Below are 922,746 nucleotides of genomic sequence, written 5' to 3' on the forward strand. Positions count from 1 at the left end.
GTATGCTGTTGGGTTATGCAATGGACAGCCATGCCGGGCCGTGGAATAACGTTTTACCTTACGATGAATCCAGTGGGCTTGCCGCGGAACTCGCCGGGCAATTGGCAGAGTTTTTAATGGCGCTGAATCGCTGGCGTAAAATGTTGAGCGAAGAACAGCGGTTGGTGGATTGGCTGGCGATTTGCCCACAACTACTGGAAACTTTTTTCGAAGCAGATGATGAAATTGAACTGGTTCTGGCGCTGATTACGCAGCAATGGCAAAAAGTCGTGGATAATGGCCTGAATGCGCATTATGAAGACAGCATTCCTTTGGTATTGTTGCGTGATGAGTTGGCACTTCGTTTCGACGATGAGAAAATTAGTCAGCGTTTCCTTGCAGGTTCCCTGAATTTTTGTACCCTGATGCCGATGCGCTCCATCCCTTTTAAGGTGGTTTGCCTGCTAGGCATGAATGATGGGGTTTATCCAAGAACCCTCCCTCCTCTTGGGTTTGATCTTATGGCAGAGAAAACGCAGCGAGGGGACAGAAAGCGGCGTGATGATGACCGTTATCTCTTTCTGGAAGCGTTGGTTTCAGCGGAACGGTTCCTCTCGATTAGTTACATCGGTAAATCAATTCGGGATGATACTCAGTGCAATCCATCCGTATTAGTCAATGAACTACTGGATTATATTTGCCAGAGTTTTTGTCTGTCTGGTGATGAGATGTTGAATGTTGATGACAGTGCCGAAAATATCAGAAAACATTTACTTTCTCAGCATACTCGCGTGCCTTTTGCGGCGGAAAATTTCCTACCTCACCACCACTTGCAAAGTTATGCCACAGAATGGTTGCCTGCCGCGACGCGACAGGGGGATGTTGTGGCTGATTTTTGTCAGCCGATGGCATTTGATCGCAGTGAAATACACGAAGTGACCCTGGATGAATTAATCCGTTTTTATCGACATCCTGTCAGGGCCTTTTTTCAGCAACGGCTAAAAGTTCATTTTGTCATTGAAGAGATGGAGTTGCCTGAAGAAGAGCCTTTTGTTCTGGATAATTTGCAGCGTTACCAATTCAACCAGCTATTGTTAAGCATTCTGATTGAGCAGGGCGCACCGGAATCGTTGTTCCATCACCTGCGTGCATCAGGAGGATTACCCTACGGCGCTTTTGGTGAAGTTTATTGGATGGCGCAATTGGAATCGATGCAGCCACTGGCGGATCGGGTGCGAAAAGAGAGAACAGATTCTTTTTCCATAGAACTCGATGAAAAGTTAGATGCTGTAATATTGACCGGAAAAATGAATCAGGTACAGCCTGATGGCATTTTACGTTGGCGGCCAGCGAACTTAACGGCCAATGATGGTATCCAATTATGGATTGAACATCTTGCCTATTGTCTTTCCGGAGGAACCTGTGAAAGCCGCATGTATGGCACTGGTAAAAAAGGGAAACAAGAAAAGGAAGATAAAAAAGTGTCAGAATACCGCTTCTTACCATTATTGCAGGATGAAGCAAAACACTATCTTAACCAGTTGATAGAGGGTTATTTTCAGGGAATGTCTGAACCGCTTCCCTTGTTTTACCGAAGTGGTTGGGCATGGCTGGTGGATTGTTTTGATCAAAAAACCGGGGACATTGATTTTAGTGAAGAAACTCAGCAAAGCGCTGAGAATAAATTGTTAGAACAATGGTTGGGAACACATGATAGAAAAGGGGAAAGTAGTGATCACTATGTTCAACGGGCATTCCGGCAGGTTGATCAAGGGCTTTTAGAACGAATGAAAGGTGAAATTCAGCACTATTTAGTACCGATGGCGCGCTGGTCAAGCGGGTCACTACTCAAATAGTCTCTTATTGGGAAAGTTTATTTTTTGTTTAAGTCATTAGGGAGAGTATTAGGTTATGCCTAAATCTATCATCCGCATCATGACGATGCTCTTTTTGCTGCTTTGTGGTGGCACTGCCGACGCCCAATTCTCCTGGCAACCGTTGCCAGAGACGATTCATAAAAGTGAACGTGATCCGCGTCAATATAAAGCCATTAGATTACAAAATGATATGACGGTCTTATTGGTTTCTGATGAAAAAGCCATTAAATCACTCGCTGCCGTAGCGCTGCCAGTGGGTCACATGGAAAATCCAGATAATCAGCTTGGCCTGGCTCACTATCTTGAGCACATGGTATTAATGGGTTCCAGCCGTTATCCCCACTCGGGATCATTGGTCGAGTTTTTGCAAAAACATGGGGGAAGTCGTAACGCCAGTACAACGGCCAACCGTACTGCATTCTATCTGGAAGTTGAGAATGAGGCCTTATCCGAAGCTGTTGATCGTCTTGCCGATGCGTTGGCTGAACCCTTGTTAGATCCAGTTAATGCCGATCGTGAACGTCACGCCGTTGATAATGAAATGACCATTGCGCGCGCAGGGGAAGGGCATCGGATGTGGCAAATCCGTGCGGAAACCCTCAATCCCGCCCACCCTAATGCTCGCTTTTCTGGCGGAAACTTAGAAACGCTGAGAGATAAACCGGATAGTAAATTACAGGCGGCACTGGTGGATTTTTACCAACGTTATTACTCCGCGAATTTGATGAAAGGCGTGGTATATGGTAACCAACCTATCGATAAATTGGCTCAAATGGCGGCCGACACTTTCGGACGTATTCCTAATCGGCACGCATCGGTGCCTGCGATTCATGTTCCTGCCATTACAGAGAAAGAAAAAGGCATCATTATTCATTATGTGCCGGCTCAGCCCCATAAAGCATTACGTTTGGAATTCAGCATTGCCGACAATAGCGCCGATTTTCGTAGTAAAACAGATACCTATATTGGATATTTAATCGGCAATCGTAGTCAAAATACCTTGTCTGACTGGTTATATAAAGCTGGTTTAATCGAAGGGATCGATGCAGGGGCAAGTCCAAAAACGGATGGTAATTCCGGGACATTTACGATTGCGGTTTCTTTGACCGATAAGGGGCTTGAACAGCGCGATCAAGTGATCGCGGCCATTTTTTCTTATATTAACCTGTTAAAACAGCAGGGGATTAACAAGCACTATTTTGATGAAATGGGTAAGGTGCTTAACTTGTCATACCAGTATGCATCCATCGTGCGAAATATGAATTATATTGAATGGCTGTCCGATACGATGCTGGTCTTGCCCATTTCCCATGTCCTGGATGCGGGGTATATTGCTGATGACTTCAACCCAACAGCGATAGCCAGCCGTTTGGATGAGTTAACACCGGAAAATGCACGTATTTGGTTTACCAGCCCAACGGAACCCCACAATAAAGAAGCCTACTTTGTACAGGCACCTTACCAGGTCAATAAAATAACCGCAACGCAGCTTGCGGAATGGAAAAAGCTCGCACAAGCAGATCAATTCTCTTTGCCAGAACTGAACCCTTACATTCCTGATGATCTGTCCCTGATTAAGCCGTCTGGCCACCAAAAACACCCTGAAATGATTTTGGAAAAGCCAAATGTCCGCGTGCTGTATATGCCAAGCCAATATTTTGCTGATGAACCTAAAGGGAGCATTACCCTTGAGATGCGTCATCCTAATGGGTTGAAGAACATTCAGGATCAGATTTCAGACACGTTATTGGGGTATTTGTCTGATCTGGCGTTGAATCAGCTAGGTTATCAGGCTTCAGTTGGCGGAATGGGGATCTCTGTCGGTTATGCCGACGGTTTGCGGATCGGCGTCAGTGGTTATACGCAACATTTGCCTGAATTATTGACTTCCGCGATTGAGCAATATATTTCGTTTACACCGACACCAGAGGAACTGGCTCAAGCGAAATCCTGGTATCGGGAACAGCTTGATATCGCGAATAATGGCAAAGCTTTCCAAATGGCCATGCAGCCAATGTCTCGCCTTTCCAGTGTGCCTTATTTTGAACAAGCAGAAAAATTGAATGTGCTGGAGAACATCACCATTGACGATATTGTGAAATATCGTCAGAGCATGATCCAACACTCAGCATTACAGGCGCTGGTTTTTGGTAATTTCACGGAACAGCAGAGTATTCATATCGTTCAATCCGCACAGAAGCAACTCGCGAATCAAGGGACGGTATGGTGGACGGGGGATCACATTGTCATCGACCGTCATTATGCCGCTAATTTTCAAGGAACAGCGAACAGTACAGATAATGCGCTGGCTGAAATTTTTATTCCAACGGGGTATGACCGTATCACGGGAGCGGTGTATTCCAGCTTGCTGAGTAACATTGTGTCACCGTGGTTTTTTGAGCAATTGAGGACGAAAGAGCAGCTCGGTTATGCGGTTAATGCTTTCAATAAAAGTGTCGGTGAGCAGTGGGGATTGGGCTTCTTGTTGCAAAGTAACAGCAAGCAACCGGACTATTTGCATACCCGTTACCAGCACTTTTATCAACAGGCGGATAAAAAACTGAAAGCGATGTCTGACGCTGAATTTGAACAGTATAAAAATTCACTACTGAAAGAGATGCGTGAACCCCCACAGACTTTCTATTCAGAAGTCGCCCGTTATGGCGCAGATTTTGGACGCAATAACTTTCAGTTTGATACACGTGAAAAAATGATCGCTGCAATGGAAAAAGCCACGAAAGCACAATTGATTACGTTTTATGAAAAAGCGGTGATTAAGCGTCAGGGGTTGGCGCTGATATCCCAAATTACCGGGGAAAAAGGCACAGCGTATCAATATGCTAAACTGAAAGGCTGGAAAACCTACGATAGCGTGTCAGATTTACAGAAGCAATTGCCGGTTAAGGTTAACGCTCAGTGAGCAATGAAAGACCGGATTTTGAAATATCAGGATGTCAGATGTCAGGTCATCAAGCAGTCGCGTCTCATAAACTTAATCCGTTAACGTTGCCGCTGTATGGTCAGCGGCTGATAGAGGCGTCGGCAGGCACGGGGAAGACGTATACGATAGGCTTACTGTATCTTCGTCTGTTATTGGGATTGGGCGGCTCGGCTGCCTTTTCCCGGCCGCTGAATGTTGAAGAAATTTTGGTTGTGACCTTTACGGAAGCCGCGACAGACGAGTTGCGTGGGCGTATTCGTGAAAATATTCACCAACTCCGCTTGGCCTGTATACGGGCAGAAACGGTGGTTAGTGACCTGACTTATCAGCAATTGTTGGATGAAATCCCTGATAAGGAAAGTGCAGCCAGTTGGTTATTGGCCGCTGAACGCCAGATGGATGAAGCGGCGATTTACACCATTCACGGTTTTTGCCAGCGCATGTTAGCGCATAACGCATTTGAATCCGGTGTGTTATTTGAACAAACGTTAATTCAGGATGAAAGCCAACTGTGGAAACAAGGTTGTGCTGATTTTTGGCGGCGTCATTGTTATCCCCTGCCAGTGCCAATTGCTGTGGAAGTTAGCCGGATATGGAATGGGCCGGAAGCATTATTGAAAGATATTGCGGGCTATTTACACGGCGATATGCCGTATATCGACAATGCGCCTGAAGAGGATGAAACGCTGTTTAGCCGTCATCAAAAAATCATTGAGCAAATTGATTCGATAAAGCGTCAGTGGAATGATGCCGCGGCTGAATTAGAAGGGCTTATCATGCTCTCAGGTGTTGATAAGCGTAGTTACAGCAAGAAGTATTTGCCTAATTGGTTGAGGAGTGTTTCTGAATGGGCCAGATCGCCCACCACCGACTATCAACTGCCTAAAGATTTGGATAAATTTTGTCAGTCTCGTTTATTGGAAAAGACCAAAAAAGGGGACGTGCCGCAGCATCCGTTGTTTGAAGCCATTGATGGGTTATATCAGTATCCACTGACACTGAAAGATATTATTATCGCCAAAGCGATTGTCGAAGTGCGTCAATCTGTCAATCAGGAAAAACTGACTCGGGGCTATATGGGCTTTGATGACCTGTTGACCCGCCTGGATAGTGCTTTGCAGCGCGCCGGAGGCAAGCAGCTTGCGGCAACTATCCGGCAGCGTTATCCCGTCGCAATGATTGATGAGTTTCAGGATACGGACTCACAGCAGTATCGCATTTTCCAGGCCATATATTGCCCCTCATCAGAAACCCGCTCGCCAAATGCGGAAACACCAGAACATGGCTTGCTGTTCATTGGCGATCCCAAACAAGCGATTTACGCGTTTCGTGGCGCTGATATTTTTACCTACATCCGCGCCCGTTCTAACGTCAAGGCACATTACACGCTGGAAACCAACTGGCGTTCTTCTGTGTCCATGGTGCAAGCGGTGAATAAACTGTTTCTCCAGTCAGAGCGCCCATTCTGGTTTGAACAGATCCCATTCATTCACGTTAAAGCTGCGGAGAAAAATCAGGCGCTGAAATTTTCTTTTTATGATGCGGATCAGCCGGCTTTGCGATTTTGGTTACAGCCTGGTGAAGGCGTTTCCAAAGGTGCCTATGAACAACACATGGCTCGACAGTGTGCAGCTCAGATAAGAGATTGGTTGCAGGCAGGACAAGCCGGAAAAGCACTTTTATACCGAACCGGAAAAGCAAGTTGCCCGGTCAGAGCGGCAGATATTACGGTATTGGTACGTGATCGCCGGGAAGCCGCGTTAATCCGTAATGAGTTAAATACGCTGAACATACCCTCGGTTTTTTTATCCAACCGGGAAAGTGTGTTTGCGACGCCAGAAGCGAAAGATGTGCTTTGGTTATTGCAAGCCGTATTGGCGCCGGAAAAAGCACGGGAATTGAGGTGTGCATTAGCCAGCAGTTTGTTTGGTTTTAGTGCCAAACACATTGATCAATGGAATCACGACGAAGCGGCGTGGGATCGTTTAGTCGATGAATTTGATGGTTATGCTCGTTTGTGGCGTACTCGTGGTGTATTACCAATGCTACGGGCGGTCATGGCGAAATATCGAATAGCAGAGAACCTGTTGGCCGGTGATGACGGTGAACGTCGGCTTACTGATGTGATGCATATTGGTGAGTTATTGCAGGAAACCGCTCAGCAGTTAGATAGCGAACATGCCGTTGTTCGTTGGCTGGCGCAACAAATTTCACGTCCGAATCCACAAGCAGAAAGCCAGCAGTTGAGGCTGGAGAGCGATCGGAATTTGGTGCAAATCTGTACTATTCATAAATCGAAGGGGCTGGAATATCCGTTGGTTTGTTTGCCTTTCATCTGTGGTTACCGGAAACAGAAGCAGGCGGTTTATCACGATCGCCACCACTTTGAAACCCACCTCAGCTTGTCCCATGATGATGAAATATTGAAAAAAGCGCTGGCGCTGGCCGATGAAGAGCGTTTGGCTGAGGATCTCCGTTTGCTGTACGTCGCGTTAACACGCTCAGTTTATCACTGTAGTGTTGGTGTGGCACCGCTTATCAAAGGGAATAGGGGGAAATCGGGTGAGACGGATTTGCACTTGTCGGCGCTTGGATACCTGTTACAAAAGGGGCAGAAAGGGGATGCCGAACTCTTGAGAAGCAGCTTGAATGCGCTTTGTGATGACAATATAGAACTTAAACAGGTAGACGAGATTATTGATTCGCCCTGGTGCGCACAAAGTGAAAATCGTGTATCGCTGGCAGCCAGAAGATTTCAGCGTTCCCTTCGGGATGACTGGCGGGTGACGAGTTATTCCGGTTTGCAATATGCGGCTGCCCACACGTCTGCGGGTGTATTTGGCGAGTCCGTAGAGGTGATTGTGCAATCCATGTCTCCGAAGCTGGATATGGATGCTCGTGGTGAAAAGGCGGGAAAACCGTCGCTACAGATGACGCCACATACTTTTCCACGAGGGGCCGCGGCGGGGACATTCCTGCACAGTATTTTAGAGGCGCTGGATTTCAGTGAGCGCCCGGATCCAGCGTGGTTAGCGGAAAAACTGACTGCCTCAGGATTTGACGAAAAATGGACCTCGATCCTGGCGCGGTGGATAGACGATATCGTTGGCGCAGAACTGAACGAACAAGGCATACAATTGGCTCGTGTGCCCCATCATCAACGACAAAGTGAGATGCAGTTTTACCTGCCCGTGGATAAGCTATTGCATGCAAAGGAAATGGATGCCCTGACGCGTCGCTATGATCCGTTGTCAGCACAGTGTGCGCCGCTATCCTTTCATCAGGTCAAAGGCATGTTAAAAGGCTTTATCGATTTGGTTTTTTGCTGGCAGGATAAGTTTTACGTCGTGGATTACAAATCAAATTGGTTGGGGGAAAACAGCCAGGCATATACGCAAGAGGCGATGGCAAAAGCCATGATAGAACATCGTTATGACTTGCAGTATCAGCTTTATACATTGGCTGTGCACCGTTATTTACGCCATCGGCTGGCCAATTATGATTATCGTCAGCACTTTGGTGGCGTGATGTACCTGTTTCTGCGTGGTATTGATAAGGCGAATCCGGGGCAGGGAATCTACCATTATCTGCCCCCCTTTGAATTTATTGATGAACTGGATACGCTTTTTAGCGATGTTGGTGAGGGAAAAAGCGGATGAATGCCATGATGTCATTGTTGCAGCAAGCGGTAAGCCAGAAGCTATTTCGCTCTCTGGATGTGCAGTTTGCGTATGCGATGATTGAAGATGAAAACCCGCTGTTATTGTTAATTGCGGCTTTGTTAAGTGCGGAGTCAGGTGCGGGGCATGTTTGTTTGCCGTTGGAACGGATTTCACCAAAATACTTTTTTGAAGGCAGGCAACCTGAATTAGCCGCATCACTTTGGGCTTTGGCTGGAGAGCCAGAACTACAGCAAATTCTGGCGGCGTTACAATCCTGTCCGGCGGTCAGTACGGGGGAGTCTCCGACACCGATCGTCCTCAGCCGACAAGGGGGGAATAGTGACCGTTTATATTTACAGCGTCTGTGGCACAGTGAACGGCGTGTTGCCCAGTTTTTTGCTGCTGTGACGTTGACGGAGACGCTGGATGAAATGCAGCTCCGTCATATTTTAGATGATCTTTTTGGTGTGACGGTGGAAGGCGAAATTGATTGGCAGAAAGTGGCGGCGGCAGTGGCGGCAACAAGCCGAATTTCAGTGATCTCCGGTGGGCCGGGTACCGGAAAAACCACCACTGTGGCGAAGTTACTTGCGGCTTTGATCAAGTTGCATGAAGGGAAAAAATTAAGCATTCAGTTGGCTGCGCCAACCGGCAAGGCAGCGGCAAGACTGACTGAATCGCTGAGAGAGGCCGTCAAGAAACTCGATTTGACGTCAGAGCAGTGGCGTAGCATTCCAGAACAGGCGCAGACTATTCATCGCTTATTGGGGGCACAACCCGATAGCCAAAAATTGCGTTATGGTCGTGATAATCCGCTGTCCCTTGATGTTTTGATCATTGATGAAGCTTCAATGGTGGATTTACCGATGATGGCTCATTTGATTGAGGCGTTACCGTCCCGAGCGAAGGTGATTTTCTTGGGGGATAAAGACCAGCTTGCTTCGGTTGAAGCCGGCGCAGTATTAGGCGATATCTGCCGTTTTGCCGAACAGGGTTATAGTACTGAGCGAGCCGAGCAATTAAGCCGGTTAACCGGATGTCAGTTAGACCCTTATTCTTCCGCCCGCGCGACTGAAAACAGTTCTGCGGTGCGGGATTGTCTATGCCTGTTACGTAAGAGCTATCGCTTCAATGCCGCTTCTGGCATTGGTCAGTTGGCATCGGCTGTTAATCGGGGAGATCGCGCCGGTGTTGCTAGGGTATTGCGCCAGTCATTTTCTGACGTTGATTTTTATCCACTGTTAGTCGATGCCGACTATCAGCATCTGCTGGCCGCAACGGCTTCCGGTTACTACCCATACTTAGCGATGGCAAATGCGCAGGCATCGGAAAAAGCAATCCTGGCCGAATTTAACCGTTTTCGATTACTGTGTGCATTAAGAGAAGGTCCTTTTGGTGTGACGGGGCTGAATCAACGAGTGGAACAATTACTGCACCGGAAAGGTGTTATTACCTTGCCCAGAACACCTTTATCCCAAAATACAGAGAATCGTAATTATATTGGGCGTCCGATTATGATTTTGCGTAATGACAGTACGCTTGGGCTGTTTAACGGAGATATCGGGATTATGCTCAAGAATCAGGAGAATGAGCTGAAAGCCTATTTTCAGTTATCTGATGGGCAGATTAAAGGGTTTCAGCCGAGCCGATTACCGCACCATGAGACGGCTTATGTGATGACGGTACATAAGTCTCAAGGGTCTGAATTTGAGCATACGGCGCTGGTTTTACCCACTCAATATTCACCGTTAGTCAGCCGGGAATTGGTGTATACCGCATTGACCAGAGCCAGAGAGAAATTAACCCTTTATGCCTGTCAGCCAGTTTTGGACAAGGCAGTGGCGATAGTCACACAGCGGCGAAGCGGGTTAGCGGAATGGTTCAATCTGCAATAACCCGCAGTAATCATCGGATATGATGAGTGTGATTGGATTAAGATTAATGCTGATAAGGTTTACAATCCTGTAAATTCAGCACCAAAATTTTGGAACGGCGCTGGTAGTTATACAGCGCCTGTTTTTCCACGGGCAATAGCTCAATGCCTGCTGGCTCAAAACCTTTCTCCTGAAACCAGTGAATACTGCGAGTTGTGAGCACGAACAGTTTTTCCAACCCTGCCTGTTTAGCGTGGTGGATAATGGCATTTAACAATATTTCCCCTCTGGCAGAGTTCCGGTAATCCGGGTGCACTGCAACGCAGGCCATTTCCCCGATTTTTTCATCAGGATAAGCGTACAGGGCAGCACAGGCGATAGTGACATTATCGAGTTCTATCAAGGTGAAATTATCAATTTCCATTTCCAGTTGTTCCCGTGAACGGCGTACCAGGATACCCTGTTGCTCCAATGGGCGAATAAGTTCAAGAATGCCACCAATATCATTGATATTGGCTCGGCGTATCTGTTCGGAACTCGCCATCACGATCTGAGTACCAATTCCTTCGCGGGAGAATAACTCCTGAATTAACGAGCCATTTTCTTGATAACTGATTAAATGGCTGCGGTTGACACCACGGCGACAGGCTTTAACTGCCCCTTTTAAGAAACGTGCAGTGTCTGAGTAGCGCTCAGCTGAGTTTTCCAATTTGCACAGATGAGCCTCTCCTTCATCGGGCAGTAACTCTGAGAGAGTATTTCCTTTTTCGTCAAGCACCCCCTGAGAGGCGCAAAATCCAATTAATTTTTCTGCTTTTAATTTAATCGCCAATTGTGCGGCAATTTTTTCGGAAGTCAGATTGAAACTTTCTCCGGTGACAGACACCGCAACCGGCCCAATCAGCACGATCGTGCCATTATTTAATTGTTGGTTGATCGCTTTCTCGTCAATTCGGCGAATTCGGCCACTGTGGCAATAATCGATGCCATCATCGACCCCTAAAGGTTGGGCGATAATAAAATTGCCACTGACAACATTAATATTGGCACCTTGTAATGGTGTATTACTTAAGCTCATGGAAAGACGCGCTGTGATATCTAATTGTAATAATCCCGCGGCTTGTTTAACCAAATCCAAGGCTTTGCTATCTGTTACTCGGGTGTGCTTGTGATAAACCGATTGGTAGTTGTGCTCCGCAATATTCTGTTCGATTTGTGGGCGAGCACCATAGACGACGATTAAGCGAATCCCCAAATTATGCAGCAGACCAATGTCATTGATGATATTAGGAAAATTGTCATGCGCAATGGCTTCACCGCCTAACATAATGACAAACGTTTTGCCTCTGTGTGTATTGATATACGGAACTGAATGACGAAAAACCTCAATCAATTCAGTATTTCTTTCTTTCATGGCGCCCTCTCTGAGTGAATTTTTATTCGTATTTTATGTATTTTTATTCTTTTGTGACGGAATGGCAAGGGGGAATACGGATAAAAATAACGCTATTATTGATATTGGCATACATGGATTAGGGGGATTAAAAATGTATTTTTTGATGACAGGCGTTCACGAATTAATTAGAGTGCCGGCTTAACGATTATCTCTGGTAAAAAATTATTAAGTTTGGTTGTTTTTAAATGGAATAAACGATGAGTCATTCAGACCATAATATTTCACGTCGTCGCCTGTTAAAAGGTGTAGCGGCTGTATGGCTATTAAGCATCAGTCCAGTGGGCTATGCAGCGACTTCGAACGTTATTGCTGTTCGTATTTGGCCTGCGTCCAGTTACACCAGAGTGACGTTGGAATCGAATATTCCCCTTAAATATCGCCAGTTTTCACTTTCAAATCCGAATCGGATTGTGATTGATTTGCAGGGTATCCAGCTTAATCGTGTGTTGAGCGGGATGGGGGCACAGGTTCAGCCACGCGATCCTTACTTGAAATTAGTGAGGGCAGGGCAATTTAACCCAAAGACAGTGCGTTTGGTTTTTGAAATCAAGCAAGCTGTTGCGCCGCATATTTTTACATTACCCCCCATTGCAAAGTTTAAACACCGTTTAGTCCTCGATCTGTATCCTAAAAAAGCGGCTAATGTGGATGATGACCCTTTACTGGCTTTGCTGGAAGAGTACAACAACGGAAGTCTGGCGCAGGATTTACCCGTCAGGCATCGTAAACCCGGCAAAGCAGGGCAAGACCGGCCGATTGTGATTATGCTTGATCCCGGTCATGGTGGTGAAGATACTGGCGCGATCGGAAAATATAAGACGCGTGAAAAAGATATTGTGTTGCAAATTGCCCGCCGCTTACAGGCACTTATCAAGCGTGAGCCGGGTATGAAAGTTTACATGACACGTAATGAAGATGTCTTTATTCCGTTGAAGGTGAGAGTGGCGAAAGCCCGTAAGATGCAGGCTGATCTCTTTGTGTCTATTCATGCCGATGCGTTTACAAATCGCTCTGCTCGGGGATCATCGGTGTTTGCGCTGTCAACTAAGGGCGCGACCAGCAACACCGCCCGCTTTCTTGCTCAAACGCAGAATGAGGCTGACCTGATTGGTGGCGTTAGCAAAAGTGGTGATAAATATTTGGATCATACCATGTTGGATTTGATTCAAACCGCAACGATCAATGATAGCTTGAAATTTGGTCATGAAGTGCTTAAACGGATGGGAAAAATCAATAAGCTGCATAAAAATGGTGTTGATCAGGCGGGTTTCGCCGTATTGAAAGCCCCAGATATTCCGTCCATTTTGGTCGAAACCGCATTTATTAGTAATTTGGAAGAAGAGCGCAAACTTAAGACGGCAAAATTTCAACAAAAAGTAGCGGAATCTATTTTTGCGGGTATTAAGGCGTATTTTAAAAATGGCGCTGAATTGGCACGGCGGTGAAATACCCGCCTGAGATTCATTGCTCACCATGCAGGTAATTTTTGCCCCATTATCTGGATAATGCTAGGTTTTGATGCGGATTTTTTTAGCAGAATTTAACGCATATTTAAATGCTGATTTTAACATGGGAGAAAACAGTAGAAGAAATAGAACAGGGATAAATATGAAGATAGAAGATAACTTACTGAAAGTGGTTGCGGGGGCCGGATTTGAACCGACGACCTTCGGGTTATGAGCCCGACGAGCTACCAGGCTGCTCCACCCCGCGTCCGTCTATTTGCAGATTTTGATGATTAACCCAAAGTGCAAATATTGAATAATGGCATCATGTCAATGTTGGTTGCGGGGGCCGGATTTGAACCGACGACCTTCGGGTTATGAGCCCGACGAGCTACCAGGCTGCTCCACCCCGCGTCCGTCTATCTGCATATCTCGATAATCAACCGAGGATGCAAATATTGAATGATGTCATTCTTTACTGCCAGATTTTCTGGATATTACCAACGATAACATCGTTGTTATTGGTTGCGGGGGCCGGATTTGAACCGACGACCTTCGGGTTATGAGCCCGACGAGCTACCAGGCTGCTCCACCCCGCGTCCGATGAGGGCACACTATACTTGGGAACGAAGTAGTTGCAAGCTTTTTTATTAATATTGGTGAAATCTTTTTGTTTTTTGAACCAAAAACAACCTTATTGACTTTTTTTTGTTCGGTTTATTGGGGGGTAACGGCTGATTATCTTAATCACTGTTGCTATCACGACGTGGATAACGATATGGATAACAACATGGATCACGACATTTCATTATGTATTGGTGTTTGGTATTGTTCGCAGTTGGTGTAAGTGACGACTGGAGAGAAGGCATTAGTATGAAAGTTCGGGGCAAATATCTTTTATTTGGCATTATCATTTCCTTGTTATCAGGATGTCATTCTCGACCGACTGATCAGGCTCAACAATATAAGGATGGGCACATTACCCATGACTTCCAGTTGGTTAATACACCTAATGCCGAAGGTTCTCCGGTGAATGCCAGCGATTTTGTGACTCAGGTTAACTATATCAGTGAAACGTCTCCCCGACTTTATGCCAATAACCGCGAAATTTTTGAGGCGGTCAAGCGCTGGATGCGGTCAGGTGGCGATACCCGCGATTTGAATGAGTTTGGTTTGCTGGCTTATCAGATGGAAGGCAGTGATAACTACGGCAACGTAAAATTTACGGGGTATTACACGCCCGTACTGAATGCGCGATACACTAAACAGGGAGAATTTAAATATCCCCTTTACCGTATGCCAACCAGTTCGGGTTTCCGCTTGCCAACTCGCGCTGCGATATATCGCGGTGCCCTGAACAAGAAATTTATTATCGGATACAGCAATTCCCTGATAGATAATTTTATGATGGAAGTGCAAGGCAGTGGTTATGTCAATTTTGGGGATGGGCGTCCATTGACCTTTTTTGGTTATGGGGGAAAAAATGGTCATGCTTATCGCAGTATTGGCAAGGTGTTGATTGATCGTGATGAAGTGCCAAAGGACAAAATGTCCATGAGGGCGATTCGTCAGTGGGCGGAACAACATAGTGAAGCCGAAGTGAAAGCATTACTGGAACAAAACCCTTCATTTGTTTTTTTTAAACCCGAACCCTTTACCCTGGTGAGAGGCGCAAGCGCCGTCCCCCTTGTGGCAAAAGCTTCGGTCGCGTCCGATAAATCCTTAATTCCGCCCGGAACAGCGCTGCTGGCGGAAGTCCCTGTACTGGATGAGATGGGCAAATTTACCGGTCAGTATCAGATGCGTCTGATGGTGGCGCTGGACGTTGGCGGCGCCATAAAAGGAAATCATTTCGATATTTATCATGGTGTTGGGAAAGAACCCGGTGAAATGGCCGGTTTTTATAATCACTATGGCCGTGTTTGGGTATTGAAAAAAGCCTCAGCTGGTTTTTTGGCGGCAAACCAGTAAGATCCCTCTCATTCAAACAACCAATCGATAACCTATCTCAAGTGAGGTAGGTTTTATGTAGGATGTATTTAGTAATGCAAGTTTCTCTCTCTGATGCTTATCTTCAACGTTTTGCGGGGACGGCCCGGTTATATGGCCAGAAAGCACTGTCATTATTTGCCCGTTCACATGTTTGTGTTATCGGCATTGGTGGGGTGGGGTCATGGGCGGCAGAAGCCCTGGCGCGAACAGGTATTGGCGCGATTACCTTGATTGATATGGATGATGTTTGTATCACCAATACCAATCGTCAACTGCACACTCTGGTACAAAATGTGGGTTTGCCAAAAACCGAGGTCATTGCTGAGCGGATACGGGCAATCAATCCTGAGTGTCAGGTGACTTGCATTGATGATTTTGTCACGCCGGATAATGTTGCTGAGTTGGTGTCCGCAGAATTCAGCTATGTGATTGATGCCATTGACAGCATACGGCCAAAAGCGGCGTTATTGGCGTATTGTCGTCGTTATAAGATCCCGGTAGTCACCACTGGCGGAGCGGGCGGGCAACTTGATCCTACTCAGATCCAGGTGGTGGACTTAGCGAAAACGGTACAAGACCCATTAGCGGCGAAGCTGAAAGAACGCTTGAAATCGGATTATCGTGTGGTGAAAAACGGCAAGGGTAAGTTGGGCATTGACTGTGTTTTTTCAACAGAACAGTTGGTTTATCCTCAATCCGACGGTAGCGTTTGTGCGGCCAAACGCACTGCGGAAGGGACAAAACGAATGGATTGCGCATCCGGTTTTGGTGCCGCAACGATGGTGACGGCGACCTTTGGTTTTGTTGCGGTATCCCATGCCTTGAAAAAGATGGTGGCAAAAGCGGAGCGGGAAAATACGCTTTAATTGAACCTACCGACTGTAAGTACTGGCAATGTCCTGAATGGTGCTGATCAGGGATTTCACCCCATTGAGCCTTGAGCTACTGAGTTGTTGCTCAAGGCCAAGTTGTCGGAATAAGTCAGCGAAAGGTGTTTGTGAAATTTGTTCAGATGTTTTACCTTCCGCAGTGGTCAGCAGAATGGCTAATAAGCCTTTGACAATACGGCCTTCGCTATCACCATAAAAATGTAACCGTCCGTCCGGCAAGCATTGATGCCCCAGCCAGACCCGGTTTTCACAGCCGGACATTTCGATATTTTGTTGTTTCAATTCATCCGATAAAGAGGGTAGCTTTCTGGCAAGCCCGATAAGCTGCCGATAGCGATCTTCCCACAATGCGCATTGCCGGAAGTTTTCCAGCAGTTGTTGTTCGGTGATTTCGGTTCCGAATGGATGCGGAGCGAGAAGCGTATTTGAAAGTTGTGTCATGGGTTATTTGTCTTGCCGTGAATGTATCGCTGGTTTGCCCGGAATAAGAACCCAGCATCATAACAATTATACTGTTAAACGAAAGCGATTTGCGGTGAGAAATCACAAGGCAACCTCACTCATTCAGCAGTGATAGCGCAAACTTCACCGCACTGATTAGCTTATCTGCATCTTGCTGGTTGTTATAAGGCAAAAACGAAGCGCGCAGGCAGCCGCTGATCCCAAGCGCATCCAGTAACGGCTGAGCACAATGTTGCCCGGAACGCAGGGAAATATTTTGCTCGGCCACCAGTGTCGCCAGGTCGCTGTGGTGTATTCCGGCGATATTGAAAGCCAATAAACTGGAGCCTGCCACACGATAACTGATAAAACCCGGCAACGTGCTGAGTTGTTGTTCTGTATAATCCGTCAGGGTTACCGCATGGGATTCAGCAAGATGAATATCAATGGTTTTCAGCCATTCCAATGTGGCGGCAAAGCTGATCACCCCCGCCACATTCGGGGTACCCGCTTCAAAACGATAAGGTACGGCTTCCGGTGTAAAGCCATCAAATGACACTTGAGTCAGCATTTTCCCACCCCCGTGCCACGGAGCCATCGTATTCAGGTGTTCAGTTTTGCCATACAACACACCGACCCCATTTGGGCCATACAGTTTATGGGCCGAGAAGGCATAAAAATCGATATCCCATTGTTGCACATTGACAGGGGTATGAACGATGCCCTGAGCACCATCGACCAGAACGTGACAATCATACTGGTGGACGAGTTTGGTGATCTGAGATAAATCGACGGCTGCCCCCGTCACGTTTGACATTTGGCTAATGGCAACCAGGCGGCTATTTTCATTTAAGCGGTTTGCCAGGGTTTCGATTTCTGGTTGGCGTCGATCACCTAGCGGCCATTTCACGATTTTAGCCCCCGTTTGTTCCGCCAGCATCAGCCACGGTAGCAGGTTAGCATGGTGTTCCTGTTCGCTAACGATGATTTCATCACCCGCTTTCAGGCGGGGACGGAAGTAACTTTGGGCCACCAGATTAATGGCCTCAGTCGTGCCTTTCGTCCAAATAATATTCTCAGCGAATGGCGCGTTGATCAGCTCCGCCACTTGTGAGCGGGCGTGTTCATAACGGGCCGTCATGGCGTGTGCCGTGGCATGTTGGCTGCGATGTACTGTTGCACTGTGGTTTTGGTAATAGTGCTGGGTTGCTTCAATCATACAGGCTGGTTTTAATGCTGTGGCAGCACTGTCCAAAAAGGTTGTGGATTGTTGCAGGGCAGGAAAGTACCGGCGGAATTTTTCTGAGTCAAAGGCTTTCATAAACGGCGCTAATTTAATCGTTGTGTGACAAAGAATAAGCTTTTCTTTCATCCAGGGAAGGGGAATTTTACAGAAGAACGTCGAGAAAAAAAGCACCGCAACGGCGGTGCATTAAAAAAATCACTATGGACAGACAGGGTAAATGTACAGGAAGTGAAAAAAAACAGTAGCTTACGCTACAAAGTCTGGTTTCCCAGACAACTTGCAAACACAACATCACAACCACAAAGCCAAAAGTGCCAATGTATCGCTACAAAGAGACTTTTCGTTCCGGCTTAGGAAGTGCGCACACTATAGGGATTTGCTGGTATATCATCAATGGACAAATTATAATGCTTCGGATTATAAAAACTAATACCTGAATGAAAAGAGTTACCGGTATCGTCACTAACAGATAAGAAGCGAACATGTCTAAACGTTTACCACCACTCAATGCGTTACGCGTTTTTGATGCTGCGGCTCGTCATTTAAGTTTTACTAAGGCGGCAGAAGAATTATTTGTGACACAGGCCGCGGTTAGCCATCAAATGAAAAGCCTGGAAGATTTTTTGGGATTAAAGCTTTTTCGGCGGCGCAATCGTTCGTTATTGTTGACGGAAGAGGGGCAGAGCTACTATCTCGATATTAAGGAGATTTTTACGGCTATCAATGATGCGACCCGTAAGCTCCAGACCCGCAGTGCAAAGGGGGCGTTAACCGTCAGTTTATCCCCCAGTTTTGCGATCCAGTGGTTAGTTCCCCGGCTTTCTGGTTTTAATCAGAGTTTTCCCGGGATCGATGTCCGAATTCAGGCCATCGATCGGGAAGAAGATAAACTGACTGACGATGTTGATGTGGCCATTTTTTATGGCAGGGGAAATTGGCCGGGATTACGAACGGATCGTCTTTACCCGGAATATCTGCTACCTGTTTGTTCTCCCGCGCTGTTGACAGGGGAGCATCCACTCAAAACACCGGCCGATCTCGCCAGTCATACTTTATTACACGATTCATCCCGACGGGATTGGCAAGCCTATATCCGCCAGCTTGATATGCAGCCGCAGATCAATGTGCAGCAAGGGCCGATATTCAGCCACAGTGCGATGGTGATTCAGGCGGCTGTGCATGGTCAAGGCATTGCTCTGGCGAATAATGTCATGGCACAAAATGAAATTGATGCAGGACGTCTTGTCTGTCCATTCAATGATGTTTTGGTCAGTAAGAATGCATTTTATTTGGTTTGCCACGATAATCAGGCAGAATTGGGCAAGATCGCGGCCTTTAGAAAATGGATACTGACGCAAGCTGCGATTGAGCAAGAAAGGTTAGGGTTTATCACGCAACATTCTTCATCGTGATATTCCATCGTTGGCAGACAGAAACTGGAGTGGTGTGATGAATAGTAAAGTCATGCTTATTTTTGTTGGGATCAGTGGTTTTTTCTACGTGGCATTCGGTGCGATGGGCACACATTGGTTAGCGCCAGTCCTGACACCACGTCAGATGGAATGGATTCATACTGGCTTGCAATATCAGGGATTGCATACACTCGCGATGATGGCACTGGCCGCGTTATGGATACGCCAGCCTGTTGCATTGTTTGGTTGGAGTGGAATTTTTTTCGCTGTGGGAATGGTGCTGTTTAGTGGCAGCCTTTATTGTCTGGCCTTTTCCCCGTTAAAGTTTTGGGCTTATTTGACACCAATCGGTGGGTTCAGTTTTCTCATGGGTTGGTTATGCGTATTAATTGGCGCTCTGCGTCTAAGGAAATCGGCGTCTAGCCATGAATAAAGTTGCTTTATATTGCCGCCCTGGTTTTGAAAAAGAGTGTGCGGCAGAAATTACCGATAAAGCGGGTAAGAAAGAGATCTACGGTTTTGCTCGTGTAAAAGATAACAGCGGATATGTGCTGTTTGAGTGTTATCAGCCGGATGATGCGGATCGCCTGATCCGTGAAGTGCCGTTCAATGAATTAATTTTTGCCCGTCAAATGTTGGTTGTTGGCGAGTTGTTGAAAGATTTACCGCCGGAAGATCGCGTTACACCGGTGATTGGTATGTTGACCGGTGTTATTGAAAGGGCGGGTGAACTGCGCGTAGAAGTGCCAGATACCAATGAAAGCAAAGAGCTGATGAAATTTTGTCGTAAGTTTACGGTTCCGCTGCGTAATGCGATGCGTCAGGAGAAACTTCTGCTGGCGAAGGAAAATAGCAATCGTCCCGTGATCCATGTCTTTTTTATCGCGCCGGGTTGTTGCTATGTCGGTTATTCTTACAGCAACAATAACGCTCGTTTTTATATGGGGATTCCTCGTCTCAAATTTCCTTCAGATGCACCAAGCCGTTCAACGCTGAAACTGGAAGAAGCCTTCCATGTCTTTATTCCTTATGACGAGTGGGAAGAGCGTTTGGGTAGCGGCCTGCATGCCGTGGATCTCGGTGCTTGTCCGGGGGGATGGACTTACCAGCTCGTGAAACGCAGTATGCTGGTTCATGCGGTAGACAATGGTCCGATGGCTGAGAGTTTAATGGAAACGGGTCAGGTGAAGCACCATCGTGTGGATGGCTTTAAATTTGAACCCTCAGTGAAAAATATTTATTGGCTGGTTTGTGACATGGTTGAGAAACCGGCGAAGGTGGCACAACTGATGACCGATTGGCTGGTTAAAAGCTGGTGTCGTGAGGCGATTTTCAATCTTAAATTGCCAATGAAAAAGCGTTATGAGGAAGTGGCGCATATTTTGCAAAAAATAGAGCAGCAGTTGAACGAAAACGGGGTGAATGCGCAGATTCAGGCGAAACATCTGTATCACGATCGGGAAGAGATCACCGTGCATGTTCGTCGTATCTGGTCTGTGTATGCCGCGGAGCGGGATTATTGATCGGTGCGTTTTTGAGGTTTACTGGTATTGCGTGAATGCAAGACGGATTCTTACTCTCTCAACCGATGTTTTATTCAATGTTTCATTCTCCCTTAAAGAGGGGCTTTAAACCAAAAGCCCTGTCTCCGCAATAGAATAGTAAGAGGAATGAATTTTGAGGATGAAAATGATGACATTTACTGTTCTATGAAGCGGTAAATGATTCGCGTTAGAGAACATTCACTGTTTCGCACCGTCTTGAAAAGACGCCAAAACAACGGGGTAAATCAAAGAATTGTGCCCCGGGGAAAATTAAGATAGTTTTCCTTATCAGGCATTAATGATTGCGGTTTGTATGCTGCGCTGCGAAAATTAGATCTTAGTTCACTAACGCTTTTATCCGACTTGGAGTAAAGAATGACCACTCGTAAAACCCTTGCTAATGCTATCCGTTTCTTGAGCATGGATGCTGTGCAGAAAGCAAAATCAGGCCATCCTGGCGCCCCAATGGGAATGGCTGATATTGCCGAAGTGCTGTGGCGCGATTATCTGAACCATAGCCCAGCGAATCCTAACTGGGTTGATCGTGACCGTTTCGTGTTATCCAATGGCCACGGTTCTATGCTGATTTATAGCCTGCTGCACCTGACTGGTTATGATGTTTCTATTGATGATTTGAAAAATTTCCGTCAATTGCACTCTAAAACGCCAGGCCATCCAGAATATGGCTATACCCCCGGCGTAGAAACGACCACTGGCCCATTGGGGCAGGGTATTGCTAACGCAGTCGGTTTTGCGATTGCAGAACGGACACTGGCAGCGCAGTTCAACCGTCCAGGCCATGATATCGTCGATCACTACACTTATGTCTTCATGGGTGACGGCTGTATGATGGAAGGGATCTCCCATGAAGTTTGCTCTTTGGCTGGAACACTGAAACTGGGCAAATTGATTGCATTCTATGATGACAACGGCATCTCTATCGACGGTGAAGTCGAAGGCTGGTTCACCGATGATACCGCTGCCCGCTTTGAAGCTTACGGCTGGCATGTCATTCGTGGTATTGATGGTCATGACGCTGATGCAATTGCGGCAGCCATCGACGCAGCACGTCAAGAGACAGGTAAACCATCGCTGTTGATGTGCAAAACCGTCATCGGTTTTGGTTCGCCAAACAAAGCAGGTAAAGAAGAATGTCACGGTGCCCCCTTGGGTGATGCTGAAATTGAAGCAACGCGCAAGGCATTGGGTTGGGAACATCCTGCGTTTGAAATCCCTCAGCATATTTATGCTGACTGGAACGCTCAGGCCGCAGGCAAAACCAAAGAAACGGCCTGGGAAGCGATGTTTGCGGAATATGCGCAAGCCTATCCAGAACTGGCTGCTGAATTCACCCGCCGTACTCGCGGTGAACTGCCAGCGAACTGGGAGGCTGAATCCAAAGCATTCATTGAAAACCTGCAACAAAATCCGGCTTCCATTGCCAGCCGTAAGGCATCACAAAACGCGCTGGAAGCATTCGGTCAAGTTCTGCCAGAATTCATGGGCGGCTCTGCTGACCTGGCACCGAGTAACCTGACGATGTGGTCTGGTTCGAAACCATTGAACGAAACTCAGGATGGCAACTACATTCACTATGGTGTACGTGAATTCGGTATGTCTGCCATCATGAACGGTATTGCACTGCATGGCGGTTTTGTCCCTTATGGCGCAACGTTCCTGATGTTCGTGGAATATGCACGTAATGCTGTCCGTATGGCGGCATTGATGAAAATACGTAGCATCTTCGTTTATACCCATGATTCCATCGGTTTGGGTGAAGACGGCCCGACTCACCAGCCAGTAGAGCAAATTGCCAGCCTGCGTGTAACACCCAACATGAGCACATGGCGCCCATGTGACCAGGTTGAATCTGCGGTGGCATGGAAATATGCCATTGAACGTAAAGATGGCCCAACGTCACTGATTTTCTCCCGTCAAAATCTGGCCCAGCAGGAACGTACCGCTGAGCAGTTGGCGAATATCGAGAAAGGGGCTTACATCCTGAAAGATTGTGCAGCCCAGCCTGAACTGATTTTGATTGCAACGGGTTCAGAAGTGGAACTGGCCGTGAAAGCCGCGGATCAACTGAGTGCTGAAGGTCGTCAGGTTCGCGTGGTGTCTATGCCATCGACTGATGCCTTTGATAAGCAGGATGCTGACTATCGTGAATCGGTACTGCCTGCGGCAGTTTCTGCGCGGGTTGCTATTGAAGCGGGTATTTCTGATTACTGGTTCAAGTACGTTGGTATCAATGGTGCTATCGTCGGTATGAATACATTCGGTGAATCTGCCCCTGCTGATGCACTGTTCAACGAGTTCGGTTTTACGGTTGAAAATGTGGTCGCCAAAGCGTCAGATTTGCTGAAATAATCAACAAACACCCTGCATAAAGCGCATTCGCATCAATGTTAGAGCGAATGCGCTCTTTTTTTGTCCAAATATTCTTCTGTGATGTGGTTAATGGTGCTTGCCATTGCGCTTTTTTTCTCGTAGGCTGCTTTTATATTGTCGCTGAACCGTTTCAGTCTGTTATATAAACCCAATACATAAGATGGGTCTGTCACATATTTGGCCAATTTTGTGATGAACTATCCGTACAAGCAGGCATTGCTCAGTTATCCTAAGCGGTTGCATGAACAAAGAAAAATTCAGGAAGTAATATGACTATCAAGGTAGCGATTAACGGTTTCGGGAGAATAGGGCGCAGTGTCCTGCGCGCCCTTTACGAATCCGGGCGTCGGGCTGAGATTTCCGTGATCGCAATTAATGAGCTGGCAGATGCAGAAGGCATTGCTCACTTATTGAAATACGATTCCAGTCATGGACGTTTTGCATGGGATGTACGCTTGCAGGGGAATTTATTGCAGGTAGGCGACGATATGATTCGACTGTTTCATCAACCTGAGATCACAGCGTTGCCCTGGAAAGCGTTAGACATTGATATTGTGCTTGATTGCACGGGTCAATATGGTGAACGGGCGGACGGAGAGCTGCATATCGCCAGCGGAGCCAAAAAAGTTCTGTTTTCACATCCGGGAGGCAATAATCTGGATGCAACGGTGGTCTATGGTGTCAATCACCATGCATTAGTGGCCGAAGATTGCATTGTGTCCAATGCGTCCTGTACAACAAATTGCATCATTCCGATTATCAAAGTATTGGATGACGCGTTCAATATTGAATCCGGTACGGTAACAACCATCCACGCCTCTATGAATGATCAACCGGTGATTGACGCTTATCACCGTGATTTACGTCGAACCAGAGCCGCCAGTCAATCGATCATTCCTGTTGATACAAAACTGGCTGCGGGGATCACGCGTGTTTTCCCTAAATTCAGTGATCGGTTTGAAGCCATTTCCGTGCGGGTGCCGACTATCAATGTGACCGCCATTGATTTGAGCGTCACCGTTTGCGAGGCGGTGAATGTTGAAGAGGTCAACCAGCGCCTGCAAAAATCAGCGGGTAGCGAGTTTCGTGGTATAGTGGATTACACGGATTTACCGCTCGTTTCAGCGGACTTTAACCACGATCCCCACAGTGCCATTGTGGATGGCACACAGACTCGGGTTAGCGGCAAACATCTGATAAAAACCCTGGTATGGTGTGACAATGAGTGGGGCTTTGCCAATCGTATGCTTGATACAACGTTGGCAATGGCGGCAACGGGTTTCAAATAATTATTTGTTGTGTCATACACGGCGCACAGCAGAAGATGAAGTAATTTTATAAAAGAATCAATGAGAGGATTCACCATGTCTGTAATTAAGATGACTGATTTAGATCTGGCGGGTAAACGTGTACTGATCCGTGCTGATCTGAATGTGCCTGTAAAAGATGGCAAAGTGACTTCTGATGCACGTATCCGAGCATCTTTGCCGACGATTGAGGCTGCGCTGAGTCAGGGAGCCAAGGTCATGGTTACTTCTCACCTGGGACGCCCAACAGAGGGAGAATACAACGAAGCGTTCTCACTGCAACCTGTCGTTGATTATCTGAAAGCCACACTTTCTTCTCCTGTTCGTCTGGAAAAAAACTATCTGGATGGTGTTGAAGTGGTGGAAGGCGAACTGGTTGTTCTGGAAAACGTTCGCTTCAACAAAGGTGAGAAAAAAGATGACGAAACGTTATCAAAGCAATATGCCGCACTGTGTGATGTATATGTGATGGATGCTTTCGGTACTGCACATCGTGCGCAAGCGTCAACACACGGCGTTGCGAAATTTGCCCCCATTGCTTGTGCTGGCCCGCTGCTGTCTGGTGAACTGGAGGCGTTGGGGAAAGCCCTGCACAACCCTGCGCGCCCAATGGTGGCGATTGTCGGCGGATCGAAAGTCTCAACCAAACTGACGGTGCTTGATTCACTGTCCAAAATTGCTGATCAACTGATCATCGGCGGTGGGATTGCTAACACCTTTGTTGCCGCTGAAGGGCACAATGTGGGGCGTTCACTGTACGAAGATGATTTGATTCCAGAGGCGAAAAAGCTGCTGGAAAGCTGTGATATTCCTGTTCCTACCGATGTTCGTGTCGCGACAGAGTTCTCTGAAACTGCGGAAGCTACGCTGAAGTCCACCCGCGACATTAAAGATGATGAACAGATCCTTGACTTAGGTGATGCATCTGCTGAACGTTTGGCTGAAATCCTGAAAAACGCCAAAACCATTCTGTGGAATGGCCCGGTCGGGGTTTTTGAATTCCCTAACTTCCGTAAAGGAACTGAAATTATTGCCCAGGCCATTGCTGAGAGCGATGCTTTCTCAATTGCAGGGGGAGGGGATACCTTGGCGGCAATTGATCTGTTCGACATTGCCGACAAGATCTCTTACATCTCTACCGGGGGGGGCGCTTTCCTTGAGTTCGTTGAAGGCAAAAAACTACCCGCCGTTGTGATGCTGGAAGAACGTGCTAAAAGTAACTAAGTTGTAATCACAGGCAGTATTAACTGCCTGTTCAATGTCAATACAGGACCACGTAACATGTCTAAAATTTTTGATTTCGTAAAACCGGGTGTCATCACTGGTGATGATGTTCAAAAAGTCTTTGCCGTTGCTAAAGAAAACAATTTCGCATTGCCAGCGGTTAACTGTGTTGGTACGGATTCCATCAACGCAGTGTTGGAAACGGCGGCAAAAGTACGTGCTCCGGTTATTATTCAGTTCTCTAACGGTGGTGCCTCTTTCGTTGCAGGTAAGGGACTGAAAGCAGAAGGTCAACAAACCGCAATCATCGGTGCAATTTCAGGTGCTCACCACGTTCACCAAATGGCAGAATATTATGGTGTGCCGGTTATCCTGCACACTGACCATTGTGCTCGTAAACTGTTACCCTGGATCGACGGTCTGCTGGATGCGGGTGAAAAACACTACGCACAAACGGGTAAGCCGCTGTTTTCCTCTCACATGATCGACTTGTCAGAAGAATCGCTGGAAGAAAATATCGAGATTTGCAGCCAATACCTGGCGCGTATGGCGAAAATCGACATGACACTGGAAATCGAACTGGGCTGTACTGGTGGTGAAGAAGATGGTGTTGATAACACTCATCTGGACAGCTCGTCCCTGTACACTCAGCCAGAAGACGTGGCTTACGCGTATCAGAAACTGAATGCGATCAGCCCGCGTTTCACTATCGCAGCTTCTTTCGGTAACGTTCATGGCGTGTATAAACCCGGCAACGTTAAACTGACACCAAAAATTCTGCGTAACTCACAGGATTATGTTTCTGAGAAATTCAACCTGCCACACAACAGCCTGGATTTCGTTTTCCACGGTGGTTCTGGTTCTACCGCAGAAGAAATTCAGGAAGCCGTCAGCTACGGCGTGGTGAAAATGAATATCGATACCGATACCCAGTGGGCAACCTGGGAAGGTATTCTGAACTACTACAAAAAGAACGAAGGCTACCTGCAAGGCCAGTTAGGTAACCCGGAAGGCGCGGACAAACCTAACAAGAAATTCTATGATCCTCGCGTTTGGCTGCGTGCTGGTCAGGCTTCCATGATTGTTCGTCTGGAACAAGCTTTTAAAGAACTGAATGCGGTTGATGTGCTGTAAAGAACCACGTCATTTCGTGTAATCACCCGGTGTTATAGGGTGTTATAAAAAATTCTCCGCGCTATGTCCTTTGTGGAATGAGCGGAGAATTTTTTTTATGTGCCTGAATTCGATTGGAATCGAGTCAGTTATGCCTTCACTTCACCTTTCATAAAACGGTTCAGCCACGGCACCATGCAGGCCATTACCACCGCGACAATCAGGGTCGCAACGCCGATTTTGCCAAACACACTCGTATAAATAGGCAAGGTTTGCAGTGGATTTGTCACCCCTTCAGGTGCGGCCGTCAAAGTTGCCACATAACTGCCCAATACAGATGCTGCGGCTTGTGACAGAAACCACATACCGAGGATAAAACCGGTCAGATAACTGGGCACAAACGTTGCCACCATCGCCAATCCCAATGCACTGATCATTAATTCTCCTACGCTCTGGAACAGATAGACCAGCACAATAAACCACGGTGAGGTAATACCATTTGCATCGGCAAATAAACCAGAAGCGGCGGCAGTCAGGAAACCGAGAGAGCACAAGAACATGCCAAAGGTAAATTTCGTCGGCATAGAAAAATCTTTACCTTTGGCCCCCAGTCGGGTGTAAATCACGGCCAGGATAGGGCTGGCAACGATGATCCAAAACGGGTTCAGCGCCTGGAAACTGATAGGATTAATGTGAAAACCCAGGAGCTCATGATGAACGTTATTGATGGCAAAGAAATTAAGAGACGTCGGCATCTGGTTATACAGGATATAGAACACGACAGCCTGAAGCATCAGAATAAATGCCACAAACATTTTATTGCGGCCGACTCTATCTTGCTTGAATGCCTGCCAGAAGAAAATCACGATAACAACCGTTGAAATCGCCATCAGCACAATATTGGCAATGTTGATGTTGTGCAGTAGCCAGGCACAGAGACCAATCATGATGACTGAACCCAGTAAAACCAAAAACAAAGTGGCATAGTTAACAGGCGCATGGTCTGGCTCTGAACCGATGTTGTGTACCATACGGCGGCAGGCGATATAAACCAGTAGGGCGATAATCAGACCGATACCACAGATATTATAGGTAACAGCATAACCATATTTTTCGGCAATAACAGGTGCAAGCGCAAGGGAAACCAGAGAACCAAGATTGATGGACATATAGAAGAGCGTAAATGCGCCATCCAAACGGGGGTCTTGCGGCGAGTAGCATTTCGCCAGCAGGCTGGCGGGATTCGCTTTGAAAAGGCCATTACCGACAGCGACAGTGCCCAGGGCATAAAAAATCAGTGTCGGTTTCATGATAGAAAGGCCAATCATAAAATAGCCAATGGCTATAATAATGGCACCCAGAACGATGGTGCGTTTTGTCCCCAATAAGTGATCACCGACATAACCACCGATAGAAATCAGGCCATAAACCAGCGCAGTAAATGCACCAAACGTGATAAAGGATTGTGTTTCTGAAAACCCAAGGTGTTGAACGAAGTAGACGGCAAGAATACCCTGAACACCGTAGTAACCGAAACGTTCCCACAATTCCACAAAAAAGATCATGAAAAAGGGTTTGGGTTGATCCCATAAACCGACCGGAGCGGTTTTACTCATAAATAAGTACCTCTATTTAACTGCAATTTCCATAACAATATATCCAGATGATGACTCGGTTGTTAACGCCTTTGCGGATAATATATCGTGTGAGTTATGATGTTGTTTATTGATTCAAGGTGATCGTGAAGCGAGGGAGGTTAATATACTGGTATTGTCTCTTCTCAACGGTTGATCACACTAACGGAAAAAGTAATACCAGATCTGCCATAATATTCACTATATTAATATCAAAAATAATTAATATGGGTGTCATGTGTTCGCAAATGAATCGTATTGGTTGTTTTTAAATCAAAGTGAATGGCTATTCATGAGTATCTATTGCAGGATGGCGTCTGTTTATCGAATTTCATCACTTTAATGTATACATTAAAATGATTGTATGATTGGAATTTGTACGGCAGTGAAAAATGATTGACATCAGGCCGAGATGATTGCTGCATGATGTCGTTTTTTGATTTACTGAGAAAATACCCCACGGAAAACCGCTTACTCATGTATCGAGAAAATCAACCTCACCCTGCATATCTACCTAAAAAAAACAGCACCTTACTGTATTTATACAGATAAGATGCTGTTTTTCAGAAAATTTTAACAGTGATATTGACCCATTAAATTACGCGTCTACAACGCGGACAGACTTCCTGTTAAAGCTGATTACCTTACCAGCAGTGATCTTGCAGCGTTTACGTGTTTCTGGTTGATTGTCAACTTGCACCAAACCTTCCGCAATCATCGCCTTCGCTGCGGCACCACTTTCACACCATCCTTGAAACTTCAGCAGATCACACAATTCGACATAAGGGTGCCCATCTAAATAAAAAATTTCCATCAGTAACCTTCAGTTGTTTCTACATCATGATATTCCTCGCAAGCTTGCAAGGTATTTTGAATCAATGTTGCAACCGTCATTGGGCCAACGCCACCAGGTACAGGAGAGATCCAGCCTGCACGGTCAAACGCGTTATCGAAATCGACATCACCAATGACTTTGCCATTTTCCAGCCGATTAATACCGACATCAATCACAATCGCACCGGGTTTAATCCACTCACCGGGAATAAAATTTGGCTTACCGACCGCGACAACCAGCAAATCAGCCTGTTCAACATACTGACGTAAGTTGTTGGTAAAACGGTGTGTTACCGTAGTCGTACAGCCTGCCAACAGCAATTCAAGGCTCATCGGACGTCCCACGATATTAGACGCTCCGATAATAACTGCATTTAATCCATAGGTATTAATATTGCAACGCTCAAGCAGCGTGACAATGCCGCGAGGCGTACAAGGACGTAACTTTGGGGCACGCTGGCATAGACGGCCGATATTATAAGGATGGAAGCCATCCACATCCTTATCGGGATGAATGCGTTCCAGTACTTTGACATTATCAATGCCGGCAGGTAGAGGGAGTTGAACTAAAATACCGTCGATTTCCTTATCGGCGTTCAGGTTATCGATCAGAGAGAGTAATTCGGCTTCGCTGGTGGTATCAGGTAAATCATAAGAACGGGACATAAAACCGACTTCTTCACAGGCGCGGCGTTTGCTGGCGACATAAATTTGAGAAGCCGGGTTTTCGCCCACTAAAACGACGGCAAGACCTGGAGCCCGTTTTCCGGCGGCAACCCGCTGCCTGACTTTTTCTGCAACTTCGTTTCTGATTGTCTGCGCAATCGTTTTCCCATCAATAATTTTTGCTGACATGTATTTAAGATTCCATTATCAAGTATAGGAATGGACGCTATTTTGTCAGAACATGAATCGTCTGTCAGTTTTATTAGTAATCATAAAATGAGCATATGAACGCAAAGGCCATTGACTCATTCCATTATGCCCGTATAATCCGGGTCTACATCAACGCATTAATGATGTTTCTTATTTCTACATATTGATAATGCGCCCTTAGCTCAGCTGGATAGAGCAACGGCCTTCTAAGCCGTAGGTCACAGGTTCGAATCCTGTAGGGCGTACCATTTAAAATCAATGGGTTACCCTTATTTGGCGATTGCGATTTTTCCTGACTGGGACGTATTTGGGACGCAACCACCGAAAAGCGCATCAATTTGGCGGGCGTGCTCGGTCAAATGGCTGGGTGTTAAATGAGCGTAACGCCTTACCATTTCGATTGACTCCCAACCGCCCATCTCTTGTAAAATTGATAATGGAACGCCTGACTGAACCAGCCAGCTAGCCCAAGTGTGTCTCAGATCGTGAAATCTAAAATCTTCTATACCAGCTCGCTTTAATGCTGCGTTCCATGCTGTGTTATCATCAACACGCATCTTCCTGACTTTGGGCATTGCTTTTCCATCGGGATTGGTTGATGCCTTGTTATGGACGAAAACCCATTTATGATGATTGCCTATCTGATCACGCAAAGACCTACAAGCAGTATCATTTAGGGCTACCCCTATAGCCCTAGCTGACTTGCTTTGGTCTGGGTGTATCCATGCAACTTGACGCTGCATATCAACTTGAGACCATTCCAGATTAATAATGTTTGACCGCCTTAGTCCCGTAGCCAAAGCAAATTTAACAACTGACTTTAACGGCTCTGGGCATTCATCAACTAACCTTTTAGCCTCGTGAGGTTCCAACCATCTAACACGTTTCTCTCTGACGGTTGGAACTTTAATCACTGGTGCTTTTTCTAACCATTTCCAATCCCGTTCGGCTGCCCTTAGCAGAGACTTCATTAATGATAAGTGCTTTGCCTTGGTCGCTACCGAGACGGGGACTTCTGTATATGCAGGGACTTCTTTTCCTTTTTTCTGTGCGGCCTTAACCCGACTCTCCCAGCGCTGTTTGGTCTTGCGGTTCTTCATCTTACTGATTGCCGTATAAATTCTGGCTTCAGTGATATCCTTTAGCCTTACTCCTTCGAAGTATTCCAACCAGAACGCCATACGGCTTTTATCATCATCCAGTGACTTCTTATCAGCTTTTTCCTCAATCCATCGTAGACAGGCTTCATCAAATGTTACATCAGGAAAGTCCCCCAACCTTTCTATGCGCCATAATTCAGCCTTTCTTCGGTCGTGCAGCTCCTGAGCTTGCTTTTTGTCCGTTGTCCCAAGAGACTCCTTAATTCTTTTGCCGCTAGGCGTCGTGTAGTTCCCATACCACGTATTTCCTCTACGGAAGATTGACATTGCTTATCTCCTTTTTCTGTCGTATCTACCGCGCTCACCGGCACAGTTTGGATCGGATTGTTGATTGCTGCAATACATGCAGAGCGAGTAAATAAATAGGGTGATTTTGGTTTAGTGGGATTTTTCTTGGTATAGGCTATCTTCCCTATTTTGCACCAGAGGGATAATGTATCTTCATCAATCCCTATAAATGCGGCCGCCTGCTTTCTGGATAAGGTGACGCTTTCTATTCTGTCATTATCAGCGATGAGTCTCATTGCTTCATCTCCTTCTGAATCATCCGTACATAATATGACAGCACTGATTTAGCGCTGAATTTCATGTGATTGAGTGGGTTAAATTTGAGGGTGTATTTATCGAGTATTGCGGTGGTTATTGAGTTCTTTCAGGCATTCCCTTGCCACCTGTCTGCATCCGTTCTCGAATGTTAGTCATGGGTGTTTGCAAATAAATCTATTCTCAGGCTCATATCTAACCTCATTAATAAACTCAATATTATTTACAGGTGATTCATCGCCATATAAATGCCATCCATCGACTGATTCACGTGCGAATAATTCAATGCGTGGAATATCACCGTATAATTGCTCTAACCGATAATGAACCTCCCGTGGTTTTTGAGAGTGTTCACCCAGACATGAATAAATGACCTGTTTCACACTGGCGCTCTGGCGTGGCAATCCGTTGCCCCGAATAGCGAACAATACATCCTCCGTGTTGCTGCGGGTGTAGTTACCTCCGTTCATCCGTGTTTCGGTGTTGAGTAGTTCCATGAAATCCCAGCTGTCTAGCAACATTTCATCCTGAATGGCTTTATCTATGCGGTTCATCGCCAGTTTGTTTAATTTCACCCACGTGAACAATTTCATCGTTTTAACCGTTAATCCCCACACCTCAGCCAATTTAGCTGCCTTCAATGCAAAATTACCCGTGTACCACATGGCGAGCACAGAGTTTTCAGCGGCTATTTGTTCGATGGGTAATCGGGTGAGGGAATAAAAATCGGTGGTAGTGTAGTGATTACTGGCTGCTCCGTTACTGGCTGAATTATTATATTGCCACGGGGGATCAGCTAATATCAGGCTATATTTCATCTTCTAGGCTCTCAATTGCATCATAGACATCCGTCCCCCTTAAATCCTCAAAGGCCTGAACGGCACATTCAAAAACTAATTGCTCTTGAGGATGAGGGGATTTCCAGTACTCAAAACCCGCTCTATGGCGATATCCCATCATGTTGTAAAACTTACCCGCTAGCTTAATTGCAGCATCAACCACTTCACGGTCAGTCATTTAAACCTCACACACATATTTTTTGCTCGCTCACACATTTCAGCGTCGAACCAACCAAAATGACATTCGTTGAAACTGATACCCAACCGCCGTGCTAACCATCTATATGCGTCCGTGCGTTCCCAGTCCCGTTGCAGTCGCATTCGCTCAAATGATAATTTACTGTTCGCCCGTGCGATCCGTGTTGGTCTGTCGGCTAGTGTACCTAACGGAATATTGGTGCCCGGATGCATACCGACACGCGCCTCACATGAGGTGCAGACGTAAAACCACGGCCAGCGACTGTTATTCAGGATTCGCCCGAACACCTCTTTGTGATGGGCTATTTTTACGTGATTGCAGCAATAGCGGCATTGAGTGGGGATGGGTGACGGGTCATTGACCCGCCGAATTGCTCTAGGGTTTGGATTCCATGGGGTGTACATGCTGCGTCCTCCTTCATAAATGCCACCCAGTGCGTATTTGCACGTTTTCCTGATGGGTGGCCAAACAATGGTGATTCAGATGTCAGCGCTAATATCTCGCTAGTTTTGATTTGAGTTTCATTCCATTTAAAAATCAGTATCCCTGCTGGCCGTAGTACTCTGAACGCCTCTTTAAATCCCTGTGCTAAATCCTCTCTCCATGTCGTTTTATCCAATACGCCGTATTTTTTACGCTGCCAGCCATTTTCTCCGGCTCGTTCCAGGTGAGGCGGGTCGAATACAACCAGTTGAAATTGATTACTGGCAAATGGCAGGGCGCGAAAATCGCAGATAATATCCGGCGCAATATTCAATTCCCGTCCATCACATAAAATGTGACGTTCGCGCCGGATATCGCAGAAAATGACATTGGGATTGTTGCGGTCGAACCAGAACATCCGAGAGCCACAACACATGTCCAATATAGTAGGTTGCAAAATAATCCTCCCGCATCAATCAGAAACTATTGCCGCATATTTACCCACCGCCCACGATAATGGCAGGCTATTGCGGATAACGGCGTTTAATGCGTTAAATGCCTGCTGTAATTCATAGGGTAATTCGCCATCCGGTGGCAGATCGTCATGAAAATAATCCCCGCCATCTATTTCAGATGGGTAATTAGGTTCGCAGATAACCAACTGTAATTCTGATGGTTTAATCTGATGCTCATCGCAATAGTCGTTGAGGTCATTCTCATTCATGAAATACTGATCAGTATCAAAAATAACTAACGGTGTTTCTCTGTCCCACGGCTGGCATTCCATTGAATTAAATTGGTTTTGGCGTTTTTCTGCATGACAGAGTTCACAATAGCCACGCATTTCTATAATTGGGTGGTCAGGGTTATTTTTACACTGACGATGAGTGGCCCCACAATAACGGGCCATACGCTCATCATCCCCCCAGAACCGACCATCACGCGAAAACCAGCCAGTGACAGTTTTAATCTGGGCTGCCTCTGGTGAGTCGTACATAACTACAGTTTTAGACATACAATTCCTCCCGCTATTGAGGTAGCGTTAGTGTGTTAGTGTGTTAATGGGTGGGGTGGTATTTGGATTACTGAATGGCTCTAGAATGGAATGTCATCGTCAAAATCCATCGGCGGCTGTGGTGCTGGCGATTGCGCCGGGCGTGAACCGCTGAATTGTTGAGATGCCTGTGGCTGCTGTGGTTGTCCCCAGCCACCTTGTGCGGGTGTATCCTGCGCTGAACTACGACTACCCAACATCTGCATTGTGCCACCGATAGGGTTAACCACAACTTCGGTGGTATAGCGGTCTTGACCGTTCTGATCCTGCCACTTGCGAGTCTGCAAAGCGCCTTCAATATAAACCTGAGAGCCTTTTTTCAGATATTCCCCGGCGACTTCGGCCAGCTTGCCGAATATCGCAATCCGATGCCACTCAGTTTTTTCTCTCATCTCACCGGATTGTTTATCGCGCCACTGTTCCGATGTGGCCAGAGTAATATTGGTAACTGCACCGCCATTCGGTAGATAGCGAATTTCCGGGTCTTGCCCCAAATGACCCACTAAAATAACTTTATTTACGCCGCGGCTAGCCATGATTAGCTCCGGTATATTCAATCAGTTGTTTGGACATTAGTTGTATCCCCCATGTTATTTAGTTCATCAACCTTCTTCTGGGTTGCCTCTGTTTTATCGAACCAATCATCTACACTGGACATTCCGTCACGCAGAGACGCATAGATTTTCCTCATCTGAACCATCTGAGCAGGTCGCATTGCTTCAACGCGGCACTGTATACGTTTCTGAATCTGTTCAGAGTTGACGCCAAATTCCGTTTTAAATACCTCAACCATGTTCTTTATGGCTTCGGGTGATGTATCGACATTACTCTTGAGTGTGACATCACACTGATTTACTGCGGCTTCAATAACATCGCCGGGTATAATACTGAGGATACAGGCGCGTAACCGTCTAGAGCCTTGGTTAGCCACTAATTCGTAGATATCGCGGGGATCTTCCAATTTCTTTTTGCCATTACGAGTGAAACGGATGTGAGGGACGGTGAATGTTTTTACTTGTCTGGTGTTCGTCTCAATATCCCACGCGAACGCTTCAACAGTTGATTCGCCGTTTTTTTGTTCCAGTTCTCGAATGCCAAACTGAATATTTCCCCAATTTTGAGCGACTGCCTCGGCTAGTCTGATACTCGGCCCGGAAACCTCAGCACCACCGCGCGAAAAAGAGTATAGAGCGCCCTCTGCTAGGGTGGGTCGAGTGCATGCTTGTAGTATTTTATCCATTGCCATAATTGGGTCGCGCGGAAACTTTTTAGCAATCACCATCGCAGCCTGAACTTCCTGTATTGCGCGTTGTTGTTCAACGGCTACCATTCCTGGTGCTGGTTGGGATTGTGGTGCATTTGAGTTAAATGGATTGATAACGTTACTCATCTCTTCTCCTAGCCCACTCAGGGCGTTGAACTACTTCGAAACCTAAACCGAAATTCCCTTTTTGTCGGCACTCATGATATTTGTCTAAATCCCGCCTGAATAGGTCAAAACCCACCTCCCTATCGTACTGATCCAGTACAAACAGTCGAACCGGGTACTTGCCACAATCGATAGATTCACTGACAGCCAGAAAACAGAAGGTGGGGAGGATTCCGGTGTGTTGTCGATAACCTTCGCTATACATGGCGTCTTGAACGTGATAACGGTACTCTTCAATATGAGCAGAAAATCGACTTATATCTGAAACTTTTTTAACGTCTACAATGATATTTTTATCGGGTATTAACTTATCCGGGCGTATCCGGCATAACTCGCCCGCTTCAGAGTCATTCCAGTAAATTGAGGATTCGCAAGTTCCGTCATGCTCTAGTAATTTTCTCCCCCCTGGATGAGCCATAACACTATCCCGCATCAATTGTAATTTTCGATGCTGCTCGTAATCCATTACTGTTTTTCCTGTTTTTTTGCACTCCTCCAGAAACTCCCTTTCTTCTTCTTTGCCGGCACTGGTGCGTCGGTTGAATTGAGGAGCCTTTATGAATCGGTTATCGAACTCATCTGGCTCCAATAACAGGCAGTGGAGAGCTGTTCCCATATTAAGAGCTGCCTTTTTCTCTTCATCTTCTGGTGCATTCTTATTCCAGAAGAGCAAAGCAGGATCTTTTGCCACTATATCCAACATCGACTTACTCACCCCCGCACCCTTGTGATAGTCCTCATTGGAAATGTCATAGTAGATACCGGGTGTCATATTGCCCCCTCTTTTAGACCCATCATCACAATTTGATCCAACGCATCTACAAACACATCCCATGCTGCCGGATTAGATTTGAATATTGGGTCGAGTGTTTTATTGGCATCATCCGAGAGGGCGGTATCAATAAATTTACCGACAATTCCTTCCGCCTCTTCCCTTATTTCCTCTTCCATCATTTCCTGATACGCCTCCTCCTCTCTGCGGCGCTCCTCTGCCTCGTTCTGCATCCAGCAGGGATCATGATTGAATCTCATGCGACCTCCTTATGCACCTGTCTGGTCAGTGCTGCCAGATACCGATTCCCGCCCGGCATTTTCTGGAATTCCTCTGTCAGACGTTCCTCGTCATAATGAGCCATGATGTATTTCAAAACCTCGCTCGGTTCCGGCCCTGATTTTGACCGTTTAACGAACTCTGAGAACGACATATCAATTTGCAGGTCACCGAGATAGGTATATTCGGTATATTCCCGTCCATGCCTGATAAATTTTTTAATTTCTACATAGGTGTGACTGATTGTTGTTGGATGCATGATTACCTCCCATAACTGCGTTTGAGTATTTCCATAGCCAGCCACCAAACGTCGTCACAACGCAGGCTACAGGCTATCCCTGCCAGTTCTTGCGCCTGGCATAGGAGACGTTTGTTTATTTGCATGATTAATTATTTGGCGATGTGTAAAATAAAATGATGGCGAGGATGGTGTAATAGTAAAAACTATCGGTGATTATTTTTCGCCGTCAGACTAACGAGTGCGCGGGCGTGTATTTCAGCAGATTTACTGTCGAGGTGGATTAATCCGCTCTCTAACCATTCAATATTGAATAGAGCACCACTCCAAATCAGAGTATCTGGACATGCGACGCTACGAATATTTGGAATATAACACTCCTGCCCCTCCGCCAACGGTTCTCTCACTGGTTCCGGGATATCGTATTCCCCAATTTTGATGGTTCGGGGTTTTAGGCGGTATTCAATATCAGGCACGAAACTCAGCTCACATTGACAATCTCGCCACGCCTTGAGCGTTTTTCCCCGGCATTGGAAATGCTCCCACCAATTTTCATTTTCCTGTGCAATTTCCGCCGCTTTCATCATTAAATCAGCGTGTGGGTGTGGTTTAGTCATTGTTATTCTCCAATGCCATTGCCCCTTCCTCTGGATATTCGGTCTGATACACGCCTAACCCTGTATAGGTTTTCCCATTTTCCTCTATTTCCATATTATCCATAATGGTAATTTCAGTTGACAGTTCCTCTGGTTCTGGTTGCGTGAATTCAATACCAATGAAATCACAGATATATAATATTTGTTGTGTTGTCAGTGTTATTTGTAACATTTTTGTTTTCCTATATTCAGGTAATAAAAAACCCCGCATTGGCGAGGCTGGTGTTTGTTTGAGTTTATTATTTAAAACTTTATTCCATGCATAATAATGTTAGTGTAGGAACCAAAAATACTAATGCTATTAGCACGCATATAACTTTAACTATTTTGTTCTTAGATGTGCATCCTATATACATAGATAACACTCCGGCAGGGAAAGTTAACCACCAACACATCAAAAACATAATCTTGAACCATTCAACGCTATATATTTCATCTACTAACACACATATTCCCTCATGAATCCCATTGCCGAATCCATGAATATATCAGAGTAACTCACCACAGCCCACTCGGAAATGAGCTGGAGTTAGTCAAACACCACCAACTACTAAATCGAACTCTCTTTTTGTTATTGGTGGTTGGATACAATTAGCAAACAAAATTTCATTTTCCAGTGATTTTATAAATCTCCACGATTTAAATAATCGACCTGTATAGATGTTTTCCATGTAATCAGGGAAGTGGCCTATTTCATCCCGTAAAAATTCCATTGCATGGGTCCGTTCAGCTATCTCAGATTTCATGGCGTTGATTTCGTATTCGGTCATCACACCCTCACTGTAATTATTAATTTAATGTGCCTGAATATTTAACCACCTCAGGCGGCAGTGGTTCCACTGTACCCCTACAGTGAGAAATCAGTTAAAATTATCTCACCCCTACAGAAGTGAGAATAATTGAAATGCCTATTAGTACTACATGGAATATCGTGAAAGATATATCTGGTATTGGTAAGAAAATTTTTGATAAAAAAGTTGACGATGAAGTCAGAAAACAAGTTCAGGAAATGATTGATAAGTCATCTGAGCTATATGAAAGAATCGTCACGCTTGAGGAGGACAGACAAGCGAGTAGACAGCTTATCATTGAGCTTCAAGAAAAAATCAAGCGCTCCAAATATTTTCATCGTGAGTTTAAAAAATATAAACCACATCAATTTGAAACGGGCGCGTTTGTTTACTCTTATGATGCATCCATTCATCAGGATAAGCCCCCTCATTATGTATGTACAAAGTGCGCAAGCGACAGTGTAATATCGATACTTCAGCCTAAAGATACTTCTTGTTATGAATTGACTTGTCATGGATGCAACTCAAACTATGTGGTTAAACCTAAAATAGCGGGCTTCTTTGCCATGCCCCGAAATTAAACCCTGGCAGTCACCTCTCCCGATTCCAGACGACGGCGGGAGGGGGTTTTAGTTGATGTTGATTTTTTCGATGGAGTGCCGTTAACCACTGTAATCAAACTGGTTAATGTGTTAACAGTGTCGTGCTCCTGTTTGGTCATGCGCTGCTTTGGCTCGCGGTTATTCCAGAAATTTTCGCGTTCCCGTTTCCGTGATTGGGCGAAGAAACTATCGAGAATGTTATCTAATACATAATCTGTGTCGTTCATGGAATTTCTCCGTTAATTAACTCACCATAGGCCATTCATTGAATGACCTACAGTCAATCAACCACACTCTCGCAGTGGTCGCGCCCATGCCCTTGAGTTCCTGTCGCTTCTTCGCCGCCAATAACCGGTGCATGATTGGTGTCATGCTGCTCTACCGGCACACCTTTCTCTCAATTAACCCTAACCAGCGTGCGTTGCACCTTTGACGTGCATCTGGCTACCCGCAACTTTGGGTATTCGGGGCTGCGTCACTACCGCAGCATTAACGTACACGTTCGCGGTCTATCCGCGTTGTTAAACCATGATTAATTCCTCCTATTGTCAATAAATACACCTAACACTGTCCGCCGCTTGCCTTAGATGCCATATACCCCGTGAGGTCTGGAGATGTCAGGGAACTGAGTTGCGCAGATCTCTCTGCTCAGCATTAGATGTGATTCCAAATTGTTAAAGAACATACTGATTTATCTTCCGGCTGTGTGCCTTGGATGAATAAATTAAACACCACGTGGATTTATAAGTCAACATAATGTGGATTTATTTTATATAAAAATACTCGTTATGTTTTGTTTGTGTTGATTTTTAAGTGGTTTTTTTTGAAGTGCTTTTGAGATTTGTGATTTAAATCACCTGAGAGGTACAAAAAAACCCCAAGAAGGGGTTTGAATGGGGGCTGTCAAATGTACTTAATAGTGTGATACTGAATGCCAGAATAATTTGCCAATAATTTTCACACTGGATTCATCTGCTATTTCGTCTTCATATTCGTTGCGATTGTAACTGCGGATCAGCAACTTACCTCCAGGCTTCCGGTATAGACAGCGGATTCGTTTCAAGCCGTCTTGCTCAATGGCATACACCTTCCCATCGGAAATGCCCTTGTTGGCTATATCAATAGCAACGGTCGCTCCATCTGGGATTACCGGGTCCATGCTATCCCCCTTTGCTGGAAAACAAAGGATCGTTGAACCATCAGTTAAAGCGCCGATTCTTCTTAATTCTGATTTGGTGAATTTTAACTTAAGTCCATTGGAATTAACCAAGCTGCTATCGTCATACGCGAATTCAACGCTTTTCAAAAACGGCACTTCTACTTGATCATCATCTAATGAAAGGGAGTTGTCCCATATAGCAATGGATTCTTGTTCACTTTCAGGAGAAATAACGGATTCAATGGAATACTTTTTTAAAGAGTTTTCCAGTTTAGGCTCTCCCACTCCATTTAAGAGCCAGTCCAGTGAATAGCCAAATTGATCGCTAATATTTTGTGCGGCATCTCTGCTTATTGAATTTCTAGTCAACCAGTTATTGACTGTCTGCGCACTTACGCTTAATGCAGCAGCTAGTTGTTTTTGTTTTAAATTTTCTCGGATTAGAATGATTTTCAGTCTTTCTTTTAAAGTCATAAATTCCCCCCTAAGCACAGACAATAAACATTATGTGAACTTTTTCAATCATCTCTATGTTGATTTATTTCTTTTATAAGATTAACATTATGTTGATTTAATCAACGTGGAGTTAATCATATGGATTTATCACAAACACCATTGCAGCTCGCTGTAATTGCTGTTGGCGGCAAACAGAAGACGCTAGCTCGTCTGGTTGGTTTAACACCACAGGCAATAAGTAACCTCAAAAAGCGAGGCGGTAATTTACCAAAGACAAAAATTACCGAATTCCGTAAGGCTACCGGTCTTCCACTTGTAGTCTTATATCCAGAAATAGCGGAATAATTCATAGTTCTTTAACAATTTAGCTTTATGACAAGCCATTGGTGAGTTCTAGCAAATCGAAATAGCGCCGAGTAAACACTCAGGCAATCGGGATGCAGATCCCACTCACCAAGAGGCTGAGTCGTGTTAACCACTATCTATCTCAGGGTAATGGATGTCTATGTTCATCATATAAACAAATATGACTTATTAACTAAATTTCACTTTAGGAAATATAACAAATGGAAATAGCAAAAACTGTCAAAAATACTCGTAATACGCGTAAAGCTCAGATGCTTGAAAGTTATTTTCACAAAAAAGTATTTGAATTTGGAAATAATGAACTGGCAAGTGATATGGGTATTCATCCATCCAAATTAAGCAAGGATAAAAATCGAATTGCCCGATTAGCTAGCTTAATGATCGTGAATTTGGGATTGCCTGAATGGGCGTTTGAGATATCTGACGCAGACAATAAACCCGTAATAGTTATTGAGGGGGTATATGCCGAGCGCTTAATTCAGGCTCTGGAAAATGAAGGTAAGGTCAAAAGAAAAACCCCAGTTGCGGTAACAACCGGGGCTTCTGAAATGCAACTTGAAATGTCGATTTAACGACTGAGAAGAGGTATGCAAGCTCTTCTCAACAACACATTTAACGAGGGTAATTATACATGAAAACAAAATTTAATCACAGCGATGTACATAAAAATATCATGCGCGACCGGTTAGCCCGTTCGGTTTCCGAAGAGGGGGTGAAAAAAATTCGAAGTGCCCCAGAGTATGCAAAGTTGTGCCTGGAGCACCGTAAGGAACTGACCGGAGGGAAATGCCATGAGTAATGTTGCATACGCTGATTTTGGAGCTAAAAACAGGCAAGAGAGGCCGATTGTGGCGAATCTGGAAGATGGGTTCACCATGCTGGCGAATGAGCTTTATGATGCCCTCATTGGTGCTGACTTAACCCGCAATCAAGCAAAGGTAGCTCACGCTGTTTGTCGAAAAACATATGGGTTCAAAAAGAAAGTCGATCGCATTACGGATTCGCAAATAGCAGAGCTTTGTAAGGTATCTAGAGAGAAGGTGAATATAGCAAAAAATGAACTTATCTCTATGAAATTACTGATTAAGGACGGTAAAAAAATTGGGCCAAATAAGAACATTCATGAGTGGGAAATACCAGAGTGTGACCGAATAGGTAACATTGTTACCAAGACGGTAACAAAAAGTGTTACCGAATCGGTAACAGAAGATGTTACCAACTTGGATACACACAAAAGAAATACTTTAAAGAAAAAAGAAAAGACCCCCCTTACCCCCATGGGGGACGAAAATCTCGCTCTTGAAATTCTGGATTATTTTAACCAGCTCACCAAATCCCGATTCCAATCAACAGCTCCTTTCCTGAAAGCGTTATCCACAGTGAAGAGCCAGGGGGTTTGCTACACAGCCGATGAAATCAAGCTGGTGATCGAATGGGCGGTTACACAATGGAAACATGGTGGCCAGCTCAAACCCGAAAATCTATTTCGCATGACTCGATTTGATGGATATCTGTCTGATGCCTTGTGCTGGAAAGAACGCATTGACAGGAATCCCGTGGATTGTCCCCATGCTGAATTAATTACTCTCTGGAACAGTAAAATCCCTGCGCGTAGCGTTGAGGTTCAGGAATGGACAAAGCGCCGTCCAGCCTATCGAAATCTCGAATCGGTCTGGAACGGCAAAACCAACAAAGGGAAATGGCGGGAAGTTCAGCATATGGAGACTTGTTTTGACCTGATCAGCAGATCCTCGTTGTTCAGCCAGTTGGAAGAAAAACCGTGGCTAACATTGGATTGGGTGCTGAAACCTGATAATTGGGCGCAGGTTTACGAACAGGCTAAACGGGAATATATCGCACGAAGCAACAACGGAAACGGGGCGTAACATGGACAAATTTTCTGATATTCATACAGAGCGTGCAGTGATTGGCAGTATTTTAATTTCAGGTGATGAGTGTTCCGATATGGCTATCAGTGCCGTTGAATCCCTGACGGAAAATGATTTTAGCTCTGTCGCCCACAGATTGATCCTGAGGGGACTAAAAAAACTCAATGTAACAGGCAGTCGATTTGATTTGGTGCTACTGAATAGCGAACTGGAGCAGAGCGGTGACGCCAATCATTGTGGCGGGTTCGCCTATATCGCTGAATGTGCAAAACATACACCCAGCATCAATCTGTTGCCTAGCTATGTCGATAAACTCAAACAGCTATCAATGACCCGCCAAATGTTATCGGTATTGCATACAGGTATTGCACGGATCTCTGAGGGGGGAGTGAATGCAGTCCAGGATATCGTTGGTGACATTGAGAACCAGATTTCTAGTTTGGGTAGCGCCAATGACGGCGGTACATCTCATATCATGGAAGGCGTTGAGGAATCGATAGAAATCATTGAATCGATGATTAATGGCGATATCTGGAAACATAAAACTGAATTTGGGATGCCAGATATAGACCGGGCGTTTGGCGGGTTCAATAACACCGATTTTATTGTTGTTGGCGGGCGTCCGGGTATGGGTAAGACCATGATGAGTACAGCAATAACAAAATCAGTCTCATTGAAAAACAAAAAACCCGTTTTGTTTTTCAGTCTGGAAATGCCGAAGTGGCAGATATCTGAACGTGTTGCGTTTCATCATGCCAGAGTCAATAAAAAGGATCTGTTAGGTGAAAATTGCTCGTCTGCTATGATGGACGAAGCGTGGGCGAAACTGGCGCATGCGCTGGATGATGTCAAAAACTCACCCGTTCATATCAACGATAAATCCTCAATGAGCATTAACGAAATTCGGGCAGAAGCTAGACGGATGCACAAAAAGACGGGCGGTCTTGGGGTGATTATTGTGGACTATCTGCAAAAGATGAAAATGACCAACCCTGACAACATGAACCAGTCAGTCGGTGAAATTGCTACAGGGCTAAAAAATCTGGCCAAGGAGTTAAAATGTCCGGTTGTAGCATTGGCGCAGTTAAACCGTAATTTGGAGCAACGAACCAATAAACGGCCTGTTAACGCAGATCTGAGGGAATCAGGAATTATTGAGCAGGAAGCGGATGTTATTTTCATGGTCTATCGTGATGAAAAATATAACCCTAATACTGAAATGAAAGGTATCACAGAAATAATTTGCACTAAATCAAGACACGCGCCGGGTGCTGAAAAAACTTACTATTTTAGTAATTCTCACGGCGGTTTAGATCCTGCCGATCTCACCAGAATTAAATCAGACGGACACCAAGAAGACATTGAGTTTTAATAGCCCTTGCCTGCTATATGCAGGCTTTCTTGACCCCACCATAAGGATTTTTGAGATGAAAAGTACAACACTAGATGAACTTAATTCACGCTGGAATGAACAGAAAAAAGCTACCCATAATCGCGCATACAATGCAGCAGGAAGGCCAGACAAAGAGCGCTGGTATGAAATAGTTATAGCTCATGGTAGACGGGTTAAGCGTAGTAGAATTATAAAAAATAATGCTGCAAAAGTAGCAGGACGTTTAACTGAATTGGGTGGATTGAGTTGGATAGTAAGAAATAACCGAAAACTTATCGGATTACCTCCTATGAAATTTGTATTTGGTAATTCAGGAACCGCCAAAAATTGGGATGAAAATGGTAATTATCGGGAGTTGCCATCAATGGTAGAGATACCAGATGATCAGGTGGCGGGTGAATTATGACAAACGAACTCAATCCATGCCCTAAATGTGGCAGTGAAAAATTGGCTATTGTCGGTTTTAAGGAGCGATATTTTGTTGAATGCCACAATGTTGAGTGTCTGTATTTTATTCTGACTGAGAAAAATATGGAGTTAGCCATATCAGGATGGAACCAGAGGGCAAAAAACGATGAGTGAAACAATTTTCAACTATATGACAGGCGGCTTAATGGTTATTGGTTACCTGTATATTCTGGTTAGGGCAGCGAACTGGTTGGGCGCCTTGCTGGTCAGCGCCTATTACAGTCGCCGCAAAGAAGGGCGAAAACAGAAGGCCATCAACGAGCTGTACGATGCGTTTGAGCTTGACCAGATAAAGGATGGACAAACCTTTCGTGTAACCACTAAAGGTGACCTGGTAATCATGATGCATCGACCGAAATCAGAGGGAAAATAACGGAGGTCAGATGGATAAGCAGATCTTTCTGCTACGAAATGCGCGCATACTCAAAAACCTGATAGCCACTCTCGATAATCTACCCCTCAACGACGAATTCCCCATTCAAATCACTATCTCAGACTCAAGCCGAACATTGCCGCAGAACGATAAGTTCCATGCGCTATGTGGTGACGTCTCTAAACAGGGTATTGAGTGGGCTGGTAGTACATGGAAAACACCAGCATGGAAATGCATTTTCGTCTCCGGTCATGCTAAAGCCACCGGAAAAGAGGGGCAGATCATTGAGGGCTTGGAAGGTGAGCTTGTGCCACTGGCAAGAGAAAGCACCGCCAGAATGAGCGTAAGGCGCATGAGCAGCTTAATTGAATATTCACAGGCATGGGCTATATGTCAGGGCGTAAAACTCACAGAGACACGCTATGCGCTGAATTATTACGGTCACAGGATTTAATTCAAGTGAAGGTAAGAATGGTGAACGAAATCAGAAACGGAAATTACCTGAAAATCAATGGTGATCAATATCGTCATATTCACGTCGTTGGCGACCTCCACGGTTGCTATCAGCCACTCATGGATAAACTACAACAGATTGATTTTAATTATGAAAATGATTTGTTGATATCAGTAGGCGACCTGATTGACAGGGGGGATCGAAACATCGAATGCCTCGACCTGATAACCCAACCATGGTTCAGGGCGGTTCGGGGGAATCATGAACAGATGGCGATAGATGCCCTATTTCACAACGGCAACAGCAATCTGTGGTTTTACAACGGCGGCGATTGGTTCAGTCGTTTGGATGCTGAACAGGAAATACCAGCCAGAATGCTATTGAAACGGGCTGAACAATTGCCGCTGGTTATCGAGGTGAACATGGGACACAAAAAAATCGTTGTAGCCCATGCAGATTACCCTGATGACGAATACGAGTTCGGCAAATCGGTTGACTGGTTCGATGTCATTTGGAACCGAGGCCGGATTTACAATGCGGGTGATGATATCGGTGGTGAAATGACCGGGGCTGATCTGTTCATATTCGGACACACGCCGGCACCGCTAACCAAACAGAACTGGAATCAACTCTATATCGACACGGGAGCGGTATTTGGTCATGGGCTGCATATGGAGCAAATCAAATGAAATACCTCTCATTCATATTATTTTGGGTAACAGTCACAATGATTATGGGAATAGTTTTAGGGGGATAGATGGCAAATTTACGGAAAGAGGCTAAAGGTCGAGACTGCCAGGTCAGGATACCGGGCGTTTGCAATGGCAACAGTGAAACCGTGGTTTTGGCACATTGTCGCATGGCGGGTATTTGTGGCATGGGAATGAAACCGCCTGATTTATTTGCCGCATGGGCGTGTTCATCATGTCATGACGAAATAGACCGCAGAACGAGGATTACAGACATTGATTATGCGCATACGGCTCATTTAGAGGGCGTGATCAGGACTCAGGCGATATTATTACAAGAGGGAAAATTATTGGCGTAAAAATATACGATATCGTGCCTGTTCCAAAGCCACGGATGACACAGGTGGATAGATGGCGAAAACGAAAACCGGTATTAAATTACTACGCATTTAAGGACGAAATTAGACTCAATAAAATAACCCTCCCTGAATCACATTACCACATCACATTTGTACTCCCAATGCCACCAAGCTGGAGCAAGAAAAAGCGCTCAGAGATGAATGGCAAGCCACACCAACAAAAACCAGATAAAGACAATCTCGAAAAGGCGTTGTTAGATGCCATTTTTGATGATGACTCATGTGTCTGGGATGGTCGGGTGACGAAAGTTTGGGGAGAGAGAGGGCAGATCATCATCAGGGAATTAGATGAATAGCCTTCATTGAACTACACACAATTACGGCATTGCCGGGGATAAAATAAATGAACCTAGAGAGCGCATTAAAATACCATTTCGCGAAATCCCCTTCATTGACTGACGCACCCAAATCCACATCCAGTGAAACATTAACCGGTACTGATGTTATGGCGGCATTTGGTATGTGTCAGAGTAAGGTGTCATTCGGCTACTCCGCGTTTGCAGGAAAGATGGGGCTTAGCCGGAACGACAGGGAAAAGTCGATCAAGCTATTGACTCAATATGGGATGAGACGGTGCGATAAAGTGGCAGCATTACGAAAGCTCAGCCCAAAGATTAAAGTGAAGGTCGTGCAGATACTGGCAAAATTCGCGTTCATGGATTATGCGCGCTCTGCGGCAAGTGTTACTGAATGTGAAAAATGCCGGGGTGTAGGAATTATTTACTCCAAAAAGGAGGTAATAAAACATCCTGGCATTACTCGTGCCGATGGTGTAGTGATTATCGAGCCGTGGATTGAAGTAGATCAGGTTGGTGAGCTTTGTCAGAAATGCAATGGGAAAGGATCTATTTCTTGCGCCTGCAAGGATTGCAAAGGGCGCGGAACGACAGTGGATCAGGAAGAAACCGAAAGGCAAGGCGTACCTGTTCGTAAGGCTTGTGAACGTTGCAGTGGGCGAGGTTATGAGAGAATTCCAGCCTCCAAAGCATTCAAGACATGTAAGGCAATATCCGATATTACCATTGATCAATGGAAAAGAGGTGTAAAGGCATTTTATGAAGACCTTATTCAAGAATGCGAAAGAGGAGAGATTAAAGCGGATAACATGTTAAAGAAAGTTACAAGCAACTTTAACGATATTTAATAAACACAAACGTTTTCGTTTGACAAATTACACTTTTCTGAGTAAATTTGACGCCAATGATGGGATACTCTGTCTTATCAAATAGAAACCTCGCCCTTGCGAGGTTTTTTTATGCCTGAAATAAACATAAGACTTGCTGTTGTCATTGGTCAGAGTTACATGTGTGTTTACGCCGAATAACTGACCATAAGGTTAAAATTATCATGCTAAAACATGAAGATATGACAACAACAGCATCCTGCGTTTTAGAAACAGTGTCCTCGTATGACTGGATCTCTGTTTCGGATATTTCCACCCTAACAGGTCTATCAAGGCCGCGTTGCCAATTGCTGTTAACTCAATTTTGTCTGGCTGGCCTGATGGAAAGCCGGGACAATGAGACGTTTTTCAAGCGTTGCCCTTGATGGGGCAATGCCTTAAGCGGTGAGATGCATAGCTGGTGTTGTTGATCCACCAGCTTTTCACTCCGTGGTTTTCCAGGAGGCTAGTCAGCGTCGATGTATGGAATAATTTGTGAATTTAAGCCGTGCCACATTAATTAACGACGACTCTCTGAAATTTATCAAAACCCTGCCGGATAACTGTATAGACCTCATCGCCACTGACCCGCCGTATTTTCGCGTGAAAGACTGTAGCTGGGATAACCAGTGGGCAGATGTCACGGCGTACCTTGCGTGGCTGGATGAGCTGATGGCTGAGTTCTGGCGGGTACTGAAACCTAACGGCAGCCTGTATATGTTTTGTGGTTCGCGTCTGGCCTCTGATGCCGAGCTTCTGGTACGTGAACGGTTTAACGTGTTAAACCATATTATCTGGGCGAAACCCTCTGGCCCGTGGCGCAGGCAGAATAAAGAAAGCCTGCGCATGTATTTCCCGGCGACCGAACGTATTATTTTTGCCGAACATTACCAAGGCCCCTATCACCCGAAAGGCGATGGCTATTTCAAGCAGTGTCAGCACTTAAAACAGTCGGTGTTTAAACCGCTGATTGACTATTTTCGTGATGCGCGAAAAGCGTTAGGCGTCACGGCGAAAGATATTCACGCGGCAACCGGTAAGCAGATGGCCAGTCATTGGTTTAGCGACAGCCAATGGCAGTTACCCAATGAAACCGACTACCAAAAGTTGCAGGGACTGTTTGATCGCATTGCCAAAGAAAAGCACCAACGTGGCGAATTGAACAAGCCCTATGATGAGCTGGTGGAATCCCGCCAGCTTTTGTCGCGCCAATATGAAGAACTGCGGCAGGAATACGGTCTAATGCGCCGACCGTTCTCGGTGACAGCCGCCGTACCTTATACCGACGTCTGGCAGTTTGCGCCTGTTCAATATTATCCGGGAAAGCACCCTTGCGAAAAACCCGCTGATTTAATGACGCATATTATCCAGTCCAGTAGCCGGGAAGGGGATGTGGTGGCAGATTTCTTTATGGGGTCAGGGGCGACGTTAAAAGCGGCGTTAAAACTAGACCGTCGCGTGCTGGGTGTTGAGCTGGAAGAGGCGCGGTTTAAGCAGACCAAGCAAGAGATCAACGAGCAATTGCTGGTTTAGCGCTTTAATAGTTCGGGGTATTCAGGTGGGTGTTGTAATCCCCCGAATTCGAGGGAATTACAAGCCACTGGAATTACCAGATAATTTCGATGCTGAACCGCTTAACCTTACAGGTGAGCGAATATCGGCCTGATTTCAGGGCGCTGTTGTTGGGAAGCCTGCCATAACTCATACTGGGACTGCATGTTCGTCCACATTTCGGCACTGGTTCCTAATGCCACTTCTAAACGAAGTGCCATATCTGCGGATATGCCTGTGTTGCCATTTAAAATACGGGATAGCGCCGCACGAGTTACGCCAAGTGCTTTTGCTGCTTCTGTAACAGAAATGTCGCCTAAATATTCACGCAAGACAATTCCGGGATGCGCGGGATTATACATTCTGTTCATCATATTATTCCTTAGTGATAATCTTGATAATTAACCAAAATGGCATCTTCGCCTTCAAAGCGAAATGTCAGCCGCCAGTTTCCGTTGACAGAAATAGCCCAATGGCCTTTTAAATCAGCGCCCTTTAATGGATGTAATTTCCAGCCAGGCGCATTCATGTCATCGGGTTTTTTGGCGGTGTTTAATGCGGTTAGTTGAATATTCAGTTTTACAGCGTGGCTTGTTTGAATGCCTGCTGTAGAGCCTGTTTTAAAGAATTTTTCTAAGCCTTTATGTTTAAAACTTTTGATCATTATGCACCGCCGTATACTGTATAGCAACAGTATACATTAAGTGCGTGTAGTGTCAACCGAATTTGCCACCGCAATCACATGCATGGGGAAGTTATGTCATGCTCAATGCAGCAATTAGAAGAAATGGCTGAACAAATCATTTCTGAGCTTTTTGCAAATGGTAGAACTCCGATGAAACAATTTGGTATCAACTGGAAACAAGCTGAGCGCTTAGAATGCAATGCTCCTCAAATAGTTATGGGGCATAACCCAGATGAAGATTGTTTACAACATTAGCCAAAGTAAACGACCCCTGAGCGGGGTCGTTGGGTTATGGAATAAGTTGCTCTTGAGTACAGTTGTATAGCGCAGCCAGTTTTTCTCGTGTGCGTTTTTGTGGTCGATCTGAGGCTTCCCACTGAGACACGGTTGATTGAGCAGTGTTGAGCTTTTCAGCGACTTCGTACTGAGATAGCCCACGATAGATGCGCCAAGCTGCCAGGATAGAAACATCTTGGTCAACCATGATAGACACGACACCGTTAGGTACGGTCACATCATCGTATTTTGACGGGGTGTATGGCACATCTTCCCAATCTTCCTTTGTGCTGATAAGTTTTTCGTATTCAGCTACTGGCAGGACAACATATTGTGGGTTTCCTGCCTCATCGTTTATATATTGCATTTTTATGTATTCATCCGGGTGGCTAAGAGTCGCGGTGAATTTAATAATGAGGAAATGGCGGGTTACCCCGCCTAGTACGTTGTCGATGTTCTCCGTTTGACTGCCATTATCGAACAGATAACCGGTTCGCCATCAGTAATTTCGAAGATTATCCTGTATTCGCCAACCCGCAGTCTGTACTGGTTATCAAGATCATGAAGTTTCTTGATATCCAATGTCACTGCAGGAAAGGTTTCAAGTTGGTTAACTTTCTCACTGATAGCTTTCCGGTATCTGGTATCGATTGAAAGCAGCTGTTTTCTTGCTTTCCTCGTCCATTGAACCGTAACCATCGTTTCCTCATTTGTTAAAGAGCATATCCGCTTGGGATAATTAGATAATACGTTTTTAATCGTATTATGTCAATCTAAAATGCGATTAAAATGCGATATTGTTTTCAGGGCTGCGTTTAGGTGTGGCCTTTTTATCACCACTTTCCGTTTTTTCTCCCTCATTTGAGGGGCGACAACAAGAAGTGGCCATTAATGTATTAACCGAATTTGCCACCGCAATCACTCTCAGTACCTCCGTATACATGCATTGCGGCTGGCAACCTATTAACTCAACTCACAGGGGCGACTATCTCACCCCACCGACGCCCATTGTTCAGATGGGGTGGAATATGCGCATGACTGAAAAAAACACAGAGTTTTGGGCGTATGCCTGGGACTGGATAATGATAAATGCCCCGCTCATTGCGGGAATGCTGCTAGCGGCGGTAACCGCATTTACGCGTGAAAAGCGAGATGGTGCGGGCTGGATGGCGTCATTGGCTGAAGCGGCGATTTGTTCGTTTATCAGTATCGGGATTATTACCGCGCTGGAATATGCGAATCTGCCGCTCAGTCTGGCGCAGTTTTTTGGTGTGTTCATCGGATTTTTAGGCACCAAAAAAATTGGGGCGATTATCGAATCTGTATTCATTTTTCTCAAAAATAAATTTGGGGTGAACCGATGAGCAGGGGCATTCGTAATCACAATCCAGGCAATATTCGCCACGGGGATAAATGGCAGGGGCTGCGTGCGCACCAGACAGACGATGATTTTTGTCAATTTACGGCGCCGGCGTGGGGCATACGGGCCATGCTGAAAATTCTGCGTAATTATGAACGCAAATACGACCTGAACACTATTCGCCAACTCATTTCCCGTTGGGCACCGCCCAATGAGAATGACACTGAAAACTACATTAATCGTGTGAGCGGCATGACAGGCATTGCCAGTGATGCAGTGATAGATATCAACCATCAGGAAACGATGACTGCATTAGTCAAGGCCATGATACGAATGGAAAACGGTCAACAGCCGTATTCTGATGATGTTTTCACGCGGGCATTTGAGTTGCTATGAAACTGAAATTACTGTCGGCGATTGCTGGTGTAGGGCTGGTAGGAATAATCATTCATACCATCAACTCAGTGTATGCAGAGAATGGGCGGCTAAATCAGCAAAACGCCTCACTGAAACAGCAAAACCAACGCCAGCAACTCATCACCGATAACGCCTATCAATCCATCAGGTTATTCAATGATATCTCACGAATTAATAGCGAAAACCGGAACCGGTCAGCCGTGGATTCTGAGCAAACTAAAACGGCCATCAAAACCGTGGTTGCCAATCATGATTGCGCCAATCGCATTGTGCCTGATGGGGTTGCTATCCGGTTGCAGCAGCACGCGAACCGAATACGTTCCAGTGCCACCGATACCCATTCCGGCACATTTGCTCGCTGACTGTCTACCGCCCGTGATACCCGATGCCATGACATGGCGTGACAGTTTGTTGCTGAATGAACAGTTATTGACGGTGATTGAGCAGTGCAATCTGGATAAACAGGCAATACGGGCAATAGACAAAAACAGACTGCAACCTCAGGAATGATACTGAGGTAGGTAAAATTCTAACAAGGGGCGGAGTACTCCGCCCACCTTACTCGCAGAATGCTCCGCTCCCTCCGGCTGCGAAGCACTGAGTTATACAATCTTTCCATTCGGGGCTACCTGGAGGATATAACCGAGAGCAGAACCAAGCATAAGTCTGCATCGAAGCTAAAAGAGTCGAGCCTGCTACTAGGCAAAGAAGAAGATATTTTTTCATTTTACTCACCATATATCACTGATTACATCAACGAACGATAGACTTAATAACTCTATCTCCACTCAACAACAAGCGAATAATTATTAACAATTAATTGACATTTGAAACTAAACAGAATATTTCTTTACCCATTCCCCTGAGTGGTTAAAGCAATAACCCATGCCATCACTCCGTTCCTACCGTGTACCCAACGCACACGGGCTGGTGGCATTTTTTATATCTGAATTTCACTGTGCACCACATGCACACATTTTTAATCGTCGAACCGTTATTTAGGAATGAGCCTTTGAGGTGGTCAGTCATAGCTGATACTGCTTCGACGGGCTGATCTCCTATGTGGCAAGGGTTCATTACTAAGTAAGGTAAGTATCGTGAAAGAACTATCGGTTTTTAATACTCCTGTTCGGGTTGGTGATGATGGCTATATCTCAATCACTGATATTTGGAAAGCAGCGAAAGCAGCAGGAATGAAAGTAGATAACCTGCGCCCTGTCGATTTCCTTAGAAGCTCAGTAACAGTCGTTTATCAATGAGTTAGTAAAAGGTGGAAATTCTACACCTTTTATAGTCTCGAAAGGTCGTAATGGTGGAACGTTTGCAACTAAGTTTCTGGCATATGAGTATGCCGGGTATATCGACCCAGCATTCAAGGTCGGTGTGTATAGCGTTCTGGATAAATATTTCTCTGGTGAATTAGTTTCAATAGCGAGTTACATGGCAGAGGCCAACATGGCTGCATACACCTATAGCCAAGAAGCGGCCATTGTCAGCGATTGCGCTCGTACATTGAACTATTGGGGGCGAGGTGGCCGTAAGTCACATTTGCTCAATAATAAGCAACTGGCCGAAAACAGATTACAAATTGCCATGCAATATAAATAACAGACCGGATTTGAAATCTGAGTTGAGGATTGTATTTGAAGTCCACCCATTCAACACGATAACTTATTGATATTATAGTATTTAAATTTATAGGGAAAGGGACATGGCACTCACTGATAAACAAGAAATGTTTTGTCGCGAGTACCTCGTTGATTTGAATGCCACACAAGCGGCCATTCGTGCGGGGTACAGCGAAAGCACAGCCGCAGCACAAGCCAGTCGTCTGTTAATAAATGTTAACATTCAATCACGCTTAGCAGAATTGAAATCGGAACGCAATGAAACAGTCGGCATCAACGCCGCTTACGTATTAAAGCGACTGGTTGAGATTGACCAAATGGACGTACTCGACATTCTCACTGATGGCGGGGAACTGAAAGCAGTCAGGGACTGGCCTAAAGTCTGGCGGACGACGCTATCCGGTATGGAAGTGCTTGAGGTCGGCTCACAAGATACGGCTGGCTTACTCAAGAAGATCAAATGGCCGGATAAAGTGAAAAACCTAGAGCTGTTAGGCAAGCATATCAGCGTTCAGGCATTCCGTGATCAGGTCAAGAATGAACATGATGCTGTCGGTAAGCTATCCGATATGATGGACGAACTTTCTAAGGGATAACCATGAAGCCAGAACATTTAGCGTTACTGCGCGATAAACTCTGGCGGCTGAATCATCTCTACTGGATAACGAACAAAGAAGGTCACCCCGTCAGATTCAAGATGACGCCAGAGCAGCTTGAATACTTTGAAGGCATTCACACCCGCAACATTATCCTGAAAGCCCGACAGCTTGGTTTTACAACCGAGGTTTGCATTATTCAGTTGGATGCCGCCCTATTTGAGTCAGCTAAGTGCGCCCTAATCGCTCACACCCTGAATGACGCAAAGCGACTATTCCGAGAGAAGGTGAAATATGCCTATGACAGACTACCGGATGAGATTAAGGCCGCTAACCCTGCCAGTAATGATTCAGCGGGTGAGTTAGTCTTTCGCAAGGGGGGATCGCTGTACGTATCAACCTCTTTCCGTGGCGGCACATTGCGTTATTTGCATGTCTCAGAGTTCGGGAAGATCTGCGCCAAGTTCCCCCATAAAGCCAGGGAGATTGTCACGGGTGCTTTTGAAGCGGTATCAACAGACTGCTTCACCACGATCGAGAGTACGGCAGAGGGACGGGCAGGTTACTTCTTTGATTATTGCCAGATTGCTGAGAAAGCCCAAATACAAGGTAAGTCATTATCCAATCTTGACTGGAAGTTCTTCTTTTTCTCTTGGTGGAAGAATCCGCAATATGCCATCGATCCCGTTGAATCCATACCACAACGGCTGGTGGACTACTTTGCTGAGTTATCAGGCAAACACGGTATTGCATTAAACGAACGCCAAAAGGCATGGTATCTCGCCAAAGAAAAGACTCTCGGCGATGACATGAAGCGGGAATACCCGTCAATTCCCACCGAAGCATTTCAGCAATCAGTTGAAGGCGCTTACTACGCCAAGCAGTTCCGTTATCTGTACGAAAATAAACGTATTGGTGAAATCCCTGATAACTCACACCTACCGGTACATACGTTCTGGGATATCGGCGTGGGTGATTCTACGGCTATTTGGTTCGTGCGTGAGGTGGGTGACGAGTTTCACGTTATCGACTACTACGAAAACTCAGGCGAAGGACTTCGACACTATATGAAGGTGCTGAAAGACAAGGGTTACACCTACGGTGAACACTGGGGGCCACATGATATCGATAACCGGGAGTTCGGCGCGGATGCAAAATCCCGCCGGGAACTGGCGCGAGAAGGGTATGAAATCGACGGTCAGCGTTATTCGCTTATCTTCAGGGTCGTGCCGAAAGTGGCGGTGGATACGGGTATTGAATCCGTGCGTGAAATACTGCCTAAGTGTGTCTTTGATGAGGAGAAATGCGGTGAAGGCATCTCTCACCTAGAAAGCTATCGCAAAGAGTGGGATGACAAACGCGGTTGCTGGAAAGATAAGCCCTTACATGATTTCACGTCACATGGCGCTGATGGTTTCCGTTATTTTGCGGTGGCTAAGAATAATCGTAAGTCAGTCGGTACATTTTTCTTTTAAGGAGAGCCTTTCGTGAGTGAAAGCAAACCAGAATTGCTCGTTAATAGTCTGGCGGACACTATCGCCCAGCGGATGCTCTATGCGGCTGGTGGCATTAGCGGCAATACAAAACGAACCAATATTTATTCTGAGTTCGGTTATCCCACCCGCTTAACCTTCCGTGAGTATTACAACGCCTATGAACGCAATGCGGTGGCACACGCCGCTGTACATCGCTTACTGGATGGATGCTGGCAAGATAACCCCACTATCATTGATGGTGAGGAAAAGAAAGAATCAGACGTGACCAGTGCATGGGAAACAAAAGTTACGAAGCTGCTCAAGCCGTTCTGGTCGAAAATCAAAGACGCTGATCGACGCAATATGATTGGTCATTACTCGGCACTACTGATTCAGATTCGGGATAGCAGGACATGGAGTGAACCAGTTGATATTACCGTGGTATCGCGACTGAAAGAAGAGGCTTTGGTAAACCTGATCCCCGTCTGGGAGTCGCAACTCACTGTGGCGGAATGGGACACAGACATTAATTCAGAAACCTACGGGCAACCAAAGATGTTCAATTTTGATGAACGTCCGGTCGGTCAGGTGGAGATACAAGGTCCAGCAAAACAGCTTGCTATCCATCCATCACGAGTGATCACCTTATGCGAAGGTGCAGAAAGTGGCGATATTTTCTCCGGCACGCCTCTTCTTAGGGCTGGCTATAACAAATTATTGGATATTGAGAAAGTCAGCGGTGGCAGTTCCGAAGGTTTTCTGAAAAACGCCTCGCGCCAGATTGGGGTGGAGTTTGATAAAGAAACGGATTTACACAATATCACCACCGCAGCAATTAAGGCGGGTTACAAAGATCTTGGTGCGGCACTGGAAGACAAAATCAGCAAGCTCAACCGTGGGACGGATTCCGCTGCTGTCATGCAGGCAGGTAAATTAAATGTGCTGTCTGTGGCACCGGGTGATCCTACCCCCACATGGGAAGTGACCACCCGTGAATTTTGCGCCTCTGTCCAAGTCCCATTCACTATTCTGTTTGGCACACAAACTGGGAAGTTAGCCGGTGACAAAGACGATGCCACATGGAAAGTGCGCCTGAATGGGCGGCGCTGGGGCTTTTTGACGCAGTATGTGACACAGTTGATAACGAGGTTATGGGAAATCGGCATTATCGCCCCACCGTCCTCCGGTGAAGTCACCATTGCATGGTCTGACATGTTGGCCGCCAGTGAGCAAGAGAAGATCGACAATATGATTAAAATGGCTGAGGCGGCACTTAAGACTCAGCAGGCTTTCGGGACACCAATATTCACCCCTAATGAAATTCGCACTGTAGGCGAACTGGAACCACTGGAAGACGAGCCAGAACCGCAGGGGGCAGCCGGAGATCCGTTAACTGATGACCCAGACCAAAATCGGAACCCCGATAATACCAAGGAATAAACGCGACCCAACGCAATCATACCGACCCGTTAACAAGATGTTTCGTGATATTGAGAACCGATATCAGGGCATCAAGGCAGCTTTACGGAAATTGTTCGACCAGAGATTAATGGGCAGAACGATAGAAGGGAATGCTCAGAGAGCGCTTGTACTGCATGGCGACACCCTTTATCAGGTGAATACGGGGACGTTTGTCTATGACATGACAGCCCAGCAACTGGCTGACTTGCTGGAAATCGTACAAGTCATTCTGGATGATTATTTGTTGGCTGGTGGGAAAGATCAGTTATGGGCGTTTAGTTATGTAGCGGATGAATATCAGCGAGGGACATTAAACGCCTATACCAATTTATCCGCGCAGTCAGAAATCTACGCACAGCAAACTACATTGTCTTTCCTGTTATCGACGCCAGCCTATCAAAATCAGGTAGCGTCTGCGTTTATATCAACCTATAGCGACTGGACAGGTATTTCTGATGCGGCAAGAGCCGATCTTTCTCATGTGATAGCTGAGGCCATTGCTCGCGGCGTTAATCCGAGAGAAACCGCCGCTATCATCAGTAAACGCTTAGATGTGTCAATGGGGATCGCCAAGAACATTGCTCAGACTGAACAGGTTGGCGCATTGCGCAAGGCTCAGTGGAATGAGACTAAGTGGACTAACGAGCGACTGGGATTGAATACTGCCCTGCTCTGGCTGTCAGCGCTCAAGCCGACAACCCGACAAGGGCACGCAGCAAGACACGGGCAAATCTACACCATAGAAGAATGTGAGGAATTCTATTCCAAAAACGGTAATCGCTATCACTGTTACTGTGCGCAACAACCTGTGGTGCTGGATGATAATGGGAAGCTGTATAACACGGGATTAACTGAACGCCTGACAGAAGAGCGTCAGGCGTGGCAGGAACCCCATTTATCTGAGTAACAATTCAAAGAGGTCATAGCATGAAGCTATCCGGCATTCATGTTAAATCACTGGCCCTAAACTCCTCCAATATCTCAGCAGAAACCATTGACGGCGATGTGCATATCGTCATTCGTGGCGTTGTGCCTGTGGTTGATGATGTTGTGATGAACGGAGGGCTGTATCCGGCTGGTGAAATTAACAAAAGCTATAAATCCATAGAAGGCAAACAGATGCCTTTGGGACATCCCAGCATTGACGGTCAGTATGTCTCTGCTGATGTTCCCCGTGCCGTTAATCAGTTTCATGTTGGCGCATGGGCTGAGAATGTCCGCAAGGACGGCGATCGGGTTGTCATGGACATGAAGATCAACCGCCGCTATGCAGAGTCTACAGAGAAAGGTAAGGCTTTGTTGCAACGTCTTGATGACATGATGACGAACAACAACGCGGAACCTATCCATGTTTCTACAGGGTTATTGCTACAGCGGGAGCAAAACAGCGGTAAATCAAAAGGGAAAAAGTACAGTTGGGTAGCCCGTAATATGCAGTTCGACCATGTGGCTATTCTTCCTCCTGATGAACCGGGCGCTGCGACACCCGATGATGGTGTGGGCATTTTTGTTAATTCTGACGGTGAAAAATTAGAGGTTGAAACGGTCAATCTCTCTGATGCGTCAAATTGCACAAAAGAAGGGGTGATCGATAAGGCGAAGTTCTTCTTCACCAATGCGTCCAACTTCTCATTTGATGACATTTACTCCGCGCTCAGGGATAAGCTCAGGGCTACTTATCCAGACGATGACTATCCCTATGCTGAAAGCGTTTGGCCGGACAAATTCATCTATTACCACGCTGGTAAAACCTACCGACAAAAATATCTCATGAACGATGACGGCACCGCCGAACTCGTTGGAGAGCCTGTTGAAGTTGTGCGCAAGCCAACTGAATACGAAGAAATCAAAACCAATAAGGAACACGATCCGATGAAAGACATGATTGTTAACGCCCTGAAAGTCGCAGGCAAGGAAACAGAGGGTAAATCTGACACTGAACTGTTTGCTGCCTATAACGCCCTCAAGGAGGAAGAGAAAAAGAATCAGGAAGACCAAAACAAGGGTAAGAAAGAAGAGGAAGAAAAGGCGAAACAGAGCGCCAGTAACTCTGCTGAGGCACCAGCTTGGTTCAAGGCGTTCGCCGATAAGCTGACTGCGATTGAATCTGGTTTGACTGCGAACGCCGACAAAGAAAAGGCCGACAAGCGCGCTGCGGTGAAAGCCAAGTTCTGGCTGGATGATACCGCCGTTAATGCACTGGATGGCGCGGCACTCGATGGGTTCTATGCGCAATGCCACACCTCAACCGGACTCAATTCATCATTCACAAACAACAATTCTGAATCATTCACATCTATGCCGGAGTAAATAACATGGCGAAAAATGGAAAGCGCGTTATTCATGCAGGGGGTTTGTTCCCCAACCCAATGCTGAACCGAGAAGGTGCTGCGGCAGTTGATACCCTGCCCGGCACCATTGGTTATTTTGAGGCAGGCAAATTCAAAGCCTCAGTCGATGGCAAAGAAGCGGCAATCCTCTCTGTCGCTAATATCGATTATCTGCGTTGTCAGACGGTGGATGATCCTGTCACGGTGGGTGAAATCGTTGTCGGTATGCAGCCGATGGCAGGCATGTTCCTGAATGTTCGTGCGACTGAGGGGGCATACAAAAAGGGGCAACCTGTGGCAGTCACTAACGGCCAAATTAAGGCGAGTGGTGATGGCGCTGTCGTTTTTGCCTATGTTGAAGAAGACAGCATCACCGCAAAAGCAGGTGATCTGGTTCGCGTGGTGTTTAAATAAGGAGAACTGAATGTTTTATTTTTCAACCAAAAAGGCTACCGAAACCGGAAACCTTGAGGCTAACCAAGCTCAGTTTAGTGAGCTGACACTGGCGCGTAACTCATCTGCTCAGGCGGTAGCTGATTTTATTTCTCGTGCCCGCTTTCGTGTTGAAGATGCCCCGCGCCTCGATGCGGTTAATGCTGTCGATGATATTCGCCGCTTATATCGGACGTATGACCAGACAGTATTGGCTGAATTTGAGCCGAATACAGAGTTCACGCTGCTCAATGACTTGATGCCACTATCGCGCTCTGTTCGTCTGGAAGAGTCAGTGTATGAGTATGCCCGAACAGGCGGTACGGGCTGGGCGCATACGTCAATGTCCGGCCAGATTGGTGCAGCTCTGGATGCACGTTCTTACAGCTTTGACGGTACGATGGTGCCAATTCACGATACGGGCTTTAAGTTCAATTGGCGCGATCCGGTATTTAACAAAGGCTCTGCGCTGGCTTCATTGTCTGATGCGCAGGCCGACTCAGTGAAAGTTGTTCGTCGTAAGTATCTCGACTTTATCTGGAATGGCTTCCGTGACAGTGAAGGCAATTTCATTAAGTTTGATGATAAGACGTGGAAAGGCTTGCGCGCTGATGAGCGTATCGCACAAGTCACGCTGAACGTCGATCACACCACGAGTACAGATGGTCAGGCAATGCGTAGTGAAGTTATGAAAGTGCGTGACGTGCTGAAATTACAAAACTACCAATACGGCGCTCAAACGTGGTATGTATCAGGTGAAATCCTGTCTAACTGGGAAAAACTGTATTACGACGTTAACCAGACTCGTACTGTTCTTGAGGAAATCAAGAAAATCACTGGCATTTCTGACATCAAAGAAGACTTTGAGCTGAAAGGCAATGAAATAGTGATCGTGCCTCTTGGTGCCGGCGTCATCGCTCCGATTGTTGGACAGGCTTTCGGCACGGTTGCGGATCCACGCCAGTTCTATAACTCCGACTATGTATGGCGCACATGGGGGGCTGCTGGCCTGATGGTTAAGCAGGATATTAACGGGCGCTTCTCGGTCATCCACGCCAAAGGCAAGTAAGGGGGATTTATGGCACTGGTAAAAGTTGTTTCAAATAACTTCTTTGCTGGTGCCGACCTCAAAAAGCTAGAGGTTGGTGCTCAGTTAGACGTGTCGGAAGAAAACGCCGCAGCATGGATTAAGACGGGATTAGTCGAGCCGATAGGCAAAAAAGAGCTTGAAGTGGCAACTCCGACAAAACAAAAAAGCAAAGGCAAAAAAGATGGTGATAACACTGGGTGATATCAAGCCGATGATCGCCGAGCTGGGTTTCACATTGCCTGATTCTGTACTGGAATTGCTCTTGGAGCAGGTGAATGTAACCTCGGAGTGTATGACGGCTCAGGGTTATGAGGACAACCTGCAAAAACTCCTGCTTATCTATGCCGCTGTCCGTCTGGCTTCCCTGTCCGGTGCAAGAAAAATTGCCTCACAGGGTTCGCCCTCCGGTGGTTCGCGTTCATTCAATTACGATTCAGCCGGCACGGATTATTTGCTGAAACAAATCAGGATCTGGGATAAACAAGGCTGCCTGTCCGGTTTGCCGCTGGAAAGTAAATTAGTCGGCTTCTTTGATGTGGTGGGGTGATCATGAGCAGTGTTGCTAATTGGGCTTATACCGCCCCCTGTACCTTCTGGCAGCGACTGGGGAATGATGAGTATGGCAAATCCCTTGGCTATGGGGAGCCACGAATCATCATGTGTGATTATCAGGGTGGGTTGTCCAGCAAAATATCAGGAGTGGGTGCTGAACTGGTTGCCAAAAACACGTTCTGGACTGAGTTTGCTGATGCGTCTACAGGGGATTACATCCTGATTGGCGAGTCATCCAATCCAGACCCTATTGCGGCAGGGGCTGACGAAATCAAACATCTCGTTCGCTATGCAGACACATTCGAGCGCATGGCGGATGACTATGCGTTGGTTACAGGGGTGTGATATGGGCGTAAAAGTCAAAGGCATTAAAAAAGCACAAACCCGGCTCAATGCGTTAATCGGCGATATTCGAGGAAGGAAAGTGGTTCGAGCCATGTATAAGGCTTTGTATATTGGCAGTGCTCAAGCCAGCCTCTACACCCCCATCGACACATCCACACTCATTAACTCTCAATTCCGTGATGTTCGCGTTGATGGCGTGAGGCTGACCGGGCGTGTGGGGTATTCGGCAAACTATGCCGTTTATGTCCATGATCCAGAAGTTAAACAAGACTTCCGCAGGGCAACCGCGAAGAAAGAGTTTTTGAAATTGGGCTTTAATGAGATGAGAAGCCAGATAGATAAGGCTGTCGCACAGGAGCTGAAACTATGATTGCCTTTGAGCAATTTCGCCATTATCTGGCAAAAGCCGGGTTGACTGACGGTTTTAAAGTGCAGATGGCGAGCTGGATTGAGCAAAAAGGTGACGGCGGGAAAGTGCAGTACATGGTTTTTCAGCCTGCCGGTGGAACCGGGCGACTGGATGATATCAGTGCGGATGACAATGTACAGGTAATACTGGTCAGCGGCCAGAATGACCCACAGCCGGTTATCCAGCGAGCACAGGACATCCTCAATTACGTCGCCGCCAACCCGGACGATGACTGCCTGAATGCCGTTTTTAATCTGGGTGGTATGCCAACCCCCATCCCCACACAAGAGAACCGATATATCATCCGGTTACTCTTTCGTTGCACATCATAATCAGGTCGCTTAGGCGGCCTTTTTTCATTGTTATTAAAAGAGGTTATTTATGGCAAATTGCCCGGTAGAAACCAATAAATTGATTGGCCGTAATGCCATTATCCGCATTGCGCAGGGTTGCCCTGACGCAGTCCCCGATCAATCTGCATTTTTCCGAATTGGTGCATTGACCACCAAATCCTTTGACTTGTCCCCCAACACGCTGACCTCAGAGGCGGATGATTCAAAGGGGCTGGTGGAAAGTATTGTCACCAGTATGGATTTAACCATCAGCTTTGACGGTGAATATCGCAAGCGGGATAAAGCGGACGACTTTGGTCCATTGCGCTTGCTGCGGGAGATCCCGAAAGAAGTTCAAGCCGGTCGTCAGCCCTCGTATTGGGTACAAATGGACTTTACCGGAGAAGATACGTTTGTGTTGCAGGGGTATATGGTTTTCACCTCCTGGTCATCTCAATTTGGTGCGAATGAAGTGGCGACCTATTCCGGTGAATTGAAGGTCAGTGATGCTGATACGGTTGATTGGTTGATCGAAGAAGTCGCGGTGCAATCGGTCGCGGTTAACCCGCCCTCATTAACTGTTGCCACAGGGAAGACGAATTCGTTTAGCGTCAATGTCAGCCCCACTAATGCCACCAATAAAAACTACACGGTGATGTCGGATAAAACCAACATCGCTACCGTGAGTAAGATCGGTAATGTGGTGACAGTGAAAGGCATTGCAGAAGGTGCCGCAAATATCACAGTTACCACGGAAGATGGCAGAAAAACCGCGAAATGTGCCATTACGGTCACTGCTTAATATTACAAAGGGTACTTGAAAGTGCCCTTGATAATGTTCTGGAGGCTTTATGACACCCATTATTGATATTGGGGAGATGGTTATTTCCACTGATAAATCAGATTTTTTACTTCGCCCTTCGCTGGTGGCTATGACACGCATTGGCACACCCAAACAAATTGTTGACGCATACACGCTGCTCAATGGCGCAGAGACACAATCGTTAATTAACCGCGCAATGCTGGCCTATGGTTCGGTTCCTGACTGGCTGATTAAGATAATGCGTAAGCCTGCATTTGGCCGCAATATCCTGTCAACGGCCATGATGGTGATACAGGCGTGTTGTGAAGATGATGCTGATGAACTGATCGGCGAATGGCGTCCGGGGCGAAGAGGGATTATCTATCGTCCGGGGAAAGCCCCTATTAATGACATCATCGTCATTGCTCAGGAACTGGTGACGCATGGTGTTATTGGTAAGGTCAAGATCAGGAAGCTCCAGCGTAATGAAGGGACAGAAGCGTATTCCGATCAATTTAATGCGGTCGAATATATCAATGCGGCGCGTATTCACTTCGCTATGTCACGGAATGAGGCAGAACGATTAACGATGACCGAGTTCCAGATGATGCTGAAAACCAAGTTCCCTGACGAAAAAGGGTTCACGCGCGAAGAATATGACGCGGTCATCGAGGCCGATGATAAACGCACTCGTGATCTGCTCAGTGGTAAACGAAGATTGGTGAGCATGAAATAATCCAACAGAGGCATGGTATATCAAAATCTGAAAAATTAGCCTTGCTGCAAGGTAAATACCGGTTATTTGATAGAATTTGCTAACTTATTAGCGTCTTTTAGAGATAATAACGGATAAATACCCATTATCTATGTACAAATAGTTGATTATTCGAGGTATCTCTCAGTTTTAAATTAACGTTATTTACAAAAGGTTACAGTCACGTAATTAATAGTTTCTATAAGAAATAATAAAACCCCTAACTATGGCTGTAGTCAGGGGTTTATGAATTGTCCAGTATTGATTAGGAACATAGACGTGATCATTGTAGCAGTGAAGAAAGTGAGTCCAACAATCAGCGTTCCACTCTGTGGCGCAGATCTCTATATCGTGGACTATCACGGTCAACCGTATGTACCGATAAAACCGATTGCTGAAGGCATGGGGCTGAATTGGGCTTCGCAGTTCACAAAACTGAAAACTCGTTTTCAGCAAGTAGAGAAGATCTCAATACCAACAAAGCACGGCTTGAGAACCATGAGTTGCCTGGCGCTTGATGAACTCGCTGACTGGTTGGATATGATCAACCCCAGAAAAGTGAAGGCGGCTATAAGAAATAATGTTGTTTGGTATCAGGAGGAGTGCCACGGTGTGCTGTCTACTTACTGGATAGCAAATGAAGAAAAAAGGAAGGCACCGGTAAGACCTCAGCCTTGCTATAGATTCCTCGTCAAAATGGAGGTTCATGATCGCTATCTTAATAAAACGGATATTTTCACCGGTAGAACAGAGACGCCAGAAAACATTATCACTGGCGTTGCCCGTCAATACGGATATTACATTGAAAATATGATCTCACTGCCAATGCATAGGGTTTAAATCATTCGCATTGCAAAAGGCAAAGAGGCAGCCTGACATCAAATAATCTTCCCGGCCTCGCCGAAGCGGGGTTTCCATTTCCAAAGCCCTCATGGGGCTTTTTTGTCCGTTGCAAATGGCTATTTAATATCAACAAGGAATCCGTCTGCGTCCAATGACCCCATTGATACTGTATAGCCAAGGTCATTGAGTCGATTAAATGTCTGCTGAAATACTTCGTTAAATTCTTTATCTTCTAGACCTTCAAGTTCAAGGTCATTTAGCATGATGCAGAAGCTTTTGTGCCCCATACGGATTTTTTTATTTATCTCGTCAAAGGTTCTTTTGAGAATGATGCTGGGTAATTCATCTTTTGCCTTGTTGGCAATCTGTATCGCATCCTTGGCTGAGATCAACTCATCTGTGGGTGGTTCGTTCAGAAAGCTAATATCAAGACGCTGAACAATCTCTGCATTCATAGAACGAGAGTTCGCCTTTGCTGTTTCCTCTATTTTTTCTTTTAACTCAATGGGAAGTCTGATGCGTAATTGCGGGTCTTCTCTGCTCATAATGAATTCCGGTTGTGGTCAAATAACTAATTTTAAAATTATGACCCACGGTGGGGTTGACTTCAATGACGCACGGTGTGACAATTAAGTCAGTGCCCCACGGTGTGACAATTAAAGGAGAAGATAAAAATGCAGAAAGCAAAAGATATGTACCAGCGCAAGATTCGATTCCCTGAGGAGATTTGTAAGGCCATTCAGGAGAACGGAGAGAAAGAGAGTCGGCAATTCAATACTGAAGTTATTTATCAGTTAAAAAAGGCGTACGGATTGATAGAGAAGATACAGCATGAAGCCCAATAACGACGAAACCCCAACTGTTGGAGCAGTTGAGGCTTCTAAAACGTCAAATCTTACTAGGAAAATAACGCTATGAAAATTTTAGCACCTGCAACACAAGCTGTCACTATGTCAAGTCGTGAGATCGCGGAACTGACAGGGAAAGAGCATAAAAATGTATGTCGGGATATTCGCATTATGCTTGCAGCTTTATACGGTGGTGAAGAAAAAGATTATCTTCGTAACTCAAATTTGAGCCACCTTACAAATCAAAGAGTTGAATGCGTTCAATACGACATATCAAATCCGAACGGGTGGGAATATTTACTCGACCGTCGCCATACAGAAATTTTAGTGACTGGTTATGATGTCAAAAGACGAGCAGCGGTTATTGATCGTTGGTTTGCTCTTGAATCAAATCCAGTGCAACCAATGATACCCCAAACTCTACCCGAAGCACTTCGTCTTGCCGCTGACTTAGCAGAACAGAAAGCAGAGCTTGAACACAAAGTCGAAGAAATGAAACCTGATGTTGCAGCTCTAGAGCGTATCGCAAAATCAGACGGCTCGATGTGCGTTACAGACGCAGCTAAGCATTTACAAGTTAAACCTAAAGTTCTTTTCGACACCTTATCTTCACACAAGTGGATTTATCGTCGCTTAGGTAAAAAGAATTGGGTTGGTTATCAAGACAAATTACAACAAGGGTTGCTGGAACACAAAATACGGTCATTTACCGACAGTGAAGGTGAGGAACAAACACGAGCGCAAGTTCTTGTGACCGCAAAAGGTATTTCCAAGCTGGCTAAGATGTTTAGTGTGGAGGCTGCAGCATGAGTGCTCAATTGGTTTTTCAGGATACGGTATTTAATCCAGTACACCATACCAATAAAATTTGGCTCACTGCTGTTGAGCTGGCTAAGGCGCTTGGGTACAAAAAATCAGATGCGGTTAACCAGATTTATGAGCGTAATTCTGATGAGTTTACCGCTGCTATGACCGAGACCCTCAAATTGAGTGTCTCGGATAAATCAAAGGGTTGCAGTGATAACTTGCAAAAAACAGTGCGCATTTTTTCCCTTCGAGGTGCTCACTTAGTTGCTATGCTCTCAAAGACGAAAATAGCTAAAGAATTCCGTAAATGGGTGCTGGATATACTGGATCGTGAAGTTGAAAACTCATCTGAGGTCACAAAACCTAAGTCACCTGGTTTTAGGTATCTAATCAAAATGGAGGTTTACGATAGACATCTTAATAAAACGGAAACGTTTACTGGTAGAACTGAGACACCAAGAGGAATTGTCACTGGCATAGCCAGACAATATAGATACCACATTGAAAGCATGATCGAGCTTCCAATCGGCATATTATAGAATTGACCATAACCATATCATCACTAACTAATCATAGCCTCGCTTCGGCGAGGTTTTTATTTCTAAAGCCATTAATTGTGGCTTTTTACATTGTTTTGCCCTACTCGCTTGGTATCATGAGCGAAATTTAACAATGAGGGATTTGTGATGAGGAAGTTATTAATAGCCGGAGTTTCTTTTTCAGCGTTGATACTGTCTGGGTGCTTGGCAACACCGAATGAAGTCAAGAGCAATAAACCCATTCCTGTGTCATCATTTTCAGTTGATGAGAAATATAACCTTAACGAAAGTGATAAACAGTTTTTCGTACCTAAAGAGCAAGCACATGTGTTAGAGACTGTGCAGGAAATAAAAGATGCTAACTGTTCTTATTACATGAACTCGACAGGAGTAAACAACATAGCTATAGGTAGGGTTAAGGTTGTTAAGGGAGCGTTCAAAAAGGAAGCTTTATTCCCTAACAGTCATATTGAATGCTCACTTCGTGAAGATTATCAGAATAAAGGGGCGTTCAAGATAGAATTATCTGAAAGACTAACAATAGATGGTGTAAAAGTGACTGTTAGGCACAGCTCTAATGATGGTATTGTTGTTATAGGAAGAGGTATGGGTTACGGTGATAATGATACTTGGCTAAGTCATTGTAATAAAGATGCAATGACAGATAAAACTTCCTGTTGGATTACCTATGGCAATTTAATGATAATAAAAGATGCGATAGGTTATACCTCTGCCATTGGAGGTGATATTTATCCTGGAACTAAAGGTTACATAAGAGTAGGGAAAGATAAACCTTATATCACAATTGAAGGGGAGAAAATAAGATTCTTTGATTACTCAATGACGAGAAAAATAGTTCGTGATTTAGAGGCGACTTCTTCGAATAATGCTATTACTCAATATACTAAGTGGCCTGATGGTAAAGTTATTAATGAAGAAATAAGCCTTAAGCATTTTAAAGTGGCAAAAAAAGTATTGGATGTAATTTATAAAAACTACGAGTAACCTACACACCATTAATATAACAACCTCGCTTCGGCGGGGTTTTCTTTTTTAAGGAGTCGACAAAATGGCAGAGCATCAAGTAGGTAATATTGTTTACCAAGTATCAATGGATGTAGCGCAATTGCTCACTGCCCAGCGCCAAGTAAATGACAGATTGGATGGTTTAGAGCGCGGAATGGGTAGGGCTGACATGGCTACGAGACGGCTAGAGAAATCAATGTCATCATTATCTGTAATAGCATCCAGTCTTATTTCGGCTCTCTATGTCCAACAAATTGCCAAATATGCAGATAGCTGGACTACCGTAAACAACAAATTAGTCAACTCCAAAAAAGCACATGAAGAACTTGGTGAAGTAACTACGCGCGTATTCGACATCTCTCAGAGGACAAGAACCAGTCTAGAAGCCACAGCTACACTGTATGGCCGTCTTGAAAAGGCCACTCGTTCGTTAAATATGGGCGCTAGAGACTTAGGCGACATGACTGAAACAATAAATAAAGCGCTCATCGTGTCAGGTGCGACAGCGGCGGAATCATCGAGCGTTCTCGTTCAATTATCACAAGCTTTAGCGGCAGGCGCATTACGTGGCGAGGAATTTAACTCCGTTAGCGAGAACGGCATAAGGATAATGCAAGCCATTGCTGATTATTTGGGTAAAGATATAGGCCAATTAAAGGAGATGGCTGCGCAAGGTAAATTAACGTCCAAGATAGTCGTTGCCGCAATGAAAGCGAGTGCAGATAAAATCGCCAAGGAATTCTCTAAGACCACTTCTACAATAGAACAGGCGTTCGTTGTCGCTAACAATAACGTTACTAAATTTGTTGGTGAGTCCAGCAAGATAAATACAGCAACGAATATATTCAATAAATCATTGGTGACCCTGAGTGGAAATTTGGATGTATTCGCTACCGCTATCGGTATGGTGGCACTGGCGGCTGTCGCTAAGTTTAATGGCGCGCTGGCAGGTAAAGTGAAAGCCATGCACACATCCGCTCAGGCTTCCCTTGCTGAGGCCAAAGCCACTCACGCTAACGCTTTAGCAACTGAAAATGCAGCTATTGCTGCCAATCGTAAAGCACTGGCGGATAGAGAACAGGCTATTTTGGCCTATATGGTTGCAGAAGCGGAACTTAAAGCCGCGGCTGGTACTAATGCTGAGCGGATAGCGACTGATAATCTTGTTGTTGCTAAGTCTCGGTTAGCAATAGTCGACCTAGAAGTGGCAACTACTGGAAAAGCTGCCGCTGCTGCAACTGCCGCAGTAGGCATTGCAGCTAAACAAGCCTCGGTGGGTTTGCGTATGCTAAGCAATGCTCTTTCTCTTGTGGGCGGCTGGTTCGGTCTTATCACCATCGCAGCAGGGGTTTTTTACTATATGTATGAAAAAACCAAACAGGCATCAGATGGTGCGAGGGAATATGCGAAAAATTTAGGTGATGTTAAAGAAAAACTCAAGGATTTGAGTGTGGAAGAGGTTGCCGCTGAAATTGATAAGATGAATAAATCAATAAAGCAGATGGGAATAGACGCCAAAAACGCAGAGCAAAAAATTGATGAATTGCAGAAGGAACTCGATAAATTCAAAGACTCTAAAAAAAGAGCGATAAGAATAGCCTATTACACGAGTAACGGGCTTGATAGAGATTTTGCCGAGCAAGCTGTTACTGATGATGAGAAACAAGCGCAAGAGGCTTTAACGCAAGCTAAAGCAGATCATGTACGCATAACAAGAGAGCTGAACAACGCCAAGGCAAATTCGGCAAAAATGTCCGATATCGAAAACAAAAAGATAGAGGACACCAATAAAGCCATTATGGAGCAGGCACAAAAGCGTATTCCTGATCAGGTTGCTAAATGGCGCGAAGCGAAGCTGACCATGTCTCAGATGGTTGAGGAGGCAAAGAAGGCCATTCCTGATATCAATAACCTCATTAGCACCGTTGGCAATGCAGGGGCAGAAGTCAACAAAAAAATGCAGGACATGATTGAAAAGACCAGAAGGGAAAACGACATAGCTTCAACACCAGAAGGGATAGATAAAGTTGAGAAAGAGGCTATTTATGATGCGAAGGATGCTGGTGCAAATGAGCCAGATACTATAGCTCTAGTTAACGCAAGGAAAGAGCTACACAAGACGCAAAAAGCCAATGAGGATAGGAAAAAAGCCGAACAAGAAGCTGAATCAGCCGCCAAGAAAGCTCAAGATGAGGCTGACAGTCGTTCTAAACAGATTACAGATTCACTCAAAAATCAACGCGAAGAACTTGAACGACTGAATCAAGGGTACGAAGAAAACAGCCTTGAGATGGCTAAATATGACGCTCGCAAGGCGATGCCGAAAGGTTCCAGTGAAGCCCAGCTAAAAGAAGCAGAAGATCTCACCGCAAAAATTTGGCTGGCTAAACAAGCAAAAGACGACAAGATTAAGTCGTCCGAACTCGATGTTGCAGCTCATTCCGCAGAGCTTCGTAAAAAAGAAGAAGATGATCTCCAGCGGATGTACGATAAGCACCTTATCGACGAAAAAACGTTCCAAGAACAGATGAAAGTGATTAGGGATAAAGCCGCAGAAGAAGAGCGACAACGTAAAGTTAATGAGGCTGTGAGTCCTGGCAACAAACTCCTTGGAGAAGTTGATCCTATTCAAGCAATGCAGAATCAGCACGAAGAGGAACTTGCGCGGATAAGAGCAATAGATGATGAGAAGGTTCTTTCCGCTCAACGTCGTGAAGAGTTAATCAATGCGCTTGAAACTCAGTATAGGGAACAGAGGGAGCAAGCAGAATGGGAAATGTTTCGCAACCAAAGCCAGATGCATCAGTTTGTAGCTGACTCACTGGATGCCCTTGGCCAACGCTCCGCTAATGCCATCACTGGGTTGTTAACCGGCACTCAGAGCGCCAATGATGCTATGCGCAATCTGGCCTTAACCATCACAAACGAAGCAGTTTTCGCACTAGTTCAGATGGGCATGCAGCAAATCAAGAATATGGTGATGGGAGTGGCGGCTAACAAAGTTGCGGCGGCATCGTCTGTCGCTACTGGTGCGACGATTACGGCTGCAATGGCTCCTGCTGCTGCGGCTACCAGTGTGGCGACAATGGGAACAGCCGCAACTTTCGGTTTGGCCGCAATGACTGCGGCAATTCCTGCGATGATCGCATTGCTTGGTGCTCGCAAAAATGGCGGACCAGTCAGTCCGAACGGCGCTTACCGAATTGGGGAGAACAATAAACCTGAGCTATTCAAAGCAAACAATGGCCACCAATATATGATACCGGGTGACAGGGGGAAGGTGATTAGCAACAGGGAAATAGGCAAAGGCGGTAGCGGTGCTTCGGTTGGTAGCATTAATATTAATTTTAATGTTCAGACACAAGGTAACTTCTCTGAACAGGATGCACGAATGGTGTCGGGAATGGTAAGACAATCCATTTATAGTGTATTGCAGGATGAGAGCAGACCGGGTGGAATGCTGAACCAGTAGTGTGCTAATAACGGTCATTGTGTCATAAAACCCCTGTTATTCATCGATCTGTACCTTTTCGTCGCGCATTAATTTACGAAGTATCATTACCCGATGATTATACAAACACGAGCATAAGTATTTATTGATGAATATAAGTATTTTATAGATTTAATAAGTATTATGACTTATAATTAAAACATCCTGAAAACGGAGATGCTCTTTAATAATAGGGGAAATGATGGTCAAAGTGATTTGGTCTAAGGCAGCAACCAAGCAGCTGATTCGGATCGACTCGAGATATCAGAAGGCGATAAAAAATAAAGTGAGTCAGCTTACTGGTTTTCCGCTTGTGGATTTGGATATCAAAAAATTAACGGGGACAGAAGCTCAATACAGATTGAGAGTAGGCGACTACCGAATTTTGTTTGAGCTTTCGGGTAAAGAGCCGAAGATTTTAGAAGTGCAGGAAGTTAAGCGAAGACAAACAAAAACATATTGACTGGCATGGCGGGTATCCCCCGCCTGCTTTTTCCTCTATTCATGTCAGGGTCAACACAATATTGGAGATAATATGGCTGGTATCCAGTTTATTACAGATGAGAACGGCAACAAGCAAGCGGTAGTGCTGCCTATTGAGGAGTATGAACGCTTACTAGCTGCGGTGGATCGTGATGAAGATTATGTCAGCATCCCTTACACCAAAGGCTCTCATGATGATGAAACCATCCCTCATGAAGTCATCAGTATCATGGTGGATGAAGAAACTACACTTCAGGCAGCATGGCGTATCTATCGCGGTTTGTCACAAACAGAGGTGGCTGAAAAATTGGGAGTCAGGCAAGCCGCCGTCTCCCAGTTTGAAAAAGCAGAACGTCCCCGCCAGGCCACATTGGTAAAACTGGCGGCACTTTATGAATGCAGGCCAACACAATTAACATTGGATTAAAATCAACCCATTTTTATGGACACGTAATTGCACAAACCCTCTTCGGAGGGTTTTTTTATGGGGGGAATATGATTAAACCAGAATTCAAATGGCGACCGCAGGATAACTATGAGGTCAGCCATGAACCACGTGTCAAAGTGATTAAGTTTGGTGATGGTTATGAGCAGAGATTCAAAGACGGCATTAATAACCAGTTAAAACGCTACCAGCTCAGCTTTGCCGAGAGTGCTAAAGCCGGACGAGAGATTGATAAGTTCTTGCGGGAACGGGGCGCGGTGGAATCCTTCACATGGCGAACCAGTGACGATAATCAATTGCGTACTTTCGTGTGTCGTTCATGGACGGTCAACCGCCAGCGGGTGCGCTGGTCAATCAGCTGTGTATTTGAAGAGGTGGTGGCATGAGGGATATCCCGAAAGAGATGCGGATTGAGGTCACCGAACTGAGTCAGAACGCCATTCTGAATCTGTATGAGATAGATTTGACGGCCTTTGGCGGGGATATCTACCGCTTTCATGATGGTATGAACGGGAAGTTACAGCCTATTATCTGGCAGGGACTACGCTATGAGCCGTATCCGGTAGAGGTGACCGGGTTTGAGATGAGTGGCAAAGGTCCAAGTGCCAGACCGAAGATGGTCTTTGCCAATATCAACGGGTTATTGACCGCAATAAATCAGGATTTCAATGATGCGTTGGGAGCTGTAGTAACACGTCATCAGGTGTCAGAACTGAGCCTGGATGCAGTGAATTTCCCGAATGGTAACCCACAGGCAGATCCCACGCGTGAGGTGGTGAGTAAATACCTGATAGAACAAAAACAGGATTCCAACGCGGATTTTGTGACATACGTGCTGGCCTTACCTTGTGAAACGGATGGCGCGTTAATTCCGGCGCGGGTGATCCAGGCGGATATTTGTGGCTGGCAATACCGCTCAGCCGACTGCGGTTATGACGGGCCACCTGTGGCTAATGAAAAAGATCAGCCCACAACAGATCCGCTGAAAGACCGATGTTCAAAAAAATATAGTGGCTGTCTTAAACGATTTCCCCGCCCTTTACCCATGCCTTTCGGCGGTTTTTTAGGCGCAAACAGATTGGGTTAATACCATGATTGAACAAGACATTATCGCCCACGCGAAAGCGGAAGGGGTGAGGGAATCGTGCGGACTGATTTCAGGTGGCCGCTACTTCCCTTGCCGCAATATTTCGCCAGATCCTGAGAATTTCTTCGAAATTAACCCGGATGACTGGATAACGGCAGAGTGCTTTGCAGATATTGATGCCATTGTGCATAGCCATCCAAACGGAAGGCCTCGCTTGAGCACGGCTGATAGGGCGCAGCAAATTAAAACCGGGTTGCCGTGGTGGTTGGCTTGTGATGGGCGGGTGCATCAATTTCGCCCCGTTCCGCGTTTATTAGGCCGGGAATTTATTCATGGCATACAGGATTGCTATTCGCTGATCCGCGACGCCTATCACCTGGCTGGTATCGAATTAGATGATATCCATCGCGACGATGAGTGGTGGAACAGCGGCCAGAATCTTTATCTCGATAATAGCATCAGACAAGGCTTTGAGCAGGTTGATGATATTCAGCCCGGCGACATCATTCTCATTTGTCTGGGAAGTCAAACGCCCTGCCACGGGGCAATTTACCTCGGCAATCAACAAATTCTACATCACAGGCCAGATCGCATCAGCAAGCGGGATATCTATGGCGGTTATTGGCTCAGATATACACATTCAATCTGGAGACATAAACAATGGTCAAGTTACAGCTTGGAGGCCATCTTAGAAGATTTGGCCGTCGTTATGAGCTAGATGTTAGGGATGCAGCAGAAGCTATCAGATGCCTGTGTTACCAGTTAAAGGGATTCAAGCAGGCGCTCTCTGATGGATATGTACGTATTCGCATCGCCGGGAGGGATATGACAGAACAATCCATTCCGGCAGGCATGAATCATCCACTCGACCACGGCGATACAGTCACTATCGTGCCAGTCGTGGGAGGGGCGGGCGGCAATGGTGCGGGGCTAGGCATGGTGGTGTTGGGCGCAATAGCTATCGGTGCGGCGTTTTTGACAGGCGGTGCAACTATTGCGGCGTGGAGCGCGATGCATGCTGGATTAGCTATTGCCGGGGTTGCTTTGGTTGGTGCGGGGCTGGCTTCTATGCTGACCAAAATGCCAAATAGCCCGGAAATGAAATCCAGTAAAACAGAGGGCAACCGGTATTTCAGTTCACTGGAAAACCGTATCGGGCAAGGATATCCAGTCCCCATCCCTTATGGTGAGCTGGTGGTGGGGTCGAACGTGATTTCTCAGGGCTTGGAGACAGAATAGTGGGAAAAGGTAGTGGTGGTGGCAGTACGCCGAAACTGCTTGATGATAACCTGAAAAACAAGCAGTTTTTGAACATTGTTGATCTGATTGGTGAGGGGCAAATTGAGGGGCCAGTCGGCGGCTTGCACGGGTTCAGAATTAACGGAACGCCCGTTGTTGATAAGGGCGGCAATCCCAACATTCATGGTGTCACTGTCCAATGGCGAGCGGGTACACAATCTCAAGAGCCATTAACTGATCATCCATTTGTTGAGAGTGAAATTCCGGTCAGTGTCGAGGTTAAGAAGGATAGCCCCATTCTCAGGGCGGTATCCGGCCGCGATGTGGATAGGGTCAGGCTTACAGTGGGTGTTAGCCAATTGGTGCAAACAGATAGTAAAGGCAACCAGAGCAATACCTCAGTACAGTTGGCTATCGATGTGAATGATGGCTCCGGTTGGTACAATGCCAAGATCGTGCATATCGGGCCGGCAAAAATCAGCGGGCAATATCTGGAATCCCATACTATTGATGCCCCCAAGAAAAAACCTTTCCAGATCAGAGTATCCCGCTTAACGGATGACAGTAAAAGTGATCAGCTTCGCAATGGTACGGTATGGGCGAGTTATACCGAAATCACCGATACTCTGATGAGCTACCCTAATAGCGCCGTCGTGGGGATGCGCATTGACCGCTCATTGTTTGCAGACACCCCAAAACGGACTTATCACATTAAGGGCATGATTATTCAGGTGCCTGATAATTATGATCCTGAGACGAGAGAATATCATGGCGTATGGACGGGGCGTTTTAAGCCTGCCTATACCAATAACCCCGCATGGATATTCTACGATTTGGTGACCAATACCCGTTATGGTATCGGAAAGCTAATGGGTTCTTTTGGTTGTGACAAATTCGCCCTGTATGCCATCGCGCAATATTGCGACCAGATTGTCCCTGATGGTTTTGGCGGCACAGAACCCCGCTTTACCTGCAATGCGTATATTACAACACAACGTAAGGCGCGGGATGTATTGGATGATTTGGCTTCGGTCTTTCGGGGTATGCAGGTCTGGAACGGGCTGCAACTAACCTGTTTTCAAGACAGGCCCTCCGATCCGGTCTGGACATTTACCAATGCCAACGTAGTTGAGGGGAAATTTAACTACGGTGCGTCGGCAAAGAAAGCCAGGCATACAGTTATCGAAGTGACCTGGATGAACCCGGATAACGGCTGGAAAGAAGAACCGGAACTAATTCAGGATGATGCACTGGTTGACCGTTTAGGACTGAATGTCAAAAAGGTGACCGCCTTTGGTTGTACCAGTCGGGGTCAGGCGCATCGGGTAGGCAGATGGATAATCGAAACCGAAAAACTGGAAACCGATTCAGTGACGTTCAGTACCGGACGCGAAGGGATCAACTGTATACCCGGCGATATTGTTGAAATAGCCGATAATAGTTTCGCCGCTGCCCGAATTGGCGGACGGGTGCTTACTTTCTCCGGTAAAGAAGTTCGTCTTGATGCGCCAGCGGATTTTGCACAAGGTGAGTCAGGTTACTTCTCCTACATGGGGAATGACGGGAAATTTATCAGGGTAGATATCGAATCCGTCAGTGGTGATGTGATCACCCTGAAAGACGTACCAGCCGGATTGCGTCAATGGGGCGTGTTTTCTATCTCCAAGCGATCACTGGTTACTCGGTTGTTTCGGGTGATGAGCATTGCCGAAGACACAAAAAGCGGCCATTACAACTTCACCTGTATTCAGCATGAACCCCAAAAAGAAGCCATTGTTGATAATGGTGTTGATTTTCAGGGTATGCCCGCCACGCAAAACGTGATCCGCATTCCGAACATTGAACGCCTGAGCATGGCTTACATTCAGGACAGTGCGCAGGTGCAGGCTCGTGCTATGTGGGCCACCACGACGATTAACCGCAATATCACCTTTGAGGTGGTGATTTACCGTGACAATAAAGTGGTTTCACGCGGGAATACCAAAGATCTGGAATACTACATCAGTGGTCTGGACGTGGGAATATATCAGGTCGGTGTTCGTGCTCGTGATGACAACGGGATGTTGGGTGATGAATCCAAAGTTCAGATGGTGATTGGTGCTCCGGCTGCCCCTTCGGTTATCGACATTGAGCCTGGATTTTTTGAGCTGAAAGCTATTCCCCATATCAGCGCACCTAAAACACTGGATACCCAATTTGAATTCTGGTTTTCAGCAACGCGGATCAGCAATATCAATGAAGTAGAAGTGAGAGCCGATTTTCTTGGGATCGCTAAGTTCTGGACAAAAGGACAGCTGAAAGCTGGAACATCCTACTGGTTCTATGTCCGCAGCGTGAATGAATTCGGTAAATCGCATTTCGTTGAAGCGGAAGGCAGAGCTGACGACAATGCGAAAAATATTCTAGAGATTGTGGGTAATCAATTTCTGTCAACGGAAGCGGGGAAACGTCTGGCAGAAAAGATTGATTTCAATACCGAGAAAACAACTGAGCTGGAGCGAAGTGCGCATGAGTTAGGCAGCAAAGCGCTTAACCTTGAGCAACAAATTGGGGATGTAGCGGAAGAGATGCTGAGCAATGCTCATTTTAGCACCCAGCTTAGCCATAATATACAAGAAGAAGTTCATGACCGTAAGGCAGATATTTCCCGTCTTGAACAGGTGCAGGCGAATGAGCGTGAGGCTCATACCAAATTTCAGTCACAAATCAGCTCGGAAGTGTCGAATAACCGGGCGGCGGTACTGGATATCCGGGAATCTCAGTCCACACAGGAAAAGGCTTTTGTCAAAGCAGTTGATCAGGTTAAAGCCAGCCTGAAAACCACGGATGATAGCGTGCAGGATATCACCGGACGAGTGACACAGAATACCAATGCCATTGCAGCGGCGAATGTGTCACAGGCGAAATTTGAGCAAACTACGCGTGCTCGCTTTGAAGAGCAAAGCAGTGATATCAGCAAAATGGAAAAAACGGTCACGGATGCTGAAAGTGCGCTATCAGAAGCCTTGATGCAGACGTCAGCACAGTTCAACGCGATCAGTGATCAGCAGTTTAAGTCGGCGGCACGGATTGTGCGTGTTGAGAAAGCCGTAGCTACGGAAAAAATTGCCCGCGCTGAAATGGGACAACAAATCCATGCCCGGCTGAATGATGCAGAATCCGCCATAGTGGACGTCAAAAAAACCCAAACCGAAGCGGATAAGGCGTGGGTCGAAAGCCAGACTCAGTTGCGGGCGGAAATTCAAAAAGGTGACACACAGTTACAGGAAAGCATTGATCAGCAGGCACGGCAGTTATCGGCTATTAACAGCACGTTCAATGAACAGAAAACGGCGATTGCCAATCTTGAAAATTCTTCGGCAACATTAGAGCAAGCCCAGAAAAGCCAGTATGAGGCTCAGCAATCCCAAATTACTCATCTGAATGACACCTTCAGCAACCAAGAGCGATCTCAAGCTGAATCTATCCTGCAACTTGCAGCACAAGCTGTCGATGCTGCGGGGGAGCAGCGTCAAATTCGGGCGGAAATTAACCGGGTAGATAAAGCACGAGCTGATGATCGTCAGGCATTTGCTAATTCTATTGAAACCCTAAAAGCACAGGTAGGCGAAAACAGCGCTGTTTTGGAAGAGAAAGCGACCGCTGTCTTTGATATCGACGGTAACGGGTATGCCATCAAGGATATCGGGGCGGGAGTGAATTACAAGGGACAGTTTTATAAAGCCGGGATGGTGATTGGAGCTGAAGTTAAAAATGGACAGGTGGAAACACAATTTGGCGTCCGAGCAAACCAGTTTACCGTGGTCAATCCCACCAATGGCAAGCTAGAACCAGTCTTTACGATTAAGGATGGGCAGGTGTTTATCAAGGAGGGTTTTATTGATTTAGCAACCATTCAGCATTTATTGGTTGGGATGGATATTAAATCCACCAACTATATTCCCAATCAGAGGGGCTTTAGATTTGACGCCAAAACCGGTGCTATTGAGATTAACGGTGTAAGCAACGAATACAGAATAATGATATCAAATAGAGGGTTTTATTTATTTGATAAAACCAACACCCCGATAATAGAATTAGGTGAATTGTTGTGAGAAATTACGGATTAAGAATCAGAGAGCCAAAAACAGGGCGAATAAAGATAGATACGTCATCCCGAATAGGTAGAATTTTGGGAATGGTTACATTGCCTAGTGTGGGTGAAGGAGAGCGCCGTTCTGGTAGCATCCCGTTGGATGAGCCATCAAAATATGGCGAGGTTTTTATTTTTGTTGATAGTGACGTTGTTATTTACGGCCGTGTAATTTTTAACGTCTGGTATAACAATGACGCCATACACTACGATATCAGTTGCGGTAACCAAGCTGCACTGAGGGGAACAAATGTTTTTTACGGGGTTAGGTGATGTTCGGACTACGTGTTACTGGCGATGATTATATTTACCAGATTGACGGGGTGAATTGCAGCTATGTATTACGCGCTAAGGAAAGGCTGTTTTTGCGAGGAGGTTTTGCGGATAACACCCTAGCTGTTAAACTGGGTGTTAGCACCCCGGCAAAAACGCCATACGTTGACGGTGATTTGATATTCATGAAAACAGAGGGTGACGTAAATATTGTTAATAATCGATTTAAAGACAGCATTTACCAGCCCCCCGGGGATAGCTCAGGATACGTTACATTATACTTTTTCAATTCATCCGAAGTGGTTAAATCGAACTCCAAAATCGGTTTACGTGTCAGAGGCGTGAATGGGAACGTTATATTTGATTCCGGCAACGAGTACCTCAAAATCATCCATAGCGAAGTTGGAAACAATATTATTTATGATTATTCTCGTCAATTTAATACGGATATAGCAGTAAACGTATCAACAATATGCAGCAGACAATGCAACGAAGCCGAATATTATGAATATTACGAATCATTTTTTAATTGCACAAATAACCATTTGCGAATAAAAGAAATGTTTTCGTGGGGTGAGGATTTGCCATCCATAGAGGGGTATACAGTGGGAAACTCATTTATTCTAGTCGCTGACGTCAGCGGGCTTTAATTTATCATTTCTATCTCTTAATTAGTTAAAATACGAGAATACTAAAATCATGATCTACACACAAGGCACAGCCTCAACCGTGTCAGGCTCGGCTATTGTCCGTGGCACAGGAACACAATTTAAATCCAATATCAATGGCGTTGCTCCAGGGCAAATTATTTTAATCCAGTCCGGCAGTAGCAACCTGTTACATATGATACAAGCGGTTAACTCAGATACGGAATTGGTATTGGCCGATAATGTCAAGGTCACCCTGAATAATGCTAAATACCAGATTCAAACTACAGTACCTAATTCCATCTCGGATGGTGTCCGGCATATGTGCGCCATTAACAGTAATGTCATCCAATTTCTGCAAAATATGGACAAATGGATGAGCCAAGATGGTGCAGTGAATGTGACGCTACCGAATGGGCAAACCGTGTCACTTCAATCGATACGGGCGCTAGAAAAAACGGTCACTGGGAAACTGGCCAAATCGGCGAACGGGGGGGATATTCCGAACAAGCTGGAATTTGTGAAAAACCTCGGTTTATCGCAAACCGTCGAACTGGCAGGAAATGCAGTGGTACGGAATCCATCAAATGGGAGTCCGCAAACAATTCAGAGTACAATCAGGGTTAATGGTTATCTGGAAGCAGTTGACGAGATTTCTTGTTATACAGGCGGCACTAGAATTAACCTAAAAACAGTCGGTAATGATCCGCATGTTGTTTTCAAATGGAATAACTCTCAATGGTATGAAGCGCGATTCCCCAGAGGAAATGGTAATATTTTATCACTAGGTGCGAACTGTTATCGAGATGGAAACGGATTCATTAAAGTTGCATCGCCCATCATTGAAATTCACCCCGATGGTACATTCACTACCAACGGTGAATCCGAAGGAGCAACAGTCACAAAACTAGGCACTGGCCACTATCGCATTTCTGGCGTGCTCGGCTACAACGCTGACGGTGCGTGGGGTGTACATGGCGGTATCAGTGCTCCACGCGATGTGAACGGTAATGAGTTAGTGTATGTCGAGGATAAGGTGTTGCCGGACGGGGCTATTGATATCAAAATCACCCACCGACAGAACGCCCACATGCCCGCTCGGTTGCAGAACAGACGCATCAAATCCGTGGACGAACACACCTATTACACCGATGATGAACCGTGTGATTTACCCGCAGGCACTCGATTAGACGTCCGGGTCCAAATGCCTGAAGATTCTATTTGGAATCAGCGGGAATTAACGGCAGAACCTCAGCGGCAGGAGTAGTCATTTCCTCCTCAGTGGCCGGCATTTGCACTCGAACAGAAACGAATCGGCCATTGGGGATATCAATCAAATCACCGTCAGCATATCCCTCGCGTTTATTTCTGGCGAACTCCGGCGCATTGGGGTGCTCTCGGTGATAGGTCATTAATTTGATAGCACCATCATCCAGCACCGTGTAGTCCACCCAAATCAGCGGCAATTTATTTTTGCATATTGGAATTTCAACCCCGCCATCAGTGCCGCCCCACGCAGCATCCGCATTAAATCCCAACACGTTTTTGATGAGATAAACCCCTTCAGACAGGCGCTCAACCGTTGCACCCTCGGATTCATCGTTGGTCTCGAATTTCCCATCGTTCCAGATTTTGATAACGGGCGAGGCTTTTTTGATAAATCCTCCTCCGTCTACGTGTGTGTTTTTATCTGTCCATAGTTCGCTAACTCGGGTATTGCCGCTGGCATCATTGCCGTGCACAAAACGCACACCATAGTTGTAATGAGCAATAAAACCCGCCCATGTATCCCCTATTCGAGTGACATAACCGCATGACCACGCATAGCCAGCTCCACCAGCAGTTGAATCGTCAATACGAAACGCATGTCCGCCCTCAGGTCGTGAGGTTATCCACGATGTAAATTCACTGATAGTGTTAGGGTTTATGATATTACGTTTGATGAATCCCGCAGCGCTATCACTAACTCCAATATTCTGCACAAACGCCGGTTTATTCTGAATGTCTGCCCCGTTCGCATATTTGGACAGGGCACTTCCTGCCAGTTCGACGGTTTGCGATAAACCGAGGTTTAATGGAAATTCGTTGTGTTGATATAATCGCCAATCATTAGATAGCTGGAGTGGAATGTGGCAAAAATCGGCTATATTCGCGTGTCAACACATGACCAAAATTGCGATTTGCAACGGAATGCATTGGTGAATGCAAATTGTGAACGGATTTTTGAGGATAGAATCAGTGGCAAAACCGCTAACCGACCGGGGTTACAGCAGGCATTGGAGTATTTGAAAACAGGCGACACATTAGTTGTCTGGAAATTAGATCGGCTAGGGCGCAACGTAAAAGATTTGGTGGCTCTGAATGAGAGGTTGGCTTATGGGGGGATTCATTTTCAGAGTTTGACGGATAGCATTGATACCAATAGCCCTATGGGTCGATTCTTTTTTCACATCATGAGTGCGTTGGCTGAAATGGAACGCGAGCTTATTGTGGAGCGCACCAATGCTGGCCTAGCCGCGGCGCGACAACAGGGGCGCATTGGCGGTCGTCCTGTATCATTGTCGGAAGGAAAGTGCCGGAAAGCACGGCAATTGCTCTCAGAGGGAAAATCGCGGCGGGAAATTGCAGCGGTTTTTAACGTGTCACTCTCGACAGTTTATAAATATTTTCCGGTGGATGGTGGATGCAGTGAAAAATGATGGTGTATTTTGATGGGTTGGGAAAATTGTGAGTGGGGATGGGTGGCGAACATTGCGGCATTGGTGGGTGTGGCTGGACAATCAAAAAGGCGGGACGGATTTGGGACAAGCATCGAAAGATAACCGCAAGTAACCATAGGTAACTTTCGGTAAGGTGGGACGTGTGAGCGCCGATAAATGCGGTAATGAGTTGATTTACAAAGTGACTCTACTCACTTCTAAGCCGTAGGTCACAGGTTCGAATCCTGTAGGGCGTACCATCCATTCATATCTCAACGTCTTTCGAAGTCCACAAAACCCCAATAAATACGCAATGTTAGCCTTTTTCTGTTCTTCTATAGTCCAGTCAGGTAGGTTGAAATCCACGATCTTATGGGGGTATATTTAGGGGTACGTTCAGGTTCAATGAAGTGAGATACCCCCATATGAAGTTGACCGCCAGACAGATAGACACCGCGAAGCCCAAAGATAAATCGTACAAACTCTCCGATGGGCATGTACTTAGAAATTTTTCCGAATGGTTCCAAATGTTGGTGATTAACCTGAACTCGGGATAAAAAGAAGGGAACTAAAAGCGAGTTCTGTGATCAGATCTGTCGACCAAGAATGACTTCTCACAAAGGAACCCGCTATGCGTAATTTAGTCAACTTATATTGTTATGTCGACGATTTTTGTCAGATTTTTATGCCTCAATGGCAACAGTATCTGATTGAGAGTGGTGAACGTCAACGCTTACGCCAAGGACGAATGAGTACGAGTGAAATTATGACCATTATTATTGCTTTTCATATGTCACACCAGCGTGATTTCAAGAATTTTTATCTTGGATTCATTTGCTTATATCATAGAAAAGCGTTTCCTACATTGCTCAGCTACACCCGTTTTCTTGAGGTCATGCCAACGGTACTTATCCCATTGAGTTCGTTTTTTACGCATCTTAAAGGCAAGCCGACAGGTATTGAATTTATTGATTCAACCAGTATTAAAGTGTGTCACAACCTCAGAATACCAAGACATAAAGTGTTTAAAGAGACGGCGGCGAGAGGAAAAGGAACGATGGGATGGTTCTATGGTTTTAAACTTCACCTCGTTATTAATCATCTTGGTGAAATTGTGGCGGCAAAACTCCCCCCCGCGAATGTTGATGATAGGACACCGGTTCGAGAATTATCAAAAGGACTTTTAGATAAACTTTATGCGGATAAAGGCGATATCAGCAAGGCATTAACGGAAGACTTAAAAGCAGAAGGAATAACCTTAATGACAGGGCAACGGAAAAACATGAAACCCAGGTTATTAGCGGCTTGGGATAGAGCCATGTTAGCTAAACGGTTCATCATCGAAACCATCAATGATCAGCTTAAGAACGTCACACAACTTGAGCATTCCCGCCATCGTAGTTTGCATGGCTTCATGCTGAATTTATTAGGTGGATTAATCGCTTACTGCTTAAAACCCAAAAAGCCATCACTCAATATCACAAGCGCTGAAAAAACAGGACTTCGGGTGATGGCTTAAACCGATCTCAGGTTGATTAAAATATCGTTTTGTGGGTAAAGAGAAGCGATTGGCATTTACCCTATCGTAACCTTGGCATAAGCCTGAAACAAAAGGGACGTCCATCACATCACAATGCTGGTTTTATGGTTTCAAGTTACACTTGGTTGTCAATCATTAAGGCCTATTTCAACAATTAATGTTCGATGCTGCATTGAATTATCTTCTGTCATTTCCCTCTATGAATTTTAGCTTTTTCTTTTATTTCGTACTCGCTATTTCCATTAATTGTTGCTATATCATAGAGAATATTTGGATGGATGTAGCGAAATATTGCAATGGTATGTGATTTATATGAATGGTGATCTAGAGATATGGAAGTATAATAAAGATACAAATTGATGGCTACTCAAATCATGTGACATACCTAATGAGTAATATTGATTAGTGCTATGAAAACCACTTTTTAGTAAATAATATTATGGTGAAACATGTACTATAGTGATAAATTCGGTATTTTGCTTTTGGATAAAAAAGATAATTTAGGTTATTATAGTCAGCAGAAAGTGTTTATTAAAAACAAAATGACTGCCCTTGATGTTTATTGTCAAATGACTCAAAAAATACCATTATGGTTACGCCTGTCTTTTGCAATAAGAGATAAAATATCACGTCTTGCTGGTGTGGGAAAAATTCGTGGATTCTCAGGTGGAAGTTTAAATACAGAGCTTCACGTTGGAAGCTATGTCGATTTTTTTAAGATTGTACGTATCAGTGATGATGAAATATGTCTATTGTCTAAGGATATACATTTGACGGTGCTGATATCTCTGAATGTTTTCCCTGATAATCATCATAAAGGTGGTTATATAGCGACGGTGACCGCATCTGTGATAACGCATAATTTTTTTGGAAAAGTGTATATGATACCCGTATCTCTTACTCATGGTAGCATCGTGAGGGGGATGTTATCTAAAGTTGGCCGAGTGTTAAAAGATTAAAAATAACGCATAAATTAACAATAAGGGTTGATTATGGGGTTCATTAAAACTGTGGAGATAATAGTTAGTCATGGATGGATAGATTTTTTATTATGTGTTTTCACGTTCTTACCCTAACGTCAGTTACATTCGCATTAAATGCTATTTGATTTATTGGTCGCGACTAAGGGTAAATCCTCTGTCGGAGAAAAGGTTGGGATTGTTTCCGTAACAGGAATATTAGGTTGAAAGATGAACAATATAAAAATTGAATATGTTAACGTTGCTTGGGTGAATGACGCTTTAAAAGACGATATTCCTCACTCTTTTAAAGCGTTTGTTGAAACAATTTTAGAACCTATAGCCAGTGATTCGGTCAGTCATGTTCAGCGAGACATAGAAAGTGATGAGTATGGGGCATTATCGTTCGATTTTAATGGTAAACGTTGTCTTTTTCGTCAAGCTAAAACAACACCAACAAAAGTCGGGCAATTTGTCACTATCTGGAAAAGAGACACTTTGACTTCAGAGATTGCACCTTTTCATATTAATGATGGAATAGATATTGTTGTGATTGCCAGTTTTGATCATGAACAAAAAGGGTATTTTATTTTCAATAATGAATTACTCGGTAATAAAGGCGTATTTACCAAAAATGGTAAACAAGGGAAAAGGGCGATCAGAGTTTATGCCCCTTGGGTAAAGACGATGGTGAAACAAGCGATAAACACACAACAGTGGCAAAGGCTTCATTTTGTTCAATTGAGCAATAATAGTGAAACTTTGGTCAATAAAGCAAAATTACTGCTTAATAAAGGCACTATATAAAATTGATACTCTTCTAATTTTCTGACTTAAGAAGAGAAAAATTCTCCTCTTAGCACCTCGGTTAATCCGGTAATGTATTAAGTAATACCAGGGTCAGCGTCGTCACGTTGCGGAACGTGAGTTTTCATGACAGTGGCTATTGCAACTTTCAGGAATCTATCGGTGTCACGAACTCTCCCATTATTCATCGCTATATCAACAATCTGCTCTTTAACGTCAGGCTAACTTTAATACTATTTTTTAATAGGCTAATTCCAATTTTTAATTTATGAAGATCGTTATTTTTTATTGTGATATCGAAAAAAGTAAATTGCCCGCTTTATTTCTTGTTAACCATTTGATTTTAAATTGCTTATTTTTGCTTTGAGTCAATGGAAATGATTGGTATCTGACTGAAATGGAAGGAATGAGATATCCATGTAATCTAATCTATTTTTATCTAAAAAAATAACAGATTGAAAATGTTGAACAATTTTTTTTGTAATGTAAGCTATATCTATATCGTCTTTTTATCTTGAATTGATTCATCATAGTTGGTAGCCCATGCAGAAATCTTTATTCAGAAAAGGACTGCTAGACTCTTTGCCTATCTGTATTTCCTTTTTTCTTATTTTTGCCTCTATCGGTGCTCTTTATCAAAACAAAGGCCTGTCATTAATAGAAACAATGACTGGATCTATACTGATTTTCGCTGCACCTTTGCAGGTCGCCGTTGTCAATTATCTTGCTGATGGTGTTTTTTTCTCAATCATAATACTCACTCTGATCATAAATTTTCGTTTCTTTCTTATGTCAATGGTAATGTCACAGTACTTTCAGGATATACCAAAGAGCAAGATATTGTTGTCGATGTTAGCATTTAGTGCCAGTACTTATACAGTCACTCATGCTCATTTAACGTCTTCAAGCATTTATGATGGAAAGTCTCAATTTAACTATTATCTCGGTGTATCTATACCAAGCTTTATTATCGCAATTTTAGCGACATTACTTGGGTATTTATCTTCTGATTACCTGAATTATGATTCTATTTCCCTTTTTTTGGTTATGTTAATTCCAATACATTTTTCATCTCTTGCCGCTAAACGCTCAGGAAAAGATTTATCTGTCTTTGCCACACTAATCGGTGGGGTATGTACTCCATTAATAAATGAAATAAATATTCAACTTATAGATATTGCGATACCTATTATGGTCGGGGTTGCGATTGCCTTTTATGAACTGAAATTTAGGAAGGATGCATAGGTATGATAATGATTATGGTATTGTTGATGGGGATAATTAGCGCGATTTTTAGAGTGACGCCATTTTTGTTTGGAAATAAAAAACGTCAAAAAGACGGGTTTGTTATTACTTCTTTAGATTATGCAGTATGCTTTATACTTGGGAGTATTATTGTTAATATTTCTCTTAATAATATAAAGGTTAGTGAATTAATAACGGGTTTTGACGTTAAACATGCCATTTCCGTCATAACGGTTATGGCTGCTTACTTTATTAGTAAGTGTACCGGTTCTATATTGAAAAGTTTAATGATATCATCCGTCTTATTTTTCCTAATGTCATGGTGGGTTAACGAAAAAAATATCTTTTTTTGATATGACGTTTTTCTTCAATCTTTTCTTTTTATTTATATGTCTCCAATGAACATTTCTGATTATCCTTACTTTTTACGATGCTATGTATGAATCATGTTGATTTAGAAAAAAACGCTTCAAAAAGTCAATTATCCTTAGGCTTATTGGTGTTATATTATTGTGAAAAAATAATAATGGCAATCATTAATGGGTTTTATTCTCCCCCGCGAAGCGAGAGAAAATAAAACTGATTTATAGTTGCACGATGCGAGTTAAAGTTTATTGGCTATCTTTATTTTTAAAAAAAAGCGACAGCTAATGCCGTCGCTTACGTAATAAATATCACCATTAAACGAGATTACAGGGCAGAGATAGTTTCTTTCTGCGCCAGTAGTTTCTCTTTCGCGGCATTGTTACTCGCCAGACGTTCACGCTCTTTCGCAACAACCGCCTCTGGCGCACGGCTGACAAAACCTTCGTTAGCCAGTTTGGTTTCAATGCTGTTGATCTCTTTATCCAGCTTTTCGATTTCCTTATCCAGACGCGCCAGCTCTGCATCTTTATCGACTAAACCGGCCATTGGGATCAGCACTTCGGCCCCATTGATCAGTTTGGTGACAGAAACAGGAGGTTCTTCTCCTGCTGCCAATAGGGTAACAGCAGAAAGACGCCCCATTGCCTGAATGAAATTGAGGTTTTCAGTTACGCGGCGTTGTGCATCGTCATTAGCATCACGCAGCAGAACCTCCAGTGGCTTGCTTGGCGCGATATTCATTTCTGCACGAATGTTACGTACCGCAATGATGGCTTCTTTGATCCATTCCAGATCGTTTAATGCCAGTTCGTCTATTTTCGCTTGATCACATTCAGGGAAAGGTTGCAGCATGATGGTATCCGCATCAATACCTTTAACCACTTTTACACGCTGCCAGATGGTTTCTGTAATAAACGGAATGATTGGGTGTGCTAGACGCAGTAAACCTTCCAATACTTCAATCAAAGTATGGCGAGCTGCGCGAACTTCCGATTCTGAACCTTTGTTGATTGCGGGTTTGGAGAGTTCCAGATACCAGTCACAGAATTGGTTCCAGGTGAATTCGTAAAGGATGTTTGCGGCGATGTCGAAGCGGTAAGTATCCAGTGCTTCACGGCAGGCTTTTACTGTCTGGTTGAATTCCGCCAGAATCCAACGATCTGCCAGTGACAGGGACATTTTACCCCCATTCTGACCGCAATCCTGTCCTTCGGTATTCATCAGAACGAAGCGGCTGGCGTTCCACAGTTTGTTACAGAAGTTGCGATAACCTTGCAGGCGCTTCATGTCCCAGTTGATATCGCGGCCGGTAGAGGCCAGTGCTGCCAATGTGAAACGCAGGGCATCAGTACCGTGGGCTTCAATGCCTTCCGGGAACTGTTTCTCTGTGCGCTTGCGGATCTTTTCAGCCAGTTGTGGCTGCATCATATTGCCGGTGCGTTTTTCCAGCAGGTTTTCCAGCGAGATACCGTCGATCATATCCAATGGGTCGATCACGTTCCCTTTGGATTTGGACATCTTCTGGCCTTCGTCATCACGGATCAGACCTGTCATGTAGACGGTCTTGAAGGGGACTTGTGGCTTACCGTTTTCGTCTTTGACGAAGTGCATGGTCATCATGATCATGCGGGCAATCCAGAAGAAGATAATGTCGAAGCCACTGACCAAGACATTGGTTGGATGGAAGGTTTTTAGCGCTTCCGTTTGCTCAGGCCAGCCAAGTGTGGAGAATGTCCACAAACCAGAGGAGAACCAGGTATCGAGTACGTCTTCGTCTTGGGTCAGGCTGATATCTGCCCCCAGATTATTTTCACGGCGAACTTCTTCTTCATCGCGGCCAACATAGACGTTGCCTTGTGCGTCATACCATGCAGGAATGCGGTGACCCCACCACAATTGACGGGAGATACACCAATCCTGAATATCACGCATCCAAGAGTAGTACATGTTTTCATACTGTTTTGGAACGAACTGGATATCCCCGTTTTCAACCGCTTCAATCGCCACTTTTGCCAGTGGCGCGGTACGGACGTACCATTGGTCAGTTAGCATTGGTTCGATAACGACGCCACCGCGGTCACCGTAAGGTACTGTCAGATCGTGTGGTTTTATCTCAACCAGCAGACCTTGTTTTTCGAACTCAGCGACAATCGCTTTACGTGCAGCGAAGCGCTCCATGCCTCGATATTCAACTGGGATGTCAGTTGAATACACATCAGACACTTCACCCTTAGTATCGAAGACTTCGGCGGCTTCACGGATATCACCGTCAAAAGTCAGGATATTGATCATGGGGAGATTGTGGCGCTTACCGACTTCATAGTCATTGAAATCGTGAGCCGGGGTGATTTTTACGCAGCCAGTGCCTTTTTCCATGTCTGCGTGTTCATCGCCAACGATAGGAATGCGACGGTTTACCAGAGGCAGGATGATTTCTTTACCAATCAGATCCTTGTAACGGGGATCTTCCGGGTTAACTGCAACGCCGGTATCGCCTAACATCGTTTCTGGGCGGGTTGTCGCAACGATCAGGTAATCTTTGCCTTCCGCAGTTTTGGCGCCGTCAGCCAGTGGATAGCGCAGATGCCACATCGCACCTTTAACTTCGCGGTTTTCAACTTCCAGATCTGAAATTGCTGTGCGCAGTTTTGGATCCCAGTTAACCAGACGCTTGCCACGGTAGATCAGATCTTCTTGGTACAGGCGGACAAAGGCTTCTTTAACGGCTTTGGACAGACCTTCATCCATGGTGAAGCGTTCACGTTCCCAATCCACAGAGTTCCCCAGACGGCGTATCTGGTTGGAGATATTGCCACCCGATTCTGCCTTCCATTGCCAAATCTTGTCGATAAAGGCTTCACGGCCATAATCGTGGCGGGTTTTGCCTTCTTCTGCTGCAATTTTGCGCTCAACAACCATTTGGGTGGCAATGCCCGCGTGATCCGTGCCTGCTTGCCACAGGGTGTTTTTACCCTGCATGCGCTGGTAACGCACCATCGTATCCATAATGGTCTGCTGGAATGCGTGCCCCATGTGCAGGCTGCCAGTGACGTTTGGTGGTGGAATGACGATACAAAAACTTTCACGGTGAGTATCACCATTCGGTTTGAAATAACCACTCTGTTCCCAGTGGCGATAAAGAGGTTGCTCTATCTCTGTCGGATTGTACGTTTTATCGAGAGATGGCTCAGATTGCGTTTGATTAGCGGGTGTCTTTTCCATTGTGTCTTGATATTTAATAAGTTGGCGGGGTTGCCATGGTCAAAATAAAGCCGACGCTGCGATAGGATTTATATCGTTCGCGCGCTAACTGTTTCAGATTTTCATCAATAGGAACGAAGTCTATCACTTCATGGAAAGCTGTGGCAAAGTCTGCAAAGTGAGGCAGCAGTGTCACCAGCACATCACGGGGAGCGTTGTTCCTTTTTTGTGGCCAGCACAATTCTACCGGTGCGCCATAACGGGGACCCTCTCCGGCAAGATTATGCGGGACAAATTGACTCGGTTCCCGTTGCCATAATGCTTCATCCAGTTTTTCGGCTTGCTCCTGACTTTCACACGCGATCAGAACCCGCTTCCCAGCTCGCCACTGATCCGCAGCAAGTTGACAGGCTAGCCATTCATGTGGCTGTAAATCATCAGAAAATGATGATTTCTCCGGGGGCTGATTTTCCAGTGAAAGTTTTTCCAATAACGGGTTTTCTGATAATTGGTTTTCTAATAATTGGTTTTCTAATAAATAGAAAGTGGCGCTTTTCATAGTTTCCTGGTTGCAAGATGACAAGGAAACAGTGACGGAAAAGGGTATTGCGCTGACAATACCCTTTCATTCCGTCTATTCCCTTAATGTCTTTTTACCCCATTTTTATCGGGATTATCAAATAAAACACACTTACCGACAAAATGTGTGGCAGGACATTAATCATCAGAATTTAATCCTGAACGATTTAACAGAAATTGTGACAGGAGCGCAACCGGACGACCTGTTGCGCCTTTCGCTTTACCTGAACGCCATGCAGTACCTGCAACGTCCAGATGTGCCCAATTGTATTTGGTGGCGAAACGGGACAGGAAGGCACCTGCGGTAATTGCGCCACCAGAACGCCCGCACGCGTTGACCATATCCGCAAAATTGGATTCTAACTGTTCGGTATATTCATCACCCAACGGGAGACGCCATGCGCGATCGCCTGCCTGCTCTGACGCATTTAGCAGCTCATGAGCCAGCGGATTGTGGTTGGACATCAGCCCCGTGTAGTGGCCGCCCAGCGCGATGACACAAGCCCCGGTCAGGGTGGCCACATCAATGACCAACTCCGGATCAAAACGTTCAACATAAGTCAGCGCATCACACAGTACTAAACGGCCTTCTGCATCCGTGTTTGTCACTTCAACAGTCTGACCGGATAGGGTAGTCAGTATATCCCCGGGACGATAAGCTCGTCCGCCGGGCATATTTTCACAACCAGCCAGAACGCCGATGACATTGATTGGCAAGTTCAGCTCAGCGACAACACGCATAACGCCGTAAACGGAGGCTGCGCCACACATGTCATATTTCATCTCATCCATGCCTTCGGATGGCTTGATGGAGATCCCACCGGAATCAAAAGTCAGCCCTTTGCCCACCAATACAATGGGTTTCGTATCAGGGTTTTTGCTGCCTTTATATTCCATGACCGCCATTAAGGATTCATTCTGTGAACCTTGACCAACCGCCAGATACGAATTCATCCCCAACTCTTTCATCTGTTCTTCACCAATCACTTTGGTCGTCAGATTAGCAGCATTGTCAGCCAGCTGGCGTGCTTGTGATGCCAAATAGGCAGCATTACAGATATTGGGGGGCATATTGGCCAGATCTTTGGCTGCCTTGATGCCGGATGCGATGGCAAGGCCGTGCTGAATGGCTCGTTCACCACTGGTCAACTCACGGCGGGTAGGGACATTAAAGACCATTTTGCGGAGTGGGCGACGCAGTTCATTTTTGCTGCTTTTGAGTTGGTCAAATACATACAGTGATTCTTTGGCTGTTTCGACCGCCTGACGTACTTTCCAGTAGTTATTGCGCCCTTTTACGTGCAGTTCAGTCAAGAAACAAACGGCTTCCATTGAACCGGTTTCATTGAGGGTACTGATCGTCTTTTGGATGATTTGTTTGTATTGGCGTTCATCCAGCTCGCGCTCTTTTCCACAACCCACCAGCAAGATACGTTCAGACAAGATATTAGGAACATGATGTAGCAACAAGGTTTGACCTACCTTGCCTTCAAGTTCACCACGGCGCAGTAATGCACTGATATAGCCGTTACTTATTTTGTCAAGTTGCTCTGCGATAGGGGAAAGACGACGGGGTTCAAACACGCCGACAATAATGCAAGCACTGCGCTGCTTCTCCGGGCTACCGCTCTTTACACTAAACTCCATGCGTTCTCCTGAATCTTAAAGACAAAGATGGATACAATCGCTAAAATATCACGTTCTACATTTACGTATCCCAAAGAAAATTAACTGTTCTGTTAAACTAAGCATATTAATTTTTGGTACTTAGCTAACGATAAGTATGTTTTAATTAGGAACCAATTATGGAATGCTTTGGTATCATTTTAGCGATGGGGAAGCCAAACTGATTCATATAAATAGTAGATATACGACGAAGTTAGCGACTTTCCTGCAAAAAGACAAGTTTTCACAGGCGTAATCAGCGTGATCATCATTAGATATCTAGTACGGGAAACCCTGAAAAGCCAAATTGCAATACTTTTCATCTTACTGCTGATCTTTTTTTGTCAGAAATTAGTGGATGTATTGGGTGCGGCAGTCGAGGGCAATATTCCTGCAAATTTGGTTCTATCGTTGTTAGGTTTAGGTGTGCCAGATATGGCGCAACTGATTTTACCCCTGAGTTTATTTCTTGGGGTGTTAATGACATTCAGTAAACTCTATACCGAAAGTGAAATCACCGTCATGCATGCTTGTGGGTTAGGCAAAAGTGTATTGGTGAAATCCGCTCTGGTGCTGGCTCTTATTACGGCTATGTTGGCAGCCGCCAACGTTATTTGGTTTACACCCTGGTCTTCCAAATACAAAGAGCAAGTCATGGCAGATGTAAAAGCCAATCCCAGTCTTGCGGCAATCATGGAGGGACAGTTCAAACCTTCCCGCGATGGCAACATGGTGCTTTATATTGGTAATGTGAAAGGCAATACGTTTGAAAATGTGTTCCTTGCTCAGCTCCGCCCGGCTAATGACCAACGTCCTTCTGTGGTGCTGGCGGATGGTGGTCATATGGAAGAACGCCCGGATGGTAATCAGGTAGCGGTACTCCATGAAGGGACACGTTATGAGGGGACAGCGCAGTTGCGTGACTTCCGCATTACTGAGTTCAAAAATTATCAGGCCACCATTGGGCATCAAAGCGCAGATATCGATAGTAACAAAGTTGAACAAAAATCGATTGGGCAGCTTTGGCATGATACAGACAATGATTCCCGTTCCGAATTTCACTGGCGTCTGACATTGATTGTCTCGGTATTGATTATGGCGTTGATGGTTGTTCCGCTGAGTGCGGTGAATCCACGTCAGGGGCGGATACTCAGTATGCTGCCGGCCATGTTGCTCTACCTGATTTTCTTCCTGTTACAAAGTTCCCTGCGTTCCAACGGAGGTAAAGGCAAGCTCGATCCTATGTTCTGGATGTGGCTGGTCAATGGCGCCTATTTTGCTCTGGCGATGGTGCTTAATTTGTGGGACACCATTCCCATGCGCAAACTGCGTTCACGCTTTAAACGTCTAGGAGCGTCATGATGTTTGGGGTATTAGATAGATATATTGGCCGGACAATCCTGCAAACCATTTTGATGACTTTGTTTATGCTGGTTTCTCTTTCCGGCATCATCAAATTTGTCGATCAGCTGCGTAAGGTCGGCCAAGGGGAATATAGCGCATTTTCTGCCGGCCTTTATACCCTGTTGAGCGTACCTAAAGATATTCAGATCTTCTTTCCTATGGCGGCTCTGCTTGGGGCGTTATTGGGTCTGGGGACGTTGGCAACGCGCAGTGAGCTGGTGGTGATGCAGGCTGCTGGCTTTACCCGCCTGCAAGTGGCAGGTTCTGTCATGAAAACGGCGATCCCACTGGTTTTACTGACAATGGTCATTGGCGAATGGGTGGCGCCCCAGGGGGAACAGGTTGCCCGGAATTATCGTTCACAAAAAATGTTCGGTGGTTCACTGATGTCCACAACCAAAGGGTTGTGGGCAAAAGATGGTCACGATTTTGTCTATATAAAGAGCGTGGGCAAGGATAATTCGTTGAATGGTATTAGTATTTATCATGTTGATGAAAATAAAAAACTGCTATCTGTCAGATATGCTGCTTCGGCGGTGTATGACAAGGATAATCAGCAATGGATATTATCGCAGGTTGAAGAGTCTGATTTAACACCGAATGGGCGGATCACCGGATCACAGCGTTTATCTGCCGATTGGAAAAGCCGGCTGACACCTGAAAAGCTCGGAGTGGTTTCTCTTGATCCTGAGGCGCTTTCTATTCGTGACCTGCATCAATACATCACCTATCTGAAACAGAGCCAGCAGGATGCCGGGCGTTACCAGCTCAATATGTGGAAAAAGGTTTTTGCTCCTTTATCCGTTGCGGTGATGATGCTGATGGCACTCTCCTTTATCTTCGGCCCATTGCGCAGCGTACCAATGGGATTCAGGGTTGTTGTGGGTATCAGCATGGGCTTTGTTTTCTATGTTTTAAATGAGATATTCGGGCCACTCAGTCTGGTTTATAACATGCCACCTTTATTGGGAGCCCTGTTGCCAAGCGTGTTGTTCTTTGTTGTGAGTATTTACTTACTTCTGCGCAAGAAAACAAACTGATTAAATTTAAATATATTTATTGCCTGTCGCCCCGACCGTATCGTCGGGGCGATTTTTTTCGTTAAATTTGGCTATGATTGCGTGCCAATGCTGAAACCAATTCATTCACCCCGCTCGTTACGCGGTTAAACTTACTTTTTTCCTTACGTGTGATCACCACAAATACCCCGATATTTTGTTCTGGGATCATTGCCATATAAGTATTGAAACTACCTCCACCACCGGTTTTCTGGTAAATGCCGGGCTTATCACCCTTGGTCTCCATATAGACCCAACCCAGCCCGATGCCATCTGCCAGACCGGCAACATCCATTCCTTTGACGGACATCAGATTGGCGCGTTTAAAGTAGATCCCCTGTTCACGGCTGGCGGTTTGCTTTCTTAATTGGTGATGAGAAGACAGAAACTGTTGCATCCAGCGCTGCATATCTGCGGGGGTGGAATAAATCCCGCCACTACCGGCGGCGGCAATGGTATTGATGCAAGGGCTGGGTTTAATACCTGCCATTAAGCGGGCACATTGGGATTGCGAGGGCGTCAGCGTTGTATCGTTCATCTGATAAGGGCGGGTGATCTCCTCTTGTAACAGATGTATATATGGCTTTCCCGCTGCTTTGGCAAGGGCATCTGCCAATAAATCATAGGCCAGATTAGAATAAGAAGCCGTTGTGCCGGGGGCGACATCTAACCTTGCGGTTTTCAGCCAGACCCAGCGGTTCGTTTGAGTTGGCCAAATAAACACCGGGCGTCCCCATTTTCCACCCGGTTGTTCCCGAGGCAATCCGCTAGTATGGCTTGCCAGATGATACAGCCGGATTGGCTGGCTTGCGCTATAGTCTGGTATCTGAACACCGTAATGTGAGTACTTCTGTAGCGGATCGGTAATCTTCAGGTGTTCTTTCTCTGCCAACTTAATCATGACCTCACTGGTCATCAATTTGGTAATCGAAGCGATACGAATCAAAGAGTCCTGCCGTGGCTTAACACCGCTTCCTGGATAAGTCTCTCCAAAACTACGATGTATGACATGGTTATTGTCGATGACGACCATTGCCATTCCCGACGGATCGCCTTCATCAAAGATGGATTGTGAATACTGATCGACCAGTGCGATAGCCATTTTCTTGATGTTGTCATTTCCCTCGAAAACGTCCCATTTTGCAGATTGTGCCTTGGATTGCAGAAATTTGCCCTGGCGGGCATGATGAGGATCCGCACAAGCAGAAATCGCCCATATCAGGGTGGAAACTGTACACAGTTTATATAACCTTTTTTTCATTTTTGGATTAACCAATCAAGCGCGTTGAGGTGAGGGAAAATAAAGGGGTTATTTGTTTTTCTTCAATATCGCCATAATGGCACCGATAGCGATACCCACCAGGATACCTGTAAAAATCCAACTAATGATTGTCATGATAATTTACCTCATAGCCGTGTCTTGTTTGGAATTATATAAGGAGTTTGTCTGTTGTCTATTGGCAGAAAGGGATTGTGAAAGAAGATATTGTGCGACGGCAGTGGATAAAAACGCTTGAAATTTAATCTTAACTGGTTAAAAAAAATCATTAACGATTCTTTTTTCAGCATTTGAACAAATTTGAAAGGATAAATGTTGCGAATGCGCTTCTGACAGGTATAATCATCCCCGTTCTCCGAACCCTTCAGTGCCGAAGTGGCGAAATCGGTAGACGCAGTTGATTCAAAATCAACCGCCTTCGGGTGTGCCGGTTCGAGTCCGGCCTTCGGCACCAATCAAGTCTTTTTTTTCGTCTACTAAAGTCTATTTACGTATATAAAATCAATAACTTATATATTCTACCTCTTGTTTCAGGTCCATTAAAGTCTACTGTCGTATATCAACATCTACCAACAAATGATGGTATAACTGTTGGTAGCTTCGGTTCGATTGAAATTGATACCAACACGGGGAGGGGGATCTATGGCTCTTACTGATATCAAAGTCAGAACAGTTAAGCCTGCAGACAAACCTTTCAAACTTACCGATGGTGAGGGGATGCACCTGTTGGTTAACCCCAATGGCTCAAAATACTGGCGTCTTCAATATCGTTTTAGTGGCAAACAGAAGATGCTGGCGTTAGGTGTTTATCCAATGGTTTCATTGGCAGAGGCTCGTAAGAGGCGCGATGCCGCAAAGAAACTGGTATCTGATGGTATCGATCCCTCTCAAAAGAAAAAAGAGGATAAGATTGAAGAAAGCGGAGCACTAACCTTTGAGGCTGTAGCAAGAGATTGGCATGCATCCTGTAGCAAAAAATGGTCGGAGTCCCATAGTGAGCGGGTGCTTAAAAGCTTAGTGGATAATCTTTTCTCTGCGTTAGGTAAAAGTAAGATTTCGGAACTGAAGACTCGGGATCTACTCGCTCCAATTAAGGTAGTCGAGGCGAGTGGGCGATATGAAGTAGCTTCGCGTCTTCAACAGCGAACGACCGCAATCCTACGTTTTGCCGTACAAAATGGTCTACTTGATTATAATCCAGCTCAAGATATGGCTGGCGCAATAGCTGTAGCTAAACGAGTGCACCGCCCAGCGCTTGATTTCGAACGCCTTCCCGAATTGCTTGATCGTATCGAATGCTTTAAGGGGCGAAAGTTGACTAAATTGGCAGTGAAACTAACACTGTTGGTGTTCATACGTTCAAGTGAACTGCGTTTTGCAAGATGGGAAGAAATCGATTTTAAAAATGCGCTTTGGACGATACCTGCAGAATGAGAACCTCTGAAGGGCGTAAAGCACTCACATCGTGGTTCTAAAATGCGTAGCCCTCATCTTGTACCTCTAAGCCGTCAGGCACTGAAAATATTAGAAGAGATAAAACAAATCAGTGGGGATTACGAGTTGGTCTTCATTGGTGATCACCAGCCGGATAGGCCGATGAGTGAGAACACTGTTAACAAGGCTCTCTGCTCAATGGGTTACGACACTAAAACGGAAGTTTGCGGACACGGGTTTAGGGCGATGGCCTGTAGTGCGTTGATCGAATCAGGTTTATGGTCAAGGGATGCTGTTGAGCGACAAATGAGCCATCAGGAGCGTAATAACGTTCGCGCTGCTTACATCCATCTTGCTGAACATCTCGATGAGCGGAGGCTAATGCTTCAGTGGTGGGCTGACTATCTTGATGCCAATCGAGAAAGAGCGGTCAGGCCGTTTGAGTTTGCCCACAGGTGATCGTTTGAGTTTGAAATCCAAGGCTAACCGCTTGATAGCCCATCACATAGTAGCATGTAACCCCTTGTTTTGAATATATTTGAATAGCCATCATTGGTTGATGGCTACTACACCATTCTATTATGATTTTTCAGCAATATTTGATATCGTAGCAGTATTAAATACCGAGGAATAACCATGATATCAGGTCTTAATGGTGGAAATTTTATCCTTAGCTCGATGGCTAAGGAAAGAGTCAAATCAGGTCTACTTGATAGAGCAACAATAGAAGGCTCTAAAGGGGAGTATACCGTGATTTTTGATGGTTCAGAGTGGGAAGGTAAGCCATTAGTCTTAAGTAGTTCCAGACAGCCTTACAAAGCACGAGTCTTCAAAAGCATAGATGGTGCAGCTGCAGAACTACTACGCATAGGCTTAAGTGAAGCTTCAATCAAAAATACCACTAAATCGAACAATAAATAATCAGGTTTAAAATGGATATGCAAAAAGAAACGATTTTTTCAGAAGTTGAAACTGCTAACAGTAAGCAGATTGCTGTTTTAAAGGCTAACTTTCCGCAGTGTTTTGATAAAAACGGGGCTTTCATTCAAGAAAAGTTGCTTGAGATCGTCAAATCATCGGATGTTGAACTCTCTAAAGAATCATACAGCTTAAACTGGCTGGGTAAGTCCTATGCCCGGCTGTTGGCTAACCTACCACCGAAGACGTTGCTCACCGAAGATAAAGACCATAACCAACTTGAAGAGAACAAGAACAGTCAGAATCTTTTAATCAAAGGGGATAACCTCGAAGTATTAAAGCACATGGTTAATGCTTATGCCGAAAAGGTGAAGATGATTTATATTGACCCGCCATATAATACGGGTAAAGATGGATTCGTCTATAACGATGATCGCAAGTTTACATCTGAACAGCTTTCTGAACTTGCAGGTATAGATCTTGATGAAGCAGCACGTATACTGGAATTTACCGCAAAAGGTTCAAGTAGTCATAGTGCATGGCTGACATTCATTTATCCTCGTCTTTATATTGCTCGTGAACTAATGAGAGAAGACGGAACTATTTTCATTTCTATTGATGATAATGAGTTTAGCCAACTAAAATTAGTTTGTGATGAAATTTTTGGTGAACAAAACCACATCGGTGATATTGTTTGGAAAAATGTAACAGATAACAATCCATCGAACATTGCTGTAGAACATGAATATATTGTTGTTTATGCAAAAAATAAAGAACTGATTGAAACTGAGTGGAAGTCAAACATCTCAGATGTAAAGGATTTGCTTGTTGAGATAGGCGATTCATTAATTAATGACATAAAGGATAACGATAAATTACAGGAAGAATACAGTAAATGGTTTAGAGAAAACAAAAGTCAATTGTGGCCTCTGGAAAACTATAAGTTCATAGACCGTAAAGGTGTGTATTCTGGGGAAAGAGGGGTTCATAACCCCGGTAAAGAAGGGTATCGGTATGATATTATTCACCCAACGACAAAGAAACCCTGCAAGCAGCCTTTAATGGGTTATCGTTTCCCTGAAACTACTATGCAAAAAATGATCGATGATGGCCGTATTATCTTTGGTGAAGATGAAAATAAATTAGTGGAAATAAAAGTTTATGCTAAAGATTATAAGCAGAAATTAAGTTCAGTTATTAATATTGATGGGCGAGCTGGGGCTAATGAGTTAAAAGAAATTTTTCCTGAAATGACTAAGCCTTTCACTAACCCAAAAACCATTAAATTACTTGAAGAATTGATTTCTTTTGCATGTGATGGCAAGGGTATTATTTTGGATTTTTTTGCAGGGTCTGGCACAACAGCACATGCTATTTTAAATTTAAACAAAGAAAAAGGGATGGACTATCAATTTATAACGGTTCAATTAGATGAGGCGACAAAAGATAACTCTGATGCTTTTAAGCATGGTTTTAAAACTATTTATGACCTAACCAAAGAAAGATTGATTAGAGTTTGTAAAGGAAGTGGTAAACTTGGCTTTAAAATTTATCAATTAATGACTGATTTCCGTGCAAAAAATGAATCAGAACTTACGCTGTCTAACCATACTTTCTTTGATGATGCTGTATTGACACCTGAACAGTATGACACCCTATTGACTACATGGTGTGTATATGATGGTAGCTTGTTAACAACGCCAATTGTAAATGTTAATCTTGATGGTTACAAAGCGCACTTATGCGATGGTCGTCTGTATCTGATTGCGCCTAATTTTACTAGCGAAGCACTGAAAGCTTTACTTCAAAAGCTGGATTCAGACAAAGACTTTGCCCCTAACAAAGTTGTATTTTATGGCAGCAACTTCGAAAGTGCGAAACAGATGGAACTCAATGAAGCACTAAAAAGTTATGCTAATAAAAAATCTATTGATTTAGATTTGGTGGTAAGGAACTAATCATGTCTAAAGGGTTCACATTCGAAAAGAATTTACCTCATCAAAAGGCTGGCGTTGATGCGGTCATGAATGTTTTTGTTTCCGCCATACCTCGTCAGACGGATAATGTTTCTATCCGTCTGTTAGCTAATCCAGAACTGAGCCTTACTGAACAACAATACTACAACAACATAAAAAATGTTCAGGAGTTCAATGGTATTGAGCATTCAAAAGATAATTACGATGCTAAAAGCAACGTAATTGATGTTTCTATGGAGACAGGCACAGGTAAAACTTATACTTACACCAAAACAATTTTTGATCTGAACAAATCATTTGGGATTAACAAGTTTATCATTATTGTTCCAACCTTATCGATCAAAGCAGGGACAGTTAACTTTTTAAAAAGTGATGCATTAAAAGAACACTTTCGAGATGATTACGAGCGTGAACTAAAGACTTACGTTGTTGAAAGCCAGAAAAGTTCTGGTAAAAATACAAAATCATACATGCCTCAAGCTATCCATGATTTTGTTGAAGCAAGTAATTTCAATAAGAAATATATACACGTCCTTGTAATCAACTCAGGGATGATTAACTCCAAGTCTTTAACTGATACTTATGATGTTGGTTTGCTTGATAATCAGTTTGATACACCATTTTCTGCCCTGAGTGCGGTTAAACCATTCATTATTATTGATGAACCTCATAAGTTCCCTACAGGTAAAAAAACATGGGAAAATATTGAGAAATTTAACGCTCAATATATTATCCGATATGGCGCAACCTTTAGTGAGGGCTATAAAAACTTAGTTTATCGTCTGACTGCAGTAGATGCGTTCAATGAAGATCTTGTTAAAGGTATTGATGCTTACATTGAGGATATTGTTGGTGGTGGTAGTGCTAATCTCAAATTTGTTAAATCTGACGGAAAAGAAGCCACTTTTGAACTAAACGAAAATGGTAATAGAAAAACATTCAAGTTATCCAGAGGTGAATCACTATCTAAAACGCATAGTGCGATCCATGATTTAACCCTTGATGCTTTGAATAAGAGTACAGGCGTGTTAAGTAATGGTATTGAGCTAAAAATTGGTAGCTCCATAAACCCCTACTCTTACGATCAGACACTTGCTGATAACATGATGCGTAAAGCCGTCAAAGAGCACTTTAAGTTAGAAAAAGAGTATTTGACACAAAGACCACGCATAAAGCCTCTTACTCTTTTCTTCATTGATGACATTGAAGGCTATCGTGATGGTAATGATATTGCCGGAAGCCTGAAAACTAAGTTCGAAGAATACGTTTTGGCAGAAGCTAATGAACTGTTAAAAACAGAGAAGGATGAGTTTTATAGAAACTATCTTGAAAAAACTGTTAAGGATATATCTTCTGTTCATGGTGGTTATTTTTCAAAAGATAACAGTGATAAAGATGATAAAATTGAGCAGGAAATCAACGAAATCCTTCATGACAAAGAGCTTCTATTGTCTTTAGAAAATCCTCGCCGTTTCATTTTCTCTAAATGGACGTTGCGTGAGGGGTGGGATAACCCAAATGTCTTTCAGATTTGCAAGCTCCGTTCGAGCGGTAGCACCACCTCTAAACTTCAAGAGGTAGGTCGTGGTTTACGTCTTCCAGTGAATGAATACATGTGTCGTGTGAAAGACCGCAATTTCACACTCAACTACTATGTTGATTTTACGGAAAAAGATTTTGTTGATTCTCTTGTAAAAGAGGTTAATGATAGTTCTTTCAACGAAACTGTTCCAAGTAAGTTTACTCAAGAACTTAAGGATAAAATCTTATCTCAGTATCCTGAGCTTTCATCCAGAACACTCATGAATGAGATCTTTGATGCTGAAATCATTGATGATAATGAAAACTTCAAAGATTCCGATGCCTATAGCCGTTTAAAAGCCAAATATCCGGCTGCATTCCCTACCGGAGTGAAACCAACCAAAATCAAAAAAGCCACGGATGGAAAAAAACGTACTAAAATGCGTATTGGTAAGTTCAGTGAGCTGAAAGAACTATGGGATTTGATCAATCAAAAAGCAGTAATTGAGTATAAAATAAACAGTGAACATGAATTTTTATCCATTTTCAAATCATTCATGCTTGAAGAAACAGATAGATTTACTAAATCAGGCGTTCATACTCGCATTGATAGAATTTATATTCATAATGATACGGCAATGTCGAAAAGTATCGTCAGTGACGATGATAACTTTGCTAAACTAAACACAATGAGCTATCGGGAATTTCTTGATAACTTATCACAAACTATTTTTGCTAAACACGATACCTTACATAAGGTTTTTTGTGATATAAAAGACACTATCAATATCACTGAATACCTGAACATTCAAACAATCAGAAAGATTAAATCTGGTTTTAGCAAGTATTTGTTGAACAATTCATTTAACAAATTCAGCCTTGGATATAATGTGATTTCAGGTTCAATTCATCCTACAAAGTTCACTAATGCAGACGGTGAGCCTGTGAGTGAGGTATTATCAAGTGATCTTGGTATATTGAATGACAACACAAAACCACCGTTGGATTCTTATCTTTTTGAAGAAGTCTTTTATGACTCAGAGCTTGAAAGGCTCAACATAACAGATGGAGAGATCCAGTCTGTAGCTGTTTTTACAAAGATACCGAAGAACTCCATTAAGATCCCGGTAGCAGGTGGATACACGTACTCCCCTGACTTTGCATATGTTGTCAAAACAAAAAAAGGTGATTATTTAAACTTTATTATCGAAACAAAAAATGTAGATGGGAAGGATAGTTTAAGACTTGAAGAAGAACGTAAGATAAAACATGCACAAGCACTATTCAGTCAAATAAGTAAATCTGTCAAAGTCGAGTTTAGAACACAATTTTCTGCAGACAGAATAGCCGAACTGATTAAACAAGTTGGATGATAACATTTTATAAATGGAAAAGGGCCTTACGGCCCTTTCGTTTTCCCTTAAAGGGAACTCTCCATTGGAGAGAATACATATCCCCACACTTGGGGCAAATCAATCGGTCGTGTATTAAATGGTTAGAAGGATCACTAAATATAGTTTTCACGCTCAATGAAAGTGCCTATCACTTTATCGTGCATTTCTTCAGATTTGGAATAACCGATTGTTTTTCTATTCAGCCTTTTTATTCGGGTACGATGGGTAAGGTTGGTTCTCTCTATACGTTGGGTAAATATCTTTCCAGTAAGATGGACTTCTTCAGGAAGACAATCATAAACGGCATAATCATCCGTACAGTAAAACCGGATATTAAAGGGTGACAAGAGTGCCAGTAGTTTTTCCCATGTTTTTCTGCTGCGATCCCCAAAAGTATGTGCCACTATCCGTTTCATACGCGGCTCCCAGGCATACCAGAGCCAGCGCTGATTTTTCTTACTCCCCACAAACGACCACTGCTCATCCACTTCACAGATAAGATGAATGTCATCCCCGTCAAGAGGAAGCGTCGTCACGTTCCGGGGGTTGAGTTTTTAAGCGTTTTCATCACAGTAGCTGTTGCCACCTTCAATACGCGGGCCGTGTCACGGATGCCGCTGTTATTCATCGCCATATCAATAATCTGCTCTTTGACTCCCGGTTTGCAAGCTTGATAGGTGTATGCCAACTGAAAGACTTTACTGCAGGCATAGCAGCGGTAGCGGGGATAACCTCTATGACCTTTTCCATGTCCTTTAACATCTTCTGATTTGTGACAATAACGACAATCAACTTCTACTTTAGCCATGTTCCACCACGAAATACCGGAAGATTATCATAACAACTAACTATTTAATACATGACCAAACCACGAACTTCGAAGTTGTTGACTGTTCCAGTGACACTGACTTTCTGGCCTTTCTTGTAAGTCAGAACGGCATCATCAAGGCCGGAGTAGTAATTGATCCAAACCATTCCGCCGCAGTAGCTTGTATCGGCTGTTTTAAAGAGCAGATAATAGTTAGGGGCCGATTTGGACATTCCCGTCATCATATCGCTGGCACTTCTGCCCTTCGTAACTTCAAGAACAGTGGCATTGGTGATAGAGATCCTTTTGCCTGTCCATTTCTTTTCTGCCGCCATTGCGTTTTCTTCATAGTCCTTACAAACAATACCAAGACCAGTAACAACGGATATTGGTCCTTTACTCTGACTTGTAGTGGACGTGCCAAGCACTTTACCCACTGAAGATAATGAAGAGCTGATTGCTCCATTAACCGTATTCACACCATCATTGAGCTGTTGGCATCCTGTCAGTGCCATTCCTGCCACAAGTAAGATTCTCTTCATTTTCATATCCCATAGGTCAATACATACAAAACGGTATGTACTGGTATGGGTCGCGTGAACTTCTCTAGATATCGCTTTTGATAGCATTGAGGTTATCTGTATCGGCAAACCAGTACATCATCACAAGCAGATACTACGTTAAACGTAGTATCGCAGACTGCTGACAAACCGCGTTGAAAACACTGAAATTACCGTATCCATTCCTCCTCTTCGTTTTTTTCTGATTCATGTCCGTTATTCCCCTTTTCTAGAACGTGATGGGATGGTTAATCGACTACATTCACGGCTGAACCCCAGATAAAACCAACAAAGCGTGGCTACCAGTAACGCTATCTTCTTGATATTTTGCGCGGTGGCTGCCAACAGGCACTGTATCTGCACTTTCAGCAATCCGCGAAAATGGGCGTAGCGATGCCCGTGATGCTGTTTGGCATCCGCAAAACTGCGCTCTATCGTTTCTTTCCGTCGCTTATGCACTTTTTTGCCCCACGGCGTCAACCGAATGTATTGGGCCTTTTCTTTGCTCGTTTCCCAGAGGTGCCGCGTGATGGTTTTTCCCTTTTTAGCCCGTGTACAGGCCGACCGTTGTGGACAGTTCTGGCAAATGCCGGCGGCTGTTTGGTAATGGCGGTATCCTTGGCGGTCGGTGGTGGTATAAATCAGCTTTTCGTCCTGCGGGCAGGTATAACAATCGTGTTGCGAGTCATAAATAAACTGTTTCTTTTGGAACGTATTGGGGCCTTTGTTTGGGCGACGATAGCTGATGACCGGGGTGAGCCCCAGTTGCAGGGTCAGGTGGCAAACGGGGGCGGTAAAATAGCCGGCATCCAGCACGATGGCGACCGGGTTAAGCGAGAAACGGGTCAACTGACGCTTCAGACGCCCAATCAGCGGCTGGCTGTCATGGACATTGCCAGCGGTGGCATAAGTGTCCAGGATAATATTGGCTTTCCCGTCCACGGTACGGTGGTCGAGGTAGAAAAATCCTGTCGGTTTGTTTGTCCGGTGCATAAAACCGCTTTCCGGGTCAGTCGTACTGACTTTTATCTGTTTTTGCCGTTCCTTGTGGGTTGGCGTCAACCTTTTTTTCCGGATTGAGTCCGGTCTTTATTCACGGCCTGTTCCAGCTCGCCCAGATAGGCACCCGGCAGCACGGGATGCAGGAGGCGCTCGGCTTTATGGGGGTTAGCACTGGCTTTCAAATGGGTACTGTCCGTATAGAGCACCCGGCCGCCGACAAAACCGCGGTGGATAGCCTGTTCGACAATATTGTCAAAAATGGCCTGGAACACCTCGGAGTGGTTGAAGCGACGTCGCCGATTTTGGCTGAGGGTAGAAGCATCCGGGACTTTTTCAGTCAATCCCAGCCGCAAAAACCAGCGGTAGGCCATATTCACCTGGATCTCCTGAACCAACCGGCGTTCACTGGGGATCCCAAATAAATAGCCCAGCAACATCATCTTAATCAGCATCACCGGATCTATCGCTGGGCGGCCGTTATTCTGGCAATACAACGGGGCGACTAAATCCCGAATAAATTCGAAATCAATGGCGGCATCGACTTTGCGAACGAGGTGATTTTGGGGGACGAGGTCATCAAGTGAGAGTGTTTCGGGAGGAAACGTCTGGGGAGAGGGCATTCTTAACATGGCGGCAATCTCCGTCGGGTGAACGGAATTTGATTAAAACAAAGTGCCGTATAAAAAACCAGCACTTTGTCAATAATCTGAGATACTACGTTAAACGTAGTATCGAAAACAAGGAAAAACTACGATTCTCGTAGCTCTTAATGATGAGAGCATTTATGAACCAGCGAGAATCCCATAGAGACATCTTTTGTAAGCGTTTAAAAGAAGCGCGGCTTGCTGCTGGTTTGTCTCAAAAGAAGCTGGGCATTGCAGCCGGGATTGACGAATTTGTAGCAAGCACCCGCATTAACCGATATGAAAAAGGAGTACATGAAGCAGATATCCATACCGCTCAGAAATTAGCACAGACGCTAAATGTCCCATTAGCATATTTTTATGTGGAAAATGATCAACTTGCTACTATTGTGATGAATTTTGATAAACTATCTGAGGAAGATATAGAAAATATAATTGTCAAAATCAAGAAATCTAATTAGTAGAAGTTATAGAGACCGCTTCCTCGTTGTTAATAATAACTTGTATCTTCCCTCGGATATAGACGACTCACACATTAATGAACTCATCATTTACTTTAAACGCGTCAAACATCAATTTCCTGTATGGGTTTGTAATATATTATAGGTATATACAACTCTATATTCTCATATAGGCTAATAGGTATATTTTTGATGTTAATATAGTATCTATTTTAGCGATAAAGTTTTAATCAATATTTCCCCATACCATCTAAAATACAGTTCAAAAATATTAAACGGCAATATATTATCTAAAAGTTTCATACATTTTTTAAATGTTATCTAAGTTAATCGAAAAATTTATGATGAAATAACTTATTAAAATAAAGCAGAGCCATAATTCTCTCATGGCCCTAAATTATTTCATGCATAAGCGTTCAATCCATCCAAGTCACCCTTATCCATTTGGGATATCTTTCTTTATTCTTATTGCCAACTCAACAATTTCTTTCAGATATAACTGATGATTTGCTACTTTTTTTAACATCAATGCCCCCAGAGATATACCTAGCAAAAATGCTAATCCGAACATGATGACAGTATTAGTGGAGTTCGTGTTAGAAAGATCCCCGATAAATGTTTTACTCAATGTATCAAATCCAATTGATGCCTGTACTGCCGAATAGCAAAGACCCAAGACTGATAATACCGCTGTTTTTTCACCAAAGAAACTACTAACCCTCACTGTTATTCTATTTATCTTAAGTTGTAGCCAATGAATTGCATATAGAAGTTCAAGTTCTGAATAACTTATAAGTAGTTTTGCATTTTCTTCATCATGCGAGATTTCACAAATAAAATCATTAAATGATTCTCTTTTCCAGTCTATTAAATGCTTTACTCCTAAGATAGGTGGCAATATCATTATTATTAGCCCAATAAACGTTATAGTAAAATATAACCCATAGATAACATTTACAATTACATCAGTTTTAGCGAAACTAGTTAACTTATATAAAGCAATGCATAAAGCTAGCGCAGCAATAATAATAATTACAATTGCAAGCAATCTACCGTGTATTTTGTCGATTACTTTATCTGTTTTACTTTTGTATGTATAAGGTGCATACGACTTCATATCACTAAGAATTTTAATTATTTGATTAATCCTTAACATGTCATCTCCTATTAATAGCTTAATGTGTTTTTTTAATTTCCTCTTGCAATTATATAACTTAACACAAATCGAATAAAAATACTTCATTTTTCAAAAACACACAAAAGCATGATTAGTAAATTTGATGACAAAAAAATTACTGATAACGAATAATAGTCAAAATATTATGAGATTAGCTATATTAGCCTCATGACAATTATACAATAGAGTTTACTTTTTAAAGTTCGGAAATTAATCGTTCATCTCCTCCTGCATTATCAGATAAAATATTTTTCCAGACACTGCCTTTTACCACATTCGACTTTAACCTGACGCATGTTCATTGATAAGTCTGGATATAGGTTTAGTTAAAAGCATTGATTTTATGAATAATTACACTAACTATTTAATATCATACAGCAGGTTTGAGAAACATATATAATACCTGTAAGATATTGTAACTAATAACTCAGATTATAACATCTGTGATTTTATAGTTTCTTCACTCATCAGAGTGAGTTCTGAAACCATGCGAATATAAATATTCTTTATCCTGTCTTTGTCGCAACGACTTACAGACTCAGATAACAGATAATGGCTATAATTATTGACACAAATGTCATTACCATTTTCAAGAGTAAGTTTTATTCCATGTTCGGTATCTTCCACTTTGTTTACTAAACAGATTATGAATGGTGTTTTCTCATAAGGATGAAAGAGTGTTATCATTTTAATATTGTTCATTTTGTTTTCTCCTATTTTATTTATTACTATTTAATACTCTAAATAGCTGTTCCAAATAATAGATCACGGGTAGGGAACTCAATCCGAATTGAGCGATCTGATTAATCGCCAAACCAAAAAAATCACCCATCGGACTGAGTTATGCCAATCATAGCATCGATACCGCAAGATGAACGCCATTTAATGCAAAAAACTATCCAGAAAACTCGCGATAAAAATCATGCCAGAAGGCTTATCGCCATGCTCATGCTGCACGATGGTGATAGTATCAGTCAGGTAGCGAAAACCCTTGCCTGTAGTCGTTCTTCTGTTGGCCGTTGGGTTAATTGGTATACGCTGTATGGCATAGAAGGCTTGCAGTCATTGCCTTCTGGCCGTCCACGTCAATGGCCCGTTGAATCAATTTGTCTCTTATTACGCCAACTTATTTCGCACTCTCCTGACGTCTTTGGTTATCAGCGTTCCCGTTGGAGCAGTGAATTACTCGCGATACAAGTCCATGAGATAACCGGATACCCACTCCATGCCTCAACGATACGCCGGTGGTTGCCACAGGCCAATATTGTTTGGCGACGGGCTGCACCCACATTGCGAATACATGATCCTCATAAAGAAGAAAAACTGCGGGCAATTAATGATGCGCTGGAGAAATGCAACCCAGACCATCCGGTCTTTTATGAAGATGAAGTCGATATTCACCTTAACCCCAAAATAGGGGCAGACTGGCAATTACGTGGACAACAAAAACGGGTTATTACGCCAGGTCAGAATGAGAAATATTATCTGGCAGGGGCCTTACACAGTGGCACAGGAAAAGTCAGTTATGTTGGGAGTAATAACAAGGATTCATCATTATTTATCAAACTATTAGAGCATCTGAAAGCCACCTACCGTCGGGCAAAAAGCATCACCTTGATAGTCGATAACTACATCATTCATAAAAGCCAGAAAACGCAACAGTGGTTAGCGCAAAACTCTAAATTTCGTTTGATTTATCAACCGATTTATTCGCCATGGATAAACCATATTGAGAAACTATGGTTAGCCCTTCATGAAACGATTACACGTAATCCTTGTTGTCGCTATATGTGGCAATTATTGAGAAAAGTGCGTGGTTTTATGGAGACGGTTAGTCCATTTCCGGGAAATAAACATGGCACCGCAAAAGTGTATCAATATTAGGAACAGTTATTTAGATAATACACAAAACTAAAAGGTGTCATTAGAAAAGACTATTTTCCAATATAGAAAATATCATTCCATTTATTTTTTTATCGCTAGGCAACAGAATAACGTTACAAGATGTTAACAATTTTGTTGTAATTTGAAGAGGTGTAATTATGCCCTTAGCAGTGTATGCACTGGCGATAGGCGCGTTTGCCATATGTACCACCGAGTTTGTTATTGTCGGACTTTTACTTAATATCAGTAATGATCTCTCTATTTCAATTTCTTCATCGGGCATGTTGGTAACGGCCTATGCCATGGGAGTGGTCATTGGCGCGCCGATTCTGACGCCGTTGATGGTCAAGTTAAAGCGTAAGAGAGCGTTAATTGTACTGATGATTCTCTATATTGTGGGCAATGCTGCCTGCGCGCTAGCAACCAGTTATCAGTTTCTGATGCTTGCTCGCGTGGTTGCAGCTCTCGCCCAGGCATCCTTCTTTGGATTGGGGGCAGTGGTTGCCACACAGTTGGTCCCGGAAAATAAGCAAGCCAGTGCCGTTGCCGCTATGTTTTTAGGCGCAACGCTGGCTAACGTATTTGGTGCTCCAATCGGGTCTATTATCGGACAGTATTTTGACTGGCGAAGTGCATTCATTGCTTGTTCTGTCATCGGCTTTATCGCTGCTGTGGCGATAGTAGCTATTGTGCCTAATGTAAAAAGCGAAGCTCCCAAAAATATTGCCCAGGAGTTCACTATCTTGCTACAACCTCGAGCAATCAAGGCACTGTTGATGACCGTGCTGGGGTTTGGCGGTATCTTTACTGCTCTTACTTATCTCGGACCGTTTCTGACTGAGGCCACCGGCTTCCCGGCAACAGCAGTATCCTGGCTACTGTTCATTTTTGGCGTGGGCATGGTAATTGGAAATCCATTAGGTGGACGCATGACTGATCACAGCGTGCGTCTGGCGCTGTTGGTCTCTCTTGCTGCAGTGATTGTTGTGCTGTTATCACTTAGTTTCTTTGCCAGTTCTAAAATTTTGACTGTGATCCTAATCTTCGTATTCGGTGCAATTATGTTCTCCTCTATCCCTCCTCTACAGGTACAGGCGATGCAGGCAACTAGTGAAGCAGCTGTGATGGGTTCCTCTTTCAATATTGCGGCATTTAATTTGGGAAATGCCGGTGGAGCATGGCTGGGAGCTTATGTGTTGGATCATGGCATGAAAGTTGTTGAGTTACCTATTGTCGCGGCAGCAGTTACCACATTTGGCTTGGTATTTGCGTATATTGTAAAAGCAGGTTCGCCAGTTAAAGCGATTAGCTGATTTAATGTTCCCTGGGGCTTTGTGGTTATTTATCCCGTAATCAGGCGTTAAAAACAGGCGAAACAATATTATTGATCGGTGTAGGAGCCGGATTCAGTATTTCAGTCATGGTGCTGGAAATAATGTCGCCGATCAAACGACACGATGATCTATTAACGGTTGTTTTTCACGGGAAAAATTGAGGAGTTTATGCAAGAAGATAAATTTACCTTTTCGGCGGGCGATCGGGATGCGCTTGGCTATCATTTTAACCGCAGTGGAACAATGCGTATTTTGATGTTTCCTGACTGGCAGGGGTGTGAAACATCTTCCGCCCACCGTCTGGCTAGCAATTATGCCACGCAATGCGATGCTGAGGTGATCCTAACCGATATTTACGGTAAGCAGCATCGACCTTGGTCCTACGAACAGGCAGATCGTGTGATTAAGCATTCTTTGGATAATCCTCAGGAAACAAGGAAGATTCTGAAAAATTACTACTGCGCACTTGAACGCTACTGGCAGTCATCCGGACCACTGTTTGTTGTTGGTTTCTGCTTTGGCGGTTCTTTGTCTTTTGAGTTCGGGCGTACGGGGTTGCCTTGCCTTGGCGTAGTTTCTGTTCATGGTCAGCCTGACACCAAAAAACCGGTATCACTGGTAGCGAAAAAACCTGCTTTCCTAATGTTACATGGATCGGAAGACCCTTTTATTCTGAATCCTGCAATTAACCGTTTTATGAATGAGATGAGAATAGCCAACGCCGACTGGTCGTTATATTACTTAGGCGGTGCACGTCACAGTTTCACCCGTGATGATATTCCCACAGGAAATCCCTATATGGGTTATAGCAATAAAGCTGATACAGAAGCCGTGCTTGCATTAAAAATCATGGCCGAAAGATTATTATCGTAATTAAATCTATATTTAAATATCAACTAGATGGTATTTATGAAAAACGTAGTAATTGTTGCTGCGCGTAGAACCCCCGTGGGTGCCTTTCAGGGGGCACTTTCTTCTTTTACCGCCAGCGAGTTAATCCACTAGGCGGTGCAGTTGCTTTTGGGCACCCCATAGGGGCTTCAGGTTGCCGTATCTTGGTGACGTTGGTGCATCATATGGCGCGAAACGATTTGAAAAAAGGCATTGCTGCTCTGTGTATCGGTGGTGGTGAAGGAGTGGCAATGGCTCTGAATCGTTAACATTTTTTCCTGTCACTACCCTGATTTTCAGCGATGAATATCAATGGCCTCTTGGATTGACAGAATTTTACAATTACTGAAGAATCGGGATATTATTTAGTAGAGGCATATTGGTAGTCACCGGGTGGAGTAACATGGATTTGCTAAAAGGCATGGAAATTTTTGTCGGTGTGGTCGAACAGGGTAGCATGACTGCCGCCGCAGCGCGCTCCCAACTGACACCACAGATGGTTGGTCTTTATGTTCGTGATCTTGAAAAGCAATTTAACGTTAAATTTCTAAATCGCACCACCCGGCAGACAGGGCTGACTGAAGCTGGAAAACTATTCTATCAGCACTGCACTCAAATACTGAACATGATGGATGAAACTCAAAACGTCATTACCAGTATGAACACTGAAGCAACGGGGCTATTGCGTATCACAGCCCCGACCACCTTTGGCACAAGGGTGATTGCACCGTCGCTGGGGCAGTTCAGGAAGTGCTATCCCAAAGTTGATATCGATCTATTCCTCACTGACTCGGTAATGGATTTAGTGACTGACGAAGTTGAAATCGCTATCCGTATTGGTGAGCTCAGGGACTCGTCACTGGTTGCCCGTCCGCTGGGAATGTATCGCATGGCTGTAGCCGCGTCACCTGAATATCTCTATGAACGGGGTTACCCCTCGTCGCCAGAAGAACTTTCCGAACATGACTGCCTTGGTTTCCGGTTGAAAATGGCTCGTCGCCACTGGTATTTTCAGCAGGGCAATACTCGTTTCCCTGTGACGGTGAATGATAGCATCAGTATCAATCATGGCGAGGCGCTACGGCAGGCTGCGCTCTCCGGGGTAGGAATTATCATGCAGCCAGAAGTGTTGCTTAAACAAGATCTTACCTCTGGTGCGTTGGTACGTTTGTTTACCGAAGAAAAGTTGGTCAGTAAACCGGTCAATATGGTTTACCGGCAGAATAAATTCTCGACAGCAAAAATGCGGGCGGTAATCGATTTTGGTTTAGACCACTGGAAAATTTGACTGCGGGGGAGGGCGTCTATGTCGCATAATTGGAAAGTCCTGCTTTTCTGTCTTTAAAGCATCGCCCTGATTATTCCCCGAGTCATTTATTTTACTATTCATACAATAACAATTGTACGGAGTAGGAAATGAGCAATTCACGGTTCAATCAAAAAACTGTATTTATCACTGGAGCCGGAACTGGTATAGGCCGGGCTGCAGCTCTGCGTCTGGCGGCAGAAGGTGCGAATCTAGTGTTGACCGGCAGACGGATGAAGCCACTTAACCTTTTGGCTGAGGAGCTGCAAGCAAAAGGAACACAGACGCTTGCGCTAAGTTGTGATATTGCTGATGAGCAGCAGGTAAAAGCAGTTTTCGCGCAGGCCCATCAGCAATTTGGAAATATTGACGGTCTTTTTGCTAATGCAGGGGTATTGGGTGACTTTAAACCACTATCAGAAGCAGATGTAAACGACTTTACTGCGCCATTAGCCACGAACCTGATTGGAACGTTCCTCACGATCAAACACTGCCTGCCTTTTATGTCACGGGGCGCGATCCTGATCAATGCTTCCTGGACCACTAGCAGTGTTATGCCCGGAACCGGTATCTATGCAGCCACCAAATCTGCACTGCTAGCCTTAATGCGCACCTTGGCTGTAGAGGTCGGATCGCGCCCGGTGCGGGTCAATGCCATCAGTCCGGGGGTTATTCTGACTCCAATGGCAGCGGAATCACTGCCTCAGGAGGTTGTAAAAAGCCTTGCCGCTCATTCTCTCTTATTACGTAATGGCACTCCGGAAGATGTTGTCGGGACGGTCGCTTGGCTGCTATCCGAAGATGCTGGTTATGTGACCGGGCAGGAGATTACGGTTGACGGCGGCTTTACCACTGGGGGCATGCGCTAAACTGTCCAGCAGCGCCATACGCGCCTTTTTCATCAATGGCCTTGATTAATATGTACTAGTACTACAGCCGTAAATTTTATAAAATCAATAGGTTACTTAATAAGAAATAAACTGAGTATTTGCATAATTTCACTTTCTTATATGAAGCAGATACCTCATTAGAATGAGCTCTACGGCTGTAGTACTAGGCCGTGTCCCTTAATGTAAATCGGTAGTATTATCATCTAAACGGTTTTCAATATAGGAAAAGATGATGGCACGCTACGACATTCCTGATGACGCATGGATATTGATAGAATCTTGTTTGCCCCTGGTTCATTCAGAACGGGCAGGACGTCCCTATGTTGAACACCGCCGTGTGATAAATGGGATGTTCTGGGTGCTATGTTCAGGGGCACCGTGGCGCGACTTACCGGAACGCTATGGGCCTTGGAAAACGGTCTATAACCGATTTAATCGTTGGTCAAAATCAGGCATTATCAACAAGATATTTAATCGTTTACTGTCCATTCTGGATGAAAAAGGGTTGATTGACTGGGCTGAAATTTGCCTGGATGGCAGCAATATTCGCGCGAGTAAAGATGCCGCAGGCGCGAAAAAAAACATCCCGATATCGCTGACGATCATGCGCTGGGTCGCTCACGCGGTGGTTATGGCACCAAAATCCACCTGGCAACCGACCGAAAGGGATTTCCCCTCAACCTGATAGTGACCGCTGGGCAAGCCCATGAAAGTCAATCGGCCATCCCGTTGCTTGATGGCATTGGCGTCCAACGCAAAAATGGTTTCATGAAACGGCGCGGTAAAGCGGTACTAGCAGATAAAGGCTATTCGGGCGGAAAACTGCGCGGTTATCTGCGTAAATTGAGGATAAAGGGCATTATTCCGTATAAAATCAATGGAAAAGGCAGTACTGATGGTCGTACGCAATTTGATAAACAGGCTTATCGTGACCGGAATGTGGTCGAACGCTGTTTCGGTTTTCTGAAAGGAAATCGGCGTATTGCAACCCGCTATGAAAAAACCGCCCGAAACTATTTATCCATGGTGAAATTAGGCTGTATTCGACTCTTTTACAAGCGGTTATATAATTAAGGGACACGACCTAGTACTACAGCCGTAATTGCTCTGTAAACCGATGATTTCCCCGGCGACGACAGTGACATTGTTGTGCTCGGTATTGATGCCGTCGTCGCCAGTCTGACCAATGTAAAATCTGTTCGATTGTCTTTCCCGCTTTTTCCATCAGCTTTGACAGCAACTTACGCAGTTCCGCTACACTGAGCGGAACCCGGCCTACTGGTGTTTTTTTCTCAGTACCCGCAGAACCGCCAGGACTGCATGGGCCAATAACGACAAAGTAATATTCTGATGCCAACTCTGCCATCGCTGCACTTCGTCGTGATCCAGCCCACATTTTCCTTTGATTTCCTTAAAGCCACTTTCGATTTCCCAGTTTTCCAGTCAGCGGTATTCAACGTATCGGCAATCCGTTCAGCACGGAGATACTTGGCTTCTTGCCATCATAAAGGGGGATTGCAGGGAATGGCTAACACGGAGGGCTGGTATCGGGACGATGGTCACGGCCATACACTTCATCTGTAGTCACCCAGCGACAGGGCATGCCCGCCGTGGCCAGCGTAACACGGAAATACGCCTATCTGGCTCGGAGATAAGCGAGGCTACGTTGTCGTGGGCCGCTAGAGTGAAATAAGGGAACCAGACGGGTATGTCATACCTGTCGCGCCTGTTCCCAGATATTGGCACGCCAATAATCAGAAGTGGTCTGAGTCGCATAGTGCGCGCGTGTTGAAGAGTCTGGAGGATAACTTCTTTGCTGTTATCGGTAAGGCGGAATATTGCGGAACTGCAGACGCGAGATCTACTTATCCCTATCAAAGCGGTGAAGTCATCAGGACGTTTCGAAGTCGCCGCCCGTTTATGGCAATGCACTACAGTAGTTATGTGTTTTGCCCGCTGGTCAGAAGTAGATTTTGAAACGGTTATGTGAACGATTCCCGGAGAGCGTGAACTGTTGGGAAGGTGTTAAACATTCCCAGCGTGGTTCAAAAATGCGGACGCCTTATCTTGTTCCTTGAACCCGGCAGGCTTTGACCATGCTGGAAAAGATTAAAAACATGAGTGGTAATCGCGAGCTGATCTTCGTTGGTGATTACGATCCGCGTAAGTCTGTTGAGTAAGATAGTTTTTATGCTTGTGCTCCAGCCCAATCGCGGTATGATTTTACGATCTCTCTTCCAGTTTTATGCTTACCGCTTTTGCCGATCGTAGAACAACACCGGGAAGCGTTATCAGTAATTAAGGGTACGGAATGGGCTTTTGGATATTTGTTATTGCACTGGCTGCTATCTGGCTTCTGTTTTCAAAAAAGAAAAAGTCGCCTCCCCCCAGAGTAAACAGCGAAATCATCAGTAAGATAAATAATACGTCCCGACAAAAATCTCGCAATAAACCAAACAATAACGTAGCAGATATGTATTCTCAGACATCCGATGATGATGAACTGGCAACTTTTACTTTTATTAATGGGCAGACGGTTGAATACAGCACTAGCCGTGAACATTCACGGAAAAATGCCGCCCGGCGCAATACCACGCCAGCGCGATGGGTCAAACCTGGAGAAAGTGTCACTATTCAAAACGTCGTCATTAATAATGGTCATTTTTATTTCGGCGGACAGTTAAAAACATATTCGTCAGGAGAATATAGCTATCTTTATCGCGATGGTTCCGACGCTTCTCTGGTGAATGACGCTTTACCTATCGAGTCTATTTCACGACATTATGATGATGAGTCTCTGGGGTACTGGCCCAGCTTTTCTACACTATCTTCTCGCTGCCGTGGTGCCTATCTTGACTGGTTGGCAAGTGACCGCAGTGATGCGAACTGCCCTATTGGCTATGTTTTTATCTATTTTTACGGTCTTGAACGTCGCATATTAGTCGATGGTACGCGGGAATCAATTTCTGACGATGAGTTCAAATCATTATTTGAAGAAATATCACGCCTGAGAACAGTATTTCAGGCAAATAGATCCTTCCGTCGCTATTCGACGCAATTAATAGAAGCCATGTTGCTTCTCCGGCCTGATGCCATCCAGATAGAGGATGAAGGCGAATGCTTTGCATCAGGCAGTTCATTGCTATTTCAATTTCGCCTGGCCACTACCGTTGCGCAAGGAGAGCCCGTTTCCGCAGATCTGGCTCTGGCATGGATAAAATATTATACCGAATATGCGCTACGAACTCCGGCGAGGCGTTGTGCAGAAGAATTTACTTCCTTGTTTAAACGGCGCTATGTCAATAAGTATGGTGACGGCATGGTAGTTAAACCTAACAAGACCATGTTGAAACTGAGTTATTCCCCAGCAAGTAGCTCGCTCAGAGGGATTAATATTGAGCATCCTGAGCTCCCCGATCCCAGTATATTAAGAGCACCTGTACAAAAACTGATACAGATTGCAGAATCCTGTACTAATGACCTTGATGCCTACAGTCGCTATCTCGGTAAAAAAGAGGCATCAAAAAGCGATGTCGCCGCCATCATGCTTCTCCCCGCTGAAATCCTGACTGAAGATGCAGAATACATGTTCGCTGGATTTAAACGCTGGGCAGATGAGAGGATCCGTGAAAATTCAGGTCTGGCAACGGTTGCTGGTTTCTGGGCCAGGCTGGATATGCCTGTACCGGATAAGATCAATAAGAAAGAAGCTGAGCTGATGCAAAATTTCGCCAGGCGAGCCGGCTACGGTATTGCGCCGGATCTGCGTTATCACCTTGTCCGACCAGATCCAGAAGGTAATCTTGTTTTATTTCCCGAAGGGCATGCGGAATACTACGTACCATCGGCGGAATTTACATCAGTCTCCGTGGCGCTTCGGCTGGGCGCAATGATTGCGCAAATGGACAAGCGTGTGGATATTGCTGAACAGGCCACACTGGAGAGAACGATTGATCATAACGACGCGTTGTCGCCGACTGAGAAACGTTCGCTGCACGCCTACCTTACCTGGCGGCTCAATACGCCTGCAAGTCAGGCCGGTCTGAAAGGCAAAATTAAGCAACTCAGCAATAAAGAAAAATCTACTATTGGCAACGTTATTATCAATGTCGCCTGCGCAGATGGAAAAATCGAACCGGCGGAAATTAAGCAATTGGAAAAAATTTACGCCAGCCTCGGCCTGGACAGCAGTAACGTCACCAGCAATATCCACCGTCTGTCAACCGCAGAAACAGCCCCGACTGCTATGCTACAAACCACATCAGAGACGAGCGGCCCGTTTTCTCTTGATGAACGTATCCTTGCCCGTCATGAATCCGATACAACGGACGTACGCCAGTTGCTGAGTACTATCTTTGCCGAAGATGACCCCGCAGACGAACCACCAGCGGAGATCCTGTCATATCCTAGCGGGGGGCTTGATAAAGCACATCATCAGCTTTACCAGCGTTTGCTGGAAAAAGAGCGCTGGGAGCGAAACGAAGTCACTGAGCTATGCCTGCAGCTTAATTTGATGCTGAGCGGCGCAATTGAAGCGATTAATGACTGGTCTTTCGAACAGGTTGACGCGCCAGTGCTTGATGATGACGATCATATTTACGTTGACCTGGAAATTGCACAAGAACTCAAAGGATAATTTATGTCTGGCATTCGTATTCGTCTCAAAGAAAGAGACGCCATTATTCAGTCACTGAAATCAGGCGTTACGCCTAAAATTGGCATTCAGCATATTCAGGTTGGTCGGGTCAACGAGATAAAAGCGTTGTATCAGGATATTGAGCGGATCATTGATGGCGGTGCAGGGTTCCGGCTGATTATCGGGGAATACGGTTCCGGTAAGACGTTCTTTTTAAGCGTTGTGCGTTCGATTGCGTTAGAGAAAAAGCTGGTAACAATCAGTGCCGATTTATCCCCGGACAGGCGCATTCACGCCACCAGCGGACAAGCTCGTAACCTCTATTCCGAACTGATGAAGAATCTATCCACCCGCAATAAGCCGGATGGTAATGCGTTATTAAGCGTGGTTGAGCGCTTTATTACGGAAGCCAGAAAAGAAGCAGAAAGTACAAATATACCTGTTCCGACGATGATTCACCAACGGCTCACGACTCTGTCCGATATGGTTGGCGGTTATGATTTCGCCAAAGTCATTGAATGTTATTGGCAGGGCCACGAGCAGGATAACGAAACATTAAAATCGAACGCTATCCGCTGGTTGAGAGGTGAATACACCACGAAAACTGATGCGCGTAACGATCTCGGTGTACGCACCATTATCTCTGATGCCTCTTTCTACGATTCACTGAAGCTGATGAGCCTGTTTGTCCGTCAGGCCGGATACGCCGGGCTGCTGGTCAATCTGGATGAAATGGTCAATCTGTATAAACTCAGCAATACACAGGCACGAGTGGCTAACTATGAGCAAATACTGCGTATTCTGAATGACTGCCTGCAGGGAACGGCTGAATATATTGGCTTTTTGCTCGGCGGCACGCCGGAGTTCCTGTTCGATCCACGAAAGGGGTTGTACAGCTACGAAGCGCTCCAGTCACGACTGGCAGAAAACAGCTTTGCTCAACGTGCTGGTGTGATTGATTATTCATCTCCTTCCCTGCATTTAGCCAGCCTGACACCGGAAGAGCTCTATATTCTGTTGAAAAACCTCCGTCACGTTTATTCCGGCGGCGATATGGATAGTTATCTGGTTCCCGATGAGGCGTTGACGGCATTTTTACGTCACTGTAGCAATACCATCGGCGATGCGTATTTCCGTACGCCACGAAACACGATTAAAGCCTTCCTGGATATGCTCGCCGTACTGGAACAAAACCCGTCCATTCAGTGGTCGCAGTTGATTGCCGGTGTCGCGATCGCGGAAGAAAAGCCCAGCGATATAGATGAAATGGCATCGACAGAAGATACTGACGAGGACGGTCTGGCTGACTTCAGATTATGATGAATGCATACCAGCGGCTGGATCCACGCATACAAAAGTGGATATACCGGCAGGGATGGGCGGACCTCCGGGAACTGCAAAAAAAAGCCATTCCACCTATATTAGCGGGCGCTCGGGATGTACTGATCAGCGCCGCTACTGCTGCGGGTAAAACTGAAGCTTTTTTCCTGCCCGCCTGCTCTGCTATCGCGGACGTTCAGGACGGTTTTGGAATTTTATACATTAGCCCGCTTAAAGCCCTCATTAACGATCAGTACCGACGGCTGGAAAGCCTCGGTGATGCGCTGGAGATGCCGGTCACGCCCTGGCATGGCGATGTTGCTCAGAGCAAAAAGCTAAAAGCGAAGAAAAATCCTGCCGGTATTTTACTTATCACCCCGGAATCACTGGAAGCGATGCTGATCCGCAATGCGGGATGGTTAAAGCAGGCTTTCTCTCCACTGGCGTATATCGCCATTGATGAATTCCATGCCTTCATCGGTTCTGAGCGGGGTATGCAGCTACTCTCTCTGTTAAATCGAATCGATCACCTGCTGGGAAAAATCGACAATCCAGTACCCCGAATCGCACTAAGCGCAACGCTGGGAGAACTAGAACAGGTGCCGTTATCTCTGCGCCCAAATCAACGTCTTCCCTGTGATATTATTACCGACAGTCAGACCCACTCCACGCTAAAAGTACAGGTAAAAGGTTATCTGGAACCGCTGACCACCTCGGGCCAGCAACCACCACCGTCGGCAGAGACGCAAATCTGCCAAACTATCTTTCGCCTTTGTCGGGGTGACTCCCATCTGGTGTTCGCTAACAGTCGCAAGCGGACCGAAAGCATTGCTGCAACACTTAGCGATCTTAGTGAAATGAACATCGTTCCCAACGAGTTCTTCCCCCATCATGGATCGTTGTCCAGAGATCTGCGTGAAACGCTGGAACAGCGGCTTCAGAAAGGCAATGTGCCTACCACCGCAATCTGTACGATGACACTGGAACTGGGCATCGACATCGGCAAAGTCAGTTCTGTCGTGCAGATTACGGCACCTCATTCCGTAGCCAGCCTGCGCCAGCGTATGGGACGTTCCGGCAGGCGCGATTCTCCTGCCATACTGAGAATGCTGATTGCCGAACACGAACTGACGCCGACATCAGGCATTGTCGACCAGCTCAGGCTTCAGCTGGTTCAGTCATTGGCGATGCTCCGTTTACTTATCGGCAGCAAATGGTTTGAGCCCGCCGATACTCGCCAGATGCACTACTCCACGCTATTCCATCAGATCCTGGCGATTGTTGCGCAGTGGGGCGGTGTACGCGCGGAGCAGATCTGGTCACAGTTATGTCAACAAGGGCCATTTCAGAAAGTCAGCATTGATGACTTTAAGACGCTGCTGAAGTATATGGGGGAACACCAGTTTCTGGCCCAGCTCTCAAGCGGCGAACTGGTACTGGACGTGGAGGGTGAGCGTCAGGTGAATCAATACACTTTCTACGCCGTGTTCAGAACGCCGGAAGAGTTTCGTATTGTGGCGGGGAGCAAAACATTGGGCTCTATCCCTGTTGATTCTCCGCTGATGCCTGACCAACACATTATTTTTGGCGGTCGACGCTGGAAAGTAACCGATATCGATAGTGATAAAAAAGTCATTTACGTCGAGGCGACAAAGGGCGGGCAGCCACCGTTATTTGGCGGACAAGGAATGTCCATACATGATGTCGTCCGCCAGGAAATGCTCACCATTTATCGGGAAGGAGACTACCGCATCACCGTTGGCGATCGCAAAGCCGATTTTGCCGACGCCACTGCAAGAAGCCTGTTTGATGAAGGGTTATGCTGTTTTCGCAACAATAATCTGGCTTCTGAATATTTTATTCAGCAGGGGCAGCATGTCTACATTCTCCCTTGGCTGGGCGATCAAACCGTAAACACGCTGTCGGCATTACTTATCCAGCGCGGTTTTAAAGCAGGTTCATTTGCGGGTGTGGTTGAAGTAGAAAAAACCACGGTCGCGGAGGTTAAACAGGCGTTAGTCAGCACGCTTCAAGAAGGTTTGCCATCCGAGTCCCGTCTAGCCGAAAGCATCGCTGAGAAGTGCCTTGAAAAATATGATGAGTACTTACCGGAAGCATTGCTGACGCAGGAGTATGGGTTACGCGCTTTTGATGTTGAGCGCGTGATGGAGTGGTTGCAGAGACATTTATATTAAGGGGTAGAAAATGAGAAAAAGGTGGACTATTGAGGAAGATTGTAAGCTGCTAACCTTGGTGCGTCAGCATTTTTCCGCACTGGTCAGGCATGAGCGGCTAAATGCCACGATGCTATTTAGCCAGCAACTCCACACTGCATTTGACTCACCTGACCGCGATGCCCCAGCGCTGTTATTTCGTCTAAAAGATGCCGGTATTTTGGGCTTTGCCGGGCGACCTGGCGTTGGCCTGGAAAAACAGTCCTTCCGCTGCCTGATAAACAATGATTTGGCGCTCTACGATTACAGCCTCACCTTTCCGACACTCAGAAAAGCATTGCATCCAGATACCGTTGCAGCGGCGCTAAACCACTTCACTATTAGTAATCCGCACGAGCTGCTATCCGATACCATCAGTGAAATCGCAGCTGTCTTGCACCTTGCTCCAATGCAGGTGGAAAAGGTTCTGATCGAAAGCGGCCAAATTACCGTCAATAGTTACCGTAAATGTGAACGTGCTGGAGAGAAAACTATCGATAATAATCTGAAAGACCTCATATCCTGCCAAACTCCTGACGCAAAGCTGATTGAAGATATTAACGCTTGTCGCGCCCGGGCCTCCCAACTTTACCACGTGCATGAACGTGATGGCGCTGAGGTCATCTTCAGTTCCGACGGCACAGGATTCGGCAAAAGCTATGGTGTGATTCAGGGGTATGTCGAATATCTGGAGCGCTTTGCCAAAACCCAGAAGCCAGATTATCTGTTTCCCGAAGGTGGCTTTACCAACCTGCTGTTCATGTCGCCGCAAAAATCACAAATCGACCTGGACAGCAGTCAGAAAAACAGAATTCAGGCGGCTGGTGGAGAGTTCATTTGCGTTCTTGCCCGTAAGGATATTGCCGACCTCGACTTTATGGACTGGGCCTCTGGCCTGAAAAACCGCGACCGCTATATTCAATGGTACGAAGGGGCAAAAAGCAGCACCCTTATCAAGGTTGCTATGCGTTCGCTCAATTATCTTGTCTCACAAATCGATCGTTGTGAAGAGCAATTGGAAAAGCTGGCAACATACAGTTCCCAGGATACCAATTACGACAGGAAAATGCTCGAAGAGCAGCTAAAAAACTGCCGCCACAGCATCCGCAATACGATTGAGTCAGCCTGTAAATCACTATTTGGTTCGGATAGCGAAGAAGCTTCCATTAAAGAATACATTCATCGCGGACTTCTTGCTCGTAGAAAGCGAGAGCTTAATGCTATGCAGGGAAAACCTGCGTCAAAAATGAGCGTACACGAAGTCTACTTCGAGCTCATCAAGCAGGTATTGCCTTTCGAAGTTTGCCAGTACCGTCCGTCGGTACTGTTAATGACCACTAACAAATTCGATACATCCACTTACCGCCTGGCGCCTCGCCAACGAGGAGAAGGCGTGCGTTTGGAGTCTGTGGGTTTTGACTTGCTGGTTGGTGGCAAGCTGAAGCCAGAAGATCCGCAGATCAGCACCGTTGCGGTTGCTGGTCATGCCAGGCAAGTAGCCTATCTTCGCGGCGAACACTTCAGACGCAATCCCAACTGCGCTTTCCGCCGGAATAATATCCGCTTCACAGTGATAATTGATGAACTTCATGAAGCCTACACCCGCCTTGAAGAAACATGCCATGTAAAACTGGTTAAACAGGAAAACAACTTGGCGCACGTCATCTCAGTAACAGGGCGTATTCACAACGCGGTATGCAGTCTGGAGCACCGAAACAAGCCCAAAGAAGTTCAAACTACTTTTGAGCAAGAAATGGTCAAATTCATCGCCACCCTGCGCAAGCTACTAGCAGAAAAGTGCAAACTCTCATCCGGTACAACGCTGGGATCGATACTGGAAATGTTTCGGGATCAGTTAGGAGCATTTGAAGTCAACGGCGACGCTGCCGAACGTATCATCTCAATTACCCGTAACGTCTTCAGCTTCAACGCTAAAATGTACGTCAATGAAGAAGGGCTTAAACGCATTCGTATGCGCAACAGCGAAGGGGACATAACGCGTACCGAGCTGTATTACGAAGTCGAAAATGATACCAGTGATACCAACCCTACCCTACACGATCTGTTCCAGTTGGTATCCGTCATCCTTGCCGCTTGCGCTCAAATCACCAACCGTCACTTTAAACGCTGGGTGAAAAATGGCGGCCAGGAGAACTCCAGCAGTCAGAACACACCTTTGGGCCAGTTTGTTGACGCAGCCAATAACGTAGCCGGTGTTGTGCGCCATATCTTTGATCGCACCACCGATGAAAATTTGTTGATTGATCATTTCTACACCTACCTTCAACCCAAAACCGTGTTCACGATGACGCCGATAGCTGAACTCAATTACGTGAATAGGGGAGCCGAGCGCACAATCATTCTGGCGTTCGAGATGGATCTGGTACAAGAGTTGCCCGAAGCCATGCTGCTGCGTTTATTAACCGGCACTCACAATAAAGTGATCGGGCTTAGTGCCACCAGCGGTTTTAGCCACACCAAAAACGGTAACTTTAGTCGTCACTTCCTGAAGCGCTATAGCCGCGACCTTGGTTACCGGGTCGTTGAACGCGAAACAGCAGATATCGATATGCTCAAGGCATTACGCGGATTGAGGGCTAACATCCGTAAAGTCGACTTCAAGGTGTTTAATGATGAACAGACGGAATTGACCGATATCTACCAAAACTGCGAGATCTTTCGTAGAACGTATAACGACTTTTTCAAAGCACTGCAGGAACCACTGGAATATGCTCTAAAAAATACCTATAAACAGCGTCAGTACCGTCGGGAGCTGGACGCTTTATTGCTTGCCGCATACGAGGGTAAAAACAGCCTGATTCTGTCACTTTCGGGGGCGTTTAAGCGGGCCTTTATCAGTGCCTGGGGTACTCATCAGACAGCATGGCGTAAGCAGTACGGTATGCGTTCCAGGTGTGATGAAAAAACGGATAACAGTAAGAAGCATGACCAGATCCTGACCTTTACCCCATTCAGAGGGCATCACACTATCCATCTGGTCTTTTTCGATTCACCGTTGGTCAATGTCGAAGATATTCGGCGCGAGACCTATATCGATAACAGCAACACCGTGCTGGTATTTATGAGTACCTACAACAGCGCAGGCACCGGTCTCAACTACTTCGTTAAGTACCACGACGGCAATATTAATGATACGAATGCGCCGCGTCTGGATGTCGATTTTCAACGCTTAGTGTTAATCAATTCATCATTTTATAGCGAGGTGAAGGACAATAGCGCAAATCTCAATACATTGCCTAACTATGTCACCGTTCTTAAACACTACGCCGATGATGATATTGCCGTCCACAAGCTGGCAGATTTCAGTGTTAATTTCGCTCAAGGTGAAAATTATCGCTTGTTGATGGCCGAACATGATATGAGTCTGTTCAAAGTCGTCGTACAAGCCGTAGGCCGAGTCGAGCGTCGCGACACGCTGTTGAAAACAGAAATTTTTTTACCACGCGACGTGTTCCGTAACGTCGCATTCCAGTTCGCTGCTCTCAGTGAAGATAGCGGCAACGAAGTGGTATCAGAAAGCATGTCCTTGCTTAACCACCGCCTCATGAATGAGTGCGAAAAACTGAGTCAGAGCCAGTCATTTAGTGAGACAGAACAGAGAAATGCATTTGAGCAGACTATCGTAGCAAATGGTCGTCGTATCGATGCTGTCCACAAGCGAGTCCTGAAAACCGACTGGATAAATCAGGTACGCGCTGGCAACGTTGAATATCTCGAATTGTGTAATTTGTTCCGCGCGCCTGAATCTTTTACTAATCCAGAGCGCTGGCTGGCAAAACTTCAGTCCCATCCTCTGTATGCTGCCAACCGGCAAATGCAGTCTATCCACAACTCCCTGTTTATTGATCGCCAACAAGACAATCAAGCCATCTTACTTTGTCACAAGCGCGGGCCGGATGGGCTTGCCCACAGCGATTACTCCGCCCTGTCGGACTTCGTTGGAGGTGCCAGGGAATACCGCCCAGCGCTAACCATCTTCCCGCAGTATAGAAACGATGTCGACTCCGGCAATCTGGTCGGTGAGTTAATTCGTGAATGCGCAAAGATCCAGGAAAAGGCATTCGAAAAATGGGTGCCCAACCCTAGACTGGTTCCGTTGCTCAAAGGTAATGTTGGTGAATATCTTTTTGATAAGGTGCTGAAAAGTTATGGTGTTGCCCCACTCTCCGACCAGCAGGTGTTTGAACGCCTTGAACCATTGGTATATGAGTTCTTTGACCGCTTTATTGAAGTGGGTGATGACCTGATATGTGTCGATGTCAAGCGCTGGGCGACTCATCTGGACGATTTGACGCGGGCAGAGGAAACGCTTGAGAAAAGTAGCAATAAGATTCGCCAGATCCGAAATATCGCTAGCCAAAAGGCTGATACAAAGGGGCAGAAACAGCTACAGGCGGCGTTGGTAGGCCGTTACGAGCGCATTCGGTTTGTTTATCTGAATATCGCCTACAGCCAGAATCCCAATAACCTAATGTGGCAGGATAACGTGGATCACACGATCCACTACCTCAATCTATTCCAAACTGACTACCAGTATGATAAGCCAAAAAATCGAGAGAGTAGACGCTCTCTAGAAAAGTCCAAACTGAGCATCACGCTGGACATTAATCCGATGTTACAAGCCCTTCTGGGGATAGAAAAGTTGTCGACTAAAGGAAAAGCTTCATGATCTCTAATCTGAATAAACTGACAGATACCCCGATTGCCCGTACTAATTTGATCAAGCTTGAAGAAGATCAGTTGACGACAGTCCAACGTCTATTAGCCCCGGTATCTAATTTATATACGATAGACTTTATGGTTCAATGCTTCAGTAAAGAGCGAAAAGAAAAATCCGCTGATTACTATGCGCGTATCCATCAGGAGGTTAAATCTTGTGTGCGGCAGAAGCTTGGGCTAGAGGCCAGGCAGGACGTAAAGTATGAGCTACATCGCTTACTCAATTCCCAACATGTCTTTTTTTTCTTAGCGCCTGCAAATGCACCGAACAGCCCGGCTCATCTCTCGCTGGCAGAACGCATTAAAAAGCTTTGCCTGCAGCTCACCGCCGAAAATTATGACCTGTCTCGCCTGATTCAGGGATTGTTCAGCCTGCATTTGAAAATGGTGATGCTGGAACAAGCCCGTGAGCGTTTTTCGGTATCGCCGACCTATTTTAATTCGACGCTCTATCTCAACGCTCGCCTGAGTCGCCCCGTCACGCAGAAAAGTGGTACCGGGGTGATGGAGGCATTTGAGCTTGAGGTTTATGCTTCGGAACATAAAGAGCTAGCATTTACCCTGCACAAACAAAAATTCCTGGTTGAGCCAGCTGATGAATTGCACATTTCTCTGGATGATACCAGTGTGTGGTTTAACATTGATAATTGTCGGCTCAAAGCCCGGCGAAAACTCGATGCCCGAGATAGTAAACTGGACTTTTTTCGTGAACGAAGCGGTTATGGAGGATGCCAGGCCTACACCTATAATGTGGTAATGAATGCAGCCTGCGATCGCCTTACTGAGCTGGATATTCCGCATCACCCCATCCCGTTTCAGGCCACACACGAAGTCAATCAGTTCGTTACCGATCTCGATCAAAATCTGGCTAACACGTTGTTTGTGGTTAATAACGGCGTCGAATTCAGCGCCACGCAAGAAACTTGTTTCTTTGACACGTTAGCCTCCCAATTTCCTGGATATCAACTATGGCCGCTGGAGTCGCTTAAACATTCTCAACAAACCGGCTTTTCTGAGTTGCCTGCCAATACTTCCATTCTGGTACTCAACACGGTAGATGAAGAACGGAGCAACAGCATCCGCCAGCAAGATGACGAATCTGTTGAGTACGGTGATTTTTATGCTGTATTTGATGCTGCCCGGAAACAACCTGAACTCGACTGGGATACCTACACCCAGCTTAAACTAGCTCGCTTGCAAGGATGGTTACATCAGAAGCCTCTGCCCGTAGTCTTGCAAGGGATGAACATTGATTGCAAATTACTGGATGCGATCGACCTTATCAATGATCTGTCAGTAAATAATCCCAACCAATACAAAGACGATCTTGCAAAACCTCGTAGTCGTCTCAAATCGGCAGTTAACTTGATAAGTAGCAAGATTCGTCGAACAAAAACCGAGCTGTGGTTCAAAGAGAGCTTACTCAACCAACACCACATCTCACTACCAGACCTGACGGACGGCCACTATACTGCCTATGCGGTACGTAATACGAAAAACAATCTCCCCTTGCTTGGGCATGTTGAACTGAAAGTAGAAGACGGCCAGCTTAAGGTGGTAAATACAGGAATCACTGAAGGTAAACTAGACTGGCTATCGGTTGAACATCCCCCATTGGAACGATTAAAAAAAGTATTCGACAAAAGCTTTTACCTTTACGACCACGCTGCTGATGTCCTACTTACCACCTACAACAGCGTGCGCGTGCCGCGCTTGATTGGCCCAGCTCAACTTAATGTCGTCGATTTGTACGCTTATCAGGAACGAGAAAAAGAGCTGGCGGAACGTAAAGGGGATAATTTTGATGAGTACACCATTACTCGTTCGGCAAAACCGGATCAAAACGTATTGCCTTATCTGATATCACCAGGCCGTTCGAAGCACGATCCGCTGACCAAATCGCAAAAAATGAAGCATCACCATACCTACCTGCAGCCGCATGAGAATGGAATATTTGTCCTGGTTAGCGACGCTCAACCTACAAATCCTTCAATTGCGCGGCCTAAACTGGTGGAAAATCTACTGATATGGGATGCCCAGGGTAATGCCGTAGATGTATTTAACCACCCGTTAGCTGGCGTTTACCTCAATAGCTTTACCCTGGATATGCTCAAGAGTGGCGAGAGCAGTAAGAGTTCGATTTTTGCAAAGCTTGCCCGGTTGGTGCTGGAAAACTAGAGGAAAGTGGAGCGGAACGGTGACTGCCAGAACAGGTCTGAGCTAACACATAATTCATTTACCTTGCCAACACAAACAAATTATTGCGATCACGTTCGTATCGTGGATAATGCTTCACCACGTGCCGAGTTTATATCAACGAAATCAATAACTTTTATTGAATTACGGGATGGTGAATGGATAGCAACACTCAGGGATTCGTATCATACTGGCGTCACTCCTTAGCAGATGCCGAGTCTGGCAAAGGCGCATTTGAGCGCAAAGATATGGATAAATTCACCCGGTGGATGGCGATCTCCACCGGATGGCTGGCGGTATGGAGCAAGCCAAAAAGATTGTGGAAATGATCGTGCAAATTACTCGTGTTGGATTGAGTGGAGTTTAAGCTTTGTCTGTTCAGTGTTCACGGCGGTCGATGTGTTTTCTCTACGGAGATGAGCGGATTTACTTCGACTGCGTTCCCCGCCACCAGATAACCGAGCGCGTGCTCATTAAGGTACACCCGGATTGTCGGGTGGTGGTCTCCCCGACGACCAGACAGTACTGAATGCAGTGAAAAAACGTTGTCGCTGGATTTATCAGCAATTGCGTGATTTTCGCCAGCAGCTCGCTTACATCACCCCACGCAAATATATTAGTGGGGAAAGCCACTATTACCTGGGCAAACAATATCTGTTAAAGGTTTTGGAAGAGCTTACCAGTACACAGGGCGTAAAAATGCTGCGAGGCAAACTGGAAGTCATTTCGCACCATCGGGACGTTGAAAAAATCCGGCAGTTGCTGACTAACTAGTATAGAACCCGCGCTAAAGAGGTCTTTAGCAGACGATTAGATGCGATGCTTGAGCAGACGCTATGGGTAAGTGAACGTCCTCAACTGCGCTTTTTAACCATGCAGACTCAATGGGGCAGTTGTTCGCCCAATGGTCGGCTGACGCTAAATCCCTATTTAGTTAAAGCCCCGCGCGAATGTATCGATTACGTGATCCTGCATGAGCTGTGCCATATCGCCGAACATAATCACAGCGAACGCTTTTACCGGCTGATGGGGCAGGTTATGCCAGAATGGGAAATGATAAAAACGCGGCTGGATGAGATGGCGGGGGTGATATTTTCCGATTTATGATGACATTATGTAGCTAATTTATAGATGATTGTTGGTGAATTTTCTTAACAATCAATCCACCAAAAACCTTATCAGGGATGTTTCTATGACCGTACCAACCTACGATAAATTTATTGAACCAGTACTCCGCTTCCTGGCTGGTAAACCTGATGGCGTGCCGGCTCGCGATGCACACGAAGCTGCCGCTGATTTACTCAACCTTGATGATAACCAGCGAGCTGAGGTGGTTGCTAGTGGTCAGTTAGTTTATAAAAATCGGGCTGGCTGGGCACACGATCGTCTGAAGCGGGCGGGGTTATCGCAAAGCTTATCCAGAGGAAAGTGGTGCTTGACGCCAGAGGGCGTTAGCTGGGTACAAACCCACTCCCAGCCACTGACTGAAGAGGAAGTGAACCATCTGGCGTTTGATTTCATTAACGTTAAGCTAAAGCAGAAACCGGATGCTGTTGATCTTGATCCAAGACCATCGCTACCGAATCAGGAAGAGCTGGCAAAGAGCAGCCCGGATGATCGTCTTGATCAGGCGTTAAAAGAGCTACGTAATGCTGTTGCCGATGAGCTGCTGGAAAATCTGTTGCAAGTCTCCCCGGCACGTTTTGAGGTTATCGTTCTGGATGTTCTTCATCGTCTGGGCTATGGCGGACACCGGGATGATCTGCAACGCGTGGGCGGCACCGGTGATGGTGGCATCGACGGTATCATTTCGCTTGATAAACTGGGACTGGAAAAGGTTTACGTGCAGGCTAAACGCTGGCAGAACACGGTTGGCCGCCCGGAGCTTCAAGCATTTTATGGCGCGTTGGCTGGCCAAAAAGCCAAGCGTGGCGTGTTTATCACCACTTCTGGTTTTACTTCGCAGGCACGAGATTTTGCCCACTCCGTCGAAGGTATGGTTCTGGTTGATGGCGAGCGCCTGGTTCATCTGATGATTGAAAATGAAGTCGGCGTTTCCTCCCGTTTGGTTAAAATTCCCAAATTGGACATGGATTACTTTGAATAAAGAAGGCGTAATCACCTTCTCGTTTTCATTCTAGGCGGTATCCTGATTCATATGGGCGTGTTTAGCAAAAGAGGTAATTAAATGAATTTCAAAAATAAAATATTTGAAGCTGCGGAAAAAATACCGTTAATTAGATCCCATGAATGGCCTTTTGGTAAGATTGAAATAGTCTTGGCTTACAACTTTAAAAAGCGCAAGCCACAAGAGTATATCTACTTAAAGTCAAAATATCAGGACATGCTTGAGCTGGTGGGGCGAGAATCTACCAGTGAGGAAAAACGATATCTTTATAATAACTTCCATTATCTTCAGTCGGTGACGGAAAATGACCGCGTAGATATTTTTGCTCATGCCAGCGAGCATATATTGGGTGGTTACAGTCAGGAAGATCTGGCTGACGATCTGAAAAAAATGTCGCTTCACCGGGTTGGAGTGATTAAATTCTAAGCATGTTATATCGGGAGAGGAAACTGGCTAGAAAGAGCGCGAGATGTCTTTATCCGTAAAGGAATCAATTTCGCTTATATGGCAGGTCCCACCGACCGCGTGGTCTGGAATAATCCTTTTATAAAATATGTGCAGGGTGACAGGCGTCAGGCATATAAAGTGGTTAAAGGTAACATCATTAAAACGTTCCCAGGGACAAGGTACACGTTTTAATCGTTTAATTCATAGAAATTGTGTCGTGATGTGATTGTGCTTCAGACACTTTAGTGCCCTTCTTAAAAAAATCTCAGGTTAATTCTTGTTTATTCTTGGTGATATCGATGTAGCATGATAGCTCAGATTGTCCCTGAGATGACATCGATGGCAAACCGCCAATGACAAAATCAGCGTTATTGATTCATTTGTCAATCGGTAGTCAGTCGGTGTTGACGACGATATAAAACAATAGAGATTTTTATGAAATTCAAATCAAAAATAAAACCTTACCATGCTGCTGCGGGTGGTTGGGGATCACTGGAGGCAACAACGCGTTTTGTCTTTGATAGTCAACAAGTATTAAAGAATATGGTTAACCTGATGCGCATGAACAAGCCGAAAGGCTTTGATTGCCCCGGATGCGCGTGGGGGGATGACAACAAAAGTCTTTTTAGTTTTTGTGAAAACGGTGCCAAAGCAGTGACTTGGGAAGCAACTCGCCGGTATGTTAATCGGGAATTCTTCGCAACCCACAGCGTCAGCAAACTTTATCAGCAAAGTGACTATTTCCTTGAATATCAAGGACGAGTGGTTGAGCCGATGAGCTATAACCCGCAGACAGATCATTATGAACCGATTAGCTGGGATGAGGCTTTTACCCTGATCGCCAGCCATATTAAGGGGATGGATAATCCGAACCAGCTTGAACTGTATACATCTGGACGCGCCAGCAATGAGGCTTCATGGTTGTATCAATTGTTCGGTCGGGTGGTGGGAACAAATAACTTTCCGGATTGCTCCAATATGTGCCATGAAGCCAGTGGCAGCGGGATGTTGAAAAGTTTGGGTGTCGGGAAAGGCACTATTCGGTTGCAAGATTTTGATCACGTTGATGCTATCTTTATTTTTGGTCAAAATCCTGGCACCAACCACCCGAGAATGCTGCATAGCTTACGCCATGCCGCTGAACGCGGTGCTCGTATTGTCACTTTCAATACCCTGCGAGAGCGTGGTTTGGAGCGTTTTTCTGATCCACAAAAGCCACTTGAAGTGATCACGCCAATTGCCGGGGAAATTAGTCACCGTTACTATCAACCTAAACTTGGCGGAGATATGGCTGCGGTGCGTGGGATGGTTAAAGCGCTTTTGGAAACCCACAATACCCTGTTGGCTGAAGGTAAATCAGGTATTTTTGATCTGGCGTTTATTGCAACATATACCGAAGGCGTGGATGCTTACTTGCAAGAAGTCGCGGCAACTGAATGGTCATTGATTGAAGATCAATCGGGATTGACCGAAACACAATTGCGCGAAGCCGCCAGTCTTTACCAGCATGCTGAACGTGTGATCTGTACTTGGGCAATGGGGATCACTCAACATAAGCACTCTCTGGCGACAGTGCGTGAAATCGTCAATCTCCAATTGCTGTTTGGTCAGTTAGGTAAACCCGGAGCAGGACTTTGCCCGGTACGTGGTCACAGTAATGTGCAGGGCAACCGGACGATGGGCATTAATGAAAAGCCAGCTAAACCTTTTCTGGATAGGATGGCGGCTCATTTTGGCTTTGAGCCACCTCGTGATCATGGTCATCATGTTGTGAACGCGTTGAGTGCCATGCTGCGTGATGAAGTTAAGGTATTGATTGCACTGGGTGGAAATCTGGCGGCTGCGGCGCCGGATAGTTCACGCACAGAAGAGGCCCTTCAACACTGTGATTTGACTGTGCATATCAGTACAAAATTAAATCGGAGCCATCTTATTACCGGGAAAAAGGGTGCTCTTATCCTGCCAACATTAGGTCGGACAGAATGCGATATGCAGGCGACAGGATCACAATTTGTGACGGTAGAAGACTCTTTCAGCATGGTTCATGCTTCCGAAGGGGTGAACAAACCACTATTTGATACCCAACGTTCTGAAACCGCCATTATCGCAGGCATTGCCAATGCGACAGTAGGCAATACCGAAACGATCAATTGGCTGTCATTAGCCGGCGATTACAATAAAATTCGTGATCACATTGCGGCGACCATTCCGGGGTTTGAGCATTTTAATAAAAAATGTGAACATCCCGGTGGCTTCTATCTTGGCAACGCGGCGGCTGAATTACGTTTTTCCACACCGAGCAAAAAAGCAGAATTCAGCCATGCGCCGCTACCAAAAACATTGTTCCCGCAAATTGCAGATGCTGATGTTCCTTTCGCGCTACAAACCTTGCGCTCACATGACCAATATAACACCACAATTTATGGTCTGGATGATCGCTATCGAGGGGTTTATGGTCAGCGAGACGTGTTGTTCATGAACCCGGAAGATATTTCTCAGGCGGGATATCAGGCTGGTGATTTGGTCGATATCGAAACCGTATGGAATGATGGTATCAGGCGCAGAGTATCTGGTTTCAAACTGATCCCTTACGCCATTCCGCGCGGGAACCTGGCCGCTTACTATCCAGAAACCAACCCATTAGTGCCAATGGATAGCTTTGGTGATGGGACCGGGACGCCAACCTCAAAATCTGTGCCAGTAAAATTATCCCTGACTGCACAGGGAGGATCTGATCTTCAACGCCTTATCTAAGGTATTTTTCTAGCCATAAGTTCGTCGTCTCAGGCTCGGTTTTGAAGATAGTTCCCTAATCTTCATAAAAACCGAGCTGACGAGTTCAAATACGGGTCATATATTTGAAGCGTTTTTCCGCATGTAAATCAAATCACTTGATTCAAGCGTGATCTCATCATTTTTTGATGTCAACATTTTCATTCAATACCAGCGCCAATAATGCCTGGCGGGCAAAAATGCCATTGCCTGCTTGCTGGAAATAGTAGGCATAGGGTGTTCTATCTACATCCTCAATGATCTCATCAATACGTGGCAGTGGGTGCAGCACTTTCAGATTCTCTTTAACATTGACCAGATCCGCTGCCCGCAAAACGAATTGCGCCTTGATATTGGCATATTCTGAAGGATCAAGACGCTCTTTTTGAACCCGGGTCATATACAGAATATCGAGTTCTGGCAGAACATCTTCAAAGTTATTGTGCAGGCTATAACTGACCTGTTTTTCTTCCAACATATGCAGGATATAGCCTGGCATAGCAAGAGCATCTGGCGCGATAAAACAGAAATGGTTGCCATTAAATTTTGCCAGTGCTTGAGTCAGCGAGTGGACGGTGCGGCCATATTTCAGATCACCGACCATGGCGATTTTCAGATTTTCCAGTTTCCCCTGAGTTTCCTGAATAGTGAACAGATCGAGTAAAGTCTGGGTCGGATGTTGGTTAGCACCATCACCGGCATTAATAATAGGGATATGGCCGGAAAACTCGGAAGCCAGTCTTGCCGCCCCTTCTTGTGGATGACGCATGACGATTGCATCGGCATATTGGCTGATGATAGAAATTGTGTCAGCCAGTGTTTCGCCTTTTTTACCTAATGAGGTATTGCTGCTGTCTGCAAAACCGACAACAGAAGCCCCTAGTCGCTGAATGGCAGTTTCAAAAGAGAGGCGGGTGCGGGTTGAAGCTTCAAAGAAACAACTTGCGATCACTTTGTGTTTCAGTAATTCAGTCTGTGGGTTGGCTTTCAATGCAGTGGCCGTCTGCAAGACCAGTTCCAGATCTGCACGGCTCAGATCATTAATTGAAATGATATGCTTGCGATATAATGGGTTAGCCATGTTTTCGTTCCTCTTTTATGACTTCTAGCCTTGGACTGGGCAGACAAAAAAAGCCCCTCAATTGAGGGGCTTTTTTAAATGTTCGATAGAAAATAGGGGAAAAAACAACGTGCCTACGTTGCCAGCAGACAGTGTTGCGTTAGCTTGATGTTGTGTCATAGCCTTGACGGCGCAATTTTTCATGTTTTCTCCCGGCAAATCGTCGCGCATTATACTCACGATAGCATTCACCGCAAGGTTTGTAGTAAGAAATTTTAACACTGTGGGGGTGGGCTGGCATAGATAACACGGGGAGATTTAGAGCCTGGATTAACATAACAGGCTCTGAAAAAATAAGGGTGAAGTCAATAGTCAGATGAATGGCGATTGGGGATATCGGTGGCTAAATTCGAAATTCTGGCGCGAGTTGACTGGAACCCGATCCATTCTTTTTTTCTACTTTGATCTGAACAGGAATTCGCTCTTTTAATGCTTCGACATGGCTGATTACGCCAATGGTTTTTCCTGAGGCGTTGAGATGATCCAGTGCATCTAGTGCAATATCAAGGGATTCGGCATCCAGTGTACCAAAACCTTCATCAAGGAATAGGGATTCTATCTGAGTCTTGTGACTGACGAGATCAGACAAGGCAAGGGCAAGGGCAAGGCTGACAAGGAAACTTTCACCGCCAGAGAGGGTTTTGGTATCCCGAATAGCATCTGCTTGCCAGGTATCAACAACTTGTAACCCCAATCCGCCATCGTCTTTACGTTGCAAATAGTAGCGACCATGTAGTTTTTCCAGTCGGATATTCGCCAGATGCACGAGATGATCCAGTGTCAAGCCTTGGGCAAAACGGCGGAATTTAGCGCCATCTGCGGAACCAATGAGGTTATTGAGATAACTCCAGTCATCGTAGTTTTGTTGTGAAAGTGCGATCTGTGTCAGTAGCGCCTGTTGTTGTTGACGGCGAGTTGCATCGCTGCTCAATAGCGTTCTGACTTCACCTTGTTGTTGGTTATTGTGTTTCAATTGAGTAGTAATATCAGTCAATAGGGTGGATAGCTGTTGTACCTCATACTGTTCAAGCGCATATTGTTCAAGTGCGTATTGTTCAGGCAACGGAGGTTGCGTTGCCATATGGCGCTGTAATGCAATTTCTGATTCAGATTGTCTTGTTTTGGCCTGCAATTGTTGTTGTTCAAGTTTTTCCTGTAATTGTTGTAATTTCTCTCGTTGTTCCGGCGCTAATAAAGCATCTTCAAAAGATTGTTGATGAGGAAAGCCTTGCTGCGCTAAGCCTGTTTGGAAATGGCTGACAGCAAGTTCACAACTTGCTTCCGCTGTTGTGTAACTTTTTTCTATTTCACTGACTGCCCCGATTAATTGGCTCATTTTGTTTTGCAACTGTTGCAGGTGAAGGGCTGCCTGTTTGTAAGCGGTTTCCAGTTCATTGGCTTTTTGCTGCAAATGTTGACGAACGTCAGTAACGGATTGTTCACCAAATAAATTGTGGCGTTCCTGACGGGATTGCGCCAATAACTGTTTTTGTTGCTGTTGTTGTTCATTTAATGCATGAAGGTCAATGGTCAGCTTATCTTTTTGCTTTGCCAATTCACTGAGTTTGCTTTGCAGGGCGGCTTGTTCTTTTTGTCGTTGCTGCCATCTCTCGCGTGAATTGCGATAATCTTTTAATTCTTGTTCACGTTGTTGCAGCCAGTTTTCTGTGTCCTGGGGGGCGGGCAGTGCAAAAGGTGTCAATTTTAACTCTGCCGCTATTTGTTGTGCGGTAGCCGCATAGTCGGCCTCTATCTGTTGCATTTCCGCTGTTTTTTCGGCCAATTGTTTTTGGGCTGAATCCCGTTTGAATGTTTCCAGCTCAATGGCCTTTTTACAGGCCTGATATTGTTCCTGGTTGGCGATCAGCGCTTTTTCTGCTGCCTGATGGTTTTTTTCAGCCTGTAAAAGTGATTCCCACTGAGCCTGATACTGGTGATAAGCAGACTGCCGCTGATTGATGAAGTGAGTCACCGATTCTGCATTGATCTGTAGTTCTATCACCTGTAGCTGTTGGCAATGATGATCCCATTGCTTAATGAATTCTGTCAATTTAGCGTTGCAGTGCGCAATATTGTGTTGTAATTGCGCGTAATGCTGCTGCTCAGTGTGTTGTTGCTGTTGTAACGTTGCGCGCTTTTCTTGTAATTGATCAATTTGCTGACGCAGGGTTTTCAAGCGATCTTCTGAGTGCAATGGCGAAATATGCTGGTATTCGTCGATTAATGGGTGATGACTCGAACCACAAAGTGGACAAGATTCACCGTCTTTTAATTGTGCCCGCTCTTTTTCCAGACTGACGATCCGCTGCTCAAAACGAATTCGATGGATGAGATCGTCGTAGTGTTGTTGCTTATCAACTAATTGTTGATTGAGCGTTGCGATCTTATTGGGTCGGGTGTTGATTGATGCTTGAAATTGGATTAACTGATTCTGATCGATTTTGATCGCATCTTGGCATTGTTGGATCTGAGGAAACAAGATCGCCAGTTGGTTCTGTGATCCTAACTGTTTCTGATACGTTTCTAAATTTTTTTGCAGTTGCTGTAATGGGTGTTTCTGCTGCAAAACGGTAAGTTGCTTTTCAGCCGAAGAGAGCGTGTTTCGTCGTATTTGGCGCTGTTCTTGTTGTTGAGCCAATGCCGCCTTCAATGTCGTTAAATGATCGGCATTACGGGCAATTTCAGCAATAATTTGTCGGGTATTTTGGGTGAGTTGATCTATTTTTTCCTGCCGCTCTTGCTGGCGGGTGAAAAGTTGTTTCCATTCAGGCAGCTTGCGGTCGAAATCGCGGTAATAAGTGTGTTGTTCATCATAGGATTCCAACGCCTGTAGCTCGTTATTCAAGGCAGTGACTTGCTGCTGTGTTTTTTGGTGCTGGGATAATAGGCCTGTCAGTTCGCGTTCTTGTTCTGAAATTGCTTTTTTCAGTTTCAGGAGATCTTGGGATTCAATATCAATTTTATGATCGAGCGGCACAATTTGCTCTGAAATGCGCTTTTCCTGCTGCTTATGATGTTGTTGGTGTGCTTCCCGAATGTTTTCCAACTGCGTCAGTTGATGTTCCGCAGGTTGCCGTAATGCCAGTTGTTGCTGGTATTCATTCTCTATTTTTGTACGTTGTTCCATGAGCCGCTGTTTTTCATGGATAGCCCGATTTTGTGCATCCCATAATGGACGGATTTTTTCGGCTGGCTCGCTGGTTGCCAGTTGTTGTAACTGAGGTTGCGCTTCTTGAATGGCTTGCTCTGCTTGTTGCAAAAGTGAAGCATGACTTACCTGTGATTGCTGTAGTTCATTTCGTCGTAACAGCCATTGTTCGGCCGTTTGCCATGCTTTCATTTGTTGATTAAACAAGGTTTCTTCTGCAATAAGCCGTTGTTGCTGATCTTGGTATGCCTGTTGCTGTTCAGGTGTGAGTAATTCAATGGAAGAGGCTTTGGCTTGCAGAAGATTGAGCTCAGATTGAGCCTCTTTGTAGCGCTGATAAATCTCCTGTGACAGAATGCCGTAAATTTCTGTCCCCGTCAGTTCTTCCAGTAGATCGGCCCGATCTTTATCCTGTGCATTTAAAAATGCGGCAAAATTTCCCTGTGATAAAAGTATAGATTTGGTAAAGCGGCTAAAATCCAGTCCGGTGATTTCGGCGATTTTTTCTTTTTTATCCTGGATTTTGTCAGCCAGAATTTTCCCGCTTTTCTTATCAGCCAGTTCGACTTTGGGAGGCTGGAGATTGCCATTCGCCTGATTGCGGGCACGTCTCTGACACCAGAATGCCCGGTAAGCAATACCTTTGACTTCAAATTCCACTTCAGCAAGGCATTCTGCTGTATGGTGAGTCATTAATTCATTTTGAGAGGCTGAAATAGTACTGAGCCGTGGGGTTTCATGGTAGAGGGCGAGACAAATGGCATCCAGTAAGGACGTTTTTCCCGCGCCAGTTGGACCCGTAATTGCAAATAATCCATTGTTGATAAAGGGTTCTTTCGTAAAGTCAATTTTCCATTCGCCGTGCAGGGAATTGATATTTTTCAGCCGTAAGCTCAGGATTTTCATGACCTGTTCCCTTCATGTGATGGCTGAGAAAGATCATTCAGCGTTTGTTGAAATAACGTAGTCAGCCGTTGCTCTTGAGCAAGATCGCCTATTTCAGCCAGTGCCAGACGTCGTTCAAAGACTTCATTTACACTCAGTTCGGTCAACGTTTCTCGATTTTGTTCGGTGAGAGCCAGTTGACGAGCGCTTTTGCTGCGGCGGAGCAGGATAATTTCAACGGGTAACCCTTCACTTAAGGCCTGAATGCGTTTTTGGATATCGGGCAGGTAATCTTGGGTTGCGACTTCAATATCCAGCCAGACAGGTCGTTCCCCCTGATATTCCTTGAAAGCCTGTAATTGCGCTTCGATTTGTTGCAAATGACCTCGAATAAGCTGCATTGGCTGATAATGGGGGATGGGTAACAGCGTGATGCTATTGAGTTTATTTGATTGAAAGTCAACTAAGCAGACACTTTTCTCTTGTTCGACTTCATCAAAACTGAGTGGAATCGGGGAGCCACTGTAACGGATATGTTCAGATTTACCGATGATTTGTGGCCGGTGGATATGCCCCAGGGCAATATAGTCAGCCGGTGGAAATGCTTGTGCGGGGAATGCATCTAATGTGCCGATGTAAATATCACGAACGGAATCCGTAGTGGAAGCCCCAACGGTCGTGAGATGACCGGTAGCAATAATCGGTAATGGCAGGCCAAGCTGTTCCCGTAATGAACAGGCATGCTGGTAGAGACGGTGATAGTGTTCGGCAATGGCATCCTGTAATGCCTGCTGTTTTTGGCTACCAGATAGCCCTGCCTGACTGGTCATGATATCCCGTGGGCGCAGGTAGGGAATGGCACAGAGAATTGCCCCCGCATGCCCCTCTCTGTTGTTGAGCATTTTTATCTGCTGCGCGAGATCACCAGGTTCAGCATTGGCAATGATGGTTGTATTCAAGTAAGAAAAAAGAGATTTTGATTCGTTGAGTGTGGCTACAGAATCATGGTTTCCCCCAAGAATAACAAGCTGGCAACCTGTAGGCTGTAATGCCACAATGAATTTGTTATACAGTTCGCGTGCATAGCTGGGAGGGGAACCTGTATCAAAAATATCGCCGGCGATAATCAGCGCATCAACCTGATATTGAATGATTTTTTCAATCAGCCACTGTAAAAAGTGCTTGTGCTCTGCGGCGCGGCTTTTAGTAAAGAAATATTGGCCCAGATGCCAATCCGATGTATGAATGATTCGCATGATTTTCCTGCTGTTGCCTGTCGGTTTTTCTTACTTGTTACAGGCGCTAATTATAGTGGTCGTGTGAGGGATGTCTTGTGCAATTCAGTTTTCTTTACTGAATTGTCGAGTTGGTTCGCATTCATCATGAAATATAACAATGGGGTAAGATTTTTTTTGAGAATGGGTTTGTTTCTTGATGATTGAGAAATAAACGTTTTTGTAAAATGGCCTTATGATATTTTACATCGAATATTGCTGATATTCATGATACTGGCAGGATTAACCATGGTTAAACGTATTTTGGTCGTTGAAGATGAAGTACCGATTCGTGAAATGGTTTGTTTTGTACTGGAGCAAAACGGTTATCAGGCCATTGAAGCCGAAGATTACGATATGGCTATCAGGCGGTTGTCTGAGCCTTATCCGGATTTGGTGTTATTGGATTGGATGCTGCCAGGGGGATCAGGCATACAACTTATCAGGCAAATGAAACGGGATAAGCATACCAAGATGCTCCCCGTGATTATGGTCACGGCTCGGGTAGAAGAAGAAGATCGGATACGTGGTTTAGATGTTGGTGCTGATGATTATATCACGAAACCTTTTTCACCCAAGGAGCTGATTGCTCGCGTCAAAGCGGTTTTACGCCGTCTTTCACCGATGGAGGTAGAAGACATTATCAATATGGATGGATTGATGCTGGATCCTTCATCTCACCGCGTTTCCAGCCAGGGCCAGAATTTGGATATGGGACCAACGGAATTCAAACTTCTCCACTTTTTTATGACTCATCCTGAGCGTGTTTATAGTCGTGAACAGCTACTCAATTATGTGTGGGGAACCAACGTTTATGTAGAAGATCGTACGGTTGATGTACATATCCGTCGTTTACGCAAGGCCTTGGGTAATCACGATAAGATGGTACAAACGGTGCGTGGTACAGGATATCGTTTTTCTATCCGTTACTGATCTTGTTTGACCGTTATATGCCGGCTATGGGGACATGAATTCCGTCGGCGTTGATTGGTGACGTTGGCATTGGTGTAGATATCGGGTTGATATTAAACTGATATTGAAGCGTCATCCCGTCTTGGTGTTTTCATTTCGGAGTAAAGTCGCGTGCTTGAACGTTTATCTTGGAAAAAATTGGTATTGGGTTTCGTGCTTTGCTGCCTGCCTGCGGTTATTTTGTCTCTTTTTATTGGTCACTTGGCATGGTTGCTGGTTATTACCCTCTTTTTGGCGCTGGTATGGCATGGTTACCATTTGCTGAAATTATCCAATTGGTTATGGTTGGATCGCAGTATGTTACCGCCCGCCGGTCACGGCGGTTGGGAACCTATCTTTTATGGTATTTACCAGATGCAGCAACGTAATCGTAAACGACGTCGCGAACTCACACAACTTATCAAGCGATTTCGTAGTGGCGCAGAATCTTTGCCCGATGCCATTGTGATGACGACGACGGAAGGCCATATTTTTTGGTGTAATCGTCTGGCTCAACATTTACTTGGGTTTCGCTGGCCTGAAGACAATGGCCAGCATATATTCAACCTGCTGCGTTATCCTGATTTCAGTCGTTATATCACGACGAATGATTTTTCCCATCCTCTAACGATCGAATTGAATAATGGCAATATAATGGAATTTCGTATTATGCCTTATTCCGAACAGCAATTATTAATGGTCGCGCGTGATATTACCCAGAAACGACGATTAGAAAATGCCCGCCGAGATTTTTTCACCAATGTCAGTCATGAACTCAAAACACCGCTCACTGTGCTGCAAGGCTATTTGGAAGTGATAGCGGATCAGGCAATTGATGGTCAGGTAAATCAGAAAGTTGTCAGTACGATGCAGGGACAAATACGCAGAATGGATGACCTGGTTCAGCAACTGTTGCATCTTTCCAAAATTGAAGCGGGGCCACAAGTGGATATGAATGCTGTGGTTGATGTGCCTAACATGCTGAAAATCGTGCAACGGGAAGCTTTAGCTTTAGGGAATGCGCAGTACGATATTGTGTTTAATGTTGATGAAAAACTGAGTGTTTTTGGTCATGAGGAACAGTTGCACAGTGCAATGGCTAATCTTGTTTGTAACGCCATTAAACATACGCCTCCAGGAACACGGATTGAAGTGAGTTGGCAACGCGTTTCTCAAGGTGCTTTGTTCAAAGTACAAGATAATGGTGATGGGATTGGGGCTGAGCATTTACCCCGCCTGACAGAACGTTTTTATCGTGTTGATCGCGCCCGTTCACGTCAAACCGGAGGCAGTGGATTAGGTCTGGCGATAGTGAAACATGTATTGCATCATTATCATACTCATCTCGATATTTCGAGTACCTTGGGAAAAGGTGCTGTTTTTAGTTTTCTGTTAGCGCCCCAGCTGATTGTCCCCAATAAGAAAAGTTTCATTAAGGAATGATAGGATTGATGTCATTCAATGACAACAATATGGGCAAAAAGTGATTAATTAATCAAGGAAAGTGAAAAATATACACATCATATAGTGTGTATTCAATGATAGATAACAATAATCACTAATTTTGAAAATTAGTTTAGAATATTATTCTGGTTTTTGGTTTGACTCTTGCCTTTTGACGCTATAAAAGTTTTACTTGGGGGCAGTTGTTGGCGATTCTAGCTGTAATTACCACTATCATTCTGTATCTTGCTTCTATCAGTGAGTACTATGTTGATTACTGACTGTTCAATCAGAATTCAGTCTCGCCAGTGAAAATTCAAGTGTTTGCGAGGGTTACAGCCGCACATACATTTCTTTTGGCAATAATATATTAATAATCATTATGGCATATCGTTTATCATCTAAGGATATTTGGGCATTAGGCTTTATGACCTTTGCCTTGTTTGTTGGCGCGGGAAATATTATTTTCCCGCCTATGGTTGGCTTACAGGCAGGAGAGAATGTTTGGATCTCAGCCGCCGGTTTTTTGCTAACCGCAGTGGGTTTACCCGTCATCACTGTCATTGCTTTAGCAAAAGTGGGTGGGGGAATTGAGGCGCTGAGTTCACCCATTGGAAAAGTAGCCGGTTTGATTTTGGCAACGGTCTGCTATCTGGCGGTCGGCCCGCTGTTTGCAACACCTAGAACGGCAACCGTTTCTTTTGAAGTGGGGATTGCGCCGTTGACCGGATCGGGCGATTTCCCTCTATTTATCTATAGCGTGGTCTACTTTTCTCTGGTGATACTGATTTCTATGTATCCGGGGAAATTGCTGGATAGCGTCGGGCATATATTGGCGCCCATCAAAATCCTGGCGCTGGCAATTTTAGGTATAGCAGCGGTACTGTGGCCAGCAGGGGACGCTGTTCCGGCGATTGAAACTTATCGGGAAATTCCGTTCTCAAATGGTTTTGTTAATGGCTATTTGACAATGGATACATTAGGCGCAATGGTGTTCGGTATTGTGATTGTCAATGCAGCTCGTTCCAGAGGCGTTGAATCTTCTTCCCTGTTGACCCGTTATGCGATGTGGGCTGGTTTGATTGCAGGTCTTGGCCTGGCGCTGGTGTATCTCTCTTTATTTAAACTGGGGGAAAGCAGTGGTACATTGGTACCTACAGCAGAAAATGGGGCGGTAATTCTGCATGCTTATGTCCAACATGTTTTTGGAAACTACGGCAGTTTCTTCCTCGCAATACTGATTTTCATTGCCTGTATGGTGACGGCGGTAGGTTTGACATGTGCCTGTTCAGAATTTTTTAGTCGCTATTTGCCGCTGTCCTATCGTTCCCTGGTACTGATTTTGGGTATCTTCTCCATGCTGGTTTCGAATCTGGGTTTAAGCCATTTGATTAAGTTTTCAATCCCAGTGCTGACAGCCATTTATCCACCCTGTATTGCTCTGATATTGCTAAGCTTTACCGCTCGCTGGTGGAATAACTTTACGCGTATTCTGGCACCCGCAATGTCTATCAGCTTGCTGTTCGGGGCTTTAGATGCAGTCAAAGCGTCTGAGTATCTGAATCATTTACTGCCTGAGTGGGCGCAGCAACTACCATTAGCCGATCAAGGTCTGGCCTGGTTACTGCCTACTTTACTGGCGATTGCGGTGTGTGCTGTTTATGACCGCCTCGTCGGAAAGGTGGGTCTCCCAAAGTATGAGGTGCAGCCGCAGCCTGAGGAAAAATAAGCGTTAGGTCCAATATAAGCGTTAGGCTCAATAGATGATAAGGGTGAGCGGTTAAAAACGGCTCACCCTTGTTTATTATTGTTTGACTAATAACCAATGGCGGCACCGGCAGGTCGTCGTACGTCATTGGCACCGTAGATATAACCTTCCCGAACAATACCGGATACCGCTGAGTCATTACCTGATGAATTTGGGGTAACGGCGGCAGCTCCCGGTAATCCAAACATAATTAATTCAGTCGCTCCCCATGGGGTCTGTTCCACCATTTTGTAACCCATTTTTTCCAGTAAATTCAGGGTGTCTTTCGACAGGCCACGCTGCTCATAATAAACTTCATCAGGTAACCATTGATGGTGAATACGTGGGCTATTGACGGCTTCTTGTGGTGGCATATTGAAATCGATGATATTCAGGGCACTTTGTAGCGTGATGGAGATAATGCGTGAGCCTCCCGGTGAGCCTAAGACCAAAAATATTTTATTATCTTTGGTTACGAGCGTTGGGCTCATTGATGATAGTGGGCGCTTACCAGGTGCGATTGAATTGGTCGCGCCTTGTACCAACCCATACAGGTTTTTCTCGCCAACTTTGGTTGTAAAATCATCCATTTCATCGTTGAGGAAAAAGCCGGTTCCGGGTGTAATCACGACTGCACCAAAGCGTCCGTTAATGGTGTAAGTCGTTGATACCGCATTGCCTTCTTTATCCACAACAGAATAATGTGTTGTTTCTGGTTTTTCATGAGTGCCAATGCCCGGTTGAATGTTCACTGATGGTGTGGCTTTATTGGGCTGTATCGCTTTTCTGATTGAGGCTGCGTAGCTTTTACTCAACAGCCGATCAAGTGGGTTGTTGATAAATGCAGGATCACCCAGATAGGTGTTTCTATCCATATAAGCGTGGCGCATGGCTTCGGTTAAAGTATGGATATAAGCCGCGGAGTTAAATCCCATGGATTTAAGATCATAGCCTTCAACGATATTTAATATCTCGCATAATGTAACGCCACCCGAGCTGGGGGGCGGGGAAGAGATAAATTTGTAGCCACGATAATGACAGATGACAGGCGCGGTTTCAGTAATAGTGTAATTGGCAAAATCGGCGGCGGTAATCATTCCCCCTGCTTTTTTTGAGGCAGTTTCAACTAATTGGGGAATTTTGCCGTGGTAAAAAGCATCAGGCCCTTGTTTGGCAATCATTTCCAGCGTGTTGGCCAAATCGGTCTGGATAAGTCTGTCCCCCGGCTGAAATGGTGTACTATCTTTGCGCAGGAAAATACGCGCCGCTTCTGGATCTTGCATAAAACGTTTCACGGTCGTATCCAGAATATCAGTATCGCCGCGGGTCAGAATATAGCCTTCGCGAGCTAGTTTGATCGCGGGTGCCATCACTTGTTCGCGGCTCAGTGTCCCGTATTTTTTCAATGCTTCATCAAATCCCATGACCGTCCCAGGTACGCCAACCGCTTTATAACCGTACAGGCTGGCACCTTTGATAACATGTCCGTCTTTATCCAGATACATGTCGGCACTGGCTGCGGCAGGCGCTGTTTCTCGGAAATTAATGAATGTATCTTTACCATTGGCGAGATGGATGGTCATAAACCCGCCTCCACCAATATTGCCGCAGCAGGGATTAACCACGGCCTGGGCATATCCAACGGCAACCGCGGCATCAATAGCGTTTCCGCCCATTTTAAGAATATCTATACCAGCTTGTGAGGCGAGGCGTTGTGAACTGACAACCATTCCTTGTTTGGCTTCAACCGCCGGTTCAGTAGCAGAATAAAGTGGAGTGGAAATCAGCAGGGATACAGTGATAAGGGAAATTTTCCATGTGTTTAACATGTCTTGTTCTCCTAAGCGTGAGATTGTTGTTAATTGATTTTGGTGATTATGATTTTTATGTTGTGAATGTGTAATTCACCTTATCTAAAGCGACGAATTTTGGGAAGGTGATTTTCTATGGAAAAGTGAGTGCCAGAAAAAATTTCAGCAGGATGGGAGTCGGGTAGGGGATAGATGAAGAGTAAGGATAAAAAAACCAGCCGACGGAGCGGCTGGTTGATGATAGTTCACCTGGGATGAACGGATATTACAGCTTGTCAGCGTTTTTGGTCAGGTATTTTGCTACGCCTTCAGGTGAAGCGCCCATACCTTCCTGGCCTTTTGACCATTGTGCCGGACAAACTTCGCCGTGTTCTTCGTGGAATTGCAGCGCGTCAACCATACGCAGCATTTCATCAATGTTACGACCCAGTGGCAGATCGTTAACTACTTGATGACGCACAACACCATTTTTGTCAATCAGGAAAGAGCCACGCAGAGCTACGCCCGCTTCAGGGTGCTCAATGCCGTATGCTTTCATGATGTCACGTTTGATGTCAGCGACCATTGGGTATTTGACTTCGCCAATCCCGCCGTTGCTGATTGGGGTTTTACGCCATGCATTGTGAACGAATGCAGAGTCGAAGGAGATACCAACAACTTCAACGCCACGTTTCTGGAATTCTTCATAGCGGTGATCGAAAGCGATCAGCTCAGAAGGACAAACAAAAGTGAAATCCATTGGCCAGAAGAAAATAACCGCAGGACGGCCATTCAGGTGTTTTTTCAGGTTGAAATTATCAACGATTTCACCATTGCCGAGAACCGCAGCAGCTGTAAAGTCAGGGGCTTGGCGGGTTACTAAAACCATAATTGACTCCTGTGATTTTAAAAGGTGTTATATCAAACGGGTTACAGCATAAGGAATTAGGGTATAGCAATAAAGAATAAAATATCAATCGATATAATAGGTTTTACCTATCAATTTGCTGGTTTTTAATTCCTTTTGGCCTACCTAAGATAGGACTATCTATGAAAAGTTCAAGTGATAAAAGGCGCAATTCATAAAAAACTCAGGTATCCCTTATCCCACCAGGCACTTATTTGACGCCAATGTCATCATTTCCGGGTAAAATTGACAGAACAGTGTTTCAAAATCACGGTAATGATTTTCTATATCCAGATAGGATCCCGCCAGGGCAGATAACTTTGGTCTTCGGTGTGCCATGCCCTGGAGGACATTGGCGATACATGACATATCGGCATAACGGATGAGCAAATTTTGTGACCAAAGGTGATGATTCAATTCTTGAAATTGTTTGGGGGTTGAAGAGAGATACGGCTCGATATTGCTGCGGACAAAATCGACAAACTCAGGTAAAGAATAATTTTTTTCAAATTCATCCCAATGCCGGGAAAGAAAGTGATCCCAGATAATATCAAGGGTTATCGGTGCAACACGTCGAGATTCGCTGCGAAATAATTGGCGGGCTTGCGCGACAAGCGGGTGTTTATCCGTCAGGCTGTCTACTCGGCGGTGCATACGGATACCTGCTACAATGTCAGCATCGAATGCGCCTTCTGGAGAACCCCTGACGAAATCTGCCATCAAATTCCCCAGTAAAGAACTTTCTGATAATGCAGCTAAATGAAGGTGTGCGAGAAAATTCATATTGGGAGTATACCGTAAATCGTTAAACTCGGTGCTTCTTTGTTGCACCCTTGCGTTTGCAGCACTAGACTAGTCCGCCTGTTTTTTTGAATGATACAGATAAAATGCGTGTCACTGATTTTACATTTGAACTGCCAGAAGAGCTGATTGCTCACTATCCCCAGCCGCAACGAAGTGCTTGTCGTCTGCTTTCCCTTCATGGTGAAACAGGAGAACTGACGCACGGTGTTTTTACTGATGTGCTGGATAAGCTGGAAGCCGGTGATTTGCTGGTTTTCAATAATACCCGTGTTATTCCTGCGCGCTTGTTTGGCCGTAAAGCGACGGGAGGAAAATTGGAAGTTCTCGTCGAAAGGATGCTGGATGATAAGCGAGTGCTTGCGCACGTCCGAGCGTCTAAGGCCCCCAAAGAAGGCACCGAGCTTATTCTTGGTGAGGATATTCTCGGTGAAGCGAAGGGGATTAAGGCAACGATGCTGGCGCGTCACGATGCGCTGTTTGAAATCCGTTTTGATGATGAACGTGATGTATTGACGATTTTGGATCAGATTGGTCACATGCCACTGCCGCCCTATATCGCTCGCCCTGATGAAGATGCAGATCGTGAGTTATATCAGACTGTCTATAGTGAACGTCCGGGCGCAGTCGCTGCACCCACTGCCGGATTGCATTTTGATGAACCTCTTTTGGCTGCTCTGCGTGAAAAAGGGATTGAAATGGCCTTTGTGACTCTGCATGTGGGTGCGGGCACTTTTCAGCCAGTGCGGGTGGAAACCATCGAAGATCATGTGATGCATGCCGAGTATGCTGAGGTGCCACAACATGTCGTGGATGCCGTATTGGCTTGTAAGGCGCGGGGTAATAGGGTTATTGCTGTCGGCACAACATCCGTCCGCTCGCTGGAAAGTGCAGCGAAAGCGTGTAAGGATGGGCTTATTGCGCCATTTTTTGGTGATACTCAAATCTTTATCTATCCTGGATTTGAATATCAGGTGATAGATGCATTAATTACCAACTTCCATCTGCCAGAATCCACACTGATTATGCTGGTTTCTGCGTTTGCCGGTTATAAAAATACCATGAATGCCTATAGAGAAGCGGTAGCAGAAAAATATCGCTTTTTCAGTTATGGCGATGCAATGTTTATTCATCGCAATGCACGGGCATCAACAGAATGGGTAAACCCCACAGAACGGCTCTCGGCAGCGTCGGTAGCGAAATAACGCGTTCGTCATAAAACATTTTAAGATCAAAAGCGTTCTTCATTTCGGCTTTGCTGATTTGAATGGCATCTAAACATCGCATCAGACTGTTTTTCTGATGACTGGAGGTTAAGTGGAATTTGAGTTACAAAAGACGGATGGTAATGCCCGTCGTGGTCGCCTGATTTTTGAACGTGGTGTTGTGGAAACCCCGGCATTCATGCCAGTGGGAACTTATGGCACGGTAAAAGGCATGACGCCAGAAGAGGTGAAAGAAACCGGTGCGCAAATCCTATTGGGAAATACCTTCCACCTTTGGTTGCGCCCGGGACAGGAAATCATGAAATTACATGGTGACCTGCATGATTTTATGCAATGGCACGGCCCTATTCTGACTGATTCTGGCGGTTTTCAGGTCTTTAGCCTCGGCGCTATGCGTAAAATTAAGGAAGAAGGTGTTCACTTCCGCAATCCAATCAATGGAACACCGGTCTTCCTCAGCCCGGAAAAATCAATGGAAATCCAATATGATTTGGGTTCCGATATCGTCATGATTTTTGATGAATGTACGCCATACCCTGCTGATTGGGATTATGCGAAACGCTCTATGGAAATGTCATTGCGCTGGGCTGCCCGCAGTCGTCAACGTTTTGATGAGCTGGGAAATAAAAATGCTTTGTTTGGCATTATTCAGGGGAGTGTTTACGAAGACTTGCGTGATGTCTCTATAAAAGGGCTGGTGGAAATCGGCTTTGATGGCTACGCGGTCGGCGGTTTGGCTGTCGGTGAACCGAAAGCAGATATGCACCGTATTCTGGCGCATGTTTGTCCTCAGATCCCACAGGATAAGCCGCGTTATTTGATGGGGGTCGGCAAGCCAGAAGATTTGGTTGAAGGTGTTCGCCGTGGTATCGATATGTTTGACTGTGTGATGCCAACACGTAATGCCCGTAATGGCCACCTGTTTGTTACCGAAGGGGTGATCAAAATTCGCAATGCCAAGCATAAAGAAGATACTTCGCCATTGGATGAGCATTGTGACTGCTATACTTGCCGGAATTATAGCCGTGCATACCTCCATCATTTAGATCGCTGTAACGAAATTCTTGGTGCAAGGCTGAATACGATACATAATTTAAGGTATTATCAGCGTTTGATGGCCGGAATTCGTAAAGCCATTGAAGAAGGCAAACTGTCACAGTTTGTCGATGCATTTTATCAGCAGATCGGCAAACCCGTTCCGCCGTTAAATATATAATTTATCGTGACTAATCAGTCCCAATATGTGTAGCATATTAGGCTGGTTTTTGATCGAGCTACTGTCGATTTTCGGCAATACGATTTTCGACAACAATCTCTTCGATAACGATGTATTCGATAACGTATTCGATAACTACGTATTCGAGAACTATATTTTCGATAACAATGAGGGAAATTTGATGAGTTTTTTTATTTCTGAAGCTGCGGCAGCTGCTGGTGCGCCAGCTCAAGCTCAGGGAAACCCATATTCTCTGATTATCATGCTGGTCGTCTTCGGTTTGATTTTCTATTTCATGATCTTGCGTCCACAACAAAAACGCACCAAAGAACATAAAAAACTGATGGATTCCATCTCCAAAGGAGATGAAGTACTGACTTCTGGTGGTTTGGTTGGTCGTATCACTAAAGTGTCTGAAACAGGCTATGTTATTATTGCCTTGAATGAGACCACAGAAATAACTGTCAAACGTGACTTCGTTGCCGCCGTTTTACCGAAAGGTACAATGAAGGCTATTTAATTTTCCGATTTTCCCGAAGGGAACTGCCGTGTTGAACCGTTATCCTTTGTGGAAGTATCTGATGCTGATCGCTGCGATCCTCATCGGTTTGCTTTATGCACTTCCCAACCTTTATGGTGAGGATCCGGCTGTACAAATCACTGGTGCGCGAGGTATCGCCGCCAGTGAAAAAACGCTGGACCACGTCCATAATGTTTTAGAGAAAGATCAAATCAAGAGCAAGTCCATTGTATTGGAAAATGGGGCAATTCTTGCTCGTTTCAGTAACACCGATGTGCAGCTCCGTGCGCGTGAAGCGTTGATTTCTGCACTGGGTGAACAGTATGTTGTGGCATTGAACCTCGCACCGGCAACGCCAACCTGGTTGAGAATTATCGGGGCTGAACCGATGAAGCTGGGGCTTGATCTCCGTGGTGGCGTTCACTTCTTGATGGAAGTGGATATGGATACCGCGTTGAACAAATTGCAGGAGCAAAATATTGATAGCCTGCGTTCCGAACTGCGTGATCAAGGCATTCCTTATTCTACTCTCAGCAAAATTGATCATTATGGTGTCGAAGTTCGTTTCCGTGACAATGATGCACGTGCTAAAGCGGAAAACTATCTTGAACCTCGTCATCGTGATTTAGTTTTTTCCAGTGGGGCAAACAGCACGCTGAAAGTGGTGATGAGTGATGAACGCCTGCGTGAAGCCCGTTCTTATGCGGTACAGCAGAACATCACTATCCTGCGTAACCGTGTTAACCAATTGGGCGTTGCGGAACCGTTGGTTCAGCGTCAGGGTGCAGACCGTATCGTTGTTGAACTGCCCGGTATTCAGGATACTGCCCGCGCGAAAGAAATTCTCGGTGCAACCGCAACCCTGGAATTCCGTCTGGTAAATACCAATGTAAACCAAGACGTCATTCAATATGGTCGTATTCCGGCGGATTCAGAGGTGAAAGAGAGCCGTGACGGCACGCCCGTTGTGCTGTATAAGCGTGTGATTCTTACCGGTGACCATATTACCGATTCGACTTCCAGTACTGATGAGAATGGCTATCCACAGGTCAATATTTCTCTGGATAGTGCTGGGGGGACGGCAATGTCTAACTTCACCAAAGATAATTTGCATAAACCAATGGCAACGCTGTTTGTAGAATATAAAGACAGCGGTAAGAAAGATGCCAATGGTCGTGCGATCTTGGAAAAGCAGGAAGAAGTTATCAACATTGCCACGATTCAATCACGCCTGGGGAATAACTTCCGTATTACAGGCATTAGCAATGCGGCTGAAGCACGCCAGTTATCGCTGTTACTGCGTGCAGGTGCGCTGATTGCGCCAATCCAGATTGTGGAAGAGCGTACGATAGGGCCAACGCTAGGTTTGCAGAATATTGAACAGGGCCTTGAAGCGTGTTTGTGGGGGCTGATTGCTTCTGTCGTCTTTATGGTGATTTACTACCGCAAGTTTGGTCTGGTTGCGAGTACGGCATTGCTGGTGAACTTGGTGTTGATCGTCGGTATTATGTCTCTACTGCCTGGTGCAACGCTGACCATGCCGGGTATTGCTGGTATCGTCCTGACACTGGCTGTCGCCGTGGATGCGAACGTGTTGATCAACGAGCGTATCAAAGAAGAGTTGCGCAATGGTCGTACGGTACAGCAGGCCATTCATGAAGGCTATAAAGGCGCTTTCTCCAGTATTATCGACGCCAACCTGACTACGCTGATTACAGCCATCATTTTGTATGCAGTGGGGACTGGCTCTATCAAGGGCTTCGCGATCACTACCAGTATTGGTGTGGCGACTTCCATGTTCACTGCGATTGTGGGAACACGAGCAATCGTGAACTTGCTGTACGGTGGTAAACGTATCAATAAGTTGTCAATTTAAGGAGCACGTTGTGGCACAGGATTATACTGTTGAACAATTAAACTATGGGCGTAAAGTTATCGACTTTATGCGCTGGGACAACGTTGCCTTTGGGATTTCATTCCTACTGTTGATCGCTTCTATCATGATGATAGGCACTCGTGGGTTTAACTGGGGTCTGGATTTTACCGGTGGTACGGTAATTGAAGTAAACCTGAGTAAGCCTGCGGAGCTGGACAAGATGCGCCAGAGCCTGGCTCAGAATGGTTTTGCTGATCCGCTCCTACAGAATTTCGGCAGCAGTCGCGATGTGATGATTCGTATGCCGCCTGTGGAAGGTAATGCTGGGCAGGAACTTGGCAAAAAGATCATTTCGGTGATTAACCAGGATATTGATAAAGATGCGGAAGTTAAGCGTATCGAGTTCGTTGGTCCTAGTGTGGGCAGCGAACTGGCGCAAACCGGCGCGATGGCGTTATTGTCTGCCCTTATCTGTATCCTGATTTATGTCGGTTTCCGCTTTGAATGGCGTTTGGCATTAGGTGCCGTTATTGCACTTGCACATGACGTGATTATTACACTGGGTATTTTATCGTTATTCCGCATTGAAATTGACTTGACTATCGTGGCGTCGTTGATGTCCGTTATCGGCTATTCATTGAACGATAGTATCGTTGTGTCGGATCGTATTCGTGAGAACTTCCGTAAGATACGCCGTGGTACGTCATATGAAATTACCAACATCTCTCTGACCCAGACCCTGAGCCGTACCATCATGACTTCTGCCACCACCCTGTTGGTGGTGTTAATGTTGTTCATTTTCGGGGGAGAAATGCTGAAAGGGTTCTCACTGGTCATGTTAATCGGTGTGTCTATCGGTACCATCTCTTCTATCTATGTTGCTTCGGCGTTGGCGTTGAAATTGGGTATGAAGCGTGACCATTTGATCCAGCAGAAAGTTGAGAAAGAAGGGGCCGATCAGCCTTCCATTCTTCCTTGATATCTTGCGTGAGCGCGTGTTGATATTGCTTAAACACCCTGTGAGTACTTACTGACAGGGTGTTTTTCATTATCACTTCAAGGTACACTGTTATCCCTTCGGTTAACTGTCAGGAAACGATATGCATTGCCCATTTTGCGCAGCTGTTGATACTAAAGTTATTGATTCCCGTCTGGTCGGGGATGGCTCACAAGTGCGCCGTCGCCGTCAGTGCCTGGAATGTCATGAACGTTTTACGACATTTGAAGTTGCAGAACTGGTGATGCCTCGCGTCATTAAAAGTGATGATATTCGAGAGCCTTTTGACGAAGAAAAATTGCGTCGTGGAATGCAGAAGGCACTGGAAAAACGTCCTGTCAGTTCTGATGATGTAGAAACTGCAATTAGCCACATTAAATCCCAGGTAAGGGCTACGGGAGAGCGTGAAATTCCGTCAAAAATGATCGGAAACTTTGTCATGGATGAATTGAAAAAACTGGATAAAGTGGCTTATATCCGTTTTGCCTCTGTCTACCGCAGCTTTGAAGATATTCGTGAATTCGGTGAAGAGATTGCCAGACTACAAGACTAAACAGCTGGCATTGGACTAAATACTCAATACTGATTAAAGACTATGACACTTGATGAAATATATATGTCCAGGGCATTGGAACTGGCACAGCAAGGGCGTTTTACTACATCCCCAAACCCGAATGTAGGGTGTGTCATCGTGAAGGATGAACACATCGTCGGGGAAGGCTGTCATTTACGCGCGGGTGAACCCCATGCAGAAGTTCATGCTCTTCGTATGGCAGGCGAAAAAGCGAAAGGTGCGACAGCTTACGTTACCCTTGAACCGTGTAGCCATCACGGTAAAACTCCACCTTGTGCCGACACTTTGATTGCTGCCGGCTTAAGTCGAGTGGTCGTTGCGATGCCAGATCCCAATCCTCACGTTGCCGGACGTGGTTTATATAAATTGCAGCAGGCAGGCATTGTCGTTGAACAGGGTTTGATGATGGAACAGGCGGAATCGCTGAATAAGGGATTCCTTAAGCGCATGCGTACGGGGTTTCCTTATCTGCAATTGAAGCTAGGTGCATCATTGGATGGCCGAACTGCATTGGCATCGGGGGAAAGCAAGTGGATTACCTCCCCGGAATCCCGTCAGGATGTACAGACATTACGGGCACAGTGCAGTGCCATTTTGAGTTCCAGTGCGACAGTATTGGCCGATGATCCTTCGTTGACTGTCCGTTGGCATGAGCTGGATGCTGAAACACAAGCGATTTATCCCCAAGATCAGCTCCGCCAACCGATCCGTATCATTACCGATAGCCAAAACCGTGTAACACCACAGCATCGGGTCGTGCAGCAAGCGGGAAAATGTTGGTTAGCACGAACTCACCAAGATCAACAAGAATGGCCTGATAATGTGGAACAGATTGTATTGCCAGAACAGGCTCACGGGGTTGATTTGGTCTTGTTGATGATGCAGCTTGGCCAGCGTCAGATAAATTCGGTTTGGGCGGAATGTGGTTCTGCGTTGGCTGGGGCTTTATTAACGTTGGGATTGGTGGATGAATTGATCCTTTATATCGCGCCTAAGGTATTAGGAAATCGTGCGCGTGGGTTGTTTGATATCCCTGAATTGCAAAAATTATCGGATGCGCCTGAATTTTCGTTGTTTGATGTACAACCGATGGGTTCTGATGTGCGCTTGCGCTTACGGCCGCGCTAGATGTCCTGATTTAAGTTTGAACATAAACCAAGACGCAGAGAAAAATAATGTGATAAGATCCGCGCCCCTGCGGATATGAATAAGGTATGAGGAAGGCTATGAACGTAATCAAAGGTGTTGTTGCTGCGCCCAAAGCCCGCATTGCTATTGCGATTGCCCGCTTTAACAACTTCATTAATGACAGCCTGCTGGAAGGCGCTGTTGATGCGTTGGAGCGCATTGGTCAGGTTTCTTCAGATAATATCACCGTAGTATGGGTGCCGGGCGCTTATGAATTGCCATTGACAGTCAAAGCGCTGGCTGAATCCGAAAAATATGATGCGGTCATCGCTTTGGGGACCGTGATCCGCGGCGGTACAGCCCATTTCGAATATGTTGCCGGCGAGTGCAGTTCTGGCTTGTCCAGAGTATCAATGTCCAGTGATATTCCTGTTACATTTGGTGTTCTGACAACTGAAAATATTGAACAGGCGATTGAACGTGCTGGTACTAAAGCGGGGAATAAAGGTGCTGAAGCTGCCTTGACCGCATTGGAAATGATTAATGTAATCAAAGCCATTAAAGGCTGAATTTTTTAGTTTTAATTAAGGGGAATTTTGTGAAACCTGCTGCTCGTCGTCGTGCTCGTGAGTGTGCTGTTCAGGCAATTTATTCATGGCAAATATCCAAAAACAGCATTGCTGATGTTGAATTGCAGTTTCTGACAGAGCAAGACGTAACCGGTGTTGATATCACCTATTTCCGTGAATTGCTGTCCGGGGTAGCGGTCAATGCTACAAAATTAGATGCGCTGATGGCGCCTTATCTGTCCCGCCAGCTTGAAGAGTTAGGCCAGGTAGAGAAAGCTATCTTGCGCGTATCGATGTTTGAACTAAGCTTTCGTGATGATGTTCCCTACAAAGTGGCTATTAATGAAGGTATTGAACTGGCAAAAGTGTTTGGTGCTGAGGATAGCCATAAATTCGTGAATGGGGTGTTGGATAAAGCTGGCCCGGCAGCACGCAAGAAAAAGTGATTGCTTGCCAGGAGTTCCCCATTATAACTTGATGATTTTACACACGAGGCCGGAAATCCGGCCTCGTGTGTTCATCGTTAGTCACTTTTTGGAATTCTATTATGGCATGTGGTGAATTTGACCTCATTGCACGTTACTTCAATCGCCATCTTACCCGCAGACGGGATGTAAACCTGGGAATTGGTGATGATTGTGCGTTGATGACTGTTGCAGATAAGCAAGAATTAGCCGTAACAACGGATACGTTGGTTGCGGGTGTCCATTTTCTGCCTGATATCTCACCGGAAGATTTGGCTTATAAAGCACTGGCTGTCAATATCAGTGATTTGGCGGCCGTTGGGGCAGATCCCGCCTGGGCGTCGTTGGCGTTAACATTGCCTGACGTCCATGAGAATTGGTTAAAACGGTTCAGTGATAGCCTGTTTGAACAATTGAATTATTACGGTATGCAGTTGATTGGTGGGGATACCACAAAAGGCCCCATGAGTTTAACGCTCACTGTACATGGGTTAGTACCGGCTGGCAGGGCATTGCGCCGAGCTGGAGCAAAGAATGGTGATTGGATTTATGTCACGGGCACGCTTGGTGACAGTGCGGCAGGGCTTGCTTTGTTACAAGAGCACCTGACAGTAGAAGATACAGCGATCCACAATTGGTTGGTCAGACGTCATCTCCGCCCACAACCGCGCGTTTTACAAGGCCAGGCATTGCGTAATCTGGCTTCTTCTGCAATTGATTTGTCTGATGGATTGATTTCTGACCTTAACCATATTCTGACAGCCAGTCAGTGTGGTGCGCGTATTAATCTGGATGCGTTACCTTACTCGGAAGCGATGCAGCAATATGTTTCTCCAGAACAGGCAGTGAAATGGGCACTGAGTGGCGGGGAAGATTATGAATTGTGTTTCACCGTACCGGAGCTGAATCGGGGCGCATTAAATATGGCGTTAGCCCATACGGGAGCAAGTTTCTGCTGTATTGGTCAAATCAGGCCAGAATCAGAAGGTATCCGCTATTTTAACAATAATGAAGAAATGGAGCTGGACCTGAACGGTTTTGATCACTTTAAAACAGATAAAAAACCAAAGGTGCCTTGTTCGGCTGCATACCAGGAAGAAAATGACCAAACGGAGGGGACTCATGGATGATGCAAAACATCGCTTAAAGATGCGTAATCCGTGGCATTTGTTGGCGACGGGGTTTGGTAGTGGATTGTCACCAATTATGCCGGGTACGATGGGATCAATCGCCGCGATCCCTTTTTGGTTACTGTTAGCGCCGTTACCAACATGGGCAATTTGGTTGGTGATTGTGGTGGGAACGCTTATTGGCTGTGTGATTTGCCAAAAAGCCGCAGATGCGTTGAGCGTGGAAGATCCCGGTTGTGTTGTCTGGGATGAATTCATTGGCATGTGGATAACACTGATGGCGATACCGGTGCTCAACTGGCAATGGGTTCTGGTCGGTTTTGTGGTATTCCGCATTTTTGATATGTGGAAACCGTGGCCGATTTGCTGGTTCGATCGCTATGTGAAAGGCGGTATCGGTATTATGTTGGATGACATTATCGCCGCGATCTTCGCCATTGTGGTCATCTGGCTGTTGAATTTTTACCAAATATTACCTTTCTGAATGCATGATTCATTTTATTAGCCACTGAATTTCAGTGGCTAATCAATGTTGGTTACTATGGGTTGAGGTATTACTTCTTTCTATTGTGGATACTATTAAAATTTTATCTTTAAACAAGAATACGGCTTTCAGGACGTAGAAATCTTTCCGGTACATAGAGATCGTAATTATTAAAGCGACAGTATTCTTCTAATTGTTGTGCAGAAGTTACGCCCGCCTTTTTATATATTTGTGCGGTATAATTTTCGACAGTACGATAGGAGATATTTAATATTCTCCCAATTTGTTTACTGGTATATTTATGTAAAGAGAGAAAAATGACATCCCATTCTCGTTGGGTAAATAAATGGCTGGGCGGTTGAAACATAATGGAAGCAGGGAGCTTTCCATAGTATAGGCGGGTTAATGAATAATCCTGGGCTTTCCATAGATGATAGATAATCCCGATGCAATCACCATCTTCATGATAAATGGGTGATTTTTCACAAAAGTAAGAAGATAATGTTTTCACTCCCCCCCAAATATGGGTTTCGAGCGAAACGTATGACTTTTCTTCTTGCATGACTTTTTGGTCATGATGAATATATTCTTTGGCAAATTCGGCACCATCCCATGGCAGCTCATCATCATAAAGGCCTTCAAAATTAAATGAATCAGAAAATCCTTTAATGGCATTCAATGCTTTGTTCCCATAAATAAAGCATGAGTCTTTATCTTTTATCCCCCAGGGATCTTGACTTGCTGCTAGTGTGTTAATGATTTGAGGTGAAATAATATTCTTTTTGCTACCCATGTCATTATTCCTTGATGATCTTTGAATACAATAATCAATTTATCTCTTTACTGCCAACGGCGATAAACCTTTCAGGGAGATAGTGATCAAATTGATGTGTTTTGCAGAAAGGTTTCAGATCTTCCTGTCTTGAAATATTAAATTTTTGATAAATTGATTGGATATGATGAATAACATCTTCTGTATTTAACATTAATTCCTTCCCGATGCTTTTTTCGTCCAATGAGCGTAAGAGCAGAAAAAGGATTTCCCACTCAGTTTGGGTCAGAATATTGCTAGGGAAGGTGAGTTCCAGCGTTGCTGGCATTGCTTGGTCATAGTAATAAGCAGTGGAGAAATTGGGTACTTTGTACATATGAAAAGTGATACCAATACAATCACCATGATCATCATAAAGTGGGTATTTATCACAAAGATAAATCTGATTGATTTGGTGTTTTCCAAATGGATGGATTTCCATTGAAGTGACTCGTTGTGTCGTTTGAATCACTTTTTGTTCTTGCCGACCGAATTCCTTTTCATATCCTGCAATGGGTGAGGGCAAGTCACCGATGTTAAGTCCTGTAATGTCAAAATGTTCAGGTAGATCGAGCAGTTGGTAAAAAGCAGGATTAGCGTAGATAAATTTTGATTGATGATCTTTCGCGCCCCAAGGGTCAGCGCTTTTTTCCCACATATGAATTAATTGCGGGGTTATATTATTTGATTTATTCATATTGAATATAACTCTTTAATTATTATATTAATTTATTTTTATTTGTAGGGGTATAACCCTATAATTTGTCATATTTAATGAGTTCATAAAAGCCGGCATGTGTATTAAATTTTAATACGGCATTGTTAATATAAATAATGTTATTTTTTTGTTTTAAAATCAACTGGATATGAAATGATGATTCACTAAGATAGCCACGCTTATACAGAACAAGAGAAAGTTAGCATAATATTAATATCTTGGCGGTTTTTTGTTAACCAGCTGGTGTTGTTTGTTTTTCATAAATTAATTAAAGTATTTTATACGCTTCCAATGTTTCCAAAAATAACTAAAATTTTGGATTATCTAATCAATTATAAACGCATTTATAGAACCTTTTCGGTAAAGAGTAACTTTTTATACTGATATTTTCAGTCTTTTATACTGATGCCATCCCCAGGGAAAATTTTATAACAATATAAAAATCTATTAAAATTGAATATAAATCAAACAATTTAATAAAATGGAGAACAAAATATGAATTACCTGAAACTTTTTTGTGGAAAGTTTCAGGTATAGTCATTAAATGAAAATGGATCCGGTCATAATGTGTTTTGTCGTGGATGACCGAATACGTTTTATTTTACTGTGTTAATTTAGCTAATCCATTAATTGCCTTTTCAAGATATTGGCGGGGACAACCTAAATTTATTCGGATAAATCCTTTTCCTTGATCACCAAAACTGCATCCCATTGAAACAGCTATTTTCGCTTTCTGTATTAATAACTGTTGTAAGGTATTATCATCAAAACCTAATTGACGACAGTCCAACCAGGCTAAATATGTACCTTCTGCTTTGGTCATGTGACACCAAGGAACGGAAGAGGTTAAGGCTTGCTCGAACCAGTGACGGTTTTCAACCAGATAATCTTGTAATTTATCAAGCCACCGGTCCCCTGCTTGGTAAGCGGTGGTCGCCGCAGTCATGGACAGAGAATTGAATACATCCAATCCATGAGCATGTAACCGATGATGAAAATCTTGCCGGAGAGCAGGGTTTGGGATAAGAAAATTTGATATTCGTAGTGATGAAAGTCCAAATGTCTTACTTGCCGAGGTGGCAATAATAACATTGTTATGCCATTCACTACCAAGATGCAATATTGAGGTGAATTTGCCCCAGGGCAAAGTTAAATCAGCCCAAATTTCATCGGAAATGATTGTTGTGCCGTATTGCTTGCAGAGCAGCAGTAACTGGCGCAGTTCGTCCCGATCCCAGCATCGGCCGGTCGGATTGTGTGGGTTGCATAATAACAGTAGAGGTGGCCTGTGCTGTGCTAATAGGTGTTCTAGATGGTTATAGTCAATTTTATAACCTTCCGGGCACTCAATCAGTGGGTTTTCAATAAGCACCCTACCGTTCATGGTAATGATCTTGGCAAATGAAGAGTAATAAGGCCCTTGTACAATAATACCTTCGCCGGGTTTACTCAGCATTTGTATGAGCAGTGCCAATCCGGGGATAACCCCTTCCACTGTTGTGAACCAATCCCTGTACAAGGTGAGCTGATGGCGTCTTGAAAACCAGTCTATGACTGCCTGATAGTAGCGATCATCGCGTTCACTATAACCAAAAATACCGTGTTCAATTCGGGAAGATAGGGCTTGTAGCACTTCTTGTGGGCTTTGAAAATCAAAATCAGAGACCCACATTGGTAGCAGGTCAGTTGTGTTTAAATGCAGGTACTGCTCTAAAAAATCCCACTTAATAGAACCTGTATTATGACGATCAACTACTTGATTGAAATCAGGAGATTTCACGTTGGTTTTCCTTTTTATTCAGAGAGTTTCCTGGTATGACTTTTGCGATTCCGAAACCAGTAAAGCCATAAATGAGGGCAAAAAAAACAGCAGCATAGCACTGGATTGCCCAAGGTAATAATTCGAAGGTACTGACGCCTAATGTTGTCGCCATATATATGCCAGCAGACGTCCAGGGGAGAAGCGGTTCAATAACAGTACAGCCATCTTCTATGGTGCGTGATAGGTTTTTATTATCCAGTCCCATTCGCTGATAAGCGCCTTTGAATAATTCGGCCGGGATAAGAAGAGCCAGTTTGCCATCACAAGTTGCGCCAGTGACCAGAATGGTTGTCCCTAGGGTAGCAGCGATGAGTTGTCCGGTTGTGTGAACGGCTTGCAGCAGGTGATTAATGATGATGGTCAGAGCGCCAGTGAGTGTTAATATGCCTGCAAACGCGAATGCACAAAATATCAGCAAGATAGTCCCCATCATGGAGAGCATCCCTCCGCGGTTGAGTAGGCGCGTTACATCGTTCATTACGCCGCCGGTAATACTGTGCCCTTGTTCAGAGAATATGGAGAGATTGAAACCATCAATTAATGCATTAAGTCCCTGTTTAAGCGTAAATCCCTGAAGACCTATACCGATGACAATCGCCAATGCACATGCAGCCAGCATGGTTGGTATCACTGGACGTTTTGTGATGGCGCCCCATAAAACCAGTATTGGAGGCAAAATCAGCAACATATTGAAGTGATATAGACTCTCAAATGATTGCATGATTTCTGTGATTTTTTCGGGCGTTGTTGTGCTACCTGTGAATCCTGTGTGACCAGCAATAAAATAGACGATGGTGGCTAAAATAAAGCCTGGGATAGTGGTATACATCAAGTGCTGAATATGGCTGTAAAGATCAGTGTCAGCAACGATGGCTGCGAAATTCGTTGAGTCAGACAAGGGTGAGATTTTATCACCAAAATAGGCACCGGAAACAACCGCCCCTGCCGCCGCCGCTAAAGAAACATCAAGGCCAGCCGCGATGCCCATCAGAGCGACACCGACAGTGCCAGCGGCTCCCCATGATGTCCCCGTGCAAACGGAAATCACACTCGTTATGAAGAAAGCGGCAATGAGTATATATTCAGGACTAATCAGTTTTAATCCCCAGTAAACCATGTAAGGAATGGTTCCACTGAACATCCAGGAGCCAATCAGACCGCCAACGCAAACCAGTATCATGATCACAGGCATTGCTTTGGCTAGCTTTGTTACAATAGCATCAATGATGTCATCCCAGCGATAACCTTGCCAGTATGCCAGAGCTGAGGTTATGACCGCTGATATGAGCAATAAGGATTCAATGCGTAGCCCCAATTGACCATAACCAATAATCAGCAGCAAAAGCATTGCTGCAATAGGGAGTATAGCGAGTCCTATATTCAGTTTTTTCTTTTCGTCCATATAACAATTCCAGTTTTGGTCGTTTATTGAAGTAAAAATTATTTTATTAAAGAGACGGAATCTCTGATGACAAGTTCTGCTGAGAACATGTTCATTTGGGGTCGGAGGGGCTTTTTCTTAGCAACGAGCTGTAAAGCCAGGCTGGCGGCTCGTTGAGCCATTTGTTCTATTGGGTTGTGCATGGTGGTTAAGGGGGGATAGAGATATCGCGCTGTGACCACATCATCAAAGCCAACGATTGACAGTTGTGTAGGTAAGTTGATTTTTCGCTGATGTAGGAATTTCATCATACCAGCAGCCATAACATCATTGAATGTCACTGCTGCGGTAAAATTGATGTTGCTGTTTAAGAGTTTTTCGGCTGCCCGTTCCCCACCTTCTTCGTTAAAGGGAACGCTAATAACCCAATCACTAGGCACGGTGATCCCCGCATGGGTCATCGCAGCATAATAACCTTCCAGACGGAACTTTCTATCATCGATCGGTATATCTGCCGTAACATAAGCAATTTTCCGATGACCATTTTGGATAAGATAGTTGGTTGCTGTGTGGCAGGCACCGACGTTATCTAACCAGATGCATCGGTTAGCGATCGCTGGAAAATATCGATTGATAATCACCAGTCCTGGCGTATGAGCGGCATAACGTAATATATCGGCTTCATCCATGCTGCTGATATGAGCGACAATGGATTCACATCCTTGGTTGATTAAAAACTCCAGGGCAGATTTCTCAAGCTCAGCCCGATGTCCTCCACTGCAAACCATGAGCTTAGCTTCTTTTTGTCGGGCCATTTTTTCAACGCCGCGAGCCAGAAGGGAAAAAAAGGGATCCGCCAGGTTACCCGTCAGTAACCCCAACATATTTCCGCATCTTTTGGCTAAGGCAAGTGCAGCTGAATTACGGTGGTAGTTGAAGTGACGCATGGCCTTTTCTACCCGTTCACGGGTACCCGGTTCGACGTAAGCAGTATTGTTAATGACACGGCTGACAGTGGCTACTGACACTCCAGCTTGTTGCGCTACGTCTTTCATGGTGGCCATACTTTCTCCGGGGGTAATTTATATAAGATAAATGTGATGAGGAATAATACCCAATTCATTTACATGTTCATAAATGGTTTTTTGTGTTTGTTTTCAATGTATTGTTAAGTTTTTTTTAATTATCTTATGGGGTAATTTAATAGTGTAAAATTGACTATTGACAACATAACTATCTGTTTTGTGACTAAAATTTCTTTCCTTTGATTAAGCGGTATAATACGAGTGGATTCAATACCTCGCTTAATATAGAAAAGCATGGTCTATAAATTTTAAATATTGGGGTGGAATGTAATTTTCGTAATTATTTCTTTCGCAAACTATTTTAAGGTCAATCATTGAGTTTACTGATAATTTTTCGTAGATGTTTTGAAAATACCTTTCTAAGGTACGGCATGATAGATTCAGTTCATTGGCAATGTATTTATTACTAATGCCACGGCAGAATAAAAAAATGATCAGCCATTCTTTTTCGGTCAAAATCGTGTTTGGCGGGTTAAGCTGAATCGATGTAGACGTGTCATTTTTAATATAGTGTTTAACTGAAAAATGTTTGACTTCTTTCGCATGACAAATGATGCCCATACATTGATTATGTTCATCCATTAAGGGATATTTTTCACAAAAATAGGATGTTATTTGTTGAGCACAGTGTTGAAAATACGTGCCGACTGAAGATATCCGTTGCATAGATTGCAAGACCTTACGATCATGCTCTTCACAGAGATGAGCGAGGTGGTTAAAGGGGGTGGGTAATTCTTTTTCAGTATACCCTGTTACATCAAAGTCTTCAGGTAAATGGCTTAACTTAATAAACACCGTATTGGCATATATAAGACGAAGCTCCTTATCTTTAACAAACCATGGATCATGACTGCTATTCCACATATTTGTTAATTGAAGAGTGATTTTACTCATATATAACCTTTATAACCTTTAATCAATATTGAATAATCATTGGCCTACCTCGTCTAAATAGAAGTCATCGCCTTTACTATAATTTAAACGGTATGATTGGTGTATTCTTAAGCATACATGTGCCCCCTCGTTTGATGGCTATAGGCACTGTTTTAAATCTCGTTATAGATAGACAAAGTAACGAATTTATTTCAGGGGAAATGTGAGAGAAGTTTGTTATCCATGTAACCGGTTTCATGAGGTATAAAAATGTGATTTATGTAACATTTTTTCACTTGCTTATTGCGAGAAAAGTAGGAGTGGTGATTGAGGTGACCACGCCTGGTGTGATGGTTTAATCATCTCGGCCAGCTCCCCTTAATCGGCATGGATGATTAAATTGTCAGTGATTGCACTTTACTGGTCGTCAGGCGTCAGAAGTTTTGAAATGATGGGGAAACCAACGTTATGGGCGGCACTACTTAATGTATCGGCCAGACTGAGAAATAGTATACCGGCAAGTACTGGTGCGCCACGTAAACCATGGTGCAATTCATGCCATTCGTTACCGGGTTTCCTTGCAGCTTTCGGTTCCGGGGAGGAGAGAAAACGCAGAGGAATTATCAGGATGGCTGCCAGTAGATAGGTGATGATATTATTGGTGATGGTCATTCTTTGGAAGAATAAAAATTAGGAGGTAAAAACCTTTATTTGTTATAGGTAATGTAAGGAAAATAATAAGAATTGAAATCCAAAGAAAAATGGATAAATATTTTTATTAAATATTTATCCATGATGAGAGATTATTTCGCTAGGTATTGATCAATACTATTTTTAATCCCTACTGCATCAAGCCCTAAATCAGCGTGAAGCTCTTTTTGTGTTCCTTGCGGTATAAAGTAATCAGGCAACCCTAGATTCAGTACCTGGACTAACAATTTTTCCTGTAACAGAAATTCGTTAACCCCACTGCCGGCTCCCCCCATAATGGCGTTTTCTTCCAATGTCACTAAGAGTTCATGGCTGGCGGCCATTTCCCGTATGAGTTCTGTGTCCAACGGTTTGACAAAGCGCATATCCACAACGGTTGCGTTCAGGAACTCCGCCGCTTCTTGCGCATAGGATAACAAGGTGCCAAAGTTCAGGATCGCGATACGCTCTCCCTGACGACGGATTATCCCCTTGCCCATTGGCAACGTTTCCAGTGGTTGAAGTTCAGCGCCTGTACCTGTACCACGAGGGTAGCGGACAGCCGTCGGGCCTGCCTGATAGTGATACCCCGTATGTAACATCTGGCAGCATTCATTTTCATCACTAGGCGCCATAATGACCATATTCGGGATGCAACGCAGGAATGAAAGATCGAACGCTCCCTGGTGGGTTTGGCCATCTGCCCCAACGATCCCCCCTCGGTCGATAGCAAACAGAACAGGCAAGTTCTGGATAGCGATATCGTGAATAACCTGATCATAAGCACGTTGCAGGAACGTGGAATATATGGCGACGATAGGTTTATAGCCACCGATCGCCAGGCCGGCGGCAAATGTGACGGCATGTTGCTCAGCAATCGCGACATCAAAATATTGTTCAGGGTATTCGCGGGAGAAACGCACCATGCCCGAACCTTCTCGCATAGCAGGCGTGATCGCCATCAGTTTTTTATCATTGGCGGCGGTTTCACATAACCAGTCCCCAAAGATCTTGGAAAATGTCGGGCGAGTATCTGCACTTTTGGGCAAAGATCCCGTCGCGGGATCAAATTTAGGCACGGCATGCCAACTGATGGGGTCTTTTTCCGCAGGTGCATAACCACGGCCTTTTTTCGTCATGATATGCAAGAGTTGTGGTCCTTTCAGCTCACGCATATTTTTCAGGGTTTGTGTCAACGCCAATACGTCATGACCATCCACTGGCCCGATGTAGTTAAATCCCAGCTCTTCGAACAGCGTGCCGGGAACAACCATGCCCTTGAGGTGTTCTTCGGTCTTTTTCAAGAGTTCTTTGATCGGTGGCAGATTGGAAAAGACTTTTTTACCGCCTTCACGTAGGGTGGTATACAATTTGCCCGATAGTAGCTGAGCCAGATGATTATTCAGTGCACCTACGTTTTCAGAGATAGACATTTCATTGTCATTGAGAATCACCAGCATGTCAGGATCGATATCCCCCGCATGGTTCATGGCTTCGAAAGCCATGCCCGCAGTAATGGCGCCATCTCCAATAACACAGACTGTCTTGCGGCCTCGGCCTTCGTGTTTAGCCGCAATTGCCATGCCCAGACCCGCACTGACTGAAGTGGATGAATGACCAACACACAGCGTGTCGTATTCGCTCTCTTCCCGCCAGGGGAAAGGATGGAGCCCATTTTTTTGGCGAATGGTATCAATGCGGTCACGGCGTCCAGTCAAAATTTTGTGTGGGTAGGCCTGATGACCGACATCCCAGACTAAATTGTCAAAAGGGGTTTTATAAACATAGTGGAGTGCGACAGTTAATTCGATCGTGCCAAGGCCGGAGGCAAAATGACCACTGGAGCGGCTGACACTGTTTAGCAAAAATTGTCGCAGTTCATCGCATAACTTTGGCAAAGTGTCTTTAGGTAGCAGGCGAAGCTCTTCTGGAGTTTCCGCCAATGCCAATAGGGGATATTTCGCTATATCAATGCTCATGCTATGCCTGTATAAAATGCTATACCCGTTAGAAGTTGAATGTTAAGAACCCGGTGATTAGCCGTGGTAATTTCCGGGTTCACCCATGAGGTGTTTTTATTGATTATTGGGCATTTGTATAATTTATAATTATATTAATCAATGAGTAATATGGCCTGCGTTTTAGCTGTTTCTCTCAATGATAAAACCCGCCAGGTTTTTTAACGTTGTCGTGTCATACGACTGTTTTTCCAGTTCTGTGAGCGCTGCAAGCGCTTCTTCATACAGAGACTGTGCTTTTTTCTGAGCTTGGGCCAAACCTAATAATGCAGGGTAAGTACTTTTTCCTAATTGCTGATCATTGCCCTGACGCTTACCGATAACGTCAGTATGACCAATGACATCCAAAATATCATCGTGTACCTGAAATGCCAGCCCGATAGCTTGGGCATACTGATCCAATAAAGGAAGTGCTTCACGGCCGCGTTGTCCCGCGCTGTAAGCACCTAATCGAACCGCAGTGCGGATTAATGCGCCCGTTTTATGACGATGAATCTGTTCCAGTGAGGCAAGATCGATGTGTTTACCTTCTGCTTCCAAATCCAGTGACTGTCCCCCGCACATACCGGCAAAACCACTGGCACTGGCCAGTTCAGCGATCATAGTCAGCCGATCGGATAAAGCCACCTCTGGCATGTCATGTTTTGCCAGGATCTCAAAGGCCAGTGATTGTAACGCATCACCCGCTAAGATAGCCTGACTTTCACCAAATTTGATGTGGCAGGTGGGATGCCCACGACGTAAATCATCATTATCCATGGCGGGCAAATCATCATGGATTAGGGAATAAGCATGGATACATTCCAATGCAATAGCGGCGGCATCAAGGCTTTTTTGGGGCAGGCCGAACATTTCTCCCACGCTGTAAACTAAAAATGGGCGCAGCCGTTTCCCGCCCAGCACAGCACCATACTGCATTGCAGCGCCGAGTGTGCTGTTTAAAAAAGGTAATGAGGCAAAGGTTGCCATCAAACTGTCATTCACATGTTGCTGACAGGCGCGCAGTTGTTTTTCAAAAGATAGCACGGCCAAAGGCGTCTCATATTGTTCAGACATAAATTCACTCAGCATCGGAAGAAAATTCATCAAGTGGCGATTGTGCATCATGATTCAATAGAATTTGCACTCGCTGCTCTGCCTGTTGAAGCGTTTTCTGCCCTTGTCTTGCAAGTTGAATACCACGTTCAAATTCATTCAGGGCATCTTCTAGTGGGAGCTCTCCAGATTCTAGCCGAATAACAATGTCTTCCAGTTCTTTGAGGGCGGTTTCGAATGCCGGCATTTGTTCAATTTCTGATGTGTGATTTGCTTTAGACATAATGATTTAACGTATGGTTATTTAACGAATTACAGCAAAGCAAGTTCGTTACAGAAGTGCAGAATACCCTACTACACCAAGAAAAATAAATCATGTATTACGACTGTTTTTTTACAGGTGATACAGCCAGATGGTGTTATACTCTGCCCCCTATCCAACAGAACACTTAAGAACCATCATGGCTATTGTTTGTGATAGTTCAACATTGAATGACTACTATATCTTACTATGAAGTTTATCATTAAATTATTCCCGGAAATTACGATCAAGAGCCAGACCGTCCGGTTACGTTTTATCAAAATTCTTGCCAGTAATATTCGCAATGTGCTGAAAGCATTCGGAGACGGCATCGCTGTTGTTCGTCATTGGGATAATATCGAAGTTCGGATTAAGGATGATAACCTCGGCGCAGAAATTTGTGATGCGCTGACCCGTATTCCGGGTATTCACCATATCCTGCAAGTGGAAGAGCGAGAATATCGTGATCTGCATCATATCTTTGAACAAACTTATGAAGCATATGGGCACTTATTGCATGGAAAAACATTTTGTGTCCGAGTGAAGCGTCGTGGTAAGCACAGTTTTACCTCCAACGAAGCCGAACGTTATGTTGGTGGTGGGCTTAATCAGCATATTGAATCAGCGAAGGTGAAGCTGACCCAGCCTGATATCACCGTGAATTTAGAGATTGACCAGGATACATTGATTCTGGTGAAAGCCCGTTATGAAGGGATCGGCGGTTTCCCTGTTGGTACGCAGGAAGATGTGCTGTCACTGATTTCTGGTGGATTTGATTCTGGTGTCTCCAGCTATATGTTGATGCGCCGTGGCTGCCGTGTGCACTATTGTTTCTTTAATCTTGGTGGCTCGGCCCATGAAATTGGGGTGAAGCAGGTTGCCCATTATTTGTGGAATCGGTTTGGCAGTTCGCATAAAGTCCGTTTTGTTGCGGTTAACTTTGAACCTGTCGTTGCTGAAATTCTGGAAAAAGTGGATGACGGTCAGATGGGGGTGGTGCTGAAAAGAATGATGGTCAGAGCAGCCTCCAGGATTGCTGAACGTTATGGGGTGCAGGCGATCGTAACCGGAGAGGCTTTGGGGCAAGTTTCCAGCCAGACGTTGACTAATTTAAGGTTAATCGACAATGCCTCAGATACGTTGATTCTTCGTCCTCTGATTTCTCATGATAAAGAGCACATTATTAAGTTAGCTCGTGAGATTGGCACCGAAGATTTTGCCCGTACTATGCCGGAGTTCTGTGGGGTCATATCAAAAAGCCCAACCGTGAAGGCCGTTAAAGCCAAAATCGAAGAAGAAGAAAATCATTTTGATTTTGAGATTTTGGAACGGGTGATCAGTGAGGCTCAAAATCTGGATATCCGCCAAATTGCCGAACAGGCCAGTGAGCAAGTCGTGGAAGTGGAAATGGTTTCTGCGTTTTCCCCTGATGATGTGTTGCTGGATATCCGTTCTCCAGATGAACAGGACGATCGCCCGTTAAGTATGGATGGCATTGAGATCCACTCACTGCCTTTCTATAAATTGAGCACTCAGTTTGGTGATCTGCCGAAAGAAAGAACCTATCTGTTGTATTGTGAGCGTGGTGTAATGAGCCGTTTACAGGCACTTTATCTGCGTGAGCAAGGTTTTGACAATGTGAAGGTGTATCGACCTTAACTTGTCTTTGTCTTTCAAGTTACTGCCAATCAAGGAGCAACTTGAAAGACATCATCTGCAACGAGTTTGACACTGTGTGAGCAGGTTAATGTCGTGGAGTCATTTGCGTCAACACGGATTAACGTCTGCCCGCACAAGTCAATCAAGCGTGATCACTGCCCCGATCTCTCCGCTGTCGTGAGCCAGGTAAATAAGGGCTGAGGCGCTCATATTCTTCCTCCTTCCGCTTAATGTAATGATATATAGCGATATTCTCTGTCACGGGTAAACCGTGGATACGGGCTCGCCGCATTAAAAAACCGGTAATGTAGTCTATTTCGGTATGCCGTTGTGCTCGTATATCTTGCAGCATAGAGGAGTGATTTTCAGCAGTCTGCTCAATCACATTCAAAACATAATCAATCAGGGTTTGTTTGGTGGTATGAATATTATCATGTTCCATCACTTGATGAATTTCATCACATAATGTCTGGATTTGTGCATAGTGATGCCGTAAATCACCATTTTTGCAATTATAGATGACGGAAAGTGGGTTGATGACACAATTGACAGCAAGCTTCATCCAACTGATAGCCTGTATTTCATTATGCCAGGCGACATCGGGCAGGGAATGATGTAAAACATCGGCCAGATGGCTGAGTTTGGCAGCATTGGCTGTTATAGCCCCAATGTGGGTGATGCCTTGTGACTTGTGGTAAACGATCCCATTTTTTTGGTAGGCGCCATGAGTCGTCACGCCAAGTAAAATGGGGTTCGGCAAAGGTATTAATTCGTCTTGGGTTCCCATCCCGTTATGCAGTAACAAAATGGGGCAATGGGGAGGCAGTTTGTCAATAAGGTGATTAATCGCATTAGACACTTGCCATGCTTTTAAGCAAACGAGGAGTAACTCACTTTCAGCGAGATGTTTTTCGTCATTGGCCGTAAACTGTTGATGAAAAACCGGGCCATCAGAACGTTCGATTTGGACGGAAATAACGGGTTGCGAAACTCTCAGCCAGCCCTGAACAGGGTGATGCTGTTGGGATAAGGCAGCAAGCCACAGTTTACCTATAGCGCCACAGCCAAGAACGGTGATTTTCATATTTCTTCCTTGAGGGACGCTTTCATGATACACCTCGACTCGTCATTGAATACTGACTGTTCTCAAAATAGGATAATTTCAAAAAGAACGTTGAGCTTCCCGAGTATAGAGCTTTTGCCAATAATAGAAAGCGGTTATCATGCCGGCTTATTGATTAGCAAGAGGTGACGGGCAATGCCATCATTTGATATTGTTTCAGAAGTTGATATGCAGGAAGTGCGTAACGCGGTAGAAAATGCACAAAGAGAGTTAACTAATCGTTGGGATTTCCGCAACGTCAACGCGAGCTTTGAATTAAACGAAAAAAATGAATCGGTCAAAATTGCCAGTGAATCTGATTTTCAGGTGAACCAACTCATCGATATTCTGCGTGAGAAATTTTCTAAACGTGGCATTGATGGTTCTGTACTCAACATTCCTGAAAATATGGTTCACAGTGGCAAAACATACAGTGTCGAAGCGACCTTACAGCAAGGGATTGATACGCCACAGGCCAAAAAGATTGTGAAGCTGATTAAGGACAGTAAGTTGAAGGTGCAAGCTCAGATTCAGGGTGAGCAAGTGCGGGTAACAGGTAAGGCTCGTGATGATCTGCAAAATGTTATCGCATTGGTGCGTGGTGCAGAATTGGGACAGCCTTTCCAGTTTACTAATTTCCGGGATTGATTTTTTTGTAAAATTCAATATGTTATTTTGAATTAATTAATTTCGGGTTTTCAATCTGGATTTTTAATTAATTCTTAAATCAGGTAATTAAAAGAGTACGGTGCCTGATCCTACTTATCATACACCGTACTTTTCTGTTATCAATTTCGCTTTGTTATCAATACGGTATCTTATCCATGCGATGAGACAATCTGTTCTAACTGTTCACGGTGAGTCAGTTTGGTGTCAACTTTGACATAGGCACTGAACTCTTCTGGTGCGATGACGACATCTTTAACACCCGCTTGCGCCAATATTTCTTCCGCCAACATATCAGGATTGCGTAGTTGCTCTGGTAAAACGAGCCTGATGCTGCTGACGTATGGAGGCTGACGTAATGTCAGGCTGATGATAAACCAGAGAGCAGTCAATGCTATTCCCCCCATGAAAACGAGAGATGCGCCTTGCAACTCGTAAAGCATTCCCCCAAGGCTGCCGCCTAAAGCAACACCGAGGAATTGACTGGTAGAATAAACGCCCATGGCGGTGCCTTTGTAGCCCGCGGGTGCTTCTTTGCTAATGAGTGAGGGCAAAATGGCTTCCATAATATTAAATGCAAGGAAGAAAATCTGGATGCCCGCAAAGATCCCCCAAAGATGTGATCCCTGAGACCATAAAACGGCTTCAGCGATGAAGAGCAGGGCTATACACAGTAAGAACACCTGCTTCATACGACGTTTTGTTTCTGCATAGATAATGAAAGGTAGAACAGCGACAAAAGAGATAAGCGTGGTTATTAAATACACTTTCCAGTGTTGTTGTGGAGGAAAGCCAACTTTCTCCATAATGAGAGGGAGGGCAACAAAGCTCGACATCAATAAGGTATGCAAGCAGAGAATACCAAAATTGAGTTTCAGTAGCTGAGGATCTGAAAGTACACGTTTGAAGCTGTGACGAGCAATGCCCGATTCGCGGTTCAGTGAATGTTTATGGGTATTTGGCACAGCAAACAAAGTGATCAAGATCCCACAGCCGGCAAGGATTGCAATGATGCTAAACAGCCCGTGTAAGCCAATTTGGTGAGTGATAACCGGGCCAACAACAATCGCAAAGGCGAATGTAATCCCAAAGCTAATGCCAATAAATGCCATGGCTTTTGTTCTATTTTGTTCACGAGTAAGATCTGAAAGCAATGCCATGATAGCGGCGGATATGGCACCTGTACCTTGCAGAGCCCGCCCAATAATAATCCCCCAAATAGAGTCGCTTAAGGCAGCAATAATACTGCCTAATACAAAAATGAGAAGTCCGCCGATGATTAACGGTTTTCTGCCAACTTTGTCTGAAAGAAGCCCGAATGGGATTTGGAATATGGCCTGTGTTAGGCCATAGATACCAATGGCAATTCCGATAAGGGTTTCAGTAGCATCACGTAATTCTAAGCCATAGGTGGTTAGAACAGGTAAGACCATGAACATGCCTAACATACGCAGAGAGAAAACGGAACCTAAGCCCCATGTCGCCCGAAGTTCAAGCGGAGTCATTTTATTATCGTTCATGGATACCCCAAAAAAAATCTGATATGACATTCAATGAGATGAAGGAAAACGAACAAGTCACGTTTGTCATTGAATAAGTTGTCGCTGAATAAAGAGAGACAAGGAAAGGGAAAAGATGACAGGGTAGGCCCTGTCATCTAAATATTACCAGGCGTAAGTCATTAAGTTTTCTGGTGATGCTGACGAATCGACAGACATCATGACGCTTAATGACATGATAGCGATGATAGAAAACACAAATAACTTACGAGCCCAAAGACGGTCATTATCGGTTTTATAACCGGATAATGCCATACCTAACCACCAGATGCTCACCGCAGCAGCGACAATGAGGTATTTATAACCGGCATAACCACTGAGAGCCAGCATTAGAGTGGCAACTGTAAAGGCCAGAATATACAAAGTGATGTGGTTTTTCGCAACGGAAATACCCTTAATCACCGGTAATACCGGGATATTGGCCGCTTGGTAATCTTTGAACCGAAAAATAGCAATGGCATAAGAGTGGGGCATCTGCCACAAGCTAAAGATCAACAATAAGATCAAGGCGCCTGTATCAAAATGTCCCGCGACGGCACAGTAACCAATCACCGGAGGTGCTGCGCCTGATAAGCTCCCTACCAGCGTGCCATAAACAGATTTTCTTTTCATGTAAAGGCTGTAAACCCCAACATAAACGACAAACCCGATGAGAGCTAATTGCATTGCTAAGGCATTGGCTGCGACATAGAGCAGCACGATGCCAGCAATACCTAACACGGAGGCGTAAATCAGGCTGATTTTCGGATTGATAAGCCCTTTTACAAGGGCTCTTTCTTTCGTTCTTTCCATGATACGGTCGATATCGCGGTCGATATAGTTGTTAAATACACAACCAGATGCGACTACCAGCGATACCCCTGCCATCGTTGCAAAGAATAAGGGGTAATCTATTACGCCCTTGGAAGCGAGTAGAAAACCACCAATCGCAGAAATTAGATTTCCGAAAATAATTCCTGGTTTGGTCACTTGCAGGTATTGCTTAATCATTCAAATCAACCCTTAATCAACCATCATAAATCAACCATCATATTGATGTTCAGGTTGTACATAATCCACAGAGAGCCAACAACAACAATAGCGATGACCACCAGTGTGAATATTAAGGCAACTAGGTTCCAGCGTTCTTCAGATGATGTATTCATGTGCAGGAAGCAAATGAAATGAACAAAAATCTGAACGACAGCCATAGCAACAACGGTCACGAGAATTGTGCTGTGTGAGGCAGTCCCCTCCATCACCATCCAAAATGGGATCACGGTCAGTATGACTGACAGAACAAAACCAATCATATAGGTTTTGAAGCTACCGTGGCTGGCGCCGGAATGAGAAGTATTTGGATGACTCATTACATCGCTCCCATCAGATAAACGACAGTAAATACACAGATCCAGATAACGTCAAGGAAGTGCCAGAACAGGCTCAGGCAGTTCAGACGCATACGGTTCACATCAGTCAGGCCACGCCGTGAAACCTGAACGATCAGGGTAATGATCCAAATCAGGCCAAAGGTGACGTGTAGACCGTGGGTAGCAACCAGAGCAAAGAAGGCGGACAGGAATGCACTACGGTCAGGGCCAAAGCCCTCTTCGATCAGTTTATGGAATTCATACAATTCCATGGACACGAAGCCAAGGCCAAACAGGAAGGTAATAAACAGCCACAGGTTTACTTGAGCCACTTTACCTTTGTTCATGTTCAGCATGGCGAAACCATAGGTGATACTACTAAATAGCAGCAAGAAGGTTTCTACCAGTACAAATGGCAGTTCGAAAATTTGTTTACCCGATGGGCCTCCCGCAGTGCCATTAACTAACACGGCATAGGTAGCGAACAGACTTGCAAACAAAATCAAGTCACTCATCAGGTAGACCCAGAAACCAAAAACTTTGTTGGTTCCTGTGTCGTGGTGCCCATGAGCGTCATGGGCCGTTGTGTTATTTAGGGTTTGAGTCGACATTATTTCACACCTGCCTTTCTCAGTTCTTCGTAACGCTGATTTTCAACTTCTTCGACTTCAGCCACAGGAACGTAATAATCAACGTCTTCGTCAAAGCTTTTCACAATGCAGCTGATGATGATGCCCGCGAAGCTTGCAATCGCCATCCACCAGATATGCCAGATCAAAGCAAAACCTAAGGTCAGACAGAAAGCACTGATAATCACGCCGACACCGGTATTTTTAGGCATATGAATTTCTTCATATTTAGCTGGACGCTGATACTCAACACCTTTTTCTTTCATATCCCACCACGCATCACGAGTCTGGATATGTGGAACTTCTGCGAAGTTATAGAATGGAGGTGGCGATGAAGTTGCCCATTCCAGCGTACGGCCACCCCATGGATCACCCGTCAAATCACGGTTTTGGTCACGATCACGGATACTGACGTAGAACTGGATAACCTGACACAGAATCCCCAAGGCGATTAAGACAACGCCGCCTGCGGCAACAACCAGTAATGGATGGAATTCAGGGTTGATATCCTGGCTCAGACGACGGGTCATCCCCATGAAGCCCAGTGCGTACAGCGGCATAAAGGCAACGAAGAAACCCGTGATCCAGAACCAGAAGGCACGGACACCCCATTTTTCATTCAGTGTGAAACCAAATGCTTTCGGGAACCAGTACGTTGTACCTGCGAAGCAACCGAATACCACACCGCCGATGATAACGTTATGGAAGTGGGCGATCAGGAACAGGCTGTTATGCAGCACGAAGTTTGCGCCGGGTACCGCCAGCAGAACACCAGTCATACCACCAATGGAGAAGGTGACCAAGAAGCCAACAGTCCACAGCATTGGGGTTTTGAATTCAATACGACCACGGTACATGGTGAACAGCCAGTTGAAGATCTTAACCCCGGTTGGGATAGAGATAATCATCGTGGCAATACCAAAGAAGGCGTTGACGTTCGCGCCAGAACCCATGGTAAAGAAGTGATGCAGCCAGACAATGAACGACAGGATGGTAATAACGATTGTCGCCCAAACCAGCGAGGTATAACCAAACAGGCGTTTTTTCGAGAAGGTTGCCGTTACTTCGGAGAAAATACCAAAGACAGGCAGAACCAGAATGTAAACTTCAGGGTGACCCCACGCCCAAATCAGGTTGATATACATCATCATGTTGCCGCCCATATCGTTGGTGAAGAAATGGGTGCCTAGATAACGATCTAGCGTTAACAACGCGATGGTTACGGTCAGGATTGGGAATGCGGCGATGATCAGGATGTTGGTGCACAGTGAAGCCCAGGTGAAAACGGGCATTTTCATCATGGACATGCCTGGCGCACGCATACGCAGGATAGTAACGAAGAAGTTAACACCGGTCAGTAACGTACCGACACCGGAGAGCTGAAGACTCCAGATCCAGTAATCGACCCCGACTCCCGGGTTATACTCTAGACCCGATAGAGGCGGGTACGCCAACCAACCCGTTTGTGCAAATTCACCTACACCAAGAGAGAGGTTAATCAGTACAACACCGACAACAAATAACCAGAAACTTAATGAGTTCAGGAATGGAAATGCAACGTCGCGCGCACCGATTTGCAGCGGAACAACGACGTTCATCAGACCGACAACAAAAGGCGTTGCCATAAAGAAGATCATGATAACGCCGTGAGCGGTGAATATCTGATCATAATGGTGCGGGGGCAGGAAACCTGCTTCACCCGCGGAAGCCAGAGCTTGCTGTCCTCGCATCATGATGGCGTCAGCGAAGCCACGGAGCATCATCACCATGGCAACGATGATATACATGACACCAATTTTCTTATGGTCAACGCTGGTTAACCATTCATTCCAAAGCCATTTCCATTTACGGAAATAAGTCAAGGAACCAACAACTGCTAGTCCCCCAAGCAAGATCCCGAGTAATGTCACCACAATAATGGGTTCATGTAATGGGACTGCATCCAGTGTTAATTTTCCCCACATGCCTTTATTCCTCAACACCTGAATGAGCCGGCTGACTCATATTCATATTATGATCTGCAGCTTCACCATGTTCTGTTTTTCCATGATTTGCCATACCATGCATACCGCCATGGCCCATGTCACCCATGAATTTGGCAATCGTTTCCTGGAACAGTTGTGGTTTCACACTTGAGAAGTATTCAACTGGGTTGTTTTGGCTAGGCTTAGCCAATTCATTGAATGTTTGCACGGTATCCAGGGTTTTCGGTGATGCTTTAACTTTCTGCACCCACTCGTCAAAACCGGCACGATCTTCAGTGGCTGTTGCAGTGAATTTCATGCCAGAAAAGCCATGGCCACTGTAACTAGCTGAAAAACCATTGTATTTACCCGCAGAGTTAGCAATTAAATGCAGTTTTGTCTGCATGCCTGCCATGGCATAAATCTGACCACCTAACTGTGGGATGAAGAACGAGTTCATCACAGAGTCAGAGGTGATTTTGAAATTAATTGGAACATCTTTAGGGAATACAATTTCATTTACGGTTGCAATACCCTGTTCCGGGTAGATGAACAGCCATTTCCAGTCAAGGGAAATCACTTCAATCGTCACCGGTTTTACATCACTATCCAATGGCTTATATGGATCGAGCTCATGGGTTGTTTTCCATGTAATCGTTGCCAGAGTGATAATAATCAGGATAGGCACAGTCCAAACGACAAGCTCAATTTTATTTGAGTGTGCCCAGTTTGGACGATAGGTTGCAGATTTATTGGCTTCCCGGTAACGTAAGGCAAAGATAATTGCCATTACAATAGCCGGTATAACAACGATCAGCATCAAGCCAAACGCCGTCAGTATCAGCGTTTTTTGTTCAACGCCGATCGCCCCTTTGGGATTCATCAATACCATATCGCAACCACTTAGCATTAAAGTGGCTGCGAACAGTGATGATAACCCAATAGTTTTTTTGTATTTCATCAGTCTCATTGAGCGACCCCAGATAACAAAAGCTTTTATTGTCGTTTCATCAGTGTGGGCATTCTACGGTATGGTTACCGGAGTGTAAACAATTGTAATAGAAGCAGGTTGGCTTGTAGGCTTTTTATGCTATAGCGATCACATGTGATTCTGGATTTAACAAAACATTAATTTCGGTCCGTTATTTTAACTAAAAAATTAAAATAGACAGTTAATCGCAAAAACACACTATTTTAAAAAGAAAAAAGCGGATAAAAAACAAAGAAAAAATCACAAAATAGGTTTTGTGAACGGTGAGGTGATTGTGATTTATTGGCTGTAATGGGCAGCTTGAGACTGCCCATTGATCAAATAAGTTGTTAGAAGTTATATCTTACACTGTAAACAATACCATCCTGCCAGAAATCTTCGCCCAGTTTGTTACCTGAATAACGGTATTGAACGCCAGCGGTAAACGAAGTATGTGGCGTCCACCACAATCCAACTGCGCCATTCATACCTTCATGTCCGCCATTGCCGTAACGTTGATTGCGGTTTAGTTCAATTTCATTCCAGTTTGTGACGCTGAAGTTTTGTTCCCAAAGGTTGAAATCATATCCAGCAACCCAGCCTACGACATAGCCGTTGTTGCCTGAATAGAAAGTTTGGTCAACATAATGCAGGGCAACGAAAGGTTTAAACCATAGACCGGCCAGTGTAGTATTGTAGCCCAATCCATAGAGCGTATTCACTTCATGGAAGTTTCCGCCGTTCGCTTTGCCGGGTAATGAATAGGTTCCATAAACATGACCATAAAGGTTGAAACCCGTATCACCCAGATAGAAGCGGCCTGTTGTTTTGAAAGTATAACGTTGGTTATCGCCTGGTTGGGCTGTTTTACTGTTAAACGCATTTTCTAAATCAGCAAAACCATATAGTTCACCCCAGCTAAATCCTGCACCGCCTTCCAGTTCTAGATAAGCAAAATCGTCCTTATGTGAAGTTTGTCCGGTTTTGTGTGTGGTGTGCTCATTCCAGTCGAGGTAGTTCATGCTGACATTGCCAAACCCCGACTGGTATTCCGCATTGGCTGAAGCAGAAACTAAGGTAGCGGCAACGGCGGTTGCGGTGAGTGTCAAAATATGTCTTTTCATAAATCCCTCTATATGGTTTTCAGGTCGTTAATGGTATTTCGCAGAGTGCGAAATAAAATGTATTCGAGTAATAATATTTGTTATTGTTAATTTGAATATAAATAATTTGGTCTTGAAAAAGATATTCTTCAGGTCACAAAAAGGTATTTTTTTATTTTTTTGTGATGATTGTCACTATCGAATAGCAACAAAAGACGGAACTTTACCGATCTTTTGTTGCCGTGATGGAGATGTGGTCAGGTGTTGAATGGGAAAGTAGACTAAGCGAGTTGACTTTTCTTTAACGCCAAATAATCCAACATTCCCCCTAAAAGGATACCTAACACGCCCATCATGATACTCCCTGATAAGAGCGGGGAGATCCAATCACTGACTTTATCAAAGTACAGAATATATTCTGGAGATATAGCGTATATCAGCGATATTAAATGGATGATGATAAACAGTACGCTGCTGATAATTAACCAAACGATGAAGATCAGCGCTGCCAATATCATGATAATAAAGGCAGATTTGTAAGCGTTCTGGAACAGTGTCCGGGGGATAAAATGATCATTTTCTTGAGTATAGATCAGCGTTTTACGGCAGGCTAACAGTAATATCAGTCCCGGTAATCCGATCACAACAGAAAATAAATAAAACAGAGGCCAACCATAGGCTTCTGCAAACCATCCTGCAACTGGGCCAACGTAAACGCGGCCCACTGCGGATAATGCAGCAAGCAAAGCAAATTGTGTGGCTGAGAATGATTTATTACACAGCGTCATTAGAAGGGCGACAAAAGCTGCTGTTCCCATACCACCACAAATATTTTCCAGAAAAATGACGGCTCCCATTGAGTAGATGTCTTTAGGCGTGACAGTCAGTACCCAATAACCGAAATTTGACATGGTTTGAAGAAGGCCAAAGATCATCAGGGCGCGGAATAGGCTCATCTTATGCATCAAATAACCGCCATACAGCGCCCCGATAATGGTGGCAGCAAGTCCGAGGGATTTATTGATCATACCGACTTCGACTGGACTGAAACCAACGCCGCGAATAAGAAATGTTGTGCTAAGAGAGAGGGCAAAAGCGTCAGCGAGTTTGTACAGGATGATCAGTAGTAGGATGAGCCAGGCATTATTCCGGTTGAAAAAATCAGATAATGGTTCGAACACGGCTTGACGCAATGTTTTTGGCGGTGCAGTATTAATTTCAGGCTCTTTGGCGGTCAGCGTGGCATATACACCAAGCATCATCATACCCGCCATCACCCAATACATACTTTGCCAGCCAATATAGGTCGCCAACAATAGGGCTAATCCGCCCGAAACTAACATGGCGAGTCGGTAGCCTAGCACGGAAATCGCGGCACCAGATCCTCTTTCTTCCGGTGGCAACAAATCCGTTTTGTAGGCGTCAAAAATAATATCTTGGGAGGCGGAGAAGAATGCCACAGCCACGGCCAATGCCGCTAGCCACCATAAGTGTTGGGACGGCTGAAGAAATCCCATTGCTGCAATGCTGACGATCAGTAAAAGTTGAGTAACGAGCATCCATCCTCGCCGGCGCCCTAAAAAAGAAGGGGAATACCGATCCATCACAGGCGCCCAGAGAAACTTAAAAACATAGGCTTGACCAACCAATGTGAAAAAACCGATAGTTCGGATATCGACATTTTCGACAGTCATCCATGCTTGTAACGTTCCAGCTGTCAGTGCCAGAGGCAGACCTGAGGCAAAGCCCAGTAACAGAAGGGTACGATAATTGCGTAATGCAGAAAGGTTTAAATAACGATGGTTAGTCATGGGACTCCTAAAACTTTCTGTATCCCATTCACTTTTATCAGAATCGGCAGAAAGTTTATTCATTATCCTTTAGTGGACATTTTGTTTGATGAAAGTACTGATAGCGTCATCTTGAGCCATATCCGCGATCACGTCAGATAAAACGGTATTGACCGCATCAGCAATTTTTGCGTTTGTTGCCCCCAATGGCCCTTGTGCATTGTAGCTAGTACGGTAGTTTTTGATTTGTTTACTACCATCTTGCGCATAGGCAATGATAGAAATTTCAGCTTTTGCGGAAATATCATGACGCAGACTGCCTTCTTTCACATTGGCGTAAAGCTGATTCACAATAATTTGCAAATTGGCATTAGCGGGAGAACCAATCATATAGCCGCGGGCGACCATTTGTTTTTCTAACGCTTCTTGCAGTAAAAAACGCACATCACGGGACGGCGTCAATGTCACTAAACGTGCATCACGATTAATTTGAGCGAGGGCTTGAGATTGACGATGATCGGCCCCACTAATACTGACGGTGATTGCTTTCATCATCGGATCAGCTGTTGGTAGCGTGATTTGGGGCTGGATGGCTAAGGTATTGCCTGAGTTTGTGCAGCCAGATAATCCAGTTAAAAAGAAAAGCGTCACCAATGGAATAAATATTTTCTTTAGCATGTAGGTTTTCTCAATTCAAAATTCGGATATTCGATAGATTAATACTAGGTATCACAGTAGCGATAGTATAAATGCCGTCATCATAGCATCGCCGTTAACCGTGGCATATCCCTGGTGACTGAAACATGGGGTAAACATACTCTACGTAAATGAGGTTGAAAAGATGTGGTTAGCCCGGTGCTATCATTCACGGTAAAGAAACTCAAATTAATGAATTGGTCGATAAATAATCTTTGGTAATTGAGGAGAATGGGATGGTTCGTCAAGAAATAGAAACAAAGTTACAGGCGGCATTTAAGCCTTCTCATCTGGAAGTGATCGATGAAAGTTATCGGCACAATGTGCCGGCGGGTTCTGAAAGCCACTTTAAAATTATTCTAGTCAGCAATGAATTTGTTGAGCAAAGAATGTTGAGTCGCCATCGTTCAGTATATCGTGTTTTGGCTAAAGAATTAGAAGAAGGCGTACATGCTTTAGCCCTGCATACTTATACAGAAAAGGAGTGGAAAGAATTAGGAGACTCCGTTTTGGCTTCTCCGGCGTGTCGTGGTGGAGATAAGATGACCTCAATGTTATGATTTTTACTGATAATCCCATCGATTGTCCGTCTTTAATTTTATTAATCTGGCTTTAATTTTGAAAACCGGCTTCGGGTTGTATTTTTGTTTATCTGTGTGTCGTATAAACAATACAGTGATGTCATCATTGGGCAACGTTTATCACATAAGTCAACGAATCACGCATGCTTTTGTCTGCAATTCTCGACTCATACCGTCTGCGTCGCTATAATGCTGCGTCTAAATTTTTAGAATGGTTTCGGGACGCTTCTGATCACAGGGATTCTCGGTTTTTTAATGCGACCGCCCCCGGTTCTTAAAGAGTGTTGTAATTAGCTTCTTGCAGGCATTGCAGTCATTCTGAAGTTGACCGAGCACTATGATTTTTTTGAGGTAACAAGATGCAAGTTTCTGTTGAAACAACTCAAGGCCTTGGGCGTCGTGTGTCAATCACCGTTCCTGCTGCCGATATCGAAAAAGCAGTTAATAGTGAACTGGTTAATGTAGCAAAGAAAGTCCGTGTCGATGGCTTCCGTAAGGGTAAAGTGCCAATGAAGATCGTTAAGCAGCGTTACGGTGCTTCTGTTCTTCAGGATGTTCTGGGTGATCTGATGCAGCGCAATTTCATTAACGTGATCATTGAGCAGAAAATCAATCCAGCCGGTGCCCCAAGCTATAAACCTGAGCAGTTTAAAGAAGGTGAAGACTTCACTTATACCGTTGAATTTGAAGTTTATCCAGAAATTGAACTGAAAGGTCTGGAAGAAATTGAAATTGAAAAACCGGTTGTTGAAGTAAAAGAAGCCGACGTTGACAACATGCTTGATACTTTGCGTAAACAGCAGGCAACCTGGAAAGAAACCGATGAAGCGGCCACTGCGGAAGATCGCGTGACCGTTGATTTCACGGGTACCATTGATGGTGAAGAGTTCGAAGGCGGTAAATCAACCGATTTCGTGCTGGCAATGGGTCAAGGTCGTATGATCCCTGGTTTTGAAGAGGGTGTCGTTGCTCACAAAGCAGGTGAAGAATTTACTATTGATGTCACTTTCCCTGAAGACTATCACGCAGAAAACTTGAAAGGTAAAGCGGCGAAGTTCGCGATCAACCTGAAAAAAGTTGAACAGCGTGAACTGCCAGAACTGACTGAAGAATTCATCAAACGTTTTGGTATTGCTGACTGTACTGTTGACGGTCTGCGTGCTGAAGTTCGTAAGAACATGGAACGTGAACTGAAAAATGCTGTTCGTAACAACATCAAAACTCAGGTTTTAGATGGCCTGGTTAAGGCGAATGAAATTGAAGTTCCTGCGGCAGTCGTTGATAGTGAAATCGATGTACTGCGTCGTCAGGCGGCTCAGCGTTTTGGCGGCAATGAAAAACAAGCTCTGGAACTGCCACGTGAACTGTTCGAAGAGCAGGCTAAACGCCGTGTTGTTGTTGGTTTGTTGTTAGGCGAAGTGATCAGCAGCAATGAGCTGAAAGTCGAAGAAGAGCGCGTTACTGCGTTGATCGAAGATATGGCATCAGCTTATGAAGATCCAAAAGAAGTTGTTGAATACTACGGCAAAAATAAAGAGTTAATGAACAACATTCGCAACGTTGCTCTGGAAGAGCAGGCGGTTGAACTTGTTCTGAGTAAAGCTAAAGTTTCTGAAAAAGAAGCCGGCTTCAATGATCTTATGAACCAAAATCAACTGGCATAAGTTTCCTCTATTATTGATTGTCTGAGATGATAAGATCTCGTTTTCAATGAAGTAAACCCGCAGGCTATGTCTGCGGGTTTTTTTATTGTTCTTGAAAAAAACAGATTTAACCTCATATCCTTTCTTACTATTATGTAAAGGCTTACTACTTTTTAGAGGGGAACATCCCCTTGTTAGCTAACTTTGAATCATGGTCATCATCGCTTATCTCGAGTAGAATCAGTTATGAATGGCACCAGCGTGAGTTCTATTAGGAGACGGAAATGTCATACAGTGGCAAGCAAGATCAATATGCACCTAACATGTCTTTGGTGCCGATGGTGGTTGAACAAACGGCGCGTGGGGAGCGTGCATTTGATATTTACTCCCGCTTATTAAAAGATCGTATCATTTTTCTGACAGGGCCTGTTGAAGATCATATGGCAAACTTGATCGTTGCCCAAATGTTATTTTTGGAAGCAGAAAACCCAGAAAAAGACATTCACTTATATATCAACTCACCGGGTGGGGTGATTACCGCAGGTATGTCTATTTATGACACGATGCAGTTTATCAAACCGGATGTGAGTACTATCTGTATGGGCCAGGCTTGTTCGATGGGGGCATTCCTGTTGACCGCTGGAGCAAAAGGTAAGCGTTTCTGTCTGCCAAATTCCAGAGTAATGATTCACCAGCCGCTGGGAGGGTTCCAGGGTCAGGCAACTGACATTGAAATTCATGCGCAGGAAATCCTCAAAGTTAAAGCGCGTATGAATGAATTAATGGCAAAACACACCGGGCAACCCATTGAGAAGATTGTTGAGGATACGGAGCGTGATCGTTTCTTATCAGCCGAGGAAGCCGTAGGATACGGACTGGTTGATAGTATATTCACTCAACGTAACTAATTATTGATAACTTTATTACTCCGATGTGAGCGTGACCTGGCGTTGACGTTAAGCTGCGGAGTAATGATAGCGTTTTTTCTGTTATGCCGGATAAACTGGGATAACAGTTCATAAAGTGAGGTTGACTGATGACAGATAAGCGCAAAGACGGTTCAGGAAAGCTGCTGTATTGCTCTTTCTGCGGGAAAAGCCAACATGAAGTCCGGAAATTAATCGCCGGCCCGTCAGTGTATATCTGCGATGAATGTGTCGATTTATGTAATGACATTATTCGCGAAGAAATTAAAGAACTGATACCACATCGTGAGCGTAGCGCATTGCCTACCCCTCATGAAATTCGCCAACATTTGGATGATTACGTTATTGGTCAGGAAACAGCGAAAAAGGTGTTAGCAGTGGCTGTTTATAACCATTACAAGAGACTACGTAATGGCGATTCCAGTAATGGTGTGGAACTTGGCAAAAGCAATATTTTGTTGATTGGCCCAACAGGTAGCGGTAAGACGTTGCTGGCAGAGACACTGGCTCGCTATTTAGATGTTCCGTTCACCATGGCGGATGCCACGACATTAACCGAAGCGGGTTATGTTGGGGAAGACGTAGAAAATATTATCCAGAAACTTCTGCAAAAATGTGACTACGATGTGCAGAAAGCACAACGTGGTATCGTTTATATTGATGAAATAGATAAAATTTCCCGCAAGTCGGATAACCCTTCAATTACTCGTGATGTATCAGGAGAAGGTGTTCAGCAGGCGCTGTTGAAACTGATTGAAGGTACTGTGGCAGCCGTTCCTCCTCAAGGTGGCCGTAAACATCCGCAACAGGAATTTTTGCAAGTTGATACGTCCAAGATCCTGTTCATCTGTGGGGGCGCATTTGCTGGTTTGGACAAAGTTGTCAGTCAGCGTTTGAATGTCCGTTCAGGGATTGGTTTTAGTGCTACAGTTAAAGGCGAATCAGAGAAAGAAACGGAAGGTGAATTGCTGGCTCAGGTTGAACCAGAAGATTTGATTAAATTTGGGCTAATTCCTGAATTTATTGGCCGTCTTCCTGTTCTGGCAACATTGACTGAACTGAATGAAGAAGCGCTGATTCAAATCCTACAGCAACCGAAAAATGCGTTGACTAAACAGTATCAGGCTTTGTTTAATCTCGAAGGTGTTGAACTGGAATTCAGGAAAGAAGCACTGACTGCCATCGCGAAAAAAGCCATGGCACGTAAGACGGGTGCTCGCGGCTTGCGTTCAATTGTTGAAGGCGCTTTGCTTGATACAATGTATGACCTGCCATCAATGGAACATGTGGAAAAAGTTGTCGTTGATGAAACGGTTGTTGAAGGTCATTCCGCACCATTATTGATATATAGCAAGCCGGATGCCCAAGTTTCTGGTGAGTGAAGAAAATAGGGTAGGATGTGCCGATTATCAATATGCATTAGACAAAACAAAATGAGGGATTCTCCCTCATTTTGTTTTTGCAGGTATAGGCTATTGAATGTCAGATTCCTGTCCCCATATATTTTATATTCTTTGAAGTGAAACTCGTGAAAACCGTGTTTCACGAGATTCCTAAAACTGGCGAAAGCTAAACGAAGAGAGAGCTCTATGAATCCTGAGCGTTCCGAACGCATAGAAATCCCTGTATTGCCTTTGCGTGATGTCGTGGTTTATCCACATATGGTGATCCCTCTGTTTGTTGGGCGTGAGAAATCAATTCATTGCCTGGAAGCAGCAATGGAGCATGACAAACAAGTCATGTTAGTTGCGCAAAAAGAAGCCTCTACTGATGAACCGGGAGTCAATGATCTTTTCTCCGTAGGTACAGTGGCTTCTGTTTTGCAGATGTTAAAATTGCCAGATGGCACCGTAAAAGTTCTGGTTGAAGGCTTACAGCGCGCTCGCATTACTACGTTAACAGATAATGGCGAATATTTTTATGCGCAAATAGACTACCTTGACTCCCCTGACGTTGATGAACGTGAACAAGAAGTTCTGGTAAGAACGGCGATTAATCAGTTTGAAAGTTATATCAAACTGAATAAAAAGATCCCACCAGAAGTGTTGACATCGTTACACAATATTGAAGATGCGGCAAAGTTGGCCGATACCATTGCCGCTCATATGCCTTTGAAAATCAATGACAAGCAGACAGTTTTAGAAATGTCTAATGTGATTGAACGCATTGAATATCTGATAGCCATGATGGAATCAGAAATCGATCTGCTACAGGTAGAAAAACGTATCCGTAATCGCGTGAAAAAACAGATGGAAAAAAGCCAACGCGAGTACTACCTGAATGAGCAAATGAAAGCGATCCAAAAAGAGTTGGGCGAGATGGATGATGCGCCTGATGAAAATGAGACGCTTAGACGTAAGATCGAAGAAGCGAAAATGCCGAAAGAGGCACGTGAAAAAGCTGAAGCTGAGTTGCAGAAACTAAAAATGATGTCTCCGATGTCAGCAGAAGCAACGGTTGTTCGTAGCTACATTGATTGGATGGCGCAAGTTCCTTGGGTATCACGTAGTAAGGTGAAAAAAGATTTAGTCAAAGCCCAGGAAGTGTTGGATACAGACCATTATGGGTTGGAGCGCGTTAAAGATCGTATCCTTGAATATCTTGCGGTACAAAGCCGTGTCAGCAAGATCAAAGGGCCAATACTCTGCTTAGTAGGGCCTCCTGGTGTGGGTAAAACTTCATTAGGCCGTTCTATCGCACGTGCAACAGGGCGTAAATATGTTCGTATGGCCTTGGGCGGCGTACGTGATGAAGCAGAAATTCGTGGGCATCGCCGTACCTATATTGGTTCAATGCCGGGCAAATTAATCCAGAAGATGTCTAAAATCGGGGTTAAAAATCCCCTGTTTTTATTGGATGAAATTGACAAGATGTCATCCGATATGCGTGGTGATCCCGCTTCAGCTTTGTTGGAAGTGCTTGATCCTGAGCAAAATGTGGCATTTAACGATCACTATCTTGAAGTGGATTATGATCTCTCTGATGTCATGTTCGTGGCAACGTCTAACTCTATGAATATTCCTGCCCCATTGCTGGATCGTATGGAAGTCATTCGTTTATCGGGTTATACCGAAGATGAAAAACTGAACATTGCTAAACGTCATCTATTGCCAAAACAGATCGAGCGTAATGCGTTGAAAGCTGGTGAATTGACGATAGATGATGGTGCCATTATTGGTATTATCCGCTATTACACTCGTGAGGCTGGCGTTCGTAGTCTGGAGCGTGAACTCTCTAAATTGTGTCGTAAAGCGGTCAAAGCCTTACTGATGGATAAGAAAATTAAGCACATTGAGATCAATGCAGATAATTTGAAAAACTATCTGGGTGTGCAGAAAGTGGATTATGGTCGTGCTGATACAGAAAACCGGGTTGGTCAGGTAACAGGTCTAGCGTGGACGGAAGTTGGCGGCGACTTGCTGACGGTTGAAACAGCCAGCGTGCCGGGTAAAGGTAAATTGACTTATACCGGTTCATTAGGCGAAGTGATGCAGGAATCTATTCAGGCAGCGTTAACCGTTGTGCGGGCTCGTGCTGACAAACTGGGTATCAGTGCCGATTTCCATGAAAAACGCGATATTCATGTTCATGTACCGGAAGGGGCGACACCAAAAGATGGCCCAAGTGCCGGGATTGCAATGTGTACAGCATTGGTTTCTTGCCTGACGGGAAATCCAGTGCGTGCTGATGTCGCCATGACGGGGGAAATTACTCTGCGTGGTTTGGTTCTGCCAATTGGTGGCCTGAAAGAAAAATTGCTGGCAGCCCATCGTGGGGGAATTAAAACAGTTTTGATCCCCGATGATAATAAGCGCGATCTGGAAGAGATCCCGCAGAATGTGATCCAAGATTTGCAGATCCATCCGGTTAAGCGCATAGAGGATGTGTTATCTATCGCGTTACAGGAACCGACATTTGGTGCAGAAGTCGTCTCCTTAAAATAGTAAAAAGTGAGTGGCTTAAGCGCTGTATATAAAATTAAGGTTGGCAAGTCAATTCATACTTGTCGGCCTTTTTTTATGCCATGAAGTTAGATTCATCTGATTATCTGCTTAAATATTTTGCTGTTCCATGATTTCTTGCTAATACTGGAAAGGATTGATGTGGCGGTATAACCAATGTGTTATTCGTTATAAATCGATTTCCGTTATGATAGTAAAACTAAAATGGGGATGATAAGAGTGAATAAGTCACAACTGATCGACAAAATTGCGGCTGATGTCAACATTTCTAAAGCAGCAGCCGGACGTGTAGTAGATGCATTCATTTCTTCAGTATCTGGTGCATTGAAAGACAGTGATGATGTCGTTTTAGTGGGGTTCGGTACGTTCACGGTGCGTGAACGTGCAGCACGTACAGGACGCAACCCTCAGACTGGCAAGGAAATCAAGATCGCAGCGGCAAAAGTACCGGCTTTCCGTGCTGGAAAGGGGTTGAAAGACGCTGTTAATGGTTAATCCATAAAAAAACAGGCCTTAGTTTTCGTTATTGGGATAAACTTCAACTGACTAGGGCGTATTGATAGTCTAGAATATAAGCGCATCAATCAATTGATGCGCTTTTTTTCTCTTAACGTATGAATTAGCGTAATATGACAGTTTCTTTTTCACTAAAGCGGAGTTTTACGTCTTTATGATGGACAACCTACGCACGGCGGCGAACGGTCCTGTGCTCAAAATTGTGTTGGCTCTAATTATCCTGACTTTCTTAGTAACGGGTGTCACAGGTTACCTGTCAAGCGAAAGTGGTAGTTATGCTGCCAAAGTGAATGGCCAAACCATTAGTCGTGCTCAGCTGGAGCAGGCATTTTTACAAGAAAAAAATGCGGAGCAGGAGAAGCTGGGAGATAAGTTTTCAACTTTGTTAAACGATGAAAAGGGGCTACAACAGCTTCGTCTCCAGGTATTGGAAAAACTTATCAATGCTATTTTGGTTGAACAATATGCCCATAAGCTGGGTTTATCAGCCAGTGATGAGCAAGTTGCGCAGGAGATACGTAATCTATCATTTCTCCAGACTGATGGGCAATTTGACAACAAAAAATATCAGGAATACCTCAACCTACTTGCCCGTTCAAATGTCAGTCCTGATCATTTTGCCGAACAGATCCGTCAGGATCTGATTACTCGTCAATTTGAGCAAATTCTTATTGGTGCAGAAATTGCGTTACCGACAGAAATCAGACAAGAAGTCGCCCTTTTTCTTCAAGAAAGGACGGTGCGTCTTGCTACGCTTAAACTGAAATCCATTGAAGCGACGCAAACAGTGACCGATGAAGAGCTGAAAAACTACTATGACGCGAACAGTAAGCACTTTACTGTGCCAGAAAAAGTCAAAGTCAGTTATATCAAAATGGATGCAGCTAATGAGATGAAGAATGTCACGATCTCTGATGCCGATATTGAACAGTATTACAAAGATAACTTGTCGAAATATACGAAGCCTGAACAGAAAAAGTACAGTTTGATTCAACTGGCTTCAAATTCTGCGGCTAAATCAGTGTTGGAGGCGTTAAAGAAAGGCGCTGATTTTAGTCAACTGGCAGCGGAAAAATCGACAGATAAATTTTCTGCTCAAAAAGGCGGTGATCTTGGCTGGATGGACGATAATGCGCTGCCTAATGAGCTTATCTCAGCCAATTTGATTCAGAAAGGGCAACTTTCAGATGTGATTAAATTATCGGGTGGATATGCAATTTTCCGTTTGGATGATATTAAACCTCAGGAAATTAAGCCATTAGCTGATATGCACGCTGAAATAGAAAAAACGGTTAAGCAGGAAAAAGCGATTGATGCGTTCTATGCGTTACAGAGAAAAGTCGGAGATGCGGCAGCCAATGATAATGAATCGTTGACCGCAGCAGAAAAAGCAGCGGGTTATCAGGCGGTGACGACTGACTGGTTTGATCGCGATCATGTTCCTGTTGACATTAATTTCAGTCAAGTTGTTCAGGCCATTTTCTCGGACAATTTGATTGATGATAAGGGCGCCACAGGCATTAACTCTGATGTGATTTCGGTGGAAGGCAATAGCGCTTTTATAGTGCGTGTTGACGATGTTAAACCTGAAACCATCCAGCCGTTTGAACAGGCAAAAACGGAAATAGCTGAATTGGTGAAACGCCAGAAAGCGGAAAAACAACTTCAGCTTGAAAGTGAAAAATTACTGGTTGCTTTGAAAGAAGGTAAAGGTGAGCCAGCATTGAAAGCCGCTGGTATTGAGTTTACACAACCTACCGTGATGAAAAATATGTTCCAAGCGAACCAGGTTACCGATGTGGCATTTACGTTACCTCATCCGAAAGAGGGTAAACCGGTATATGGATTAGCTCAGGATGAATCGGGTAATGCGGTGCTGATTCAATTGGATAAAGTCGTTCCTGGCGCTGTGACAGATGAACAACTCAAACAATATCAGGTGAGTTATCAGTATCAGACGGGGGCGAGCATGTTGGCGTCGCTAATAGCAAATTTGCGTGATAATGCGGATATTAAATTCGGACAGATTGAATAAAGTTGCGAAGCTACTCACATCTGTTCTTGCAAAATCGTAATTAAAAAAGGCCACTTTGGTGGCCTTTCGCATATTTGAATTTTGCCTATTGTCCAGAAATAGGGTTGTGGCTATCTTGCTTTCACCAACAAAATATAGAGGGATTTATATGAAATATTTCAGGATATTATTCAATTCAATCGTTATGGCATTGTGTATTAGTGTGCCGTTATCTAATGCTGCTACAGTCAATGAACCTGCTGATAAAATAGTAAAACCATCTATTGGTCAGCAAAAAACCACTATTGAGGGTAGTAATACAAAAGAGCATGATAAAAAGGATGGGGTACAAGTTTCAGCTCAGCAGATACAAAAGAAGGGAACTCTTAACATCAATACGGCAACTGCTGAAGAATTAGCCAAAGAACTCAATGGAGTTGGCGCTAAAAAAGCGCAGGCGATTATTGAGTATCGTGAAAAATATGGCCCTTTTACAACCATAGAACAATTGCAGGAAGTTCAAGGTATTGGTCCTATGTTTATAGAAAAAAATCGGGATAAGTTAACCCATTAAGCGTTAGGCCCTCTTGTGTTGTACGTAAGAAATTGTACGTAATAAATTATACGTAGGAAATTTATCAAGGGGGCTGTGATATTGATCAAGAATAATTCATTAAACACTATTGTTATTAAATTGTTTTGCTATTGTTACACCTAACCTGGTCGGATGAGTTTAAAGGAAAAAATAGCAATGAGTACGATTATCAAAGTTAGGGGTTACCATATTGATCTTTTCCAACACGTCAATAATGCCCGCTATTTGGAATTTTTGGAGGCTGCTCGTTGGGACTTACTGACTGAAGATGACACATTGGCATGGTTAAATCATAAAAATATTGGTTTTGTTGTGGTGAACATTAATATTAATTATCGTCATCCCGCTGTAATGGGCGACGAACTCGAAGTGACATCGTCTATGCAAGAATTGCGTAATAAAAGTGGTACATTTTTTCAGGAAATTGTCCGTAGGCGTGATAATCGAATTATTGCTGATGCTTTAACGACATTTGTCTGTATTGACCTGAAAACGCAAAAAACCTTGGTTTTAGAAGGTGAATTACGCAAAAGAATGGAAGACTATAAATACCATACTGAATAAAGAGAGTGAATAACTATATGGGTATTCTTTAAACCACTATTTTATCAAATAGCACTGATAGTGCAGCGCGGTGACAAGGGAATGGATTTAAGTCTGCAAACAGTAAAGTCAATGATGAGTGAAATAACCGTGATGAAATGAGAGGTTTGTAGAACCTCTCATCGATAGTATTAATTAAATAAAAGGTGATGATTAACTTAGGTGTGTTTTGAATTTCATTGCTAACATAATGCTCTGGGTATTATCTAAATAATGTTTTAATCCTTTAGCCCTAAGATGACAAGCAGCACATTCACCACATCCATCACCCTGAATACCGTTATAACAAGTAAGCGTTTGATTGCGGACAAAATCCAGTTTTTGGTAATAGTCTGCCAATGCCCATGTTTCCGCTTTGTTTAACCACATGAGAGGCGTTTCGAAACGAAGATCGCGGGCAATACCAAGGCTGACTGCTTTGTTAAGCGCTTTGACAAATTCATCACGGCAATCCGGGTAGCCCGAAAAATCAGTTTCACAAACGCCAGTAATAACGGCTTCTGCCTCAACCTGATAAGCATAAATTGCTGCCAGAGTTAAAAATAAGATATTACGGCCAGGCACAAATGTACTTGGGAGGCCGCTTTTTTCACTTTCGCTGAAATCGGGGATGGGGATATTGTCTCTTGTCAGGCTACTGATTGCGAGTTCATTCAATAAAGTCACATCAAGTACTTTGTGGGCGGTGGCGCCCAGTTCTTTGCTTATCCGACAAGCGACATCAATCTCTGCACGGTGATGCTGTCCGTAATCGAAGGTGACACAGTGAACTTCATCATATTGACGGAGTGCCTGAATTAAACAAGTGGTGGAATCTTGCCCACCACTGAATACAACAACGGCTCGTTTCATGATAACTACCTCTTTAAACTTAAGGAGATATGTTACTCATAACCATTTAACTTGGGTAGTTGTGTGAGATATTGTGTGACATCACCGATATTATTCATCACCCATTCAGGGTTGTAATAAGTATCAAGATAGCGTTCTCCACTATCACAGAGTAAGGTCACAATGGCCCCTTGTTGTTTGTTATCGTGCATTTGTTTGGCAAGTTGTAAAGCTCCCCAAACGTTGGTGCCTGTGGAAGCGCCGGTTTTTCTGCCAATGAATTTTTCAAGCCAATAAATGGTGGCGATAGTGGCAAGATCAGGAACTTGGATCAGGTCATCGATAACAGTAGGAATAAAAGAGGGTTCTGCGCGCGGGCGACCAATACCTTCTATTTTGCTGCCAGTTCCCCCACAAAGATCACGGCGGTTCTGATGATAGCAATCGTAAAAGACGGAATTTTCAGGATCGACAACAATGAGTTTGGTGTTATATCCCTGGTAGCGGATATAGCGGCCAAGCGTTGCAGATGTACCTCCGGTTCCTGCACTCATAACGATGTAAGTTGGTTCTGGAAAGGGCTCTAACTGCATCTGGCGGAAAATGCTTTCTGCAATATTATTATTTCCCCGCCAGTCAGTTGCCCGTTCGGCATAGGTAAACTGATCCATATAATGGCCATTAAGCTCTTTTGCCAGGCGTTCTGATTCTTGGTAAATCAAAGCAGAATGCTCGACAAAATGGCATTTACCACCATAGAACTCAATTTCTTGAATTTTACGCTTAGCTGTGCAGGAGGGCATGACAGCGATAAAAGGCAAACCAAGTAAGCGGGCAAAATAAGCTTCCGAAACGGCAGTGCTTCCTGACGAAGCTTCAATAATAGGGGTTCCTTCCTTAATCCAGCCATTAGTGAGTGCGTACAGGAATAAGGAGCGGGCGAGTCGATGCTTCAGGCTACCTGTGGGGTGCGTACTCTCATCTTTAAGGTAGAGATGAATGCCTGGAAACATTGGCAGGTTAAGACGAATTAGATGTGTATCAGCACTGCGTTGATAATCAGCTTGAATGGATTTTATGGCATTTTTAGCCCATAAAGACGACATAAATTGACCCTAAATAATAATACCGTAATGGCATATAGATTACCCTTACATTCGGAGAAATAGATTGTTATTTTTCTGAGATTATCCGTAATATTTGGGAAATATTTCTACAGGATTTAGATATGCTAGACAAAATAGACCGTAAGCTACTGGGGTTGCTGCAACAGGATTGTAGTCTATCCCTGAATGCACTGGCTGAAGCTGTTAATCTGACGTCGACACCTTGCTGGAAACGGCTAAAACGACTTGAAGATGAAGGTTATATTGTCGGAAAAGTCGCATTATTAAATGGGGGGAAACTTGGCCTGGGGCTGACAGTGATAGTCATGATTAAGACTCAGCAACACAGCAGCGAATGGTATGAACAATTTGTCACCTTTATAAAAGAGATGCCAGAAGTCTTAACATTTTATCGAATGGCGGGTGAATATGATTATCTGATGCATGTAGAAGTTGTTGATATGAAAAGTTATGATCGTTTCTACAAGCGTATGGTAAACGGGGTTTCAGGTTTGATTGATGTCACCTCTAACTTTGCAATGGAAAAGATAAAATATACAACGGCGTTGCCAATACCAGAGCCAGTAATATAACGCTCTCTTTAGTTGGTAGGTGCTAACTCTTCATTTTTACCTTGGGAATAGGTGTGTGAGATTATTTTCACAATTAAGCTGGTATTTTGTTAGTGAATGGCGGCGTTATTTGGGGGCGGTTATTTTTCTCGTTTTGATTGCGATATTGCAACTCATTCCTCCCCGCCTGGTTGGTGTTATCGTTGATGGTATTAGCTCAAAAACGATGACCCCTCGTCAGTTAGGTATGTGGCTCGGAATAATCCTGTTGATTGCGTTAGCAATATATGGTCTGCGATATGTTTGGCGTGTATGGCTGTTCGGTGCTTCGTATCGACTGGCTGTGAAGTTACGTAGTGACTTCTATTTACGTCTGAGTAGTCAGAATCCTGAATTCTATTTACGCCACAGAACAGGCGATCTTATGGCTCGCGCTACCAACGATGTTGACAGAGTTGTTTTTGCGGCAGGTGAGGGAGTACTTACTCTGGTTGACGCTTTAGTGATGGGTGGCGCTGTCCTAATTGTCATGAGTGTGGAAATCAGTTGGCAGTTAACATTGTTATCACTGTTGCCTATGCCGATTATGGCTTTGGTCATTAAGCATTATGGTAATCAGCTTCATCATCGTTTTAAATCTGCGCAAGGTGCATTTTCTGCCCTGAATAACCATGCTCAGGAAAGTTTGACGAGTATCCGTATGATAAAAGCGTTTGGCCTGGAAAAGCTGCAATCTGATCAGTTTGAAGAAGTTGCCATTGATGCCGGACGTAAAAATATGCATGTTGCGCGTGTTGATGCACGCTTTGACCCCACCATTTTTATCACTATCGCTGTTGCAAATCTTTTAGCTGTCGGTGGTGGTGGTTGGATGGTGCTGAATGGTGCCATGACGCTTGGCGAGCTGACCAGTTTTGTCATGTACCTGGGGTTGATGATCTGGCCAATGTTGGCATTGGCATGGATGTTCAACATCGTCGAGAGGGGAAGTGCTGCTTATACTCGTATCCGAAGTTTATTACGGGAACCTCTGGTCATTGAAGAGGGTACGTTGTCCTTGTCGCCAGAGCGGGGAAGCTTGCAGGCAAATATCAACGGATTTTCTTACCCTGCAAACAATACACCTGTTTTACAAGATATTCGTTTCCAGTTGAAGCCAGGGCAGTTATTGGGACTCTGTGGGCCAACCGGTGCCGGGAAAAGCACATTGTTATCTTTGTTACAACGGCAGTTTGATGTCACCGATGGAGAAATTCTTTTTCAGTCAAAAAGTCTCGCTGTTCTCCGAATGGAAGAGTGGCGCGCGCGATTGGCTATTGTCAACCAAAGCCCTTTTCTTTTTTCAGATACCATTGCAGGCAATATTGCATTAGGGCGGCCTGAGGCAACCCTGGAACAGATAGAAGAAGCCGCTCGCCTGGCAAGTATACATGATGATATTTTGCGACTGCCACAGGGATATCAAACGGAAGTGGGAGAACGCGGAGTGATGCTTTCTGGCGGGCAAAAACAACGTATATCCATTGCCAGGGCTTTGCTGTTAGAGGCTGAGATTTTAATTCTTGATGATGCCCTGTCAGCTGTGGATGGGCAAACGGAACACCAGATTATGAAAAACCTCAGCCAATGGCGACAACAGCGTACCATTATTATCAGTGCCCATAGGCTGTCAGCATTAACGGAAGCAGATAATATTTTGGTTATGCAACATGGGCGGACTGTACAGCAAGGCCAGCATAAGCAACTTATCACTCAATCTGGTTGGTATTCTGATATGTACAATTACCAACAATTAGAAGCGGCGTTGGAGGGTGATAATGGCTAAATCTCATCGGTATCACCTATGGCCTGCATTCAAGCGTTTGCTTTCTTACAGTAAAAATTACCGTAAGCCGATGCTAATTGCGGTGTCGATGCTATGGATTGCATCACTGGCAGAAGTGAGTGGGCCTTTGCTGGTTAGTTATTTTATTGACAATATGATAGCAACGGGGAATTTACCGCTTGATATTGTCGGCGGTCTTGCCACTGCATTCTTGCTCTTGCAGCTTATTTCTGCCGTCCTGCATTATTATCAAACGTTACTTTTTAATCAGGCATCGGTCGGAGTGGTACAGAAGCTCCGTACGGATGTGATGAACTCAGCATTGCGTCAGCCATTGAGTGCGTTTGATAATCAGCCGGTTGGACAATTGATATCCCGTGTCACCAATGATACTGAGGTTATTAAAGATCTATTCGTTAATGTGATCCCGACAGTGTTTCGCTGTATTGCATTGATTGGCGCGATGCTGATTGCTATGTTTGTTTTGAATTGGCGCATGGCATGTGTTGCGATCGTGATATTTCCAGCGGTCTTGCTTGTCATGGTCATTTATCAGCGTTTCAGTACTCCAATAGTTCGACAAGTTCGGGGCTATCTGGCGGATATTAATGATGGATTCAATGAAGTCATTAATGGAATGGCAGTGATCCAACAGTTTCGTCAGCAAGCGCGTTTTGGTGAGAAAATGTTGGCAACTCATCGGGCACATTATCAGGCTCGCATGCAGGTTTTACGGTTAGATGGCATCTTGTTGAGGCCCTTATTGAGTTTTTTCTCCACGGCAATATTGTGTGGTTTACTGTTAGTATTTGGCATTAAAGGTACAGACGTTATTGGTGTTGGTGTGCTGTATGCCTTTATTAACTACCTTGGGCGGTTGAATGAGCCACTGATTGAGTTGACTGCACAGCAATCAGTGTTACAGCAAGCTGTGGTTTCAGGAGAGCGGGTTTTTGAGCTTATGGACAGCCCACAGCAGCAATATGGCCATGATTTGCGCGCACTAGAAAGCGGCAGAATTAATATTAAAAACTTAAACTTTGCCTACCGCAGTGACAAATTTGTTCTGAGAGATATTAATCTGCATGTTCCTCCACATGGATTTGTGGCATTAGTCGGGCATACAGGAAGTGGAAAAAGCACGTTAGCCAATTTGATGATGGGCTACTATCCATGGCAAGACGGTGAAATTCATCTTGACGGCCGGCCGGTATCTTCACTTTCCCATGCTGCACTACGCAAGGGGGTGGCAATGGTACAGCAAGACCCGGTGGTTCTGGCTACCTCATTCTTTAACAACATCGCGCTGGGGCGGGATATCAGTGAAGAGAAAATATGGGAAGTGTTAGAGTGGGTTCAATTAGCGAATTTTGTTCGTAATTTGCCCGATGGTTTGAATTCTGTTTTAGGGGAGCAAGGAAATACACTTTCCGCTGGCCAAAAACAACTTTTGGCAATGGCCAGGGTTTTAGTACAAACGCCACAGATTCTCATTTTAGATGAGGCTACTGCAAATATTGATTCAGGAACAGAACAATCAGTACAGAAGGCGTTGGGCATGATCCGTAAACAGACAACATTAGTGGTGATTGCCCATCGTCTTTCAACCATCATTGAAGCCGATTCGATATTTGTGCTGCATCGTGGTGCAATTGTCGAACAGGGACTGCATCATCAGTTACTGGAAAAACGCGGGCGCTATTATCAAATGTACCAACTCCAGCAGGTTGGTGAAACGCTGAATGAAGCAGTGCACATTTAATGTGCATTTTAGCGTGTATATGGGGGAGCCGATATGTTTATCGCTCCCCTTTTTTATCACTTCTTTAAAAATATTTTTAATAACAAGTTGATTACATTTTATTTTTAATTTTTGGCACATCCCTTGCAAATATTCCCCTTGTACAAGCGTGACAAACACATGGGGGAAATATGAAGCTCATTACTATCATCATAAAGCCATTTAAGCTGGAAGAAGTGCGGGAGGCGCTTGCTGATATCGGCATACAAGGTATGACGATAACCGAAGTAAAGGGATTTGGGCGTCAAAAGGGCCATTCTGAACTTTATCGGGGGGCTGAATACAACGTTAATTTTTTACCCAAAGTAAAGATTGATATTGCTACTCATGATGACCGAGTTGAAGAGATTATCCATATTGTGCAACAAACTGCCTTCACCGGAAAGATGGGCGATGGAAAAATCTTTCTCTTTGAATTACAGCGAGCTGTCCGGATCAGGACGGGTGAAATAAATGATGCGGCATTGTAAATGGAGGATGAAAAATGAAGAAAAAATTTTTATCTATGGTGTTGATTGCGAGCAGTTTTCCTTCATTTGCGTTTGCTGTAGAAAATAATCTTGATAAAGCCGATACGGTATTCATGTTGGTCAATACGATACTTGTCCTTTTTATGACGATACCGGGTATTGCGCTGTTTTATGGCGGATTACTGCGCAGCAAAAATGTTTTGTCATTGATGGCACAGGTGATTGTCAGTTTTTCATTGGTTTGTGTGCTTTGGATTATTTATGGCTACAGCATGACCTTTGGCACAGGAAATTATTTTTGGGGTGGCTTTGAGCAGGTTATGTTGAAAAATATAGCCATAACTGATTTAAGTGGAAGCTTTTATCAGTTGATTCATGTGGTTTTTCAAGGCGCCTTTGCATGTATTACTGTTGCTTTAGTTGTAGGGGCTTTATGTGAAAGAGTTCGTTTTTCAGCACTGCTGATTTTTAGCGCGTTGTGGTTAACCATCTCTTATATCCCCATGGCACATATGATATGGGGAGGTGGCTGGCTTGCTAAAGATGGTGCTTTGGACTTTGCTGGCGGGACAGTGGTTCATATTAATGCGGCAGCGGCAGGATTGGTTGGTGCTTATTTACTTGGGAAACGTTCAGGCTTTGGACGAGAAGCATTCAAACCTCATAGCTTACCGATGACTTTCATTGGTACAGCAATCCTTTATATTGGTTGGTTTGGTTTTAATGTGGGATCGGCGGGGGCAGCGAATGCTATATCAGCGTTGGTTCTGGTGAATACGATGATAGCAACGGCAGGAGCGGTGCTGTCATGGCTTTTCTCTGAATGGATATTTCGCCAGAAACCTTCGCTTTTAGGAGCATGCTCTGGCTGTATCTCAGGATTAGTGGTCATTACGCCCGCAGCGGCCACCGTCGGTATCGGTGGCGCATTAGGGATGGGATTCATTGCCGGTATCACAGGCTTATGGGGGGTAGTCACACTGAAGAAATGGTTACGTGTTGATGATGTCTGTGATGTTTTTGGGGTACATGGTGTGTGTGGTATTATTGGTTGTTTATTGACCGGTGTTTTTACCTCATCTACTTTAGGCGGGACAGGTTTTTCCGAAGGGATGACCATGTTCAGGCAGTTTGGTATCCAGGCTATGAGTATATTGGTCTGTATGGTTTGGTCATCAATAGCGGCTTATATCTCCTTTAAGATCGCGGATAAGTTGGTTGGGCTACGTATGAGTATTGAATCAGAAAGGGAAGGGCTTGATATCACTTCTCATGGTGAAAGTGCTTATAACTGAGCAACTTTACTGGTTTTAAAATAGCTATACCGTGCCGTATTAACAGAGGTTAGTCATAAAAAATCATGTCTGGAATCGCGTCGATTCCTGTTATTACGGCATAAGGCTAAACCACGGGCTACTGATACTCATGGACTTCCAATTGAGCAGGATCACTGGTCATCCCATTGACTCTTTTTTCTAACTTTATCAACGTTATTAAGTTTTGTAACGAGTCACTCATAATATGTTTTGAGCGTTGACAACATTTAAAAAGTATAAATGAAAGATTACAGATAATGGATTTTTATTTATTCGAAAATATAGAGGTTAAATAGTAAATGAAATTATCATGGCGTTTTTATTGTGGTTGTGAATGAGTACTGTTAATTTCTCCGGTTTTGACAAAATCATACCAATGTATTGTTTTTAGTTTATGTATTGATTTATATGATTATTTTTAATGCAGTCAGGCAACAAGGCATGTATTTGGCTTAAGTTATGGTGATGAAGTGATTAAAATGAGTAAAGAGGTGACGTAGACAGCGATATTTTCAGTGTCAAAATTTCGGTTTTGGGTGTTACCGTTGATTGCTTTTAAAACACTATGGGTGATAAATAGGCATTTAAATGATGTTGTCTTGCTATTTAATCATGTTTGAAACATAATGAGCGCCGCTTTGAAATTTGAAGCTAATGTCAATGGGGGCTCTGTTGGTTCTCCCGCAACGCTAACTTGTTAACTTGGTCAGGTCTGGAAAGAAGCAGCCATAGCAAGGGATGTGTGTGCCGGGATGTCGCTGGCAGAGCCCTCACCAGTTTCGAGTTCATCATTCGGTCACACGATCAGCCGATAATCACTACCGGCTTAGTCACTTTCTACCTGCACACGATAGCTTAACGGACAAATTTCCAAACAGATGATGGAATTTTATCATAAAGTTTGTTCATAGTCAGTTCAGCTAAACGGTGATCTGCGGCAGAGTAGAACAACTCTAGTTCATCATCCGAAAGCTCATATTTATTTTTTTCAATTACACGTTCCAATGTTTCAATAGAGGTGCATTTTCTCAAACGCATCAGATAGTCAATTTTAGTCATAGTCGCCTTATCTTACTTGGGAATGAAAAATAGTTAAAAATATATTTCTCAGGTTTTGCTTAAAGAAGTGTTCAAATCATGTAACAGGATCTTAGTTAAGTGTTCGTTTGTTCTTTGCCATTTCGTCAGTTCAAGAAAACTTATCTTATCATTTCCAAACAAATTATATGTTTCATCAAGATAGTTATCAATTAAGGTACTTAGCGTGTAGTTATCTGAGTATTTAATTTTGAAACTCAATACAAAAGCTGCAATGTGTTCCATCAATTCGTTTAGTTTTAAGCTTTTTTCGGAGGTCAGATCGTGAATCCAATGATTATCAGTGCGATTCAGGACTGAGAGCGCTTCATCAATTAAATTTTCACATAAGTATTTTAATTCAGCGATATCATATTTTCTTGGTGAATATTCGTCCATAATCACCTCCGTAAATGACGCCCGGTTTATTTGAACTGAGGTTTATACATGCTAATTATTATAGTCATTCTTCTGGAGTAGAGCCTATCAAAAACATGATTATTATTTATTAATGTTAAGGCTCTATTTTACGTATCTGCCAACTGGCTTTTTTAAGCGATGAATTTCTGCTTGGTTATGCCAAGACACTTAGTTTTGGTTAAAGCTCCATGTTTGGCAACGACTAACACCCGACTATAGGGCATAGTTGTATCTACATATTTTGTTAAATATAGTGAATTATACTAATGAAATCGATACCGTAGCAATAGTATCGAGGCCATTGTAGGCGATTATATTGTGACTTTCAAAACCAATATAGTACTATTATTACATATGTTACTATCGAGATGGAATACTTTTCACCATTAAAGATGTAATTAAGAGAAAAACGAGGCAGGTTACCCATTTATCTTCTGTTTATTATAAAAACAGAAAGGTGTTACTTTTTTAAACATAATATATTGCATAAGTATTTATTTTAATTAGATTATGGATAACTTTAACGCAAATAGTGTGATCTTATAATTTGTTTTTGAACCGGTTTTTCCATTTCAAAAGGCCACTAATGTGGCCTTTTATTGTTGAGTTTAGCGAGGAGGAGGTGAGATGTGGTCAATCTCCTCATTTTTTTTCGTGAACCGCCGTTTAATAACAACGAAAAATACAGGGACAAAATAAATTGCTAACGAGGTCGCCGCAATCATGCCACCCAGTACTCCCGTTCCTACGGCATTCTGTGCACCTGAACCTGCACCGTTGCTCAATACCAGAGGCATAACCCCGAGCATAAAGGCTAAAGAAGTCATTAGGATTGGACGTAAGCGCATTCTGGCTGCCTCGAGTGTGGCTTCTATTAGTCCTTTTCCTTCTTTCTCTATCAGATCTTTGGCGAACTCGACGATCAGGATGGCATTTTTCGCTGACAGCCCGATAGTTGTCAATAAACCAACCTTAAAGTAAACATCATTATCCAGTCCACGTATCGATGTTGCCAGCAATGCACCGATAATCCCCAGAGGAACGACCAGCATGACTGAGAACGGAATTGACCAGCTTTCATATAATGCGGCCAGACAAAGGAATACAACAATCAATGATAGCGCATATAGAGCAGGTGCCTGATTACCTGACAGACGTTCTTGATAAGACATCCCCGTCCAGTCGTAACCAATTCCGGGAGGTAACTGTGATGCGAGTTGCTCCAGAAAAGCCATTGCGTCACCCGTACTTTGTTTAGCCGCCGCTTCACCCACAATTTCCATCGATGGGAGGCCGTTATAACGTTCCAAACGAGGCGAACCATAAACCCACGGATCTTTTGATGTATCTAAGAACGCAGAAAACGGTACCATTTCGCCATTGTGATTGCGGACATACAATTTACTGATATCGCTTGGCAGCATACGATAAGGGGCATCCGCTTGCATATAGACTTTTTTGACTCGACCTCGATCGATAAAGTCATTGATGTAAATACCCCCAAACATCGTACTCAGGGCTGAGTTGATATTGGTTATCGTTACACCCAGTGCTTCTGCTTTTTCTTGATCGATATGTAAGCGATATTGCTGTGTATCATCTTGTCCATTGGGTCGGACATTCGTAAGCATCTCTGGATGCTGTGCAGCCATACCAAGTAATTGGTTGCGTGCCGCCACCAGGGCTTCATGTCCCAGGTTTCCTTTATCAATCAATTGGAAATCAAAACCACTGGCAGAACCCAACTCGACAATTGAAGGGATGTTAAAAGCAAAGACTAGCCCTTCCTTGATTTGCGCAAAATTTGCATTGGCTCGGCCAACAATGGCTGATACTTTATCATTTGCATTTTTACGTTGATCCCAATCTTTTAAGCCGATAAATACTAGCCCCATATTTTGCCCTTGACCACTAAAACTAAAACCATTGACGGTAAATACAGATTTAACAACATCTTTCTCGTTGGTATAGAAGTAGTCATTGATTTGATTCAATACTTTCTGTGTTTGTTCCTGAGTAGAACCCGAGGGTAATTGAACCATTGCCAGTAAAACGCCCTGATCTTCTTCTGGCAGGAAGGAGGATGGCAGATTCTTAAAGATCCACGCCATGCCAGCAAGCAACATGACATAGATTACCAAGTAACGCCCTGTACCTCGTAACATCCGACCAACGCTATCTGTGTAATGATGCGTGCTCTTCTCAAACAGGTGGTTAAACCAGCCAAAGAAGCCTGTTTGATTGCTATGACTGCCTTTAGCAACAGGTCTGAGTATCGTTGCACATAGTGCCGGGGTGAGGATTAAGGCCACCAACACAGAGAGTATCATTGCTGAAACGATCGTGATTGAGAACTGGCGATAAATCTCGCCTGTTGACCCGCCGAAGAATGCCATTGGTACAAATACAGCAGAAAGAACTAGTGCTATACCGACCAACGCACCCTGGATTTGCCCCATTGATTTTTTGGTTGCTTCTTTCGGTGATAATCCCTCTTCTTGCATGACGCGTTCGACGTTTTCCACCACCACAATCGCATCATCCACAAGCAAGCCGATGGCAAGTACCATAGCAAACATGGTTAACGTATTGATGGAATAGCCAAATGCAGCAAGGATGGCAAATGTACCAAGCAGGACAACTGGAACCGCAATCGTTGGGATCAACGTAGCCCGGAAGTTTTGCAGGAACAAATACATGACGATAAACACCAACAGAATGGCTTCTGCTAATGTTTTCACTACTTCGAAAATAGAAATTTTAACAAAGGGGGTAGTATCGTAGGGATAAACAACCGTCAATCCATGTGGGAAGAAAGGCTCCATCTTAGCCAGTGCTTCCCTGACAGCTTTGGAAGTATCCAATGCATTAGCACCTGTTGCTAGCTTAATACCAATCCCTGTTGCAGGTTTACCATTAAAACGACCGATAACACTGTAATTTTCTGCACCTAATTCAATAGTCGCGACATCATGCAAGCGAACTTGTGAACCATCACGGTTCATGCGCAGCAAAATGTTACCGAATTCTTCGGCTGAATTCAGGCGAGTTTGTGCAATTATCGACGCAGTTAAACGCTGCCCGGGAACAGGTGGTGTTCCTCCTAATTGTCCGGCTGCAATCTGATTGTTTTGTGCCTTGATTTCCTGAACAATATCCTGAATAGAGATTTTGTAGTTAAGCAGTTTGTCAGGATTGAGCCAGATGCGCATGGCATACTGCGTACCGAAGAGTTCTGTTTCACCCACGCCAGTCACACGGCTCAAGCTGTCTTTGACATTGGCGCTGACATAATCAGCGATGTCATCTTGAGTCATGGAACCGTCTTGTGAGATGAAACCGGCCACCATTAAAAATGAACTGGAGGTTTTATCAACCCTTACACCTTGTTCCTGAACTTCTTTAGGTAACAGTGGCATTGCCAATTGCAGTTTATTTTGAACCTGAACTTGTGCAATATCAGGATCTGTATTGGCTTCAAAGGTTAGCGTAATATTCATCTGCCCGGCAGAATCGCTGCTGGAAGACATATACACAAGATTATCGATGCCGTTCATATTCTGTTCGATAACTTGTGTTACAGTATCTTGTACTGTTTTCGCATCAGCGCCGGGGTAAACTGCTGAAATGGAAATCTCTGGTGGGGCAATTTCAGGGTATTGCTCCACGGGTAATTTCATGATTGCCAGCAGGCCAGATAGCATGGTAATAATCGCAATTACCCATGCAAAAATTGGCCGTTCGATAAAAAACTTAGGCATGAATCACCGACTCCTTATTGAGGCTTTTTTGCAGACTCATCTTGATTAGTCGTAGGTTTAGCATCCAGGTTTATTTCCGTTGGTTTCACCGTTATGCCTGGCACTATTTTCTGCAATCCGGTGACGATGACTTGATCTCCGTCTTTCAGACCGCCTGTGACTAACCATTTGTTACCGATTGCCTGAGTAGCATTAATATTGCGTAATTCTACTTTGTTATCTTTATCGACAATCAGTGTCGTTGCTTGACCGCGAGGTGTTCTGGTAACCGCTTGCTGAGGAACCAGAATCGCATTTTTGCGCACCCCTTCTTCCAATTTAGTGCGAACAAACATACCCGGAAGTAATTCTTCATTCGGGTTTGGGAATACGGCTCGCATAGTGATAGAGCCAGTTGTTTCGTCAACCGTTACGTCAGAAAATTCAAGGTAACCTTCTTGACTGTATTCTTGTCCATTGTCCGTGATGAGGCGGAGTTTGGTTTTTTTACCCTCTTTTTGCACAGTGCCTTTGGCAATTTCATTCTTGAGTCGCAGATAATCTTCACTGGATTGGGTGATATCTACATAGATAGGATCTAACTGCTGAACAGTCGTCAGAGCTGTTGGCTGAGCGGCAGAAACCAGGGCACCTTCTGTGACGGTGGATTTACCCGCGCGCCCGGAAATCGGTGATGTCACTTTGGTGTATGCCAAGTTGATACTGGCATTTTCCAACGCAGCCCGGGAAGATTGGACATCAGCTTGTGCCTGAATATGTTCCGAATTTGCTTTATCAAATTCCTGCTTACTCACATATTGTGTGCCCAACAGGGACTGATAACGTTCAACGGTTAAGCGGGAAACTTTTTCATTGGCTTGTGATCTCGCCAGATTTGCTTTGGCTTTATTATATTCAGCTTGATACGTTGCTGCGTCTATTTGGTATAACGACTCTCCGGCAGTAACATCACTCCCTTCTTTATAGTTACGTTTCAGTATAATGCCACTGACTTGGGGACGAACCTCAGCAACCCGGAACGCCGTTGTACGGCCAGGTAATTCTGTGATAACCGTGAGAGGTTCTGCCTTCAGCGTTACGATACCAACTTCAGGAACAGGTTGGCCAATTGCCCCTTGCGGTGTATTTTTATTGTCATTACATCCTGAAAGGATGAAATTGCCTGCAATTACCAGTAATGTGGCCAGAGGCAAAACTCCCCTGTTTTTTCGCATAAGTAAACCTCAATTTTTCAATGTTAATTCTCTAATCTAACAAGTGAAATTATTACTTCATGATTAAGAATGCTATAGTACAAACATACATGAATGTATGTAAATCAGCCTCAGTCAAAAATAAAGTTTATGGCACTAAAATGGCACGAAAAACTAAACAACAAGCACATCAAACCCGTCAGCAAATCATCAATGCTGCGATAAAAACGTTTTCTGAGCGCGGTGTTTCTGTTACTTCATTAGCTGATATCGCAACGGCCGCCGGTGTGACACGCGGCGCAATTTACTGGCATTTTAAAAATAAAACTGATCTACTTTCTGCTGTCTGCCGAATGCCAGAACATAAAATAGATGAGCTAGAGAAAGAGTATCAATCAAAATATCCTGATAATCCACTTATTGCATTGAGATCTTTATTGATTTCTATTTTACGAATGATGATTGATGATGCTCAACTCCGCCAGTTAATGGAAATTTTCTTCCATAAATGTGAGTTTGTTGGAGAAATATCTTCATTGGTAGCCGATATCAGGGAAATATGTATTTCCGATTATAAGAAGATTGAAAAAGTATTAGCGGATTGTGTTCAATCAGGAGAATTGCCTTATGAGCTCGACCTTGGACGTTCAGCCATCATGTTGAAAGCATTAATGACCGGGTTATTGGAGAATTGGTCATTCTCACCGGACAGTTTTAATATTCAAGAACAGTCTGCTCATTTGGTGGATAGTTTTATCGATACACTTAAATATAGCCACCATCTGCGTCATCACCGAGAAAATGGGGCTTGAATGCTGGCGCATATGGCCTGAGGAGTAAGTGTTAACCCTGCTTATTCCTCAGACTGCCGAGTTTGAATTTGTCTTTCCAGTTTTCCTTGAAGATCCTGTTTAACGATCGCCAGCGCTGCCAGCGCAATCTCTGGGGGAATATCGTTACATTCAAGCAGATAAATAAAGTCCACGGCAAGTTGTACTTCCGGTGGGGCGTGCTCTAAGGTCATGGTGGGCCATTCTCCTGGTGGTTAATCCGCGTTTTCCTGTTTTTCTATCGATTTTTCAATCCGCATTAATGCTTGACGACAACGGGTAAGCCTGCCAGATAAAGCGGCGATTTCTCTTTGTAGTTGATGTTGATTGGTGAATGTATTTTGTGTATTTAGCTGCAATTCTCTGTCATCGATCATGGCGATTAATCGGCGTTCATAATCCTGATGCTCTGCCAGACGTTGGTAAAGATCCTGTCCTTTTGTCCGCTGACTAAATTTATCTTCCTGTTTTCGCAGTGCCTGAGTTGATATTTCGCGTTTCAGGGCTTCAATTTGTGACACTAAACGTTCGGCAAGGAATTTCACTTGTTCAATACGGGCATCGCTGGCACAGACTTTTAATTGCGCCATATTTTGTCTGATTTCTTGCATATACCCACTAAGTTTGTGGCTATTGTGGTGGAAAAGTGCTTGGTCAAAACGGGCGGTGGAAAAAGGCGTATCAGGCAGTGAAGCGAGATCTTTTTCCAGCGTGCTGACTTGTTTTTCAAGTGCACTGAATAAATTTTGCATAGCCATCACCATCTCATTATCATTGATAATCGGTTTGTTGACGTTCATTGTATTTGGCAGAGTATATTCGGTTGCCATGACCGCCGAATGTCGTCAATAGTGACTTGCGTCATTCAATAAAATATAAGCAGCAACTCGCCTTGCGGTTGCTTTTTTCTTTATAACCTAGCTGGCATCGATTATGACCGCTAACGCACAAAAACTGCAATTAATTAAAGATAGTATCGAAACCATTCCTGATTATCCCAAAGCAGGAATCCTTTTTCGTGACATTACTACATTGCTTGATAATCCAGCAGCTTATCAAACGACGATAGATCTCTTGGTCGCTTATTATCAGGATAAGGGCATCACGAAAATTGTTGGTACTGAAGCTCGTGGTTTCTTATTCGGCGCTCCTGTTGCATTGCGTTTGGGCGTAGGTTTCGTTCCTGTTCGTAAAAAAGGGAAATTGCCCCGTGAAACGCTGAGCGAGACTTACGATCTAGAATATGGCACCGATACGCTGGAAATCCATAAAAGCAGTATCAACGAAGGAGACCGAGTTCTGGTGGTTGATGATCTGCTTGCAACGGGGGGAACCATTGACGCGACGGTACGCTTGATTCGTCGTCTGGGGGGACAGGTTTCTGAAGCCGCATTCATTATTGGGTTACCGGATTTAGGTGGTGTTGAACGCCTGAAAAAACAAGGTGTTGACTGCTATACACTGGTTGAGTTTCCCGGTCACTGATCATTCTGTTTTTGCATTAATGACATATCAGCCTCGCCGTTAATGGTGAGGCTGTGCTAGCATGATAGTCAGTCATGTTCAATTTCCTCGGTATTCATGAGCTATCAGGTATTAGCCCGTAAGTGGCGCCCACAAATATTTTCTGATGTGATTGGTCAGCAACATGTGTTGACCGCGTTGGCGAATGGTCTTGCACACCAACGCCTCCATCACGCTTATCTTTTTTCCGGCACTCGTGGTGTGGGAAAAACTACGATTGCACGCTTGTTAGCAAAAGGGCTGAATTGCGAAACGGGGATAACAAAAACGCCGTGTGGTCAGTGTGCAAACTGTCTTGAAATTGAACAAGGCCGGTTTGTTGATCTGATTGAAATCGATGCGGCTTCCCGCACGAAGGTGGAAGACACTCGCGAGTTATTGGATAATGTCCAGTATGCACCTGCCAGAGGTCGTTTCAAAGTTTACCTTATTGATGAAGTTCACATGCTGTCTCGTCACAGCTTCAATGCTCTGTTGAAGACTTTGGAAGAGCCACCAGAACATGTGAAATTTTTGCTGGCAACGACCGATCCACAGAAACTGCCCGTGACGATCCTTTCACGTTGTTTGCAGTTTCATCTGAAATCACTTGATGTCAACCAAATCAGTGGTCAATTGGAGCATATTCTTAACGCAGAGCAAATAGAGAGCGATACTCGTGCCCGTCAGCTTCTTGCCCGTGCTGCGGATGGAAGCATGCGTGATGCCCTGAGTTTAACCGATCAGGCGATCGCGCTCGGTGGGGGAAAACTGACATCGGATATTGTTAGTCTGATGTTGGGAACGCTGGATGATGATCAACCACTGGCGATTATTGAATCGTTGGTACGTGCCGATGGCCAACACATCATGGCTTTGGTGGAACAAGTGGCTTCCCGCGGTGTGGATTGGGAACATTTGCTGGTTGAAACATTATCATTGTTGCATCGTATTGCCATGCTTCAGTTATTGCCTCAGCAACCTGAAAGTGAAGCTTCTTCAATAGATGGTCGGTTACGTTTGCTGGCAAGATCCCTTGCTCCGACTGATTTACAGCTTTATTACCAAGCGTTACTGGTGGGGCGCAAAGAGCTGCCTTATGCACCAGAACGACGGATGGGCGTTGAAATGGCGTTATTGCGCGCTTTAGCTTTTCATCCTAAAGCAGTGATTGAGGAAACCTCCCCCCCTGTGATGGCGAATTTTGCTGCTCCCATCGCCATGACGCCTGTTGCACAACCTTCGGTGCCGTTTTCCTCAGGTCAGCTTTCTCCAACCAATAAGCGCGTAAACGAACCCGTTGAGCAAGGCATGCCGCAGCCTATGGGGAATGGGCCTGCAATAGACAGTCCGACAGCAAAGCTGTTACAAGCGAAAAACGCGCTGAATCGTCAAGGAAATACACCACTAAAAAAGCCTGAGCCGGCAGAGTCTGCGAAGGCGAAGCCGGTCAGTTCGGCGCTGGAGCGGCTGGTGGCGGTAGCAGAGCAACGACCTCAATCTTATCTCCCGAAAGCCCGGGAATCTCAGCCGGTCAAGAAAGAAGCCTATCGTTGGCGAGCAACGCAGGCTGGCGATGAAAAGCCGCGTTTTACGACGACACCAAAAGCGATTAAAGCGGCATTGGAGCATGAAAAAACCGTTGAATTAGCTGAAAAACTGGCCATTGAATCGAAACAAAGAGATCCATGGGCAGCCGAAATTGATAAACTGCATCTGCCAAAATTGGTTCAGCAGGTAGCATTGAATGCGTTTAAAGAACGGATTGATGAAAATCGCCTGTGTTTGCATTTACGTTCAATGCAGCGCCATCTTAATTCTGTAGCGGCTCAGAAAATGCTGGCTGAAGCATTAAGTGAGTTGCATGGAAAATCTATTGAACTCAATATCATTGAAGATGATAATCCTGCGGTAAAAACGCCTCTGGAGTGGCGACAAGCCATTTATGAAGAAAAGTTGGCACAAGCGCGTCAATCCATTATTTCGGATAGAACGATTCAAACACTTCAGCAACTATTTGATGCAGAATTGGATGAAGAAAGTATCCGGCCTGTTTAACTGCCACAGGGTATTTTTATGCTGTGGCTATAGCGAAGAGAGATAATTATGTTTGGTAAAGGTGGTTTGGGCAATTTGATGAAACAGGCCCAGCAGATGCAAGAAAAAATGCAGAAAATGCAGGAAGAAATTGCAAATCTGGAAGTGACCGGTGAATCCGGTGCCGGGTTGGTAAAAATCACGATTAATGGTGCACATAACTGCCGTCGTGTTGAGATCGATCCAAGTTTGATGGACGATGACAAAGATATGCTGGAAGATCTGATTGCCGCTGCATTCAATGATGCCGCACGCCGCATTGAAGAAACCCAGAAAGAAAAAATGGCTGGTGTTTCCAGCGGAATGCAATTACCCCCTGGATTTAAGATGCCATTCTAATGCAAACCAGTCCTCTTCTTGAATCGCTGATGGAAGCCTTGCGTTGCTTGCCCGGAGTAGGGCCAAAATCTGCGCAGCGGATGGCCTTTCATTTATTGCAGAGAGATCGCAGTGGTGGAATGCGGCTAGCACAGGCGCTAACGCGAGCCATGTCTGAAATTGGTCACTGCCAGGATTGCCGGACGTTTACGGAACAAGAGCAATGCAGGATTTGCGCTAATCCCCGTCGTCAGCAGAATGGTCAGATTTGTGTCGTGGAAAGCCCGGCCGATATTCATGCTATCGAACAAACAGGACAGTTTGCGGGGCGTTACTTTGTCCTGATGGGGCACTTATCGCCGTTGGATGGTATTGGGCCAATGGATATTGGATTGGATCGTTTAGAAGTACGCTTGTCTTCTGAAGCCTTGTCAGAAATTATTCTGGCAACGAATCCGACTGTTGAAGGAGAGGCAACGGCAAACTATATTGCAGAAATGTGTTCTCAATATAGTGTGACTGCCAGCCGGATTGCTCATGGTGTCCCAGTGGGGGGAGAGCTTGAAATGGTGGATGGCACAACGTTATCTCATTCGCTGGCGGGCCGTCAAAAAATAACCCATTCGTGATTTATCTTCCGAATTAAGGTACACAATTCCCATGGATGGTGCTGATTATGCCGCCATCCATCGCTGATTTTATCGTCCAACAAATTAATTTTACATTCTTCTTGTTGTCATAACTTGAAACTCCCGCTATCTATCCCCATTTGATTATCATCGTCCGATTTTACATATCTGAACTGGATTTAGATTGAGGTAATAAATGAGTATGAAAGATCAGGAAACCCGTGGATTTCAGTCTGAAGTCAAGCAACTGTTGCAATTGATGATCCACTCTCTCTATTCCAACAAAGAAATTTTTCTCCGTGAACTGATTTCAAACGCATCTGATGCTGCTGATAAATTGCGCTTCCGTGCATTGTCCGCCCCTGAATTGTATGAAAATGAGGGTGAATTGCGTGTTCGTTTGGCCGTTGATAATGAACAGAAAACCATCACTATCAGCGATAATGGTATCGGTATGTCCCGTGATGAAGTGATCGACAATCTGGGAACGATTGCAAAATCGGGTACTAAAGCGTTTCTTGAATCCATCGGTTCTGATCAGGCACAAGACAGCCAATTGATTGGCCAATTTGGTGTTGGTTTCTACTCCGTGTTTATTGTTGCGGACAAAGTAACTGTACGTACTCGTGCAGCAGGTGCACCGGTTGAACAAGGGGTGTTCTGGGAGTCAACGGGAGAAGGTGACTATACTGTTGCGGAGATTGAAAAAGCAGAGCGTGGCACCGAGATCACGTTGCATCTACGCAGCGAAGAAAGTGAATTCCTCAATGACTGGCGTTTACGTTCTATCATTGGTAAATACTCTGATCACATCGCCTTACCTGTTGAGATTGAAACTCAAACTAAAAACGAAGAAGATGACTCCGTTACCGTTACATGGGAAAAAATCAACAAGGCTCAAGCCCTGTGGACACGTAGCAAATCTGAAATCAGTGATGAAGAGTATCAGGAGTTTTATAAACATATCTCCCATGACTTTACAGATTCCCTGATTTGGAGTCATAACCGCGTTGAAGGTAAGCAAGAATATACCAGCTTGCTCTATATCCCTTCTCAGGCTCCGTGGGACATGTGGAACCGTGAACATAAGCACGGCCTGAAACTCTATGTCCAGCGCGTTTTCATCATGGATGAAGCTGAGCAATTCATGCCAAATTACCTGCGCTTTGTCCGTGGCCTGATTGATTCCAATGATCTTCCATTGAACGTGTCCCGTGAAATTTTGCAAGATAGCACGATTACGCGTAACCTGCGCAGTGCGCTGACTAAACGCGTATTGCAAATGCTGGATAAACTGGCAAAAGACGACGCAGAAAAATATCAGACCTTCTGGCAGCAATTTGGCTTGGTCATGAAAGAAGGGCCTGCCGAAGATAGCGCAAACAAAGACGCGATTGCTAAATTACTGCGCTTTGCGACAACTCACAATGATGGCGCTGCTCAGACCGTTTCTCTGGAAGATTACGTTGGCCGTATGGCTGAAGGCCAGGAGAAGATTTATTACATTACTGCGGATAGTTATGCGGCGGCGAAGAATAGCCCTCACCTGGAACTGTTCCGCAAGAAAGGGATTGAAGTTCTGCTGTTGTCTGACCGGATTGACGAATGGATGATGAGTTACCTGACAGAATTCGATGGTAAATCATTCCAGTCTGTCAGCAAAGCGGATGAGTCCCTCGACAAACTGGCGGATGAAAACAAAGTTGAGCAGGAAGAAGAAGACAAAAAACTGGAACCATTTGTTGAGCGTGTGAAAGCGTTGTTGGGTGAGCGGGTGAAAGAAGTGAAGCTGACGCATCGTCTGACAGACACTCCGGCTATCGTCACAACTGATGCTAATGCAATGAGCACTCAAATGGCGAAGTTGTTTGCAGCGGCGGGGCAATCGGTGCCAGAGGTGAGCTATAACTTTGAACTGAATCCTGAACATGTTCTGGTTAAGAAAGCCGCCGGTATTAGTGATGATGCTCAATTTGCTGATTGGGTTGAATTATTGCTGGATCAGGCGCTGTTTGCTGAACGCGGCACATTGGATGATCCAAACCAATTTATCCGTCGAATGAATCAATTATTGTTAACTGAACAAGCTTAAGCTTATTGAGATAATGATAATAAACCACGCTTCAACGAAAGATGAAGCGTGGTTTATTTTTTTGGTTAATGCGAAAACGTTTACCTGTTTTCTTGAGCCATCCCCCATTCAAATGGTATGGTGGTACGTTTTCTTTAAAATACAAAAGCAATAGCAAGGGGATTTACGCAATGCGTATTATTCTGCTAGGCGCGCCAGGCGCCGGTAAGGGGACTCAGGCACAATTTATCATGGAGAAATATGGGATACCCCAAATTTCGACAGGTGACATGTTGCGTGCCGCAGTAAAAGCGGGCACTGAATTGGGTTTGAAAGCAAAAGAGTTGATGGATAATGGCCAGTTAGTGACAGATGAATTGGTCATTGCTTTGGTTAAAGAGCGTATCAAACAAGATGACTGCCACAATGGCTTCTTGTTGGATGGGTTCCCACGGACAATTCCTCAGGCCGATGCTATGAAGGAAGCGGGTATCAACGTCGATTATGTGCTGGAGTTTGATGTTCCAGATGAAATCATCGTTGGACGCATTATCGGCCGTCGTGTGCATGCGCCATCGGGTCGTGTTTATCATGTCACATTTAACCCACCGAAAGTGGAAAATAAAGATGATGTCACCGGTGAAGAGCTGACTATTCGTAAAGATGATCAGGAAGATACGGTTCGTAAACGTCTAGTCGAATACCATGCACAGACTGCGCCTTTGGTTTCTTATTACCAGCAAGAAGCAGAAGCAGGTAACACACAATATTTCAAACTTGATGGTACTCGTCAAGTCGTGGAAGTTAGCGCAGAACTGGCGATCATTCTGGGCTAATGATTGGGTATCTCTTGATATGTTGTTTCAGGTTATTACCTGCAAGATGAAAGAGATACTTTCTGAATTATGATAACAGGCGGTGTGATACCGCCTGATTTATTTTTCACTACCTTATGAGAAGTTCACTCCATGAAATGTTACACATGGCTATCATTTATGTTTGATACTAGATGGTTAGTCATTTTAATGGGGCTATGAAGAATGAGTAGCAAGACGTATGGTGTCCTATTGGTGAATCTGGGGACACCTGATGCGCCAACACCAGCAGCAATAAGATGTTATCTGGCCAAATTTCTGAGTGACAGAAGAGTCGTTGATATCCCTCCATTGATTTGGCAACCAATATTAAAGGGGGTTGTTCTTCCTTTCCGTTCTTCTCGAGTGGCTAAGCTCTATCAAGAAATTTGGATGGAGGAGGGGTCACCTTTATTAGTTTATAGTCGTCGTCAACAGACGTTGTTAGCGGAAAAATTACAGCGCGAAACGTTAACGGATATCCCCGTTGCTTTGGGCATGACTTATGGTTTTCCTTCTTTGTCCCAGGCAGTGGATGATTTGCTGCAACAGGGGATTAGTGATCTCATTATATTGCCACTTTATCCTCAATACTCCAGTACAACCTCGGCTGCGGTTTTTGATAGCATCAGTACTATATTGCGCGGATATCGAACAATTCCCACGTTGCATTTTATCCGCAGTTATGCCAGCCATCCTGCCTATATTGCAGCCTTAAAGGAAACCATTGAGCAGAGTTTTGAAAAACATGGTCAGCCTGATCATTTAATTGTGTCCTATCATGGCATTCCTGAACGTCTGGCAAAAATGGGGGATATTTATCCACAAGATTGTGAGGCAACGACCAGGCTATTGAGCCAGGTACTGGATTATCCAACAGATAAAATGATGATGACATATCAGTCGCGTTTTGGCCGTTTACCGTGGTTATCCCCCTATACAGACAAAACAATCGCATTATTACCAGGCCAGGGGGTGAAACACGTTCAAGTAGTGTGTCCGGGCTTTGCTTCCGATTGTCTGGAGACATTGGAAGAGATTGAGCAGCAGAATAAAATGATTTTTTTAGCAGCCGGTGGGAAAAAGTTTGAATATATTTCCGCACTTAATGATAATAAAGCCCATATATCGTTGCTTGCGCAGTTAGTAACGACTGTCATGAAGTGATGTATAACTACTTGTTATAAAACATAATGACAGATACTGAATGGCAGTTATTGGATAATTTTATCATTTTTAAACTAATGAGTACGGTAAGCAGGAGAGACAGCTTGCGTATTAATGAAAAATCAAAATTACGTGGATTGGACATATAGATAATGAGTAATAAACCTATTAAGCATCCTGACTTTTACGAAGAGCGTTCAAATTATTATCATCCTGTGCAGGATGATGAAATTGATTTGTTTGAACTCTTTTCCGTACTCTTTAAATCAAAATATTTGGTTATTGCAGTTTCTTTCGTGTTTGCTGTTATTGGTTTTGGCGCTTCATCATTGTTACCCCAAAAATGGACCAGTACAGCCGCGGTGGTGAAACCAGGATTGGAAGAATTTCAACCCTTGAAAGATGCATTAACAGGTTTGCAGGTTCTGAATCTTGAACCTAAAGTGACGGAAGATACACTGTATCATCGTTTTGTTGAAAACTATAATTCACGTGTATTACGTGAAGAATATTTGGTCAGTACGGATTACTTTAGGACTTTTCTGGCTAAGCATCAGGATCAAAGTCATTCTGAGCAGGAAAGAAGAAAACTGATCGAACAGGTTGTCAATAACAACATTGCCGCTGCTTTACCTAAGAAAGATGATGATATTGATGAAGTCAAACTGTCTTTCAGTGCCAACAATGCGGAAGATGCTTACAATCTATTAAGTGGCTATATTAAATTTGTCTCATCGGTGGTTCGTGAGCAAGTGAAAGATGAACTGAATGATATGGTTCGTCAGAAGTTAGCGTACTCGAAAAAATTGTATGCTCTCGATTTGGCGCGTATTGATAATATGCGTAGGGTCGATATCGAGCGCTTAAAATATGCCATTTCTATTGCTAATTCTGCCGGCGTCAAAAAGCCAATATCAAATGGCGGGTCAATGATCAAAGATGACCCAGACTATTCGATTGCTCTGGGTTCTGATGCTCTTCAGCGTAAGCTACAGATTACCGAAGAAATCACTGACCCGGTTACGATTGATGCCGATCTGCGAAACCGTCAGTTATATATTAAAAGCCTAGAAAATGTGAGTATTGATAAGGTTGATTTCGAGCCATTCAGGTATATGCAGGAGCCTTATGAACCAACGTCGAAAGATTCGCCTAAGCGCCTGTTGATTTTGATCGGTGCTGGTTTTATCGGATTTATTTTATCCATCATGTATGTTCTGTTGCGTCACACGGTACGTTGCCGTCAGAAGCAAAAGGCTTAATGTTATTTAAGACGTGATGATGAGTGATAGGGTAATGTTTTGATTGTACAGCCAATGTAGTAATCGCATTGGCTGTTTTCATTTTTGCCGTCTGTTTTTTGTTTCGTTTCGGTATGGTGACACAATATGTTGTGCTAACATGCCGCATATTTTGGTTCTATATCCGCAAGTAATTATGAAATTCCCTGGTAAACGTAAATCTAAACACTATTTTCCTGTCAGTTTAAGAGATCCTTTGCTCCAGCCCATCAAAGAGATGATGGATACTGAAAATAATCGAGCATACATTGTCGGTATTGATCAGACATTGGTTGATATTGAAGCTAAAGTGGATGAAGATTTTATCCAGCGTTATAACTTGAGCCAGGGACACTCTTTAGTTATCGAAGATGATGTCGCTGAGGCGCTCTACAAAGAACTGACAGACAACAATCTGATTAGTCACGAATTTGCGGGTGGCACTATCGGTAATACCCTGCATAATTATTCTGTTCTGGCGGATGATAAATCCGTCTTGCTGGGTGCTATGTGCAATAACATTCAAATAGGCAGCTATGCCTACTGCTATCTTTGCAATACATCCAGCCGCATGGATTTAAATCATCTTCAGGGGGTTGATGGTCCAATCGGCCGCTGTTTTACCTTAGTGACAGAAAATGGTGAAAGAACTTTTGCTATCAGTCCTGGTTTAATGAATCAGCTTCGTCCAGAAAGTATTCCTGAACACATTATTGCGGAAGCCTCTGCTTTGGTCATTACTGCTTATCTGGTGCGTTGTAAGCCGGGTGAACCGATGCCGCAGGCAACCATGAAAGCCATTGAGTATGCGAAAAAACACCACGTACCTGTTGTTTTGACGTTAGGAACAAAATACGTCATTGCGGATGATCCGCAATGGTGGCGTGATTTTCTGGCGGAAAATGTTACTGTTGTTGCCATGAATGAAGATGAGGCTTATGAACTGACAGGTTTCAGTGATCCGCTGTTAGCCGCTGATCAAGTACTGAATTGGGTCGATTTGGTATTGTGTACGGCTGGCCCTGCTGGATTATATATGGCAGGTTACACGGAGGAAGAACACAAGCGTCAAACGTCACACCATTTACTGCCGGGCGCGATTGCGGAATTTAATCGTTATGAATTCAGCCGTGCGATGCGTAAAGCAGATTGTCAGCAGCCAACGCGAGTCTATTCCCACATTGAACCCTATATGGGGGGACCTGAAAAAATCATGAATACCAATGGTGCCGGGGATGGGGCATTATCTGCATTACTGCATGATATTACTGCCAATAGTTATCATCGTATGAATGTCCCTAACTCCAGCAAGCATATTCGTTCTTACTTAACTTATTCCTCTTTATCCCAGGTATGTAAGTACGCCAACAGGGTGAGTTATCAGGTACTGAGACAGCATTCTCCGCGTCTGAGCAGAGGATTACCGGAGAAAGAAGATAGTCTGGAAGAATCTTACTGGGAGCGTTGATTCTGGTCGCTTGAAATCTTGTCTTAGTGGTTTTAGCAGGGATATCCCCCCTCACGTGGGATATCCCTAGACTGCATTATGTTGATGATGGTGCTACTGGGGAAAGTGGTGGCGTTATTGGGCAACCTTCCTGATATTCAGATAGGGTATCAACCATTGCTCGTGCTATCTCATGTTCACCAATAATGATATGGTTGGTGCCACGCGCTTTAATGTAGCTGACTTCATCGTCATAATGAGCCCTAACAATAATATTGATATCTGGCCTGATTTTTCTGGCATTTGCAACAACTTCACCCGCTTCATAACCATTGGGGATGGTCAGGAATAGCCTACAAGCGCAATCGAGCCGGGCTAGCGCCATGATGTCTTTATTGGTCGCGTTCCCCATGACTGCACTGATCCCCATTTCGCCTAACTCTTCAAATCGGGCTCGTGTGTCTTCAATGACCACGATCGGAATATTTCTTTCTTGTAAGCGTTGGCAGAGTTGACGACCTACTCGGCCATAACCCACGACAATGGTATGCCCACAAATATCGACAGGGATTTGAGTTTCTTCTTCTAATGTTTCTTCGAGTAATTGTTCTTCAATGGTTTCTGTTTTTGCCAGATAGCGATCCAGTAAACTGAATAGAACAGGATTCAGCATAATTGAGATGATGGCGCCCGCCAAGACAAGATTGCGGGCTTCCCCATCCAGGAATCCCAGCGTGACACCAAGCCCGACGAGAATAAAGGCGAACTCTCCAATTTGAGCAAGACTGACAGAGATAGTGAGTGCTGTACGGCGAGAATGTCCGAACATTCTGACCAACAGCATGGCAGCCAGTGATTTGCCAATGAGAATAATGGCGAGGGTTCCCACAATCGCCAGAGGTTGCTGGAATAGCACCCTGGGATCAAATAACATCCCAACGGATACAAAGAAAAGAACAGCAAAAGCATCCCTTAACGGTAAAGTATCTTGTGCTGCACGATGGCTTAACTCTGATTCATTCAGTACCATGCCAGCGAAGAATGCGCCGAGAGCAAATGAGGCATCAAATAATGTCACCGCACCGTAAGCAACACCTAATGCAATGGTAAGTACAGCCAGCGTGAATAATTCACGGGAGCCAGTCCCTGCGGTTTTCGCCAGTAACCAAGGAATGACGCGACGCCCGACAAAAATCATCAATAAAATAAAAGCAACGACTTTTCCAACCGTGATCGATAACTTGAACAGTAATTGACTGAAATTCGCATTCTGGTTATCCAGCAGGCCGGCGATTGCCGGAAGTAACACCAGTGTCAGTACCATGGCCAGATCTTCAACAATGAGCCAACCGATGGCAATTTGTCCTCTTTGACTGTCAATGAGTTGCCGCTCTTCCAATGCTCTGAGCAAGACGACAGTGCTGGCGGTGGATAAACAAAGGCCGAACACAATGCCATTGAATAATCCCCAACCAAGTAGTGTCGATAAGCCTATGCCTAATAGGGTTGAGACGGCAATTTGTGCGAGAGCACCGGGGATGGCAATGGATTTGACGGTTAACAAATCGTTAAGCGAAAAATGTAGACCGACACCAAACATCAGTAAGATCACGCCAATTTCTGAAAGTTCTGGTGCCAAAGAGGTATCGGCAACGAAACCGGGCGTAAAAGGCCCCGCTAAAACACCCGCGACAAGGTATCCTACCAGGGGAGAAATTTTCAGACGCTGCGCAAGCATGCCCAGCAGATAGGCAAGAACAAAGCCGCCAACAAGGGTCGTGATAAGAGGTGTCGAATGATCCATAAGACTCCTTCTGAGTAGCAACTATTCTGTATGTGAGGCGATTAATGAATGATCAGTTCGCTAAAAAACACCTTGAGCAGTGGAAACAAGAATGATCTGCATAAGTGATATTTTACTGTTATTTTATGCAGGTATTGCCATTATTTACGCCTATTTACAAAATAGGATAATGTCATCATTAAAGTCATGACCGACCCATTTTATTGGGTTTTCGGGGTTTACTTTCTATATTTGGCAGTAATAGGGTAAAAATACCAATAAGTGGTAAAAAAGCACAGATTTTGTATACCAACGTTATACTGGTTTTATCTGCAATATAGCCAAGCACCGCCGCCCCAATGCCCCCCATGCCGAAAGCCAACCCGAAGAACGAACCTGCAATCATGCCTGTTTTGCCGGGTATCAGTTCTTGGGCATAAACCAGAATGGCGGAAAAGGCGGACGCTAATAATCACCGTTAATATACTTGTCCAGAATAGGGATGCATAAGGCAACATGAGAGTGAAGGGTGCAACACCCAGAATTGAAGCCCAAATAACAGACTTCCGGCCGATCCTATCCCCAACCGGCCCGCCAATCAGCGTTCCTGCCGCTACGGAGAACAAAAAGACAAACAGATGAAGCTGCGCATTTTGCACGGACACATCAAATTTCTGTATCAAGTAAAAGGTATAGTAGCTGCTGATACTGGCCAGGTAAAAATATTTGGAGAAAATCAGCAAGAAAAGTATCACAAAAGCGTTAATGACGGTTTTCTTGGGCAGGCCAGGCAGAGCGTGAGTGCGTGCAGCTGAGGGCGCGATCGTTTGATGTTGTTTTTTATACCATTGACTGACTTGTAAAAGGATCACGATAGCCAATAAGGCGGCCAGAGAAAACCAACCGACATTTCCCTTGCCATAAGGTGCAATAAAAAGAGCGGCTAATAGTGGCCCGAGTGAACTTCCTAAATTCCCCCCAACTTGAAATAATGATTGTGCCAATCCGTGGCGTCCACCAGAAGCCATCCGTGCGACCCGTGAAGATTCTGGATGAAAAACAGATGAACCTGTACCGACTAATGCGGCAGCCATGAGTATAATAGGAAAACTCTCAGCGTAAGCCAGGAGAAGGAGCCCTGATAAGGTGAAGCCCATCCCGATAGGTAATGAATAGGGTTGAGGATGTTTATCCGTATACCAGCCGATAAGCGGTTGCAATAGCGAGGCGGTGATCTGATAAGTCAGTGTGATCATCCCCACCTGAATGAAACTGAGGGTAAACTCGGATTGCAAAAGCGGGTAGATCGCCAGAATCAAGGACTGGATCATATCATTCAGCATATGGGATACGCTGATGGCGCCCAGCATTGAAAAAACAGTTCGATGGTTTTTGCTTGATGAAGTTGATAAAGACGCGATTTCACGTGTTTTATTCATTATTGTCCGCTTATCAATGTCGTTTTTAGAAGGAAATTCAGTTGATTTGTTAACCTTCTGTTTTGATTCTGACCACCATAATACACTTTTAGAGAATTAACAAAAATTTTACTTATGGTGATAAAATTTGATGACTATCCCAAAAAGTTGAGAGAAGGCACTATTTAGTGACTCAAATATATCATTTTGATCAGTAAAATATTGCATTGTGCCATATGCTATGTTGTACACCCTATTTGGGGACTATAACCAATAAAACTTAAATAACATGGAGATACCCCATGAAATTATCATTTAAAGCATCAGTATGTGCCTTGGCGATTTCTCTGTCATTGACACCGTTAATAGCCGGCGCTTGGGAAAAAGATAAAACGTATGACATTACGATCTTACATACCAATGATCATCACGGCCACTTTTGGAATAACGATTATGGTGAATATGGTTTAGCAGCCCAAAAAACGGTCGTTGATGCCATTCGACAAGAAGTTGCTAAGCAAGGAGGCAGCGTATTGTTGTTGTCTGGCGGGGACATTAACACGGGTGTACCGGAATCCGATATGCAAGATGCTGAGCCAGATTTTAAGGGCATGAATCTTGTGGGGTATGACGCAATGGCATTGGGAAATCATGAATTTGATAAGCCTTTGAATGTCTTGCGTCAGCAACAAAAATGGGCAAATTTCCCATTCTTATCTGCCAATATTTATCAATCCAGCACCGGCAAACGGTTATTTAAGCCTTATGTCATATTCGATAAGCAAGGTGTGAAAATCGCCGTTCTTGGCCTGACAACGGATGATACGGCAAAAATCGGTAATCCCGCTAATTTTCCGGATGTAGAATTCCGTGTCCCTGCCGAAGAAGCGAAAAAAGTCATTGAAGAATTGAAAAAGAATGAAAAACCGGATGTGATTATTGCGGCAACCCATATGGGACATTATGACGATGGTCATCATGGGACAAATGCACCGGGAGATGTTGAAATGGCGCGCAGTTTGCCTGCGGGTTATTTGAATATGATTGTGGGTGGCCATTCACAAGATCCAGTATGTATGTCGGCAGAGAATAAGAACTATAAACAGGTGGATTATGTTCCAGGGACACCGTGTTCCCCGGATCGCCAAAATGGCACCTGGATTGTTCAAGCCCATGAATGGGGAAAATACGTAGGTCGGGCTGATTTTCAATTCCGTAATGGTGAATTCAAGCTGGTGCATTACCAATTAATCCCGATTAACCTCAAGAAAAAAGTAGTCAACGAAGATGGCAGCACAGAGCGTGTTTACTATACGCATGAAATTCAGCAAAACCCTGAGATGCTAAAATTACTGACACCTTATCAGGACAAGGGCAATCAGAAATTGAATGTGAAAGTCGGTTCTGTCGATCACAAACTGGAAGGTGATCGCAGTAAAGTACGTTTCGTTCAAACGAATATGGCACACCTTGTCTTGGCCGCTCAAATGGAACGGACAAACGCTGACTTTGCAATTATGAGTGGTGGCGGCATTCGGGATTCTATTGAACCCGGGCAAATTACTTACAAAGATGTTATGAAAGTGCATCCATTCGCTAATCAAGTGGCCTATGTGGATTTCAAAGGTAGCGAAGTGCTGCCCTATCTGACAGCCGTCGCCAATATGGAACCGGACTCAGGCGCTTATGGGCAGTTTTATAATGTGAGTTTTGTGAAGCATGGGAAACAGATCAGTGACGTAAAAATTGGGGGCAATCCATTGGATCCCAATAAAACTTATCGTATGGCGACGTTGAATTTCAATGCGATTGGCGGTGATGGTTATCCACGGATTGATAATTTACCCGGTTACGTTGATACGGGGTTCATTGATGCTGAAGTCTTGAAAGGATATATAGAAAAACATTCGCCTCTGAAAGCGGCTGATTATGAGCCGAAAGGTGAAATTTCGTATAAGTAATAACACATAATTCATCGATGATGTGTTGTTGAGATAAAAGGCCATCTGAAAAACAGATGGCCTTTTAGTCACGCATGGCCAGGCGCTTTCTCCTTAATCTAAAATAGGGATGGTTGGCCATAAAGAGATCAATCTCGGAGAAATTGCCCTTTATGTTCAAACCTTAGCGATATCAGAAAATGAGCAGTGAAGCAGTTGGCATAAATCAGTGGGCGATAATTCAATATCTAACCCCCGTTTCCCTCCCGAAATAAATAGGGTTGGCAAGGTTTGAGCTTGACTATCAATAACGGTAGGCAGGCGTTTTTTCTGCCCCAATGGGCTAATCCCGCCGACAAGATACCCCGTGACTTTTTGTGCCAGTTGAGGATCTGCCATATCGGCTTTTTTCGCTTTAAAAACTTTGGCCACTTTTTTCAGATCGAGCTGTCCGGTGACCGGTGTAACGGCGACCGCCAGGTTTTTAGGATCACCATTTAATGAAACCAGCAGCGTTTTAAAAACACATTTGGCATCCAAACCGAGTTTTTTAACCACTTCATCCCCAAAATTATGTTCGTGAGTATCATGTTCATAGGGATGAAGCTTAAAATTAATTTTTTGTTTTTCCAGTAAAACAATGGCGGGTGTCATATTTTTTCCTGTAATGATTTTTTTAAATGAGACAGATGACAAGGTGATTATGCTTATGATCTTCCCAGCATCTGCCTTAAATTGTTTTCTCCATGGAGATGCAAGGCACCTACGGCAACCAGATATTTCCCTGCGGGTAAGTGGTGCAGTTGCTCACTCCAGCGCCGATTTCTATCAGCCATCAACACGTGATAAATCTCTTCGCAAAATGTCATCGGTAAGACCTGATTTTGTTTCTCAGGTTTATAATTCATCCACCAACTAATCATCATCTGCAATGTGCGGGCATTGGTATGCCAGTGGGTAATCGTATCTTCTAACAAAGCAAGTCCCCCATTGGGCAAATGGGTGAGCAGGGCAACTTGTGCATCCGTTCCCTCTAATTCGAGGATGGGTTTATTGAGCGCTTTTGCACTGTCTAATAATTGGCAATCGATACCATATTGAGGGAATAATCCCAAATATTGGGCTTGGGCAGCCTGTAATATCAGTGCAACTTGCCATGATGGCAATGCATCCAGTTGCGTGACAGGATATTGGATTTCTTGGCCATAACGTTGTAGGCAGTCAAAATGTTCGGAAGATAAACGTTGTGACAGTCCTAACGGCTCCGGTGGTGTTTCTTTGAATGGAGAGCCAGTCTGAGTGATATCTGCTTCGACAATAAGCGCATCGGCTTGCGCCAGTTGTTCCAGCAAGACGTCAGACAGTGGATACATGTTTTGTGTCCCCATATGAATACTGCCAACAAGGTGTAATTGTTGATTTTGAGGTAAAGTGATGTCAAAAGCAGGGTAGGGATAATACCGTTGGGAATTGAACCCCCATATTTTACTGAAATAGGTCATTAATTTTCCCATACCGCATACTCCAATCGTTGGCATTAAACAGTATGCTAACCTGTTACTGGCTCACAAAAAAGGGGGAAAAATGCGGGATGAAAAGCTAAACATATTTTCATTTAGCTTTTCATGCAGGCGATATCGTTTTCTGAATAGGGGATCAGGATTTGGGTTTGAAGCGTAATAAGCGATTGGCATTACTGACGACGGTAATTGAAGACAATGCCATCGCTGCGCCAGCCACGACAGGATTTAATAAAGTGCCCGTGAAAGGGTATAAAATACCGGCTGCAATTGGGATACCTAAGGTATTGTAGATAAAGGCACCAAATAAATTTTGTTTCATATTACGTAACGTCCCCCGGGATAATGCCACGGCATCGGCAACACTGTGCAGGCTATGACGCATAAGGGTAATGGTTGCCGTTTCTATCGCAATATCACTGCCTCCGCCCATGGCAATGCCAACATCCGCTTGTGCCAATGCAGGCGCATCGTTAATACCATCACCGATCATCGCAACTTTTCTGCCTTCTGATTGCAGAGATTGAATGGCATCTGCTTTGCCCTCGGGTAAAACACCGGCAATGACGTGCTCAATTCCGGCTTCTTTAGCGATGGCATTCGCCGTGGTGGGATTATCGCCTGTCAGCATGACCAAACGGTAACCTTGGTTATGCAAACGAAGCAGTGCTGAGGCGGTATCTTGACGTAATGGATCGCGAATAGAAAATAGCGCCGCGACCTTGCCATCGGCAGACAAAATCACCGGTGTTATCCCTTTTTCTGCTTGTGCGGCAACCAGAGGCGCTAACGCTGTCGTATCAATCTGATGTTGCTCAAGTAATTTTTGATTCCCCAGCAGCAGAGGCATATCATCAACCGTGCCTTTCACCCCCAGCCCTGCAATGGTGCGGAATGCCTGTACTTCGGGTAAGTGTTGTCCTTCTATCTGCATTAAAATGGCTTTTGCCAGAGGGTGATTTGAACCATTTTCCAATGCGCCAGCCCACATTAATACCTGCGCTTCAGTGAAGCCATTAAATGTGTGGATGTCTGTTACCTTGGGCATACCTTCCGTTAAGGTACCGGTTTTGTCGAAGACAAGGGTATCCAGTTGGCTGGCATGTTGCAGGGCATCGGCATCACGCACTAAGACACCTAATTCAGCGGCTCGACCCACCCCTGAAATAATGGACATGGGTGTTGCCAGGCCAAGAGCACAAGGACAGGCGATAATTAACACGGTGGTCATAATGACCAGCGCGTACATAATTTGTGGTGCAGGGCCGATAAAATACCAGAGTGCACCTGCCATTAAAGCGATAGCAACAACAACAGGGACAAATATTGCGGCGATTTTATCTGCCAGTTGACCCAGTTCGGGTTTACTGCTTTGCGCCTGACGAACTAATTTGATAATGCGTGCCAATGTGGTTTGGCTACCAACCGCACTGGCGGTAAACAGCACCGTACCATCTTGAACGATCGTACCGGCATGGACGTTATCGCCGCTGGATTTTTGTTGAGGAATGGGTTCACCGGTCAGCATGGCTTCATCCAGCCAAACGGTACCTTGCGTAATGACACCATCGACCGGCACACGATCGCCGGTTGTCAGGCGGAGTACCATATTGGGCATCACGTCAGCCAATGGCCGTATTTTTTCTTCTCCAGCGGTCACGACCCGCGCCGTGGGAGGCGTTAAGTCCAATAAGCGTTCAAGCGCTTTGGAAGAACGTTGACGAGCACGTTGCTCCAACGCATGACCGAGATTGATTAAACCAATGATCATGGCACTGGCTTCATAATAAAGATGGCGGGCTTGGGGAGGAAACATGTCTGGCCACACATTGACACTCATTGAATAGAGCCACGCTGCGCCAGTCCCTAGGGCGACAAGTGTATCCATTGTTGCACTGCCCTTTTTCAGGCTTTGCCAGGCATTACGATAAAAATGGCCGCCTGCCAATATCATGACCAGCAGTGTTATCAAACCAATCGTCAGCCAAATCGTGTGGTTTGCCGGGGTGAGGAACATATTATCCCCTATCATGCCCCACACCATAACCGGTACGCCAACCACTAATGCCAGGGCTGACTGCCAGCGAAAACGCCGCATATTCGCCTGTGCAACTTGCTGTTGGCGCTCACGGCGTTCAGCTTCATTCTGAATAATTTCCGCGCCATAGCCTGCGTTAATCACAGCTTCAATCAACCTATTGGCTGATACCTGGCCGGTGACTAATGCGCTTCTTTCCGCAAGGTTGACTCTGGCATGTATGACGCCTTCAACAGATTGCAGTGCTTTTTGTACTTTGTTGACACAACTTGCACAGCTCATTCCCGTCAGTAAAAGCTGAATATTGTCATCATGGCGGTCACTATGATTCGCTTCATTTTTGTTGCTGTACTGGACAGGGGCGGTTTCTGCCGGCGCTGAAGGGGTTGCCGCTGGCAAAGATGCCGGAATCGGTGGCAGCGGCTCAGTCTTTGGGCGGTGGAGCGTTGTAGCGAATTCAGCGTGATAGCCAGCCTGTTCAACAGCACGTATTAATGCACAGTGCTCGGCATGACCATAAATTTTGGCTGTTCGGGTATCCACTTCTGCCGCAATCACTCCCTGCACGGTCTCTAATGCTTGTTGTGTCTTACCGGCACATCTCATACAGTTTAAGCCAGACAGCCGTAACTCGATATCAGGCTGAGTAGCGACTGTGGCTTGATAATCTTCGGCAACAATGGCGGCAATTAATGCATTAGCTGAAACCTGGCCGATAATTTTGGCATAATCCAGATGCACGTCCGCCTGTTCAACGTCGGGGATTTTTTCCAGTGCTTTTTTGACTCGGTTGACACAATGCATACACGTTAGGCCTTGCAGTGCCAGAATGGTGGTTGTGGACATCACAATATCTCCTGATACAGGGTGATAAACTTATCATTAAAGCTAAACCTTCCTGTATGGGGAAGGTCAAGGGGGAATTATGAATATCAGTGAAATTGCCCGTAAGACAGGTTTAACCAGTAAAGCGATCCGATTCTATGAAGAAAAAGATCTGATTACGGCACCGGAGCGGGAAGGTAATGGTTATCGATATTACCAGCAAAAGCACATTAATGAGCTGATACTTTTGCGTCAGGCGAAAGAAGTCGGCTTTACGTTGGGGGAGTGTCGTGAATTGCTGCGATTATTCCGCAACCCTCACCGTCACAGTATGGATGTAAAAACAGCGACTCTGCAAAAAATCGCGGAAATAGAAAAAACGATTTTGGAATTGAAAAAGATCAAGGAAAAACTACGGGCATTGGCGGCTGAATGTCCGGGAAATGATGGCGCGGATTGCCCCATCATTGAGCATTTATCTGGCTGCTGTCAACATCACCCTTGACGGGAGACGGCTCTCACCTGCAAGGTGATCCCGTCAACGGCGATGACTTCAACTTCGGTATTGGCCTGAAGTTCCCGGTCACAATGAACGCGCCAACTGCCATCAGCCAGTTTGACTCGCCCAAAACCGTTTTCGGTATCTGTGATTAAACGGGTACGCAATCCAATCAATTGGTGATTTTTCTGATTGAGCGTCTTATCACTTGCCTTGCGCGGGCGATGGCGTAGCCAGCTACGCCATACAATCACAGAAAGCAAGGTCAGAACCGCAAACAGACTCCCTTGCAGCGCCCAACTCATCGAAGGAAAAATCCATGTGATCAGGGTAACAACAACGGCTGCGGTTCCTGTCCACAATAGATATCCCCCTGTTCCTAGCAATTCAGCAATCAGAAGCAGGCCACCAAAACAGATCCAGAACCAGACTGGTTGAGCGGCGATCTGTTCAATCATATTTATTTATCCTGTTTGCTTTTCTTACTTTCGTGAATTAATTCAGCAATACCCCCAATGGCGCCCATCAAATTACTGGCTTCCAGCGGCATCATAATCACTTTGCTATTCGTTGACGCACCAATATTTGTGAGAGCATCCGTATATTTTTGCGCAACAAAATAGTTAATTGCCTGCATATCGCCATTAGCAATCGCATCGGACACCATTTTGGTTGCCCGTGCCTCGGCTTCAGCGGCACGTTCACGCGCTTCAGCTTGCAGGAAAGCGGACTGGCGTTCCCCTTCTGCTTTCAGTATCTGTGACTGTTTTTCGCCTTCCGCTTTCAAAATAGCGGCCTGACGAATACCTTCCGCCTCAAGAATGTCTGCACGTTTAGTTCGCTCTGCTTTCATCTGAGCGTTCATTGCAGAGATCAGCTCTTTAGGCGGGCGAACATCGCGGATCTCAATACGCGTGATCTTGACGCCCCACGGGTTCGTGGCTTCATCGACGATGGTCAACAGGCGGCTATTGATGGCATCGCGCTGAGACAGCATTTCGTCCAGTTCCATCGCACCCAACACGGTACGGAAGTTGGTCATGGTCAGGTTAATGATAGACAGTTCCAGATTACTGACTTCATAGGCAGCCCGTACAGGATCAACAACCTGAATGAAACAGACGGCATCAATCGTGACATTCGCATTATCGCGGGAAATAACCTCTTGCGAAGGAATATCCAGAACTTGCTCCATCATATTGATCTTACGGCCAATACGATCGATGAAAGGCACGATGATATGCAGACCCGGTGTTAATGTGCGTGTATAGCGCCCAAAACGTTCAACCGTCCACTGATAACCCTGTGGAACGGTTTTGACACAGGTAAAGACAATAACAATGGCAATAATGATGAGAATCGGTACAGCACCAAAAGAGAAGAGATCCATAACAATTGTCCTATGTAGTGATGACGGTATACCTAATTTTTATTCATCTAGTAGAGTAAAGAGTATACATGACGACGGTATTTAGAAGCCAACACATCTCCATGCTCTAAAGCCGCCAGAATATCCATCATCGTCTTTTTCACCGCACCATCGGCAGCCGCAAGATCTTTCTGCAGGAAACCCAATAATAATGCTAAGGCTTCTTCATTACGGCCAACCTGGTGTAATTCAGATGCCAATTGTACGGCTAATTCTGCATTTTCTGGTTGCGCCGCCAACGTTTGTTGCAGTTGTTGGATTTCAGGTGAATCTGCGGCCTCTTTTTGCGTTTTTATGTGTTCAAGCAACTCATGATAGCGTGCATCTTGTGCTTCTAATGGCAGGGTATCCAATAGCTTTTGAGCGTCGTCAAGATGATTGAGTGACAGATGTACTTCGGCCAATAATAACGTCACATCCGTATTTTCAGGCTGTTCCTGATGGATGTCTTTCAGCAGGGAGAGGGCTTCTTGAGGTTTGCCCTGTTCAAGTCGTTCATTGACTTGTTCTAATGGTGACTTTTCTTCTTGCACCAGAAGTGTGGAGAAAATTTTTCTGATAGCCTCATCGGTTTGAATGCCTTCAAAACCCTGCACCGGGCGGGCTTCTTTCACAAACAGTACCGTCGGTAAGCCGCGTACACCAAACTGAGCGGCAATATAGGGTAATTCGCCACAATTGATTTTTGCCAGCGTAAATTGTCCGGCATATTCATGCGCGATTTTGTCAAGCGTGGCTTCTAATTCATGACAATGTAAGTCTTGTGGGGACCAGAAATAGAATACGACGAGTTGGGAGAGTGAGTGCTGCACAACTTGCGTAATATTCGATTCATCAATATTCAGGATATAGTCGGTATGATTTTCTGTATTCACTGTCGGTTCCATGGGTATGTCTCTCTGGTTCGTTGCTAGGCGATGAGCGGTATCATCATGTATATCCCCTGCGTTTTTCAAGTCAACTTGAAATGCATTGAATATCAATCAGGTTCGTTTGTGCGTTTTTTGATCTTCCTTAACTTTGCCAGTGTACGATTTTATCAAACCATTTCTCTGGCAGTATACGACGCATGATTTTGACGGTGTGCGTTAACAAGGTAACAGAATAACGTAATTTAGGATGGGGACTTTCCAGGGCATGAATCAGCTTCGCCACCACATCTTCAGGCATCAGGGTAAAACGGCGGGTAAGGCTTGAGTTTTCGACCGGATGATCCTGTTGTGTTTGATTCACATTTTCCGTAAAACGCGTATTGATTGGGCCAGGCTCTATCAGGCTGACTTTAATCGCTGTTTTTGCCAGTTCTCCCCGTAAAGCGTCTGACCAGGCTTCGAGGGCATATTTACTGGCTGCGTAGGCACCCCGGCCAGGGGTTGAAAGTAAGCCCATCACCGAACTGGTTTGGACAATCCGTCCTGCCCCATAAGCACGTATGGCGGGCAGTAATAAGCAGGTGAGTTGATGGGTACCAAAGAAATTCGTGGCAAACTGTTCTTCCATCTGTTCACGGGAAACGCTTTCCAATGAGCCGTACACGGCAAAGCCAGCATTATTAAATAAGCCGAATAAACGACCGTTGGTTAATGCAATCACCGTTTTTGCCGCGCGTGCGACACTCTCTTTATCCGCTAAATCCAATTCAATCGGTTCGAACCCCCATTCACGCATATGAGCCAAATCAGACGATTTGCGACAGGCAGCGAGCACACGGTAACCGCGTTGATGGAGGATGTTGGCCGCGGCGAATCCGATGCCACTGGAACATCCTGTAATAAGAATGGCTTTTTGCATAATTTTACCTACTCATCTGCATCAATGGATAAAAGTGAATGATTTTCTATCAGTAATATATTTACTTAAGGTGAATTGATGTATTCTGACAGCTTTTTAGCCATCCAATCCGCAATAAAGGGTTGTGCGGCTTGATTGGGATGCATTCCGTCATCCTGCATCCATTCTGGCTTGATAACAACGTGCTCCATAAAAAATGGCAACAGAGGAATGTGGTTGCGTTCAGCCAGTGCCGGATAAATTTTGGCAAAGGATTCGGTATAACGTTTTCCGTAGTTAGGTGAAATGCGGATTTGCATTAGCAAGGGGTGTGCACCCGCTTGTTTGATCGCGGTAATACTCTGTTGCAGATCGTGCTCGATGCGTTGAGTGGGAAAACCACGTAATCCGTCATTTGCACCAAGTTCTATCAGAACCCATTTGGGGTGGTGTTGCTTCAAGAGTTCAGGCAAACGTTCGAATCCCTGTGCAGCGGTATTGCCACTAATACTGCCGTTAACAATGACGGTTTTTTTATCAGCTTGCCGCCATTGCGCCGCCATCAGTGTTGGCCATGATTGATCAACGGGTAAACGATATCCGGCGCTGAGGCTGTCTCCTAAGATAAGTAGCGTATCCGCAGCGGCTGCCCTCACGCTGCATAGCACCAACAGTAAAAGGAAAAATACATGACGGTAGAAAGTATTCTTGAAGTTCATCATCTCACTAAACATGTCGGCCAAGGGGAACAGGTAATTAATATATTGCAAGGTATTGAGTTAGTTGTCGAGCCAGCACAAACAATTGCCCTCATTGGTGAATCGGGCTCAGGCAAGTCCACCCTGCTGGGGATTATTGCCGGATTGGATGATGGCAGTGGGGGAGAGGTGCATTTATTGGGGCAGAATATCAGCCGTATGAATGAAGAACAGCGGGCGCAGTTAAGGGCAGAAAATGTGGGTTTTGTTTTCCAATCGTTTATGTTGATCCCAACGCTGAACGCACTGGAGAATGTTCAACTGCCGGCATTATTACGTGGTGAAGCGGAATACCAAAGTCGTGAACAGGCTACTGCATTACTTGAGCAGTTGGGATTAGGCAAACGCCTGAAGCATATGCCAGCACAACTTTCCGGTGGAGAACAGCAGCGCGTCGCCTTAGCTCGCGCGTTTTGTACCCGACCTAAAATTTTGTTTGCGGATGAACCCACCGGTAATCTGGATCGCCAGACCGGTGAGCGTATTGCTGATTTACTGTTTTCCCTTAACCAGGACTATGCAACGACGTTGATTTTAGTGACTCATGACAGCCAGTTGGCTGCCCGTTGTCAGCGGCGTTTACGTTTAGTGGATGGAAAATTGCAGGAGGAAGTATGATCTGGCGCTGGTTTTGGCGTGAATGGCGTACACCTTCTCTTCTGATCGTGTGGTTATCCCTGACATTGGCGGTGGCTTGTGTACTGGCATTAGGACGTATCAGTGATCGTATTGATCAGAGTGTTCATTATCAAAGTCGTGATTTTCTGGCCGGTGATCTTGTCTTAAGGGCATCATATCCCGTTGATGAATCTTGGCTGAAAAAGGCACAAGAGCAGGGCTTGACCCTGAGTCGTCAGATCGCTTTTTCGACCATGACTTATGCAGGTGATATTCCACAACTGGCTCAGGTAAAAGCGGCAGATGACCGTTATCCTTTGTATGGTGAACTGGAAACCAGGCCACGTGGATTGAAAGCAGAAAAAGGAACGGTGTTGGTGGCACCGAGATTGCTGACACTGTTAGGCATTAACGTCGGGGATCAGCTTGACGTGGGTGATACCACGTTGACGATCAGCGGGGAATTGCTGCAAGAGCCGGATAGTGGTTTTAGTCCTTTCCAGATTTCGCCCCGAATATTAATCCATATTGCTGATGCACAAGCCACGGGAGCGATCCAACCCGGTAGTCGTTTGACTTACCGTTATATGTTTGCCGGCTCGTCTGCCGCCATCCAATCATTCCAGCAATTGATTGACCCGCAATTGAAAGCCGATCAACGCTGGCTGACCTTGAAACAGGATAATGGCGTCATGGCACAATCCATTGAGCGTGCTCAGCAATTTTTACTCTTATCCGCCCTGTTGACATTGCTACTTGCTGTCGCCGCGATGGCCGTTTCCATGACACATTATTGCCGTAGTCGGCATCATTTGGTTGCTATCCTGAAAACATTGGGTGCCGGACGTTGGGCTTTACGTCAATGGGTCATCGGGCAATGGTTAGTCATATTGCTTGCGGCCATTACAGTCGGTTCCATTGCGGGTTTGGCGTTTGAGGCGGTATTGGTTCAAGTGTTGGCCGATATGTTACCTAAAGTGCTACCGGCGGCAGGAATGTGGCCGTGGATATGGGCGATCGGCACTTTGCTGGGTATCGCTGTACTGGTGGGGATTCGGCCATATCGTCAGCTCATGGCAACTCAGCCTTCACGGGTATTGAGAAATGATGTCACGGCGTCCATCTGGCCATTGCGTTATTATTTACCGGTCGTGGCATTAATCCTCACCGGAGGATTGGTCATGCTGGCAGGTACCCATCCTCTGTTATGGTCATTGTTAGCCGGTGTGCCGATAGTTGCGTTATTTCTGGCATTATTGGGATGGGGAGGATTATGGCTGTTGCGCCGTGTTACGTTCCGTCAGTTAAGCCTGCGTCTGGCCGTGAATCGGTTATTGTGCCGGCCGTTGCAGACCATGACGCAATTGGCCGCATTTTCCCTGTCATTCATGTTGCTGGCGTTGCTTCTTATGGCGAGAGGGGATCTCGTGAACCGCTGGCAGCAGCAATTGCCAGCGGATAGCCCAAATTATTTCCTGATGAACATGACGCAACCACAAGTGGCTAAAATCAATGAGTTACTGCGCAAATATCAGGTGAAACCGACGGACTTTTATCCGGTGGTGTTGGCACGTTTGACGCAGGTCAATGGACACTCTGCGATGGAATGGGCGAATGAGAAACACCCGAATAGTACGACAGTGCGTCGTGAACTGAACCTCACCTGGAAAAGCGAATTACCCCCATTTAATACCCTGATAGCGGGAACATGGCCGCCAAAACCGAATGAAGTTTCTATTGAGCAGGGGGTTGCGGAACAATTGAAAATCAAGCCAGGTGATAAACTTGCCTTCACCGGAGATACCCGAACATTTCTTGTCACCGTAAGCAGCATTCGCAAAGTGGATTGGGAGAGTATCAATCCGAACTTCATTTTTATCTTCGCGAAAGAAACATTGGAAAATCAGCCCAAAATGTGGCTGACTAGTTTTCATTATGAAGGCGATGGGCGGCTTTTGACAGCGATTAATCGTGATTTCCCGACGGTTGGCATTTTGGATATTGGCGCGATCATCAAACAAGCACAAGGTATTTTACAGCAAGTCAGTAAGGCGTTGGAAATGATGGTTATGCTGGTGATGGTGTGTGGGGGCTTGCTTTTATTGGCACAAGTTCAGGTTGGAATGAACCAACGACAACTTGAATTGGTGGTGTATCGTACACTGGGTGCGAGTAAGAAACTGTTGCGTCGCACACTATGGAGTGAATTTGCCCTGCTTGGTTTTATGGCTGGTTTGGCCGCGGCCTTTGGGGCAGAAATTGCCCTTTGGTTGTTGCAGACTCAGGTCTTTGATTTCCCGTGGCAACCCCAATGGCTGATGTGGCTTTTGCTTCCGCTCATCAGTAGCTTACTGCTTTCATTATGTGGTGGTTGGTTGGGTATCAGGCTATTGCGGACGCAAGGGCAATATCGGCGTTTACCGGCATAATATGCCCGCGCGATAGCAATCAATGGCATAACAATAAACCTCGTTTAAAATAACGAGGTTTATCAGATAACGGAGCGAAGATGAATCGGGAAACGTCACGTCTGGCGGTTTTCAACCGCGTGTTTCTTCCGTTTTTGGCTCGGTGGTTTCATCATGAATGTAATGATAAGCACCACAATGACAGGGATAGCAATGATCAGGAATGCAGAGGTAAAGCTGCCTGAATAATCTTTGATAGCGCCGGCCAAAAAAGGCGCCAGACAGGCTAACGTAGAAATCAGGTTCATGATTGAAAAGAGTTCCAGATAAGGCTTGCGGCCAAAATAGTTCGCCAGCAAGATACTGGATGCAAGAAACGTCATGCCATACCCCATCCCGACACAGACGGCAAATGCAATCAAAAATGGCCATGAAGAAGCGAAACTCAGCGCAATCAGCCCCAAAATGATGATAGTGAGACTACCGACCAATAATTTTTTCGGATCGATCCATTCTCCGACTGCCCCGCCGGCCAATCTGGAAAACGCATTGATAAAGGCCATTGTACTCAGTAACCCTGCGGCGATGGCTTCACTGAAACCCTCTTCAATAATATGCGCCACGGCAAAACTATTGACGGTAATACCACACCATAAAAAAGCGGTATAGGTGGCGGCGATCGCATAGAACTGCCAGGTTCGTAGTGCCTGATGTGCCGTCCAGCGTTGCTGGGTGCGATAAATACTGGGGGTTTCCTGCCGGTGGTGTGTTTGGTTTACCGCCTTGGCATGGGCAACTTCCCGTTTGCCTTCCTGAAGCATTATGATTGTCAGAATAACGAAGATGGAGAGAACAATAGCAGAAAGCATCCAGTGCATTCGCCATGTTCCCCAAACATGGGTGGCCAGAAAATAGATCCACGGGCCAATCACACCGCCCAATCCGCCGATGGTGAAATAGAAACCAAAAGCAAGGGATTGTTTCTCATAGAGCCGAGAAATGACATAAGTCCCCGGAACGGTGGCCAGAAAGGTAAAACCGATACCGATTAATGCAGTACCGGCAAAATAGGATGAAATGGCGTATGTGTGATAAAGGTTGTAGAACCCCGCCAGAAAAATCAACAGGCCGAGGAAGAGCGTAAAACGAACACCCACTTTACGAATAAACACCGTTGGCAGAAAACTGGATAGTCCACAAGTCAGGCCAAGCAGCGTGAATCCTAATCCTGCCTTTGTCCAGTTCCAACCCAGTTCATTAATCATACTGGGCAAGACAACACCCAATGACGTAAAGGTTGTTGCTGTGGATAAAAAATATACCATACCTAAAAGTATCAGCAAAAACCACTGATAAGAACGTCCGAATTTGTCGTGTTGAATGGACATTGTGACTCCATCAAGGATATAAACCATTAAAGACGGGACTATTTTATGTGTTTATTAGAAAAAGCTGTATCGAATAAACACACCATAGCTAAATTGATTCGTGTGAAAGTCAGAAGTATCCTTTATTTTGTATTTATTTTTGACCGGATTCACGACAACACCAGTCCAGAGATGACCAGGCTGGTAGCCTAATTGTTTGCCCAGGTCATAATGTAATTCAGGTTTGAAATCGATCATTTCGGGGTTATCGCCTGAACCTAGCGTATAATCGAAGGTTCCTACAATGCGGAAATCCCCCAGTTGATTGCTGAAAGGGAGGCCATAATCAATATGGATGCGCTGATCATTCCAGTGTCCGTTGGCATTATTTTCGAAATAAAAAATGGTTCGTAACCAACTGAACCCATCGACTTGCCAGTCAAGACTGATACCGGGGAAATAGTCAGGTTTGACGTTTTTGGTTTTCGCTATCCACTGAGCAAACAGCACATCTTTGAAGGGGCCATAAGCAAGGTCATAGCCAGTGATTTTGCTGGCGCTGAGCCTGGGTACCCATTTATAGTAATAGGTGCTTTTATCTCCCCTATCGTCATGTTGCAGCGCATTTTGCCAAATACTGTAGACATACAGATCGCCAATCTTGTAATCGCCAAACGCTTCCACAATCGGAGAAATCGTTTTTTGCGGATCAACGTTGTTCTCGAATTGGGTGTAAAGGCTGGTATCAAGGGATTGAAAATTGACAAACTGGCTTGCGTGGGCATGATGTGTAAAAGTCAATGTGGGGATCAGTAATAAGTTTACCGGCTTTGAAACCATTCTTTTTAAAATAGGGTGTATTGATCGTACTCGATAACGGACAGTGAAGTGTAGAACGTGTTGGGTGCTTTTTTGGAAGGAGTGCAAACGGGTTTTTATTTTGTTTTTATTGAGGCAAAAGAACATGTAACAATCCACTTTTTGGGGAAATTTTGTATTATTTTGAAATAGCTATTAAAAATATATTTTATTTAAATGTAAAATTAAACCCCATAAAATTAAGCTGTGTCGAATGTGATTTTAGGGCACTCTATTTTTTTCACATAATCTCATTATCAGTCAGCTTGATTCGGCATAATATGCGATGAGACACAACGTTCAGATACGTGGCTCAGTGTATGCACTAATCACTTCACGGCGGGCATAAAACTGACATACACTGTGCCAACGCTAATCATGATTATTTTTACTCAATATCAAGAGTAACCTTAACCCTCATTTGGCCGCCTCCAGCGCTTGAGAAAGATCCGCAATAATATCATCACTGTGTTCGATACCAATCGATAAGCGAATCAGAGCCCGTGATACCCCGGCTTTTGCCAATTCTTCATCATTTAGCTGGCGATGTGTTGTTGAGGCCGGGTGACAAGCCAGTGATTTGGCATCACCAATATTGACCAGACGCACAATTAATGATAGGGCATTAATAAAACGTTTCCCTGCGGTTTCCCCGCCTTTAATACCAAAAGAAAGAATGGAAGCCGGTTTACCTTTCATATAACGGACAGCCAAATCGTGTTCTGGGTGTGTCGGTAAACCGGCATATTTTACCCAGGATACTTGAGGATGTTTTTCCAGATATTGGGCTACCTTCAGCGCGTTTTCAGTATGACGTTCCATCCGAAGTGCCAGTGTTTCAAGCCCCTGTAAGATAAGAAACGCATTGAATGGTGAAAGTGCTGCTCCGGTGCTACGCAGTGGTCCCACCCGGCAGCGGGCGATGAAGGCCGCCTCTCCAAAATGGTCAGTATAAATCACCCCGTGGTATGCGACATCCGGTGTGCTCAAAATAGCAAAACGCTCTTGGTGCTTTGTCCACGGAAATTTACCTGAATCAACAATAATCCCGCCAATCGACGTGCCGTGACCGCCAATATATTTGGTCAGGGAGTGGATAATAATATCGGCGCCATGTTCAAATGGACGGCATAAATAAGGCGTGGCGACCGTATTATCAACAATCAGAGGTATACCATGCCAGTGAGCAATCTCTGCCATTGCCTGGATATCGACGATATTTCCACTGGGGTTAGTGATGGATTCGCAAAATAGGGCTTTGGTCTTCTTATCGATCATCTCTTCAATGGCTGTAATATCATCGTGTGCCACGAAACGGGTTTCAATCCCGATAGTTGGGAACGTGTGCGCCATTAAATTATACGTGCCACCATATAGCTTAGACACAGCAATAATGTTATCGCCTACACCGGCAATCGCTTGGATCGCGTAAGTGATCGCGGCCATGCCCGACGCTACTGCAAGGGCGCCGATACCACCTTCTAAAGCAGCCACCCGTTTTTCCAGAACATCGTTGGTCGGATTCATGATGCGGGTGTAAATATTACCTTCAACTTTTAAGTCAAAGAGATCTGCACCATGTTGGGAGTCATCAAAAGCATAAGACGTGGTCTGATAAATGGGGACGGCCACGGCTTTGGTCGTTGGATCAGGCGAATAGCCCGCATGGATGGATAAGGTTTCTAATTTCATTGTCATTTCCTTTAGTTAAGTAACGTAAAACTGAAATTTGAGACTGACAATCAAAAAGAGTGGTGCGAGATGTCTGATATCACAATGTGAATCAGAAACTTTCATGCACACCTATGGCATCTTACCTAATTGTATGACAAAAGCCTTTTATACTTTAGAAGGTGACATTAAATCGGCGAATGATATTAGCGTCTATTTAATTAGCATTTGCCTTCGATCTTCACATTGAGCCTGTTCCGCCAACCGCTTAAAATCTTTGACTGTCCAATATGGTTTTGGAACAGGCAGATGTTTCATTTCATGGGTTGGCCATAACTGGAACTCAGCCAGTTTATCCAGCGAAAAATGCTGATAGTGTTCAGGCAGAGAAAGGCGTAACGCAACGCTCTCTTCACCTGACGGCATGAAAGGCAGGCGGTTGTCTTGGGTAGCATAATTGCGTCGCAAGACGAGAAACTTCTCCGGGATGCGTTGGTAACTGTTCCACCACAAACCATCCAGCCGATCAAACATCGCTTTTGTGGCTGATTTGGGGAAATCGCCGAGTTCGTGTAAAGCCATCGGCAAGATCCGAGCCATGGAAGCTGAGAATTGAGCCACAGAAGACGCGTGACCTTCTAAGATCAGCGTCAGCGCTAACCGTGCTCCTAGCAGATTCGAATAGAGATCTTCCGGGGAAAATGCCGAAATGCTTTCTGAAAATCCCGGGACTGACTGATAGCCGTACCATTGGGCGATCTCATGCCAGGCTGCAAGCTGGAAAGCCAGTTTAGCCGCCAAATAAGCACTCAGGGTGTAGCGTTCAATGGGATCTTCCGGGGGGGTAAATGCAAAAAAGTGAATTTTACGCGCCGCAAGCTCATTATTCAGGGTCAGTGTCCACGCTTGACCAAGCTGGGCATGAATGTGACTGAATAAGTACAGGGTATAATCAGAGGTATCCCTCACATGAGAAATATCAATAAACCCCCCTTTACGGGTATAGAGCAACCCTACTTTTTCATTGCTGATCCCCAATAATGCGGTACTGGCAGCGATAACGCTGTCATTATAGTGATGCTCACCCAATGTCTCGGCCTCGACAATATTGTCGATGGTGTAGAAAGGAATGGGAATATGCCCGAGTTGCGCTTTAAGGTTATAGCCGAATGCACAACAGGCTCTCAAACCTTCGGGTGGATCAATGGGCGGTAATGCTTCCCAATTTTTCTGCGACTGTTCATGGGTTTCACTGGCAAGGACAGGATTGACACGATTGACTGAGACAGGTTTGTGTTGGCAAGCCATCAAGAAAAAGCACAGGCACAGGGGAATGAATAATTTCAAAATGCTTCCCCAACCTGAAAGTAAAACCCGGTACTGTCTTGACCGACACCAAAATCTAGTCGGATATTCATGCGTGGTTTAAATTCGAAACGATAGCCAACCCCAACAGAAGGCAGCCAATGTTTGGCTTTCCAGAGTGACGGGGAATCACCCAATGTGCCAGTGCCTATCCAGCCGACAATGCCGTGACGCCAGTCAAGTTTATGCCTTAATTCCAGCTGTGAGGTAAAAATGTTATTGTCACGATAACGCCCTTCATAGTACCCGCGCATCCGCTGACCATTTCCGAGCCGTGATAGCTGATTCCACGGGACATCACCTGAACTGAAGCGGGCATAATTATCAAACGCCAGCACGGTTTTTGCAGATAACGGGTGATAGATTGAAAACTGAAATTGCGTGGTATGAAAGCGGTGATCGCTTCCCAACGTTGGGGAAAAATAGGTATAAATGATCTCAAACGCCTTCCCGTGTCGGGCATTAGGCAAAAAATCTCGTGTATCATAACTAAAGTAAGCACTGACACCGGAACTGATCACGGAACGGCCACCGACGGATTGGTCAAAATAGCGTTTTGCACCCATATCGGGATGACGGGCATTGAGGGATGAAAAATTCCAGCCTAATCCCATATAGGTCGCATCCGTCACGCGATAGAGCAGACGAGGACGAATATCAAATTCCTGCGAATAGTATTTTTCTTTATTACTGTCATTTTTACCGGCGTTATAACCTTTGCCCCAATAGTAAGTTGGCGTGTTGTTGAGTGTACCGGAAACGAATAATCGCCATTGATCGTGAGCCAGGAAGTTGTAATTGGTAAAATTCAGGCCAAACGCCCCGGTCGCTGATCCAAATCCACTCAGCCCCAAAGAGGAAGTTTGACTAATATGATCAGTACGGTCAGGGCGGTATAAACCCACCACGGCAGCGCCGATTCCTACGCCCATTTCAGGGGTATAAAACGGGCCGGGCAATACGCCCCAGTCCATTTTTTTGCATTCATCAACATGGTTGTTGCCGCCTAGTGCGTTTAACCACCCATCAATTTTTTGCCGATCCGGCAAGATATCAGCGTGTGCTGAGGAAACGGTAAAAATAAATAGGCTGGAAATAACCCGTTTTTTGCATATTGAGAAGCGACACATTAAAAACGGAACTCACCGGAAATAAGGAAGCTGTTTCGGTTGCCGAAACCGATTTCGGACAATACATTGAAATTGCGGGTCACTTCGACACGGATACCTGCAGTATGGTTCCATTTGTGGGCTATATGTTGTTTAACATCGAACTTGATGTCAGTCATTGTTTTAATCATATTAAATAATGCAAGTTCAGGAGGTAAATCCAGTCCGTTGACACTCCCTTTGAAACGTTGGGTGATATTTTGATACATAGCACCTGCCCAGACCTGAACTTTAGTGTTGCCTTGGCCGGAAAATACTGGATTAAAGACAAATTCATACCCAATACGTGGGGTTATGACTAACGCGCTGATATCCCCATCTAAAATATCAAAGTTGGTTCGGGTATAGTTAGTATCTAATGTGGCAAAAAACTGGTTATAACCGCCTGCAAGGGTTGCTCCGCCACCAAACGTTTTTCCTTTAAAACTCAGCTTAAAAGGAAGGTTTTCCCATTGGGGTTTACTAGGATCCTCCGTTTCAAGCATAAGCAGATAGATGCTGTCCAGATTTGTTGTTGACGTTCCTTTGGTCGTTCCATAAACACCATAGATATTCAGAAAAGGTAACACCCAGGCATCTAATTTCAGCATTTGTGTTTCACTTTTTTGTCGGGTATCACCGGCATTAATAATGGTTCCTTGTTCAAAAGACTTAAAATCTGGATTGGTAAATTTGAATTGAATACTATCGACGATAATATTCTGACGCATATTCATATAACTGTAACTTGCGCCAAAGGGCTCGGGCAGGTCATAGCCTTTCGCGCGAGCAGCATCACCCCAAATTGGCAGAATACGCGATTTAGATTGAGTCGAGCCTGACAAACTACCATTATTATTCGTTTGCTGAACGCCAGATTCTGACACACTCAATGAGAAAAGTGGGCGTTCGCTATCTGCATAGCTATATGAAGTTGTCAGTAATAAAGTCGTGGCTAACCATTTTCTGGTATTAGTTAAGTTCATCACACTATTATTTTCCTGTTTTTTAGTTGCTAACTGTCTGTAAAAAAACAATCAATAAAAGAAATTCGCGAGGTTATCATAGATATTTTTGGCGATCATTAACGAATTATGCTGGCATAGAGAATAGCGCCCAATTTTTCTTTTTCGCTCGATTTATCACCAAATAAAGCGGTCTTTATCTCTTCAATTATTTATAAAAAGTAATATATTAATTATTGTTACTATTTTTTTTGATTTTAAATAAAGGCGCGTTTTTAAAAAGTGATGCTTTTTTATGTTGATATGGGAAGTTGATGTTAATCCTCAGAAAGCGGTTTAAATTTCACTAAACGGAGACCATCAAAATCTATCGGCTCCCTTCGGTTTTCACCAAAGGTTTGAAAATCAAAGCCTGATTCCGTATTGGTTTGCCATGCCATAACCGCATTTCCCTCTTCGGTCAGTTCTGTAATTTGTTCCCAAATCATCTCTCTGATTTTATGCGATATGTCTCCGACATAAACACCCGCCCGTATCTCTAGCAACCAAATGGCTAAACGCCCTCGTAACCGAGGGGGGACAGCTTCTGTGACGATCACGGTCATACTCATCTTTATTGGCTCCTGTGCCCGATATCACCGATGGATATCGGTTCGGGAATGGCGGGTGGTTGGGCATCCGTAGGCGGGAGTGGGGGAGAAATTTCGCCGGCGGCAAGAACCTCTTCAATGAGGGGGATAAGGCGTTTCAGAATGCGATCTGTTCTGAATTTCTCGCGGCAGGCGATCCTGACCTGCCTATCCGGTGTCAGGCTATTGGTCGCCGCCACTTTAAACGCGATGGGAACAACGGTATCAAATTTCAAGATGTCCGCGATATCATAGACAAATGACAGGGGTTTGCCGGTGTGCAGAAAACCAATGGCTGGCGCATAACCCGCCGCCAGAATGGCGGCTTCAGTAATACCATATAAACAAGAGGTTGCAGCGCTGATGCAGCGATTAATGGGATCGCCTTTCTCCCAATCGGTATGATCATAATTACGACCATGCCACTTTACCCCATATTGTTTTGCCAGAATTTGATAAGTCTTTCTGACACGCGCGCCCTCAATGCCTCTGAGTTGTTCAACATTGCGTTTTTGGGGCGCCGGTTCACCAAAACGCAATTCAAACATTTTGCGGACAACTTTGAGCCTTAAATCCTCATCCAGCGCTAATTTGGCCTGATAAAGCAATCGGTCTGAACGCGCCCCGCCTGGCTGGCCGACGGCGTAGAGTCTGACTCCCGCTTCTCCTACCCAAATCAGCAATGTCCCCGTTGTTGAAGCCAGTTTCACGGCGGCATGACTGATACGAGTGCCCGGCTCCAGCATTATGCAGGCGATAGAGCCAACGGGAATATGCATACGTTCACCGTTGACTTCATCAATGACAACAAACGCATTATCTTTAACATCAATACGCCCCATGCCGATAAAGATCATCGAATTCCTGTCCTTAATAGGAATGGGCTTTAATGGAAGAAATGCCATTACAGTGTCCTTATCAGCATTAACCCACAACCAAAGGATTTGGCTCGGCCAAAACCTTGACTGTATTGATGAAGGAAACGCTCGCTGTCTGATACGGTGAACACCCCCTGAAAATCCACACTGGAAAATGCCACTTTCTGACCCGAGGCTTTGAAACTGCGATGTTGGGTATAACGTTCAATATCGGGAGGGAAATCAAACCGGATACCCCAACCCGCCAGCCGTTTTTCATCCTGTATCCAGCTTTGGGCGGCCTGGGTCATCAATAATTCAATCTGATCCGCTCCAATGTGAGCTGCTTGTGCCTGACGTTTGGCATGCATCAAAACATCATGGCGCTGCTGTTTGCCTGAATGTTTATCCGTGATGCAAACCGTAGGATTGACGCGGAGTTTGAAGGCCAGTTTCTGCCCAGGATGTAACTGAGGAGTAAAAGGCTTGGTTTGAACCTGAAACCGTGAGGTATTGACCGTGGGTAAGGTGGCAGACAGGACAAAAAATTCGGGTCTGCCGTTTAAACTCATCTCCTCCCTGAAAAGAAAATGACGTTCTTTCTGCTCGGTAAACAGTTGCCATAAAAGCTGATGGGAAGCGTAAACATCATTTTTCGTCTGCCGTGACGGGGGTTGTATATGATAAGCAGACGGGCGTAAAGTGACTTTAGACAGATACATAAGGCTCCTCCGTGATCGATATTTGATGCATCGTACGTTGTGTAAACTGCCAGCGGTGGCGTGATAGTGGTTCATCCCAGGGTTGGCTGGTGAACAGGATGCTATCGGGAATATTGATCTCGTCTTTGTCCCCTTCCCAGAAATAACTCACTATATTGTGATCGTGGTGATAATGGCTCAACCAATAGCGATCCGCTTTTTCGGATTGGGTTAAGGGTGGGAACAGGGTATTCAGTGCTGTTTTTAGTGACGAATACTTGGCGAGTTTCGGCATCATCGGTAGCGCAAGGGGGCAGGATTTTCGTCCGAGACTCAGCGTAAAAACGGGTTTAACCAAGGCATCCCGCAGGGTGGAAAGTGAAAAACTGGCCTGTTCCGTCAACGAAATCGCAATAATCCATAAACCATCAGTACGATAATCCCGTGATGACAGGACGGTGTTCAAATTCGCTTTATCATTCAACTCACTTTTTCGGGTTCGATGAGATCGTTTTTTATCTTGAGAGGGAACTTGAGTGGTATGGTAGTCCTGTATCAACGAGCCAGCCATGATCTGTTTGATGGCAATGTTGACACTTTGCTGCAACGCAGCAAGCTGTGTTTCGTCATCACGGCGGATACCCAACGCTGCACCTAATAGCCCCAGGATAGCTGAACGGGTTGGATAAATGCCTGTTGGCCGTTTTTCCCCGACCGCTTCCACTCCCCAGCTGGCTAACGGGCCATATAAGCGAAAGACCAGGTAAGTTTTCATATTGGCCTCTTTAAGCAGTGATGAACTGAATCAGATCAGCAAAGCGTCCCTCGCCAGTCACGGCGTTGATGCGATAGCGTGTAGCAGCGCAAGCACCATAAACGTTATCGAAGTTTTCCACCTGTTGTTCCAATGCGGTGATGGCATCGGCAGCCTGATCTTCGCCGTCAATCGGTTTTAAAAATGCAACAGACAGGGAACGAGGTTGGTATTCGCCTTTTTCTGCCAGCACATAACTGGCATAAGCGCGGGAACCGAAGCTGTTTTGTTTGCCGGATGGGGCAATTTTGACAGCGGCTTCAGTCAAAGCAGCAATGGCTTTGTTTGCCAGTGATTCATTGCCGGACAGGGTTTCTAATAATAACGATTTATTGATGCAGATATAGCTGTAGAACAAGGCAGCCGCAAACCCCGTTTCGCCGATATGAGCCGAGCCAGAATCACTTTTACCGTTATTGAGATCGTCGACGGCGGTAAAATAATCACTGTCAACGATCACACTGTGGACACTGATAGCATGGGCCACTTGACACGCTGCCTCAATGTTATAGGCCGGGCTGGAGGCCAGCATACGCCCAAACAGCGCAATATCCACGGCGGTTTTCTCGGTGCCCAGTAGATTGAGTTCTTCTTTTGTGGGGGCGCGATTTTCGGCAATCAGTTTGTCTGCCAGCGCAAAGGTTGCTTCTTTTTCTGCCGGGCTGATATGAGCCAGTTGTTCAATTTCCAGCGGTTCATCTTTTTTATTTTTGCCGAAGACTTCTGCAATAGCGACCGCCCATGCCGTGGCTTGCTTCTCTTGAATGCCGCCATTCAATAAATGCTGATAAATCTGAAAGCCAAAACGTTTAGTGCGAAAGCCAAGATGGTCTGCCAGGGCATCCTGAAATAGATCGGAAATGCGCCAATGACGTTTCAGGCTCTGGGAACTGATCCTTAATCGCTCACACCCACCCATTTGGGCTGTTTTTGGTCGCCCCAGATCATCACGGTTCAGGTTGGCTGGTGGGTAGGAGGTTAACAGATGCAGTTGGATAAATTGGCTCATTTAAAATTCCTTATCGTTAAAAGTGATGCTGGATAAAAAAATCATTAGTGTTAATTAGCGGCTTTGTGGTAATCCATCGCCCATTGTATGATGAGGCGTTTGTTAGCTCGGCGTGATTTGGGCTGGTGATGTTCCTTCATCCACTGTTCAATATCTCTGGCGAGGGATAACACAGAAACCTGGCCTTTTAGCTGTTGCAAAATACGTCGTAAACGAGTGACGAATTCTTCGGGGGTTTTGGCGGATTGCAATTGAGCAAAGCGGTTTGGGCTGACAATCGGTTTGTCATTATCAGTTTTAGTGCCGGCGGCGGTGGCGAGATTCGCGGTCGTGTCGGTTTTCACATACACCAGCGTCATGGCAATCATCGCCCACAGCACCATATTTTCTTGTTTGTTCTCTGTGGTCATGTCTTCAGGCAGACTGAACCAGAGAGCCCGAAAACCTTCGGTCAGCACTACTGCGTCAATATCCTGGCAACGCTTTAATTCCGCTTTATAGAGTGTGGGGGCAGGGATAATGCCTTTTTCCTGTAACGCTGAAAGGGATAAAAACATGCTTTCCCACCAGCGTAGTAAGCGACCTTCGATTAGGTTATTCATTGATAACCTCCTTCTTTTTGTGCTTGGATGATTTGAATTCTATTTTGTGCTCTACCATAAATGATTTGATCTCTTTGGCGATCATCAGCCATTTGGTCAGGATCTGCCGTGCCGCGATTTTTTTAGGGAGATGTTTGGGATCGAACTCTTCTGACAGGACGTATTCATCAAAGAGATCAAAACACGTGTTTTTCAGTTGATAAAGCCAGTGTTGGGCTTCGCGTGTTGATAACGAGGCTGCTTCGTGCGGGCTGCTGACAATCTGTTGTACCGCTGTAAAGAAGGCAGCCTGGGTACGTTGATAGAATGCAGTGTCAATAAACGACATATCGCCTTTAATGTCATTGGGGCGATGAAACCAGGCACTTTTGATCTGGGTACGGCACTGTGTCAGGGCATAAACAGAAAGGCTGTGTAATGTTTTTACCCGTCGGAAAATCGCGTCCTTTCTCTCCATTGAGATAGAAAATAGGGGCAAAGAGGTGGAGTACCAGCTACGGGCTTTCATATTGTCCATGTCGTAGCCAAAAACCCATAATCGTGGCGTAGTACTCTGTTTATCTGCAAGATAATTAACGAGTTGGTAAAAATGGTCGACAACCTGCGCCGCATCTTGACCGTTTTTATCATCGGAAAACGTCAGACTATCCCAGATTTTGTAGGTGATACCACCGGGTTGCCCTTTAACGGAAAGGTGTTCTTCATTCGGTTTTTTCGGATTCCATCGATAGGGGGTTAAGGGATGTTTCCATGTACCCGCATAATTATGGCCATAGTTTTGGGTGCGATAACCAGAAACAGACCGGTTAGTTGCTTGCCCGGTCAATTGGCAAATGGCAGGTTTATCGTCTATTTGTAGCCGGATCCGCCGTGGCATCGCCCAATACATATGCAGTTCATGCACGTTATGAGCATAAATTTCTGTTCCGGGTTTCTGGCTGGTCTGCGTTTTGCCTAACCACGGAAAAACACTGGCACTCGTGAGGTCAGGATCGGCGTACCGCCAATGTTCCCGATTAATCACGTTGAGCCAAAGTTTTTGCCATAGTGGTGCTTCCCATGTGTGTGGCTGAATCAATGTTGTCAGCGGTCCACCTCCCCGTAATCCGACGCGATGTCCAACTCCCCCCGCGGGTGCATTGATCTGTAGGGTAAACAGGGCGATAGCGGCCATTTCAGGGGAAATAACCTCGCACTGACCGCGTTTAATAAAGTGATCGGTATTCTGTTTAAGTGTGTTTGCGCCCGGCGCTTCGATCAGTAATCCTGAAATCTCCGTTGATTTTGCGCCCTCGAGCGAATCAAAATCCTGCATAAATAGCGGACCATCACCGGTCAGATTAAAGGCATGTTCCACACGATTAAAGGCCGTTTGTAAGCGGGCTTGTGTGGGAGGCTGCTCATAACATTCATGCCATTCTTCGTCATCTTCAGGGGCAAAAACTGTTTGCAGCAAGCCAATCGCCAGTTGGTACGCTGCGCCCTGAAAATCGGCGCGTGGCAGAGCAAAATCCATCACGGCAGGATCACAAATTGCCGCTAATGGCAATTTTTCCTTGCGGCCATCTCTCATGCTAAAAGTCAGCCATGCGTCTTTAACAAGGTTCATTACGCCTCCTGCTGAGCGGGTCCATACAAACCCATGTTGGGATCATAAGTAAAATTGGGGTCATGTTCAGGTAACCAAATTTGTAGGTATTTGACAGATTTGAATTTTTCCTGTAATCGTTGCACGGCCTGGGAAAGCGATTCAGGGACAGGTTGCAACTTATCGGCAAATTTGTTTTTTGCAACCTTGATGGTACTGAGTTGAACGGGGAATTTTTCATCATTTATCCACGGCATCAATTCACCGCTTTCGGTCAATCTGACCAGTAGTACGCTTACCGTTTCGATGTCGCTAAACCGGGTATTGATATCGCCGTTATCGTCATACCAGCCGTGCGCACTGCGTTTACTGTATCCATCACTCTGCCATCGCAGTGCTTGTGATCGCGCGATAGCCTCTTTGGCCTGTGCTTTAGCCATCTCATCATTATCCTTGGGTTTGAGCGCATCAGGGATTTGCTCATCGGCATCTTCCCCATAAACCGCTTCGATCAACGTTCGGGCTTCGGTTGGCATCCGAATTGCTTTCAGGCGTCGTAACTCACGCAAGCCAAGCCATAAACGCCCACCTGAACGATAAACATATTGGGTATTGCGAAAATTTTTACTCAGCCAATCTGCGTTGGGATGATCGTCCCATTCTGGGGCATGGAGATATAGCTCAGGGGGAAGCCGGCTATCGGTGATGCCTTGCTGATATGTGCCGTTTGCATCGCGGGTATGGCGGTGCAAGCGGCCAACCCGCTGGATCAGATCGTCGATTGGGCAAATATCGCTGATCATGACATCCGTATCCGCATCGAGACTTTCTTGAAAAACCTGAGTCGTGATCAGGATAATTCCCTGCCGTTGTTCTCGTGTGCTTTTTTTACCGAATGTCGCCAGTACCCGATTTTCTATCGCTTTTCGGTCATGCAAAATAAAGAGGCTGTGGAATAGCAGGCAATTTTCCGGTTTATCCATTTGTGGCTGAATCAGGCGGAAAGCATGAAGCGCGTCATCCACGGAGTTGCGTATCCACACCACGCATTGCCCGCTTTGAGCGGCATTCAGCGCGAGTTGCACACATTCATCCAGATGATTCACGGTTTTTACTGCGACAGTACGGCTGACATCCGCCCGGCTGAGCAAGGGGGTTTCAATCAGAGGATTGGCTGGATCTAATGTGACCTGAGTCGCCAATGGAAAGGCGGTTTCCTGCAATTTCTGTATGGGTATTTCTCTGGCAGATAACCAGGTATCCACCAACTTCTGGCGCTGTTTTAAAGAGAGCGTAGCGGTCAGTAATACGACTGAGCCTCCTTGATGCAGATGCAGGCTTAATAAGCTTTTCAGTAATGTAAACATGTATTCATCTGCGGCATGAACCTCATCGAAAATCAATACCTTGCGATTTAGCCCAATCAGCCGGAGTGACTGGTATTTTCTGGGTAAAATCGCAAGTAGCGCCTGATCGATAGTCCCTACACCCACTGAGGCCAGTAACGCTTTTTTATTCGAATCTGACAGCCATTGATGGCACTGCGCTGTTGCGGTGGTATCGTCTCTGGTGTAATCACTGTCGTTATGTTCGGAAGTCAGAATAATGTCACGGAAATGGTCATTCATTTCACGTGCGCCATGAGCGAGAACGATACTGGGTAGTTTGCCATTTTCGGTATCGAACATCTGATGATAGTGTTTGGCGATCCGGTCCAACATCGCGTTGGACGTGGCCATTGTCGGCAGGCCAAAATAGAAGCCATCTGCAGCACCCGCCTGCATCAAGCGATGCGTCAGAGTCAGGGCGGCTTCTGTTTTACCCGCCCCGGTGACATCTTCCAAAATAAAAAGTTGTGGGGCGTCATCAATTGGGACTTCTTCCGCCCACTTTTGTAATGGGGTTGGCGCGAAATGGTAATAATCCTGAATTGAGGTGTAAGGCGATATCACGGGGGAATGATGGATATCAATGCCATTCAGGGCCATTTGTGCCTGTTTCTGGCTAATCTGCCAATATTCTGCCAGTGAGAGGGCTTTGGTCTGATAACGGAAGTAATAACTATCAGATCCTATCCAGTCTGCCAGTACCACGATACCCGCAAGTTGCCAGCTTACCTGTTGCAGATGACGTCGCCATTCCTTTGACAGTAATTTTTCCAATGGCAAATGAGGTTGAAAAAGGTTAAGCAGATCATGGATAAATGCGGTTGCATCATCAACATTTTGGGGTTCCGTAAAGTCGGTAATCGCTCCCCAATCCTTATCATCAATGGGTTTACCGTGATGGCCGAGCATACACTGCATTAATACCATCAGCGTTTTCTGTGCAGGTATATTTGGTACTTTTTCACCGCCTGGCAGGCCATGATCGCCAACTAAAGCCAGCAACACATCGTCCTGAATTTTATTCCAGAAATATAACCCCATTCGATCATGTCGGAAATATTGGGAACCGTAGGGTTTACGCTGTTTAGGTTTAATCAAATCGGTATTTTCTGGAGAATATAATTGCTGAAATGCAGAGGCGAATTTGCCGATATCATGCAACACCAGAAAGAATGAAAATAAGTTTTGTAAGGATTCTGGTGAGAGCGCCAAAAAATCCGCAAGATCTTGGGTAATTTTTTTATGTGGCGCTAATAATAACTGGCCGACAGCGGCGACATCCAGACAGTGATAGGCCAGAAGATGGTAGTTTTCATCAGAATAGGGATTTTTTTTGGCTTTGCCCCAATATCCTGTGAGGTAAGTCAGATTATTGATTAACTCAGGCATATTTTTTTAATATAAAATCAAATGTTAAGTTGATTGTCATTAATGGAATAATTTTCTATTGGTATTTTTTATTTTCGATATATTGGCTGAACCGAAGTAAATAACCATCCGGGTCCTGAACAAGAAATTCTCGCTGGCAGATTTCGTCATCACCTATATTGTAATAGTTATCTTCCAATGGGCGATAAAGCGCGATGTTGTGTCTTTGTAAACTTGTCAGAATGGGGGTGAGATCATCAACTTCAATTTGTAAATTGATGCCTCGACCTAAAGGTTTGATGAGTTCTCCGGTATTCCAGCCATCGGCATGAAATGCTTCCAGCATTAATTGCGCCTCACCGAAACTTAGATAGGCAAAATCTGGTTTTTCTCTTCGAATTAATACTTCTAACCCTAATATTTTTTGATAAAAATAGAATGAAGCTGCGAAATCAGTCACGGTGAGTTCCGGCACCATGCGATTCCAATAGGTGTTCCTGGTGGTCGATTTCGTGTCCACGCGTTTTTTCCTGTATGACAAATTGCGTTCTAATTTAAAAAACGAGTTAATTATGTTGAACTGGCTACATATTCTGATACGTTACACTATTTTATATTGAACCCTCATTAGGGTTGTGTTTTATATGTTAACGAGATCACATTTATTTTATGGTAAAAACAGAATTAAAAAAGTTGTCGTATCAAGAAGTAAATTGTGAAGAGTGTTTTTATCAATGTGTTCCAATGGTTTTTTACTGAGCGAATTTTGCTTTTATAAGCGAGTTTACGTTTCAGATATCTATTCTCTTTTTGGAGCTGGTTTATGATGTTGTCTGGAGCTGATGTTAATGCCTCTTTTCGCCAACGATACAGAGTAGTTTTAGAGATTCCCTCTGTTTTAGCTAAAAAAGGAACGCTGATGTTGTGAGGGGGGAGCAATTTTTTTTGGATAGCAGATTTTTGTTTAATGGAATACTGTTTCATAATTTATGCTCCTTCTTTAGATTCTGTGGAATGACTGGTTAATCTTGTGGATATTAATTTTTTTTATGCTATTTTAATTTTTTGAAAGAAAAAGAAACTCCTTTCTCTTTTTTAAGGATAGAAAACATTTACATTTATTCAAGTGGCAGGGTAAATATTTATCCACTGGGTGAGAACATACTATTTTTGTTATCTTTTAAAGACAATTATATTAGAATTTGTTATTTAAATAGTGTTTTAATCGAGTTGAATTCAGCTATCTGAACAATTCTTTAGACTTTTATCGCAAGCTAATGGGTTCAATAACAATAATATTTTAAGTTCAAATATTAATTAAAATATGCTCGACACCTGATTTATCCCCGTATCGACGGGGAACTTGGGTTGACAATTACCGAAAGTGAAAGTAACTCTGGTTTATCTCCGTATTTACGGAGAATATAGATATGATGCTGGATTAATACAATAAGTGCAATAGGTAGGTGTTTATACTGGCGACCCGCTAAATATTGTAGGTTAGAGATAAAGCAAAAAGATTAGTAGCTCCATTATCATCAAGAACAACTGCTGTATTTTTTTGTCAGTGCGAATTGTTCTGCCCATTTTCCAGCGATTTTATCAATCTCCAGTCGGTTTATCCCCGTACTTATGGGGAACACTTTTATGGCCTCTGCTCTTGCGTGTTCTAGTACTACAGCCGTAATTGTTCTGTAAGCCGATGATTTCCCCGGCGACGATAATGACATTGTTGTGCCCGGTATTGATGCCGTCGTCGCCAGTCTGACCAATGTAAAACCTGTTCGATTGTCTCTCCCGCTTTTTCCATCAGTTTTGACAGCAGCTTACGGAGTTCCGCTACACTGAGCGGAACCCGACCTACCGGTGTTTTTTTTTCTCCTGTACCCGCAGAACCGCGAGGACTGCATGGGCCAGTAACGACAAGGTAATATGCCGGTGCCAACTCTGCCATCGCCGCACTTCGTAGTGATCCAGTCCACATTTCCCTTTGATTTCCTTAAAGCCACTTTCAATTTCCCAGCGACAACCCGCCACCTGAACCAGCGTATTAAGATCCGCCTGTTCTCGCAAGGCATACACCACATAGTAAGCCCGTTCCTGTCTACTATCCCGGCTGCGGCGAACCAACAGATAATGACCATAACGCCGCTCCTCTTCACTGAGCTGTAAACGCCATAATGGCACAACAGCCCAGTCATACTCACGCTCACCTTTTGTTCCCGTTCCCGCTGACCGTGTTTTCCAGTCAGCGGCAGTCAACGTATCGGCAATCCGGTCAGCACGCATATACTCTGGCCCTCGCCACCATAAGGGGGTATTGCAGGGAATGGCTAACACAAAGGGTTGGTATCGGGATTCCAGCCAGACCCTCAGACGACGGTCACGGCCATACACTTCATCCGCGGTCACCCAGCGACAGGGCACGCCGGCATCCCATGTCCGTTCCAGCATCTGCCGGGCTAACTGGGGTTTCGTTGCAAACGTGACACTGGCCGGGATACCCGCGGCTTCACAGCGGGCACGGTCATCGGTCCATTGGCGGGGCAGGTATAAGGCCCGGTCAATAAAAGCATGCCCGCCGTGGCCGGCGTAACATAGAAAGACGCCTATCTGGCTGTTTTCTACCCGTCCAGCGGTCCCACTATACTGACGCTGTACCCCGGCAGAATGGGTCCCTTTTTTGATAAAACCGGTTTCATCAAGGATAAGAACTCCCTGTTCATCGCCCAAATGTTCGGTGACATAATCCCGCAGGATATCGCGGGCCATCTCGACATCCCAGTCAGCGCGTTCCAGCAAATATTGAATGCCATCGGGGGAACTTTCCCCCATCCATTCAGCCAGTTGCCAGCTATTCTTACGTTCAACATCACTGAGCAATCCCCGAAGATAGGCGAGGCTGCGTTGTCGCGGGCCGGTAGAGTGAAATAAGGGAGCCAGACGGGCATGTAATGCCTGTAGCGCCTGTTCCCAGATTTTGGCAGGGGATGGCATGTGACACCACCTTTGATTCGAGGAAGAAGAACCCCATCATGGCACAATATGGATTACGGCTGTAGTACTAGTTCGGTTTATCCCCGTGCTTACGGGGAACACTACCAAATCTAATCACCAGCCAGAATTGGTTGCGGTTTATCCCCGTGCTTACGGGGAACACCCTAAAAACGTTAAGCTGAATAAGTACGGAAACGGTTTATCCCCGTGCTTACGGGGAACACATTGGTCGCTGATAATCTAATCATGCTGCCGCCGGTTTATCCCCGTGCTTACGGGGAACACCCGTCGGTCGCGTCTTTTTTGCTGAGCACATACGGTTTATCCCCGTGCTTACGGGGAACACATCGATCTGTCCATTTCATGCCTACGTTCTTCCGGTTTATCCCCGTGCTTACGGGGAACACTTCCTCGGGCTGGACGAGAAACGCCACCCTATCGGTTTATCCCCGTGCTTACGGGGAACACTTCTTGACCAGCGACAGGGATTTGCACATTTGCGGTTTATCCCCGTGCTTACGGGGAACACTTATAACGCATATCCGAAATTAATTTTACTCACGGTTTATCCCCGTGCTTACGGGGAACACTTATAACGCATATCCGAAATTAATTTTACTCACGGTTTATCCCCGTGCTTACGGGGAACACTCTAATTTTATCTATCTGTTTTGTAATGAATTTTTAAGGGGTAAAAATTCTACCACTTTTTTTGCTTATAAATTAGTCAAATTATTGCGGTTATTTTTCCCTAATTATGGTTTGTATTACCGATCGCATTTTATCCATTTCCCTGAATCTCATCTTTTTTATGGCGAATATCGTGGTCAATGCGACGTTGATGCTGAAGAAATAGCAGCGACTCAAATTCTGACCGCGCCTTATGCGGCTTTTTATGTTATATAAATGTGTTAAAACCGCAAGCTACTCATCTGCACCTATTAATCACTGATTGCATTTAAAATGAAAAAAAAACGCCCATCTCTACAGGATGTTGCCGACCTGGTAGGGATCACCAAAATGACGGTCAGCCGTTTTTTACGTAAACCGGATCAGGTTTCTGAGGCATTGGGAAAACGAATCGAGGAAGCGGTGGAGCAACTTGGTTATATTCCCAATCGTGTGCCGGATATTCTTTCCAACTCGACCAGTCGCGCAATAGGTGTTTTACTGCCCTCATTGACCAACCAGGTCTTTGCCGAGGTTATCCGTGGTATCGAACAGGTGACGGATCGCAATGGCTATCAAACCATGCTTGCCCACTATGGTTATTCAGCCCAGAAAGAAGAAGAACGCCTGCTTTCCCTGCTTTCTTACCATATCGATGGTCTGATCCTGGCGGAGCGTATGCATACTGCTAAGACATTAAAAGTGTTGCAGACAGTCGGTATTCCTGTGGTCGAGCTGATGGACAGCGTATCGCCTTGCCTGGATATTGCCGTGGGGATCGATAATTTTGCAGCGGCTCGCCAGATGACGGTGACGATGATTGAACGTGGCTGTAAGAATGTGATTTATCTCGGCGCTCGGCAGGACGAGCGGACGCTGATCCGTTTGCAAGGGTTTGAAACGGCGATGCGTGATGCCGGGCTGCAACCGAGAAAAATGATGACATTAGCCAGTTCATCCTATTCACTGGGCGCCCAGCTTTTACAGGAAACTTGTCAGCAATATCCAGAAGTGGATGGCCTATTTTGTACGAATGATGATATCGCTATCGGAGCGATTTTCGAGTGCCAACGACAAGGGATAAAAGTACCGGAAGACATTGCGATCGCCGGATTTCATGGTCACGATATCGGTCAGGTGATGACGCCGAAACTTGCCAGCGTGCTGACGCCGCGTGAACGAATGGGGCGCAAAGCAGCAGAAGCGTTGCTGACTCGTTTGCGGGGCGAAAAGCTGGAGCAAACGTTGATCGATGTCGGATTTACACTTTCACTAGGCGAAAGCGTTTGATAGGTGAACGTGGTTATTCAGTGGCAAGTGTTTAATTTTTGTAGATCAAAATGATGCTTTCCCCTCTTCAAGTGCGATAAGCCTCACATTTTCTTTTTTTGTCAATCTTGATTGATTGCTCACCTTCCTGCGCTGCTGTTAATGTTACCGGTAAATTCATTACCGGTAACATTATTATGGGTAATCTTTTGTAGTCAATCTGCAAACGTTAATCATAGTCATTATTTTTCAGGTAAGTCATAGAGATAGTGAAGCAGTAAGATCTGCATAAAGGAGTTTGATATGGGTGATACCCAACAGCTAAACCGTGTTTTTGTCTTCATGGGGGTATCCGGCAGCGGTAAATCGGTGGTTGCCAACGGTGTGGCCCAGCAATTGGGGGCGGCGTTTCTGGATGGCGATTTCCTTCATCCTCGCACCAATATTACCAAAATGGCGCAGGGTGGTGCCCTCAATGATGATGATCGTCAGCCGTGGTTGAAAGCACTCAATGACGCCATCTTTGCCATGCAGCGCACCCATCGTATCTCCTTACTCGTGTGTTCTGCTCTGAAAAAAAGTTATCGGGATATGTTGCGTGAGGGCAATACAAACCTGTCATTCCTCTATCTGAAAGGGGATTTTGATTTGATTGAGTGCCGTTTGAAAGCACGTAAAGGGCACTTCTTCAGACCGCAAATGCTGATCTCGCAATTTGAAACACTGGAAGAGCCGAGCGGTGATGAAAAAGATATCCATCATATTGATATCAGACCTGAGCTGGGTGATGTCATCAAAAATGCGATTAAAGCTATTGAACATATTCAATCCATTGATCATCTAGGATCTATTGATCAACTCAACTAGGGGCATTATGAGCACTGTAACTCTGGTTCTGACCGCCGTCGGTTCTGTTCTTCTATTATTGTTTCTGGTGATGAAAGCCAGAATGCACGCGTTTATTGCCTTAATGCTGGTTTCCATGGGAGCCGGCATTTTTTCTGGTATGCCACTGGAAAAAATCACTCAGACAATGCAAAACGGCATGGCCGGTACGCTGGGTTTTCTTGCCGTTGTTGTGGCGCTTGGGGCAATGTTTGGCAAGATCCTGCATGAAACCGGGGCATTGGATCAAATTGCTGTGAAGTTGCTGTCTTGCTTTGGTGAAAAGCGGGCTAATTATGCATTAGGTATTGCCGGGTTGATCTGTGCATTGCCGTTGTTTTTTGATGTCGCAGTCGTATTGTTGATCGGTGTGGTGTTTGCGGTGGCACGTCGCACGGGGGGCAATGTTGTCAAGCTGGCGCTTCCCTTGTTTGCCGGTGTTGCCGCGGCCGCCGCGTTTTTAGTCCCAGGGCCAACGCCGATGATGCTGGCTTCCCAGATGGGAGCCGATTTTGGCTGGATGATCTTGATCGGCCTGAGTGCCGCAATACCTGGTATGTTATTCGCTGGCCCGATATACGGTAACTTTATCAGTCAATATGTGACACTGGATTTGCCTAAAGATCTCGGCACACCAAGTATTGGCAAAAGCCAGATGCCTTCTTTTGGTTTTAGTCTGGCGTTAGTGCTGTTCCCATTGGTATTAGTGGGATTGAAAACCATTGCTGCCCGTTTTGTTGATCAACAAGCCACGTTATACCATTGGTTGGAATTTCTCGGTCATCCTTTCACGGCGATTTTGATCGCTTGTCTGGTGGCCATTTACGGGCTGGCAATCCGGCGGGGGATGAGTAAAGAGAAAGTCATGGATGTGTGTTCAGCGGCGATCCAGCCGGCAGGAATTATCTTGCTGGTAACCGGGGCGGGCGGCGTCTTCAAACAAGTGTTGGTCGATTCCGGGGTTGGCCCTGCGTTGGGGAATGCTTTGATCGGGGCTGGCCTGCCAATTGCGCTGGCGTGTTTTATTTTGTCTGGCGCAGTACGTGTGATACAAGGTTCGGCGACGGTGGCGTGTCTGACCACGGTTGGGTTGGTGCTGCCGGTGATTGGTGAACTGGGTTACTCAGGGGCACAAATGGCTGCATTGTCCGTGTGTATTGCCGGGGGTTCTTTGGTGTTTAGCCATGTGAACGATTCCGGTTTCTGGTTGTTTGGTAAGTTTACGGGTGCGACAGAAGCACAAACCCTGAAAACCTGGACGATGATGGAAACCATTCTTGGCACAACCGGTGCGATTGTTGGCATGATCTATTTTGCCATATTGTGATACAGCCTTTTTCGGTGGCATCTTATCCATAAAAGATGCCATGTCACGCTGATCCTCCGCGCTACCCACATGGGTTGGCGGCGGGATCAAACGTATTTCTGCCCATGTGGATTATTCAATCAACCCCATAAACTGCTGATAAAATGCCTCAGCACTGCGTTCATAGCCGGCGGCGGAAAGATGAACGTAATCAGGGCGTGCCAGATTTTGCTGTGCCCATCCTTTGATTGAACAGGGACCGCCCATATATTCCCGCCAGTTCCAGAACAGGGTACGCTGTTCTTTGGCAACCGCTTGCTGTATCTGAATCACGTTATTCAGCAAGGCGGGTTGTTGCTCATCACAGTTTGCTGCGCGTTGATTTTTCAGCGAGTCATTTGGTCCAATCAGTAAGATAACGGTTTGCGGTATGGCTTTGCGAATAGCCTGCACTTTAGCGATCAGATCGTTTTGGTAAGCGGTCAGATCCAACGCATCGTTAAAGGCTTCATTGGTGCCATAGGCGAAGATCACCATATCAGGTTTCATCTGAGCCAGTGTCTCAATCCATTGTGGTTGCCACTTATCCAGCAGATTAATGGTCGCACCATTAACGCCCAATGCGGATAACATCACACCTGGACTTTGACGTTTGATTAGCCAGCCGCCGATTTTCAATTGCGTATCTTGTGGAGAGAGATTGAGGGGAAAATGGATACGCTGTTCGGGAGAAAAATGCCATTCACTCTGTGTTGCAGGTAAGCTCATCATGGTAAAGGGCGTTTTTATTTGGGTTGCCTTATGAGATTGATAAAGCACCCTTAACTCGTATTGACCACGGGCAGAGGAGGAACCGAGCTGGATTGTGCTGTTGGCGCTTTCCGGGATCGCAATAAAGCCCCCCAGGGGATAATCTGCCCGATTATCCTTGCGGCTGCTTGAAAGCCACCAGCCGGTTTTATCCTCAGTAAATTGCACAAGGGCGTTACGTTGGCCGGGAATGCTCATCGGTGGAATAAAACCCGGCCCGGCATCGCCATAATGATCCTGCAATAAGCTGCGCAATTTACCGGTAAAAAAATCTGCCGCGGTGTGAGAATCACCCAGTTGCACAAAATGCAGTTGGCGGGTATCGCTATGGCGTAATTTATCAACCAATCGTGCAACATTGGGATCACCAAAATCCGTCAATTGTTGTTGACGATGGGTTAGTGTTGCCGGGCGTTCTGATGCCCGTTTGGATTTTTCCCCCTGGCACGATAATAGGCTGACTGAGAGTGCGATAACCAGACCTGCACCCATTATCCGATAAAACCAACGGAACAGGCTAAGTGGTTGCATCTTCTTTAACTGGCTCCTGAATTAATGTAATCAATGAAAATAGATAATCCGCGATGGTTTGTTGCCCCCTCGGAGTGAAATGAATCCCGTCTCCACTCCGAAGTTTGAGGGGACTGCTGCCATCGCCAAGATAATCTGAGTAATGATTTGATTGATATTTGAACATATCATTCACCGCAACAAAAATCTCTCCCATTTTCTCCACTTCTGTCTGATATAACTCATTGAGGTAAACCATGTTGGTGGAGAGTGTTTTCTGGCGCATATTGGGAGGGCCAACCCAAATGACATCAACCTTATGTTGGCGCGCTGCCGTCAAGATTGTTTCGATTCTTTGGCGATAAAGCGTTTCCCAATGTTCACTGGCGAATTTTACATAAGCGCCTCCGCGTCCTGATGGCATATCCCACGGATCATTTGGGCCTAGAAATATCATAACCAATTTAATATCGGGGTAAGTGCTCAATGTATCGCTGATGGTTTTTGGCCAATCAAAGAAACCGGGATAAGACAACCCGGTGCTTTGCTTACTCAAGTTAATACTGGTAATACCATATTCCTGTGATAGCCGCCGTTTTAAATAGGGCGCGATTCCCTGCATCATGGAATCACCGGCAAATAACACCTTATCTTTCCGGCGCAGGTTGACCTGCGCCTTCTGGATAATTTCAGCAATCGGATTTTTTGCAGGCTGATTGGCTAATAAAGGGGGAGGTATCAGTTTCGTCTCTTTGTTTAGCAACTCAGGAAAGGTGACAGAGAGATTTTCGACGGGATACAAATAACCTTGCAGAAAGCGCAGACCAACCTGAAATTCAGGGGGAAAAACTTTCCAGTGGTTATCGTTATGATTGGCTGACAATGCATTATCTTGATATTTACCTTGCGCATATGCCATAAACGTTTCACCGGCAGCAATAGCCCCCTGATGCAGATTATCGCCCAAATCCCACCACGTTTCTCCTTTGAGGGATACCCAGGGGCTATTGCGGTGATATTTCTGTTGCCAGAAGTTATCCAGTGAACCTTGATTCAGCCAAATGAGTATCAAACTGCTCAAGAGCATGATACAAATGGTTTGTCCGACTTTTTTCAGATTAGCGGTAAATTCAGAAGTTGGCATAGATAAATCCTGGCATTCCTGAAGGTGACAACATAAACACCAAGGTCAGGATTAGCGCTAAAGGGATTGGATAATAAACCCAGGAGATAATACGGTGATTTTTTTCAATCTGATTTCTGAGATTGACCAACCAGGGATAGAGAATAAAGAGCCCCCAGAAAACCATTAATAAGGTGAGACTGGATAACAAGGATAGGGCTATTTCACCGGAGAACAATGAATGAAATACCGCCAGTGCATCGTCAAAGGTTGGGCTGCGGAAAAAGACCCATGCAAAACAGACAAAATGAAATGTCATTATGCGGGATAAGAATAAGAAAATAGGATTCTTGGCGCGTCGATCATGATGTTGATGTTTCTTAGAAAATAGGGCATTGATAATATTTTGCAGCATTACCCCGAATCCATGAATAGCTCCCCAAATAATAAAACTCAGTCCGGCACCGTGCCATAAGCCGGAAATGAGCATGGCTGTGAAGATGTTCAAGTTTCTGCGGAATAGGCCTTTTTTATTCCCTCCCAATGGGATGTAAACATAATCACGGATGAACGTTGACAGGCTGATATGCCAGCGTCGCCAAAATACATGTAAATTTTCGGCAAGATAAGGTGCATCAAAGTTGCGAGGTACTTTGAAACCTAACAGCAGGGCGATACCTGTCACAAGATCGGTATAACCGGAAAAGTTAAAATAAATATGCCAAGCATAAGCATAAATCGCCACAAGAACTTGCCCGGCATGATGGCTGATGGGATCTTCAAAGACGGGATTAACCCAATATTCAGAGAGCGTCGCACTGAGTAAAAAGAGTTTTGCGATAGCGAGTGCGATCAATAATAACGCTTTCAAGGGGTCCAGTATCACTCTGGAGGATGCCTGAATCTGCGGCAGGAAATTGTTGGCTCGATTAATCGGCCCGGCGACAATGCTGGGAAAAAAGCAAAGGTACAACATGACATCAAGCAGCGGCGCCGCGGGAAGTTCTTTCTTGCACACCGAGACAACATAGCTAACTGAATGAAAGGCATAGAATGACAACCCCAGAGGCATTAATAATCCAAGTACCGGTAGTTCGATATTGATACCAATATGAGTCAATCCTTGTTGGATGGATTCTTGGAAGAACGAATAATATTTGAAAACCGTGAAACAGCCGAGGATGCCGAATGTCAGTAGCGTGAATAGGATTTTATTCGATAAATAACGGCTGAGGATATTGGCTAAACAATAAATAAATAGAGTATAAGCGAATAAAATACAGGCGAATTTCGCAGAAAAGGAGAAGACAAAGAAATAACTTACTAAAATTAATACACCGTTTTGTAGCCGGGGCGTTTTTTGTAAAAGCCAATAGACAATCAACAAAATAACAAACGATCCAAGAAACTCAAAAGAGAAGAAATTCATATCAGACTCAGGTTAATCATTTATCGTTGGGAGACAGAATGTCATTCTGATATGCATTATAGTATGGAATTTGTTTATGTTTACAGTAGGTAATTATCAATATAGGTGAAAAAAATAATCCACCGGGTAATGAATACCCGGTGGATTATGGGGAGAGTGTTATTGCATAGCCAATTCATGAGCCTGTGAGATGAGTTGCCGATTGCCATTCAATACTCGATGCAAATAGCGGTTATATTCATTCCCCAGTTCAGAATAGCCATTGAGATTATCGATAAGCTTACTGGTATTCAGCGGCTCTTGTGTTGTCCTCTGTTTTGCCCGTGAAGAACGCAGTGATTCATAAGCATGGTGCGTATTCAGATTCTTCATATAGGCAACGACAGAAGCGTTAATGGTCGGATAAGCTGAATAACCTTTCACTTTTCCATTCGTTTTGCCGCAAGTGCGACAACGCATCCCAAACAGATTATTATTTTTTTTGGCAAGTTCTGATGTTCCCCAACCCGATTCAGCGGCCGCCTGTGTGGCGACGAAATGGGTAGGAATAATATCAACTCGACTGAGCAATTGACGCCAGTTGACCTGTTTTGGTGAATTACAGGTCATTTTGTAATCGACGCAGATCTTTTTTAGTCGATTGCTATCCTGTGCAGACCAATAACGATTTTTCCGGTGTGACAGGAGCCATTCGCGGTCTTGCATAATCTTTTGATTATGCTGAACAATGACAGGCACAATAATATTTAAAAACGCTTTCTTCCGGGGTGTACCTGAAGGATATTTTCGCAAATCGGGCAAATTGATCGGTATGCCATTGTGAGAATACTCTTGAATTTTCGAGGTACTGGTCGAGGCATTGCTCAGACCGGTGAAGATTAATGAGATAAAGAAAGCGAAGACCGCACTTGTCCTCATGATTAGAGAGGGCATTTGCTTCTCCTCGTTTTATTACTCTGGATGAAAAACACACGAATACTAACAGAGCAGACAATATATAGCTACTGTTATTCGCCATTCATAAGTTCAGTTTCTATCACGAAACCTAACACACTACTGATAAATATCTCTATTTTTTATACTCTATGGTAAATTAATGTAATCATCATTATGGTTTTATTTAGTATTGAGTCTGACGCATATAATAACTCATGGGGTTATATTCCTTTTTAATCGAATTTTTATTTATTACCCTCACCAGATAAGGTAATGTTATTTCAATTAAAATTTAACTTTCTTGGGTGTTTATTTTGAGCCTGAACAGGTTTGCTTTATCGCTGTGATGATAACCAATTCTATGATTCAATTTTTTGTTATCTATTTTTGTGGTCGGTTTTTGATTCTTTATATTAAATTCGACGCTATTTTTATTTAACGAATTTGAAAAGCCCCTAAGTCGATTGGTGTTTCCTCCAGTTTGGAAAATAATTAGGGAGCCGAAGCTCCCTAATTGGGTATGATAAAGATGAGTTGAACCACTACAGCCACTTCGCGACACCGCCGTGGCGAGCGCAAGCGCCTTTACGGGATTGACTCTTGCTATGGCTACCATCTTTACAAAGGGCTGTATTCGCGCCTTTTTTGGCTGTATTCTTTTTGACTGTATTCTTTTTGATCTTTCTCTTTGACGCCTGGTGTTTTTGGGCTTTTTTACTGACTTTCTTGTCTAACGTGTTAGCGTTGTGTTTTGTTGTCTTAACATTATTTTTTACTGACGTGACTGTTTTTGGCGCAGTCTCGGTTGAGGTTGATACTGCTGGCGCTGCCAGTGCTGTACTTGAAAACAACACCAGTAATGCTGCAACTGATAACTTCAAGTTTTTCATCGCATATTTCCTCTGATTAGAGTCCTAAAGCCAGACATCTACTTTTGCAATTTGGAGTATAGTTTTGAATGTTATGATTGCAAATTTAACATTAAGGGGGTTTATATTTCGTTTTTGATTCCCTTTTTTTGATTCACTTATTGTCACTGACGAAATTGTCACTGACGAAGAAAGGATGATGCCACCCGGTATCGTATGCTTAAATCGTGACTTGTTAAGGGTGGGGAGTCAGGAAGGGATGAGCGATTCACGAGGTGGGCAGCCGGAATGTTTCTTAATCTGCCCGTTTAATGCTTGCCCGGCAAGTATCTCCCCGGTTCATCAATGAAGGTTATTTTGAATGGCAATGTGCCTAAATCATCGGCATGTCTATTAACTTGGGTCTGAGCATAATTTTACCGGATTCCATTTCAATGTTAATCGGCTGTTCCTCTAAATTACTTAGGGTTAACCAATCCCCTGCAATATAAAGTTCACCATTTTCACGAATACTGTCGATTCCTTCATAGGGGTTATCTTCCACTTCGTTGATCAAACTGACTAAATCTACGTCTGGATCAACCAGAGAGATAATAATGCCATTGGAAAACTGTGAGATATGAAATAATTCATTCGCGGTAAATCCAGCATCGCTGAGTGCACTACCATTCAGGATTAATTCAGGGATACCAATGTCAGTATGGCGAAATGAAACATGAAGGCTCATTGATACGTTCCTTGTGTGATTGGGATATATCGCGATACTTTATCAGTACTTCGCCCGTACTGCACCGCGAATTCATCTGTGTTTTTCATCTGTATTCATTCATTGGTTAAATGTCTACCCTAGCGGGTAGTGATCTCATACGCTATCGTCAATGTTGTGCTTTGCGAAGTAACTCGCAAAAAAATGACGGGATATTTCCTACCCTGATATGTTTATCCTCAGTTTGAGTAAGTAAAAACGGGGTAAATATTTATTTAATTCATAAAGTGAAAAAGAAAAAATGCGATGTTATCGGCATGGTGGATAACTTATTTTAGCCAATGGTCGTGTCATTCTTATCGCTATTCTTTTATATGTTGGCGAATGAAACTTAGTTGAGCATTTTATTGGTTGAATGGATTGATGAATTGAAATTTCTGATATTATTTTTGGATGGCAGGGAATGAAAATATTAATCATTTTTATAGTGCGCTATTTTCTTATTATATTATGGTGTTTTTGTTGGTAATCTGACGATCAATACCCGTTAATGACAGGCATTAAAAAGCCCTGCCAATAGAATTAAGCAGGGCTGCCGGTTTTAGCGTGTGAATTTATATTTTCACACGGAGAGGCTTAATATTAAGCCGCATTAATACCATATTGAGCACAAACAGAAGCCAGACCACCCGCATAACCTTGGCCAACTGCGCGGAATTTCCATTCGCCATTGTGGCGGTACAGTTCACCGAACAACATCGCGGTTTCGGTAGATGCATCTTCTGTCAGGTCATAACGAGCTACTTCAACTTGCGTGTCATCGTTAACCAGACGAATGAATGCACCGGAAACCTGGCCAAAGTTCTGGTGACGAGCCTGTGCGTCATGAATCGTGACGACAAACACCACTTTTTCCACGTCAGCAGGAACCTGATCCAGCTTGATTTTCAGTGATTCGTCATCGCCATCACCTTCACCGGTACGGTTATCACCGGTGTGCATGATGGAGCCATCAGAGGATTTCAGGTTGTTGTAGAAAATGAAATCGGCATCACCACGTACTTTACCGCTTGCGGTCAGCAGGAAAGCGGAAGCATCAAGGTCAAAGTCTTGTCCGTCAGTTGCACGGGCATCCCAGCCGAGACCGACCAGAACGTTTTTCATGCTTGGCGCTTCTTTGCTTAGAGAAACGTTTCCACCTTTAGAAAGAGATACACCCATTATGATTTCCTCATTTATTACATTTATTAATTGAATTGGCTTTTACTTACTGATTTAGTTTGTATTTTGTTTTTGAGGGAACAGCAGGCTGGCAATAATGCCGGCTGCCAGCACCCCAATGACCACAAACAGGCTTGTTGTCGCCGTAATCGAATAACCGTGGTGGAAGATGTGCTCTGAAGCGTTCAGACCCAGTTTAATGGCGATAAAGAACAGTAAAACGATCACGGCTTTTTCCAGATGCACCAGATACTTCTTCAATGCTTCCAGCACGAAATAGAGTGTACGCAGACCCAAGATAGCAAACATCATGGCGCTGTACACAATGAGAGGTTCTCGACTGACCGCAATAACCGCAGGAACAGAGTCAAAGGCAAACATCACATCAGACAGTTCAACCACGGCCAGACACAGCATCAATGGGGTGGCATAAAGCGCGACTTTACCCGCCCGGCTCACTTTTATATCGGCATTTTCTGGCTTAGCTAATGCGGCATCCACCTCCTTTTGCTTTAACACAAAAGCATGGCCTTGCAGTTTCGGCCAGATTGGGAAGAAGCGCTTAACCAGACGATAGGCCAGGTGTTGTGAATAGTCTTCGATTGCGTCGTCGTCATCACCGCTTTTCAACATCATGACCGCTGTCCAGCCAACAATCACGGCAAATACAATTTCAACCCACGGCCCAAGTGTCAGCAGGCTGGTTCCGATGGCGACGAAAATCCCACGGAACACGATAGCACCGATAATCCCCCAATACAGAACCCGGTGACGGTAGCGATCAGGGATCGCAAACCAAGAGAAAATCGCCATGATGACAAACAGATTATCAACAGAAAGCACTTTTTCCAGTGCGTAGCCTGTGACAAACAGACTCGCGGTTTCCGCACCATGATGAATATACAGAAAGCCCGCGAAAACAAAGGCAATGGCGACCCAGAAAACAGACCAAAGGGCGGCGCTACGCAGTGAAATCGGCTTATGATGACGATGCATAAAGAGGTCGATAGAGAGCGCACCAACCGACAGAATAATGAATACAGCAACGGTTTCCATCGGAAAACCAAAGTGCGTGGATACCATGAAGTAAGCCTCTTAAAGTTATCTGCGATTACAGTGCGAAATCAGCCGGTGTAAAGCCAAGGGCTAAACAAATTTCCCGCATGGCATTTTTTTCGTTGTCATCAAAGTCATCATCACTTTTGGCGACGGCGATCCCGACACGTAAAGCCAGTTGAGCCGCTTCCGGCTGCGGTTTCAGTGCCATGATGAATTTCATGGCTTCACCTTTGCCAATGTCCGCATCAAATTCATAGCTGCTGACCAGTTTGTTAAAGAATTCGATAATTTCAGTTGTATCGAAGACTTTCAGTTCCGGTGAGTTTTTAATGAAGCCGATCATTTTCTGCTTTTCTTCTGAGCTGACCCCATCGCTCGCCATAGCGACGTGTGCACAGACGGCGACAGTCCCTTCCATGAATTTTCTGTTTTTGAAGCGACCAACCTGATTGGTCAACTCTTCACGCCCGGCATTGAACGCCGATTTTATTTTGTTTAAAAAGGACATAAGATCTCCCGTTTGAGTAAGAACGTATTGCATAAAGTTGTGGTTATTTACGGCCAGATGTCCAGCTAAAGCCCCATCCAAACGCATTATCCATCTCTTTATGCCCGCTGAAGTATTGATTGATGCGTTCTACTTTGATGGCCCCGTTTTCGTTAACAAGACGGGCAATGGCACACATATTCTGGTGGTTGTGGCCTTCCGTCAGGCGCGTTTCAATGGGCGGTTGATCAGGCACCGTGATCGTGACGACACCATCCGTTTTGTCCCAGCCAGGGACGCCTGCGTAGATAAAGGCGTAGATCAACACTTCATTGATGTTTTTCCATTCAAGACCATTGATATGCAGCCATTCGCCATCACTGACACTACCAGTACGATCATCGCCTTGTAATTTGACATAGGGCGCATGGAGGTAATCGCCAAAGCGATTGCCTAAGGCTTGTACCACATCGCAATGTCTATTTTGTAGCCGGACAAAAGCGCCGAGATCTAAATCGACGTTTTTATTTGAGCCAAAGAGACCTTGCAGTACGCCTTTTGCAGAGGACGTCTGATGCCAGTTCAAATTGATGCGGATTTCACCGTAGTTATCGCGTTTAGTCAGGCTAATAGCCGGTTTTTCTTTGGTCAGTGAAACTTTGCTTAAATTAATCGTCTTGGAGGGCGCAGGGACAGGAGGCGGAGTCGGAGCATCATCAATGATGTCTACGCCAAAATGCTCTGCCAGTGGCTTGAGCCCGCCCTGAAAACCCTGAGCGATAAAGCGGAATTTCCACTCGCCATTGCGCCGATACAACTCACCGAGGATTAAAGCGGCTTCTGGACGTCCTTGTATTTCAACGACGCCCTGCAAAATCACGTTGCTGTTCAATTCAACCTGAATGGCCAGATTGCGCAGATGGGAGATGGTTTGGTTGTTGTCGCAGGTGGCGGTAAAGGCCACTTTTTGGACATCTTGATCCAAGGCAGGCAGGTTAACGCTGAATGCGGTATCGGTATTGCTTCCGGTCAGGCGAATGGTATTGTCGTTATTGACTGGCTGACCGTAGAATACCATGTCGGGATCGCCTTTAACTTTGCCGTCGGTGTAGAGGCGAAAAGCGGAAACATCAACGGCAGAGCCAGACAGAACCCGCACGGTGAGTGTTTGATTTGAAACAGGGGCATTACCCCCTGGTGTCAATTTCATGCGCGTACCACCACGGTTTCAACGATCTGTGGATACATTGCGTCAATGGTGCGTTCAAGACAAGGAACGCCATGAGCCGTGAAATCCCACTGACCCCCATTGCGGCGCAGGGAAGAGATAATAATGCCGGTGTGAGCGCCTTGTTCATTCAACTGATAGCGAGCCAGCTCTTTACCGTTTTGGTCGACAACGCGGCAAAAGGCATTTTCAACATCATTAAAGGTTTGACCGCGGAAGCTGTTCACCGTAAATGCAAGGTATTCGATATTGTCGGGCAGATGACGGAGATTGACGCGAATGATTTCATCATCGCCATCACCTTCGCCCGTCAGATTATCGCCAGTATGCTGGATAGCACCACATTTTGATTTGAGTTGGCCAAACCAGACTGTATCAATGGCATTGCCGGATTGATCCAGCATGATGCAACTTGCATCCAGATCAATTTCATCACTGCCACCGCCGAATAACCCCGCCAGAAAGCCTTTCTTTTTAACCACTGGGTCCCATCCCAGGCCAAAATCCACGTTAGCCAGTGATGCACTCTGTTTGGCGAGTGAAACGGACTGATTTTTGTTTAACGAAACCATTAATGACACCTCTATGCTGTTTGTCGGTGAATCACGCAATTTCACGTATTAAAAAATCATAATATGACAAATAGATCGCAGGAAGCTTGTCATATTATGATTCTCATAAACACGATATCTGGTTGTTAACTGTATGATAAAAAACAATCTGTCTTCGTTTTTTATGATTTCCTTTTCATGAAAAAAAGTCAAACAAATTCTACACTAAAAAATCATAATATGATTGACTTATCTCTGTTAACACCTCTAGACTGTGGTTTGTTCCTCTCTAAATTAAGAGCAAATTCTGACAGTTACGGTATTAAATCTTTAACAGTTTAACGATTTGGCAGCCTGTCAATTCGTCTATTTAACGATGGTTTATCACGCAATGACCGGTTTTGATTGATGAGAAAACCGGCACGGTTTTTATCTATCATCCGAAATGCGCTGAAATTTTTTCTTAAAAGGCATCATCATGACCGTGTTGAATGGCACCGATGTTTATGAAAAGCAACCCCATACAAAACAGGTTGATCAAAAACAGATTTATCAAAAAAAATTGAACAGTGGGACATTGACGGTAACCGCTTCCCGTGGCATTGCATCACTTGAAACATTGTTCGATATCGCTGAACGCCGTAATCCCAAAAGGGCATTTCTCTTTGTCAGTAAGGTGTTAGGACGACATATTCCGGTCAAGCCATCGGTCATGCGTTCAATTTATCGGCAATTGTCCGAGCAATTCCCGGCAAATCTCCCCGGTCCGGCGCTGTATATTGGCATGGCAGAAACGGCTGTCGGGCTTGCCGCAGGCGTATTTCAGGAAACAAAACATAAAGTAGAAGACGCCGTTTTTCTGACGTCGACCCGCCATCCCGTTGACGGCGATTTATTGTGTGAGTTTAAGGAAAATCATAGCCATGCGACGGATCATCTGATTTATTGGCCGACAGCAAGTCGCTTGCGTCAAAATGTGACCCATGCCAGAACATTGGTGCTGATTGATGATGAAGCAACAACAGGTAATACGTTCCTGAATTTGCTGGAAGCGTTGCGTCACGCAGGGCTTAAACATATTGAGCGTATTGTCACGGTGACATTGACCGATTGGAGTGGGAAATCGATTGAGGCGCGCAGTCCTTTGCCGGTATCTGTCGTCTCTTTGGTTGAAGGAAACTGGCAATGGGATAGCGATATGTCAGCCCCGGTTCCAGAAATGCCACCAGTCAATGTGACCGCTCAGGGGAAAATCAATATTATCGGCCAACAGAACTGGGGGCGTTTGGGGTTGGAGGAAATCCAGTGTGATATTGGTGAAAAAATCACCGTAAAGGCCGGTGAAACCGTGTTGGTATTGGGTTCCAGCGAATTTGTCTGGCAACCGTTCCTGCTGGCTGAACGGCTTGAGCAGGAAGGCGCCTCGGTGGTGTTCGGCTCAACAACCCGTTCGCCTATTTCCTGCGGTCACGCGATTCAATCTGTCATGGCGTTTATTGATAATTATGGGCTTGGTATTCCGAATTTTCTTTATAACGTTGCTCACCAGCAATTTGACCGGATATTACTCTGTCTTGAAACGCCAAAAATCTCTGTTGATCCGGCGTTGATGGCGCAACTTTCTCAGGTTTCTCCGGTGATAGAGATCGTTGGATATGATTAAGCCCGTATTTTTGACTGATCTTGATGACACACTATTTCAATCTCGCCGTAAGCTGCAAGAAATATCGGATATATCAACGTTGCGGGTCGGGGCATCGGATCGACAATGTGCTCCCCACAGTTATATGACCGGAGAACAGGCTATGTTCGTTGATTGGCTGCTGGCTTACGCGGAGGTGATCCCGGTTACCGCCAGAACGACAGAACAGCTCAGTCGCGTACATGTTCCGTTCAGTTCTTGGCGCATTCTTTCGCATGGTGCGGTGCTCCTTACGCCAGATGGTTCTGTTGATGAACCCTGGCAATTACACATGCTATCGGCATTGGCGCCATATCGGGATAAATTGGACGAATTAGCGCGTCTGAGCCAGCGTTTGGTTGCCACTTATGGTCTGGATGCCTGGGCACGTATTGATTGCGAGTATGGTGATCAGCCGGTTTTTCTGATCATTAAGCACCGTCATCACCATAAACTGAACGAACTTAATCTGCTGGCTGAAGCTTTAGCGCAAGAAAGTCATTTTCATCAACACTTCTATTTCCATCAAAATAATAACAATCTTACTGTGTTACCAAAGTGCGTTGACAAGGGGTTGGCCACTCAGCATCTTTTGCAAAAATTGCGTGCCGAGCGAGGCGTGTTCCCGGTTATTGGTCTGGGGGATAGCCTGAGCGATCACCGCTTTATGCAATTTTGCGATTGGTTCGGTATGCCTCAGCAAAGCCAGTTTGCGGACACATTAATGACTGCGTTATTCGGAGCTGTAAATCATGACTAGCTTTCCCACTTTTTCAGGGAGTTATGCTGCTGACGATGTGCAATTTCTGCTAAAACCGATTCAGATTGAGATGACGCCGGTTGACGTTAAGGAACAGTTAATCCAGTCGGGTACTCGTCATTATTCAGAGATGTTAAGTCAGGAACCTGAGCCGACACGTTATCACCTTGAACTGTTTGATCAGGCGCTTGAACAAGGCGCCGCCCGGTTGGCGAAGGAAGTGGTGATGCTCGCTAAAGCGCTGATATCCCGCTTTGGAGAGACACCGATTGTCTTAGTCAGTTTGGTCAGAGCGGGGGTGCCGTTGGGCGTTATGCTGCATCAAACGCTCAGAAAAATGGGTCGTCGTTCTTATCATTATGGCATTAGCATTATTCGTGATCGGGGCATCGATAATACCGCGTTGTCGTATATCGAACAGAAGCATGGCACGGATGGCATGGTGTTTGTCGATGGTTGGACGGGTAAAGGTGCAATTAGCGAAGAGCTGTCGCGATCATTGGCGGGAAGAGCTGGTTATGCGGGGCTTCCGCGTCTGGTGGTATTGGCTGATCCTTGTGGCTGTGCCTGGCTGGCTGCCAGTGATGATGATTGGTTGATCCCTTTTGGCATTATGGGCGCACCGGTATCGGGATTAATATCACGTTCGATCTGGCAGGAGGCAAGTTTGCACGGTTGTGTGCAATGTGACCATCTGAGCAAATTTGAATGCAGCCGTTTATTGGTGGATACGGTTGCTGCTTATCGTGATCGTTTGGCGTTGGCAGCGATACCTGAAGCGGCCTGGGTACCGCAGGCAAAAACACGGTTACCGCAATCCTGTTCAACGCAATCATCTTCAAAACAATCATTTTCAAAACAATCATCTTTACAACAACTTAGTAAAAAGGTGATTGGTGATCTCGCGGAAAAATACCAGATTGACAATATTAATCGTATTAAACCCGGCATTGCAGAGGCAACCCGGGCAATATTACGACGTGTGCCAGAACATGTGCTCGTGCGTTCCGAAGAGGATCCTGATGTCGCTTTACTGGTGCATCTGGCGCGCCAAAAAAGGGTTGTGATCACGGAAGTGGGTGCTCTAATCGGTCAATACCGCGCTGTCACTATCATCAAAAGGGTACTCTGATGAAACCGACCCCTTCGCCATATCAATTGGGTGCAACTCTGTATATCCCCGCGACTCGCCAAAATATTGCAGAAATCCTGTTGCAGAATAAGATCCCTGATCTGCGTTCGCTGGTGATTTGCCTGGAAGATGCGGTCAGTGAGCAGGAAATTCCTGCTGCGATCGAAAACCTCAGAGAGCTGATGCACACATTGGCAGACGCTGATCGTTTTTCTTCTGATACTGACCCGCATCGCCCCCTGATTTTTATTCGCCCGCGTAATGAAAGCATGGCGAAATATCTGGTTGCTAACGTTAATCTGAGCGCCATTGATGGCATGGTGTTACCTAAATTCACCTATGCCTCATTAGCTGATTGGTGGGCGATTATTCGTTCAACGCATCTGTGTATTATGCCAACACTGGAAAGTACCGAGGTGTTTGATGTGCAGAAAATGAATCAGCTTGCTGACGAGCTAAAATCACATCCCTGTAAGGATCGCATTATTGTCTTGCGTATTGGCGGTAATGATTTGATGAATGCCATGTCTTTGCGGCGTTCCCGATACTTCACACTTTATGATGGGCCGATGGGGTATGTGATTAAAATGCTGGTGGCCGTTTTTGTTGCGCGGGGGTTTGCCCTGACCGCGCCCGTTTGTGAGCATATTGATGATTTAAAATTGCTTGAGAAAGAGCTGGAGTTAGATATTGCCCACGGTCTGGTGGGTAAAACCGCCATCCATCCAGGTCAGATCCCATGTATCCAACGAGCGCTGATGGTCAGTGCCCAAGATCACGCCGAAGCATTGAATGTTCTCCAGGCCAGTAAGGCGGTTTTCAAATCACAGGGTATGATGTGTGAACCCGCGACCCACCAACGTTGGGCGAGGAGTATTCTTGAGCGGGCTGCGCATTATGGCATCGAAACGGGAGCCGCTTAGGAGCCGGAGAACCGGCGAGAAACAACGCTAAGTTCACCATGACGCTCCCCTGATGCCAGCTGATGGATGTTCACTGGCAGCAGGGGATGAGTGTAGATTTGATTGTTCACTTAGTGGTGGCTGCGCATAATTTTATCAAGGTATCCCATAATGAAGGCGGATAACACAAAGGTGAGATGGATAAGGACATACCACATGAGTTTATCGTTTTCGATATTTTTGGCATCCATAAAGATGCGCAGCAAATGAATGGAGGAAATGGCAACAATTGAGGCGGCCACTTTGTTCTTCAGTGACGTTGCATCCATTTTACCCAGCCAGCTCAGTTTTTCTTTGTGCTCATCGATATCCAGACGTGAAACAAAGTTTTCGTAGCCAGAAAACATGACCATCACCAGTAATCCACCCACCATCGCCATATCAATCAGAGAAAGCAGCGTCAGGATAAGACTGGATTCTGCTAAGTCTAAAAATTGGGGGATGATATGTATGATTTCCTGAAAGAATTTAACCGCAAGGGCAAGTAATGCAAATGATAAACCAAAATAAACCGGTGCGAGTAGCCAGCGAGAGGCGTACATAATGTTTTCAAAAAAGCGTTCCATTGTGTGTTCAATAAATAACAAAAAAGATAAAAAAGAGGGATCAGTATAACCTGAATCCTGATTAAGTAGTCATTAGGAGAATACATTTTTATCTTAGTCATATTTAGTAGCATTTTTTCTTTTGAAAGTATTAAGCGATGAATCTGGCTAAAGCCGTCGTACACCGTGGTGACAAGTCGGAGGATTAGACGTTTTATTTGATGAGTCAAGAGTGTAAATATTTCCTTATTTTTCAATATGCAATGAAATATTTTACTGGCTGATGATGAGAATCTCACGTCATCAGGCTGAAACGGGCGAAAACATCACTCATGTTTTTCATCCGTTTTGTTATTGATTTACTTGCGATAAAGACTATTCTGAAAGTTATTTTGTCGTTCACTGTAGGAAAGTTGGAGGCGTTGTCCCTGACTTGGTCATAAAAATGCTGCTTAATCCCAAACAACTTAGAAATTTTAAGCTAACGTTATTACTTGCACCGGGTAAACCGATAAGTAAAGTTAGGATCATCAGGGAACTCAATTGTTCAGGGCCAACATTAACCCGAGCGCTACGAAATTTAAGAGATCTTTACTGTGCTGATATTCGGTTTAGCAAAATGGGGAATACCTATCAATTAGTTGATAAAGGAATGCTGACCAAGAAGGATGTAAAAAGGATCGAAGAACTACTCGCACAACACCTCAGCTTCAAATCTGAAGCATCGATCAGCCACGTTTTCCTCGATAAAGAGAAGAAAAAATCGATTTCTGTCTCTTTAAGAATGTCGGTACTCAGAAAAATTGATGGCTTGGCCAATCGGTTAGAGACAAGCAGAAGTGAAGTGGTTGAAATGGTGGTGGATCAGTGTATTGAAACGCTGTTACAAGAAAATATCAACGGGAATATTTCAAAGCGATGATGCCACAAAACAAGCCGTAGTGATTGATGCCGTTGATTGCCGCACATTAGAAGAGCCGGCGTTAAAGGGCAAGGCGATGCATAACGGCGGGCTTTGCGGCACCGCCGGTGTTTATGGAATACGTTGAGCGCGAAAATAACCGCTTAACTTAATTTATCTTGTGCCCATTTAACACTGCTCTGATATTCTGGTGGTAATAGTGAAGCCAGCGTTTGTAATGTTGTTTGCAGTGTTCTCTTATCGGCATCAGTGACATTTAAATGGCCTACCTTACGAGCCGGACGAACCTCTTTTTCATACCAATGCAAACGAACCAGCGGCAAACTAAGCCATGCGGGATTTATTTCTGTTCCGATCAGGTTAATCATGACTGATGGCGCGAATATTGCGGGTTGCGGCATAGGGAGATTCAGGATCGCCCGTAGGTGAAGTTCAAACTGGCTGATAGACGCCCCGTTTTGTGTCCAGTGACCACTGTTATGAACCCGTGGGGCTAATTCGTTGATCAACAAATGGTCGCCAACAATAAAACACTCCATCGCCATCACACCAATATAATTCAGATGATCCATGATAGAGGAGAGCATTTTTTCAGCGAGTTGCTGAACGTGTTGATCGGCCATATCCGGTAACGCAACACTGGTACGTAACATACCTTCCTGATGCAAATTGTGAGTCAGTGTATAGAATACCGATTCACCGTTGGCATTACGGGCACCGACCAGAGAAACTTCCCCTGAAAATGGAATGCCTTGCTCGACAATACATTCACCGTAAATGTCAGGCGGAAGGGTGGCTTCATCACCCGGCCGGATACGCCATTGACCCCGTCCGTCGTAGCCTCCTGTCCGGCGTTTGACAATGATGAAATCCCCTAACTCCGCAAATAGTTGTGGCCATTGTGCGGGAGAAGAAAGCAACTTCCACGGTGCGGTTGCCAGACCCAATGTGTCCATCAGCTGCTTTTGTGGCAGGCGATCAGCCAGCCGAGGAAAAATATCGCGATTAATAAACGCATTATGATGTGCCAGCTCACGCGTTAACGCGGTTTCCGGCCAACGTTCAATTTCTGCGGTGATCACACTCTGTTGATAAGGTACGGCTTCCGGCTCGGCATCTAATCCCACCGGATAAACAGCGATCCCCAATGGTTCACCCGCTTGACGCAGCATTCTGCCCAGTTGACCATTTCCCAATACACAAACAGGTCTCATGCCTCCTCCCGTGGATCTGGATTATCCAAAACCGATTGTGTTTGTACACTACGCCAATCCGACAGGCGTTGAAACAGAGGACGGTCATGTAAAGCCAACACTTGAGCGGCTAACAAGGCGGCATTGGCTGCCCCTGCCTTGCCAATCGCCAATGTTCCCACTGGAATGCCCTTCGGCATTTGCACAATCGAATAGAGGCTATCAATACCGCTGAGTGCAGCGCTTTGTACCGGAACACCAAACACGGGAATCAGGGTTTTAGCGGCTAACATGCCCGGTAAATGTGCTGCGCCCCCGGCTCCCGCGATAATCACATCAAAACCGTTTTCTTTGGCATGTTCGGCGAAATGAAAAAGTTTATCGGGTGTGCGGTGGGCTGAAACAATCTCAACATGGAAAGGAATCGCAAGAGCGGTCAAAATATCGGCGGCATGTTGCATCGTCGCCCAGTCGCTTTTCGAACCCATGACAATGGCAATTTTGGGGGGATGTGGGTGCGCTATTTCTGTTGCAGAAGTCACAGTGATTGTGGGATCAGAGCTGGACGTCATAAATCAGATGCTCCTGTATTGGGTGTCTACCAGAACCAAGATGAAATTTCAGGCGACGGATCATATCACGCTAATAGCCCAAGGAAAACGTTTGCGTCACTTGCTGAGTCGATTTTACCAACTTTTATCAGAAGGTGAAGGTGAGTAATTCAATGGCTGTTTTTGTGACTTTGAACATTGAACCTTGCTGATGCCATGCCCCTAAGACACCACGGTGTACCGTTTTATCGCCAAGTTGAATATCGTGTATTGCCGGGCGATGGGTATGCCCATGAATGATCCAATCAGCCTGATGCGCTTTGAAATGCTCGATAACCGTCCCTTGGTTGACATCCATAATAGATTCGGATTTCTGGCGGTTAGCATATTGGCTACCTGCCCGCATTTTCGCGGCAATTTTTAACCGAATAAATAATGGGAATAACAGGAATAATCGCTGTATCCACGGCGTATGTACCCGCTTACGATACTGTTGATAGCCAACATCATCGGTACATAGTGTATCGCCATGCAAAATCAGAATACGCTTACCGTATAATTCCAGCATCTTTTCCTGTGGTAATAAAATTAAGCCACTTTCTTTGGCAAAGCGCGAGCCAAGTAAAAAATCACGATTGCCATGAATGAAATAGCAGGCAACGCCCCTTTGTTGCAGTTCAGAAAGGGCGTGGGCAATTTTAGTGTGTAATGGATTAGGATCATCATCACCAATCCAGTAATCAAAAAAATCACCCAGGATATAAAGACGCTCAGCATGAACCGCTTCTTCACGTAAGAAACGTAGAAAACCGGCGGTAATGGCCGGTTCTTGTTCACTGAGATGCAAATCCGCAATAAACAGTGTACTCATTTAGCGATCAACGATTATTGGGTGGTGGTGATTATTCGCTAACAGTGACACGTTCAATGATCACATCTTCACGTGGGACATCTTGGTGCATACCGCTGCGGCCAGTGGAAACGCCTTTGATTTTATCAACCACATCCATACCTTCAACGACTTCAGCAAATACACAATAACCCCATCCATCTGGACGTTCTGAACGGAAGTTCAGAAAATCGTTATCCACAACGTTAATGAAGAATTGCGCTGTTGCAGAGTGTGGATCATTGGTGCGCGCCATGGCGAGAGTGCCACGGTTGTTTTGCAGGCCATTATTTGCTTCGTTCTTGATCGCGTCCTTAGTCATTTTCTGCTTCATGCCTGGCTCAAAGCCACCGCCTTGGATCATAAATCCATTGATAACACGGTGAAAAATGGTGTTGTCATAAAAACCTTCAGAACAATAATTCAGAAAATTTTCAACCGTGACCGGCGCCTTATCCGCGAAAGTTTTGATTACGATATCGCCAAAATTGGTGTGAAAAGTCACCATAATAAACATCCTATTAATAGTTGTGGTTGACCCTGCATTGAGGGAGATTCGGAACAAGCGCTGTTATATCATATCTCAGATTTTGAGTCAGTATTGAGGAGCGCTGTATCACCGGGCAGTGCCACTATTTTGCGACTATTCACTCGATGCTCAAGATCATCTCTCTATGCTCAAGATCATCAGGTGATTTTCGTGTTATTAAGTGCAATTGACCCAACACAATTGACCCAACACAATAAAATTCACATTACACCGATTGGAGACATGATCATAAAAAAAGACAGATTGTCATTGTTTCGGCTTTCAATTTCGGCTTACTGCGTTTATCATGCGCGCTTCGTAATTTCAACCGGCGCCACTGGCTTTGAGCTTTAGCGGAGAAATGATGCCTCCCGCTAGCTGACACAGTCTTTTCCCGTGGCGGTTCTATCTGCATTATTCCAAGGGATAGATGATAGCATAAATGACTGAGAATACCTCTCTGACACCACTCGTTGAATTGAAAGCCTTGAGTAAAGGTTTCGACGGTAAACAAGTTATCTCACAGCTCGATCTGACAATCAATGATGGCGAGTTTCTGACCATTCTAGGGCCATCCGGTTGTGGCAAAACCACAGTACTCCGTTTGATTGCCGGGCTAGAAGATGCTGATTGTGGCAAAATTTTACTGGAAGGGCAGGATATTACTGATATTCCCGCTGAACACCGTCATGTGAATACGGTCTTCCAGAGTTATGCCTTGTTCCCCCACATGACTGTATTTGAAAATGTCGCTTTTGGACTTCGAATGCAAAAAACACCGGAAAAAGAGATTGCTCCGCGTGTTGAGGAAGCGTTACGCATGGTGCAGCTTGAAGCATTTGCCCGGCGTAAACCGGCACAGCTTTCCGGCGGTCAACAACAGCGTGTGGCGATTGCCCGCGCGGTGGTGAATAAACCGAAGGTGCTGTTACTGGATGAATCACTGTCCGCACTCGATTACAAATTGCGCAAGCAGATGCAAAATGGGCTAAAAGCGCTCCAGCGTAAGCTCGGTATTACCTTTATCTTCGTCACTCATGATCAGGAAGAAGCGCTGGTCATGTCAGACCGTATCGTGGTGATGCGTGACGGACGCATTGAACAGGATGGCTCTCCGCGTGAGATTTACGAGGAGCCGAAAAATCTGTTTGTTGCCCGCTTTATCGGTGAAATCAATATCTTTGACGCCAGAGTGCTGTGCCGTATTGATGAGCAACGGATACGTGCGAATGTCGAAGGCCACGAATGTGATATTTTCACCTCGTTGCCAGTGACGGTTGGGCAAACACTCAATGTGTTGCTGCGCCCGGAAGACCTGCGCGTAGAAGAAATCAATCATGGTGAGCAGGTATCGGGATTGATTGGTTATGTTCGTGAGCGTAACTACAAAGGGATGACACTGGATTCAGTCGTCGAAATGGAAAATGGCAAGATGGTGATGGTAAGCGAATTCTTCAACGAGGATGATCCTGATGTTGACCATTCCCTGAACCAGAAAATTGCCGTGACATGGGTCGAAAGCTGGGAGGTGGTGCTGATCGATGAAGAAGACGCGTAAACTATTCCAGAATATCGTCATTACGGGCATTGTGTCTTGGTTGATGCTATTTGTCTTTCTGCCGAATCTGATGATCATCGGAACCAGTTTCCTGACGCGGGATGATGCCAATTTGGTGCAGATGATTTTCTCGCTGGATAACTATACCCGGTTGTTTGATCCACTGTACGCCGAGGTGTTGTTGCATTCGCTGAATATGGCGATTGTGGCGACGCTGTGCTGTCTGGTCATTGGCTATCCGTTTGCTTTCTTCCTGGCGCGTATGCCGGAGAAACGGCGTCCACTGATGCTATTTCTATTGATCGTCCCTTTCTGGACGAACTCTTTAATCCGTATTTACGGTTTAAAGATGTTTCTCAGTACCCGTGGCTATTTGAATGATTTTCTGCTGTGGGCAGGGATCCTTGATAAACCGTTGCGCATCATGTACACCCCCGAAGCCGTTGTGTTGGGTTTGGTTTATATTCTGCTGCCATTTATGGTGATGCCACTCTATTCCAGCATTGAAAAACTGGATAAATCTTGTCTGGAAGCAGCACGCGATTTAGGCGCCGGCAAATTGCAGACGTTTATCCGTATCATTGTGCCTTTGACCATGCCGGGTATTATCGCCGGTTGTTTGTTGGTATTGCTGCCCGCGATGGGGCTGTTCTACGTGGCTGACTTGATGGGGGGCGCGAAAAACCTGTTGATCGGTAACGTGATTAAGAGCCAGTTCCTTAACATTCGTGACTGGCCGTTTGGGGCGGCGACCAGTATCTGTCTGACGCTGGTCATGGGGTTGATGTTATTGGTTTACTATCGAGCGGCTAAGCTGCTGAACAAGAAGGTAGAGCTGGCATGATCGGACGCCTGTTACGCGGTGGTTTCATGACCATCGTTTATGCTTACCTGTATATCCCGATTATTATTCTGCTGGTAAGCTCGTTTAACCAATCACGCTTTGGTATTCGCTGGCAGGGCTTTACCACCGAGTGGTACGGCCTGTTGTTTTCCAATGACAGCCTGCTTCAAGCGGCTGGTCACTCTCTGACGATGGCCGTCGCGTCTGCCACGTTCGCCACTTTAATTGGTTCTTTGACAGCGGTGGCACTGTATCGTTATTCGTTTCGTGGCAAAAAGTTTGTCGGCGGTATGTTGTTTGTGGTGATGATGTCACCGGATATTGTGATGGCGATTTCCTTGCTGGTGCTGTTTATGCTGCTGGGTATTTCATTAGGATTCTGGTCGCTGTTGTTTTCGCATATCACTTTCTGCCTGCCGTTTGTGGTCGTTACGGTTTATTCCCGCCTGAAAGATTTCGACGTTAAAATGCTGGAAGCCGCGCGTGATCTGGGGGCGGGTGAGCTGACTATTCTGCGAAAAATCATCCTGCCGCTGGCAATGCCGGCAGTTATGGCAAGTTGGCTGCTGAGTTTTACTCTGTCGATGGATGATGTGGTTGTCTCCTCTTTTGTGACGGGGCCAAGCTATGAGATCCTGCCGCTGAAGATCTATTCAATGGTTAAAGTGGGGATTTCGCCGGAAGTCAACGCATTAGCAACGATTTTATTACTGATGTCGTTGGTTTTAGTGCTGATTAGTCAATTTGTTATGCGTGATCGCACGGGTAAGCCTTAATCTTTTCTGTCAGCGTGGTCGCCAGTGACCACGCTTTTCTTGTTTGAAATATCGAGTCGATCGATCATTTCAGTCAATTCCCCCCAACAAGTGGCTTTACCCTACAAAATGTCACTTTTATAATAGCCATTTTTGGGGGGTAGGTTCACGCAGAACCTATATACGATACTAACGCACTAACTGCGTGGAAAATATGACATGAAAAAGTGGTTTTATCTGCTGGCCGCAGGGATGATGGCATTCAACATTGGCTCAGTCAATGCGGCGGCGGCCAATGACGGCAAGACGCTGTATTTCTATAACTGGACTGAATATGTGCCACCTGGTTTGCTCAATCAGTTCACCAAAGAAACCGGGATCAAGGTGATTTATTCCACCTATGAATCCAATGAGAGCATGTATACCAAGCTGAAAACGTATAAAGACGGCGCTTATGATTTAGTGGTTCCATCCACTTACTTTGTTTCAAAAATGAGTAAAGAAGGGATGTTGCAAAAAATCGATACCCACAAACTCAGCAACTTCCAGAATCTTGATCCCAATTTATTGCACAAGTCTTTTGACCCGAATAACGACTACTCTATTCCTTACATTTGGGGGGCCACCGCGATTGGTGTTAACCGTGATGCGCTTGATCCCAGCACGTTCTCTTCCTGGGCAGATCTTTGGAAGCCAGAATACAAAAGCAGCTTAGTATTGACTGATGATGCCCGTGAAGTCTTCCAAATGGCGCTGCTGAAATTGGGATATTCCGGCAATTCCACCAATCCGAAAGAAATTGAAGCGGCTTATCAGGAACTGAGAAAGCTAATGCCAAACGTACTGGCCTTTAACTCTGATAACCCGGCTAATCCTTTTATGGAAGGTGAAGCGGATATCGGTATGATGTGGAATGGCTCCGCTTATGTTGCTCGTCAGGCAGGTACACCTGTTGAAATTATCTGGCCGAAAGAGGGCGGGATATTCTGGATGGATAGCCTGGCGATCCCGGCAAACGCCAAGAATGTCGAAGGGGCGATGAAACTGATCGATTTCTTGTTACGTCCAGAAATTGCGGCGCAAGTGGCTCAGAAAATTGGTTATCCAACCCCAAATCTGGCCGCGAAAAAATTACTGCCTAAAGCAATGACAGACGATAAGTCGCTTTATCCAGACGAAGCTGTGATCCACAAAGGAGAATGGCAGAGTGATGTTGGCAACGCCAATATTCTGTATGAAGAGTATTTCCAGAAATTAAAAGCCAGTCAATAAACTGCATGTCAGTGAAGTTATCAGGGGAAGCCATCGCTTCCCCTTGTTAATTTCTGCGCATGATCCTTGAAAAACCGGGTGACGATGCCAGTCAGCGCTGTCAGACTATTTAACACTCTGATGGATGGCATATAGGCTCCTTTTTTGATCTTGATGATACCCACAGGCGGTAACCTATTTTCGTCGACCACATCACACCGTGCGGGAGACGGAAAAGTGGTTTTTACCACGGTTTGTCCTGTAGACGTTTTGTGATAACGGATTTATTATCGATTCTGGATGTAGGATCGGGAAATACCGCAGGATTTTGGCAAAATAGCGTGCTGCTTTGCACGAGAAAGTGTTGTCTTACGGGACAGTTTCTTGGTCAGCAATTTTGAGAGGTGTAGGCTGACAGAACGAGAATTTTTAGCGTCCCGCAGGTTGGAGACAGACGTGCGGGAGCTTGGGGATTCCAATTGCGCTGGAATCAATATCAGCCATTCTCCACTTTGGTTTATTGCGTTTGGATGAATTTATCAAAGCGGGACAGAAAGAGGGCGCAGATCAGAATGATCGCGCATTATCGTCATGTTAATTAGGGTCGAAATTCCTGTCGATGCGATGGAGATTGATCGTTTGTTGCGCCAATCTTTTGAAACGTCGGCAGAAGCTGAGCTGATTCAAAAACTAAGAGAAGATGGTTTGTTGACGCTGGGTATTGTGGCAACGGATGATGAAGGTCATGTGATTGGTTACGCCGGTTTTACGCCTGTTGATACCAATGGTGAAAATCATCAATGGGTTGGTATGCTGCCATTGGCAGTGGCGGAGCAATACCGTAGTCATGGAATTGGTGATCAATTGATTTATGAAGGATTGGATAGTCTGAATGAGTTTGGCTATGGCGCGGTTGTGGTGTTGGGCGATCCTGAATATTACCAGCGTTTGGGTTTTAAATTTGCCGAAGAATATCAATTGTATTGCCAATGGCCTGAGTGCGAAGACTATTTTTTGATCTACACACTGGCGGATATTGCACTGGAAGATTGTTATGGTCTGGTTACTTACCCTGCTCAACTTGATAATTTATGGTCATTACCGGGGTGATAACTGCTTTTGCAGGGATCACTGATTGAGTAAACAACGTTTCAGGTGAATCGATTGTCGTTAAATAAGTCTTTAGACAGATAGGCTGGTTAATAACCAGTCTTTCTTTTTGCTGTTTACTCAGTTTCTTCACGCGATATTCCATTTTCAATGCCATCCCCTTATCCCTGGCCGGACTTTGATAAACCAGCGTCAATGGGCCTTTTCCTCTCAGGAATTTTGCGCCCTTTCCGGTCGAATGTTGTATTAATCGGCGGGTGACATCGGTGGTAATGCCGGTGTACAGGAGCCCGCTTTGTGTTCTGATCAGATAGACAAACCAGGCCGATATTTTAGTATTCATCATTTATTTTTAATAATTTTAACAGTTAGGTTTCTGTGGGGAATGCATTTATTCTTTGGTGGTATGTATGATAGTCGTGTCGTTATCAGCATATTTTGGTGATTTAATTAATGTAATAAAATGAATTTATTTGAATTATATTTCATTTGCAAACCAGTAACGCCATTTGTTTTTCAAAAAAATTGAATAAGTATGGCAATAATTGCTAATTACTCTTTTCTGAACAAGGGTATAACATGCTCACCAATACGCGGTATTCCCATTTATTTTTTAAAATGATTGGAAGGGTAAAAGATGAAAAATGTAAAAAATATCGTTGCTGTCTTAGCATTATGTGCGGTTTCATTGGGTTCTTTTGCTGCGACTGAAGTTCAAGTCGCTAAGGGAGATAAAATGGGGGTTGTTTCTGTCACGGGAGCGGCCACACTGGATAGCCTGACCCAAAAATTATCCAAAAAAGCTGACAAAGCTGGAGCAAGCTATTTTCGTGTTATTTCGACAACGGGTCAGAATCAACTCAGCGGCGTTGCTGAAATTTATAAATAATTTATAGTGTTTCTAAACAAATCGCTTCGTTTATTGAGTCAAATACAGAACATGAGACGGGATAGCAATCCCGCCGTGTTCTGTGATGATTGAAATAAAATAACAGTATGGAAATATATGGATTTAAATAAAGAAATTTTAATCATTCGTCGATATCTCGCCAGCCAACATGTATTTACGCTTTGTACGGCTTCAATTGGGGATCTATGGTGCGCTAGCTGCTTTTATGTCTTTGATGCTGATAACATGGCATTCTGGTTTATGACTGAATCAGATACCCGACACGGGCAGATGATGCAGAACAATCCCATCGTAGCAGGGACTGTTGCCGGCCAAATACGCAATATTGCACAAATCAAAGGCATTCAATTTCGTGGTGAAGTGATGCCATTAACGGATGAAGCCGAGGCTATCGCCAGGGCGCGTTATTGCCGCCGTTTTCCTATCGCACTGGCCGCCAAAACCCCAATCTGGCAGCTCAATATGCATGAAATCAAAATGGTGGATAATACGCTTGGTTTTGGCAAAAAATTATATTGGCAGCGTTGAGCTCACTGCCTGCCCGGTGTTATCACGCGCTACCTTAAATAGTGGATGACCTGATTATGACTACCTCGCCAAACTAACGCAGGATCATACCGCGCTTGTTCAAATTTTCCATCGACCACAACATGAACATATCGGAGAACGTCTTGTTGCATTTCGCTTAATTCACTGAGGGTATATCCTGTCCATAGCCAGATATCTTTATCCGGGCACACTTTTTGTACGCGTTTAACCAGTTGCAGTACACTGGCGATATTATGAGGATGCAGCGGATCGCCGCCAGATAATGACAACCCCTGGCGCTGAATACGGCGATCTTGTAGATCCGTGATAATCTGATTTTCCATTGCCTGCGTAAAAGGCTGACCCGAATCGGGCCGCCACGTGCTTTGGTTATAGCAGCCACGGCATTGATGTATGCAACCTGACACGAACAGTGTACAACGGGTTCCGGGACCATTCACCACATCAACCGGATAGTATTGGTGATAATTCATCGTATTAACCCATTTTTCCATGGTTGAGATGTTTTACACGGCGTTTTACTTCTTCCTGCTTGCCGGCGTTGAATGGTCGGGCATCTGGGCTACCAAGATATCCACAAACACGACGAATAACTGAAACATGAGCAGAATCATGGTTTCCGCACCGGGGGCAAGTGAATCCTTTACTGGTACAAGCAAATTCTCCGGTAAAGCCGCACTGATAGCACTCATCAATTGGCGTATTGGTACCATAGTAAGGTACGCGTGAATAACTGTAATCCCAAACATCCTCCAGCGCTTTCAAATTATGTTGTAAATTGGGATACTCGCCATAGCAAATAAAGCCCCCGTTTGCCAGTGGGGGATAGGGGGCTTCAAAATCCAGCTTGTCGTAAGGATTGACCTTCTTCTCTACATCCAGATGGAAGCTGTTAGTATAATAGCCTTTATCGGTAACGCCCTGAATCACACCAAATTCAGCCGCATCCAAACGGCAGAAACGATCACATAAATTTTCGCTTGGCGTACTGTACAAACTGAAGCCATAGCCCGTTTCTTGCTTCCATTGATCGACCACCTGACGTAAGTGCTTAACAATAGCAAGGGCTTTTTGTTGGCGTTGTTTATCATCAAAGAGATGAACGTGATTGCCATATAAGGCATTGATCGTTTCATGTAGGCCGATATACCCCAGCGAGATAGATGCCCGGCCATGTTTGAAAATATCGGCAATGTTGTCATCGGCTTTCAGACGTACACCACAAGCCCCTTCCATATAGAGGATCGGGGCAACACGTGCTTTGGTTTTTTCGAGGCGGGTAATTCGGGTCATCAGTGCTTTTTTAACGAGTAATAAACGCTGATGCAAAAGTTGCCAAAAGCGCGCTTCACTCCCTTTGGCTTCAAGCGCAATACGGGGTAGATTCAGGCTGATCACACCCAGGTTATTGCGTCCTTCATGGATTTGTTGGCCATTTTCTTCATAAGGTGCGAGAAAACTACGACATCCCATGGGTGTTTTAAACGAGCCCGTCACCTTGATCACTTGATCATAATTGAGAATATCGGGATACATGCGTTTGCTGGCACACTCCAGCGCCAATAACTTAATATCATAGTGAGGATCGCCAAACCGATGGTTCAATCCATCAAGAATTGCAAAAACCAGTTTGGGGAAAACGGCGGTTTTGCGATTTTTTCCCAGGCCGGCAATGCGATTGCGCAGAATCGAGATTTGAATCAGACGGGACTCTTTTGACGTACCCAAACCGAAGCCAAAAGTCACAAACGGTGTTTGCCCATTCGCGGTATGCAGCGTATTGACTTCATATTCCAGCGATTGAAAGGCGTCATAACACTCTTTTTCTGTGCGGGCTTCTGCGTAGGCGGTCTGATCCGCAATATTCCACTCTTTGGCAATGGCCAGATGTTTGTCATAACTGGCTTTCACAAAAGGGGCGAGGACTTCATCAATGCGGTTAATGGTTGTGCCACCATAAATGTGGCTGGCAACTTGCGCGATAATTTGGGCGGTGACCGCGGTGGCCGTAGAAATCGATTTAGGCGGTTCAATTTCGGCATTGCCCATTTTAAAGCCACGGGTCAACATTCCCTGTAAATCGATCAGCATACAGTTGAACATAGGAAAAAATGGGGCATAATCCAGGTCGTGATAGTGGATTTCTCCCTTGTCATGTGCCTGCACAACATCATGCGGCAGCAGATATTGCTTGGCATATTGCCGAGCAACAATCCCTGCTAATAAATCACGCTGGGTTGGGATCACCTTACTGTCTTTATTCGCATTCTCATTGAGCAAAGAGACATTATTTTGTGCGATCAGGCCACGAATTTCTTGCTCCATGCGATCGTGCCATGGGAGGGCAGCCTGCTTACCGGTATTGTTCTTGCTAATGTTAATCTGGTGATCATCTTGTTGCTGCACAACCATTTTCACGATATGACTCCTCAATAGGTTATCCACAAGCGAAAATGGCATGAATACGCGCTTTTTGTCTTGATGTGGATAATTTATGTATAAATACTATATATGGTGTTTGATGTGCATTTAAACACAATATATAGATCATTTAAGCCAATATACAACCTGAAAAGTTGATCTAAGACAAAGAAAGAGACGGTTATTCGGTCAGGGGAAAGAGGAAAACAAGATGGAAAGAACACCCCTGATACCCGCGTATCAGGGATGAGAAAATGATAAATCAGCGACGAACTGCGATTGCTTCGATTTCGATTTTGACATCTTTTGGCAAACGGGCAACTTCAACGCATGAACGGGCTGGGAATGGTGCATTGTGTTCAACGAAGAAAGCTTCGTAAGTTGCGTTCACGGCAGCAAAATCATTCAGGTCTTTAACAAATACCGTCGTTTTTACGATATCAGCGACATTCAGGCCAGCTTGTTCGATGATCGCTTTAACGTTTTCCAAAGATTGACGGGCTTGGGTCGTCACCTCTTCAGGAATAATACCGGTTTTTGGATCAACCGGGATTTGACCGGAAGTGATAACCATGCTGCCCAGATCAACTCCCTGCACATAAGGGCCGATTGCGGCGGGTGCATGCTCGGTATGGATAGAACGTGACATGAGAAACTCCTGTTTGATGTCTAAATGGAAAAATTTCCTGGATCGCCATTATAGTGATCCTCTGGCCTGTATCAATGGATACAAAACGGGCTTGTAAATGGCTGATGGATCGTTAATCGTTATTGATAACGGCCTGACGATCGAACTCTTTTTCACAGTATTTACAGCGCAATACCACATCATCTTTTGCCGGCATCACATGAAAGCTGCTGTTGACGGGTTCGTTATGACTGATGCAATTACTGTTTGCGCAAACAAGGATATTGTCGATCCGGTCTGGGAGATTGATGGGCATTTTTTTGACGACAATGTAGTTTTCAATGTTATTGATTGTCGCGTGCGGCGCATACATTGCGAGTTGATTTGCCTGTTGCTCAGTCAGAAAGGTGTTCTCAATCTTGATCAGATCTTTTTTACCCAGATGATTAGAGGGGAGATTCAGGCCAATGGTAACGCGTTGATCTGTTTCAGTGAGTTTGAACAGAGATAATAATTTAAAGCCGACATGGGCCGGAATGTGATCGATAACTGTGCCACATTTGATGGCTTCTACTTGTCGTTGATGGTCTTGCATCATGTCGTGTCATGAATACCGTTTCGGTATTCCGCCTCCAGCGATTAGGGGATTAAGGGAATGCCCCTATTTTGTCATATAAAATGGGGTATTTCATCCTGCATAAATCACTCTTCGATACTGCCGGCGGTACTCTGACTGGGTCATGATCGATAGCGGATAGAATAAAGAAAGATGTATTTAAAGAACCACTGACTTTTCTCAAAAATTTTAGGCAAGAAGACATCATTGATAATTATCCATTTAATTTAATAGATTATTTTACTTATTTGAATATGCGGAAAATAAGCATTGATGGGCGATGTTTTTGTTGCTAATCTGTAAATAAATTGTTATTCGCTGTGAGGGTGGGAATAATGATTTAATGTGTGCTTAAACCATAATAAATAACAATCTATCTCTTTGAAAATGACAATATAAGGGAAAATATGTTTCTATCTACTGCTATGAAAAATAACATCGTGGATAAAATTGCGCTGGAAAACATGTTTGATTGGAAAGTGATTAATGAAATACCGATTAATGAATGCCATGAGCCTTTAGTCATAATGACTGACAGTGAGAAGTTAAAACAGCAAGCGGTTTATTTTCTCGCGGGGATAACGGGTTCCATTGAATATTGCACAATAAGAAAAAGCGTCGCCAAAAAATTAGTGATGGTATCCCAATTGCTCCCGTCTCATTTAGGCATTTTAATATTAGATGGCTGGCGTTCGCGGGAAACTCAGCAGGCATTACAGGAAAAAACACAAGTAAAAATAGCTGACCAATATCGCCATTTATCTGTTGAAGAACAGAAAGTACTTTTGCAACAGTTTGTGGCACCGGCACCTACGGAACAGCACTCGATAAGCCCCCATATGACGGGCGGATCGGTTGATGTGACGTTATTTGACATCGCATCGGGTAAACCTCTGTTTTTAGGAACTGAGTTTGATGAAGTGACGGCGTTGTCTTATACGGCCGCGTTAGAAAAAGAACCTGAAAAAAATATGCCGGCTACCTTATATCGGCGGTTATTGTATAACGCCATGATTCAGGTTGGCTTTACCAACTTGCCGACCGAGTGGTGGCATTATGATTATGGTAATGCTTTATGGGCATTTTATAAAAATGAGATTGCTATTTATGGTGCTGTTGATGGAATGCGAAACAGATAATGAAATCGTTAATTTTGGGTCATGTATTAAATAGTTAGTTGTTATGATAATCTTCCGGTATTTCGTGGTGGAACATGGCTAAAGTAGAAGTTGATTGTCGTTATTGTCACAAATCAGAAGATGTTAAAGGACATGGAAAAGGTCATAGAGGTTATCCCCGCTACCGCTGCTATGCCTGCAGTAAAGTCTTTCAGTTGGCATACACCTATCAAGCTTGCAAACCGGGAGTCAAAGAGCAGATTATTGATATGGCGATGAATAACAGCGGCATCCGTGACACGGCCCGCGTATTGAAGGTGGCAACAGCTACTGTGATGAAAACGCTTAAAAACTCAACCCCCGGAACGTGACGACGCTTCCTCTTGACGGGGATGACATTCATCTTATCTGTGAAGTGGATGAGCAGTGGTCGTTTGTGGGGAGTAAGAAAAATCAGCGCTGGCTCTGGTATGCCTGGGAGCCGCGTATGAAACGGATAGTGGCACATACTTTTGGGGATCGCAGCAGAAAAACATGGGAAAAACTACTGGCACTCTTGTCACCCTTTAATATCCGGTTTTACTGTACGGATGATTATGCCGTTTATGATTGTCTTCCTGAAGAAGTCCATCTTACTGGAAAGATATTTACCCAACGTATAGAGAGAACCAACCTTACCCATCGTACCCGAATAAAAAGGCTGAATAGAAAAACAATCGGTTATTCCAAATCTGAAGAAATGCACGATAAAGTGATAGGCACTTTCATTGAGCGTGAAAACTATATTTAGTGATCCTTCTAACCATTTAATACACGACCTAATTTTGTTGTCAATAACCCAATAAGTATGATTTTATCAACTTGAATTATTTCAGGGGAAAGAATGAATAATACTTTAATGACATCTGGTAATTCATTAATGCTTTGGGCTTTTATTATGGTTGCGGTAGCAGCGGCAATTATGGTGGAGCAACGATATCGATGGGCATCGAAAATACCTGGTGCAGTGATTGCGCTGATGATTGCGTTATTGGCATCTAACTTAAAGATCATTCCGACAGAAGCCCCCGTTTACGATGCGGTTTGGGGATATATCGTGCCATTAGCAATCCCTTTACTGCTATTCAAAACCAATTTACAGCGTATTATCAAAGAAAGTTGGCGATTACTGATCTTATTTTTAATGTCTTCCGTTGCTACCATAATGGGTGCCATCGTTGCTTTCCACCTTTTCAAGGCGTATATCCCGGAACTGGATAAAATCAGCGGGATGATCTCGGCTTCATATACAGGAGGAGGCGTCAATTTTGCGGCAATGGCGGCCAAGCTGGAACCTTCCCAAAGTATGACGGCATCCACCATCGTGGCTGATAATATGATGATGGCGGGTTACTTTATTATCCTGATTGCATTATCTGGCTGGCGCGTGGCAAGAAAATTCTGGGGTAGCCCCCATACTGATGCGATAGATAACGAACCCAATTTGGATAAATCCCCGACTTTTGCGGCGGCTTACTGGAAACCGAAAGAGATTGCCCTGAAAGACATTGCGGTGTCGTTGGCATGGTCGATTTTTATCGTCGCCCTGTCATTTCAGTTATCGACATGGCTAAAAGTGCTGCTTGGGCAACCAAACAGTATTTATCAGGCGCTTATTTTCAGTTTGATATCCGATAAATACCTGCTCCTCACAACGGTGACGTTTATCCTCGTTTCGATCTTTAAAGAGACATTCAGTAAACTGAACGGCACACAGGAACTGGGGACTTACGCCATCTATATGTTCTTTGTTGTGATTGGCATTCCTGCCTCCATTGAAGCCATCATTAGCCATGCCCCTCTGTTGTTTGCTTTCGTTTTTGTGATTGCCATGATCAACTTGATACTGACTTTTGCAGTAGGCAAACTATTTAAGTTTAGCCTTGAGGAAAATATTCTGGCGTGTAATGCCAATATCGGCGGGCCAACCACCGCGGCCGCAATGGCAATTAGCCGTGGTTGGATTAATCTGGTTGGCCCAATCATGGTTATTGGTACAGTTGGTTATGTGATTGGCAATTATGTGGGGACGTTTGTGTATTTTGTCGTTGGATAAAAAAAATCATTATTCAGGATCGCGATATAAGTGGCCACGCAGATTCGGTTCAACGATATTTTGGTTAAGTGAATTTGACCGTTGAAAAGGGATGTGTATTTTGACGAGAACGATACCATTGTCACAAAAATTTTCAGTTTTGGCGATGATTACAATCGGATTACGCTCGAAGCAGGAAGAGAATAGATTGTTTGAAAATACGACTGCAAAAAGTGTTTTCTGATGGAAATCATTTGCACTTATTTTTTATGTTTTTATTTTTCATGCAAAATCAATATGTTATGTGATTTCATCTAACGAGACGTCGATATCGGTTGTTTTTTATTATTCGATTCTTGCATTCTGTCATCTCTTTGATAATATATTGTTATGCGCAACATTCATAATAAAATCTTATCTGTTTGGGTGTGATAATACCAGTGTGCAACATCAGGGGAATTGAGTGTTAGTGTTGGAAACTAAGGAAGGAACATAAAAGAAAGGAATCATACCAGTAGGATGAGAAAAGTGAGTTTTGTATCAAGAAATCGTGTTTTTTTCTCGTTATGTTCAATGCAGATTTGTTGAACATAACGAGTTATCGATAATTAGCAGGCACCTACGACAGCGCGTTTGTTTCCATTTTGTGTGAACTTCCTCAATTATCATTAATAAATTGACTTTTAACGATGATGAAATGGATAATAAATCCACTATTTTTTGCCTTTCCATTTCATTGAGGTAATTAGGTGACGCACTATGTATGATAATTTGAAAAGTTTGGGGATTACGTATCCTGAAGATATTGATCGCTATAGCCTCCGTCAGGAAGCGAATAACGACATTCTGAAGATTTATTTTCGCAAGGATAAAGGCGAATTTTTTGCCAAGAGCGTTAAATTTAAGTATCCACGTCAGTTAAAGACCATCGCTGACGATCATTCAGGCCAGGGTTACAAAGAAGTCAAAGAGATTAACACCAATTTGCGTTATGTGATTGAAGAGTTGGATCAGATTTGCAAACATGACCAGCCTGAAGTCGATCTGAAACACAAGATCCTCGACGACTTACGTCATCTCGAACATGTTGTTGCGAATAAGATCGCCGAAATCGAAGCAGATTTGGAAAAGCTGACCCGCAAGTAATATGCCGATTATGTGCATCAGTGTGATCTTTAATTGAGCAGCGAAATATTAATAAGAATTCTCTGCTCAGGTTGAGGGATAAATTGATATTATTTATCAATTAAGCATAAGTGCGAGTAAATTGTTCTCTGGATTGTTAACAAAAATAAAGCAATAAAGATAAAATCCATTTGAAATGAACACGTTGAATTTATCATACAGATAAGAAAATCATTGAATGCCAGTGATAATGGCATTGTCTTTTATCGGCAACAACATCCACGGATTCATTGGTGGATAGGGTTGTGATAACCACTCGTATGAATGAAGATAACAGAAAAAATCACATCGTTATTTAGAGTGAGATTCCCAAATGTTAGAGAAACGCTTCACATTACTGGCGGTATAAATCACCGTATGTGAAATATTACGGTGGCCGAGATAATCCTGAATTAAGCGCGTATCACGACCGAGATCGGCCAAAGCATAACCACAAGCGTGTCTTAGCATATGTGGATGCGGAGAGACACTGACATTGGCCATTTTTCCATAACGTTTCAATAATCCATACACTTGTTGCCGTGAAACAGCACCGGATTTTTGGGAAAGAAATACCCATGGAGAGTTAGCCTCGCGCCAATTTTGGCGAATCGTTAGCCATTTCTTCAATGCGACAATTTCTTCTGGAATCAAAGGATGAGTCGTTGACAGACCGCCTTTTAATCTTCTGATATGAATGACCGCTGAATTCAGATCGATATCAGATAAGCATAGATTACAGAGCTCACTTACCCTAAACCCGTGAATAAAACACATTAATAACATACAGTAATCTCGTTCTGCATGACGGCCTCGTTTTGTTTCAGCCAAAATTGCGTCTATTTCGTATCGGGTTAAAAATTTACGTTGTTTCATGAGATTATCGTTCCTATGGAATCAGAAAGGTTAAGTGTGAATAGCAAGCTATTTCAGCCAATCGAGACAATGCCCTTAATATTTTCTGAACTCGATTGGGAAAATATCAAATTTACTTATTTGGGCGACTGAAAATAGAAAAACGGTTTTCTTCTATTCGTCTTATTTTTAATGAAAATACTAATTGAAACCTTATAGATACGTGCTATGTGGCTCTGATATATAGAATGAAACAATCATAAATAGAATTCCATGGGTAAAAATAGCGCGATAGAACTTTGCAACGAAACATTTGGCTTTGTTTTATGACTAGTTTTTTATTCTTCAAAAAATCATTAAAAGTGTTTTTGCCTTATATTTTTACTGCATTTACTGAAAAATGTAAATGATTTATCTAATCTGTTTGTGTAACAAGTGATTTCTACTAAAAACTAATCATTTTTTATACTGATGGGCTTGTTTTAGCGCTTTGTTGCTTTTTGTGTTGTGGTACGTTGTTTGGGTACATGGTCGTTTGTATGGATGATTATTTTATTGGTTGTCTTAATAAATTAATGCTTTTTAATTGAATGCATAAAATTATCTTAAAATATAAATGGAGTCTATAATCATTAAATATGACTCCATTATAAAAATGATGGTTAATTTAGTGAATTATTGAGAAATTTAATTTGATAAAGGCCAGAAAAACACTGGCCTTATCTTTTTATGCTTTTAAGCTATTGATTATTTTAAACATTGGCTTTATTAAATATTAATTATTTTAACCTTTCCGAGTGCTAATTATTCGCTATTTTCACCTCAGTTGTCTTAACATAAACAACTTTCAGATGCACCATGAGCGTCTATGTCAATAAATGCTCAGGAAAAGGCCAAGAAAGGAGAAATACATAACAAGAATCCGGTAAAGATGATCACAATGAGCGATGTTCCTTTGTAATGGTGCAAATGGGGAACCTTATAGACCAGATAGGCCGGGATCAGGCAACCAATGATGCCAAAAATGGGGCTACAGAGAGAAGTGAAACTCAAGACCGGCGCATTCAGGATAATGGCACTCCATGCCAATAAGATAGCAAAAACCACAATTCCTTTTTGAACCCACCTCTCATTGATGTTGTCGGTAGGCATCAGGCGACCAAGAATATTCATGGCAATCCCTTGACTGGCCTCACGAAATCCCAGATAAACACCAAAAAAAGCAGTCATTACGGCAAAGATATTGAGCAGGATGCTGACGATAATCACCCAACCACCAGGAAAAAACTGCGCAGCAATGGCCAGTGCGGAAATGTTTTGTTCATAGGCTTTGACAGCTTCGTCATGACCCATGGCCAATGTAAAAGAGATGGCATAGAAAAAGACCGTACAAAACAGAACGCTAAAGGCAATATTCATGGCTCTAAGTGCCTTATGGCGGGCAACTTCACGATTTTGTTCCTGATGGCGGTAAGCAATGACCATGGGACTGAGCGTTTGGATAAACAGGATAGAGGTGAGCGTAAAAGGTAGCGTAATAATGGCTTTTTTGATTAACAGGCCAAATGGAGGCAGTGCCCCGATATTGTAAAGATGCCACAGACCGATCATGGAAACCCCTAATGCCGCAACAACCAATAACTTTGTTATGACCATCAGGCTGGATAATTTGAACAGTAATCGTTCACTGCGGGAAGAAATAGCGACCAGTACACAAATCAGCACTAACCCATAAAGTGGATTTTTCGACATTAATTCATCTGTGAGCCCAAACGTTTGCAGGTAAGATGCACTGTCATTGGTAATGGCGGTGGAATAAACAAACATCCAGATCACTAGCATAATGAAATAGAGTACACCCAACAAAATCCCCCAGTTTTTACCGAGATAGCCACTGATGACACTGGGGTAATCTTTACATTCTGGTGATTCAGCGAGTGTGTTGATAAAAAGCCGTTGAAAAAGATACATGGCAGGATAACCGATAATGGAAGAGAGGAGGAAAACCCACATCCCCATTAACCCAACCTGGACAGGCAAGAAGACAATGCCGGCGCCGATCGCCATGCCGATACTCATAATGACCCAACCTGTATCATAGTGGTTGAATTTTATGGATTTTTTCCATTCTGCTTCCGTCATGTTGGCCCGTTTAGCGGATGGAGATAAGTGTGACCTGACGTCATTATTTTTTATTACTGTTTTCATAATCGCTCTCGCTTACACTTTTGCTGCTGTAATCGGTATTGAATAGATAGTCATTGATTCCAGGGAGAAAAAATATCCCTGACCACGCCAGCTAATCCCGCTTTTGAGAGAACCATTTCTTCATCAAGAAGAAATCGCTATTGGTTGTTTTTCAAGAAAAATTGCAAAGGGAAACGGTAAAAAAAATAAATATGATTTATATATCTGATTGATATATAAAATTATTTGTTTCTCTGTGCAAGAATATCGTGAGTCTTTGTTCGATTAACAATCGAAACAACTAAAAAGAGAAGTTGTGTCCTTTATCAAGCGGGTATCCGTTTAAAGCATTATGACAGTGTTAAATCCTTTTTATTATTAATATTATGCGATAATCCAGAATATTAATCTAGAATTTTTTTATTGATAGCGGAATGTGATAGATATCTTTAAATTTTCTGATTGATTTATTATTTTATTTATTTTTTATTGAGTAACAAATGGCTAAATGAAGCTTTCAAATAGTCACCTTATGAATTATTTTAAAAGTGATTAAAAATCGGTGGGTTATTTGATATTTTTCTCATGTATTTTTTTATTAAATGGACTTTTTGTGTAACAGTACTTACTATTTCTCATTTTTATGTTAACGGTATTCGCTGTATAAACAATCAAATAGAGTTATTTAAATATTGATTCAGGAAAACATAATAATGAAAAGCAAATTTACATTCGCCACGCTTTGCCTGGCTTCTTTTATGTTGGCCGGTTGCGCAACAGAATCCTCATCAACCCTTCCAGTACAAAAAGTCACTTCTTATCAAACGACTTATGCCAGTATTCGCAGCCCGATTGCAGTGGGTAAATTCGAAAACCGTTCAAGTTATCAGAATGGTATTTTTTCTGACGGCATTGATCGTTTAGGCAACCAGTCAAAAACTATCCTGGTTACCCATCTACAACAAACGGGTCGTTTTAATGTGTTAGAACGCACTAATTTGGCAGAATTGAAAGTAGAAGCGGGTTTACAGGGGAAAGCACAGAAACTGAAGGGGGCGAATTACATTATTACGGGTTCTGTGACGGAATTTGGTCGTAAGGAAGTTGGTGATCACCAATTATGGGGTATTTTGGGGCGCGGCAAGTCACAGGTTGCTTATGCTAAGGTCATGCTAAATGTTGTCAATGTGGAAACGTCTGAAGTGGTTTTCTCTTCCGCCGGGGCAGGGGAATATAAACTGTCCAGTCGTGAAGTGATTGGATTCGGTGGTACTTCCAGCTATGACTCGACGCTGAATGGTAAGGTGTTGGATCTGGCGATCCGTGAAGCAATTAATGACTTGGTGACCGGTATTGATAATGGTGCATGGAAGCCAAGCAATTAATCACTCTTCAAATATCAATTGGTGCGATTTTTTAGGGACAATTTTTATATGTTTTTGATGAAAAAAATGGGAATGTTGTCAGGCGTTCTATTGTTGGCCGGATGTGCACAGGCGCCTAAATCCATCTATGAGTGGGGTGATTACCAATCAACGCTGTACCAATATTACCAGCAGGATAAAGCGGGGCCGCAGGAACAGCTTCAGGCATTACAAAAAGTCATTGAGCAAGCTAAAGCGAAAGATAAACCGGTTCCACCGGGGTTACATGCTCAAATGGGATTGCTTTACAGCAAAACTGGCAAGATTGAGGACGCTTTTCAGCAGTTTGAAATAGAGAAAAAGTTGTTTCCTGAATCGGCGCCATATATGGACTTTCTGTTAAGCAAAAATAAGGGAGTAAAATAATGAAGCGTTTTCTGGGGGCAATCGGTGTCTTATTTTTGCTGGTATTGACTGGATGTGCTAAGCATAAACCGTATGATTATTCCGCACTGCGAGAAAGTAAACCTAAATCCATTTTGGTTTTGCCGGCGGTCAATAAATCAGTGGAAGTGCAGGCTGCGGGGAGTTTACTGTCTCAAGTCACTTATCCGTTGGCTGAATCCGGCTATTATGTTTACCCTGTTGCGGTGGTTGAAGAAACCTTCCACCAAAATGGCGTGACAGAAGCGCAAGATATTCACAACATCAGTTACAAAAAATTATATGACACATTTGGGGCGGATTCTGCGCTTTATCTGAATATCACGAAATACGGTACCCAATACCAAATTATTAACAGTGAAACCCGTGTCAGCGCAACTGCGCGTCTGGTGGATTTGCGCACCGGAAAAGATCTGTGGAGTGGTTCTGCAAGCGCATCCACAGCTGAAAATAACAATTATTCCAGCGGGGGGGTGATCGGTATGTTGGTATCAGCGGCCATTTCTCAGATCGCAAATACGATTATGGACCGAGGACATGATATTGCAGGCATTACCAGTAATCGCTTGTTAGGGGCAGGGGGAAATGGTCGCTTGCTCTATGGCCCACGATCCGAGTTTTATGGTAAAGAGAAATTTTAAGATTTAATCGCAATAAAAATGCCGCAGGTGAGCCTGCGGCATTTTTGATAGTGGATTCTGTGCTGTGCTAAATTTTAGACATCCAATCGTTTGGTTTGCCATTTTTTAGACTGCCAACGCCACGCATTTATACCGCCACGGATCCATTCATCACAGAAAAAACCTATCCAGATCCCCAGGATGCCCATCTCCATGGTGATACCCAGAAAATAACCGACAGGTATGGAGATACCCCACATACAAATGAGTGCGGTATAGAGTGGAAAACGGGCATCGCCGGCAGCACGCAGCGCATTGACCATCACAATATTGAAAGTACGTCCTGGCTCTAAAAAGACAGAGAGCAGGAACAACGGTAGCAGAAGTTCAATAATCTGCTTATCGTCAGTCATCATATTGAGAAGGGATTCCCTGAAAAACCAGAACGCGAGTACAACGCCTATCGTGACAATGACACCAATCCGCAGGCTTTTTAACCCTCGAATATAGGCATCCTCAAAGCGTTTTGCACCAACGAGATGACCAACCATAATCTCGTTACCAATACTGGTAGAGATGCCAAACAGCATAATGAACAGAGATAACTGGAAGTACAGCGTTTGAGCTGCCAGAGATGCTTCTCCCATCAGGCCGATAAATGCCTGAGCGGTCATATATTGCAGGATCCACACAAAGTTTTCACCGGCGGCGGGCAAGCCGATATGCAGTATCTTGCTGAGTATATTCTTAGACCAATTTAAGAGTAGTTTCAGTTCGAACTTGATTTTTAACCCACTAAACAGTAATCCAAAGAGCAAAATCACGGCGACGGTACGGCCAAATACCGTAGACCATGCGACACCTTCCAATCCGTATTGTGGCAAGCCAAAGAACCCGTACAGGACGATCATATTGCCGACAATCGTAAGTAAGTTGGCAATCAGCGTGACATACATCGCTGATTTCGACTTACCATAAACCCGCAGGCAAGCAGCCAGAACAATCGACATGGCTTCAGGGATCAGACAGATACCAAGAACATGCAAGTAAGCAAACCCATCATCCATCAGATGTTGAGGCAGGTTCATGATATGCAGGATCTTATAACCGAAGAATATGGTGATCAGCGCACAACTGAAACCAAGCAAAAAATTAAAAGCAATGGAGATATGAATCGCCTGACTGGATTTATCGCGTTTTCCTGAGCCTAAATATTGGGCGATGACAACACTACAACCGACACTGATAAAATTGAAGATGGTAATAAAGAGATCAAAAACATGGTTCCCCACCCCCATAGCGGCAAGATAAGCAGAAGAAATATGGCTGACCATGTACGTATTGATTAATAGGGTCGCCATATGCAGAAAAATATCAATGAAAATCGGCCAGCTTAACGAAAAAAGCGAACGGTTAACAACATCGGATTGATGCATTATAAAACCTATTATTCTTAGTGAGTTAAATGATCTTTTTGCGGAGTGACGTACTTAGAGCAGCGGTGATTTTACAGGGTTTATGCATAAGTTGATAGACGCGATAGGCGGTTTATATCGCTGGCTTGCTGAAAGGTTGCAAGCGAGGGGGATAGGGGGATCACCACTGGTTTTGGTTGAGCCTGAGTATTCATGGCCATGGCCGAAGTTATCTCCCCAAAAGCATCAACAAAGAATGCCATTTGCATCACTGTTCTAACCTAAAGTGAATTTATAAAACATTCTAGGACGCTATTTTACATAAGTGAGTAAACTGAGGAAGTTTCGTGCAAGTGAGCGGCATTTAAACTCATTAGGCAGGTTGATCCCTTTCAAATCATCATATCCTAATTGGTTTAGTTTCAGCATTAATTGGTTATCATAGTTACTGAGATCCCACTTTTGACGTTGGGCAAAGTAGACAATTGCGCGTTGAATTTGAGTATTTTGGATTTTGTCATAGCCACAGTCATGTTTCAGATAGATATAGATTGCAGTCAGATCTGCCAAATCTTCCGCCTGACTTTCAGACAGCGCTTTTGCGGGGTGAGTAAAACCAAACAGAGCCAGAACGTATATGAATAAAGTAATTTTTCGCATAATGCTATTATACTGGTTTTTTATCGTTTTACATAAATTAACATATTAATATCTTTATTTGCTAAACTTTATTTCCTGAAATTTAATGGAATAACCAATCACTTACTGAGCGTCGGCGAATAAGGCTAAAAAAGTGGCATTGGCTGGCAACAGTGTGTCAACGTCTGATCACCATGCATGTGATGCTCAGTAAGAACAAAACATGGGATGAGGCGTACCAGCAGGCGGTTTTATCGTAGATAAAATAGCGAGAAAGTGGGCAAAACGTTTTCCCGCCATATGAACTCGTTAAGGATTTATACGGTGTTGTCGGGAAAAATCCGTCTCTGACTGAAGAAAATCTTTCTCTTTGTCTGCAATGCGTTTGGAATGACGGTGATATAATGCTCTGTAATCTTTTAAAACTTCATCGATAACCCAATTCGTCCGTGCAGCAGATTCGCCTGTTGATGGGCAATGTCCCTTTCCCTGTAATTGATCCATCACTGTCTGAATCAATGGCATTTCTATTGTCTTGGGATTCTCAAAGTCATATTGTTCAATATTTCCATTTTCATCATAATAAGAGATGGCAGAGTGACCAAATGTTGAAAAAACCACTTTCCCTTTATTACCGACTATTTCAACCCTATCTTCTCTGGTGCCTGAAACAAAATTCCAGATACCTACACCATGAATATTTTTTTCGAAAACAAATGAAATAGAGACACAATCTTCGGCAGGATAGGCATCTTCCTGAAAACCGGCATGCCCTTTGACCGAAATTATTTTGCCTAACAGAAAATCCAATATGTCAAGTGTATGGCATGCTAAATCAACAAATAACCCGCCACCGGATATTTCCGGTTTGACTAACCAGGGCAGATTATCGTGATCTTTATAACATTCCTCCATTTCTCTATAAAATAAGCAGTTCACAATGCGGGGAGTGCCAATTGCACCAGAGTCTATCAACTCTTTTACCTTAATAAATCTTGATAATGCTCTTCGATAATAGGCGACGAAAAGTGGAACATTTTGAGATTTGCAAATGGATATCATCTCATTGCATTCCTCAAATGTTAATGCCATTGGCTTTTCTACATAAACTATTTTCTTTGCTTTAGCGGCTAATAAGGTATATTTTTTATGTGTAGCGGGCGGTGTGGCAATATATACAGCATCAACGTCTGGATCTTGAATCAGTTCATCTGCATCCGTATACCATTTTTTTACACCATGCCTTTGGGCAAAATCCTTAGCTAAATCAGGATTTCGTCTCATTACCGCGACTAATTCAGAATGCTCTAATTGATAAAAGGCTGGCCCACTTTTTACTTCGGTGACATCACCACAACCTATGATTCCCCACCTAATTTTTTTCATCTTCCTTTCCTAATATATCGCACTGACTTTTAATAAGATTTTGATGTCATTGGTAGTCATCTCGCATATTGCCTAATAAGCTAACCACCATCATGACGATAATACAAGTGTCCGTATTTTTTCATCTCCTCTGACGAAGTACATTGTCACTGCCTGTCACAAGCCCGCATGTTGAGTGGTCTGGAGCTCCTCATTGGCCACGAATCATCGCGTTAACCCTTCTTTTACTGTAGGCGATGAATTCTGATATGCTTTGCAAAATATTTTGTCCTCGTGTTGTTGTGTGTGCGTCTTTGTGTCGTGAATGGGATATCAATCGAGGTATCACTTTTCGTAAAAAGACACATGATTTTAATTTACTTTTCTTTTAAAAATATATAGTTATGAGTGAGCCGAAACATATTGTAGAAGTTATGATCTCCGAACAGGAGGTTAAGCAACGTATTGCTGAACTGGGGCAACAGATTACAGAACACTATCGTCATAGTCATCGTGAATTGGTGTTGGTTGGCCTGTTGAGAGGATCATTTATCTTTATGGCGGATCTATGTCGTGCGATTCAGGTTCCTCATGAGGTGGATTTTATGACCGCCTCCAGCTATGGCAATGAGATGAATTCTAGCCGTGATGTGAAAATCCTTAAGGATTTGGATGAAGATATTCGTGGCAAAGATGTGTTGATTGTTGAAGATATCATCGATTCAGGCAATACGCTGAACAAAATCCGCGAGATTTTGGGGCTGCGTGAACCTAATTCATTGGCGATTTGTACTTTGCTGAATAAACCTTCTCGTCGTGAAGTTGATGTTCCCGTTGAATGGATTGGTTATTCGATTGAAGATAAGTTTGTTGTCGGTTATGGCATTGATTATGCACAGCATTATCGTCATTTGCCTTATATTGGGCATGTGACTCTGCTGGAAGATTAATTGCTGTGATAATGCGTTAAAACGGACGTTATCCATATAACATAACTAAAAGGCAGCAAAATGCTGCCTTTTGTGTTTTTACCGTGGGGTATTTTTGACCATTATTTTGCCTGAGATAGCTTAGAAATGGCCTGACGATAATTAAGCTCCAGTTTTTCCCGACTGTCTGCGGTGATATCCAGATCATGCAACTCACCATCCTTCAAACCATAGACCCAACCGTGGATCATCACTTTCTGCCCGCGTTTCCAGGCTGCTTGCATAATGGTTGAGTGGCCGAGGTTGTAAACCTGTTCAATCACATTCAATTCACACAAGCGATTCAGCCTTTCGTGAGGCGACAATTCACCCAGCATAGCACTGTGCTTGTACCATAAATCACGGATATGGAGCAGCCAATTATTGATCAAACCTAATTCAGTCCCATCGACGGCCGCTTCAATACCTCCGCACCCGTAGTGCCCACAGACGATGATGTGTTCAACCTGCAAAACATCAACAGCATATTGTACAACAGACAAACAGTTTAAATCGGTATGGATAACAAGGTTAGCGACATTTCGATGAACAAAAAGATCACCGGGAGCGGCGTCAATCAATTTTTCAGCAGGCACACGGCTATCGGAACAGCCTATCCACAAAAAATGTGGTTTTTGTGCCTTTGATAATTCTTTGAAAAAAAGTGGATTTTCTTCTGTTACGGATTCTGACCACTGTTTGTTCCTGGCAAACAGCTCTTCAATTTTTTTCATCATAACTAATAGCCTGGCAACATTTTTGAGATAGAATCATATACAACATCAATTGAGAATTTAATATTTAATTGAAGAATGTTTTTTATTTGTTCCCTATCATTGCTAAGAAATAAGGGAAAAATAATGGCATAATTTCCATCTGGCACTGATAACTAGTAAATAATAAAGGTATTTTTCTCTTATGTCTTACGCACTGGAATTAACGCAGCTCACGAAAATCTATGAGGGTGGAGTGAAAGCACTGCGGGGAATTGATTTGCGTGTAGAAGCCGGTGATTTCTACGCTCTTTTAGGGCCAAATGGCGCAGGAAAATCCACCACGATAGGCATTGTCAGTTCTTTAGTGAATAAAAGTAGCGGTAAGGTTAAGGTCTTTGGCTACGATATTGATACCGATCTCGTCAACGCCAAACGGCAGCTTGGTCTTGTTCCTCAGGAATTTAATTTCAATCCATTCGAGACAGTGATTCAGATTGTCTTGAATCAAGCCGGGTATTATGGTGTCCCGCGCAATGTCGCTCAGGACAGAGCTGAAACTTATCTTACCCAATTGGATCTATGGGAAAAGCGCAACGAACGCGCCATTCGTTTGTCTGGTGGTATGAAACGGCGTTTGATGATTGCCCGTGCTTTAATGCACCAGCCTAAGTTGCTGATCCTTGATGAACCTACCGCAGGGGTAGACATTGAGTTACGTCGATCGATGTGGGAATTTTTGCGGGAATTGAATGTGCAGGGAACGACGATCATCCTGACGACTCATTATCTTGAAGAAGCTGAAATGCTGTGCCGTAACATTGGCATTATTCAGCACGGTGAGCTGGTGGAAAACACAACGATGAAAGATTTGCTCAGTCAGCTTGAAAATGAAACCTTTTTGTTCGATTTAACCCCGAAAGGGACAGCACCGATTGTTGAGGGGTATGATTATCGACTGCTTGATGCCACAACGCTGGAAGTGGATGTCAAACGCGGGCAAGGTTTGAATGAGATTTTCGCCCAATTAACGACACAGGGGATACAAATTAGCAGTATGCGTAACAAAGCGAATCGTCTGGAAGAGTTATTTGTCGGATTGACCCGTCATCATCAAGGAGAGAGATAATGATCCAACTGTATTGGGTGGCCTTGAAAACCCTTTGGATGAAAGAAATTACCCGTTTTGGTCGAATTTGGGTACAAACTTTGCTGCCGCCTGTGATCACGATGTCCCTTTATTTCATTATTTTTGGCAACCTGGTGGGTTCCCGCATTGGTGAGATGGGGGGATTCGATTATATGCAGTTTATTGTGCCAGGATTGATCATGATGTCTGTGATTACCAACTCCTACGCTAACGTTTCTTCGTCTTTCTTTGGGGCGAAGTTTCAGCGTAGTATTGAAGAAGTGCTGGTCGCTCCGGTGCCAACCCATATCATCATTGCCGGATTTGTCGGGGGAGGGGTGGCTCGTGGCGTGTGCGTTGGTATTCTGGTGACATTGGTTTCCCGATTGTTTGTACCGTTACACATACACTCATGGGGAATGGTCGTCATCACGTTGCTGGCAACGTCTATTCTATTTTCGTTGGCAGGGCTGTTGAATGCCATTTTTGCGAAAACCTTCGACGATATCAGTATTATCCCCACCTTTGTTCTGACCCCATTGACGTATTTGGGCGGGGTATTCTATTCCCTCACGTTGTTACCGGCTTTTTGGCAGGCGGTGTCAAAGCTTAACCCTATCGTTTATATGGTCAGTGGCTTCCGTTATGGTTTTCTCGGTATTACGGAGGTTTCTTTGGCGATGACCTTAGGGATGTTGGGACTGTTTATTCTTGGCTTCTATTTACTGGCCTGGTATTTCATTGAATCTGGGCGAGGATTAAGGAATTAATCGCTAAACTCAACTACTCCGCCGCGGATATTGGCGGAGTGGGGAACATGTCGAATCTATCATAATAAACTGATTGGGTATTGATTATTTATCGGAAAAAATCTTTTTTATTAGATAAAATATTGATATTGATCTTTTTAAAATAAAAGATATCTACAGTAAATTCAAAAAAATTTAGCGTTATATTATGCGAGCATGCTTGTGTTTTATATTCCTCCCCTTTTAAAGGGTGATAAATTAATTTTCAAATTCGACGAATAGCATTAAAATAGCATAATGACTTGCTTCGCCTATTCTTTTTTAAAGCTGCCAGTTTTACTGAATTAATCGGATAATAAAGTGCTGAAATAAAATAGAGTCGTTATTTTATGCATCGATTTTTGTTACACCTTACAGGGAAAATGTCATGAATGATATCTTCATTGACGTTGTATTAAGGGGAATTAAATTCATAAAATATCACTTTAAATTTAGAATATGAGTTGCCATGAACACATTACCCATTATTCCCCTGACTCAGTATCAAAAAGAGATCTATTATGAAACTCAACGTCATCCAGAAAGTGGTCAGTTCACGATCGCTCTCGCGAGGATATTACAAGGCAATATTAACAGCGAAAAACTGCTTAATTCAATTAATGATGTGATGAATCATGATGTTACATGCCAATTGTGCATTGTTGAACAAGCCGGTGTAGTGAGTCAACAGCGACAAAATAGCTCGCTAAACCGAGCAGAAGTTATTGATGCCGAAGGTGAACAGGTTGCTATTATTTTCAGTGAATGGTCAAAACGAATTTTTAAGCTGGATGACAAATCGCTCCTTGATATTGCTCTGATACGAAATTTACAAAATGGCTACACGGCTATTTTTCTTCGTGCTCACCATATTATTTGTGATGGTTGGGGAATCAATCAATTGGTGGAAAAAATTCTCCAATATTATCAGGGTGCTGAAATTAATCAGGCACGATGGCATGATCATTATCAGCAATATCTTTCAGCGGTTATTGAACAGGAAGAAAGGCTGGCACAACCAGAAATAGAGCAACAAATAGCGGAATTAGCGGCATTAACACAACGTAGTGAACCGGTTTTATTTAATCGCAAAAAGAAAAACCCCCTTTCGCGCTTTATGCGTCACCGATATATCTTGGCTAAGAGTAAAGTTGAGCAAGCGCTATCACAAAAAATCACGCCTTACCAAGTTGTTATGTCAGCGGTCGCCATTTTATTGTCACGGATACATAATAATACCCGCTTAACCATCGGCGTTCCTCTGCTCAATCGTCGGGCTAATCAACGCAATATGGCGGGTCAATGGGCGAATACTTTACCACTTGCTCTGAGGGTCAGCGCGAACGATACCCTTATCGACTTAGCGGCGCGGATTAAAACAGAAACTAACAAACTAAAAACGTTTGAACATATTCCACTCGGCCGTTTGCTTAAGTCTCTGGGAACGATAAATCGTCAATGGTTTGATGTCACGGTATCTTATAATTACTTCCCTGTCAGCGATATTTCTGCTTATCCCCCGAAACATATCGATATTTATGGGGCTGCTCACGAAGATGATGCCATTGCGATACATATGGGCACGTATGGGAATCATAATGATGTCTGTATTGATATCACGGGTGCGGTAGATATTTTCGATGAACATTATCCCTTTGAAAAGTTTACTGCCGCTTTAGAACGTATTATCGAACAATTTATTGCATCACCAACACAAACTGTCTCAGATGTGAATCTCTCTTCGGCAGAAGAAATGGCACAGCTGGCGCTTTTTGAGCAAGGCCCCGTGACAGAATTCTCGAAACAAGAGACGGTCTCTACGTTATTTGATGCTCAGGTTGCATTACACGAAAAAGCCGTGGCTATCGTTGGCACGGGTGAGCAACCCGCTCTGACTTATCTTCAGTTTCAGCGCCGTATAGACAATATGGTGGCGGTCTTATTGAAAGAGGGCGTGCGCAAAGGCGATATGATCGCTATCTTAATGGATCGTAGCCCGGAGATGCTGACCGCTATTTTTGCTGTATTAAAAGCTGGGGCAGCTTATTTACCCATCGATCCCAATTATCCACAGGTGCGGATTGATGACATGCTAAATGACAGTGGGGTCGGGGTCATTATCGCCGATAAAGCGGCGCCATTTTTAACCGCCAGATCTTATACGGTCATTGACGGCCATCACCTTTCCGCTCAGGAAGAACATGTAAAACAGCCCAATTTATCTACCGCCGATTCCCTGGCCTATATGATTTATACATCAGGCTCCACCGGGAAGCCCAAAGGGGTGATGATTGATCATGATGCGGTGGTTAATCGGATTGAGTGGATGCAGGAACGTTACCCACTGGATAATACCGATGTGATACTGCAAAAGACCCCGATTTCATTTGATGTTTCTGTCTGGGAGTTATTCTGGTGGTCGATATCCGGCGCCGCTGTCCATGTGTTACCTCCTGGTGCTCACAAAGATCCATTAGAGATAATCAATGCTATTTGTGTGCATCACGTGACGACCTTGCACTTTGTTCCCTCGATGCTCCAGCCTTTCTTAGACATTTTGGCCAATAAACCTGAATTAGTGGGGACATTAATCAGCCTGCGCCGTGTGTTCACGAGTGGTGAAGCCCTTTCCCCCGCCAGGGTTAATCAGTTCCGTCAAATCTTTTCTATCTTTGGATTAAATGCCCCTGCGCTGATCAACTTGTATGGTCCGACAGAGGCTACCGTCGATGTTTCATATTTCGAGTTTTTTCCTGAACACCCTGATCGTATCAACCAAGTCCCCATTGGTTTTCCAATCAACAATATTGCATTGAGGGTGGTGTCTCAACATGGTACTCGGCAATCAATTGGTATGGTGGGAGAGCTGCAAATCAGTGGCATTGGATTGGCGCGTGGTTATCACAATAGGCCAGAATTAACGGACGAGAAATTTATCTGGGATAAGGCGCAGCGCTGGTATCGTACCGGCGATTTAGCCCGGTGGTTATCGGATGGCAGCGTCGAATACTGGGGAAGAATCGATAATCAGGTGAAGATCAGAGGAAACCGCATTGAATTAGGGGAAGTGCAAAACGCACTCGAGCGTATTCCTGGCATCACCCAAGCGGCAGTCTTACCCCAACAGAACAATCATGATGAAACTTCCCTTTGTGCTTACTATGTGACGCATCATCCGAGTTTCACGGCTGAAAAATTACGTAAAACGTTACTGGCATGCTTGCCTGATTTCATGGTTCCTCAGGCATTTGTTCAGATTCCGGCTATGCCTCTGACGCCAAACGGTAAAGTCGATCGTGAGGCTCTGCGTGCCTTGGTGAACACTGCGGTTTTGGGTCAACAGGATGATGCTAAGACTGACACGGAATATAAACTGGCAGACATTTGGAAACGCGTATTAAAGATCGAACAACTCAGTGTTCAGGATAATTTTTACACACTGGGGGGCGATTCTATCTTAATGTTAAAAGTGCGTTCTGAAGCCGAAAAGGCAGGCATAAATGTGACTCTTTCTGAATTATCACAACATTTGACCCTGGTTGAATTAGGCCGACACATTGACACGGGGCATCAGGCGCCAAGCGCCGTTGCATTACCCCCTTTTGCCCTGATCAAAGAAAAAGAGCGTGGGAAACTGACGCAATATGCTGATGCCTTTCCGGCGACTCAGCTCCAGCTTGGCCTGATATATCATAGTCAGCAGCGTAAAGACTCAGCCACTTATAAAGATGTTTTCCGCTATACCCTGAAAGGTGAGTGGAAACCTGACATTTTTTGTCAAAGTGTGGCCGCCACGATTCAACGTCATCCTGTTCTTCGTTCACACTTTAACCTGGCTGATTTCAGCGAGCCGGTGCAAATTATTCATCACCGTATCAATATTGAGGAAGCTCTTGAGATTAATGATCTCAGCTTATTACCATGGATTGAGTCTGAACCGCTGATTAAAGAGTACATGGAAAAAAGGCGTTGTCAGGACTACCATTTTGATCGTGCGCCGTTGTATCACCTCTGCTTGTTCAAAACCGCAGACACCATAGAGATGGTCTTTAGCTTCCATCATGCCATTCTTGATGGTGGTAGTGTGGCAAATTTGGTGCATGAACTTTTCTCTCGTTACCTGAATGATGGTCGGTATGTGGCTGAAACGGATGTGCTGCCATCCCCGGCACGCTATATACAAGAGGAACTTCACGCATTGCAAGACCAGGCACACAAAGAGTTCTGGCAAGCGATGTTTAGAGGGCTTCCCCGGACGCAATTTCCTAGCTACCGATTGTACGAAAGTCTCCCCAACAAGCGGATTTTCACCAAAAAGGTCATCGTTCCAGAAGACATTGACCAAAAATTGCGGATGCTGGTACAGCAGGAAAACGTGTCCATTAAATCGGTTTTCTTTGCTGCGCATTGTTTAACTATTGCTAGTGTGACCGCTCAGGATGAAATTGCGACGGGATTGGTCACGCATGGCCGACCTGATGTACAGCATTCAGAGCAGGCACTGGGTTTGTTTCTTAATACGCTCCCTGTTCGTTTCGCGGTCACTGACAAAACATGGAAAGCGTGTATTCATTCGGTCTTCAAGGCGGAACAGCGTCATGCGCCATACCGTCAATACCCGCTTCATGCTATCCAACAGGCGGTAGGTGAAGGGGCGAAAATCAGTTCTGCCTTCAATTACGTACACTTCCACGTATTATCCGATGTCTTTGCGGGTTCTGATTTGTCGCTTATTGCCTTTGAACCGTGGGAAGAAACTAACTTTGAAGTCTTGTTCAATGTCATGACTGACTTCATCACGGGTCAAAACCACCTACGGTGTGATTTCGATGGTGGTGTTTTTTCACAAGTGCAGGCTGAGACGTATCTGGACACCTACATGACCATTTTAAGCCGCATGGTCAATTGTGGTGATCAACGGGCAACCCTGAGCCGGCCGCTGGCACCAAGAAGCCGGGAAACATCTCCACAGAAATTCATCTCAACGATCACGATGATAGCGAAAAAGGTACAGGAACACCCTGAGGCAATCGCGCTGCGTTATCATGATCGACGGTGGCGTTATGAAAAATTATGGCTGGCGTCCGGGAAAATTGCGTCCACACTGATTTCTGAGGGTGTTGTTCAAAATACCCCCGTTGCGATTGCGCTTGAACGTTCTCCGACCTTAATTGCATTAATGCTTGGTGTGATGAGAGCCGGAGGCGTATGTCTGCCATTAGATCTGAGTTACCCGGCTTCACGTATCGCCGCGATGATAGAACAAGCTCAGCCAATACGGGTTATTGTGGATGATAAATCCGCGTCATTACTCAACATCGCTACTGTTCCGACAATCAGCGTGGACACGTTGCTCAACGGCAACCCGCATGTACCAACGATAGACATCGCCCCTGAGCAGTTGGCCTATTTACTCTTTACATCAGGATCAACGGGTCAACCGAAAGGCGTGGCAATGCCACATCGTAGTTTGTCGAATTTGGTGACCTGGCAAAATGAGACTCAGACGGGAAAAAATATTCGTTCTACCTTGCAGTATGCCCCTCTGAGTTTTGACGTTTCCTTTCAGGAAATTTTTTCTACCCTGACTGCGGGGGGAGAATTACATCTTATTCGTGAAGACGAACGCCGTGATCCTTTGCAACTCCTGCGTATTATCGATACTTACCAGACGGAAAGGATCTACTTGCCTTATGTGGCACTTCAGCAATTAGCAGAAACCGCCGTAACACTGGGTATCTATCCCAAAAAGCTAAACGTGGTCATTTCATCCGGTGAACAACTCCGGATCACGGAGGATATTCGTCTCTTTATGGGGAAAATCCATCACGGCATCCTTGAGAATCAGTATGGCCCCACAGAAACGCATGTTATTTCTGCCTTTACGATGAAAGGTGATCCGATGTCTTTCCCGGCGTTACCGCCAATGGGTAAAAGCATTAACAACGCAGATATCGTACTCCTTAACCGTCAGTTAGAAGAGGTTGTTTCTGGCGAGCCAGGTGAAATTTATGCTCGGGGGTTACCTGTTGCTCTTGGTTATTATCGTCAGCCAAAATTAACGGCAGAACATTTTATTATCCCCAAAGAGGGTGATGAGCCACTGTATCGTACTGGGGATTTAGGGGTAAAACTTAACGATGGAAATATACTCTGCTTAGGTCGCAGGGATACACAAGTCAAAGTCCGTGGTTACCGTGTAGAACTGGCGGAAATAGAATTGGCCATCTTGAGTACCCCCGGTGCCGCCGACGTACTCAAAAACGTGGCTGTTGTTGTTCAACAGCAGGGTGACAGTGAGGGGGTTCTGGTTGCATTTCTGATCGGGGAAAAGAACGACGCATTTACACTGCGGGTACAACAACATGTGTCCGAAATGCTGCCTCAATATATGCACCCGACGCAAATAGCGTGGCTGGCAGCCTTGCCTAAAACCCCAAGCGGGAAACGCGATGATGCTGCGTTACGTCGTATGCGGATCATACATGGGCATAATGACTCAGGTGATATTGCCCCACGGGACGAGCATGAGCAAGTATTGTGTGATTTGGCGGCGGACTTATTGAAAATACCTCGCTTATCTGTTCATCAAAATGTGTTTGATATTGGTGCGACATCACTCACAGCCATGAGAATGGTTGTTTTGGTCGAAAAATATTTCGGTATCAGCATTCCTTTGTCCCGTTTTGTGAGTAACCCAACGGTTGCACAGTTAGCGATGTATATCCGGGAAAAAGGGGGTGATCCCCAATTTAGCCCGCTTGTTCCCATGCGGACGACGGGTCATAAACGGCCACTGTTTTTTGTCCATCCGATGGGGGGCAATGTCTTGGCCTATTTACGATTAGTGAAGCACTTTCCTGAAGATCAGCCTTTCTATGCTTTGCAGGCTCACGGCGTCGATGCGGGATCTAAGCCATTGAACAGTGTACAGGCACAAGCGGCGAATTACCTGGACGCCATACGTCAAATCCAGCCACATGGCCCATACTCCGTTGGGGGTTGGTCTTATGGGGGATTTGTCGCATTTGAGATGGCACGTCAGTTGAAAGAACAGGGGGAAGCGGTTGCTGATCTTTTCGTCTTAGATACGGTTGCGCTTAACTCGAAACCTCAAGGAAAAATAAATGATGACGCACTGCTACGATGGTTTTTTTGGGAATTATTGTGGCTAAATGAAGGGGCGACCCTCCCTGAACAAAGTGTACCGGAACAGATAACCTCTTTGCAGGCGCGGTTCGAATATATCACCGAGCATGCCATTGCCACCGGCGCCATTCCACAAGGCAGTTCTCGCGCCGTCGTACAAAGATTATTTGATGTGTATAAGAACAATTGGCAAGCCGCTGCGGATTATGCGGCTTACATGGCAGATGTGAATATGACTTTATTGCATGCAACACGCCCGTTACCTGACGTCCTACGTTCTATGCATGATGCGATAAACAGTGAGTATCGTGATCCTAAAAATGGCTGGGAAAGTAAGACCACGGGTCATATTAATGTCATTGATGTTCCCGGTGATCATTTAGAAATTATGGAGGAGCCGCATGTGGCGGAGGTTGCAAAAGTTATCCTTCAAGAAATGCATAACGTTTCTAGCCAACAAGCAGGGTTAATGTCGGAGAAAATATGAATCGCCCATTAAAAGTACTCATAGTTGGAGCAGGTATCGGTGGGTTAACGGCGGCTATCGTGTTACGGCAGATGGGCTATGCTGTTGAAGTTTATGAACAAGCACCCACTTTACGGACAGCAGGTTCAGGTTTATCTGTCATGTCCAATGCTATTGCGGCGTTATCTTCTGTTGGGGTTAATCTGAAACTGGCGCACTTTGGTGCTCCCATGACATGTTTTGAAATTAGGAACGTCAAAGATCGTCTAATACGCCGATTACCCATCCCTGAAGTCTCGTCTTCTTATGGATTCGATAGCGTTTGTCTCTCACGTAAAGCATTGCAGGAAGCACTGTTACAGCAGCTTGATCAGAATATTATTCATGTCGGTGCGAAAGCCATCGAACTGACTGAAAGTGATGAGGGTATTTCTGTTTGCTTTGCTGATGGCAGAGAAGCACATGGCGATTTGCTCATCGGTGCTGACGGGATTTACTCTTTTGTCCGTGATTATATTCAGGGGCATAAGCCAACGCGCACAGCCGATTATCTGTGCTGGCTGGGGGTAACTCGTTATCAACATCCACAGATTACACCTGGCTACGTGGGGCATTATTGGGGCGCAGGAAAACGAATAGGGTTGATTGATGTCGGGGGTGGTGAGGTCTATTGGTGGGGAACCGCCAATATGCGTACTGAACAGGCGCATAACTGGCAAGGCAGCCACCAAGATATTTTATCCTATTATCAGGGCTGGCCGGCGATTGTTAGCGATATTATCTTACAAACCCCCGCCGAAAATATCATTGCTGTACCCGCACAGGACAGACCTTTTTCACCTTGCTGGGGGAAAGGAAGAATAACGCTTTTAGGCGATGCGGCTCATCCTATGCTGACCAGTCTGGGGCAGGGTGCTGGTATGGCCATCGAAGACGCGGCGGTTTTGGGGCATGTTTTTCGGCAACCGTCAGATCCCATTTCTGCGCTGCGTCAATACGAAACGATCCGTATTCCAAGGACGGAAATATTCGTTAATGCTTCAAGGGCATTGAGTGAAGTCGAGCAAGATGATCGTTTCTTTCATTGTTTGAAGAGAAATCTTTTCTTGAAATATGCGCCAACCAAAACGCTCAAAAAAAGTCTCGAAAAATCATTGCATTTTTCTCTGTGAGACGTTGATGACGATGTTGGGTAATCACTCTCTGAAACGCTAAATCAGAAATGCGCAGGCTGCAAGTCATACTGCCATAACCGGTGGGGACATGCTCAAACAGCAAAAAACTGCGCATTTCTCGTCGCAATATTAGTGGGTGCTGTGATGCTTACTGTTCAACAAGTTTCATCGTTGCCATAACAGGAATGTGATCACTCACCGTCTGCCACTTAATGCCGAATGCTTCTTTTCCATCATTTGGAATGGTGAGCTTTTCAATGATCCATTTTTGTCCTTTGCCCGTAAAAATGTGATCAAGGTCAAGTCCTGGGTTTCCTGCTGGCCATGTTCTGGTATCAGTACCAATGACGTCGACCAGCTGCCAATATTTTCCTATTTCTTTTGTCACACGGTCGCTTTTCACTGAGTTAAAGTCGCCCATCAAAATGGTTATACCCGTAGCAAGATTGGGTAGCACCTTATCAAGATCCCTATCATCGAATACGATGCTATTGATAAATCGGGCCTGCGCCATTCTGACCGTATCATCTTCACGCCAGTCGAAATGGCTGTTATACACATATACCGCCGCATCAAAACCTGGCACGTTAATTTTGCTAATCATCAGTGACCGCGGTTCTTCACTTCCAGAGGGGAGTTTGAAAACCATGGTTTTTTCAATGGGAAACTTTGATAAAATCGCATTTCCATAACTTCCCCCCTCCATGTCCAGCGATTTACCGAATGAATAGTACATGCCGGTTTTTCTGGCGATTTCTTTTGCTTGATCAAGCCCATGACTTCGGGCTGTTCCCTGGTCAACTTCTTCAAGTGTAATAATATCTGGGTTAAGTTTCATGATGGCTTCGGAAACCAACGCAATGTTGACGGTATGGTTTCTTAATCCCCCGGCGATATTATAGGTGGCAACTTTTATCCGTGGATATTTATCACCGGCATGGTAAATTTTATTGGGTGTACTTAAATATTGTGTTTCAACAAGGTCTGTTGCAGATGAGTATGGGATGCAGGATGCCGATATAAGACAGACAACACTGACGTTGGCTAGATATTTTCGCGTCATATTTACCCCCAAAGTTGGTTTTTGCGATTTCCAACCGGCTCATTATCATGGCAGACCATTACCCTGTTGGTAAATATTTTTTTATTCCTCGACCAGCATCACGTTGATGCCGCCTTTACGTAAGCCATCCAGGCTATCCGTCGGAATACCTTTATCGGTGATCACCATATGAATACGTTGCGTATCAATGATCTTATGTAGACTTGCGCGGTTAAATTTGCTGGCGTCGGTGACCACGATAATGCGTTCTGCTACCTCGCACATCCGGCGATTCAATCGCACTTCATCTTCGTTATGGGTACTGACGCCCCGTTCCAGATCAATGGCATCTACGCCTAGAAACAGCATATCAAAATGGTAGTTTTGTAGTGATTGCTCGGCCTGATCACCATAAAATGACAGGGACTGACGCCGCAAATGTCCGCCGGTCATTAACAGCTCCACCCCTTCGGCTTCCAGTAGTGCATTGGCGACATTCATGCCATTGGTCATGGCGATGACGTCTTTATGCTGGCGCATCAGCCGTGCGATTTCATACGTGGTGGTGCCTGAGTCCAGGATCACGCGATGACCGGGTTTGATCAGTTCGACGGCGGCGCGGGCAATGCTGCGTTTCAGCGCAATATTCAGGGTGCTTTTATCCTCTACAGAAGATTCCGCTGGCAGGGGCGCCGGATCGCATACCAGTGCGCCACCATAGGCACGCATCGCAATGCCTTGCTTTTCCAGAAACGTCAGATCGTTACGGATCGTCACCGTGGAAACACCGAAAAAATCCGATAAATAATTGACTTGTACGCTTCCTTTCTGGCGAAGATGCTGAATAATCAGCTCGCGCCGTTCGCTGGTGCTGGAAATACGTTTATCCGTGACGGAAGCACTGTTACTCATAGAAGATCCTTGCATAAAAACGTTTCGTTTCATTTCGTTCCGTCTATTAATCCCTTTCTTTTCATCGAATGCAAGTCTTAACAACCCGATATTTTTCCTATTATTCACGGCTTCGTGGGGCAAAGCGATCTTTCGATTTGTTTCTTTTGCGAAAGGGATCTCAATTTCGCTATCTTTTGTTTTGTGTTTTATTGATGATGGCACAGTATGAAATGAAATAAATCGAAAGGGTGGCGGTTAATCCATCGATAGGGAGAAGAAAATGAAACAGTTAACTGCGTTTGTGGCTAATCATAAACAAGATAAGCGTTATGGCATCTTCGCTGTCTGTTCCGCTCACCCGCTAGTGTTAGAAGCCGCCATACGCCACGCTCTGGACGCTCGCACCCTGCTGTTAATCGAAGCCACCTCCAATCAGGTTGATCAGTACGGGGGTTATACTGGCATGACGCCCGCCGACTTTTGTCACTTCGTCCAACAACTGGCGGATAAACATCATTTTCCCCATGACCAATTGATTCTCGGCGGTGATCACCTCGGGCCAAACCGTTGGCAGACTCAGCCCGCCGCAGAAGCCATGGAAAAGGCCGATGAACTGATCCGTCGCTATGTCGCCGCCGGATTTAAGAAAATCCACCTGGATTGTAGCATGTCTTGTGCCGACGACCCGGTGCCGTTAAACGATGCCATCGTCGCAGAGCGCGCGGCCAGATTGGCCCGCATTGCCGAACAAACCTGCATTGCGCAGTTTGGTGTATCCGATTTGGCGTATGTGATCGGTACTGAAGTACCGGTGCCTGGTGGGGCGCATGAAACGCTGCATACGCTGACGGTCACCACGCCCCAGGCGGCGAAAGCAACGCTGGAAACTCACCGCCGCGCTTTTGAGCAGCAGGGGCTCAACGATCTGTGGCCGCGTGTGATGGGTCTTGTTGTGCAGCCGGGGGTCGAGTTCGACCATACTCAGGTTATTGATTATCAACCGGCGCAGTCCCGTGCCCTGAGCCAGATGATTGAAATGTCTGACACGATGGTGTTTGAAGCACATTCCACCGATTATCAGACGCCGTACGCTTTGCAGCAACTGGTTCAGCATCACTTTGCGATCCTGAAAGTTGGCCCGGCGCTGACCTTCGCGCTGCGCGAAGCGCTGTTCTCACTCGCCGCGATTGAGCGCGAATTACTCCCTGCGCACCGATGTTCAGATCTGCGAGAGGTCGTGGAAAATGTGATGCGGGCACATCCAGAACACTGGCAGCAACATTACCACGGCCGTCATGAAGCACTGCGTCTGGCGCGCAGCTACAGCTATTCTGATCGCATCCGCTACTATTGGCCTGACTCCGATATTGACAACGCTTATTGTCGGCTAGTGAATAATCTGGCCAATGAAGTCATTCCCTTGCCGCTGATCAGCCAGTATTTGCCGCTTCAGTACATGAGAATTCGTGAAGGATTACTTGCGGCAACCCCACATGAATTAATGATAGATCATATCCAGGATGTATTGCGCCAGTATCATGCCGCTTGTCGGGGTACTGTGGCATCGATTTAGCTCAATCGATTTCGTTCAGTAATGAGGAAAAACTATGCCAAATATTGTATTAAGCCGCATCGATGAGCGTCTGATCCATGGTCAGGTTGGCGTGCAGTGGGTTGGCTTTGTTGGCGCCAACCTGGTGTTGGTTGCCAACGATGAAGTGGCGGAAGATACCTTGCAGCAAAACCTGATGGAAATGGTGCTCGCAGAAGGTATTGCCGTCCGTTTTTGGTCATTACAGAAAGTGATCGACAATATCCATCGTGCGGCCGACCGTCAGAAAATTCTGCTGGTTTGCAAAAAACCACAAGATTTTCTTACCTTGGTGGAAGGCCATGTCCCCGTAAAACGCATTAATGTCGGCAACATGCATTACGCCGAAGGTAAAAAACAAATTGCTAAAACCGTCTCAGTGGGTGAGCAAGACATCACAGCATTCAATCGATTGAAACAGGCGGGGGTGGCGTGTTTTGTTCAGGGGGTTCCCACCGAACCGGCTCAGGATCTCTACACTCTTCTCTGAGGTAATTGGTATGGAAATTAGCTTATTACAAGCGATCGCGTTGGGCATTCTGGCTTTTATTGCCGGGCTGGATATGTTCAACGGTCTGACGCATATGCATCGCCCGGTCGTTCTTGGCCCACTGGTTGGTCTGATTCTGGGTGATTTGCATACGGGTATTCTGACGGGCGGAACGCTGGAACTGGTGTGGATGGGGCTTGTACCTCTGGCGGGCGCGCAGCCACTGAATGTCATTATCGGCACCATCGTTGGGACAACCTTTGCCATTACCACCGGCGTGAAACCAGACGTCGCGGTCGGGGTCGCGGTGCCGTTTGCCATTGCGGTACAAATGGGGATCACTTTCCTGTTTTCCATCATGTCCGGTGTGATGGCACGCTGTGACCGTATGGCGGCGAATGCGGACACCCGTGGCATCGAATGGATTAACTATATAGCTTTGCTGGTACTCGGTACTTTCTATTTTCTGTGTGCCTTTCTGCCGATCCACTTCGGTGCAGAATATGCAAAAACCCTGATCGAAATGTTACCCGTCCGGTTGATCGACGGTCTGGGCGTTGCCGGGGGCATCATGCCAGCGATCGGCTTCGCGGTGCTGCTGAAAATCATGATGAAAAACGTCTACATTCCGTATTTCATTATCGGCTTTGTTGGCGCAGCCTGGCTAAAACTGCCGGTATTGGCGATTGCTGCTGTGGCGCTAGCACTGGCGCTGATGGCGTTTATGCGTACAGACCCGACACTACCTCAATCTTCCCGCGCTCAACAAGAGGAATTCGACGATGGCATCTAATATTCAGGCTTCATCCCAAGCTCGCAACGCGGATACGGCCATCACAAATGATAATATTTATGAAGATCAAAATATTGGTGCGGAACTGACGAAGAAAGACATTAACCGTGTGGCGTGGCGTTCCATGCTGTTACAGGCGTCATTTAACTATGAACGGATGCAAGCCGCTGGCTGGTTGTACGGCCTGCTGCCCATGCTGAAAAAAATCCACACCAACAAACGTGACCTTGCGCGAGCGATGAAAGGTCATATGGGCTTTTTTAATACTCACCCGTTCCTCGTGACTTTTGTGATTGGCATCGTGTTGGCGATGGAGCGTTCCAAGCAGGATGTGAATAGCATTCAGCACACCAAAATTGCCGTCGGAGCGCCGCTCGGCGGGATTGGCGACGCGATGTTCTGGTTGACTCTGCTGCCCATTTGCAGCGGCATTGGTGCCAGTCTAGCGCTACAAGACTCTATTCTCGGCGCGGTTGTGTTTCTCGTCATGTTTAACATCGTTCATTTCAGTTTGCGCTTTGGTCTTGCTCACTATGCCTATCGTATGGGGGTAGCGGCGATCCCATTGATTAAAGCCAATACCCGTAAAGTAGGGCATGCCGCTTCTATCGTTGGGATGACCGTCATTGGCGCGCTGGTCGCCACTTATGTTCGCCTATCCACGACGCTGGACATCAAGGCGGGCGATGCGGTCGTGAAACTGCAAACTGATGTGATCGACAAGCTGATGCCCGCATTTCTGCCGCTGGTTTACACCCTGATGATGTACGCTCTGGTACGTCGCGGTTGGAATCCACTGTCTCTTATCTGCATCACAGTCGTGCTGGGCATTGCCGGTAAGTTTGGTCACTTCCTGTAAGTAAGGGGGAGAAGCACATGTTAGGGATTATTCTTAGCGGGCATGGCGGCTTTGCCAGTGGCCTGGAACAAGCGATGAAACAGATCCTCGGCGAACAGCCGCAGGTTATTGCCATTGACTTCCCGGCAAGCGCATCTCCCGCCTTGCTGACCGCTCAGTTTGAAGCGGCGTTAGCCGCTTTCGATGAAAGTGAAGGGGTGGTGTTTTTGATCGATTTGCTGGGCGGTACTCCATTCCGTGTGGCTTCGACATTGGCGATGCAGAAACCTAATCGTGAGGTGATCACTGGCGTCAATTTGCAACTATTGCTGGAGATGGTGCCGGAATGTGACGGACTCAGCAGCACAGAATTTCGCCTGCAAGCGTTGGTGTGTGGCCACCGCGGCTTAACCAGCCTGGTGGATGAAATGGGGCGCGACCGCGATGCTGAGATCGTTGAAGGGGGTATTTGATCGTGATGAGCGAAATTCTATCTGCCGGTACTCAAACCTGGACTGAAGAAGAGATCCGCCAGCAGCCAGTAAGCTGGCTTCGGGCGCTGAACAATCTTGATCGTTTACATGACACCCTCAACGCGTTCCTCGCACCTCTGCTACAAAAAAACGATCTGAAGATTATCCTGACGGGGGCAGGCAGCTCCGCATTTATTGGCGATATCATTACGCCGTGGCTGATGCGTCACACCGGGAAAAACGTTGTCGCAATCCCCACGACCGATCTGGTCACCAACCCAATGGATTACTTCCCCGCAGATCAGCCGACGCTGTTGATTTCCTTTGCCCGTTCCGGCAATAGCCCGGAAAGCGTCGCGGTAGTGGATCTGGCGAACCAGCTTGTCAAGCGCTGTTACCATCTGGTCATGACCTGCAATCAGGCGGGTTGCCTGTATCAGAACACGGTACACAGCGATAATGCGCTGGTACTGTTGATGCCACCTGAAACCCATGATCGTGGTTTCGCGATGACCAGCAGCATGACCACCATGATGGCAAGCGCTCTGGCGGTATTTGCGCCGGATGTCATTAACAGCACCACTTTTCAGGCTGTCGCCACGCGCTGCGAACAGATTATCGCGTCGCAGGGCAATTTCAGCGAAATGGTGTTTGGTGATCTGCCTTTTCAGCGCATCGCTTACCTCGGCAGCGGTGGATTACAGGGCGTTGCGCGTGAATCAGCACTGAAAGTACTGGAGCTGACAGCCGGAAAACTGGCCGCATTTTACGACTCTCCGACCGGTTTCCGTCACGGGCCAAAATCACTGATTAACCATGAAACATTGGTGGTGGTGATGGTTTCCAGTCACCCATATACCCGTCAGTACGATCTGGATTTACTTGCCGAATTGCACCGTGACCAGCAGGCCATGCGCGTGGTGGCGATCTCTGCGATCCGTAGCCCGGAAGTGACAGCGGGGCCGCATATCCTGTTACCGGCGGCCCGAGAGTTTCTCGATATCGAACAGGCGTTCTGTTTCCTGATGTACGCACAAATTTTCGCGCTGACCGCATCCATCAAAGCAGGCATTCCCCCTGATACGCCTTCCGCCAGTAGCACAGTAAACCGCGTTGTGAAAGGTGTGGTTATTCATCCCTGGAAACATTGAGAGGTTGATCTCATGAGTATTATCTCGACCAAATATCTGCTTCAGGCTGCGTATGCCAGAGGCTACGCCGTGCCAGCGTTTAATATCCACAATGCAGAAACTATTCAGGCAATCCTGGAAGTTTGTAAAGAGATGCCATCGCCGGTGATCCTCGCAGGCACCCCTGGCACTTTCAAACACATCGCTTTTGAAGAGATCTACGCCCTGTGTGAAGCCTACTCGAAAAACTACGGTATGCCGCTGGCGTTACACCTCGATCACCATGAATCACTGGAAGATATCCGGCGAAAAGTTTACGCCGGCGTGCGTAGCGCAATGATTGACGGTAGCCACTTGCCATTTTTCGAGAATGTTAAGTTAGTCAAATCGGTGGTGGATTTTTGCCACCGTTACGATTGCAGCGTGGAAGCAGAATTAGGTCGTCTGGGCGGTGTGGAAGACGATATGGCTGTTGACGAAGAAAATGCGTTTTTCACCGATCCACAGGAAGCGAGCCGCTTTGTCGAGCTAACGGGTGTAGATAGCCTTGCCGTTGCGATTGGCACTGCACACGGTCTCTACACTAAACGCCCCAAAATTGATTTCCAGCGGCTGGCTGAAATTCGCGCACAAGTTGCTATTCCACTGGTGTTGCATGGCGCAAGCGATGTGCCGGATGACGATGTCAGACGTGCCATTGCGCTTGGTGTCTGTAAAGTGAACGTTGCCACTGAGTTAAAAATCGCTTTCGCCGCTGCGGTGAAAAAATGGTTCGTCGATAACCCGGAAGGCAACGATCCGCGTGATTACCTGCGTGTCGGGATGGATGCGATGAAAGCGGTGGTACGCAGTAAAATTGCCGTTTGCGGGTCGGCTAATCAATGAATTCCCAAAGGTCAATCATCTTATGATCTTGGTCGTCGATTGGGGCGTCGATAGGGTCGTTGATATAGTAGTGACATTGCCAAATTCAATTCACAACCCACTCTTGTTTTCAGCCATTGTATTGCATATTAAGGCGGGTTTTGGGGGATATGTGCATGATCATGACAGTGCGACACATACCCCACAATGAACATTAGTGAGTCAAATCAACCTGCTGATTATCAATTAGCCGTATTTGACCTAACCTTGCCGCCATCAAAATGACGGCTTTTTGACTTTGTTCTGTTAACGGTTTCAGATTTTCGGCATCACAGATAAATAGCTCATCTGGTATAAAACCTTCTTCACGTAATCGAACAGAGGCCCATTCGATCAACTGTTCAGGCTCCCGTTCGCCATTCTTCAACTTTTCTGCCATACATTGCATCACCTTATTCAGTAAAGGCGCAATTTTTTTCTCTTTAGCAGAGAGAAGGTGATTACGTGAACTCAGCGCCAATCCATTTTTATCACGGGCGATAGGCACAGAGACCAGCGTCATATCGTAAGCCATATCTGCGATCATGTGGCGGATGATGTGTAATTGCTGGAAATCTTTCTCGCCAAAATAAACCAGATCAGGCTGGATCAGGTTAAACAATTTGCTGACGACGGTAGTGACACCTCGAAAATGCCCTGGTCGGCTGGCACCTTCAAGTATCTGGGAATACGCGGGGACATCGACAAAAGTGTGGTTAGCACCGAAGCCATTCGGATACATTTCGTTGGCATTGGGTGCAAAGACCAGCTCGACATTGCGACGGCTCAGTTTTTCATAATCTTCCTGCAAGGTGCGGGGATAGTTGACCAGATCGTCTTCTCGATCAAACTGCATCGGATTGACGAAAATACTGACAATAACAACGTCGGCCTGGGCTTTGGCGGTATCAACTAATGTCATATGACCATCATGCAAATTTCCCATTGTGGGAACGAAAGCAATACGCTTGCCTTCTTGATGCCAACGACGGATTTCCCGGCGTAGCATGGGGATCGTTTCTATAATCAGCATTGCTGTACTCCTTTAAATAGCCGTCATGCTGGAGAATGATGACTTAAATGAATGAGCCTGGTCGGGATAGATACCACTTTCTACCTGTTCGATATAAAGGCGGATAGCATCCCTGACATTGCCCGTTTCTTTGAGGAAGTTTTTGGCAAATTTGGGTGGTTTTGCGGTGATACCCAACGCATCGTGCATAACCAGAATCTGGGCGTCAGTCCCATTGCCGGCACCAATGCCAATGACGGGGATCGTGGTCAGTTCTTCTGTAATCTGGCATGCCAGTTCGGCAGGCACACACTCTAACAACAGCATTTGCATACCCGCATCTTTTAGGGCGAGAGTATCGGCCATCAATTGATTTGCTGATGATTCATCGCGACCCTGCACTTTATAGCCACCAAGGAGATTGACGGATTGCGGCATTAAGCCCAAATGGATGCAAACAGGAACAGAGCGCTCAGTCAACCTTTTCACGGTATCATACAGCCAGTCTCCACCCTCAATTTTGACCATATTGGCACCGGCACGCATCAGTTTGGCTGCGTTCTCACAAGCCTGCTCTGGTGTGGCATAACTCATGAACGGCATATCTGCGATTAAGAAAGAATCCGGGGCGCCGGCGCGAACGCAACGAGTGTGGTAAATGATATCTTCCATTGTGACCGGTAAGGTTGAATCAAATCCCTGTACCGTCATACCCAATGAATCGCCAATCAGCATGACATTGATGCCTTCTTCGGCGAAAAGGTGAGCGAAACTGGCGTCGTAGGCGGTGAGTGTTGCGAATTTGCGTTTTTCTTTTTTTAACTGACGGAGGTCAGACAGGGTTGTTGGTTTCATTATTATCTCCTGAATCGTTATCCCTTTTATTTTTCAAGTCACTGTTTGGTTGGCTGCAATTTGAAATTTAATTGGGTATAAGCCTATCCCATTGAATGTTTCCAGTATATTCAACAGAACAGGCCCTGATTATCCAGAAATAGACCACGATTGTCTGAGATTGTGGATGAGCGTCAAAGAAACTACACCCAAAACGTCAAGCCATTTTCTGGAACATGTTTTAACCGTTCGGCTAATGTTTCCCCATCAGGAAATATCAGATCCGGCGCAATTTCAGCAAGTGGATAAAGCATAAATTCACGCTGTTTTAACCCGTAATGGGGAACGGTCAACCGTGCGGAATTGATGATCTGATCACCAAATAGCATAATATCCAAATCGAGAGTTCTTGGCCCCCAACGCTCACCGTTGCGAACACGCCCCTGCGCCAGTTCGATCGCCTGAGTGTGATCAAGCAATATGTCTGGTGACAATTGCGTCTCCAATGCAACAGCAAGGTTAAGATAATCCGGTTGATCCTGCGATCCCATGGGTTTGGTTCGATAAAAAGCGGATCGAGTCACCAAAGTGGTGTCAGGGATCTTTTTCAGTGCAGCAAGTGCATTATTGACTTGCTGCAAAGGCGTGGCCAGATTACTGCCAATGGCAAGATAGACCAAAGTCATATTAATCGTTATTCCTATTGTGATTAACGGGTCTACGACGGGAGCGTATTCTGCGGCGAATGGGTTTGTTGCCCAGTTTTGATATCATTCCACGTTGTTGTGGCGGTGTTGATTGTTGGAACTCCCCCCACCATTGCACCAAGTCTTTCAGTTCATGGCGTAGCTCAACATCAGCACGTAATTCCAGTAAATCATACGCAGCTCGGAACTTTGGATGTTCCATCAATTTATTGGCCTGTTTTCCCTGACGATGTGGCAGACGAAGTTGAAGCGACCAGATATCACGCATGGTGGTGGTATGGCGTTTTGGGATCGCAATGGAACGACACTGTTCGTTAAGGATATCATCGGTTGCTAACGAAAAGGCCTGGTTATACGGTAATCCACCTTCCTGAGCCAGTTTTTCGGCGTGTTCAAGCAGCGGATACCATAGCATAGCTGCAAATAAGAAAGCGGGATTCACCTTCTTGTCATTTTGCAAACGAAGATCCGTATTTTTCAGTACCTGTATCAGCAATTTTTCCATGGGAGCATCACCACCCTGGGTGAAACCACGTTGAATAATCGGAAATAATGGCTGGAACAGATGATATTCGCGCAGCAGTTTATAGGTCTGATAGCCCTGACCTGACTGTAGCAGTTTCAGGGATTCTTCAAACAAGCGTGCCGGTGGAATATCTTTTAGCAGGAAGGCAAGACGCGGAATTGGTTCCGCCGTGTTAGGTTCGATGGTCATGTCCAGTTTACTGGCGAAGCGGACAGCCCGTAACATACGGACAGGATCTTCCCGATAACGGGTTTCAGGTTCCCCTATCAGGCGAATGATGCCCGCGTTCAGATCGGCTAGGCCACCAACGTAATCCCGCAGCGAAAAATCTTCAATGCCGTAATAGAGGCTATTGATTGTGAAATCGCGACGAACTGCATCTTCTGCCACTGAACCGAAAATATTATCGCGCAGCAACATCCCGCTTTGGGCTTTATGCGACTGATTCCGGTCGTTGGTTTCAATGTGATCATGTGGCCCACGGAAGGTGGCAACTTCAATCACATCAGGGCCAAACATAATATGGGCGAGGCGAAAACGGCGCCCGATGAGACGGCAGTTACGGAACAATTTACGGACTTGTTCAGGTGTGGCATTCGTTGCTATATCAAAATCTTTGGGTTTTTTGTGCAGCAATAGATCCCGAACCCCGCCACCAACGAGATAAGCTTCAAAGCCTGATTTATTCAGGCGATACAGCACCTTCAGCGCATTATCGCTAATGTCCTTACGTGAAATAGGGTGTTGCGCTCGCGGGATCACCGTGATAGGGGCGTCCGAAGGCTTTTCCTTTGCGGGCTTTTTCTTCATATTGTCGTTTGCGGCATGTGATGAAGATGAATAACTCCCTCTGCGGTGTTTGCGCAGAGAACTGCTCTTTATTTGAGCAGAATGGTCAGATACGGTGACTGGCCTTTCACTGACTGCCTGAGTGTCGCGTTTTGTCTTGTTATCGCGGGTTAGCAAATTACGGCAGAAAGTTGCTACTCGGTTAAAAATGGTACACCTCGATAGTCACTAATCAATTAAAACAGAAAATAGCCGCCAATCATAACTTACTGAACATTTTTTGAGAATGCTTACAGTACCAATAGAAAGACTTTATTTAACTCAGCCTATCGGTTGTACTTTTGGCGGAACCGCGGATATCGTCCAACCAACAATAGCCTGCTGTAACAGTTGATCGGTGGTGAGATCCTGCCAGCCCGCAATAGCCGGTTGATTCAAAAATGATAACGCATCAATAATCAATGGCCTTGGATCATCCAATGGGATCGGTTGGGCATGATTTTGCTTAGACAGTTTATTTCCCTCGTGATTGAGTACGAGAGGTAAATGAACATAATCTGGTGTTGCAAAATTCAAATGCTGATACAGCGATAGCTGTCGAACCGTCGGTTCAATTAAATCAGCGCCTCTGACAATTTCGGTGACACCTTGATAGTTATCATCAATAACAACGACAAGATTATAGGCGAATAAACCATCTTTGCGATAAATAATGAAGTCTTCTTCAGCCATTTCAGTAGGGACGGTAATATTTCCCTGCAATTTATCGTAAAAATGATAAACCGGATGGTGTTGTTTTAGACGAACAGCGGCTTGGTGATCAGGCCGATGTAAATGCCGACAATGGCCATGATAGAATCCTCCAATTTGTTGAATATATTGGCGGGTACAGGTGCAACAATAGCTATCCCCTTGCTGTTTTAATTGATTGAGAATGGCACGGTAAGCGTCATGGCGCTGAGATTGATAGAGTACTTCGCCATCCCAATAAAGCCCGTAATGTTCAAGGGCGGTCAATATTCGGTCAGCGGCGCCGGGAATTTCCCGCGGGGGATCAATGTCATCAATCCGCATCAGCCATTTTCCATCACAGGCACGCGCTTGCAGATAACTGCCCAGTGCTGTCACCAAAGAACCAAAATGGAGATCGCCAGAAGGGGATGGCGCGAAACGCCCGACATATAACGGGGCATGGTCAGATTGCGTCATAGCAGATTCAATATATAGGGAGTACGGCGTCATATAGCGCCGTACTTAACCCTATTCGTTAGCCAGCCATTTGTTTTTCACGAATTTCGGCCAACGTTTTACAGTCAATACATAAATCGGCTGTTGGGCGGGCTTCTAAACGGCGGATACCGATTTCAATCCCACAGGATTCACAATAGCCGAAGTCCTCTTCTTCAACTTTTTTCAGTGTTTTTTCGATCTTTTTGATCAACTTACGCTCACGGTCCCGATTGCGTAATTCAAGACTGAATTCTTCTTCTTGTGCCGCACGGTCAACTGGATCAGGGAAGTTTGCTGCCTCATCTTGCATATGAGATACAGTACGGTCTACTTCATCCCTGAGTTGATTGCGCCATGCTTCCAGAATCAGCTTGAAATGCTCTAACTGGGCATCGTTCATGTATTCTTCGCCTGGCTTTTCCTGGTAAGGCTCAACCCCAGCGATGGCGAGAATGCTCAAGGACGAGGTTTTACGTTTTTGCCCTTCTTGCATAATGCTTCTCCTTACACACGCACTATCAAACGAACCCCCCAACAGTAGGGGGAAAAAAATAGGCCGCTATAAATAGCAGATGACTGCGAGGTTGGCAATTGTTCCTGCCATTAGTTTTGCAATGGTGTGAAGGCAGGCATGTTTACTGCCTAAATATCTCGCAAAACTTGTCTCGTTATCAGGATCTGTTCACAAATTATCCTATTGATACAAAAGGTAATTTGTCACATAGCACCATCCTGTTTTCTGTCATGCTGGCCTTATAACAAATGACTTCGACCCCGGATTGAACTGCTTGTTCCAACAGAAAAGCATAATCACGGTCAATATGTTTTGCTGCCGCAACCTGATTGATGCCAGAATGTAAAACAGCAAATAACAAGACAGCACGTTGCCCTTGTTGTGCTATCAATGATAGCTCACGTAAATGTTTTTGCCCCCTAATTGTGACGGCATCGGGAAAATACCCATATTGTTCCTGCAACAATGTCACTGACTTGACCTCAATATAGCAATTAACTTGTTGTTTTGACTGTAACAATAAGTCTATGCGGCTTTTCTCTTTTCCATAGCGAATTTCACGACTCACCTGCTCATATCCAGATAATTCCGAAATGCTGTTTTGTGTGATCGCTTGATAGGTTAATTCATTGGCTCTGAGTGTATTAACACAAATCCAGTGGCCATCTTGGGTCTGTGTCAGCTCCCAACTGTTCGGGTACTTGCGTTTGGGATTATCTGATGTGGAATACCACACGGTATCACCCGGTGTGGCACATCCTGTCATGGCACCGGTATTGGCGCAGTGTATCGTGAGCGTTTCTCCTGCTGGTGTGAGGACATCCGCTAAAAAGCGCTTATAGCGGCGGATTAAGGTAGCGGGTTTCAGAGGGGGTGAAAATTCCATAAACGTTCCTTTATGAGCCGTGATCGAACACGTTCAGAAAACGAAAATATTCTGCCATTGACAGATTCAATGACCTGAAATTCGATGAAATGAAATCAAAGATGCTAATGCTACAATGGCATTCATTGAAAGTTAATCCATTAGGGTGATCCTGTGTCATTACCAATTTATGACGTCGTAGAATCCGTGATCGCTGCCTTGCAAACGTCGAAACACGTGTTATTACATGCGCCAACGGGGGCGGGAAAATCAACGGGGTTGCCGTTGTCAATTTTACATCAGGCACAATTCACGGGGCGCATTATCATGTTGGAGCCGCGGCGCATTGCGGCTCGCAGTGTGGCTGAACGATTGGCTGAACAACTCAATGAACCTGTTGGTATGACGGTTGGCTACCGGATGCGATCGGAGAGCAAAGTCAGCGCTTCTACCCGCCTTGAAGTCGTGACGGAAGGAGTTTTGACGCGAATACTTCAACACGATCCGGAATTAAATGGCATTGATCTCGTGATCCTTGATGAATTCCATGAACGCAGCTTACAGGCCGATCTTGCTCTGGCTCTGTTATTGGATGTACAGGCCGGGTTACGTGATGACCTGCGGATTTTGGTGATGTCTGCGACATTGGATAATCAGCGTCTCTCTTCATTATTACCCGATGCCCCTGTGATTGTGTCAGAAGGGCGCAGCTATCCGGTAACGAGGTCATACCATCCTCTTCCACCACATCAGCCTTTTGAACAATCCGTGGCCTCGGCGGTGTTGAGATTATTGCAGCAGGAACCGGGATCGTTATTGCTGTTTTTACCCGGCGTCGGTGAAATTCAGCGGGTGTTGTCGCAATTGGAAGGCAAAGTTAATGACGATACGCTGTTGTGCCCGTTGTACGGCGCTTTGTCGTTATCTGAGCAACGCCAGGCAATTGCGCCAGCACCAGCGGGTCTGCGTAAGGTCGTGTTGGCGACGAATATTGCAGAAACCAGTTTGACGATTGACGGTATTCGTCTGGTCGTAGACAGTGGACTGGCGCGTATCAGTCGGTTTGAACCGAAGAGTGGCCTGACCCGCTTGATGACGCAGCGTATCAGCCAGGCATCAATGGTTCAGCGAGCCGGACGTGCCGGCCGCCTGGAGGCGGGTGTGTGTTGGCATTTATTCAGTCAGGAGCAGGCAGAAAGGGCGAGCGAACACAGTGAACCGGAGATTTTGCATTCAGATCTCAGTAGTTTGTTGCTCTCGTTATTACAGTGGGGATGTCGTGACAGCCGCCAACTGAATTGGTTGGATAATCCCCCAACGTCAGCATTAACGGTCGCAGAATCCCTGCTATTGCGACTGGGAGCATTGGATGATCATCGGCAATTGACTTCCCGTGGCTGGCAAATGGCAGAATTGGGCAGTGAACCGCGGTTGGCGGCGATACTGTGTTCAGGTAAGGAATTGTGTTCAGGTAAAGCATCGCCTGCGGGTAAAGATCATGAAGATAAAGACCGCGATGATGCCGCGCTGATAACAGCAGCGAAGCTGGTCGCCATTCTGGAAGAACCCCCGCGTCGTGGACAGCCGGATCTTCTCCATTGGATGATGACGAATCCGCGTCATTGGCAACAACGAACGCATCAGCTTGTCAGGCGTCTTGCCGGCAGACGGGTAAATCAACGTAATAGACGACACCTTGAAAACCTATCTGAAAATATCAGGTTAGATCTTGTGCCTGAACTATTAGTACAGGGGTTTTCCGATAGGATTGCTAAACAGCGTGATAATCTTGGGCGTTTTCAGTTAGCGAATGGTTTGGGCGTGGCGCTGGAGCGTGAAGAGGCGCTTTCGGGAGAGGCTTGGCTGGTTATTCCTTCACTCCATTTTCTCTCATTAGCGCCAGGGAATACGTCCCCTGATGCTCGTGTTTTGCTTGCTTGCCCGCTAGAGATTGAACAAATCAAAAAACAACATCCACGGTTGTTTACTGAGCATACAAGTGTAGAGTGGGATAATCATAAGGGTTCATTACGGGCATGGCGGCGTTGGCAATGTGGTCGGCTGATTGTCAAAGCACAGCCTTTGGCAAAACCGTCGGCAGCGGAATTACAGGAAGCTTTACTGAATTGGGTCAGGCAGGAAGGTTTATCGACATTAAATTGGTCACAAGACGCGTTGCAGTTGCGTATTCGTTTGCAAAGGGCAACAGAATGGCTACCGGAAGAGGAATGGCCTGTAGTGGATGACGAAGCGTTGTTGGATTCCCTTGAACAGTGGTTGACGCCAGCCTTGGAAGGTGTTGATGATTTGAAAGGGTTACGCCAGATTGAATTGTCATCCTGTTTAATGGGTTTGCTGAACTGGCAGCAGCGGCAGATACTGGATAATGAATTGCCGACTAATTACACTGTGCCAACGGGTAGCAAGATTGCTATTCAGTATTTTAACGATAAGCTCCCGGTGCTGTCTGTCAAGATGCAGGAAATGTACGGAGAGCAGCAAAATCCGACATTAGCAAAAGGGCGGATTCCGGTTGCGATTGAGTTGTTATCCCCTGCCCATCGACCATTACAGATCACGCAAGATCTCACCGCGTTTTGGCGGGGAGCTTATCGTGAGGTACAAAAAGAGATGAAAGGGCGTTACCCCAAACATTTATGGCCGGATGATCCGGCTAATACCGCACCGACGAGGCGCGTGAAGAAATATCTGTCTTTGTGAAGTGAGTTACCTGTATTGAACAAATCGGTATTTAACAAAGAATTGGAGAATTCGGTATGTCTGATGATGATCGTCAGCCAATCGGACGCAAGGGTAAAAAATCAGGACTTCGTCGTGGATGGGCGTCTAAAAAACGCGATCGGCGGGATCACTATGATGATGAAAATGATGATTTTGACGACGATGAGGATGAAGTCATGACTGACAAAAGGAAGAACACCCACAAGTCTGAGGCCCGGCAGTCTAAGAAAGGTCGTCGCCGGTTTTTGTGGTTGCTACTGAAAATCGTGATTGTATTGGCCGTGCTGACGGTCATATATGGTTTCTATCTGGATAATAAAATTCGCCAGCGTATCGACGGTAAAGTCTGGGATTTACCCGCGGCGGTGTATGGTCGGGTGGTCAGCCTTGAGCCGGGAATGAATTACAGCAAAGACGAAATGATCCGTTTGCTGGAAGGTATGCAGTATCGAAAAGTAACGAAAATCATGCGACCAGGTGAATTTGTGGTCAAGGGGAATCGTATTCAAATGTTACGACGCCCGTTTGATTTCCCTGACGGTAAAGAAGGGCAAATTCAGGCGCGATTGACGTTTGATAATAATCATCTTACCGACATTGAAAACATGGAAAACCAGCGTCAGTTTGGTTTTTTCCGTCTTGATCCGAAATTAATCACGATGATGCAATCACCGAATGGTGAACAGCGTTTATTTGTCCCGCGTGATGGTTTTCCCGATTTGTTGATTCAGACGTTGCTGGAAACGGAAGACCGCTATTTCTATGAACATGATGGGATCAGGCCGCTTTCTATTTTCCGCGCTGTATTGGCTAATTTGACAGCCGGTCGCACGGTGCAGGGAGGAAGTACCCTGACGCAGCAGTTAGTGAAAAACTTGTTTCTTTCCAATGAACGTACCTTGAGCCGGAAAGCGAATGAAGCACTGATGGCCGTGCTAATGGACGCCCGTTATAGCAAGGATCGCATTCTTGAACTGTATTTGAATGAAGTGTATTTGGGGCAAAGTGGTGACGAGCAGATCCGGGGTTTCCCGCTGGCAAGTTTGTACTATTTTGGCCGTCCAATTGATGAATTGAGTCTGGATCAGCAGGCATTACTGGTGGGAATGGTCAAAGGGGCTTCTTTGTATAACCCATGGCGCAATCCTAAAATCGCACTGGAGAGACGTAATGTCGTTTTGAAAATCCTTCAGAATCGCAAAATCATCGATCAGGAACTGTATGATCTGCTGAGTGCCCGCCCACTGGGCGTCAAACCGAAAAGCGAATCGATCACACCGCAACCGGCCTTTATGCAGTTGGTACGTCAGGAATTGCAGGAAAAATTGGGCGATAAGGTTAATGATCTGTCAGGTGTGAAAATTTTCACCACGTTAGATCCGGTTTCGCAGGATGCCGCGGAAAAAGCCGTGGAAGAGGGGGTTGCCGCATTACGGGTATCGCGTCATGTCCCTGATCTGGAAGGTGCGATAGTCATCGTTGACCGTATTAGTGGTGAAATTCGTGCGATGGTGGGCGGGGCGCAACCCCAATACGCTGGATTTAACCGGGCATTGAATGCCCGGCGTTTGATTGGTTCTCTTGCTAAGCCAGCCACTTATCTGACGGCACTGAGTCAGCCGGATAAATACCGTTTTAATACCTGGCTGGCAGATGAACCTATCTCCATTCCTCAGGCAGGGGGTAAGCCCTGGGAGCCGAGGAACTTTAGTCGTACTTTCAGTGGGCGTGTCATGCTGATTGATGCGTTAGCGCGTTCGATGAATGTACCGACGGTCAATCTGGGGTTGGATGTTGGGTTAGATCACATTGCCAATACCTTGGTTGCGCTTGGTATTCCCGCGAAAGAAATTCAGCAAGTGCCGTCCATGTTGTTAGGTGCGATGAACCTGACCCCAATGGAGATGGCACAAGAGTTTCAGACGATTGGCAGCGGTGGTAATCGGGCAAAACTTTCCGCATTGCGCTCTATTCTTGCCGAAGATGGTACGGTTGTTTACCAGAGCTACCCACAGGCGGAACGCACAGTCCCACCACAGGCTGCTTACCTGACATTGTACGGTATGCAGCAGGTTGTGGAGAGAGGCACCGGGCGGGCGCTGGCCGGAAAATATGGCCAATATCATCTGGCCGGTAAAACAGGAACGACCAATGATCTGCGCGACAGTTGGTTTACTGGCATTGATGGTAAGGAAGTCGTGGTTGTTTGGACTGGACGTGATGACAACGGCCCAACTAAGTTAACCGGGGCGACAGGAGCGTTGAAAATCTATCAACGTTATCTGGAAAATGGGACGCCATTGGCACTGAATAATTCTCCACCGGAAGGCATTGTCGACATGTCAGTCAATGAGGATGGTAGTTTTAACTGTGACGGCGGGGGTATCAGGGTATTGCCAGTTTGGACTGATGCTCCACAAAGCTTGTGTCAGCAATCGGTATCACAGCCCATCGAGGAAGGTAAAGAAGAAGCGCCCGATTGGTTGCGTGAGATGTTTGGCCAGTCATCGCCGCAGTAACAATCGCAGCTATCATTAGCGATAAAATAGGATGCCCTATCCAAAATCATGGATAGGGCGTTTAAATCCTGCAACGTACTCACTCCCCAAACACTTAAAAAGATAACGGCTAAGATCGTGAACGAGCTTAGGGTCAGAAACAATATACGATTGTTGAGGATTTTCAGCCGCCGGGTCAACCCACTGATTAAAAAGGAATCAATAACAAGGGGGGAAAATAACAAAGAAAAATAGCAAATAAAGTTTGCTATATCAGCAGAGATATGAGTTAATAGCGTCATCGGTTTGGAAGTGCAGACCTATTTATGACAAGCAAGTTTAAAGCAGTTCACCATTTAGCGTTATCCATGATATACCTTCATTGCGAATTCCTTCTAATTAGTTCCCATAAGTAAGTACATTAAAAACAAACCTCATCCCGCCTTATGGCAACGTAAAAAATTTAAAGGAACTCCTATGTCCAATACAATGACTGGTTTAGTAAAATGGTTTAATAACGATAAAGGCTTCGGTTTTATCTCTCCAAAAGATGGCAGCAAAGATGTGTTCGTTCACTATTCTGCAATCCAAAGTAATGATTTCAAAAGCTTAGACGAAGGCCAGGAAGTTTCATTTACCATCGAAAAAGGTATGAAAGGTCCAGCTGCTGCAAATGTGGTAGTGCTCTAAGGCGACATCTATTTCAGATGTCCATGCTGTAAAGGCTCGCAGTATCGGAGATATCTCTTTGATGTATCAAAAAGTAATCCATACGGAGCAAGATGCATTTTTTGTAAATCGGTTATGTTGCCTGTTTAACTAGGCGTATCATCCGATAATGAAACCTCGCAAACGCGGGGTTTTTTATTGCCTGAAAATCAATAAGGCAAATAAGCGGTCACCATTCGGGTGATACCCGCGTTGGGAAAAAATTTCTCAGACACCACAGGATTGTCGCGCCTGAGAAAGTCCAACTTTTATTTCAGTTTTGCAAAACAGCGTGCTGCTGCATCAACCGTGCGTTGAATATCTTCATCTGAGTGAGCAATGGACATAAATCCTGCTTCAAATGCAGAAGGTGCTAGGTAAATACCTTCATCCAGCATTAAGTGGAAGAATTGCTTGAAGCGTTCTACATCACATTGCATGACATCCTGATAGCAGGTAACACGTTCTGCATCGGTAAAGAAAATACCGAACATGCCACCAACGTAGTTAACCACCAACGGAATGCCTGCTTTTGCCGCGGCATTTTTTAACCCCGTTGCCAGATTATGCGTCAGTTCATTTAAACGCGTATGAACACCTGCTTGGGCAACTTCTTTCAAACAAGCCAGCCCGGCAGCCATAGCAATGGGATTACCAGAAAGCGTTCCTGCCTGATAAACCGGGCCGGTTGGTGCCAGTTTTTCCATAATGTCAAGACGGCCACCAAAAGCACCGACAGGCATACCGCCACCAATGATTTTACCGAGAGAGGTGAGATCGGGTTTAACATTGTAATACGCTTGTGCCCCACCTAGTGCGACTCGAAATCCCGTCATTACCTCATCAATAATGAGCAAAGCGCCAAATTCATCACATAACTTACGCAAACCCGGCAGAAATTCCGGCTGTGGCAGAATGCAGTTCATGTTACCCGCGACAGGTTCGACAATAATACAGGCGATCTCCGCCGGGTATTTTTCGAAAGCCTCACGGACGGAATTCAGATCATTGTAGATGCAGGTCAGTGTGTGTTTTGCAAAATCGGCAGGCACGCCAGGCGAGTTTGGCTGACCCATCGTCAGGGCACCCGAACCGGCTTTTACCAGCAAACAATCAGCATGGCCGTGGTAGCAACCTTCGAATTTAATAATTTTGTCACGTTGAGTATAACCGCGAGCCAGACGAATGGCGCTCATTGTGGCTTCTGTACCTGAATTCACCATCCGAACACTATCCATGGAAGGCATCAGCTCGGTAACCCGTTTTGCCATCTCGACTTCGGCCGCGGTGGGTGCACCAAAGCTCAAACCACGTTCAGCAGCTTCAATAACGGCATTGCGGATCGCCGAGTGATTATGCCCAAGTATCATTGGTCCCCATGAGCCGACATAATCGATATAAACATTGTCATCAACATCATAAAGGTAGGCACCGTCGGCACGTTGAATAAAAATCGGTGTACCACCAACACCATTAAAAGCACGTACAGGTGAATTGACACCACCGGGGATCACCTGTTTTGCCTGAGAATAAAGCGTTTCGGACTGACTCATTGATAAAAGCTCCTGAAAGATAACGGTATATACCCCCATTTTCCAAGCAGTGGCTTGAAATCCATTGGGCATAGAGACGAGAATGCCATTCTAAAGTACCCTGATAGGGAAGCCAAATTCTCAAATGGAGAAAGGGGGGAATGGTGTGTTGTCACATTCGTGTGGCAAAACTTGAACGAATTAGTCAGGTATTAGATAATCGCGGCTAACTGATCAGAAAGCACAAAGAAGACTTTCCGAGAATTATGACCGGAAAACCGGACTGGAGTAAAAATATGAGCGATGATGCTGCACTGCCTTTGCAGTTTACTGATGCCGCAGCCAATAAAGTCAAAATACTGGTTGCTGATGAAGATAACCCGAACTTACGTCTGCGGGTCTATATTACCGGTGGCGGTTGTAGCGGCTTCCAGTATGGTTTCACTTTTGATGACCAAATTAACGAAGGTGATTTGACGATCCAAAAACAAGGGGTTGAGCTGGTGATTGATCCAATGAGTCTGCAATATCTGGTAGGCGGTTGCGTAGATTACACGGAAGGATTGGAAGGCTCGCGTTTTATTGTGACCAACCCGAATGCAAAAACCACCTGTGGTTGTGGTTCTTCTTTCAGTATCTGATTGAAAGATGAACTGTTGTCATGATGTGGCAAAAAATGGCCTCCTGGTTAGGAGGCTAATGCTAATAAACAAGGAGGAGTATTAATGTATTTTATTAATACAACAGAGCGTGATTTTTTAATGATGGGGATAGTGAATGAGATTATGGATAACGACAATATCATCACCTGAATTCGCATAAGCATGATGACAATCCGCATGGAAACGCAGGGATTCCCCGCTTGAGATTTTATGCCAGGTGTCATTAAGACGAAGATCTAACACGCCACTCAGTACGATAATATGCTCTATCACCCCGGATTCATGCGGGGAAGATTCACTTGAAGCCCCCGGTATCAATTCTATTTTAAACAAATCAATAAAGAGTTCATCATCAAAAGGGATGAGCGGGGTGACACGCATGCCTGAATTATTTTGTTCAAAGACGGGTAATGCATTAAATTGGTGCAATATTGGCTGCGGTTGCGGAGTAGCGCCTTCTAAAAAGGTTGAGAAAGCAATATTAAAGCCCGTTGCAATTTTCCATAGCGTCGATATTGTTGGGCTTGATTGCGCCCGTTCAATTTGCCCAAGCATGGCCTTACTGACGCCGGTCAGTTTAGCCGCTTGACTGAGGCTTAATCCTCGAGAAGCTCTTAATGATTTAAATTTTTCAGCAATTTTCGGTGTGATATCACTCATTGGTGTCTTCTCAAAAAATGAATGCGTGGTTGAACGTTATAACGGACGATGATATTCTCATTAATCGTCCGTTATAACGTCCGATAGGTGATGCCCTATGTCTAATCTGTCATTTGTGCGGGGTTTTTCACCCGCAACATTTATTACAGGATTTGTTGCCGTTTTAGTTGCTTATGCTAGTTCAGTTGCGGTCATTCTCCAAGCAGCGACGGCGATCGGCGTTGAATCATCACAAATCGGTGCCTGGCTGAGTATGCTTGGTCTGGGAATGGGGATCACAACGATTGCGTTGTCACGCTATTATCGCACCCCCATTTTAACCGCCTGGTCAACACCGGGCATTGCATTACTGGCAACGAATGTCTCGAATATGTCTGTTAATGAAGCTGTCGGTATTTTTATTTTCTCTTCAGCATTAATGTTGATATGCGGTATTACCGGATTCTTTGCCAGATTGATGAACGCTATTCCGCACACCATTGCCGCGGCGATGCTGGCCGGGATATTACTTCGTTTCGGTTTAGATGCGTTCGCAATGCTACAAGTCAACTTTTGGCTATGTGGTGCCATGCTATTTGTTTACCTCATTGCCCGTCGTTTTTTTCCGTTATATGCAATCATCTCGACATTTGCAGCTGGATTGATTATCTGTATTTTCAACGGTGACTTAAATTGGGTCAGTGAAAATGAGATGTTTTCCAAACCGGAATTCGTGACGCCGCAATTTAGCGTAACCACACTCATTGGTGTTGGAATTCCGTTTTTTATCGTCACGATGGCTTCGCAAAATGCACCGGGGATTGCCATACCGCAAGCGGCAGGATACCCTCCCCGCACATCAACATTACTCATCTGGACATCCTTGGTGGCCATGATTCTGGCTCCTTTGGGGGGATTCAGTATCTGTATTGCGGCAATTTCGGCTGCTATTTGCATGGGAAGTGATGTTCACCCAGATCCGAAGAAACGGTACATGGCTGCCGTCACTGCTGGTTTTTTCTATTTGTTGGCAGGAATTTTTGGTGGCGCCATTTTCTCTTTGTTCAGCGCTTTTCCAACCTCATTGATAAAGATTTTGGCTGGATTGGCACTGCTTGGCACTTTTACTAATAGCCTGAACCAAGCGATTAAGGATGAATCGGCCAGAGATGCGGCGATTATCTGTTTCCTGATCACGGCCTCTGGAGCTAATTTATTGGGTATCAGTTCCGCATTTTGGGGATTACTCGGCGGAATGATTGCTCATAGCGTATTGAAAAAACGGCTGGGGTAGACGGCAAGGCAAGTGTTCCGCTGTGCTGGCGACACACATCCAAGTGCCCTGGAGACGTAATGCCCCAAGCTTTGTTCCCTGATACTCTACATCGATAGCCAGACGACCTCGGCGAGGTGCTACAGGGATAGGATCTGGTATATTGCGTTGCAAATAACAAATGTGCGGCACGTGCTGAGTTTAATGAGATGGTCTCCCCCACTCTGTTGAGTCAATTGACAGTGTGTTTTTCTTTTAGAAGAGGGCATCATCATAAACAGCACAACACTTATCAGTATTGACTTGGGTAAACATTCCTTGCACTAAACTCCCTGAGTTTCTGGCAGTGACACCCAATGCCACTGTTGTGATGGAAGCCTGTGCCAGTGCGCATTTCATGGCGCGTAAAATCGCGGCATTAGGCCATAAAACTCAACTGATTTAACCTCAGTTTGTCCGTCCTTTCGTCAAGAGCAACAAAAACGATTTCATTGATGCTGAAGCGATTTGCGAAGCGGCTTCACGACCTGCTATGCGTTTTGTTCAGCCACGTACGGAAAGCCCGCAGACCATGCGGGCATGACATCGTGTCCGAGAATCCCTGGTCAGAAATAAAGTGAAAACCACCAACCAGATGCAGGCTTTCTTACTGGAATTTGGTCTCAGCATGCCAAAAGGCATTGCTGTGATAAGACAGCTGTCTGAGGTTATCGCTGAAAATGATGTGCCCTCTTATCTGGTACAGCGGTTCCAACGCCTGCACGCCCATCCGTCTATCAGCCCCATCACAGCTAGTGTACTGGCATCATGGTTAGGGGATGGGAAACAATATAGCCACAGCCGGGAATTTGCCGTTTCCACGGGAGGAGTATTCAATCAGTAAGGGAATTCAGGTATACCCCTGCGTTGTTGAACAAATAGAGAAAATAACGATTAACGCTCTGGTGTTGCGAAGACTGATTATTGATGATATGAACGGCTAGTCGGCCCGATAAAAACCTAGACTTTAAAATGAATTAGAGAAGCCGTGAGTTTTTTCAGGATTACCGGGTGCGGAACTCATTGTGGCGCGGGTACTTTCCTTATATAGACGTCAGATAGATTTAGGCAGGCCCACGTGCGTCAAAATCAGGGTTGCAAAAACGAGGAATGTAATGAACGCATCCCAACCATGTAACTCTCGGTACTATGCTGAAATTGAGAGGTAAGGTATGGATCCTCTCAGATTTCCGGTCTTATAGTGCCTAAATGAGAAGCCTGTTGCTCTCTGATAACTGGAGGATCCACTCGTGAAATATACTCCTGTTGGCGTCGATACCGCAAAGTATCTGATGCAAATTCATTTCGTTGATAAATATACCGGTGAAATCATGGATAAACAGCTACGACGACGGGATTTTTTAACTTTTTTCAGCAACCGGGATCCTTGTCTGATTGGTATGGGAGCGTGTGGTGGTGCCCACTATTGGGCACGGGAGCTGAAAAAGTTAGGGTATGAGGTTCATTTGCTCCAGGCCAAATTTGTTAAAGCTTTTCGTATAAGTAACAAGAACGATGTCATGGATGCTCGGGCAATCTGGATGGCCGTTCAGCAACCGGGTAAACCCGTCGCTATCAAAAATGAAGAACAACAAACCATCGATAAAACTGAAATCATGACTCAATGTCGTGCCGTCGCCGCTATTGTCTCCCAGCGCTTGCGGACAGCGACCATGATGACTGATGCTGACAATCTGCCAGCGGGTATTGAGCGGTCATGGGGATGACTGGCAATGTTAAAAATTTGCCCCGGCATCAGTTTGATGTCGTTACTTTGCCCGCTGCCGATCTGCATCTGATTTTTTTTAAATCAGAAGATAACGCTTTCTTCACGTATGGTTATAATACGTGTAGCATGTAGGCACAGAAAAATAAGTGAGCGGGATTATAATTTTCATAGTCAACCTGACAGAATATTCAATTTCCATGTCAGCGTTTTGCATATATGACAAAATTATTAAAGGTGAGTGAAAATGGAAAAAAACATAGAGTCATTAATGATTGAACATGGTTTTACTTCAAAGGATATTAGCTTGATAAAAGCTGCCTCAGAACGCTCCGGTTATGAAATCATGCAAGAAATATGTATTTTGAAAAGAAAATTTCATGGTGTTGTTTTTGTTTTTTTTATTGCTCTTTCTTTTTTTATTTGCATGCTATTACTCGCTCATGATATCGATGATTATATTAATACTGCGCTTACATTTTTTATTTCAATGCCAATGGTGTTATATTTTTCATCTGTAAGACTAACATATAAATCCTTTATGTTTATAAAAAAGTATAAAGGATAGATTAAATCATTACTTGTTGTAGTTTGGATTATTGTATATATCATAGGCCGATTTTATCGTAAGACCATCGGCCGTTATTTCGAAGCCTAGTGCGTATCCACTCATAAGTTTGTAACCATATACATAATCTTCATTAATGTGATGAAATAATCGCCATGCATCAGGTTTTAAGGTACGCGATAATAATGCATGAGCAGACAGTGATAAATCTACTCCTGCATAAACTAGGCTTCCTGTTGTTTTACTAGAGCCCAAATATTCAAAGGTATTTTCATATCCTAATCTGACCAATCCTTTGTAGTTTGGATCATCTTTAATTAGAGCCATAGTATTCTCTTGAATGGCACCAAAACCATGAACTACTAATCCTGCTCCTGCCACATAACCAACAGGTATTCCAAATACAGTAATAGTTGCTCCTGCTATCAGACCTATTCCTGCAACTATTTGTGATAAACCTACGACTATGCCAACTCCTTTTAACACATAATCAATATTATCCATTCCCCGATTATTTGTCTCAATGAGGGCATATTGTTGATAAAGTTTATATCTGCACAAATGCTCTTGATATTCTAAGTACTTTATTTCCTTTCCCATCATTTGAAGAATGGATTTTCTTTCTTCAGAATTGTCTGAACTAAATATATGACGTTCATATAAATCAGATAAATAATTTAACTCGTCAATATATTTTTTTCTTGATACATTACTGTTAATGAATATTGATGTAGAGAGTGCCAATTGCCGCATTCTTGTTTTTTTATGCAATGCTTGTGTTCTAAAGTAAGATTCTCTACCAGAGCGACCGTATAAACCATACATTTTAGTAAATCCTATCTTCCCAGAAGCTATATCCACTAGTTCCCGCTAATCGATGTTGCCATGTAATACTTTTATATTTCAATGAAATTATTTCTTGAGGTTGAGAATCATTATGTGTTAATGAATTAGGACAAATAATATCAATATTACTTATTGTTGCACCTGCTATTTTTATTGTGAAATAATGAGATAATCCGCCATTTTCATCTGTTCTGTATATATCAAGAGTACAGTCCAATTCTTCATTATTTGATATTGCGACGCCTAATAATGGAGTTGATTTATCTATTGTTTTTTTTATAGTTATAGGAAGATGGTTTACATTCTGATCTCTAGATAGTGAATGGTTTAGTTCATACACATATATTTGATCTTCTCGTCCAATTTGATAGATATTTCCTATAGAGTCTTTTGATGAGCATCCAGAAGATATCAAACCTTGTTTTTTACCATTTACTGTTAAGTAAATTATATTTGCCATTTTAAAAATCCTTATATTATTTTAAGTTAAAATATAACACAATTTTTTATTGTCAATGGATATTAAAAATAAAGAGCATTTCAAATTGTAATAATAACAAACCTAAATTTTAAAAATTTTATTTCAATAATATATATATTTTCTAAATTATGTCAGTATAAACTATATACCCTATTTATAATAATGAGAGTATCAGTAGTTATTTTTCCTTATTCCGCGTATCAAATGAGGAAAGAAATACTCATCTCATTTTGAAAATCTATTGAGATAGTTGTACCAGCAATTATCATTTAATGGATTGAGATTGCAGAAATCCGACCTGCCAGTGATCGGTAACCGTTCCCGTCTGGGGCAGGGTCACCGTGATCTCACTATATTCCCGTGTTTTCCGGATTTTTCTCTCTTGGACAATAAAAGGCTCAATATGCAGGGCGGCAGGTGTAAAACCGTAATGTCTACACACCTTCGGCTGTGGTGACGGGCGCTTCCTGCGGGATATCAACCGCGCCCTGATAAATCCCCTGATTAGGCGTGAATTGAATGATAGTGGTCGGCGGCACGGGGCGCAGGGTATGCGGCCAGATACGATCCAGCATTTCATGAGTGATCTGCGGAAATTCATCTTCAACAGTGTAGAGCACATTGGAGGTCAGTAATGAAAATCCTTTCATCAGGCGCTGAATGTCCGGATCATAGGGATTGTCCAGAAATGCTGCCAGATGCGGATGTTCCTTCGCAGCTAACTTCATTTTTTCGCGCAGCCAGGCCAGTTCTTGCAGGTACAGAGATGCTTTCCAATTTTTCATTCTGCTCTTTCCTTGCTCAGATATTCAACTGAATAATCTATCGGCATTTAATTCAAAATATTTATGGATAATAAGGAAATCAGAATTAAATTAGCCATTACATAGAGTTTAACATTAATTAAATTAATGAATTTGATTTTTGTCTGACATAACAAAATTTTTTTAAAACGGGGCAAATACCCCTTTGAGGCTGTCCGGCCAAATGTTCAGCCACGTACGGAAAGCCTGCAGACCATGCGGGCGAATTCAGGTATACCCCTGCGTTGTTGAACAAAAAGAGAAAATAACGATTAACGCTCTGGTGTTGCGAAGACTGATTATTGATGATATGAACGGTCAATCGGCCTGATGAAAAACCTAATCGGAAAAATGGTTCACTAAAAAGGCGCAGGTCAGCGGATTACATCGAGGCCCACAGTATTAGCTGTAACAAGGCTGATGTTATGAACTCCCGCTCCTCACGGAGTAAGATGGGAATTCATCAATAAAATCCAGCCAGCTTTGGGAGGGGATTATGCCTAATCTCATCATCGGTCTTGATATTGCTAAAAATATTTTTCAGGTTTATGGGACAGACCACCGTGGTGCCACCACGATTAAACGGAAGTTACGTCGAAACAGTGTGTTGAAGTTTTTTACGACTCTAGAGCATGCACTCATTGGGATTGAAGCCTGCCATAGTGCACATTATTGGGCACGGGAACTGACAAAGCTGGGGCACACGGTTCATTTGTTGCCAACCCAATACATTAAACCTTTTGTTGTTGGCGGAAAAAATGATGCTAATGATGCTGCTGCGATCTGTATGGCGGTAACAAGACGGGATATTCACTGTGTCCCCATAAAGAGTGCTGAGCAGCAATCATTGCAGTCATTGCACCGAATGCGGGAAGGCGCTATTCAGGAAAGAACCGCTAAATCAAATCAGATCCGCAGTCTGTTTTCAGAAGAAGGTGTTATCTTTCCGACTGGGCTGTCTTCGCTAAAAAAAGGTCTCCTTGAGTTTATTGAGGACGGTGAGTCAGCGATAACCCCTATCCTGAGAAAACTGGGCATGATGTATCTTGAACAATTATCCTGTTTACAGGCGTGGATCGGTGAGCTTAACGAAATGATTGACAGGTATTTCAAAGAGAACGAGGTCTGTCAACGGTTAGCCACCATTCCCGGTATTGGGCCGGTGATCGCCACGGCCATTGTCAGCCGCGTTGGCGATCCTGGTCTGTTTAAAAATGGTCGACACTTTGCTGCCTGGCTGGGGTTAACCCCCAAACAATATTCCAGTGGTGGAAAAACCAGACTCGCGGGAATAACGAAACGGGGTGATGGTTATATACGAAAGCTGTTGGTTCAGGGAGACAAGGCAGTGATTTACCATATAAATCGAAGGCATGATAACTATGGTGAGTGGATAAAAAAGCTGATGCAGCGTCGTCCGGTTAATATTGTGGCTATCGCGCTGACAAATAAGATCGCCAGAATATCGTGGGTGATATTAACGGGTGAAGAAAAATTCAGGGTGACGTCATAATCACAGAATAATGAAATCTTTTTTTAGCTTTATTGATCTTGCTAATTGCGCGGGAAAAATGAGATGGGATATCGGTCAAACCGACACCGGCAAAACCTGATACATCCGACGACCAAGAATGAATAAAGGTCTTAAGGCCGATAAGGAGCAGGTGGGCACATATCCATCATGGCTCAGCAGAAAATAACCTGCAAACACAGAAGCCGAATGTACGAACGCAGTTATGACCGCCACCCAACGAACTTGTCTTGCAAACGGGATGCGTTCATATAGGAGGCCATAGATTTTATTATGATAAACATGAATAGAAATCAATTGAATCACTCAATGTGAACGTTCTATCTAAATAATTTTTTACTTTTTATAGAAAAAATGATGATGTATATAACAATTATCACTATTCCAATAGTGTTTAAAATAAACCAACCTCTAGATTGACTCATCACTATCCCTATAGATAGTGATGCAATCATATTAGATAAATAAACGATTAATGAATTTATTCCCTGTAATTTATACTTATACTCACTTTTTGTGAATTTATTCAGTAAAAACGTCCCGCCATTAAACATAAATGCCCATCCAAGCCCAACGAAAAACAAAGAAAATAGAAAACCATTAATACTACCGATAGAAATGGCCACGAACATTCCAATGATAAAAAACGAAGCGCCAAATAATATTATCTTTGTTGTTTTTAGTTTATCAACAAAAAATGGTAGTATTAATGCTGGTGCATACATAGCAACGAAATGCCACTGTAAAACATATGCGCTATCCTCTATGTTGAAATTTTCCTGAGACATAGCTAAAGGTGTTGCGTTCATTAGCAATGTCATTAAAGAAAAACCAATAGCACAACTCATCGTACTTAAAAAGAACAGATTCGACTTTAATAACTGAGTCAAATTTTGAGCTTTATAACCAGTATGATAAATACGATTCTTTTCTTCTTTTTTGGTTTCAACCTGAAAATCAACATATGATTGAATAACAATCACAACAATACTTACTATGGTCGTTAATATAAAAGTGCCTAAAAAAGTATAGCCAGGGATCAAGAATGCTCCCTTCATCGCGATAAAAGGACCTAATATTCCGCCAAAAACGCCACCACCAATAATAATTGAAATTGATTTTTTCTTATTTAACTCGTCGTCAAATATCTCAGCAGCAGCAAATCTATAGTATTGATTAAATACAGTTGAACAACCCAAGATGAATGTGCTGCATAAAAATAGAATAAATGACTGGTAAATGATGGCGAAACAGGCGAATAAACTACCAACAATGCCTACAATACTCCCCATGATAAAGGCCATTTTTCGCCCATATCTTTCCATTAACATTGATGCATAATAAATCATGATGGCGGAGCCACAAACGGTTGTTGTTATTGGTAATGTAGATAAATAATTTAAAGGAGATAATTTATTTCCTACTAGTGTTGATGTTAAAGTTAATAAAGAAATAATTGAACCAGTAAGGCCTTGACAAATAAAAAGAAGTATTAAGTTAAGATAGCTTTTTTTCATTTTTATCTCATTTAGTCTTTAACTAGAACAGTGGATAAAATATCTATTAATAGGTTTGTTTTATTTCCGGTTTTTTCTATGATGAAAATGCCCTCAAAAAGACATCAGCATCATTGAGCGATTGTCATCGTCGTTCTATTTTATTTGGCATCATTTAACTGCTGGCAAAGTTGTTCTGCTGCCAGAATAATTCTCGGCCCCGCGCGGCTGAACCAGTCATCATTCAGGGCGATAATGTGAATGTTCATGTGTGGCCGCCAAAAATCGGCGACCCTCTGTTTTTGCGCCTCTGTTCCGCCGATGATCAGGATTTCTGGTTTTCGGGTAAGGACTTGTTCACGATTAACTTGCGGCCACGGCACGGGGCTATCCGCAAAAATGTTTTTACCACCACAGACGGAAACAATTTCGCTTTGGATCGTGTGGCTGGAGGAGGTAAAAATTGGATTCATGCCAAATTGCAAGAACACCGGTTTAGGCGTTACATGGGCATAATGTTGTTTTAATTGTTTGAATTTATTCCGAATATTTTCCGCTGATTGTCTGGCTGTATCGGGATGTCGGTTATAGACCGCAAGCTGTTCCAGCTCGGTTGCAACATCATCGATTTTTTGGATATCAGAATAAAAAATCGGGATACCTAACGCCGCAAGTTGTGCCAGAGGGCGCTGAGGATTACCGCCACGCCATGCCAGAATGAGATCAGGCTTGAGGGCGATGATGCGTTCAACATTAATGCCTTGCCAGTCAGCGACTTGTTCCAGCTTTTTCGCTGCGGCGGGATAATCGGAATAAGCACTGACTGCAACAAGCTGGTCACCTAACCCCGCCGCATATGCCAGTTCTGTCGTCGAGGGAGCAAGACTAATCACACGGGTCGCTGCCGCATAAAGTGGAGCATTGAAAACAGATAAAAGGAATGAAAAAACCCACCAAACGGATTGAGAGGGGATGATTTTCAAAAACAATTGCATTATCGATGCTCCACTTGACAGGGTGATGGCTTTAAAGGGTGATTGACGGTTTGCTGAGTTCAATCAGCATGGCATTGACCATCCGTGTCGATTCACGCGCCGCGACCACCAAAAATTCATCAAAACTGAGGTGAGATGCTTGATCTGCCACATCAGAAATAGCCCGAACGACAACAAAGGGGATGTGATATTGATGGCAAACATGACCAATGGCTGCGGCTTCCATTTCAACCGCCGCCACTGTCGGGAAAGTGGCCCGAATGCGAGCCAATGGTTCTGAACCATTGATAAAGGCATCACCGCTGCAAACCAGGCCGCGAACCGCATTCAGATTGAGGGATTGTATACATTTTTCGGCCAGAGCGATCAATTTCTCATCAGCAATAAATGCTGGCGGACATTGCGCCATTTGTCCCGCTTCATAACCAAAAGCGGTCAGATCGGCATCATGGTAGCGAACTTCTTCGGAAACCACGATATCCCCTACGTTCAGCTTAGGATCAAGCCCACCGGCTGAGCCAGTGTTAATCACGATATCTGGCTGACAATGTTCAATTAACAAGGTCGTTCCCAGCGCAGAGGAAACCTTACCAATACCGGATTTCAACAAGGCGATATCGACGCCATTCAGCTTACCGGTATAGATTTCACACCCACCTCGTGACAACGTTTGCAGACCTTCGATTTGGTCACGCAGCAACGTGACTTCTTGTTCCATTGCACCTATTACACCTACTTTCATTGTGTCATACTCGCTTATTATTAATGGATTAAGGCTGATTTAATCGGGAAGTGTATCATTGAATAATCATTTACCGGAGATTCCAATTCTAAATAATCGTTTCATTTGATATGGGGGATTAATGTCTAAAATTGATTTTAAGCAGAAGCTGAATTACCAACGTAAATTCAGTCAATCGTCTATTCATCACGATGATGAAGTGCAGGTAAACCGTCAGTTTGAAAGTGATCGCGGGCGGATCATCAACTCTGCCGCTATTCGGCGGTTGCAGCAGAAAACACAGGTATTTCCGCTGGAACGCAATGCCGCTGTACGTAGTCGGTTGACGCATTCACTCGAAGTGCAGCAAATCGGGCGTTATATTTCAAAAACGATCCTTGCGGAGCTGACCAGGCAGGATTTATTGAAGACGTATGGATTAAGTGATCGCTTAATGGCTTTTGAAAGCCTGGTTGAAATGGCTTGCCTGATGCACGATATCGGCAATCCGCCATTCGGGCATTTCGGGGAGGCAGCGATTAAAGATTGGTTTTCCCGTCAGCTAGATCCTGACTATTTACCGGATACGGATATTCGGCCAGATAATTGTAAGGTCGCGGTACTGCGGCTGACAGGGGAAGAAAAAAAGGATGTATTCCGTCGGCAATTACGTAAAGATTTGTGTCAGTTTGAAGGTAACGCACAAGCCATTCGTCTGGCACATAACCTACTGCGCCTGAATCTCACGTATGCCCAGATTGGTTGTATATTGAAATACACCTGCCCGGCTTACCGACTGGAAGAACCCCCAGCGGAATTCAGTTACCTGATGAAGAAAAAAGGCTATTACTGGTCAGAAGACAGTTTTGTCCGTGAGCTGAGAAAAAAATTGCAGATGGGGGATTTTTGTCGCTTCCCGCTGACATACATTATGGAAGCAGCAGATGATATTTCCTATTGTATTGCCGATTTGGACGATGCAGTTGAGAAAGACATGTTTAATGTCGAGCAGTTGGTGGGCTACCTGACAAAAGAGTGGGAAGAAAATGGTGGGCACCGAAAAGGCGATTTGTTTGAAGCGACAGTGACACAAGCCTATAAGAAAACAGCGAATAATGAAGCCGGTCGTAATCTTCACGAACAATTTTTCATGTATTTGCGGGTTTTTATCACCGGAAAATTGGTGCCTTATACCGCCAGACTGTTTATTAAACACCTGCCGGCAATTTATGCGGGAACATTTAATCATGCGCTGTTAGAAGGGGACGGTGATGAACATCGTTTATTGAAAACCTTGAAAAATGTCACGCGTAAACAAGTGTTTAATCATCCAGAAGTGGAAGAGCTGGAATTACAGGGATATCGGATTATTACGGGATTACTGGATTTTTATAGCCCTTTATTGGCATTGTCCCGGCAGGATTTCATGGCACTGGATCAGAATAATTTCCACAAAGAATACTTTATTGAAACGCGCCTGCTGCACAAACTTTCGACCAAACACCGGTTTGCTTATCGCCAGGCCGTGGAGGGCATTGTGGCCACTGATGAAACTGAAAAAGCGATGATCGAATTTTATTATCGGGCACGTCTCATTCAGGATTATATCAGTGGCATGACCGACCATTACGCTTATGAAGAATATCGCAAGTTTATGGTCACCAAGTAACGGGTTCAGTCAGTTGGCATGGGGGGCTGACGTTGAGAACATCAGAAACGGCTGCCATGACGTGATTGATTTCGTCGATGAATTCCAGCAGTTCGGGTTCCAGATCCACCAGAGCGACACCTTGTTGCAGTTGCTTTTCCACACATTCGCAAATTGCTTTCAGTTGAGGGACACCGGTATAGCAGCAACTTCCGTGCAATTGGTGGACATGTCGCTGAAAGTGTTTGCGATTAACTTCCCCATCGGTGGCTAAGGCTTGTTCAATTATCGTCTGCATATCAGGCAACGATTGCACCAGCATTGCCAACAGTTCTCTGGCCAATGATACTTTGCCGTTGCTTTGCTTTAATGCCATATCCCAATCAATGGATTGTGTTTTTTTCTGCAGACAGTATTGATCCAACAACCTTTTTAGGTGATTTTCATCCAGTGGTTTAGAAAGAAAGTTAATAAACGGTGGATGTTGAGCGGCATCACAGGGAAAGGCGGTCACTGACACAATCGGCGTCTTTTTATGTTGAGGTAATTGATGGATCTGTTTGGCAGTTTGAATACCATCCATATCCGCCATCTGAATATCCATTAAAATCAGATCCAGCGCCTGTTTTTCTGCCATCGTTAATGCTTCAGTGCCACTGCGGCACAACAACGTATTTTCAACGAGTTCATGCAGTAATGTACCAATCAATTTCAGATTAGCGGGGTTATCGTCTACCGCCATGACCGTCATGGGTAAGCGTGATGATGTCGAGGACGTGGGTTGAGACGTCGGGAATGCACTGAATAAATATTCCTCTTTTTCCAGCCAGATATCAAAATAAAATACCGTCCCTTTAGCGACTTCACTGGTAAAGTCAATTTCTCCTTTCATTTCATTGACCAGGCGCTTGGTGATGCTCAATCCCAGCCCGGTGCCCCCGTAATGGCGGGTAATGCTCGCATCTGCCTGATTGAAAGCCTGGAACAAAATCGGGCGGTATTCCGGTTTGATACCAATGCCGGTATCCGTCACGCTAAAATGAATCTGGACAAGATGGTGTTGTTGCTGACGTAAACGGATATCCAGCGTGACACAGCCTTTGTCCGTAAATTTAATGGCGTTGCCAATGAGATTTGTCAGTATTTGCTGTAAGCGGATCGGATCACCTATCATCAGATTGGGTAATCCATCATCAATATGATGATACAAAGGCAGATTTTTCGCACTGGCCGCAGGCGTCAGCAATTCAATCACTTCATTGACGGTATCGCGTAGTAAAAAAGGCACCTGATCCAAAACCAGTTTATTGGATTCCAGCCGTGAAAAATCCAGAATATCATTGATGATTTTCAGTAGGTTATTTGCTGATCGATCAATAACATACAGGTACTCCATCTGTTGTGATGTAATGGATGTTTTTAACATCTGACGGGTAAAGCCAATGACGCCATTGAGCGGCGTGCGGAGTTCATGGGACATATTCGCCAGAAATTCCGTTTTGATCTTGACCGCCTCTTGTGCTCGCTTTTTGGCGATGGTCAGTTCAACATTCTGGATTTCGAGCTGTTCCATCGTAATTTGCAGATCAGACGTGGCTTGATCGATATGCAACTGCATCTCATTTTTATATTTGGACAGCGATTCTGCCATGGTATTAATCCCGTTCTGGAGAGCGGCTAATTCTCCCGGCATTGCGCTAGTAATTCGACAGTGCAATTGCCCTTGCCGGATTTGGTTAACCGCTTTTACCATACTATCCAGCGGCTCGGTAACTTTGCGTACCAGAACGTAGGCAAACAGAGCCGTTCCGCCAAGACAGAGGATCAGCAGAACAATCGATGTGGCAATCTCTTTATATTGTTGCAGTTGCGCAGCCCGTAGATCCAAATCAATGACAATATAGCCGATGGGTTCACTGTTATTGGTGGTATTGTGCCACTTATGGGAAGAGGTGGTTTCTGAAATAATCGGCATTTTCAGGATGATGCTATTACTGTCCTCTTCCTCAGTCAGATGGGTTGGAATCGGGGCATTCGGGCTGAGGCGTAGCTGATTGACATCATATTTATTATTCGAAATTTCAAATAGCTTATTGTGCTTATCAAAAATGGCAATAACCATGACAATGTCAGAATTACGGCGATGAAGGCTATTTATCAATGAATTGACCCGTTGGCGATTATCCAGATTAATGCCAACCTCGCTGGCAATGGACAACGGTTCAATAATACTCATTCCACTGCGGACTATCAGGTTCTTCAACACGTAATAGCGGTATGAGATAAATGATATACTTACAAGCGTTCCGACCAGTAAAACAGGAACCAATATCAGGCTCATCATACGGGTGCGTAAGCTATATTTGGTCATAGGCGTCCATTGTGGGAAAATCAGAACTCAATTTTTCAAAGTCAGTTAGAATCATGGTGCAATTTTACTCCCCAAATCGTCGTTCCGTAAACCGAGGCATTATTTCCATTACCGCAGATAACCTTGATGCACAAGGGCAAGGCATTGCTCGTCATCAGGGTAAAACGATCTTTATTCCAGGATTACTGCCAGGCGAGCAGGCACAGATCCAACTGACAGAGGAAAAACGCCAATTTGCTAAGGGCAAAGTCGTTAAAAGGCTGTCAGACAGCTCACATCGCGTAGCACCTCGCTGTCCGCATTTTAACGTATGTGGTGGATGCCAGCAGCAACATGTTATGGCTGAACTGCAAGCTAACACGAAGGCCAGTGTCCTGGAACACCTGATTCAACGGGAAACCGGTGTCAGGATCAGCGCACAGCCTATTATTCACAGTCCAGAATATGGCTATCGGCGTAGGGCGAGGCTGGGTCTGCAATACCACACCAAGCAACGTACATTATTGATGGGATTTCGTCAGAGCCAGACCAACGATGTGGTGAATATTCAACACTGCCCTGTGTTGCGCCCGGAGCTGGAGCAATTATTACCGCCGTTGTCCCAGTGTCTGAGTCGCCTGAATGCGGCGAAACGATTGGGGCATGTGGAGTTGGTGTTGGCGGATAATGGCCCGCTTATCGTATTGCGCCATCTTGATCCGCTTAAACCTGAAGATAAAGAAACGCTGCGTACTTTTTCAGAGCAGTACCATGTGGCGATTTATTTGCAGGGTGAGGAAAAAGCCCTTCATCCATTGCGAGCAGAGCAACCCGCCCCGTGGTATCAGGTGGGGGGGCTGAAATTGGTGTTCAGTCCACAAGATTTTATTCAGGTCAATGATACCGTTAACCAGCAAATGGTGGCACAGGCGTTAGCCTGGTTGGATTTACAACCGACAGACCGGGTATTGGATTTGTTCTGTGGTATGGGGAACTTTACGTTACCCATTGCGACGAAAGTTCAGGCTGTCGTGGGTGTCGAAGGGGTTGCTGCGCTGGTGGCGAATGGGCAATATAATGCCCAGCTCAATGCACTCAGTAATGTCGATTTTTTTCATGAGAATCTGGAATCAGATATTCATCAGCAGCCCTGGGCCGCACAAGGTTTCAATAAAGTGCTGCTAGATCCCGCCCGCGCTGGCGCGGCGGGTGTTATGGCTCATATTGTAAAATTAGCCCCCAAAAAAGTGGTTTACGTTTCCTGTAACCCCACGACACTGGCGCGGGACAGTAAGGTCTTGTTGGCGGCGGGTTATCGTCTGGTCAGTGTGCGGATGTTGGATATGTTTCCGCACACCGGCCATCTGGAATCCATGGCTCTGTTCAGTCGTGAGCCGAGGGCTATCGAGTAGGGAGAAATTATGGTTGCGGTAAGAAGTGCGCATCTCACACCGGCAGGTGAATTTGCTGTCGATAAATGGATTGCGAGTTTAAACATCACTAACCCAAAAACCCGTGAGAAACTGGTTAAAACCTGGCGATATTGTCACGAAAAAGTCCAAAATCACCCGGATGCAGGCCGGTTGTTATGGCGTGGTGTGGAAATGGTGGAGATTCTGTCTACATTAAGCATGGATAGTGACAGTATGCGCGCTGCACTGCTTTTTCCTCTCCTGAATGCCAGGTTACTCGACAGTGAAACCGTAACAGAAACCTTTGGCAAAGCGATCACGGATTTGGGGAATGGGGTGTTGGAAATGGACGCCATTCGTCAACTGAAAGCGACTCACACGGACGCGACTTGTTCAGTTCAGGTGGATAATGTTCGCCGGATGCTGCTGGCAATGGTGGAGGATTTTCGCTGTGTGATTATCAAACTGGCAGAACGCATCGCCCACTTGCGCGAAGTGAAAGATGCCAGTGAAGATGAGCGGGTACTGGCAGCCAAAGAGTGCTCTAATATCTATGCGCCTCTTGCCAATCGTCTGGGCATTGGGCAGCTAAAATGGGAGCTGGAGGATTTTTGTTTCCGTTATTTGCATCCCGATGAGTATAAGAAAATTGCCAAATTGCTGCATGAGCGCCGGATTGATCGTGAACAATATATCGAAACCTTTGTAACGACCCTGCGCAATAGCATGCTGCAAGAAGGGATCAATGCTGAAATTTATGGGCGTCCCAAACATATCTACAGCATCTGGCGTAAAATGCAGAAAAAATCCCTGTCCTTTGATGAATTGTTTGACGTGCGGGCTGTACGGATTGTTGTTGAACGTTTGCAGGATTGCTACGCTGCATTGGGGATCGTTCATACTCACTATCGCCATTTGCCAGATGAGTTTGACGACTATGTTGCCAATCCGAAGCCTAATGGTTATCAATCCATTCATACCGTTGTTCTGGGGCCACATGGTAAAACACTGGAAATCCAGATCCGTACTCGTCAGATGCATGATGATGCCGAACTTGGCGTCGCCGCACATTGGAAATATAAAGAAGGCACTGCGGCAGGTGGCGGTAAATCCAGCAGTTATGAAAGCCGTATTGCATGGCTGCGGAAATTGATCGCATGGCAGGAAGAAATGGCGGATACCGGCGAGATGCTGGACGAAGTGCGTAGCCAGGTATTCGATGATCGCGTTTATGTCTTTACGCCAAAAGGGGATGTCATTGATTTGCCGATTGGTTCTACCCCGTTGGACTTTGCTTATCACATTCACAGTGATGTCGGTCATCGTTGTATTGGTGCCAAAATTGGCGGCCGAATCGTCCCCTTCAGCTATCAGCTTCAGATGGGGGATCAAATTGAAATCATTACCCAGAAACAACCTAACCCAAGCCGTGACTGGCTGAATCCTAATCTTGGTTATGTGACGACTAGCCGTGGGCGCGCGAAAATCCATAATTGGTTTCGTAAGCAAGATCGTGATAAGAATATCCTTGCGGGTCGCCAAATGCTGGAGAATGAGCTGACACATTTAGGTATCACGCTCAAAGAAGCAGAAAAAGAACTGATCGCCCGCTATAACGTTCATTCGTTGGAAGAAGTGCTGGCGGGGATTGGTGTCGGTGATATCCGCATTCACCAGCTAACGAATTTCCTGCAAAATAAATTCAACAAAACCACCGCAGAAGAAGAGGATCGCGAGGCGCTTCGCAATCTGGAGAACAAGGCCTATACACCGCGCAATATCAGCAGGGATAATGGCCGCGTTGTTGTCGAAGGGGTCGGCAACTTAATGCATCACATTGCCCGTTGTTGCCAGCCTATTCCCGGTGATGAGATCATTGGATTCATTACACGTGGGCGAGGGATCTCCATCCACCGGGCGGATTGTGATCAACTGGCGGAACTCGAGGCCAGTTCACCCGAGCGGATCGTGGATGCAGTATGGGGAGAGAGTTATTCGAGCGGTTATTCACTTGTGGTGCGGGTGCTCGCTAACGATCGCAGTGGATTATTGCGTGATATCACCACCATCCTGGCCAATGAAAAAGTCAATGTGTTGGGTGTCAGCAGCCGCAGTGATGTTAAGCAACAGCTCGCAACCATCGATATGGATATTGAGATTTACAACCTGCAAGTGCTTGGGCGGGTATTGGCGAAACTCAATCAGTTACCGGATGTGATTGAAGCCAGACGTCTGCACGGTCATTGAGTTAAGGCATGGATAAGATGAAACCTATTTCGATTGAACGATTGAAGGGGATAATGGCGCAGTTGCGCCATCCCCAGAACGGCTGCCCTTGGGACAAAGCACAAACCTCCGCGACGATTGCACCTTATACGCTGGAAGAAACCTATGAAGTTCTTGATGCGATTGAACGCAATGATACCAATGCCTTGAAAGAAGAATTGGGCGATTTGCTGTTTCATATCGTGTTTTATGCCCAGATGGCGCAAGAACAGCAACAATTTGATTTTGATGATATTTGTGAAACAGTGTGCGACAAGCTGGAACGCCGCCATCCCCATATCTTCAATCAACAAGCCGGTATCAGCAACGAAGAAGCAATAGCAAGCTGGGAACAGCGTAAGGCCGCAGAAAGGGCTGAGAAAGATCAACATTCGGTGCTGGATGATATTCCTGCCAGTCTGCCGGCGCTGATGAAAGCGTATAAAATCCAGAAGCGCTGTGCTTCGGTAGGCTTTGATTGGGATACATTGGGCCCGGTGCTGGACAAAGTTTACGAAGAAATTGATGAAGTGATGGATGAAGCAAAGCAAGCTGTGGTTGATAACGAACGGCTGGAAGAAGAGATCGGTGATTTGCTGTTTTCGGTGGTGAATCTATCCCGTCATTTGGGGCATAAACCGGAAGTGGCATTACAGAAAGCCTGTCAGAAATTCGAAAATCGTTTTCGGCACGTCGAAAAATTGATTCAAGACAAAGGATTATCATTGGAAACTGCAACACTGGACGACATGGAAGCAATGTGGCAACGGGTGAAAAATCAGAAAGCGTAGGGCAATCATCTGAAAAAAGATGAAAATCGTGAAAAGGATACCGAGTTATGGCCGAATAACCGGAATCAGATGAAAAAATTTTGCGTAAATAACTTGATGAATTTAAAGCGAAATTAGTGTTATTGTTTCGCTGTGTAACTGATTATCTGACACTTTACCCTGTTTAGATGGTTTGTAGCGAAATTAAGGTTAGGGTATACTGCTTTCCCGTCCTGTTATATTCATCATCCTTTTAAACCTAAACTTTCAGGTTCAGCATGAAAACTAATTATATTTTTGTGACCGGCGGGGTCGTATCCTCTCTGGGTAAAGGCATTGCCGCAGCCTCTTTGGCGGCTATACTCGAAGCCCGTGGACTCAATGTTACCATTATGAAACTGGACCCGTATATTAACGTCGATCCAGGCACAATGAGCCCAACCCAACACGGGGAAGTTTTCGTTACCGAAGACGGCGCTGAAACTGATCTCGATTTAGGTCATTACGAACGTTTCATCCGAACCAAAATGACACGTCGCAATAATTTCACGACAGGTCGTGTCTATTCTGAAGTCCTGCGCAAAGAACGCCGTGGCGATTATTTAGGCGCCACCATTCAGGTCATTCCTCATATCACCAATGAAATCAAAGATCGTATTATCCGTGGTGCAGAAGGCCACGATGTTGTCTTGGTGGAAATCGGTGGCACCGTCGGTGATATCGAATCCCTGCCATTCCTCGAAGCTATTCGTCAGATGGCGGTGGAAGTAGGCCGTGAAAACACCCTGTTTATGCACTTGACTTTAGTGCCTTATATGGCTGCTGCGGGTGAAGTGAAAACGAAGCCGACCCAGCATTCGGTGAAAGAATTACTGTCCATTGGGATTCAGCCAGATGTGTTAATTTGCCGTTCAGACCGCGCGATCCCTGCCAATGAACGAGCAAAAATTGCGCTTTTCTGTAATGTGCCAGAGAAAGCGGTTATCTCCTTAAAAGATGTTGATTCCATTTATAAAATCCCAGGCCTCTTGAAATCTCAGGGCTTAGATGATTATATTTGTAAACGATTCAGCCTCGAATGCCCTGAAGCGGATCTGTCCGAATGGGAACAGGTCATTTATGAAGAAGCGAATCCATCCGGTGAAGTTACCATTGGGATGGTGGGTAAGTATGTTGAATTGCCAGATGCTTATAAATCAGTGATTGAAGCACTCAAACATGGTGGGCTGAAAAGTCGCCTGACGGTCAATATCAAGCTGATTGATTCGCAAGATGTTGAAACTCGTGGTGTTGATGTACTGAAAGATCTGGACGCAATTTTGGTTCCCGGTGGTTTTGGTGGCCGTGGTATCGAAGGCAAAATCATGACAGCACGTTATGCCCGTGAGAACAAGATCCCCTATTTGGGAATCTGTCTGGGCATGCAGGTTGCCCTGATTGAATTTGCTCGCAATGTTGCGGGTATGGCAGGGGCTAACTCGACTGAATTTGCACCTGAGTGTCAGTTACCGGTTGTTGGTCTGATCACCGAATGGCGTGATGAGGACGGCAACTTAGAAGTCCGTAGCGAAGAGAGCGATCTCGGCGGAACGATGCGCGTTGGTGGTCAGTTGTGCCATTTAACGGAAAATAGTCTGGTACGTAATCTTTATGGCCAGAGTGACATTGTTGAGCGTCACCGTCATCGTTATGAAGTGAATAATTTATTGTTGAAACGTATTGAAGAGGCCGGTTTGCGCGTTGCGGGTCGTTCAATCGATAATAAGCTGGTGGAAATCATTGAGAACCCTGCACACCCATGGTTTGTCGCGTGTCAGTTCCACCCGGAATTCACTTCAACGCCTCGTGATGGTCATCCGTTATTTGCCGGCTTTGTTGAAGCCGCAAGCAAATATCAGAAAGGCCAGTTGAAATAAGATATGGGGCAATAGGTTGGGATTAAGCCGAGCGTTTTAAGGTCGTCACTTTTTCAATCTGTTGCCCGGAACTTAACTTGTACTGAGGAAAACCGAATGTCCAAAATCGTTAAAGTGCTTGGCCGTGAAATCATTGACTCCCGTGGTAACCCAACTGTCGAAGCAGAGGTACACCTGGAAGGGGGTTTTGTTGGTCTGGCTGCTGCGCCATCAGGTGCATCAACCGGTTCGCGCGAAGCGCTGGAACTGCGTGATGGTGATAAGTCTCGCTTCATGGGTAAAGGTGTTCTGAAAGCAATTGCTGCGGTCAATGGCCCGATTGCACAGGCTCTGGTTGGTCAGGATGCGAAAGATCAGACTAACATCGATAAGATCATGATCGAATTGGATGGTACTGAAAATAAATCTAACTTCGGTGCTAATGCGATTTTGGCTGTTTCTCTTGCAAACGCCAAAGCTGCCGCGGCAGCGAAAGGCATGCCACTATATGAGCACATTGCTGAGTTGAACGGTACGCCGAGTAAATTCTCCATGCCTCTGCCAATGATGAACATCATCAACGGCGGTGAACATGCAGACAATAACGTCGATATCCAGGAATTCATGATCCAGCCAGTGGGTGCTAGCACACTGAAAGAAGCGGTACGTATGGGTTCCGAAGTATTCCACAATCTGGCCAAGGTGCTGAAAGCAAAAGGCATGAACACTGCGGTGGGTGATGAAGGTGGTTATGCACCAAACCTGGAATCCAACGCCGCAGCGCTGGCTGCAATCAAAGAAGCCGTTGAGAAAGCAGGTTACGTACTGGGTAAAGATATTACTCTGGCGATGGATTGTGCTGCTTCCGAATTTTATAACGAAGAAACTGGCCACTATGAACTGAAAGGCGAGGGTAAGACTTTCACCTCTCAGGAATTCACCCACTATTTGGAAGGCTTGACTAAAGAATATCCTATCGTTTCCATCGAAGATGGTCTGAACGAATCGGATTGGGAAGGCTTTGCTTACCAGACGAAAGTGATGGGTGACAAAATCCAGTTGGTTGGCGACGATCTGTTTGTTACCAATACCAAGATCCTGAAAGAAGGGATCGAAAAAGGAATTGCAAACTCCATTCTGATTAAATTCAACCAGATTGGTTCTTTGACTGAAACCCTGGCCGCAATCAAGATGGCAAAAGAGGCCGGTTATACTGCGGTTATCTCTCATCGTTCTGGTGAAACGGAAGATGCAACGATTGCTGACCTGGCGGTGGGTACGGCAGCTGGTCAAATTAAAACTGGCTCTATGAGCCGTTCTGATCGTGTTGCTAAATATAACCAGCTGATTCGTATTGAAGAAGCACTGGGTAATCGTGCACCTTTCAACGGCCTGAAAGAAGTGAAAGGTCAGGCATAATCGCCGACAGCGTTCTCTGACTTTTTCGCTAAAAAGTGAAGAGAAAAGCAAAGAGTAGAAAGCCACCCGTTAACCGGTGGCTTTTTACCAGATCAACAAAATATCCCTTTTTAATAACGGAATATTTTGTTGATCCCACTCACTGATGCGATGAATGAGAAGAGGATTTTCGAAAAAATAGGGTAAATATTCTTTATGTTTTCACCGAGGGAAGAAGGCTTTTTTATTTTTTAACAAAATAAAATTTTATTTCTTAGGGTGGCTACCCATTCTATGACAGGGTAAAAATGTGATGTGACAACAGAAATTATGGTTCTTTTTTCGTCTATTAATTGATAAATCAACAAATCCCGCGTGGCAGATCTCAAAATTATACAACTCGTATTTTCTTCCTCGTTGATACTACTTATTATTTTACATGTAATGTAATTCTTTAACATTCATTGTTGCAATGATTCATAACTTATTATTTTTACATTACGGAACTATGTTTCATTGTCTTACGGAGTCTTCATGGACGCTTCTGAATCTTTAACACCAGCGGTTGGGCCTACACCATTAAATAAGAGAGGCCTAATTATTCTCGCGCTGGATATCATCTTGCTTATCGTATTGCTTAAGTTTTTGCCTTATGGGGAAAAAGCAAACGCAGGTTTAGCACTGATGGCATTTGTTGGTGTGCTATGGCTAACGGAAGCCGTTCACGTCACTATCACGGCACTGTGTGTGCCTATTCTGGCCGTTGGGATGGGATTGATGAATACCGGTGACGCATTGAAATCGTTTGCAAACCCGATAATCTTCCTGTTCTTCGGTGGATTTGCATTGGCAACAGCCCTGCATATCCAGGGGCTGGACAGATTAATCGCTAACCGTTTGTTGATGATTGCTCGCGGGCGTTTATCGGTGGCGGTATTGCTGATATTTGGGATTACTGCACTACTGTCTATGTGGATCAGTAATACAGCAACTGCGGCAATGATGTTACCCCTCATCCTGGGTATTTTGGCGAATTTGGATGTACGTTCTGAACGTAATACTTTCGTATTTGTACTGTTAGGCGTCGCATACAGTGCCAGTATTGGTGGTTTGGGAACGTTGGTCGGCAGTCCTCCAAATGCCATCGCTGCGGCACAACTGGGTATGGATTTCTTCACCTGGATGAAATACGGTGTGCCAATGGTCATTATTCTATTGCCAGTGATGGTTGGGATCATGTACATCATGCTGCGCCCGAACCTGAAACACAAATTTGATCTGGAATTAGAACAGTTGGAGTGGAATGGTAAACGTTTGATTGCCATGACCATTTTCCTGTTAACCGTGGTATGTTGGATTTTCAGTTCATTTATCAGTAGTGCGCTTGGTGGTGTCAAAGATTTGGATACGATTATTGCGGTGAGCGCAGCTATCCTGATTGGTATCACGGGGGTGTCAACCTGGTCACAGATTCAAAATAACACGGAATGGGGTGTGTTGATGCTGTTCGGTGGAGGTCTGACACTGAGTGCCGTCCTGAAAAATTCGGGTGCGAGTGAAGTGATGGCGAATGGCATGGCGGCAACTTTTGGGACAAGCCCTTGGTTTGTGATCATCATTGCAATTGCTGCGTTTATTATTTTCCTGACAGAATTCACCAGCAACACGGCCAGCGCCGCGTTATTGGTGCCTATTTTTGCCACGGTTGCCGAAGCACTAGGAATGCCCGTCATGGTCTTAACCATGATCATTGGTATCGGTGCATCCTGTGCATTTATGCTACCTGTTGCCACCCCCCCTAACGCGATTGTGTATGGTTCTGGCTATATCAAGCAAATAGAGATGGTTAAAGTCGGTATCGTGCTGAACCTGGCGTGTATTGTGATTATTTCTGTGGTTGCCTGGTTCTTCTGGATCTAATCTTTTCGGCTGTTTAACATTTAAATCAGTGATGAACAAAATCGCCACCTTACCGGGTGGCGATTTTATTGGCAAAGAACGCGTTAGTCTGCTTTGGTACTGATATAGATATTCTTCACTTCAGTGTAAGCATCCAATATCATCTTGTGCGTTTCACGTCCAAGTCCTGATTTCTTATACCCCCCGAAAGGCGCATGAGCAGGCAGATCGTGATAGGTATTAATCCACATACGTCCCGTTTTGATTGCTTTCGCTACACGCAAGGCGCGGTTAATGTCCTGCGTCCATACGGCACCGGCCAGGCCATATTCGGAATCATTGGCCATTTCGATGACCTCTTCTTCATGGCTGAATGGAATAACACACAGTACCGGGCCAAAGATTTCTTCCTGCGCAACCCGCATGTCATTGGTTACATTGATAATAATTGTTGGATGGATAAAGAAACCATCATCATATCCTGCGCCTGTCATGCGTTTTCCGCCTGTCAGAACGGTTGCTCCCTCCTGTTTTGCAAGATCGATATAACCTAAAATCGTTTTCATCTGTTCTTCACTTACCTGGCTGCCCATTTCTGTCTCTGCCAACATGGGATCACCCACTTTGACTGATTCAAAGACGGTTTTCAGTGATTTCAGGAATTCATCGTGAATATCTTTATGCAGGAACAGGCGGGCACCGGATTCACAGGCTTGCCCCTGATTCAGTAAAATAGCGTTGGCCGCGTATTTGACGGCCTTTTTCATATTGGCATCGGGGAAGACAATATTGGCAGATTTACCCCCCAATTCCAGCGTTGCGGGAATAAGCCTTTTCGCTGCGGCGGCGGCAACGTTATAACCGACGTCTGTTGATCCGGTAAAGGCAACCTTACCAATGCCTTCATGGTCGAGGATGGCTTGACCGACAACAGAACCACGTCCCGTCACAATATTGATAACACCCGCAGGTAAAACTTGATTCATGATCCGCCCTAATTCAAGGAGCGTAATGGGGGTCAGACTTGCAGGATTGATTACAATGGTATTACCGGCGGCAAGGGCGGGGGCGATCTTCCAGGCCGCCATCAATAGCGGAAAATTCCATGGAATAATTTGTCCAACCACACCAATCGGCTCTCTGATCACTAAGCTTAAGGTGTCGTCATCAATGACATCACAGGCATCGGAATGAGCACGGATAGCGCCGGCAAAATAGCGGAAATGATCAACAGAGAAAGGAATATCAAAATGACGGCACAGAGCCTGAGTTTTGCCGGCATCTAGTGTTTCAAGGACGATAAAGCGTTCAGCTTCAGCCTCCAGCAGATCGGCAATTTTTAATAGCAGCGATTGTCTTTCTGCGGGGGAGGTTTTACGCCAGGCTGGCAGGGCGTTTTGCGCTGCGTTAACGGCCAGTTTCACATCCTCGGCATTACCGGCGGCATATTCTGTTAACCGTTCACCGGTTGCGGGATTGTAGCTTTGCATCGTACTTTTTGAAACACTATCCACCCACTTTCCATTAATCAGCATCTTATACGATTTAGTGGGTAACAATTCTTCGGCAATATCATGTAGTTTTTTCATTATATTCTCCGGGTACGTTGGTTTAGGTATACTAGAAAAAATAGGTTGAAGTAACTATAGGATTAATTCCTAATTTTTGGATAAGGTATAATGACAGTTGAGATCCCGCGGCCATTTTAAAATGCCATGATATTGATAGTTGTCTGTTTTTTTATGTATTTATTCTTAATAAAAACAAGATATTATGAATATGGATGCGGAATATCGGATGGAAATAATGAAAGCAGCTTTAATGAAACATAGAGGGATCACCTTCTCGTTTTTAATATAAATTATTTTTTGTGTCCTGTATATTAAAAATTTAAACGATTATCACGATAAAGTGATACATTAATAATGAATTATTGTGATATATCCCCCATTTTTCTCCCGGTTATTCATCATTTTGAGAGATAAATTCACTTATGTATCACTGTATTAATCTGTGTCTGATCGCTTTGTTAATATCTATGATTTTTATTTTTATTTTCTAATCAGGTATGGAAAATAAATAACGTGATGTATATCATGTCTGATATATTTAATCTATGGATAACTTCAGGTATATACCTATAATAGGTGAGCTATTATGTGGAATAAATAGACACTTAATGAGTTTATTTTTTTGTATCTGATGTTTGAATTTGCCGTTATTATGTGGTTATTTCCAGCAAAAAGATCAATAAATTGGTGCGAAATGTCGGATGTATACATCAATAATTAAGTGACGACCCTGCATGATGCCGTAATATAATTTTCTATTAAAACAATTTATCTGTTCTACTTCTGCTATTATTGCTTTATCGGTGATAGGCGGGGTTGGTTATGAGAAGATTGTTAGTGATTTGTTTGTTGGGATGTGTATTGGCGGGATGTGATAATCAACCCAAAATTGATGGAACAAATGAAATTGCTTTAAAAACATCCATTGAAAAGATCAGAGAGACATTGCCAGAAGATAAAAAATTACAATTTGATGATTCATTGAATGTCGTGATGACTAACAGTATCAACTTTGATGATTTGTTTAAGGATAACAGAGAGGGAAATATCAAATATGGCGATATACAAAAGTTTGAACAGCGATTTTATCAATCCTTGCATGGAAAAACGGCTGATCAGGTAATTGAAGAAGCCGAAAAAATTAAAGCTGCCAACATGCGTAAGAAATGAGTGTATGACATCTTCACTGATGCTGATATTGCTTCATATGCTTTAAACAAGGTGCCCTGATTGAGGGGCATTTTTTGGGGTACAATTTTGTGGGTCACAATAATGTCAGTCTTTCTCCACATTGCCGACAAACATAACAACTTTTTCCTCTGAGAACTTTATTGTGTTGTCTTATCGTCAGTTCATGGTGCTGACAGCGACAATAATAGATAAATATCTTACTGCGAACAGAATGCACAGAGAATTGATGAGTTCGATTGGCGGGGACTTTAAATAGGGTTTCCATAATAAAGCGCCACTCTTTGCCGTGTGGTTCTACCTTGCCAAATTGATGATAGGCTAATAGGTGAGCTAGTTCATGCGGGATAACTTCATTAATGAAAGCGAGCTGATTTTCGATCAACAAAATAGGATTGAGGCGGATTTCCCAGTCTTGTAGCCGGGCACTGCCTGCAATTGTCCCACGTTGTTGATAGGTTATGTGGGGTTCTGGAAAGCTTTGCTGCCAAAAATGACTCGCCTGCGTTAATTTCTGTCGCGTGGTGCGCATCACGGCGTGCTGTAAGAAAAGGGGAATGTTAACAAATTTCATTATAGCTGAATACGGTAATTTAAATATCTATTTGATTTTTAATATCTAATTAAATATATACCCAATAAAATTTAATGTGCATGGTGTCAATGATCGTGAGTCTTACTCACCCTCGACGAGTGATGAAAAAACCCGCAATGTTTGCGGGCTTCATCGATGAACTGAAAATTATTTCAATCCTGCCGCAGTGCGCAGAATTTCAGCTTTATCTGTTGCTTCCCAAGGGAATTGTTCACGACCAAAATGGCCATAGGCCGCAGTTTCGCGATAGATGGGGTGTAACAGATCCAACATTTTAATCAGGCCATAAGGGCGCAGATCAAAAAATTCACGAACTAATTGAATCAGTGTTGAAGTTGAAACTTTCTCTGTACCAAAGGTTTCCACCATGATAGAGGTGGGTTCAGCAACACCGATAGCGTAAGATACTTGGATTTCACAACGATCAGCCAGACCTGCGGCAACGATGTTTTTGGCAACGTAACGTGCTGCATAGGCTGCTGAACGGTCAACTTTGGAGGGATCTTTACCGGAGAATGCGCCGCCACCGTGACGAGCCATACCACCATAGGTATCGACAATGATCTTACGACCTGTCAAACCACAGTCACCCATTGGGCCACCGATCACGAAACGACCTGTTGGATTGATGAAGTATTTGGTCGTCGAAGTCAGCCATTCCGTCGGCAGCACCGGCTGGATAATCTCATCCATCACCGCTTCTTGCAGCGCTTTTTGAGTGATATCTTCAGAATGCTGGGTTGAAAGGACAACGGCATCAATACCGACAATCTTACCGTTATCGTATTGGAAGGTGACCTGACTTTTTGCATCCGGGCGCAACCACGGCAGCGTGCCGTTTTTACGAACTTCAGCCTGACGCTCAACCAAACGGTGTGCATAGGTGATAGGGGCTGGCATGAGGACATCAGTTTCATTAGTCGCATAACCAAACATCAAGCCCTGATCGCCTGCACCTTGTTCCAGAGGATCGGCACGGTCAACACCTTGATTGATATCTGGAGATTGTTTACCAATGGCACTGATAACGGCGCATGAGTTGGCATCAAATCCCATATCGGAGCTGGTATAGCCGATTTCGCGTACAGTGCGACGTGTAATTTCTTCAATATCAACCCAGGCACTGGTCGTGATTTCGCCACCAACCATCACCATACCGGTTTTAACGTAAGTTTCACAGGCAACTCTGGCCTTGGGATCCTGCGCTAAAATGGCATCAAGAACAGCATCGGAAATTTGGTCGGCAATTTTGTCCGGGTGTCCTTCTGAAACTGACTCAGAAGTGAAAAGATGTGTAGTCATTATATTTGGTTACCTTAAATATAATTTTGGGTTAAGGGTGGATGTTTTACCATCTAGACGGCCATTTTAAGTTACTCTTTTCAAGGTTACCAGTTTTTTTAAGCTTAAATCTCTATCATTGTGTGTTATTTTCGTTTTCCTCGCTAAAAAATAGGGGAATTCCGTCCCATTGAAATAAATTTCATTTTGCAATTTTGCCGAATTACAGGTATAAACTGCGCGACTCGCTAAGTCGATTTTTGTAGTTTGAGTGACAGATGTTTGCAGGAGCGTATGTGTATCCTGCTTCTCGATTGAGAAACGGCTTGCTGTAAGTAGGCCATGTGGGGAGAATGGGCGTGATGAACCATTATCTGCTGATTATTAACGGCCAACAGCCACATTATGTCATTGATGTATTCACATCGTGTTCCTGCCTTTTCAATTTCAATATGAATTCAATTCGATGTTGCCGATCACCCGCGTATAAACAGGTCATATTGCGTTAACATCATCGCGTCATACAGTAAAGATAGTGTTTAGTTTTTCTAAACATTCCTATAATCCTAAGAGCATGCTGTTCCCTGACATTTTTTAATGCGCAAGATATGCTCGGTCAAAGAGTGTCTTGGGTTATTGACTTACAGGTGAAGGCAAACCTCAACTCCATAAAGGAGACTGCCATGAATGATAATATCGCCCGTAAACTGCGACAGACTTATAATATCGCATACTGGGGCGGCAGCTATTACTATGTCAATGATCTGGGAAATGTCAGTGTTTGCCCAAACCCTGATTTACCGGACGCGCAAATTGCCCTCGCCGATCTGGTGAAGCGAGTTCAGCAAGAAGAACAGAAATTGCGTTTGCCGGCACTGTTTTGTTTTCCTCAGATTTTGCAACATCGCTTGCGTTCGATAAATGCAGCGTTTAAGCGTGCGCGTGAATCTTATGGCTATCAAGGGGATTACTTCCTCGTTTATCCGATTAAGGTTAATCAGCATCGCCGTGTTATTGAGACATTAGCAAACGCGGATGAACCGATCGGATTAGAAGCCGGTTCCAAAGCCGAGTTAATGGCAGTATTGGCTCATGCAGGCATGACAGGTACGGTGATTGTTTGTAATGGTTATAAAGATCGGGAATATATTCGTCTGGCACTGATCGGTGAAAAGTTGGGACACAAAGTGTACCTGGTCATCGAAAAGATGTCTGAAATGGCTATGGTGCTGGAAGAGGCTGAGCGCCTCAATGTGATACCGCGTCTTGGTGTACGGGCTCGTCTGGCCTCACAAGGGGCAGGGAAATGGCAATCCAGTGGCGGGGAAAAATCCAAATTTGGTTTGGCGGCGGCGCAGGTATTGCAATTGATTGAGACGTTGCGTGCAGCAGGGCGGTTGGAGAGTTTGCAATTACTGCATTTCCATCTGGGGTCTCAATTGGCGAATATCCGCGACGTGGCAACCGGAGTACAGGAAGCGGCCCGTTTTTATGTCGAGCTTTCTAAACTGGGTGTCAATATTCAATGTTTTGATGTTGGTGGTGGTTTAGGGGTCGATTATGAAGGAACACGCTCTCAGTCAGATTGTTCGGTGAATTATGGTCTGAATGAATACGCGAATAATGTTATTTGGGGGATTGGCGATGCATGTGAAGAGCACGGACTGCCTCATCCTACGGTGATTACGGAATCCGGCCGTGCATTGACAGCCCATCACACTGTTTTAGTTTCTAATGTCATTGGGGTGGAACGCAATGAATTCACCGAAACAACGCCCCCCGCAGAAGAGGCGACTCGTCCCTTGACCAGCCTGTGGAATACCTGGCAGGAGATGCAATCTGATGGTAACCGTCGTTCCCTGCGTGAGTGGTTGCATGATAGCCAGTTTGATCTGCATGATGTGCATACCCAGTATGCCCACGGAATGTTGGATCTGTCAGAGCGTGCATGGGCAGAAGAGCTGTACTTAAATATCTGTCGTCATATCCAGCAGGATCTTGATCCAAGCAATCGTGCTCATCGTCCGATCATTGATGAATTGCAAGAGCGTATGGCAGATAAATTCTACGTGAATTTTTCGTTATTCCAGTCAATGCCGGATGCGTGGGGGATTGATCAGTTGTTCCCGGTGTTGCCGATTGAAGGGCTGGATAAGCCATTAGATCGCCGTGCCGTTCTATTAGATATCACCTGTGACTCTGATGGGACGATTGATCATTATGTTGATGGTGATGGTGTGGCGACAACCATGCCAATGCCGGCTTATGATCCGGAAAAACCGCCATTGATTGGTTTCTTTATGGTTGGAGCCTATCAGGAAATTCTGGGTAACATGCATAACTTGTTTGGTGATACCGCCGCGATTGATGTTTATGTGGACGAAAATGGTGAAGTGACTTATCAGCAGAGTGAAGAGGGCGATTCTGTCGCGACGATGCTGCAATATGTCAAACTGGAACCGCAGGTACTGTTAACCCGTTTCCGTGATCAAGTGAAATCGACAGATCTGGATGAAAATTTACAGGCACAATTCCTGCAAGAGTTTGAAAATGGTCTGTATGGGTATACCTATTTAGAAGATGAATCATTCTGATTAATCATTGAATATTGGTAATAAGCCAGTATAGGACTTTTGAGGATATATCATGAGTATTAGCTCGTTAGGAAACCAAATTGATAATTCGTTGGTTTCAAATGCTTTCGGCTTTCTGCGTTTTCCATTGCATTTTCAGCCTGCTTCCAGTGATGCGGAATGGGTGATTACGGGAGTGCCCTTTGATATGGCGACATCAGGGCGTGCAGGTAGCCGTCACGGGCCTGCAGCGATTCGTCAGGTATCGACGAATCTGGCGTGGGAAAGCTGCCGGTGGCCGTGGAACTTTAGCTTGCGTAAGCACCTGAATGTGGTCGATTGCGGCGATCTGGTTTTTAACTTCGGTGATGCGCAGGATATGAGTGATAAGTTGCAGGCCCATGCGGAAAACGTGTTAGCCGCAGGCAAGCGCATGCTGTCTTTTGGCGGTGACCATTTTGTTACCTTGCCATTGTTGCGTGCCCATGCAAAATATTTTGGCAAAATGGCTCTGATCCATTTTGATGCGCATACGGATACGTATCCCAACGGCAGCAAATTCGATCATGGTACGATGTTTTATCATGCGCCGAACGAAGGATTGATTGATCCTCATCATTCAATACAAATTGGTATCCGTACTGAACACGATAAGGATCATGGTTTCACGGTACTGGATGCTGCGCAAGTCAATGATCGCGGTGTTGATGAGATGGTAGACCAGATCAAAACGGTGGTTGGTGATCTGCCGATTTATCTGACCTTTGATATTGATTGTCTTGATCCGGCATTTGCTCCGGGCACGGGTACCCCCGTGATTGGTGGATTAACGTCAGATCGCGCATTGAAAATCGTGCGGGGTTTGCAGCCACTGAATATCGTCGGCATGGATGTCGTGGAAGTCGCGCCGGCTTATGATCAATCCGAGATTACGGCTCTGGCTGCCGCGACGATTGGATTGGAGTTACTGTATTTACAGGCGTCCAAGAAGAATATATCTTTTCAGCATCATGCTATCTGATCGCACAACGAGTTTGTTGCAAAAAAATGATATTGTGATGAAAACCAATCACTTATCTTCATTTTTTGTGGACTAATATGATGTCTAATGGATTTAAGTGAAAACACTTTGCGACGGCGATCATTCTCTGGTACTTACGATGGTATGGCTCAACACCGATGAGCTATGCCAATGTTAGTGATATGTTGGCCAAATGAGGGATTTACACACTTAGCTTTTGCTGACCAGATGGCACATTAACTTTATAAATATCACGATAGTAGTTTTAAGACGTTGAGTATACACTTGGTGACCAAGCTGCTGGGGCAATGGACAGAAAGTGCTTTAGCTCACTGATGATAGTTTCTATAGGTAGACTGCTTCGCTGTGCAGTGTCACACCCTAGGCGGGGCATAATATGTTGTATTCCATCATAGTGCCAGCAGCAATCTTTCGTTTCGCTTGCTCGTAACGCTTGTGCAAAAATGGATAGATCACGACGCGGTCGTGGCGCAGAGGAGGATAATTCTACCCACCCTTCATAGCGTTGTTGGATAACGATATCGTTTTGAGTGACAATAGCAATGGTTGATAATAGCGTGCGGTTATGGAAACTAATAGGAGAAAATCCTAAGTAACGTTGTGAGACAGGTGTATCGCTATAAATAGGTAACCGGAATATAGCAAGATCGATCTCTGGATACTGTTCAACTATTACGTCCTGATGATTAAGTAATGCTTCTGTTTCACTGTGTTGCTGTTCAGCATCACGCCAAAGTGTTTCCTGAATCACTGAAGCATCCAGGAGGTCACGCAATGCTGGTAACATTGTTTTGAAGAGAGCTGCAATACGCAAACTTTCATTGGGCAATGTTCTTATAATATTCGATGTTTGTACCGCAATTGTATTCAGTGCAAATGCAAGTCGGCGTGCTCTTGGATTATAACCACAAGAGAAATCACCAAACCGTGCAATATCAATGAGAAGTTGCTTATGATCTTGTGCGTGTTTAGGTGAGAGCAGTGAATAGACAGATGCCAGCCCGTCTAGATCAAAATGGTCGGTTGTCACGAATAGCGATAACACGGCTGGCGAGAAGTCGGAGCTCAAATCCTTTGAGTTTGGCAGCAACATTATCGTCTATTTGCACGTAGCAATTACCGTCATAAAGGGGAAGAAAGTTTATCATCGGATACCTCCTGTTAGGCTAGATTCAATAATGGAGTATTAATGAGGGGGCTTCTTCTGTTGAAGTCACTCCATGTTCATCATGCGATCGATAGTGCGGGTTGTCATTGCGAATGACTGCCGGTTATTGATCATGGCTATCGTAGCCCATCTGAGGATTCCGAATGCATGTGAAGTCTTAAACAGGTCGATTTCACTCACTAGAATCATATTAGCCCCGTGCAATGAGTTCTTGTTGATAGTGTTCAGTACACTCAAGCAACACGTATACGGCGAACGATAAATGCTGCGAATACCGGTGCTAGTGCAAAGATGGCAAATAACCATGCAGAGGCACTTTGAGTTCCTGCCAATCCACCCGGGTCCGTAAACCCGGCAAGATTTGCAACGATACCTGCGAGTGCTGAACCAATGGCTGTCGCAAACAGTTGCACTGTTGTAATCGAGGTTGAGGCAAGGTCTTCCTGACCAGCAGGAGCGCTGGTAAATACTTGAGTAAGTAGGTGTGGCCAAGTAGCACCAATACCTGCGCCTACTGCGACAAGGGCAATGCACATCAATATAAAGCTAAAAGTCGGGTTGAATAGGTATTGTGATGGCATGATGATTGCCAATGTAATAAGTGCAAGCACAACTAGAATTGGACCCCGCCGTACAAGCCACTGTACAGTTTGCGGTCTGCGTCCGGAACTGAATAATGAGCCCACCGTCCACCCTGCAGCCATTAGAGCAGTGGCATAGCCTGCAATTAACGGACGATAGCCATGGATAGTTTGTAGAAAATACGGTACGAATATTTCTGTCGTCATACCGATTACAAGCAAAGCCATACAGGCATAGATTGCGCCAAGAGGAGCCCCTATATCGTAAGCACCAGTCGGCAGTAATTTAATTTTCGATTCACGATCAAAACGGGCAATCAATACGACAATGGCAATGCCAACTACGACACCAAAGATATTTGCAAAAATATCTTTAGACAGACTTGCGAACGATATAATAAGTACGGATACACCAAGTAACAGGATTTTGCCAATTGCGGCCCTTTCCGTCTGTGTATTCGATGTTTGATAGGCAGACAACTGGATGAGTACAATCATTGCAAGTACAGCTGCAACTGGCAAAAGTGCCATGAAAGCGAAACGCCATGTGTCCGCGTGTGCAAAGATGCCTCCGATTGCAGGTCCACAGAGTGTTGCGATACCCCACATACCTGAAACCATTGCCATCGCTCGGGGCCACAACCGTTCATCGAATACAATACGGATGAGTGCGTAGCTGAGTGCAAACAGAATGCCACCGCCGAAACCTTGCGTAAATCGCCCAATAAGCATCCACATCATGTCTTTTGCACTTGCGCATATGAATGTTCCACAACAGAATATGACGAGAGCGATAAGATAAGCAGCACGTGGCCCAAAACGACTTAGAATGTTTTTAGATAATGGCGCGCCAATAATTGACGCGACCATGAACAGCGTGGTGTTCCATGCATAGTATTCAAGCCCACCAATATCTCGTACAACGGATGGCAGTATAGTTGTTGCAATATAGATATTGATAGCATGTAACGCAACTCCTCCTGCAAGCGCAATTGAAAGTAAACCATTACGTCCGGAAAGTAGTTCCCCCCAGGAGGGAGTATTGTTAGAATCCATGGAATTACCTCGCCTGTTTATCGATTAATTAATAGTTATTCATCCAGAGAGAAATGTTGAGAGATGAGATATGGATTGCTCTCAAGCATTTCGATTTCTGGTGAATAGATTTCTATAACAAGACCATCAGGATCTTCAAAGTAGAAAGCCGTGCGTACACGATCCAACCCTAAATGATAACCCGGGGCAGGACCGTTGCCTTTCACAACCTTAATGCTACTATCTGCCTCAACTATTTTTGCTATTGATTTGACCCCTTCGGGATCTGTACGCACGCCAAAATGGTAGCCAGGCGGGTAGATAACGGTATCGGCCTGTTCAATAAAAAAGTCGAATCCGTTCAACTCCATAACCGCTTTCTTTGGACCCAAATTATAGCAATAGGAAGCGCCTAAAATTCGATGATAGAAATTGACAGATTTATTAAGATCTCGTGCAAGAATATTGATATGGTTCACTCGCAGTTCGCTTGATTTTCCCTCTTCAGGTTTGTTGCGTAAACGCCGCCACATCTTGATACAAGCTGTAAATGTAGCAAAGCCTGCAAGCCAGTCTTGTACGACATCCGTCGATTCACTTACAGATTTCATCTCAAGTGCAAGGGGATAGTAGAATGCGCTTTGACTGCATTCGTTCCATACCGTAGATACTTCATCATTGACACCATCCTGATCGATACCTATTTGAGCAACAGCGATTAGCCCAATTTCAGTTAGTCTTTTATTGTTTATAACACTTGATGTACCACGTGAAAGCACGAATATCCCATCAGGGGCGGTATTATCCGTTTTAGCTATATTCAATCGGTATCCAGCTGCGGTGCATTGTTCGGATAACGTGTGAACGATCTGTTCCGCGTCTGCGGGATTGATATCAAGACTGATTATTTCGAAAACAAGCATAGTTAGACCTCGTTAACAAGGCGTTGACCAATGAGCAGGGTATAACGACCAATTAATTGCTCTCTGATAGATAAACCATTTTCATTCATCACACGGGCTATCCATTGTGTTGGATGTAGTTCACCGTGATTGGTGTTAACCATCATGTGGAGTGAGAAGTCAGCAGATAGTGCAGGGGTGACACGATTTTCATCCAATGTCATTGTAAGGATCAATAATGTTCCCCCAGGATTCACAAGATTTGATGCACAACGAATGATTTCTTGTACTTCCTTTTCATTAAAGTAATGGAGGCAATCGTTCAACATAACTATGTCAGCCGCCTCTCCCTCAAAGTTGAGAGAATTAAGTAGGTTTTTCTCACAAAACCTGAGTCGTTCACTTAGGCCGTATGTTTCAATAGTTTTCTGTGCAGCTTTGCGGGTAGTCGGCAGATCCCATATCTGACCTGTCAGTTGTGGATGGTGGCGTAATGCTTCTGCGAGGTATGTACCATGCCCACCTGCAAGATCGATAGACGTATTGGCATTTTTGAATACGTTAAGGTTACTGACGACATCACGCATGGGTTGACTTAGACGTACCATTGCATCATTAAAGGCATCTTGGGCACGTTCATTACGTTTGAAAAGGTTTTCTTGTTGAAAGTTGAGCGGCGTTTCGCTACGTAAAATTTCTCCCATTCTAGGCCAGTTATCCCACTGCAAATATTGATGTTCAATGATTGCACCTATGTAGTCGGAACTAGTACTTGTCAAATATCGAGTAGTCAATTCAGTATTCAAAAACTCGTTGCCATCCTTCTTTAAAAGCCCAAGCGCAACAAGTGCATTTAACAGAATAAATACTTTACTTTCTACCATGCCGAAATTTTGGGCCATCTTTGATGGTGCGCATTTTTTCTGTGTTAAATCAAATAGCTTTTCAGCAATGGCATAGTGCAAGACTGCAGATTGGCGATATTGATCAGACAATTTAACTAAGTCGCTAGCTGAAGTCAGTGTAAGGTTATCGTTTTCTGACTTATAAATAGTCTCATTTACCAGTTCTAACATTGAAATCCCTCGCTTAATAATATTTTTTTGAGAAGTTGACACGTCTTGCGTTACCATTAATGGGACTTTTTTTGAAAATTAGCTCATTGCAAAGGTGTCATCTTCCGATATGTTGATACACTATTACAGTTATAATGTGCTCGGATCACCGCCCTGATTATTCTCAACGCGATTCTACAAGCCGAAAACCCATTGCGTAAATGTCACGCTGGTATCGGCCATGGCGACGAGCACAGCGCGCTAAGTCACCAAAACGCGTGAAGCTACCGCCTCGGGCTATTCGATAGCTTCCCTGAATATTTATTAGATCATCGTGAATTACATCTCCTCCCGGATAGGGATAGTAATCTTCGGCAACATACTCCTCGACATTGCCAGCGAGATCGTCGATTCCAAACTTACTACGACCAAGAGGATATATACCTACGGGAGTCGTCGATAATGGTCCGACTTCGGCCGTATTAGCTGCGTAAGGATTGAATTCGTTACCCCACGGATACTCGGATCTGGTGCCTCCAGATGCTGCGTATTCCCATTCAGCCTCTTCAGGTAACCGAAAATGCCGTCCAGTGGTGTTGCTCAACCAATCTGCATATGCTTCTGCTGCTTCTGGAGAAACAGACCAGACTGGATGGTTTGCCCGTTCATTTGGATAGACGCCGAAAGTCCAGGATGTCGGAAGCCATGGTGCATTAGTTTGCTCAAGAAACAACCTATACTCGAAATTCGTGACGGGATAACGCATCATCCGAAATGCCTTAATTTCCACGTGGTAGCATGGGCATTCCTTAGTTATCCACTTCTCAATTACGCCAACATGTTCCCATTTAGCAACGATCTGCGGAACTCGTTCTAATGTGGTACCGAGCCAAACATTGGCGGCGGGTACATCACACATTTCAGGATCAAGCGGGCGAATACGTTGATCGCCAGAAAAGTTTAGTAAAGTACCTGCCGTGTAACGGCGCTCAAATGGTATTGATGGATTTTGAATGATGTCTATCCATTCAGTGGGTTTAAGTTGTAACAGATCACTCTGTGCCGAAAATACCGTTGCAGGCATGCGTCCAACGAACAAATCTTCAGGTAGAGCCATTGCTGCCCGATCACTGAGATTGTTAGGGTTGTCGGTGAGCATCAGTTTCATGGAGATATCCTCGTCTCAGTAGGGGCTGATTTACTAACCGTCATCACTAGATAGTTCAGATCAGTCGTTGGACGTGGTACTCGATGCACACTGACAAGAGTGAAATTCTCAATACTCAACAGCTCGGTAAGCTCAGATTCTGTGAACTCACGATAAAGCCGTTGCGCTTTATTTACATATAGCTTCCCTGGCCTTTTTGATTCAAATACTGATATGGTAAAGAATCCTGTCGGACGTAAAAGCGAGTGGATCCGCCTGAGGTAGACAACGTATTCGTCAGGGTGTTGGTGATGTAGACAGCCATTATCGAGTACACCATCAAAAAGCGCCTTACCATCGAGTTCAATTACTGGCACCGCGCGAAATTGAACTTGATTGCCCCAGTTCTGTATTAGTTGTGGCCATTCGGGAAGTTCGATGAGGTCAACGGCTGTGACACGATGGCCTTGCGAAAGCAAGAATTGAGTGTCACGTCCACGCCCTGCACCAACATCCAGTACATCAGAAGGGCGAGCAAGATGAGTATGCAAGATAGTGCTTGCGTGTTGCATTGCTGTTTCTTCTGTCCAGACGTCTAGTTTTTCACTATAACTCGCCAGAAAATCTGAACGTAATACTTTTTCATAATCTTGTGGTAGTGTGTTCAGAGTATCAACAGGAGATATTATCCTTTTATTATCAATATAATGCATTTTAGTCTTACTATTCATATGTGCTCCAGCGGGATATGGTAGACATTGCCGTCATATGAACTTGCAATAAACATATGTGACATTGAGTTATAACTGAGGGATGATATCCCTGAGGTTGTTATTCGTTCATTGATCACCCAGTGGGCATCTATATGATCGTAAATAGCAACACGGCCGTTATAGCTACCAGTCGCTATATAGCGGCCGTTAACTCCTGCCGAAACACATTTGATCGAATGAGTGTGTGGTGTTGCGATTACATTTACATGATAATTTGGCGACCAGATCCGCAATTTCAGATCGCGGCTAACAGAAGCAAAATAGCCTTCACCGAGACCTATACAGCCATTTGCAATCTTCTCATGTGCGTGCTTGAGTGTGTATAATTGTTCAAGTGTTGATAAGCGATACCAAGTCGCTGATGCATCTGCCGCAATGGAGAAAATTAAATCACCAGAAGTAGCGATATCTTTGACGGCGTTACCATGTAGTGGCAAATCAGTGACGTGCGTTACGAGTGAACCTTCAATGCGTAGAACGATACCTTCACCTGTGTATGTGCCTATAACCGCATGATCTATCCCATTGAGCTTGAAAGACACACCGCAGTTTAATGGGGAACGGTGTTGGTACAACTCACGACCCGTACACGCATCGAATACTTTTCCGAGTTGACCACCTGTCAAGATAATGTCGCCTACGGGGGTGAGAAAGTTACATAGACTGCCTATTCGTATATATTCATGTTGGTTTACCCACACAATGCCAGCATCACCAATTGCCCATTGTTGATCATCGACTAACACAACTGTATTTATACCATTTGTCGGTGCTAATTCGGACAAATCCCAGTTACCTGTTTTCCAGTTGTATAGGCGATAACTTGCCTGGAAAGTTGCAAATACGATATGATCATCACCTGCAAAGGAGCATGAACGTGGCCATACCTCAGGGGGGAGTGAAGCACTGACTAACTCTTCTAACCGGCCACATGGATCAACATCCCACAGCCGCATTGTGCGATCGTATGACAGAGATACTAGAAGCCCTTTGTCGTGGTCTAACACGAGGCGTTTCACACCTGCATTATGTGCTCTGAACGTGATCTGCGTGCCATCAGTACTGATTGAAATTATCTCTCCTTCGTCATTGCCAGCAAAAATATGTCCGTTTGCAGCAATGGCTATTGTGTCGGTTTCGATGCCATTTAGATTGATGTCAGCAATAAGACTATTTTTTTCAAGTGACCAGCGTTTGATCGTTCCGTCATCACTTGATGAAACGAGTTCGTCGACATGATGCATCCATGCAACTGAGATGACGTCGGCTGAATGGCCTTTAAATATATGCAAAAGTTTGCCACTGAAATCATATACTCGGACATTTTGGTCACGTGAGGCGGTTGCGATCAGCGGTTTATTCGGATGGAATACACTCATTTCTACATCGTCGTTATGATCGGCAAATATAGCAACCAATCGCAGATCAGGTATAGTCCAGAGCCGAGCGCTATAATCTGATGATGATGTAACTGCGTAATTTCCATCAGGTGAGAATCCCCCCTGATTCGCCAAGTGATCATGCATCGCCCGAGCTATCGGGCGATTAGTTTTTGCATCCCACAGGATGACTTGGTTATCATAACCAGCCGTTAATACATATTTATCTCGGTATGCAGAAACTCCGCTAATCGGTGCCTGATGAGTGATCATTGGGAGTCCTCCCCGAGGTTTATGGTATGATGGTGTTTGTTAATTTTCGTTCGTAAATAGCTTTGATTCGTGTTATTAACGAACACACCTGTTGGTAATACACTCTTAATCCGGATTCCATTTCTTTTTAGTTGGGAAACTTTGTCTGGATTGTTAGTGACAAGTGTTATCTCGGAAATACCAAGTGCTTGTAGCATTTCAGCGGCTACGCGGAAGTTTCTCATGTCTTCAGGAAAATTGATCGCTTGGTTAGCTGCGAACGTGTCAAGCCCCTGTGAAATCTGTAAGTGATATGCATCCAGCTTGTTATACAACCCGATACCTCGCCCTTCCTGACGAAGATAAAGTAGGATGCCACCAAGTTTACCAAGCATAGTAATTGCTTCGTCTAATTGTTCTCCGCAATCACAACGTTCTGAGCCGAATACATCACCTGTCAGGCACTCAGAATGCACCCGAACATGCGGTGATTTGCTAAGGGGTTCAAAGACGATTGCAAGATGTTCTCCAATGTCGCAAAGGCCGGAAAACGTTACCATCTCGGCTTCAAATTTCAGTTTACTGGTACGAACATGTATAGGAATTTTGACGCGGGTACGAACAAATGCGCTTACTATTTTGGGGGGTGTTCTAGCTTCATTCATTCTGTGTTTCTCACTGTTAGTAGTTAGTATTTTGTTTAGTCACATAAGTTGGCTACTCGCCCATCGTAGAAAACTGCTTCGCAAAAGCTAGCTAGTGCAATAACAGAAACAAAACATTCCAAACTTTTAACCGAAGCAAAAATTACAGTTGTGTCAAAATTAGAGATATATAAAGCAAAACTATTCATATCATATTCATTGGGTTCAGTACGATACTATGCCGAACTAACATGGTTATGGTTAGCTTAACTTATAAGTCCATCATTCCATGAATAAATGGATAATTGGATAAATTGGTTTAATTGTGCAATCTATATCACAAATATTTAGATTTAAAATTGTTATTATATAAAAATAGATAATTACATTGCCCACACTTTCTTAAGTGTGGGCAATGTGTGTGTAATCCTTTTCCTATTCTTACTTCAATTGAGTGACATGGGCAGTTCCACAGAGATGATTCATTCACTTATCCCTGAGTAAAATCATTGGATCTGGTTATTTTCAACCCACTCCATTAACCCAGTAAATATGTCAATACTTGTTGTCGTGGCATCAGGACAAAGTGGCCATGAAATGGCGAACCGGCTTGATATTCCTCAGATAATGTTTGCAGCAATGAGATCGTAATCGTGTGGTCACGACAATCAATTGAGGTAATTTCTGCAGCATGAAAATCAAAGAAGCACTTTACATGGGGATAAAGTGCCTTAAATAAACTCTCCTTGAGAGAGAAGGCAAGGGTGAATGCTTGTGTGAAAGGCAAAGGACATGCTGTTAATAATGCCGCCTCATTGGGATTAATAATACTGCGGGAAACGCTTTCAATCGTCTCTGCTTTGATCTCTTGTTCAATATCTACGCCGATCATCCGGTATTTATCACGAGTCGCTGCAAATACGATGGCACAGTTGGCTGTATGGGAGATAGAGCCAAGAATATTGTCAGGCCAGACGGGAGAACGATCCGGGGCATTGGTGACCTGAAAACCAGGATAACCGAGGTGGTTTAACGCTTGTTGCGTACAGTAACGGGCTGCCAGATATTCCGCTCGCCGCTTATTGACAGCACTATGTAGCTTCAGTGGGTAGGTAATCCCACATTCATCAAATAATGTATCCCGATAGTAGTCTTGATCAAAATATGTCTGTATGACTTGAATATTGGGATGTTCGAATAAGAGGCCTGTTTGTATTTTATGGAAAAAACCATCTGTTATGACAGTCGGTTGGACAGAGGTAAAAGTCATTTTTTTCATTATCGGATTTTTTGTTGGTTCTGATTATTAAGAAATGGATCATACGAAAATAGCTGTGACCTGATTTTGACATATTTTATTTTTAATTCACTAATGCGGTGACTCTTTTTATACTCTTGCGCGTTATCTATTTAAAAAAGAGGTCAACGTGGAAATATTAGTAACAGGTGGAATGGGGTATATCGGCAGCCATACGTGTGTTCAACTGCTTGAAGCCGGGGTGACACCGATCATCATCGATAATCTGTGCAATGCCAATCGTGAAGTACTGGCACGTATTGCAGCATTGACAGGTGTGCAGCCTCTGTTTTATGAAGGGGATATTCGTGATGAATCCTTCCTTGATACTCTTTTTGCCCGTCATCAGATTCAATCGGTGATCCACTTTGCGGGTTTGAAAGCGGTTGGGGAGTCTGTCGCTAAGCCTATTGAATATTATGATAATAATGTTAATGGAACGCTGGTGTTGGTGCGTAGTATGCAGAAAGCAGGTGTAAAAAGCATTATTTTTAGCTCATCGGCAACAGTGTATGGTGATCCTGATGTCGTGCCGATAACTGAACAATCTACAGTAGGCAAGACGACTAACCCGTATGGCACCAGTAAATATATGGTGGAACGCTGCCTGACTGATCTTTATCATGCAGACAATAATTGGTCTGTGGTGTTGTTGCGTTACTTCAATCCCGTTGGTGCTCATCCTGCGGGGATGATGGGGGAAGATCCACAGGGAATTCCTAACAATTTAATGCCTTATATTGCCCAGGTTGCTGTCGGTCGTCGGGAAAAATTGTCTGTGTATGGCAATGACTATGCGACATTTGATGGTACAGGTGTGCGTGATTATATCCATGTTATGGATTTAGCCGATGGGCATATGGCTGCATTGAATGTTGTTAGTAAAAAATCGGGGCTGCATATCTACAATTTAGGCACTGGAAAAGGCACCAGCGTGCTGGAAATGGTTGCCGCTTTCAGTCAGGCCTGTGGTAAGCCTATTCCTTATGAAATTTGCCCACGTCGCCCAGGAGATATTGCGGAATGTTGGTCAAGCCCGGAGAAAGCGCAACGGGAATTGGGCTGGAAAGCGAATCGGACTATTGTCGAGATGGCGGCGGATGCCTGGCGTTGGCAATCTCAAAACCCGAACGGCTATCAAGGAAACTAACCAAAATGCTTGTGGAGTGAGATTGATGAAAAATCACTCCACAAAGCGTGTCTTTTATTATTTTGAAGTGACAGACTTATTCGCCGCTGCAAGCTTCCGTGCCACTTGGCAGGCTTCGCGCTCACTGGGTTCACGTTCTTTAATGATCTTTGCTGTTTCATCGATGACGGGGAGAGGGAAACCCATATCGTCATAGGCGCTAAAGCCAATCAAACGGTAACTGCTTAATGAGCTATTGACGGGGATACGAAACGCTTTCTTTTCCCCGGGCGCTAATGATTCAAATGAATACACAACCAGTACGTTGGGTTCACATTGAGCATTCAGAGGCAACACGGCCAGATAACCGCCTGCTACAGGCTGATCGCCTTTATTTTGCAGTGTTCCACCCACAAAAAATTTACCACTGGCGCCCAGACCCATGTGGAATAATAAATGGGCTTCCCCTTTCGCCCATAACGTCGGGGTAAACATACTGCCTGCCATGAGTATGGTACTGTATATGTAACCGCGCCATTTCATCTTCATACTCCTCTTTATCATAGATCTGTCGGTGACTATAAATTAATACAAGAATCAATATCACCGTATTTTGTCACCCTTTTGAAGACGTTCAAATCTAATCTGGCAATATAGTTGATGAGATAATGGCTACATAACGGCCCGTCTGAAATATCCAGATTGGTTTGCGGATTAAAAGTATTGATATAGTCCAATGAGTCATATCCCAGGATTTCAGGTGGAAGATGGGGGATGACATCATCGACATAATTAAACACCGCAAAATGCCTGAAGTTTTGGGTCAGGTGTTTGGAAAACTCGCTGTTTCCTGGTCTTGGGCAGGCAAATAAGCAGGCTGAGTGATTGGGAGCTAGAGGCCCCATCTCATACATAAGATAAGACGCTATTGCTGCCCCCAGGCTATGGCCGACTATCGTGAAGGGATTATTTGCCCCGATAAGTTGAGTTATCGCTTCCGCTAATTTCAGATGATCATCATGGTGTGATTTTGGTTCGACAACCGTTAGTTTCATTGAATCATAAATACTAAAGAATCCCTGGCTGACTGTCACCTTAGGCGAATGACGCCAAGGTGATGCAAACGCAATCACCCCATCATGGATATCTTCCAGCAAAATGGCGGGATCGGTTCCACGTATGGCAATGACATATGTTCCTGGTGATGCCCTTTTTTCCGCGACATACCCATAACAGACATGATTGGGGAATGCGATTTTGGGGGTGACAGAGAAAGAGAGATCATCCGCTGAGATATAGGCGATAATTTTCCAACCATCTTCTTTAATGCGGGGATCGGCCGGGGGCGTTGGATTATTGTCATACTGTTCGTTCATTTTTGCGGCATATAATACCAATGCGGCAAAATTGGCGGCTTCTTTGTAGCTATACATCGCTGCCCCTTTGGTTTGTGATTGGCTGGTGAGGTTTCTGCTTTATGTGAGCTTATTTTGCGTGATTTAAGTGTATGCCATTTTATCGAGTATACCGGGTTAAAAAAGAGGACATAGCGGATTGAATGACAAGAAATAACGTGTTGGTGATCTATTTTATTTATCAATATCGAATTAGTTAATGCACTTTGGTTATATGTAGTTTTGATTTGTTCTTTCAATTTGATTGCTATACAGCGTTATTCTTTGCCTATCTGAAAGTTTTATTTGCAAATTTTAACCATGATCAAGAGGCAAAGATGACCGCACCACGTTCGGTTCTTGAACTTATCGGGAATACGCCGCTACTGGAACTTACCCATTTGGATACCGGCCTCTGCCAGTTGTTTATTAAATTGGAAAATCAAAATCCGGGGGGTTCGATTAAAGATCGTGTGGCACTCTCAATGATTGAGCAGGCAGAAAACCAGGGGTTATTAAAGCCGGGAGGCATCATTATTGAAGCTACGGCAGGTAACACCGGGATAGGGCTGGCATTGGTTGCCGCCATGAAGGGCTATAAACTGATTTTAGTTGTACCTGATAAAATGAGCCGGGAAAAGATTTATCATCTGCGGGCATTAGGTGCAGATGTGCGCCTGACCCGTTCTGATGTTGGCAAAGGGCATCCAGAGTATTATCAGGATTATGCCCTGCGTTTGGCGAAAGAAATAAGCGGTGCTTATTATATTGACCAATTCAATAACCCGGCGAATTCCTTTGCGCATGTCGCGACGACGGGACCAGAAATTTGGCGGCAGATGGAACAGCATGTTGATGCGGTCGTGGTGGGTGTCGGCTCGGGGGGTACCCTGGGGGGGTTAAGCCAGTATTTTAAAGCTGTTTCTCCGCATACGGAATTTGTTCTCGCTGATCCTCAAGGATCTATTCTTGCCGACTATGTTGAACATGGTCACTATGATGACGCTGGCAGTTGGTTTGTGGAAGGGATTGGCGAAGATTTTGTCCCACCACTGGGTGATTTTTCTCAGGTTCATTATGCTTATCGTGTTTCGGATGCAGAAGCGTTTGCCAGCGCACGGGAATTGTTGCTAACAGAAGGCATTCTGGCGGGTTCTTCGTCAGGGACATTGCTGGCGGCGGCATTACGCTATTGCCGTGCACAGAAAACACCAAAGCGCGTGGTGACACTCGCTTGTGATAGCGGTAATAAATATTTATCAAAGATGTTTAATGATTACTGGCTATTAGAGCAGGGATTGCGTTCAAAACCACAAGAAAATGATTTGAGCGATTACATTACTTATCGTTATCGGGATGGTGCAACAGTGTCCGTTTCTCCGCAAGATACGTTGCAGATCGCTTATGGCCGTATGCGTCTGTATGACATTTCACAGTTGCCTGTGATTGAGAACGATCAAGTCGTCGGTGTCATTGATGAGTGGGATCTGATGCACACGATTCAGGCTGATTCACGTAATTTTTCTTTACCTGTGACTGAAGCGATGAGCAGTCAGGTTCATACTCTGAATAAAAAAGCATCACTGGAACAGTTGGTGACCACGTTTGATGCCGGCCATGTGGCTTTGATTGTTGATGATGGCAATCACTTTCTGGGTCTGGTTACCCGTACCGATGTGCTGAATGCATGGCGTCAACAACTTAATTGATCTCTTTCAGGAATAAATGAATGACTAAGTTTGATAATACTAAGTTTAATAAGACGAAATTTGACACACAAAGCGTTCACGCAGGTTACGTGCCTGATCACACCGGCGCTGTTATGCCGGCAATTTATGCCACGTCGACTTATGCCCAACTTGCGCCGGGTCAGCATACTGGGTATGAGTATTCCCGCAGTGGTAACCCGACACGGGATGCGTTGGAGCGTGCGATTGCTGAATTGGAGAATGGGACGCGTGGTTATGCTTTTGGCTCTGGACTGGCTGCCAGTTCGACGATTCTGGAGTTACTGGATAAAGACAGCCATATTATTGCAGTCGATGATCTCTATGGTGGAACTTACCGGTTGTTGGAGAAAGTGCGTCGCCGGACGGCAGGCCTGAGAGTGACCTATATTGAGGCAGGGGATACGGCGGCACTGGAAGCGGCAATTCAGCCCGACACTAAAATGATTTGGGTAGAAACACCCACCAATCCATTGCTAAAATTGGCTGATTTAGCCGCGATTGCCCAGATTGCCCAGCGCCATAATATCATCAGTGTTGCAGATAATACGTTTGCTTCTCCTTACAGCCAGCGGCCACTTGATCTGGGTTTTGATATTGTTGTGCACTCTGCGACCAAGTATCTGAATGGTCATTCTGATGTTGTTGCGGGCCTTGCGGTGGTGGGAAATAATGCAGAGTTGGCGGAACAGGTTGCCTTTTTGCAAAATTCTATTGGTGGCATTCTTGACCCGTTCAGCAGTTTCCTGGTTTTGCGTGGTATTCGGACATTGGCGCTGCGTATGGAGCGCCATATTGCCAACGCAGAGAAGATTGCACATTGGCTTGAACAGCAGCCACACGTTGAGAAAATATATTATCCTGGCCTGGTTTCTCATCCTCAGCATGAGCTGGCAAAACGTCAGATGCAAGGCTTTGGTGGCATGATCTCCATTGTCTTGAAAGGCGATGAAGATTATACGTACCGCGTCATTAAGGCACTGCGATTGTTCACATTAGCAGAAAGTTTAGGGGGTGTGGAAAGTTTGATTGGTCAGCCATTTAACATGACCCATGCTTCCATTCCATTGGAAAGACGTCTTGCGGCAGGAATTATTCCGCAGCTAATCCGGATATCTGTTGGTATTGAAAATGCTGAGGATTTGATAGCGGATTTGTCTCAGGCACTTGAAAGTGCCAGTTTGCCGCAAAAATAAAGTCGTAAAAACGGAAATAATGAAAAAGTGATGCCAAACGATAGACTTCGTTTGGCATTTTTTATCAAAAATGGGTATCTATAATAATAGGCTTCAAGTCGCGATATCGGATATCGTTAGATATCGCTGAGAGAGGATAAGATTATGGCGATTCTAGATATACTCACAATTCCGGATGAAAGGCTGAGACAGAAATGTGTTGATGTCACCGATTTTGATAAAGTCCAAACACTGATTGATGACATGCTGGAAACGATGTATGCCACTGATAATGGCATTGGGTTGGCTGCCCCACAAGTCGGTAGGAAGGAGGCCGTTTTGATCATGGATCTTTCTCCAGAACGAAATCAACCGATGGTTTTAGTTAATCCTGACATTGTTGAGAAAGCGCGCCGTGTGGTGAGTCAGGAAGGCTGTTTATCGATTCCGGGCTATTATGCTGATGTTGAACGGTTTGAAAAAGTGAAAGTAGAGGCGTTTGATCGGTATGGTAAGCCTGTTACGGTGGAAAGCGAAGATTTTCTGTCAATTGTAATGCAGCACGAAATTGATCATTTGCAGGGGATTATTTTTATTGATTATTTATCCCCACTGAAAAGGCAAATGGCACTGAAAAAAGTGAAAAAGTATCTCAGTAATAGGGCAAACTAACGATTTAATTTGCTTCATTAATAAGGTGACTCTTTGTCAGCCACCTTATGCTGGCGCTATGGAAAGAAATGGCGAGCGAGCAGTGGCGCTGTAAAGTTTTTCTTCAAATAAAATCCTCTGGGCAATGTCATGATTGGCTGACCGTATTCCCCTATCGCTTCTGTTAATGCCCGGCTATTTGCCGCTTTGGGGCGTAATTGCAGTACTTCACCATGACGAGCCGTGATGCTCTCGACTTTTCCTAGCACAATAAGATCCATAAGCTCTTCCCAATCGCGCCGTAACAAGTCTTCCTCAATCGTATTTGGACTCCAAAGTAGCGGGGAGCCTACGCGACGTTCGGAAAGAGGAATGATTCTTTCGCCTTCAACGGGTATCCACAGAACGCGGGATAACTTGCGTCTGACATGACAGTCTTCCCATGTAATGCCACTGTTGCCGGTTAAGGGAGCCACACAGACAAAGGTGGTTTCTAATGGAAAGCCGTTGCTGTCCACCGGAATTGTTTTCAGCTCGATACCAATATGGGCAAAATCTTGTTCGGGTTTGCTGCCCGCACTCGCACCTAAATAATATTCAAGCAACATACCAACCCAACCTTTGTCACGTTTTAAATTGGGGGGAATCGAAAGTTTGGCCTGTGCAGCAAGTTCCCCCATTGATAAGCCGGCCAGAGCATAAGCGCGATCGAAGAGTTGTTGTTCGTTTTCAGGTGGTATCGGGGGTGTAAAGTACATGTTATGGCGTCTATTTTTTATTGGTCAAAAAATGTTCTTTTGAACTGTGGAGAATCATTATTAAATTATCATTAGTTGGATCATTTTGATAATAGCATGATATAAAAGATTTTTTTATTTGTGTTTTCGGCATTAAAAATAGGCTTATTATGATTGTTCACCTACTCCCAATGATAATAAACAGGATCTTACACCATGTTATCCACAGATTTATGGGATAAGTGATAAAAAGTGAGATCACTGGTTTGATTTACAGCCCTGATAAAGGGGGTTTTCTACAATAATTGCTTATTTTTGCTTAACTAAGAGGCATAACCTGTGGATAATTTCATCACTGGTTGATATTTGCTCAGTGTGATAAAAACGAAAGATTTTTATGACTGAGAGGCATGATAAAAATGGGGGTTAAATGAATTAAAGTGATGAAAAATAATGATTATTTATTTTCGCTTATCACGAGTGTAAATGTATGTAATAAAAGTATACCCGTTTTACCCCTCACTTTTTCACATACATATCCACAGAAAAAGTGAATAAAATAATTGCGCTCAGACAATAAATGTTTATAACTTTAGCTTTTTCTGTGAATTATCCTTTTGAAGGTGTAAATCACGTCAATATTGTCACCAACGATTCAGCGTTGGTTGCTATATCGGCCGGATAAGGTCTTTCTGAGTGACTGATGAGGAGTTATAAGCATAGTCATGGTGTTTTGCCAGTAAGTTATCTTACTGGCCGTTTTCTTTATTTTTTAAACGCCTTCGGTGATGTATTGTACGATAATATCGCCCATTTCATCAGTACTGACCGCGGTATCATGCCCCGCGAGATCGGCAGTACGATAACCGTGTTCCAAAGCGCGGTTTATCGCCTGTTCAATCGCATCTGCGGCATCAGGCTGTCTAAGGCTATAACGTAGTAACAACGCCGTAGATAATATCTGGGCAATGGGATTGGCGATGTTTTTACCCGCGATGTCGGGGGCTGAACCGCCAGCAGGTTCATATAAGCCAAAACCGTTTTCATTCAGGCTGGCAGAAGGCAACATCCCCATTGAACCGGTGATCATGGCACATTCATCGGATAAAATATCACCAAAAATATTGGAGCATAATAAAACGTCAAATTGCGCCGGATCTTTTATCAGTTGCATGGTGGCGTTATCGATATACATGTGCTCAATTTCAACGTCTGGGTAGTATTGGGCGACATGACCAACAATTTCACGCCATAAGACTGAGCTTTGCAAAACATTCGCTTTATCAATTGAAGTCACTTTGTGGCGGCGTTTGCGTGCTGATTCGAACGCAATATGTGCGATCCGTTCGATTTCGAAACGATGATAGATCTCAGTATCGAAAGCACGTTCATATTTCCCCTCGCCTTCACGCCCCTTGGGTTGGCCAAAATAAATGCCGCCAGTCAGTTCACGGACGCACAACATATCAAAGCCTCTGGCCGCGATATCATGGCGAAGAGGGCAAAAAGATTCTAAGCCTGCATATAAGCGCGCTGGGCGTAAGTTGCTAAATAATTTGAAATGTTTTCGTAAAGGCAATAATGCCCCCCGTTCTGGCTGTTCTGCCGGAGGGCGCTGTTCCCATTTTGGGCCACCGACAGAGCCAAATAAGATCGCGTCCGCTTTTTCACAACCGCTTATTGTTTCTTGTGGCAGCGGTGTGCCGTGACGATCAATCGCGATGCCACCCACATCATATTCACTCGTTGTGATGCGGATATTGAAACGATGACGAATCGCATCTAACACTTTGTAGGCTTGTTTCATCACCTCGGGGCCAATGCCATCACCGGGCAAAACCGCGATATGGTAGTGCATGGTTTCTTGGTTGCTTGACGTCGTGTCATTTGACAGGGATTGACTGGAAGACATTATTTTACAGTTTCCTTCGTGTTGTTTGAATGATCGTTTGGGATACTGCTTTGGGAGATGCGTTGCTTCTCTTTTTCCACTTGCTCTGCCTGCCAGATATTATTCAGGGCGTGGATCATGGCTTTGGCAGACGATTCAATGACGTCAGTTTCCAATCCCATGCCATGAAAACGGCGGCCAAAACACGCGACGATAATATCGACCTGACCCAGTGCATCTTTACCATGCCCCTTGCCGGATAATTGGTAGGAAATTAATTCCAGGGGATAACCCGTGATGCGATTGATGGCCTGATAGATTGCATCAACCGTCCCATTACCTGTAGAAGCGACAGATTTGAGTTCATCTCCACAGGCCAGACGCACCGTTGCCGTGGGCACCAGATTGGTGCCGGATTGAATACTGAAATAGTCCAGACGGTAGTGTTCATGGTCTTGCTGTTGTTGATTGATGAAAACCAGGGCTTCCAGATCGTAATCAAACACCTGGCCTTTTTTGTCCGCTAATTTCAAGAATGCCTGATATAACGCATCCAAATCGTAATCACTCTCTTGATACCCCATTTCTGACATGCGATGTTTCACTGCGGCACGGCCAGAACGTGAAGTCAGGTTCAACTGAGTCTCTTTCAGGCCGATAGATTCTGGTGTCATGATCTCGTAAGTTTCGCGATTTTTCAGGATGCCATCCTGATGGATACCTGATGAGTGAGCGAATGCGTTACTGCCAACAACGGCTTTGTGGGCGGGGATCGGGGTATTGCAAATCTGGCTGACTAATTGGCTGGTACGGTAAATTTCTTTATGATTGATATTCGTATGCACTCCCAACATTTGCTGGCGTGTTTTGATCGTCATAATGACTTCTTCCAGCGAACAATTACCTGCTCGTTCGCCCAATCCATTGATCGTACCTTCTATCTGACGTGCACCGGCCTGCACTGCCGTAATGGAGTTAGCGACAGACATGCCTAAATCGTCGTGGCAGTGGACTGAAATAATCGCTTTATCAATATTGGGAACGCGATCAAACAGTGTGCGGATAATGCCACCAAACTGATAAGGCGTGGTGTAACCAACCGTGTCTGGAATGTTGACTGTGGTTGCACCTGCTTTGATAGCTTGTTCAACAATGCGGCACAGATTATCGATATCTGTACGACCGGCATCTTCGCAAGAAAACTCAACGTCATCGGTGTAGTTACGTGCCCGTTTGATGGAACGAACCGCCATGGCAACAACATCATCAAATGTTCTTTTTAATTTATGTTCAACATGTAGATTTGACGTCGCCAGTACCATATGCAGGCGGAAAGCTTCGGCCACTTTCAGGGCTTCAGCGGCGACATCAATATCATTATCGACACAGCGGGATAAGGCACAGATACGGCTATTTTTGATTTCACGGGCAATAACTTGAACGGATTCAAAATCTCCCGGCGAAGAAACGGGAAAACCGGCTTCAATAATATCAACCCCCAGCCTTTCCAGTGCATAAGCGATTTGCAGTTTCTCTTTTACACTCAGGCTGGCCTGTAATGCCTGCTCACCATCACGTAATGTCGTATCAAAGATAATAACTTGCTGGCTCATGTTTTGCTCCTGTCAAATGGACTTATTGGGTGATTCGGTTAGATGATCATGTTTTATTTTGAGCGCCGCGCAGGTAAAAAAAACCCGCGTTGTGCGCGGGTTTTTTTTCTGATGAAGGTTAACTTAACGCCATTTTTCATCCACCAAAATACCGCGCACATTAAAGGCGATAAGTAGTAGATCGAGTAGAAGAAAAGCGTGATTCATGTAAGCTAACCTTTAGGAGTTTGTTAACTGATTTTTAACTTTCGATGTATTTATTGATACTTTATCTAAAAAATAATGTCAAGCAATATAAGTCTAATTTTTGAGTGAATCATGCTCGCGGTTGATCTTTTATTGAACGGCTATTGGATTTGGTGACTATTTTTTACATTTTTAGCGATGTTTTTATCTATTTTTCATCGCTATATATGGAGTAAAATCCGGCTCTGATGGAGAATAAATGTGATATCTGTTATTTTATACAGTGAATAAGCGGTGACATTTTATTTGACTGTTTTCATACGGATGAATACTGACAGGGTCTAATTAACCAAGGATAGACGAATGTTAACCACTGTGTTTTTAGGTTAAGAAATCATAACCATATAGAATATTAATAAATTGTGTCTCAATATATTGGAAGAGATAATTTCTATTTAACGTATCTAATCATTTTCTGATAGCGCGATGGATAGCGATTTCTGATCTGTTGTGGGAATACAGTCATCATTATTATGAGTTGTTTCTACTCTTCATTTTGTCATTATTGGCTAGTCGTTTGTGATGTCAGTCGTTAGTGTAAGTTGAGTTATTTCTATTCATAGATAACGCATTAATATTCATGCTTATAACAATATTACGGTTACGTAAATAAGAAAGCATTGGTTATGCATATTTGATTTTTGTACAAGGATGAATCTCAATTGATTTACTAACAAATTGGGGTGATTGATCTTATTAATTGATAATGTTGTTTATGGTGTCTAAAGGGTAAATCTGAAAACGACCAATATCCATTATTGAATGAGATCACTGCTATAAGTCGAGTGGAGTGAATTAATGACTGAATACAACTCAGAAACTACAGGAAAAAAAGAATCATGTGATGTTCAATTGCGGAGTGTAGATCTCAATTTGCTTACTGTCTTTGATACGGTAATGCAAATGCAGAATATTACACGCGCAGCTCAGGCGCTGGGAATGTCACAGCCCGCTGTCAGTAATGCGGTAGCCCGTTTGAAGACGATGTTTGATGACGAATTATTTGTCCGTTATGGTCGGGGTATTCAGCCAACAGCGAGAGCAAAACAGCTTTTTGGTCCACTCAGACAGGCACTTCAAATTGTCCATAATGAGTTGCCCGGCGTTGGGTTTGATCCCAATAATAGTACAAGAATATTTAATCTTTCTATTTGCAGTCCTCTTGATATTCGCTTAGCAGCTAAAATTGTTGGGCAAATAAAAAAATATGCGTCTAATATCGATGTGGTCATTAAAACACAAATTAGTGATGATATTGAAAATCAATTAAAATATCAGGAAATAGAATTTGTCATCAGTTATTCACAATTAGAATGTCCTGGTTTTCATAATTATTCTTTGTTTAATGATGAATTGGTGCTGGCTGTTTCCAGGCATCACCCTAGAATTGGTCAGCAAATTACGCAACAGCAATTGCAGGAAGAAAGACATGCGATTGTGGCATTGGATAATGCGGATTCATTCAGTAAGCCTTACTATGAAAACAACCAGTTATTGCGTTCCGTTTCTTATCAGGGAACGGATTTAAATAGTGTTCTTAATATTGTCTCGCAGACTTATTTAGTTGCCATTGTGCCAAAATGGATGGTTGAACACTATTCTGAACAGTTAAATATTTATTCAGTACCGCTGCCTCATGGGCAGATTTCTCGCCCTTGTTATTTGATATGGCATGCTTCAACCGATCGGGATAAAGGCCACCAGTGGATGAAGTCACTGTTAAGCCATCTTGGTGAACAAGAATAAATTGTGTTAACGCAGCCAACGTATATGAAATGAGAGCTTGTCCCTCTGGGGATTTATCCAATAATGAGGGGAAGCTCTTGGCTCATTTTTCAGCCAAAAAAAGGGGGATTATAAGCCACTTACGCTAGACGATCCTGACCAGATGTCTAATCGCGGAATGTATCTCTGTTTTTTCAATACTCACTCAATCCCGCATATATTTTCCCATCCAGCAAACGAAGATAACAAAAATACGCTTCCCCCTTTTACTCGGAATAGGTAGACTGCGCAAAAATAGCTAACAACTGTAAGCTGAAAAGTAGGCCATGCCCTTACTCAAGACGCTGAATGAAATCTTTATACAGGAATATATTGTGATAACAGATTCTCTGCATTCCTATCACTTGGTTAACCGATTACAGCAACAAGCCAACGCATATCCGGAAAAAATTGCATTTCGACAATGGTCGCCATCAGAACAACTGGCAATGACTTGGCGGCAGGTGGAATGCACAACAAAATCCGTGGCAAGAGCATTACTGTCATTGGGAATTGAGGTGCAGGGAAAGGTGGGTATTTTTGCGCAGAATAGTCTGGCATGGTCACTAGCTGATTTAGCGATTCTTCAGCTTCGTGCTGTGACCGTGCCACTGTATGCGACCAATACCAGTGAACAGGCGGCATTTATTCTCAATGACGCAGGCGCACAGGTGCTATTTGTTGGCGGGCAGGCGCAATATGACATTGCCATGACGCTGATTGAACTGTGTCCTGGGCTTACGCATCTTATTGTGATGGATGAGTCGGTGGATTTGAAGGGATGTCCGCAGGCATTGTATTTATCCGCCTTCATTGCTCATGATTATTCACATTATCAAGTTGAGCTTGATCGCCGTATTGCCGGTCAAAATTTAAATGATCTCTTCACGCTAATCTACACCTCGGGCACAACCGGAGAGCCGAAGGGGGTGATGCTGGATTACGGCAATATTGCGTCACAGCTTTATCTGCATGATCAGAGATTAACGTTGACTCATCAGGATGTATCACTCTGCTTCTTGCCATTGTCGCATATTTTTGAGCGGGCGTGGAGTTATTATGTCATGCACACTGGCGCCCTGAATGTCTATTTGACTGACACCAATCTGGTGCGTGAAGCCATGTGTGAGGTGCGGCCGACGGTGATGTGCTCCGTTCCCCGGTTTTATGAGAAAGTTCACGGAGCGATCCTGGAAAAAGTGTCCCGTGCCCCTTTTTGGCGCCGGATCATATTTAATTGGGCATTGAAGCGGGGGGAAAGCCGCTGGATGCATCAGTTGCAAAATAAAAAAGGTTGCCCATTCACACGCTGTAGTTATCAATTGGCTGACAAATGGGTATTGAGCAAACTGCGTCATCTTTTGGGGGGACGAGTGCGTTTCCTGCCCGTGGCGGGAGCACGCCTTGACGATAACATTACCCGTTTTTTCCTGTCCATTGGTCTGAATATCAAATATGGCTACGGCATGACTGAGACTTGCGCGACAGTTTCTTGCTGGAAAGAAAACCATTATCTGTTGGGTTCCATTGGTACGCCATTGCCGCATGTTGATGTTCGTATCAGTACAGAAGGGGAGATCCAGGTACGTGGCGCTATCGTCATGAAAGGTTATTTCAATCGCCCGGAAGACACGGTTCATGCGTTTACTGAAGATGGTTGGTTGCGGACAGGGGATGCAGGTGGACTGGACGATGATGGTAATCTGTTTATTACTGAACGCCTGAAAGACTTGATGAAAACCTCAACAGGAAAATACATTGCACCGCAGATGATTGAAGGGGTGTTAGGTCAGGATCGTTTCATTGAACATATTGCTGTTATTGCCGATGCCCGCCAATTTGTTTCTGCACTGATTGTTCCCTGTTATGAGGCGTTGGAAGAGTACGCGAGATCCATCAATCTCCATTATCGGGATCGGCTTGAATTACTGCGCAACCACCAAGTGGTTGAGTTGTTTGAACGGCGCTTGCAAGAAATGCAGAAAAATATTGTGAAATTCCATCAGGTCAAACGGTTTATTCTGTTACCCGAAGCCTTTTCGATGGAAAAGGGAGAATTAACGCCGACATTAAAATTACGTCGTAAAATTATTTCTCAACGTTATCAAGATGAGATTGAGTCCATGTATCGGGATTAAAAATAGGCCAATCGGCGACTATCCATCAAACAAATGTTTGCAATATGTGAATTGTTGTTTGCTAACGTTGGGGTCTAACGTTATGTTAGTTAGCTCAATGTTATCGAATTAATGCGTTATTGAAATTGCATTAAACACCGTTGTATTAAAGGCAATCGTATTCAACATCATTCACTTTATACGAATAAAAATGGCGTTAATTAAGAGAGCGATTTCCGTTATCTGATTAAATTCCTCACTATTAACTTGCAAACAAAACCTGGAGGCAAACTCGATGGAGATGTTGTCAGGCGCCGAAATGGTCGTTAAGTCACTCATCGATCAAGGCGTAGAACATGTGTTCGGTTACCCGGGCGGTGCGGTATTGGATATCTATGATGCCCTGCATACGGTCGGTGGCATCGAACATATTTTAGTTCGCCATGAACAAGGTGCTGTTCATATGGCGGATGGATATGCACGTTGTACCGGAAATGTCGGGGTTGTGTTGGTGACATCGGGACCAGGGGCAACGAATGCGATCACGGGAATTGCAACAGCTTACATGGATTCAATTCCCATGGTCGTGTTATCGGGTCAGGTTGCCAGCTCCCTGATCGGTAATGATGCTTTTCAGGAGTGTGATATGGTGGGAATTTCCCGTCCCATCGTAAAACACAGTTTTCTGGTCAAAAAAGCAGAAGATATCCCAACGACCATTAAAAAAGCGTTTTATCTGGCGGCCAGTGGCCGACCTGGGCCGGTTGTTATCGACTTTCCCAAAGATACCGTTAATCCTGCATTGAAATTTCCGTATCTGTATCCTGAAAAAATTAACATGCGTTCTTACAACCCCACGGTTCAGGGACACCGGAAACAAATTAAGCGTGCGCTGAAAACCCTGGTGGCAGCGAAAAAGCCTGTGCTTTATGTCGGGGGAGGCGTGATCACATCAGCCTGTACAGCAGAACTGGTGAAGCTGGCTGAATATTTTCGCATTCCGGTCGCCAGTTCGTTGATGGGATTGGGAGCATTTCCGGCGACTCACCAGCAAAGTCTGGGGATGTTGGGAATGCATGGCACTTTCGAAGCGAATAAAACCATGCACAATTCCGATGTGATTTTTGCAGTGGGCGTCCGTTTTGACGATCGAACAACCAATAATCTGGCTAAATATTGCCCGGAAGCGACGGTACTGCATATTGATATCGATCCCACCTCAATCTCAAAAACGGTGGCAGCTGATATCCCCATTGTCGGTGATGCCAAGCAGGTACTTGGTCAGATGCTGGAACTCTTGGATTCGATGGAAAATACCCAGGATCCTGATGCACTGAAAGATTGGTGGCTGTCCATTGAACAGTGGCGCAGCCGCAAATGCCTTGATTATGACCACACGACAGTGAAAATCAAACCACAAGCGGTGATTGAAACGCTTTATCGTCTAACGAAGGGCACTGCCTATGTCGCATCAGACGTTGGTCAGCATCAAATGTTTGCCGCGCTGTACTATCCATTTGATAAACCAAGGCATTGGATTAATTCTGGTGGATTAGGCACGATGGGTTTTGGCTTGCCTGCCGCGCTTGGCGTGAAACTGGCAAAACCGGATGCGACGGTGGTGTGCGTGACTGGGGATGGTAGTATCCAGATGAATATTCAAGAACTGTCTACCGCTTTGCAATATGGTTTACCTGTTTTGGTTCTGAACTTAAACAACCGTTTCCTGGGCATGGTAAAACAGTGGCAGGACATGATCTATGCAGGTCGTCATTCCCAATCTTATATGGAATCCTTGCCTGATTTCGTCAAATTGGCGGAGTCTTATGGTCATATTGGTATTGCCATCCAGACTTACGATGAGCTGGAGACGAAACTGGCCCAAGCGTTGTATGAGGTCACTGAAAATGAACGTTTGGTTTTCGTGGATGTTACCGTTGACGAAACAGAACATGTTTATCCAATGCAAATCCGTGGCGGGGCAATGGATGAAATGTGGTTAAGCAAAACAGAGAGGACCTGATGATGCGCCGGATTTTGTCTGTATTACTGGAAAACGAATCGGGTGCATTATCCCGTGTGATCGGTTTGTTTTCTCAGCGAGGTTTTAACATCGAAACCCTGACGGTCGCTCCGACGGAAGACCCGACATTGTCACGCATGACTATTCAAACCAACGGTGATGCTAAGGTATTGGAACAAATAGAAAAGCAATTGCATAAGTTGGTGGATGTCTTGCGGGTCAATGAATTAACGGCCGGGGCACATGTTGAACGTGAGATCATGTTGGTTAAATTACATGCCAGTGGCGATGGCCGGGAAGAGATTAAGCGCAGCACGGATATTTTTCGTGGCCAGATCGTTGATGTGACGTCAACACTCTATACTGTTCAATTGGTGGGAACGAGCAAAAAACTGGACGCTTTTCTTGATTCCGTCAGAGAAACGGCGGAGATAGTGGAAGTGGCGCGTTCGGGAATCGTGGGTATTTCTCGCGGAGATAAAATTATGCGATGAAAAATCGCTATCTGCGGGTTAATATACAGATATTTATAGAGCCCTGCTATAGAGTAGGGCTTTTTCATAAAATTACTAAGGGGTTAATGTGAAACTGGATGAGATCGCCCGCTTAGCAGGGGTTTCACGTACTACGGCCAGTTATGTTATTAATGGTAAAGCCAAACAATATCGGGTCAGCGATAAAACAGTAGAAAAAGTGATGGCAGTGGTCAGGGAACATAATTACCACCCTAATGCTGTTGCGGCTGGTCTTCGGGCGGGCCGCACCCGTTCAATTGGTTTAGTCATACCCGATTTGGAAAATACGAGTTACACGCGTATTGCGAATTATCTTGAGCGTCAGGCACGGCAGCGTGGCTACCAGCTCCTGATCGCGTGTTCTGAAGATCAGCCTGATAATGAAATGCGCTGTGTTCAGCATCTTTTGCAACGTCAGGTTGACGCAATCATTGTTTCTACGGCGTTGCCGCCTGAACATCCTTTCTATCAGCGTTGGGCCAATCGCTCATTACCCATCATTGCGCTTGACCGTGCTTTGGACAGTGAACACTTTGTCAGTGTCGTCGGCGACGATCTCGAAGATGCGAAGATGCTGGCACAGGAGTTGCGGCAGTTTCCCGCTGAATCAGTCCTTTATTTGGGCGCATTGCCTGAATTATCCGTCAGTTTCCTGCGAGAACAAGGTTTTCGTGAAGGCTGGAAACCAGATCCACGCACCGTCAATTACCTTTATGCCAATAGCTATGAGCGTGACGCGGCGGCCGAGGCCTTTGCCGCATGGCTGGAAACCAACCCGGTTCCTCAGGCGTTATATACCACGTCCTTCGCGTTACTTCAGGGGGTCATGGATACGCTTCTTAAGCGTAATGGTCGCTTACCAAGCCAATGGGTGATCGCCACCTTTGGCGATCATGAATTGCTGGATTTCCTGGAATGTCCGGTATTGTCTGTGGCACAGCGCCATCGTGATGTTGCTGAGCGTGCTCTTGAGCTGGTATTAGCCAGTTTGAATGAAAAACAGCACCCGACGCCCGGAATAACCAGAATGCGTCGTCATTTGTGTCGTCGTGGCAAATTGAGTCGAAAAGGCTAATTGAGTACCCTCATGAAAGATGAGGGTGCTGTTTGCTTTCTGAAAATTATCACAATGTGCGTTTTAAAATGATTTTGAGATTATTCTGACAAAAATTCTTCTGAACAGTTTTTTGTGACCTTTAAAATCGATAATTAACTCGTTGAATTGACAAAATGAATCATGTAGTTCCAGAACATCATTGTTATTCTGTGTGACTTCTTTTCTGAGGGTAATACCTTTATTCAGTTGATATATCATCATCTTATATTTTCAGATAAATATAATATTTCAGTATGTTATTATTTTTTGTGCTATTGTAACTAAGATGTGTGGTTATTATTGATAGATTCAACCTGATTAACAGTCAGGCAACAAGGTGCGATGAATTACATAAATTAATTTAAATGGTAATTTTTTGTACTAAAAGGATTTCTTAACGGACCGTTTTTTTATCTTATTAAATTATTCAAAATTATCATGATGTTACCTGTTATTTTTATCACCAAAAATGAAAAAACCTTCTTTTTCTGTTCCCAATCTTTCTGTAAATCTAGCTAAAGCACACCGGCTCTGGCTTGACAAGGTTTTCATACCATCCGTAAACTCTTTATTGTGGTGATTTGTGGGATAATGTGGAGATTTGAGCCATCAAGGGGTAACCTGAGTATGTTTCGTGGAGCAACACTGGTTAATCTCGATAGTAAAGGGCGGCTCACTGTACCAGCCCGATATAGAGAAATGCTGAATGAAGAATCAACAGGTCAAATGGTGTGTACCATTGATCTCCATCAGCCGTGCTTGTTGCTTTATACATTACCCGAATGGGAAATCATCGAAGAAAAATTATCTCGCTTATCCAGCATGAATCCAGCCGAGCGTCGCGTTCAACGTTTGTTATTGGGACACGCCAGTGAATGTCAAATGGACAGTGCAGGGCGTCTTTTATTAGCTAATACACTGCGTCAGCACGCAGGGCTAACAAAAGAGGTCATGCTGGTTGGGCAATTTAATAAATTTGAATTGTGGGATGAGCAAGTTTGGTATCAGCAGATACAGAATGATATTGCGGCTGAACATTCCTTACAAGAACCTTTATCAGCAAGGCTACAGGACTTATCACTATAAACATGGCAAATAGTCATTTTAAGCATACCAGTGTACTACTGGATGAAGCGGTCAATGGACTGAATATCCAAGAAGATGGAATTTATATCGATGGCACATTTGGACGCGGGGGACACTCTCGCCTGATTTTGTCGAAACTCGGGGTCAATGGGCGTTTAATGGCAATCGATCGTGACCCACACGCGATTGAAGCGTCAAAGGCGATTGCTGACAAACGTTTTTCTATCACACATGGGCCATTTTCTGAATTGGCAACTTATGTCGAGCGTGCGGGACTGGTTGGCAAAATTAATGGGGTATTGCTGGATTTAGGGGTTTCGTCACCACAGTTGGATGATCCTGAACGGGGTTTTTCATTTATGCGTGATGGGCCGTTGGATATGCGTATGGACCCCACTCGCGGGCAATCTGCCGCCGCGTGGTTGATGAAGGCTGAAGCCGATGATATTGCGTGGGTGTTGAAAACATTTGGTGAAGAACGTTTCGCCAAGCGCATTGCGAGAGCCATCGTGACGCGTAATCAGGAACAGCCGATGACGCGAACCAGGGAGCTGGCAGAGTTAATTGCTCAGGCAAGCCCGATTAAGGAAAAACATAAGCATCCGGCAACCCGCAGTTTTCAGGCTATCAGAATTTACATTAATAGTGAACTGGAAGAGATCGAACGTGCATTGGATGGCATCTTGCGTGTTCTGGCACCGCAGGGGCGATTATCGGTCATCAGTTTCCATTCATTGGAAGATCGCATCGTGAAACGCTTTATCCGGCAACATAGCCAGGGGCCACAGGTTCCGGCCGGTTTACCGCTCACCGAAACGCAGTTAAAAACGTTGGGAGGTCGAAGTCTGAAATCCGTTGGCAAAATGAAGCCAGCAGAGGATGAAATCGCGATTAACCCAAGAGCACGAAGCTCGGTTTTACGTTTTGCGGAAAAGGTGAGTGAATAATGGCGGGTGAACGTCATGGGTTGGTTGGTGTGATTGGCCGGGATTTAATTTCCCATGCCAAACTCCCGCTGATTTTGCTGGTGGCCATTGTCGTTTCCGCCATCAGCGTTGTGACGATCGTCCATAAAACCCGTTTATTAACGGCGAAAAAAGATAGTCAGACGCTGATGCTGAATGTTCTGGATATTGAATGGCGTAATTTGCTCCTTGAAGAAAACGTACTGGGTGATCACAGTCGGGTTGAAAATCATGCGGTTACCCAATTGCATATGCAACACGTAGATCCAGGTAAAGAAAATATAGTGATAACTGAATGACTCCAGTTGACAACCAAAAGGTAGGCGATGAAAGCTGCACGCTCTTTAAAGTCGAAAAAGCGAGAAGATAAAACAAGTTTTGTAAGCTGGCGCTTTGCTCTTCTGTGTAGCGGCATCGGCGTGGCTTTAATTGGGCTTTTGATTCGTGTTGCCTATTTGCAGATCTTCAGTTCTGAGCGTTTGATCAAAGAAGGGGATTTGCGTTCCCTGCGAGTCCAGTCTATCCCTACCGCCCGTGGCATGATCAATGATCGCAATGGGCGTCCATTGGCGGTGAGTGTGCCTGTCAAAGCGGTCTGGGCCGATCCGAAAGAAGTGCTTGAACATGGCGGGGTGACAAATGATGTGCGTTGGCAAACGTTGGCCGATGCACTTAATGTCCCGCTTGAACAATTAAAAAATAAAATCAATCAGTATCCCAAAGGGCGCTTTGTGTATCTGGCTCGCCAGGTGACAACCTCTAACAGCGATTACATCGAGTCATTGAAGTTGCCGGGTATCAGGTTGCGTGGAGAAACCCGTCGTTATTATCCGACAGGGGCGATTACTGCGCAGCTCATTGGCGTTACGAATATTGATGGTTCAGGCATTGACGGGGCTGAGAAGAGTTTTAATAGCTGGCTGAGCGGAATGCCCGGCAGCCAAACTGTGCGTAAAGACCGGGCAGGGCGGGTCGTTGAATATATCTCATCGACAGATAGTAAAGCCGGTCACGATTTGGTGCTGAGTATCGATGAGCGTCTTCAGACGCTGGTATATCGTGAACTGGCGAAAGCGGTTGAGTTAAATAAAGCCGAATCGGGGACAGCGGTATTGGTTGATGTGAATACCGGTGAAATTCTGGCGATGGCAAACAGCCCATCATTCAACCCGAATAACTTTACGATGTTGTCGAAAGAAGCGATGCGTAACCGGGCTATCACCGATATTTTCGAACCGGGTTCGACAGTCAAACCGCTGGTGGTGATGAGTGCGTTGAATCTTGGCATTGTCAAAGAAAATTCGGTGTTGGATACCAGACCATACCGGTTGACCTATGGTTCGAGAGGGCATGAGATCAAAGATGTTGCTCCGCGTGCTGAGTTAACAGTGACCGGGATTTTACAGAAGTCGAGTAACGTTGGTGTTTCTAAGCTGGCGTTATCGATGCCTGCCTCAGAGCTGGTGGATGTTTATGGCCGCTTTGGGATGGGGAAACCGACGAATGTGGGATTGGTCGGAGAAAGTAGTGGCTTATTTCCAACAAATAAACAACGGTGGTCGGATCTTGACAGGGCCACCTTTTCTTTCGGCTACGGGCTCATGGTCACACCATTACAGTTGGCGCGAGTCTATGCAACGATCGGCAGCCTGGGGATTTATCGCCCGCTGTCAATTACCCGAGTTGATCCTCCCGTCCAGGGCACCCGAGTCTTTCCTGAAGCGATTATGCGGACAGTCGTGCATATGATGGAGAGTGTCGCATTACCGGGCGGAGGCGGAGTACGGGCTGCGATCAAAGGCTATCGTATTGCCATCAAAACAGGGACGGCAAAAAAAGTGGGGCCGGATGGTAAATACGTCAATAAATATATTTCTTATACCGCAGGGGTTGCACCTGCGAGTAAACCCCGATTTTCACTGGTTGTCATCATCAATGATCCACAAGCAGGTAAATATTATGGTGGTGCAGTTTCAGCGCCTGTCTTTGGCGCAATCATGAGTGGGGTTTTACGAACCATGAATGTGGAACCCGATGCATTGCCTGTCGGTGATAAAAACGAATTCATAATCAGTAAAGAGGATAAAAGTGGCAGATCGTAATTTACGCGATTTATTGGCTCCATGGGGTGTTGAGGCACCGGAGCTTCCGCTGCGCGAAATGACATTGGATAGCCGCAAAGCGGCTGCCGGAGATCTGTTTGTTGCCGTTCAAGGGCACCAGACAGATGGTCGACAATATATTCCTCAAGCCATCGCTCAGGGTGTTGCTGCGGTGATTGCCGAAGCGAAGGGAAAAGCGGATAGCGGGACGATGCAGAAAATGCATGGTGTGCCTGTTATCTATCTGGACGATTTAAATCGTAAATTGTCAATGTTAGCCGGTGAGTTTTATCAACATCCTGGTCACCAGCTGAAATTGGTCGGCGTGACGGGAACCAACGGAAAAACGACAACCACCCAATTGTTGGCGCAATGGAGTCAAGGGCTTGGGGAAACCAGTGCCGTGATGGGAACGGTGGGAAATGGTTTCTTGGGTAGGGTGGTGCCGAGCGAAAATACCACGGGCTCAGCGGTTGATATTCAGCTTTATTTACAACAGCTGGTGAACCAAAACGCGACGTTTGCTGCGATGGAAGTCTCTTCTCATGGCTTGATTCAGGGCAGAACGTCTGCCCTGCCATTTCAGGCCGCTATTTTTACTAATTTAAGCCGGGATCACCTTGATTATCATGGTGACATGGCAAATTACGAAGAGGCTAAATGGTTACTGTTCAGCCGCCATCATGTGAAACAGAAAATCATCAATGCGGATGATGCCGTTGGGCAAAAATGGTTGGCTCGCTTACCGGATGCGGTGGCGGTCACGATGGAAAATAACTTGCCGGAAAATTGGCCGGGGCGCTGGTTATCAGCCAGTGAAATTCATTATCATGACAAAGGCGCCTCCATTACGTTTACTTCCAGTTGGGGCGGAGGAACGCTCCATAGCCCGCTGATGGGCGCGTTCAATGTCAGCAACTTACTTTTGGTGCTGGCAACGTTGTTGTCTCTGGATTACCCGCTGGACACCTTGTTGGCGACGGCCGCTTGCCTGGAACCTGTTTGCGGACGTATGGAAGTTTTTTCTGCCCCGGGTCGTCCGACGGTTGTTGTTGATTATGCCCATACGCCTGATGCGCTGGAAAAAGCGTTAGCTGCGGCACGCCTGCACTGTCAGGGGCAACTCTGGTGTGTCTTTGGTTGTGGGGGTGATCGCGATAAAGGTAAGCGTCCATTGATGGGGGGCGTTGCAGAACAAGGTGCTGATCGGGTGATTGTCACTGACGATAATCCCCGCAGCGAAGAGCCTCAGGCTATTGTGGCTGACATCTTGCAAGGATTCATCGATCCAGGACAAGCCGTAGCCATTCACGGGCGGGTTGAAGCCGTCACAACGGCGATTATACAGGCCAGCGCCGAAGATGTTGTTCTGGTTGCAGGTAAAGGCCATGAAGATTACCAACTGATTGGTCATCGCCGTCTGGATTATTCTGATCGTCTGACTGTGGCGCGTTTACTGGGGGTAATGGCATGATCCCCCTGACTCTCCAGCAATTGGCTCAATTAACGGGTGGCACCTTATATCGCGTGACTGAACAACAGGCTGAAACCTTGCTGATTCATGTTGTGGAAACGGATAGCCGTCAGATCACACAGGGCAGTTTGTTCATTGCCCTACAAGGGGAAAAGTTTGACGCTCATCACTTTGCGGCTGAGGTAGTACAGAAGGGCGTTCATGCTTTATTAGTCAATCGTCGCCTTGATATTGACTGCCCTCAACTTGTCGTCGAAGACACGCGTCTGGCGATGGGAAAATTAGCGGGTTGGGTTCGTCAGCAAAGTCGAGCACGAATTGTGGCCTTGACGGGCTCGTCGGGCAAAACATCGGTAAAAGAGATGACTGCGGCGATCCTCCGTCAATGTGGCAATACACTTTATACCGCAGGTAACTTCAATAATGATATTGGCGTACCATTGACGCTGTTTCGGTTGACGGATGAGCACCAGTTTGCGGTTATTGAACTGGGCGCCAACCATATTGGTGAAATTGCCTATACCACGGCGATGACGCGTCCTGAAAGTGCATTAGTTAATAATCTTTTTTCTGCCCATTTGGAAGGATTTGGCTCTTTAGCCGGGGTGGCGAAGGCAAAAGGTGAAATCTTTGCCGGTCTTGCGCCGACCGGCACCGCCATTATCAATTTGGATAGCCATGATTGGGATCATTGGCAGCACAGTATCAGTGATCAACAAACGGTATGGCGTTTTTCTGCCTCATCAGCGGCAGGCGCTGATTTTTACGCAACCGCGATTGTCGAACAACCACTGGCAACCCATTTTTGCCTCCATAGTCCCATCGGAAATGTTGCACTGACATTACCCTTGCCAGGGAAACACAATATTGCCAACGCATTAGCTGCCAGTGCGCTTGCTATGTCAGTTGGTGCTTCACTGGATGATATTCGTACTGGATTATCAACATTGAAAGCGGTGGCCGGACGTTTATTCCCTATCCTTCTGACCGAGGGAAAAGTGATTCTGGATGACACTTATAACGCGAACCCTGGCTCCATGATGGCGGCGGCGAATGTATTATCGCAGATGCCCGGTTATCGGGTCATGGTGGTGGGGGATATGGGTGAGTTAGGCGAACAGGCGATTGAGTGTCACCGTGAGGTGGGTGAAGCCGTGGCTGCCACGCATATTCATCAGGTACTCAGTGTGGGAACGCTCAGTGCGCATATTAGTGACGCGAGTGGTCGGGGACAGCATTTCATCAATAAGACTGAATTAATGACCGCGCTGCTTCCTTTACTGGAACAACACGAAATGATTTCCATTTTAATTAAAGGTTCACGTAGCGCCGCAATGGAAGAGGTTGTGAACGGACTGAAGGAGAACTTCCAATGTTAGTTTGGCTAGCCGAATATTTGGTTAAGCATTATCACACCGGTTTTAACGTCTTCTCTTATTTGACGTTCAGAGCCATCGTCGGTTTGCTCACTGCATTACTTATTGCATTGTGGATGGGGCCAACGTTGATTGCTTATCTGCAAAAATTGCAAATAGGTCAAGTTGTGCGTGATAACGGCCCTGAGTCTCACTTGAGCAAACGGGGAACACCGACCATGGGGGGATTGCTGATTCTGTTTTCTATCACTCTCTCGGTGCTGTTATGGGCTCGTTTGAATAACCCTTACGTCTGGTGTGTTTTGGTGGTTTTAGTCGGTTATGGCGTTGTGGGATTTGTTGACGATTACCGTAAAGTGGTGCGTAAGGACACGAAGGGATTGATTGCCCGTTGGAAATATTTCTGGCAGTCCGTTATCGCATTAGGTGTGGCGTTTGCGATGTACAGCATCGGCAAAGATACACCGGCGACACAATTAGTCGTGCCGTTCTTCAAAGATGTCATGCCGCAACTGGGTTTGCTTTACATTCTGCTGACTTATTTTGTGATTGTAGGCACCAGTAACGCGGTGAACCTGACGGATGGATTGGATGGCCTTGCCATTATGCCAACCGTCTTAGTTGCGGCCGGTTTCGCTTTGGTAGCATGGGCAACGGGTAACATCAAGTTTGCTCACTACCTGCATATTCCTTATCTGTTCCATACGGGAGAGCTGGTGATTGTCTGTACCGCCATTGTTGGGGCAGGGCTCGGTTTCCTGTGGTTCAACACGTACCCTGCGCAAGTATTTATGGGCGATGTTGGCTCACTGGCGCTGGGAGGGGCATTGGGAACCATTGCCGTATTGTTACGTCAGGAATTCCTGCTGGTGATTATGGGAGGCGTCTTCGTGGTGGAAACACTGTCGGTTATTTTGCAGGTTGGATCATTCAAACTGCGTGGACAGCGTATTTTCCGTATGGCACCGATCCATCATCACTATGAATTGAAAGGCTGGCCAGAGCCACGCGTCATTGTTCGCTTCTGGATTATTTCTCTGATACTGGTATTGATTGGTTTGGCAACGCTGAAGGTACGTTAATCATGGCTGAGCGACTTATGACTGAATACAGAGATAAAAAAGTCGTCATTGTTGGATTGGGAATGACCGGGCTGTCCTGCGTTGATTTTTTTATGACCCGTGGTGTGATCCCGCGTGTAATGGATACCCGTATCATACCGCCGGGCAGCGATAAGCTGCCCGATGAAGTTGAGTGCCACACGGGGGGATTGAATACACCGTGGTTAATGGCGGCTGACTTAATCGTTGCCAGTCCTGGTGTTGCGCTGGCAACGCCCGAATTGCAGGCGGCGGCTGAGGCTGGCGTTGAAATTGTCGGAGACATTGAACTGTTTTGCCGTGAAGCCACTGCCCCGATTGTGGCTATTACGGGATCAAATGGTAAAAGCACCGTGACCACTTTGGTGGGTGAAATGGCAAAAGCGGCGGGATGGCAGGTCGGTGTCGGTGGCAACATTGGGGTCCCCGCCCTGGAACTACTGAAACAGCCTTACCAGCTCTATGTGCTGGAACTGTCCAGTTTCCAATTGGAAACAACGTATAGCTTAAAAGCCGCCGCCGCAACGGTACTGAATGTGACAGAAGACCACATGGTTCGTTATCCCGAAGGATTGTCACAATATCGTGCAGCGAAGTTGCGCATTTATCATCAGGCAAAAATCTGCGTAGTCAATGAACAGGATGCGCTGACACTGCCAGAAACCGGAAAAGACAGTCGTTGTATCAGTTTTGGTGTGGATAGTGGTGATTATCGGCTTGGCAGTGAACATCAACAACTGATGGTTAATCAACATCCAGTGCTGGCGATAGGCGATATGCGGTTGAGCGGACAACATAACTACATGAATAGCCTGGCTGCATTGGCGTTGGCGGATGCGGTTGATATTCCTCGTGCGGCCAGTCTTCAGGCCTTACGTACCTGCACCGGATTAGCACACCGTTTTCAAACGGTTCATATTAGAAAGGGGGTTCGTTGGATCAATGACTCCAAAGCAACTAACGTTGGCAGTACGCAGGCAGCGCTCAGCGGATTGAAACTGGAAGGAACACTCTACCTTTTAGTGGGTGGCGATGGAAAAGCCGCAGATTTTAGCCCCCTGAAACCCTATCTTTCGGGGGATAACATTCGTCTTTACTGTTTTGGTCGTGATGGGCAGCAATTGGCAACATTGCGTCCTGACATTTCAACACTAACAGAAACGATGGAACAGGCGATGAGAGACATTGCCAATAAGCTGGTTTCTGGCGATATGGTATTACTGTCACCGGCGTGTGCGAGTTTCGATCAGTTCAACGGTTTTGAACAGCGTGGTCATGAATTTGCTCGCTTGGCAGAGGAGTTAGGCTGATGACACTTCCAGGCCTCGGTAAATTTAAAACGTGGTTGGCGGGCAATGTGGACGCTGACGCCACCAATACCGTGATGTATGATCGCACCCTGGTCTGGATGGTATTAGGGTTGATAGTCACTGGCTTTGTGATGGTAACGTCGGCATCCATTCCCGCCGGTGATTTTTTGGTGAAAGATCCCTTTTTCTTTGCCCGACGGGATGCGATTTACTTGTCACTGTGTTTTCTTTTATCCCTGATTACATTGCGTATCCCGATGGATGTTTGGTTACGTTATAGCAACTTTATGTTATTAGGGACAATCATCCTGTTGGTTGCGGTGTTGTTTGTCGGGAGTTCAGTCAATGGGGCGTCACGTTGGGTGGCGATTGGTCCACTGCGTATTCAACCCGCTGAATTGTCGAAACTTTCATTTTTTTGTTATCTCTCCAGCTATTTGGTGAGAAAAGTCGAGGAAGTCAGGAACAACTTCTGGGGATTTTGTAAACCGATGGGGGTCATGATTGCGTTGGCAATTCTGTTGTTGGCCCAACCCGATTTGGGAACCGTGGTTGTATTATTTGTCACCACATTGACACTGCTGTTTCTCGCGGGAGCTAAATTGTGGCAGTTTCTTGCCATTATTAGCAGTGGGCTATTTTCTGTAGGTGTCCTGATTGTGACAGAGCCCTACCGTATGCGCAGGGTGACCTCTTTTTTAGATCCGTGGAAAGATGCTTTTGGCGACGGCTATCAATTAACTAATTCTTTAATGGCATTTGGTCGCGGCACACTCTTTGGCCAGGGGCTGGGGCATTCGGTGCAGAAACTGGAGTATCTACCTGAATCCCATACCGATTTTATTTTCGCCATCATTGCTGAAGAATTAGGTTATTTCGGTGTGGTTTTAGTGTTAGCAATGGTATTCTTCGTCGCTTTCCGTGCAATGATGATTGGTCGGCGGGCATTGCAGCTTGATCAACGGTTTTCCGGTTTTCTGGCCTGTGCTATCGGCATATGGTTCAGTTTTCAGACATTCATTAACGTTGGCGCGGCGGCAGGGATATTGCCGACGAAGGGGTTAACATTGCCTTTAGTCAGTTACGGGGGGTCGAGTCTGATTGTGATGTCAACGGCCGTCGTATTGTTATTGCGAATTGATTATGAAATACGTCTGGCAAATGCTCAGGCGTTCGTGAGGAGCCCGAAATGAGTGGCAAGAACCGGCGTTTAATGGTGATGGCTGGTGGTACGGGCGGTCATGTGTTTCCAGGGCTGGCCGTTGCTCACTATTTAAAAGAGCAAGGTTGGGATATTCGCTGGTTGGGGACGGCGGATCGCATGGAAGCTGACTTGGTGCCGAAACACGGTATTGATATCGAATTTATTCAGATTTCAGGCTTGCGGGGCAAAGGAATAAAAGCGTTGCTTGTTGCCCCCCTGCGAATTTTTAAAGCGATTTGGCAGGCGAAAGCCATCATGCGCCGTTATCAACCCGATGTGGTACTGGGCATGGGCGGCTATGTCTCCGGGCCGGGGGGGATCGCCGCCCGGCTGTGCGGTATTCCGGTTGTACTGCATGAACAAAATGGCATTGCAGGGTTAACGAATCGTTGGTTAGCCAAAATCGCTAAAACGGTTTTACAAGCTTTTCCGGGGGCATTTCCTGGTGCGCCGGTTGTTGGCAATCCCGTGAGAGAAGATGTACTGGCATTACCAACACCCACGCAGCGTTTGGCCGGGCGTGAGGGTGCTGTTCGGGTACTGGTTGTTGGTGGGAGTCAGGGCGCCAGAATACTGAATCAAACTATGCCAGACGTTGCTGCTTGTTTGGGTGATAGCATTACTTTGTGGCATCAGGCTGGCAAGGGGGCTCAAGAAGAAACGCAGAAAAAATATGCAAGCTCAGTCAAGTCTGAATTCAAAGTGACTGAATTTATTGACGACATGGCTCAAGCCTATGCATGGGCTGATATTGTCGTATGCCGTTCTGGCGCACTGACAGTCAGTGAGATTGCCGCCGCCGGCTTACCTGCGATTTTTGTGCCTTTTCAGCATAAAGATCGCCAGCAATATTGGAATGCTTTGCCTTTGGAAAAAGCAGGCGCCGCAAAGATAATTGGGCAACCTGAATTCACGGTTGATGCGGTTGTCGCGTTGCTGACTCAGTGGCAACGTCCACAATTGCTGGAAATGGCAGAAAAAGCCCGCTCAGTCGCTATTATCAATGCAACTGAGCGGGTCGCAGCAGCGTTGAACGAGGCTGTAGAGAATCATTGAGGCCGTTCCAAGTAGAACGGTGATGTAAACATAACAAGTGAAGATTAAAACGTGAATACACAACAGTTGGCGAAATTAAGAGCTTCAGTGCCTGAAATGAGAAAAGTCAGGCATATCCACTTTGTTGGCATTGGGGGTGCTGGCATGGGTGGTATCGCCGAAGTGTTGGCTAATGAAGGTTATCAGATAAGTGGTTCTGATTTGGCTCCAAATCCTGTCACACAACAACTGATTGCACTGGGTGCAACGATTTATTTTAATCACCGTCCGGAAAACGTGCGGGATGCCAGTGTCGTCGTCGTCTCTACGGCGATATCAGAAGAAAATCCAGAAATTATCGCTGCGCGTGAAGCCCGAATCCCGGTCATCCGTCGGGCGGAGATGCTGGCAGAGCTGATGCGTTACCGCCACGGTATTGCGATTGCAGGAACGCATGGCAAAACCACGACAACGGCAATGATTGCCGGTATCTATGCACAAGCCGGTCTTGATCCTACGTTTGTGAATGGCGGGCTCGTTAAAGCGGCGGGTACACATGCCCGTTTGGGAAGCAGCCGCTATTTGATTGCAGAAGCAGATGAAAGCGATGCGTCATTCTTGCATTTACAGCCCATGATGGCGGTTGTCACCAATATCGAAGCTGATCATATGGATACGTATCAGGGTGATTTTGAAAACCTGAAGCAAACGTTCGTTAATTTCCTGCATAACCTGCCATTTTATGGTCGTGCGGTGATGTGTATTGATGATCCGGTTGTGAAAGAGCTGCTCCCTCAAATTGGGCGTTATATGACAACTTACGGTTTCAGTGAGGAAGCTGACGTTCATATCGCCCATTATGAGCAAAAAGGCGCTCAAGGGTTTTTCACTATCAGCCGGGCTAATTTGCCGGATTTACATGTGGTATTGAATGCTCCCGGTCGCCACAATGCGCTGAATGCAACCGCCGCCGTTGCTGTCGCGACAGAAGAAGGCATTGATGACACCGCTATCCTGGCATCCCTGGCCGAGTTTCAGGGAACGGGACGCCGCTTTGATTTTCTGGGGGAATTTCCTCTCAGGCATGTCAATGGCAAAGAAGGTTGTGCGATGCTGGTCGATGATTATGGTCACCATCCCACGGAAGTTGACGCCACGATCAAAGCGGCACGAGCTGGGTGGGCAGATAAACGCATTGTGATGGTATTCCAGCCGCATCGTTATACAAGAACACGTGATTTATATGATGATTTTGCCAATGTGTTGAGTCAGGTTGATGTGCTATTGATGTTGGATGTGTATGCCGCAGGTGAAACACCGATCCCGGGGGCGGATAGCCGTTCTTTATGTCGCACTATCCGTAGCCGTGGAAAACTGGAGCCGATTTTTGTTCCCGATCCTGATCAAATTTCACACATTCTATCGCAGGTGATAGAAAACAATGACTTAGTCTTAGTACAAGGTGCCGGTAATATCGGTAAAATAGCGCGCAATTTGGCTGAAACCAAATTACAGCCATCTTTTAATGAGGGAGATCATCATGGTTGATAAAGTTGCGGTTCTATTTGGTGGAACGTCTGCTGAACGTGAAGTTTCATTGCAATCAGGACGCGCTGTTTTGGCAGGGCTGAAAGAAGCGGGTATTAATGCGCATTCAGTCGATACAAAAGACTTCGATGTGACTAAACTCAAAGAAGCCGGGTTTAATAAAGTCTTTATCGCACTGCATGGCCGTGGTGGTGAGGATGGTACGTTGCAAGCTTTGCTGGAATTTTTGCAGCTCCCTTATACCGGCAGTGGGGTGATGGCATCAGCCTTGTCAATGGACAAATTGCGCACAAAACAGCTATGGCAGGGAGCAAAACTGCCTGTTTCACCTTATGTCGTCATTAATTCTCAAAAATTTGAACAAGTTAATGATTTTCAACTCAAAGAATATGTTCAAGAATTAGGTTTGCCATTAATGGTTAAACCTAATCTGGAAGGTTCCAGTGTCGGGATGAGTAAAGTGAGTGATTATTCCGAATTACGCGGTGCATTAGCGCTGGCACTGAAATACGACACTGACGTGCTGATTGAAAAATGGTTGTTTGGCCCTGAATACACCGTGGGGTTCTTGGGGGACGAGGCACTTCCTGCCATTCGTATTCAAGTTCCAGACGTCTTTTACGATTACGAGGCAAAATATATTTCTGACCAGACGCAATATTTTTGTCCGAGCGGTCTGAGTGAAGAAAAAGAGCAAGAGTTATTAGCTATCGCATCTAAGGCGTATAAGGCGGTGGGATGTCGTGGATGGGGGCGAGTTGATATTATGGATGATGGTCATGGGAACTTCTATTTGCTGGAAGTTAACACCTCTCCCGGCATGACTAGCCATAGTCTGGTGCCTATTGCTGCGCGTCAAGCTGGGATCAATTTTTCCCAACTCGTCGTGAGAATTTTGGAGTTGGCTGATTAATATGTCGCAGGCAGCCCGGAATACCCGGGAGCGGGAAAATGAATCTCAGCGGTTTCGTCCTAGCAATGGTTACTATCTGGTCGGGGTTATCTTCTTCCTGATGGTCGTGGGCACTATCACCTGGGGAGGTTGGATAACCCTGGATTGGATGAAAGATGCTAGCAGAGTTCCGCTCTCGAAGTTGGTATTGACTGGTGAGCGCCATTACACCACAGATGCTGATATCAGGCAGGCTATTTTGTCGCTGGGTGCGCCCAGAACATTTATGACTCAGGATGTCAATGTCATTCAGGCAAGTATTAAACGTCTGCCCTGGATTCGGCAAGTTACTGTGCGTAAACAATGGCCTGATGAACTGAAAATACATCTGGTAGAATACGTGCCTTATGCGCGTTGGAACGACGCCCAACAAATGTTAGATGCTGAAGGTCGATTATTCCGCCTTCCGACGGAACGCAGAGCCAACAAGCAATATCCAATGTTGACCGGGCCAGAAGGCAAAGAAAAAGACGTCTTGAATGAATACCATACAATGACGGCTTTTCTTGAAAAACACCAGATAAAACTGAAAGCAGTGATCATGACAGCACGTAATTCCTGGCAGCTGATATTAGATAACAATATCCGTTTAGAGCTAGGAAATCGAGATAAAATGGAGCGAATGAAACGTTTTATTGAAGTTTATCCTGTGTTGCTACAAAACACGGAGAAACGCATCGCCTATATTGACTTACGCTATAACAGCGGTGCTGCGGTAGGTTGGGCTCCTTTATTAACTGATAAGCCGGTTTCAATGAACGGGCAAGAAAACAAACAGTGACGGGTAATAATACAGAGACAGGCAGAATAACGATGATCAAATCAACGGACAGAAAATTAGTAGTTGGCCTTGAAATCGGTACAGCAAAGGTATCTGCCCTGGTTGGTGAAATTCTGCCCGATGGTATGGTTAATATTATCGGAGTAGGAAATTGCCCATCCCGCGGCATGGATAAAGGCGGCGTCAACGATCTTGAGTCGGTCGTCAAATGTGTACAGCGTGCCATTGATCAGGCTGAATTGATGGCAGATTGCCAAATTTCTTCAGTCTATTTGGCGCTTTCTGGCAAGCATATCAGTTGCCAGAACGAAATTGGCATGGTGCCGGTCTCGGAAGAAGAAGTGACACAAGATGATGTGGACAGTGTTGTCCATACCGCTAAATCCGTTCGTGTTCGTGATGAACACCGTATTTTGCATGTGATCCCACAGGAATACGCGATTGACTACCAGGAAGGAATCAAAAACCCGGTAGGGCTGTCTGGTGTGCGTATGCAAGCCAAAGTCCATTTGATTACCTGCCATAATGACATGGCGAAAAATATTGTCAAAGCGGTTGAACGTTGTGGATTAAAAGTTGATCAGCTTATTTTTGCAGGGCTGGCAGCAAGTTATGCCGTGTTAACGGAAGATGAACGAGAGTTGGGGGTATGCGTCGTTGATATCGGTGGCGGTACGATGGATGTCGCGGTATACACTGGCGGTGCATTGCGCCATACCAAAGTGATTCCTTATGCCGGCAATGTGGTGACCAGTGATATTGCCTATGCATTTGGTACTCCCCCAAGTGATGCTGAAACCATCAAGGTTCGTCATGGCTGCGCATTGGGTTCGATCGTCAGTAAAGATGAGAGTGTAGAAGTCCCAAGTGTGGGCGGACGTCCTCCTCGTAGCCTGCAACGTCAAACATTGGCTGAAGTGATCGAACCCCGTTATACCGAACTGCTGAATTTAGTGAATGATGAGATTTTACGATTGCAGGAGCAATTGCGGCAGCAGGGAGTCAAGCACCACTTGGCAGCAGGGATTGTCCTGACAGGTGGAGGGGCCCAGATTGATGGTCTGGCCGAATGTGCTCAGCGGGTATTTCATACCCAGGTTCGCATTGGCCGGCCTTTAAATATCACCGGGCTGACAGATTATGTACAGGCGCCTTGCTATTCAACAGCGGTTGGGCTTCTGCATTATGGCAAAGAGTCTCACCTTGGCGGTGATTCAGATGCCGATAAAAGAACGTCAGTGAGTAGCTGGTTTCAGAAAGTCAGCAACTGGCTGAAGAAAGAATTTTGATTTTTTATACAGAGGCTACGGCAATGTCGTGCGCCTCGATATAAAGGCACAAAACGGAGAGAAATTATGTTTGAACCACTGGAATTAACCAATGACGCGGTGATAAAAGTCATCGGCGTCGGCGGCGGCGGCGGTAATGCTGTGGAGCACATGGTACGTGAGCGTATTGAAGGCGTAGACTTCTTTGCGGTTAACACGGATGCCCAAGCGTTGCGTAAGACGGCGGTTGGTCAGACTATCCAGATTGGCAACGGGATTACGAAAGGATTAGGCGCCGGGGCAAACCCAGAAGTTGGTCGTACTGCCGCGGAAGAAGACCGTGAATCGCTACGTACCGCACTGGAAGGTGCTGATATGGTGTTCATTGCCGCCGGTATGGGGGGAGGAACGGGAACAGGTGCCGCACCGGTTGTAGCTGAAATTGCCAAAGAACTTGGCATCTTAACTGTTGCTGTCGTGACTAAGCCCTTTAATTTCGAAGGCAAAAAGCGGATGGCCTTCGCGGAGCAAGGGATCACTGAACTGTCCAAACATGTGGACTCATTGATCACCATTCCAAATGACAAATTATTGAAAGTCCTGGGACGGGGTATTTCCTTGTTGGATGCATTTGGTGCAGCCAATGATGTCCTGAAAGGCGCGGTTCAGGGTATTGCCGAGCTGATTACCCGCCCCGGCCTGATGAACGTGGACTTTGCTGACGTTCGTACCGTGATGTCGGAAATGGGGTACGCCATGATGGGATCAGGTATTGCACAGGGCGAAGATCGTGCGGAAGAAGCAGCCGAAATGGCTATCTCCAGCCCATTGCTGGAAGATATTGATCTTTCTGGTGCGCGCGGCGTTCTGGTTAACATCACCGCCGGTTTTGATCTGCGTCTGGATGAATTTGAAACGGTGGGTAATACCATCCGTGCATTTGCGTCTGACAATGCAACGGTTGTGATCGGTACATCGCTGGATCCTGATATGAATGATGAGCTGCGTGTTACCGTTGTGGCAACCGGTATTGGCATGGATAAACGTCCAGAAATTACCTTGGTCACCAATAACAAAGCTTCTCAGGCAAATACAATGGAACACCGTTACCAGCAGATGTCTGGCGGAATCTCTTCACTGCCTGATGAAAATAAAACGGTAGCAAAAGTCGTCAATGACCAAAATGCACATACAAACAAAGAGCCGGATTATCTGGATATTCCTGCATTTTTGCGTAAGCAGGCCGATTAATCGCTAAAAATTGGTTTCTCCGCTTTTTGTGCTAAACTACCCTGCCAGTCATTCGTTATAGTGATTGGTAGGATAAGTAACATTGCGAGATATAAACGATGATCAAACAAAGGACATTAAAACGTATTGTTCAGGCGACCGGCGTCGGTTTGCACACCGGTAAAAAAGTCACGCTGATAATGCGTCCAGCACCGGCTAATACCGGGGTCATCTATCGTCGTACTGACTTGAATCCTCCGGTTGATTTTCCGGCAGATGCCAAATCTGTGCGTGATACAATGCTCTGTACTTGTTTGGTGAATGAACATAATGTGCGCATTTCAACAGTTGAACATTTGAATGCAGCGCTGGCAGGCTTAGGCATTGACAATATTGTTATTGAAGTCGATGCACCAGAAATCCCGATTATGGATGGCAGTGCCAGCCCGTTTGTTTTTTTGCTATTGGATGCGGGTATTGAAGAGCTGAATGTGGCGAAGAAATTCGTGCGAATGAAAGAAAGCGTTCGTGTCGAAGACGGTGATAAATGGGCTGAATTGGCACCTTATCATGGCTTCAGCCTGGATTTTACCATTGACTTTCAGCATCCAGCGATTGATACCAGTTCACAACGTTATTGCCTTGATTTTTCGGCAGATTCATTTGTTCGCCAGATTAGTCGTGCGCGTACTTTTGGATTTATGCGCGATATTGAGTATTTGCAGTCCCAGGGATTGTGCCTGGGTGGCAGCTTTGATTGTGCCATTGTGGTTGATGATTACCGCGTACTCAATGACGATGGTTTGCGTTTTGAAGACGAGTTCGTCCGCCATAAAATGTTGGATGCCATCGGTGATCTGTTCATGTGTGGCTATAATATTATTGGCGCCTTTACGGCGTTCAAATCTGGTCACGCGCTAAACAACAAACTGCTGCAAGCCGTTTTAGCGCAAGAACATGCCTGGGAATTTGTCACATTTGAAGATGAAGCTGAAATGCCATTAGCTTTCCGCGCCCCATCTTTAGTGATGGCATAACAGGATGCTAGCAGATGACTAACGCGTGTATGGATAAAGCGTGCTGAGAGTAGTCTATGATGCATCAATGGGTTATGTTATCTGTTACGCTCCTTTCGCTGATGTTTTTCATCCGGCGCTAGCGCTTCTTTTGGGCTGTACTGGTACCCTCTCCGGCCAGTGCAGCCAATCGTTCTAACCGCCTTTTCAATTTTTCAGGGCTGTTTTCAGCTAATATCATTAGTGTTTTTGCACTTTCATGAGTTAAGCGACGTGTTGGTCGTTCCTGATTATCGTTATTGAATGCTTTTGTTGATGATTTTGAGCACCCTTGTTCATTATTATCACACTTAACCATTAATGATGGATTAATCCTAATGTCGATTGAGGATAAAGATGGTAGAATTCCGCTCCTCAATGTAGACAGTAGAGTAGGAATTTCATAACGAAGCCGAGTCATCCAACTGGCATTTCCTGCTTCCAGTACCAGAATTTGTTTGCGATAATTAGCGACCCTGCACCATGGGTGCAATTGCGCAGGAAGCAAACTGAGAACGGTACGGTTGAGTTTCAATAATGCGATGGCATGTTGCTGAATGACTTGAAGTGGGCTTTTTCCGGCAACGGCCGTGTCTTCAAACAGCGTATCCAGTGATTGTGGGCGGCTATCTCGCATAATAGAAGCAGTTCCAGTATTTATTAATGAAGGATTAATGAGTATTCTAAATCTTTGGCGACAATTTGGTAGGCGTTATTTCTGGTCTCACCTTTTACTGGGCATGGTTGCTACAGGAATTGGTGTTCCTACGGTTTTCGATGGCGTGGCAGAAAGCCTGCCTCATACAAACACGTCTTCTAGCCAGGGAAGCCGACATCAAGCCCTTTTCTCTTTTGAACACTTATTCCAATTACACTTACTTCAATTAAACGGTGTTCAGCGGCAACCCGCTAATTATTTAAATTACTGGCAACAACATGCCGTTCGTAACGTGATCCGTCAACTTTCTTTTGTTTTTTCGGTGACAGAACCCGTCAGGTGCGAAGCCACAAAAGAAAGTCATCAGAACGCTTCCCCATCCATGCAACAACTGATGCTGGATACGTTGCATGCGATGCTGATACAAGCACCAACGCTATCCGAGAAGGTGATCTCAACGGTTGCGATGGTAACGTCTGTACTTCCTGCTTCTCATACGCCAGCGCTTTGGGTTGCTCAAACCCAGGGAATCAGAGCCGGGCCAATGCCGGGTCATCTCTCTTTGCGTTAATACGGCGGTCTTATTTCATGCTAAAGCTTAATAAGACCGTGTTTAAGAAATGACTGGCTACAAATAGCCCTCTCTGAGAAGTACTAATTATGTTGACTAAATTACTGACAAAAATTTTTGGTAGTCGTAATGACCGGACCTTGCGTCGTTTGCACAAAGTGGTTGATATCATCAACCGCATGGAGCCGGATTTTGAAAAACTGTCCGATGAAGCCCTGAAAGCAAAAACGGCTGAATTCCGTACCCGCTTACAACAAGGTGAATCACTGGAAAAAATGATGCCAGAAGCCTTTGCCACGGTGCGCGAAGCCAGTAAGCGTGTATTTGGTATGCGTCATTTTGATGTGCAGTTGCTGGGTGGGATGGTATTGAATGAACGTTGCATAGCGGAGATGCGCACCGGTGAAGGTAAGACGCTGACAGCAACATTACCCGCTTATCTTAACGCCCTGGGCGGAAAAGGTGTTCACATTGTTACCGTGAACGATTATCTGGCACAACGTGATGCTGAAAATAACCGCCCATTGTTTGAATTCCTTGGTCTGAGTGTCGGCGTTAACTTGCCGAACATGCCCGCCCCGGCAAAACGTGAAGCCTATGCAGCGGATATTACTTACGGAACCAACAATGAGTTTGGTTTTGATTACCTGCGTGACAATATGGCATTCAGTCCAGAAGAGCGGGTTCAACGTAAATTGCACTATGCATTGGTGGATGAGGTTGACTCGATTCTGATCGATGAAGCACGGACTCCGTTGATTATTTCAGGGCCCACGGAAGACAGCTCTGAGCTGTATATCAAAGTGGACAAACTGATCCCGAAACTGGTACGCCAGGAAAAAGAAGATTCAGATACCTTCCAGGGAGAAGGGCATTTTTCTGTTGATGAAAAAGCCCGTCAAGTTCACCTGACAGAGCGTGGCTTGATACTGATTGAAGAGTTACTGGTGGGTGCCAAATTAATGGATGAAGGTGAATCCTTGTATTCACCGACTAATATCATGTTAATGCACCATGTGACGGCTGCTTTGCGTGCTCATGTCCTGTTTACCCGTGATGTTGATTACATTGTGAAAGACGGTGAAGTTATCATCGTGGATGAACATACGGGGCGTACTATGCATGGACGCCGTTGGTCAGATGGCTTGCATCAAGCTGTGGAAGCGAAAGAAAGTGTCGAAATCCAGAATGAAAATCAGACGCTGGCTTCAATCACATTCCAGAACTATTTCCGTTTATACGAGAAATTGGCAGGGATGACAGGCACCGCCGATACGGAAGCTTTTGAATTCAGTTCTATTTATAAACTGGATACCATTGTTGTGCCAACCAATCGCCCGATGATCCGTCAGGATTTATCCGATCTGGTCTACATGACGGAAGCAGAGAAAATTGAGGCAATCATTGAAGATATCAGGGATCGGACAAGTCGCGGCCAGCCTATTTTGGTAGGAACAATTTCGATTGAGAAATCGGAACTGATTTCTAATGCATTAACGCAAGCTGGCATTGAACATAACGTCTTGAACGCGAAATTCCATGCTATGGAAGCTGACATTATTGCTCAAGCGGGTCAGGCTAGCACGGTAACTATTGCAACCAATATGGCAGGACGTGGTACAGATATCATGTTGGGGGGAAGCTGGCAGTCAGAGGTGGCTAAATTAGAAGAGCCTACCGAAGCACAGATTGAAAAAATCAAAGCAGAATGGCAAGTGCGCCATGATGCTGTACTGGCCGCCGGCGGTTTACATATTATCGGTACAGAACGCCATGAATCACGTCGTATTGATAATCAGTTACGTGGCCGTTCGGGACGTCAGGGTGATGTGGGTTCTTCACGCTTCTATCTCTCAATGGAAGATTCCCTGATGCGGATTTTTGCTTCTGATCGGGTAACGGGGATGATGCGTAAACTTGGGATGCAGCCGGGTGAAGCGATTGAACATCCGTGGGTGACTAAAGCGATTGCTAATGCTCAGCGTAAAGTTGAAAGCCGCAACTTCGATATCCGTAAGCAATTGCTGGAATATGATGATGTGGCTAATGATCAGCGCCGTGCCATTTATGCTCAGCGTAACGATTTACTTGATGTAGGTGATGTCAGTGAAACCATCACCAGTATCCGCGAAGATGTCTTCAAGACAACGATTGATGCTTACATTCTACCACAATCACTGGAAGAAATGTGGGATGTAGAAGGTTTGCAGGAACGTTTAATCAACGATTTTGATTTGGATATGCCAATTAAAGAGTGGCTGGACAAAGAGCCTGAATTACACGAAGAAACATTGCGTGAACGTATTCTTGAAAAAGCCATCGAAGTTTATCAGCAGAAAGAAGAGGTCGTCAGTGCAGAAATGATGCGTAACTTTGAAAAAGGCATCATGTTGCAAACGTTGGACACATTGTGGAAAGAACATTTGGCTGCAATGGATTACCTGCGTAAGGGGATTCACCTGCGCGGTTATGCGCAGAAAGATCCAAAACAAGAATACAAACGCGAATCCTTTGCCATGTTTTCTAACATGCTGGAATCACTGAAATATGAAGTGATTAGTACCTTGAGCAAAGTTCAAGTCAGAATGCCAGAAGAAGTGGAAGCACTTGAACAACAGCGCCGCGAAGAAGCTGAGCGTCTGGCAAAGCAACAACACCTAAGCCACGAAACTGAGCAAGGTGCGTTGATGTCAAAAGCTGAGGCTCAAATGGCAACTGGCGATCGTAAAGTCGGCCGCAATGATGCTTGCCCATGCGGTTCTGGCAAAAAATATAAACATTGTCATGGTCGCTTATAAGTTAAGCTAATTAACAAAAACCCTCAAATTTTCCTCTGCAAGAACGCGCTTCAATGAAGCCTACTGCGAGGACGGTTTGAGGGTTTTGTCATACTGAAAACGGTTATACTTGTCTCTTTTCATACTAAAGAGACGCTGTGGGTTCTTTTTCCATCCTATAAGACTAATTGCTGCATATTACCCACATTTTCAATAAATTGATCATCGTGGGAAATCAATACCATCGCTCCTGTGTAATCATGGAGTGCTTTTTGAAGCAGTTCACGTGACTCAATATCCAAATGATTATCTGGTTCATCCAATAACAATAGCGCAGGTGCAAATGGCCCACAAAACAGGCAAGCCAGTGCGACTTTCAATTGTTCTCCGCCACTCAGATACCCCACTGGCTTTAAGGCTTCATCACCCCGAATACGCAATTGAGCTAATCGGGTACGATAACGATCTTCTGTCCAGCCTGGCGACTGCAATTGGAAGTTATGGAGTGCAGATTGGTTGTTATCAAGGAAAGAAAAATGTTGATCCATCAAGCGGTGGGACGATGTTATCTGGCAAGTACCGTGTTTAGGCGTGAGAGACCCCACCATGACTTTGAGTAAAGTCGATTTTCCGCTACCGTTTTTACCGGTGATCGCGAAACGATCACTATTATTGATTGTCAGGTTGATAGGAGAGGCTGAACCAAAAGGTAAAACAACGTCCTGTAAATGAAGCAATGGCGCGGTGGCGGCTTGTGGTGTTGCGACAACAATGGACAGAGGATCGATAATTTCTAATTTTTTTCTGGCATCGGTAGCCAGTGAAGTCCTTCGTTGTATTCGCTCTTCATGGTGCTTTGCCTGTCTTGATAACGTGGCTTCGGAACGACCTAATGCATAATCAAGCATGAGCTTACTTTGATTAGCCTTTTCTCTCCACTGCTTATTCTGGCTGAGCTTTTGACTGTTTTTTTCGCATTCTTTTTGTTTGTCGCGTAAGGCCTCTTGTCGATTTTTTCTGGTCTGATCCACTTCGCGTTGGATGCCTAGCCGGAGTTGCTCCTTACTTTCCAGCCAGGTTTCCCACCCGCCAATACTGCGGGATAAACCTGACCCACTGAGTTCATAAACGACCGAGGCATGTTGTAATAACTGGGTATCATGAGTCACCAGCAATACCCCCCCATTGAACGTGCTTAGCCATCGAGCCAGCCAAAGGCGGCCTTGTCGATCAAGATGATTGTTTGGTTCATCCAGGATCATAAAGCCGGCGCCTTGCCGTTTTAGCATCAACAGTCTGATTCGGGTTTGTTCCCCACCACTTAAGGAACAAAAAGGTTGATTTAATACGCTTAGGCTGAGTTCACCTTCTGCCAGTAAGGATTCAGTGTGAAATTGCCAATCCCAATTACCTGCCATGACATCAAAATCGGCTTCATCCCCTTGTCCTGCCAGTACACGTTCATTGGCTGCCATGATTTTAGATAGCCCCAATATCTCCGCGACATTACCGGCAAAAGGGGTTAAACCTTGTGATAAATAACCCACATCACAAAAATGTTTTACGCTGCCTTCTGTGGGGCGAATCTGTTGTGCCAGTATTGATGCCAGCCAAGATTTACCAACACCATTTCGTCCAATCAATGCATGTTGTTCTGCGTTTATAAACATATCAATACCCGAAAACAAGGGCATTGATTCACCAGGAAATTGATAGGTCATTTTCCTTGCTTCGATCAATGATTGGATGTCATTTTGCATAAACTGTGTTCCCTTAATCTTAAAAATAGTCGTTTCAATCTATTGATAGGTTAATTGCTGACACTGTTTGCAGTTTGTTTTTACATGATATGTTCTATATAGCGCAGTCATTGGTTATAGAAGGCAAAACCATTTTAACTCGAATAAAATACAAGTTTGCGATTTAAACTAATGTTAATGTATTCTGCAAGAGATAGTCACTTTGATTTAATAATAGACAGTAAGAAAAACGATGATGGAAAAGAAACATCTGCACATTGCCGCAGGTATTATTAAAAATAGTCATAATGAAATTTTTATCACTCAGCGTCGTGCTGATTCACATATGGGCGGCTTCTGGGAGTTTCCCGGCGGAAAACTTGAACAAGGAGAAACGTCTGAACAAGCATTGATTAGAGAATTAAAAGAAGAGGTTGGGATCACCGTCATCCATTGTGAATTAATTGATACCATCACGCATGATTTTCCTGATAGGCGTATTACGCTTGACTTTTTTTTGGTCGATGAATGGGAAAATGCGCCATTTGGTAAAGAAGGACAATCTTCCCGTTGGGTTTTACAAGCAGAATTAATTGCGAACGAATTTCCGCCAGCGAATCGCAATATTGTGGATTATCTCATCCAAAATGCGTCTTGTTAAAGGATATCCCCGAAGGATTGCCAGTTGTATAGCGGCGCTGAAAGACATGGCGCCGTGATAACATACATTACGTGATATTTATGATGTTACTTGTTTTATTCAGGTCCTTCGCTCCAGTTATCATTTTCTGAGCTGTCGCCTTGACTGGATATTTTCTTCTCTTCACTGGCCCATTCACCTAAGTCAATTAATTGGCAACGTTTACTACAAAATGGGCGGTGAGGACTAATTTCTCCCCATATTACGGTGTTGCCACATGTCGGACATTCGACAGTCAATACTTCAGGCATTTTTACTTTCTCCGGCTTAATTTGAAGGCCATACTTTCCATGCTTTATGTTGCAGTTTTATGGGTTAAATTGGCGTCCTTGTTGTCATGCTGCAACCTGAAATTTATTGAGCCTATGTTAACAGCAGGCCAGTTCAAATGACAAATGAGCCGGAACAACGCCTTGTTCACTATCCATTGGCAGAAAGCGGATAGCGTAACGTGTCTTATAGCCAGAGATTTGTGGGTAAACTAATGTATCTGGCACAATATCTAATTTTAGTCTCAGTAAATCGGCATCATCTGCATTCCCCTGATAAAAGCCGTTGTGACTGCTCTTGACAGTGAACGTTGCAGAATGACGAATGAGTTCCAGAATGCTTTCCAAAGCGTGTTTTAATGGACGGAGGCTGTCCAACCAGGTGCTGACGGATTTATCTCTGGTCGATTGTGGTAAATGTAGCCACAGGTGTAATGTTGGCAAGTCAAAGCTGCAACACCCACCAGGAATACTGAGTCGTTGACGTACCATGCTAATAATGCGATCTTCCTTAATCAGTCGGCTCATTCTGGGAGCTTGGCTCAAGGCAATACTGCGTTCTTTCAGTTGTGTTGATAAACGATGGATCATCGCTGTATCGGCATTTGGAGCACCGAGCCACTGTTTTAATTTTGCCTGCTGACGATCCAGTTCTTTCAACAGTTCAGAACGGACTTCACCGCGTTCCAAAATCTCAATTAATTCGGCAATCGTCCGGAAAAACGCGAGGCTACTCGCTTGGGAATCCAGATGACGTTGTTTTTCCAATTGTTGTAGTGAAGATTCAATCCTCAACCATGAACGCATTTTTTCATTGAGTGGATGTTCAAAAATAATAGTAGAGATTGCATCACTCATTATGGTTTTCCTGTCTGACTGATTTTGTTTGTTGTAAATATTGTTGATGTAATTCGACCACACGAGCGGTCAGAGCTTGTTTGCTGTTGTTGTGGTTAACAATAACATCATCTGCCTGTTCCAGCCTGTCCTGACGGCTGGCCTGGGCGGTCAGAATATTTTTGACTTGCTCACGGCTGACGCCATCACGAGCCATTGTCCGGTTAATCTGTACTTCAACAGGGACATCAACAACTAAAATACGATCGGCCAAATGCATTAAATGATTTTCAATTAACAGCGGAACGACCCAAATGACATAGGGGGTAGTCACCTGAGTTAATTGGCGTTGTGTTTCTCTTTGTATCAGCGGGTGTAAAAGTGCATTGAGCCATTGTTTCTCTTCAGGAGCAGTAAACACTTTTTGGCGCAATATTGCGCGATTTAAGTTTCCATCAGGCAGGAGGATATCGGCCCCAAAGTGTTCCGTGATTGCTTGCAATGCAGCAGTACCGGGTGCAACAACCTCTCTGGCGATAATATCTGCATCAACAATCGGGACACCAAGGGATGAAAAGATATCAGAGATAGTCGTTTTACCGCTACCAATTCCACCTGTAAGTGCAACAATATAAGTCATTCTATCCCTTTAAATAATTCTGATAGCATCATTAAATTGTAACTCAAGGGAAGAAAATGGGCTATAAACAAACACGTATAATTCCTGCGCTGGCTATTGGGAAAAATAACGAAATATGTAAATATCTTGTTATGTTAATATGGTACCTAATTGAAAAATAGGCAAATACATCGCCAGTAATAGTAGACCAATGATCAATGCCATTATCAGCATTAGCAAAGGTTCTAATAATTGAACCAAACTATCAGCAAGATCGATTGATTTTTTTTGATACCATTCGGCAAGATTCAATAAAAATAACTCTAACTCTCCTGATTCTTCACCGATTGTGACAAATTGTTGGCATAAAGAAGGAAAATGTGGCGTTTGTTTTAATGCATCGCTGATTGAAATGCCTTGTTGAATTTGTTTATGTAAGTTTTTCACGCCAGCAATAAAAAGTGGGTGTTGGGTTGCACTAAGAGCACATTCAAGCCCTGCCATGAGTGTTAATCCTGCTTTTTGTGTCATGAATAGGATATGGAATATTTGATTAGTTTGTTGATAAATAGTGAGTTGCCTAAAAATAGGCAGCTTTATAAAAAGCATTTTTTCTTTTGCTTTAAATATTGGGAAACGATGTCGTAACCAGAGATAACTCATTAATAATATCAATGTCATTATCACCAATAGGATGCCATACTTAATCAATACATCAGAGCCTGATAGAACCCATTGTGTTAATAGAGGTAAGTTGGCATTTAATGACAAATAGACTTGTCGAAATTCAGGCAAAACAAAAATTAGCATCAGAACAATAACCAGTAAGCTGACAAAAGCAACAACTAATGGATAGTGATATGCTTTTTGAATTTTCTTCCTCAACGTATGTTGCTGTTCTAATCGATTCATGATGAGTTGGCAACAATTTTCAAGCTGACCGGTTTGTTCCCCTACCGCGATAATTTGGCAGAATAAGGGCGGAAATAATTTGGGATAATGTTCGAGTGTTGTTGAGAATGATTCGCCTTGACGAATTTTCTGGATCATATCTGCCAATACACATCGCCAGAGAGCATGTTTACACTCTTGCAATAAAATACTTAATCCTTTGAGTAGAGGAATACCCGATGCCAGTAATGTACTGAGTTGGTGAATAAAGTGCAGGCGATAGGCAATTTCCTTTTCACTATAATAAATGATTTTTTTACATTTAATGACATAGGGTTGAAGATCGAGATGGCTGAGGTATTGGAATACACTTTTTTTGCTATATCCAATGCTCTCTCCTTTTATGGTGTTGCCTTTTTTATTCACTGCCTGCCATTGGTAAATATATTCTATTTTCATACGGTTTCATGGCCTGTAATTTGATAAATCTCTTCAAGGGTCGTTATTCCATTTTCCACTAATGTCAGCCCCGCTGAAAAAAGCGTTGATTCCTGTTGTGAGACAAGTGAACGTGAAAAATTGCCCTCAGCGTGTTCTGACAAGACTTGTTGGAGTTCGGGGGTTATTTCGAGAAATTCATAGATGGCAGTTCTGCCATAATAGCCGGAAAAGCAGTGATCACACCCAATTGCTTTCCACTTTTTTATAGCGGTTGATTGTTTTATAGAGGTGAATTGTTTTATAGCGTTTGTTTTTGCAGAAATCGTTTCTTCTGATGAGTTAATCTGTCTGGTTTGGGTGGATACGGCACTATTCTCTGGTGTATCAGTAAAATCAGAATGAGCCATACCGGGGATCAGTGTGGGGATGCTCTCTTGTTGTCGGCAATGGGGGCAAAGTTTACGCACTAATCGTTGTGCGATAATCAATTTCACACATGAGGCGGTGGTATAGCCAGAAATTCCTAGATTTTGCAGACGGGATAGCGTATCAATCGTGGAATTGGTATGCAATGTTGATAAAACCAGATGGCCTGTTTGTGCCGCTTTCATGGATATCTCGGCGGTTTCATTATCACGGATCTCACCAACCATCATGATATCGGGATCTTGCCGTAATAAGGCTCTAAGGATTTTAGCAAAATTGAGACCAATCTTATTATTAACAGGCGTTTGATTGACGCCGTTTAAAGGAATCTCAACAGGATCTTCGACACTACAGATATTCTTTTTGGACTGATTTAAATATTGCAGGCAGCTATACAAGGTGACGGTTTTGCCACTACCTGTTGGGCCTGTTACTAAAATCATCCCTTGTGGTAAATGGAGTTTCTGTTTTAAACGTTGTAGTTGTGGTTCAGGCAGACCCAATTGTTCCAACGATAATTGATGTATGGTATTTAAAATACGCAGTACTATTTTTTCACCATGTAAAGTAGGTAATGTTGATATCCGTATCGCATAACGATTTTTGTTATCATGCCAGTCAAACTGTCCATCTTGCGGCTGGCGTTTTTCAGCGATATTAAGTTTTGCCATGATCTTTAAGCGAGCAGGAATACCCGCATTCATTTGAGGAGGTGGTGTCTGCATAGTATGCAACGCTCCATCAACTCGGATACGTATTTGATAGCCTCGCTGAGAAGGTTCAAAATGAATATCTGAAGCTCTTTTTTGTATCGAAGTTAATATCATTTGGTTAATAAGTTGAATAACCGGTGTGTCTATTTCTTCATCATTGAGATCGTTTTTAGGTATTACACCTTGATGAGCATCAAAATTATCAATATGGTACAATTCCTTTTCATTATTTTCTGAGCAGTAATTCGCTATAGAAATTGATGTGTTTTCTTGCATCAGCATAGATTCTATTTTTGCTTGCGGCCAAATGTCTATATTCACAATTAAACCTGAAATAAATTTCAGGGCAGCGATAAAATCCTCATTTGGTGATTGACTACAGGCAATTGTAATTGTATCGAAGTCTTTTTTGATAAAAATTGCGTTATGTTGTTGGCACAACGCTTTTATTTCTTTTTCCAGCAAAGTATGATCCGTCTTTATCATTATTTCTATTCCTTTAATTTCGTTGTCATTTGATGCGTTTTTTTCTTGTATCTTGTTAAGCCCTATTTGGCATAAAAGGTATGGTTTAAAATTTCAAGGTTTCCTGACATTTTTGTTTTAAAGATTCATGTTTAGACTCACAAATTGTTTTCCATTGAGTCTGGCCACTCTTAAGATCTTGAATGGGTTTTAGCGTGACATGAAGTTCACTGAGATTTTGTTGGCCCAATACCGTTATTTCCCCCTCTTTGACCGCAATCGTGTTGATATAACGGCTATTGTGACCTGATGGAATAGCAGATTGACCAGAGTGGCAGTTTTTATAATTTTCAGCTTCAAAGCGACACAGTTCTACACCAGACTTATAAGGAATAATTGCTTGTAGCATATCGGTCAATGCTGCTTTTTGGATATATCCCTGATAACTGGGAATCGCAATTGCACCAAGAATAGAGACAATTGCCATAACAACCATCACTTCAATTAATGTGAATCCTTGTTGTTTCATTTTTTCTCCTTCGTGTGATTGACGTTGTGATGTTTGAACAATTTTCTCTGTTCAATCGCAATAGGTATCGATGCCGATAAGCATGAAGAAAAAGGAGAAAAAGAAAATATCATTAATCTTATTTATGAAGTTAACTCGAGAAAATAACTTCACGTTACATTTCTTTGCAAAAATTTTTTGAATCTGCTCGTAAATAAAAAAACATCAGGCATATTGGTTGATTAGAGGTGCTAATATACTAATCTGTTACCCATTTATGGGCTGTAACCCGTTGGGCGAAGATGGGTAATATTGAGTGATTCTGGAAAAGCACGATTAACGATAAAGGGGATAATAGAATGTGGCTGTGTGAAGGGTGGATTGATGATGCGAGTGCGAAAAAGGTGATTTCTCCTTATTGTGATTTTCGTCCAGAAGGGGAGATACCCTCATTATTGGTCATTCATAACATCAGTTTACCACCTGGAAAGTTTGGCGGCCCTTATATTCATCAACTATTTATGGGAACACTGGATCCGAAAGATGATCCTTCTTTTGATGAGATTAAACATTTACGTGTTTCAGCGCACTGCTTAATCCGACGTGATGGAGAGATTGTGCAATACGTTCCTTTCAATAAAAGGGCTTGGCATGCTGGCATTTCCTGTTACTGTGGCCGTGATAAGTGCAATGATTTTTCGATAGGCATCGAACTGGAAGGTACCGATTATGAGGAATTTACTGAAATTCAGTACATCAAGTTAGCTGAAGTGACTAAGCTGTTGATTGATAAGTACCCTGATATTCGTAACAATATTACAGGACACAGCGATATCGCACCGGGAAGAAAAACTGATCCCGGCCCTTATTTTTATTGGGAACATTATCGTCAATTATTAAAGGAGTGAGTTGAATGACACTCTTTATCCTATTGTTAATACTGGCATGGGAACGTGTTTTTAAGATGGGAGATCACTGGCAGCTGGAGCGCTGTTTAGTCCCGTTATTTGTCAGAATACGATCACATGCTCTATGGAGTAGTTTGGGCATGACCTTTTTGGTCGCCTTATTAACCTGGAAGTTGATTGATATTTCTCGTTCTGTTGCTTTTGGTATTCCTGCCATTGTGCTGAGCATCATAATCAGTCTGCTCTGTATTGGTGCAGGTGCTTTACGTCATGATTACCGTGGGTATCTTCAGGCTGTGCGTCAAGATGATTTTGAACAGCAAAATGAGTATCTTGCCCATCTGACGATGATCCAGGGGACACTGTCTGATACCACAAAAGATGAACGATTGCATGAAATACAGAATGCACTCATTTGGATAAATTTTCGTTATTACCTTGCCCCTATTTTTTGGTTGACCGTATTGGGTCACTTTGGGCCGGCTGTTTTGATGGGATATGGTTGCCTCAGAGCTTATCAAGGTTGGTTGGCACAGCATGCGACGGCAGTGCAGAGAGCACAGTCAGGTGTTGATGGCATATTGCATTGGCTAGATTGGCTCCCTGCGCGTTTGGCGGGTATTGCCTATGCTTTATTGGGGCATGGTGAAAAGGCCTTACCTGCCTGGATCGCATCGCTGACTGATTTGCGGTCATCGCAATATAAGGTCGTCAGTCAATTAGCACAATTTGCGTTAAGTAAAGAATCCCATCTTGATCCTGTAGCCGCGCCGGTTGCTGCTGTCACGTTAGCAAAAAAGGCAACTTTTACTATTGTGATTATTGTTGCATTGTTGACGATCTACGGAGCATTGGTTTAACAATGGAAAGATCGGGGGCGGGTGGGAGTCATTATCTGTATCTGTCCCCAATCTTTTAAATCAGGTATTCGCTTTTTTGTTACCGTGATATGGCTCAAAATTTATTAGGTATACCTGTTATTTTAGTTTATACATTATTATGCAGGATAACTTTGGGTTTCTATTATTATCAAGCAATGTATTTGCTTTTGTTTTTTCATTATCATGTTGTTTTATATATTGATTAATGCCATCCATATAAGGTGCAATCCTTTTTATGTATAAATAATTCTTATTTTTTGCTTGGGTTAATTGCGTATTTATTCGTTTTATGGCGTCAATAACGACGAATTGTGTTTATCTGTTGTGTTTAAAAAATATTAACTCCCTCTAAGATTTCTCACCTTAACATCCCTCTTGGTTATAATTTTCTAATAAAATTTAAAAAAAATTGTTAAGATTTGCAGATTTTTATGATTTACCCCAAGGTCTTTATAGACAGCTAGTGAATACTTTGTTACTTTAAGACCCTGTATTCTAAATTGGTATTACCAATTGACTTTGGCCCGTTAGCTAGGGTTTAGTTACTAGTGTTTAGTCACTGAGTCTTAGTTGGATTGGGCATAGCCCAAAGCAACATTTACTTATTGAATGGCTTACTGCAGATATGGCCTATAGCAAGATTCGCCAACCAAAGTTATCCGATGTGATTGAGCAGCGTCTTGAACAGCTCATTCTAGAAGGCTCGCTGCGTCCGGGAGAAAAGCTGCTGCCTGAGCGCGAGCTGGCAAAACAGTTTGAAGTATCACGTCCTTCATTGCGTGAAGCCATTCAAAAATTAGAAGCCAAAGGCTTTCTTTTCCGTCGTCAAGGGGGAGGAACTTTCGTGCAGAACAATCTGTGGCAAAGTTTCAGTGACCCGCTTGCCCAACTTATTGCAGAGAATCAAGAATCCCAGTTCGATCTCCTTGAAGCACGTCATGCTTTAGAGGGCATTGCTGCTTATTATGCTGCTCTTAGGGGAACTGATGAAGATTTCAAACGCATTGAGCAAAGCCATCTTGCGATTCAAGAAGCACAACGAAGTGGTGATGTGAATGTGGAATCTGAGGCGGTTCTGCAATATCAGCTTGTTGTCACCGAAGCCGCTCATAATGTGGTATTGCTGCATTTATTGCGTTGCATGATCCCGATGTTAGAACAAAATATCAGGCGCAATTTTGAAGTTATATATACCCGTAAAGAGATGTTAGCTGCCGTTAGTGATCATAGAGCTGAGATATTTCGATCTATCATGGCGAGAGAACCCGAAAAAGCCCGTGAGGCTTCTCATCGCCATTTGGCCTTTATTGAAGAAGTGTTATTGGATCTGACTCGTGAACAGACTCGTCGTGAACGTTCATTGAGGCGGCTTCAGCAACATCAGGAATAAGAGCCTGTCCATTGGGACGTCATAGACAAATCAAATTCCCGAATGGGGTGGGTTCTAAACTTGACTGTACAAATCCTGACTGCCGCGTTTGTACGGTTTTTTGACTCTTTTATCCAAGAGTTTTAGCGGCATATAGCAGGGCCTATCTTCCGGTCATAACAGGCTGTTTCGTCAAAGAGTATGACCAGAAGATAGGCTCCAACAACCATTAGAAATAGATAAACAGATAAGGAATACACCATGTCAGATATTTTGAAAAATGACGTGGATCCGATCGAAACTCGCGATTGGTTACAGGCGATCGAATCGGTCATCCGTGAAGAAGGTGTTGAGCGTGCTCAGTTCCTGATTGATCAGGTTTTGAGCGAAGCTCGTAAAGGTGGCGTTAACGTTGCTGCTGGTGCAGCAAGTCGTAATTACATCAACACTATTCCTGTTGAGGATGAACCAGCTTACCCTGGTAACCAGAATTTGGAGCGCCGTATTCGCTCTGCTATTCGCTGGAATGCGGTGATGTCCGTTCTGCGTGCATCCAAAAAAGATTTGGAACTGGGTGGGCATATGGCCTCATTTCAGTCTTCCGCTACTATTTATGACGTGTGTTTTAACCATTTCTTCCGGGCGCGTAACGACAATGACGGTGGTGACTTAGTCTACTTCCAGGGGCATATTTCTCCGGGCATTTATGCGCGTGCTTTCCTTGAAGGCCGTCTGACTGAAGAGCAGATGAACAACTTCCGCCAGGAAATCGGCGGTAATGGTTTGTCTTCTTACCCGCATCCGAAACTGATGCCTGACTTCTGGCAGTTCCCAACTGTTTCCATGGGTTTGGGACCAATTACTGCGATTTATCAGGCTAAGTTCCTGAAATATCTGGATTATCGTGGTCTAAAAGATACCTCTAAACAAACCGTTTATGCTTTCTTGGGTGACGGTGAGATGGATGAACCAGAATCCAAAGGTGCGATCACTATCGCTACCCGTGAAAAACTGGATAACCTGGTATTCGTTATCAACTGTAACTTGCAGCGTCTGGATGGCCCTGTCACCGGTAACGGTAAAATCGTTAACGAGCTGGAAGGTATCTTCGAAGGCGCTGGCTGGCAGGTACTGAAAGTTCTGTGGGGTGAACGTTGGGATGCACTTCTGCGCAAGGATACCAGTGGTAAATTAGTTCAATTGATGAACGAAACCCTGGATGGCGACTATCAGACATTCAAGTCCAAAAATGGCGCTTATGTTCGTGAACACTTCTTCGGTCGTTACCCAGAAACGGCAGCATTGGTCAAAGACATGACTGATGATGAAATTTGGGCACTGAACCGTGGTGGTCACGATCCGAAGAAAGTTTATGCGGCACTGAAAAAAGCGCAGGATACTCAGGGTAAACCAACTGTAATCCTGGCTCAGAGCATCAAAGGTTATGGTATGGGTGATACCGCTGAAGGTAAAAACATTGCTCATCAGGTCAAGAAAATGAACATGGAAGGCGTTCGCCAGTTCCGTGATCGTTTCAGTGTGCCTGTCACTGATGATCAGATTGAAAACCTGCCTTACGTCACTTTCGATAAAGATTCTGAAGAATCCAAATACCTGCATGAGCGTCGTAATGCGCTGGGTGGTTATCTGCCAAGCCGTCGTGTTAACTTTGACGAAAAACTGGAAATCCCGGCTCTGGAAGATTTCAGTTCTCTGTTAGAAGCGCAGTCGAAAGAAATTTCTACCACTATCGCTTTTGTTCGTGCACTGAACATCATGCTGAAGAACAAGTCGATCAAAGATCGTCTGGTTCCAATCATTGCTGACGAAGCACGTACTTTCGGTATGGAAGGTCTGTTCCGTCAAATCGGTATCTACAGCCCGAATGGTCAGCAGTATACCCCGCAAGACCGTGAGCAGGTTGCATACTATAAAGAAGACGCTAAAGGTCAGATCCTACAGGAAGGTATCAACGAACTGGGTGCGGCTTCATCTTGGCTGGCGGCTGCAACGTCTTACAGCACCAACAACCTGCCAATGATCCCATTCTACATCTACTACTCTATGTTCGGATTCCAGCGTATCGGTGATCTGTGCTGGGCAGCAGGTGACCAACAAGCTCGTGGCTTCCTGGTTGGCGGTACTTCTGGCCGTACGACGCTGAATGGTGAAGGTTTGCAGCACGAAGATGGCCATAGCCATATTCAGTCTCTGACTATCCCTAACTGTATCTCTTATGATCCCGCATTTGCTTATGAAGTTGCGGTTATCATGCATGATGGTCTGGAGCGTATGTATGGTGAGAAACAAGAGAACATCTACTATTACATCACCACACTGAACGAAAACTACTACATGCCAGCCATGCCTGAAGGTGCAGAAGAAGGTATCCGTAAAGGTATCTACAAGCTGGAAAGCCTGGAAGGTGCGAAGGGTAAAGTTCAGCTACTGGGCTCTGGTTCTATCTTGCGTCATGTACGTGAAGCAGCCAATATCCTTTCTGCTGAATACGGCATCGGTTCCGATGTCTACAGCGTAACGTCCTTCACTGAACTGGCTCGTGATGGTCAGGATTGTGAGCGTTGGAACATGCTGCATCCATCTGAAGAACCTCGTGTTCCTTATATTACTCAGATCATGAACGAAGCGCCAGCTGTGGCATCGACTGACTACATGAAACTGTTTGCAGAACAAGTACGTAACTTCGTACCTGCAAACAACTATCGTGTATTGGGTACTGACGGTTTCGGTCGTTCTGACAGCCGTGAAAACCTGCGTGACCATTTTGAAGTTGATGCTTCTTATGTGGTTGTTGCAGCGCTGGGTGAACTGGCTAAACGTGGCGAAGTTGATGTGAAAGTCGTTGAAGACGCCATCAAAAAATATAACATCAACCCAGAAAAAGCCAACCCACGCCTGGCATAAGAGGTAAAGATTAATGTCTATCGAAATTAACGTACCTGATATTGGTGCAGATGAAGTTGAAGTGACCGAAATCATGGTAAAAGTGGGTGACACAGTTGAAGCTGAACAGTCACTGATCACGGTTGAAGGTGATAAAGCGTCTATGGAAGTCCCGTCTCCACAGGCGGGAGTAGTGAAAGAAATCAAAGTTACGGTTGGCGATAAAGTTGAAACCGGTAAACTGATTATGATTTTTGAATCCGCAAATGGTGCAGCAGAAGCTGCCCCAGTTCAGCAAGCAGCGGCAGCACCAGTCGCGGCAACCGTCGCTGAAAGCAAAGAAGTGAATGTACCGGATATCGGTGGCGATGAAGTTGAAGTGACTGAAATAATGGTAAAAGTTGGTGATACCGTCACTGAGGAACAATCACTGATTACCGTTGAAGGTGACAAGGCTTCTATGGAAGTCCCTGCGCCATTCGCCGGTACGGTGAAAGAGATCAAAATTGCGACGGGTGACAAAGTTCAAACCGGCTCTCTGATCATGGTATTCGAAGTTGCAGGTTCTGGTGCAGCCCCCGTGGTTGCGTCAGCGGCAGCACCAGTCGCAGCGCCTGCGGTATCTGCTGCAAAAGAAGTGAACGTACCGGATATCGGTGGTGACGAAGTTGAAGTCACCGAAATCATGGTAAAAGTGGGTGATACCATCACTGAAGAGCAGTCTCTGATCACTGTTGAAGGTGATAAGGCTTCTATGGAAGTGCCGGCGCCATTCGCCGGTACGGTGAAAGAGATCAAGATTGCGACGGGTGACAAAGTTAAAACCGGCTCTCTGATCATGGTATTCGAGGTCGCGGGTGCAGCACCTGTGGCACCTGTGGCACCTGCGGTAGCGCCTGCTTCTGCGGCTGAACCTGCGAAAGCAGCGCCAGCACCAGCAGTTAGCAAGCCAGCAGAAGGTAAAAACGAATTTGCAGAAAATGACGCTTATATCCATGCCACTCCGGTCATCCGTCGTCTGGCTCGTGAATTTGGCGTCAATCTGGCGAAAGTAAAAGGAACTGGCCGTAAGGGTCGTATCCTGCGTGAGGACGTTCAGGCTTACGTGAAAGATGCGATTAAACGTGCAGAAGCGGCACCTGCTGCTGCGGGTGGTGGCCTACCGGGTATGTTGCCTTGGCCGAAAGTTGATTTCAGCAAATTTGGTGAAATCGAAGAAGTTGAAATGAGCCGCATCCAGAAAATTTCTGGTGCTAACCTCAGCCGTAACTGGGTCATGATCCCTCACGTTAACCTGTTCGATGAAGCGGATATCACTGAAGTTGAAGAATTCCGTAAGCAACAGAATAAAGAAGCTGAGAAAAAGCAGCTGGGTGTGAAAATCACTCCGTTGGTATTCGTCATGAAAGCCGCTGCGAAAGCACTGGAAGCAATGCCTCGCTTTAACAGCTCAATTTCTGAAGATGGCCAGAAACTGATCCTGAAAAAGTATGTCAACATCGGTATCGCGGTAGATACACCTAACGGTCTGGTTGTTCCTGTTTTCAAAGATGTTAACAAGAAAGGCATCATTGAACTGTCCAGAGAATTGGCTGAAGTCTCCAAGAAAGCACGTGCTGGTAAGCTGACCGCTTCCGATATGCAGGGCGGTTGCTTCACTATCTCTAGCTTGGGTGGTATCGGTACGACCGGTTTTGCACCAATTGTAAATGCACCAGAAGTGGCAATCATGGGGCTGTCTCGTTCTTCCATGAAACCAGTTTGGAATGGCAAGGAATTCGTTCCTCGTCTGATTCTGCCTATGTCTCTGTCTTTCGACCACCGTGTGATCGATGGAGCAGATGGTGCACGTTTCATCACTTATATTAATCAATTGATGAGCGACATCCGCCGTCTGGCGATGTAATGCACAGGCCGGTAAATATGCCGGCCTAATAATTACTGTCGTGACAGATATTTTCGCCTCGTATCTGGTAGGTTGGGATTTCTGTCACGTTAACGCGCTTTTCAGGTTATTTACAATTCTGTAAACTTGCTCGCGGTGTGTACGTCCCGGTGGAATATGTTTTTTTTTCGTCTGACCCGCCGGACAAACAATTAAGAGGTCATGATGAGTACTGAAATTAAAGCCCAGGTAGTGGTGCTTGGAGCAGGCCCGGCAGGGTATTCTGCTGCTTTCCGTTGTGCAGACTTAGGATTGGATACTGTTCTGGTTGAGCGCTACTCTACTTTGGGTGGTGTTTGCTTGAATGTGGGGTGTATCCCGTCTAAGGCACTGCTTCATGTTGCAAAAGTGATTGAAGAAGCAAAAGCATTGGCACAGCATGGTATCGTGTTTGGCGAACCACAAACTGATATCGATAAGATCCGCCTGTGGAAAGAAAAAGTGATTTCCCAGCTGACAGGGGGTCTGGGCGGCATGGCTAAAGGCCGTAAAGTTAATGTTGTTAATGGCTTTGGTAAGTTCACAGGTGCTAATACTCTGGTTGTTGAAGGTGAGAGCGGCACAACAACGATTAATTTTGATAATGCCATTATCGCAGCGGGTTCACGTCCAATTCAATTGCCATTCATTCCACATGATGATCCTCGCGTATGGGATTCTACCGATGCTTTGGAACTGAAAACGGTTCCGGGACGCCTGTTGGTCATGGGCGGTGGTATTATCGGTCTGGAAATGGGCACGGTTTACCACGCCCTGGGTTCTCAGATCGACGTGGTAGAAATGTTCGATCAGGTGATTCCTGCTGCGGACAAAGACATTGTTAAAGTATTCACTAAACGCGTCAGCAAGAAATTTAATTTGATGCTGGAAACGAAAGTGACTGCGGTAGAAGCGAAAGAAGATGGCATCTATGTAACAATGGAAGGCAAGAAAGCACCGGCAGAGCCACAGCGCTATGATGCCGTTCTGGTGGCTATCGGTCGTGTACCAAACGGTAAGCTACTTGATGCGGGTCAGGCAGGTGTTGAAGTTGATGAGCGTGGCTTTATCCATGTCGATAAACAAATGCGCACTAACGTACCTCACATTTTTGCTATCGGTGATATCGTTGGTCAGCCAATGCTGGCACACAAAGGTGTTCACGAAGGACACGTTGCTGCTGAAGTTATTTCTGGTAAGAAACATTATTTCGATCCAAAAGTGATTCCATCTATCGCTTACACTGAACCAGAAGTCGCATGGGTTGGTTTAACTGAGAAAGAAGCGAAAGAGAAAGGCATCAGCTACGAAACGGCAACGTTCCCATGGGCAGCATCTGGCCGTGCCATCGCATCAGATTGTTCAGATGGTATGACCAAGCTGATTTTCGATAAAGAAACTAACCGTATTATCGGTGGTGCTATTGTTGGTACTAACGGCGGTGAGCTGCTGGGTGAAATTGGTCTGGCTATCGAAATGGGCTGTGATGCAGAAGATCTTGCTCTGACTGTTCATGCTCACCCAACACTGTATGAATCCATCGGTATGGCTGCGGAAATGTACGAAGGCAGCATCACTGATTTGCCAAACCCTAAAGCGAAGAAAAAGAAATAATTCTTTACCATTGCAGTAGGTTAGCAAAGATATTAAACGGCTTTCAAATAGGAAGCCGTTTTTATTTTTTTCTAAACGTTGGGTGAATGTCCTCTCAGTCAGGTGTTCGCTGCTACAAATTCTCCAACAAGTTTTCGGGAGATACATTCGATTAATTCGTTACCGTTAATTGTCATTACTAACAGTGGTGAGGATTTATCAATAGGTTTAGTCAAACTGGCAGGATTCCCAATAATGCATGAATAAAACAAGATGCAATAGTATTGTTTATCTATTTTAAAGTGAAAAAATATACCAATGAAATTTTGATTAGCCTCTATTATTAAACAAAATCAGATAAATATCTCATTGATATTTCAGCTAATATAAAAGCTCCTCAAATTATTTTTCTCGTGGCTACAGTTCTTAGTCGCATCCATTTACACGGAATGATGGGATAAATATTATCTTTAACTTATATTTCATGATGTTAATTTATCCCACTTATCCCACTTATCCCACTTATCCCGAAATGCAGTTATAATATGTCTAACCACACTTTCTCTTTACGGTTCATGGTGTCTATTGGCCACATCAAAGCGTTATAACGAGAGACTTGCAGTACTACAAAAATAGCTTATGGTTAAATGCAATAATGGCATGGATATATTTTAATAACATAAAAGGTATTTAAAATGAAAAAATGGTTAGTAGTTGCGGCTTCAGTGCTTGCTCTTTCGGGTTGTAAGGTGGATGTTGAAACAAAAGTAAATACGGATGATTTGACTTCAGTTGATCATAAAGTTGTTAAAGGAGATATTAATGTTGAAGTGTCATCCTGTACCCACTATGAAGACTCACGTCAGGACTCAAAAGATTTAATCAAGTTAAAACAGAAAATACCCACCATTTTTACCAATGCTGAGTATGTCGAATGTTATAGAAAAAATTTTGATTCATATGCTCATTTCACTATTCCTGTCGCGGTGGGTGTGTTACCGGACGATGGTCAATTAGGTGATAAAGCGGATATTTTCATCCTTTCCCATCAAAAAACCTATGCGGGGGCAGTGATCCCAAAAGATGTGCTGGATAAAATCAAAAAGGCACAAAAAGATATGATGGGAAAACTGAATATCAGGATGAGTATTATTCTTGAGAGGGGAAATAAACCTGTACCAACGCTGATTAGCCTTGGGACTTATATGACAAGTGCAAAAAATAAAGATTACCCGCTTGTGGCTGATGGGATCAATCTGGCTAAGGAAATGAAATTCAGACTTTCGGATGTCTCTAACTCAGCCTTGTCTAATGGTGAATTTGTTCCTTTCCTTGTTACATCTGATTATTTCGATTTCCTCCGGAAAGATAAAAAATAGCCTGTTCTTGCCTTGATCCAAAACGACAATGATCTCCATACTTAGGCCGCAAAATGAACTGACCCCAGAAAGTTGGACATTTTAGTTAAACGGCGTGTAAGGCCTGGTTTCGATATGCTATCGGAGTTAGGCCTTTTAATTTCACCTTGATCCGTTTTGTATTGTAATATTCAATGTATTCTTCTATTTTTTCAATCAGTTCATCCGCACTTTTAAAGTGCTGCTGGTGATACATTTCTGTTTTGAGTAAGGCAAAAAAGTTTTCTGCCATCGCATTATCCAAACAGTTCCCTTTCCTCGACATACTTTGTTTAATATCTTTATCAGCAAGTTGCTTTTGATAAGCCTTATGCCGATATTGCCAACCTTGATCACTGTGAATGAGTGGCTTAGCGTGAGCATCTAGCCCATCTAATGCCTCTTTTAGCATCTCTGTCACTAAAGGCAGACTCGCCTTTTTCGCCACGTTGTAAGCGATAACCTCTTGATTAAATAAGTCAATAATAGGTGATAGATAGACTTTTTGTTCATTCACTTTAAATTCTGTCACATCCGTTACCCATTTCTCATTAGGTTTTGTCGCGCGAAAATCTCTTGCCAACCAATTCGGTGCTGTTTTTCCAACTTCCCCACGATAAGAACGATATTTCTTCGGCCTTACCGTGGATTTTAGGTTTAATTGCCTCATTAATCGTTGTACTGTTTTATGATTGATTTTAAAGCCATTTTTTCTCAATGCTAAATGAATGCGGCGATAACCATAACGACCTTTATGCTCATGATAGATAGTTTTAATCATCTCTATTTCTTGTTCATAAGCACGCGTTTTTTTAAGCGCCTGGCATTGATAGTAAAACACGCTTCTTGCAAGATTAATGGCACAAAGTAAGTGCTTTAATGGATATTTCTTTTTAAGAGCTAAAACAATTAACGCTTTTTCTTTGCTCGTGGGCGTTTCTTCTGTTCCAGCTCTGCTAACTTTTTTAGGACCGCATTTTCTGCACGCAAATAAGCTAATTCTTCTTTAAGTTCCTTAACTGTCATTTCGTCATCAGATTTCGGCGGGGTTTTAGATCGGGATTTCATTGGGGGTCTTCCTCGCTGAGGACTTTCGAGTCCTTTGATACCGGTTTCATTATACTTATCAAGCCAGACTGATAAGGTACCTGGAGTCGTTAAATTGAGAACTGCACTAGTGTGAGTGAGGGACCAATCATGTGTCCACATTAATTTTAAAGCCTGGAGTTTTGTGACAGCACAAAGAGAGTGAGACGTTGGCAAAAAGGCGTTATCGCCATGAATGGCAACAACTTGAGCCCAGTATCGAATTTGTCGAGAAGAGATTGAATATTCCGCTGATAGCTTATCCGATGTGTTACCTGCCAGACATCGTTTAGCAATAATGATTTTTAGCTCACGACTATATTTAGACATAAAAAACCCCCCAGTAATTAGTTGTCCAACTATTGGGGGTCACTTCAAAACGCGGCTTTTTCATGTCTTCAGTATGAAGGATAAATCATGCCTCTGTGAGAAACCTTCGCGCAGTTATTTGAATTTGATACCCATCAAGCCGACAACACCTTTGATCATTTCCTCTGTCCAATTGTCGAACAAAGTCATCAAAAAGTGGAGGGGCTGAATCGACACTGGCAGGTGTTGAACTTTGCTCCATGATTAAGCCGGGGCAAAGGCCACTACTGAAATCTTTACTCCATGGGAACAATTTTATTCTTTAGCCGCATTGTCTGAGGAAGTCCGTTTCCTCCATTTTTTGCGGTTCGCTCTCAGTTTGTGACAGAACCTGATGAAAGTGCTAACAGTTGGTATTCTAACTGGTTAATTTAGATCCGTTTGCCCAAGGCATACACATAATCTTGCACCTTAACCCCGCTTTTGCAACAACCCCATTCAGTCCCCCTTTTTTAGGGACCGTAATTTCTCTTAATATCTATATTATCAATCAAAATGCATAATATAGGAGCTCGAAAATTATGGAAAATTTAATCATCACTGCTGCTGTAAATGGCGGAATAACTCCCAGAAGTAAGAATCCCGCAGTCCCACATACCCCAAAAGAAATTGCTGATGATGTCGTGCAATGTAGTTTGGCTGGTGCCAGTGTCGCCCATATCCACGCTCGTGATGAAGCTGGTAAGCCAAGCTATGATAGTAAAGTTTGGCGGGAAATTATTGAGCGTGTTCGCGAGCGTTCCAATATTATTCTCAACCTGAGCACGTCCGGTCTAAACCTTCCGCAAGGTTTTCCAGAAGAAGAAGCATGGAATCACCTTCAGTACGGCCCAGAAATAGCCTCATTTAATTGCGGTTCTGTTAACCATGGCGATAAACCATTTATCAATAGCCCCGCACTTGCCAGAAAACTGGCGCTTGCCATCAAACAACACAATGTTACACCAGAGATCGAAGTTTATCATTCAGGTGTGATCAACGAAGCAATTACCCTTCAAAAACAAGGCTACCTTGGCTCCAAACTGATGTTTGCATTTGCTATGGGGATTCATGGTGGGGTTAGCCCGACCTGCAAAGATCTACTACATTTAGTCGATTGTCTCCCAGAAAACAGTATTTGGTCTGCTATTGGCATCGGTCAGGCACAGCTCCCACTAAATACCTATTCAATTTTGCTTGGTGGTCACGTCCGCACTGGACTTGAAGACAATATTTATTACCGCAAGGGTGAGCTTGCATCCAGCAATGCCCAGCTTGTTGATCGTATCGTCAGGCTATCTCACGAATTAGGCCGGGAAGTGGCCACTGCCGATGAGGCGAGAAAAATTTTAGGGTTAAGCCAAACTTCCAAGCCAGAAACAACCGCCGCCACGGTCATGTAATTTCAGTCAGTAAAAGGAATTAAATAACGTGTTAAAAATCAAAGCTATTTCAGACACTAGCATGTATTCAGTCGTGAAGAAAGGTGCTGAACTTAGCACAGAAAACCCCGTGGTTATTTTGTTACATGGACGCCGCCAAACTGTAGATGATATGTCTAATCTTATCCAAAAACTGAATCTGGATGATGTGACCTATTTACTACCTTGTGCACCGGACACAACATGGTATCCACATGGGTTCACCCGTGACATTGAAGAGAATCAACCCTTTCTGAACAATGGCCTCGATTATATCAACGATGTACTTCAGGACTTGCTTTCACAAGGAGTGAGCAGTCAAAACATCTGGCTAATTGGCTTTTCGCAGGGCGCTTGTATGGCCGCCGAATTTTTGAGGCAATCGTTATATCAGGTTGGTGGTGCAATCATGTTCACCGGAGGTCTATTCGGGCCGAATTGCCCAAAAGCAGCATCTCAAAAAAATGTATTTAATGAAATGAAAGTGTTTCTAACGGGTAGTAACAACGATACTTGGGTCTCTGCTGAACGTGTGACACAAACGGCCGAATATTTTGATCAGTTGGGTGCGAAAGTGCATCTACAGATTTTTACCGAACGAGACCACTACATTTCTAAGTCTGAAATTGAGACAGCCAGAGAGTTAATCTCATCCAGCTTTGCTATGAATCATGGGGAGGTCGCATATGCATAACGCATATATTTGTGATTTCGTAAGAACTCCCATTGGTCGCTATGGAGGCTCACTTGCTTCGATTCGCGCTGACGACCTGGCCGCAGTCCCACTGAAGGCTCTTAAAGAGCGTCACCCAAATGTGGATTGGCGTAAGGTCGATGATGTGATTTTAGGGTGTGCTAATCAGGCTGGAGAAGATAACAGAAACATCGCCAGAATGAGTTTGCTATTAGCTGGATTTGATAAAGAGGTACCAGGTTCAACGGTAAATCGGTTATGTGCATCTGGGATGGAAGCAGTTTCTAGCGCTGCTCGCGCCATTAAAGCTGGCGAAGCCAATCTGATCATTGCCGGTGGTGTTGAGTCTATGTCACGGGCACCATATGTACTTGGGAAAACTGATTCACCTTTTGCTCGTAATGCTGAATTCTACGATACCACGATGGGCTGGAGGTTTGTTAACGCAAAACTGAATGAAATGTACGGCACCTGCTCTATGCCTGAAACCGCTGAAAACCTTGCGGTCAAATTCCACATTACCCGCACAGAACAGGATGCGTTTTCGCTTTTGAGCCAGCAAAAATATAGCGATGCTAAAGAGCGAGGGTTCTTCAAAAATGAAATTGTACCTGTCGAAGTCAAACGCAAACGTCAGAGTAGCTTAGTTGTTGATACAGATGAACATCCCAGAGTCTCGAGTTTAGATACCTTGGCTAATCTCAAGCCGATTGTTCATCCAAATGGTTCTGTCAGTGCTGGCAATTCATCAGGCATTAACGACGGAGCGGCTGCATTATTGATAGCTTCAGAACAGTCACTGTCAAATTACAAACTGGTACCAAAAGCTAGGATAGTGGCAACAGCCTGTGCCGGAGTAGAGCCAAATATTATGGGCTTCGGCCCAGTGCCAGCTATTAAAAAGGTACTAGAATTAACACAACTGTCGTTAGATCAAATGGACGTGATCGAGATAAATGAGGCATTTGCATCTCAGGTACTCTCTGTCGTTAAAAGCCTTGGCATTGAGGGAAACGACCCGCGTCTGAATCAGAATGGCGGCGCAATTGCGCTTGGTCATCCACTTGGTATGAGTGGCGCGAGAGTGGTTGGCACGGCGGTTAATCAGCTCGAACAACAACGCGGACGTTATGCGCTTTGTAGTTTGTGCATCGGTGTCGGGCAAGGAATGGCCATGATCATTGAGCGAGTTTAAGAAGATTAGTCGCTCTGGAGTGGCTTTGGGTTGATATCACCGGCTGATGTCACTTACAAAAACTATTTTAGTAAACAAATCCTGGGGTTACATCACCGTGGTATCAATATCAAATTCAAACAATGCAGTTCAACAAGGGTTAACCAAACGCTTACGCCGTTTGCGGACGACTTCACTGATGAGAGAATTAGTCCGGGAAAATGAGGTTCAATTAAGTGATTTAATTTACCCAATATTCATCGAAGAAAACATCTCAAGCGAGGTGCCCATTACCGCTTTACCTGGTTTAGTCAGAATACCGGAAACACAGCTTGCTTCTGAAATAAAAGAGCTTTATGCGTTAGGGATCCGATACGTGATGCCATTTGGCATTAGTCATCACAAAGACGAAATAGGTAGTGATACATGGAACAGCAACGGTTTGCTTAGTCGTATGATCTCCACTATCAAATCTACGTGTCAGCAAATGATGGTGATACCCGATATCTGTTTTTGCGAGTATACAACGCACGGGCATTGCGGTGTATTGACCAATCACGACGTAGATAACGATCAGACTGTGACAAACTTAGTCAAACAGTGCATCAATGCAGCACGCGCTGGGGCCGATATGCTAGCGCCCTCTGCCATGATGGACGGCCAGATCATGGCTATTCGCCAAGGGTTGGATGAAGCTGGGTTTTCTCGTGTCGCCATACTCGCCCATAGCGCGAAATTTGCCTCTTCCTTTTACGGGCCATTCAGACATGCTGTTGAGTGCGATCTTAAAGGAGATAGACGAACTTATCAGCTCGATTATGCCAATTCCAGACAAGCGCTAAGCGAAGCATTGCTCGATGAGCAAGAAGGGGCTGACATCTTAATGATCAAACCCGGTACGCCTTACTTGGATATCTTGAGCAGTTTGCGCCGCAAAACACTGCTTCCTCTGGCGGCATATCAAGTCAGCGGAGAGTATGCTGCTATCAAGTGCGCCGCTCAAATGGGCATTTTAAACGAACAAGAAACAGTCTTAGAAACACTGACAGGTTTAAAAAGAGCGGGAGCTGATCTCATCGTAACCTATTTTGCGAAACAGTTTGCAATCTGGAATCAATGTGATTCATACACCCTAGAGCATATAAAGGCTTAAAAATGGGATTGAAGAACTATACCCTGTGCATTCTGATCATGGCTATATGGGGCCTTAATTTTTCCGTCGTTAAACTGGGACTAAGTACGCTTGATCCAATGTTGCTGACCGGGCTGAGATTTACATTAGCGGCTGTTCCAGCCGTTTTATTTGTGAAAAAGCCTGATGTACATTGGTTTTATCTGGCTGCCTATGGTTTAACTTTTTCGGTTGGGGTGTGGGGACTTTCAACATGGGCGATAGGTGCGGGTTTATCACCAGGCATGGCCGCTTTGTTAATTCAGACGAATGTTATTTTCGGCTTGGTGCTTGGTTGGCTCCTACTCAAAGAATCGGTGAGCACCAACCGTTTCATCGGTTCATTAATCGCTTTACTTGGATTGGCCTTGAGCCTGACAGTTTCCGATGGTTCTGTCACTATGGAAGGCGTGTTACTTATTCTGGTTGCCGCGTTGTGTTGGTCGGTTTCCGGCGTTTTGCTTAAAAAATCAAAAACAAAACAAGTTTTTGCCTTCAGCGTGTGGTCTATGCTCTTTGCTCCCATTCCACTTTTTTTCATTTCCTACATTCAGGTTGGGACAAACGGCTTTACTGCCTTAATAGAAAATATAACCATACTCGATATATTCTCAATTTTATACCAAGCTTATTGCACAACGCTGTTCGGTTATTGGATCTGGAATAGGTTGGTTGTGTCTTACCATTTATCTCATGTGGCTCCTTTTACTTTACTTGTACCAATTTTTGCCATTTTAGGTTCAAATATTTTGTTTCACGAGGCCATATCTTCACAAAAAGTGTTAAGCTGTGCTCTGATCGCAGTTGGTTTATTAATTGGTAGTTTTCCTGCTACTAAATTCAAAGTGTTAGCACAGTATCTTAAATTGATGTAATCCAACGAGTTTAAAAAGGAAGGTTAGTATTTTTAATCATCGACAAATGTGTGTTCATACCGCACATGAGCTTATGAATATAGTGTGGAATGATAAGGCACCTGAGTTCGTAAAAGATGTTATGACCTCCACAACTACGATTGAAAGCCCAATTCAACTGTCTGTAGGATCTGATTCATTTTGCAATACTTTAAAAGTGTGGCAGCGTGCATTTCCAACGTTATTGTATAAAGAAGGTAGCATTACAACTCATGATAACGAAATTGTTGTCGAATGGACCGTAAAAGGAAAACACCTAGGTGAATTCTTGGGTATTTCTGCAACGGGTAAAGATCTGGTTTACCAAGGGAGTTCACGGTTTACTTTTATGCATAATAAAATCAGCTATTACTCATCTGTCGTTGACATCCAGAGCATATTAGGTCAATTAATGGAGAGCTCTTTAGCTCAATGCGAAAATCTAAAGCTGCGAAGCCCTTTAGAGGATCTGTATGATGTCATTCAACAATTGCTCTCGCCCTTTTTAACAAGGCGTCAGGTAGAGTGTCTTTCGTTGTCGACATTAAGTTTGTCAGTAAAAGAAGTAGCCACCATTTTAAAAATCAAAGATAGTTCAGTTCAAACCCATCTGAAACGAGCTTTCGAATTGCTTAACATCAGCAATAAAAAAATGTTCATGACTTATATTTGTGATAATAACACAATAGAGGTATTAATTAGAATGGGGGTATATCTGAAGCAAAAAATCTAGGTTCAATACGTTTTTTCAGCCAAATTTTGGCTTTATTGCAGTACTACACCGGTTGTCTTTTGATAGGTCTTGTCGCGAAGTTGACGAAGAAAGCTAACATGTTGATGATGTTCACTGAGCGAAATACCATTCCTCCTGAACCGTTGGGTTATAAAATATGCGCCACAACTTCGAAGCCATATTTAGAAATAAAAGCGTCGAGTGTTTATCTTATGGCAATACATAAAAGTTAAAGGTTGGTTGACTATTCTCGAGCTGTGGACATGTACGGAGTTATTATTGATTTTTATTTAAGTGAAACCCGTGATGAGCCGGCGGCACAAACGTTTTTCAATAAAGTCATCAACCGACACGGCTTACCCGAAAGGTAAAACGCCTTATGAGACTCTTGTTGAAAAAATGAAAGCTTAAAATGATCTGTCAGTCGAAGTCAGGGATCTCACACCTAAAGGCTCTTTTTTCGCCCTGCTATATAGATTTTTTCATTTCAGATCTGTCCAGAATAAGTTTCTTCCTGTAATCCTGTTTGTTCTATTCACATTCTCTGCCGTCCTCCTCCCTGAAAACGGCATTGATAGGCATTAGTGCTGGGAATGATATACAACGGCCAATTGGCCAGCGACCTCGGCGGTATTCACTAACACGGCTGAATTCGCCGTGGCTGATCGCCCGTAAGTGGCCTGTTCTACCGCTTTCATAATAAATTTCGTCACTAGACTACCTGTCACCCCTTCAGTGGCAGCTTTCTTGATAGCATTCTGGATCGCTGCCTGAACATCGTCGCTGTCAATCGCATCCTCCGGCTTGGTAGGTGTAGCCACAATCATGGCAGCGCTGCCCGGCAATGCATGATTAATATCAATTGCACGGGCTACTTCCGCCAAACTATCCAGGCGCTGCGGACTACGATAGCCACTGCTGCGGCAATAGAAGGCAGGGAAATCATCAGTCTGGTACGTTACCACTGGTACGCATTGGGTTTCCAGAAACTCCAGCGTGCGCCCGATATCGAGAATATTTTTAGCGCCGGCACAAACCACAGTGACTCTGCTGCGAGTAAATTGTATTAGATCTGAAGAGATATCCATGCTGTATTCTCCGCCTCGGTGAACGCCGCCGATGCCGGCCGAGGAAAAGAAGTCAATTCCGGCCAGTTCGGCCAGCATCAAAGACGATGCCACTGTAGTGGCGCCCATGCCTTTTTGCGCAAGCACAAAAGGCAGGTTATTGCTTGAAACTTTTGTGATAGACGACGTAGTGGCAAAGCGTTCAATCTGTTCTTGGTTCATCCCAATAAAAATCTCTCCGTCACAGATACCGATGGTTGCTGGCACTGCACCGCTGCGGCGGACTGCCGCCTCTACCGCTAAAGCGGTTTCCATGTTTGCGGGATAGTTCAGCCCGTGAGTAATCACGTTCGATTCCAACGCGACTACCGCGTGGTTGTCCGCCAGGGCGGATTTCACTTCAGGATGAATAACTAAAGGTAGTTGGTTAACTAGCATTATGACTCACTTATCATGTCAACAGAGGGAAATAGCGCCGTTTTAAGTTGAGCGATGCTTTCAGGCTGCAGAAGCTGGTAATGACCTACTTTCAATTGGATTACGCGCGGTGGGTTAGCCCGTAGCGCTGGCGAATTTTCAAGATAGGAATAGTGGTCGCCAGCTGCTTTAATCACGGTAATCGGTGCCTGGACATGGCGCAGTTGTAATTCTTCAAAGTTGTAGCCAAAGGTGTAAGTTTGTTTGACGATTTTAACGATACGTTCAACTAACTCAGTCTGTAACTGTGGGAAACGTCGGCAAATAAAACCAATAAAATCGCTTTCACTACTACACTCATCTAGGCAGCGCTCAAGCAGAGGCCCCTCAACTTGACGGGCGAAAACGGAAAACAAAATTGCTACAAACACTGGATTAGTGAAGCTAACTTGTTGGTCGTACTCCTGCTCGCGGTCAAACTGCGTTTTCGGTGAACCTGGAGCGATCAGATATAGAGAGGCGACTTGCTGGCCTGCTGCCTCCAACTGGTAGGCAGCTTCAAACGCTACACGCGCGCCAAAGGAGTAGCCCCACAATGTATAAGGCCCCTGCGGCTGTAACTTCCGAATCTGCGCGATATCTGCCGCCGCCATCTGCTGAATGGACGACAGTGGTACTTCCCCTTCATTGATCCCCAGCGCTTGCACGCCATAAAACGCATGATCTTGGCTCAGGCTCTCTCCTAGCGCTTTAAGACTGAGCGGGTAACCCCCAAGACCTGGCCAGCAGAAAATTGCTGGCGCCGATTGACGATTAAAAGGTACCAGACGCGACATCTGCTGTGTCTTAGAATTATTGCGATCTATCCATTCGGCCAACGCTATAATTCTCGGCGCCTGAAATAGAATTTGCATTGGTAATTTGATATTGAGTGCTTTGTTTACCTGGTTGATGAACATCACCGCTGTTAGCGAATTCCCACCGCTCTCAAAGAAATCATCGTCGACCGAGACTGTGTCCCACTTCATGACCCGGCACCAGATATCGGCCAATTTCTGTTGTAATTCGTTCTGCGCTGCAATGAAAGGTTTTTCACTATTTAACTGACTTGCATACTGGCGATTAAGCAACTGTTGGTCAACTTTGCCATTAGCCATCAGCGGAAGATTTTCCATCACGAGTACTCGGTTCGGGATCATATAGTGCGGTAACTGGGCAGCTAAATCGGCCTTCAGCATCTCGCTTGGGCCTTGCATATGCACCCGGTCTTCATCCATACCATCATGAGTTAACTGAGAATGGCTCAGCGGGCCGCCTATGCAGAAATAGCAGCTATGCAACTGCCTGCCGTGGCGGGCTAGGAGTGCCCGCATAGCATTCGCGGCAGGCAACTCGTTTCCACTCTTTGAACTGTAACCAGCCGACATCATGCCTAATCCCAGCGGATTAGCTTGCAGACGATGCAGAGTACGTCCAAGAGTGACGTAATGCATCGGAACATTATCATGGTTATTCACCATCATGATACCAAATCGCGCGCGCTGGTATACCTGTTGGTTAATGGCGATAACATGCTGACAGGCTAAAACCTCTTCGTCTAGAAAATGTAGCGCACCCTGACGATATTCGTACATCCCCGCAGACATGTCGGTTACCCCCCCCGCATGAACCTGCACAAAAAACTCAGGTTCATCGGTCTTCACCTCCGTATTCGCGGGCTGGATGCGGTAATCGCCAAGATAATAGTCGCTTGATGCGCCGTCGTACCACTGGGGCAAAACACCAGGCTCGGCGTTGGCGACAACCTGCAGGCCATATTCTGGCAGCAGTTCGTCAAACAATCCCAGCATATGGCCCGCTTCCATTTCCAGAACCTCTTGAATATTGTTCTGATAAATAGGCTCAATAGCTGAGCGTTTGCCGATAAAGTGTATCGTTATGCTTGCCATCGACTTCTCCGGCAGTTCGCATACCTGATAAAGTCGATGATATACCGGATGGTAATAATAAATTCCCGCTGGCCAACCAAACATTTTATGCAACTCAAGATACATCTGAGCTGCGTAAAGAGCCCCGGGTGACGCGTAAGCATATTTAGGCAATAGGCGGTTTGCACTTGTAAACTGGCCAAAGTTACGCAGCAACGAGCCAAAGGCTTCCGTCGACAGTGTAAGGAGCGTTCTTACCTGCTCTGTGCGTTGGTGTCGACCCAGGATCGATAACAGTTGTGATTCGGTAACCGGCGTCGAGCCTTCAAAGAAACGATAACTTTTACGACTGAAAGCGCGATAGCGTTGAGCCGGTGTAGCTTCCTTACCTGACAGTTCAATCACAGGAAAGGGCAGGCACTGTTCCTCACTGCGACACCCCATGTTGGATAACTGAGCCTTTACCTGCTGCTTACTCGTTTTGGACTGGTGATGCTCGCTATGGATCCCTTGATCCATCAACGCTGCGTTCTGCTCATCCAACTCAATACAGGCAATCAGGTTCTGATAGTGCGTGCGTTCATCTTCATTCACCACGATTGCCGCTCTTTTCACCCAGCGATGACGTTCTATTGCCAGACGAATTTCATCCAGTTCAATACGATAGCCACGCAGCTTAATCTGATTATCGACGCGGCCGACAAAGTGATAACAGCCGGCATTATCGCGGTACACGACATCGCCTGTACGATATAAGCGTGAATGCTTGGGCTCGGTTGTAAAACGGTTATCTAGGAACCTTTCAGCTGTCAGGTCGGGGCGCTGTAAATAGCCATCGGCAACCTGTACGCCAGATATATACAGTTCGCCTTTTTCCCCTTCCGCGATCGGCTGCTGATATGGATCAAGTACATAAAACCGTGTGTCGTCTACTGGATAGCCTATTGGTACGGCATCCGGCAACTGTTCCAGCGTGTCCCATTTTACCTCATACACCGAAGAGTTGATGGTGCATTCTGTTGGTCCATACAGGTTGATTAGATGGGTATTCGGTAGGCATTGAAATAATTGCCGCGCAAGATTACGCGTTAATATTTCACCGCCGCAAAAGACATGAGTTAACGCTTGGCAGTCCTGTAATAGTGGTTGATCGACCAATGCCTGCAACAGGGTTGGTACACATTGAAGACAGGTGATCTGCTCATGCAGCAACGTTTCCGCCATCAGGTCTGGATCGCTATAGCACCCTTTCGGTGCGATTACTAACGTAACGCCCATCGCCGGCGCCAGGATTTCCCACTGTGCGGCGTCAAAACTCATCGGCGTTTTCTGCAAAATACGGCTGTGTGTGCCAAAAGCAAAGCGTCTGCTGAGGTAGCACATTTGGTAGGATATATTCTGGTAGTTGACCATCACGCCTTTGGGTTTACCCGAACTGCCGGATGTGTAAATTACATAAGCCAGCCTCTCTCTATCCTTGGCTTCCATGAAGTTAAACGACTCAGGCAAGTGGAATAGATAAGGAATATCATTTTCGGTTATAATAGTAACGTCATGTTCGACTAGCGCTTGCAGTTTTTCTTTAAGGTGATGTTGACAAAAAATAACGTCGACCCTCGAATCCGCAATCATGTAGCGCAGCCGCTCTTCCGGATATTCAGGCGCCAGCGGCAAATAGGCATAGCCGGTGGCCAAAATTCCCCAAGCGGCGGTAACTAAGCTTACGGAAGGCTCACAGAATAAACCGATGCAAACTGTGTTCTCATTAACACTCTGCTGTAAACGGGAATAAATACTGAATATATGCTGGAAAAAATCTTGATAATTTAGTTCGCTGTCAGCATCCCTCACCGCAATGGATTCAGGATGAAGGCTACGTTTTTGAGATAATTGTTCAAATAGTCCCACAAAATTATTCATAATAATGCTATAAATGCCCTAGATTTATAAGGATACTGTTAGTGTTATTTTAACTATCAGTAATTTAATTAAGTAATAAGATTAGTGAGTTATATTATTATTTATCACTGTCATTACTTTATTCATCCTTGTAAACTTTCGGAATTCATCCTATTTAAGAGTTAATAATTGTCAGTCAATATATGAGTGCTGAAGTTTTTTCATGCAAAATCTTTGGCTAAAAAGCCATAAATAACCATACCTTTTGGCGCTGTTTATCTATCATATTAAATGCTAATATGACGACTTTATTCCCCACTAACTTGTAGGCTGAATAAACAATGTTTCCAGAAATAAAAAGATCTTTTAACTGGTGCTACGGAGACCTCTTAATAGACACCAATTAACTACATCGGAAAATGAACTAACGATAATGTCGGGCTTGGCCGCCGCTAATATCGTGCGATGTTGAATACCGTAATCTACAGCTATTACCTGACAGCCAACTTGGTGTGCCATCAATATATCGTGCGTAGTGTCTCCGACCATGACCGACTCTTCAGCCACAGCCTGGTAGTGGGCTAGTATGTTATTCCCCGATTCCGGCGCTGGTTTTTTATCCTTCACCTGATCGGCGCATACAACTACATCAAACAGCCCAGCAATGCCCGATGCGATTAATAAAGCATTAGCGCTGCGTGCGAACTTATTGGTTGTAACCGCCAGCTGAAAGCCAGACTGTTTCAGTTGAAACAATCCTGCGGCAACCCCGGGAAATAACAGTTCGGCCGCCATAGGTAAAATTAGCGTCTGAAATTGCCGTTGATACTCCTCCACGCAGTCTGTTACCCTTTGCCCGTCCTCAGCTTGCGACAAAAGTTGCGCAAACGCCCGTTCTAATGGCAACCCAATCGTTTCTCGAATTTGTTCATCGTGCGCTGGTTCCGGCAATTTTAACTGCTGAAAAGTGGCGCGAAAGGCTGAAATAATCGCTTTCGCCGTATCAAACAAAGTACCGTCAAGGTCAAACATAATGACTCGGAGATGGGGTTTCATCAATCCTATTTCTCTGAAGGTTAATAATTTGGGATTTTAATTAAGCAGTCTTTTTTATTCTCTATTTCTGGACGATAAACCTGCTCCTGCCAATCACCAGCAGGAACCGGTTCCATCGAGATGGAAACCACGCTGGATTCGCACGACAATGCGTGCGTGACGGCTAGTGTAATTTCTTCTGCTAGACGGTTCTTAACTGTTTTCGACAATGCTGCGGGAAAATGCTGAATTTTTACATGCGGCATAAATATCTCCTGTCGCTGGTTAATTTATCTGTGAAGGGTGCCAAAATAACGATCGCCAAAATCGCCTATTCCTGGTTTCATAAACGCCTGTTCCGTCATTCCTTGCTCAATGGAAGAGGTCACCAGTTTAATTGTCGGGAAATGGGACAATAGACGTTCAATGCCAGCCGGCGATGTCAGTACATTGATAACATATATATTTTCCAACGCTACGTCTTGCTTCAGCAATGTTTCGATTGCCATAAGCAAAGAACCACCGGTGGCAAGCATAGGCTCAAATAATAAGACCGCGCGTTCGGCAATATCATCGGGAAAATGGGAGTAGAAATATTTAGGCTGTTTACTGTACGGATCGCGCTGAATAAGTATTTTACCTATCGGCTGGCCAGCAAACATTCTACGGTACTCGCCCTCAAAACTTTCCCCGGCACGGATAACTGATACACCGCAAACACCGCGGACTAATCTAAGTCCAGCATAGGTTTCGCCAATCGGCGTAAGTACATCCTGAGTTTCATACGGTAATAAATTGGCAGTATACACCAATAACTGACGAACTAACTGATCAGCATAATAGGTAAAACAAGCATTATCCGCTTGGTTGTTACGTATTTTAGTATGTAAAGACGTCAGATATTTACTCGGTGGTAATAAGTTTATGTTGGCAATATTCATTTTTTGGAATTTAATAAATTTATGGGGAATAAATCACAGCCTACTATACCTTATAGGGCTAGTAGCTAACTTATAATTATTTAAATAAAATATTGAAACTTTAATATATCTAAGTGAAATATTATTCAATAAGATTGAATTCCTTTAACATGTCTAAAACTCTTATCGATACCGTAGAGCAACGGTGACGATCCGCGTATGCGAACTAGGAAATTTCTTCAATTTCGGCGCGTGCTTTTAGATCGCTAGTAAAATTAGCGGTAAAAAAGTGTATTTTTACAACGATACCTTTAGGTTTTTCATCGGCCTGTCCTTAAAATTCCCCCATGGAAATAACACTGTCATTAATTAAATCGACAGAAAGTTCTTCTTTTATTTCTCTTTTCAACGCAGCTTCGCCACTTTCTCTGTTTTCCCTCTTCCCTCCTGGAATATAATATATAGGCTTTTCATATGATCGTACCACAAGAGTTTATTTATTTTTTATATAAATCCAGCCTAATTTATCAATATATTTATTATTTACTTGATCAACCTTTTAATCTAGATTAGGAGCATCTTCAAACGATGGTGGTAACTCAGGCGTAGAGGTGAACTGATGCGCGGCAGCGCGATATAAGGTACACCGCGTGCGCAACCACAGCGTCTTCATCATATAAACCAATTTGGGATTATGCTCTTCCTCTTCCTCCACAGCGCGTGTGGTAATTAGCTGCCATTCGCGTTCCCATACAGGGTTGCGGAGGTCGTCATAATGTTCAGCATAGGCACGCTGAAGAGACTGCAATTTCTCAGGATGCGCTAAATTACCGGTAGCAAACAGCATACACTGCATCCCAACCCAATAGCAGCATAGTATGTTATGCGACTCCTGCTCCGGTAGATGCTTGGCGATTTGTTCCATCGCCAGTAGTGAAGTTAGCAGGTGAAGCACTTGGAAATTCCCTGGTGCAGCCAGATAGATAAGAGTCACCGTCTGATAAAGCTGCAGCCATGTCTGTTCTGTGTTTTGTTGCGTCAGCCACGACGGCTTGCGATAAATTTCTTTATGTCCTTGATGCAATACACAAGCAATGCGATATTGAAGCCCAGAACGCTGAAGTTCAGGATGAATATGGGCCATAACTTCCTCGGTCGGCGTATCAATTACCGCACTCTGCCAGGCGAGCATCTCTTTCACGTTCTGATGCCAACTCTGCGCCAAACGTAAAATAGAATCAAAAGTGGTGATCTCATTAAGAGACGGATCATCTTGGGAGCGTTGTGAATAGCAGGGAACATATGAATAGGCCATATACGCCAGCCCTTCGACGCTCATCTCTTTATGATCGGCCAATAACGCCCACCCGAGGTGAATAGTGCCATGTGTCAATGAACCGACCCAACCGTCAATCAGGTCCGGTAAGTAACGGGCTAACACTTGTTCACGGCCATATTGATCTATTTGTTGTCGGAAAAAGTCGCAATAGGCGCTGAAGCTGCTGCGCTTACCCAGCAGACTACGCCAGTTGCTAGCATTCACTTGATGTAAAGCCTTTCTGGGCGGCTCTAATCCCATGCCGTAAGGAGTCATCGCTGCGTAGCGCTGGTAGTAGAAAGCAATTTGTTTATCTGGCACGCCCAGCCCAGCTAAGGCAATAACTGCATGTTTTACATGGTTAGTCAAATGCCCATTGAACTCGATATCGTACTGCTTATCCGCTAACAATTCATTTATCATTATAATGTTTCTCGAATGTAGATATGATGATTCCTATAGTTATCAGTGCTACGCCCAGTAATTGGATCAGATGGCTGCGGCCACCTTGACTCAGTAAGTCAAACATAACAGCGGAAAACATCTGACCGCCAATAATTAACACCGACGTATTAAGCGCTCCCATTCTGGGAAATACATAGCTACTGGTTGCCACAAAAAACGCACCGCACGCTCCGCCGAACCATGCATAAGTAGGGATATGTAACCAATCAAATTGGCTCAACTGTTGCCAGTAAAATACAGCCACTATTAGAGTCAAAAAGAAAAAGCCTACAGTATGGTTCCATAGTGATGTTCGGAAAGCGCCGATGGCGGTACTCAATTGGCCATTTATCACCCTAGCGGAGCTAATAACCATGCCGTTTAATAATGCAATAAAGATAAGAATGTCCAAGCTATATAACCCTAGAGACTATAGATGATAAGAGAGCAGCCAGAAATAATCAGAATAAAAATATAAATATCACTGCGTGACAATTTGCGCTTTGGAGAACCGAATAAACCGAAGTGATCTGAAATAAAACTAAATAATAATTGTCCGACTAAGCCAAGAGAAATTGTGCTGGATATAGGTATTCCACCGTTAATTACCATGTTAGCTAAAATAACTACCAAGGCTCCGGGTATGCCACCAAAATACATCCATATGGGAGGCTTTTTAAATTTATTCGCGAGTTTTTTCGGTGCTTTCTTGACGAATAATTGAATAAGCAATAAAGAACATAATACACCAGTACCGTGTGCTACCCATGAAGCGACGACAGGGGAAGTTTTTTCAGACAGTGCGCTATTAGCTTGAAACATTAAGGTAAGAAAGAAACCGCTGAGGATAGCGATTAATATATTCTTTATATTACTAATCAAAATTATGGACCTATAAATTAAATAATAAAAGCTAACTAATTTACTTTACTATCACTGTAAGGAACAACATAAATTTGTTTAAAACTACGTCTTTTGATCTTCACAGAAACTTACTCTTTTGATTCAAGGATGTCAACAAGATATTAAAGTGATTTTTGACTGATAACAGGATGTAACGGTTAGTAGTACGATAATCCTCTTAAAGAAAATATTGTTATCCTTTGGCGCTTTTATCGATATTTGATTCCTGTGGTAAATTGGGAAGAGATTATATAGCTTTTGTAATATTAATTTATATTCGTTATCAATCGGTTTATCCCTATGTATATGAGGAACACTTTATTTTTAATATTATTAAACATTTTATTCCGGTTTATCCCCATATGTATGGGGAACAGTCTTCCTGTTATCAAAATGTCTGAGTAACCTTCGGTTTATCCCCATACATATGGGGAACAGCATAGCACGATAATACTCAATCAGTGTTTGTTCGGTTTATCCCCATACATATGGGGAACAGAGCCGCCGCGCGTTTGCGTTCAGCCCGCCGCCCGGTTTATCCCCATACATATGGGGAACAGGAAACCGTCCTGAAAAAAATAGCGATAACGGACGGTTTATCCCCATACATATGGGGAACAGTGTCCGGAACAGGTAGTGCCTTACAAGGAGCACGGTTTATCCCCATACATATGGGGAACAGGAAGTAAAAAACCACTCATAGCTGTCTTCACTCGGTTTATCCCCATACATATGGGGAACAGACTAATTATATCTTTATGTTTTTTAATAACTTTTTTGATGGAAAAAATTCTACCACGTTTTTTACTTAAAAATACCATTTTTTCAAAAATAAAAAGATATGTTTTTCAATAGGTTAAAAAATACAAAACGGACGCCTTTCCAATCTACCGAAATTCCCGGCACGAAACATTTTTAATCCTTTTAATACACTCTTTATGTGCCTTTACCTAGCATTTTATCAACGTTCAATGTTGATTTTATGTGAATGAATTAACATGCCATTCAAATTTTGGTATGCTATGTGCCCGAAGCTAGGCATAATTTTCATATTATGCGAGCAAAATCCTCTGACCTGGCACCCCTGATGATTGTTTTTGGATGACTGTTTTCAATGATCGTTACCGGGTGCAGACAGCCGGGTATATAAAATGACAATGAGAGCGAGGAGAAAGTCGTGCTAGAAGAATACCGTAAGCACGTAGCCGAGCGTGCAGCTCAAGGCATCGTCCCTAAGCCGTTAGACGCCACTCAAGCAGCGGCGCTGGTCGAATTACTGAAGAACCCACCTAAAGGTGAAGAAGATTTCCTGGTCGATCTACTGACTAATCGTGTTCCCCCTGGTGTCGATGAAGCCGCTTATGTTAAAGCCGGTTTTCTTGCTGCCCTTGCCAAGGGCGAAACCGTCTCCCCTTTAGTGACACAGGAAAAAGCCATTGAATTATTGGGAACCATGCAAGGTGGATATAACATCCACGCTTTAATTGATGCCCTTGATGATGAAAAACTCGCTCCGATTGCGGCAAAAGCACTTTCTCACACATTGCTGATGTTCGACAGCTTCTATGATGTAGAAGAAAAAGCGAAAGCGGGTAATGCCTATGCCAAACAGATTCTGCAATCATGGGCAGATGCAGACTGGTTCCTTGAACGTCCTGAATTAGCAGAAAAAATTACCGTTACAGTCTTTAAGGTCACCGGTGAAACAAATACCGATGATCTTTCTCCCGCGCCTGATGCGTGGTCACGTCCAGATATTCCTCTCCATGCTTTAGCCATGCTCAAAAATGCCCGTGAAGGTATTGAACCCGATCAGGCTGGTGTCGTCGGCCCAATTCAACAAATCGAAGCCTTGAGCAAGAAAGGTTATCCATTAGCTTACGTTGGTGATGTCGTCGGTACTGGCTCATCCCGTAAATCAGCAACTAATTCTGTATTGTGGTTCATGGGAGAAGATATTCCGTTTGTGCCGAACAAACGTGGTGCCGGCGTCGTACTGGGCGGTAAAATTGCCCCCATTTTCTTTAATACAATGGAAGATGCTGGTGCTCTACCAATTGAAGTGGATGTTGCCAAATTGGAGATGGGGGATGTGATTGATATCTACCCCTATAAAGGTGAAATTCGTCATCACGAAACGAACGAATTGCTGGCAACATTTGCACTGAAAACAGGTGTACTCATTGATGAAGTACGTGCCGGCGGCCGTATTCCATTGATTATCGGTCGTGGCCTGACGGGCAAAGCGCGTGAATCATTGGGTCTGCCACACAGTGAGGTATTCCGTCAGGCAAAAGCGGTTGCGGAAAGTGATCGGGGTTTCTCGTTGGCACAGAAAATGGTTGGCCGTGCCTGTGGCAAAGCGGGTATACGACCGGGAGAATATTGTGAACCTAAGATGACTTCGGTTGGTTCTCAGGATACGACCGGGCCAATGACGCGGGATGAATTGAAAGATCTGGCGTGTCTGGGCTTCTCTGCGGATCTGGTGATGCAGTCATTTTGTCATACCGCCGCTTATCCAAAACCTGTCGATGTGACGACCCATCACACATTGCCTGATTTCATTATGAACCGGGGCGGGGTATCTCTGCGGCCGGGTGATGGCATTATCCATTCCTGGTTGAACCGGATGTTGTTGCCGGATACGGTGGGAACAGGCGGAGATTCCCATACTCGTTTCCCGATTGGTATCTCTTTCCCGGCGGGATCGGGGCTGGTGGCCTTTGCTGCTGCAACAGGCGTCATGCCACTGGATATGCCAGAGTCCATACTAGTTCGTTTTAAAGGAAATATGCAGCCGGGTATCACTCTGCGTGATTTGGTTCATGCCATCCCTTATTATGCGATCCAGCAAGGCTTATTGACGGTTGAGAAAAAGGGTAAGAAAAATATCTTCTCGGGCCGGATCCTTGAGATTGAAGGTTTGCCAGAACTCAAAGTTGAGCAGGCATTTGAACTGGCGGATGCATCTGCGGAACGTTCTGCGGCAGGTTGTACAATTAAGCTGGATAAAGCACCCATCATTGAATATTTGCAATCAAACATCGTCTTGCTGAAGTGGATGATTGCGGAAGGTTATGGTGATCGCCGGACATTGGAGCGCCGTATTATTGGCATGGAAAACTGGCTGAAAGATCCTCAGTTACTGGAAGCGGATGTAGATGCCGAATATGCGGCTGTGATTGAAATTGATTTGGCTGATATTAAAGAGCCTATTTTGTGCGCGCCTAACGACCCCGATGATGCACGCTTGTTATCTGAAGTTGCCAACAGCAAAATTGATGAAGTTTTCATCGGATCCTGCATGACGAATATTGGTCATTTCCGTGCGGCAGGTAAGTTGTTGGATCAGCATAAAGGCCAGCTGCCGACTCGCTTGTGGGTTGCTCCTCCAACTAAGATGGATGCGGCGCAATTAACGGAAGAAGGCTATTACAGTGTCTTTGGTAAAAGTGGTGCTCGCATTGAGATCCCTGGTTGCTCATTGTGCATGGGGAATCAGGCGCGTGTAGCGGATGGAGCAACCGTGGTATCCACGTCGACCCGTAACTTCCCTAACCGTCTTGGCGCAGGCGCAAATGTTTACCTGGCATCTGCGGAATTGGCCGCAGTAGCTTCCGTGTTGGGACGGTTACCAACGCCAGAAGAGTATTTGCAGTTCATGGATAAGGTCGATGAAACCGCAACAGATACTTATCGCTACCTCAATTTTGATCAATTGAGCCAATACACGGAAAAAGCAGATGATGTGATCTTCCAAACTACCGTATAAGAAAGTATATTGCCATGCATAGGGAGGCAAATGCCTCCCTTTTTCGTGTCCCGCGTTTTGTCTCTCTTGCTTCATGGTATTTGTTTTATAGCATTTGTCTTATCACAATTTTTCAATGGCTTTTGTATTAGTTTGTGGGGTATTTCAGCGGTGAAAGCAGCAATGTTTAAAACCCAAAGGGATCATTTGGGATATGTAAAAATGGGGGTATGTGATGGAATATGAATTTATGCAAGATATTACCGGTCAGGTAACAACATCCTTTTCCATGGATCATGAGGCTATTGGTCATTGGTTAAACGAAGAAGTGAAAGAGGATTTGAGTATATTGGATAAAATCACGCTGGCTTTACAAGAGATTAAAGGGAGTGAACGTCAGTGGCAGCTATCGGGTCATGAATATACGCTATTGATGGACGAAAATGAGATCATGATCAGGGCGAATCAACTCCAGTTTGATACCGAGGTGATGGAAGAAGGCATGAGCTACTATGATAACGAAAGTTTAGCTTTTTGTGGTACAGACGATTTTATTGATATGTTGGCTAATTATAAAGAGTTTATTTCGCAAAAACATAAAACGTAAGCATTAATGTTCAATCAATGAGGGCTTTCTGCCATAATCTACATTCCATCACGTTTTTGTGTTGTCGCAGTGGTTTTCTATTCAACAATAAGGTGGGCTTTGTATGAAAGAGATCAATCTGTCAAACGAGATTGATAAAGCGGCGAACTGGTTTACCAACAATCAGGATCTACTGATTCAGTATGCAGTTAATATTGTCTCTGCCATTTTGATTCTTATCGTTGGCTTAGTTGTTGCTAAGTTGGTGAATAAAGCCGTTAAGCGTGTTATGTCATTGCGTGGCATTGATGCGACCATTTCTGATTTTTTATCTGCCATTATTCGCTATGCCATCATCGCGTTTACGATTATTGCCGTTCTTGGTAAGTTGGGCGTTCAGACGGCCTCTGTTATTGCCGTCATTGGTGCTGCAGGCTTGGCGGTTGGTCTGGCATTACAAGGATCACTGTCTAATTTTGCCGCCGGGGTTCTATTGGTGGTTTTCCGCCCGTTGCGCACGGGGGAATATGTCAATATTGGTGCGGTGGAAGGCACGGTGGTACAAGTGCAGATTTTCTCGACAACGTTGCGTACCGCGGATGATCGCATCATCGTTATCCCCAACGGTAAGATTATTGCGGACAATATTATCAATACCAGTCGTGAACCTAACCGCCGTACCCAAATTATGGTTGGGGTTGCCTATAACGCGGATATTGATGAAGTGAAAAAAGTGTTGGGAGACGTGATTAAAGAAGATAAACGCATTCAACATGAAAAAGGCGTCACTATTCGGTTGCACGAAATGGCCCCTTCATCATTGAACTTTATTGTTCGTGTGTGGACAACTAACGGTGATGCCTGGAATGTCTATTGGGACTTGATGGAAAATTTTAAACGTGCTTTGGATAAGCACAATATCAACATTCCATTCCCGCAAATGGATGTTTATCTGCATCAGCAAAATATGGCTTTACAGGCAAAAATAGACGAATAATGAAAATATCGTGGTGTGAGAATGTCTCTTTCTCACACCAAATCATGACGATTTTTGTTGGTGGTGCGTTGTGGGATGGCGTTGAGGGATAAATGCAATAAGAGCAGGGTTTTTTATCTGATGGCAATACATCCCTATAGATAGTGTGCTAATGTTTCTGAAAGCACCTGACTGATGTACATTAAGTGGTATTGAGGAGGTTTTGTGAAACTTAAGTCACTGGTATTGGCCGCGATGATGGCGCTGGGAAGCCTGCCTTATATGTCTGTATCTGCTGCGGGTTCGTTATCTGTGCCACATATTGCTACTTCGGGTAACGCGGTCGTTAAAGCCGCACCGGATATGGCAACTTTAATGATCCACGTGAGTGAAACCGAGAAGAGCGCGGCAGAAGCAAAGAAAACCATCGATGCTCGTGTCGCGAAATATTTTGATTTTCTGAAAAATAACGGTATCGAAAAGAAAGATATTGATGCGGCGAATTTGCGCACTCAGCCAACATATCGTTATGAACAAAAAACCGGAAAATCAATGATTACGGGTTATATGGCATCACGTTCAGTTGAAGTGAAAGTGCATAAGTTAGATCAATTAGATACCTTATTGGATGGTGCTCTGAAAGCAGGGTTGAACGAAATTAACGCTGTTCAGTTTAGTGTCGATAATCCGCAACGTTACCGTGATGAAGCCAGACAAAAAGCGATAGAAAATGCGATTCAACAAGCAACGGCCTTGGCAAAAGGGTTCAACGGTAAATTAGGCCCTGTATATAGCATTAATTATCGGGCGCCTGAAGCTGTGGCTATGCCAATGAGCCGTCTGAAATACCAGTCAGCTCTGATGGCAGCGCCAAATTCTGAATCAGCACGTGAAACCTATGCACCACAGAACATTGAGTTTTCTGATCACGTTGATGCTATTTTTGAATTACAGCGCTAGTCAGTTTTATCTTCTTGACGTAACATCTGGCGTCCAAGTTTTAACAGGGCGTCAGTGACTTTTCTCATCGTTCCACTTTCTGGCGCAAAACGATGCCAGTAAAGCATACGGCGTTGGTAAAGACCCGGCGTCAGATCGATTAATTCACCGTCTTTCAATTCCTTGTCAACTTGCAAATGTGGGATCATACAACAGGTTGAGCCCTGTTTTGCCAATTGTACAAATGCTTCGGAAGAATTCACAATGTGGCAGGGCACGCTGCCCGGCGATAAATCAAAATTCTGCTGTAAAAATGCTTGATGCATATCATCCAAATGGTCGAATGCAACAGCCGGGGCTTTCAGTAGCGCTGAACGCGTAACGCCATTCGGGAAAAAACGGTTTGCGAACCCTGGAGAGGCAACAAACAGATAATCCAGAGCGCCTAACTTATCGACCAGGCAGCTTGGCAGAGGTTGAGATTGGATACTAATCGCCCCGACAACTTCGCCACGCCGCAAACGTTCCTGAGTCCGGGTTTCATCTTCCACCTGAATATTGAGCCGAATAGGTAAATCGGACAAGACAGGATGGAGAGCGGGTAAAAGCCATGTAGCCAGACTGTCCGCATTAACCGCAAGGGAAAGCAATAACGGGGTTTCATGACTGTTCTCATCGCCGAGCCATTGTGCCTCCAGCATTTCTACCTGATGTAATAGCGCAAGCAGCCTTTGCCCTTGTTCTGTCGGGTGGGGAGGAACAGTGCGTACCAAAAGCGGTTGACCAAACATATTTTCTAATTGTTTGATTCTTTGGGATACGGCTGATTGGGTGATACAAAGTTTTTGCGCTGCTCGTTCGAAACCACGTTCTCTGATCACTGCATCTAATGCTTGCAATGATCGATAGTCAGGACGTTTCATTGAAAATAAGATCCTCCATGTTTGCTCTTTTTATCTGACATCGCTCAATACATAGGAAAGCCAAACGGTTTGACATCAATCACAAAACCTCTGTGATGCAAGAACCTCAAAGCCATGATGTGGACTCAAGAGCACTATGCCATATAGCACTATGCCATATTTTTTCATGAGACGAGCCAATATTGTTTATACTGGTCGTCAAATTTTTTCTTGTAACTGATGATAGGCTGTGATCGATATGACTCAGGATGAACTGAAAAAAGCAGTAGGTTGGTCGGCGTTGGAATATGTTAAACCCGACACCATTGTCGGTGTTGGAACTGGTTCTACGGCCGCGCATTTTATCGATGCGTTAGGAACGATTAAAAATACCATTAAGGGGGCTGTATCTAGTTCAGAGGCATCGACTGAGAAACTTAAAAGTCTTGGCATTCCGGTGTTTGACTGTAATGAGGTTGACATTTTGGATATTTATGTCGATGGCGCTGATGAAATTAATGGTCAAATGCAGATGATCAAAGGCGGTGGCGCCGCATTAACCAGAGAAAAAATCATTGCGGCGGTTGCGAAGACATTTATTTGTATTGTTGATTCGTCTAAGCAAGTCGATGTACTAGGCAAATTCCCGCTGCCCGTTGAAGTTATCCCGATGGCTCGCGCTTATGTTGCCCGTGAGTTGGTGAAATTGGGGGGGACGCCGGTTTATCGTGAAAACGTCGTGACAGACAATGGTAACGATATTCTGGATGTTCATAACCTCTCTATTGTTGATCCGATTGAGTTAGAGAATCAAATCAATGGCATCGCTGGCGTGGTAACGGTGGGGCTTTTTGCTAATCGGGGCGCTAACGTGGTGTTGGTCGGTACCGCAAATGGCGTTAAGACGCTCACTGAATAATCACAGATTGGGGGCAGAATATCCTGCCCTCAAAATATTTTTATATTTTTTCAAAAAATAAATTTAGTGATATATATTGATTTTTTGTCTAAATTTTATTCAAAATCCTGTCTTTTTTCTGTAACCAATCATTTTATTTTGCATAACAACTTATTTACTGTTACTTATTCTGTAATATACGCAATCGATTGTATTGCCGTTGCTGTTTTTTTTGTTATTTTGGTGGAATCGATAGGCGTTACAAAAGTTAATACAACTAGGGCGGGCAAATGGTTAAGGTATCTTTAGAGAAGGATAAGATTAAATTTCTGCTACTGGAGGGCGTTCATCAAAACACAGTAGACAGTTTAAAAGCAGCAGGGTACAGCAATATTGAGTATCACAAAGGGGCATTAGATCCTGAAGCGTTGAAAGAAGCGATTCGTGATGCCCGATTTGTGGGAATTCGTTCCCGTACTCAGTTGACGGAAGACATTTTTGCAGCCGCAGAAAAACTGGTTGCAGTCGGATGTTTTTGTATTGGTACTAATCAGGTTGACCTGAAAGCCGCAACAAAACGTGGTATTCCTGTATTTAATGCGCCTTTTTCCAATACACGTTCAGTCGCTGAAATGGTCTTGGGGGAGTTGTTACTGCTATTACGTCGCATTCCTGAGGCGAATGCAAAAGCACATAATGGAATATGGGATAAGCAGGCACACGGCTGCTATGAGGCACGTGGAAAAAAATTAGGCATTATCGGTTATGGTCATATCGGCACACAGCTTGGTATTTTAGCTGAAAATATTGGCTTGAATGTCTATTTCTATGATATTGAAAATAAATTGCCACTGGGTAATGCACAGCAAGTTCGTCATTTATCTGAATTATTGAATATGAGTGATGTGATAAGCCTGCATGTTCCTGAAACGGCTTCCACCAAGAATATGATTGGGTCGGCAGAATTAGAGTTAATGAAGCCAGGTTCAATTTTGATCAACGCATCACGCGGTACGGTCGTCGATATTCCGGCACTCAGCGAAGCGCTGGAAGCAGGGCATCTCTCTGGGGCAGCGATTGATGTTTTTCCTCACGAACCCGCGACAAACAGTGACCCCTTCATCTCACCATTAAGCGCGTTTGATAACGTCCTGTTGACACCACATATTGGCGGTTCAACACAAGAAGCACAGCAAAATATTGGTTATGAAGTGTCAGGTAAACTGGTTAAATACTCTGACAATGGCTCTACGTTGTCAGCCGTCAATTTCCCGGAAGTCTCACTGCCTATTCATGCCAAGGATACGAATCGGTTGCTGCATATCCATGAAAACCGTCCAGGCATATTAACCAGTATTAACCAAGTGTTCACTGAGCAAGAAATCAATATTGATGCTCAGTACTTACGGACTGACAGTAATATTGGTTATGTGGTGATTGATATTACGACACAAAATTCCGCTCAGGCCGAACTGGTCTTGCAAAAACTGAAAGCATTGCCAGGGACTATTCGCGCCCGTTTGCTTTACTGAGATCTGATGATTGGCTGAGATAGGATGGTGTGTTAACCAGCGCAATCATTGATGACAGCAAGAGTGATTAAACATAAGGGGCTACTCAAAACGTGAGAGCCCCTGTTAATCAAGAAGAAGCCCCATCCCATCGCCATACTTTTTCTGGCGTCATGATTTCTGGCAGAGGGATATCCCAACTTGCACTGGGGAGTTTCTCAACTAATTGAACATCATGGGCCAGTCCGATAGGATAAAAATTTTGTTGTTGCCATTTGGCGAGCGTTCTATCGTAGAAACCGCCACCCATTCCCAAACGTTGCCCGGTACAATCAAACGCGACCAGCGGAATAAACATCACATCCAGTTCAGACACCGGTAAAACCTGCCGGACATCTAATTGGGGTTCGTCTATATTTAGGCGATTCCGAATAAGAGGGGTATCGGGACCATAATGGAGAAATAGCAGGTGATACCGGCTAAAAGGATGCAAGATCGGCAAGTAAACCTGTTTGTTTTGTTGCCAAAGTTGTTGGATCAGCGGCCGTGTATCTAATTCTCCATCAAATGAGAGATAGAGCGCAATGTTGGTCGCCGGTTTGATCTTGGGGTGAGCCAGAACCTGTTTAACGGCTTGTTGGGCAAACTGTGATTGTTGTTCAGGAGACAGGCTTTGACGTCGTTGTCGGATTTTTTTTCTAATGGATGTGCGTAAAGAATAAAAAGGATCTGATTGCATGATACCTGCCTGTTGATCAATGCAGAAAAGGCTACAAAACAGATAAAATTGGGGGGTTCTCCAAGATGCCGTTGCAGGCGGTAACCCTTGAACCCTTGGTTCAAGGTGAACGCGGGGTCGTTTCTATTAGGCTTCTTGGTCTAGCCAAGCATGCTCACAAGAAACAGAGCACCACATTCTATAAAAATGAAATATCGGCTCAGGGGACAAACCTGCTCACGAACACCTCAGAGAAATTTTTTGTTGCTTAGCTACTTGAATAGGATCTAAGCAACGTTATAGGGCCTATTGTATTGAACTCAACGTAGAAAGCAACTGCTTATATTAATCTATCATCATTACTGCTTGATTTATCAACAAAAATGGGTTGATAAGTCGTATTATCAGGTAATTTTACCCTGTTCTAACAGTGCTTTTTCAATGGTCTGCTGGAGCATTTTTATTTTTTGCTCCATATTGTAGGCATAATCACGAGTTTTCATCTTTTCCTGTGCCAACTCGTGACAGATATTCAGTGCTACAATAAAAACCAGTTGTTCAGTGTTAGTGACTCTGGTGCGTTCTTTGAGGTTATGCAAACGCTGATCAAGTTCCTCAGCAGCAGCTTGTAATGCTTCAATCTGCTCTGGTGGACAATTGACACGTAATGACCGCCCAAAAATCTGAATATCTACTGGTTGTGCAGACATGACACCTTCCTGATTTATTACTGTGCCGAATACCTTGATTTTGACATATCAGCCTTATCTTTCAAATTGCACGGCGCGACAATTTGAAATTTATTGGGCACAAAGTCTATATTGATGTAAAAACAAGGCCGACACGAATCATTACCGTACAATACCAAAAAGCCCCCTTTTTCCCTTTATCTTTCACAGCGCTGCTTTTGGACAATATTCACTCACCCCTGCCAGTGAACGATAGATATAAAGCCATCTATGTCTCCGGAATGGATGTTTTTGCCATCATGCTGCAACTTGAAATCTATTGGGGATATATCGGTATGTGCTGTTCTGGTATAGCGACTCCCCTTGATGGTAGCATAGCACGAACTTATATCGCCAACGATGATCAATATATATGTCTATACAAAACTCATTACCTAATTATCAGTCATTTGATGAAATTTTGCATCAACAGTCCATTGCACTTACCGCGGCAGAAATGCACGGATTAATCTGTGGATTACTTTGTGGTGGGGATCATCATGGTAGCTGGCAAACATTGGTGCATGATCTGACCAATGACGGTCTGGCATTTTCTCAGGTTTTAGCGATGCCACTGAGGGCGTTGTATGAAACAACGTTTGAATCTCTGGATGACAGTAGTTTCTCTTTTCATCTATTAATGCCGGATGAAGACGCAAGCGTTTTTGAATGTGCAGATGCGTTGGCGGGATGGGTGAACCACTTTCTGCTAGGGTTAGGCGTAGCGACCCCGAAATTGACAGAAAAATCAGAAGTACAGGAAATTATCACTGATTTTCGGAACATCGGTATGTTGGGCTATGACGAAAGTGAAGATCAGGAAGCGTTATCTCAAGCTCTTGAAGAAGTATTAGAATATGTTCGGGTTGCGGTGCAGCTCTGTTATATCGCATTAGCAAAACCGAAAACCGCAGATAATGTAGAAAATAAAAAGCCAACGTTGCATTGATTGGCGGCATTCATCCAAACAGCGGCTTGAACAACTCATCATGGATTTGCAGGAGAGGGTATGACTAAACAAGAATATTTATCTCGTCGTCAGGCATTATTAGCAAAAATGGCACCGGCAAGTGCGGCCATTATTTTTTCTGCTCCGCCTGCGACACGGAATTCAGATAGTGAATATTCCTACCGTCAGCAGAGTGATTTTCTTTATCTGACCGGGTTTAATGAGCCGGAATCCGTTCTGATACTGATTAAAAGCAATGAAACGCACAATCATAGCGTGTTATTTAATCGGGTTCGTGATTTAACCGCAGAAATCTGGTTTGGTCGTCGTCTTGGTCAAGAAGCGGCACTGGAACAATTGGGGGTGGATCGCGCTCTGCCATTTGATGACATCAATGAACAACTGTATCTGTTGTTAAATGGTTTAGAAGTGCTGTATCACGCTCAAGGCGAATTTGAGTACGCGGATAACATCGTATTTCATGCCCTGGATAAATTACGCAAAAACAACCGCCGTAATTTCAGCGCGCCGGCGGTCATGGCCGATTGGCGTCCGTGGCTGCATGAAATGCGTCTGTTTAAATCAAAAACAGAATTGGAAATCATGCACAAGGCCGGTGAGATCAGCGCTAAGGCACATCTCAGAGCGATGCAGGCTTGCCGTCCTGATATGTTTGAATATCAGCTTGAGGCCGAGATTCACTACGAATTTTGTCGTCATGGTGCTCGTTATCCGGCCTATAACACGATCATCGGTGCAGGAGAAAACGCCTGTATTTTGCATTACACCGAAAATGATCGTCGCATGAAAGACGGTGACTTGGTGTTGATCGATGCAGGATGTGAGTATCTGGGATATGCCGGCGACATTACGCGGACATTTCCCGTCAATGGAAAATTTACACGCCCTCAACGTGAACTCTATGACATTGTGCTGGAAGCCATCGAGCTTGCCCTTGAGTTGTACAAACCGGGTGCCCGCATCAGCGAAGTTACGGGGCATGTTGTGCGTGTCATGGTAAAGGGGCTCGTCAAATTGGGCATTATGCATGGTGAAGTCGAACAGTTGATCGAAACCAATGCTTATCGTCAGTTTTTCATGCATGGTTTGAGTCACTGGCTGGGATTAGATGTGCATGATGTGGGTCATTACGGCGTTGATCGTGATCGCATTCTGGAACCCGGTATGGTGCTGACTGTCGAGCCGGGGCTTTATATTGCCCCGGATGCTGATGTCCCGTTGGAATACCGGGGGATCGGTATCCGCATTGAAGATGACATTGTGATCACGGAAACAGGGAATGACAACCTGACCGAGCTTGTCGTGAAAGATCCGGATGAGATAGAAGCGCTGATGGCTCAGGCAAAGTCCAATGAAGGTTATTAGCTCTGTTAAAGTTAAAGTAATCAGGAAGTGATAATGAACGTGATTATTGTGGGCGGAGGAATGACGGGAGCAACATTGGCTCTGGCCATTGCTTCGTTGAGTCGGGGGCAATTGCAGGTCTCCTTAATTGAAGCAGCAGAACCGAGCCAGGCACACCCCGGTTTTGATGCAAGGGCGATTGCTTTGGCTTATGGAACGTGTCAACGCTTGGATCAGATCGGTATCTGGCCCGCTCTGCAACATTGCGTTACGCCAATAACTCACGTTCATGTCAGCGACCGTGGTCATAGCGGTTTCGTTAATCTTCGCGCTGAAAATTATGCGATACCGGCATTAGGCAATGTGATTGAACTGCATGATGCTGGAAACCATCTTTTTGATTTATTAAAACAATCGCCCAATATTAAACTCTACTGTCCGGTTAAAGTGAGTTCCGTTGAGCGTTTGGAAAGTGCAGTAGTGGTGACGCTGGATAATGGCGAAAAACTGACAGGAGAACTGCTGGTGGCTGCGGATGGGAGCCATTCGGCAATCGCTCAGGCGTGCAATATACCCTACCAGCGATACGCCTATGGTCAGACAGCCATTATTGCCAATGTGCTGACGTCTGAACATCCTCAAGGAAGGGCCTTCGAGCGTTTTACTCAACATGGCCCATTGGCGCTGTTACCTATGTCGGAAGGGCGCAGCTCACTGGTATGGTGTCACCCCCAGGAAAAACAATCAGAAATCAAAAACTGGAGCCAAAACGAATTTCTTCAACATCTGCAAACAGCGTTTGGCTGGCGTTTGGGGAAAATGTTGGAAACCGGCTGCTGGCACAGCTACCCATTGGCTCTATCAATAGCCAGCAGGCAGGTGAGCCATCGTCTGGCTCTGGTCGGCAATGCTTCCCAAACCTTGCATCCAATCGCCGGGCAGGGCTTCAACTTAGGAATGCGTGATGTGATGGCTTTGGCGCAGATCCTTTCAGCCGCTGCAGATGCAGGGCAAGATATTGGCGCTTATCAGGTTCTGGCACAATATCAACAACAACGCCAGGCAGATCGTGAAACCACCATTGGTATCACCGATGGATTAGTTCGGTTATTCGCCAATGATGACTTGCCGTTAAAAATGGGGCGTCATCTTGGCTTGATAACGATGGAAATATTCCCCCCAATGCGGGATTGCTTTGCCCGTCAGACATTGGGCTGGGTTGCTCAGTCATCGTTGGCAGATTAATGCTATTGGCAGATTAAGAGGAAAAAAGAATGCAATCATTTGATGTGGTCATCGCAGGAGGCGGAATGGTTGGCCTTGCGTTGGCCTGTGGTTTGCAAGGTAGTGGTTTGCGCATCGCGATTGTAGAAGCACACCCACCGACACAGCGATTGGATACCAATGATGAATATGCGTTGCGTGTTTCAGCCATTAATGCAGCCAGCGAACGATTGTTGACCCGTATCGGTGTCTGGCAGGACATCCTGATGATACGAGCCAGATCTTATCAGGGAATGGAAGTTTGGGATCAGGATAATGTTGGGCGCATTCAGTTTAATGCAGCGGACAATGGCCTGACACACTTGGGGCATATCATCGAAAACGCTGTGATTCGGAAAGCGCTTTGGCAACGCGCAGAAAGCTTACCTGATGTCATGATTTTTACGCCAGCCTCTCTTCAGCATGTTGCCTGGGGAGAAAACGAGGCCTTCATCACTTTATCTGACGGAAATATGCTGACTTCACGTTTGGTTGTTGGTGCTGATGGCGCTCATTCCTGGTTGCGTCAACATGCTGATATTCCGCTGACTTTTTGGGATTATGAACACCATGCGCTGGTCGCGACAATTCGTACTGAGATACCGCATGGCAACATTGCGCGTCAGGTTTTTCATGGTGATGGCATACTGGCTTTCCTGCCCCTGTCCGATCCTCACCTTTGTTCGATTGTTTGGTCATTGCCGGCTGATGCTGCACAGCAGCGCAAGTCGATGGAAGCAAAAGGGTTTAATCGACAACTGGGTGCGACATTTGATATGCGTCTTGGTCAATGTGAATTGATCAGTGACAGACAAACTATTCCCTTGATGGGGCGTTACGCCCGTCATTTTGCTGCACATCGATTAGCATTATTGGGGGATGCGGCTCACACTATCCATCCCTTAGCTGGTCAGGGGGTTAATCTTGGCTTCATGGATGTGGCTGAGCTGATAAGTGAATTGATTCGTTTGCATCAGGAAGGAAAAGACATCGGTCAATATCTCTATTTGGGGCGTTATGAACGTCGTCGCAAACACAGTGCTGCGATCATGCTCGCAGGTATGCAAAGTTTCCGCCAGCTATTTGAGGGCACTCACCCGGCTAAAAAGTTGTTGCGGGGTATTGGATTAACACTGGCTGATCACTTACCGGGAATGAAGCCACTGTTGCTTCGCCACGCGATGGGACTCAATGACCTTCCTGACTGGCTGATTTCTCAGCGCTCTTCGGTTGAAAAAATCTAATTTAGCCCATTATTTAGAATTAGTTTTTCTCATATTAGGTTAAAGTATGTTGGATAGTTTTACTTCATGCTTTCGCCTTTTTTTAATCAAAAAATATTTTCTTTTGACATTTTTTAAACTTTTCTATTGCATTGTTGTAATAAATTAGACAAAAATTCCGTGTGGTGATAGGCGCTTTTTCGGTTTCTGGCTATTATGCCGCTAATTTATTTTATGGTTCATTTCTTGTTTCAGTGATAACGTCTGCTCCCAAGGTATCGTTTGCGTGATTAACCGCTTCTTTGCTTCCTGATCCAACCTCTGCCGGTTAATGCGCCGTATATTTTTCATGTCAAGAATGGAAAGAGGGAAATAATGTCAAAACACACCCCACTATACGATCAACATCTGGCATGCGGGGCTCGCATGGTCGATTTTCACGGCTGGATGATGCCTCTGCATTATGGTTCACAAATTGACGAGCATCATACAGTGCGTACTGATGCTGGTATGTTCGACGTTTCCCACATGACAATTGTGGATCTACAGGGGACAGGTTGTCGTGATTTTCTCCGCTATCTTCTGGCCAATGACATTGCCAAACTGACCGAGCCGGGCAAGGCACTTTATACCGGCATGTTAAATGCTTCTGGTGGCGTCATTGATGACCTGATTGTCTACTTCTTCACCGAACACGCTTATCGCATGGTTGTTAACTCGGCGACTCGTGAGAAAGACTTAGCATGGATTAACCAACACGCTGAAAAATATGACGTTCAGATTACAGTGCGTGATGATTTGGCGCTGATTGCCGTTCAGGGACCCAATGCACACGCTAAAGTCCAATCGCTGCTCAGTGATGAACAGAAGCAAACAATCATTGGCATGAAACCTTTCTTTGGTGTGCAGGCCGGCAATTTATTTATTGCAACGACAGGTTATACCGGTGAAGCCGGTTATGAAATTGCATTACCTAAAGAACACGCGGCCGATTTTTGGCAACAGTTGTTGGCCGCAGGCGTGAAACCGGCTGGCTTGGGTGCGCGTGATACATTGCGTCTTGAAGCCGGTATGAATCTTTATGGTCAGGAAATGGATGAAACTATTTCACCACTGGCCGCGAATATGGCATGGACCATTGCCTGGAAACCGGAAGATCGCCAGTTCATTGGCCGTGAGATTTTGGAGCAGCAACGTGAGAGCGGCACTGAACAATTGGTTGGATTGGTGATGCGTGAGAAAGGCGTGTTACGTGGTGGATTAGCGGTCAGTTTCACGGATGGTTCCGGTGAACTGCGTGCCGGTGTGATTACCAGTGGAACATTTTCCCCAACCTTAGGGTTTAGCATAGCGCTTGCACGTGTACCGCAAGGTATTGGTGAACACGCAGTTGTCCAGATCCGCAATCGTGAAGTTCCCGTTCAGGTTGTCAAACCGGGTTTTGTGCGGATGGGTAAACCACTGGTAGCGTAATTTTTGTTTTTAATGATCTGATTATTATTATGTTTTGTTCAATAAACAAAAAATAAGGAGATGGCAACGATGAGTCATGTACCAACAGAATTAAAATATACAGAATCACATGAATGGGTTCGCTCGGAAGGAAATGGAGAGTACTCTGTCGGTATTACCGAACATGCCCAGAAATTATTGGGGGATATGGTTTTTGTTGATTTACCTGAAATAGATACAGAGGTCAATCAGGGTGATGATTGTGCCGTGGTAGAGTCAGTGAAAGCGGCCTCTGATATTTATGCGCCATTGAGCGGTAAGATTATCGCGGTTAACCCTGAACTGGAAGGATCTCCCGAATTAGTGAATAGCGAACCTTACAACGAAGGTTGGTTATTCCGCCTCAAAATCACTGATGAGAGTGAGTTAGTGAGTTTACTTGATGCTAAAAGTTATCAATCACTTTTAGCAGAAGAAGATGAGTGATTTTATTTGAACGCCCCATATTACCTTGTCAATGGGGCGTTTTTTTGTGCCGTTTTTTATAGCTGATAGATTTCAAGTGACAGAGCACAATAGGGTGACTTGAAAGATAAAGGCATAGCTCGTTTCAGGAAATTATCATCAATGACTCAGACATTAATCCAACTTGAAAATCAAGGTGAATTCATTCGTCGCCACATTGGTTCTTCTGCTGAACAGCAAACCGAAATGTTGGCGATAGTAAATGCAAACTCTCTTGATGATCTGACCCATAAAATCGTTCCCCGTGATATCGCATTATCCGCGCCGCCGGCAGTTGGTGAGGGTGCGACAGAACAACAGGCATTGGCTGAATTGAAAGCGATAGCGGGTCAGAACCAGTGCTATCAATCATATATCGGTATGGGATACGCGCCCGCAATACTGCCTCCTGTCATTTTACGTAATTTGCTGGAAAATCCTGGCTGGTATACCGCATACACACCTTACCAACCGGAGGTTTCTCAAGGCCGGTTAGAAGCGTTATTGAATTTCCAGCAAGTCACTATTGATTTGACGGGATTAGATATTGCCTCTGCTTCACTATTGGATGAAGCGACAGCCGCTGCGGAAGCAATGGCGATGGCAAAACGGATCAGCAAGCTGAAAGGGGCAGAACGCTTCTTTGTGGCCGATGACATTCATCCACAGACATTGGATGTTATCCGTACCCGCGCTGAAACATTCGGATTTGAAGTCATTGTTGATAAAGCAGAAAAAGTACTGGAACTGGAAGGGATCTTTGGTGTTCTGTTGCAACAAGTCGGCACAACGGGCGCCGTTCACGATTACAGTGACCTGATAACGCAACTGAAAGCGCGTAAAATCATCGTCAGTGTTGCCGCGGACTTTATGGCTCTGGTGATGTTGACTGCACCAGGTAAACAAGGTGCCGATATTGTTTTGGGTTCTGCTCAACGTTTTGGTGTACCGATGGGATATGGCGGCCCGCACGCTGCTTTCTTTGCGTGTCGTGATGAATTTAAGCGCTCCATGCCAGGTCGCATTATCGGTGTTTCTCGTGACGCCGCGGGTAACAATGCATTGCGTATGGCGATGCAAACACGCGAGCAGCATATCCGCCGGGAAAAAGCGAACTCCAATATCTGTACCTCTCAAGCCTTATTGGCGAACATTGCCGGAATGTACGCGGTTTACCACGGCTCAGAAGGTTTGAAACGCATTGCTCACCGTATTCATCGGCTGACGGATATTCTGGCTGCCGGTTTACAAAAAGCGGGTGTCAAGCTACGGCATAAAACATGGTTTGATACATTAACGATTGATGTGTCAGATAAGGCTCAAGTACTGGCAAGAGCGGAAAAAGCACGGATTAACCTGCGTACCGATATTCTTGGTGCCGTTGGCGTCTCATTGAGTGAGAAAACCCGCCGTGATGATTTGATCACCCTGTTTCAAGTCATCACAGGTTCTGATTCAGGGCTGGATATTGATGCACTTGATCGAGAAATTGTGGCAGGCAGTCCATCTATTCCTGTTTCCATGCGACGTCATGACGAAATCTTGACGCACGATAACTTCCGTCGTTATCACAGCGAAACTGACATGATGCGGTACATGCACAGTCTGGAACGCAAAGATCTGGCACTGAATCAAGCCATGATCCCGCTCGGTTCCTGTACCATGAAACTGAATGCTGTCGCGGAACTGATGCCAATTACCTGGCCTGAATTTACTGATATGCATCCTTTCTGTCCGCCAGAACAGGCACAGGGGTTCCACCAGTTGATCAGCCAGCTTTCCCATTGGCTGGTATTGCTGACCGGCTATGACACATTCTGTATGCAACCCAACTCTGGCGCACAGGGAGAATATGCTGGCCTGCTGGCTATTCGTCGCTATTACGCTAGCCGTGGCGAGCAACATCGCCATATTTGCCTGATCCCAAGTTCAGCTCACGGCACTAACCCCGCCTCTGCGCATATGGCCGGCATGACGGTTGTGGTCGTGAACTGTGATAAAGAAGGCAACATTGATTTGGCTGATTTGCGTGAAAAAGCGCAAAAACACAGTCACAATCTTGCTTGTATTATGGTGACCTATCCATCAACTCACGGTGTATATGAAGAAACTATCCGTGAAATTTGCGATATCATCCACCAACATGGGGGGCAGGTTTATCTTGATGGTGCGAACATGAATGCACAAGTGGGAATTACGACCCCAGGCTTTATTGGTGCAGATATCTCACACTTGAACCTGCATAAAACCTTCTGCATCCCACACGGCGGCGGTGGCCCAGGTATGGGGCCGATTGGCATGAAAAAACACCTAGCCCCATTTGTACCGGGTCATTCGGTTGTCGAAATGGACGGTGTGACAACATTAGGCGCAGTATCCGCCGCGCCATTCGGTAGTGCCTCTATCCTGCCGATTAGCTGGATGTATATCCGCATGATGGGCGCTAACGGGTTGAAGCAGGCCAGTCAGGTTGCGATCCTGAATGCGAACTACATTGCAGCTCGCCTGAAAGGGGCTTATGACATCCTCTATACCGGACGTGATGGCTACGTTGCTCATGAATGCATTCTGGACATTCGTCCTTTGAAAGAAGCGTTCGGTATTAGTGAGATGGATATTGCCAAGCGACTGATTGACTATGGTTTCCATGCGCCAACGATGTCATTCCCTGTTGCGGGCACGTTGATGGTGGAGCCGACAGAATCAGAAAGCAAAGTGGAGATCGACCGTTTCATCGATGCAATGCTGGCAATTCGGGAGGAGATCAGCAAGGTAGCTCGTGGAGAATGGCCTTTGGAAGATAACCCATTAGTCAATGCACCGCACGTCCAAACTGAACTAATTTCTGATTGGGATCATGCATACAGCCGTGAAATTGCCGTATTTCCAACCGTAGAAACCAAAGTCAATAAATACTGGCCGGCGGTTAAACGTCTTGATGATGTTTACGGTGATCGCAATTTACATTGCTCGTGTGCACCCATTGATGATTATCGTTAATAATTAATAAGTTAACGAGATTCAAATTAAGCCGTGTCGGGAAATACTCCGACACGGCTTTTTATATTGCTTATACGGGCGCGGATAAGTCGTTCGGTAGCATATGTCGATACGCTTAAAGCTGTCAGTCACTATGCAGGCTGAATCTGACAGCTTGATTTTGAGGATTAAAGTGAACGTTATTTTAACCAGCCTTTCTCTTTCGCTGCTTCCAATTGTGGCAGGAGATATTCCCATAATTCAGGATAGCTTTCGGAAACAAAATGGAGTAGTTGATAAACTTGCTCAAAGCGAATGTTATTTTCAACCCAACTCTGCCCTTGGTTATACAGGTTCATAAATACTGGCATAACTCTATCGAGTGTTTTGGCAAACTTCGCTTCAGGGGTGATGGCATTTTCATATTCGTGCCAAAGTGCCAGAAAATAATCTCGTTGAGCTTCCGGTAATAAACCAAAAATACGGTTGGCGGCGTTCACTTCCTCTTTGTAAATTGCTTCACGTGCAGCCAGATCGAACGCGATAACATCACCTGCATCGATTTCAACGATGTCATGGATCAGCGCCATTTGCACAACGCGGCTGATATCCACTTCTCCGGCATAAGGCGCAAAACCAAGCACAGCAAGCGCAAAATGCCAACTATGCTCAGCCGAATTTTCATGGCGCGCATTATTCAATAATTTCGTTTTGCGATGAACATATTTTAGCTTATCCAGCTCCATGATAAACGCAATAACATCAGTAAAAGGGCCAAAATTAACGGGATGTAAAGATAATGACATTTCAAAACCTCAGTAATTATTTTTCTTCGTCTAGTGAATAAGGCAATGCCTGAATAGTCAGCATACTATTTTCATCCTCACGGATACGGAATACACTCTCTAATTCCATATCATTATTCATAACTACTTGAACCCATATTGAGCCATCGACTAATTTGACTGCTGCCAGCACTGAGCCTGTTCGCCGCCATTTGTCACCTAATTGCCATTCCAAATCATCGCCAGCGACGGGCAGAGAGGATGCACTGCCCGCCAGCCAATACATGGCTCGTTTGTTTGCACCACGATATTTAGCACGCGCCACCATTTCCTGACCGGTATAACAGCCCTTCTTAAAGCTGATACTGTTTTCGATTGCCTGGAGATTCGTGGCCTGTGGAATAAATTGTGCGCTGCTGGCTGCATCAATCACAGGAATGCCTGCTTCAATTTCCAGCGCCAGCCATTGCTGACTGTTATTCAATTGTGACTGGTACTCTTCAACGAATGTTTGGGTTAATGTCGCTGCCGTTGTTTTATCCGTCATTAACAGGAAACGTTCGGCGGGAAGAGCGAAATGGAGAAGCGTTGTGGTGCCGTGCTGAATAACAGAGGATTCGGTATCAGGCAGCGTTGGAAAATGTGTTGCCAGCGCCGCCCGGCTTCCTTTACCCGCGACACCGAGCAAAACGCTTTCTTCATCGTTTACGAACGTCACTTTGGAGAATACGGCATATTTTTTTAATTCAGTTAATTGCGTTTCCAGTAATGATCGCCGTTCAATATAGGCAAAGCCTTCGCCTCGCTGGAACAACCGCAGATTGCTCCACATTTTGCCTTTCGCATCACAATGTGCCGTTAACACATGCTGATTATCATTCAGGGCGGTAAGATCTGCCGTCACCTGACCTTGTAAATACTTTTCGGTGTCAGATCCAATCACTGTCACAATCCCCCAATCATCAAGGGAAATTAACGTCAGTGGGAGTGTTGCAGAAGGGGATGGATATTGTGCAGAAAATGGAATTTGATAAGCCATAGTAGCTCCTGCCAGTAAACTGTCTGAGAAGTAACAGTTATGGTAAAAGAGAAGTTGTTTAATGCAAAGGGATTCTTCTGGTTATTTACGGGGGATGAAATTATCGTCAATCCATTGCGATAGGCTTCGCAACTTATCACGATATCGAATGATTTCATCCGGTCAGGTGATGAAAAACAGGCTATTATCGTTGATAATCTTGTGTGGCGATGAAATTTTGCAGCCGTGATCATATTTGAAACGGTAGGTAACTTGTTAATCTCTTACGATCTGACTGTCACAATTTCATTCTGCTCTGATCTCATCAATCTTAACAAGGATTGCTGGTGCAATGGCAAGAATGACAATGATAAAGAGGCTTTTTAAACATGGATATTGATAATAGAGCACGTATTCGCTGGGCATGTCGTCGTGGAATGCGTGAACTGGATATTTCTATTATGCCATTTTTTGAATATGAATATGACTCATTGAGTGATGACGACAAACGGATTTTTGTGCGTTTGCTAGCGTGTCCAGATCCTGATCTTTTCAATTGGCTCATGAATCATGGACGGCCTGAAAACGATGAGCTTTATCATATGGTGAAATTGATCCAAAGCAGAAACCAAGCCCGTGGTCCTGTGGAACAATAAACTGGGAGAATCTCGCCATACTCGCTGGTTTTCCAGCGGATTACATGGCGCAGTTGCCATCGCTGCTTTATTGGCGCCCTGGCCGATTAACGGTGTTTATTTCTGGCTTCCATTGTTTGCCATCATCAGCAGCAGTTGGATGCGAAGTCAGAAAAATATCCGGCAATGTCAGGGCAGGCTGGTACTCTTCAAAGGCAACAAAGTGCATTGGCAAAAAGCCGCGTGGCGCATCACTGAACCACCGTGGTTTCATCGCTATGGAATGGTCATTATGCTCCATACTTTGAGCCGGGCAGAAGAGCGCCAGGCTTCGACCCGATTATGGGTGGCATCCGATAGCATGTCGCCTTCGGCATGGCGTCATTTGAATCAACTGATGCGCCAATATACTGATAACGAAAACGGCAGTTAAAACAGGGCGTCCATTTCAGCCAATATCTGTATGCACCATTCGTTTAAGCGCTCGTCTGTTTGTTCGAATTGGTTTACATCGTCCAGCGCTAACCCGACAAACTGTTTGCCATCTTCGGATAACGGTTTTGGGCTGGTAAATTCATAACCTTCTGTTGGCCAGAAACCAATAAACTGTGCACCTGTCGGTAACAGATGGTGATACAGCATGCCTAATGCATCCAGAAACCACTCACTGTAATCGATTTGATCGCCCATTCCATACATGGCAACGATTTTTCCGGCCAGATCCAATGAAGGGAGCTGATCCCAAATAGCCAGCCAGTCTTCCTGTAGCTCCCCGAAATCCCAGGTTGGGATACCCAGGATCAGGACAGTGTAGTCTTCCATCAATTGGGGATTACAATCCTTGACATTATGTAAGTCGATCAGATCTTCACCGAGTATATCGCGTATTTTTTCTGCTACCATTTCTGTATAGCATGTACTGGAACCGTAAAAGAGACCAATTTTCATCATTATTTATCAGGGAATTTCGAATATCAGGGGGGTATTGTAACAGAATAATTGCTTTTTCAGGCATAATAGCCGATCGGAAGGCACAGATAGGCAGATTAAGAAGGAGGGCTTGTGCCAAGAGAACACAACTTGCCAGACAACCATTCAGCGGATACTCATGCCGCGTCTAACCCCCTGATAGAGCAATTTCTCGATACCATCTGGTTGGAAAAAAATCTGGCCGAAAATACATTGGCGTCTTATCGTCTTGATTTACAGGCTTTAAATAATTGGCTGGTGCATTATGGTCATGATTTATACTCAGTACAGTCAATAGAGCTACAATCATTTTTGGCTGAACGCGTTGATGGCGGTTATAAGGCGAGTAGCTCGGCCAGGTTGTTGAGTGCCATGCGCAGGTTGTTTCAATATCTTTATCGTGAAAGAATGCGTGGAGATGATCCAACGGCTTTACTATCTGCCCCTAAATTACCGAAACGTTTGCCCAAAGATTTAAGCGAAAAACAGGTTGAAGATTTGCTTAACACCCCTTCGGTTGAGCAACCGATTGAACTGAGGGATAAAGCGATGCTGGAAGTACTTTATGCTTGTGGATTGCGGGTTTCAGAACTGGTTGGCCTGACTTTATCTGATGTGAGTTTACGTCAAGGAATGGTCAGGATTATCGGTAAGGGAAATAAGGAAAGATTAGTTCCTCTGGGAGAAGAGGCTGTTTATTGGCTGGAAAAATATCTAGAACATGGTCGCCTGTGGTTATTGAATGGCGCTGTGTCTGATGTATTTTTTCCCAGTAGGCGAGGGACACAGATGACGCGCCAGACATTCTGGCATCGGATTAAACACTATGCTGTATTGGCCGGGATTGATACTGAACGTTTGTCTCCCCACGTTTTACGGCATGCGTTTGCAACACATCTACTTAATCATGGCGCTGACTTACGTGTTGTGCAAATGTTACTGGGCCATAGTGATCTTTCCACTACTCAGATTTACACACATGTAGCGACTGAACGTCTTAAAGCGCTGCATCAACAACACCATCCTCGTGGGTAGCTGCGAAATAAGATGAGAATAAAAGGAAAAAATAATGAAGAAAATTGTGTTTTGCCTTTCATTGCTGTTGACCGCTGTTGCTAGCAATGCCTTTGCTGGTGAGAGCGAGATCAATCACTCATTATCTAAAATGGGGATTAAAGCAGAAAGTATCACGCCATCACCGATTCGAGATATGAGTGCCGTTTTAACCGAGAATGGTATGTTTTACCTATCTAATGATGGTAAGTATCTGTTAAAAGGCTCACTTTATGATCTCAGCGGTGAGATACCGCACAACGTTAGCAATCAAATTTTGATTAAAAAACTGGCCGCGTTCAAAGATCAGATGATCACTTATCAGGCGCCAAAAGAAAAATATGTTGTGACTGTTTTTACCGATATCTCCTGTGGCTATTGCCACAAATTGCATGAAAACATGCAGGAATATAACAAACTGGGTATTACTGTTCGTTACTTAGCATTTCCTCGTCATGGTGTGCACAGTCAATCGGGCAAGGATATGCAATCCGTTTGGTGTAGTGCGACACCGAATAAATCATTGAATGCTGCTTTTAAAGGTGACACTATCTCGCCAATCAAGAGCTGCAAAATTGATATTGAAAACCACGTTCGGTTAGGTTTGCAGTTTGGGGTACAAGGTACGCCTGCGATAATCATGAATGATGGCAGTATGCTCCCTGGTTACTTGTCACCGGAAGATTTACTGGCAATGTTGCAGAAACATGCAGAATAATTCAGATCGATAATGTTGCCTATTAAGTGAAAAGAAAAACCAGTGAATAGACAAATACAACTCCGCCGTCGGCCGACGGCGGATTTTAGCCATCTTCCCGACACCATCCATCCGTTATTGCGCCGTTTATATGCTATGCGAGGCATACGTCAAGCTGATGAACTGGAACGTAGTGTAAAAGGGCTACTTAATTATCAAACGCTTAATGGTATCGATCGGGCGGTAGCGCTGCTGGTCACTGCATTACATGAACACTGGCACATTGTGATTGTCGGGGATTTTGATGCAGATGGGGCAACCAGTACTGCACTGAGCATTCGCGCTTTACAGGCAATGGGCTACTGCCACCTTGATTATCTTGTTCCAAACCGTTTTGAAGATGGTTATGGATTAAGCGTTCAGGTGGTTGATGATGTTATCAAAAAAAACGCCGATTTGATTATCACCGTGGATAATGGGATCTCGTCCCATGATGGTGTTGCAATGGCACATCAGCATGGGATCAAGGTGATCGTGACTGATCACCATTTACCGGGGGCAACACTGCCCGCCGCGGACGCCATTATCAATCCTAATTTAGTCGACTGCGCTTTTCCTTCTAAGGCGCTGGCAGGCGTTGGCGTCGCATTCTATCTGATGTCAGCGCTCAGAGCAGAATTGCGTAACTTAGCTTGGTTTGAACAACAAGGCATTCCATTACCCAATTTGGCGGAACTCTTGGATTTAGTGGCATTAGGGACGGTGGCAGATGTCGTTCCCCTCGATACCAATAACCGCATTCTGGTTCATCAAGGGTTAAACCGTATTCGGGCAGGACGTTGCTGTGCGGGAATACGGGCGTTGCTCGAAGTTTCCAAACGAGAATCGACGAAATTAGTCGCCAGTGATTTGGGGTTTGCACTGGGGCCACGATTAAACGCGGCCGGACGCCTGGATGATATGTCAGTTGGCGTGGCGTTATTGTTGACCGATGATATCGTACAAGCTCGTCAGATTGCTTGTGAGCTGGATAGTCTGAACCAGACTCGTCGGGAAATCGAGCAGGGTATGCAGCAGGAAGCCTTGCAAATTTGCGATAAAATCGAACGAATTCATACTCAGCTACCTTACGGACTGGCGATTTACCACCCTGAATGGCATCAGGGCGTTGTCGGCATTCTGGCATCACGTATTAAAGAGCGTTTTCATCGGCCGGTCATTGCTTTTGCACCGGCCGGGGACGGAACTTTAAAAGGTTCGGGGCGTTCCGTAAATGGATTGCATATGCGTGATGCACTTGAGCGGCTGGATACCTTGTATCCGGGGCTAATGCTGAAATTTGGTGGCCATGCGATGGCCGCAGGGCTGTCGATCGAACAAGACAAATTTGACGTATTTCAGCAGCATTTTTCTACGTTGGTGGCAGATTGGCTGGATATCGCCCAATTAGAAGGTGTTGTCTGGAGTGACGGTGAATTAGCGTTAGGGGAACTATCGCTGGACGTAGCCGACATTCTGCGTGATGGCGGTCCGTGGGGGCAGGCATTTGCCGAGCCGGTTTTTGACGGCAAATTCAAGCTATTGCAACAGCGCATCGTTGGTGAAAATCACCTGAAAGTCATCCTTGAACCCGTAAACGGTGGACCGATGTTAGATGGTATTGCCTTTAACATTGATGTCAGCCGCTGGCCAGATAACAGTGTCAAAACGGTAGAACTGGCCTATAAACTGGATATTAATGAATTTCGTGGTAACCGTGATGTCCAGCTTTTGATCCAGCATATTTGGTCTTATTGAATCAGGCCACATACGCGATAAATTTTACTAAATCAGTTTTTCCTCATCACTTTTACCCTTTATTTTTCAAGTTGCAGGCAATAACAGGGCGGCAATTTGAAAGATGAAGGGTATAAACCCTGTGATAGATCCGCTACAATACGCGGTTCGAAAATATTCATGCGACCATCGTTTATCCATAATACACAACGTATAAGACACAAAATATGTTTGAAATTAATCCGGTAAAAAATCACATTCAGGACCTGTCTGAGCGGACAGCAGTTCTGAGGGGGTATCTTTGACTATGATGCCAAGAAAGAACGTTTAGAAGAAGTTAATGCTGAACTCGAACAGCCTGGTGTCTGGAATGAACCGGAACGGGCTCAGGCGTTGGGTAAAGAACGTTCATCCCTTGAAATCATCGTAGAAACCATCGATCAGCTCGCTCAGGGATTGGAAGATGTTAACGGCCTGCTGGAATTGGCTGTTGAAGCGGATGATGAAGAAACTTTCAATGAAGCCGTTGCTGAATTGGCGCAGCTAGAAGAAAAACTGGGACAACTTGAATTTCGTCGCATGTTTTCCGGCGAATATGATAGCGCAAACTGCTACCTGGATCTTCAGGCGGGATCTGGCGGTACAGAAGCACAGGATTGGGCCAGCATGTTGATGCGCATGTATTTGCGTTGGGCGGAATCGAAGGGCTTCAAGACAGAAATCATTGAAGAGTCTGATGGTGAAGTGGCGGGTTTGAAATCTGCAACCATCAAAATCATTGGTGAATATGCTTACGGTTGGCTGCGGACAGAAACCGGTGTTCATCGCTTGGTTCGTAAAAGCCCCTTTGATTCAGGTGGTCGTCGTCATACCTCATTCAGCTCAGCTTTTATTTACCCAGAAGTGGATGATGATATTGATATCGAAATCAATCCGGCGGATCTCCGTATTGACGTATATCGTGCCTCTGGTGCTGGTGGTCAGCACGTTAACAAAACCGAATCGGCGGTACGTATTACCCACGTACCGACAGGGGTTGTAACCCAATGTCAGACAGACCGTTCTCAGCATAAAAACAAAGACCAGGCGATGAAACAGTTGAAAGCGAAACTGTACGAACTGGAAATGCAGAAGAAGAATGCAGATAAACAAGCTATGGAAGAGAACAAATCGGACATCGGTTGGGGTAGTCAGATCCGCTCTTACGTTTTGGATGATTCCCGTATTAAAGATTTGCGTACAGGGGTAGAAACCCGTAATACGCAATCGGTGCTGGATGGGGATTTGGACAAATTCATTGAAGCAAGCTTAAAAGCTGGCCTATGAGGAACTAAAATGTCGCAACAACAGCAGGGAGCTGAACAGGCTCCTGATTTAAATAATGAACTGAAAACCCGCCGTGAAAAATTGGCTACCTTGCGTAGTAATGGCATTGCTTTCCCAAACGATTTTCGTCGCGAAAACATTTCCGAAGATTTGCATGCTCAATATGATGACAAGACGAAGGAAGAGCTGGAAGCGCTGAACATCGAAGTGACGGTTGCTGGTCGCATGATGACTCGCCGTATCATGGGTAAAGCCTCTTTTGCAACTCTGCAAGACATGGGTGGCCGCATTCAGATCTACGTATCCCGTGATGATCTGCCGGAAGGTATTTATAACACTCAGTTCAAGAAATGGGATTTGGGTGACATTTTAGGTGCACGCGGTAAGTTGTTCAAAACACAAACGGGTGAACTTTCCATTCACTGTACTGAGCTGCGTTTGCTGACGAAAGCACTGCGTCCACTGCCAGATAAATTCCACGGTCTGGCCGATCAAGAAACCCGTTATCGCCAGCGTTATTTGGATCTGATCGCAAATGAAGACTCCCGTAAGACATTCCAGATCCGTTCCAAGGTGATGTCTGCGCTGCGTAATTTCATGATCAAAAAAGATTTCATGGAAGTTGAAACGCCAATGATGCAGGCCATTCCCGGTGGTGCGAGTGCGCGTCCATTCATCACGCACCACAATGCGCTGGATATCGATATGTACCTGCGTATCGCCCCGGAACTGTACTTGAAACGTTTGGTTGTTGGGGGCTTCGAACGTGTTTTTGAAATCAACCGCAACTTCCGTAACGAAGGTGTTTCTCCGCGCCACAACCCAGAGTTCACTATGATGGAACTCTACATGGCTTACGCGGACTACCAAGATCTGATCGTACTGACCGAAGAACTATTCCGTACGTTGACACAAGACGTCCTTGGGACAACACAAGTTCAGTACGGTGAACAAACGTTTGATTTTGGTAAACCTTTTGCCAAAATGACCATGAAAGAAGCGATCTGTAAATATCGTCCAGAAACCAACATGGCCGATCTGGATGATATGGATAAGGCGGTTGTTATCGCGGAATCTTTGGGTATTGACGTTGAAAAAGGTTGGGGCTTAGGCCGTGTTCAGTGTGAAATCTTTGAAGAAACGGCTGAAAGCCACCTGATTCAGCCCACCTTCATTACAGAATATCCGGCAGAAGTTTCTCCGCTGGCACGTCGTAACAATGACAACCCATTCATTACTGATCGTTTTGAATTCTTCATTGGTGGTCGTGAAATTGGTAATGGTTTCTCGGAGCTGAACGACGCGGAAGATCAGGCAGAACGTTTTGCGGAGCAAGTTCGCCAGAAAGACGAAGGCGATGACGAAGCGATGTTTTACGATGAAGACTATGTTACTGCGTTGGAACATGGTTTGCCACCAACAGCAGGATTGGGGATCGGTATTGACCGGATGGTGATGTTGTTCACTAATAGCCATACGATTCGTGACGTTATTCTATTCCCGGCAATGCGCCCGAATAAATAATCATTTTGCTAAATGCCCAACCCGGTTAACCGGATTGGGCGTTTTTTTACCCTTATCAAAAAACCAAAACAACAGGTTGAAATATAACCAGATATTAATCACTTATCCCTTGCTGAGATGCAATAAGAAGTATATATTTAACGTCGTCATTTCGTTGATGCGAGTGTAGTTCAATGGTAGAACGAGAGCTTCCCAAGCTCTATACGAGGGTTCGATTCCCTTCACTCGCTCCAATCAAACATCTTCCGCAGTCAATAAAAGTCTACTAATCTCAATAAAATCAAAGATATTATTAATATTTCATTCACTCTAGGTCTAGTGTCGTCTTTCTAAATCCATGCAATTTGTTGTATAGTTTTTTGTATAGAATTTCCTATGTATTTCCTTCTATACAATATTGGTGGGTTATGAAGCTGACAGATTTAGTGATCAAGCGAGCTAAAGCAAAGGAAAAAGCCTATACGTTGGCGGATGGCAATGGATTATCTTTGTTAATTGATTCTAATGGTTCGAAAGGCTGGCGATATCGCTATCAATTTGCGGGTAAAACGAAAATGATTTCGTTCGGTGTTTATCCAGTAGTAACACTTACCGAGGCCAGAACCAAACGTGATGAAGCAAGGAAGCTAGTTGCTAACGGAATCAATCCTAGTGACGCAAGAAAAGCAGAAAAGATATCCGCAGCAAACCTGATAGAAAATACATTCGAAAATATAGCCCGTGAGTGGTATCAGAAGCGTGTTGATAGGTGGTCTTCTTCTTATGCAGAAGAAATGATGGAATCCTTTGAAAAAGATGTTTTCCCCTATATCGGCAGTAGGCCAATTGCCGAGATTAAACCTATGGAATTAATGTCGGTCTTATCTCGGATAAATGATCGGGGGGCAACAGAGAAATTAAGAAAAATACGTCAGCGCTGCGGAGAAGTATGGAAATATGCAATTATTACTGGCAGAGCTGAATTTAATCCCGCACCTGATTTAGCGTCTGCATTCGTCACGCCTAAAAAAACACACTATGCGTTTTTAATGGCTAATGAGCTGACAGAATTCTTTAAGGCTTTAAACGCTTATACTGGTAGCTTTATGGTGAAAATGGGAAACAAAGCCCTCTCTTTCAGTTGGTTCTCAAGGCGTTGATGCTCAGTTGGACTACGTCGTTAAAGGCATCATTCCAGCGCATCCCTGTGCAGCATTTACGGGGCGAGCGGGTCATACAAGAGCTTTCTGGCGGGAGCGTGGGGCTGCCATATTGCCACGGGTAAGGCATGGGCTGGGAAATCGTTAATGGTCAACCCGTTGAACATATGTATAGCTAAATCAATATAATTAGGCATGCTCCACATGTTCCATAAACAACTCATCAATTGAACATCTTTCACGTCTTCTTATCGCTTTTACTTCGGCCCATTTGTGTTCGATGGGATTCAAATCCGGACTGTAAGCAGGTAACCACTCCAATTGGCATCCGTGGTCTGCTATCGCTTTTATCGTGTCATTTCGTTTATGGAATGAGGCATTATCCATGACAATTACTGTCCGGCTTGGGAGCTTTGGCAATAAATCTTGGGTCATCCAGGCATGAAAAACATCCGCATTAATGCTCTCTGCAAACAAGCTTAAGGTGATGAAGGTCTTTTTGATGATGGCGCCAATGGCATTAATGCGACTTTTAGCGTGCCAGTCGTGTGTGCCGAAACACCGCAGCCCTTTCGCCGAATAACCGTGTGTGCGTGGCATAGACTGCGCAAAACCGCTTTCATCCAGATAAACAATCGATTTGCCCGCGTGTTCATAGTGGCGGATACGCTCGACAAACGCCTGACGAGCCTGTGCGTCAGCTTTGGGGTGTTTTAGCCTTTTTTTTGACGGTGATATTCAGCCGTTTCAAGGCGTAATGGATAGCTGATTGTGAGACGCCCAGCCGTTTTGCCCTTTCCCATTGATAGTCATCGGGGTCATTTCGGACATCGGCGATAAGTGCCTCGTCACTAATTTTAGTGGGCGGTTTATCACGCGTCATACAGGGCGCTATTTTGTGACTCCACCGAAACAAGGTGCGGATAGAAACCTCAAAGTGGTTGCTTGTTTGCTCGAATGTCAATGAATGTTTGTCTTTGTATGCCCGTACTCTTTTTCGGAAATCCAGACTGTAACCCATCTCAATTCTGCCTTGTTATTGGAAGTCACAGACATTATGACATAGTATTATGATTCTGCTATATCTGATCAATACCCCCGTATTTCCGGCTTCGCCTGCCGAAGTGCATGAGCTGGTGATTGCAGCCCAACAGGTTGAAGCCGAAACGAGCCAACCGGTACGCCTGATTATTTTGGATACTCTCGCCCGTTGTTTTGGGGGTGTTGATTATCGCCTGCACCAAGATGAAAGATGCCGAAGAGCCGGAAACACAAGCCTATGACCTGCGTGTGGTTGAACTCTTTACCGATAAAGACGGTGAAAATATTACATCACTGGCTTTGATTGACAGGCCACGCGATCCGGTTAAAGAGGAAGAAATCAGTCTTGTCGCCAATAAAACCGATAACCATACGGCGTTGTGGCAGTTCGTACGGTCGCGCACTGCCCTGAAAGAACATTGCTCCATTGCTCTTGTACGTGATGACTTAAAGGCGATGGGAATGAATGTGAAGAATTTTAGCCGCTGGTTAGCCAAGTTAGAGCATGACGGACTCATTACCCGGAACGGGCAGGAACTCACCATTGTTAACCAGAGCAACGGAGGTTAAAAAGTAAGGAGAAAAATGAGGAAGTGTAAGGCGTTAACTTCTTTTCTGGCAGGTGTTTTTTTAGCTCTCCGTGTTACCGCGTTAATTTATTAGCCCGGTAACACGGAGAAGGCAAGCGTAGCGCGTCAGTAGTTTGAATATATCTCATTAAGTAAATTACTCAATTACCATAGAGTTATGATTGTTATCTTACGCTTTGTGCGTATAAATATCTTGACGCACAATATTCCAAACAAAGTTCTCGCGATTTATTGGTGTGTAACCCATCTTTTCATATAGCCAAGGGGCTGTTGAAGTTACAAGCATAATACGTCGTAATTTATTTAGAGCGGGATGGGAATGGCAGCATTCCATTAACCAACGCCCCAGTTTTTGTTTTTGATACTTTTCTAACACATAGACATCACAAAGATAACCAAAAGTAGAAAAGTCAGTAACTATACGAGCAAATCCAATTTGCTCGTTCTGATCAAAAAGCCCAAAATTGAGGCTATTGGCAATAGCTTGGCGAACTGTGTCAATATCAATCCCTTCAGACCAAGAAGAGCGAGTTAGATATTGATGAATTGCTATGACATTCAACTCAGTGTTATCTGTTGTTATTCTATATTGTTGATTTTGCCATCTTAAAATTTGAACCATAATATGCCTCTGCATGAAGATTTAGTTGATTTTTAGATAATTATCACTTTTCCTTTTCAAAAAAGAAAACAGCACAAAAAAATACCAATTAAAGACATTATTATACAGATCATCCAAATATTTTGAGGGTTATTAACATCAATCCTCAAAAAATAACCTGCTATAGAATTCCCTGTAACACTACCGATCAAACCAGTAATACCAAGAACACCAAATGCAGAACCAAGCCATTTAGTTGAAATATTACTACTCGTTACAGCATCAATGGTCGGTTCGATAGCCATTTCACTCAGAGTAAAAAAGGCAATTAAGATAATAAAAATTTCTAATTCTGTCGTTATTCCTATAAATAAAAAAGTTACAGAGAAAGCGAAAGAACCAAAACACATAGATAACCAAGGAGAAAACCATTTATTTAGCCAAGCATAGACTAACACTTGTAATAAAATTACTATCACTGCATTGATAATAAACAAAGCCGAAACAGACAATGCCCTCCCAATAATATGAAGCAAATAGAGGGAATGTACTTTGTAATTGAGTATAGATAAAATTAGGGGCTGTCCTAGATAACTAATATAATCTAGGATAGTTCTATGAGAAAAAGTCGACTCAGTCAGTATAAACAAGGACGGTTGTTAGAACTGTTTATTGCAGGCTCTACAGCACGCACAGCGGCTGAACTTGTGGGTGTCCATCGGATATATGGTCGCATACTACTTTCATCGCCTTAGGGTTCTTATCGCGGAGTATGTAGAGCAGCATTCTATGTTTGATGGCAAAGTTGAATTGGATGAAAGTTATTTTGGTGGACGGCATAAAGGACAGTGGGGTCGCAAGGTTTACACGAAGGCGATACCCTAGGGCAACCGCATGAATGTTCAAATATCATCCAAACCGGAAAACCCTGCTTGTAATACCTGCTCCAAAAAGCCGATTTTCATCCAGGCTCGTTTACGTTTCATTCTGATACTTAATTTAGTCGTTTCTTTTTTTAACATATTTAACGCGACCCGTCTCAATATCGCGATGTTTTCCGCTGCATTTTTACGGTAAATTTTGCAGTCATCTTCCCGAAAGGAGACATCCAGTATCCAGTGAAGATTATTTTCGATCTGCCAGTGGCTACGTATGGCCTGAGCAAACTGTTCTTCTGTTAACTCTGCAGAACTGATGGCGTAACGGTATTCCAGGCTGGCGGATTTTCCTTTTTCTTGCCGGTATCCGACTGTCACGCCAACTGTTTTTAATTCAGGCCATTCCGGGAAATGGGCGACTAATGAACTCGCATCCATGACATGACTTTGCCTAATTTCAATACGTCCATGCCCCTGTTCTATGTGTACTTTTTCTCTTGTCAATGACCCGGAGAGTTGTCCCGCCAGTGCCTCCCTGACTACACGGTGGAGATTTTTCTGATTGTCTTTCACACTCAGCAAATAATCAGCGCCCGCCTCAATAATGTCCCGGGCTATCTGGGTTTGACATCCCATTGCATCAATGGAAATGAGGGCGCCTTTCAGTTCCAATAACTTAATCAGTTCAGGGATGGCAGTGATCTCATTTGACTTACTTTGTGTTCTGACCTGACCAATGACGAGTTGGTTTGCAGCGGCGTAAGCACTCACCATGTGGAGAGTTGAATAACGATCTTCACGATGATAAGAGCCACGCAATACTTTACCGTCGATCGCCACTAATTCCCCTTTGGTGAGTTGGTGAACAGAACGCATCCAGTTGATAAAACAGAGATTAAATTGTTCTGGTTTGATGCGAGAAAGGACCCGGGCAATGGTGTCATCAACAGGAACGCCTTCTTTGAACATACCTTGTTTAAGAAACCAGTCATGATGGCCTTCAGTATATTCCTGAATATCACTCCAGCCCTCCGCCCCCGCAATAATCGCGCAAAGGGTGGCAAACAAAATGTCAAATAAAGGATAGGCCACTTTGGCCGTCTGGCGTGGGTCTTTGATATCGGAGAAATGGTCAGTGAAACTGTCAAGGTACATGGTATTGACTCTCAAAAGAGAGTATAAGATCACAGCTATTTACTCGAATCAACTTAATTTACCGTTGGCTAAAAAACATTCGCGATCTTGCCCTGGGCGATACCCGATGCAAAATCGAAAACTTTATTGCCCATCATCGAGTCAAAAGTTTACCCTGATAGCATTGTCTATACCGACAATTTTGCTAGTTATGATGTCCTTGATGTGAGTGATTTTAAGCATTATCGGATCAATCACAATACCGAGTTTGTTGACCAGAAAAATCACCAAAATCATATTAATGGTCTTGAGAACTTCTGGAATCAGGCTAAGCGCCATCTACGCAAATTTAACGGTATTCCTAAGGCTCATTTTGACCTCTATCTGAAGGAATGTGAGTGGCGATTTAACACACTTGGAGCAAAGAAACAGTTAGCTATTTTAAAACAAATAGTTAAAGAAAGTATTTAGCTATTATCTAGGACAGCTCCAATTTTAATATGAAGCCCTGAGTGTGAAATGGCAGCTAAATTTGACCATTTTTAAACCTCAAGGCTTTTTTGCTTTGTAGAGCAAAGACGAGGTTGCGGCAGATCACTCACTGGTGAAAGTGGTTAGCTGCTGACCTTGTTTTGATTATGATTGAGCAGGATCACAAATTGAAAATATAACAAAAGAAAAATGAGATTTGTGAGGCTGCTTAGCACAAAGTAAGTTGTATAAAAATTTGTATATAATCAGAAATAGAATAAATATTTTTGTTTTATATCAGTGTGTTGAATAAAATTTTCTAAGCCCTTCACGCGCGGTCAATAAAAGTCCACTAATCTCAATAAAATCAAAGAAAAACTGCTTTCTATTGGCACTTTTCCACTTATTTCTTTGGCACAGTTAGGTTAAAGGGGGAGGATTGTCCCATTTAACCTTTTCATCCACTCAAGATATAAAAAGTGAGATTTCTCACCTTGTGGCATAAAACTCAAAAGTTACCGGATTCACCAAACGAGGAATTCCACACTTATATCCATATAAGATGAGCTTCCGTAGACTTTATTCTGATTGCAGTCGGCATTTCCACAAGTAGCGCTCTTGACTATATTTGGACACCCTGTAATCACTGTATACCAATCCAAGCCACTTACATCGTATCCACGCTCAAATCTCAAAGCGCAATTCATGGAACCACCAGAAACCGACCATTCCACCCACTTAGGCCTAAGTGTGCAAGCGCTAAATAAATTATCGTTGTCTTGTAAGTGAGTACTTTGCTGATTGCCAGGTTTAATTCTAATCTGATCTGTGCCACTATCATACATACAGTCGGTGCTTCGTTTGACTATCACAAGATCATTTACAGAAGAAGGGTGATTTGTAAATTCCATATTATAGTCAGCAGAAAGAACCTGTTGTTTTTCTATATTAGTGTTTTTTTCAACTGCGAAAGCAAGGGATGCTAAAAAATAAGGTAATATGACTAAAATGGCGTTAGGTAATATTTTCATATCATTCTCCTTTTAATGATATTATTCAAAATAACAATTCGTATTACTTTACCGTAAATGGAGCACTGAAATGATAATTTCCAATATTATATAGGTTATTTACCGACCAGCTGTAGTATAAGCAAATTTCCTTAATGACCATCACTTAAAATTCATCAGACAATTGAGTCTGTTTAATAATTTGACTCGTAACTTTTGGTAGGTTCATCAGACTAAAACTTGACTGATTAGGAATGAGCGAAAAATTTCGCTGATATTTAACGTCTTAGGCACCTATATCTTTCACTGCCTCATTTTGAAACGGAAGCATACCTGAATCATGTAGGAAGCAATTAAAATCAATATGTTACAAGTATTTGGATTTCTCTTTTACTATGTTGAGTTTTATCAATTATCTGATAAATTTATTAATTCCTTGTCTGTTATTTTATGCCATCCTGCTATCAAAATATGCCATTCAGATTAAATTCAAAATGCATTCTCCTGTATTGATTAAATAAGGGAATAAACATGCAAGATAAAAAATTGAGGCACCGGTATTAGACGATAACAACCTTGTGATCGCCACAACACTAAGAATATGTCAAAGATTCAATCAAAGAAGTCAAAGATTAAAAATGTATCATGTCGGGAATTCGGTAGATTGGAAGGGCGTACGTTTTGTATTTTCTAACCAATTGAAAAACATATCTTTTTATTTTTGAAAAAATAGTATTTTTAAGTAAAAAACGTGGTAGAATTTTTTACATAAAAAAAGTTTTTAGAAAACATAAAGATATAATTAGTGTGTTCCCCATATGCATGGGGATAAACCGAATGGCAGCTTCTTGTCTGGGAACCCATTCAGGTGTTCCCCATATGCATGGGGATAAACCGTTTGGGAAAAAGCCCCTATATCTATAGCTGGAGTGTTCCCCATATGCATGGGGATAAACCGAATTGAAATTCCATGTTGTCCAGAATGCGGTCGTGTTCCCCATATGCATGGGGATAAACCAGGTGCGCGATATTCGTGACCAGTTATCTATTCGTGTTCCCCATATGCATGGGGATAAACCGAACTCCCGGCAGGCACTGAAATCGCTGATCGCGTGTTCCCCATATGCATGGGGATAAACCGAGGAAGAAGAGGAAAGCAAAAAAGGGAAAAAAGTGTTCCCCATATGCATGGGGATAAACCGGCTGACGCCATCTTGCCATGATCGTGACTACCGTGTTCCCCATATGCATGGGGATAAACCGTCGTTTTATGTGCATTCCATCCCCATATGTAAGTGTTCCCCATATGCATGGGGATAAACCGGCTCCATGCTTTTAATTTGGAGGCCGTTTATTGTGTTCCCCATATGCATGGGGATAAACCGCGCTTTTTGCAATCGCTAATGAGTCCACCGCAGTGTTCCCCATATGCATGGGGATAAACCGCTTGGAATAGGAGAGCAACTCAGCGCAAATAAGTGTTCCCCATATGCATGGGGATAAACCGCATTTTTCGTTTACCCATATCGAACTGGGTTCGTGTTCCCCATATGCATGGGGATAAACCGTGTTCCGATGTCTGAGGTGCCTGGTGTTCGTCGTGTTCCCCATATGCATGGGGATAAACCGACATTCTTTACCTCTTTTATCGTTGATATTCCGTGTTCCCCATATGCATGGGGATAAACCGCTGATATGTCCGTTTTTGTCAAAATGCACTAAGTGTTCCCCATATGCATGGGGATAAACCGTGTGAGAGGCTTTACAAATACGCAAAACCCCTGTGTTCCCCATATGCATGGGGATAAACCGTTCGTGTGCGTGCAATAAATGCGTCTGAAATTGTGTTCCCCATATGCATGGGGATAAACCGAGGGCTCAAATGGTATGAGTCGCACCGTGAGTGTGTTCCCCATATGCATGGGGATAAACCGTTCGTGTGCGTGCAATAAATGCGTCTGAAATTGTGTTCCCCATATGCATGGGGATAAACTGCGGTACACCGCATGGCGATATCTAAATACATGCGTGTTCCGAACCCTCTGCCTACAAAGCTAACCACAGCCGCGCTTACAATATCGCTGAGGCGGGTGGTTTAGTCACAGGCATCCAAGACGCTTTTGTTCCGCGTGACAAATTGGAGCGCCTGACCAATACCAAAACGTTTGGCGCAGCTTACGTGCTGTCAGGTTACACATCCCCTCAGCTTGGGATGACCAATTGGCAAGGCGGTTTGGTCAACCTTGCGAACTGGGTTATCGGCCACAAGAAGCACGGTGCTCGCAATAGTCTTATTGCGTGGATGCCTGCAAAAGAAGCTGTTTCACCGACTGATGCTCAGGCCAAACTTCTTTCACATGTGAAAGTTTCCGTAGAGTCAGCACTGTCAGGTTTAGGTGCGGATTTCACACTGCTCTATGACAAAGATGGTGAGCTAACTTACCAATTTTACAAAAGCGATTGGGGTTGCCCTATGTGGGTGAATGGACAAAGCAAGCTCTCTGACATGTGCTCTGTCGAAGTCAAGATCATTAAGCCTCGTTCCGGCACCGCGCCTGAATTTTTATCTGAAGCTCAAGGCGCTGTGTATGCGTTCACCTCCGGTCATGAGACTCAATACAACTTCGTCAATGTCAGTAATGGAAAGGCAAGCCGCGCACCTCAACAGGCTATCTATGCAGCACTTAGTAAGCATCTTCCGGATTGGGCCTACCTTTACCTCTCCCCTAAGTCTGTCGAGCTGGAGAACGGCGACAAGGTTGCATTCCCTTACCTTCTGGAACAGGATAAAGCCGAGCTTTTTGTCTACCCAGAAGCCTAATGTTCAAGCAAAAAAGCGGCCAAAAGGCCCTTTTTTATCCCTCGCCTCCACCGCTCGTCGGCGATCCTGTTTGAGGGACTATGCTGCTGATAGCCTCTTTTCGTTTCGCATCAATATCTATTCCTTCTAAACGCTCTAACTCTCTTTCCTGTGCGTTCTTTCGCATCCCATTAATATTAAAATTATTTCCAGAGTCTGTCAGTGAATTGAGATTTATTGAATTAGGATCTGGAAACTTGCCATGCTGTTGCAAAATCCCAAGCCACTCATCCAAATTAATTTTGCTCCAATCAATCTCAGCAATTTTATCCAGTGGAATATCTTCACATTGAGGTTTTTTCGGATCGCCAAAGTTTTGACCCAGTTAAGGACGAACTTGCTCCTGAATAATGCGAGAAAGCGGAGAGTTGAAACAGCAATAGGCCTTTCTCTTTTCAATGCAAGCACTCAGAACCTATACGAACTTACATAGGTGCAATTTTTGAGCGCTCTTTTAGCGTTCATGGTGACTCTTCTTCTTCGCATTTATAAATCATCTGAATCATCATCATTGAGATCACATAGATGGTATAAATTGTCATAGCGGTACTCCGCCACGTCATTGCCATCTTGTCCAGTACAACTCATATCCTGCGCCATGAACTGTGCTGTAAGTTGTGATGAAATCATCATTCAAATAATAAACCATGACCTTTTATATTGCCGGACATAAGTCAAATTAATGGAAAATAATGTCGTTGCTAACCCTTTATCCATGCTTGGCGCTACGGGCTGGAGATGATGAGATGATAAATATAACGCTCGGCTCACAAAAGCCGAGCGTTATATTAAGGGGGTTAATGAAGAGAGAATAGCGGGCTTAATTAAGATAAAGCGTCAACGCCATACCGGGTTTCATGTCTTTAACTTTGACGTTCTCATTCCAATTTCTGAGATCATTAAGGTTGACATCATGGTATTTAGCGATGCTGGAAAAGGAATCACCTTTTTGGACATGATAGGTGATTGGGCCATCGTTATTGATTTTCAGTACTTGACCAATTTTGAGCCGATCAGCCGTTTTTAACCCATTCAATCTCTGCAAGTTTCGGTGAGTGGTATTGAAGTGCTTCGCAATCGTGGACAAAGTATCTCCGGCACGAACGATATAGTGGTTTCTTTGCTGCAACTGGCGGGTAGTTTGGGCGACCTCTCGTTGGATGTCTTTCAGGACATTCTTGTTTGCCAACGACATTTTAAATTGGTTGATGTTCTTTCTTGGCAGCATGATGTAATGCGGTCCGTGAGGAGAGGTCATCCCCCGTTTATACCCTGGGTTATATGCCTTGATCGATGTCAACGATAGTCCGGATAGCTCAGCCGCTTGTGACAACATGATTTGCTGCCCGACTTCCACCTTAGCCAGTGCTTGTTGGCTGTTAGGTTCAGGAAGTGCAAAGCCAAATTTGTCGTTATGGCGAATAATATCACTCAATGCCAGTATCTTGGGGACATAATGCATGGTTTCCCGTGGCAGTGACAATGACCAGAAATCTGTCGGTTTTCCTTGAGCTTGATTTTCTCTGATTGCACGCCTGACCCGACCTTCACCACTGTTGTAGGCGGCTATGGTCAAAAGCCAATCACCATTAAATTGTGTATTGAGAGATTGCAGCATATCAAGCGCTCCCGTTGTTGATGCAGCAACATCACGACGGGCATCGAACCATTTATCTTGCGTCAAGCCATAATGACGACCTGTACTTGGGATAATCTGCCATAGTCCCGCCGCCTTGGCGTAAGAGGTGGCATGCGGGTTAAAAGCGCTCTCTACGACAGGCAACAATACCAGCTCCATTGGCATATGCCGAGCATCAATCTGCTCGACGATCCAATAGATGTACGGCCCTGCGCGCAATATCACATTTTGGAGATATTTCTTATGTTTCAAATAATAACTTTGCTGTTCGCTTATCCTGTTATTGTCAGGAACTTCCATCTTCAACTCATCGCGAATATGTCCCCACAAATCTTGTCGGGCCGTTGGGCTTGCCTTCCAGTTTGCAGGATCTTCTGATCCCGCAATACTCTCTGTTCTCTGATTCGTTGAAGACATCTTCTGTGCTTGTTGCTGGGAAGGAACCTTTGGTTGCAGGCTCGATTGACACCCAGCAAGAAGCACAGAGGCGAATAAGATTGCTTTTGTCTTCATATTTACGTTTTGATGCTTGTCTAAAAGGTGAGCAATAATACTGACCTATGACTGAGAAGACAACCCAATAAAATTAAAATCTGTCTTTATAAGTCCTTAGCTGCTGAAAAACAGAAGAAAGTGCTCTTGAATTAGGTTTGATACCAATATTTTTTTGTAAATCAATATTGTGACAATTTAAAAAGATATTGATTTTTTTCTCTGTTTGTAAAATTGTGGGGACTGTTGACTGATTGTTTTTACGCAGGTTAAGTGTTTCTTGATAATAATCGTCAATAATCGGGTTATTAGGTAATACTGTTTTGGCAAATTTCATATTTGCGACAGTATATTCGTGGGCGCAGCAGATCACGGTCTCATCGGGTAATGATAAGATTTTACCAAGCGAGGAAAACATCTGTTCGGCTGTACCTTCAAACAGACGTCCACAACCGCCAGAAAATAGCGTATCGCCACAAAAGAGATAGGGTGCCTGATAGAAGGCAATATGACCAAGTGTATGCCCTGGTAGCCCGATGACACGGAAAGAAAAACATCCTATCTCAACAGTGTTATGCTCGTAGACAATGTGGGTTGCCCCTTTGTGTTGTGTTTCTTCAGGACCATATACGGGTAATTCCGGGTATTGTTTGCGTAGTCCGGGAACGCCGCCAACGTGATCATTATGGTGGTGTGTCAGCAGAATTGCTGCCGGAATAAGCTGATTGGCTGCTAGAATATCAATGACAGGCTGTGATTCAGCGGGATCGACAATGACACACTGTTTTTTTTCATCGCAGAGTAACCAGATGTAATTATCTGAAAGGGCAGGGAGCCTGATAAGCTTCATGATACGCCTCATTTGCATAGTGGATTTATCGTCGGTTGAAAGAGAGATGACATGCGATCAGCACGTTCAGTCAAGCAAATAACGCCTCCTGACTCTTGGGCTGAGTTGCCTTGGGGAGAATATTACCGCGCCGCTTTGGAACATCAATTAGCACCCTGGTGGCCAAAAATATTTGGTTTTCATTTAGTCAAAGTCGGCAACTTGAGTACCGAAATTGATACCCGCCCTTGTTTAGTCAGCCATCAAGTCAATATTGGCTTGCAAGGAAAAAATCTGGATGTCATTACTGATCCTCATTATCTCCCGTTTGCCAGTAAATCGGTTGATGCTTGTTTGCTGGCGCATATACTGACTTATAGTATGACCCCCCATTGGCTATTAAGGGAAGTCGATAGGATTATGATCGATGATGGTTGGTTAGTCATCAGTGGTTTTAACCCGATAAGTCTATTAGGTGTCAAGAAAATAACCGCCCAAATTGGTTGTCGGCAGCCTTGTCAGGCTCAGATGTTTTCAATACGGCGCCAGTTAGATTGGCTGCGTCTTCTGAATTATGAAGTGATGCATCACGCGAATTTTCATGTTTTGCCGTGGCAGAAAAGCGAAAAGCGTTTTCTGCCGTCTGATCGGTCAATGTTTGGTTGTCTAAATGTGATTATTGCCCGCAAGCGGACAATACCGTTGACATTGAATCCCAGGCGAGCAACATTGTTGAAACCGAAATTCAGTAATGCGTTAGGCGCAGCGAAAAAGATCCATCGGCGCTTTTAATGAATGGATTAATTTTTGTTTTCAGCTTTGTTTGCAATATAGCCAGTATCCACCTGAGTAGGGGTATTGGCGGCTGTACGAGCCAGCTCATCACATAACTCATTTTCTCGATGCCCGGCATGACCTTTGACCCAACGCCAATCAATCTCGTGACGTGAGATGGCGTTATCGAGCCGCTGCCAAAGATCAACATTGATAACTGGGGATTTGTCCGCCTTTTTCCAGCCGCGTTTCTTCCAGTTATGTATCCATTGAGTGATCCCCTGGCGTACATACTGGCTGTCTGTCGTCAAAATCACACGACAAGGACGTTTAAGTGTTTCAAGACCTATGATGGCGGCCATTAATTCCATACGGTTATTGGTGGTATGAAAATACCCCTCACTCAGCGTCTTTTCTGTTTGTTGATAGCGCAGTAAAACGCCATATCCGCCGGGGCCGGGATTGCCGAGACAAGAACCATCGGTGAAAATTTCTATCTGTTTGTTCATCTTTGATAGACTCTTCCTATATCATCTTTCATCAAAACACTAAGTCTGACACAAAAAAACACTATGAACACTGCAATTACCCGACAAATCGTCCTCGATACCGAAACCACCGGTATGAACAAGTTAGGTGTTCACTACGAGGGTCATAACATCATTGAGATTGGGGCTGTGGAGGTGATTAATCGCCGTCTGACAGGGCGCCATTTTCATCTTTATATTAAGCCGGAACGCATGGTTGATCCGGAAGCGTTTGAAGTTCACGGTATCAGTGATGAATTTTTGCAGGATAAACCGATATTTGCTGACATCGCTGATGAATTCATTGCGTTTATTCGTGGTGCTGAGTTGATTATTCACAACGCAGCGTTTGATATCGGCTTTATGGATTATGAGTTCAGCAAACTGAACCGGGATATTCCACCAACGGCTGATTTTTGTACGATTACCGATAGTTTGATGCTGGCGAGGGCGCTGTTCCCCGGCAAACGTAACAATCTTGATGCGTTGTGTGACCGTTATCATATTGATAACTCAAAACGTACTCTCCACGGCGCATTACTCGATGCCGAGATCCTGGCTGAAGTTTATCTGGCAATGACCGGTGGCCAGACATCCTTGGCTTTTTCAATGGAAGGGGAAACATCAGGCAGTGACCAGGTTGCAGAAATCAAGAAAATTACTCGTCCCCAGACCGGACTGAAAATTGTTTATGCGTCTGATGAAGAGTTAACGCAGCATGAATCTCGTTTAGATCTGGTGGAAAAGAAAGGAGGGAGCTGTCTTTGGCGTTCAAAAGCTGGACAGTCACATGAATAAAATCAGCACAAAATGGGCAAAATGCGTAGTTAAGGTGAAAAAACAGGCAGATGAACCATTTTGTGATAAAAAGCGATTGACGGATTTTACGGTAGCCCGTATTATCCACCCCGTTCTCAACCAGAACGCCATGCGGTGCGGTAGTTCAGTTGGTTAGAATACCGGCCTGTCACGCCGGGGGTCGCGGGTTCGAGTCCCGTCCGCACCGCCAGAATTTAGAAGCCCTGAGTTTTAACTCAGGGCTTTTTCTTTTTTGCTATATCTTCCAACAAAAAGCCGACAACACGCCACTGAGAGACTGAAAAGTGGCGTGGTGACGTTTAGCCAGTTATTTCCGATGAGTGGTTGTCACGTTAATCATAGCCTTAGGCACTGCATTCCTTTTTCCGTTCTTTCCCTAAATAGCGTTGGTTAATTAGCCAATAGACGAAGCTTGCCAATAATAATGAGTTAACGGCCGGTACTCCCCAATGGACACCTAAGCCAACCACACTGCCGATAATGCTGGCAATTATAGCGGCCCAGCCGATGGTGGGTGTGGTATGTGGAAGTTCGCCTTGTGCCTTGCTCTCATCCAACGCCTGGCGATGGGAACGCAGGATATAATAATCAACCAGCATTACCCCGAGAATGGGTGGGAAAACAACACCCAGGACTGTCAAAAAATCCACAAACCGTTCCAGAATACCCAAAATAGAAAGCAGCGTGCCGAGTATTCCAATGACAATGGCTGTTGGGGGATAGCGAAGTTTTTTACCTGTGATGCCCTCTACGGCGTTGATAATACCTAAAGAGGAAGAATACAGGTTCAAATCGTTAACCCGCAATGTGGAGAAAACGACGACCAGCAGACCTGCGCCTCCTGCGACTTGTGACATAATAGTGACCACATCCGATGTATGCAGGGTTTTTGCAATCAGGATCGCCAGGCCATTAATGACAAACTCTCCGGCGATCATCGTCAGCAGGGTAATGCCAAACACATGCGTGCCGGATTTCGTGTAGCGGGTCAGATCTGGTGTCATCAAGCTGGCCACAATCGCCCCCCCCACAACAATCGTGATACCTGCGCTGATAGACAAGGTTTCACCAAAATGAGGTAACTTAATGATTTCACTGAGTGGTTGATCTGCATGGACAGATAAGACGCTCGTGGAGATATAGGCGACCAGCAGGATAAACAAGGGAACTGCGATTCTGGCGGTAAATTGCAACGCTTTAAAGCCAAAGGCGACCAATGTTGTCAATACTATGCCAGACAGTGCCGCCGCCCAACCAAATCCAAGTTTATTGCCGGTGGCAAAATTAAGGGAATGGGCGAAAATGGCGTTTTGAATACCAAACCAACCTAATAAGCTGACAGCAATAACGAGGCCAATACATATTGATCCTATGCGGCCAAAACCACACCAGCGAGCCAATAAACTGCCGGATAAGCCTTCCCGCATTCCCGCCAGACCAAGGCCGAATGTGACAATGCCAAAGATCAGGCTACCGATAAAAATAGCGATAAAGGCGTCGAACAGATCCATCGCGCCCCCGAGCACTGCGCCAAGCATAAATTGATCTAATGCCGTTAACATCCCCATATGAACAATAGCGACGCTGAATAATGATACACGCTGTGTTTGTGGCACGCGTGTCAGTGGGCAGTGTTTAATTTTTAGTACGACCATCTTCTTTTTAACTTCTTTAGATAAATAATACGCCTTTTTTAATTAGGCGTTCCGGTATATAGCTGTCTAATTGTAATTGTCGGCAAAACTCTTCAAATTGCTGGATTGAATGGACATCCGCTTTTTGATAGATGTTGTAAACTCTATTTTCTATCGTCTTGCGGCTAACATTGTATATCTGAGCAATTTCTTTATTTGAGCGTCGTTGCAGCATCAAGAAGATGATATCTAACTCACTTTGCGTAAATAACCCCGTCGTTGCTTCTGTCGTGATGACACTGGGCTTGTGGTGGTTAATGTATTTTAAAGGAGAAAAGCTATTCAGTGGCTTGGCATTCCAAACGATTCCGATGCACTTTTTTTCCGCGTTATACACGGGGAATTTTTCACTAATGAATGGCGTCAGACAATCTTTTCCGTACCAATAATGAGTTTCTATAATGGAGACGCTATCTTTTGACTCCTCGGTTCTCCGATCATGCTCTTTAAGATCGTGTGAAAACTGATCGTCAGACCAGTCCGTTGGAAATTCACAGTCTAATTTACCTTCAACTTCAAAGTGCTTTGGTGTGTTGGTATAAAGGTAAGCTGCTTTATTCATATAGATATGTCTGGAACACAAATCCTTAATTCCCCAGGGTTCACGGAGGTGCTCCGTCATGGCGATTATCCCCTTAAAATAGGGTTCATTATTTTTATAGGATAAACTCATCGCTGTCTCATAAAATAGATGCTTGTTAACTTATCTTCCTGCCTTTAGTGGTGCGATTGCGAATAAACGCTGACATGCATTGTGTAAACGATCGTATGCTTTACCCTCTCTTGCTTTGTGAGGGGGAATAAATGTACTTTGAGATGAGATGGATATATCTTCATCAATGATGGTCTCCTGGCTGCATGGGGAAATAAAAAATATGAACATAAGTAATATTTTCTATATTTAATTCTGTTATTTTGCGATTTATTATCTGTTTTGTGAGTTTTTATTGGAATATATATTATTAAGTGAATATTTTCCATAAAAAATAATTTTGTTAAGTAATTAAATGATTCAATCATAAATGTTTTTGCTATCACTTTTTCTGTTTTATGGCAAGAGTGTTTTTCACCCTTTATTGTATTTATAAAAAGTGTTTAATCTGGAAGGTCATGTAAATTAGTGAGTTATTTTTCTGGGCGTTAGTATGTATAAGAAACAAAAAATGGAACACCTGAGAAAAAATTTGCAGTACTTGCTGAATTCCAGGGGAGAAACAAGAGTATCACTTTGTGATCAAACCGGGCTTAACCGTACAACCCTCTATAATATCTTAGATGGCAGGGTGCAACGCGTTCACTTTTCCACTATACAGAAAGTCTCTCATTTCTTTGGTGTATCTTATGGCGAAATAGAAGCAACGGACATCGCAGAAAAAGAGCGCCTGGATAGGGTTGTCGCTTATGAAGGCAACATGAATCCAAGTGCTGTTCCGATATTTATGCAATCTGAATGCATTATTCCAGCCTTTTTTGACAGTAAGATAGGTGCTCTTATGATGGAGAGACAACTGACTTATTATTTTGGTACAGGCGCTAATATTGTCGCCGTTTTACTTGAGAATGATTTTTCAGAACAATATGATGCCGGTGATTTATTAATCATCAAAAGGGGGCATTACCAGAATAACAATCCAAAATTATATTTTGATCCAACACAGCAGCAGTTTCATATCAACGTATTGCATGATGAAAATGGGGATCACTTGAGGGTGATTGGCGATATTATCGAAGCGCGGTTTGGGTATGGGAAGAAAATATAAGCTATTTTCTATCGATTCAGTAGGCTAGCGTTAGCCAAGCCCGTTGATATGGTTTTGTCGATTTGATTGAGGTCACCTGACTTGGGCTTACTACTGGGATTAGCAAAATCCGCCGTAAACCCTCTTTACGGCGGGGAGCAGTCACAGAGCAGATATAGTATGATTAAGTGAATATTTCATTTTATATCAGTTAATTATCTTAATTTCGCCGGTTTTTTGTTGCTATTTCGATCAATTTCAACAGATTAATTCACCATTAAAATCAACATTTGTGTTTTTATTTGTTGATTTTAATATTTGTCTGGTGTATTAATTGCCCTGTCAAAACATAAGGTAAAATTTATAATTTGCTTGAGTAGCCGATGAGGGAGGCAAGTCTCCCTTTATAAAGATAAAGGCAAATTATTTTCATTATTTTTAATAATAATTTCACTCGCCCACACCAGGGTAATCATAGTCTGTTTTTTAAGCTTGTGGTTGTGATAGCCAGTCTCTTAATCGGCAGTATTGGGTTAGGAGGCTGGTACTATCATCTTACCGCCGTTCTCTTGTAAAGACGGCGCTCGCCTTTTTTCGCCATTTCAGTTGTCAGATGATGCGTTGTTAAGATTCCTAAGGCTTCAATCGCTTGTGGGACGGTATCGTGCTGTTTAATCATCCCATTGGCGGCTTCCTTTTAACATTATCGGTAAATTCTGGGGCGTTCTTCGTTTTCTAATACGATCTGAATTAACGTCATGTTATTCCTTTACCAACGTGCCGGGATTGATTAACGCACAATTGTGTGCGAGACGTAAAAAAGGGATGCCGAATTTCTAGAAATTTATTTAAATAAACGAAAAGTGATTTGGTTAAGTGAATTTAAGCCAGATTATTTTGCTTGTGATTTAATAATTTTATTTTAAATGTTATTAAATTCACATAATCACAACGATTGGTATTTACTCCGCTTGTTATTTTTAGCAAAATTCACCGTCTTTTAATACGCTTAGAATAGTATAGTTGCATATATTGCAAAGGAAAAAACAACGTTATGAGAATGAAAGCCCTTGTTGCAGTGGCCATTTCTGCTGTAATTTTGACAGGTTGTAAGAATATGGATCAGGGAATGCTGGTCAGCTCTGGAATGCAATTATTCAAAGCGGCGACGCTAAATGATGCTGATGTTAAACAGTTATCTGAACAATCATGTAAGAATATGGATGCACAAAATAAAGTTGCACCAGCTTCCAGCCAATACGCGAAGCGTCTGAAAAAAATCGCCAAAGCATTAGGGAGCGAAGTTAACGGTACGCAAGTTAACTATAAAGTTTATCTGACTAATGATGTGAACGCATGGGCTATGGCTAACGGTTGTGTGCGTGTATACAGCGGCCTGATGGACATGATGAATGACAATGAAGTCGAAGGCGTCCTGGGTCATGAAATGGGTCACGTTGCGCTGGGTCACACCCGTAAAGCCATTCAGGTTGCTTATGCGACCGTTGCTGCACGTACCGCAGTGGCATCAGCCGGTGGTGTAGCCGCACAGCTAAGCGATTCTCAGCTGGCAGCGATGGGTGAAAAACTGATCCATTCGCAGTTCTCTCAGCATCAGGAAAGTGAGGCTGATGATTTCTCTTATGATTTGTTGAAAAAACGCAATATCAATACTGGCGGTTTAGTGACCAGTTTCGAGAAGCTGGCAAAAGTGGGTAGTGGTGAAAGCAGTATGTTCGATTCACACCCACCTTCACAAGAGCGAGCTCAACATCTTCGTGAGCGTATCGCAGCAGACAAAAAATAATCTGTTCTGTACCGATTGGAGCGGTGTTACTGGCACCGCTTTTTTGCATTTTCAGACACGATCCCCGATTGAACTTCTTTTCTCTGCCAATCCTCTTCCTTACCGACGTTCTCAGTAGGACGCGTCAGCGATAGGCAAAAATGTGTTGCATGGCGGCGATCAGGTGTTGGTTTTCCCACACACTGCGCACGGCCAGGCGATAATAACGTTCGTCTAAATGCTATAATAACGGTTTTAGGTTTGTATAAAAAAAATGCAAACAAGCCCTTTTGGTGTTATTGTTGTGTTCAATAAATAGGTATCTGATAATCAGTAGTCTATCAACCCAAAAGGACGAAAAAATGGCTGTCATCACAATGAACACACATAACGCGATTAAATCTCTGAAAGAATCGGGTATGGATGAAGCCCAAGCTGAGAAAATTGTAGAAATCATTGCAGATTTGCAGAATGTGAGTGTGGCTACAAAAGAGGATTTAAAACAAACTGAAAATAATCTAAAAGCTGATCTGGTAGCCATTAAAAATGATTTGGATTGGCTGAAAAAATTGATCGTCACTATAGGGATTGCAGTCGTTATTGCAGCCATTAAATATATTTTTATCGGTTGATTCATATATGGGGTATATTGCCTCATTTTTAGACGAAAGATATGATGCGTCTAATTAAAAATGCCATCCCCCGTCAACAAATGATTGACATATATCTGCAAGCAATTTCTATCGTGACAGCCATCATATAGCACGCCATTAAAAAAGCACAAAAATATCAAATTAACGCTTTAACTTATTGATGTTAATCATATTCATATGGAAGTCATTATTCGATTTTTTATTAGGCTAGGGGAAACTCTAGCCACTGACAAGATAGTGTGAAAAACAAATGATTCAGCCCATTCCCTTTGCCAACATGCATCTCCACAATGGTGAGGAAAAAACCTGGTTTGATGGTGCGATCATTTAGGATGGTTTGGTGATCGGAAGCTACCTGCATGGTTTGTTTGATCAAGATGCGTTTGCCCGCCCGTCTGTGTGAACATCTGGATATCAGGCAGATTTATCACATCATCAATGAATATAAATCATGTCTTATCACAAATTGATGAAGAAAAATTAAGCTAAAATAGCGCATGATGTCATGATGTCTGGCGAGATAACACGTTACACAATGAGGTCATACCATGATTTTGGTCACCGGGGGAGCTCGTAGCGGCAAAAGTCGCTATGCCGAACGTTTGCTGGCTAAACAGTGTGAACAGGTGCTCTATATTGCGACGGCACAGGCCACTGATGAGGAGATGGCCGCTCGAATTGAGCGCCACAAACAAACGCGTCCCGCGCATTGGCGGACTTGGGAAGGTCATCAGGATTTAGGCGCGGTGATCCGCCGGTATCGTCAAGAGCAAGAGGGGGTGATACTTGAATGTGTGACCACATTCATTGCCAACTTATTGTTTGACTTAGCGGAAGGGGTTTCCGCCGATGAACTGGATTTTGCATCATTGGAGGTGTTCATCCAGCATCAGCTTGATGACGTCATTGAGGCCAGCTTGGTGTGTCCAAAACCCGTGTATTTGGTGAGCAATGAATTGGGAATGGGTGTCATCCCTGAAAATCGATTGGCGCGCCATTTTGTTGATATTGCCGGGCGTGCTAACCAAAAATTGGCACAGGCAGCGAAAGAAGTTTGGTTGATGGTTTCAGGCATTGGAGTAAAGATTAAGTGAAACCACGTCTTTTTTGGGCCACATTACAATTTATGACACGGCTGCCGATCCCGGAAAAATGGGCAGACGGTGTCGATTTTCGTCAATATTGGCGGGGCGTTCCTTATTTTCCACTGATTGGCATGATGATTGGCGCTTTGGCGGGGCTGGTGTCACTGTCTGTCAGTCTGTCGGGGGGAGGAATGTATACCGGCGCGATGGGTTATGTGCTGGTTTTGGCTTTTTTGACCGGTGGGCTACATCTGGACGGGCTGGCAGATACGTGTGATGGGATTTTTTCCTCCCGTCAGCGCGAAAAGAAGCTGGCGATCATGCGTGATAGCCGGCTCGGCACGTATGGTGGTATCGCGTTAATTTTCTGTATTGTCAGCAAACTCTTCGCTGTTGTTGAATTATCCTATCATTCTCCCCTTTACTTGCTTGCGTTGTTGACGTGTGCCCCGATTGTCGGGCGAACAGCCGTCGTCCTTTTAATGTATGAGCAACGTTATGCCCGTGACAGCGAAGGTATGGGAAGCAGCTATATCGGGCGCATGACGCCGTCGACAACCATGCTGACGTTATTGGTGGGCATTGTATTAGTGCTCACCCTGGGAAACTGGAATGCACTGTCGGCCATGATGATGTCATTGTTTGTCGTCTATGGGCTGGCGTTTTATTTCAGTTATCATCTTGGCGGGCAAACCGGCGATACTTTGGGGGCGGCTATCGAAGTGGGAGAAGTGGTGTTTTTGTTAACGATGATTTGGAAATAGAGAACCCGGCAGCTGCTGGCCAGATGAACAGAGACAACGATTTATGAAACGACAATTTATGCAACCGTCATCGATTACGTTACCCGCATTAATCGATGCGATTCGGCCCTTGGATCAGGGCAAGATGGAAAAAGCGGCGCAGCATATTGACAGCCTGCTCAAACCATTGGGGAGTCTGGGGCGTCTTGAAACCTTGGCAATACAATTAGCTGGCATGTCAGGGCTTTCAAGTCTGCAAAATCTGCAAAAAGAGATCATTGTCATGTGTGCCGATCATGGCGTGTATGACGAAGGTGTTGCCATTTCACCTAAAAAAACGACACTCATACAGGCTCGCAATATGCTGAACGGGTTAACCGGGGTGTGTGCGCTGGCAAAAAACAGTGGGACGCATGTTTTGCCCGTGGATATTGGCATTGATTGTGATCCTATTGAACACATGTTGTCCCTTAAACTGGCTCGTGGGTGCGGCAACATTGCCCGCGGTGCTGCGATGGATGGCGAACACGCTGAAATCTTGTTGCTGGCGAGTGCTCAATTGGTGCAACAGCGTATTGCGGCAGGCATATCCGTCGTTGGTATCGGGGAGGTAGGGGTAGCCAATACTACAGCGGCGGCGGCGGTTATCACGCTTCTGACCGGGTGTGATCCCGATGATGTGGTCGGATTGGGCGCGAATCTGCCTATTGAACAATTGCAACATAAACAGTCGATTGTACGGCAGGCCATTGCTATTAATCAGCCGGAGAACACCGATGCTATGGATGTGTTGGCAAAAGTGGGCGGATTCGAACTGGTCGGCATGACTGGCGTGATCCTGGGGGCAGCCGCGGCGGGGGTGCCTGTTGTACTTGATGGTTTCTTGTCTTATGCCGCTGCATTGGCCGCGTGTCAGATATCCCCTGTTGCGCGGGATTATTGTATTCCGTCCCATATGTCGGCAGAAAAAGGGGCGGCGCTGGCATTACAGCATCTCAATTTGCAGCCCTATCTGCATTTAGATTTGCGTCTTGGGGAAGGCAGCGGCGCCGCCCTTGCGATGTCCCTGATTGACGCCGCCGGTGCCATGTTTTGTCATATGGGGAAGTTGGCCGATTACGGTATTTATTTCCCTGGTTCACCATCAAAGCGCTAATCTTATTTTTTGTTATCTGTTTTTAAATATTTTCCTCAGTTCATCTTTGATCACTTTGCCATTGGCATTCCGGGGTAAGGTTAAAAAGGTATACCCTTTTGGCCGTTTATATCGTGCGACTAGCGTACAAATGTAATCATTTAAGGCGTGTTCCGTGACTGAGGCACCTTCATCGAGTTCAATAAAGGCATAAGGAACTTCACCCCAATAGGGATCGGGCTTTGCAATGATGGCGACAGCCAACACACCGGGGTAACTGGAGAGGACATTCTCAAGCTCAAGGCTGGAAATATTCTCACCCCCAGAAATAATGATATCTTTTTTTCTGTCAATGATTCTGATATAGCCATCAGGATCGACGACGGCAAGATCCCCGGTGTAAAACCATTCGTTGGTGATCGCCGGTATGAGGTGGCGTACAGGATCATAGGCCGCCACGATATTACCGCGAATCGCAATTTCACCAACGGTTTTGCCATCAAAAGGCACTTCTTGCTGGTTATTTTCATCCATCACGCTAACTTGTCCCTGTAAATTGGACACAATACCCTGACGCATCTTCTTCAAAATTCTTTCGGATTTTGGCAGTGCTTGCCATTCAGGCTTATTTTCGCAAATCACGACCGGCCCATACGTTTCCGTCAGTCCATAAACTTGGGTGATATGAATACCCACCTCATCCATCAGTGAAAACGCCATTTCAGTCGGCGGTGCGCCAGCTATAAGACCATAAACGCACCCGCCAAAATGTTTCCCCTGTTTCTGCGCGGCCTTACCTACCGCATGATGAACAATCGGTGCGCCACAATAGTGAGTGACGTTATATTCCTGCATCAGTTGGATGGCGTCTTCGGCATCAAATTTCTTGATGCAGACATGTGTACCGGCTCGCGCGGCAATCGCCCACGGGAAACACCAGCCATTACAGTGAAACATAGGCAGCAGCCATAAGAAGGTAGGTTGTTTGGGCATGTCCCAATCCAGAATATTGGAGATCGCATTTAAAAATGCGCCACGGTGAGAATAAACGATCAGTTTAGGTTGTCCGCTTGTCCCTGACGTCGAATTGATCGTTATCGCTTCTTGTTCGTCAATGGGGATAAATGATAGCGTTTTTGTGGCATATTCGCTGATTAGAGATTCATAAGGTATTAATTCATCTTCGGCAGAGGGGTGGGGGTTCGTTGAATGATGCTCATCGACAATAATGATTTTGACGGGATGGGTAAAAGAAACATGATTTAATAGTGAAAGATAACTGCTATCAATAAATAATATTTTGGGGCTGAGCTTTTCAAAAATAAAATTTAATGTCGCAGCATCTGTTCGGGTACTCAAAGCATTGAGAATGCCCCCCGCCAACGGGACGGCAAAGTGTAATTCGAGTAATTCGTGAGTATTGGCTAAAAGCGCTGAAACTACACTTCCTTTAGTCACCCCCATTTGCTGGAGTGAGACCGCAACTCTTTCACAGCGATCGGCATATTGGCGCCAGGTCCAACGCTGTTTTCCATCAATAATGGCGATATCATTGGCATTGCTTAATACCGCCCGTTTGAGAAACAAAATGGGTGATAAAGCCGTACCGGTATATTCATTCAAAAATGAATTATCGAGAATCATATTCTTCACCTCATGTTATTTTGTTGTTTAAGAACAGCGTTATTTCTCTAAGTAAAATAATCGCTGATAGGAAAATAAGCAATGTCAGGTCTATTTCAGCGAGGCTGTTTTGGTATAGCGATAATTTTATATTTTTTAACGCAAAGATTTTATTAATGGCCCTTGAAAAGATAACAAATTGAAAATAAATTAAAACATTTTTTTAACGTCATAAAAAATGCCATCCACAAATACAAAAGGAAAAGCCATGTTTAATTTAGCGGGAAAAATTGCTTTTATTTCAGGCGGAACGAAAGGTATTGGCAAAGGTATCGCCCACGTATTTAAGCAGGCAGGTGCGGTAACCATTATTGCAGGTACTGATAAAACGAGCGGGGAACAGGTAGCCAAAGCGTTGGATGTTGATTTTATCTCTTTGGATGTGACGGATCAGCAGGCATGTCAAAACGCGGTGGATAAGATTGCCGAAAAGTATGGCAGGCTCGATATTCTTTGTTCTAATGCCGGTATTTTTCCACAGCATTATCTCAAGGAAATGCGCGCAGAAGACTGGGATTTAGTGCATAGCGTGAATCTGAAAGGAACATTTTTTCTGGTGCAGGCTGCGCTGAATGTGATGGAAAAACAGCATTATGGCCGTGTCATTCTCACCTCATCCATCACTGGAGAGATAACCGGTATGCCCGGCTACAGCCACTATGGTGCCAGTAAAGCAGGGCAACTGGGATTTATGCGCAGTGCCGCTTTGGAATACGCCGGGCAGGGGATTACCATTAACGCCGTTATGCCGGGCATGATCATGACCGAAGGCTTAACGGCATTTGGTGATGAGTTCCTCAGTCATATCAAAAAGAGTACGCCAATGCGCACCTTAGGGACACCTGAAGATATTGGCTATGCCGCGTGTTTTTTGGCGTCCGATGAAGCGAAATATATTACCGGGCAAACCCTCGTTGTCGATGGTGGACAGGTTCTGCCGGAAGTTCAGGACAGCTGATTGTTTTTAAAGGCTGCTTTTGCAAAGATTGTCTCTATGTTGTAGAAAAAGGTAAGATGCCTACCCAATAAACACAGGAAGGAGCATTTGCCCCCTTCCTGATTTTTTTATTGTCTGAATCAGGTAAAAAAATATGATGTCATTGAATGATAAGCGTAACCCGCTTCCACTGCCGAATGGGCACCAGAAAGTGCTATTACATTCATGTTGTGCACCCTGTTCTGGGGAAGTGATGGAAGCTATGTTAGCTTCAGGCATTGATTTTACAATATTCTTCTATAACCCGAATATTCATCCACTGAAAGAATACGAATTGCGAAAAGATGAAAATATTCGTTTTGCAGAGCAGATGGGAATTCCTTTTATTGATGCCGATTACGATCGTGATAATTGGTTTGAACGTGCGAAAGGGATGGAAAATGAACCTGAACGCGGCATTCGTTGCACCATGTGTTTTGATATGCGTTTTGAACGAACCGCGTTATATGCGCATGAACACGGTTTTCCGGTCATAACCAGTTCACTGGGGATTTCTCGCTGGAAAAATATGCAGCAGATCAATGAATGTGGTGTTCGCGCCGCTTCTCGCTATCCTGATTTAATGTACTGGGAATATAACTGGCGTAAGGGCGGCGGATCTGCCCGCATGATCGAAATCAGCAAACGTGAAGAGTTCTATCAGCAGGAATACTGTGGTTGTATTTATTCTCTCCGGGATACCAACCGCCATCGTCTGGCGACGGGGCGTGAACGAATTCAATTAGGTAAAATCTTTTACAGTGCAGAGAGTAAAAAGAAAGCCAGTGAATCGCATTAATGTGTATTGATGCGATTGCCAACTTTGCAGTCTGCGCGCATTCACCCCGGTCACATCGATAACGATGTGACCGGGGGTCATTCATCAAGCCGTCTTTGTGAAATGAATCATTCATCTTTGCCGTATCTGGCTCGGTTCGGCGTACAACCAAAGCGTCGGCGATAGCTTTGAGTGAAATAAGATTGACTGGAAAAACCCGATTCCAATGAAATATCGGCAATACTCATTTCACTATTCAGTAATAATTGATGAGCGTAAAGGAGACGTTGTTCACTGATCCAGGCTTTGGGTGAAGTGCCATAGACGCTGTTAAACAGCTCTTTAAAGGACGTCAGCCCCATACCAAATTCACGGGCAAAATGGTTTAACCGCCATTCTTTGAGATAATGTGCCTCCATAAATATTTGCAGGCGTTCCACCTGACGGTTGCTTAATTTCCGCAGAACAGACATTAACAATGATCCCTGTTTACCCAAGGAAAGCAGCAATAATAACTCTTCGACCCTTAATTGAATCAATGCCGGCGGATAATCGTGTGCCAGTAAGTTGGCTAACCCCCGAATGCTTTCTGCCAGCAAGGGAAATTGATTAAACGGGATCAGCCGGTGAGCAGGAAACTCCTGCCGTTCTATCTGGCTTAATAACGGCCCAAAACGCGTTAAAAAACGGCGTAAAAACTCCATATGCAAGGGCAACCATAATACCTGACAACCTGCAGTATTGGTTTTGGCGGCATAACTTCCCGGGTGGGTAAACAGGATCTCATTGGATGTCATGTGATAAGTGTTGATACCATCTTTCCATACCATTTCCCCGTCGAGTAAAATATATAGCCCTCTTTGTTTATGTTCCAGGATATTGAAATCCGGCATGATTAATTGGAACGTAAAAATATTTTTTTCATTTAAGCCCATCGTCCTTTTCATTTTATACGCCTAATTTTCCCTATCATGAGTCATTGTTTTTTTGATGAGTGCATGTTGTATTTGTTTTATTAATTAATGAGTGAGGAAAAAACCCCGCTATGATCCCTGGGTTACCTTGATAACACCGATTTTCAGTTAAAAAAGTATTGAAAGTTCATGCATGACATCAATTAAATCACGGTTGTATTATATCGATAAATAGAGCGTAGTGTTAGGACTAAATGAATTTTTTTGTTTTGATATCGGGTTTATTATCAATTTTTTTGATTGAAAATAATGTATCTTTTAAATGGCTTGTGAATATTAAAACTGTTTATAAATATTGATGTGTCATGCTTGAAATATTTTTCATTAATATTTTGATTTTTTAGATTATTTATTTTTTCAAAAAAACGTTAATGAACGGTTTTGAATCGATATGATTTAATGGGGCGCATTGATATATGATGATTGAAGGATCACTGAGAAAAGGTCCACGAATACATTCTGATATTGAAATGAAAAGTTAACAAAAAAAGATTAAATAATCGGGTAATCGCACACTCGGTTTTAAATACGTTCAGCAGGGCTTCATTGGATAGAAAATTGTTAATGTTTTGTGTGTTTTTTTTAAGGTTGTGGGCTTATCAGATTTGTGTATCTCAAAATAGAAAACTCAATTTATCCTGCAGGGTTTTATGGTATTCATCAATATGAGATAATCCAATGCCAATTCAGAGAATTACACCAAAATGGATGATGTATCCGTGTAACAACGCGATAAATGCCTCTGTTATAGCGTGGTAGATTGTTTTTTATACTTGTACAATGGTCGATCGTGTTCACAGCCCGTTTTCTATTACCTGCTAGGGCGTAGATTTATTTGCTGATGAAATATAAGGAAAACTACAAAAACGAGAAAAATATGCAAAAGTATCGTTTTTCAGATCATGCTTTTTTATACGGCATATGGCTCCTTTGGAGTATTGCGCTGGGGCTCTATCTCTATGGCTCCCCGCTGAGTTGTGCCATAACAGCAATTTTATCTTTTTTAGCCTTAGTGTTTTACTTTACGAATATGAACTTGAGAATCAATGCTATGTTTGGAAAAAAAACAGTAGAAGTACCGGCTGCCAGCCCGGTGATACCCACTATCGGTGTGAAACCTGAAGAGAAAAAACTCCCTGAAGCTGAAATTCGTCCCAATACCATTGTGGCGAAAAATTCAGTCTTCAAGGGGGATATAGAAATGGAAGGGGATATTCAGATCTGGGGTAAAGTCATCGGCAATATTCGCGTCAAAGGCGGAGCTATTCGTATTATGCATGCCGGTAAAGTGGAAGGTGAACTTAATGCCCCTGAAATTATTATCGATGGTCACGTTGAAGGGACATGCTGTGCAGAAACATTAGATATTCTTGAGCATGGCGAATTACGGGGCATTAGCCGTAGCGCGAGTATGTCAATTCGACGTGGCGGGTTGTTTGTTGGCCAGTCTGAACAGGTTGAGAATAAGAAAAAATCAGAAGGCGAGCGGATTGTTTCTATCAGAGAAAGAGACAATCAGGGCGAAAAATCAAAGGCAAAAAATAGCATTTGATCATCGTTTATAAAATAAAACGGCCGGAAAATCCCCCTATTTTCCGGCCGTTTTATATTGCTGCTGACATGCAGATTTTGTTCAATGATGAAGGTATGCCGGAGTGCTATTGTCTGGATATGACCAGCACGACGCGGCCGATAAATTGGATATCACTGATGGCACAATCGAAAGTAACGTCATTATCACTAACCCGAATCTTACTGATTGGGATTTTGGCGATCTTTTTGATACTGTGCATGCCCTCAATATCCACCAGCCATAAGCCATCTTGAATACTATCCTCCTGCGTATCCAGCAGATACCACGAAGTATGATCATCAATAATCAGTGGATTCTGGAGTCCATTTGGGATCAATTCACTGTCTAAAATCACCGGGCTGGCTTCATTGAGCTTACCGCCGGCTAATTTTACGCGTGGGATGGATGGGGCAATAATATCTTCCAATCGTTCCGTTTTTTTGCCGTTTTCTCCCTCTGGATACATGTCTCCCTGACCCGTGCTTAACCACAAGAGTGAAGCGCCCGTTTCGAGATTACACTGGATGATCCAATCCGCTGGAAAGCTATCACGAAGGTAGCGGTTTGCCATCGTGCTTTTGGAAACGCCTAAATGGTCACTGAGGGCCTGACGTGATTTGAATCCATAGGCGCGGACAAGACGTTCAATAGCAGGTCTTCCCCCACTATCGGCTCCCATTTTGATCTCAATATTGGTATTTTTCATTGACAGTACAGATAAGAGATATTAGTATCCCACAAAAGATCTCGTTATGAGATCTTTTGTGGACCCAGATTGGTTAGGCTGAAAACCATTGAGAGATATTGCATCATGAACGCCCAGATTTCAATCTTTATGCCTGATATTGACCTCTTTCAGTAATCTCTGAGGGAAGAACACGTTGAAATGGGGCGGGCTATTGAAAAGAGCCTGATACGGTTGGGGGATCGTTTGGTGAGAAAATGTTGAGGGAAAACATGGCGAATACGGAGAAAGAAAAGTTTGCCCAGATGAACCTCGGTCAACGGCTGGAAGGATTGAACCACCTGTCGAGGATTAGAGCGACGTACTGGGGTGACAATGAAAAGGAGTTGAACCGTTTTTTGGCTGATATGCGTGATAAAAGGGATCACTATTATGAAGAGAATAGACGAGCATTATCCGCCATTTTCTATTTAGCCAATATTCCCCGTTCTCGCCACGATAGTGAACTCAATCATTTTACTCAGGAGGAAAAACAGGCGCTGATTAAGGCGATGAACCATATCAAAGTCGTGGTCAGTCAATTTCCGAAGTTCCTGACACTGTCTAATTAACGACCCTGATTTCATTAATGGCAGTGTGCTAAACACGTTATCACTTTGAATAAATGGCATGAGTACGCCAGGCTGTTGCTTATCCTGAATGGGGTGAACCTGATGAATAATCACATTATCACTGATCAACCAAAGCGTGATTATCTGATCGCTCAAAGTCAGCAAATAGCGAGGTTTCAGTCCATTATCCCGCAAGGTAGTTCGATGGCTGAGCGTCTGTTATGGTCAGTCAATGCAGAAGATCATCAATGGCGTCACCAATATATAGGACAACTGCCGGATTTTTTGGCGAAATATTTCAGCCGTCGTTATATCGATATCTTTAACCGTTCGGGTCGTCGTGATGCAAATGCTTTCCTCAGAAAAACGGTAGGACAGAATGTCATGCCGAGATTGCAGTTGGTAAAAGAACGGTATCAATTTACTCATTGTGTTTCTGGTATGACCCCTTTTCCTTTTATTGAGCCGTTGGAAAAGATGGTGACTTATGGTCGCAAGCAACTCTTGAAACTTGCTCACGACATTGCTGTTTTCATTTCTGGTCACTATGAGCATTACTCTTTACTTTTTGCCAAAAAGTACGCGCCCATTTTCGTTGATGAGACCGCCGTTGATGAGACAGAGGCGTCATGTTCCCGTGTGGCCAGATTGTACGGTTACTGGCAAAACTCACCTTGCAATGTGGTATTCAGCCGCCTTATTGGCAGCGCTTTAATTGTGGACGCAAAATGCCATCGGTCGATCAACTCTGTTCCGGTATGTTGCGCATGATGTCTGATCGTTGGTGGTATTTTCGTCTAAAGCGTTTGCGTGATATTCAGTCTGAACATATGGCTATTGCCGTTGGACAGGTACAGCAAGCTGCTTCTCCTTATGTCTCACGTCAGGCATTACGGGAATGGCTGGAACAAAAACAGCGTAATCGTGAATTTTTCAAACAATTTGATTTAGAAAATGAACAAGGGGAACGTATTTCACTGGCGGAGACGGTTGTGCATAGCAACGCGAATCCGGCGATCCGACGTTGCGAATTAATGGTCAGAATGCGCGGTTTCGAAGAGATTGCCAATAAAATGGACTGTGTCGGGGAGTTTTATACCATCACGGCGCCGGCGAAATACCATGCTGTCCAGCACAAGGGCGGATTTATCAAATCCTGGAGTGGTGCTACACCACGTGATACTCAACGTTATTTATGTGGCGTTTGGGCGAAAGCACGAGCGGCGTTTGCCAGAGCAGAGATTAATCTATTTGGTTTCCGTGTGGTAGAACCCCATCATGATGGTACACCGCATTGGCATATGGTGTTATTTATGTTACCGGCGCATTTGTTGCAAGTCAGAAAGATCCTTGAGCATTACGCTTGCCAAGAAGAACAGGCAGAGTTGCAAAGCGATGGCGCAAAAAAAGCACGTTTCGATTATCGGGTGCTGGACCCAAAAAAAGGCAGTGCCACAGGTTACATGGCGAAGTACATTTCCAAAAATATTGATGGTTATGCGTTAGAAGAAGAAAAAGACCATGAAACCGGCGGATCTTTGCGTGATATGGCAAAGTCAGTAACGGCATGGGCAAGTCGTTGGCGTATTCGCCAATTCCAGCAAATTGGGGGAGCGCCAGTGTCGGTTTGGCGCGAATTACGTCGTCTTAGAGCAGTGCGTTTATCTGATACTAAGATAAATGCTGTTTTACAGGCGGCAGATGCGGGGAATTGGGCTGCATATACTCAAGCCCAAGGGGGGCCGTGGGTTGCGCGTCGTGATTTAGTCATTCGCCTATCTTATCAACGTATCCCTTTTGGCAGCGCTTATGGTGAAGATGTTCACTCTATTCAGGGGGTGACTTCGCCATTTTTATCTCACGCAGAATTTATTTGTACACGTATTCATCAATGGTCAATCGTACCAAAATCAGAACCGACAACCAGGGCAAAAGTGACTTCCGTCTCAGGAACAAAAAGGATCGCTTATCAAAGTGGCAAAAAATTCTCACCTTGGAGTTCTGTCAATAACTGTACGAATGAACAGATAAATGTGACATTCGGTCCGCGGAATGGCTGTAGTGGATAAAATCATCGAGTTGGTAAATATTTCTGCAAAAACAACAAATAATAGTGATTAACTATCAAATTTAATCACTAGAAAAGGTAAAAATGACTTTAATTTTAGTTTTATTATGTGTACTGTATATACATACAGCTTATTATATGGAGGCGAATAAATCAGTGGAATCTCTTATGGAATCATTGGTAGCGCAACGTATCAATTTCATTGCTCGAATGGCAACAAGTTGTGAATGCAATCATGCAGAAGATAAAGAGCTGGCACTGGTTTGGATAGCGGAGCTATCTGCACCTTATGAGAACAAGTTTAACAGTTACCAAAGTAAACTGGAAAACAGCCCGTTAGGTCATAGGGTGCCCGGTAACAAAATGTTAAGGGATTCGGTTTCAACAGAAGAAGAATAGATTTGGCGGAGGAAAAGAATGCGAGGAAATACTTTTCGATCAACGAGCTAATGTTTCTGCATCGATCATATCTTCACTGGAAAGCGCAGTCTCTTCCAATGGGTAGCAGGGTCAATCATTATAAGTAAGATAAAATCAGACAAAGGCCGGAAATCATTTCCGGCCTTTGTACTTTGTGATGACGGAGACGAACTTATAGACAGTTTCAACAGGGTGCTTTATGAGTGTGGCCTCCCTGACAATCTCACTTGATTGAGGTGTTTCCCTGATTATTTGATCATAACGCTTCGATTGACTGACGATGTTCTGTAAAGAGAAGGAGAGTACATGCAAGTTATCGCACAACAAAATGAAACCGTTGACGCTATTTGTTGGCGTCATTACGGCCGCACATTGGGCATGACTGAGCGGGTGTTGCAGGCCAATCCCGGCTTGGCAGATCTGGGCGTAGTATTGCCTCATGGAACGAACGTTGAGATGCCTGAATTTATGCCCGCCGCCAGTAAACCCATTATCCAGCTGTGGGATTAAGGCCGGTATTTTTTATCGCCCACTCAGTGCGGGAAATCATGAAGAAAATGCCTTTAATGGTGGCTTTATTCATTGGCGGAAGCCTGGGCTGGTGGGGACATCGAGCCTTGTCTCTCAGTGAAGTGGCGAACCTGAAACAGCAACAGGCGGCACAACTTGTTGCCATCAATCAAAAAGCACGTTCAGAAACGTTGGCCGCGATTGAGCAAATGAAAGAGGCGCAAGAGCGGGCTGCACAATTGGATGAATATTATTCAGGAAAATTAGCCCATGTTACCGAAGAAAACACCGCTCTGCGTGTTGACATTGCTGCTGGTCATCGGCGGGTGCAAATCGCCGCCGCCAACCTTGCTACCTGTCAGCTCAGCCAAAACCGAGATCCCCGCGCCCGCCGCATGGGCAATGGAACCCAAGTCGAACTCACTGCAAAAGCTGGACGCGCTATTTACGATATCCGAGCCGGAATGATCAGCGACCAGGCGAAATTAGACTATTTACAACAGTATATCCGTGATGTTGTTCGGCAGTGTAAGCTTGAGTGATTGCACTGATTGCCGAGTCTTGCGGTGTCGTTTCGTCTTATTCAAGCAATCCTTAAAAAGCCTTCTTTGGTTCCAGAGAAGGCTTTTTGTTTTTATTAAACTTATTGATTTTAAATGAATTTTTATCTGGTTTTGTGTGATGTTTCCCACAAGCCCGGTTTAATGTTCTGCCTGCTTTTTCATGGCATTCTTACGCTATGAACACACAACTCACTGAACTGATGCGCTTATTGCGCAACCTGATCCGAACAGGCGTGATTACCCAAGTGGATACCACCAGGGGAATGTGCCGGGTCGCGACAGGTAACCTTGAAACCAACTGGCTGCACTGGTTGACATCCAGAGCGGGAAACGCCCGCACATGGTGGGCACCCAGTGTCGGTGAGCAGGTTTTATTACTGTCCATAGGCGGAGAGCTGACCACCGCCTTTGTATTGCCGGCGATTTTTTCCGATGAGTTTCCGGCGCCATCAATATCACCGGAGGCAACACATATCCAGTTTCCAGATGGTGCTGTGATGGAGTATGAACCGCAATCTGGCGCATTGACTGTGACGGGTATCAAAACCGCGACAATCATGGCATCGGATGCAGTCCATATTACTGCGCCGGACATCACCTGTGTTGCCAGCACCCGCATTACGCTAGATACACCGGAAGTCATCTGTACGCAGCTGATGAGCACAGGCAATTTAATTGTGCGCAACGGCGGCAAAATGACGGGCAATATTGAACATACCGGAGGCACATTCAGTTCCAACGGTGTGGTCGTGGACTCCCATAAACACACCGGCATCAGGTCAGGCGGTGACACATCAGGAGGCCCGGTATGATGTACCTGGGAATGAATCGGCAGACGGGCCGAGCGTTGACCGATTTGGCGCACGTCCGGCAATCCGTCAGCGATATTTTATTAACCCCTGTGGGGAGTCGTATTGCACGTCGTACTTACGGCTCTTTGCTGCCAGAACTGATCGACTGGCCTCAAAATCCAGCACTCAGGCTTCAAGTTATGGCCGCCAGCTATACCGCAATCAGCCGTTGGGAGCCTCGAGTGACGTTGACATCCATCACGATGGAAACCGGACAGGACGGCAAAATGGTGGTGGATATTACCGGTACTTATCATCAATCCGCCAAGGAATTTTCACTTTCTATTCCGGTGAACCATTCCCGGTGAGGCTATTCCTGAGAGGTAAGGTATGCCAACAATCGATTTAAGCCAGTTGCCACCACCGGATGTGGTTGAGCCACTGGATTACGAACAACTACTGGAAGAGCGTAAAAAAGGGTTGATATCACTCTACCCGGACGATCAGCAAGAGGCTATTGCTCGTACATTGCAACTGGAATCTGAACCTTTGGTTAAGTTGCTGGAAGAGAATGTTTATCGCGAGTTGCTTTTGCGTCAACGCGTTAACGAAGCGGCCCGGGCGGTGATGGTGGCCTATTCGACAGGCAGTGATTTGGATCAATTGGGTGCGAACAACAACGTATCCCGCATGGTTCTGCGCCCTGCGGATAACGCGAGTGTACCCCCGACGCCGGCGGTGATGGAATCCGATAATGATTACCGTGTTCGTATTCCACAAGCCTTTGAAGGTTTGAGCGTTGCAGGCCCGGTTGGTGCATATGAATACCATGCACGCAGTGCCGATGGTCGTGTGGCGGATGCATCGGCAATGAGTCCGTCGCCAGCTAACGTCACCGTGACCATTATGTCGCGGGAGGACAAGGGCATCGCGTCCCAGGCACTGCTGGAAATAGTCGAAAAAGCGCTAAACGACGAAAACGTGCGTCCCGTGGCTGATCGCCTGAAAGTCCAGTCGGCCAACATTGTGGAATATGAAATTGATGCGGTGCTCTACATCTTCCCGACACCAGAATCAGAACCTATCCGCAAGGCGGCAGAACAGAAGCTGAAACATTATGTTGAAGCTCAGCATCGTCTGGGGCGTGACATTCGGTTGTCGGCAATTTATGCCGCATTGCATGTCGAGGGTGTCCAGCGTGTGGAACTGAAAGCGCCGTTGAAAGACGTGGTTTTGGATAAAACCCAGGCATCTTACTGCATCAAAACCACCCTGACACTGGGAGGTTCGGATGAATGATCGCCTTCTGCCAATGGGCTCGACCCCGTTGGAACTTGCCGCGGCCAAAGCCTGCGCAGAGTTACAGAAAGTCAACGTGCCGCTACGTGAACTGTGGAATCCAGACACCTGTCCGGCATTACTGTTGCCTTATCTGGCATGGGCATGGTCAGTCGATCGTTGGGACGAAAACTGGGGTGAGAGTACCAAGAGGGAGGTGATCAAAAACTCATTGTTCCTGCACAAACACAAAGGAACGATTGGTGCGATCCGGCGGGTTGTTGAGCCTTTGGGTTACCTCATCCGTGTAAAAGAGTGGTGGCAGACCAACGATGCACCGGGCACTTTCCGATTAGATATTGGGGTACTGGATAGCGGTATCACCCATGAAATGTTCGAAGAGCTGGAGAAACTGATTTTTGATGCCAAGCCAGTCAGCCGACATTTGATTGGATTGGACATCAATCTGGATACACGCGGTGACTATTACTACTCAGCGGCGACTTACAGTGGTGACGAACTGACCGTTTACCCTTATTTCCCGGAACAAGTAACCGTATCTGGCTTAGACGTTGTGGGTGCGGGCGTACATATTATTGATGACATGAGGATTAGAGCATGAGTAGCAAATATTTTGCGCTACTGACGCAGTTAGGCGCAGATAAGTTGGCAAATGCGGCGGCACTGGGGACTAAAATTGAAATTACCCATATGGCCGTCGGTGATGGGGGTGGCAAATTGCCGACGCCGGATACCCAACAAACCAAACTGATTAATGAAAAACGTCGTGCAGCGATTAATACGCTGAGCATCGATCCCAAAAACACCAACCAAATCATTGCTGAACAGGTGATCCCTGAAAATGAAGGTGGCTGGTGGATACGTGAAATCGGCTTGTTCGACAAAGACGGTATTCTGATTGCGGTGGCTAACTGCGCAGAAACCTACAAACCGCAATTGCAGGAAGGTTCTGGCCGTACTCAGACCATCCGTATGATCCTGATTGTCAGTAGTGCGGATTCGGTGACATTAAAAGTTGATCCATCTGTCGTTCTCGCCACCCGTGAATATGTGGATGACACGATTCAGAAACATGCCAACAGTCGCCATCACCCTGACGCGACGCTGAAAGAGAAGGGATTTGTCATCCTGAGCAGCGTGGTGGACAGCAGCAGTGAAACGCAGGCGGCAACACCCAAAGCAGTAAAAGCGGCGTATGACTTTGCGAATGCGGCGAATAATAATGCCAATGGTCGTGTACCGGTAGGACGTCAGGTGAATGGCAAGGCACTGAATGCGGATATTTTACTGAACGCAGGTGATGTTGGGGCGTATAACAAGGAAGAATCCAATCAGCGTTTTCAGCTAAAGGGGAATTACCTGACCGCCGGTTACAGCTACTCAAAGAACGAAAGTGACGGACGCTATCAACCCAAAGGAAACTATGCGCCTGCTGGCAATTATGCACTGAAAGGGGAAAGCTACACCAGAGGCGAATCAGACGGGCGGTATCAGTCACGTGGTAACTACCAGACTGCTGGAAATTATCAGCCAGCGGGGAATTATGCGGTCAGAGGGGAGTGTTATACCCGAGGGGAGAGTGATGGGAGATATCAGAGAGCAGGAACAAATGTCAGTTTAGTTAGTATCTGGAAAGGATCTGAAATTAAGGGGGAAACAACCGTCAACGTGTCCAGAGATATAAGAGGGCTGGCGGTATATGCAAGGTTAAATGATAGCGGAACTAATAAATTAATAGGTGGAGGGGTATGTCCACAAACTATGAGCGAATGGTATCAAATCGGTTTTAACAATGAATACACTATGCTAAAACCGATGTCAGCTTCCCAGGTCAGAATTGTGTCTGGATGGGGGGTTATTGAGTTACTTGTCTCTGTATAGAAATTTTTGTTTTGCATGCCATACGGATACATAGTTTGCTATCATATGCCCATACACTAAAGACCCCGCAGGGTATAAACTATGCAATTCGATACAATAGTACATGATGTAATTAACATCGGCTCTTCTAATAAAGAGGAGCCGATGTTGCATATCGCTTTTGGCGTTGATGAAAAGTTTTTAAGGCCTGCAGGAGTAGTTATTTCTTCTATATTAAAAACAAACAGTAATAAAAAACTGAAATTCCATATATTTATTAATGAAATTAGTGATGATAGTATTGAAAGATTAAAAAATATAGATGCAAATATAACTATTCATATATTTAATGATTCACGGTTTAAGGGGTTACAGGAAAAAGAAAATTTACCTATATCAATGTATTATAGGATTATCGTCCCCTATATTCTTCACAGTGTAACTGATAAGGTTCTGTATCTTGATGCTGATCTATTATGTGTTGGTAAATTAGATGAATTAATGAATCACAAATTTAAAAATAATGAGATATCGTGCGTTGTTAACCATAAATCCTTAGATGTTGATAATGTTAATTATATTGGAATAAAAGATAAAACACATTACTTCAATTCTGGCGTTATGCTTATTAATACTATCGCATGGGTAGAAAATGATATCTTCAAAGAGTTTTCAACTCTAATAAAAATAAGAGATTTTAAGTATCCTGATCAGGATGTATTAAATATAATCCTGGAAGGAAAGGTTAAATATTTAAATCAGATTTATAATAATTTCATGGAGGATGTAAACGTTGGTGATGAAACAGTGTTTATTCATTTCACAGGCACACCGAAGCCATGGCAGCTATGGTACGAGAAAAGTGATATATATGATGTATTTTATAGTGATTCTCCATGGCATGATGTTCCTTACGATATACCAAGAACAGCGAGACAAATGAGAATCTATGCCAAAAAATTAAGTAAGCAGGGCAAACTGTTATCTGGATATATTTGGAAGCTCAAATATCTAATTTATAAAATAACTGAGAAATAGTGGACGAATGCAGGAAGGAGATGTTGGTGCGTATAATAAAGAAGAGTCCAATCAGCCATCTTTAGCTGATGGGTCGCTATGCGTCTGCGGGATACAGTTACGGCAAAGAGGAGTCGGATAACCATTTTCAGCCAAAGGGCAATTATCAGTCTGCCGGAAATTACGCACTGAGAGGGGAAAGCTACACCAAATTGGAATCAGATTCCCGGTATCAGTCAAAAGGGAATTACCAAAACGCAGGGAATTATCAGCCAGCGGGAAATTATGCGGTCAGAAGGGAGAGTGATAACAGATATGATGTGAAGAGCACTGCAAATCTTTCTGCTTATAAGGGGTGGGAATGTAGGGATACAGGGATAATTTATCAATGGGTATCTGTTATATGCAAGAGGGCTTAATGTCGATATGAACATATTGGGTACGAGGCATAGGAGCTGGAACTTTATAGATATTTAAATAATTTTATGAAGTTAAAATAATACAATAACCTTATTTCGTACAATTCTAATCCATCAGGGAAATCACCATTTCTTTTTATTATTATGCTATCTTTTTCTAGGAATATTTTTCTTTTTAGATCTAATTCTTTGAATTTTTTCACAAAAACATCATCTTTAGAATCCACGTGACAGGATTTGAATATAATAGAATCAATACCATTCTCGTTAAGAAAAGACATAAGTCTTAATCTACGCCTATTCCATTTTTCAATTGCATCTTCTTCATTTTTGTAATGAATAAAATTAATTCTGATACCAGACAGAAATGCAACAGGGAACTTGTCAGCGTTGGAAAAGTCACTAATTTTTAACTCAATATTCAAATATTCTTCTAAATTAGAAATGATTTTTAAAAAATCATCCGGAGGGATAGTCAATCCAATAAATGGTGTGTTGTATGGGCGATTCAGATTCTTATATAGCCTGATCCCCCAGCAATTGTCGGATACTATTGCTATTTTTTTATTTCGCAGAAACATCCTATCAAGTAAATCACTGAGCCATGATCCTTTTCTGGCCCATTTATGTAATTTGTATTTTATATAAGATTGCATAATAATCGTTCTCAAATTTACCATCATTGTGGATAAGGTTAGATGATTATGAATCCATAGTAACACCAGATAAAGACTGCCGCCACGACACCTCATCAACCATCGCATCATTGGTGGGTTGGGAAAATTGTGAGTGGGGATGGGTGGCGAACATTGCGGCATTGGTGGGGGTTGTGTGGAATGGTTATATCACCGATAGCCTGTCAATGTAGTCAGCGAACCATGGCATCATTTCACGGCGCTTATCAAGATATTGTGCATGGTTGTATATGCCACGGATACTGTTCCGGCCAGTATGTGATAATTGGTACTCAATTAAGAGCTTATCCCAATAGGATTATATGCCTGATAATTAAACTACAAGCCGAATGAAGTATGGCTTCATAATTTCAACCCATTTTTCCCAACGAACCAAATCATTACTGAACAGGTGATCCCTGAAAATGAAGGTGGCTGGTGGATCCGTGAAATCGGCTTGTTCGACAAAGACGGTATTTTGATTGCGGTAGGTAACTGCGCAGAAACCTACAAACCACAATTGCAGGAAGGTACCGGCCGTACCCAAACCATCCGCATGATCCTGATTGTCAGCAGTACGGATTCGGTAACATTGAAAGTTGATCCGTCTGTCATTCTGGCTACCCGTGAATATTTGGATGACGCTATTCAGAAACATGCCAACAGCCGCCATCACCCTGACGCGACGCTGAAAGAGAAGGGATTTGTCATCCTGAGCAGCGCGGTGGACAGCAGCAGTGAAACGCAGGCGGCAACACCCAAAGCAGTAAAAGCGGTGTATGACTTTGCGAATGCGGCGAATAATAATGCGAATGGTCGTGTACCGGCAGGACGTCAGGTGAATGGCAAGGAACTGAATACGGATATTTCACTGAACGCAGGTGATGTTGGGGCGTATAACAAGGAAGAATCCAATCAACGTTTTCAGCTAAAAGAGGGAATTACCTGACCGCCGGTTACAGCTACTCAAAGAACGAAAGTGACGGGCGTAATCAACCCAAAGGCAACTATGCGCCAGCTGGCAATTACGCCATCCGTGGGGAAAGTTATACCAGAGGCGAATCAGACGGACGATATCAGTCACGTGGTAACTACCAACCCGCGGGGAATTATCAGCCAGCAGGGAATTATGCGGTCAGAGGAGAGTGCTATACCAGAGGGGAGAGTGATAGTCGGTATTTGCAACGTGATGCAGGTACTCGGAGAACACAAGAGACGGTTGTTTGGACAGGATGGGTTCAAGATAGAGGAACGATGAATTGCACTGAAAGTATAGCTGGTTGTTTAGTCTATATTAGAACCAAAAATGGACAGTATTTACCTCTTGAAGTTCCTGTAGCCAGTCGAGTATTTTCGACCCAATGGCCGGGAAATTGGTGGGGAAGAATTGAATTTATACCACCTTCGACATTAAGATGGCAGGATGGGGCGCAAATAATGGATCAAGTAGTATTATCAAAATAGAAAATATAATAGTGAAATATAGCGGTGAAAAAGTACGCCGCTATGTTTTAACCTATTTATTATTTATAGCCAATTCAAATTCTTTAATAAATAAATTATAGTTCATGGTTTCTTTTGACCACTCAATAGCATTTTTACTTAATTGGTTATAATCACTAATAACGAGTTGGACAGTTACAGCACATTTTGCAGGATTAATTAACTTAGGGGAGGTCATGCAATCATTGATAGGATCGTAGATATCATGTGGGAAATTAACGGTAAGTCCTGTCATTTGATAATATTCATCCACTGAAATATCAGGGATGATACCGATACCGCATATTTTATTTTTTATCGCTTCAGGTTGTCCATTCGAAAGCGGGAATATTACAGGAACTCCATTTGATATGGCTTCAATACATGATAATCCAAACGCCTCAGCAACTGGCGTACTGATGTAGATATCAACAATTGAGTAAAATGTGGCCATATCAGATTGATAGCCAATGAATTCTACGTTTTCCTCTATCCCTAATTTTATCGCCAAGTTACGCAGATCTTCTTTTTGCTCACCTTCTCCAGCAATAATTAATTTAGCTTTTATACCTTTTTTTAATAATTCATTGAGTGCAAGAATAGCAATACCTATTCCTTTTAGTCCTATTAATCTAGATGCTGTTCCTAGTATAATGGTTTGTTTGTTTGTTATACTTTTATTACGTATCGAAGATTTACAAGGAAGCCTGTTTATCACTGTTTGTATTTCTATTTTAGGATTGAATTTAAGCTCCATGACTCGTTTTGATGCATGGGAAACTGCAATAGCAGAATCTAACATATTGAAAAATTTTAACGTTTTATTATTGACCCTATATTGCCAAGAGCTACCATGATCGTAATAAATAAAATCAGTATTTTTAGGTTTTCTTGATAGCCTAGGAACAAAATCCCAAATAATAGTTTTATCTGCTTTCGCTTTTTCTATTTTCTTTGTTAGCGCTATTTTTCTCAGGAAAGTAGGATATTTTATTGAAGTTGATCCAATTATATTAGCATAATTAATCTCAAAGTCCTGCAGTTCGGAGATCAGGTTTTCGTTCAAAACGTTACTTGTACATAAAATCTCATTTTCAAAAGAACTATTTTTCAAGTATTCAAGAAAAAGCCGTTCTGCCAGGGCAAGATCGCGAATGTTTTTTAGCCAACGGTAAATTAAGTTGATTCGAGTAAATAGCTGTGATCTTATACTCTCTTTTGAGAGTCAATACCATGTACCTTGACAGTTTCACTGACCATTTCTCCGATATCAAAGACCCACGCCAGACGGCCAAAGTGGCCTATCCTTTATTTGACATTTTGTTTGCCACCCTTTGCGCGATTATTGCGGGGGCGGAGGGCTGGAGTGATATTCAGGAATATACTGAAGGCCATCATGACTGGTTTCTTAAACAAGGTATGTTCAAAGAAGGCGTTCCTGTTGATGACACCATTGCCCGGGTCCTTTCTCGCATCAAACCAGAACAATTTAATCTCTGTTTTATCAACTGGATGCGTTCTGTTCACCAACTCACCAAAGGGGAATTAGTGGCGATCGACGGTAAAGTATTGCGTGGCTCTTATCATCGTGAAGATCGTTATTCAACTCTCCACATGGTGAGTGCTTACGCCGCTGCAAACCAACTCGTCATTGGTCAGGTCAGAACACAAAGTAAGTCAAATGAGATCACTGCCATCCCTGAACTGATTAAGTTATTGGAACTGAAAGGCGCCCTCATTTCCATTGATGCAATGGGATGTCAAACCCAGATAGCCCGGGACATTATTGAGGCGGGCGCTGATTATTTGCTGAGTGTGAAAGACAATCAGAAAAATCTCCACCGTGTAGTCAGGGAGGCACTGGCGGGACAACTCTCCGGGTCATTGACAAGAGAAAAAGTACACATAGAACAGGGGCATGGACGTATTGAAATTAGGCAAAGTCATGTCATGGATGCGAGTTCATTAGTCGCCCATTTCCCGGAATGGCCTGAATTAAAAACAGTTGGCGTGACAGTCGGATACCGGCAAGAAAAAGGAAAATCCGCCAGCCTGGAATACCGTTACGCCATCAGTTCTGCAGAGTTAACAGAAGAACAGTTTGCTCAGGCCATACGTAGCCACTGGCAGATCGAAAATAATCTTCACTGGATACTGGATGTCTCCTTTCGGGAAGATGACTGCAAAATTTACCGTAAAAATGCAGCGGAAAACATCGCGATATTGAGACGGGTCGCGTTAAATATGTTAAAAAAAGAAACGACTAAATTAAGTATCAGAATGAAACGTAAACGAGCCTGGATGAAAATCGGCTTTTTGGAGCAGGTATTACAAGCAGGGTTTTCCGGTTTGGATGATATTTGAACATTCATGCGGTTGCCCTAGCCGTTCTGCACCACCAAATCCTTGTAGGTTAATTAAATGTAATAGTTTCAACTAAATCCCCTTATTAGGTTTTATACAGTTAACTCAGCTTCGAATAAAAACACACTAAAGCTGTAGCTCATACTAATTAACTTTTCCTAATATGTGATCGGAATTTTCTTAATCTGTGAGGTGTGCATGCAGTTACATAATTTACTGTTATTAAATGGGATTATCACTGAATGGGATTAGTGAGAGGTGCAAACATTGCGGCATTGGTGGGGTGGGGGGGATATAGTCAGAAATCATTGCAGCATTTCTCGGCGTTATTCTAAATATTGGGCGTGATTGTTATGCTGTTTCGGTCAGTATGTGCTAATTGGTACTCAATTAAGCGTCTATCTCAATAGGATTATATGTCGGACAATTAAACTACAAGCCACATGAAGCATGGCTTCATAGTTTCAACCCGTTTTCCCCAACGAACCAGATTTAGTCAAACAGCCATCCAGGGCCAATGTGTTCCAGTCGATAGCCCCAATTTTTTCACTGACGAGTAAGTCATTGTCGGCAATTTATGCCGCACTGCATGTAGAGGAGTATCCAGCGTGTGGAACTGAAAGCCCCGTTGAAAGATGTGGTTCTGGATAAAATCCAGACCATCCGCATGATCCTGATTGTCAGCAGTGCGGATTCGGTGACATTAAAAGTTGATCCATTTGTCATTCTGGCTACACGTGAATATTTGGATGACGCTATTCAGAAACATGCCAACAGCTGCCATCACCCAAAGCAGTAAAAGCGGCGTATGATTTTGCGAATGCGGCGAATCATAATGCGAATGGTCGTGTACCGGCAGGGCGTCAGGTGAATGGCAAGGCACTGAACACTCATACATACACAATACTCAATTATAATACTGGTCGGGGGTACGATGTTGGGGGGAAACTCAAACTCAGGATGGGAAACCCGAACATTGTCTAATTCCGGGGGACATAACCATACTATTGGGATTGGGGCGCATAGCCATAGTTTTACCGCCATTACAGGAAATATGGGTAGTGGTTCGTTGGTATCAGTAGTAAACGCTTATATCATGCTGATGGGATGGTATCGTACTGTATGATAACAGCCCTCCGGCTCAGCCGGAGGATATCTGTTAATCAAGAACAGCGTGTTTATCTGATGGTAACGCGCTGTGCATTACTTTTTTATTGCTAAAATTGATAATACTATCTTGGTCTTCACATTTCTGCTCAGATATAAAGTCGCATACGTGATTTTCAATACTTGGCTCTTTTATGCCTGTCCATTGGGAAAATAATGACATGAAGTGCAATGCGCTTCTTTTATTGTTGTAATTTTCCCTAGTGGTATCGTTATAAGAGAGCACAAAGAACGGAACTTCATAGTTTTGCTGGTATTTATCGCCATGAGTTAGGTTGATATCATTTGTTGATTTATATTTATTGAATGACAAACCATGATCTGAAAAATATATCATGCTCCATTTGTCGTTCTTTGATTTAAGAGCATTATATATCTTTGCAAGTAGCGCATCTGTATTTTTGATGCTCTGAATATAGCAGGATAAGGGTTTATTTTTGTAAAAGCGATCATATTCACCATTGGTTCTATCACAGGATGGCGGATGGCTACCCATGATATGAACTACAATAAGTTTATTTTTCTTACTATTGCTGTTAATAGCTTCTTCAATTTTAGGAAGGAGCAACTGATCAGAAAGAGTTTTGTCATCATAATCGAATTTTTTCAGAAAATAAGGGTATGATGAGCTTTTACCTATAATGGCAACAGGCGTATCATGAAATCCGATAGAACCCTGATTGGATAACCAGTAAGTTTCGAATCCAGCCTTTCTTGATAATGCAATGATATTATTGGCTATTTTATTATTCATTGCTATTGAATTAGTCAGGGATAACTGAGTTGAACTTGCTGCAGAAATATAGTTAGTGAAAAATTTTCCATTCACTGAACTGGTGAATGGTGTGTTATTGATTGGAAAGCCATAATTATGGAAGAAGTCTCTCCGGGCGCTTTCACCTATTACTAAGACATAGGTATTATATCTAGAATCTACGAGAGGAGTTGAAAAAGTATCTTTCTCTTTCGAGAGTGATTCATATCTCTGTATCTCTTTTCTAGTATCATTAATGGATTCAATAATCTCATTAAAGAATCGTAATTCACGTATTTCAAAAGATGTAATGGTAATATCCTTACCGGAAAAGTATGCTTTTGCGGGAGCATAGGCAGTAGTTAATATAAATACAAATAATGCAGATATTTTGACCGGCCGTGGCGTACTGATAGTAAATTTCGATGCAATATATCCGGTTGCAAGAATAATAAGAGAAATAACTAAATACCGGAAAGGAAGGTTAAATAAAAATTCCTTCGCTTCGGTTTTGTTTGTATAAAATAATGACAGTATAGTATTAAAATTAGGTGAGCCATAGATAGAAGATATCGGGAAATATATTGCAGAACAAATAGATAAGAACAAAATAACCGCTTTATAAAAAAACGTATACGGATTAATCAAGACTAGAATGCATAGGGTAGATACAGCATAAACCGGTTTAAAAGCAAAGCTAAAAGAGTGATGAATGATAGATACTAATGCCAATAATATCAGTACATTATACTTTTTGCCATTCTGAATTTTATCAATAATTTTATTTATCACGGCCATCTCTTTATATTTTGTGATCAAGTTTTAGATATTTATTATTCGGAGTTGAAGAATAGAGTATATCTTTAACCTCGGACATTTGCATGGTGTTAAATCCACGGCATCCTGTCAATACAGCCAGCACACATTGCGTCATTAGTGGGGTTACTACAGGGATTCTTTGAGTTTAAGAAGCCCAAAATGGCTGCACCGATTATTTCGAGTCGGTTACCTAACACATTGATTCTTCTGAGGTCATCACTTTGGTAATAGCTCTTTGATGATAGGTATCATTTAATGGTATTGAATAAGTGCAATATTAAAATTAAACGCAATATTTAGTGTAGAACTTTCTTACTTTGGGCTTTACGTGAGGGGAAGTATTAAATCCGTTCAGTATTCTATCAAACACATCATTACGGCAGGGCTCTGATACTCTGATATCACCAGCAATGACTTGACTTGTCACTGTATCAACTCCCAGTATCTCAGCTTTTTTATAAAGAATATAACTATCATGCTTTACAAAAGGATGATCGCCAACACTTAAAATACAGGTGTTGTCATATTCAATATCGGGGTAAATAGTGGTTAAATTAACAGCAAGAAAACATTCTTTGATAAGTTGAGGGTAAAGCACGGGATCACTACAAATAAAGAACAAATGTTCCTTCGCACCCGTAAGTAACATTATGGTTCCCTTTTTAACAGGTGCAAAGTTAATTGTCATACTAATCCACTAATAACCCGATCCAGTTCGTTTTGTTCTCGCATTCTGTTTGCAAGTTGTATCGCAACTTCATTCGATTTTCCAAGGGCAAGGAAAACGTTTCTTGGGTCGATCGGGTATGAACCACCGTGAGGATCGATCCACTCAGGGCAATGCAAGTGTGTGTAGTCCCTTATCTGCCATTTTGTCATGTGACCGTATTCTGAATAAACGCCATTCAGAACAGCAAGCTCAGCATCTGTTAATTCGTCATATTCATCGCGCTCAACTGATGGTAGCTTTGTCTCTAGTTCATAATCGCTAGCGCCAGCAATCCACCTTCCCCAGCCCTCATCTGAACCTTGGCTAGAGCCATTCATTAAATCGAGTGAATATGAAAGTACGGGCCCGTGAGGCATAGAGACCATACGGTCACCACTGATTGGCTCCCCATATTTCCTCATATGCTCCCTGTCAGATAGATACATGAGCTTCATGAGTTTCAGGTATGCCATGCGCCCGCCACCTTTTGATAGCAGGTACGCAGCCATTTGGGCTACTTTTATTTCGCAAAACATAGAAACCTCCAATGAATCCGTGTTATCAAATTGATAACTCTCAAGGAGGAGTATATCTTAAGGCGTGAATATTCTCTATTATTTCTGTCTTTTTTGAGACATCTCACACCTGATTTTCTTTATAAAATACACATAGTAAATTGATTTTCAAGATAAAAATAAATATATTGCAAATGTCATTTTTTTGTGATTCTCGAAGAGGTGCGTACAAAAGAGTGAGCTAGAAATAAAGGGTTAAGTCGTTTTGTCCCCGATATCCTGTCAATATAGTCAGCGAACCATTACATCATTTCACGGCGCTTATCAAGATACTGTGCGTGGTTGTATAGCCACGGATACTGTTACGGTCAATATGTGCTAACTGACGCTCAATTAAGAGTCTATAGCCACCATCACCCAAAGCAGTAAAAGCGGCGCATGACTTTGCGAATATGGCGAATCATAATGCGAATGGTCGTGTACCGGTAGGGCGTCAGGTGAATGGCAAGGCACTGAATGCGGATATTTCACTGAACGCAGGTGATGTTGGGACGTATAACAAGGAAGAATCCAATCAGCGTTTTCAGCTGAAGGGGAATTACTTGACCGCCGGTTACAGCTACTCAAAGAACGAAAGTGACGGTCGTTATCAACCCAAAGGCAACTATGCGCCAGCTGGCAATTACGCCATCCGTGGGGAAAGTTATACCAGAGGCGAATCAGATGGGCGGTATCAGTCACGTGGTAACACCAGCCTGCTGGAAATTATCAGCCAGCGGGGAATTATGCGGTCAGAGGGGAGTGTTATACCAGAACGGAGAGTGATAATCGGTATTTAGTATTTGAAAATAAATACCCCAGAACAATTTTAACCGGTGTTCGATTGGATGATGGAGAACGGGCAAATTTAGGTGTAGATTACAGGGGAAAAGTGATGTGGGTTCGTAGTACAGAAAATTTGGGAGCGTCACAAACCATAATCCCAGCAGATGGATATGTTGTTACAGTCACTTTGGGTAGCAGGGATCAATACAACTAACATTGGGTGATGGTAGACGTACAGTGCGTGTCGTATATACGAGGACAAATACCCATTTAGGAGGTATAGATATTTGGGATTGAATTTCTATTTTAGTAATAAAAAATATTTTCCCAGTAGGCAGAGAAAAAAACCTACTGGGGGGTCTTAGAATGGAAATATTTTTTTTACAGATTCAATGATAATTGAATCAATATCATTATTTTCGTGCAATCGTCCCTTCGGTACTAATATTTGAATAGCCTCATTATATCCAGGTCCCCATAATGTATTATTCGATTTAATATCCTGATAAATTGCAATTAATGGTTTTTTATAAGCGGCGGCTATATGAACAATGGATGTATCAGGTGATATTATAAGATCGGATTGAGAGATAAGAGACATGGTATGATATAATGATTCGAATGGGCTTCTATAAACCCCTTCAAACATAGTCATATCAATGAGTTTTTCATGGCCAAGAAAAATTATATTTATATCATTATAAGTATCGTTCAATATATTTACAATTTTATTTAATTGATGTATTGAAAGGCATCTATCTTTATTTCCTGCAAATGTATTTATGATTATGTTTCTTTTTCTTAATGGTAAATTTAATTCATCAAGGTATTCTTTTATATTTAAATCTATTTCATTTGGATAGTGTAAGTCATAGCTAACATCATCATTTATCCTTATATTTAAGGAGTTCATGATTAGCTTATATGTTAATTTTATGTGATTTTCATTGTAATCAAAATTGATTTTTTTATCATAATGGTTTAGCCATTTATTTTTATTAAATCCAATCACATATTTTACATTTAACTGTTTAAAAAATATTAGTCTATGAATTGGAGTATTAAAAAGAGATGGATCAATGATTAAATCATACTTGTTGTTTCTGAGTTTTTCTATAGTTTTAGCAGGTACATTATGCCGAAAGTTTTGCATAAATGACGTTGTATCAATAGGTGTGGCAATGAATATATTTCTGACGTAGGGGTTGTGTTTTAATACTATGCTATTAGTTTCTGTTGCTAAAAAATCGACTATGTATCCAGCTTTGTTTAACTCCTTTAGTAAGATGGTATCAACTACCATATCGCCTATCTTATCTTCATTGCGTAATAATAAAATTGTTTTTATTGAATTAATATTGAAGTCACTATTTTTATTTTTATCCCATAGTAATTTTGCAATAAATAATCGGGTATAATATCTTATATCTTTCATTAGATAGTTTCGCTTACGATTCCAAGATCTTAATAGTGCGAATTTTTTATTTTGGTTGTGCATAATTTATTTTCCAACTAGTTGCTTGTGATATATAATCAATTATTAATTGCTTATATGATAATAGCATCGTATTTTGCTTTTTACTATATTATTATCATATAAGGTAACTTTGTTACCATCTTTGGGGATATGGAAGTATAGTTACCCGCAGGGCAAGATCGCGAATGTTTTTTAGCCAACGGTAAATTAAGTTGATTCGAGTAAATAGCTGTGATCTTATACTCTCTTTTGAGAGTCAATACCATGTACCTTGACAGTTTCACTGACCATTTCTCCGATATCGAAGACCCACGTCAGACGGCCAAAGTGGCCTATCCTTTATTTGACATTTTGTTTGCCACCCTTTGCGCGATTATTGCGGGGGCGGAGGGCTGGAGTGATATTCAGGAATATACTGAAGGCCATCATGACTGGTTTCTTAAACAAGGTATGTTCAAAGAAGGCGTTCCTGTTGATGACACCATTGCCCGGGTCCTTTCTCGCATCAAACCAGAACAATTTAATCTCTGTTTTATCAACTGGATGCGTTCTGTTCACCAACTCACCAAAGGGGAATTAGTGGCGATCGACGGTAAAGTATTGCGTGGCTCTTATCATCGTGAAGATCGTTATTCAACTCTCCACATGGTGAGTGCTTACGCCGCTGCAAACCAACTCGTCATTGGTCAGGTCAGAACACAAAGTAAGTCAAATGAGATCACTGCCATCCCTGAAACTGATTAAGTTATTGGAACTGAAAGGCGCCCTCATTTCCATTGATGCAATGGGATGTCAAACCCAGATAGTCCGGGACATTATTGAGGCGGGCGCTGATTATTTGCTGAGTGTGAAAGACAATCAGAAAAATCTCCACCGTGTAGTCAGGGAGGCACTGGCGGGACAACTCTCCGGGTCATTGACAAGAGAAAAAGTACACATAGAACAGGGGCATGGACGTATTGAAATTAGGCAAAGTCATGTCATGGATGCGAGTTCATTAGTCGCCCATTTCCCGGAATGGCCTGAATTAAAAACAGTTGGCGTGACAGTCGGATACCGGCAAGAAAAAGGAAAATCCGCCAGCCTGGAATACCGTTACGCCATCAGTTCAGCAGAGTTAACAGAAGAACAGTTTGCTCAGGCCATACGTAGCCACTGGCAGATCGAAAATAATCTTCACTGGATACTGGATGTCTCCTTTCGGGAAGATGACTGCAAAATTTACCGTAAAAATGCAGCGGAAAACATCGCGATATTGAGACGGGTCGCGTTAAATATGTTAAAAAAAGAAACGACTAAATTAAGTATCAGAATGAAACGTAAACGAGCCTGGATGAAAATCGGCTTTTTGGAGCAGGTATTACAAGCAGGGTTTTCCGGTTTGGATGATATTTGAACATTCATGCGGTTGCCCTATAGTTACCCGCTCCATTCCTCCAATCACGCTTGGGTTTGGGTTGTCGTCTATGATGGCAGTAGCTTACTTTCACACCTCTTTACAATCCCCTCACTTTTCTTTCAGGTAGTCGTAGCGGTCGATATCTCATCAATGTAGTCAGCGAACCATTGCATCATTTCACGGCACTTATCAAGATATTGTGCATGGTTGTATATGCCGCGGATGCTGTTTCGGCCAGCGTCTGCGTTAATTAATTGGTTTTTTCTTATCTTTTTTGTCAGCGAAAGCAAAATATGAAATAGAAGGTTTTTTTACAATCTATAGATCTCTACAATCCGGCTAAGATCCCATCCTCTATATACTGAAAACAGATGATAAATGCCAAAAATAGGTTATTTTCACCTATGAAAAAATAACAAAAAGTTAAAATCACACTGAATAATACCGATAAGAATAAACGTTGAACTGCTTTGGGGTTGATAAATAATCAACGTGAGGATGTTATTTGATAAGACAGGGTGCGCTAACTAAACTCTCTCTTTTCCCCCAACACAAGCCAAAATGAAGAAAATTCCATTTCAATACATTGATTATTAATAAAAATATAAAACCACCTTTGTACCTTCTGCCACACATCCCCAAGCAAATGATTTCCCCTGACTAATCCGTCAATATATCGGCACACCTTAACAGGAGAACCGCTAATATGGCACAAGATTATCATCACGGCGTCCGTGTACAGGAAATCAATGAAGGTACGCGCACCATCACTACTGTTAGCACGGCTATCGTAGGTATGGTTGGTACTGCTCCTGACGCAGACGAAAAAACATTTCCATTAAACACTCCAGTTCTGATCACTGACGTTATGAGCGCCAGTGGTAAGGCCGGGAAAAAAGGGACGCTGTCCGCATCACTGAAAGCAATCGCAGCTCAGGCTCAGCCGGTGACGGTTGTTGTCCGTGTGGCTGAGGGCGAATTGGAAGAAGAAACCATTTCTAACCTCATCGGTGGTGTCACCAATGAAGGTAAGAAAACCGGTATGCAGGCACTGCTAGCAGCGCAAAGCCAACTCGGTGTTAAGCCGCGTATTTTGGCTATTCCCGGTCTGGATTCAAAGCCTGTCGCTGTTGAACTGGCAAGCATTGCTCAGAAACTGAAAGCAATGGCTTATGTCAGCGCTTATGGCTGCAAAAACATTTCTGAAGTGATCAAGTATCGTGACAACTTCAATCAGCGTGAGCTGATGCTGATTTGGCCGGATTTCCTGAGTTGGGATACCGTGACCAGTAGCGAAGATATCGCTTTTGCAACTGCTCGTGCTCTGGGTCTGCGCGCTAAGATCGACGAAGAGACAGGTTGGCACAAAACGCTGTCCAACGTGGGCGTCAATGGTGTGACGGGTCTGTCTGCCGATGTGTTCTGGGATCTGCAAGATACCGCGACTGACGCTGATCTGCTGAACAAAAGTGGTGTCACTACATTGATCCGCAAAAATGGTTTCCGTTTCTGGGGTTCACGCACTTGTGCTGATGATCCACTGTTCCAGTTTGAAAGCTACACCCGTACCGCTCAGGTTTTGGCTGACACCATGGCGGAATCACATATGTGGGCTATCGATAAGCCGCTGACGCCATCACTGGTGCGCGACATTATCGAAGGGATCAATGCTAAGTTTCGCGAACTGAAAGCCGGTGGTTACATCATTGATGGTCGTTGCTGGTATGACGACAAGTCTAATGATAAGGACACCCTGAAAGCCGGCAAACTGACCATCGATTATGACTATACACCTGTACCACCACTGGAAAACATGATGTTACGCCAGCGCATTACAGATAGTTATCTGATGGATTTCGCGAAAAGTATCAATCAATAAGGGGCTAACTGATGGCATTACCTCGCAAACTTAAGTACCTGAATTTGTTCAATGATGGCAACAATTATCAGGGGATCGTGGAAGAACTGACGCTTCCTAAGTTAAGCCGCAAATTGGAAGCTTATCGTGGTGCGGGCATGAACGGCAGTGCCATGGTGGATATGGGGCTGGATGAAGGTGCATTGGATGCTGAATTCACGCTGGGCGGTGTCGAGGCTCAACTGTACAAACAGTGGGGTATCGCACAAGCGGATGGCGTTATGTTGCGCTTTGCCGGCTCTTTCGTGCGCGAAGACACTGGCGATGTGGTTGCCGTTGAAGTTGTGATGCGTGGCCGCTTCCAGGAGTTCGATCACGGTACTTATAAACAAGGTGATAACACTCAAACCAAAATCACGGCCAAAAACACTTATTTCAAACTGACATGGGATGGCGAAGAACTGATTGAAATCGACACCATCAATATGGTTGAGAAAGTGGGGGGCTTCGATCGTCTGGCGCAGCATCGCCGCGCTATCGGTCTTTTTTAATCGCTTTTTTTAGTCATTTGCTTTTTTAAAACTTATTTCCTGTCTCATGAGAGAAAAAAACATCGCGGTTGAGACAGGTTTTTCATCGGATAAACAAGGTTGAACCATGACAGAAACACTGAACACGCAAAATGACGATCTGCGCACTATTGAACTGGAAGCACCATTGACGCGGGCTAACGGCGAAATCACAGAAGTGGTGGTACGCAAACCGAATAGTGGCGCATTGCGCGGTGCACGTTTACAGGCACTGCTGGAAATGGATGTGGATTCTATGCTGCTTGTCCTGCCGCGTGTGACCACGCCTGCATTGACCAAAAATGACCTGATAATGATGTCACCTGGTGATCTGATTAATCTCAGTGTGGAGGTGGTCAATTTTTTGTTGCCGAAGTCGGTCAAGTCCGATTCCCAGAACGATTAACGGTTGATGAATTGGTGGCCGATATCGCCACCGTTTTTCACTGGTCACCGACAGTAACTGATGAAATGTTATTGTCGGAATTATTGGACTGGCGGCATCGAGCCATTTTAAGAAGTGGTGCAGAAAATGAGTAATATACAGTCGCAGCTAGATAAGGTACTGAGTACCGTTAGTAAACTGACTAATTCCCTTAAATCTTTTCAACAGCATCAAAAGAAGCTGGTAGGTTCGGTTGATAAACTTCATAACCAGTGCAAAAAATTCAATAAAACCGTTGAGAGTTTAAGGCCGATTGTGAGTTATGCGCAGGAAACTGCGCATATACGCACCGATCTGAAAGCTTATAATCAATCAATTAAACAATCTTTCTCTGCGCGGCAAAATACATCAAAAGTAATGCAGGTGAGTGCCGCTAGTCAATCAACCCATCTTGTTAAAACAACTCGGATTACCAAACAGGAAAATTCATCCAGTAAACAAAATGAATTTAATCTTGGCATCACAGGGAACATGACTAACAATTTTTCATTGTTAGATAAATTGGTGATTAATATCAATCCTAAGATAACGATCTTATTTGGCATTCTGAATAAAATTAATGCAGTTTTGCAATTAACGACGGGTTCAGTCAAAGTCGTATTTCAGATGCTGGTTGGTCATATCCAAATTTTCAGTAGTATAGGCATAAAAGCGTTTGCATCTCTAAGGGGCAGTTTAAATATATTTTCACAACTAGGTGTTCAGGCATTTGTTGAATTAAGGGCGAATCTAAGCTTCTTTTCTCAATTAGGGATTCAGGTGTTTGCTGCATTAAGCGCTGGTCTAAACTTTTTTGCCCAACTGGGCGTGCTGGCATTTGTTGAGTTAAGAACCAGTTTGAACTTTTTTGCACAAATAGGCATTCAGGCAATAGACAAATTAAAATCCACCCTGGACGCATTTGTCCAGTTGGGTGTGCAGGCTTTGAATAAGCTAACATCCCCTCTGGATACCTTTGCTCGGTTGGGTACGGAGGTGGTGGACAAATTAAAATCCACCCTGGATGCATTTGTGCAGTTGGGGGTTCAAGCGCTGAATAAGCTGACGTCCCCTCTGGATACCTTTGCCCGGTTGGGTACGGAGGTGGTGGACAAATTAAAATCCACCCTGGATGCATTTGTGCAGTTGGGGGTTCAAGCGCTGAATAAGCTGACGTCCCCTTTGGATACCTTTGCCCGGTTGGGTACGGAGGTGGTGGACAAATTAAAATCCACCCTGGATGCATTTGTGCAGTTGGGTGTGCAGGCGCTGAATAAGTTAACATCCCCTTTGGAGGTCTTTGCCCGGTTGGGTACGGAGGCGGTGGACAAATTAAAATCCACCCTGGATGCATTTGTGCAGTTGGGTGTTAAGGCGCTGAATAAACTCACTGCGCCTTTGGATGTCTTTACGAAAATTGGCGCTCAGGCCTTAGAAGATTTAAGAGCCAATATAAATAAATTTGCGAAAATAGGTATTCAGGCACTGGAAAATTTAAACATGGGTTTGAAGGCATTCGCGCAGTTAGGCACTAAAGCGTTAGAAGTACTCAGCGCGGCCATGGAATTTTTTGGTAAAACCGGAGGTCAGGTTTTTGGCTCAATGAATAAAGGGGCTGATTTATTATCCAGTAAAGGAGGTAAAGATACATTTGGAAACCAAAGAAAGGGTTTAAGCATATTAGGGAATATTGGCCAAAAAGTTTTTGGTGTGTTGGGTCGTGGAATTAATATTCTGGCCAGTGTTGGTGTAAAAAGTTTATCTTTTTTAAGCAGTGCTTTTAGTGTATTAGGTCGGGCAATGATATTTGTTGGCCGGGCTATGATGGCAAATCCAATTCTTGCCATTATGGGTATTATCGCAATGGCTGCTGTGTATATCTGGCAGAATTGGGAATCATTAGGGCCAAAATTTACTGCTTTGTGGGAAAATGTTAAAAATATCTTTAGTCATGCATGGGAAGGAATTAAAAACCTTGCCAGTACGGCATGGGAAGGTCTTAAAAATTATTTCATGAGTGGCGGCTTAATCGGTGTTATATCCCAAAACTGGGAGATGATTAAACAAAGTGCCTCAGAAGTCTGGGAAATGATTAAAACGACCATCAGTGGTGCCTGGGAATCTGTTAAACAGAATACCGCTGAAATTTGGGAGAGTGTTAAAAAATCTGTTTCAGACCGATGGGATGAAATTGTTAATGATGTTGAAGCGATTCCAGAAAAATTAAAAGCGGCTGGATCAGCCATGATCGACAGTTTATTAACGGGGATCCAAGAAAAATGGACAGCGTTAAAAAATAATATTTCCGCTATTACTGACCTTTTCACATCGTGGTGGTCAGGTAATGATAAAAAAGAAGTTGTTATAAAAACATCATCGGAAATCACCAAAAGCGCAACCAGTGAAAAAACGAAGCAGATTGGGCTATACGATACAGGCGGTGTTATTTCAGCTGGAGAATTTGGCATTGTCGGTGAGCGTGGTCCTGAAATGGTGAGTGGCTCGGCAAATATTATCAGTCGGAAAAATACGGCGAAATATGCTGCTCTGGGGGTTGCTGTCAGTGCAATGTCTTTACCTGTTGCGGCACAAGATGTACCACTGCATCCGCAAAGTTTACCTATTCACACCTATGAGGCGGTTCAAGCTAAGAGGGAACGCAGCTTACCACCACAATATGGTAGCGCGCCGCAATATAACATTTATGTCTACGGTGCCCAAGGGCAATCCGCTCAGGATATTGCTCGTGTGGTCAGACAGGAACTGGAACAACGAGAACGTATGCACCAGGCGCGTATGCGTAGCTCACTTTCTGACAGAGGAGATGATTTCTCATGATGGCTGCACTTGGTTTATTTGTTTTTATGTTGAAAACAACGCCATATCAGACTTTTCAGTATAAACAGAGTTGGCGACATGCTTTCAACAGCCGTGTGGGCGCGCGGCCTGCATGGCAATTTATTGGTTCGGATAACGATACGATCACGCTATCAGGTGAGCTTTACCCTGAACTGACGGGCGGATCGCTTTCCCTGACAGTACTGACATTCATGGCGGACAGTGGCAAAGCGTGGTCTTTTATTGATGGTCGGGGGATGATTTATGGCATGTTCGTGATCGAAAGCATTGATGAGACAAAGACGGAATTTATGTCAGGTGGTGCTGCCCGAAAAATCAGTTTTACGCTGACCTTGCGGCGGGTTGATAACAATCTGTTTGAAATGTTAGGAGATTTGCAGACGCAACTTTCTGATATTAAAAACGATTTGCCTAATTGGTCGAAGAAACTTTCTGATTTCAAAGAGGAGGTTGTTGATAGCGTCAAAGGAGTATTTTCATGAGCGATTTTGAAAAATGGCTACCGAGCACGGATTGGATTCCCCAATTTGACTTGGTGACTGGAAAAAACAGTCAACCCACTTTTAGTTTGGAAATCAATAATACGGATATCAGTGGAAAGATCCAAGCACGGTTGATGTCGTTAACGCTGACGGATAATCGTGGTCTGGAATCAGACCAACTTGATATTGAATTGAATGATGCAGATGGCATGCTGAAATTACCTCTCAGAGGCGATATTCTCACATTGGGACTGGGGTGGCATGGCCACTCCTTAACGCCAAAGGGAACGTTTGTTGTTGATGAAATCGAGCACACTGGCGCGCCCGATCGGTTGACGATTCGTGCTCGAAGTGCGGATTTTCGTGGTGATCTGAATGTGAAACGCGAGATCTCCTACCATAAACAGACGCTAGAAAACATTGTGAGTACGGTTGCTGCGAGAAATAAATTGCAATTTAAAATCAGTGATGAACTGAAAAATATCACTATGCACATCGATCAGACGAATGAATCTGATGTGAGCTTCCTGACTCGTATCGCAAAGCAGGAAGGGGCAGTGGTGTCTGTCAAAAATGGTGAGTTGTTGTTTATTCGGCAAGGACAAAATAAAACGGCGAGTGGTCAGGCTATTCAACGGGTGACGATCACGCGTGAATCAGGGGATAGCCATCGGTTTTCCCTGTCTGATCGTGAAGCTTATACGGGGGTTGTTGCTCAGTGGCAGGATACGCGCACCGCGACTAAACAGACAGTTAAATTGAGTCGGGTTGAATCAAAGAGCGGAGAAGCTGAAATTGTCGTTGAATATCACAGTGGCGAAAAAAAATCCTTAGGCAAGGATGTTCCTCAAAAAAGTTCGCGTTCTTCTCCGAATCCAAACGTGAAAGCGCCAGCCACGAAAAAAACGTTTTTACTCTTTAAAAAGGAAAAAGATCAAAAAAATGAGCCGGCTCGTGGTGTGAACCTGGCTAAGCCGGTAAAGACCGATTACCTTGAAAAAGGGCAAAAGGAACGTGAACGAAAAAACGACCATAACGGACATATTGATATCAAGGGAAGCCTGTCTGCTAAAGAACACAAGGAGACCACGACTGAATCTCACCAAACGACAACGGCACAGCAAGAATCTGGCCATTACCTGGCAGGATCGCAGGAGAATGTTCTGACGCTTTCCCGCATTTATGCTAACAAGGAAAATGCGGAACGTGCCGCCAAAGCTGCCTGGGAAACAATACAGCGAGGGGCTGCACAATTCTCGATCACCCTGGCGAAAGGACGTGCTGACATTTATCCTGAAACACCCATTCAGTTAAAGGGGTTTAAACCGGAGATTGATGGAACGAATTGGACGATAGTTAAAGTGACGCATAACCTGAATGACAGTGGTTTCACGACATCACTGGATCTTGAAATTAAAATTGATGATATCGAAATCAAAACTAATGCGGGTTAGACCAAAATGGAGAGCTAAAATAAATGCTTGATCTCAATATGAGATCTTTGGTATATTGTTCACCAGACGAGATGGTGTTATTTTAAGAAAGGTGAACAATATGATTAAGTGTCCTCTGTGTGGTCAGTCAGCGCATACGCGTAGTAGTTTTGAGCATTCAAGCCAAACAAAGGAGCGCTATAACCAATGTCAGAATATCAATTGCGGCGCAACGTTCGTCAGCCATGAAACCTTTGTCCGTTTCATTTCAAAGCCGGGTGAAGTCCAGAATGTTACGCCTCATCCAAAGGCAAAAAGCAAGAGACAACTTCGCCAGAAAGCGGCTGCGGCACAATAAATAACGAAAAACAGTGCGCCGGTTTTTGCCACCGTTATGGTGGCTTTTTTGTGGGTGTGACATTGAATGGAGTTCTCTTATCGAGAACTTTATTGACGCCTACTTGTCAATAAAGTAAGCGTCAACAGCATTTAATGAGGTTATTTATGGGTCAGCGTTTCTTCCTGCAAAATCCGTTGCATTTCATCTTTGATGTGTAGTTTTTCTTTTTTCAGGCGTACAACTTTATCGCTATAACCGGCTCCGTTTGGGCCTTCAAGCTGAGCGATTTCGTGGTCGAGCCGACTATGTTTTTCAAACAGGGATTGGAAACGGGGGTGAGATGCTTTCAGGTTGGATACTAAATCACGATATTCTGGGAACATGAAACCTCCTATACGAAATTTACTACCACACTTAATGAGTGTAGCAGTTCATTGTAATGTCAGATTTGAGAGATATCACATAAAAAATAACTGGTAATACCTGTTTTTAATACGGTTAATTAATAAAATTGAATATTTATTGTCAGTAGTTTTCTTTAATCTTATTCAATGATGATAAAAATCAGTACGTTGTCAAAAAAACATAATTTACCTCAGTGTTTTTATTGTTAATATTCAGTCTCCTTTTAAACTTATTCCGAGGTGATATATGAAAAAATATTTATTTCCTTTAGCCGCGTTAATGGTATCGACATCGGTTTTTGCAGATAAAAAAATTGAAGATATAGCCCCTTATCCTGAGGCACCTGCGGATATGGCGCTTAACGTTATTACGTTGCCTCAACAAAAAGATGAAAACAACTACCTGGTTGAATTGATGATTGGCAAGGACATGAAAGTGGATTGTAACCACCACTGGTTTGGCGGTGATTTGCAGACAAAAACGCTGGAAGGGTGGGGATATGACTATCATGTACTAGAGAATATCAGTGGCCCGGCCTCAACAAAAATGGCCTGTCCGGGACAACAGGAAACAGTCCGTTTTGTTCAGGTTCAATTAGGGAAAGAAGCGCTGGTTCGCTATAACAGTAAATTACCGATTGTGGTCTATACACCAACATCGATGACCGTCAAATACCGTATTTGGCAGGCGTCGGATGAGGTAAAGGAAGCTGTCGTTCAATAATTGATTGATTAAGCCAATCAACAACCTGAGTTTTTGTATTAAGCTCAGGTTGTTCTATTTAATCCCGTCAATGGTCAATTTTTATATGTGATCTTAACAAACAAATAAATATAATTAATAGTGCGTTACTGGCATATGCCAGTAACGCACTAACTTAAAATAACAGTATTTCTATTTATTTAATGCAGCTTAAGTTGATCATTCTCGTTATAAACGAAAGTTATATTACCATCTGGTGACGAAGGAAATGTCATTTTTACAATAGGTATTATTTTACCTGTAGATTGATAAAAATCTTTTTGATCATGTTGAGCATCTTTTAATCCATCATTTTGATAGAAAAAAGCTTCTATAGGGAGTTTATTTGGAATATTTTGATCCCAAACAGCTATAGCTAATTCGTTATTTAATGGTAACTTAATAAGTGAACTAACTTTGAGACCTTCCATAAATATTTTTGCACTATTGTCACCTGTCACATCGAAACCGCATTGAACACTACGATTGCTATTATTAACATTCACATAATTATAAACCCATTGTTCTGCTGTCGTAATATTCTGTTGTTGACATGATCCCAAATCTGGATATCCCGTAGGCGAACCACATCCTTTATTATTTCTAGCGTCTGTACCCCCATCAATAGGAAAGTAACAAAGGATTGCAGGATTTATTTTTTCAGAATCATCAATGAGTTTAATATAAGGAGTGAAAATATAACCGTTGTGGTGATTAACTTCTAATTCAGCTATTCTAATATCAGATCTCAGATAAGAAAATGAAACGCTTCCTTTTCTTTCAGAAGTTGGGCTTGGATTCCATGAATGATAAGCATTGGATGCAACAGTTCCTCTGATTAATATTCCAGAACACAAAAATATTGGAAGCCCATCATCCCCACAGGATACTTGATTATCAAAATATCTTTTGGTTAATTCTTGTGCAATGTTATCTCCAGTATTTGAATGAGCGTTATTGATAAAAAATAACAGGCACACCATAATTTTAAGTGTAAAACTTATTTTTTTTATAAATATGTTCATAATTTATTTTTATCCTAAAAATTATAAAGTTTGTTTTAATATTCTGGAAAAGTCGTATCTGACGCCTGGGTTCATACTTCCTACTGCATAGTCAATCAACACCGTTGAACCTCGGTTTTCGTTTACCCAATCTTCTGGAAGTTTTACACCCATTTGTTGTGGGTCATCTACAGGTTTATAATTGGATTGTGTTTGAGACTTTCCAATCGCCCTTATGTCTACCGAATCAGGTGGCGACATGCCATCATATTTAATCATTACGTGAATAGTGCCATCTCCCCGATAAAAAAGTTTTGGTGCAGGTAAATTAAGTCTTTGCTTTTCAATTTCTAAAAAGAAAGTTTTTGATTCTCCAAAATAAACAGGATTGTTTTGGTCAGTAACTTTAAACCAAATTTGTATTGTACTACCAATACCGTCAAGAAAATTCATTCGAGGAATATAAAATGTCAAGGGGCTAATTTTATTTACTTGTTGAGGATCTGTTGAATATTGAGGTAAATATGAGTCTTTTGGACCTTGCCATAAAACCTGGACAGTTTGACCTATTCGCATATTATTATATATAGGGACAATTATTTCTAATTGTTCTAATCTATAATAATCATCTTTTGTTAATAGAGTGCCTTTATTACCGGTAGCTTGAGGAACACTAACAGTTTCATGATGAGTTTCATGATGAGTTTCAGATTGTTTATCAGAATTAATTGTAGTCATTTCCGCTGTTTCAGATGTGTTTTCACTACCTGATAATAAGTTTGTTACAGTGTAATACCCGTTATAAGTAGTATTTTCTGAAAAATTTTCTATAGAAAAAAGGACGGAAGTATAAGTGTCTTGGTTTTTAATAATTACTTTAGGGGATGAAGTGATAATATTACCACTAGAAGTATCTTTTAAATAACCCACAATCTTAATATTACCGCCTTCACCGATGTAATTCGGAATTAACATTAGTATATATGAAGCTTCTTGATCTTTTTGAGCTTGTATATCGATCTTTCCATCTACTGCTTGTGGGTATGACGGAGATTTTAATGAATTATTGTTTGTCGTTGTCATCATAATTCCTATTTATATTAAATGAAGTTAAATTTGTTTAAACTATAAGACTGTCCTAGATAAATAAAATCATCCAGGGCAGACAGCCCTTAAACTATTATTAATAGTCTTTGAGTGTTCAATTAACAGTTCGAATAATCAAAATCCTTTTCACCCTTCTCCAGGTAAAACTGTATCTATGTATGCTTGCCATTTTTTACTAAACTACCCAGAATTTTCAGTTCCTATGTAATAATCAATATATAGAATGGTTGCGCCACCTCCCTCTGTAATTTATCTGCAGTTAATTTTAGATTTTGTCCACCAATAAAAACTGATTTATCCGAAAATTGTGTACCATCCTCTGTTGATATTACTATACTTTGTGTTGGTGCTGGTGAATTTTGTTGAGTTTCCATAGTTAAATATCCTCGTTATTATTATTGATATATTGACTTATGATATAAAGGCATTGATATTAAAGATCAATCCATAAAAATTATTAATCATCTAATAAAAATAAGAATTATGAAAATTGGTTTGAATTTGCTTTGAAGCATATGTTGCTGTATTGTTTCAATTTTATTAATTTTGTAAGTTCCTCTTTTAAAGAGATAAAAGGTTATTTAAAAATATTAGGCACAGGAGTCCTAAATATTGTTGAAAGAAAAAATACACTTTTTATCGGTAATTTAGTCGATAAAAATAGTACGCTGCTGTGTTCCTGTGAACGCTAACTCACTCTGCGGCAATAGGTGCGGTAGAGCTTGTGATAAAGCACTCCAGAAGCCGTTCTTGTTTGTACTTACTGAGTCTACTTTTTCTCATAGAACTATCCTAAATGACCTTAGCTATCTAGGACAGCCTATTGATATTAATGATATTCACCTCTTCTTCATCTTCTGTCCGCAGTGCCTTGCCAGTTTTAAAAAATACTAACTACACTTTTTGGGGATGATTTTGCATTTATGCAAATATTATTGAGGAATTGTAGAATGTTTAAAAAATTATTGGCAGAGCTTTTTGGTACGTTTTGGTTGGTCTTCGGTGGTTGTGGTAGCGCTGTTTTAGCCGCGGCATTTCCACAACTGGGGATTGGTTTTTTGGGGGTATCTCTGGCTTTTGGTTTAACGGTGGTCACGATGGCTTATGCGGTGGGGCATATTTCAGGCGGGCATTTTAATCCGGCGGTCACATTGGGGTTATTTGTGGGCGGTCGTGTCCCTGCTAAAGATGTCATTCCATATATCATTGCCCAAGTGATCGGTGGCATTGCGGCAGCCGCCGTGCTTTATCTTATTGCCAGTGGCCACAGTGGGTTTGATGCAACGACAAGTGGTTTCGCTTCTAATGGTTATGGTGAACATTCTCCCGGTGGTTTTTCATTACAAGCGGCCATCATCATTGAAATAGTCTTAACGGCATTTTTTCTGATTGTCATTCTTGGGGCAACAGATAAAAATGCGCCGGCAGGCTTTGCCCCCTTGGCTATCGGTTTAGCGCTGGCACTTATTCATTTAATTAGCATTCCGGTAACCAATACCTCAGTTAACCCGGCAAGAAGTACCGCCGTTGCTCTTTTTCAGGGCACCTGGGCTTTGGATCAGCTTTGGTTATTCTGGTTGATGCCATTGATAGGCGGGGGTATCGGTGGGTTAATTTATCGCTCGCTATTACAGAAAAAAGATTCATCCATTAACTGACATTCTCTTCATGTTAAAAAGCCATGCCGCGGCATGGCTTTTTTCCTGCAATAAATTATATCTAATAATTAAATGGTATAGCTTTGTGAAATAATATTAATCTCACGACGTGGTATTGATGTGTTTTTTAAATGCGATCAAAAAAACTGAATGATTTTTTTAAAAAAATTAATTTTCATATGGAATTATCGTGGTGTATGTTTGTATGCAGGGATTATATTGTTATATAACACGTGTAATAAAATAAAATGATAAGGCTTTAATATATTTATATTTGGGTTTGGTTGTATATTATGAATTCCTTCGTTAGTTTTTTTGAGATCTTTATTCTTTATATGTTCAAGAGCATGTGAGCTAATACTTGATATATTCAATAAATTTCAGTTTGTGGTAGGTCAGTAAAGGAATTAACGCTCAGGAAAATAGTTTATTTGGTAACTAAATGGAGTTATGTCAATCCGCTAGGTAACAAGCTGAAAGAGAACGGATATATATGGCAATATTCATTTATTGCCAATGGCATTAATTAGCTTCGATGTAAAAGTAATAAATTAGGAATAAATTATGGAACGTTTTGACGTAGAAAAAGTCTCTAACAAAATTCTCAATGAATTATTGCAATACCGGCGTCGTTTCCCTGAATCTGAACATTCGCTTCAATATGAAGAGGAAAAGGTTTCAGCGGTTCAACTGCCGCGTATTCATGCCTTTGTGCAACAAGGGAAACCCGTTGAATGTATTTTACCTGCCTTTCCGACAAAATCGCCAAATCCAAGAAAAGTATTGGGCAAAATGCCAGATATGGCAGAAAAATTATCACTGATCTTTTTAAACTCTCTTTGTCAACGTATTCAGCTTTATTATCCCCCGGGCGCAAATATTGTTATTTGTTCTGATGGCCATGTCTTTAGTGATCTGATTCATGTCGATGATGAAACCATTACCCATTATCAATTGGAAATTGAAAAACTGTTACAGGAGCTGGGGGCAACGCATCTTTCCGTTTTTAATCTGGGTAACGTTGAATCACTGACGCAATATACCAGTGATTACGATCAACTGCGTGAATTATTGGTCAGCCGTTATGCGTCTTCCATTGAAGCGATTAAGGAAACGCTCAAAGAAAGCGAAGAGGGAGTGCAATTATATCGGGCGATTACTCGTTTCCTGTATGAAGATAGCTTATTACCGGAATACACCGGTTCAAAAAATGCGTTACAAAAAGATGCTCGTCAGCGCGCGGTCGGGGTTATCCAGCGTAGTTGGGCGTGGGGAAATTTGCTGGCAGAGCAGTTTCCATTAGCGATCCGTCTTTCTATTCATCCACAGGCGGTGGACAGTATCAAAATCGGTATTCATATGATGCCGACCAGAGATGATTGGTTGACGCCGTGGCACGGTGTGGCCGCTAACGTTAATGGTCAGTTTGTATTGATGAAAAGTGATGAAGTGAAAAAGATGAATGGAAAACTAATCGAAATTCGGGGCGTGCCAAGTCATTACTTAATTGAAAAACGCGTTGAAGACCCATTAGCGGAAGAGACACGGTCTGTAGACAACCCGCAAACAGAATTTCAGGCAACGACAATACAAGCAGAATAACGAAATCAATACTGCATTTTTGAGGGAAGAAATCATGAATAAAGATGAACTTGATTGCCATATTGAGTTGGTTAAGCCTTTCGGGGTATTGATTACCCCTCGTTACCCTGATCAGGCGATTACCTCGCTGTCAGTCGATGCGTTACGCGAATTGGCGCGAACCCATCTGTTAGTGGTATTACGTGGCTTTAGTTCGGGTTTTACGGATAAAGCGATCTTGACGGAATATGCTCGCCGTTGGGGAGACATCATGATGTGGCCATTCGGTGCTGTATTGGATGTCATGGAACAGCCGGATCCCACTGATCATGTGCTGGACAGTGGTCACTTACCGTTACATTGGGATGGCATGTACAAAGAGACAATCCCTGAATTTCAAATATTCCACTGTGTTGCGGCACCAGAAGCGGCACAAGGAGGGCGTACTACGTTTGTCAATACAGAACAACTGATTGCGGATGCCAGTGATGAAGAGCGCAATACATGGAAAAATACCCTGATTACCTATCACACAAGTCGGGTGACACATTATGGCGGCGAAGTTGTCTCACCGCTGGTTTGCCTCCATCCAGGCGGTAAAAAGTGGGTCATGCGTTATAACGAGCCGATGGGGAAAGAAGAGGTGAAGTATGCTGATCACCACGCTTTGAACATCGCAGGGATCTCACGGGAAGAGCAACACGCCTTTGAGGGAGCGCTGTATCACCGATTGTATGATCCGCGTTATCTCTACGCCCATCAATGGCAATCTGGTGACATTGCAATTTGTGATAACTTCACTTTATTGCATGGACGTGAAGCGTTTATTTCCCGCGCACCTCGTCATATTCAGCGGGTTCATATTCATGGTGTACCGGTGTGTCAGAATCACCATTTTCGCCCGATTTTCGTTCCGGATTCAGTGTAAATCGCCTTTGCAATATCGATTTTAATGGGTTTAAAGGAGTGTAATGGATGTCTCGTATTGTTTTGGCTGCGATTGCAACCCCAGGTCATGTGTTGCCAATGCTGACGATTGCCGAGCACTTAATCGGGCAGGGGCATGATGTCACCCTGTTCAGTGGTGCTTTGTTTCGGTCGCAAACGGAAGCGTTAGGTGCAACGTTTATTCCTTTTGATAAGTCATTGGATATTGATTACCGTTTTCTGGAAAAATCGGTACCCGAACGGGGAGAACTCCCACCGGGAAATGCTCAGATGGCCTTATCGTTAAGACGGTTTTTTGCAGCGCCTATTCCCGGATTATCAAGGCAATTAATGCAAGTGATTGAAGAGAAGCAAGCGGATCTGCTGATTATCGATAATACCTTTTATGCAGCGCTGCCATTATTGCAGAAACCCGTTGAAGAACGTATTCCTGTTATTGCTATTGGTGTGACGCCGCTGCCCTGGTCATCAAAGGATGCCATATTCTGGGGGCCTCGGATCCCACCTGAATTATTGCCTGCTGATTTAACACGTGAGCAATTAGTGGATGACGCGACGCTGCAATTAATCGAACAGGTCAGAGAGGCGTTCAATCAGTCACTTGCGGCGGTGGGGGGGCAACCACTGACCGGCGACCACAATGATGTTTTGATGAGTGGTGTTGAACGCTATTTGCAACTGGCAACACCAGCATTTGAATTTCCCCGTGATGATTTACCTGAAACCGTGTCGTTTATCGGTTCATTGCCAGTGAAGGTGGAAGAGGATAAAACGCAAATCAGTTGGCCGGATGAGCGCTTGCCATTGATCCTGGTGACACAGGGAACACTGGCGAATGTTGATTTTAGCCAATTGATATTGCCGGCATTGCGTGCATTGGCCGATTTACCCGTTCGGGTATTGGCGATTACCGGCGGCCGCGCGATTGATGTTCTGGGCGATGTAATCCCGGAAAACGCCCGTGTCGTCGAATATCTCAATTTTGAACACTGGCTTCCTCGCGCCGCCATTTTTATGACAAATGGGGGTTATGGTTCACTGAATTCGGCCATTCGTCATGGCGTACCTTTGGTGGTCGCGGGCACCGGAGATGGTAAACTGGAAGCTGTCGCTCGTGTTATCTGGTCGCGGTGTGGTATCAGCCTGCAAACGGATACACCGAATGAACAGCAATTATGTCAGGCGGTGACAAGGTTATTATCTTCTCCGGCATGGCAGCAGCAGTCACATATCGTGAAGGCGGATTACGATGCGCACAATGCGTTGGCTTCAATCACGCGTCATGTGAATGAATTGGTAAGAAAGCAATAAAGCGAGCAGATGATGAAAATAAAACGCGGCATGTTGGTGCCGCATTATTTTGCTCAAAAGACGTGCATTAAGTGAATAGGAAACCGTTATCAGATGGGATATCAGGCTTTTTCACGGACGCCTTCAACCGAAATAATCAGCTCGACTTCCTGAGATTTTGGCCCTAAATCGCTTTTAATCTTAAAATCTTTCAATTTGATTTTTCCATTGGCCTCAAAACCGGCTCGATATCCCCCCCAGGGATCTTTACCTTCCCCCATCAATTTTGCCTCTAACGTGATGGATTGGGTGACACCGTTTAATGTAAGATCACCGGTGATGGTATACTTTTCGCCTGTTTTTTTGACTTCGGTTGAAGTGAATTTAGCCTCTGGATATTGTGTTGTATTCAAAAAATCGGCGCTGCGTAGGTGCTTGTCACGTTCAGCATGGTTGGTGTCAATACTGTTTGTTTTAATCGTGACCTGAACGTTATCTTTGCTGGTATCCTGGGCATCGAAGGTGAAGTCACCCTCAAATTTATTGAAGCTTCCGTAAAGCCAACTCATTCCCAAATGCTGGATACGAAATTCAATAAAGGCGTGTTGACCAGCGGTATCGATTTTATAGTTAGCGGCTATGGCTGAGCTCGTCCCCATCAATAAAATGCTGGTGGTCAGGCTGATGATGGATTTCTTAAGCCACTTTTTTTTAAAGTTAGTCTTTTCAGAAACGTTTTGTCCGAACAGCGTTTTTTCAAACATAAATTGATTCTCCAGAAATTATTTTATATCAGGGTTGAAACCAAACATTCTTTTCAGGGTGCTATCACGGTCGATAAAATGGTGTTTTAATGCGGCAAGGCCATGCAACAGAGAGAACACCACGGCAAGCCAGGCAAGGTAAAGATGGATAACGCCGGCTGTATCCGCTTGAACCCCTTGTCCGGTTAAGATTGCGGGAACGTCAAACCAACCAAAAACCTGGATGGGATCCCCCTCCGCAGTGGAAATCAGGTAGCCGCTGGCTAAGATGCCGAATAAAACGAAATACAGTGTGAAATGCGCCAGTTTTGCGCTGATACGTGTCAATTGGCTGTAATTCGCCAGGGGTTTTGGGGGTGGGGAAATAAACCGCCATAGCAGACGGATCACCATGACGATAAAAATGCATACGCCGAGGCTCTTATGCAGCGCCGGTGCACGATGATACCAGGTATCATAATAGCTTAATGTCACCATCCATAACCCAAGCGCAAACATCCCGTAAACGGCAAGGGCAACGACCCAATGCAGTAAAATAGCAATATGACCAAAGCGTGTGGGTGTATTTTTTAATAGCATACTGTTTCCTTCCGGCAGCCCGAATGTCATCGACGTTAATGAAGAAGTCAGGGATAGTATAGTAGTTAAAAATTCAGTTTTATTTTTATCAATCTCAAACAAATATTTTGTTTAAGAGTGTCAAATTTTATCAATAATAAAGTGGCATGGTGATGTTTTGGACAGAATAAAGCCTGTCAGACGTTTCGTTATATTCTTTGTGGTTCTTTTTTATAACTGATAATTGCGGATTTATTTTTTATGAGCTGAATGAATTTTGTATTTTTAATTTTAAGGGGTGTTTGTATTTTTTCAGGTGAATTAATTAACCATCGTGAATAAAATCATTGGTGATTATCTCATATTGATATGTTCCTGTTTTACGGCTTGCTTTTTTATTTTTTATTATGGAATACTTGGCTGTCTTTTATGTTGTTATATTGTTTATTGCTATCGTGTTTACCACGAGAACATGGATCATTTATCCATTGATCCCCCATTCATTGAATCATGACAGAGAAAAATACGATGTACACATTGTGGATAGCCAATAAAAATTATTCTTCCTGGTCATTGCGTCCGTGGATTTTGCTCAAGGCGCTGGATATTCCTTTTAACGAACAGCAGTGTTATTTTGAGAATAACAAAAGTAGTTATGAAAAATTCAAAGCTTTTTCGCCTACCGGGCTGGTTCCTTGCCTGATTGATGGAAAAACAACCGTTTGGGATTCGTTGGCTATTGTGGAATATCTGGCTGAAGAATATGCACAAGTCTGGCCGTCAGAGAAAACAGCGAGAGCATGGGCGAGGAGTGCGGCGGCGGAAATGCACGCGGGTTTTATGACATTGCGTCAGACTTGTCCAATGAACTGTGCTGTGCGGAAGGAATTGGATGAAATGACACCGGCATTGCAGCATGATATTGCGCGAATCGATGCCCTTTGGACAGAAGGATTAACTCAGTTTGGTGGTGAATGGTTGGCGGGTGATAAATTCACGGCGGTTGATGCGTTTTATGCTCCGGTGGTTTTCCGAGCTCAAACCTATGGGTTGAAATTTTCTGCGCTGAGTCAGGGGTGGATTGATCGTATGTTAAAACATCCTGCGATGGTGGAATGGCTGGCATCTGCAATAACAGAACCTGAGATCGTCCATGAGTGACATTATTTCGAGTTTCGAGATCCCGCACTGATACTTGGCAGTGGTTAAACGTTGACCGGGTAAAAAAAGAAGCTCCGTGTTGGGACGGAGCTGAATGGGTAAAAGTAGCTGGGAAAATGTAGTACATGTGAAGAGTAACGCAATGACATTAAATAGGGGTTAAACAAAAGCGTGATTGTGTAAAAAAATTTCCGGTGGAGAGGCGTCAGTTAATCCAGAGCATAAGGGCTAATGCAGGGCGACCTGAACGTTATTGGGAAACGGCCTTTTTAATGACGTCCAATGAAGCCGGATTTTCAATCAGTGCGATGTCACTCGGTTCGCGTCCTTCACAAATTGCCTGCATCGTTCGACGCAACATTTTTCCTGAACGGGTTTTGGGCAATTGGCTGACAAAATAGATCCGTGCCGGCCGTCCAACACTGCCGATTTTTTTATCCACCAATGCCATGAGTGCTGTTTCCAATGCCGCGAAATGGTCAGCATTTTGGATTTCCCGTCCTGCTTTGAGCACCGCAAACGCAATGGCGGCCTGCCCCTTAATCTCATCTTTAACACCAATGACAGCAACCTCTGCCACATCTTCATGGCTGGTTATGCACTCTTCGATTTCTCGGGTACCCAGGCGGTGGCCGGAAACGTTAATGACATCGTCTGAGCGCCCCAAAATAAAATAGTAACCGTCGCTGTCGCGGAGTCCCCAGTCAAATGTCGAATAGACCAGTTGGTCAGTGTGTTTCCAGTAAGTGTTGATAAAACGGGGATCATCGCCATAAATCGTCTGGATACAGCCTGGAGGTAATGGGCCTTTAATCACCAGCATGCCTTTTTCATTCGCGCCGCATTCCTGTCCGGTTATTTCGTTGATCAGTTTGACGTTAAAACCATACATAGGAAACCCGGTACTACCAAAACGACCTGGCCGGTTATCCAAACGCCGTGCGATTGCCATAATTGGCCAGCCTGTTTCCGTTTGCCAGTAATTATCAATCACCGGGACATGAATGGCTTCCGTGATCCAACGGGCGGTATGCTCATCAAGCGGCTCTCCCGCTAAATAGAGCGTTTCGAGCGATGAAATATCATATTGGGCGATGCAATCTGTCGGGTATTTTTTCAGGACGCGAATTGCGGTAGGGGCTGAAAACATCCTGGTCACCCGGTATTTTTCGACAATCTGCCACCAAATGCCAGCATCCGGGCGTATCGGAAGCCCTTCATACATCACCGTTGCCATGCCAGCAATCAGTGGCGCATAAACAATATAAGAGTGTCCGACCACCCAACCAATATCCGACGTACAAAAGAAAACGCTGCCCGCTTTACCACCAAAAATCACGTCCATTGATGTTGCCAGCGCCACAGCATAACCACCGACATCACGCTGAACGCCTTTCGGGGTGCCGGTCGTCCCGGAGGTATAAAGCACACAGGAGGTTTCATTGGATTCCAGCCATGTCACGGGCACTTTCGCATTAAGATACTTTTGCCGTAATGTGGCAAAATTCACATCTCTGCCATCTACCCAATGAATGTCAGACAGCCCGCGATCGACCATCAATACATGGCGTGGCGTGTGCTTAGCCAGTGCAATGGCTTCATCCAGCAAAGGTTTATAGGGGATAATTCTACCACCCCGTGAACCCGCATCCGCAGAAACGACTAAAACGGGTTCGGCATTATCTAACCGGGTGGCGAGACTGTGGGAAGCGAAACCGCCGAAGACCACGGAATGAATTGCACCAATACGGGCACAGGCCAGTAAAATAAACAGCGCTTCGGCCACCATCGGCATATAAATCACCACGCGATCGCCTTTTTTCACGCCGAGAGACAACAAAATAGCGGCCGCACTATTCACTTCCTGATGTAATTGTCGATAAGTGAAAACTTGTTCGCGATGGGTTTCAGTCGAAATGGTAATGAGTGCTTTCGCGTCAGGTTGACTTTCCAGCCAGCGATCCAGGGCGTTATAACAGAGATTGGTTTTTCCGCCACAAAACCAACGGGCAAACGGGGGATGGCTATAATCCAACGCGTGTTCAAAAGGTTGCTGCCAGTATATTCGTTTGGACTGTTCGGCCCAAAAAGCATTGGGATCGTCAATCGAATGCTGATAGAAATGTTGGAATGACATAATCTCTCCTGGCACATGTCAGTGCAGGGCGGCGCCGAGAGCCAGCGCCGCCGATCACCATGTCTGTTATCTCCCAAGTTGCAATTTTATGAGGCTGAGGTCACCGTGCCGAGGCAACTTGAAATTAATGGGGTATATAGATTATATAACATACAAATCGAGATACTTGTTGACGGGAATATTTCGCAGTGACATGAGATCAAGCGATTCCGCTAAGATCTTTTGTTGTTGCTCTGCCGGAAAGCGACGCGCCAGATTGATCCTGAATTTTTCTTCTAATAACGGGATACCCTCTCCACGGCGGCGAGCGTGCCCAATCGGAAACTCGACTTTCACTTCATCCAGTTGCGTGCCATCGGTAAAAGTCAGCGTCAATGCATTGGCAATGGAACGTTTTTCGGGATCATGATAATCCCGGCTAAAGTCAGGGTCTTCGACGCAAACGATTTTTTCCCGTAAGGCGTCAATGCGTGGATCGGCGGCGATCTCATCCTCATAATCCGCCGCCGTCAGGCGACCAAAAATCAACGGGATAGCAACCATATATTGAATGCAGTGATCCCGGTCGGCAGGGTTATTCAATGCGCCCTGTTTATCAATGATTCTGATACAGGCTTCATGTGTACGAATAGTGATTTTGGCAATATCGTCAATGTGTCTGCCCTGTTCTTTCAGTTGTTGATGCAGATGCATAGCGGCCTCGACGGCGGTTTGTGAATGGAATTCGGCCGGGAAAGAAATTTTGAACAGCACATTTTCCATGACATACGATCCATAGGGGCGCTGGAAGCGGAAGGGTTGCCCGTTGAACAGGACGTCATAAAATCCCCAGGTTTTGGCCGTCAATGCCGAGGGATACCCCATTTCCCCTTTTTGTGCCATCAATGCCAGACGCACCGCTCGGGAAGTGGCGTCGCCTGCGGCCCAGGATTTGCGCGAGCCAGTGTTGGGTGCATGACGATAGGTTCTTAAGGATTGACCATCAACCCAGGCTAATGAAACCGCACTTAATATTTCTTCACGATTTAGCCCTAACATGTGGGCAACCACCGCGGTGGAAGCCACTTTGACCAGAACAACATGATCCAATCCGACTTTATTGAAAGCATTTTCCAGTGCCAGACAGCCTTGAATTTCATGTGCCTTAATCATGGCGGTCAAGACATCCCACATGGTTAACGGTTTTTCCCCGCGGGCAACGGCCTTTCTTGACAGCCAGTCGGCGGTAGCCAGTATGCCGCCAAGATTATCGGAAGGATGCCCCCATTCTGCCGCCAGCCAGGTATCGTTGAAGTCGAGCCAGCGGATCATGGTGCCAATGTTGAACGCAGCCTGAACAGGATCGAGCTGGAATTGGGTACCCGGCACGCGGGCGCCATTGGGTACGGTTGTTCCCGGCACGATCGGTCCCAGCAGTTTTGTACAGGCGGGATATTCCAGTGCTTCCAGGCCACAACCCAAAGTATCTATCAGGCAGTGGTGAGCGGTGGCATAAGCAATCGGGGAGGTGATGGTGTAATCCATCACATAATCCACAATATCCACAATCACATGATCATATTCAGGGCGGTGGTTAACAACAGAGGTAGACATAATCAATCCTTAAGCTGTTTTTTGTATTTGTTTTATGTAACGAGTTTTATGTAACGTGTTTTATGTGTTAATCCGGTGACGTGTTAATCCGGTGACCACTCAGCGGGGTGATTAACGCTGCTCGATCGGGATAAATGCCTGGTTTTCCGGGCCGGTATAATGCGCTGATGGCCGGATAATTTTGTTATCCGTGCGTTGTTCAATGATGTGAGCGGACCACCCAGACGTTCGGGCAATGACAAACAGCGGTGTGAACATGGCGGTAGGAATGCCCATCATGTGATAGGACACCGCAGAAAACCAATCGAGGTTCGGGAACATTTTCTTGTTATCCCACATGACAGATTCAACCCGATCGGCAATCTCATACATCCGGGTTGCCCCGGCTTCCAGGGAAAGTTGCCGGGCAATGTTTTTAATCACTTCATGACGGGGATCGGAAACGGTGTAAACCGGATGGCCGAAACCGATGATGACTTCCTTTCTTTCCAAACGGGCAAGAATATCGGCTTCCGCCTCTGCGGGCGAGTCATAGCGTTGCTGGATGTCGAATGAAACCTCATTGGCTCCACCGTGCTTTGGCCCGCGCAGGGCACCAATCCCGCCGATAATGGCGGAGTAAATATCCGATCCCGTGCCGGCAATGACTCGGCTGGTAAAGGTCGATGCGTTAAATTCATGTTCGGCGTACAGGATCAGCGACGTGTGCATGGCGTTTTCCCATGATACACACGGCTTCTGATCGTGCAGAAGATGCAGGAAGTGCCCGCCAATGGAATCATCGTCCGTTTCAACATGAATGCGGCGGCCATGATGGCTGTAGTGATACCAGTAAAGCAGAATTGAGTTAAGAGAGGCGAGTAAGCGATCTGCAATATCGCGGGCGCCGGCGAGGTTGTGATCTTCTTTTTCCGGCAACGTACAGCCCAGGACAGACACGCCGGTGCGCATAACATCCATCGGATGTGCCGCCGCCGGCAGTGTTTCCAATGCGGCTTTCACGCTATTGGGTAGGCCTCGCAAAGACTTCAATTTGTTCTTGTAGCCAGTTAATTCTGCGCGGGAAGGCAGTTTACCGTGAATGAGGAGATAAGCGATCTCTTCAAACTGACAATGAGCGGCTAAATCGAGGATATTATAGCCACGATAATGTAAATCACGGCCATTTTTGCCGACAGTACACAGCGCTGTGTTGCCTGCGGTAACCCCCGACAAAGCAACGGATTTTTTGGCGCTGGATGGCGTTGATTCAAATTCAGGGACTCCCGTTGTTCTATTCTCTTTACTCATGTATATCACCTCTGCTGTTTTTTTGGGGAAAACAGGGCATCCAGTTTTCGCTCAAAATCGTAGTAGTTGATGCTTTCATAAAGTTCATGACGGGTTTGCATCATATTGATGACGTTCTTTTGTGTACCTTCCCGACGCAGAGCGGTATAGACCTGTTCGGCAGCTTTATTCATCGCCCGGAATGCGGAGAGGGGATACAGGGCGATGGCAACGTTGACACGCTTTAATTCTTCAAGGGTAAAAAGCGGTGTTGCGCCGAATTCGGTAATATTCGCTAAAATCGGAACCTGTGTTCTGGAGGCAAATGCCTGATACATCTGTAACTCGGTGATGGCTTCTGGAAATAGCATATCTGCGCCGGCTTCAATATAGGCAGTAGCTCTGTCCAGCGTCGCATCCAATCCTTCGACTGCCAGGGCATCCGTGCGAGCCATAATGACAAAATTGTCATCGGTGCGGGCATCAACGGCGGCCTTAATCCGGTCGACCATCTCCTGTTTGGACACAATTTCTTTATTGGGACGATGGCCGCAACGTTTAGCCCCAACCTGATCTTCAATATGCATCCCCGCAGCGCCTGCTTTAATAATAGAACGAAGGGTGCGAGCTACATTAAAGGCTGAAGCGCCAAATCCAATATCGGCGTCAACAAGCAGTGGTAAGTCACAGACATCAGTGATGCGACGGATATCAACCAACACATCATCCAAGGTAGAAATGCCCAAATCGGGTAATCCGAGTGAACTGGCCGCAACGCCTCCCCCGGAAAGGTAAATGGCCTTATAGCCTGCCCGTTTTGCCAGCAATGCATGATTTGCGTTGATGGTTCCAACGACTTGTAACGGTGATTCGGCTTCTATTGCTTGACGAAAAGCCAAACCTGCGGAAGAAAACGCCATACGTCACCCCGTTGTTATTAAAATGAAATATTTTTGTTTGTAGTGATTATTCAGGCAAGGTTTGTGCCAAAAATTAAAAAATGGGGGGTGGAATAGAAATGATTCACATAATTGATTGTTATTAAATATTTATTTTGGTTATCTGGTTGTTTTGAAATCACTGTTTAGTGATTGACTATACTCTGTATGCATGTTTCATGGTGAATTCATTATGTTTCATTTATGTTTTGTTGATGTTTCAAATTTTGCCGATGAAACGGCAAGCTCAGTGGATATCCGATAAACGTATGACAAAAGCGACGGGAGGAAAGATGGCATCAGGGCACGCGGGGGAACGTGATAATAATAGGCCGGTGATCTGGACGGTTTCGGTTTCCAGGCTGTTTGATCTTTTTCGTGATATCACGCCGGAATTTGATCATCAGGTTGATATCACACCGATTCAGTTGGGGTTTGAGCAGGCGGTTCAGCATATTCGTAAGCGGCTGGAAACAGAGCGCTGTGATGCCGTCATTTGTGCCGGATCGAATGGCGCCTATTTAAAAAGTCGATTATCGGTGCCGGTGATTCTGGCTAAAGCCAGCGGATTTGATTTTATGCAGGCATTGGCGCGCGCCCGGCAGATCAGTTCCCGAATCGGGGTCATTACGTATCAGAATACGTTGCCGGCACTGGAAGCGTTTCAGCAACGTTTTCATTTGCGCATTGCGCAACGCAGTTATGTGACAGAGGAAGATGCCAGAGCGCAGGTGAATGCCCTGAAAGCGCTGGGCATCAAAGTGATTGTAGGGGCAGGGTTGATTACGGATCTTGCTTATGAAGCCGGGCTGGTGGGGGTTTTTGTCTATTCTGCGGATTCTATTCGGCAGGCATTTCACGATGCATTAGAGATGGCACGCATGACCAAACTCAGTCAGGCAGTGGTTTCACCTTATCCTGCCGAAGATAAGCTGCGCACACGTCACACCATCAGAGATATCAGAGGCCATTCGGTGGCGGTAGAACATGTCCGCAATACGATTATGTTGTATTCCCGTTCGACGGCCACGGTGTTGATCCAGGGGGAAAGTGGTACGGGAAAAGAGCTGGTGGCGCAGGCGATTCATCATGAATATACATTGCGTTATAGGCAGTTGGCGGGCAAACATCCACGGCCATTTGTTGCGGTTAACTGTGGTGCGATTGCTGAATCTTTGCTGGAGGCTGAACTGTTTGGCTATGAGGAAGGCGCTTTTACAGGATCACAACGTGGTGGACGTGCCGGTTTATTTGAAATTGCGCACAGAGGGACATTATTTCTGGATGAAATTGGTGAAATGCCATTACTTTTGCAAACCCGGTTATTAAGAGTCTTGGAAGAAAAATCCGTTGTCAGAGTGGGTGGATATCGCCCGATTGCAGTGGATGTTCGGATTATTTGTGCCACACATTGTGATTTGGATACCTGGGTCAGGGAAGGGCGTTTTCGGGCTGATTTGTTCTACCGTTTGAGTGTTCTGCGGATCAATGTACCGGCATTGCGGGAAAGGGGAAATGACATTGGTTTGTTGGCAATCGAATATTTACAACGGGCTTTCGCTGCGCTGAATTCACCCGTTTCAGCGGTAAGAATGCAGGAGCTGGCTGAATGTTATGGCGTGTTGCAAGACTATCATTGGCCGGGAAATGTCCGTGAACTACGTAACTTGATGGAACGGATCGCACTGTATTTAAGTGCGCATCCTGAACAGGGTTTGACACCGGCATTAATTTTATCGCTTTCACCTGAGCGTCAGATCGAAATGGCTGCGATAGAGAATTATCGGCAAACCGCGCAGAAGAAGTCGCTTCCTCCTATTAATACGATATTTTCAGCGCATAATATCGATCAACATGATATTACAGTACATGATATTGTGGCGCGTTTTTCGGGCAATCGACGTGCCGCAGCGGAATATTTGGGAATTAGCCGGACAACGTTATGGCGGAGGTTAAAACAAGAGAAAAAAGAAGGAGCAAGCACAGATAAACCGATTAAGAACGCTTAGTGCCTTATTTTCACGACTGTTTTTAGCATATCAAAGAAGGTACTCTGCCTTTATTGTTGAGGTGCGTCTTAAAATGTATAACCAATTAATGTGTTATTTCTTTTTACAATAAACATAATGATTGAAATAATTTCAATTTAGTATTATCTAGTATATGTATTATTTTTCGTCTGACAAAGATGAATGTTTGTTTGTCTATCAAACCAAGTCAGATTCATTGATATATCAATTCATTAAATTGATTCATTGATGTTGTGAAAAATAATCTGTGTAATAACAGAGGGTAAGAAAGATGAAAAGATACATCGCTATCGCATTATGTTCGTCTTATTTTCTATTTACGCCTATTCAGGTCAGTGCCCTTATTTGTAGTCCTTTTCAAACAGATGCAGAGTATTTTGCTTGTATAGGCAAATGCGTCCAGGACAATTGGTGGGCACCTGCATGGTTGTGTGCCTGACAATTATCGTGGATAACTGAGGTTATGTTGGCGGCTTCGATGATACGCACATCAACATGAGGCCGCCTCATGACGCCGATTTCTATTGGGCACTATTATTTGCCATTCTGAGCGCCAAAGATACCGACTCGATGGGATGCCGCCGTGCGGTTGGTTTTATCGAGCTCACGGCGCATTGTTTTGCCATCAATGGCGACGATAGCCCCGTCAATGCCTTTTACTTGGGGCGGCCGTGAAACTCATTACCGATAGCAGCAGCACGATTCCCACGACGCTAGCCATGACATAACTCATTTCTTCGGGGCGTCCAATGAAAACATAACTGGCAATACCCGTCACCATGACGACTAACAAAGAACGCAAACTCATAATATAAGAAGCCGCGACACCATATATTTCAGGATAAACGCCCATGGAGCGAGCAAATAGCGTCGGATAACAGATAGCAAACCCAAAACAGAACAAACTCATGAGCACCGTGATAGCCCAGGGCGTATTGGCGATAAGAAGCGATAGAATACTGGTAATGGCTAAAAACATCCCAATTTTTTCAGCCCGTTGCTCCCCGCCAAACAGGGCGATCATTCGGGTAGAAAATAGGCTTGGCAGCGAGAATGATGCCACGATAATAAAGAAGTGCATCACAAATGCTGATAACGACAGGGAAAACGTTTCACGGTACAGGAAAGCACTTGATGCAATGAACACCATATAAGCGGCGAATAACAGTGAAGGTATCAGCGAAAGCCGCATAAAACGAAAACTCATCGTCAATTGAACATAGTTCCTGGCGATACCTTTGATATCCAACGGCGTTTTTTCTTTCTTCGTTTCAGGTAAGAAAAGCAGTTCGAGCAGTAATACCGCAGCAGTAATCGTCGCAACGACGGCGTAATTACCACGCCAACCCCAATGTTCGTTGATCCACCCGCCGGCAAGCGGAGCCAGGGACATAAAAATTGAGATACACGCGTTGACTAAGCCGATCATACTGTACATAGTTGCGCCTTGATAACGATCCGCAATAATGGCATACACAACGACAACAGGGGTACAAGCGCCCAGCCCTTGTACAAAACGGGACAACATCAAGAGTTCGATCGAATTCGCATAGGTGCAGCCCAGCGCCCCCAACAGCATGACGCAACCACCAAACAACATGATCTTACGTCGTCCAAACGACTCGGATAGCGGGCCATAAAGCAACGCACCAAATACAAATCCTAGAAAGTTATAAGTGATGGTGCGTTGTATATCCCCTTCAGCGACCCCAAAGCTGGCTGCTATATCAGGAAAACTGGGAATAGACATATCAACTTCAATGCACCCAGCCAGCAGTGAAGCAACAAGTACAAAAGGTAAAGATATCCCTCTTTCTGTTAACATATCCATACTCCAACAGAAGAATAACCCAAACGTCAATATTCCCATTTACGTTATGACTTTTATGGTGATATGTAAATTTTATTAAGATATAAATCATCATTTTATTTAAATGATATGAGTTATATCGCGTAAACGGCTTTATCGTGGTAATACACAGTCAGGTGATTTATGACAGGGTTGTCACACGGGTTCAAGAAGGGAGACTGACTATTGAGTGCACGACAGGAAATCGGTGGATAGACGTTGATTGCAATGGTAAGACGATATCCCCATTGCGCCTTGGGAAAACACAAAAAGAAAAAACCCGCTATCTGGTTGAGAGATAACGGGTTCTTATATGGTGCCGGCTACCGGAGTCGAACTGGTGACCTACTGATTACAAGTCAGTTGCTCTACCAACTGAGCTAAGCCGGCGAAATTTGGCGGAAGGATAGAGATTCGAACTCTAGGATGGTTTCCCATCGGCGGTTTTCAAGACCGCTGCCTTCGACCGCTCGGCCATCCTTCCATGGCGCGAGATTATGCCTATATCTTTTGGGTGTGTCTAGCCCCGGAAGAGAAAAAATTGTATTTTTTTACTGTTTGCCTAATATTCGATCTGCAATGCGCTTTCCATTTGTGAGACTGCTCGTATTCAGTTCAATAAATCGGCTTATTAACCGACGGATTGATGTAGAATTAATCAAAATATCTCCATACAAAAGGCAATCATTCAAAGAATGTATAAACAACCCCCTATCAAGCCATCCGCGATTCTGCGTTTTTACGTGTTATTTGTTATTTTGCTTTTTACGTCTCTCTTTTTATTCGGGTATAACTATTTTGATATTTGGTTGATGGAGAAAAAATATGCTATCAGTAGCGTAGCCGCGAAGATGAGATTGCAGATTAAAGATTATCGTTACCATGCAAATCATATCTTCAAATTGTCAAATACTCTGCCAGACTCCCCTCAGGAGAAAACACCCTTGTTTAAGTCGCGTCCCGATGTTTATTGGTTAGAAGATCGTCATCAGTCCGTTGATGCCATTATTTTTGGTCAATATAACAACCCGACGATTCAACTCGCTCAGCGTTTATCGAGTTATCTGGATATCCTCTGGGGATCCCATAATGAATATTTGTCGATGTATTATCTCAATGGAAGAGAAAATAACCTGCTGTTGATAACCACGCATTCGGTTATAAAACCCGGAATCCGATTTCAGGATAGTTATCTTATCAAGAACCCTGGCAGCAGGCGTATTGATATGTTGGATCAATCCATCACATTAGATGAAAAAGAGAGCATTTCATTCATCAATGTATTACGCGATGAAAATATTTATTTTTATACCTATAAAGCGGCATTTAATGCAGCCGGGCAAGTCACCACGGTTATTGCATTTGATTTACCCATTAATAACCTCTTACCGGTTGATATGTCACCCGCAAATTTCCGTTTGCAGGCAAATAATGTCATCAACGAATATGAATATGAGGAACCAAAGAAGCTTGAGAAGTTAGAGGTTTCATTGAATGGTTTTTGGCTGGAATTTTCTCAGCCGCTTAATATTATGCCGTATACATTGATTTATCAAGTTCCGTTGAAGGTATTAATTGTAGATTTATTGTTCAGAAATGTCTGGCTTCTACTGTCAATATTACTTTTTTTCCTGTTTTCGTTGAGTGGGTTAGTTTATATCCGCAGGCGATATATTGCGCCAAATGCCGCGATGAGCCTGGAGTTGCAAATTAAGGAGGCGTTGAATCGTGATATTATCTCCAATATTTCTGTTGGTGTGATAGTGTATGATTTCGCCGCAAATGAGTTAGTGACAAGTAATAAAGCCGCCAAAAAACTCATGCCTTATCTGGAGTTGAATAAAGTGAGGGCGATGGCGCAACAACATCATGGCCTAATTCAAACCGCCATTAATGAAGCGATTTATGATGTAAAAATGTATAGCAATAGTTTATTACCTGACACCTGTCTCTTCTTATTACAAGATAAAGATCAGGAAATTATGGCGAATAAACGATTGCAATTGGCTCATCGGGAATATGATAAAAATCTTCAGATCAGGCAGGTTATCCTGTCAAATATTCATCATGAAATAAAAGATCCCATGAGTTGTGTCAACGAGATTGCGACTCAACTGAAGCAATTATCATCAGATGACAATGAACAAGACCTCCTGGATAAATTATTGGTAAAATCGGCATATATTGCTGAATGGATTGAAGATGTTGCATTGCTCAATGCGTTAGAATCGGGGAATTGGCAGCCGGAAAACGACGTGTTTTCGCTGTCATCACGATTGGAAGATATTCTGCAAGCCTTTTTACCGACATTCAATCTCAAAGGGTTGATGGTTTATTATCACTTTAATATTCCGCCTGAAACTTTATTTATGGGGGATGGTGTCGCAGTAAGTAAAATCGTTTCATTATTATTTAATTATGCTATCACCACGACCAGTTATGGCAAAATATCCTTGATTGTTAATCGTTCAGGTCAATATGACAACCATATTAAAATTGAGTTAGTGGATAGTGGTGCCGGTTTAAGTGAACGGGATTTGATGAGTTTGAACTTCCCCTTTTTGAACCCATTAGCAGAAGATAAATATTCGACTCATTCCGGTATGGCTTTTTATTTATGTAATCAGTTGTGCAAAAAAATGGGCGGTAGCCTTGATATTAAAAGTAAGTTGGGGTTGGGAACGCATTATGTCATCAACTTACTTTTGCCCCAATATGATGATGAAAATGGCAAAGTACCTCAGATTTTGGCCGGGGTTAAAATTTTAATGGATATTAATAACCCTGAGATTAAAAAAATCATCCATACTTACCTTAATCATTATGGTGCAGAGTACGTTAATAAAAGAAAAGAGAACATCACAGAACGATACGATATTATCCTCACAGATAAACCGCACACAGAGGAAAGGCCCACACTGTTACTCGTGGGCAGTTTAACCGGGTTTAAGCAGTTAGCACCTGGCGTCGTGCAGTGTAATTACAATTTTGTCGATGACTTTCTCAATGCTATTTCGTTTCTGATTGAAGAAAATGCCAGTTTGGATGAAGAACCCAAAGAAACATCTAAAATTGCTGAACCAGCATGTGATCTTGCTAAAAATATTGACTCACTTGATAGTCATATCTACCACCTTCTAAAAAGTGATCAGATTCAATTAGCTAACAGTGAGTACAGAAAATTATTTATAGAGACAATACCTATGGATATGACTAAACTGTATTCTCATATAGAACAACATGATTGGATATCACTTTCGCAAACGGTACACCGCCTTAAGGGTGCGTTTGCTATGCTAGATTTAAAGTTTCTCAGGTCATCATGTGAGGCGTTGGAAAAACACATAGCAGACAATAATGAAGTAGAAATTAAAAAGAGCATCAGCCTCATTGATTCCTTTGTCACAAAGCTGCTGCAGCAAGGTAACCAACAATATGAAGAACCTTAACGTCATTATCGCCGATGACCATCCCATTGTTTTGTTTGGCATCCGTAAGTCACTTGAACAAATCGAGTGGATTAATGTGGTCGGCGAATTTGAAAATTCAACTACACTCATTAATAGTTTGCCGCATATAGAAGCCGATGTTTTGATAACCGATTTGTCAATGCCAGGGGATAAATATGGTGATGGCATCACGCTAATAAAATATATTAAACGCCATTATCCTGAGCTTTCAGTTATTGTCCTGACCATGAACAATAATCCGGCTATTTTAAGCGCGATATTGGAGCTGGATATTGAGGGCATCGTTTTAAAGCAAGGCGCCCCAACCGATTTACCTAAAGCACTTTCTGCGTTGCAGAAGGGGAAACAATTTACCCCTGAAAGTGTTTCTAAGTTACTGGAAAAGGTAAATGCGAATGGCTATGGGGATAAGCGTTTATCGCCTAAAGAGAGTGAAGTTTTGCGTTTATTTGCCGAAGGTTTTCTTGTTACCGATATCGCTAAAAAACTCAATCGTAGTATTAAGACGATAAGCAGTCAGAAAAAATCAGCCATGCTAAAACTGGGTGTAGATAACGATATTGCATTACTTAATTATTTATCTTCTGTCACCATTGACAAAAATAGGGCTAAATAACCAAATCGTGATCTTTTTGAATGTAGAATCGGTAATGATGAAGAGTCATGATGGTTACCGATTCTACATTATTTAGCCCCCTAATTCTTCTGGTTTAAATATCACTGTATTTCATTAATGTTTCTTTTAACATAGCCAGTGATACTGGTTTTGACAGGCAGTCATTCATTCCTGCATCGACACAACGTTGCTTTCCTTTTGCTAAGGCATTAGCAGTGACGCCGATAATTGATTTAGGATAGCCTTTATTTCTCAGGTATTGAGTCAGTTCGTATCCATCCATATTTGGCATGTTGACATCCGTCAGAATAATATCTACAGGATTGTTTTTCAGGTATTCAATGGCATCAAGACCATCATTGGCCATGGATGCACTAAACCCTAACGAACTTAATTGATCAACCAGCAGATTTTGATTAATAGGATGGTCATCCACGACTAACACTTTAATCTTGTTCAGGCGATGATCTGTCTGTATGGTTTTCGCGGAAATCGGTAAGGTTAATGCCGGAATTGCAGGCAATTCGGGGTGCTCTGTGAAAAGATTGTCCAGCATTGTGTCCAATTTACTTAATTCATACGTATTATATAACCAATAGTTTTTCCGAATTTGTGCTGGTGGGTCAATGTGTTTTTCGGATATGACGATAAAGCCACGTACAGACATATTGCGTTTTTTTTCTTGATCACTAATGAATATTTCAGTGCCATCTGTTTTTTTTCCGTCATAAAGCATGACGTGGAAATGATGCTGTGTGAGAAAATTGAGTAAATAGTTTTCCAGAAAACGGTTGTGAATATCCAATAAAATGCTATTTTTCTCCCGTTGATTGGGGAGTGGTTTGGTATGATATTTTGCACTGTATAAAGGGATACGAATGGAAAAGATACTGCCAATATGTTTTTGTGAAATAAATTCAATATCACCATCCATCAGGTTAATTAATTTTTCGCAAATGGCCAATCCCAATCCTGTACCGTGTGAAGTATTTTCTTTATTCCCGCTAATTTGAAAAAATGGCTCAAATAATTGCAGTTGTAATTTATCTTCGATGCCAATGCCGGTATCTTTGATGCTGAGATACAGGTAACCATGTCGGGTTGTCATTTCAATGATGACACAGCCAGTGGCTGTAAATTTAATGGCATTATTCAGTAAATTAGCGATGATTTGTTGTAGTCTTACCGGGTCATTAAGCACACTGTCGGGAACATCAGGGTCAATATAGCAATAGAGTCCCAACCCTTTTTTTGTCGTCAGGGGAAGATAGTTTGCAATGACGTGAGAGACTATCTCTCTGCAATTGAAATCTTTCGGTTCAATTTTTAATTGATTAGATTCAATTTTAGAAAAATCGAGAATATCACTGATAATTTTGAGTAACAAGGATGATGAATTATTCATTGTTGCCAGTAATCGTGCTGATTCCGGCAATAATGAATGGGATTGCATCAGTTCCAGATTGCCAATGATGCCATAGAGCGGGGTTCTTAACTCATGGCTGACAGTGGCAAGAAACATCGATTTTGCCTGATTGGCTTGTTCTGCCGCTGAAGCCATTTCTTGCAAGGATTTCTCCATTTTTACCCGGCTACTGACATCGATCAGGACACAAATGGCCACTTCTTCGTTGCGATATCGTGAATGGACAAAACTAATTTGCAGGTGATTATTGTTGTTGGTGACGACATCAATATAGCTGCTGGTTTTATCGCAGATGATATCAATAATGCGTTTTTGATCGTCGTGGGTCAGCATCCGGGTATAATTATGTGCCAGCTCATTACTCAGGATATTAGCACCATCACTGACTCTTAAAATGCTGATCCCTACTGGCGCAGAGGCGACAATTTTATGATTGAATTGTTCATTTTCTTCAAGCCGGATCGCATTTTCCTGAGCTGGCGAAAACATTTTTCGCTCAAATAGCCAAATAAAAAAGAAGATTAAGATCGTAGAAATAATATTTAATACGATACTGTGCATGATGCTGGTTTTAAGTTCATCATAAATCGATTTTAATGGAAATGAATAGGCAATATATAATGATGAAGGGGCTAAACGCCGTATTAATACCAAAGAGGTAATATTTTCATCATAACCGAAATAAGGTGATTTGATATCGGTAAAGGGTGATCTGATATTATTTTTTGCCGGGCGAACCAGTACGGGTTGGTTTCTTTCACTGAGTAACATGACCTGGGTGGCCTGATATTTTTTGTATAGAAAGTTTTCTAGTGAGATCGTTGTTTCGACGCCGACGATGCCGATCATTTTTCCATCAACATACACTGGGGTAACCGCGTAAAGCGTGCCGGTGTCGATTTTTGTATTGGGTAAGATCCAAAAGAGGGTTTGCTCTTTCCCTTGTGCTTTCATCTTAATTAACTTGTTGGTGTGTTCATAGATGAGCTTTTTGAGTTTGTCTGGTTCATTCATGTTGTTATCAGTGAATAGATTCACCAGGCACATACTTGAGGTGTCAACGAAAAAAATCTGGCTCATTGTGCGCGTACTGGCAAAAATCGTTTTCCAAAATAAAAGTTGTGTACTCACTGAGGTTAAATAATCATGTTTTTTTTGGCGTAAAAGTTGACAATTGGAATTCGTTATTAAAGGAACATAGGCGGTTATTGCGGTTATTGCGGTTATTGCGGTTTGATCGGTTGGCGAAACAATAATCTCTTTTACATTCTTTTTTGATAAAAAGTTTTCCGTCATAGATTGAACATCACGCAGGGTGCTGGTGATGTATCGTATATGAGCAAACGCCATGTCGTAGTTACTATTATATTCTTGACGAATGTCCGATTTGGCAGCATTAAAAATATTTGATAAATAAAAACTGGTTAATAAGATACCGAGTGCCCACAACATCAATCCAAGCACCCGGAAAAGGAAGCGAGATATCTTTAGTGACGTTCGAAAAGAGGATAAATATCTCAAGAGATCGCCTGATGAAAAATATGATTAATAATAATTGATTACAGCATATACCAGTGTTGCAGGGAATACAAAGTCGCATTTAACCGTTGTGAATGCTTCGCTAAAATACGCAGTAAAAAGCAGGCATTAAATGCCTGCTTTGTGGGACAGCGATACAGCCGGATTATAATAAGATAAATGAATTTACTTAATTGATGGGATCATTATTTTCTTCATCAGAAGAAATCGCTGTATTATTCTCCTCATCTTCGTCATCAGGCTCAGCGATGCGTTGTAAGCCGACAACTTTCTCGTCTTCTGCGGTACGGATCAGCGTGACGCCTTGTGTATTACGACCAACAACACTGACCTCAGACACTCGGGTTCTCACCAGAGTCCCGGCATCCGTGATCATCATGATTTGATCGGTTGGCTCTACCTGGATTGCACCGATCACGTTGCCGTTACGTTCGCTGACTTTAATGGAGATAACCCCCTGAGTCGCACGGGATTTGGTCGGGTATTCGCCTTCGGCTGTGCGTTTACCATAACCATTTTCGGTCACGGTCAGGATTTCACCTTCCCCGCGAGGAATGATCAGTGAAACAACTTTATCCCCTGCACTGAGTTTGATACCACGAACCCCCGTAGCAGTACGACCCATTGCACGTACACCTTTTACGCGGACAGTGCCATCTTCCAGTGTCTCTTCCTCTTCTTCAAGGAAACGGACAACCTTGCCCTTTGCCGAGAACAGCATGACTTCATTGCTACCGTCTGTCAGGTCAACACCAATTAACTCATCACCTTCATTCAGGTTGACGGCAATGATACCGGCACTGCGTGGACGACTGAATTCGCTGAGTTTGGTTTTCTTAACAACACCACTGGCTGTTGCCATGAAGATATTTAACCCTTCTTCATATTCACGCACCGGTAAGATGGCGGTAATGCGTTCATTCTGATCCAATGGCAGCAGGTTAACTATCGGACGGCCGCGAGCACCCCGACTTGCTTCCGGCAATTGATATACTTTCATCCAGTACATTTTGCCTTTATTTGAGAAGCAGAGAATGGTGTCGTGGGTATTGGCAACCAGCAGACGTTCAATAAAATCTTCTTCTTTGGTACGTGCGGCTGATTTACCCTTGCCACCACGACGCTGGGCTTCGTAATCGGACAGGGGTTGATATTTGACGTATCCCTGATGGGACAGGGTGACCACAACGTCTTCCTGATTAATCAGATCTTCTAGGTTGATGTCGGCTGAATTTTCAGTCAGTTCAGTCCGGCGGGCATCATTATATTGCGCTTTGATAGCCAGCAGTTCTTCACGAATGACTTCCATTAAGCGATCTGAATTTTCTAAAATGAACAGGAGTTCAGCAATCGCTTTCAGCAGATCACGATATTCATCCAGCAGCTTTTCATGTTCAAGACCGGTCAGTTTTTGCAGACGCAGATCTAAAATAGCCTGGGCTTGCTGTTCGGTCAGGTAATATTTACCGTCCCGGATGCCGTACTCTGGCTCCAGCCATTCAGGACGAGCTGCATCATCACCGGCCTGTGCCAGCATCGTGGCAACATTACCCAACTCCCACGCTTGGGAAACCAGGCTGGCTTTTGCTTCAGCCGGCGTGGACGCACGGCGGATCAGTTCGATAACCGGATCGATGTTGACGAGCGCAACAGCCAGTGCTTCCAGGATATGAGCACGATCACGCGCTTTACGGAGTTCAAAAATTGTCCGGCGTGTAACGACTTCGCGGCGATGAGAAACAAAAGCAGAAAGAATATCTTTCAGGTTGAGCAACTTTGGTTGTCCTTGATGCAGGGCAACCATGTTGATACCAAATGAAACTTGTAATTGAGTCAGTGAATACAGGTTATTCAGAACCACTTCACCCACCGCATCACGTTTTACTTCGATAACGATGCGCATGCCATCTTTATCGGATTCGTCACGCAGTCCACTGATCCCCTCAATGCGTTTATCTTTGACCAGTTCCGCGATTTTTTCGATCAGTCGGGCTTTATTGACCTGATAAGGAATTTCGTTAACAACAATGGTTTCACGACCATTTTTCTCATCAGTTTCAATGTTTGCGCGGGCGCGGATATAAATTTTACCACGACCTGTACGGTAGGCTTCCTGAATGCCACGACGACCGTTGATAATCGCAGCGGTAGGGAAATCAGGGCCGGGGATATATTCCATCAAGCCTTCAATACTGATGTTTTCATCATCAATATAAGCCAGGCAACCGTTGATCACCTCAGACAAGTTATGAGGTGGGATGTTAGTTGCCATCCCCACTGCAATCCCGGATGAACCATTGACCAGCAAATTAGGGATACGGGTTGGCATGACTTCGGGAATTTGCTCTGTACCATCATAATTGGGTACAAAATCGACCGTTTCTTTTTCTAAATCCGCCAGCAACTCATGGGCAATTTTGGCCATGCGAACTTCGGTGTAACGCATCGCTGCCGCAGAATCGCCATCCACCGACCCGAAGTTTCCCTGACCGTCAACCAGCATATAGCGCATGGAGAATGGTTGTGCCAGACGAACAATCGTGTCATAAACAGCGCTGTCACCATGTGGATGATATTTACCGATAACATCCCCAACAACGCGGGCTGATTTTTTATAAGGTTTATTCCAATCATTTCCCAATACATTCATCGCGAAAAGTACGCGGCGGTGTACTGGCTTCAGTCCGTCGCGAACATCTGGCAGTGCACGTCCAACAATAACGGACATCGCATAATCCAGATATGAGCTTTTCAGCTCTTCTTCGATATTGACCGGTGTGATTTCTCTCGCAATGTCGCTCATGGAGCCACTGTCCCTCATACTACGAATTCAAAGGCTTAGAATTATACCACAAATTGACAGTTTTATAAAAACCTGATGCGGGTAATTCAAGTTTAAGGCATGTATAATTGTTTTCTATCACACATCCTCATAATACGGTTACATTTTCTGTGAATCAGTTTGCTGTGAACCAGTTTGCTGTGAAACAGTTACCAGGAGCACTATTACTGATGAACGTCAAAACGCCCGATTCACACATTCCATCTCATGCCAATGTGGATCAACAGGAAATCGAAAAATTTGAAGCCGTTGCTTCTCGTTGGTGGGATCTTGACGGTGAATTCAAACCGTTACACCGTATCAACCCACTGCGCCTGAATTATATTTTACAACGGGCTGATGGCCTTTTTGGGAAAAAGGTACTGGATGTTGGATGTGGCGGTGGCATCCTGTCAGAAAGCATGGCGCGTGAAGGTGCGGAAGTGACGGGGCTGGATATGGGGTTTGAACCTCTGCAAGTCGCCCGTTTGCATGCGCTGGAATCCGGTGTTTCGGTGTCTTATGTTCAGGAAACGGTGGAAAACCACGCAGCGCAGTACCAACGTACTTATGATGTGGTCACTTGCCTGGAAATGCTTGAGCATGTCCCCGATCCAGAGTCCGTAGTTCGGGCCTGTGCCAAATTAGTCAAACCGGGTGGTCATGTTTTCTTTTCAACCATTAACCGGAACAGAAAAGCCTGGTTGATGGCGGTTGTCGGTGCCGAATATATTTTAAAAATGGTGCCAAAAGGCACGCATGATGCAAAAAAATTCATTCGTCCTTCCGAAATGATTAGCTGGATCGATAAGACGACGTTGAAAGAGCAGCATATTATTGGTTTACATTACAATCTGTTAACAGATAAGTTTCGCCTTGGGCGTAATGTTGATGTGAATTATATGTTACATACTCAATCCGTCTAATGATGTCAATTATTTGTTAAAAGATTAAGAAAGCGGCAATTAGATCTTATTTTTAAGATTTTATTTTTCCTGTTCCGCCGATAGCTTTATGAAAGTAACACCAAGTAACTACGCAGGTTATCGGCGCTTTACCAAAATTAATCCTCAAGTTATCCACAAAACTTCTCGATTTTGTACACTTGATAAAACCCGAAATTAACATTATCTTGTTATTACCGTTTTAATCACCCCCTATATATTGTGTTTCTTGTCATCTTGTCGTAGCGACTAATCGCAACGAAGAGTCACAGCAGCAGTTGCAATGGACGTAGCGAAACAGTAACAAAACAGTAGTGAATTGTCGCTAAACCCCGACTGGCCCTCAGCCATTCTGGGTGCATCGTGCTGTCAAGAGGTCAAGCAAAACAGTGTCAAGTAAAACAATATAGATAGGTGGGATACGAAAAGAGAGAAGGTGTATTTCCCATGAACCAGAGTCTGCTAGTTACCAAACGTGATGGACATAAAGAACAAATTGATCTTGATAAAATTCACCGGGTTGTGGCCTGGGCTGCCGAAGGTCTGAAAAATGTCTCAGTGTCACAAGTAGAGCTGCGTTCCCAGATCCAATTTTACGATGGCATCAAAACCTCCGATATCCATGAAACCATGATCAAAGCAGCGGCTGACCTCATCTCCGGTGATGCGCCTGATTATCAGTATCTGGCGGCCCGTCTGGCGATTTTCCATCTGCGTAAAAAAGCCTATGGTCAGTTTGAGCCACCGGCATTGTATGACCATGTTGTAAAAATGGTTGAGCTGGGTAAATACGATAAACATTTGCTGGAAGATTATACTCAGGAAGAATTCGAGCAAATGAATGGTTTTATTGATCATTTGCGTGATATGGATTTCTCCTATGCTGCGGTCAAACAGTTGGAAGGGAAGTACTTAGTACAAAATCGTGTGACGGGGGAGATTTACGAAAGTGCTCAGTTCCTCTACATGCTGGTTGCTGCGTGCTTATTTGCCTCTTATCCAAAAGAAACACGTCTGGACTATATCCGTCGTTTCTATGATGCGATCTCCACCTTTAAAATTTCGCTGCCAACGCCAATCATGGCGGGGGTTCGTACCCCCACGCGTCAATTCAGCTCCTGTGTACTGATTGAGTGTGGTGATAGCCTGGATTCAATTAATGCAACATCCAGTGCCATTGTTAAATATGTGTCTCAGCGTGCCGGTATTGGGGTGAATGCGGGTCGTATCCGTGCATTGGGTAGCCCAATCCGTGGTGGTGAAGCGTTCCACACCGGGTGTATCCCATTCTACAAACATTTTCAGACGGCGGTGAAATCGTGTTCTCAGGGCGGCGTCCGTGGTGGTGCGGCCACACTGTTCTACCCATTGTGGCATCTGGAAGTAGAAAGCCTGCTGGTACTGAAAAACAACCGTGGTGTTGAAGGCAACCGCGTTCGTCACATGGATTACGGTGTACAGGTTAACAAACTGATGTATGAGCGTCTGATTAAAGGAGAAGAGATTTCGCTGTTCAGTCCGTCTGATGTTCCTGGGCTGTACGACGCATTCTTTGCGGATCAGGCGGAATTTGAACGTCTGTATACTCAGTATGAAAATGACAGCAATCTCCGTAAGCAGCGCATTAAAGCGGTGGAGCTGTTCTCTCTGATGATGCAAGAACGTGCTTCTACTGGCCGTATTTATATTCAGAATGTTGACCACTGCAATACTCACAGCCCGTTTGATCCGGCGGTTGCACCTGTTCGTCAATCGAACTTGTGTCTGGAAATTGCCTTGCCAACGAAGCCCTTGAACGATATTAACGATGAAAATGGCGAAATTGCACTGTGTACACTGTCCGCCTTTAATTTAGGCGCTATTGACAATCTGGCTGAACTGGAAGAGCTGGCGCAGTTGGCCGTTCGCGCCCTGGACGCTTTGCTGGATTATCAAGATTACCCCATTATTGCGGCGAAACAAGGCTCGATGGGGCGGCGAACGCTGGGCATCGGCGTGATTAACTTCGCTTATTATCTGGCGAAACATGGCGTACGTTATTCTGATGGCAGCGCGAATAACCTGACTCACAAAACGTTTGAAGCTATTCAGTATTATCTGTTAAAAGCCTCAAATGCATTGGCAAAAGAGAAAGGTGCTTGCCCGTGGTTTAACGAAACGACGTATGCACAAGGGATTTTGCCGATTGATACGTATAAAAAGACACTGGATTCACTGACCAGTGAGCCTTTGCATATGGATTGGGAAGCACTGCGTAGTGATATTACGCAATACGGTCTGCGCAACTCAACATTGTCAGCCTTGATGCCATCAGAGACTTCTTCGCAAATCTCCAATGCAACCAACGGCATTGAACCCCCGCGTGGTTATATCAGTGTGAAAGCCTCCAAGGACGGTATCCTGCGCCAAGTTGTCCCCGATTACGATCTTCTAAAAGGGGCTTACGAACTGTTGTGGCAAATGCCGAGCAATGATGGCTACTTACAACTGGTTGGCATCATGCAGAAATTTATCGATCAGTCGATTTCTGCCAATACTAACTATGATCCGGCCCGTTTCCCTAACGGAAAGGTTCCAATGAACCAATTGCTGAAAGATTTACTGCTTGCTTACAAATATGGTGTGAAAACATTGTATTACCACAATACTCGTGATGGAGCAGAAGATGTTCAGGGTGATCTGGAGGAAGTTGTTGAGTCAGCTGATTCAGATTGTGAAGGCGGCGCGTGTAAGATTTAATTTGAGGAAGCTATGTCCTATACCACTTTTTCACAAGTAAAAAATGATCAGCTACAAGAACCAATGTTTTTCGGTCAGTCTGTTAATGTGGCGCGTTTTGATCAGCAGAAATATCCGATTTTCGAGAAGTTGATTGAAAAACAACTCTCTTTCTTCTGGCGTCCAGAAGAAGTCGATGTTTCCCGTGATCGGATTGACTATAACGCACTGCCAGATCATGAAAAACATATTTTCATCAGCAACCTGAAATACCAGACGTTGTTGGATTCCATTCAGGGTCGTAGCCCGAATGTGGCTTTTTTGCCGTTGATTTCCATTCCAGAACTGGAAACCTGGGTTGAAACGTGGTCGTTTTCAGAAACGATTCACTCGCGTTCTTATACGCACATTATCCGCAATATCGTCAACGATCCTGCTATCGTATTTGATGATATCGTGGAAAACGAACAGATTCTCAAACGCGCCCAAGATATTTCCGCGTATTACGATGATCTGATCAAAATGACCAACTATTATCATATGTTGGGTGAAGGAACATACCATGTTGCCGATGAAACGATCACCATTAGTCTGCGTGAACTGAAAAAGCAACTGTACTTGTGTTTGATGAGTGTGAATGCTTTGGAAGCTATCCGTTTTTATGTCAGTTTTGCATGTTCATTTGCGTTTGCTGAACGTGAACTGATGGAAGGCAATGCCAAAATCATCAAATTGATTGCCCGTGATGAAGCCCTGCATTTAACAGGCACGCAGCACATGTTGAATTTGTTGCGCTCTGGTCAGGATGATCCTGAAATGGCAGACATTGCCAAAGAGTGTGAACAAGAGTGCTACGAACTGTTTGTACAGGCTGCAGAACAGGAAAAAGAGTGGGCTGATTATCTGTTTAAAGATGGCTCCATGATCGGCCTGAACAAAGATATTTTGTGTCAGTATGTCGAATATATCACCAATATTCGTATGCAGGCCGTTGGCTTGAAGTTACCGTTTGAAGCTCGTTCTAATCCGATCCCGTGGATTAATGCGTGGCTGGTTTCTGACAATGTTCAAGTGGCTCCACAGGAAGTCGAAGTCAGCTCTTACCTGGTTGGTCAGATTGATTCGGAAGTCAATACTGAGGATCTCAGCGGTTTCGAACTCTGATATGGCTGATTACAAAATCACCCTGCCATCACGGCAGGGGTTATATGTTCATTATTCCTCTGGCTTCCACGGTAATCTGTTGGAAGCGTTGGAACACGGGAAAGTTCAGCTTGAATACCAATGTCGACAAGGGTATTGCGGCTCTTGCCGTGTGCGTTTGCTGAAAGGGAAAGTCGGGTATCCTTGTAAACCATTAGCCTTTGTTAATGAAGGGGAAATTTTGCCTTGTAGCTGTTATCCATTGACAGATATTGAAATTGAGCCATAATTTTTTTGATTGGGTGTGTTGTTCTAAAATTTGAATACTTTTCTTCATTAAACTAAAAAAAGACACTTGTTTGACAAGCGTCTTTTTTTATCTAACCACGATGTATATTACCCAAATATACCCACTGATTTATTATTACTATTGTGTCTCAAAATATGCTTGAGGAAGTGGCTTGATATTGGCTGCCCTCTTTTTCGTGGAAAGAGTAATATGATGCAGGCTTACATAAAATGCGTTGCTGACAACCGGATAACAACGTCATGTACGTTTGAGAGGAAAGATTTTACAGATTTCATGATGATTTCCTTCGAGGGTTATAAATTGTGATTTACTTCACGAAAATCTAAATTCTGAAGAGGATTTTATGCTCAAAACAAAAAGAGTCAAGGAATTTATTAAAATATTTTTTTAAAATTAAAAAAAATTTGCATTAAAAATTAACTTGTTGAAATTTAATGTTTTTATTAGGTGTGATTTGCGTTGTAGTTTTATTATTCTGTTGCTACTGTCAGTTTTTATGGTGGTTTTTTCATCTGGCCTTGATCTGTTAGGCGTTTTTTAAACGAAAATGATGTTCATATTCAATCTAATCGTAGAAAAAATGAGCGCAAAAAAACGTGGTTGCTTCCCTCCCAACCAGGCGAGGGATGACGGTATTTTTTGCTAAATCTCTGATGGTCCATTTTGCAATACAACACGATAGTCATCGATATTTTCGAAAATTTTTTCACTCTTATCCCAATAAGGATTATAAGAAGGAACGGAAATAAACCCGGCATCTTGCATTGATTTTATTTGTTTCTGCAATCTTAGCCAGATTATCTGTTGCTTCATTAAAAGAGATTATTCAATATCAGCATCAATAACCTGATAGAAAGCATTATTGGTATCAGCAATTGTCCATATACCGAGAATAACATGATATCCTGAGCGCTCAGGAACATCACAGGTTAAACTAACATGTAGGGTTGGCTGTTTTCCGCCATCAGAACGTTCACAGAAGGGGGTGAGATCAAACTGATCTCGCGTCAGAGGCTTGTTGGCATCCCAGTCCGGTTTAGTGATAAAGAATTGCCATGAATCTGTACTATGACGGGCTGTGAGTGTCCATTTAAATTCAGTGCTGCCTTTATTGACGGTAACATGATGCCAGCGGTCTGCACTTTGTTCATTGAGCTGTTTAAATTGACCCACGCCACCACTGGCAATTTGTCCATCGGGTGGACCACCCAGAGGGAAACCTTTGGGGCCTTCAACTGATTGTGGTTCATACATAACTGGCCCACAATTCTTATTAGTCCCTTTTTGACATAAAATGGCTCTGCTTGGTGGTGTATCTATATATCCGTGCCGTAAAGTGGGTTCTGCAAGGCTAGAAAAGGGGATCGCAATAAGAGCTGTCAATTTCACTAAAAGTAATGACTTTTTAATGTTCATAATAAATTTCCTATTTTTTCTATACTTAACTGAAAAATAAGTGAACGGGATTTTTTTGTGATGTTAATTAAATGAGTAAATTGACTTCTTATAGAAATGGGTAGAAACATTTATAGCAAAATGGGTTGATTATTAAATGATTAAATTATGATAGAGGTCTGTCAGAAAGATATTATTGAGAGGTGTGATGGTTGTTTTTATGCGATGAAAGGTAATAAGAAAAAACCTCCCAAAATTGAGGGAGGCTAAGAACGAAATAACAAGAAAATGAGGGCGTGCTAAGAAAATAAAAATTTTAGTGCACATCAATTAAAATAGCCCCAAATGGGAGAATATGCAATCACATCCACTACCGCATGTAGTTAACCGTCACTCGATATTGAGCTACGGGCAGTATGCTGATTTTCCTGTTTCGGTATTCTTTGCATGCTAAGTACAAAAGATGGCAAAAGCCTCTATAGGGGGGTAAAAAAGTACCTTGCCAGGGAGTGCTTCTTTTCAGCGTAAACAGGTTTATCAGGGCAATTATAGTGCTCGTCCCAGATATTGTTCAGGTATCAGCCGCTAATTTAGCAAGTCCATTTTGCATGGTTTGTAATAATGAAACGAAGTCATGACTGAAATTTATTTACAAAATACACGATTACGATAGGATTAACTCATTGAGTTCTATCTGATTAAACATCATCGAGAACTAAGTGCTGCATTTTAATTGCTGCATATACATTATGCTGTAGATATTACATTGAATCATATTATTAGAGGTAGTCATGACATCCAGTTCAAACACTGAACTTCTTTTTTCTTATGGAACACTCCAACTGGAATCAGTACAGCAGGCAAATTTCGGCCGCCTACTGGAGGGACAACCTGCCGCAATGGTTGGCTGGCGTAAGGATATGCTCGAAATCACTGACCCAGAAGTCTTGGCAGAAAGTGGAGAACGGTTTCATCCGATTGTTCGCCAGAGTGGGGACAATAACGACAGAGTTGAAGGAACGGTGTTTTATGTTTCATCAGATGAACTCCTCAAAGCAGATGCTTATGAAGTGTCAGAGTATCACCGTATTAGCGTGAATCTGATATCAGGCGATGTGGCGTGGGTTTATGTCGCAAAAGTGTGAAATGTAAAAAGTTCTGGTCGATTTGAGATAACATGGATGATTCAAAAATTTCTTCATGGTTAAGATCAAACGGTTGTACGTAACGCAAGTCGGTGTTACTTAGAATATCAACTAGATAAGCCTCTTATGCCGGGAAAATATTCTCAACTACCGATATCCAGGCAGTTAAAGGCACGGAACCCATCTGGGTCATGACTCCAAAGGGTTGTAATGATGTTTTTCAATATATGCGTCAATGAATCTTTCATGCCCTAGTTAAAAATACGGATGGTAATTGTAATGGAGATAAAGACGTTTCCCTCAAAACTGGCCGTAGTTTACCTGGTCACGCTGAGTCAAAAAAGTCAGACGCCGAGGCTTTTATTCGCGACGGTTACTTTGTTGGCGCTTGATAGAATGCAACCGCCTGAAATGACGCGCGCCATATCGCAAACCATTAATGATGAGTTCAGGGTGTATTTCAAACGTGTGGTGATGACAAAAGAGGTCGCAGTCCAGTGGTACTTATCCCTGCGAAAAGGAGAAGCCCTGACGCCTGTACCTGCTAATGCAGCATCACAGTCAACTGAAGATAATAAACCCATTGCCCTGTCCCCGTTATTTGATGAAAGAACGTGGCCAAACATCAGTATGCCCGTCGGTGAAGGACTATTTTCTCATCCCTCCGCCCTGAATCACCCGGCGCCCTTCATGGGAAATCAACGTGGTCGTATCCATCGTAAGTTCACCACCTTTGAGGCACCGGAAATATTTCTGCTGGACAACGTGCAGTGAAATTTGTTGAGCGGCAAATACACGTGGATTTGCGCGAGTATCAGGAGTACCTCGGGGGTGCCCCGCCTTTGTGAGCCCCGAGCCTCTGCTCAGGTATATTAACAGCTTCATGGTGCCGGATCAGGATGGTAAAACCGAGCGAGTTGTTTATCGCTTCGTTCCCAGAGCGGGCAGACCGTTAAGGGTGTTGAGATCACCACGTTTGACATGGACACCAATCTGCTGACCGATTTCCAGACACATGTTTTGAAGGAAGATGGTTTGCTCGATCTGGAAAAAGGGAAGTAGAAGGCGCTTTTGATTCGATTTCTGCTCAGATGGAGTCAGAAGCTGAGGACTGGAAATGCATCAAGAAGCTGTGCCTGTCAGGATTGGGGTTATTGCACTGGCAGAACCGCCAGGGTTGTGCTTGTGTGGAGAAATTTTAGACGTTTCATCATTATCATGATTAATATACTTAATTTTATGCTTATATTTGGTGTTTTGAATGGAAATAAAAAATGAAAAATAGAACAAAAAATAAAAAAGTAGTTGATGCAACCGAGTTATCACTTGATGAATGGTTACAATTAATTAAAGAAAACGATAAAAAACAATGTTATTTAATAAATGACTGTTGTTTTCCAACGGATAAGATGCTAAATGAGTATATGAGTAATATTAGCGAAAAGAATGATGATGAGGTTAGATATTTGATTTCAAAGTTTTTGATATCTGGTGGGAGATATTATTCAGATGATTCTATTTTGCAGTTTTTTAATACATTCTCTCAGGAAAGAAAACAAGAGCTTTTAAGTCGTTTTACTTTTTATCAACGATTAACATCAATTAAAGATTGGCACAACGTATGGCCCTCGATCACTTGGGTGTTAGATTTATTACCTCATTTCCCTTATGATGCGCTGAATGCAATCAGGTCCTATTTTCAGGCTCATTGTCAATTTATGACAGATCAACGCCTTGATGGTTGCAGTGATGCCATGAGGCTTATTGAAGCAAAATACATCAAACATCAATTGCCCGTCAAGCAGGTTTTATTGGATATCACTTCACGTGATTTCGAGTTATTAACGGCATATCTTTATAAAAAGAAAGGGTATTCTGTAAAAATAACACCGCGAAGCAGAGATGGTGGCTATGATGTTCTTGCGGAGCAAAAAAATGAACGGCAATATGAAAAATTATATATTGAATGTAAACGATATACTGAAAATGTAGGAGTTAAAATTACGCGTAATGTTCTTGGATTATTAAGTATTGAAAATGCAACAAAAGGTGTTGTTGTTGCAACTTCATATTTTACTAAAAGCGCCAGAAATGAGGCTCAGAAATCTAACCGATTGGAACTAATAAATATAGAAGAATTTGATAAAGATATGAGAAAACATGTGGGAGTTCATTGGATAAGGAAAATACAAGAGTATGTGTCTGAAGTAAGGAAAGAACTAACTGATAGGGAAAGATGAATTTTATACTACTAGTACTACAGCCGTAATTGTTCTGTAAGCCGATGATTTCCCCGGCGACGATAATGACATTGTTGTGCCCGGTATTGATGCCGTCGTCGCCAGTCTGACCAATGTAAAACCTGTTCGATTGTTTCTCCCGCTTTTTCCATCAGCTTTGACAACAGCTTACGCAATTCCGCTACACTGAGCGGAACCTGGCCTGCCGGTGTTTTTTTTCTCCTCTACCCGCAGAACCGCCAGGACTGCATGGGCCAGTAACGACAAGGTAATATGCCGGTGCCAACTCTGCCATCGCCGCACTTCGTAGTGATCCAGTCCACATTTCCCTTTGATTTCCTTAAAGCCACTTTCGATTTCCCAGCGACAACCCGCCACCTGAACCAGCGTATTAAGATCCGCCTGTTCTCGCAAGGCATACACCACATAGTAAGCCCGTTCCTGTCTACTATCCCGGCTGCGGCGAACCAACAGATAATGACCATAACGCCGCTCCTCTTCACTGAGCTGTAAACGCCATAATGGCACAACAGCCCAGTCATACTCTCGCTCACCTTTTGTTCCCGTTCCCGCTGAGCGTGTTTTCCAGTCAGTGGCAGTCAACGTATCGGCAATCCGTTCAGCACGGAGATATTTGGGTCCTTGCCACCATAAAGGGGTATTACAGGGAATGGCTAACACGAAGGGCGGGTGTCGGGACGCCAGCCAGACCCTCAGACGACGGTCACGGCCATACACTTCATCCGCGGTCACCCAGCGACAGGGCACGCCAGCATCCCATGTCCGTTCCAGCATCTGCCGGGCTAACTGGGGTTTCGTTGCAAACGTGACACTGGCCGGGATACCCGCAGCTTCACAGCGGGCACGGTCATCGATCCACTGGCGAGGCAGGTATAAGGCCCGGTCAATAAAAGCATGACCGCCGTGGCCGGCGTAACACAGAAATACGCCTATCTGGCTGTTTTCTACTCGTCCAGCGGTCCCACTATACTGACGCTGTACCCCGGCAGAATGGGTCCCTTTTTTGATAAAACCGGTTTCATCAAGGATGAGAACCCCCTGTTCATCGCCCAAATGTTCAGTGACATAATCCCGCAGGATATCGCGGGCCATCTCGACATCCCAATCAGCGCGTTCCAGCAAATATTGAATGCCATCGGGGGAACTTTCCCCTAGCCATTCAGCCAGTTGCCAGCTATTTTTACGTTCAACATCACTGAGCAATCCCCGAAGATAGGCGAGGCTGCGTTGTCGTGGGCCGGTAGAGTGAAATAAGGGAGCCAGACGGGCATGTAATGCCTGTAGCGCCTGTTCCCAGATTTTGGCAGGGGATGGCATGTGACACCACCTTTGATTTAAGGAAGAAGAACCCCATCATGGCACAATATGGATTACGGCTGTAGTACTAGTTGCGGGCTTTTCAATGGTATTAATTGGCTGACTGTGAAGCATTGAGTAGATTTTCTCTGCTTCGTAGCGAGGCAGAACGGGTTCAGGCATGGGGTAATTAAATATTGTTTTTCTCGTTCTCCGCTTTGTTCGTCTTGCCCAGTACCCTCATGAGTAGTAGATGGTGCGGTCAGTCCCTCTTCAACATATAGGGCTGCTGCGGTATCAAGTGCATAAACGCTATATGTTGCCATTTCTATATCTTCTAATGTGTCCCACTCTCGATCAGATCTCTTAGAAGCAATTAATGTACAATGTTTAGCTTCACCGAATCTTTCTTCAAATTCAGCGCGCAACGCTTCTTTACCCCACATTTCGCGTATATCATCAAGCAACGTATAGCGGGCAATAATCCCTTCTTTAAACCAAGCAGTAAGATGTTTTGGTTCAACTTTAAAAGGGGGGTCGGTTGCGTTGATTGCCGCTAATCCTGCGGTTATAGAAGGGTTTTCAAACGAGTATATTAGAGGTTTTGGTTTTGGCTCTTTCATCACGTCCGCCTTATAACGTTACGCCTTAACAATGGAGGTGATGAGGCAGGCGGCAAGGCTTACCGCTTTTCTCCCCGTCGGGATAACCTCATCGATTATCATTGTGCTATAGCTGGTGGCTTTTGTCCAAATTCTGATAGTTCTGAAATGGAACAATTAAACATTATCAACAAGTTAAGGTGGCCAACCCTTTGATAATTTCGTCAACCTCAAATGGGGGAAGCCGGGCAACGGGGTTACAAGCTGTACTGCTCATGCAAGCTGCATATTTACAGCTTGGTTCAGCGCTGTGCATGAGGTAACTTATTGAATTAACTTAATTCCGTCGAAACGCCGGAATCACGTCAATATCCTTGCAGTGCTCGATATTTAAGCAATGTGTGAATTCACACACTGAGGCCGTATAACTTATGACTTCAAAGTCTAATCCTTTGATATTCTCAGCAATCCCCAACGGGGGAAGCTGGACGAGAGCCAAGCTCCTTAAAGAGGAGCAGTTAACTTACTATAACTCCCCGTAGACCAAATCTGGTCTACGGTTAACATGCTGATTTACCTCATGAAGAAAAAAAACCGTTCATCTTATGCCCAGACTGCATATTTGCAGTGTGCCTATTAGTCCACCGGCTTGTTTCGATTCCGTACAGCACACGGAATTACACCTAACAAATTGATTATTCTTAACTTACCCCATTGGGGTAAGTTGGAAATTCGCACTTATCTAAACTCTGCGTTTCGGGGTATTTGCCCCTGTAGACTAAGTCCTAAAAAGGGCTTTGTACTGCCCGTAATACCTTGAGTTCGTACCCTGTGGGCTGTGGCTATATGGTTCTGGTCTGATACCTCGCAACGTTACGATATTACAAAAAATGGAGAACTACATATTGTCTAAGTCCCTATGATATAGGGCTCGTGTTCTGAACAACTCCAATGCATTGGCGAGCTTTATGGCTTCATTCCCCATGGTAACTATCCCCCTAACTGTAAGGGTTAGCTGAAAAAAATAATTCTCACGTACTACATAGAATCCATACATTTCTAAGTAATTTTGGTATTCAGTTAACATTGGAGTGGTAAAACGTTCTCTACCTGTCGAATTACCAATTTCATCGAAACCAATAACAAACCTAGTTTCACAATCAGGCCCAAAATCGCTAACAAATTGAAAAAAAGAACTTTTAAATTCAGATATTCGACCATTTAAAAACGCTAAATCATCTTTAGATAACATGTAACGCACCTTTAATGTTTAGTTTAATTACACCTTAGTTAGAGTATAGCAGGTTTTAATGGTGCTGCAACAGACATCTAGGGATATGCTTAAGAAGTTACAAAAATTGCGAGTTTTGACCCTAAGGCAAGATTCTGCCTTAGGGTATGGTGAATATATTATTGATTATGTCCTATGAGATATAGCGATCGGTTGCTGGTCTTATTTTTTTGCCATCATCCTCAACATAGCTATCGTAAATATAAATACGACTATCAGCGAATATAAAGTAAGAATTTTGTTGACCCCTAATTGATACCGCCATTACGAAACCTCGATAATCCTTACGACTCCAAGAGTCACTTTGCCCCGGTGAAAGCCTATACCAATCAGTGCTTATAGCGTTACCTCTAGTCTGATTTTCTGATGCATTTTCGCCCGGAGGTAGTCTATCTAAAACGATATTTTCATCACTTTCCCAAGCATTAATACTAACTGAAACAGTATTACTTGAACGATTCTCTATCCGCATAATATCCCCTATATTTTTAATACATGAAAAATAGGCTCAGTGGATTTATTAAAAATACGGCTCTGATTATGGTTGAGTACTCAATACTCACAATAATAATAAAGATAAATGGCGTATCACATTTAACTACCGATATTCCGGTAGTTCGCTAAATGCCACCAGCTCACAGGGTACAAACGCAGATATGACGGGCAACAGAAAGCCTTTTTTAGGGTTTAGCTCACATGGTGGCGTAAAACTTTTACGTGATCTAATAACTCATTGATAAGTATTAAATACGGTAAAATGGCGAGTTTATATAAGCGCAAATTTTCAACCTCCTCAGTTTGAGGAAGTTAAGATCAATCAATTTGTTGGGTGTAATTCCGTAGACTTCATCCCGATTTGCGCCAATGGCGTTTACCGAGAATATCAAGGGGCTAGGTTTATGTACGAAATCAAGCACACAGCAAATATGCAGTCTGGTCATAAGATGACGTAAATTTGCATCATGAGATAAATCAGCATGTTAACTTCATTCCTTTGAGAGTAATCATAGTGAACTGTTTGATTCCCCAAAATGGGGGAATCAAAGGATAAATATTGAACGGTTAGCCGTAGCTCAGTTTTGAGTTATGGTGAAGAACAACTGGTTAAGGGGCTTGGCTCTCGTCCAGCTTCCTCAAATTGAGGTTTCCGACAATATCAATGAGTTAGAGTTAATTCCGATGAATAGATATAACCTGCTGATAAATAGCCAGAGTGTGAATTCACATTCTGCTCAATAGCTAACCGATGTGCATATTTGCGCATTGCTTGTTAAACGTTGTAGCTCTTCCCCGGTCATCTTCGGCTTTCAAATCCCAACCTCCTTTAGATGCTATTTCAGAAAAAACCTCCCCTAAAATTCATACAACCGCGAAGCAATGTAGGTTTATTGTGGAATTGCTTAAATCTCACGGACTGGATGACAGCGACTTTAAGGGAAGTGTCGAAGAGTTAAGGCGAAAAATAGCCAATAAAGTTCCCAAAATTAACGGCCTTGATATCGATAATAAAACGCTCATTGACTGGTTAAAGAAAGCCAAGGTGCGATAACGGAGTTTTTCAAAACTCCACGGAATTTTCCAAAACTCCGCCGAATCTCCTTCGTAAAATTTTAACCTTCCTCCCGTACTGTCTAACAGCAACCGAGGAAGGCTATTATTTATGCAACACACTTTTATCAAATTACCCGAAATATGGCGCCGTACTGGTCTGGGTAAATCGACCATCTACAAATACATTTCAGAAGGGAAGTTCCCCAAGCAGATAAAGACGGGTTCCCGTGCCTCCGCATTCATCGAAAGTGAAGTTGATGCGTGGATTAACCAGCGTGAAGTGACCCCCAATAGTTGGACAACTAATTACTGGGGGTTTTTTATGTCTAAATATAGTCGTGAACTAAAAATCATTATTGCTAAACGATGTCTGGCAGGTAACACATCGGATAAGCTATCAGCGGAATATTCAATCTCTTCTCGACAAATTCGATACTGGGCTCAAGTTGTTGCCATTCATGGCGATAACGCCTTTTTGCCAACGTCTCACTCTCTTTGTACTGTCACAAAACTCCAAGCTTTAAAATTAATGTGGACACATGATTGGTCCCTCACTCACACTAGTGCAGTTCTCAATTTAACGACTCCAGGTACCTTATCAGTCTGGCTTGATAAGTATAATGAAACCGGTATCAAAGGACTCGAAAGTCCTCAGCGAGGAAGACCCCCAATGAAATCCCGACCTAAAACCCCGCCGAAATCTGGTGACGAAATGACAGTTGAGGAACTTAAAGAAGAATTAGCTTATTTGCAGGCAGAAAATGCGGTCCTAAAAAAGTTAGCAGAGCTGGAACAGAAGAAACGCCCACGAGCAAAGAAAAAGCGTTAATTGTTTTAGCTCTTAAAAAGAAATATCCATTAAAGCACTTACTTTGTGCCATTAATCTTGCAAGAAGCGTGTTTTACTATCAATGCCAAGCGCTTAAAAAAACGCGTGCTTATGAACAAGAAATAGAGATGATTAAAACTATCTATCATGAGCATAAAGGTCGTTATGGTTATCGCCGCATTCATTTAGCATTGAGAAAAAATGGCTTTAAAATCAATCATAAAACAGTACAACGATTAATGAGGCAATTAAACCTAAAATCCACGGTAAGGCCGAAGAAATATCGTTCTTATCGTGGGGAAGTTGGAAAAACAGCACCGAATTGGTTGGCAAGAGATTTTCGCGCGACAAAACCTAATGAGAAATGGGTAACGGATGTGACAGAATTTAAAGTGAATGAACAAAAAGTCTATCTGTCACCTATTATTGACTTATTTAATCAAGAGGTTATCGCTTACAACGTGGCGAAAAAGGCGAGTCTGCCTTTAGTGACAGAGATGCTAAAAGAGGCATTAGATGGGCTAGATGCTCACGCTAAGCCACTCATTCACAGTGATCAAGGTTGGCAATATCGGCATAAGGCTTATCAAAAGCAACTTGCTGATAAAGATATTAAACAAAGTATGTCGAGGAAAGGGAACTGTTTGGATAATGCGATGGCAGAAAACTTTTTTGCCTTACTCAAAACAGAAATGTATCACCAGCAGCACTTTAAAAGTGCGGATGAACTGATCGAAAAAATAGAAGAATACATTGAATATTACAATACAAAACGGATCAAGGTGAAATTAAAAGGCCTAACTCCGATAGCATATCGAAACCAGGCCTTACACGCCGTTTAACTAAAATGTCCAACTTTCTGGGGTCAGTTCACAATCCGGCTTATTTCTTTTTCCTTGCGCTTCTATTTGTCGAGTAGGGTTTTTACCCATCCGTAGATAGTGCGGTATGCCGGTTCTTTCACTCGTTGGCCAGTATTATAATTCATGCGGTGAAATTGCCCGTACACTGGTGTCCCCTGTGGATTTTCTTTTATCAAATCGTGATAGCGAGAATCCACAGCAGTAGCCAGCGCTGTTTTAGTTATGTTCTTACTTGTGTCATGGATAATTTCGTGTGCCCAGCTTAGGCATTGAGCCTTGAGTGGTGCGTAGTACGCCTCATGTTTCGCTTTTGCTGCCTTGCTGCGAACCTCTTTGATTCCCAGATTTTCAAATTCATTCATAATATCGCTGTCATATTGCTCTTGCGCCAAGACTGCAAAGACGAGGTTAGACGCGGCTAGATGGCAAGAGGTGTTATCAGACTCCTCGGTCAGCCCCCATCCCCATATAGCACATGCACTGACCAGTAAGTCATTCTTACTGCTGTTTGTCAGCATTTCGGCTATAGAATAGTTCCAAACATCGCTGCCGGGCTGACATAGTTTTTTTACGGTTATGGCAGGATAATCAATCACATCCCATACACTTAACCCGAACAGTGCCGCTTCGCGTTCAGCATCGGTTAGTTTGGCGACTTGTTCAACACACCAATAAGCCGGGGAATAGGGATATAAGCCGTTCTCTATCCCATGATTGATAGTGTAATGGTTGAGCGCTGCGTGTACATGCTCAAGGGTAAAGAGATCATCCGACACAATCACTTCCCACGATGCGTAATCCTTTAACGCTTCCAGCTACTGTCAAATCACCCATTGCTGCACCTTTTACATATAGCCCCCACCAGTCCATCATAACCCTGCGTTGTTCTAAGTAGGTGGCTCTGTTATACGCTGCCCGGACGGAATTCTTTTCTCCGTGAGCCAGTACCGCTTCTATCGCATCGGGCATAAAGCCCTGCTCATTTAGTGCTGTACTGATAATTGAGCGGATGCCATGAGCGGTAAGTATATCTTGATACCCCATGCGCTTTAGCGCCATATTTGCCGTCTGGCTGCTCATGTGGATATTGGGGGTAGATCTATGAGGAAAGACAAATTCTCTATGCCCACTAATAGGCTTCATAACTGCAAGAATATCTAAAGCTGGTTGGCATAATGGCACTGTGTGAGGGCGATCCATTTTCATTGTTTCCGCTGGCACATTCCAGACTCTGTTATCAAAGTCTATTTCAGACCAACGGGCTTTTACCGCTTCCCCTGGGCGCATAGCGGTTAATAATTGCCACTCAATCACTAAACGTGTTTGCCGTTCTACTCTTGCAACGGAAAGTGCTTGCATTAATCCGGGGAGTTCTTCGGGGCGAATAGTAGGGTTATGTTTTTTCTTTGGCTTGGGAAATGCTTTGCTGACAGTGGTAAAAGGGTTAGCATCAATAACACCTAAATTCATGGCATAGTCGATGATCTCTACCGTTCGTTGAGTCAGCCGTTTAATCGTTTCCAGATTGCCCCTTGCTTCGATAGGCTTGAGTACTTCCACCAGCATAGGCGCTTTAAGACTTGATATCGGCATTTCGCCGAGTTTGGGGAAAATATCTTTCTCCAGTGAGCGCCAGATATCTTTGGCGTAATCCTCGCTGACAGTGGTTTTCTTCACTTCGAACCAGCGTGAAGCAATATTCTTTAAGGTGTTGCTGTTCTCTTCCTGTATTGCCGCTGCTTGCTGTTTACGCCAATCGACAGGATCAATATCTTTAGCCAGCATTGCCTTTGCTTCGTCTTTGAGTCGGCGAGCATCTGCCAGCTTAACAGAGGGGTATTCACCAAATGCAATCATCGTGCGCTTGTGGGTGAATGGTTTGTAGTATCGGAAATACCAAAGCTTAATACCTGATGCTTTAACGAGGAGTTCTAAATTATCCCCGTCACGGTAGATCGTATCTTTGGGTTTCCCCGTTTTGCTATCAAGTTTGGCTTTAGCATTGGATACCGTTGTAGGGGAAAGCGGCGTTATCTTTTTAGGCATCGGGCACCTCTAACCGTAGTAGTAAGTGTTCTAGGGAGCTGTAGTAAGCATTTATTGGTGTAGTTGGGCTGTTACTACTAACTTTTTACCTCTTTAACCTTGTGCTGTGTCCCCCTGTGGTTTAGTGTCCCTGTTGATATTTTTGTTTTAAATCAAGCTATTAATCATAATTTTCAAATTTTGGGACATCTTCCAGATCATGGCTGGGACAGGGGTGTCCCTATGCTTTTTGTTTATACATCATATAGTTAAGTGTTTTGGGACTGTGGGACATCATTTTTTGCGAAAAACTTAACTATATATATAAGTTTCTCTTGGACACTCGGACATTTACGTTTTAGTAGTAAGTATTTTTGTAGTGTAGCCGATTTACTACTAAACATACTACTAAAACTATCGAGTTATAACGATACTAAACGAATACTAACGGGCAATAAAAAAGCCCTAACTCTTTATGATTTAGGGCTTTTTCTTGGGTTTTCGGTGTATTCCGATGATTTCCGAATACAAAATTGGTGGAGCTGGCGGGAGTTGAACCCGCGATATAACTAATATAACTATATGTTTATTAATGTAATGTGTGGCATTATCTGTATTATACGTGCATTTCACGTGCACTTTGATGTCCCAGTGCTGTCCTACTGAATTCAGCTTCCATTTTGGGAACTGATCTGGCGCTCGGTATTCCCGCTATAAGCTTCCAGGTACGTACCATAATGTCGGAACAACATTTCAGGTCCTTTATGTCCCATTTGCGAAGCGAGCCAGAACAAATTTGCACCTTGGCTAATGTGCTTAGTGGCAAATGTGTGTCTTGTCTGATAGGGATTGCGATAACGAATGCCAGCTTTTTTTAGCGTTGGAACCCAAGCTTTCTTGCGAATAGCATCAGCCCCAGCCCACGGCTCGTTAGTCTTGGGATCTTCGAATATTTCCCTGTCTTTCAAAAAAGTAAAGGCTTTTTGATTGGCTAAAGCGAGTATCGCTTGATCATTCAATTCAACCTTTCGCTTTCCTGCTTTGGTTTTCGTTCCTTTAATGACACCAACGACACTGGCAGCGGTAATATGCGCTGTTTTCCCTATGAAATCGATATCTGACCAACGTAATGCGCACAATTCAGAACTACGAAGCCCTGTATTAATAGCGAACCGAAAGAGATTTTCCCATTGCTTATTTCCTGCTGAGGAAAGCAAGGCTGTCACTTCATTGGGTGACAAAGGATCAATAATGTATTCCTTGTCTTCTTCTGTGCGCTCTGTTTGGTACCGAGATGCTGTTACTAAACTTACTGGATTGACACTAACCAACCCGTCTGTAACGGCTTCATCAACGGCACTACGTAAAAAAGACAGCTGATTTCTAATGGTTTTTAAAACGGTTGTTTGCTTTTGAATCCAATTTTTTAATATTGCAGGCGTTAGATCTACAATAGGCATTTTATGTAAATCAGATAAAGCATTTTTGCATTTTTTATACCCACCGATTGTTGATGGGGATAAATTTCTATTAACGCAAATTTTTAAATATTCATCTAAATAATCAACAACTGTTCGAGATTTGTCCGCATTACCAAAAATAGAAAGTTTATTTGAATTCGGGAAATACTTTGCGTAAGCAAAAATTCCTTTTTCGATATTATTCTGAATTTCCCCTAGTAGCCGATCGGCGTATTTAATATTTTTGTTATTTACCTCCAGTCGCGAGAGGGGTTCTCGACATAAAACCCCCCTATAAGTAAATGTTATAACCAGAGTACTGCCTGTCTTGTGTTGGCGAATGGTTACCCCCCGAGGGAGGATAAATTCATTTTGTTTCTTCTGGCCCATTTAGACACCTCAACTAAATCAATCCAACGTTCTTTTGCTCCATTAACCTTTAGCACATGAACCCCCTCTATCCAAAATTGACGTTGTAACCGTTTGTTAATGGCCTCTACACTTTCTCCGGTGTATTGGCAGTATGCCGAAATAGGTATGCAATCCAAGTTAATCATCAATAACCGTTCTCCAAAATCACCCTCGCCACCCCCGCAGGTGTTGCCTTTTCATCCCACACTGCATCGAAAATAATGTTATTCAGATCAGTTGTTGCCATCGCTTTCGACCTCTCCTTTTGAGCACCAGTTTAAAGCCTGCTCTACAAAGTGCCTGATATGCTGCCCGTGGTAGTCTTCATCAATATGAAACAGGATTGCTGCAACATACTCACGAATATTTGCGATTGCCTCTTTTAAGGCTTGATTTTCATTCTGTTCTTTTTTTAATGCCTCGGCTGCGTAGAACAAAACATGAAGTGGCAATTTATCCATATCCTCATCAGACAGAGCCTCATTTAAATCAGCGACAACGGCTTTTCGCATATCAGCCCAATCATTAGAGCCATCGGTAACAGCAACGGTAAGGCTATCTGGATTGTCGTGAATATTAACCAGAACAACGGGATTTTTAATTTTGCTCATGACTATTTCTCCTTTGCTACGGGGCGGGGATATCATCCATATAGCACCAGTGGGTAACTTCATTGTTTTCGTGTTCTTCCCATTGCTCTTTATTAGTGTCCCACCAATCGTAACCTGTGCCAGTGACAGGCTGGTTATATCCACCAATATATGTGTAATAAACCAGGCATAGAGGGGGAAAACCCCCGTCTTTTTCAGGCATTCTGTCCTGAATATTTACCCAAGGTATTTCTTTAGTCACGATTTACCTCCACGCTGATAATTTTATGAGCACGCAGCATGTGATTCGCCTTACCTGTAATCACAGTTCTTCTGAAAAATACACCGGAAGAAGAGGCTCGAACTGGCGTGGCTAATAGAGTGGCATCAACACAACGGTTATGCTTGCGACGCTCTGTGATGAAGCTGGCAATGATAATGACCGCAGTACTGCCCCTGTTCTGGTATTCTATTTTCATAACTTTAACTCCCTTAATTTTTGCTCGGCCAGCTCGAAGGCGTCTTTATAAAGAGGCAACGCAATAAAAATAGGGTTGCCGTAAATCCTGTTTGTGAAAGGACTAAACCGGAATCGACAGGGGGCTTCCATGCCTGAGGGTTCTATAAGTACCGCTCCCTCGCGAAACATCAAATAGGGGTAAGCCAGATACTCAAGGCGAAAGTGAGGTATCACATTCTGTTTTTCTGTTGGAATGCATTTATCCAAGTCAGGGAAATTCCCATTGATTATTTCCAGGCGAGTGAAGCCAAAAGCTGTATTGTTACCGTCGATATGAACCGCTCTTGGCTCTCCTTCTAACTGAATTTCTATGAAGTGGGCTTTTTCTGGAATATCACCACAGAACCGAATGATGATATCGAGGTCAGCTGCATCGCTGTCATCAAAGAAAGTACCGCTATCCTCGTTAAGCTCCATACGCACCAGTACGTGTCCGTTAGTCGCCTCAATATGCTTCCGGGTAATATGAACCCCGGATAATTGAGGGCGCGTTTCTGCATTCTTGCCTTTAGCCACGCAAACTAAGGCAGCACGTAACAAATCGGTATCAATAATCATGACTTCACCTCCGCTTTTGGGCACTTGTCCAAGTTGGCAATCGTGTTTTCATTGAACTCCTCCGGCATAACAGAGAAGAGGGTGTGGTTGGTTGATGTCAGTCGATCATCCGTGAATGCCGCCTGTGATTTTTCGATAGCATCTATCGCGTCATTTGCGTCCATAGCAATTCGCAGCGTGTGACGATGTCCACACGGGTAATCACCTAAGTAGGTCACAATGTATTTTGTCTGTTCCATTTTCATTACCTCACTTCTTGCCAAATAGTTTTTTGAGATCAACCCCGTGGACAGCAAGCCATGCTTCAGCAGGCCATGATTTCACATGCCCATATCTGGGATCGGGGACTTCTGCCGGTGCGATGTTGTTTTCACGACACCATTTACGGAGTGGGGCGTACTGGTATTTTTTTTCTGTGGCGTTCTGTACCGAGGTAATAGTCGAGTGTTTGGTGCTTTCACCTAGACGCTCCTCCAGTTCTCGGCACTTACGGGTGACAGCACCGAGCTTGCCGAGTGCCTGAGCTTCACGTTTGCGGCTGATTTGTGATTTGGTGCGACGGGCTTCATCACGTTCTTGAGTAATGACGAGCTTTTCTTTTTCGGTTGTCAGCAATGCTTCCAGGGCTTCAATATAATTACCGGGTAAGGCGGGGGTTGCTGGCTTTTTCTGGTGAAAGTAAGCGGACTCCATCTTTTCAAAGAAAGACCATGCCTCGTCGGTATCAACGATTTTCGACATACGAGCAGCGCCTTTTTCAGTCCATAGAATCTGTTGGCTTGTATGTTTACTAACCAACCCGATGTTATCGGGTACCTTCTTAAACTGACGTAATTCATTCCCTTCGAGCTTGAAATAATGGACGCCATCAATAAACCGTGACTTGTTGTTCAAAAGATTGTCTTGAATATTTTTTGCACTGGCACCATACCCCGCCGCTAATGTTTCTGTAGTAACAACTCGAACACCTTGCCATTCGATCACTGGCAGATTGTTTGAATCGATAGTGACTAATTCGTTTTTCTTGCTCATTACCATCCCTCACGGATTGTTATTTTTGATAACCGAACACAACGCAAGTTGTTCTTAATACATTCCTGTTCTTGCTTCTTGTCTTGAGATAATGAAAGCGCGTTACCCCATTTTTCAGCAGCACGACGGAATAAACCTTTCAGCTCTAAACTCTGAGCTAATTCTTTTGCCTGCTCATATGCCGTCATGATTAAATTCCTATTTGCCGGAGCTTTTGTTTAAATTTATTTGTCTCAGTGTGATTTTTGATGTGTTTTTTCAATACCTCCGCTGTTCGTTTATTTATTTCATTAATCTGGCGTTTTTCTTTTTGACTCACTATTGCTTTGCTATAGCGATGATGTAATGAATATCTTTTTTGGTTATGTTCCTGACGATGTTCCGCCCACAATTGATTTGTGAGATTAGTGGCTACACGCCCGGCTTTTTCCCAATATTCGGCTGCGAGGTCGTACTTTTCTTCTTTTTCTTTCTGAATGGCTGTATTAGCAAGCTCTGAATAAGTTCTATTTGTCATTTTCTATTTCCTTAATTTATGGTGAGTGAATCCCCAGCGATGGCGCTGTAATTAAATTTGTTTTGTTGTTTTTATTTCTGCAATAATTGAGAAATCTTTCTACCTAGTAATATTAATTCTTCTTGGTCTTTCCTGTGTTTTTCTATTGCTTTTATATATTCCTTTCGGGTTCTAATTAATTCTTTCTCTCGTTTAACACTGGTGTGTAATTCTTCCAGCACCTGAGCGTGTCGCTCTATAAACTCGGGGATCATCTCACCAACATGATATATAGTCGAACCATCTTCATGATTAATAACTTTAGTATGATTGGTTTGTTTGCCTTCTTGATTGAATTGTTCTTGCGCACGAACATAGGCCAGTTTATTCAGCGCACCTTTCTCGCTCAGATACGCTTTATTAGCACCGTGAACGACATAGACCTCACGTAATTCAATTTTGATATCGCGGTTGGTGGCGGTCTCGATGGGTTTAAGCTTTGTCATGATTCTCTCCTTATGGTTTTATTGTTTCTTTCTCTTATTTCACTCACTGCATTTAAATTGTTTTCGTATTCAGCTTCGATAATAAGAGGCAGCACAGAAAACAATCGGGATAATCTATCAAGGTCAGTCATTGCCTCATCTTGGGAGTATTCTTCACTACTAACAGCCGCGCTAGCTAAATTAGCAATAGATTTCATTCCACTTGTTATCGAATAAATGACTTCATGGCTCGATGAGAATAAAAACTGTAAATCGCTATCACTCATCTTTTCTAATCGTTCATTGTTGACACGGATATGACGGAATATATTATTCATGAGTACTCAACCCCTCGCACTTGTGCTACTTGCTTACCAATTTCAAATATTGCGACCAATGCAACACTAAGTAGCTGTGTGCCGGTCAGCGTTTTATCCGTATCAATTAATAAAGAAACATATGTTCTTAGATTTTCTATTTCACTCGCAACGCCTTCCAGTTTATCGAATGCCTGATTATCTGACATAACATATTCTTCATTTATATCCCTTAATCGCTGAGCTAAATTACATGCCTGACGATGTACACCGCGACACATTAAATGGGTATCCGGTTCTGCTTCATTATGAGTTGCAGTTACTACAGGAAATATTGAGGCTTCGATTTCCTCTGCAATTTCGACGGCTTCTTCTAATTTTCTTAACATATTCCACCCTGAAATTTTATTTTTAATTTATCTTTAAATCACACAGACTACGGTATTGATATCTGGATAACCGTTGCACTGCGCGTAACATTACACGAACGTCTTCATCAATGTCTTCGACAGCAGTTAATAACGGAACCAATATAGCCTGTATTTCTTCGTTAATTTCTAACGCGTCATCTAAAAAAAACTCGTCAGTGGTTGGTATTTTTACTTTCATATTGTTTTATTTCCTGCTGGATGCGTTGATATATTTCCTCACGGTGTACAGAAATACCTTCGGGTGCTTTAACTCCAATTTTAACTTGATTACCGTTGATGCCTAATATAACCACTTCGATATCATCACTTATCATGATTTTTTCTTGTGGTCGGCGAGTTATAATTAACATTTTTGCCTCCTTGATCAAATTATGCTGATTTACTTTTTTATTTTACCTTTCGGATAGTGGTAGTCTTGTAAATTCCTGTAACAAATAAATAAGGAATTTATTTGTGTCTAACATTTCCGTTCTATACCATGAAACTAAAGATCACATAGAGAAAGTTCGAAGCATCCCAAAAGTTGGCAGTATCGATCGTATCAATCTGGATATGACGATTAACCGTACTTGCCTCTTATTGTCTCTGGATGTTGTTTTATCTGAATACCGTAAAAAATTTGGCACTATCTTTAATCCTCTGAATGGGCGAGATGCTTTAACGCATCTCATTGTAAATAAATACCACTGGACTATATCCGAGGTTAAAACATTAACTCTTAAAGACGCTTTATTAGCCATTTCAGAGGAGCTTCGATTTGATAATCTTCCCACTAAACTCCAAGGTTTTTTAGAATCTATTAAATTTCGACAATACCGTTCCTGCTTTGATGATCTTCTTGATGAAGAGTGGGATCCAGATTTGGGGAAACTATTGTTAATTCAGCTTGATTAATTGCATCATTTAATTGTTTTTTGATTTTATCGCGCGCCGTGTCCAGTGTATTAAGTTCATTGTTAAGAGTGTATACAACCCGGCGCGCATCTAATTTCTTTTCCATCCACTGATAAACTTCTTCAACTGTGTTTCCATTTGCGATAATTACAGGTTCTTTATTTTGCATTTTTTATTTCCTCTCAGAATTAATATTGTTTATCTCAGTTACGATTAATGATCTGACCAGCCCACGTTGTGATATATTCACCAGCCAGTATTGATTTTGCATGGTGATAATTTTCAGCAACACATTTGATTTTTATCGGGCGTGTTTGTTTCATGTTAGAACGCTCTATTGCCGCAAAGATAAAGATTTTCATGGTTCATTTATCCTCAGGTATTAATGACGCTTCTTTAGCTTTGGCACTTAGCAGTTCAATAATTTGTTTAGCTATATCATTCGCTTTACTGCTTTCCATATTTTCCAAGACCATTACTGCTTCTAACACAGTGTGTAAGTCGGTGTAGTCTTCCTTGGTTGTTATATTATCAAACATTATGTACTCCATTCTTAATAACCTGAGCCTGATAGCTCATTAATTTCTTAATTTTAGGTTGCAATTATTGAATAATTTTTTGATAAATATTGACTGCTATGTGTTGCCCCTTTTCCATGTCGTTTTACCTTACGTACAAGATACATCACGTACCAAATTCAATCAATACGAATTGTACCGAAAAATTAATAAGATAATCATTAATATATGATTTTAAAGGAAATTAATTTAACTCTTAATCATATATTGTGATTTATGTCACTAAATTACATAGAATTGGATACAAAAAAAGCCCTCAATTGAGGGCTTGGTTAATGAAGTGTTAAGGTGAATGGTTGGTATATTACATTCTGTAATAGTTTACAATAGTTTTTATTATTGTCGGCTTACTTTTATGCCACGTTTTGCCATCATTTCGGCGAAAATTGCATCAAAGTGCGCAGACCTGACTTTTAATTCGCGTAAGAATTTATCAGCTTCTTCTGATGGCAGGTTGTCAAATAGGTCTACTACTTCCTTTTGTTTTTTGGTTAGCCTTGGCTCAGATTCGACATCTATAGAGATTGGGAGATGATCGTTGATATTAGATACCGTGCCGTCTGAATTCAGAATAACGCGCTTAATTCCTATAAAATCTAGTATTGCCGCTATTTCCTTTAGTGACGGTTCTCGCCTCCCGTTTAGCCAATGACCCACCGCACCTCGCGTTAGACCGAGATGTTCAGCTAATTTATCGTACGTAATGCCCAAGACCTTCATTTGGTCTTTAGCCATATCAAACCAGTTCATGTTCATACTTGAATTATACAAACTGTATCAGCTTTATCAATAAACATATTGTATCTTTTTGTTGCCTTGCTTGGTACATTATGTATTATTTAGAGAGGAGGGACAAAATGAACAAGATAAAAGAACTCAGATCTGATTTAGGAATTACCCGAAAAATGCTGGCTGAACATGTAGGTTGTACGCCTAGCGCAATAGGGCATTACGAGAATGGAAGACGAACCCCTGACATCACTGTATGTAGAACGATCGTTTCAGCTTTTGGCGTGTTAGGTGCTGAATTCACACTTGATGATATTTTTCCGCCTTTTAAAGGGAAGAAAGGGCGTGTTTCCTGATTACACCACGGTGACCATGCCATCGCATTTTTACCCTGACGATGGCAAATGGATACAGGAAACGTTAGCGAAACTGCGGACGAGTACCAGAGCGAGGATCACCGCAAAATATTCAGAGGTGTATCAGGCGGTATGGGATAACGAACCCGTGTCATATCGCAAAGACAATGCCGCCCGACGCGCAGCCAATATCCGACTCAGGGAATTTGTGACGAAGTATCAGCGAGCGGCGCAGGGGTATACAGAAAAACCAAAAGTGGTCGGTAGTTGATTAAACATGAAAACGGGCGTTGTCAGAAGGTTCACCAGTGTATCAGTTTACGAGTACTTCGATAGGGAAGAGAACCAGGGGGGTAAGGGGGGATTGGAGAGTTCAGAAAGGTAAAGCACAGCCAAGTAAGAACTCATTACTTAAATAGATCTCAGTAGGGAATACATAAGTTAGATAAGTGCACTTAATAGGGAAAATCGCCGTACTACCTGAGTGATACAAAATAACCATTGAGGAAATAAAAATGAGTACAGAACTGAAAGAAAAATTAATCACCTTGCTGGAGGAGCAATTCTTTACTGCGTCTGACATGCAGAAATTTGAAACGGTACTCACTGCAAAGATCCGCGAGCAAGGGTGGTTTTTGCAAAAGAACTTCGCGGTAACCGGGTTGAGTGATGGACGTAATGGGCGAGTGGATTACATGGTGACTACACGAACTGGTGAGAAATGCGCTATCGAGGCTGATAACCGATCACCCCGTAAGCGTTCATTGCTGAAATTGAGTGAGCTACCGGCTGGCATATCTGGTTTTGTGCTGCTCAAAGATGGCAAGCAGCCCCTGCGATATAGCGTGAACGGGGTCGATGTGATCCGTGCCACTCAATTCAGGTACTAGGAAAAGGGCTTGTCCTCTGGCAGAGAAAAATAATCAAGTGAGGGTATCAATGTTAAATCAGAATGGAAATGTAAGAGGGAGCAAGAAACCGAACAGCAACACTTTGGTAGGTAGAACTGATTCGGCTCTTGCAATCGGTAATACAGATGCGGTTACCGAGACAAAGTATCGCACGGAAACTCAGGAAAATAAACAGGGGGCGGAAAGATGCTAACGATCACCCCTAATTTCGCACAGGAACGCGCCCTGAACATGCTGCGTCAGAACTGGAAGCAGCACCGCACTTTCATGGTGTACAGCCCAACGGGATCGGGTAAAACCGGGCTGGCGGCGTTCATCACTGACGGTTATGTTTCCCGTGAAATGCGTGTGATGTTCTGCGTACCGTATACGATCCTCGTAGACCAGACAGCAGCACGATTTATTGAATATGGCCTGCCCGCCGATGAAATCAGTTACGTCTGGCGTGATCACCCAAATTATGACCCAACACGCCTGATTCAAATTGCGTCAGCCGATACCATTATCCGCCGTGAGTTTCCCGACAATATCGATTTATTGATTATCGACGAGGCGCACTTACGCCGTAAGCGAATACTGGAGATTATCCGTGACAGTGACATTCCGGTGATCGGGTTATCGGGCACACCCTTTGCTCCGTTCCTCGGACACTACTACGAAAAATTGATTAAGCCGACCACCATAAAAGAGCTGATTAATCGCGGTGATTTGAGTCGGTATGAATTCTATGCCCCCACCAAGCCTGATTTGTCCGGCGTGAAATCCAGTAGCAACGCTGAATACGGCAGCGATTACAAAGAAGATGAGATTGCCGAAATCATGTGTGGGGCTGATTTGGTTGGCGATATCGTCAGTAGCTGGCTCAGGCTGGGCGAAAATCTGCCGACAATCTGTTTCTGTGTCAATGTTAGCCACGCTAATTTTATTACGGTCGAATTTAATCGCGCCGGGGTGAATGCGGAGGTGATGACAGCCAGCACTCCACACGATGAGCGCGAGCTGATTATCCATCGCTTTGAGCAGGGCGCAACAAAAATCATTGTCAATGTGGGAGTGTTGGTTGCTGGGTTCGATAGTGATGTCCGGTGCATCATTTACGCCCGCCCTACCAAATCTGAAATTCGTTGGCTCCAGACAATCGGCCGGGGTTTACGCATTGCCCAAGGCAAGGATAGGTGCATTATTCTCGATCACTCCGGCACGGTTCACCGCCTCGGCTACCCCGACGATATCGAATATGACGAGCTGCCCCACAAGAATGACGGCATGAAAACCCAGTTCAGCTACCGGGAGCAAGAGAAGCGCGAAAAATTACCGAAAGAATGCCCGTCCTGCCACTACATGAAGCCCGCGGGTGTTTACGTCTGCCCGAAGTGTGGCTTTAAGCCCTTGGCGGGTGAAGATATTGATGTGGATACCAGCCGCAGCATTAAAAAGCTCGACAAGAAAGCCCGTGTCTATACACAGGCGGAGAAACAAAATTTCTACTCTCAGTTGAAGTATTACCAGAACCAGCGCGCTTCACAAGGGAAAATCCTCAGTGACGGTTGGATCTCGAATACGTTTAAAGACAAGTTCGGCGTCTGGCCTCGCGGCTTGCATGACACCCCGCAGGAACTGACCCCCGAAGTGAATAACTTTATCAAGCACAAGCAAATTGTCTGGGCGAAATCCCGCAAGAAAGCAGAGCAATCCCCGCATCAGGGAGACATGCTATGAACAGAATAAAAACCGCCGATGCCGTGATAGGCCGCTGGCCTGAAATTTTTGCCTATTACAAATTACCCCCGGTGACAGGGAAAAATCATTTTAAAGGGAAGTGCCCGATATGCGGACGGAAGGGGAAATTCCGTATTGATGACCGGGACGGACGCGGCACATTCATTTGCACCTGCAATGCAGGCGATGGCTGGCGGCTGCTCATGCTGACACAGGGCAAAGATTACAAAACGCTGGCCGATGAGATTGATCAGCTGCTCGGTATCCGGTCTGACAAACGCAGTGTGGTGAAAAAAGAGACGAATGTCACCGACTTTAGACACCGGGTCACCGCCTGTTATGCCAATTTATCCGGGCTGAGAGGTACGCAAGGGGAGTCCTATCTGCGCAACCGGGGTATTCATGTGCTGCCTGCCGACAACGTGAAGTATTGCACTGATCAGCCAGTCCGAAACGGGGTGCTGCAAGCGATATGGGCGATTGCCACTGATTCAAAGGGGCAGGCGTGTTACCTGCACCGGACCTATTTAGACGGGGATCGGAAAGCCTCGTTAGAAGTGGTCAAGAAAATGAATTCACTGCAAGACGATAGCTATCTGACACATGCTCAGTCAGTGGCTATCCGCCTGTTCCCGGTGGATTCCACGCTGGGTATTGCAGAAGGAATTGAAACAGCACTGTCCTGTAAACAGATTTACGGCGTGAACACATGGTCAACGATGAATGCCGGACACATGGCGAAATTTATCGCCCCCCGTGGAGTTAAGCATCTAATTATCTTTGCAGATAACGACTGGAGCGCTACAGGTGAAGCGGCTGCATATGTATGTGCCAATAAAAATTTACTGGCTAACAACGATATTGAAAAGGTGAGCGTCAGACACCCCGACCTGGGGGATTTTAACGACTTGCTCCAGCAGGGTTGTCAGGCCAGAGAAAGATTATTCATGAAAAAACAGCGGGAGACAGCGCAATGATGGACAACGCAGCACACAAAACCCTTTTTACTATTCCTGAACGCAGTTACAGCACCGCAGTGGCAACAGTAAAACCGTTACCCGTTCAGCGCAAAATCACCGGTAACAAACAGGTAGATGCGTATTTGTGGGTGCTGGAGGTGATCCGAACCAATGAACCCGCGCACCTTGAGGCAGCGGAATCTGCCCTGAAGAAACTGAAAATCACCCCGAAAGAGGCGCAGAAAAAATATTCTGACTACCTGATGAAGTCGGGCGCTCATGCGTTTCAGGTGGCATTTGGCACGATGAGCATGGATAACCCGCAGGGCTATATTAACAGGGCGAAGGCGCAAATCAGTGAGGCGGCGAAAGTCAGGGGGATTTTTGGCAGCTATGAGCAAGCCCTTGAAGATTGTGAAGCCGAGCGACTGATAAAATCTTCGCACCATTATATCAGCGATCCGTGTTTTGGCTGGACAGAAGAAGAAAAGCAACGAGGGGCAATCAGTGGTTCACGCGTATTTGAAGTGGATGATTTACGTAGGGAGAGAGGGTGTGGATTTACTGACGTTTTGCCAGAGCCACACACGCTGTCTGATGTCGTTCGTGAATTGCAATATTGGGATTGGCTCTATCATGTCCGCGATAGCGCAGCGAAGGAACTGGGCTGGAAATATGGCTATCCTCAACATGATGATGCCGTTTACGACAGGGAAAATTACCTCGAAAAACAGTTAACCCTTATTCAAGCTGTCAATCGTCAGGAAGCGATAGATGTCTGCAAGTGGATATTGGACGAGGAGCGATTTGATGACCGTTCAGAACTGACCGACCGAATTATTCTGAATCTGGTGGGAGAGTGTGCGAATGCGTGATATTCAATTGGTAATGGAACGCTGGGGAGCGTGGGCGGCGGATAATCGGGAGGATGTTTATTGGTCATCTATTGCGGCGGGATTCAAGGGACTGATACCCAACAAAATCAAATCACGCCCGCAATGTTGTGATGACGATGGCGTTATTATCGCTGGCTGCATGGCAACCCTGAATAAAAAGAACAGTGAGGATCACAATTTGCTATTCGATTATTACGTATTCGGTAAAACGTTTATGCAATTGGCACGCGATCACCATTGTTCTGACACTCATATTGGGAAAAGGCTACAAAAAGCGGAGGGGGTTATTGAGGGCATGTTGATGATGCTAGATGTTCCATTGGAAATGGACAAATATATCCAGCTAGAGCCAGAAAATGTTAGTCCACAGCAATTATGCAGTAATTTCTAAAAAAACTTTACGATCGTAAAAATGCTGCTATTGTGATAAGAGTGATAGCAATGTCACGGAACTTATCGAATTCTCAGACCTCGCCTCGGCGGGGTTTTTTGCTTTCTGGCAGTCACCAATTTTGTATTTAACCATTTCGAGCAACACCTCGAATTGGTATAGAGAGCTATCATGAACGATGAATTCGATGGTTTTATCCAACTACCCAATATTTTCAGGTAGTTCAAAATCCCGTCAGAGTCCGGGATGTTTAGACGAATATTCTAGGCTGCGCTCCGGCGTGGCCTTTTTCATATTTGCCACCGCAATCACTCTCAGTACCTCCGTATCCACGCATTGCGGCTGGCAACCTATTAACTCATGTGAGGTGAATGATGAGAAAAGAGATAAAGGACAAAAATGGTCACGCAATAGGTGACCATGGGAAAGAGTTCATTAACTCTATGTTGAAAATGAAATCTGGGGTGATTTATGTGAAAGAAACTATCATTCCAAAGTCTTTACTTTGTTTAGTATCTTGATAACGGAAGATTTCTCTAATTCAACAATTTCAGGCATATCATCGAATTGATGACTATTAAAATCTAAACTTTTAACAAAGTTAATTATCGTATTTTTATCTAATATTCCAGTGGTCAGCATTGCAGAAATCGAAGCTAAAATTAACTCGCTGCGTATTACCATATGCTTTGAATTGTCGTTGAGTATATGAACAGCAGTCTGAAGATTGGTTATGTCATTTTTAAGGCTATTAATTAACTCTTCGTTCATTGCATTTCCTTGATTGAAGTTTGATCGAATTCATAACATACCTTAAGTATCAACTCATTACTTTTAACCAACTCACAGGGGCGACTATCTCACCCCACGGACGCCCATTGTTCTGATGGGGTGGAATATGCGCATGATTGAAAAAGACACGGAGTTTTGGGCGTATGCCTGGGACTGGCTAATGATAAATGCCCCACTCATTGCTGGAATGCTGCTGGCGGCGGTGACCGCATTTACGCGTGAGAAACGAGACGGTGCAGGCTGGATGGCGTCATTGGCAGAGGCGGCGATTTGTTCGTTTATCAGTATCGGGATTATTACCGCGCTGGAATATGCCAATCTGCCGCTCAGTCTGGCGCAGTTTTTTGGTGTGTTTATCGGATTTTTAGGCACCAAAAAAATTGGGGCGATTATCGAATCGGTATTTATTTTTCTCAAAAACAAATTTGGGGTGAACCGATGAGCAGAGGTATACGTAATTACAACCCGGGCAACATTCGCCACGGTGATAAATGGCTGGGGTTGAGAGAAACCCAAACAGATGAATCATTTTGCCAGTTTGTATCACCAGAATATGGCATACGGGCGATGCTGAAAATTCTGCGTAATTACGAACGCAAATATGGCGATAATACTATCCGTCAGTTTATTTCCCGTTGGGCCCCAAAAATAGAAAACGACACTGAGGCATATATTCATTATGTGAGCCAGGCGGTGGGTGTGACCAGTGATGCTGTGATAGATGTCAACCATCAACCCACCATGACAGCACTGATTCAGGCCATGATACGGATGGAAAACGGTCAACAGCCGTATTCTGATTATGTTTTCACGCGGGCATTTGAGTTGCTATGAAACTGAAATTACTGTCGGCGATTGTTGGTATTGGGCTGATAGGAACGGTCGTCCATTCCATCTACTCAGTGTATGCAGAGAACGGGCGACTCCTCGGTGATAATGAATCACTAAAACAACAAAGCGCCTCACTGCAACAACAAAACCAGCGCCAGCAACTCATCACCGATAACGCCTATCAGTCCATCAGGTTATTCAATGACATCTCACGAATTAATAACGAAAACCGAACTCGGTCAGCCGTGGATTCTGAGCAGAGAAAAACGGCCATCAAAACCGTGGTTGCCAATCATGATTGCGCCAATCGCATTGTGCCTGATGGGGCTGTTATCCGCTTGCAGCAGCACGCGAACCGAATACGTTCCGCTGCCACCGATACCCATTCCGGCACCTCTGCTCGCTGACTGCCTGCCTCCAGTCATACCCGATGCCATGACATGGCGTGACAGTTTGTTACTGAATGAACAGTTACTGACGGTGATTGAACAGTGCAATCTGGATAAACAGGCAATACGGGCAATAGAGGGAAGAAGACTGCCACCGCAGGAATGATTCTGGGGTTGCAGGAGCCATCCTGTCTCCTGCTTGATTGTTATTATGCACAGAAACTAACTGGATGCACAGAAACTAACTGGTTGATCCGGATTCGCCGCAAAACAGGTAGCTATACACCCTGCATATACTATGGGTGACCAAATAAAAGGTAAGCAGAGATTAGCATAAGTCTGCATCGAAGCAAAAAGAGTCGAGCCTGCTACTAGGCAAAGAAGAAGATATTTTTTCATTTTACTCACCATATATCATTAACTACATCAACGAACGATAACCCTAGTAACCCTATCTCTACTCAAAAACAAGCGAATAATTCTTAACAATCTATTAACATTTGAAACTAAACAGAATATTTCTTTACCCATTCCCCTGAGTGGTTAAAGGAATACCCATGCCATCACCCCGTTCCTGCCGCGTACCCAACGCACACGGGCTGGTGGCATTTTTATTTTCACCGCGCACTCACCGCGCATATCAATAAAAAACGCAGAACCTTACAGAAAGTCGAACCTGAGAAATCCGTTAATGGGTATTTCTGCGGGCGGCTTTCTACGTGAGCAGGTTCGATTTTCTATAAGGAAAATACCCTATGAGTAACATCATTCCATTTGAGTATGACGGTCACCCTATTCGCTTTAATGAAGAGGGGTGGATCAATGCTACAGACGTAGCGGCTAAGTTTGGTAAAGAGCCGACAGCATGGCTTCGTCAAGTTGATGTTCTTGAATATATGGCGGCTTTAAGTAAGAAGCTGTTTGGTAATTCTGGTTTTCTGACAGAAATTAGTAAAATCAAAAGGTTAGACACATCTTCCGCAGCATCAAGAACAAAGGTTCTTAAGTTTGTTAAAAAAACAGGCTTAGTGAATACAAAAACAGGCCCACAGGGTGGAACTTGGCTTCACCCAAAATTAGCAGTCCGCTTTGCCCGTTGGTTGTCTGTTGAATTTGAAATCTGGTGTGATGAGCAGATTGATGCTTTGATTCGAGGTACTCAACCCGCATTCACCGATCAGCGCATTAACGCCATCTTTCTTCTTGATAAGCCTGTCACATGGGAAAAGCAGTTTCAGCAACCTTTCTATCAGGCGCTCAGTCGTATGTCAGGATTACCCTATTACGGTCATGTTGGGGGTACGCCATCCTTGTTTGGCATGATTACATCCAAGTGGGTATATCAGGTTGTGCTGCCTGATTCAGTTTACGCAGAGGCTAAAGAAGCGGCTAAAGGCAGCGGTGACAAAATTCACCAGTACCTGAAACCAGAAGCCCGGAAACTGGTACAAGAGCAACTGAAAGCGGTCACTATATTGGCTAATGGCTGCGTGGATTATAAAGACTTTGAAGCACGTTGCGTTCAGTCATTCGGAAAGTCAGGTGAGCAAGGTCTGCTGATATTACCGGTAGAGCGGGAATTCAGTTATTCCGCCTTAAGGCATTAGTTTTATTCGCGCCGGGTAATCACATAACAGGAATACAGGAGAACCGAACATGGCACAGCGTACAGAAATAGCCACACACAACATCACCATTGGTATCAAATATGACACTGAAACATTGAACCGGCTCGAATCACAACTGGAGCATATAGCAGAGCTAATGGAACGGATTCAGGGTTCGGTGCAGCCCACTGAGATAAACAACGACAACCCTATCCGCCAGATAGTCCGTGATGAACTACGCCAGTTTGTTGCCCGCGAGAGTGGGCGTGGCGGATTGTTTTCTACGTGGTGATGCCATGCCAGCCCGCATACCGAGAGCCTGCCGCAAGACCGGCTGCCCTAAAACAACCACTGACCGCAGCGGCTACTGCCCTGATCATCTGCATACCGGCTGGCAGAACCATCAGCAGGGAAAAAGCCGGTATGCACGCGGCTATGGCAGTCCGTGGGACAAACTACGAACCACCATCAAACACCGAGATAAACAACTGTGCCAGCAATGTTTGCGTCAGGGACGAGCGACGACAGGCACGACGGTAGACCACATCATACCCAAGGCGCATGGCGGTACGGATGCGCTATCGAACTTGGAATTATTGTGCTGGCCTTGCCATAAACGTAAGACGGCGACGGAGCGATTACGATGAGCAATTGGGGAAGCAGGAAATGCGTAGTGACCGTGATAGTCACCTAGGGGTAGGGGTGGTCAAATCCCTACCACCCTCGCCCCCAAGGACCGCCGCCTTAAGTCAATTTTTATCCCCGCGAAAAATGAAATTTAAATCGGGCAATATTTCATCATATTTTCATCTTTTTCTGAATGGAGGTTCTGAGTATGGCTGGAACGGCGGGCAAATCAGGTCGTCGCCCCAAGCCGACGGCACGAAAAGAACTGGCCGGCAATCCGGGTAAGCGCAAGCTGAATCGCGATGAGCCGAGCTTTACACCACTGACTGGCGTATCCCCACCTGACTGGTTTGTGGACAGTGGTATGTCCCTCGCGGTGGTGATGTGGGAGTTAACCAGCAACGAATTGTGTTCACAGGGGTTACTGTGTGTCACTGACCTGGCTGTATTGGAGCGATGGTGCGTGGCCTATCAGTTTTGGCGGCAGTTGGTCATCGATATCAAGCGCGATGGCACCCGATTAACCGGCGCAACAGGGGGGCCAGTGAAAAATCCGGATCTGACAGCGAAAAAAGAGCAGGAATCTGAGATGGACAGAACGGGCGCCATGTTGGGGTTAGATCCGAGCAGTCGCCAGCGCCTGATAGGGGCAGCAGGACAGGCTAAGACGGATAACCCGTTTATGAGGATGATTTCATCATGAGCCGTAAATCGTACCTGAATGTCAATGCGGCCAACCAATATGCCCGGGATGTAGTGAGAGGCAAGATTGAGGCCGGACGCTATGTCAAAGAGGCGTGCCAGCGCCATCTGGATGACTTAGCGAAGGAAAAGGGCAAGGCCTTTAAGTACCGCTTTGATAAGGACTTGGCAGAACGCGCCGCCAAGTTCATTCAGCTACTGCCCCACACCAAGGGTGAGTGGGCATTTAAGCGCATGCCGATCACACTGGAACCGTGGCAGTTGTTTATAGTCTGTTCGGCGTTTGGCTGGGTACACAAGGGCAGCCGGTTACGCCGCTTTCGTGAGGTCTACACGGAGATCCCCCGTAAAAATGGTAAGTCTGCCATTTCGGCGGGGGTGGCGCTGTATTGCTTTACCTGTGATGACGAGTTTGGGGCGGAGGTCTATTCCGGCGCAACCACGGAGAAGCAGGCGTGGGAAGTGTTCCGACCCGCCCGGCTAATGTGTAAACGCACCCCGATGCTGACCGAGGCGTTTGGCATTGAAGTGAATGCCTCCAACCTGAACCGCCCGGCAGACGGAGCGCGGTTCGAGCCGTTGATTGGCAGCCCCGGTGATGGACAATCCCCCAGTTGTGCCATTGTCGATGAATATCATGAGCATGATACCGACGATCTCTATACGACGATGTTGACGGGCATGGGTGCGCGGCGGCAGCCGCTGATGTGGGCGATCACCACCGCCGGTTACAACATTGAAGGTCCCTGTTATGACAAGCGCCGCGAAACCATCGAGATGCTGTCTGGCAACGTGCCCAATGATGAGCTGTTCGGGGTGATCTACACCGTGGATGACGGCGATGACTGGACGTCCCCGGAGGTGTTACGCAAAGCTAATCCCAATATGGGCGTCTCGGTCTATGCTGATTTTTTGCTGAGCCAACAACAACGCGCCCTGAATAACCCGCGTTTAGCCAGCGTATTCAAGACCAAACACCTGAATATCTGGGTATCAGCGCGGGAGGCTTATTTCAATATGGTGAGCTGGAAACAGTGCGAAGACACCTCGCTGACGCTGGGGCAATTCGAGGGCCAGCCCTGCATTCTGGCCTTTGACCTCGCCCGCAAGCTGGACATGAACAGCATGGCGCGGTTGTTTGTCCGTGAAATTGACGGCAAGCGTCATTACTACAGTGTGACACCGCGTTTCTGGGTACCGTATGACACTGTGTACAGTGTCGAGCAAAATGAGAACCGACGCAGTGCCGAACGTTTTCAGAAATGGGTGGAAATGGGGCTGCTAACGGTCACCGCCGGTGCCGAGGTGGACTATCGTTATATTCTTGAAGAAGCGAAAGCCGCCTGTCACCTGAATCCGGTCAGCGAAGCGCCGATTGACCCCTTCGGGGCGACCGGCTTATCGCATGAGCTGGCAGACGAAGGTATCAATCCGATCATTATTACCCAAAACTTCACCAACATGAGTGACCCGATGAAGGAATTGGAGGCGGCCATCCAGTCCGGGCGCTTTCATCATGACGGTAACCCGATTATGTCCTGGTGTATCGCCAATGTGGTGGGGAAAACAATGGGCGGCAATGATGACATTGTACGCCCTATCAAGGAACAAAAGGACAGCAAAATTGACGGTGCGGTCGCGCTGATTATGGCAATGGGACGAGCCATTCTGCATGACGAACCGGACTTTCTTTCCAACCTCGACCCGGATGATCTTTTAATGCTATGAGAAATTTACTGATTGATATCACTGCGCTGACGGGGGTCGGGGCGGTGCTGGCGGGCTGTTACCTGAAATACGGGCTGGCGAATACCCTGATTATCGGCGGGGTGTTGTTGATAGCCTATGCGTTAGCGGTGACCCGCAGGAGGCCACATGCTGCTTGATGCCTTATTTCGCAGTGAACCACTGGAAAATCCCCATACCCCGCTGACCGCAGAGGCGGCAGAGAACGACGGCCTGTTCCGTGGCGATGTCTATGTCAGCCCGGAAACGTCCATGAAACTGGCGGCGGTCTATGCCTGTATTTATGTGCTGGCCTCGTCAGTGGCACAGATGCCCCTGCATGTGATGCGCAAGACCGGGCAGACGGTAGAGATGGCACGGGAACATCCGGCGTTTTACCTGACCCATGATGAGCCGAACGACTGGCAAACCAGCTACAAATGGCGCGAACTGAAACAGCGCCATATCCTCGGTTGGGGCAATGGCTATACGTGGGTGAAACGCAACCGAAAAGGCGAAGTGATTGCACTGGACTCCTGCATGCCGTGGGAAACCACCCTGCTAAACACGGGCGGACGCTATACCTACGGGGTCTATAACGACGAGGGTAATTTCGCCATTAGCCCCGATGACATGATCCACATCCGCGCGTTAGGTAATAATCAGAAAATGGGTTTAAGTCCTATCCTGCAACACGCGGAAACTATCGGCATGGGGATGAGCGGGCAGAAATATACCAGCGCTTTTTTTGGTGGCAACGCCCGTCCGGCTGGCATTGTGTCCGTAAAAGGAGAGATTAGTGATAAGGGCTGGGAACGACTCAAACTGATGTGGCGAAAAGCCGCCGCTTCCCTGCGCAGCGAAGAAAATAAAACCATGCTGCTGCCCGCTGAATTGGATTACAAAGCGCTGACCGTATCGCCGGTGGACGCACAGTTGATTGACATGATGAAACTCAATCGCTCCATGATTGCAGGCATATTTAACGTTCCCGCTCACATGATTAACGATTTGGAAAAAGCGACTTTTTCCAATATCAGCAATCAGGCTATCCAGTTTGTGCGCCATACCGTCATGCCGTGGGTGGTGAACTGGGAGCAGGAGCTGAACCGTCGCCTGTTCACCCGGCAGGAACGGCTGGCGGGATTCTATGTCCGTTTCAATCTGGCCGGATTACTGCGTGGTACGCCGCAGGAACGGGCGCAGTTCTACCATTTTGCCATTACCGATGGCTGGATGAGCCGCAATGAGGCCCGTGCCTTTGAAGACATGAACCCGGTGGACGGGCTGGACGAGATGCTGGTCAGTGTCAATGCCGCCAATCCTGTTAACGGCAATCAACCCAACCAACCTGAACACGAGGATAAACCCGATGAGTAACAGAGAAATGCGCTGTTACAGCGGTGAGGTGCGTGCTGAACAACTGGAAAACCAGCCGACGCGAATTGTTGGTTACGGTTCGGTGTTCAACAGCCGCTCTGAGCCGCTGTGGGGATTCAGAGAAATTATTAAACCCGGCGCGTTTGACGAGGTACTGAATGATGATATTCGGGGGCTGTTTAACCATGATCCTAATTTTATTTTAGGACGCAGTACATCAGGAACATTAACGGTCTCGGTGGATGAGCGGGGCTTGCAGTACGACATCGCCGCGCCTGACACACAGACCATTCGTGATCTGGTGCTGGCCCCCATGCAGCGTGGTGATATTAACCAAAGTTCGTTTGCCTTTCGGGTCGCCCGTGACGGTGAACGCTGGTACGAGGATGAGGAAGGAATAGTTATCCGTGAAATCCACAAATTGTCACGGCTGTATGATGTCAGTCCGGTAACGTACCCCGCCTATCAGGAAGCGGATTCGGCGGTTCGATCCCTGAATGCCTGGAAAGAAGCTCGAAGTGGCGGTGAGCTGCAAAAAGCAATCAATCAAAAATTAGCGCGTGAGCGCATTTTAAATTTACTCAATGCATAAGGTAATACTATGGCTATGAAGCTTCATGAATTAAAGCAAAAACGTAACACCATCGCCGCCCAAATGCGTACCCTGCATGACAAAATCGGGGATAACGCGTGGACAGACGAGCAGCGCACCGAATGGAATAAAGCGAAAACCGAACTGGACAGCATTGACGCCCAAATCCAGCGTGAGGAGGAATTACGCCATTTAGACCAGCAACTGGTGGACAATGCAGAACCGGAGCAGCGTCAACAACCGGGCAACCCGGAAGCCGAGCAAGCAGAGCGCCGCGCCGCCGCATTTGATCGGTTCTTGCGCCACGGTCTGGGGGAAATGACGACGGAAGAGCGTCAGGCACTGCGGGAGCTACGCGCACAGGGTACTACGCCGGATGAGAAAGGCGGCTATACCGTCCCCACGCAGATGCTCAATAAAGTCGTGGAACAAATGAAAGCCTATGGCGGCATTGCCAGTGTGGCGCAAATCCTCAGTACCTCCACGGGCCAAACCATCGAATGGGCCACCGCAGACGGCACGGCGGAAGAGGGGGAATTGCTGGGGGAAAACACGGCGGCCAACGAAGAAGACACCGCATTCGGTACGGAGTTGTTAGGGGCGAAAAAATTGTCGTCCAAAATCATCCGGGTATCCAATGAGCTTCTACAGGATTCCGGCATTGACATGGAGTCCTATCTGGCTAAACGCATTGCCGAACGCCTCGGGCGCGGTGAGGCTAAGTATTTGGTGAAAGGTACCGGCAAGGGTAGCCCGCAGCAACCAAAGGGGCTGGAAGCGTCGGTCACGAACACGGTAGATGCGGCGGCCAAGTTTAGCTGGAAAGACATGAATGCCCTGAAACACGCCCTTGACCCGGCGTACCGCAATATCGGCACTTTCCGCTGGGCATTCAATGACAGCACGCTGAAAATCATCACCGAGATGGAAGACGCCCAAAGCCGTCCGTTGTGGTTGCCTGAGATTGCGGGAGTGGTACCCTCTACCGTGCTGGGCGTCCCGTATGTCATTGATCAGGCCATTGCCGACATGGGGGCAGGCAACAAATTCATCTATTGCGGCGACTTTAACCGCTTCATTGTGCGCCGCGTGACCTACATGACACTAAAACGTCTGGTCGAACGTTACGCAGAATACGATCAGGTTGCCTTTCTGGCGTTCCATCGTTTCGACTGCATTCTGGAAGACACCTCCGCCATCAAGGCACTGGTCGGCAAGGGCGGTAGCGTCGGTTAATGTTACCAGAGGGGATACCTGCCGCTTAATTGCGGTTTTTTTGTGCCTGCGATCTGAGAGGGGTCGCAGGTGACAGGAGGAGATGTGCCATTTCCCACATCAGAACAACTTAAGCAGCAATGCCGCATCGACAGTGATAACAATGCTGAAGACGCTTTGTTGGAAACCTACGCCCGTGCCGCCATTCACCGGGCAGAAAACTACCTGAACCGCCGTCTGTATGAAGAGGCGGTGCCGGATAATGATCCTGACGGGTTGTTAGTTACCGACGACGTCACGCTGGCGATTATGCTGACGGTCGGCTACTGGTATGAAAACCGGGAAGCGCAGACCATCCCGGCAGGGTTTAAGGCGCTACTTGAGCCTTATCGTTTTATCCCGCTATAGGAGAGCACACATGAAAGCAGGTGCATTACGCCATCGTATCACGATTCAGGGTATTCGCAGCCAGCGAACCCCCTCTGGCGGCGTCACCAAAGAGCACTACACGGTAGCCACCGTCTGGGCAGAGGCGAAATTTATCAGCGGCCGCGAACTGGTCGCCTCTAACGCGGTTTTATCGGAGAGCATTGTGCGCTTCTGGGTACGTTACCGCGCTGATATTGATACCACAATGGGTATCGTTTTCCGGGGCAAAACCTACACCATTCAGGCGGTGATGCCCGACAATAAACTCACGTTACTGGAGTTATTGTGTCAGGAGGGGGTTAAATCATGACGATCGTAGATTTTTCGGCACTCAAAGACCTGTCGCGGGATTTAGCGCTGCTCAGCAAGGCCGAAAACAACAAAGTTTTGCGGCGGGGCACTTACGCCGGGGCAAAAATCCTGCGTGACGAGACTCGCCATCGCGCCCCCAAGCGTACCGGCAAGCTCAAACGGAACATTATGGCCGCTAACCGTAAAAAACAGCGGGACGGCACGGTATCCGCGGGGGTATACGTGCGCGGTTCGAACAAATCGGGCACGAACAGCGATACCCGGATGAAGAAAAATGACCCGCGCAATGCCTATTACTGGCGCTTTCTGGAAAAAGGCACGTCCAAAATGGCGGCGAAACCGTTTATCGACCCCGCATTTGACGCAAAAGCGGATGAAGCGGCCGAGGCAGCCTTTCAGGTGGCACTGAACGCGATTGATGAGGTACTGGCGAAATGACCGATGGCGATTTATTCAAATTGTTAGATCCGGTGTTGCCCGGTCAGGTTTTCCCCTATCTCATTCCGCAAACTGAACGCAAACGGGTATCCGCGTGGTGTGTGTTCTCGACATACAGTCTTTACACCGATGTACTCAGTGGACAGTCCGTGAAAATGACGCGCATTCAGTTTGACGCCTACGCGCCGACGTTAGAGCACGCCGAGACCATTTGCAGCGACGCGTTTAATGCCGTCAAAGCACAACACCAACCATTTGAGGTGGAGCGTGAAAACAGCTTCGAACATGATACTGAGCTGTATCGCGCCACCGTTGAATTCAAAATTTATTCCTAATCCCTGTGGGAGATTATCACATGCCAAAATATGAAAAAACGCTGGGGACATCCCTGTCAGTGTCCGCCGAGTCTACCACCGACGATACCAGTTCGGCCATTAAATGGATCGCCATTGACACCTCCGTGAAAGAGATTAACTACACCGGGGGGCAGAAATCGGACATCGAGGTCACTACCCTCGGCTCGCGAGAGCAGGAGATGATTAACGGACTGGCCGCCCCGGCTGAAATTACGATTTCCGGGCACTGGACAGCTGAAGAAGAGGGGCAGGACATTCTGCGACTGGCCTACAGTACGGATAACGCCTATGCGTTCCGTATTCAGTTCCCGAGCGGCAACGGGTATACGTTTGTGGCAGAGGTCAGGCAGGAATCATGGAGTGCGGCCGCGAATGGCATTGTCAGCGCCTCATTCACCCTGCGCATGAAAGGTCGTCCAACGCCATTAGCCAAAAAAACCACTTCACTGCAAAAGGGGCAATAAATGAATCTTCGTCAACTGGCACTGAATCCTAAACTGGGATTTCGAAACAAAACCGTGACGGTAACCGAATGGGATAATGCGACGGCGATATTGCGTGAGCCGTCCGCCGCCGCGTGGATTGCATGGAATGAAATTATTCATCCCGACGACAAATCCGACACACCCCTGCCCACCGCAGAGAAAACCTTGCGCAATACCCGCGCTGATGTGGTGTTGTTCATTGATGTGCTGTGTGATGAACAGGGCGAGCCGGTATTTACCGCCGAGGATACTGACGCGGTGATCGCCATTTACGGCCCCGTCCATTCCCGGTTACTGCATCAGGCGCTGAATTTGGTCGTTACCGGTGATGAGGCTGAAAAAAAGTACAATCCCCATTGACCGGATTCATGCTGACACTGGCGTTACGGCTCGGTAAAACGCTGTCGGCGTTGCAGCGGGAGTTATCCGCCAGTGAACTGATGCTATGGATGGCGTATGACCGTGAAAATCCCCTCAGCGACCGGCGCGGGGACATTCAGGCGGCTTATATAAACTTTATATCCAACGGGGTGCTATATGTACTTATGTTGTTATTAATAAATTGAAAAACAAAGTAATTTCATTTTTTCATGTTTTGGCGTTTTTTTCCCTGTTTTGGTTGTTGCAGTACTCTGCGTATTGCAATGTGTATTGCAAATTGAAGAAGAGATAATGAATGGCAGTTAACAAACTCAACGATAAAAAACTCAAATCATTACAGGGTAAGCCTGTAGACAAGCAGCAAATCATTGCAGATGGTAACGGCTTGTCTATCAGACTTAGCAAGACAGGTGCGATTAGCTTTGTTTTTTTCTATCGTCTTCATGGAAGAGAAAGTGCGCCTATATGGCTAACACTGGGTAAGTACCCGGACCTAAGTTTAAAGGCAGCAAGGGAACAAAGGGATAAATGTCGGACATGGTTAGCCGAAGGGAAAGACCCCCGAATACAAATAAAGATAATAAAAGAAGATACGCTAAAACCAGTAACCGTAAAAGATGCGATAGAATATTGGATTAATAACTACGCTATTAATAAAAGAAAAAGAGTAATTCAGTTAAGACAATCCTTTTGTAAACATATTTATCCGGAAATAGGCGACATCCCATTACATGAGTGCTCTTTGACCATGTGGATTGAATGCTTTGATAAAATTAAAAAGAATGCACCTGTTCTGGCTGGCAAACTTTTGGAGGTATCTCAACAGGCATTGAAATTTTGCCGAGTCAGAAAATATGCAATCAGTCATGAGATTGATGATTTAACAGTTGAGGATGTCGGTAAGAGACGCAATAAAAGAGATAGGGTGTTAACAAATGATGAATTACGTGATTTATGGTTTTGGGTGAATAAAGAATATGATAATCACTTTATTTCGCATGAATATAGAATTATTTTAAGGATTTTAATTGTTTTTGGTTGCAGGATGTCAGAAATATTATTATCAACATGGGAAGAATGGGACTTAGTTAATAATATCTGGAGAGTACCGCCAGAGCATAGTAAAAATGGCAAGGAAATAATTAGACCAATACCAAATGGCTTTAAAAATTGGTTAACTTTATTACACAAATCAACAAAAAATAGAAGTCATGTTATTGGAACTGAAATTAAACAGGTGAGAGCTAGCTCATGCATTGGAAAAATATGGAAAAGATTAAACCATAAAGAAAACTGGACAGCACACGATATGCGGAGAGTGCTTGCTACAAATCTAAGTGATAACGGTTTTGAGCATAATGTGGTTGAACAGTTATTAGGTCACTCATTAAAAGGGGTAGCCGGAATATACAACCGAAGTAAATATATTGAACAAAAAAGAAATGCCCTAAATTGGTGGGTGGATTACTTGGATTCATTGATTGAAAAAGAGGAAATAAAAAATGATACACATATTCACCCGTGAAGAGCTGGAAGGTTTAGATGGCATCGATCGATTAATCAGAGAAGAAGAATGTGAGTGGTTAACGTCATTGACTCGGCAACATAGAAAACGCCTTGAAAAAAAAGGGATGTTTCCACGGAAAATCGTTATTGGCCCACAAAAAAAGGTCTATCGATTATCTGAAATTCAGGCATGGATAAAAGGTACTTGGAAGTCTGAATAATATTAAGGTCTTATAATTAATCCCTTTCCCCGCTCGCGGGGTTTTTTATTTTGGAGAATATAAAAATATGGCAATGAAATTTACTTCACCGACAGCACAAGAACGCCAATCAATTTTAAATGAATACGGTGAAAAATATGATCGCAGAATCAGGGAAAAAGAATGCGGGCACCTTTCTAGTTTATCGCGTTCTCGTCGCTGGGTATTAGAGGAGGAAGGCAAATTCCCGAAGCGCGTTCCGTTGGGGCGTAATTCTGTTTCATGGCTTTTAAGCGATGTTCTATGGTGGGTACGCAACCCGCCAACAGTAGAGAACGTGAATAACCCATACAGCCGAAAATCAAATTAATTAAGACAGGGTAAAACTATGACATCGAAAAATATGACCTTAATCGGTCAGGGACTCGCTCACTCTGAAAATAGAATGAATGATATTTCAATTATCCGTAAAGCGGTTATTTCAGGTGACTGGTCATCGATTAACAAAGGTATTTGTACACTCACCGATCTGGGCTTACGTCATAACGGTCAGGGGTTAGTTTGGCTAAATTCTGGCGTGTCGGTACATGAGGCAGAGTGTGATACAGGGCTGACAGGAAAGGATAAGCAATCTTATGAATATCATTCAGAGGTGCGCACAGTCAACCAATTGAAAAGCAATGATTATTATGGTTTTGTCCAGCTAAAGGATATTGATAGCTACGCCCTGAATATCATTGCTTCAATCAGTTCTGAATATCACACCCGTAAAAATGGTGTGCCTTTAGCGACGTTCGCGTTACTGATTGACCAGACTCAGCGGAAACAGGCCGTAGATAACTGGGTTTTATACCGCAACCCAAAACAGCCAGACAAGTACACCATTCTCAATAAGCAGCACCATCATGAATTGGCGAAATGCTATCAGGCTAAAGGCTGGAAATGTGAGCCGTTGGAATATCTGAGCAGGTTAATTCGTAATGATGCTGAGTTCAGCAGGCTTATGCGTCGATTGGGTTATATCAAGGTTCGTACCCGTCAAATTACAGGGAAAATAAATGATGTCTGGGTTTATAGGAATAATGAAAAAGGCATCAGAGAGGTGCGCACAAAAGAAATAAGTAAAATCAATAGGTTTACTCCTTTTGTCCAGTATGCAAAACGACCAGTCAGAACATTTGAGCGCATTGCTGTAGATGGTCAGTGGCTCTATGTCTATGCCGATCACATTCGCTTTCTGACGAAAAAACGCCACCGTGTCGAGGGCACTCGGGTTCAGGGTTATACGGCTCAGGGCATAGAACTGCGAGAGGTGGTGTGATGGTTGTTATTAACTATAGGGATCCCTTGAGTTTAAGGAGTCCTAAAAATCCCCTTTGCTCAATAAAGGGTATTACCGACCAAGTGAATGATTCCTTACTGGCTGGCTTCGTGGTCACTGAATCCATGACCTCGACAAAGCATTTTGCTCAGTACCATTCAACCCAATTTATGGCTCAGTCATCGGCGGAAAATTTCGCCGATGGGGATACGAATATTTTCGGACACCTTAGTAACTCATTGATTTCTTCGCTGACCGTCAATCTGATCATCGAAAATATCAGCATGCAAAACCCAATATCCGATTATCGGACTTTGTGCGTAACTATTAGTTACTCACAAAATTTGCAGTCATCATTTAGTGGAGCGCAAAAAGAAAAGGATAGCACGGCGAATGCTACCCTTTGGCGTAAAGCACATTTGCTTTACTTTGAATTACAAGAAATTAAGAGGCTACCCACAAATTGTGGGTTGGTTAGTAACCGAGCTGATTGTAACTCATCTTTTGAAGGTATTGGGATTTCCTCAATACCCTATATCTTCCCATCCGCGGCAACCATGGAGATTTCCACCACAGTTGATTTGAACTCAGTGAATAACTTTCACTTGGTTGGTTACTGCTTAACTCATAACCTAGTTAACAATTTTTACTTGGTTGGTTATTGCTCAGATGATGCTTTGGCTTTGCGCTTCTGGAGTTCTTCCTGCGCGACATTGATAAGGAGTCTTATTTCTTCATTGGCTTTTGTGCCTATTTCCTCGATACGCACAAGGGCATCAAGGGAGGAAAGTAGAGGATCTTTGCTATTACCCTCATTTTGGCGGCGGGCTATTTCTCCACGCATTGCAGTAACAATAAATCCGGCATTACTTTCATTGTCTTGTTTTACTGCGTCCATTCCTTCCATTACATCGTGGGGCACACGAACGGTAGTCAACTGTGACTTTGCGTTTTTGTTTGGCGTTGGCATTAATGAAACTCCTTACAATTGGTGTGTTTCATTATACACGAAAAAGAAATACAAAAAAGTCTTGACGTGTGTTTCTTATGAAAATAAGATGAAACACACCTTGAGCATCCAAGGTATACAAACAGTGAAGCCCAGCAGTGCACGAACACTAACTGGGCCTCTAACCAACAACGTAAAGGAGTCTTACGCTATGGCTATCCCACAGCATACCCAAACTCGCCTTAAATTTACATTCCTAATTGCATCAGGCACTCAGCGGCTGGTGGATATTCACCCCATGCACCTTATCACTGTACTGGCGGATAACGAAGGTGAAGCCCGTCTACTGGCTGGCATTTCCTCACTGATATTTGTCTCTCGTCAAGCATGGGATATCGGTATCGATACACCTTTCAACGATGGTGGCATGTCTACCGTTCAGGGGGTGGCCTCATGAGCCAGCCTATCACTATTCATCAAGCCGCTGAAAAAGCGCAGCAGCTCGAATTTATTAGTCAGCTTATTGAGTCATACCCTCATCAAATACAGGACAGTGAAATAGCGGTTATTTCTTCTCTGATGGCGAAGTTATCCGGTGATATTGCTGTATTTCTGATTGAAGTAATTGCGGGTGAGGAAGCTATTGATAACACTTCCAACTATAGAGATATATCTACCGTTCAGGGGGTGAGCCATGCGCAACCCTGAACCCCATGATTATTACACCCATAAGAACGGGGAAACTGTCGAAGTACTGTCAGTCGCCTTTAACCGAGTGACGTTTGTCCGTGAAGGTTATATCACCCCGTGCATCATGCCAGTCAGCCGTTTCACTAAAGAATACACCTACGCAGGGAGAGCTTGATTATGTCTGATATCTATAACCATTTAGTACGCAACAACTTTAGCGCCATGAGTACAGAAGAACTGAAAGATCTGCGCAAGCATTCAGATGGCGCACATAGCGCAGTGATGGCGGCCATGTCTGCAATGGGCGAACTGGCTTTCTGGTCTGCCGATAATGAAAACTATGACAATCGTCAGGCAAGGGAGGATTTACGCCGCGTGGGTGAAGCCCTGATGTACCTGCCCCGAATTGCCGAAGCGCTGAATGACACCGCTCAGCATGCGGATTTTGAAATTCATCACCGCGAGAGGTTCCCCAAATGGTAACGCAGATTGATATCAGGTCGGTGAAAACGGCAGCAAAAGATCAGTGGCATGGTGTGTTATCGGCCTGTGGTGTGAATGTTCCTGAAAAGGGTAAGCATGGTGCTTGCCCTATCTGCGGCGGTACTGACCGTTTTCACTTTATCGACGACCACGGGAACGGGGACTGGCATTGTCGCCAGTGCGATATTCCGAATCATGGCGATGGCTTTGATTTACTGATGAGAGCCAGAGGGATAACGTTAATCGAAACAGTAAAAGCCGTTTCTGATGCGCTGGCGCTACCTCTGCCAGAACCCAAGCCGGCCAGAAAGGAGGCTTCTAAATCAAAGGTTCAACCGATCACCGAGAAAGTGAATAAGCTGGTGGCTCAATCCACTGCCGGACAATCCGATTATCTGACGAAAAAGGGGCTGCAATGCCCCGATCAGCGATTACTGAAAGACGGTACCTTGTTGCTGGTCATTCAGACACTGGACGGCACAATCACCGGTGCTCAAATCATCAAGCCGAATGGTGAAAAGCGCCTTGTCTCTGGTACGCAGAAAAAGGGGAGTTTTATCCCCTTATCGGCAATCCCCGAAACGCCGGACACGATCATCATTACTGAGGGTTATGCCACCGCTTTAACCGTTAGCCAGTTGCATGAGGGGTTAGTACTGGCCGCGATTGATGAAGGTAATTTATCGACGGTTGCCGGGCTGGTCAGAGAGCGGTGGCCAGCCGTAAAAATCATTCTTGCAGCGGATAATGACTGGCATGAGAAAGGCGAACGGGACAACAACGGCAAGCCGAAGAAAAATGTCGGCAAGATAGCCGCAGAGAAGACAGCAAAAGCGATCAACGGTTGGGTAGCTATACCCCCGACAGAGCATAAAGCTGATTGGGACGATTACCGACAGCAGCACGGCATTGAGGCAGCAAGGCAGGCATTCAGTGAAGGGGTGTATCCGGTGGGGGTGAAAAATATGTCAGCGTCAGTAGTCATTAATTTAGATGAACGCCGGGAGAAAGAGCGTGATCCGTTAAAAGCCTTTATCGATGTGCGTAAGAACGGGATTTATTACGTTACGCCAAAGGTGGATAAAGAGAGTGGTGAAATTATCAACCATGAGCAATGGCTCAGTGATGCCATGCAAGTGGTCGGGCGCGGTCGTGATGATATCGAGTTTTATCTTATTATTCAGTGGAAAGAAAACGGTACAACTTATACCGAGGCAGTGAAGACAGGTGATATTGGTGATCGTGAAGGTTGGCGGCAACTGAAAGCGGCAGGGTTGAATATTACGAGCAAGCCCTCTTTGCGCAATATTTTATCAGACTGGTTGCAGCGTTGTGCTAAGAAGACTGATTGGCATATCACTCACTCAACAGGATGGCAGCATGGGGCTTACATCTTCCCAACAGGCGAAGTGATTGGCAATCCAGAAAAGTCAGTTATTTTCTGTGGAAGAACGTCATCAATACGAGGCTATACCGTGGCGGGAACGCCGGAAAGCTGGCGCGATTCTGTAGCAAAATTAGCCAAAGGCAATCCCTTTATGATGCTGTCCATTGCCTCCGCACTAGCATCACCGGTTATCGGCTTGCTGCGTGATGATGGTTTTGGTGTTCACTTCTACGATCAGAGCACCGCAGGGAAAACCACTGCGCAAAGTGTGGGATGTAGTGTTTTCGGTGAACCCTCCGCCATGCGTTTAACGTGGTTTGCGACCACATTAGGGCTGATTAACGAAGCTGCCGCCCACAATAATAACTTGTTACCCCTTGATGAAGTCGGACAAGGTTCATCGGTTAAAGATGTGGCGAATGCGTCTTATGCCCTGTTCAATGGCAAGGGAAAGCTACAGGGGGCGAGAAACGGCGGGAACCGTGACATTCTTCAGTTTAAAACGATTGCTATCAGTACAGGAGAGATTGATCTTGATACCTTTGTCAGAAGTGAAGGTAAGCGTATGAAAGCAGGACAGCTTGTCCGGTTGCTGAATATTCCATTCAGTAGCCCAACTGTCTTACATGGTTATCAGGATGCCAGAGAACACGCTAAGGCAATCGAAAAAGCGATTACTGACAATCACGGGGCTATTGGTCGGGTATGGTGTGAATATCTGACTCAGAACCAAAAAGCGACCAGAGCGACCATTGAGGAAACCAAAATCCGTTGGAATGGATTGATCCCCAAAGGCGCTGGGGCGCAACTTCCCCGTGTAGCAGAACGGTTCGCCATCTTAGAGGGTGCGCTCATTGCAGCAACACACCTCACCGGGTGGACGGAACAAGAAAGCCGGGACGCAATTCAGCACTGTTTCAATGCGTGGGTGGCTGAATTTGGTACTGCCAATAAAGAACACCAGCAGATACGGGAACAAACAGAGGCATTTTTAGACCGCTTCGGATTAAATCGGTATGCGCCAGAGCCGTACACCTATGATCATGCCACGATTTCTAACCTTGCAGGCTACCGAAAAGATACCAGCGATATTCCCAACAATGGCGGTCTTATCCATTTTTACACTTTCCCGGATGTGTTCGAGACTGAGGTATCAGAAGGCTTTGAACCGAAGATGTTTGCACGAGTTTTAGCAGAATCAGGGATGTTGAAAAAGGCCGCCAATGGTGGTTTTAAGGTGCAAGGCATGAAACACAACGGCTCACCCCGTAAGTATTATGTGGTGATGTATTCAGCTGATGAGATGGAAGAATAAATTCTCTATACGCGTAAAAGTTACCGACAACACCGACAAATCGACAATGGTTATATAAATGTTTTATAAATCAATGTAATAAAATGTTAAATGTTTGTCGGTACGTTGTCGGTTTGTCGTTTTCATTGTCGAACTTAAAAACAAAGCTCCTGCCAGAAGAAAAACTTTCTTTTTTTGGCAGGACAAAAAGAGGCAGGTACACATGAGGGAGCTTATTCGTGGCGTTGTCGAAAACCGACAATGAAAGACAATATATATCTCATTGAAATATAGTAAAAATATTATTATTTATGAGATTTTGAAAAACTGAGCGACAATTAACCGACAACGATTTAACATCATATCTAGTTGAATATAAAGAATAATATCTCAAATTGTCGATTTGTCGGTGTTGTCGGTAACTTTTCACTATATATACAAAAAATAGGAGAAGGTGTCATTATGACTATTCTAAAGACAGAACATTTTAAAGCAGTTGATGATATTGAATATTTCATGAAGACAGACGGCTTAAGCCGCGATGAGGCTGTGGATCTCTTGAAATTACTTGAATTACGGAAGATAAATAATAACTTGGAATACCTCGCTTCCTGTGTTGAACGAGCGCCTTGGAACTTTGAAGAGTAAATTTTTGTAAATATTCCGTTCTCATGTTTCCGCAAGTTTAGACCTCCTATTTTGAGGTCTTTTTATTATATTTTTCATGGATATATTAAGAAATGGCACTCAGACGTGAGCCGCCAAAAGGCCGTTTAGTTAAGCTGCGAGAAGTAGCCTGCGAGACGCAGAAAAAGATTATTCGGCCTGCCCCTTTCAGCGCTGGTTTCACGTCTTAACATTCATTGTTACGGAAACCATGTCATGAAAAAGCTACTCGAATTACGCCAGCAAAAGGCCACTCTTACCGAACAAATGCGCACCCTGCTCACCAAAGCCGAAGGTGAAAAGCGTTCCCTGACCGAAGATGAAGCGAAACAGTTTGACGAACTGCGCAGCCAGTCCGACACGCTGAATACGGAAATCGCCCGTTATGAGGCACTGTCTGATGAAGAACGCAGTCAGGTCAAGAATCAGCCTGCCAGTGAAACACTCAGCAATGACGAACTGCGCCACTATATTCTGACCGGCGAAATCCGTACCCTGTCTACAGCTGTTTCCTCAGAGGGCGGCTATACCGTTATCCCGGAACTGAATAAACAAATCATGCAGCAATTGACTGATGAGTCGGTCATGCGCCGGATTTGTACCATTAAGACCACCCGCAGCAACGAATATAAGCAGCTTGTTTCGGTTGGTGGCGCAGCAGTGGCACACGGCGAAGAAGGTAAGGCACGCGGTGAGACTGGCACGCCGAAGATGGAAGAAGTGAGCATCAAGCTATTTCCCATCTACGCCTATCCTAAAACCACCCAAGAGATTATCGATTTTAGCGATGTCGATATCTTAGGCTGGCTGACGTCAGAAATTGCCGATACCTTCGTCGATACCGAAGAAACCGACCTTGTGAGCGGTGACGGCAGCAAAAAAGCGAAAGGCTTTCTGTCTTATCCCCGTGATACCCAAGCCGACAAAGTACGCACATTTGGCACATTACAGAAGCTGGACGCTGCCACGCTTTCCGCCGATAGCCTGATTGACCTGAAATTCTTACTCAAAAATAAATACCGTAAAAATGCGGTGTGGGTGATGAACTCCACGACCGCCGCTCAGGTGCAAAAGCTGAAAAACGGCAATGGCGATTATATCTGGCGTGAGCGTTTACAGGCGGGTGATCCGGATATGCTGCTGGGCTTGCCTGTCCACTACCTCGAATTTATGCCAGAAGGTGTGATCGGTCTGGGTGACTTCAAGCGCGGCTATTTCATCGTTGACCATGAGACAGGCACCCGTACCCGCCCTGACAATATTACCGAACCGGGCTTCTATAAGGTACATACCGATAAATATCTGGGCGGCGGTCTGGTGGACTCCAACGCCATCAAGGTGCTGGAAGTGAAAGCAGCCAGTAAATAAGCGAGAGGGGCGAAAAGCCCCTTTTCAGTCTTGGAGTCCATAAGATGAATAACGATTTTGAAATCCGCACCGCCTCACTGTCTGCCAGTGATCAAAAACTGACCGGCTATGTGATTAAGTGGAACAGCCGATCCCAAATCCTATGGGATGAATTTGTTGAACAATTTGCCCCGAATGCCTTTCGTGCCAGCTTGACGGCAAAGACTGATGTTCGGGCATTGTATGAACATGATCATATGAACCTGTTAGGCCGCACCACCTCCGGCACATTGCAACTTAGCGAAGATACTACCGGATTACGCTTCGAACTAACCCCGCCTGATACGCAATTAGGGCGCGATGTGTTAACGCTGGTTGAACGGGGTGATATACAAGGCATGTCCTTTGGTTTTCGTGCAATTAAAGATCAATGGGATACAGGGCAAACACCCTATGTCAGAACCGTCTTAGAGGCCGAATTACGGGAAATCACCATCACCAGCTTACTCGCCTATCCTGAAAGTGGGGTAGAGATTGCCAGGCGTTCACTGAATGCCGCTAAGCCCCGTGATGCCGATTTGCGTCATTACTGGCTGCAACTGTCCGAGGTGTAACTATGTGGCCGTTTAAGCGTAAAGCCCCTGAAACCCGCAGTATGAGCATTGATGAGTTTCTTTCTCTGGCAGGCATCTCTAACACCAAATCGGGTGAACATGTTTCCCCATCTACGGCAGAGGGCTTACCGGCGGTGATGAATGCCGTTACCGTCATTAGCGAAGCGGTGGCCTCTATGCCTTGCTACCTCTATCGGGTTGCGCACCAGAACGGTAAAGAATCCCGCGAATGGTTGAGCGATCACCCGGTGGATTACTTGCTGAATGAATGCCCGAATGATTGTCAGACGCCGTATCAATTCAAGCGAACGCTGATGCGTCATTGTCTACTGAATGGCAATGCATATGCGGTGATTGTCTGGGGTCGGGATGGTCAACCGCAATCCCTGCACCCTTACCCGCCATCGGCAGTTGTCCCGCAGCGGCTATCCGATCACCGGTTCGCCTACACTCTCACTGAGCCTTATAGCGGCAAGGTCAAAACTTATCTACAGGAAGAAATTCTGCATTTGCGCTATGCCACCGAAGATGGTTTTCTTGGGCGCTCACCGGTCACGGTTTGCCGTGAAACTCTGGGTTTGGGGCTGGCACAACAACGCCACGGTGCCAGCATCATGAAAGAGGGCATGATGGCGGCAGGGGTGATTAAATCCGCTGAATGGTTAGATGGCATCAAAGGCAATAAGGCACTGGAAGCCCTCGAACGTTACAAAGGTGCGCGTAATGCCGGGAAAACACCGATCCTTGAAGGTGGGATGGAATACCAGCAGTTAGGCATGAGTAACCAAGATGCGGAGTGGCTGGCTTCCCGCCGTTTTACCATTGACGATATCGCCCGTATGTTCAACGTCAGCCCGATCTTTCTGCAAGAGTATTCGAACAGCACCTACAGTAACTTTAGCGAAGCGTCCCGCGCCTTTTTGACGATCACGATGCGCCCGTGGCTTGCCAACTTTGAACAACAAATCAAGGCGGCCTTGCTGATGGCTTCACCGAAACGAGGTATTCGTTATCAGGTGGAATTTGACACTGCCGATTTGTTGCGAGCTAACCCGAAAGAACGTTTCCAGAGCTACGAGACGGCGATTAAATCCGGCGTCATGTCCCCGAATGAAGCCCGTGAACGCGAGGGATTATCGCCCCGTGAGGGCGGTGATGAATTTAGTCAGGCATGGAAGCAAGAGGTCAGTATTAAAAAAACTGAGGTGAAAGATGATTAACCCTCTCATAACATTGGATGAAATCAAGCAGCATTGCCGGATAGATGAAAACGATACGCTTGAGGATGCACTCCTTAAGGGCTATGCCGACGCTGCGTTAGAAGTCTGCCAGCAACATATTGGCAAACGCTTCGATAAGGGTCTGGCCTTTACCCCGGCAATGAAAGTCGGCTGCTTACTTTATATCGGTTTACTGTATGAGAACCGGGCAATGGCGGCAGATAAGGAACTGAAAGAAATCCCGTTCACCATTAAATCATTGTGGTCTGTCTATCGTGATGTAGGAGTGTACTAATGCCGTGGCAACCGTTGAAACGTTGTACCTATCCGGGATGCAAACAGCGGGTCAAGTCGGGTCGGTGTGATGAGCACAGACGAGAGATCAGCCGACAACAGGATAAGCAACGAGGCTCACGCCGTGAACGTGGCTATACCCCTGCATGGGATAAATACCGTTTGCAATTCCTTAAGGCTAACCCGTTATGTGTGCATTGCTTAAAGCAGAACAGCTACACACCCGCAACTATTGTTGATCACATTATCCCGATTAATGGCGGTAGTGATGTGCTGTTCTGGCCTGCCTCCAATCATCAAGCCCTATGCCATCGCTGCCATAACACGAAGACGTTTACTCAAGACCCGATAACCAAGCAGAAGCGCAAGCGCGGTGAGTATCGTGAGCAGGAAGCAGAAGCAACAAGGCGCAATGACTGGATGTACCAGCATGAATAAAACAGAGACCGAACAACTCGTTAAAGGGCTATTGAAGCACAGTGAACCCTATCGACCAGAGAAGCAGATTGCGCCTGAGAAGCCCACAGTGAAGCGTAAGACACAACGTGATAAGGAGCTAAGGGTATGTTTCAGGGGTCGGCAGAGAGGCTTACAAGGAGGGTGGGGGCATCAAAAATGACAAATGCCCTGCCTCATGGCACCGCCGCCCCCTCAAATTTTTACGCACGGCACTTTTTTCAATAGCAGTAACTTCATAGGAATCAGAATATTATGGCAAGAGCACCCAAACCCCCGGTTTATTTGAACGACATCGCCGCCGAGCAATGGAAATCAAAAGCCAAAATTCTCAATGAACGGGAAGATCTCAGCCCGGCGGACTGGAATAACTTAGAACTGTATTGCGTCAACTATGCGATTTACCGTAAAGCCGTTGAAGACATTGAAGTGCGCGGGTTCGCGGTGGAAGGTTCACGCGGCGCAGCGACCAGCAATCCGTCACTGAAAGCGAAAGCGGATGCCGAAAAAATCATGATAAAAATGTCGTCGTTGCTCGGTTTTGATCCCGTATCCCGGCGCCGGAATCCGATAGAAAGTGACGAACCTGATGATTTAGACGTACTGATAGCCTGAGTCATACCACGATGAACGCATGGGAACAGTACGCTTTTGCTATCGAAAACGGCACCATTCCGGCCTGTCAGCGGGTAAAACAGGCCGTGAAACGCTATTATAGCGACCTGCATAACCCGCTTTATACGTTCGATAGCGAAGTTGTCGAGCGTTTTATCGGCTTTTCCCGTCTCTGCCCGCACGTCAAAGGCCACTTACGTGGTCAACCCATCATGCTTGAACCGTGGCAGCAGTTTGCCTTTGCTAACCTGTTCGGCTTCAAAGTCAAAGCGACCGGACGCCGAAAATACCGCAGCGCGTATATTCAGGTGCCGCGAAAAAATGCCAAATCCACGGTAGCAGCAATACTGGCGAACTGGTTCTTGGTGATGGAACAAGGCCAGCAGGATATTTACACCGCTGCCGTGAGCCGGGATCAGGCGCGGATTGTCTTTGATGATGCCCGCCAGATGTGCCTGTTATCCAAGCCCCTGAAAAAACGGGTCGCTATCCAGCAACATAAAGTTACCTACCCAAAGAGCAACAGCCTGTTAAAGCCACTGGCTGCCAAAGCCGCCACGATTGAGGGTACAAATCCTAGTCTGGCCATTGTCGATGAGTACCATTTACACCCTGATAACGCCGTGTACTCTGCGCTTGAATTGGGGATGGGTGCCCGTCCCGAAGGACTCCTGTTCGCCATTACCACCGCAGGCAGTAACGTGATATCGGCCTGTAAACAGCACTATGATTATTGTTGTCAGATACTGGATGGCGAAGAACAGAACGAATCGTTATTCGCCCTGATTTACGAACTGGACGATGAGAGCGAGATTGATGATGAAGCACTTTGGATCAAGGCCAATCCCAATCTGGATGTCTCGGTAGACAGTGCCGCCCTGCATGACACTCTCCAGAAAGCGCGCGGCATTCCCTCACAATGGACAGAGATGTTAACCAAACGCTTTAATATCTGGTGCCAGGGCGAAACCCCGTGGATGGGTGAAGGCGCATGGAAAGCCTGCCAGCAAGATTATGATGAAAATGACCTCAAAGGACTGGAGTGCTACGCCGGACTGGATTTGTCTTCAACAGGCGATATCACCAGTATCTGTTACACCTTCCCGGTGGATAACGAACTGTTATTACTGACTCGCCATTATCTACCCGAAGCGCAGTTACAAAACCCCGCTAATAAAAATCGGGCGGTGTATCGCCAATGGGTACAATCGGGCTGGATACGCACTACCGCAGGCGACTGCATCGATTACGACCGTATCCGCGATGATATTCTTAAAGACAGCCAGCAGTTTGATATCAAGCTGGTCGGTTTTGATACATGGAACGCCACGCATCTACGCACTCAGCTACAGGGCGCAGGGCTGGATGTGGAGCCGTTCCCGCAAACTTATATGCGCTTTAGCCCGGTTGCCAAGTCTGCCGAAGTGTTCGTGAATCGCAAGGTCATTCGACACAACGGCGATCCGGTACTCGCATGGGCAATGTCCAATGTGGTGATGGAAACGGACGCGAATGCCAATATCAAACCGAATAAGAAGAAATCCGCGAATAAAATCGACCCGGCAATTGCGTTTCTGATGAGTTTTGGCACATGGCAAGCAGAACATGAAGACTTTGCATTCAGTCTCAGTGATGAACAGAGGCAACGACTGGCTGGCTTTGACGGGATTTAGCTAAGTCATTGATTTTAGTTATTTCTGTCACTGTGCAGGAGATTAATGAAATCAAGGGGTTAGCTAACTATGGTGGAAATCACCATGGTTGCCGCAAGGTGTGATATCCCATCTTGGGTATAGAGGAAATCTCAATACCTTTTGCTTTTGTACATGCGGGATTTTCCCGTATGTCACTTAGGTGATAACTAATTGATATTTAATCAGAAGAAAATCTGGCGTTTGGTCATAATGTAACTAACCCTCTTAAAGAGGGTTAGTTTGTGCCGACGAAATGCGTCGAGACCTCTTTATAGGATTGGGACGTTAAACTTACTGACCTCTTTTTGTTATCAGCAAACATATCTATGTGACAAAAGTCTCTTTAATCAAGATCAATAATAACGAACAAGGTAATGCGTATGTACAATAACCTATTATTTCATTATATAGGTTATGGGTATGAGAAATCGTCAACAAGCGCAGTTAATTGCAGAGCAGCTACTAAAAGAAGATATTATTATATTAGATACAGAGACAACAGGATTAAAGAACGATGATGAAATTATTGAAATAAGTATTATAAACGCTGAGGGTGATATTTTACTGAATACACTTATTAAGCCACAAAAAAAGATCCCCCTTGATGCAATCAAAATACACGGAATCACGAATGAAGATGTTCAACATGAACCTATGTGGAGTGATATCTATAAAAAATACAGAGAAATAGTTAAAGGAAAAACAGTCATTATTTATAACAAATCCTATGACACAAAAATAATTAGACAAACATGCAAAAAATACGAATTACCTACACCAAGAATAAAGTCAGAATGTGCAATGTTGTTATATGCAGAATATTATGGGGAAATAAATAAAAGAACAGGTGATTACAAATGGCATAAACTCACCGACGCAATTCATGATAACAAATTAGAAGTTTCTGGTGAGGCACATAGAGCACTTACAGATGCTCGAATGACATTGGAATTAATGAAACGCATGGCCTATGGAGATCGCGATACCCCCATCCCTTTATTACGCTCAATATACCCACCTATTAATCCTTATTATGAAAAATATAAACGTGAAAAAAAGGAGGAAGAACGACGCTTACATGAACGTAAAGAACAATTGAAAAAAGAAGAAGAAGCTAGAGAGTTTTCAAAGTACGTTAGTGTAGTACTTATTTTTTTATTTTTACTGTTTGTAATTTGGCTTTTTGCTTGAAATCACATAAGGTCAGAGCTGCTATCGTACTGACCTGTCCACTTCCGACAAATGACATCATTTCACTAAGTTCCTCCTCATAAAGCTATTGTGTATTGCACTGTGTATTGCTTCAAGCAAATAAATCACAAGAAAAATTCATTAAAATCATTATAAATCAGTGAAGTATATAAAACTTGCAATATACAGGCGGCACAAATCGCGTCAGCGGTTTATCAGTCGCAGGGGGCGAAAATCGGCCTGAACGACGCGCTGCTTAAATGGGGCAACACCAACGAAGAAACGGCGGACGACCTCGAAAATTTCTTTACCAATCTTGCATAGGTGGCACTGTGGCAAAACTGCGTGAATTAATCATTAAAATTTCGGCCAATTCCAGCTCGTATCAGGCGGAAATTGCCCGCGCCGCCCGTTTGGGTGAAAACTACCATCGGGTGATGGAAAACGGCAACCGGAGCGCGGCCGCAGCCGCACGGGGCAGTAGCGCCGCCCTGCGTGACCTGAATAACCAGCTGGCTTCGGTTAAAGCCTCGGCGGTAGGGCTGACAGGGGCATTCGCCGGCATTTTTGCGACCAGCAAGTTAGTGGAAACGGCCGATAAATGGACGAACCTAAATTCCCGATTAAAACTGGCGACGGCATCCAGCATCGACCTCGCCAATAGTCAGCGATTGCTGATGGAGATGAGCCAGAAAACCGGTACGTTATTCGAAGCCAACTCCACCGTCTTTGCCCGTGCAGCGGCCCCGATGCGGGCACTGAAATACGCCTCGCAAGATATCGTTAATATGACTGAAACACTGGCAACAGGGCTAAAAATCTCTGGTGCGAATGCCTCAGAATCCAGTTCAGTACTAATTCAGTTTTCACAAGCGATGTCCTCCGGTGTTCTACGTGGTGAAGAATTTAACGCCATGGCGGAGAATGGGGGGCGGTTGATCCAGGCACTAGCCGATGGGCTGGGCGTTGCCAGAACTCAACTTAAGGGCATGGCGGATAATGGTTTATTAACGATGGATAAAGTTATCCCCGCTTTATTGAGTCAATTAGGGAAATTGCAGGATGAATACCGTTCGATGGGGGCGACTATTGAAAAATCAATGTCGCGTGTTCAAAACGCTTTTATGCAGTGGGTTGGTGACGCGAATAAAGCAACGGGTACAACCCGTGTGCTTGCCGGGACACTGGATGACCTGTCTAAAAATATTAACGATGTCGCTCTTGCAGGTATGGCAGCCGTCGGGGTGTTTGGTGCTCGCGCACTCGGTCAGCGAACGCTGGCAATTTACGACTCAACTTCGGCGTTAATCCAAAACACAAAAGCGGAGATAAATAACGCCAATCAGGCCTACCACAATTCTCGTATCCAAGTGGAAAATGCGAGAGCGACTGAGCGGCAGACTCAGCGCAATGTACTGGCGGCGCGTTCGAGTTTGCTGCGAACCACCAACGATCAACAATTTGCCGCTGCCCAACTAAGATTAAATCGCGCGATAGAAGCACAAGCAAGAGCCCATACCGCTGTTACACAAAGTATCGCGGCCAGAACGGCGGCTCAAAAGCGGCTTAATGCGGTCACCTCGCTCGGAAGAAGAGCGGGTGGCGCACTGCTCGGTGCTGTTGGCGGAATACCCGGTGCGTTGATAATGGCAGCCGGTGCGGCTTATCTTCTGTATCAGAACCAAAAGCAGGCCAAGGAGGAAGCACGAGAGCATGCGAAAGAAGCCGCCAAAATCAAGGAAGAATTGAGCAAGATGGACCCCATTCAGCTCAGGGACACCAAAAAACAACTAAAAGAAGATTTGGCGGTTGCGAGAGAGGATTTGGAAAGATTCCAAAAGGAGATGGTTAGAAACCAAATGAGCCTGAACTTCTTTATGAAAGATAAGAGTCAAGGCAAACAGGTAGACGAAAAAATCACTGAATTCAGCACCAAGCTTTCAGAAAGTCGTTCGGCGTATGAAGCAACACTGAAAATAGTCGATGAAATCAACTCCGCTCTCAGTAGGTTAGGCGATCAACAGACAATTAATAGTGAGAAAGAAAAGAAAATCACGCTTGCTATCAATGAAATGCGCAAAACCGGCAATGTGACGCTGGCGTTGCAAAATCAAAAACTGGAACTCACTGTTAGCTTGTTGGAGCGAATTAAAAACTTAGGCATTGATGTTTCGGGGATTCACATTCCCGTACCGGAGGTGAAATTTGAACCGAACGACAAAATAAAGTCGCTCCTGAAAGATCAGGAGAGAGAGATTGATCTTTCCAAAAGAAAAGGGATGGATAAGGTCAAACGTGAGGCGTATTACAAAGCGGTCGATGGGGGACTCAACCCGAATGACAAGCAACAAAAGTCCTACGTGGATCAGGTTATCAATAACGCTGCTCAGATATATCAAAATATCGAAGCCATACGTAAACAGGACGAAGCAGCCAGGGAAGCCCGAAGTGCCTCAGAAAGCGCCGCTCGGAAAGCAGCCAAAACCGCAGAAGACTACACTAATAAAGTGGCTGAACTTAATACGCAATTGGCAACCGAGGCGATTCGACACAAGGAAGGGAACGCAGCGGCGGAACTATTCGCAGCTTCAATGTCCACCGGTAAAAATTTCACAAAAGAGCAAAATGCTGAAATCGGCAAACTCAATAAAACACTGGCAGAAGCTAAACAGAAATACCAAGACCTGCAAGACGCTATTTCAAATGATCCATTTCGTAACACCGCCGAGAGTGCCAAGAAAGCCCGCGAGCAGTTAGAGCGTCAATTGAAAAATAAGGATGTCTCGCCAGAGGCCTATGAGCGCCGTCAGGGCGATATCTGGAAAGACGAGGTCAGGGGTAACGCGGATGCCAGACAGCAATACGCTGTTTCTGCCAAAGATGATTTACGGGGTGACGTAGACCCGATACAGGATCTGGAGAACCAACTAGAACGCAAAAAAGCGTTGTACGACGCTTACGCGGAAACGCAAATCATCAGTGAACAGCGCAAAAATGAATTAATCACTGCTGCCGAAACGGAAAATAACACGCGGCGCATTGAGGTGGCAAAACAGTTATTCGCGAGTCAGGGAGAGTTACAGTCTCTTGCGGTAACGATGTTGGATACTGTCAGCGAACGTATGGGCAACATGATTACCGGGATGCTTACCGGGACAAAATCGCTCAAAGAGGGTGTTTCTGAAATGTTCGCATCAATGGCGCAGAGCGTTGTTCAGAGTTTGATGAAAATCGCGGCGAATAAGGCGTTTGAAATGCTGGCGGGTTCATTCAGTGGCGGCGGCGCTGGAGGATTGTTCGGTGGGGTCACCTCAATGTTGGCCAAAAATGCCAAAGGCGGGGTGTATACCTCGGCAAACCTGAGCCAGTACAGCGGGCAGATTGTCAGCAGCCCCACCCTGTTTGCGTTTGCCAAAGGGGCTGGGTTGATGGGCGAGGCGGGACCTGAGGCGATCATGCCGCTAACCCGCAGCGCTGACGGTTCGCTCGGAGTCAGGGCGATTGCTCCAGCAGGTTTTGACGGGGGACAGACAAATATCACGGTTCACATTACGGAGGGGAAAACGGAAAGCTCGTCAAGCGGTAACAGCGAGGAGTTTGGACGTCGTTTTGCGCAGGCGGTTGCTCAGGTTTACTACACCGAACGAGACCGGGATTTACGTCAGGGCGGCGCAATCAACAGAGCGATACGGAGTCGGTAATGGAAATATTTACATGGCACCCGCGGGTTAACGCCAGTTCAACCGTCGATTTTGCTATCCGAAAAGCCAAATTTGGTGACGGTTATGAACAGGTCAGCGGGGCGGGGATTAACCCCAAATCAACGAGATGGAGTGTGGATTTTGTCGGCGATGCAAAATACATCGCTGAAATCATCGCGTTTTTGGATCGGCACGCGGGGCATCGGCCTTTTATCTGGACGCCGCCACTCACGAATCAGGGGCTGTTTCGGTGTGAAAACTACAAATATCAAGCCATTGACTACAAAACCTGCGCACTCGCGACTGAGTTTATTGAGGCGCACGCGCCATAGAGGAGCCTATGTTTACAGCTGATGTACAAAAACTGAACGCCGGGAGTATCGTTCGGCTCTACGAGATTGACGGAACAAAATTCGGTGCGGATATACTCCGTTTTCACGCATATAACATGCCGGTAACGCCCGATGAGATTGATGCCGCCGAGAAAAATGGCAGTCAGCCGCAGCCCAAATCGATCTGGTGGCAAGGGGTAGAGTATCAACCGTGGCCTGTTCAGATACAGGAACTGGAGATGTCCACGGATGGACAGGCGGCGCACCCGAAATTATCCGTCGCCAATATTGATGGCACAGTCACAGCGCTGTGTCTGCAATTCGATGATATGGTACAGGCGCGGGTGATTATTCACGACACATTTATGCATTATCTGGATGCGCGTAATTTTTCTGAGGGCAACCCGACCGCTGATCTACAACAAGAACGCCTCACGATGTTCTATGTAAACCGGAAAATATCGGAAACAGATACGGTTATCATTTTTGAACTGGCCAGTCCGGCGTCACTGGATGGTCTGACTATTCCTACCCGGCAAATTCACGGCGTATGCACATGGTGTGCGCGGGGTTGGTATCGGACAGGTAAGGGGTGTGACTACGCGGGTGGGCGGTATTTTGATATTGATAACAATCCAACAGATGACCCGAGCAAAGATCGCTGCCCTGGTACTGTGATTGCCTGTAAATTGCGTCACGGTGAGGATAATGAATTGCCGTTTGGTGGGTTCCCGGCCTCGTCTCTTATCAGGAGGTGACGGACCTCTGGATATTAAAAGAGCCAAAGGTTAATATTTGTTGATGTATTGAATATTATGAGGGCGTATTTAATGGGAGCTGATGATAAGACCATTGATCCTTTATTTAATGATGCTGTTGAGTATGCAATAACCAAGGAATATACATCTACTGACGAGATAAAAGAGCATCTTGGTATAGGTTATAATAGAGCAGCCTTGCTGTTAGAACAAATGGAGGAAATGGGAATAATTGCATGGGAGTACGATAGTGAAACTTCCCGATATAAAGTAATTACCCCATTAGCACAGAAAATAACGAAACAAGAAAAAAAAGAACCGACCACTAGGGTAGCTAATACCAAGCGAAACGACTCTAAGATATTAGGGTATGGAGGTTTTGAATGGCTTATGGCAGGTATCGGCTTTTTTGTTATTATGTTTGCTTTCATTTCTTGCTCTAGTCGATCACTAACATCTGAGGTAAATTATTGCTCAGATGACGGAGTTGCATATTCTTACGCTAAAAAATTGATATCATCTCATTTAAAAGCCCCATCAACTGCTAAATTTGCCAGTTACTATGATGTTAAATCACATAAACTCGCAGAGTGTAAGTTTAATTTTATTGGGTATGTTGATGCTCAAAATAGTTTTAGTGCAATGATAAGAACAAAATTCAATGTAGTAGTACGTTACGATCCTGATACTGATAAGTATTATTTAGAAAATTTAGATATGTAATTTATCTACTGCTTATCCAATAACCCACCTTCGAAGTGAATCATTACATTGATCGCTTTATCTGGTGGGTTTTCTATTTTTAGGTGTTCACATGCGCCCACATATTATTCAATCTATCCTAGAACACGCGCAGGCCGAGTATCCCAATGAATGTTGTGGTGTGATCGCACAGAAAAGCCGTGTAGAAAAATACTTCCCCTGTCGCAACCTTTCCAATAACCCAACCGAACAATTTCAGTTAGCCCCCGATGATTATTTGGCTGCCTCAATATGGGGCACAATTACCGGCATTGTTCACAGTCACCCGGACGCGACCACGCAGCCGAGTGATCTGGACGAGGCACAATGTGATTTCACGGAATTACCGTGGCATATCGTGAGTTGGCCGGAAGGGGATTTCAGAACAATCTACCCACGCGAAGACTTGCCTTTGGTGGGTCGTCCGTTTGTATTAGGAATTTACGATTGCTACGGCCTGATTATGAGTTACTACCGCCAACAATACAGTATTGAGCTTCAGGATTATCGGGTCGATTATCCGTGGTGGGAACGGGGCGAGAACCGCTATATAGAGAATGTCGAAAACGCGGGTTTTAGTGAAATAACCGGCGCTCCTCAAGCGGGTGATGTGGTGCTTATGCAGGTACAGGCCGATGTGCCTAATCATGCCGGAATTTTATTAGAGGGAAATTTATTGCTGCATCATCTGTACGGCCAGCTGAGCCAGAAAGTACCGTATGGTGGATATTGGAAAGACCGCACCATTAAGGTTGTGAGATACGGTGGAAATAACTCTTGTTATAGCGATAATGATTAGGTGTAATAAATCTTAATTATTCTGAAAATCTAAACAATGCTAAATCAAGGAAACGCAATATGAAAAAAATTGGCCTGATTGGATCTGTGATATTTGCTTCATTCGTTTTAATGGGGTGCGCGAGTAAAGGATTTTTAGAGTTTTTAGGTGGCTCATTAGAAGGGGAGGAGCGACAATACTCGCTCACCAAAGAAGAAAGAATAAAACTCGCGAAAGAGAGGGTGCTTAACGGCCTTAAAGACTCTGAATCAGCCATTTTCAAAGATGTTCATTTTTCAAAAGATGATAGATTTGTTTGCATGATGGTTAACGCTAAAAATTCTTTTGGTGGCTATACGGGTTTTGAGGGAATTATAGTCTCACCCACCAGTCAATTTTTATTAGGCCGAAATGATAAGTTGTACGATTTCAATGCCATTTGGAATCAAACGTGCTTATAAGCATTAAAATATATTAACATTTTTGCATTATAACCCGCTTCGGCGGGTTTTTTATTTATGAGGTCATTATGGCTTATATCGATCCCCCGCTTCGTACCATTCGCCTGCATGGCGTCCTCGCCACCAAATTTGGCGCGACATTTGAATATGCCGCCAGAGATGCCCCGCATGCCATCAGAGCCTCATGCAAACTGATTGCCGGTTTTGAGGAATTCATGATCAATGCGCATAAACAGGGCATTGTTTTTTCCGTCATTGTCGGCGGCCGGAGTTATGACAAAGACGAACTGGACATGACCAAAGGGTCGCGCGATATCCATATTATGCCGGTGATCTCAGGCAGTAAACGCGCGGGACTGTTTCAGACCATGTTAGGCGTGGCCATGATCGGTGCTGCGATGTGGTTAGGCCCCGCAGGTTGGGCGGCGTTCGGTGCGGGTGGTTTTGCTGGTGGGGCACTGGCATTGGGTGGCGCTGCGATGGTGCTGGGGGGCGTCTCACAAATGCTGGCACCTCAGCCCCCTGGATTAGGGATGCGTGAATCCCCGGAGAATAAACCCAGCTACGCATTCGGTGGCGCGGTCAATACTACCGCGCAGGGCAATCCGGTGGCACTCCTCTACGGCACTCGCGAGATCGGCGGTGCCATTATTTCAGCCGGGGTTTACACCGAAGACCAGTATCAGACCGACCAAATTGAGAAGCAACGGAAGTACAATTTTAAAGACATGATGCAGGGTAAACCGTATGACGACTGGAAAACGGAGGAGAATCAGCGCAAAGACCGGGAGCAACGCCAGGAAGAAGAAAAAAATGGTCAAAATGCACATAACAATGCACCTAACATAGCAGGTGCAAAAGGTGGTGGTGGGGGGCATACCCCGACAGAGATGCCCGATAATATCCAATCTACGGCCGTCGCGCGGGTATTGCTGGCGTTAGGCGAGGGGGAGGTTGTTAACGACCTGACCGCCCGCAATATCTATCTGGACGGCACACCATTACAGAACGATGACGGCACCATGAATTTTGAGGGGGTGAAATGGGAATTTAGACCCGGCACCCAACATCAGCGTTATATTCCCGGCATGGCGGCGGCTGAGAATGAAATTCGGATCGGAACTGAAATAAAAACCACTCAACCGTGGGTCAAATACATCGCTAATACGAAATTATCGGCCGTTCGTATCCGTCTCGGCTGGCCGGTTCTGCGTGCGCAAAAATCCAATGGAGATACGGTCGGTTGTCGCGTCGATTATGTGATTGAGTTATCGACGGATGGCGGGAGTTATCAGGCGATTTATGATACCTGTATCGACGCCAAAACAACCACACTGTATGAACGTTCCTATCGCATTAATCTGCCTGAGGCAAAAACCGGCTGGACGGTTCGGGTTGTCAGAAAAACTGCAGACAGCACCAGTGAGCGGGTGGTTGATAAAATGAATATCATGGCGTTTACCGAAATTATTGACGCCAAATTTCGATACCCAAATACCGCTCTGTTATACATTGAATTTGATGCCCGGTTATTCAATGGCAATGTCCCGCTGATTTCATGTCGCCTCAAGGGGCGTATTATTCGTGTGCCGTCCAACTATGATCCGGTTAATCGCACCTATTCCGGTATCTGGGATGGTACGTTTAAATGGGCGCACAGCTATAATCCGGCGTGGGTGCTGTACGATATCCTCCTGAATGAGATGAGTGGATTGGGTGACAAAATCGACACAACCCAAATCGATGAAACTGAGCTATATCGCGTAGCGCAATATTGCGATCAACTCGTCCCGGATGGCCGGGGTGGGACAGAGCCACGGTTTACCTGCGATGTTTACATTCAGTCACGCGAAGAGGCACACAAAGTGTTGACTGATATCGGCGCGATATTTCGCGGCTCGGTTTATTGGGGCGGTAACCAGTTTGTTGCGCTGGCGGACATGCCGGACGATATCGCCTATATTTTTACGCAGGCCAGCGTTATCAACGGGGAATTTGTCTACAGCAGTGGCGCTGAACGCAGCCGGAGCACTGTTGCAATGGTGAGCTGGTCAAACCCTGATAACCATTATAAAGATGAAGTTGAGGTCGTTTCGGACGATGCATTGATCCGGCGTTACGGTATCAATCAAATTGACATTACCGCGATAGGTTGTACCCGTCAGAGTGAAGCGCAGCGCCGGGGAAAATGGGCTATCCTGACCAACTCGCGTGACACGATGGTCTCATTTCAGGTAGGTCTGGACGGTCAAATTCCCCTGCCCGGACAGATTATCGGTGTTGCACACAAAAACCGCGCCGGGCGTGTGATTGGCGGGCGCATTCAGTCAGTAGATGGCCGCAATATCACGCTGGACAGAAAACCTGATGCCACCGCCGGCGACAGACTACTTGTCAACCTGCCCTCGGGCGCATCGCAGGGCAGAACCATTCAGGCCGTTCATGACAACATCGTTACGGTCACGACTGCGTACAGTGAGACGCCTGTCGCAGAGGCGGGGTGGGCGGTTGATGCGCATGATTTAGTGATCCAACAATACCGTGTCGTCGGCATCAAAGATAACAATGATGGTACGTTTGAAATTAACGGGCTTTATCACGACCCCGACAAATTCGCCCGTATCGACACGGGCGCCCGAATTGACGAGCGGCCTATTTCGGTTATCCCGGCGAGCGTCCAGCCACCCCCGTCCTCGGTGAGTATTCAGGGGTTTTCGTTCGTTCAGCAGGGGATATCCACGACGACAGTACAAATCTCATGGACAGCGGCGGACGGTGCGGTTGCCTACGTGGGTGAGTGGCGTCGGGACGGGGGTAACTGGGTGACTATCCCCCGCGCGTCAGCCTCGGAATTTGAGATACCAAATGCCTATTCTGGCCGATATCAGGCACGTATTAAGGCGATCAATTCATTTGATATACCGAGTTTGTTCGCCTCGTCGGAGGAGGTCACTATCAAAGGCAAAGAGGGCAATCCTCCAACCCCACTGGCATTCAGAACCACCCCGATTATTTTCGGTATCCAGATCGATTGGGGATTTGCGCCACAAACTGATGACACGCTGAAAACAGAAATCCAGTACAGCCCGACCCACGACGGCGAGGGGTTAATGTTGTTAGCCGACATTCCCTACCCACAACGCACGCACACTATGCAGGGACTGGCGGCCGGGGTTGCATTCTATTTCCGGGCGCGGCTGGTGGATAAATCCGGCAATCAATCCCCATGGACAGAGTTTGTGCGCGGAGAATCGTCCAGTGATGTGAGCTGGATAACGCAGGTGGTGGGCGATCAGTTCCTCACCACGGAGGCGGGGCAACGATTACAGGAGCAGCTGGACTATCAGGCCGAGGCATCGCTTATCAACGCGAGTGCCATTCATCAGGTCGGCAACGAACTACTGACGCGGGACGGTGAAAACAAGGCAGAAATAAAAAGGATTGACCGGGTTTTTGCCAATAAAACTGAGGCGTGGGCGCAATCCATCAAAGAGGTGAAATCCAGCGTCGGGGAAAACCGGTCGTCTATTTTGGAAAATCAGAAAACCATTAACAAACTGGACTCCTCATTGGCCGAGAGTGAACAGCGGGTGCAGGCACAATTCAAACATCAATCGGCTCTCATTGAGACCAAAGCCACTACGGTTTTTGACCATAAGGGCGGCTCTGCGACGCACACCATCAGGGCGGGCATTATAGACGCCAACGGGAATTATCACGATGCCGGGATGGCTATCAGTGCGGAAACGAAGAACGGCAAAGTCGAGACGCATTTCGCGGTCAGGGCTAACCAGTTTATGGTGCTAAACCCGAGCAATGGGAAGATGGAAACCGTGTTTGTCATTAAAAACGGACAGGTGTTTTTTCGTGAGGGTTTTATTGATTTAGCCACGATTCAGAATTTATTGGTTGGGATGGATATTAAGTCCACTAACTATATTCCCAATCAGCGGGGTTTTAGATTTGACGCCCAAACTGGATTTCTGGAGATTAATGGTGGGGGGCATGGGTATCGCACTCAATTCAAAGATACTGGCATGTACGTCTTTAACAGTAACGGTGTAGCCATCATTGAGTTGGGGGTATTTTTATGAGTAGTTACGGGCTAAAGATCACTAACCAGGAGGATGGGAGTAGTTTTGTTTTTAATGAGCAAACATCCCCCGCCTGCCTGATATGGACTGACTATGTATCCAAAGGTACACCGGGGGTTCATACCAGTCCGACTGACTGGCGATATTTTCAATGGGATTGTCAAGTAAAAATTCCGGCTGGCTATCGGGCACATGTCTACCCGGGCAATTTCACCACGTTTAACCAAGACCGCTCAGGAAATGGATTCAGGTTGACGGGTTTTTATGAAAAGGCGCAGTTTTCCCAGAATGGAGAATCTGTTTCGGTCGATGGGCTACTTTTAGAGAATTTTTTTGATAACTGGCTCACGGAACTAATAAAAGTTATCGCGTACCCGGCAACATCGGGCGGTACGGCAGGATTAAAAATACTGAACAACAGCAATTTTAATACCAGTGTCCCCCCGGCCGGTTTTGGTTATGTTTCCCATAAAGCCCGCGTGTATATTCAAGGCCGCTTTGATCCCGCTTCAATCGACCCCCGGCTCAATTATGGCAACTGCCTGATGTTTTTTTATAACGAAGACCCGGAGTGTATGCTGGTTCATCAAAACGGACATTACGTCAGTTGCAACAGGTATAACGAAGACGGTCGGGATGGATGGTACAGGGTTGTCATCTTTTCTAATATAGGCATCCGGGAGCGACTGGAGCGCGGAGGGTATGGACTCAGGCTCAGAAATAATGATGGGGTTATCACATTTAACTCCGGCGTCGGGGTGCTCACTAAACCGGTCGGTTTAGATGTCAGCAACAGAAAACTGGGCGATATCATTCCCACGGCGGGGATAAAATATCCGATGCTAGTTCCGGCATGGATAGGTCACCATTTATGGATGGAGGGAGATACTGCGTACAGCCGAGATTTATCACTGACCAGTAATGGTGCGGGAGGCTTATTTGTTGGCTCAGGGAAGAGATCGTACTGGAAAGCAAGCCAGTGGGGAACGACCAATTATACAACAAAACAGTCTATTCTCATCTTAGACGCCGCCAGTTATTTCAATTTCTAATTTCTCAGGAACTCACCCATGTACTACTCACAAGGCACAGTCTCGACCGTGTCCGGCTCGGTTATTGTCCGTGGCACGGGAACACAATTTAAATCCAATATTAACGGCGTTGCGCCGGGGCAGATTATTTTAATCCAGTCCGGCAATAATAACCTGTTACACATGATACGGGCGGTTAATTCCGATACCGAATTGACACTGGCCGATAATGTCACGGTCACCCTGAATAACGCGACCTATCAGATTCAAACCACCATACCGGATTCGGTCGGTGATGCTGCCCGGCATATGGTGGCCATTAACAGTTACGTCATTCAGTTTCTGCAAAATATGGATAAATGGCTGACGCAGGATGCGACGGTCAATGTGACGTTACCGAATGGGCAGACCGTATCCCTGCAATCGATACGGGAGATGATCCGTGCCAATATCCCCAGTGCCTCATTCACCACCCCCGGTATTGTTAAACTCAGTAGCGTACTGGACAGCAACAGCGAACTGATAGCCGCAACATCGCTGGCCGTAAAACAGGCGCATCAGGCCGGATATAGTGCGAACCAGAATGCGAATAACCGATTAGAGAAATGGAGGAACGGCACGGACATTCATAATAAATCTGAGTTTGTGAAAAACCGAGGTTTAATAGAAATTCGTTGTGTTGATATAATCGCCAATCATTAGATAGCTGGAGTGAGATATGGCGAAAATCGGCTATATTCGCGTGTCAACACATGACCAAAATTGCGATTTGCAACGGAATGCATTGGTGAATGCAAATTGTGAACAGATTTTTGAGGACAAAATGAGCGGTAAAACCGCAGTCAGGCCGGGACTTAAACGGGCATTGAGGCATCTGAAGGCCGGCGACACGTTGGTCGTCTGGAAATTGGACAGACTCGGGCGTAGCGTGAAAAATCTGATAACGCTGATATCGGAACTGCACGAACGCGGCGCGCATTTCCGGTCACTGACCGACAGCATCGATACCAGTACAGCAATGGGGCGATTTTTCTTTCATGTCATGAGTGCGCTGGCTGAAATGGAACGCGAGCTGATTGTGGAGCGCACCAATGCTGGCCTAGCTGCGGCACGACAACAGGGGCGTATTGGCGGTCGTCCAGTGGTGTTTACCGAGGAAAATCGACAACAAGCGGTTAGGTTACTGAATAAAGGGCACAGCCGAAAACAGTTATCGATTATTTACAACGTATCACTCTCGACAATCTATAAATATTTGCCGGTGGATGCAGTGAAAAATGATGGTGTATTTTGATGGATTGGGGGAATTGTGAGTGGGTGTTACCAGTTTTGATTTTCCCGATTTCAAATCGGAAAATTCGAAAAGCCCTCGTGAGGAGGGCTGGAGTTAGTGGACCGTAATTCTCAGAACTGGTGAATAAAAGGTATTATTAAATCACTTCAACAACTCGCTGATTTTTGAGTGACCCCTAAAAGGGATATTTGCTTATACTAAATCGGATAGGTAAATCACCTCTACGATAGAGTAGCTATCATTTCAACACCCTATTATCGGTGAAACAATAACGAATCAAAATATTAACAAGATATTTTGAATTATGTCATCAGAAGGGGGCGATATGAAAGTTTTATTGAGTGTCATTATGATGATCTTATTTTTAATCATGCAGCCAGCCAAAGCTGGACTCGATTATGTTATAAGATTTGAAAATCAAAAATCATCACCTAAGGATACTAATGTACTGCCTTTTAAACCAGTTGAATCAATGAATTATAATTTTTCTAGAATAAATGATGCGTGCATAAAGAATCCTGGCCCATTAAACTTCACACTTGATAAAGAACCATTCACTATGACTATTCAGGATATTAACTCCGGAGCATGTGTAGGGAAACAGAAAAAAATAATTTGGGTCGTGAGCACGAAAAATTTTTCTGCTGCCAGTCTAGACCCTGATGCTTGCTTGGTGCAATGGAGTGTCACGCTTTATTGGCCCATTCCTAATTGGAATACGGCAGTTACAAGCACTTGTGGTAGCAACAATGATTTTATTATAAAGGCAATGTGCCCTAGTAAGAATTGCTATAATTATTGTTCAGATCTGAATGACTGTCACATGGAGAATATAGAATATGTCAGCGGTTCTGTAAATGGTAATATAATTATAACGTTTGAGGAGAAACCTCGAATATGATTATTTGCTTTCTTAAAAAAGGAACATAATTTATTTAATTCAATTGATTACCAATGGAGGAAATAAGATAAATCAATATATTACGCCAAAGAGGGGAATTATCCTCTTTGACTCTTTGATACCCCTTATTTCCTGCATGGTGCAGGCTTTCGCTTCAAACGTAGACGATAACTACAGGAATTCCTAGAGTTTCAGGAGTCCCGTTGTCGAGGAAAATCTCACAGGTAATGACAAGGGGTTGTCGATCAATAAAAATAATAAAATCAATAAGTTTATTCCTTTTGTCCAGCTCATAAATCAACCATAGAGATGCTCTCTATAGTTGGAATATTGAAAGTTACGGAAGAGATGTCTCGGGTGGTCAAAGTGACCACCTCGGAAAAATCAAAGGGTTAGCCTGCCGAGAAAAAGAATTTGACAGTGAATTTTCGAATGAATTATTGATGAACGTTCTTCAATACAAGGTTCGAGGAGGGTGGTTTAAGGGGGAATAGAACCCAAAACAACATGTGTTTTTGTTACGCTTTTTTACAAATAGAAACACATTAGTGATAAATAAAAACACCTCAGAAGAGAATCTGAGGTGCCTTAAATTTAAGTTCACGTGCATTTCACGTGCACTTTTAAGTCCCTTTACTGTCATGACAGTGACCTACCAACTTTGCTAACTTACTGTTTTTAAAGTTGTTGTCCTTGCACTGTCCAACCTAATTTGGTGGAGCTGGCGGGAGTTGAACCCGCGTCCGAAATTCCTACATCCTCGGTACTACATGCTTAGTCTGGTCTTTACATTCGCTTGCCAGCTGCGGACAGACACGCCACTAACAAACTAGCCTGATTGGATTTAACGCTTCAACCCCAGGCAAGGCATCCACGCGATCTCTTTTAGGTTTGACCTCTCTTGATCCCCGTCCTAAGAGCGGAGGCTAGGGAGAGAGGGCTCTGCGCAGGTTATTAAGCTGCCAGTGCGTAGTTTTCGTCGTTTGCGACTATTGTTTTGCGGCTTTTTACGAGGCCAACCGCCCCTCGGCATGCACCTTGGGTTTCGCGAATCCCGTCGAATCCAGAATCAGCCCCAAGCGTGTTAAAAGCAAGTATATCAGAATATTGAATAAGAATGCCAGTGATTAACGCCCGGAATTCTTCATAATTCTTGCTTTGTCTAATTTCCACTCACGTTCTTTAATATCTGAACGTTTATCGTGCGCTTTTTTACCTTTTGCAACGCCAATTTTAATTTTGCACCAAGCATTTTTCCAATACATGGACAGGGCAACTATGGTATAGCCTTCTCGGTTGATTCGACCATACAGTGAATCAAGTTCACGTTTATTAAGTAGTAGTTTGCGTGACCGTGTCGGATCACAAACTACGTGGGAAGAAGCAACATTCAATGGCGTAATGGTGGCACCAAAAAGATAAGCATCACCATCTTTGAGTAAAACATAACTCTCACTGATGTTAGCCTTGCCAGCGCGCAGTGATTTGACTTCCCAACCTTGTAGGGATAAGCCTGCTTCGAATTCTTCTTCAATGAAATATTCGTGACGGGCTCGCTTATTCATGGCAATTGTTGCCGAACCGGGTTTGTGTGCTTTTTTCTTTGTCATAATGCGTTGTATTATACTGTATGCGTTAGTGAAAGAAATCTCTTCTGCATGATATTTAGCGATAAATGTCATCAGGTTTTTATTTAACCACATTTAAGTGATACTATTTAGCGCAGTTATGTTTTACAGGAAATGATATGCCACAGATTAGTCGCTCTGCGCTAGTGCCTTACAGCGTGGAACAAATGTATAAATTGGTCAATGATGTCACGTCTTATCCAGATTTTTTACCGGGATGTGTGAGGAGCCGTGTAATAAGTAGTAGTTGTAATGAAATGACGGCTTCCGTTGAAGTTTCTAAGGCGGGAATCAGTAAGACATTTGTAACGCGTAATACGTTATTTGATAATGAAAGTATTAGGATGCAACTTGTTGATGGGCCTTTCCGCAAATTAATGGGGGGATGGCATTTTACGCCACTAAGTGAAGAGGCTTGCAAGGTTGAGTTGCATCTCGATTTTGAATTTACCAATAAGTTAATTGAACTTGCTTTTGGTAAGGTGTTTAAAGAGCTGGCGGGTAATATGGTTCAGGCGTTCACTCAGCGCGCTCGTGAGGTTTATCGTGTCTGAAATCAATATCGAAGTCGTGTATGCGCTGCCTGAACGGCAATATCTGCGTAATGTGAAAGTACCGCAAGGAGCAACGGTTGAACAGGCTATTGTCGCCTCTGGTCTTTTGACATTACGTAATGATATTGATTTGACCAAGAACAAAGTCGGCATCTATAGTCGTCCTGCCAAATTGACTGATAGGCTGGAAGAGGGGGATCGTGTTGAAATTTATCGCCCTCTGATTGCCGATCCAAAAGAAATGCGCCGTAAGCGAGCTGAGCGTGCTAAAAATAATGCGCAATAATATCTATTTATTCGCCAGATTACCTACTGGCGAATAAATAATAGACTCATCTTATTGATTCTCTGGCAGTGATTTTTCATTCTTGATATCAGTTAGCACACCGTTGCTGTCAAAAGTCAGTATCAGTGTTTCCTGTGTTACTTTTCCATGCCCCGGTGCTTGACGGAATACGTAATACCAAGTTTGGCTTCCAAAAGGATCGGTCAGCATTGGTGTTCCCAAAGTGAAAGAGACTTGCTGCTGAGTCATTCCCTTATGGATTTTTGATACTGAAGCCGGCGTAAGGTAGTTTCCTTGATTAATATCAGGGCGATAAACAATTCGCTCAAACATGGAGCAACCCGCTGTCAGCATAACAAGTGACACAGTAGCGGCAGTCAATAATTTACAGCGCATAGTAATTACATTCCTTTAGGCGTTAAGCTGTCGATAATAATAAACATTGAAGAGATTGAAAACCTCTACGCATTTACCTATGACTGCAATTATACAAGAAAGTTATATTAATTTATGCTGCTAACAGCTCTTTTGCATTGGCGAGTGTATTTTTTGTGACTTCACTTCCTGCCAGAAGCCGCGCCAGTTCTTGGAGACGTGCTTTTTTATCCAACAGTTGCATCTGGGTTTCTGTTTCTTCACCATCTGTTTGCTTGCTGACATAAAAATGCTGATGCCCACAGCCTGCAACTTGAGGTAAGTGAGTGACACACATCACTTGAGTCGATTCCCCCAATTCACGTAGCAGTCGCCCAACGATTGCTGCTGTTGACCCACTGATACCGACATCAACTTCATCGAAAATGAGTGCGGGGGTTTCCATTTTTTTCGCTGTAATGACTTGAATCGCCAGCGCAATACGGGAAAGCTCTCCTCCTGATGCCACTTTCGCCAGCCCCTGGTGAGGTTGACCGGGGTTGGTTGTGACATTGAATTCGACTTTGCTGGCACCATCGATATTTAAATATTCCGGCTCAAAGGTAATATCGACGGTAAAGCGGCCATGAGGCATAGAAAGCTGGTGCATACTGTTTGTTATCAACTGACTGAGTTCTACCGCATATTTTTGGCGAACATGGTGTAATTTTTCTGCCACTGTCAGTGCCTGTTGATAGTGGCGACTGACAAGCTCACTCAGATGAGCACAATCATCTTCCTGTTGGGATAACTGATGTTGTTCTTCCAATAATTGTTGGTGTAATGCGGGTAACTCTTCTGGTGCCACATGGTGTTTACGCGCCATGTTAATTTGCAGGGAGATTTTCTGTTCCAGCTCGAACAGACGATTAGGGTCTAATTCCAGGTGGTCGCTGTAATGACGCAGCTCGTCACTCACTTCATTGATTTGGATCGCAGCTTCTTCCAGCATATTAAGCAGGCCGCTGAGTTTGTGATCCATACTGGAAAGTTCTGTCAGTTCACTGCGCGCATAGCTGAGAAGGCGAAGAATGTTCTGATCATCATTATCACTTAATAGTTGGAGAATATTTTGGCTGATGGATAAAAATTGCCCGCAGTTTGCTAACCGTTTGTATTCGCTATCCTGTTCTTGGTAATCACCCGGTTGTGGTGACAGTTCGTTCAGCTCTTTCAGGTGATATTCCAGTAATTGCTGGCGTGAGCGACGCTCAAGAGCTTGTTGCTGGAATTGAGAGAGAGCCTGACAACTTTGGCGCCATTGTTGATAAGCCTGTTTCATTTCATGCTGCAGTTCAACGTCACCCGTATAAATATCCAGCAGGCGTCTTTGATGGCGGTTTTCTAGCAACAATTGATGGGCATGTTGCCCGTGAATTTGAATCAGGTGTGAACCCAATTCGCGTAATTGAGAAAGAGGGACAGCAGTGCCATTGATAAAACCGCGAGAACGCCCATCAGCGGTAATGGTACGACGTAACAGGCACTCATTGCCGTCGTCAAAGCTGCCATCAAGCTGGTGGTCTACAAGCCATTTACGGGCAGAAGGCGCATCGGCCAGCGAAAAACGGGCGCAAAGATCGGTACGTGGAGCACCCGGACGAACCATATTGGCTTCGCCGCGATTGCCAAGGCATAAACCTAACGCATCAATTGCTATAGATTTACCCGCGCCGGTTTCACCGGTGATGGCTGTCATGCCTGAGCGAAAATCAATTTCAAGTTCGCGAACGATAGCAAAGTTATTGATGGTCAATTGAGTCAGCATCATGCCCCTCCTTTTTTCACTGTATACAAAACACGTTACGGTATGTAAAACATGCCACTGCAAATAAAAACATGTCTGTGCTTCCATACAGTATAAACTGGTTTTTTATACAGTAAATAGGGGGCCGCGTTTTTTAGAACATTTTTTTCGACCACCCCAATTTGGTGCTCAGTGTATTGAAATAGTTATAATCCTTAGGGTGAATTAAGTGCAGATTATAACTGCTGCGTTTAATGATGACTTCTTCACCGTCTTGGATTGGCAGGACGATCTGGCTATCACAACTGACTTCGTAATCACTGCTATTTTGAGCAAACTTCAGGCGAATACTGCTTTCGCTGCTGATAACAAGAGGCCGTGCAGAGAGTGTATGCGGAAACATAGGAACCAGCACAATAGCATTCAAGTTTGGTGTTAATATCGGCCCGCCAGCGGACAGCGAATAGGCGGTGGAACCGGTGGGGGTTGCTATGATTAGCCCGTCTGAACGTTGAGAAAAGGCGAAGCGTTCATCAATATAGACTTCAAACTCGATCATATGGGCAACTTTACCGGGATGCAGTACGACTTCATTCAATGCCGTGCTGCGTCGGGATTTATGGCCTGTTTTGGTCACTTGAGCCTCAAGCAGAAAACGTTTTTCATCTCGATATTCGCCATCGAGAACGTCGGAAAGCTGCTGTAAGGCATTATCGGGATCTAAATCTGTCAGGAAGCCTAAATTGCCACGGTTAATGCCAATGACTTTGATGTCATAACGTGATAAGACTCTGGCCGCACCGAGCATATTCCCATCGCCCCCGACGACAATGACCAGATCGGCCATTTTACCGATTTCTGTCAGTCCTCCTGTCTGGGCATTTTTTAAACCCATATCTTTAGCAACTTGCCCGTCCACAATGACACCATAGCCTTTAGACACCAACCAATGGTACAGCATTTCATGGGTGGCCAGGGCCTCAGGATGCCGTGGACGACCAACAATACCGATGCATTTGAATTCATTATTCATTGCTGTTATTTCCTTCAGCATAGGGTTTTGTTCTCACAATATAATGTGTTCCCTTGAATCCTGCGTTTTGATCCCCATAATAAGCGGGAATGGCGAAGATAATACAAGATACGCGGAGATATTCATGAGTAGTAAAGACCAAAAAGTACCTGACGAGCAAGTCTCAGAAGATACAGAAAATGTATTAGATCAACAAATGAATGAAGAACAGGCAGACGCACCAGAGACTGACAGCACTGTTGACCCGCGTGTTGCTGAGTTGGAAGAACAGTTGAAACAGGCTCAAGTTAACGAGCGTGATGCAATGCTACGTGCGCGTGCTGAAGTGGAAAACATTCGTCGTCGTACAGAACAGGATGTCGAAAAGGCACATAAGTTTGCGTTGGAAAAATTTGCCAATGAGCTTCTGCCAGTGATTGACAACCTGGAACGCGCGTTAGAGGCGGCTGATCGGACGAATGAAACATTGTTGCCAATGGTTGAAGGTATTGAACTGACGCTGAAATCTTTTATCGATGCAGTGGGTAAGTTCGGTGTTGAAGTTGTCAGTGACACCCATGTCCCCTTTAATCCGGAAGTCCATCAGGCGATGACCATGATGGAATCGGATCAGCATGAACCGAATCAGGTAATGTTGGTCATGCAGAAAGGTTATACCTTGAATGGTCGTTTATTGCGTCCTGCAATGGTAGCTGTTTCTAAATAAAATGACGGTATTTCGTCGTCATGCCGCCTCTTAGCAGGCGGCATTTTTGTTGCCAGCGTTCGTAACCCAATTATTGGGGTAATTGAGGTGTCCAATCTATCGGCGATAGCCCTTGATTTTCTAATAGGCCGTTGGCTTGTGAAAAATGTTGACAGCCTAAAAATCCACGATGGGCAGATAAAGGGGAAGGATGCGGTGCTTTTAATACATGGTGGCGCTGAGTATCAATAAAACGCCCTTTTTTCTGGGCATGAGATCCCCACAACAAGAAAATAACGCCGCTGCGATGTTCGTTGATTGCGGTGATCACTTTGTCAGTGAATGTTTCCCATCCTAAATGAGCATGAGAATGTGCGTTACCGCGTTCAACGGTAAGCACGGTATTGAGTAGCAATACCCCCTGCTTTGTCCAACTGATCAGACACCCGTGATTAGGACGAGTAAATCCAGTCATGTCTGATTCCAGCTCTTTATAGATATTGACGAGGGAAGGTGGCGCAGGGATACCTGGCTGGACAGAAAAAGCTAACCCATGAGCTTGATTCGGCCCATGATAGGGATCCTGTCCTAAAATCACCACTTTGACGTCAGCCAATTCGGTATAGCGGAATGCATTGAAAACATCTTGCTGAGGTGGATAAATGGTTTTTCCAGCCTGACGTTCATTGGCAATATAATTCAATGTATCAATGAAATAAGGCTGTTTCTTTTCATTGCCGATGACATCGTGCCATGTGAGAGGTGCGGACATAGCCAATCCCTTTCTAGATGATTATCAGATGGCGCTAAGCTTACCGATTCCCTTGGCATAGGGAAACCCTTTGAACCTAATCGGTGCTGAATTCCTGGAATGAACCGCTGAATTTATAATTTATGTTGAAAAACACAAAAATAATTTTATTTTGTTTTTTCATAAAAAATGATTAAAAACATATGGTTATGATTGAAAGGTTAATAACCTTATAAAATTCGTTGATTTGTATCAAAGAACTTTATCATTTAGGCTGATATACAAGAAATCAAGAATGGTGGTTGATGAAATGATGGTTTGGTTAAATAACCAAGATGATGTTGGAGGTATCAATGATTACTGGGATTCAAATTACCCAATCTGACAACGCTGAATTGATGAATTCTTTCTGGCTGTTGGATGATGAAAAAAATGAAGTGCGTTGTATCTGTACCAAAGCAGATTACGATGAAGGTCAGATTGTTGCTAAAGCGGAATTGGGGCAATTTGAATATCGTGAAATTCCGTTAGAAGTCAAACCGACTGTGCGTGTAGAAGGCGGGCAGCATCTCAATGTGAATGTCCTGCGGCGTGAAACATTGGAAGATGCGGTAAAACATCCAGAAAAATACCCTCAGCTGACGATTCGTGTTTCTGGTTATGCCGTGCGTTTTAACTCACTGACCCCGGAACAGCAGCGTGATGTGATTGCGCGTACGTTTACAGAAAGTCTGTAACGTTTATATCACGCTATCAGGCAAAAAATCTAAAGGGAGAATCAAGACTCCCTTTTTTATTGGCACATATTAAGCGTGCATAATTCCTTATATTATTTATGGAATTTAATTTTGTTAATTAACAATTAAATTTGTTTTGAATTTGTTATCAGCTCTGTCGATAGATCATTTAGGTTTTTTATTAACGCTAAATCTAAATAATCTGTAGGAGAATGGTATGACCTTATTAGTTAGCCGTGACGTTTCCCGCGAATTAGGGATCTATTCATTACAAGGACATTCCCCGCAATCCCAAACTTCCTCTCCGCCTCCACCAGACAACATGGATCGTCGTTCTTCCTCGAATATTTCACTGTCAGAAAACACTAAACAGGCACATGTACTCTATCAATTGCTGCTAAATAATTTAACTACCTGTACGACGGCCGCCCCTGGATTAGCAGCCAATGACATTGCGGGAAAAAATGCGCAATTAATCGATTATGCCCTGACGCTGGTTACCCGTGATGTTTATCGGGAGAGAAGTTTAGGGATTGGTGAGTATGAGCGCCTGTCTGATGAGGATTTATCGAGAGTGGGGATTGATCCTAAGACATTGAATGACTATTCAACGGGATTTCAGGCCGGCGTATACCAAAATAAAGGGTTATATATTGTTTCCTTCACGGGATCGAATGAATTAAAAGATTTCATGGTCAGTATTCGCCAGTGGTTTGGTTACAATGAAAAACAATATGAGCAAGCGATTGAATTGGCAGATAAGGCATTGAACGTGTTTGGAGAAAATATCATTTTCACCGGGCATTCATTGGGGGGAGGATTGGCAACTGTCGCGGCATTGACCACGGGTAAACCCGCCATTATTTACAATTCTGCTGGGGTTTCAAATTCAACATTGGAAAATATGGGCGTATCACCGGCAGTGGCGCGTGAATTGGCAGACAGCGGCCTGATACGCCATTATTCCGTCCAACACGATTGGCTGGATAATTTGCAAAAGGCATTGCCAGTCGAACAACCAATGGGACACAAAATAGAGCTTGATTATGAATATAAGGTAGACAGTATATGGGATACCGTTTTGCTTAATCGATATGGCTTACATAGTTTTAAGGCGCATTTTCTGGAAGCGGTTCTTGAATTAATGACGGAACAAAAACCCTGGTTGAACAATGCTGACACTCTGTTGGCATCAACAACCATCCGGTAGGACACGCTGGTCAGGGGCGAAGTCATTGTATGACTTCGCCGATAGGGTGAGATTAATCGTTGCTGGATTCCGCTAATTCTGCTCTAGGTTTGCCAGAAGGTGTGCGGCGTTTGCCGATATTTTTACTGTCACGATGACGAACTTTTACATGCTTTTTCTTGGTTTCTTCTGTTTTCTTCTTTTCTTTGCGTTTTGCCAGCACTTTTTTGGATGGCTTATAGTTTTTTTTCTCACTTGGTGCTTTGGTTTGTGGGCGGAGTTCATCAACAACGCGTACTTTCAAAGGCTCATTGAGATAACGGCTGATTTTTCCCAGGAGAGGCGTATCGTGTGCTTCAACCAGAGCAATGGCGGTTCCCTTACGGCCAGCGCGGGCAGTACGGCCAATCCGGTGCAAGTAAACATCTGCGGTACGGGGTAAATCGAAGTTAAAAACATGGCTGATATTGTCGATATCTAATCCACGGGAAGCCACATCGGTTGCGACCAGCACGTTGACTTTTCCATCATTCAGACGTTTCACGGCCTCGGTACGTTTGGCTTGTACCATTTCACCTTCAAGGAAACACGCCTGGATGCCTGCGCCGCTCAGCCAATCGACAACTTCACGTACCCGCTCCCGTTTGCGTACGAAAACAATGGATTTGGTCACATCAGGTTGCTGGAGGAGATGAGTCAGCAAAGCGGTTTTGTGCTCTAACGTATCAGCCCGATAATAAAATTGCTGGATTTTCTTACGTTCGCGGCGAGAAGGTTCAGCATCAATTTCGACGGGATCTGTCAGCAGACGCTTGGCAAAATCACGAATGGCGTCGCCTTCCAGTGTGGCTGAAAACAATAATGTTTGTTTGCGCCAGCGAGTTTCACCTGCAATCGTTTCAACATCATTGGCGAATCCCATATCCAGCATACGATCAGCTTCATCAAGGATCAGCGTTTCAACCGCGCGGCAATCAAAATTCTCTTCTTTGATGTATTGCAACAGACGCCCTGTAGTTGCGACAACAATATCCTGATTTTCGCTGAAGACTTCCGCGTGATTCATATAGGCAACACCACCGGTGATGGTAGCAATGTCCAAGTGTGTGTGTGCCGCAAATTGTTTTGCTTGTTCGGCAACCTGCATCGCCAGTTCACGGGTTGGGGTTAAAATCAGGATACGTGGGGGCCCCGATTTTTTGCGAGGAAAATCCAGTAAATGCTGTAGTACCGGCAGTAAGTAAGCGGCGGTTTTACCCGTACCGGTGGGGGCGGAGCCCAGGACATCACGTCCATCCATAGCAGCAGGAATAGCCGCCTCTTGAATTGCTGTCGGGCGTTCATAGCCTTTTTCAGTCAGCGCATCAAGCAGGGCTTCGTCAAGTTCGAATTCGGAAAAGTTTGTCGCAGTCATTAATATACCTCAGTTTGGGCCGCCGATTATAAACAGGTTAAGCATATTCTTCATCCTATAAAAGCATCCGATGAGTCGGTTGCTTTTATCCTCCGGCCATAAGATTTATGCTATGACAAATTCTAATTGCAGTAGATAGCGTCATGGCATTGATACAGAAACCCGCTTTTCGCCGCGGAGGTTTTACATTTAAACAATTTTTTGTCGGGCATGATAAATGTGCGATGAAGGTCGGGACGGATGGTGTGTTGTTGGGCGCCTGGGCGTCAGTATATAACAGGAAAAGATGTTTGGATATTGGTAGTGGCAGCGGTTTGATTGCGTTGATGCTGGCTCAGCGTACTCAAAACGATACCATAATTGATGCGGTGGAGCTGGATGCTTTGGCCGCCGCGCAGGCGATTGATAACGTACAGCAATCACCGTGGTCTTCTCGTATTACCGTCTATCAGCAGGATATTCATGATTTTGTGCGACACATTCAGTCAGCCCGGAATGGATCACCGGTAACTCACGTTCAATACGATTTGATTGTCAGTAATCCGCCCTATTTTGAACCAGCTATTGCTTGTCGGAACGAAGCCCGTAATCAGGCACGCTATACGGCATCATTGTCACATCAAGGATTACTGGCGTGTGTACAAGCGCTGATTGCACCGACCGGTTTATTCTGTCTGGTACTGCCTTATGATATTGGTGAACAATTTGCAAAAATGGCCGCAGATTTGGGATGGTTTACCCATTTCCGGGTGAATGTACGGGATAGGAAGGATAAACCATTGCATCGCGTATTGTTGGGATTATCCTTACAAGAACAAGACATTCAGGAAAGTGAATTAACGATTCGTTCTTCAGGGGGAACCTATTCCGCTGAGTTTCGTCAGTTAATAACAGATTTTTATCTTTATTATTGATAATGTTAGCATGATTGAGATGATATGCTGGCTTATCTGGCGTAATAAAATAAAAATTTTCTTTTTCTCAGACTGAAATCACGTACCCTGCGAAATTGAGGCTATGATTTGTATTAGGTGTTCAATAGATCATCTATCTCGCGTGCTTACTTCAGATTATCTATCGCAAATGACGTACTGTAATAGCCGCGTTGAACACGTTTTATGAAAAATTTGATGAAGTCACATCAAAAGCCAGTGGAAGAGCAATACGTAAATGACAGGTGTTTGTCATACAAAATGACACTTAAAGTTGAACTTCACAGAGAGTTGATACTCAAAGTCATGCTTGTTCGGGAAATCAGAACATCATATAGGTTTATTTTTAGTATAAATGTGGAGTTTTACCTCAGGAGAGTGAACCTCGGATGAGCGAGCAGTTAACGGATCAAATGCTGATTGAACAGGTCCAGAAAGGTGACCAAAAAGCATTTAATTTGCTGGTGATGAGATATCAGCACAAAGTAGCGAGCCTGATTGCCCGTTACGTACCTCAAGGCGATGTTCCTGATGTTGCACAAGAGGTTTTTATTAAGACTTATCGAGCGCTTCCTTCTTTTCGGGGGGAAAGTGCTTTCTATACATGGTTGTACCGTATTGCGGTTAACACGGCAAAGAATTATTTGGTTGCTCAGGGACGTCGTCCGCCCTCTAATGATCTGGATGCGAATGACGCGGAAAATTATGATACATCAAACTCATTAAAAGAAATTTCGAACCCTGAGAATTTAATGTTGTCTGAAGAATTAAAGGATGTAGTTTTCCGCACAATTGAATCGCTTCCAGACGATTTGAGGATAGCGATTACATTAAGAGAGTTGGATGGGTTGAGCTATGAAGAGATAGCCGACATCATGGAATGCCCTGTAGGCACTGTGCGTTCACGAATCTTTCGGGCAAGGGAAGCAATTGATAATAAAGTTCAACCGCTCATTCAACAGTAGGGCTAATCCAACAAGAGGATTAACCCAACAGTCGGAAGTGGGATAAAACAATATTTAAGGGTACTTTGGCATGCAAAGAGAGAAACTTTCCGCATTAATGGATGGAGAAGCTCTTGATAGTGAAGTCGTTCATTTGGTCTCTGAAGATGCGAACATGCAGAAACAGTGGGAAAGGTATCATCTTGTTCGTGATGTGCTGCGTGGTGATGTGGGGAATGTATTACATTTAGATATTGCGAGTAAAGTCGCGTTGGCGCTTGAAAAAGAACCCGTTCATATTCATCCAGCGGCTGTTCTGGTGTCTCAGCCCAAACCTGAAACATGGGCAACGCTGCCATTCTGGAACAAAATTCGCACCTGGAAAAGTCAAATTGCACAAGTGGGTGTGGCGGCTTGTGTCACGCTGAGCGTGGTCGTCGGGGTTCAACAATATAATGGCGATAACGGCGCGGAAACAGAAAATCAATTTGACGCACCGGCTTTTAATACATTGCCAGTGATGGGTGCCACGTCAACAGTAGGCTTAGCGACCCCTGCCGAAGAAGAAACATTCGGTAGCGATTTGGGGATGCGAGTGCGGGAAAGTAATAAACGCATTGATGCCATGTTGCAGCAATATGAACTTGATCGTCGTATTCACTTTGGAAGAAATCAGGGTGTTATGCAGGATAATCAGTCTATTGAGGCACAGCCATCACAACAGTCAGCGCATTAGTTCACGGCAACAATAATGAAACGTACTTGGGTTTTCGTTTTTTTATTGGCAGGTAGTCTGATAAATCCACTGAAAGCCTCAGCGCAACAAAGCCGTGCTGAGGCTTTGTTGCAGAATATGAGTAAGGCAGTACAGACACTGGATTATGAGCTTGGCTTCATCAATCTGGAGCAGCGTTTTCTCGTTCCCTTGCGTTACCGCCATGCGATGATTAACGGACAGGCTATTGCCCAAATCATCCAAATGGATGGTTCACGCAGGGAAATTATCCAACGTGGTGACCAAATCAGTTATTACGAGTCTGGATTGGATTCATTCAGTATCCGTGGTACGCATATTATTGACTATCTTCCACCGATTATTTTTGCCGATTTTGCACAATTACAGAAGTTTTATCGTTTCATTGATGCAGGAAGTACACACGTTGGTGACCATCCGGTAAGTTTTGTCCGCATCATAGCGAAAGATGAGTCCCGTTATAACTATAACCTTTTGATTGATGAAAAAAATCACTTGCCTTTATTGATCGATCTATTGGATCAGGATAATGCAACCGTCATTGAGCAGTTCCGTGTCGTGTCATCAACGGTGAATAGCCATATTAAAGCTGAACTCAGTGTGATCAATGGATTGACATTACCGCCAATGTTACTCATTCCCCCGTCTGATAAGGTGCAGTTTAATTGGCGGGTAAGCAAAATGCCTGATGGCTTTAAGGAAATTTCTCGCTACAGCCGGAAGCTATCAAAGACAGAATGGTTGCAATCCATCATGTATAGTGATGGATTGTTTAATTTTTCTGTCAATGTCATGAATGCAGATAAAAAAGGGGTTGATAAACAACGCTTTCGGCAAGGCAGGAGAACCGTTTATACTTTGGCCAGAGGTAAAAATAGCATTACCGTCATTGGCGAGTTGCCTTTCGCTACAGCTGAACACATTGCAGCCAGCGTGACGTTTACGGGAGAAAACTGATGGTTAAAGAGTGGGCAACGGTTGTCCATTGGCACAAAGGCCGTGCATTATTACGTTATGGTTCATCTTCAGGTTGCGGCCGTTGTCAGGCCAAAGCAACCTGTGGTTCTTACTTACTGGAAAAAATCGGGCCAGAAAGCATTCATCAGTTGGAACTAGCGATCCCTCAACCCCTGCAACCCGGCCAGAAGGTTGAAGTTGGCATCCCGGAAAGCAGCCTGTTACGTTCAGCAATGTTGGTTTATTTAACGCCGCTATTGGGGCTGTTTTTGGGCGCCGGGATTTTTCAATCCTGGACGATGGATCAAGTATGGATCTGTTTAGGTGGGGTTGGTGGTGGATTGGCGGGTTTCTTCCTGGCTCGCAAAATTGCGGCGTATTGGGATAATCGGCAAGCATACCAACCTGTCGTGTTACAAATTGGTTTACCGCCTGATACGGTAAAGGTTCTACAGCAAGAATAATCTGCTTTACCATACGGGATTTAACTTTATTTATCATACCGAAAATCACGGGGTCATATTGAAAACCACAGCATGACTAGGTTTTCATGGGATTGGCATGTAGAATACGGCTCCTCAAGGCCAGTGGCCGAACCAATAAATTTTCGCTTTATGTCCATCAGTGTGTCCATAGGCGAGTGATTCAGAAATATTAAGGCAAAAAAGATTAAATAATGAAGCAAATACGAAATTTCTCCATTATCGCCCACATTGACCACGGTAAGTCCACGCTATCTGACCGGATTATTCAAATCTGTGGCGGGCTGTCTGATCGCGAAATGGCAGCGCAAGTACTGGATTCAATGGATCTTGAACGTGAACGTGGGATCACGATCAAGGCACAAAGTGTCACGCTTGATTACAAAGCCCATGACGGGCAAGTTTACCAATTAAACTTTATCGATACACCAGGGCATGTTGACTTCTCTTATGAAGTTTCTCGTTCACTGGCGGCTTGTGAAGGTGCGCTCTTGGTTGTTGATGCCGGGCAAGGGGTTGAAGCGCAAACGTTGGCTAACTGCTATACCGCCATCGAAATGGATCTGGAAGTTGTGCCTGTTCTGAACAAAATTGACCTGCCGGCAGCAGAACCAGAGCGTGTTGCGGAAGAAATCGAAGATATTGTCGGTATTGATGCCACCGATGCTGTTCGTTGTTCGGCAAAAACAGGTCTCGGTGTACAGGACGTGATTGAACGTTTGGTCAAAGAGATACCGTCGCCGGAAGGTGATCCAGATGCACCGTTACAGGCGCTGATTATCGACTCATGGTTTGACAATTACCTTGGCGTTGTTTCGCTTGTCCGCATCAAAAACGGGACATTGCGCAAAGGTGATAAAATCAAGGTCATGAGTACCGGGCAGGTATATAACGCTGACCGTCTGGGTATTTTTACCCCAAAACGTATTGATCGTGATGTCTTGAATTGTGGTGAAGTGGGCTGGCTGGTTTGTGCTATCAAAGACATTTTGGGTGCGCCGGTTGGGGATACCCTGACAACGGCTCGTCAACCAGCGGAAAACGCCCTTCCTGGCTTTAAAAAGGTTAAACCTCAGGTTTATGCCGGGCTGTTCCCGATCAGTTCTGATGATTATGAAGCGTTCCGCGATGCACTGGGCAAATTGAGCTTAAATGATGCTTCATTATTCTACGAACCAGAAAGCTCCACCGCCCTGGGTTTCGGTTTCCGCTGTGGTTTCCTCGGATTGCTGCATATGGAAATCATTCAGGAACGTTTGGAACGTGAATATGATCTCGATTTGATCACCACGGCGCCAACCGTTGTTTATGAAGTTGAAACAACCAGTGGTGAGATTATCTATGTGGATAGTCCATCTAAGTTGCCGGCATTAAACAATATTAACGAACTTCGTGAGCCGATTGCAGAATGTCATATGTTGTTGCCGAAAGAATATCTTGGCAACGTCATTACACTTTGCGTGGAAAAACGAGGTGTACAGACTAATATGGTTTACCATGGCAATCAGGTTGCATTGACTTATGAAATCCCAATGGCGGAAGTTGTTTTGGATTTCTTTGACCGCCTGAAATCTACATCCCGTGGTTATGCCTCTCTGGATTATAATTTTATCCGCTTCCAGAATTCAGACATGGTTCGTGTGGATGTTTTAATTAATGGTGAACGCGTCGATGCGCTGGCATTGATTACTCACCGTGACAATTCGCAGTATCGTGGACGTGAGCTGGTGGAGAAAATGAAAGAGTTAATTCCACGTCAGCAATTTGACATTGCTATTCAGGCGGCCATAGGCACTCACGTTATCGCGCGTTCTACCGTTAAACAGTTACGTAAAAACGTATTGGCGAAGTGTTATGGCGGTGACGTCAGCCGTAAGAAAAAGCTATTGCAGAAACAGAAAGAAGGTAAGAAACGCATGAAGCAGGTCGGAAATGTTGAATTGCCGCAGGAAGCCTTCTTAGCGATTCTGCATGTTGGCAAAGATAACTAACCAGGTTGTAAGGAGTTTAAATGGCTAACACGTTTGCCTTGATATTAACGTTAGCAACGTTAATCACGGGTATCCTCTGGTGTATGGAGCGATTTAAGTTCGCTCCTGAACGTAAAAAGAAGCGTGCTCATCTTCAAGAGCAGGCGGCAGGCGCAGAAGCTCAGGAAGCTTTGGCTAAAAAACTTAACAAACCTTCATGGTTTGAGACACTTGCATCTGTTTTTCCAGTGTTAGCCATTGTGTTGGTTCTGCGCTCTTTTGTTTATGAACCTTTTCAGATCCCTTCTGGCTCGATGATGCCAACATTATTGATCGGGGATTTTATACTGGTTGAGAAATTTGCCTATGGTTTAAAAGACCCGATTACGCAAACAACCTTGATTAAAACCGGTGAACCTAAGCGTGGTGATATTGCTGTTTTCAAATATCCGAAAAACCCAAGCATCGATTTTGTCAAACGAATTATTGGCCTGCCTGGGGATAAGATCGTTTACGATTCCAATAAAAAAGAGCTTCAAGTTTATCCTGGTTGTGGTTGGAATGCAGAATGTAAGGGCGATTTACCGGTGACGTATCAGAATGCATTTCCAAGTGAATGGACAATGGAAGAAGAATTGACATCCACCGGTATTCGTATCAGTGGCACTTATCAAATTCCTGTTGACGTGCCATTAAAGTCGAATGCTTTCCGTCAGGACGAAAGGATCGAAAATTTAGGTGGTGTGTCACACCATATTTTGTCCATTCCTTTCATATCGCGTATGCCAAGTTTCCTACAAACTCCTTTGCCCATTGGGACTTGGGTTGTTCCTGAGGGGCACTATTTTGCGATGGGTGATAATCGTGATAACAGTGATGATAGCCGTTCCTGGGGATTTGTACCGGAGAAAAACCTGGTCGGTCGTGCAACGGCCATCTGGATGAGCTTCGAAAAACAGGAAGGTCAGTGGCCCACGGGGGTACGTTTGAGTCGAATTGGTGGAATCCACTAATATTTATATATTAGCGCAGCATTAATTTATCTCTCAGTGTAGAATATTCTTTCAAACGAGATGACTGGCTTTCCAGGATAGTGAATGTCTTTGGAAGCCAGTGCAAACGCAACAGTTTTGTCAGGCTGACCGTGAATCGATATGGGTCATCAAGGTGAATATTGATGAACAGGTCGAGCCTCACAGGTCTGTTGCGTGTGCTTTTATTTGATGAATTCTAACTGAATTGGTAGCACATGAACCCCATAATAACGAATCGGTTACAAAATAAGCTAGGATATACCTTTAAACAGAACGATTTGTTGCTTCAAGCATTGACTCACCGCAGTGCCAACAGTAAGCATAATGAACGTCTGGAATTTCTTGGCGACTCAATTCTGAGTTTTGTCATTGCCAATGCGCTTTATCATCGTTTTCCCCGAGTTGACGAAGGGGATATGAGTCGTATGCGGGCAACATTGGTACGTGGTAATACCCTGGCGGAGCTGGCCAGAGAGTTTGACTTAGGTGAATGCCTGCGTCTGGGGCCGGGGGAGTTAAAAAGCGGGGGGCATCGTCGCGAATCCATTTTGGCGGATAGCATTGAAGCCTTAATCGGCGCCATTTTTCTTGATAGTGATATTCAGACGACCGAAAAGATTATCCTGAATTGGTATGAAATGCGCTTGAATGAAATTAGCCCGGGCGATAAGCAAAAAGATCCTAAAACGCGTTTACAGGAATATTTGCAAGGGCGTCATTTGCCATTGCCTACATATCTGGTTGTTCAGGTTCGTGGAGAAGCACACGATCAGGAATTTACAATTCACTGTCAGGTCAGTGGATTTGAACAACCTGTCAGAGGAGTCGGTTCCAGTCGCCGCAAGGCAGAACAGGCGGCGGCGGAACAAGCATTAAAACAACTGGAGCTTGAATGAGCGAAGAAAAAAACTATTGTGGATTCGTTGCAATAGTCGGTCGACCTAACGTCGGTAAATCAACTTTACTGAATCAGTTATTGGGTCAAAAAGTATCTATCACTTCCCGTAAACCCCAAACGACGCGGCATCGCATTATGGGGATTGATACGGAAGGTGCTTATCAAATTATCTATGTTGATACCCCGGGTCTTCATATTGAAGAAAAACGAGCGATCAACCGGTTAATGAACCGTGCGGCGAGCAGCTCTATTGGTGATGTCGAACTGGTTATTTTTGTTGTGGAAGGTACGCATTGGACACCTGATGATGAAATGGTGTTGAATAAATTGCGTGACTTACGTTGCCCTGTCTTACTGGCGATTAATAAAGTGGACAATGTGACAGATAAAACCCTGCTGCTGCCACATATTGGTTTTCTGAGCCAGCAGATGAATTTTATCGATGTTGTGCCGATTAGCGCGGAAAAAGGCATGAATATTGATGCGATTGCCAAAATAGCGCGCAGCCATATGCCACAGGCAGAACATCATTTTCCGGCAGATTACATTACTGATCGCTCACAGCGTTTTATGGCATCAGAAATCATCCGTGAAAAACTGATGCGTTTCCTGGGTGATGAACTGCCATATTCCGTTACCGTGGAAATTGAACAATTTGCTACTAATGAACGTGGTGGTTACACGATCCACGGTTTGATCCTGGTAGAACGTGATGGCCAGAAGAAAATGGTCATTGGTAATAAGGGCAGCAAAATCAAGACGATTGGTATAGAAGCTCGTCAAGATATGGAAAAGCTGTTTGATATGAAAGTCCACCTGGAATTATGGGTCAAGGTAAAAGCCGGTTGGGCTGATGATGAACGAGCGCTGCGTAGCCTCGGTTACATCGACGACTTATAAGGCTAATAAGTGGACGGCTGGCAGAGAGCCTTTGTACTTCACGGACGCCCTTACAGTGAAACCAGTTTGCTACTGGATGTCTTTACTGAAAATGAAGGGCGTGTCCGCGTATTAGCGAAAGGGGCACGCGGCCGTCGCTCCAGTTTAAAAGGTTGCCTGCAACCTTTCACCCCTCTGCTCATTCGCTGGAGTGGCAGAGGGGACGTTAAGACACTAAGAGAGGCAGAGCCTATCTCATTGGCACTTCCCTTAACGGGCAGTGTGCTCTACAGCGGTTTATATGTGAATGAGCTTTTGTCCAGAGTCCTTGAGCAAGGCACTGCCTATCCCACCCTTTTTTTTGATTATCTCCAATGCCTACAAATTCTTGCTGCGAGTGAATATACGCCGGAGTATGCATTGCGTCGTTTTGAATTAGCGTTACTGACCAATATAGGATACGGCGTAGATTATCTTCATTGCGCAGGAAGTGGTGAACCTGTCGCCGATACAATGCATTACCGCTATCGTGAAGAAAAAGGGTTTATCGCCAGTTTAGTGGTGGATCACTACAGTTTTACGGGGTATGAACTCAAGGCGCTGGCGACTGGCGAATTTCCTGATCATGTGACGTTGAAAGCGGCAAAGCGTTTTACCCGTATTGCGTTAAAGCCATATCTGGGGGGGAAACCGTTAAAAAGCCGTGAACTATTTCGTCAATTTACCCGTCAAAAAACGGATAATCCCAACAAAGAAAAATGAAAACTGAAGTAAGCTGCCTTTTGATGATGAAAGGGGTAGACTTTACAAAATCTTATGTTATTGCAGGAGCTAAAGATGGCTGAGGTATTGTTAGGTATCAACATTGATCACATTGCAACCTTACGTAATGCCCGTGGGACACACTATCCTGATCCCGTTCAGGCTGCATTTGTTGCAGAACAGGCGGGGGCTGATGGTATCACGATTCACCTGCGTGAAGATCGCCGCCATATTACGGACAGAGATGTTCAATTATTAGCAAAAACAATTCAAACCCGCATGAATCTTGAAATGGCGGTAACCGATGAAATGGTGGCCATTGCTTGTCAAGTCAAACCCATTTTTTGTTGCTTAGTGCCTGAAAAGCGTCAAGAGGTGACAACCGAAGGGGGGCTGGATGTGTTTGGTCAAAAAGAGCACATCGCTGCGGCGGTTAAAACTTTATCAGAAGCGGGGATTTTGGTGTCTTTATTTATTGATGCCAATGAGCAACAAATTGATGCCGCTGTTGAAGTCGGAGCGCCATTTATTGAGATCCATACGGGGGCGTATGCCGATGCCGGAGATGAGATCCAGCAGGAAAAAGAGTTTCAGCGTATCAAAGAAGCCGTCATTTACGCGGCAGCTAAAGGACTTAAAGTGAATGCTGGTCATGGTTTAACCTACCATAATGTACAACGTATTGCTGCCTTACCTGAAATTTATGAGTTGAATATCGGCCATGCCATCATTGGCCGTGCTGTATTCAGTGGCTTATCTGCGGCAGTAGCGGATATGAAAACGTTATTGCGGGAAGCACGTCGTTAATGGCCATTGTTGGATTAGGCACCGATATTGTTGAAATCTCCCGTATTGAAGACATTGTCAGGCGTTCAGGTGAACGTCTGGCAAGGCGTGTTCTGAGTGATGGGGAATGGCAACAATACCAACAACACAATCAGCCTGTCCGTTTTTTAGCCAAGCGCTTTGCTGTCAAGGAAGCGGCAGCTAAAGCGCTTGGGACAGGGATCCGTAATGGGCTGGCGTTTAATCAGTTTGAAGTGATGAATGATCCACTGGGAAAACCCATGTTGCAACTTCATGGTGAAGCTGAAGTACTGGCTCACAAACTGAAGGTAAAAACCCTGCATGTCACACTGGCAGATGAACGTCGTTATGCTTGTGCGACGGTGATATTGGAAAGCTAAGTTCAGATCTTATCAGCATGATGTAGCAGCACAAACTTATCCCATAGCTGCTCATCCGTTTCCTGATGATTGGGATCAAGAATAATGGTATTCGTGATCGGGCAGACAGACTGGCAGGTTGGTTTTTCGTAATGCCCGATACACTCAGTACAGCGTTCAGGTTCAATTTCGTAGATCTCAGCACCCATTGTGATGGCCTGATTAGGGCATTCGGGTTCACACATATCACAATTGATGCAACGTTTGGTAATTAATAGTGCCATTTCAATCTCTTACATAAATTTTAAAGCAAAATCAGTTAATTAAAGATGATTCCAATCTACCACTTTTACTTGTATACTGACTTTTTAAACAGTATTTATTACCTTAATAAACCCTAAACAGCAACACAAAACCGCAACACAAAGCTATTTTTGGGGTCTGAAATAATGTAATGTGTAACACTATTACCTCATTTATCTGATATTGCGGAGTTTACAATGGAAAGTACAGTAACACAAATGCATAACCTTACTGAAAACGATGCATATTTAAGCGCTTTGGCGAGTTGGGAGACATGTAAGCCGCCTTACTCTGGCTCACACATGAGGATTTGTGTTACGGCTGCAAAAACCATTTTAAAATATCTGGGTAAGCCACGTCGATCGAAGTATGAAAAAGAAAACTATTTGAGGATAGATTTTAGCAAGGCCGGGAAAGTTACTATCTATGCTGAATACCCAAAGAGTATGGATTTAAAAGGCAGGAAACTTGGAGAGTGGCCGGAGTTAACACTGCACATTGCTAGGGAGAAGGCTCACGAGCAGGCTAAAGAAGGTTTAACAGCGGTGTCAGTACACCAAGCATTGGATGCCTATATCGCAGGGTTACAAGCTAAAGTCCAAAGGTTGAAACTCAGCGAGCATAGCTTCTACACTTATAACTGTAGAATAAAGCAATTACGTGAAGCTTTTAGGAATCGAGAGATATTTAGCGATATCACCTATCAACGCTTGATTGAGGTTATTGATCTATGGATTGAAACAAAATCTAACAATCAGGCATTTGAGCTTTTTGCTGAATTACGTAGATTTTGGAAATTCGCAGCGCCTTTGCATTGTGGGGGTAAAAACATAGCTGCCAGCCTCCCTGATGATTATATATCTTCCCGCGTACAGCGCCCTACTCCTACCCGTCTATTTACTGATATCGAATCTATTGCTCAACTATGGCTTAATGTCGCAGGTTGTACATCCATTCATCAAAAAAATGCAATCCGTTTTATGATCTTAACCGGTGTTAGACCCATAAATGTAACCAATTTACGTTGGGACTATATCAATGAAATCACGAGTGAAATTGTTTACCCGGCGGGTTTAACGGGTATGCGTGGGGCGATGAAAACCCAAAAAGAGTTTAGGTTACCTATCACACCGATGCTAAAGGTTATCATTGATGAGCAAAAAGCGTGGCGTGAATCGGTGGCCGGATGTAATCGGGACTATGTATTTTTACAGCCAAGAGACATAACTGAGTCGTTCTCAAAACGATCGCTGGATAAGTTAATAAAAACCTACAGCCCCGATAATGCATTGAAAGGTATTGTTCATGAGGGGACAGTAAAAGGAAAGTCAGGAGCGTTTAATACCATGTGCCGTAAATTTCTTAAAAGTAATGTTATCGCCCAGATGCGAGCACGGGGTTACTCGCGTTCAGATACTAGGGAAATTAGTCAGTTGTGCATGCACCACTCTGACAGTCGCTCCGATCCTATGGGCGAGCATTACGATTTTTCAGATGAAATATTACAAGAAGAAATCGCGTTAAAACGTTTGGCATTTGAAGCACATGAAAATAGTATCATGGCGCAGGCTGCTTTATTGCGTCGAAAATCCTAGTACACAGCACGGCATTTTTCTCTGAATGCTATGACGTTTTTATATTCATAACGCACGACTTTATTTGTGTACCGTATCGGCGCTAATATTTTTTTGTGCCGATGTTTATTATTCCAATCTGCTAATGTTTTGGGGGTAATACCTCCTAGTAATTTACAGACTTCTTCCGGGGTTAATAAATCATCTTCTTTGTATTGCGTGCTCATATTCACTTCCTCTTCATTGCTTCCAGTAGAATGTCCTGAACTTCCCTCTTAGAATTACGTCGTTCCATGACCATTTCGTCCATGGTGTTAGCAGCGATAATGTGGTGGATGAAGACCGGACGGTGATAACCGGCTTGTGCCTGTCGGGTAGGGCCGATACGTTCAATGATTTGCTGGTACTGTTCCAGATCCCACCAGTGAGAGAAAAACACCAGAATATTGCCGCCGTCCTGTAGGTTTAAACCGTGTCCGGCGCTGGCAGGGTGGGCGAACATCACGGGGATCTTTCCGGAGTTCCAGTCGCGCAGGGTTTGCGGATCAGAGTCGAGATGCCGACCGCGCGGGAACGCTGTCAATAACCGCTCTAAATCATGTTTCCAGTGATAGGCGACCAGTACCGGCATTCCGCCGGCTTCATTAATAATACTGTCGAGAGCCTGCAACTTGGCGTCGTGCAGCTCCTGCCAAGTGCCGTTCTCGTCGGTATAGAGTGCACCACTGGCAATTTGCAGACATTTGACGGTCTTGGCCGCTGCGTTCAGCGCTTCCACGCCGATACTATCCAGCTCAACGAACATTTCTTTTTCCATCGCCTGATATTGCTGGCGAACTTTGGACGGTAGGTCAACGCGGATAACGTTATGGACAGGCTCTTCAATGTCGAACCAGTCCGCCGCGTCTAGTGCGATAGCTACGTCATTGAGCGCCGTTTGTATTTGCTCCTGGGCAAACGGCCACGGCTCTAGTTTCACCCATTGTTGCCCCGGAAAACGAATGCTGTTAAACCAGCGCGAAGTAAAGGCGCTGTACGTCCGGCCGAGCCGTTCGCCCTGGTCGACAAACCACGCTTGCCCCCATAAATCAACCAGCCCATTTGGGGAGGGTGTGCCGGTGAGATTGACCCAGCGGCGTACATGGCGATGTGCGACCTTCGCCAACGCGGCGGCGCGCTTGCCGCCTTTGCGTAACCGGAATGATTTTAGCCGCGTGCTCTCATCGGCGATGACGGTAGCGAACGGCCATTTATCGCCTAGCGTTTCGACCAACCAGACGAGGTTGTCATAGTTGGTGGTGAATACACTGGCATTGGTGTTTTTCAATGCGGCGGTGCGCTCCCCCACGCTGCCTACAATTGGTTGTGTTTCGATGTTGCGCAGATGGTTCCATTTATCAGCCTCATCCGGCCACGTGGAGCGAGCCACACGCAACGGCGCTAAAACTAGCGTTGGTTGGGTTTCCATACCCACCATGTACAAATCTTCGAGCGCAGTTAATGTTGCTACAGTTTTGCCCATACCCATTCCCGCCCACACGTTGCAGCGGGAGATATCCAGTTCGTGATTGATAATCAGGTTTTGGTAGGGGCGAGGCGTGAATGCTTTCATCTCGCATCCTCTATATAAACTGGAACGACAATAAGTTTTTTATCACTATTATTAACCAGTAATTCAGCCTCCGATTTATCGAAAAATACTGCTTTCAATGTTTGGTATTTGTCATCTTTAAAATTGCAAACACCAACATCATCACAGACCGCGTAAAATACAGTTTTCATATAGAATCTCATTCTGCATTTCTCCGTGTAAAATTATCGTACCTATCGGATATGAATTCCAACGCTGATAATGTAATGAACATCGGTAATAGGACGCCCCACAGCACACTAACAACCATGCTTTCGAATAGGTGCGGTTTTTCGTTAGACGTAGTGTAACGTGACCATATCGCCAGACCTATAAATACTAATATACAGCTAACGCTGTAGGCCGATAATATGTAATTTACCGTGCTATCTGTCATTATTAATTGGCTCCCGTATTTTATAAATGGAGTTTCGAGTTTTTATATATCCATCGGTTTTGTAGGTTTCGGCATTAATTACCAGAGACGTTATTATTTCGACCCCGTCTTCGAATCGTTTACTGCTGTCATTAAATACTCTGCCGTATGCTATGGCCATACCATCCCAACTCTTGGCAAGATCCGTTAATTCTAACTCTGCGGTGTATTCAATTGGTTTATTACGTAGCGGGTTATTAATAAACGCTGCTAACGATGGCTCTTCTTTATATCCATTGTTCATAAATGTTTTCCTTATTTAATTTTCTTAACTGGAAATTCGCAACCGATCATTTGATGAAATACCCACGGAGCAAATCGACCTAAACCTATTCCACCCCATTCGCTGACATCCCAAACCTGTAACTAAACCCATCGCCATAAATAAAAACGACGTAGATTTATCATTACTATTTTCTCCAATTAGGATTATTTACCCATCGTAGCAACCACACGGCATATCGTGGTCAAGATCATCTATACCGTAGCCATCAGGATTTTGTAAGAATTTGCCCCAATTCCAACGTCGGCCTAACCCTTTTATTTGTTTCAGGTCGGCGGACTTTTCCATTAGCAACGCTTTCTCCACCAATTCAGGGTGGTCTTGCTGGAGGCGTAACAGCTCCGGTTTTTTCGTGTAGGGGCAGCACCAGCAAGAGCTTTTGCCCGGTCTGGGTAACCCCGCGCGTTGAATAGCCGCTATGCACGCGTCTCTGTCCCACCCCCAATCATACAGCGGGTACTCATACTGAAACTTCTTGGACAGAACGGCGTCATTAGCCAGACTGCGACGGGCATTGAGCACCCGTTGTTCTTCGTCAAAATCATAACCGACCAGCATAATGACCTGTTCACCCCGTGCCCACGTAGCTCCGCACAGAGGGTGGTTGTTCCATTCTTTTTCCTGCGGTTCGAGCTTAAATTTTTGACTGCAATTTTTAAAACCGTAGGCGACGGCGGGTAGCATATTTCGTTCGCGATAATAGGTATATAAATCTTTTTCTTCATACACCCACTCTGCTTTAGTTCGACCGTGACGGAATACTTTTTTACAAACGGTAATTTGTGGCCCGCCATTTGCCATTAACCAATTATTTATTACGGGGAGATACGCATAGGTGTGAGGTTTTTCGCAACCGGTATCAGCGAATGTTATTAAATCCGGCATTAGACCTATTTCTGACAACCCAATTAATAACGCGACTGAATTAGTCCCCCCCCCATATGACATAGCGATCATAGAGGTATTTTCCCCATCTGCATTAAAATTCGTTTCCCAATCCATGCCATCACAGGCACGGCCATTGAATTACCTATTGCCCGGTAGCGGTGACCATCGGGGCAATCCGCCGACGCTCTACCCTGCCACGGGATTAAGGTGTGATTATCGGGAAACCCCTGTAGCCGTTCACACTCGACGGGCGTTAAACGGCGCACTGCACCGCGTGTTGTTATCAGATCAGCGGCGCTTTTATCATCCCGTGAGCGCAACGTTGACGAAATATCATCCGCCCGATAATCCCCGAACGAAACCAACCGGTAAATGTTTAACTCTCCGTGACTACCGATAACAGCGCGGCCTCCAGCATGGGCGGTAGTTGTTTCCCTCGCCGTTCTGCCCGGCGGAGTATTCCTGCACAGGCTGTCTGGCTCAAAAAGTACCGTGGCGGGGCAGAAGTCTGTTCGAGCACTTGCGACAACAAACACACGGCGGCGTCGTTGGGCCACTCCGAAATATTGAGCGTCGAGAATTCGCCAGGCGATGGCTCTTTGGGGGCCAGACACATAACCCGCGTTCGTCCACCGTTTCCCTGACGGCTGCAAAGGCTCATCTTCGCCGGCAAGCCCTGCAAGAAAGCAACCAAAGGCGTTATCGCTGGACAACACGCCGGGAACGTTTTCCCAGACGATAATGGCGGGCGGTTTTCCGTTTGCTGCCCTGACTGAATCAATGACATTAGCCAACTCCACGAATGATAGTGTTAATTGTCCCCGCTCATCGCCCAGCCCATTGCGCAAACCCGCAATGCTGAACGCCTGACAGGGTGTCCCGCCGACCAAAATATCCGGTGCATTAGCCTGATTTTCGGCAATCAGGACGGGAATTCGGGTCATATCCCCCAGATTGCGGACATACGGCCAGTGATAGCGCAGTACCTCACCGGGGAATTTCTCAATTTCACTGAACCACGCCGGGGACAGCCCCAGCGGTTCCCATGCCACACTGACCGCCTCAATGCCGGAACAAACCGAGCCGAATTGCATCATTGAGGGTCTCCTGGTTTATAAAATGTCATCCAGTGAGTGTATCCTTGTTTGCCAGATATATGACCGATAACAGGCTGAATATCTATCAGTGCCAATATTTCACTGGTTTTAATTTGCGTTTCATTCCATTTAAAAATCAGCGTCCCCGTTGGACGTAGTACCCTGAATGCCTCCCTAAATCCCCGTGATAAATCATCGCGCCATGTTGTTTTATCCAATGCGCCGTATTTCTTGCGCTGCCAGCCATTTTTACCCGCACGAATTAAATGCGGCGGGTCAAATACCACTAAATTAAACGACTCGTTTTCGAATGGCAGGTTTCTAAAATCGGCTATTAAATCGGGATTAATATTTAACTCCCTGCCATCACATAAAATATGTTGCTCTCTGCGGATGTCACAAAATAAAACATCAGAGTTAGATTTATCGAAATAGAACATTCGTGAACCACAACACATATCGAGAATAGGTTTAGTCACGATATTATTCCTTTACTCTCACTGGCATTACAATGAAATCAGGGTTTCCATACTTTTCTTTAATTTCTTTTGTAAATTTAAAACGACAAACGCTAGCCATTCCTGTTGGCTCAAGCTGTACCGCAAATTCTTTTTCAGGAAAAATTTTACTTAGTAAGTTGAGATACCTAACATGGATGTAGGGAATCGCATTAGATTTTTTAGACGATAGTGTTGCATCGGTATGTCTGGATATGTTCGGGTACTCATATTGAACAACATCTACATTGTTTCTCCCGATAAACTCATTTTCGGTATCACGGTGCCATGCTGCGGGGAAGTTATTACTAAAGTTTAATTCGGTATTTATAGCTTCTTTGGGTATTTTATTTGTTCGAAATATCACAAAAATATCAGTATCTTCTTGATATTTTTCTCCATGTTCTAGCCTCAGAATAGCACGTCCATCTGTTGCCTCTATGTGTTTAGACGTGATGTGTATACCTTGGCAGTACGTGCGAATGTCTTTCTTATCGGTTAATGCCAATACCGAACGTAATAAATGTGTTTTAATAATCATGATAATATTCCCGTTAAAAATTTGCTATCCAAAACAACAACCGTTTGCCCCAGTGCTCTGAGCCGTTCGTGCTCCCGTAATTGGTCGCGGCGGGGCTTTTCGCCCGGCGCTTTGCACTCGACAAACACCACACGGCCATTAGGTAAAACAACAATACGGTCGGGTACGCCACGGCGACCAGGGGAAACAAACTTATAAGCGATGCCCCCTGCTTTTTTTACTTCATTGACTAAATGTTTTTCGATCACGTCCTCGCGTATTTTCATTATTTCTTTCCAATTGTTTTAAACAAAAATCCGAACGGTTTTCTGCCCATTCAATATTCAAAGAGTTGCGTGAATGGCGGGCGGCTTTATTCCAGACTTTCGACGCCCGCCGATAATCGCCCTCGCGTTCAATTTGCGCAGCCTCGCGCGCAGTCCGAAAATATAACGGGCTGCCTCGGTATTTAAATGACATAGGAGTATCTCAGTGACGAGGGCAATTACAGCTTTCAGAAAAAGCTAGGGTTAGTGGCGATGGGTCATCGGGGTGTGAAATATGGTCAGGGTGATAGACTTTTTTACGGTACATAACAGAAAAGTCGTCACCCTGTTTTTCTGACATTAATAAAATCCCAGTTACTGTACGACTTTGGTATGAACGTCCATCACGGGTAGTAGTAGTTATGGTAAAACAACATCTTTCACCAACATTAACTACTTTCGGGTAACCGTAATAGCCATTGCATTCTTTACAACGTTTCATAATTATCAATCCTTCTTATATCTATACGCTTCAAACCCGCTAGCGTTCAACGGCAAATCTAGCGCCCATTTGGGGTTGGTGGCGAGTAGCGTGCTGAGATGTTCAGGGGAGTATTCCGCTGTGTCTGGCGCTTCGCTGATAATTTCATCATGCACCGTCAGCACAATATCGTAGCCTGCGTTTTCAATCAGTGGCATGTTCCCTGCCAGTACATCACGGGCGGCGGCTTGAGTGACATTTTCTACCAATTTCCCGCCGTAGGTTTTGAGCCGTTGCCATTTACGGCTGTAGGGGTTGGTGCCCATGTAACTGATCTGCCCGTCATCCAGACGGGGTGAGGGGTAGCAGACTGCACGCCCGGACGGTAAAACCACACGGAGCCACGCCCCATCACGGCGGACTCGCAGCTTACGGCAGGGGATAGTGACGTTGGGTGAACTAATAGCCCGTTTTACCATCTCTTCCAGCTCATACCAGAACGGCACGGTTGCCGTATGGGCATTGCGCCACATGCGCTTAAGCGAATCGCAGGTAATAAAAACCCGTTCGCTCAGTCCGTGGGTTTGTTTCTGTTCAACTGCTTTTTTGTACCAGCTCATGGCGTCCCGCTGGACGGAGGCGGGTATGTTGGGTAACGCCGCTGCGGCGAGTGCGTCCAGATCCATATTGTAGGTCAACGCGAACGTCAAAAAAGCAGAAACACCGCCGCCATAACCCAACCCGAGTTCCATGACCTTACCGATCTGACGCTGATCTTTTGTCACCTCGTCAGGCTGGATGTTGAACGCACGGGCATAGGCCAGTTTGTAGAGGTCTGCACCGATACCCTTATCGAATTCACTGAATGCGGTGATTTTCCAGTGTTCCCCTGCCAGCCATGCCAGCATGCGCCCTTCGATGTTGGACAGGTCAGACACCACCAATTTTTTACCCGCCGGCGCGATGATAACGCCACGGACTGCCGAGCTGGTTAACTCCATGATATTATCGAATAACAGATCCGCACAGTCCGTTTTCAGCGCCTCGATACCCGTATCAATCGTGGCCTGATTTAGAGTAGCCCTGGGGAGATTTTGCGGTTGGAATAGGCGTCCTGCCCAACGCCCGGTACGTGACGCCCCGCAAAACTGGAGCGTACCGCGCAGGCGTCCATCTGCGCTAATGCCGTTCATCAGCGCCCGGTACTTGCTGGTACTGGTAGTACTGGCCTGTAGGCGGATGGTCAGCAATTCCCGCAATGCAACGGGAATATCAGGATCGGCAATCCGGCGTTCCAAGGTGCTTTTTTGCATATCAGGCAGTTCAACACCGAATGCGGCGGTAATATGCCGTAGCATGGCGTCACGCTGGGTGGCCGCCTGTACATCACCGTCGGTCAGTTTCTGCGTGCGCTTTGCCAGCCGTTTTTGTTCCTGTTCCACGGCATCGATGGCGGCCGTTGCAAGCTCAATATCCATGCAAACACCGCGATCATTGATTTGTTGGTCACGGTGCCAGAGCGCTAACTCATTGCCCTGGTAATTCCATTTGGGCAGGCGTTTATGTACCTCGCGCATGGCCTCAATATCCAACCCGGCGTACGCGACAAATCTCTGCCACTCTTCGGGATGGGTTTTACTGGTAGCACGGCGAATGGCGACGTTTTTAGGTCTGGGTTTACAGAATAACTGGATCAACGACTTGCCCTCCTTGTCTTTCGCTTTGTCCGCCGGAATGCCCAATACCTCACACAATGCACCCAGTGCCCCCGGTAAACCGTGAGCTAATGCCCGCACCATCGTGTCACGCCAGCGGCCAATATCTGCGTGCAGTGTCGGCATGTAATGGCGCAGAACGGTACGGTCAAAGTGGCTGTTATGAGCGAATAGAATAACGCGTGGATCATGTAGCATTTGATGCAATTCGGCGGGCATGGGTGTTCCGCTGGTCACATCCCATACCTGAACAGGGTTATTGTTAACCGCCCATGCAAATAACATAATTTCGGCATGTTCGGCGTAGGCGTGAGTGCCGTTTTTAATCGGCGTCTCACAGTAGGTTTCGAGGTCGATCCATAGTATTTTATTCATTGCCCGCGTCCGTTGGCAGCCCAATTAATGTATTAAGTGCTTCACGGCGAACGGCGGGAACTGGTGCGGCTTTCGCCGCGCTTTTAGGCAATAATTCGGCAGCCTCCGGCCATTCTTCCAATAACCGTTTTACGGAGCGAACTTTTAATAACGCGGCTTCTACATTATGTGTAATAGTTTCGCGTTGAATTTCTAATTCTTTGTACCGTTTTTCGAGGGCATAGAATTCATTCACCAGCGGATTATCGGCTAATAATGTGGTTCCCTTTGGTGTTATTTTGAATATGCAATCCCGATTATCGAAACGTGCACGTGCGCCGTTAAAATAGGCAACAACACGACTGCCCGCTAAGTTAATTGCTATATAATATGTGTCACGAACAGGCATATCATTTTCACGCAATGCTTCGGGAATTTTAGCCGCCAACGTTTTTATTTCGGATAAAACATTTTGGATGCCCTGTTCCATGTTTTCGCCACCGATGGCTTCAATTCGTATTTTCTCAGCCCAATTCGCGCGGTCTTTATATAATTGTTCGTCTTTCTCGAAAATACCCGCTTTAATCAGTGCGTTTTTAACAATTTCGCTTTTTATATCTTTGGTTAATATTTTCTGTGTCATGGTTTTTTATCCTGATAAATACCCCGCACGAAGCGGGGCATAAAATATATTTAATTAAAAACGTCGGCTTCTGCGTCAGCACCTTCGCTGATATCGTCAAAATCATCGACTGAGGCGACGCCACCACCTGCGAACGCGTCACCGTCTCGGACGAACTGAACCCCTGAGAGCGACGCCGAAATCCCTTTACCGTTATTTTCATACGCAAAAATACTGATAGTGGCATTAACATAGCAGCCGGAATACGGTTTACCGTCCTGAGCCGTAAGTGGCGAACGGTCGCGATCAATAACCAGTGGCCGCGATTTGTTACTGGCGGAAATATACATATTACCCGCGTAACCGTCGTAATCCGGTTTATCATCGCCATCACGGAAATTAAATCGCATGTTGTTTCCGCGAATGCTTTTAATAATTCCCTCGGCCTTAGCCCCCCATTTTTCCGTAGCCACTTTGAGGATGGCGGATTCAATTTCGGCATTTAAATCTTTGCGCTCTTTTGGAATTAGGAACGTGGAACGGAATTTAAAATCGCCTTGCCCATTAACCTGAGTTGCTTCAAATAAATCAGGGAATGCCAGACGCACTTGTTTTAAACTAATTTTCATTTTGTTATCTCTTTAGAGGTTATTACGAGAACATATCGTCAGATATGTCGTCAAAATCGTTGATAGGATTAATGTCCAGTGCTGGACGCGGATCGGATTCCGGGACAACGGTAGGTTTACCGTCAGGCCGGGTAATCAGGGACTCTAACTTAGCCCATTTTTTCGGGTACTCTTTTTTGAGCACTTTTTCCGCTTGGGTAGGGCTGATTACTTTCTTGATGTAGATTTGGTCTTGCTTGAGCTTGAGCGTTTTCAACATCACTTCGGCGTCTGTCTCAACACTCCATGATCGGTTACCCTGTTTACCCTCGACTAATTTAAATCCGGGGATAGGGTGCCCGGCATTGAGTTCATCACTGACACGGCCCCGCACCGCCTTGCACCAGCTTTCGATAAAATCAACTTGCTCGTATTTGGCTGCGAGGGTTTGGTTGTCATATTTAGGGATTTGTTCCTTCGCTATCTGAGGCTCTAACGGTTGTGTCAGGTCGTCAAAATCCTCCACAATAGTGCTCCAGATGTGAGCGGCCAGTGCGGGGCAATCCGCCTTGGCTTTACAAAACCGGCACTGTTTTTCGCCCGGTGTGAACGTGTCTTGTGGTAATGTGTCCACCCCTTCACACCGTGCAATCCCAAATATCGTAATGACCGATGCCGCCGCGTCTTTGGCTCGTTCCCCGAACTGGCGCAATTCATCTACACCCAGCACCCATTCTGATACGTGATTTAATCGGGGCTGGTGAATGAACAGCCGTACCGTTTCAAACTCGTACAACATATCAAACTGGTCGAGAGCGCCTAGCGCGTACAACATCAGTTGCTCGTTTTTCTCGGCATCGACCCGCACGCCGCGACCGTATTTCAGGTCATGAATTTGCAGTTCACCGCCGTTAATGATGATGGCATCAGCAGTGCCAAACGAGTTTTCGACGCCAATCACCTCGGAAAAATCAACGCGCTGTTCGATCAATAGCTCGTTACCCTGAGCCAGCCCCCACACCGTCTCTACATATTGCCCCACCGCCTCAACCATTTCGTCATTGACCCGTGGTGTATTGGGTTTGAGTAGGATGTACTGGCCCAAATAATCGGCGGTATTTTGACCCATCGTGTAGGGTTGACCGAGAAACGTAGGGTTCTGGCGATTGTTCAGCACAGTTTCAGCCAGGGCATGGGCTGCGGTGCCCTCAATCGCGAACGGCGATTCAGTGTTAGGCTGACCCATTTCCATTGCGAGGCTACCGTGGCAACGTAACCAGCGATGCGCCGATGAGGGCGAGAGTTTTGCATGTACCTCCGGCATGACTATTCCTCCAGCGCAGCTTCGGCCTGTGCCAGAACCTCCGGCAGTTTTTCCTGTGGGATGTCGCCCAGTTTTTTAACCCCAAATTTAGCGACGATGTCCACAGCCTCGCGGCGGTAACCGTTTTTCGCCAACCGTAGCAGTGCCTGTTGTGCCTGATTGAATATCGCCCCATAATCAAGCTCTGGCTCTGGCTCTGGCTCTGGCTCTGGTTCAGAGGCCCGTGTACCCTGATTGAGTAAATCCAATGCGAATTCACGACGCTCCGTGATACCGGGGATATTATCCCAGTTTTCCAACATTTCCAGGCACAAATCCAAGGATTGCGCTTTGGTCAGCGCTTTGAGTTCGAGCACGCCTTGTAGTGCGCAATCTAGTGCATCCGCTTGGCCGTTACGTTCTGATTCGCCAACACCTTCGATAACAGCACGAGCCTGAGCCAGTTTATCGGCGGTAAGGTTATAGGCATCATTCTTGAACAAAACAGCAAGGGCGACGACGGTTTCCAAGTCCAGTGTTTCAATATCAACAGGTGTTTTATCTACTGCTGCTTTTTTCTTCGCAGGTTTTGCCGTTTTGTTGGGCTGTTCAACGTGTTCTACAGCAAGTTGAATATAGGGTTCATCCTTAAGAGTATTTTCTTTCTCTGGGGCGGCGGACTGGGTGACTACGTTATTTGCCAACGCCGAAAGAAGTTGCTGGATTAAAGAATTGTTCTGGGTATACAGTGCGTTTTGTTGCTCCAGAAGGGTCTTTTGTTGCGCTAACAGCTCATTATTTTTATTCAAAGAAGTTTCTAAGCTCATTTTCCTGGCCTTTTATTTATTATACGTACAGTGTAATCGGGAATCGGGTGGTGGGGTTGCGCTTAAGTTCGTCGCATTTTCGTAGCCAGCGCAGGCGACGAACCGCGTTGCTTATCGGGTATCTATCTACAGGAATTACTTTCGGTTTCACGGTATTAACTCCTTTTATGCATATAAAAAACCCCCGCGTTAGCGAGGCTGTTAATTAACTCACCATAGGCCACTCATTGAATGACCTACAGTCAATCAACCACACTCTCGCAGTGGTCGCGCTCATGCCTTTGAGACCGTAGTCAGGGGTATCTCCGCGAATCCCTCACCTCTAACCGGTAGTTGATTGGCGGTCAACTTGGAGCACCGGCACGCCTTCTTCCTCATTAACCCTCACCAGCGCGTGTTGCAGTTCGTACCTGCATCTGGCTACCCGCAACTTTGGGTATTCGGGGCTGCGTCACTACCGCAGCATTAACGTACACGTTCGCGGTCTATCCGCGTTGTTAAACCATGATTCATTCCTCCTATTGTCAATAAATACACCTAACACTGTCCGCCGCTTGCCTGAGATGCCATATACCCCGTGAGGTCCGGAGATGTCAGGGAACTGAGTTGCGCAGATCTCTCTGCTCAGCATTAGATGTGATTCCAAATTGTTAAAGAGCAACTGTGATACGAAACTGTATTTTTAATTCGTTATCGTATTTATATACCGTGTTGTATAAGAGGTCAATACGAAAACACATAATTTTTCCAAAAATAAAGGCCACAAATATGTGGCCTTGTTTAACTATTTGATTTTACAGCTAAGAATGCCATAACGAGCTTTTAGCTATTCCGGCTACGTATTGCATTCGAACTATTTTGGCATGGTGAAGGCGTACGGGGGCGTGGTCTTCGTTGATAGACAATAGGTGGTAATAGTTTTCACGTTCAAACAAAAATGTTTTAACCATCACCTCATCCGTATCGGTGACAACCAATACCTCATCCCCCGGCGAGTACGAATGGTTCGGCTCTATAATCACAAATTCACCCTCTTTTACTCTGGGGATCATAGCGTTGCCTATACATTTTAGTGCGTAGGCGTCTTGGTCATGCGTCGGCCATCTAATGTATCCATCCGTACTATCAACATCATTCCAGTAACTGGTGTCACCCAGTTGAGCGTTCCCTCTCACTGGAATGTCATTGAAATGGTACGTATGTAGCTCCCCCTGTTCATCCATAGCTATTTTAGAGGGGGCGGATTGGAGATCACACTCGACCAGATCAATTGGGGATACCCTAAAAAAATCAGCGATAGTTTTTAGGGTGGCGTATTTCGGGTCTTTCACTTCCCCTGTCAACATTCTATGAAGTGTTGGTTGATGCATTTTCAATCGTTTAGATAGCTCTGTTACGCTGGCTATCCCGTGGGTATCCATCAAATACCTGATATTTTTAGTTAAAACTCCAAAGTCTGACATCATTTTCTAGACCCTCGTTTGCGCGATTTTTAATCAATTATGCAGTTACGCATATATTAGAGTTTTTTTCGATACATTCCAGTATTGATATATAATTCGTTTACGTATAGTTTAGGCTCGTCCAATAAATAGGAGCGCGATGATGTACGAATTTCACCCACAAGAATTGATTAAAAAAATTATAGATGCCGGATTTACTCAAGCCCAGCTAGCCTCACACACCGGGGTTAGCCAGCCGTCGTTAAGCCGAATTTTGACAGGTGTCAGTCCTAACCCCCGTTTATCTACCGCTAGAGCTATCGAGCGTTTTTATACTGAATTTGTAGCCAAAAAATAACAGGACACACCCATATGTCAGAACAAAAACAATGGGGAGCGACACAAGACGAGTGGTTCCATCTCGATCTGATTCGGGGCCTTACAGATAGAATGCTACCTGTTGTATGTAACCCCGGTGCGACAGTCTCCCCTGATTCATCACTGAAAAGCATTGGTAAGACACCTAGCCGTTACAATCGTTCAAGACATGTAGTCGGCATCCCTAAATGGACGGAAAAGATCGCGACCGATTCCGAAATTACTACGTGGGCTAACGAGCCGGATTACGGAATTTGTATGCTCACAGGTCGGGGACAGTTAGGGCTGGATTGCGATAGCGATGATGAAAATGTACAGGTCCAAATCCAGGCACTGTTGATCAATGTGTTCGGCGAACTACCCCCGCGCCGTTACCGCGATAACTCCAACAAATGCCTGTACCTGCTGGCCGTTGAGGGCGACTACCGTAAACGCATCCATCGTCTGGAGGGTGAGCTAGGTATCATTGAGCTGCTGGCCGATGGTCAGCAATTTGTCGCGGCAGGCACCCATCCCAGTGGCGCACGTATCCAATGGGATGGCGGTTTGCCTGGTGAGCCTCTTGCAGTCACGCCTGATCAATTAGAAATGCTGTGGTCTGCCCTGACTGAACACCTGCCCGTTGTCGGTTCCACTGAGGCGAATACCTCTGGCGCCGCGTTGCGTGACCGTAGCCTGTCTACCCCCAACGCGACTGACGAAACCGCCGATTATCTGGACGCGAACGGGCATACGTTGGCATTGGGTAAAAACGGGGAGCGTTATATCACATGCCCGTTTGCAGATGGACACAGCATTGATAGTGGCCCCACCAGTACGGCGTATTTTCCGGCAGGTACGGGCGGATTCGAACAGGGCCATTTCAAATGCCAGCACGGTTCGTGCGCACATCGTAACGACGGCGATTTTCGTATCGCTATCGGGTTCGGCAAAGATGATTTTGAGGATTTAACCTCTACTGAGGTGTCCGAACCTGCGCCATTACCTGCGTTCAAACGCGATAAATGGGGTCAAATTGAGGCAACGATAGAAAACACGTTCAAAGCGGTGATGCGGCCTGATTTTGTTGGTATAGAAATTCGTTTTGATCAGTTCCGTGATGAGATCATGTTTACGCCAACGGGTACGGTTCAGTGGCAGGCATTCAATGACGCTGAATACTCGCGCCTGCGCATCACATTGGAAAATCGCGGGTTTAAACCGGTCGGGCGTGAATTGGTTCGCGATGTGGTGATGCTGGTGGCGGATGAACAACCGTTCGACTCTGCTATCGAGTGGCTCAACAGTTTGGAATGGGATGGCGTGCCGCGTATTGAGCGTTTTTATCATACCCATTTTGGTACTGAGGATACCCCGTATACCCGTGCTGTATCTATGTATACATGGACGGCGCTAGCGGGGCGTGTTCTCGATCCTGGTTGCAAAGCCGATATTGTGCCTATTCTAGTCGGAGAGCAAGGCTGCGGTAAATCGTCCGGTGTGGCCGCACTCTCGCCTGACCCCGCGTTTCATACCGAAGTCAGCTTTGCCGAAAAAGATGACGATTTGGCGCGCAAGATGCGCGGGCGTCTGGTTGCGGAAATCAGCGAATTACGCGGGCTGAACACCAAAGAGCAAGAAAGTATCAAGGCTCTTGTCACCCGTACCCATGAGAACTGGGTGCCTAAGTACCGTGAATTCGCGGTTCAGTTCCCCCGACGGTTATTGTTCTTCGGTACGACCAATAAAAACGAGTTCTTAGGGGATGAAACCGGCGAACGGCGGTGGGCACCTGTTGAAGTAACTAAAATCAAGCTTCAAGCGATTAAAGATGACCTCTTGCTTCTATGGGCAGAAGCGGCGGTCGTGTACAAGCAACGCGGTATCGAGTTCAGAGAAGTTGAAAAGTTGGCTGTGGCTGTGCACGGGCAGTACCAAATCAAAGACGCATGGCTGGAAATAGTAGAAAACTGGTTGGAAGAACCTGATTTGATGATAGGTGAAAAACCTCGTTCGCGCTCGTTTCTGCGAGCCAGCGACGTGTTGCGCGAGGCATTGAATTTTGAGCCATCACGGATCACCAAGCGCGAGGAGATTCGGATCAGTAACGTTTTGCGAAACTGCGGCTTTAAACGTGTTCAGCGACGTATTGAAGGAAAAGTCAGTAAAGTTTGGGAACTGGCGTAACCAATGTAACCAATGTAACCAGCATAGCCCTATAAGTTTAAAAGCTATCTGTAACCACCTGTAACCACCTGTAACCAGTAGGTGGTTACGCTTTAAGCCAAGAGATAGCAAGGCTTGAAGCCAATGTAACCAATGTAACCACCTAGCTATAACTACCCCATTATATATATAAGGGGCCTAGAGGAAAGGTTAAGAAACAGAGGTTACACATGGATACAGATGGTTACACCTATAAGGATCAATACCTTAGCGTGGTGCACTTCGCGATTTGCTTTTCGCGAGCACCACACGGACACGTAGGCGCGACGGCTTCCGGTGAAAAATTTTCAGGATACACGAAACTACAGGGCAAAATTCTATGCGAGATATTCAAAAGGTTTTAGTACGGTGGGGCGGTTGGTCAACCAGCGAATCGACTCGTGTCGGCTGGTCGCCTGTCGCTGCGGGTTTTAGCGGTCTGGTCTCTGCCAGTGGCGACAACCGGCCGACATGCAGTGACGAAGATGGGTTGATCGTCGATCTCTGCGTAGCACGGTTACAGGCAACGGGGAGAAGCGAAGAACTGGAATACATCAAGCAACATTACCAGCTAGGGCGCTCCAAGCGGGAGATTGCACGCCGGTTCGAGACGAATGAAAAAGAGGTTAGGCACCGGATACAACACGGGGAGAGTTTTATTGCCGGCTGTCTAGATATGCTTGGTATTCAATTAGATATGGATTTATCGGTCAAAAATCAGCCAGTCAGATGCTAAACGTTAGTGCGGGCCGCAAAAAGTGTGCTATTGTGCTAAAAATGGTTTTTTATATCCAGTGAAAAGGCGCTCGAAGTTGAGCGCCTTTCTTTTTGCCCAAAAATTGAAAATTGGGGAAAACAGAGCCTAGACACCGAGATTTGACTGAACCCCAATAGTGGTGATTTGTTAGCAAAATGTTATATCAAAAAAACCGACCATTATGGGCGAGAAGACTGGCGTTTTTGAGGCGTAGGCGCCGTTTTTTGCCTGAGTTGAAAATCGAGGGTTCACCTAATGACCATTATGTTAAATACGACCGTTTTTTAACAAATGATCTATGCCATTGGAGGATCGCCCACAAACTTTAAAATCTCACTGACACGGGGGTGTATTGAGACGCAAACCGGGGTGGGCGATCCGCCAATGGCGTGATACAGGATGCCGGACGCCTACATGATAACGTTCCGGGGGGTGATGCGGGAATTACCTGTTCCAGCCGACCACAGCACCCACATAGGCAGGACCTCAATTGAACCTCTGAAATTATGCGGGCTAGTCCTGCTACAGGTAACGCACAGCGTATCTACACCGTATCTACACCGCCCTCGATTCTGAGGGCTTTTTCATATCAACACACCTAATGGTCACTCCGTCAGTGGGGTGGAAATATGCGTATGGACAAATACTCAAGCCCCACTGCCTACGGATGGGGCGCATTCACAGCTATGCTTGGTGCCCTGTCATTGAACGATTGGGCGATTGTCGTCGGCATTATCTGCACGGTAGGCACATTCGCCGTGAACTGGTACTACAAACACCGGGAGTTTAAACGCAATGGCAAAACGTCAGACTAAATTAACGGCGGCTGTCATTGGGTTAGTGCTCTCAGGTGCGAGTGCCACGGCTATTCTCGCTCAGTTTCTGGATGAGAAAGAGGGGCAGCGGCTATCAGCCTATCAGGATGCGGGGGGAGTCTGGACTATTTGCCGTGGCGTGACTCGAATAGATGGCGTTCCCGTTAGGCGGGGAATGACACTGACAGCCGCACAATGCAGCGACCTCAACGCCAGAGAGGCCGAACGCGCCATTGCATGGGTAAAACGCAATATACAGGTGCCGCTGACAGAGGCGCAAATCGCAGGCATTGCCAGTTTTTGCCCGTACAACATTGGCCCCGGTAAATGTTTTTCCTCCACGTTCTATAAAAAATTGAACGCCGGAGATAAACGCGGGGCATGTGCTGAGATTCAACGCTGGATATTTGACGGTGGCCGTGACTGCCGACAGACCCGAGGGCAGGCTAATGGCTGTTATGGTCAGGTGGAACGACGTGCTCAGGAGGCAGAGTTAACGTGTTGGGGGTTGGATGACTAAATATTCACTGGCGGCCATGATGTTTTTGTGTGCATTCATTCTGGCAATCGGTAGCCGAGATGGTTGGGGTTGGTTTTTGTTTATCGGGGCATTGTTGCTATGAAATTCACATTACCCCATTACATGGCCATTATTCTGATTATTGTTACAGTCGCCTCTGTATTTGAGACATATTATCACGGTGTTAAACGCGCTGAGCTGCAAGAGGTTAATGAGCGCCAGAAAACCGAAATCCAGCAATTAACCGACCGTATCACCTACCAGAACACGCACATCACAATGTTGCATGAACTGGACACCAAACACACGCAGGAACTCGCCCATGCCAAATCTGAAATTAACAATTTGCGGGCTGATGTTGCCGCTGGCCGTCGCAAGCTGCGCATCAAAGCTAACTGCCCCGTGTCTGAACCCCCTGCCTCCAGCAGCGTGGTCGATGCAACCACCGTCGAACTCTCTGGAGCAACTGGATCAACTGTTCTCGATATCCGAGAAAACATCATCAACGACCTCGCAAAATTAAAATATTTGCAGGATTACATAAAAACGGAGTGTTCTCTATGAGTATGACATTAGGACAAAAATTGGTAGGTATTAGTTTTAACCCAGGCGGTAATATTCTGGTTGATGCGGTAAAACAAAAATCCGCTGAACTAATTGATTTGGTACATGACAGTATGGATAGTGCAACGACTGACGAATCGTTGATGATTCACAACGAGGCGCTACGACGCATTATGGACGCCCAGATGTGGGCGGTAAAATCGATCACGTGGAAAGACTAACATAATAATAAACAGAACCCCAGAGCAAATGATACTGGGGTTGCAGGAGTGTGTTAATACTGAATGCCAGTAGCCCCTAAGTTCTAGGGGCTAAATATTAGATAACTGAAAGTGATAGCTTTTTACCTATAGCGGCAACTGCCCGGCTAATCGTATCAATTTTAGTTGCATGGCGCGGTGCGAGTATTCTTTGGATTTCAGGGGGGCGGATACCGGTTAAACGTGATAACTCAGCCTTATTAATGTTAGCTTTTAGCAACTCATTATTAAGTAAGATTTTAGCGTACACGCTATCAGGTAAGTATACCCACTGCTCATCCTCTTGAATCTCAGAATTAGGCAGAGGAAAGTTTTTATCCATATCAAAGTATATTTCGACACAGGAAAGTAAAACATCCTCGGCCATTTCCATTGCTTCAGGCATATCTGTACCACAAGTGATGGCTTCAGGGATATCCCTAAATGTGACTGTATATCCGTTATCTTCTTTAACAAATTCCGCAGGATAGTACATATTGGCCTCTCTAACTTATTTATTGATGCAGTGACAGCCCCCTATTGTCGGGGGCTGGAATTTACTTCAAACCTAACTGTTTCTTTATTCCCTCAACCAAGCCCGTTGTTAACTCCTGACTGGGATGTCTGGGAAGATGGCTTATTTTGCCTTTGTAGTAGAGTTTCAAATGTTTTTTACCATTTTCAGTTTCTACCCCGTGGGCTTTTAGCCACTTTAAAAACTCGCTTTGTTTCACTGCATCTCCATTTCGTTAACATGAGATAATTATATGCAAAAATGCTAATAGCAGCAAGTGTAAATTTGCATTTTTGCATATATTTTTATTTTCGCGGAGTCAATAACATGACCACAAAACAGAAAATGACCACAAAACAAAAAATGTTTTGCCGAGAATATCTGGTCGATCTGAATGCAACGCAGGCGGCGATCAGGGCAGGGTACAGCCCGAACCGCGCGAGTGAGATTGGTTACCAGTTAATGCAGAAATCCTATGTTGTCGCACTGATTGATGAGCTGAAAGTGGCGCGTAACACGCAATTGGGGATTGATGCGAACTATGTGCTGATGCGCCTCGTTGAAATTGACCAGATGGATGTTGCGGATATTTTGAATAACGATCTGAGTATTAAACCGTTATCCGACTGGCCGGAATCGTGGCGCAGATATTTGAGCGGATTCAATTTGGCTGAGATGTTCGAGGGACGGGGAGATGAGCGGGATATGGTTGGCATTCTCAAAAAGATCAAATGGCCGGATAAGGTCAAGAATCTGGAGTTGCTGGGTAAGCATGTCTCTGTTCAGGCGTTCCGCGAGAACGTTAAAAACGAACTCACGGGAGCTAATGATGGCCCGATTGAGGTAGCCAGCTTAACGCCAGAACAGGCGGCAGATGCCTACAAGAAAATGATGGGGTGATCGAATGCCTGTTCCGTTTCCGTTTGATTTTCGTAACCCCGATTACAACGAGGTCTTTGAATGGCGAATGGAACGGTTACAACGTATTCGCCAAAATCCATCGTTGTTACCCACGATGCGGGCATTTTATCGGGATAGTCCGGGGCAATTTATTATCGACTGGGGAATGACCGTAGACCCGCGTAATGTGGAACGTGGTTTACCCGCCCGCATTCCCTTTATCCTGTTTCCCCGTCAGGAGGAATGGATTGAATGGTTTATGGAATGCTGGCGCACTCAGGAGCCGGGCATTACTGAAAAAACACGAGACATGGGCATTAGCTGGCTGACCATTGCGACGGCCAGCTCAATTTGTCTGTTTAATCGGGGTGTTGCGGCTGGATTCGGCTCCCGTAAAGAAGAATACGTCGATAAGCTAGGCTCGCCGAAGTCGCTGTTTGTTAAGGCGCGGAGTTTTATCAGCTTGTTGCCCGCTGAATTTCGCGGCACGTGGGACGTGCGCAAACATGCGCCTCATATGCGCATTTTGTTTCCTGATACTGACTCAGTGATGACCGGCGAGGCGGGCGACGGTATCGGGCGAGGCGACCGTGCGTCTTTTTATTTCGTGGATGAATCGGCGTTTCTTGAACGCCCTGAGCTGGTGGATGCGTCGCTGTCAGCCACAACCAACTGTCGGCAGGATGTTTCGACGCCGAACGGTATGGCGAATTCATTCGCCCAACGGCGGCACGGTGGGCGTATTTCAGTTTTTACGTTTCATTGGCGTGACGACCCGCGTAAAGATGATGCGTGGTACGCCAAACAGGTAGAGAAACTTGATCCGGTCACGCTAGCGCAAGAAGTTGATATCAACTATCAAGCGTCAGTTGAGGGGATTTTGATCCCGTCTGAATGGGTACAGGCCGCAGTTGATGCACATATCGAATTAGGCATTCAACCTACAGGCATTCGCATGGGCTCAATGGACGTGGCCGACGAGGGCAAGGACAAAAACGCCTTTTCATGGCGGCATGGCTTCCTGCTGGACGGTATTGAGGAATGGTCGGGTAAAGGCTCAGATATCTACGGATCGGTTGAAAAGGTCTTCGGATGGTGTAGTACACACAACTTAGGTTCGTTCAGGTTCGATAGTGACGGTCTGGGGGCGGGCGTACGGGGTGATGCCCGTATTATCAACGATCAACGCACGACTCTTCGGTTGAATACCATCACCGCGACGCCATTTCGCGGCAGTGGCGCAGTGTTTGACCCGGAAGGGGAAGCGGTGCCGGGCGATGCGTTCAGCGCGGCGCGATTGAACAAGGACTTTTTCGCCAACGCTAAAGCCCAAGCGTGGTGGTCACTGCGTACCCGATTCCAGAAAACGTACCGTGCAGTCAAAGAGGGTCATTCCTATGATCCGGACGAGTTGATATCAATATCCGGCGAGATGCCATTAAAAGACAAACTCATCATTGAGCTATCCCAGCCCACCTATTCGGTGAATGGCGTCGGGAAAATTATTGTGGATAAAAAGCCGTCCGGCACGAAATCGCCCAACCTAGCGGACTCAGTAATGATTCTGTACGCCCCGATGGACATCTCGCTGGAAATTTGGGAATTATTAGGACGAGGTAGTTAATGGCGAAAAATCGCAAAATACCCACGGCCGACAGTTACGAGAACATGATGGCCCGTGTTGGGATGAACACACCTAACCAACACTCAGCGTCTACCTATCGCCCGAACTGGACGAGCCGCAACCGAATGCTGGTTGAATATGCCTACCGTTCGTCATGGATAGTTGGCGCTGCGGTGGATTCGGTGGCCGACGATATGACGCGCAAGGGGTTTAGCATCACGTCTGAGATAGACCCCAAGGCACGCGGCGTACTGGAATCGTTGTTTGACGAGCTGGAACTATGGGAAAACCTGAACAACATTATCAAATGGTCACGGCTCTACGGCGGGGCAGTAGGGTTAATTCTGATTGAGGGGCAGGCACCATTTACCCCGCTACGACCTGAAACCATTGGTAAAGGCAAATTCAGGGGATTGCTCCCGCTCGACCGCTGGCAGGTGGAACCTGATTTAAACCGCCGTATCAAAGAGATTGGCAAGGATTTGGGTAAACCCGAATTCTACAACATCACCAACACCGGGCGAGGCATTCCCGCGTGGAAAATTCATCACAGCCGGTTGATTAGGTTCGACGGGGTTACGTTGCCATACCAACAGGCACAGACCGAAAATGAGTGGGGCATGTCAGTAGTTGAGCGCATTTATGATCGTCTCACGGCATTCGACAGTGCCACAACTGGCGCGGCGCAGTTGGTCTATAAGGCTCATCTGAGAACGTATGGTATCGACAAACTACGTGAAATCATTGCGATGGGCGGTGTTCGATTGGATGCGTTGCTCAAACATATGGATATGATCCGGCAGTTCCAGAGTAACGAGGGCATGACACTGACGGATAAAAACGATGTGTTTGAAACTCATCAATATTCATTCAGCGGTCTGGATAACGTACTGGCACAGTTTGCTGAACAGATATCGGGGGCGGTCGGTATTCCGTTGGTACGGCTGTTCGGGCAATCTCCGCAGGGTTTTTCGACGGGCGACGCTGATTTGGCTAACTATTACGACAATATCGGCACGCAACAAGAACGGAGGCTACGCCAACCTATCCGCAGGTTATTGGACGTGATGCACCGTTCTGAGTTTGAGCAACCATTACCAGACGATTTTACATTTGAGTTTAATCCGTTGTGGCAAATGTCTGACCTAGACCGCTCTACCATTGCCGTGAATACCGTCAACGCGCTAAACGGTGCGCTGGACAGCGGCATGATGAACCTCAAGGCCGCAATGACCGATCTGCGCGAAACGGCAGACGTTACTGGCATTGGTGGCTCAATAACAGATGAGGATATCAACAATGCGGATGACGGTTCGCCGCCACTCAGTGAATTAGGCGCTTACAGCCGAATACAGCCGAATACAGCCGAATTTGCAGAATCAAACACTAACCTTAATGGTGCACAAATCTCCAGCATGGTTGAAATTGTCTCTTCCGTTGCAGCAGGTGAGTTACCCAGAGACACCGGAATACAAATGCTGGTCACGTCCTATCACATGGACAGCACAGAGGCTGAGAGAATAATGGGGAGTGTAGGTGATGGCTTCACGGCGAAATCGACAGAAGGCGGCAGTGGTGACGACCCGCAAACAGTCCCGACAGGCGGAAAACCGATATCAAACCAGTCTACGAAAGATAGCGCAGGCGGTCGGAAACATCGTCAAGGAGTCTTACGATGGTTCAAATGATTCCGTCACTGAGATATTAGCCGCACTAGACAGCTACAGCGAGTTGATCACGCCGTGGGCGCAGCGGGTCGCCCATAATTTCGCGCTGGATATCAACCGGCAGGATGAAAAAATCTGGCGTCAACATAGTCAACAGATTAGCCGGGAGCTGCGTCACTTGGTAGACAAGGCTCCCATCGGGCAGGTGATGCGCTCCATTGTTGAAGAACAAATCCAATACATCAAATCACTGCCCATTGAAGCGGCGGATCGGGTGTATGACATTCATAACCGGGCAATAGAAGCGGTGGTTACGGGCGGCAGGGCAGAGCCATTCGCGAAAGAAATTGCGGCTTCGGGTGAAGTAGCCGTGTCCAGAGCCAAACTGATCGCCCGTACCGAGGCAGGACGGGCACAGACAGCACTGACGCAGGCGCGGGCACAATCCGTCGGTTCAACAGGGTATATCTGGCGTACCGCAGACGATGGCGATGTACGGCATTCGCATCAAAAAATGGAAGGGCAATTTGTCGAGTGGGACAAACCGCCGGCACTGGATGGCCTGATAGGACACGCCGGCACTCTGCCTAACTGTCGTTGTTACTGCGAAGTCGTCATACCGGAGGATTAATATGAGCGATTTTGAATTTTATAGCTGGATAACTCCTGTACTTGGAGGCTTCTGGTTCATGCTACACGGCACATGGATCGATTTTCTGTACGGGCTCTCGTGTTGGGGTATTTCTGCGGCTTGGATGTGGTGGAGGATACGTTGAAATATTTCTTTACTACGCGACTGGGTAACACCCGTTACCAACTGGCCGACGGTTCCCTATTGTGTAAAGACGTACCCATAGCCAGAACGGGTACACAGCTTTATGCCGATTTTGAACTGCCAACCCTCGAGCCGGATACCGACGGTGAAATTGTAGTTGAACGCTCCCCCGACGAGGTTTTTAGCGAAGCTACCTTAGCATCTTTTGAGGGAATGACTGTCACGATAAAACATCCCGAAGATACGGACGGCAACATCATTTTTGTTGACCCGGATAACTGGCGGGATTTGGCTCACGGGCATGTTCAAAACGTTCGGCGCGGAGAGGGGAAACAATCCGATCTGATGTTAGCCGACCTGATCATCAAAGACACGGACGCGATAGCAGCAATAGATGAGGGCTTTGATGAGGTGTCGTGCGGTTACGATGCGGAATATCGGCAAACTGCCAAAGGTAAAGCCGAACAATACCAAATTACAGGTAATCATGTGGCGCTGGTTCAAGATGCTCGCGCCGGTTCACGTTGTTCAATTGGAGATAGCATGTCTACTAAAACTCAAACATGGTTCAAACGTCTGAGACAGGCGATTAAAACCAAAGACTCGGCGGCGATGGAAGCGGCGCTGAACAATGCGCCTGAGTCCATCACTGGTGACGAGGGCACGGGCGAGGTGCCTAAAGCCATCAACATTAATATCAGCCCCCAACAACCGCTTCCTAAAGAAGACCCGGAGATGAAAACTGGCGATGAGCAAATCCCTGAATGGGCTAAGGCGTTGATCGCCCGACTGGACGCTCTGGAAGGTAAATCAGGAACAGGCGATAACGGCGACGAAACTGACCCCAAAGAGCCGGAGCAGACTGGGGATGATGGTGACGAAAAAGACGAGAAGGAAGAACAGGTAACGGGCGACGCAGCCTATAAAGCCGAGCTAATCATACCCGGCATTAAACTGGACGCAGCCAAACCAACCGCGTTTAAACGTCAGGTGTTGGTCAGTGCAGATCAGGCAATGGTACGCACCATTGTAGGCGATGCAGAAATCAAAAAACTGCCTAAGCATATTGTTGATATGGCATTTAATGCGGTGGCTGAGCTGGCGAAAAATCGCAATACCCAAGTGACGGGCGATTCAGCTCGTAACAAATCCTCAGGTAACAGCATTGCCGACCTGAACAAACAGAACGCCGAATTTTGGGCAAACAGGAGTAAATAACATTATGACCGTTTATTTAAAACGTATGCCGGTGGGCATTGCGGGGACTATCTCACGCCTACAGGATATGACCGTTGAGCCGGTAGTACTGAAATCGGCGAACCTGTTCCCCGCGTATGGATTGGTGGGTAAATACGACGATGGCGGCTATTTCGTGCCATTGGTAGAGGGCGATACGGTAGACCAGATCCAGGGGATTTATGTCCGCCCATATCCCACAACTAGTATGCCGGACAAGGCGTATATTATCGGCACCGACAACAATTACACAGGCGATAATCTGAAACGCGGGTACATGACCGTGAAATTGGATGGCAATGCGTCCAGCATCAAAAAAGGCACGCCAGTCTATGTGCGGGTAGGTAAACCCACCAAAAACAGTCCGTTAGGCAGTTTCTTGAATGTGGCGGTAGAGGGTGAAACGGTGGTACTGCCCAATGCTCAGTTCACTGGCGCGGGTGACGCCGACGGCAATGCTGAAATTTCTTACAAAATTTAACGGGAATAGAATAGATGCTTACATTTGATCAACGCACCATTGATAGCAGCGGTACGTTTCTGGTGGGTGAACTGGAGAGATTAGACCAGACCATCAATTTACCGTTGGTGCAATATACGCATAGTCGCGATATCCAATACCGCGAGGACGTGACTATAGCAGACGAAATGGCGACATGGACAAACACGCAATTTGCGGCTGCGGGTTCTGCCAACCCGAACGGTAAAAACTGGATCAGTGGGAACGCTACGGCATTGGCAGGTGTCAGCGTGAACATTGAACGTGAGGGACATCCGTTAACGCTGTGGGGCATGGAACTGGGCTGGACGGTTATAGAGCTGAATGCTGCGCAACAGGTCGGACGTCCTATCGATTCCCAAAAACACGACGGCATGATGCTGAAATGGAACATGGACATCGACGAACAGGTGTACATGGGCGACGAGGGGTTAGGGCTACAGGGGCTGTTGAACCAAAAACGCGCGGGGCTAGGTAACGCGCGTAAACCGTGGGCGCAGTCCACACCCGACGAAATCCGGGATAGCATTAACCAGATATTGAGTGATGCGTGGGCACGCTCCGGCTATACGATGGTGCCGACCGATTTGTTGATTCCGCCTGAGCAATTCGCGCTACTCTCCTCCATTATTGTATCTTCGGCGGGTAACCAATCATTGTTAACGTACCTGAAAAACAACACCATCGCGTATCACCAGAATGGTATTCCGTTGGATATTCGCGCGGTGAAATGGGCGAAGGGCGCTGGCGTGGCAGGTAAAGACCGCGCGATAGCGTACACCAATGATAAAAAATTCGTCCGGTTCCCGATGGTGCCGTTGCAGAGCATTCCGATCCAGTATCGCAGTCTGTACCAGATGGTGACGTACTACGGCAAATTGGGCGCGGTTGAACTGGTCTATCGTGAAACACTGAACTATATGGACGGTATCTAAATGAAAATCAGGGTACATACCGAATTTCGATTCACTCACGATAACGGCGAATCGGAAAATTTTACTGTCGGTGTTCATGATGTTTCATCGGCGATCGCTCAACATTGGTTCGTACAGGCTCATGCGGAAACCATCGACGCGGCAGACGAGCCTGTGCCAGCAGATTATGATGCTGAGCTGGTTGCGCTCCGTTCCGTAATCGACGATCTGACCAACCAGTTGACGGAGCGTGACAAACAGGTTGCTGTTTTAACTCAGCAATTGGAAGAGCGCGATACCCGAATTGCTGAATTGATGCTGGGCGATTCGCAATCCGCGCCTAACGGGGGTAAAAATGGGGGTAACAAAAAATAGGCAACTCCCCACTGTAGATCAGTTCCGCACCGATTTTCCTCAGTTCTCCAATATTCAAAAATTCCCCGATGCACAAATCAGGTTCCGGTTAAATCTGGCAGATAAACAGTTAGATGAAAACCGGCTGGGGGACATGTTTGTCTATCTGGCGGAGCTGATGGTTGCCCATTACATGGCACTGTGGGCGACGGACAGTCGGTCAATGGCGGGAGGGGGCACGGGGGGAGCCAATAGTGGTGTGGTGTCGTCAAAATCGGTGGATAAGGTGAGCGTCAGTTATGACACTGGCACAACCCTGAACCCGAACGCCGGGTTTTGGAACAACACCCGCTATGGCTCAGAGTTCTACGAACAGTTGTTGACATTCGGCGCGGGGGGTATCCAGCTATGAAAAGTGGCCTGAAAATCCGTGTTGACAAAGCCAATGACATTTTGGAGGCGCTGAAAACCATCGGCAATCGGGATGTGTTGGTGGGCGTTCCTGCTGAGAATAGCGACAGGGATGATGTACCGTTCGGTAATGCCGGCATTGGTTATATCAATGAATTTGGCTCACCTGCCCAAAACATCCCGTCTCGCCCGCACCTTCGACCCGGCATATGTTCGGTGGAAGACAAAACTACGGAGCAACTGAAAATTGCGGCGGAAGCGGTGCTGGAAGGTAAGCAGGATAAGGCCGAAAAAGCCCTGAACAAAGCCGGTCAGATTGCAGTTCGAGGCGTTCAGCGTTACATGACTACCCATGATTTTGAACCTCTGGCAGATCCCACTGTTGCCGCCCGTGCCAAACGAGGGCGTAAGGGTGTGAAACCGCTTATTGATACCGGTGATTATCGCCGATCAATCACTTATGTAGTTCGAAATAAGGGGGGCTAATGGACTTACTTGATGTGACTGACATTTTGTCTGACCCGGATTTCTGTGATACCTCACTGACCGTAAAACGCCGAGCTATACGGGTAGATGATGATGGATTCGCGACGACAGTCGATACCGTAACGCCGTTTTCTGGTGTAGTGACGGTTGACCGCTCCGTTGAGGCCCAACTTCGTATGTCTGGTCAGACGGTGACGGGCACAATTCTGGTCATTACTACGGAACGATTGATAGCCGGTGAAACCGGGCGGGCGGGTGACATTGTGGCCTACCAGAACCGTGAGTATCTGGTGAAATCGGTTGACCCGTACACCGCATACGGTGCGGGTTTTGTCCAGGCGCATTGTGAATTACGTCCCTTTGACGGGGGGCCGTCATGAATACCTCAGAACAGGCGGGCTGGTTAACACCCAATAGTGAACCGGTCTACGATGAGGCGTTAGAGCGGTTACTCAGTCAATGGCTGAGAGGCGTATCGGGATTACCTAACGGTATGGTGCGCCCACGCTGGACGCCTGTACAGGCAGCACAGCCGCCTGCGGATGCCGATTGGTGCGGTTTTGGCGTGGTGGAAATTCCAGCGGACGATAACCCGGCCTATGCCAACCAAACTGATCAGTCAGGCGAACTCTGGCGACACGAGGAGTTCGAGTGCTCCGCCTCGTTCTATGGGCCTCGCAGTCAATGGTACGCCTCACGATTTCGGGATGGTTTGGGACTCAGCCAGAACAATGCCGAACTTAATCAGTTGGGACTGTCAGTTGTCAAACACTCTCGGATCACATCTTTTCCTGAACTCATCAATAACCAATGGGTACGCCGCTATGACATCACAGTCACGTTGCGGCGAAAAGCGGTGCGCCACTACGGCATCAAATCACTGACGGACGTATCCATTAAATTTTTTGGAGATTAATCCCTATGCAGGGTTTACCTATTTCTAGCATCGTTAATGTCAAGATCAACATGGCACCGCGTGCGGCATCGTCCAGAAATTTTGGCTCATTGCTGATAGTCGGTGCCAGTAACGTGATCAACACGCACGAACGGCTGCGTTATTACATGGATATCGAGGGTGTTGGTGCCGATTTTGGCATGGACACACCAGAGTATCAGGCAGCGGCATTGTACTACTCACAGTCACCCCAACCGGTTGATTTATATATCGGGCGCTGGGCAAAAGAGCCAGTATCAGCCGCACTGCGCGGTGCTGTGCTGACCAAGCCCGAACAGGCCATGAACCGATTTACAACGGTTACCAATGGTACGTTCAAACTGGTTATTGATGGCAAAGAAACCACCCTTACGGGCATTGATTTTAGCAAAGAAACCAATTTGAACGGTGTGGCTGAACGGGTGGCCGAAAAGTTGAAAAATGCGACTGTATTGTGGGATAGCATTTCCGCCCGTTTCACTGTTTCACTGCAAACGTCAGGGAAACTGGGTTATATCACCCGCGCAGAAAGTGGCACGTATATCGGCGATACCCTGAAACTGGATGAATCATCCGGTGCGACAGTTATCGACCCGACTGAACCCGAAACGATAGCGGAGGCCGTGTCAACGTTGGGTTCGATGTCAGGCGCGTGGTACGGGCTGGTCATCGCTGATAATACCCTGTCCGACAGTGACGTGCTGAGTGTTGCTCGTTATATCGAATCAGCGTCAGTTTCCCGTATTTACGGCCATACGGTCACCAAAACGGATGTACTCGACCCTGATGTAGACACGGATATTGGTTCTCAGCTAAAAGGCGCGTTTCTTGGTCGGACACTGTGGCAATACGCCGCACAACCGTATGCGATCGCCTCATTGTTCGGTCGCATGTTCACGGTCAATTTCCAGGGCAACCGCACTACCATTACCCTGAAATTTAAACAGGAACCGGCTATCAGTGCTGAGTTACTGACGGCAACCCAAGCCAGTGCGTTGAGAGCTAAATCGGGCAACGTCTTTGTGCATTACAACAACGACACCGCCATTATTCAGGAGGGCGTGATGGCAAATGGCACATTTATCGACGAGCGCCACGGGCTGGACTGGCTACAGAACTATGTCCAGACCAACCTTTATAACCTGCTGTATACCTCAACGACCAAAATGCCGCAGACCGATGAGGGCGTGACTCAGTTACTGGCGAATGTTGAACAGTCATTGGCTCAGGGCGTCACCAATGGCTTGATTGCCCCGGGTGTTTGGGGTGGGGATTCATTCGGGGCGCTGAATCGGGGCGATATGCTGACCAAGGGGTTCTATACCTACGCAGCACCCATCGCCGAGCAGGTACAGGCTGAGCGCGAGAAACGCAAAGCGCCGGTAATTCAGTGTGCTATAAAACTGGCCGGTGCGGTGCATTTCGCCGATGTCATTATTAACGTAAACAGGTGATGAGATGGCTACCTATTCATTTATGGACGTGTCCGCCACGATAACCGGCGTCGGCGGGCATGTGGATTTGGCTAATGGCGCGGCAACCGCAGAAGAGGGCATTACCACGGCAATGGCTGACGCTAAAAACACCATGACAGTGGGCGCCGATGGCGAGGTGATGCACTCATTGAGCGCGGGCAAAAACGGCACGATTACCGTGACGTTACTGAAAACGTCCTCCGCCAATGCCAAATTAATGCTGATGTATAACGCCCAGCAATTCTCCTCGGCAACATGGGGGAACAATCTCATTTTGATCCGTAACCGGGTCTCCGGGGATACGATAGCTGCGCGTTCAGTGGCGTTCCAGAAAATACCGGATATCGCTAACGCCAAATTGGGGAATACGGTCAGCTGGGTATTCGACTGCGGCAAAATCGACACAGTATTAGGCACATTTTAACAGGGGCATAGCATGGAATTTGAAATCAGCGGTAAAAAATACCGCGCGGGCAAACTAAACGCCTTTCAGCAACAGGATTTAGCGGTCGCATTGCTGCCCGTGGTTCCGGCGTTAAAACCTATTTGGGACAACCTCAAACCCAATGGGGTGGACGAAAACGGTAAACCCACATTTTCGATGGGTGATATGGTGGATTTTATCGCACCTCTGGCTGAGGCCATTCGTTCGCTGGGGAAAGAGTCGCGGTATGAAATTAACGACATTTGCCTGTCGGTGGTCAGCCGTGAATCCGGTGGCGTCTGGACAGGCATCTACAGCGGGCAGCAATTGATGTTTGATGATATCAATGGCCTGGATTTACTGAAAATCGCCGGGCATGTGATTAAAGGTTCGCTTAGTAATTTTTTTCCCGGTCTGCCAGAGAGCGACGAGCCATCCCCGGCCAGCCCAACCTGGATTTAGAAACCCTCCCTGACGGGCGTTCTTTTCTATTGCGTCCGGCTCATGAATTTCAGTTCGATTACGTTTCATTAAAAAATGGTGATATCGATCTGGCCGATATCGCCTTGATGAATGACTATCTGGATGTGAACGCCGAAAACGAAGCCTTGATAGCACGGTGGAAAGATGAGCAATAATGCAGAAACCATTCGCGACTTTTTAATCTCACTCGGCTTTGAGGTCGATGGTGCGGGCGAGAAAAAATTTAGCGCAATAATCGCCGGCGTCACCGGTAATGTACTGAAATTAGGCGCTGCCGTGGAAAGTGCCGCGGCTTCCGTCGTCGGATTTACCGCGATAGTGGCTAATGGACTGGATAAACTGTACTGGCAGGCACAACGCACCGGCGGGGCGGCGGAGCAGATTAAATCACTGGGCTATGCGGTCAGTCAGGCGGGCGGCAGCGTCGAGGGGCTGAATTCGTCGCTGGAGAATGTCGCCAAATTCCTGCGCAATAATCCCGGCGGCGAGGGGTTTTTGCGTAATATGGGTATTCAGACCCGTGATGCTAACGGGCAGCTTCGGGATACCGCTTCACTCGTTGCGCTGGTGGGCGAGCGGCTGTCAGCGTTACCACATTACCGCGCCAATCAGTATGCGAGCATCCTCGGTATTGATGAAAACACCCTGATGGCGATGCGTCGCGGGATTGGCGGGTATGCCGCAGATTATCAGATGATAATCAAAGCGCTGGGTTACAACCCTGCAATGGCTGCTAAACAAGCCAACGCTTTTATGGCTGAGTTTGCCCGGCTCAGGCTGGTTACGGGTTCAGCCAAAGACAAGATCGGCGGGGAGTTGGCGCGGGTTTTAACGCCGAGCGTAGAGAAACTCACCAATTTGATACTGAAACACTGGCCGACCATTGAAAAGATCATTATGTCCGTAGTGAAAGCCATTATGACGATGTCCGAAATACTCGGTCAGGTGGTCTTCCGCGGGGCTAAGGGCATTCAGGATTTAATTAGCTGGTGGAGGCAATTGGATGAGGGAAGTCAGAATCTAATTAAGGTCTTCGGCCTTGTTGCAGCGGCATGGATGGCACTTAATTCGAAATTTTTATTCTCTCCTATTGGTGCACTCACCACGTTAATGGCGGCTATGTTTCTGCTCTACGACGACTATATGACGTGGAAAGAGGGCGGGAAGTCCTTGATTGATTGGGGTAAGTGGGAACCGGAGATTAAAAAAGTCAAAGCGGAGATAAAAGAGCTTACTAAAAATTTCAAGGGATTAGCAAAAGAGATAACAGATTTGTTAAACATTGACCTCAAAAACTGGTCATTTTCCTTTGAACTGGAAAACCTGTCGAAAAACTTAGGTGATTTTAGCAAAATGCTGTCACATTTGGTCTCCGCATTGAATCATCTAAATGATGGGGAATTTGCGTTAGCATGGGATGAACTCCAACAAGCGTGGAACGGTAACGAGAAGAACAAAAAGGATGCGCTCCCAGCAGTCAGCGCCGCCGCGGAACGCCACCGTGAGGCATTTTTAGATGGGTATTTTTACCTAAATAATAAATTGAATGAATTTCTAGGGTTAGCCCCATACATACCCGCTAAAGATAAACCGGCGACTGAAAAAGGTAAACCACTCCTAGATTCAATGGCAGGCTATTTTAACATGTTGGAGAAGAAGCTGGGCTTAGATCCCGGCATACTGCATGGTGTGGCGATGACCGAATCGTCAGGCAATCCTAATGCGATCGGCCCAACAACTAAGTACGGCACCGCAAAGGGGATGTTCCAGTTTATTGATTCTACCGCTAAAAGTTACGGCTTAATGGGCAATGATGTTTTCGACCCGCATAAATCGACAGACGCGGCGGCCAAGATGCTGAGCAGTTTGTTGAAAACACACAACGGCAACCTTGACAAAGCATTGGCGTCATATAACTGGGGTATTGGAAACGTACAAAAGTACGGCATGGGTAATTTACCTACCGAGACTCGTAATTATATCCATCGTGTTAAAAATAATATGGGTACGTCAGCTAAAAACAGCAACTTCAACTTTGATCCACGAATGTTTGATAACGCTACTGCGAATATCAATAATATGCTGAGTCATACCGGTTATACGCCCAAACGGTTGGAATTATTAGCCAATGTCCCAAATCAAACGACGATTGCACCTAACTACAACATCAATGTGAATGGCGTTGATTCCCCACGTGAGGCCGCAGTGCTAACCGGGGAGGCAGTTCAACGCGCTAACGCAATATTAGTGCGCAGCCTACAAACAAAGGTGAGTTGATGGATATTTTATCAATGCTATTTTCTCAGAATACGAGAAAAATACAGATGATAGTGCCGAGCGTGGTGATTTCCGAAAAACACATGGATGCGACAGAAATCACCGAGCACCCGGTACAACGGGGCGCAGCTATCAGTGACCATGCATATGACAGACCCTCCGAGGTCACAATGGAACTGGGTTTTGCTGGTGGGGGGTCGTTGATTGATATGTTTGATCTGGGAACAGGGGCATCATTAGGGAAAAGTCCCAAGGAGGTTTATCAACAATTGCTGGCACTGAAAGCCTCAAAGAAACCGTTCGATGTCACTACAGGGAAGCGGATGTATAAAAATATGCTGATCCGTGCGATAGAGGTGACAACGGATAAAACCTCTGAAAACGTTCTAATGGTCACCCTGACTCTACGTGAGGTGATTATCGTGGAAACTCAAACAGCCCCGGTTACCGCACCACCTGAGAGGATGAAATACCCATTGGATACCTCTGGAGTTGCCGATAAAGGCACAAAAACACCGATAGTTCCAAAGGAAAATAAAAGTATCTTGGTTCAAACTAAAGAAGGGGGTGAGAACTTCTTTGGTGATATCTTGGGGAGGATACTCCGATGAACATAGTTGAGATCCCGTTACGCGCTGAAAACCAGCAATTCGATATTCAGTTAGGCGGTATCAATTACCGAATGCAGTTACAGTGGCGAGATTGCGCTGGATGGATTCTAGATATTATGCATCCCAATAGCGAGCCAATTGTTACAGGGATTCCATTGGTTTTTGGGGTGGATATTTTAGAGCAGCATAGCTATCTGAGTTTTAACGGCTCACTGGTTTTTTATTATGATGATCCAAAAAATGAGACAGGAAAGGAAGAGTTAGGTAAAAACAACAGGCTATACTTTTTTTCATTATAATTATTGTGATGGCTTGGATTTGACGATGCTAAATTCTAAGGGATAATTTGATGAAAAAACAAAATGTTTTCTTAATCATGCTATTGGCTATCTTTTTGTATTTTGGGGCTTTTAATACGAAAGATGATACCTATCAAAAAATAATGGATGCCGCGCCAGCTAGAGAACAGCAATTTATCGGTATTGTTGATGGATTTGTCAAAGAAACTAAAAGCGCAAATAACGATATGCAAATTGCTGCTCTAAAAACAAAGCGAGTATCGACTATTTGCCATTTTTTTAGAGGAAACCTGAAAGTTAGTGGCTGGTCTGGTAAGGTCATTGATTTAAATTCAAACAATGACGGTAAGGGCGTGATTGTGATTTCTCTTACAAAGGACATACGTATTAGGACATGGAATAACGCATTTTCCGATTCAGGTGACGATACTTTAATTAATCAAGGTACCGTATTATTTGAAAAGGCGCTTTCTCTGAAGAAAGGACAGCTAGTGTCTTTTTCTGGGTCTTTTATCCCTGATAGAGACGAATGTGTAAGAGAAGTTTCGGTGACCCAAAATGGAAGCATGGAAGACCCTGAGTTTCTATTTAGATTTAGCGACATAAGCTCATTAGCTAGTCATTAAAGCCCCAAAGGGGCTTTATTTTTTATCCCTTTCAAGTTTTACCGCATTTTCGGCGGCGAGCCGTGCAATTTCTTCTAATATTTCTCGTTCAACTTTAGGATCTATCTTTGATCTGAACCGCATTGTCTTTTTGTCATTGGAGTTATCAGTAGATAGTTTGATATATCCATTTACCTTATCAATACCATCTTGAAGCATCATGACGATCTCGGTGTTCATAGAACGCCCGTTTTTTTCTGCAATTTTTGTTATTTCATCCCTCATGCCAGCGGGCATACGGACGTTAAATCTATCCATTTCTTGGCTTGGGTATTTCTTAGTCATAGTGTACCTCAAATTATAATAAATTAATCATAGCACCAACTTGACATCTTTATAAATGATGCTAAATTGGTTTTAGAACCAAATTGGTTCTATCGCTAAGTTGGTTTTATTCAGGAGACATTACATGAGTGATGAGCTACACAGTCAAAACAAAAGCTGTCCGTTCAGTTTGAGATTACCAGAATCAATGAAGAAAGAGCTGGAACAAAAAGCGGAAATGGATTTTATCTCTTTGAATTCAGCGATTGTAATGAGATTGGCGAGATGTTTGAGAGAAGAAAGATCGAATCCAGCACAATAAAAGCGAAACCTCGAAGGCTGCAACCAACGAGGCTTCTAAAACGTTAACAAACCAACAAGGAAATAACGCTATGAGTATTTTAGCACCTGCAACACAAACTGTCACCATGTCAAGCCGTGAGATCGCGGAGCTGACAGGCAAGCGCCATGCTGATGTCATCCGGGATGTATGGGTAATGTTGGAACAGCTATACCAACTCAATAAAGATGTCGCAAATTTGCGTCATGATAAAAATCAACAAGTTATCTTGATTGAAGGTGTCACCGCCGTTATTGACAATCGAGGGTATGTATCTGAGTTCTTACTCGACCGCCGTCATACCGAAATCTTAGTCACGGGATATGATGTTGTCCGTCGTGCCGCAGTTATTGACCGCTTATTTGTATTGGAGCAGGAAAGGCGCAATACCCCATCACGGTTACCTAATGTAAAAGAACTTGCGCTCATGGTAATTCAGGCCGAAGAAGATAAAGAACGCTTGCTACTCGAAAATAAAGGTCTTGAAGACCAGGTTTCAGAAATGAAACCAGACGTAGCAGCATATGAACGCATCGCCAAGAAAGCGAACGGCAGTATGTGTATTACTGACGCAGCAAAACATCTTCAAATAAAACCGAAAGAGCTTTTTAACAGGCTGTCTTCAATGAAGTGGATCTACCGCCGTGCGGGTAATAAGAACTGGATTGGTTATCAGGACAAACTACAGCAGGGTGTGCTGGAGCACAAAATAAGGTCATTTACCGATAGCGAAGGTGAGGAACAAACCCGCGAGCAGGTTCTGGTAACAGCGAAAGGCATTGCGAAATTAGCTAAGATATTAGAGGTAGAAGAGGTTGAAGTGGCGTAAACGTCGAGTCTAGTAACATATATAACTAATTTAACAGTGGTTTTTAGTATTAACAATAAGCAATTACTCTTTATTAGGGTGCCAATAGTTTAATATTCGAGGCGGTTCGCAGTTTAAAATAAACTGCCTTTACAAAAAGTTACAATCACGTAATAAATAGAGTCACGTTAAACGTCGAAGCCCCCCGAACTAGTCACAATAGTCTGGAGGGCTTCTGGTAAAACAGTCTACAGCCTAGTGTGAGGGATATAGACAATGTCTATTATATCAGTTAATGAAACTTGTAACGCAAATACAGTTAAAACAGATGTTCAAATTTATGAAGACGCTCAAAGTAGCGCCTCTTCAAACGAGATGAATGGTAAAGTTTTAGTTGATGCCGAAGCCTATTGGCGGTTACGCAAAGATCTACTTGCTACTCAAAAAATTATAGACGAGTTGCTTAACAGGATGCGTTTTATCCATGGTGGCAGCAGCATAGCTGAACACGATTACCCTATACATGAAGTGCTATTGCGTTAAAAATAAGTTCCCCGCGCACGCGGGGATGAACCGCTCATCTAAATATTCATTGATAGCGCGTTTAAAAGTTCCCCGCGCACGCGGGGATGAACCGATTCAACTAGTTACACGCATTTATAATGCAAACACACTCAACCCGCTTCGGCGGGTTTTTCTTTTATATGGAGTCACTATGTCAAAACAATGGCTTCGTGAATGCAGCCTGATTGTCGCAGACGAACACGGTGCGGGTATCGACCTATCTGAACTGAAAATAAAGTTCAATATTACCCGACCGTCATTCGCATACCCTGCGACCGGCATTTTCAAAGTCTATAACCTCAACGCTGAAACCAGTGCGAAGCTCCGACAGCATGAATATAAAATTGTGCGGTTCTGCGCGGGTTATCAGGGTAATGCGGGACAGATATTTTCTGGTCAGATTCAGTACACCTATACCGGGCGTGACAGCCCGACAGATACCTATGTTGTGATACAGGCGCAGGACGGTGATCAGACGTACAACGATGCAGTGATCAATGCCACGATATCGGCGGGTTACACACAAGAGGATGTTGACCGGTTACTGATGCGGGATATTGAGAAATACGGAGTAGTCGCCGGACTCCGGCCGGAATTCCAAAAGACCGTGGCTCCACGAGGCAAGGTTCTGTTCGGGATGCACCGCGACGAACTCAGCATACTGGCAAAACAAAATAATGCCGAATGGCGCTATGAAGACGGGCAGTGCCATATTATTCCCAAACGGACCTACCTGACAGAGGCGGTGGTACTGACCTATAAAACCGGGTTAATTGGAATGCCGGAGCAGACCATCGGCGGCGGGATCAATGTTAAATGTCTCATCAACCCCAAAATCAGACCGGGGACATTAATCCGGTTGGATAACGACTCGATTAATATGGCGGGGTTATCCACGGGTGGCATTGCGAAGGGCGACAGCAATGCGGGGTCACGGGAACTGCCGGCACCCATTGATGCAGACGGCGATTATATCGTTATCAACGTTAACTATTTCGGTGATACCCGCGAGACCCTGTACTACATGGAATTGATTTGTGTGGCGAAGAGCGACCAGACATTAATGAATCAATCAGCACTATCGACAGATATGAGGCAACTATGATCACTCACCATGAACGAATTAACCAGCCCGAAACGCCGTTTTTAGCCATGCAGTCGGCGATCAGTGCCGGGTTATATGTGGCACTCCCCTGTATTATTCAGTCATTTAATGCCAGTGCGGTGACCGTGACCGCGCAGCCTGCGATACGCTGGTCAGTCACTAACAGTGAAGGTAAGACTGAATCCGTTGCATTACCGTTGCTGGTGGATGTACCAGTGATTTTCCCTCGTGGCGGCGGTGTCACATTGACATTTCCCGTTAAATCAGGGGACGAGTGTCTGGTGATTTTCGCTGACCGTTGCATCGATTACTGGTGGCAGAACGGTGGTATACAGGAGCCGGTAGACCCGCGTCAGCACAATTTATCGGATGGGTTCGCGATTGTGGGGCCTCAGTCTCAGGCGCGGAAAATCAGCAACATCAGTACCTATTCTGCCCAACTGCGCACGGATGACGGCGCGGCATTTATTGAACTGACACCGGGTAGCCACAATATTACGCTCATTACCCCTGGCAAACTGACCGCCACGGCTGACAATGGAACGGAAATCACCTCCCCTGAAATCGTGCTCAACGGCAATGTCACCATTAATGGCCCGGTGACAGTGAAAAATGATGTCACCGCAGGCGGTATCAGTCTGATGAAACACCGACACGGTGGTGTACGAACAGGTGACGGCACGACAGGAGGGCCACGATGATGCGATACCGACGAGAGGACAGCGACGGCGATTACAGTTTCGGGCAGGGTGATAGCACCTTTCTGACCAACTCACCCGACGCAGTCGCACTGGCCATTAAAACGCGGCTCAACTTATGGCGCGGGGATTGGTTCTTGGACACGGCAGAGGGAACACCCTATCGCGAGGCGGTACTGGAAAAAAACTATTCCAGTGCGATGGCAATTCGCGAGCATATTCTGGGTACGGAGGGCGTGACTGAAATTACCTCACTTGATGCTAAGCGTGATCCCGACACCCGAAAGATCACTTTCACCGCCACTATCAACACCCGCTACGGCAAAACCACGGTAACCAGCGAACGGTAAATTATGCTTAATATAGAAACGTTAGGGCTTGCGGCCAAAATCACCGCGAGCGGCATTACTGCGCCTGATTATCCAACGATACTGGAACGCCTCACCGGATATTTTCGCCGGATTTACGGCGAGGAAGCGTATCTGGCGCCAGACAGTAAAGACGGGCAGATGATTGCCATCTATGCACTGGCACTTCACGACGCCAATAATGCCCTGATTGCTACTTATAACTCATTCAGTCCGTCAACAGCGACGGGTTCGGCATTATCGAATAATGTTGCCATCAACGGTATGTCACGGCATAAAACAACGAAATCCACCAGTGACGTAGAAATCATCGGTCAGGTTGGTACGGCCATCAAAAACGGCACGGTGCGTGATATTCAGGGGTATTCGTGGAGCTTGCCTGATGTCGTCACGATTGGTACTCACGGCACGGTAACCGTGACCGCCACCTGCCAAACGAGCGGATCTATTACTGCGGCACCCGGTGATATTTCCGAAATAGGCACCCCGACGCGCGGCTGGCAATCTGTCAGAAACTACTCGGCGGCTACACCGGGGCGGGCGGTAGAAACCGATGCTGCGTTGCGGATACGCCAGCAAAAATCGGTCGCGCTGCCATCGCGAACGGTGCTGGATGGTGTGCAGGGTGCAATCAGCCTGATACCGGGAGTATCACGTCTGAGGGGATTTGAAAACGATACGAATCAAACTGATAGCTACGGTATACCGCCACACGCTATCGCGATGATTGTGGATGGCGGCGATGCAAAAACTATCGCACAGACTATCGCACTGAAAAAAGGGGCGGGCGGGGGGACGTACGGGGATACCGTTGTCAACGTGGCGGATTGTTACCAGATTGTGCATCCAATACATTTTTCGCGTCCGGTTGATGTCGTGGTTTTTATTGAAATTCGCCTTACTCCGTTTGATGGGTATACCACACTGGTGGGGGATCGGATCAGGGAGGCAATTGTGGCGTATATCGATTCAATCCGTATTGGTGACAGTGTTTACCTGACCAAATTATATCTGCCCGCAAATTTACCGGGGGATGCAGAAGGAAAAACCTACGATATCACAGATATCAAAATCGGTCGTTCGGTTAACTCGGTAGCCACTGCCAACCTGAAAACCAAATTTAATGAGGCGGTGACCTGCCGACCTGAAAATATAAAACTGGTGGTGACATGAGAGACTATCTAAAACTGGTCACCCCGCAACATCGCACCGCCCCGAAATTCGTTTACCACATTGACCTGATAACCCGCTCACTCTCAGATATTGCCGAAACAGTGCATCAACTAAACGAGGCGTTCTCGCTGGATCATGCCGTTGGTGTACAACTGGATGCGGTGGGTGAATGGATTGGTCTATCGCGCTACGTGAAAACACCGATTGTGGGTGTTTATTTCTCGCTCGATACCGAAACGCTGGGGTTCGATCAGGGAAGCTGGAAACGACGGTACGACAGTGATAGCGGATTTACCGAACTAGACGATGAAACCTACCGTACATTGCTGCGCGTGAAAATTGAAGCCAATCACTGGGACGGCTCGAGTGAAATGCTGGAGCGCATCTACCAGCGGATATTACCCGATAGAAATGCCCGAATATTTTTTGTCGATAATCAAGATATGTCTATGGACGTATTTTTGACCGGCAGCGAGATACCGGAGGTCATTAAGGCCGTTATTCGACAGGGCTATCTGAACATCAAACCGCAGTCCGTACAGGTTAATAATTACATTAACTCCAGTACGGGCGCGTTATTTGGTTTTGACATTAATAATGAATACGTCGCGGGTTTTGATACCAGCGGCTGGGCTGTAAAACTGTGAGGATATTATGGCAAAAAATGAATTTCTCCCGTTCGGCATCGCTGACGGGGCGAATGTACTAACAAACGAGGAGTACGGCAAACTGGCCGCACGGACTAACGGATTTAGTTCTGGCGTGGCGAAATCTCAGGAGTTGAATAAAGTTTGGCGGCAAGCATCCGTGATTGCCAGCGTAGTGGCGCAATTTATTTCAGAGACAAATGACCAGGATGTGCTGGATGATGGCAACACAACGGCGTTGAGAAATGGATTATTGAGTGCATTACGGGCAACGGCCCGCACCAGCCTCCCCAACGCCTCAACTACCACCCCCGGCATTGTTAAACTCAGTAGCGGAATAAACAGCGACAGTGAACTGACCGCGGCTACATCACTGGCCGTAAAAATCGCGCATGAGGCCGGATATTGGGCAAACAAAAATGCGGATAACCGATTAGAGAAACGGAGGAACGGCGGGGATATCCCAAATAAATCTGAATTTGTGAAAAACCTTGGTTTAACGGATACGGTTTATCGGACTGTCGGCAACGGGCGCAATCAAATACCGGACATGTCATTTTTTGAATCGCAATTAACTGAGTCTGGCTATCAAAAATTACCTAGCGGCGTGATTATTCAATGGGGGCGGGCATATGGAACGACATCGGTATCAGGCGCTAGTTATGGTGATTGGTATCAGACACAGACGATGTTTGAATTCCCTGTTCATTTTCCCAATAAATGTGTTTCATTAACAAACTCTGTTTTAAGTGGCGGCACGTCTGAGCGGTGGATTGTCATTGCCAGCACAATAATCGTTGACCGAAAACTAGCGGAGTTGTTAATTCAATCGCTATATAAACCCAGCAAACCACCTGTCGTGACATATATCGCAATAGGATATTGATATGAAAAATTATTTATTTAGTCGCTCTACGCGCAGTTTTTACCCAGTCGCATTGTTAGCAGACTATCAGGCGGCAGGGACACTGCCCGATGATGTTATCCCTGTCGCTGATGAGGTATTTTCTGAATTCAGTCAATCCGTTGCGGGTAAACGCCGGGGTGTAAACGCTAATGGTATGCCGTGCTGGGTTGACATCCCACCACCACCCCCTCCGACGCCTGAGCAGTTACAGCAACAGGCGGAATATCAAAAACGGCAATTACTGAGAACGGCCGCAGAGAATATTGACATCTGTCAGGATGCGGTTGATTTAGGCATGGCAACGAATACCGAGAAATCCGCACTAACCACCTGGCGTAAATATCGCGTGCTGCTCAGTCGGGTCGATTGTGCAACCGCCCCCGATATCCAATGGCCGGAGCAACCGAAATAAAAATAGGGGCTGATGCCCCCTGATAATCATTCTGGCGCCGTCGGCCAGTCAATATCGGGTGCTGACGAACAGTCCACGCGGTTCAGTAGCACGCAGTATCGTTTCCATTCAGTGAGACTGTCCCGCTCTTTGTTCGTGGCCATATCGAGTTCGACAGCATATTGCAGCGGGGCGATTGAGTTTGATGCTAGTGACATTCGGTGTTGTTTTTCTCGTTCCGACTGTCGGACTAATCGTGCAATATCAATCACAAACCGCCCTGATTGGACATCAAAAATTTTATCAGATAAATCGATATCATCATCGACCTCCACTACCAGATAGTTGTCCAAATTCTCAGGTACAGGCGTGATCTGGTAATCCACAAACCCATTTTTATCGATATAAATGTTCATGAACGATCGACCCCTCGCAATATATAAATCCCCGTGATTGCCCGACCGGGCGTGATAATCCAGTCCGTTAATGTTTTCCCATCCAGATCAACAAAAAACGTGGTTGCGCCACCCCGAAACAAAAACGTCGAACGGGTTCTCGACGGGACGAATGCAACGGACGAAAATTCATTGATGCCAGCATGCCGGATAGCCACCAGATGCCCCGCAATCTCTCGGGGTAATACGAGCGGCCGATCCGAACTGTGAGTGCCCGTCCATATCTCATCAATCGTACACCCCAGTGTGGAGTAGGCTGATTCATCCAGTTTTCGGCTCAGTTCTGTTTTGGTGGCAAAATTTCTGTTCGTTTCATCTACGGATAGAACACCTAAATTTACCCTGGCAGCGGCTGGATTCGTTGCTCCTGTTCCGCCGTTGGCAACAGGAACACCGCCAACCTCTAAATTGCCGTCAGGGTGTATTTGCCAGATAATCGAATCATCCCCTCCTCTGCGCAAACTCCAATAGCCCGTTCCTGATAACAGAACATAGCGACTCCGGTTACCGTTATAGATTTTTGTATCATTAGCAGAATGAATAATGCGGTCATTAGCAGGGTAGGCACCAATATTATTCAGAAATACCGATTTATTCAGAATATCTGCCCCGTTCGACGATTTGGACAGGGCGTTTCCTGCCAGCTCAACCGTTTTCGATAAACCAAGGTTTAATGGAAATTCGTTGTGTTGATATAATCGCCAATCATTAGATAGCTGGAGTGAGATATGGCGAAAATGGGTTACATCAGGGTGTCAACAAATGACCAAAATTGCGATTTACAGCGGAATGCATTGGTGAATGCAAATTGTGAACGGATTTTTGAGGACAAAATGAGCGGGAAAACAGCCAGCAGGCCGGGACTACAACAGGCGTTGGCACATTTAAAATCGGGCGATACCCTGGTCGTCTGGAAATTGGATCGGCTGGGACGTAGCGTGAAAAATCTGATAACTCTGATATCGGAACTGCACGAACGCGGCGCGCATTTCCGGTCACTGACGGACAGCATCGATACCAGTACAGCAATGGGGCGATTTTTCTTTCATGTCATGAGCGCGTTGGCCGAAATGGAACGCGAGTTGATTGTTGAACGTACCAATGCTGGCCTGGCGGCGGCACGGGCACAGGGGCGGATAGGTGGTCGTCCGGTGGTGTTTACCGAAGAAAATCGACAACAAGCGGTCCGATTGCTGAACAACGGGCATACCCGGAAACAATTATCGATTATTTACAATGTATCACTCTCGACAATTTATAAATATTTGCCGGTGGATGCAGTGAAAAATGATGGTGTATTTTGAGGGATTGGGGGGAATTGTGAGTGGGGATGGGTGGCAAACATTGCGGCATTGGTGGGGCGGGGGATGGGTTAATTTGATGGGTTTTGTGTTACTCGACCCGATTCTATTAATTTAGTGTCCCAGAACCGCACAACGCAAACTATAACACATGATTTTAATTTATTGATTTTTATGGATTATATTTCATAGTTCACACATATCACAATTGATGCAACGTTTGGTAATTAATAGTGCCATTTCAATCTCTTACATAAAACAAGTCTTTTGCTTGAAGACTGAATTGTCTTCCTGTTTATTGATTTGCCATTGTATCTAAACGTGAAGTCTATCAGATCGTGGGCTGAGCAGGCAGAAAAATGGCCTGGCATCTCCTTTCTGGATGGTGCTGATGATGGCAGCAATGATCCGCGCGTGGATATTTGTTGGCTGAGCTGCAACTTGCCGCGCATTGGCTATAATAAGCGGAATTTTTATCAGTAAGAGAATGTGCAGTGACAGAAATACAGACAGTGACAGAACATGACAGCGATGAATATTGGATGCGCCGGGCAATGGATTTGGCCATGCAGGCACAAGCAAAAGGCGAGATCCCGGTTGGTGCCGTGTTAGTCGCAGATAATAAGGTCATTGCTGAAGGTTTTAACCATCCCATCACCGACCGCGATCCTACCGCCCATGCCGAGATCATGGCATTGCGGCGGGGAGGAATGCAAATGCAGAATTATCGTCTGCTGAATACAACATTGTATGTCACTTTAGAGCCTTGTGTCATGTGCGCAGGCGCGATGGTACACAGTCGGATACAGCGGCTGGTTTATGGCGCCAGTGATATGAAAACGGGCGCGGCGGGATCATTGATTGATATATTGCGTCACCCGGGAATGAATCATCACATTGAAATTACTGCGGGTGTGTTGGCAGAAGAGTGCTCCGCGATGTTGAGTGCTTTTTTCAAACAACGAAGAGAGCAGCATAAAGCGTTGAAAAAACAGAAAGCGCAACAACAGGCAATGCCATCGTCTGAGTGAGTTTAGCGGGCAGCAGACAGCGCCGGTGTATTATTCTCCGGTGTTGGTTTGCGTCTGGCTTTTGCACTCAGATAGCCCTCTAAGCTTGAATAATGGCGTTTAATATTTTCAACGTACAGATAGGCCTCATAGCCACGGGCGTAGCCATATGCTGTCTTGGGGTAGTACTTTTTATCACTGAGCAGGAGAAGGCGTTTTTTAACATCGGCCCAACGATTTGGATTCCCTTTTTGTGCCGCGGTTAATTTTCGGGCATCAAGGAGGTGGCCATACCCGATATTGTAGGCGGCCAGAGCAAACCAAATACGCTCATCGTCCGGGATCGTTTTTGGCATACGTTCTATCAGGTAGTGCAAATAAGCCACTCCACCTCTTACGCTCTCTTCCGGATCTAACCGATCATGAATCCCTGCCCATTTTGCTGTCGGGCGAGTGAGCATCATCAAACCACGTACACCGGTGGGTGACGTCGCCAATGGGTCCCAATGAGATTCTTGCCATGCGATGGCGGCCACTAAACGCCAATCAAGTGAACCTGCATATTTCTGAAAAAGGGGTTGATAGGTTGGTAGACTGTTATTGATGGCACGTAACAGCGAAAGCGTGTCGAGATAATTGAATGAACCCACATGGCTGAAATACTTTTCTTGCAACTGTCCCATCGTCTTTTTTTGCGCCAGCATATTGAAGAAGTCGAGCATAGCGGAGTAGAGACTATCATCGCTATTACGTTTTAAATACCAGGTCAGAGGACTCTCTTCATTGATATCAAACGCAATGGCCAGATTGGGGTAAATGCGCTGTTGCAGGGCTAGCGTGATGGAATCACTGATTGTATAGTCAATTTTCCCTTCAGAGAGCTGTTCAAGCAATTGTTGCGTGTTTTCTTGCGATGTTTCTTCCCAGGTTAACTCAGGGTAAGACTTTGCCTTCCATTTTTTTAATTCGCTGACGTGAGCGGAGCCGGCGGTGACGATAAATTTTCCTTTTAGATCACTGAATGTGCGTGGGCGTGGGGTTCCTTTGCGATAAACCAATTGTTGTTCAACTAAAGCGTAGGTAGGGCCAGTACGTGTTTGATCTAACCGCGCTTGATTGTAGATAAGTCCGGCGGCCAAGAAATCCGCTTTATCATTTTCCAAATCGTCAAAAAGTTGGTTAATGTTGGAACGGAAGTTGATGACCAGTTTAACCCCCAGATAATCAGCGAACCGCTTGGCGAGTTCATAGTCGAATCCGGTGAGTTCATTTTGACTGTTGAGAGCGATTAGCGGGGAGCTGATCGTACTAACTCGTAATTCACCCCGCGCCAGAATTTTGTTGATTTGCTCCTGCTGTTTAGTGGACCAATTAATATTGAGACTCATAATGGCCGCAGACAAAAGCGCGATAATGACGATAACAAAATAATTTATTTTTAATTTATTCAAATAGTCATCTCTTTCCAGAACGGGTGGGTACAGTATGAAATGCAAAATGATAGCATGGCTAAATTTCCAGTAATCGAGAATTTTGCGCAACAAAATAAGGATATGCAACCCCATTAAACCCGTTTTCGCTTTTTAATGAGTGTATTGTCAGGGGATAAAATAGCCACGCAAACGGTTTCGTCGGAAAGAACATTCCTCTATAATGCTTGCAGTTCCCCCTGAGGTATCAGTCAGGCTTTGCTTCTAAGATGAGAGAACCTATTATTATGGAAATCCTGCGTGGCGCACCCGCTTTATCAGCATTTCGTATCACCAAGCTCCTTTCTCAGTGTCAAGATTGCTTTCTCCCAGTCACCGGAATTTATGCAGAATATGTCCATTTTGCTGAGGTGAACGCACCAATCACAGCCGATGAGCGAGAGAAATTAAATCAGTTATTAAAATATGGCCCTTCTCTGGCGGAACGTGAGCCCCAAGGACAACGAATATTAGTGACACCGCGTCCAGGAACGATCTCTCCCTGGTCAACGAAAGCGACAGATATTGCTCACAATTGTGGTCTGCATCAGATTGTCCGGTTAGAACGGGGTATTGCTTATTATATTCAAACGCCTGGCATGGATACCGGGCAATGGCAGGCATTGTCAGCATTATTGCATGATCGCATGATGGAGAGTGTGTTCACTCAGTTTGAGCAGACCGAAGCGCTGTTTTTTCACCAACAACCTGCGCCGTTGAAACAGATTGATATCTTGCAATCAGGACGGGCAGCACTGGAAGCCGCCAATATCGAATTGGGATTAGCACTGGCGGCAGATGAAATTGATTATCTGATGGAGGCTTTTCAAACGTTGGAACGTAATCCAACCGATGTTGAACTCTATATGTTTGCTCAGGCGAATTCTGAACATTGTCGCCACAAAATTTTCAATGCAGATTGGGTTATTGATGGGCAGGCTCAACCTCACTCTCTGTTCAAGATGATCAAAAATACCTTTGAACAGACGCCAGATTATGTCCTTTCTGCTTATAAAGATAATGCGGCTGTGATGGAAGGCTCGCAGGCCGGGCGTTTTTACCCTGACGCGGCTACGGGTGTTTATGACTTTCATCAAGAGCCAGCCCATATTTTGATGAAAGTTGAAACTCACAACCATCCCACGGCGATCTCGCCCTGGCCTGGCGCTGCGACGGGGTCAGGTGGTGAAATTCGGGATGAAGGCGCCACTGGGCGAGGTGCTAAACCCAAAGCGGGATTGGTCGGTTTTTCAGTGTCAAACTTGAGAATTCCAGGGTTTGAGCAGCCGTGGGAAGAAGATTTTGGTAAACCTGATCGGATTGTCAGTGCGTTGGATATTATGCTGGAAGGTCCGTTAGGCGGCGCGGCGTTTAATAATGAATTTGGGCGTCCGGCCTTGCTTGGGTATTTCAGAACCTATGAAGAAAAAGTGTCCTCCCATAATGGCACAGAGCTGCGTGGCTATCACAAACCTATTATGCTGGCAGGCGGGATCGGCAATATCTGTGAAGAGCATGTGCAAAAAGGGGATATTCCGGTCGGTGCACAATTAATTGTGTTGGGCGGGCCAAGTATGAACATCGGTTTAGGCGGCGGTGCGGCATCTTCGATGACATCCGGCCAATCTGATGCTGACCTGGATTTTGCTTCGGTGCAGCGTGATAACGCAGAGATGGAGCGTCGTTGCCAGGAAGTGATTGATCGTTGCTGGCAATTAGGTGATAAAAACCCAATTCTATTTATCCATGACGTAGGAGCCGGGGGATTGTCAAATGCCATGCCTGAGTTAGTCAGTGATGGGGGGCGGGGCGGCCGTTTTGAATTACGCAAGATTCTTAATGATGAACCGGGAATGACGCCATTGCAGCTATGGTGTAATGAATCTCAGGAACGTTATGTTCTGGCAGTAGCACCGGAGCAACTGGCCTTATTTGAAGAAATATGTTGCCGCGAACGCGCACCCTATGCGGTGATTGGCGAAGCAACAGCAGAACGACACTTACAACTGCATGACAGCCACTTCGATAACCAGCCCATCGATATGCCACTGGATGTGTTGCTGGGTAAGACACCAAAAATGCTGAAAAATGTGCAGACCTTGCAAGCTCAAGGGCAAAGCCTGGATCGCAAGGGCATTGATCTCGCTGAAGCCGTAAAACGTGTCTTGCATCTGCCAGCCGTAGCGGAAAAAACCTTCCTGATTACGATTGGTGATCGTTCCATCACTGGCATGGTTGCCCGTGATCAAATGGTTGGCCCTTGGCAAATTCCGGTTGCCGATTGTGCGGTGACGACTGCCAGCTTAGACAGCTACTATGGTGAAGCGATGTCAATGGGGGAACGAGCCCCCATTGCATTATTGGATTTTGCCGCATCAGCGCGTATGGCTGTGGGTGAAGCACTGACTAATATCGCTTCAGCCTACGTACAGGATTTGAAACGGGTGAAATTATCCGCCAACTGGATGTCAGCTGCGGGTCATGCGGGTGAAGATGCGGGGTTGTATGCCGCCGTGAAAGCGGTAGGAGAAGAGCTGTGTCCGGCATTAGGGTTGACGATCCCGGTTGGTAAAGATTCGATGTCAATGAAAACACGCTGGAACCAAAATGGGGAAATGCGTGAAATCACATCACCACTTTCATTGGTCATCAGTGCGTTTGCACGCGTAGAAGATGTGCGTCGTACTGTGACACCTGAATTGTCCATTGAAGATGATAATGTCTTGCTGCTCATTGATTTGGGGCAAGGGCACAATGCGCTGGGTGGAACGGCATTGGCGCAAGTGTATCGTCAACTTGGCGACAAAACGGCAGATGTTCGCAGCGCAGAGCAACTGGCCGGTTTCTTTCATGCTATCCAGCTGCTGGTTTCGCAACAAAAATTGCTGGCTTACCATGACCGTTCGGACGGTGGGTTGCTGGTGACATTAGCTGAAATGGCTTTTGCAGGTCACTGTGGATTGCGTGTTGATATCAGCGCATTTGATGAAGATATTTTGGCTGCCTTATTTAATGAAGAATTAGGTGCCGTCATTCAGATCCGTGAGACGGACAGGGAACAGATTGAAAATCTGTTGGCGGAGTATGGCTTGGCTGAATGTGTTCACTTGCTGGGGAAAGCGCAGGCCGGCGATGAGGTTGTCATCACCAGCAACCACATGGAAGTTTATCGCCAGACTCGCAGCACATTGCGTTTATGGTGGGCAGAAACAACATGGCAAATGCAGCGTTTGCGTGATAACCCCGAGTGTGCTGATCAAGAGCATCAGGCAAAACAGGATGTGAACGATCCCGGCCTGAACGTAAAATTATCTTTTGATCCCGCAGAAGATATTGCTGCTTGTTATATTGCGAAACAAGTACGTCCGCGCGTTGCGGTTTTGCGCGAGCAGGGGGTGAACTCTCATGTTGAAATGGCCGCTGCATTCCACCGGGCTGGCTTTGAGGCGGTGGATGTGCACATGAGTGACTTATTGGATGGACGTATGACGTTAGATCAATTCCAGACACTGGTTGCGTGTGGTGGCTTCTCCTATGGTGATGTGCTTGGCGCGGGTGAAGGTTGGGCGAAATCGATTCTGTTTAACTCACGGGTCCGAGATAATTTTGCGAGTTTCTTCGCAAGGCCGGATACCCTGGCGCTCGGCGTGTGTAATGGCTGCCAAATGATGTCTAATTTGCATACATTAATCCCCGGTACAGAACACTGGCCGCGTTTTGTTCGCAACCGTTCAGAACGTTATGAAGCGCGCTTTAGTCTAGTGGAGGTGGCTGACAGTCCTTCGCTGTGGCTGAAAGGTATGGCAGGTTCTCGCTTGCCGATAGCCGTGGCTCATGGTGAAGGGCAGGTTGAGTTCAGAGACAATCAGAGCCTGATCGAACTTGAAAAACACCAGCAAGTCGCATTACGGTTTGTGGATAATTACGGTGCAGTGACAGAAAAATATCCGGCAAACCCAAATGGCTCGGTGAACGGAATTTCTTCGGTAACCAGCCTCGACGGGAGAGTCACCGTGATGATGCCTCATCCTGAAAGGGTATTCCGTACTGTCAGTAACTCCTGGCATCCTAAAGAATGGGGAGAAGATAGCCCGTGGATGCGTATTTTCCGTAATGCACGTCAACAGTTAGGCTAATCGTTTTGGCCATGTCTCTAAATCGAGACAATCACACTTTTAGGTGTCGCCAATAAGAGACATTTATTTTGTTGATATTATTATGAAAATAATTTTTATGCATTAACTGTCATGAATGGGCGACACTGACACTGGCCGAAGATGAAAAAATCGGGGTAAAAAAATGCAATGAATTCGTCTTATTATTTATTTTTAATGAAATCAAAGCATTAAAAATGATTTTACAAATTGGCACGTAATGTGCATAATAAAAGATAGTTGCTCATTCAACTTCTTATGTCGGCCCGCAATTAGGTGGAAACATGCCACATAAACCTCGAATGATGCCGAAGTCAGGTGCCTACCGTCCAATTTAATGATACTCGCCTTCAGGCTTTATCAAACACCGGACGACACGTGGAGTGAGGCACCACCTACATGCCGTCAGAACAGCATGAAGGCTCTCACTGGCGGGATAGTGAAAAGTAACTATCCCGCCGTCATTATTGCAGATTATTCCTGCCCATCGTGTTTACGTATTCATCCGCATCACTTTCCATTATCTGTGGCTTTCGACTATTATTTTCGACTACGTTTAAATGAGTGAAAAAATCACTGTAGTAAAAATCACATTAGTATTGATAATCTGGCCGATTTGCCCTGGCTTATGCCGGTTAGCATCAATGTAAACAGGTTATAGGATGAGTTCTTTGAAAAGATGGCGTTTATTTCCACGCTCATTGCGCCAATTAGTGTTAATGGCTTTCTGGTTGGTGCTATTGCCGCTGTTAGTTCTGGCTTATCAGGCTTACCAAAGCCTTGATCAGCTCAGTACCAAGGCGGCTGAAATTAATCGTTCAACGTTGACGGATGCCCATCGTAGTGAAGCGATGATTGGCATCGTCCTTGAAATGGAACGGAGTTACCGTCAATACTGTGTATTAGGGGATGATCGGCTGAAAAAGCTTTATCAACGCCAATACCGGCAATATATCAATATGCTGGGTAGTCAGATGGCGATGCTGTCAGACAATACGGAATATACGAAAAAATTTGATGCATTATTATCGGGACTGAAAACAATTTCTTGTCGTAATGGCGAGCCAGAACCAACATCCTCTAACCTGCTCAAAGCATTTTCCGAAACGAACAGTTTTTTGGTGCAGAAAACGCGAAATATTATTTATGGTCGTGGCGAACAACTGCAAAAGAGTATTGCTGATAAAGGGCAACTTTTTGGTTGGCAAAGTCTGATCTTATTCCTGTTAAGCATCCTTTTGATAACGTTGTTTACGCGTATGATTATCGGACCGGTGAAAGGCATTGAACGAATGATTAATCGACTGGGAGAAGGGCAGTCGTTGGAAAATCAGATTGACGCCTTTAAAGGCCCCCTGGAGTTGCGATCACTGGCTCAGCGCATTATTTGGCTGAGCGAGCGTTTATCCTGGCTTGAATCTCAACGCCATGAGTTTTTACGTCATATCTCTCATGAACTGAAAACACCGTTGGCAAGTATGCGTGAAGGCACGGAGCTGTTGGCTGACGAAATTGCAGGATCGCTGACGGCGGATCAAAAAGAAGTCGTCAGTATCCTGGATAGTAGTAGTAAGCATTTACAGCGGCTTATTGAGCAATTACTTGAATATAACCGCAGATTAGCAGATGGTCCTGCTGAGCACCAGATTGTTTCCCTAAAAGAACTGGTGGATGGGGTGGTATTGTCACATCAACTGCCTGCCCGTATAAAAAATATTTGTACAGAAATTCAATTGGATAGGGATTATTGTTGGGCAGAGCCCAGTTTACTGACGCGAGTGATTGATAATCTCTATTCCAATGCAGTGCACTATGGGGCTGAATCCGGTAACATCTGGATCGTGAGCCGACAAGTGGGTAAAAAACTTCAGATTGATATCGCCAATACAGGAACACCGATTCCTGAAGCAGAAAAAAGTATGCTTTTCGAGCCATTTTATCAGGGAACACGGCAACGAAAAGGCGCGGTAAAAGGAAGTGGCCTGGGTTTAAGCATTGCGCAAGATTGCATTAAACAGATGCAAGGCGAGCTTCACCTGATAGAATCTGAATTTGCTGATGTATGTTTTCGAATTGAACTGCCATTAACTGCAAAGAATGTTAACGAATATGTATAACAGATTGACGGATTACTTTATGACGGAGACGGAACAGCAAAATACGGTGACTATGCTAATGAAGAAACAAGTAGCTGTGATACAGCCTATTCTGGCGCGTGCTTTAACCTTGCGTGTGCGTGTCATGTTGCTATTGCTCGTTCCTTATCTATTGGCAGGTTGTGTCAATACCAGCGAAACAGATAAATCATCAATGATTGCCGCTATCTTACCGGAACAACATGTCACGGATTATCGTCTGAGAGAGTGTGAATTACTCTGGGACATCACGAAACCTGCGGCGATGGAGAACTCACTTTACTGGTTGAGAGCTATCGATTGTACGGATCGGTTGCCTGCGTCACAGGCACGTGAGACGGCAAACCGTTTCGTGCCGGTGACGCCGACTGATTGGCCTAATGCATTCAAACAAAGTATTTTAATGGGCAGAGCGGCTTCTGGATTGGCTGAGCGTAAGCGGGTGATAGAAAACTTTAATCGCTATAGTGCACAACTTCCTGTCGCTTTGCGTCCATTATTCCAATTGTGGCGTGAGCAGCAATATCTGAAAATCAGCCTCGCTGAAGAAAGGGTTAAATTTCAGCGTTTCCAACAAGACAGTGAGAATAAAATTGATCATTTGAAAGCGTTGCGGGACCGTTTAGAACTGAAACTGCGCGAAATGTCCCGCAAGCTGGAAAATCTGACTGATATTGAACGCCAACTTTCCTCCCGCAAACAAGAACAAAATGGCGCTGTCACTTCAGATGACACCGGGCAGATGAATGGCGAGCTTCCCCAAGATAGCTTAGACATTTCACCGAATATGGCCACGCCATCCAATCATCAAGCCGCGTTGAAAGACAAATTGGCAACAAACTTGAATACACAAGCGGAAGCCAATTCCTCAGAAGAAAAAGGAGTCGAACAATAATGACTGTGCGCAATCCCGCTCATCTTCTTTTAGTTGATGACGATCCTGGCCTGCTAAAATTATTGGGAATGCGTTTAACCAGTGAAGGCTTTCGTGTCACAACCGCAGAGAGTGGGCATGAAGCATTGCGCCTGTTGACGAAAGAAAAAGCGGATTTAGTGATCAGCGACTTACGCATGGATGAGATGGATGGTCTGGCACTGTTTGCGGAGATCCAGAAACAGCATCCCGGAATGCCGGTTATTATTCTGACGGCACATGGTTCTATTCCCGATGCGGTGGCGGCAACGCAGCAAGGTGTCTTTAGTTTCCTGACGAAGCCGGTTGATCGTGATGCACTTTATAGCGCGATTGATGATGCTCTGGCGCTGTCAACCCCCGCCATCGACGGGCAATGGAGCGAGAAGATCGTCACCCGCAGCCCCCTGATGTTACGTCTGCTGGAACAAACCAAAATGGTGGCGCAGTCTGACGTGAGTATTTTGATTAATGGGCAAAGCGGAACGGGTAAAGAAGTTCTGGCGCAGGCCATTCATCGTGCCAGCCCGCGAGCAAAAAAACCGTTTATTGCCATTAACTGTGGGGCTTTACCTGAGCAGTTGCTTGAATCTGAATTATTTGGTCATGCCAAAGGGGCATTTACGGGGGCAGTCAGTAGCCGGGAAGGGCTGTTTTTAGCGGCACAGGGCGGCACCTTGTTCCTTGATGAGATCGGTGATATGCCGATGGCATTGCAGGTTAAACTCTTGAGGGTGTTGCAAGAACGCAAAGTTCGTCCTTTAGGGAGTAATCGAAATATCGACATTGATGTTAGAATTATTTCTGCGACTCACCGTGATCTGCCCAAAGCCATGCAACGTCATGAATTCCGGGAAGATCTCTATTACCGGTTAAACGTTGTTAACTTGAAAATTCCTTCCTTGAACGAACGTTCAGAAGATATTCCTCTATTGGCTAATCACCTGTTACGTGAATCTGCTAAGCGCCATAAACCTTTTGTTCGGAGTTTCTCTACCAATGCCATGAAATGTTTGATGGCAGCAAGTTGGCCGGGTAATGTTCGTCAGTTGGTCAATGTGATTGAGCAGTGTGTGGCATTGACAATGACACCTGTCATTAGTGATGCCTTAGTGTCTCAGGCATTGGAGGGCGAAAATACCGTATTGCCGACCTTTGTCGAAGCCCGTGGGCAATTCGAACTGAATTATCTGCGCAAATTGCTGCAAATCACCAAAGGAAATGTCACCCATGCGGCTCGCATGGCAGGGCGTAACCGAACGGAGTTTTATAAATTGCTGGCACGTCACGAATTAGATGCCAACGATTTTAAAGCGTAATTTTTCTATTATCCCAGAAATTTTTACACTGAATAAAATGATATCCCCTTATCAGTTGCAAATTGCAACCTGAAAGAGACAGGGTATCGAGATGAATTGCTTTTCTGTTTGAAGCTCAGTAAAAGCAGCGAGATGATTTATGGCCCAGGAGAGCCGCATTCTATGAGTCGTACTCTTAATATCGCTCTTGCCCAGTTAAATTGGCTGGTAGGAGACATTGAAGGCAACAGCGAGCGTATGTTGCAGACAGTCCAGGAACAACAGGCAAAAGGTGCTGACCTGGTGATGTTTTCTGAGCTGGCACTGTCTGGCTATTTTCCTGAAGATTTGTTGTTCCGCTCTGATTTTCATCAGCGTTGCCGTGAACAATTGGCGCGTTTGCAAGCCGCCAGTTCTCAGGTGGGGATTTTGGTTGGGCATCCCTGGCAACAGGATGGCAAATGTTATAATGCGCTTTCCCTGTTTTGGAAAGGGGAAGTGGTGGCGCGTTATTTCAAACAGTTACTGCCAAATTATGGGGTTTTTGATGAAGAGCGTTATTTCAAAGCGGGTGAGCAAAGCTGTGTGATCCCCTTTAAAGGGTATCAGCTTGGTCTATTGATTTGTGAAGATTTATGGTTTGACGCCCCGGTTGATGCGTTGAAACAGGCGGGGGCAGAAATTATTTTGTCGATTAATGCTTCTCCTTATAACCGTGAAAAACCGAATATTCGCGGCACATTAATCACCACCCACTGTCAGCGTACGCAATTGCCGATTATCTATCTCAATCAGGTCGGTGGACAAGATCAGCTTATTTTTGATGGTTGTTCTAAAGTCTTTGATGCCAATGGTGAAATCACCCATCGTATGGCCGCATTTGAGGAACAGGTTGAACAATGCCGTTTCAATGATAGGCACATTGAACCGATGGCAAATCCGGCGCTTCACTTACCTCCATTGGCGCAAATTTATAAGGCGTTAGTCCTTTCTGTACGAGATTATGTTCAAAAGAACGGTTTTAAAGGTGCTTTGCTCGGTTTATCGGGAGGCATTGACTCCGGGTTGACATTGGCGATTGCCGTGGATGCATTGGGGAAAGATCATGTTCAGGCGGTAATGATGCCATTTCGTTATACTTCAGAAATGAGTATTCATGATGCCAGAGAGCAGGCTGAGTTATTGGGTGTTGAATTTGACGTTGTTTCTATCGAACCCATGTTTGATGCGTTTATGGCACAGTTGGCACCGATGTTTGCGGGAACAGGAAAAGATACCACTGAAGAAAATTTGCAGGCACGTTGTCGCGCAGTGATTTTGATGGCGATATCCAACAAACGCCGCCGTTTGGTATTGACGACCAGTAACAAAAGTGAATCTGCCGTTGGGTACTCAACGCTGTATGGTGATATGGCGGGGGGCTTTAATGCGTTGAAAGATGTACCTAAAACGATGGTATTTGCATTGTCTAAATACCGGAATACCGTTTCCCCGGCGATTCCTCAGCGTGTGATTGATCGTCCACCATCCGCAGAACTGGCGCCAGATCAACTGGATCAAGATAGCCTTCCTCCGTATGACATATTGGATGCTATCCTTGAAGAATATGTTGAAAAAGACAAATCAGTCGCTGATTTAGTCTCTGAAGGTTTTGATGAAGCAATCGTTCGCAAGGTAATTCGGTTGGTTGACACGAATGAATATAAACGTTGTCAGGCACCGATTGGTCCCCGCATTACACAACGTGATTTTGGAAAAGACAGGCGTTACCCGATTACTTCTGGTTTCGGGCGTAAAAATTGGTAATAACAGGAAAACTTCATGAAAAAGATTGATGCCATTATCAAACCTTTCAAGCTGGATGATGTACGTGAAGCGCTGGCTGAAGTCGGTATCACTGGTATGACCGTGACAGAAGTAAAAGGGTTTGGACGTCAGAAAGGGCATACTGAATTGTATCGCGGCGCAGAATATATGGTAGATTTTCTGCCAAAAGTGAAAATAGAGATTGTTGTACCGGATGATATTGTTGATACCTGCGTTGAGACAATCATGCAGATTGCCCAAACCGGAAAAATCGGTGATGGCAAAATCTTTGTTTTCGATGTTGCTCGTGTTGTACGTATTCGTACCGGCGAACAGGACGAAGAAGCCATTTAACAAAACGACGTAAAGTCAGCCAGTGGTAACGGTCACATGACCCGCCCATCATCATCTTGATGAGAGATAGCACGAGCGGATATCTGAGTTGCAACCGTTATCACTTTTTTCATGGCGCGAGTTATACCGCGACGTATTGTATGCTCATGAAGCCGTGTTAAATGACTTTATGTGGGCCAAAGCATTCATAATGAAGATGGTGTTCATCAATCCCCATGAGCAGCAATTGGCTGGCGATATGTTGCATGAATGCGACAGGCCCACAGAAATAAAAGGCCATCCCTTCTACCATGATGGCTTCTTTCACGAGCGAAAGATCCATCAACCCTGCATGGTGATAATGTGTGCCTTTTTGATCTGTTTCCCGGGGTTCACGATACCAAACTTGTGAATACAGATTAGGCATGGATTCAGCAATGACATTCACTTTCCCTGCGAAGGCATGATAACCGCCATGCTCTGTGGCATGGAACCAATTGATCGGGGCGGTATGATGCTGGTTATACAGGGATTGCAGCATACTCATCATCGGCGTCAAACCCACGCCGGCAGAAATGAGTGTCACGGGCGTTTCAGCCTGTACCTCAAGGAAAAAATCACCACGAGGTGCGGCTAGCAGGACGATATCCCCTTCCTGTACATGATCATGCATATGGTTTGACACCTTGCCCTGAGGTTCACGTTTAATGGCAATTTGATAACTGCTGCCATTGGGCGCAGCGGTCAGTGAATATTGGCGGATTTCACGGTTTGCGAATGCCGGGTTTTCTATATAGATCCCCAAATATTGTCCCGGCTTATAATCCATGACTTTGCCACCATCGACAGGAACAAACTCAAAACTCGTGATAAGTTCGCTTTGTGGCTGTTTTCGGCTGACCCGGAATGGACGCAAATCACGCCAGCCCCCTTCCGATGATGCGCCACTTTGATAAATTTCCTCTTCCCGCTGGATAAATACATTCGCCAAGACGTTGTAGGCTTTTCCCCAGGCGTTCAGCACGTCTTCACCAGGATGAAACATCTCATCAAGGGTCGCCAGAAGATGTGTCCCAACAAGGTGGTAGTGCGCCGGTTTAATGTTGAGGCTGGCGTGCTTATGCGCAATTTTTTCGACGGCAGGTAATAGCGCTGATAGATTATCGATGTTGGCTGCATAAGCACAAAGCGCATTGAAAAGCGCTTCACGTTGATCCCCCTTGATCTGATGGCTCATATTAAAAATATCTTTTAATTCAGGATGATGTTTGAACATACGTTCGTAAAAATGGGCAGTCAGTTTAGGCCCGGTAGAAACAATTAATGGGATAGTGGATTTTATTGTTGTGATAACGTGGCTATCTAGCATGGGGATCTCCTGAACTTTTCGCAAATGGCGCTGAGGTCTATAAGTTGCATTTTAAATACAACTTATAGGGTTTGGGAATAGCTCGCGACGAGAAAAGAAAATAATATTGATTTAAATGGAAAAAATGGAATTAATATCCAGATGAATTTAGACAAAGATCACAAATATCATTGATAAATAGGACATCATCAGCTCAATCGTTATCTGGACAGCGTCTAACCGGCGATTTCCTTGCAATGCAAACGATTGCGTAATTTGTTTTGTCAAGACTATCTCATTTGATAAAAAGAGTTTACACTGTGTGCCATTCTGGCCCTCAGGGGTATTTTTTCAAAGATGTAGCTGAGTCAGGAGAACCAAATGTTAAAGCGTGAAATGAATATTGCGAATTACGATCCCGAACTGTGGCAAGCGATGGAACAGGAGGTTTGTCGCCAAGAAGAACACATTGAATTGATTGCTTCTGAGAACTACACCAGCCCAAGAGTGATGCAAGCTCAAGGATCTCAGCTGACCAACAAGTATGCGGAAGGCTATCCGGGCAAACGTTACTACGGCGGTTGTGAACATGTCGATGTTGTTGAACAACTTGCGATTGACCGCGCAAAAGCGCTGTTTGGTGCTGATTATGCTAACGTCCAGCCACATTCTGGTTCTCAGGCAAATGCGGCGGTGTACATGACATTGTTGCAACCCGGCGATACCGTTTTAGGGATGAATCTGGCGCATGGCGGTCACCTGACTCACGGCTCTCCTGTTAACTTTTCCGGTAAACTGTATAACATCGTTCCTTATGGCATTGATGACGCTGGCAAAATCGATTACGACGATATTCGTTCCCAGGCACAAAAACATCAACCTAAAATGATCATCGGTGGCTTCTCAGCTTATTCTGGTGTTGTCGATTGGGCGAAGATGCGTGAAATTGCCGATGAAATCGGCGCTTACCTGTTCGTTGATATGGCTCATGTAGCAGGTCTGGTGGCTGCCGGTGTTTATCCAAACCCCGTTCCGCATGCACACGTTGTCACAACCACCACGCACAAAACGCTGGCTGGCCCACGTGGTGGCTTGATTTTGGCGAAAGGCGGTGACGAAGAACTCTATAAGAAACTGAATTCCTCCGTTTTCCCAGGCTCTCAGGGTGGCCCATTGATGCATGTTATTGCGGGTAAGGCCGTGGCATTGAAAGAAGCTATGGAACCTGAATTCAAAGCTTATCAACATCAAGTCGCCAAGAATGCGAAAGAGATGGTAGACGTCTTCCTGCAACGTGGTTACAAAGTGGTTTCTGGCGCAACCGAAAACCATCTATTCCTGCTGGATCTGGTGGATAAAAACATGACGGGCAAAGAGGCTGATGCAGCATTAGGGCGTGCCAATATCACGGTGAATAAAAACAGCGTGCCTAACGATCCGCGCAGCCCATTCGTTACTTCGGGTATCCGTATCGGGACACCTGCCATTACCCGTCGCGGCTTCAAGGAAGCGGAAACCCGTGAACTGGCGGGCTGGATATGTGATGTACTGGATAACATCAATGATGAAGCCATTATTGAAGGCGTTAAGCAAAAAGTCTTGGATATCTGCGCAAAATATCCGGTTTACGCATAATTAAAAATAAGTCGTAGTTAGCTATAAACCCGACTCATAACGTCAGTTTTGAGCGGGTTTTTTGTATTTAAGAAGGGAAGGGTTTGGATGGTTATTCCGTCAACATCTTGGCTAGGGTTAAGTTATTTCACCTACTATTTTTCTTTTGGCATATTTTTGCCTTTTTGGTCTGTCTGGCTAAAAGGTGAAGGTATTGACACCTCGATGATTGGGATCATGTTAGGTATTGGTATGATTGCCCGTTTTGTCGGTAGCCTGGTTATCTCTTCTGCGGTCGAAGATCCTGCCAATCTGATAAAAGCACTGCGTATCCTTGCCTTGTTAGCCATGTTTTTTGCGGTGGCTTTTGCATTGGGCAGCCATTGGGTCTGGCTTGCCTTTGTCATGGTCAGTTTCAACGTATTTTTTTCACCCCTGATTCCTTTATCAGATGCTTTGGCAGGCACATGGCAAAAACAATTTACACTGGATTATGGCAAAGTCAGAGTTTGGGGATCGGTTGCATTTATTATTAGTTCTTCTTTAACTGGCATATTAATGTCTGCCGATGGTCTGAATCTCTCAATCAGTAGTTTAAATCTGGGCTGGCATGTCTCGTTTGATAGTTTAAATCGTTGGATTAGCAGCAAATTATTCGGGACACACCAGATCATTCTCGCGTTCTTGATATGCAGCGTCACGGTGATGCTATTGGGAATGATGCTGAAACCTTCAATTATGCCGGTAGGGAAAATGAAGGTGGCAAATACGAATACGATTTCTTTTAAAAAACTGCTAGCTGAAAAAGCAGTATGGAAGTTTTTAATCTGTGTGACGTTATTACAGGCAGCTCATGCAGGTTACTACAGTTTTAGTTCTATTTATTGGGCGCAGGCCGGTTACTCTTCATCAACGATTGGTTATCTTTGGTCGTTAGGGGTTGTGGCGGAAGTGGTTATCTTTACTTTCAGCAAACCGTTGTTCCGTCGTTGGTCTGCCCGTAATTTGCTGTTGTTATCCGGTGTTTGTGGTGTTATCCGTTGGGGATTAATGGGAACATCAACTGAACTTTCGGTTTTGATCATGATTCAAATCCTGCATTGTGGCACGTTTACTGTCTGCCATTTGGCTGCGATGCGTTTTATTGGGGCCAGAAAAGAAAACGAGATCATCCGGTTGCAGTCTGTTTACTCTGCGTTATCGATGGGAGGCGGTATTGCTGTTATGAGTATGATAGCAGGTTGCCTGTATGAGCATATAGGCAGAGGCATATTTTGGATGATGGCGCTGATTGTGCTGCCTGCTCTGTTTTTGCGACCAAAAGTTGAAGCCCATGCGTCAAGCTAAAAATCTAAGGTAAATCACTTTCACGTTAATAAAATATTAACGTGAAAGTGAGGTTTCCGGATTTATTAAAGCACAACAGATACGGCGGATATTTAGCGTTTACGCAGTGCGCGAAGCCGCATCGTCAGGATGAACAGGGGTACGCCAATGAGGGTGAAGCTCAACCCGATAGGGAGAAAGACGCCTGCCGGTGCTGCTTTCGTCACGATATCCGCTGCAACGACGAGATTGCTGCCCACCAGAGCGGAAAGAAACAGTCGGGCGCGGCCTGTGGCCGATGAAACAAAGCTTGCCAAATGCGGCGCCAATATCCCTATAAAGCTCAATGGTCCTACTGCGGCGACAGACGCTGTGCTTAACAAGACAGCAAATACCATCAGCATCGGACGGGAATATTTGACAGGCTCCCCAAGGGACAAAGCCAGTTCATTTCCAAGCTCATAGCGGTTTAACGCGGGGCCAATGAGCAGAATACCGATAATACTCAATAAGAATAATGGGATGAATGATGCGATAACTGACCAGCTGGCCTGAAACAACGACCCTTCCATCCATCCGGCAAGATTCAGGGATAACTCTGTCGGAAGATAGAGGAGAAGAAAAGAGCTGACTGAACCGAGAACGGACGAGGTAGCAATCCCCATCAGTAAAATTGCCAAGCCACTAGCGCGATTATTGCCGACGAGTAAAGTCAAAAACAACGCAACAGTCAGTCCACCAGCCAGTGCCGCAAGGACGATCAGCATCTTAGGGGCGGCGGGAACGAACGCCAGCAAGATAATGATCATCGTCATAGAACCCTGACTTATGCCAAAAAGACCGGGATCGGCCAACGGATTACGAGCAATCGGCTGCAGAATAGCACCGGCAAGGGCTGCGCACCAACCAACCATCAGTCCCAATAAAATATGAGGTATTCGTACAACCCAGAGTGCATAAGACTGATGGTGTTCAAGAGAATGACCGAAAAGCATATGCAAGAATTCATATACGCCAACGTCCGTAACGCCAACGTTTAAAGAAATAACGATGAGTATGATCGTAATGGTAAATAGACATAACCCGACTTTTATATCGAGGGTGCGCATCTGTAATCCATTAGCGAAGCGTAATACTCTTTTTCCGTCTATTGCCTGATCAAACTTCATAACAATCTCGCCGATGTTGTGGAAAGGTAGCGTTTTCTGATGATCCAGATAAAAAATAATCCGCCCAGAAAATCCATCAGAACGCCGGTATGTATGACATAAGGCTGGAAGAGTGTTTGTGCACAAAGATTGGCGATCAGGCAGACACTTGCCCCCGTCAGAGCACAGGCTGGCAGCGATAGCATAAAGTTCTGACCAACCAAAGGTTTGACAATATGGGGCACAATCAGTCCGACGAAACCAATCGGACCACATATGGCAACAGCAGAACTGGATGCGACGATGGCGGCAATTAACGCAATGCGCGAAACAAGCGTTGCATTCACGCCAATCGAATGCGCTTTTTCGTAACCGATCAGAATGAGCGTCAGTGGACGTGCCAGTAATAAAAGGATGATTAAGGCCAGCAGACCGAACCACCAGAAATGGTGAAGTCTTGTCATATAGACATGATTGATAGCCCCTGCCAGCCAGCTCAAATATTCGGTTCGCACGGTAGGATGGGCAAGAAGAACCGCATTGCTTACCCCAAGATAAAGCATTGCTATTAATGTGCCAGCCAGTATCAGCAGCAAGTCGCGGGAAACAGAGTTAACACCTGCCAGGCGAGAGATTAAAAGAGATGACAAAAAGCCAAACAGCCCGCCGAAAAGGGCGGCTATGCCTTGTAATGTCAGGTCGAGCGAAAAAACAATGGCACCAGTGATAACAAACATTGTTGCACCGGCATTGATTCCTAATGTCGATGAAGAAGCCAGCGGGTTGCGGATCAGCCCCTGGAAAACAAGACCACTGCATGCCATCACTGCACCGACATAAACAGAAATCAACGCCCGTGGTAGTCGCTGGTATAAAATAACTGCTTGTTCATAGTCTTGTGGTTCAGACTGTGTTAAGGCAGCATAAATTTGCGAAAACGAGGCAATATTCATGCCGAAAGACAGACTAAAAAAAAAGATCAGCAGTAATACAAAAGGGGCAAATATAAAGAACAGACGGGGTTTCATCGTGATACTCCGGACCGATTTTCAGGATGGTTTATGCCCGGATAAGGCTGACAGATAAGGCTGCCGTTGTAACTGAAGATATCTGCGGGAATATCGAATACGCGCTGGATATTATCTACCGTGATCGTTTGACTGACCGCCCCCGCGGCAACAACGTTGCCGGTATTCAGCATCACAACATCATCGGCAAAAGTGGTTGTTAGATTTAAATCATGTAACACCACAACGATGGTTTTTCCGTGCTGGAGGGAGAGGTCACGGATCAGTTTTAGCACTGTGTATTGATATTTGATGTCTAAGTGGTTCACTGGCTCGTCCATAAGAATAATGTCAGTGTCCTGTGCCAGCACCATCGCCACCCAAGCCCGCTGGCGTTGCCCTCCTGAAAGGGCGCTGACCTGAGAGCTTGCCTTATCAGCCAGGCCGACGATGTCTAATACTTCACGAAACAGTTTGCGATCCCGTGCAGATGCGCCGCCGAAAAGAGAATGGCGTCCAGTCGCAGCCAGTTCGATTAACTCTCCCAGTGTCATGTAGTCCGGGCAGTGGCATTCCTGCGGCAGATAAGCGATTTTTCTGGCCAGCGCTTTGCGGCCTATCCCTGCAATCGGCTTACCCTCCAACAGAATTTCCCCGCTTTTCAGTGGGATGAAGCCCATGATGGACTTCAGCAGTGTCGACTTACCGCAGCCATTAGACCCGACGAGTGCGGTAATGCGCCCTTGAGCAAAGCCTACTGACAAATCATGCAATACGGTTTTATGGCCGTAAGTTGCGGTGATATTTTTTGCTGTAAGCACCAAAAGCTCCTTATATAAAATAAATTTCAGCGACATGGTTAGGGCTGAGGCAGAATACCAAAATCACCCTATCCATGACACAACAAAAAAATGGTGGCTGTAATCGAGAATCCGGCGAGCGTCAGGTGACGGTTTTGTCGATGGATGGACCATTCGCCGCTTCCTTAATGCGACATCGCCTGAAAATAGTCAGCCTCATTATTATTGTTTTTTACTGCTCACATGGCAACGTCCCAGACTTTAACTCTCTGGCGCGACTCAGCAATAACGTCATTGATTAATCTATCGATTTTACTACTGTCGTGATGATGTGCTGTGGTTATTAAGTGCGCAGTATCCCCCGAGGTTGCCAGGCAATACTTCTTCCAGACCGCGACCGATGGGCATGGAAAGACTACCGTAATAGAATTGTCATGACGCCACGCGTTTATCCCAGCGGCACGGAAACGCTTGACGGCATATTGTGCCATCTCCAGACAGCGTTTGACGCGGTGACGCCAATCGGCAAACGAGTGGCTGCGAATGGCCGCCCACATCATCAGTGGTGTCTGGCCATTACGTGAACCTGAGATAGTCTTGTCCTGAGCCGAAATGTAATCAATATCAACGGAAATACGTTCAACGTTTTTCCGTTTTGCAACAACAACGCCGCAAGGAATGGGTGAACCGATCATTTTGTGCCCGGAGACACAGATTGAATCGATACCATCGGCAAAGGTGAAGGGTTGCGGATTATCGACAAACGGCAAGATCATCCCACTTAAAGCGGCGTCGGCATGCAGATAGTAATGCTCGCGGGCGATACCTGCTTGCTGCATCCGCTGTTGAATGATTTTTATGTTATCCACCGCACCGCGCAATGTTGTGCCAATGTTAGCAAAGATGATTGGATGTGGTTCTTGATGAGCGATGATCTTCTGTAGCAGATCATGATCATCGATCTCACCAGTGGGTAAGGATTCCACTAAACAAGATTTGATACGCAGTAACTTGACGATTTTTGCCACCGAATAATGCGTATCTTTTGAATAATAAAGTGTTCCGTCCGGGAATAGCTCTCGCCCGAGATAGCAGCCGAACATATTACCTTCCGTTCCCCCGTTGGTGACATAACCCCAACTGTCTTCAAAAGGGATTTTGAACAGTTCAGCAAAGTATTGCATGACCTCTTTTTCGAACTCAAAGGAGTTTAACAGATAATTGCACTCCGCCCCCCAGTCACCGCAATTGTTGATAGAGAACTGCATGAATCGCTGTAAATAAGAGTAATCAAAGTCTGATGATTCAGGATAACCGATATTGAAATACTGGTTTTTAACACAGTGATACCAAAATGCATCGAGCCGATCCTTATCAGCAAGGGATAATGTCATCTTTATCTCCGATATTGTGATGCTCTTGCAGACCAAAGCTTTGGAATGATGAATTTTGAGGTAAGCGGTAATGCTCTCGGCCAAGAAGCTGATTGGCAATAATGCCATTACGATATGCGCCCAGCCCTAGGTCGGGAGAGCCAATACCATGTTGAAAAATCTCAGCGTTCTGAACAAATACAAGGCCTTTTCCTTTGTCAAGGCGTTGAGCGCTAAAGTCCGCTTTCACAATTAAATCGCCGTAATCGTCGGTTGCAAGTACCGTTTGCTTGAGTCCTTCTAACCATTTGGGGTTGGTGTGCTGATAACCTGTAGCAGCAACAATGGCGTCAGTTTCAATGAAGCTGACTTTATCGAGATGCTGATGACGAAATACGATCCGCAATGCCCCGGCGTCTCCGCTATTTTCCACTTGTTCAACTTCGCAGTTTGAAATAAGCGAAAGACCCGGATCACGACCGCCGATGGAGCGTTCATACAACATATCGAAGATATCTGCGATAGTTGAGAGGCTGATACCTTTATAAAGCCCCCCTTGACCCGATGTGATCTTGCGGCGTTTCTCTCTCGTTATATTGTGAAAATGGTTCATGTAGGCCGGCGTAAAACACTCCTGACCGAGTTTCGATGATTCCATAGGGTGAAAACCGGCAGATCGGGTGATCCACTGGATTGAAGCACCGTCTTCTATCATGGCAGGCGTCAACGCACTATAGAGTGCCAGCACGCATTCAGCTGCACTTTGCCCTGAACCAATGACTGTTATGCGTCGACATGCTGAGAGTTGTGCTCGTTTGTTTATGAAGTCTGCTGAATGAAAGATAGGCGCTTTGGTTTGGATTTTGGCCCACTCAGGCAGAAACGGGGCAGTTCCTATCCCGATAGCAAGGTGACGGCTATAGTACTGATGCGTCGATCGCGTATGGGTCTTACTTTCAATAATGAAACGCTCAGAGGCGGGATCATAAGCCACATCGATGACATTTTCACCAAACTGGCAGGAGGGAAGCTGTTGTGTCACCCAGTGGCAATAATGGTCATATTCCTGACGTGGGATCTGAAATTTTTCATAGTAATAGAATTTGTAAATACGGTCGTGCTTATGAAGATAATTCAGAAAACTCAGCGGATGTGTCGGGTCTGCCATTGTCACCAGATCTGCCAGAAATGGAACCTGCAACGTTGTACCCGGTAACAGAAGACCTTCATGCCAGCGAAACTCGGGCTTACGTTCGAGGAAAAGGCTGGTCAGATTAGCGTGTGACGAAAGCAGGGCCGCCAATCCCAGATTGAAGGGACCGATACCAATACCGATAAGGTCAATATTATTCATGTTAATAATCCGAATTGTTTTCAAAAGCGCAGAGATACGTTCAGTGATGTCAGGCCGTGATTAAAGTGTGTTTCTGCCACGCTAATATCCTTTTTAGATTGTTTTTCGAAAAACTGATAAATTTTTTTCATTAAGTTGCTGTGCAACTTCTGTTGCATTACGACAACGCAGCAATTGTGGTAACGAAATCCCGATCGCAAATTCCTCAGCGATGCGTGCCGAAATGGTTTTCAAATGCTGGGGGCGTAATCCCATGTTGATGAAGTCGCTGGAACCATCGAAATGGCTCTCTCGCGATTGGCCGAGCACGTCCAGATAGATTTCCAGCACCTTCTTTTTCATCCCGGTCTTTTCTCTCTCTAGTTCTTGCTCAGGGACAGCGTTGTGTCGAATAGACGGTGCTTCCTGCACAGATTCCATCAATAGGCTGCGTGCTTTAGGGCGGTCAGGTTTGCCATTGGGGGAGAGCGGTAATTCGGTGACCTGTAAGAACCGTGTTGGGACATGCGATGGTGGCAGACATTGGCTGGCATATTTGCGTAATTCTGCGCCTGACAAGGCATTTTCTTTTAGCGAGACATAAAGTACGCCGATGGACGTCTCACCATGTATTTCATCGCCATAATCCACCACGAGAATGTGCTGAACTGACGGGTGACGAACCAGTTCATTTTCGATGTCCGGTAACGAAATACGTACTCCGCGCACCTTGACGTAACCGTTGACACGACTATCAAAGACAATGATGCCATCGCGACGATAGTGTCCATGATCGCCGGTCCGGAATGCGCGGATGTCTTCTCCGTTCGTATCCTTGATGGTGACAAAATTGGTCTGGGTAAGCTTCCCGTTTTCCAGATAACCCAATGCGACATTGACGCCTGCCGTATGAATAAGGCCAGTCACACCCACCGGGCAGTGGTTACCACTCTCGTTCAACAGAAAATAGCTGTTAGCCGGTAAGGGTTTGCCATAAGGGATTTGGTTAACATCATCCTTGCCTATTTCGTGCCATATACTCCATATGGTCGTCTCTGTGGGTCCTCCTAACGAAATCAACCGCACTGAGGGTAGAAGTGTACGCAGGCTGCTAATCACAGCAGGTTTGATGTAATCGCCACCCTGCGCGATCAGCCGCAGGCTTTTCAATTCATCTCCTTGACGGCACGCGAGAAGCATTTCCAAGATAGCAGGCACAGAGCACCATAATGTTACTTTGTGCTTGGCAACCAACTGGTTCCAGCACAAGGCGTCTTTTTCTTCACCGACAGCGGGAAGAACCAGCGTTGCCCCTGCGGTCAGGCAGCCAAAAACATCGAAGACCGACATATCATGATGTAAAGGCGTTACAGAAATGAAGACATCCTGATGTGTTACAGACCATTCTTTGAGGGTATTCGTAATGACATTCGATGTTGATTTATTGGATAAAACAACGCACTTTGGTCTTCCGGTTGTCCCTGATGTGTAAAGGTAATAGGCGGGCGTTTCGCTTGATGAGAGGGCGTCAAGTGGAAGTGGGCATTCCGCCAGGGGTTCGGCAGACAAGAGGGTTTCAGGCGTTTCTGCCGGATGTTCAATACCTTCTCTTTGTGTCGTGACGACCAGGTTTGGGTGGCAATTTTCAAGGAGATAATGCCGTCGCTCGGCGGGGGAATCTGCGTCTATCGGCACCCAGATCACCCCGGTTAATGCGCAAGCTAGGGTCACCGCGGTGTGTTCAGGTCCACGGTGCAGGCAAAGGGCGACAACACTCCCCTCGGAAAGCCCTTTTTCCCTGAAAGCGCCCATTATTCGACGGACATTACGCCCCAGATCAGCGTAGCTGATCTGTCTGTCGCCACAGATAAGTGCCTTTTTGGTGTTTTTGTTGTCGAAGATATTGGCGGCTATCCGGCTGAGAAATTGCCCACAGTGAAAATCAGCTTCGATACCGTTCAATTGATAGTGGTCTGTATCGATAATATTCTGTACTGAAATTGAGAATACACCTGAAGCTACGATGGCCTGTATCGCCTTGCTTATAGCCCGTAAAATGTCTTGGATGAAAGCAGGGTCAATCGCAGCAGTCGCATAATCAATGTCAAAAATAAGTTCTTTGTTTGCATTGGTTGAAAAACGGATATCCATCGCGACTTGGGGTGTCTGAGTCAGTCCACAATGCAACCGCATACCACTGTCCTGACCTGATACCGGCCATGACAGCCCGTTGGTCATCACGACAGGTAAAACAGGGCCAGCACCCTTCTTTTCAACCAGCATGCGGGTAATGTCTATACCTGAAAATGCAAGATGTTCAATCCCTTCCATCACATCATTTTGTAGAGTACGGGCCCGCTCAGAAAGATTACTCTGCTCAGCATCCCAGTTGACCACAATAAAACTTGAACGATTGCACAAAGCATCCGATATCTGCGGTGCTACAGGAATGCCGACAGATAGATTTCGCTCTTCACTCCAATGGGACAGAACCTCAAGCACCAGTGCCATAATAGTCGAATTCTTAAACAGCATTTGCTGAGTGCCGGCTTTTGACACGGCGGCATAATCTTCCCGGGGTACAATCAAACTTTGTCGTGCATAGCGGGACGTGCCTATTTGTGCCAATGGTTTTATCCACGGGAGTCGTGGTGCACCGCTGACGGCTTCAAGTTTTGCTTTCCAATATGTTTCGTCTATCTTGCGTTTGTCAGAGATATCGTCCTCACTCAAGGAGATATCTGTATCCGCCATAAGTGATACCTTGCCCTCGAAAAGCGCTATCATCAGGGCGGCTATCGAACGCCCATCAAGGATCAGAGCATCGAAACGTACAAACGCGATCAAATCATCTTCTTCTGGTTGATTCTTGGGTAAACAAAAGAGTGTTATGTTCCACGGAGAACAGTCCAAATTGAAAAGTGCATGTGCAAATTCTTCACGGTGGTTTTCTACATGATGTAGAGCCGCTTCCCGTGACATCGCGCTCAGGTCGACTTGCTGTAAATGTAAATTGATATCTGTTTCTGCACTCACATATTGAACGAGTCGCTTGGTATTGATTCGGGTGCGCAAACTTTCATGACGCTGAACCATATTTTCTAGGTTATTTCGCAGCTGCGCCAATTCCATACTTCCGCGGTACTCACGAAACTCTTGCATCGCGACGCCACCAAGCGACAATTCTGCCCGCCGCCCAAGCAGATACGCCAGTTGAAGGGGAGTTAATGGTTTTTCCGTGCTGTTTCTCTTTTCCATGTTGTTATTAAGATCAATTTTTGCAGTAACATCAGCGGGTTTTATCTTAGCGATTGATGATAAGGCGGCTACATCATTGGGTGAAGAAGGTATGGCTTCATCGAATCGTTGTGGATGCGTGGCGATTTCACGGACAAAATTGACAAAACTGTCGAACATTGAGGTTATCCATGCTTCTGGCAGTTTATCCAGACGAATATCCCAATTGATGAGAATGCCACCATCGGCAGCAGCCACTTGGGCATCAAGGGCAACTTGTGGGCCTTGTGAGATAACCCAGTTCATAGCACCAAATGCCTGTTTGACGCGATCCGAGAGAAGCTCTTCTCCCGGTATATCCAGTGCGGCGGTGAAGACCACAGGAGTCAATTGCGTTTCACCATAATGCCGGGAAAGATCCCGCATCAGATTCACACCCGGATATGCTGAGTGAGCGAGCAAATCTGTCAGTTGCTCACCAAGCCGTTGACTAAGGTCAGCAGGGCTTTCAGCGCCATTGATATCAACGCTGAGGATAAGCACATTAGAGAAATCACCGATAATTCTTTCTACATTATCCACATGGGGAGAACGCCAGAACATGGGCACATTGAGACGAAAGCGCTTATCCCCGGTATGCCTTCCAAGAATAATGGAAAAAAGCCCCAACATCAGACTCGACATGGTTATCTGGTGTATCCGGGCAAGTCTTTTCAACGCCTGACGCTCATCTGGCTGAAGCCACGCTGCCAGACGATGGCTGCGAACCTGATCGGGCAGGGTTTTGTGAATAGGCAGCGTGGGAGCTGGTGGAATATGCGGAATACGCGAACGCCACCAGATTCTATCCCTTTCACGGGCCGCTTTTAGTGAGGGATCGGTGCGTACTTGGTCGCACCATGCGAAATACGAGGCTATTACTGGCGCTGACTGGTCTGGATTATCATAAAATATCGCCAGATCCTCCATCAATACCCGGAAACTTGAAGGATCGATAGCGATCATATCCGTATCAACATGCAGGCGAAATTTTCCGCCATCTAGCAGACTGAGTGAGAACCGGGCTGCCTGGCCAGAAGAAAGATCAAGTTTCTGATGAGCCCACTTCGTGCGTTTAACAAGAAGTAATTTTTCTACTTCTGGTGCTGATAATCCCCGAAAATCCTCGATCTCCAGCAATGATGACTCACAAAATGGCGCCACAGACTGAAGCCCCTCCGCATCGACACAGAGTCTGAGCATAGGATGTAGAGAACAAACGCGTCTCAGAGCCTGTTTAAATCGACTCTCTTCAATATCATCGCCGTCGAACTCAGCATAAAGATGCGCGGCAACGCCTCCCAGAGCGGCCTGAACATGACGCCCGACCCAGTAAGCTGCCTGCATTGACGTTAATTCTCTCATAGTTTATTCACGTAGTTGAAAAATACGGTTAATAGGTACAAGTATAAAAATAGGTTGAATGTGAACAGCCTCTGGCGAGTAAGATCCTTTTATTGCTTCGACTTAGCCCATTCTCCCACCGCTCTAAGCGTATGTTCCGCGCTGGCAAACGTAGGGGTAAAAACTTCACTCGCGTTAAGAAAAACAATCCGTTTTTCGCGAGCGGGTTTCATATAGTGCGCCCATCCAGGTACAACCCGATCAAGCGCGGAGCGAATAGCGTTCTCATCGTGTTCCTTGCTGCCCCAACTGTTGAGTACGACCAGAACGTCCGGGTTCAGTTCGCCTAATTTATCTGCACTCAACTGTAAAAGCAGTTGGGATGAATTGGCAGAAAGGCCGCTTTGTGTCGAGAGATTCAGACGGGTGAAACCAAGATCTTCCAATGCCTGAGTGAAACCGGTGGCTTCGCCAACGACATTGATCTGATCGTTGACCAGGATCGGCAGATAAGTCTGATTAGTCGGATTTTCCGGCAACAATGTGCGCGTTGCGGCAACGCGTTGCATATACATATCCCGCCGTTTTTGAAAGTTCTGCTCACGTCCGGTAAGTTGAGCCAGATTTTTTTCAATATTGAAATGGTGAGATTTGCCAGAAAGGAAATTTTGCAGATAGACAGGCGCGATCGTTGAAAGTTGTTTTACCTTGTCGATATCAAATTCTGTTCCGATAATGAGGTCGGGTTTAAGCGCGTAAAGTTTTTCCAAATCAATCTCAAACCCAGTACCGATGCCTTGGGGTTTTGTGTGCCCTTCCCCCAGTACAGTATCGACGAAATCTGTACCAAGTTGATAGATCCCCTCTTTCGTGCGACCGTAACTGCCGACGGGTTGAATGCCCAGCTCCATTAAAGGTAGACCGATAGCTGGCTCGCTCATCACCACAATACGCTGTGGCTCCTCAGGTATGACGATATCTCGCCCCAGGGTATCCGTGACCTGCCGTGATGCGGCAAAGGCAGATGTTCCCAGCAAGCACATGAATATTACAGTAATAGCAGATCGCATAATGTTTTCTCTTTCAGAACGGATCAGAGTATATGAGTCAGTCAGATAACACTGACCGGCTCACGTTAATCATAGTTGGTTCATTGTCTCATAGACATCACACAGCAACTTCAGCAAGGGGGAGGCTTGTGGCCTCAGGTGTTGTGAAGAATGAGAAAACTTTATCTATTGCTTCACAGAGGCGTTGAACATGTTCTTCAGGGTAACGCGCCTCGCGGTAAGTTATTACCAGCCGCATTATTCTTTCTCCATCAATGACATCCTCCATGATTTCGAATTGAAGACCGAACATGGATTCCTTTTTATCGGGATCGATTTGCCGATAGCGTATATCGTTACCAAACGGGGTGTTAAGTACACCGTTTAGTGCATTATTGGCATGAATCTGAATATAAACGTCGAAGATTAAACCTTCATCAGGTGCCATCCCCAACGATTGTTGAATAAGATCGAGCGGTACATCTGCATACGGCATTGAATTATTGATGGTATCTCTGGTGTCTTCGATCAATGCGGCGACGGATTTCTCCGGATAGAATTGCAGCCGGTGAGCAACCATGGTGGTAAAATAGCCAACTGTTTCATAAGTTTCGGGTTCGGTTCGACCCGATGCAGACGTTCCGATCACGATATCCTTCAGATTGCCGAGCTTATGCAACGAAAGCGCAATTGCAGCGTAGACGATACTGAACAGGGAGGCGTTATTTTGCCGGGCAAAGGAATAAAGACGATGAGTGACTCCAGCTTTAGGTTTGTACTCGATCCAGCTGGCTTTTGATGAACTTTCATGCGCGGCAATAGTCGTTTTTGGGTTGTCAGATAAGGCGAGTTCTAACCCGCGGGTTGCATCACGCAACATGTTAGTCCAGTAATCGAGATGTTTTTGATTAAAGCCGTTCGCTTGCTGTTGCCGGGCAAATTGATGGAATGACAATACTGGTTTTTTCCAGATAGGCGCCATACCTGAAGAACGCGATAAATAAGCTTGGGAGAGTTCATCCATCAGCACATTCAGCGACCATTCATCAATAACCATATGATGAACCAGAAACGACAATATTTGACGTCCGGTTTCAGGATTGTGGAGTAGTCGTATTCTGATTGGCAATTCACGGGAAAGATCGAACTTATAAGCCGCTTCGTCATCAAGGTGTACACCCTGGCTTTCGTGACTGGACCAGAACCACTTATAATCACTCATGTCTGACATAGCGACAACCTGCTGACAAATCTCATCATTTTGAACATAGAACAAGGTACGCAGACTTGAGTGACGTTCTATAAGATCAGCAAAAGCGTGTTCAAGGATTGTTTCATCAACCTCATCAATAAAATCCAGAGCGAATGGCAGGTTGAAGATAGTGCTAAACTCATAGGCGCTATAGGCATTCCAAAGAGAGGTTTGTGCAAGTGCCAAAGGTGCCGTCAAATGATCGTTCTGTGCCGAAGACACGGCGTCTTTATTCTGATGTGTTCTGATTGCACGGGATGCCAACGCGGCCGCTGAAGGATGGCTGAAGAAATCACCGAAGTGCACTTCCAGCCCGTGCGTGCCAAGTAATTTGCCGATAATACGCGTTGCCAACAGAGAATGACCACCACAATCAAAAAAATCGTCCTCCAGTGCCATATCTGTCATCGCCAAAGCTTCACGGAATTCTGACAAGATTATTGTTGCTATTTCATCAGTGTCAACGGAGATCGCTTTGCTGGAGGCATCATGCGTAGCATGTACAGCAGTGCCAGAGAGTAGTTTTGTGGCTAAACCCGTCATGGCATTTTCGGTGCTTTTAAGAAAGGACACAAAACGACTCATCAAGAACTCGCCAGCATGGCTGGAAACCGACTGGCCTGTTGTTAATATAAGATCAATTTCCTCTGTACCTTCATACGCCATTGCCAGCTCAAAATCGGGTCGCATTTCATAGGTTGGTAACAGGATTGACTGACTCAGTAAGTTCTGTTGTTCCACCAAATCGTTCGGGCGAGATAACAACCGCACATATACCGAGGATTCAGCACGCTTTGTTACAGAAGCACCGGCGAGAAAATTATCTTGGTCTGGTGGTGCCTGAAGTTTATCCATGATGGACTTGATAATTTGTGTTTCCGCCATATCGCACTCGATAGCAAGGTGACGGAACCCGTCCGGCTGTAACAGACACAGTGTGATCTGTTCTTGGCCGCCGAGCAGTGCAATAAACTGGGCAAATCTGGCTGAAATAATAGCGGGCACACAGTGAGATAATCTGTCGCGAGGAAGGGATGTTTCCAGTTCATTAATGTTAAGCCCTGTTTTCCAACGCAGTGCGAGCCGATTTTTACTCAGATAGGTTGCCTCACCAAAAGAGGTGTGAATGGTGGCGTTTTCATCATTGCGACAGCATAGCCAAGACACAAGAGAAGTTGCCTTTCCGTCGAAAGGTAATAAGGAAACGCGTTTTAGGGGGAGATGTTTTACGAAGTGCCCGGCATAAGCGCGGATCAGCATGTCGAGTATTTCGTTTTCATGACAAGTTTGTGCCAGTATCTCGTGCAAGATAAGAGATAAAATAACTTTATCATTTTTTTGTATTATCAATACATTAAAGGGGGAATGTTGTTCAGGAACCCAGGTTGATGCTTGTACAGTTAGCATTTTCTTGATCATGTCTGAGTGTGAACTGGCATGGAAAAACTCAAGGCACGACTGCCAGCTCGCTACCCGGGTTTTATACAATTCACCATCATCATTTAATTCATAACGTACGTTCAAGTCCGGTATTGCCTCAATAACAGATTGGATGGCACGCACCATCATTGAAATATTCACATCATCATGAAGTTGCCAGGCTGAGAGCTGTTTGAGTACGCGATCAGGATTCTGTTGCTGTAGTAACCAGATATGTTCTTCATAACGGGATACGGCTATGGGCGATAACTTTCCTGAATCAATATTCAACATAAAAATTCCCATTTTATCAAACTAATTAGTTGTTTTTTTAAGGGTATTAATACGAACCAACAGCCATTAAATACTTCATGGGAAACCCGATGCTACCCGCAGAATATGTGCTGTCGTGGCCCTGTATTTGAAGAAAACTAACAAATATATAATTGACAAATCAGAAGGCTAACATAATATTAACTGCCTGTGAATGATAATGATAATGAGAATGAGAATGATCCCGAAAAAGACAGTAACCCCTTTTACGATAAAGGCAGGAAATCAGATTTTTTCACGCAGAAAAATGTTACTTAACAGTGCAATTTTGCTTTCTTTATCGTCCCTGGGAGGGCAAGCGATTGCCTCTGATCAAACAGAGAAAAATGAAACGAGGAAAGATGATGCCGATATCATCACTGTAACGGGTGAAAAAACGGCAAGAACACTACAAAGAACGCCAAGTTCAGTCTCTGTTATCTCCGGGCAGGAAATACGCAATAAGCCTGAAGCGACAACCATCGGTGATATTTTACAGGGGACACCCAATGTGCTTTATACCAGTACGACAGGGGCGCCGAGTATTCGCGGTATTGAGACAAATGGGCCGCTTGTAGGAGGAAATACTTTTCTTTCTAAACCGATACCGCGGGCAACTATCAGTGTTGATGGTCGTTATATGAGCTCGGCGGAATTCAGTTTGGGGAGAGGGCCTATTTGGGACGTGAATTCAATAGAAGTATTCCGAGGCCCACAAACGACAACTCAGGGGGCAAACAGCATTGCCGGGGCAATTATTGTTAAGACGAACGATCCCACCTTTACGCCCGAATTCGACGGGCAGGTTTTGTATGGAAGCCACCAAAAGAAACAAACGTCCTTTACTGTCAATGGGCCATTGACTGAAAGTCTCGCAGTACGCCTCGCCGTGGATTACAGCGATAGAAATACGTTTGTCAAATACACCAACCCCGAATTCCATGATCATGATATGAACAAAGGCTTCGAAAATCTGGATGCCCGAGTGAAAGCGCTTTGGCAACCACTGGATAGTCCTTGGTTGGCCAAACTAACCTACTTCCATACGGCAGCAAAAAACGCTGACACGGAGTCTGCCACATTGCCTTACCATAAATTGAAGAGTTCGATTCTCGGTATCAACAGATCCAAGACCCGCAGTGATGTCGGTATCTTCGATCTTCAATATGAGTTTGAAAACGATATCGTGCTCTCCAACCAGCTTCAATATGCTGAATCGAAGTACCGTTACACTTTTACGAAGATGATCCCAGGTATCGCAAACCGTGATTCGAATAATGTTACCAACGAAACGCATTTGAACTTCGGTGATGAATATTCAATCTGGAGTGGCGTGACAGGGCTTTATTATTCGCGTGATAAGGCCAGGAATGTGCTTAATAATACGTTGGGCAAGGCAGATGCCGATTTGACTAACACGAGTGTTGGTCTTTTCTCGGAGGCCACTAGACGTTTTGCGGGAAAATGGGCGCTGACGGGTGGTTTGCGCTATCAATATGACCAGGTCAAGCATGAAGGGGTGACCAGCTATGTACCTGGCATCCATCATGAATATAGCAAAGGATTCCATGCTGTCCTGCCGAAAGTTTCTCTTGCTTACGATATGACTGACGATGTTACTGTCGGTACTTTGGTAAGCAAAGGCTATGCGCCGGGCGGTACCGGGGTGAATTTCTCCGGGCATTCCTATTATACCTTCGCGCCAGAGAAGGCTTGGAATTATGAGTTATTTGCCCGTGGTAAAGCGCTCGACAACCGATTACTGGTAACCGGTAATATTTTTTATACAGATTATAAGGGATTCCAGAGTTCTGTACAGGATTACACGAGAGACAGGCCTAACGGTTCGATTCTTGTCAACGCCGACAAGGCGGTCACTTATGGGCTTGAACTGGGGGCAGATTATCGGGTATTGGACAACCTTAGCCTAAGCGGTGGGCTTGGATTACTTCATACTGAAATCAAAAAATTCGCCGATTATCGAGGCAACACGTTTGAGGGAAAACGATTCGCCAAGGCACCCGGCTATATGTTTAACGTCGGTGCTGACTGGAACATCACCGAACAATTTCGTCTGAGTGGCGCTCTTCGTTATGTGGATAATTACTTCTCCGATGACGAGAACGATCCCGAATTGCGAGTCAGTTCCTATTTAGTCTCCAATCTTCGTTTCTCATATAATCCGACCAACAACTTGGAACTCTTTGTTTACGGAAATAACATTTTTGACAAACGTGTGCCAACAAATAAATCTCATGATCGCAAGGCCGGGATTGCAGGAAATATGCTGGAGCCACGTGAAGTGGGTATTGGCGCGAAAGTGAGTTTCTAAAAATCAGCATTGACCGCGCTGATCTGTCGATTGAGTAAGGTTAGCGCACCCCGTTGTGGAAAATGACTTGATTATCTTAGCCTGATGATTGCTATCATCAGGCTTTTTATAATGACGTGTTTACTCAGTTTAGTTGATAGTCAAAGAGAATAAACGATGGGGGAGGCACAGGGGCGATTAATCGGCCGCACCTCCTGCTTCCATCTCATTACATGTGGGACTTATTATCTGAATTCACGACCTACCAATTTTGATGAATAATTTATTGGCCTGAATTTGTCACGATAGGTTCTATTAATAGCAGCTTGGTTAATTCTTTGGACGAAGGCTTACTTTCTTCTCCTTTCGGCACCACAAAAAACTCACCTTGCTTTATTATTACATGATCATCTTTAAAATCGATGCGAAGTTCACCCTCAATAACCATGAATACCTTGTCTTCATCTTTATGGGTGTGCCATATAAAATCACCGTCTGCGAGTAATATAATTATCTTATATTCGTTTGTTTGAGTGATTACCTTCGGTGACCATACTTCTTTGATTAAATCAAATTCTTGTTTTAAATTTTTTACTTTTCTCAATGCAGTCATCTGGTTCATGTTATATACCTTTCCTTTAGTGAGTTTTTGATTTGAGTTTTTAATGCTTACCAATTATCTAGAATTATAGTCTTCGAAATCCATTGGAGATAGACATATGGGTTATCAGGCACCGAGAGTGGCACCGCCATCAATAACAATATCCTGTAACGTCACATGACTTGCTTGTTCGGAGGCTAAAAACAGAATGACGCTGGCTATTTCGTCAGGGTGTGCGATTTTCCCGAGTGGAATGCCCAGTTTAAATTGTTCGGTAACGCCATGAATCAAACGCTGGTGCGCGATATTATCATCGAACATCCCTTCCAGCATTGGGGTTAACGTGGAACCTGGCGAAACAATGTTACATCGTATCCCAAAAGGAGCCAGTTCAAGCCCCACACTCAGGCACAGGCTACGCATTGCGGCTTTAGAAGCGCAGTAAACGGCCATATTAACGCGTGGTACGTGGGCGGCGTTGGAGGCGATCGAAACGATATTACCACTGCGTTGACGCTGGAAATGTGGAATTAATATCTTAAACAGATTGAATGCTGCACCCGCATTCACGTTGATTGAGCTTTCCCAATCTTCACGGCTTAACGTTTCTGCTGAACCAAGGCGTAAAATTCCGGCGCCGTTAACCAGTATATCCAGTCCGTTTTCCTGTAGCAGTGGCGGGCAGATTTTTTGTACCGCACAATCGTCACTGACATCCAGAATGCGCGTCTCAAACGGCATTGAATCAGGGAACTTTAGATCGAATCCAAAAACCTTAGCGCCTGCCTCGTGAAAGCGGAGCGCTGTACGGTAACCGATACCGCTGCCGGCTCCTGTCACCCAGACGGTTTTTCCCTTGAAGTTGCTCATTTTGCCTCCAAATTGCCGTTCAGTAATGTGAGCCAATTGCGCAATGTGGGTTGTTTCATCAACGAGGTAAAATCAAGATCGTACCCTTCCTGTCGGCGCTTTGAGACGAAAGACATCATGCGTAGCGAGTCTAAGCCATAATCAAGCAAGTTTTCATCATCATCAATGTCGTGTACGTCTTCGTCCAGGGTAGACTGTAGCAGGGTAAGCAACCGTTCTCGATCCCATTGACTTTCTGCTGCGGAAGAATCGAGTGCTGACAGCACCATACCGGAGCTCAACACTTGTCCGGAACAGCCGGCAGTATAGCGTAGCGCCATCATATGCTCCTCGCGGCTGAAGTCTGCCAGCGCATCGCTTATCATAAAAGCCTGTATATCGCGCATAAAGGCGTCAGTGGCAGTGGTTAGGCAGCCGATGTGGGCATACACGCCGCAGATCATCAGTTGATCACGCTTACGCTCTTTCAGCTGAGTCTCCAAATCAGAGCGCTGAAATGCGCTGTAGCGCCACTTCACCAGCACAGTATCCTGTTGTTCGGGGGACAGTGCTGCCACGATTTTTTGCTGTTCTGGATAGCGGTTCAGCCCCGGTCCCCACATATCATTCAGTAACGCTCGTTCGACGTCACTCTGTTGGTCCGGCTGAGCGGTATAAAACACTGGAATGCCGAGTTCATGGCAACGGGCGCGCAGAATAACAATGTTGTCGATAATCTGCTGAACCATCTTGCTTTCTTTTCCCCAGAAGTTGAGGAAATATTCCTGCATATCGTGAATCAGCAGAGCAGCACGCTGCGGCTCTAACTTCCATTCCACTTTATTTGCAGGTAAGGTGGCTTCGTCGGGCAGGGTATAGTCCTGAAGTTTAGGAATGCTCATGGTGTATTCCTCAATTTTTTAAGGCGGCGTTGGCAAGTGTACGTAACGCCTGTTTATTGATTTTTCCTACCGGAGTGAGCGGCAGCTTAGGCAGATTTTCGAAACGATCGGGAATCTTGTAGTCGGCGATGCCTTGTTCGCGTAACCAGCGACGGAGCACAGCTGGTTTTACAGTTTCATGCTCGCGGGTCACGACATAGGCGCAAGTTTTCTCACCCATCAGAGAATCAGGAATCGCAACCAATGCGGCGTATACCACCGCTGGATGGCGCAGTAGAAGATGTTCAACCTCTTCAGCCGCAATTTTTTCGCCGCCACGATTTATTTGATCTTTTTCACGTCCGACGACTTTGAGGTATCCGTCGGGAAGCTGAATGACGACGTCACCAGAGCAATAAAACCCATCGCTGTCGAACACGGTTTGGTTATGTTCTGGGCTGCGGTAATAACCCCGAAAAGTGTATGGACCTCTGGTCATTAACAATCCTGGCTCTCCGAGTGGCACCGGGAGACCTTCTTGGTTGGCGACCCATACCTCATCATCCTCGCTGATAGGGCGGCCCTGAGTTGTGAAGGTATGTGTATCGTTATCATCGAGTCGGGTGTAGTTCACCAAACCTTCCGCCATCCCAAATACCTGTTGGAGCTGGCAACCCAGTTCCTTTGGAATGCGTCTGGCCAGTGCTTCTCCCAGAGGTGCACCGCCAACCAGCATGACCTCCAGACTGGAGAGTTCGTTGATGTGACCGATGAGATTGGCATACTCCAGCCAGATACTGACCGCTGGCGGCACCAGGGCAACAAGATTGATCTGATGATGTGCGATAGCAGGAAAACATCCATCTGGACTAGGATCGGGAACGAGGACAACCTGACCACCCGCATAGAATACGCCCAAAGCGCCTGGTGAGCTCATCGGATAGTTATGTGCAGCCGGCAGTGCACAGAGGTACCGGGTTTTACTGCTTACGTTGCAGATCGGATTGCTGGCGCGGATGCTGTAATAGTAGTCGTTGTGGGTCCGTGGAATCAGCTTGGGTGTGCCAGTGCTGCCGCCGGAAAGCTGGAAAAATGCGACCTCATCTGCCGGTGTTGGTGTTGGCGTGAAGTTTCCCGGCTCTTCCGATATCAGGCGTGAAAGCGAATGGTCTGAGTCTGAATTAGTATGGTGAAGCACCACGATATTCAGTTCTGGACACTGATCTATTAGAAGATCAATAAGAGCATCATCATGAAACTGGCGATGTTGGCGATCGGCAATGAGTATGCTTGGCATAATTTGGCGTGCATACGCGATTAATTCGCTGCTTTGGTGGCTATAAAGCGCGTTGACAGGTGCGACACCTAGACGCAGTAAGGCAAAAAAGACGATATAAAACTCAGCCTCATTGCCGAGATGAACCAGCGCAGTTTGTCCCTGACGTACGCCGCGTCGGTGTAGAGAGGCAGCTAATCGGTTGACTGCCTCATTCAGTTCCCGGTAGCTCCAGCTCCGCTCCCCACAAAATAGTGCTGTGGTATCGTTCTCGCGGTGAATGTCAAGAATTTCACTCAATGGACGATCAATCCAGTATCCTTTCAGGCGATAGCGTTCAGCCAGATCCTGAGGCCAACGGTTGAATTCAATCATAATGTCTGCTCCTGTTGCATCGCAAAACCAAGTGCGCTCAGCATGGTGTTAAATTTGGTATGGGTTTCCATCCATTCGTTTTCCGGCACAGAGTCCGGAACGATGCCGGCACCGGCGAATAGCTCAATCTGATGAGGCCGCACTTTACCGCAGCGGATCGCGACGACCCATTCTCCGTCTCCGCGGGCGTCGCACCAGCCGACGATACCGCCAAACCAGCCGCGATCGAAGGGTTCCAGCGCACCGATCAGATTGCGAGATGAGGTATAAGGGGCACCGCATAATGCAGGCGTGGGATGAAGTAGGCAGGCAAGCGATAGAGCACTATTGCGATCATCAGCCAATATCCCCTGAATCTCAGTAGCGAGATGCCAGAGTGCGGGTGTGCTGAGTAGCGAAGGTTCAGGGATCGTCAGAGACCGGCAAAGATCCGTCAGTTGGCGACGGATAACCTCCGTGACCACCCGATGTTCATGGCGATCCTTCCCGGAGGCCAATAGCTTTTCTTTGGCATTTCGGTCACTGGCAGTATTGTCGCCTCGCCGCACTGAGCCTGCCAGGGGACAGGAGCGCAGGACATTACCCTCTTTACGTAGCAGCAGTTCAGGGCTAGCACCAATCAGCGTGCCATCTGCCAGCGGTAAGTGAAAGTTGTAGCTCTCTGGATTCTGTCTGCTGAGCTGCAACCACAGATTCAGCGCACTAAGCGGGGGGATGCTTTCAATCTGTAGCAGACGTGACAGCACAACTTTATCGAGTTCGCCAATGCGTAGAGGATTCAGCGCGCTCTCCACCATGGCACAAAACGCATCGTGATCTGGAATGAAGTGAGCTTGACCCTCCACCTGCACCGGGGAGTCGGAGAGGTTAAAAGCATGGCGATCGAACCAGTAGCAGGTCTGTGGAATAAACAGCGAACAGGGTTGGCGTTTATCAAACGGAATAGCGCCTACGATAATAGGATTTTCTACTCCGGCTTGCTGAGTCTGACGAAGCAGCTGCTGTACGCTCTGCTGGAATTCGCTTTCGACATGATGTCCGGATGAAGCCGGATGTGTCAAGGTGGCGAGGCATCCCCGGGCGAGCAGGCTTTTGTGAGGTGACAGAAAGATGAAGTCATCCTCTTGCAAAGTGAGTGGCAGAAGATCGTTGACGATACCAGACAAAATCAGGTCCCTCTTGTTAGTGTAGTGGTCAGGGGAGGAGAAAAATACTGACGGTAAAGTGAGAGCAAGCCGCCAGTGGTGCCGGATGCCCGGTGTTACCTGTTATAGCTGACTGTGGGGAAGATGCTGCGGCAGGAGACAGAGAAACCCGCTTCTTTTCCACAGCAGGGGACGACAGAATGGGGCTGTTGACATTAAATTGCACGAATGTGCCTTTCAAGTTGGAAGACGCATCTCTCAACTCATTGCGTGTAACGTAGTGAAAGGGGTGGACTACGACTTCATCGTTGCGGTTAGATGAGCCTAAGTAGTTGGTGAAGGCATCACCAGTGTAAATCAATGCGTCGGATACGGAGGTTGCTCTTTGAAGCACCATCTGGTCACGCGTAACGACGAAAATTGTCTGCCGTATTTTGAAAAATGGAATCGCTGTTTTGGTGCCGGGTGTACGACTCTTTGCTACGATTCCTTTCATTAATACCATTACGCTTTTCAGCTCCGCGGTTATCACTCTCATGATGTCAGTCCCTCGCTAGCTGTATACGCCCTGTCAGATAACGTGGGTATTGAAAACAGTACCACCTGAACCCCAAATCCTGTGCATCTAGTGATGATTTTCACCACAAGTTTTTTTCTTATCTTAAACATAATCAAACACCGTCTGATTTGCCTTATAAAAATAATTTAATCATTATCAATGAATTTGTGCTGCTTACAGGCGGCGCTGGAAACAAAATGTTCGTCATGAAGAGGTATCAGCTCTTGAGGAAGAAAGCACGGTTACAATATTACAAATAGAAATGATTATCAATATGATTGGCGTTATTGGTCTTGATGATTTTCTTGTAAAAACGGTTCTGTCGCATTGCTTCCCCCACATATAAAACCTATCATCCTTTGGGCAGCCATCGCCGCCGTGTCGATACTCGGGTCGTGATGAATGCTGTCTTTTTTGTGTGGCGAACCGAATGCCCTCAATGCCACCGGGATTTATTCTTCAAGTAGTGCCCACCCGTAGAAGCTATAATTTTTCGCCTGGCATAAAATTTAATAGATATATTATTAGTGCTAGTCGCCCATTTGCAAAAGATAATAGGGCCATGTTGCGGATATTAGCAAAATCCGCCGTAAACCCTCGCCCAGTGCGGGCGGGGATATAAAGCGAAAAGCCCGAAGGGCTTTAACGATCAGTCAGGCGTTGACTGGCTCTGAACGTAGGCGCTGAGCGTTTCAATCGTCGCCCCGCCGGCACGACAAACGAAGTACGATCTTGACCAGAGCAGCCCTGTTTTACTTTGCATTCGCAATTGTGAGTTTTGCTGCCGAAGAACGAAACGCCTCATGTCATTGACCCATCATCGGTCTGTCAAAGAGATGACGTCGGGACTTTGTTGTGAAAATCAGATGGACAACCAGCTTACTGACACGGTGCCTCTTTCGGAGAAATCCCGCCTGTTCCTCATGCTGATGACTCAATTGAAATATCCGCTTAACCGGTTAAAATAAATTAACGATATCAATGAGCGCTGATGATGTTAAGAGCGACAAAAGTACGTATATACCCCACACCGGAGCAGGCAGAATTTCTTCATGCCCAGTTCGGTGCGGTCCGTTTCGCGTACAATAAAGCGCTGCACCTCAAAAAGCACGCTGACAGACACGACGGGGTAAGTTTAAGTCCGCGCAAAGATCTTAAACCGCTTCTGGCTGTCGCGAAAAAGTCCCGAAAATACGGGTGGTTGAAAGAGTATGATTCCATTGCGTTGCAACAAGCAATCATCAATCTTGATGTTGCTTTCTCCAACTTCTTCAATCCAAAACTGAAAGCACGTTTCCCTGCATTTAAAAGCAAACACGGTAAACAATCGAGCTATCACTGCGTTGGGGTGAAAGTGCTGGATAATGCGGTTAAAATTCCCAAAATGACCCCGATAGATGCCTGTATTCACCGGGAACTCACAGGAAAAGTAAAAAGCATCACCCTGTCCAGAACGGCGACCGGTAAATACTATGCCGCCATACTCTGTGATGATGAAGCTGAAGTGCCCGCGAAGCCTTCGTTGATCACCACCGTCACGGGTCTGGATATGGGCTTATCCCATTACGCAATAAAATCGGACGGTGATAAGGTTGCCAACCCGCGCCACCTCATCAACGCCAGCCGGAATTTACGGCGTAAACAGAAAGCATTATCGCGTAAGAAAAAAGGCAGTGCGAATCGTCGTAAAGCGCGTATACAGCTTGCCGGTGTACACGAACGGGTCGCCAATGCCCGTGCTGATTTTCAACACAAACTCTCTCGAGCAATCGTTGACGAAAGCCAAGCGGTGATTGTAGAGACGCTGAAATCGGCAAATATGATGAAAAACCACCACCTTGCCCGTGTAATAGGCGACGCGGGCTGGCGTGGATTTATCTCAAAACTGGAATACAAAGCCGCAGAAAAAGGCGTACACCTGGTAAGACTGGATCAATGGTTCGCCAGTTCGAAAACCTGTCATTGTTGTGGTTACAAAATGTCAGAGATGCCACTGAATAAGCGCATCTGGAAATGCCCGGAATGCAGAGTTGAACACGACCGCGATATCAATGCGGCAATCAACATCCGGCAGAAGGGCGTACAGGAATTACAGGCGGCGGGACTCGTCGTCTCAGCCCATGGAGGCCCGTGTAAATCCGTCACACAGACGGTTGCGGCCTGAGAAGTGGGAAGCCTCGCTGTTTACGGCGGGGAGCAGTCACAACGTGTCAGCAAATAAGAAAAAAGGGCACCCATTGGGTGCCCTGAAAATAACCTTGCTCAAATGATATTGACGAAGAATTAACGTTTCAATGCTTCTGTTAATTCTTCACGCATTTCAGACAAAATATCTTTAACAATGCGAGGGCTACCCGCAACAATATTGCCGGAGTTGATATAGTTATGACCGCCAACAAAATCAGTGATGATACAGCCTGATTCGCGTACCAACAGTTCGCCGCCCATGAAATCCCAGGGTTTCAGGCCAATTTCGAAGAAACCATCTACACGTCCGGCCGCAACATAGGCCATATCCAGTGCGGCTGAACCGGTGCGACGGAAATCTGCGCAGCGATCAAATAATTTACCCAGTACCTTCATGTAAGGGGTAGCGTGCTGTTTGGCTTTGTATGGGAAACCGGTTGCCAGGATAGTGCCATCCAGATCACGGGCATTAGTACCACGCAGACGGTAGCCATTCAATTGAGCGCCTTGACCACGGGTTGCAGTAAACAGCTCATTGCGCATTGGATCGTAAACGACAGAAACCTCTGTACGTCCTTTAATACGCAAGGCAATAGAAACAGAAAAATGGGGAAGACGTTTAATAAAGTTAGAAGTGCCATCCAGTGGATCGATAACCCATTGGAAATCGTTTTCTTCGCCTAAGTGCTCACCACTTTCTTCAGTGATAATCGTATGCTTAGGGTAAGATTTACGGATGATGTCAATGATCAGGTTTTCTGCTTCACGATCAACATTGGTGACGAAATCGTTACTGCCTTTTTGACTTGCTTCAACAGCATCGGGAGTTTCATAACTTTTGGCAATGTAGTTGCCGGCTTTACGCGCTGCGCGTATAGCGATATTTAGCATCGGATGCATGGGGTATCTTCCACCAGGATTTTAAAGAACGGGAGTTAAATCGGCGCGCAGTATAGCAGTAGTTCGTCAAAATGACTAATGCTGTGTTAAGATACCCGGCTCTTATACTGAATTTAAAAGCCGTCATGTTAGAGAATATCCGCATTATTCTGGTTGAAACCTCCCACACGGGCAACATGGGATCAACCGCCAGAGCTATGAAAAACATGGGTTTAACCAATCTGTATCTGGTCAACCCACTGGTTCAACCTGATTCTCATGCTATCGCCCTTTCAGCCGGAGCCAGTGATGTTATCGGCAATGCCAAGATCGTGAATACGTTGGATGACGCCCTGGCTGGATGCGAATTGGTCATTGGCACCAGTGCCCGTTCCCGAACCCTTTCTTGGCCTATGGTTGATCCACGTGAATGTGGTGAACGTGGGGTCAGCGCTGCCAACCACGCACCGGTAGCCATTGTCTTTGGCCGTGAACGTGTCGGGTTGACTAACGAAGAGTTGCAGAAGTGTCATTACCATCTTTATATTCCAACCAACCCGGAGTACGGTTCGTTGAACTTAGCGATGGCTGTTCAATTGGTTAGCTATGAAATTCGGATGGCGCATCTTGCGGCTCAGACGCAACCGGAACCCGCAACGGCTTCAGAGCATGAAGCCGCGTATCCGCCTGTTGAAGATATGGAGCGTTTTTATCAACATCTTGAGCAGGTATTGAAAGAATCCGGCTTTATCCGCAAAGCGCATCCGGGTCAGATAATGAATAAATTAAGACGTCTTTACACCCGTGCGCGGCCAGAAACCCAGGAGCTGAATATCCTGCGAGGGATACTGACTTCGATGGAAAAGTGGTCGAAGAAATAAGCAGAAAGTGCGCACAACGGCCGCGGAAACAGTGACTGAAAATAGCGCAGAAAGCCGGTAAAAAAGGTGAAAGGCAGCCAACAAGCCAACAAATAGCAGCCTGGTAATCGACAAATAATAGTTGAGTGAATTACTCGGTTAAATAGTTGACTAAAACAGTCAGGAATGCCACAATTTCATCCATATTTTACCACGGAGTTTTTGTTATGAGACTGACATCAAAAGGACGTTATGCAGTAACAGCCATGTTAGACGTGGCATTGCATTCACAAGAAGGGCCGGTACCATTAGCCGACATTTCTGAACGTCAGGGGATTTCCCTTTCTTATCTCGAGCAGTTGTTTTCCCGTCTGCGTAAAAATGGTCTGGTTTCTAGCGTCCGTGGTCCAGGTGGCGGTTATTTATTGGGCAGAAGTACCAGTGAAATTTTCGTTGCCGAAGTGATTTCTGCTGTTGATGAGTCCGTTGATGCGACTCGTTGTCAGGGGCGGGAAGGTTGTCAAGCTGGCGATCGATGTTTGACTCATACCTTGTGGCGTGATCTCAGTGATCGTATCACCAGTTTCCTGAGTAGCATCAGTTTAGAAGAATTAGTGAACAACCAAGAAGTATTAGATGTTGCTGATCGTCAAAACAGCGATAAGCGTCGTACCCCTAATGGCAGACATCAAGAGACGATTAACATAAATCTACGTGCGTAACCTTGTGGCAAGGGCTTGTGTTGATTGTGTAATGAAAGTATAAAAAATGTCTTACGGAGCATGTGAGCAATGAAATTACCCATTTATTTGGACTATTCAGCAACAACACCCGTTGATCGTCGTGTTGCTGAAAAGATGATGAATTATCTGACTATTGACGGGGTTTTCGGTAACCCGGCTTCTCGTTCACACCGTTTTGGTTGGCAAGCTGAAGAAGCGGTTGATATCGCACGTAATCAAATTGCTGATTTGATTGGCGCCGATCCGCGGGAAATCGTGTTCACTTCGGGGGCGACAGAATCAGATAACCTCGCCATTAAAGGTGCTGCCAAATTTTATCAGAAGAAAGGCAAGCACATCATCACCAGCAAAACGGAACACAAAGCGGTTTTAGATACTTGCCGTCAGTTGGAACGTGAAGGATTTGAGATCACGTATCTGGCGCCGATGACCAACGGTGTGATTGATCTGAAAGCGCTGGAAGCGGCCATGCGTGAAGATACCATCTTAGTGTCTATCATGCATGTTAACAACGAAATCGGTGTTGTGCAGGACATTATGACCATCGGTGAAATGTGCCGTAGCCGTGGCATCATTTTCCATGTCGATGCAACCCAAAGTGTTGGTAAAGTGCCTGTTGACCTCAGCAAGCTGAAAGTCGATCTGATGTCTTTTTCTGCCCATAAGCTTTATGGCCCGATGGGCATTGGTGGGCTGTATGTTCGCCGTAAACCTCGTGTGCGTATTGAAGCACAGCAGCATGGCGGTGGCCATGAGCGCGGTATGCGTTCGGGGACATTACCTGTTCACCAGATTGTTGGTATGGGTGAAGCTTACCGTATTGCGAAAGAAGAACTGGAATCAGAAGCAGAACGCCTGCGTGCTCTGCGCCTGCGTTTGTGGAACGGTATCAAAGATATCGAAGAAGTTTATCTGAATGGCGATTTGGAACAGGGCGCGCCACACATTCTGAATGTCAGCTTCAATTATGTTGAAGGTGAATCATTGATGATGTCATTGAAAGATCTGGCAGTTTCTTCCGGCTCTGCCTGTACTTCGGCAAGCCTGGAGCCTTCTTATGTCCTGCGTGCACTGGGCATGAATGATGAACTGGCACACAGCTCTATTCGTTTTTCTTTGGGGCGTTTTACCACAGAAGAAGAAATAGACTATGCAATCAAATTGATTCACAGCTCCATTGGTCACCTGCGTGATCTTTCTCCATTGTGGGAAATGTTCAAGCAGGGTGTGGATATTAGCGCCATCGAATGGTCTCATCATTAATCAGACGGTTTCAGGAGTAACGATATGGCTTACAGCGACAAAGTAATTGATCACTATGAAAACCCACGTAATGTTGGTTCGTTCGACAGCGAAGATCCTTCCGTGGGGAGTGGCATGGTTGGTGCACCCGCTTGTGGTGACGTCATGCGATTGCAAATCAAAGTCAACGATGAGGGCATCATCGAAGACGCCCGTTTCAAAACCTATGGTTGCGGCTCTGCCATTGCCTCCAGTTCATTAGTCACTGAATGGATGAAAGGTAAATCATTGGCGCAAGCAGAATCCATTAAAAACACTCAGATTGCTGAGGAGTTAGAATTGCCACCCGTGAAAATCCATTGTTCTATTTTGGCAGAAGATGCGATTAAAGCGGCGATTGCTGACTACAAGAACAAGCGACAAGCCAAATAACACGGTTCGTCAAGAAAATGTTCGTAAGAAGAAAATAATTCTGGTGGATATTGCTGCAATATCCACCTTTACTGGTTTTTAAGTGAGGTGTTGTATGTCAATTTCCCTGACAGAAAGCGCAGCTCAACGTATTTTGGCCTTTCTTGACAATCGAGGAAAAGGTGTCGGGTTGCGTTTGGGTGTGAGAACATCCGGCTGCTCTGGTATGGCATATATTGTTGAATTTGCTGATACAATTAACGAAGAAGATCAAGTCTTTGAAGATAAGGGCGTGAAAGTAATTGTTGATGGTAAAAGCATCCTTTACCTTGATGGTACAGAGTTGGATTTTGTTAAAGAAGGTCTGAACGAGGGCTTTAAGTTCAACAACCCTAATGTTTCCAGCGAATGCGGTTGTGGGGAAAGTTTCCACGTTTAACCCCATTTTTTGGCCTCGCATTTTGCGAAACTAAGAGTAACTTATGGACTATTTTACTTTATTTGGGCTGCCTGCACGTTATGCGATTAATCGTGAACAGTTGGTGACCCGTTATCAGGAATTACAGCGCCAGTTTCATCCTGATCGTTTTGCCAACCAACCAGAACGTGAAAAAACGCTGGCACTTCAACAAGCCGCTATGATTAATGACGGTTATCAGACGCTAAAACATCCTTTGAAACGCGCAGAATACATGCTGTCTCAGCAGGGGTTCGATTTATCCAACGAACAGCACACGATGCAGGATACGGCGTTCCTGATGCAGCAACTGGAATTACGTGAAGAGCTTGATGCGATTGAACATCACGTGTCACCAGAAATGGCATTGAACGGCTTTTCATCTCGCTTAAATAAAATGATTAAAACACGCAGTGAGCAGATGGAACAGCAACTCAATGCGGCCGAATGGTCAATTGCAGCCGATACAGTCCGTAAATTACGTTTTCTGGATAAATTGCAACAGCAGGTTGAACAACTGGAAGAGCGGTTGCTGGATGATTGTTAACGGGCTTTGTAACTGACTGCTTAGCTAAATCGTATTGTTTAAAATAAATTTTAGCGGGTATAGATTTATAGGGGCACACATGGCTTTATTTCAAATCAGCGAACCGGGTTTATCTGCCGCCCCGCATCAGCGTCGACTGGCTGCGGGGATTGATCTTGGTACCACTCACTCTCTGGTTGCGACGGTGCGTAGCGGTCAGACGGAAACATTGGCAGACAGTGATAACCGTCACTTGTTGCCGTCTGTTGTACAATATCGTCAAGAAGGTATTCAAATTGGCTGGCAGGCACGCCAGAATGCGGCATCTGATCCGGTCAATACGATCAGTTCAGTCAAGCGTATGATGGGACGCTCTTTGGCTGATATTCAACAACGTTATCCCAGTCTGCCCTATCAGCTCCAGGCCAGTGAAAATGGTTTGCCATTAATCAATACCGTGACGGGATTAGTAGACCCTATTCAGGTTTCTTCTGAAATATTGAAATCGTTGGCCCAACGGGCAGAAGAAACCTTGGATGGTAAACTGGATGGTGTTGTGATCACGGTTCCGGCTTATTTTGATGACGCACAACGTCAGGGGACGAAAGAGGCGGCTCGTTTGGCCGGTCTGCATGTTTTGCGTCTCTTGAATGAACCCACGGCGGCGGCTATTGCTTATGGCCTTGATTCGGGGCAGGAAGGCGTGATTGCCGTTTACGATCTGGGAGGAGGGACCTTCGATGTCTCCATTCTCCGTCTGAGTCGGGGCGTGTTTGAAGTCTTGGCCACCGGAGGTGATACAGCGCTCGGTGGTGATGATTTTGATTTGCTATTGGCAAATTGGATACGTGAGCAGGCCGGGATTAGCGACGACACCCACGAATTGCAGCGTCAGTTGCTGGATATTGCTATCCAAACCAAAATTGCGTTGAGTGAAGCGGATAAGGTGGACATCAGCGTTGCTGATTGGCAAGGCAGTATCAGTCGCGCTGAATTTAATGCATTGATCACTTCTTTGGTTAAACGCACCTTGCTTTCCTGCCGCCGGGCACTGAAAGATGCTGGCGTGACCGCCGATGACGTTTTACAGGTCATCATGGTTGGCGGTTCAACGCGGGTGCCGCTGGTGCGCAACATGGTGGGTGAATTCTTTGGGCGGGAACCGCTGACAGCTATCGATCCAGATAAAGTGGTTGCTGTTGGTGCTGCCATTCAGGCAGATATTCTGGTGGGCAACAAACCCGACAGCGAAATGCTGCTACTTGATGTTATCCCGTTGTCACTGGGTTTGGAGACAATGGGGGGGCTAGTCGAAAAAGTCATTCCACGTAATACCACGATCCCGGTGGCAAGAGCGCAGGAATTCACCACGTTCAAAGATGGTCAGAACGCGATGAGCATTCATGTCGTGCAAGGCGAGCGGGAATTGGTCAATGATTGCCGTTCACTGGCCCGTTTCACTCTGCGCGGCATTCCGCCATTACCAGCCGGAGGAGCACATATTCGCGTGACGTTCCAGGTTGATGCAGATGGTTTATTGAGTGTCAGTGCCCTGGAAAAATCCACCGGTGTTGCAGCGTCCATTCAAGTGAAGCCTTCTTATGGGTTGTCAGATGACGAAATCGCCCGGATGCTCAAAGACTCCATGACAAATGCGCAGGAAGATATCGGGGCACGTAAGTTAGCGGAACAGAAAGTCGAGGCGGCCAGGGTATTGGAAAGTTTAACCCGCGCATTGGAAAAAGATGCGGATTTACTGAGTCAAGAAGAGCAAACAGCGATTGATGCTGCCGCCCACGTATTAATTGAACGTGTTCAGGGAACCTCCCCTGAGGCGATTGAAAGTGCAATTAAACACTTGGACAAACAAACTCAGGAATTTGCAGCACGCCGTATGGACACATCAATCCGCCGGGCTTTGGCGGGTCATTCTGTGGATGAAATTTAATTATGCCTAAAATTGTATTTTTACCTCATACCGAACTTTGCCCTGAAGGCGCAGTACTGGACGCGAAGGAAGGCGAATCAATTCTGGATGTCGCATTACGTCACGGTATTGAAATTGAACATGCCTGTGAAAAGTCCTGCGCCTGTACCACTTGCCACTGTATTGTCAGAGAAGGTTTTGACTCAATGGCAGAAAGTACTGAACTGGAAGATGACATGTTGGATAAAGCATGGGGGCTGGAGCCAGAGAGTCGATTGAGCTGTCAGGCTAAAGTTGCTGATGAGGATTTAGTCGTTGAAATCCCTAAATACACCATTAACCATGCGCGTGAACACTGACAGGAGAAAGGAAAATGAAATGGTCTGACAGCCGTGAGATTGGCGAAGCCTTGTATGATAAATTTTCTAATTTAGATCCTGAAACCGTGCGTTTCACCGACATGCATGCATGGATTTGTGAGCTGGATGATTTTGATGATGATCCACAAAAATCCAATGAAAAAATATTAGAAGCTATTTTGCTGGTATGGCTGGACGAATATGAGTGATGTAAGCAAAAATGGGACATGCTCCCTGATTCTTGCTCAATAACTTGGCATCGTTTGCATTTAATGGAAAACTGGCAATCGCCAGTTTTTTTATATCAAATAACCCTTACTGTGTAGCAGCGAACGATGTGACACAGTGAACAAATGAAATAAGAAGTGAGGAAAAATGACAAAGCAAATCATGTCCATAACACTGTCTTATCAGCCAGCTAACCCTTGCTGGGGTGAAAAAGCACTCATGAGTTCAGGTGAACAGGGGATCACCATCCACCTGAAGAGCAATGGAAAGCTGGAAGCAATTCAACGTGCTGGACGTAAAATCGAAGGACAAGGCATTCGCAATATTGCTTTAGTAGGTGAGGATTGGGATCTGGAAAAAAGTTGGGCATTCTGGTTGGGATTCCGTTCGCCCAAAGGATTGCGTACCATTGAATGGCCACAACTACCGGCTGCGGAAAAACAAGAGCTGGAAAGAAGGATAAAATACATTGATTGGGTACGTGATACCATCAACCTTCCAGCCGAAGATTTGGGGCCGGAACAGCTTGCCCAAAGAGCGATTGATTTACTGAGTGGAATAGCCGGTGATGCCATCAGTTATCGTATGATCAAAGGCGATGAATTGCGTGAACAGGGATATGCAGGCGTGTACACTGTGGGCCGTGGCTCTTCTCGTGATCCCGTCTTTCTGGCCTTGGATTTCAATCCGACCAAAGGGGCAAAAGCACCCGTATTTGCTTGCCTGGTCGGTAAAGGTATTACGTTTGATTCCGGGGGATATAGCCTCAAACCTTCCCAAGCAATGGACTCCATGAAAGCCGATATGGGGGGGGCTGCAATACTAACGGGCGCGCTGGCGCTGGCCATCAGCCGTGGACTGAAACAGCGAGTGAAACTGTTCCTGAGTATCGCCGATAACATGGTGAGTGGTCATGCTTTCAAATTGGGGGATATCATCCGTTACCGTAACGGCAAAACAGTAGAAGTAATGAATACCGATGCGGAAGGGCGTCTGGTATTAGCTGATGGTTTGATTGATGCCAGTGCGGAAAAACCACAACTGATCATTGATGCCGCTACCTTGACGGGCGCCGCGAAAATTGCGGTAGGAAACGATTACCATTCTGTACTGAGCTTTGATGATCAATTAGTCTCTGATTTACTGGCTGCGGCAGGTAAAGAAAATGAATTGTTTTGGCGCTTACCGCTGGCAGAATTTCATCGGGGTCAATTGCCATCCAACTTTGCTGATCTGAGTAACATCACCTCACCCGCCCATTCGGCAGGTGCAAGTACAGCCGCCGCGTTCTTGTCTCACTTTGTCGAAAATTACCAAAAAGGGTGGATACATATCGATTGTTCCGCGACTTACCGTAAATCGGCGGTTGAACAGTGGGCAGTGGGTGCAATGGGGTATGGTGTACGAACCATTGCCAATTTTTTACTGGCAAAAGCAAAATAATAAGTACACCTCTTCTCTGATAGCGCCTCGGATGGGGCGCTATCTCATTCAAACTAACACAGTTTGGAGATAGGCATGAGCGTATTAAATGGATCGATTACTCGCGAAATCAAGGTTTCTGGTGGAAGCCTTATCACCCTAAGTCAACCAGAAGAAGCACCGATTCAACTGATTGAATCACTCATTGATTTATTCAAACAGCATAAATCTGTCCGACAAGCTTTTTTGGTCATGGCTCAAGACAAGCGTGTAGATGAAAAACCCAATTTATTAATTGGTCTGGAACTCAGTGTGGTACTGGCAGACAGTGAAGTGAATGACTTGATTCAGGCCGCTGGTGAGCGGGCTTACGATTATCTCGATGAAGGTGAATCCGTTGATTTTTGCTTGCTTGATGAAAAAGAAGGCGGGATCAGCCATTATTTGATTCAGCATACTCAACCTTTTTATCAGCGAAAATTAGGGAGTTGGTTGCGTGAGACGATTCCTGTGGTTAATCAATAGCCATTGAACTAAGACCGTTAATCTCTGGCAGGTCGCATCAGTTCATGCTTCTATTAAGAGGGCTTATTACGCCTTGCTACTCAAGCTGTTGTGCAAGTGATCGCCTATTATAAATGATTATCTATCCGGTAAATTGATAAGGGTTATGGTTATGTATCAACGACAATTGTGGCAATGGGTGAGAAGGAGAAGGCGATATCTGGTCGTGATGTTTACTATGTTATTTTCACTCTTCGTGCTAGCGGGTTGCGATCAATCCGAACCGCCTGAAAAAGATAAACAACATGCATCATTATCTCAGCATCGTCACCCTCAAGAAGTCAAAACACCGTCTGAAGGATCGACAAATAAAACGGCTGAATCTAAACCAATGGTCGACACTAAGGCGGCAGAAAAACGCTATGCTGATAAGGATGTCACTATTCTGGATGCTTCCGAGCTGCAATTGGACGGTGCCAGCGCAATGGTGGTGACGTTCTCCGCGCCACTCGATCCTAACCAGGATTTTTCACAAAAAATGCATCTTGTTGATGTGAAATCGGGCAAATTGGATGGGGCATGGGAGCTTTCCAATGACCAGGTGTCACTAAGACTGCGCCATTTACTTCCTTCCCGTAAATTACGCTTGACGGTTGATGAAGGTATAAAAGGCAGCAATAAACGTCAATTGATGACGGGTTATCAGAAAGACATTGAGACAGCGCCTATCACGCCGACAGTGGGGTTTGCCAGCAAAGGCTTTTTGTTACCAAGTCAAGCAACAGAAGGTCTGCCTATTCTGGCTCTCAATGTGGATCGCGTCGATGTCAATTTTTTCCGGATCAAAGACGAAGCATTACCCGCCTTTTTTGCTGATTGGCAATACAGCAGTAACATGGATAATTGGGATTCCAAACAATTATTGCAAAACGCTGAGTTAATCTATACCGGGCGTTTTGATCTCAACCCTGCCGCCAATACCCGCGAAAAAATCTTGTTTCCGCTCAATAATATCAACGAGTTGCAAAAAGATGGCGTTTATCTGGCCGTGATGCAGCAAGCAGGAAAATATCCTGACAGTAATCCGATTACCTTGTTCACATTGAGTGATATTGGCGTCTCTCTGCACAGTTATTTGAACAGGATCGATGTTTTTACCCAATCACTGAAACAAGGCACGAGTCTGAAGGGTGTTGAGCTGCGTCTATTGAATGCCAAAGGGCAGACGGTGGCGAAAGCAACGACGGACAACGATGGACATGCTTTGCTTGAAAAATTACGTGAAAAAGATCGCGAAGCAACATTATTGCTGGCCACCCAAAATGGGCATACCAGCATCCTCGATTTGAAGTCACCGGCATTGGATCTTTCTGAATTTGATATTGGTGGGGCGCAAGGATATAGCAAACAGTTTTTCGTCTTTGGCCCCCGAGACCTTTATCGACCAGGAGAAACCTTGATCGTTAATGGCTTACTGCGTGATGCTGATGGTCATCCGCTTAAATCACAACCGGTCAAAGTGGATATCCTGAAAGCGGATAATCAGGTTGTTCGCAGTTTTGTCTGGCAGGCAGAAAACGGCTTATACCAATATCGTTATGCGATCCCGCGTGACGCTGAGACGGGAATGTGGTCACTACGATTTGATCTCGGTGATAAAACGCCAAGATATTACAAATTTAATGTCGAAGATTTTATGCCTGAACGCATGGCACTTGAAATTAAAGGCAACGCGGGTCAGCAGCCTGTCTTGAGCGATAAAAATGTTGAATTTGCCATAACCGGTCGGTACTTGTATGGTGCGCCTGCGGCGGCCAATCGTTTACAAGGGCTGTTATTCCTGCGTCCTGCCCGTCATGCTGTAGCAACCTTAGCGGGCTATGAATTTGGCTCTGTACAAGAAAAAGATTTAACGCGGACCCTGGATGAATTTGACCTGACTTTAGACAGTGCAGGAAAAGCCCATCTTTCGGTGAACAGTGATACCTGGAAATCCGTCGCCTCTCCGGTAGACGTGATTGTGCAGGCAAGTCTATTGGAATCAGGCGGGCGCCCGGTCACACGCCGCGCCGAACAAGCGGTCTGGCCGGCGGAAAAATTGGTTGGTATACGCCCGCTTTTCAATAAAAAGGTGATTTATAATTACAGCACCGGTCGCGATGAAAACCGCTATAACGTAGACGAAAATTCACTGGCAGAATTTGACATCGTGTATGCCGATGCCAGCGGTAAAAAATATGCTGCGTCAGATTTAAGTGCACGTCTAATATATGAACGCCGTGATTACTATTGGCGTTGGTCTGACAGTACAGGCTGGGATTCAAATTATAACCAGAAAGATTTGGTGATGGCTGATGAATCTATCCGGCTGGCAGAAAATGGGACAGCGAAAATCAGTTTCCCTGTCGATTGGGGCTCTTATCGCATTGAAGTGGTGAACCCACAAAATCAACTCGTCACCAGCCTGAATTTCTGGGCGGGTTATGCATGGCAGGATAATACCGGGGGGACAGGTGCATTACGTCCGGATCAGGTTAAATTATCACTGGATAAACCGGCCTATAAACCGGGCGAGAAAATGAATGTGCATTTGGTTGCACCACAAGCAGGCAAAGGGTATTTGTTGGTGGAATCCAGTGATGGCCCATTGTGGTGGCAAAAAATAGACGTGCCAGAAAAAGGCTTAGATGTTGCACTCCCCATTAATCAGGCGTGGGCTCGTCATGATTTGTATCTGACTGCGGTTGTCGTGCGTCCGGGGGATAAATCGCGTCAGGCAACGCCTAAGCGGGCAATCGGCGTATTACATATTCCGTTGCTGGATAAAGCGCGTAAACTGAATCTGGCCTTAAACGCCCCGGATAAGATGCGCCCAAATCAGGATCTCACCGTCAAAATTAAAGTCACGCCACAACAAGGACAGCAACTTCCTCAACAGGTTAATGTGCTGCTCTCCGCAGTCGATTCAGGGGTATTAAGCATTACTGACTTTAAAACGCCGGACCCTTATGACGCTTTCTTTGGACGTAAACGTTATAGCGTTGATCAGTATGATGTATATGGTCATCTGATTGAAGCCGAAGGTCGTCAGGCAAAACTGCGTTTCGGGGGGGATGGGAGCGACAGCGCTTTGGAACGAGGTGGCAAAAAGCCATTGACGGAAGTGAAAATCATCGCGGAGCAAGCGAAGCCGATAACGCTGAATACGGATGGGGAGGGGGAAATTACCCTGCCTATTCCTGATTTTAATGGCGAGCTAAGACTCATGGCTCAGGCATGGAGTGATGATGAATACGGTCATAATGAACGTAAAATCATTGTTGCCGCACCGGTGATTACGCAGATGTCATTGCCCCGTTTTATGGCAGGTGGTGATCAGTCTCAATTATCGTTGGATATCACTAACGCCACCGAACAGCCGCAAACGGTGACCTTGAAGTTTGCCGCCGAAGGATTGGTTAAATTACCGGGGATTGCCAGCAAGAAACTCACATTGGAAAAAGGAAAACGGACCACGCTCCAAATTCCGGTCAAAGCCGATCATGGCTTTGGGCAAGGTGAAATTTTCCTGACGATTGACGGTTTGCACCTGCCGGGTGAAAAACTGACTCAGTATAAAAATAGTTGGCGGATTGGTATTCGCTCTGCCTATCCGGCTAAAACGACGCAATTTGCGGATGTGATCCATCCGGGGCAACATTGGCAATTACCGTCCACGGCGCTTTCAGATCTGGCGCCAAAAACGGTAGAGGGACAATTATTACTGACCAGCAGTCCCCCATTGCAAATCGCACGTTATATCCGTGAATTGTATGCTTATCCTTATGGTTGCCTGGAACAGACCATCAGCGGACTTTATCCGTCACTCTATTCCAACGAAGCGGAATTGAAAAAGCTTGGTATCACGACCCAAAGTGATGCCAAACGCAGAGATGCCATTGACGCCGGGATCTCCCATCTGTTGAGTATGCAGCGCTATGATGGCAGCTTTTCGTTATGGGATCGGACTGGCGACGAGGAATTCTGGCTGACGGCGTATGCGACGGATTTTCTGTTCCGTGCCACTCAGCAAGGTTACTATGTTCCCGTAGATGCGTTGAAAGCAGCGAATAACCGGTTACTGCGTTACCTACAGGATAGAACCCTTATCAGTGATCGCTACACGGGTTCACACCCGGCAATCCAATTTTCTGTACAGGCATATGCTGGTCTGGTGCTGGCTAACCAACAAAAAGCGCCGTTGAGTGGATTGAGACAGCTTTATGAACGTCGGATGCAGGCTGAAAGCGGTTTGTCTCTGGTTCAATTGGGGATCGCCCTGAATCTGATGGGGGATAGTCGCCGGGGTAATGAAGCTGTGCATTTGGGAATAAATAAACCTCGTACACCGGGTTATGGATTGGGTGATTATGGCAGTCTCATCCGTGATGATGCATTGATTGTTGCGCTGTTAACAGAACACAATATGTTGCAAAAAGATCGCGTGTTGCAAAAAGATCACGTGTTGCAAAAAGATCGCGACGAAAAATTGCTTAATTTATCCAATGAGTTGATCGGTCGCCGTTACTTCTCAACACAGGAAAGTAGCGCACTCTATCTGGCCGGTCGTTATTTTATTGGTGTCACTGAACAACCGTGGAAAGCAACCATTAACCCGCACATGCCGCCTCTGGATCGTGATAGCGCACTGACAGCGATATTAACGGAAAGTCAGCTTGCCAAAGGGGTAGAGATGAGTAACCAGGGTAAGAGCACCTTGTATTCGCGGGTGAATATTGTCGGCTATCCACTGGAGACGCCTAAACCTTATTCAAACGTTTTAACCATCAAGCGTACTTACTTTGACTTAAAAGGCCAGCCGACTCACATTGAGCAGATGAAAAGTGGTGAGATGGTTGTTGTTAAGCTGGATGTCAGCGCAACCCAACCTGTGCCAGATGCATTGATCGTAGACTTACTGCCAGCGGGTTTGGAGATCGAAAACCAGAATCTGGCGGCCAGTAGCGTCAGCCTGAATGAAAGTGCGGCCAATCTGCAAGACTTTATCGAAAAAATGCAAGGGGCGGATATTCGTCATATTGAATATCGTGATGATCGTTTTGTTGCTGCCGTGGCCGTGCCATCTTATGAATCAGCGACATTATTGTATCTGGCCCGTGCTGTAACACCCGGCATTTATCATGTGCCGGCACCACAGGTGGAATCCATGTATGTTCCTGAATGGCGTGCGGTGGGTGAAACGCCCTCAACCCTGGAGGTTGTCCGTTAATCATCCACCGCTGTCTTATTGCAAACAAGGTGTTATCCCTCGCCCGGTGTGGGCGGGGGAGCTAAGACGGCAGGGAATAGGTTTTTGAATACGGGGCTTAATGAGAATCGTTTCTGCGCGCAGATATCGGCTTATTGTGATCATGACGCTGGCTATTTTGCTGCTTTTCCCTGCTGCAATGTGGCTGGCAGATAAAATTTGGCCGTTACCCATACATAATGTCAACATGGCGCGTGTCGTCGTGGGTGCTGATGGCTCACCGTTATGGCGCTTTGCAGATAGTGAGGGGATCTGGCGTTATCCCGTGACGTTGGATCGCGTTTCTCCCGAGTATCTTCAGGCATTGCTGACTTATGAAGACCGCTGGTTTTATCAACATCCCGGTATCAACCCGATCGCGCTTGTACGGGCTGCCTGGCAAGATCTTCGCGCCGGGAAAATTGTCTCAGGGGGCAGTACTATTTCCATGCAGGTTGCCCGACTGATTGATCCACATTCACGCACGTTTACCGGTAAATTCAAACAAATTTGGCGCACACTGCAACTGGAATGGCACTATTCAAAAGATGAAATTTTGACGATGTACCTGAATCGTGCGCCATTTGGCGGCACATTACAGGGCGTTGGGGCGGCCAGTTGGGCTTATTTAGGGAAATCCCCCGCTGAACTCTCATCTGGAGAAGCCGCATTACTGGCTGTTTTGCCACAAGCCCCTAGCCGATTACGGCCGGATCGCTACCCGGAGCGGGCACAAGCAGCGCGTGATAAGGTCTTGCAGCGATTGGTGCAATATCATGTCTGGTCAGAGGAAAAAGTTGCGGATATCAAAGAGGAAAATATCTGGCTGGCGTCACGACAGGCACCTCATCTTGCGCCATTATTGGCCCGACGTATGGCGAATGAATATCAACAGGAAGTGATCCAAACGACGATCGATACCCGTCTGCAACGTCAATTAGAAGATATGGTACGCAATTGGAAATATCAGCTGGCGGATAAAACATCCATTGGGGTGTTAGTGGTGGATCATACCGACATGGCTGTTAAAGCCTATATTGGTTCCGCCGATTTTCAGGATGATAGCCGTTTTGGGCATGTGGATATGATCCGAGCGTGGCGCTCACCCGGTTCGACACTGAAGCCCTTTTTATATGCGATGGCATTAGATGATGGACTTATTCATGGTGAGTCTTTATTACAGGATGTTCCCCGTCGCTTTCATGATTATCGGCCGGGTAATTTTGATACCGGATTCAATGGGCCGGTCAGTGCCAGTGAGGCATTAATCAGATCGCTGAATTTACCCGCCGTACAGCTCCTTGAAGCCTACGGTTCTAAACGGTTTACCGCTAATTTACGCAATATCGGCATGAAACTGCGCTTTCCATTGGGCAGTGAACCGAATTTATCCCTGATTTTAGGGGGAACCGCGACACGTATGGATGAATTGATCTCTGCTTACAGTGCCTTTGCCCGTCAGGGAAAAGCCTCCCCATTGCGTTTTACCCCGCAACAGAAAATACGTGACAGACAATTGTTCTCTGCCGGAGCGGCGTGGATTGTCAGAAGGATCATGGCAGGGGAAGGGCGTCCTCAACCCGATGACACGTTGCCCGCCAGTGTCCCACTGGCATGGAAAACAGGGACCAGCTATGGCTATCGAGATGCATGGGCTATTGGCTTAAATGCACGTTATACCATTGGCGTTTGGGTTGGCAGACCGGATGGGACGCCGGTCATTGGTCAGTTCGGGTATGCCACCGCGATACCCATTATGAATCAAATCAATGGATTATTAATGGCGGAGTTGCGTCATCGTTCAATGCACACACCGACCGATCCCCGGCCGGCCAGTGTAACTCAAGCCAGCATTTGCTGGCCGAGCGGCACTCTCCTGCCCCAAGATAGCAAAAACTGTCGGCAGCGTCGTCTGAGCTGGATTTTGGATAATACGATCCCGCCGACCCTCTCTGCTGTAGCACAGGAAGGTATTTCAGGGATCAACGAGCGGATATGGCTGGATAACAAGGGGTTGCGGGTTGCGCCTGATTGCCCTGATGCTCATCCTGAAACCATCAGTTTGTGGCCGATTACGCTGGAAGCATGGTTACCCGTTCAAGAGCGTCGGGCGAATCGGCTTCCCCCCATTAATCAACAATGTCCACCCATGAAGACGGATGAAGCACCACTCTTAATCATTGGGGTGCGTGAAGGGGAAATGATGAAACGTATTCCTGGTAAAAAGGATTTGGCTTTGCGGATCACAACACAAGGCGGGCGTGGTCAGCAATGGTGGTTTTTGAATGGGGAGCAAGTTGCCATGACAGAAAATAGCCAACCCTGGACGATAACGTTATCACAATCAGGTCAATATCAACTCACGGTTTTGGATTTAAGTGGTCAGGTCAGTTCAATCAATTTTGAGTTGGGATGATCCGAAGCCTGTTTTTCTCACAAACTATCTCACAAACTTCGTCCTCACAAACTTCGTCATAAAAAACAGTTAATTACGGCGCTGTTGCCTTTTTTTGTTATTTTATTCATGTTTAATAGTAAAATTTTATTGTTTTACGATAATTTTTGCTTATAATTTCATTTATTCTTGACAGTGGATGATAAGCATAATGCATACTTCAAAACTCACACGAATAACCACCGTTAGCCTGTTGATGTCAAAATTATCGTTGCTGATTATTTTTGCCGTCATGGTCATCAATGTGCTTAGCTGGCTGAAACCGAAATTTATTTTAGAAGAATATGGATTGGAATTAGCACTGACTGGCCGGGCATTGTCACATTTTGATATCGAAGTGTTTAGTACGTGGAAATTAATTGGCGGAATATTAATATCGACTATTCCACTATTATCTTTGGCGGGAAGTTTTTGGGCCTTTTATCGATTGTTTGGTAATTATAAAAAAGGTGATTATTTTTCCAGAATAACGGTTAAATATTTAGAATATGCGGGGTGGGGTGTTATTTTATGGAGTCTTTTAGATATTTTTTGTGAGCCACTATTAATGCTATGGCTGACTCTATCTGCGCCAGTCGGTGAACGTCTTATTTCATTGAGTTTCACTTCCAGTCATTTTGTTGCGATTTTTATTGCCGTCTGCATGGCAATTATCTCGCGTATTCTTTATCAAGCATGTGATATCTATGAAGAAAACCAAAGCATTTTATAGGAGATACCGTGGCAATTCTTATTAATCTTGACGTGGTTATGGCTAAACGTAAGGTTAAATCTAAGGACTTAGCGCTCGCCATTGGTATTACGGAACAGAATCTTTCTTTATTGAAAACAGGAAAAATTAAGGGGATTCGATTTTCTACCCTGAATGCTATTTGTCAATATTTAGACTGCCAACCTGGGGATATATTGGCGTTTGAAGAAGACTGAACGATCATTTCACGATGATACCGCTAAATTGAATAATTCATTAAAGGTTAACAATGAGGAAATAAGATGAAATATTTTTCATATGTTTTATTGTTAGGTATGTTTTATCTTCCTGCCGCGTCTGCTGATACATCAGAGACGGCAGTTAAACACGAACAGAAAGCTGCCCAACAGGGAGCATTGAAAAAATGTACAGAGTTATTGGCCACCGGACGTAAATATACGATTAGCATCGTGAGTACGCTGGATAAAACGACCGAAGGGGAAAATAATCGACTCACAGGGGAGCTTTCCGTCTCTGATGAAACGAATAAACCCTTAAACAAGGAGATGTCCGAAGCCGTTAAACCTTTTGTTCAATGCGTCACTGAGACCGTTTTATAATTGATACTCAGCCAAAAAAAGCCACTTCAATGATCTTAGTCAGCATGCCTATTTGGGATTCATTCGCCTAAATAGGCATTATTTTATAGAATCAGTCGTGCAAGAGAATAAACCTATCATGCAGCGAGTTTTCCTAATGCAAAGGCTAAATAGGGATAAATCCGTTTAACTTGCCGGATGTAACGAAGCGAAAATGTGATTTATGCTAAAAAATGATAATTTTCGCTAATAAAGCTTTAATAAAATGTTGTGTTTTTATAGGCAAGCAGAAAGTCTCCTCCTATAATCAACGCCTATTTTTATTCCTGTCAGAGACAGGGTGGTGTTGTCCCTTGAGCTTAACTTTGTTCGGGGCATAAAATTAAAATGAATGAACGCTGAAAGTGCCAAAGAGGTTATCCCATGACAATTGAACGTACTTTTTCCATTATTAAACCTAATGCAGTGAAGAAAGATGTTATCGGCTCTATCTATGCCCGTTTTGAAAGCGCAGGGTTTAAAATTATCGCGGCTAAAATGCTGCATTTAACCCGTGAGCAGGCAGAAGGCTTTTATGCGGAACACAAAGGCCGTCCTTTCTTTGATGGCCTGGTCGAGTTTATGACATCTGGCCCAATTATGGTGCAAGTGCTGGAAGGTGAAAATGCCGTTCAACGTCACCGTGATCTGATGGGCGCGACAAATCCAGATAATGCCTTGGCAGGGACGCTGCGTGCAGATTATGCCGACAGCTTTACTGAAAATGCGGTACACGGTTCAGACTCCGTTGGATCTGCAAACCGCGAAATTGCGTATTTTTTCAGTGATGATGAAATTTTCCCCCGCTTTTGAACGTCGTGAGTGAAAAATCGTAAATTCCCGCATCTTGTAAGCAGGGAAACCGGGAAAACGACGTAGCATCTAAGTAGCATATAAACGGCAAACTTTGTACAATGATGCGCCCCACTGATTTGATTCAGCGGGGTGCTTATTATTTTATTTCAATGTTCATTTTATATAGCGCGAATTCTATTTTGCTAAAAAATAATGTTCCTTGAACTGGCCGTCACCGCATGAAAACTTAGTGCTGATATTCAATCAGCACAGAGCCGAAAGTGTAATAACGAGGCGATGTAACAATGTCCCAACTTAACGAAACCGTATCACCTTCAACCTCCGCTGTATCAGTCATGCCCGAAAAGAAAAACGGTAAAATCAATTTGCTCGACCTTAACCGTAAAGAAATGCGTCAATTCTTTATCGAGATGGGAGAAAAACCGTTTCGTGCCGATCAGGTCATGAAGTGGATTTATCACTATTGCTATGACGATTTTGAGCAGATGACCGATATTAACAAAGTGCTTCGGGCAAAATTGCAGCAAGTGGCTGAAATCAGAGCACCGGAAGTGGCAGAAGAGCAACGCTCTGCCGATGGCACAATCAAATGGGCAATTACTGTTGGTGATCAGCAGGTTGAAACGGTTTATATCCCGGAAGATGATCGCGCGACACTGTGCGTTTCATCTCAGGTGGGATGCGCTTTAGAGTGTAAATTTTGTTCTACCGCTCAGCAGGGCTTTAATCGCAACCTGCGAGTGTCTGAAATTATTGGTCAGGTCTGGCGTGCCGCCAAGATTATTGGATCACTGAAATCCAGTGGTCGTCGCCCCATCACCAATGTGGTGATGATGGGAATGGGAGAGCCCTTACTCAATCTGAACAACGTTGTGCCGGCAATGGAAATCATGATGGATGACTTCGGCTTTGGCCTGTCAAAACGTCGGGTCACGTTGTCAACGTCCGGGGTCGTTCCGGCACTGGATAAACTGGGGGATATGATTGATGTCGCCCTGGCAATCTCCTTGCATGCGCCTACTGACGATATTCGAGACGAAATCGTCCCCATTAACCGTAAATACAATATTGAAACGTTCCTGGCCGGTGTCCGTCGTTACCTGACAAAATCCAATGCGAATCAGGGACGTGTTACGGTGGAATATGTCATGCTTGATCATGTTAATGATAGCGTTGAACAAGCCCATCAATTGGCCGAATGTCTGAAAGATACGCCTAGCAAAATCAACTTGATCCCCTGGAATCCGTTCCCTGGTGCACCTTATGGCCGTAGTTCAAACAGCCGAATCGATCGTTTTTCCAAGGTGCTGATGGAATATGGTTTCACAACCATCGTGCGTAAAACACGGGGCGATGATATTGATGCCGCCTGCGGTCAGCTTGCCGGTGACGTGATTGACAGAACAAAACGGACATTGAAAAAACGCTTGGCAGGTGAACCAATTCAGGTAAAAACAGTCTAATTGCTTTATCTAATGCCGATTAATGGTTAAAGATCTGGTGAAGTTTAACATATCTTTATAAATGGAGATGGTATGATACGGAAATCAACAATGTGGTCTATAGTTTGTTTTGGCCTGCTGACGGGATGTGTGGCGCAATCCACCCATCGCGCGCGTCAGGCTGTTGCGGTAGATACACGATTGCAGCTAGGGATGGCTTATTTGGCGGAGCGAAATTTATTGGCGGCCAAATACCATTTACAAAAAGTCTTGCTGGCGGAGCCTCATCATTCTGAGGCTCATCTGGGCATGGCGTTGCTTGAACAATATGCAGGTCAGCCGGAAACGGCCGGTCAGCATTATAGAATGGCCATGCAGGATGCGGCTGGAAGTGATACTGTAATCCATCACTACCATCTTTTTCTTTGTGAACAAAAACAGTATGAAAAAGCGGAGCAATTGATCTCAGAAAACATGCCAGGCAGAACACGCCGTTATCGTTGTGATAAATGATTTTATGCGTTCAACGCAGTAATGAAATGATTTCACGATGCAAATTAAGTGATTTATTTAATTTGTGTCAATTCTTTAAACCCAGAACAGTACCAGTATCCTTAGCTAATAATGAAGACTGAAACTTACCCAGAAGAAGCGAATCTGACAACCGGTCAGATTTTGCGTCAGGCTCGTGAAAAAAATGAACTGTCTCAGCAAACTGTGGCAGATCGCTTGTGTCTTAAACTGTCCACTGTTCGTGATATTGAAGAAGATAATATCCCGTCAAATATCTCTCCGACCTTTTTGCGTGGCTATATCCGCGCGTATGCAAAATTAGTTCAAGTGCCTGAGTCAGATATTTTGAGCATTTTGGACAAACAGATGCCATCCAAAGCCACCATCAAAACGTCGCCTATGCAAAGTTTTTCTGCGGGGAAAAAACGTAAGAAGCGTGATGGTTGGTTGATGAAGATAACATGGGCGATTATCCTCCTATTGTTGGGAATGACCGTTCTATGGTGGTGGCAGAACTATAAAGCTCAGCAAGTCACCTTGTCTGATCAATCCAGTGTTGAGACGAATACGCTACCCGCAACCTCAGAAAAAGACGATGCAGCGCCAGTCCCGGCCATTGCCGGGGATAACGTCAAAGACAATCAACCTGTGGCTGCGGCTCAACAAGACAGTCTTCCCCAAAGCAGTGCCGCTCAGGGGGGATCACCGGCGGAAGCCAATAGCCCCGCCGTAAACAGCCAGGCTCCGGCCTCTTCTGCGGTGCAAACAGAACCGCTTAATCCTTCGCTAACAACCCCACCGGCTCAGCCTGCCACAAAGACAGCATCAGAAACAGAGAAGAGTGCCAATGCCGGGGCGGGTAACGCGGTTGTGAGTTCATCATCGGTTGACGTCAATAATACGGATGCAGTGAGCCATAATGAATTGGTTGTGAATTTCAACGGTGAATGCTGGATAACCATCAAGAATGCGGCAGGCAAAGCGTTGTTCTCTGGCATCAAGCATAAAGGTGATCGCCTGAAATTTTCGGGTCATTCGCTTTATGCATTGACGATTGGCGCACCGGCTGAAGTTAACATTCAGTTCCAGGGAAAACCGGTAGACCTGAGTGCATTTATGAAGAAAAAAGGCGCGGCCAGACTGAAATTGCAATAAGCTCCTTAAATTCAGGCGGATCTTGAATAAGAATTCATGTTCGCCTGTGTGTATTATTGATCATAGCGTGTATTATTCACCACCGCATAGTTGTAATTTTTATAAACAAAATACAGGGATGTAGGGGAGTAATGTAGAAATGCATAATGAATCACCGATAAAAAGACGTAAATCTACACGTATTTATGTCGGTAATGTACCCGTAGGGGATGGCGCACCCATTGCGGTGCAATCAATGACTAACACACGAACAACCGATGTTGACGCGACAGTTAACCAAATTAGAGCGCTGGCGCGTGTCGGTGTTGATATCGTTCGTGTTTCTGTGCCAACCATGGATGCAGCCGAAGCGTTTAGGTCCATCAAACAGCAGGTCAATGTTCCTCTGGTGGCCGATATTCATTTCGATTACCGCATTGCATTGAAAGTCGCGGAATATGGCGTTGACTGTCTGCGCATTAACCCTGGCAATATCGGTAACGAAGAGCGCATTCGTCAGGTTGTCGATTGTGCCCGCCACAATAACATTCCCATTCGCATTGGGGTTAACGGCGGATCGCTGGAAAAAGATCTACAGGAAAAATACGGTGAACCGACCCCTGAAGCCCTGGTTGAATCGGCCATGCGTCATGTGGATATTCTTGACCGCCTTAATTTCGACCAGTTCAAGGTCAGTGTCAAGGCGTCTGATGTCTTTCTGGCGGTAGGTGCATACCGTTTATTGGCACAAAAAATTGACCAACCGTTGCATCTTGGCATTACAGAAGCAGGGGGGGCTCGCGCGGGTGCGGTGAAATCCTCAATTGGTCTTGGCATTTTGTTGTCAGAAGGTATTGGTGACACGCTGCGTATCTCGTTGGCCGCTGATCCAGTGGAAGAAGTCAAAGTCGGTTTTGATATTCTGAAAGCACTGCGCATTCGTTCGCGGGGTATTAATTTCATTGCCTGCCCAACCTGTTCACGTCAAGAATTTGACGTTATCGGTACGGTGAATGCGCTTGAACAGCGCCTTGAAGATTTAATTACACCGATGGATGTGTCTATTATCGGCTGTGTCGTGAATGGCCCCGGCGAAGCAGAAGTGTCAACACTCGGTGTAACCGGTGCGAAAACAAAAAGCGGCTTTTATGAAGATGGTGTTCGCCAGAAAGAGCGCCTCAGCAATAAGGATTTGATTGATCAGCTTGAAGCAAAAATCCGGGCGAAAGCCGCTATCCTGGATGCTAACAACCGAATCAGTGTCAATCAGCTTGAAGGGTAATAAGACGCTTAGTGCTGGTGCATGATACCCTGTGCCAGCGCTGCCTGTTATTTTAGCCTTTTCTCTATCTACCCAATAGATTTCGGATTTCAGCTAACTTGAGCTTCGCAAGTATTCGCTTTTATAATCGACAGCATTATATAAATATGAATAAGAGATAAAACGTGACAAAAAATATTCCAGCTATTCGTGGCATGAACGACTACCTTCCTGCTGAAACAGCCATCTGGCAACGAGTTGAATCGACGTTGAAACGTGTGCTGTCAGGTTATGGTTTTAGTGAAATTCGAACTCCGATTGTAGAGCAGACCCCGTTATTCAAACGTGCTATTGGGGAAGTGACCGATGTTGTCGAAAAAGAGATGTATACCTTTGATGACCGCAATGGTGAAAGCCTGACCCTGCGCCCGGAAAATACGGCAGGATGTGTTCGTGCCGGCATTCAGCATGGTCTGCTGTACAATCAGGAACAACGCTTATGGTACATCGGGCCGATGTTCCGTTACGAGCGTCCACAAAAAGGGCGCTACCGCCAATTCCATCAGTTAGGGGCGGAAGTGTTTGGCTTACAAGGGCCAGATATCGATGCGGAACTGATTTTAATGACCGCGCGCTGGTGGCGTGAATTGGGTATTGCTGATCACGTGACGCTTGAACTGAACTCCATTGGCTCACTGGCAGCGCGTGCAGATTATCGTGAAGCACTGGTCGCGTTCCTTGAACAGCACAAAGCAGTACTGGATGAAGATTGTCTGCGCCGCATGTATACCAACCCACTGCGGGTACTGGATTCGAAAAACCCTGAAATTCAGCAACTTCTTAATGATGCACCGGTGTTGTCTGACTATCTTGATAGCGAGTCAAAAGCGCACTTTGATGGACTATGCCGGATACTTGACAGTGCCGGTCTCACATACCGCATTAATCCGCGTCTGGTTCGTGGTCTTGATTACTACAATCGTACTGTTTTTGAATGGGTCACATCGGCATTGGGTGCGCAGGGAACGGTTTGTGCTGGAGGGCGTTACGATGGCCTGGTTGAGCAACTAGGGGGTAAGTCAACTCCGGCAGTGGGTTTTGCCATGGGGATGGAACGTATGGTGCTGTTGGTGCAGGAAATCAATCCTGATTTTGTTGCTGATCTGACTTCTGCTGATGTTTACCTCTCTTCCTTTGGTGAAGGCAGCCAGCAAGCTGCGCTGATATTGGCAGAAAAAATTCGTGATCAATTGCCGGCATTACGTCTGATGACTAACCATGGTGGCGGTAACTTTAAGAAACAGTTAACGCGGGCGGGTAAACACGGCGCTAAAATTGCCCTGATCCTGGGGGAAGATGAAATTCAAGCCGGCAATATCGCCGTCAAAGATTTACGTAATGGTCAACAAGAAACATTGCCACAACAAGCGGTCGCAGCGCGTTTGAGCGAGCTGTTAGGCTAAGGAGAGACTCTGGTGCAAGTCTATACCACTGAAAATGAACAAATTGATGTAATAAAGCGTTTTTTCTCTACCAACGGCAAATACCTTGCTGTTGGTTTAGTGTTGGGCGTTGGTGCTTTGATTGGGTGGCGTTACTGGCAGACTCATCAAACCAATCGCTTACATGAAACCGCGGCGGCATTTGAAAAATTGAACAAATCATTGGTGCCGGGGTCGAAAGAAAGCGTTGTTGCCGTCGAAAAGTTCGCGCATGAAACGAATAATGTTTACGGTGTTATGGCCGAACTGGCACTGGCAAAACAGGCTACTACCCAGAATAATCTGGCTCAGGCAGAGAAAAATCTGCTGTCAGCGTCCGGTAAAGCCGAAGATGACAATATGCAGGCATTGACCCGTCTCCGCCTGGCAAGAGTTCAGTTAGCCGAAGATAAAATGGATGCGGCATTGAAAACGCTGGAACCGGTCAAAGGCAAAGGCTGGCAGATGATGGTTGAAGATATCCGTGGGGATATTCTGGCCAAACAAGGCAATACCGCCGCTGCACGGGCAGCCTATTCTATGGGGCTTGGTGCTGATGGCCCCCAGGCAATAAAAGAGATTATGAAAATCAAACTTAATAATTTGTCCAACTAAGGGAGTTAACTTCATCATGCAACTGCGAAAAACACTCTTGGTTGGGTTGGTTGCTTCTGTCCTGTTGGCGGGTTGCTCAAGCGAACAGGATACCGTAACCCTATCACCGTTGCCGAAGGTTGAAAATCAATTCACCCCTCGTACCGTTTGGGATAAATCTGTTGGTAGTGGTACAGGGCAGTACTACTCTCACTTATCACCTGCTTGGCAGGGTTCAACCGTTTACGTTGCTGATCGTAACGGTGTGATTAAAGCCCTGGATATCGACAGCGGCAAAGAGTTATGGGCAACCGATCTGTCAGAAAAAGCCAGTTTGCTGTCCTCGCGTTTGCCCGCCCTGCTTTCTGGTGGTTTGACAGTGTCCGGTGATCGTCTGTATGTGGGCACCGAAAAAGCAAAAGTTATCGCATTAGATACAACGACGGGCAAAATTGAATGGGAGACCACGGTTGCGGGCGAAGCATTGTCCCGTCCTGTCGTGAGTGATGGCCTGGTCTTGATTCATACGGGTAACGGTATGTTGCAAGCCCTGAGCGAAACTGAGGGTAAAATTGCCTGGTCAGTTAACATGGATACACCTGCATTATCCGTTCGTGGTGAATCTGCGCCGGCCGTGGCTTATGGCGCAGCAGTGATTGGTGGTGATAATGGTCGGGTCAGTACTGTTTTACTGTCGCAGGGGCAGTTAATCTGGCAACAGCGTATTTCTCAGGTCACGGGCGTCACCGAAATAGATCGCCTGAATGACGTTGATATGACCCCGGTCATTTCTGACAATGTTATTTATGCCATTGCTTATAACGGTAACTTAGTGGCAATGGATATGCGTTCGGGTCAGATTATCTGGAAACGTGAACTGGGATCGGTGAACGATATGGTTGTCACTGACAACCATATTTTCATTGTTGATCAGGATGACCGTATCTTGTCCTTGCGCAAAAATGATGGCGTGACATTATGGGCGCAAAAGGATCTCTTGCACCGAAACCTGACCGCACCAGAAATGTATAATGGCTATCTGGTGGTTGGTGATAGCGAAGGTTACCTGCATTGGTTGAATATGGATGATGGTAAATTTGTGGCGCAGAATAAGGTTGATCGCTCTGGCCTGTTGAGTCGTCCGGTTGTTGCTGGCGATAAATTGATGGTACAAGCGAAAAACGGCACCGTTTACCTGTATACTCGCTGATTCCAGAATGTGTGTTAACACATGTGTGCTAGCGGTCATAGCACATCATGTCAGAACACGTAATTATACGGCTCCTGAGCAGTAACAGGAGCCGTTTCGTCTTTTTAGTATCTTTGTATCTTGTGGATGTGGACTGTATTAGAAGAACACGGTCAGCAGGATATTGATTAAAATAGAGTCATGAGGCATCAAAAATGATACCTGTCGTTGCGCTGGTTGGGCGTCCCAATGTTGGAAAATCCACCTTATTTAACCGATTAACCCGAACCAGAGATGCGCTGGTAGCGGATTTCCCTGGCTTAACCCGTGATCGTAAGTATGGACGGGCAGAGGTTGAAGGGCAGGAGTTCATCATCATTGATACGGGTGGTATCGATGGTACGGAAGAAGGCGTAGAAACCCATATGGCTACGCAATCTCTGATGGCAATAGAACAGGCTGATATTGTGCTCTTTATGGTTGACGCCAGAGCAGGGCTAATGCCGGCTGACCATGCGATTGCCAAGCATCTACGTAGCCGTGAAAAATCCACGTTTCTGGTGGCGAATAAAACAGATGGTATTGATATTGACACCTCGATAGCTGAATTTTATTCGTTGGGGCTGGGGGATATTTATTCGATTGCCGCTTCCCACGGTCGTGGTGTGACCCAACTGATTGAACGTGCTTTGCTGCCGTTTTCTGATAAAGAAGAGACGGTCGAGGTCGAATTAACCGAAGAAGAAGCTAATGCCGCGTATTGGGCGGAAATTGAGCAAGCTGAGCTGGCGGATCTGGCTGAGCAAGAAGAAGAGGAAGAGGTGTTCGATCCGACCACCTTGCCGCTGAAACTTGCGATTGTTGGCCGCCCTAATGTGGGTAAATCCACATTAACCAACCGTATTCTAGGTGAAGAACGTGTTGTTGTTTTTGATATGCCAGGGACAACCCGTGACAGCATTTATATTCCGATGGAGCGTGATGGTCGTGAGTATATTTTGATTGATACCGCGGGCGTGCGTAAGCGTGGAAAAGTCACCGAGACGGTTGAAAAGTTCTCGGTGATTAAAACGCTTCAGGCGATCGAAGATGCCAATGTTGTACTGTTGGTCGTGGATGCTCGTGAAGGCATTTCCGATCAAGATCTCTCGCTGCTTGGTTTTATTCTCAACAGTGGTCGTTCTCTGGTTATCGCCGTCAACAAATGGGATGGCATGAACCAGGAGGACAAAGATCGCGTCAAAGACATGCTTGATTTGCGACTGGGCTTTGTTGATTTCGCCCGTGTTCATTTTATTTCTGCACTTCATGGCAGCGGTGTTGGTAATTTATTCGAGTCAATTCTGGAGGCTTACGAAAGCGCAACTCGTCGCGTTAACACTTCGCTATTGACCCGTATCATGCATATGGCGGAAGATGATCATCAACCCCCGATGATCCGTGGTCGCCGCGTGAAAATGAAATATGCACATGCGGGGGGATATAACCCGCCGATAGTGGTGATTCATGGTAATCAGGTGACAGATTTACCCGATTCCTATAAGCGTTATTTGATGAATTATTTCCGCCGCTCGTTGAAAGTGATGGGTACACCGATTCGCATCCAATTCAAAGAAGGGGCTAACCCTTATGCAAACAAGAAAAATACATTAACGACCACTCAGCTTCGTAAACGTAAGCGTTTAATGGAACATCTGAAAAAACGTTAATTATTTGAAAACCTTGATACAAATAAAGGGCTGTTTTCAGCCCCTTATTATTGAGTGAGTTGTTATGTTTTTCTGAAAAATAGTTATTATCAAAAGGAATATATAAAAAGACGTTCAAATGTCACCTTAATCAGTTTAACATTGTCAATCATATCGACTGATTTATTCTGTTTTTTATTGTATTAATTTGGCGGTTTTTCTTCTTGGCTATCTTGAAAAAGTCGATAAATCGGTAAGTAATCCTATTTCTTCGTCCAGTCTTTTTTCGTGTTTTCAGCGACTAAGATTTTTTCCTCGATTGATTTATTCATTAGCTTATTGACGTGATCTAACGTATTTAAAACACAGGCTTTGTCATTAACATCACAGTCTTGTGCAATACATTTCAGTAAATAAGGTGGGATTATATTCTGTTTGTTTACATTATTATTATTCATCATAATGCCCTGTTTGGTCTGTTGTTGTGTTGGTCAATATTTAATCCAACGAAGATGGTAACGGAATTAACCTGGTTAGTCACGACCCAAAATGTAAATTTTTAGGATGCGACATCAGGGGAAAGAACCGTTCATTTTAGCAATATAAAATGACGATTTATTGACTATTCGGGATCGGGAGAAAAGAGTAATTCGGTTCAGATGGCAAAGATCAATAACGGAAATGAAAGATATTAAGACCCTCCCTGGTCTTTCATTTTCAGGGAGAAATATCTGTCTTTAGCACAGGGTGCCAACTTGATTCCATGAATGAGTGACAATATCTGACACTTTTTGACCAAATAAGATATGTGCATTTTCAACTGTTAACCGTGCGAAATCATTAAAATTGGCTTTCTGGGATAAACGTTTGTCCAATAATGTACGGTACCAGATCCTGCCGGCCTGCTCCCATGAATACCCCCCCAACGCGGTTGCTAATAAATAGAATGCCTTATTGGGAATACCGGAATATTTATGAACCCCGCCATTATCATCTCTGACAGATAAATCTTGATATTGATCCATATGACCAACCTGATTATCTCGGGTGTTTGCTGTTCCGGGGTTTTTCAGTGAACGTAAGGCAATATTCGGGTCATTATCAGGGTTAAGTGCCGGGCCAAAGATGCCTTTGCCTATCAACCAATCCGATTCGTTGGCTTTTTGGTGATGAGCATACTGTTTCACCATAATACCAAATACATCAGAGATAGATTCATTTAGTGCACCGGATTGATAAGCATAATCAAGGTTTGCTTCATACTCGGTCACGCCGTGAGTCAGTTCATGGGCAGTAATATCAACGCATGAAGTAAGACGATTAAAATAGGGTGGATAACCATCACCAAAAATAATTTGATTATTATCCCAAAACGCATTCATATAATTTTTCTGATAATGCACCGTTGCAACTAACTTAAGACCGTTGTTATCAATTGAATCACGACCAAAAATTTCCTTATAAAACGTATAGACTTGACCAAGATAAAGATAAGCCTCATTCGCTGATATATCGTCTTTTTCGGCCATGCCTTCAGATAAAATGAGTTTCCCACCGGGATATTGATCATGATATTCAGCACTATAAATAGTCCGATTTAGTTCATGATCATGACCGGGTTGATATGCATTTTCCAGTGTATCAATTGCAGCAGGGCTATTCATTAAGTTATAAACATGATTTAATGTTTTTAATATATACGCTTTATCATTCTGATCACAAATTTTAATAACGTATTCTAATAGATAGGGAGGAATGATACCTGATTTATTTAATTTACCTTGATAGTTAAACATAATAATACCCTTTTATTGTATTTGGATGGTGTATTCATTTTTTTTCAAATCCTGATTTAATATTATCTGTAATTCATAGAGGAGTCATTAGGGTAAGTATTGATTTGTTATGGCAGGGTATTAATCATGAAAAATAATAAATTCATTAAAATAAGACGTAAAACAGGAATAAAAGAGTGGATCTTATATTCCTGTTTTCAGTTATCATACCCAATCTTTTTTTATTAGAAATGAAGTAGATAACTCAGATTCAGGCGAGCTAGGCTCTGGGGAATAACCATATTCCCAACGCACTAATGGGGGCATGGACATTAAGATCGATTCTGTTCTTCCTCCACTTTGCAAACCAAAGAGCGTTCCCCGATCCCAAACAAGATTGAATTCAACATAGCGGCTTCGGCGATATAGCTGAAATGCTCTTTCTCGATCACCCCAGGTTATCCCCTTCCTTCGTTCGACAATCGGTGAATAGGCCAATAAGAATCCATTTCCGACCGCCTGCGTGAAATTAAAACAGGTGTCAAAATCCGGTGTATTCAAATCATCAAAAAATAAACCGCCAATACCACGAGGCTCATCACGATGCTTGATAAAAAAATAATCATCACACCATTTTTTATATTTTGGATAGATATCATCACCAAACGGCTGGCATAAATTCTTGGCAACGGTGTGCCAATGAATTGCATCTTCTGTAAAACCATAATAAGGCGTGAGATCAAAACCACCACCAAACCACCACACAGGGGGTTCTCCCTCTTTTTCGGCAATAAAGAAACGCACATTGGCGTGGCTGGTCGGGACATAAGGATTCAGTGGATGAATGACAAGGGAAACGCCCATTGCCTGATAACTGCGTCCCGCCAGTTCTGGACGATGGGCGGTGGCGGAAGCCGGCATTGCAGCCCCGGTGATGTGCGAGAAGTTCACCCCGGCTTTTTCAAAAACTTGACCTTCTGTCAGTATACGGCTTCGCCCGCCGCCACCTTCTTCCCGCTGCCAGCACTCTTCCATAAACGTGGCCCGGCCATCAAGTTGTTCCAGTTGCGTACAGAGGTGATCGTGCAATGAGAGGAAAAAATTCTTCACTTTCTCTATATTAGGTATATTCATAATTAAAGTATAACCATTTGATATTGTTTAAATAATTATTGTTTATAACGAGATTAACTTTTGTTTGTTTATACAATTGTTTATACATTGAACGCTGAACAAACCTATAAACAAAACATAAGATAAGAACAATGTGGAAGAAAAGAAAGAAGTAAGAGTGAATTTGTGATCAACAAAACGAGGTCAGTACGTTGAGCGTTCTGACTTTACGAGACAGGTTGCTACGAATTTCGGCGGGAGTTTTATTGAATGTTTGTAGTGACGGCTAACCCATTGTGCCACCTCATCAAAGCCAATAACACAGCGAGTAATTAGACGAGGTGACTATTTCCCTGATGTTTTCCGGTATTAGAATAATTATTTTGCTGATTTATCGCGAACTTTGCGCTCTATAAGATTACCGTTCATATCAAAATAACGGCTAGGCCAGATTTCAGATGGATGAATATTGAGATAATTAGCAACGATCCATTCCCCTTTAGGCCAAGGGCGTGATAACACATTTGCTAATGTAGAAGAACTGAGTCCCGCTTCACGGGAGACTGCGGCAAGCGTTGTACCACGCTTACGTAATGCTGCAATAATATCAGCTTGATGCCAGTCATTTCTAACGTTGTTCATTTCTGCTACCCCTTCCATTAATTGAGAAAATTGATGGTGGTGATTCAAGGCAGGGTTCGCGGACCGGGTAACTATGACCGGCAAGGCCGAAGCCTTCCCTGCCTGAACCACCATTGAAAGGGTGATAGCAGGCGCACTGGTAGAAACTTCCTACCAGTGTATAGTTACACAAGGCCGCGACGCCTTGACCATTGGATTTTGCCAATGGCGGGATTACTTTAATGAATTGGTTTATCAAATTCAATAAGCGAATCAGTAAAACCGCTTAACTTTTTGCGTTAAATTTCATTAAACGCCTTAGCGCTGTTGCGGTTCTTCACTTAAGCTAAATGAAAACTCTTCATGCTCACTCTGCCACGTACCAAAGCTCATCAGGAACGCAATATGATATAGGTCAGTACATTATACGTTCTGACCTAATGAAAGGAATTCACGGTGGATTTCATCGGAAGCTATCAATGTAAAAAAAGCAACACTCCGGCTTATATGGACAGGAAAGCGACTAATTTTTAATAAGTGATGAATGATGATAGCTCTTTATATCACCATGATTTTTATAGACAACATTTAAATTTTAGTTTGTGTTACGGTTCCATTAGTTATAAATGTTACATCGAATACACCATCAACAACACATACCCTCATTTTAGGCACATATTTATTGACATGTTCTTGTTCTAAATGAATATCTAAAAGACGCTGATTTTCCCATATTTCTATAGTAATAAAATTATCACCATCAATAAATGATTCATAGCGATGGCAACCCTTTTCTAAAGGGGCATAATCAAATTGCAGTATATTTGCTATGTTACGTAATTCGTCTTCTTTACCAGATAAAATCTTTGCTTTTACAATTGCAACAATCATTCTATTTTTCCATATAATTAAAAGTGTAGTGTCATGATAAGTGTTTGTTTTTAAAATATTCATTTTAAGGTTATAGTAAACCAGTTTTTATGACAACTATTTACGATAAATATAAAAATAAATAAATCAATGTGTTAACTAAACCCCATCAAAGTTATTTAATCGTTGTTGCTGCCCCTCACTTAAGCTAAACGCAAACTCTTCATGCTCGCTCTGCCATGTGCCAAAACTCATCAGGAACGCAATAGCAGGGTCGATTTTATTCGCTGATTTTCTCTTGTTAGGTTTGATATTGGCGTTCGCATCGGTTTCCATCACCACATTGGACATCGCCCATGCGAGAACCGGATCGTCGTTGTGACGAATGACCTTGCGATTCACGAATACCTCAGCCGATTTAGCCACCGGACTAAAGCGCAGATAGGTTTGCGGGAATGGCTCAACATCCAGTCCGGCGCCCTGAAGTTGAGTTCTTAGGTGCGTGGCGTTCCATGTATCGAAACCGACCAGCTTGATATCAAACTGTTGGCTGTCCTTGAGAATGTCATCACGGATACGGTCATAATCAATGCAGTCGCCTGTTGTGGTGCGTATCCAGCCTGCTTGCACCCATTGGCGATAAATAGCCCGGTTCTTGTTGGCCGGGTTCTGTAACTGCGCTTCTGGTAAATAATGGCGGGTCAGGAGTAACAGTTCATTCTCCACGGGGAAGGTGTAGCAAACACTGGTGATATCCCCCGTTGAAGACAAATCCAGTCCGGCGTAGCACTCCAGCCCCTTGAGGTCGTTTTCATCATAATTAATTTGGCAGGCTTGCCAAGCCCCTTCGCCCATCCACGGCGTTTCACTCTGACACCAGATATTAAAGCGTTTGGTTAGCATTTCCGTCCATTGGGAAGGAATGCCTCGCGCTTTCTGGATGGTGTCATGCAGGGCGGCGCTATCCACTGAGATATTCAGATTGGGATTAGCCTTAATCCAAAGTGCCTTGTCATCAATCTCGTTTTCGTCGTCCAGCTCGTAGATCAGGGCAAACAGGGATTCATTTTGTTCTTCGCCGCCCAGTATCTGACAGCAATAATCATAGTGCTGCTTACAGGCCGAAATAACATTACTGCCCGCCGTAGTAATGGCAAACAGGAGTCCTTCGGGGCGTGCGCCCATCCCCAATTCAAGGGCAGAATACACGGCGTTATCGGGGTGCAAGTGGTATTCATCAACAATAGCGAGGCTGGGATTGGTGCCCTCAATGGTCGAGGCTTTGGCGGCCAGTGGCTTTAACAGGCTGTTGCTCTTCGTGTAAGTCACTTTATGTTGCTGGATGGCTACCCGCTTTTTCAGGGGCTTAGATAACAGGCTCATCTGGCGGGCATCATCAAACACAATACGCGCCTGATCCCGGCTGACAGCGGCGGTGTAAATATCCTGCTGTCCCGGTTCCATCACCAGAAACCAGTTCGCCAGTATTGCGGCCACGGTGGACTTCGCATTTTTGCGCGGCACCTGAATATAAGCACTGCGGTATTTTCTACGCCCCGTCGCTTTTACTTTGAAGCCGAACAGGTTAGCAAAGGCGAATTGTTGCCACGGTTCAAGCACAATGGGCTGACCGCGCAAGTGGCCTTTGACGTGGGGACAGAGGCGGGAGAACGCAATAAAACGCTCTACCACCTCAGTATCAAACGTGTAAATCGGGTTGTTCAGGTCGTTATAGTAGCGTTTCACGGCCTGTTTCAGGCGCTTACAGGCCGGAATTGTGCCATTTTCGACATCAAGAGCGTACTGATCCCATGCGTTCACTGTGACCTCACTCAGGCAATCAGCACATCTAGATCATCAGGTTCATCGCTTTCTATCGGATTTCGGCGGCGGGATACGGGATCAAAGCCCAATAAGGACGACATTTTTATCATGATTTTTTCCGCGTCCGCCTTGGCTTTCAGTGACGGGTTACTGGTCGCCGCGCCGCGTGAACCTTCCACCGCGAACCCGCGTAATTCAATGTCGGCCACGGCTTTACGGTAGATCGCATAGTTAACGCAATACAGTTCTAAATTGTTCCAGTCTGCCGGGCTGAGGTCGTCACGCTCATTTAACAGTTTCGCTTTCGATTTCCATTGCTCGGCGGCGATGTCGTTTAAGTAAACCGGGGGTTTGGGTGCCCTTGCCATAATAGTTTGATTCCTATGAAGTTACTGCTATTGAAAAAAGTGCCGTGCGTAAAAATTTGAGGGGGCGGCGGTGCCATGAGGCAGGGCATTTGTCATGTTTGACTCCCCTACCCCCTCTGAGTGCTTCTCTAACGATTTCGAAAGCATTCCCTTAGCTCCTATCACGCTGTATTGTACGCTTCACTGTGGGCTTCTCAGGCGCAATCTGCTTCTCTGGTCGATAGGGTTCACTGTGCTTCAATAGCTCTTTAACGAGTTGTTCGGTCTCTGTTTTATTCATGCTGGTACATCCAGTCATTGCGCCTTGTTGCTTCTGCTTCCTGCTCACGATAAGCACCATGCTTGCGCTTCTGCTTGGTTATCGGGTCTTGGGTAAACGTCTTGCTGTTATGGCAACGATGACATACTGATTGATGATTGAAGTCAGGCCAGAACAGTACATCACTGTCACCGTCTATCGGGATAATGTGGTCAACAATGGTTGCCGGGGTGTAGGTGTTGGCTTTCAGGCAAATCACACATAAGGGATTAGCCTTAAGGTACATCAAGCGATATTTACCCCATTGATTGCTATAACCGCGTTGGGTTCGGGTGCCTCGCTGCTTATCCTGTACACGCCGGGCTTCCCGTTTGTGTTCATCGCAACGACCCGATTTTACCCGTTGTTTGCAGCCGGGATAAGTACAGCGTTTCAAAGGTTGCCAAGGCATTAGTAGACTCCGATATCACGATAGACAGACCACAGGGACTTGATGGTAAACGGCACTTCTTTAAGCTCAAGATCGGTTGCCATCTCCCGGTTTTCATACAACAAGCCAATATAAAGCAGGCAGCCCACCTTGATGGCAGGCGTGAAAGTCAAGCCATTATCAAAGCGCTTGCCGATATGTTGCTGGCACACTTCCAGTGCGGCATTGGCATAGCCCACCAATAACGCATCGTCGCGGGTGTCGCTTTCATCCACCCGGCAATGTTGCTTGATTTCACTTAAGGGGATATCGATTTTATCCATTGCGCACGCCTCCTTTGCAAAGCAGTTCTAGGCGGGTGTGTTTGGTATCGGGGATAACGACGGCAATCACAAGGGGTTTGCCTTGATAAACAATGCGATGGCCTGTGGTGATATCCGCACGGTAGCGCAACCAGATACGAATAGTCACTTCTGAAAATACCGCGCTCGATGCGACGAGTTCCCGCCCGCTGATCGTTCTCACCTCCGCCCAAACTTCGGCAACATCCACCCATTTGTTAATCACCGACCCCATAGGCGAACGGCTTGATTCGTTTTTCTGTATCGTTACCCGATGCTGCAATCTGCCTGCCCTCATGCCTTGTCCTCCGGTGGTTGCTTGATTTCGACGGTTTGCTTCCATGCCTGGCTAAATTCATCCCCCCCTTCACGCGGCGATAAGCCTTCACGTTCACGGGCTTCATTCGGTGACATCACCCCCGACTTAATCGCCGTCTCATAACTCTGGAAGCGTTCCCGTGGGTTAGCACGCAGTAAGTCGGCCGTATCAAACTCGACTTGGTAACGTATCCCCCGTTTCGGTGAGGCCATCAGTAAGGCCGATTTGATTTGTTGCTCAAAGTTGGCGAGCCACGGGCGCATAGTGATAGTCAGAAAGGCGCGTGAGGCTTCGCTAAAGTTGCTGTAGGTGCTGTTCGAGTACTCTTGCAGAAAGATCGGGCTGACGTTGAACATCCGGGCGATATCGTCAATGGTGAAGCGGCGGGAGGCCAGCCACTCCGCGTCTTGGTTACTCATCCCCAATTGCTGGTACTCCATCCCGCCCTCAAGAATAGGCGTTTTCCCTGCATTACGGGCACCCTTGTAACGTTTGAGGGCTTCCAGTGCCTTAGCGCCTTTCGTCCCATCCAGCCAGTCGGCGGATTTAATTACCCCCGCCGCCATCATACCTTCTTTCATAATGCTGGTTCCGTGGCGTTGTTGTGCCAGCCCCAAACCCAAGGTTTCGCGGCAGACAGTGACGGGTGAGCGGCCAAGAAAGCCGTCTTCAGTGGCATAGCGCAGGTGCAGGACTTCCTCCTGTAAATAGGTTTTTACCTTGCCGCTATAAGGTTCGGTGATGGTATAGGCGAACCGGTGATCGGATAATCGTTGTGGTACAACCGCTGACGGGGGGTAAGGGTGCAATGATTGTGGCTGACCATCCCGCCCCCAGATTATCACCGCATACGCATTACCATTTAACAGGCAATGACGCATCAGGGTTCGCTTGAACTGGTACGGGGTCTGGCAGTCATTCGGGTACTCATTAAGCAAGTAATCCACCGGGTGATCGCTCAACCATTCGCGGGACTCTTTACTGTTCTGGTGCGCAACCCGATAGAGGTAACAGGGCATGGAGGCAACGGCTTCACCAATGACCGTGACGGCATTCATCACGGCGGGTAAGCCCTCTGCCGTGGAGGGTGAAACATGCTCCCCCGATTTAGTGTTAGATACGCCCGCCAGAGAAAGAAACTCCTCCATCGTCATACTGCGGGTTTCAGGCGCTTTTCGCTTAAACGGCCACATGGTTACACCTCAGACAGTTGCAGCCAGTAATGACGCAAGTCAGTATCGCTGGTTTTAATAGTATTCAGCGAGCGCTTGGCAATCTCTACGCCACTCTCAGGGTAGGCGGGCAGGCTGGTGATAGTGATTTCCCGTAATTCAGCCTCCAAGACGGTTCTGACATACGGTTCCTGACCAATATCCCATTGATCCTTCAATGCCCTGAATCCAAAGGACATGCCTAAAATATCACCACGTTCGACCAGCGTTAGTACATCGCGGCCTAATTGGGTATCAGGCGGGGTTAACTCGAAGCGTAACCCGGTAGCATCTTCACTAAGCTGTAAGGTGCCGGACGCGGTGCGGCCTAACAGGTTCATGTGATCATGTTCATAAAGTGCCCTGACATCTGCGCCAGAAGTTAAGCTGGCACTAAACGCATTCGGGGCAAACTGTTCCACAAACTCATCCCACAAGAGATGTGAGCGGCTGTTCCACCGGATCGCGTAGCCGACCAGCTTTTTATCTGCCGCTGACAAGGAGGCGGTGCGGATTTCAAAATCGTTATTCATCTATGGACTCCAGGACTGAAAAGGGGCGCTGTGCCCCTCTCGCTTATTTACCGGCTTTCAGTTCCAGCACCTTGATTGCGTTGGAGTCCACTAAGCCCCCGCCCAGATACTTATCAGTGTGTACCTTATAAAATCCCGGCTCGGTGATATTGTCGGGACGGGTGCGGGTGCCTGTTTCGTGGTCAACGATGAAGTAACCGCGCTTGAAGTCACCCAGACCGATAACGTTATCCGGCATAAATTCGAGATAGTGAACAGGCAAGCCCAGCAGCATATCGGGATCACCGGCTTGCAAACGTTCCCGCCAGATATAATCCCCGTTGCCGTTTTTCAGTTTCTGTACTTTAGCGGCAGTGTTGGAGTTCATCACCCAGACGGCATTCTTGCGGTATTTGTTCCTGAGCAAAAACTTAAGGTCAATCAGGCTGTCAGCTTCAAGGGTGGCGACCTCCAGCTTTTGCAGGGTGCCGAAAACGCGCGTTTTGTCGGCTTGGGTATCACGGGGATAAGACAGGAAGCCTTTCGCCTTTTTGCTGCCGTCACCGCTGACAAGATCCGTTTCTTCGGTATCAACGAAGGTGTCGGCAATTTCTGAGGTCAGCCAGCCCAAGATATCGACGTCGCTAAAATCGATAATTTCTTGTGTTGTCTTGGGGTAAGCGTAAATCGGGAACAGCTTAATGCTGACTTCTTCCATCTTCGGCGTGGACGTTTCACCGCGTGCCTTGCCCTCTTCCCCGTGGGCTACCGCTGCGCCACCGACAGAAACCAACTGTTTGTATTCGTTGCTGCGTATGGTCTTGAGGGTACAGATCCGGCGCATGACCGATTCATCCGCCAGTTGCTGCATGATTTGTTTGTTTAGCTCAGGAATAACGGTATAGCCACCCTCGGACGGCACGCCCGTAGACAAGGTGCGGGTTTCTCCGGTCACAATATAGTGGCGCAGTTCGTCGTTGCTGAGTTTTTCACTGGTCGGCTGAGTCTTCGCCTGATGGCGTTCTTCATCTGACAAGGCTTCGTAGCGGGCGATTTCTGTATTCAGTGCGTCGGACTGGCTGCGCAGTTCGTCAAACTGTTTGGCTTCCTCTTCGGTCAATGAGCGTTTTTCAGTTTCGGCCTTGGTGAGCAGGGTGCGCATTTGTTCGGTGAGGGTTGCCTTTTGCTGGCGTAATTCAAGGAGTTTTTTCATGGTGTTTTGTGGTTGGTTATTCTGCTTAAGACACTATTTAACATCATGAAAAATGATAAAAAAGCCCCTGACATTCAGAGGATAAACTTGCGAAAACATGAGGACGGAATATTTACAAAAGTTTTCACTATAATTTATTTATATAGATGACTTCATATCCATCATTTGTTGGATATATAAAAGAATCGTCATCAGAGGATGGAAAGCCAAATGAAGCAGAAAATGCTCCATATGATATTGATGTAAAAGGAGAACTCTTCCAGATACGTCTATTTTTATTATCATATAAAACAATAAAATAGTCATCATCCATAATAAAGTATTTAAACATCGCGTATGGCGATATGGGTAATTTTTTATATACCATTGCGGTATATTGACCATGTTTATCCTTTACTTCAAACTCCTTATTCCAATTACCGAAAAATAAAGTTGATGGAAATAGCATCCATACTATAAAAATAGTAATGAACAATAAAACCAATAATGGTTTTTTAAAAAAATATTCACATTTTGTTTTCATAGGTAAATAATTCTATGTTGTGGTAATGGCTCCATCCATAAAATATCAGAGAAAACCATAAAATCACCACCTTCATTATGCTTTTTTTGCCATTGTCTAAAACTATCATTAACTACAGGAACATATCCATTGTATTTAATCCATAAGGCCATCCAGCTTCCAGTAGCATAAAGAGCGGCATAATCAACAGAGCTAATTTTGTCTAATATACCTTTTTTACTCCAAATCCCTAAAGGTTCTGTTGCACCAACAAAATCATAGGTATCTTTTAAATACATTCCAATCTGTTCGGTGACAAAAACATCTTTGTTGTTTGATTTATCCACATAACCCTTAACAGCCACCTTCATATTAGAATTACCCATAGCACCATACCAATCGTCAATCGTATCAAGTTTAGAACCAAATTGCCTAACGTTGACTGCTGAAAATGTGTCTATTTCTCGTATATCTTTTTCATATCCTAATACTTTCTTTTCACTTTTCTTTAATTGTTTTTTTAATTGGGTAATGCCTGCATTACTTGCCCAACCATTAATGAGTACAGACATAATCTCTTTAGGTTGTTTATATTTAATCGCCCATTCCATTTTTATAATGGAATCATTAAATCTTTCATCCGGTATATCTATTGCATCATCTGTAACATACTTGCTTTTTATTTCCTTAGTAAAGGCATAAGCAGGTTTAGTATTAAACCAATGACGCATTAATTTTGGTGCCATTTCCCATCCCATTTTTTCCATTGCATCCGGGATTTGGTTTAAATAAAAAATATCCATTTCAATTTCTGTATTTTTGCCGCCTTTAACGGTTTTAGTTTTAAAAATCGACATAATTAAATCCCTATTTTTGTTTGAAATAAATATTTAACTTCAAGGTTTTCTTCTTTTTTGGCATCAAACTGTTTTGTTATTCCAGATGTTTGACATATTCCCTCAATCAGTCCCTTGTCCGTTTCCACTCCATATGCGATATCTTGGCAAACATTTCCTTGATGTTTCAGTGTGAACTTATGGCTGAACAAAGCCTCTATTGTCGTTTCAAGTGGCTTAATTAATGACGAAAATCCAGACAAAAGCGGCCTTTCTTCTTCACGCCCCTGCAACTGCGATATCGCATAGCCTGTTGTCCCTGCCGCGCGATGCGTGAATGATATCGACTTATAATCAAGCTGTACCGTTTCATACGGGATCTGGTCATTGTCATCTATCGAATGCGGATAGTGACAGGAAAAATCAACAATGGTTGCGCCTGTCAGTTTGATCTCATAAAAAAATTCCAACTGTCCGGCAAGGTTTACGCGGTAACACTTAAAAAGGGCATCCAGCAGCTCGTTCTTGTCTATTGCTAACCCCAACAACGGGGAAGATTTATCAATGGGTTTGATAAAGCTGACCGGGAGATGATTGACGTTCTGATCGCGTGTCATCATATGGCTGAGGTGCAATACCTGTATTTCATCTTCCCGCCCGGCCTGATAGCGGTTACCGATAGATTTGGGGGTTGAACAGCCCGCCGAGATTAAGCCTTGTTTCTTGCCCTTTAACGACAAGTAAATGAGATATGACATTCCTGTCTCCTGTCATCTGATTTTCAATGGATGCTCATTACAGCATCAATTAAACAGGATATAACAGCAATACTTATCTATTCCAGCATGAATAAAAGATCACCAGCAAAATTGTGATTAATCTCTCTGCTTAAATAAAATCAGATAATTACCTAATTTAAATTTCAGATAGTACCCTAATAAAAAAACAAATTGATGCACTAAATTTATCTTCTTAGATTCATCCGGCTTTTATTTTCCTGCCAGAATATACCCCCCTGAAAATCTTTTTCACCCTCTCAGTTATGCACCCTCTGCACAATCCCCTGAAAGCCTTGCTACATCTGGGTTTGATGCAATTAATATGATATTCACTGACTGTATCATCTGTTCACCCATTTTCTAGATTAATGAAGAGAATGTAGAGTTGATGTATAGCTAAAAATAACTATACATCTATTATTTTCTTTTAAATACAACTAGATATTTGAAGTGGTGTATAGAATGCAGACCTAAAGCCAAAAGTTTTATACAGGTGATTTAAAATCTCGACACTCAGGCACAGAAGGTAGCCATTCTTCAGCCTCTTCCGATAATTCAACGTTATAAGAGTAACCTTTCTTGGTTCGCACTTTCCGATACTCTTTCCGGTATTCCAGCATAATCTTGGGGATGGATTCACCAAACTTAGTCAGTGTTAGCGGACGTTCAAAACCGTGCGCCTCCATAAAAGAAAGATAAGCATGATATAAATACAGTCTCGGTGCGCGTGGGCTGATATTCTTATTACCCATCTTCATTCCAGTTGTATCATTGACAGACACCAGATAACCGCAAAAGCGATACAACGGATCAGAATTGCTTTTCACTGTTAACGCTTCGTTCGAGTCGCGTTGCGCCTGTAGCAGTTTTTTAGCCTTATTCTGGTCGGCAAATTCGTTTAATAAATGACGAATAATCACCGGCAGTTCCCGACTGATTTTCTCCGGCAATTGTGGATCTTTCTCGGATTCTTTGACCGGAATATTAAACGGGAATATTACTCGTCTTCTGGCAATGCCGCCATTGCGCTCTGTAAAGCTCATGGGTTCGTTATTGGTGGCTAATACCACGGCTTTAATAACCGTTGAAAATTGCTTCTCGTATTTTCCGTCAATTTCAATCAGGTCGCCGCCGGTAATGGCCTTAATGCCTGCCCCTTCACCGACATATTTAACCTGATCGGGCAGCGTAATCAGACTTTTCCCGACAAACTGATAGCGTCCTCTTGCTTCATCCAGCGCTCTCATATTGCCACTGGCCGTATTGTGTTCTCCCGCTAATAAGGTCGCAATATACGTAAAGATGCTTTTACCGCTGCCGCCTTCGCCTGTCACTTCAATAAAGAGCTGCCAGTCATAACGGTTTGCCAGAATCATAAACAAGGCTGCTTTGATGCGATTCATCTTGTTTTCATTCTGACCTGCTGCATGGGATAACCAACGGTAAAAGTCAGGGGCATGATCCGGCAGGTTTTCACCAATAGCGGGCTGGGTAAACTTAATGCCATTATGGTTCATGAGCCAATGTTCAGGCTGATGGGGAATAAATTTCTGTGTCGATAGCTCATACACACCATTACTGAACCCAATTAAATCCTGCCGTTGTTCGCCGATGATTGGTACTTGTAATTTCATGGCATAAATAGCGTTATTGATCCCGTTTGGACTGTACGGGGTGTCGTGCTGGTCAAAGATTGCCACCATTGCGCGACGCAGCTCGTTATCCGATACGGTTTCCCATGTTGTGCCGTTATAGTGATAAACCATTTCGCTATCAGGATTAACAACTACTTTGCCGTAACTTTCAACCAATAATGCCCCGCGTTGACTGGCGGCCATTTGTGCCAGATTGTTATTGGCCTTTTTGGGCTTTGCTTCGTGGATCTGCGCTGCTTCTGCGTTCACTGCCTTTTTCTCCCCCACCTGATATAGCCCGTGACTGAATGCCTGCTTTGCTGCCTCAATGCCGTGACGCTGGCGATAGTCGTCCCAATCGGCCTTATACTCTGTCGGCGGTAGCGTTACCCAACCATTAATCGCTTTGGCGGTCTTCTCTGCCGCTATCTTGCCGACGTTCTTCTTGGGTTTGCCGTTTTTGTCCAGCTCTCCCGGTTCGTGCCAATCGTTATCGGCGGCAAGAATGATCTTCGCGTCTGGCCACAGTTCCCTAACCTGTTCGGCCACGTTAGGGAAGTTACCTTCATCCAGTGCCGCCAGTACCACACCCTCATGCAATTGACTGACCGTTAAAGCCGTTGCGTAACCCTCGGTAATGATGAACGTGTCCGGTGTGCCGGTTATCTCAGACACGGGGATAAAACTGCCCTTTTTCTGAGTGCCTGCAACAAGGCGTTTTTCACCGTTCGGCTTAATGGTTTGCGCACCGGTGATAGTGCCGTTCAGTGTCTGGGTGATCAGCAATAAAATCCCCTCTTTCAATAACCGTTGTTTGGGGCATTGCAGCCCCTTTTTCTCCAGATAGCCGGATTGCCCAAGCGTGGCTTGAGCCAAGAGCCTGTTCACTTTCTCGATTATTGAGGGAGTCTCTGATTTGGGAGCCTCTTTTCTGGCAGGCTTGGATTCCGGTAAGGGCAGAGCCAGTGCTCCCGAAACTAACTTAGCGGCTGCAAAGACTGTGATCCCTTTAACCCTTGCCACCAAATCCAGCCCGTCACCGTGATTGGGCTGGTCACACTGGCGACAATGCCAGTCGCCATTACCGTGATCGTCGATGAAGTGAAAGCGGTCAGTTCCCCCGCATATCGGACAAGCGCCATGCTTCCCCTTTGCCGGAACCTCAACACCACAGGCTGGCAACAGACTTTGCCAATGATTCATGGCGGATTTTTTCACGGTACGGATAACGTCTATTGGGCGGATTTCTTCATTGTTTTTACGGCTGTTATATCCATATGCAGATGATTGACTCATGGCTTATTCCTCATAAACAGCCGCTTGAAGCGCATGATAGACTTCCTGATTGATATCACAGGCCAACGCAATCAGGTTATTTAAATCGATGGAACATTCAGACTTGGCTTTTTCAAGAATGACGTAAAATAAGGAGGTCGCCAACCTTGTATTGTGCATGGCCTGATCCAGTGATATCGGCGCTCTGCACTCGTACACGCTGACGATTTCAGTATCAACGGTTTCATTATCTGGCATACAAGCACTGCGAATATTTTTGGCGGCTTTCTCCGCACCACGCAAGGTCTTGTATTTGTAGCGGACAGTTTCTTTTTTTATCTCGCCTGTATGGTGATTTGTCATGGTGACAATGATCTTAAACATGTCTTACCTCCTGAACGGAGATAAGGTGCACCGGGTGAATATCTACCAGCCGTTGATTGCTTGATGCTATTAGGCATATAAATTTAAGGCGAGTTTGGGTATGCTGTTGTACAGCCATAATCGTTACCTCAACTAACGGTTTGGTTAGATGCCTCGATAGTGTTCCACCACTACGGGGCATTGCTTTTTTATGGTGCTCATCTTTATAATGGTTCGCACCACTGTTTAATAAACTATCATAACGGTTCGAACCAATGCAAGATGAAAAAAGCAAAAAACCATATGAGCGAAATAACAGCACACGCCGGACAATTCGCTTTGAAGATGATCTGCTTGAGCAAATTGAAGGGGTAGCTGATAAAGGTAATTTCAGTTCATGGGTTAAAGATGCCTGCCGTGAAAAACTCCTGACTTTAGGAATAAAGCCTAAAATCTGAATCAACCAGTAATAGCTTCGGTTGTTAACTAACCCTCTTAAAGAGGGTTGTCTCTCAAATTGATGGCTAATTAACCTCAAATAATTTCTATAGCTAATATCTACCATCACATCCCTTTATGCCAAAAATCAGGCTATTTTTAGAGTGAGTTTGATCACTGCCAATTAAGGCAGTTAATTTTTCATGACGTTATTTTTTTAATTGGTAGGTTTGCGGCTATACGGATTATTTATATTTTCTACGATTGGCGGATTATGTACCCAGTGCAACAAATCACTGAGCAACCAAGCACAAGAATTGCGGCCTAATGGCTTACGGGCAGGGAAACGCCCTTCATTTTCCAGTTTCCATGCTGACGTTCTGGAAATAGAGGTAATGTGATGGCGTTCCTTTTCGCGGACAAGGCGCTCATAAGGTTCGCCATATTCGGAAAGGATAGAGCGGCGTTCTTCTGGTGTAGGAGAATTATACTGAATGGTCATGTTACCCTCACTGTTTAATTGTTTTTGTGAGGGTATTTTACTTAATGGAAATTATTACGAAAGTAAGCCACATTTGTTACGTTTATATCACAATGAACATGCTCACTATCAAACGCATTCATTCTCATTATTGAGCGGCTTTTAATATGACCACATTTTCATAATTACCCGCCAAAACATCCAGCCGCTCACACCACTTGTTTAAAGCGTCCAGCTTCTCTGGTAGGTATTGGCTCTTGTTATATATTGCCATGACGCCCGGTAAGATATGGCCTAAAAGCTGATCAACAATATGTGGAGCTACCTTCATATCATTTAATTTTGTGGAAAAAGTTCGTCTTAAATCATGCAGAGACCATTTGTCCAAATGACCTAATTTTTTCCATACCTTCGTTCCATACTCTGAGACTGTTTCAGTGCTCTTAAATTCTCCTAATAGGTAATCACTTTTATGATTTTGACAAACAAGATTCTCTAAGAACGGTTTCATACATTCAGGTATAGGTCGAATAATTCTTTCACCTGTCTTGCTGTTTTCTTTTGGGACAGTCCATAACATGGAATTAAAGTTCCATTCTGAATATTTCGACAATCTGATCTCTCGTGTCCGACAACCAAATACAACCAATATTTTCAATAAATTATTGTAATAAGGTAGGTAACTACCTGTATTTATGGATTCCCATAATTGACCAAGTTCATTATCTTCTAAATACCGCTGACCTTTATTCTGTTTTTTCCCAACATCCTGAATAGTTAAATCATCCAATACATGGCTAACTGCATACCTTCTTACCCGGCAAAATTTCAGAGCTTGTTTGCACAATTGAAGTATGCCACCAGAAGCCACCGGAGCGTCCTTTTTCATTCTATCAAAGCATTGCAGCCAATATATTATGTCACAGTCAGACAATGCCATTTCCCCAATATAGGGGTAAATATGTTTTTCTAATTGAAGAATGAGGGTGTCAATATTGACTCGGTTTTCTCTACCATAGTGCTCTATCCAATATTCGATAGCATCTTTTACTGTGACTGGTTTTAATGATTCTTGCATCGTTAAATTAAATTGGAGCTTTGGATCTTTACCGGACGCCAACCAGTTACGGCATTTGTCCCGTGTTTCACGAGCTTGTTTGAGGGGCATATCAGGATAGCGCCCAATGGTAAGACGGTTTAACTTTTTACCATCAAGTCGATAGGTAAAAACCCAGCTAATACCTCCTGCTTTAGATGCTTTGGCACTCAACCCAGCACCATCAGCAAAAAACTCAATATTATTCCTTTCTTTTCCATGCAAATTTTTAAGTTTTTTGTCACTGAGCTTGTTTAGTTCGGCAGCCATAATCATCCAAGATATTTATACAAATGTTTATACACAGTGTGCTGCAAGAGTGGGAAAACGTCAATAAGCACTGGAACAATGTACAGATAATAAAACAATTAATTATTTGATTTTAATGTAAAAATAAAAGTCATGGACAAACACCAAAACATGAAACTAATATATATTAGGTATATTCATTTTTGCTTTCATTGTGGTTAATGATGGGGATTGCAGTATACCTGTTAGTCTCAATCAGCGCATTTTTATATTGATGCCAAAATAAAAGCGGTGATCACTAATATTGATTAAATTAGCAGTGATCATTAATATTGATTTAATTGCTTGTTAAATAGGCTTACTCGCTATGGAAATTCGGATATTTCGGCAAGACGACTTTGAAGCCGTTATCACACTTTGGGAACGTTGTGATTTAATTAACTCTGGTGATGATCCAGAAGTAGATATTGAGCGTAAGCTCACCCATGACGCTGATTTATTTTTGGTTGCTGATGTGGCGGGGGAAGTGGTTGGAACCGTCATGGGGGGTTATGATGGGCACCGTGGTCATGCCTATTATTTGGGCGTTCATCCTGAATTCAGGGGCAGAGGCATCGCGAATGCGTTGATTTCACGCCTTGAAAAAAAATTGTTGGCAAGAGGTTGCCCAAATATTTTAATCATGGTTCCAGAAGAAAATGATGCAACAATTTGCATGTGTGAAAAGATGGAATACGATTATTTAGGTCAAGAAAATGTGATATTCATTAAGCGATTGATTATTGACTGAATATTGCGCTAAATAAAAAGATAAATAATGCAATGGCTAAATAGCAGGATGCTGTTTAGTCACCATATTGCTGATAGTCTGGCGGTGTTTGGCCTATTTCTCATAGCGTGGTATTTTGACAATAGGCTTTTTTAACGGTTCACGTTTTTTCTATATAATTATTTGTCTCCCGGAGAATATGTTGAAAACAGAGTGTGATAAAAATATAAATTGGCGGCCAATGAACAGATAATATCGACAGAGAAATATTAATGCTTGTTAAGTCTGGCAGGTGTTTTTTGAATAGCGGATTAACCTTTATCATAAGAAGGTTTGAAATATCATTTCAATGTGCCTGTTTACGGTGGTGTTATTCATAAATGAATTCTTTTTTGAAAATGGGGTCTGATAGACATTAAGTCGCCGTCTGACAGCTGCTAACAACGTTAAAGGTAAAATAGTGATGAATAAATTTTTTGCACCAAAGAAGATGATGCTCGCCAGTGGTTTAATCGGATGCTCATTGTTGTTAACTGCCTGTGCCGGTACATTAAGGGCATCATGGCCCGCTTTATCTGTTTCTCATTGGTTTGGCAGCACCTTACGTGTTTCTGATCAGGGGATGGGGGAGATCAATCAACAAACTGAGATGACTCAATCTGCAATCGAAAAGGGGGTGATGGGAAAATACCGTTTGCGTAGTGGCATGGAAATGCAAAATGGCAACGTGGTGAGTGTGATTCAGGGAATGGAACAGGGAGAAGTGAAACTGGAATTTCACGGTTTGGTCAATGGGAAAGTGAACCGTATTGATGTATTGGATGAGGGAGTCAACACAGTTTGGGGAACGAAAATAGGAATCCCTTTCTCTGATCTGTATGACAAGGCATTTGGAAAATGCCAGCTTTCCCATGATATGACGGAGCAATTTGCCGTTATTTGTGTGGCACCACAAAGTCAGCATGTCAGCTATGTTTTCACCGGAGCCTGGGATGGCCCTGAAGGATTAATGCCGGCTAATGATATTTTGAAGCACTGGAAAATAGCACGCATTATTTGGAAAGCCTGATGATGTGCGGTAAATGAATCAGCGAGTTACAGACAGTACCTATTCTGCATTCTCGTTGACACAGCGACAGGCACTTTCCATCTTCATCTTTTATCTTATCGCTTTTCATCATTTCTCATAAAAACTCGGTATATAAAACAGGGGTAAGTAAACTACCTTGTTATAAAGATTCTGGATACAGTAAAAGAAAGGGGTGTCAAACAGCGGGATAGGCAAGGTATTGGATGAAAAGAGTGGCAATCAAAAATAAATTCTTAGATGAAGTGGCTATCTTATTGCTTTTCGCCAATCTCAATGCTTATAGCAGCAGCGCTTTGGCTGCTGAACAGCGGGATACCGAAGGCCGTGAAGCTGTTATTGAGGGAAGGGCGTAAATCATGTCGGTATTCAGCAAACGTGTTTTGCCCGGTTTTGGATTGAGCCTGGGCTGTAGCCTGTTTTATGTCTGCCTTATCCTGCTGCTGCCGCTAAGCGCACTGGTTGTCCAGCTTTCCAGTATGACGTGGGCGCAATATTGGCAGGTGATTGTCAATCCGCAGGTTGTTGCCGCTTATCAAGTCACATTGCTGGCCGCCGCAGTGGCGAGTGTGTTTAACATGGTTTTTGGCATGTTACTGGCCTGGATATTAACGCGTTATCAATTTCCGGGGCGCAGTTTACTTGATGGCTTGATGGATCTGCCATTTGCCTTGCCGACTGCGGTGGCAGGCTTAACACTGGCGACGCTCTTTTCTGCTACAGGGTGGTATGGTGCCTGGCTTGGTCATGTGGGTATCAATGTTGCCAATACCTGGCTAGGCATTGCAGTTGCAATGGCATTTACCAGCCTGCCTTTTGTTGTTCGCACTGTTCAACCGGTTCTTGAGGAACTAGGGCCTGAATATGAGGAAGCCGCGCAGACATTGGGGGCAAGCCGTTGGCAAACTTTCCAACGGGTGATTTTACCCGAAGTTTCACCGGCATTGATTGCCGGTACAGTACTCTCGTTTACCCGTAGTTTGGGGGAATTCGGTGCGGTGATTTTCATTGCGGGCAATATTGCCTGGCAAACTGAAGTGGCCTCTTTGATGATTTTTATCCGCCTGCAAGAATTTGATTATCCGGCTGCCAGTGCAATCGCCTCTGTCATCCTTGCCGTGTCATTATTATTGTTGTTTAGCGTCAATATATTGCAAAGCCGCTTCGGTAAACGGATAGGGGGTCATTGATGACGGGATTTTCCGAACAAGCCGTTCCTGAATATACCGTGGCACAACGTGCTTCCATTCATTGGGGGAAAGGGTTACTGATCGGCACGGGCGTACTTTTTTCGGTTCTGTTGTTGATCATACCGATAGTCTGGATTTTCTTGACCGCTTTTGCCAACGGCATCGACCTGGTTGCTCAGAATCTTGTGGATTCGGATATGCTGCAAGCTATCTGGTTGACCGTGATGATTGCGCTTATTACTGTCCCCGTTAATTTGGTTTTTGGTGTTATGACGGCATGGCTGGTGACACGTTTCCAGTTTCCTGGTAGGCAACTCTTGTTGACATTGATTGATATTCCATTTGCGGTTTCACCCGTTGTGGCGGGTCTGCTTTACCTGCTGTTTTATGGTGATAAGGGTTGGCTGGGCAGCTGGTTAGGAAGTTATGACATTCAATTGATGTTTTCATGGCCCGGCATGGTCTTGGTGACGGTATTTGTGACATGCCCGTTTGTGGTACGTGAACTGGTGCCGGTGATGTTAAGCCAAGGCAATCAAGAAGATGAAGCCGCCATATTATTGGGGGCATCGGGTTGGAAGATGTTCTGGCAGGTGACATTACCCAATATTCGCTGGGCCTTGTTATATGGCGTTGTTTTGACCAATGCCAGGGCGATTGGCGAATTTGGTGCCGTGTCTGTGGTATCGGGGGCAATTCGCGGCGAAACCTATACGCTGCCTTTGCAGGTTGAGCTGTTGTATCAGGATTACAACACGGTCGGCGCATTTACGGCTGCGGCCTTATTGGCGGTGATGGCAATGATGACGCTGATTGTCAAAAGTGCATTGCAATGGCGTTTAAGCCGTCAGCAAGGGGAGGCCAGGAGCGAGAGATGAGTATTGAAATCAGTAAAATCAGTAAATCATTTGGTCGATCTCAGATACTGAATGAAATTTCACTGAATATTGAGTCCGGTGAAATGGTCGCGCTGCTTGGTCCATCGGGTTCAGGCAAAACAACATTGTTGAGGATTATCGCAGGGCTTGAGCAGCAGAGCCACGGTCAATTGCAATTTCACGGGCAGGATGTCAGCCGGTTACATGCCAAAGATCGTCGTGTCGGGTTTGTCTTTCAGCACTATGCGTTATTTCGTCATATGACAGTATTGGAGAATGTTGCTTTTGGCTTGTCGGTACTTCCCCGCAGGCAACGCCCCAATACTAAAACACAACATCACAAAGTCATGGCATTGCTGAACATGGTGCAGCTCGCGCATCTGGCCGATCGCTATCCGTCACAGCTTTCGGGTGGACAGAAACAGCGTGTGGCGTTGGCAAGGGCTTTGGCTGTTGAACCGCAAATCCTCTTATTGGATGAACCTTTTGGTGCATTGGATGCTCAGGTACGAATGGAATTACGCCGTTGGTTGCGTCAGTTACATGAAGAATTGAAATTCACCAGTGTATTTGTTACCCATGACCAAGAAGAAGCGATGGAAGTGGCTGATCGGGTCGTGGTCATGAATCAGGGGCGTATTGAACAAATGGGGACGCCTCAGCAAGTCTGGCATGAGCCGGAAAGCCGTTTTGTGCTGGAATTTATGGGGAATGTAAACAAACTGCATGGTGAAATTAAAGGGGCACAACTCTGGATTGGCGGCAAAATTTTTCCATTGAATATCACGCCATTGCATCAGGGAACCGTTGATGTCTTTTTCCGACCCTGGGATATGTTGTTGAGCGACAAGCAAACAACGCGTTGTCCTTTGCCGGTGCAAATTGTGGAAGTGAATCCCCGCGGCCATTTTTCTTTATTATCTGTTCAGCCACTAGGGTGGGGAGATGACTATTTATCAGTCATTTGGCCGGAGAATTCATCTATTCCGGTGAGGGGAAGCCAGTATTTTATGGGCGGCACAGATGCTCATTTGTATGCAGGCGACCTGCCATTAAATATTTTGCGGTTAGCTGAATCCGCTTAATTTGATTGTTTTTTATACTAAATATCTCCCTGCCTCGGTGGGGAGCAGGGATTTTTCGCTTAATATCTTGCTACAGTTTTTTTTATATGATTATCTGATTTTCCATTTTTATAGGAATCAGGTGATGCTGTGGCAAACTTGGAAGAATTGATAGGTCATACCCCTCTGGTACAATTACAACGCCTGACAGAAGGGGGGAATGCAGAAATTTGGGTGAAATTGGAAGGGAATAATCCTGCTGGCTCCGTCAAGGATAGAACGGCATTGTCGATGATCCAGCAAGCGGAATTACGTGGAGAAATTACCCCGGGTGATGTTCTGATTGAAGCGACGAGTGGCAATACCGGTATAGCCCTGGCGATGATTGCAGCGGTAAAAGGCTACCATCTAAAATTGTTGATGCCTGAAAATATGAGCCTTGAGAGGCAGGCCGCCATGCGCGCTTACGGGGCTGAATTAATGCTGGTCAGTAAAGCATTGGGCATGGAAGGTGCTCGGGATTTGGCGCAGGAAATGGCGAAAAAGGGCGAAGGTAAGGTTCTGGATCAATTTAACAATATCGATAATGCATTGGCACATTTTAATACGACTGGCCCGGAAATCTGGCAGCAAACGCAAGGAAGGGTGACGCACTTTGTTTCCTGTATGGGAACGACAGGCACGATTACGGGCGTGAGCCGCTATCTGAAATCTCAGTCAGACAACGTGAAAATTATAGGACTACAGCCGGCGGAAAATAGTCATATTCCCGGTATTCGACGTTGGTCTCCGGCCTATGTACCGGGTATTTATCAGAAAGAGTTGGTCGATCAGATCCTGGATATCAGCCAAACAGAAGCGGAAACGACAATGCGGTTATTGGCACAAAAAGAGGGTATTTTCTGTGGTGTCAGTTCGGGCGGGGCCGTTTCCGGTGCGTTACGTATCGCGGCTAAAAACCCGGGCTCAGTCATTGTGACGATTATCTGTGATCGCGGCGATCGCTATTTGTCTACCGGCGTATTTAATTAACCCGAAGCCTGGGTAAAAATTGAACTCAGTGCCTGTTCCAAACACAGAGCGTTAGACTAATAAAATACCATCTAAAAAGGAACAGGCTAAAGAGGGAAATGTTCCCTCAATAGTGAATGCTTGCTGTTATTTTTTGATCCGCATGATGACGGACTCGCCGACAATCACCGATCCACTGACTTTAGTTAACTCTTTAATTTCGTCCATGTTAGAAATAACAACGGGCGTTAAGGTTGATTTCGCTCTTTCTTCCAGGAAGGCCAGATCAAACTCTAAAACCAAATCGCCTTTTTGTACCCGCTGACCTTCTTCGGCAATGCGTTTAAAGCCTTCACCCTTGAGTTCAACGGTATCAATACCAAAATGGACGAATAACTCAATGCCACTATCTGATTCGATTGAGAAAGCATGGTTAGTCTCGAAGATTTTACCAATGGTGCCATCAACCGGTGCCACAATTTTGTTACCGGTTGGTTTAATGGCTATACCATCACCAACGATTTTTTCGGCAAAAACAACATCTGGAACATCTTCGATATTGACTATCTCACCTGACAATGGGGCGATAATTTCAATACTGCCGCTGTTTTTTTTATCGTCTGAAACCAGCGATTTTAATTTATCAAGCAGACCCATAAATCTTCTCCTAATTGTTTTAATGGGACCGTATTCTGGCTAATTGTTTAGCAGAGTGTTTTTTCTCTGGTAAAGGTGTCAACCAAATCCATCAATTCCTTTGCTGTTGGCTGCGTTAAGGCCTGCTCTGCCAATGCTTTTGCATCATCGTAAGTGGTATTACGGATGATTTTCTTAATGCGTGGAATCGATATCGCACTCATACTGAATTCATCCAAACCCATGCCTAAGAGCAACAGTGTGGCGCGTTCATCACCTGCCAGTTCGCCACACATGCCAGTCCATTTACCTTCTGCGTGTGAAGCATCAATCACCTGCTTGATTAAGTTCAACACGGCTGGCGACATTGGGTTATAAAGATGAGAAATCAGCTCATTACCACGGTCTACCGCAAGAGTATACTGAGTTAGATCGTTTGTCCCAATACTAAAAAAGTCAACTTCTTTCGCAAGATGATGAGCAATGGTAGCAGCCGCCGGCGTTTCTACCATGATGCCGACTTCAATCGATTCATCAAATGCTTTGTTTTCGTTACGTAGCTGCGCTTTGAGTAATGTGAGTTCGGCTTTTAGTTCCCGTATTTCTTCAACTGAAATGATCATTGGGAACATAACACGAAGTTTACCAAATGCAGAAGCTCTCAGGATAGCACGTAATTGAGAATGTAAGATCTCTTTACGATCAAGGCAAATACGGATTGCCCGCCAGCCGAGGAATGGGTTTTCTTCTTTCGGCAGATTCATGTAAGGCAGATCTTTATCGCCCCCAATGTCCATCGTCCGCACGATGACCGCCTGATTGCCAACGGCTTCCGCCACGGCTTTATAGGCTTCAAACTGCTCATTTTCCGTTGGCAGAGCATCGCGATCCATAAACAGGAATTCAGTCCGGTATAAACCGACACCTTCAGCGCCATTACGTTCCGCCCCGGTGATATCTCGTACTGTACCGATATTGGCGCAGACTTCGACTTGATGACCATCTAATGTAATGGCAGGTAAGTCTTTCAGTTTTGCCAGTTCAGTTTTTTCGGTCAGATACTCACTTTTTATGATCTTTAATTTTTCAATGTCGGCATCAGAGGGATCGATGTAGATGTGGTTATTGGCCGCATCCAGAATCAGATAATCGCCACTTTTGATCTGTTTGGTCGCGTTAGTCGTACCGACAATGGCCGGTAATTCCAAAGAACGGGCCATAATGGAGGTGTGAGAAGTCCGGCCGCCAAGATCGGTGATGAAACCTAATACTTTGTCCAGATTGAGTTGTGCCGTTTCCGATGGTGTCAGGTCATTGGCAACCAGAATCACTTCTTCTTCAATGGAGCCTAAGTCAATAATGGACATATTCAGAATATTTTTTAATAAGCGTTTGCCAATATCACGGACATCGGCGGCGCGTTCTTTCAAATACTCATCGTCCAGTTCTTCCAGTGCCTTGGCTTGATCTTCAATCACGGAATAAACGGCGGCATCTGCGGTGGCCAGATTTTTTTTAATCAGGGTGATGATTTCTTGCTCTAATTCTTCATCTTCCAGCAACATAATATGGCCTTCGAAGATTTCGGCCTTCTCGGAGCCTAAATTTTTTTCGGCTGTTTGTCTGATGATTTCTAACTGCGCGGAAGATTTGTCACGGCCTAGTTTAAAGCGGGAAATTTCTTGTTCGACTTGTTCAGGAATAATTTTTTTGTGATTGATAATGATGGGATCTTCTTTCAGTAATAGCGCTTTACCGAAAGCAATGCCTGGTGATACTAAGATGCCTGAAATCATATTATATGACCTTACTGCAGGTGATGACCTTTCATTAAGCCGAAGCTTGTTGAGGGTGGCTCGAAGCATCCCCGGATTTTCGTGCGCCGGGGATGAACCAAATGAAATATACCTTATTTTTCAAATGGCTGCTTTAGTAGCAGTGTAGTGAAATTTATGCGGTATAGATTGATTTGATTGAGCGGACAATTATTCTAATTCACCCATTAATTTAATTAAGTGTTCAACAGCTTGTTGCTCATCTTCGCCTTCAGCAGAAATCGTTACAACTGTACCTTGAGTCAATCCTAGCGTTTGCAGCTTGAACAGGCTTTTTGCGCTGGCCGACTTGCCTCCAGAGGTCAGAGTGATGTCAGAAGAAAAGCCTTTTGCTTCTTTGACAAATTGTGCAGCAGGACGAGTGTGGAGGCCGTTTGGTGCAGTAATGGTAACTTCTTGCTGGAACATAGTGTTTCCTCAATAACTTAAATATTCGTTGCTAAGCCAAGAAAATCCGTCAGTGAGTCTCGTTGAATTCGCTTCGCTCTGTACAACCGGTAAATTGATAATGAAATAAAGTGTCTTCCCTTCGCCTTTCAAGTGATTACGTTGTTGGTTACACAACTCAAAATGGATTGAGCCTATAATAATCATTATCAAAAAATTAACATATTCGATGCATTCATTGTTAACTTGGCGTTTATACATGTTATTCGAATGATAGCTCCATTGAATAACCTTTTGTTGACTTGGCTGCCGATTAATTTCGTGCATCAAAATAATTACTGGTTAAATACTAAAGCTACTTGAATAAATCATCTATGAAAGCTTTAAAGTTTGATCTGATGCACAAAAAAGCACCCTTAAGGTGCTTTTTGTCGATATCATGAAAAATATTGTCGTGTAATTTTTAATCGTTGTGTAAGTCAGCAAATAACGCAGTACTGAGGTAACGTTCGGCCGAAGAAGGTAAAATCACCACAATGTTTTTATCTTTATATTCATCTTCTTGCGCTATCTTAATGGCTGCCGCGACGGCAGCACCTGAAGAAATACCAGCAAGAATGCCTTCTTTTTCAGTTACTTCACGGGCTATTTGAATAGCTTCTTCATTACTGATCTTAAAGACGCGATCAATCAATGTTAAATCTAAGTTATCAGGAATGAACCCTGCGCCGATCCCCTGAATCTTATGCGGGCCTGGTTTAAGTTCTTCGCCGGCCAATTTTTGACTGATAACGGGTGAATCTTCGGGTTCTACTGCAACGATAGTGACGTGTTTACCCTGGGTATTTTTCAAATAACGGGCAACCCCCGTAATGGTGCCACCGGTTCCGACACCGGCAACGAAAACGTCGACTTGGCCGTCAGTATCTTCCCAAATTTCAGGGCCAGTGGTTTTTTCATGAATTTCTGGGTTGGCTGGGTTGCTGAATTGTTGCAGGACAATATAACGGTCGGGATCGCTGTCACGGATTTCATTGGCTTTCTCAATGGCACCTTTCATGCCTTTCGCGCCTTCGGTCAGCACTAAATTTGCTCCCAATATTTTCAGTAGCTTACGGCGTTCAAGGCTCATCGTTTCAGGCATAGTTAATGTCAGTTTATAACCACGGGCGGCTGCCACATAGGCAAGTGCAATCCCTGTATTCCCACTGGTTGGTTCGATGAGTTCTTTTCCTTTGGTCAGGATACCTCGCTTTTCAGCATCCCAAATCATATTGGCACCGATGCGGCATTTGACACTGAAGCTAGGGTTACGGGATTCTACTTTTGCCAGGAGATGACCATTTGCGAAATGTTTTAAACGTACTAGCGGAGTGTGACCAATAGTCAACGAATTATCTTCATAAATTTTACTCATTGTTCGATTGTCCCCTAAAATACCGTAAATATGGGTTAACCATACGCTAACATCTCATTTATGGAAATAAGGTTTCAGTCTATTCTTATTATATAAAAGAATATCTGGTGGCTATTTTATATTATTTGGATTATTTAAAATGAGTACGGTTTTTTCAGCCAAGCCCGTGACATATTGATCGGTTTATCACGGGCTTGACTGTTACTGCTCACAAAACGGTGGGTAAAAATCGTGAGCAGAAGATGAAATTAGTTTCATGACCGGTGATTTAAAGCGTGTTGGGCTCGGTAACGATCAACCCACATCGCTGTTGCCCCACAAACAGCAACGGGCATAATGAATAAATTCACGATAGGGATCATGGTCAGTACACTCACGGTTGCGCCAAATTGCAGGTTATCTATTTTGTCTTGGCGCAAGGTGTTACGCATGGTGACAAAGCTCACTTTGTGGTTATCAAACGGATAATCACAATATTGGATTGCCAGCATCCAGGCACTGAACAGAAACCAAAGGACAGGGGCGATGATTTGACCGATTCCCGGAATGAAGTAAAGCAGTAATAAGACAATGGCACGGGGAATATAATACAGAATTTTTACGATTTCACGTTTCAAAATACGGGGAATATCGTTGAGTAGGTCGATAACGCGGCTGTCTGGTGTCGGTACACCGGTCAGCTCGGCTTCCAGTTTTTCGGCCAGCAGTCCATTAAATGGTGCAGCAATAAAATTAGCGAGTGTGCTAAAGAGATAGGTAAAAACCAATAAGATAGAGATAACCGCTAGCGGCCAGATAAGATAGCTTAACCATTGCATCCAAGCTGGAATTTTATCGAGAGCCCATTGTATCCAGCCATCGAGTTTGTGATATAACCACCAAAATGAACCGCCGAGCAATAAAATGTTCGCCAATAAAGGTAATAACACGAATCTTTTAATACCAGGGCGGGTGATCAGTTGCCAGCCTTGTGCAATATAATGAAATCCATTTGAATATTTTGGTGGCTTTGTCGAATTCGTCATATTTTATTATTCTCTCCCGGATGATTGAGACGGTATGATATAGGCAGGGTTTTCTACTGACTAGTCGTTTTATGGGTAAAAAACACCCGAAAAAACAGCGGAAATATCTCTTTATGATAAGAAAAGTATGTGGGGACTTGCACTTGTCTTATTTGGCAAATACTCTTATCTAAAGAATATTCCGCCGTGGTGGCAATTAATTTAAACAACAGAGATAGCAACGATGCAGGATTTGCGTCTGATATTAATCGTTGTTGGTGCGATAGCCATAATAGCTTTGCTATTACATGGGTTGTGGACCAGCCGTAAAGAGCATTCATCACTCTTTCGTGATCGCCCCGTTAAACGTCGTAAACAGGGGCATCAGGAAGAATCAGGGGATAATGAAGGCAATGAACTGATTGATAATAAGCAACAATCGAATATTCAGGCGTCGGTAACCCGGCATTCTGAAGATCGTGCTGAGCCGGTTATTGAACGTCGTGCGTCTGAATCATCAGCAGTCATGCCTGATGATGGTTTAGATCCTTTACTTGCAAAACAGCAGTCTGAGGTATCCGCAGCTAAAGGAAAGCGTGTCGATGATCAACAGGAAGAGCCACAGCTTGGGTTATTCGATCCGGTTGAACCCGTCGAATCAAGAAAAACAGAGGGGGCAGCGTCTGGCTCTGGCGTTATAGCAGAGCAACCAATGCCAGCGGAAAGTGACGTACAGACTGATACGCATCGTACTCAAAAAGAGACCGTATTGGTATTGCATGTGGCCGCTCATCACGGGCAAGCGCTGAATGGTGAGGTCTTACTACAAAGTATTTTGCAGGCAGGCTTCCGGTTTGGTGAGATGAATATCTTCCATCGCCACTTGAACCCGTCAGGCAGCGGTGCGGTGTTGTTCAGTTTGGCGAACATGGTAAAACCCGGTTCATTTGATCCAGACCAAATGGTCGATTTCACGACACCAGGGATCTCCATGTTTATGCTTGTACCTTCATATGGTGATTCCCATCAGAATTTTAAACTGATGTTACAGACAGCGCAGCGTATTGCTGCTGATGTCGGGGGCGTCGTGTTGGATAGTGAACGCAAGATGCTGACACCACAGATGATCGAACACTATAAGATGCGTATTCGTGATACGCTTAACGTCAGTGAATAAATCCCTCCTTTAGTATCAGACCCCCGCCAGCCGGGGGTTTTTCATCTCTGGTAAGAAATCATGGAAAATATTACTCAAAAAATCAATGAATTAAGAACAACATTACGTCATCATGAATATTTGTATCATGTTATGGATGCGCCAGAGATCCCGGATGCCGAATATGATCGTTTGATGCGGGAATTAAAATTACTGGAAGAACAATATCCAGCGCTGGTTACCGCTGATTCGCCTACCCAACGCGTCGGCGCCGCACCATTGACTGCATTTGAGCAGGTGCGCCATGAGATCCCGATGCTCTCTCTGGATAATGTCTTTGATGAAGAGAGTTACCTCGCATTTGATAAGCGTGTTCGTGATCGTTTAAAAGACAGCCAGGATCTGGTGTTTTGTTGTGAACTGAAACTGGATGGTCTGGCAGTGAGCTTGCTGTATGAACATGGGGAATTGGTACAGGCCGCGACACGCGGAGATGGGACAACCGGCGAAAATATTACCGTCAATGTGCGTACCATTCACGCCATTCCTCTGCGTCTGAAAGGGGATAATATTCCAGCGCGTGTGGAAATTCGTGGCGAAGTTTTCATGAAGCAACATGGGTTTGAAAAACTCAATGAAGAAGCCCGCCGCACAGGAAATAAAGTTTTCGCAAATCCCCGCAATGCAGCGGCGGGTTCATTGCGTCAACTTGATCCTCGCATTACAGCCAAACGCCCACTCACCTTCTATTGTTATGGTGTCGGTATTTTGGAAGGCGGCGTATTACCTGCAAGTCATTATGAACGTCTGATGCAATTCAAGCGTTGGGGACTGCCTGTCAGTGACAAAGTGAAGCTATGTCAGGGAACTCAACAGGTGATGGCTTTTTATCACGACATTGAGCAGCAACGCTCGACATTGGGCTTTGATATTGACGGTGTTGTCGTCAAAGTTGATTCGCTCGAATGGCAAGAAAAATTAGGCTTTGTTGCCAGAGCACCACGGTGGGCGACGGCGTTCAAATTTCCGGCTCAAGAACAGATGACCATTGTCCGCGATGTTGAATTTCAGGTGGGACGTACCGGCGCGATTACGCCCGTTGCCCGTTTAGAACCCGTTTTGGTCGCAGGTGTTACAGTCAGTAATGCGACATTACACAATGCAGATGAAATTGCACGTTTGGGGTTACGCATTGGTGATACGGTGATTATTCGCCGCGCCGGTGATGTGATTCCACAGGTCGTGGGTGTGGTTCATGACCAGAGGCCAGCCGACACTCAGAACGTGATTTTTCCTGAGCACTGTCCGGTTTGTGGTTCAGAAATAGAACGTGTTGAGGGAGAAGCGGTTGCTCGTTGTACTGGCGGCTTGTTCTGCGGCGCGCAGCGTAAAGAAGCGCTGAAACATTTTGTTTCCCGCCGTGCCATGGATGTTGATGGGATGGGCGAAAAAATCATTGAACAGCTTGTGGATAAAGAATATGTCAAAACACCGGCGGATCTTTTTCGTCTTACCGCAGGAAAACTGACTGGCCTTGAGCGAATGGGGCCTAAATCGGCACAAAATATCATTAATGCCTTAGAAAAGGCGAAAAAAACAACATTTGCCCGCTTTATTTACGCGTTAGGCATTCGTGAAGTTGGTGAAGCAACTGCTGCGAATCTGGTTGCCCATTTTGGGACATTGGAAACATTACGTACCGCAGATATGGCGGCATTGATTGCAGTGCCAGATGTGGGCAGTGTGGTTGCCAGTCATGTCATGAATTTCTTTAGTGAGCCGCATAATCAGGTCGTGATTGATGATTTGGTCAATAATATGGGTATTCATTGGGCGTCGACTGAAAGCCAGCCGTTGGAGGAAGTAGACAGCCCATTCGCGGGCAAAACCGTGGTATTAACGGGATCATTGAGCCGTTTATCTCGCGATGAAGCAAAAGATAAGTTAAACGCTTTAGGGGCAAAAGTGACAGGAAGTGTGTCTAAAAAAACAGATTTCATTATCGCTGGCGAAGCAGCCGGATCTAAACTCGCTAAGGCTAATGAATTGGGCATTCCTGTGATTGATGAGGAAGAAATGCTTCGTTTGTTGGGTGAATAATATACGCTTTTGGTAACGGAGTTATTGCCTCGAAATGGTTATCACCTCGAAATAGTTATCAAAATGTGATCGAGTTGGCTAAAAGGTGATTTTTAGCCGCTCATATAGTAGATTATTGTGACAATAATCCTAATTTACTATTAGGTATCACATAAAATGCAGATATAAATTTGCATAGCATCCTATTTGGAGTTCTTTTTATGTCCCATATTTTACACTTTGCTCTCGCATTGATCGTGATTGGCGGTCTGGCGATTTTGGCGAGTAATAACCGCAAAGCGATTAAATCCCGTTATATAATCCAGTTACTGATTATCGAACTGTTTCTGGCCTGGTTCTTCCTGAACTCTAATGCCGGTTTGGGGATTGTGAAGGGGTTTGACAATGTATTCGTCCATTTATTGGCTTATGCAGCAGAAGGAACCAGCTTTGTTTTCGGTGGCATGATTGAAGCGAATTTAGCCTTTTTCTTCCTGAATGTATTATGTCCAATTATCTTCATCTCTGCTTTAATCGGTATTTTACAACACATCAAAGTGTTGCCCATTATCATCCGGGCAATAGGAACGGTGTTATCGAAAATTAACGGCATGGGTAAACTGGAATCTTTTAATGCAGTCAGTTCATTGATTCTGGGGCAATCAGAGAACTTCATTGCCTATAAAGATGTGTTAGGCAAAATGTCTGAGCGCCGGATGTATACGATGGCAGCAACGGCAATGTCTACCGTCTCTATGTCTATCGTCGGCGCTTACATGACGATGCTGGATGCAAAATATGTGGTTGCAGCGCTGGTTCTGAATATGTTCAGTACCTTTATCATTTTGTCACTCATCAATCCTTACTCCATTGAGAGTGAGGAAGAGATCCATATGAGCAACCTCCACGAGGGGCAAAGTTTTTTTGAAATGTTGGGCGAATATATTCTGGCTGGTTTCAAAGTTGCTTTGATTGTGTCTGCAATGCTGATCGGTTTTATTGCTTTGATAGCGGGTATCAACGCCATTTTTCATCTGGTATTTGGCGTTACTTTCCAGGAATGTCTGGGATACGTGTTCTATCCGCTGGCATGGATCATGGGTATTCCAAGTGATGAAGCACTGAAAGTGGGCAGTATTATGGCGACGAAATTAGTTTCCAACGAATTTGTGGCAATGCAGAGTTTGCAAGGCGTTGCGGCTGAATTGAGTGAGCGTTCGAAAGGTATGCTGTCTGTCTTTTTGGTCTCTTTCGCCAATTTCTCCTCCATCGGGATTATTGCTGGCGCTATTAAAGGCTTAAATGAAAAACAAGGTAATACTGTTGCGCGTTTTGGCTTGAAGCTGTTGTTTGGTTCAACGCTGGTCAGCTTTTTGTCCGCCGCCATTACAGGGCTGATTTTAGGCTTCTAATTTCGTACCCAATGAGAGTTAATCAGAATCATCGAAAGTGGCGTCTTGGTAGACGCCACTTTGTTATAGAGAGTCATGTTTGTTCATAGAGAATGATGTCTGACATGCTCCAGAGCACATAATGAGACCGAGACGATGAATAAGGAAAACCTGCTGGCGATAGCCAATACTGCCATGCCATTTGGTAAATATAAGGGAAGCGTGCTGATTGATTTGCCGGAAGAGTACTTACTTTGGTTTGCTCGTCAGGGGGCATTCCCTCAGGGAAAACTAGGAGAATTAATGGAAATGACCCTAGCGATAAAAATTGAAGGTCTGGATGCTCTGGTGAAACCGTTAAAAAAATCCGAATGAATCATCATCTATGTTTTTTATCATCTATGTTTTGCTACGCGTTATTGCCAAATCAGTGATATGAATCCCCTCATCATTTTCTGAATAGCATTAATATCTCAAGTATGCATGTGATATTAATTGATTGTATTGCAATACGTTAGATGAATGAAATGTTATTCATACGGAGGGTGACATGGGCTATTTTGCTGGAAAAGTTGCGATTGTGACGGGTGCAACAACAGGGGTGGGGGAAGGCATTGCAGAAGAATTATTTCATCGGGGAGCGACGGTTATTATTACGGGACGTCAATTTTCTCGTGCTCAACAGACAGCGAAGCGGATCGATCCCACCGGGCAATGTGTTATTCCAATGGAAACCGATATCAGGGATCATCTTTCCGTTAAGGCCTTGATTGATAACACAATGAAACAGTGTGGTGGTTTACATATGTTGGTCAATAATGCAGGTATTACCGGACCACATGGTATCAATATTTGTGATTATTCCATTGACGATTGGAATGATGTGATAAATACCGATCTCAGTGGAACATTTTTCGGTTTGAAATATGGCATTCCAGCGATAATTCAAAGTGGAGGCGGCGCCGTTGTCAACCTCTCTTCTTCCAACGGTATTGTGGGTATTCCTGGTATTGCGCCCTATACGACAGCCAAACATGGTGTACTTGGTCTGACGCGCTCAGTTGCATTGGAATTTGCAGATAAAGGGGTTCGTATCAATGCGGTTGGGCCGGGTTACGTTGATACCCCACATATGAAGACGCTCTCTACAGAAATCAGGGAATGGATGGCAAACAGCCACCCGATGAAGCGTATGGCGACCAGAGAAGAAGTAGCGAACACAGTGGCATTTTTATTATCAGATGAAAGCTCATTTACGACAGGCGTTTTTTACGCGATTGATGGGGGGTATACCGCGCAATAGCGTAAAATAAGAAAAATCCCTGAAAACAGCTGTCTTCAGGGATTTAGAATTTTGGTGGAGCTAAGCGGGATCGAACCGCTGACCTCTTGCATGCCATGCAAGCGCTCTCCCAGCTGAGCTATAGCCCCAAATCAAAATCCTGTGGAACGGGGCGAATCATATGAGACCGAAAGAATTCTGTCAATGGATTCATTAATATTCTCTGCATAAGCGCTGAAAAAACCATCATCAGACTGTTTTCAGGGCAAAAATAAAGGCACTGCAATACATTGAGTGCCTTATTATTTATATATTGTCTATTATTTATGCCGCAACATTGATGCCATATTGGTAGATAATCATTTATTGCGCTTCGCGCTGAGTAATATAAGCCAGAGCCTGATCAATACGAGATAATGAACGCGCCTGGTTAATGGCATGAATAGTAACATCAACACTCGGAGATTGCCCCGCACCTGTTACGGCAACACGCAGCGGCATTCCCACTTTCCCCATTCCCACCGCCAGTTCGTCAGCTGTAGCCTGAATAGCATGATGGATATTTTCAGGTGTCCATTCCGTTATTGCAGCCAGTTTTGCACGGGCAACTTCCAATGGCTGGCGAGCAACAGGGCGCAGATGTTTTTTCGCTGCATCGGCATCAAACTCAGCAAATTCTTCATAGAAGTAACGGCAAGATTCAGCCATCTCTTTCAGTGTCTTACAGCGCTCACCGAGTAATTTGATTAAATCAACGAGTTCTGGGCCAGTACGAGTATCTATACCTTGCTGTTCAATATGCCAGGCTAAATGAACGGCAACATTTTCTGCTGGCAGGGTATTGATGTAATGATGGTTCAGCCATTGCAGTTTTTCCGTGTTGAATGCGCTGGCGGATTTGCTGATGGCGGCAAGGCTAAATAATTCAGTCATTTCCCCAACGGTAAAAATTTCCTGATCGCCATGTGACCATCCCAGACGAACCAGATAGTTCAACAGCGCTTCTGGCAGATAACCATCATCGCGATATTGCATTACGCTGACAGCCCCGTGGCGTTTGGACAGTTTTTTACCATCGTCGCCGAGGATCATCGAAACATGGGCATATTCTGGCACAGGGGCGCCGAGCGCTTTCAGAATATTGATCTGACGTGGTGTATTGTTGATATGATCTTCACCACGAATAACATGGGTAATTTCCATATCCCAGTCATCAATGACAACACAGAAATTATAGGTTGGTGAACCGTCGGTACGGCGGATAATCAAATCATCCAGCTCTTGGTTGCTGAATTCAATCGGGCCACGAATACGGTCATTAAAAATGACGGAACCGTCTTGTGGATTGCGGAAACGCACAACATGTGGCTCAGCGTGGTTGTGCTGGCATTCACCATCACGGCATCGGCCATCGTAGCGAGGTTTCTCACCTTTTGCCATCTGAGTTTCACGCAATTGTTCCAGACGTTCTTTGGAGCAATAGCAACGGTAAGCCGTCCCTTGCTCCAGCATTTCATCAATGACTTGATTGTAACGGTCGAAACGTTTGGTCTGATAATAAGGGCCTTCATCCCAACTCAGATTTAACCAGTTCATACCGTCCATAATTGCGTCAATGGCTTCTTGAGTGGAACGCTCAAGGTCAGTGTCTTCAATACGGAGGACAAATTCACCGTTATTATGGCGACTGTATAACCAGGAATAAAGCGCAGTACGCGCACCACCAACATGAAGATAGCCAGTAGGACTGGGTGCAAAACGGGTTTTAATTTTACTCATCAGGAATTGCCTTAGTGACGTTTCTTTTTTAGAGAACGTTTTGGATGATCAAAGTAACAATAGTTGGCTTATTTTATCACTGCACTTCAATTCCTCAATGGCGTTAATGGTCGGTTATTGAGAAAAACTAAAATTAACTGACTAAATGATATCCTTGCGTGATTATAATTGTTTCATTCTGTTTAATTTTACAACGAACGATGGTTTTAATCATAAAAAGCGTTGACTCACCTCAAACTATCCCTATAATGCGACTCCATCACGACGGGGCGATTAGCTCAGTTGGTAGAGCATCTCCCTTACAAGGAGGGGGTCATCAGTTCGAATCTGGTATCGCCCACCATATTACTCGCCGTGATAAATGTAGTAACAATGCAGTAATAAAGTTTGGTTTTATGATTGGGCGATTAGCTCAGTTGGTAGAGCATCTCCCTTACAAGGAGGGGGTCATCAGTTCGAATCTGGTATCGCCCACCAATCATGGAACAGTGGTATTGAAGTCGTTATAGTCATCTTGAAGTGGGCGATTAGCTCAGTTGGTAGAGCATCTCCCTTACAAGGAGGGGGTCATCAGTTCGAATCTGGTATCGCCCACCACTTCATCAGGTTGTTTCGTCACAGTATCACATTGATATTTTGAATGGGTCGTTAGCTCAGTCGGTAGAGCAGTTGACTTTTAATCAATTGGTCGCAGGTTCGAATCCTGCACGACCCACCATTCAAATATCAAAATCAGCATTATCTAATTGGGGTCGTTAGCTCAGTCGGTAGAGCAGTTGACTTTTAATCAATTGGTCGCAGGTTCGAATCCTGCACGACCCACCATTTAGATATCGAAATAAGCATTACCTAATCGGGTCGTTAGCTCAGTCGGTAGAGCAGTTGACTTTTAATCAATTGGTCGCAGGTTCGAATCCTGCACGACCCACCATTTAGGTATGACGATATGAAGTGGGCGATTAGCTCAGTTGGTAGAGCATCTCCCTTACAAGGAGGGGGTCATCAGTTCGAATCTGGTATCGCCCACCACTTCATATAATCACTGCTTACATATCAATAATTTTTCCTTCCTTATTTAACATCATTCCCCTTTATTTCCTGATTAACCTTGTTTCTCCAGCCCTCTAGCCAGAATAAAATTTAAAACGAGATTTGCTGACGCAGCGAGCTAACAATCATTACTGTTTTTAGCGGTTATGTTTGAAGTTTTGGCAGAGGAGAAAGTCCGTAAGCTGCTCTGGCACGGTCACAACTTTCATTATAATCATCAGCTTCCCAGGCTTGAGGAAATTCTCTACAATGAAACACGAAAGTAGGCGCAACAAGCGCCACAGCTAATACAGGGATTATCTTGTAACTTAAATTGAGAAATTAACGTTTGGCTCATACCAGATGTCACTATCTGATGTTTAAGACATATACTTAGGTAAAATTACCTTATCCTCAAAAGCTCGCTTTCTAATGGAGAGCGGTCTATTTAAAAAGAGATTATGTTGCCAAATGTCATTTTTCTTCAAGATAAATTTATATTATTTGAATTTAATTTGAATTATTTAATCAATATCCCAATATCAATACATTGCTCTATAGAAAATAATTTCAATTGGTTATTATTTATTTGTCAAGGAAAAGATAGCAGGATAAATGTTTTCTAAATCGATGTTATTAACATCATCAGGATTATCTGTTCCAGTGTGGATAAAAACACACCAGTAAAATGCTGGTTAGTCTCTCTTCTCAAATAATATCATTACCTAATGTGAAGTTCAGGTAGTGCTCTAATAAAAACCACATTAATGCACTAAATCTATTTTCTTAGGTTCGTTCGGTTTTTTTTCCAATTTCAAAATGAAAAATGCTTTCAGATTTTGTCTTGGTAATATACCGAGCTTTTTTAATTTCAGAGAATCTGTTTTTATCATCGTTGCAAGGCCTTCATGTTGTATCTCTACGCGTTCGGTAAACACATGAGAATTTATTTTCGATTAAGGACATCAAAGGTTATCTCAGCCAGAAACTGGTGGACGGTTTGACCCAAACCGATGTTACTTTCATCACGACAAAGCGCCATAAGATGAGAACGCACATGCTGGTTTATCTCTATAACATCGTGTTACTAAAAGCGTTTCACCATCAAGACAATGAATAAGCAATTAAAAATAATCTTTCAAGTAACGCATTCTCGCCACCGAAGTATAAAAGGATTAAAAATGTTTCGTGCCGGGAATTTCGGTAGATTGGAAGAGCGTACGTTTTGTATTTTTAAGTGAAAAACGTGGTAGAATTTTTTACATCAAAAAAGTTTTTAAAAAAACATAAAGATATAATTAGTGTGTTCCCCATATGCATGGGGATAAACCGGCTATTCAGCAAATGAAAACTATTCAAAAAAAGTGTTCCCCATATGCATGGGGATAAACCGTGGACGGTTACCCGTCGGGCGGTGCCGGTGCGGTGTTCCCCATATGCATGGGGATAAACCGCCAGCACGGGTGATAGTTGCAGTGGTCACAACGTGTTCCCCATATGCATGGGGATAAACCGTTAGAAGATGCGATTAATGCAATAAAAGAGGAGTGTTCCCCATATGCATGGGGATAAACCGGACGCTCATGAGCTGAGTAGTCCGGCAGCTAAGTGTTCCCCATATGCATGGGGATAAACCGTACAAATGCATAGCGCGTTTTCGTGGGTCAACGTGTTCCCCATATGCATGGGGATAAACCGTTACCATAAAACCATATGAAGTATTGTCTATCCCTACTTTGTGGGGATAGACACCTCACATCTTGAAGTTGGGTTAGTATAGAGATAAAAATGAATATTAAAAAATAATAAACTATTGAGATCAAAAAAGGTTATCAAATGATAACTTTTTTTGATTAGTTTTTTATTTTTTTATGATTATGCTGGGGATCTGAGTTGAGATGATTATATGGTAGTCAATGTTAAAATTGTTTTTTATATTAAGTTTATTTTCAAAACTATTTCTGGAGTGAATTTTTTTTAATGTAATGTGATTAATTATAATATATTAATAATAATACGAGGTGATAAAATGGCAGCTATTACTAGCACGAAAATTTCACCACTGGCTAATAAATTAGAGGTGGGTCACAAAGTGACATTTTCAGTAAAATTAACATCGAATAAACCTATTGATAATAACAAGTATATAATAGTAGAAAATGGCTACATTCAAAATATAAAATTTGATAACTTAAAAGTCCCACTTGTCTATAAAAATGAAAGTGGGATGTTTACCGCAACTGCCGAATTTGGTTTTACGGTGCTTGCTAAAATAGGAGGAGTAGGGTCGAATGTGAATAATGATGATTCTATTTCATTTGCAATCAATACTGATGCGAAATCGGATGCGACTGTATTTCCAAACATGCCACATACGTACAATAGTAAAATTAAAGTTAATCCGGTAAGTAGCAATAAAATAGATATCACAATTAATAAAAATGCTGATTTAGTTATAGGTCAGAAAGTGAGTTTTTTTGTAGAATTAAACTCAGATAATCCTATTGTGCCAGCGGGTAATATAACCATAAAAAATATCAGTTCCAATATAAAGTTTGATCAAGATACGACTAAGCCTATTCCGCTTTATAGCCAAGTTGGTAATAAAGCATCTGCGCAGTTAAGTTTTACCGTACTTGATGGTGTGTTAGGTGGAACACCTGCACAAGATGGTGATGCTATTACATTTGTAATCCATACTGATGCGTCGACGTCTGAAGGTCATTTTGGTTCTGTTCTATTCAATGGTACAGCAAACGAAATTGATGTGGATTCACTGGCACTTTTTGTTGAGAATCCGTTTCTGCAAGTATTATCAGAAAGTGGTCAACAACATCCTACGGCAATATATACGTATTTAAAGAATAGAAATACACAGAAACCATTGGTGGGGACACCTATATTTATTACATCACAAAAGCGTAATCAAATAGAAGAATTTAAATTTAAGGATGGCGATAGGAACAATCCTATAATGCTTGAAGAAGAAGGTAATACTAAAGGATTGATTATCGCTTCTAAAGAAGATGGTTTAGTAAGGTTCTATCTCTATCCTCAAACAGCACGGATAAGTATTGTTAATTTATGGAGCTATATTATAAGTTATACAGCAGATATTAAACGTGAAGCTAAGCAAGTAATCTATGCAGTGAACTATATTAAGCCTACTTTTTTTAATTCTATAGGTATGCCTGATATTTCTGGCTATAGTACTGCTGGTATACGTGCAGATTCGATATTACCATATTTTATGGTATCCATTAGTGGCGATCCTAGAATATCAAAAGGTGATATGGTTTTATTTTTTGTTAATAAATTAAACTCTACGAAACCCCCTAAATTTACTGGCTATACGGAGTTGATTGGTGATCTTCAAACACAGTTAGATCGGTATAGTATGAAACTTCCTTATACGATTTTTGAACAGTTAGTACCGTCGGAATTTTCTTATGCTGTTGTTAAGCCGGATGAATTAGCTTTATACTCTGAAACATTGCCAGTAACTTATTTAGGGGGAGCACCATATGTACCTGAACAAGAAGCTAAGAGAAGCTATGAGCTTTGCATAGTTCACCCCAGTACTGGTGTTGATCCTGATGTTTTTATACCAGCTGATAATAACATTGTTTATGACAATATTAAGAAGTATCCTAATAATAAGTATGATGGATTATTTATTGAAATAGTACGTTTAAAATCTAACAATACTGATTCAAAATTAAATCCAGTTCCATTAAATATAAAAGATATTACTCTGAATATGTATATTAACTCAGATAATAAAAGTTTCACTAAATCTTATAATCAACAGATTGATTTGGCAGACATAAGTGGCCCTGGTAATAAAGACTCTATTTTCTTTCATATTCCATATGATGATATTGTTGGTGTTAAGTGGAGAGGGAATATTAGTTTTGATTATCAATTCTTTAAAGATGAGGTTATTCAATATAGTGTTGTTTGGAATGGATATATTGATACTGAATCACTTGGATCAAGTGGACGTGGCTTGTCGTAATAGAAAGAGAAAGCATGTGTGATTTAATTTCATAAGGTGGTAAAAATAGTATTTTTTTATAAATAATAACTAAAAAAATAAAGTCACTTACTCCTCATATCTCGAGGAGTAAGGGCGAATTTGGGTGTTAATTATATTTTTATTTTATATGTAATATCAAATGTTAAATTAACTTACTGTGGTAAGAAGATTTTTTCGATAGTATCGATAATTAAAAATATGAAGTTTATAAGAGGAATAAACATATGTCTAATATTATGACCTTTTCACTGCCAGAAACGGGAAATTTAATCATAGGGCAAGCTTTTTTATTTACAGTGACATTATCCTCTGATGAGGTTATAGATAGCAGTTCAACAATTTCATTTTTTAATAATAAAAACATTTCTATACCAATTGGAGATATTTCCGTAAATTTGGAAAGTGACAATAAAAAAGCCACGGCAACAGTAACACTTATCGTAAATAATTCGATAGCAGAAAATGAGGAGATTCATTTTAGTGTAAAAACATCATTGAGTGGTATTCAGCAAAAAAAATTGCAATATCTTGCAAAAGAAATTTATCCTGAATCATTGAGGTTGATCGTTGATAATGCTTTTTTATCAGTACCAATACCATATGATCATTCTCAAATAGGTACTGTATCAACTAAAGTACATACCGTTATCAAAGATAAAGATGGTAATCCATTATCAGGAATTCCGATCTTTATAAAGAGTAGAGAATTTAATCAGCTAAAAGAAGTATACATTTATACTAATGATGTAAGAAATAAAATAAATATTCAGAATCTTTCTCTTTATTCTGGTTTTTCTATAAATTCAGGTGATAAAGGCCAGGTGGAATTTTATATTTCTCCGATTAAATCATTGTCATTGGTTATCGACTTGTCTTCAATTATAAGGATTCCATCCGATTTTGCTGTTTCTCATAGTACTGTTTTCATTATTTTTGATGATAATAAATATAATCGACAAGGACCTGAAGTAGTTACTGCTATTGATGGTGATTTAACATCGAAAGGAGAAAGTAAATTTTGGCTAGATACAGCACCATGTACTGCTTATGATGTTGATGATTTTTTATTATTCAATGTTAATGGTGAATACAAGTATTACGTCAGAGGATTTGATGTAATTGAAGACAATCAATGCTTAATTAAATTACCTTATTTTATTCTTGAGAAAAATAAATTATCAAATCTTTCTTATATTGTAATGAAAGGAAGTGGAAATGTTATAGTTAAATCCTATCCTGTGGATGTTACTTACAGAGGAAGGACAAATAAACCATGGACAGATGTTGATAGAATATATGAACCCTGTAAGGTTTATACTAGCTTTAATGATGTTATAGAGCAGGATGGTGGTATAAACAATCAAAAAATATCTAACCATGCAAAAAACCCAGATGATGCTGGCTTGTTTGTTACAATAACAGGAACTAATGATAATAGTGATAATACTAAAGTAAAACTCGGATCAAAAGTTACTTTAAATTTATATATTAATTCTAGAAACAACACAGTCACACAACCTTTTAATGGTATAATGCCATATCATCCAGATAATAAAGATGGAAAAACAGCGGTATTGAAATTTAATATACCTTATAAATTATTAAATGGTCATTTTGCATTTCCTTTCCATGACGGGATGATATATTTTGATTATCAGGTTGGTGATGATAATGATAGGTGGGTAACGTATGGTGGTATTTGGTCTGGTCATATCGTTACAGATTAGAATCAATTCACTAGGCATGTATTTATTATTTAAATAACATTAAAAGTATGTTTGAAATGGTGATGTATGAATATAAAAAATAATATCGTTTTATCTAAGCCTGAATTCCCTCAAGGTGGTTCGAATAACGTCATTAATATCCTTGAGGTTAAAGCAATGAAAATTAAATATTTAGTAATGAAAGTGAATAAATATGATGGAGTTGAGCTATTAGATAGTATAGATGGTGAGCTTTATCTAAAGAATAATTCAAAGATTAAAATAAAAAGCATTACTTATTGTATAACGCCAGATGTTTTGGATAACGACTATGATTATTATTCTGTGATTTTTAATGTAAGTGATTTTCATACATATGGATTATACGAAGCAGTATATACAGTGACAAGTTCAAATAATAACAAACATACTTCACCAATTTCAGATGTTAATATTATAGAGGATGCTTCTATGAATACTTCAGATAATGAAATAACGTTTACTGATATTAAAAATCGCAAATTATATTTAAGTAGTATTTATCGTGAAAGAGGAATACGGGTTCGTGTAAACTTTAAAGGTTTTACGGCTGGGAATACTATCACTATTACATTAAAGATTTTAGATGAAGAAAATAGCCCAATAAATACTTTGAAATCTGATAAAATATTGCTCCAGGATCAGGTGAATCAAGGCTATGCTGATTATACAATAAGCACAGATGGGAGTGGGATGAATTTTGTAGAGGCTAAATCTATTTTGGCTAGTTTTTATAGTGCTGATGTTAATATAACATCCTCTTTATCTCAAATTTCTATTTATAACGATTTAGATAATGTTAATGTCAAAGTACAATTGACTCAAAATATTGGTACTAGTAGTGATTCTCCTGATATAAAACCGTTTTTAACAGCTGTAGTGTATGCAGGATTAAATAGCAATACAATTATTGCCCAAGTATCCAATGCTTACTTTAGTGATGGTTCTAATAGAACCTCATTGGGGAAAATAAATAACAATGGAGTGGGGTATCTGAATATTTATAGTAAAGATTTTGCTAAAAATAGTGTTCTAACTCTTAACTATCTAGATCCTGTTAATGCTTATAAAATTGATTTGAATTTTTCTGGCTGGTTATTATCCTCAAATGAAGAGATTAAATATACTTATAGCTCTTATGGTGTTGCAGATGGAACGTGCCAATGTTTCCTTTTTATTGAACCGCTAATAAATGGAATTGAGGCCATTAATGTGAAATTTGATGCACCAGATATAATGATTGATGATGTCGTTAAGAATTTTATATCAATAAATAATCCTGTTGCTAATAAATCTTTAAGTTATAAATTAACTTCAAATAAAGCATTTAGGTCTAATTTTTCTATTAATGCCAGTGGTAATGGTATTTCGATGGAACAAATTAATAATACTATCGTTTTTGTCGATCCGCTAACATTTGAGTAAAATAATATGGCTATTTCAATAAAATTGACTCCATCATATGAAGTATTTCAAGATAGATCGGCGGTTAATATTCATATATTAGCTTATAAATATTTGGAGTCATTACCTGGATTAGAGGTTGTTTTTGAATGTTCAGCCGGTAGCTTTGTTGTTAATGGTGAAGATACAGGTAAAAAAAGACTTTCTGGCAAGACTGACGGCACTGGAGAAACTTCTGTCTTGATTGTTGCTCCAATTACAGGTGGAAATGGTCAGATGACTGTTTCCCTTAGAGAGAATAATAAGCAGATTGGCATCTTACCTTACCATCTAATAACAGCAGACTATCAGCTTAACTTTAATGTTACTGGTGACTATGCAATGGCAGATGGTAAGCACAGTAATAAAGTTAATGCGATTTTGACAGGAATGGGAACCGGGCTTGATCTCAAAAACCGCCAGTTGGATTTAACTGTGACAGGCTCTGCTTCTTTTGAGCAAAATAAGGTAATCCAGACCACTTCTATCAATACTGATCCGTTAGGTAATGTGAGTTTTGAACTTTATGACGCAAATAATAGTGGTGAGACTGTCACCCTAGCAGGCCAATTGAGTGGTAATAAAATATCTCATAATACGGAACAAATTCATTTCCAGCCTAACCTGGATTGTGATGCCCATCCCCCTAGTGACGAAATCTATATTAGAACAATTTTTACTTATTCTATTAATAATAATCAATACCTTTTACGCCAGCGCCAATGCGATCATTTGGTCACTGTATATAAATTGCTTGCTGGCGGGAAACAGGGAGAGCAAACTTCGATCGGGCAAAAGTGGGTGAATTATTATGATTTAATGTTCCCATTTGTTATTGAGAATGAGCAATATGTTTTTGGTTTAGCCAAGGACTTTATTAATGCACCACAAAATACAGATAAATCATTTTGGATGATTGCAAAGTTGGATGAAAACGGACAGAAAGAAATAATAGATAGTGGATATTTTGATGTTAGTTATGATGTTGGGTTTGCATATAATATTGGAGGTAGGCAGTTTATCTTACTTCATGGCAAAGGGAATGGATGGCCTGTTATATGTTACGAAATTCTTACGAGAGGAAAAATGAATCGTAAACCGATATATCAACAAAACTGGGATAATTTTTACGGAGCTATATTCTTTTTTTCGATGGAAGGTAAGCAATATATATATCGTCACACAGAGGCTACTAAAAATATTTATACATTTGAGTTTAACAAAGATGGAACCATAGGGAATATTGCATATTCTGATACATGGGCATATTATTACTACCCTCAGTTCTCATATTTTATTAAAGGAAAGTATTATTACACTGGTCAGAGATTCTATGATAATTATTGGTTTATTTCTTACATATATAGTAAGGGTGTTCCTGAACATGTTAACGAACACACAGCTCCATGGGATACGAGTTATCAATATTTAATTCCATTTTCCATTGGTGAAAGTCAATATTTTTTGAGGCAAAACCAAAGTAAAGATCATTGGTATATTACAGAGACTCTTGCTGATACTAAAATGGGAGAGGATAGGGATTCTAGTACTAATCACTAAGTTTTATTAATATAATTTGAGAGCATAAAATCTATGGTCTCCTTAGTTCATATCATTAATACTCAGTCTTCGCAAAACCAGGATGGGTAACTGTCTAAATTAACGATACTGTCCCTGCTCAGGCAGGGAAATTACCATTATCGCGCGAACACGGTTTGTCGTGTTGTGATGGCTCAGGCTATCCGGGCCAATTTGTTCGCCAGCGCACAAGCCACCACGCAGGAATGTTTTCTTACCAGCTATGTCCTGATCCAGTCGGCCGACGATTTAGAAAGGCATCACTAGACTTCGATAGAAGAGAGAAGTGCTTTATATATTGATTTTACTAGGATTTGTTGGCTGCAGGAGACGTTGATAGCGGTTTGTTTGGCGCCCCCTGCAGGAATCGAACCTACAATTAGCCCTTAGGAGGGGCTCGTTATATCCATTTAACTAAGAGGGCAATGAAAAACGAGAGACAGTATATCTGTTTTTCTTGCCAGATATAAGAGACGACGAACTGTTTGCCTATATAATCACCGCTTTTTTGGATTACCCTTAATGATAAATTGGCAGTATATTTAACATACTTGGGAGTATTAACCAGTTTACAGTGTGATGGTTGATGTGGAAAAGTCATTATATGGAGAACTATATGAAGTATCGTCTGAGCGGGGTAGCTCTCACCGCAGTCTTACTTATAGGGTGTGCCAATTCATCGAACACGATGGAACAGAGACGCACCGATCCACTGGAAGGGTTTAACCGTGCGATGTTCAGCTTGAATTATGATGTTCTCGATCCTTATTTTTTGCGGCCGGTTGCTGTTGCCTGGCGTAATTATATACCGATGCCCGCGCGAAATGGCATTAGCAATTTTATGAGTAATCTGGGGGAACCCGCCAGCATGGTTAACAGTTTCTTGCGTGGTGATGTTCATGAAGGCGCAAAACATTTTAACCGTTTCTTTTTAAATACACTCTTAGGAATGGGTGGATTAATTGATGTTGCTTCTATGGCGAATCCTAAACTGGCAAAAGAAGACCCGATGCGTTTTGGCAGTACGTTAGGGTACTATAATGTCGGTTATGGCCCATATGTTGTTTTACCCGGTTACGGCAGTTTCACGCTGCGTGATGAGGGGGGAAATTTTGCCGATATGACTTATCCGGTGCTGAGTTATCTCACGGGGTGGATGTCGGTAGGTAAATGGGTGGTAGAAGGCATCGAAACCCGCGCGCGTTTACTGGATTCTGATGGTCTATTGAAGAATTCCTCCGATCCTTATTTGATGATGCGTGATGCTTACTTCCAACGTCACGATTTTATGGCTAATGGCGGTAAGCTGGAACCAGAAAAAAATCCGAATGCCGCAAGTATTCAAGATGAATTAGATTCTATAGATTAGTCAGGTATGCGAGAGCCAAAAAGGATAGCATTCGCTATCCTTTTTTAGCGCAATTTATGAGATGAGGTTAGAACGAATAGTTAAAGCTCACACCGTATAACCATGCGGTTCCCTTGGAATCGAACTCATAGGGTGCGGAGAATCCTTTTTGCTGAATCTCTTCTGGGAGAGCTTCACTCACATGCACTTTTTTACCACGCATATAGGAAACACCGACATCGACAGACGCATCTTTATTGAATGCGTAAGTGGTTCCTGCACTTAACCAGAAACGATCCTGATCAGGGATGGAGATAGAACGGTTTTTGGCAGGAACTGGGCTTTCATCGAAAGCAATACCGGTACGGAATGTCCAATTATCGTCATAGTAATAGGTTGTACCTAGCGAGATACGGTATGCATCACGGAAACCTTCGTGTTTATCAAATGCAGCTTTGCCTGTATCATTCCTGATTGCTTTTAATTCCTTGAACTGACTCCAGCCTGTGTACAAGAAGCTATAATGGATTGCCCATTGTGGTGCAACACGGTTATAACCGGAGAATTCCCACATATCAGGTAGATTCAGATCTAATTTGCCTTTGACGACGTTGCCGTTAGTACCCCCCTCGAAAAGTGTAGGTACATAGGGTAAATCATTGCTGTAATCACCACTCTTGAACTTAACGTTGACTTTTGAACGGTAAGTCAGGCTATAACGGTTATTTTCATCATATTGATACAGTAAGCCTGCATTCCAGCCATAGCCCCAATCTTTACCTTCTAATCTGGCCGCTTCAGCCGTTGCTGGAATTGATATTGGGTATTTTTTGCTCAGCATTTTAGTAATTATCGGGCCTATTTCACCGGCATGCCGAACAATCTTGGCATCGGCATACACCGCATTGACACCTAAGCCAAAGCTGAACTGATCGTTAAATTTGTAAGCACCGCTTAGATTCAGGTTCACCGTTTTCAGGTCAGTTTTACCGCCGAGCAAGCCAGCCGTATAGTTATTGCTGAAATTCGTGGCGAGACCAAAGTTGGACGTTGCGGAGGCGCCAACAAACCACTGATCATTGATTGGCGTAATAAAATGCAGGTTTGGGATCCAGGCATGTGGTGCAATATTTTTAGCGTAAGTGCTATTTTTGGTGAGAGGTGATTCCCCTGTGATATCAACATCGGGATTAACGTACACCACACCGCCAGAGAATGATGGTCGGTCAAATAAGGTCATGGCCGCGGGGTTACGACTTCCTACGGAAGCGTTGTCTGCAACGACCCCCGCCCCCGAAAATGCGCGACCTAATCCTGATGATGAATATTCATTCAATTGAAAACCGGCAGCACTAGCATTAGATGAAATCACTGCAACCGCCACTGCTAATGCTGAACGTGTAAATAGGTTTTTCTGGCTCATAACCAAAACCTCATTGTTTAATTATTATTAACATGCTACTCAAGTAGCTGAGAGCGCGGGATTGTAGAGTCGATTTGTTTTAATGACAAATCAGACCAGTGCACGAAGTATAGGCTCAATAATATAATATGTTGCAATAATGTTTTCTAAATATAACGAAAATGATTGCCAAATTGAGACTTGTGTAACAAAAAGTCGACAATATTTGTTATCCAAATGTGAACAAATTCTTATGGACGTGGTGAGATCAATAAATGGTGAAATAAATGGCCTCAGACAGCGTCAGCGCTGGTTATTGGCAAGTAAGAGGACGTAAAATGATGAGTCAGTTTTTATGGTTGGAGAAAAAAATGTCTGATGCGATTAACCGTTGTCGTGCCGAAGAAACGGCTGCCTGTTGTTGTGTTGACGTTGGCACAATCATTGATAATGAAGATTGTAGCGCTTCTTACCAGTGTGTTTTTGCCAGTGGACAGGATGCTGAATTAATGCTTAATGCTTTGATAAAAAAGGCAAAAGAAGTGGAGTCTGAACCATGTATTATACGCCATAGCATGAAAGCACTGGAGGGGAAAATACAGTTATCTGCCGATTTTACCTTTAGTTGTCAGGCTGAAGCACTCATTTTTCAGTTGAGCTTGCGTTAATTCTTCCTGAACAATCGTTTTCTCACTGTTTGAGACCACAAAATAGTGAGAAAACGCAGGTAAACCATGATAAATACCAACCCGTTATCTTCATTTTTGTCGCCTATTCTTCATCCATACAGTATAAATTATAACTAACTTAAAGTTGAGTTTGTTCTCATTTTTAGTTTATTCATGTTTGCTATTTCCCAACATTGCGTTAACAATGCTGATCAGGTCTGACCTCTTGTGAGGTGAGTCAATATTTTTAATCAATCAATTGATTTAGTTAATGATAATGATTAGGAGTTGCTATGGGTCGTTCTTCAACACAAGTCATCATGCCAAAGGAACGTGTCGCTATTGTCAGCGGATTGCGCATTCCTTTTGCGAAACAGGCAACTTTCTACCACGGTATTCCGGCTGTTGACTTGGGAAAAGCTGTCGTAAGTGAACTGGTTATTAGGAGCGGTTTGTCGCCAGAGAAGATCGACCAATTAGTGTTTGGGCAAGTGGTACAAATGCCAGAAGCGCCGAATATTGCCAGAGAAATTGTTTTAGGGGCTGGCTTAAGTGTCAATACGGATGCCTACAGTGTTTCTCGTGCCTGTGCGACCAGCTTTCAGGCCATTGCAAACGTGGCTGAAAGTATTATGGCGGGAACGATTAATGTGGGGATCGCGGGCGGAGCTGATTCCTCATCCGTTTTGCCTATCGGCGTGACCAAATCTTTAGCCCGCACGTTAGTTGATCTGAACAAAGCCAAAAATTTCTCCCAAAGATTAAAATTATTCAGCCGATTGAAATTGCGGGATTTACTGCCTGTCTCCCCGGCCGTTGCCGAGTATTCTACCGGATTGAGGATGGGGGATACCGCAGAACAGATGGCAAAAACCTATCATATCAGTCGTGAGGATCAGGATACGTTGGCACATCGCTCCCATGTCTTGGCGGCTAAAGCCTGGGAACGGGGTGTGTTCAAAGAAGAAGTGGTATCGGCCTATTTTCCGCCATACAGCAAAACGTTGGCAGAAGATAACAACATTAGAAAAAGTTCCACTCTGGCTTCTTATGCTAAGTTGCGTCCGGCCTTCGATCGTAAACATGGCTCAGTCACGGCGGCAAACAGTACCCCCCTGACGGATGGCGCGGCTGCCGTGATGCTAATGTGTGAATCGGTTGCGAAAGAACTGGGTATGATCCCTCTGGGGTATTTACGGAGTTACGCGTTTTCTGCAATTGATGTTTGGCAGGATATGTTACTGGGCCCCTCCTATGCAACGCCACTGGCTCTGGATCGTGCTGGTATCACACTGAATGAACTGACGCTTATCGACATGCATGAAGCGTTTGCCGCGCAAACATTGACGAATTTAAACATGTTTGCCAGTGAAAAGTTTGCCCGTGAAAAATTAGGGCGTACTCAGGCAATAGGTGAAGTGGATATGGATAAATTCAATGTATTAGGGGGATCAATTGCCTATGGACACCCATTCGCGGCAACTGGCGCCAGAATGGTGACTCAGACATTGAACGAGTTGCGTCGCCGCGGTGGTGGGTTGGGGTTAACGACAGCTTGTGCTGCGGGTGGTTTGGGGGCGGCAATGGTATTGGAGGTAGAATAATGGTTCAGACTGAAAAAGAAACGGTTATGCCAGCAATGCAACCAGAGCAATCGGCATTCAAGTTTTCTGTCCGGGAGGATAAGGTGGGGATCATCACCTTTGACGTGCCAGGCGAAAGAGTGAATACATTGAAAGCCGAATGTGTTGAACAGTTTTTGTTAATGTTCGAAAAAGCGCAACACGTTTCGGGTTTGAAAGGTTTGGTTATCCTGTCCGGTAAGCCTGATAGCTTCATTGCGGGTGCCGATATCAGCATGATCGCGGGCTGTCAGACTCAGGAAGACGCCACCGCATTGGCTGAAAAAGGCCAAAAACTCTTTGCGCAGATTGCTCATTATCCTTTACCGGTTGTCGCCGCCATTCATGGGGCATGTTTAGGTGGTGGGCTGGAATTGGCCTTGGCATGTCACGCGCGGATTTGCTCTTTGGATGAGAAAACACGTCTTGGTTTGCCGGAAGTTCAGCTTGGGTTGTTACCGGGTTCAGGCGGAACACAGAGATTGCCCCGTTTGATTGGTATCAGTGCGGCTTTGGATATGATATTGACCGGTCGTCAGCTTAAAGCGAAACAAGCACAGCGGCTAGGTGTTGTCGATGACACGGTTCCTGCCGATATCTTGCTGGATGTTGCCGTGCAATATGTGAAAAAAGGGGCGGTGAAACGTAAGCCATTAGCATGGTCACAGCGTTTGTTGGCAAGTCCACTGGGCAGACCGTTGTTATTCCCGATGGTTTATAAAAAAACGCGGGAAAAAACACGAGGTCATTATCCGGCAGCGGAGAAAATCATTAGTGTGATCCGGGCGGGATTGGAAAAAGGCGCAGAAAAAGGTTTTCAGCTTGAAGCCAAAGCATTTGGTGAGTTGGCCATGACACAGGAATCAGAAGCATTACGTAGTCTGTTTTTTGCGTCTACTGCGTTAAAAAATGAAACCGGTTCTTCAGCGCGACCCGCAGAGATTAAAAATGTGGGACTCCTGGGCGGCGGCTTGATGGGAGGGGGGATTGCCAATGTCACCATAACGCGGGGCAATCTGCCGGTTCGTATTAAAGATATTAATGAAAAAGGCATTAATCAGGCATTCAAATATACCTGGGATCGCCTTTCTAAGCGAGTGAAACAGCGTCGTTTGACATCAAGTGAGCGCACTCGTCAGATGTCTCTCCTGACAGGCACTCTCGATTACCGTGGTTTTCAGCAAGTGGATATTGTTGTCGAAGCGGTATTTGAAGATTTGGTTCTGAAACGCAAAATGGTTGCTGAAATTGAAGAAAATACGGGATCAGAAACGATTTTTGCCTCTAACACTTCTTCATTGCCCATTCACAAGATCGCGGAAATGGCGACTCGACCAGAAAAGGTGATCGGTCTTCACTATTTTAGCCCGGTAGATAAAATGCCGTTAGTGGAAGTGATCCCACACGAAGGAACGAGTGAAAAAACCATTGCAACCGCCGTGGCATTGGCTAAGAAACAGGGCAAAACCGCCATCGTTGTCGGGGATAAAGCCGGATTCTATGTCAACCGAATTTTGGCACCTTACATTAATGAAGCGAGCTATTGTTTAGTGGAAGGAGAGCCAATCGAACATATCGATAATGCTTTGGTGAATTTCGGTTTTCCTATTGGTCCCATCAATCTGCTGGATGAAGTCGGCATCGATGTGGGGACGAAAATCATCCCGATTCTGGTCGAGCAATTGGGGAATCGGTTTGCCGCACCAGCGATTTTGGATGCAATCTTGAAAGATGACCGGAAGGGTAAGAAAAATGGTCGTGGCTTCTATTCTTATAAAAGCAAACAGGCTTCATTCTGGCCCTTTGGGAAAAAATCGCAAAGAGAAGTCGATGCTTCGATCTACGCTTTATTAAAAATCAAACCGGCGGTAAAAATGTTGCCTGCTGACATTGCTCAACGTTGTGTGATGCTGATGTTGAATGAAGCTGTTCGCTGTCTGGATGAAGGCATTATTCGAAGCCCCCGTGATGGGGATATCGGTGCGGTATTTGGCATTGGATTCCCGCCGTTCCTGGGAGGGCCATTCCGTTATCTTGATAAACTGGGCAGTGAGAAAGTGGTCGAAATTTTACGACGTCTGGAGGCGCAATATGGGGAAAGGTTTTCTCCGTGTGAACGTTTAGTCCAGATGGCTGACCAGAAAAAGACATTTTACGCATAGTTTGATGTTTGATGAATTCGCCCGGCGCTTTTGATTTTGCGCCGGTTTTTTATCTCTACCCAATCAACGTCGGTTTGCATTATGCGAGCAATCCCCCCTGCTTATTCATGGTTGTTATTTCATGACAACTTAAGGCATCATACCGATAAGTAATAACTGAAACGTTTTTATACTCTTCGCACCTTAATTTGCCCGTCTTCCTGGCGGTATTCTCTTATTTTTGTCCCATGATTTTCTATTTTAGACCCGTATTTTTTATTTCATACCGTAGAATCAATGGGCGGTCGCAAGCAGCGTTGATGTGTGTGATGTTGAGATAACGTGGTCATTAGAACAAAGTAGTCATTAACTAAGCGGTGGATTATGTACGTTTTTATTATGCGTCACGGTGAGGCAGCTTTAGCGGCAAGTAGTGATGCAACCCGGGAGCTGACACCGAAAGGATGCCAGGAATCACAGCAGATGGCGGATTGGCTTTCGCAACAACGGCCTGGCATGGATTGTGTTTTGGTCAGTCCGTATATTCGCGCAATACAAACGTTAAAGGCGGTGCGAGAAAGTCTGATACTGCCTGACAATGCCGAAGTGCTGACTGAGTTAACACCATCAGGGGATAGCGCACTAGTTGCCAGTTATTTACACGTTTTATCAACACAGGGATACCAATCGGTATTGGTGGTTTCCCATTTACCTTTGGTCGGGTATTTGGTTTCTGAACTTTGTCCGGGGCAGGCTCCCCCGATGTTTGTTACCTCCGGTATTGCTTGTGTCGAATTAGATCAACAAACCGAAAAAGGGTGTCTGTTGTGGCAAACCTCTCCGGCACAGTTGGCAGCAAGGCGTTAACCAGACACCTCAATGTTATATAGCGGTAAGATTAGCGCTGCGCAGACTCATCCATCTCGACTAAAATGAGTAACGCAGCGTTTCCTCCCCACGCTTTGGGCGCTTGATGAAAAGCAATAATATCAGGATGTTGAGCCAGCCATAATGGAATTTGCTGCTTGAGAATGCGCTTACCGTGACCATGCATAACACAGGCACAATAGACATATTCGCGGCGGCAGGCAGCGATCAAAGCGCCAATTTCTTGCTTAGCCTGTAACTGAGTTAGCCCATGTAAGTCCAGAAAAAGCTCCGGGGTATAATCCCCACGCCGCAATTTCTTTAATTCATAATGATTGTCGCCTTCCCGGATGTAACGGGTAGGGCCTTCCATCTCCAGATTGGGCTGGAATTCATCGGAAAAATAGTAACTGGCATCAACCTGTTCTTGCATCAAACGTTCAGGGGCAAGCTGGGTGATTTTTTTTCTTTTTGGGGGATGAGAAACCGTATCTTGCTGAATACGACGCGTTCCCGTCACAGAGGTTCTAAATAGACTAATGTCTTCTGAGTTTAGTTGATGTTTTCTCTTCATTACTCGTTAATTTACTCACAGCGTTGCGTCAGTGTCTCTGATTTTTTGTGATTTTTCCTGGAAGCTATCAGTTTAACTAACAAGCTGTTCACAAAATGATTTGACAATTATGTTTGGTTATAAAATAAATGTATATACAACATAAGGTCTGATACAAACAAGAAAAATAACAGGATGATACAATGTCAATTGAACTAAGAGACACTGATGTCATATGGCGTAATGCCAGACTTGCTACCATGAACCCTGCCATTAAAACCCGCTTTCATAAAAGCATTGAAGGTAAAGATATTGATAATGAAAGTCTTTACAGCATAGTAGAACAACACGATCTTATCGTCAGGGATGAGAAAATCCTGGCGATTTTACCGACCAATCGCGTCCCCAAAAATCAGTGTAAGGTCATTGACGTACAGCAGCGCTTGATCACCCCGGGCTTAATCGATTGCCACACCCACTTAGTGTTTGGTGGCAATCGAGCCTCGGAATGGGAACAGCGTTTGAACGGTGTCTCTTATGAAGAAATTAGTGCAAAAGGCGGCGGCATTAATGCGACGGTCAATGCCACTCGTCATAGTTCCGCCCAACAATTGGAAACCGTCTCCCAAAAGCGGCTTAATGCCCTGATTGCTGAAGGGGTGACAACGATTGAGATAAAATCAGGTTATGGGTTGGATCGGGAAAATGAAGAAAAACAGTTAAATGTTGTCAACGCGTTGGCACAGAAAAATCCCATCGACATTAGCCCGACATTACTGTCGGCCCATGCTGTTCCTCCTGAATATCAACATGATCCTGATGCTTATATCGATTTAGTGTGTGATTCCATTCTGCCTGCTCTCTGGCAAAAGCAGTTATTCGATGCCGTCGATGTATTTTGTGAAACAGTGGGTTTTACACTGGATCAGACCAAACGTCTTTTTGATACCGCAAAACGTCTGAAAATCCCGGTCAAAGGGCATGTTGAACAACTGTCCAATTTGGGCGGAAGTGAACTGGTTGCTGAATATCAAGGTTTGTCCGTTGATCATATTGAATATTTGGATGAAAAGGGCATTGAAGCTATTCGCCGTAGTGGCACCGTGGCTGTATTGTTGCCCGGCGCCTTCTATTTTCTGCGAGAAACGCAACGTCCGCCCATTGCATTATTGCGCCAATACGGAGTCCCGATGGCGATTTCGACAGATTTTAATCCCGGCACCAGCCCGTTTGCCTCTTTGCGTCTGATCATGAATATGGCGTGCGTACAATTTGGTTTAACACCCGCAGAAGCCTGGCAGGGCGTCACCATTCATGCTGCCCGGGCATTAGGACGGGCTGAGAGTCATGGTCAGTTGGCGGCAGGTTTTATGGCGAATTTTGTTGTCTGGGATGCTCAGAACCCCGTTGATATCTTATATGAGTTAGGACATAACCCATTGGTTTATCGTGTTTATCAGGGGGAGATCATGCATCGAAATGACCTGGCCCTCCGTTCCGTTAGCAATCATGAAAGAGGGTGAGGGAAAGCATATGAATTTATGGCAGCCAACATCGGAAAATATTTGGCAAGGGCGTAACGATCTCGTTGAAGCGGATAATGCTTTACGGATATTCCAGACAATCAAACAACCCGCGAGTTTCTCCCCGGCAAAATTTCCTCATCATATTGCTTTATTGGGGTTTGAATGTGATGAAGGCGTCAAACTTAATCAGGGACGTCCGGGGGCGAAATTAGGCGCTGAATATTTGCGTCAAGCGCTGGCAAATCTGGCTAGCCATGACGGGCATGATAGGTTGGTGGATTTGGGGAATATTCGGGCAAATCCGGGTGAATTGTGTGAAGCACAGGCTGCGCTTAGTGAGGCGGTATTCGCCTGCCAGCAGCATAATATGAAAACATTGATTTTTGGGGGCGGACATGAAACCGCATTTGCGCATGGCATGGGGATCTATCGTGCGTTTCCGACGCAGCGGGTTGGTATCATTAATTTTGATGCGCATTTGGATCTGCGCAATGCACCGCAGCCGACATCAGGCACACCATTCCGGCAACTTGCCCATTATTGTCAACAGCATCAACGTCCCTTTAATTACAGTTGTGTTGGCGCCAGCCTGGCAGCGAATACGCAAGCGTTGTTAGATGAGGCGAATCATCTTGATGTCATGATTATCTGGGATATGCACTGTATTGCGTCGCTAGATAAGGTACAGCAGCAGTTACAAGATTTCATTAATCAGCTCGATGTCATTTATATGACTATTGATTTAGACGTCCTGCCAATTTGGCAAATGCCGGCCGTTTCTGCGCCCGCGGCGTTAGGTGTTCCGCTGGAACGTTTATTGCCATTAGTTCAACTAATCTGTCAGAGTAAAAAGTTGCAAGCCGTAGATTTAGTCGAGCTTAATCCTTTGTATGATATGCAGGGGATGGGGGGGAAAGTAGCGGCTCGCTTGGCATGGCAATTAGTGCACTGGTGGAATGGATAAGCCGATGGGGGGAGTCCGGGGAGCAAAATAGGTGAAAGTGAATAAAAAATGAAGGGGGGAGAGTGACAGACGATTTACCAGAGATACACACCAAACCCGTGCCTTTGTATGCGAAATTAAAGCAAGCGATTATCGAAAAGATCTACACGGGGGAGTGGAAACCGCATGATCGAGTGCCTTCTGAGGCGGAATTGGTCAAGCAGTTTAACTGTAGTCGTATGACAGCAAACAGGGCATTAAGGGAACTGACGGCAGAAGGTTTTCTATTCCGTTTGCAGGGGGTGGGATCGTTTGTTTCTGAGCCGAAAGGACAATCTGCTTTATTTGAAATTCACAGTATCGCAGATGAAATCGCTGCCCGTGCTAATCAGCATCGTTGCAAGGTGCTGAAACTGTCTGAAGTGAGTGCGAATATGACCCAAGCGGCGGAATTCAGTATTGCGGTAGGTGCACCGCTCTACCATTCCATCATCATACATTATGAAAATGATGTCCCGGTGCAAATTGAGGATCGCTATGTCAATGTTCAGGCAGCGCCCGCGTACCTGAAACAAGATTTCGGCCGGCAGACAGCGCACGATTATCTCTCTCAGGTAGCACCATTAACGGAGGGAGAACACGTTGTTGAGGCCATTGCCGGTGATGCCCGCTCTTGTCGATTATTGCAGATTGATGTGAATACCCCCTGTTTATTAATCAGCCGTCGCACGTGGTCGAAAAAATTTATTGTTTCCAGTGCCAGGTTATTGTTTCCCGGCCATCGGTATAAATTGAAAGGGCGTTTTAGTTCATAATTGCTTCTCTCATGGCAAAAACCTCTTTTTTCTTTTTAGACAGAAGGGGTTTTTTTATGATCTGTTGTAGCGTAAATGTAAAATCAATGTGATATAAAACACAGAACCGGCAAAAATATTTCCTTCTTTATCACGCCATGAATTACTGTTATTTTATTGATTTTTATCATAAATAATATTCACCGCCAAATTATCAACTTTACCTGTGTCACATTTTTGCCTATTGAATACACATGTATATACAACTATACAATGAACAAAATTCACCAAGACGAGATAGGAAAAAATCGTGACGATGCAAAACAATAAATTCAGCAACGTAACCATTCGCTCTCCCAAAGGGACGCAACTCACGGCAAAAAGTTGGCAGACCGAAGCACCCCTTCGTATGCTCATGAATAATCTTGATCCTGACGTGGCAGAAAACCCCTGCGAACTGGTTGTTTATGGTGGAATTGGTCGCGCAGCCAGAAACTGGGCGTGCTATGAGAAAATCGTGGAGACGCTGAAAAATCTGGAAAATGACGAAACGCTGCTGGTGCAATCAGGCAAGCCGGTCGGGGTGTTTAAGACACATGAAAACGCGCCGCGCGTCTTAATTGCCAATTCAAATTTAGTGCCACATTGGGCGACATGGGCGCATTTCAATGAACTGGATGCCAAAGGGCTGGCAATGTATGGTCAGATGACCGCGGGGAGTTGGATATACATCGGAAGCCAGGGCATTGTTCAGGGAACTTACGAAACGTTTGTCGAAGCGGGTCGCCAACATTACAACGGCAATTTAACCGGACGTTGGGTATTAACTGCGGGTTTAGGGGGGATGGGTGGCGCACAACCACTGGCCGCAACATTGGCGGGAGCGTCTTCGTTAACCATCGAATGCCAGCAAAGCCGCATTGATTTTCGTCTGCGCACCAAATATGTTGATGAACAGGCGGTTGATCTGGATGATGCGTTGGCTCGTCTTGAACGTTATACCCAAGAAGGTAAAGCCGTATCCATTGCATTGTGTGGTAATGCCGCCGAGATCTTACCTGAGTTGGTACGCCGTGGTGTGCGTCCTGATATGGTGACAGACCAAACCAGTGCCCATGATCCATTACATGGCTATTTGCCGGTAGGTTGGACGTGGGAAGAGTATTGCCGTCGTGCCGACATAGAACCTGACGAGGTGATCCGGGCGGCGAAAGCGTCAATGGCGGTTCATGTTGCAGCGATGCTGGCTTTCCAGCAACAGGGAATACCAACATTCGATTATGGTAATAACCTCCGCCAAATGGCGAAAGAATCCGGTATTGAAAATGCCTTTGATTTCCCCGGTTTTGTGCCTGCCTACATTCGCCCTCTGTTTTGTCGTGGCATTGGTCCTTTCCGTTGGGCGGCACTTTCCGGTGATCCTGAGGATATTTATAAAACTGATGCAAAAGTGAAAGCGTTGCTGCCGGATGACAGCCATTTACATCGCTGGCTGGATATGGCAAGAGAGCGAATTCACTTCCAGGGGTTACCTGCCCGTATTTGTTGGGTGGGGTTGGGTGCGCGGGCCAAATTAGGATTGGTATTCAATGAAATGGTGCGTAGCGGGGAGCTGTCTGCACCTATCGTCATTGGCCGTGACCATCTGGACTCCGGCTCGGTTGCCAGCCCTAATCGTGAAACAGAATCCATGTTAGATGGCTCTGACGCGGTTTCTGATTGGCCGTTGCTAAATGCCTTGTTGAATACCGCCAGCGGCGCGACCTGGGTTTCTCTGCATCATGGCGGTGGTGTTGGTATGGGATTCTCTCAACATTCTGGCATGGTCATTGTTTGTGACGGAACGGACGAAGCTGCTGAACGTATTGCCCGTGTATTACACAATGATCCGGCAACGGGAGTGATGCGCCATGCCGATGCGGGTTATGAAGAGGCTATCCAATGTGCGAAAGCGCAGGGGCTGCACCTGCCAATGTTAAATCTGCCCCTGACCGATGCAAAATAAGGAGCGTTGTTGAAATGAAAAATATCACTATTCGTCCAGGAAAAATGACGTTTGAAGAGTTACGCCATGTTTATCAGCATCCTGTTCACATTACTTTAGATGACCATTGTTTTTCAGCCATTGAAAACAGTGTGGCGTGTGTCAATCGTATCATCAGTGAAAACCGAACAGCGTATGGGATCAATACGGGGTTTGGTTTGTTAGCGAATACCCGTATTGCAGAACACGATTTGGCAGCATTGCAGCGGTCTATCGTGTTGTCACACGCGGCGGGCGTCGGTGAACCGTTGTCGGATGAGATTGTTCGCTTGATGATGGTGTTGAAGATCAATAGCCTCGCCCGGGGGTATTCCGGTATTCGTCTGGAGGTCATTCAGGGCCTGGTCGCTTTGGTCAATGCGGAAGTTTACCCCTATATTCCCGGCAAAGGGTCAGTGGGCGCTTCCGGTGATTTAGCGCCACTGGCCCATATGAGCCTGTTATTACTGGGGGAAGGTAAAGCCCGTTATCGTGGTGAATGGCTGCCCGCAAACGTTGCACTGGAAAAAGTGGGGCTCAAACCAATTTGTCTTGTGGCAAAAGAAGGATTGGCGCTACTTAACGGCACCCAAACTTCCACGGCTTTCGCTTTAAAAGGGCTGTTTGCTGCGGAAGCGTTATTGTCATCAGCCATTATTTGTGGTGCCTTATCGGTTGAAGCCGCGCTGGGTTCCCGTAAGCCATTTGATGCCCGTATTCATGATGCACGGGGTCAGAAAGGCCAAATTGATGTGGCTGCTCTTTACCGTTTGGTATTGGAAGAACAGAGTGATATTTCTGCCTCTCACCAACACTGCTCGAAAGTTCAGGACCCTTATTCCTTACGTTGCCAGCCACAAGTGATGGGCGCTTGTTTAACCCAAATCCGCCATGCTGCGAATGTCATTATGACAGAAGCTAATGCTGTCTCAGATAACCCGCTGGTATTTGCTGAGGAAGATGAAGTGATTTCTGGTGGTAACTTCCACGCTGAACCCATCGCGATGGCATCGGATAATCTGGCGATCGCTTTAGCGGAAATAGGTGCATTATCAGAACGCCGCATCGCTTTATTGATGGACAGTAATATGTCTCAGTTGCCCCCATTTTTAGTCGAAAATAGTGGGGTGAATTCTGGTTTCATGATTGCGCAGGTAACGGCGGCGGCGCTGGCAAGCGAAAATAAAGCATTGGCGCATCCTGCCAGTGTTGATAGTTTACCCACATCGGCCAATCAGGAAGATCATGTTTCAATGGCGCCGGCGGCGGGTCGCCGCTTATGGGAAATGGCAGATAATGTGCGTGGAATTTTAGCGATTGAATGGTTGACCGCATGTCAGGGCATGGATTTTCGCCAGGGTTTGAAGAGTAGCCCAATATTGGAGAAAGCCCGCCATATTCTCCGTGATAAAGTGGCGCACTACGATAAAGATCGCTTTTTTGCGCCAGATATTGATGACGCCATTCAATTGTTGGCTGAACAGCAACTCTCTGCATTATTGCCTGCCGGAAAGATTTTCGAACACTGAGTATAAACATGTCGTTTCAGACCGGATATTATCCGGTCTTATCGTTATTTATCTTTCCCAATCTAATAATAAAAGACACAAGGATAAATCATGCAAAACATCTCACAACTCAAACGCGGGTTAAGCGTGCGCCACATCCGATTTATGGCTCTGGGATCGGCAATTGGCACGGGGCTTTTCTATGGTTCGGCGGAGGCGATTAAAGCTGCAGGCCCTGCGGTATTGTTGGCTTATGCAATAGGTGGTGCTGCGGTTTTTATGGTCATGCGAGCATTGGGGGAAATGGCGGTGCATCGTGCGGCACCGGGATCTTTCTCTTATTATGCCACCCACTACTTAGGGCCATTGGCGGGTTTTTTAACCGGCTGGACTTATGTATTTGAAATGTTAGTCGTTTGTCTTGCCGATATCACGGCATTTGGCATTTATATGAAACTCTGGTTTCCCCATGTGGATCAGTGGATTTGGGTGCTCAGTATTGTCTTTTTCATTGGGGCAATAAACTTATGCAATGTCAAAGTGTTTGGTGAAATGGAATTTTGGCTTTCCATCATTAAAGTGGCGGCCATTATCGCTATGATTATGGGGGGTTTTGCCATCATGATGTATGGATTTGGTCAGGAAGCGGGGCATGTCACCGGCCTGTCGAATTTATGGGAACAGGGTGGATTTATGCCAAATGGCATAGCGGGCGTGATCGCCTCGTTCACGGTCGTGATGTTTGCTTTTGGCGGTATTGAAGTCATCGGTATCACGGCCAGTGAGGCTAAAAATCCAGAGAAATCCATCCCACGCGCCATCAATGCTGTTCCGTTCCGTATTCTGCTGTTTTATGTCCTTACCCTGTTTGTGTTGATGTGCATTTATCCGTGGAATCAAGTAGGGCAAAATGGCAGCCCATTTGTTCAGATATTCTCCAGTTTAGGCATTAATTCCGCCGCCAATATTTTGAATGTCATCGTCATCACCGCCGCAATTTCGGCAATCAACAGTGATATTTTTGGTGCGGGACGCATGATGTATGGCATGGCGCAAGAAAAACAGGCGCCGGCTTCTTTTACGCAGTTGACTAAAAACGGTGTACCGTGGGTTACGGTGGTGTCCATGTCAGGGATCTTGTTGGTCGGTGTGGTTTTAAATTATCTCCTGCCCGGAAAAGTGTTCGGCATTATTGCTTCCATCGCGACATTTGCCACCGTCTGGGTATGGCTGATGATTCTGTTGTCGCAATATATGATGCGCCGTAAGATGTCGCCAGAAGAAGCCAAACAACTTAAATTCCCGATACCTTTCTGGCCAATTGCACCGATCCTGACGATTGCTTTTATGGCCTTTGTTATTGCGGTTCTGGGTTATTTCCCCAATACCCGGATTGCATTATACGTAGGGATAGTTTGGATAGTATTACTGACGATGAGCTATTATGTCTGGGTGAAAAAATCAAATAATCGCTAGAGCCGCATTCTTTAATTAATGGCTTTATGGTGTATTTTCACCATAAAGCCATTTAGTACACCGCCTGTCATGCAGGGAGTAATTGTAAAATAGTGGGTATTGTGACCAGGGCAATAAGCAGAGAAATGATAATGGAAAAAGAAATCACTTCCTGTTTAAAGCCATATTTATTGGCAAAAACATAAACGCCCGCGCCGATAGGCTGTGCAGCCATGACAATCGCGGTAATTAGCCAAATATCATTGACCTGCTGCATACCGAATAGAAAATAAGCACAGATAAACGTAATCAATGGCTGTACCCCTAGTTTGAGTAACAGCATCGGTAGCGCTAATTTTAACGCTTCTCCGTTGATATGTTCTTTGACCTTCAGTCGAGATAACCCTAATCCCAAAGCAAACAGTGCGGTTGGACCTGCGGCATGGCCAAGAAATTCCGCAAATGTTTGTAAAAACCGTGGAACGGGAAGACCGAAACCAACAAAAATCAATCCCGCAATCACAGAGATAGTCAAGGGATTGCTGAATGTCGTCTTTAATGCCCCAATGAAGCTTTGGTGAATGGATATTTTTCCTGCCGATCGATGAGTCGAAAAAATATCGTAAGTAATGATAACCGCCATGATCGCAGGAATGTTATGCAAGATTGTCGCAATAGCCGCAGGTAGCGCCGCGGATTCACCATAAACTGCAATCAGTATTGGCACCCCCATATATCCCGTTGTACCGTAACATGCCCCCATGCTCAGTATCGAGGATTGCGGTAAACTAACCCCCATGACTTTTGCCAACAACATGCCCAAAACATACACAACACAAATACCCACAAGCGTAGCAGCAATAAACCCCCACTGTTGTAATTCACTGATATCGGCTCGCGCAATGGCAAGAAACAATAAGGCAGGGAGTGCAATATAGAGGACATAATCATTGATTAATTTATCGGAAAGCCCACTGTCAGGACGCAAACGCCCAAAACAATACCCAATAAATATAACCAGAAATATGGGTGCAACGATCATAAACATTTAAAGCCAACCTCATCGTCGTTTGAAATATGGCGTCCTATTCCCCCCAGAATTAACTGGAGGGAATAGGTTATTTTAAGAACTCTCTAGTATATTTTCCAACAGAAGATGTATATAAAACGTCTGTCGCATAGAACTGATCTAACTGATTTCTAATTTGCTCAAATTCTTTTTCTTTTCTTGAATAGATTTCAGTTAACATGTTATCAAATCTTGCTTTTACTTGCTGAACAAGATTAGGATCATTTGCAGCATCAAACAATCCTTCATCAGACATGATTTTTTGTAATGTTGCGTCATGTAATCCTATACTGTTCAAAAAATAAGGGATATCACGGGCAGCACCAAGGAATGAAGGAATGTTAGCTACGCCCATATTTTCTTGCTCAACAATATGTCCACTGACTGGTTTATACAAATCAGGGATGGATAAAAATGTACGTTCAGTTAATCGTGCGGCTTCCAATACAAGAGAACTATCAAGATATTTATCCTTAATAGAGATTGATTTCTCTTTGAAAATGAAATTTAGAATTTCAATTGCGGGCAATCCAGATCTATTCCCAGTACCAGCAAATCCCCCTTCAATTAAATTGAAGCCGTTATAAATAGAGACTAACGCATTTTGTAATCCCAAGCCTCTATCATTATGTGCATGCAGACAAAAGTTGGTTAAAGGGTAATCATGGCGTAGGTTAGCAGCCAGTATAGCCATTGCTTCAGGATAGATTGTGCCTAATGAATCATTAATTCGCACGACATTGATATCCATGCGTAGTGTGCGATCAATCTCTTTTATTATTTTTTCATAAGAGATTTCATCCACCCCTGAACTAAAATTGTTGAGCAAACTCACTCTAAAATTTGTAAAACCATAACTACGAAGCTCTTCAGTTGCTCTTTCAAATGTTTTTTCATCTGATTTATGTGAAACCATTCCAAAACTTATAGTTACATATTTTTTAAATTCATCAGGAAAATATTTAAATTGCTTCATAAGAGGTTCATGGCAATTTAATAACATGATAAACGAAAATTTAGCGTCAGAGGGGAGTTTATTTTTATGAACAAGTTGCTTTATAACAGAAGCTAAATCTGTTGGGTCTTTTGGACCTGATCCAAAAACGATATCTCTTATTCCTGTTTCAAATATAGTTGATATTAAGGGGATTTTTCTATCTGTTTGAACCGCAAAAGGACATCTTTCAGAGCCTTCTCTCAATGTCTCATCCAAAATACCATCAATATTAAAATTTGAGAATCGTGGTTTATGATTCTTAGGTAATGTTAATAGAGCCATATCGTAACCTCTTTTTAAATTTAATTTATTTTTATTAAAAGATATTCAGCTTCAAGATGTTGCTAAAATGTTTTTATTTTGTCAAATTAATAATTTATTTCTTATCATTGAATTTATCAATAATAGTGACAATAACGGTGTGATGAGGCAGGATATTAGCACTCATTGTTTTGATGAATGAAATATCACTCCAGGGTTGTTTGTGAGTATTTTGTTAGAAGTTTGATTTAATCAATGCACACCATTATGTCCTAATAATCACTTTTTTGAGCACTTTCTTTCGTGGATACTGACTCTTTTACGGTCACGCAAAATGCTTTCAACATCAAGAGCTATTCAACGCAGGAATATCGGGATTATCGCTATTGCCGGTAAAATTTTGCGAACCTCTTATAACTATGAAGAGAGATATTCATCCATATGATTATTGTCTTTCTGATCTTTGTGTGGATGGGTCACGCTTTGACATGATGTAGTGTGTGGTTTCAGATCCCCTGAACTTCAGCTGGCCCGAATACATTTTATCCATAGGCGTATGATTTCCCTTGAAGGCGCTTTTTCTGCATACCGTGTTTTGTAAATACAATTTCATCCTGAGACAATTCCTATGCTAAGAAAGCTGATTTGTGTTCGGGATCATGGCAAACTAGCGAGTCGATATATTCTTTTGTTGTTTGGAGGTGTTTTTTGGATAAGATTTTAGTCGATGAGGCGGATGCTGTTGCAGAGCTGCATACCATTTTAGATATGTTGCGTTGGTCTACCAGCCGTTTTAACGAGTCGAATATTTATTGTGGACATACCACCTGTCATCCGTGGGATGAAGCTTTACAGTTAGTTCTTCCTACGCTGCATTTGCCGCTGGATATTCCCGATTCTATGATGGCTTCACGTCTGACAGTCACAGAGCGTCAGCGCATTGTGGAACTTGTTTTGCGTCGTATTCATGACCGTGTTCCGGTTGCTTATTTAATCAATCGAGCCTGGTTCTGTGGTCATGAATTTTATGTCGATGAGCGGGTTTTGATTCCGCGTTCATTGGTCAGGGATGTGATTGAAAACCGCTTTGAAGGGCTTATCTCACGTCAGCCATCGACAATTTTAGATCTTTGTACGGGAAGCGGTTGTATTGCTATTGCCTGTGCCCATGCCTTCCCTGAAGCTGAAGTGGATGCCGTTGATATTTCGCCTGATGCGTTGGCCGTTGCAGAAATAAATATCGAGAATCATCGACTTTCCCACCGCGTCATCCCGATTCGCTCAGATCTATTTCATGATATGCCGCCAGTGAAATACGATATCATTGTGACGAATCCGCCTTATGTTGATGAGGAAGATATCAATGATTTACCTAGAGAATATCACCATGAACCTGAGTTAGCGATGGAAGCCGGTGTTGATGGCTTGAGGCTGGCTCTGCGTATTCTTGCCACCGCTCCCGATTTCCTGGCAGAAGAGGGAATACTGGTCTGTGAAGTAGGTAACAGTATGGTACACCTGATTGAGCAATACCCTGACGTACCATTCAAGTGGCTGACATTCGAACATGATTATGGTGACGGTGTTTTCGTGCTGACTCGCCAGCAGCTTGTTGAGTATCACGAATATTTCCAGCAATTCAAAGACTGATATTTTTTATTCATCCAATGGTTAAAACAGATATTTCATATCAAGGATATCTCTATCCAATAGGTTTATCGTCGTAGCGAGCAATATTGCTGCTCGAAAGATTAAGGATAAAAGGCCAATAAAATGACTGAAATAAGATAGGTTTTAATCGTTGGGTGAGTTATTGTTATTCGATCCCATGTTTAATACATAAATAATGATGGCAGGATAGGAATGGCAGGAAACAGTATTGGTCAGTTTTTTCGTGTCACCACATTTGGTGAATCTCATGGCATTGCACTGGGGTGCGTTGTTGATGGTGTCCCACCCGGTATTGCGATTAGCGAAGCCGACTTGCAAATTGATCTGGACAGACGTCGACCGGGAACCTCCCGTTACACGACTCAGCGTCGTGAACTCGATCAAGTCCGTATTCTTTCCGGTGTTTTTGATGGCGTAACAACCGGCACCAGTATGGGGCTGATCATTGAAAACACCGATCAGCGTTCACAAGATTACAGTGCGATTAAAGATGTTTTCCGCCCCGGCCATGCTGACTATACCTACGAACAAAAATATGGGCTGCGCGATTATCGTGGCGGCGGGCGTTCATCTGCCCGGGAAACCGCGATGCGTGTTGCCGCAGGTGCCATTGCTAAAAAATACCTATTCGAACAACACGGTATCCGTATTCGCGCCTGCCTGACCCAAATGGGCAATATTCATTGTGAACTGAAAGACTGGGCTATTGTTGAACAAAATCCTTTTTTCTGCCCGGATGAGAGTAAGTTAGCTGAACTTGATGAATTGCTGAGAGCATTGAAAAAAGAGGGTGATTCCATTGGGGCGAAAGTCAGTATTGTGGCTGAAAACGTCCCCGTAGGATTAGGGGAACCCGTGTTTGACCGCCTGGATGCAGATCTCGCCCATGCCCTGATGAGTATTAACGCTGTCAAAGGTGTCGAAATTGGTGACGGTTTTGCTGTTGTCAATTTACGCGGCAGCGAGAATCGCGATGAAATGACGGCGAAGGGATTTACCAGTAATCATGCGGGCGGCATTTTAGGCGGGATTAGCAGTAGCCAACCGATAGTTGCACATATTGCACTAAAACCAACATCCAGCATTATGGTGCCGGGCAAAACCATTAATCGCCAGGGCGAAGAAGTCGAAATGGTGACCCGTGGCCGACATGATCCCTGCGTGGGAATTCGGGCAGTGCCGATTGCCGAAGCAATGATGGCGATTGTGCTGATGGATCACTTACTACGTCAGCAGGCACAATGTGCCAATGTGACACCGCCGCTTCCACGTTGGTAGTTCAGGAAAAGGCGTCTGATAATAACGGCTGATGCCAAAAGGCATCATGATAATAGGCAAGTCGTGTTCTGGTGACATGTATCATGGAATGGACATTATTAGGATCAGAGATTTACGGTTTCCTCTTTTTGGTGGCGATGGTTGCAGGGTTTGTTGATTCCATTGCTGGGGGTGGTGGATTATTGACCATTCCGGCGTTAATGTCAGTGGGCATTTCCCCTGTCCAGGCATTGGCAACGAGTAAATTACAGGCGGTGGGGAGCTCGTTATCGGCCAGTCTGTATTTTATTCGCCGGGGCGTTATCGATTTACGTCTCCAGCGTTTTGCGATCGTGATGACGGTCATGGGTGCCATGATCGGTGCGTTGCTGGTGCAATTTATTTCCCCCGATTTTTTGCGCTATTTATTGCCTGTGCTGGTGATCATTATTGGCCTTTATTTTTTATTGATGCCGAATATCGGGGCAGAAGATCGGCAACGTCGTCTTGGCCCCATCGCATTTGGTTGTTTTATCGGTGCTGGCATCGGCTTTTACGATGGCATATTCGGGCCGGGTACCGGATCTTTTTTCGCACTCTCATATGTCATGCTGTGCGGCTACAATTTGGCCAAAGCAACGGCGCATGCCAAGGTATTGAACTTTGCATCTAACATCGGTGCGTTGGGGTTCTTTATTTTTGGCGGGCAGGTTTTATGGCTAGTGGGTTTTGTCATGCTGATAGGTCAGATAATTGGCGCGCGGATAGGCGCCAGTTTGGTGCTAAGCAAAGGGCAAAAGCTCATTCGTCCAATGTTGGTGACTATCTCTTTTTTGATGAGCATCAAACTGCTTTATGACCATCATGGCGATACGCTCCGCGCCTGGCTGGCATTTTATTTTTGATTTAGGATTTTGCATTAACACATGATTGCACATCATTATCAACAACTGATTGAAATTTTTGATAATTGCTTTAGTCACGATTATAACACCCGCTTGATAAAAGGTGATGATGAGCCGATTTATCTCCCCGCGGATGATACCGTGAGTTATCACCGAATCCTGTTTGCGCATGGCTTTTATGCCAGTGGAATGCACGAAATTTCTCATTGGTGCATTGCAGGGGAAGCGCGCCGGAAACAGGTCGATTTTGGTTACTGGTATTGCCCTGACGGGCGGGATAGCGAGACGCAGCGGAAATTTGAGGACGTGGAGATCAAACCGCAGTCACTAGAATGGTTATTCTGTGTCGCCGCGGGATTTCCCTTTAATGTCAGTTGTGACAACCTTAACGGGGATGTGGAGCCGGATCGCCTGGCTTTTCAGCGAAAAGTGCATGGGCAGGTTATGCAATACCTTGAAAATGGGATACCGACGCGAGCGGCACGCTTTATTCAAGGTCTGCAATCGTTTTACAATACGCCGCCATTAAAAGCAGAGCATTTTCCTTATCCGGAAGATCTCTTTGCTCATTGAACTGATTTTGAGGGAAAAATAATGCTCGCAGAGTTTGAAACACGTATTCTGGCGCAAATTGACGATATGGTTGAACATGCCAGTGATGACGAATTATTTGCTGGGGGATACCTCCGCGGGCATCTGACACTGGCGGTGGCTGAATTAGAACAAGAAGGCGCAAACACGGTGGAACAGCTTCACCAGCGCGTTGAAGAAAGTGTCCATAAAGCGATTAAAGCGGGAGAATTGGCGCCACCTGACCAGGTTTTGGTTTTGGCAACTTGGCAAAAACTGCTGGATAAGGTGAAAGCCTAATTTGTTGATATTAACATAATTTTATTGAGGGCTATTGATATAGCCCTTTGTTTTGGGTCATGCATTAAATCGTAAGATACAACACCGTCTTTTTGTTCAAGTGCGCTAAATTTGTTCTCTTTATCTGCTGAGTCAATGCCTTTCCATGTCCCGGGAAGATTGTCATCAGCCCATCATCGGATGCAGACAATATACTTTACGGTTTTTCAACCCTTATTGCTTTGCCGCGTCATTGTTTTTCTGTGTAACGGATTTGCCACGTAACTGTTTTCTGACCCAAAAGCGGTTTGGGTGTAAAGCCGCTAATGTTTCATCATCAAGCGGCAGGGCTTCTCCGAAAATTTGGCTGGCCAGTAATTCTGCCCCTAAAGGTGCGGAACACAACCCCCGTGAACCTAACGCACCAATCACAAATAAATTGGCATAACAAGGTGATTCTTCAATCATTTTATTGGCACGTATGTGTTGAGATAAATTGGCATATTTCTCCATAAGCTCACTGAAAACAGGAACGTTACCAATCATTGGCATGTGATCCCGGATGACACAACGTATGGCCTGACGGGATTTTTTTTCTGAGATATCAACTTGCTGTGGCCAGTCAACATCGGGAAAACATTTTAATAAACGCTCACGATTTTCGTGTTGTTCATCAGAAGAGTATTGCGTATCCAACTGATGACGCTGATAACTGGCGCCAATACAGTGATATTGATTACTAGGATTAACCGGTGTCATATAACCGTCGTAGCACAGCACACTGTTTAATTGACGCAGATTATTGGTTGTTGGAATATGGCTAACCTGGCCACGAACAGCCGTAACAGGGAGTTTTTCAGTTTGCTCAAATTGTGGTAAACAGTGGCCGTTAGCAATAATGACGACAGTATGATTTTTGTCTTGCCGGTTTCCTTGATATTGAACCTGTAACTGCCAGCCGTTTTCGTTTTGATTAAGCTGTGTCACTTGATGATGCAAATAAACTTGCATTCCACGTTGTTCAGCAAGTTTGATTGCTGCCTGGGTGAGTTGTGCCGGGCACAGCCACCCGCCTTGCGGATAGTGAATACCATCATAATTCACCTCTAACCCGCTGACCTGACTTAATTGAGTGCGATGCATACTCAGTGCGATTTCGTCTGGCCATGCTGTCCGTAACATTTTGCTTATTTTATTTGCACTTTTTTCATCATAAGCCACTTGGCTGACGCCACACCACTGGTGGTCAAACCTAACATGGGTGTCAGCGAGCAGATCATATTGACGGCGGGCAAAAGTAAATGCAGAGGTAAAGAAACGTTCTAATGGATCGCCGTTACCGTTCAGTAAAGGGTAAAGCGCGCCTTGTTGGTTACCTGATGCATTCTGTGCCGGTTGTGCGTCCTGACAATAGAGTGTGACTTTGGCACCCCGGCGTAATAGCGCAAGTGCTGTCAATGCACTGGCAATACCGCCGCCAATAATGGCAATATCATCAAGATGCGTGGCGGCTTTGCGGGCAAACCATGGTGTATGAGCGAAAGGGGAAGAACCACTGAGTGAAGATAAGGTACCCGTTAGCATCTCTCTTTTGCGCCCAAAGCCTTTTATTTTTGTGACCGTAAAGCCCGCTTGCTGTAATCCTCGGCGGACGAGACCAGCCGAGGTGAATGTGGCAAATGTCCCTTCAGGACGGCAAAATGTTGCCATTGCAGCGAACAACTGTTCACTCCACATTTGTGGGTTTTTGGCCGGTGCGAAACCGTCTAAAAACCAGGCATCCACTTTCCCTGTCAGGTTTGATCTTATCTTCGGTAAGAGATCATTGACATCGCCAAACCAAAGATCCAGCGTTATTGCGCCATTATCCAGAATTAACCGCTGGCAGCCCGCTAAAGGTAAGGGCCATTGTTGGCACAATTGTGCGGAAAACTCAGCAAGTTCAGGCCACCGCTGGTGGGCGGTTTTTAAGTCATCGGGTGTTAATGGGTATTTTTCAAAACTGATATAATGGAGTCGTTTTAATGTGGATTCAGGATTTTGTTGTCTAAAATGAGAAAAACTCCGCCATAATGTCAGAAAATTCAATCCGGTACCGAATCCAGTTTCGGCAATAACACACTCTGGCCGCGAATGGGTGTTAAAGCGTTGAGGAAAATGATTGCCTTGCAAAAAGACATATAAAGTTTCTGCTAAGCCATCTTGATTTGAAAAATAAACATCATCAAATTGCGCTGAAATGGGCGTGCCCTGTTCATTCCAGCTTAAGGTTGCGCTGCTGATAGTCTGGTGTGCCACGATAATGCCTGTACTGTTGATAACAATGATCGGGGATTTTAATGGTCTTCCTTGGATTGCACCACCCACTGTCGCCCCTTAGTGTGAAGCCCGATTCGATTTTTCGTGAGTTTTTGACCTGATCGGACTTGTTCAGCGTACAAGTGTACGCTAAAGTGCGGGGGAATAAATCCCGCAGGTAAACATATTTGATGAGGTAAGTAATGAAACGTGCAGTAATCACTGGTCTGGGTATTGTCTCTAGTATTGGTAATAACCAGAAAGAGGTGCTGGAATCGCTGAAAGAAGGTCGCTCCGGGATAACTTTCTCAGAAAAATTCAAAGAAATGGGGATGCGCAGCCATGTCTGGGGCAATGTAAAACTGGATACTTCTGGTTTGATTGACCGCAAGACGCTCCGTTTTATGAGTGATGCCTCTATTTATGCTTATCTGGCGATGGATGAAGCCATCAAAGATTCTGGCCTGTCCGATGAACAAGTGTCTGATTTTCGTACCGGATTGGTTGTCGGTTCCGGGGGCGGTTCTCCCTATAACCAGGTCGCGGGTTCAGATGGGATGCGTGCCCGTGGGTTGCGTGGTGTCGGGCCTTATATGGTGACGCGTGCCATGGCTTCCGGTGTATCAGCTTGCTTGGCAACCCCCTTTAAAATCAAAGGCGTCAACTATTCCATCAGTTCAGCGTGTTCAACGTCTGCTCACTGTATCGGCCATGCCGTTGAATTAATCCAACTGGGTAAGCAAGATATTATTTTTGCCGGCGGTGGTGAAGAACTCAGCTGGGAAATGGCGTGTGAATTTGATGCTATGGGCGCACTGTCTACGAAATATAATGAAACACCAGAACTCGCTTCCCGTACCTATGATCAGAGCCGTGATGGTTTCGTGATCGCAGGCGGTGGTGGTATTGTTGTCGTTGAAGAACTCGAGCACGCATTGGCGCGTGGTGCGCACATTTATGCTGAAATTGTCGGGTATGGCGCAAATTCAGATGGTGCGGATATGGTTGCGCCTTCCGGGGAAGGGGCGGTGCGTTGCATGAAGATGGCGCTAGAAGGCGTTGAAGGTGGCGTCGATTATATCAATACCCACGGAACCTCGACGCCAATTGGCGATTTGAAAGAACTGGAAGCCATTAGAGCGGTTTTTGGTGACAATACACCGGCTATTTCCGCGACTAAAGCAATGACCGGGCATTCATTAGGTGCGGCGGGTGCACATGAAGCGATTTACAGTTTATTGATGCTGGAGCATGGTATTATTGCACCAAGCATTAATATTGATGCGCTGGATGAAAAAGCGCAGGGCATGAATATTATTACTGAACCCACCGAACGCGAGCTAAAAACAGTGATGTCTAATAGCTTCGGCTTCGGTGGTACAAATGCATCCCTGGTGATGCGCAAGTATTCAAACTGATCATTATCAAGCCAATCCATTGATGAAATGGATTGGCTTTTTACGAAGGCTAAGGTTTTATGTGTTGTTGTTGCGGCGTTTCTTCATGATGCGTAAAACGGGCGGGATAACGATCACCATAACCGCCAGAGCCAGCAAAATTTGAGCAATATTGCTACTCCATAGGATCGCAAAATTTCCATTACTGATGGATAATGCCCGCCGTAGATTTTGTTCCAACATTTCACCTAAGACGAATCCCAGGATCAATGGGGACATGGGAAAATTCATTTTTCGCAGTAGGTAACCAAAAACACCTAATCCCACCATCAGCATCAAATCAAACGTCGTGCTATGAACCGCGTAGACGCCGACCGCAGAAACGATAGCGATTGCAGGCACTAAAAACCAGGTTGGGATACTCAACATGCGGGTAAATACCCCAATCATCGGGATATTCATAATCAGTAATAACACATTGGCAATCAACAACGCCGCAATCAACCCCCAGACGATATCCGGTTGTTCGGTGAACATCGCAGGGCCAGGCGTAATGTTATAAAGCGTCAAAGCACCGAGCATGACCGCGGTTGTTCCTGAACCGGGAACACCGAGAGTCAGCATAGGGATAAATGAACCACATGCTGAGGCGTTGTTAGCCGCTTCGGGAGCGGCGACCCCCCGGATATCCCCTTTACCAAATGAATCACTGTTACCGCTGAGTCGTTTTTCGGTCATGTAAGTGATGGCGCTGGCGATTGTTGCTCCGGCACCAGGTAATATTCCCACGAAGAAACCAATCACGGAAGAACGTAACGTTGGCCCGACACACATGGCGGCTTCTTTTCGATTAAATAGCAAACGCCCTGTTTTTTTAATCGCTTTTTGGCCGGATGCCGTACTCTCCAGCATCAATAATATTTCACTGACGGAAAATAACCCGATGACAACAACGATAAATTGGATCCCATCGGAGAGATGCACGTTATCAAAAGTGAAACGATAAACACCGGTATTGGCATCGACGCCTACCGTTGCCAAACCTAAGCCAATTAAGGCTGCAAAGAGTGATTTTATGGGATTTTGGCTCATCATACTGCCGAGACAGGCGATCGCAAAAACCATCAATGCAAAATATTCCGCCGGCCCGAACGCTAAAGACCATCGTGCAAGCAGGGGGGCAAATAAAATAATGCCAGTGATAGCCAGAAGTGAGCCACAAAATGAACTGACGGCAGAAATCGACAGAGCCACGCCGGCTCGCCCCTGTTTTGCCATTGGGTGGCCGTCCAGGGCGGTCATGATAGCGGCTGCGTCCCCCGGCACATTCAGTAAGATAGAAGATATACGACCGCCATATTCGCAGCCAATGTAGACCGTTGCCAGTAAAATTAAGGCGGATTCGGCCGGCAATTTGAGGGCAAAAGCCAGTGGGAGTAAGATCGCAACCCCATTAATGGGACCAAGTCCGGGCAATAATCCCACCACCGTACCAATAAAACAGCCGATCAGAGCAATGAGCAAATTTTTGGGGACTAACGCCACTTCAAAGCCCTGGCTCAGATATAACCAAGTATCCATTGTTATCTCCTTAACTGAGCCAACTGCCAACCGGCAGAGTGACATCTAACAGACGATCAAAGGCAAAAAAGAGGGAGCCACTGAGAAAGACACCTGACATCATGGCGGCAAGGAGACTCGCGTTAAAGAGTCGCGCTACACTGAAAGTCAGTAATAGAGTTGCTAATGGAAAACCTAGCCACTCAAATAACCCTGCGTAAGCGGCTAACGTAGCAATCAATAACACCAGGCGACGTAACACGGGAGGTGTCGGCCAGTGCACGGAGTCCGGTTTTTTGAATAGCAACAGTAAAGCACAGAGTGCCATTAATGAAATAATCGTGATGGGGAAGGGGCGCGGGCCGAGGGGCTCATAGCTATATTCGCTATGAATTCCCCAGCCGACGACCAGTCCTATCCCACATAGCACAAGCCATACCGTAGCAAAGATACGATCACTCATGATGCCACCCGTTATTTTGCTAACCCAAAGGATTTAGCCATTTCATGGTACTGAACGGTTTGTTTTTTCACATAGTCATCCAGTTCTTTGCCCGTCATATCGAAATCAAATAACCCGCGTAATTCACGTTGTTGCTTAAATTCATCCGTTTGTTGGAGTTTCTTAAAGGTATCAACCCACCATTGATATTGTTCATCAGACACGTTGGGACCCATATAAAAGCCACGAATGACAGGCCAGACGAGGTTATAACCCTGTTCTTTAGCTGTTGGGATATTTGCCAGTGCACCGTCTAGGCGTTTATCAGCATAAATAGCGAGTATGCGGATCTTATTGCCATTGAGGTAAGGTAGCGTTTCACTCAGATCCCCGGAGACAACCTGGATATGGTTGCCTAATAGCGCAGTGATAGGTTCTCCCCCGCCTTCGAACGCGACATAACGCATTTTGCGAGGATTAACGCCCACCTCTTTTGCCAGTAAAGCGGTTTTCATCCAGTCTTGACTGCCGATGGACGCACCCGCACCGAACACGATGCTATCAGGTGCTTTTTTGAACGCGTTCATCAAATCGGTCAGTGTCTGGTAAGGGGAATCATGGCGCACCGCAATCATGCCATAGTCTGTACCGACACTGGCCAGCCAGCGCACATTATTGACGTTGTAGCGACCAAATTTGCCTTGAGCAAGATTCAATAAAGAGCCGCCGGAAAAGGCAACAATCGTGCCGGGTTCAGCAGGTCGTTGGGCAACGATGGCATTATAGGCAACTGCCCCGACACCGCCCGGCATAAAGGTGACCCGCATAGGGGCGTTGATGGCTTGAGTTTCTAATAGTGAAATTTGAACCAGTTTGCAGGTTAAATCAAATCCCCCTCCGGGTTTGGCAGGGGCAATACATTCGGTTCTGCCAGGGGCAGAGGTTGCAAAAGCGCAGGTCGCAATAAGCAGGTTTGCGGCAGTGAATAATATTTTGAAAGCGTTCATTTTGATTCCTCACGAGGCACCAGTAAAAGAGATGAATGACAAATTTCTGGTTTATGTCCACTTATAGGATTGAAACCTTTCAATTACCTTTCATTAACAATGAAAATTGTCCAGGTGTGACTTTACTCACTGAGTTTATTTGATTAAGCATCATTTCATGTTAATGAATGGTGAATGTTTTTTGCTTGATTGAGCGATTGAATTTCGGTGTGATATGCAGGGTTCCGTTGAGCGTTAACGTTATCGGCGGAGCAAGCCCGACGTTGAGCGTCAGTGGAGAATGGATGAAACCGATATCAAAGTTTACAGGACAATGGTGTGACCTCTACCGTGCTGTAGACTCAGACGGTAATACGGTTGAGTTTTGGCTGATAGATCATCGGGATAAAAAAGCGACATGGCGTTGCTTCAAAAAGGCGATGCGTCAGCATGGATAACCTGACGGGGTAACTTGTGATAAAAGTGGTGTCAATAAAGCGGCGTTGGACGAAATAAACAAGGAAAAACCGAAAAATAAGCCGATTAATAGCAGGCAGAATAAGTACCTGAATAACCTGATTGAATAGGATCATCGCAACGTCAAACGGCGAATACGTCCTATATTGGGATGCAAAAACGTGAGGGGGACTCAGGTCCTGTCAGCCGGGATTGAACGGGTCAGTATGTTGCGTAAAGGACAATACCCACAAGAACCGGAATACCCAATTTCACCCGCCGCTTTTTTCTATTAACTCATGGCATAAAAATCACTCAAGATGATTTTGCTCGCGATCTCTTTGTTAATGCAACAGAACTATCTGACACACGCGTGAAAAAATCAGAAATCCTGACTTTCTATCAGGCATCTGGAATATATTGTTTGATAGTCGTTCCTGTTAGTTGATCCTCTTCTGTAGCGGTAAGAAATGAGGCAAGTAGTCCAGGGAAACGGGTGTCTAGGTCTTCTCTGCGAAGAGATAGCAGATTTTCTCTACCTGAAGGTTTTTGCCAGATAACCCCACTATCACGGAGAACTCGCCAGTGATGAGTTAGCGTTGATTTGGATACACCATTAAGAACAGAGCCACAAGTATGTTCTCCTCCATCGGCCAGCACATGAACAACAGTCATTCGCATTGGGTTACCTAATGCTGTAAGTACATGTTCAAGCCGTATCTGATTACGATCTGGATGATGTTTTATCATTTTTATTTGCTCCTTTCTTAGTTCGAATATACACGAATTATCATATAAATAGTTTGAAAAGTATATACTCTCTGAACATACAGTAATAATAACAATTAAAGATAATTTCTATGATGTTAAATATTTGGCTTCATACATTATTAATGATTGATTATTAACATAATTTAAAATAAATATTTTAGATTTATTATAATACGAATCTAAAAAAGACAATGAGAGAAATGATCTAATACTTTTATATCTAAATTAAAAACCAGATTACTTTAAAAAATCGTTCTGGATTCGCTAAAAATAGGGAGCTTACCTGATGTTCCGGTAATACAACAAAACCTAAATGCGGAATAATATTATCTATCTATATGATAGATAATATCTTATTTATGATTATACTGTTCTGAAAAGAAGAATTATTAAAATAAGTCTTGCAATTGGTTAGATGAAATGTCTATATTCACCTTAATTGTACGTATATACACAAACAATAAAACAACCAAACAATTAAGAGGTTTTATGTCTAGGTATCAAGATGGCTATCAGTATCGGTTGGGAGCAAGTCTAACTTTACTCGCATTTGCTCAATTGATAATTTCTTTAGATATCAATATCGTATTTGTTGCACTTCCCGAAATAGGAAAAGGACTTGGTTTTTCTGGCCAGACGCTTCAATGGGTTGTCAGCGCTTATACAGTTTTTTGTGGTGGTTTCATGCTCTTTGGTGGTCGGGCAGCAGATTTACTCGGTCAGCGTCGAATGTTCATTGGTGCTTTGTGGCTCTATGCAGTTTCTTCTTTGATTGGAGGTATGGCCTGGCGTCCTGAAGTGATTATTGCCGCCCGGGCAGTTCAAGGGATAGGAGGGGCTTTCCTTTTCCCTGCCACTCTTTCTCTCATTAACCGATTATTCCGTGAAGGCCCTGAGCGAAACAGAGCGTTGGCAGTGTGGGGAGGTGCAGGCGCGAGTGGATTAACACTCGGTTCACTGGCCGGGGGGCTTCTAACAAATTATCTAGGCTGGTCTTCAGTATTTTATGTGAATGTTCTGTTAGCTGGTATAGCGATCATTGCCGCTTTCATCGTTATTCCTGCTGATCCAATCAGGCATGAGAAGCGCAGTTTTGATCTTCCTGGCGCATTAACTGTCACCGCTGCATCCACGCTTTTAGTCTTTTCGCTTGTACAAGGACCAGAATATGGTTGGGGAGCGCCTGTTATTAAGTACGCTCTGTTTTTGGCTCTGGTAAGTTTCATCATGTTCATCATCATCGAATCAAAATCCAGTGACCCGTTAATGCCGTTGCACCTTTTCCGTAATAAAAATTTGGTTGCAGGCGTTACCGTGACTTTCATTTATATGGGAACATTTGGCGCTTTACCCTATTTCGAAACAGTCCTGTTCCAGAATGTGATGCATTACAACGCACTTGAGACTGGTCTAGCATTTATTATTCCTTCCGTATCTATTTTTATAGGAACTCAGGCTGGAGCCCGGCTTGCGAACGCCATGGGAACGAGGAATGCCATTATTACTGGCTGTATTATTGGTATTGTTGGAACATTATTAATGCTGCCTGGAGCATCAGTCTCCTCTTCTTATAAATCTATTCTGATTGGTTTGGTTATTTCAGGCTTAGGGCAGGGAATTGTTTGGACAGCAATGTGGATCGCAGCTGCAACAGGTGTTGATCATAGTGAACAAGGAATTGCATCAGGTATGGCATCAACAACACTTAATGTTGGGAATGCCATTGGTTTAGCGATTCTAATTGCTCTGGCTACAAGTGTCACTCAGAGGGATATATCAGAAAGTGAAATTGTTTTTCTGGCGGCAAGTACATGGTATGCATTCCTATATGCCGCAATAGGTATGGTACTGGCGTTATTCATGGCAATGACCTTACCCAGAAGAAAGATGGCAACATCATATTGAAAAATAATATGACAATTCATCCGGTCGTGAGAGGCCGGAAAGGAAAGGAAATCGCCGGTGACAAAGTCAGTTCGTCTGTCAGATATGCGGATATACCGCGAACGCTGATATTAATGGAGTGCGTAATATTTTAGCGGCAGTGCCTGCGGTGCTTGCCTGTGTAGGAACAGTGCAGTCAGACCGTCTATTGAAACAGGAACCCACTGCAATGATTCAGGCTTCGGTCTGAACATAGTAGGGATCCTCACTCCTTAGAGGATGTCAAAAAAACCAGGATTATGATAGAAAAGTATGGGTATACCGCCTTCATTGATAATGATAACGAGAAGTGGGAGATACTTTTAAAATGCGCCTGTTATTGGTTGAAGATCATCCTGACTTATCACATTGGTTGCAAAAAGCACTGAATAACGCGGGATTTGTCGTTGACCTGGCTGAAGATGGTATTGTGGCAGATCAACTTTTGCAGACTGAACATTATACGTTATTGATTTTGGATATTGCGTTGCCCAGACTGGATGGCCTGTCTCTGCTATCACGCTTGCGTAAACGAGGGCAAAACTTACCCGTCTTGTTATTGACGGCCAAAACAGATGTTTCGGATCGGGTGAAGGGGTTAAATTCGGGGGCTGACGATTACCTGACCAAGCCGTTTGATTTTCAGGAGCTGGAAGCCCGTATTCGCGCCTTGTTGCGGCGTGGTACTGCGATAACGCAAGAGGGGCAGAAATTCGGGTCATTATCTTATGAAGATGAAGGGTATTTCGTCTTGAATAATGTCCCTTTGGCACTGACCCCCAGAGAATTATCGGTTTTAACCACGCTTTTTCATCGTCGAGGACGTCCGGTCTCTAAACAGCAATTATTTGAGCAGGTGTTTTCACTATCAGATGAGGCGAACCCACAAAGCATCGAATTGTATGTCCATCGATTGCGGAAGAAACTCCTCAACAGCGATGTAGAGATCAGAACATTACGCGGGTTAGGATATCGGCTGGAGCAACTGGCATCATGACGTACCTGAAAATACCACCGTCGTTATTCCACCAATTGTTGTTGTTCTTCGGGATTCCATTATTGTTACTGTACTGTGCTTCTGTTTATAGCCAATATGTCAGTGTAAAAAACGCAGCAATGTTGGCTTATGATAGAACACTACTGGCATCAGCAAGAACCGTCGCTGAACGTTTAACCGTCCGGGATCAGCGCTTGATTGTCGATGTGCCTTATGTTGTTTTAGACAATTTCGAACGAAATACGAATGATCGCTTGTACTATCAAGTGATATCGCCGGAAGGAAAAACGATTTCTGGCTATGATGACCTTCCCCCAATCCCGCAGGATATTCAGCGTTCACCTTTGTATACCGCATTGGCTTATTTTTATGATGCGGAATATCAGGGGCAACCTATACGTGTCGTTGGCTTGTATCAGCCCATCAATGAAGGCGGTATCATGGGAATGGCGCGGATATTAGTGGCTGAAACGGTGATTTCCCGCCAATATATGGCCTATCAATTATTGTTATCTTCGCTGATTAATCAGGGCGCCGTCGTATTACTGACATTGATCCTGGCTTATATTCTGCTCAAGCTATTGCTCAAACCCTTGCGAAAACTGTCAGGTGTGATGATTCGCCGCGCCGCGAATGATCTGACACCCTTGCCCAATATTTTACTATGGTCTGAAATTTCTCCGTTGCTTCAAGCGCTTAATCGATATATTGAAAGGCTGAAATTCATGGTCGGACGTCAAGAACGATTCAGTGCAGATGCTTCTCATCAATTGAGAACACCGTTAACGGTATTAAAAATGCAGGTTGCGGTCGCTCGCAGTGATCAAAATCAAGCACAGCGGGATAACATACTGGCGTCGATTGATAAGAGTCTGGATAACATGATCTTGCTGACCGATCGCTTACTGCGGCTTTCTCAGCTCAAGGCGCATGCACAAGAAGCCATCCCCGATTATCAGCCAGTCAATATCGTGGCGCTATTGCAACAGGCTTGTTTGTCCCGCTTACCGCAGGCAGAAAGTAAAGGTATTGACCTGGGCTATGAAGGCGAAAATGTATTGTGGATCAAAGGGGACCCGCTGTTATTAACGGAAATGTGCGCCAATTTATTGGACAATGCCATCAAATATACCCCGCCAATGGGGGTAGTGACTGCTAGAGTCAGCATCATGGCAGATAACAAACACGGCTGCCTGGAAATTGATGATTCAGGATCGGGTATCGATCAGGAAAATATTCATCAATCGTTGATGGCGTTTCATCGTTTAGATAATGCTGCCGGGCTGGAGGGGGCAGGATTGGGGCTGACTCTTGTTAAAGAAATCAGCCTGTATCATGGTGCGACGCTTCAGCTATTACCCAGTGAAATATTGGGGGGATTACGGGTGCGGATTATATTCAGGCTTTCTGCGCGTGAGCGGGGTACGTAATTGTTGAGCCAGAATAACGCCCACCAGCACAATACTTCCCCCGATAATGTGATAACTGTGCATCTTTTCATGGAGAACCAGAATCGCAATGACGGCCGTTAATACCGGTGCCAGGTTCATAAAAATAGACGTCATATTTGCGCCAATGCGAATGACGCCCTGTATCCATAAATAGGGGGCAATAACGGATGCCGGGATACCGGCAAATAGCACAAGGGAAATATTATCGTTTGTTAACTGAATATTGTCTGACATCATGAAATTGGGCAGCAGCAATAAAACCCCAAATCCAATTTGTACATAGAGTGAGTGCCAGTTAGCTAATGGAATAGCCCAACGTTTTGTTAAAACGCCATATAAAGCATAAGAGGCTGCGGCAATCAACATCATGACTTCACCGATCCCCATACCATGTTGCAATAGGGAAGCAGGTTCTCCTTTACTGACCAGCCAGGTGAGGCCGAACAAAGACAATACCGTGCCAAGAGTGATACCAACAGTCGGCGTGACCCGTAAAGCGAAGAGACTAATAATGACGGTCAGTAATGGAATGAGGGAAGTGAAAATGCCGATGATGGTTGCACTGACAGTATGAGCGGCGTAATACGCCAGGCTTTGATTAAGCACCATGCCCAGTGATCCCAGAATCAATAATTTCCACCAATAGTGAGCGATCCTTTTTCGTTGGCGCAGGACGGGTAATAAAACAAAAGGTGTTAAGACCAGAAAGGCAATGAACCAGCGATAGAAAGCAATGGCGGCGGGTTCAATCACAGTGGCTGCCGCTTTACTGACAACGGCATTGATTGACCAAATCAGGACAGCGATGAGGGGGAATAATAAATTCTTCATGGGATGGGATAATCTTGTCTGTGTATTGTGTGATGAGTTTAGCAGCGGCCGACTTGATTATATATCCCTTCATCACACTGCAGGCTGCATTTCTTCCCCCGCGCACCGTGAAAAAAAAGAAAGAAAAGAAAGTGCAGGATCATTCGTATCGGGCCAATCGCAGTTGATTGGGGAGAGGGGGATATAGGTTTTATGGGGATAAAGTGGCAGAATAGCAGATCACGCCTATTGAAGCCGTTGGATGAGAAAAGTGAAAATTTTGGTTGATGAAAATATGCCTTATGCTGAACAACTCTTTCAGCAATTGGGTGAAGTACAGGCAATTCCGGGACGTCCAGTGCCGGCCGGGGTTTTGGAAGATGCCGATGCCTTTATGGTTCGCTCTGTCACTAAAGTCAATGAATCCTTATTGCAGGGTAGTTCGGTAAAATTTGTGGGAACCGCCACCGCGGGAATGGATCATGTCGATCAGCCGTGGTTGATTCAGGCCGGGATTGGTTTTTCCGCCGCCCCCGGATGTAATGCCATCGCCGTCGTTGAGTATGTTTTTTCAGCGCTGATGCTATTGGCTGAACAAGATCAATTTCAGCTCAAGGATAAAACCGTCGGTATTGTTGGTGTTGGCAATGTTGGCGGGCGCCTGGCCGACCGTCTGGCGGCTTTAGGTGTGAAGACATTATTGTGCGATCCACCCCGCGCCGATCGGGGTGATGAAGGCGAATTTTGGCCTTTAGACAAATTGGTGAACGAAGCGGATATTCTGACTTTTCATACCCCACTGAATCCATCTGGCCCATACCAGACCTATCATTTAGCGGATGCAGAATTACTTGCTGCATTACCGGATAACCGTATTTTAATCAATGCCAGCCGAGGGGAAGTGGTTGATAATCAGGCATTACTCTCCATACTGCAAAAGGGGAAAAAATTACGTGTCGTGCTGGATGTTTGGGAGCCTGAGCCTAATCTTTCTTTACCTTTGTTGGCCTTAGTGGATATTGCTACCCCCCATATTGCGGGTTATACCCTGGAAGGCAAAGCACGGGGAACAACCCAGGTTTTTGAAGCCTATTGTGAATTTCTGGGGCAACCCCGTAAGACGGCGCTGGCTGATCTGTTGCCGACGCCCGATTTCAGTCAGGTGACGGTGCGGGGAGAGGTGACACAACGCGTTCTCAAGCGTTTGATACATTTAGTGTATGATGTGCGCCGTGATGATGCACCCTTACGTCAGGTTGCAGATCAAGAGGGCGCTTTTGATCAGTTACGTAAGCACTATCCGGAACGTCGGGAATGGTCTTCATTGACCGTGCAGTGTGACTCAGTCGAGAGCGCTCAATTACTGTCCAAAATTGGATTTAATGCAAAAGTGATTTAAGGCAGGCAGAATCCTGCTTGTCAACAAATAAGAGAAGTGGAGAAAACCAACATGTCAGAAGGCTGGAATATTGCGCTTTTGGGTGCAACAGGCGCAGTAGGTGAAGCGATATTGACGTTATTACAGGCACGTCAATTTCCGGTTGGTGAACTGCATCTTTTTGCCAGTGAACAAAGTATCGGAAAGATCCGACGTTTTAACGGAAAAAACCTGACTGTCCGTGACGCGGCAGAATTTGACTGGTCACAGGTACAACTGGCTTTTTTTGCTGCGACGATGGAAACAACCGCTCAGCATATTGAAAAAGCAACAGAAGCCGGTTGCTTAGTGATCGATTGCAGCGGCTTATTTGCGGCTGAGCCCGATGTGCCGTTGGTCGTTCCCGGTGTTAACCCATATGCATTGGCTGAATACCGTAACCGCAACATCATTGCGGTGGCAGATAGCGCCACCAGTCAGGTGTTGACGGCCATCAAACCCTTGATTGATGTCGCTGGCATCGCCCGTTTGCAGTTGACCAATATATTGCCCGTTTCCGTTCATGGCAAAGCCGCCATTGATGAACTGGCGGGGCAGAGTGCCCGTTTATTAAATGGCATTCCACCGGATGAAGGTCGTTTCAGCAAACAATTGGCGTTTAACTTACTGCCTTTATTGCCAGATGCCGATGGTATCGTGCGTGAAGAGCGTCGTATTGTCGATCAGATCCGCAGAGTATTGCAGGATGACGGATTGCCCATTTCAGTTAGTTGTGTCCAGTCCTCCGCTTTCTACGGCATTGCGCAGATGGTGAGCGTGGAAACATTACGACCGGTTGGTGTAGAAGAAGCACGCAGTGAATTTGAACGCTTTGAGGAAATTCAAGTTTCAGAAGACGGGGATTATCCGACTCAGGTCACTGATGCTTCAGGCAGTGATAATTTAAGCATAGGTTGTCTGCGTCATGATTACGGTATGCCGGACATGCTGCAATTTTGGTCGGTGGCCGATAACATCCGTTTTGGTGGCGCATTAATGGCGGTTGAAGTGGCAGAAAAACTGATGCAGGAGCAATTTTACTGATGTCTGATACAGCGCTGAGTCAGTCTGTGCCAGTAGCAAAGAAAGTAAAAATTGCCCTGGGGATTGAATATGACGGCAGTCGATATTATGGTTGGCAGCGTCAACAAGAAGTGAAAAGCGTACAGGCCTGTTTGGAAAAAGCGCTGTCTAACGTTGCAGATGCGCCAATTTCCGTTTTTTGTGCTGGGAGAACCGATGCCGGGGTACATGCCACCGGGCAGGTCGTCCATTTTGAGACTGCGGCACAACGTAAAGATGCGGCCTGGACAATGGGCGTGAATACCCATTTACCGCCGGATATTGCCGTTCGTTGGGTTAAAACCGTCGATGAGGCATTTCATGCTCGTTTCAGCGCAACAGCCCGCCGTTACCGCTATGTGATTTTCAATCATCGCTACCGTCCCGCCATATTGGCACAGGGGGTGACGCATTTTCATTATCCACTGGATGAGAGAAAAATGCATGAAGCCGCCCAGTGCTTGTTGGGCGAAAATGACTTTACTTCTTTTCGGGCGGTACAATGTCAGTCTAATTCACCGTGGCGTAATATGATGCATATTAACGTGAGTCGGCACGGGCATTATATTGTCGTGGACATTAAAGCGAATGCGTTTGTTCATCACATGGTGCGTAATATTGTGGGCAGTTTGCTGGAAATTGGCTGCGGAAATCAGGACATTGGCTGGATGGCGGAATTATTGGCACTGAAAGACAGGACAAAAGCGGCCGCTACCGCGAAGGCGGAAGGTTTATATTTAGTTGCTGTGGATTATCCTGCGTGTTTCGGTTTACCTGAACCTATGATGGGGCCTTTGTTTCTGGAAACTCATTTCGTTTCCGGTAAATAATTTCATCGGATACTTTCGAATAATGACAGGGATGTTTGATCATCACGAGGAATATTATGGAGTTTTTGACTCATTTTGTCGATTTTGCAAAATTCATCATCGATTTTATTTTACACATAGATGCTCATTTGAAGGAATTAGTGGCGAATTACGGTCATTGGGTATATGCCATCTTATTCCTGATTGTGTTTTGTGAGACTGGTTTGGTGGTGACCCCATTTTTGCCGGGCGACTCTTTGCTATTTGTCGCGGGGGCACTATCGGCATTAGACTCGAATGACCTTAATGTACACATTGTGGTGGCTTTAATCCTGACCGCCGCGATTATTGGTGACGCAGTAAACTATACCATTGGTCGCATTTTTGGTGAGAAACTGTTTACGCGCCCAAATTCAAAAATTTTTCGGCGGAGTTATTTAGAGAAAACCCACGCGTTTTATGAAAAACATGGTGGAAAAGCCATCATTTTGGCTCGGTTCGTGCCAATTATTAGAACGTTTGCTCCGTTCGTTGCAGGGATGGGGAAAATGTCTTACCGGCACTTTGCTGTTTATAATGTGATCGGTGCATTTATCTGGGTGCTATTATTCACGTATGCGGGTTATTTATTCGGTGATTTACCAATCATACAGAAGAATTTGAAATTATTGATTGTTGCGATCATCATTATTTCTATTCTGCCTGGGGTAATAGAGGTCTGGCGTCATCGCCGTGCTGCCGCCAAAAATGCAGCCGCTAATACAGCAGATAGATAAGTCGATAACCGAACAGGTTTGAGCAGTTTTTTATCCACACGGCAATAGCATTGTGGTTTAATGGCACATAAAACAAAAACTGGCAACAGCCAAATTCAGACGGAAAGGTTCATTAATGAGCTGGATTGAGAAGATTCTAAATAAAAGCAAAATTATGCAAACTCGTAAGGCAAACATACCTGAAGGAGTTTGGACAAAATGCGACAGTTGTGGTCAGGTACTTTATCGTGCTGAATTAGAGCGTAATCTTGAAGTGTGTCCAAAATGTGACCATCACATGCGCATTTTAGCCCGTAAGCGGTTGGATTCGTTTTTGGACGCCGGGACGGGCATCGAATTAGGAAGCGAACTGGAACCGAAAGATGTCCTGAAATTCCGCGATATCAAAAAATACAAAGACCGTCTGGCTGCCGCACAGAAGCAGACACAAGAAAAAGATGCGCTGATCGTCATGAAAGGTCTGCTATATGAAATGCCGGTTGTGGCAGGCGCGTTTGAGTTTAATTTTATGGGCGGTTCAATGGGATCGGTTGTGGGTGCCCGTTTTGTCCGTGCAGTTGAACAAGCGCTGGAAGATAACTGTCCATTCGTCTGTTTTGCCTCCAGTGGCGGGGCACGTATGCAGGAAGCCCTGATGTCACTGATGCAGATGGCAAAAACCAGTGCGGCGCTGGCAAAAATGCAGGCGCGTGGTTTGCCTTATATCTGTGTATTGACTAACCCAACAATGGGGGGGGTTACAGCCAGTATGGGAATGTTGGGGGATATCAATATTGCTGAACCTAAGGCATTGATTGGTTTCGCTGGCCCGCGCGTCATTGAGCAAACCGTGCGTGAAAAGTTACCGGAAGGCTTCCAACGCAGTGAGTTCTTAGTGGAAAAAGGGGCGATTGACATGATTGTTCCCCGCACCGAAATGCGTGATAAAATTGCCAGTCTGCTTGCCATGCTGACTCATAAACCGCATCCGGGCACAAACGCAGAGCCAGTTGAAGGCATTGTTGTTGAGCCTGCGGATGTTGATGCTGATATCAATATCAATCCTAATAAAGAAAATGTCTGATATTTTGCCAATTCCTCAAGCTACGTCGCCACTGACGACGTGGCTTTCCTATTTAGGAAACCTGCATACGAAAGCCATTGATATGGGGCTTGAACGTGTAGGCGAACTGGGTCGTCAGTTAAATTTACTGAATCCGGCGACCAAAGTTATCACCGTGTCAGGGACGAATGGTAAGGGAACCACTTGCCATACCCTGGAGTCTATTTTTCTGGCCGCAGGGCTGAAAGTCGGGGTGTACAGCTCGCCGCATTTGGTTCGTTATACCGAGAGAGTACGTATTCAGGGGAAAGAAGCCACGGAACACGATTTCTGCCGTGTCTTTGCAGCGATTGAGGCGCAACGTGGTGACATCTCATTAACCTATTTTGAATATGGCACATTGGCAGCCTTACAGCTTTTTAAAGAAGCCGCGCTGGATGTCGTGATCCTGGAAGTGGGGTTAGGGGGACGCCTGGATGCCACCAATATCGTTGATGCTGATATTGCCGCAATCACCAGTATTGCCCTGGATCATACGGATTGGTTAGGTGCAGATCGTGAACATATTGGCCGGGAAAAAGCGGGCATTTTCCGTCGTGGGCGTTTTGCCGTGGTCGGCGAGGATGATATGCCTCACTCGATTGCTGATGTTGCGGATGAACTGGGGGCAAAGCTCTTTCGTCGTGGTGTTCACTGGCATTTTACTCAGCATGAGAATAGTTGGGATTGGGTCAGTGGTGAGCAACAATTCCGGACGCTGCCAGTCCCTCACCTGCCATTAGCCAATGCCGCAACGGCGATGGGCGTGATCCACTGTTTATTGCAGCAGGATGACAAAATCAGCCGTTCTATTAACGAACAAGCCATCCATGCAGGGCTGAGAAATGCCCGACTCCCAGGACGTTTCCAAATTGTCAGGGAAAACCCGCTGATCATTTTGGATGTGGCTCATAATCCACATGCTGCGGCTTATCTGGTACAAAAATTGGCTGAACTGCCGCGTTCACCAGACAGTCATATTCGTGCTGTCGTTGGCATGTTGGGCGATAAAGACATTGCAGGAACACTGGCTTGTCTTTCCCGGCAGATTGATGAGTGGTATTGCGCATCATTGCATGAGCTGAGGGGCGCAGAAGCTGAAGTTCTGTCTGCGCATCTTATGCACGCCCGTACATTCCCCGATGTAGAAACGGCGTGGCAACAGGCAATAAAAGACGCATCGGTGCAGGATATCATCGTGGTTTGTGGCTCTTTCCACACGGTCGCGCATGTTATGGAGGCACTGGAGGGGAGTAAGGAAAATGGCCAGTAAATTTCAAAATCGCCTGGTTGGCACTATCGCGCTGGTTGCATTGAGTGTGATTGTGCTGCCGGTCATTTTTGATGGTGATAAGAAATATAATGAAAGTCAATTTGCTGCTATTCCTTTGATGCCAACAGCGGGCGATGAAGAGGAGGTGGATTCGATTCCATCATTAATCCAAAACATGCCGTCGACCCCCACGGAAGGGGCGGGGGAAGCAGTGAAGGAATTAGAAACGCAAGGGCCGGATGATTATGTGTTATCCGAATCCTTGTTTTCAGAATTAGAGCCGACAGTCGAACCTTCAGCCACGGAAGCCCCTAAGACAGCGGTAAAAGCGGAATTACCTTCTCAGCAAAAAGTGGAAACGCAGCCATTGCCTAAAGCTGAACCACCGACCAAAGCGGCAAGCCAGGCAGAAGCCAAATCGACATCAACAGCGCAGGCACCTCAGGCAAGTGCCTATGTTGTACAACTTGGTGCATTAAAAAATGCCGATAAAGTTGAAGAGATCGTGGCAAGGCTGCGTCTTTCTGGGCATCAGGTGTATACCGTTCCGGCTTCTCCGGTACAGGGGCAATTAACGCGGATCTATGTTGGGCCGAATGCATCAAAGCAGGCACTGACAGCCACCTTATCCGAATTAAAAGAAATGACCGGGTTACACGGGCAAATCAAAAACTACCAGCCATAATCAGATTGGCGCTTCACGTGATCACACCAGAAGCGCTATCATGGAGTTTAATAAGGGTTAAATATGGCAGGTGATTTTCCAGTGTGGAAACAGCAGTTAAAAATTGCCCCATCACCGCGAATACCGTTTGTTTCTTTGCCAAAAATTATTTTCATGAGCGTGATAAATCTACTACGCAAACGTTTTCGTTTTCTGTTAGAATGCGCCCGACCTGAATGTCGGGTGCCTGTTTTTGGATAAAAATATGGTCTGGATTGATTATACGATTATTGCCATCATTGGTTTCTCAGCATTGGTTAGTTTGATTCGTGGTTTTGTTCGTGAAGCGCTCTCCCTGATAACGTGGGGCGGTGCTTTCTTTGTTGCAAGTCACTTCTATACTTATCTGGCGGTATATTTTACCCGTCTTGAAGATGAGCTGGTGCGTAATGGAGCAGCGATTGCTATTTTATTCATTGCAACACTGATTGTTGGCGCGGTCGTGAACTATGTGATTGGTTCACTGGTTCAGCGAACAGGACTGTCGGGTACTGATCGGGTTTTGGGGGTCTGTTTTGGCGCCTTACGCGGTGTCTTGATTGTGTCAGCGCTTCTGTTTGTTGCAGACTCTTTCACACCACTACCCAAAAGTCAGGATTGGCAACAATCACAATTGATCCCACAATTCAGTCAAATCATCAGGTGGTTTTTTGACTACCTGCAAAGTGCGTCGAGTTTCCTGCCGGAGAGATAGATCTCTCCGCTTAGCTGATGAGGAAAGGCTATATGTGCGGTATTGTCGGTATCGTCGGTTTTACACCGGTTAACCAGTCGATTTATGATGCATTAACGGTGCTTCAGCACCGTGGACAGGATGCGGCAGGCATTGCAACTATTGATGGTAACAACGACTTTCGTTTACGTAAGGCTAATGGGTTAGTCAAAGATGTGTTTGAAACACGGCACATGTTACGTTTACAGGGAACGATAGGGATTGGGCATGTCCGTTATCCTACGGCGGGCAGTTCCAGTGCGTCAGAAGCACAACCCTTTTATGTCAATTCTCCTTTTGGTATCACGTTGGCACATAACGGCAATCTGACAAACGCACATGAATTGAAAAAAATGCTGTTTGAAAATGCCCGTCGCCATGTCAATACCACCTCAGATTCTGAGATCCTGCTGAATATTTTTGCCAATGAATTAACGCAATTTCCCCATTTTCCATTGTCGCCTGATGATATTTTCTCGGCAGTTGCAAAAATGCACAAAAAAATTCGGGGTGCTTATGCGTGTGTTGCCATGATCATTGGGCATGGATTGGTGGCTTTTCGTGACCCACATGGCATTCGTCCTTTGGTATTGGGAAAGAAAACACGGGAAGATGGCCGTAGTGAATACATGGTGGCCTCAGAAAGCGTGGCACTGGACACATTGGGGTTCGAATTCCTGCGGGATGTGGCTTCCGGTGAGGCTATTTATATTACTGAAAACGGGCAATTGTTTACCCGCCAGTGTGCAGAAAATCCGTCATTGACACCGTGTTTATTCGAATTTGTTTATTTCGCCCGCCCGGATTCTTTTATCGACAAAGTGTCAGTTTACAATGCCCGATTACGGATGGGGAAAGCATTGGGGGAGAAGATTGCCCGCGAGTGGGAAGATTTGCATATTGATGTGGTGATTCCCATACCGGAAACATCTTGTGACATCGCATTGGAAATCGCGCACATTTTGGATAAACCCTATCGTCAGGGATTTGTCAAAAACCGCTATGTCGGACGCACGTTTATCATGCCTGGTCAGCAGGAGCGGCGTAAATCGGTTCGTCGCAAACTAAACGCCAATCGTGCCGAATTCCGGGGTAAAAATGTTTTGCTGGTGGATGATTCCATTGTCCGTGGCACCACGTCTGAACAGATTGTTGAATTAGCGCGTGAAGCGGGTGCTAAGAAAGTTTACTTTGCCTCGGCTGCCCCGGAAGTTCGCTTCCCGAATGTTTATGGTATTGATATGCCGAATGCGAATGAACTCATTGCTCATGGCCGGGAAGTGGATGAAATTCGTCAGCTCATTGGTGCGGATGCGCTGATATACCAAAACCTCTCTGATCTGGTTCGGGTGGTACGGGAAGAAAACCCGGATATTGAGACATTCGAATGTTCCGTATTTGATGGCATCTATGTGACGAAAGATATTGACCAGACTTATCTCGATTATCTGGAAAACTTACGCAAAGATGATGCCATGAAAGTTCGTGGACAGAGCGAAATCGAGGGTCTGGAAATATATAATGAAGGATAATATTGTTATTATCATTCAGTTATCGCCAGAATCTCAGAGGAAAACATGAAAAAATTGATTGTCGGGCTGACCGGGGCAAGTGGTGCGATTTATGGTGTCAGATTACTGCAAGTTTTGCAGTCAGTAGAAGGCATTGAAACGCATTTGGTGATCAGTCAATCAGCGCGGCAAACATTGGCACTGGAAACGGACTCTACGCTGCGAGATGTCCAGGCGTTGGCGGATGTCGTGTATGATAATCGTGATATTGCTGCATCCATCTCCTCGGGGTCGTTTAAGACCTTGGGTATGGTGATTTTACCTTGTTCCATCAAGACCTTATCAGGTATCGTGCACAGTTACACGGAAGGTTTACTGACCCGTGCCGCAGATGTTGTTCTGAAAGAGAAGCGTAAATTGGTGTTGGGGGTGAGAGAAACCCCCTTGCATTTGGGACATCTCAGGCTAATGATGCAGGCTGCGGAAATTGGGGCGGTGATCATGCCTCCGGTTCCCGCATTTTATCATCGTCCTGAACACATTCAGGATATCATTGACCAAACGGTTAATCGTGTGCTGGATCAATTTGATATTGATTTGCCCGAAGATCTGTTTAACCGTTGGCAGGGCGCTAAATCCATTGAGGTATAGCTCCCGAAGAAAGAAAATGCTGTTGTGATCAATCACAACAGCATCGTGTTAATACCGTCAACCGAGCCGGATACCACGACATCTCATCAAGTGGGCGGAAAGCGCAATTTAACCAAGATTTTCTTTCGCCTTGATGGCATCTTGCAAGGCTTCTTCGAGTTGAAAATAACGAAAACCAAATCCGGCTTCTTCCAGTTTTTTCGGAATAGCCTGTTGACCCCCTAAAACTAATTCTGCCGCTTCTCCCATCATGATTTTTAAGACAAATTTAGGAATGCGTATAAACGCAGGGCGGTGCAATACTTTCGCCAGTGCCGCAGTGAACTGCTCATTATGCACCGGATAAGGGGATGTCATGTTAAAAGGACCGTGTAGCTCAGGTGATACCAATAGGTAATAGATACCATTGACGATGTCATCAATATGTATCCAAGGCATATACTGTTTGCCGTGACCGATTACTCCCCCTAACCCTAACCGAAACAGTGGCAGCATTTTTTTCAGTGCGCCCCCTTCTGGCGCCAGCACAATCCCGGTACGTAACACACAGACACGCGTTTTGTCACTTTGGGCCTGTAAAGCCAGTTGCTCCCAACGTTCACAAAGCTGATGGGCAAATTCATTATGCGGGGGATCATGTTCGGTAACGACGGATTGCCCCTGATCGCCATAATAGCCAACGGCTGAGCCGGAGATAAAGACGGATGGCGGAGATTCACTGGCTTTAATGAGCCTGCTTAATTGTTCAGTGAGTTGCCAGCGGCTTTGACAAAGTATCTCTTTTTGTTTTGGTGTCCATCGCTTATTGACAATCGGTTCACCGGCAAGATTGATAACCGCATCAAATCTGTTGAGATTTTGCTGGATATTCAGGGTTGTCCAACATTCAACGCGATCAGAAAACAGAGAATAGACCTTTTGTGGTGAACGACTCAAAATGGTGATGGAATGGGAAAGGGAGAGCAATTGGCAGACTAAACGATGGCCAATTAACCCTGTTCCTCCTGTGATGAAGATATGCATAGCCATCCCCCGTGAAATAGATAATCGTCGATTGACTATAACAAGAGATGGTTTCAGTAGCAGCGAGATATGCTGTTATCTGTTATCAGCATCAAGTTTTGTGGTGAAAAATGTTGTCATTAACTGAATTTTTCACATCTGTCTTAATTAGCCCTGTTTGTAGGCCGCTTTTGTCGCAGGACGCTGACCAATGTTATCCAACCATTTTTCTACCGCAGGATAATCCGGCAAATGGATTTGTTGCTGTTCATGGCATTTTGCCCATGGATAGGTGGCGATATCGGCGATACTGTACTCATCCCCGCCGAGATACGCGGTTTTTTCCAGTTGGGTATTGAGCACCCGATATAACCGTTTGGATTCTTCCACATAGCGTTTCATGGCATAAGGCACGACTTCGGGCGCGTAGAGATTGAAGTGATGGTTTTGACCAAGCATCGGACCAAAGCCAGCCACTTGCCAAAATAACCATTGCAACTGTTCAGTACGTTCACGTAAATCTTTGCTTAATAGCTGGCCTGTTTTATTGGCCAGATACAGTAAAATAGCGCCTGATTCGAAGAGAGAAACAGCCTCTCCTCCGTCGGCAGGTTGATGATCGACAATGGCCGGGATCTTGTTATTGGGTGAAATAGCCAGGAAATCAGGTTTGAACTGTTCTCCCGTGCTGATATTGATGGGATGGATCGTGTAAGGAAGCCCCGTCTCTTCGAGAAAGAGGGTTATTTTATAACCGTTTGGCGTTGGGGCATAGTATAGATCTATCATATTACCTCCCATGATAATCATTCATTGTCATTATTTGTTGTAATAACTCATTGAAAAATTTGGCCGCATTACATTAGCATTATTTGTCGGTAAAATGTGACGAATTTTTATATCAGTATGGATGGACTTATTTTCGTCAATTATGGTAACACTGATTGGTTGTCAACCGCCTTCATTACCAGGGCATCACAGCAAAAACGGGCATGTAACTCATTGAGAAAAGGTTTTTAGGATGATGCAAGAAAAATCAGCAAATAGGGAATGGATTGACATCGTCAATGAAGACAATCAAGTGATTGCGCAGTCAACTCGTCAGCAGATGAGAGCGCAGAACTTAAGGCATCGTGCAACTTATATTGTCGTGCATGATGGTATGGGAAAAATTCTGGTTCAGCGTCGTACAGACACAAAAGACATTTATCCAGGCAAATTGGATGCAACGGCGGGCGGCGTCGTGATGACAGGGGAAGTTTTACTGGATTCTGCTCGTCGGGAAGCCGAAGAGGAATTGGGGATTGCCGGTATTCCTTTTGCTGAGCATGGTCTTTTTTATTATGAAGAAGACCATTGCCGCATATGGGGCGGGTTGTTCAGTTGTGTGAGCCATGGTCCTTTTGCCTTGCAGGAAGAGGAAGTCAGCGCCGTTTATTGGCTAACGCCGGAAGAAATCACCGCTCGTTGTGATGAGTTTACTCAGGATTCGTTAAAAGCGTTATCCTTGTGGTTAGCACGTAATAAACAAACGGGACAGCCTTAATCGATTGATGGGGTAGGATTCCCTAATTGATTATCCACTCTCCTATCTTTAGCGCTTAGCCTCTTATCTGTTGCATCAGATATCCCCGCCGGAAGGCCGCCGGGAATATCTGGTGCAACAGAGAGTGTAAGGCACAGGTTAAGGCTCGTATAAACGGTGTCTCTCTGAGAGAACAGATGTCGGCAGAAGCCGGGATTTGAGACTCATCTGCTTTGATTTTTCATCGTATTGTTGATGTCTAGAGTAGAAACGGCTAATTGTAAACATATTTTTCGGATCATGAGTACTATTCACAAGCATATTTGTGAATAATTATTAAACGACAATAACTCATTTCGGTTAATTTCTATTACATACCTCGTTTTGTTTATTTTTTTATGCATGAATGGTGCATAAATTGAAAATAAGTGCATTTTTTAAATTGTGAAAAACATCATAAAGTAAATTTATTGTGATTTTATTGTATTGACTTTGTTAAAGCTCAAGGGGATTATGAGGTTAATTACTAATCAAAATGGATGAAGAAAATCGGATAGGTATGTCATTGACAATATCTCTAAATAAGGCATTGATTATTTAAATGGCGCTATTCATGCAAAATTAAATTCAATAATATATCAATTTACTTTTATTTTTTCGTTTTAATGAATTTAAGGAAAAACAAATGTCGAACACTATTCAACGCAATTGGTTTGATCAGTATATGGTGCCTTGCTTTTCACCAGCAAATTTTATCCCGGTTGTCGCTAAAGGTTCACGTGTCTGGGATCAGGATAGTAAAGAATATATTGATTTTGCGGGTGGAATTGCTGTTAATGCATTAGGTCATGCCAATGATGAATTAAAGAATGTGTTAAATTTTCAAATGGAAAACCTCTGGCATATTGGTAATGGCTATACAAATGAACCGGTTTTAAAATTAGCTAAATCGCTGGTTGAAAATACATTTGCTGATAAGGTTTTTTTCTGTAATTCCGGTGCGGAAGCAAATGAGGCCGCATTGAAAATTGCCAGAAAATATGCCCTCGATAAATATGGCAATCATAAGAACGAAATTATCTCGTTTGAGAATTCTTTTCACGGTAGAACATTATTTACTGTGACGGTGGGCGGGCAACCGAAATATTCCCAGGACTTTGCTCCCTTGCCGCAACAAGTAACTCACTTGCCCTTCAACGATATCGATGCGATTAAGGCTCATATATCAGAAAAAACCTGCGCTGTCATCGTTGAGCCGGTCATTGGCGAGGGTGGCGTGATCCCTGCTGACCCCGCATTTTTGCAAGCGCTGCGGGCGTTATGTGATCAGCATCAGGCACTACTGATTTTTGATGAAATTCAGACGGGGATGGGGCGGACCGGGTATCTGTATGCCTACGAAGAAACGGGGATCGAACCCGATATTTTGACCAGTGCTAAAGGGCTTGGCGGCGGCTTCCCGATTGGTGCCATGCTGGTTAAGCAGGCGATAGCCGAGGTTTTCCAGCCGGGAACGCATGGGTCAACGTTTGGCGGAAATCCACTGGCGGCGGCTGTTGCCGGTAAAGTGATCGAACTGGTGAATCAGCCAGCGTTTCTGGCGGGAGTGAAAGAACGTCATCATGAATTTATGAGACGGATGTCCGAGTTGAATCAACGTTATCAGGTATTCAGTGAATTGCGGGGAAAAGGGTTATTGCTGGGGGCTGAATTAGAGAAAAAATATCAGGGAAAAGCGAAAACGCTGGCCAATTTTGCGGCGGAAGAGGGATTGATTGCCTTGATCGCCGGTCCCAATGTGTTACGTTTTGCGCCCGCATTAAATATCGAGCCGCAGGATATCAACGACGGTTTCCTTCGCCTTGAAAACGCCCTCAAGCGATTTGTCCAGGAATAATCAAGCCAGTTTGAGGTGACTATCATGATGCTATTTAGATCCGTTCAATATGAAGATTTAGGGGATATCCTCAGTCTTTCGTCCCGTGCTGGTGTTGGCCTGACCACATTACCCAACAATCAGGAATATCTGGCAGCACGGATTTCACGCAGCATTGATTCATTCAACGATGTCAGAGGACGAGCACAACAAGGATTTTTATTTACCCTGGAAGACACGGAAGAGCATCGTGTGGTTGGCGTCAGTGCGCTGGAATTGGCTGTTGGGCTGGAGGAACCCTTTTACAATTTCCGCGTACTGAAATCAGTGAGAGCCTCCCGCGAATTGGGCGTTTACAACACATTTGAAACGTTGATTGTCGGGCAGGATTATACCGGATGCAGTGAATTGTGTACGTTGTTCCTTAGCCCTGATTATCAGGGGGGAGGAAATGGTGTGTTTCTTTCCCGAAGCCGGTTTATGTTTATCTCGGCATTCCGGCATCTGTTCCCAAAAACGATTTTCGCCGAAATGCGTGGGATTGTGAACAAACAGGGTGAATCCCCGTTTTGGAATGCGCTGGGACAACATTTTTTCAATGTTTCTTTTGAAAAAGCCGATTATTTAACCGGCATTGGCACCAAAAATTTTATTGCAGAACTGATGCCAACTTACCCGATCTATGTCCCTCTATTACCAGAAAATGCACGTCAGGTTATCGGCCAGGTGCATGAAGATACCGTACCTGCCCGCCTGATTTTAGAAAAAGAGGGGTTCGCGTATCACGATGCGGTCGATATTTTTGATGCCGGCGCCATCCTGGATGTGGAAATTGACCATGTCCGTACGGTTAAAGCCAGCCGGCTTGTCCATGCCAAAAAAATGGCAGATCTTCAGCGACCGAAGAGTGGCACACCTTATATTGTTGCAAATCTGAATTTTCGGGAGTTCAGAGCCTTACTCCTGAATGTCTCCCATTGTGTGGAGGGGGATGAGCTGTATCTTACCTGCGCAGAGCTGGACGCGCTTCATGTGCAGGATGGCGATCCAGTCCGCTTTGTTCCCCTTTTCTCTTAAGTGTTTTCACCATGAAATGTTTTCACCATGAAATATCTTCACCATTAAGGGTTTTCATCATGAATCATCAAGCAAATTATATTGGCGGTGAATGGACGGCAGGGCAAGGATTGACTGTCACCAAATATGCCCCTGTTGATCAACAGGTGCTATGGCAGGCAAATAGTGCATCAGCCAGTCAGGTGGACGAAGCTTGTCAGTCGGCTCGTCAGGCATTTCCAGCGTGGTCTGGACTGGCAGTTGAAAAACGTATTGCGATTATTCAAACCTTTGCTGAGCGATTAAAACAGGAACAAGAAAATATCGCGCGGGTGATCAGTGAAGAGACCAGTAAGCCGCTGTGGGAAACACGGACAGAAGTCCAGGCCATGATGGGTAAAATCGCCATTTCCATTGAAGCATGGGAACAGCGAACCGGGTATGCCGAAATGGCGATGCCTGATGGTAAGGCAATATTGCAGCACCGCCCTCATGGTGTCCTGGCTATTTTCGGCCCTTATAATTTTCCGGGGCATTTACCCAATGGGCACATTGTTCCTGCATTGATTGCTGGCAATACCTTGGTATTTAAGCCCAGTGAATTGACCCCGAAAACAGCCGAAAAAACCGTTGAGTTATGGATTGATGCCGGGTTGCCGTCAGGGGTTCTGAATCTGGTTCAAGGCGGTAAGGAGACGGGGGCTGCCCTGCTGGATAACCGTGACATTGATGGTGTGCTGTTTACCGGTAGTGCGGCAACCGGCTTTCATTTCCATCGTGTACTGGCCGGCCAGCCAGAAAAAATGCTGGCGTTGGAAATGGGGGGAAACAACGCCCTGATTGTGGATGATTATGATGATATTGAGGCGGCCGTTTATACCATTATCCAATCTGCTTTTATCTCCGCAGGACAGCGTTGTACCTGCGCTCGCCGATTGCTGGTGAAGCATGGGGAGAAGGGCGATGCGATCATTCAACGGTTGTTGGCTGTCGCCGGTCAGATTATCCCTGCCCGTTGGGATGCGGAACCACAGCCGTTTATCGGTGGTGTCATTTCTCTGGCGGCGGCGGAAAATTTGCTGGCAGCTCAGTCTAACTTACTGGCTCTAGGCGGCATGGCTTTACTCACGTTAACGCAACCCGATCCACAGTCCACGTTGATGACACCCGGCATCATTGATATGACCCAGGTCAGCAACATTCCTGATGAAGAATATTTTGGCCCTTTGCTGACGATAAGACGTTATGCCACGTTCGATGACGCGATTGCCATGGCGAATGACACCCGGTTTGGGCTGGCGTGTGGATTAATCTCGCCTGATAGCGCCCTATTCCAGCAATTATTGCAGCAAGCCAGGGCGGGGATTGTCAACTGGAATAAGCCATTGACGGGGGCATCCAGCAAAGCCCCATTTGGTGGAATTGGCGCTTCGGGCAATCATCGTCCCAGTGCTTATTATGCCGCAGATTATTGTGCCTGGCCGATGGCATCTCTGACAGCGGATAATCTGAGCCTGCCAGAAACATTGACGCCGGGGCTGAATTTCTTCCGATCTTAATTTCTTTTAATCGTAATTTATGACTAATAAACAGGGTATCAGGAGTGATTATGTCGGGAATTGAAGCAAATTTTGATGGACTGGTGGGCATGACTCACCATTATGCCGGGCTGTCCGTGGGTAATAAGGCGTCTATGATTCATCAGGGGCAAGAATCCAATCCCCGTAAAGCCGCTCTCCAGGGATTGATGAAAATGAAGGCATTGTCAGAGATGGGATTGGTGCAGGGTGTACTTCCTCCTCAGCCGCGTCCTGATCTCCCGGTATTGCGCCAGATAGGATTTACGGGCAGTGACGCACAGATACTCAAGCAAGCAGCACAATATTCCCCACTCTTGCTGTCTAAACTCAGTTCAGCTTCTGCCATGTGGACGGCAAATGCGGCAACGGTTTCGCCATCAGCAGATAGCGCGGATCGGCGTGTTCATTTTACGGTGGCAAACTTAAACCGGAAGTTGCATCGCTCACTGGAAAGCACGACAACGTCACGCACTCTGAAAGCGGTTTTTCCTGATCAAAAGTATTTTGTTCACCATGATCCTTTACCACAACACGCAGATTGGGGGGATGAAGGCGCCGCAAACCATAACCGTTTTTGTGGTGAATATGGCGAGGCGGGTGTACAGCTATTTGTCTATGGGCGTACAGCCTTACAGGAAGGGGTTACACCTGAGCGCTATCCTGCCCGACAAACACTGGAGGCAAGTCAGGCTATTGCCCGCCTGCATCAGCTTGACGAGGCCAGAACCGTCTTTGCTCAACAAAATCCCGTTGCCATTGATGGCGGTGTTTTTCATAACGATGTTATCGCTGTCAGCAATCGCAATGTGTTTTTCTATCACCAGCAGGCTTTCTTAAATCAGCCGTCAGTCTTGCATGAGTTAAGGGAAAAAATGGCCCGGCTTGGACACACTCTGACGGCAATTGAAGTTCCGGCTGAACAGGTCAGTATGCAGGATGTGGTCAGATCTTACCTGTTTAACAGCCAGTTACTGAGCCAGCCGGACGGCAAAATGATGTTGGTGTTGCCGGAAGAATGCCGTCAAAATCCCAATGTCTCGACCTACTTACAAGCATTGATTACACACGAGAATTCCCCCATCAATAAGCTCCACTTTTTTGACTTGCGGGAAAGTATGCGTAACGGCGGTGGGCCGGCCTGCTTACGGCTTCGGGTTGTTTTGAGTGAGCCAGAGCTGGCGGCGGTAAACCCGGCTACCCTGATGACCCCCACACTGTACCAACGTCTGACAGCATGGGTAGAGCGCCATTATCGGGATTCTTTGTATGCGGCTGATTTGGCTGATCCACAATTATTACACGAAGTCTATGCGGCCCTGGATGAGCTGACGCAGATCCTCAGGCTGGGTTCGATATACGAATTTCAACGCTAAGCGGGAGGGAAAATGGATTTGTTGACTTTATTACTCGAAAACAACCTTGAACATAACGTCTGTTTTCCGCCAACAATCAAAGCATCATGGTTGACGGAAGGTGTGTTACAGCTATTACCCGAAAAATCATCACTACAACAATCATCACTACTATCGTCTTCGCAAGAGCAAGCCGCCGACACACTGATTATCTCAGCCGGAATTCATGGTAATGAAACGGCACCGGTGGAAATTCTTCTCCAGCTACTGTCACAGTTGGCGCAGGGACACTTGCCATTGCAGCATAATCTTTTAGTGATATTCGGCAATCTACCGGCTCTGCGTGAAGGGCGACGATATCTTGATCATGATCTCAACCGTTTGTTTGGCGGTCGTTATCAACATTTTCCTGCAGGAAATGAAACACATCGTGCGATGGAACTGGCGTCTGTTGTCCGACAGTTTTTTAATGAACCCGTGGTTATGGCATCAACCAAACGCAGACACCTTGATCTTCACACGGCCATTCGGGGTTCCTGCCATGAGCAATTTGCGCTGTTGCCATACCAGCAGCGTGAATATGCGGCTGATTTTTTACAATGGCTGGAAGATAGCGATATTGATGCGCTGGTATTTCATAACACCGCCGGCGGGACATTCAGTCATTTTACCAGCGAACATTTCAATACAGACAGTTGTACATTGGAAATCGGTCAGGCGCTGCCTTTTGGACAAAACGAACTTGCAAGATTCACGAATATGACCGTCGCCTTGCGGGATTTAATTGCTGGTGTGTTTGCTATCAAACGAACAAAACCCACATGTGAACGCTATCGTGTGGTTGATGCCATTACTAAACAACACGACAGTTTTCGGCTCAATATCCCGGAAGAGACAAAAAATTTCACTGAATTGCCGGAGTGCTTTGAAATCGCACGCCAGCAAAATCAATCCGTAAAAATCACGTCACCTGCAAACGTTATCTTGTTTCCTAATGCCCGGGTGGCTATTGGGCTACGAGCAGGTTTGTTGTTGGCGAAATTCCCGTAATCCATTCATAAAAAGCAAGCCGTAGAGGTGATTGATGACGAAACCATTAAAAACACCTGTGGATTGTTTCACAGGTGCGCAGAAACTCCATCGTGGATTAAGTAAACGTCATATCCAGTTGATTGCCATTGGGGGTGCGATTGGGACGGGATTGTTTATGGGTACGGGAAAAACCATTGCCGTATCAGGGACTTCAATTATTCTGACCTATATTCTGATTGGCTTTTTTGCCTTTATGGTCATGAGAGCAATGGGCGAACTGTTGCTCTCCAAATTGGACTATCGGACGTTTGCCGATTTTGTCGCGGATTATCTCGGGGACAAAGCCAGCTATTTTCTGGGATGGACGTATTGGATGAGCTGGATTGTCAGTTGCATTGCCGATGTTGTAGTTTGTGGCGGCTATATCCAGTATTGGTTTCCCGATAGTTGGCTTTGGTTAACGGCGCTGTTTATTTTAGGTCTGATGGGCTTAAGTAACTTTTTTTCCGTGCGGTTATTTGGCGAAACGGAATTCTGGTTTGCCATGATTAAAGTGGTCGCCATCGTCGCCTTGATTCTCGTCGGGATTGGCATGGTTCTTGTGGGATGGACGTCACCCAATGGCGTGACGGCTTCTGTTCGTCATTTGACCGAGCCGGATGTATTCCTGCCAAATGGGGTATTCGGGTTTTTGGCGGGGTTTCAGATTGCCATTTTCTCTTTTACCGGCATTGAGTTGGTTGGCACTGTGACGGCGGAAACGAAAGAGCCAGAAAAAGTATTGCCGAAAGCGATTAATAGCATTCCGATTAGAGTCATTATTTTTTACGTGCTGTCCATTATGTGTATTATCGCTGTGACCTCATGGCCTCAGATTTCGTCGGAAGTGAGTCCATTTGTGACGTTATTCGCCTTGGCGGGGTTGCCGGCGGCCGCCGCGGTGATAAATTTTGTTGCCCTGACCTCGGCGATGTCTTCAGCAAACAGTGGCTTATACGCCTGCACCCGGATGCTGTATGGCTTGTCGACGGAAAAGCTGGCACATCGTAAATTTGCGCAGTTGTCGATAAAAAGCGCAGTGCCAATTTTCAGTTTGATATTTTCGGTTATTTGCATGGCAAGTGGTGTATTTCTGCTGTTTATCATCCCTGATGTAATGAAATTATTTACGATTGTGACGACAGTGGCCGCCATTATGGTGATTTACAGTTGGTGTATGATATTGCTTGCTTATCTGGCCTACCGCAAGAAACGCCCTGATCTGCATAAAAAATCTATCTATAAAATGCCGATGGGGATAACCATGACCTGGTGCACATTACTATTTTTTGCCTTTACGGTCGTGATCATGGTATTTGATTATGATACCCGCGTTGCCCTCTATGGCACGCCAGTGTGGTTTGTGATCCTGGAAGTCTTATGGCGAATGAAAAAACATCGGGAGCAACGGTCAGTTCGGGAGGAAAGGGTAAACTGAAGGTAAGGTGCCGATGACCTCACCCGGTGCTTGGATTGCCTGCATACTCAGCGTGGCAGATGCACTTGATAAGCGCTGAGTATTTTAGCTAAATAATTCCTGATAACAGAATTTAAGTCAAGGTATGCAATCCGCCTATCAAAGATGTCTAAAAATGACCATATTTTTGAACCATTGATACTGTTATATTGCGTTATGCGTTATGATAGTGATGTTTGTAAATAGTGGTAATAATCTACTTTAATGCTCTCTCTGCAATAGGATATTACCGGAGAAAGTTTATGGAGGTGTTCATAAGCGTCCTGATACGTAAAGATTTTTTTTTCATCAACACACCATATGATTTGTTCAATAATATCGCAAACAAGAATATCAGCGAGGTCACCGATTAACCGTTTAGGGAAAATAGTAGAAACGAGGTGATTATAATCTTCAAGAACGTGTGCCAATGAATAATAATAAGCTAATTCTTCAATCTCTTTGTTTGTGATATCAATGATGTTTTTTCTATCCGTAATCGGTACACCATTATTTTGATAGATACTATTACTATCGTAAATAGAGTGAATAAGCCCGGCAGCGATGACCTCTTTCCGGCATCCATGTTTCCTTAATAATCCTGCGGTTTGAATAAGATGAGCAGAATGGTGCCTGCCATAAATTTTACTTTTGTCAATTTCATAAGAAAGCGCAATCTGTGATAATAGATTCATAAATCACCGTATTTTATTTCATATAAATTAACAACGTCTTCCGGGTTTTTTGCTAATAGCTCATTAAAAAGAGGAATAAACCGTATAAAAATAGCAACAAGTATAACGATTAATGAATAATCCATTAATGCAATGGGATAGCCATAGTGTGTTATCAAAAATGGGGTGATCAGTAAACCGAGCGGGTTGCCAATAACAATACAGGCATTGTGCATGGACTGAACTTTGACACGGTTTTTCTCAGGAATGGCAATAGCACGGGAAGCTTCGATACAAACATTATTCATGATGATGACTGTACCCATTAAAAATGCCAAAATACACCAAATAACAACATGATGAACAAAAGATAATAATAAGAAACACCCCCCTAGAATGCTGAAAGAAAGTATGACACTCCGGGCTTTACCAATCATGAGTTCCGCTTTTTTCTGAAAATAGCAAGATGAAAAAATCGCGCCTGCCGCCGCACATCCTTCTATGGCACCAATGATGATAGGCTTACCTCCGTCCACGTTGACAACAAAATAGGGGATGATAAGAGAAGAAAAGGGCGTCAGCGACATATTGATAAGCAAAGAGGCCAATGCCCAATAGGGTTCAAAACGATATCTCATAAATATTTTTATTGTTTTTTTGATATTATCACTGACGGGATCTTTACCTGAGTAAATATAGCATCCTTTATTTTTCAAGGAGAAAAGGATAATGACCACAATAAAAGAGGCTCCTGTTATCACCCACATCATATTGATAATGCCGATGAATTGATATCCCGCTATTCCAAGCGCAATGCCAAATAAATTATTTGATGCCTGAATTAAAAAAGTCAGTCTGAAGGACGCCGCCATCATTTTATGATCGACAATTGATGGAATAAAAGCATTGACAACAGAGATGAAGAATGAATCAGTAAAGCCTACACCAATAGCAATTAAAATGTAGGAAAAAACAGTTATATTTATTGAGGATATCAATATCGCTGACAATGATATACTGATAAACAATGCTATCAATCCCATCAGTGTTTTCTTTTTTTCTTTTTTTTCAAATTTATGCGCGAGGAAAATCCCAAATGAACTTCTTGATACAAAATAAGAAAAAAGGAAATACGATGACAACCCTATGTTATCGTGACTCAAAAAATATAATGTAACGATAGAAATAAGAATCCGTGATGATAATGTATAAAGGGCTTCAGAATAACGGACTTTCAAGAAATCACTTGTCATTGATTGTTTATTCCTGACATCAATTTTTACGGGATAACGGGATAACGGGATAACGGGATAAATATTATTTTTTAATTTAAATTCCATATTATCACCTTGTCCTTTATTATCCCGTTTATCCCGCCAAACAATCAAAATATTTTTAATGTGTTACCATTCGATTACACGGTATTCCTTACGATCAACGCCAGTTCACACAAGGTTGGGTGAGAGAATAATGCCGCCAACGGAATTTCCCGATTTTGCTCACGCAGACGAGCCAGCAGTTGTATCGCTATCAGTGAATTCCCCCCCAACCCGAAGAAATGATCATGACGTCCCACCTGTTCCTGTTTCAACAATGCCTGCCAGATTTGAGCCAGTGCCGTTTCTATGTCACCGATGGGGGCTTCATAAGGAAGTGTAACAACCGCAGACAGGTCAGGTGTGGGCTGAGCCTGATACCTATCGGCAGGTTGAATGGGAATATCAACGATGGGCAGATGCGGCTCGGTTTCCAACGTGTTCACTAGACCTGTCAACGCGGTGATCATCGACGCGATCAAGCAATCCGGATCGATGCCCGACACGCTCTGAACCGCTAATCGGAAGCCTTTACCCAAATCATCTACGGCCAGATAAAGGGGATAGTTAGTTCTTTCCCATGCGCTAATCAATCGGATGCCTTCCCAGGTAATGAGGTTTACCTCTGGTTGGCTATGACGATAGTTGAGCAGGGCGGAAAAGAGCGGCAGAGGCGGAGTGACACCACTACAGCCTTGTGCCAGTGCCAGCGGTGCCAGCTCATGCTCTAACAACCGTGTCAACGTGTGGTAAGCCGCTTGCACGGTTGCCTGTACGCTATGCCCCGCAAGTTGAAGTCGTACAGGCAGGGTATTGATAAACAGACCCGGTGTCCGTTCAATATCGGCATTCCCCTGCATACGCCCCAGCAGAATTGTTCCGAAGACCACATCATCCCGCTGGCTGACTTTTGCCAGTACCTGCGCCCACGCGACATGAAACAGTACCCCGGGGCTAACACCTTGACGGCGCGCCTGAGTGCGGATAGATCGGGCCAGTGCGGGCTTCAGTAGTCTGGTGGTTTCTGTCACAGCTCGATCTCCACTGTAGACATCCAGTATCCCAAAAGGCGCCGTCGGTGCATCCACGTCGGCGAGCATCTGCCGGAAATAGTCCTCATGCTCCGATGCCGGCACCTTCAGAGACTGGGCGATAAAGTGACGGTAAGGCAGTGCAGGGGGCAAGTGCTCAGCCCGATGGTGCAGCAGAGCGTTGATTTCAGTGATGATAAGTTCCAGCGACAGATGATCATTGAGTATGTGATGGCAACATAGCGCCAGTAACCACTCCCCATCCTGTGGGTTATAGGTGATATCGGCGGCGATGAGCGGAGCCTGACTGATATCAAGACGGTGTCGGTACGGATCGATCTGCGCGAACCACTGAGACGGAATATCTTTGCTGCTATCAGGCTCAAAAGTGTTGATGCGCAGGGGGGCTTGCCGCCAGACAACTTGCACAGGTTGGGGTAGTGCCTGCCAACAGATGGCCGTTCGCAGAATATCGTGGCGGTCGATGACGTGTTGTAAAGCCGTCAGAAAGGCATCAAGACGTTCGCGGGTGTTGAAAGCCAGCTGGATGTGTAACAGATAAATATCCCCTTGTGTTTGCAACAGGTGATGGAACAGCATCCCTTCCTGCAATGGTGCGAGCGGGTAGATATCCTGAATATTCGCCATCCCATCGGGCAGGGTTGCAGCGATGGTATCAATCTCGCGTTGCGTCAGGGAAACCAGTGGCAACATATCAGGGGTGATGGCGCTACATCCCTCAGGGATAAGATTGGGGGGAGCGGTGAATGTGGTTGTATTATCCCCGACGGCTCGCATTGCTTTCGCCATTTCGGTAAGCACGGGGGTGGCAAATACAGTACGGATATCCAGTTGCCAATTTTGGCCGCGCAACCGTTCAATCAGGTTGACAACCATCAGCGAGTGACCACCAAGCTCGAAGAAATGGTCATAACGCCCCACTTTTTCCAGCCCTAATAACGCTTGCCAGATCTTGGCCAGTGCTATCTCCATCTCGCCGACGGGGGCGGCATAAGTGTGGGTGACAATTGCAGACTGATCCGGCATTGGCAATGCCTGGCGATCGAGCTTGCCATTGGGTGCTAATGGGAAAGCGTCGAGTGTGACAAAGGCGCTGGGCAGCATATAATCGGCAAGATGTTGTGCGAGCTGCTGGCGCAGTTCCGCGGGTATCAGTTTTGCATGCGGTTCGGCGAGCAGATAAGCCACAAGGCGCTTGTCACCCGGTATAGCCTGACGACTCAGACCTTCATGGGGAACGACGATAGCCTCACGCACACCGTGGCACTGTAACAACCGGGCTTCGATTTCGCCCAGTTCGATGCGGAAACCACGTATCTTGATCTGAAAATCATTACGACCCAGATAGTCGATATTGCCATCAGGTCGCCAGCGCCCCAGATCGCCGGTTTTATACATGCGGGCGTTAGGGTGATCGCTGAATGGATCGGCAACAAATTTCTGCGCTGTCAGTGCTGGCTGATTCGAATAACCACGGGCGACCCCCATCCCGCCGATATGGATTTCTCCGCTCACGCCAACAGGAACGGGTTGGTTGAAGGCATCCAAAATATAGATACGGGTATTGGCCAGCGGGCGACCAATGGGGATGGTGTTGGTGATATGCGGGCGTTGTTTATTCTCGATCCTCAGTGTCGTTGCGGTGACCGTGATCTCAGTCGGGCCATAGGCGTTGATCCAACGGCAGGATTGTGTCGCGGGGCACGATAGCCAGTCTGTTAAATAGCGCGGCTCGACTTTATCACCCCCAACGATGACCGTGTGCAGATAGGGGCTGAAACCACTTTGACCGGCTATCATCGCCTGCACCCAATGATGCCAGAAGGCGGTCGGGATATTGATGATCGTCATCTTTTGTTCCCGCAAAAAATCGACAAAAGTGTTATCCGGTACTTTGATATGGGGTGGACGCAGGATCAGTGTCGCGCCGGAGGCAAGGGTAGGGAAAATATCGGATACCGAAATATCAAACGCGACGGTCACGAATTGCAAAATCCGATCCCCTTGGCGGGGGTTACTGACCTGACGTTGAGCATGAATAAGACTCACGACATTATGGTGTTCCAGCATGACCCCTTTTGGGTGTCCGGTTGAACCGGAAGTGTAAATGATATAGGCCAAATGGTGTGGCTTAAGGCCGATTTGTCTGCTGTCAGGATTATGCACCGGCTGTTTCGCCACCTGTTGTTGATGAACGAGATCGTCCAACAACCAGACAGGCCGATCTTGGATGGATAAGCGAGTCTGTAAATGTTGCTGAGTCAGTAAGATGACAGGTTGGCTGTCCGACAATTGGTAGATCAGTCGTTCATCGGGATAGTCTGGATCGAGCGGGATATAACCGGCCCCGGCTTTTAAGATCCCGAACAAGCCGATGATCATGTCCAGACCCCGTTCAACACAAATCGCCACCCGATCATCAGGACGCACGCCAAACGCTATCAGATGGTGTGCCAGTTGATTAGCGTGACAGTTCAACGCGCGGTAACTCAGCGATTGACCTGCAAAGACCACGGCAGTGGCATCCGGCGTGCGTTGCACTTGCTGTTCAAAACATTCGTGGATGAACGCCGCTGGCGGGAAATCCGTCTGCCCGGTTTGGAAGGTGGGGGGATTGAAATCAACCAGCAACTGCTGACGCTCTGCAACGGATAACATCGGTAGATGGACAATGGCCTGCGTTTCATCGGTTGTCATGGCTGTCAGTACTTGAGTGAGATAGCCCACGATACGTTCAACCGTCGCCCGATCGAACAAATCCGAAGCATATTCTAGCTGACCACTGAGTGTATCTTCTGTTTCATGGAGGGATAGCGTCAGATCAAAGTGTGCGTTGTGGCGCAGTGGTTCAATGAATGTTACGGACAAACCGGGTAATTCCAGCGATTGAGTGGGGGTATTGTTCAGCGCCAGCATGGTCTGAAAGATCGGGCTGTAACTCAGGCTGCGGTCAGGTTGCAGCACTTCCACCAATTGCTCAAAAGGCAGATCTTGATGTGCATAGGCCGCCAGCGCCCGTTCACGAACGTGGGCGAGCAATTCTGCTACAGTGATACCATTGTCCAGTTCGATACGTAAGGGTAAGGTATTGACGAAAAAGCCGATTAATCCCTCCAGTTCACTGCGCGGGCGGTTAGACACCGGGGTGCCGATGACAATATCGTCCTGACCACTCAGGCGGGCAAGCACAATACTCCAGGCTGCCAGCAGGGACATAAATAACGTTGTGCCCTGACGCTGTCCCAGTGCTTTGAGGGCAATCAAGACGTCCGTTGCTAAGTGGACGGGCACATAGCTGCCTGAGTAACTCAACGCGGGTGGGCGTGGTCGGTCGGTGGGGAGCGCGAGCAGTGTTGGTGCGCCTTGAAGCTGCGCTTGCCAGAAATGCTGTTGTGCGGTGAGGTATTCTCCTTGTAGCCGTTTCTGTTGCCAGAGGGCATAGTCGGCATACTGAATCGGCAGGGAGGGCAGAGGAGGCTCCTGTTCTCCTAGTGCGGCGCGGTAGTATACGCTCAGTTCATGAAGCAACACCCCTACCGACCAGCCATCGGAAATCATGTGGTGTTGGGTGAGGAGAAACACATGTTCTTCGTCCGTCAGTTGCAGCAATTGACCCCGGATCAGCGGTTCATGAGTGAAATTAAACGGGGTGCGTATTTCGAATTCCCGTTGTTCGTCAAGGCGGATTGAGCGTGAAGTTTCGTCTAACCCGCGCAGATCCTGATAAGTCAGGGCAAAGCCGATATCCTCGGCGTCGATGTGCTGGCAGGGCTGTTCATGCACCAGAACAAAACGGGTGCGCAGGCTTTCATGCCGGGCGACGAGGCGATCAAGTGCGGCCGTAAACGCGGCATGATTGAGCTGTCCGCTGAGGCGCAGGGCGGCCGGAATATGGTAGGCCAGATTAGCAGCGGGATCGAGTCGGGCGAGAAACCACAGGCGCTGCTGAGCGAAAGAGAGCGGTAGTGGCTGGTGGCGATCGGCAGTGGGGATGATCGTTTGCGTGACCACGGGCGCGTCGGTGAGTACGTCAGCTAAATCGGCGAGGACAGGGTAGGTAAAGAGTTGAGATAAAGGCAGATCCAGCGCCAGCTTTTGCCGTATCCGCGCGGTAAGTTGAACTGCAAGTAGCGAATGGCCGCCAAGCTCAAAGAAATGGTCATGCCGCCCCACGTTTTCCAGCCCCAATAACGTCTGCCAGATCTCGGCCAGTGCCCTTTCCGTGTCATTGATCGGCGCTTCATAGCCGCGAGTGGCAATGGCAGACTGATCCGGCGCGGGCAATGCCTGGCGGTTGAGTTTGCCGTTCGGTGTCAGCGGGAAGGCATCCAGTGTCACAAAGGCGGCGGGCAGCATATAGTCAGGAAGATATTGTGCGAGCTGTCGGCGTAATTCCGCTGGTTTCAGTGTCTCATTCGGTTCAGCCAGCAGATAAGCCACCAGGTGTTTCTGGTTATCTTTATCTTCGCGAGCCAGTACCACGGCTTCGCGGACACCGTGGCATTGTCCGAGTTGAGCCTCAATTTCACTCAGTTCAATCCGAAAGCCGCGTAACTTGACCTGAAAATCGTTGCGACCGAGATATTCAATATTGCCGTCGGGCAACCAGCGTCCTAAGTCACCGGTTTTGTACATCCGGGCGTCGGGATCGCAGGAGAACGGATTAGTGAGAAAGCGTTCGGCGGTGAGTTCAGAATGGTTGAGATAGCCGCGGGCAACGCCGGCGCCGGCGATATAGATTTCCCCCATCACCCCAAGTGGGGCAGGCTGACCGTTGGTGTCGAGGACATAGACTTGGGTATTGGCGATGGGGCGTCCAATATGCGCAACAAAGCCTGTTGTCCGGTTCATTTGTGCCCAGGTTGAATAGGTCGTTGTCTCCGAAGGGCCGTACATATTATGCACATTTTGTACAAAAGAGTGGGCGAGCAATGGCTCAACCACATGGGGTTTCAACGCTTCACCCGCCAGATTGATGGTGTGGGCTGTCGCAGGGATTGTGTTGGTGTCGATCACATGGGCGATAGCTGATGGCACGGTATTGATCAGGCTGATTGCCTGTTTTGTGGTGGTCAGTGTAAGGATATTAGGCACAAGATGGACTGTGCCACCCGAAATGAGTGGCGCAAAACATTCGTACACGGCCAAGTCAAAATTCAGGGAGGTCGAGAAAAGCGAATGCGCCAATGCTTCAGAGCTGAAAGCCTGCTGTGTCCAGGTCAGGAAATTCACGGTATTGCGATGTTCAATTGCCACACCTTTCGGCTGTCCAGTCGAACCTGAGGTGTAGATCACATAGGCCAGGTGGCGTGATGTCAGGTGCTGTGCCTGCGCATCTGGATTTTCGCAGGATAGGCTTTCAGGGGATAGGGTGAGATTGTCGAGTATCACGGTGGGCACAGAACAGGTGAATTGTTCTATCAGCGTGATCAGCGCCGTTTGGGTCAGGATGACTTTCGGTGCCGCGTCGGCAAGCATATAGGCTAACCGTTCGCTGGGGTAAGCCGGATCGAGCGGCACGTAGGCGCCCCCGGCTTTCAGAATCCCGAATAAACCGACCACCATAGCCAGATGACGTTCGGTACAAATCGCCACCCGATCATCCGGGCGCACACCCAGTGTCATCAGATGATGAGCCAGACGATTGGCACAACGGTTCAGCATGTCATAACTCAGGGAGTGCTCTTCAAAGACAACGGCAATGGCATCCGGTGTGCGTTGTACCTGCGCTTCGAACAGTTGATGAATTAACGCATCCTGTGGGAAATCGGCTTGAGTGGCGTTGAAATCGACCAACAATTGTTGCCGTTCAGTCGCAGGCAGAATGGGGATGTGCAAGATCGGTTTTTGGGGAGCCGTATCTAATGCGTCAACCAGCCCCGTTAGCGCGGTCGTCATATAGGTGATCAAACGGGTCGGCTCGATGCCTGATACGGTCTGGACAACCAAATTGAAGCCTTCACCCCAATCATCCACGGATAAGGTGAGAGGATAGTTGGTTCTCTCCTGTACCGCCAACAGACGTATTCCTTCTGATATGGTACGGACTAAATCCGGTTGGCTATGGCGATAGTTGAGCAGAGCGCTGAAGAGCGGTAAGGGGGGGATCACTCCGCTACAGCGCTGTGCCAGTGCCAGTGGCGCTTGTTCGTGTTCCAGTAATCCCATTAGGCTGCGGTAAGCGGCTTGTACCGTTTCTTGTACGCTGTTCTCCGCAAGCCGGATTCGCACGGGCAGGGTGTTGATAAACAGCCCCAGAACTCGCTTGATGCCGATACTCTCTTGCATTCTTCCCAGCAAAACCGTGCCGAAAACCACATCATTCCGTCCGCTGGTGTGTGCCAGTACCAGTGCCCATGCGACATGAAACAGCACGCCGGGGCTGACTCCCTGCCGGCGGGCTTGCATTCGGATCGTGCTGGCCAGCGCGGTGTCAAGTGACTGAGTGGACTCGGTGATCTGTCTGTCCCCGCGGTGGACATCCAGTACGCCAAACGGTGCCGTGGGCGCATCAATATCGGCAAGGACTTCACGGAAGTACGTTTCATGGTGGGAAGCGGGTATACGCAGGGATTGGGCGACAAAATGGCGGTAAGGCAATGCCGGGGGCAAGTTATCAGAGCGCTTGTTTCTAACATGCGGGTTTTTGAGATGATCCGGTAACCGCGCGTTAATCTCATCAATGATCAGTTCCAGTGTCATATGGTCACTGACCAGATGGTGGAAACATAAGGCCAGCAGCCACTCCCCCTGATGTGCATGGTAGGCAATGTCGGCAGAGAAGAGTGGCGCCTGATTCACATCGAGGCGGCGCTGGTTCGGATCGGTGTGTGCCAATAATTGGGACGGAACGTCTTGTTCGTTGTCCGGTATCAAGGTGTTAACGCGCAGGGATGCCTGCCGCCAGACGACTTGCACGGGTTGTGATAATCCCCGCCAGCAAATGGCGGTACGCAGAATATCGTGGCGGTCAATCACCTGTTGTAAGGCGGTCAGAAAAGCATCAAGGCGTTCACGGGTGTCGAAAGCCAGCAGGTTGCGTAATAAATAAGTATCCCCCTGTGTTTGCAACAAATAATGGAACAGAATACCTTCCTGTAGTGGCGCGAGTGGGTAGATATCCTGAATATTGGCGACACCTCCGGGAATGGTAGCGGCAAGAGTATCAATCTCATTTTGCGTCAGGGTGACCAGAGTTAACATCTCCGGGGTAATGGCGACGCAGCCGTCAGGAATAAGATTGGGTGGCACGGTGAACGCGGTCGTCTGGTTCTGGCGAGTTTCACTCTGAACCCACCGCATCGCTTTCGCCATTTCGCCCAGCTCGGGGGTGGCGAATACCGTATGGATATTCAGCATCCAACCCAGATCGTGCAGCCTTTCAATCAGGCTGACCGCGATCAGTGAATGCCCGCCCAACTCGAAAAAGTGGTCGTGGCGGCCAATACGTGCTATTCCCAGCAAGGTTTGCCAGGTTTGCGCCAGCGTGATTTCTGCTTCTCCCACTGAGGCGGCGTAACTGCGCATAACGACGGCCGTCTGATCCGGTGTCGGCAGAGCCTGACGGTCGAGTTTGCCATTGGGGGTCAGCGGGAAAGCGTCGAGTGTGACGAACGCGCCGGGCAGCATATAGTCGGGAAGATACTGGGTGAGCTGTTGGCGTAATTCCGCTGGCACCAGTGTGCTATTCGGCTCAGCCAGCAGATAAGCCACCAGCTGTTTCTGGTTATCTTTATCTTCGCGAACCAGTACCACGGCTTCGCGGACGCCGTGGCATTGCCCGAGTTGAGCCTCAATTTCACTCAATTCAATCCGAAAACCGCGTAGTTTGACCTGAAAATCGTTGCGACCGAGATATTCAATCGTGCCATTAGGCAACCAGCGCCCCAGATCGCCGGTTTTGTACATCCGGGCGTCCGGATCGGAGGAGAATGGATTAGCAAGAAAGCGCTCGGCGGTAAGTTCGGGCCGGTTGAGGTAGCCGCGGGCAACGCTGACACCGGCTACATAGATTTCGCCGGTCATACCCATCGGGACAGGCTGACCGTTGGCATCCAGAAGATAGATTTGGGTATTGGCGATAGGGCGACCAATGGGTGGCGCATTGTCTTCCTGGCTATCACACCGGCCGAGGGTGGCGCAGATCGTCGTTTCCGTCGGTCCGTAAGCATTGATCATGTGTCGTCCCTGTGCCCAGCGTTTGGTCAGGGTCGGCGGACAAGCCTCACCGCCGACAAGTAAGGTCTGGAGCGTGTCGGGTAGAGAATCAACAGCGGCCAAAACTGTGGGTGGCAGAATGACGTGGGTAATGCGGTTGATTGCTAAGTAGCTGGAGAGCGCCGCACCAGGCAGGAGATGGGCACGTTTGGCAAGATAGAGGCGGGCGCCTACCCGCAAGGCCATACAGCATTCCCAAATACAGGCATCGAAACTGTTCGAAGCGAACTGCAAGATGCGGCTGTCTGGTGTGAGTGACAGTGTGTTTTGCTGCGTCGTGATCAAATTGCATAAGCCGCGATGTTCAATCATGACCCCCTTGGGTTGCCCGGTAGAGCCAGAGGTATAAATGACATAAGCCAGATGGCGAGCGGTCAGCCCCCGCGCTTGAATAGCCGGGTTTTCTTCCGACTGTTTATGCAACACGGAGTGGGTTCGGGTTTCCGACCATTTTTGGGTATCCACAATGACGGTAGCTATCACGGGCAGGTGACTGCCGAGTGTCTCCATGATGGCCGCCTGCGTGATCAGTGCAATGGGCGCTGAATCAGTGAGCATATACGTTAGCCGTTCGGTGGGGTAAGCCGGATCGAGTGGCACATAAGCTCCGCCGGCCTTTAGGATACCGAATAAACTGACCACCATATCCAGACCACGTTCAACACAAACGGCCACCCGATCATCCGGCCGGACACCCAATTCAATCAAATAATGAGCCAGACGATTGGCATGACGGTTCAGCGCATCATAACTCAGGGATTGATCTTCAAAGACGACGGCAATGGCATCGGGATGACGTTGTACCTGTGCTTCGAACTGTTGATGAATCAGTGTATTTTGTGGGAAATCGGCTTGAGTGGTATTGAAATCCACCAATATTTGTTGACGTTCAGCTTCGGGCAACAGGGGTAAATTGACGATTGGTGTATCCAGCGAGGTGAGGGCGGCATCGAGTAATACGGCAAGGCGGGATTGGAGAGCCACGATCTCTGCGGTGCTCAGGTAATCCGCGGAGTAATGGAATTCAATCGTGATGGGCGGATCGTTATCATCATCGTCATCGCCAAAATAGAGTTTGTGCTGCCTGACAGAGACTGACAGGGGATAGGGTGGCATACCCCGGTAGAGTGTAAAGAAGTTGATATGAGTCTCTTCATCTTCGACATGCAGATCAGCCTTAAAAGGTTCAAGTGATAATGAAATGTCAAATAATTCCGGGCGCCCCGTTTTCTGTTTGATGTGTGTTTGTCGATTGATTTCTGCAACCGGGCAGCGGTGGTGCTTATGGCTGCGACTGAACTCGGTAGCGGCTTTATGCATTACATCACGGAATGTGTCCGTTGGTGAAAGGGTTACGCCAATCGGGATCACGGACGCGAACATCCCGACCGTGCGTTTTTGTCGGGCATTTTTACGGTTGTGTACGGGCACGCCGATGACAATTTCATTCGCATCGGTTGTCCGCATGAAATAGCAAGCGAGAACCGCATACATGAAATGCAGGAGAGGTAGACCCTGGCCAGCTACGGTTTTTTTGATACGTTGAAAAAGAGCTTGGTCGATTGACCAAAAAACAGGTTTGGCTTGCCCCTGGCTTGCGCTCTTGTTGGCATGAGCAGGCGAAAGCAAGGGCGGTGGCAGGTTTTCATAACGTTTCAGCCAGAATTGCATATCGTTTGCGTAGTCTTGAGATGCCAGATAGGTGCGGTCATCCTCGATAAAATCCAGATAGGAGGGCGCAGCATCACGGTTCAGCGGTTCACCTTTTACCAAACGATTATAGCTATCGATAACATCGTTAAGGAGCAGGAACAGACCGGAACCATCATTGATCAAATGATGGCAGCAAAATTGCCAGTACCGACATGTCTGACTCACCCGTAACAATTCGGAACGCCACAGTGTCCCGTTTAGGTGGAACAGACGCACAAACATGGCATCAATATGTTGTTTGGCCCGGGCTTCAGCGTCTGAATATGGTGAAAAATCATGTATGACGACGGATGCTGGCAGGGTGTCAGTCACTGTTTGCAGGGACAATGTGTGCGTGTTGGTGAGCTGTAACCGCAGTGTATCATGGCGATAAACAATGGCTTCAAAGGCACGGGTGAACAACGCCTCATCCAATTTTCCTTCAATGCGGATAAAAAAGCCGATGTTGTAGTTAGGCGAATCGGGATGAATAGCCTGCTCGAACCAGATGGCCTGCTGGCGGGAGCTAAGGGGGTGTGCATTAAGGGAAGCATGGTGATGATCAACGGCTGAGGAGGTGTTTAAGGCATTATTTTGGCTGTGTGACATACTCATATCCTTTTTAATAGTTCAGATTTCAGCTGATCCATTTGTTAGAAAAGAAGATACTTAATTGTCTTTAATTAACCTGAAGTTAGGGCAAACAATGCTCTGGATATACAGAGGTAAACAAGTGTTTTCGACTAAATAATCATCATTAAACAAGTATTTTAGGTTAAATTAACTAAGTTGTTACGTAATGTCGATACTTTTTGTTGTTATAAGGAAAATTGTTGTTATAAGGAAAATGTGGTGTAAGCGTCGAGGTGAGGTGACAGCCTGATACTTTGCAACGAAAGGAGAACCAAATGAGAAGGGATGATGGAAAACGGAAGTGTCAAAGAAGAGAAGCCGCCATGCTAACAGCATGGCGGCATTTTATCTCGCCAGAAAGTTAGGCGTTTTCTTGCTGCGTTGCCTGAATTGCGGTGAGTGCAACGGTATACACGATATCGTCAACTAAAGCACCACGGGACAGGTCATTAACGGGTTTACGCATCCCTTGCAGCATTGGCCCAATGGAAACCAGATCCGCAGAGCGCTGTACCGCTTTATAAGTGGTGTTACCGGTGTTCAGATCAGGGAAGATGAACACGGTCGCCTGGCCTGCCACGGGTGAATTCGGCGCTTTGGATTTTGCGACATCAGCCATGATCGCGGCGTCGTACTGCAATGGGCCGTCGATGATCAGATCCGGGCGTTTTTCCTGTGCCAGACGCGTGGCTTCACGCACTTTCTCAACATCGCTGCCGGCACCAGAGTTACCGGTGGAGTAGGAGATCATCGCAACGCGAGGCTCGATACCAAACGCTTTGGCAGAATCAGCTGACTGAATGGCGATTTCAGACAGTTGTTCTGCGGTTGGATCGGGGTTGATGGCGCAGTCACCGTAAACCAACACTTGCTCTGGCAGTAACATAAAGAAGACAGAAGAAACCAGCGAGCTGTTCGGTGCGGTTTTAATTAACTGCAATGGCGGACGAATGGTGTTCGCAGTGGTGTGAACTGCACCGGAAACCAGACCGTCAACTTCGTTTTGCTCCAGCATCAGTGTGCCCAGCACAACGTTATCTTCCAGTTGTTCGCGGGCAACGACTTCAGTCATGCCTTTGTTTTTACGCAGTTCAACCAGACGTGGAACATAACGTTCACGTACTGTGGCCGGATTCACGATCTCAATGCCTGCGCCCAGTTCAACGCCCTGCGCGGCCGCCACACGGCGGATTTCTTCTGGATCACCCAACAGGATACATTCTGCAATACCACGCTCAGCACAGATCGCTGCGGCTTTAACGGTACGGGGTTCGTCACCTTCTGGCAGAACGATACGCTTACCGGCCTGGCGAGCCAGTTCAGTGAGCTGGTAGCGGAATGCCGGTGGAGACAAGCGATTTGGACGCACCGAGGTTGCCGCCAAAGAATCGATCCACTCGCTGCTGATGTGTTGTGCAACGTAGTTTTGTAATTTTTCAATACGTTCGTGGTCATCGACCGGCACTTCCAGGCTGAAACTTTGCAGGTTCAGGGAGGTCTGCCAGGTATTGGTTTTCACGGTGAAAACCGGCAGGCCAGTGTTGAATGCACGCTCACACAATTCACGGATAGACTCATCAATGGAGTAACCCCCGGTCAGCAAGACAGCACCAACTTCAATACCATTCATGGCCGCCAGACAAGCCGTGATCAGGACATCTGGACGGTCAGCGGACGTCACCAACAGCGAGCCTGGACGGAAATATTCCAGCATGTTAGGAATGCTTCGCGCACAGAACGTGACGGACTTAATACGACGGCTTTCGATAGCCCCTTTATTGATGATGTCGGCTTTCAGGTGTTTCGCCATATCAATCGCACGGGTTGCGATCAGATCGAAACTCCATGGAATACAGCCGAGAACAGGCAGAGGACTGTTTTTGAAGATGGTTTTCGGATCGATGTGGGCAACCGTTGCTTTGCTGGACTCGTCAAAAATTTCAGACAAATCCGGGCGGGTGCGGCCTTGATCATCAACGGGGGCATTCAGTTTGTTGACAATAACACCGATGATATTCTGGTTTTTAATGCCACCGTATTCAGCACGGATCAGTTCAATCCGCTCTTTTAACTGTTCTGGGCTGTTAGTCCCCAATGCAGTGACGAACACGATCTCTGCGTTCAGTGTCTTCGCAATTTCATAGTTCAGGGATTGAGCAAACGGATGTTTGCGAGTCGGCACCAGACCTTCAATCAGAACGACTTCGGCATCCTGAGTATTTTCGTGGTAACGTGCCACGATCTCTTCCATCAACACATCTTTTTTGTTGGTGGTCAGCAGTAATTCCACATGCGCCATAGCCAGCGGCTCGGCAGCATGGATGCTGGAGTGTGAACGAATAATGGATGTGGTTTGATCCTGAGAACCAGTATGGCGTGGTTGTGCGATAGGTTTGAAAACGCTTAAACGAACGCCTTTCTGCTCCATAGAGCGGATAACACCCAAACTGACACTGGTCAGGCCAACGCTGGTGCCAGTCGGGATTAACATAATTGTACGGGACACGGAAACCTCTTTAACGGTTGCTTGTCAGTCAATAAATGTGACTCTGTGTGATAGATTTAATGCTATATGAATAGACAAATATCAACCATGAGCTAACGCAATCTTGATTCAGGAACTAGGATGGAATGTGCTCATGGATACAGAACCGCCAGACATACTGGCGGTTCCTGAAAATGATATCGCTTAAGCTGTCAGGCGAGCTGAATCCTGAGCAATGACCAATTCTTCATTGGTTGGAATAACCAGAGCAGGACGGCTGTTATCGGTAGTGATAACGCCTGATTTGCCGAAACGGGCAGCCAGGTTACGTTCGTGATCATATTCAAAGCCTAACAGGGCGACTTTCTTCATGGTCAGCTCACGAACCAGAGCGGAGTTTTCACCGATACCACCGGTGAAGATAATTGCGTCCAGACGGCCTTCCATCAGTGCGCTGTAGGCGCCGATGTATTTAGCCAGGCGGTGGCAGTAAACATCCATCGCACGTTTTGCGTCCGCTTTGGTTGTGTAGTTATCTTCTACGTAACGGCAATCGCTGGTGACTTCGGTCAGACCCTGGAAGCCAGATTCTTTGGTCAGCAGGGTGTTAATTTGATCGATGGTCATGCCCATTGCGTCGTGCAGGTGGAATACGATAGCAGGATCGATGTCACCACTACGTGTTCCCATCACCAGACCTTCCAGTGGCGTCAGACCCATAGAGGTATCAACACACTGACCGTTAACAATGGCAGAAACAGAGCCTCCATTGCCCAAATGGCAGGTGATAACATTCAGTTCTTCAACCGGTTTGTCCAGCATTTTAGCGGCTTCGCGGGAAACATAGAAATGGCTGGTACCATGTGCGCCATAACGACGGATGCCATGTTCTTTATACAGGTTGTAAGGCAGTGCATACAGGTAAGCTTCTTCTGGCATCGTCTGGTGGAATGCGGTGTCAAAAACGGCAATGTTTTTCTCAACCAGATGAGGGAACGCTTTTTTCGCTTCTGCAATACCGATTAAGTGAGCCGGGTTGTGCAGTGGTGCAAATGGAATTGCCGCTTCAATGCCTTCAATCACTTCATCCGTAATGATCATGGAAGAGGTGAACTTCTCACCACCGTGTACAATACGGTGACCGATGGCTGAAATCTGGGCAGAAAGTTCAGGTTTTTCAGCCAGAATAGTATTAACGATGAAGTTCAGTGCTTCGCTGTGTGCGGCACCGGCGCCTAAAGCAGCTTCGTTTTTCGCACCATCCATTTTCCATTTGATACGCGCTTCAGGCAGGCCAAAGCATTCGGCTAAGCCAGAAAGATATTCTTCACCATTAGCAGGGTCGATGATAGCGAATTTCAGGGAGGAGCTACCGCAATTAAGAACCAGTACCAGCTTACTTGACATGGAAATACCTATTATCTTGTTGTGATCTAATCTTAAAATAAGAAAAATGTTAAAAAACGATATGATTTATTAACAATACGAATCCCATTGCTGCAAAAAAGGTCAAAACGCTTGTTTTGCTACTGCAACAACATAAAAGTCTGTGTAGGATACCGTTTGCTAGCAATAAAGACAAAATATACTTAATAGTATTAATACTACAAAAAAGATTTTATCTTTTGTAGGTATTTTTTAAAAACTATACCTTTAATTGATTGAGGTCATGATGAACACGACACCGCCTGTCAGACAAGGTTGGCTCAAGCGGATGCAGTTAGGACAGCAATATTTGAAAATCTGGCCACAGGTCAAGCAGCTTTCACCTGTTTTTCCTGAAAATCGGGTGATTAAGGCGACGCGCTTTGGTATTCGCTTTATGCCGCCCCTGGCCATTTTCACGTTAACCTGGCAAATCGCGTTGAATGCTCAATTGGGACCGGCGATGGCGACAGCCCTGTTTGCCTGTAGTTTACCGTTACAGGGGGTGTGGTGGTTGGGAAAACGCGCGGCAACACCCTTACCGGAACGGTTACTGAAATGGTTTTATGACATTCGGGAAAAATTTGCTCAGGCAGGGATTGCGATGGCACCGGTGGAAAATCCACCCACTTATTTTGCCCTGGCCGAATTGCTTAAGCGAGCCTTTAAGCAATTAGACAACTCGTTTCTGGATGATATTTAAACCACCGACAACTGACTCATTGGATAACGGCCGGGTCTGTCATTGAACTGTCCGGCGGCAGGTTGGCATTGCGGATCAGTCATTGTTTAAAAACATCATTGATAGGTGCCGAATTGACTAGCGAATTGTTGTGGGTATTGACCCTGCTATTGATAGCGATTGTGCTTTTCACGACCAATAAAGTCAGAATGGATGTAGTGGCTTTACTGGTACTGGTTGCATTTGTTCTGAGTGGCACACTGACGTTGAGTGAAGCGACTGTCGGTTTTAGTGATCCCAATGTGTTACTGATTGCTGCCCTGTTTGTGATTGGGGAAGGGTTGGTCAGGACAGGGGTGGCTTATCAGATGGGAGATGGGTTGGTTCGTGTCGCCGGTAACAGTGAAACGAAGATGTTAGTCTGGTTAATGTTATCGGTGGCGGGGTTGGGCGCTTTTATGAGTTCAACGGGCGTTGTGGCCATCTTTATTCCCGTCGTCTTGAGCGTGGCCGCCAGGATGAAAACCTCACCGGGCCGACTGATGATGCCGCTGGGGTTTGCCGGGTTAATCAGTGGCATGATGACGTTAGTGGCAACGCCCCCCAATATGATCGTCAATAGTGAACTGGTGCGTGAGGGGCTGCAGGGGTTTGATTTCTTCGCCATTACACCGATTGGCATTTTAGTCTTGCTGGTGGGTATTGCTTACATGTTAGTAGCGCGTCGCTGGCTGGGGGGGAAAAATCACCAGGTAGTGGATGAACGATATCATCGGACATTCCGCGACTTAATCCGCGACTATAAATTATCCGGCCGAGCTCGTCGTTTCGCTATCCGTCAGGGATCACCTTTGATTGGACAGACATTGGATGAATCGGGATTGCGTGCGCGTTATAGTGCCAATGTGATCGGGATTGAGCGTTGGCGTAAATTTCGTCGGGTCATGGTTGCTGCCACCGGCGATAGAGAATTTCAGGCGCAGGATGTCCTGCTGGTGGATATGTCGAACAGTGATGTTGATTTGCGGGAATTTTGCCGTGAGCAACAGTTAGATCCCATGATATTACGTGGCGAATATTTTTCCGGGCAATCCCGCAATGTGGGTATGGCTGAGGTTTCCGTGATCCCGGAATCTGACTTGCTGGGGCAATCATTACGTGGGATGAAATTTCGCACGCGTTATGGGCTTAATGTGGTGGGCATTCGTCGCGGAGGAAAAGCCCTGGAAGGGAAATTAGTGGATGAACCCTTGCTGCTGGGGGATACGTTGCTGATGATTGGCGACTGGCGCTTGATCCGGGCGTTGAAAACAAAAACGCCTGATTTTATTGTTCTGAATCTGCCAATTGAAGTGGAAAGTGCGGCTCCGGCGGCGTCACAAGCACCCCATGCTCTATTTTGTCTCGCCTTGATGGTGGCCATGATGCTGACCGATGAAATCCCTAATTTTATTGCTGCGTTAATTGCCTGCCTGTTAATGGGCAAATTCCGTTGTATTGATATGGAAAGCGCTTATCGAGCCATTCACTGGCCAAGTCTGATTTTGATTGTCGGCATGATGCCGTTTGCGCTGGCATTGCAAAAAACGGGCGGGATTGATCTGATTGTCCGGGGATTGATGGATATTGCAGGGAGTCGGGGGCCTCGGGTGATGTTGGTGTGCCTGTTTGTACTGTGTGCCGTCATTGGTTTGTTTATCTCCAATACCGCGACGGCGGTGTTAATGGCTCCGATTGCGATTGCCGCCGCGAAGGAAATGGCGGTTTCTCCCCTGCCTTTTGCCATGATTGTTGGTGTGGCGGCTTCCGCTGCGTTTATGACGCCCGTGTCATCCCCTGTTAATACTTTGGTGCTTGGGCCGGGTGGCTATCGCTTTGCCGATTTTCTAAAACTTGGCATCCCTTTTACCTTAATTGTGATGGGAATCAGTGTGGCTATTATCCCAATACTTTTCCCATTCTAATGTTTTTGTCAGGCAGCGCCCCGATGAGATGGCGCTGCTGGTGGGAATAATAAATTAACGCTGATGAACTATTGCAATTGCTTAATTAAAGTTATGTTAACGTGATGCTCATAGACTGATCTCATCGAGGGACAGGCTGAAACTCGGTACGAAGATTTCCATGAAGTAATCCATTTCTTCGCTGCGGCGTTCCGCTAGCGTCTTAACTAATCGGTTTTTGGCTTGATGAAACTCGGTATTGCCCGCTGAGATTTCTTCCAGACATTTCAAGTAAGCACACAGTGCATCAGCCTGTTTGATAAGACGGATCTCTTCTTCAGTCTGGTAATGTTCATCCAGCACAGAACGAAAATCTTCCTGTAGTTCAGTGGGTAACATATTGAGTAACTTTTGCTGGGCGATTTTCTCTATCTTCTTATATTCATGGGCAATTTGTGGATTGTAATACTTAATAGGTGTTGGCAAATCGCCGGTGATGATCTCGCTGGCATCGTGATACATTGCTAGCAAGGCGATCCGCTCGGCATTAATATTTCCATTGAATTTACGGTTTTTGATGATTGCCAGTGCGTGTGCAACAAAAGCAACCTGCAAACTGTGCTCTGATACATTTTCTGTGCGCACATTTCGCATAAGAGGCCAACGGTTAATTAATTTTAGGCGGGATAATTGGGCAAAAAAATGGCTCATAATTTTCTCTTATTGCGGAATGATAGGATTCATTGTGGGCGGAGTAGAAAGGGAAGTAAATCGATCGGAGATGAATTTTATTCAGTATATTTTCAACTAATAACCTATCCCATTCATTTATTCATATTTTCTGGGATAGGTTTTCCATCGGGATATTCTAGTTATTGGCGATAGTTACCGATAAAGCGGGCAAATTTTTCAATAGCCATTTGCAAGTCAGTGACATGCGGCAATGTGACAATGCGAACATGGTCAGGTTCTGGCCAGTTAAATGCCGTGCCTTGAACCAGCAACACTTTTTCCTGTAGTAAAAGATCGAAGACCATTTTTTGGTCGTTGTGGATATTGAAACGTTTGGTATCTATTTTCGGGAACATGTAGAGAGCCCCCATGGGTTTCACACAGGAGACGCCGGGGATTTGGTTAATCAGTTCCCATGCGCGATTACGCTGCTCATAAAGCCTGCCACCAGGGAGAATAAATTCACTGATACTCTGATAACCCCCTAATGCCGTTTGAATGGCGTGCTGCATCGGCACATTGGCGCAAAGGCGCATTGAGGCCAGCATTTCCAGCCCTTCAATATAATCTTTCGCCTGTTTTTTTGGGCCGTTCAGCACCATCCATCCCTGGCGGAAACCCGCAACTCGATACGTTTTGGACAAGCCATTAAAGGTCACGGTAAAGAGATCCGGCGCTAATGCTGCGATCGAGTGATGTTGGGCATCATCGTATAGTATCTTGTCATAAATCTCGTCAGCAAAGATAATCAGATTATGCTGGCGGGCAATGTCAACGATTTCCAGCAATAATTCCTTGCTGTATACCGCACCGGTTGGGTTATTCGGGTTAATAATTACGATGCCACGGGTACGTGGGGTAATTTTACGGCGGATATCCTCTAAATCAGGAAACCAGCCTTGTTGTTCATCGCACAGATAATGGACAGCTTGACCGCTAGAAAGTGAGACTGCCGCAGTCCAGAGAGGGTAGTCAGGTGCGGGCACCAACATTTCATCCCCGGTATTTAACAGTGCCTGCATAGATTGCACGATGAGTTCGGAAACACCGTTACCGATAAAGATATCTTCAACGGTAACGTCCAGCATATTTCTGGCCTGGTAATGCTGCATGATCGCTTTACGCGCAGAATACAACCCTTTTGAATCGGAATAGCCCTGAGCCGTTGGCAGGTTACGGATGACATCAACTAAGATTTCATCCGGTGCTTCAAATCCAAATGGCGCCGGATTGCCAATATTTAATTTCAGTACCTTATTACCTTCTTCTTCGAGTCTTTTTGCTTCTTTAAGGGTATTTCCCCGGATATCGTAGCAGACATTCTCTAATTTGCTGGATTTATTAATGGAAAACATAGGGTGCTTTGGCCTCTTGGCAAAATGGGATACTACCGGCATAAAAAGTATAGTGATCAATGTACTCTTCTCGGTCTGTATTTTGAAGAGAGTCTGATGTCTTTGGTTAAAACGGTTGCTTTAAGAATAAATGAATAAGCACGCCAACTAAAAAACCGACTTTGGTTGGTGTTTTGTTTTAATTTTGTTTGTTTTGTTGGTTTTAAATTTCGAGTAATGGCGTGTTTTTAGTTGACGGCTCAAGGGTGAGATGACATTTTGACGGCTGTTTTTCAGTTTGTGCCTCCGATAGTCTTTAATTTGTCAATAAAAGTAAGGAGGTTTGTATAATGTATTCTTATGATTTATCTTTGTTGGCCTAAAATTTATTTAGGTTTTTATCGCATGATATTTCGACAACTTTTCTGGGTTTTGACCCATAACATTTTCAGATCTATTTAATGAAATGTTTATTCATTAAAAATGCTAATAGTATCTGGTGATGTTAAGCATTGCTAATTCAGATTACGCTATTCTTTGAAGCAAGTCAGAAAAAGGATATTTGTGCTGGAAATTGGTGATTATGTGATGTAAATAGGGTTTTATCTTTAATTAACTTTGGGATTGCATAAATTTTGTTAAGAAAGGAGAAAATAAAACCCATGATGATCTGAATAGTGAAAAAAATGCAGTAAATCTTTGCCCTATTTA

850 protein-coding genes, 18 tRNA genes, 3 other RNA genes, 42 pseudogenes and 4 CRISPR repeat arrays (1 of these 917 cut by a window edge) are annotated in these 922,746 nt (G+C 45.0%); of the genes and pseudogenes, 548 read left to right on the forward strand and 365 right to left on the reverse strand.

The genetic code is table 11. The features are described from left to right. The 4 genes in view from recC to recD are tightly spaced (at most 55 nt apart) and all read left to right on the forward strand, a layout consistent with a single transcriptional unit that may run on beyond the window. Nucleotides 1–1,835, forward strand: partial view of an exodeoxyribonuclease V subunit gamma gene (gene recC, locus XPG1_RS01175; protein WP_045957458.1) — the 3' portion only. Its footprint begins 1,588 nt before the window's first position; 1,835 of the gene's 3,423 nt are visible here — the last part of the coding sequence; its start codon lies off the left edge, out of view; the stop codon is at nucleotides 1,833–1,835. A 55-nt stretch (nucleotides 1,836–1,890) separates the two neighbouring features. After that, a complete protein-coding gene (ptrA, locus tag XPG1_RS01180; RefSeq protein ID WP_045957459.1) occupies nucleotides 1,891–4,776 on the forward strand; it encodes a pitrilysin in 2,886 nt (961 codons plus the stop codon). A 38-nt stretch (nucleotides 4,777–4,814) separates the two neighbouring features. Continuing rightward, nucleotides 4,815–8,456, forward strand: a complete 3,642-nt coding sequence (gene recB, locus XPG1_RS01185) for an exodeoxyribonuclease V subunit beta (protein ID WP_045957460.1) — start codon at nucleotides 4,815–4,817, stop codon at nucleotides 8,454–8,456. Next, a complete protein-coding gene (gene recD / locus XPG1_RS01190; protein ID WP_045957461.1) occupies nucleotides 8,453–10,354 on the forward strand; it encodes an exodeoxyribonuclease V subunit alpha in 1,902 nt (633 codons plus the stop codon). The genes recB and recD overlap by 4 nt, the downstream gene beginning before the upstream one ends. A 43-nt stretch (nucleotides 10,355–10,397) precedes the next feature. Here the strand turns inward: recD and argA are convergent, their stop codons facing one another. Then, a complete protein-coding gene (gene argA, locus XPG1_RS01195) occupies nucleotides 10,398–11,747 on the reverse strand; it encodes an amino-acid N-acetyltransferase (RefSeq protein WP_045957462.1) in 1,350 nt (449 codons plus the stop codon). A gap of 239 nt (nucleotides 11,748–11,986) precedes the next feature. Between argA and amiC the strand changes: the two genes are divergently transcribed. Further along, entirely contained in the window at nucleotides 11,987–13,234 is a 1,248-nt protein-coding gene (amiC, locus tag XPG1_RS01205; RefSeq protein ID WP_045957464.1) for an N-acetylmuramoyl-L-alanine amidase AmiC, read from the forward strand. A 191-nt stretch (nucleotides 13,235–13,425) separates the two neighbouring features. Here the strand turns inward: amiC and XPG1_RS01210 are convergent. The 3 genes from XPG1_RS01210 to XPG1_RS01220 form a co-directional block, all read right to left on the reverse strand. Beyond that, nucleotides 13,426–13,502 (reverse strand) — tRNA-Met (locus XPG1_RS01210). A 69-nt stretch (nucleotides 13,503–13,571) separates the two neighbouring features. After that, nucleotides 13,572–13,648: transfer RNA gene (locus XPG1_RS01215), tRNA-Met, on the reverse strand. A 108-nt stretch (nucleotides 13,649–13,756) separates the two neighbouring features. Beyond that, nucleotides 13,757–13,833 (reverse strand) — tRNA-Met (locus tag XPG1_RS01220). Nucleotides 13,834–14,107: 274 nt separating this feature from the next. Here XPG1_RS01220 and mltA point away from each other — a divergent pair. Beyond that, entirely contained in the window at nucleotides 14,108–15,205 is a 1,098-nt protein-coding gene (gene mltA / locus XPG1_RS01225; protein WP_045957465.1) for a murein transglycosylase A, read from the forward strand. 74 nt (nucleotides 15,206–15,279) lie between these two features. Then, nucleotides 15,280–16,092: a tRNA cyclic N6-threonylcarbamoyladenosine(37) synthase TcdA gene (gene tcdA, locus XPG1_RS01230; RefSeq protein WP_045957466.1), complete on the forward strand. Its 813-nt coding sequence runs from the start codon at nucleotides 15,280–15,282 to the stop codon at nucleotides 16,090–16,092. 6 nt (nucleotides 16,093–16,098) lie between these two features. On the opposite strand, the gene csdE is transcribed toward tcdA, so the two are convergent. Next, the gene (csdE, locus tag XPG1_RS01235; protein WP_045957467.1) at nucleotides 16,099–16,557 is read right to left on the reverse strand and encodes a cysteine desulfurase sulfur acceptor subunit CsdE; all 459 of its coding nucleotides are present in this window, start codon (nucleotides 16,555–16,557) and stop codon (nucleotides 16,099–16,101) included. Nucleotides 16,558–16,672: 115 nt separating this feature from the next. Then, complete coding sequence (csdA, locus tag XPG1_RS01240) at nucleotides 16,673–17,878, reverse strand: cysteine desulfurase CsdA (RefSeq protein ID WP_045960295.1); 1,206 nt, start codon at nucleotides 17,876–17,878, stop codon at nucleotides 16,673–16,675. Between the two features lie 407 nt (nucleotides 17,879–18,285). Between csdA and XPG1_RS01245 the strand changes: the two genes are divergently transcribed. The 7 genes from XPG1_RS01245 (at nucleotide 18,286) to fbaA (ending at nucleotide 26,815) form a co-directional block, all read left to right on the forward strand. After that, nucleotides 18,286–19,215, forward strand: coding sequence for a transcriptional regulator GcvA (locus tag XPG1_RS01245; RefSeq protein WP_045957468.1), 930 nt, complete (start codon nucleotides 18,286–18,288; stop codon nucleotides 19,213–19,215). A gap of 37 nt (nucleotides 19,216–19,252) precedes the next feature. Beyond that, nucleotides 19,253–19,648, forward strand: a complete 396-nt coding sequence (locus tag XPG1_RS01250; protein WP_045957469.1) for a DUF423 domain-containing protein — start codon at nucleotides 19,253–19,255, stop codon at nucleotides 19,646–19,648. Continuing rightward, nucleotides 19,641–20,738: a 23S rRNA (cytidine(2498)-2'-O)-methyltransferase RlmM gene (gene rlmM, locus XPG1_RS01255; protein ID WP_045957470.1), complete on the forward strand. Its 1,098-nt coding sequence runs from the start codon at nucleotides 19,641–19,643 to the stop codon at nucleotides 20,736–20,738. The genes XPG1_RS01250 and rlmM overlap by 8 nt, the downstream gene beginning before the upstream one ends. A gap of 396 nt (nucleotides 20,739–21,134) precedes the next feature. Continuing rightward, nucleotides 21,135–23,129 (forward strand): transketolase, encoded by a 1,995-nt coding sequence (tkt, locus tag XPG1_RS01260; protein WP_045957471.1) that lies wholly within the window; start codon nucleotides 21,135–21,137, stop codon nucleotides 23,127–23,129. Between the two features lie 290 nt (nucleotides 23,130–23,419). Beyond that, the gene (gene epd, locus XPG1_RS01265; protein ID WP_045957472.1) at nucleotides 23,420–24,439 is read left to right on the forward strand and encodes an erythrose-4-phosphate dehydrogenase; all 1,020 of its coding nucleotides are present in this window, start codon (nucleotides 23,420–23,422) and stop codon (nucleotides 24,437–24,439) included. A gap of 75 nt (nucleotides 24,440–24,514) precedes the next feature. Then, complete coding sequence (gene pgk, locus XPG1_RS01270) at nucleotides 24,515–25,681, forward strand: phosphoglycerate kinase (protein ID WP_045957473.1); 1,167 nt, start codon at nucleotides 24,515–24,517, stop codon at nucleotides 25,679–25,681. A 57-nt stretch (nucleotides 25,682–25,738) separates the two neighbouring features. Continuing rightward, complete coding sequence (gene fbaA / locus XPG1_RS01275; RefSeq protein WP_045957474.1) at nucleotides 25,739–26,815, forward strand: class II fructose-bisphosphate aldolase; 1,077 nt, start codon at nucleotides 25,739–25,741, stop codon at nucleotides 26,813–26,815. A 128-nt stretch (nucleotides 26,816–26,943) separates the two neighbouring features. Here the strand turns inward: fbaA and dtpB are convergent, their stop codons facing one another. The 3 genes from dtpB to folD all read right to left on the reverse strand — a co-directional run bounded on the left by dtpB (nucleotide 26,944) and on the right by folD (nucleotide 30,117). Then, on the reverse strand, nucleotides 26,944–28,410 hold the full coding sequence (gene dtpB, locus XPG1_RS01280; RefSeq protein ID WP_045957475.1) for a dipeptide/tripeptide permease DtpB: 1,467 nt from the start codon (nucleotides 28,408–28,410) through the stop codon (nucleotides 26,944–26,946). Nucleotides 28,411–29,026: 616 nt separating this feature from the next. After that, a complete protein-coding gene (gene ybcJ, locus XPG1_RS01285; RefSeq protein ID WP_045957476.1) occupies nucleotides 29,027–29,242 on the reverse strand; it encodes a ribosome-associated protein YbcJ in 216 nt (71 codons plus the stop codon). Then, on the reverse strand, nucleotides 29,242–30,117 hold the full coding sequence (folD, locus tag XPG1_RS01290; protein ID WP_045957477.1) for a bifunctional methylenetetrahydrofolate dehydrogenase/methenyltetrahydrofolate cyclohydrolase FolD: 876 nt from the start codon (nucleotides 30,115–30,117) through the stop codon (nucleotides 29,242–29,244). Before folD ends, ybcJ begins: the two co-directional genes overlap by 1 nt. Before the next feature lie 192 nt (nucleotides 30,118–30,309). Between folD and XPG1_RS01295 the strand changes: the two genes are divergently transcribed. After that, nucleotides 30,310–30,386: transfer RNA gene (locus XPG1_RS01295), tRNA-Arg, on the forward strand. A gap of 21 nt (nucleotides 30,387–30,407) precedes the next feature. On the opposite strand, the gene XPG1_RS01300 is transcribed toward XPG1_RS01295, so the two are convergent. The 14 genes and pseudogenes from XPG1_RS01300 to XPG1_RS01365 all read right to left on the reverse strand — a co-directional run bounded on the left by XPG1_RS01300 (nucleotide 30,408) and on the right by XPG1_RS01365 (nucleotide 38,500). Continuing rightward, entirely contained in the window at nucleotides 30,408–31,565 is a 1,158-nt protein-coding gene (locus XPG1_RS01300; protein ID WP_045957478.1) for a tyrosine-type recombinase/integrase, read from the reverse strand. 431 nt (nucleotides 31,566–31,996) lie between these two features. After that, nucleotides 31,997–32,659 carry an MT-A70 family methyltransferase gene (locus XPG1_RS01305; RefSeq protein WP_045957479.1) on the reverse strand — a complete coding sequence of 221 codons (663 nt, stop codon included), beginning with the start codon at nucleotides 32,657–32,659 and terminating at the stop codon, nucleotides 31,997–31,999. Then, nucleotides 32,649–32,858: a hypothetical protein gene (locus tag XPG1_RS01310; RefSeq protein ID WP_045957480.1), complete on the reverse strand. Its 210-nt coding sequence runs from the start codon at nucleotides 32,856–32,858 to the stop codon at nucleotides 32,649–32,651. Before XPG1_RS01310 ends, XPG1_RS01305 begins: the two co-directional genes overlap by 11 nt. Beyond that, entirely contained in the window at nucleotides 32,855–33,283 is a 429-nt protein-coding gene (locus XPG1_RS01315; RefSeq protein WP_045957481.1) for a zinc-finger-containing protein, read from the reverse strand. Before XPG1_RS01315 ends, XPG1_RS01310 begins: the two co-directional genes overlap by 4 nt. Before the next feature lie 8 nt (nucleotides 33,284–33,291). Further along, a pseudogene (locus tag XPG1_RS01320) lies at nucleotides 33,292–33,738 on the reverse strand (SAM-dependent methyltransferase); the annotation flags it as partial. A gap of 36 nt (nucleotides 33,739–33,774) precedes the next feature. Then, the gene (locus XPG1_RS01325) at nucleotides 33,775–34,317 is read right to left on the reverse strand and encodes a hypothetical protein (protein ID WP_045957482.1); all 543 of its coding nucleotides are present in this window, start codon (nucleotides 34,315–34,317) and stop codon (nucleotides 33,775–33,777) included. An 80-nt stretch (nucleotides 34,318–34,397) separates the two neighbouring features. After that, nucleotides 34,398–34,892, reverse strand: a complete 495-nt coding sequence (locus tag XPG1_RS01330) for a single-stranded DNA-binding protein (RefSeq protein ID WP_045957483.1) — start codon at nucleotides 34,890–34,892, stop codon at nucleotides 34,398–34,400. Between the two features lie 17 nt (nucleotides 34,893–34,909). Beyond that, nucleotides 34,910–35,746 (reverse strand): hypothetical protein, encoded by an 837-nt coding sequence (locus XPG1_RS01335; RefSeq protein ID WP_045957484.1) that lies wholly within the window; start codon nucleotides 35,744–35,746, stop codon nucleotides 34,910–34,912. Next, the gene (locus XPG1_RS01340; RefSeq protein ID WP_045957485.1) at nucleotides 35,739–36,557 is read right to left on the reverse strand and encodes a PD-(D/E)XK nuclease-like domain-containing protein; all 819 of its coding nucleotides are present in this window, start codon (nucleotides 36,555–36,557) and stop codon (nucleotides 35,739–35,741) included. The genes XPG1_RS01335 and XPG1_RS01340 overlap by 8 nt, the downstream gene beginning before the upstream one ends. Beyond that, complete coding sequence (locus XPG1_RS01345) at nucleotides 36,554–36,817, reverse strand: hypothetical protein (RefSeq protein ID WP_045957486.1); 264 nt, start codon at nucleotides 36,815–36,817, stop codon at nucleotides 36,554–36,556. Before XPG1_RS01345 ends, XPG1_RS01340 begins: the two co-directional genes overlap by 4 nt. Further along, on the reverse strand, nucleotides 36,814–37,095 hold the full coding sequence (locus XPG1_RS01350) for a hypothetical protein (RefSeq protein WP_045957487.1): 282 nt from the start codon (nucleotides 37,093–37,095) through the stop codon (nucleotides 36,814–36,816). Before XPG1_RS01350 ends, XPG1_RS01345 begins: the two co-directional genes overlap by 4 nt. Before the next feature lie 185 nt (nucleotides 37,096–37,280). Continuing rightward, the gene (locus tag XPG1_RS01355) at nucleotides 37,281–37,691 is read right to left on the reverse strand and encodes a hypothetical protein (protein WP_045957488.1); all 411 of its coding nucleotides are present in this window, start codon (nucleotides 37,689–37,691) and stop codon (nucleotides 37,281–37,283) included. Beyond that, nucleotides 37,684–37,902 (reverse strand): hypothetical protein, encoded by a 219-nt coding sequence (locus XPG1_RS01360; protein WP_045957489.1) that lies wholly within the window; start codon nucleotides 37,900–37,902, stop codon nucleotides 37,684–37,686. The genes XPG1_RS01355 and XPG1_RS01360 overlap by 8 nt, the downstream gene beginning before the upstream one ends. Nucleotides 37,903–38,263: 361 nt before the next feature. Next, the gene (locus XPG1_RS01365) at nucleotides 38,264–38,500 is read right to left on the reverse strand and encodes a hypothetical protein (RefSeq protein WP_045957490.1); all 237 of its coding nucleotides are present in this window, start codon (nucleotides 38,498–38,500) and stop codon (nucleotides 38,264–38,266) included. Nucleotides 38,501–38,634: 134 nt separating this feature from the next. On the opposite strand from XPG1_RS01365, the gene XPG1_RS01370 reads away from it, so the two are divergent. Next, complete coding sequence (locus XPG1_RS01370) at nucleotides 38,635–39,102, forward strand: magnesium transporter CorA family protein (RefSeq protein ID WP_157879412.1); 468 nt, start codon at nucleotides 38,635–38,637, stop codon at nucleotides 39,100–39,102. On the opposite strand, the gene XPG1_RS01375 is transcribed toward XPG1_RS01370, so the two are convergent. Both XPG1_RS01375 and XPG1_RS01380 read right to left on the reverse strand, forming a co-directional pair. Next, complete coding sequence (locus XPG1_RS01375) at nucleotides 39,099–39,350, reverse strand: hypothetical protein (RefSeq protein ID WP_045957492.1); 252 nt, start codon at nucleotides 39,348–39,350, stop codon at nucleotides 39,099–39,101. The genes XPG1_RS01370 and XPG1_RS01375 overlap by 4 nt on opposite strands. A gap of 686 nt (nucleotides 39,351–40,036) precedes the next feature. After that, nucleotides 40,037–40,756 carry a S24 family peptidase gene (locus XPG1_RS01380; RefSeq protein WP_045957493.1) on the reverse strand — a complete coding sequence of 240 codons (720 nt, stop codon included), beginning with the start codon at nucleotides 40,754–40,756 and terminating at the stop codon, nucleotides 40,037–40,039. A 120-nt stretch (nucleotides 40,757–40,876) separates the two neighbouring features. On the opposite strand from XPG1_RS01380, the gene XPG1_RS01385 reads away from it, so the two are divergent. From XPG1_RS01385 to XPG1_RS01445, 13 genes are all read left to right on the forward strand, one after another. After that, nucleotides 40,877–41,083, forward strand: coding sequence for a helix-turn-helix domain-containing protein (locus tag XPG1_RS01385; RefSeq protein WP_045957494.1), 207 nt, complete (start codon nucleotides 40,877–40,879; stop codon nucleotides 41,081–41,083). A 221-nt stretch (nucleotides 41,084–41,304) separates the two neighbouring features. Next, nucleotides 41,305–41,676, forward strand: coding sequence for a hypothetical protein (locus XPG1_RS01390; protein ID WP_045957495.1), 372 nt, complete (start codon nucleotides 41,305–41,307; stop codon nucleotides 41,674–41,676). A 59-nt stretch (nucleotides 41,677–41,735) separates the two neighbouring features. After that, entirely contained in the window at nucleotides 41,736–41,903 is a 168-nt protein-coding gene (locus tag XPG1_RS18655; protein WP_173425854.1) for a hypothetical protein, read from the forward strand. Further along, on the forward strand, nucleotides 41,896–42,990 hold the full coding sequence (locus XPG1_RS01395; protein WP_045957496.1) for a replication protein: 1,095 nt from the start codon (nucleotides 41,896–41,898) through the stop codon (nucleotides 42,988–42,990). The genes XPG1_RS18655 and XPG1_RS01395 overlap by 8 nt, the downstream gene beginning before the upstream one ends. Before the next feature lies 1 nt (nucleotide 42,991). After that, entirely contained in the window at nucleotides 42,992–44,365 is a 1,374-nt protein-coding gene (locus XPG1_RS01400) for a replicative DNA helicase (RefSeq protein WP_045957497.1), read from the forward strand. Nucleotides 44,366–44,420: 55 nt separating this feature from the next. After that, a complete protein-coding gene (locus XPG1_RS01405) occupies nucleotides 44,421–44,792 on the forward strand; it encodes a hypothetical protein (protein ID WP_045957498.1) in 372 nt (123 codons plus the stop codon). A gap of 168 nt (nucleotides 44,793–44,960) precedes the next feature. Beyond that, nucleotides 44,961–45,227: a DUF4752 family protein gene (locus XPG1_RS01415; RefSeq protein WP_045957500.1), complete on the forward strand. Its 267-nt coding sequence runs from the start codon at nucleotides 44,961–44,963 to the stop codon at nucleotides 45,225–45,227. A gap of 10 nt (nucleotides 45,228–45,237) precedes the next feature. Next, entirely contained in the window at nucleotides 45,238–45,681 is a 444-nt protein-coding gene (locus tag XPG1_RS01420) for a recombination protein NinB (RefSeq protein WP_045957501.1), read from the forward strand. Nucleotides 45,682–45,698: 17 nt separating this feature from the next. Next, nucleotides 45,699–46,370 (forward strand): metallophosphoesterase, encoded by a 672-nt coding sequence (locus XPG1_RS01425; protein WP_045957502.1) that lies wholly within the window; start codon nucleotides 45,699–45,701, stop codon nucleotides 46,368–46,370. 68 nt (nucleotides 46,371–46,438) lie between these two features. Then, a complete protein-coding gene (locus XPG1_RS01430; protein WP_045957503.1) occupies nucleotides 46,439–46,729 on the forward strand; it encodes a DUF1364 domain-containing protein in 291 nt (96 codons plus the stop codon). Nucleotides 46,730–46,764: 35 nt separating this feature from the next. Next, entirely contained in the window at nucleotides 46,765–47,085 is a 321-nt protein-coding gene (locus tag XPG1_RS01435; protein ID WP_045960297.1) for a RusA family crossover junction endodeoxyribonuclease, read from the forward strand. 47 nt (nucleotides 47,086–47,132) lie between these two features. Then, on the forward strand, nucleotides 47,133–47,933 hold the full coding sequence (locus XPG1_RS01440; RefSeq protein WP_045957504.1) for an antitermination protein: 801 nt from the start codon (nucleotides 47,133–47,135) through the stop codon (nucleotides 47,931–47,933). Between the two features lie 513 nt (nucleotides 47,934–48,446). Next, nucleotides 48,447–49,484, forward strand: a complete 1,038-nt coding sequence (locus XPG1_RS01445) for a DNA-methyltransferase (protein ID WP_045957505.1) — start codon at nucleotides 48,447–48,449, stop codon at nucleotides 49,482–49,484. A 107-nt stretch (nucleotides 49,485–49,591) separates the two neighbouring features. On the opposite strand, the gene XPG1_RS01450 is transcribed toward XPG1_RS01445, so the two are convergent. Both XPG1_RS01450 and XPG1_RS01455 read right to left on the reverse strand, forming a co-directional pair. Continuing rightward, on the reverse strand, nucleotides 49,592–49,873 hold the full coding sequence (locus tag XPG1_RS01450) for a HigA family addiction module antitoxin (RefSeq protein ID WP_045957506.1): 282 nt from the start codon (nucleotides 49,871–49,873) through the stop codon (nucleotides 49,592–49,594). 11 nt (nucleotides 49,874–49,884) lie between these two features. Beyond that, nucleotides 49,885–50,166: a type II toxin-antitoxin system RelE/ParE family toxin gene (locus XPG1_RS01455; RefSeq protein ID WP_045957507.1), complete on the reverse strand. Its 282-nt coding sequence runs from the start codon at nucleotides 50,164–50,166 to the stop codon at nucleotides 49,885–49,887. A 105-nt stretch (nucleotides 50,167–50,271) separates the two neighbouring features. Between XPG1_RS01455 and XPG1_RS18175 the strand changes: the two genes are divergently transcribed. Continuing rightward, the gene (locus XPG1_RS18175; RefSeq protein ID WP_157879413.1) at nucleotides 50,272–50,442 is read left to right on the forward strand and encodes a hypothetical protein; all 171 of its coding nucleotides are present in this window, start codon (nucleotides 50,272–50,274) and stop codon (nucleotides 50,440–50,442) included. Nucleotides 50,443–50,476: 34 nt separating this feature from the next. Here XPG1_RS18175 and XPG1_RS01460 read toward each other — a convergent pair whose 3' ends face one another. After that, nucleotides 50,477–50,830 (reverse strand): helix-turn-helix domain-containing protein, encoded by a 354-nt coding sequence (locus tag XPG1_RS01460; RefSeq protein ID WP_045957508.1) that lies wholly within the window; start codon nucleotides 50,828–50,830, stop codon nucleotides 50,477–50,479. A gap of 71 nt (nucleotides 50,831–50,901) precedes the next feature. Next, entirely contained in the window at nucleotides 50,902–51,162 is a 261-nt protein-coding gene (locus XPG1_RS01465; protein ID WP_045957509.1) for a type II toxin-antitoxin system RelE family toxin, read from the reverse strand. A 335-nt stretch (nucleotides 51,163–51,497) separates the two neighbouring features. On the opposite strand from XPG1_RS01465, the gene XPG1_RS18180 reads away from it, so the two are divergent. From XPG1_RS18180 to XPG1_RS01565, 22 genes and pseudogenes are all read left to right on the forward strand, one after another. Next, nucleotides 51,498–51,827 (forward strand): phage holin, lambda family, encoded by a 330-nt coding sequence (locus XPG1_RS18180; RefSeq protein ID WP_045960298.1) that lies wholly within the window; start codon nucleotides 51,498–51,500, stop codon nucleotides 51,825–51,827. Beyond that, nucleotides 51,824–52,219 (forward strand): structural protein, encoded by a 396-nt coding sequence (locus XPG1_RS01475; protein WP_045957510.1) that lies wholly within the window; start codon nucleotides 51,824–51,826, stop codon nucleotides 52,217–52,219. Before XPG1_RS18180 ends, XPG1_RS01475 begins: the two co-directional genes overlap by 4 nt. After that, complete coding sequence (locus tag XPG1_RS01480) at nucleotides 52,216–52,602, forward strand: DUF2570 family protein (RefSeq protein ID WP_045957511.1); 387 nt, start codon at nucleotides 52,216–52,218, stop codon at nucleotides 52,600–52,602. The genes XPG1_RS01475 and XPG1_RS01480 overlap by 4 nt, the downstream gene beginning before the upstream one ends. Next, on the forward strand, nucleotides 52,517–52,750 hold the full coding sequence (gene lysC / locus XPG1_RS19215) for an Rz1-like lysis system protein LysC (protein ID WP_071825287.1): 234 nt from the start codon (nucleotides 52,517–52,519) through the stop codon (nucleotides 52,748–52,750). Before XPG1_RS01480 ends, lysC begins: the two co-directional genes overlap by 86 nt. Nucleotides 52,751–53,337: 587 nt before the next feature. Further along, nucleotides 53,338–53,499, forward strand: a complete 162-nt coding sequence (locus tag XPG1_RS18185; RefSeq protein ID WP_157879414.1) for a hypothetical protein — start codon at nucleotides 53,338–53,340, stop codon at nucleotides 53,497–53,499. A gap of 31 nt (nucleotides 53,500–53,530) precedes the next feature. Then, nucleotides 53,531–53,641: pseudogene (locus XPG1_RS19125) on the forward strand (KilA-N domain-containing protein); the annotation flags it as partial. Between the two features lie 39 nt (nucleotides 53,642–53,680). Further along, entirely contained in the window at nucleotides 53,681–53,848 is a 168-nt protein-coding gene (locus XPG1_RS18805; RefSeq protein ID WP_231853037.1) for a hypothetical protein, read from the forward strand. Nucleotides 53,849–53,951: 103 nt separating this feature from the next. After that, the gene (locus XPG1_RS01495) at nucleotides 53,952–54,464 is read left to right on the forward strand and encodes a terminase small subunit (protein ID WP_045957513.1); all 513 of its coding nucleotides are present in this window, start codon (nucleotides 53,952–53,954) and stop codon (nucleotides 54,462–54,464) included. A 2-nt stretch (nucleotides 54,465–54,466) separates the two neighbouring features. Further along, complete coding sequence (locus XPG1_RS01500; RefSeq protein ID WP_045957514.1) at nucleotides 54,467–55,939, forward strand: terminase; 1,473 nt, start codon at nucleotides 54,467–54,469, stop codon at nucleotides 55,937–55,939. A 12-nt stretch (nucleotides 55,940–55,951) separates the two neighbouring features. Further along, nucleotides 55,952–57,379 carry an anti-CBASS protein Acb1 family protein gene (locus XPG1_RS01505; protein ID WP_045957515.1) on the forward strand — a complete coding sequence of 476 codons (1,428 nt, stop codon included), beginning with the start codon at nucleotides 55,952–55,954 and terminating at the stop codon, nucleotides 57,377–57,379. Further along, nucleotides 57,336–58,307 carry a phage minor head protein gene (locus XPG1_RS01510; RefSeq protein ID WP_071825291.1) on the forward strand — a complete coding sequence of 324 codons (972 nt, stop codon included), beginning with the start codon at nucleotides 57,336–57,338 and terminating at the stop codon, nucleotides 58,305–58,307. The genes XPG1_RS01505 and XPG1_RS01510 overlap by 44 nt, the downstream gene beginning before the upstream one ends. Before the next feature lie 20 nt (nucleotides 58,308–58,327). Beyond that, nucleotides 58,328–59,710 carry a DUF2213 domain-containing protein gene (locus tag XPG1_RS01515; protein ID WP_045957517.1) on the forward strand — a complete coding sequence of 461 codons (1,383 nt, stop codon included), beginning with the start codon at nucleotides 58,328–58,330 and terminating at the stop codon, nucleotides 59,708–59,710. A 5-nt stretch (nucleotides 59,711–59,715) separates the two neighbouring features. Continuing rightward, nucleotides 59,716–60,144 carry a hypothetical protein gene (locus XPG1_RS01520; RefSeq protein WP_045957518.1) on the forward strand — a complete coding sequence of 143 codons (429 nt, stop codon included), beginning with the start codon at nucleotides 59,716–59,718 and terminating at the stop codon, nucleotides 60,142–60,144. A 10-nt stretch (nucleotides 60,145–60,154) separates the two neighbouring features. Then, nucleotides 60,155–61,231 (forward strand): major capsid protein, encoded by a 1,077-nt coding sequence (locus XPG1_RS01525; protein WP_045957519.1) that lies wholly within the window; start codon nucleotides 60,155–60,157, stop codon nucleotides 61,229–61,231. Nucleotides 61,232–61,240: 9 nt separating this feature from the next. Next, entirely contained in the window at nucleotides 61,241–61,453 is a 213-nt protein-coding gene (locus tag XPG1_RS01530) for a hypothetical protein (protein ID WP_045957520.1), read from the forward strand. Beyond that, complete coding sequence (locus XPG1_RS01535; RefSeq protein WP_045957521.1) at nucleotides 61,434–61,799, forward strand: DUF7370 family protein; 366 nt, start codon at nucleotides 61,434–61,436, stop codon at nucleotides 61,797–61,799. The genes XPG1_RS01530 and XPG1_RS01535 overlap by 20 nt, the downstream gene beginning before the upstream one ends. A 2-nt stretch (nucleotides 61,800–61,801) precedes the next feature. Beyond that, nucleotides 61,802–62,149 (forward strand): hypothetical protein, encoded by a 348-nt coding sequence (locus XPG1_RS01540; protein WP_045957522.1) that lies wholly within the window; start codon nucleotides 61,802–61,804, stop codon nucleotides 62,147–62,149. 1 nt (nucleotide 62,150) lies between these two features. Beyond that, on the forward strand, nucleotides 62,151–62,519 hold the full coding sequence (locus tag XPG1_RS01545; protein ID WP_045957523.1) for a hypothetical protein: 369 nt from the start codon (nucleotides 62,151–62,153) through the stop codon (nucleotides 62,517–62,519). Beyond that, the gene (locus tag XPG1_RS01550; protein ID WP_045957524.1) at nucleotides 62,516–62,890 is read left to right on the forward strand and encodes a phage tail termination protein; all 375 of its coding nucleotides are present in this window, start codon (nucleotides 62,516–62,518) and stop codon (nucleotides 62,888–62,890) included. Before XPG1_RS01545 ends, XPG1_RS01550 begins: the two co-directional genes overlap by 4 nt. 49 nt (nucleotides 62,891–62,939) lie before the next feature. Continuing rightward, entirely contained in the window at nucleotides 62,940–63,692 is a 753-nt protein-coding gene (locus XPG1_RS01555) for an Ig-like domain-containing protein (RefSeq protein ID WP_045957525.1), read from the forward strand. 49 nt (nucleotides 63,693–63,741) lie between these two features. Continuing rightward, the gene (locus XPG1_RS01560; protein WP_045957526.1) at nucleotides 63,742–64,428 is read left to right on the forward strand and encodes a DUF6246 family protein; all 687 of its coding nucleotides are present in this window, start codon (nucleotides 63,742–63,744) and stop codon (nucleotides 64,426–64,428) included. A 297-nt stretch (nucleotides 64,429–64,725) separates the two neighbouring features. Next, nucleotides 64,726–65,286 (forward strand): phage antirepressor N-terminal domain-containing protein, encoded by a 561-nt coding sequence (locus XPG1_RS01565; protein ID WP_157879415.1) that lies wholly within the window; start codon nucleotides 64,726–64,728, stop codon nucleotides 65,284–65,286. Between the two features lie 119 nt (nucleotides 65,287–65,405). On the opposite strand, the gene XPG1_RS01570 is transcribed toward XPG1_RS01565, so the two are convergent. Further along, complete coding sequence (locus XPG1_RS01570) at nucleotides 65,406–65,834, reverse strand: Arc family DNA-binding protein (protein ID WP_045957527.1); 429 nt, start codon at nucleotides 65,832–65,834, stop codon at nucleotides 65,406–65,408. Between the two features lie 129 nt (nucleotides 65,835–65,963). Here XPG1_RS01570 and XPG1_RS17265 point away from each other — a divergent pair, with 129 nt between their 5' ends. The 15 genes from XPG1_RS17265 to XPG1_RS18815 all read left to right on the forward strand — a co-directional run bounded on the left by XPG1_RS17265 (nucleotide 65,964) and on the right by XPG1_RS18815 (nucleotide 81,572). Then, entirely contained in the window at nucleotides 65,964–66,134 is a 171-nt protein-coding gene (locus tag XPG1_RS17265) for an Arc family DNA binding domain-containing protein (RefSeq protein ID WP_071825293.1), read from the forward strand. Nucleotides 66,135–66,203: 69 nt separating this feature from the next. Continuing rightward, nucleotides 66,204–66,947 (forward strand): phage antirepressor KilAC domain-containing protein, encoded by a 744-nt coding sequence (locus XPG1_RS18810; RefSeq protein WP_045957528.1) that lies wholly within the window; start codon nucleotides 66,204–66,206, stop codon nucleotides 66,945–66,947. Continuing rightward, nucleotides 66,944–67,483, forward strand: coding sequence for a BRO-N domain-containing protein (locus XPG1_RS01580; RefSeq protein WP_045957529.1), 540 nt, complete (start codon nucleotides 66,944–66,946; stop codon nucleotides 67,481–67,483). The genes XPG1_RS18810 and XPG1_RS01580 overlap by 4 nt, the downstream gene beginning before the upstream one ends. Nucleotides 67,484–67,630: 147 nt before the next feature. Then, nucleotides 67,631–68,488, forward strand: coding sequence for a hypothetical protein (locus tag XPG1_RS01585; protein ID WP_045957530.1), 858 nt, complete (start codon nucleotides 67,631–67,633; stop codon nucleotides 68,486–68,488). 64 nt (nucleotides 68,489–68,552) lie between these two features. Beyond that, entirely contained in the window at nucleotides 68,553–71,981 is a 3,429-nt protein-coding gene (locus XPG1_RS01590; protein ID WP_045957531.1) for a tape measure protein, read from the forward strand. Nucleotides 71,982–72,201: 220 nt separating this feature from the next. Continuing rightward, nucleotides 72,202–72,462, forward strand: a complete 261-nt coding sequence (locus XPG1_RS01595) for a type II toxin-antitoxin system RelE family toxin (RefSeq protein ID WP_045957532.1) — start codon at nucleotides 72,202–72,204, stop codon at nucleotides 72,460–72,462. 72 nt (nucleotides 72,463–72,534) lie between these two features. Continuing rightward, entirely contained in the window at nucleotides 72,535–72,909 is a 375-nt protein-coding gene (locus XPG1_RS01600; protein ID WP_045957533.1) for a helix-turn-helix domain-containing protein, read from the forward strand. A 68-nt stretch (nucleotides 72,910–72,977) separates the two neighbouring features. Next, a complete protein-coding gene (locus XPG1_RS01605; protein ID WP_045957534.1) occupies nucleotides 72,978–73,313 on the forward strand; it encodes a phage tail protein in 336 nt (111 codons plus the stop codon). Beyond that, on the forward strand, nucleotides 73,310–74,014 hold the full coding sequence (locus XPG1_RS01610; RefSeq protein WP_045957535.1) for a phage minor tail protein L: 705 nt from the start codon (nucleotides 73,310–73,312) through the stop codon (nucleotides 74,012–74,014). Before XPG1_RS01605 ends, XPG1_RS01610 begins: the two co-directional genes overlap by 4 nt. Nucleotides 74,015–74,018: 4 nt before the next feature. Further along, nucleotides 74,019–74,732: a C40 family peptidase gene (locus XPG1_RS01615; RefSeq protein ID WP_045960300.1), complete on the forward strand. Its 714-nt coding sequence runs from the start codon at nucleotides 74,019–74,021 to the stop codon at nucleotides 74,730–74,732. Then, entirely contained in the window at nucleotides 74,675–75,253 is a 579-nt protein-coding gene (locus XPG1_RS01620; RefSeq protein ID WP_045957536.1) for a tail assembly protein, read from the forward strand. Before XPG1_RS01615 ends, XPG1_RS01620 begins: the two co-directional genes overlap by 58 nt. Beyond that, complete coding sequence (locus XPG1_RS01625; protein WP_084717249.1) at nucleotides 75,253–79,347, forward strand: phage tail tip fiber protein; 4,095 nt, start codon at nucleotides 75,253–75,255, stop codon at nucleotides 79,345–79,347. The genes XPG1_RS01620 and XPG1_RS01625 overlap by 1 nt, the downstream gene beginning before the upstream one ends. Before the next feature lie 83 nt (nucleotides 79,348–79,430). Further along, entirely contained in the window at nucleotides 79,431–79,658 is a 228-nt protein-coding gene (locus XPG1_RS01630) for a hypothetical protein (protein WP_157879416.1), read from the forward strand. Continuing rightward, nucleotides 79,658–80,308, forward strand: coding sequence for a hypothetical protein (locus XPG1_RS01635; protein WP_045957538.1), 651 nt, complete (start codon nucleotides 79,658–79,660; stop codon nucleotides 80,306–80,308). The genes XPG1_RS01630 and XPG1_RS01635 overlap by 1 nt, the downstream gene beginning before the upstream one ends. 49 nt (nucleotides 80,309–80,357) lie before the next feature. Further along, nucleotides 80,358–81,572 (forward strand): phage tail fiber protein, encoded by a 1,215-nt coding sequence (locus XPG1_RS18815; protein WP_052708211.1) that lies wholly within the window; start codon nucleotides 80,358–80,360, stop codon nucleotides 81,570–81,572. Here XPG1_RS18815 and XPG1_RS01645 read toward each other — a convergent pair. Further along, on the reverse strand, nucleotides 81,523–82,287 hold the full coding sequence (locus XPG1_RS01645; protein WP_052708212.1) for a phage tail fiber protein: 765 nt from the start codon (nucleotides 82,285–82,287) through the stop codon (nucleotides 81,523–81,525). The genes XPG1_RS18815 and XPG1_RS01645 overlap by 50 nt on opposite strands. Nucleotides 82,288–82,434: 147 nt before the next feature. Between XPG1_RS01645 and XPG1_RS01650 the strand changes: the two genes are divergently transcribed. The 5 genes and pseudogenes from XPG1_RS01650 to XPG1_RS01665 all read left to right on the forward strand — a co-directional run bounded on the left by XPG1_RS01650 (nucleotide 82,435) and on the right by XPG1_RS01665 (nucleotide 86,310). After that, entirely contained in the window at nucleotides 82,435–83,004 is a 570-nt protein-coding gene (locus XPG1_RS01650; protein ID WP_045957539.1) for a recombinase family protein, read from the forward strand. 425 nt (nucleotides 83,005–83,429) lie between these two features. Then, nucleotides 83,430–83,538, forward strand: a pseudogene (locus XPG1_RS18820) (Arm DNA-binding domain-containing protein); the annotation flags it as partial. 97 nt (nucleotides 83,539–83,635) lie between these two features. After that, nucleotides 83,636–84,523, forward strand: coding sequence for an IS982 family transposase (locus XPG1_RS01655; protein ID WP_045957540.1), 888 nt, complete (start codon nucleotides 83,636–83,638; stop codon nucleotides 84,521–84,523). A gap of 470 nt (nucleotides 84,524–84,993) precedes the next feature. Then, nucleotides 84,994–85,503: a DUF2867 domain-containing protein gene (locus tag XPG1_RS01660; RefSeq protein WP_052708214.1), complete on the forward strand. Its 510-nt coding sequence runs from the start codon at nucleotides 84,994–84,996 to the stop codon at nucleotides 85,501–85,503. 231 nt (nucleotides 85,504–85,734) lie between these two features. Then, entirely contained in the window at nucleotides 85,735–86,310 is a 576-nt protein-coding gene (locus XPG1_RS01665; RefSeq protein WP_052708215.1) for a MepB family protein, read from the forward strand. A 119-nt stretch (nucleotides 86,311–86,429) separates the two neighbouring features. Here the strand turns inward: XPG1_RS01665 and XPG1_RS19130 are convergent. Next, a pseudogene (locus XPG1_RS19130) lies at nucleotides 86,430–86,531 on the reverse strand (IS1-like element transposase); the annotation flags it as partial. 322 nt (nucleotides 86,532–86,853) lie between these two features. Here XPG1_RS19130 and XPG1_RS01670 point away from each other — a divergent pair. Continuing rightward, nucleotides 86,854–87,555: an AzlC family ABC transporter permease gene (locus tag XPG1_RS01670; RefSeq protein WP_045957541.1), complete on the forward strand. Its 702-nt coding sequence runs from the start codon at nucleotides 86,854–86,856 to the stop codon at nucleotides 87,553–87,555. Nucleotides 87,556–87,557: 2 nt separating this feature from the next. Further along, nucleotides 87,558–87,908, forward strand: coding sequence for an AzlD domain-containing protein (locus XPG1_RS01675; protein ID WP_045957542.1), 351 nt, complete (start codon nucleotides 87,558–87,560; stop codon nucleotides 87,906–87,908). A gap of 337 nt (nucleotides 87,909–88,245) precedes the next feature. Here XPG1_RS01675 and XPG1_RS01680 read toward each other — a convergent pair whose 3' ends face one another. From XPG1_RS01680 to pepA, 3 genes are all read right to left on the reverse strand, one after another. Continuing rightward, complete coding sequence (locus XPG1_RS01680) at nucleotides 88,246–91,143, reverse strand: valine--tRNA ligase (protein ID WP_045957543.1); 2,898 nt, start codon at nucleotides 91,141–91,143, stop codon at nucleotides 88,246–88,248. 13 nt (nucleotides 91,144–91,156) lie between these two features. Then, a complete protein-coding gene (locus tag XPG1_RS01685; RefSeq protein ID WP_071825295.1) occupies nucleotides 91,157–91,681 on the reverse strand; it encodes a DNA polymerase III subunit chi in 525 nt (174 codons plus the stop codon). A 158-nt stretch (nucleotides 91,682–91,839) separates the two neighbouring features. Continuing rightward, the gene (pepA, locus tag XPG1_RS01690; protein ID WP_045957544.1) at nucleotides 91,840–93,348 is read right to left on the reverse strand and encodes a leucyl aminopeptidase; all 1,509 of its coding nucleotides are present in this window, start codon (nucleotides 93,346–93,348) and stop codon (nucleotides 91,840–91,842) included. 279 nt (nucleotides 93,349–93,627) lie between these two features. On the opposite strand from pepA, the gene lptF reads away from it, so the two are divergent. Both lptF and lptG read left to right on the forward strand, forming a co-directional pair. Continuing rightward, nucleotides 93,628–94,728 (forward strand): LPS export ABC transporter permease LptF, encoded by a 1,101-nt coding sequence (gene lptF, locus XPG1_RS01695; protein WP_045957545.1) that lies wholly within the window; start codon nucleotides 93,628–93,630, stop codon nucleotides 94,726–94,728. Continuing rightward, nucleotides 94,728–95,810 (forward strand): LPS export ABC transporter permease LptG, encoded by a 1,083-nt coding sequence (gene lptG, locus XPG1_RS01700; protein WP_045957546.1) that lies wholly within the window; start codon nucleotides 94,728–94,730, stop codon nucleotides 95,808–95,810. The genes lptF and lptG overlap by 1 nt, the downstream gene beginning before the upstream one ends. 61 nt (nucleotides 95,811–95,871) lie before the next feature. On the opposite strand, the gene ampH is transcribed toward lptG, so the two are convergent. After that, nucleotides 95,872–97,089: a D-alanyl-D-alanine-carboxypeptidase/endopeptidase AmpH gene (ampH, locus tag XPG1_RS01705; protein ID WP_045957547.1), complete on the reverse strand. Its 1,218-nt coding sequence runs from the start codon at nucleotides 97,087–97,089 to the stop codon at nucleotides 95,872–95,874. A gap of 387 nt (nucleotides 97,090–97,476) precedes the next feature. On the opposite strand from ampH, the gene XPG1_RS01710 reads away from it, so the two are divergent. The 5 genes and pseudogenes from XPG1_RS01710 to XPG1_RS01730 all read left to right on the forward strand — a co-directional run bounded on the left by XPG1_RS01710 (nucleotide 97,477) and on the right by XPG1_RS01730 (nucleotide 104,329). After that, nucleotides 97,477–97,561 (forward strand) — tRNA-Leu (locus XPG1_RS01710). Nucleotides 97,562–97,749: 188 nt separating this feature from the next. Then, nucleotides 97,750–99,000 (forward strand): annotated as a pseudogene (locus XPG1_RS01715) (tyrosine-type recombinase/integrase). Nucleotides 99,001–99,177: 177 nt separating this feature from the next. Further along, nucleotides 99,178–99,462 (forward strand): hypothetical protein, encoded by a 285-nt coding sequence (locus XPG1_RS01720; RefSeq protein ID WP_084717251.1) that lies wholly within the window; start codon nucleotides 99,178–99,180, stop codon nucleotides 99,460–99,462. A gap of 11 nt (nucleotides 99,463–99,473) precedes the next feature. After that, entirely contained in the window at nucleotides 99,474–101,417 is a 1,944-nt protein-coding gene (locus tag XPG1_RS01725) for a site-specific DNA-methyltransferase (protein ID WP_045957548.1), read from the forward strand. Between the two features lie 2 nt (nucleotides 101,418–101,419). Continuing rightward, nucleotides 101,420–104,329, forward strand: a complete 2,910-nt coding sequence (locus tag XPG1_RS01730) for a type III restriction-modification system endonuclease (RefSeq protein ID WP_045957549.1) — start codon at nucleotides 101,420–101,422, stop codon at nucleotides 104,327–104,329. 134 nt (nucleotides 104,330–104,463) lie between these two features. Here the strand turns inward: XPG1_RS01730 and XPG1_RS17900 are convergent. The 3 genes from XPG1_RS17900 to XPG1_RS17905 all read right to left on the reverse strand — a co-directional run bounded on the left by XPG1_RS17900 (nucleotide 104,464) and on the right by XPG1_RS17905 (nucleotide 107,349). Beyond that, nucleotides 104,464–105,158, reverse strand: a protein-coding gene (locus tag XPG1_RS17900; RefSeq protein ID WP_157879417.1) for an IS1 family transposase whose coding sequence is annotated in 2 segments (ribosomal slippage) — nucleotides 104,464–104,906 and nucleotides 104,906–105,158 — 696 coding nt in all. Because the reading frame shifts where the segments join, the coding sequence is not laid out codon by codon here. A gap of 44 nt (nucleotides 105,159–105,202) precedes the next feature. Next, nucleotides 105,203–105,700 carry a hypothetical protein gene (locus tag XPG1_RS01745; protein ID WP_436286816.1) on the reverse strand — a complete coding sequence of 166 codons (498 nt, stop codon included), beginning with the start codon at nucleotides 105,698–105,700 and terminating at the stop codon, nucleotides 105,203–105,205. A gap of 234 nt (nucleotides 105,701–105,934) precedes the next feature. Continuing rightward, nucleotides 105,935–107,349 (reverse strand): IS1182 family transposase gene (locus tag XPG1_RS17905; protein ID WP_157879418.1). Its coding sequence is split into 2 segments (ribosomal slippage): nucleotides 105,935–106,782 and nucleotides 106,782–107,349, totalling 1,416 coding nucleotides; the frame shifts between segments, so codons are not numbered across the junction. A gap of 155 nt (nucleotides 107,350–107,504) precedes the next feature. Between XPG1_RS17905 and XPG1_RS01755 the strand changes: the two genes are divergently transcribed. Continuing rightward, nucleotides 107,505–107,825, forward strand: coding sequence for a helix-turn-helix domain-containing protein (locus tag XPG1_RS01755; RefSeq protein WP_045960312.1), 321 nt, complete (start codon nucleotides 107,505–107,507; stop codon nucleotides 107,823–107,825). A gap of 436 nt (nucleotides 107,826–108,261) precedes the next feature. Here the strand turns inward: XPG1_RS01755 and XPG1_RS01760 are convergent, their stop codons facing one another. After that, a complete protein-coding gene (locus tag XPG1_RS01760) occupies nucleotides 108,262–108,981 on the reverse strand; it encodes a YuaM family protein (RefSeq protein WP_045957550.1) in 720 nt (239 codons plus the stop codon). A 453-nt stretch (nucleotides 108,982–109,434) separates the two neighbouring features. Further along, nucleotides 109,435–109,704: a hypothetical protein gene (locus XPG1_RS01765; protein WP_045957551.1), complete on the reverse strand. Its 270-nt coding sequence runs from the start codon at nucleotides 109,702–109,704 to the stop codon at nucleotides 109,435–109,437. Between the two features lie 141 nt (nucleotides 109,705–109,845). Here XPG1_RS01765 and XPG1_RS01770 point away from each other — a divergent pair, with 141 nt between their 5' ends. From XPG1_RS01770 to XPG1_RS17910, 7 genes and pseudogenes are all read left to right on the forward strand, one after another. Next, the gene (locus tag XPG1_RS01770) at nucleotides 109,846–110,886 is read left to right on the forward strand and encodes an IS630 family transposase (protein WP_045957552.1); all 1,041 of its coding nucleotides are present in this window, start codon (nucleotides 109,846–109,848) and stop codon (nucleotides 110,884–110,886) included. Nucleotides 110,887–111,044: 158 nt separating this feature from the next. Further along, complete coding sequence (locus XPG1_RS01775) at nucleotides 111,045–112,199, forward strand: MFS transporter (RefSeq protein WP_045957553.1); 1,155 nt, start codon at nucleotides 111,045–111,047, stop codon at nucleotides 112,197–112,199. Nucleotides 112,200–112,388: 189 nt separating this feature from the next. After that, the gene (locus XPG1_RS16930) at nucleotides 112,389–113,093 is read left to right on the forward strand and encodes a dienelactone hydrolase family protein (RefSeq protein WP_052708220.1); all 705 of its coding nucleotides are present in this window, start codon (nucleotides 112,389–112,391) and stop codon (nucleotides 113,091–113,093) included. A gap of 113 nt (nucleotides 113,094–113,206) precedes the next feature. After that, nucleotides 113,207–113,380: pseudogene (locus XPG1_RS17280) on the forward strand (acetyl-CoA C-acetyltransferase); the annotation flags it as partial. A 134-nt stretch (nucleotides 113,381–113,514) separates the two neighbouring features. Then, nucleotides 113,515–114,399, forward strand: a complete 885-nt coding sequence (locus XPG1_RS01785; RefSeq protein ID WP_045957554.1) for a LysR substrate-binding domain-containing protein — start codon at nucleotides 113,515–113,517, stop codon at nucleotides 114,397–114,399. Between the two features lie 128 nt (nucleotides 114,400–114,527). Beyond that, the gene (locus XPG1_RS01790; RefSeq protein ID WP_045957555.1) at nucleotides 114,528–115,286 is read left to right on the forward strand and encodes an SDR family NAD(P)-dependent oxidoreductase; all 759 of its coding nucleotides are present in this window, start codon (nucleotides 114,528–114,530) and stop codon (nucleotides 115,284–115,286) included. Between the two features lie 253 nt (nucleotides 115,287–115,539). Further along, a protein-coding gene (locus tag XPG1_RS17910; RefSeq protein ID WP_157879528.1) for an IS5 family transposase occupies nucleotides 115,540–116,381 on the forward strand; the annotation gives its coding sequence in 2 pieces (ribosomal slippage) (nucleotides 115,540–115,882 and nucleotides 115,882–116,381; 843 coding nt in all). Nucleotides 116,382–116,397: 16 nt separating this feature from the next. On the opposite strand, the gene XPG1_RS01805 is transcribed toward XPG1_RS17910, so the two are convergent. After that, complete coding sequence (locus XPG1_RS01805) at nucleotides 116,398–116,703, reverse strand: hypothetical protein (protein WP_045957558.1); 306 nt, start codon at nucleotides 116,701–116,703, stop codon at nucleotides 116,398–116,400. Nucleotides 116,704–117,002: 299 nt separating this feature from the next. On the opposite strand from XPG1_RS01805, the pseudogene XPG1_RS17915 reads away from it, so the two are divergent. The 11 genes and pseudogenes from XPG1_RS17915 to XPG1_RS01855 form a co-directional block, all read left to right on the forward strand. Continuing rightward, nucleotides 117,003–117,475 (forward strand): annotated as a pseudogene (locus XPG1_RS17915) (tyrosine-type recombinase/integrase); the annotation flags it as partial. 143 nt (nucleotides 117,476–117,618) lie between these two features. Then, entirely contained in the window at nucleotides 117,619–119,943 is a 2,325-nt protein-coding gene (locus tag XPG1_RS01810) for a tellurite resistance TerB family protein (RefSeq protein ID WP_045957559.1), read from the forward strand. A gap of 3 nt (nucleotides 119,944–119,946) precedes the next feature. Further along, nucleotides 119,947–121,263 (forward strand): ATP-binding protein, encoded by a 1,317-nt coding sequence (locus XPG1_RS01815; protein ID WP_045957560.1) that lies wholly within the window; start codon nucleotides 119,947–119,949, stop codon nucleotides 121,261–121,263. After that, nucleotides 121,260–123,458 (forward strand): DEAD/DEAH box helicase, encoded by a 2,199-nt coding sequence (locus XPG1_RS01820; RefSeq protein ID WP_045957561.1) that lies wholly within the window; start codon nucleotides 121,260–121,262, stop codon nucleotides 123,456–123,458. Before XPG1_RS01815 ends, XPG1_RS01820 begins: the two co-directional genes overlap by 4 nt. A gap of 10 nt (nucleotides 123,459–123,468) precedes the next feature. Beyond that, on the forward strand, nucleotides 123,469–128,166 hold the full coding sequence (locus XPG1_RS01825; protein ID WP_045957562.1) for a hypothetical protein: 4,698 nt from the start codon (nucleotides 123,469–123,471) through the stop codon (nucleotides 128,164–128,166). After that, nucleotides 128,163–130,394 carry a hypothetical protein gene (locus XPG1_RS18625; protein ID WP_045957563.1) on the forward strand — a complete coding sequence of 744 codons (2,232 nt, stop codon included), beginning with the start codon at nucleotides 128,163–128,165 and terminating at the stop codon, nucleotides 130,392–130,394. Before XPG1_RS01825 ends, XPG1_RS18625 begins: the two co-directional genes overlap by 4 nt. 176 nt (nucleotides 130,395–130,570) lie before the next feature. Further along, nucleotides 130,571–130,705: pseudogene (locus XPG1_RS18195) on the forward strand (hypothetical protein); the annotation flags it as partial. A gap of 104 nt (nucleotides 130,706–130,809) precedes the next feature. Continuing rightward, a pseudogene (locus tag XPG1_RS01840) lies at nucleotides 130,810–131,519 on the forward strand (M48 family metallopeptidase). 85 nt (nucleotides 131,520–131,604) lie between these two features. Beyond that, nucleotides 131,605–132,519, forward strand: a complete 915-nt coding sequence (locus tag XPG1_RS01845) for a restriction endonuclease (RefSeq protein ID WP_045957564.1) — start codon at nucleotides 131,605–131,607, stop codon at nucleotides 132,517–132,519. Between the two features lie 81 nt (nucleotides 132,520–132,600). Then, nucleotides 132,601–132,966 carry a hypothetical protein gene (locus XPG1_RS01850; protein ID WP_045957565.1) on the forward strand — a complete coding sequence of 122 codons (366 nt, stop codon included), beginning with the start codon at nucleotides 132,601–132,603 and terminating at the stop codon, nucleotides 132,964–132,966. 456 nt (nucleotides 132,967–133,422) lie between these two features. Next, nucleotides 133,423–135,741 (forward strand): FdhF/YdeP family oxidoreductase, encoded by a 2,319-nt coding sequence (locus XPG1_RS01855; protein WP_045957566.1) that lies wholly within the window; start codon nucleotides 133,423–133,425, stop codon nucleotides 135,739–135,741. Nucleotides 135,742–135,898: 157 nt separating this feature from the next. On the opposite strand, the gene pyrB is transcribed toward XPG1_RS01855, so the two are convergent. The 3 genes from pyrB to sbcD all read right to left on the reverse strand — a co-directional run bounded on the left by pyrB (nucleotide 135,899) and on the right by sbcD (nucleotide 142,168). Continuing rightward, nucleotides 135,899–136,840, reverse strand: coding sequence for an aspartate carbamoyltransferase (gene pyrB / locus XPG1_RS01860; RefSeq protein WP_045957567.1), 942 nt, complete (start codon nucleotides 136,838–136,840; stop codon nucleotides 135,899–135,901). Nucleotides 136,841–137,222: 382 nt separating this feature from the next. Continuing rightward, entirely contained in the window at nucleotides 137,223–140,933 is a 3,711-nt protein-coding gene (locus tag XPG1_RS01865; protein ID WP_045957568.1) for an SbcC/MukB-like Walker B domain-containing protein, read from the reverse strand. After that, the gene (sbcD, locus tag XPG1_RS01870) at nucleotides 140,930–142,168 is read right to left on the reverse strand and encodes an exonuclease subunit SbcD (protein WP_045957569.1); all 1,239 of its coding nucleotides are present in this window, start codon (nucleotides 142,166–142,168) and stop codon (nucleotides 140,930–140,932) included. Before sbcD ends, XPG1_RS01865 begins: the two co-directional genes overlap by 4 nt. A 267-nt stretch (nucleotides 142,169–142,435) precedes the next feature. Between sbcD and phoB the strand changes: the two genes are divergently transcribed. From phoB to brnQ, 3 genes are all read left to right on the forward strand, one after another. After that, nucleotides 142,436–143,119 carry a phosphate regulon transcriptional regulator PhoB gene (gene phoB, locus XPG1_RS01875; RefSeq protein ID WP_045957570.1) on the forward strand — a complete coding sequence of 228 codons (684 nt, stop codon included), beginning with the start codon at nucleotides 142,436–142,438 and terminating at the stop codon, nucleotides 143,117–143,119. Between the two features lie 150 nt (nucleotides 143,120–143,269). Further along, entirely contained in the window at nucleotides 143,270–144,580 is a 1,311-nt protein-coding gene (phoR, locus tag XPG1_RS01880; protein WP_045957571.1) for a phosphate regulon sensor histidine kinase PhoR, read from the forward strand. A 382-nt stretch (nucleotides 144,581–144,962) separates the two neighbouring features. Further along, a complete protein-coding gene (brnQ, locus tag XPG1_RS01885; RefSeq protein ID WP_045957572.1) occupies nucleotides 144,963–146,309 on the forward strand; it encodes a branched-chain amino acid transport system II carrier protein in 1,347 nt (448 codons plus the stop codon). Between the two features lie 86 nt (nucleotides 146,310–146,395). On the opposite strand, the gene ggt is transcribed toward brnQ, so the two are convergent. The 3 genes from ggt to XPG1_RS01900 form a co-directional block, all read right to left on the reverse strand. Then, the gene (gene ggt, locus XPG1_RS01890; protein ID WP_045957573.1) at nucleotides 146,396–148,156 is read right to left on the reverse strand and encodes a gamma-glutamyltransferase; all 1,761 of its coding nucleotides are present in this window, start codon (nucleotides 148,154–148,156) and stop codon (nucleotides 146,396–146,398) included. Between the two features lie 247 nt (nucleotides 148,157–148,403). Beyond that, a complete protein-coding gene (locus XPG1_RS01895) occupies nucleotides 148,404–149,006 on the reverse strand; it encodes a peroxiredoxin C (RefSeq protein ID WP_045957574.1) in 603 nt (200 codons plus the stop codon). Nucleotides 149,007–149,219: 213 nt separating this feature from the next. Continuing rightward, entirely contained in the window at nucleotides 149,220–149,807 is a 588-nt protein-coding gene (locus XPG1_RS01900; RefSeq protein WP_045957575.1) for an acyl carrier protein phosphodiesterase, read from the reverse strand. Nucleotides 149,808–149,911: 104 nt separating this feature from the next. Here XPG1_RS01900 and queA point away from each other — a divergent pair, with 104 nt between their 5' ends. The 11 genes from queA to pgpA all read left to right on the forward strand — a co-directional run bounded on the left by queA (nucleotide 149,912) and on the right by pgpA (nucleotide 160,009). Then, complete coding sequence (gene queA / locus XPG1_RS01905; protein WP_045957576.1) at nucleotides 149,912–151,030, forward strand: tRNA preQ1(34) S-adenosylmethionine ribosyltransferase-isomerase QueA; 1,119 nt, start codon at nucleotides 149,912–149,914, stop codon at nucleotides 151,028–151,030. Nucleotides 151,031–151,142: 112 nt separating this feature from the next. Then, nucleotides 151,143–152,267 (forward strand): tRNA guanosine(34) transglycosylase Tgt, encoded by a 1,125-nt coding sequence (tgt, locus tag XPG1_RS01910; protein WP_045957577.1) that lies wholly within the window; start codon nucleotides 151,143–151,145, stop codon nucleotides 152,265–152,267. 181 nt (nucleotides 152,268–152,448) lie between these two features. Then, nucleotides 152,449–152,787 (forward strand): preprotein translocase subunit YajC, encoded by a 339-nt coding sequence (gene yajC / locus XPG1_RS01915; RefSeq protein WP_045957578.1) that lies wholly within the window; start codon nucleotides 152,449–152,451, stop codon nucleotides 152,785–152,787. 28 nt (nucleotides 152,788–152,815) lie between these two features. Continuing rightward, a complete protein-coding gene (secD, locus tag XPG1_RS01920) occupies nucleotides 152,816–154,663 on the forward strand; it encodes a protein translocase subunit SecD (RefSeq protein ID WP_071825301.1) in 1,848 nt (615 codons plus the stop codon). 10 nt (nucleotides 154,664–154,673) lie between these two features. Next, complete coding sequence (secF, locus tag XPG1_RS01925; protein ID WP_045957579.1) at nucleotides 154,674–155,642, forward strand: protein translocase subunit SecF; 969 nt, start codon at nucleotides 154,674–154,676, stop codon at nucleotides 155,640–155,642. 121 nt (nucleotides 155,643–155,763) lie between these two features. Next, entirely contained in the window at nucleotides 155,764–156,213 is a 450-nt protein-coding gene (gene nrdR / locus XPG1_RS01930; RefSeq protein WP_045957580.1) for a transcriptional regulator NrdR, read from the forward strand. Between the two features lie 42 nt (nucleotides 156,214–156,255). Further along, nucleotides 156,256–157,362, forward strand: coding sequence for a bifunctional diaminohydroxyphosphoribosylaminopyrimidine deaminase/5-amino-6-(5-phosphoribosylamino)uracil reductase RibD (gene ribD / locus XPG1_RS01935; protein WP_045957581.1), 1,107 nt, complete (start codon nucleotides 156,256–156,258; stop codon nucleotides 157,360–157,362). 98 nt (nucleotides 157,363–157,460) lie between these two features. Further along, entirely contained in the window at nucleotides 157,461–157,931 is a 471-nt protein-coding gene (gene ribH, locus XPG1_RS01940; protein WP_045957582.1) for a 6,7-dimethyl-8-ribityllumazine synthase, read from the forward strand. Nucleotides 157,932–157,960: 29 nt separating this feature from the next. Then, entirely contained in the window at nucleotides 157,961–158,377 is a 417-nt protein-coding gene (gene nusB / locus XPG1_RS01945) for a transcription antitermination factor NusB (RefSeq protein ID WP_045957583.1), read from the forward strand. A gap of 101 nt (nucleotides 158,378–158,478) precedes the next feature. Then, nucleotides 158,479–159,525 (forward strand): thiamine-phosphate kinase, encoded by a 1,047-nt coding sequence (gene thiL / locus XPG1_RS01950; protein WP_045957584.1) that lies wholly within the window; start codon nucleotides 158,479–158,481, stop codon nucleotides 159,523–159,525. Beyond that, nucleotides 159,518–160,009, forward strand: coding sequence for a phosphatidylglycerophosphatase A (gene pgpA, locus XPG1_RS01955; protein WP_045957585.1), 492 nt, complete (start codon nucleotides 159,518–159,520; stop codon nucleotides 160,007–160,009). Before thiL ends, pgpA begins: the two co-directional genes overlap by 8 nt. 109 nt (nucleotides 160,010–160,118) lie before the next feature. Here pgpA and XPG1_RS01960 read toward each other — a convergent pair whose 3' ends face one another. The 10 genes from XPG1_RS01960 to xseB all read right to left on the reverse strand — a co-directional run bounded on the left by XPG1_RS01960 (nucleotide 160,119) and on the right by xseB (nucleotide 170,725). Then, complete coding sequence (locus XPG1_RS01960) at nucleotides 160,119–160,802, reverse strand: helix-turn-helix transcriptional regulator (RefSeq protein ID WP_045957586.1); 684 nt, start codon at nucleotides 160,800–160,802, stop codon at nucleotides 160,119–160,121. Nucleotides 160,803–160,836: 34 nt separating this feature from the next. Further along, nucleotides 160,837–161,517, reverse strand: coding sequence for a PAS domain-containing protein (locus tag XPG1_RS01965; protein ID WP_366300789.1), 681 nt, complete (start codon nucleotides 161,515–161,517; stop codon nucleotides 160,837–160,839). A gap of 622 nt (nucleotides 161,518–162,139) precedes the next feature. Then, nucleotides 162,140–163,318, reverse strand: coding sequence for a MalY/PatB family protein (locus XPG1_RS01970; RefSeq protein ID WP_045957588.1), 1,179 nt, complete (start codon nucleotides 163,316–163,318; stop codon nucleotides 162,140–162,142). After that, complete coding sequence (gene nhaC, locus XPG1_RS01975) at nucleotides 163,305–164,762, reverse strand: Na+/H+ antiporter NhaC (RefSeq protein ID WP_045957589.1); 1,458 nt, start codon at nucleotides 164,760–164,762, stop codon at nucleotides 163,305–163,307. The genes XPG1_RS01970 and nhaC overlap by 14 nt, the downstream gene beginning before the upstream one ends. A 38-nt stretch (nucleotides 164,763–164,800) precedes the next feature. Further along, nucleotides 164,801–165,805 (reverse strand): LacI family DNA-binding transcriptional regulator, encoded by a 1,005-nt coding sequence (locus tag XPG1_RS01980; RefSeq protein ID WP_045957590.1) that lies wholly within the window; start codon nucleotides 165,803–165,805, stop codon nucleotides 164,801–164,803. 240 nt (nucleotides 165,806–166,045) lie between these two features. Then, nucleotides 166,046–166,720 carry a helix-turn-helix transcriptional regulator gene (locus tag XPG1_RS01985; RefSeq protein ID WP_045957591.1) on the reverse strand — a complete coding sequence of 225 codons (675 nt, stop codon included), beginning with the start codon at nucleotides 166,718–166,720 and terminating at the stop codon, nucleotides 166,046–166,048. A 396-nt stretch (nucleotides 166,721–167,116) separates the two neighbouring features. Next, nucleotides 167,117–167,371 carry a hypothetical protein gene (locus XPG1_RS01990; RefSeq protein WP_045957592.1) on the reverse strand — a complete coding sequence of 85 codons (255 nt, stop codon included), beginning with the start codon at nucleotides 167,369–167,371 and terminating at the stop codon, nucleotides 167,117–167,119. 131 nt (nucleotides 167,372–167,502) lie between these two features. Further along, nucleotides 167,503–169,368, reverse strand: a complete 1,866-nt coding sequence (gene dxs / locus XPG1_RS01995; RefSeq protein ID WP_045957593.1) for a 1-deoxy-D-xylulose-5-phosphate synthase — start codon at nucleotides 169,366–169,368, stop codon at nucleotides 167,503–167,505. A 162-nt stretch (nucleotides 169,369–169,530) separates the two neighbouring features. Continuing rightward, nucleotides 169,531–170,463, reverse strand: a complete 933-nt coding sequence (gene ispA / locus XPG1_RS02000) for a (2E,6E)-farnesyl diphosphate synthase (RefSeq protein ID WP_045960316.1) — start codon at nucleotides 170,461–170,463, stop codon at nucleotides 169,531–169,533. 4 nt (nucleotides 170,464–170,467) lie between these two features. Next, complete coding sequence (gene xseB, locus XPG1_RS02005; protein WP_045957594.1) at nucleotides 170,468–170,725, reverse strand: exodeoxyribonuclease VII small subunit; 258 nt, start codon at nucleotides 170,723–170,725, stop codon at nucleotides 170,468–170,470. A 228-nt stretch (nucleotides 170,726–170,953) separates the two neighbouring features. Between xseB and thiI the strand changes: the two genes are divergently transcribed. Then, on the forward strand, nucleotides 170,954–172,402 hold the full coding sequence (thiI, locus tag XPG1_RS02010) for a tRNA uracil 4-sulfurtransferase ThiI (RefSeq protein ID WP_045957595.1): 1,449 nt from the start codon (nucleotides 170,954–170,956) through the stop codon (nucleotides 172,400–172,402). A 142-nt stretch (nucleotides 172,403–172,544) separates the two neighbouring features. On the opposite strand, the gene panE is transcribed toward thiI, so the two are convergent. Next, nucleotides 172,545–173,486, reverse strand: a complete 942-nt coding sequence (panE, locus tag XPG1_RS02015; protein ID WP_045957596.1) for a 2-dehydropantoate 2-reductase — start codon at nucleotides 173,484–173,486, stop codon at nucleotides 172,545–172,547. A 174-nt stretch (nucleotides 173,487–173,660) separates the two neighbouring features. Between panE and XPG1_RS02020 the strand changes: the two genes are divergently transcribed. Beyond that, nucleotides 173,661–174,152, forward strand: coding sequence for a YajQ family cyclic di-GMP-binding protein (locus tag XPG1_RS02020; RefSeq protein WP_045957597.1), 492 nt, complete (start codon nucleotides 173,661–173,663; stop codon nucleotides 174,150–174,152). 170 nt (nucleotides 174,153–174,322) lie between these two features. Here the strand turns inward: XPG1_RS02020 and XPG1_RS02025 are convergent, their stop codons facing one another. The 9 genes from XPG1_RS02025 to XPG1_RS02065 all read right to left on the reverse strand — a co-directional run bounded on the left by XPG1_RS02025 (nucleotide 174,323) and on the right by XPG1_RS02065 (nucleotide 184,212). Next, nucleotides 174,323–175,690 carry an MFS transporter gene (locus XPG1_RS02025; protein ID WP_045957598.1) on the reverse strand — a complete coding sequence of 456 codons (1,368 nt, stop codon included), beginning with the start codon at nucleotides 175,688–175,690 and terminating at the stop codon, nucleotides 174,323–174,325. A gap of 144 nt (nucleotides 175,691–175,834) precedes the next feature. Continuing rightward, entirely contained in the window at nucleotides 175,835–176,719 is an 885-nt protein-coding gene (cyoE, locus tag XPG1_RS02030) for a heme o synthase (protein ID WP_045957599.1), read from the reverse strand. 23 nt (nucleotides 176,720–176,742) lie between these two features. Next, nucleotides 176,743–177,078, reverse strand: a complete 336-nt coding sequence (locus XPG1_RS02035) for a cytochrome o ubiquinol oxidase subunit IV (protein WP_045957600.1) — start codon at nucleotides 177,076–177,078, stop codon at nucleotides 176,743–176,745. Continuing rightward, on the reverse strand, nucleotides 177,078–177,689 hold the full coding sequence (locus tag XPG1_RS02040; protein WP_045957601.1) for a cytochrome o ubiquinol oxidase subunit III: 612 nt from the start codon (nucleotides 177,687–177,689) through the stop codon (nucleotides 177,078–177,080). The genes XPG1_RS02035 and XPG1_RS02040 overlap by 1 nt, the downstream gene beginning before the upstream one ends. Beyond that, entirely contained in the window at nucleotides 177,689–179,671 is a 1,983-nt protein-coding gene (gene cyoB, locus XPG1_RS02045; RefSeq protein WP_045957602.1) for a cytochrome o ubiquinol oxidase subunit I, read from the reverse strand. Before cyoB ends, XPG1_RS02040 begins: the two co-directional genes overlap by 1 nt. A gap of 4 nt (nucleotides 179,672–179,675) precedes the next feature. Further along, a complete protein-coding gene (gene cyoA, locus XPG1_RS02050; RefSeq protein WP_045957603.1) occupies nucleotides 179,676–180,641 on the reverse strand; it encodes a cytochrome o ubiquinol oxidase subunit II in 966 nt (321 codons plus the stop codon). Nucleotides 180,642–180,991: 350 nt separating this feature from the next. Further along, nucleotides 180,992–181,765 (reverse strand): nucleoside-specific channel-forming Tsx family protein, encoded by a 774-nt coding sequence (locus XPG1_RS02055; RefSeq protein WP_045957604.1) that lies wholly within the window; start codon nucleotides 181,763–181,765, stop codon nucleotides 180,992–180,994. 260 nt (nucleotides 181,766–182,025) lie between these two features. Then, entirely contained in the window at nucleotides 182,026–183,555 is a 1,530-nt protein-coding gene (ampG, locus tag XPG1_RS02060) for a muropeptide MFS transporter AmpG (RefSeq protein WP_045957605.1), read from the reverse strand. 69 nt (nucleotides 183,556–183,624) lie between these two features. Further along, nucleotides 183,625–184,212: a lipoprotein gene (locus XPG1_RS02065; RefSeq protein WP_045957606.1), complete on the reverse strand. Its 588-nt coding sequence runs from the start codon at nucleotides 184,210–184,212 to the stop codon at nucleotides 183,625–183,627. Between the two features lie 254 nt (nucleotides 184,213–184,466). Here XPG1_RS02065 and bolA point away from each other — a divergent pair, with 254 nt between their 5' ends. From bolA to XPG1_RS02110, 9 genes are all read left to right on the forward strand, one after another. After that, a complete protein-coding gene (gene bolA, locus XPG1_RS02070; protein ID WP_045957607.1) occupies nucleotides 184,467–184,790 on the forward strand; it encodes a transcriptional regulator BolA in 324 nt (107 codons plus the stop codon). A 380-nt stretch (nucleotides 184,791–185,170) separates the two neighbouring features. Further along, complete coding sequence (gene tig / locus XPG1_RS02075) at nucleotides 185,171–186,475, forward strand: trigger factor (RefSeq protein ID WP_045957608.1); 1,305 nt, start codon at nucleotides 185,171–185,173, stop codon at nucleotides 186,473–186,475. Nucleotides 186,476–186,738: 263 nt separating this feature from the next. Then, nucleotides 186,739–187,362 (forward strand): ATP-dependent Clp endopeptidase proteolytic subunit ClpP, encoded by a 624-nt coding sequence (gene clpP / locus XPG1_RS02080; protein ID WP_045957609.1) that lies wholly within the window; start codon nucleotides 186,739–186,741, stop codon nucleotides 187,360–187,362. Between the two features lie 128 nt (nucleotides 187,363–187,490). Continuing rightward, nucleotides 187,491–188,762 carry an ATP-dependent protease ATP-binding subunit ClpX gene (clpX, locus tag XPG1_RS02085; protein ID WP_045957610.1) on the forward strand — a complete coding sequence of 424 codons (1,272 nt, stop codon included), beginning with the start codon at nucleotides 187,491–187,493 and terminating at the stop codon, nucleotides 188,760–188,762. A 207-nt stretch (nucleotides 188,763–188,969) separates the two neighbouring features. After that, entirely contained in the window at nucleotides 188,970–191,324 is a 2,355-nt protein-coding gene (gene lon, locus XPG1_RS02090; RefSeq protein ID WP_045957611.1) for an endopeptidase La, read from the forward strand. Between the two features lie 237 nt (nucleotides 191,325–191,561). Further along, the gene (gene hupB / locus XPG1_RS02095) at nucleotides 191,562–191,837 is read left to right on the forward strand and encodes a nucleoid-associated protein HU-beta (protein WP_052708221.1); all 276 of its coding nucleotides are present in this window, start codon (nucleotides 191,562–191,564) and stop codon (nucleotides 191,835–191,837) included. A gap of 175 nt (nucleotides 191,838–192,012) precedes the next feature. Next, nucleotides 192,013–193,893 (forward strand): peptidylprolyl isomerase, encoded by a 1,881-nt coding sequence (ppiD, locus tag XPG1_RS02100; RefSeq protein WP_045957613.1) that lies wholly within the window; start codon nucleotides 192,013–192,015, stop codon nucleotides 193,891–193,893. A gap of 148 nt (nucleotides 193,894–194,041) precedes the next feature. Further along, entirely contained in the window at nucleotides 194,042–194,446 is a 405-nt protein-coding gene (locus tag XPG1_RS19045; protein WP_045957614.1) for a ComEA family DNA-binding protein, read from the forward strand. Nucleotides 194,447–194,623: 177 nt separating this feature from the next. Next, entirely contained in the window at nucleotides 194,624–195,031 is a 408-nt protein-coding gene (locus XPG1_RS02110; RefSeq protein ID WP_045957615.1) for an acyl-CoA thioesterase, read from the forward strand. Nucleotides 195,032–195,223: 192 nt separating this feature from the next. Here XPG1_RS02110 and queC read toward each other — a convergent pair whose 3' ends face one another. Next, nucleotides 195,224–195,922, reverse strand: coding sequence for a 7-cyano-7-deazaguanine synthase QueC (gene queC, locus XPG1_RS02115; RefSeq protein WP_045957616.1), 699 nt, complete (start codon nucleotides 195,920–195,922; stop codon nucleotides 195,224–195,226). 32 nt (nucleotides 195,923–195,954) lie between these two features. Beyond that, a complete protein-coding gene (locus tag XPG1_RS02120; protein ID WP_045957617.1) occupies nucleotides 195,955–197,007 on the reverse strand; it encodes a PLP-dependent cysteine synthase family protein in 1,053 nt (350 codons plus the stop codon). A gap of 122 nt (nucleotides 197,008–197,129) precedes the next feature. Between XPG1_RS02120 and XPG1_RS02125 the strand changes: the two genes are divergently transcribed. The 6 genes from XPG1_RS02125 to ffs all read left to right on the forward strand — a co-directional run bounded on the left by XPG1_RS02125 (nucleotide 197,130) and on the right by ffs (nucleotide 203,758). Further along, a complete protein-coding gene (locus XPG1_RS02125; RefSeq protein WP_045957618.1) occupies nucleotides 197,130–197,600 on the forward strand; it encodes an Lrp/AsnC family transcriptional regulator in 471 nt (156 codons plus the stop codon). Between the two features lie 55 nt (nucleotides 197,601–197,655). Beyond that, nucleotides 197,656–199,404 (forward strand): SmdA family multidrug ABC transporter permease/ATP-binding protein, encoded by a 1,749-nt coding sequence (locus XPG1_RS02130; protein ID WP_045957619.1) that lies wholly within the window; start codon nucleotides 197,656–197,658, stop codon nucleotides 199,402–199,404. Beyond that, nucleotides 199,397–201,166 (forward strand): SmdB family multidrug efflux ABC transporter permease/ATP-binding protein, encoded by a 1,770-nt coding sequence (locus XPG1_RS02135; protein WP_045957620.1) that lies wholly within the window; start codon nucleotides 199,397–199,399, stop codon nucleotides 201,164–201,166. Before XPG1_RS02130 ends, XPG1_RS02135 begins: the two co-directional genes overlap by 8 nt. Nucleotides 201,167–201,336: 170 nt before the next feature. After that, nucleotides 201,337–201,675, forward strand: a complete 339-nt coding sequence (gene glnK, locus XPG1_RS02140; protein ID WP_045957621.1) for a P-II family nitrogen regulator — start codon at nucleotides 201,337–201,339, stop codon at nucleotides 201,673–201,675. Nucleotides 201,676–201,689: 14 nt separating this feature from the next. Then, nucleotides 201,690–202,970 carry an ammonium transporter AmtB gene (amtB, locus tag XPG1_RS02145; RefSeq protein ID WP_045957622.1) on the forward strand — a complete coding sequence of 427 codons (1,281 nt, stop codon included), beginning with the start codon at nucleotides 201,690–201,692 and terminating at the stop codon, nucleotides 202,968–202,970. A gap of 691 nt (nucleotides 202,971–203,661) precedes the next feature. Next, nucleotides 203,662–203,758, forward strand: an RNA gene (gene ffs, locus XPG1_RS17295) — signal recognition particle sRNA small type. 88 nt (nucleotides 203,759–203,846) lie between these two features. Here the strand turns inward: ffs and hha are convergent. From hha to XPG1_RS02165, 4 genes are all read right to left on the reverse strand, one after another. Next, entirely contained in the window at nucleotides 203,847–204,050 is a 204-nt protein-coding gene (gene hha / locus XPG1_RS02150; protein WP_038238384.1) for a hemolysin expression-modulating protein Hha, read from the reverse strand. 48 nt (nucleotides 204,051–204,098) lie between these two features. Continuing rightward, complete coding sequence (gene tomB, locus XPG1_RS02155; protein WP_045957623.1) at nucleotides 204,099–204,467, reverse strand: Hha toxicity modulator TomB; 369 nt, start codon at nucleotides 204,465–204,467, stop codon at nucleotides 204,099–204,101. Nucleotides 204,468–205,096: 629 nt separating this feature from the next. Next, complete coding sequence (locus XPG1_RS02160; RefSeq protein ID WP_045957624.1) at nucleotides 205,097–208,249, reverse strand: efflux RND transporter permease subunit; 3,153 nt, start codon at nucleotides 208,247–208,249, stop codon at nucleotides 205,097–205,099. A 14-nt stretch (nucleotides 208,250–208,263) separates the two neighbouring features. Further along, nucleotides 208,264–209,463 carry an efflux RND transporter periplasmic adaptor subunit gene (locus tag XPG1_RS02165; protein ID WP_045957625.1) on the reverse strand — a complete coding sequence of 400 codons (1,200 nt, stop codon included), beginning with the start codon at nucleotides 209,461–209,463 and terminating at the stop codon, nucleotides 208,264–208,266. A 140-nt stretch (nucleotides 209,464–209,603) separates the two neighbouring features. Here XPG1_RS02165 and acrR point away from each other — a divergent pair, with 140 nt between their 5' ends. Beyond that, nucleotides 209,604–210,254, forward strand: a complete 651-nt coding sequence (acrR, locus tag XPG1_RS02170) for a multidrug efflux transporter transcriptional repressor AcrR (protein WP_157879530.1) — start codon at nucleotides 209,604–209,606, stop codon at nucleotides 210,252–210,254. A 41-nt stretch (nucleotides 210,255–210,295) separates the two neighbouring features. Here the strand turns inward: acrR and rsmS are convergent, their stop codons facing one another. Together rsmS and priC are read right to left on the reverse strand one after the other, a co-directional pair. Further along, complete coding sequence (gene rsmS / locus XPG1_RS17300) at nucleotides 210,296–210,466, reverse strand: pleiotropic regulatory protein RsmS (protein WP_071825303.1); 171 nt, start codon at nucleotides 210,464–210,466, stop codon at nucleotides 210,296–210,298. A gap of 21 nt (nucleotides 210,467–210,487) precedes the next feature. Then, a complete protein-coding gene (priC, locus tag XPG1_RS02175) occupies nucleotides 210,488–211,030 on the reverse strand; it encodes a primosomal replication protein PriC (RefSeq protein ID WP_045960318.1) in 543 nt (180 codons plus the stop codon). A gap of 175 nt (nucleotides 211,031–211,205) precedes the next feature. Here priC and apt point away from each other — a divergent pair, with 175 nt between their 5' ends. From apt to XPG1_RS02220, 9 genes are all read left to right on the forward strand, one after another. Continuing rightward, nucleotides 211,206–211,757 (forward strand): adenine phosphoribosyltransferase, encoded by a 552-nt coding sequence (gene apt, locus XPG1_RS02180; protein ID WP_045957627.1) that lies wholly within the window; start codon nucleotides 211,206–211,208, stop codon nucleotides 211,755–211,757. Between the two features lie 96 nt (nucleotides 211,758–211,853). Continuing rightward, nucleotides 211,854–213,833 (forward strand): DNA polymerase III subunit gamma/tau, encoded by a 1,980-nt coding sequence (dnaX, locus tag XPG1_RS02185; RefSeq protein ID WP_045957628.1) that lies wholly within the window; start codon nucleotides 211,854–211,856, stop codon nucleotides 213,831–213,833. A gap of 48 nt (nucleotides 213,834–213,881) precedes the next feature. Next, the gene (locus XPG1_RS02190) at nucleotides 213,882–214,211 is read left to right on the forward strand and encodes a YbaB/EbfC family nucleoid-associated protein (protein WP_010845071.1); all 330 of its coding nucleotides are present in this window, start codon (nucleotides 213,882–213,884) and stop codon (nucleotides 214,209–214,211) included. Further along, the gene (gene recR / locus XPG1_RS02195; RefSeq protein WP_045957629.1) at nucleotides 214,211–214,819 is read left to right on the forward strand and encodes a recombination mediator RecR; all 609 of its coding nucleotides are present in this window, start codon (nucleotides 214,211–214,213) and stop codon (nucleotides 214,817–214,819) included. The genes XPG1_RS02190 and recR overlap by 1 nt, the downstream gene beginning before the upstream one ends. 202 nt (nucleotides 214,820–215,021) lie before the next feature. Beyond that, nucleotides 215,022–216,911 carry a molecular chaperone HtpG gene (htpG, locus tag XPG1_RS02200; protein WP_045960320.1) on the forward strand — a complete coding sequence of 630 codons (1,890 nt, stop codon included), beginning with the start codon at nucleotides 215,022–215,024 and terminating at the stop codon, nucleotides 216,909–216,911. 170 nt (nucleotides 216,912–217,081) lie between these two features. Continuing rightward, nucleotides 217,082–217,726 carry an adenylate kinase gene (adk, locus tag XPG1_RS02205; RefSeq protein ID WP_045957630.1) on the forward strand — a complete coding sequence of 215 codons (645 nt, stop codon included), beginning with the start codon at nucleotides 217,082–217,084 and terminating at the stop codon, nucleotides 217,724–217,726. A 204-nt stretch (nucleotides 217,727–217,930) separates the two neighbouring features. Further along, on the forward strand, nucleotides 217,931–218,911 hold the full coding sequence (hemH, locus tag XPG1_RS02210; protein WP_045957631.1) for a ferrochelatase: 981 nt from the start codon (nucleotides 217,931–217,933) through the stop codon (nucleotides 218,909–218,911). Nucleotides 218,912–219,063: 152 nt separating this feature from the next. Continuing rightward, a complete protein-coding gene (wzz(fepE), locus tag XPG1_RS02215; protein WP_045957632.1) occupies nucleotides 219,064–220,173 on the forward strand; it encodes an LPS O-antigen length regulator Wzz(fepE) in 1,110 nt (369 codons plus the stop codon). A 175-nt stretch (nucleotides 220,174–220,348) separates the two neighbouring features. Next, nucleotides 220,349–221,659 (forward strand): inosine/guanosine kinase, encoded by a 1,311-nt coding sequence (locus tag XPG1_RS02220; RefSeq protein WP_045960322.1) that lies wholly within the window; start codon nucleotides 220,349–220,351, stop codon nucleotides 221,657–221,659. A 76-nt stretch (nucleotides 221,660–221,735) separates the two neighbouring features. Here the strand turns inward: XPG1_RS02220 and ybaL are convergent, their stop codons facing one another. Then, nucleotides 221,736–223,442, reverse strand: coding sequence for a YbaL family putative K(+) efflux transporter (ybaL, locus tag XPG1_RS02225; RefSeq protein ID WP_045957633.1), 1,707 nt, complete (start codon nucleotides 223,440–223,442; stop codon nucleotides 221,736–221,738). Nucleotides 223,443–223,626: 184 nt separating this feature from the next. Beyond that, nucleotides 223,627–224,860 (reverse strand): annotated as a pseudogene (locus tag XPG1_RS02230) (MFS transporter). A gap of 281 nt (nucleotides 224,861–225,141) precedes the next feature. Between XPG1_RS02230 and ushA the strand changes: the two are divergent. Further along, nucleotides 225,142–226,800 carry a bifunctional UDP-sugar hydrolase/5'-nucleotidase UshA gene (ushA, locus tag XPG1_RS02235; RefSeq protein ID WP_045957634.1) on the forward strand — a complete coding sequence of 553 codons (1,659 nt, stop codon included), beginning with the start codon at nucleotides 225,142–225,144 and terminating at the stop codon, nucleotides 226,798–226,800. Between the two features lie 156 nt (nucleotides 226,801–226,956). On the opposite strand, the gene ybaK is transcribed toward ushA, so the two are convergent. The 3 genes from ybaK to copA form a co-directional block, all read right to left on the reverse strand. Continuing rightward, nucleotides 226,957–227,433, reverse strand: coding sequence for a Cys-tRNA(Pro)/Cys-tRNA(Cys) deacylase YbaK (ybaK, locus tag XPG1_RS02240; RefSeq protein WP_045957635.1), 477 nt, complete (start codon nucleotides 227,431–227,433; stop codon nucleotides 226,957–226,959). A 53-nt stretch (nucleotides 227,434–227,486) separates the two neighbouring features. Beyond that, nucleotides 227,487–228,293 carry a TraB/GumN family protein gene (locus tag XPG1_RS02245; RefSeq protein ID WP_045957636.1) on the reverse strand — a complete coding sequence of 269 codons (807 nt, stop codon included), beginning with the start codon at nucleotides 228,291–228,293 and terminating at the stop codon, nucleotides 227,487–227,489. Between the two features lie 142 nt (nucleotides 228,294–228,435). After that, a complete protein-coding gene (copA, locus tag XPG1_RS02250) occupies nucleotides 228,436–231,183 on the reverse strand; it encodes a copper-exporting P-type ATPase CopA (RefSeq protein ID WP_045957637.1) in 2,748 nt (915 codons plus the stop codon). A 79-nt stretch (nucleotides 231,184–231,262) separates the two neighbouring features. Here copA and cueR point away from each other — a divergent pair, with 79 nt between their 5' ends. After that, nucleotides 231,263–231,667: a Cu(I)-responsive transcriptional regulator gene (gene cueR / locus XPG1_RS02255; protein ID WP_045957638.1), complete on the forward strand. Its 405-nt coding sequence runs from the start codon at nucleotides 231,263–231,265 to the stop codon at nucleotides 231,665–231,667. Here cueR and XPG1_RS02260 read toward each other — a convergent pair. The 5 genes from XPG1_RS02260 to tesA form a co-directional block, all read right to left on the reverse strand. Then, a complete protein-coding gene (locus XPG1_RS02260) occupies nucleotides 231,658–232,119 on the reverse strand; it encodes an NfeD family protein (RefSeq protein WP_045957639.1) in 462 nt (153 codons plus the stop codon). The genes cueR and XPG1_RS02260 overlap by 10 nt on opposite strands. Nucleotides 232,120–232,121: 2 nt before the next feature. After that, nucleotides 232,122–233,051, reverse strand: coding sequence for an SPFH domain-containing protein (locus tag XPG1_RS02265; RefSeq protein WP_045957640.1), 930 nt, complete (start codon nucleotides 233,049–233,051; stop codon nucleotides 232,122–232,124). A 47-nt stretch (nucleotides 233,052–233,098) separates the two neighbouring features. Next, complete coding sequence (locus XPG1_RS02270; RefSeq protein WP_045960324.1) at nucleotides 233,099–233,977, reverse strand: co-chaperone YbbN; 879 nt, start codon at nucleotides 233,975–233,977, stop codon at nucleotides 233,099–233,101. 127 nt (nucleotides 233,978–234,104) lie between these two features. Further along, nucleotides 234,105–234,881: an SDR family oxidoreductase gene (locus tag XPG1_RS02275; protein ID WP_045957641.1), complete on the reverse strand. Its 777-nt coding sequence runs from the start codon at nucleotides 234,879–234,881 to the stop codon at nucleotides 234,105–234,107. Between the two features lie 65 nt (nucleotides 234,882–234,946). Beyond that, nucleotides 234,947–235,579 carry a multifunctional acyl-CoA thioesterase I/protease I/lysophospholipase L1 gene (gene tesA, locus XPG1_RS02280; protein WP_173425885.1) on the reverse strand — a complete coding sequence of 211 codons (633 nt, stop codon included), beginning with the start codon at nucleotides 235,577–235,579 and terminating at the stop codon, nucleotides 234,947–234,949. Between tesA and ybbA the strand changes: the two genes are divergently transcribed. Both ybbA and ybbP read left to right on the forward strand, forming a co-directional pair. Next, nucleotides 235,550–236,236, forward strand: a complete 687-nt coding sequence (gene ybbA, locus XPG1_RS02285) for a putative ABC transporter ATP-binding protein YbbA (protein ID WP_045957643.1) — start codon at nucleotides 235,550–235,552, stop codon at nucleotides 236,234–236,236. The two genes, tesA and ybbA, sit on opposite strands and share 30 nt — an antisense overlap. After that, nucleotides 236,233–238,665, forward strand: a complete 2,433-nt coding sequence (ybbP, locus tag XPG1_RS02290; RefSeq protein ID WP_045957644.1) for a putative ABC transporter permease subunit YbbP — start codon at nucleotides 236,233–236,235, stop codon at nucleotides 238,663–238,665. The genes ybbA and ybbP overlap by 4 nt, the downstream gene beginning before the upstream one ends. A gap of 95 nt (nucleotides 238,666–238,760) precedes the next feature. Here ybbP and XPG1_RS02295 read toward each other — a convergent pair whose 3' ends face one another. The 18 genes from XPG1_RS02295 to XPG1_RS02375 form a co-directional block, all read right to left on the reverse strand. Then, a complete protein-coding gene (locus tag XPG1_RS02295) occupies nucleotides 238,761–240,032 on the reverse strand; it encodes an MFS transporter (RefSeq protein ID WP_173425855.1) in 1,272 nt (423 codons plus the stop codon). A gap of 54 nt (nucleotides 240,033–240,086) precedes the next feature. After that, complete coding sequence (locus XPG1_RS02300; protein WP_045957646.1) at nucleotides 240,087–240,851, reverse strand: outer membrane protein OmpK; 765 nt, start codon at nucleotides 240,849–240,851, stop codon at nucleotides 240,087–240,089. Between the two features lie 435 nt (nucleotides 240,852–241,286). Then, nucleotides 241,287–242,561 carry a bifunctional O-acetylhomoserine aminocarboxypropyltransferase/cysteine synthase gene (locus XPG1_RS02305; RefSeq protein ID WP_045957647.1) on the reverse strand — a complete coding sequence of 425 codons (1,275 nt, stop codon included), beginning with the start codon at nucleotides 242,559–242,561 and terminating at the stop codon, nucleotides 241,287–241,289. 192 nt (nucleotides 242,562–242,753) lie between these two features. Next, nucleotides 242,754–243,890: a DUF4056 domain-containing protein gene (locus XPG1_RS02310; protein WP_436286824.1), complete on the reverse strand. Its 1,137-nt coding sequence runs from the start codon at nucleotides 243,888–243,890 to the stop codon at nucleotides 242,754–242,756. Further along, the gene (locus XPG1_RS02315; RefSeq protein ID WP_045957648.1) at nucleotides 243,884–245,035 is read right to left on the reverse strand and encodes a BamA/TamA family outer membrane protein; all 1,152 of its coding nucleotides are present in this window, start codon (nucleotides 245,033–245,035) and stop codon (nucleotides 243,884–243,886) included. Before XPG1_RS02315 ends, XPG1_RS02310 begins: the two co-directional genes overlap by 7 nt. Then, on the reverse strand, nucleotides 245,035–246,039 hold the full coding sequence (locus tag XPG1_RS02320) for a hypothetical protein (protein ID WP_045957649.1): 1,005 nt from the start codon (nucleotides 246,037–246,039) through the stop codon (nucleotides 245,035–245,037). Before XPG1_RS02320 ends, XPG1_RS02315 begins: the two co-directional genes overlap by 1 nt. A 296-nt stretch (nucleotides 246,040–246,335) precedes the next feature. Then, a complete protein-coding gene (gene cas2e, locus XPG1_RS02325) occupies nucleotides 246,336–246,629 on the reverse strand; it encodes a type I-E CRISPR-associated endoribonuclease Cas2e (RefSeq protein ID WP_045957650.1) in 294 nt (97 codons plus the stop codon). A gap of 2 nt (nucleotides 246,630–246,631) precedes the next feature. Continuing rightward, nucleotides 246,632–247,552, reverse strand: coding sequence for a type I-E CRISPR-associated endonuclease Cas1e (cas1e, locus tag XPG1_RS02330; RefSeq protein ID WP_045957651.1), 921 nt, complete (start codon nucleotides 247,550–247,552; stop codon nucleotides 246,632–246,634). Then, nucleotides 247,552–248,226 (reverse strand): type I-E CRISPR-associated protein Cas6/Cse3/CasE, encoded by a 675-nt coding sequence (gene cas6e, locus XPG1_RS02335; RefSeq protein ID WP_045957652.1) that lies wholly within the window; start codon nucleotides 248,224–248,226, stop codon nucleotides 247,552–247,554. The genes cas1e and cas6e overlap by 1 nt, the downstream gene beginning before the upstream one ends. Then, nucleotides 248,213–248,980, reverse strand: coding sequence for a type I-E CRISPR-associated protein Cas5/CasD (cas5e, locus tag XPG1_RS02340; RefSeq protein ID WP_045957653.1), 768 nt, complete (start codon nucleotides 248,978–248,980; stop codon nucleotides 248,213–248,215). The genes cas6e and cas5e overlap by 14 nt, the downstream gene beginning before the upstream one ends. A 10-nt stretch (nucleotides 248,981–248,990) precedes the next feature. Beyond that, on the reverse strand, nucleotides 248,991–250,028 hold the full coding sequence (gene cas7e / locus XPG1_RS02345) for a type I-E CRISPR-associated protein Cas7/Cse4/CasC (protein WP_045957654.1): 1,038 nt from the start codon (nucleotides 250,026–250,028) through the stop codon (nucleotides 248,991–248,993). Between the two features lie 50 nt (nucleotides 250,029–250,078). Beyond that, nucleotides 250,079–250,630: a type I-E CRISPR-associated protein Cse2/CasB gene (gene casB, locus XPG1_RS02350; protein ID WP_045957655.1), complete on the reverse strand. Its 552-nt coding sequence runs from the start codon at nucleotides 250,628–250,630 to the stop codon at nucleotides 250,079–250,081. Continuing rightward, on the reverse strand, nucleotides 250,623–252,239 hold the full coding sequence (gene casA, locus XPG1_RS02355) for a type I-E CRISPR-associated protein Cse1/CasA (protein WP_045957656.1): 1,617 nt from the start codon (nucleotides 252,237–252,239) through the stop codon (nucleotides 250,623–250,625). The genes casB and casA overlap by 8 nt, the downstream gene beginning before the upstream one ends. After that, entirely contained in the window at nucleotides 252,239–254,995 is a 2,757-nt protein-coding gene (locus XPG1_RS02360) for a CRISPR-associated helicase/endonuclease Cas3 (protein ID WP_045957657.1), read from the reverse strand. Before XPG1_RS02360 ends, casA begins: the two co-directional genes overlap by 1 nt. Before the next feature lie 55 nt (nucleotides 254,996–255,050). Further along, the gene (locus XPG1_RS02365) at nucleotides 255,051–255,452 is read right to left on the reverse strand and encodes a bleomycin resistance protein (RefSeq protein ID WP_045957658.1); all 402 of its coding nucleotides are present in this window, start codon (nucleotides 255,450–255,452) and stop codon (nucleotides 255,051–255,053) included. 206 nt (nucleotides 255,453–255,658) lie between these two features. After that, entirely contained in the window at nucleotides 255,659–255,958 is a 300-nt protein-coding gene (locus tag XPG1_RS02370) for a transposase (RefSeq protein WP_045957659.1), read from the reverse strand. Between the two features lie 691 nt (nucleotides 255,959–256,649). Next, nucleotides 256,650–256,928: a hypothetical protein gene (locus tag XPG1_RS18200; protein WP_157879421.1), complete on the reverse strand. Its 279-nt coding sequence runs from the start codon at nucleotides 256,926–256,928 to the stop codon at nucleotides 256,650–256,652. Beyond that, complete coding sequence (locus XPG1_RS02375) at nucleotides 256,835–257,971, reverse strand: IS701 family transposase (protein WP_045957660.1); 1,137 nt, start codon at nucleotides 257,969–257,971, stop codon at nucleotides 256,835–256,837. The genes XPG1_RS18200 and XPG1_RS02375 overlap by 94 nt, the downstream gene beginning before the upstream one ends. 73 nt (nucleotides 257,972–258,044) lie before the next feature. Continuing rightward, nucleotides 258,045–258,622: a CRISPR direct-repeat array (repeat unit 29 nt; unit sequence CGGTTTATCCCCGTGCTTACGGGGAACAC). A gap of 312 nt (nucleotides 258,623–258,934) precedes the next feature. Here XPG1_RS02375 and gntR point away from each other — a divergent pair. From gntR to gntU, 3 genes are all read left to right on the forward strand, one after another. Beyond that, nucleotides 258,935–259,930: a gluconate operon transcriptional repressor GntR gene (gene gntR / locus XPG1_RS02385; protein ID WP_045957662.1), complete on the forward strand. Its 996-nt coding sequence runs from the start codon at nucleotides 258,935–258,937 to the stop codon at nucleotides 259,928–259,930. A 282-nt stretch (nucleotides 259,931–260,212) separates the two neighbouring features. After that, a complete protein-coding gene (gntK, locus tag XPG1_RS02390) occupies nucleotides 260,213–260,776 on the forward strand; it encodes a gluconokinase (RefSeq protein WP_045957663.1) in 564 nt (187 codons plus the stop codon). 7 nt (nucleotides 260,777–260,783) lie between these two features. Continuing rightward, the gene (gntU, locus tag XPG1_RS02395) at nucleotides 260,784–262,121 is read left to right on the forward strand and encodes a gluconate transporter (RefSeq protein ID WP_045957664.1); all 1,338 of its coding nucleotides are present in this window, start codon (nucleotides 260,784–260,786) and stop codon (nucleotides 262,119–262,121) included. Nucleotides 262,122–262,232: 111 nt separating this feature from the next. On the opposite strand, the gene XPG1_RS02400 is transcribed toward gntU, so the two are convergent. The 11 genes from XPG1_RS02400 to XPG1_RS02450 all read right to left on the reverse strand — a co-directional run bounded on the left by XPG1_RS02400 (nucleotide 262,233) and on the right by XPG1_RS02450 (nucleotide 273,050). Continuing rightward, complete coding sequence (locus XPG1_RS02400; RefSeq protein WP_045957665.1) at nucleotides 262,233–263,441, reverse strand: SGNH/GDSL hydrolase family protein; 1,209 nt, start codon at nucleotides 263,439–263,441, stop codon at nucleotides 262,233–262,235. Then, entirely contained in the window at nucleotides 263,428–264,564 is a 1,137-nt protein-coding gene (locus tag XPG1_RS02405; RefSeq protein ID WP_045957666.1) for an SGNH/GDSL hydrolase family protein, read from the reverse strand. Before XPG1_RS02405 ends, XPG1_RS02400 begins: the two co-directional genes overlap by 14 nt. Beyond that, nucleotides 264,551–265,972: an MBOAT family O-acyltransferase gene (locus XPG1_RS02410; RefSeq protein WP_045957667.1), complete on the reverse strand. Its 1,422-nt coding sequence runs from the start codon at nucleotides 265,970–265,972 to the stop codon at nucleotides 264,551–264,553. The genes XPG1_RS02405 and XPG1_RS02410 overlap by 14 nt, the downstream gene beginning before the upstream one ends. Before the next feature lie 159 nt (nucleotides 265,973–266,131). Continuing rightward, nucleotides 266,132–266,905 carry a protein bax gene (locus tag XPG1_RS02415; RefSeq protein WP_045957668.1) on the reverse strand — a complete coding sequence of 258 codons (774 nt, stop codon included), beginning with the start codon at nucleotides 266,903–266,905 and terminating at the stop codon, nucleotides 266,132–266,134. A 545-nt stretch (nucleotides 266,906–267,450) separates the two neighbouring features. Further along, the gene (locus XPG1_RS02420; protein WP_045957669.1) at nucleotides 267,451–267,798 is read right to left on the reverse strand and encodes a DUF3761 domain-containing protein; all 348 of its coding nucleotides are present in this window, start codon (nucleotides 267,796–267,798) and stop codon (nucleotides 267,451–267,453) included. Nucleotides 267,799–268,150: 352 nt separating this feature from the next. After that, nucleotides 268,151–268,504 carry a type I addiction module toxin, SymE family gene (locus XPG1_RS02425; protein WP_045957670.1) on the reverse strand — a complete coding sequence of 118 codons (354 nt, stop codon included), beginning with the start codon at nucleotides 268,502–268,504 and terminating at the stop codon, nucleotides 268,151–268,153. Between the two features lie 621 nt (nucleotides 268,505–269,125). After that, the gene (locus XPG1_RS02430; RefSeq protein WP_045957671.1) at nucleotides 269,126–269,704 is read right to left on the reverse strand and encodes a TerD family protein; all 579 of its coding nucleotides are present in this window, start codon (nucleotides 269,702–269,704) and stop codon (nucleotides 269,126–269,128) included. Between the two features lie 54 nt (nucleotides 269,705–269,758). Beyond that, nucleotides 269,759–270,787, reverse strand: a complete 1,029-nt coding sequence (locus tag XPG1_RS02435; protein ID WP_045957672.1) for a TerC/Alx family metal homeostasis membrane protein — start codon at nucleotides 270,785–270,787, stop codon at nucleotides 269,759–269,761. A gap of 28 nt (nucleotides 270,788–270,815) precedes the next feature. After that, nucleotides 270,816–271,271: a tellurite resistance TerB family protein gene (locus XPG1_RS02440; protein WP_045957673.1), complete on the reverse strand. Its 456-nt coding sequence runs from the start codon at nucleotides 271,269–271,271 to the stop codon at nucleotides 270,816–270,818. A gap of 43 nt (nucleotides 271,272–271,314) precedes the next feature. Then, nucleotides 271,315–272,460, reverse strand: a complete 1,146-nt coding sequence (locus XPG1_RS02445; protein ID WP_045957674.1) for a TerD family protein — start codon at nucleotides 272,458–272,460, stop codon at nucleotides 271,315–271,317. Next, nucleotides 272,457–273,050: a TerD family protein gene (locus XPG1_RS02450; protein WP_045957675.1), complete on the reverse strand. Its 594-nt coding sequence runs from the start codon at nucleotides 273,048–273,050 to the stop codon at nucleotides 272,457–272,459. The genes XPG1_RS02445 and XPG1_RS02450 overlap by 4 nt, the downstream gene beginning before the upstream one ends. Nucleotides 273,051–273,507: 457 nt before the next feature. Between XPG1_RS02450 and XPG1_RS02455 the strand changes: the two genes are divergently transcribed. From XPG1_RS02455 to XPG1_RS02470, 4 genes are read left to right on the forward strand one after another with little or no spacing between them, the layout of a single operon-like run. After that, nucleotides 273,508–274,692, forward strand: a complete 1,185-nt coding sequence (locus tag XPG1_RS02455) for a phosphoribosyltransferase domain-containing protein (RefSeq protein ID WP_045957676.1) — start codon at nucleotides 273,508–273,510, stop codon at nucleotides 274,690–274,692. Then, nucleotides 274,685–275,470 carry a hypothetical protein gene (locus tag XPG1_RS02460; protein WP_045957677.1) on the forward strand — a complete coding sequence of 262 codons (786 nt, stop codon included), beginning with the start codon at nucleotides 274,685–274,687 and terminating at the stop codon, nucleotides 275,468–275,470. The genes XPG1_RS02455 and XPG1_RS02460 overlap by 8 nt, the downstream gene beginning before the upstream one ends. Continuing rightward, entirely contained in the window at nucleotides 275,463–276,602 is a 1,140-nt protein-coding gene (locus XPG1_RS02465) for a cysteine protease StiP family protein (RefSeq protein ID WP_045957678.1), read from the forward strand. The genes XPG1_RS02460 and XPG1_RS02465 overlap by 8 nt, the downstream gene beginning before the upstream one ends. Continuing rightward, nucleotides 276,602–277,525, forward strand: coding sequence for an HpcH/HpaI aldolase/citrate lyase family protein (locus tag XPG1_RS02470; RefSeq protein WP_045957679.1), 924 nt, complete (start codon nucleotides 276,602–276,604; stop codon nucleotides 277,523–277,525). The genes XPG1_RS02465 and XPG1_RS02470 overlap by 1 nt, the downstream gene beginning before the upstream one ends. A 110-nt stretch (nucleotides 277,526–277,635) precedes the next feature. Here XPG1_RS02470 and XPG1_RS02475 read toward each other — a convergent pair whose 3' ends face one another. After that, entirely contained in the window at nucleotides 277,636–278,130 is a 495-nt protein-coding gene (locus tag XPG1_RS02475) for a TIGR00645 family protein (RefSeq protein WP_045957680.1), read from the reverse strand. Between the two features lie 424 nt (nucleotides 278,131–278,554). On the opposite strand from XPG1_RS02475, the gene XPG1_RS02480 reads away from it, so the two are divergent. Then, on the forward strand, nucleotides 278,555–279,031 hold the full coding sequence (locus tag XPG1_RS02480) for a hypothetical protein (RefSeq protein ID WP_045957681.1): 477 nt from the start codon (nucleotides 278,555–278,557) through the stop codon (nucleotides 279,029–279,031). 143 nt (nucleotides 279,032–279,174) lie between these two features. On the opposite strand, the gene purK is transcribed toward XPG1_RS02480, so the two are convergent. The 4 genes from purK to ppiB all read right to left on the reverse strand — a co-directional run bounded on the left by purK (nucleotide 279,175) and on the right by ppiB (nucleotide 282,172). Further along, nucleotides 279,175–280,245, reverse strand: a complete 1,071-nt coding sequence (purK, locus tag XPG1_RS02485) for a 5-(carboxyamino)imidazole ribonucleotide synthase (RefSeq protein ID WP_045957682.1) — start codon at nucleotides 280,243–280,245, stop codon at nucleotides 279,175–279,177. Further along, entirely contained in the window at nucleotides 280,242–280,796 is a 555-nt protein-coding gene (purE, locus tag XPG1_RS02490) for a 5-(carboxyamino)imidazole ribonucleotide mutase (RefSeq protein ID WP_045957683.1), read from the reverse strand. The genes purK and purE overlap by 4 nt, the downstream gene beginning before the upstream one ends. 127 nt (nucleotides 280,797–280,923) lie before the next feature. Continuing rightward, nucleotides 280,924–281,646, reverse strand: coding sequence for a UDP-2,3-diacylglucosamine diphosphatase (lpxH, locus tag XPG1_RS02495; protein ID WP_045957684.1), 723 nt, complete (start codon nucleotides 281,644–281,646; stop codon nucleotides 280,924–280,926). Between the two features lie 31 nt (nucleotides 281,647–281,677). Then, a complete protein-coding gene (gene ppiB, locus XPG1_RS02500) occupies nucleotides 281,678–282,172 on the reverse strand; it encodes a peptidylprolyl isomerase B (RefSeq protein WP_045957685.1) in 495 nt (164 codons plus the stop codon). Nucleotides 282,173–282,635: 463 nt separating this feature from the next. Here ppiB and potA point away from each other — a divergent pair, with 463 nt between their 5' ends. The 5 genes from potA to XPG1_RS02530 all read left to right on the forward strand — a co-directional run bounded on the left by potA (nucleotide 282,636) and on the right by XPG1_RS02530 (nucleotide 287,711). Further along, nucleotides 282,636–283,751, forward strand: coding sequence for a spermidine/putrescine ABC transporter ATP-binding protein PotA (gene potA, locus XPG1_RS02510; protein WP_045957687.1), 1,116 nt, complete (start codon nucleotides 282,636–282,638; stop codon nucleotides 283,749–283,751). Further along, nucleotides 283,735–284,595, forward strand: a complete 861-nt coding sequence (gene potB / locus XPG1_RS02515; protein ID WP_045957688.1) for a spermidine/putrescine ABC transporter permease PotB — start codon at nucleotides 283,735–283,737, stop codon at nucleotides 284,593–284,595. The genes potA and potB overlap by 17 nt, the downstream gene beginning before the upstream one ends. Continuing rightward, nucleotides 284,592–285,371, forward strand: coding sequence for a spermidine/putrescine ABC transporter permease PotC (potC, locus tag XPG1_RS02520; protein ID WP_045957689.1), 780 nt, complete (start codon nucleotides 284,592–284,594; stop codon nucleotides 285,369–285,371). Before potB ends, potC begins: the two co-directional genes overlap by 4 nt. A gap of 198 nt (nucleotides 285,372–285,569) precedes the next feature. After that, nucleotides 285,570–286,622: a spermidine/putrescine ABC transporter substrate-binding protein PotD gene (gene potD, locus XPG1_RS02525; RefSeq protein WP_045957690.1), complete on the forward strand. Its 1,053-nt coding sequence runs from the start codon at nucleotides 285,570–285,572 to the stop codon at nucleotides 286,620–286,622. A 570-nt stretch (nucleotides 286,623–287,192) separates the two neighbouring features. Next, nucleotides 287,193–287,711 (forward strand): GNAT family N-acetyltransferase, encoded by a 519-nt coding sequence (locus tag XPG1_RS02530; protein WP_045957691.1) that lies wholly within the window; start codon nucleotides 287,193–287,195, stop codon nucleotides 287,709–287,711. A gap of 67 nt (nucleotides 287,712–287,778) precedes the next feature. On the opposite strand, the pseudogene XPG1_RS17305 reads toward XPG1_RS02530, so the two are convergent. Beyond that, nucleotides 287,779–288,054 (reverse strand): annotated as a pseudogene (locus tag XPG1_RS17305) (GIY-YIG nuclease family protein); the annotation flags it as partial. A 294-nt stretch (nucleotides 288,055–288,348) separates the two neighbouring features. Here XPG1_RS17305 and bhsA point away from each other — a divergent pair. Further along, nucleotides 288,349–288,600 (forward strand): multiple stress resistance protein BhsA, encoded by a 252-nt coding sequence (gene bhsA / locus XPG1_RS02535; RefSeq protein ID WP_045957692.1) that lies wholly within the window; start codon nucleotides 288,349–288,351, stop codon nucleotides 288,598–288,600. Nucleotides 288,601–288,717: 117 nt separating this feature from the next. Then, nucleotides 288,718–289,149, forward strand: coding sequence for a YhbP family protein (locus XPG1_RS02540; RefSeq protein ID WP_045957693.1), 432 nt, complete (start codon nucleotides 288,718–288,720; stop codon nucleotides 289,147–289,149). Between the two features lie 29 nt (nucleotides 289,150–289,178). Here XPG1_RS02540 and nrdG read toward each other — a convergent pair whose 3' ends face one another. The 4 genes and pseudogenes from nrdG to pyrI all read right to left on the reverse strand — a co-directional run bounded on the left by nrdG (nucleotide 289,179) and on the right by pyrI (nucleotide 292,817). After that, entirely contained in the window at nucleotides 289,179–289,643 is a 465-nt protein-coding gene (nrdG, locus tag XPG1_RS02545) for an anaerobic ribonucleoside-triphosphate reductase-activating protein (protein ID WP_045960328.1), read from the reverse strand. 4 nt (nucleotides 289,644–289,647) lie between these two features. Beyond that, a pseudogene (nrdD, locus tag XPG1_RS02550) lies at nucleotides 289,648–291,573 on the reverse strand (anaerobic ribonucleoside-triphosphate reductase); the annotation flags it as partial. Between the two features lie 280 nt (nucleotides 291,574–291,853). After that, the gene (ridA, locus tag XPG1_RS02555) at nucleotides 291,854–292,240 is read right to left on the reverse strand and encodes a 2-iminobutanoate/2-iminopropanoate deaminase (protein WP_045957694.1); all 387 of its coding nucleotides are present in this window, start codon (nucleotides 292,238–292,240) and stop codon (nucleotides 291,854–291,856) included. 112 nt (nucleotides 292,241–292,352) lie between these two features. Further along, nucleotides 292,353–292,817 carry an aspartate carbamoyltransferase regulatory subunit gene (gene pyrI, locus XPG1_RS02560; protein WP_045957695.1) on the reverse strand — a complete coding sequence of 155 codons (465 nt, stop codon included), beginning with the start codon at nucleotides 292,815–292,817 and terminating at the stop codon, nucleotides 292,353–292,355. Nucleotides 292,818–293,242: 425 nt separating this feature from the next. Between pyrI and XPG1_RS02565 the strand changes: the two genes are divergently transcribed. The 4 genes from XPG1_RS02565 (at nucleotide 293,243) to XPG1_RS02585 (ending at nucleotide 297,173) form a co-directional block, all read left to right on the forward strand. Then, nucleotides 293,243–293,974: a M15 family metallopeptidase gene (locus XPG1_RS02565; protein WP_052708222.1), complete on the forward strand. Its 732-nt coding sequence runs from the start codon at nucleotides 293,243–293,245 to the stop codon at nucleotides 293,972–293,974. A gap of 74 nt (nucleotides 293,975–294,048) precedes the next feature. After that, nucleotides 294,049–294,743 (forward strand): IS1 family transposase gene (locus tag XPG1_RS17920; protein WP_157879417.1). Its coding sequence is split into 2 segments (ribosomal slippage): nucleotides 294,049–294,301 and nucleotides 294,301–294,743, totalling 696 coding nucleotides; the frame shifts between segments, so codons are not numbered across the junction. A 93-nt stretch (nucleotides 294,744–294,836) separates the two neighbouring features. Next, entirely contained in the window at nucleotides 294,837–296,048 is a 1,212-nt protein-coding gene (locus XPG1_RS02580; protein ID WP_045957696.1) for a DUF819 family protein, read from the forward strand. 738 nt (nucleotides 296,049–296,786) lie between these two features. Further along, on the forward strand, nucleotides 296,787–297,173 hold the full coding sequence (locus XPG1_RS02585) for a DUF3461 family protein (protein WP_045957697.1): 387 nt from the start codon (nucleotides 296,787–296,789) through the stop codon (nucleotides 297,171–297,173). Between the two features lie 330 nt (nucleotides 297,174–297,503). On the opposite strand, the pseudogene XPG1_RS02590 reads toward XPG1_RS02585, so the two are convergent. After that, nucleotides 297,504–298,070: pseudogene (locus XPG1_RS02590) on the reverse strand (tyrosine-type DNA invertase); the annotation flags it as partial. 858 nt (nucleotides 298,071–298,928) lie between these two features. Then, a complete protein-coding gene (locus tag XPG1_RS02595) occupies nucleotides 298,929–300,254 on the reverse strand; it encodes an SLC5/6 family protein (RefSeq protein WP_045957699.1) in 1,326 nt (441 codons plus the stop codon). A 692-nt stretch (nucleotides 300,255–300,946) separates the two neighbouring features. On the opposite strand from XPG1_RS02595, the gene XPG1_RS02600 reads away from it, so the two are divergent. From XPG1_RS02600 to XPG1_RS02610, 3 genes are read left to right on the forward strand one after another with little or no spacing between them, the layout of a single operon-like run. Next, nucleotides 300,947–301,618 (forward strand): CsgG/HfaB family protein, encoded by a 672-nt coding sequence (locus tag XPG1_RS02600; protein ID WP_045957700.1) that lies wholly within the window; start codon nucleotides 300,947–300,949, stop codon nucleotides 301,616–301,618. 48 nt (nucleotides 301,619–301,666) lie between these two features. After that, nucleotides 301,667–302,023, forward strand: a complete 357-nt coding sequence (locus XPG1_RS02605) for a DUF4810 domain-containing protein (RefSeq protein ID WP_045957701.1) — start codon at nucleotides 301,667–301,669, stop codon at nucleotides 302,021–302,023. Then, a complete protein-coding gene (locus XPG1_RS02610; protein ID WP_045957702.1) occupies nucleotides 302,023–302,682 on the forward strand; it encodes a DUF799 domain-containing protein in 660 nt (219 codons plus the stop codon). Before XPG1_RS02605 ends, XPG1_RS02610 begins: the two co-directional genes overlap by 1 nt. Nucleotides 302,683–302,756: 74 nt before the next feature. On the opposite strand, the gene XPG1_RS02615 is transcribed toward XPG1_RS02610, so the two are convergent. The 3 genes from XPG1_RS02615 to XPG1_RS02625 all read right to left on the reverse strand — a co-directional run bounded on the left by XPG1_RS02615 (nucleotide 302,757) and on the right by XPG1_RS02625 (nucleotide 306,101). After that, on the reverse strand, nucleotides 302,757–304,097 hold the full coding sequence (locus XPG1_RS02615) for an MATE family efflux transporter (RefSeq protein ID WP_045957703.1): 1,341 nt from the start codon (nucleotides 304,095–304,097) through the stop codon (nucleotides 302,757–302,759). 291 nt (nucleotides 304,098–304,388) lie between these two features. Beyond that, nucleotides 304,389–304,736: a YacC family pilotin-like protein gene (locus XPG1_RS02620; protein WP_045957704.1), complete on the reverse strand. Its 348-nt coding sequence runs from the start codon at nucleotides 304,734–304,736 to the stop codon at nucleotides 304,389–304,391. 288 nt (nucleotides 304,737–305,024) lie between these two features. Beyond that, entirely contained in the window at nucleotides 305,025–306,101 is a 1,077-nt protein-coding gene (locus tag XPG1_RS02625; protein ID WP_084717253.1) for a Gfo/Idh/MocA family protein, read from the reverse strand. Nucleotides 306,102–306,484: 383 nt separating this feature from the next. Between XPG1_RS02625 and hpt the strand changes: the two genes are divergently transcribed. After that, entirely contained in the window at nucleotides 306,485–307,030 is a 546-nt protein-coding gene (gene hpt / locus XPG1_RS02630) for a hypoxanthine phosphoribosyltransferase (RefSeq protein ID WP_045957705.1), read from the forward strand. Between the two features lie 101 nt (nucleotides 307,031–307,131). Here the strand turns inward: hpt and can are convergent, their stop codons facing one another. Beyond that, nucleotides 307,132–307,785 (reverse strand): carbonate dehydratase, encoded by a 654-nt coding sequence (gene can, locus XPG1_RS02635; protein WP_045957706.1) that lies wholly within the window; start codon nucleotides 307,783–307,785, stop codon nucleotides 307,132–307,134. A gap of 181 nt (nucleotides 307,786–307,966) precedes the next feature. Here can and XPG1_RS02640 point away from each other — a divergent pair, with 181 nt between their 5' ends. The 4 genes from XPG1_RS02640 to XPG1_RS02655 all read left to right on the forward strand — a co-directional run bounded on the left by XPG1_RS02640 (nucleotide 307,967) and on the right by XPG1_RS02655 (nucleotide 318,465). Beyond that, on the forward strand, nucleotides 307,967–308,890 hold the full coding sequence (locus XPG1_RS02640) for an ABC transporter ATP-binding protein (RefSeq protein WP_045957707.1): 924 nt from the start codon (nucleotides 307,967–307,969) through the stop codon (nucleotides 308,888–308,890). Beyond that, the gene (locus tag XPG1_RS02645; protein ID WP_045957708.1) at nucleotides 308,890–309,660 is read left to right on the forward strand and encodes an ABC transporter permease; all 771 of its coding nucleotides are present in this window, start codon (nucleotides 308,890–308,892) and stop codon (nucleotides 309,658–309,660) included. The genes XPG1_RS02640 and XPG1_RS02645 overlap by 1 nt, the downstream gene beginning before the upstream one ends. Nucleotides 309,661–310,147: 487 nt before the next feature. Then, nucleotides 310,148–317,314: a non-ribosomal peptide synthetase gene (locus XPG1_RS02650; RefSeq protein ID WP_045957709.1), complete on the forward strand. Its 7,167-nt coding sequence runs from the start codon at nucleotides 310,148–310,150 to the stop codon at nucleotides 317,312–317,314. After that, a complete protein-coding gene (locus tag XPG1_RS02655; RefSeq protein WP_045957710.1) occupies nucleotides 317,311–318,465 on the forward strand; it encodes an FAD-dependent monooxygenase in 1,155 nt (384 codons plus the stop codon). The genes XPG1_RS02650 and XPG1_RS02655 overlap by 4 nt, the downstream gene beginning before the upstream one ends. A 151-nt stretch (nucleotides 318,466–318,616) precedes the next feature. On the opposite strand, the gene XPG1_RS02660 is transcribed toward XPG1_RS02655, so the two are convergent. Then, nucleotides 318,617–319,531, reverse strand: a complete 915-nt coding sequence (locus XPG1_RS02660; protein WP_052708224.1) for an endonuclease/exonuclease/phosphatase family protein — start codon at nucleotides 319,529–319,531, stop codon at nucleotides 318,617–318,619. An 81-nt stretch (nucleotides 319,532–319,612) separates the two neighbouring features. Further along, nucleotides 319,613–320,422, reverse strand: a complete 810-nt coding sequence (locus XPG1_RS02665; RefSeq protein ID WP_045957711.1) for a DeoR family transcriptional regulator — start codon at nucleotides 320,420–320,422, stop codon at nucleotides 319,613–319,615. Nucleotides 320,423–320,684: 262 nt separating this feature from the next. Between XPG1_RS02665 and kbaZ the strand changes: the two genes are divergently transcribed. Genes kbaZ through XPG1_RS18205 form a run of 8 tightly spaced genes read left to right on the forward strand, consistent with a single transcriptional unit; the run spans nucleotide 320,685 to nucleotide 326,794 of the window. Next, nucleotides 320,685–321,977, forward strand: coding sequence for a tagatose-bisphosphate aldolase subunit KbaZ (gene kbaZ / locus XPG1_RS02670; RefSeq protein ID WP_045957712.1), 1,293 nt, complete (start codon nucleotides 320,685–320,687; stop codon nucleotides 321,975–321,977). A gap of 34 nt (nucleotides 321,978–322,011) precedes the next feature. After that, entirely contained in the window at nucleotides 322,012–322,485 is a 474-nt protein-coding gene (gene agaV / locus XPG1_RS02675) for a PTS N-acetylgalactosamine transporter subunit IIB (RefSeq protein ID WP_045957713.1), read from the forward strand. A gap of 10 nt (nucleotides 322,486–322,495) precedes the next feature. Next, entirely contained in the window at nucleotides 322,496–323,278 is a 783-nt protein-coding gene (agaW, locus tag XPG1_RS02680; RefSeq protein ID WP_045957714.1) for a PTS N-acetylgalactosamine transporter subunit IIC, read from the forward strand. Beyond that, entirely contained in the window at nucleotides 323,268–324,137 is an 870-nt protein-coding gene (gene agaE / locus XPG1_RS02685; RefSeq protein WP_045957715.1) for a PTS N-acetylgalactosamine transporter subunit IID, read from the forward strand. The genes agaW and agaE overlap by 11 nt, the downstream gene beginning before the upstream one ends. A 17-nt stretch (nucleotides 324,138–324,154) precedes the next feature. Further along, nucleotides 324,155–324,589, forward strand: a complete 435-nt coding sequence (gene agaF / locus XPG1_RS02690; protein ID WP_045957716.1) for a PTS galactosamine/N-acetylgalactosamine transporter subunit IIA — start codon at nucleotides 324,155–324,157, stop codon at nucleotides 324,587–324,589. 5 nt (nucleotides 324,590–324,594) lie between these two features. After that, nucleotides 324,595–325,740, forward strand: a complete 1,146-nt coding sequence (locus tag XPG1_RS02695) for an SIS domain-containing protein (protein ID WP_045960338.1) — start codon at nucleotides 324,595–324,597, stop codon at nucleotides 325,738–325,740. A 12-nt stretch (nucleotides 325,741–325,752) separates the two neighbouring features. Then, nucleotides 325,753–326,604: a tagatose-bisphosphate aldolase subunit KbaY gene (gene kbaY / locus XPG1_RS02700; RefSeq protein ID WP_045957717.1), complete on the forward strand. Its 852-nt coding sequence runs from the start codon at nucleotides 325,753–325,755 to the stop codon at nucleotides 326,602–326,604. Between the two features lie 22 nt (nucleotides 326,605–326,626). Then, nucleotides 326,627–326,794 (forward strand): hypothetical protein, encoded by a 168-nt coding sequence (locus XPG1_RS18205; RefSeq protein ID WP_157879422.1) that lies wholly within the window; start codon nucleotides 326,627–326,629, stop codon nucleotides 326,792–326,794. A 3-nt stretch (nucleotides 326,795–326,797) separates the two neighbouring features. Here the strand turns inward: XPG1_RS18205 and panC are convergent, their stop codons facing one another. The 7 genes from panC to sfsA all read right to left on the reverse strand — a co-directional run bounded on the left by panC (nucleotide 326,798) and on the right by sfsA (nucleotide 333,120). After that, on the reverse strand, nucleotides 326,798–327,655 hold the full coding sequence (gene panC, locus XPG1_RS02705) for a pantoate--beta-alanine ligase (protein ID WP_045957718.1): 858 nt from the start codon (nucleotides 327,653–327,655) through the stop codon (nucleotides 326,798–326,800). Between the two features lie 12 nt (nucleotides 327,656–327,667). After that, on the reverse strand, nucleotides 327,668–328,489 hold the full coding sequence (gene panB / locus XPG1_RS02710) for a 3-methyl-2-oxobutanoate hydroxymethyltransferase (RefSeq protein WP_045957719.1): 822 nt from the start codon (nucleotides 328,487–328,489) through the stop codon (nucleotides 327,668–327,670). Between the two features lie 182 nt (nucleotides 328,490–328,671). Then, a complete protein-coding gene (gene folK / locus XPG1_RS02715) occupies nucleotides 328,672–329,154 on the reverse strand; it encodes a 2-amino-4-hydroxy-6-hydroxymethyldihydropteridine diphosphokinase (protein WP_045957720.1) in 483 nt (160 codons plus the stop codon). A gap of 1 nt (nucleotide 329,155) precedes the next feature. Beyond that, nucleotides 329,156–330,511 (reverse strand): polynucleotide adenylyltransferase PcnB, encoded by a 1,356-nt coding sequence (pcnB, locus tag XPG1_RS02720; RefSeq protein ID WP_231853038.1) that lies wholly within the window; start codon nucleotides 330,509–330,511, stop codon nucleotides 329,156–329,158. A 300-nt stretch (nucleotides 330,512–330,811) separates the two neighbouring features. Then, nucleotides 330,812–331,732, reverse strand: a complete 921-nt coding sequence (gene gluQRS / locus XPG1_RS02725; protein WP_084717254.1) for a tRNA glutamyl-Q(34) synthetase GluQRS — start codon at nucleotides 331,730–331,732, stop codon at nucleotides 330,812–330,814. A gap of 25 nt (nucleotides 331,733–331,757) precedes the next feature. After that, a complete protein-coding gene (dksA, locus tag XPG1_RS02730; protein WP_045957723.1) occupies nucleotides 331,758–332,213 on the reverse strand; it encodes an RNA polymerase-binding protein DksA in 456 nt (151 codons plus the stop codon). A gap of 196 nt (nucleotides 332,214–332,409) precedes the next feature. Then, complete coding sequence (sfsA, locus tag XPG1_RS02735) at nucleotides 332,410–333,120, reverse strand: DNA/RNA nuclease SfsA (protein WP_045957724.1); 711 nt, start codon at nucleotides 333,118–333,120, stop codon at nucleotides 332,410–332,412. A gap of 153 nt (nucleotides 333,121–333,273) precedes the next feature. On the opposite strand from sfsA, the gene hrpB reads away from it, so the two are divergent. The 4 genes from hrpB (at nucleotide 333,274) to ymcF (ending at nucleotide 339,158) form a co-directional block, all read left to right on the forward strand. Next, entirely contained in the window at nucleotides 333,274–335,820 is a 2,547-nt protein-coding gene (gene hrpB / locus XPG1_RS02740) for an ATP-dependent helicase HrpB (protein WP_045957725.1), read from the forward strand. Nucleotides 335,821–335,876: 56 nt separating this feature from the next. Further along, a complete protein-coding gene (gene mrcB, locus XPG1_RS02745; protein WP_045957726.1) occupies nucleotides 335,877–338,360 on the forward strand; it encodes a bifunctional glycosyl transferase/transpeptidase in 2,484 nt (827 codons plus the stop codon). A gap of 456 nt (nucleotides 338,361–338,816) precedes the next feature. After that, nucleotides 338,817–339,029 carry a transcription antiterminator/RNA stability regulator CspE gene (gene cspE, locus XPG1_RS02750; protein ID WP_045957727.1) on the forward strand — a complete coding sequence of 71 codons (213 nt, stop codon included), beginning with the start codon at nucleotides 338,817–338,819 and terminating at the stop codon, nucleotides 339,027–339,029. A gap of 6 nt (nucleotides 339,030–339,035) precedes the next feature. Next, the gene (gene ymcF, locus XPG1_RS18830) at nucleotides 339,036–339,158 is read left to right on the forward strand and encodes a cold shock small protein YmcF (protein ID WP_231853075.1); all 123 of its coding nucleotides are present in this window, start codon (nucleotides 339,036–339,038) and stop codon (nucleotides 339,156–339,158) included. Between the two features lie 158 nt (nucleotides 339,159–339,316). On the opposite strand, the gene hemL is transcribed toward ymcF, so the two are convergent. Beyond that, entirely contained in the window at nucleotides 339,317–340,600 is a 1,284-nt protein-coding gene (hemL, locus tag XPG1_RS02755) for a glutamate-1-semialdehyde 2,1-aminomutase (protein ID WP_045957728.1), read from the reverse strand. Between the two features lie 275 nt (nucleotides 340,601–340,875). Between hemL and erpA the strand changes: the two genes are divergently transcribed. Next, on the forward strand, nucleotides 340,876–341,220 hold the full coding sequence (gene erpA, locus XPG1_RS02760) for an iron-sulfur cluster insertion protein ErpA (RefSeq protein WP_045957729.1): 345 nt from the start codon (nucleotides 340,876–340,878) through the stop codon (nucleotides 341,218–341,220). A 117-nt stretch (nucleotides 341,221–341,337) separates the two neighbouring features. On the opposite strand, the gene XPG1_RS02765 is transcribed toward erpA, so the two are convergent. Next, nucleotides 341,338–341,901, reverse strand: coding sequence for a helix-turn-helix domain-containing protein (locus XPG1_RS02765; protein ID WP_045957730.1), 564 nt, complete (start codon nucleotides 341,899–341,901; stop codon nucleotides 341,338–341,340). Between the two features lie 97 nt (nucleotides 341,902–341,998). Here XPG1_RS02765 and XPG1_RS02770 point away from each other — a divergent pair, with 97 nt between their 5' ends. The 4 genes and pseudogenes from XPG1_RS02770 (at nucleotide 341,999) to XPG1_RS02790 (ending at nucleotide 345,486) form a co-directional block, all read left to right on the forward strand. Next, on the forward strand, nucleotides 341,999–343,174 hold the full coding sequence (locus XPG1_RS02770; RefSeq protein WP_045957731.1) for a benzoate/H(+) symporter BenE family transporter: 1,176 nt from the start codon (nucleotides 341,999–342,001) through the stop codon (nucleotides 343,172–343,174). A gap of 252 nt (nucleotides 343,175–343,426) precedes the next feature. Next, nucleotides 343,427–344,033 (forward strand): annotated as a pseudogene (locus XPG1_RS16935) (IS110 family transposase); the annotation flags it as partial. A gap of 409 nt (nucleotides 344,034–344,442) precedes the next feature. Next, a pseudogene (locus XPG1_RS02785) lies at nucleotides 344,443–344,793 on the forward strand (IS110 family transposase); the annotation flags it as partial. 372 nt (nucleotides 344,794–345,165) lie between these two features. Beyond that, on the forward strand, nucleotides 345,166–345,486 hold the full coding sequence (locus tag XPG1_RS02790; RefSeq protein ID WP_045957732.1) for a hypothetical protein: 321 nt from the start codon (nucleotides 345,166–345,168) through the stop codon (nucleotides 345,484–345,486). Nucleotides 345,487–345,495: 9 nt separating this feature from the next. Here the strand turns inward: XPG1_RS02790 and XPG1_RS02795 are convergent, their stop codons facing one another. The 3 genes from XPG1_RS02795 to XPG1_RS02805 form a co-directional block, all read right to left on the reverse strand. Then, on the reverse strand, nucleotides 345,496–346,347 hold the full coding sequence (locus XPG1_RS02795; RefSeq protein WP_231853039.1) for a DUF4225 domain-containing protein: 852 nt from the start codon (nucleotides 346,345–346,347) through the stop codon (nucleotides 345,496–345,498). Beyond that, the gene (locus XPG1_RS02800) at nucleotides 346,313–346,792 is read right to left on the reverse strand and encodes an Hcp family type VI secretion system effector (protein WP_045957733.1); all 480 of its coding nucleotides are present in this window, start codon (nucleotides 346,790–346,792) and stop codon (nucleotides 346,313–346,315) included. Before XPG1_RS02800 ends, XPG1_RS02795 begins: the two co-directional genes overlap by 35 nt. Nucleotides 346,793–347,247: 455 nt before the next feature. Beyond that, a complete protein-coding gene (locus XPG1_RS02805) occupies nucleotides 347,248–347,598 on the reverse strand; it encodes a type VI secretion system baseplate subunit TssF (RefSeq protein WP_052708227.1) in 351 nt (116 codons plus the stop codon). A gap of 514 nt (nucleotides 347,599–348,112) precedes the next feature. On the opposite strand from XPG1_RS02805, the gene XPG1_RS02810 reads away from it, so the two are divergent. After that, a complete protein-coding gene (locus XPG1_RS02810; RefSeq protein ID WP_045957734.1) occupies nucleotides 348,113–349,129 on the forward strand; it encodes an IS110 family RNA-guided transposase in 1,017 nt (338 codons plus the stop codon). Between the two features lie 338 nt (nucleotides 349,130–349,467). Here the strand turns inward: XPG1_RS02810 and XPG1_RS02815 are convergent, their stop codons facing one another. The 3 genes from XPG1_RS02815 to mtnN form a co-directional block, all read right to left on the reverse strand. Next, a complete protein-coding gene (locus tag XPG1_RS02815; protein WP_045957735.1) occupies nucleotides 349,468–350,664 on the reverse strand; it encodes an MFS transporter in 1,197 nt (398 codons plus the stop codon). 140 nt (nucleotides 350,665–350,804) lie between these two features. Continuing rightward, nucleotides 350,805–351,641, reverse strand: a complete 837-nt coding sequence (gene btuF / locus XPG1_RS02820; RefSeq protein ID WP_045960347.1) for a vitamin B12 ABC transporter substrate-binding protein BtuF — start codon at nucleotides 351,639–351,641, stop codon at nucleotides 350,805–350,807. A gap of 28 nt (nucleotides 351,642–351,669) precedes the next feature. Then, nucleotides 351,670–352,380: a 5'-methylthioadenosine/S-adenosylhomocysteine nucleosidase gene (gene mtnN / locus XPG1_RS02825; protein ID WP_045957736.1), complete on the reverse strand. Its 711-nt coding sequence runs from the start codon at nucleotides 352,378–352,380 to the stop codon at nucleotides 351,670–351,672. Between the two features lie 121 nt (nucleotides 352,381–352,501). Between mtnN and dgt the strand changes: the two genes are divergently transcribed. Then, nucleotides 352,502–354,028 (forward strand): dGTPase, encoded by a 1,527-nt coding sequence (gene dgt / locus XPG1_RS02830; RefSeq protein WP_045957737.1) that lies wholly within the window; start codon nucleotides 352,502–352,504, stop codon nucleotides 354,026–354,028. On the opposite strand, the gene XPG1_RS02835 is transcribed toward dgt, so the two are convergent. Further along, nucleotides 354,018–356,378, reverse strand: coding sequence for an ATP-binding protein (locus tag XPG1_RS02835; protein WP_045957738.1), 2,361 nt, complete (start codon nucleotides 356,376–356,378; stop codon nucleotides 354,018–354,020). The genes dgt and XPG1_RS02835 overlap by 11 nt on opposite strands. Before the next feature lie 53 nt (nucleotides 356,379–356,431). On the opposite strand from XPG1_RS02835, the gene rlmD reads away from it, so the two are divergent. The 6 genes from rlmD to XPG1_RS02865 all read left to right on the forward strand — a co-directional run bounded on the left by rlmD (nucleotide 356,432) and on the right by XPG1_RS02865 (nucleotide 366,017). Then, nucleotides 356,432–357,769: a 23S rRNA (uracil(1939)-C(5))-methyltransferase RlmD gene (gene rlmD / locus XPG1_RS02840; RefSeq protein WP_045960349.1), complete on the forward strand. Its 1,338-nt coding sequence runs from the start codon at nucleotides 356,432–356,434 to the stop codon at nucleotides 357,767–357,769. Between the two features lie 9 nt (nucleotides 357,770–357,778). After that, a complete protein-coding gene (gene relA / locus XPG1_RS02845) occupies nucleotides 357,779–360,016 on the forward strand; it encodes a GTP diphosphokinase (protein ID WP_045957739.1) in 2,238 nt (745 codons plus the stop codon). 8 nt (nucleotides 360,017–360,024) lie between these two features. After that, on the forward strand, nucleotides 360,025–360,825 hold the full coding sequence (gene mazG, locus XPG1_RS02850; protein ID WP_045957740.1) for a nucleoside triphosphate pyrophosphohydrolase: 801 nt from the start codon (nucleotides 360,025–360,027) through the stop codon (nucleotides 360,823–360,825). Between the two features lie 257 nt (nucleotides 360,826–361,082). After that, nucleotides 361,083–362,720, forward strand: a complete 1,638-nt coding sequence (gene pyrG, locus XPG1_RS02855) for a glutamine hydrolyzing CTP synthase (RefSeq protein WP_045957741.1) — start codon at nucleotides 361,083–361,085, stop codon at nucleotides 362,718–362,720. Between the two features lie 96 nt (nucleotides 362,721–362,816). Continuing rightward, nucleotides 362,817–364,118 carry a phosphopyruvate hydratase gene (gene eno, locus XPG1_RS02860; RefSeq protein WP_045957742.1) on the forward strand — a complete coding sequence of 434 codons (1,302 nt, stop codon included), beginning with the start codon at nucleotides 362,817–362,819 and terminating at the stop codon, nucleotides 364,116–364,118. A 513-nt stretch (nucleotides 364,119–364,631) separates the two neighbouring features. After that, nucleotides 364,632–366,017 (forward strand): SLC13 family permease, encoded by a 1,386-nt coding sequence (locus XPG1_RS02865; protein WP_045957743.1) that lies wholly within the window; start codon nucleotides 364,632–364,634, stop codon nucleotides 366,015–366,017. Between the two features lie 83 nt (nucleotides 366,018–366,100). Here XPG1_RS02865 and XPG1_RS02870 read toward each other — a convergent pair whose 3' ends face one another. Next, nucleotides 366,101–367,585, reverse strand: a complete 1,485-nt coding sequence (locus XPG1_RS02870; RefSeq protein WP_045957744.1) for an aldehyde dehydrogenase family protein — start codon at nucleotides 367,583–367,585, stop codon at nucleotides 366,101–366,103. An 819-nt stretch (nucleotides 367,586–368,404) separates the two neighbouring features. On the opposite strand from XPG1_RS02870, the gene XPG1_RS02875 reads away from it, so the two are divergent. After that, complete coding sequence (locus tag XPG1_RS02875; RefSeq protein WP_231853040.1) at nucleotides 368,405–368,737, forward strand: DUF6694 family lipoprotein; 333 nt, start codon at nucleotides 368,405–368,407, stop codon at nucleotides 368,735–368,737. A 94-nt stretch (nucleotides 368,738–368,831) separates the two neighbouring features. On the opposite strand, the gene XPG1_RS02880 is transcribed toward XPG1_RS02875, so the two are convergent. Together XPG1_RS02880 and metK are read right to left on the reverse strand one after the other, a co-directional pair. After that, a complete protein-coding gene (locus XPG1_RS02880; protein ID WP_045957746.1) occupies nucleotides 368,832–369,329 on the reverse strand; it encodes a SprT family zinc-dependent metalloprotease in 498 nt (165 codons plus the stop codon). A gap of 168 nt (nucleotides 369,330–369,497) precedes the next feature. After that, complete coding sequence (gene metK / locus XPG1_RS02885; protein ID WP_045957747.1) at nucleotides 369,498–370,652, reverse strand: methionine adenosyltransferase; 1,155 nt, start codon at nucleotides 370,650–370,652, stop codon at nucleotides 369,498–369,500. 662 nt (nucleotides 370,653–371,314) lie between these two features. Between metK and speA the strand changes: the two genes are divergently transcribed. The 3 genes and pseudogenes from speA to XPG1_RS19220 all read left to right on the forward strand — a co-directional run. Continuing rightward, entirely contained in the window at nucleotides 371,315–373,225 is a 1,911-nt protein-coding gene (speA, locus tag XPG1_RS02890) for a biosynthetic arginine decarboxylase (protein ID WP_045957748.1), read from the forward strand. A gap of 52 nt (nucleotides 373,226–373,277) precedes the next feature. Continuing rightward, nucleotides 373,278–374,225 (forward strand): agmatinase, encoded by a 948-nt coding sequence (gene speB, locus XPG1_RS02895; RefSeq protein WP_045957749.1) that lies wholly within the window; start codon nucleotides 373,278–373,280, stop codon nucleotides 374,223–374,225. Between the two features lie 119 nt (nucleotides 374,226–374,344). Further along, nucleotides 374,345–374,419 (forward strand): annotated as a pseudogene (locus XPG1_RS19220) (IS6 family transposase); the annotation flags it as partial. A 71-nt stretch (nucleotides 374,420–374,490) separates the two neighbouring features. Here the strand turns inward: XPG1_RS19220 and XPG1_RS02900 are convergent. The 10 genes from XPG1_RS02900 to XPG1_RS02940 all read right to left on the reverse strand — a co-directional run bounded on the left by XPG1_RS02900 (nucleotide 374,491) and on the right by XPG1_RS02940 (nucleotide 384,461). Beyond that, nucleotides 374,491–375,276 carry a DUF6687 family protein gene (locus XPG1_RS02900; RefSeq protein WP_157879424.1) on the reverse strand — a complete coding sequence of 262 codons (786 nt, stop codon included), beginning with the start codon at nucleotides 375,274–375,276 and terminating at the stop codon, nucleotides 374,491–374,493. Beyond that, a complete protein-coding gene (locus tag XPG1_RS18215; RefSeq protein WP_157879425.1) occupies nucleotides 375,257–375,394 on the reverse strand; it encodes a hypothetical protein in 138 nt (45 codons plus the stop codon). The genes XPG1_RS02900 and XPG1_RS18215 overlap by 20 nt, the downstream gene beginning before the upstream one ends. Nucleotides 375,395–375,647: 253 nt before the next feature. Further along, complete coding sequence (locus tag XPG1_RS02905; protein WP_045957750.1) at nucleotides 375,648–377,051, reverse strand: MFS transporter; 1,404 nt, start codon at nucleotides 377,049–377,051, stop codon at nucleotides 375,648–375,650. A 35-nt stretch (nucleotides 377,052–377,086) separates the two neighbouring features. Continuing rightward, nucleotides 377,087–377,953 carry a VOC family protein gene (locus tag XPG1_RS02910; RefSeq protein ID WP_045957751.1) on the reverse strand — a complete coding sequence of 289 codons (867 nt, stop codon included), beginning with the start codon at nucleotides 377,951–377,953 and terminating at the stop codon, nucleotides 377,087–377,089. A gap of 2 nt (nucleotides 377,954–377,955) precedes the next feature. After that, nucleotides 377,956–379,008: a methyltransferase gene (locus XPG1_RS02915; RefSeq protein WP_045957752.1), complete on the reverse strand. Its 1,053-nt coding sequence runs from the start codon at nucleotides 379,006–379,008 to the stop codon at nucleotides 377,956–377,958. Between the two features lie 163 nt (nucleotides 379,009–379,171). Then, a complete protein-coding gene (locus tag XPG1_RS02920; protein ID WP_045957753.1) occupies nucleotides 379,172–380,155 on the reverse strand; it encodes a formylglycine-generating enzyme family protein in 984 nt (327 codons plus the stop codon). Further along, on the reverse strand, nucleotides 380,152–380,865 hold the full coding sequence (locus XPG1_RS02925; protein WP_045957754.1) for a class I SAM-dependent methyltransferase: 714 nt from the start codon (nucleotides 380,863–380,865) through the stop codon (nucleotides 380,152–380,154). The genes XPG1_RS02920 and XPG1_RS02925 overlap by 4 nt, the downstream gene beginning before the upstream one ends. After that, a complete protein-coding gene (locus XPG1_RS02930) occupies nucleotides 380,862–382,559 on the reverse strand; it encodes a WD40 repeat domain-containing protein (protein WP_045957755.1) in 1,698 nt (565 codons plus the stop codon). Before XPG1_RS02930 ends, XPG1_RS02925 begins: the two co-directional genes overlap by 4 nt. Next, a complete protein-coding gene (locus XPG1_RS02935; RefSeq protein WP_045957756.1) occupies nucleotides 382,556–383,203 on the reverse strand; it encodes a GTP cyclohydrolase II in 648 nt (215 codons plus the stop codon). Before XPG1_RS02935 ends, XPG1_RS02930 begins: the two co-directional genes overlap by 4 nt. A gap of 517 nt (nucleotides 383,204–383,720) precedes the next feature. Continuing rightward, nucleotides 383,721–384,461 (reverse strand): 4'-phosphopantetheinyl transferase family protein, encoded by a 741-nt coding sequence (locus XPG1_RS02940; protein ID WP_045957757.1) that lies wholly within the window; start codon nucleotides 384,459–384,461, stop codon nucleotides 383,721–383,723. Nucleotides 384,462–384,609: 148 nt separating this feature from the next. On the opposite strand from XPG1_RS02940, the gene galE reads away from it, so the two are divergent. Next, complete coding sequence (galE, locus tag XPG1_RS02945) at nucleotides 384,610–385,629, forward strand: UDP-glucose 4-epimerase GalE (protein WP_045957758.1); 1,020 nt, start codon at nucleotides 384,610–384,612, stop codon at nucleotides 385,627–385,629. A 57-nt stretch (nucleotides 385,630–385,686) separates the two neighbouring features. Here the strand turns inward: galE and XPG1_RS02950 are convergent, their stop codons facing one another. Together XPG1_RS02950 and XPG1_RS02955 are read right to left on the reverse strand one after the other, a co-directional pair. Continuing rightward, entirely contained in the window at nucleotides 385,687–386,151 is a 465-nt protein-coding gene (locus XPG1_RS02950; protein WP_045957759.1) for a Zn-dependent protease, read from the reverse strand. A gap of 35 nt (nucleotides 386,152–386,186) precedes the next feature. Continuing rightward, nucleotides 386,187–387,041 carry a lipase family protein gene (locus tag XPG1_RS02955; RefSeq protein ID WP_045957760.1) on the reverse strand — a complete coding sequence of 285 codons (855 nt, stop codon included), beginning with the start codon at nucleotides 387,039–387,041 and terminating at the stop codon, nucleotides 386,187–386,189. A gap of 299 nt (nucleotides 387,042–387,340) precedes the next feature. Between XPG1_RS02955 and XPG1_RS02960 the strand changes: the two genes are divergently transcribed. The 3 genes from XPG1_RS02960 (at nucleotide 387,341) to def (ending at nucleotide 390,576) form a co-directional block, all read left to right on the forward strand. Beyond that, nucleotides 387,341–388,711 carry a pyridoxal-phosphate dependent enzyme gene (locus tag XPG1_RS02960; RefSeq protein WP_045960352.1) on the forward strand — a complete coding sequence of 457 codons (1,371 nt, stop codon included), beginning with the start codon at nucleotides 387,341–387,343 and terminating at the stop codon, nucleotides 388,709–388,711. A gap of 20 nt (nucleotides 388,712–388,731) precedes the next feature. Beyond that, nucleotides 388,732–389,925, forward strand: a complete 1,194-nt coding sequence (locus XPG1_RS02965; RefSeq protein ID WP_045957761.1) for a trans-sulfuration enzyme family protein — start codon at nucleotides 388,732–388,734, stop codon at nucleotides 389,923–389,925. 144 nt (nucleotides 389,926–390,069) lie between these two features. Continuing rightward, the gene (gene def, locus XPG1_RS02970; protein WP_045957762.1) at nucleotides 390,070–390,576 is read left to right on the forward strand and encodes a peptide deformylase; all 507 of its coding nucleotides are present in this window, start codon (nucleotides 390,070–390,072) and stop codon (nucleotides 390,574–390,576) included. A 56-nt stretch (nucleotides 390,577–390,632) separates the two neighbouring features. On the opposite strand, the gene mutH is transcribed toward def, so the two are convergent. From mutH to leuA, 3 genes are all read right to left on the reverse strand, one after another. Next, complete coding sequence (gene mutH / locus XPG1_RS02975) at nucleotides 390,633–391,313, reverse strand: DNA mismatch repair endonuclease MutH (protein WP_045957763.1); 681 nt, start codon at nucleotides 391,311–391,313, stop codon at nucleotides 390,633–390,635. Nucleotides 391,314–392,064: 751 nt separating this feature from the next. After that, complete coding sequence (leuB, locus tag XPG1_RS02980) at nucleotides 392,065–393,150, reverse strand: 3-isopropylmalate dehydrogenase (RefSeq protein WP_197541117.1); 1,086 nt, start codon at nucleotides 393,148–393,150, stop codon at nucleotides 392,065–392,067. Between the two features lie 53 nt (nucleotides 393,151–393,203). Then, a complete protein-coding gene (gene leuA / locus XPG1_RS02985; protein WP_045957765.1) occupies nucleotides 393,204–394,796 on the reverse strand; it encodes a 2-isopropylmalate synthase in 1,593 nt (530 codons plus the stop codon). 1,044 nt (nucleotides 394,797–395,840) lie between these two features. Here leuA and leuO point away from each other — a divergent pair. The 21 genes from leuO (at nucleotide 395,841) to lpxC (ending at nucleotide 421,025) form a co-directional block, all read left to right on the forward strand. Continuing rightward, nucleotides 395,841–396,788 carry a transcriptional regulator LeuO gene (gene leuO, locus XPG1_RS02990; protein WP_045957766.1) on the forward strand — a complete coding sequence of 316 codons (948 nt, stop codon included), beginning with the start codon at nucleotides 395,841–395,843 and terminating at the stop codon, nucleotides 396,786–396,788. Between the two features lie 305 nt (nucleotides 396,789–397,093). Continuing rightward, nucleotides 397,094–398,944 (forward strand): AMP-dependent synthetase/ligase, encoded by a 1,851-nt coding sequence (locus tag XPG1_RS02995; RefSeq protein WP_173425858.1) that lies wholly within the window; start codon nucleotides 397,094–397,096, stop codon nucleotides 398,942–398,944. 274 nt (nucleotides 398,945–399,218) lie between these two features. Beyond that, the gene (ilvI, locus tag XPG1_RS03000) at nucleotides 399,219–400,946 is read left to right on the forward strand and encodes an acetolactate synthase 3 large subunit (protein WP_045957767.1); all 1,728 of its coding nucleotides are present in this window, start codon (nucleotides 399,219–399,221) and stop codon (nucleotides 400,944–400,946) included. 2 nt (nucleotides 400,947–400,948) lie between these two features. Then, nucleotides 400,949–401,440, forward strand: coding sequence for an acetolactate synthase small subunit (gene ilvN, locus XPG1_RS03005; RefSeq protein ID WP_045960354.1), 492 nt, complete (start codon nucleotides 400,949–400,951; stop codon nucleotides 401,438–401,440). Between the two features lie 88 nt (nucleotides 401,441–401,528). Then, a complete protein-coding gene (cra, locus tag XPG1_RS03010; protein ID WP_045957768.1) occupies nucleotides 401,529–402,536 on the forward strand; it encodes a catabolite repressor/activator in 1,008 nt (335 codons plus the stop codon). Nucleotides 402,537–403,184: 648 nt separating this feature from the next. Continuing rightward, the gene (gene mraZ / locus XPG1_RS03020) at nucleotides 403,185–403,643 is read left to right on the forward strand and encodes a division/cell wall cluster transcriptional repressor MraZ (RefSeq protein ID WP_045957770.1); all 459 of its coding nucleotides are present in this window, start codon (nucleotides 403,185–403,187) and stop codon (nucleotides 403,641–403,643) included. Between the two features lie 2 nt (nucleotides 403,644–403,645). Further along, complete coding sequence (rsmH, locus tag XPG1_RS03025; RefSeq protein ID WP_045957771.1) at nucleotides 403,646–404,590, forward strand: 16S rRNA (cytosine(1402)-N(4))-methyltransferase RsmH; 945 nt, start codon at nucleotides 403,646–403,648, stop codon at nucleotides 404,588–404,590. After that, on the forward strand, nucleotides 404,587–404,907 hold the full coding sequence (ftsL, locus tag XPG1_RS03030; RefSeq protein WP_084717255.1) for a cell division protein FtsL: 321 nt from the start codon (nucleotides 404,587–404,589) through the stop codon (nucleotides 404,905–404,907). The genes rsmH and ftsL overlap by 4 nt, the downstream gene beginning before the upstream one ends. Nucleotides 404,908–404,934: 27 nt before the next feature. Then, nucleotides 404,935–406,710 (forward strand): peptidoglycan glycosyltransferase FtsI, encoded by a 1,776-nt coding sequence (ftsI, locus tag XPG1_RS03035; protein ID WP_045957773.1) that lies wholly within the window; start codon nucleotides 404,935–404,937, stop codon nucleotides 406,708–406,710. Then, the gene (murE, locus tag XPG1_RS03040) at nucleotides 406,697–408,184 is read left to right on the forward strand and encodes a UDP-N-acetylmuramoyl-L-alanyl-D-glutamate--2,6-diaminopimelate ligase (protein WP_045957774.1); all 1,488 of its coding nucleotides are present in this window, start codon (nucleotides 406,697–406,699) and stop codon (nucleotides 408,182–408,184) included. The genes ftsI and murE overlap by 14 nt, the downstream gene beginning before the upstream one ends. Continuing rightward, a complete protein-coding gene (murF, locus tag XPG1_RS03045) occupies nucleotides 408,181–409,563 on the forward strand; it encodes a UDP-N-acetylmuramoyl-tripeptide--D-alanyl-D-alanine ligase (RefSeq protein WP_045957775.1) in 1,383 nt (460 codons plus the stop codon). Before murE ends, murF begins: the two co-directional genes overlap by 4 nt. Further along, nucleotides 409,557–410,642, forward strand: a complete 1,086-nt coding sequence (gene mraY / locus XPG1_RS03050; protein ID WP_045957776.1) for a phospho-N-acetylmuramoyl-pentapeptide-transferase — start codon at nucleotides 409,557–409,559, stop codon at nucleotides 410,640–410,642. The genes murF and mraY overlap by 7 nt, the downstream gene beginning before the upstream one ends. Before the next feature lie 17 nt (nucleotides 410,643–410,659). Then, entirely contained in the window at nucleotides 410,660–411,970 is a 1,311-nt protein-coding gene (gene murD, locus XPG1_RS03055; protein ID WP_045960356.1) for a UDP-N-acetylmuramoyl-L-alanine--D-glutamate ligase, read from the forward strand. Next, nucleotides 411,970–413,163, forward strand: a complete 1,194-nt coding sequence (gene ftsW, locus XPG1_RS03060; protein WP_045957777.1) for a cell division protein FtsW — start codon at nucleotides 411,970–411,972, stop codon at nucleotides 413,161–413,163. Before murD ends, ftsW begins: the two co-directional genes overlap by 1 nt. Beyond that, nucleotides 413,160–414,230 carry an undecaprenyldiphospho-muramoylpentapeptide beta-N-acetylglucosaminyltransferase gene (gene murG, locus XPG1_RS03065; RefSeq protein ID WP_045957778.1) on the forward strand — a complete coding sequence of 357 codons (1,071 nt, stop codon included), beginning with the start codon at nucleotides 413,160–413,162 and terminating at the stop codon, nucleotides 414,228–414,230. The genes ftsW and murG overlap by 4 nt, the downstream gene beginning before the upstream one ends. A 51-nt stretch (nucleotides 414,231–414,281) precedes the next feature. Then, complete coding sequence (gene murC, locus XPG1_RS03070; protein ID WP_045957779.1) at nucleotides 414,282–415,757, forward strand: UDP-N-acetylmuramate--L-alanine ligase; 1,476 nt, start codon at nucleotides 414,282–414,284, stop codon at nucleotides 415,755–415,757. Further along, complete coding sequence (locus XPG1_RS03075; RefSeq protein ID WP_045957780.1) at nucleotides 415,750–416,670, forward strand: D-alanine--D-alanine ligase; 921 nt, start codon at nucleotides 415,750–415,752, stop codon at nucleotides 416,668–416,670. Before murC ends, XPG1_RS03075 begins: the two co-directional genes overlap by 8 nt. Before the next feature lies 1 nt (nucleotide 416,671). Further along, on the forward strand, nucleotides 416,672–417,490 hold the full coding sequence (gene ftsQ, locus XPG1_RS03080; RefSeq protein WP_045957781.1) for a cell division protein FtsQ: 819 nt from the start codon (nucleotides 416,672–416,674) through the stop codon (nucleotides 417,488–417,490). 32 nt (nucleotides 417,491–417,522) lie between these two features. Beyond that, nucleotides 417,523–418,779: a cell division protein FtsA gene (gene ftsA / locus XPG1_RS03085; protein WP_045957782.1), complete on the forward strand. Its 1,257-nt coding sequence runs from the start codon at nucleotides 417,523–417,525 to the stop codon at nucleotides 418,777–418,779. Between the two features lie 66 nt (nucleotides 418,780–418,845). After that, entirely contained in the window at nucleotides 418,846–420,009 is a 1,164-nt protein-coding gene (gene ftsZ, locus XPG1_RS03090; protein WP_045957783.1) for a cell division protein FtsZ, read from the forward strand. 98 nt (nucleotides 420,010–420,107) lie between these two features. Then, nucleotides 420,108–421,025, forward strand: coding sequence for a UDP-3-O-acyl-N-acetylglucosamine deacetylase (lpxC, locus tag XPG1_RS03095; RefSeq protein ID WP_045957784.1), 918 nt, complete (start codon nucleotides 420,108–420,110; stop codon nucleotides 421,023–421,025). Nucleotides 421,026–421,143: 118 nt separating this feature from the next. On the opposite strand, the gene XPG1_RS03100 is transcribed toward lpxC, so the two are convergent. Continuing rightward, the gene (locus XPG1_RS03100; protein WP_045957785.1) at nucleotides 421,144–421,680 is read right to left on the reverse strand and encodes a DUF721 domain-containing protein; all 537 of its coding nucleotides are present in this window, start codon (nucleotides 421,678–421,680) and stop codon (nucleotides 421,144–421,146) included. Nucleotides 421,681–421,717: 37 nt separating this feature from the next. On the opposite strand from XPG1_RS03100, the gene secM reads away from it, so the two are divergent. Beyond that, nucleotides 421,718–422,272, forward strand: a complete 555-nt coding sequence (gene secM, locus XPG1_RS03105; RefSeq protein WP_045957786.1) for a secA translation cis-regulator SecM — start codon at nucleotides 421,718–421,720, stop codon at nucleotides 422,270–422,272. Nucleotides 422,273–422,361: 89 nt separating this feature from the next. After that, on the forward strand, nucleotides 422,362–425,070 hold the full coding sequence (secA, locus tag XPG1_RS03110) for a preprotein translocase subunit SecA (protein ID WP_045957787.1): 2,709 nt from the start codon (nucleotides 422,362–422,364) through the stop codon (nucleotides 425,068–425,070). 155 nt (nucleotides 425,071–425,225) lie between these two features. Here secA and XPG1_RS03115 read toward each other — a convergent pair whose 3' ends face one another. Continuing rightward, entirely contained in the window at nucleotides 425,226–426,809 is a 1,584-nt protein-coding gene (locus XPG1_RS03115; protein ID WP_045957788.1) for an ATP-binding cassette domain-containing protein, read from the reverse strand. A gap of 235 nt (nucleotides 426,810–427,044) precedes the next feature. Between XPG1_RS03115 and mutT the strand changes: the two genes are divergently transcribed. Continuing rightward, nucleotides 427,045–427,449 (forward strand): 8-oxo-dGTP diphosphatase MutT, encoded by a 405-nt coding sequence (gene mutT, locus XPG1_RS03120; protein ID WP_045957789.1) that lies wholly within the window; start codon nucleotides 427,045–427,047, stop codon nucleotides 427,447–427,449. 95 nt (nucleotides 427,450–427,544) lie between these two features. On the opposite strand, the gene yacG is transcribed toward mutT, so the two are convergent. The 6 genes from yacG to ppdD form a co-directional block, all read right to left on the reverse strand. Then, nucleotides 427,545–427,739: a DNA gyrase inhibitor YacG gene (gene yacG, locus XPG1_RS03125; protein WP_045957790.1), complete on the reverse strand. Its 195-nt coding sequence runs from the start codon at nucleotides 427,737–427,739 to the stop codon at nucleotides 427,545–427,547. Nucleotides 427,740–427,856: 117 nt separating this feature from the next. Beyond that, complete coding sequence (zapD, locus tag XPG1_RS03130; protein WP_045957791.1) at nucleotides 427,857–428,615, reverse strand: cell division protein ZapD; 759 nt, start codon at nucleotides 428,613–428,615, stop codon at nucleotides 427,857–427,859. After that, nucleotides 428,608–429,234 carry a dephospho-CoA kinase gene (coaE, locus tag XPG1_RS03135; RefSeq protein ID WP_045957792.1) on the reverse strand — a complete coding sequence of 209 codons (627 nt, stop codon included), beginning with the start codon at nucleotides 429,232–429,234 and terminating at the stop codon, nucleotides 428,608–428,610. The genes zapD and coaE overlap by 8 nt, the downstream gene beginning before the upstream one ends. 129 nt (nucleotides 429,235–429,363) lie before the next feature. Continuing rightward, on the reverse strand, nucleotides 429,364–430,563 hold the full coding sequence (gene hofC, locus XPG1_RS03140; RefSeq protein ID WP_045957793.1) for a protein transport protein HofC: 1,200 nt from the start codon (nucleotides 430,561–430,563) through the stop codon (nucleotides 429,364–429,366). Continuing rightward, nucleotides 430,560–432,170 (reverse strand): ATPase, T2SS/T4P/T4SS family, encoded by a 1,611-nt coding sequence (locus XPG1_RS03145; protein WP_045957794.1) that lies wholly within the window; start codon nucleotides 432,168–432,170, stop codon nucleotides 430,560–430,562. The genes hofC and XPG1_RS03145 overlap by 4 nt, the downstream gene beginning before the upstream one ends. A gap of 85 nt (nucleotides 432,171–432,255) precedes the next feature. Beyond that, entirely contained in the window at nucleotides 432,256–432,678 is a 423-nt protein-coding gene (gene ppdD / locus XPG1_RS03150; protein ID WP_045957795.1) for a prepilin peptidase-dependent pilin, read from the reverse strand. Nucleotides 432,679–433,016: 338 nt separating this feature from the next. Between ppdD and ampD the strand changes: the two genes are divergently transcribed. The 7 genes from ampD (at nucleotide 433,017) to XPG1_RS03185 (ending at nucleotide 443,615) form a co-directional block, all read left to right on the forward strand. Beyond that, complete coding sequence (gene ampD, locus XPG1_RS03155; protein ID WP_045957796.1) at nucleotides 433,017–433,565, forward strand: 1,6-anhydro-N-acetylmuramyl-L-alanine amidase AmpD; 549 nt, start codon at nucleotides 433,017–433,019, stop codon at nucleotides 433,563–433,565. Nucleotides 433,566–433,570: 5 nt separating this feature from the next. Then, on the forward strand, nucleotides 433,571–434,425 hold the full coding sequence (gene ampE / locus XPG1_RS03160) for a beta-lactamase regulator AmpE (protein WP_045957797.1): 855 nt from the start codon (nucleotides 433,571–433,573) through the stop codon (nucleotides 434,423–434,425). A 646-nt stretch (nucleotides 434,426–435,071) separates the two neighbouring features. Next, nucleotides 435,072–435,836, forward strand: coding sequence for a pyruvate dehydrogenase complex transcriptional repressor PdhR (gene pdhR, locus XPG1_RS03165; protein ID WP_045957798.1), 765 nt, complete (start codon nucleotides 435,072–435,074; stop codon nucleotides 435,834–435,836). Between the two features lie 240 nt (nucleotides 435,837–436,076). Beyond that, nucleotides 436,077–438,740 carry a pyruvate dehydrogenase (acetyl-transferring), homodimeric type gene (gene aceE, locus XPG1_RS03170; RefSeq protein WP_045957799.1) on the forward strand — a complete coding sequence of 888 codons (2,664 nt, stop codon included), beginning with the start codon at nucleotides 436,077–436,079 and terminating at the stop codon, nucleotides 438,738–438,740. Between the two features lie 13 nt (nucleotides 438,741–438,753). Continuing rightward, a complete protein-coding gene (aceF, locus tag XPG1_RS03175; RefSeq protein WP_045957800.1) occupies nucleotides 438,754–440,625 on the forward strand; it encodes a pyruvate dehydrogenase complex dihydrolipoyllysine-residue acetyltransferase in 1,872 nt (623 codons plus the stop codon). A 204-nt stretch (nucleotides 440,626–440,829) separates the two neighbouring features. Further along, nucleotides 440,830–442,257 carry a dihydrolipoyl dehydrogenase gene (gene lpdA / locus XPG1_RS03180; protein WP_162197115.1) on the forward strand — a complete coding sequence of 476 codons (1,428 nt, stop codon included), beginning with the start codon at nucleotides 440,830–440,832 and terminating at the stop codon, nucleotides 442,255–442,257. 674 nt (nucleotides 442,258–442,931) lie between these two features. Further along, on the forward strand, nucleotides 442,932–443,615 hold the full coding sequence (locus XPG1_RS03185) for a DUF7424 family protein (protein WP_045957802.1): 684 nt from the start codon (nucleotides 442,932–442,934) through the stop codon (nucleotides 443,613–443,615). A gap of 85 nt (nucleotides 443,616–443,700) precedes the next feature. On the opposite strand, the gene XPG1_RS03190 is transcribed toward XPG1_RS03185, so the two are convergent. Together XPG1_RS03190 and XPG1_RS03195 are read right to left on the reverse strand one after the other, a co-directional pair. Next, on the reverse strand, nucleotides 443,701–444,633 hold the full coding sequence (locus XPG1_RS03190; protein ID WP_157879533.1) for an IS3 family transposase: 933 nt from the start codon (nucleotides 444,631–444,633) through the stop codon (nucleotides 443,701–443,703). Then, nucleotides 444,543–445,049, reverse strand: coding sequence for a helix-turn-helix domain-containing protein (locus tag XPG1_RS03195; RefSeq protein ID WP_045957803.1), 507 nt, complete (start codon nucleotides 445,047–445,049; stop codon nucleotides 444,543–444,545). Before XPG1_RS03195 ends, XPG1_RS03190 begins: the two co-directional genes overlap by 91 nt. A 560-nt stretch (nucleotides 445,050–445,609) precedes the next feature. Here XPG1_RS03195 and XPG1_RS03200 point away from each other — a divergent pair. From XPG1_RS03200 to XPG1_RS18835, 7 genes and pseudogenes are all read left to right on the forward strand, one after another. After that, nucleotides 445,610–446,470 carry a beta-keto acid cleavage family enzyme gene (locus XPG1_RS03200; protein ID WP_045957804.1) on the forward strand — a complete coding sequence of 287 codons (861 nt, stop codon included), beginning with the start codon at nucleotides 445,610–445,612 and terminating at the stop codon, nucleotides 446,468–446,470. 28 nt (nucleotides 446,471–446,498) lie between these two features. Beyond that, a complete protein-coding gene (locus XPG1_RS16940) occupies nucleotides 446,499–447,182 on the forward strand; it encodes an alpha/beta hydrolase (protein WP_052708230.1) in 684 nt (227 codons plus the stop codon). Then, complete coding sequence (gene pcaF, locus XPG1_RS03210; RefSeq protein ID WP_045957805.1) at nucleotides 447,175–448,377, forward strand: 3-oxoadipyl-CoA thiolase; 1,203 nt, start codon at nucleotides 447,175–447,177, stop codon at nucleotides 448,375–448,377. The genes XPG1_RS16940 and pcaF overlap by 8 nt, the downstream gene beginning before the upstream one ends. A gap of 46 nt (nucleotides 448,378–448,423) precedes the next feature. Next, entirely contained in the window at nucleotides 448,424–449,509 is a 1,086-nt protein-coding gene (hemB, locus tag XPG1_RS03215) for a porphobilinogen synthase (protein WP_084717257.1), read from the forward strand. Nucleotides 449,510–449,511: 2 nt separating this feature from the next. Further along, nucleotides 449,512–450,402: an EamA family transporter gene (locus tag XPG1_RS03220; protein WP_045957806.1), complete on the forward strand. Its 891-nt coding sequence runs from the start codon at nucleotides 449,512–449,514 to the stop codon at nucleotides 450,400–450,402. Between the two features lie 73 nt (nucleotides 450,403–450,475). Further along, a complete protein-coding gene (locus XPG1_RS03225) occupies nucleotides 450,476–451,153 on the forward strand; it encodes an ester cyclase (RefSeq protein WP_197541109.1) in 678 nt (225 codons plus the stop codon). Between the two features lie 135 nt (nucleotides 451,154–451,288). Continuing rightward, nucleotides 451,289–451,521: pseudogene (locus tag XPG1_RS18835) on the forward strand (DDE-type integrase/transposase/recombinase); the annotation flags it as partial. Between the two features lie 213 nt (nucleotides 451,522–451,734). Here the strand turns inward: XPG1_RS18835 and XPG1_RS03235 are convergent. From XPG1_RS03235 to XPG1_RS03270, 9 genes are all read right to left on the reverse strand, one after another. Next, a complete protein-coding gene (locus XPG1_RS03235; RefSeq protein WP_084717258.1) occupies nucleotides 451,735–452,661 on the reverse strand; it encodes a pseudouridine-5'-phosphate glycosidase in 927 nt (308 codons plus the stop codon). Further along, entirely contained in the window at nucleotides 452,658–456,485 is a 3,828-nt protein-coding gene (locus XPG1_RS03240; RefSeq protein WP_045957809.1) for an amino acid adenylation domain-containing protein, read from the reverse strand. The genes XPG1_RS03235 and XPG1_RS03240 overlap by 4 nt, the downstream gene beginning before the upstream one ends. A 345-nt stretch (nucleotides 456,486–456,830) precedes the next feature. After that, nucleotides 456,831–457,496, reverse strand: coding sequence for an HAD family hydrolase (locus XPG1_RS03245; protein ID WP_231853041.1), 666 nt, complete (start codon nucleotides 457,494–457,496; stop codon nucleotides 456,831–456,833). Between the two features lie 44 nt (nucleotides 457,497–457,540). Further along, entirely contained in the window at nucleotides 457,541–457,765 is a 225-nt protein-coding gene (locus XPG1_RS03250; protein ID WP_045957811.1) for a tautomerase family protein, read from the reverse strand. 24 nt (nucleotides 457,766–457,789) lie between these two features. Beyond that, nucleotides 457,790–458,440, reverse strand: a complete 651-nt coding sequence (gene upp, locus XPG1_RS03255) for a uracil phosphoribosyltransferase (protein ID WP_045957812.1) — start codon at nucleotides 458,438–458,440, stop codon at nucleotides 457,790–457,792. A 313-nt stretch (nucleotides 458,441–458,753) separates the two neighbouring features. After that, nucleotides 458,754–458,906, reverse strand: a complete 153-nt coding sequence (locus XPG1_RS18840; protein ID WP_231853042.1) for an NUDIX domain-containing protein — start codon at nucleotides 458,904–458,906, stop codon at nucleotides 458,754–458,756. Nucleotides 458,907–458,978: 72 nt separating this feature from the next. Then, nucleotides 458,979–460,160, reverse strand: a complete 1,182-nt coding sequence (locus XPG1_RS03260; RefSeq protein ID WP_045957813.1) for a questin oxidase family protein — start codon at nucleotides 460,158–460,160, stop codon at nucleotides 458,979–458,981. Beyond that, nucleotides 460,150–460,593: a DMT family transporter gene (locus XPG1_RS03265; protein WP_045957814.1), complete on the reverse strand. Its 444-nt coding sequence runs from the start codon at nucleotides 460,591–460,593 to the stop codon at nucleotides 460,150–460,152. Before XPG1_RS03265 ends, XPG1_RS03260 begins: the two co-directional genes overlap by 11 nt. Before the next feature lie 11 nt (nucleotides 460,594–460,604). Further along, nucleotides 460,605–461,063 carry a DMT family transporter gene (locus XPG1_RS03270; RefSeq protein WP_045957815.1) on the reverse strand — a complete coding sequence of 153 codons (459 nt, stop codon included), beginning with the start codon at nucleotides 461,061–461,063 and terminating at the stop codon, nucleotides 460,605–460,607. Nucleotides 461,064–461,372: 309 nt separating this feature from the next. Then, nucleotides 461,373–461,827: direct repeats of the CRISPR family, unit length 29 nt; unit sequence CGGTTTATCCCCATACATATGGGGAACAG. Nucleotides 461,828–462,261: 434 nt separating this feature from the next. Between XPG1_RS03270 and acnB the strand changes: the two genes are divergently transcribed. The 4 genes from acnB (at nucleotide 462,262) to XPG1_RS03295 (ending at nucleotide 467,360) form a co-directional block, all read left to right on the forward strand. After that, entirely contained in the window at nucleotides 462,262–464,859 is a 2,598-nt protein-coding gene (gene acnB / locus XPG1_RS03275; RefSeq protein WP_045957816.1) for a bifunctional aconitate hydratase 2/2-methylisocitrate dehydratase, read from the forward strand. A 214-nt stretch (nucleotides 464,860–465,073) separates the two neighbouring features. After that, a complete protein-coding gene (locus XPG1_RS03285) occupies nucleotides 465,074–465,445 on the forward strand; it encodes a YacL family protein (protein WP_045957818.1) in 372 nt (123 codons plus the stop codon). A gap of 103 nt (nucleotides 465,446–465,548) precedes the next feature. Next, nucleotides 465,549–466,421: a small-conductance mechanosensitive channel MscS gene (mscS, locus tag XPG1_RS03290; protein WP_045957819.1), complete on the forward strand. Its 873-nt coding sequence runs from the start codon at nucleotides 465,549–465,551 to the stop codon at nucleotides 466,419–466,421. Nucleotides 466,422–466,625: 204 nt separating this feature from the next. Continuing rightward, nucleotides 466,626–467,360 carry an oxidative stress defense protein gene (locus XPG1_RS03295; RefSeq protein WP_045957820.1) on the forward strand — a complete coding sequence of 245 codons (735 nt, stop codon included), beginning with the start codon at nucleotides 466,626–466,628 and terminating at the stop codon, nucleotides 467,358–467,360. Here XPG1_RS03295 and XPG1_RS03300 read toward each other — a convergent pair. Then, the gene (locus XPG1_RS03300) at nucleotides 467,357–468,262 is read right to left on the reverse strand and encodes a LysR family transcriptional regulator ArgP (protein WP_045957821.1); all 906 of its coding nucleotides are present in this window, start codon (nucleotides 468,260–468,262) and stop codon (nucleotides 467,357–467,359) included. The two genes, XPG1_RS03295 and XPG1_RS03300, sit on opposite strands and share 4 nt — an antisense overlap. 238 nt (nucleotides 468,263–468,500) lie before the next feature. Between XPG1_RS03300 and rpiA the strand changes: the two genes are divergently transcribed. Then, nucleotides 468,501–469,160: a ribose-5-phosphate isomerase RpiA gene (rpiA, locus tag XPG1_RS03305; RefSeq protein WP_045957822.1), complete on the forward strand. Its 660-nt coding sequence runs from the start codon at nucleotides 468,501–468,503 to the stop codon at nucleotides 469,158–469,160. Between the two features lie 269 nt (nucleotides 469,161–469,429). After that, the gene (gene serA / locus XPG1_RS03310) at nucleotides 469,430–470,671 is read left to right on the forward strand and encodes a phosphoglycerate dehydrogenase (protein WP_045957823.1); all 1,242 of its coding nucleotides are present in this window, start codon (nucleotides 469,430–469,432) and stop codon (nucleotides 470,669–470,671) included. A gap of 109 nt (nucleotides 470,672–470,780) precedes the next feature. Here serA and XPG1_RS03315 read toward each other — a convergent pair whose 3' ends face one another. The 3 genes from XPG1_RS03315 to zapA all read right to left on the reverse strand — a co-directional run bounded on the left by XPG1_RS03315 (nucleotide 470,781) and on the right by zapA (nucleotide 472,078). Then, nucleotides 470,781–471,389: a 5-formyltetrahydrofolate cyclo-ligase gene (locus tag XPG1_RS03315; protein ID WP_045957824.1), complete on the reverse strand. Its 609-nt coding sequence runs from the start codon at nucleotides 471,387–471,389 to the stop codon at nucleotides 470,781–470,783. Nucleotides 471,390–471,442: 53 nt separating this feature from the next. After that, nucleotides 471,443–471,626: non-coding RNA, 6S RNA (gene ssrS / locus XPG1_RS17335), on the reverse strand. A 146-nt stretch (nucleotides 471,627–471,772) separates the two neighbouring features. Next, nucleotides 471,773–472,078 carry a cell division protein ZapA gene (gene zapA, locus XPG1_RS03325; protein ID WP_045957826.1) on the reverse strand — a complete coding sequence of 102 codons (306 nt, stop codon included), beginning with the start codon at nucleotides 472,076–472,078 and terminating at the stop codon, nucleotides 471,773–471,775. Nucleotides 472,079–472,469: 391 nt separating this feature from the next. Between zapA and XPG1_RS03330 the strand changes: the two genes are divergently transcribed. From XPG1_RS03330 to gcvP, 7 genes are all read left to right on the forward strand, one after another. Beyond that, the gene (locus XPG1_RS03330; protein ID WP_045957827.1) at nucleotides 472,470–473,045 is read left to right on the forward strand and encodes a YecA/YgfB family protein; all 576 of its coding nucleotides are present in this window, start codon (nucleotides 472,470–472,472) and stop codon (nucleotides 473,043–473,045) included. A gap of 60 nt (nucleotides 473,046–473,105) precedes the next feature. Further along, the gene (gene pepP, locus XPG1_RS03335) at nucleotides 473,106–474,431 is read left to right on the forward strand and encodes a Xaa-Pro aminopeptidase (RefSeq protein WP_045957828.1); all 1,326 of its coding nucleotides are present in this window, start codon (nucleotides 473,106–473,108) and stop codon (nucleotides 474,429–474,431) included. Between the two features lie 33 nt (nucleotides 474,432–474,464). After that, entirely contained in the window at nucleotides 474,465–475,655 is a 1,191-nt protein-coding gene (gene ubiH, locus XPG1_RS03340) for a 2-octaprenyl-6-methoxyphenyl hydroxylase (RefSeq protein ID WP_045957829.1), read from the forward strand. Nucleotides 475,656–475,684: 29 nt separating this feature from the next. Next, nucleotides 475,685–476,917 carry an FAD-dependent 2-octaprenylphenol hydroxylase gene (ubiI, locus tag XPG1_RS03345; protein WP_045957830.1) on the forward strand — a complete coding sequence of 411 codons (1,233 nt, stop codon included), beginning with the start codon at nucleotides 475,685–475,687 and terminating at the stop codon, nucleotides 476,915–476,917. A 354-nt stretch (nucleotides 476,918–477,271) separates the two neighbouring features. Then, on the forward strand, nucleotides 477,272–478,369 hold the full coding sequence (gene gcvT, locus XPG1_RS03350) for a glycine cleavage system aminomethyltransferase GcvT (RefSeq protein ID WP_045957831.1): 1,098 nt from the start codon (nucleotides 477,272–477,274) through the stop codon (nucleotides 478,367–478,369). A 69-nt stretch (nucleotides 478,370–478,438) separates the two neighbouring features. Further along, nucleotides 478,439–478,834: a glycine cleavage system protein GcvH gene (gene gcvH / locus XPG1_RS03355; RefSeq protein WP_045957832.1), complete on the forward strand. Its 396-nt coding sequence runs from the start codon at nucleotides 478,439–478,441 to the stop codon at nucleotides 478,832–478,834. 141 nt (nucleotides 478,835–478,975) lie between these two features. After that, on the forward strand, nucleotides 478,976–481,852 hold the full coding sequence (gcvP, locus tag XPG1_RS03360; protein WP_045957833.1) for an aminomethyl-transferring glycine dehydrogenase: 2,877 nt from the start codon (nucleotides 478,976–478,978) through the stop codon (nucleotides 481,850–481,852). A 179-nt stretch (nucleotides 481,853–482,031) separates the two neighbouring features. On the opposite strand, the gene XPG1_RS03365 is transcribed toward gcvP, so the two are convergent. Both XPG1_RS03365 and ygfZ read right to left on the reverse strand, forming a co-directional pair. Continuing rightward, a complete protein-coding gene (locus tag XPG1_RS03365; RefSeq protein WP_045957834.1) occupies nucleotides 482,032–482,637 on the reverse strand; it encodes an HD domain-containing protein in 606 nt (201 codons plus the stop codon). A 16-nt stretch (nucleotides 482,638–482,653) separates the two neighbouring features. Continuing rightward, nucleotides 482,654–483,655, reverse strand: coding sequence for a tRNA-modifying protein YgfZ (gene ygfZ / locus XPG1_RS03370; RefSeq protein WP_045957835.1), 1,002 nt, complete (start codon nucleotides 483,653–483,655; stop codon nucleotides 482,654–482,656). 368 nt (nucleotides 483,656–484,023) lie between these two features. On the opposite strand from ygfZ, the gene sdhE reads away from it, so the two are divergent. After that, nucleotides 484,024–484,290: an FAD assembly factor SdhE gene (gene sdhE, locus XPG1_RS03375; protein WP_045957836.1), complete on the forward strand. Its 267-nt coding sequence runs from the start codon at nucleotides 484,024–484,026 to the stop codon at nucleotides 484,288–484,290. After that, nucleotides 484,271–484,702: a protein YgfX gene (locus XPG1_RS03380; protein ID WP_045957837.1), complete on the forward strand. Its 432-nt coding sequence runs from the start codon at nucleotides 484,271–484,273 to the stop codon at nucleotides 484,700–484,702. The genes sdhE and XPG1_RS03380 overlap by 20 nt, the downstream gene beginning before the upstream one ends. On the opposite strand, the gene fldB is transcribed toward XPG1_RS03380, so the two are convergent. Next, the gene (gene fldB / locus XPG1_RS03385) at nucleotides 484,699–485,217 is read right to left on the reverse strand and encodes a flavodoxin FldB (protein ID WP_045957838.1); all 519 of its coding nucleotides are present in this window, start codon (nucleotides 485,215–485,217) and stop codon (nucleotides 484,699–484,701) included. The two genes, XPG1_RS03380 and fldB, sit on opposite strands and share 4 nt — an antisense overlap. A gap of 132 nt (nucleotides 485,218–485,349) precedes the next feature. On the opposite strand from fldB, the gene xerD reads away from it, so the two are divergent. The 8 genes and pseudogenes from xerD to XPG1_RS18235 all read left to right on the forward strand — a co-directional run. Beyond that, nucleotides 485,350–486,273 carry a site-specific tyrosine recombinase XerD gene (gene xerD / locus XPG1_RS03390; protein ID WP_045960362.1) on the forward strand — a complete coding sequence of 308 codons (924 nt, stop codon included), beginning with the start codon at nucleotides 485,350–485,352 and terminating at the stop codon, nucleotides 486,271–486,273. A 34-nt stretch (nucleotides 486,274–486,307) separates the two neighbouring features. Next, nucleotides 486,308–487,009 carry a bifunctional protein-disulfide isomerase/oxidoreductase DsbC gene (gene dsbC / locus XPG1_RS03395; protein ID WP_045957839.1) on the forward strand — a complete coding sequence of 234 codons (702 nt, stop codon included), beginning with the start codon at nucleotides 486,308–486,310 and terminating at the stop codon, nucleotides 487,007–487,009. Nucleotides 487,010–487,051: 42 nt separating this feature from the next. Continuing rightward, nucleotides 487,052–488,785, forward strand: coding sequence for a single-stranded-DNA-specific exonuclease RecJ (gene recJ, locus XPG1_RS03400; RefSeq protein WP_045957840.1), 1,734 nt, complete (start codon nucleotides 487,052–487,054; stop codon nucleotides 488,783–488,785). Between the two features lie 206 nt (nucleotides 488,786–488,991). Continuing rightward, a protein-coding gene (gene prfB / locus XPG1_RS03405; protein WP_157879429.1) for a peptide chain release factor 2 occupies nucleotides 488,992–490,090 on the forward strand; the annotation gives its coding sequence in 2 pieces (ribosomal slippage) (nucleotides 488,992–489,066 and nucleotides 489,068–490,090; 1,098 coding nt in all). A 9-nt stretch (nucleotides 490,091–490,099) separates the two neighbouring features. Then, entirely contained in the window at nucleotides 490,100–491,614 is a 1,515-nt protein-coding gene (lysS, locus tag XPG1_RS03410) for a lysine--tRNA ligase (RefSeq protein ID WP_045957842.1), read from the forward strand. A gap of 159 nt (nucleotides 491,615–491,773) precedes the next feature. After that, nucleotides 491,774–491,847: transfer RNA gene (locus tag XPG1_RS03415), tRNA-Gly, on the forward strand. Nucleotides 491,848–492,021: 174 nt separating this feature from the next. After that, nucleotides 492,022–492,726: pseudogene (locus XPG1_RS03420) on the forward strand (tyrosine-type recombinase/integrase); the annotation flags it as partial. A 34-nt stretch (nucleotides 492,727–492,760) separates the two neighbouring features. Continuing rightward, nucleotides 492,761–492,894: pseudogene (locus tag XPG1_RS18235) on the forward strand (AAA family ATPase); the annotation flags it as partial. A gap of 48 nt (nucleotides 492,895–492,942) precedes the next feature. Here XPG1_RS18235 and XPG1_RS03425 read toward each other — a convergent pair. Together XPG1_RS03425 and XPG1_RS03430 are read right to left on the reverse strand one after the other, a co-directional pair. Continuing rightward, nucleotides 492,943–493,491, reverse strand: a complete 549-nt coding sequence (locus XPG1_RS03425) for an IS630 family transposase (protein ID WP_231853077.1) — start codon at nucleotides 493,489–493,491, stop codon at nucleotides 492,943–492,945. Next, nucleotides 493,451–493,774, reverse strand: a complete 324-nt coding sequence (locus XPG1_RS03430) for an IS630 transposase-related protein (protein ID WP_045957844.1) — start codon at nucleotides 493,772–493,774, stop codon at nucleotides 493,451–493,453. The genes XPG1_RS03425 and XPG1_RS03430 overlap by 41 nt, the downstream gene beginning before the upstream one ends. A 58-nt stretch (nucleotides 493,775–493,832) precedes the next feature. On the opposite strand from XPG1_RS03430, the pseudogene XPG1_RS03435 reads away from it, so the two are divergent. Continuing rightward, nucleotides 493,833–494,364 (forward strand): annotated as a pseudogene (locus tag XPG1_RS03435) (hypothetical protein); the annotation flags it as partial. A 189-nt stretch (nucleotides 494,365–494,553) separates the two neighbouring features. Here XPG1_RS03435 and XPG1_RS03440 read toward each other — a convergent pair. After that, complete coding sequence (locus XPG1_RS03440) at nucleotides 494,554–495,006, reverse strand: GNAT family N-acetyltransferase (protein WP_045960364.1); 453 nt, start codon at nucleotides 495,004–495,006, stop codon at nucleotides 494,554–494,556. Between the two features lie 56 nt (nucleotides 495,007–495,062). Continuing rightward, nucleotides 495,063–495,497 carry an MFS transporter gene (locus XPG1_RS03445; protein ID WP_045957845.1) on the reverse strand — a complete coding sequence of 145 codons (435 nt, stop codon included), beginning with the start codon at nucleotides 495,495–495,497 and terminating at the stop codon, nucleotides 495,063–495,065. A gap of 105 nt (nucleotides 495,498–495,602) precedes the next feature. Between XPG1_RS03445 and XPG1_RS17345 the strand changes: the two are divergent. Further along, nucleotides 495,603–495,867, forward strand: a pseudogene (locus XPG1_RS17345) (IS1595 family transposase); the annotation flags it as partial. Nucleotides 495,868–495,887: 20 nt separating this feature from the next. Here the strand turns inward: XPG1_RS17345 and XPG1_RS03450 are convergent. Then, the gene (locus XPG1_RS03450) at nucleotides 495,888–497,018 is read right to left on the reverse strand and encodes an ISAs1 family transposase (protein ID WP_045957846.1); all 1,131 of its coding nucleotides are present in this window, start codon (nucleotides 497,016–497,018) and stop codon (nucleotides 495,888–495,890) included. 99 nt (nucleotides 497,019–497,117) lie between these two features. Between XPG1_RS03450 and XPG1_RS03455 the strand changes: the two are divergent. Then, nucleotides 497,118–497,468 (forward strand): annotated as a pseudogene (locus tag XPG1_RS03455) (IS1595 family transposase); the annotation flags it as partial. A 524-nt stretch (nucleotides 497,469–497,992) separates the two neighbouring features. Here XPG1_RS03455 and XPG1_RS03460 read toward each other — a convergent pair. Then, entirely contained in the window at nucleotides 497,993–498,499 is a 507-nt protein-coding gene (locus XPG1_RS03460) for a hypothetical protein (protein ID WP_045957848.1), read from the reverse strand. A 786-nt stretch (nucleotides 498,500–499,285) separates the two neighbouring features. Then, nucleotides 499,286–500,473: a CRISPR direct-repeat array (repeat unit 29 nt; unit sequence GTGTTCCCCATATGCATGGGGATAAACCG). 142 nt (nucleotides 500,474–500,615) lie between these two features. On the opposite strand from XPG1_RS03460, the gene XPG1_RS03465 reads away from it, so the two are divergent. Continuing rightward, nucleotides 500,616–501,299 (forward strand): hypothetical protein, encoded by a 684-nt coding sequence (locus XPG1_RS03465; protein WP_231853043.1) that lies wholly within the window; start codon nucleotides 500,616–500,618, stop codon nucleotides 501,297–501,299. Between the two features lie 34 nt (nucleotides 501,300–501,333). On the opposite strand, the gene XPG1_RS19225 is transcribed toward XPG1_RS03465, so the two are convergent. The 5 genes from XPG1_RS19225 to gloB all read right to left on the reverse strand — a co-directional run bounded on the left by XPG1_RS19225 (nucleotide 501,334) and on the right by gloB (nucleotide 504,319). After that, entirely contained in the window at nucleotides 501,334–501,573 is a 240-nt protein-coding gene (locus XPG1_RS19225) for a hypothetical protein (RefSeq protein WP_436286817.1), read from the reverse strand. A gap of 90 nt (nucleotides 501,574–501,663) precedes the next feature. Continuing rightward, nucleotides 501,664–501,750: a conjugal transfer protein TraN gene (gene traN, locus XPG1_RS19230; protein WP_436286825.1), complete on the reverse strand. Its 87-nt coding sequence runs from the start codon at nucleotides 501,748–501,750 to the stop codon at nucleotides 501,664–501,666. Between the two features lie 74 nt (nucleotides 501,751–501,824). Then, complete coding sequence (locus XPG1_RS19235; protein WP_436286818.1) at nucleotides 501,825–501,971, reverse strand: hypothetical protein; 147 nt, start codon at nucleotides 501,969–501,971, stop codon at nucleotides 501,825–501,827. Between the two features lie 187 nt (nucleotides 501,972–502,158). Further along, entirely contained in the window at nucleotides 502,159–503,490 is a 1,332-nt protein-coding gene (mltD, locus tag XPG1_RS03475) for a murein transglycosylase D (protein ID WP_045957851.1), read from the reverse strand. A 73-nt stretch (nucleotides 503,491–503,563) separates the two neighbouring features. Then, nucleotides 503,564–504,319, reverse strand: a complete 756-nt coding sequence (gene gloB / locus XPG1_RS03480) for a hydroxyacylglutathione hydrolase (protein WP_045957852.1) — start codon at nucleotides 504,317–504,319, stop codon at nucleotides 503,564–503,566. 51 nt (nucleotides 504,320–504,370) lie between these two features. Between gloB and XPG1_RS03485 the strand changes: the two genes are divergently transcribed. Next, entirely contained in the window at nucleotides 504,371–505,090 is a 720-nt protein-coding gene (locus XPG1_RS03485; protein ID WP_045957853.1) for a class I SAM-dependent methyltransferase, read from the forward strand. A gap of 8 nt (nucleotides 505,091–505,098) precedes the next feature. Here XPG1_RS03485 and rnhA read toward each other — a convergent pair whose 3' ends face one another. Continuing rightward, nucleotides 505,099–505,581 (reverse strand): ribonuclease HI, encoded by a 483-nt coding sequence (rnhA, locus tag XPG1_RS03490; protein ID WP_045957854.1) that lies wholly within the window; start codon nucleotides 505,579–505,581, stop codon nucleotides 505,099–505,101. 63 nt (nucleotides 505,582–505,644) lie between these two features. On the opposite strand from rnhA, the gene dnaQ reads away from it, so the two are divergent. The 3 genes from dnaQ (at nucleotide 505,645) to XPG1_RS03500 (ending at nucleotide 506,608) form a co-directional block, all read left to right on the forward strand. Continuing rightward, nucleotides 505,645–506,397, forward strand: coding sequence for a DNA polymerase III subunit epsilon (gene dnaQ / locus XPG1_RS03495; RefSeq protein ID WP_045957855.1), 753 nt, complete (start codon nucleotides 505,645–505,647; stop codon nucleotides 506,395–506,397). Then, nucleotides 506,390–506,554 carry a hypothetical protein gene (locus XPG1_RS18245; RefSeq protein WP_157879430.1) on the forward strand — a complete coding sequence of 55 codons (165 nt, stop codon included), beginning with the start codon at nucleotides 506,390–506,392 and terminating at the stop codon, nucleotides 506,552–506,554. Before dnaQ ends, XPG1_RS18245 begins: the two co-directional genes overlap by 8 nt. Further along, nucleotides 506,532–506,608, forward strand: a tRNA-Asp gene (locus XPG1_RS03500). Before XPG1_RS18245 ends, XPG1_RS03500 begins: the two co-directional genes overlap by 23 nt. 154 nt (nucleotides 506,609–506,762) lie before the next feature. Here the strand turns inward: XPG1_RS03500 and XPG1_RS03505 are convergent. Together XPG1_RS03505 and XPG1_RS03510 are read right to left on the reverse strand one after the other, a co-directional pair. Continuing rightward, nucleotides 506,763–508,073, reverse strand: coding sequence for a cytosine permease (locus XPG1_RS03505; RefSeq protein WP_045957856.1), 1,311 nt, complete (start codon nucleotides 508,071–508,073; stop codon nucleotides 506,763–506,765). Between the two features lie 16 nt (nucleotides 508,074–508,089). Beyond that, the gene (locus XPG1_RS03510) at nucleotides 508,090–508,785 is read right to left on the reverse strand and encodes a helix-turn-helix transcriptional regulator (RefSeq protein ID WP_045957857.1); all 696 of its coding nucleotides are present in this window, start codon (nucleotides 508,783–508,785) and stop codon (nucleotides 508,090–508,092) included. Between the two features lie 472 nt (nucleotides 508,786–509,257). Between XPG1_RS03510 and XPG1_RS03515 the strand changes: the two genes are divergently transcribed. The 6 genes from XPG1_RS03515 (at nucleotide 509,258) to cobT (ending at nucleotide 515,274) form a co-directional block, all read left to right on the forward strand. Next, nucleotides 509,258–509,872: a helix-turn-helix domain-containing protein gene (locus tag XPG1_RS03515; protein ID WP_045957858.1), complete on the forward strand. Its 615-nt coding sequence runs from the start codon at nucleotides 509,258–509,260 to the stop codon at nucleotides 509,870–509,872. A 1,033-nt stretch (nucleotides 509,873–510,905) separates the two neighbouring features. Continuing rightward, nucleotides 510,906–511,658 (forward strand): metalloprotease LoiP, encoded by a 753-nt coding sequence (gene loiP / locus XPG1_RS03520; RefSeq protein ID WP_045957859.1) that lies wholly within the window; start codon nucleotides 510,906–510,908, stop codon nucleotides 511,656–511,658. A 341-nt stretch (nucleotides 511,659–511,999) separates the two neighbouring features. Then, nucleotides 512,000–512,269 carry a CCDC90 family protein gene (locus tag XPG1_RS03525; protein WP_045957860.1) on the forward strand — a complete coding sequence of 90 codons (270 nt, stop codon included), beginning with the start codon at nucleotides 512,000–512,002 and terminating at the stop codon, nucleotides 512,267–512,269. Nucleotides 512,270–512,838: 569 nt separating this feature from the next. Then, entirely contained in the window at nucleotides 512,839–513,384 is a 546-nt protein-coding gene (gene cobU / locus XPG1_RS03530; protein WP_045957861.1) for a bifunctional adenosylcobinamide kinase/adenosylcobinamide-phosphate guanylyltransferase, read from the forward strand. Beyond that, nucleotides 513,381–514,139 (forward strand): adenosylcobinamide-GDP ribazoletransferase, encoded by a 759-nt coding sequence (gene cobS / locus XPG1_RS03535; RefSeq protein ID WP_071825309.1) that lies wholly within the window; start codon nucleotides 513,381–513,383, stop codon nucleotides 514,137–514,139. The genes cobU and cobS overlap by 4 nt, the downstream gene beginning before the upstream one ends. A gap of 43 nt (nucleotides 514,140–514,182) precedes the next feature. Continuing rightward, on the forward strand, nucleotides 514,183–515,274 hold the full coding sequence (gene cobT / locus XPG1_RS03540; protein WP_231853044.1) for a nicotinate-nucleotide--dimethylbenzimidazole phosphoribosyltransferase: 1,092 nt from the start codon (nucleotides 514,183–514,185) through the stop codon (nucleotides 515,272–515,274). A gap of 12 nt (nucleotides 515,275–515,286) precedes the next feature. Here the strand turns inward: cobT and XPG1_RS03545 are convergent, their stop codons facing one another. Next, nucleotides 515,287–516,897 carry an AMP-binding protein gene (locus XPG1_RS03545; RefSeq protein ID WP_045957862.1) on the reverse strand — a complete coding sequence of 537 codons (1,611 nt, stop codon included), beginning with the start codon at nucleotides 516,895–516,897 and terminating at the stop codon, nucleotides 515,287–515,289. Nucleotides 516,898–517,144: 247 nt separating this feature from the next. On the opposite strand from XPG1_RS03545, the gene fabG reads away from it, so the two are divergent. Both fabG and XPG1_RS03555 read left to right on the forward strand, forming a co-directional pair. Next, nucleotides 517,145–517,894 carry a 3-oxoacyl-ACP reductase FabG gene (gene fabG / locus XPG1_RS03550; protein ID WP_045957863.1) on the forward strand — a complete coding sequence of 250 codons (750 nt, stop codon included), beginning with the start codon at nucleotides 517,145–517,147 and terminating at the stop codon, nucleotides 517,892–517,894. 136 nt (nucleotides 517,895–518,030) lie between these two features. After that, the gene (locus XPG1_RS03555; protein ID WP_045960370.1) at nucleotides 518,031–518,711 is read left to right on the forward strand and encodes an epoxyqueuosine reductase QueH; all 681 of its coding nucleotides are present in this window, start codon (nucleotides 518,031–518,033) and stop codon (nucleotides 518,709–518,711) included. A 107-nt stretch (nucleotides 518,712–518,818) separates the two neighbouring features. Here XPG1_RS03555 and XPG1_RS03560 read toward each other — a convergent pair whose 3' ends face one another. Then, nucleotides 518,819–519,637, reverse strand: coding sequence for a helix-turn-helix transcriptional regulator (locus XPG1_RS03560; protein ID WP_045957864.1), 819 nt, complete (start codon nucleotides 519,635–519,637; stop codon nucleotides 518,819–518,821). Between the two features lie 1,078 nt (nucleotides 519,638–520,715). On the opposite strand from XPG1_RS03560, the gene XPG1_RS03565 reads away from it, so the two are divergent. Beyond that, nucleotides 520,716–521,216, forward strand: a complete 501-nt coding sequence (locus XPG1_RS03565; protein ID WP_045960372.1) for a bactofilin family protein — start codon at nucleotides 520,716–520,718, stop codon at nucleotides 521,214–521,216. A gap of 106 nt (nucleotides 521,217–521,322) precedes the next feature. On the opposite strand, the gene XPG1_RS03570 is transcribed toward XPG1_RS03565, so the two are convergent. Further along, entirely contained in the window at nucleotides 521,323–521,943 is a 621-nt protein-coding gene (locus XPG1_RS03570; RefSeq protein ID WP_045957865.1) for a phage repressor protein CI, read from the reverse strand. A 251-nt stretch (nucleotides 521,944–522,194) separates the two neighbouring features. Between XPG1_RS03570 and XPG1_RS03575 the strand changes: the two genes are divergently transcribed. The 11 genes and pseudogenes from XPG1_RS03575 to XPG1_RS03625 all read left to right on the forward strand — a co-directional run bounded on the left by XPG1_RS03575 (nucleotide 522,195) and on the right by XPG1_RS03625 (nucleotide 531,082). Then, the gene (locus tag XPG1_RS03575; protein WP_045957866.1) at nucleotides 522,195–522,533 is read left to right on the forward strand and encodes a DUF5347 family protein; all 339 of its coding nucleotides are present in this window, start codon (nucleotides 522,195–522,197) and stop codon (nucleotides 522,531–522,533) included. 102 nt (nucleotides 522,534–522,635) lie between these two features. Continuing rightward, nucleotides 522,636–524,602 (forward strand): annotated as a pseudogene (locus XPG1_RS03580) (replication endonuclease). A 167-nt stretch (nucleotides 524,603–524,769) separates the two neighbouring features. Beyond that, nucleotides 524,770–525,000, forward strand: coding sequence for a hypothetical protein (locus XPG1_RS03585; RefSeq protein ID WP_045960373.1), 231 nt, complete (start codon nucleotides 524,770–524,772; stop codon nucleotides 524,998–525,000). Nucleotides 525,001–525,327: 327 nt separating this feature from the next. After that, nucleotides 525,328–525,531 (forward strand): tail protein X, encoded by a 204-nt coding sequence (locus tag XPG1_RS03590; protein WP_045957867.1) that lies wholly within the window; start codon nucleotides 525,328–525,330, stop codon nucleotides 525,529–525,531. A gap of 38 nt (nucleotides 525,532–525,569) precedes the next feature. Continuing rightward, nucleotides 525,570–526,073, forward strand: a complete 504-nt coding sequence (locus XPG1_RS03595) for a lysis system i-spanin subunit Rz (RefSeq protein ID WP_045957868.1) — start codon at nucleotides 525,570–525,572, stop codon at nucleotides 526,071–526,073. Between the two features lie 197 nt (nucleotides 526,074–526,270). Further along, complete coding sequence (locus tag XPG1_RS03600; RefSeq protein ID WP_045957869.1) at nucleotides 526,271–526,906, forward strand: phage baseplate assembly protein V; 636 nt, start codon at nucleotides 526,271–526,273, stop codon at nucleotides 526,904–526,906. Further along, nucleotides 526,903–527,253, forward strand: coding sequence for a GPW/gp25 family protein (locus XPG1_RS03605; RefSeq protein ID WP_045957870.1), 351 nt, complete (start codon nucleotides 526,903–526,905; stop codon nucleotides 527,251–527,253). Before XPG1_RS03600 ends, XPG1_RS03605 begins: the two co-directional genes overlap by 4 nt. A gap of 22 nt (nucleotides 527,254–527,275) precedes the next feature. Then, entirely contained in the window at nucleotides 527,276–528,184 is a 909-nt protein-coding gene (locus tag XPG1_RS03610) for a baseplate assembly protein (protein ID WP_045957871.1), read from the forward strand. Next, nucleotides 528,177–528,785: a phage tail protein I gene (locus XPG1_RS03615; protein WP_045957872.1), complete on the forward strand. Its 609-nt coding sequence runs from the start codon at nucleotides 528,177–528,179 to the stop codon at nucleotides 528,783–528,785. Before XPG1_RS03610 ends, XPG1_RS03615 begins: the two co-directional genes overlap by 8 nt. After that, nucleotides 528,782–530,065, forward strand: coding sequence for a phage tail protein (locus XPG1_RS19240; RefSeq protein ID WP_084717259.1), 1,284 nt, complete (start codon nucleotides 528,782–528,784; stop codon nucleotides 530,063–530,065). The genes XPG1_RS03615 and XPG1_RS19240 overlap by 4 nt, the downstream gene beginning before the upstream one ends. An 81-nt stretch (nucleotides 530,066–530,146) precedes the next feature. Continuing rightward, the gene (locus tag XPG1_RS03625) at nucleotides 530,147–531,082 is read left to right on the forward strand and encodes a glycosyltransferase family 8 protein (protein ID WP_045957873.1); all 936 of its coding nucleotides are present in this window, start codon (nucleotides 530,147–530,149) and stop codon (nucleotides 531,080–531,082) included. A 442-nt stretch (nucleotides 531,083–531,524) separates the two neighbouring features. On the opposite strand, the gene XPG1_RS03635 is transcribed toward XPG1_RS03625, so the two are convergent. The 3 genes and pseudogenes from XPG1_RS03635 to XPG1_RS19245 form a co-directional block, all read right to left on the reverse strand. After that, on the reverse strand, nucleotides 531,525–532,136 hold the full coding sequence (locus tag XPG1_RS03635; protein ID WP_045960378.1) for a DUF1919 domain-containing protein: 612 nt from the start codon (nucleotides 532,134–532,136) through the stop codon (nucleotides 531,525–531,527). A 184-nt stretch (nucleotides 532,137–532,320) separates the two neighbouring features. Beyond that, a pseudogene (locus XPG1_RS18255) lies at nucleotides 532,321–532,452 on the reverse strand (integrase); the annotation flags it as partial. A gap of 7 nt (nucleotides 532,453–532,459) precedes the next feature. Then, nucleotides 532,460–532,551 (reverse strand): annotated as a pseudogene (locus XPG1_RS19245) (IS5/IS1182 family transposase); the annotation flags it as partial. Between XPG1_RS19245 and XPG1_RS03640 the strand changes: the two are divergent. Next, nucleotides 532,546–533,333: pseudogene (locus tag XPG1_RS03640) on the forward strand (phage tail protein); the annotation flags it as partial. The pseudogenes XPG1_RS19245 and XPG1_RS03640 overlap by 6 nt on opposite strands. Nucleotides 533,334–533,670: 337 nt before the next feature. Here the strand turns inward: XPG1_RS03640 and XPG1_RS03650 are convergent. After that, nucleotides 533,671–534,750: a glycosyltransferase family 4 protein gene (locus XPG1_RS03650; protein WP_231853045.1), complete on the reverse strand. Its 1,080-nt coding sequence runs from the start codon at nucleotides 534,748–534,750 to the stop codon at nucleotides 533,671–533,673. 119 nt (nucleotides 534,751–534,869) lie between these two features. Between XPG1_RS03650 and XPG1_RS03655 the strand changes: the two genes are divergently transcribed. After that, complete coding sequence (locus tag XPG1_RS03655; RefSeq protein ID WP_045957846.1) at nucleotides 534,870–536,000, forward strand: ISAs1 family transposase; 1,131 nt, start codon at nucleotides 534,870–534,872, stop codon at nucleotides 535,998–536,000. 398 nt (nucleotides 536,001–536,398) lie between these two features. Here XPG1_RS03655 and XPG1_RS19250 read toward each other — a convergent pair. Then, nucleotides 536,399–536,490, reverse strand: a pseudogene (locus tag XPG1_RS19250) (IS5/IS1182 family transposase); the annotation flags it as partial. Nucleotides 536,491–536,610: 120 nt separating this feature from the next. Between XPG1_RS19250 and XPG1_RS03660 the strand changes: the two are divergent. Genes XPG1_RS03660 through XPG1_RS18260 form a run of 3 tightly spaced genes read left to right on the forward strand, consistent with a single transcriptional unit; the run spans nucleotide 536,611 to nucleotide 537,126 of the window. Continuing rightward, on the forward strand, nucleotides 536,611–536,799 hold the full coding sequence (locus XPG1_RS03660; protein ID WP_045957877.1) for a phage tail-collar fiber domain-containing protein: 189 nt from the start codon (nucleotides 536,611–536,613) through the stop codon (nucleotides 536,797–536,799). Next, nucleotides 536,778–536,984, forward strand: a complete 207-nt coding sequence (locus tag XPG1_RS17930) for a tail fiber protein (protein ID WP_084717339.1) — start codon at nucleotides 536,778–536,780, stop codon at nucleotides 536,982–536,984. Before XPG1_RS03660 ends, XPG1_RS17930 begins: the two co-directional genes overlap by 22 nt. Then, complete coding sequence (locus XPG1_RS18260) at nucleotides 536,977–537,126, forward strand: hypothetical protein (protein WP_157879431.1); 150 nt, start codon at nucleotides 536,977–536,979, stop codon at nucleotides 537,124–537,126. Before XPG1_RS17930 ends, XPG1_RS18260 begins: the two co-directional genes overlap by 8 nt. A 33-nt stretch (nucleotides 537,127–537,159) precedes the next feature. On the opposite strand, the gene XPG1_RS03665 is transcribed toward XPG1_RS18260, so the two are convergent. The 4 genes and pseudogenes from XPG1_RS03665 to XPG1_RS18850 all read right to left on the reverse strand — a co-directional run. Further along, the gene (locus XPG1_RS03665; protein ID WP_157879432.1) at nucleotides 537,160–538,713 is read right to left on the reverse strand and encodes a phosphoethanolamine transferase; all 1,554 of its coding nucleotides are present in this window, start codon (nucleotides 538,711–538,713) and stop codon (nucleotides 537,160–537,162) included. Between the two features lie 310 nt (nucleotides 538,714–539,023). Further along, a complete protein-coding gene (locus tag XPG1_RS18845; protein WP_045960382.1) occupies nucleotides 539,024–539,389 on the reverse strand; it encodes a hypothetical protein in 366 nt (121 codons plus the stop codon). Nucleotides 539,390–539,424: 35 nt separating this feature from the next. Beyond that, nucleotides 539,425–539,922, reverse strand: a complete 498-nt coding sequence (locus XPG1_RS03675; protein ID WP_231853046.1) for a Panacea domain-containing protein — start codon at nucleotides 539,920–539,922, stop codon at nucleotides 539,425–539,427. A 344-nt stretch (nucleotides 539,923–540,266) separates the two neighbouring features. Beyond that, nucleotides 540,267–540,358, reverse strand: a pseudogene (locus XPG1_RS18850) (tyrosine-type recombinase/integrase); the annotation flags it as partial. A gap of 58 nt (nucleotides 540,359–540,416) precedes the next feature. Here XPG1_RS18850 and XPG1_RS03680 point away from each other — a divergent pair. Further along, the gene (locus XPG1_RS03680; RefSeq protein ID WP_045957880.1) at nucleotides 540,417–540,803 is read left to right on the forward strand and encodes a hypothetical protein; all 387 of its coding nucleotides are present in this window, start codon (nucleotides 540,417–540,419) and stop codon (nucleotides 540,801–540,803) included. A gap of 347 nt (nucleotides 540,804–541,150) precedes the next feature. Here the strand turns inward: XPG1_RS03680 and XPG1_RS03685 are convergent, their stop codons facing one another. After that, the gene (locus XPG1_RS03685) at nucleotides 541,151–542,287 is read right to left on the reverse strand and encodes a glycosyltransferase family 9 protein (RefSeq protein ID WP_045957881.1); all 1,137 of its coding nucleotides are present in this window, start codon (nucleotides 542,285–542,287) and stop codon (nucleotides 541,151–541,153) included. 243 nt (nucleotides 542,288–542,530) lie between these two features. Here XPG1_RS03685 and XPG1_RS03690 point away from each other — a divergent pair. Further along, nucleotides 542,531–543,662: pseudogene (locus tag XPG1_RS03690) on the forward strand (ISAs1 family transposase). A gap of 122 nt (nucleotides 543,663–543,784) precedes the next feature. Here XPG1_RS03690 and XPG1_RS18855 read toward each other — a convergent pair. Beyond that, nucleotides 543,785–543,910: pseudogene (locus tag XPG1_RS18855) on the reverse strand (integrase); the annotation flags it as partial. A 461-nt stretch (nucleotides 543,911–544,371) separates the two neighbouring features. Between XPG1_RS18855 and XPG1_RS03695 the strand changes: the two are divergent. The 8 genes from XPG1_RS03695 (at nucleotide 544,372) to XPG1_RS03725 (ending at nucleotide 551,648) form a co-directional block, all read left to right on the forward strand. After that, on the forward strand, nucleotides 544,372–545,544 hold the full coding sequence (locus XPG1_RS03695) for a phage tail sheath protein (RefSeq protein ID WP_045957882.1): 1,173 nt from the start codon (nucleotides 544,372–544,374) through the stop codon (nucleotides 545,542–545,544). Nucleotides 545,545–545,555: 11 nt separating this feature from the next. Then, nucleotides 545,556–546,074 carry a phage major tail tube protein gene (locus tag XPG1_RS03700; protein ID WP_045957883.1) on the forward strand — a complete coding sequence of 173 codons (519 nt, stop codon included), beginning with the start codon at nucleotides 545,556–545,558 and terminating at the stop codon, nucleotides 546,072–546,074. Between the two features lie 106 nt (nucleotides 546,075–546,180). Next, the gene (locus XPG1_RS03705) at nucleotides 546,181–546,498 is read left to right on the forward strand and encodes a phage tail assembly protein (RefSeq protein WP_045957884.1); all 318 of its coding nucleotides are present in this window, start codon (nucleotides 546,181–546,183) and stop codon (nucleotides 546,496–546,498) included. 14 nt (nucleotides 546,499–546,512) lie between these two features. Continuing rightward, nucleotides 546,513–546,632: a GpE family phage tail protein gene (locus XPG1_RS17360; protein WP_071825311.1), complete on the forward strand. Its 120-nt coding sequence runs from the start codon at nucleotides 546,513–546,515 to the stop codon at nucleotides 546,630–546,632. After that, the gene (locus XPG1_RS03710; protein ID WP_045957885.1) at nucleotides 546,625–549,354 is read left to right on the forward strand and encodes a phage tail tape measure protein; all 2,730 of its coding nucleotides are present in this window, start codon (nucleotides 546,625–546,627) and stop codon (nucleotides 549,352–549,354) included. Before XPG1_RS17360 ends, XPG1_RS03710 begins: the two co-directional genes overlap by 8 nt. Then, nucleotides 549,351–549,857: a phage tail protein gene (locus tag XPG1_RS03715; protein ID WP_045957886.1), complete on the forward strand. Its 507-nt coding sequence runs from the start codon at nucleotides 549,351–549,353 to the stop codon at nucleotides 549,855–549,857. Before XPG1_RS03710 ends, XPG1_RS03715 begins: the two co-directional genes overlap by 4 nt. Next, the gene (locus tag XPG1_RS03720; protein WP_045957887.1) at nucleotides 549,854–551,311 is read left to right on the forward strand and encodes a phage late control D family protein; all 1,458 of its coding nucleotides are present in this window, start codon (nucleotides 549,854–549,856) and stop codon (nucleotides 551,309–551,311) included. Before XPG1_RS03715 ends, XPG1_RS03720 begins: the two co-directional genes overlap by 4 nt. Nucleotides 551,312–551,411: 100 nt before the next feature. Further along, nucleotides 551,412–551,648: an ogr/Delta-like zinc finger family protein gene (locus XPG1_RS03725; RefSeq protein WP_045957888.1), complete on the forward strand. Its 237-nt coding sequence runs from the start codon at nucleotides 551,412–551,414 to the stop codon at nucleotides 551,646–551,648. Between the two features lie 140 nt (nucleotides 551,649–551,788). Here XPG1_RS03725 and XPG1_RS03730 read toward each other — a convergent pair whose 3' ends face one another. Next, complete coding sequence (locus XPG1_RS03730; RefSeq protein ID WP_045957889.1) at nucleotides 551,789–552,013, reverse strand: HP1242/YdcH family protein; 225 nt, start codon at nucleotides 552,011–552,013, stop codon at nucleotides 551,789–551,791. A 268-nt stretch (nucleotides 552,014–552,281) separates the two neighbouring features. Between XPG1_RS03730 and eco the strand changes: the two genes are divergently transcribed. Next, nucleotides 552,282–552,758, forward strand: coding sequence for a serine protease inhibitor ecotin (gene eco, locus XPG1_RS03735; RefSeq protein WP_045957890.1), 477 nt, complete (start codon nucleotides 552,282–552,284; stop codon nucleotides 552,756–552,758). Between the two features lie 179 nt (nucleotides 552,759–552,937). On the opposite strand, the gene XPG1_RS03740 is transcribed toward eco, so the two are convergent. The 4 genes and pseudogenes from XPG1_RS03740 to XPG1_RS18270 all read right to left on the reverse strand — a co-directional run. Continuing rightward, nucleotides 552,938–553,801, reverse strand: coding sequence for a hypothetical protein (locus XPG1_RS03740; protein ID WP_052708235.1), 864 nt, complete (start codon nucleotides 553,799–553,801; stop codon nucleotides 552,938–552,940). Between the two features lie 21 nt (nucleotides 553,802–553,822). After that, nucleotides 553,823–554,866 (reverse strand): hypothetical protein, encoded by a 1,044-nt coding sequence (locus XPG1_RS03745; protein WP_162197113.1) that lies wholly within the window; start codon nucleotides 554,864–554,866, stop codon nucleotides 553,823–553,825. A 221-nt stretch (nucleotides 554,867–555,087) separates the two neighbouring features. Continuing rightward, complete coding sequence (locus XPG1_RS18265; protein WP_157879433.1) at nucleotides 555,088–555,261, reverse strand: hypothetical protein; 174 nt, start codon at nucleotides 555,259–555,261, stop codon at nucleotides 555,088–555,090. 322 nt (nucleotides 555,262–555,583) lie between these two features. Continuing rightward, nucleotides 555,584–555,670 (reverse strand): annotated as a pseudogene (locus tag XPG1_RS18270) (IS1595 family transposase); the annotation flags it as partial. Nucleotides 555,671–555,837: 167 nt separating this feature from the next. On the opposite strand from XPG1_RS18270, the gene aqpZ reads away from it, so the two are divergent. The 4 genes from aqpZ (at nucleotide 555,838) to XPG1_RS03765 (ending at nucleotide 560,385) form a co-directional block, all read left to right on the forward strand. Further along, on the forward strand, nucleotides 555,838–556,545 hold the full coding sequence (aqpZ, locus tag XPG1_RS03750) for an aquaporin Z (protein WP_045957892.1): 708 nt from the start codon (nucleotides 555,838–555,840) through the stop codon (nucleotides 556,543–556,545). A 564-nt stretch (nucleotides 556,546–557,109) separates the two neighbouring features. Next, nucleotides 557,110–558,147 (forward strand): L-tyrosine isonitrile synthase, encoded by a 1,038-nt coding sequence (gene pvcA / locus XPG1_RS03755; protein WP_084717263.1) that lies wholly within the window; start codon nucleotides 557,110–557,112, stop codon nucleotides 558,145–558,147. A gap of 34 nt (nucleotides 558,148–558,181) precedes the next feature. Then, nucleotides 558,182–559,054, forward strand: a complete 873-nt coding sequence (pvcB, locus tag XPG1_RS03760; protein ID WP_045957893.1) for a tyrosine isonitrile desaturase/decarboxylase — start codon at nucleotides 558,182–558,184, stop codon at nucleotides 559,052–559,054. Nucleotides 559,055–559,101: 47 nt separating this feature from the next. Next, entirely contained in the window at nucleotides 559,102–560,385 is a 1,284-nt protein-coding gene (locus tag XPG1_RS03765) for a glycosyltransferase (protein WP_045957894.1), read from the forward strand. Nucleotides 560,386–560,486: 101 nt separating this feature from the next. Here XPG1_RS03765 and XPG1_RS03770 read toward each other — a convergent pair whose 3' ends face one another. Then, nucleotides 560,487–561,128 carry a YceI family protein gene (locus XPG1_RS03770; RefSeq protein WP_071825313.1) on the reverse strand — a complete coding sequence of 214 codons (642 nt, stop codon included), beginning with the start codon at nucleotides 561,126–561,128 and terminating at the stop codon, nucleotides 560,487–560,489. Nucleotides 561,129–561,146: 18 nt separating this feature from the next. Next, on the reverse strand, nucleotides 561,147–561,707 hold the full coding sequence (locus XPG1_RS03775; protein ID WP_045957895.1) for a cytochrome b: 561 nt from the start codon (nucleotides 561,705–561,707) through the stop codon (nucleotides 561,147–561,149). A 507-nt stretch (nucleotides 561,708–562,214) separates the two neighbouring features. Between XPG1_RS03775 and XPG1_RS03780 the strand changes: the two genes are divergently transcribed. Continuing rightward, nucleotides 562,215–562,847 (forward strand): glutathione S-transferase family protein, encoded by a 633-nt coding sequence (locus XPG1_RS03780; RefSeq protein ID WP_045957896.1) that lies wholly within the window; start codon nucleotides 562,215–562,217, stop codon nucleotides 562,845–562,847. A 250-nt stretch (nucleotides 562,848–563,097) separates the two neighbouring features. Here XPG1_RS03780 and XPG1_RS03785 read toward each other — a convergent pair whose 3' ends face one another. The 4 genes from XPG1_RS03785 to prpB all read right to left on the reverse strand — a co-directional run bounded on the left by XPG1_RS03785 (nucleotide 563,098) and on the right by prpB (nucleotide 568,766). Next, nucleotides 563,098–564,984 (reverse strand): propionate--CoA ligase, encoded by a 1,887-nt coding sequence (locus tag XPG1_RS03785; RefSeq protein ID WP_045957897.1) that lies wholly within the window; start codon nucleotides 564,982–564,984, stop codon nucleotides 563,098–563,100. A 141-nt stretch (nucleotides 564,985–565,125) separates the two neighbouring features. Next, nucleotides 565,126–566,577 (reverse strand): bifunctional 2-methylcitrate dehydratase/aconitate hydratase, encoded by a 1,452-nt coding sequence (locus tag XPG1_RS03790; RefSeq protein ID WP_045957898.1) that lies wholly within the window; start codon nucleotides 566,575–566,577, stop codon nucleotides 565,126–565,128. 111 nt (nucleotides 566,578–566,688) lie between these two features. Continuing rightward, nucleotides 566,689–567,867: a bifunctional 2-methylcitrate synthase/citrate synthase gene (gene prpC / locus XPG1_RS03795; RefSeq protein WP_045957899.1), complete on the reverse strand. Its 1,179-nt coding sequence runs from the start codon at nucleotides 567,865–567,867 to the stop codon at nucleotides 566,689–566,691. Nucleotides 567,868–567,872: 5 nt separating this feature from the next. Further along, nucleotides 567,873–568,766 carry a methylisocitrate lyase gene (prpB, locus tag XPG1_RS03800; RefSeq protein ID WP_045957900.1) on the reverse strand — a complete coding sequence of 298 codons (894 nt, stop codon included), beginning with the start codon at nucleotides 568,764–568,766 and terminating at the stop codon, nucleotides 567,873–567,875. A 311-nt stretch (nucleotides 568,767–569,077) separates the two neighbouring features. Between prpB and prpR the strand changes: the two genes are divergently transcribed. After that, nucleotides 569,078–570,793 carry a propionate catabolism operon regulatory protein PrpR gene (gene prpR, locus XPG1_RS03805; RefSeq protein WP_045960391.1) on the forward strand — a complete coding sequence of 572 codons (1,716 nt, stop codon included), beginning with the start codon at nucleotides 569,078–569,080 and terminating at the stop codon, nucleotides 570,791–570,793. 667 nt (nucleotides 570,794–571,460) lie between these two features. On the opposite strand, the gene XPG1_RS03810 is transcribed toward prpR, so the two are convergent. From XPG1_RS03810 to XPG1_RS03820, 3 genes are all read right to left on the reverse strand, one after another. Further along, entirely contained in the window at nucleotides 571,461–572,639 is a 1,179-nt protein-coding gene (locus XPG1_RS03810; RefSeq protein WP_052708236.1) for an MFS transporter, read from the reverse strand. A gap of 338 nt (nucleotides 572,640–572,977) precedes the next feature. After that, nucleotides 572,978–573,053 (reverse strand) — tRNA-Thr (locus XPG1_RS03815). Between the two features lie 6 nt (nucleotides 573,054–573,059). Then, a tRNA-Ser gene (locus XPG1_RS03820) sits at nucleotides 573,060–573,147 on the reverse strand. A 211-nt stretch (nucleotides 573,148–573,358) separates the two neighbouring features. On the opposite strand from XPG1_RS03820, the gene rcsD reads away from it, so the two are divergent. Next, nucleotides 573,359–576,112 (forward strand): phosphotransferase RcsD, encoded by a 2,754-nt coding sequence (rcsD, locus tag XPG1_RS03825; RefSeq protein ID WP_045957901.1) that lies wholly within the window; start codon nucleotides 573,359–573,361, stop codon nucleotides 576,110–576,112. After that, nucleotides 576,099–576,749, forward strand: coding sequence for a response regulator transcription factor RcsB (gene rcsB / locus XPG1_RS03830; RefSeq protein WP_045957902.1), 651 nt, complete (start codon nucleotides 576,099–576,101; stop codon nucleotides 576,747–576,749). The genes rcsD and rcsB overlap by 14 nt, the downstream gene beginning before the upstream one ends. A gap of 94 nt (nucleotides 576,750–576,843) precedes the next feature. On the opposite strand, the gene rcsC is transcribed toward rcsB, so the two are convergent. Both rcsC and gyrA read right to left on the reverse strand, forming a co-directional pair. After that, nucleotides 576,844–579,696, reverse strand: a complete 2,853-nt coding sequence (gene rcsC / locus XPG1_RS03835; RefSeq protein ID WP_071825315.1) for a two-component system sensor histidine kinase RcsC — start codon at nucleotides 579,694–579,696, stop codon at nucleotides 576,844–576,846. Between the two features lie 187 nt (nucleotides 579,697–579,883). Beyond that, complete coding sequence (gyrA, locus tag XPG1_RS03840; RefSeq protein WP_045957904.1) at nucleotides 579,884–582,517, reverse strand: DNA topoisomerase (ATP-hydrolyzing) subunit A; 2,634 nt, start codon at nucleotides 582,515–582,517, stop codon at nucleotides 579,884–579,886. A gap of 209 nt (nucleotides 582,518–582,726) precedes the next feature. Between gyrA and ubiG the strand changes: the two genes are divergently transcribed. From ubiG to yfaE, 4 genes are all read left to right on the forward strand, one after another. Further along, complete coding sequence (ubiG, locus tag XPG1_RS03845) at nucleotides 582,727–583,461, forward strand: bifunctional 2-polyprenyl-6-hydroxyphenol methylase/3-demethylubiquinol 3-O-methyltransferase UbiG (RefSeq protein WP_045960396.1); 735 nt, start codon at nucleotides 582,727–582,729, stop codon at nucleotides 583,459–583,461. Nucleotides 583,462–583,926: 465 nt separating this feature from the next. Beyond that, complete coding sequence (gene nrdA / locus XPG1_RS03850; protein WP_045957905.1) at nucleotides 583,927–586,218, forward strand: class 1a ribonucleoside-diphosphate reductase subunit alpha; 2,292 nt, start codon at nucleotides 583,927–583,929, stop codon at nucleotides 586,216–586,218. Nucleotides 586,219–586,230: 12 nt separating this feature from the next. After that, the gene (gene nrdB, locus XPG1_RS03855) at nucleotides 586,231–587,361 is read left to right on the forward strand and encodes a class Ia ribonucleoside-diphosphate reductase subunit beta (protein ID WP_045957906.1); all 1,131 of its coding nucleotides are present in this window, start codon (nucleotides 586,231–586,233) and stop codon (nucleotides 587,359–587,361) included. A 1-nt stretch (nucleotide 587,362) separates the two neighbouring features. Continuing rightward, nucleotides 587,363–587,629 carry a class I ribonucleotide reductase maintenance protein YfaE gene (gene yfaE, locus XPG1_RS03860; protein ID WP_045957907.1) on the forward strand — a complete coding sequence of 89 codons (267 nt, stop codon included), beginning with the start codon at nucleotides 587,363–587,365 and terminating at the stop codon, nucleotides 587,627–587,629. A 663-nt stretch (nucleotides 587,630–588,292) separates the two neighbouring features. On the opposite strand, the gene XPG1_RS18860 is transcribed toward yfaE, so the two are convergent. After that, nucleotides 588,293–588,463, reverse strand: a complete 171-nt coding sequence (locus XPG1_RS18860; RefSeq protein WP_436286819.1) for a hypothetical protein — start codon at nucleotides 588,461–588,463, stop codon at nucleotides 588,293–588,295. Nucleotides 588,464–588,472: 9 nt separating this feature from the next. Continuing rightward, nucleotides 588,473–589,066, reverse strand: coding sequence for a lytic polysaccharide monooxygenase (locus XPG1_RS03870; RefSeq protein WP_045957908.1), 594 nt, complete (start codon nucleotides 589,064–589,066; stop codon nucleotides 588,473–588,475). Between the two features lie 770 nt (nucleotides 589,067–589,836). Here XPG1_RS03870 and XPG1_RS03875 point away from each other — a divergent pair. The 3 genes from XPG1_RS03875 to XPG1_RS03885 all read left to right on the forward strand — a co-directional run bounded on the left by XPG1_RS03875 (nucleotide 589,837) and on the right by XPG1_RS03885 (nucleotide 592,430). Continuing rightward, nucleotides 589,837–590,190: a gamma-glutamylcyclotransferase family protein gene (locus XPG1_RS03875; RefSeq protein WP_045957909.1), complete on the forward strand. Its 354-nt coding sequence runs from the start codon at nucleotides 589,837–589,839 to the stop codon at nucleotides 590,188–590,190. Nucleotides 590,191–590,469: 279 nt separating this feature from the next. Next, nucleotides 590,470–590,964 (forward strand): hypothetical protein, encoded by a 495-nt coding sequence (locus XPG1_RS03880; RefSeq protein ID WP_045957910.1) that lies wholly within the window; start codon nucleotides 590,470–590,472, stop codon nucleotides 590,962–590,964. Between the two features lie 500 nt (nucleotides 590,965–591,464). After that, the gene (locus XPG1_RS03885; RefSeq protein ID WP_045957911.1) at nucleotides 591,465–592,430 is read left to right on the forward strand and encodes a restriction endonuclease; all 966 of its coding nucleotides are present in this window, start codon (nucleotides 591,465–591,467) and stop codon (nucleotides 592,428–592,430) included. A gap of 17 nt (nucleotides 592,431–592,447) precedes the next feature. On the opposite strand, the gene XPG1_RS18275 is transcribed toward XPG1_RS03885, so the two are convergent. The 5 genes from XPG1_RS18275 to XPG1_RS17940 all read right to left on the reverse strand — a co-directional run bounded on the left by XPG1_RS18275 (nucleotide 592,448) and on the right by XPG1_RS17940 (nucleotide 596,112). Next, complete coding sequence (locus tag XPG1_RS18275; protein WP_157879434.1) at nucleotides 592,448–592,606, reverse strand: hypothetical protein; 159 nt, start codon at nucleotides 592,604–592,606, stop codon at nucleotides 592,448–592,450. After that, complete coding sequence (locus tag XPG1_RS03890; RefSeq protein WP_045957912.1) at nucleotides 592,599–593,768, reverse strand: IS701 family transposase; 1,170 nt, start codon at nucleotides 593,766–593,768, stop codon at nucleotides 592,599–592,601. Before XPG1_RS03890 ends, XPG1_RS18275 begins: the two co-directional genes overlap by 8 nt. A 53-nt stretch (nucleotides 593,769–593,821) precedes the next feature. Next, nucleotides 593,822–594,370 (reverse strand): hypothetical protein, encoded by a 549-nt coding sequence (locus XPG1_RS03895; protein ID WP_045957913.1) that lies wholly within the window; start codon nucleotides 594,368–594,370, stop codon nucleotides 593,822–593,824. A gap of 877 nt (nucleotides 594,371–595,247) precedes the next feature. Beyond that, nucleotides 595,248–595,601, reverse strand: coding sequence for a hypothetical protein (locus XPG1_RS03900; protein ID WP_045957914.1), 354 nt, complete (start codon nucleotides 595,599–595,601; stop codon nucleotides 595,248–595,250). 172 nt (nucleotides 595,602–595,773) lie between these two features. Next, nucleotides 595,774–596,112: a hypothetical protein gene (locus XPG1_RS17940; RefSeq protein WP_052708237.1), complete on the reverse strand. Its 339-nt coding sequence runs from the start codon at nucleotides 596,110–596,112 to the stop codon at nucleotides 595,774–595,776. A gap of 918 nt (nucleotides 596,113–597,030) precedes the next feature. Between XPG1_RS17940 and XPG1_RS18280 the strand changes: the two genes are divergently transcribed. The 4 genes and pseudogenes from XPG1_RS18280 (at nucleotide 597,031) to XPG1_RS03920 (ending at nucleotide 598,862) form a co-directional block, all read left to right on the forward strand. Next, nucleotides 597,031–597,189, forward strand: a complete 159-nt coding sequence (locus XPG1_RS18280; protein WP_157879435.1) for a hypothetical protein — start codon at nucleotides 597,031–597,033, stop codon at nucleotides 597,187–597,189. Between the two features lie 111 nt (nucleotides 597,190–597,300). Beyond that, nucleotides 597,301–597,468: pseudogene (locus tag XPG1_RS18660) on the forward strand (helix-turn-helix transcriptional regulator); the annotation flags it as partial. Between the two features lie 3 nt (nucleotides 597,469–597,471). Next, entirely contained in the window at nucleotides 597,472–598,020 is a 549-nt protein-coding gene (locus XPG1_RS19050; protein WP_366301078.1) for a helix-turn-helix domain-containing protein, read from the forward strand. Continuing rightward, nucleotides 598,020–598,862: an IS3 family transposase gene (locus tag XPG1_RS03920; RefSeq protein ID WP_052708229.1), complete on the forward strand. Its 843-nt coding sequence runs from the start codon at nucleotides 598,020–598,022 to the stop codon at nucleotides 598,860–598,862. Before XPG1_RS19050 ends, XPG1_RS03920 begins: the two co-directional genes overlap by 1 nt. 62 nt (nucleotides 598,863–598,924) lie before the next feature. On the opposite strand, the gene XPG1_RS03925 is transcribed toward XPG1_RS03920, so the two are convergent. The 17 genes from XPG1_RS03925 to csrA all read right to left on the reverse strand — a co-directional run bounded on the left by XPG1_RS03925 (nucleotide 598,925) and on the right by csrA (nucleotide 607,558). Next, complete coding sequence (locus XPG1_RS03925; RefSeq protein WP_045957915.1) at nucleotides 598,925–599,659, reverse strand: hypothetical protein; 735 nt, start codon at nucleotides 599,657–599,659, stop codon at nucleotides 598,925–598,927. Further along, nucleotides 599,649–600,929 carry an integrase domain-containing protein gene (locus XPG1_RS03930; protein ID WP_045957916.1) on the reverse strand — a complete coding sequence of 427 codons (1,281 nt, stop codon included), beginning with the start codon at nucleotides 600,927–600,929 and terminating at the stop codon, nucleotides 599,649–599,651. Before XPG1_RS03930 ends, XPG1_RS03925 begins: the two co-directional genes overlap by 11 nt. 647 nt (nucleotides 600,930–601,576) lie before the next feature. After that, nucleotides 601,577–602,758 carry an Arm DNA-binding domain-containing protein gene (locus XPG1_RS03935; RefSeq protein ID WP_045957917.1) on the reverse strand — a complete coding sequence of 394 codons (1,182 nt, stop codon included), beginning with the start codon at nucleotides 602,756–602,758 and terminating at the stop codon, nucleotides 601,577–601,579. Beyond that, on the reverse strand, nucleotides 602,713–602,925 hold the full coding sequence (locus XPG1_RS18870) for an excisionase (RefSeq protein ID WP_071825319.1): 213 nt from the start codon (nucleotides 602,923–602,925) through the stop codon (nucleotides 602,713–602,715). Before XPG1_RS18870 ends, XPG1_RS03935 begins: the two co-directional genes overlap by 46 nt. 87 nt (nucleotides 602,926–603,012) lie before the next feature. Continuing rightward, entirely contained in the window at nucleotides 603,013–603,390 is a 378-nt protein-coding gene (locus XPG1_RS03940) for a hypothetical protein (RefSeq protein ID WP_045957918.1), read from the reverse strand. Nucleotides 603,391–603,406: 16 nt separating this feature from the next. Further along, nucleotides 603,407–603,631: a DUF551 domain-containing protein gene (locus XPG1_RS03945; protein ID WP_045957919.1), complete on the reverse strand. Its 225-nt coding sequence runs from the start codon at nucleotides 603,629–603,631 to the stop codon at nucleotides 603,407–603,409. Next, nucleotides 603,624–603,848, reverse strand: coding sequence for a hypothetical protein (locus XPG1_RS03950; RefSeq protein WP_045957920.1), 225 nt, complete (start codon nucleotides 603,846–603,848; stop codon nucleotides 603,624–603,626). The genes XPG1_RS03945 and XPG1_RS03950 overlap by 8 nt, the downstream gene beginning before the upstream one ends. Continuing rightward, complete coding sequence (locus tag XPG1_RS03955; protein WP_045957921.1) at nucleotides 603,845–604,447, reverse strand: beta clamp domain-containing protein; 603 nt, start codon at nucleotides 604,445–604,447, stop codon at nucleotides 603,845–603,847. The genes XPG1_RS03950 and XPG1_RS03955 overlap by 4 nt, the downstream gene beginning before the upstream one ends. Then, the gene (locus XPG1_RS03960; protein ID WP_157879436.1) at nucleotides 604,444–604,686 is read right to left on the reverse strand and encodes a hypothetical protein; all 243 of its coding nucleotides are present in this window, start codon (nucleotides 604,684–604,686) and stop codon (nucleotides 604,444–604,446) included. The genes XPG1_RS03955 and XPG1_RS03960 overlap by 4 nt, the downstream gene beginning before the upstream one ends. 10 nt (nucleotides 604,687–604,696) lie before the next feature. Then, entirely contained in the window at nucleotides 604,697–605,479 is a 783-nt protein-coding gene (locus XPG1_RS03965; RefSeq protein WP_045957922.1) for an ORF6N domain-containing protein, read from the reverse strand. Continuing rightward, nucleotides 605,479–605,667, reverse strand: a complete 189-nt coding sequence (locus XPG1_RS03970; protein ID WP_045957923.1) for a PerC family transcriptional regulator — start codon at nucleotides 605,665–605,667, stop codon at nucleotides 605,479–605,481. The genes XPG1_RS03965 and XPG1_RS03970 overlap by 1 nt, the downstream gene beginning before the upstream one ends. A 2-nt stretch (nucleotides 605,668–605,669) precedes the next feature. Further along, nucleotides 605,670–605,996, reverse strand: a complete 327-nt coding sequence (locus XPG1_RS03975; protein ID WP_045957924.1) for an ANR family transcriptional regulator — start codon at nucleotides 605,994–605,996, stop codon at nucleotides 605,670–605,672. Nucleotides 605,997–606,067: 71 nt separating this feature from the next. Beyond that, nucleotides 606,068–606,481: a hypothetical protein gene (locus XPG1_RS03980; protein ID WP_045957925.1), complete on the reverse strand. Its 414-nt coding sequence runs from the start codon at nucleotides 606,479–606,481 to the stop codon at nucleotides 606,068–606,070. After that, entirely contained in the window at nucleotides 606,478–606,798 is a 321-nt protein-coding gene (locus tag XPG1_RS03985; protein ID WP_045957926.1) for a hypothetical protein, read from the reverse strand. Before XPG1_RS03985 ends, XPG1_RS03980 begins: the two co-directional genes overlap by 4 nt. Further along, nucleotides 606,795–607,166: a hypothetical protein gene (locus XPG1_RS03990; protein WP_045957927.1), complete on the reverse strand. Its 372-nt coding sequence runs from the start codon at nucleotides 607,164–607,166 to the stop codon at nucleotides 606,795–606,797. Before XPG1_RS03990 ends, XPG1_RS03985 begins: the two co-directional genes overlap by 4 nt. Before the next feature lie 22 nt (nucleotides 607,167–607,188). Next, the gene (locus XPG1_RS03995) at nucleotides 607,189–607,386 is read right to left on the reverse strand and encodes a hypothetical protein (RefSeq protein ID WP_045957928.1); all 198 of its coding nucleotides are present in this window, start codon (nucleotides 607,384–607,386) and stop codon (nucleotides 607,189–607,191) included. After that, on the reverse strand, nucleotides 607,361–607,558 hold the full coding sequence (gene csrA, locus XPG1_RS04000; RefSeq protein ID WP_045957929.1) for a carbon storage regulator CsrA: 198 nt from the start codon (nucleotides 607,556–607,558) through the stop codon (nucleotides 607,361–607,363). Before csrA ends, XPG1_RS03995 begins: the two co-directional genes overlap by 26 nt. Before the next feature lie 103 nt (nucleotides 607,559–607,661). Between csrA and XPG1_RS19135 the strand changes: the two genes are divergently transcribed. Beyond that, complete coding sequence (locus XPG1_RS19135) at nucleotides 607,662–608,102, forward strand: ECs1072 family phage-associated protein (protein WP_157879437.1); 441 nt, start codon at nucleotides 607,662–607,664, stop codon at nucleotides 608,100–608,102. On the opposite strand, the gene XPG1_RS18630 is transcribed toward XPG1_RS19135, so the two are convergent. From XPG1_RS18630 to XPG1_RS16960, 4 genes are all read right to left on the reverse strand, one after another. Continuing rightward, a complete protein-coding gene (locus XPG1_RS18630) occupies nucleotides 608,008–608,271 on the reverse strand; it encodes a hypothetical protein (RefSeq protein ID WP_045957930.1) in 264 nt (87 codons plus the stop codon). The genes XPG1_RS19135 and XPG1_RS18630 overlap by 95 nt on opposite strands. A gap of 34 nt (nucleotides 608,272–608,305) precedes the next feature. Then, nucleotides 608,306–608,464, reverse strand: a complete 159-nt coding sequence (locus XPG1_RS18290) for a host cell division inhibitor Icd-like protein (protein ID WP_157879438.1) — start codon at nucleotides 608,462–608,464, stop codon at nucleotides 608,306–608,308. Between the two features lie 3 nt (nucleotides 608,465–608,467). Continuing rightward, entirely contained in the window at nucleotides 608,468–608,641 is a 174-nt protein-coding gene (locus XPG1_RS18295; protein ID WP_157879439.1) for a hypothetical protein, read from the reverse strand. Between the two features lie 375 nt (nucleotides 608,642–609,016). Beyond that, on the reverse strand, nucleotides 609,017–609,430 hold the full coding sequence (locus XPG1_RS16960; RefSeq protein WP_231853047.1) for a helix-turn-helix domain-containing protein: 414 nt from the start codon (nucleotides 609,428–609,430) through the stop codon (nucleotides 609,017–609,019). A 107-nt stretch (nucleotides 609,431–609,537) separates the two neighbouring features. Here XPG1_RS16960 and XPG1_RS04015 point away from each other — a divergent pair, with 107 nt between their 5' ends. The 7 genes from XPG1_RS04015 (at nucleotide 609,538) to XPG1_RS04045 (ending at nucleotide 614,641) form a co-directional block, all read left to right on the forward strand. Then, nucleotides 609,538–609,765, forward strand: a complete 228-nt coding sequence (locus XPG1_RS04015) for a helix-turn-helix transcriptional regulator (protein WP_045957931.1) — start codon at nucleotides 609,538–609,540, stop codon at nucleotides 609,763–609,765. Further along, nucleotides 609,755–610,036 (forward strand): hypothetical protein, encoded by a 282-nt coding sequence (locus tag XPG1_RS04020; protein ID WP_231853048.1) that lies wholly within the window; start codon nucleotides 609,755–609,757, stop codon nucleotides 610,034–610,036. Before XPG1_RS04015 ends, XPG1_RS04020 begins: the two co-directional genes overlap by 11 nt. Nucleotides 610,037–610,280: 244 nt before the next feature. Beyond that, nucleotides 610,281–610,655, forward strand: coding sequence for a hypothetical protein (locus XPG1_RS04025; protein WP_045957932.1), 375 nt, complete (start codon nucleotides 610,281–610,283; stop codon nucleotides 610,653–610,655). 207 nt (nucleotides 610,656–610,862) lie between these two features. After that, complete coding sequence (locus XPG1_RS04030; RefSeq protein WP_045957933.1) at nucleotides 610,863–612,395, forward strand: DEAD/DEAH box helicase; 1,533 nt, start codon at nucleotides 610,863–610,865, stop codon at nucleotides 612,393–612,395. After that, on the forward strand, nucleotides 612,392–613,372 hold the full coding sequence (locus tag XPG1_RS04035; RefSeq protein ID WP_045957934.1) for a toprim domain-containing protein: 981 nt from the start codon (nucleotides 612,392–612,394) through the stop codon (nucleotides 613,370–613,372). The genes XPG1_RS04030 and XPG1_RS04035 overlap by 4 nt, the downstream gene beginning before the upstream one ends. Beyond that, nucleotides 613,369–614,229 carry a hypothetical protein gene (locus XPG1_RS04040; protein ID WP_045957935.1) on the forward strand — a complete coding sequence of 287 codons (861 nt, stop codon included), beginning with the start codon at nucleotides 613,369–613,371 and terminating at the stop codon, nucleotides 614,227–614,229. Before XPG1_RS04035 ends, XPG1_RS04040 begins: the two co-directional genes overlap by 4 nt. Next, nucleotides 614,222–614,641: an antiterminator Q family protein gene (locus XPG1_RS04045; RefSeq protein ID WP_045957936.1), complete on the forward strand. Its 420-nt coding sequence runs from the start codon at nucleotides 614,222–614,224 to the stop codon at nucleotides 614,639–614,641. Before XPG1_RS04040 ends, XPG1_RS04045 begins: the two co-directional genes overlap by 8 nt. A 486-nt stretch (nucleotides 614,642–615,127) precedes the next feature. On the opposite strand, the gene XPG1_RS04050 is transcribed toward XPG1_RS04045, so the two are convergent. Beyond that, the gene (locus tag XPG1_RS04050) at nucleotides 615,128–615,412 is read right to left on the reverse strand and encodes a hypothetical protein (protein ID WP_045957937.1); all 285 of its coding nucleotides are present in this window, start codon (nucleotides 615,410–615,412) and stop codon (nucleotides 615,128–615,130) included. A gap of 133 nt (nucleotides 615,413–615,545) precedes the next feature. On the opposite strand from XPG1_RS04050, the gene XPG1_RS04055 reads away from it, so the two are divergent. From XPG1_RS04055 to XPG1_RS04165, 24 genes and pseudogenes are all read left to right on the forward strand, one after another. Further along, a complete protein-coding gene (locus XPG1_RS04055) occupies nucleotides 615,546–615,875 on the forward strand; it encodes a phage holin, lambda family (RefSeq protein WP_045960416.1) in 330 nt (109 codons plus the stop codon). Further along, nucleotides 615,872–616,267: a structural protein gene (locus XPG1_RS04060; RefSeq protein ID WP_045957938.1), complete on the forward strand. Its 396-nt coding sequence runs from the start codon at nucleotides 615,872–615,874 to the stop codon at nucleotides 616,265–616,267. Before XPG1_RS04055 ends, XPG1_RS04060 begins: the two co-directional genes overlap by 4 nt. Beyond that, on the forward strand, nucleotides 616,264–616,671 hold the full coding sequence (locus XPG1_RS18735; protein ID WP_197541110.1) for a hypothetical protein: 408 nt from the start codon (nucleotides 616,264–616,266) through the stop codon (nucleotides 616,669–616,671). Before XPG1_RS04060 ends, XPG1_RS18735 begins: the two co-directional genes overlap by 4 nt. Continuing rightward, a pseudogene (locus XPG1_RS19255) lies at nucleotides 616,649–616,732 on the forward strand (Rz1-like lysis system protein LysC); the annotation flags it as partial. The gene XPG1_RS18735 and the pseudogene XPG1_RS19255, both read left to right, overlap by 23 nt. A gap of 676 nt (nucleotides 616,733–617,408) precedes the next feature. Further along, the gene (locus tag XPG1_RS04070) at nucleotides 617,409–618,260 is read left to right on the forward strand and encodes a KilA-N domain-containing protein (RefSeq protein WP_045957939.1); all 852 of its coding nucleotides are present in this window, start codon (nucleotides 617,409–617,411) and stop codon (nucleotides 618,258–618,260) included. Between the two features lie 49 nt (nucleotides 618,261–618,309). Next, nucleotides 618,310–618,552 (forward strand): hypothetical protein, encoded by a 243-nt coding sequence (locus tag XPG1_RS04075; protein WP_045957940.1) that lies wholly within the window; start codon nucleotides 618,310–618,312, stop codon nucleotides 618,550–618,552. 4 nt (nucleotides 618,553–618,556) lie between these two features. Beyond that, nucleotides 618,557–618,907, forward strand: coding sequence for an HNH endonuclease (locus XPG1_RS04080; protein ID WP_045957941.1), 351 nt, complete (start codon nucleotides 618,557–618,559; stop codon nucleotides 618,905–618,907). A gap of 188 nt (nucleotides 618,908–619,095) precedes the next feature. Next, the gene (locus tag XPG1_RS04085) at nucleotides 619,096–619,590 is read left to right on the forward strand and encodes a phage terminase small subunit P27 family (protein WP_045957942.1); all 495 of its coding nucleotides are present in this window, start codon (nucleotides 619,096–619,098) and stop codon (nucleotides 619,588–619,590) included. Then, nucleotides 619,587–621,317 carry a terminase large subunit gene (locus XPG1_RS04090; RefSeq protein WP_045957943.1) on the forward strand — a complete coding sequence of 577 codons (1,731 nt, stop codon included), beginning with the start codon at nucleotides 619,587–619,589 and terminating at the stop codon, nucleotides 621,315–621,317. The genes XPG1_RS04085 and XPG1_RS04090 overlap by 4 nt, the downstream gene beginning before the upstream one ends. Continuing rightward, the gene (locus tag XPG1_RS18665; protein ID WP_045957944.1) at nucleotides 621,314–621,475 is read left to right on the forward strand and encodes a hypothetical protein; all 162 of its coding nucleotides are present in this window, start codon (nucleotides 621,314–621,316) and stop codon (nucleotides 621,473–621,475) included. The genes XPG1_RS04090 and XPG1_RS18665 overlap by 4 nt, the downstream gene beginning before the upstream one ends. Further along, the gene (locus XPG1_RS04100; RefSeq protein ID WP_045957945.1) at nucleotides 621,465–622,694 is read left to right on the forward strand and encodes a phage portal protein; all 1,230 of its coding nucleotides are present in this window, start codon (nucleotides 621,465–621,467) and stop codon (nucleotides 622,692–622,694) included. Before XPG1_RS18665 ends, XPG1_RS04100 begins: the two co-directional genes overlap by 11 nt. Continuing rightward, the gene (locus XPG1_RS04105) at nucleotides 622,687–623,286 is read left to right on the forward strand and encodes an HK97 family phage prohead protease (RefSeq protein WP_045957946.1); all 600 of its coding nucleotides are present in this window, start codon (nucleotides 622,687–622,689) and stop codon (nucleotides 623,284–623,286) included. The genes XPG1_RS04100 and XPG1_RS04105 overlap by 8 nt, the downstream gene beginning before the upstream one ends. A 15-nt stretch (nucleotides 623,287–623,301) precedes the next feature. Further along, entirely contained in the window at nucleotides 623,302–624,522 is a 1,221-nt protein-coding gene (locus XPG1_RS04110; protein WP_045960421.1) for a phage major capsid protein, read from the forward strand. Nucleotides 624,523–624,606: 84 nt separating this feature from the next. Further along, on the forward strand, nucleotides 624,607–624,909 hold the full coding sequence (locus tag XPG1_RS04115) for a head-tail connector protein (RefSeq protein WP_045957947.1): 303 nt from the start codon (nucleotides 624,607–624,609) through the stop codon (nucleotides 624,907–624,909). A 10-nt stretch (nucleotides 624,910–624,919) separates the two neighbouring features. Then, nucleotides 624,920–625,240 carry a phage head closure protein gene (locus XPG1_RS04120; RefSeq protein WP_045957948.1) on the forward strand — a complete coding sequence of 107 codons (321 nt, stop codon included), beginning with the start codon at nucleotides 624,920–624,922 and terminating at the stop codon, nucleotides 625,238–625,240. Further along, nucleotides 625,237–625,680, forward strand: a complete 444-nt coding sequence (locus XPG1_RS04125; protein ID WP_045957949.1) for an HK97-gp10 family putative phage morphogenesis protein — start codon at nucleotides 625,237–625,239, stop codon at nucleotides 625,678–625,680. The genes XPG1_RS04120 and XPG1_RS04125 overlap by 4 nt, the downstream gene beginning before the upstream one ends. Continuing rightward, the gene (locus tag XPG1_RS04130) at nucleotides 625,677–626,015 is read left to right on the forward strand and encodes a hypothetical protein (RefSeq protein WP_045957950.1); all 339 of its coding nucleotides are present in this window, start codon (nucleotides 625,677–625,679) and stop codon (nucleotides 626,013–626,015) included. The genes XPG1_RS04125 and XPG1_RS04130 overlap by 4 nt, the downstream gene beginning before the upstream one ends. A gap of 20 nt (nucleotides 626,016–626,035) precedes the next feature. Further along, a complete protein-coding gene (locus XPG1_RS04135) occupies nucleotides 626,036–626,500 on the forward strand; it encodes a phage tail tube protein (protein ID WP_045957951.1) in 465 nt (154 codons plus the stop codon). Continuing rightward, entirely contained in the window at nucleotides 626,501–626,881 is a 381-nt protein-coding gene (locus XPG1_RS04140) for a phage tail assembly chaperone (RefSeq protein ID WP_045957952.1), read from the forward strand. Between the two features lie 8 nt (nucleotides 626,882–626,889). Continuing rightward, nucleotides 626,890–627,033, forward strand: a pseudogene (locus XPG1_RS04145) (phage tail assembly protein T); the annotation flags it as partial. A 164-nt stretch (nucleotides 627,034–627,197) separates the two neighbouring features. Continuing rightward, nucleotides 627,198–628,427, forward strand: coding sequence for a tyrosine-type recombinase/integrase (locus XPG1_RS04150; protein ID WP_045957954.1), 1,230 nt, complete (start codon nucleotides 627,198–627,200; stop codon nucleotides 628,425–628,427). Then, nucleotides 628,405–628,629: a helix-turn-helix transcriptional regulator gene (locus XPG1_RS04155; protein WP_045957955.1), complete on the forward strand. Its 225-nt coding sequence runs from the start codon at nucleotides 628,405–628,407 to the stop codon at nucleotides 628,627–628,629. The genes XPG1_RS04150 and XPG1_RS04155 overlap by 23 nt, the downstream gene beginning before the upstream one ends. A gap of 67 nt (nucleotides 628,630–628,696) precedes the next feature. Then, on the forward strand, nucleotides 628,697–628,978 hold the full coding sequence (locus XPG1_RS04160) for a helix-turn-helix transcriptional regulator (protein WP_045957956.1): 282 nt from the start codon (nucleotides 628,697–628,699) through the stop codon (nucleotides 628,976–628,978). A gap of 18 nt (nucleotides 628,979–628,996) precedes the next feature. Next, nucleotides 628,997–629,929: a hypothetical protein gene (locus XPG1_RS04165; protein WP_045957957.1), complete on the forward strand. Its 933-nt coding sequence runs from the start codon at nucleotides 628,997–628,999 to the stop codon at nucleotides 629,927–629,929. A gap of 658 nt (nucleotides 629,930–630,587) precedes the next feature. On the opposite strand, the gene XPG1_RS18300 is transcribed toward XPG1_RS04165, so the two are convergent. Beyond that, entirely contained in the window at nucleotides 630,588–630,899 is a 312-nt protein-coding gene (locus XPG1_RS18300; RefSeq protein ID WP_045957958.1) for a YlcI/YnfO family protein, read from the reverse strand. Nucleotides 630,900–631,089: 190 nt separating this feature from the next. Here XPG1_RS18300 and XPG1_RS18305 point away from each other — a divergent pair, with 190 nt between their 5' ends. From XPG1_RS18305 to XPG1_RS04300, 27 genes are all read left to right on the forward strand, one after another. Continuing rightward, nucleotides 631,090–631,335, forward strand: coding sequence for a hypothetical protein (locus XPG1_RS18305; protein ID WP_045957959.1), 246 nt, complete (start codon nucleotides 631,090–631,092; stop codon nucleotides 631,333–631,335). Next, on the forward strand, nucleotides 631,332–631,586 hold the full coding sequence (locus tag XPG1_RS04180; RefSeq protein WP_045957960.1) for a hypothetical protein: 255 nt from the start codon (nucleotides 631,332–631,334) through the stop codon (nucleotides 631,584–631,586). Before XPG1_RS18305 ends, XPG1_RS04180 begins: the two co-directional genes overlap by 4 nt. After that, the gene (locus tag XPG1_RS17390; RefSeq protein ID WP_071825325.1) at nucleotides 631,573–631,743 is read left to right on the forward strand and encodes a DUF4222 domain-containing protein; all 171 of its coding nucleotides are present in this window, start codon (nucleotides 631,573–631,575) and stop codon (nucleotides 631,741–631,743) included. The genes XPG1_RS04180 and XPG1_RS17390 overlap by 14 nt, the downstream gene beginning before the upstream one ends. Before the next feature lie 2 nt (nucleotides 631,744–631,745). Beyond that, a complete protein-coding gene (locus XPG1_RS04185) occupies nucleotides 631,746–632,051 on the forward strand; it encodes a hypothetical protein (RefSeq protein ID WP_045957961.1) in 306 nt (101 codons plus the stop codon). After that, nucleotides 632,045–634,753 carry a DUF927 domain-containing protein gene (locus XPG1_RS04190; protein WP_045957962.1) on the forward strand — a complete coding sequence of 903 codons (2,709 nt, stop codon included), beginning with the start codon at nucleotides 632,045–632,047 and terminating at the stop codon, nucleotides 634,751–634,753. The genes XPG1_RS04185 and XPG1_RS04190 overlap by 7 nt, the downstream gene beginning before the upstream one ends. Nucleotides 634,754–635,194: 441 nt before the next feature. Next, a complete protein-coding gene (locus tag XPG1_RS04195; protein ID WP_045957963.1) occupies nucleotides 635,195–635,380 on the forward strand; it encodes a hypothetical protein in 186 nt (61 codons plus the stop codon). A 234-nt stretch (nucleotides 635,381–635,614) separates the two neighbouring features. Next, the gene (locus XPG1_RS04200; protein ID WP_045957964.1) at nucleotides 635,615–636,766 is read left to right on the forward strand and encodes a phage major capsid protein; all 1,152 of its coding nucleotides are present in this window, start codon (nucleotides 635,615–635,617) and stop codon (nucleotides 636,764–636,766) included. 44 nt (nucleotides 636,767–636,810) lie between these two features. Further along, complete coding sequence (locus XPG1_RS04205) at nucleotides 636,811–637,359, forward strand: HK97 family phage prohead protease (RefSeq protein WP_045957965.1); 549 nt, start codon at nucleotides 636,811–636,813, stop codon at nucleotides 637,357–637,359. A gap of 2 nt (nucleotides 637,360–637,361) precedes the next feature. After that, nucleotides 637,362–638,579 carry a phage portal protein gene (locus XPG1_RS04210; protein WP_045957966.1) on the forward strand — a complete coding sequence of 406 codons (1,218 nt, stop codon included), beginning with the start codon at nucleotides 637,362–637,364 and terminating at the stop codon, nucleotides 638,577–638,579. Beyond that, complete coding sequence (locus XPG1_RS04215) at nucleotides 638,575–638,874, forward strand: head-tail connector protein (RefSeq protein ID WP_045960424.1); 300 nt, start codon at nucleotides 638,575–638,577, stop codon at nucleotides 638,872–638,874. Before XPG1_RS04210 ends, XPG1_RS04215 begins: the two co-directional genes overlap by 5 nt. After that, nucleotides 638,874–639,311, forward strand: a complete 438-nt coding sequence (locus XPG1_RS04220) for an HNH endonuclease (RefSeq protein ID WP_045957967.1) — start codon at nucleotides 638,874–638,876, stop codon at nucleotides 639,309–639,311. The genes XPG1_RS04215 and XPG1_RS04220 overlap by 1 nt, the downstream gene beginning before the upstream one ends. Continuing rightward, entirely contained in the window at nucleotides 639,304–639,492 is a 189-nt protein-coding gene (locus XPG1_RS04225) for a hypothetical protein (protein ID WP_045957968.1), read from the forward strand. Before XPG1_RS04220 ends, XPG1_RS04225 begins: the two co-directional genes overlap by 8 nt. 92 nt (nucleotides 639,493–639,584) lie before the next feature. Further along, nucleotides 639,585–639,944, forward strand: a complete 360-nt coding sequence (locus XPG1_RS04230) for a phage terminase small subunit P27 family (protein WP_045957969.1) — start codon at nucleotides 639,585–639,587, stop codon at nucleotides 639,942–639,944. Between the two features lie 11 nt (nucleotides 639,945–639,955). Then, nucleotides 639,956–641,617: a terminase large subunit gene (locus XPG1_RS04235; protein WP_045957970.1), complete on the forward strand. Its 1,662-nt coding sequence runs from the start codon at nucleotides 639,956–639,958 to the stop codon at nucleotides 641,615–641,617. Nucleotides 641,618–642,058: 441 nt separating this feature from the next. Next, on the forward strand, nucleotides 642,059–642,829 hold the full coding sequence (locus XPG1_RS04240; protein ID WP_052708241.1) for a 3'-5' exonuclease: 771 nt from the start codon (nucleotides 642,059–642,061) through the stop codon (nucleotides 642,827–642,829). Between the two features lie 183 nt (nucleotides 642,830–643,012). Next, a complete protein-coding gene (locus XPG1_RS19055; protein WP_269450589.1) occupies nucleotides 643,013–643,153 on the forward strand; it encodes a phage tail assembly protein T in 141 nt (46 codons plus the stop codon). Between the two features lie 8 nt (nucleotides 643,154–643,161). Then, nucleotides 643,162–646,530, forward strand: a complete 3,369-nt coding sequence (locus tag XPG1_RS04245) for a tape measure protein (protein WP_045957971.1) — start codon at nucleotides 643,162–643,164, stop codon at nucleotides 646,528–646,530. Beyond that, a complete protein-coding gene (locus XPG1_RS04250) occupies nucleotides 646,530–646,862 on the forward strand; it encodes a phage tail protein (RefSeq protein ID WP_045957972.1) in 333 nt (110 codons plus the stop codon). The genes XPG1_RS04245 and XPG1_RS04250 overlap by 1 nt, the downstream gene beginning before the upstream one ends. A gap of 8 nt (nucleotides 646,863–646,870) precedes the next feature. Next, on the forward strand, nucleotides 646,871–647,620 hold the full coding sequence (locus XPG1_RS04255) for a phage minor tail protein L (protein ID WP_045957973.1): 750 nt from the start codon (nucleotides 646,871–646,873) through the stop codon (nucleotides 647,618–647,620). 72 nt (nucleotides 647,621–647,692) lie between these two features. Further along, nucleotides 647,693–648,343, forward strand: coding sequence for a DNA translocase FtsK (locus XPG1_RS04260; protein WP_045957974.1), 651 nt, complete (start codon nucleotides 647,693–647,695; stop codon nucleotides 648,341–648,343). A 91-nt stretch (nucleotides 648,344–648,434) separates the two neighbouring features. Beyond that, the gene (locus tag XPG1_RS04265; RefSeq protein ID WP_045957975.1) at nucleotides 648,435–649,160 is read left to right on the forward strand and encodes a C40 family peptidase; all 726 of its coding nucleotides are present in this window, start codon (nucleotides 648,435–648,437) and stop codon (nucleotides 649,158–649,160) included. Nucleotides 649,161–649,219: 59 nt separating this feature from the next. After that, nucleotides 649,220–649,600, forward strand: coding sequence for a hypothetical protein (locus XPG1_RS16965; protein WP_052708242.1), 381 nt, complete (start codon nucleotides 649,220–649,222; stop codon nucleotides 649,598–649,600). Between the two features lie 890 nt (nucleotides 649,601–650,490). Beyond that, nucleotides 650,491–653,694 (forward strand): TipJ family phage tail tip protein, encoded by a 3,204-nt coding sequence (locus XPG1_RS04280; RefSeq protein WP_045960431.1) that lies wholly within the window; start codon nucleotides 650,491–650,493, stop codon nucleotides 653,692–653,694. Next, nucleotides 653,691–654,746, forward strand: coding sequence for a hypothetical protein (locus tag XPG1_RS04285; RefSeq protein ID WP_045957976.1), 1,056 nt, complete (start codon nucleotides 653,691–653,693; stop codon nucleotides 654,744–654,746). Before XPG1_RS04280 ends, XPG1_RS04285 begins: the two co-directional genes overlap by 4 nt. Nucleotides 654,747–654,764: 18 nt before the next feature. Continuing rightward, a complete protein-coding gene (locus XPG1_RS16970; protein ID WP_052708243.1) occupies nucleotides 654,765–655,427 on the forward strand; it encodes a phage tail protein in 663 nt (220 codons plus the stop codon). Nucleotides 655,428–655,443: 16 nt separating this feature from the next. Beyond that, nucleotides 655,444–656,019, forward strand: coding sequence for a recombinase family protein (locus XPG1_RS04295; protein WP_045957977.1), 576 nt, complete (start codon nucleotides 655,444–655,446; stop codon nucleotides 656,017–656,019). Nucleotides 656,020–656,344: 325 nt separating this feature from the next. Next, complete coding sequence (locus tag XPG1_RS04300) at nucleotides 656,345–656,920, forward strand: hypothetical protein (RefSeq protein WP_045957978.1); 576 nt, start codon at nucleotides 656,345–656,347, stop codon at nucleotides 656,918–656,920. 713 nt (nucleotides 656,921–657,633) lie between these two features. Here the strand turns inward: XPG1_RS04300 and ssrA are convergent. Together ssrA and smpB are read right to left on the reverse strand one after the other, a co-directional pair. Further along, nucleotides 657,634–657,997, reverse strand: a transfer-messenger RNA (tmRNA) gene (gene ssrA, locus XPG1_RS17400). Nucleotides 657,998–658,047: 50 nt separating this feature from the next. Further along, nucleotides 658,048–658,530, reverse strand: coding sequence for an SsrA-binding protein SmpB (gene smpB / locus XPG1_RS04305; RefSeq protein ID WP_045960435.1), 483 nt, complete (start codon nucleotides 658,528–658,530; stop codon nucleotides 658,048–658,050). 137 nt (nucleotides 658,531–658,667) lie between these two features. On the opposite strand from smpB, the gene XPG1_RS04310 reads away from it, so the two are divergent. Then, nucleotides 658,668–659,102, forward strand: coding sequence for a type II toxin-antitoxin system RatA family toxin (locus XPG1_RS04310; RefSeq protein WP_045957979.1), 435 nt, complete (start codon nucleotides 658,668–658,670; stop codon nucleotides 659,100–659,102). Continuing rightward, nucleotides 659,095–659,388, forward strand: a complete 294-nt coding sequence (locus XPG1_RS04315; RefSeq protein ID WP_045957980.1) for an RnfH family protein — start codon at nucleotides 659,095–659,097, stop codon at nucleotides 659,386–659,388. The genes XPG1_RS04310 and XPG1_RS04315 overlap by 8 nt, the downstream gene beginning before the upstream one ends. Before the next feature lie 51 nt (nucleotides 659,389–659,439). On the opposite strand, the gene bamE is transcribed toward XPG1_RS04315, so the two are convergent. From bamE to nadK, 3 genes are all read right to left on the reverse strand, one after another. After that, nucleotides 659,440–659,784, reverse strand: a complete 345-nt coding sequence (bamE, locus tag XPG1_RS04320) for an outer membrane protein assembly factor BamE (protein ID WP_045957981.1) — start codon at nucleotides 659,782–659,784, stop codon at nucleotides 659,440–659,442. Nucleotides 659,785–659,896: 112 nt separating this feature from the next. Then, nucleotides 659,897–661,570, reverse strand: coding sequence for a DNA repair protein RecN (gene recN, locus XPG1_RS04325; RefSeq protein WP_045957982.1), 1,674 nt, complete (start codon nucleotides 661,568–661,570; stop codon nucleotides 659,897–659,899). 133 nt (nucleotides 661,571–661,703) lie between these two features. Continuing rightward, a complete protein-coding gene (gene nadK / locus XPG1_RS04330) occupies nucleotides 661,704–662,582 on the reverse strand; it encodes an NAD(+) kinase (protein ID WP_157879440.1) in 879 nt (292 codons plus the stop codon). 124 nt (nucleotides 662,583–662,706) lie between these two features. Between nadK and grpE the strand changes: the two genes are divergently transcribed. Beyond that, on the forward strand, nucleotides 662,707–663,288 hold the full coding sequence (grpE, locus tag XPG1_RS04335) for a nucleotide exchange factor GrpE (RefSeq protein WP_045957984.1): 582 nt from the start codon (nucleotides 662,707–662,709) through the stop codon (nucleotides 663,286–663,288). A 70-nt stretch (nucleotides 663,289–663,358) separates the two neighbouring features. On the opposite strand, the gene ung is transcribed toward grpE, so the two are convergent. Further along, complete coding sequence (gene ung, locus XPG1_RS04340) at nucleotides 663,359–664,039, reverse strand: uracil-DNA glycosylase (RefSeq protein WP_045957985.1); 681 nt, start codon at nucleotides 664,037–664,039, stop codon at nucleotides 663,359–663,361. Between the two features lie 332 nt (nucleotides 664,040–664,371). Between ung and grcA the strand changes: the two genes are divergently transcribed. Together grcA and XPG1_RS04350 are read left to right on the forward strand one after the other, a co-directional pair. Beyond that, nucleotides 664,372–664,755 (forward strand): autonomous glycyl radical cofactor GrcA, encoded by a 384-nt coding sequence (gene grcA / locus XPG1_RS04345; protein WP_045957986.1) that lies wholly within the window; start codon nucleotides 664,372–664,374, stop codon nucleotides 664,753–664,755. Nucleotides 664,756–664,972: 217 nt separating this feature from the next. Next, nucleotides 664,973–665,965, forward strand: a complete 993-nt coding sequence (locus tag XPG1_RS04350) for a Tle-like phospholipase domain-containing protein (RefSeq protein WP_052708244.1) — start codon at nucleotides 664,973–664,975, stop codon at nucleotides 665,963–665,965. A gap of 52 nt (nucleotides 665,966–666,017) precedes the next feature. On the opposite strand, the gene srmB is transcribed toward XPG1_RS04350, so the two are convergent. Continuing rightward, a complete protein-coding gene (gene srmB, locus XPG1_RS04355; RefSeq protein ID WP_045957987.1) occupies nucleotides 666,018–667,358 on the reverse strand; it encodes an ATP-dependent RNA helicase SrmB in 1,341 nt (446 codons plus the stop codon). 143 nt (nucleotides 667,359–667,501) lie between these two features. Between srmB and trmN the strand changes: the two genes are divergently transcribed. From trmN to acpS, 12 genes are all read left to right on the forward strand, one after another. Continuing rightward, entirely contained in the window at nucleotides 667,502–668,272 is a 771-nt protein-coding gene (gene trmN, locus XPG1_RS04360; RefSeq protein WP_045957988.1) for a tRNA(1)(Val) (adenine(37)-N(6))-methyltransferase TrmN, read from the forward strand. Between the two features lie 407 nt (nucleotides 668,273–668,679). Continuing rightward, the gene (gene rpoE, locus XPG1_RS04370; RefSeq protein WP_045957990.1) at nucleotides 668,680–669,255 is read left to right on the forward strand and encodes an RNA polymerase sigma factor RpoE; all 576 of its coding nucleotides are present in this window, start codon (nucleotides 668,680–668,682) and stop codon (nucleotides 669,253–669,255) included. A gap of 70 nt (nucleotides 669,256–669,325) precedes the next feature. Beyond that, complete coding sequence (gene rseA / locus XPG1_RS04375) at nucleotides 669,326–669,970, forward strand: anti-sigma-E factor RseA (protein WP_045957991.1); 645 nt, start codon at nucleotides 669,326–669,328, stop codon at nucleotides 669,968–669,970. 15 nt (nucleotides 669,971–669,985) lie between these two features. Beyond that, nucleotides 669,986–670,945 carry a sigma-E factor regulatory protein RseB gene (rseB, locus tag XPG1_RS04380; protein WP_045957992.1) on the forward strand — a complete coding sequence of 320 codons (960 nt, stop codon included), beginning with the start codon at nucleotides 669,986–669,988 and terminating at the stop codon, nucleotides 670,943–670,945. After that, nucleotides 670,945–671,409 (forward strand): SoxR-reducing system protein RseC, encoded by a 465-nt coding sequence (rseC, locus tag XPG1_RS04385; protein ID WP_045957993.1) that lies wholly within the window; start codon nucleotides 670,945–670,947, stop codon nucleotides 671,407–671,409. Before rseB ends, rseC begins: the two co-directional genes overlap by 1 nt. A gap of 212 nt (nucleotides 671,410–671,621) precedes the next feature. Further along, nucleotides 671,622–673,418, forward strand: coding sequence for a translation elongation factor 4 (gene lepA, locus XPG1_RS04390; RefSeq protein ID WP_045957994.1), 1,797 nt, complete (start codon nucleotides 671,622–671,624; stop codon nucleotides 673,416–673,418). Nucleotides 673,419–673,438: 20 nt separating this feature from the next. Then, nucleotides 673,439–674,410 (forward strand): signal peptidase I, encoded by a 972-nt coding sequence (lepB, locus tag XPG1_RS04395; protein ID WP_045957995.1) that lies wholly within the window; start codon nucleotides 673,439–673,441, stop codon nucleotides 674,408–674,410. 236 nt (nucleotides 674,411–674,646) lie between these two features. Then, entirely contained in the window at nucleotides 674,647–675,327 is a 681-nt protein-coding gene (gene rnc, locus XPG1_RS04400) for a ribonuclease III (RefSeq protein WP_045957996.1), read from the forward strand. Further along, nucleotides 675,324–676,229: a GTPase Era gene (gene era, locus XPG1_RS04405; RefSeq protein ID WP_045957997.1), complete on the forward strand. Its 906-nt coding sequence runs from the start codon at nucleotides 675,324–675,326 to the stop codon at nucleotides 676,227–676,229. The genes rnc and era overlap by 4 nt, the downstream gene beginning before the upstream one ends. A 9-nt stretch (nucleotides 676,230–676,238) precedes the next feature. After that, nucleotides 676,239–676,970, forward strand: a complete 732-nt coding sequence (recO, locus tag XPG1_RS04410; RefSeq protein ID WP_045957998.1) for a DNA repair protein RecO — start codon at nucleotides 676,239–676,241, stop codon at nucleotides 676,968–676,970. A 75-nt stretch (nucleotides 676,971–677,045) separates the two neighbouring features. Next, nucleotides 677,046–677,777, forward strand: a complete 732-nt coding sequence (gene pdxJ / locus XPG1_RS04415) for a pyridoxine 5'-phosphate synthase (protein ID WP_045957999.1) — start codon at nucleotides 677,046–677,048, stop codon at nucleotides 677,775–677,777. Next, a complete protein-coding gene (gene acpS, locus XPG1_RS04420) occupies nucleotides 677,777–678,157 on the forward strand; it encodes a holo-ACP synthase (protein ID WP_045958000.1) in 381 nt (126 codons plus the stop codon). Before pdxJ ends, acpS begins: the two co-directional genes overlap by 1 nt. A gap of 2 nt (nucleotides 678,158–678,159) precedes the next feature. Here acpS and XPG1_RS04425 read toward each other — a convergent pair whose 3' ends face one another. Then, on the reverse strand, nucleotides 678,160–678,420 hold the full coding sequence (locus tag XPG1_RS04425; protein ID WP_045958001.1) for a YfhL family 4Fe-4S dicluster ferredoxin: 261 nt from the start codon (nucleotides 678,418–678,420) through the stop codon (nucleotides 678,160–678,162). 216 nt (nucleotides 678,421–678,636) lie between these two features. Between XPG1_RS04425 and XPG1_RS04430 the strand changes: the two genes are divergently transcribed. Beyond that, nucleotides 678,637–680,034 carry a site-specific integrase gene (locus tag XPG1_RS04430; protein WP_045958002.1) on the forward strand — a complete coding sequence of 466 codons (1,398 nt, stop codon included), beginning with the start codon at nucleotides 678,637–678,639 and terminating at the stop codon, nucleotides 680,032–680,034. Here the strand turns inward: XPG1_RS04430 and XPG1_RS04435 are convergent. The 16 genes and pseudogenes from XPG1_RS04435 to XPG1_RS04505 all read right to left on the reverse strand — a co-directional run bounded on the left by XPG1_RS04435 (nucleotide 680,031) and on the right by XPG1_RS04505 (nucleotide 693,006). Continuing rightward, on the reverse strand, nucleotides 680,031–680,240 hold the full coding sequence (locus XPG1_RS04435) for a helix-turn-helix domain-containing protein (protein WP_045958003.1): 210 nt from the start codon (nucleotides 680,238–680,240) through the stop codon (nucleotides 680,031–680,033). The two genes, XPG1_RS04430 and XPG1_RS04435, sit on opposite strands and share 4 nt — an antisense overlap. Nucleotides 680,241–680,242: 2 nt before the next feature. Then, nucleotides 680,243–681,625 (reverse strand): DEAD/DEAH box helicase, encoded by a 1,383-nt coding sequence (locus XPG1_RS04440; protein WP_045958004.1) that lies wholly within the window; start codon nucleotides 681,623–681,625, stop codon nucleotides 680,243–680,245. Further along, entirely contained in the window at nucleotides 681,622–681,795 is a 174-nt protein-coding gene (locus XPG1_RS18310; RefSeq protein WP_157879441.1) for a hypothetical protein, read from the reverse strand. Before XPG1_RS18310 ends, XPG1_RS04440 begins: the two co-directional genes overlap by 4 nt. Before the next feature lie 234 nt (nucleotides 681,796–682,029). Further along, nucleotides 682,030–682,323, reverse strand: coding sequence for a hypothetical protein (locus tag XPG1_RS04445; RefSeq protein ID WP_045958005.1), 294 nt, complete (start codon nucleotides 682,321–682,323; stop codon nucleotides 682,030–682,032). Nucleotides 682,324–682,512: 189 nt separating this feature from the next. Beyond that, nucleotides 682,513–683,319 carry a phosphoadenosine phosphosulfate reductase gene (locus XPG1_RS04450; protein ID WP_045958006.1) on the reverse strand — a complete coding sequence of 269 codons (807 nt, stop codon included), beginning with the start codon at nucleotides 683,317–683,319 and terminating at the stop codon, nucleotides 682,513–682,515. 26 nt (nucleotides 683,320–683,345) lie between these two features. After that, nucleotides 683,346–684,347: pseudogene (locus XPG1_RS04455) on the reverse strand (DNA cytosine methyltransferase); the annotation flags it as partial. After that, the gene (locus XPG1_RS04460) at nucleotides 684,344–684,826 is read right to left on the reverse strand and encodes a class I SAM-dependent methyltransferase (protein ID WP_045958007.1); all 483 of its coding nucleotides are present in this window, start codon (nucleotides 684,824–684,826) and stop codon (nucleotides 684,344–684,346) included. The pseudogene XPG1_RS04455 and the gene XPG1_RS04460, both read right to left, overlap by 4 nt. 4 nt (nucleotides 684,827–684,830) lie before the next feature. Continuing rightward, nucleotides 684,831–685,385: a hypothetical protein gene (locus tag XPG1_RS16975; protein ID WP_052708246.1), complete on the reverse strand. Its 555-nt coding sequence runs from the start codon at nucleotides 685,383–685,385 to the stop codon at nucleotides 684,831–684,833. Next, on the reverse strand, nucleotides 685,382–685,651 hold the full coding sequence (locus XPG1_RS04470) for a PDDEXK family nuclease (protein ID WP_045958008.1): 270 nt from the start codon (nucleotides 685,649–685,651) through the stop codon (nucleotides 685,382–685,384). The genes XPG1_RS16975 and XPG1_RS04470 overlap by 4 nt, the downstream gene beginning before the upstream one ends. Then, complete coding sequence (locus XPG1_RS04475; RefSeq protein WP_045958009.1) at nucleotides 685,608–685,844, reverse strand: ANR family transcriptional regulator; 237 nt, start codon at nucleotides 685,842–685,844, stop codon at nucleotides 685,608–685,610. Before XPG1_RS04475 ends, XPG1_RS04470 begins: the two co-directional genes overlap by 44 nt. 293 nt (nucleotides 685,845–686,137) lie before the next feature. Beyond that, nucleotides 686,138–688,201, reverse strand: a complete 2,064-nt coding sequence (locus XPG1_RS04480; protein ID WP_045958010.1) for a DNA polymerase — start codon at nucleotides 688,199–688,201, stop codon at nucleotides 686,138–686,140. Then, the gene (locus tag XPG1_RS04485; RefSeq protein WP_045958011.1) at nucleotides 688,194–688,823 is read right to left on the reverse strand and encodes an Nmad5 family putative nucleotide modification protein; all 630 of its coding nucleotides are present in this window, start codon (nucleotides 688,821–688,823) and stop codon (nucleotides 688,194–688,196) included. The genes XPG1_RS04480 and XPG1_RS04485 overlap by 8 nt, the downstream gene beginning before the upstream one ends. Before the next feature lie 50 nt (nucleotides 688,824–688,873). Continuing rightward, the gene (locus tag XPG1_RS04490) at nucleotides 688,874–689,431 is read right to left on the reverse strand and encodes a DUF2815 family protein (RefSeq protein WP_045958012.1); all 558 of its coding nucleotides are present in this window, start codon (nucleotides 689,429–689,431) and stop codon (nucleotides 688,874–688,876) included. A gap of 22 nt (nucleotides 689,432–689,453) precedes the next feature. Beyond that, nucleotides 689,454–690,734 (reverse strand): DUF2800 domain-containing protein, encoded by a 1,281-nt coding sequence (locus XPG1_RS04495; protein WP_045958013.1) that lies wholly within the window; start codon nucleotides 690,732–690,734, stop codon nucleotides 689,454–689,456. A 2-nt stretch (nucleotides 690,735–690,736) separates the two neighbouring features. Next, the gene (locus tag XPG1_RS04500; RefSeq protein WP_052708247.1) at nucleotides 690,737–691,540 is read right to left on the reverse strand and encodes a hypothetical protein; all 804 of its coding nucleotides are present in this window, start codon (nucleotides 691,538–691,540) and stop codon (nucleotides 690,737–690,739) included. Nucleotides 691,541–692,340: 800 nt separating this feature from the next. Next, a complete protein-coding gene (locus tag XPG1_RS04505; RefSeq protein ID WP_045958014.1) occupies nucleotides 692,341–693,006 on the reverse strand; it encodes a S24 family peptidase in 666 nt (221 codons plus the stop codon). Between the two features lie 136 nt (nucleotides 693,007–693,142). Between XPG1_RS04505 and XPG1_RS04510 the strand changes: the two genes are divergently transcribed. The 7 genes from XPG1_RS04510 to XPG1_RS04540 all read left to right on the forward strand — a co-directional run bounded on the left by XPG1_RS04510 (nucleotide 693,143) and on the right by XPG1_RS04540 (nucleotide 698,421). After that, on the forward strand, nucleotides 693,143–693,340 hold the full coding sequence (locus XPG1_RS04510; protein WP_231853049.1) for a helix-turn-helix transcriptional regulator: 198 nt from the start codon (nucleotides 693,143–693,145) through the stop codon (nucleotides 693,338–693,340). Nucleotides 693,341–693,354: 14 nt separating this feature from the next. After that, nucleotides 693,355–695,526: a VapE domain-containing protein gene (locus tag XPG1_RS04515; RefSeq protein WP_045958016.1), complete on the forward strand. Its 2,172-nt coding sequence runs from the start codon at nucleotides 693,355–693,357 to the stop codon at nucleotides 695,524–695,526. A 358-nt stretch (nucleotides 695,527–695,884) separates the two neighbouring features. Then, the gene (locus tag XPG1_RS04520) at nucleotides 695,885–696,280 is read left to right on the forward strand and encodes an antiterminator Q family protein (RefSeq protein WP_045958017.1); all 396 of its coding nucleotides are present in this window, start codon (nucleotides 695,885–695,887) and stop codon (nucleotides 696,278–696,280) included. 650 nt (nucleotides 696,281–696,930) lie between these two features. After that, nucleotides 696,931–697,116 (forward strand): phage holin family protein, encoded by a 186-nt coding sequence (locus XPG1_RS04525; protein WP_045958018.1) that lies wholly within the window; start codon nucleotides 696,931–696,933, stop codon nucleotides 697,114–697,116. Then, complete coding sequence (locus tag XPG1_RS04530; RefSeq protein WP_045958019.1) at nucleotides 697,097–697,636, forward strand: lysozyme; 540 nt, start codon at nucleotides 697,097–697,099, stop codon at nucleotides 697,634–697,636. The genes XPG1_RS04525 and XPG1_RS04530 overlap by 20 nt, the downstream gene beginning before the upstream one ends. Nucleotides 697,637–697,735: 99 nt before the next feature. Beyond that, nucleotides 697,736–698,200 (forward strand): lysis protein, encoded by a 465-nt coding sequence (locus XPG1_RS17955; protein ID WP_052708248.1) that lies wholly within the window; start codon nucleotides 697,736–697,738, stop codon nucleotides 698,198–698,200. Next, nucleotides 698,197–698,421: a hypothetical protein gene (locus XPG1_RS04540; RefSeq protein ID WP_045958021.1), complete on the forward strand. Its 225-nt coding sequence runs from the start codon at nucleotides 698,197–698,199 to the stop codon at nucleotides 698,419–698,421. The genes XPG1_RS17955 and XPG1_RS04540 overlap by 4 nt, the downstream gene beginning before the upstream one ends. Before the next feature lie 97 nt (nucleotides 698,422–698,518). Here the strand turns inward: XPG1_RS04540 and XPG1_RS04545 are convergent, their stop codons facing one another. Both XPG1_RS04545 and XPG1_RS04550 read right to left on the reverse strand, forming a co-directional pair. Beyond that, a complete protein-coding gene (locus XPG1_RS04545) occupies nucleotides 698,519–698,935 on the reverse strand; it encodes a type II toxin-antitoxin system HicB family antitoxin (protein ID WP_045958022.1) in 417 nt (138 codons plus the stop codon). Between the two features lie 61 nt (nucleotides 698,936–698,996). After that, nucleotides 698,997–699,173 carry a type II toxin-antitoxin system HicA family toxin gene (locus XPG1_RS04550; RefSeq protein WP_045958023.1) on the reverse strand — a complete coding sequence of 59 codons (177 nt, stop codon included), beginning with the start codon at nucleotides 699,171–699,173 and terminating at the stop codon, nucleotides 698,997–698,999. Nucleotides 699,174–699,280: 107 nt separating this feature from the next. Here XPG1_RS04550 and XPG1_RS04555 point away from each other — a divergent pair, with 107 nt between their 5' ends. From XPG1_RS04555 to XPG1_RS04645, 20 genes are all read left to right on the forward strand, one after another. Beyond that, on the forward strand, nucleotides 699,281–699,853 hold the full coding sequence (locus XPG1_RS04555) for a terminase small subunit (RefSeq protein ID WP_045958024.1): 573 nt from the start codon (nucleotides 699,281–699,283) through the stop codon (nucleotides 699,851–699,853). Between the two features lie 4 nt (nucleotides 699,854–699,857). After that, a complete protein-coding gene (locus XPG1_RS04560) occupies nucleotides 699,858–701,477 on the forward strand; it encodes a bacteriophage TerL protein (RefSeq protein WP_045958025.1) in 1,620 nt (539 codons plus the stop codon). Further along, entirely contained in the window at nucleotides 701,477–703,165 is a 1,689-nt protein-coding gene (locus XPG1_RS04565; RefSeq protein WP_045958026.1) for a DUF1073 domain-containing protein, read from the forward strand. Before XPG1_RS04560 ends, XPG1_RS04565 begins: the two co-directional genes overlap by 1 nt. Continuing rightward, nucleotides 703,053–703,775 (forward strand): phage head morphogenesis protein, encoded by a 723-nt coding sequence (locus tag XPG1_RS04570; protein WP_173425860.1) that lies wholly within the window; start codon nucleotides 703,053–703,055, stop codon nucleotides 703,773–703,775. The genes XPG1_RS04565 and XPG1_RS04570 overlap by 113 nt, the downstream gene beginning before the upstream one ends. Nucleotides 703,776–703,916: 141 nt before the next feature. After that, nucleotides 703,917–705,137, forward strand: coding sequence for a DUF2213 domain-containing protein (locus tag XPG1_RS04575; protein WP_045960447.1), 1,221 nt, complete (start codon nucleotides 703,917–703,919; stop codon nucleotides 705,135–705,137). 4 nt (nucleotides 705,138–705,141) lie between these two features. After that, nucleotides 705,142–705,636 carry a structural cement protein Gp24 gene (locus XPG1_RS04580; RefSeq protein WP_045958027.1) on the forward strand — a complete coding sequence of 165 codons (495 nt, stop codon included), beginning with the start codon at nucleotides 705,142–705,144 and terminating at the stop codon, nucleotides 705,634–705,636. Nucleotides 705,637–705,650: 14 nt separating this feature from the next. Beyond that, complete coding sequence (locus XPG1_RS04585) at nucleotides 705,651–706,589, forward strand: DUF2184 domain-containing protein (protein ID WP_045958028.1); 939 nt, start codon at nucleotides 705,651–705,653, stop codon at nucleotides 706,587–706,589. After that, a complete protein-coding gene (locus XPG1_RS04590; RefSeq protein WP_045958029.1) occupies nucleotides 706,590–706,943 on the forward strand; it encodes an STY1053 family phage-associated protein in 354 nt (117 codons plus the stop codon). After that, nucleotides 706,924–707,334, forward strand: a complete 411-nt coding sequence (locus XPG1_RS04595; RefSeq protein ID WP_045958030.1) for a DUF4054 domain-containing protein — start codon at nucleotides 706,924–706,926, stop codon at nucleotides 707,332–707,334. The genes XPG1_RS04590 and XPG1_RS04595 overlap by 20 nt, the downstream gene beginning before the upstream one ends. Continuing rightward, nucleotides 707,331–707,819 carry a hypothetical protein gene (locus XPG1_RS04600; protein ID WP_045958031.1) on the forward strand — a complete coding sequence of 163 codons (489 nt, stop codon included), beginning with the start codon at nucleotides 707,331–707,333 and terminating at the stop codon, nucleotides 707,817–707,819. The genes XPG1_RS04595 and XPG1_RS04600 overlap by 4 nt, the downstream gene beginning before the upstream one ends. Further along, on the forward strand, nucleotides 707,819–708,199 hold the full coding sequence (locus XPG1_RS04605; protein WP_045958032.1) for a hypothetical protein: 381 nt from the start codon (nucleotides 707,819–707,821) through the stop codon (nucleotides 708,197–708,199). Before XPG1_RS04600 ends, XPG1_RS04605 begins: the two co-directional genes overlap by 1 nt. Continuing rightward, nucleotides 708,196–708,735 carry a phage neck terminator protein gene (locus XPG1_RS04610; protein ID WP_045958033.1) on the forward strand — a complete coding sequence of 180 codons (540 nt, stop codon included), beginning with the start codon at nucleotides 708,196–708,198 and terminating at the stop codon, nucleotides 708,733–708,735. Before XPG1_RS04605 ends, XPG1_RS04610 begins: the two co-directional genes overlap by 4 nt. A gap of 5 nt (nucleotides 708,736–708,740) precedes the next feature. Beyond that, on the forward strand, nucleotides 708,741–710,207 hold the full coding sequence (locus XPG1_RS04615; RefSeq protein ID WP_045958034.1) for a DUF3383 domain-containing protein: 1,467 nt from the start codon (nucleotides 708,741–708,743) through the stop codon (nucleotides 710,205–710,207). Between the two features lie 4 nt (nucleotides 710,208–710,211). Beyond that, nucleotides 710,212–710,652 (forward strand): phage structural protein, encoded by a 441-nt coding sequence (locus XPG1_RS04620; protein ID WP_045958035.1) that lies wholly within the window; start codon nucleotides 710,212–710,214, stop codon nucleotides 710,650–710,652. 12 nt (nucleotides 710,653–710,664) lie between these two features. Continuing rightward, nucleotides 710,665–711,114 (forward strand): phage tail assembly chaperone, encoded by a 450-nt coding sequence (locus XPG1_RS04625; RefSeq protein ID WP_045958036.1) that lies wholly within the window; start codon nucleotides 710,665–710,667, stop codon nucleotides 711,112–711,114. 29 nt (nucleotides 711,115–711,143) lie between these two features. After that, nucleotides 711,144–711,290: a DUF6889 family protein gene (locus XPG1_RS18675; RefSeq protein WP_173425861.1), complete on the forward strand. Its 147-nt coding sequence runs from the start codon at nucleotides 711,144–711,146 to the stop codon at nucleotides 711,288–711,290. Then, nucleotides 711,280–713,412, forward strand: coding sequence for a lytic transglycosylase domain-containing protein (locus XPG1_RS04630; protein WP_045958037.1), 2,133 nt, complete (start codon nucleotides 711,280–711,282; stop codon nucleotides 713,410–713,412). The genes XPG1_RS18675 and XPG1_RS04630 overlap by 11 nt, the downstream gene beginning before the upstream one ends. Beyond that, nucleotides 713,412–714,023 carry a phage baseplate protein gene (locus XPG1_RS04635; protein ID WP_045958038.1) on the forward strand — a complete coding sequence of 204 codons (612 nt, stop codon included), beginning with the start codon at nucleotides 713,412–713,414 and terminating at the stop codon, nucleotides 714,021–714,023. The genes XPG1_RS04630 and XPG1_RS04635 overlap by 1 nt, the downstream gene beginning before the upstream one ends. Further along, nucleotides 714,020–714,322, forward strand: coding sequence for a phage baseplate plug family protein (locus XPG1_RS04640; RefSeq protein ID WP_045958039.1), 303 nt, complete (start codon nucleotides 714,020–714,022; stop codon nucleotides 714,320–714,322). The genes XPG1_RS04635 and XPG1_RS04640 overlap by 4 nt, the downstream gene beginning before the upstream one ends. A gap of 50 nt (nucleotides 714,323–714,372) precedes the next feature. Beyond that, nucleotides 714,373–714,948, forward strand: coding sequence for a hypothetical protein (locus tag XPG1_RS04645; RefSeq protein ID WP_052708249.1), 576 nt, complete (start codon nucleotides 714,373–714,375; stop codon nucleotides 714,946–714,948). Nucleotides 714,949–714,963: 15 nt separating this feature from the next. Here the strand turns inward: XPG1_RS04645 and XPG1_RS04650 are convergent, their stop codons facing one another. After that, complete coding sequence (locus tag XPG1_RS04650) at nucleotides 714,964–715,272, reverse strand: Arc family DNA-binding protein (RefSeq protein ID WP_045958040.1); 309 nt, start codon at nucleotides 715,270–715,272, stop codon at nucleotides 714,964–714,966. Nucleotides 715,273–715,396: 124 nt separating this feature from the next. Between XPG1_RS04650 and XPG1_RS04655 the strand changes: the two genes are divergently transcribed. The 10 genes from XPG1_RS04655 to XPG1_RS04700 all read left to right on the forward strand — a co-directional run bounded on the left by XPG1_RS04655 (nucleotide 715,397) and on the right by XPG1_RS04700 (nucleotide 722,273). Next, nucleotides 715,397–715,573, forward strand: a complete 177-nt coding sequence (locus tag XPG1_RS04655) for an Arc family DNA-binding protein (RefSeq protein WP_045958041.1) — start codon at nucleotides 715,397–715,399, stop codon at nucleotides 715,571–715,573. Nucleotides 715,574–715,643: 70 nt separating this feature from the next. Beyond that, complete coding sequence (locus XPG1_RS18740; protein ID WP_045958042.1) at nucleotides 715,644–716,420, forward strand: phage antirepressor KilAC domain-containing protein; 777 nt, start codon at nucleotides 715,644–715,646, stop codon at nucleotides 716,418–716,420. 255 nt (nucleotides 716,421–716,675) lie between these two features. Then, nucleotides 716,676–716,942 carry a hypothetical protein gene (locus tag XPG1_RS04665; RefSeq protein WP_045958043.1) on the forward strand — a complete coding sequence of 89 codons (267 nt, stop codon included), beginning with the start codon at nucleotides 716,676–716,678 and terminating at the stop codon, nucleotides 716,940–716,942. A gap of 172 nt (nucleotides 716,943–717,114) precedes the next feature. Next, nucleotides 717,115–718,068 (forward strand): phage protein, encoded by a 954-nt coding sequence (locus XPG1_RS04670; RefSeq protein ID WP_045958044.1) that lies wholly within the window; start codon nucleotides 717,115–717,117, stop codon nucleotides 718,066–718,068. Then, on the forward strand, nucleotides 718,065–718,769 hold the full coding sequence (locus XPG1_RS04675; protein ID WP_045958045.1) for a Gp138 family membrane-puncturing spike protein: 705 nt from the start codon (nucleotides 718,065–718,067) through the stop codon (nucleotides 718,767–718,769). Before XPG1_RS04670 ends, XPG1_RS04675 begins: the two co-directional genes overlap by 4 nt. Further along, a complete protein-coding gene (locus XPG1_RS04680) occupies nucleotides 718,769–719,116 on the forward strand; it encodes a contractile injection system sheath initiator (RefSeq protein WP_045960450.1) in 348 nt (115 codons plus the stop codon). The genes XPG1_RS04675 and XPG1_RS04680 overlap by 1 nt, the downstream gene beginning before the upstream one ends. 3 nt (nucleotides 719,117–719,119) lie before the next feature. Next, complete coding sequence (locus XPG1_RS04685) at nucleotides 719,120–720,307, forward strand: baseplate J/gp47 family protein (RefSeq protein ID WP_045958046.1); 1,188 nt, start codon at nucleotides 719,120–719,122, stop codon at nucleotides 720,305–720,307. Then, nucleotides 720,304–720,954, forward strand: a complete 651-nt coding sequence (locus XPG1_RS04690; RefSeq protein ID WP_045958047.1) for a DUF2612 domain-containing protein — start codon at nucleotides 720,304–720,306, stop codon at nucleotides 720,952–720,954. The genes XPG1_RS04685 and XPG1_RS04690 overlap by 4 nt, the downstream gene beginning before the upstream one ends. A 7-nt stretch (nucleotides 720,955–720,961) precedes the next feature. Continuing rightward, nucleotides 720,962–721,840, forward strand: coding sequence for a phage tail protein (locus XPG1_RS18880; protein WP_052708250.1), 879 nt, complete (start codon nucleotides 720,962–720,964; stop codon nucleotides 721,838–721,840). A gap of 1 nt (nucleotide 721,841) precedes the next feature. Further along, a complete protein-coding gene (locus XPG1_RS04700) occupies nucleotides 721,842–722,273 on the forward strand; it encodes a tail fiber assembly protein (protein ID WP_045958048.1) in 432 nt (143 codons plus the stop codon). 26 nt (nucleotides 722,274–722,299) lie between these two features. On the opposite strand, the gene XPG1_RS16985 is transcribed toward XPG1_RS04700, so the two are convergent. Further along, nucleotides 722,300–722,668, reverse strand: a complete 369-nt coding sequence (locus XPG1_RS16985; protein ID WP_052708251.1) for a tail fiber assembly protein — start codon at nucleotides 722,666–722,668, stop codon at nucleotides 722,300–722,302. After that, complete coding sequence (locus XPG1_RS04710) at nucleotides 722,665–723,168, reverse strand: hypothetical protein (RefSeq protein WP_045958049.1); 504 nt, start codon at nucleotides 723,166–723,168, stop codon at nucleotides 722,665–722,667. The genes XPG1_RS16985 and XPG1_RS04710 overlap by 4 nt, the downstream gene beginning before the upstream one ends. Before the next feature lie 267 nt (nucleotides 723,169–723,435). Here XPG1_RS04710 and XPG1_RS04715 point away from each other — a divergent pair, with 267 nt between their 5' ends. From XPG1_RS04715 to tadA, 3 genes are all read left to right on the forward strand, one after another. Next, on the forward strand, nucleotides 723,436–724,011 hold the full coding sequence (locus XPG1_RS04715; protein ID WP_045958050.1) for a recombinase family protein: 576 nt from the start codon (nucleotides 723,436–723,438) through the stop codon (nucleotides 724,009–724,011). Between the two features lie 318 nt (nucleotides 724,012–724,329). Beyond that, on the forward strand, nucleotides 724,330–724,491 hold the full coding sequence (locus XPG1_RS18330) for a hypothetical protein (protein ID WP_157879442.1): 162 nt from the start codon (nucleotides 724,330–724,332) through the stop codon (nucleotides 724,489–724,491). An 11-nt stretch (nucleotides 724,492–724,502) separates the two neighbouring features. Continuing rightward, entirely contained in the window at nucleotides 724,503–725,039 is a 537-nt protein-coding gene (gene tadA / locus XPG1_RS04720) for a tRNA adenosine(34) deaminase TadA (RefSeq protein WP_045958051.1), read from the forward strand. 2 nt (nucleotides 725,040–725,041) lie between these two features. On the opposite strand, the gene mltF is transcribed toward tadA, so the two are convergent. Continuing rightward, on the reverse strand, nucleotides 725,042–726,469 hold the full coding sequence (mltF, locus tag XPG1_RS04725) for a membrane-bound lytic murein transglycosylase MltF (protein WP_045960457.1): 1,428 nt from the start codon (nucleotides 726,467–726,469) through the stop codon (nucleotides 725,042–725,044). 266 nt (nucleotides 726,470–726,735) lie between these two features. On the opposite strand from mltF, the gene purL reads away from it, so the two are divergent. The 6 genes from purL (at nucleotide 726,736) to glnB (ending at nucleotide 737,147) form a co-directional block, all read left to right on the forward strand. Then, a complete protein-coding gene (gene purL, locus XPG1_RS04730) occupies nucleotides 726,736–730,623 on the forward strand; it encodes a phosphoribosylformylglycinamidine synthase (RefSeq protein ID WP_045960459.1) in 3,888 nt (1,295 codons plus the stop codon). 680 nt (nucleotides 730,624–731,303) lie between these two features. Further along, a complete protein-coding gene (locus XPG1_RS04735) occupies nucleotides 731,304–732,758 on the forward strand; it encodes a sensor histidine kinase (RefSeq protein WP_045958052.1) in 1,455 nt (484 codons plus the stop codon). A gap of 19 nt (nucleotides 732,759–732,777) precedes the next feature. Next, complete coding sequence (qseG, locus tag XPG1_RS04740; protein WP_157879443.1) at nucleotides 732,778–733,671, forward strand: two-component system QseEF-associated lipoprotein QseG; 894 nt, start codon at nucleotides 732,778–732,780, stop codon at nucleotides 733,669–733,671. Further along, a complete protein-coding gene (glrR, locus tag XPG1_RS04745) occupies nucleotides 733,671–735,008 on the forward strand; it encodes a two-component system response regulator GlrR (protein ID WP_045958053.1) in 1,338 nt (445 codons plus the stop codon). Before qseG ends, glrR begins: the two co-directional genes overlap by 1 nt. A 162-nt stretch (nucleotides 735,009–735,170) precedes the next feature. Further along, the gene (locus XPG1_RS04750) at nucleotides 735,171–736,793 is read left to right on the forward strand and encodes an NAD+ synthase (RefSeq protein ID WP_045958054.1); all 1,623 of its coding nucleotides are present in this window, start codon (nucleotides 735,171–735,173) and stop codon (nucleotides 736,791–736,793) included. Nucleotides 736,794–736,808: 15 nt separating this feature from the next. Beyond that, the gene (gene glnB / locus XPG1_RS04755; RefSeq protein ID WP_045958055.1) at nucleotides 736,809–737,147 is read left to right on the forward strand and encodes a nitrogen regulatory protein P-II; all 339 of its coding nucleotides are present in this window, start codon (nucleotides 736,809–736,811) and stop codon (nucleotides 737,145–737,147) included. Between the two features lie 157 nt (nucleotides 737,148–737,304). Here glnB and hmpA read toward each other — a convergent pair whose 3' ends face one another. Continuing rightward, a complete protein-coding gene (hmpA, locus tag XPG1_RS04760; protein WP_045958056.1) occupies nucleotides 737,305–738,495 on the reverse strand; it encodes an NO-inducible flavohemoprotein in 1,191 nt (396 codons plus the stop codon). A gap of 360 nt (nucleotides 738,496–738,855) precedes the next feature. Between hmpA and glyA the strand changes: the two genes are divergently transcribed. Next, nucleotides 738,856–740,109 carry a serine hydroxymethyltransferase gene (gene glyA, locus XPG1_RS04765; protein ID WP_045958057.1) on the forward strand — a complete coding sequence of 418 codons (1,254 nt, stop codon included), beginning with the start codon at nucleotides 738,856–738,858 and terminating at the stop codon, nucleotides 740,107–740,109. Nucleotides 740,110–740,196: 87 nt separating this feature from the next. Further along, nucleotides 740,197–741,435: a 3-phenylpropionate MFS transporter gene (locus XPG1_RS04770; protein WP_045958058.1), complete on the forward strand. Its 1,239-nt coding sequence runs from the start codon at nucleotides 740,197–740,199 to the stop codon at nucleotides 741,433–741,435. Nucleotides 741,436–741,527: 92 nt separating this feature from the next. Here the strand turns inward: XPG1_RS04770 and XPG1_RS04775 are convergent, their stop codons facing one another. The 8 genes from XPG1_RS04775 to XPG1_RS04810 form a co-directional block, all read right to left on the reverse strand. Next, nucleotides 741,528–742,583, reverse strand: coding sequence for a FecCD family ABC transporter permease (locus XPG1_RS04775; RefSeq protein WP_045958059.1), 1,056 nt, complete (start codon nucleotides 742,581–742,583; stop codon nucleotides 741,528–741,530). Beyond that, nucleotides 742,580–743,590, reverse strand: a complete 1,011-nt coding sequence (locus tag XPG1_RS04780) for a FecCD family ABC transporter permease (protein WP_045958060.1) — start codon at nucleotides 743,588–743,590, stop codon at nucleotides 742,580–742,582. The genes XPG1_RS04775 and XPG1_RS04780 overlap by 4 nt, the downstream gene beginning before the upstream one ends. Next, nucleotides 743,587–744,390: an ABC transporter ATP-binding protein gene (locus XPG1_RS04785; protein WP_197541111.1), complete on the reverse strand. Its 804-nt coding sequence runs from the start codon at nucleotides 744,388–744,390 to the stop codon at nucleotides 743,587–743,589. Before XPG1_RS04785 ends, XPG1_RS04780 begins: the two co-directional genes overlap by 4 nt. Before the next feature lie 218 nt (nucleotides 744,391–744,608). Beyond that, nucleotides 744,609–745,763 (reverse strand): histidine decarboxylase, encoded by a 1,155-nt coding sequence (locus XPG1_RS04790; protein WP_045958062.1) that lies wholly within the window; start codon nucleotides 745,761–745,763, stop codon nucleotides 744,609–744,611. Further along, complete coding sequence (basC, locus tag XPG1_RS04795; protein WP_157879444.1) at nucleotides 745,744–747,096, reverse strand: putative histamine N-monooxygenase; 1,353 nt, start codon at nucleotides 747,094–747,096, stop codon at nucleotides 745,744–745,746. The genes XPG1_RS04790 and basC overlap by 20 nt, the downstream gene beginning before the upstream one ends. 93 nt (nucleotides 747,097–747,189) lie before the next feature. Further along, nucleotides 747,190–751,716 (reverse strand): amino acid adenylation domain-containing protein, encoded by a 4,527-nt coding sequence (locus tag XPG1_RS04800; RefSeq protein WP_045958063.1) that lies wholly within the window; start codon nucleotides 751,714–751,716, stop codon nucleotides 747,190–747,192. An 89-nt stretch (nucleotides 751,717–751,805) separates the two neighbouring features. Beyond that, entirely contained in the window at nucleotides 751,806–752,765 is a 960-nt protein-coding gene (locus XPG1_RS04805; protein ID WP_045958064.1) for an ABC transporter substrate-binding protein, read from the reverse strand. Between the two features lie 97 nt (nucleotides 752,766–752,862). Continuing rightward, entirely contained in the window at nucleotides 752,863–755,709 is a 2,847-nt protein-coding gene (locus tag XPG1_RS04810; RefSeq protein WP_052708253.1) for a condensation domain-containing protein, read from the reverse strand. A gap of 217 nt (nucleotides 755,710–755,926) precedes the next feature. Between XPG1_RS04810 and XPG1_RS04815 the strand changes: the two genes are divergently transcribed. Further along, complete coding sequence (locus XPG1_RS04815; protein ID WP_197541112.1) at nucleotides 755,927–758,059, forward strand: TonB-dependent receptor; 2,133 nt, start codon at nucleotides 755,927–755,929, stop codon at nucleotides 758,057–758,059. Nucleotides 758,060–758,321: 262 nt separating this feature from the next. Here XPG1_RS04815 and XPG1_RS04820 read toward each other — a convergent pair whose 3' ends face one another. The 6 genes from XPG1_RS04820 to XPG1_RS18745 all read right to left on the reverse strand — a co-directional run bounded on the left by XPG1_RS04820 (nucleotide 758,322) and on the right by XPG1_RS18745 (nucleotide 763,562). Beyond that, nucleotides 758,322–758,660, reverse strand: coding sequence for a cupin domain-containing protein (locus XPG1_RS04820; RefSeq protein WP_038258985.1), 339 nt, complete (start codon nucleotides 758,658–758,660; stop codon nucleotides 758,322–758,324). A 105-nt stretch (nucleotides 758,661–758,765) separates the two neighbouring features. Further along, complete coding sequence (dhbA, locus tag XPG1_RS04825) at nucleotides 758,766–759,509, reverse strand: 2,3-dihydro-2,3-dihydroxybenzoate dehydrogenase (protein ID WP_045958066.1); 744 nt, start codon at nucleotides 759,507–759,509, stop codon at nucleotides 758,766–758,768. Beyond that, complete coding sequence (locus XPG1_RS04830; protein ID WP_045958067.1) at nucleotides 759,506–760,390, reverse strand: isochorismatase family protein; 885 nt, start codon at nucleotides 760,388–760,390, stop codon at nucleotides 759,506–759,508. Before XPG1_RS04830 ends, dhbA begins: the two co-directional genes overlap by 4 nt. A gap of 10 nt (nucleotides 760,391–760,400) precedes the next feature. Next, nucleotides 760,401–762,020, reverse strand: coding sequence for a (2,3-dihydroxybenzoyl)adenylate synthase (locus tag XPG1_RS04835; protein WP_436286820.1), 1,620 nt, complete (start codon nucleotides 762,018–762,020; stop codon nucleotides 760,401–760,403). After that, nucleotides 762,017–763,192: an isochorismate synthase gene (locus XPG1_RS04840; protein WP_045958069.1), complete on the reverse strand. Its 1,176-nt coding sequence runs from the start codon at nucleotides 763,190–763,192 to the stop codon at nucleotides 762,017–762,019. Before XPG1_RS04840 ends, XPG1_RS04835 begins: the two co-directional genes overlap by 4 nt. A 22-nt stretch (nucleotides 763,193–763,214) precedes the next feature. Next, complete coding sequence (locus XPG1_RS18745; protein WP_197541113.1) at nucleotides 763,215–763,562, reverse strand: hypothetical protein; 348 nt, start codon at nucleotides 763,560–763,562, stop codon at nucleotides 763,215–763,217. Nucleotides 763,563–764,050: 488 nt separating this feature from the next. Between XPG1_RS18745 and XPG1_RS18340 the strand changes: the two are divergent. Beyond that, nucleotides 764,051–764,198 (forward strand): annotated as a pseudogene (locus XPG1_RS18340) (IS5/IS1182 family transposase); the annotation flags it as partial. Between the two features lie 175 nt (nucleotides 764,199–764,373). Here the strand turns inward: XPG1_RS18340 and XPG1_RS17410 are convergent. Further along, nucleotides 764,374–764,662: pseudogene (locus XPG1_RS17410) on the reverse strand (transposase). Nucleotides 764,663–764,718: 56 nt separating this feature from the next. Between XPG1_RS17410 and XPG1_RS04850 the strand changes: the two are divergent. Further along, on the forward strand, nucleotides 764,719–765,888 hold the full coding sequence (locus XPG1_RS04850) for an RNA-guided endonuclease InsQ/TnpB family protein (RefSeq protein ID WP_045960469.1): 1,170 nt from the start codon (nucleotides 764,719–764,721) through the stop codon (nucleotides 765,886–765,888). A 119-nt stretch (nucleotides 765,889–766,007) separates the two neighbouring features. Here XPG1_RS04850 and suhB read toward each other — a convergent pair whose 3' ends face one another. After that, nucleotides 766,008–766,811 (reverse strand): inositol-1-monophosphatase, encoded by an 804-nt coding sequence (gene suhB / locus XPG1_RS04855; RefSeq protein WP_045958071.1) that lies wholly within the window; start codon nucleotides 766,809–766,811, stop codon nucleotides 766,008–766,010. Between the two features lie 125 nt (nucleotides 766,812–766,936). On the opposite strand from suhB, the gene trmJ reads away from it, so the two are divergent. The 25 genes from trmJ to der all read left to right on the forward strand — a co-directional run bounded on the left by trmJ (nucleotide 766,937) and on the right by der (nucleotide 794,679). Then, nucleotides 766,937–767,671: a tRNA (cytosine(32)/uridine(32)-2'-O)-methyltransferase TrmJ gene (trmJ, locus tag XPG1_RS04860; protein ID WP_045960471.1), complete on the forward strand. Its 735-nt coding sequence runs from the start codon at nucleotides 766,937–766,939 to the stop codon at nucleotides 767,669–767,671. Nucleotides 767,672–767,877: 206 nt separating this feature from the next. Beyond that, nucleotides 767,878–768,372 (forward strand): Fe-S cluster assembly transcriptional regulator IscR, encoded by a 495-nt coding sequence (gene iscR / locus XPG1_RS04865; protein ID WP_045958072.1) that lies wholly within the window; start codon nucleotides 767,878–767,880, stop codon nucleotides 768,370–768,372. A gap of 69 nt (nucleotides 768,373–768,441) precedes the next feature. After that, nucleotides 768,442–769,656, forward strand: a complete 1,215-nt coding sequence (locus XPG1_RS04870; RefSeq protein ID WP_045958073.1) for an IscS subfamily cysteine desulfurase — start codon at nucleotides 768,442–768,444, stop codon at nucleotides 769,654–769,656. A gap of 24 nt (nucleotides 769,657–769,680) precedes the next feature. Beyond that, the gene (gene iscU / locus XPG1_RS04875; protein ID WP_045958074.1) at nucleotides 769,681–770,067 is read left to right on the forward strand and encodes a Fe-S cluster assembly scaffold IscU; all 387 of its coding nucleotides are present in this window, start codon (nucleotides 769,681–769,683) and stop codon (nucleotides 770,065–770,067) included. Between the two features lie 94 nt (nucleotides 770,068–770,161). Beyond that, entirely contained in the window at nucleotides 770,162–770,485 is a 324-nt protein-coding gene (iscA, locus tag XPG1_RS04880) for an iron-sulfur cluster assembly protein IscA (RefSeq protein ID WP_045958075.1), read from the forward strand. Nucleotides 770,486–770,528: 43 nt separating this feature from the next. Next, the gene (hscB, locus tag XPG1_RS04885) at nucleotides 770,529–771,050 is read left to right on the forward strand and encodes a co-chaperone HscB (RefSeq protein WP_045958076.1); all 522 of its coding nucleotides are present in this window, start codon (nucleotides 770,529–770,531) and stop codon (nucleotides 771,048–771,050) included. Between the two features lie 79 nt (nucleotides 771,051–771,129). Further along, nucleotides 771,130–772,977 carry a Fe-S protein assembly chaperone HscA gene (hscA, locus tag XPG1_RS04890; protein ID WP_045958077.1) on the forward strand — a complete coding sequence of 616 codons (1,848 nt, stop codon included), beginning with the start codon at nucleotides 771,130–771,132 and terminating at the stop codon, nucleotides 772,975–772,977. Between the two features lie 2 nt (nucleotides 772,978–772,979). Continuing rightward, a complete protein-coding gene (gene fdx, locus XPG1_RS04895; protein ID WP_045958078.1) occupies nucleotides 772,980–773,315 on the forward strand; it encodes an ISC system 2Fe-2S type ferredoxin in 336 nt (111 codons plus the stop codon). Nucleotides 773,316–773,329: 14 nt separating this feature from the next. Beyond that, nucleotides 773,330–773,524: a Fe-S cluster assembly protein IscX gene (iscX, locus tag XPG1_RS04900; protein WP_045958079.1), complete on the forward strand. Its 195-nt coding sequence runs from the start codon at nucleotides 773,330–773,332 to the stop codon at nucleotides 773,522–773,524. 166 nt (nucleotides 773,525–773,690) lie between these two features. Next, nucleotides 773,691–774,986: an aminopeptidase PepB gene (gene pepB / locus XPG1_RS04905; protein WP_045958080.1), complete on the forward strand. Its 1,296-nt coding sequence runs from the start codon at nucleotides 773,691–773,693 to the stop codon at nucleotides 774,984–774,986. Nucleotides 774,987–775,061: 75 nt separating this feature from the next. After that, nucleotides 775,062–775,490, forward strand: a complete 429-nt coding sequence (locus XPG1_RS04910; protein WP_045958081.1) for an enhanced serine sensitivity protein SseB C-terminal domain-containing protein — start codon at nucleotides 775,062–775,064, stop codon at nucleotides 775,488–775,490. Between the two features lie 151 nt (nucleotides 775,491–775,641). After that, the gene (locus tag XPG1_RS04915; protein WP_045958082.1) at nucleotides 775,642–780,738 is read left to right on the forward strand and encodes an alpha-2-macroglobulin family protein; all 5,097 of its coding nucleotides are present in this window, start codon (nucleotides 775,642–775,644) and stop codon (nucleotides 780,736–780,738) included. Between the two features lie 100 nt (nucleotides 780,739–780,838). Beyond that, nucleotides 780,839–783,172, forward strand: a complete 2,334-nt coding sequence (pbpC, locus tag XPG1_RS04920) for a peptidoglycan glycosyltransferase PbpC (RefSeq protein ID WP_045958083.1) — start codon at nucleotides 780,839–780,841, stop codon at nucleotides 783,170–783,172. Between the two features lie 190 nt (nucleotides 783,173–783,362). After that, a complete protein-coding gene (locus XPG1_RS04925; RefSeq protein ID WP_045958084.1) occupies nucleotides 783,363–783,923 on the forward strand; it encodes a DUF2975 domain-containing protein in 561 nt (186 codons plus the stop codon). 8 nt (nucleotides 783,924–783,931) lie between these two features. Further along, nucleotides 783,932–784,138, forward strand: a complete 207-nt coding sequence (locus tag XPG1_RS04930) for a helix-turn-helix domain-containing protein (RefSeq protein WP_045958085.1) — start codon at nucleotides 783,932–783,934, stop codon at nucleotides 784,136–784,138. Between the two features lie 66 nt (nucleotides 784,139–784,204). Then, a complete protein-coding gene (locus tag XPG1_RS17965; RefSeq protein WP_052708254.1) occupies nucleotides 784,205–784,522 on the forward strand; it encodes a hypothetical protein in 318 nt (105 codons plus the stop codon). A gap of 402 nt (nucleotides 784,523–784,924) precedes the next feature. Beyond that, the gene (gene ndk, locus XPG1_RS04940) at nucleotides 784,925–785,353 is read left to right on the forward strand and encodes a nucleoside-diphosphate kinase (protein WP_045958086.1); all 429 of its coding nucleotides are present in this window, start codon (nucleotides 784,925–784,927) and stop codon (nucleotides 785,351–785,353) included. A gap of 338 nt (nucleotides 785,354–785,691) precedes the next feature. Beyond that, on the forward strand, nucleotides 785,692–786,819 hold the full coding sequence (rlmN, locus tag XPG1_RS04945; RefSeq protein WP_494545915.1) for a dual-specificity RNA methyltransferase RlmN: 1,128 nt from the start codon (nucleotides 785,692–785,694) through the stop codon (nucleotides 786,817–786,819). Between the two features lie 90 nt (nucleotides 786,820–786,909). Further along, nucleotides 786,910–787,311, forward strand: a complete 402-nt coding sequence (locus XPG1_RS04950) for a tetratricopeptide repeat protein (protein ID WP_231853051.1) — start codon at nucleotides 786,910–786,912, stop codon at nucleotides 787,309–787,311. 111 nt (nucleotides 787,312–787,422) lie between these two features. Continuing rightward, nucleotides 787,423–788,466, forward strand: a complete 1,044-nt coding sequence (gene rodZ, locus XPG1_RS04955) for a cytoskeleton protein RodZ (RefSeq protein WP_045958089.1) — start codon at nucleotides 787,423–787,425, stop codon at nucleotides 788,464–788,466. 139 nt (nucleotides 788,467–788,605) lie between these two features. Next, nucleotides 788,606–789,727, forward strand: coding sequence for a flavodoxin-dependent (E)-4-hydroxy-3-methylbut-2-enyl-diphosphate synthase (gene ispG / locus XPG1_RS04960; RefSeq protein WP_045958090.1), 1,122 nt, complete (start codon nucleotides 788,606–788,608; stop codon nucleotides 789,725–789,727). A gap of 164 nt (nucleotides 789,728–789,891) precedes the next feature. Next, complete coding sequence (gene hisS, locus XPG1_RS04965; RefSeq protein ID WP_045958091.1) at nucleotides 789,892–791,169, forward strand: histidine--tRNA ligase; 1,278 nt, start codon at nucleotides 789,892–789,894, stop codon at nucleotides 791,167–791,169. Nucleotides 791,170–791,181: 12 nt separating this feature from the next. Further along, nucleotides 791,182–791,802, forward strand: coding sequence for a YfgM family protein (locus tag XPG1_RS04970; protein ID WP_045958092.1), 621 nt, complete (start codon nucleotides 791,182–791,184; stop codon nucleotides 791,800–791,802). A 16-nt stretch (nucleotides 791,803–791,818) separates the two neighbouring features. Beyond that, nucleotides 791,819–792,991, forward strand: coding sequence for an outer membrane protein assembly factor BamB (bamB, locus tag XPG1_RS04975; RefSeq protein ID WP_045958093.1), 1,173 nt, complete (start codon nucleotides 791,819–791,821; stop codon nucleotides 792,989–792,991). Nucleotides 792,992–793,185: 194 nt separating this feature from the next. Then, nucleotides 793,186–794,679: a ribosome biogenesis GTPase Der gene (der, locus tag XPG1_RS04980; RefSeq protein WP_045958094.1), complete on the forward strand. Its 1,494-nt coding sequence runs from the start codon at nucleotides 793,186–793,188 to the stop codon at nucleotides 794,677–794,679. A gap of 242 nt (nucleotides 794,680–794,921) precedes the next feature. On the opposite strand, the gene XPG1_RS04985 is transcribed toward der, so the two are convergent. The 19 genes and pseudogenes from XPG1_RS04985 to XPG1_RS05070 form a co-directional block, all read right to left on the reverse strand. Further along, complete coding sequence (locus XPG1_RS04985) at nucleotides 794,922–795,119, reverse strand: protealysin propeptide domain-containing protein (RefSeq protein WP_366300867.1); 198 nt, start codon at nucleotides 795,117–795,119, stop codon at nucleotides 794,922–794,924. Nucleotides 795,120–795,395: 276 nt separating this feature from the next. Beyond that, a complete protein-coding gene (locus XPG1_RS04990; protein ID WP_045958096.1) occupies nucleotides 795,396–796,454 on the reverse strand; it encodes a M4 family metallopeptidase in 1,059 nt (352 codons plus the stop codon). Between the two features lie 204 nt (nucleotides 796,455–796,658). After that, nucleotides 796,659–797,567: an oxygen-dependent coproporphyrinogen oxidase gene (gene hemF / locus XPG1_RS04995; protein ID WP_045958097.1), complete on the reverse strand. Its 909-nt coding sequence runs from the start codon at nucleotides 797,565–797,567 to the stop codon at nucleotides 796,659–796,661. A 357-nt stretch (nucleotides 797,568–797,924) separates the two neighbouring features. Continuing rightward, complete coding sequence (locus XPG1_RS05000) at nucleotides 797,925–798,188, reverse strand: helix-turn-helix domain-containing protein (protein WP_045960475.1); 264 nt, start codon at nucleotides 798,186–798,188, stop codon at nucleotides 797,925–797,927. 567 nt (nucleotides 798,189–798,755) lie between these two features. After that, the gene (locus tag XPG1_RS05005) at nucleotides 798,756–799,058 is read right to left on the reverse strand and encodes a putative quinol monooxygenase (protein ID WP_045958098.1); all 303 of its coding nucleotides are present in this window, start codon (nucleotides 799,056–799,058) and stop codon (nucleotides 798,756–798,758) included. A gap of 138 nt (nucleotides 799,059–799,196) precedes the next feature. Next, nucleotides 799,197–800,858 (reverse strand): terminase large subunit, encoded by a 1,662-nt coding sequence (locus tag XPG1_RS05010; RefSeq protein WP_045958099.1) that lies wholly within the window; start codon nucleotides 800,856–800,858, stop codon nucleotides 799,197–799,199. 11 nt (nucleotides 800,859–800,869) lie between these two features. Next, complete coding sequence (locus XPG1_RS05015) at nucleotides 800,870–801,229, reverse strand: phage terminase small subunit P27 family (RefSeq protein WP_045958100.1); 360 nt, start codon at nucleotides 801,227–801,229, stop codon at nucleotides 800,870–800,872. Between the two features lie 151 nt (nucleotides 801,230–801,380). Continuing rightward, nucleotides 801,381–801,509 (reverse strand): hypothetical protein, encoded by a 129-nt coding sequence (locus XPG1_RS19060; RefSeq protein ID WP_269450583.1) that lies wholly within the window; start codon nucleotides 801,507–801,509, stop codon nucleotides 801,381–801,383. Then, nucleotides 801,502–801,939, reverse strand: coding sequence for an HNH endonuclease (locus XPG1_RS05020; protein WP_045958101.1), 438 nt, complete (start codon nucleotides 801,937–801,939; stop codon nucleotides 801,502–801,504). The genes XPG1_RS19060 and XPG1_RS05020 overlap by 8 nt, the downstream gene beginning before the upstream one ends. Then, a complete protein-coding gene (locus tag XPG1_RS05025) occupies nucleotides 801,939–802,241 on the reverse strand; it encodes a head-tail connector protein (RefSeq protein ID WP_045958102.1) in 303 nt (100 codons plus the stop codon). Before XPG1_RS05025 ends, XPG1_RS05020 begins: the two co-directional genes overlap by 1 nt. Continuing rightward, the gene (locus tag XPG1_RS05030; protein ID WP_045958103.1) at nucleotides 802,234–802,557 is read right to left on the reverse strand and encodes a phage head closure protein; all 324 of its coding nucleotides are present in this window, start codon (nucleotides 802,555–802,557) and stop codon (nucleotides 802,234–802,236) included. Before XPG1_RS05030 ends, XPG1_RS05025 begins: the two co-directional genes overlap by 8 nt. Continuing rightward, entirely contained in the window at nucleotides 802,554–803,771 is a 1,218-nt protein-coding gene (locus XPG1_RS05035) for a phage portal protein (RefSeq protein WP_045958104.1), read from the reverse strand. The genes XPG1_RS05030 and XPG1_RS05035 overlap by 4 nt, the downstream gene beginning before the upstream one ends. A 2-nt stretch (nucleotides 803,772–803,773) precedes the next feature. After that, nucleotides 803,774–804,322 carry an HK97 family phage prohead protease gene (locus tag XPG1_RS05040; protein WP_045958105.1) on the reverse strand — a complete coding sequence of 183 codons (549 nt, stop codon included), beginning with the start codon at nucleotides 804,320–804,322 and terminating at the stop codon, nucleotides 803,774–803,776. A gap of 43 nt (nucleotides 804,323–804,365) precedes the next feature. Next, nucleotides 804,366–805,514 (reverse strand): phage major capsid protein, encoded by a 1,149-nt coding sequence (locus XPG1_RS05045; protein ID WP_045958106.1) that lies wholly within the window; start codon nucleotides 805,512–805,514, stop codon nucleotides 804,366–804,368. A gap of 127 nt (nucleotides 805,515–805,641) precedes the next feature. Next, entirely contained in the window at nucleotides 805,642–806,037 is a 396-nt protein-coding gene (locus tag XPG1_RS18680) for a DUF6201 family protein (protein WP_231853052.1), read from the reverse strand. Beyond that, entirely contained in the window at nucleotides 806,034–806,873 is an 840-nt protein-coding gene (locus XPG1_RS05055; protein ID WP_045958107.1) for a DUF6402 family protein, read from the reverse strand. Before XPG1_RS05055 ends, XPG1_RS18680 begins: the two co-directional genes overlap by 4 nt. A 278-nt stretch (nucleotides 806,874–807,151) precedes the next feature. After that, nucleotides 807,152–807,610 (reverse strand): annotated as a pseudogene (locus XPG1_RS19140) (Hcp family type VI secretion system effector); the annotation flags it as partial. A gap of 506 nt (nucleotides 807,611–808,116) precedes the next feature. Next, on the reverse strand, nucleotides 808,117–810,468 hold the full coding sequence (locus XPG1_RS05065) for a primase-like DNA-binding domain-containing protein (protein ID WP_231853081.1): 2,352 nt from the start codon (nucleotides 810,466–810,468) through the stop codon (nucleotides 808,117–808,119). A gap of 96 nt (nucleotides 810,469–810,564) precedes the next feature. Further along, nucleotides 810,565–810,924 (reverse strand): hypothetical protein, encoded by a 360-nt coding sequence (locus XPG1_RS05070; protein WP_045958110.1) that lies wholly within the window; start codon nucleotides 810,922–810,924, stop codon nucleotides 810,565–810,567. A gap of 254 nt (nucleotides 810,925–811,178) precedes the next feature. Between XPG1_RS05070 and XPG1_RS05075 the strand changes: the two genes are divergently transcribed. Continuing rightward, on the forward strand, nucleotides 811,179–811,361 hold the full coding sequence (locus XPG1_RS05075; protein WP_045958111.1) for a YlcI/YnfO family protein: 183 nt from the start codon (nucleotides 811,179–811,181) through the stop codon (nucleotides 811,359–811,361). A gap of 197 nt (nucleotides 811,362–811,558) precedes the next feature. Here XPG1_RS05075 and XPG1_RS05080 read toward each other — a convergent pair whose 3' ends face one another. Further along, nucleotides 811,559–811,843 carry a helix-turn-helix transcriptional regulator gene (locus XPG1_RS05080; protein WP_045958112.1) on the reverse strand — a complete coding sequence of 95 codons (285 nt, stop codon included), beginning with the start codon at nucleotides 811,841–811,843 and terminating at the stop codon, nucleotides 811,559–811,561. Nucleotides 811,844–811,970: 127 nt separating this feature from the next. Further along, complete coding sequence (locus XPG1_RS05085; RefSeq protein ID WP_045958113.1) at nucleotides 811,971–813,188, reverse strand: tyrosine-type recombinase/integrase; 1,218 nt, start codon at nucleotides 813,186–813,188, stop codon at nucleotides 811,971–811,973. A gap of 346 nt (nucleotides 813,189–813,534) precedes the next feature. Between XPG1_RS05085 and XPG1_RS05090 the strand changes: the two genes are divergently transcribed. The 7 genes from XPG1_RS05090 to cysM all read left to right on the forward strand — a co-directional run bounded on the left by XPG1_RS05090 (nucleotide 813,535) and on the right by cysM (nucleotide 819,187). Continuing rightward, entirely contained in the window at nucleotides 813,535–813,957 is a 423-nt protein-coding gene (locus tag XPG1_RS05090; RefSeq protein ID WP_045958114.1) for a GNAT family acetyltransferase, read from the forward strand. Between the two features lie 442 nt (nucleotides 813,958–814,399). Beyond that, nucleotides 814,400–815,005 (forward strand): RpoE-regulated lipoprotein, encoded by a 606-nt coding sequence (locus tag XPG1_RS05095; RefSeq protein WP_045958115.1) that lies wholly within the window; start codon nucleotides 814,400–814,402, stop codon nucleotides 815,003–815,005. 224 nt (nucleotides 815,006–815,229) lie between these two features. Continuing rightward, nucleotides 815,230–815,379, forward strand: a complete 150-nt coding sequence (locus tag XPG1_RS18345; protein ID WP_157879445.1) for a hypothetical protein — start codon at nucleotides 815,230–815,232, stop codon at nucleotides 815,377–815,379. Further along, nucleotides 815,380–816,213 (forward strand): sulfate/thiosulfate ABC transporter permease CysT, encoded by an 834-nt coding sequence (cysT, locus tag XPG1_RS05100; RefSeq protein ID WP_157879540.1) that lies wholly within the window; start codon nucleotides 815,380–815,382, stop codon nucleotides 816,211–816,213. It abuts the gene before it with no gap. After that, nucleotides 816,213–817,091, forward strand: a complete 879-nt coding sequence (gene cysW / locus XPG1_RS05105) for a sulfate/thiosulfate ABC transporter permease CysW (RefSeq protein WP_045958117.1) — start codon at nucleotides 816,213–816,215, stop codon at nucleotides 817,089–817,091. Before cysT ends, cysW begins: the two co-directional genes overlap by 1 nt. Then, on the forward strand, nucleotides 817,088–818,176 hold the full coding sequence (gene cysA / locus XPG1_RS05110) for a sulfate/thiosulfate ABC transporter ATP-binding protein CysA (protein WP_045958118.1): 1,089 nt from the start codon (nucleotides 817,088–817,090) through the stop codon (nucleotides 818,174–818,176). Before cysW ends, cysA begins: the two co-directional genes overlap by 4 nt. 129 nt (nucleotides 818,177–818,305) lie before the next feature. Beyond that, nucleotides 818,306–819,187: a cysteine synthase CysM gene (gene cysM / locus XPG1_RS05115; protein ID WP_045958119.1), complete on the forward strand. Its 882-nt coding sequence runs from the start codon at nucleotides 818,306–818,308 to the stop codon at nucleotides 819,185–819,187. A 126-nt stretch (nucleotides 819,188–819,313) separates the two neighbouring features. Here the strand turns inward: cysM and crr are convergent, their stop codons facing one another. The 5 genes from crr to cysZ all read right to left on the reverse strand — a co-directional run bounded on the left by crr (nucleotide 819,314) and on the right by cysZ (nucleotide 824,466). Continuing rightward, on the reverse strand, nucleotides 819,314–819,823 hold the full coding sequence (gene crr, locus XPG1_RS05120) for a PTS glucose transporter subunit IIA (protein ID WP_045958120.1): 510 nt from the start codon (nucleotides 819,821–819,823) through the stop codon (nucleotides 819,314–819,316). Nucleotides 819,824–819,870: 47 nt separating this feature from the next. After that, nucleotides 819,871–821,598 (reverse strand): phosphoenolpyruvate-protein phosphotransferase PtsI, encoded by a 1,728-nt coding sequence (ptsI, locus tag XPG1_RS05125; protein ID WP_045958121.1) that lies wholly within the window; start codon nucleotides 821,596–821,598, stop codon nucleotides 819,871–819,873. Nucleotides 821,599–821,787: 189 nt separating this feature from the next. After that, entirely contained in the window at nucleotides 821,788–822,045 is a 258-nt protein-coding gene (gene ptsH, locus XPG1_RS05130) for a phosphocarrier protein Hpr (protein WP_045958122.1), read from the reverse strand. A 442-nt stretch (nucleotides 822,046–822,487) separates the two neighbouring features. Continuing rightward, nucleotides 822,488–823,441 (reverse strand): cysteine synthase A, encoded by a 954-nt coding sequence (gene cysK / locus XPG1_RS05140; RefSeq protein ID WP_045958124.1) that lies wholly within the window; start codon nucleotides 823,439–823,441, stop codon nucleotides 822,488–822,490. A gap of 254 nt (nucleotides 823,442–823,695) precedes the next feature. After that, complete coding sequence (gene cysZ / locus XPG1_RS05145; RefSeq protein WP_045958125.1) at nucleotides 823,696–824,466, reverse strand: sulfate transporter CysZ; 771 nt, start codon at nucleotides 824,464–824,466, stop codon at nucleotides 823,696–823,698. Nucleotides 824,467–824,689: 223 nt separating this feature from the next. On the opposite strand from cysZ, the gene zipA reads away from it, so the two are divergent. From zipA to XPG1_RS05170, 5 genes are all read left to right on the forward strand, one after another. Next, nucleotides 824,690–825,622, forward strand: a complete 933-nt coding sequence (zipA, locus tag XPG1_RS05150; protein WP_045958126.1) for a cell division protein ZipA — start codon at nucleotides 824,690–824,692, stop codon at nucleotides 825,620–825,622. A gap of 60 nt (nucleotides 825,623–825,682) precedes the next feature. Further along, nucleotides 825,683–827,701 (forward strand): NAD-dependent DNA ligase LigA, encoded by a 2,019-nt coding sequence (gene ligA, locus XPG1_RS05155; protein ID WP_045958127.1) that lies wholly within the window; start codon nucleotides 825,683–825,685, stop codon nucleotides 827,699–827,701. Between the two features lie 200 nt (nucleotides 827,702–827,901). Then, nucleotides 827,902–829,092, forward strand: a complete 1,191-nt coding sequence (locus XPG1_RS05160) for a NupC/NupG family nucleoside CNT transporter (protein ID WP_045958128.1) — start codon at nucleotides 827,902–827,904, stop codon at nucleotides 829,090–829,092. 135 nt (nucleotides 829,093–829,227) lie between these two features. Continuing rightward, nucleotides 829,228–829,446, forward strand: coding sequence for a DUF3820 family protein (locus XPG1_RS05165; RefSeq protein WP_045958129.1), 219 nt, complete (start codon nucleotides 829,228–829,230; stop codon nucleotides 829,444–829,446). Between the two features lie 175 nt (nucleotides 829,447–829,621). Next, nucleotides 829,622–830,374: an SDR family NAD(P)-dependent oxidoreductase gene (locus XPG1_RS05170; RefSeq protein ID WP_045958130.1), complete on the forward strand. Its 753-nt coding sequence runs from the start codon at nucleotides 829,622–829,624 to the stop codon at nucleotides 830,372–830,374. A gap of 52 nt (nucleotides 830,375–830,426) precedes the next feature. On the opposite strand, the gene XPG1_RS05175 is transcribed toward XPG1_RS05170, so the two are convergent. Together XPG1_RS05175 and gltX are read right to left on the reverse strand one after the other, a co-directional pair. Then, a tRNA-Ala gene (locus tag XPG1_RS05175) sits at nucleotides 830,427–830,502 on the reverse strand. A 214-nt stretch (nucleotides 830,503–830,716) separates the two neighbouring features. Next, on the reverse strand, nucleotides 830,717–832,132 hold the full coding sequence (gene gltX / locus XPG1_RS05180) for a glutamate--tRNA ligase (RefSeq protein WP_045958131.1): 1,416 nt from the start codon (nucleotides 832,130–832,132) through the stop codon (nucleotides 830,717–830,719). Nucleotides 832,133–832,399: 267 nt separating this feature from the next. On the opposite strand from gltX, the gene XPG1_RS05185 reads away from it, so the two are divergent. The 7 genes from XPG1_RS05185 (at nucleotide 832,400) to XPG1_RS05215 (ending at nucleotide 833,161) form a co-directional block, all read left to right on the forward strand. Then, nucleotides 832,400–832,475, forward strand: a tRNA-Val gene (locus tag XPG1_RS05185). Nucleotides 832,476–832,533: 58 nt separating this feature from the next. Then, a tRNA-Val gene (locus XPG1_RS05190) sits at nucleotides 832,534–832,609 on the forward strand. 44 nt (nucleotides 832,610–832,653) lie between these two features. After that, nucleotides 832,654–832,729: transfer RNA gene (locus XPG1_RS05195), tRNA-Val, on the forward strand. A 45-nt stretch (nucleotides 832,730–832,774) separates the two neighbouring features. Further along, nucleotides 832,775–832,850: transfer RNA gene (locus XPG1_RS05200), tRNA-Lys, on the forward strand. Between the two features lie 31 nt (nucleotides 832,851–832,881). After that, nucleotides 832,882–832,957, forward strand: a tRNA-Lys gene (locus XPG1_RS05205). Between the two features lie 30 nt (nucleotides 832,958–832,987). Further along, a tRNA-Lys gene (locus XPG1_RS05210) sits at nucleotides 832,988–833,063 on the forward strand. A gap of 22 nt (nucleotides 833,064–833,085) precedes the next feature. Then, nucleotides 833,086–833,161 (forward strand) — tRNA-Val (locus XPG1_RS05215). Nucleotides 833,162–833,326: 165 nt separating this feature from the next. Here the strand turns inward: XPG1_RS05215 and XPG1_RS18885 are convergent. Beyond that, nucleotides 833,327–833,519 (reverse strand): annotated as a pseudogene (locus tag XPG1_RS18885) (hypothetical protein). A gap of 606 nt (nucleotides 833,520–834,125) precedes the next feature. Between XPG1_RS18885 and XPG1_RS19145 the strand changes: the two are divergent. The 5 genes from XPG1_RS19145 (at nucleotide 834,126) to XPG1_RS05235 (ending at nucleotide 841,948) form a co-directional block, all read left to right on the forward strand. Beyond that, a complete protein-coding gene (locus tag XPG1_RS19145; protein WP_436286826.1) occupies nucleotides 834,126–834,281 on the forward strand; it encodes a transposase in 156 nt (51 codons plus the stop codon). Between the two features lie 183 nt (nucleotides 834,282–834,464). Then, nucleotides 834,465–834,859: direct repeats of the CRISPR family, unit length 29 nt; unit sequence GTGTTCCCCATATGCATGGGGATAAACCG. Between the two features lie 331 nt (nucleotides 834,860–835,190). Continuing rightward, nucleotides 835,191–837,179: a hypothetical protein gene (locus XPG1_RS05220; RefSeq protein WP_045958132.1), complete on the forward strand. Its 1,989-nt coding sequence runs from the start codon at nucleotides 835,191–835,193 to the stop codon at nucleotides 837,177–837,179. Nucleotides 837,180–837,424: 245 nt separating this feature from the next. After that, the gene (locus XPG1_RS05225) at nucleotides 837,425–838,927 is read left to right on the forward strand and encodes a hypothetical protein (RefSeq protein ID WP_045958133.1); all 1,503 of its coding nucleotides are present in this window, start codon (nucleotides 837,425–837,427) and stop codon (nucleotides 838,925–838,927) included. Nucleotides 838,928–838,993: 66 nt separating this feature from the next. Continuing rightward, nucleotides 838,994–840,370, forward strand: coding sequence for a hypothetical protein (locus tag XPG1_RS05230; protein WP_045958134.1), 1,377 nt, complete (start codon nucleotides 838,994–838,996; stop codon nucleotides 840,368–840,370). A gap of 6 nt (nucleotides 840,371–840,376) precedes the next feature. Further along, the gene (locus XPG1_RS05235; RefSeq protein ID WP_045958135.1) at nucleotides 840,377–841,948 is read left to right on the forward strand and encodes a hypothetical protein; all 1,572 of its coding nucleotides are present in this window, start codon (nucleotides 840,377–840,379) and stop codon (nucleotides 841,946–841,948) included. Nucleotides 841,949–842,315: 367 nt separating this feature from the next. Here XPG1_RS05235 and XPG1_RS05240 read toward each other — a convergent pair. Beyond that, nucleotides 842,316–842,390, reverse strand: a tRNA-Arg gene (locus XPG1_RS05240). A 192-nt stretch (nucleotides 842,391–842,582) separates the two neighbouring features. Here XPG1_RS05240 and mlaA point away from each other — a divergent pair. After that, nucleotides 842,583–843,335, forward strand: a complete 753-nt coding sequence (gene mlaA / locus XPG1_RS05245; RefSeq protein WP_045958136.1) for a phospholipid-binding lipoprotein MlaA — start codon at nucleotides 842,583–842,585, stop codon at nucleotides 843,333–843,335. Between the two features lie 67 nt (nucleotides 843,336–843,402). On the opposite strand, the gene fadL is transcribed toward mlaA, so the two are convergent. Further along, entirely contained in the window at nucleotides 843,403–844,737 is a 1,335-nt protein-coding gene (fadL, locus tag XPG1_RS05250) for a long-chain fatty acid transporter FadL (RefSeq protein ID WP_045958137.1), read from the reverse strand. A 350-nt stretch (nucleotides 844,738–845,087) separates the two neighbouring features. Between fadL and XPG1_RS05255 the strand changes: the two genes are divergently transcribed. From XPG1_RS05255 to sixA, 4 genes are all read left to right on the forward strand, one after another. Next, complete coding sequence (locus tag XPG1_RS05255; RefSeq protein WP_084717346.1) at nucleotides 845,088–845,384, forward strand: YfcZ/YiiS family protein; 297 nt, start codon at nucleotides 845,088–845,090, stop codon at nucleotides 845,382–845,384. A 293-nt stretch (nucleotides 845,385–845,677) separates the two neighbouring features. Continuing rightward, nucleotides 845,678–846,988, forward strand: coding sequence for an acetyl-CoA C-acyltransferase FadI (fadI, locus tag XPG1_RS05260; RefSeq protein WP_045958138.1), 1,311 nt, complete (start codon nucleotides 845,678–845,680; stop codon nucleotides 846,986–846,988). Next, nucleotides 846,988–849,168 (forward strand): fatty acid oxidation complex subunit alpha FadJ, encoded by a 2,181-nt coding sequence (gene fadJ / locus XPG1_RS05265; protein ID WP_045958139.1) that lies wholly within the window; start codon nucleotides 846,988–846,990, stop codon nucleotides 849,166–849,168. Before fadI ends, fadJ begins: the two co-directional genes overlap by 1 nt. A 363-nt stretch (nucleotides 849,169–849,531) precedes the next feature. Continuing rightward, nucleotides 849,532–850,014, forward strand: a complete 483-nt coding sequence (gene sixA, locus XPG1_RS05270) for a phosphohistidine phosphatase SixA (protein ID WP_045958140.1) — start codon at nucleotides 849,532–849,534, stop codon at nucleotides 850,012–850,014. Between the two features lie 31 nt (nucleotides 850,015–850,045). On the opposite strand, the gene smrB is transcribed toward sixA, so the two are convergent. Then, nucleotides 850,046–850,588 (reverse strand): endonuclease SmrB, encoded by a 543-nt coding sequence (smrB, locus tag XPG1_RS05275; RefSeq protein WP_045958141.1) that lies wholly within the window; start codon nucleotides 850,586–850,588, stop codon nucleotides 850,046–850,048. 182 nt (nucleotides 850,589–850,770) lie between these two features. Between smrB and hutI the strand changes: the two genes are divergently transcribed. From hutI to XPG1_RS05305, 6 genes are all read left to right on the forward strand, one after another. Further along, a complete protein-coding gene (hutI, locus tag XPG1_RS05280) occupies nucleotides 850,771–852,090 on the forward strand; it encodes an imidazolonepropionase (RefSeq protein ID WP_045958142.1) in 1,320 nt (439 codons plus the stop codon). Nucleotides 852,091–852,100: 10 nt separating this feature from the next. Further along, nucleotides 852,101–853,057: a formimidoylglutamase gene (gene hutG, locus XPG1_RS05285; protein WP_045958143.1), complete on the forward strand. Its 957-nt coding sequence runs from the start codon at nucleotides 852,101–852,103 to the stop codon at nucleotides 853,055–853,057. A 62-nt stretch (nucleotides 853,058–853,119) separates the two neighbouring features. Continuing rightward, nucleotides 853,120–853,851: a histidine utilization transcriptional repressor HutC gene (hutC, locus tag XPG1_RS05290; protein ID WP_045958144.1), complete on the forward strand. Its 732-nt coding sequence runs from the start codon at nucleotides 853,120–853,122 to the stop codon at nucleotides 853,849–853,851. Nucleotides 853,852–854,140: 289 nt separating this feature from the next. Beyond that, entirely contained in the window at nucleotides 854,141–855,835 is a 1,695-nt protein-coding gene (hutU, locus tag XPG1_RS05295) for a urocanate hydratase (RefSeq protein ID WP_173425862.1), read from the forward strand. A gap of 14 nt (nucleotides 855,836–855,849) precedes the next feature. Continuing rightward, entirely contained in the window at nucleotides 855,850–857,382 is a 1,533-nt protein-coding gene (hutH, locus tag XPG1_RS05300) for a histidine ammonia-lyase (protein WP_045958146.1), read from the forward strand. A 90-nt stretch (nucleotides 857,383–857,472) separates the two neighbouring features. Next, the gene (locus XPG1_RS05305) at nucleotides 857,473–858,837 is read left to right on the forward strand and encodes an amino acid permease (RefSeq protein WP_045958147.1); all 1,365 of its coding nucleotides are present in this window, start codon (nucleotides 857,473–857,475) and stop codon (nucleotides 858,835–858,837) included. A 67-nt stretch (nucleotides 858,838–858,904) separates the two neighbouring features. On the opposite strand, the gene XPG1_RS05310 is transcribed toward XPG1_RS05305, so the two are convergent. After that, nucleotides 858,905–859,864 carry an AEC family transporter gene (locus tag XPG1_RS05310; protein ID WP_045958148.1) on the reverse strand — a complete coding sequence of 320 codons (960 nt, stop codon included), beginning with the start codon at nucleotides 859,862–859,864 and terminating at the stop codon, nucleotides 858,905–858,907. Between the two features lie 70 nt (nucleotides 859,865–859,934). Next, on the reverse strand, nucleotides 859,935–861,164 hold the full coding sequence (locus XPG1_RS05315) for a hydroxymethylglutaryl-CoA lyase-like TIM-barrel protein (protein WP_045958149.1): 1,230 nt from the start codon (nucleotides 861,162–861,164) through the stop codon (nucleotides 859,935–859,937). Nucleotides 861,165–861,851: 687 nt separating this feature from the next. Between XPG1_RS05315 and prmB the strand changes: the two genes are divergently transcribed. The 5 genes from prmB to XPG1_RS05340 all read left to right on the forward strand — a co-directional run bounded on the left by prmB (nucleotide 861,852) and on the right by XPG1_RS05340 (nucleotide 865,846). After that, nucleotides 861,852–862,793 carry a 50S ribosomal protein L3 N(5)-glutamine methyltransferase gene (prmB, locus tag XPG1_RS05320; protein ID WP_045958150.1) on the forward strand — a complete coding sequence of 314 codons (942 nt, stop codon included), beginning with the start codon at nucleotides 861,852–861,854 and terminating at the stop codon, nucleotides 862,791–862,793. 213 nt (nucleotides 862,794–863,006) lie between these two features. Then, nucleotides 863,007–864,092, forward strand: a complete 1,086-nt coding sequence (gene aroC / locus XPG1_RS05325) for a chorismate synthase (RefSeq protein ID WP_045958151.1) — start codon at nucleotides 863,007–863,009, stop codon at nucleotides 864,090–864,092. A gap of 83 nt (nucleotides 864,093–864,175) precedes the next feature. After that, a complete protein-coding gene (locus XPG1_RS05330; RefSeq protein WP_045958152.1) occupies nucleotides 864,176–864,976 on the forward strand; it encodes a sulfite exporter TauE/SafE family protein in 801 nt (266 codons plus the stop codon). 21 nt (nucleotides 864,977–864,997) lie between these two features. Then, nucleotides 864,998–865,549, forward strand: a complete 552-nt coding sequence (locus XPG1_RS05335; protein WP_045958153.1) for an elongation factor P hydroxylase — start codon at nucleotides 864,998–865,000, stop codon at nucleotides 865,547–865,549. A gap of 21 nt (nucleotides 865,550–865,570) precedes the next feature. After that, the gene (locus XPG1_RS05340) at nucleotides 865,571–865,846 is read left to right on the forward strand and encodes a YfcL family protein (RefSeq protein WP_045958154.1); all 276 of its coding nucleotides are present in this window, start codon (nucleotides 865,571–865,573) and stop codon (nucleotides 865,844–865,846) included. A gap of 213 nt (nucleotides 865,847–866,059) precedes the next feature. Here the strand turns inward: XPG1_RS05340 and mnmC are convergent, their stop codons facing one another. Then, a complete protein-coding gene (gene mnmC / locus XPG1_RS05345; RefSeq protein ID WP_045960482.1) occupies nucleotides 866,060–868,123 on the reverse strand; it encodes a bifunctional tRNA (5-methylaminomethyl-2-thiouridine)(34)-methyltransferase MnmC2/FAD-dependent 5-carboxymethylaminomethyl-2-thiouridine(34) oxidoreductase MnmC1 in 2,064 nt (687 codons plus the stop codon). A 203-nt stretch (nucleotides 868,124–868,326) separates the two neighbouring features. On the opposite strand from mnmC, the gene fabB reads away from it, so the two are divergent. After that, complete coding sequence (gene fabB, locus XPG1_RS05350) at nucleotides 868,327–869,541, forward strand: beta-ketoacyl-ACP synthase I (RefSeq protein ID WP_045958155.1); 1,215 nt, start codon at nucleotides 868,327–868,329, stop codon at nucleotides 869,539–869,541. Between the two features lie 57 nt (nucleotides 869,542–869,598). Here the strand turns inward: fabB and XPG1_RS05355 are convergent, their stop codons facing one another. From XPG1_RS05355 to XPG1_RS05365, 3 genes are read right to left on the reverse strand one after another with little or no spacing between them, the layout of a single operon-like run. Continuing rightward, nucleotides 869,599–871,101, reverse strand: a complete 1,503-nt coding sequence (locus tag XPG1_RS05355; RefSeq protein ID WP_045958156.1) for a tripartite tricarboxylate transporter permease — start codon at nucleotides 871,099–871,101, stop codon at nucleotides 869,599–869,601. 10 nt (nucleotides 871,102–871,111) lie between these two features. Further along, nucleotides 871,112–871,543, reverse strand: coding sequence for a tripartite tricarboxylate transporter TctB family protein (locus XPG1_RS05360; RefSeq protein ID WP_045958157.1), 432 nt, complete (start codon nucleotides 871,541–871,543; stop codon nucleotides 871,112–871,114). A gap of 11 nt (nucleotides 871,544–871,554) precedes the next feature. Beyond that, complete coding sequence (locus XPG1_RS05365) at nucleotides 871,555–872,529, reverse strand: Bug family tripartite tricarboxylate transporter substrate binding protein (protein WP_045958158.1); 975 nt, start codon at nucleotides 872,527–872,529, stop codon at nucleotides 871,555–871,557. Between the two features lie 238 nt (nucleotides 872,530–872,767). Here XPG1_RS05365 and XPG1_RS18890 point away from each other — a divergent pair. Beyond that, nucleotides 872,768–873,260: pseudogene (locus XPG1_RS18890) on the forward strand (IS6 family transposase); the annotation flags it as partial. A gap of 106 nt (nucleotides 873,261–873,366) precedes the next feature. Here the strand turns inward: XPG1_RS18890 and XPG1_RS05375 are convergent. Next, complete coding sequence (locus tag XPG1_RS05375) at nucleotides 873,367–873,714, reverse strand: ArsR/SmtB family transcription factor (RefSeq protein ID WP_045958160.1); 348 nt, start codon at nucleotides 873,712–873,714, stop codon at nucleotides 873,367–873,369. Nucleotides 873,715–874,224: 510 nt separating this feature from the next. Here XPG1_RS05375 and XPG1_RS05380 point away from each other — a divergent pair. The 4 genes and pseudogenes from XPG1_RS05380 to XPG1_RS05390 all read left to right on the forward strand — a co-directional run bounded on the left by XPG1_RS05380 (nucleotide 874,225) and on the right by XPG1_RS05390 (nucleotide 878,085). Next, a complete protein-coding gene (locus tag XPG1_RS05380; protein WP_084717274.1) occupies nucleotides 874,225–875,640 on the forward strand; it encodes an MFS transporter in 1,416 nt (471 codons plus the stop codon). A 61-nt stretch (nucleotides 875,641–875,701) separates the two neighbouring features. Then, nucleotides 875,702–875,869, forward strand: a pseudogene (locus XPG1_RS17435) (RNA-guided endonuclease InsQ/TnpB family protein); the annotation flags it as partial. Between the two features lie 117 nt (nucleotides 875,870–875,986). Beyond that, on the forward strand, nucleotides 875,987–876,655 hold the full coding sequence (gene tctD, locus XPG1_RS05385; RefSeq protein WP_045958161.1) for a transcriptional regulator TctD: 669 nt from the start codon (nucleotides 875,987–875,989) through the stop codon (nucleotides 876,653–876,655). Then, entirely contained in the window at nucleotides 876,652–878,085 is a 1,434-nt protein-coding gene (locus tag XPG1_RS05390; RefSeq protein ID WP_045958162.1) for a sensor histidine kinase, read from the forward strand. The genes tctD and XPG1_RS05390 overlap by 4 nt, the downstream gene beginning before the upstream one ends. Here the strand turns inward: XPG1_RS05390 and XPG1_RS05395 are convergent. Further along, on the reverse strand, nucleotides 878,035–878,937 hold the full coding sequence (locus tag XPG1_RS05395; protein ID WP_045958163.1) for a DMT family transporter: 903 nt from the start codon (nucleotides 878,935–878,937) through the stop codon (nucleotides 878,035–878,037). The genes XPG1_RS05390 and XPG1_RS05395 overlap by 51 nt on opposite strands. Nucleotides 878,938–879,187: 250 nt before the next feature. Between XPG1_RS05395 and pdxB the strand changes: the two genes are divergently transcribed. The 7 genes from pdxB (at nucleotide 879,188) to dedD (ending at nucleotide 886,019) form a co-directional block, all read left to right on the forward strand. Further along, nucleotides 879,188–880,315: a 4-phosphoerythronate dehydrogenase PdxB gene (gene pdxB / locus XPG1_RS05400; RefSeq protein WP_045960487.1), complete on the forward strand. Its 1,128-nt coding sequence runs from the start codon at nucleotides 879,188–879,190 to the stop codon at nucleotides 880,313–880,315. Nucleotides 880,316–880,366: 51 nt separating this feature from the next. Then, nucleotides 880,367–881,377 carry an aspartate-semialdehyde dehydrogenase gene (locus XPG1_RS05405; protein WP_045958164.1) on the forward strand — a complete coding sequence of 337 codons (1,011 nt, stop codon included), beginning with the start codon at nucleotides 880,367–880,369 and terminating at the stop codon, nucleotides 881,375–881,377. Then, on the forward strand, nucleotides 881,377–882,225 hold the full coding sequence (gene truA, locus XPG1_RS05410) for a tRNA pseudouridine(38-40) synthase TruA (protein WP_045958165.1): 849 nt from the start codon (nucleotides 881,377–881,379) through the stop codon (nucleotides 882,223–882,225). Before XPG1_RS05405 ends, truA begins: the two co-directional genes overlap by 1 nt. 56 nt (nucleotides 882,226–882,281) lie before the next feature. Beyond that, on the forward strand, nucleotides 882,282–882,980 hold the full coding sequence (locus XPG1_RS05415) for a DedA family protein (protein WP_045958166.1): 699 nt from the start codon (nucleotides 882,282–882,284) through the stop codon (nucleotides 882,978–882,980). A 115-nt stretch (nucleotides 882,981–883,095) separates the two neighbouring features. Next, a complete protein-coding gene (gene accD / locus XPG1_RS05420; protein WP_045958167.1) occupies nucleotides 883,096–884,043 on the forward strand; it encodes an acetyl-CoA carboxylase, carboxyltransferase subunit beta in 948 nt (315 codons plus the stop codon). Beyond that, the gene (gene folC, locus XPG1_RS05425) at nucleotides 884,036–885,334 is read left to right on the forward strand and encodes a bifunctional tetrahydrofolate synthase/dihydrofolate synthase (protein ID WP_045958168.1); all 1,299 of its coding nucleotides are present in this window, start codon (nucleotides 884,036–884,038) and stop codon (nucleotides 885,332–885,334) included. Before accD ends, folC begins: the two co-directional genes overlap by 8 nt. After that, nucleotides 885,324–886,019 (forward strand): cell division protein DedD, encoded by a 696-nt coding sequence (dedD, locus tag XPG1_RS05430; protein WP_045958169.1) that lies wholly within the window; start codon nucleotides 885,324–885,326, stop codon nucleotides 886,017–886,019. Before folC ends, dedD begins: the two co-directional genes overlap by 11 nt. A gap of 13 nt (nucleotides 886,020–886,032) precedes the next feature. On the opposite strand, the gene XPG1_RS19065 is transcribed toward dedD, so the two are convergent. After that, complete coding sequence (locus tag XPG1_RS19065) at nucleotides 886,033–886,161, reverse strand: hypothetical protein (protein WP_269450584.1); 129 nt, start codon at nucleotides 886,159–886,161, stop codon at nucleotides 886,033–886,035. Between the two features lie 102 nt (nucleotides 886,162–886,263). Here XPG1_RS19065 and cvpA point away from each other — a divergent pair, with 102 nt between their 5' ends. From cvpA to XPG1_RS05445, 3 genes are read left to right on the forward strand one after another with little or no spacing between them, the layout of a single operon-like run. Beyond that, nucleotides 886,264–886,752 carry a colicin V production protein gene (gene cvpA / locus XPG1_RS05435; protein ID WP_045958170.1) on the forward strand — a complete coding sequence of 163 codons (489 nt, stop codon included), beginning with the start codon at nucleotides 886,264–886,266 and terminating at the stop codon, nucleotides 886,750–886,752. A gap of 32 nt (nucleotides 886,753–886,784) precedes the next feature. Then, complete coding sequence (gene purF, locus XPG1_RS05440; RefSeq protein ID WP_045958171.1) at nucleotides 886,785–888,302, forward strand: amidophosphoribosyltransferase; 1,518 nt, start codon at nucleotides 886,785–886,787, stop codon at nucleotides 888,300–888,302. A gap of 45 nt (nucleotides 888,303–888,347) precedes the next feature. Continuing rightward, the gene (locus XPG1_RS05445; RefSeq protein WP_045958172.1) at nucleotides 888,348–888,932 is read left to right on the forward strand and encodes a UbiX family flavin prenyltransferase; all 585 of its coding nucleotides are present in this window, start codon (nucleotides 888,348–888,350) and stop codon (nucleotides 888,930–888,932) included. 108 nt (nucleotides 888,933–889,040) lie between these two features. Here XPG1_RS05445 and XPG1_RS05450 read toward each other — a convergent pair whose 3' ends face one another. Then, a complete protein-coding gene (locus XPG1_RS05450; RefSeq protein ID WP_045958173.1) occupies nucleotides 889,041–889,955 on the reverse strand; it encodes a TIGR01777 family oxidoreductase in 915 nt (304 codons plus the stop codon). A 147-nt stretch (nucleotides 889,956–890,102) separates the two neighbouring features. Continuing rightward, nucleotides 890,103–890,723: a glutathione binding-like protein gene (locus XPG1_RS05455; protein WP_045958174.1), complete on the reverse strand. Its 621-nt coding sequence runs from the start codon at nucleotides 890,721–890,723 to the stop codon at nucleotides 890,103–890,105. A 232-nt stretch (nucleotides 890,724–890,955) separates the two neighbouring features. On the opposite strand from XPG1_RS05455, the gene yfcD reads away from it, so the two are divergent. The 7 genes from yfcD to XPG1_RS05490 all read left to right on the forward strand — a co-directional run bounded on the left by yfcD (nucleotide 890,956) and on the right by XPG1_RS05490 (nucleotide 899,832). Then, nucleotides 890,956–891,480 carry an NUDIX hydrolase YfcD gene (gene yfcD, locus XPG1_RS05460; RefSeq protein WP_045958175.1) on the forward strand — a complete coding sequence of 175 codons (525 nt, stop codon included), beginning with the start codon at nucleotides 890,956–890,958 and terminating at the stop codon, nucleotides 891,478–891,480. 664 nt (nucleotides 891,481–892,144) lie between these two features. Further along, entirely contained in the window at nucleotides 892,145–893,356 is a 1,212-nt protein-coding gene (locus tag XPG1_RS05465) for an aspartate aminotransferase family protein (protein WP_045958176.1), read from the forward strand. Nucleotides 893,357–893,383: 27 nt separating this feature from the next. Beyond that, complete coding sequence (gene astA, locus XPG1_RS05470) at nucleotides 893,384–894,412, forward strand: arginine N-succinyltransferase (protein ID WP_231853082.1); 1,029 nt, start codon at nucleotides 893,384–893,386, stop codon at nucleotides 894,410–894,412. A 59-nt stretch (nucleotides 894,413–894,471) separates the two neighbouring features. Continuing rightward, entirely contained in the window at nucleotides 894,472–895,950 is a 1,479-nt protein-coding gene (astD, locus tag XPG1_RS05475) for a succinylglutamate-semialdehyde dehydrogenase (RefSeq protein WP_045958178.1), read from the forward strand. Nucleotides 895,951–896,000: 50 nt separating this feature from the next. Further along, nucleotides 896,001–897,344 carry an N-succinylarginine dihydrolase gene (gene astB / locus XPG1_RS05480; RefSeq protein ID WP_045958179.1) on the forward strand — a complete coding sequence of 448 codons (1,344 nt, stop codon included), beginning with the start codon at nucleotides 896,001–896,003 and terminating at the stop codon, nucleotides 897,342–897,344. 12 nt (nucleotides 897,345–897,356) lie between these two features. Then, nucleotides 897,357–898,373 carry a succinylglutamate desuccinylase gene (gene astE / locus XPG1_RS05485; protein WP_052708255.1) on the forward strand — a complete coding sequence of 339 codons (1,017 nt, stop codon included), beginning with the start codon at nucleotides 897,357–897,359 and terminating at the stop codon, nucleotides 898,371–898,373. A 34-nt stretch (nucleotides 898,374–898,407) separates the two neighbouring features. Beyond that, a complete protein-coding gene (locus XPG1_RS05490) occupies nucleotides 898,408–899,832 on the forward strand; it encodes an amino acid permease (protein WP_045958180.1) in 1,425 nt (474 codons plus the stop codon). A gap of 200 nt (nucleotides 899,833–900,032) precedes the next feature. On the opposite strand, the gene XPG1_RS05495 is transcribed toward XPG1_RS05490, so the two are convergent. The 6 genes and pseudogenes from XPG1_RS05495 to ackA all read right to left on the reverse strand — a co-directional run bounded on the left by XPG1_RS05495 (nucleotide 900,033) and on the right by ackA (nucleotide 917,326). Next, nucleotides 900,033–900,545 carry a DUF6817 domain-containing protein gene (locus XPG1_RS05495; RefSeq protein WP_045958181.1) on the reverse strand — a complete coding sequence of 171 codons (513 nt, stop codon included), beginning with the start codon at nucleotides 900,543–900,545 and terminating at the stop codon, nucleotides 900,033–900,035. Beyond that, nucleotides 900,542–901,864, reverse strand: a complete 1,323-nt coding sequence (locus tag XPG1_RS05500; protein ID WP_045958182.1) for an MFS transporter — start codon at nucleotides 901,862–901,864, stop codon at nucleotides 900,542–900,544. The genes XPG1_RS05495 and XPG1_RS05500 overlap by 4 nt, the downstream gene beginning before the upstream one ends. 74 nt (nucleotides 901,865–901,938) lie before the next feature. Further along, a complete protein-coding gene (locus XPG1_RS19260) occupies nucleotides 901,939–902,100 on the reverse strand; it encodes a phosphopantetheine-binding protein (RefSeq protein WP_436286827.1) in 162 nt (53 codons plus the stop codon). 114 nt (nucleotides 902,101–902,214) lie between these two features. After that, nucleotides 902,215–913,416, reverse strand: a pseudogene (locus XPG1_RS05505) (non-ribosomal peptide synthetase); the annotation flags it as partial. Between the two features lie 379 nt (nucleotides 913,417–913,795). Further along, nucleotides 913,796–915,940, reverse strand: a complete 2,145-nt coding sequence (gene pta, locus XPG1_RS05510; protein WP_045958183.1) for a phosphate acetyltransferase — start codon at nucleotides 915,938–915,940, stop codon at nucleotides 913,796–913,798. A 183-nt stretch (nucleotides 915,941–916,123) separates the two neighbouring features. Next, nucleotides 916,124–917,326, reverse strand: coding sequence for an acetate kinase (gene ackA / locus XPG1_RS05515; RefSeq protein WP_045958184.1), 1,203 nt, complete (start codon nucleotides 917,324–917,326; stop codon nucleotides 916,124–916,126). A 265-nt stretch (nucleotides 917,327–917,591) separates the two neighbouring features. On the opposite strand from ackA, the gene yfbV reads away from it, so the two are divergent. Continuing rightward, a complete protein-coding gene (gene yfbV, locus XPG1_RS05520; protein WP_045958185.1) occupies nucleotides 917,592–918,047 on the forward strand; it encodes a terminus macrodomain insulation protein YfbV in 456 nt (151 codons plus the stop codon). A 113-nt stretch (nucleotides 918,048–918,160) separates the two neighbouring features. Next, on the forward strand, nucleotides 918,161–919,990 hold the full coding sequence (locus XPG1_RS05525; protein WP_045960494.1) for an SLC13 family permease: 1,830 nt from the start codon (nucleotides 918,161–918,163) through the stop codon (nucleotides 919,988–919,990). A gap of 108 nt (nucleotides 919,991–920,098) precedes the next feature. Here the strand turns inward: XPG1_RS05525 and yfbR are convergent, their stop codons facing one another. Both yfbR and XPG1_RS05535 read right to left on the reverse strand, forming a co-directional pair. Beyond that, nucleotides 920,099–920,680, reverse strand: coding sequence for a 5'-deoxynucleotidase (yfbR, locus tag XPG1_RS05530; RefSeq protein WP_045958186.1), 582 nt, complete (start codon nucleotides 920,678–920,680; stop codon nucleotides 920,099–920,101). Between the two features lie 161 nt (nucleotides 920,681–920,841). Continuing rightward, nucleotides 920,842–922,056: a pyridoxal phosphate-dependent aminotransferase gene (locus XPG1_RS05535; protein WP_045958187.1), complete on the reverse strand. Its 1,215-nt coding sequence runs from the start codon at nucleotides 922,054–922,056 to the stop codon at nucleotides 920,842–920,844. Nucleotides 922,057–922,746: the final 690 nt, after the last annotated feature.

It is taken from the genome of Xenorhabdus poinarii G6, assembly GCF_000968175.1.
GTDB classification, from domain to species: domain Bacteria; phylum Pseudomonadota; class Gammaproteobacteria; order Enterobacterales; family Enterobacteriaceae; genus Xenorhabdus; species Xenorhabdus poinarii.

Bases quoted from the DNA above. Each gene is read 5' to 3' on its own strand.
- ptrA (WP_045957459.1), top strand. From the start codon at position 1,891: ATGCCTAAATCTATCATCCGCATCATGACGATGCTCTTTTTGCTGCTT.
- recB (WP_045957460.1), top strand. From the start codon at position 4,815: ATGTCAGGTCATCAAGCAGTCGCGTCTCATAAACTTAATCCGTTAACG.
- recD (WP_045957461.1), top strand. From the start codon at position 8,453: ATGAATGCCATGATGTCATTGTTGCAGCAAGCGGTAAGCCAGAAGCTA.
- argA (WP_045957462.1), bottom strand. From the start codon at position 11,747: ATGAAAGAAAGAAATACTGAATTGATTGAGGTTTTTCGTCATTCAGTT.
- amiC (WP_045957464.1), top strand. From the start codon at position 11,987: ATGAGTCATTCAGACCATAATATTTCACGTCGTCGCCTGTTAAAAGGT.
- mltA (WP_045957465.1), top strand. From the start codon at position 14,108: ATGAAAGTTCGGGGCAAATATCTTTTATTTGGCATTATCATTTCCTTG.
- tcdA (WP_045957466.1), top strand. From the start codon at position 15,280: ATGCAAGTTTCTCTCTCTGATGCTTATCTTCAACGTTTTGCGGGGACG.
- csdE (WP_045957467.1), bottom strand. From the start codon at position 16,557: ATGACACAACTTTCAAATACGCTTCTCGCTCCGCATCCATTCGGAACC.
- csdA (WP_045960295.1), bottom strand. From the start codon at position 17,878: ATGAAAGCCTTTGACTCAGAAAAATTCCGCCGGTACTTTCCTGCCCTG.
- XPG1_RS01245 (WP_045957468.1), top strand. From the start codon at position 18,286: ATGTCTAAACGTTTACCACCACTCAATGCGTTACGCGTTTTTGATGCT.
- XPG1_RS01250 (WP_045957469.1), top strand. From the start codon at position 19,253: ATGAATAGTAAAGTCATGCTTATTTTTGTTGGGATCAGTGGTTTTTTC.
- rlmM (WP_045957470.1), top strand. From the start codon at position 19,641: ATGAATAAAGTTGCTTTATATTGCCGCCCTGGTTTTGAAAAAGAGTGT.
- tkt (WP_045957471.1), top strand. From the start codon at position 21,135: ATGACCACTCGTAAAACCCTTGCTAATGCTATCCGTTTCTTGAGCATG.
- epd (WP_045957472.1), top strand. From the start codon at position 23,420: ATGACTATCAAGGTAGCGATTAACGGTTTCGGGAGAATAGGGCGCAGT.
- pgk (WP_045957473.1), top strand. From the start codon at position 24,515: ATGTCTGTAATTAAGATGACTGATTTAGATCTGGCGGGTAAACGTGTA.
- fbaA (WP_045957474.1), top strand. From the start codon at position 25,739: ATGTCTAAAATTTTTGATTTCGTAAAACCGGGTGTCATCACTGGTGAT.
- dtpB (WP_045957475.1), bottom strand. From the start codon at position 28,410: ATGAGTAAAACCGCTCCGGTCGGTTTATGGGATCAACCCAAACCCTTT.
- ybcJ (WP_045957476.1), bottom strand. From the start codon at position 29,242: ATGGAAATTTTTTATTTAGATGGGCACCCTTATGTCGAATTGTGTGAT.
- folD (WP_045957477.1), bottom strand. From the start codon at position 30,117: ATGTCAGCAAAAATTATTGATGGGAAAACGATTGCGCAGACAATCAGA.
- XPG1_RS01300 (WP_045957478.1), bottom strand. From the start codon at position 31,565: ATGTCAATCTTCCGTAGAGGAAATACGTGGTATGGGAACTACACGACG.
- XPG1_RS01305 (WP_045957479.1), bottom strand. From the start codon at position 32,659: ATGAAATATAGCCTGATATTAGCTGATCCCCCGTGGCAATATAATAAT.
- XPG1_RS01310 (WP_045957480.1), bottom strand. From the start codon at position 32,858: ATGACTGACCGTGAAGTGGTTGATGCTGCAATTAAGCTAGCGGGTAAG.
- XPG1_RS01315 (WP_045957481.1), bottom strand. From the start codon at position 33,283: ATGTACACCCCATGGAATCCAAACCCTAGAGCAATTCGGCGGGTCAAT.
- XPG1_RS01325 (WP_045957482.1), bottom strand. From the start codon at position 34,317: ATGTCTAAAACTGTAGTTATGTACGACTCACCAGAGGCAGCCCAGATT.
- XPG1_RS01330 (WP_045957483.1), bottom strand. From the start codon at position 34,892: ATGGCTAGCCGCGGCGTAAATAAAGTTATTTTAGTGGGTCATTTGGGG.
- XPG1_RS01335 (WP_045957484.1), bottom strand. From the start codon at position 35,746: ATGAGTAACGTTATCAATCCATTTAACTCAAATGCACCACAATCCCAA.
- XPG1_RS01340 (WP_045957485.1), bottom strand. From the start codon at position 36,557: ATGACACCCGGTATCTACTATGACATTTCCAATGAGGACTATCACAAG.
- XPG1_RS01345 (WP_045957486.1), bottom strand. From the start codon at position 36,817: ATGAGATTCAATCATGATCCCTGCTGGATGCAGAACGAGGCAGAGGAG.
- XPG1_RS01350 (WP_045957487.1), bottom strand. From the start codon at position 37,095: ATGCATCCAACAACAATCAGTCACACCTATGTAGAAATTAAAAAATTT.
- XPG1_RS01355 (WP_045957488.1), bottom strand. From the start codon at position 37,691: ATGACTAAACCACACCCACACGCTGATTTAATGATGAAAGCGGCGGAA.
- XPG1_RS01360 (WP_045957489.1), bottom strand. From the start codon at position 37,902: ATGTTACAAATAACACTGACAACACAACAAATATTATATATCTGTGAT.
- XPG1_RS01365 (WP_045957490.1), bottom strand. From the start codon at position 38,500: ATGACCGAATACGAAATCAACGCCATGAAATCTGAGATAGCTGAACGG.
- XPG1_RS01370 (WP_157879412.1), top strand. From the start codon at position 38,635: ATGCCTATTAGTACTACATGGAATATCGTGAAAGATATATCTGGTATT.
- XPG1_RS01375 (WP_045957492.1), bottom strand. From the start codon at position 39,350: ATGAACGACACAGATTATGTATTAGATAACATTCTCGATAGTTTCTTC.
- XPG1_RS01380 (WP_045957493.1), bottom strand. From the start codon at position 40,756: ATGACTTTAAAAGAAAGACTGAAAATCATTCTAATCCGAGAAAATTTA.
- XPG1_RS01385 (WP_045957494.1), top strand. From the start codon at position 40,877: ATGGATTTATCACAAACACCATTGCAGCTCGCTGTAATTGCTGTTGGC.
- XPG1_RS01390 (WP_045957495.1), top strand. From the start codon at position 41,305: ATGGAAATAGCAAAAACTGTCAAAAATACTCGTAATACGCGTAAAGCT.
- XPG1_RS18655 (WP_173425854.1), top strand. From the start codon at position 41,736: ATGAAAACAAAATTTAATCACAGCGATGTACATAAAAATATCATGCGC.
- XPG1_RS01395 (WP_045957496.1), top strand. From the start codon at position 41,896: ATGAGTAATGTTGCATACGCTGATTTTGGAGCTAAAAACAGGCAAGAG.
- XPG1_RS01400 (WP_045957497.1), top strand. From the start codon at position 42,992: ATGGACAAATTTTCTGATATTCATACAGAGCGTGCAGTGATTGGCAGT.
- XPG1_RS01405 (WP_045957498.1), top strand. From the start codon at position 44,421: ATGAAAAGTACAACACTAGATGAACTTAATTCACGCTGGAATGAACAG.
- XPG1_RS01415 (WP_045957500.1), top strand. From the start codon at position 44,961: ATGAGTGAAACAATTTTCAACTATATGACAGGCGGCTTAATGGTTATT.
- XPG1_RS01420 (WP_045957501.1), top strand. From the start codon at position 45,238: ATGGATAAGCAGATCTTTCTGCTACGAAATGCGCGCATACTCAAAAAC.
- XPG1_RS01425 (WP_045957502.1), top strand. From the start codon at position 45,699: ATGGTGAACGAAATCAGAAACGGAAATTACCTGAAAATCAATGGTGAT.
- XPG1_RS01430 (WP_045957503.1), top strand. From the start codon at position 46,439: ATGGCAAATTTACGGAAAGAGGCTAAAGGTCGAGACTGCCAGGTCAGG.
- XPG1_RS01435 (WP_045960297.1), top strand. From the start codon at position 46,765: ATGACACAGGTGGATAGATGGCGAAAACGAAAACCGGTATTAAATTAC.
- XPG1_RS01440 (WP_045957504.1), top strand. From the start codon at position 47,133: ATGAACCTAGAGAGCGCATTAAAATACCATTTCGCGAAATCCCCTTCA.
- XPG1_RS01450 (WP_045957506.1), bottom strand. From the start codon at position 49,873: ATGAACAGAATGTATAATCCCGCGCATCCCGGAATTGTCTTGCGTGAA.
- XPG1_RS01455 (WP_045957507.1), bottom strand. From the start codon at position 50,166: ATGATCAAAAGTTTTAAACATAAAGGCTTAGAAAAATTCTTTAAAACA.
- XPG1_RS18175 (WP_157879413.1), top strand. From the start codon at position 50,272: ATGCAGCAATTAGAAGAAATGGCTGAACAAATCATTTCTGAGCTTTTT.
- XPG1_RS01460 (WP_045957508.1), bottom strand. From the start codon at position 50,830: ATGCAATATATAAACGATGAGGCAGGAAACCCACAATATGTTGTCCTG.
- XPG1_RS01465 (WP_045957509.1), bottom strand. From the start codon at position 51,162: ATGGTTACGGTTCAATGGACGAGGAAAGCAAGAAAACAGCTGCTTTCA.
- XPG1_RS18180 (WP_045960298.1), top strand. From the start codon at position 51,498: ATGACTGAAAAAAACACAGAGTTTTGGGCGTATGCCTGGGACTGGATA.
- XPG1_RS01475 (WP_045957510.1), top strand. From the start codon at position 51,824: ATGAGCAGGGGCATTCGTAATCACAATCCAGGCAATATTCGCCACGGG.
- XPG1_RS01480 (WP_045957511.1), top strand. From the start codon at position 52,216: ATGAAACTGAAATTACTGTCGGCGATTGCTGGTGTAGGGCTGGTAGGA.
- lysC (WP_071825287.1), top strand. From the start codon at position 52,517: ATGGGGTTGCTATCCGGTTGCAGCAGCACGCGAACCGAATACGTTCCA.
- XPG1_RS18805 (WP_231853037.1), top strand. From the start codon at position 53,681: ATGGCAGAGGCCAACATGGCTGCATACACCTATAGCCAAGAAGCGGCC.
- XPG1_RS01495 (WP_045957513.1), top strand. From the start codon at position 53,952: ATGGCACTCACTGATAAACAAGAAATGTTTTGTCGCGAGTACCTCGTT.
- XPG1_RS01500 (WP_045957514.1), top strand. From the start codon at position 54,467: ATGAAGCCAGAACATTTAGCGTTACTGCGCGATAAACTCTGGCGGCTG.
- XPG1_RS01510 (WP_071825291.1), top strand. From the start codon at position 57,336: ATGACCCAGACCAAAATCGGAACCCCGATAATACCAAGGAATAAACGC.
- XPG1_RS01515 (WP_045957517.1), top strand. From the start codon at position 58,328: ATGAAGCTATCCGGCATTCATGTTAAATCACTGGCCCTAAACTCCTCC.
- XPG1_RS01520 (WP_045957518.1), top strand. From the start codon at position 59,716: ATGGCGAAAAATGGAAAGCGCGTTATTCATGCAGGGGGTTTGTTCCCC.
- XPG1_RS01525 (WP_045957519.1), top strand. From the start codon at position 60,155: ATGTTTTATTTTTCAACCAAAAAGGCTACCGAAACCGGAAACCTTGAG.
- XPG1_RS01530 (WP_045957520.1), top strand. From the start codon at position 61,241: ATGGCACTGGTAAAAGTTGTTTCAAATAACTTCTTTGCTGGTGCCGAC.
- XPG1_RS01535 (WP_045957521.1), top strand. From the start codon at position 61,434: ATGGTGATAACACTGGGTGATATCAAGCCGATGATCGCCGAGCTGGGT.
- XPG1_RS01540 (WP_045957522.1), top strand. From the start codon at position 61,802: ATGAGCAGTGTTGCTAATTGGGCTTATACCGCCCCCTGTACCTTCTGG.
- XPG1_RS01545 (WP_045957523.1), top strand. From the start codon at position 62,151: ATGGGCGTAAAAGTCAAAGGCATTAAAAAAGCACAAACCCGGCTCAAT.
- XPG1_RS01550 (WP_045957524.1), top strand. From the start codon at position 62,516: ATGATTGCCTTTGAGCAATTTCGCCATTATCTGGCAAAAGCCGGGTTG.
- XPG1_RS01555 (WP_045957525.1), top strand. From the start codon at position 62,940: ATGGCAAATTGCCCGGTAGAAACCAATAAATTGATTGGCCGTAATGCC.
- XPG1_RS01560 (WP_045957526.1), top strand. From the start codon at position 63,742: ATGACACCCATTATTGATATTGGGGAGATGGTTATTTCCACTGATAAA.
- XPG1_RS01570 (WP_045957527.1), bottom strand. From the start codon at position 65,834: ATGAGCAGAGAAGACCCGCAATTACGCATCAGACTTCCCATTGAGTTA.
- XPG1_RS17265 (WP_071825293.1), top strand. From the start codon at position 65,964: ATGCAGAAAGCAAAAGATATGTACCAGCGCAAGATTCGATTCCCTGAG.
- XPG1_RS18810 (WP_045957528.1), top strand. From the start codon at position 66,204: ATGAAAATTTTAGCACCTGCAACACAAGCTGTCACTATGTCAAGTCGT.
- XPG1_RS01580 (WP_045957529.1), top strand. From the start codon at position 66,944: ATGAGTGCTCAATTGGTTTTTCAGGATACGGTATTTAATCCAGTACAC.
- XPG1_RS01585 (WP_045957530.1), top strand. From the start codon at position 67,631: ATGAGGAAGTTATTAATAGCCGGAGTTTCTTTTTCAGCGTTGATACTG.
- XPG1_RS01590 (WP_045957531.1), top strand. From the start codon at position 68,553: ATGGCAGAGCATCAAGTAGGTAATATTGTTTACCAAGTATCAATGGAT.
- XPG1_RS01595 (WP_045957532.1), top strand. From the start codon at position 72,202: ATGGTCAAAGTGATTTGGTCTAAGGCAGCAACCAAGCAGCTGATTCGG.
- XPG1_RS01600 (WP_045957533.1), top strand. From the start codon at position 72,535: ATGGCTGGTATCCAGTTTATTACAGATGAGAACGGCAACAAGCAAGCG.
- XPG1_RS01605 (WP_045957534.1), top strand. From the start codon at position 72,978: ATGATTAAACCAGAATTCAAATGGCGACCGCAGGATAACTATGAGGTC.
- XPG1_RS01610 (WP_045957535.1), top strand. From the start codon at position 73,310: ATGAGGGATATCCCGAAAGAGATGCGGATTGAGGTCACCGAACTGAGT.
- XPG1_RS01615 (WP_045960300.1), top strand. From the start codon at position 74,019: ATGATTGAACAAGACATTATCGCCCACGCGAAAGCGGAAGGGGTGAGG.
- XPG1_RS01620 (WP_045957536.1), top strand. From the start codon at position 74,675: ATGGTCAAGTTACAGCTTGGAGGCCATCTTAGAAGATTTGGCCGTCGT.
- XPG1_RS01630 (WP_157879416.1), top strand. From the start codon at position 79,431: ATGGTTACATTGCCTAGTGTGGGTGAAGGAGAGCGCCGTTCTGGTAGC.
- XPG1_RS01635 (WP_045957538.1), top strand. From the start codon at position 79,658: ATGTTCGGACTACGTGTTACTGGCGATGATTATATTTACCAGATTGAC.
- XPG1_RS18815 (WP_052708211.1), top strand. From the start codon at position 80,358: ATGATCTACACACAAGGCACAGCCTCAACCGTGTCAGGCTCGGCTATT.
- XPG1_RS01655 (WP_045957540.1), top strand. From the start codon at position 83,636: ATGCGTAATTTAGTCAACTTATATTGTTATGTCGACGATTTTTGTCAG.
- XPG1_RS01660 (WP_052708214.1), top strand. From the start codon at position 84,994: ATGTACTATAGTGATAAATTCGGTATTTTGCTTTTGGATAAAAAAGAT.
- XPG1_RS01665 (WP_052708215.1), top strand. From the start codon at position 85,735: ATGAACAATATAAAAATTGAATATGTTAACGTTGCTTGGGTGAATGAC.
- XPG1_RS01670 (WP_045957541.1), top strand. From the start codon at position 86,854: ATGCAGAAATCTTTATTCAGAAAAGGACTGCTAGACTCTTTGCCTATC.
- XPG1_RS01675 (WP_045957542.1), top strand. From the start codon at position 87,558: ATGATAATGATTATGGTATTGTTGATGGGGATAATTAGCGCGATTTTT.
- XPG1_RS01680 (WP_045957543.1), bottom strand. From the start codon at position 91,143: ATGGAAAAGACACCCGCTAATCAAACGCAATCTGAGCCATCTCTCGAT.
- XPG1_RS01685 (WP_071825295.1), bottom strand. From the start codon at position 91,681: ATGAAAAGCGCCACTTTCTATTTATTAGAAAACCAATTATTAGAAAAC.
- pepA (WP_045957544.1), bottom strand. From the start codon at position 93,348: ATGGAGTTTAGTGTAAAGAGCGGTAGCCCGGAGAAGCAGCGCAGTGCT.
- lptG (WP_045957546.1), top strand. From the start codon at position 94,728: ATGTTTGGGGTATTAGATAGATATATTGGCCGGACAATCCTGCAAACC.
- ampH (WP_045957547.1), bottom strand. From the start codon at position 97,089: ATGAAAAAAAGGTTATATAAACTGTGTACAGTTTCCACCCTGATATGG.
- XPG1_RS01720 (WP_084717251.1), top strand. From the start codon at position 99,178: ATGATATCAGGTCTTAATGGTGGAAATTTTATCCTTAGCTCGATGGCT.
- XPG1_RS01725 (WP_045957548.1), top strand. From the start codon at position 99,474: ATGGATATGCAAAAAGAAACGATTTTTTCAGAAGTTGAAACTGCTAAC.
- XPG1_RS01730 (WP_045957549.1), top strand. From the start codon at position 101,420: ATGTCTAAAGGGTTCACATTCGAAAAGAATTTACCTCATCAAAAGGCT.
- XPG1_RS01745 (WP_436286816.1), bottom strand. From the start codon at position 105,700: ATGAAGAGAATCTTACTTGTGGCAGGAATGGCACTGACAGGATGCCAA.
- XPG1_RS01755 (WP_045960312.1), top strand. From the start codon at position 107,505: ATGAACCAGCGAGAATCCCATAGAGACATCTTTTGTAAGCGTTTAAAA.
- XPG1_RS01760 (WP_045957550.1), bottom strand. From the start codon at position 108,981: ATGTTAAGGATTAATCAAATAATTAAAATTCTTAGTGATATGAAGTCG.
- XPG1_RS01765 (WP_045957551.1), bottom strand. From the start codon at position 109,704: ATGAACAATATTAAAATGATAACACTCTTTCATCCTTATGAGAAAACA.
- XPG1_RS01770 (WP_045957552.1), top strand. From the start codon at position 109,846: ATGCCAATCATAGCATCGATACCGCAAGATGAACGCCATTTAATGCAA.
- XPG1_RS01775 (WP_045957553.1), top strand. From the start codon at position 111,045: ATGCCCTTAGCAGTGTATGCACTGGCGATAGGCGCGTTTGCCATATGT.
- XPG1_RS16930 (WP_052708220.1), top strand. From the start codon at position 112,389: ATGCAAGAAGATAAATTTACCTTTTCGGCGGGCGATCGGGATGCGCTT.
- XPG1_RS01785 (WP_045957554.1), top strand. From the start codon at position 113,515: ATGGATTTGCTAAAAGGCATGGAAATTTTTGTCGGTGTGGTCGAACAG.
- XPG1_RS01790 (WP_045957555.1), top strand. From the start codon at position 114,528: ATGAGCAATTCACGGTTCAATCAAAAAACTGTATTTATCACTGGAGCC.
- XPG1_RS01805 (WP_045957558.1), bottom strand. From the start codon at position 116,703: ATGTGGGCTGGATCACGACGAAGTGCAGCGATGGCAGAGTTGGCATCA.
- XPG1_RS01810 (WP_045957559.1), top strand. From the start codon at position 117,619: ATGGGCTTTTGGATATTTGTTATTGCACTGGCTGCTATCTGGCTTCTG.
- XPG1_RS01815 (WP_045957560.1), top strand. From the start codon at position 119,947: ATGTCTGGCATTCGTATTCGTCTCAAAGAAAGAGACGCCATTATTCAG.
- XPG1_RS01820 (WP_045957561.1), top strand. From the start codon at position 121,260: ATGATGAATGCATACCAGCGGCTGGATCCACGCATACAAAAGTGGATA.
- XPG1_RS01825 (WP_045957562.1), top strand. From the start codon at position 123,469: ATGAGAAAAAGGTGGACTATTGAGGAAGATTGTAAGCTGCTAACCTTG.
- XPG1_RS18625 (WP_045957563.1), top strand. From the start codon at position 128,163: ATGATCTCTAATCTGAATAAACTGACAGATACCCCGATTGCCCGTACT.
- XPG1_RS01845 (WP_045957564.1), top strand. From the start codon at position 131,605: ATGACCGTACCAACCTACGATAAATTTATTGAACCAGTACTCCGCTTC.
- XPG1_RS01850 (WP_045957565.1), top strand. From the start codon at position 132,601: ATGAATTTCAAAAATAAAATATTTGAAGCTGCGGAAAAAATACCGTTA.
- XPG1_RS01855 (WP_045957566.1), top strand. From the start codon at position 133,423: ATGAAATTCAAATCAAAAATAAAACCTTACCATGCTGCTGCGGGTGGT.
- pyrB (WP_045957567.1), bottom strand. From the start codon at position 136,840: ATGGCTAACCCATTATATCGCAAGCATATCATTTCAATTAATGATCTG.
- XPG1_RS01865 (WP_045957568.1), bottom strand. From the start codon at position 140,933: ATGAAAATCCTGAGCTTACGGCTGAAAAATATCAATTCCCTGCACGGC.
- sbcD (WP_045957569.1), bottom strand. From the start codon at position 142,168: ATGCGAATCATTCATACATCGGATTGGCATCTGGGCCAATATTTCTTT.
- phoB (WP_045957570.1), top strand. From the start codon at position 142,436: ATGGTTAAACGTATTTTGGTCGTTGAAGATGAAGTACCGATTCGTGAA.
- brnQ (WP_045957572.1), top strand. From the start codon at position 144,963: ATGGCATATCGTTTATCATCTAAGGATATTTGGGCATTAGGCTTTATG.
- ggt (WP_045957573.1), bottom strand. From the start codon at position 148,156: ATGTTAAACACATGGAAAATTTCCCTTATCACTGTATCCCTGCTGATT.
- XPG1_RS01895 (WP_045957574.1), bottom strand. From the start codon at position 149,006: ATGGTTTTAGTAACCCGCCAAGCCCCTGACTTTACAGCTGCTGCGGTT.
- XPG1_RS01900 (WP_045957575.1), bottom strand. From the start codon at position 149,807: ATGAATTTTCTCGCACACCTTCATTTAGCTGCATTATCAGAAAGTTCT.
- queA (WP_045957576.1), top strand. From the start codon at position 149,912: ATGCGTGTCACTGATTTTACATTTGAACTGCCAGAAGAGCTGATTGCT.
- yajC (WP_045957578.1), top strand. From the start codon at position 152,449: ATGAGTTTTTTTATTTCTGAAGCTGCGGCAGCTGCTGGTGCGCCAGCT.
- nrdR (WP_045957580.1), top strand. From the start codon at position 155,764: ATGCATTGCCCATTTTGCGCAGCTGTTGATACTAAAGTTATTGATTCC.
- ribD (WP_045957581.1), top strand. From the start codon at position 156,256: ATGACACTTGATGAAATATATATGTCCAGGGCATTGGAACTGGCACAG.
- ribH (WP_045957582.1), top strand. From the start codon at position 157,461: ATGAACGTAATCAAAGGTGTTGTTGCTGCGCCCAAAGCCCGCATTGCT.
- thiL (WP_045957584.1), top strand. From the start codon at position 158,479: ATGGCATGTGGTGAATTTGACCTCATTGCACGTTACTTCAATCGCCAT.
- pgpA (WP_045957585.1), top strand. From the start codon at position 159,518: ATGGATGATGCAAAACATCGCTTAAAGATGCGTAATCCGTGGCATTTG.
- XPG1_RS01960 (WP_045957586.1), bottom strand. From the start codon at position 160,802: ATGGGTAGCAAAAAGAATATTATTTCACCTCAAATCATTAACACACTA.
- XPG1_RS01965 (WP_366300789.1), bottom strand. From the start codon at position 161,517: ATGAATAAATCAAATAATATAACCCCGCAATTAATTCATATGTGGGAA.
- nhaC (WP_045957589.1), bottom strand. From the start codon at position 164,762: ATGGACGAAAAGAAAAAACTGAATATAGGACTCGCTATACTCCCTATT.
- XPG1_RS01980 (WP_045957590.1), bottom strand. From the start codon at position 165,805: ATGGCCACCATGAAAGACGTAGCGCAACAAGCTGGAGTGTCAGTAGCC.
- XPG1_RS01985 (WP_045957591.1), bottom strand. From the start codon at position 166,720: ATGAGTAAAATCACTCTTCAATTAACAAATATGTGGAATAGCAGTCAT.
- XPG1_RS01990 (WP_045957592.1), bottom strand. From the start codon at position 167,371: ATGACCATCACCAATAATATCATCACCTATCTACTGGCAGCCATCCTG.
- dxs (WP_045957593.1), bottom strand. From the start codon at position 169,368: ATGAGCATTGATATAGCGAAATATCCCCTATTGGCATTGGCGGAAACT.
- ispA (WP_045960316.1), bottom strand. From the start codon at position 170,463: ATGTCTGAACAATATGAGACGCCTTTGGCCGTGCTATCTTTTGAAAAA.
- xseB (WP_045957594.1), bottom strand. From the start codon at position 170,725: ATGTCTAAAGCAAATCACACATCAGAAATTGAACAAATGCCGGCATTC.
- thiI (WP_045957595.1), top strand. From the start codon at position 170,954: ATGAAGTTTATCATTAAATTATTCCCGGAAATTACGATCAAGAGCCAG.
- panE (WP_045957596.1), bottom strand. From the start codon at position 173,486: ATGAAAATCACCGTTCTTGGCTGTGGCGCTATAGGTAAACTGTGGCTT.
- XPG1_RS02020 (WP_045957597.1), top strand. From the start codon at position 173,661: ATGCCATCATTTGATATTGTTTCAGAAGTTGATATGCAGGAAGTGCGT.
- XPG1_RS02025 (WP_045957598.1), bottom strand. From the start codon at position 175,690: ATGAACGATAATAAAATGACTCCGCTTGAACTTCGGGCGACATGGGGC.
- cyoE (WP_045957599.1), bottom strand. From the start codon at position 176,719: ATGATTAAGCAATACCTGCAAGTGACCAAACCAGGAATTATTTTCGGA.
- XPG1_RS02035 (WP_045957600.1), bottom strand. From the start codon at position 177,078: ATGAGTCATCCAAATACTTCTCATTCCGGCGCCAGCCACGGTAGCTTC.
- XPG1_RS02040 (WP_045957601.1), bottom strand. From the start codon at position 177,689: ATGTCGACTCAAACCCTAAATAACACAACGGCCCATGACGCTCATGGG.
- cyoB (WP_045957602.1), bottom strand. From the start codon at position 179,671: ATGTGGGGAAAATTAACACTGGATGCAGTCCCATTACATGAACCCATT.
- cyoA (WP_045957603.1), bottom strand. From the start codon at position 180,641: ATGAGACTGATGAAATACAAAAAAACTATTGGGTTATCATCACTGTTC.
- XPG1_RS02055 (WP_045957604.1), bottom strand. From the start codon at position 181,765: ATGAAAAGACATATTTTGACACTCACCGCAACCGCCGTTGCCGCTACC.
- ampG (WP_045957605.1), bottom strand. From the start codon at position 183,555: ATGACTAACCATCGTTATTTAAACCTTTCTGCATTACGCAATTATCGT.
- XPG1_RS02065 (WP_045957606.1), bottom strand. From the start codon at position 184,212: ATGCTAAAGAAAATATTTATTCCATTGGTGACGCTTTTCTTTTTAACT.
- bolA (WP_045957607.1), top strand. From the start codon at position 184,467: ATGGTTCGTCAAGAAATAGAAACAAAGTTACAGGCGGCATTTAAGCCT.
- tig (WP_045957608.1), top strand. From the start codon at position 185,171: ATGCAAGTTTCTGTTGAAACAACTCAAGGCCTTGGGCGTCGTGTGTCA.
- clpP (WP_045957609.1), top strand. From the start codon at position 186,739: ATGTCATACAGTGGCAAGCAAGATCAATATGCACCTAACATGTCTTTG.
- clpX (WP_045957610.1), top strand. From the start codon at position 187,491: ATGACAGATAAGCGCAAAGACGGTTCAGGAAAGCTGCTGTATTGCTCT.
- lon (WP_045957611.1), top strand. From the start codon at position 188,970: ATGAATCCTGAGCGTTCCGAACGCATAGAAATCCCTGTATTGCCTTTG.
- ppiD (WP_045957613.1), top strand. From the start codon at position 192,013: ATGATGGACAACCTACGCACGGCGGCGAACGGTCCTGTGCTCAAAATT.
- XPG1_RS19045 (WP_045957614.1), top strand. From the start codon at position 194,042: ATGAAATATTTCAGGATATTATTCAATTCAATCGTTATGGCATTGTGT.
- XPG1_RS02110 (WP_045957615.1), top strand. From the start codon at position 194,624: ATGAGTACGATTATCAAAGTTAGGGGTTACCATATTGATCTTTTCCAA.
- queC (WP_045957616.1), bottom strand. From the start codon at position 195,922: ATGAAACGAGCCGTTGTTGTATTCAGTGGTGGGCAAGATTCCACCACT.
- XPG1_RS02120 (WP_045957617.1), bottom strand. From the start codon at position 197,007: ATGTCGTCTTTATGGGCTAAAAATGCCATAAAATCCATTCAAGCTGAT.
- XPG1_RS02125 (WP_045957618.1), top strand. From the start codon at position 197,130: ATGCTAGACAAAATAGACCGTAAGCTACTGGGGTTGCTGCAACAGGAT.
- XPG1_RS02135 (WP_045957620.1), top strand. From the start codon at position 199,397: ATGGCTAAATCTCATCGGTATCACCTATGGCCTGCATTCAAGCGTTTG.
- glnK (WP_045957621.1), top strand. From the start codon at position 201,337: ATGAAGCTCATTACTATCATCATAAAGCCATTTAAGCTGGAAGAAGTG.
- amtB (WP_045957622.1), top strand. From the start codon at position 201,690: ATGAAGAAAAAATTTTTATCTATGGTGTTGATTGCGAGCAGTTTTCCT.
- hha (WP_038238384.1), bottom strand. From the start codon at position 204,050: ATGACTAAAATTGACTATCTGATGCGTTTGAGAAAATGCACCTCTATT.
- tomB (WP_045957623.1), bottom strand. From the start codon at position 204,467: ATGGACGAATATTCACCAAGAAAATATGATATCGCTGAATTAAAATAC.
- XPG1_RS02160 (WP_045957624.1), bottom strand. From the start codon at position 208,249: ATGCCTAAGTTTTTTATCGAACGGCCAATTTTTGCATGGGTAATTGCG.
- XPG1_RS02165 (WP_045957625.1), bottom strand. From the start codon at position 209,463: ATGCGAAAAAACAGGGGAGTTTTGCCTCTGGCCACATTACTGGTAATT.
- acrR (WP_157879530.1), top strand. From the start codon at position 209,604: ATGGCACGAAAAACTAAACAACAAGCACATCAAACCCGTCAGCAAATC.
- rsmS (WP_071825303.1), bottom strand. From the start codon at position 210,466: ATGACCTTAGAGCACGCCCCACCGGAAGTACAACTTGCCGTGGACTTT.
- priC (WP_045960318.1), bottom strand. From the start codon at position 211,030: ATGGCTATGCAAAATTTATTCAGTGCACTTGAAAAACAAGTCAGCACG.
- apt (WP_045957627.1), top strand. From the start codon at position 211,206: ATGACCGCTAACGCACAAAAACTGCAATTAATTAAAGATAGTATCGAA.
- dnaX (WP_045957628.1), top strand. From the start codon at position 211,854: ATGAGCTATCAGGTATTAGCCCGTAAGTGGCGCCCACAAATATTTTCT.
- XPG1_RS02190 (WP_010845071.1), top strand. From the start codon at position 213,882: ATGTTTGGTAAAGGTGGTTTGGGCAATTTGATGAAACAGGCCCAGCAG.
- recR (WP_045957629.1), top strand. From the start codon at position 214,211: ATGCAAACCAGTCCTCTTCTTGAATCGCTGATGGAAGCCTTGCGTTGC.
- htpG (WP_045960320.1), top strand. From the start codon at position 215,022: ATGAAAGATCAGGAAACCCGTGGATTTCAGTCTGAAGTCAAGCAACTG.
- adk (WP_045957630.1), top strand. From the start codon at position 217,082: ATGCGTATTATTCTGCTAGGCGCGCCAGGCGCCGGTAAGGGGACTCAG.
- hemH (WP_045957631.1), top strand. From the start codon at position 217,931: ATGAGTAGCAAGACGTATGGTGTCCTATTGGTGAATCTGGGGACACCT.
- XPG1_RS02220 (WP_045960322.1), top strand. From the start codon at position 220,349: ATGAAATTCCCTGGTAAACGTAAATCTAAACACTATTTTCCTGTCAGT.
- ybaL (WP_045957633.1), bottom strand. From the start codon at position 223,442: ATGGATCATTCGACACCTCTTATCACGACCCTTGTTGGCGGCTTTGTT.
- ushA (WP_045957634.1), top strand. From the start codon at position 225,142: ATGAAATTATCATTTAAAGCATCAGTATGTGCCTTGGCGATTTCTCTG.
- ybaK (WP_045957635.1), bottom strand. From the start codon at position 227,433: ATGACACCCGCCATTGTTTTACTGGAAAAACAAAAAATTAATTTTAAG.
- XPG1_RS02245 (WP_045957636.1), bottom strand. From the start codon at position 228,293: ATGGGAAAATTAATGACCTATTTCAGTAAAATATGGGGGTTCAATTCC.
- copA (WP_045957637.1), bottom strand. From the start codon at position 231,183: ATGTCCACAACCACCATTCTGGCACTGCAAGGCCTAACGTGTATGCAT.
- cueR (WP_045957638.1), top strand. From the start codon at position 231,263: ATGAATATCAGTGAAATTGCCCGTAAGACAGGTTTAACCAGTAAAGCG.
- XPG1_RS02260 (WP_045957639.1), bottom strand. From the start codon at position 232,119: ATGATTGAACAGATCGCCGCTCAACCAGTCTGGTTCTGGATCTGTTTT.
- XPG1_RS02265 (WP_045957640.1), bottom strand. From the start codon at position 233,051: ATGGATCTCTTCTCTTTTGGTGCTGTACCGATTCTCATCATTATTGCC.
- XPG1_RS02270 (WP_045960324.1), bottom strand. From the start codon at position 233,977: ATGGAACCGACAGTGAATACAGAAAATCATACCGACTATATCCTGAAT.
- XPG1_RS02275 (WP_045957641.1), bottom strand. From the start codon at position 234,881: ATGCAAAAAGCCATTCTTATTACAGGATGTTCCAGTGGCATCGGATTC.
- ybbA (WP_045957643.1), top strand. From the start codon at position 235,550: ATGACGGTAGAAAGTATTCTTGAAGTTCATCATCTCACTAAACATGTC.
- tesA (WP_173425885.1), bottom strand. From the start codon at position 235,579: ATGAACTTCAAGAATACTTTCTACCGTCATGTATTTTTCCTTTTACTG.
- ybbP (WP_045957644.1), top strand. From the start codon at position 236,233: ATGATCTGGCGCTGGTTTTGGCGTGAATGGCGTACACCTTCTCTTCTG.
- XPG1_RS02295 (WP_173425855.1), bottom strand. From the start codon at position 240,032: ATGTCCATTCAACACGACAAATTCGGACGTTCTTATCAGTGGTTTTTG.
- XPG1_RS02300 (WP_045957646.1), bottom strand. From the start codon at position 240,851: ATGGTTTCAAAGCCGGTAAACTTATTACTGATCCCCACATTGACTTTT.
- XPG1_RS02305 (WP_045957647.1), bottom strand. From the start codon at position 242,561: ATGAAATTAGAAACCTTATCCATCCATGCGGGCTATTCGCCTGATCCA.
- XPG1_RS02315 (WP_045957648.1), bottom strand. From the start codon at position 245,035: ATGTGTCGCTTCTCAATATGCAAAAAACGGGTTATTTCCAGCCTATTT.
- XPG1_RS02320 (WP_045957649.1), bottom strand. From the start codon at position 246,039: ATGAACTTAACTAATACCAGAAAATGGTTAGCCACGACTTTATTACTG.
- cas2e (WP_045957650.1), bottom strand. From the start codon at position 246,629: ATGAGTATGACCGTGATCGTCACAGAAGCTGTCCCCCCTCGGTTACGA.
- cas1e (WP_045957651.1), bottom strand. From the start codon at position 247,552: ATGGCATTTCTTCCATTAAAGCCCATTCCTATTAAGGACAGGAATTCG.
- cas6e (WP_045957652.1), bottom strand. From the start codon at position 248,226: ATGTATCTGTCTAAAGTCACTTTACGCCCGTCTGCTTATCATATACAA.
- cas5e (WP_045957653.1), bottom strand. From the start codon at position 248,980: ATGAAAACTTACCTGGTCTTTCGCTTATATGGCCCGTTAGCCAGCTGG.
- cas7e (WP_045957654.1), bottom strand. From the start codon at position 250,028: ATGAGCCAATTTATCCAACTGCATCTGTTAACCTCCTACCCACCAGCC.
- casB (WP_045957655.1), bottom strand. From the start codon at position 250,630: ATGAATAACCTAATCGAAGGTCGCTTACTACGCTGGTGGGAAAGCATG.
- casA (WP_045957656.1), bottom strand. From the start codon at position 252,239: ATGAACCTTGTTAAAGACGCATGGCTGACTTTTAGCATGAGAGATGGC.
- XPG1_RS02360 (WP_045957657.1), bottom strand. From the start codon at position 254,995: ATGCCTGAGTTAATCAATAATCTGACTTACCTCACAGGATATTGGGGC.
- XPG1_RS02365 (WP_045957658.1), bottom strand. From the start codon at position 255,452: ATGGTGCCGGAACTCACCGTGACTGATTTCGCAGCTTCATTCTATTTT.
- XPG1_RS02370 (WP_045957659.1), bottom strand. From the start codon at position 255,958: ATGAAACAGTATTCCATTAAACAAAAATCTGCTATCCAAAAAAAATTG.
- XPG1_RS18200 (WP_157879421.1), bottom strand. From the start codon at position 256,928: ATGGCAGAGTTGGCACCGGCATATTACCTTGTCGTTACTGGCCCATGC.
- XPG1_RS02375 (WP_045957660.1), bottom strand. From the start codon at position 257,971: ATGCCATCCCCTGCCAAAATCTGGGAACAGGCGCTACAGGCATTACAT.
- gntR (WP_045957662.1), top strand. From the start codon at position 258,935: ATGAAAAAAAAACGCCCATCTCTACAGGATGTTGCCGACCTGGTAGGG.
- gntK (WP_045957663.1), top strand. From the start codon at position 260,213: ATGGGTGATACCCAACAGCTAAACCGTGTTTTTGTCTTCATGGGGGTA.
- gntU (WP_045957664.1), top strand. From the start codon at position 260,784: ATGAGCACTGTAACTCTGGTTCTGACCGCCGTCGGTTCTGTTCTTCTA.
- XPG1_RS02400 (WP_045957665.1), bottom strand. From the start codon at position 263,441: ATGCAACCACTTAGCCTGTTCCGTTGGTTTTATCGGATAATGGGTGCA.
- XPG1_RS02405 (WP_045957666.1), bottom strand. From the start codon at position 264,564: ATGCCAACTTCTGAATTTACCGCTAATCTGAAAAAAGTCGGACAAACC.
- XPG1_RS02410 (WP_045957667.1), bottom strand. From the start codon at position 265,972: ATGAATTTCTTCTCTTTTGAGTTTCTTGGATCGTTTGTTATTTTGTTG.
- XPG1_RS02415 (WP_045957668.1), bottom strand. From the start codon at position 266,905: ATGCCCTCTCTAATCATGAGGACAAGTGCGGTCTTCGCTTTCTTTATC.
- XPG1_RS02420 (WP_045957669.1), bottom strand. From the start codon at position 267,798: ATGAAAAACTTGAAGTTATCAGTTGCAGCATTACTGGTGTTGTTTTCA.
- XPG1_RS02425 (WP_045957670.1), bottom strand. From the start codon at position 268,504: ATGAGCCTTCATGTTTCATTTCGCCATACTGACATTGGTATCCCTGAA.
- XPG1_RS02430 (WP_045957671.1), bottom strand. From the start codon at position 269,704: ATGGGTGTATCTCTTTCTAAAGGTGGAAACGTTTCTCTAAGCAAAGAA.
- XPG1_RS02435 (WP_045957672.1), bottom strand. From the start codon at position 270,787: ATGGTATCCACGCACTTTGGTTTTCCGATGGAAACCGTTGCTGTATTC.
- XPG1_RS02440 (WP_045957673.1), bottom strand. From the start codon at position 271,271: ATGTCCTTTTTAAACAAAATAAAATCGGCGTTCAATGCCGGGCGTGAA.
- XPG1_RS02445 (WP_045957674.1), bottom strand. From the start codon at position 272,460: ATGAAATTGACACCAGGGGGTAATGCCCCTGTTTCAAATCAAACACTC.
- XPG1_RS02450 (WP_045957675.1), bottom strand. From the start codon at position 273,050: ATGGTTTCGTTAAACAAAAATCAGTCCGTTTCACTCGCCAAACAGAGT.
- XPG1_RS02455 (WP_045957676.1), top strand. From the start codon at position 273,508: ATGACCGTGTTGAATGGCACCGATGTTTATGAAAAGCAACCCCATACA.
- XPG1_RS02460 (WP_045957677.1), top strand. From the start codon at position 274,685: ATGATTAAGCCCGTATTTTTGACTGATCTTGATGACACACTATTTCAA.
- XPG1_RS02465 (WP_045957678.1), top strand. From the start codon at position 275,463: ATGACTAGCTTTCCCACTTTTTCAGGGAGTTATGCTGCTGACGATGTG.
- XPG1_RS02470 (WP_045957679.1), top strand. From the start codon at position 276,602: ATGAAACCGACCCCTTCGCCATATCAATTGGGTGCAACTCTGTATATC.
- XPG1_RS02475 (WP_045957680.1), bottom strand. From the start codon at position 278,130: ATGGAACGCTTTTTTGAAAACATTATGTACGCCTCTCGCTGGCTACTC.
- XPG1_RS02480 (WP_045957681.1), top strand. From the start codon at position 278,555: ATGCTGCTTAATCCCAAACAACTTAGAAATTTTAAGCTAACGTTATTA.
- purK (WP_045957682.1), bottom strand. From the start codon at position 280,245: ATGAGACCTGTTTGTGTATTGGGAAATGGTCAACTGGGCAGAATGCTG.
- purE (WP_045957683.1), bottom strand. From the start codon at position 280,796: ATGACGTCCAGCTCTGATCCCACAATCACTGTGACTTCTGCAACAGAA.
- lpxH (WP_045957684.1), bottom strand. From the start codon at position 281,646: ATGAGTACACTGTTTATTGCGGATTTGCATCTCAGTGAACAAGAACCG.
- ppiB (WP_045957685.1), bottom strand. From the start codon at position 282,172: ATGGTGACTTTTCACACCAATTTTGGCGATATCGTAATCAAAACTTTC.
- potA (WP_045957687.1), top strand. From the start codon at position 282,636: ATGACTGAGAATACCTCTCTGACACCACTCGTTGAATTGAAAGCCTTG.
- potB (WP_045957688.1), top strand. From the start codon at position 283,735: ATGAAGAAGACGCGTAAACTATTCCAGAATATCGTCATTACGGGCATT.
- potC (WP_045957689.1), top strand. From the start codon at position 284,592: ATGATCGGACGCCTGTTACGCGGTGGTTTCATGACCATCGTTTATGCT.
- potD (WP_045957690.1), top strand. From the start codon at position 285,570: ATGAAAAAGTGGTTTTATCTGCTGGCCGCAGGGATGATGGCATTCAAC.
- XPG1_RS02530 (WP_045957691.1), top strand. From the start codon at position 287,193: ATGTTAATTAGGGTCGAAATTCCTGTCGATGCGATGGAGATTGATCGT.
- bhsA (WP_045957692.1), top strand. From the start codon at position 288,349: ATGAAAAATGTAAAAAATATCGTTGCTGTCTTAGCATTATGTGCGGTT.
- XPG1_RS02540 (WP_045957693.1), top strand. From the start codon at position 288,718: ATGGATTTAAATAAAGAAATTTTAATCATTCGTCGATATCTCGCCAGC.
- nrdG (WP_045960328.1), bottom strand. From the start codon at position 289,643: ATGAATTATCACCAATACTATCCGGTTGATGTGGTGAATGGTCCCGGA.
- ridA (WP_045957694.1), bottom strand. From the start codon at position 292,240: ATGTCACGTTCTATCCATACCGAGCATGCACCCGCCGCAATCGGCCCT.
- pyrI (WP_045957695.1), bottom strand. From the start codon at position 292,817: ATGATGCAAGACCATCAACGACAAGTAGAAGCCATCAAATGTGGCACA.
- XPG1_RS02565 (WP_052708222.1), top strand. From the start codon at position 293,243: ATGTTTCTATCTACTGCTATGAAAAATAACATCGTGGATAAAATTGCG.
- XPG1_RS02580 (WP_045957696.1), top strand. From the start codon at position 294,837: ATGAATAATACTTTAATGACATCTGGTAATTCATTAATGCTTTGGGCT.
- XPG1_RS02585 (WP_045957697.1), top strand. From the start codon at position 296,787: ATGTATGATAATTTGAAAAGTTTGGGGATTACGTATCCTGAAGATATT.
- XPG1_RS02595 (WP_045957699.1), bottom strand. From the start codon at position 300,254: ATGAAAACAGTAATAAAAAATAATGACGTCAGGTCACACTTATCTCCA.
- XPG1_RS02600 (WP_045957700.1), top strand. From the start codon at position 300,947: ATGAAAAGCAAATTTACATTCGCCACGCTTTGCCTGGCTTCTTTTATG.
- XPG1_RS02605 (WP_045957701.1), top strand. From the start codon at position 301,667: ATGTTTTTGATGAAAAAAATGGGAATGTTGTCAGGCGTTCTATTGTTG.
- XPG1_RS02610 (WP_045957702.1), top strand. From the start codon at position 302,023: ATGAAGCGTTTTCTGGGGGCAATCGGTGTCTTATTTTTGCTGGTATTG.
- XPG1_RS02615 (WP_045957703.1), bottom strand. From the start codon at position 304,097: ATGCATCAATCCGATGTTGTTAACCGTTCGCTTTTTTCGTTAAGCTGG.
- XPG1_RS02620 (WP_045957704.1), bottom strand. From the start codon at position 304,736: ATGCGAAAAATTACTTTATTCATATACGTTCTGGCTCTGTTTGGTTTT.
- XPG1_RS02625 (WP_084717253.1), bottom strand. From the start codon at position 306,101: ATGAAAAAAATTAGGTGGGGAATCATAGGTTGTGGTGATGTCACCGAA.
- hpt (WP_045957705.1), top strand. From the start codon at position 306,485: ATGAGTGAGCCGAAACATATTGTAGAAGTTATGATCTCCGAACAGGAG.
- can (WP_045957706.1), bottom strand. From the start codon at position 307,785: ATGATGAAAAAAATTGAAGAGCTGTTTGCCAGGAACAAACAGTGGTCA.
- XPG1_RS02640 (WP_045957707.1), top strand. From the start codon at position 307,967: ATGTCTTACGCACTGGAATTAACGCAGCTCACGAAAATCTATGAGGGT.
- XPG1_RS02645 (WP_045957708.1), top strand. From the start codon at position 308,890: ATGATCCAACTGTATTGGGTGGCCTTGAAAACCCTTTGGATGAAAGAA.
- XPG1_RS02650 (WP_045957709.1), top strand. From the start codon at position 310,148: ATGAACACATTACCCATTATTCCCCTGACTCAGTATCAAAAAGAGATC.
- XPG1_RS02655 (WP_045957710.1), top strand. From the start codon at position 317,311: ATGAATCGCCCATTAAAAGTACTCATAGTTGGAGCAGGTATCGGTGGG.
- XPG1_RS02660 (WP_052708224.1), bottom strand. From the start codon at position 319,531: ATGACGCGAAAATATCTAGCCAACGTCAGTGTTGTCTGTCTTATATCG.
- XPG1_RS02665 (WP_045957711.1), bottom strand. From the start codon at position 320,422: ATGAGTAACAGTGCTTCCGTCACGGATAAACGTATTTCCAGCACCAGC.
- kbaZ (WP_045957712.1), top strand. From the start codon at position 320,685: ATGAAACAGTTAACTGCGTTTGTGGCTAATCATAAACAAGATAAGCGT.
- agaV (WP_045957713.1), top strand. From the start codon at position 322,012: ATGCCAAATATTGTATTAAGCCGCATCGATGAGCGTCTGATCCATGGT.
- agaW (WP_045957714.1), top strand. From the start codon at position 322,496: ATGGAAATTAGCTTATTACAAGCGATCGCGTTGGGCATTCTGGCTTTT.
- agaE (WP_045957715.1), top strand. From the start codon at position 323,268: ATGGCATCTAATATTCAGGCTTCATCCCAAGCTCGCAACGCGGATACG.
- agaF (WP_045957716.1), top strand. From the start codon at position 324,155: ATGTTAGGGATTATTCTTAGCGGGCATGGCGGCTTTGCCAGTGGCCTG.
- XPG1_RS02695 (WP_045960338.1), top strand. From the start codon at position 324,595: ATGAGCGAAATTCTATCTGCCGGTACTCAAACCTGGACTGAAGAAGAG.
- kbaY (WP_045957717.1), top strand. From the start codon at position 325,753: ATGAGTATTATCTCGACCAAATATCTGCTTCAGGCTGCGTATGCCAGA.
- XPG1_RS18205 (WP_157879422.1), top strand. From the start codon at position 326,627: ATGATCTTGGTCGTCGATTGGGGCGTCGATAGGGTCGTTGATATAGTA.
- panC (WP_045957718.1), bottom strand. From the start codon at position 327,655: ATGCTGATTATAGAAACGATCCCCATGCTACGCCGGGAAATCCGTCGT.
- panB (WP_045957719.1), bottom strand. From the start codon at position 328,489: ATGAAACCAACAACCCTGTCTGACCTCCGTCAGTTAAAAAAAGAAAAA.
- folK (WP_045957720.1), bottom strand. From the start codon at position 329,154: ATGACTTTGGTCTATCTTGCCATTGGCAGTAATCTGGCCACGCCTTTG.
- pcnB (WP_231853038.1), bottom strand. From the start codon at position 330,511: ATGAAGAAAAAGCCCGCAAAGGAAAAGCCTTCGGACGCCCCTATCACG.
- gluQRS (WP_084717254.1), bottom strand. From the start codon at position 331,732: ATGACGCCGTACTCCCTATATATTGAATCTGCTATGACGCAATCTGAC.
- dksA (WP_045957723.1), bottom strand. From the start codon at position 332,213: ATGCAAGAAGGGCAAAAACGTAAAACCTCGTCCTTGAGCATTCTCGCC.
- sfsA (WP_045957724.1), bottom strand. From the start codon at position 333,120: ATGGAATTTTCACCCCCTCTGAAACCCGCTACCTTAATCCGCCGCTAT.
- mrcB (WP_045957726.1), top strand. From the start codon at position 335,877: ATGTCTGATGATGATCGTCAGCCAATCGGACGCAAGGGTAAAAAATCA.
- cspE (WP_045957727.1), top strand. From the start codon at position 338,817: ATGTCCAATACAATGACTGGTTTAGTAAAATGGTTTAATAACGATAAA.
- hemL (WP_045957728.1), bottom strand. From the start codon at position 340,600: ATGAGTCAGTCCGAAACGCTTTATTCTCAGGCAAAACAGGTGATCCCC.
- erpA (WP_045957729.1), top strand. From the start codon at position 340,876: ATGAGCGATGATGCTGCACTGCCTTTGCAGTTTACTGATGCCGCAGCC.
- XPG1_RS02765 (WP_045957730.1), bottom strand. From the start codon at position 341,901: ATGAGTGATATCACACCGAAAATTGCTGAAAAATTTAAATCATTAAGA.
- XPG1_RS02770 (WP_045957731.1), top strand. From the start codon at position 341,999: ATGTCTAATCTGTCATTTGTGCGGGGTTTTTCACCCGCAACATTTATT.
- XPG1_RS02790 (WP_045957732.1), top strand. From the start codon at position 345,166: ATGGAAAAAAACATAGAGTCATTAATGATTGAACATGGTTTTACTTCA.
- XPG1_RS02800 (WP_045957733.1), bottom strand. From the start codon at position 346,792: ATGGCAAATATAATTTACTTAACAGTAAATGGTAAAAAACAAGGTTTG.
- XPG1_RS02805 (WP_052708227.1), bottom strand. From the start codon at position 347,598: ATGAAAAATTGGAAAGCATCTCTGTACCTGCAAGAACTGGCCTGGCTG.
- XPG1_RS02810 (WP_045957734.1), top strand. From the start codon at position 348,113: ATGCCTAATCTCATCATCGGTCTTGATATTGCTAAAAATATTTTTCAG.
- XPG1_RS02815 (WP_045957735.1), bottom strand. From the start codon at position 350,664: ATGAAAAAAAGCTATCTTAACTTAATACTTCTTTTTATTTGTCAAGGC.
- mtnN (WP_045957736.1), bottom strand. From the start codon at position 352,380: ATGAAAGTAGGTGTAATAGGTGCAATGGAACAAGAAGTCACGTTGCTG.
- dgt (WP_045957737.1), top strand. From the start codon at position 352,502: ATGTCTAAAATTGATTTTAAGCAGAAGCTGAATTACCAACGTAAATTC.
- XPG1_RS02835 (WP_045957738.1), bottom strand. From the start codon at position 356,378: ATGACCAAATATAGCTTACGCACCCGTATGATGAGCCTGATATTGGTT.
- rlmD (WP_045960349.1), top strand. From the start codon at position 356,432: ATGGTGCAATTTTACTCCCCAAATCGTCGTTCCGTAAACCGAGGCATT.
- relA (WP_045957739.1), top strand. From the start codon at position 357,779: ATGGTTGCGGTAAGAAGTGCGCATCTCACACCGGCAGGTGAATTTGCT.
- mazG (WP_045957740.1), top strand. From the start codon at position 360,025: ATGGATAAGATGAAACCTATTTCGATTGAACGATTGAAGGGGATAATG.
- pyrG (WP_045957741.1), top strand. From the start codon at position 361,083: ATGAAAACTAATTATATTTTTGTGACCGGCGGGGTCGTATCCTCTCTG.
- eno (WP_045957742.1), top strand. From the start codon at position 362,817: ATGTCCAAAATCGTTAAAGTGCTTGGCCGTGAAATCATTGACTCCCGT.
- XPG1_RS02865 (WP_045957743.1), top strand. From the start codon at position 364,632: ATGGACGCTTCTGAATCTTTAACACCAGCGGTTGGGCCTACACCATTA.
- XPG1_RS02870 (WP_045957744.1), bottom strand. From the start codon at position 367,585: ATGAAAAAACTACATGATATTGCCGAAGAATTGTTACCCACTAAATCG.
- XPG1_RS02880 (WP_045957746.1), bottom strand. From the start codon at position 369,329: ATGAAATTTGTTAACATTCCCCTTTTCTTACAGCACGCCGTGATGCGC.
- metK (WP_045957747.1), bottom strand. From the start codon at position 370,652: ATGACTACACATCTTTTCACTTCTGAGTCAGTTTCAGAAGGACACCCG.
- speA (WP_045957748.1), top strand. From the start codon at position 371,315: ATGAATGATAATATCGCCCGTAAACTGCGACAGACTTATAATATCGCA.
- speB (WP_045957749.1), top strand. From the start codon at position 373,278: ATGAGTATTAGCTCGTTAGGAAACCAAATTGATAATTCGTTGGTTTCA.
- XPG1_RS18215 (WP_157879425.1), bottom strand. From the start codon at position 375,394: ATGATAAACTTTCTTCCCCTTTATGACGGTAATTGCTACGTGCAAATA.
- XPG1_RS02905 (WP_045957750.1), bottom strand. From the start codon at position 377,051: ATGGATTCTAACAATACTCCCTCCTGGGGGGAACTACTTTCCGGACGT.
- XPG1_RS02910 (WP_045957751.1), bottom strand. From the start codon at position 377,953: ATGCTTGTTTTCGAAATAATCAGTCTTGATATCAATCCCGCAGACGCG.
- XPG1_RS02915 (WP_045957752.1), bottom strand. From the start codon at position 379,008: ATGTTAGAACTGGTAAATGAGACTATTTATAAGTCAGAAAACGATAAC.
- XPG1_RS02920 (WP_045957753.1), bottom strand. From the start codon at position 380,155: ATGAAACTGATGCTCACCGACAACCCTAACAATCTCAGTGATCGGGCA.
- XPG1_RS02925 (WP_045957754.1), bottom strand. From the start codon at position 380,865: ATGAATAGTAAGACTAAAATGCATTATATTGATAATAAAAGGATAATA.
- XPG1_RS02930 (WP_045957755.1), bottom strand. From the start codon at position 382,559: ATGATCACTCATCAGGCACCGATTAGCGGAGTTTCTGCATACCGAGAT.
- XPG1_RS02935 (WP_045957756.1), bottom strand. From the start codon at position 383,203: ATGAATGAAGCTAGAACACCCCCCAAAATAGTAAGCGCATTTGTTCGT.
- XPG1_RS02940 (WP_045957757.1), bottom strand. From the start codon at position 384,461: ATGAAAAAAATGACTTTTACCTCTGTCCAACCGACTGTCATAACAGAT.
- XPG1_RS02950 (WP_045957759.1), bottom strand. From the start codon at position 386,151: ATGAAATGGCGCGGTTACATATACAGTACCATACTCATGGCAGGCAGT.
- XPG1_RS02955 (WP_045957760.1), bottom strand. From the start codon at position 387,041: ATGTATAGCTACAAAGAAGCCGCCAATTTTGCCGCATTGGTATTATAT.
- XPG1_RS02960 (WP_045960352.1), top strand. From the start codon at position 387,341: ATGACCGCACCACGTTCGGTTCTTGAACTTATCGGGAATACGCCGCTA.
- XPG1_RS02965 (WP_045957761.1), top strand. From the start codon at position 388,732: ATGACTAAGTTTGATAATACTAAGTTTAATAAGACGAAATTTGACACA.
- def (WP_045957762.1), top strand. From the start codon at position 390,070: ATGGCGATTCTAGATATACTCACAATTCCGGATGAAAGGCTGAGACAG.
- mutH (WP_045957763.1), bottom strand. From the start codon at position 391,313: ATGTACTTTACACCCCCGATACCACCTGAAAACGAACAACAACTCTTC.
- leuB (WP_197541117.1), bottom strand. From the start codon at position 393,150: ATGCACTACCATATCGCGGTTTTGCCCGGTGATGGCATTGGCCCCGAG.
- leuA (WP_045957765.1), bottom strand. From the start codon at position 394,796: ATGAGCCAGCAAGTTATTATCTTTGATACGACATTACGTGATGGTGAG.
- leuO (WP_045957766.1), top strand. From the start codon at position 395,841: ATGACTGAATACAACTCAGAAACTACAGGAAAAAAAGAATCATGTGAT.
- XPG1_RS02995 (WP_173425858.1), top strand. From the start codon at position 397,094: ATGCCCTTACTCAAGACGCTGAATGAAATCTTTATACAGGAATATATT.
- ilvI (WP_045957767.1), top strand. From the start codon at position 399,219: ATGGAGATGTTGTCAGGCGCCGAAATGGTCGTTAAGTCACTCATCGAT.
- ilvN (WP_045960354.1), top strand. From the start codon at position 400,949: ATGCGCCGGATTTTGTCTGTATTACTGGAAAACGAATCGGGTGCATTA.
- mraZ (WP_045957770.1), top strand. From the start codon at position 403,185: ATGTTTCGTGGAGCAACACTGGTTAATCTCGATAGTAAAGGGCGGCTC.
- rsmH (WP_045957771.1), top strand. From the start codon at position 403,646: ATGGCAAATAGTCATTTTAAGCATACCAGTGTACTACTGGATGAAGCG.
- ftsI (WP_045957773.1), top strand. From the start codon at position 404,935: ATGAAAGCTGCACGCTCTTTAAAGTCGAAAAAGCGAGAAGATAAAACA.
- murF (WP_045957775.1), top strand. From the start codon at position 408,181: ATGATCCCCCTGACTCTCCAGCAATTGGCTCAATTAACGGGTGGCACC.
- mraY (WP_045957776.1), top strand. From the start codon at position 409,557: ATGTTAGTTTGGCTAGCCGAATATTTGGTTAAGCATTATCACACCGGT.
- murD (WP_045960356.1), top strand. From the start codon at position 410,660: ATGACTGAATACAGAGATAAAAAAGTCGTCATTGTTGGATTGGGAATG.
- ftsW (WP_045957777.1), top strand. From the start codon at position 411,970: ATGACACTTCCAGGCCTCGGTAAATTTAAAACGTGGTTGGCGGGCAAT.
- murG (WP_045957778.1), top strand. From the start codon at position 413,160: ATGAGTGGCAAGAACCGGCGTTTAATGGTGATGGCTGGTGGTACGGGC.
- XPG1_RS03075 (WP_045957780.1), top strand. From the start codon at position 415,750: ATGGTTGATAAAGTTGCGGTTCTATTTGGTGGAACGTCTGCTGAACGT.
- ftsQ (WP_045957781.1), top strand. From the start codon at position 416,672: ATGTCGCAGGCAGCCCGGAATACCCGGGAGCGGGAAAATGAATCTCAG.
- ftsA (WP_045957782.1), top strand. From the start codon at position 417,523: ATGATCAAATCAACGGACAGAAAATTAGTAGTTGGCCTTGAAATCGGT.
- ftsZ (WP_045957783.1), top strand. From the start codon at position 418,846: ATGTTTGAACCACTGGAATTAACCAATGACGCGGTGATAAAAGTCATC.
- lpxC (WP_045957784.1), top strand. From the start codon at position 420,108: ATGATCAAACAAAGGACATTAAAACGTATTGTTCAGGCGACCGGCGTC.
- XPG1_RS03100 (WP_045957785.1), bottom strand. From the start codon at position 421,680: ATGCGAGATAGCCGCCCACAATCACTGGATACGCTGTTTGAAGACACG.
- secM (WP_045957786.1), top strand. From the start codon at position 421,718: ATGAGTATTCTAAATCTTTGGCGACAATTTGGTAGGCGTTATTTCTGG.
- secA (WP_045957787.1), top strand. From the start codon at position 422,362: ATGTTGACTAAATTACTGACAAAAATTTTTGGTAGTCGTAATGACCGG.
- XPG1_RS03115 (WP_045957788.1), bottom strand. From the start codon at position 426,809: ATGCAAAATGACATCCAATCATTGATCGAAGCAAGGAAAATGACCTAT.
- mutT (WP_045957789.1), top strand. From the start codon at position 427,045: ATGGAAAAGAAACATCTGCACATTGCCGCAGGTATTATTAAAAATAGT.
- yacG (WP_045957790.1), bottom strand. From the start codon at position 427,739: ATGCCTGAAGTATTGACTGTCGAATGTCCGACATGTGGCAACACCGTA.
- zapD (WP_045957791.1), bottom strand. From the start codon at position 428,615: ATGAGTGATGCAATCTCTACTATTATTTTTGAACATCCACTCAATGAA.
- coaE (WP_045957792.1), bottom strand. From the start codon at position 429,234: ATGACTTATATTGTTGCACTTACAGGTGGAATTGGTAGCGGTAAAACG.
- hofC (WP_045957793.1), bottom strand. From the start codon at position 430,563: ATGAAAATAGAATATATTTACCAATGGCAGGCAGTGAATAAAAAAGGC.
- XPG1_RS03145 (WP_045957794.1), bottom strand. From the start codon at position 432,170: ATGATAAAGACGGATCATACTTTGCTGGAAAAAGAAATAAAAGCGTTG.
- ppdD (WP_045957795.1), bottom strand. From the start codon at position 432,678: ATGAAACAACAAGGATTCACATTAATTGAAGTGATGGTTGTTATGGCA.
- ampD (WP_045957796.1), top strand. From the start codon at position 433,017: ATGTGGCTGTGTGAAGGGTGGATTGATGATGCGAGTGCGAAAAAGGTG.
- ampE (WP_045957797.1), top strand. From the start codon at position 433,571: ATGACACTCTTTATCCTATTGTTAATACTGGCATGGGAACGTGTTTTT.
- pdhR (WP_045957798.1), top strand. From the start codon at position 435,072: ATGGCCTATAGCAAGATTCGCCAACCAAAGTTATCCGATGTGATTGAG.
- aceE (WP_045957799.1), top strand. From the start codon at position 436,077: ATGTCAGATATTTTGAAAAATGACGTGGATCCGATCGAAACTCGCGAT.
- aceF (WP_045957800.1), top strand. From the start codon at position 438,754: ATGTCTATCGAAATTAACGTACCTGATATTGGTGCAGATGAAGTTGAA.
- lpdA (WP_162197115.1), top strand. From the start codon at position 440,830: ATGAGTACTGAAATTAAAGCCCAGGTAGTGGTGCTTGGAGCAGGCCCG.
- XPG1_RS03185 (WP_045957802.1), top strand. From the start codon at position 442,932: ATGAAAAAATGGTTAGTAGTTGCGGCTTCAGTGCTTGCTCTTTCGGGT.
- XPG1_RS03195 (WP_045957803.1), bottom strand. From the start codon at position 445,049: ATGTCTAAATATAGTCGTGAGCTAAAAATCATTATTGCTAAACGATGT.
- XPG1_RS03200 (WP_045957804.1), top strand. From the start codon at position 445,610: ATGGAAAATTTAATCATCACTGCTGCTGTAAATGGCGGAATAACTCCC.
- pcaF (WP_045957805.1), top strand. From the start codon at position 447,175: ATGCATAACGCATATATTTGTGATTTCGTAAGAACTCCCATTGGTCGC.
- hemB (WP_084717257.1), top strand. From the start codon at position 448,424: ATGTCACTTACAAAAACTATTTTAGTAAACAAATCCTGGGGTTACATC.
- XPG1_RS03220 (WP_045957806.1), top strand. From the start codon at position 449,512: ATGGGATTGAAGAACTATACCCTGTGCATTCTGATCATGGCTATATGG.
- XPG1_RS03225 (WP_197541109.1), top strand. From the start codon at position 450,476: ATGAATATAGTGTGGAATGATAAGGCACCTGAGTTCGTAAAAGATGTT.
- XPG1_RS03240 (WP_045957809.1), bottom strand. From the start codon at position 456,485: ATGAATAATTTTGTGGGACTATTTGAACAATTATCTCAAAAACGTAGC.
- XPG1_RS03245 (WP_231853041.1), bottom strand. From the start codon at position 457,496: ATGTTTGACCTTGACGGTACTTTGTTTGATACGGCGAAAGCGATTATT.
- XPG1_RS03250 (WP_045957811.1), bottom strand. From the start codon at position 457,765: ATGCCGCATGTAAAAATTCAGCATTTTCCCGCAGCATTGTCGAAAACA.
- upp (WP_045957812.1), bottom strand. From the start codon at position 458,440: ATGAATATTGCCAACATAAACTTATTACCACCGAGTAAATATCTGACG.
- XPG1_RS03260 (WP_045957813.1), bottom strand. From the start codon at position 460,160: ATGATAAATGAATTGTTAGCGGATAAGCAGTACGATATCGAGTTCAAT.
- XPG1_RS03285 (WP_045957818.1), top strand. From the start codon at position 465,074: ATGGAATATGAATTTATGCAAGATATTACCGGTCAGGTAACAACATCC.
- mscS (WP_045957819.1), top strand. From the start codon at position 465,549: ATGAAAGAGATCAATCTGTCAAACGAGATTGATAAAGCGGCGAACTGG.
- XPG1_RS03300 (WP_045957821.1), bottom strand. From the start codon at position 468,262: ATGAAACGTCCTGACTATCGATCATTGCAAGCATTAGATGCAGTGATC.
- rpiA (WP_045957822.1), top strand. From the start codon at position 468,501: ATGACTCAGGATGAACTGAAAAAAGCAGTAGGTTGGTCGGCGTTGGAA.
- serA (WP_045957823.1), top strand. From the start codon at position 469,430: ATGGTTAAGGTATCTTTAGAGAAGGATAAGATTAAATTTCTGCTACTG.
- XPG1_RS03315 (WP_045957824.1), bottom strand. From the start codon at position 471,389: ATGCAATCAGATCCTTTTTATTCTTTACGCACATCCATTAGAAAAAAA.
- zapA (WP_045957826.1), bottom strand. From the start codon at position 472,078: ATGTCTGCACAACCAGTAGATATTCAGATTTTTGGGCGGTCATTACGT.
- XPG1_RS03330 (WP_045957827.1), top strand. From the start codon at position 472,470: ATGTCTATACAAAACTCATTACCTAATTATCAGTCATTTGATGAAATT.
- pepP (WP_045957828.1), top strand. From the start codon at position 473,106: ATGACTAAACAAGAATATTTATCTCGTCGTCAGGCATTATTAGCAAAA.
- ubiH (WP_045957829.1), top strand. From the start codon at position 474,465: ATGAACGTGATTATTGTGGGCGGAGGAATGACGGGAGCAACATTGGCT.
- ubiI (WP_045957830.1), top strand. From the start codon at position 475,685: ATGCAATCATTTGATGTGGTCATCGCAGGAGGCGGAATGGTTGGCCTT.
- gcvT (WP_045957831.1), top strand. From the start codon at position 477,272: ATGTCAAAACACACCCCACTATACGATCAACATCTGGCATGCGGGGCT.
- gcvH (WP_045957832.1), top strand. From the start codon at position 478,439: ATGAGTCATGTACCAACAGAATTAAAATATACAGAATCACATGAATGG.
- gcvP (WP_045957833.1), top strand. From the start codon at position 478,976: ATGACTCAGACATTAATCCAACTTGAAAATCAAGGTGAATTCATTCGT.
- XPG1_RS03365 (WP_045957834.1), bottom strand. From the start codon at position 482,637: ATGTCATTATCTTTACATCCCGTTAATTTTGGCCCTTTTACTGATGTT.
- ygfZ (WP_045957835.1), bottom strand. From the start codon at position 483,655: ATGGCTTATCAAATTCCATTTTCTGCACAATATCCATCCCCTTCTGCA.
- sdhE (WP_045957836.1), top strand. From the start codon at position 484,024: ATGGATATTGATAATAGAGCACGTATTCGCTGGGCATGTCGTCGTGGA.
- fldB (WP_045957838.1), bottom strand. From the start codon at position 485,217: ATGAAAATTGGTCTCTTTTACGGTTCCAGTACATGCTATACAGAAATG.
- dsbC (WP_045957839.1), top strand. From the start codon at position 486,308: ATGAAGAAAATTGTGTTTTGCCTTTCATTGCTGTTGACCGCTGTTGCT.
- lysS (WP_045957842.1), top strand. From the start codon at position 490,100: ATGTCGCAACAACAGCAGGGAGCTGAACAGGCTCCTGATTTAAATAAT.
- XPG1_RS03430 (WP_045957844.1), bottom strand. From the start codon at position 493,774: ATGGGTTACAGTCTGGATTTCCGAAAAAGAGTACGGGCATACAAAGAC.
- XPG1_RS03440 (WP_045960364.1), bottom strand. From the start codon at position 495,006: ATGGTTCAAATTTTAAGATGGCAAAATCAACAATATAGAATAACAACA.
- XPG1_RS03450 (WP_045957846.1), bottom strand. From the start codon at position 497,018: ATGTACCTTGACAGTTTCACTGACCATTTCTCCGATATCAAAGACCCA.
- XPG1_RS03460 (WP_045957848.1), bottom strand. From the start codon at position 498,499: ATGAAAATATTACCTAACGCCATTTTAGTCATATTACCTTATTTTTTA.
- XPG1_RS19235 (WP_436286818.1), bottom strand. From the start codon at position 501,971: ATGATGATTTCATCACAACTTACAGCACAGTTCATGGCGCAGGATATG.
- mltD (WP_045957851.1), bottom strand. From the start codon at position 503,490: ATGAAGACAAAAGCAATCTTATTCGCCTCTGTGCTTCTTGCTGGGTGT.
- gloB (WP_045957852.1), bottom strand. From the start codon at position 504,319: ATGAAGCTTATCAGGCTCCCTGCCCTTTCAGATAATTACATCTGGTTA.
- XPG1_RS03485 (WP_045957853.1), top strand. From the start codon at position 504,371: ATGCGATCAGCACGTTCAGTCAAGCAAATAACGCCTCCTGACTCTTGG.
- rnhA (WP_045957854.1), bottom strand. From the start codon at position 505,581: ATGAACAAACAGATAGAAATTTTCACCGATGGTTCTTGTCTCGGCAAT.
- dnaQ (WP_045957855.1), top strand. From the start codon at position 505,645: ATGAACACTGCAATTACCCGACAAATCGTCCTCGATACCGAAACCACC.
- XPG1_RS18245 (WP_157879430.1), top strand. From the start codon at position 506,390: ATGAATAAAATCAGCACAAAATGGGCAAAATGCGTAGTTAAGGTGAAA.
- XPG1_RS03505 (WP_045957856.1), bottom strand. From the start codon at position 508,073: ATGGTCGTACTAAAAATTAAACACTGCCCACTGACACGCGTGCCACAA.
- XPG1_RS03510 (WP_045957857.1), bottom strand. From the start codon at position 508,785: ATGAGTTTATCCTATAAAAATAATGAACCCTATTTTAAGGGGATAATC.
- XPG1_RS03515 (WP_045957858.1), top strand. From the start codon at position 509,258: ATGTATAAGAAACAAAAAATGGAACACCTGAGAAAAAATTTGCAGTAC.
- loiP (WP_045957859.1), top strand. From the start codon at position 510,906: ATGAGAATGAAAGCCCTTGTTGCAGTGGCCATTTCTGCTGTAATTTTG.
- XPG1_RS03525 (WP_045957860.1), top strand. From the start codon at position 512,000: ATGGCTGTCATCACAATGAACACACATAACGCGATTAAATCTCTGAAA.
- cobU (WP_045957861.1), top strand. From the start codon at position 512,839: ATGATTTTGGTCACCGGGGGAGCTCGTAGCGGCAAAAGTCGCTATGCC.
- cobT (WP_231853044.1), top strand. From the start codon at position 514,183: ATGAAACGACAATTTATGCAACCGTCATCGATTACGTTACCCGCATTA.
- XPG1_RS03545 (WP_045957862.1), bottom strand. From the start codon at position 516,897: ATGATTCTCGATAATTCATTTTTGAATGAATATACCGGTACGGCTTTA.
- fabG (WP_045957863.1), top strand. From the start codon at position 517,145: ATGTTTAATTTAGCGGGAAAAATTGCTTTTATTTCAGGCGGAACGAAA.
- XPG1_RS03555 (WP_045960370.1), top strand. From the start codon at position 518,031: ATGTCATTGAATGATAAGCGTAACCCGCTTCCACTGCCGAATGGGCAC.
- XPG1_RS03560 (WP_045957864.1), bottom strand. From the start codon at position 519,637: ATGAAAAGGACGATGGGCTTAAATGAAAAAAATATTTTTACGTTCCAA.
- XPG1_RS03565 (WP_045960372.1), top strand. From the start codon at position 520,716: ATGTTTGGAAAAAAAACAGTAGAAGTACCGGCTGCCAGCCCGGTGATA.
- XPG1_RS03570 (WP_045957865.1), bottom strand. From the start codon at position 521,943: ATGAAAAATACCAATATTGAGATCAAAATGGGAGCCGATAGTGGGGGA.
- XPG1_RS03575 (WP_045957866.1), top strand. From the start codon at position 522,195: ATGGCGAATACGGAGAAAGAAAAGTTTGCCCAGATGAACCTCGGTCAA.
- XPG1_RS03585 (WP_045960373.1), top strand. From the start codon at position 524,770: ATGGAATCATTGGTAGCGCAACGTATCAATTTCATTGCTCGAATGGCA.
- XPG1_RS03590 (WP_045957867.1), top strand. From the start codon at position 525,328: ATGCAAGTTATCGCACAACAAAATGAAACCGTTGACGCTATTTGTTGG.
- XPG1_RS03595 (WP_045957868.1), top strand. From the start codon at position 525,570: ATGAAGAAAATGCCTTTAATGGTGGCTTTATTCATTGGCGGAAGCCTG.
- XPG1_RS03600 (WP_045957869.1), top strand. From the start codon at position 526,271: ATGAACACACAACTCACTGAACTGATGCGCTTATTGCGCAACCTGATC.
- XPG1_RS03605 (WP_045957870.1), top strand. From the start codon at position 526,903: ATGATGTACCTGGGAATGAATCGGCAGACGGGCCGAGCGTTGACCGAT.
- XPG1_RS03610 (WP_045957871.1), top strand. From the start codon at position 527,276: ATGCCAACAATCGATTTAAGCCAGTTGCCACCACCGGATGTGGTTGAG.
- XPG1_RS03615 (WP_045957872.1), top strand. From the start codon at position 528,177: ATGAATGATCGCCTTCTGCCAATGGGCTCGACCCCGTTGGAACTTGCC.
- XPG1_RS19240 (WP_084717259.1), top strand. From the start codon at position 528,782: ATGAGTAGCAAATATTTTGCGCTACTGACGCAGTTAGGCGCAGATAAG.
- XPG1_RS03625 (WP_045957873.1), top strand. From the start codon at position 530,147: ATGCAATTCGATACAATAGTACATGATGTAATTAACATCGGCTCTTCT.
- XPG1_RS03635 (WP_045960378.1), bottom strand. From the start codon at position 532,136: ATGCAATCTTATATAAAATACAAATTACATAAATGGGCCAGAAAAGGA.
- XPG1_RS03655 (WP_045957846.1), top strand. From the start codon at position 534,870: ATGTACCTTGACAGTTTCACTGACCATTTCTCCGATATCAAAGACCCA.
- XPG1_RS18845 (WP_045960382.1), bottom strand. From the start codon at position 539,389: ATGTTACTTACGGGTGCGAAGGAACATTTGTTCTTTATTTGTAGTGAT.
- XPG1_RS03675 (WP_231853046.1), bottom strand. From the start codon at position 539,922: ATGGCATACCTGAAACTCATGAAGCTCATGTATCTATCTGACAGGGAG.
- XPG1_RS03680 (WP_045957880.1), top strand. From the start codon at position 540,417: ATGGCGAATCATAATGCGAATGGTCGTGTACCGGTAGGGCGTCAGGTG.
- XPG1_RS03685 (WP_045957881.1), bottom strand. From the start codon at position 542,287: ATGCACAACCAAAATAAAAAATTCGCACTATTAAGATCTTGGAATCGT.
- XPG1_RS03695 (WP_045957882.1), top strand. From the start codon at position 544,372: ATGGCACAAGATTATCATCACGGCGTCCGTGTACAGGAAATCAATGAA.
- XPG1_RS03700 (WP_045957883.1), top strand. From the start codon at position 545,556: ATGGCATTACCTCGCAAACTTAAGTACCTGAATTTGTTCAATGATGGC.
- XPG1_RS03705 (WP_045957884.1), top strand. From the start codon at position 546,181: ATGACAGAAACACTGAACACGCAAAATGACGATCTGCGCACTATTGAA.
- XPG1_RS03710 (WP_045957885.1), top strand. From the start codon at position 546,625: ATGAGTAATATACAGTCGCAGCTAGATAAGGTACTGAGTACCGTTAGT.
- XPG1_RS03715 (WP_045957886.1), top strand. From the start codon at position 549,351: ATGATGGCTGCACTTGGTTTATTTGTTTTTATGTTGAAAACAACGCCA.
- XPG1_RS03720 (WP_045957887.1), top strand. From the start codon at position 549,854: ATGAGCGATTTTGAAAAATGGCTACCGAGCACGGATTGGATTCCCCAA.
- XPG1_RS03725 (WP_045957888.1), top strand. From the start codon at position 551,412: ATGATTAAGTGTCCTCTGTGTGGTCAGTCAGCGCATACGCGTAGTAGT.
- XPG1_RS03730 (WP_045957889.1), bottom strand. From the start codon at position 552,013: ATGTTCCCAGAATATCGTGATTTAGTATCCAACCTGAAAGCATCTCAC.
- eco (WP_045957890.1), top strand. From the start codon at position 552,282: ATGAAAAAATATTTATTTCCTTTAGCCGCGTTAATGGTATCGACATCG.
- XPG1_RS03740 (WP_052708235.1), bottom strand. From the start codon at position 553,801: ATGAACATATTTATAAAAAAAATAAGTTTTACACTTAAAATTATGGTG.
- XPG1_RS03745 (WP_162197113.1), bottom strand. From the start codon at position 554,866: ATGATGACAACGACAAACAATAATTCATTAAAATCTCCGTCATACCCA.
- XPG1_RS18265 (WP_157879433.1), bottom strand. From the start codon at position 555,261: ATGGAAACTCAACAAAATTCACCAGCACCAACACAAAGTATAGTAATA.
- aqpZ (WP_045957892.1), top strand. From the start codon at position 555,838: ATGTTTAAAAAATTATTGGCAGAGCTTTTTGGTACGTTTTGGTTGGTC.
- pvcA (WP_084717263.1), top strand. From the start codon at position 557,110: ATGGAACGTTTTGACGTAGAAAAAGTCTCTAACAAAATTCTCAATGAA.
- pvcB (WP_045957893.1), top strand. From the start codon at position 558,182: ATGAATAAAGATGAACTTGATTGCCATATTGAGTTGGTTAAGCCTTTC.
- XPG1_RS03765 (WP_045957894.1), top strand. From the start codon at position 559,102: ATGTCTCGTATTGTTTTGGCTGCGATTGCAACCCCAGGTCATGTGTTG.
- XPG1_RS03770 (WP_071825313.1), bottom strand. From the start codon at position 561,128: ATGTTTGAAAAAACGCTGTTCGGACAAAACGTTTCTGAAAAGACTAAC.
- XPG1_RS03775 (WP_045957895.1), bottom strand. From the start codon at position 561,707: ATGCTATTAAAAAATACACCCACACGCTTTGGTCATATTGCTATTTTA.
- XPG1_RS03780 (WP_045957896.1), top strand. From the start codon at position 562,215: ATGTACACATTGTGGATAGCCAATAAAAATTATTCTTCCTGGTCATTG.
- XPG1_RS03785 (WP_045957897.1), bottom strand. From the start codon at position 564,984: ATGTCATTCCAACATTTCTATCAGCATTCGATTGACGATCCCAATGCT.
- XPG1_RS03790 (WP_045957898.1), bottom strand. From the start codon at position 566,577: ATGTCTACCTCTGTTGTTAACCACCGCCCTGAATATGATCATGTGATT.
- prpC (WP_045957899.1), bottom strand. From the start codon at position 567,867: ATGAGTAAAGAGAATAGAACAACGGGAGTCCCTGAATTTGAATCAACG.
- prpB (WP_045957900.1), bottom strand. From the start codon at position 568,766: ATGGCGTTTTCTTCCGCAGGTTTGGCTTTTCGTCAAGCAATAGAAGCC.
- prpR (WP_045960391.1), top strand. From the start codon at position 569,078: ATGGCATCAGGGCACGCGGGGGAACGTGATAATAATAGGCCGGTGATC.
- XPG1_RS03810 (WP_052708236.1), bottom strand. From the start codon at position 572,639: ATGTTAACAGAAAGAGGGATATCTTTACCTTTTGTACTTGTTGCTTCA.
- rcsD (WP_045957901.1), top strand. From the start codon at position 573,359: ATGTATAAACAACCCCCTATCAAGCCATCCGCGATTCTGCGTTTTTAC.
- rcsB (WP_045957902.1), top strand. From the start codon at position 576,099: ATGAAGAACCTTAACGTCATTATCGCCGATGACCATCCCATTGTTTTG.
- gyrA (WP_045957904.1), bottom strand. From the start codon at position 582,517: ATGAGCGACATTGCGAGAGAAATCACACCGGTCAATATCGAAGAAGAG.
- ubiG (WP_045960396.1), top strand. From the start codon at position 582,727: ATGAACGTCAAAACGCCCGATTCACACATTCCATCTCATGCCAATGTG.
- nrdA (WP_045957905.1), top strand. From the start codon at position 583,927: ATGAACCAGAGTCTGCTAGTTACCAAACGTGATGGACATAAAGAACAA.
- nrdB (WP_045957906.1), top strand. From the start codon at position 586,231: ATGTCCTATACCACTTTTTCACAAGTAAAAAATGATCAGCTACAAGAA.
- yfaE (WP_045957907.1), top strand. From the start codon at position 587,363: ATGGCTGATTACAAAATCACCCTGCCATCACGGCAGGGGTTATATGTT.
- XPG1_RS18860 (WP_436286819.1), bottom strand. From the start codon at position 588,463: ATGAAGCAACAGATAATCTGGCTAAGATTGCAGAAACAAATAAAATCA.
- XPG1_RS03870 (WP_045957908.1), bottom strand. From the start codon at position 589,066: ATGAACATTAAAAAGTCATTACTTTTAGTGAAATTGACAGCTCTTATT.
- XPG1_RS03875 (WP_045957909.1), top strand. From the start codon at position 589,837: ATGACATCCAGTTCAAACACTGAACTTCTTTTTTCTTATGGAACACTC.
- XPG1_RS03880 (WP_045957910.1), top strand. From the start codon at position 590,470: ATGGAGATAAAGACGTTTCCCTCAAAACTGGCCGTAGTTTACCTGGTC.
- XPG1_RS03885 (WP_045957911.1), top strand. From the start codon at position 591,465: ATGAAAAATAGAACAAAAAATAAAAAAGTAGTTGATGCAACCGAGTTA.
- XPG1_RS03890 (WP_045957912.1), bottom strand. From the start codon at position 593,768: ATGCCATCCCCTGCCAAAATCTGGGAACAGGCGCTACAGGCATTACAT.
- XPG1_RS03895 (WP_045957913.1), bottom strand. From the start codon at position 594,370: ATGAAAGAGCCAAAACCAAAACCTCTAATATACTCGTTTGAAAACCCT.
- XPG1_RS03900 (WP_045957914.1), bottom strand. From the start codon at position 595,601: ATGTTATCTAAAGATGATTTAGCGTTTTTAAATGGTCGAATATCTGAA.
- XPG1_RS17940 (WP_052708237.1), bottom strand. From the start codon at position 596,112: ATGCGGATAGAGAATCGTTCAAGTAATACTGTTTCAGTTAGTATTAAT.
- XPG1_RS03930 (WP_045957916.1), bottom strand. From the start codon at position 600,929: ATGCCTAAAAAGATAACGCCGCTTTCCCCTACAACGGTATCCAATGCT.
- XPG1_RS03935 (WP_045957917.1), bottom strand. From the start codon at position 602,758: ATGGGCCAGAAGAAACAAAATGAATTTATCCTCCCTCGGGGGGTAACC.
- XPG1_RS18870 (WP_071825319.1), bottom strand. From the start codon at position 602,925: ATGATTAACTTGGATTGCATACCTATTTCGGCATACTGCCAATACACC.
- XPG1_RS03940 (WP_045957918.1), bottom strand. From the start codon at position 603,390: ATGAGCAAAATTAAAAATCCCGTTGTTCTGGTTAATATTCACGACAAT.
- XPG1_RS03950 (WP_045957920.1), bottom strand. From the start codon at position 603,848: ATGAAAATAGAATACCAGAACAGGGGCAGTACTGCGGTCATTATCATT.
- XPG1_RS03955 (WP_045957921.1), bottom strand. From the start codon at position 604,447: ATGATTATTGATACCGATTTGTTACGTGCTGCCTTAGTTTGCGTGGCT.
- XPG1_RS03960 (WP_157879436.1), bottom strand. From the start codon at position 604,686: ATGGAACAGACAAAATACATTGTGACCTACTTAGGTGATTACCCGTGT.
- XPG1_RS03965 (WP_045957922.1), bottom strand. From the start codon at position 605,479: ATGAGCAAGAAAAACGAATTAGTCACTATCGATTCAAACAATCTGCCA.
- XPG1_RS03970 (WP_045957923.1), bottom strand. From the start codon at position 605,667: ATGACGGCATATGAGCAGGCAAAAGAATTAGCTCAGAGTTTAGAGCTG.
- XPG1_RS03975 (WP_045957924.1), bottom strand. From the start codon at position 605,996: ATGACAAATAGAACTTATTCAGAGCTTGCTAATACAGCCATTCAGAAA.
- XPG1_RS03980 (WP_045957925.1), bottom strand. From the start codon at position 606,481: ATGACAAAGCTTAAACCCATCGAGACCGCCACCAACCGCGATATCAAA.
- XPG1_RS03985 (WP_045957926.1), bottom strand. From the start codon at position 606,798: ATGAATAATATATTCCGTCATATCCGTGTCAACAATGAACGATTAGAA.
- XPG1_RS03990 (WP_045957927.1), bottom strand. From the start codon at position 607,166: ATGTTAAGAAAATTAGAAGAAGCCGTCGAAATTGCAGAGGAAATCGAA.
- XPG1_RS03995 (WP_045957928.1), bottom strand. From the start codon at position 607,386: ATGAAAGTAAAAATACCAACCACTGACGAGTTTTTTTTAGATGACGCG.
- csrA (WP_045957929.1), bottom strand. From the start codon at position 607,558: ATGTTAATTATAACTCGCCGACCACAAGAAAAAATCATGATAAGTGAT.
- XPG1_RS18630 (WP_045957930.1), bottom strand. From the start codon at position 608,271: ATGCAAAATAAAGAACCTGTAATTATCGCAAATGGAAACACAGTTGAA.
- XPG1_RS18290 (WP_157879438.1), bottom strand. From the start codon at position 608,464: ATGAAAATCTTTATCTTTGCGGCAATAGAGCGTTCTAACATGAAACAA.
- XPG1_RS18295 (WP_157879439.1), bottom strand. From the start codon at position 608,641: ATGTTTGATAATATAACAACCAAGGAAGACTACACCGACTTACACACT.
- XPG1_RS16960 (WP_231853047.1), bottom strand. From the start codon at position 609,430: ATGAACTGGTTTGATATGGCTAAAGACCAAATGAAGGTCTTGGGCATT.
- XPG1_RS04015 (WP_045957931.1), top strand. From the start codon at position 609,538: ATGAACAAGATAAAAGAACTCAGATCTGATTTAGGAATTACCCGAAAA.
- XPG1_RS04025 (WP_045957932.1), top strand. From the start codon at position 610,281: ATGAGTACAGAACTGAAAGAAAAATTAATCACCTTGCTGGAGGAGCAA.
- XPG1_RS04030 (WP_045957933.1), top strand. From the start codon at position 610,863: ATGCTAACGATCACCCCTAATTTCGCACAGGAACGCGCCCTGAACATG.
- XPG1_RS04035 (WP_045957934.1), top strand. From the start codon at position 612,392: ATGAACAGAATAAAAACCGCCGATGCCGTGATAGGCCGCTGGCCTGAA.
- XPG1_RS04040 (WP_045957935.1), top strand. From the start codon at position 613,369: ATGATGGACAACGCAGCACACAAAACCCTTTTTACTATTCCTGAACGC.
- XPG1_RS04045 (WP_045957936.1), top strand. From the start codon at position 614,222: ATGCGTGATATTCAATTGGTAATGGAACGCTGGGGAGCGTGGGCGGCG.
- XPG1_RS04050 (WP_045957937.1), bottom strand. From the start codon at position 615,412: ATGAACGAAGAGTTAATTAATAGCCTTAAAAATGACATAACCAATCTT.
- XPG1_RS04055 (WP_045960416.1), top strand. From the start codon at position 615,546: ATGATTGAAAAAGACACGGAGTTTTGGGCGTATGCCTGGGACTGGCTA.
- XPG1_RS04060 (WP_045957938.1), top strand. From the start codon at position 615,872: ATGAGCAGAGGTATACGTAATTACAACCCGGGCAACATTCGCCACGGT.
- XPG1_RS18735 (WP_197541110.1), top strand. From the start codon at position 616,264: ATGAAACTGAAATTACTGTCGGCGATTGTTGGTATTGGGCTGATAGGA.
- XPG1_RS04070 (WP_045957939.1), top strand. From the start codon at position 617,409: ATGAGTAACATCATTCCATTTGAGTATGACGGTCACCCTATTCGCTTT.
- XPG1_RS04075 (WP_045957940.1), top strand. From the start codon at position 618,310: ATGGCACAGCGTACAGAAATAGCCACACACAACATCACCATTGGTATC.
- XPG1_RS04080 (WP_045957941.1), top strand. From the start codon at position 618,557: ATGCCAGCCCGCATACCGAGAGCCTGCCGCAAGACCGGCTGCCCTAAA.
- XPG1_RS04085 (WP_045957942.1), top strand. From the start codon at position 619,096: ATGGCTGGAACGGCGGGCAAATCAGGTCGTCGCCCCAAGCCGACGGCA.
- XPG1_RS04090 (WP_045957943.1), top strand. From the start codon at position 619,587: ATGAGCCGTAAATCGTACCTGAATGTCAATGCGGCCAACCAATATGCC.
- XPG1_RS18665 (WP_045957944.1), top strand. From the start codon at position 621,314: ATGAGAAATTTACTGATTGATATCACTGCGCTGACGGGGGTCGGGGCG.
- XPG1_RS04100 (WP_045957945.1), top strand. From the start codon at position 621,465: ATGCTGCTTGATGCCTTATTTCGCAGTGAACCACTGGAAAATCCCCAT.
- XPG1_RS04105 (WP_045957946.1), top strand. From the start codon at position 622,687: ATGAGTAACAGAGAAATGCGCTGTTACAGCGGTGAGGTGCGTGCTGAA.
- XPG1_RS04110 (WP_045960421.1), top strand. From the start codon at position 623,302: ATGAAGCTTCATGAATTAAAGCAAAAACGTAACACCATCGCCGCCCAA.
- XPG1_RS04120 (WP_045957948.1), top strand. From the start codon at position 624,920: ATGAAAGCAGGTGCATTACGCCATCGTATCACGATTCAGGGTATTCGC.
- XPG1_RS04125 (WP_045957949.1), top strand. From the start codon at position 625,237: ATGACGATCGTAGATTTTTCGGCACTCAAAGACCTGTCGCGGGATTTA.
- XPG1_RS04130 (WP_045957950.1), top strand. From the start codon at position 625,677: ATGACCGATGGCGATTTATTCAAATTGTTAGATCCGGTGTTGCCCGGT.
- XPG1_RS04135 (WP_045957951.1), top strand. From the start codon at position 626,036: ATGCCAAAATATGAAAAAACGCTGGGGACATCCCTGTCAGTGTCCGCC.
- XPG1_RS04140 (WP_045957952.1), top strand. From the start codon at position 626,501: ATGAATCTTCGTCAACTGGCACTGAATCCTAAACTGGGATTTCGAAAC.
- XPG1_RS04150 (WP_045957954.1), top strand. From the start codon at position 627,198: ATGGCAGTTAACAAACTCAACGATAAAAAACTCAAATCATTACAGGGT.
- XPG1_RS04155 (WP_045957955.1), top strand. From the start codon at position 628,405: ATGATACACATATTCACCCGTGAAGAGCTGGAAGGTTTAGATGGCATC.
- XPG1_RS04160 (WP_045957956.1), top strand. From the start codon at position 628,697: ATGGCAATGAAATTTACTTCACCGACAGCACAAGAACGCCAATCAATT.
- XPG1_RS04165 (WP_045957957.1), top strand. From the start codon at position 628,997: ATGACATCGAAAAATATGACCTTAATCGGTCAGGGACTCGCTCACTCT.
- XPG1_RS18300 (WP_045957958.1), bottom strand. From the start codon at position 630,899: ATGCCAACGCCAAACAAAAACGCAAAGTCACAGTTGACTACCGTTCGT.
- XPG1_RS18305 (WP_045957959.1), top strand. From the start codon at position 631,090: ATGGCTATCCCACAGCATACCCAAACTCGCCTTAAATTTACATTCCTA.
- XPG1_RS04180 (WP_045957960.1), top strand. From the start codon at position 631,332: ATGAGCCAGCCTATCACTATTCATCAAGCCGCTGAAAAAGCGCAGCAG.
- XPG1_RS17390 (WP_071825325.1), top strand. From the start codon at position 631,573: ATGCGCAACCCTGAACCCCATGATTATTACACCCATAAGAACGGGGAA.
- XPG1_RS04185 (WP_045957961.1), top strand. From the start codon at position 631,746: ATGTCTGATATCTATAACCATTTAGTACGCAACAACTTTAGCGCCATG.
- XPG1_RS04190 (WP_045957962.1), top strand. From the start codon at position 632,045: ATGGTAACGCAGATTGATATCAGGTCGGTGAAAACGGCAGCAAAAGAT.
- XPG1_RS04195 (WP_045957963.1), top strand. From the start codon at position 635,195: ATGACTATTCTAAAGACAGAACATTTTAAAGCAGTTGATGATATTGAA.
- XPG1_RS04200 (WP_045957964.1), top strand. From the start codon at position 635,615: ATGAAAAAGCTACTCGAATTACGCCAGCAAAAGGCCACTCTTACCGAA.
- XPG1_RS04205 (WP_045957965.1), top strand. From the start codon at position 636,811: ATGAATAACGATTTTGAAATCCGCACCGCCTCACTGTCTGCCAGTGAT.
- XPG1_RS04210 (WP_045957966.1), top strand. From the start codon at position 637,362: ATGTGGCCGTTTAAGCGTAAAGCCCCTGAAACCCGCAGTATGAGCATT.
- XPG1_RS04220 (WP_045957967.1), top strand. From the start codon at position 638,874: ATGCCGTGGCAACCGTTGAAACGTTGTACCTATCCGGGATGCAAACAG.
- XPG1_RS04225 (WP_045957968.1), top strand. From the start codon at position 639,304: ATGAATAAAACAGAGACCGAACAACTCGTTAAAGGGCTATTGAAGCAC.
- XPG1_RS04230 (WP_045957969.1), top strand. From the start codon at position 639,585: ATGGCAAGAGCACCCAAACCCCCGGTTTATTTGAACGACATCGCCGCC.
- XPG1_RS04235 (WP_045957970.1), top strand. From the start codon at position 639,956: ATGAACGCATGGGAACAGTACGCTTTTGCTATCGAAAACGGCACCATT.
- XPG1_RS04240 (WP_052708241.1), top strand. From the start codon at position 642,059: ATGAGAAATCGTCAACAAGCGCAGTTAATTGCAGAGCAGCTACTAAAA.
- XPG1_RS04250 (WP_045957972.1), top strand. From the start codon at position 646,530: ATGGAAATATTTACATGGCACCCGCGGGTTAACGCCAGTTCAACCGTC.
- XPG1_RS04255 (WP_045957973.1), top strand. From the start codon at position 646,871: ATGTTTACAGCTGATGTACAAAAACTGAACGCCGGGAGTATCGTTCGG.
- XPG1_RS04260 (WP_045957974.1), top strand. From the start codon at position 647,693: ATGGGAGCTGATGATAAGACCATTGATCCTTTATTTAATGATGCTGTT.
- XPG1_RS04265 (WP_045957975.1), top strand. From the start codon at position 648,435: ATGCGCCCACATATTATTCAATCTATCCTAGAACACGCGCAGGCCGAG.
- XPG1_RS16965 (WP_052708242.1), top strand. From the start codon at position 649,220: ATGAAAAAAATTGGCCTGATTGGATCTGTGATATTTGCTTCATTCGTT.
- XPG1_RS04280 (WP_045960431.1), top strand. From the start codon at position 650,491: ATGCCCGATAATATCCAATCTACGGCCGTCGCGCGGGTATTGCTGGCG.
- XPG1_RS04285 (WP_045957976.1), top strand. From the start codon at position 653,691: ATGAGTAGTTACGGGCTAAAGATCACTAACCAGGAGGATGGGAGTAGT.
- XPG1_RS16970 (WP_052708243.1), top strand. From the start codon at position 654,765: ATGTACTACTCACAAGGCACAGTCTCGACCGTGTCCGGCTCGGTTATT.
- XPG1_RS04295 (WP_045957977.1), top strand. From the start codon at position 655,444: ATGGCGAAAATCGGCTATATTCGCGTGTCAACACATGACCAAAATTGC.
- XPG1_RS04300 (WP_045957978.1), top strand. From the start codon at position 656,345: ATGAAAGTTTTATTGAGTGTCATTATGATGATCTTATTTTTAATCATG.
- smpB (WP_045960435.1), bottom strand. From the start codon at position 658,530: ATGACAAAGAAAAAAGCACACAAACCCGGTTCGGCAACAATTGCCATG.
- XPG1_RS04310 (WP_045957979.1), top strand. From the start codon at position 658,668: ATGCCACAGATTAGTCGCTCTGCGCTAGTGCCTTACAGCGTGGAACAA.
- bamE (WP_045957981.1), bottom strand. From the start codon at position 659,784: ATGCGCTGTAAATTATTGACTGCCGCTACTGTGTCACTTGTTATGCTG.
- recN (WP_045957982.1), bottom strand. From the start codon at position 661,570: ATGCTGACTCAATTGACCATCAATAACTTTGCTATCGTTCGCGAACTT.
- nadK (WP_157879440.1), bottom strand. From the start codon at position 662,582: ATGAATAATGAATTCAAATGCATCGGTATTGTTGGTCGTCCACGGCAT.
- grpE (WP_045957984.1), top strand. From the start codon at position 662,707: ATGAGTAGTAAAGACCAAAAAGTACCTGACGAGCAAGTCTCAGAAGAT.
- ung (WP_045957985.1), bottom strand. From the start codon at position 664,039: ATGTCCGCACCTCTCACATGGCACGATGTCATCGGCAATGAAAAGAAA.
- grcA (WP_045957986.1), top strand. From the start codon at position 664,372: ATGATTACTGGGATTCAAATTACCCAATCTGACAACGCTGAATTGATG.
- XPG1_RS04350 (WP_052708244.1), top strand. From the start codon at position 664,973: ATGACCTTATTAGTTAGCCGTGACGTTTCCCGCGAATTAGGGATCTAT.
- srmB (WP_045957987.1), bottom strand. From the start codon at position 667,358: ATGACTGCGACAAACTTTTCCGAATTCGAACTTGACGAAGCCCTGCTT.
- trmN (WP_045957988.1), top strand. From the start codon at position 667,502: ATGGCATTGATACAGAAACCCGCTTTTCGCCGCGGAGGTTTTACATTT.
- rpoE (WP_045957990.1), top strand. From the start codon at position 668,680: ATGAGCGAGCAGTTAACGGATCAAATGCTGATTGAACAGGTCCAGAAA.
- rseA (WP_045957991.1), top strand. From the start codon at position 669,326: ATGCAAAGAGAGAAACTTTCCGCATTAATGGATGGAGAAGCTCTTGAT.
- rseB (WP_045957992.1), top strand. From the start codon at position 669,986: ATGAAACGTACTTGGGTTTTCGTTTTTTTATTGGCAGGTAGTCTGATA.
- rseC (WP_045957993.1), top strand. From the start codon at position 670,945: ATGGTTAAAGAGTGGGCAACGGTTGTCCATTGGCACAAAGGCCGTGCA.
- lepA (WP_045957994.1), top strand. From the start codon at position 671,622: ATGAAGCAAATACGAAATTTCTCCATTATCGCCCACATTGACCACGGT.
- lepB (WP_045957995.1), top strand. From the start codon at position 673,439: ATGGCTAACACGTTTGCCTTGATATTAACGTTAGCAACGTTAATCACG.
- rnc (WP_045957996.1), top strand. From the start codon at position 674,647: ATGAACCCCATAATAACGAATCGGTTACAAAATAAGCTAGGATATACC.
- era (WP_045957997.1), top strand. From the start codon at position 675,324: ATGAGCGAAGAAAAAAACTATTGTGGATTCGTTGCAATAGTCGGTCGA.
- pdxJ (WP_045957999.1), top strand. From the start codon at position 677,046: ATGGCTGAGGTATTGTTAGGTATCAACATTGATCACATTGCAACCTTA.
- acpS (WP_045958000.1), top strand. From the start codon at position 677,777: ATGGCCATTGTTGGATTAGGCACCGATATTGTTGAAATCTCCCGTATT.
- XPG1_RS04425 (WP_045958001.1), bottom strand. From the start codon at position 678,420: ATGGCACTATTAATTACCAAACGTTGCATCAATTGTGATATGTGTGAA.
- XPG1_RS04430 (WP_045958002.1), top strand. From the start codon at position 678,637: ATGGAAAGTACAGTAACACAAATGCATAACCTTACTGAAAACGATGCA.
- XPG1_RS04435 (WP_045958003.1), bottom strand. From the start codon at position 680,240: ATGAGCACGCAATACAAAGAAGATGATTTATTAACCCCGGAAGAAGTC.
- XPG1_RS04440 (WP_045958004.1), bottom strand. From the start codon at position 681,625: ATGAAAGCATTCACGCCTCGCCCCTACCAAAACCTGATTATCAATCAC.
- XPG1_RS18310 (WP_157879441.1), bottom strand. From the start codon at position 681,795: ATGAAAACTGTATTTTACGCGGTCTGTGATGATGTTGGTGTTTGCAAT.
- XPG1_RS04445 (WP_045958005.1), bottom strand. From the start codon at position 682,323: ATGAACAATGGATATAAAGAAGAGCCATCGTTAGCAGCGTTTATTAAT.
- XPG1_RS04450 (WP_045958006.1), bottom strand. From the start codon at position 683,319: ATGATCGCTATGTCATATGGGGGGGGGACTAATTCAGTCGCGTTATTA.
- XPG1_RS16975 (WP_052708246.1), bottom strand. From the start codon at position 685,385: ATGATTATTAAAACACATTTATTACGTTCGGTATTGGCATTAACCGAT.
- XPG1_RS04470 (WP_045958008.1), bottom strand. From the start codon at position 685,651: ATGAAAATACGCGAGGACGTGATCGAAAAACATTTAGTCAATGAAGTA.
- XPG1_RS04475 (WP_045958009.1), bottom strand. From the start codon at position 685,844: ATGTCATTTAAATACCGAGGCAGCCCGTTATATTTTCGGACTGCGCGC.
- XPG1_RS04480 (WP_045958010.1), bottom strand. From the start codon at position 688,201: ATGAATAAAATACTATGGATCGACCTCGAAACCTACTGTGAGACGCCG.
- XPG1_RS04485 (WP_045958011.1), bottom strand. From the start codon at position 688,823: ATGACACAGAAAATATTAACCAAAGATATAAAAAGCGAAATTGTTAAA.
- XPG1_RS04490 (WP_045958012.1), bottom strand. From the start codon at position 689,431: ATGAAAATTAGTTTAAAACAAGTGCGTCTGGCATTCCCTGATTTATTT.
- XPG1_RS04495 (WP_045958013.1), bottom strand. From the start codon at position 690,734: ATGCCGGAGGTACATGCAAAACTCTCGCCCTCATCGGCGCATCGCTGG.
- XPG1_RS04500 (WP_052708247.1), bottom strand. From the start codon at position 691,540: ATGAGCTTAGAAACTTCTTTGAATAAAAATAATGAGCTGTTAGCGCAA.
- XPG1_RS04505 (WP_045958014.1), bottom strand. From the start codon at position 693,006: ATGATGTCAGACTTTGGAGTTTTAACTAAAAATATCAGGTATTTGATG.
- XPG1_RS04510 (WP_231853049.1), top strand. From the start codon at position 693,143: ATGATGTACGAATTTCACCCACAAGAATTGATTAAAAAAATTATAGAT.
- XPG1_RS04515 (WP_045958016.1), top strand. From the start codon at position 693,355: ATGTCAGAACAAAAACAATGGGGAGCGACACAAGACGAGTGGTTCCAT.
- XPG1_RS04520 (WP_045958017.1), top strand. From the start codon at position 695,885: ATGCGAGATATTCAAAAGGTTTTAGTACGGTGGGGCGGTTGGTCAACC.
- XPG1_RS04525 (WP_045958018.1), top strand. From the start codon at position 696,931: ATGCGTATGGACAAATACTCAAGCCCCACTGCCTACGGATGGGGCGCA.
- XPG1_RS04530 (WP_045958019.1), top strand. From the start codon at position 697,097: ATGGCAAAACGTCAGACTAAATTAACGGCGGCTGTCATTGGGTTAGTG.
- XPG1_RS17955 (WP_052708248.1), top strand. From the start codon at position 697,736: ATGAAATTCACATTACCCCATTACATGGCCATTATTCTGATTATTGTT.
- XPG1_RS04540 (WP_045958021.1), top strand. From the start codon at position 698,197: ATGAGTATGACATTAGGACAAAAATTGGTAGGTATTAGTTTTAACCCA.
- XPG1_RS04545 (WP_045958022.1), bottom strand. From the start codon at position 698,935: ATGTACTATCCTGCGGAATTTGTTAAAGAAGATAACGGATATACAGTC.
- XPG1_RS04555 (WP_045958024.1), top strand. From the start codon at position 699,281: ATGACCACAAAACAGAAAATGACCACAAAACAAAAAATGTTTTGCCGA.
- XPG1_RS04560 (WP_045958025.1), top strand. From the start codon at position 699,858: ATGCCTGTTCCGTTTCCGTTTGATTTTCGTAACCCCGATTACAACGAG.
- XPG1_RS04565 (WP_045958026.1), top strand. From the start codon at position 701,477: ATGGCGAAAAATCGCAAAATACCCACGGCCGACAGTTACGAGAACATG.
- XPG1_RS04580 (WP_045958027.1), top strand. From the start codon at position 705,142: ATGACCGTTTATTTAAAACGTATGCCGGTGGGCATTGCGGGGACTATC.
- XPG1_RS04585 (WP_045958028.1), top strand. From the start codon at position 705,651: ATGCTTACATTTGATCAACGCACCATTGATAGCAGCGGTACGTTTCTG.
- XPG1_RS04590 (WP_045958029.1), top strand. From the start codon at position 706,590: ATGAAAATCAGGGTACATACCGAATTTCGATTCACTCACGATAACGGC.
- XPG1_RS04595 (WP_045958030.1), top strand. From the start codon at position 706,924: ATGGGGGTAACAAAAAATAGGCAACTCCCCACTGTAGATCAGTTCCGC.
- XPG1_RS04600 (WP_045958031.1), top strand. From the start codon at position 707,331: ATGAAAAGTGGCCTGAAAATCCGTGTTGACAAAGCCAATGACATTTTG.
- XPG1_RS04605 (WP_045958032.1), top strand. From the start codon at position 707,819: ATGGACTTACTTGATGTGACTGACATTTTGTCTGACCCGGATTTCTGT.
- XPG1_RS04610 (WP_045958033.1), top strand. From the start codon at position 708,196: ATGAATACCTCAGAACAGGCGGGCTGGTTAACACCCAATAGTGAACCG.
- XPG1_RS04615 (WP_045958034.1), top strand. From the start codon at position 708,741: ATGCAGGGTTTACCTATTTCTAGCATCGTTAATGTCAAGATCAACATG.
- XPG1_RS04620 (WP_045958035.1), top strand. From the start codon at position 710,212: ATGGCTACCTATTCATTTATGGACGTGTCCGCCACGATAACCGGCGTC.
- XPG1_RS04625 (WP_045958036.1), top strand. From the start codon at position 710,665: ATGGAATTTGAAATCAGCGGTAAAAAATACCGCGCGGGCAAACTAAAC.
- XPG1_RS04630 (WP_045958037.1), top strand. From the start codon at position 711,280: ATGAGCAATAATGCAGAAACCATTCGCGACTTTTTAATCTCACTCGGC.
- XPG1_RS04635 (WP_045958038.1), top strand. From the start codon at position 713,412: ATGGATATTTTATCAATGCTATTTTCTCAGAATACGAGAAAAATACAG.
- XPG1_RS04640 (WP_045958039.1), top strand. From the start codon at position 714,020: ATGAACATAGTTGAGATCCCGTTACGCGCTGAAAACCAGCAATTCGAT.
- XPG1_RS04645 (WP_052708249.1), top strand. From the start codon at position 714,373: ATGAAAAAACAAAATGTTTTCTTAATCATGCTATTGGCTATCTTTTTG.
- XPG1_RS04650 (WP_045958040.1), bottom strand. From the start codon at position 715,272: ATGACTAAGAAATACCCAAGCCAAGAAATGGATAGATTTAACGTCCGT.
- XPG1_RS04655 (WP_045958041.1), top strand. From the start codon at position 715,397: ATGAGTGATGAGCTACACAGTCAAAACAAAAGCTGTCCGTTCAGTTTG.
- XPG1_RS18740 (WP_045958042.1), top strand. From the start codon at position 715,644: ATGAGTATTTTAGCACCTGCAACACAAACTGTCACCATGTCAAGCCGT.
- XPG1_RS04665 (WP_045958043.1), top strand. From the start codon at position 716,676: ATGTCTATTATATCAGTTAATGAAACTTGTAACGCAAATACAGTTAAA.
- XPG1_RS04670 (WP_045958044.1), top strand. From the start codon at position 717,115: ATGTCAAAACAATGGCTTCGTGAATGCAGCCTGATTGTCGCAGACGAA.
- XPG1_RS04675 (WP_045958045.1), top strand. From the start codon at position 718,065: ATGATCACTCACCATGAACGAATTAACCAGCCCGAAACGCCGTTTTTA.
- XPG1_RS04680 (WP_045960450.1), top strand. From the start codon at position 718,769: ATGCGATACCGACGAGAGGACAGCGACGGCGATTACAGTTTCGGGCAG.
- XPG1_RS04685 (WP_045958046.1), top strand. From the start codon at position 719,120: ATGCTTAATATAGAAACGTTAGGGCTTGCGGCCAAAATCACCGCGAGC.
- XPG1_RS04690 (WP_045958047.1), top strand. From the start codon at position 720,304: ATGAGAGACTATCTAAAACTGGTCACCCCGCAACATCGCACCGCCCCG.
- XPG1_RS18880 (WP_052708250.1), top strand. From the start codon at position 720,962: ATGGCAAAAAATGAATTTCTCCCGTTCGGCATCGCTGACGGGGCGAAT.
- XPG1_RS04700 (WP_045958048.1), top strand. From the start codon at position 721,842: ATGAAAAATTATTTATTTAGTCGCTCTACGCGCAGTTTTTACCCAGTC.
- XPG1_RS16985 (WP_052708251.1), bottom strand. From the start codon at position 722,668: ATGAACATTTATATCGATAAAAATGGGTTTGTGGATTACCAGATCACG.
- XPG1_RS04715 (WP_045958050.1), top strand. From the start codon at position 723,436: ATGGCGAAAATGGGTTACATCAGGGTGTCAACAAATGACCAAAATTGC.
- purL (WP_045960459.1), top strand. From the start codon at position 726,736: ATGGAAATCCTGCGTGGCGCACCCGCTTTATCAGCATTTCGTATCACC.
- XPG1_RS04735 (WP_045958052.1), top strand. From the start codon at position 731,304: ATGAGTTCTTTGAAAAGATGGCGTTTATTTCCACGCTCATTGCGCCAA.
- qseG (WP_157879443.1), top strand. From the start codon at position 732,778: ATGACGGAGACGGAACAGCAAAATACGGTGACTATGCTAATGAAGAAA.
- glrR (WP_045958053.1), top strand. From the start codon at position 733,671: ATGACTGTGCGCAATCCCGCTCATCTTCTTTTAGTTGATGACGATCCT.
- XPG1_RS04750 (WP_045958054.1), top strand. From the start codon at position 735,171: ATGAGTCGTACTCTTAATATCGCTCTTGCCCAGTTAAATTGGCTGGTA.
- glnB (WP_045958055.1), top strand. From the start codon at position 736,809: ATGAAAAAGATTGATGCCATTATCAAACCTTTCAAGCTGGATGATGTA.
- hmpA (WP_045958056.1), bottom strand. From the start codon at position 738,495: ATGCTAGATAGCCACGTTATCACAACAATAAAATCCACTATCCCATTA.
- glyA (WP_045958057.1), top strand. From the start codon at position 738,856: ATGTTAAAGCGTGAAATGAATATTGCGAATTACGATCCCGAACTGTGG.
- XPG1_RS04770 (WP_045958058.1), top strand. From the start codon at position 740,197: ATGGTTATTCCGTCAACATCTTGGCTAGGGTTAAGTTATTTCACCTAC.
- XPG1_RS04775 (WP_045958059.1), bottom strand. From the start codon at position 742,583: ATGAAGTTTGATCAGGCAATAGACGGAAAAAGAGTATTACGCTTCGCT.
- XPG1_RS04780 (WP_045958060.1), bottom strand. From the start codon at position 743,590: ATGAAACCCCGTCTGTTCTTTATATTTGCCCCTTTTGTATTACTGCTG.
- XPG1_RS04790 (WP_045958062.1), bottom strand. From the start codon at position 745,763: ATGACATTATCCCTTGCTGATAAGGATCGGCTCGATGCATTTTGGTAT.
- basC (WP_157879444.1), bottom strand. From the start codon at position 747,096: ATGAATAATATTGACCTTATCGGTATTGGTATCGGTCCCTTCAATCTG.
- XPG1_RS04800 (WP_045958063.1), bottom strand. From the start codon at position 751,716: ATGAGAGAATTAACGTCAATGCAGGCAGCTTACTGGGTCGGGCGTCAT.
- XPG1_RS04805 (WP_045958064.1), bottom strand. From the start codon at position 752,765: ATGCGATCTGCTATTACTGTAATATTCATGTGCTTGCTGGGAACATCT.
- XPG1_RS04810 (WP_052708253.1), bottom strand. From the start codon at position 755,709: ATGTTGAATATTGATTCAGGAAAGTTATCGCCCATAGCCGTATCCCGT.
- XPG1_RS04815 (WP_197541112.1), top strand. From the start codon at position 755,927: ATGATCCCGAAAAAGACAGTAACCCCTTTTACGATAAAGGCAGGAAAT.
- XPG1_RS04820 (WP_038258985.1), bottom strand. From the start codon at position 758,660: ATGAACCAGATGACTGCATTGAGAAAAGTAAAAAATTTAAAACAAGAA.
- dhbA (WP_045958066.1), bottom strand. From the start codon at position 759,509: ATGAGCAACTTCAAGGGAAAAACCGTCTGGGTGACAGGAGCCGGCAGC.
- XPG1_RS04830 (WP_045958067.1), bottom strand. From the start codon at position 760,390: ATGAGCATTCCTAAACTTCAGGACTATACCCTGCCCGACGAAGCCACC.
- XPG1_RS04835 (WP_436286820.1), bottom strand. From the start codon at position 762,020: ATGATTGAATTCAACCGTTGGCCTCAGGATCTGGCTGAACGCTATCGC.
- XPG1_RS18745 (WP_197541113.1), bottom strand. From the start codon at position 763,562: ATGGTGCTTCAAAGAGCAACCTCCGTATCCGACGCATTGATTTACACT.
- XPG1_RS04850 (WP_045960469.1), top strand. From the start codon at position 764,719: ATGTTAAGAGCGACAAAAGTACGTATATACCCCACACCGGAGCAGGCA.
- suhB (WP_045958071.1), bottom strand. From the start codon at position 766,811: ATGCATCCGATGCTAAATATCGCTATACGCGCAGCGCGTAAAGCCGGC.
- trmJ (WP_045960471.1), top strand. From the start codon at position 766,937: ATGTTAGAGAATATCCGCATTATTCTGGTTGAAACCTCCCACACGGGC.
- iscR (WP_045958072.1), top strand. From the start codon at position 767,878: ATGAGACTGACATCAAAAGGACGTTATGCAGTAACAGCCATGTTAGAC.
- XPG1_RS04870 (WP_045958073.1), top strand. From the start codon at position 768,442: ATGAAATTACCCATTTATTTGGACTATTCAGCAACAACACCCGTTGAT.
- iscU (WP_045958074.1), top strand. From the start codon at position 769,681: ATGGCTTACAGCGACAAAGTAATTGATCACTATGAAAACCCACGTAAT.
- iscA (WP_045958075.1), top strand. From the start codon at position 770,162: ATGTCAATTTCCCTGACAGAAAGCGCAGCTCAACGTATTTTGGCCTTT.
- hscB (WP_045958076.1), top strand. From the start codon at position 770,529: ATGGACTATTTTACTTTATTTGGGCTGCCTGCACGTTATGCGATTAAT.
- hscA (WP_045958077.1), top strand. From the start codon at position 771,130: ATGGCTTTATTTCAAATCAGCGAACCGGGTTTATCTGCCGCCCCGCAT.
- fdx (WP_045958078.1), top strand. From the start codon at position 772,980: ATGCCTAAAATTGTATTTTTACCTCATACCGAACTTTGCCCTGAAGGC.
- iscX (WP_045958079.1), top strand. From the start codon at position 773,330: ATGAAATGGTCTGACAGCCGTGAGATTGGCGAAGCCTTGTATGATAAA.
- pepB (WP_045958080.1), top strand. From the start codon at position 773,691: ATGACAAAGCAAATCATGTCCATAACACTGTCTTATCAGCCAGCTAAC.
- XPG1_RS04910 (WP_045958081.1), top strand. From the start codon at position 775,062: ATGAGCGTATTAAATGGATCGATTACTCGCGAAATCAAGGTTTCTGGT.
- XPG1_RS04915 (WP_045958082.1), top strand. From the start codon at position 775,642: ATGTATCAACGACAATTGTGGCAATGGGTGAGAAGGAGAAGGCGATAT.
- pbpC (WP_045958083.1), top strand. From the start codon at position 780,839: ATGAGAATCGTTTCTGCGCGCAGATATCGGCTTATTGTGATCATGACG.
- XPG1_RS04925 (WP_045958084.1), top strand. From the start codon at position 783,363: ATGCATACTTCAAAACTCACACGAATAACCACCGTTAGCCTGTTGATG.
- XPG1_RS17965 (WP_052708254.1), top strand. From the start codon at position 784,205: ATGAAATATTTTTCATATGTTTTATTGTTAGGTATGTTTTATCTTCCT.
- ndk (WP_045958086.1), top strand. From the start codon at position 784,925: ATGACAATTGAACGTACTTTTTCCATTATTAAACCTAATGCAGTGAAG.
- rlmN (WP_494545915.1), top strand. From the start codon at position 785,692: ATGCCCGAAAAGAAAAACGGTAAAATCAATTTGCTCGACCTTAACCGT.
- XPG1_RS04950 (WP_231853051.1), top strand. From the start codon at position 786,910: ATGTGGTCTATAGTTTGTTTTGGCCTGCTGACGGGATGTGTGGCGCAA.
- rodZ (WP_045958089.1), top strand. From the start codon at position 787,423: ATGAAGACTGAAACTTACCCAGAAGAAGCGAATCTGACAACCGGTCAG.
- ispG (WP_045958090.1), top strand. From the start codon at position 788,606: ATGCATAATGAATCACCGATAAAAAGACGTAAATCTACACGTATTTAT.
- bamB (WP_045958093.1), top strand. From the start codon at position 791,819: ATGCAACTGCGAAAAACACTCTTGGTTGGGTTGGTTGCTTCTGTCCTG.
- der (WP_045958094.1), top strand. From the start codon at position 793,186: ATGATACCTGTCGTTGCGCTGGTTGGGCGTCCCAATGTTGGAAAATCC.
- XPG1_RS04985 (WP_366300867.1), bottom strand. From the start codon at position 795,119: ATGATGAATAATAATAATGTAAACAAACAGAATATAATCCCACCTTAT.
- XPG1_RS04990 (WP_045958096.1), bottom strand. From the start codon at position 796,454: ATGTTTAACTATCAAGGTAAATTAAATAAATCAGGTATCATTCCTCCC.
- hemF (WP_045958097.1), bottom strand. From the start codon at position 797,567: ATGAATATACCTAATATAGAGAAAGTGAAGAATTTTTTCCTCTCATTG.
- XPG1_RS05000 (WP_045960475.1), bottom strand. From the start codon at position 798,188: ATGAACAACGTTAGAAATGACTGGCATCAAGCTGATATTATTGCAGCA.
- XPG1_RS05005 (WP_045958098.1), bottom strand. From the start codon at position 799,058: ATGATTGTTGCAATTGTAAAAGCAAAGATTTTATCTGGTAAAGAAGAC.
- XPG1_RS05015 (WP_045958100.1), bottom strand. From the start codon at position 801,229: ATGGCAAGGGCACCCAAACCCCCGGTTTACTTAAACGACATCGCCGCC.
- XPG1_RS19060 (WP_269450583.1), bottom strand. From the start codon at position 801,509: ATGAATAAAACAGAGACCGAACAACTCGTTAAAGAGCTATTGAAGCAC.
- XPG1_RS05020 (WP_045958101.1), bottom strand. From the start codon at position 801,939: ATGCCTTGGCAACCTTTGAAACGCTGTACTTATCCCGGCTGCAAACAA.
- XPG1_RS05025 (WP_045958102.1), bottom strand. From the start codon at position 802,241: ATGGATAAAATCGATATCCCCTTAAGTGAAATCAAGCAACATTGCCGG.
- XPG1_RS05030 (WP_045958103.1), bottom strand. From the start codon at position 802,557: ATGAGGGCAGGCAGATTGCAGCATCGGGTAACGATACAGAAAAACGAA.
- XPG1_RS05035 (WP_045958104.1), bottom strand. From the start codon at position 803,771: ATGTGGCCGTTTAAGCGAAAAGCGCCTGAAACCCGCAGTATGACGATG.
- XPG1_RS05040 (WP_045958105.1), bottom strand. From the start codon at position 804,322: ATGAATAACGATTTTGAAATCCGCACCGCCTCCTTGTCAGCGGCAGAT.
- XPG1_RS05045 (WP_045958106.1), bottom strand. From the start codon at position 805,514: ATGAAAAAACTCCTTGAATTACGCCAGCAAAAGGCAACCCTCACCGAA.
- XPG1_RS18680 (WP_231853052.1), bottom strand. From the start codon at position 806,037: ATGAAAACAAAATGTGAATATTTTTTTAAAAAACCATTATTGGTTTTA.
- XPG1_RS05055 (WP_045958107.1), bottom strand. From the start codon at position 806,873: ATGTCGATTTTTAAAACTAAAACCGTTAAAGGCGGCAAAAATACAGAA.
- XPG1_RS05065 (WP_231853081.1), bottom strand. From the start codon at position 810,468: ATGAATCATTGGCAAAGTCTGTTGCCAGCCTGTGGTGTTGAGGTTCCG.
- XPG1_RS05070 (WP_045958110.1), bottom strand. From the start codon at position 810,924: ATGTTTAAGATCATTGTCACCATGACAAATCACCATACAGGCGAGATA.
- XPG1_RS05075 (WP_045958111.1), top strand. From the start codon at position 811,179: ATGCAAGATGAAAAAAGCAAAAAACCATATGAGCGAAATAACAGCACA.
- XPG1_RS05080 (WP_045958112.1), bottom strand. From the start codon at position 811,843: ATGACCATTCAGTATAATTCTCCTACACCAGAAGAACGCCGCTCTATC.
- XPG1_RS05085 (WP_045958113.1), bottom strand. From the start codon at position 813,188: ATGGCTGCCGAACTAAACAAGCTCAGTGACAAAAAACTTAAAAATTTG.
- XPG1_RS05090 (WP_045958114.1), top strand. From the start codon at position 813,535: ATGGAAATTCGGATATTTCGGCAAGACGACTTTGAAGCCGTTATCACA.
- XPG1_RS05095 (WP_045958115.1), top strand. From the start codon at position 814,400: ATGAATAAATTTTTTGCACCAAAGAAGATGATGCTCGCCAGTGGTTTA.
- XPG1_RS18345 (WP_157879445.1), top strand. From the start codon at position 815,230: ATGAAAAGAGTGGCAATCAAAAATAAATTCTTAGATGAAGTGGCTATC.
- cysW (WP_045958117.1), top strand. From the start codon at position 816,213: ATGACGGGATTTTCCGAACAAGCCGTTCCTGAATATACCGTGGCACAA.
- cysA (WP_045958118.1), top strand. From the start codon at position 817,088: ATGAGTATTGAAATCAGTAAAATCAGTAAATCATTTGGTCGATCTCAG.
- crr (WP_045958120.1), bottom strand. From the start codon at position 819,823: ATGGGTCTGCTTGATAAATTAAAATCGCTGGTTTCAGACGATAAAAAA.
- ptsI (WP_045958121.1), bottom strand. From the start codon at position 821,598: ATGATTTCAGGCATCTTAGTATCACCAGGCATTGCTTTCGGTAAAGCG.
- ptsH (WP_045958122.1), bottom strand. From the start codon at position 822,045: ATGTTCCAGCAAGAAGTTACCATTACTGCACCAAACGGCCTCCACACT.
- cysK (WP_045958124.1), bottom strand. From the start codon at position 823,441: ATGAGTAAAATTTATGAAGATAATTCGTTGACTATTGGTCACACTCCG.
- cysZ (WP_045958125.1), bottom strand. From the start codon at position 824,466: ATGACGAATTCGACAAAGCCACCAAAATATTCAAATGGATTTCATTAT.
- zipA (WP_045958126.1), top strand. From the start codon at position 824,690: ATGCAGGATTTGCGTCTGATATTAATCGTTGTTGGTGCGATAGCCATA.
- ligA (WP_045958127.1), top strand. From the start codon at position 825,683: ATGGAAAATATTACTCAAAAAATCAATGAATTAAGAACAACATTACGT.
- XPG1_RS05160 (WP_045958128.1), top strand. From the start codon at position 827,902: ATGTCCCATATTTTACACTTTGCTCTCGCATTGATCGTGATTGGCGGT.
- XPG1_RS05165 (WP_045958129.1), top strand. From the start codon at position 829,228: ATGAATAAGGAAAACCTGCTGGCGATAGCCAATACTGCCATGCCATTT.
- XPG1_RS05170 (WP_045958130.1), top strand. From the start codon at position 829,622: ATGGGCTATTTTGCTGGAAAAGTTGCGATTGTGACGGGTGCAACAACA.
- gltX (WP_045958131.1), bottom strand. From the start codon at position 832,132: ATGAGTAAAATTAAAACCCGTTTTGCACCCAGTCCTACTGGCTATCTT.
- XPG1_RS05220 (WP_045958132.1), top strand. From the start codon at position 835,191: ATGGCAGCTATTACTAGCACGAAAATTTCACCACTGGCTAATAAATTA.
- XPG1_RS05225 (WP_045958133.1), top strand. From the start codon at position 837,425: ATGTCTAATATTATGACCTTTTCACTGCCAGAAACGGGAAATTTAATC.
- XPG1_RS05230 (WP_045958134.1), top strand. From the start codon at position 838,994: ATGAATATAAAAAATAATATCGTTTTATCTAAGCCTGAATTCCCTCAA.
- XPG1_RS05235 (WP_045958135.1), top strand. From the start codon at position 840,377: ATGGCTATTTCAATAAAATTGACTCCATCATATGAAGTATTTCAAGAT.
- mlaA (WP_045958136.1), top strand. From the start codon at position 842,583: ATGAAGTATCGTCTGAGCGGGGTAGCTCTCACCGCAGTCTTACTTATA.
- fadL (WP_045958137.1), bottom strand. From the start codon at position 844,737: ATGAGCCAGAAAAACCTATTTACACGTTCAGCATTAGCAGTGGCGGTT.
- XPG1_RS05255 (WP_084717346.1), top strand. From the start codon at position 845,088: ATGTCTGATGCGATTAACCGTTGTCGTGCCGAAGAAACGGCTGCCTGT.
- fadI (WP_045958138.1), top strand. From the start codon at position 845,678: ATGGGTCGTTCTTCAACACAAGTCATCATGCCAAAGGAACGTGTCGCT.
- fadJ (WP_045958139.1), top strand. From the start codon at position 846,988: ATGGTTCAGACTGAAAAAGAAACGGTTATGCCAGCAATGCAACCAGAG.
- sixA (WP_045958140.1), top strand. From the start codon at position 849,532: ATGTACGTTTTTATTATGCGTCACGGTGAGGCAGCTTTAGCGGCAAGT.
- smrB (WP_045958141.1), bottom strand. From the start codon at position 850,588: ATGAAGAGAAAACATCAACTAAACTCAGAAGACATTAGTCTATTTAGA.
- hutI (WP_045958142.1), top strand. From the start codon at position 850,771: ATGTCAATTGAACTAAGAGACACTGATGTCATATGGCGTAATGCCAGA.
- hutG (WP_045958143.1), top strand. From the start codon at position 852,101: ATGAATTTATGGCAGCCAACATCGGAAAATATTTGGCAAGGGCGTAAC.
- hutH (WP_045958146.1), top strand. From the start codon at position 855,850: ATGAAAAATATCACTATTCGTCCAGGAAAAATGACGTTTGAAGAGTTA.
- XPG1_RS05305 (WP_045958147.1), top strand. From the start codon at position 857,473: ATGCAAAACATCTCACAACTCAAACGCGGGTTAAGCGTGCGCCACATC.
- XPG1_RS05310 (WP_045958148.1), bottom strand. From the start codon at position 859,864: ATGTTTATGATCGTTGCACCCATATTTCTGGTTATATTTATTGGGTAT.
- XPG1_RS05315 (WP_045958149.1), bottom strand. From the start codon at position 861,164: ATGGCTCTATTAACATTACCTAAGAATCATAAACCACGATTCTCAAAT.
- aroC (WP_045958151.1), top strand. From the start codon at position 863,007: ATGGCAGGAAACAGTATTGGTCAGTTTTTTCGTGTCACCACATTTGGT.
- XPG1_RS05330 (WP_045958152.1), top strand. From the start codon at position 864,176: ATGGAATGGACATTATTAGGATCAGAGATTTACGGTTTCCTCTTTTTG.
- XPG1_RS05335 (WP_045958153.1), top strand. From the start codon at position 864,998: ATGATTGCACATCATTATCAACAACTGATTGAAATTTTTGATAATTGC.
- XPG1_RS05340 (WP_045958154.1), top strand. From the start codon at position 865,571: ATGCTCGCAGAGTTTGAAACACGTATTCTGGCGCAAATTGACGATATG.
- fabB (WP_045958155.1), top strand. From the start codon at position 868,327: ATGAAACGTGCAGTAATCACTGGTCTGGGTATTGTCTCTAGTATTGGT.
- XPG1_RS05355 (WP_045958156.1), bottom strand. From the start codon at position 871,101: ATGGATACTTGGTTATATCTGAGCCAGGGCTTTGAAGTGGCGTTAGTC.
- XPG1_RS05360 (WP_045958157.1), bottom strand. From the start codon at position 871,543: ATGAGTGATCGTATCTTTGCTACGGTATGGCTTGTGCTATGTGGGATA.
- XPG1_RS05365 (WP_045958158.1), bottom strand. From the start codon at position 872,529: ATGAACGCTTTCAAAATATTATTCACTGCCGCAAACCTGCTTATTGCG.
- XPG1_RS05375 (WP_045958160.1), bottom strand. From the start codon at position 873,714: ATGATAAAACATCATCCAGATCGTAATCAGATACGGCTTGAACATGTA.
- XPG1_RS05380 (WP_084717274.1), top strand. From the start codon at position 874,225: ATGTCTAGGTATCAAGATGGCTATCAGTATCGGTTGGGAGCAAGTCTA.
- tctD (WP_045958161.1), top strand. From the start codon at position 875,987: ATGCGCCTGTTATTGGTTGAAGATCATCCTGACTTATCACATTGGTTG.
- XPG1_RS05390 (WP_045958162.1), top strand. From the start codon at position 876,652: ATGACGTACCTGAAAATACCACCGTCGTTATTCCACCAATTGTTGTTG.
- XPG1_RS05395 (WP_045958163.1), bottom strand. From the start codon at position 878,937: ATGAAGAATTTATTATTCCCCCTCATCGCTGTCCTGATTTGGTCAATC.
- XPG1_RS05405 (WP_045958164.1), top strand. From the start codon at position 880,367: ATGTCAGAAGGCTGGAATATTGCGCTTTTGGGTGCAACAGGCGCAGTA.
- truA (WP_045958165.1), top strand. From the start codon at position 881,377: ATGTCTGATACAGCGCTGAGTCAGTCTGTGCCAGTAGCAAAGAAAGTA.
- XPG1_RS05415 (WP_045958166.1), top strand. From the start codon at position 882,282: ATGGAGTTTTTGACTCATTTTGTCGATTTTGCAAAATTCATCATCGAT.
- accD (WP_045958167.1), top strand. From the start codon at position 883,096: ATGAGCTGGATTGAGAAGATTCTAAATAAAAGCAAAATTATGCAAACT.
- folC (WP_045958168.1), top strand. From the start codon at position 884,036: ATGTCTGATATTTTGCCAATTCCTCAAGCTACGTCGCCACTGACGACG.
- dedD (WP_045958169.1), top strand. From the start codon at position 885,324: ATGGCCAGTAAATTTCAAAATCGCCTGGTTGGCACTATCGCGCTGGTT.
- cvpA (WP_045958170.1), top strand. From the start codon at position 886,264: ATGGTCTGGATTGATTATACGATTATTGCCATCATTGGTTTCTCAGCA.
- purF (WP_045958171.1), top strand. From the start codon at position 886,785: ATGTGCGGTATTGTCGGTATCGTCGGTTTTACACCGGTTAACCAGTCG.
- XPG1_RS05445 (WP_045958172.1), top strand. From the start codon at position 888,348: ATGAAAAAATTGATTGTCGGGCTGACCGGGGCAAGTGGTGCGATTTAT.
- XPG1_RS05450 (WP_045958173.1), bottom strand. From the start codon at position 889,955: ATGCATATCTTCATCACAGGAGGAACAGGGTTAATTGGCCATCGTTTA.
- XPG1_RS05455 (WP_045958174.1), bottom strand. From the start codon at position 890,723: ATGATAGATCTATACTATGCCCCAACGCCAAACGGTTATAAAATAACC.
- yfcD (WP_045958175.1), top strand. From the start codon at position 890,956: ATGATGCAAGAAAAATCAGCAAATAGGGAATGGATTGACATCGTCAAT.
- XPG1_RS05465 (WP_045958176.1), top strand. From the start codon at position 892,145: ATGTCGAACACTATTCAACGCAATTGGTTTGATCAGTATATGGTGCCT.
- astA (WP_231853082.1), top strand. From the start codon at position 893,384: ATGCTATTTAGATCCGTTCAATATGAAGATTTAGGGGATATCCTCAGT.
- astD (WP_045958178.1), top strand. From the start codon at position 894,472: ATGAATCATCAAGCAAATTATATTGGCGGTGAATGGACGGCAGGGCAA.
- astB (WP_045958179.1), top strand. From the start codon at position 896,001: ATGTCGGGAATTGAAGCAAATTTTGATGGACTGGTGGGCATGACTCAC.
- astE (WP_052708255.1), top strand. From the start codon at position 897,357: ATGGATTTGTTGACTTTATTACTCGAAAACAACCTTGAACATAACGTC.
- XPG1_RS05490 (WP_045958180.1), top strand. From the start codon at position 898,408: ATGACGAAACCATTAAAAACACCTGTGGATTGTTTCACAGGTGCGCAG.
- XPG1_RS05495 (WP_045958181.1), bottom strand. From the start codon at position 900,545: ATGAATCTATTATCACAGATTGCGCTTTCTTATGAAATTGACAAAAGT.
- XPG1_RS05500 (WP_045958182.1), bottom strand. From the start codon at position 901,864: ATGGAATTTAAATTAAAAAATAATATTTATCCCGTTATCCCGTTATCC.
- ackA (WP_045958184.1), bottom strand. From the start codon at position 917,326: ATGTCAAGTAAGCTGGTACTGGTTCTTAATTGCGGTAGCTCCTCCCTG.
- yfbV (WP_045958185.1), top strand. From the start codon at position 917,592: ATGAACACGACACCGCCTGTCAGACAAGGTTGGCTCAAGCGGATGCAG.
- yfbR (WP_045958186.1), bottom strand. From the start codon at position 920,680: ATGAGCCATTTTTTTGCCCAATTATCCCGCCTAAAATTAATTAACCGT.
- XPG1_RS05535 (WP_045958187.1), bottom strand. From the start codon at position 922,056: ATGTTTTCCATTAATAAATCCAGCAAATTAGAGAATGTCTGCTACGAT.